The following is a 902574-nucleotide window of genomic DNA, read 5'->3' as shown; positions in this document are numbered from 1 at the left end:
ACGACCTCGTCGACGATGTCGTGCACGGCGTCGAGGTCGTCCTCCTCGGCCGGTTCCAAATGGCCGTCGCCGGCCCGCACGGTGATGCGGTAGTTCTCCTCGACGACGAGCCGACGGATCCGCCCGTCCTGGGCCTCCTGCCACACCTCATCGACGCCGGCCGCGTACTTGTTCTCGCCGCGCGCCTGCTCCAGCTGGTCGAGGGCCTCGGCCACGGCCAGCCGCGCCGCCTCCTCGCGGGCCGGGGCGACCGCCTGCGCGACCTCGTCCGGGGTCGCCTGCGCGAGGCCGCCGACCGGCACCTCGACCGCGTTGTTCGCGACCGTGCCGACGTCCGCCAGGAGCGCCAGCGCGGCCGACTCCCCGGTGACGTACAGGCGCCGGGGCTCGTCGCCGAGCAGCCGGCTCAGTGTGCTGTCCGCGTCGCGGAAGAACTGGCGGGTCTGCTCGTCGCGGAAGGTGCTGGGCAGGTCGCCGACGCGTTCCTTGCGCTCGGCGTCGGAGTCCTCGAGGCTGCGGGTCAGCGGGAAGCCGTGCGCCGTGTCCTCGGTGACGCGTTCGCCCCGGCCGTCCCACAGCGCGACCCGGTCGGCGGCCAGGGTCAGCACCCAGTAGGGGCGGCGGGCCGCGTCGGCGGCGACGAGGTTGCGGGTGAGGAAGGTGTCGGCCAGCACGACCCGCTCGGGGACGGCGCGGTCGACGACCCATGTCTGGTGCTCCCCGGGCGCCGCGAAGACGACGAGGCCGTCGCGCACCTGGGCGGGGTCGATCTCCTGGACCGCTGCGCGCAACTGCTCGACGACGTCCTCCTGCACCTCCTTCGTCACGCCCGGATCAGCGGCGAGCTGGCGCTCCGCTTCGCTGACCAGGTTGCCGAGCCGCACCGGATCCTGACTGTTCTCCGGTGGGCGCCGGTGGGTGGGCATCGCGAGGGAGACGGCCGGATAGGCGCGCGGCTCGCGCAACTCGCGAAGGATCTCCGGACTGAGTGACGCATGCATGGCTGCTTGTCCTTCTTCAGAGACGGCTCGCACCATGCTGCCCATAACTCGCAACATCGGCCATTCGGAAATCAGGCCATGGACCACTCGTACATCTGCAAAAGATGCGTTACCCAACATCTCGGTAGAAAACTGTTGCCCCAGCAGTCCGGTTCCACCGCACCACGACCGAAGGGGTCGAGATGGAGCAGCAGGCCTCTTCGGAGTCCGCGTCCTCCGCACCGCCCGTCAAACTGGCCCTGTTCACGCTCACCACGATGGTCATCGGCTCCATGGTCGGGGCCGGGGTGTTCTCCCTGCCCGCACGGTTCGCCGAGCAGACCGGGGTGGCGGGGGCGCTCATTTCTTGGGCGATCGCCGGTACGGGCATGCTGATGCTGGCCTTCGTCTTCCAGTCGCTCGCCGTCCGCAGGCCCGATCTGGACGCGGGCGTCTACGCGTACGCCAAGGCGGGCTTCGGCGAGTACATCGGCTTCTTCTCCGCCTTCGGCTACTGGGCCAGTTCGTGCGTGGGCAACGTGACGTACTGGGTGCTGATCATGTCGACGATCGGCACGATCTGGTCGGGGCTCGGCGAGGGGGACACGGCGCTCGCCGTGATCCTGTCCTCCGTCGGCCTCTGGGCCTTCTTCCTGATGATCCGGCGGGGCGTGAAGGAGGCCGCGGCGATCAACAGGATCGTCACCGTGGCGAAGGTCGTACCGATCGTGATCTTCGTGATCCTGGCGCTGGTCTTCTTCGACCCGGGCGTGTTCGCCGACAACTGGGGCGGCGCCGACTACGCGGGCTCCCTGTTCAGCCAGGTCAGGGGCACGATGCTCGCCACCGTCTTCGTCTTCCTCGGTGTGGAGGGCGCGAGCGTCTACTCGCGGCACGCCAAGCGCCGCGAGGACGTCGGCAGGGCGACGATCCTCGGCTTCCTCAGCGTCTTCGCCATCTTCGCCTCCGTGGTCATCGTGTCGTACGGGATCATGCCGATGAGCGAGATCGCGGAGCTGCGGCAGCCGTCGATGGCCGGGGTCCTGGAGGAGGCGGTCGGCACCTGGGGCAAGGTCTTCATCAGCGTCGGCCTGATCGTGTCCGTGCTCGGCGCCTATCTGGCCTGGACGCTGATGGCCGCCGAGGTGCTGTTCGTCGCCGCGAAGGACGACGACATGCCGCGCTTCCTCGGCCGCGCCAACCGGGCGGACGTGCCGATGCCCGCGCTGCTGATGACGACGCTGCTCACCCAGGTGGTGCTCGTCGTCACCGCGTTCTCCGACGACGCGTTCAACTTCGCGCTCGACCTGACCAGCGCGCTCTCCCTCATCCCGTATCTGCTCGCGGCCGCGTTCGCCGCGAAGATCGGCATGCGGCCCGATCCGCTCACCACGGGCGGGCGCACCTCGGGACGTGAACTGACGATCGCGTGGGTCGCCGTGCTGTACACGGCGTTCCTGCTGTACGCGGCGGGGCTGAAGTTCGTCCTCGTCTCGCTGATCTTCTACGCCCCGGCCACCGTCCTGTTCGTCATGGCCCGCCGCGAGCAGGGCCGGCGGATCTTCTCGCCCCGTGAACTCGTGATCCTGGCCGTCTCCGTGATCGGCGCCGTGCTGGGCATCGTCGCGCTGGCCGCCGGCTGGATCAGCCTCTGACCGCACCTCATCCGTCCCGTCCGTCCCACCGCCTCCGGGAGGCACCCCGTGACCGAGCCCGACAGCACCGCCCCCGCCCCGTACGGCGTCCACTCCGAGGTGGGCCGGCTGCGCAAGGTCCTGGTGTGCGCGCCGGGGCTCGCGCACCGCAGGCTCACGCCGACCAACGCGGACGACCTGCTCTTCGACGACGTGATGTGGGTGGAGAACGCCCAGCGCGACCACGCCGACTTCGTCAACAAGCTGCGCGGGCGGGGCGTCGAGGTCGTCGAGCTGCACGAGCTGCTGGCGCAGACGATGGCGATCCCCGAGGCCAGGTCGTGGCTCCTGGACCGGAAGATCGTGGCGAACCAGGTGGGGCTCGGCCTCATCGACGACACCCGCGCGTTCCTGGAGGGGCAGGACCACCGGCAGCTCGCCGAGTACCTCATCGGCGGGCTCGCCACCACGGACCTGCCCGACGACTACCGCTCCCCGTACGTGTCGCTCGCCCGTGAGTCCACCGGGGTGCGCGAGTACCTGATGCCGCCGCTGCCCAACACCCTCTACACGCGCGACACCACGTGCTGGCTGTACGGCGGGCTCACCCTCAACCCGCTGTACTGGCCCGCCCGGCACGACGAGACGCTGCTGATGAAGGCGATCTACCAGTTCCACCCGGACTTCGTGGGCTCGACGGTGTGGTGGGGCGATCCCGAACGGGACTGGGGGCAGGCGAGCTTCGAGGGCGGCGACATCATGCCGGTCGGCAAGGGCGTCGTCCTGATGGGCATGAGCGAGCGCACGTCGCGGCAGGCCATCACGCAGGTCGCGGCGTCCCTGTTCGAGCGCGGCGCCGCCGAGCGGGTCATCGTCGCCGGGATGCCGAAGCTGCGCTCCGCGATGCACCTGGACACGGTCTTCACGTTCGCCGACCGCGACATCGTGACGCTCTACCCGAAGATCATGGACGCGGTGCACACGTTCTCGCTGCGGCCCAGCGACAAGGCCCCGGGCCTGGAGATCACCGACGAGGGCTCGGCGGCGTTCACCGACGTCGTCGCGAAGGCGCTCGGCATCGGCGATCTCCAGGTCATCGAGACGGGCGGCGACGTGTACGCCTCCGAGCGCCAGCAGTGGGACAGCGGCAACAACGCGGTCGCCCTGGAGCCCGGCGTCGTCTTCACCTACGACCGCAACACGCAGACGAACACACTGCTGCGCAAGGCGGGCGTCGAGGTCATCACCATCGTCGGCGCCGAACTCGGCCGGGGCCGCGGCGGCGGTCACTGCATGACCTGCCCCATCAGCCGGGACCCGGCCGACTACTGACGCGGCCCCGGCACCGGTACCGTCAAGGGCATGGAGAAGGTCGCGCTCCATCCGCTGCTCCGCGTGGTGGCCCTCGTCGTGGCCGCCGTCTCCACGCTGACCGTGTGCGTCACCGCCACCGTCCGCGGCACGCTCCTCGAACCCGGCTTCCACGCGGCGGTCCTCGACGAGCAGCACGCCTACGACCGGCTCTACAACGAGGTCCTGGTGGATCCGGAGGCGGCCCCCGTCACCCGTGACCTGCTCGCCGGGCTCGCCGTGCCGGAGGCCCAGATCACCTCCAACGTCAAGCTGGTCCTGCCGCCGGACACGCTGCGGGACCTGACGCGGCAGCAGATCGACGCGGCGGTCGGCTATCTGAACGGCGACCGTGACGAGCTGCGCCTCGTCGTCGATGTGCGTCCGGTCCTGGCGGGCCTCGGGGACCTGGGCCACACCTACTTCGGCGACCTCGTCGCGGGCGTCCAGAACCGCTCCGAGCCCGACTTCGACCGGTTCCGTCGGACGCTCGCCGACGACGTGCGCGAACTCGCCGCCGGGCGGGCGCCCGAGAGCCTGCCGAACCTGCCGCTGACGCCCGACCAGGCGGACCGGGCCGCCGACGCGCTGCTCGCCCTCGTACCGAAGGGGCAGCGCGCGCAGCTGCGCCCGGAGGTCGGGACGGCGCTCGCGGACGGGGACGTCGGCACCGCGCTCGCCGCCGTCGCCCCGGCCCTCGTCACCGAGCGCACCCAGGACGCGGCGGCCCAGCTGCGGTCGCTCGTCGACGGCGGCCGCTGGGACCTGACCGACACCCTGGAGGCGTCCGGGAACGACCTGACGGGGCTGCGCGAGGTGCGCCCGTACACGGCGGTCGGCCTCGGGGTGCTCGAAGTCGTCGCGGCGGTGCTGCTGTTGCTGTCGCTCGTGGCGCTGTGGCTGCTCGGTCCGCCGCAGACCGGGCGCCGACTGGTCCTCCTCGGGATCCCGCTCGCGGCGGGCGGGGCGCTCACCGCGCTGGCCGCGTGGGTGACGCGTCTGATCACCGACGGGCGGCTCGTCGCGCCGCCGGACTCGTGGCCGCCGAGCCTGGCCCGCCTCGTCGACGACGTGCAGCGCGCCGCCGTCGGGCACGTCACCGCGACCGCGCTGTGGGCCGCCCTCGTCCCCGTGCTCGCCGGGGCCCTGCTCGCCGGGGTCGGCCTGCTCCTGCGCCGGGAGCCGACGGGCCGGGTCCCGCGGGTGGCGCGGGAGCGGCTGGGGTCGCCGCGGCGGGCGGTGGGCCTGGGGTTCGGGGCGGCGTGCCTGGCGGTCGCGGGGATGGTGCTGATGCCGCTGGCGTCCGCCCCGGCTGCCGCCCGTGTGTGCGGGGGCAGCGCCGAGCTGTGCGACCGCCCCTACGACGAGGTCGCGTTCCTGACCACGCACAACGCGATGTCGACGACCGCGGACCACTTCATCGGGCCGCTCCAGGACCCGGGCATCGGCACGCAGTTGGACCAGGGGGCGCGTGGGCTGCAACTGGACACCTACCGCTGGGAGACGCCCGAGCAGATCACCGAGCGGCTGAACGCATCCGACTTCACGGCGGAGCAGCGGGCGCTGGTGCGCTCCGCGGTCAACACGGTCAATCCGCCGCGCGAGGGCATGTGGCTGTGCCACTCGGTGTGCCGGGCGGGGGCGATCGGCCTGGTGCCGACGCTGCGTGAGCTGGGCGACTGGCTGAAGGCCCACCCCGACGACGTGGTCACGCTGATCATCCAGGACGCGATCCCGGCCGAGGACACCCGCGCGGCCTTCCGGCAGGCCGGGCTCGACGGACTGGTCCGCCGCCCGGACCCCGACCCGGCGAAGCCGTGGCCGACGCTCGGCGAGATGATCGACAGCGGCCGCCGTCTCGTGGTGTTCGCGGAGCAGGCGGACGGCCCGGCGCCCTGGTACCGCAACTTCTACCGGTACGGGATGGAGACCCCGTTCGCCTTCCGCAGCCCGGACGAGATGAGCTGCGTCCCGCACCGCGGCGGCGACGACAAACGCCTCTTCCTCCTCAACCACTTCATCACCAACAACGGCGGCAGCCGTATCGACGCGGGCGAGGTCAACGCGCGCCGCTACGTACTCGACCGGGCGCACCGCTGCGAACGCGCGCGCGGCAGGCCGGTCAACTTCGTCGCCGTCGACTACGCCACGATCGGCGACGCCCAGGGCGCGGTGGACGCGCTCAACGCCGAACGGTGACACGGCGGGTGGGCAGCGGGGCGTACCGCCGTGTTACCCGCGGCGAACACGCCGGACCGACGGCCGTAACAACGGGTCGGTAGGTGTCGGCCGAGACCGTACGCACCCACCACAGGAGTCGCCGTGATCGACCGCGCCGAAGCAACCCGTCGTGTCCTGGCCGCCAAGGAGAGCGCCGGGCTGTCGTTCGAGAAGATCGCCGAGACCGTCGGCGCGCACGAGGTGTGGACGGCGTCCGCGCTGCTGGGCCAGAACACGATGAGCCGGGACCAGGCGGCCCGCGCCGGGGCGCTGCTCTCGCTGGACGACGAGACGGTCGCCGCGCTGTGCCGCGACGCCTCGCGCGGCTCGCTGGACACCCCTGTCCCCACCGACCCGCTGGTCTACCGCTTCTACGAGATCGTGCAGGTCTACGGCACCACGCTGAAGGCGGTCATCGAGGAGAAGTTCGGCTCCGGGATCATGTCGGCGATCGACTTCTCGATGGACGTCGCGCGCAGGGAGGACCCGAAGGGCGACCGCGTGGTGGTCACCCTGGACGGCAAGTTCCTGCCGTACCGGACGTGGTGAGCGACCGGCGGGGGGCTTGGTGACGGTGTGATAGTTTCGCCGAGCCAGTCGTACCTTTGTGCGTTTTTGCATGCACACGGGTCAGGGAATCCGGTGGGAATCCGGAGCTGACGCGCAGCGGTGAGGGTGACGGGCGGAGCCACTGCCACTGGGCCGTATGAACCGGCCTGGGAAGGCGCTTCGCTCGGACGACCCCGAGTCCGAAGACCTGCTGGCGGCCTCCGGCGCCGCGTGGCGCGGGGGGTGTCCGTCCGTCGGCTCCGCGTTCGAGCCCTGTACTGAAGGAATCCCTGTGCCCTTCGCACGCCGTGTCCGCCTGCTGGTGCCCCTGATGGCCGGCGCCCTGCTCCTGACCGCCTGCGGCGGCGACGCCGACACCTCGGCCGGATCCAAGAACGCCGGGTCCGCCGTCACCCTCGACAACTGCGGGACCCGGGTCGAGGTGGCGCACACGCCGAAGCGCGCCGTCTCGCTCGACCAGGGCTCCACGGAGATCATGCTGTCGCTGGGGCTCGCCGACCGCATGGTGGGCACCGCCACCTGGACCGACCCCGTTCTCAAGGGACTTGAGAAGCAGAACGCCGAGGTGCCGCGGCTGGCCGACCAGTACCCGTCGTTCGAGAAGGTGCTGGACAAGGAGCCGGACTTCGTCACCGCCTCCTTCCTGGCGACCGTCAGCAAGGGCGGCGTGGCCGACCGCGCACAGTTCGAGAAGCTCGGCGTGCCCACGTACCTCTCCCCCGCCGACTGCGTCGGCAAGGACAACAGCGGTGACGGCGACGGCCGGCGCACGAAGGCGCTCGACCTGAACACCGTGTTCGACGAGATCCGCGATCTGTCGCGCGTCTTCGACGTCGAGGACCGCGGGGACGCGCTGATCGAGCGGCTGAAGTCCCGCGTCGCCAAGGCCACCCGGTCCGTCGACGCCGGCGATGTCAGCCTGCTCTACTGGTTCGCCAACTCCGAGTCCCCCTACATGGCGGGCTGCTGCGGCGCCCCCGGCATCATCACGGGCGAGCTGGGCGCGAAGAACGTCTTCGACGACACGCACGACGAATGGCCGCAGATCAACTGGGAGACGGTCGCCGACCGCGACCCCGACCTGCTCGTCATCGGCGACCTGACCCGCCGCTCGCAGACCGCCGAGTCCGGCGCCGCGAAGATCGAGTTCCTGGAGAGCAACCCCGTCACGAAGAACATGACCGCCGTGAAGGAGAAGCGGTACGTGTTCCTCAGCGGTCAGGCGATGAACCCGACGATCCGTACGATCGACGGGATCGAGGAGGTCGCCGCGGCGATCAAGAAGTTCGGCCCGGCCGAGCGCGACAAGTGAGGGCGCTGAGGCCCACCGCGCTGTGGTCGGCGGGTGTGCTGCTGCTGTGCGTGTCGCTCGCCGTGGCGATCACCATCGGTCCCGCCCACATCCAGGTCGCGGACGTGTGGTCGGCGGTGGCGGCGCGCCTCGGCTGGGGCTCCTCGGACCTCAGCCCGATCCGGGACGGCATCGTGTGGAACCTGCGGCTGCCGCGCACCCTGCTCGCCGCGGTGTGCGGGGCCGGGCTCGCGGTCTGCGGCACCGTGCTCCAGTCGCTGCTGCGCAACCCGTTGGCCGACCCGTTCGTCCTCGGGGTCTCCTCGGGGGCGTCGACCGGCGCGGTCCTCGTGGTGGTGCTCTCCCTCGGCGGGGGTGTGCTGTCGCTGTCCGGGGGCGCGTTCCTCGGCGCGGTGGTCTCCTTCGCCCTGGTGCTGCTGCTCAGTCATCGCCTCGGCGGAACGGTGGACCGCGTGGTGCTCTGCGGTGTCGCCGCGATGCAGCTGTTCTCGGCGCTGACCTCGTTCATCGTGCTGACGTCCGCCGACGCGGAGACCACACGCAGCGTCCTGTTCTGGCTGCTCGGCTCGCTGAGCGGCGCGGACTGGACCGATGTGTGGCTGTGCCTCTCGGTCCTCGTGGTGTGTCTCGCGGTGTGCCTGGGGCACGCCCGTACCCTCGACGCCTTCGCGTTCGGGCCGGAGGCGGCGGCCGCGCTCGGCGTCCATGTGGCGCGGACCCGGATCGTGCTGCTGTGCGTCACGGCGCTGCTCACCGCGGCGCTGGTCAGCACCGCGGGCGCGATCGGTTTCGTCGGGCTGGTGCTGCCGCACGCGGCACGCGCCCTGGTGGGGCCGGGGCACGCCCGGCTGCTGCCGGTCACCGCGCTCACCGGCGCGCTGTTCCTGGTGTGGGTGGACACCGTGGCCCGTACCGTTCTCGATCCGCAGGAGGTTCCCGTGGGGGTGGTGACGTCGCTGATCGGCGTCCCGGCGTTCGTGTTCGTGCTGTACCGGCGGAAGGCGGCACGATGAGCGCCGGTCTGCGCGCGCAGCGCGTGTCCCGGTCGGCCGGCGGCGCGCTCATCCTCGACGGAGTGAGCCTGACTCCGCATCCCGGGGGCATCACCGGTCTGCTCGGCCCCAACGGTTCGGGCAAGTCGACCCTGCTGCGGCTGCTCTCCGGCGTGCTCGCCGCGGACAGTGGCACGGTCATGCTGGACGACGAGCCGCTGGCCTCGGTGGGACGCCGCGACGCCGCGCGCCGCATCGCCGTGGTGGAGCAACAGTCGGACACCCAGGTCGACTTGACCGTCGGCGACGTCGTCCGCCTGGGCCGCATCCCGCACCGGCGGGCCTTCTCGTCGCCGTCGGCCGCGGACGAGGCGGCGGTGCGCTCGGCCCTGGAACGCACCGGGCTCACCGACCGCGTCGACCGCACCTGGCACACGTTGTCGGGCGGCGAACGCCAGCGCGTGCAGATCGCGCGGGCCCTGGCGCAGGAGCCGCGCGAGCTGCTGCTGGACGAGCCGACGAACCACCTGGACATTCAGCACCAGATCGAACTCCTCGACCTGATCGGCACCTTGGACGTCACGAGCGTCGTCGCCCTGCACGATCTGAACCTGGCCGCCACCTACTGCGCGCAAGTCGTCGTGCTGCGCGAGGGCCGGGTGGTGGCGGCGGGCGAGCCGGGCGACGTGCTCACCGAGGAGCTGATCGCCGACGTGTACGGGGTGCGCGCCGAGGTCACCCGCCCCGGCGCCCGCCCGCACATCCGCTATCTGGGCACGACGGCGTCGGCCTGAGTCACTCGAAGCGCTCGGTGTCCCCCGCGCCGCGCCGAACGATCTCGGCCTCGCCGCCGGAGAAGTCGATCACCGTCGTGGGCACGGTGCCGCAGTCGCCGGAGTCCACGACGGCGTCCACCTGGTGGTCGAGCCGTTCCTTGATCTCCCAGCCCTGCGTCAGCGGCTCCTCCTCGCCGGGCAGCAGCAGGGTGCTGGACAGCAGCGGCTCGCCGAGCTCGGCGAGCAGCGCCTGCGTCACCACGTGGTCGGGGATGCGCACGCCCACGGTCTTCTTCTTGGGGTGCTGGAGCTGGCGCGGCACCTCGCGGGTCGCGGGCAGGATGAAGGTGTAACTGCCGGGCGTGGCCGCCTTGATGGCGCGGAACACGTCGTTGTCGATCTGGACGAACCTGCCGAGCTGGGCGAAGTCCTGGCACACCAGGGTGAAGTGGTGCCGGTCGTCGAGCTGCCTGATCTGCCGGATCCGGTCGACGCCCGACCGGTTGCCGAGCCGGCAGCCGAGCGCGTAGCAGGAGTCGGTGGGGTAGGCGACGAGCGCGCTGTCGCGGATGCCGTCGGCGATCGCGGAGACGAGGCGCGCTTGCGGGTTTGCTGGGTGCACGTCGAAGTACCTGGCCATTCGGCGAGCGTACGGGATGGATCGCGCCACGCCGGGGTACACGGAGGGCGAATCGGGCACACACGCGCGACAATCCCGACACCGGCCCACCCTGCTCTGGCCCCGGCGCGCCCACGGACCCATACTGGTCGCGCCCCGATCACTCACAGAACGACTCCATGGCGAAGAAGAACTCAACTCCGACACCCGTCCCCGACACCGTGTGGCTCGGCCGCGGACGCCATCTCGGGTCCGAACCCGAGCGGGACGTCCGGCGCAACCTGATCGCCCTCAAGGCGGCGGGTGTGCTCGACGACTTCCTCGACCTCGATCCCGAGGACGCCGCGCGCTCCACGGTCCTGCACCCGCGCGACGAGGACTCCGTGCCCGGCCCCGGCGCCCGCCGGGTGTTCGAGGCGCGCTGGCGCGTCGCCGAGAACGTGACGGTGCGCGGCCAGCTCACGCTGTACGAGCCCGACACCCGTGCGAAGGGCCCGCAGGGCATCTCCTGGATCCTGGCCGCCGAGGCGGAGCGCGCCTGGGAGCTGACCTGGCCGTCTCCGGCGTCGATGTTCTGGCCGGACACCGACCGGGTGCCGTGGGACCACGACACGGTCGCAGGCCTGCGCCTGCGGGCGCCGAACCATCTACCCAAGGACGACGACGAGCTGCGCCGCCTGCTGAAGGACTGCTCGCGCGACAGCTGGTACGTGCAGGTCGTCATCCACGAGGCGATGACGCCGGACGCGCGCGGCCAGCGCTCGATCACCGAGTACCTGCCGCCGAGTCTGCGGCACCGTGTGGTCGAGCACCGGGCGACGCCGGAGCAGGCGCAGATCGTGGACTTCGGCCTGCGCAAGGACTTCAAGGCCGGCATGCCGCGCGGCGGCGGCGTCGTGCTGCCGACCACACCGCCGCACCCGGACTACACCGCGGACCGTTTCACCGTGCGCAGCGTGTTCCTCGACGGCAGCGAGCCGACCGAACTCCTCGACCGGATCCGGGAGTTCATGGCGTTCCCGCGCCCGCTGACCGGGGAGGCGGAGCAGGCCCTGACGCGGCTGCGCAAGGGCTGGCACCTGCTGACGCCGGACGAGGAGCTGGTGCACGCGCAGGACATGGTGACGCGGTACGCCGAGGCGCTCGACGCCATGACGAAGTCCCGGGACAGCTACCGGGAGGCGGCGGAAGCGGCGCGGGCGGCGCTCGCCGAGACGTCGGGCGGCGACGGTCTGCCGCGCACGGCGTCGGAGGCGGCCGAACACAAGGAGGTCTCGCCGTTCGGCACGCTCGGCAAGGCGTTCGGACGGTTCCGGGGGCCGACCAAGTAGCGCGGGGCCCGGCGCCGAGGGTGGTCGGTGGTGTCGGGGAGACTCGGGGCATGTCGAACACAGCTGACCGCGTGCAGGCCGCCTGGACGCGCATCGAGGACTGGCTGCGCGTCCACGCCCCGGTGTCCTACGAGGGCCTCGCCCCGCCCGCCGACCCCACCGAGGTCGAGCGGGCGCAGACGGAGCTGGGGCTGCGCTTCCCGGATTCGCTGCTGCGGTCGCTGGCCCGCCACGACGGCCTGCGGCACTGGGGCCTCACGTTCCCCGTGGCGTCGCCCTGCTCGGTCGCCGGGATCGTCGACTTCTGGCGGATGCGCATGGACATCCTGCGCTACGAGGTGTGGCCCGACCAGGAGGAGGCGGGGCTCGGCGACGACGACCTGGGCACCTACTGGGACCCGCGGTGGATACCGTGGGCGCACGACAACGCCGACGCGCAGATCATCGACCTGAGCGAGGGCCCGGAGCGGGGACGGCTCGGCATGAGCCGGCACGACGGCTCCGGCGACTTCACGGAGGGCTGGCCCTCACTGGCCGACTACCTCGAAGCCGTGGCGGACGTCCTGGAACGCGGCGGGACGGTGGCCACGCTGGCGCCGCTGCTCCGCGAGGGCTACGCGGACGGGCGGCCCGAACTGTGCTGGGACGTGCTGGACGCGTCGGGGAAGCCGCGCAACTTTACGACGGCCACCGCGGCGCCGACGCCGCGCTCGGGCGGCTGAGAAAGCCGGGACGCGACGCGGGGAGAGCCGGGACGCCCCGCCCGGCTCTCCCCGCGACAGGCGGGCCCTACGGCCCCTCGTCGGCCTCCGCCTCCGTGTCGCCCGGATCGGACATCCGCAGGGCGATCTCCTGAAGCAGTTCGCTGGAGCTGACGTCGCCGCGGCCCTCGTCGTGGATCTTCGCGAGCTGCGTGAAGAGAAACGCGAACGCCTCGACGAGCGACACGCTCGCCGGCATGAGCGCCGCGATGGTGAGTTCGGCCGCCTCCTCCGGCGTGGCCCCGGACGGAATCTCGATGGTCGGGAACACCTCCGACACGAGTCTTCCCAGTTGGGTCAGGTCGGTGTCGAGCTGCTCGCCGTCGCTGAGCCTGCGCACCATCTCGTGCGTCTCGGTGAGCACGCCGATCGCCCGCAGGATGATCTCCCTCTGTTCCATGTGCGGAGCTTATGCGGAGCGTCGTCGCGCGCGTGCAACGTGGTCGCAACGTCCTGCCGCTTTGACTGGCGTGTCATGACCGACGTACCCCGCGTGGAGCTGACGACCGAGGCCGCCGAACTGGTGCGGCGGCTGCGCGCGTCCCACGGCCCCTTGATGTTCCACCAGTCCGGCGGCTGCTGCGACGGCAGCGCGCCGATGTGCTACCCGGCGGGCGAGTTCCGCACGGGCGGCTCCGACGTGCTGCTCGCCGAGCTCTCGGTGGCGGGGGTGGCGGAACCGGTGTCGTTCTGGATGTCGAAGAGCCAGTACGAGGTGTGGAGTCACACCCGGCTGATCGTGGACGTCGTCGAGGGCCGCGGCAGCGGGTTCTCGCTGGAGGCACCCGAGGGCGTACGTTTCCTGATCCGTTCCCGGCTGGTCGGCGCCTAGCCATCGACGCACGCCTCCAGGTCTGCTGAACTCCCCAGATGCAGACCAGAGTTGGCAAGAGAGGCAGACGATTCCTCGCGGCCCTCGGGGTCGCCTCGATGCTGGCCGGTGCCGCCCTCACGGGTGCGTCACCGGCCGGCGCCGCTTCCGGCGAGCGGATCGCTCCGGGCGTCACGTACACGGAGTTCGACGTCCCCGCCGCCAAGGGCACCGCGCACGCGCATGTCCTCACCGTCGATCTGACCGACCCGCGCGTGCGGGTGGACCTGCTGCATCCGGGCGTGGTCGGGGCGCGCGCCACCGTGTCCTCGATGGCCGACACGGGCGGCGCCGTCGGCGGGGTCAACGGGGACTTCTTCAACATTACGGAGAGCCAGCACCCGGGCGTCGAGGTGACGGGCGCCGCGGTCGGACCGGCGATCGCGTCCGGGCAGGCGCTGAAGGCGGCCGTGCCCAACGGGCAGCGTTTCGGTCCCGCGCTGCCGCCCGGCACGTCCACGCAGGACGTCCTCGGCGTCGGTGTCGACCGCCGCGCGCGGCTCGACAGTCTGGCGCTCGACGGGTCGGTCCGTACGCGGGACGACCGGTTGCCGCTGGGCGGGCTCAACCAGTACGCGCTGCCGGTGGGTTCGGTGGGGGCGTTCACGTCCGACTGGGGCAGCGTGTCGCGGGTGCGGGCGACCTGCGGCACGGACACCCAGCGGGCCGCGCCGTGCAGCACGGACACGTACGAGGTGACGGTGCGGCGCGGGCGGGTGGTGGCGTCGGCCGAGACGCCGGGCAGCGGGACGATAGCGGGCGGCACCACGGTGCTGGTCGGCCGGGAGGCGGGGGCGCAGTGGCTGCACAAGCTGTCGGCGGGTGACCCGGTCGCGGTCCGCCACCGGCTCGTCGCCGCCCGGTCGCACGTCCCGTACCGCTTCGCGGTGGGCGGCTACCCGGTGCTGCGCGACGGGGCGCCGCTGCCCGGTCTGGACGCGGCCACGTCGGCGGTGCGCACGGCGGCCGGTGTCGGGGACCACGGCCGCACCCTGTTCCTGCTGGCCCTCGACGGGGCGCCCGCCTACCGCACCGGCATGTCGATCGCCGAAGTGGCGTCCGCCATGCGGTCGTTGGGCTCGGACGACGCCTTCAGCCTGGACGGCGGCGGTTCGTCGACGCTGGTGGCGCGCCCGCCGGGGGCGGCGACGGTGACGGTCCGCAATCATCCGAGCGATCCGCCGGAGCGTGCGGTCGCGAACGGCATAGGGGTCTTCTCGGCCGCCGGGTAGCGCTCCCCCACGGGCTCACGGGTCGAGGCTGCTGACCAGCCCGGCGGTGGAGTTGATGCCGTCGTGGATGGTCGGCGCCGCGTCCGTGCCCGCGAGCAGGAAGCCCAGGAGGACGCACACGACGGCGTGCGACAGCTTCATGGCCCCGTTGCGCAGGAACAGCACCGCGACGACCAGGAGCAGCAGCACGACGGAAATGGACAGGGACATCGCCGGACCTCCTCCGCCACGTCAACACCGTGGCTGTCGGCCGCAAGTGTGACGCAGCGAAGGACGCCGACCGGGGCACGACCTGTCCCCCGAACGGGTGTTAACGGGGGGTCACCGGTCGTACGTTTCCAGGAACGCGCGCAGCCCGGCGAGGTCGTCGGTGTTCAGGTGGTCGACATCGGCTGCCACCAATTCGCGCCATACGGCGTCCCGTTCGGGGCCCGCGACGTCCGGTGTCGCCCAGAAGCGGACGCGCTGTCCGCGCGCGTGCGCGGCGCCGACGATGCCGCGCAGTTTGTCGCGCTCCGCGTCCGGCATCGGCCCACTGCCCAGCCAGGTGAAGTTGTTGGCCCAGTTGTCGCTGATGAGCGGGATGAACGAGGCGGGCGCCGCGCTGCCGAGGTCGGTGAGGCGCCCGTCGTAGAAGGCGCTGCGCACACGCTGCGCCTCCATGGGCGCGCGGGCGGCCCGGTCACCGGACACGACGGCCGTCACCGCCCCCTTGCGCACCCGCCCATGGGCGTACGTGGTGAACAGGCGGCCGTAGCCGCGCAGTTGGCGGTTGAGTTCCTTGTACGTGGCCGCGCCGTCGGTCTTGATGTCGACGAGCAGTTGGAGCGGGGTACGCCAGCCCCGGCACACCGAGCCGTGGTTGGCCCTCACGCGGGCGGCGAGCGGGGCGAGGTAGAGGGCGTCCAGGGTGCGGGCGGGGTCGAGGTCGACGGGGTCGTGGGCGACGAGGAGGTCGCCGTTCACGAGGTAGATGTCGGCCTCGACGCTGTTGAACCGCTGGTCGAGCGCGTCGAACAGGGGCCGCTGGTGTTCGTAGTCGTTGTGGGCGTGGGCGCGGCGCAGCGGTCCGGGGCCGCGCTTGCCGCCGGTGGCCTGCGCGACGCCGGTTCCGGCGACGGATCCGGCGGCGAGCGCGCCGGCGAGGGTGCCGAGGGCTCTGCGACGAGTGGTCGGGGCCATGCGTGCCTCCCGTGGTGGGCCGGTGGGACACGGTGAGTATGCGCGGCCGTGTCGCCGAACCGGCAGAGGTGGGACGGGAGTTGGCCGGACGGACTCCCCCGGTTCACCGGGGCGCCCCGCAACGCGCCGGTCACGGGCGTGCGCGGCGGTCGCGTGTGGCCGGATCGGTCACCGGCTCACGGTCGTCGCCCGTTCCACCCGTGACAGCTTCTCGGGGTTGCGCACGTGGTAAGCGCCGGTGACGAGGCCGTTCTCGACGCGGACCGCCACCACACCGTCGACCTCCCCGGCGACGCGGACGACGAGGCCGGGGCCGCCGTTGATCGGGACGATCTCGACGGACCTGTGGGCATCGCGCCGCCACCAGCCCGTGGCCAGCAGGCGCGCCACCTTGTCGGCGCCCAGCACCGGCCGCAGCAGGGCGTGCTTGATGCCGCCGCCGTCGCTGAGGGCGACGACGTCCGGGGCCAGGATGTCGAGCAGGCGTCGCAGATCGCCGGTCTCGACCGCGCGTTGGAACGCTTCGAGCGCGGCTCGGGTCTGGGCCGGGGAGGCGATGCCGCGGGGCCGGCGCGCGGCGACGTGGGAGCGCGCCCGGTAGGCGATCTGCCGTACGGCGCCCGGGGTCCTGTCGACGGCGGCGGCGATGTCCTCGTACTCCAGGGCGAACACCTCGCGCAGCACGAACACCGCCCGTTCGACCGGCGCAAGCGTCTCCAGGACGAGCAGCATCGCCATGGAGACGCTCTCGGCGAGTTCGACGTCCTCCGCCACGTCCGGGGTGGTCAGCAGCGGTTCGGGCAGCCAGGGCCCGACGTAGGACTCCTTGCGGCGCCCGAGCGCGCGCAGCCGGTCCAGCGTCTGCCGGGTGACGATGCGCACGAGGTAGGCGCGCGGCTCCCGGACGGCGGCCAGGTCGACGCGCACCCACCGCAGCCAGGTCTCCTGGAGGACGTCCTCGGCGTCCGCGGCCGAGCCGAGCATCTCGTAGGCCACGGTGAACAGCAGATTGCGGTGGGCGACGAACACGGCCGTCGCCGCGTCCACCGCCCCTGCATTCTTCGGTTCGTCGCGTCCGCTCATCCCCGGCTCCCGTCTCGTCGGCCTCGCTCCTGCGTCGGGCATCAGACGACGCCCGGCGCCACTCTGTGACATCCGGGCCGAGTGGCGCAGGTCACAAGAGCGGAGTGTCACGCGGTGCGGGGCGCGGACGTCCTGTGTGCGTCCGGTCGCCGTGGCCACGCCCGCCGCGGCGCGCAGCACCTGAAGTGGGGAAGAAGTCATGCCACTGACGAAAGCGGCGAACGCGCAGGCCCGGTCGGCCGATGCGCGCCGCTGGTCCGCGCTGCTGTTCATCGCGCTGGCCCAGCTCATGATCGTTCTGGACGGCACGGTCGTGAACATCGCGCTGCCGTCGCTCCAGCGGGATCTCGGCATCTCCGACGGCGACCGGCAGTGGATCATCACCGCGTACACGCTGGCGTTCGGCAGCCTGCTGCTGCTCGGCGGTCGGATCGCCGACTGCACCGGCCGCAAACGGGCCTTTCTCATCGGGTTGCTGGGTTTCGCCGGTGCGTCGGCGCTCGGTGGCGCCGCGGACGGTTTCGGAGTCCTGCTGAGCGCCCGCGCCTTGCAGGGGGCGTTCGCCGCGCTGCTCGGCCCGTCCGCGCTCTCCCTGCTCACGGTGACGTTCACGCAGCCCAAGGAGCGCGCCAGGGCGTTCGGGATCTGGGGCGCCGTGACGGCCGTGGGCGGCGCGATCGGACTGCTCGCCGGTGGCGCGCTCACCGAGTACCTGGACTGGCGCTGGTGCCTGTACGTCAGCGTGCCCATCGCCCTGGTCGCGGCGGTCGGCGGCCACGCGCTGATCTCCGAGTCGCGGACCGCGGGACGCGCCCGGTTCGACCTTCCCGGCGTCCTTCTGGTGACCGGCGGGCTCGTCGCCCTCGTGTACGGCACGAGCCGCGCGGAGTCCGACGGCTGGGCCTCGGCGAACGTCCTCGGGCTGCTGGCCGCGGGCGCCGTGCTGCTCGCCGCGTTCGCTCTCGTCGAGAGCCGGGTCGCGCAGCCGATGCTGCCGCCGCGGCTGGTCGCCGACCGGACCCGCGGGGGCGCGTATCTCAGCGTGGGCCTCGCGATGGTCGGCATGTTCGGCGCGTTCCTCTTCCTGACGTACTACTTGCAGGCCGTGAAGGGGTACTCGCCGGTCCGTACCGGGGTGGCGTTCCTGCCGATGACCCTGGCGGTGCTGCTGTCCGCCGGTGGGCTCGCGGCCCGGCTGCTGCCGAAGGCCGCGCCGCGCGCGCTGATCGTGCCGGGGCTGACGCTCGTGGCCTCCGGGATGCTGTGGCTGCGCACTCTGGAGACCGATTCCGGTTACGTCGAGGGGGTGCTGGTCGCCGGGCTGTTGCTGGGGCTCGGCTCGGGCATGATCATGCCGGTGGCCTTCAACTACGCCACGCACGGCGTCGACCAGCGGGACGCGGGCGTCGCCTCGGCGAGCGTCAACACGGCGCAGCAGGTCAGCAGTTCGCTGGGGACCGCGCTGCTCAACACCATCGCCACCAGCGCGACGGCCACCTACGTGGCCGCGCACGCCGCGCAGGGCAGGAGCCCGGCGTTCGCGAAGGAAGCGATGCTGGAGGGGTTCGTGACGGCGGGCACGTGGGCCGCGGGGATCCTGCTGGCGGGCGCGGTGGTCGTCGCGGTGCTGATGAACACGCCGTGCCCCGCCCGCCCGGCCGGGGCCGACGACGCCGCCCGCGCTCCGGGGGACGCCGCGTCGGTGCTCGCCCGTCCCTGACCGCTGGGGCCTGTCGTTTGGATCAGGCCCTAGGTTCCGACCAGCTCGCCCCACTCCACCGTCCGCTCGCACCACCGCTCCAGGAGCACCCGGTCGTGCCCCACCGCCAGCAGCCCTGCCCCGCTCTCCCGCCGGTAGTCCTCCACCACGCCCACCAGCGCGGCCGTGGTCGACGCGTCGAGCATGGCGGTCATCTCGTCGCAGATCAGCCAGCGGGGGCGCAGGGTGAGGGCGCGGGCCAGGCAGGCGCGCTGGAGTTGGCCGTCGCTGACCTCGTGGGGGCGGCGGGGCAGGAGGTCGGGGCCCAGGCCCACCGTGTCGGCGAGTTCGCGCACCCGTGCGGTGCGGGCGGCGCCGTTCGCCCGCAGGGGTTCCGCGATCAGGTCGGCGAGGCGCAGCCGGGGGTCGGCGGAGAGGCGGGGCTGCTGGAAGACGACGCCGAACGCGGTGCGCTGGGCGCGCGGGGCGCGGTGCCGCCAGCCCCGGGCCGGTGCGCCGTCGACGACGACGCGGCCCGCGTCGGGGGCGTGCAGCAGCGCCGCGACGCGCGCCAGCGTCGACTTGCCGCAGCCGCTCGGGCCGAGGAGTCCGACGCTCTCGCCGGGGCGCAGGGTGAGCGACACGTCGCGCAGGACCGGGGCCCGACGGTCGTAACCGGCGGTGACGGAGTGCAGTTCAAGCACGGGTGGCCTCCTGGTGGGCCGGTACGGGGTGGTGGCAGGCCACGCCGTGCGTGAGGCGGGGCGGTTCGGCGCACCGCTCGTCGGCGGACCCGCAGCGCTGCGCGAACGCGCAGCCCCGTGGCAGCGCGCCGAGTTCCGGGGGCATGCCGGGGATCGGGGTGAACGCGCGGTCGGGCAGCGCGTCGAGGAGGCCCCGGGCGTAGGGGTGGCGGGGGCCCGGAGCGCCGAAGAAGGCGTCGGCCCCGGTCAGTTCGACGATGCGGCTCGCGTACATCACCGCCACCCGGTCGGCGATCCGCCGCGCCGCCGCGAGGTCGTGCGTGATGAGCAGGAGCGCGCGGTCGGTGCCGATGTGGCGGCGCAGTTCGTCGACGGTCCGCTCGACGAGGTCGCGGTCGAGGCCCGTGGTCGGCTCGTCCGCCAGGAGCAGGGGCGCGTCGCCGACGAGGGCGAGGGCGGTCGCGGCCCGCTGGGCGAGGCCGCCGGAGAGTTCGTGGGGGTACCGGTCGAGGTGGTCGGGCGGGAAGGCGGCCCGCTCGGCGGCGGCCCGCACCGCCGCCTGGAGCCGGGGGCCGCGGCGCGGCGCTCCCGTCAACTGCCGCAGCGTCTCGGCCAGTTGTGAGCGCACCGTACGGACCGGCGTGAGGTGCGCGGCGGGGCTCTGCGGCACGAGGCCGACCCGGCGGCCGCGGACGGTGCGCGCGAGCGTGGCCTCGTCCGCCGTCATGAGGTCCAGGTCACCGGCGCGCGCCGCGCCGGCCGTCTCCGCGTTCCCGGGCAGCAGGCCGAGCAGCGCCGACGCGAGCACGGACTTGCCGCAGCCGCTCTCCCCCACGAGGGCGAGGCACTCCCCCGCCCGCAGCTCGAAGGAGACGTCGGTGACGGCCCGGACGTACGCGCCGTCGCGCATCCGGAACCGTACGGACAGGCCGTCCACCGAAAGTACCGTGGTCACAGGGTCAGCTCCGATCGGCGGCGGGGGTTCAGGCGTTCGCGCCAGGCGCCCGCGAGGCCCGCGATCGCCAGGGTCGGCACGATGATGAACAGGCCGGGGAAGAGGGTCGGCCACCAGTCGCCCGCGAGGAGCGAACCGCGGGCCGTCTGCACGAGCGTGCCGAGGCTGGCCTGGTGGGTGGGCAGGCCCAACCCGAGGAAGGACAGGGCCGATTCGTGCCAGATGGCGTGCGGCACCATGAGGACGGCGGCGAGCGCGGCCTGTGGCAGGACGCCGGGCAGCAGGTGGCGCGCGGTCACCCGCCACCGCGAGGCCCCGCCGGAGATCGCCGCGTCGACGTAGGGCCGCGAGCGCAGCGACAGCACCTCCGCGCGCACGATGCGGGCGGTCGACAGCCAGTGCGTCAGGCCGACGGACACGACGACCGGCCACACGCCGGGCCGGAACATCGCGACGATGAAGATGCCGAGCAGCAGGTGCGGCACCGACGAGAACGTGTCCACGACGCGCATCACGCCCCGGTCCACCCACCCGCCGAGCGCGCCCGCGAGCGCCCCGACGGCGGTGCCGATGACGGTCGCGACGACCGCGGCCACCACACCGACGAGCAGCGAGACCCGCAGCCCGTACACGCAGCGCAGCAGCAGGTCGCGGCCGACGTCGTCGGTGCCGAACGGGTGCGCCCACGACGGCGGCCGGAGCTTCGCCGCGAGGTCGACGGCCTGCTGGTCGAGGTGGACGAGCGGCGGCACGAGGAGGACGGCGAGGACGACGAGTGTCACGATCACCGCGGACGTACGGATCCGCCACGCGCGCGTGGAGCGGCGCCGCACCCCGTGCGTGCGCCAGTGCAGGGCTTGTTCAGCCATCGAAGCCCACTCTCGGGTCGGCGATGCCGTACAGGAGGTCGGCGGCCCAGTTCCCGGCGAGGACGGCGAGCGTCGCGAGGACGGTGACGGCGGCGAGCAGCGGGAAGTCCACGGAGGTCGCCGCCTGCACGGTGGCGGCCGCGATGCCGGGCCAGCTGAACACGGTCTCCACGAGCAGCGCCCCGGTGATGAGTTCGGGTACGCGCGAGCCGATGAGCGTGAGCACGGGCAGGGTGCCGGAGCGCAGCGCGTGCCCGAACAGGACGGTGCGCGGTGCGAGGCCGCGCGCCCTGGCCCCGCGCACGGGGTCCTCGTCGAGCGCGTCGCCGACGCCCTGGCGTACGTACAGGACGAACCAGGGCAGCTGCGAGACGGCCAGCACGCCCGCGGGCAGCGCGAGATGGGACAGTACCTGTCCCGCGGTGACGGTCGACGAGCCGGTGTCGGTCAGTCCACCGGCCGGGAGCACACCCAGCTTCAGGGCGAACAGCCACACGGCGAGCAGGCCGAGCCAGAACGGCGGCGCGGCCTCCAGGGTGTACGCGAGCGAGGTGATCGCCCGGTCGAACCAGCCGCCCTGCCGGCGCGCGGCGAGGACCCCGAGGAGGGTGCCGAGGACGACGGCGACGAGGAACGCGGTGGCGGCCAGGAGCACGGACCAGCCGAGGCGCTCGCCGATGACCTGCGCGACCGGCTGCCGCATGACGGCCGAGTCGCCGAGGTCGCCGGTGAGCGCCGCCGTCAGCCACTGCCACCAGCGCGTGAACAGGGGCTGGTCCACGCCGAGGTTGGCGCGCAGCTGGTCGAGGTTCTCCTGCGAGGCGGTGAGGCCCGCCGTGCCCGCGTACGCCTTGACGGGGTCGAAGGGGGACGCCGCGGCGATCGCGAAGACGCCGAAGGTGACGGCGGCGAGGACGGGCACGGCGAACGCGATCCGCCGGCCCGTCAGACGCGCCATCGGCCCCCAGGGGAGCCGCTTGCTCATGCGCGCCAGTCCTCGACGTTCCACCAGGGCCCGGAGGCGAGCCCGTGGTCGTGCGGTTCGGTCTGCGTGGTGAGGTCGCCGAACTTCTTGTCGACGACGTACAGGTGGTCGATGTGGGTGAGGAAGGTGTAGCCGGGGTTCTTCACGAGTTCGCGCTGCACGGTGTCGTACGCGGCCTGCCGCTTCGCCTGGTCGTCGGTGCGGCGACCCTCCTCCAGGGCGGCGTCGACCTTCTCGTTGTCGTAGTGCGCCATGTTGTTGAAGCCGTCGCCCGCGAGGGAGGACTTGAGGAGCGTGTACTGGTCGAAGTCGGGGTCGGCGGGGGCGCCGCCGCCCGCGAGGACCGCGTCCTTCGGCATGCGCGGCTGGATGACCTCCCAGGTGCCGCTCTCGACCTTGACGTCGATGCCGAGCTTCTTGGCGTCGGAGGCGTAGGCGAGGGCGTGGTCCTGGCGGAGCTTGTCGCCGGTGAGGTACCAGAGCGGGAACGCCGCGCGCACGCCGTCCTTCTCGCGGATGCCGTCCTTGCCCGGCTTCCAACCCGCCTTGTCCAGCTGCTTCTTGGCCTTCGCCACGTCGTGGGCGCGCTCCGTGCCCCGGGTGAACCAGGGGCTGTCGGTGGGCACCGGGCCGTACGCCTCCTTGCCCGCGCCCTCCAGGATCTGGTCGACCATGGTCCCCCGGTCCACGCCGATGTCGAGGGCGCGCCGGATGTCGGTGTCGCCTGCCACCTCGTTGCCGGTCGGCAGGGTGACGACGCGGTAGTCGAAGGAGTTCGCCGCGTACGTCTTCTTGGCGGTGTCGGCCTGATACGTCTTGGCGAGGTTCGGCGGCAGGATGGCGCCGTCGAGGTCGCCGGAGCGCAGCCGGGTGGCGCGCACGTCGTCGTCCTTGATGATCGCCATGGTGAAGTTCTTGACCTTGGGCGCGCCGCCCCAGTAGCCGGGGTTGGCCTTGAAGACGAGCTTCTCGCCCTTGGACCACTTGACCAGCGTGTACGGTCCGGTGCCGATCGGCTTGGTGGTGAACTTCCCGTTGTTCACGTCCTGGCGGCCCGCGACGTGCTCGGGCGCGATGGGCAGGACGGTGCGCTCGGCGAACGGCGCGTAGGGGTACTTGAGGTGGAAGACGACGGTGTCGTCGCCCTTGGCCTCGACGCTCTCGACGGCGTCGAGTTCGGTCCTGGACGCGTTGTTGGTCTTCTTGTCGAGGATGGTCTCGTACGTGAAGACGACGTCCTTCGACGTGAACGGCTCGCCGTCGCTGAACTTCACGCCGTCGCGCAGCTCGTACGTGTAGGTGCGGCCGTCGTCGCTCACCTTCGGCAGCTCGGCGGCGAGCGCCGGCTTGAGCTTCATGTCGGCGTCGTGCGTGAGCAGTCCGTCGAAGATCTTCGAGTTCCCGTCCTTGCCGTAGCCGAGGAGCGGGCTGAGGCTGTCGGGCTCGTAGGCGATGCCGACCACGGCGCTGTCGCTGCCGCCGCCCTTGGCGTCGTCGTTCGGCGCCGCGCAGGCCGCAGCGGTCACCGCCAGTGCGGTGACCGCTGCTCCCGCTATCGCGCTCCGTGCCGGCCTGGCCACGTCACCCACCCCTATTCAAGATCAGTCGTTATTGCGAACGAGTCGCAATAATGGCATCCCGTCAAGGAGAGGTAAAACCCGGCTGTGAAGTTGTGCGCGCGGCTGCCGCCGTCAGGGGGCCCGCAGGTCGACCAGTTCGGCCAGCTCCTCCCGGTGCCGTCCCGCCGTACCGAGCGCGATCGAGTCCGCCTTGGCGCGCTTGAGGTACAGATGGATCGGGTGCTCCCACGTCATCCCGATGCCACCGTGCAACTGGAGCGCCTCCTCGGCGGCGTGCACCGCGACGGGCGCCGCGTAGGCCTGCGCGACGGCGACCGCGATGTCCGCGTCCTCGCTGCCGGTGGCCAGCGCGTCGGCCGCGTTGCGGGCGGCGGCGCGGGTGTTGACCGTCTCCAGCCACAGCTGGGCGAGGCGGTGCTTGAGCGACTGGAAGGAGCCGACGGGACGGTTGAACTGGTGGCGCTCCTTCGTGTAGCGCACGGTCTCCGTCAACAGCCATTCGGCGAGGCCCAGTTGCTCGGACACGAGCAGCCCGGCACCGGCCCGCAGCGCCCGCCGCACGGCCGTCGCCGCGCTGTCGGTCAGCCTGCGCCCGGCGGCACCCGCGAAGGACACGACCGCCAGCGGGCGCGTACGGTCCAGCGAGACCTGCGGCTCGACCGTGACGCCCTCGGCGCCCGCGTCGACCGCGAACAGGCCGCTCGCGGTCGGCACCAGGAACACGTCGGCGGCGGCCGCGTCCGCGACGCCGGTGACGCGGCCGGTGAGGGTCCCGCCCTCGTCGCGCACGTCCCGGAAGTCCTGGCCCGCCGTCGCCGCCAGCGGCACCGTGAGCGCGCCGATCGTGCGGCCGGAGGCGAGGGAGGCGAGCAGGCTCGACGCCTCGTCGCCCTCGCAGGCGAGCAGCGCCTCCGTGGCGATGACCGCGCTCGTCAGGTACGGGACCGGGGCGACGGCGCGCCCCAACTCCTCCAGGACGACGGCCGCTTCGCGGTGCGAGGCGCCCTGGCCGCCCTTGTCCTCCGGAACGAGGAGACCGGCGAGGCCCATCGTCTCGGCGAGGTTCTTCCACAGCTCACGGTCGTGCGGGGTGTCCGTCTCGACGCGGGCCAGGACCTCGGTGGCGTCGCAGTGGTCGGTGAGCAGGTCGCGGACCGCCGAGCGGAGCGCTTCCTCCTCCTCGGAGTAGAGGAGGTCGGGCTCGGTGTTCACGGAAGCGGTCATCGGGCGAGGTCCTTCCAGGCGACGTCCTTGTCGGTGCGCGGCTCGGACGGCAGGCCCAGGACGCGCTCGGCGACGATGTTCAGCAGGATCTCGCTCGTCCCGCCCTCGATACTGTTGCCCTTGGCGCGCAGGTACCGGTAACCGGCCTCGCGGCCCGCGAAGTCGACGATCTCCGGCCGCCGCAGCGTCCAGTCGTCGTACAACAGCCCTTCCTCGCCGAGGAGTTCGACCTCCAGGCCGCTGATCTCCTGGTTGAGGCGGGCGAAGCCGAGCTTCATGCCGGCGCCCTCGGGGCCGGGGTGTCCGGCGACGAGCTGCTGGCGCAGACGCTCGGAGGTGAGGCGGGCGACCTCGGCCTCGACCCACAGCTTCACGAGGCGCTGGTGCAGGTCGTGGGTGCGCAGTTCGGGGCGCTCGCGCCAGGTCCCCGCGACGAGGCCGACGAGTCCGCCCTCGCGGGGCACACGCATGCCGCCGATGGAGACCCGCTCGTTGTTGAGGGTGGTCTGGGCGACCCGCCAGCCGTCGCCGACCTCGCCGAGCCGGTGGGCGTCGGGGATCCGTACGTCGGAGAGGAACACCTCGTTGAACTCGGCCTCGCCGGTGATCTGGCGCAGCGGCCGGACCTCGACGCCGGGGTCGGTCATGTCGCACACGAAGTACGTCATGCCCTTGTGCTTGGGCACGTCCGGGTCGGTGCGGGTGACGAGGATCGCGAACCGGGCGTTGTGCGCGTTGGAGGTCCACACCTTCTGGCCGTTGACGACCCAGGTGTCGCCGTCCCGGACGGCGCGGGTGCCGAGCGCGGCGAGGTCGGAGCCGGCACCGGGCTCGCTGAACAGCTGGCACCAGATCTCGTCGCCGACCCACAGCGGCTTGAGGAAGCGCCGCTTCTGCTCCTCGGTGCCGTAGCGCAGGATGGTGGGGGCGGCCATGCCGAGGCCGATGCCGTTGCGCCGCGGGTGGTTGTCCGGAGCGCCCGCCGCCGTCATCTCGGCCTCGACGACGGCCTGGAGGGCGCGCGGCGCGTCGAGCCCGCCGAGGCCCTCCGGGTAGTGCACCCAGGCGAGTCCGGCGTCGAAGCGGGCGCTGAGGAAGTCCTCGCGGCTCGTGGTGGCGGGCGGGTGCGCGGCGAGGAATTCCTGTGCGCGGGTGCGCAGTTGGCTTGCGTCGACGGTCATGCGCGGGCTCCTTCCTGCGTGCGGGCGCCGAGGCCCGGCACCACGACGACGCGGCCCGTCGTGACGCCGTCGGCGACGCGCTGCACGGCGGACGCGGCGTCCGCCAGGTCGACGCGCTCGCTGACGAGGGGCTTGATGGCACCGCTCGCGGCCAGCTCGGTGAGCTTCTGGTGGCAGTGCGGGATGAGCTTTGGGTTCTTGGTGGCGTACAGGCCCCAGTGCAGCCCGAGGATCGAGTAGTTCTTGACGAGGGCGTGGTTGAGCGCCGCGGTCGGGATGGCGCCGGAGGCGAAGCCGACGATGACGATGCGGCCCTCGAAGGCGACGACCTTCGTGGACTGCCGGTACGCGTCGCCGCCCACCGGGTCGTAGATCACGTCGGCGCCGTGCCCGCCGGTGGCCTCCTTCACGGCGGCGATGACGTCCTCGGAGCGGCGGTCGACGACGACGTCGCAGCCGAGCTCGGCCGCGACCTTCGCCTTCTCGGGGCCGCCGACGACGCCGATGACACGGGCGCCCGCGGCCTTGCCGAGCTGTACGGCGGCGCTGCCGACCCCGCCCGCGGCGGCGTGCACGAGCAGCGTCTCGCCGGACTGGAGGCGGGCGCGCTGGTGCAGGCCGAACCAGCCGGTCTGGTAGCCGATGTGCAGGGCCGCGACCTCGGCGTCGTCGAGGGACTCCGGGGCGGGCAGCAGCGTCCGCTCGTCGGCGACCGTGTACTCGGCGAAGCCGCCCAGCGGCAGGGCGGGGGTCGCGATGACACGGCGGCCGTCCTCGGTCTCGCCGCAGATCTCCACGCCCGGCGTGAACGGCAGTGGGGGCGTGACCTGGTACTGCCCCTTGCAGAGCAGCGCGTCCGGGAAGTTGATGTTGGCGGCGCGCACCTTGAGCAGAACCTGCCCCTCGCCGGGCACGGGGCGCTCGACCTCGTCGAGGCGCATCACCTCGCTCGGCTCGCCGTTCTCGTGCACTTGCCATGCCTGCATGCGAAAGCCTCCACGGGACTGCTGCGTCAAACCGGGTTCGGCCGCATACTAAGCGGTCGCTTGCCGATCTGTGAATGCCCCGGAGCGGCTCGGCTCACTGGTCCTTCCTGCGCGCGGGCCGCGCCCGCACGTGCATGCGCTCGCCCTGCGGGCCGAACAGCACCAGGAACTCCGCGGGCCCCTCCCCCGTGGACCCGAACCAGTGCGGCACCCGCGTGTCGAATTCGACGACCTCCCCGGGCTCCAGGATCACGTCGTGCTCACCGAGGACGAGCCGCAGCCTCCCGGAGAGCATGTACATCCACTCGTAGCCCTCGTGCGTCTGCTGGTCCGGCTCGATCCGGCGCTGCGGCTCGATCACCTTGTACGCCTGGAGGCCGCCCGGCTTCCGGGTCAGCGGGATCATGGTCCGGCCGCCGCGCACGATCGGCTTCGCCTGCACGCGCGGGTCGTCCACGGGCGGGGCGCCGACCAGCTCGTCGAGCGGGACCTTGTGGGCGCGGGCGATGGGCAGCAACAGCTCCAGGCTGGGCTTGCGCAGGCCGGACTCCAGGCGGGAGAGCGTGCTCACGGAGATCCCGGTGGTCTCGGAGAGCCCGGAGAGAGTGGCGCCGCGCTCCTTGCGCAGCGCCCGCAGCCGGGGCCCCACCCCGGACAGGACGGCGTCCGTGCTCGCCTCGGGCTGCTCTTCGTCGTGGTGCGGATGACCTTGCCGATTCATGAATCCATTGCAGTTTCAGCAAGCTTGTTTGTCAATCCGGCAGCGTCGGGTGCACCTTCGGGAGCACAGTGGTTTTCGAGTGCGAGGTGGTCGCCATGGAGCAGAACATGTACGACGTCGTGATCGTCGGCGGCGGAACGGCGGGCCTGTCGGCCGCGCTGATCCTGGGCCGCTCGCGCCGCTCGGTCCTCGTGGTCGACGCGGGCGAGCCGCGCAACGCGCCGGCCGCCCACATGCACGGTTTCCCGTCGCGGGACGGCATGCCGCCCGCGGAGTTCCTGGCCGAGGTGCGGCGCGAGGTCACCGGGTACGGCGTCGAGCTGGTGCGCGGCCGGGTGGCCGGGGCCGAGGCGGACGGCGGCGGCGAGTTCGACGTGACGCTGGCGGACGGCGGCCGGGTGCACGCCCGGCGCTTGGTCGTCGCGACCGGTCTGGTCGACGAGCTGCCCGACATCCCCGGCCTCGCCGAGCGGTGGGGCAACGACGTGATCCACTGCCCGTTCTGCCACGGCTACGAGGTACGGGACCAGCCGATCGGCGTGCTCTACCGCAAGGCGGCCGGCATCCACCAGGCGCTGCTGTTCAGCGGCCTGTCGTCCGACGTGACCCTGTTCCTGAACGGCGCGGACGAGGACGACCTGCCCGACGAGCACTGGCAGCTGCTGGCCGCGGCCGGAGTGGGCGTGGTGAGCGGCAAGGTCGACGGCGTCGAGGTGACGGACGACCGGCTGACCGGGGTGCGCGTCGAGGGCGGACGGGTGTTCTCCCGGTCGGTCCTCGTCGTGCCGACGGTCATGGTGCCGCGCGACGCGCTGCTGAGCGCGCTCGGGGCCCGGACGAAGGAGACTCCGGCGGGGCCGTTCGTCGAGGTCGACCCGACCGGGCTCACCAGTGTGCCGGGGGTGTGGGCGGTGGGGAACGCGGCCGGGCCCGCGGAGCAGGTGGTCAACGCGGCGAGCGCGGGCTACCGGGCGGGGGTCACGATCCACGCGCAGCTGCTCCACGCCGACCTGGAGCGGGAGGCCGAGCGGCGCCGGTCCGGGGCGTTCTCCCCGGAGGGCGAGCGGGCGGTGGCGGCGGCGCGCGGGCGGCAGCGGGCCGCGGGCGTGTGAGGGGCGCGGGGCGGCCGCGCGGTGGGCGGACCGGGCGTCCACCGCGACCTCGCGGCTGTTCGGCCATGGCAGGTTGCGCGTTCAGGAGGTATCCATGTGCGCCATGACGTCCTCCTCGCCCGCCCCGCGCGGCCTCCCCGCCCCTCCTCCGCTCGGCGCCTCGGCGCTGCCTCCGGACACGTACGACGGCCGGCTGGTGCTGGTCACCGGGGGCGGGACGGGGCTCGGCAGGGCGGTGGCCGCGGAGTTCGCGCGGCTCGGGGCGGACGTGATGATCGTGAGCCGGAAGCCGGAGCATCTGGCGCCCACGCGCGAGGAGTTGGGGGCCGTCGAGGGCGCGGGCCTGATCACGGCGGCGACCTGCGACATCCGGGACCCGGACCGGATCACGGAGGTTTTCGACGCGGCGTTCGCGGCGCACGGACGGACACCGGACGTCCTCGTCAACAACGCGGCCGCCAACTTCCCCGTCCCAGCAGAGGAGTTGTCGCCGAACGGGTGGCGCGCGGTCGTCGACATCACGCTGAACGGCACGTACTTCATGACCCGCGAGTTCGGCCGACGCCATCTGGCGGCGGGCACGCCGGGTTCGGTGATCGCCGTCGGGGCGTCGTACGCGTGGACCGGCGGCCCGGGGTACGCGCACAGTGCGGCGGCGAAGGCGGGCGTGAAGAACCTGGTGGAGACACTGGCCGTGGAGTGGGGTCCGTACGGGATCCAGGTCAACGGGCTGGTACCGGGCCTCATGCCGCACGAGGACATGACGTCCGACATCCGCGACCACCTCGACCGCGCCGACGCCCCGGCCGCCCGCCAGCCCGCGCTACGGGTGGGCGCGCCACGGGAGTTGGGGTGGGCGGCGACGTTCCTCGCCTCTCCCTACGCCCGCTTCGTCAGCGGTCACACGCTGGTGGTGGACGGGGCGAACTGGCAGCGGCGGGAACTGGTCAACGCGCCGGTGACACCGGTGCGGGAGCAGCTGGGGCGGGGGCCGTTCGCTCCGTAGCCGACATGCCACCGACGGCGACCGGCTCACCTGTCCGTGACCGCCGCGCGTCGCTACCATACGTACGGGTCGCACAGCCCCCGACGGGCCGCGCGCCACGTGGGCGACGGGGGTGCCGATGACGTCTTCGACCAAGCCCTGGGGGGCACTGACCGGCCTCGACGAGCACAGCGTCGGGCGGCAGTTCCAGCAGCCCGGCCTCGCCTCGCGGACCCTCCCTTTCGCGCTGGTCACCGTCGTGGCCACGGTCGGCGTCGTGGTGCCGCACAGCGACGTGCAGTCCTGGCCGCCGTACATCGTCAGCCTCGCCCTGATGCTGGTGGTCGCCGCGGCCTTCCGACTGCCCTGGCACCGGATGCCGGCGTGGTCCCCGGTGCTGGTGCCGCTGGTGTACACCGGTTCCGTCCTCGCGCTGGTCCTGGCGTCCGGGCCGACGGCGGGTGTGGGCCTTCTGCTGCTGGTTCCGCTGATCTGGACGGTGCTGTTCCACCACCGGTGGGAGTCCGCGTGGGTGGTCGCGGCCATCGTGACCGCCCAGACGCTGTCGTCCTTCGCGCAGGCGGCGCCCGGGGTCGTGATCGCGCGGCGCATCGTGCTCTGGAGCGCGCTCGGCGCGCTGATCGCGATCGCCACGCACGATCTGCGGGACCGGATCCAGGGCTCGCTGGCCGCCAACCTGGCGTTGCAGGCGGAGGTCCGCGAGCTGTCCCTGGCACGGGAGCGGGAACGCATCGCCACCGATCTCCGCGGCGCCGTGGTGCGCCGGATCTTCGACGTCGGTCTCGATCTGCACGGCACGGCCGCGATCCTCGGCGAGGGGCCCGCGCGCACGCGGCTGCTGCACTGCGTGACCGAACTCGACGCCGTGATCCAGGGGTTGCGGGAGAGCGTGTTCGACGTCGACGTCGGGGCCGGTTCGGCCCGCGACACGGCTGCGGACACGAACGGCGACGCCGACGAACGGGCCTCGCCCGAGGAGCGCTGAGGGGGGCCTCACGCTCCCCGGAACTCCGGGGGCCGCCGTCGCGCCTTGGCCGTGAAGCCCTCGGTGGCGTCGTCGGAGGTGAGGGTGAGCGCGGCGTTCATCGCCACCCGGTCCAGGGCCGCGTCCAGTCCGGCGTCGGCGTACGCGTCGATGTCACGCTTGACGGCCTGCACGGCGAGCGGCGCGTTGGCGGCGATCTCGGCGGCGACGCCCCCGGCGACGCGCTCCAACTCCTGGACGGACACCACCTGTTGGACCAGATGGAGCCGCCGCGCGGTCTCCGCGTCGATCCGCCTGCCGGTGAGCGCGAGGAACTTGGCCCACCCGGCCCCGGCCTCGCGCGCGATCCGCAGGTCACCTCCGGCGTCGACGGCGACCCCCAATTGCGCCTCGGGCAGCGCGAACACGGCGTCGTCGGCGGCGATCCGAACATCCGCCATGAGCGCCAGCTCGAACCCGAACCCGAGGCAGTAACCCCGCACGGCGGCGACCACGGGCTGCGGCAACCGCGCGAACGCGGCGAACCGCTCGTGTGCCCACCGGATGCCTTCCCGATAGGCGTGCTGACGCGCGACCCCGCCCTCCCCCGTGATGCCACTGCCGGGCGCGCCGACATCGATCCCCGCACAGAAGGCCCGCCCCTCGGCCCGCAGCAACACCACCCGTATCCGCTCGTCGAACCGGATCCGGTCGGCCATCACGCCGAGCTGCCGCGTGGACTCCCAACTCCAGGCGTTGAGCTTGCCGGGCCGGCAGAGCGTGAGCACCCCGACCCCGCCGTCCTCCACATCGAGCCGCAGTCGCCGCGCGTCGCCCTCGGGGATGCGGGTGTCGGTCGTGTCGATCATCCGCGCAGGGTAGCGGCGGGGGCGCGTGATCTGAAGACGCGCGAGGGGCTCACCGCCGGCCGCGCGGTACCGGTCCCCGGGTCAGTGCGGAATCCCGTCGATGAGCTCCCGCGCTCCCTGCCGCAGCAGCGCCACCGCCACCGACATGCCCAGCGTCGCCGGGTCCAACGGGCCCGCCCATTCCTGGGCGTTGAGGATGCGCTTGCCGTCAGGGGTGAAGACGCAGGCGCGCAGGGAGAGGTCGCCGGTGCGTTCCGCGCGGGCGTAGCCGGCGATCGGGGAGTTGCAGTGCCCCTGGAGGACGTGGAGGAACATGCGTTCCGCCGTGGCTTCGCGCCAGGTGTCGTGGTGGCCGAGGCCGGTCACCGCTTCCAGCGTCGACCGGTCGTCCTCGCGGCACTGGAGCGCGAGGACGCCGGCGCCGATCGGCGGGCACATCGTCTCCGGGGAGAGGACCTCGGTGATGACGTCGGTGCGGTCGATGCGTTCGAGGCCGGAGAGGGCGAGGAGGAGCACGTCCGCGTCGCCCGCGGCCAGCTTCTCCATGCGGCGGTTGGCGTTGCCGCGCATCGGGACGCACTCCAAGTGCGGGTGCGAGGCCGCCAGTTGGGCCACGCGACGCACCGATGAGGTGCCGACGCGCGTCCCCTCGGGGAGTTCGTCCAGGGTGCGGCCCGCCGGGTCGATCAGGGCGTCGCGGACGTCGTCGCGCTTCAAGTACGCCCCGAACGTGCACCCTTCGGGCAGCGGCCGGTCCGCAGGGATGTCCTTGAGGCAGTGCACGGCGAGGTCCGCCTCACCGTCGAGCAGCGCCCGGTCGACCTCCTTGGTGAACGCGCCCTTGCCACCGAGCTTCGACAGGTCGCCCATCCACTTGTCGCCGCTGGTCGTGACGGGCACGACCTCCGTGCGGATGCCGGGGTGCAGCGCGGCGAGTTCGGCGCGGACCCGCTCCACCTGAGCCAGAGCCATCGGCGACGAGCGGGAGACGATACGGATCAACTCGGCTGACATGCCGACACGATAGCCCCTTTGCCGCCCAGGGGAATCGCGGCCCCGCCCGGAACCGGCCGCACCGCGGCGCCCCGTGCCCGCCTACCGTGCGAACACCTCGAACGGCACCGCCGGCTTCCCGCCGAACCGCTCCGCCGCCGCCTGCGCGTTCCCCGTGAGGAAGGTGCGGCAGTACTCCTCCGGGTCCTCGTTCGTCAGCACCTCGATGTACGTACGGTGTTCGAGGAGCGAGCGGATGGAGCGCTCGAGACCGGCCGTCGCGTCGACGGCGTGCGTGGGCCGCGCGGAGCCGGCGACGGCCACCCAGCGCACGCCGTCCCACGGCTCCAGGCCCTGTTCGGTCAGCTCGGGGAAGATCCACCGGTTGCCCGCGTCACCCGCCGCGTCGAGCGTGGCGCGGCCGACGGCGACGTGGTCGGGCGTGTTCCAGGCGACGCCGCCCCACGTGTCGCGGTGGTTGAGGGTGATGAGGAGTTCCGGCCGGTGGCGGCGGATCGCGGCGGCGATGTCGCGGCGCAGCGCCGTGCCGTACTCGATGACGCCGTCGCGATGGTCGAGGAACTCGACGCTCTCCACGCCGACCACGGCGGCACTGGCCCGCTGCTCCTGCTCGCGCAGCGGGCCGCACTTGGCGGGTTCCACGGTGTCGATGCCGGCCTCGCCGCGGGTGGCCAGCAGATAGCCGACCTCGCGGCCCGCGTCGGTCCAGGCCGCGACGGCGGCGGAACAGCCGTACTCCAGGTCGTCCGGGTGCGCGACCACGGCGAGGGCGCGCTGCCAGTCCTCGGGCATGGGCTGGAGCGGGGCTCGGGTGTTCGGTTCGGGCAGGGTCATACGGGCAGCCTAGGTCCCTGCCCGACGGGTCACACCTCTTCGCGCGCCATCGCCAGCAGCCGGTCCAGCACGTGCGGGGCGCCCGCGCGCAGGCCGTCGTGCTCGTACTCGTTCGTCACCCAAGGCCGCAGGCCGCGGATGGCGCGGGCGGTGCGCAGCGCGTGGTCCGTGTCCACGTACATGTCGTCGTGGTAGACGGCGGCGACCGTCGGGACCTCGTTCGCGGCGAGGCGGGTCGGGTCGTACAGCGGGGCCCAGTCGGTGCGGGCCGCGAACCGTTCGGCGACCTCGCGCAGCGGGCGCAGGGCCGGGTCGCAGTCGAACTGCCAGGGGTGGATGGTCTCGCCGGTGAAGAGCAGCGGGCCGCCTGTGGCGAGCGCCTTCGCGCCGTCGAACTGCGGGAACTCGCCGCGTACGCGCTCCGCGGACCAGTCGGTGGCCCGGCCGCCCTGCGCGTAGATCGCCTCGTGCAGGACGGCGTACAGGGGGTTGGAGCGGTACGAGAGGGCGGCCGCGACCTGCTCCTGGAACGCGTCGGACAGCTCGCGCCCGCCGGGGGTGCGGACGAAGGCGTCCTCCAGCAGGTAGTGGAGCCGGTCGCTGCCGTCGCTCGCGCCGAGCCAGATGCCGAGGGACTGGAAGGCGGGGAGGGTGAGCCGGTAGCCGTTCGGGAGGACGGGCTCGTGCTCGTGGACGTACGAGGCGATGTCGCGCGCCCGCTCGACGTCCATCGGGTAACGGGCGTAGTGCGCCCGGACCTTGCGCTCGACGCGCGGGTAGGCGGCCCGGTACACGTCGTCGGCGTGGCCGTCGAGGGTGGGCAGGCCGCCCGTGATGATCGCGGTCTCCAGGCCGTGCGGCGCCGACGACAGGTAGCGGACGGCGCAGAAGCCGCCGAAGCTCTGGCCGAGGATCGTCCAGGGCGCGCCGCCAGTGACCTCCCGGCGGATGTACTCGCAGTCGCGCACGATCGCGTCGGCCCGGAAGTGCCCCACGTACGCGGCCTGTTGGGCGGCGTCGCCGCGCAACGGGAGCGTCTGGCGGTTGATCGTGGCGGAGGCGCCGGTGCCGCGCTGGTCGAGGAGGAGGACGCGGTAGTCCTGGAGGGCGCGGCCGAGCCAGGCCTGGGTGCCGGAGAAGCGGTTGGCGCCGAAGCCGGGGCCGCCCTGGAGGTAGAGCAGCCAGGGCAGGTCCTCGTGAGCCCGCCCCGGCGCGACCGCCTCGCGCGCGAAGAGCTCGATGCGCTCCCCGTCGGGGACGTCGTGGTCCAGGGGGACGGAGAACCGTCGGTCGGTGAGGACGACTCCGGCCTGACGGTAGCTGGCGGCGCTCAATGCGGCTCCTGTGCGGCGGTACGAAGGGTGCTTCCGCCCAGTTCAGCACATGGTGGTGTCGGGGACGGGGGCGGCCCCGGGACAGGCCCTAGCGGCGCACCGGGTAGCGCAGGTGCAGGGCGCGGTGGCCCTGGACGACGACCGGGTCCTCCAGGAGCTGGTGTCCTCCGGTCAGCTTCCCGAAGTACGGGATGCCCTCGCCGAACAGCACGGGGACGAGGCTGACGCACACCTCGTCCACCAGACCGAGGTCGAGGGCCTGCTGGATGACCGAGGCGCTGGCGATGGTGACGTCGCGGTCGCCCGCGATCTCCTTGGCCCGGCCGATCGCGGCCTCGACGCCGTCGACGAACGTCGTGGTCGGCCACTTCTCGGCGGCGTTCCCGGGCGGGCGGTGCGTGACCACGACGACGGGCGCGCCCGCCGGGTGCTTGTCGCCCCAGCCGTCGGCGATGTCGAACAGGCGCCGCCCGGCGACGATCGCGCCGCAGCCCGCGGTCAGCTGCCGCAGCACCCGCTCGCCGGCCTCGTCGACCTGGAAGGAAACGGTCTCGTTCGGGTTCGGTACGGTCACCTCCCCCGCCTCGTACCACTCGAAGAGTTCGCCGATGCCGTCGTTCGGGTCCGCGACGAATCCGTCGAGCGACATCGTCACGTGGCTCAGTACCTTGCCCACGGCGGGCCTCCGTCCCTCGGTGCGGGTCTCACCGGGGTCGACTCCGCACGGGCCCGGAACTCATCGGTCGGGCGGGGGCCCGTGCCTCAGGTGAGCGGTTCCAGGACCACCACGGCCGTCTCGGTCGGCCGCCGCGCGGCGTGGGCGTCGAGGTGCGTCTCGATCTCACGCCAGCGGTCCCACAGCCGCGCCCGTTCGTCGCCCGTGGCGGCCCGCCCGCGTACGGTCCGCCGCCCGTCGACCATGTCGACGGTCGCCTCGGGGTGGGCGCGCAGATTGAGCCACCAGGCGGGCTCGGCCTCGCCCCAGCCGTTCATCGCCAGCGAGACCAGGTTCGGGCCGTCCTCGACGTACGCGATGATGACGCCGCGCCGACGGCCGGTGCGGCGGCCGGTGGTGGTCAGCCGCAGGGTGCCCCACTTCTTGGCGCGCGGCTTCCACAGGCCGACCCGGCCGCCGGAGGTCCGGTACGCGCCCCGGTGCAGCGACCAGATCACGCGGATGATGCGGCGCGGCGGGAGCCACGGCGCCTTCCTGCGGTCCTCGGCCGGCATGTCGCCCTCCCCACGCTGTGGTTTCGGAGCACGGTAGCCGCGGCCCGCGACGCCGGACAGGGCCGTGCGGGCCCGAAAACCGGGGGTACGCGGCTCAGCGCGCCCCGAGACTCGACCCGCGCACCACCAGCTCCGGCTGGAGCACGACCCGCCGGTGCTCGTGCGGGCGCCCCGGCTCGTCCGCCGCCTCGATCTCCTCCAGGAGGAGGTCCGCGGCGAGGGCGCCCATGTGGACCGCGGGCTGGCGCACCGACGTGAGCGGCACGGCGGCGGCCGCCGCGAACTCGATGTCGTCGTAGCCGACGATCGCCATGTCGTCCGGCACCCGCACCCCGGCCGCGTACAGGGACTGCAATACACCGAGGGCGAGGAGGTCGTTGGCGCAGAAGACGGCCGTGGGGCGCTCGGTGAGGCCCAGGAGCCGGGCACCCGCGTCCCGGCCCGCCGCCACGTCGAGGCGCTCGGTGGGCAGTTCGCGCAGGGCGGTCTGCGGCAGTCCGGCCTCCCCCAGCGCGCGCAGGGCGCCCTCGCGGCGGTCCGCCACCTGGTTGAGGGTGGGCGGGCCGCTGACGTAGGCGAGGGAGCGGTGGCCCGCGTCGACGAGGTGGCGCACGGCGAGCGCGCCGCCGTTGACGTCGTCGACGGAGACCGAGCATTCGGTGGCGCCCTCGGCGACCCGGTCGACCAGGACGAAGGGGATGTCGTGGCGGCGGAACGCCTCCACGGTCGGCCCGGTCGCCTCGGCGGGCGTCAGGAGCACGCCGCGCACCCGCTGCTCGGCGAAGAGCGACAGGTACTCGGCCTCTTCCGCCGTGCTCTGCGCGCTGTTGCACACCATGACACCGAGCCCGGCGTCCCGGGCCGCGCGCTCGGCGCCGCGCGCGACGTCCACGAAGAACGGGTTGCCCATGTCGAGGACCAGCAGGCCGATGATGCGGCTGCGTCCGGCGCGCAGTTGGCGCGCCGACTCGCTGCGGACGTAGCCGAGACGCTCGATGGCGGCGAGCACGCGCGCCCGCGTCGCGTCGGCCACGGCCTCGGGCCGGTTGATGACGTTCGAGACCGTGCCCACGGACACCCCCGCGACACGGGCGACGTCCTTGATCCCCACGGTCTGTCCCATCGGGTGCGGTCCTCCTGGTGAGCTGGTGCGGCAGAGGGAGTGTACGTGGCGGACCCCGGCCGGTGTTCGACAAGCCGGACAGAGGAGTGAATCGTTTTCGCCGTGCTTTGTTCATGTACACATCAGGCGCGGCTCGTGCGGATCCGACCAGCGTATTGAATCGTTCGAGCCGGTCTGCCTCTACGGTGCGGGAGCCGCGCGTTCCGCCTGGAGCAGACGCTGCTCCTCGTCGTCCGCCGCAGTGGCCGTGCGGTACGCGGCAGCGAAGCCGCTGACCATGTCGAGCAGTTCGTCCCGCGCCGCCAGACCCTCCGCACCGGGGCGGGCCAGCGCCCTGCTCAACGCCTCGTGCAACAGCGCGCGGACCTGCGGCGCGGGACCGCTGACGGGGCGTGCCCGGTCGATGTGGCCGCACAGGGCGTCCAGGGCGCGGACGGATGCGGCGCTCAGATTCCTTCGGTACACGGGCGAGCTCAACACCCAACGCAGGGAGCGCAGTTCGTCGACGGGGACGGGGACCGTCACCTCCCCGGCCCCGTCCACGCGCGCCGCCAACGACGCGAGGGCCTGGAGACTCGGGTGTCCCTCCTCGGCCGCGGCGAGATCCGCCAGAGCCCGTCGCAGGTCGGCCACCTCCGCCGCGGGCACCGAGAGCGCGACGGTGCCCTGGCGCTCCCCGGGCCGCGTGTCGCGCCCGCGCAACGGGCTCTCGAAGCAGAGCACGTCGAACTCCGCGCCGTCCTCGGGGCTCCCGGTGACAGCGGGACCCTTGCGCACGCACGCGTCCTCCGCGAGCGAGCGGTCGATGTCGTCCCACGTCGGTGAGGCGCCGCTCCCGTCCAGGAAGTACGAGCCGTCGTCGCGCCGGACGACGACGCTCGTCCACATCGAGGAACCATCCTTCGCCAGGGTGATCTCGACGGTGCACCGCCTGCCGAGCCGCAGCCGGGCCCGGCCCGGGTACCTTCCGGCCAGCATCGGATCACCCTCTCCCGTTCCGTCGCGACAGTTCACTCTCGACCCGGTGCAGATAACTGAAGTCGTGTCCGTCGCGGACCTGGTCGAGCGGGCGGATCTCCCGCGTGGCCACGTTCAGGGCGTAACCGCCGACGGTACCGAGCAACCACCCGATGTCCGGCAACAGCAGCGCGCCACCCGCGGCGGCAGCCACGGCGACCGACACGGTGACCGAGCGGTGCACCCACGCCATGCGGCTGCTGCGGCGTGCGCGGCGGTAGTCCTCCACCGCCTCGGACAGCTCCGCCCGAAGCTGGGCGAACACATCCGCAGGGTGTGCGTAGTCGCGGCGCAGGTCACCGAGCATGCGGTGCACGGCGCGCATCAGGCGGACGCGTTCGTCGGCGAACCTGTCGCGGAACGCGAGAACGGCGTCGGTCGGCGTTCCGGGCGCCGGCGCGGGCAGCAGCCGGCCCAGTTCCATCTCCCAGGCCAGGGAGCCGGCCGAGGACGCGGTGCGCAGACCGTGGCGGTAGGCGTCCGCGCTGTCCGTGTAGGGGAACAGCGCCATGTCGGGGCGCACGGCGAGCTCCCGGGCCAGCACTCCGATGATCAGCGTCTGCACCTCCTTCGGCACCGCGAGGTGCGCCATGAAGGATGAGCGTCCGTAATGCCTGGCGAGCCGGAGCTCCAGGAGCAGGTCCTGGAGCCAATGGCTGATCTTCGAGGTGTAGACGACGGCTTCGGGCCGGGAGCCCGGCCGGGGAGGGGCCGGCCGGGCGGCGATCCTTCTCAACTCCGCGGCCAGGAGGGACGAACTCCGTCCCCCGAGCCAGGACGCTCCGGCATCGACGGGGCCCCGCAGGACGTCGAGGGAGTGCTGGGTGAAGGCGAGCGGCCGGTACAGGTCCCGCTCCTCCAGCTGCCGCAGCTCCCGGCTCACCACGGCTTCGTAGACCCGCGGGTCGCGCGGCACGATCGAGGCCACACCGTCCCAGTACAGCAGGGCCTGATGAACGATCTCCGTGGGCGGGTTCACGGTCGGGTAGTACAGCAGCACACCCATCGGGCCCCCGCAACGCCGGTTTCCTCGTCGGTCGGGAAGCAACGATAGACGACACGCGACCCGCCTCACACGCCGGACCGACGCGACCCACCGCTCGATGAGCGCACCACCAACTCCGGCCGCAGCACGATGTGTTCGTGGCTGTGGTCGGAGGCGTGGTCGCCGGTCTCCGCCAGGAGGAGGTGGGCGGCGATGGTGCCGAGGGTCGTCGCCGGCTGGCGGACCGAGGTGAGGGGGACGGTGGCGGCCGAGGCGAACTCGATGTCGTCGTAGCCGACGATCGCCATGTCGTCCGGCACCCGCACCCCGGCGGCGTACAGGGACTGCAATACACCGAGGGCGAGGAGGTCGTTGGCGCAGAAGACGGCCGTGGGGCGCTCGGTGAGGCCGAGGAGGCGAGCGCCCGCGTCCCGGCCGGCGGCCACGTCGAGGCGCTCGGTGGGCAGTTCGCGCAGGGCCGCGGAGGGCAGGCCCGCTTCGGCGAGCGCCTTGTGGGCGCCCTCGCGGCGGTCCTGCACCTGCTTGAGCTGGGGCGGGCCGCTGACGTAGGCGAGCGCGCGGTGGCCCGCGTCGACGAGGTGGCGCACGGCGAGCGTCCCGCCCGCCACGTCGTCGACCGCCACCGAGCAGCCCGGTTCGTCGCCGGCGACGCGGTCCACGACGACGTAGGGGATGCCGTGGCGGCGGAAGGCGCGCAGGGTGGCGCCGCTGGGGTCGGCGGGGGTGATGAGGGCGCCGCGCACCCGCTGTTCGGCGAACATCGACAGGTACTCGGCCTCGACGGCCGGGCTCTGCGCGCTGTTGCACACCATCACGCCGAGTCCGGCCTCGCGCGCGGCGCGTTCGGCGCCGCGCGCGAGGTCCACGAAGAACGGGTTGCCCATGTCGAGGACGAGCAGCGACACGATCCGGCTGTGTCCGGCCCGCAGTTGGCGGGCGTACTCGCTGCGGACGTAGCCGAGGCGGGCGATGACCTGTTGGACGTGGTGGCGGGTGGGCTCGGAGACCCGGTCGGGCTGGTTGAGGACGTTGGAGACGGTGCCGACCGAGACACCGGCCTCCCGGGCCACGTCCTTGATGCCCACCGCGGAGCGCTCAGGCAAGGTGGAAGACCTCGGTGAGCGGGCGCATCGCGGCGTCGGGCGCCTGCCCGTCGAGCGCTTCGAAGAACTCGCCCATCTCGGCCTGCCAGCGGGCGTTCACGTCGGTGGCGTCCATGGCGGCGCGGGCCTTGTCGAAGTCCTCCGTCTCCAGGTAGCCGACGAGCAGGCCGTCCTCGCGCAGGAAGAGCGAGTAGTTGTGCCAGCCGGTGGCGGACAGGGCCTCGCGCATCTCCAGCCACACGTTCTCGTGGCGGGCCTTGTACTCGTCGATGCGGTCGGCCCTGACCTTCAGCAGGAAGCAGACGCGTTGCATGGTGGTGTCTCCCCTTCGGTGGTGCTTCGCGCCGCTCAGAACTTGTAGTCGTCGATGTTCTTCTTGTCGAAGACGGTGGGCTTGCCGAGGGTGACGACGCCGTCCTTGCCGATGGTGTACTCGCCCATGTCTCCGGCCGTGAACTTCTCGCCCGCCTTGCCGGTGATCTGTCCGGACTCCAGGGCGACGGCGGTGTGCGCGGCGAGCGCGCCGAGCTTCGCCGGGTCCCACAGCTCGAACGCCTCGACGGTGCCGTTCTTGACGTAGGCGCGCATGTCGTTGGGGGTGCCGAGCCCGGTCAGCTTGACCTTGCCCTTGTACTTCGAGCCCGACAGGTACTGGGCGGCGGCCTTGATGCCGACGGTGGTCGGGGAGATGATGCCCTTCAGCTTGGGGTGCTCCTGGAGGAGGCCCTGGGTCTGCTGGAATGACTTCTGGGCGTCGTCGTCACCGTAGGCGGTCGTGACGAGCTTGATGTCCTTGTACTCGGGCTTCTTCAGCTCGTCCTTCATGTACGTGATCCACGTGTTCTGGTTGGTGGCCGTCTGGGCCGCCGACAGAATCGCGATCTCGCCCTTGCCGCCGATCTGCTCGGCGAGCTCCTGCACCTGGGTGCGGCCGAGGTCCTCGGCGGAGGCCTGCGAGACGAACACGTTGCGGCAGTCGGCCTTGGTGTCGGAGTCGTAGGTGACGATGCTGACGCCGTTCTTCATGGCCTGCTTGAGGGCGGTGCACAGGGCGCCCGGGTCCTGTGCGGACACGGCGATGGCGTCGGCCTGCTGCTGGGTGAGGGTGTTGACGTAGGAGACCTGGCCGGAGGTGTCGGTGCCGGAGCTGGTGCCGACCTCCTTGTACGTCGAGCCGAGCTCCTCCAGGGCCTTCTTGCCGCCGGTGTCGGAGGTCGTGAAGTACGGGTTGTTGACCTGCTTGGGCAGGAAGGCGACCGTGAGGCCCTTCTTGGTCTCGGCGTTCGGGTCGGCCTTGCCCGCGGCCGCGGACTTGGCGTCCTCCTTGTTGGAGTCCGACTTGGTGGTGCCGCCGCAGGCGGTGGCGCCGAGGGCGAGGGCGGTGGTGACGGCGAGCGCCGCACCGATCCGGCGGGTCTTGAGGGTCATGGCGGTTCCTTACGGGTCGTGGGCGGGGTGGGGCGGGGGGGCGGGCGCCTAGGTGACCGCGGTGGCCGTCCTTCTGCGGGACCTGGACCGGGCGACTTGGCGGCCGACGCGCGGCGCGAGCACGGAGATCACGAGCAGCACGCCGGTGACGACGATCTGGGACTGCGCGGAGACGTTGAGCAGGCTCATCACGTTCTGGAGCGAACCCAGCAGGAACACACCGGCGATGGCGCCGCCGAGCGTGCCCTTGCCGCCGTCGAAGTCGATGCCGCCGAGCAGGACGGCGGCGATGACGGACAGTTCGAGGCCGGTGGCGTTGTCGTAGCGGGCGCTGGCGTAGTGCAGCGCCCAGAAGACACCGGTGAGCGCGGAGAGCACTCCCGTGGTGACGAACATCGACAGCTTGAGCCGCTTGACGCGCACCCCGGCGAACCGGGCGGCCTCCTCGTTGGCGCCGATCGCGAAGAGGGAGCGGCCGAACCGGGTGGCGTGCAGGACGACGACGGCGATGGCCAGCAGGACGACGAAGGGCAGGGCGGCGTACGGGACGAAGGTGTCGCCGATCCGGTTCGCGCCGAAGTCCAGGTACGCGGCGGGGAAGTCGGTGACCGAGTCGGAGCCGAGGACGATCTGCGCGATGCCGCGGTAGGCGGCCATGGTTCCGATGGTGACGGCGAGGGACGGCAGGCCGAGGCGGGTGACGAGGAGGCCGTTGACGAGTCCGCAGACGACGCCGAGCAGCAGGCAGAGCGGGATGATCGTCTCGATGGCCATGCCGTTGTTCCACAGCGCGCCCATCACGGCGCCGGACAGGCCGACCGTGGAGCCGACCGACAGGTCGACCTCGCCGGAGACGACGAGCATCGTCATCGGCAGCGCGATGATCGCGATCGGCAGGGTGTTGCCGATCAGGAACGACAGGTTCAGCGCGTTGCCGAAGTTGTCGACGAACGCGAACGAGCAGAGCAGCAGCACCACCAGCAGGGCGCCGACGGCGGTGTCCCAGCGGACCGCGCCGGTGAGGGAGTTCTTACGCATGGCGGGCGCTCCTCATCTGTGCGGCCTGCTTGCGCAGCACAGCGGCGACGCGCAGCGCGACGATCCGGTCGACGGCGATGGCGAGCAGCAGCAGGATTCCGTTGATGGCGGTGACCCAGACGGAGCTGACGCCGATGGCGGGCAGCACGCTGTTGATGGAGGTCAGCAGCAGCGCGCCGAGGGCGGCGCCGTAGACGGTGCCGGAGCCGCCGGTGAAGGCGACGCCGCCGACGACGACGGCGCTGACGACGGTGAGTTCGTAGCCGTTGCCGGTGCCGGAGTCGACGTTGCCGAAGCGGGCCAGGTAGAGGGCGCCGGCGAGTCCGGCGAGCGCGCCGCACAGCACGTACGCGGTCATGATCCGCTTGCGGACGGGGATGCCGGCGAGGTTCGCGGCCTCGGGGCTGGAGCCGAGCGCGTACATCTCGCGGCCGCTGCGGTAACTGCGCAGGTAGTAGCCGACGCACAGCAGGACGAGCGCGGCGAGCACGGCCAGCCACGGCACGATCCAGAGGCCGTCGTGCCCGAAGTCGACGAAGGCGTCCGGCAGGTCGGCGGCGACGATCTGCTGCGAGCCGACCCAGATGGAGTCGAGGCCCCGTACCACGTACAGCGTGCCGAGGGTGACGACGAGGGCGGGCACCTTGCCGAGGCTGACGAGCGCGCCGTTGAGGACGCCGAAGGCGGCGCCGAGCGCGACGGCGTACACGACGGCGATCAGTGAATTGCCGCCGCCCTGAAGGTAGTTGCCCGCGGCGAAGGCGGAGATGCCGAGCACGGAGCCGACCGAGAGGTCGACGTTGCGGGTGATGACGACGACGGCCTGACCGGTGGCGACGAGGACGAGGATGGTGGCGTTCAGGAGGAGGTCCTTGACGCCCTGCTGCGACAGGAACTCGCTGTTGGAGACCTGCGTGGCGAGCAGCATCACCACGAGCACGGCGGCGACGGCGAGTTCGCGGGCCTTGAACACCTTGTCGATCAGCCGTCGTCCCGCGGTCGGCGGCGGCGCCGCGTCCTCGCGGACGGGTGGTGCGGTCACGGTCATGCGGCGCTCCTCGCGGTGCGGGCGGTGGCGGGTGTCGCGTGGCCTCGTCGCGGTGCGGCGGGCCGTCGGCTCACGGGGGTCACGCCGCCCTCCCCGTGGCCGCCGCCATCACGGACTCCTCGTTCGCCTCGGCGCGCGACAGCTCCGCACAGAGGCGGCCCTCGTGCATCACGAGCACCCGGTCGGCCATGCCGAGGATCTCCGGCAGGTCGGAGGAGATCATCAGGACCGCGACGCCCTGTGCCGCGAGCGAGGACAGCAGCCGGTGCACCTCGGCCTTGGTGCCGACGTCGATGCCGCGCGTGGGCTCGTCGACGATGAGCACCTGCGGGCCCGTGGCGAGCCATTTGGCGAGGACGACCTTCTGCTGGTTGCCGCCGGAGAGCGTGCCGACGACGTCGGCGAGCCGCGCGTATTTGACCTGCAACTTCACCGACCAGTCCAGGGACCGGCTGCGCTCCGCCTTGCGGTTCATGAGGCCCGCGCGGGAGGTGTCGGCGAAGCCGGTGAGGCCGATGTTGCGCTCGATGGACATGTCCATCACGAGGCCCTGGGCGCGTCGGTCCTCGGGCACGAGGGCGAGGCCCGCGTGCATGGCGAGGCTGGGCGCGCCCGGCTTGAGCTTCTTGCCGAGCACCTCGACGTCGCCGCCGTCGAAGCGGTCGACGCCGAAGACGGCGCGGGCCACCTCGCTGCGGCCGGCGCCGACGAGCCCGGCGAGGCCGACGATCTCGCCGCGCCGCACCTCGAAGGACACGTCGGTGAAGACGCCCTCGCGGGTCAACCGGCTCACCTTCAGGGCCACTTCGCCGAGTTCGGTGTCCTGCTTGGGGTACAGCTCGTCGAGGTCGCGGCCGACCATGCGGCGCACGAGATCGTCCTCGGTGAGCCCGTCGACCGGCTCGCTGGCCACCCACGCGCCGTCGCGGAGTGTCGTGACGCGCTGGCACAGCTCGAAGATCTCCTCCAGGCGGTGCGAGATGAACAGGACGGCGGAGCCCTGCTCGCGCAGCGTCCGTACGACGCCGAACAGGCGCGCCACCTCGCTGCCGGTCAGGGCGGCGGTCGGCTCGTCCATGATGAGCACGCGGGCGTCGAAGGAGAGCGCCTTGGCGATCTCGACGAGTTGCTGGTCGGCGATGGACAGGCCGCGGGCCGGCTGGTCCGGGTCGAGGTCGACGCCGAGCCGCTTGAACAGCGCCGCCGTCGCCTCCTTCACCGAGGCGTGGTCGACACGGCCGAGGGACCGGCGCGGCTGGCGGCCCATGAAGATGTTCTCGGCGATCGACAGGTCGGGGAAGAGCGTCGGCTCCTGGTAGATGACGGCGACACCGGCGTCCCGCGCGTCGGCGGGGCCGTGGAACTCGACCGGGGAGCCGTCCAGCAGGACCGTTCCGGTGTCCGGTCGGTGCACCCCGGCGAGGGTCTTGATGAGCGTCGACTTCCCGGCGCCGTTCTCACCGGCGAGGGCGTGCGCCTCGCCCGCGCGCAGACTCAGGGACACCCCCCGCAGGGCGCGTACGGCGCCGAAGGACTTGCTCACCCCCTCCAGGGCGAGCACCGGAGTGGTATCCGGTTCAGGTTGCGTCATGACTGGTCTCCAGGGGTCGAAGGGCACCCGGCGTGAAATGATTCAGTGAAACGTTCCGGAAGCTAGCCACGCAGCTCGCCGCTGGTCAAGGGGTCGGAACCAGCGGGCTCCGTCGATGCGCAACACGATTCAGTAACGCGCACAACGTGCTGCGCACCCCCTTGACGCCTCCCGTTCACAGGGTTAGCTTCGCCTGCGAAGTGAATCGATTCAGAACAGATTCAGAGCTGATTCAGACCCGCGTACTCAGAGGTGGACATGCCTGACATCGCTGCCGTCAAGGCCGCACTCGCCAACCAGCGGATCGAGACGCCGTCCTGGGGTTACGGCAACTCCGGCACCCGGTTCAAGGTGTTCGCCCAGGCAGGTGTGCCGCGTACGCCTCAGGAGAAGCTGGACGACGCGGCGAAGGTGCACGAGTTCACCGGCATCGCCCCGAAGGTGGCGCTGCACATTCCGTGGGACAGGGTCGAGGACTACGCGGCGCTCGGGGCGTACGCGAAGGAGCGCGGTGTCGAGCTCGGCACCATCAACTCCAACACTTTCCAGGACGACGACTACCGGTTCGGCAGTGTCTGCCACCCGGACCCGAAGGTCCGCCGCAAGGCGCTCGACCACATCCTGGAGTGTGTCGACGTCATGGACGCCACGGGCTCCAAGGACCTGAAGGTCTGGCTCGCCGACGGCACCAACTACCCGGGCCAGGACGACATCGTGGCGCGCCAGGACCGCCTCGCGGAGTCTCTCGCCGCCGTCTACGAGCGGCTCGGCGACGACCAGCGCCTCCTCCTCGAGTACAAGTTCTTCGAGCCGGCCTTCTACACGACGGACGTGCCGGACTGGGGCACCTCCTACGTGCAGTGCATGAAGCTCGGCGACAAGGCGCAGGTCGTGGTCGACACGGGCCACCACGCGCCGGGGACGAACATCGAGTTCATCGTGGCGCTGCTGCTGCGCGAGAAGAAGCTCGGCGGCTTCGACTTCAACTCCCGCTTCTACGCGGACGACGACCTGATGGTGGGCGCCGCCGACCCGTTCCAGCTCTTCCGCATCCTGCACGAGGTCGCGAAGAACGGCGGCTTCGACCCCGAGACCAACGTGGCGTTCATGCTCGACCAGTGCCACAACATCGAGGCGAAGATCCCGGCGGTCATCCGTTCCGTGATGAACGTGCAGGAGGCCACGGCGAAGGCGCTGCTCGTGGACCGTGCGGCGCTGAGCGCCGCGCAGGCCTCGGGTGACGTGCTCGCCGCGAACGCCGCGCTGATGGACGCGTACAACACCGACGTGCGGCCGCTGCTGGCCGAGTGGCGCGAGGAGCGCGGGCTCGCCGCCGACCCGGTCGCCGCGTACGCCGCGTCCGGATGGCAGGAGCGGATCGCGGCCGAGCGGATCGGCGGCGAGCAGGCGGGGTGGGGCGCGTAACCCACCCGCTGTCACCGATCGCACGCACCCCTTCCGGGATTTAGGGAATCAGGAATCTTCATGGCTACGCACCCTCAGGTCGCCGCCCTTCTCGACCGTTCGAACCGGCTCGGCGCCGACCCCCGCAACACCAACTACGCCGGCGGCAACACCTCCGCCAAGGGCACCGAGACCGACCCGGTCACCGGCGGCGACGTCGAGCTGATGTGGGTCAAGGGCTCGGGCGGCGACCTGGGCACACTGACGGAGGCCGGGCTCGCCGCGCTGCGCGTCGACCGGCTCAAGGCGCTCACCGAGGTGTACCCGGGCGTGGAGCGCGAGGACGAGATGGTCGCCGCGTTCGACTACTGCCTGCACGGCAAGGGCGGCGCCGCGCCGTCCATCGACACGGCCATGCACGGCCTGGTGGACGCGGCGCACGTCGACCATCTGCACCCGGACTCCGGCATCGCGCTGGCCTGCGCCGCCGACGGGGAGAAGCTGACCGCCGAGTGCTTCGGCGACAAGGTCGTGTGGGTGCCGTGGCGGCGCCCCGGCTTCCAGCTCGGTCTGGACATCGCCGCGATCAAGGCGGCGAACCCGGAGGCGGTCGGCTGCATCCTGGGCGGCCACGGCATCACCGCCTGGGGCGACACGGCCGAGGAGTGCGAGGCCAACTCGCTGTACATCATCCGCACCGCGGAGACGTTCCTCGCCGAGCGCGGCAAGGCGGAGCCCTTCGGCCCGGTCGTCGAGGGTTACGTGGCGCTCGGTGCGGCCGAGCGCCGGGCGCGGGCCGCCGAACTCGCTCCGCTCATCCGGGGGTTGGCGTCGACGGACCGTCCGCAGGTCGGCCACTTCGACGACTCGGGTACGGTCCTGGACTTCCTGGCCTCCGCCGAGCACCCGCGGCTCGCCGCGCTCGGCACCTCGTGCCCGGACCACTTCCTGCGCACGAAGGTCCGCCCGCTCGTCCTCGACCTGCCGCCGACGGCCGAACTCGACGCGGTCACCGCGCGGTTGAGGGAGCTGCACGCCGATTACCGCGAGGAGTACGCGGCGTACTACGAGCGGCACGCGACGCCGGACTCCCCCGCGATGCGCGGCGCCGACCCGGCGATCGTGCTCGTCCCGGGTGTCGGCATGTTCTCCTTCGGCAAGGACAAGCAGACGGCGCGGGTGGCGGGCGAGTTCTACCTCAACGCCATCAACGTGATGCGCGGCGCGGAGGCCGTCTCCACGTACGCGCCGATCGAGGAGTCGGAGAAGTTCCGCATCGAGTACTGGGCCCTTGAGGAGGCCAAGCTCCAGCGGATGCCGAAGCCGAAGCCGCTCGCCACGCGGGTGGCCCTGGTGACGGGTGCGGGCTCCGGTATCGGCAAGGCGATCGCGCACCGGCTCGTCGCCGAGGGCGCGTGCGTGGTCGTCGCCGACCTGAACGCGGACGGCGCGGCCGCCGTGGCCGAGGAGTTGGGCGGCGCCGACAAGGCGGTGGCGGTCACCGTCGACGTGACGTCGGAGGAGCAGATCGCGGAGGCCCTCAAGGCGGCGGCGCTCGCCTTCGGCGGGGTCGACCTCGTCGTCAACAACGCGGGCATCTCCATCTCCAAGCCGCTCCTGGAGACGACGACGAAGGACTGGGACCTCCAGCACGACATCATGGCGCGCGGCTCGTTCCTCGTCTCGCGCGAGGCGGCGCGGGTGATGCGGACGCAGGGCATGGGCGGTGACATCGTCTACATCGCGTCGAAGAACGCGGTGTTCGCGGGCCCGAACAATGTGGCGTACTCGGCGACGAAGGCGGACCAGGCCCACCAAGTGCGACTGCTGGCAGCCGAGTTGGGCGGCGACGGCATCCGCGTCAACGGGGTCAACCCCGATGGTGTGGTGCGCGGGTCCGGCATCTTCGCGGGCGGCTGGGGTGCGAAGCGCGCCGCGGTGTACGGGGTGGAGGAGGAGAAGCTGGGCGAGTACTACGCGCAGCGGACGCTGCTGAAGCGGGAGGTGCTTCCGGAGCATGTGGCGAACGCGGTCTTCGCGTTGACCGGGGGCGACCTTACGCACACGACGGGGTTGCACGTCCCCGTGGACGCGGGTGTCGCGGCGGCGTTCCTCCGCTAATGCCGGGGCTCCGCCCCGGACCCCGCTGCTCAATCGCCGCAGGGGCTTGATGTTCCCACCCGTCCGCGGGGCCCCTGATGTGCCGACGGAGTCGGCGCTCCAGGGGCGAGAAGGGGAGACGGGGGTGACCCGTCTCCCCCGGCCACCCACCCCACCGCACACTCGCAAAGGCCGACCACATGCCCACCACCCCCTACGCCGCCATAGACCTGGGCGCCTCCAGCGGCCGGGTCATGACGGCCCGGGTCACCCCGGACAGCCTCACCCTGACGGAGTCCCACCGGTTCCCGAACACGCCCGTCCGCACGCCCGACGGCCTCCACTGGGACATCCTCGCCCTGTACAACGGCATCCTGGACGGCCTGCGCGGAACCGGCCCGATCCGCTCCCTCGGCATCGACAGCTGGGCCGTGGACTACGGCCTCCTCGACGCGGACGGCGCCCTTCTCGGCAACCCGTACCACTACCGCGACTCCCGCACGGACGACACCGCCGAGAAGCTCTGGGCGACGATCCCCCCGGCGGAGCTGTACGCGGCGACCGGCCTCCAGTACGTCCCGTTCAACACGATCTACCAGCTCACCGCCGCCCGCGACACCGCCCAACTCGATGCGGCGAAGCGCCTGTTGCTGATCCCGGATCTGCTCTCCTACTGGCTGACGGGGCGCCAGGGCACCGAGCTGACCAACGCCTCCACCACCCAGCTCATCGACCCCCGCACCGGCGACTGGGCGCACGACATCGCCACCCGCGCCGGCATCGACGTGAACCTCTTCGCCCCGGTCCGCCGCCCCGGCGACCCGGCCGGCGAACTCCTCCCGCACGTCCTCGCGGAGACCGGCCTCACCGGCCCGGTCCCGGTGACGACGGTCGCCTCACACGACACGGCGTCCGCCGTGGCCGCGGTCCCGGCGACGGAGGAGAACTTCGCGTACATCTGCACGGGCACCTGGTCCCTCGCCGGCCTCGAACTCGACGCGCCCGTCCTCACCGAGGAGAGCCGCGCCGCGAACTTCACCAACGAGCTCGGCATCGACGGCACGGTCCGCTACCTGCGCAACATCATGGGCCTGTGGCTCCTCCAGGAGTGCCAACGCGCCTGGAACCAGCCGGACGTGACCGAGCTGCTCGACGCCACCGCGAAGGCGGCGCCGCTGCGCTCGGTCGTCGACGCCGGAGACCCCGCCTTCCTGCCGCCCGGCGGCATGCCGGACCGGATCGCCGCCGCCTGCCGCGCCACCGGCCAGCCGGAGCCCCGCACCCGCGCCGAGACCACCCGCTGCATCCTCGACTCGCTGGCCCTCGCCCACCGCCGCGCCGTCGAGGACGCCGCCCGCCTGGCCGACCGCCCGGTCGACGTCGTGCACATCGTCGGCGGCGGCGCCCGCAACGCCCTGCTGTGCCAACTCACCGCGGACGCCTGCGGGTTGCCGGTCGTGGCGGGCCCCGCCGAGGGCGCCGCGCTGGGCAACGTACTCGTCCAGGCGCGGGCCGACGGCGTCCTGGGCGACCGGGCCGCGATGCGCCGCCTCGTCGCCGACACGCAGCCACTCGCACGCTACGAGCCGCGCGGCGACCGTGGCGCCTGGGACGCGGCGGCGGCGCGCGTGCACACCTCGTGACCGGCGCCCGCGCACGCCGTACCCTGCACTCACCTGATGATCGACAACACGAAGGGGCCCCGATGCGTGTCGCACTCTTCCTGACCTGTGTCAACGACACGCTCTACCCGGACACGGGCCGCGCCGTCGTCACGCTCCTGAACCGGCTCGGCGTGGACGTCGACTTCCCCGCCGCGCAGACCTGCTGCGGCCAGCCGCACTACAACACCGGCTACCGCCGCGAGGCCGAGCCGCTGGCCACCCACTACGCCGACACCTTCGGTCCGGGTCTCGCGTCGGGTGATTACGACGCAATCATCACGCCGTCGGGCTCGTGCGCGGCGATGGTGCGCGAGCTGTACCCCCGGATGGGCGAGCGGGCCCGCGCGGAGGGCCGCGGCGGCCGTCTCGCGACGACGCTCGCGCCGGTGGTCCCCAAGACGTACGAACTGACCGAGTTCCTCGTCGACGTACTGAAGGTCACCGATGTCGGCGCGTACTACCCGCACAAGGTGACCTACCACCCCACCTGTCACGGTCTGCGCTCCCTCGGTCTGGGCGACCGCCCCACCCAACTGCTCAGCAAGGTCAAGGGACTTGAGCTGGCCGAGCTGCCGGGCGCGGCCGAGTGCTGCGGATTCGGCGGCACCTTCGCGGTGAAGAACGCCGACGTGTCGGCGGCGATGGGCACGGACAAGGTGCGCAACGCCGAGTCGACCGGCGCGGACGTGCTGTGCGCCGCCGACAACTCCTGCCTGATGCACATCGGCGGCACCATGTCCCGTCTGAAGGTCGGCATGCGCCCCGTCCACATCGCCGAGATCCTGGCCAGCACCGAAGAGGAGCCCCTGGTATGAACGGCACGTACCTCGGCATGCCGGCCTTCCCGAAGGCCGCGCACGACGCCGTACGCGACACCACCCTGCGCGCCAACCTGAAGCACGCCACGCACACCATCCGCGACAAGCGCGCCCGCGCGGTCTCCGAACTCGACGACTGGGCGCGGCTGCGCCAGGCCGGCAAGGAGATCAAGGACCACACGCTGCACCACCTGGAGCACTACCTGGTCCAGCTGGAGGAGTCCGTCACGGCGGCGGGCGGCACCGTGCACTGGGCGCGCGACGCCGACGAGGCCAACCGGATCGTCACCGGCCTCGTCCGGGAGACCGGCGAGTCGGAGGTCGTCAAGGTCAAGTCGATGGCCACGCAGGAGATCGGCCTCAACGAACACCTGGAGGCCGAGGGCATCCACGCCTACGAGACCGACCTCGCCGAGCTGATCGTGCAGCTCGGCCACGACAGGCCCTCGCACATCCTGGTCCCCGCGATCCACCGCAACCGCGGCGAGATCCGCGACATCTTCACCAAGGAGATGGGCAGTTGGGGCCGCCCGGCCCCGGACGGTCTGACCGACACCCCCGCCGAGCTCGCCGAGGCGGCCCGCCTGCACCTGCGGGAGAAGTTCCTGCGCGCCAAGGTCGGCATCTCCGGCGCCAACTTCATGGTCGCCGAGACCGGCACCCTCGTCGTGGTGGAGTCCGAGGGCAACGGCCGCATGTGTCTCACGCTCCCCGAGACGCTGATCTCGGTCGTCGGCATCGAGAAGATCGTGCCGACGTGGCAGGACCTGGAGGTGTTCCTCCAGACGCTGCCGCGCTCCTCGACGGCCGAGCGGATGAACCCGTACACCTCCACCTGGACGGGCACCACCGACTCCGACGGGCCGAAGACCTTCCACCTGGTCCTCATCGACAACGGCCGCACCGACACCCTCGCCGACGAGGTCGGCCGCCAGGCGCTGCGCTGCATCCGCTGCTCCGCCTGCCTGAACGTGTGCCCGGTGTACGAGCGGGCCGGCGGCCACGCCTACGGCTCGGTCTACCCGGGTCCGATCGGCGCGATCCTCAGCCCGCAACTGCGCGGCACGCAGAGCGAGATCGACGCCTCGCTGCCGTATGCCTCCTCGCTGTGCGGCGCCTGCTACGAGGTGTGTCCCGTCGCCATCGACATCCCCGAGGTCCTCGTCCACCTGCGCGAGCGGGTCGTCGCCGGTGGCCCCGCCACTCTGGGCGGCAACAAGGTCGTGCTCCGGCCCGCCAAGGGCCACGCCGCCGAACGCGCCGCGATGCGGGCCGCCACCTGGGCCTTCACCCACCCGGCCGCCCTCGCCACCGGCCAGCGCCTGGCCTCCCGCACCCGCCGCTTCCACCCGCGTACGGTGCCGGGCCCCGGCAGGGCCTGGACGGCGACCCGCGACCTGCCGAAGGTCCCCGCGGAACCGTTCCGCGACTGGTGGAAGCGCACGAACGGCGGCAAGGAGACGAGCAAGTGAGCAGCAGGGACGTGATCCTCGGCCGGGTGCGGCGCGCACTCGGCGGCCCGGTCGGGGCCCCGGAGACGTACGACAAGGACATCGACCGCGGCTATCTGCGCGAGCACGGCAGCCGGACGACCGAGGAGACGGTCGAGCTGCTGGCGGAGAACCTGGCCGACTACCGGGCGATCGTGCACCGCGCCACCAGCGAGGAGCTGCCGGCCACCGTGGCGCGGCTGCTGACCGAGCACGGTTCGCTGACCGTGGCGGTGCCGAAGGAGCTGCCCGAGGCGTGGCTGGCCGAGGCCACGGCGACGCGGGTCCCCGACAGTCCCACGGACAGCCCCGCCGAACTCGACCAGGTCGACAGCGTCGTCACCGCCTGCGCGGTCGCCGTCGCCGAGACCGGCACGATCGTCCTCGACGGCTCCCCCGACCAGGGCCGCCGCCGCATCACGCTCGTGCCCGACCACCACATCTGCGTCGTCCGCGTCCCCGACCAGGTCGTCTCCTCGGTCCCGGGGGCCCTCGAACGGCTGGACCCGACGCGGCCGCTGACCTGGATCTCGGGCCCGTCCGCGACCAGCGACATCGAGCTCGACCGGGTGGAGGGCGTGCACGGGCCGCGCACCCTGGAGGTGATCCTGGTGAGCGCCACGTAGGGCACGCGGTTACGTTGAGGGCATGATCCGGTTCGACCATGTCACCAAGCGGTACGCGGACGGCACGACGGCGGTGGACGACCTCTCGTTCGAGGTGAACGAGGGCGAACTGGTCACGCTCGTCGGTCCGTCCGGCTGCGGCAAGACCACCACGATGATGATGGTGAACCGGCTGATCGAGCCGACGTCGGGTCGCATCCACGTCGAGGGCGAGGACATCTCGGGCGTCGACCCGGTCCGGCTGCGCCGCCGCATCGGCTACGTCATCCAGCAGGTCGGCCTCTTCCCGCACCGCACGATCCTCGACAACACGGCGACCGTGCCCGCGCTCATCGGCTGGAAGAAGGCCAAGGCCAGGGCGCGCGCCGCCGAGCTGCTCGATCTGGTGGGCCTCGACCCGAAGACGTACGGCGGCCGCTACCCGGAGCAGCTCTCCGGCGGCCAGCGCCAGCGGGTCGGGGTGGCCCGCGCGCTCGCCGCCGACCCGCCGGTGCTGCTCATGGACGAGCCGTTCGGCGCGGTCGACCCGGTGGTGCGCGAGCAGTTGCAGGACGAGTTCCTGAAGATGCAGGCCGCCGTCCGCAAAACGGTGCTGCTGGTCACGCACGACATCGAGGAAGCCGTCCGGCTCGGCGACCGCATCGCGGTGTACGGACAGGGCCGCATCGAGCAGTACGACACACCGGGCGCGGTCCTCGGCTCCCCCGCGACGCCGTACGTCGCCGAGTTCGTCGGCGCGGACCGGGGCCTGAAGCGGCTTTCGGTGACCGAGATCGAGCCGGACGACCTGGAGCAGCCGTCGGTCGCCCGCGTCGACGAGTCGCCCGCGCGGGCCGCCGACCGGATGCGTACGGACGGCGCCCGGTGGGCGGTGGTCCTCGACGAGGGCGGTGACCTGCACGGGTGGGTCGGCGTCGACGAGGCGTCGCTCGCCGGGCCGGACGGCCGGGTCGGCGAGCTCGCGCACCGGATGAACGCGTGGGTGCCGGTCGGCGCCCCGCTCAAGCAGGCGTTCGGGGTGATGCTCCAGCACGACGCGGGCTGGGTCGCGGTCCTCGACGGCGCCCGCTTCCTCGGCGTCCTGACCCCGGCCAAGCTGCACGAGGCGCTGCGGCGGTCGGTGGACGCGGACGCGCAGGGCGTGGGGCGGGACGAGGTGGAGTTCGACTCGGTGGCGGACGCGTGACGGGGCGTCGAATCACCGCCGGCCCTACGCGTCAGCCGTAACCCTAAGGTTGAGGTTGAGGGTGTGAGCCCCGGCGGTTCATCGCCCGCAGATTCTCGTCGCGGACGTCGCCGTCGATCGCCCGCCCCGGCCGGTACGCGGCCAGTTCCTCGGCGGGCCGGCCGCCGGTGATCTCCTGCGCGACGAGCCGCCCCAGCACCGGGGTGAGCGTCACCGCGCTGTGCGACACCAGGTGGTACAGGCCCGGCACCGTGTCCACCTCTCCGACCAGCGGCAATCCGTCGTGCGGCACGGGCCGTACGCCGATCCGCGTGTCGGCGATCCGGGCCGCGCCGAGGCCCGGCACGACGGTGCGGCCCCGGCGGTGCAGCTCCTGCGGCAGCCCGTCGACGGACCCGTTCAGCCGCGCGTCGACCTCCCAGGACAGGGCGAGCACACCGCCGTCGGCCGTGGGCCGCAGGTCGATGCCGGGCGCGGAGAGAATCGCGGTCAACGGCTCCCCGGTCAGGGGCGCGCTCTCGGCGAGGAGCCCCGGCACGCGCCGCAGCGGCAGCCGCGCCCCGGCGAGCGCGGCGATCTGGTCGGCGGCGGGTCCGGCACAGTTCACGACGACGTCGGCGCCCCACTTCCGGTCGCCCGCCACGGCGCCGACGACACGGTCGCCTCGGCGCAGCAGGCCCGTGACGCGGGCGCCGTAGTGCGCCTCGGCCCCGTGTCTGCGGGTCGCCGCGTCCAGCAGCGCGTGCACGAGGCGCGGCGCGTCGAACCAGGCGGTGCCGGTGTGCACGACGACCTCGTCGACGGCGCAGGCGGCGGGGGCGACGGCGGGCGCGAGCTCGCGCAGCGCGGAGGCCGGAACGCTGCGGCAGTCGTGGCCCCACTCCCGTACGCGGGAGGCCCGCTCGTGCAGGGCGCGCTGCTCGTCGTCGGTGTCGGCCCACTGCACGAGCGGTACGGGGTGCCGCCAGCCGGGCCCGTCGAGTTCGGCGGCGAGGGCGCGGTGGCCCTCGGAGCCCCGCCGGTTCAGCCGGTAGTAGGCGTGCGGCGTCTTGAGGTGGGTGACGTCGGCGGCGAAGGTGGCGCTGGACGTGCCGGAGGCGGGGCGCGCGCCCTCCTCCAGGACGACGACCTCGACGCCGGTGCGGGCGAGGTGGTAGGCGACGCAGGCGCCGAGGACGCCCGCTCCGACGACGACGGCTCGTTTCATGTGCGTCCCCCCGGTGGTCCCGGTCCGGTCTCGGTCAGTCCCCCGGTTTCCCGCCCGGACGGCGGCACACACCCCTCAACCGCCCTGCCGCAACAGCCCCTTGTCCGTCAGGTAGTCCCGTGCGACGTCCTCGGGCAGCCGCCGCCAGCTGTCCACCTGCTGGTTCAGGGAGGCGAGGTCGTCGGTGGTGAGGACGGAGTTCAGGGCGCCGAGCGCCTTCGCGACCTTGGCGTTGCCGGCGCGGGAGCGGTTGACGACGGGCACGATGTAGTCGGCGTTCTGGAGCTTCTTGTCGTCGTCGAGCAGGACGAGCCCGAAGTCACCGAGGGTGGCGTCGGTGGTCGTGGTGAGGACCATCTGGTCCTGCCCGTTCTTGACGGCGTTCTTCGCCTGCGTGGTGCCGACGCCCTTGGGGTCGATCCCCGTGACGTCGATGCCGTAGACCTTCTCCAGGCCGGGCTGGCAGTAGGGCCGCTGGACGCACTCGTCCCCGGCGGCGACCCGCACCTTCAGGCCGGAGGCGCCGAGGTCGCTGAGCGTGGTGAGCCCGTGCTTCTTCGCGTACGCCTCGGTGACCGCGAACGCGTTCTGGTCGACGGCCTTCCCTGCGTCGAGGACGTCGAGGCCACGCGGCGCGGCGAGGCGGCGCAGGCTCTTCATGGTGGCGTCGAGGTCGGGCGAGCCGACGGGATCGGCGTCGGCGCCGTTGGCCTTGGCGTTGAGCCAGTCGGCGAAGGTGGCGGCGTATTCGGGGACGACGTCGATCTGCCCGGACTCCAGGGCGGGTTCGTACAGTTCGCGGTTGCCCACGGACAGCAGCTCGGTCCCGTACCCGGCCTGCTTCAGCAGCAGGGCGTACATGTGGGCGAGCAGGTCGCTCTCGGTGAATCCGGCGGATCCGATGACGAGGTTCTTGCTGTCCCCCGGCGGCGCGGTCACCTCGCCCCGGTCCTCCAGGGAGGGACCACTGGCACACCCCGCGACCAGCAGCACGAGCCCCCACAGCAGGGCGACGCGGCGCAGGCTCCGACTCATCCTGCCCGCCTCCCCCGGAGCAGTCCGGGCCCGAACCGCTCGACGACTTCGAACAGCCCTTCCACGACGAGCGCGAACCCGGCCACGAGCACGGCGCCCGCCACCACCTGCGGCGTACTGGCGAGGTTGAACCCGGCGGTGATGATCCGCCCGAGTCCGCCGCCGCCGGCGATGGCGGCGATGGTGGCGGTGGCGACCAGTTGCACGGCGGCGATCCGTACGCCGTTGAGGATCATCGGCAGCGCGAGCGGCGCCTCCACCCGCAGCAGCATCTGCCGCCCGGTCATGCCCATCCCCCGCGCGGCCTGCACGACTCCCCGGTCGACGCCGCGCATGCCCACGTACGCGTTGGTGAGCAGCGGCGGCACGGCGAACAGGACGAGGGCGACGACGGTGGGCCCCTCGCTGTACTGCCCGAGCGGTGTGAGCAGCAACAGCACGAGGACGGCGAAGGTGGGCACGGCCCGCCCCACGTTGGCGATGTTGACGGCGAGCGCGCCGCCCTTGCCGAGGTGTCCGAGCACCAGGGCGATCGGGAGCGCGATAAGGCAGCTGATGACGAGGCAGACGACGGTCAGGGTCACGTGCTGGGCGAGTCGGTGCCAGACGCCGTTGTCACCGGCCCAGTGGGCGGAGTCGGCGAGCCAGTTCCAGGAGTCGGAGAGCAGCTTCACGCGCGACTCGCTCTCGTCCAGGGCGTGAGCACCCGCCCGATCCCGAGCAGCAGCACATCGGCGACGAGCGCGATGACCACGCAGAGCACGGAGGCGGTGAGCACCTGGGCCTTGAAGTACGTGTTCATGCCGCTGTAGATCAGATTCCCGAGCCCGCCGTACCCGACGATGGCGCCGACGGTGACGAGCGAGACGGCGGACACGGTGGCGATACGGAGCCCGGCCAGCGCGGCGGGCAGCGCGAGCGGCAGTTCGACGGTCAGCAGCAGCCGGACCGGCCCGTACCCCATGCCGCGCGCGGCCTGCCGGGTCTCCTCGGGCACGGACCGCAGCCCGGCGAGGATGTTCCGGACGAGGAGGGTGAGCGAGTAGAGCACGAGCCCGGCGACGACGAGCGTGGCGGACAGCCCGTAGACGGGCAGCAGCAGCGAGAACATCGCGAGTGACGGGATCGTGTACAGCACGGTCGTCAGGGCGAGGACCGGCCCGGCGGCCCAGCCCCACCGGCGCGCCAGGAGCGCGAGCGGCACGGCGATGACGAGGGCGATGGCGACGGCCACGACGGTGATCTCCAGGTGCTGCACGGTGGCGTCGAGGAGGATGTGGCGACGCGTGCTCAGGTACTCGCCGCAGATCCAGTCGTTGCGGGCGAGGCAGTCGTCGGGAGGTGGGGTGTCGGACCCACCGGTCGCGAGGCGCACCTGACCATTCCAGTGGCTCGGCGGCCGATCAGCGCGCCGGGTGACCCGTACGGGCGGCATCCGTGTGCTTGCTGCGCCGGGCGGGTGGCGGGGCTAGGTTGTCCGCCATGAGCAACCTTGACCGCGAGGCGGTGCCCTCGGTGTGCGGCGGACGCGGCTTCGTCGTGGCGGAACCGGTCCGCGAACTCCTCAGCCCCCGCCACGTGCGGCTCGGCGAGTCGACGGAGGTGCGCCGGCTGCTGCCCAACCTGGGGCGCCGCATGGTCGGGGCCTGGGCCTTCGTCGACCACTACGGGCCGGACGACATCGCGGACGAGCCGGGCATGCAGGTGCCGCCGCATCCGCACATGGGGTTGCAGACGGTGAGCTGGCTGCACGACGGCGAGGTCCTGCACCGCGATTCGACGGGCAGCCTCCAGACCATCCGCCCGCGCGAACTGGGCCTCATGACGTCGGGCTGCGCGATCTCCCACTCCGAGGAGAGCCCCCGCCCGCACGCCCGCTATCTGCACGGCGCCCAGCTCTGGGTCGCGCTCCCGGACGCCCACCGCCACGTGGACCCGCACTTCGAGCACCACGCGACGCTCCCGACGGTGTCGGCCCCCGGCCTGACGGCGACGGTCGTCCTCGGCTCCCTCGACGGCACGACGTCCCCCGGCACGACGTACACCCCCCTCGTGGGCGCGGATCTCGCCCTCACCCGCGACACCGAAACCCGCCTCCCCCTCGACCCGGACTTCGAGTACGCGGTCCTCGCCATGTCCGGCGAGTCCCACGTCGACGACGTCCCCCTCCTCCCCGGCTCCATGCTCTACCTCGGCTGCGGCCGCACGGAACTCCCGGTGCGGGCGGGGTCGGACGCGGGCCTGATGCTCCTCGGCGGCGAGCCGTTCGAGGAGGAGCTGGTGATGTGGTGGAACTTCATCGGCCGCACCCAGGACGAGATCGCGCGGGCGCGGGAGGACTGGATGGGCGGGTCGCGGTTCGGGGAGGTGAAGGGGTACGACGGGGAGCGGTTGGATGCGCCGGAGTTGCCGCCCGTGCCGTTGAAGCCGCGTGGACGCGTGCGCTGAACCGCTGTTCTGCGCGGCTGAGGGGTCCACGGTGGAGCGGGGACAGCCGAGGTTCACCCCCATGCAGCCGCGGGCCGTCGTGCCGTCAGCAAATACGCGGGAGTTGTTCGCCCAGCGGCATGTCCACGATGCGCCGCGATCCGACGAGCGTACGCAACGTCACCATGCCCGGTGCGCCGTGGCCCACCGCGCCGATCCGGGTGGCCTGGTGGCCCTCCGCCAGGTGCCGCAGGGCATCCAGGGCCGCATCGGCGGACTCCGGCGCCACGAACGCCACGAAGCAGCCCTCGTTGGCGACGACCAGCGGGTCCAGGCCCAACAGGTCGCAGGCCGCGGCCACTTGGGACGGCACGGGCAGCGCGCGCTCGTCGATCTCGACGCCGACCCGGGCGTCGCGGGCGATCTCGTTCAGCACCGCGGCGACTCCTCCGCGCGTCGGGTCGCGCAGGACGTGGACGTCGGGGCCGAGGGGTGCCAGCGCGGAGACCAGCCGGTGGAGCGGTCGGGTGTCGGAGGCGAGGGTGGTTTCGAAGCCGAGGCCCTCGCGGGTGGAGAGCACGGCCGTGCCGTGCAGCCCGATGGGGCCCGAGATCAGGACCTGGTCACCCGTCCGGGCGCGGGCGGCGGACGGTTCGAGGCCCGGGATCCTGCGGCCGATTCCGGTGGTGGTGAGGAAGAGACGGTCCGCGGCGCCGCGTCCGACGACCTTGGTGTCACCGGTGATCACCGGGACGTCGGCGTCGCGCGCCGCCTTGCCCGCGGAGTGCAGCACCGCCCGCAGTTCGGCGAGCGGCAGCCCCTCCTCGGCGATGGCCGCGAGGGCGAGGGCGATCGGCAGGGCCCCGCGCATCGCGAGGTCGTTGACCGTGCCGTGGACGGCGAGCGCACCGATGTCACCCCCCGGGAAGACGGGCGGATCGACCACGAACCCGTCGGTGGACAGCACCAGTTGACTGTCTCCGGGCAGCAGTGCCGCGTCCTCCAGGATCCCGTCCGGCGGTGCGCCCAGCGCGGGCAGGACCACCTCGTGGAGGAGTTCGGCGGTCAGCCGTCCGCCCGCGCCGTGGCCGAGCAACAGTGTCGCGTCGTCGTGGTGCGGTGTGGGGCAGCCCAGGGTCATGGTGTGCTCCTCGTGGCGGGCTCGCTCTTCCCGCGGCCGGCGGTGTGGAAGGCCGCGCAGGTGCCTTCCGTGGACACCATCGGGGCGCCCAGCGGGGTGCGGGGCGTGCAGCGGGTGCCGTAGGCGGGGCAGTCGGTGGGCAGGGCGGCGCCGGTCAGGACGGCGCCCGCGATGCAGGCCGGGTCCTCGACGCAGCGCAGGTCCGCGACGTCGAATCGGCGGCTCGCGTCGAACCTCCGGTAGCGCGGGGCGAGTTCGAGCCCGCTGTCCGGCAGGGTGCCGATGCCGCGCCAGGCCCGGTCGGTGACGCGGAAGACCCGCGCGAGCGCCTGCTGGGCCGTGGTGTTTCCGTCGCGGCGGACGGCGCGCGCGTACTGGTTCTCGACGGCGCACCGGCCGTCCTCCAGCTGCCGTACGGCCATCAGGACGCCTTCCAGCAGGTCGAGCGGTTCGAATCCGGTGACCACGACGGGGACCTCGTAGCGGGCGGCGATCGGTTCGTAGGCGCGCCAGCCCATGACCGCGCAGACGTGCCCGGCGGCGAGGAAGGCCTGCACCTCGCAGTCGGGGTCGTCGAGCAGTGCGGTCATGGCGGGCGGTACGAGGACGTGGCTGACCAGGACGGAGAAGTTCGCCAGGGCGAGCCGTTCCGCCTGGAGCACGGCCATGGCGTTGGCGGGTGCGGTGGTCTCGAAGCCGACGGCGAGGAACACCACCTCCCGCTCCGGGTGGCCCGCGGCGAGGCGGACCGCGTCCATGGGGCTGTAGACGACGCGGACGTCCGCGCCCCGGGCCCGCAGCGACAGCAGGTCCGTCGTCGAACCGGGTACGCGCAGCATGTCGCCGAAGCTGGTGAACACGACGCCGGGGCGGGCGGCGATCGCCATGGCCCGGTCCAGGGTCTCCAGCGGGGTGACGCAGACCGGGCAGCCGGGCCCGTGGATCATGCGGATGCCGGCGGGCAGCAGTTCGTCGATGCCCTGGCGGACGAGGGTGTGCGTCTGGCCGCCGCACACCTCCATGATCCGCCAGGGCCGGGTGGCGGTGGCCGTCAGCTGGGCGAGCAGGCGCCGGGCCAGGTCGGGATCGCGGTATTCGTCCAGGTACTTCATCGCTGCTTCGCGGCCGTGTCGGTGAAGTCCATGCGGATGTCCACGACCCCTTCCACGGCGCGGGCGAGCCGGGCGGCGACGGGCACCAGGTTGCGGTTGGCCAGGGTGCCTCCGATGGTGACGACGCCCTCGGTGACCGTGACGGTCACCGGCTGACCGGGAAAGAGGTAGGAGGCGACCGTGCGCCGCACCTCCTCCTCGATGTCCTTGTCGCTGCGCAGGAACACCTTCAGCAGGTCGGAGCGGCTGACGACGCCTTCGAGCATGCCCTCCGCGTTCACCACCGGCAGCCGCTTGCACCTGCGGTGGGCCATGACGCGGGCGGCCTCGGCGAGGGTGGCGGTGGCCTTGACGCAGACGGCGGGGCTGGTCATGAGCTCGCCTGCGCTCACCGCACCCGCCTTGGCCAGGTCGGACAGCCGACGCATCTGCTCGTACCGGTCCGGGGCGGTGTCCCGGAACTCCTCCTTGGGCAGCAGGTCCGCCTCGGAGACGACACCGACGACGCGGCTCTCGCCCTCCAGGACGGGCAGGGCGCTGACCTTCCACTGCCCCATCAGCTCGACGATCTCCTTGAAGGGGGCGTCGCGTCCGACGGCGATCACCGTGTGGGTCATCACGTCACTGACGATGTGCGGACTGTCGTTCACGGGGTCCTCCTACGGGGCGGGCGCGCGGTCGACGGTGAGGTCGAGGAAGTGCGTGGAGCAGGAGATGCACGGGTCGTGGTTGCGGATGGCCCGCTCGCACAGATGCGTCAACTCCGCGTCGCCGCAACGGTTGTGCGCGAGAGCGTGCTGCGCGATGCGGCGCAGGTCCTCCTCGATGGCGCCCTGGTTCTGGGACGTGGGCGGCACCAGGCGGGCGTCGGTGACGGTGCCCTCCGCGTCGAGCACGTAGCGGTGGTAGAGCAGCCCGCGGGGCGCCTCGGTGGCTCCGTGTCCGACGCCCGCGCGCGGCGGCACCGCCACGTGGGGGCGGGCGGGCCGCTCGTAGGTGTCGATGATGCGCAGGGCCTCCTCGACGGCGTACACGACCTCCACCGCCCGTACGAGGATGCTGCGGAACGGGTTGCGGCACACGATGCCGTCGCGCGGGTCCCCGAGTCCGGCCTTCCGGGCCGCTTCCCGCGCGGCGGCCGACAGGAGCCGGCCGTTGATCGCGTAGCGCGCGAGGGAGCCGGTGAGGTGGTGGCGGCCGCGCAGCGTGGCGTGCAGCGCGGTGGAGTGCGGGACCTGTGTCTCGACGACCTCACGGGGGAAGTCCGCCAGGGCGAACTGCCGGGTGGCACGGGCGCCCGGCGCAAGGACCGTGGGCGTGCCGGTGTCGATGGCGTACCGGTCGGGTTCGGACAGGGCCAGGAAGTCGTACGGGCTTGTCGCGTCGGGGAAGTCGAAGCCGGACACCCACCGGGCGGTGGCCCACGCATCGTCGAGGGCACGGCGCAGCCGCTCGGCGAGCGGGCGCAGTTCGGCCTTGGTCGGAGCGCGGTGGAAGCCTCCGAGGCGGACGTTGACGGGGTGGACGGCCCGGCCTCCGAGCAGTTCGAGCAGGGCGTTTCCGGTCTGCTTCAGGCGCAGTCCGCGCTCGACGTCGGCGCGGTGGGTGCGGGCGAGGTCGATGGCGCCGTCGCGGCCCAGGAAGTCGGGGGCGTGCAGGAGGTAGATGTGCAGGGTCTGGCTCTCGATCCACTCGCCGCAGTACAGCAGCCGCCGCAACTGCTGTATCTCGTGCGGCACTTGGATGCCACAGGCGTTCTCGATCGCGGCGCAGGCGCTCATCTGGTAGGCGACGGGGCAGATGCCGCACACGCGGGCGGTGATGTCGGGTGGCTCGGTGTGGGCGCGGCCGCGCAGGAACGCCTCGAAGAAGCGCGGGGGTTCGTAGATCCGCAGCCGGGCGGCGGTGACGGACTCGCCGACCACGGTGAGGCGCAGGGCACCTTCGCCTTCGACTCGGGCGAGGGAGCCGACGTGCAGCACGCGGGTTCCGCGGTGGGTCACGGCCGGGGCTCCTTGTCGTACGGGGCGAATGCGGTGGCGTTGAAGGTGTGCAGCAGCCGTTCGGTGTTCCGGTCGTCGAGTCCGTCGCGGTGCAGTACCGGGATGAGCGCGGGCAGGTTCACCGATCCCGAGGGGCCGAAGCAGCCGTAGCAGCCGCGCCCGTAGGCGGGGCAGATCGCGCCGCAACCGGCGTGGGTGACGGGGCCCAGGCAGGGGGTGCCGTGGGCGACGGTGACGCACACCGTGCCGCGCCGCTTGCACTCGAAGCACACGCTGTGGTCGGGGACGTCGGGTTTTCGACCGGCGAGGAACGCGGTGATGACCTCGACGAGTTGGCGCCGGTCGATGGGACAGCCGCGCAGTTCGAAGTCGACGTCGACGTGGGCGGAGACCGGGGTGGAGGTGGCCAGGGTGTCGATGTAGTCGGGGCGGGCGTAGACGGTCCGCCGGAACTCCTCGACGTCGGCGAAGTTGCGCAGCGCCTGGATGCCGCCCGCCGTCGCGCAGGCCCCGATGGTGACGAGGTGGCGGGAGTCCGCGCGGATGGCCCGGATGCGGGTGGCGTCCGCGGCGGTGGTGACGGAGCCCTCGACGAGCGTGAGGTCGTACGGTCCTTCCAGCACGTCGCTGGACGCCTCCAGGAAGTGGGCGACGCGGACCTTTCCGGCGAGCGCGAGGAGTTCGTCCTCGCAGTCCAGGAGGGTGAGCTGGCAGCCGTCGCAGGAGGCGAGTTTGAACACGGCGAGCGTCGGGGTCCCGGTCATCGTCGTCACAACTCCCTGATGGACATGAGGGCTTGGGCCCGCTCGTAGTCGAGGACGGGGCCGTCGCGGCACAGCAGGACGGGGCCGAGCTGGCAGTGTCCGCAGTGGCCGGTGGCGCAGCGCATGTTGCGTTCCAGGGAGACCCGGATCCGGTCGGGCGCCACGCCCCGGTGGACGAGATCGCGGGCGGTGGCCCTGATCATCGGCTCGGGTCCGCACACGAACGCGGTGGTGTGCGCCGGGTCGAAGCGGGCGCCGTCCAGGAGCCGCGTGACCAGGCCGATCTCGCCGCGCCAGGAGGTGTCGGGGTGGTCGACGGTGACACCGGTGTACGCCGTGGTCCACTTGCCGGTCTCCGCGCGGCAGATGAGGTCGGAGGGGGTGCGGGCGCCGATGAGGACATTGGTCCGGCCGTACGCGCCGGGTTCACGGGTCGCGTGCTGGATCAGCGGCCGCAGGGGCGCGAGTCCGATGCCTCCCGCGACGACCACGAGATCGCGCCCGAGCGCCTTCTCGACCTCCCAGGAGGTGCCGAAGGGGCCGCGCAGTCCGACCACCTCGCCAACCCGTTTGCCGCACAGCCCCGTTGAGACGGCGCCGACCGCGCGGATCGTGTGGGCGAGGCCGTCACCGGCCGTCGCGATCGCGCTGACGGAGACCGGTATCTCCCCCGCCCCGAACGCGTACACCATGGCGAACTGTCCGGGCGCGAAGCGGGCGAGGGGCGCTCCGATCGGGTCGAGGCGCAGTGTGACGGTGTCCGGTGTCTCGTCCCACCGCTCGACCACCTGGTACGGGGCGGGGACGGCGCTCATCGCGGCAGTCCGCTGCCGTGCGGGGCGTACAGGTCGAGGAGACGGATGCGGGCGGCCAGCAGGCGGTGGGCGAGCACCGCTCCCACCCAGTGCTCGACCTCCCGGCCGAAGCCGGCGTCGCTCGCGCAGAGCGCCCGGACCTCGGCGGCGTCGAACTCGTATGCGCGGACCGGACTCATGGTCTCGGCGCCCAGTTGCCAGACGTACGGCTCGAAGAGCCAGGACCAGCCGACGAGTTCGCCGAATCCCAGGGTTTCGATGACCGCCGGTCCCCTTCCGGGAACGTGCAGGTCGAGGGCGACGGTGCCGGTGCGGATGATCCAGAAGTGGCCCGCGTGCGCTCCCTCTTCGAGGATCCGGGCACCCTCGGGGAAGTTGACCAGCCGGGCCATTTCCATGAGGCGGGCCCCATGGGCACGGGAGAGCGCCTGCGTCATCCGGGGAGTCGTTGTCGCGATCATCGTGCGGCCTCCTCTGCCAGCGCCGCGACTTCCTCGGTGATGTCGATGCCGACGGGGCACCAGGTGATGCAGCGTCCGCAGCCGACACAGCCGGTGGAGTCGAACTGGTCGTGCCAGGTGGAGAGTTTGTGGGTGAGCCACTGCCGGTAGCGGCTGCGGGGTGTCGCGCGGACCGGCCCGCCGTGGAGTCGGGTGAAGTCGAGGTCGAAACAGGAGTCCCAGCGCTGCCAGCGCTCGGCGTGGTCGCCCGTGAGGTCGGTGACCTCCTCCGTGGTGGTGCAGAAACAGGTGGGGCAGACCATGGTGCAGTTGCCGCAGGTCAGACAGCGCGCGGCGACGTCGTCCCAGCGGTCGGCGTCCGGGTGCGCGCCGAGCAGGGCGCGCAGGTCGACCGGGGGCATGGCGCGGCCCATCCGGTCCCGGGCGGCGTCGACGGCCGCGCGGGCGGTCCCGGCCGTCTCCGGGTCGCCCGGGGTGTGCGGCACCTCGGCCAGGATCCGGGCGCCGTCCGCGCTGCCGACGCGTACGAGGAAGCGGTGGCCGTCGTCGTCGATCAGTTCCGTCAGGGCGAGGTCGAACCCGGCGTCGGCGCCGGGGCCGCTCCCCATCGACACGCAGAAGCACGTCTCGCCGGGCTCGGTGCAGTCGACGGCCACGAGGAACGCCTTCCCGCGGCGCGCCGCGTAGCCGTCGTCCTTGAAGTGGCCGCCGGCCAGGACCCGGTCCTGGATGGCGATGGCGCGCAGGTCGCAGGGGCGTACGCCGAGGAAGGCGTAGGTGGTCGGCTCCGCCGCGGGCGGTCGCACGGCGATCCGTCCGCTGTCGGGGTCCCGGTCCGCGTCCCACAGCTTCTCCCGCTGCGGGTGGAGGAAGCTCTTCCACGACTGGGGCCCGGAGGTGTGCGCGAAGACCGCGGTGTCCTGACGGCGCACCAACCGGTAGCGCCCGGCGTTCAGTTCGGTCCCCCACCCCCACGGCAGCGCCCCGGCGCCGTCCAGTTCGGCGAGCACCACGGCGCCGTCGCGCACGGTCGGTCCGACGACGGTGCGTCCTTCGGCCGCCAGGGCCGCGATCAGCGCGTCCAGCCCCTGCCGGTCGAGCACTGCCGTGGTTCCGGTGGCGTCCATGTCCGCCTCCTTCGTCGGATGCCCGGGTCCGTCTCCACTCTCGACGTGCGGTGGGTGCGGGGGTATGGGCCGAGCGGCCCTGATGGGGTGGTCGGGTCGGCCCGGCCACGCCTGATGTGCGGTGGCCGCGGCGCCCGGTCTCCGAAGTGCTGCGCGCCCCCCCTGACCACAGAGGCCGAACGTCCTCATCCGTGGCCGGGTCGGCCCTTCTTCCCGCCGCCGCCCCGTGCCACGGTGCACGTGATCCGTCGTCGTGAGGACGCGGCGCGGACCCGGTCGTCGGTGACCTGAGTGAACTGATCCTGGAGGAGGCCGCGCCGTGACCGATGGGACGTGGAGTTACGAAGGCTACGCGGCGGGCGAGGAGCGTCTCCGCGAATCGCTGTGCACGCTGGGCAACGGCTACTTCGCCACCCGGGGCGCTCTTCCCGAGTGCACGGCCGGTGAGATCCACTACCCGGGTACCTACGTCGCGGGCTGCTACGACCGCCTCACCTCCGTGGTCGCGGGTCACCGCGTGGGCAACGAGGACCTCGTCAACGTCCCCAACTGGCTTCCGCTGCGGTTTCGTTGCCGCGACGAGTCCGGCGCCGGGGCATGGCTCCACCCGGACACCTCTCACGTCGTCGAGCACCGCCTGCGCCTTCTCCTCGGCAGCGGTCTGCTGGAACGCCGGACCGTGTACGAGGACGCGGCGGGACGGCGCGTCGGTGTGCGGCAGCTCCGGCTGGTGCACATGGCCGATCCTCATCTCGCGGCGCTGCGCACGGAGTTCCACGCCGAGAACTGGACGGGAGAGCTGGAGGTGGAGTCCGCCCTGGACGGCGCGGTGCGCAACGCGGGCGTACCCCGCTACCGCGACCTCGACGGCCGCCACCTCGTGCACGGTCACAGCGGCACGGTCGACCCCGACCTCGTCTGGCTGCGCTGCCGCACCCGCACCTCCGACGTCCGCATCGCCCTCGCGGCACGCACCACCTGTCCCGAGGTCACGCAGACGTACGGGCACCTCACCGGCGAGCGCGCCGCCCAGCTGCTGTACGTGCCCCTGGAGCCGGGGCACACCGTCACGGTCGACAAGGTCGTCGCCCTGCACACCTCCCGGGACCCCGCCATCGGCGACCCGCTGCAAGCGGCCGTCGACCGGGCTCAGCGGGCCCGGCCCTTCGACGGCCTGCTCGACTCGCACCTCACGGCATGGGACCAGCTCTGGCGGCGCGCCGACCTGGACATGCCCGCCGAAGCGGGCCGCATCCTGCGGCTGCACCTCTTCCACGTGCTCCAGACCCTCTCGCCCCACACCGCCGACCTCGACGTGGGCGTACCGGCGCGCGGGCTGCACGGCGAGGCGTACCGCGGCCACGTCTTCTGGGACGAGCTGTTCGTCCTGCCGTATCTGAACCTGCACTTCCCGGAGGTTTCCCGCGCGCTGCTCACCTACCGGCACCGCCGCCTGGAGCGGGCCTGCCGCGCGGCGGACGACGCCGGCGGCCGGGGCGCCCTGTACCCGTGGCAGAGCAGCGGCGACGGCCGCGAGGAGACCCAGCGACTGCACCTCAACCCGAACTCCGGGCGCTGGCTGCCCGACCACACACATTTGCAGCACCACGTCGGCTCGGCCGTCGCCTACAACGTCTGGCGCTACTGGGAGGCCACCGGCGACGCCGAGTTCCTGCACACCAAGGGCGCCGAGATGCTGCTCCAGATCGCCCGCTTCTGGGCGGACACGGCCACCTACGACGACGCGCTTCGCCGGTATCGGATCCGCGGTGTGGTCGGCCCCGACGAGTACCACGACGCCTACCCGGACTCCGACCGGCCGGGGATCGACGACAACGCGTACACGAACGTGACCGCGGCCTGGGTGCTGACCCGCGCCCTGGAGCTGCTGGACCTGCTGCCCCCGCCGCGACGGCAGGAGCTCGCGGAGCGGATCGGTTTCGACGGCGGCGAGGCGGAGCTGTGGCGGGACGTCTCCCGGTCCCTGCACGTTCCGTTCCACGACGGGGTGATCAGCCAGTTCGCCGGGTACGAGCGACTGGCCGAGCTGGACTGGGAGGCGTACACGAAGAGGTACGAGGACATCCGCCGCCTCGACCGGATCCTGGAGGCCGAGGGCGACCGGGTCAACCGCTACCAGGCGTCCAAGCAGGCGGATGTCCTGATGCTCGGCTACCTGTTCCCACCCGCTGAACTCAGCTCCCTCTTCGCGCAGTTGGGGTACGCACTCGACGACGCCACGTGGCGGCGCACGGTCGATCACTACTTGCGCCGCACCAGCCACGGCTCGACCCTGAGCGGCCTCGTGCACGGCTGGGTGCTCGCTCGGGCCCGCCGCACCGGCGCCTGGCGCTTCGCCCACGAAGCACTGGTCGGGGACATCGCCGACATCCAGGGAGGCACCACCGGCGAGGGCATCCACCTCGGCGCGATGGCCGGCACCGTGGATCTGGTCCAGCGCGGCCTCACCGGCCTCGAAACACGCGACGACGCGCTGTGCCTGGATCCGGCGCCGCTTCGTGAACTGACCGGCTCCTCCTACGGGTTCACCCTCCACTACCGAGGCCACTGGGGCATCCGGCTGCGCATCCTCTCCGACCGCATGCACCTCACCGTGCCGGCCTCGGACCGCTCCCCCATCACGGTGCGCCTGCCGGACCGTGCCGTGCTGGTACAGCCAGGAGAAACGTGCGAACTGCTGCTGCCGGGGTGAGCGCGGGCGCCACCGACAACTTCGCGCGCCTTCGCGACGCAGATGGGCCGCGTCGGCGTCGCAGACCTCCTCATGAAGCTGATCGAGCCGGTTAAGCCTGTTCTGTCCGGTGTTCCAGACGGTAGCTTTGTGAAGAGGTCCCCCCGAGGGAGGCTGATCGCCATGCCATGGTTCATCTGGCTGCTCGCCGCCGTGGGTCTCGGCGCCGCGGAGTTCTTCACCCTGACGCTGGTCTTCGGGCTTCTGGCGGGCGCGGCGCTCGTGACCGCGGTGGTCGCCGGTGTGGGAGTGGGGCTTCTCGGCCAGTTCGTGGCGCTCGGCGTGTCGGCCGCGGCCGGCCTCCTCCTCGTCCGGCCTGTCGCGATGCGGCATCTGGCGCAGTCGCCCCTGACCCGCGAAGGCAGCGACGCACTGGTCGGCAAGCGGGCCGAGGTCATGCAGGAGGTCACGGCGACCCGTGGCCTGATCAAGCTCTCCGGCGAGGAATGGTCCGCTCGCGCCCTGGACGAGACCCAGGTGATCCCCGTGGGGGCGCTGGTCGACGTCATGGAGATCGAAGGGGCGACGGCTGTGGTCTATCCCCGCGAGCTCCTTCCGTAACCGGCCGACCGCTCATCACTGGAGGAAGCGTGGACCCCGTAGTCATCCCGATCCTGTTGGCGGCCCTCGTCGTCGTCTTCCTCGTGGCCGCCTCCGTGCGCATCGTGCCGCAGGCCCGCCGCTACAACATCGAGCGGTTCGGCCGCTACCGCCGCACCCTGCAACCGGGGCTGAACCTCGTCCTGCCCGTGGCCGACCGCGTCAACACCAAACTGGATGTGCGCGAGCAGGTGTACTCGTCCGACCCCAGACCCGTCATCACCGAGGACAACCTCGTGGTGAACATCGACACCGTGCTCTACTACCAGATCACCGACCCGCGGTCGGCGGCCTACGAGGTCGCCGACTACCTCCAGGCGATCGACCAGCTCACGGTGACCACGCTGCGCAACGTCATCGGCAGCATGGACCTGGAGGAGACGCTCACCTCCCGCGAGGAGATCAACACCCGGCTGCGGACCGTCCTCGACGACGCCACCGGCAAGTGGGGCATCCGCGTCAACCGCGTCGAGATCAAGGCCATCGACCCTCCGAACACGATCAAGGAAGCGATGGAGAAGCAGATGCGCGCGGAGCGCGACAAACGCGCCGCCATCCTGCACGCCGAGGGGGAACGCCAGGCGAAGATCCTCACCGCGGAGGGCACGAAGCAGAAGGACATCCTGGAGGCGCAGGGCACGCAACAGGCCATGATCCTGCGGGCGGACGGCGAGGCCAAGGCGGTGGAACGCGTCTTCCAGGCCGTCCACCGCAACAACGCCGATCCGAAGGTGCTGGCCTACAAGTACCTGGAGACGTTGCCGCACCTCGCGCAGAGCGACAACAACACCTTCTGGGTGATCCCGGGAGAGCTCACGGAAGCAGTGCGCACCGTCACCAAGGCCTTCGGGGACGAATCGACGTCGGGACCGCCCCGGAGCGCACAGGCCGACGAACCCCCTGCCGACGCAGCGGAGGAAGTCGGCACGCCGCAGATCGAGGCCGCACCGCCGAACACCGCCGCGGCGGCCGCCGACGAAGTCGCCAAACAGGCCGCCGCCGCGGTGAACGACGCGAAAGCCGAGGCCGAGGCCGCGCAGTCGACCGCCGCGCCGGGTCGGGGGCAGCGTTCCACCGGCTGAGCACCGGACTCCGACACTCCGTCCGAGCGGGACATCCCGGCGGCACGCTCCTTGCCCCGGGCTGCCGCCGCCTACCCCCTCAGCCTGGTGTCGATCCAGGTGGTGGCGTAGTCGATGACGTCCGGGGCATCGAAGAGATGGCTCTCGGCAGCGCCGACCCTGCCCCGTCGGCCGCAACCCGCGGCGAGCATGTCCCGGACGATGGCGTCGAACGGATCCTGTCCCTCGGGGACCACCGCCGAGTAGTCGAAGGCCCCGTTCTCCGAGTCGATGTCGTGGAAGCGGCGCCAGCGCCGGCGGCCCCGCACCACGATCGGCTGCTCGTACTCCACGAACCGCTTGCCGGGTGCGTCGGCGAGCGCTTCGGCGTGGTGCAGCAGCGTCATGGAGTCCAGGGGCGCACCGAGCATCAGGACCCGGCCACGGTGCGCTGTCAGCCGTGCGAGAGGGCTGCCAGGGCCGTGCGGATCGTCCCAGGGGTGGTCGGCCATCAGCTCCTCCGCTGCGGCTCCCAGCGCCGCGAAACTGACATCCGGATGACGGCTGCGCACGGCGCCGGGCCGACGGCGCAGCACCTCCGGGAGGCGTCCGTTGTCGTGATCGGCCTCGCTGAGGACCGGATCGTAGGCCGGATGGTCCGCGCGCACGGCGTCCTGCCAGTCCTGCGGCCAGGAGACGAAGTCGTACGGAGGCGCGTCGTTCCAGCCGCACGTCACCATCAGCGTTCCGCGCGCGCCGACGACGTCCTGGAGCGCGTCGATCACGGTCTGCGCCCCGCCGGCCACGTAGCCGAGGGCGGACATGCGGGTGTGGAACATGACGACGTCGCCCTCCCCGAGTCCGAGCGCGGCCAGGTCACGGCCCATCCGGCTACGGGTCACCGGACCGCCGGAGCGTCTGAGCAGGTCCATTGCGTCCATGCCGAGGAACGTACCCGTGTACGAGGGCCCACCGCCCCGTCCTTCGGCCGACCGGATCAGACGGTTGTGGGTACGCACTCGGCGAGCAGATCGACGACGTCACGCCACGCCCGCTGCGCGTGCCGCGGGTGATGGCCGACACCGGGGCGCACGGGGTGGTCGACCGGTGGGTGGTGGAAGGCGTGCAGGGCGCCGCCGTAGACCGCCAGGCGCCAGTCGACGCCCGCGGCCTGCATCTCGGCGGTGAACGCGTCCCGTTGCGCGGGCGGCATGATCGGGTCCTCCGATCCGACCCCAGCCCACACCGGGCAGCGGATGCGCGCGGCCTCGCCCGGTCGGCCCGTGGTCAGTGCGTTGACGGTCGCGATCGCGCGCAGGTCGACGCCGTCGCGTCCGAGTTCCAGCGCGATCGCGCCACCCGTGCCGTAGCCGACGGCGGCGATCCGGCCGGGGTCGGTCCGCGGTTCGGCGCGGAGCACGTCGAGCGCCGCGTGGCCGATGGCGCGCATCCGGTCGGGGTCCGCGAGCAGCGGCAGGCACCGGGCCAGCATCTCCTCGGGGTCGGTCAGACAGCGCCCGCCGTGGAGGTCGAAGGCCAGCGCCACGTATCCCAACTCGGCGAGCGCGTCGGCCCGGTGGCGTTCGACGTCGCTGAGCCCCACCCCCTCGGGTCCGACGAGTACCGCGGGCCGGCGGCCGGCACCGGCCGGGAGCGCGAGGTGCCCGACCATCGTCAGGCCGTCGGCCGCGTAGGCGATCGTGCGCGTTGTCACCGTCGTCACCGTCGTCATGAGCCCGGACTGTAGTGACCGCGGACTCCGGTCGGGCCGGTCCTCTGCCGTGGGCAGAACGCGACGTGCTCGCGCCGGTGTGCGGTCAGGTCCGGGTACCCAGCGCGTCGGCGCGCCTCCACACTGATGCTTTCCGGGGCCGCGGACAAACTTGCGTCGTACATGGGTACTGGGGTGGCAGCAATGGAGTGTCGATGCGGGGAGCGGTCCCGATGAGTGAGCGGTTGACGGCGGCGCAACAGGTCCTTGCCGCCGCGCGCCGTGCGGAGGTGGGCCGGCAGTTGCCGACGGTGCTGTGCCGGGCCCTGTGCGAGGCGCTGCCCGTCGACGGCGCGGCCCTGTCCTGGCTCACGGATACGCCGTACCGGCAGCTGGTGGGGGTGAGTGACGAGCGTGCCCTGCATGTGGAGGAGGCGGAGTTCCTCGCCGGGGAAGGCCCTTGTGTCTCCGCCGCGGTGACGGACCGCGCGGTCCTGGTCAACGACATGTCGCAGCCTCTCGCGCGGTGGCCGATGTTCCAGGCCTGCCTGTACGAACGGAGCAGATACGGCGCGGTGTACGCCTTCCCGCTCCGTTTCGACTCGAAGGTGTTCGGTACCGCCCTGCTGCTGTGCGAGCGGCCCTGCCTCGTCGTGCCGGAGGCGATGAATCAGGCCTCGCTCGCCGTCGGCGCCACGGCCGAGGCGCTGCTGCCGGACTTCTGGCAGCTGCTCGCGCGGGGCACGCTGCCGGCGTGGGAGCCCGCCGACCTCCTCGAGACCCACTGGGTCACCACGCACGCGGCCTCCGCCCGGCTCGCCGAACGGCTGAGTCTGCCCGTCGAGGAGGCGCTGACCAGGCTGCGCGCCCGCGCCTTCGCCAGCGGGCGCCCGCTGGCGAGCATCGCCGCCGACATCCTCGCCCCGGACTTCTGACCGGACTTCTGACCGGACTTTGAACCGGCACCCCGATTTCCTCAGGGGGCCGGTTCGGTCAGGAGGTCGTCCGCGTCGGTGCTCTCAGGCGGCCTGCGCATGGTCGGCGGAACGGTCGGCGGACCGGTCCGCGGATCCGGTGGCCACCGCGCGCACCCGTGCGCAGCTGCGCGTGATCAGGCGGGAGACATGCATCTGGGACACGCCGATCTTCTCCGCGATGCGGGACTGCGTCATGTCCTCGAAGAACCGCATGTAGAGGATCTCGCGTTCCCGCTCGGGCAGCAGGCGCAGGCCCTCCTTCACGGATTCGCGGTCGGTGATGGTGTCGTAGGCCTTGTCCGTGACCCCGAGGGTGTCGGCGAGGCTGACTCCGTCGCCGGCCGCGCCGAGTTGAGCCTCCAGGGACAGCGTGCTGTGGCTTTCCAGCGCCGCGATGCCCTCGCGGGTCTCCTCCACGCTCAGGCCCGCCCTCGCGGCCATCTCCTCGATGGTGGGTTCCTCCCGCTCACCGGGCTCGGCCTGGAGCTCCCTGCGGGCGCTGCGGACCTTGTTGCGCAGATCCTGCACGCGGCGCGGGACGTGCACGTCCCAGCTGTGGTCACGGAAATGGCGGCGCAGTTCACCGGTGATGGTGGGCACCGCGTAGGACTCGAAGGCGCCGCGCCCCGGCTCGTACCGGCTGATGGCCTTGACCAGGCCGAGCGCGGCGACCTGCCGGAGGTCGTCCAGGCTTTCGCCCTTGTTGCGGTACCGGGCGGCCAGGCGTTCGGCCATCGGCAGCCATGCCTCGACCAGTTCTTCCAGCAGGACGTCGTACTCGGGGCCCTCCGCGGCCTCCGCCAGTCGGTAGAAGGCCTCAACGGTGTCCGGAGCGTCGTCGTGGGAGTGCTGAGTAGGCATAGTCGAAGTGCTCCTTGGATTACTGGACGTCAGAACACCAGCAACGCCCCGGAAGGCCGCTCAGATGGACCTCTCCCGCTGCTGGTTCGCGCCTGTTGTCCCAAGCACTGATGAACCGCCTGCCCCTCGACCCTACGAGCAAACAGCGGCACTCGCCCGTCTTGCACACAGTCGGTCACCACCCGTGCGGGCGGGGCGGAAATACTTCGTTGTCCTGTCCATGCACCCCTGGCAGGATCACTCGCGGTCGGCGCGCCGCGTGCCGGCCGTGCGACCCGGCCGGCCGTTGTCGGCGACCGGCGCACGTGCACGTGAAAGGTGCCTGAATGACATTCCTCAGCGGTACGGCTTCCCGGTTCTCCGCCGTGGCGGGGCCCGGTGCGGAGCTCGACCGGGTGCTGGACCTCGGCTCGCAAGAGCCCGTGTGGCGGCTGTCGGCAGCCGCGTACCGGGCGGAGGCCGCACAGCGGATGTACCGGCCGGAGTGGACCTGGGCCGTCTGGGGGCCGGACGGGCGGGTGCTGGCGCGCGCCCTGTGGTGGGGGCAGAGCGACAGCGCGCACCCCCTCGCGCTCGACTGCCTCGCCGTGGCCGACGAGGTGCCCGCCGCCGAGCGGGCCGTACTGGGCGCCGCTCTCCTCGACGCCGCCCACGCGGCGTTCCGGGCGGCGGGCGCCGAGGCCGCGCCGCTCTACAACCTCATGAAGCTGCCCGGCTCGTGGCGGGAGGACCCCGCGCACGTCGCCGCGGTGGCCTGGCGCCAGGAGGCGGCCCGCCGCGCGGGGCTGACCGTCGAGGTGGAGCGGTTGCAGTTCGAGTGGACGCCCGAGGCCCCGCTGCCCGCCGAGCCCGAGCGGCTGGTGTTGTCGCCGGAGCCGGACGACGAGGTCTTCCTCCGGGCGATGCTGCGGGTTGCCGAGGGCACGCTCGACGCGCACACCGTCGAGAGCGAAGCGGCCGTCGGGCGGGAGGCCGCCGCCCGCGAGAGCCTGGCCTTCTACCTCGACCGCCCCGGCAAGCGGGACTGGTGGCGCCTCGCCCACACCCCCGACGGCGCCCTGGCCGGCCTCGCGATCCCGTCGGCCACGCCCTACAGCCGCAACGTCGGCTACCTCGGCGTCGTCCCCGAGCTGCGCGGCCGGGGTCTCGTGTCGGAGATCCTCGCCGCCCTCACCCGTTTCCAGGCCGCGGACGGCGCGGACCGGATCACCGCCACCACCGACCTCGGCAACCGGCCGATGGCGGATGCCTTCACCCGTGCCGGGTACCGCACGACGGAAGTACGGCTCATCTTCTCCGCGCCCAGGTGAGGTGAAGTCCCGCTGCCGGGGTACAGGGGAGGTCGCGGTGGCTCGAATGGCCAGGTCCGGCGAGAGGCAGCAAGATGGTCTCGTCGTCGGTCTGCCCGGTGTGTCCCTCCGGATGCGTTCCGCTCGAAAAGAGCTTCCGGGGCTCACTCGGCCAGAGCGCCGCGGCGTAGAGCGACCCCCGTCGAGAGGCACGCACAGCTCATGAGCGACCCCACAGCCAAACCCACCACCACGGATGCCGGCATCCCGGTCGAAAGCGATGAGCACTCGCTGACGGTCGGCGCCGGCGGGCCGATCCTCCTCCAGGACTCGTATCTGATCGAGCAGATGGCGCAGTTCAACCGGGAGCGGATTCCGGAGCGGCAGCCGCATGCCAAGGGCAGCGGCGCCTTCGGGCACTTCGAGGTCACCGCGGACGTCAGCGCCTACACCAAGGCCGCGCTGTTCCAGCCCGGTACGCGCACCGAACTCGTGGCCCGCTTCTCCACGGTCGCCGGGGAGCGCGGCAGCCCGGACACCTGGCGCGACCCCCGCGGTTTCGCGGTGAAGTTCTACACCACCGAGGGCAACTACGACATGGTGGGGAACAACACCCCGGTGTTCTTCATCAAGGACCCGATGAAGTTCCAGCACTTCATCCGGTCCCAGAAGCGCCGCGCGGACAACAACCTCCGCGACCACGACATGCAGTGGGACTTCTGGACCCTCTCGCCCGAGTCCGCCCACCAGGTCACCTGGCTGATGGGCGACCGGGGCATCCCCCGCTCCTGGCGCCACATGAACGGCTACACGTCGCACACCTACATGTGGATCAACGCCCAGGGCGAGCGGTTCTGGGTGAAGTACCACTTCAAGACCGACCAGGGCGTCGAGTGCTTCACGCAGCACGAGGCGGACCAGATGGCCGCGGCCGACACGGACTACCACACGCGGGACCTCTTCGAGCACATCCGCGACGGCGAGTACCCGAGCTGGACGCTGCACGTGCAGGTCATGCCGTACGAGGACGCGGCCACGTACCGCTTCAACCCGTTCGACCTGACCAAGGTCTGGCCCCACGCGGACTATCCGCTCATCGAGGTCGGCAAGATGACCCTCGACCGCAATCCCACGGACAACCACGCGGAGATCGAGCAGGCGGCGTTCCAGCCGAACAACCTGGTCCCCGGCATCGGCCCGAGCCCCGACCGGATGCTGCTCGGCCGGCTGTTCTCGTACGCGGACGCGCACCGGCACCGCATCGGCGGCAACTACCAGCAGCTGCCCGTCAACGCGCCGGTCGCGCCCCTGCACACGTACTCCAAGGACGGGGCGATGGCCTTCCGGAAGGCCCAGGACCCGGTCTACGCGCCGAACTCCAAGGGCGGCCCGGCGGCCGACACCGAGCGCTACGGCACGCCGCCGAGCTGGTACGCGGACGGTGACATCACCCGCGCCGCCTACGTCGACCACGCCGAGGACGACGACTGGGGGCAGGCGGGCACCATGGTGCGCGAGGTCTTCGACGACGCCGCGCGCGACCGCTTCGTCGACAACGTCGTCGGTCACCTGCTCAACGGCGTGAGCGAGCCGGTGCTCAAGCGGGCCTTCGAGTACTGGTCCAACGTCGACCGGTCCATCGGTGAGCGCATCGAGCAGGGGGTGCGCGCCAAGGCCGACGAGAAGGACCCGAAGGCGGCGGAGCAGGGCAACCCCGCGCGCAGCAGCATGCAGGACAAGGCCTGAGACCCGAGGTCTGAACCCGCGTCACGTACGGCCGGGCCGTGACGGCCCGGCCGTACGTGTGCCGGTCACGCCGGGCGGATGCCGGGCCACCGGCCGGTGGCCGCCAGTTCCCGGGTGACCTCGACGATGCCGCGACGCACCGCCACGACGGGTTCGCTCGGCTCGTAACGGTCGGTGGCCGTGCGGACGGCGATGTGGCGGCGCAGCGCCGGGTCGACGATGCGGCGCACGCCGAGGCCCGGCTGGGTGCCGTGCACCGCGACCACCGAGCGCGGCAGGATCGTGCAGGCCTCGCCGCTTTCGGCGATGCGGATCAGGGTGCCGAGCGATTCCACGTCGCCCACGTTGTTCTGCGCCAGTCCGCGCGCGGCGAACGCCCGGTCCACCAGGGCCCGCAGGTTGCTGCGCGCCCCCGGCGTCACGAGCGGCACCCCCTCCAGATCGCGCAAGGACACCTCGTCCGGACTGTCCGGGGCCGGGTCCGGATGCCCGATGAGATACAACTCCTCGGAGTAGAGCGGGAGTTCACCCGCGCGCGGCGCGTCGTCCTCACGGTAGACGGCGGCCAGGTCGAGGCGCCCGGCGAGCAGCAGTTCGTGGACGTAGCCGCTCATCGACTCGAAGAGTTGCAGGTGGATGCCGGGGTAATGGGCGCGGACCCAGGAGAACAGGGCGGGTGCGAGCGGCGCGGTCACCGTGGTGGGCAGACCGATGGCGACCGGGCCGTGGACCGGCTGGCGGCCGCCGGTGATGTCCTGTGCGAGCCGGTCGAACTGCCGCACCAGTTGCTGGGCGTCCCGGTAGAGCGTCTGCCCCCGTGGCGTGGGCCGTACGCCGCGCGGCCCGCGGTCGAGCAGCCGCACCCCGAGGTGTGTCTCGAGCTGGGCCATGCGCTGGCTGACGGCGGGCTGCGACACGTGCAGCACACCGGCGGCCCGGGAGAGGCTGCCGGCGTCGACGACGGCGATGAAGTCGCGCAGCTGGGCGATGTCCACGGGGCGTTCGGGGCTGCCTTCCGGCTCAGGAGTACGGGCTCAGGGTCTGCTGGACCGGGCGTCGGAGGCGGCCCGGTGGAGGATCCGCCGGGCCCGTTCGACGACCGGCCGGTCGATCATCTCACCGTCCACCGTCGCCGCCCCTTCGTGGCCCGCGGCGAGCACCCGCCGGGCCCAGCCCACCTCCTCCTCGGTGGGGGCGAAGGCGGCCCGCACGTGCGGGAGTTGGGCCGGGTGGATGCAGAGCTTGCCGCCGAAGCCCCAGGCCCGGCCGCGCGCCGCCGCCCGGGTCACGGCGTCGGGGTCGCGGACGGCCGTGGTGACTCCGTCGACGGGGGCGGGACGTCCGTTCGCCGCGGACCAGCGGACCAGGTCGGCGCGGGCGGAGTCCAGCGCCCGGTCGTCGGACACACCGAGGTCGAGGGCGAGGTCGATGCTGCCGAACAGCAGCCGGACGCCGTCGGGTTCGGCCGTGATGGTGTCGAGGTGGACCAGTCCGCGCGCGGTCTCGATCAGCGGGAGTACGCGGGTGCCGCTCGCCTGCGCCGTGTGCCGCACCTGCGCCGCGGACTCGGTCTTGGGCAGCACGACGGCGGCGGGCGCCAGGGCCCGGCACACGGCGAGGTCGTCCTCGTACTCGGCGGTGCCGGGCCCGTTGATCCGCACGGTCACGGGCACGTCGGCGTCCCGGGGCCAGGCGGCGCGCAGCCGCTCACGGGCGGCCGCCTTGTCGTCCGCGGCCACGGCGTCCTCGAAGTCGACGACGACGGCGTCGGCGCCGCTGGCGGCCGCCTTCGCGAACCGTCCGGGGTGTGTCGCGGGGACGAACAGCCAGGTCACCGCCGTGGCCAGGGGGTTGGTGGGGTGGCTCATGCGGCGCCCCGGGCGGTGAGCGCGTCGATCTCGGCGTCGGCCAGGCCGGCCTCGGCGAGAATGGCCCGGGTGTGCTCGCCGAGGGCGGGCACCGGGTCCATGCGGGGGGTGTCGTCGACCAGTCCCGGCGGGGCCAGCGCGGGGACGGCGCCGGCCGGGGTGCCCACCTCGTGCCAGCGGCCGCGGGCGGTCAGCTGCGGGTGCTCCCACACCTCGGCCAGCGAGTTGACGCGGGCGTGCGCCACCGGGACGGCCGCCAGCAGCTCGACGGCCTCGGCGGCGGTGAGCTCGGCGAACCGCGCCGCGATGATCGCGCCCAGGGCCTCCCGGTGCGCATTGCGGGCGGCGTTGCCCGCGTAGTCCGGGTGCGTCGCCAGCTCCGGGCGCTGGAGGAAGCGTTCGCAGAAGGCCGCCCATTCGCGCTCGTTCTGGATGCACATCATGACGACCTTGTCGTCCCCTGCGGTGAAGGGACCGTACGGGTAGATGGTGGCGTGCGCCGCACCGGCGCGCGGCGGCGGCTCGGCGCCGTCGTACGCGTAGTACAGGGGGAAGCCCAGCCACTCCACCGTGGCCTCCAGCATCGACACGTCGACATGGACGCCCTCGCCGGTGCGTCCGCGTTCGAGCAGAGCGGCGAGGATCGCGCTGTAGGCGTACATGCCGGCGGCGATGTCGGACACGGAGATGCCCACCTTCGCCATCTCCTCCACGCTGCCCGTCACCGAGAGCAGCCCGGACTCGCTCTGCACCATCAGGTCGTACGCCTTCGCGGTGGCGTACGGGCCGGGAGAGCCGTAGCCGGAGATGTCGCAGACGATCAACCGCGGGTGTGCGGCGTGCAGTTCGGCCCAGCCGAGGCCGGCCCGCTCGGCGGCGCCGGGGGCCAGGTTCTGCACGAAGACGTCGGCGTCGGCGAGCAGCCGGCGCAGGACGTCCATGCCCTGCGGGTCCTTGATGTCGAGGGTGAGCGATTCCTTGTTGCGGTTGACCCACACGAAGTGGGAGCTGAGTCCGCGCACGCGGCTGTCGTAGGCGCGGGCGAAGTCTCCGGCGCCCGGCCGCTCCACCTTGATGACGCGGGCGCCGAGGTCCGCGAGCTGCCGGGTGGCGTACGGGGCGGCGATGGCCTGTTCGAGCGAGACGACGGTGAGGTCGCGGAGGGGCTGCATGTGCTTCTTTCTCTCGACGGGGCGGCGCGCGGCTGTCACACCACGAAGCTCACGGCGATGACCAGGACCAGCGAGACGACCGAGGCGAGCGCGGTCACGAAGGTGAGTGCCTTGAGGGCGCCCCGGGTGGTCACGCCGAGGAGCGGCTGGAACATCCAGAAGAAGTTGCTGTTCACCTGGAGGGCGAAGAGCGAACCGGAGCCGATCGCGAGCGCCAGCACGGCGGGTGGCACGGCGAGGTCGCCCATGATCGGGGCGATGATCCCGGCGGCGGCGATGGCGGCGACGCCGATGGAGCCGATGGCCAGGTGGAGTACGGCGGCGACCAGCCACACGAGCAGGATCGTGAGCACCGTGGACATGCCCGCGTCGGCGGAGAAGATCCCGGAGAGCACCTTGTCGAGGCCGGTCTTGCCGATGACGGCGCCGAGCGATCCGCCCACACCGGTGACCAGCAGGATCTGTCCGGTGCTGTGGAAGCCCTCGGTCACCGCCCGGTCCACGCGCTCGGTGGTGAGCACCCGCTTGGCCAGGGCGTACGCACCGACCAGGCCGGCGAACAGCGCGAACGCCGGGTTGCCGAGGAAGGCGAGGAGATCGGACTTTACGCCCGCGGCGTCGGCGACGGCGCCGGTGGCGATGAGCAGCAGCGGAACGACGATCGGCAGCAGCGAGAGGTACAGCGGCGGCTGCGGGCGGACCGCGTCCTGGCCGTGGTCCGAGGCGGCTTCGGCATCGGTCTCGGCGTCGGTGCCGACGGCCGCTTCGTCGGTGGCCGCGTTCCACAGGCCGGCGCGCAGCAGCCGCCCGTAGAGGAACACGGTCAGCAGGGCCGCGAGCGGGCCGAGGACGAAGCCGTACACCAGCATGGTGCTGAGCGGCACGTGCAGCAGTCCGGCGACCGCGAGGGTGCCGAGGCCCGGGACGACGAAGACGTAGCCGACGAGGATGCCGGCGCTGAGCGCGCCGCCCATCATCGGCAGTCCGTGGCGTCCCATGCGGGGCGCGGCCGACTTGGCGAGCGGGGCGGCGAGGACGAGTTGGACGTCCACGTAGATGGAGGGGAAGACGGCGCTGAGGGCGCCGGCGAGGGCGTAGGGGAGCTTTCCGGGGCCGAGGACGCGCATCAGTTTCTCGACCAGTTTCTGCAGGGCTCCCATGGAGTTGAGCAGGGAGCCGAGCAGGACGCCGAAGCCGATCAGCAGGCCGACCTCGGCCATGATCTCGCCGAAGCCGTCGACGATCGTCTCGATGGTGCCCTCGAAGCCGAGGCCGGTGGCGACACCGAGGTAGAGCGAGCCGATGACCAGGGCGATCACCGGTTCCACCTTGGGCACCAGAATGAGCAGGACAACCACGAGGATGGCTATCGCGGTGTGCAGAGCTGTCACGGGGTTCCTCTCACCACGTCGTGAGTTGATGAGAGGGAAACACGGTGATCAGCGGCGCGGAAGGCAGGAATCCGCGATGGGGGTATCAGGCGTCCTTATGGGACCGCGACGGTCGGCCGGCGCTACGGCTGCGGCTGCGCCAGGTGCAGCTCGCAGCCGTTCTCGCGGATGCCGGTGGCCGCGCCCTCGGCCAGGGCGTTGTCGGTGATCACGGTGTCGAACGCCGTGAGCGGAGCCACCCGGTACTTGCCGAACGTGCCGAACTTCGACGAGCCCGCCACCAGGACCGAGGCGGCCGCGGACTCCATGGCCGCCTGCTTGACGTCGACCTTGGGTTCCGAGGGGGTGGTGACCCCGCGCAGCAGGTCCCAGGAGCTGGTGCTGATGAAGGCGAGGTCGAGGGCGAGCTGGCGCAGGGTCGCGGCGCCGAGGCGGCCGACGCTGGACCGGTTCGCCATGTCGATGCGGCCGCCGGTGTGCACGACGTCGAGGTGGGGCGAGGCCATGAGCTGCTCGGCGGTGGCGAAGTCGTTCGTCACCACGGTGAGTTCGCTCAGGCGTGCCAGCTCCGGGACCATGGCGAGCAGGGTGGTGCCCGCGTCGAGGTAGACGGTCATTCCCTCGGTGACCAGGCGGGCGGCCTCGCGCGCCATGGCCCCCTTGGCGGGCTGCTCGACGCGGGTCTTGTCCTGGAAGCTGGGTTCCGTACTGACGTGGCTGGCGATCCTGACGCCGCCGGGCACCGAGAAGACCAGCCCTTGGCGTTCGAGTTCGGCGATGTCCCGCCGCACCGTCATGTGGGAGACCTGGAAGAGCTGCGTGATCTGCTGGACGCTGAGCACGCCCTCCTTGCGCAGATGGCGCAGGAGGTGCTCGCGCCGCTGGTCCGGGATGAGCGGCAGGTGCTGCTGAGCGGTCATCGTCACCCTTCTCCGAAATTCGTACGCGACGTTAGCCGATGATCGACCGCGCTCCGGCGGCGACTCAGCCTCCGACGAACGTGCTGAGCAGCAGGACACCGCCGAGGCTGAGCAGGGACTGGAGCGACAGCATGAGGGTCCAGGTGCGGAACGTCTGGGACACGGACAGCTGGAAGTACTCCTTGAAGAGCCAGAATCCGGAGTCGTTGACGTGGGAGAGCATCACGGCGCCGGAGGCCGTGGCGAGCACCATGAGCTCCGGCGAGGTGCCCGGATACGCGGCGAGCAGCGGTGCGACGATGCCGGTCGCGGCGGCGGTGGCGACGGTGGCCGAGCCGAGGCAGATGCGCAGGAGCGCGGCGACGAGCCAGGCCAGCAGCAGGGGTGGTACGGCCCAGTCGACGGCGTAGTCCGAGATGATCTTGTCGATGCCGGTGGCGGTGAGCATGGCCTTCAGGCCGCCGCCCGCGCCGAGGATGAGGACGATCGCCCCGACGGGGCCGAGTCCCTTGCCGGCCATCTTCTGCAACTGCCCAAGGCCGAACCCGGAGCGCAGGCCCAGCGCGAAGAACGCGAAGACGACGGCGGCGAGCAGCGAGAGGACCGAGGAGTCGCAGGCCTCGAAGAAGGCGTACGGCAGGGTGCCCTCGGTGGTGCGTGCCGTGCCCAGGGTGCCGATCAGCATGAGGCCGGGCGGCAGCAGCACGGTGATGAGGGCCAGGGTGAAGGAGACCGGGCGCCGCCGGCTGTCCGGGGCGGGGTCGGGCTGGGGCACGGGCCCCTTGTCGAGATCGGGGGCGGGCCCGAACCAGCGGGAGGCGAACCGGGTCAGCAGCGGCCCGGTGACGATGGCCAGCGGGATGCCGATCATGAGGCCGTACAGGATGGTGAGCCCGGTGTTCGCGTCGTACGCGGACACCGCCAGGGTCGGCGACGGGTGCGGCGGCAGCAGGCCGTGCGAGACGTAGAGGCCCGCGGCCATGGGCAGACCGACGTACAGCAGGTGGGAGCCGGTGCGCTTGGCGACGGCGTAGACCAGCGGGACGAGCATCACGAAGCTGACGTCGAACAGGTGCGGCATGCCGATGAGCAGGGCCGCCGCGGTGATCGCGGTGGGGATCCACTTCACGGGGCGCGCGCCGATGAAGACGGTGGCGATGCGGTCGGCGCCGCCGGAGCCGAGCAGGATGCCGCCGAGCAGGGTGCCCAGGCCGATGGTGGGGCCGCTGCTGGCGAGGGCGTCGCCGAAACCGTCCTGGAAGTGCTCGACGGTGGTGCCCGGACCGATGCCCGCGGCGAGCCCGAGGCCCAGCGCGGAGAGGGTGAGGGCGAGGAACGGGTGGAGCTTGAACTTGGTGATGAGCACGACGAGCACGACGACGGCCGCGGCGCCGAGCAGCAGGTGCTGGACGTCGGTGCTCAACGCTGCACCGCCGATGCGGTGCGGCGGGCCGCGCGGCCGGCCGTCCAGGCCCGGGTGAGCGCTTCGTCGGCGTCGGCGAGGTCGCCGAGGCGGACGAGTTCCCCCGCGGCGACGGGCCGGGCCAGCGTGGTGTGGGCAGCGAGGTAGAGCGGAGCGATGTCCTCGGGGGTGTCCTCGTCGCGCAGCAGCACGGCCTGGACGCCGGTGACGTCGTGGTGGTGGCCGCCCATGTCGAGGACGGTGCCCGCCGGGAGGTCCTGGCGGGCACGGCCGCCGAGGACGGCGTGGCCGCGCGGGTCGGTGCCGCCGGAGGGGCGCTGGTGCAGGACCGCGGAGAGCAGCGACAGCGGGGTCTCGACGCCCATCAGGTGGTACGGGAGGTAGACGGCGGCGTATCCGCCGTCGCGGCTGACGACGTGTCCCTTGCCGCGCAGTGTCTCCCACGTCTCGGTGTCCCCGGTGCGTACGACGACGAAGACGCCGCCCGCGAAGGACGCCTCTCCGGGCAGGCGCAGGGCGCTGAACACGTCGACGGCGCCGGGCCGGCGCAGGACGCCGCCGTCCTCGCGCAGCCGGTAGATGTCGGCGAGCTCGGCGGTCCGGGCCACGGGGTAATGGAGCAGCTCGGTGTCGGGCTTGAATCCGGTGTTGGTGGCGACGACCGCCATCTCGCAGTAGTCGGCGGTGGCGCCCTGGGGCAGCGCGGCGACGGCGGCGGCTCGGGCTTCGAGCGTCGCCGCGACGTCGTCGCCGAGCGTGAGCAGGCCCGCGAGTTCGGGGGCGGGGACGGTGGTGTCGAGCTGGGTCACCGTGCCGCGCTCGGGGTCGAGGACCAGGTCGTACTCGCTCGACTTGCCGATGGCCACGATGTCGAGGCCCAGGAGCTGCGCCCAGGTGACCAGGCCGATGAGGTTGGCGGGCTGGTCGCCGTCGGCGGTGGTGTAGACGAGGCCTTCCCGGGCGGCGAGCTCGGCGAGGTGCAGTCCGGCGACGGAGTCGACCTCCTTGCTGACCATGGCCACGTGGCGGCCACCGCGCAGGGCTTCCTCGGCCATGGTGTATCCGTGGACGGGGCTGCCGGTCGCCTCCACGAGGATGTCCCAGTCGGCGGCGCCGAGGAGGGACCCGTCGGCGACCAGGGCGATGTGCCCCTCGTCCCGGGCCCGGACGACGGCGGCGGCGTCCGCGCAGTCGGTCAAGCGGTCCGTGTCGTAGCCGAGGTCAACCAGCATGGCGCGCAGGCGCGGCAGGTCGCGGTCGCACAGGACGGCCGGTTCCAGGGCGTCGATCCGGCGGGTCTGGGCGAGGAGGGTGCGGGCGAATCCGCCGCCGGCGCCGGAGAGCGCGTAGCGCACGTTCCGGCCCTTGGTGGCGGCGAACAGGTGGTGCAGATTCATGGCCCTCCTCAGTGAGTGCTCATAGGCAGGGGTGACCCCGGTGCTCCGGCACGTGGGTCGTCCGACGGTGGCGTGAACTGATCCCATCGGTTAACAACATGTATCAGGCATTCTCATGGGAGTAAAGGTTGTTAACATAACTTCACATGCACGGTCGGCAGGTTCACACCTGCCGTCACACCCACCGCACCTTGGAGGTCCGATGCCACTGCTCGGGGCCATCGCCGACGACTTCACCGGCGCCACCGATCTCGCCACCATGCTCGTCGCCCGCGGTTTCCGGACGGTGGTCGCGGTCGGCTCCGCCGGCCTGACCGGCGACGGGCCCGCCGCCGCGGAGGTGCGGCAGGCCGATGCCGTCGTGGTCGCCCTCAAGACACGCACCAACCCGGTCGACGAGGCGGTCCGCGAGTCCACCGAGGCCCTGCGGGCCCTGCGGGACGCGGGCTGCCGGCGGTTCTACTTCAAGTACTGCTCGACGTTCGACTCCACCCCCGAGGGCAACATCGGCCCGGTGAGCGACGCCCTCCTCGACGCCCTGGGAGAGAGCGCGACCGTCGTCGTCCCGGCCTTTCCTGCGACGGGCCGCACCGTCTACAAGTCGCGCCTGTTCGTGGGCGACGAGCTGCTCGACGAGAGCCCGATGCGCGACCATCCGCTCACCCCCATGCGCGACGCGCACGTCGGACGGCTCCTCGCGCCCCAGACCCGGCGCCCCGTGCGGTCCATCGACCTCGACACCGTGCGCTCCGGCCCCCGGGCGCTGCGCGACGCCCTCGCCGACCCGCGGTTCGCCGACGCCCTCACCGTCGTCGACGCCACCCGCGACGACGACCTGCGGACCATCGCCGCGGCGACGAGCGACATGCCCCTGATCACCGGCGCGGCCGGCCTCGCCCTGGGGCTGACGGGCCCGCACGAGGGGACCGCGCGCGCCACCGCCGCCTCCGCTCCCGGCGCCCCGGGGGCCGTTCTCGCCGGCAGCGCGTCCGCCGCCACGCGCGCCCAGGTCGCCGACGCGCAGCAACACCTCCCGCACCGGGGGCTCGACATCGCTGCGCTGCGCTCGGACTTCGCGGGGACGGTGGCCGGGCTCGTCGACTTCGCGCGTGACTGCTGGCGCCGCGACGCCGCCCTGCCCCCACTCATCTACGCGGTCGCCTCCCTCTCGGACCTCGAACACGACACCCCGCCGGGCGCGACCCCCGCCTCCGAACTCGTCGAACGGGCGCTGGCGGAGTGCGCCACGCGTCTCGTCGACGCGGGCGCGAGGCGTCTGCTGGTCGCCGGCGGAGAGACCTCCGGGGCCGTCACCACCGCGCTCGGGTGCCGCACCCTGCGCATCGGTGAGCAGATCGCGCCGGGTGTCGCCTGGGCCCGCACCGAGCCGGGGGCGGGCGGGGCGGCCGACGGCATCGACCTCGCCCTCAAGTCCGGCAACTTCGGCGGCACGGACATCTTCACCACGGCCTGGGGCCACCTCGCATGAGTCTTCGCCACGAACTCGCCGCCGCAGGCGCCCACTTGGCGTCGCTCGGCCTGAGTCCCGGCTCGTCCGGGAACCTCAGCGTCCGTGAGGGCGACCGGGTCCTCATCACACCCACCGGCGCCGACCTCGCCGCGGTCGACCCCGACGGCCTGACCACGCTGGACCTGAACGGCGCGCACCTCGACGGGCCCCGCCCGTCGAAGGAGTTCCCCCTGCACACCGCCTTCTACCGGCGCGACCCCGAGGCCAGGGCCGTCGTCCACCTGCATTCGCGTCAGGCCGCGGCGGCGTCCTGCCTGCCCGCGTGGTCCGCGCGCAGCGCCCTGCCCCCGCTCACCCCCTACTTCGTGATGCGCGTGGGACAGACCCCGCTCCTCCCCTACGCTCCCCCGGGCGACGCCGAACAGGCCGCCGAGCTGGAGCGGTTGCCGTTCCCGTTCCGCGCCGCGCTGCTGCAGAACCACGGTCCGGTGGTGTCCGGGACCACGGTCCGCGCGGCCGTCGACACCGCCGTGGAGCTGGAGGAGACCGCCGCTCTCCTCCTCACCCTGGGCGAACGTCAGGCCCGGCTGCTCACACCACACGAGGCACAGCACCTCGCCGCCGCGTACGGCACCTCGTGGACCGGCTGACCGCTCCCGGTGGAAGGTGTCGCCCTGAACGGCCACGGCCCGGCCGGGAGTTGGTGTGTCCCGGCCGGACCGCGGCCTTGGGTCAGTCGCTCGGTGGTGTCACGACGGGGCCACCGCGCGGCCGGTCTGCGGGGAGATCATGCCCGCGCACAGGCCGCGGGCGGCGAGCCCCTGCGCGATGCGGGGGACGGCGGCGCGGGTGTTGGCGGACCAGTCGTGCAGGAGGATGACCTGGCCGTTGGTGAGCCGTCCCGCGGCCTGCACGATGGCGTCGGTGCTCGCCCCGTTCCAGTCCTGCGAGTCGACGTCCCAGATGACCTGCGTCAGGCCGTACTTCGCGGCGACGGACGCGACCGTCGCGTTGGTCTCGCCGTACGGCGGACGGAACAGCCGGGGCGTGCCGCCTCCTCCGGCGGCGATGGCCTGCTGGGTCCTGGCGATCTCGGAGTCGATCTGCGCCTGCCCGAGCTGCGTCAGGTGAGGGTGGGTGTAGCTGTGGTTGCCGACCCACATCCCGGCCGCGACCTGGGCGCGCACCAGGGACGGGTTGGTGGCGGCGTACTGGCCCTGGTTGAACATGGTGGCGCGCAGACCGCTCTGCCGGAGCGTGTCCAGCAGAGCCGGTGTGGTGGCGGCCGACGGGCCGTCGTCGAAGGTGAGTCCGACGTATCCGGTGCAGGCCGCCGCGGGCTGCGCGGTGGCGGTGGCTCCGACGGTGAGGCTGCTCGCCCCGACCGCGGTGACGACGGCCAGCTTCAGCAACCGGGAGCGTAAGGGTCGCGACGGGAGGTCTGGTCTCGGTTTCATGGGGGGATCCTCCGGTGTGGGGGGAGGGCTCAGCTCACGGTGATCGTGGAGCTGCCGCTGCTCTGGTAGCCCTCGGTCGCCATGATCATGTAGTAGTTGAAGCTGCCGAGGGGCATCCCCGCGCGGCTCCAGGCGTCGAAGTGGTTCCCCGTGGTGATGCTGCCGCCGGTGCGCTTCGACTGCCGGACGCTCCAGTACTGGTTGAAGGTCCTGGTGCCCTCGACGGACGGGGCGTTGTACCGCGTCGTCTGGTAGATGTCGTACGTGCCGCCGTCGCTGGTGACGGTGCCCTTGTAGGTGCCCGTGGGCCGGTAGGTGCCCCAGTTGTCGACGATGTAGTACTCGACGAGCGGGTTCGCGGTCCAGCCGTACAGCGTCAGGTAAGCGTTGCCGGACAGGCTGAAGCTGCCCGAGTAGTTCACGGTCCTGCGGGAGCCGTTGCCCCAGCCCTTGCCGGCCACGAAGTTCCCGGTGTTCCGCCACGACGTGCTGTAGCGGCCGCCGGAGGACAGGGTCATCGAGACCGTGCCGGGCGCGTCGGTCCAGAACGAGTAGTAGTAGCCGTTGTTGGTGCCGGTCTGGTTGGTCGTGATCGTCGTGTCCGCGTGGGCGGTGCCCGGCACGGTCAGCGCCGTGGCGCTCAGGGCCGCGGCTCCGGCGGTGCCGATGAAGGCGCGGCGGCTCAGGGGTGGGACGGGGGCCTTGTTGTTCGAGTTCATGCTTCCTCCTGGTGGGGCCTGCGAGAGGCTGCACAGCCATTGAGGTGCGTGTCGACGCCGATAGGTTGGTCCTGGCCCTGAGGGCTGTCAACTGTTTCGGCAGAGCGGACGAAACTCTTTATTCGCGACCGATCTTTGCGATCGCCCGTCACAGCAGTTCAAGTACACAACGCCGGTCTCCGAGCGGCGGCGGATTCGCGGTGATCGACATCAACGATCGGGCCGCCAGCGAGTCATCGCGGCAAAGGCGTCGAAAGAGTTTCGGGCACTGTGGGTCAGCGGTGGCGCGGCGGCGCCGTGCTCTGGCGGACGACCAGGCTCGTCGCCATTTCGAGCCGGGTCGCCCCGTCCTCCCCCGCGCGCAGCCGGAGCAGCATCTGCGCGGCGCCCTCGGCCATCTGACGCAGCGGCTGGTGCACCGTCGTCAGGGCGGGACTGACCCACTGGGCCAGCGGTACGTCGTCGTAGCCCACCACGGACAGGTCGTCCGGGACGCGCAGGTCGCGCAGCCGGGCCGCGTCCAGGACGCCGAGTGCCTGGAGGTCGCTGCCCGCGAAGACGGCGGTCGGCGGGTCGGCGAGGTCGAGGAGCTCGGCGGCGCGCTCGCGTCCGCCCTCCACGTGGAAGTCCCCGAACCGCACGAGTTCGGGGTCCACCGGCAGTCCGGCCATGCTCAGCGCCGAGCGGTAGCCGTCGAGGCGGGCCAGCGAGCAGAGGATGTCCTCGGGCCCGGTGATGACACCGATGCGCCGGTGCCCGAGCTGGACGAGGTGCCGGGTGGCGGCGAGACCACCGTTCCAGTTCGCCGAGCCGACCGAGGGGACGTCCGGGTCGGGATCGCCCGCAGGGTCGATGACCACGAACGGGATGGAGCGCGACCGCAGTTGCTGCTTGACCTCGGCGGGCAGCGTCGAGAAGACCAGCACCACGCCGAGCGGTCTGCGTTGCAGCACTCCCTCGATCCATTCGGGCCCCGGCGCCTGGCGCGTACCGCTCTCCGTCAGCACCACGCTGGCGCCGGCGGCCTTGGCGACCTTCTCCACTCCGCGGATGAGTTCCAGGGCCCAGACGCTCTCCAACTCGTGGAAGACGAGCTCGATCAGCGGCGCCTCGTGGGCGACCCGGGTGGTGCGGCGGTAGGCGTGCGCGTCCAGGAGGCGCTCCACCTTGTCACGGGTGGGCGCCGCGACGTCCTGCCGCCCGTTGAGCACCTTCGAAACCGTCGAAATGGAGACCCCGGCCTGCTGAGCCACCTGCGCCAGGGTGACCCGGCCGACGTACGCGTCCTCTCGCATGCCCGGGAGCATAGGCGATGCCGAAAGGGTTTCGAAGGGGGCGGCGAAGGCGGGGAGTCGTCAGGTCGCCGAGCCCGGCACCACGGGCGAGTCGGTGCGGTCGCCCACGGATCCGCGCGTCGCGTCCTCGGGCACCGGCCGGTCGTGGCGCAGCGCCTGCCACACGCGGTGGGAGGCCTTGTCGAGGGGCAGGACGCGGCCCGCGTCCCGGGCGTCGTAGGTGACGGGTAGCGTGACCATGGTGGTGCGGTCGGGGCTGATGCCCTTCAACTCCTTTGCGAGGCCGAGGAGTTCGTCGGCGGACGCGAGCTCGGAGTCCGCGCTGATGCTCTTCGTCGCCGTGTCGGCCAGCGCGTAGGACTTGCTCGGGCTGCCGAGCGGGTCGACGGTGTCGGCGCGGTGGATCAGGGCCTTGATGAACGCCTGCTGGAGCTGGATGCGGCCGAGGTCGCTGCCGTCGCCGACGGCGTGCCGGGTGCGGACGAGCGCCAGCGCGTCCTCGCCCTTCAGGCGGTGCTTGCCTGCGTCGAGGGAGAGGCCGCTGCCGCTGTCGTGGATGGCGTCGCGGGTGGTGATGTCCACGCCGCCGAGCTCGTCGATCAGCTTCTGGAAGCCCTTGAAGTCGACTTCGAGGTAGTGGTCCATGCGCACGCCCGACATCTTCTCCACCGTCTTCATGGTGCAGGCCGGGCCGCCCAGCGCGTACGAGGAGTTGAAGACCGCCTTGTGGGCCGCCCGCACGGCGCCGTGCGACGTCTTGCAGGTGGGGCGGTCGACCTCGGTGTCGCGCGGGATGCTGACGACCGAGGCCTTTTTGTGTGTCTTGTCGACGTGCAGGACCATCGCCGTGTCGGCGCGGGCGCCGAGGACGCCGCTGCCGTACTCGCCGTGGGTTCCGGCGCGGGAGTCGGAGCCGAGCAGGAGGATGTTCATCGCGCCGCCGCGCTGTTCGCCGGGCCGGTCGCTGCCGAGGGCCGCGTCGACGTCCGTTCCCTTGATGTTGCCGTTGAGGTGCTGCCAGGCGTAGGCCGCACCGCCGCCGCCGATGAGGGTCAGGCCGAGGGCTCCGCCCGCCATCCAGCGCAGGGCGCGCTTGCGTTTGCGGTGCCGGGAGCGGCGCAGCTTGGCGGGGCCGTAGGCGGGCACCACGGGCGCCGCGGGCTCGTCGGCCGGGCGCGCCGGGTGCGCGTTCCCGCTCTCGTGCGACATGGGGAGGGCTTCCTCACTGCTGGGTGCTGCTGGGTACTGCTGGGTGCTGCGTGTTCGGTGCTCGCCCGCGGGCGGCTCAGTAGGCCGAGTCGACGTTGTCGATGGAGCCGTAGCGGTCGGCCGCGTAGTTCGCGGCGGCGGTGATGTTGGCGACGGGGTCCGTGATGTCGTTCGACGTGCCCGAGACGTGGTACGCGTCGAAGGTCGGCTGGATCACCTGGAGCAGGCCCTTGGACGGGACGCCGTTCTGGGCGTTGACGTCCCAGCCGTTCTCGGCGTTCGGGTTGCCGGAGGACTCGCGCATGATGTTGCGGTGCAGCCCGTCGTAGGAGCCGGGGATGCCCTTCGCCTTCATGATGTCGAGGGACTCGCGGATCCAGCCGTCGAGGTTGTCGGCGTACGTCTTGGCGGGCGCCGCGGTCTTCTCGGCGGGCGCGGCGGCCTTGGCGGGAGCGGTGTGCTCGGCCGCCTGCGCCGGCGAGGAGGGCACCAGGGTGAGGGCCATCGCGGCGGCGCCCGCCGTGGCGATTCCGGCGACGGAGATCCTGCGCATGCGGTCGGTGCGGTTGTCGGCGCGCGTCGGCATCGGGGCAAAGGGCATCAGCATGAGGGGGTGCCTCTCCAACGGGGTGGTGCACGAAGTGCGTCGTGCGGCGCGAGCCGGGGCCGGTGTGTTCCGGCCGCTCCCGGCTGCTCGGGACTCAGTCAGGGTTAGCGGGGCGCCGTGGGTGGACGCAAAGGTGTGACCTACTACCCCGACGCGGAGAACCGGCAGATCGGACAGTTCGGGCGGCCCTCGGACGGCGGCCCGGCACGCCGAGCGCGCTTACTACCGTCCTTAGCATGTGCCGTGGCTCATATGGGTGGGCTCACAGCCGAGGCCCCGGCCGGAGCGCTCGAAGCGGGCGGCACGGGCCGGTCCGGTCGGGCGATGGCCCGCGTTCACATGTCGTCCACCCCGGCGTGGGCAACCCGTCACCCGTCCCAGAGGTCTGCTGTGATGACGCTGCGCCGTGTCCCGCACGGAACACGGCGCGCACGGGCACCACCACGACAGGACCACGGGAGTGTGTGTGAACGGCATGAGACGGCAACGGATGCTCGCGGCGTGCGCGACGGCGCTGACGGTGACGGGAGGGGTGCTGGTGGCGGCGCCCGCGTACGGACAGACCGAGGTCCGGGCCGAGGCCTCCCGGCCGGGCGACTTCGACGGCGACGGCTTCGGGGACCTTGCGGTCGGCGCTCCCGAGGGGACGATCGCCGGGTACGCGAAGGCGGGCTACGTCTCGGTGGCGTACGGCACCGCGCAGGGTGTGCGCACCACCCGCCACAAGGGCATCACCCAGCGCACCGCGGGCATCCCGGGCACCCCGGAGGCGGGTGACCGGTTCGGTTCGGCGACGGCCGTCGGGGACGTGGACGGCGACGGGTACGCGGACCTGGTGATCGGAGCGGGCGGGGAGGCGATCGGCTCGGTGAAGGGGGCCGGTTCGGTCACCGTGGTCTTCGGGGCTCGGGGCGGGCTGAGCGCGGACGCGATCGCCTTCCACGCGCCCACACCGACGGCCCGTCAGGCCTTCGGCGACAAGCTGGCCGTCGGGGACTTCGACCACGACGGCCGCGCCGACATCGCGGTCGCGGCCGGGACGAAGGTGCACGTGGTGAAGGGCGCGGCCAAGCTGCGGGACACCGCGACGCCGGCCGTCAAGTCCCTCACCCCGCCCGGCGGCGGAGCGGGAACGGGGCGGATCGCGGCGGCCGACGTCAACGGCGACGGCTTCAGCGACCTCGCCACCGTCGCCTACGTCGACGACCCGGCGGACGAGGGCACGCTCGGCGTGCTGGCCGGTTCGGCGGGCGGCCTCACGGGCGCGACGCTCGGGAAGACGGGCCTGCCGTTCGCGGGCTACAGCGTCGTCGCCGGTGACGTCACCGGCGACGGCAAGGCCGACATCGTCGTGGACACCACCGCCGAGGACGGTCCGGACGACTTCCTGATGCGCATGTTCCCGGGCACCGCCGCGGGGATGGGCGCGGGTGTCGCGTACGGCGGCCAGGCGCGGCCCGGCCGGGCCGGTGTCCTCGCCGACCTCGACGGCGACGGTCACGCCGACCTCGTGACCGCCGACACCACCGCCACCGACCCGGACGGCTTCAACAACGCGGGTGCGGTGACGGTGGTGCCCGGCGCCGACGCGGGTCTCGACGCGGACGGCGCGCGCACCCTCACCCTGGCCACGCCCGGTGTGACCGGTGCGAGCGAGGGCAACGACCTGTTCGGCTCGGCGGTGGCCGCGGGCGACTACGACGGGGACGGCAGGGCGGATCTCTCGGTGGGCGCGCCCGGCAAGTACCTGGGCACCGGCGCGGTCAGTGTCATCCCCGGCTCGGCGGACGGGCCGACCGGTACGGGTTCGATCCTGTTCAACCCGGAGGACCTGGGCCACCCGGCGGCCAAGGCCCGCTTCGGCTCGGCGCTCGGCGCGACGGACCGGGGCTGAGCGCCGCGGCCACGGTCGCCGCTCACCGCGGTCGGCGAGCGGCGGCCAGCACCGCTGCGAGGCCCTCGCGCAGGTCCTCGACGAAGTAGTCGGGGACCTCCAACGACGGGAAGTGTCCGCCGCGTTCGGGCGTGTTCCAGCGGACGATGCGGCGGTACCGCCGCTGCGCCCAGGGGCGCGGGCACTTCTCGACGTCGCGGGGGTACCCGGTGATCGCCGACGGGACGTCGACCCTGAGGTCGGGGTCGAGCGCGTTGTGGCTCTCGTAGTAGATGCGGGCCGCCGAGGCGCCGGTCCGCGTCAACCAGTACAGGGTGACGTTGTCGAGAACGCGGTCCTTGGACATCGTCTCGAACGGGCTGTCCTCGGTGTCGGACCACTCGGCGAACTTGTCGAGGATCCAGGCGAGCAGGCCGACCGGTGAGTCGACGAGCGCGTAGCCGATGGTCTGCGGTCGGCTCGCCTGCTGCTTCGCGTACGCCGCGCGGCGGCTCCAGAAGTCGCGGGTCTCCTCGGCCCATGCGCGCTCGACGGCCGTCAGCCCGTCCGTCGTCAGTCCGGGCGGGCCCTCCGCGAACGTGGTGTGGATGCCGATGACCTGCTCCGGGAACCGGCCGCCGAGGACCGTCGTGATGTTGCCGCCCCAGTCGCCGCCGTGGGCCACGAACCTCGTGTAGCCGAGGCGGCCCATCAGTTCCACCCAGGCGGCCGCGATCCTCTCGGTGCCCCAGCCGGTGGTGGCAGGGCGGTCGCTGTATCCGAAGCCGGGCAGCGACGGGACCACGACGTGGAACGCCGGGGCGTCCGCGTCCTTCGGCTCGGCCAGTGCGTCCACGACGTCGACGAACCGGGCGACGCTGTCCGGCCAGCCGTGTGTCATGAGCAGCGGCGTGGCGTCCGCACGCGGGGAGCGGCGGTGCAGGAAGTGGATGCCGAGTCCGCCGACGGTCGTGCGGAACTGGCCGATCCGGTGGAGCCGGTCCTCGAACGCCCGCCAGTCGTAGGCGGTGCGCCAGTAGTGCACGAGGTCGACGAGGTCGGCGAGCGGTACGCCCTGTTCCCACCGGCGCGGTCCCGGTGGGACCCCCCTGACCGTCTCGGCCTCCGGCAGGCGCGCCGCGGCCAGGCGCGCGCGCAGTTCGTCGAGGTCGGCGTCGGTCGCGCGGGCTTCGAACGCCCGCACATCACTGGTCGAGGTGGTCATACGGCCTCCTGATCACGGCGGAACCGGCTAAGACGGTTCTAGCAGCCCGGCGAGCCGTGTCGCAACCGGCTAAGGTGGTTCCATGCGTGCTGCCTTCCCTGACTTCCGCCTCGGCAAGGTGCTGGCGACGAGCTTCACGGGGACCCTGTCGGAGCGCCACGGAGAGCCCGTGGAGCGCATTCCGACGCCTCAGCGGCTCCTCGACTGGCTCGCGGTGTACGACCTCGCCGTGGACTCCTGCACCACCGCCCAGCTCGGTCTCGCCCAGGAGCTGCGGGAGGCGATCCACGCCGTCGCGACCGCGGCCGCGCTCCAGGCCCCGCTCCCCGCGCCCGCCGTCCAGGTCATCAATGACCACAGCGCTGAGGGACGGGCCGCGGCAGCGCTGACGCCCGAGGGCACGCGGCGATGGCGGCTCGGCGCGTCCCGTGTGGAGGACGCGCTCAGCGTGATCGCCGCCGACGCGATCGACGTGCTCTCGGGCGAGCGGGACGGAAAGTTGGCCCTGTGCGCGTCGCCGACCTGCCGGGCCGCGTTCTTCGACACCAGCCAGAGCCGCACCCGCAAGTGGTGCGACATGAACACGTGCGGGAACCGCCAGAAGAAGGCGCGCTTCCACGCCGGCCGGCGCGAGCACGCCGATTCGGCCGGGTAACTGGCCGCCCCGGCGCACCGGATCGCCGTCGCCGCGCGATTAACCTCCTCCTGTGCCCGCCTCTCCTCAGCATCGCGTCGCCGTCCTCGTACTGGAGGGCGCGAAGCCGCTCGACGTCGGCATCCCCGCCCAGGTCTTCACGACGCGCGCGAGCATGCCGTACGAGGTGCGGGTGTGCGGAGCGACCTCCGGGCTCGTGACCGGCGGCGACGGTCTCGCGTACCACGTCGAGCACGGGCTGGACGCCCTCGCGTGGGCGGACATCGTGTTCGTGCCGGGCTACCGGTTCCCGGACCGGGAGGACCCGCCCGCGGACGTGATCGACGCGCTGGTCGCCGCCCACGACCGGGGCGCGCGGCTGGCCGCGATCTCGACGGGGGCGTTCGCGCTCGCCGCGACGGGTCTGCTCGACGGCAGGCGGGCCACGACGCACTGGCACTACACGCGGGCGCTCGCGGCGCGGTATCCGGACGTCCGGGTCGACGAGAACGTGCTGTTCGTCGACGAGGGCAGCGTGCTCACCTCGGCGGGCGCCGCGTCCGGCATCGACCTGTGCCTGCACATCCTGCGCGGCGACCTCGGGGTGGCCGCGTCCAATCATGCCGCCCGACGGCTCGTCGCGGCGCCCTACCGCAGCGGCGGCCAGGCCCAGTACGTGCCGCGCAGCGTTCCCGAACCGCTGGGCGAGCGGTTCGCCGCGACGCGCGAGTGGGCGCTGTACCGGCTCGGCGAACCCCTCACCCTCGACATCCTGGCGCGGCAGGCGGGGGTGTCGCCGCGCACGTTCTCCCGGCGCTTCGTCGAGGAGACGGGCTGCACCCCTATGCAGTGGGTGATGCGCGCCCGTATCGACCTGGCCCGTGAACTGCTGGAACGCTCGGAGCGCAGCGTGGAACAGATCGCCGGGGACGTCGGGCTCGGCACGGGGGCGAACCTGCGCCTGCACTTCCAGCGCATCCTCGGCACCACCCCGAGCGAGTACCGCCGCACCTTCACCCGCGGCGAGTGATCCGGCCCTCGACGCGCCTGGCGGGATCCTTTTGAACAGTGGCGATCCCGCCACTGTCAGGAGCGTCGCCGAAGGACGAGCCTGGTGGTGAACGGAAGGGACACCATTCATGACTCGCATCGCCATCAACGGATTCGGCCGCATCGGACGCAACGTGCTGCGCGCGCTGCTGGAGCGCGACAGCGCCCTGGAGGTCGTCGCCGTGAACGACCTGACCGAACCCGCCGCGCTCGCCCGGCTGCTCGCCTTCGACAGCACGGCCGGACGCCTCGGCCGCCCGGTGACCGCCGAAGGGGACACGCTCGTCGTCGACGGCCGGCGGATCAAGGTGCTGGCCGAGCGCGAACCGGAGCGGCTGCCGTGGGCCGAACTCGACGTGGACCTCGTCCTGGAGGCCACCGGCCGCTTCACCTCCGCCAAGGCCGCCCGCGCCCACCTCGACGCGGGCGCCCGCAAGGTCCTCGTCAGCGCCCCCTCGGACGGCGCCGACGTCACCCTCGCGTACGGGGTCAACACCGACGCCTACGACCCGGCCGTGCACACCATCGTCTCGAACGCCTCGTGCACCACGAACGCGCTCGCGCCGCTGGCCTCCGTCCTCGACGAACTCGCCGGTATCGAGCACGGGTTCATGACCACGGTGCACGCCTACACGCAGGAACAGAACCTTCAGGACGGGCCGCACCGCGACGCGCGGCGCGCCCGCGCCGCCGGGGTCAACATCGTGCCGACGACGACCGGCGCCGCCAAGGCGATCGGGCTGGTGCTGCCGAACCTCGACGGCAAGCTGTCCGGCGACTCGATCCGCGTACCCGTGCCGGTCGGTTCGATCGTCGAGCTGAACACGACCGTCGCCCGTGACGTGACGCGCGAGGACGTGCTCGCCGCGTACCGCGCCGCGGCCGAGGGTCCGCTCGCCGGTGTCCTCGAGTACTCCGAGGACCCGCTGGTGTCGTCCGACATCACCGGCAACCCCGCGTCGTCGATCTTCGACTCGGCCCTCACCCGCGTCGACGGCCGGCACATCAAGGTCGTCGCCTGGTACGACAACGAGTGGGGCTTCTCGAACCGGGTCATCGACACGCTCGAACTCCTCGCCGCCGGCTGACCGGCCCGCCTCTCCCCCGGCCCCGGGAGTCCGTCACACGGACTCCCGGGGTTCTCCATGTCCCGCGCGTCTTGCATCGTCCCGGGCCGGGTACCCGGGCGAGGACCCTGCTCTCACGACACATGGACAGGTAGGTGAGACGAGATGAGCGCCACAGAACAACGACAAGCCACAGAACAACATCAACGCGGGGCCGAGGCGTCGATGGGGGAACTGGTTCAGCGGGCTTCGCAGCAGCTGTCCGATCTGGTCCGTGCGGAGATGCAGCTCGCGCAGCGGGAGATGGCGCAGAAGGGCAAGCGTTTCAGCACCGGCGGCGGACTGTTCGGCGGTGCCGGACTGGTCGGGATCCTGGCGTTGCAGGCGCTGGTGGTGACCGCGATCGCCGCGCTGTCGCTCGTCCTTGAGGTGTGGGTGTCCGCGCTGATCGTCACCGGTGTGCTCGCCGTGATCGCCGCCGTGATGGCCGCCCTGGGCAAGAAGCAGTTCGGCAAGGCGTCCCCGCCGATGCCGGAACAGGCGGTGAACAGCGTCAAGACCGACGTGGCCGAGATCAAGGAGAGGGCACACCGATGAGTGAGCAGTCCCCCGACAAGGGGAACGCGGCCGACCCGCAGGACCTGCGCAGGCAGATCGACCACACCCGCGAGGAACTGGGCCGCACCGTCGAGCAGTTGGCCGCCAAGGCGGACGTGAAGGCCAACGCCCAGCGGCGGGCGGCGGAGCTCAAGGAACAGGCCCGCGAGCGGGCCACGCACGTCACGCACCTGGTGAAGGACAAAACTCCCGCACCCGTGCGGGAGAAGGCCGGCCAGGCGGCGGGGGTGAGATGGGACAAGCGCGGTCCGCTGCTCGCCGTGTCGACGACGCTGCTGGTGTTCTGGCTGGTCCAGCGTTTGTGGAGGCGCCGATGAACACCGTGAAGATCGCGTACAAGCCGGTCGGTCTCGCCCTGGGCGCGGTCAGCGGCATGATGGCGGGGATCGCCTTCGACCAGACGTGGAAGCTGCTCGGGCACCAGGACGACGCCCCCGACGCCACCGACGAGCACCGCAGCTGGCAGGAGGTGCTGATCGCCTCGGCCCTGCACGGGGCGATCTTCGCCGTGGTGAAGGCCGCCGTCGACCGTGGGGGCGCGACCGCCACCCGGAGCCTGACCGGCACCTGGCCGGACTGACCGGCGGGCCGCGGCCGTTGCGGTCAGTCCGGGCGCACGCCCGCCGCGTGATCGGGGACGTAGGTCTGCAGATCGCGCGGCGGCCGCCGGTAGCCGGTCGTGGGCGGCCGGGCGGGCAGTTCGACCGCGGGTGGCGGCACATCGTGGTACGGCACCGTGCTCAGCAGGTGCGCGATCATGTTGAGGCGCGCACTGCGCTTGTCGTCGCTCTCCACGAGGTACCAGGGCGACTCCTGTACGTCCGTGTGCACCAGCATCTCGTCCTTGGCCCGCGAGTACGCCTCCCAGCGGGTGATCGACTCGACGTCCAGCGGCGACAACTTCCAGCGCCGCGTGGGGTCTTCGAGGCGGCGCCGGAACCGCCGCTCCTGAACGGCGTCGCTCACCGAGAACCAGTACTTGCGCAGCAGGATGCCGTCCTCCACCAGCAGCCGCTCGAAGATCGGGCACTGGTGCAGGAAGCGCCGGTGCTCGGCCGGGGTGCAGAATCCCATCACGTGCTCGACACCGGCCCGGTTGTACCAGCTGCGGTCGAACAGCACGATCTCACCCGCCGCGGGAAGGTGCTCCACGTACCGCTGGAAGTACCACTGCGTCCGCTCGCGCTCGGTGGGCGCGGGCAGGGCCACGATGCGTGCGACCCGCGGGTTGAGGTGCTCGGCGACCCGCTTGATGGTGCCGCCCTTGCCCGCCGCGTCCCGTCCCTCGAAGACCACGACGAGCCGGGCGCCCTCGGCCCGCACCCACTCCTGGAGTCTCACCAGCTCCGTCTGCAAACGGTACAACTCCCGTTCGTACAAAGCCTTGTTCACCGGCAGCCCCCTCGCCTCGGGCGGACCCGTCCAGGAGCGACCTTACGGAGCGGCTGCCGCGCGGGGTCAACCGTTCCGCACCGGTCGGTGCCGGGAACCCCTGGGAGCGAGGAAGCGGGCGATCTCCGCGGCCACCTCGTCGGGTACGAGCGACGGCGCGAAGTGCATCTGGCCGGGGAACGTCACGCGGGTGACGTCGGGCAGCGCGGCGGCCAGCGCGTCGAGCACGGCCGGCATCGGCTGCCAGGTGTCGGCGCCTCCCATCAGCAGCGTGGGCACGGTGACGGCGGACCAGCGCGCCACGTCCACCGGCTCGGCGATCAGCGATTCGATGTCGCGGCACCAGCCGGGCGCGTCGTCCGGCTCGTCCTCGGCGGGTTCGCCCGCGTCCATGAGGTCGAGGAGCGCGGCCGGGACGCGGGCCACCTTCTCGGCCAGCAGGCGTTCGGCCCGCCGCCGGTCGCCGCGCCCCGAGAGTTCCTCGAACTCGGCTTGTACGGGGACCAGTTCGGCGCCCGCCGCGAACAGCGGCGGCTCCCACAGCACCAGCGAGCGGATCGGCAGCTGTGCGGCGGCGGCGTGCAGGGCCACGGTCGCTCCGTAGGACATGCCGACCAGGTCCACCGGGGCGCCGATCCTTGTGATCAGCGCCCCGAGGTCCGCCACCTCGTCGGCGAAGCGCTTCGGCGAGCGACCCGGCCCGCTCGGGGTGTACCCCCGGCGGGCCGGTGTCCACAACGCGTAGCGGTCGGCGAGGAGTTCGGCCACCGGCTCCCAGGAGTGCAGCCCACCGCCGGAGCCGTGGACCATCACGACCGGCGGCCCGGAGCCGCGCTGTCGGTACGTGAGGAGGGTCCCGTCGGAGGACTCCCACGACTCGAAGGGCCCGTAGGGCTCGGGCGTTTCGCTCTGACTCGGCATGCCCGGACCGTCGCACGGTCCGCGCGGACCGGTCCACCGGTTTTCCGCGCGTCTACCGGTGGGAGAGCGCGGCGGCCTTCGTGCTCGCGAACCAGCGGCCGTCCTCGGCCTGTTCGGCGAGGGCGCCGTCGGCGAGCTTCTTCAGGTGCCGGGCCACCGTGCGCGGCGTCCAGCCGACCTCTTCGCAGAGCTGCTCCAGCGTCAGCCCGTGCGCGGCCCCTGCCAGCCGGTCCAGCGTCAGCCGGGTGTTCTTGGCGAGGTTCGCGACGCCCTGGGCCTGCTCCGGACTCGGCTCAGCCACCGTGTCCTTGGGCGCGGGCGCGGGTGTCGATACGGGTGCCGGCGCCGATGCCGGCGCGGGGGTGGGCGCCGGGAAGCGCAGGCGTCCGTAGCCGAGCCTGTCCAGTACGCGGTCCAGGTCCGGGCCGCTCCCCTGACCGGGCACCACCGCCGCGGCCGTCGGCGTCGCGCCCGGCTCCACGGCCGCTTCGCGCCGCGTCACCGGCCTCGGGGTGCGGTTGACCGTACGGTGCCGACGCCCCTTCTTCTTGGTCCTGTTGGTCCTGCTGCTCATCCGTCGCCTCCTCGAACACGTTGATCATGGTCACGTGTTTCAACGACGGACCGGCCGCAAAGACGCGCAGTTGACGCAATTCACCCATGCAGCGCCCGGTACGCGGCCAGCGCCCCGGGGTGCAGCGCCACCGCACCCGTGCCGATCAGGCTGCGTACGTCGAGGAACTGGGCGCCCACCGCGTTCCCCGGAACGAGGGACGTGGCCCGTCGCACGAGCAGCCGGGTGAGGGCCTCCGCCACGTCGTGCGGCAGGTCGGGGCGGCAGACCAGGAGGTTGGAGACCCCGATGGTGGCGACCCCGCCCGCCGCCCGGTACGCGCCCTGCGGCAGCGACACCTGTTCCAGGCCCGCCGCCGCCCGGCTCTCCCGGTCGCCGAGCCGGGGCAGCAGTTCGGCCAGCGGCAGGAAGCGCAGGCCGGGCCGCTCGTCGAGGTTCGTGAGCGCGGGCAGCGGGACGCCGCCCGCGACGAGCAGCCCGTCGACGGTCCCGGCCGCCATCGCACGCGCCGCGTCGTTCAGCGGCAGATGGCGCACCCGGACGTCCGTGCGCGCGGACAGGCCCGCCGCGCGCAGCAGCCGCTCGCCGAAGACGGCCGCGCCCGAACCGGGCGGCCCCAGCGAGACGACGTGTCCGCGCAGGTCGGCCACGGTGCGTACGCCCGCGTCGGCCCGCACGGCGAACTGGAGGTACGTCTCGTAGACCCGGCCGATGGCCCGCAGCGGCACGGGCCGGGGGAACACGTCGGTGCCCGCGGCGTCCTGTGCGGTGGCGGTGAGGGTGAGCGCGAGGTCCGCGTGGTGGTCGCGCAGCAGCTCGATGTTGTCGACGCTCCCGGCGGTGGTGCGCACCCGGCAGTCCAGGCCGGGGTGGGCGGAGGTGAGTTCCTCGGCGAGGAGACGGCCGAAGGCCTCGTAGAACGCGGTGGGCTCCCCCGTCGCGAGGCGCAGGACGCCGCTGGGGCCCGGGGCCTGCCCGGAGGCGTCGCCCGCCAGCGCTCCTCCGAGGGCGACGGCCGCGGCGGCGCCGAACCCGGTCCGCAGTGCGGTGCGGCGGTTCACCGGGCCACGTCCGGTGTGTCGGCCCGGGGCAGGACGGCCCGTGCGCACAGTCCCCGCGGGCGGGCCGGGCGCAGCTCCAGGCGGCCGCCGCGCCCTGCGAGCAGCTGTTCGGCGATGGCGAGGCCGAGGCCGGTTCCGGTCGTGGCGCCGCTCTGGCGGCCCGCGCGCCAGAACCGCTCGGTGGCGCGGGTGAGTTCCTCGGCGTCCAGGCCGGGCCCGTCGTCGGTGACGGTGAGGACGACGGACGGTCCCTCGACGGCGCAGCGCAGCGTGATCTCGGCTTCGGCGCGGTCGGTCCCGTTGCCGTCCTGGGTCGCGTACTTGATGGCGTTGTCGAGGAGGACGTCGGTGATCTGGGCGAGTTCCGGCTCGGTGCAGGCGGTCATGGCGGGGGTGGCGGCCCGGAGGGTGAGGCGGGCGCCCGCGCGGTGGGCCACGGGTTCCCAGCGCCGGTGCTGGTCGGCCGCGACGGCGGCGGCGTCGCAGGCCGGGCGTTCGCCGCCCGCCATGGTCAGTTCCCCGGCCCGGTGTTCGGCCGTGGCGAGCGCCAGCATGTCGTCGAGGAGGGTTTCCAGGCGGTCGACCTCGGTGGTGACACCCGTGTACGTGCGGTGCGCGGTCGCGGGCAGGTGGGTGTGCAGGGCGTCGACGCGGAGCCTGAGGGCCGCCATGGGGTTGCGCATCTGGTGGGAGGTGTCGGCGACGAGGCGGCGCTGCTGTTCCAGGGCCGTGGTGACGGTGTCGGCCATGCGGTTGAATCCGGTGGCCAGCTGGCGCAGTTCGGGCGGTCCCGAGGCGCGGGTGTGTGCCGGGGGCAGCCCGGCCGCGAGCTGTCCGACGGCGCGGTCGAGGCTGCGCAGCGGCCGGACCACCCAGCGGGTGACCGCGCGCGCGAGCCCCGTGCAGGCGAGGGCGACCAGGGCCGCGGCGGCGAGGACGGCGGCCCAGCGCCACGTGATGTCATCGGCCGCGGTGCGCACGGAGGCGCGCAGGACGACGGCGCCGGACACCCGGGTGCCGGTGCCCGCGGGCTCGGCGAACATGCGCTGTCCGTGCGACCACGGGGTGAGCGAGTCCTTCGGGTGGGCCGTCTGGTTGCGCAGCGCCGCGTCGATGAGGCGGGAGACGGCGGGGTCGGCGGCCCGCATGCCGCCGGTCTCGACGACGGGCCGGTGGGCGGTGTCGGTGACCACGAGCGCCTCTCCGTACAGCTGGGTGTAGCGGCGTGCCTCGGCGACGACCGCGGAGGTGTCACCGGTCGTCGCGGCCTGGTCCATGAGTGAGCCGAAGCGGTCCAGGTCGGAGCTGCGGGCCAGCACCAGCTCCTGCGTACGGTCCGAGGCGGTGACCACGAGCAGCGGCACGGCGAACGCCGCGACGGCGAGCACCACGAACGCGAGGAGCGCGGCCTGGACCCGGTTGAACACGGCGCCGCTCCTCAGTCCGCGGCGTCGCCGAACCGGTAGCCGAAGCCCCGGATCGTCGTGAGCAGGTCGGGGCGGCCGAGCTTGGCGCGCAGCTGGGTGAGGTGGACGTCGAGGGAGCGGGACACCCCGTGGTGGGTGTCTCCCCACACCTCGTCGAGGACCTGCTCGCGGCTGACGGCCGTCCCGGCGCGCGCGGCGAGGACGGCGAGGACGTCGAACTCCTTGGTGGTCAGCTCGGTGTCGGCGCCGCCGATGGTGACACGGCGCACGTCGAGGTCGATCTCGATGTCCCCGACGGCGACCTTGCGTGCCCGAGGTGTGTGCTTCGCCGCGAAGCGGCGGGTGACGGCGTCGATCCGGGCGAGCAGCTCGGCGAGTCGTACCGGTTTGACCAGGTAGTCGTCGGCGCCGAGGCGCAACCCGCGGACCACCGAACGCTCGTCGCCGCGGGCGGTGAGCACCACCACCGACATGTCGCTCACGGCCCGCAGGGACCGCAGTACCTCCAGACCGTCGATGTCGGGCAGCCCGAGGTCGAGCAGCAGCAGGTCGGCGCTGCGGTGGTACGTGAGCACGTCCTTGCCGTGCGTGACGCGCCGGGTGACATGCCCGTGGTCGTAGAGGACCTCCAGGAGCGCGCCGGCCACCCCGTCGTCGTCCTCGGCCAGCAAGATCTGCACGTTTCCCGCCTCCCATCAGCGGTGTCCGCACTGATACCGCCCGCCGACGAATGTAGACCACGTGCCTGTGACGGCCACCCCGGGCGTGTGTCGGGGGCCGCAATGTTAAGGGACGGTTAGTTCGGTGTCCGGAGGGCTCGGCGGGGTGTCCGGGCGGGGTCATGGTGCGGGCGTCGACGACGAGCCGCACCCGAAGGACACCATCATGATCATCGACTGTCACGGTCACTACACGACCGCGCCGCCGGCGCTGGAAACCTGGCGGAAGCGGCAGATCGCCTCGCTCACCGACCCCGCCGCCGCGCCCGCCCGCGCGGACCTGCGGATCAGCGACGACGAGCTGCGCGAGACCATCGAGCCGAATCAGCTGCGGCTGATGGACGAGCGCGGCATCGACCTGACCGTGTTCTCCCCGCGCGCCTCGTTCATGGCACACCACATCGGTGACTTCGCCACGTCGGCGGCGTGGGCCTCGATCTGCAACGACCTGTGTCACCGCGTCGCCCGGCTGTACCCGGAGCGGTTCGCCCCCGCCGCGATGCTCCCGCAGTCCCCCGGCGTCGACCCGGCCACCTGCGTCCCCGAACTGACGCGCTGCATCGAGGAGTTGGGCGCGGTCGCGATCAACCTCAACCCGGACCCGTCGGGCGGCCACTGGACGGCGCCGCCGCTCACCGACCGTTCCTGGTACCCCGTCTACGAGAAAATGGTCGAGTACGACATCCCGGCCATGATCCATGTCAGTACGAGCGTGAACCCGGCCTTCCACACCACCGGCGCGCACTACCTCAACGCCGACACCACGGCGTTCATGCAGCTCGTCCAAGGCGACCTGTTCGCCGACTTCCCGACGCTGCGGCTGGTCATCCCGCACGGCGGCGGCGCCGTCCCGTACCACTGGGGCCGGTTCCGGGGCCTGGCGATGGCGCTCGGCAAGCCGCCGCTGGAGGAGCACGTGCTCGGCAACGTCTACTTCGACACCTGCGTGTACCACCAGCCGGGCTCGGACCTGCTGTACGACGTCGTCCCCACGCGGAACATCCTCTTCGCCTCCGAGATGATCGGCGCCGTCCGGGACATCGACCCCTGCACCGGCCACCACTTCGACGACACCCTCCGTTACGCCGAGGCGGCCCGGCTTCCCGCGGACGACCTGGCGGCGGTCCAGGAGCACAACGCGCGCGCCGTGTACCCGCGCCTGGACGCGCTGCTGAAGAGCCAGGGCCGCTGAGAACCGGCGCCCGGCGGCCGGTGACCCGCACCGCTCACACCACTCCCCCTCCCCTCAACTCCCTTCCGGAGCCGCGAACATGCACACCCTCTCCCCCAAGACACCCGGCTGGCTGGACTGGTACCAGAACCCGTCCACTCCGGCCTTCCGGCTCCCGGCAGGGGCCGTCGACGCGCACTGCCATGTCTTCGGTCCGCAGGCCGCGTTCCCCTTCGCCCCCGAGCGCAAGTACACGCCCTGCGACGGCGGCAAGGACGAACTCTTCGCGCTGCGCGACCGGTTGGGCGTGTCCCGCAACGTGATCGTGCAGGCCACCTGCCACGGCGCGGACAACTCCGCGATGGTCGACGCGGTCCGCGCGGCGGGCGGCCGGGCGCGCGGCATCGCCACCGTACGCCCGGACATCACCGAGGCCGAGCTGCGCGACCTCGACGCCGCCGGCGTACGAGGCGTGCGCTTCAACTTCGTACGGCGGCTGGTGGACACCTCCCCCACGGACGCGCTCATGACGATCGCGCGGAAGATCGCCCCGCTGGGCTGGCACGTCGTCCTGTACTTCGAGAGCGCCGATCTGCCCGAACTGGAGGAGTTCTTCGCCTCGTTGCCCACGCCCCTGGTCATCGACCACATGGGGCGCCCCGATGTCACCAAGCCGGTGGACGGCCCCGAGTTCGGCCGCTTCCTGCGCTTCGTGGAACGCGGTGACGTCTGGGTGAAGGTGACCTGCCCCGAGCGTCTCACCGTCACCGGCCCCGCCGCCCTCGACCGGGAGCGGCACGCCTACACGGACGTGGTGCCCTTCGGCCGCCGCGTGGTCGAGGAGTTCGGCGACCGGGTGCTGTGGGGCACGGACTGGCCGCATCCCAACCTCACCGACCACATGCCCGACGACGGGCTCCTGGTCGACCACGTCCCGCACGTGGCGGTGACCGCGGACGAGCAGCGCAGGCTCCTCGTGGACAACCCGATGCGCCTGTACTGGCCGGACGAATCCGCCTAGCCCCCGCCCTCCCCAATTCCACCCATCTGACGAAGGCGTCACATGTCACCCTCCCACTCCAACGCCCTCAACCGGATCGACAGACTGCCGATCTCCCGGTTCCACAAACTCACGCTGCTCGCCGTGTCGTTCGCCTACTTCTTCGAGTTCGCGGACATCAACAGCTTCGCCACCACCGCCCCGAAACTGATCGACGTCTGGGGCGTGACGGTCAATCAGGTCGCGTACGTCACCTCGCTCTCGTTCGTCGGCATGTTCATCGGCTCGATCGTCGGTGGCACGATCGCGGACCGGTGGGGCCGCAAGCGGGCGCTCGTGCAGACGACGCTGTTCTTCGCGTTCTTCTCGTTCGCCTCGGTGTTCTCCTGGGACCTGGCGTCGCTCGGTGTGTTCCGCGTCCTGACCTCGGCGGGCCTGTCGGCGATGACCGTGGTGGCCGTCGTCTACGTCAACGAGATGTATCCGGCGGCCGTGCGCGGCAAGTACCAGGCGTACGCCATCGTCATCGGCATCTGCGGCACGCCGGTCACCAACCTGATCGCGAGCGCCGTCGTCCCGCTCAGCGACTGGTCGTGGCGTCTGGTCTACCTGTGGGGCTCGCTCGGCATCCTGCTGATCATGTTCACCCGGTACCTCAAGGAGTCGCCGCGCTGGTACGAGAGCCGGGGCGATCACGAGGCCGCCGACAGGGTGCTGCGCGAGATCGAGGAGCAGGTCGCCGCGGAGAAGGGGCCGCTCCCCGAACCGGCGCCGCCGGTCGACGACGTCCCGGCGCAGAAGGCGCCGCTGAAGATCCTGCTCCAGAAGAGGTACCTGTATCCGACGCTGCTCCTGACGGTGCTGTGGGTGACCCAGACCATCGGCTTCTTCGGCTATTCGAGCTGGGCGCCGACGCTGCTCGCCAAGGAGGGCATGAGCGTCGAGAAGTCTGTCTTCTACGTGGCGCTGACCACGGTCGGCGCGCCGCTCGGCTCGTATCTGGCGTCGCTGGTCACGGACCGCTTCGAGCGCAAGTGGTCGCTGGCGGTGTTCGGCACGGTCATCGCGGTGTGCGGTCTGCTGTACGGGCTCACCTTCAGCCCGGTGTTCATCATCGTGTTCGGCTTCCTGGTGAACTTCTTCGAGCGGGGCTACACGGCGCTGGCGTACGCCTACTCCCCCGAGCTCTTCGACACCCGGGGCCGCTCCCTGGGCACGAGCGTGTCCTACGGTCTGGGCCGGCTGTCGAACGCCGCGGGCCCGCTGATCGTGGCGGCGCTCTACAACAGCCACGGCTACCAGAGCGTCTTCTACTTCATCGCCGGTACGTGGATGGTCGGTGCGGTGGCTCTGGCCCTGTTCGGCCCCCGCACCCGCAGGGCCCGGCTGGCGGTGGCCGCGGCGCGCGAGGAGGCCGCGGCGGCACACCGGTGAACCGGCCGCCTCTCGGAGGCCGGTGGCACCGGTCCTACGGCGCCAGGGTGCGCAGCACGCAGAACTCGTTGCCCTCGGGGTCGGCCATGACCACCCAGCTCCGGTCCGGGCCCTGACCCACGTCCGCCCTGGTGGCACCGAGGCCGAGCAGTCGGGTGACCTCGTCCTCGGTACCGCGGTCGATCGGGCTGACGTCGAGGTGCAGCCGGTTCTTCCCGGCCTTGGCCTCGGGGACCCGGAGGAACACCAGCGTGGGCGGCTTCTGTCCGGCCCGGACGTCCTCGACGGTCGGCACCCACGAGCCGATCTCGACCATGTCCGGGCGCCGCTCCAGCACCTTGAAGTCGAGGACCTCGCACCAGAATGCCGCGAGCCGCTCCGGGTCGTGGCAGTCGACGCCCAGCTCGGTGAACCTGCTTGTCATGTGTCTCCCCTCACGGATCAAGCCTGGCAGAACACTAGTTGGCCGGACGCGCGGCGGCAGGCACAGCGCGAAACCGATCCCACCGCCCGTTGCCCCCGGCCACTCCTTGACCACTCATTGACGAATCCCTCTCCCCCGGCAAAGATCGTCAGGCGTCACCCCCGACAACGTTGTCGAACGAGAGGACCCCGATGAGTTCGTCGCCGTCACCGGACTGTCCGAGGCCGCTGAGCCCGCTGAAACCGTCCCGTTCACCGCGACCGATGAGAGCGCTGCGCCGCGGTCTCACCTCCGCTTTCCTCATCACCGCCGTCGCCGCCGCCTCCCTCACGCCCGCCGCCGCGAACACCGCGCACGCGGGTCCGGGCTTCGCGGCCGACCCGACCCGCCTGGTCGACACGTCGATCGGCAACAACGGGGACGGCACCACCTTCCCCGGCGCCACCACCCCCTTCGGCATGGTCCAGCTGAGCCCCGACACGCAGCTGAACAAGTACGCCTCGTACGACTACGCGCAGGACACCATCCTCGGGTTCAGCCACACGCACCTGTCGGGTGTCGGCTGCCAGACGATGGGCAACATCCGGTTCATGCCGACCACCGGCGCCGTGACCTCCTCCGATCCGGCGCAGTACGGCGCGAAGTTCAGCCACGACAACGAGACCCGGTCGCCGGGCTACTACGGCGTGACGTTCGACAACGGCATCGAGGCCGAACTGTCGGCGACCTCGCGGACCGGCCAGCACCGGTACACGTTCCCCAGCGGTTCGGGCGCGGAGAACATCCTCATCGAGGCCGGGGAGAGCAACGGCAGCACCTACGCCGGTGACATCAAGGTCGTCGGCGACAACACCGTCGAGGGCTGGGTTCAGGGCGGCAACTTCTGCGGGGAGACCGGCAAGGAGCGCTACCGGGTCTACTTCAGCGCGAAGTTCGACCGGACGTTCTCGAAGTTCGGCACCTGGAGCGACGGCACCCTCACCCCGGACCGGCGCGAGGCCTCGCGGGGCGACAAGCGCGCCGGAGCCTGGCTGTCGTTCGACCCGGCCAAGGGTGACAAGGTCGGCGCCTCGGTGGGCCTGTCGTACACGTCGGTCGACGGCGCGCGGCTCAACCGCGGTGCCGAGCAGCCGCGTTCGTTCGACCGGGCCCGTACGAGCGCGCACGACGCCTGGAAGAGCGAGCTGAACCGGATGCGCGTCGCCGGTGGCTCGACCGCCGACCAGCGCACGTACTACAGCGCGCTGTACCGCTCGCTGCTGCACCCCTCGATCGGCTCCGACGTCGACAACCGCTACCGCGGCCTCGACGACAAGGTGCACCGCTCGGATTCCACGTACTACCAGATGTTCTCGCTGTGGGACACGTACCGCTCGCAGAACCAACTGGTGGCGCTGCTGCACCCGGACAAGGCCGCCGACATGGCCAAGTCACTGCTGCGGGTCTACAAGGACGCCGGATGGCTGCCGCGCTGGAGCCTCGGCAACAGCGAGACCAACGTGATGAGCGGCGACCCCGTCACCCCGTTCGTCGTCGACCTCTACAACCGAGGTCTCCTCGACGACCGCACGTCGCGGGAACTGTTCGAGGCGCTCTGGAAGAACGTCAACGAGGTCCCCGAGGACCAGTCGGTCTTCCGTGGCCGGGACGGCAACCCGACGTACGTGAAGAACGGCTTCGTCGGCTACCAGAACCTGCCCGGTTACAAGTACGGCGACAGCCGTCAGGCCGGTTCGGCGACGCTGGAGTACGCGCTCGGCGACTGCGCGCTGTCCACGATGGCCGACGGTCTCGGCCACCCCGACAAGGCCGCGACGCTGGCCTCGCGCTGCGACAACTTCGCCAAGCTGTGGGACACCGACGTCACCTCGCAGGGCTTCACGGGCTTCCCCGTGACGCGGAACGCGGACGGCAGCGTCGCCGGTGACAGCGACCCGACCCAGTCCGGCGCCTTCCACGAGGGCACGGCCTGGCAGTACCAGTGGCTCGCGCAGCAGGACCCGGGGACCCTGTACGGCCTGATGGGCGGCAAGAAGGCCGCCGAGCAGCGGCTCGACACGTTCTTCGACATGCCGACCGTGCTCAGCGACCCGGCGAAGGCCGCCAAGGAATCGTGGGTGACGGGCGCGTACGACTACCACAACAACTTCGCGTTCAACCCGAACAACGAGCCCGACTTCCACGCGCCGTGGATGTACGCGTGGACCGACACCCCGTGGAAGACCTCCGCGGTACTGCGGGCCATGCGGACGCTGTTCACCGACGACCCGTACGGCATGCCCGGCAACGACGACCTCGGCGCCACCTCGTCGCTGCTCGTCTTCGCCATGGCCGGCGTCTTCGAGGTCCAGCCCGGCTCGGCGAAGTACGTCCTGTCGGCGCCGATGTTCGACAAGGTCGAGATTCGCCCCGCCCACGGCCGCCGGATCACCGTCTCGGCCCCGGGCGCCGACGCCTCGACGCACCAGTACGTGTCCTCCGTGACCACGGGCAAGGGCCCCCTGCACCGCAGCTGGCTGTCCCACAAGGACCTGCTCGGCGCGGGCACGATCAACGTCAAGCTCTCGCAGAAGCCGACGAGTTGGGGCACGGGCGCGACGGCCGCACCGCCGTCGGTGGCGAAGGACTGACCGTCGGGTGCGGCCCCTCCCCTGCAAGGAGGGGCCGCACCCGTCAGCCTGCCACGGCCTCCACCCGCACCGCCTCCCCGCCCTCCCGCACCACCGCGACGCCCCGCCCCGGCACCACGACCGGCCCCGTCGACAGGGCGGTGTCGCGGGTCAGTTCGTGGTCGCCGCCGGTGACGCGGAGGGAGGCGGTGCCGTGGTTGAGGAGGAAGAGGTAGGTGTGGTGGCGGCCGCGGCGGCGGACGGCTTCCACGCCGGGCGGGAGGCCCGGGACGGTGGGGGTCACGCCGGTCCGGGCGCAGATGTCGTCGAGGAGGTCGCGCAGCGCGTCGTCGGGGAGGCGGGTCGACAGGTAGTAGGCGTGGCCGTCGCCGACCTGGTGGGTGGTGATCGCCGGGTGGCCGTCGAGGGGGCCGCCTTCGTAGCGGGTCAGCGGTTTCGCGCCGTGCAGTGCGATGTGCTCGCTCCAGTGGGTCGCGAGCGTTCCGTCGTCCAGGCGGACGTGTTCGTCCTCGCCGAGCGGGCACAGTTCGGTGGTGCGGATGCCGAGCAGGTCGCGCAGGGCGCCGGGGTAGCCGCCGCGGATCACGTGCAGGTGCTCGTCGGTCGTGCCGGTGAAGTGGCCGACGACGAGGGTGCCGCCCGCTTGCGTGAACTGCCGCCAGCGGTCCGCCAGTTCGGCGGAGACCGGCATCATCGACGGGACGAGGAGGATCCGGTAGCGGGACAGGTCCGCGTCGGCGGGGACGAAGTCCGTGGGGATGCCGGAGCGCCAGAGCGCGGCGTGGGTGCGGCGCACCGCGTCGGGGAAGCTGAGCCGCCGCGACGGCAGGCCGTCGCTCTCCAGGGCCCACCAGCCGTCGGCCTCCCACAGGATCGCGACGTCGGCCTCGACGACGGGGCCCTCGGCGGGCGGCTCGGCGACCTCGGCGAGACGGCGCAGGGTGGCGCCGAGTTCCACGACGGACGCGAAGCGGTCGGTGTCGGGGCCGGTGTGCGGGACCATGCCGCCGTGCCAGGTCTCCGATCCGGCGGTGGAGGCGCGCCACTGGAAGAACAGCGCGCCCTGGGAGCCGCGGGCCAGGTAGGACAGTGTGTTGCGCAGTACGCGGTCGGGCCATTTGGTGGCGTGCCGGTCGCGCAGGGCGATCTGGGTGGTGCCCTGTTCCATGAGCAGCCAGGGTTCCCCGCCGGCCCAGGAGCGGGCGAGGTCGCCCGCGTACGCGGCGTGGGTCTCGCCGGATTCGCCGGTGGTGTCGAGGTAGTGGTCGATGGAGACGGTGTCGAGGTGCGGGCGCCAGGACCAGTGGTCGAGGTGGTTCCAGTCCGGCAGCATGAAGTTGGTGGTGACGGCGGCGGTGGAGCCCGCGGCCCGGACCTCGGCGACCTGCTCCGCGTAGGCGTCACGGAACTCGTCGGCGGTGAACCGGCGGAAGTCGAGCGCGTGGGTCGGGTTGTGCAGGTACTGGGTCTGGCGCGGCGGCAGGACCTCGGCCCAGTCGCCGTAGCGCTGGGACCAGAACGCCGTGCCCCAGGCCCGGTTGAGCGCTTCGAGGGTGCCGTAGCGGCGTCGCAGCCAGGTGCGGAAGGCGGCCGCCGCATGGTCGGAGTGGTCGAGGCTTCCGTACTCGTTGTGGATGTGCCAGCCGCGCAGCGCCGGGTGCGTGCCGTAGCGCTCGGCGAGTTCGCGGGCGATGCGGCGGCAGGCCTTTCGGTAGGCGGGGGCGCTGATGGCGTAGGTGTCGCGGCTGCCGTGGGTGTGCCGGCTGCCGTCGGGCTGCACCGGGAGCGCGTCGGGGTGGCGGAGCGTGAACCACGGCGGCGGGGACGCGGTCGGGGTGGCGAGGACGATGCCGATGCCGGCCGCGTGGAGCCGCGCGAACACGTCGTCCAGCCAGCCGAACTCGTAGTGCCCTTCGGAGGGTTCGAGCCAGGACCAGGAGAACACCCCGACGGTGGCGGTGTCGACGCCGGCCCGGAGCATCAGTTCCACGTCCTCGGCGTGGGTCGCCGCGTCCCACTGCTCGGGGTTGTAGTCGCCGCCGAACAGGAAGTGGTCGCGCGGGGTGAGGCCGCCCGCGGGGTCGTGGGCGGGCCGCGCGGCTGAGGACGGGGTCATACGGGCTTCTCCTCGCGGGGTCGGGGGCGGCCGGCCGCTGCGGGCGGGCGCACGGAGCCGTGCTCGGTGTACGCGGGCGAGAGCAGTTCGAGGTGGGGTTCGACGCCGCCGTCGATCATCTGGAGGACGAGTTCCACCGCGCGGTCGCAGCTGCGTTCGGGGACGAGGGGGATGTTGTCCAGCGGCGGGGTGAACCGGGTGGTGTCGAAGGTCTGTGCCACCGACAGCAGGGACACGTCGTCGGGGGCCGTGAGACCGAGGTCGGCGAGGGCGTCCAGGGTGCCGACGTAGGTCTCCTCGTGGCTGTGCAGGACGAGCGCGGTCGGTCGGTCCTCGCGCGAGAGCAGTTCGGTGACGGTCCGGCGGGCGCTGTGGGCGCGGGACTCCGGGCTGAGGACGTCGACGGTGACACCGAGGCGTTCGGCCTCGCCGAGGACGCCTTCGCGCAGGCGGGGCGGGAAGTTGGAGGCCTCCGGCAGATAGCTGGTGGCGGGATGGCCGACGAATCCGACGTGGCGGTGTCCGGCCTCGGCGAGCCGTCGGACCGCCATCCGGCCGACGGCGACGAAGTCGAGGTCGACGCAGACGAGTCCGGCGGTCTCGGCGGGTACGCCCACCACGACGCAGGGGACGTCCAGGGTCCGTGCGAGATCGACGCGCTCGTCCTGGGTGAGGACGTCGAGGACGATGATGCCGTCGACGGTGCCCTGGGAGGTGACGCGGCGCAGTCCGCCGGCCGCCTCCTCGCGGGTGAGCAGCAGGATGTCGTAGTCGTGGCGGCGGGCTGCCTTCGCCGCCGCGAGGACGAACGCCAGGTGGGCGGAGGTGGAGGTGTCGGCGCGCAGTGGTTCGGTGACGGCGATGATGGAGGTGCGCCGACTGGCGAAGGCGCGGGCCCGTGCGTTGGCCCGGTAGCCGAGTTCCTCGGCGGCCCGTTCGACGCGTCGCCGGGTGGCGGGCGCGACCGGCCGCTTCCCGGTGAGCGCGTAGGAGACGGTACTGATCGACACCCCGGCGGCGCGGGCCACGTCGTGGATGGTGGTCATGGCAGTCAGCTCTCCGTCCTGACCGGGTCGACCGCGTGGCGCGCAGTGGCTGTTCGGGGTGTTCCAGTCGAAGCGTTTCGCAAATAGTAGGAAGCGCTTCCGACTTCGACAAGAGGCATGACAATCCCGTTCACCTGCGTCGCAGCCCAGAAGGTCCTTTTGTGTACGAGGCATTGTCATGAGGCCGGCCCTCATGGTCACCGTCACGGCGCCGTTGGGGTCGAAGCGCTTCGCGAGGGGCGGTGGAGCGCGTGCTCACCTGTGGAACGGAGGCGTGACCGGGTTGCCCGGGAAGCCCGCCTGGGCCCTCTCCTGCTGCCGGGCGCGCCGCGTCATGAGGACACCGGGGATGCCGAGGGCCAGTACGAGCGGGATCGCGGCGGCGATGCCGAACCAGAGGAAGAGGGCGAGGTAGCCGTAGGCGGCGTCGTTCACGTCGGCGTCGGCCTTGGCGAGGAGGACGAAGCTGGCGACGAGCGCGACCAGCACGAGGCTCGCGAGGACGATCGCGAGCCCCAGCAGGATGCGGGCCCACCTGCGATAGGAGGCACCGAACCGTGCGGCCGGGGGCGGGCCGGGCATCGGCGCGGAGTGAGGGGTGGGCCAGTGGTCGGACATGAGGTCCAGTTCTACTGGGCGTGTCCACGGAACACCAGCGGCTCGGGTCACTTCTTGCCGGCGTCCCAGGAGCCCGCGCCGAAGCTGCGCAGCAGGGCGACGAGCGCGGCCGCGAGCCGCCAGTCGACGTCGGGCGCGTGCAGGTGCAGCTTGTTGCCGCCGGAGGTGAACTCCAGCGGGACCTGCCCGCCCGCGCGCCAGCGGATGCGTCGCGGGGCGCGGGCGAATCCGCCCTCGTTGCCCGCGACGCCGTCGAAGACGCTGAACACGAGCAGCATCACCATGAAGGGGAGCAGCAGCCACCACATCCACCACCACACGATCCGGCCCTTGAAGCCCACCGCGTCGGGGTGGCCGGACCGGCTCACGGTCCACCGGGTGCGCAGACGCCAACCGCGCAGGGCCTTCTTCCGCTCCAGCGTCCCGATGAGCTGTCCCCGTGCGTCGAGCACCTGGTACCGCGCGACGCCGCCGCGGGCCGAGAGCGTCGTCACGGTCGCCGCCCGCTCGCGGCGGTACTCGTCCGCCCACAGGGCGAAGGCGCGGGCGCCGCTGCCGCGGGCCGCGCGGTAGGCGGCGATGCCGCCGGGCGGCAGTTCACGTTCCACGTGGACGACCGACGGGGCCCCGTTCGCACCGCTCGAGAAGCTGACCATGTGCGAGACCTTCCCCGGGTCCCGCTCGTCGACCTGTCTTCTGATGTCGTGCAGGGTCGCTGTGCTGCTCATCGGGCGGGCTCCTCCGTGCGGGGCAGGCGGAGGCCAAGTCTCGCCCATGCGGGGGCGGTTCGGACGTTCGGGGTGGGAACTACCGCAGTTCGGCGCTCGTCGCCGACAGCGGCGCCCACGTGTAGCGCACCGGCACCCCGTGGTCGCGCAGCCAGGCCGTCTCCCGGTGGCGGAGTTCGTGGGCGGACTCCGGGGCGATGGCGCTGGGCCAGCGGACGAGGACGGCGGCGACGCTGCCCTTCTGCACCAGCTGCCGCACCCGCCGCCAGCCCAGCCGCCGGGCGGGGTCGGGTTCGCCGTAGGTGTCGGTGACGACCTCGGCGATCGTCAGGCCGCGCTCCTCGGCGAACGCCTTGCCCTCCGCCTGAGCGCAGCGCGTGGCGGAGCCGGGCGCGCCGGGGGCCCGGTCGGCGCAGACGTACAGCACGGCGGGAGCGGCGGTGTCGCCGTGGGGGATCATGAGTGCCTCCTGTGGATGGATCGAGGAGAAAGGGTTCCTCGTCGCGCGAAGGGACGGCGCGGGGCCGACGTCAGGGGCAGGACGCCAACTCCGCCCAGACGACCTTGCCTTCGGAGCGCGTGGAGTGTCCGGAGCCCCAGCGCTCCGCGAGCTGCTCGACGAGGAACAGCCCCCGCCCGTTCTCGTCGCCGGGGCCGGCGGGCGCCGCCGACGCGCGGACGGGATCGCTGCCCCCGTCGTGGAGTTCGATCCGCAGGCACCGCTCGTCGTCGGTGAGGGTGAGGCCGCACAGGAAGTGGTCGCTGTCGGTGTGCAGCACCGCGTTGGTGGTCAGCTCGGAGACCAGGAGCACCGCGTCGCAACAGGTGTCGCCGGGCACCTCCCAGGCACAGAGCCGGTCGCGCACCGTGTCGCGGGCGGATCTCGCGCTGGAGCGCAGGGCCGGCAGCCCGAACCAGTACTCCCGGGCAGCCGCTTTCGTGGCTAAGCCGGGGAGCGTGGCCGGGGCCGATGACGTGGGGAGAGTCACGGATAACGCCTTCCAGTGCCTTCCGCGGAGCGGGCGCGGAGTGGGGGTGCGGGCTGCCACACGAGCGGCGGGAGGCGTCTGCGCGGACAGACGGACTCCGGTGGGGCGCCGACGGCCTCGGCGGCACTCGTCCCCATCGGGCCGGATGCCGCGTCAGAGCTGTGACTCGACCGCTCACAGAGCAACTATGCGCGTGATCGCGTGCCCCCTGCAACCGACTCTCTGATAATTTCACCAAGACAGGTATCAGTCTGGCGTCACCATCAAGTGGCTGCCAGAATGGTCATGTTGATGTCCCCTCAGGAGGTTGGGCGTGAGTGAAGCCCGTGCCGGCGGCAGCGCGCCGACAGTCCTGCGCATGATCCTCGGCCGCCGGCTGCAGGACATGCGACGGGCGGCCGGTGCCTCGCTGGAGGACGCGGCGAAGGCACTGCGCGTCAAGCCCCTGACGATCCGCCGGCTGGAGAAGGCCGAGGTCGCGCTCAAGCCTCTCTACGTGGAGAAGCTGCTGGAGACCTTCGGCGCGGGCCGCCAGGAGATCGACGAGTTCGTCGACCTGGCCGAGCAGGCCAACGAGCCGGGCTGGTGGCACTCCTACCGCGACGCGGTACCCAGCTGGTTCACCGCGTACGTCAGTCTGGAGACCGACGCCAAGACCCTGCGCACCTACGAACCCCAGTACGTCACGGGCCTCCTGCAAACGCCCGGTTACGCGCGCGCGGTGCTCCGCGGCGGCCTGCCGAACGGCAGCGAGGAGGAGCTGGAGCGCCGCGTGGAGCTGCGGCTGCGCCGCCAGAGCCTGCTGGAGCGGGCGGACGCGCCCACGCTGTGGGTGGTCATGGACGAGGCCGTGCTGCACCGCGAGGTGGGCGGCGCCGACGTGATGAGGGAGCAGATCGAGCGGCTCCTGGAAGCGGGCGAGCTGCCGCACGTCAGCCTGGACGTGGTGCCCTTCACCGCGGGTGCGCACGTGGGGGCCTGCGCCCCGTTCACATACTTCCGGTTCGAGGAACCCGAGCTGCCCGACATCGTCTACAGCGAACTCCTGTCGGCGTCCGTCTACTTGGACCAGCGAGCGGATGTCGTCGCCCATCTGGAGGCGCACTCCCGCATGGCGTTGCGGACGTCCTCCGAGGACAGCAGGGCGCTCTTGAACCGTATGCGCAAGGAGTACTCATGACGGTCACCGACGAGGGCGTCTACAACGGGATGCCCGCCCGCAATCTCGGGGAGCACGGCTGGGAGCGCCCCTGGAGCGGGCCGAACGGTGGTCAGTGCGTCGAGACGAAGCTGCTCGCCGACGGCCGCGTGGCCGTACGGCAGTCGACCGACCCGGCAGGGCCGGCGCTGATCTACACGCCGGAGGAGATCGCCGCGTTCGTCCGCGGCGTCAAGGAGGGCCTGGCCGATCATCTGGCCGCCGGCTGATCCGGCGGCGGACACAAGGGACGACGGCACCGGTCGCGTTCCCGGCCCGCGGGCCGACCGACACACGCATGAAGGGGAGCACATGAGCACCAGGCAGGCCGGCCGGGACCTCGACACGAGCCGGGCGCACTCGGCCCGGATGTACGACTACTTCCTCGGCGGCAAGGACCACTTCGAGGTCGACAAGGAGGCGGCCCTGGTCGCGGCCAAGGCCCACCCCGGCCTCCCCGTGACCGCCCGTGAGAACCGGGCGTTCATGCACCGCGCCACGCGCGCCCTCGCGCAGGAGCACGGCATCCGCCAGTGGCTCGACATCGGCACGGGCATCCCCACCGAGCCGAACCTGCACCAGGTCGCCCAGTCGCTCGTCCCCGAGGCCCGCGTCGTGTACGCGGACAACGACCCGCTGGTCCTCAAGTACGCCGAGCGGCTCATGCGCAGCACGGCGCAGGGGCGCACGGCGTACGTCGAGGCCGACGTCACCGACCCGGAGACGCTGCTGGACGCCGTGCAGGACGCCGAGGTCCTGGACTTCTCGCAGCCCATCGCCCTGTCGCTCAACGCGCTGATGCACTTCGTCACGGACCCGCACGACCCGTACGCGATCGTGCGCCGGCTGCTGGAGCCGCTGCCCGCGGGCAGCGCCCTCGCGATGAACCACTGCACGCCCGACTTCGACCCGGTCACGTGGAACAACGTGGCGGAGGCGTACACCAACTCCGGTACGCCGGTGCAGTTCCGTTCGCACAGCGACGTGCGCCGCTTCTTCGACGGCCTGGACCTGATCGACCCCGGTATCATCTGCTGCCACCGCTGGCGCCCCTCCCCGCCCGACGCCGGAGCGGAGATCGCGGACGCCGAGATCAGCCTGCTGGCGGGCGTGGGCATCAAGCGCTGAGCCCCGAGCGTTCCCGCAGCCGTCACCCGGAGGTCCGTATGCGCCGCCTCGCCGTCTTCATCGCGTCCTCCGACGGGCACGCCCCCGCGCACGCCGAGCTGGCCGCCGCCGTCGGCGCGGAGCTGGCCCGGCGTGGCATCGGTCTGGTGTACGGGGGCGGGCGGCGGGGGCTGATGGGGGTGCTGGCGGACGCCGCCCTGGGGGCCGGGGGCGAGGTGGTCGGGGTCATGCCGCGCAGCATGGTCGAGCGGGAGTGGGCCCACGAGGACGTGACGGACCTCGTGGTCTGCGACTCGATGCACGAGCGCAAGGCGCTCATGGCGGACCGCGCGGACGCCTTCGTCGCGCTGCCGGGCGGGCTCGGCACGCTGGAGGAGCTGTTCGAGGTGTGGTCCTGGCGCCAGCTGGGCTTCCACGCCAAGCCCGTGGGCTTCCTCGACTTCCAGGGCTTCTGGACGCCGCTGCTGACCGCGCTGCGCGGCATCGCCGACGCGGGCTTCCTCCCCGCCGCCACCCTGGACGACCTGGCCGTCGCGACGGATCTGCCCGCACTGCTCGACCGCCTGGAGCGGCGGCTGGACTCGGGGCCGAGGCCCGCCCACGGAGAGCTCCACCGCTGAGCGCCCGGAGGAAAACCCTTCGCGCGGGGCGGGCGGACGCTGCTAGCCTGCGGGCGGCCGTGCGAGAGAACCAGGAGGTGGTACCCGTGAACACAGAATCGACATGGGTGCTCTCCTGCGGAGTCACGGTCGGGCGATAGGTCGTCGTCCGGGAGCGCCGTTCCCGTGCTCTCCCGAAAGGCACGACCATGCACTTCACTGCTGAACAGCGTCACGACGACGGCGTCGTCGAGCGCGCCTTCACCCTCGGCGAGATCCCCGGCACCCTGTGGCTGCCCGCGTCCGCCGCCCCGGCCCCGCTGATCCTGATGGCCCACAACAACGGCCTGCCCATGCGCGAGCCCCGGCTCGTGGCCCGCGCCCGGCACACCGCGGCCTGCGGCTACGCGGTGGCCACCATTGACGCCGCGGGCTGCGGCGACCGGCCGCGTTCCGCCGCCGACGAGGAGGCGCGCGCCGAGCTGCGCCGGGCGATGCGGGCGGGTGAGGAGGTCGACGGGATCTTCGAGTCGTTCATCGGCCCGATGGTCGAGAACGCGGTCCCCGACTGGCGCGCCGCTCTCGACGCCCTGCTGGAGCTGCCCGAGATCGGCGGCCCGGTCGGGTACTCGGGGTGGACCGCGCTCGGTGTCCGCCTCGCGGTGCTCGATCCGCGCGTCGAGGCCGCCGGCTTCTTCGCCGGGGGCTATGTGCCGCGCGCCCAGCGTGCGGAGGCCCGGCGGGTCACCGTGCCCCTGCTGCTCCTGCTCCAGTGGGACGACGAGGGCAACCCCCGGCAGCGGGCCCTCGACCTGTTCGACGCCTTCGGCTCGAAGGAGAAGACGCTGCACGCCAATCTCGGCGGGCACACCGGCACTCCGTGGTTCGAGCTGGAGGACGGCTGCCGGTTCTACGACCGGCACCTGAGGTGAGACGCGGCTGCCGGGGCCGTCGTCCGCGACGGCCCCGGGGCCTTCTCACCCCTCCGCTCCCTCGCATGTCCCGGTCACGCGAAGGTCACCTCCGCGCTCGCGTGCCGCGCCTCGCGGTGGGTGGCGAGGGTGAGTCGCGCGCCCTGTCCGTCGTCCGTGGGTGTTCCCGCGGCCAGCAGGTGTTCGCCGACGAAGACGGGGCGGTGCAGCCGGTAGGAGAGCGAAGCCACGCGTCGTGCGGGGGCGTCGCGGCGCACCAGGTCCAGCATCAGCAGCGCGAGGAGCGGTCCGTGGACGACGACGCCGGGGTAGCCCTCGACGTCGCGGCAGTACGGGGCGTCGTAGTGGATGCGGTGGGTGTTGGCGGTCAGCGCGCTGATCCGGAACAGCAGCCGTTCGTCCGGCTGGGCCCGCAGCTGCCAGGGGGCCTCGGCGTGTGGGAGCGCGGTGCTGTCGAGGGTGGTGGGGTGGCCTGCGGCCCTGCTGCGGCCCGAGCGGTAGACGATGTCCTGTTCCTCGACGAGGCAGGTGCGGCCCGCCTGGCGGAACTCGCGGCGTTCGGTGACGAAGAGCAGTTCGCCGCTGCGGCCGGTCTTGGGTGTCACGGAGCCGAGTGTGCACACCCGTTCGGCCGGTTCTCCGAGGCGCAGCGGCTCATCGACGCGTACGCGGCCGCCCGCGAACATGCGCTGCCGGTCGGGGATCGGTGGCAGGAAGAGGGCGTCGCGGAGGTGTCCGTCGGGGCCGAGTTCGTGCTGGGCGGGCCATTCGAGGAAGTACAGCCACTGCCACAGCGGGGGCAGCGGGTCGCCCGCCTTCGCGGCCGGTTCGGGCAGGTCGAGGACGGCCGACAGGGCGGCGGCCGGGGCCGGGTGGAGGGCGTCCTCGTCGGTCGTCGCGGCGGGGGCCCAGGACTCCACGTACGAACTGAGCGGCGGGGTGGGGGCGGCGGATGCCATGGCGGGTGCTTCCCTTTCGTCCGTGGGTGTTACGCGCGGGTCGTGGCCGGGGCCGGGGCGGTCGGGGCCGTCTCCAGCTGCGAGTCGCGGGACGGCTCGCGTACGAGGAGCGTGGCCAGGAGCGTGAGGGCGACGCAGCCGGTCACGTACCAGAAGAACACGGTCTCGTGGCCGTGCTGCTTGAGGGCCAGCGCGATCGGCTCGGTCAGTCCGCCGAAGGTGGCGGTGACGAGGGCGTGCGGGAGGCCGACGCCGAGGGCACGCACCTTCGTGGGGAACATCTCGGCCTTGACGATCGCGGCGAGGGCCGAGTACCCGGTGACGAACGCGAGGGCGAGTGTCATCAGCAGGAACGCCACCCACGGGTTGTCGGTGTGTCCGAGGAACGTCATCACGGGGACGGTGAGCACCATGCAGCCGATGGAGAAGCCGAACATGACGGGGCGGCGGCCCACCCGGTCGGACAGCGCGCCGACGGCCGGTTGCAGCAGCATGTAGACGAACAGCGCCGCGAACCCGATGACGGTCACCGTCGACTTGGGGATACCGGCGGTGTTCACCAGGTACTTCTGCAGGTAGGTGGTGTACGTGTAGAAGGCGACGGTGCCGCCGATGGCGAGGCCGAACACGGCGAGCAGTTGGCGCGGGTACTCGGCGAACAGGGCGATCAGGCCCTTGCGTTCGCCGTCGGTGGCGCGGCCGCGCTCCTTCTGGAAGTGCTCGGACTCCTCCATGGTGCGCCGCAGGTACATCACGGTGAGTCCGGCGACGGCGCCGATGACGAACGGGATGCGCCAGCCCCAGTCGGCCAGTTGCGCGTCGGTGAGCACGTTCTGGAGGACGATCGCCACGAGCAGCGCGCAGAGCTGGCCGAGGACGATGGACACGTACTGGAAGCTGGAGTAGAAGCCGCGCCGTCCCGGTGGCGCCACTTCGGAGAGGTAGGAGGCGCTGGAGCCGAACTCTCCGCCGACGGACAGGCCCTGGGCGAGCCGGGCCACGACGAGCAGGACGGGTGCCCACAGGCCGATGACGTCATGTCCCGGTGACAGGGCGATGACCAGTGAACCGGCGCTCATCAGCAGGACCGACAGGGTCAGCGCCCGGCGCCGCCCGTACCGGTCCGCGTACGCGCCGAGCAGCCATCCGCCGAGCGGGCGCATCAGGAAGCCGACCGCGAACACGACGGCGGTGGAAAGGAGTTGGGCGGTCTGGCTGCCTTCGGGGAAGAACACCGAGGCGAAGTAGACGCTGAAGGTGGCGTAGGCGAACCAGTCGTACCACTCGATGAGGTTGCCGAGGCAGCCGCGCACGACGTTGGCGGTGACGCGGGAGGGTGGGGCGGGGGCCGGTTTCTGACTCATCCGTGGCGTCTCCGTACTCAGTGCTCGACCCGGGAGATCGAGGCAGGTTGGTCGGGCGGCTCAGAACGCCACTCATCATGAGCGCTGATGCGGTATGCGGAACAATAGAAATTCGTGATGCGCCCATGCGCCGGACGCATGGGCCCGCGGGCGTCGCGGCGGCCCCACGGGCGCGTCGGCCGTCAGTGCTCCTTGGCGGCCCCGCCCTCCTTCTCGGGGAGCCGCGCGGAGGGCCATTTACCGTTCCGGACCGCGGAGTTGACCTGCCGCACCAGTTCCTCCGCGACCGCGGTGACGGCGGCCGGGGTGCGGCCGGTGCGGGGCATGCCGAGCACGATGTCGCGCCACGTCGCGGGTGAGCACAGGGGCGCGGCGCTGAGGTTCCCCGCCGCGACGTCCTCGGCGAGGCCCACACCGGGGAGCACGGTCCAGCCGTGTCCGGCGCGGGCGAGCTGCTTCTGCACGGGCATGGAGTTGGTCTGCGCCGCCACCTCGATACGGGCGCCGGCGCGGGCCGCCGCGGACTCGATCAGCGCGCGCAGCGCGTGCCCGGCGGTCGGCATCACCAGGGGGCGGGCCGCGGCCTCGGCGAACGGGACGGGGCGCGCGGCGCGCAGCCCGGCGGACGGCGGGGCCGCCACCCACAGCCGTTCGCGCACCAGGGGCCGCACGTTCAGGGAGGGGGTGCTGCCGAGGTTGTAGAGGAGGGAGAGGTCGAGGTCGCCGTCGTCGAGCCACTGCTGAAGGTGACCCGAGTACGCGGTCATCACCCGCAGTTGCACGCCGGGGTGGGCCTCCCCGACGGCGGTCACCAGGGGCTCCGCGAGCAGTTCGAGCGTGCTCTCCAGCAGGCCCACGGTCACGATGCCGGTCACCTCGCCGGGCGTCGGCCGGACCTCCGCGCGGGCCCGCTCCAGCTCGTGCAGCGCCCGCCTGGCCCGCTCCACGACGACCGCCCCGGCCTCGGTGGGCCGCATGCCCTGCCGCGTGCGCTCGAAGAGCGGGACCCCCAACTCCTCCTCCAGCGTGCGGATCTGGCGGGTGACCGCGGGCTGCACCAGGTGCAGCACCGTCGCGGCCCGCGTCACGCTGCCCACCTCCGCCACCGTCACCAGCGCCTTGAGCTGCTTGATGTCCACCGCACCCGCCCCTCTCCCCTGCCATCCGCGCTCCGCATGACGGCATCACGATTTGCTATTTCCCGAGGACTGCCATGAGCACCCATGATGTCAAGCGTCACGGGGCGGCCCACCGGCCGCCGCCCGTGCGCACCGCACGCGCACCGATCCGCCCCTGGAGGTCACCGCATGACCGGACCGACCGAACGCGTCGCCGGGCCGCCCGAGGCCCCCCTGTCCGGGATCACCGTCGTCAGCCTCGAACAGGCCGTGGCCGCGCCCTACGCCACCCGCCAGCTCGCCGACCTCGGCGCCCGTGTCATCAAGGTGGAGCGGCCCGACGGCGGTGACTTCGCCCGCCGCTACGACACGACCGTGCACGGCGAGTCCAGCTATTTCGTCTGGCTGAACCGGGGCAAGGAGTCCCTGACCCTCGACGTGAAGTCACCGGCCGGGCGCGAGATCCTCGCCGAACTCCTCGCGGACGCCGATGTGTTCGTGCAGAACCTCGGGCCCGGCGCCGCCGCCCGCCTGGGTCTCGACGCGGCCACGCTGACCGAGCGGTACCCACGGCTGATCCCCTGCACCGTCTCCGGCTACGGCACCGACGGCCCCTGGGCGGACCGCAAGGCGTACGACATGCTCGTGCAGTGCCAGACGGGGCTCGTCTCGCTGACCGGCACCCCGCAGGAGACGGCGCGGGTGGGGGTGTCGGTCGCCGACATCGCGGCCGGGATGTACGCCTACACCGGTGTCCTGACCGCGCTGTTCACGCGCGCCACCACCGGCGTCGCCCGCGCCGTGGAGGTCTCGCTCTTCGAGGCGCTCGCCGAGTGGATGGGCCAGCCCGCCCACTACACCCGCTACGGCGGGGCGCAGCCGCCGCGCATCGGCACCCAGCACGCCACCATCTCCCCGTACGGCGCGTACACGGCGCGCGACGGGAAGCAGATCCTGCTCTCCGTGCAGAACGAGCGGGAGTGGCGCTCGCTGTGCGAACGGTTCCTGGAACGGCCCGAGCTGACGGACGATCCGCGGTTCGCCAGCGGCTCCGCGCGCGTCGCCCACCGCGACGAGCTGAACGCCGTCATCGCGGAACGTTTCGCGCGCGGCGACAGCCATGAGCTCGCGAAAGCGCTCGACGCGGCGGGCATCGCCAACGCCGGTGTCAACGACATGGCCGCGTTCCTCGACCACCCGGTGCTGGCGGGGCGCGGCCGCTGGCACGAGGTCGGCACGCCCGGCGGCCCGGTGCGGGCGCTGCGGCCCCCGGTGGACCTGGCCGGCGTCGACGCCCGGATGGGGCCGGTGCCCGCGCTCGGCGAGCACACCGAGCGGCTGCTCGCGGAGCGGGGGCGCGGTGCGGCGGAGATCGCGCACCTGCGCGCCACCGGCGTGATCTGACGGCGCGCCGGACCGGCTCCGGCATGACGGCCACCGACACATCAGTAAGCAGAAACCCAGCAGAGGAGAACGCCCCGTGAGCACCCTGGACGCCCTGGACAGTGACGAGCGGTTCGTCGTCGAGACCGTGCGCGACTTCGTCGACAAGCAGGTACGCCCCGTCGTACAGGAGTTGGAGCACAGCAACACCTACCCCGAAGCCCTCATCGAGCAGATGAAGGAGCTGGGCATCTACGGGCTCGCCGTCCCGGAGGAGTTCGGCGGCACACCCGTGTCCATGCCCGCCTACGTCCTGATCACCGAGGAGCTGGCGCGCGGCTGGATGAGTCTCGCCGGGGCGATGGGCGGCCACACCGTCGTCGCCAAGCTCCTCAGCCTCTTCGGCACCGATGAGCAGAAGGCCGCCTATCTGCCGCGCATGGCGACCGGTGAGCTGCGCGCGACGATGGCGCTCACAGAACCGGGCGGCGGCAGCGACCTCCAGGCGATGCGCACCACGGCCCGCCGCCAGGACGACGGCACGTATCTCGTCAACGGTTCGAAGACGTGGATCACCAACTCCCGCCGCTCCGGCCTGATCGCGCTGCTCTGCAAGACCGACCCGGACGCCACGCCCACGCACCGCGGCATCTCGATCCTCCTGGTCGAGCACGGTCCGGGACTCACCGTCTCCCGTGATCTGCCGAAGCTCGGCTACAAGGGCGTCGAGAGCTGCGAGCTGGCCTTCGACGGACACGTCGCCGGGGCGGACGCGGTGCTCGGCGGGACGGAGGGCAAGGGGTTCGGGCAGATGATGAAGGGCCTGGAGACCGGCCGCCTCCAGGTCGCCTCGCGCGCGCTGGGCGTGGGCCGCGCCGCGCTGGAGGACTCGCTCGCGTACGCGCGGGAACGCGAGTCGTTCGGCAAGCCGATCTGGCAGCACCAGGCGATCGGCCACTACCTCGCCGACATGGCCACCAAGCTCACCGCGGCCCGCCAGCTCACCCTGCACGCGGCCCGTGAGTACGACGCGGGCCGCCGGGTCGACATGGAGGCCGGCATGGCGAAGCTGTACGCCTCCGAGACGGCCATGGAGATCGCCCTCAACGCCGTCCGCATCCACGGCGGTTACGGCTACTCCACCGAGTACGACGTCGAACGCTACTTCCGCGATGCCCCGCTGATGATCGTCGGTGAGGGCACCAACGAGATCCAGCGGAACGTCATCGCAGCGCAGCTGGTCAAGCGGGGCGGCCTCGACGGCTGAGCTTCACCGGGGCCGCTCACGGGCCGCCGGCGGCGCGTCACGACCAGGGCGGCGGCCCCGAGCCCTCCGCCCAGGCGTCGAGGGCCGCGCCGTCCACACAGCGGATGCCGGAGGACTCGGCGTACGCCTCGGCCGGGACCGTGAACGTACTCGTCGTCACGAGGACGGCGAGTTCCGCGCCGTGCACCGACCAGCAGGTGCCGCCGAAACGCTGGAGGTCCTGCGAACCCACCTTGCGGTCCGGCCCGTACCGCTTGCACTGCACGACGAGCCGGCTGCCGTCCGGTGCGACGGCGATCACGTCGGCCCCCAGGTCACCGGCGCCCCCGATGACCTCGACGTCACGGCAGCCGTCGCGCTCGCACAGCGCCGCGACGGCGTCCTCGAAGCCGTCGGGATGCAGGTCCTCGAAGGCGGGGCCACGGTCCGGGAGTTCGACCGTCAGGCCGTCGTGCACCGCCGGAGCGGACGCGGGAACGGGCACGGGCGCGGGCACGGGCGCGGCGACCGGTGCCTCGACTCCCTCACGGTCGGCCTGTGCCATTCCGGCGCGCGCGGCCCGGCGCAGCTCGCGGGTCCGGGGCATCGCGCGCAGCAGGACGTAGAGGACCGGGACGGCGACGAGACCGCAGAGGATCGCGGCGAGCGGGTGCGCCCCGGCCCAGTGGGCGAATCGCACGAAGAGCAGCGTGCCCATGCCGACCGCGGAGGCGATCAGCGCGAAGGCGACCACGAGCCCCGACAGTCGGCTCCCGTCGCCGCGCACCGAAGCCGCGCGCCGGGGCCGGGGTATGCGGGCCGTCCCGCCGTAGTGTCTCCTGGCCACCGAATCTCCCTCGTCCGTCCGGAAACGTCGTGGGAGGACAGGTGCCCCGGGAAACACTTTTCATGATCGACTACTTGCGGTTGCGCCACGCGATCGACGCGTTGAGGGCCGTCGCGAAGCCGCACCACGCCGCGTAGGGCCACAGGGTGCGGGCCGCCGTCCGGTCCGTGGCGGCGACGCGGCGGACGAGGTGGAGGTTGCTCGCGTCCAGGGCGAGGGTGCCCAGCACTCCTGCCGCGGGGTTGCGCAGTCCGAAGAACAGCCAGTTCCACGCCGTGTTGAGGGTGAGGTTGGCGGCGAGGGCGCGGGCGACACGGCGCCGCTCCTCGGCGTCCGCCCTGTTCAGAGCTCGTACGCCCGCCACCGCGACGCTCGCGTACAACGGGGTCCACACCACGGGGAACGCCCAGCCGGGCGGCTGCCAGGACGGCTTGTTCAGCGCCTTGTACCAGTCGCCGTCCGGGGTGACCGCCGCGCTGCCCAGGGCGGCCGACGCGATCACCCCGCCGACGACGGCGGCCTGCGCGGCGTACGGAGCGGACTTCTTGCGGGTACGGCGCACGGAGACTCCCTGCGGTTGGTTCATCATTGCGGCCACACAATCACTTGGGCCGCGCACGGCCCGGCGGATGCGGGGCTTCCGCTCTATGTCACGCGGTGACCGCTGGAGGTGTCGCGCGGTGCCTCCGCCTCGCGCAGCGCGGCGTCCATGGTGCGCAGGCGGCGGTGCTGGAGGCTGCTGACCCAGGTCAGCCAGCCGATGAACACCACGGTCAGGACGGCGAACCCGATCGTCCTGCGGGCGTCCGCGGTGAAGCCGGTGAGCACGGTGATCGACACGAACATGAGCGCGAGGAAGACACAGGCGGCCTTGCGGTGCCGACCGCGGTGCAGGCGCTGGTCCACCAGATTCCGCATCGCCTGCCGCTCCCCCGGTTCGGTGGGCGTCTCGCCGGTGCGCAGGCGCCGCTCCAGCGAGATCAGCCCGTCCGTGCTTCCGGCGGCGCGCTTCTCCTTGCGCCGGACGGCCAGGGCGATGCCCACGGCTCCGGTGCACGTGACCGCGCTGCGCATCAGGACGGCGGCGAACGAGCCCTGCGGGTAGAGCAGCTGGACCAGCAGGGCGCCGCCGAGCACCGCCAGCAGCAGTTGCAGCCACAGATGCTTGGACAGGAAGTCGTTGACACGTTCCACGGACCATCTCCTCCGTCTCCCCGGCCCCGGCCGCACCGTTGGGCGCGGCCTCGGGCCCCCGGAGCGTCCTCGTACCCCCACCCCCAGGGCACACGCGGCCCCGGCGCCGCGGGATACGGAGGCCGGCCGTCCGCCGCCGCGCCCGCGCCGGGCCGGGCCGGCCGAAGGCGACCACTCCGGCCACCGAAGGCGTTCGAACGGCCGATATCCTGGGCCGATGGCTGACAGAACCGGCGGTGAGCCGCAGATCGACGGACGCTCCACCCGCTGGGACCAGCACAAGGCGCAGCGTCAGGTCGAGTTGGTGGACGCGGCGGTGGCGCTCATCGAGGAGGAGGGCGCGACCTTCCGGTTGCAGCGCCTGGCGGAGCGCGTCGGGTTGCCGCGGTCGGTGCTCTACCGGCACTTCAAGGACCGGGCCGGCCTCGACGAGCTGATCCGGCGGCGGGTCGTGCAGTCGTTCATGCGGCGGATGGAGCCGACGCTCAGCTTCGACGGCACGATCGAGGAGTCCGTGCACCGGGTGGTGGGCGCGCACCTGGACTGGGTGGCCGAGCATCCGCGACTGTACGCCTACATGGGTGTCGGGGAGCACGCCATGGGGGACGGCTCGCTGGTGGCCGACACGAAGACGGCCATCGCGCTGATGCTGAGCGAGCGGTTCGGTGACGTGCTGAAGGCGCTGGGGCTGAAGGAGGCCCCTATCCGCTCGGTCGCGGTCGGGATCGTCGGCTTCGTGGACACGGCCGTCAACCAGTGGGTGCGCGACCCCCAGCGCGAGGTCACCGAGGACGAGTTGCGGGCGATGCTGTGCCGCTCGGTCTGGGCGGTGCTGGACGCGACGCTGAAGGATCTGGGGGTCGAGCTGTCGCCGCGGCAGAGGGTCTCGGACCTGGAGGCGGGCTGAGCGGCCCGCCCGCCTCCGAGGGGAGTGTCTAGGACACCGGTGCGGTGGTCCGCGCGGCGTGGCGCAGGGACGCCGTGTCCGTGAGCTTCACGCGGGGGCGGCCCTGGGCCTCGCCGGCCGTCCGTTCCGCGTGGTCGATGGCGCGCCAGGCGTCGAGGCCCAGGGCGTCCGAGTCCACCGCGACGGCCGAGGCCGGCCGGGTCAGACGGTCCGCGGCGAAGTCGTCGAGGAGGGACTCGACGGTCTCGTGGGCGCAGGTCTTGTTGGTCCCGATGAAGCCGTTCGGGCCGCGCTTGATCCAGCCGGTGACGTACACGCCGGGCTCGACCCGGCCGCGCTCGTGCGGGACGGTCGCGGTGGCCTCGTCGAAGGGCAGGCCCGGGACGGGCCGGGCGCGGTAGCCGACGGAGCGCAGGACGAGCCCCGCCTCCAGGCTCTCGGTGGCGCCGGTGGGCACGGCGCGGACCGTGCCGTCGTCGTCCGTGCGCAGCTCGGTGGGGGTGACCTCCAGGGCGCGTACGGTGTCGTCGCCCGTGAGCCGCACCGGGCTGGTCAGGAAGCGCAGCACGATCCGGCGGCGGCCCTCGACGGGGGTGCGGGCGGCCAGTTCGGCCAGCAGCCTGGTCTTCTCCGTGGCGTCGGCGGCGAGCCCCTCGGGCCAGCCCTCGACGGAGACGTCCACGTCCTTGAGGGCGGACAGCGCGAGGAGTTCGGGGACGGTGAAGGCGGCCTGGGCGGGGCCGCGGCGGCCGAGGAGGACGACCTCACGGACCTTGCTGGTGCGCAGCGCGGCGAGCGCCAGGTCGGAGATGTCCGTGCGGGCCAGCGCGTCCGGGTCGGCGGTGAGGATGCGGGCGACGTCGAGGGCCACGTTGCCGTTGCCGACGACGACTGCGCGTTCGGTGTCGAGCGGGTAGGTGTCGGCCGCGTGGTCGGGGTGGCCGTTGTACCAGGCGACGAAGTCGGTCGCGGAGGCGCTGCCGGGCAGGTCCTCGCCCTCGACGCCGAGCCGCTTGTCGGTGGCCGCGCCGACCGCGTAGATCACGGCGTGGTGTGCGCTCAGCAGGTCGGCGTGGGTGAGGTCGGTGCCGACCTCGACGCCGAGGCGGTAGCCGAAGCCGGGCTGCGACTCGATGGCCCGGAACAGCTCGGTGACCTGCTTGGTGTCCTGGTGGTCCGGTGCGACTCCGGCGCGCGCGAGACCGTACGGGGTGGGCAGCCGGTCGAGGACGGTGACGCGGACGCCCGGGTGGCGCAGCAGTTCGTCGGCGGCGAACAGTCCGGCGGGTCCGGCGCCCACCACGGCGACGTTCAACTCCCCTTCGGGAAGCGGGCGTTGCTTGGGCACCACGTACATGGGTGCGCGGTCGTCGTGCGGATTCTCCTTGTAGTAGGACGCGTTCAGCTCCAGGAACGGCAACTCGCCCTCGGTGAGCTTCGTGTGGGGCTTGAGCGCGTCCACCGGACACGCGGTGGTGCAGGCGCCGCAGTCCACGCAGGTGCGCGGATCGACGTACAGCATCTCGGCGGTGCCGAAGCCGGGCTCGCCCGGTGCGGGGTGGATGCAGTTGACCGGGCAGGCCAGCACGCAGGAGGCGTCGGCGCAGCAGGATCGGGTGACGACGTACGGCACGGCGGGCTGGTCTCCGTTCGGGCGTTCAACGAAAAGCGGTGGCTGTGCCACCGGGAGCGGTTGCTGCGGGGTGCTCAGTCGGCGAGCGGAGCGGGCTCGCCGCGGAAGCGCGCGGGGCGGCCGTCGATGCGCAGGGCCCGCCACAGCGGACGGGACGCCTTGTTCATGAGGCCGATGTCCTGCGCCAGCATGCGCACGTCGGAGAAGAGCTCCTGGAGCATCCGCCGGCCGGCCTCGGACTTCCAGAACACGTCCTTGACCACCCACTGGGGGATGCCGACCAGTGCGGCGGACTTCTTGTCGGGGATCATGATGACGTCGCACAGGGTCCGCATGATGAGCGGGAACAGCAGGGACAGGGCGCCACGGCGGGCCTTGCCGTAGCGCGGGACGCGCAGCCGCAGGAACTCGTGGGCGAAGGAGATGTGCCGGGCCTCCTCCGCGATGTGGATCTGCATGATGCGCTGGGGCAGCGGGTGCACCGGTTCGCCGCTGCGCAGGGCGCCCTTCTGGAGGTGGTCGATGGGCTCCTCGCCGGCGAGGATGCCGGTGAAGAACGCCTCGGGGTAGAGGGAGCCCAGCAGCGGCAGGACCCGGCTGAGCTGCCGGAACCAGCGCTTGCCGCCCGCGGTGTCCACGCCGGTGCGGTTGACCAGCTCCTGGAACATCTGGGTGTGGTGGGTCTCTTCGGTGATCTCGTGGGTGAGGTACCTGAACTCCTCGTCCCGGTTGCCCAGTTGGTAGATGTAGTCGAGCGCCCCGCGCATCAGCAGGTTCTCGAACTGCATGCCCACCTTGGCGATCACGGCCCAGCGCCAGATGCCGATCCGGATCTGCGTCTCCAACGGCTGTTCCTGGTACCAGGGATGGGCGCCGAGGGCGTCCGCCGAGGTGAGCACCCAGCGCGGGTCGGTGGTGTCCACGGCGAACTCGGGGTCGTCCCACTTGATGTCGACGAAGGCGTTGAAGTTGACGTTGACGGAGCCTTCGGACAGGGTCCGCAGGCGCTCGTCATAGGCCTTCTTGGACAGGTTCGGGGTCATCTTCGTCCTCGATCCTCGATCGTCGTTGATGCGGGGGCTGGGCGGAACGGTCAGGCGACGCGGGCGGATTCCTGGACGGCGTCCTTGCTGCCGGCCTTCTCGAAGCGCAGGGGGCCGTCGTCGATGGCGGTGTCCTGGAGCATGGCGCGGTCGCGGTAGTAGTTGTTCCACAGCCGCCACGGGTCGCGGGTGCCCTGGCGCGGCATGACCTGGTCGGCGCGCGCGATGTAGCCGGAGGTCAGCGCCTCGCCCATCACGGAGAACTCGGACCGGTCGCCGTCGGCGGCCACCGGCGTCGCGATGTCGTGGCCGTGGCTGCGCATGTGCGCGAGCAGCCGGGCGGTGTAGTCGGCCGCGAGGTCCGCCTTGAGGGTCCAGGACGCGTTGGTGTACCCGATCACGAGGGACATGTTGGGCACGCCCTCCAGCATCACGGCCTTGTACAGCACGCGGTTGGTGACGTCCACCGGCTGTCCGTCGACGGTGAGTTCCATGCCGCCCATGAGGCGGACGCTCAGGCCGGTGGCGGTGACGACGATGTCGGCCTTCAGCTCCTCGCCGGACTTCAGGCGGATGCCGTCGGCGGTGAAGGTGTCGATGTGGTCGGTGGCGACGGCCGCCTTGCCGCTCTTGAGCACCTTGAACAGATCGCCGCCGGGCACGACGCACAGCCGCTGGTCCCAGGGCTTGTAGTGCGGGCTGAAGTGGCGCATGTCGACGCTGCGGCCGACCCTGGCCCGTACGAGCCCGAGCAGCGCCTTGCGGGCGAGCCGGGGGTACTTGCGGCAGAAGGCGTAACTCCCGCGCTGCAGGGCGATGTTGCGGGCGCGGACGACCTTGTACGTGAGCCGGGCGGGGGCGCGCACCTTCTGCAGGACGGCCGTCAGCGGGTCGACCTTCGGCAGGGCGAGGACGTACGTGGGTGAGCGCTGGAGCATCGTGACGCTCGCGGCCTCGTCGGCCATCGCGGGCAGCAGGGTGATGGCGGTGGCGCCGGAGCCGATCACGACCACGCGCTTGCCGGAGTGGTCGAGGTCCTCGGGCCACTGCTGCGGGTGGACGAGGGTGCCCTGGTAGTCGGCCTCGCCGGGGAACTCGGGGCGGTAGGGCCGGTCGTAGTCGTAGTAGCCGGTCGCGCCGACCAGATAGCCCGCGCTGTACGACTCGCGCTCCCCGGTGGCCTCGTCCTCGACCTCGACGCTCCACCGCCCGGTGTCGTGCGAGAAGTCGGCGCTGATCGCGCGCCGCCCGAAGCGGATGCGCTCCAGCACGCCGCGGTCGGCGGCGGCGTCCTCGACGTACTGCCGGATCTGCGCGCCGTCGGCGAGGATGCGGGCGTCGCGCCAGGGGCGGAAACCGAAGCCGAAGGTGGGCATGTCGGAGTCGGAGCGGATGCCCGGGTACCGGAAGAGGTCCCAGGTGCCGCCGACCCGGGCACGGCGCTCGAGCACGACGAGCGAGGTGCCGGGTTGGTCACGCAGGACGTGGGCCGCGGCGCTGATTCCGGATATTCCGGCGCCGATGACCAGGACGTCGACGTGGTGCTGCTCCATTGCGGAGGTCCTAACTCTCGCTCGCGGGCCCCTGGACGAGAAGGAGACGGCGGGCCGCCACTACTGCTGCTCGGGACACTGACGGTGGTTCAGACGCGTGGTTCCACAGATGTGCGTTCCCGCAATTTACCTGCGACATAGTGTTTCAGATACCGCCGGTAACGTGATGTGGGTCACACGCCGTGGTGCGTTTCCCGGCCGGATTCGACGGCCCACCCGTGCTGAACAGCCGTTGTACGGAACACTCTCCGGGATGGACGAGCACGCGAGTGGCGAGGACACCGGGGCCGGGGCGGAGCATCCGCTCCTGGGCCGCCATCGTCGCACCTGTCGCCCGCGACGCCCGAAACCCACCTCGTATCTCCTTCTTCTGCTGAAGCTCCTCCCATTCGCGGCGCTGACCTACCTCGTGGCGATCCTGTTCTGCGCGATCGTCGGCTGGGACACGCCCCGCGTGGCCGAAGTGCTCGCGCTCCTCGCGCTGTTGGGGCCGCTGACCGTGCGAGTGGTGTGGCGGCTGCGGCACACGCGCATCGAGATACGGCTGTACGAGCGCGGTCTCGTGGCCGTCGCGGCGGACGGGACGGAGGCGGTCTTCCCCTGGTCGTCGACGATGCTCTTCACGCACGGCGACGAGCGCTACAAGCTGGCCAACGCCGAGGGCACGGTCGTCACGCTCGGGACGGCGGAACGCGGCCCCCTCCTCAACGCGACGCGCGTCCGGGGCCTGCGCACCCGCACGCTGATCAAGGGCGCGCAGCTCCCAGACGCACGCGAGTGGGGTCCCGCGATCGAGCGCGGCATCCGGGAGGCGGTGCTGGAGCCGACCATGGCGGCGGTCCTCGACGGCGCCGACGTCGCCTTCGGGGACCTCGTGCTGGGGCGGGACGGGCTGACCGTACGGCGCAGGCATGGGCGGGACGACCACACGTCCTGGCAGGACCTCGTCTCGATCGCCTTCACCGACGAGGGCGCCCTGGAGATCTCCTCACGCGGTCACGACTTCCCGAACCACTACGTGAAACCGCGGTACCAGGTCCCGCACGTCGACGTCTTCCTCGACGTGGCCCGCCGACTGCACGCGCAGCGGGTACGGCCCTCCTCCGACCGGCCCGCACCCGAACCGGAACCGGCGACGACCAGCGGGAACGCCGAGCCGAGCGAGGTGTGGGAGACCCTCGGCCTGTACGTCACCCTCGGCGTGGGCGCCTACGCCGCCTGGCGGCTCGGCTCACGGCAGGAATGGGACGGCGCGGGCTCCGTGCTGCGGGGGCTCGGCGCGGTGGCGTTCGGCGGGTTCTTCGGTGCCCTCTTCGGATTGGCGGTCGCCGCGCTCGCGGGGATCCTGCCGCGGACCGTGGGCGAGTTCGTCGTCGAACCGCTGATCCGCTGGATCCGGCACCGCCGCTACGCCGCCGCCCTCGTGCTCGTCCTGGTCACCCTCGTCGTACCGGCCGCCGCGCTCTTCGCCCTCTTCCGGGCCTTCCCCGAGCGCCTGGTGCCGCTGGTCGCGCTCCTCTTCTTCGGCGGCTGGACGCTGCTGCTCGCGGTGCGGCGGTGCGGCCGCTCCGAGCGGTGGTACGTGCGGCACCTCCCCGACGTTCCCGGGGTGGCGCTGGCGTTCCTCGCCGTCCATCAGCTGCTCACCGGCGACATGCTGACCGTGTACCCGGCCGCCGGACTGTTCTTCCCGATCGCCGTCTGGCTCTGCCTGCGCGGTTGGCGCGTGTTGAAGGACTCCGCGCGGCCCACGGTGCGGGCGGCGGCCGACGTGGGTGCTGTCCCTGGAACTCGGCCTGGTCCTGGCCGTGTTCCTGGTGTGGCTGGCCAACGTCCTGTCGTTCACGCCGCGCCAGGTAGCCGCCGTGCGCAAGGCCGTGGAGGCGGTCGAGGAGCTGACCGAGGTGCACTGGCTGTACTGGCTCGGGGCGTACACCCTTTTGGCGTTGGGCAGTTACGCCGTGCTGCGCTGGCCGGAGCGCGTCGCGCGGCTGCGGCAGCGACTGCGCCCGGCCCGCTTCGGCGAGGCCCGGCTGCCGCTGGGCGCCGCCGTCAACTTCGGGCGGCGCGCCCTCAGCGGGATCAGCCTCGGCGTCATGGTCGCGCTGCTGTTCGCCATCGCGCTGGTCCCCGTCTCCGAGGGGGCGTGGCAGCGCCCGGTGGCCGAGAGGTACGCGTTCGAGGCGGAGCGCCGCGAGGACGCCGCGGGTGCGGCGGACGCGTATCGGGAGATCCACCGGCAGGTGACGGCGCATCCGCGCTCCGCCGCCCGGCTGCGCACCGTGGTCCTGGCCGTGAACCGGGCGGCGCCCTCGCGGCCCGGTGAGCCCGTGGACCCGGCGGCGCTGCGGATCGCGCGGCAGGTGGGCCGCTATCAGGCCGCCACCGTCGCACCCGACGACCCCGGGTCGTCGGATACGCCCGGCGCCCCCTCGCCGGGCGGCGAAGGGCTCGACGACGAGCTGGCACAGCTCGACGAGAGCCAGCAGCGCACCGCCGAACGGGAGGAACGCACGGACCGGTTCGCCGAACTGGCGTCCCTGGCGGTCACCCGCACCTTCGACATCCCCGACCTGGGTGAGAACGGCGTCGTGCAGATCCTCAAGGAGTACCTGGGCGGGCTCGTGGAGGACGGCCCCGTCAAGAGGCTCTTCCAGCGGTGGGGCGAGCGGATCGGGCAGCCGCCGCCCGACGGTGAGCGACTCGTCCGCATCGACATCGACCGGCTGACCACGGTGGCCTACGACCGCGCCCGCGCCGCGGTGGACCGGGCGGACGCCGACCTGCTCGCCTTCTACCACCGGTTCGGCATGGCCTTCCCCGTGCGGGAGCCGACGATGACGCGGGTGGTCGACCTGGCGAACCAGCACCGGTACCTGCGGCAGGCCACCGGCTCCTGCTCCGGCTGTGTCCGTCCGGACGGCGACGGGGGCGGCACCGGTGGCAGTGGCGGCGGGGGCGGACGGCGCTGAACCGCGGCCGCCGCTGCCCTCTCGTGGTGTCGGTCCGGTCCGAGCGATGACTTCCGGCGCCCCGGACGGTCCACCCCTGCGGGAAGGCACGACGCCTTGCCCCGCGCGCCGCACGCGCGTCCACCGTCCGGAGGCACCATGTCCAGCACCGGCAACGCCCTGCCGCCCGTCGTCGACCGCGCCACCTGGGAGAAGGAGCTCGCGGCCCTGCGGGTCCGGGAGAAGGCCGCCACACGGGAACTCGACGCCGTCGCGGCGCAGCGGCGCCGACTGCCGATGGTCGAGATGCCCGACTACGTACTGGAGGGAGAGGAAGGGCCGGTGCGGCTCGCGGACGTCTTCGGCGAGCACCCGCAATTGATCGTCTACCACCACATGTGGCACGACGGCGCCGAGTGGCAGTGCGGTGGCTGCACGGGCTTCACGTCGCAGTTCACGCGCCTCGCGGGCCTGGAGAAGTTCGACGCCCGGTTCGTCGTGGTCACCCAGGGCCCGATCGACCAGGCCCTCGCGTACCGGCGCAGGGTCGGCAACACGATGACCTGGTACTCCACCGCGAACAGTTCCTTCGGCGCGGACGTCGGCGCCCCGCCGAACGCCGGGTTCGCGGTCAACGTGTTCCTGCGCGACGGCGACCGGGTGTACCGCACCTGGCACACCGACGGTCGCGGGACCGAGCAACTGAGTTATCTGTTCGGCCTGATCGACGTCCTGCCGTACGGCCGGCAGGAGGAGTGGCAGGACTCCCCCGCGGGCTGGCCGAAGTCACCGACGTACAGCAAGTGGGCGTCGTCGCAGGAGATCGCGGCGGCCTACGGCGCGGACAGCTGAGTCCGGCGGGATCGGGCCGCCCCGGGCAACGCGCCTGCGGGACAAGCGACTTGGTCAGTCGTCCTCGACGCCGAGCACGCGGTGCACGGTCTTCTGGGCTTCGTAGAAGTCGGCGTCGGAGACGTCCGGGTCGTCCTCGGTCCGGTCGAGCCAGTCGGACATCTCCTCGGGCGACAGCAGGTCGAACCCCTTGGGGATGTCCAGCGTCGTGGTGCTCATGCGCAACCGGGCGATGGCCGTCGCTTCCTCGACGCTGATCGTGCTCACTTCGTTCATCGCGCCCTCCCATCGGGACTTCACGGGATCGGACCGGCGACCCTGCCAGACGCGCCCTCGGGGTGTCCAACCGGCGGCCCCGGCCGCCCACGTGACGGGGAACGAGCGGGCCCGGAGCGGAACGGATGTACGAAAGAGCCGCCGGTGCACGGCGCCGCGTTCGAGCATCGCCGGACCATCTGCGGTTTCATGGACAAATGCCTCGTGGAGTGATGAATCGCCGCACTTTCTCCGCCCTGCTGATGGCGTGCGCCGCGGGCGGACTCTCCGGGCCGCTGCTCGGCTGCTCGCGGTCCGACGGGGCCTCGTCGTCCGGCGCGTCGGGGGACGCCGTGCGGCGGGCCTACACGTTCCTCGACCGCCGGGTCGACGAGGCGGGCGGCGATCCGCACGGGCTGCCGCGCAGCTACACGGGCGGCCACATGGCGCGGCACCACTCCACGACGGCCTTCACGTACGACGTCGCGCTCGTCGTCATCGCCTACTGCGCCCGGGGCACGGACGCCGACCTGAAACGGGCGACGGCGCTCGCGCGGACGCTGCTCACGCTCCAGGAGGAGGACGCCGAGGCGGACGGCAGGCTGCGGCAGTCCTACGTGTCGGGGCGCCTGCCCGACGGAAAGAAGGCGCCGGAGGTGGCGGCCGGGGACACCTTCACCGGCACCCTCGCCTGGGCGGGCCTCGCGCTGCTGCACGCGCACCGGGCCACGGGCACCGACGCCTTCCGCTCGGGCGCGGTGGCCGCGGCCGAGTGGATCCAGCGCCACGCGTACGGGGCGAAGGGGGTGCCCGGCTACACCGGCGGCTTCAACTCCGCGGGGGACAAGGTGCGTTGGAAGTCCAGTGAGCACAACGCCGACGTCGTGGGTTTCTTCCGGGCGCTGGACGAGGCGGGCGAGGACGGCTGGTCCGGGCGGGCCGACACCGCCGCGGAGTTCCTGGGCGCCATGTGGGACGGCGACCGGAGCGCCTTCTGGACCGGGACCGGCACCGACGGCCGGACGGTGAACCGCACGCCGGTCCCCGAGGATCCGCAGACCTGGTCCTACCTCGCCACGCGGGACGCGCAGCACGCCGCGTCCGTCGACTGGGCGCGCGAGCACCTGGCGGCGAAGGACGGCGGGTTCGCGGGGGTGTCCGTCAGCGACGCCGACACCTCGAAGGTGTGGTTCGAGGGGACCGCGCACCTGGTGTGCGCGCTGCGGGCCCGCGGCGCGCACGACGACGCCGGGCACGCGGACCGTTTCCTCGACTCCCTGCGCTCCGCCCAGACGGACGCCCCGAACGCCGACGGCCACGGCATCGTCGCGGCCTCGTCCGACGGCCTGGACACCGGAGACGGAGACAAGATCTACGCCAGCCTGCACACCGGCACGACGGCCTGGTTCGCCCTGGCCTCGCAGGAGGCCAACCCCTTCACGGTCGGCTAGGACGAGCCGTTACGGCCCGCGGCGATCAGATCAGCCAGATCCAGCGCACGACCAGGACCCCCGCCACCAGCACCACCGCCAGCAGTTCCAGCCAGAACAGTCGGTGGTCGCTGCGGCGGTCCGCGCGGGTCAGGTCGTGAGCGCGACGCGTGAGGGCTTCGGGGGTGCGGTCGTCGTCCGTCATCGGCCCGCCGCCACCTTTCCGGTCTTCTCGGTCTTGTCCCAGGTCAGCTGCTTGTTGCGGATCTCCTGGAAGAAGGAGGCGACCAGGCAGGCCGCCAGCAGGGAGCCGTAGCCGGCCAGGTGCAGCAGGGGCGGTGCCAGCCACCGCAGCCGGGTGCCGGTGAGGAGTTTGGCGACCCAGGCGATCGGCATGGACAGCCCCAGCCACGCGTACACGGCGATCATGACCGGGTGGTCCGTGCCCGCCGGGCTCACCAGGCCCGCCTGTTCGAGCAGGGGCACGAAGAAGCCGGGTGCCGCGGTGATCACGAGGATGACCGTGGCGATCGCGCCGGGATAGATCAGGGCCTCGAACCAGCAGCGGCGGAAGGTACGGGGGTCGATCACGGCCGACATGAACGTGATGAGCAAGTAGCAGATCAGGTTGATGACCCAGAGCAGGTGGAACAGCGGCCAGGCCCGGTCGGGGTCGGTGAAGTACAGGAAGAGCAGCGAGGCCGAGCACACCACGAGCAGGACCGGGGTCATCAGCAGCGAGAACCAGATCAGGCCGAAGAGGAACGAGCCGAGCCGGTGGTGGTGGCCGGGCGCGGAGCGGCCGCGGAACCAGACCTTCTTGTAGCGGCGGGTGACCTGGAGGTTGCCGCGGGCCCAGCGCAGCCGCTGCTTCCACAGGCCGGACAGCGTCGCGGGTTCTTCTGCGAGGACGGTGGCGAAGCCGTCGAAGACGACGCGGCGGCCCGCGAGCTGGGTCTCGAAGGTGGTGACGGTGTCCTCGGCGAGCGTGGAGGTGTCGACGCGGCCGCCGATGTCCTCCAGGTTGGCCCTGCTGTGCAGCTGGGCGCCGCCGGCGAGACAGGCGACGACGCCCATGACGTTCTGCGCGCGGCGGGCGGCGGCCTGCGCGGTGATGTACTCGTAGGCGATGTAGCGGGTGAGGTAGTTGCCCTGCTTGCCGCTGCCTTCCTTGATGTAGGCGGTGACGGCGCCGACGTCCGGGTTCTCCAGGTGCCGGGTCATCCGCCACAGCGCGTCCTCGTCGAAGACGACGTCGGCGTCCATGATGAGGACCGCCTCGGCCCAGTCGTCGCTCAGCACATGGGCGAGGCCGTGGTTGAGGGTGTGCGCCTTGCCCTGTCCGCCGTTCTCGCGGCGCAGGTGGACCACCCGGCCGGGATGGCGGCCGGCCAGTTCCCGCAGCACTTCGGGGGTCTCGTCGGTGCTGGCGTCGTCGATGACGACGACCCGCAGCCGGTCGGGCGGGTAGCGCATGGCCAGCAGCCCTTCGACCGAGGCCGTCAGGACGGGCGCCTCGTTCCAGGCGGGGATGAGGACGGCGGTGCGCGGCAGGTGCGGTGTGTCCCGGTCCTCGTACAGGTGGCGGAAGCGCTGGAAGCCGATGAGCAGGAACTGGATGACGGCGGCGACCAGCGGCACCGCGCCAAGGAAGACGATCACCTCGGCGATGGTGTGGAGGACCTCCATCACGTCGTGCATCGTGCCTCCGTCTCGGCCAGGGCCTGTGCGACCCAGGGGAAGACGCCGACGGCGTCCGCCCGGTGCGCGTCGCTGCCCGCGGCGAGCCGGACGCCGGCGCGCGCGAGGAGGGCAGCGGTGCGCGGGGCGGGACAGCGCCACTTCTCGTTGAGTTCGACGGCGACGTCGTGGCGGCGGCAGACGCGGGCCAGCGGCGCGAGCAGCGCCGCGTCGAGGGCGCTCTCGTGGAGCCCGGTCTTGGGCAGCACGCTGAACAGGTGCGCCAGGTGCGCGGTGCGGCCGGCCGGTACGCGGGCGACGGCGCGGGCCGTGGCGGTGAGGAGGTGGTCGAGCGCCGCGGCCGGGGTCAGGGTGCCCGCGTCGAGGCGTGCCCGTACGGCGTCGGGGTGCGCGGGGCCGTCCGGGAGCGGGAAGCGGTGGTCCGCGAGGGCGATGTGGTCGATTCCCGTGAGGTCGTCGGGGAGGTCGATCCGGCCCTCCGTGTCCATGATCTTCGCCTCCACCCCGCAGACGAGCCGTACCCGGGTGCGGGCCCGCGCGGCGCTCACCGCGGCGACGTAGCCCGGCAGGTACGTGGTGTCCGCGCGCACGTGGTCGGTGACGACGAGGGTGTGCAGACCGGCCGCTTCGGCGGCGCCGACGACCCGGTCGAGCGGGTCGTGGCCGTCGGAGAAGTCGGTGTGGGTGTGCAGGTCCGAGCCGAGCAGCGGATGCGTCCTGCCGCTCATGCGGCGCCTCCCGCCTCGCTCGCGTCGCCCATGTCGCCGAGCTCGCGGGGGTGCAGGACGACGTCCTGCCAGTGCCGTACGACGGCGGTCTCGCGGTGGTCGAGGCGGTCGGGCAGCGGCGCGCCGAGGAGCCCGGCGACCGCCCAGGCGGGCATGTCGACGCCCGCGGCGACGGTCAGCGAAAGGCCGCCGGGCGGTCGGGGGTTGACCTCCAGGAGCGCGGGTTTGCCGTCGCGGTCCTCGCGCACCTGGACGTTGAGGACGCCGCGCAGGCCGAGGGTGCGCACCGTGTCCTCGGCGAGCGCGGAAAGTTCGGGGGCGTGCAGGACGCGGCCCGCGACGACGATCCCGGAGTCCGTCTTGTCGCGGGCGCGGGGCACGGCGGCGACCACCCGGCCGTCGGCGTCGGTGAGCACGTCCACGGAGTACTCGGTGCCCGGCAGCATTTCCTGGAGGAGGTACGAGCCGTCCCGCGGGAGCCGGGCGAGGTCGGCGGCGCTCTCGACGACGCTCACGCCGCGGGAGCCGGAGCCGGTGCGCGGCTTGGCGATCGCGGGGAAGCCGCCCTCGAAGTCGGCGCCCGGCACGTCGGCGGGCCCGACGAGGCGGGTGACGGGCTGGCGCACGGAGCCCTCGCAGGCCAGTGCGAGCCGCCACTTGTCCAGGCACGTCTCGAGGCCGTCGGCGGGCGGCACCAGCACGCGCACCCCGGCGTCGGCGAAGGACTCGGCGGCGCGGGCGAGCGCCACGAGTTCGGAGTCCACGGTCGGGACGAGGACGTCGACGGCGTAGCGGCGGCACAGGGTCAGCACGGCGTCGGCGAAGCGGGGGTCGTGGCCGGGCGGCAGCAGCAGCCGGTAGGCGCGGGGCACGAGGTACAGGCCCGCGCCGTTGGGGTCGATGTCTGCGGCGTACCGCTCGGCGGATCCTTCGAGGGCCCGCAGGAAGCAGACTCCGGAGGGGCCGCCCGCGCCGGTGACGAGGACGCGGGGCGGCCGGCCGAGGGCCGCGGCGAGGTCGGGGGACGCCGTCGGGCCGGGGGTGGGGCGCGGCCCCGGCTCAGACATGGTCTGCGGGGAAGAAGCCGAGCGGAGTGGCATCGCGGATGACCTCCAGGGGTTCTGCGTACCGGGCCTGCGAGAAGCGGCCCCAGTAGCGGGCGGTGGAGCGCAGCAGGTCCTCTTCGAGGTACCAGCGGCTCGCCGCCTGTGAGTGGTGTGCGTTGATCGCGGCGAGCTTCGCTTCGAGGTCGCGGTCGCGCAGGCCGACGAAGCGGTTGGGCCGGTAGGCGACGGTGGCGGAGGGCGACTGGTAGCAGGCGACGCGCGGCACGCGGCGGCAGGCCACGAGGGTGGCGCGGTGGACGGCCCGGTGGTCCTGGTGGGTGTCGCTGTCGGAGTGCACGAGGACGACGTCGGGGCGGGTCTCGGCGACGGTGCGTTCGATGGTGCGGACGGTGTGGCTGTCGTCGGCGATCGAGCCGTCGGGCAGGTCCTCCATGATCAGGCGGGCGCCCATGGTCCGGGCCGCGCGACGGGCCTCGGAGCGGCGCTCCTCGGGGTCGCCGCCGCCCGCGCCGCGGGACAGCGTGAGGATGGTGACGTCCCAGCCCTCGTCGGCCCGCAGGTGGATGGTGCCGCCGGCACCGATCTCGACGTCGTCGGGGTGGGCGCCGACCACCAGCATGTGCACGCGGCTGCGCGGCTCGCCGACCTCGGCCGGGTCGGGCCGCTCGCGCAGGGCGCGGGCCACGGCCGCCACCAGCACCTCCGGGGCGTGGCGCTCCACCATGTCGGCGGCCCGGCCGCGCAGGGCGGCTCCGGCGCGGCGGGTGCTCGGGGTCTCCTCGGTGACGACGACCGGGACGTGCGGGTGCTGCCGGTGCCACTGGCCGAGGAAGTCGGTGAGCGCGTCGTCGCCGCCGGTGAGCCCGGTGTCCCAGACGGCGACGTCCCAGCCGGACACGGCGGCCGGCGGAGTCCGTCCGGCCTCGACGAACGCTTCCGGCGACCCGACGACGTGGACGTGGGCGGCGCCGTGGGCGCGCAGGACGTCGGCGACGGCCGCGGCGGTCGTCGGGTCGCGGTCGGCCAGCAGGAGGCAGGCGCCGGACAGCGACGGCCGGTCGTCCTCGGCGGGCGGAGCCGAATCGCCGTCTCCACCTTCGGACTTATTGGATATTTCCGACATATGAGCCACCCTAACAGTGACGCTCGGCACATCAGGAGGCTCGGAGATCAGCCTTCTTCGCTGGCCGCACATCGGGAGTTCCGGCCCTCACGTCACGGGACTTTGGTCCTGATTCAGCACCTTTCGCCCCGGGCAGCACGTCCCTTGCGTCCGGCCGCCCCTGCCGCCGGAACCCGAACCGAGCCGTCCCACGGAAGGCACCCGCGCATGCTCGCCAGCACCCCGTCCGACCCGACTCCTCCGGCCCCCGGGTCGAACGAGCCCGCCGACCGGCTGGCGGATCTCGCCGTCGCCGCGTTCACCCGCGAGGTCTTCCTGACGCCGAAGCCGGGGCTGCCGGACTGCCGGACCGCGCACACCCCGGCGAACTCGGTGTTCGCCTCGCTCGTCGACGCCGGTGTCGGCCTGCACGGCTCGTTCCGCGCCGCCGCCGAGGCCGGGGCGGACGTGGACCGGCTCTCCGCCGCCTGCCGGGACGCTCAGACCCAGGTCCCCTACGTCGCCTCCCTCAACGGTCTCGATGTCGCCGCCCGGTCGCTGTGCCTGCTGTCCGCCGCATGGGCCCAAGGCCCGCGGGACGTAGACGACGCCGGCCGGATCGCCCTGGACCTCGACGCCCGGATCGACCCGTCCGGAGACTTCCACGACGCCTACGACGACCTTCCCGCCGAGGACCGGCGCCACCACCTGGCCAGCGCGGTGGCCGCCCTGCCGGAACTGCGCGCGGCGCGGGCCCGGGGCGTCCCCGAGGAGACCGCGCAGCTCGACGCGCTCCTCACCCTCATCGCGTCCGTGGACGACAGGCGGGTCCTGCGGGACAACGGGCCGCTGGGCGCCCGTCTGCTCCGGCGGGGCGCCGCCGCCGTCCTGGAGGCGGGCGGCGCGGGCACCGCCGACGGACGAGGGCTGCTGACGCAGCTCGACGAGGAGGCCCGGCGCTACGGGATCTGCCCGGCGACCAGCGGCGCCCTGCTCACGGTGCTGCTCTTCCTGGACTCCGTCGTCGAACGCCCCTTACCGACCGCGGCCTGACCCCGGCACCGCATGGCGTAGGCAGAGTGGCCCGGTCCGGCCCGTTCACCGAGGCTGAAAGGCACCACCCCGCACTGCCCGAGCCGCGCTCAGGAGGCACCTCCCCCGCATGGACGCCCGCACACCGGTGCCCGACGCCCGCACCCACCTGGCGCTGCGGGCGATCCGGGAGCTCCTGCGGTCCCAGCGGCGGCGGATCAGGCAGTACGCCGATTCGTACCAGGAGGCGGTCGGGCCCACCGGCCGGGCCCCGGCCGCGCCGACGACGGGCGCGCCCTCGGGCTCAGAGGTCCTCGACGCCTTCCCCGTGCCCGCGCTCCTGGTGACACCGGTGCTCGACGACGACGGCCGGATCGAGGACGTGCTCTACGTCGCGCGGAACGTCTCGGCCCGGGAGTACGCCGCCGAGCGGCTGCCGCCCGGCAGCATCCCGCACTGGCCGGCTCCGGGCTCCATGTTCACGCGCTTCCCCTCGCTCGCCGGATCGCCGCTGCCGGACATGCTGGCCAGGGCCCTGCACGAACGCTCACCGCAGGGGCCCACGCTGGTCGAGTGGGTCATGAGCACCTCGTACGGTCCGGTGCGCATCAACGACCAGGTGCGGGTGTCCCCCTGCGGAGAGCACCTGCTCATCACGTGGGAGCACGGCCACCGTCTGCACATGGCCGCCGCCGCCCAGCGTCTCGTGCGCACCTGCTGGGCGGAGTGGAACCTGGGCGACGGCGGGGTCGACCCCTCGCGCGGCTTCCGCCAGGTGCTGGGCCTCGACAACAGCGCGCCCATCCCCTCGCTGTCCGATCTGGCGGCCGCGGTCGCCCCGGAGAGCCTGCCGGAGCTGTACCGGACCCTCTACGACGTCATCCTGCGCAAGCGCACCGGCGTCTGCGAGTTGCGCATGAGCGGAGCCCGGGACCGGACCTTCCGGATGACGGCCGAGCCGGTACGGATCGCTCCCGGCCAACTGGTGTGGGCGTTGCGCGCGGTACTCACCGACATCACCGCCGAGCGCCGCAGACGCGCGACCGCCGAACGCGCCGAGCGCGAGGCACGGCGCCAGCGCGAGCGCGCCGAGGCCGTCGCCGAGGTGGCCGCCACGCTGCGCGAGGCGGTGCTGCCGCACTTCCAGGACGAGCTGGCCGACTACGGCCTGGAGGCCACCGCCGTGTACCGGCCCGACGCGCGCGAGGCGGGTGTCGGCGGCGACTGGTACAAGGCACGAAGGCTGCCCGGCGACCAGCTCCTCGTCGCGCTCGGCGACGCCCGCGGCCACGGCCTCGCCGCGGTCACCCTCATGGCGAAACTCCGCTACGCGCTGGCGGGGCTGGCCTACACCGAGCAGCCGGTCGAGCAACTCACCCAGTGGCTCAACGAGTTGGCGTGCGCCGACGGATTCGAGTCCACGGCGACCGCGATCATCGCCCGGTACCGTCCCGAGGACGCCCGGCTGCGCTGGACCTGCGCGGGCCACCCGCGCCCCGTCCTGCTGCGCGACGGCCGGGCCGTCCAACTCCCCGATCCCGCGGGCGGACCGGACCTTCCCCTGGGTGTCCTGCCGAGGGCCGCGTACTCCGCCGCGAGCACCACGCTGCGCCCCGGCGACATCGTGCTCATGTACTCCGACGGACTGACCGAGCGCCGGGACAGCGACCCCGACCTCGACACCCGGCGTTTCCTCGACGCGACCGAGCAGTGCTTCGGCGCGTCCGCTCCCGGCGCGGGCCACGACGCCCTCCAGGAGTACGCCGAACGGATCGTCGCATGCCTCGACGGCCCGCACCGCTCCGACGACGCGACGCTCCTGGTGCTGCGGCGCACGGCGCCCGACCCCACGGCTTCTTAACGACCGATCAGCATCCTCCTCGGGGCCGAGGAGAAGTCGGACGGAACAACCACGTCTCGCGCCGCGGGGGTTGTGGACGGCCCGCGCCGCTCTTAACGTTCGATCAGTCCTGGATCGGGTCCCCGCACCGGCCGCCGCGGCCAGGGGCGACCCGGCCGTCCGGCAGCCGTCGACGGGAGCCCCGCGTGTCCGAAGCGACCGCCACACCTGACGCAACCGGTCCCACCGCACCTTCGTCCGCCTCGTCCGACGTCGCCCTGCGAGCCGGCCGTCGTCTCGCGCTCGCCCACCAACTCGCGCGCCAGGCACGGCGCACGCCCGACGCCCCGGCGCTGCGCCACGGAGACCGGGAGATCACGTACGCCGCCCTCGACGCGCGGGTGAACCGGCTCGCGCGCGCCTACGTCGAGCGCGGCGTCGGGCCCGGTGACCGGGTCGCCGCGCTGACCACCAACCGGATCGAGACGGTGGAGGCCTGGTTCGCCGCGCTGCGGCTCGGCGCGATCGCCGTGCCGGTCAACTTCCGTCTGGTGCCCGCCGAGGTGGCGCACGTCCTCGGGGACTGCACGCCGTCGGTGTTCGTGGTCGACGAGCTGCTGACGGAGGTGGGTCTGGAGGGGCGGCGCCTCGCCGGTTCCGACTGCCGTGTGCTGCACCTCGGCGAGAGCCCCGCCCCGGACGGCACGGAGAGCTTCACCGCGGTGCGCGACGCGTACGACGCCCGGCCCGTCGAGGTCGACGTCGACGAGAACGCCCCGGCGTTCCTGATGTACACCTCGGGCACCACGGGCCGCTCCAAGGGTGCCGTGCTCAGCCACCTCAACCTGGTCGTGAACACCGCGCACATGGTGGAGGTGCAGGCGCCGAAGCCCACCGACCGCGGGCTGCTCAACATTCCGATGTTCCACATCGCGGGCGTCGACACCCTCGTCGCCGCCGTGCTGTACGGCACCTGCACCGTCATCGGGGCCACGCTCGGCTTCGACGCCGCGGAGACGGTCGATCTGCTGGAGCGGGAGCGGATCACGGGCTGCTTCCTCGTGCCGAGCCAGTGGAGGGCGATCTGCGATGTGCCGGGTATCAAGGACCGGGGGCTCGTCCTGAACAGCCTCAGTTGGGGCGCGTCCGCCGCCCCGCCCTCCGTCCTGGAGGCGATGAACGACACGTTCCCCGGCGTCGTCATCCGCAGCGCCTTCGGGCAGACCGAGATGGCGTCGGTGACCTGCTACCTCGACGGCGAGGACGCGGTGCGCAAGCTCGGCTCCGTCGGCAAGCCGGTGCGTCATGTGGACGCGCGGATCGTCGACGAGGAGATGCGGGACGTGCCGGTGGGCGAGGTCGGCGAGATCGTCTATCGCGGCGCCAACCTCATGCTGGGCTACTGGAACAACCCCGAGGCGACCGCCGAGGCGTTCGCGGGCGGCTGGTTCCACTCGGGGGACCTGTGCCGGATGGACGACGAGGGCTACATCTACGTCGTCGACCGCAAGAAGGACATGATCATCTCGGGCGGCGAGAACATCTACTCCGCCGAGGTCGAGGCCGTCGTCGACAAGCACCCGAAGGTCGCCGAGGTGGCCGTCGTGGGGGTGCCGCACCCCGAGTGGGTGGAGACCCCGCGCGCGTACGTCGTGCCGGTGGATCCGGCGGACCCGCCGACCGAGGACGACATCGCCGACTTCTGCCGCGAGCGGCTCGCCTCGTACAAGAAGCCGACGTCGGTCGTCGTCATCGAGGCGCTCCCCCGCAACGCCGCCGGGAAGGTCCTCAAGGTGCGGCTGCGGGAAGCCGCCCGCGACTGACCCGGATTCCCACCAGCCACCCGGACACTCCCCCGGACGAACGGAGGCCGCATGCCCGACGACACCCCCGATCACGCCCCTCTCACCGAACTGCGCTCCCGCATGGCCGACTTCATCAACGACGAGGTCATCCCGGCCGAGCGGATCCTCGGCGGCCGCACCCCCGAGGCCCGCGCCGCGCTCGCCGCGCTCCAGGAGCGGGCGAAGGAACTGGACCTGTGGATCCTCGGTCACCCGGTGGAACTCGGCGGCAAGGGACTGCCGTTGTACGACTTCGCCCTGCTCAACGAGATCATCGGGCGTTCGGAGTACGGCCAGTTGGCGGTCGGCACGTTCACCATGCAGGACTCGATCATGCTCGACCTGTACGCCTCGCCCGCGCAGCGCGAACGCTGGCTGAAACCGCTGGCCAACGCCGAGATCAGCCCGAGCGTGGGGCTCACCGAGCCGGAGGTCGCCGGTTCCGACCCGACCCGCATCGCGACGACGGCCGTGCTCGACGGCGACGAGTGGGTGATCAACGGCCACAAGTGGTTCACCACCGGCGCCAGCCGCGCCGCCTTCACCACGGTCTTCGCCCGCACCGAGGAGGACGCCGAGAACCCGCACGGCGCCGTCTCCGCGATCATCGTCCCGGCCGGCACACCGGGCCTGGAGATCACCCGCGTGCTGGAGACGATGGGCGACACCGAGGGCGACCACTGCGAACTGCGTCTCACCGACGTACGAGTGCCCGCCGACCATCTCCTCGGCGACCGCGGCAAGGGCTTCACCATCGCGCAGCGCCGCCTCGGGCCGGGCCGCATCTTCCACTGCATGCGCTGGCTCGGACAGGCGCAGCGGGCCTTCGAGTTGATGGTAGAGCGCGCCAACACCCGTTACGCGCACGGTTCGTTGCTGGCCGAGAAGGGCGAGATCCGCCGCTACGTCGCCGAGTCGGCCGCCGAGATCCAGGCGGCCCGCCTGATGACGCTGGACGCGGCGCGCCGCTACGACCAGGACGGGCAGGCCCGGCTGGAGATCAGCATGGTGAAGTTCTGGGGCGCGCAGGTGCTGCACAACGTCGTCGACCGCGCCATCCAGGTGCACGGCGCGCTCGGCGTCACCGCGGACACCCCGCTGGAGGCCATGTACCGGCGCGCCCGCTACGCCCGGATCTACGACGGCCCCGACGAGGTGCACCGCATGGTCGTGGCGCGCAAGCTGCTCGCGGACGTGGACCGGGCGCCGTGGGCGGGGCTGCCAGCGTGAGCGACGCGCTGCGGGAGGAACTGCGGTCCCGGCTCGCCGAGTTGTGGGGCGGGCCGGTGACCGTCGAGGGCTGGCGGCGGCTGTCGGGCGGCGCCAGCCGGGACACGTGGACGCTCGACGCCGCCCCGGCCGACGGCGCCCCGCGCCCGCTCGTGCTGCGCTGCGATCCACCGGTCAGGCCGAGCCCCGAGGTGATGGCGCGGGAGGCCGCGGCGCTGGCCGCCGCGGCCGACGCCGGAGTGCCCGTGCCCCGGCTCGTCGACCACGGCACGGGGCTGGGTCGCGCCTACCTGCTGATGGAGCGCGTCGAGGGCGAGACGATCCCGCGCCGGCTGCTGCGGGACGAGCGGTTCGCGGCCGTGCGGCCGAAGCTGGCGCGGGACCTCGGGCGGATCCTCGCCCGTATCCACACCGTCCCGGCCGCCTCGGTCCCCGACCTGCCCTCGGCCGATCCGCTGAGGCAACTCACCGACCTCTACCGGCAGTTCGACGATCCGCGGCCGGCCGTCGAGCTGGGCCTGCGGTGGCTCGCCGACCACCGGCCGCCGCCCACCCGCACTCCCCGCCTCGTGCACGGCGACTTCCGCAACGGCAACCTCATGGTCGACGAGACCGGCGTCCGCGCCGTCCTCGACTGGGAGCTGACCCACGCGGGCGATCCCGTCGAGGACCTGGGCTGGCTGTGCGTGAAGGCCTGGCGGTTCGGCTCCGCCGAACCGGTCGGCGGCTTCGGCCCCCGCGAGGAACTCCTCGCCGGGTACGCCGAGATCGCGCGCGCCCGCCCCGGCGACGACGAGCTGCACTGGTGGGAGGTGTACGGCACGCTCCGCTGGGCGGTGCTGTGCCGCATGCAGGCCGAGCGCTTCCTGTCCGGCGCCGAACCGTCGGTGGAGTACGCCGTGCTGGGCCGCAAGGTGTGCGAGCAGGAGCACGACGTGCTGCTCGTGCTCGGTGTCACCACCCCGTACACCGTGCCCGACGTGCTCTCCGGCCGCACGGACACGACGGCCACCGCCCCGCACGACCGGCCCGGCGCGGACGCGCTGCTGCGCTCCGTGCAGAGCTTCCTCACCGAGGAGGCGGCGGGCGATCCCCGGCTGCGCTTCCTGTCCAAGGTGGCGGCCAACGCGGTCGCCGTCGCCCGCCGCGAGGCCCTGCTCGGGCCCGCGCACGCCGAGGCGCACGCCCGCCGCCTGGCCGCGCTCGGCCGCACCGACGACCGCGACCTCGCCGAGGCGATCCGGGACGGCGCCGTGGACCCGGCCGACCCGGCGGTCCTCGACGCCGTCCGGGGCGCGGTCGCGGACAAGCTGGCGGTCGCCAATCCGGCGTACGCGGCGCAGGCCGCCGGGTGACCGCCGCCCCGAACCCGTAGGAACGAGAACCGAGGGAGCACACGCATGACCAGCACAGAGGCCGCCCCCGACACGGCCGGGCGGGTGACGGTCGCCGTGCGCGACGGCGTCGCCGACGTACGGCTCGACCGGGCGGACAAGCGCAACGCGCTCGACCCGGCCATGTTCGAGGCGCTGATCGCGACGGGCGAGCGGCTGAAGACGGAGAAGGGCGTCCGGGCCGTGGTGCTGTCCGGGGAGGGGCCCGACTTCTGCGCGGGCCTCGACTTCGCGTCCTTCGAGGCGATGCGCGACGGGCAGCGGCTGTCCGGGCTCGCCGCGCTGCCGCCCTCGGACAGCCCCGCGCGGGCGGCCGGGCAGCGCGCCGCGTACGTGTGGGCGGAGCTGCCGGTGCCGGTGATCGCCGCGCTGCGCGGGAACGCGCTCGGCGGCGGGCTCCAGGTGGCGCTCGGCGCCGACATCCGGATCGTGGCGCCGGACGCCCGGCTCAGCGTGTTCGAGGTGGCGTGGGGGCTCGTCCCCGACATGACGGGCACGCAGCTGCTGCCGGAGCTCGTCGGCCGGGACGTGGCGAAGGAACTCACGTACACGGCGCGGATCGTCGGCGGCGAGGAGGCGGCCCGGATCGGTCTCGCCACGTACACGGCGGACGATCCGCTCGCCGCCGCGCTGGAGACGGCGCGGCGGATCGCCGGGCAGAGCCCGGACGCCGTGCGCGCGGCCAAGCGGCTGCTCGACCTCGCGGGCCGCACCGACCTGGCCACCGGGTTCGCCGAGGAGCAGAAGGAGATCGGCGCGCTCATCGGCAGCCCGAACCAGGTCGAGGCGGTCGCCGCCCGCTTCGGCAAACGCGCGCCCCGCTTCACCGACAGCTGACTCCCCCACCGCACACAGGGATTGAGGACCACCGCATGACAGACGCAACGGCGGCCACGACCGCGGCCGATTTCACGGAGATCCGGTACCGGGTCGCCGACCGCATCGCCACCATCACCCTGCACCGGCCCGAGCGGCTGAACGCCTTCACGCACACCATGGCGGCCGAGCTCATCGCCGCGTTCGACGCGACCGACGCCGACGACGACGTCCGCGCCGTGGTCCTGACCGGCGAGGGCCGCGGTTTCTGTGCGGGCGCGGACCTGGCGGGCGGCGCGGCCACGTTCGACCACGAGGCCGTCGGGCGGGCCGGTGGGCGCACCGACTTCGGCACCATCGACGGGGTGCCGCGCGACGGCGGCGGGTGCGTGGCGCTGCGCATCGCCGCGAGCGTGAAGCCGGTGATCGTGGCGGTCAACGGGCCGGCGGTGGGCGTCGGTTCGACGATGACGCTGCCCGCCGACATCCGGATCGCCGCCGAGTCGGCGCGCTTCGGGTTCGTGTTCTCGCGCCGCGGGCTCGTACCCGAAGCGGCGTCGAGCTGGTTCCTGCCGCGGGTGGTGGGGATCTCGCAGGCCATGGAGTGGGTGGCCACCGGCCGGGTCTTCGACGCCGCGGAGGCCCTCGCGGGGCGCCTGGTCTCACGCGTAGTCCCGGACGCCGAGCTGCTGCCGACGGCGTACGCGCTGGCGGCCGAGATCGCCGGGAACACCTCCGCCGTGTCCGTCGCGCACGCGCGCCGCCTCATGTGGTCGATGCTCGGCGCGTCCTCGCCGTGGGACGCGCACCGTCTCGACTCGGCGGCCATCTTCCGGCTCGGTCAGGGGCCCGACGCCGCCGAGGGCGTGATGTCGTTCCTGGAGAAGCGGCCCGCGAAGTTCCCGGCGACGCTCGCCGACCACGCGGACACCCTGCCGTCGTGGCCCGACGCCCCGGGGGACGTGCGATGAGCGCGGCGGACCTGTTCGACCTGAGCGGCCACGTCGCGCTCGTCACCGGCGGAAACTCCGGCATCGGCCTCGGCATGGCGCGCGGCCTCGCTCAGGCGGGCGCGGACGTCTGTGTGTGGGGCACGAACGCCGAGCGCAACGCGGCGGCGGCCGAGGAACTCGGCAAGCACGGGACACGGGTGGCCGCGATCCGCTGCGACGTGGGCGACGAGGAGGCGGTGACGGCGGGCTTCGCCGAGACGCTGGAGCGGTTCGGCCGGGTCGACTCCTGCTTCGCCAACGCGGGCGTCACCGGCCGCGTCACGCCGTTCACGGAGCTGAGCCTGACCGAGTTCCGCCGGGTGATGCGGGTCAACCTGGAGGGCGCGTTCCTGACGCTGCGCGCCGCCGCCTCGCACATGGTGGAGCGCGGGGGCGGCGGCGTCCTGGTCGGCACGTCGAGCCTGTCGTCGGTGCAGGGCAGCCCGCGCAACGAGGCGTACGCGGCGAGCAAGGCGGCGCTCACCTCGCTCCTTCAGGGCTGCGCCGTGGAGTTCGCGCGTCACGGCATCAACGCCCATTCCCTGCAAGTGGGGTGGGTGGAGACGCCGCTCGCGTCGAGCACGCTGCACCACGAGACGTTCGAGCGCAACGTGATGAAGCGGATGCCGCAGCGCCGCTGGGGCGACCCGTCGGACTTCGCCCGTCTCGCCGTGTATCTGGCGGGCGGGGCGGGCGGCTTCCAGACCGGGGACACGATCGTGATCGACGGCGCGTACTCGATCTTCTAACGCGCGGGCCCCCGGCCGAGGTCGCGTACCGCCTCGTACGCGGCCTCGCTCTGGCGCAGCACCTGCCGCTCCAGTTCCTGCACGGGCAGTTCGTTCTCGCCCATCACCCCGGCCGCGAAGCGGGCCGCGACCCCGGCGCCGATGCACGCGGAGCGCCACCGTGAGAACGCCACGTAGTACGGCAGGTCGGACACGTCGGTGCCGGAGGCCTTCGCGTAGGCGTCGACCAGTTCCGTGCGGTCGGGGAAGCCGGGGGCCGCGCTGGGGCCCGCGGTGGTCGGCGGGACCGTGTCGCCGGGCCGCTCCCAGGTGGAGACGAGCCAGCCGAGGTCGGCCAACGGGTCGCCCAGGGTGGCCAGTTCCCAGTCGAGGACGGCGACCACCGTCCCGTCGGGCGCGAAGGACAGGTTGCCGGGCCGGAAGTCGCCGTGCACGATGCCCGTGGTCTGCGCGGGCACGCGGGCGAGCAGCGCGTCGTGCACGGTGTCGAGGAGCGGCAGGTCGGGGGCGCCGGAGCGGTGCACCTGGCGCTGCCAGCGGTGGAGTTGGCGCTCCACGTAGCCGCGGGGGCGCGCCATGTCTTCGAGGCCGACGTCGCGCGGGTCGATGCGGTGCAGGGCGGCGAGGACCTCCACGAGGCTCGCGCCCGCCCTCTCCCGGGCGGCGTGCGGCCAGTCCCGTACGGCGTCCCGGTCGGCGCCGACGGTGCCGTCGACGAAGTCCATGACGTAGAACTCGGCGCCGGTGACGGAGGGGTCCGCGCAGTACGCGCGCGGCCGCGGGACCGGGACGTCCGTCGGCGCGAGGGCCGTCAGGAAGCGCCACTCGCGGCTCATGTCGTGCGCCGTGCTGAGCACCCCGCCCGTCGGCGGCCTGCGCAGCGCGCGGACCGTCCCGGCGGCGTCGGTGACGCGGTAGGTGAGGTTGGAGCGGCCGCCGGAGACGAGGTCGAAGGCGAGCGGCGGGACGAGGCCGGGCACGTGCGCGGCCAGCCAGTCGCGCGCCGCGGGTGCGATACCGGTCGTCACGCCGGGTCCGGCTGCGCGTACCGCGCCTTGAGTTTGCCCTTGACCAGCTTGCCGGTCGGGGTGCGCGGCAGTTCGTCCACGAAGTCGACGCTGCGCGGCGCCTTGTAGTGCGCGATGCGCTCCCGTACGTAGGTGATCAGGCGCTCCTCCAGCTCCGGCCCCGGGGTCACGCCGGGCGCGGGCTGCGCGACGGCCTTGACCGCCTCGCCCATCTCGGGGTCGGGCACACCGATCACGGCGACGTCGGTGATGTCGGGGTGGAGGGCGAGCACGTTCTCGATCTCCTGCGGGTAGATGTTCACCCCGCCCGAGATGATCATGAAGGTGCGGCGGTCGGTGAGGAACAGGTAGCCGTCCTCGTCGAGGTGGCCGACGTCGCCGAGCGTCACCCAGTCGTCGTGCTCCGGGTGCTGCGCGCCCTTGGTCTTCTCGGGGTCGCCGAGGTACTCGAAGGTGCCGTCGCCCTCCCGTGCGAAGTAGACCGTGCCGGTCTCCCCCGCGGGCAGCACGCGGCCCTCGTCGTCGCAGATCCTGGGGTGGCCGAGGATGGGGCGGCCGACCGAGCCCGGCTTCCTCAGCCATTCCTCGGAGGTGATCAGCGTCATGCCGATGCCCTCGGTCGCGGAGTAGTACTCGTACAGCTTCGGGCCCCACCAGTCGATCATCGCGCGCTTCACGTCGGGCGGGCAGGGCGCGGCGGCGTGCACCGCCATCGTGTGGCTGGAGAGGTCGTAGGCCGTACGGACCTTCTCGGGCAGCCGCAGCAGGCGGATGAAGTGGGTCGGCACCCACTGGCTGTGCGTGATGCCGTACCGCTCGATGGCGCGCAGCGCGTCCTCGGGGTCGAAGCGCTCCATCATGACGACCGTGCCGCCCAGCGCGTGCACGGAGGCGCCGTAGCGCAGCGGCGCCGCGTGGTAGACGGGCGCGGGCGACAGGTACACCGCGTTCTGGTCGAAGCCGTAGAACAGGCGCAGGAGTTCGACGAGCGTGTCGCCCGGATCGCCGACCTGGCGGTCCGGGAGTTCGGGGCGGATGCCCTTGGGGCGGCCCGTGGTTCCGGAGGAGTACAGCAGGTCGGCGCCGCGCGGCTGGTCGGCGGGCGGCTCCGCGGAGGCGCCGGCGAGCGCGGCCGCGTAGTCGCCGTAGCCCTCGACGTCGCCGCCGTAGGCGAGCCGTACCCGCACCGTCTTCGGCAGCCGGTCCGCCACGTCGCGCGCGAGGTCGCCCAGCGCGTGGGAGACGACCAGCGCGGCGGCGCCGGAGTCGTTGACGATATAGGCGATCTCCGGCGCGGACAGGTGGTGGTTGACGAGCGTGATGTAGAGGCCGGAGCGGACCGCCGCCCAGTAGACCTCGTAGGCGTGGATCGAGTTGTCGGTGAGCAGCGCGACGACGTCGCCGCGGCGCAGCCCCGCCTCTCGGAACACGTGGGCGAGCCGAATGGAGCGTTCGTCCAGCTCCCCGTACGTCAGTTGGTCGCCGGTCGACGCCATGACGACGGCGGGCCGCTGCGGATCACTCTGGGCATGAGCACCTGGATACACGGGACGCCTTTCCCGGGGACGTGGACGCCGGTGGCCGTGCACTCTTTCTAAGTCACGCCGCGAGTCGGCAGCAAGACGTACGACGCGATGAATTGATCGTTCGTTCAGGGCGGCTCCGGCCACCCGCGGGCCGTGCGGACTCCGCTCAACTCCCTTGCGGGCGCCCCGCGTCCGCGGCGGTCCAGCGGCGGAAGGCCCGCATGAAGCTGGACGGCTCCGAGTAGCCGAGCCGGTGCGCCAGCTCTGCGGCCGACAGCCGCTCGTCGCGCAGCCCGTCCTGGACGAGCGTGAGCCGTACGTCGTCCAGCAGGCGCCGGTAGGTGGTGCCCTCGGCGGCGAGTTTGCGGCGCAGGGTGCGCGAGGTGATGTTCATGCGGCGGGCGATGTGCTCGATCCCGGGGTCGGGGCCGCCGCCCGCGAGCAGTTGCCTGCGCACCGTGCGGGCCGCGCCGCTGCCGCCCGCGCGCTGCGCCACGAGGCGTTCGCACAGTTCCTGGCAGATCTGCGCGGTGTGCGGGTTGCCGTGCGGCAGCGGGCGGTCGAGGAAGTCGCCGTCGTAGACGAGGGCCGTGGTCCCGGCGCCGTAGCGGACCGGCGCGCCGAGCAGGGCGGCGCCGGGGGCGCCCGGTGTCTGAGGGAAGGCGAGGTCCACGCGGCGCAGCGGCACCGGCGGCCCGCCCGCGAACACCTGGCGGCCGAGCGCGATGTTCGCGGCGCAGTCCCGCTCGACGAGGAAGCGGCGCACGTCGGCGGGGATCCGGCCGCCGTCCATGCGGTGCTCCACCTGGCCCGCCGCGTCCACGACCGCGCTGTGCCGGGCGAAGCCGAAGGTCAGCGCGGAGTAGCGCAGGCCGGAGCGGAACACCTCGCGCATCGTGGGGGCGCTGAGCATCGCGTAGCCGAACAGGCCGAACGTGGTGACGTGGTAGCGGGCGCCGACCTCGATGCCGAGGCCGGGGCGGTCGCCGAGGCCGCGCAGCAGGTTGCGGACGACGGCGATCTCCTGGGACGCCTCGACGAGGTGGTGCGGGTCGCCGAGGGCGGCCGCGTCGACGCCGGAGCCCGCGAGGCAGTCGGCGGCGCTCAGGCCGCGCTCGGCGGCGAAGTCGAGGAGCAGGACGACGCCGGTGGCCGCGCGGGGGAAGTCCCAGTCGGTGAAGCCCTCGGCGATGACCTCCGGCTGCGCGGCAGCCGTGTCCACCGACACGGTCATGACCGGCCCTCCGTTCCCGCCGTTCGCCTGCCAACGTCCGCCCACGTCCGGGGAGTTCATGACAGCACGGCGCTCTCAGCGGCCACAACCCGGCTGCGTGTCCGAATCTGTCCCGGCGTTGTCCGCTTCGGTCATGGAGCCGCCGACGGGCGCCCCATAGCTTGAGGCAGGTGCAGCGGACCGGCGTGCGCGCGGGCGACGTCACCGGGCCCGCTGCCCGCACGCGGTCGAGAGTTCGGGGAAGGGTCACCCCGGCCGACGTCCCCACCACATCTGGGAGGACTCATGCAGACCAAGGGAGCCCTGCTCCGCAAGCCCGGCGACGACTGGACGGTCGAGCCCATCGAGGTCGGCGACCCGGTCGCGGGCGAGGTGCAACTGCGGCTGGCCGCCTCGGGCCTGTGCCACTCCGACGAACACTTCCGGGGCGGCGCCAACCTCGCCGCCTCCTATCCGCTGCTCGGCGGGCACGAGGGCGCGGGTGTCGTGACGAAGGTCGGCCCCGGCGTCAGCGGCGTCGAGGTCGGCGACCACGCCGTGCTCGGCTTCATTCCGGCCTGCGGCGTGTGCCGTCCCTGTTCGCAGGGCTTGCAGAACCTGTGCGACCAGGGCGCCAACCTGCTCACCGGGCAAGCCATCGCCGACAACACCTTCCGCACGCACACCGCGAGCGGCGAGCCGGTGACACCGATGTGTCTGCTCGGCACGTTCGCCCCGTACGTCACGGTCAGCCAGTCCTCCGTCATAAAGATCGAGAAGGATGTGCCGCTGGAGACGGCGGCGCTGCTCGGCTGCGGTGTCTCCACGGGCTGGGGCTCCGCCGTCTCCATCGGCGACACCCGGCCGGGCGACACCGTGGTGGTCGTCGGTGTCGGCGGCGTCGGCATCAACGCCGTGCAGGGTGCGGCGGCGGCCGGGGCGCGGTTCGTGATCGCGGTGGACCCGGTCGAGTTCAAGCGGGACAAGGCCAGGGAGTTCGGCGCCACGCACACCTTCGCCTCCATGGAGGAGGCGGCGGGGCCGGTCGCCGAGCTGACGTGGGGCGCGCAGGCCCACACCGTCATCCTCACCGTCGGTGAACTCCAGGGCGACCAGCTGGCCCCGGCGCTGGCGATGACCGCGAAGGGCGGCCAGGTCGTCGTGACGGCCATCGCCGACATGACGCAGATCGACGCGAAGGTCGCCCTGTTCGACCTGGCGCTGATGCAGAAGCGGATCCAGGGCGCGATCTTCGGCGGCATCAGCCCGCGCACGCAGATCCCGCGCCTGCTGGAGCAGTACCGCACCGGGCAGCTCAAACTGGACGAACTCACCACGCGCACCTACCGCCTGGACGAGATCAACCAGGGCTACCAGGACATGCGGGACGGCAAGAACCTGCGCGGCGTGGTCCGCTACACCGACGCGGACTACTGAGCCGCCACCGGCGCGAGGCGGGCGGGCCGGACGCTCCGGCCCGCCCCCTCGCACCTCCGCGTACCGCACATCACCCTTGAGGGAAGTCGCAGATGCCCGACACCAGCAAGCTCTACATCGGCGGCCGTTGGGTCGCATCGGCCGGCACGGGAACCATCGACGTCGTCGACCCCAGCACCGAACAGGTCGTCGGCGCCGTCCCCGACGGGGTCCCCGCCGACGTCGACCAGGCGGTCGCGGCGGCCCGCGACGCGTTCCCCGGCTGGTGGGACACGCCGGTCGAGCAGCGCGCGAAGTACCTGGAGGAGATCGCGGGCGGCCTGATGGCGCGCGCCGAGGAGCTGGCCGCGCTGATCTCCTCGGAGATGGGCTCCCCGCTGTCCTTCTCCAAGGCGGTCCAGGTGCCGCTGCCGGTCAACAGCTTCGCGCAGGCCGCGACGGTCGCCCGGTCCTTCGCGTTCGAGCGCGAGGACGGCAACACGACGGTCGTGCGCGAGCCCTACGGGGTCGTGGGCGCGATCACGCCGTGGAACTATCCGCTGCACCAGATCGCCGCGAAGGTCGCGTACGCGCTCGCCGCGGGCAACACCGTCGTGGTCAAGCCCAGCGAGGTCGCGCCGCTCAACGCCTGGGTGCTCGCCGAGATCATCGACGGGGCGGGACTGCCGCCGGGCGTCTTCAACCTGGTCAGCGGCGTGGGCCCGGTCGTCGGCGAGGCGATCGCCGCGCACCCGGACGTCGACGTCGTGTCCTTCACCGGGTCGACGCGCGCGGGCAAGCGCGTCGCGCAGCTGGCCGCCGACACGGTGAAGAAGGTGGCCCTGGAACTGGGCGGCAAGAGCCCCAACGTGCTGCTCCCGGACACGGACTTCGCGGCCGCGATCCCGATGGCGGTCCAGGCCGCGATGATCAACTCCGGTCAGACCTGCTCCGCCCTCACCCGCCTCCTCGTCCCGCGCGAACGCCTCGCGGAGGCCGAGGACCTGGCCCGGACGATCGTCGAGTCGATCCCGGTGGGCGCGCCCGACGACGAGGCGACGGTGCTGGGGCCGCTGGTGTCCGCCACGCAGCTGGAGCGGGTGCGCGGCTACATCGACCGGGGCGTGGCCGAGGGCGCCCGCCTGGTGACCGGCGGCAGCGCGCCGGTCCCGGGCCTCGCGGCCGGCTACTACGTCCGCCCGACGGTGTTCTCCGACGTCACCACCGACATGGTGATCCACAAGGAGGAGATCTTCGGCCCGGTGCTGTCCATCGAGCCGTACGAGGACGAGGACGACGCCGCCCGCATCGCCAACGACACGCCCTACGGTCTGGCCGGTGGCGTCTGGTCCGCGGACCCGGCCCGCGCCCGCGCCTTCGCCCGCCGGATCCGCTCGGGGCAGGTGCAGGTCAACGACGGACAGTTCAATCCGAACGCGCCGTTCGGCGGCTACAAGCAGTCCGGCATCGGGCGCGAGTACGGCAGCCACGGCCTGGAGGAGTTCTTGGAGGTCAAGGCGATCCAGCACTGAGGGCCGCCCCTGCGGGCGGGCCGTGGCGGGGCGGACCCTGGTGGCGTCACAGGCCGCCCCGCTCGCTCACCTGGCGTGCCACGTCGCGGAGCTTGACGTTCTTCTCCTGGGAGTAGCGGCGCAGTGTGGCGAACGCCTCCGCCTCGCTCAGGTTGTGGCCGGCCATGAGGATGCCCATGGCCTCGCCGATGACGTGGCGGGTCTCCACCGCGCGCTGGAGGGAGGCGTGCTCGCGGGCGCTGGCGAGGGCGACGGCGGCGTGCGAGGCGAGGAGCCAGCCGGCGGTCTCGCTGTTGTCCGTGAAGACTCCGGGCTTCGTCGAGTAGAGGTTGAGGGCGCCGAGGTCGCCCTCCTCCTCCGTGTAGAGCAGGAAGCCCATCATGCTGCCGACGCCGAGTTCGAGGGCGCGCGGTGCGTACGAGCGCCAGCGCGTGGTCTCGGTCGTGAGGTCCTTGATGCGGAAGACGGGGTGCCCGGTGCGGGCGGCGTCGAAGCACGGTCCCTCGCGGACCTCGCCCTGGATGCGGTCGCTCTCCTCGACGAGCCGGCTCGTGGCGGCCAGTGTCTCGACCTGCCTCTTGCGCAGGACGAGGATGCCGGCCGCCTCGCACCCCTCGACCTGGTCCACGGCCCATGCGGCGATCTTGTCGAGCGTGGCGTCCACGGAGTCCTGTGCCAGCAGCTCGCGCGCCATGGTCGCAAGATTGAGGGCGAACTCACGCCATTCCATTTCGCGCTCCTCGGCTTCTCTCTACGTCCGTTCCCCGCGATGGGAACAGCCTGCCACGTCCGGCCCGTCCGGAACCCGGCGCGGTCGGGGCGGGAACGGCCGTGGAATGCTCGGTGGTCCGACGACCAGGAGGGTAGGACAGCGTGACGGAATCCGCCGCACCGGGGCCCGCGGAGCGCATGTCCGCCGCCGACCTGGCCTCCCGAGCGTCGCTACAGGCCCAGTTCGCTGAGTCCCGGGTGGTCGTCGGGGCGGCGGCCCAGCGGCCAGTGGAACACGCGGTCGGCCTCGGTGATCGGCAGGTCGTTGATGGAGGCGTGGCGCAGCCGCATCAGGCCGTGCTCGTCGAACTCCCAGTTCTCGTTGCCGTACGCGCGTTTCCAGTTGCCCGCGTCGTCGTGGCACTCGTAGGCGAAGCGGACCGCGATGCGGTCGCCGTCGAACGCCCACAGTTCCTTGATCAGCCGGTAGTCGAGCTCCTGGTTCCACTTGCGGGTGAGGAAGGCGACGATGTCGGCGCGCCCGGTGGGGAACTCGGCGCGGTTGCGCCACCGGCTGTCGGGTGTGTAGGCGAGCGAGACGCGCAGCGGGTCACGGGTGTTCCAGGCGTCCTCCGCCATGCGCACCTTCCGTACGGCGGTCTCGCGGGTGAACGGCGGGAGCGGCGGGCGGGCGGCGTCGGCGGCCGGGGCTGTGTGGTCGGTCATGGTGCGCCATCCTCCCCGCCGAACCGCCGCGGCGGTACCCGCCCGTACGCGACGCGGGTGTCCGCGGTCGGCGCGGCGGCGTGTCGGGCACGAGCGGGTACCAAGGGGCTCAGAGCAGTTCGAGCACCGTGGCGTTGGCCATGCCGCCGCCCTCGCACATGGACTGAAGGCCGTAGCGGATGCCGTTGTCCTTCATGTGGTGCACGAGCGTCGTCATCAGGCGGGCGCCGGAGCCGCCGAGGGGGTGGCCGAGGGCCATGGCGCCGCCGTTGGGGTTGAGGCGCGCGTAGTCGGCCCCGGTCTGCCGCTGCCAGCCGAGGGAGACGGAGGCGAACGCCTCGTTGATCTCGTACGTGCCGATATCGTCGAGCGTGAGACCCGCGCGGTCGAGGACCTTGGCGGTGGCGGGGATCGGGCCCTTGAGCATGGTGACCGGGTCGACGCCCGTGACCACGCCCGTGTGGAAGCGGGCCAGCGGCGTCCAGCCGTTGCGCGCGGCCACCTCGGAGGTGGTGATGAGGAGGGCGGCGGCGCCGTCGGAGATCTGGGAGGCGTTGCCCGCCGAGATGACGCCGTCCTCCTTGAACGGTGTCTTGAGGCCCGCGAGCTTCTCCACGGTGGTGCCGCGGCGCACGCCCTCGTCGGTGTCGAAGAGGGTGCCGTCGGCGCGGGTGACCGGGGTGATCTGGTTCTTGAAGCGGCCCTCGTCGATGGCGCGGGCGGCCCTCTCGTGCGAGTCGGCGGCGTGCTGGTCGAGCTCGGCGCGGGTGAGGCCGAACTCCTCGGCGATCATCTCGGCGCCGATGCCCTGGTTGAAGACGACGTGGTCGTAGCGCTCGGCGACGAGCGGGCCGAACGGCTTGCCGACCTGGCCGCCCGCGCGCGTGGAGCCCATCGGGACGCGGGACATGGACTCGACGCCGCCCGCGATGGCGATGTCGTACTGCCCGGCGATGACCCCGGCGGCGGCCTGGTGCACGGACTGCTGCGAGGAACCGCACTGCCGGTCGATGGTGAGTCCCGGCACGGACTCCGGCCAGCCCGCGGCGAGCACCGCGAACCGGCCGACGCCGCCCGCCTGCTCGCCGACCTGGGAGACACAGCCCCAGATGACGTCGTCGACGGTGGCCGGGTCGAGGTGGTTGCGCTCGGCGAGCGCCTTGAGGACGTGGGCGGAGAGGTCGACGGGGTGGATGTCGGACAGCGCGCCGCCCGGTTTGCCCTTGCCGACGGGGGTCCGCAGGGCATCGACGATGACTGCGTCACGCATGCTGAACTCCTAGGTGAGGTACGGGGGTTGGCGTGGCGCGCGGTCTACTTCGGGGCCATGCGGATCGCGCCGTCGAGGCGGATGGTCTCGCCGTTGAGCATCGGGTTGGTGACGATGGAGTCGACCATGTGCGCGTACTCGGCCGGCTGGCCGAGGCGGGCCGGGTGCGGCACCTGCGCGCCGAGGGAGTCCTTGGCCTCCTGCGGCAGGCGGCCGAGCAGCGGGGTCTCGAACAGGCCGGGGGCGATGGTCATCACGCGGATGTTCATCCGGGCGAGGTCGCGGGCGATCGGCAGGGTCATGCCGACGATGCCGCCCTTGGACGCCGAGTAGGAGCACTGGCCGATCTGCCCGTCGAACGCGGCCACGGAGGCGGTGTTGACGATGACGCCGCGCTCGCCGTCGACCGGGTCGTTGCCGGTCATGGCCTGGGCCGCAAGGCGGATGACGTTGAAGGTGCCGATCAGGTTGATCTCGACGACCCTGCGGAAGGTGTCGAGGGCGTAGGGGCCCTCCTTGCCGACGGTGCGGCCGGCGGAGCCGATGCCCGCGCAGTTGACGGTGACGCGCAGCGGGGCGAGCGCGACGGCTGCCTCGACGGCGGCGGTGGCGTCTGCCTCGCTGGTGACGTCACCGGCGACGAAGGTGGCGCCGATCTCCTTGGCGACGTTCTCCCCGTCGGAGGTGGGGAGGTCGAAAATGACGACCTTGGCGCCCGTGGCGGCGAGCCGCTCGGCGGTGGCGCGGCCGAGACCGGAGGCGCCACCGGTGATCAGGACGGAGGACTGGGCGTCGAGCTGCATGGCAGTTCCCTTCTTGGGGCCGGTGCTGGGAGGGGGAGTCGGAGGCTTCAGAGGCCGAGCGACTTGGCGATGATCGTCTTCATCACTTCGTTGGTGCCGCCGTAGATCCGCGAGACGCGGGTGTCGGCGTACAGGCGGGCGATCGGGTACTCGGTGACGTAGCCGTAACCGCCGTGCAGCTGAAGGCACTTGTCGATGACGCGGCCCGCGACCTCCGTGCAGAACAGCTTGGCCTTGGCGGCGTCGGCGACGGACAGCTCGCCCTCGTCGTGCAGTTCGAGCGCCCGGTCGGCCATCAGCTGCGCGGCCTCGACCTCGGTGGCGCACTCGGCGAGCACGAACTTGGTGTTCTGGAAGTGGGCGACGGGCTTGCCGAAGACCGTGCGTTCCCGCACGTAGTCGGTGGCGAAGCGGAGCGCCGCGGCGGCCGTGCCCGAGCCGCCGAGGGCGATCATCAGGCGCTCCTGGGCGAGGTTGTGGGACAGGTACGAGAAGCCCTTGCCCTCCTCCCCCAGCAGGTTCCGGACGGGCACCTTGACGTCCGTGAAGGCGAGTTCGGCGGTGTCGGAGGCCTTGAGCCCGATCTTCTGGAGCTTGCGGCCCACGGAGAAGCCTTCGCTCGCCGACTCCACGACGAGGATGGACAGTCCGCCACGGCGGTCCTCGGGGTCGTAGGGCGCGGTGCGGGCGACGACGAGGACCAGGTCGGCGAGGGCGCCGCCGGTGATGAACGTCTTGGCGCCGTTGAGGACGTAGTGGCTGCCGTCGGCGCAGAGTTCGGCCCGGGTCTGGATGTTGGCGAGGTCGGAGCCGGTGCCGGGCTCGGTCATCGCGATCGCCGTCATGAGGTCGCCGGAGACGAAGCCGGGCAGCCAGCGCTCCTTCTGCTCCTGCGTGGCGTACGCCATCAGGTACGGCAGGATCAGGTTCGAGTGCACCGAGTAGTTGCCGAAGGTGACTCCGGCGCGGGTCGTCTCCTCGACCGCGACCGCCGCGAACTTGAGGCTGGCCTCGCCCGCGCCGCCGAACTCTTCGGGGACCTGGATGCCGAGCACGCCCAGCTCGCCGAGCCTGCGGTAGAAGTCGCGGGGCGGATGCCCCTGCTCCTCCCACTCGTGGTGGACGGGGACGACTTCCTTGTCGATGAAGTCCCTCAGTACCTGGCGGAACGCTTCGTGGTCCTCGTTGAACAGCGTGCGGCGCACGGCTTCCCCTTCCACGCCCTTGTAGAACGATCGTTAAGTTACGTCGGCGCCCCGAGCCCTGACAACCCTTGCGGGGGTCACCGGGGCGCGGACACGTGGAGCAGCGCCTCCTGGGTGACGGACGCGATCAACTCCCCTTCGCCGCTCCAGAATTCGCCGTGCGCCAGGGTCCGGCCGTCGCCCGCCACGACGCTGTGGCACGCGAACAGCAGCCACTGGTCGGCGCGCACCGGCCGGTGGAACCACATGGCGTGGTCGAGGGAGGCGAGCGCGATGCCGCGCGGGCGCGGCTCGCCGTGGGCCACCAGCGCGGTGGGCGCGAGCGGGGCGTCGCAGAGGTAGGCGAGGGCGCAGGCGTGCGCGCCGGGGTCGTCGGGCAGGGCGCCGGTGGTACGCATCCACGCGTAACGGTCGATGCGGCCGGCGTCCGGGTCCCGCTCGACCGGCACCTCGCGGTACTCGACGCAGATGCTCAACGGGTGGTCCTGCGGCCGGTGCGCCCAGCCGTTGCCCAGCCCTTCGGGGCCCGGTACGTCGGGCATGCCGGGCTGGCGCCACCTTCCGCCGGGCTGCGGCCGCTTGAACGAGACGCTCATGGTGAGCGACTCCTTGCCGTCCTGGATCGCGGTCACCTGCCGCATCGAGTAGCTGCGGCCGTCGCGCACGGCCTCGGGCTCGTAGCGCACGGGCCGCTCCGGCGACAGGGCGCGCAGGAAGTAGGCGTGCAGCGAGTGCACGACCCGGTCCCCGTCCACGGTGCGGTGAGCGGCGTCCAGCGCCTGCGCCAGCACGGCGCCGCCGTAACTGCGGGCGGCGGCGCGGCCGGAGTGGCAGTACCCCTGGTACGCGCCGTCCCCGGCGGCCTCGACGCGAATGTGACGCCCCCGGCCCAGCTCACCCAGCGCGCCGGGTTCCCGGAGGGGAACGGGGCGGCGGACGCCATCCGCGCCGCCCGGATCGCCGGCACCGGTCGTGCCGCCCGCGTCGACCGCACCACCCGCGCGGCCCGTGCCGTCCCTCCCGTCCCTGCCGCCCGTACCGTCCCTTCCGTCCGCGCCGTCGACAGCGATCCCGTCGGCCGTTGCCTCGTCCACCACGCCGCCGCTCACGCCCGCGTCCCTCTCGTCGGTCCGTCGCCCGTGACCGCGCCGCCCGCCGCCGCGCCGCCTGCCGCCGCGTACCGCTGCCGCAGCTCCGTCTTGAGGATCTTTCCGGCGGCCGAGACCGGCAGGGACCGCAGGAAGTGGAGTTCTCGGACGCGCTGGTACGGGGCGACGTGTTCAGCCACGAACGCGAGGAGTTTCTCGGCGAGTTCGGGTCCTGCCACCTCCCCGGCGCGCGGCACGACGTACGCGACGGGGATCTCGCCGACCCCGGCCCGTGGCGCGCCGATGACGCTGGCGCCCGCGACGGCGGGGTGGCGGTGCAGCAGGTCCTCAAGGGGGGTCGGATAGACGTTGTACCCCTTGTAGATCAGCATGTCCTTGGCCCGTCCGACCAGGTACAGCCACCCGTCCTCGTCGACGCGCCCGAGGTCGCCGGTGCGCAGCCAGCCGTCGACGAACTGCTCGGCCGTCAGCTCGGGGTGCCCCTGGTAGCCGTCGGTGATCTGCGGTCCGCGCGCCCACACCTCCCCCGTTTCACCCGGCGGCACGGCGGGCCCGCACCCCAGCTCGCGGATCTCGATGTCGGTGTCGAAGACGGGAGCGCCCACGCTGCCCTCCGGCACGGGGTTGTCGCCCACCAGCGGGTGCGCGGCGAGCGCCATGGTGGCCTCGGTCAGCCCGTACCCCTCGACGATCGTGGCGTTCGGGAAGAGCGCGCCGAGGCGGCGCACGGTGTCGGTGTCGACGGGCGCGGCGCCGGAGTTGACGCTGCGTACCGAGGAAAGGTCGAGGTCCTCGACGCCGGGCAGCGCGAGCAGGGCGTGGAAGAGGGCGGGCGAGCCGGGCACGGAGGTGACGCCGTACTCCTGGATGAGCCGTGCGAAGCGGCGGGGCTCGAAGCGGCCCGCCATCACGACCGTGCTCGCCACGGCCGTGCTCACGGACTGGCCGACGAGGCCCATGGCGTGGAAGAGCGGGGCGAGCGCCACGGCGGTGGACGTCCCGACGTCCATGGAGTGCGGGGTGTGCGCCGCGGGCACGGGTTCGAGCGCCACGCGGCCCTCGGCGTCGACGACGGGCACGGCGGCGCCGCGCCAGCAGGCCATTTGGAGGGCGTTGGCGAGAACGTTGCGGTGCAGGACACGGACCGCCTTGGAGCGCCCGGTCGTGCCGCCGGTGAACGCGAGGTGCGCCAGGTCTCCCCCGCGCACGGCAGCCCGCTCGCCCGGCTCGGCCGCGAGCAGTTCCTCCAGCGGCACGGCGCCGGTCGGCGGCGCGTCCTCGGGTGTCGGCGCGGTGGCCGTCGCCGGGACGAGGACGGTCGTGCGGACGCCGGGCGCGGCGGCCTCGGCGAGCGCGGGCGCCGTCGCGGGGTGCGCGAAGGCGGCGACGGCGCCCGCCTCGTCGAGCTGGTCGCGCACCGCCTTGGGCGGCAGGGTGGGGTTGAGGGGGACGACGACGGCCCCGGCCAGCAGGACGGCGTAGTACGTGACGGTGAACCAGGCGGAGTTGGGCTGGTGCAGCGCGACGGCGTCGCCGGTGCGCACGCCGCGTGCGCGCAGCCCCGCGGCGATCCGCAGCGCGGTCTCGTACAACTCCCGGTACGTGAGCGTCAGTTCGCCGTCGCGGACGGCGGCGCGGTCGGGGTGGCGGTGGGCGGTTCCGGCGAGCAGGTCGCCGACGGCCGCGTCGGGGTAGGTGAGGCTCTCGGGCATGCCCGGGGGCACGTAGCGCGTCGTCAACCGACGATTCCCTTCTCGCGGAGTGTGTCGACGTCCTCGGGGTCGAGCCCGGCCAGCGCGGTGAGCACGTCCGTGGTGTGGGCGCCGATGCGCGGCGCGGGCGCGGGCTCTCCCGGCGGGGTGGCGGTGAAGCGTGGCGCGGGCGAGGGTTCGTGGCCGCCGTGGGCGCCGCGCCGGTAGGTGGCGCGGGCGGCGTTGTGGGGGTGCTCGGGCGCCTCCTTCAGCGACAGCACGGGAGACACGCAGGCGCCCTGCCCGTCGAAGAGCCGGGCCCACGCGTCGCGGGGCCGCGTGGCGAAGCGCCGCGTCAACTCGGCTTTCATCGCAGGCCAGTTGGCGCGCTCGTGCTGCCGCGCGAACCGTTCGTCGCCGTCGAGGCCGAGGACCCGCAGCAGCGCCGCGTAGAACTGCGGTTCGATGGCGCCGACGGCGACGTGCCGGTCGTCGGCGCACCGGTACACGGCGTAGAAGGGCGCGCCGCCGTCGAGCAGGTTCGTCCCCGGCCGGTCCTTCCAGACGCCCTGCGCGAGGAAGCCGTACGTCATGGCGAGCAGCAGCGCGGTGCCGTCGGTCATGGCGGCGTCGACGACCTGGCCGGCGCCGGTGGTGCGCGCGTGCAGCACGGCGCTGACGAGGCCGAGGGCGAGGAGCATGCCTCCGCCGCCGAAGTCGCCGATGAGGTTGAGCGGTGGCACGGGGTCGCCTTCGGCGGGCCCGATGGCGCCCAACGCACCCGCTACGGCGATGTAGTTGATGTCGTGCCCGGGTTCCTGGGCGAGCGGCCCGTCCTGTCCCCAGCCGGTCATCCGCCCGTAGACGAGCTTCGGGTTTACGGCGAGGAGGACGTCGGGCCCGAGGCCGAGGCGTTCGGCGACGCCGGGCCGGAACCCTTCGATGACGGCGTCGCAGCGGCCGATCAACTGCCGTGCCGCGGCGGCGCCTTCAGGGCTCTTGAGGTCGACGGCGACGGATCTGCGGCCGCGCTGGAGGACGGGGTGGGGGCTGGGCCTCCCGGCCTCGGCGGGCCGGTCGACGCGGATGACCTCGGCGCCGAGGTCGGCGAGGAGCATGCCGCAGAACGGGGCGGGCCCGATGCCGCCGAGCTCCACCACGCGCACACCGGCGAGCGGTCCGGCGCTCACCGGCCGGTCCAGCGCGGGGCGCGCTTCTCGGCGAACGCGCGGGCGCCTTCCTTGGCGTCGTCGGACTCCATGACGGGCCCGGCGATCTCCCGCATGCGCTCCCACTCCTCGCTCGCGGTCCAGGTCGCCGCGCCCGCGACGATCTCCTTGGTGGCGCGCACCGCGAGGGGGCCGTTGGCGGCGATGGCGCGGCCGAGTGCGAGGGCGCCGTCGAGGGCGGAGCCGGGCTCGGTGAGCCGGTTGACGAGGCCGTAGGCGTGGGCGCGTTCGGCGTCGAGGAAGTCACCGGTGAGGGCGACCTCCAGGGCGACGGCGTACGGGATGCGGCGCGGCAGCCGCAGCAGTCCGCCGGCGGCGGCCACGAGGCCCCGCTTGACCTCCGGGATGCCGAACCTGGCGTCGCGCGCGGCCACGACCATGTCGCAGGCGAGCGCGATCTCGCAGCCGCCCGCGAGCGCGTACCCCTCGACGGCGGCGATGACGGGCTTGCGCGGCGGCGCCTCGGTGATCCCGGCGAGCCCGCGCCCCTCGACGACGGGGCGCTCCCCCGCGAGGAACGCCTTGAGGTCCATCCCGGAGCAGAAGCTGCCGCCCGCGCCGGTGATCACCCCGACCACCTGGTCGTCCCTGCGGTCGAGTTCGTCGAGCGCCGCGGCCACTCCTTCGGCGACCACCCGGTTGACCGCGTTGCGGGCCTCGGGGCGGTTGAGGGTGATGACGGTGATCCCGTCGGCGCGGAATTCGCTGAGCACGGCGTCGGTCATGGCGGGGCTCCCGGAGTGGGTCGCGGACTGCGTACGCTGCGAGCGGAGCGGTCGACGACCGCTCCGCCCGGCACGGCTCGGCCTCACCCACCCCGCGTTGAACATTCGTTAAGTTACGAGGGCGGGTGCGGGCCTGTCCATACCCGTGATCAATTCCGGGAGGCGCCCGGGGAGTTCGCGAACCTCCGCCGGGCGCGGCCTCAGTGCTCGATGTCCCCCGCTCGCGTCGGCACCTCGTCCAGCCTCGCCAGCGTCGCCCCGTCGAGGGCGAGTTCGCCCGCCGCGACGTTCGCCGCGAGGTGGCCGGGGTCGGCGGTGCCGGGGATCAGCAGGACGTTCGGCGCGTGGTGGAGGAGCCAGGCCAGGCCGACCTGGGCCGGGGAGGCGCCCAGCGTCTCGGCGGCCTCGGTGACGGCGGACTCGTCGGTGACCTTGGGCATGCCGGGGAAGGCACTGCCGAGCGGGAAGAAGGGCACCCAGGCGATGTTCTCGGCGACGCAGAGCCGCAGCATCTCCTCGTCGTCGCGGGCCACCAGGCTGTACGCGTTCTGTACGCAGGCGATCCCGGCGGGAAGGCCGCGGCGCAGTTCGTCGAGGCCCACGTTGCTGAGGCCGATGGCGCCGATCTTGCCCTCGTCGCGCAGTGCGGTCATGACGGCGAGCTGATCGTCCATGTCGACGACCTGGTCGCCCTCGGCCCGCAGGCCGGGCCCGGCCTTCTCGGCGCGCCGCAGGTTGACCAGCGCGATCCGGTCGACGCCGAGGCTCTTGAGGTTGTCGTCGACCGCGGCCCGCAGTTCCTCGGGCCGCTGGGCGAGCCGGAGCGGCAGCGGGCCGTCCGTGTCGGGGGTGGCACCGACCTTGCTGGCGACGAGGACGTCGTCCTCGGGGCGCAGTGCCTCGCGGAGGATCTCGTTGGAGAAGCCGTGTCCGTAGAACTCGGCGGTGTCGATGTGGTCGACGCCCAGCTCGACGGCGCGCCGCACCAGCGCCACGGCCGCGGCGCGGTCCGACGCGAGGCGGGGCAGTTGCATCGCGCCGAATCCGACGCGGGAGACGTCCCGGCCGAGCAGCCGTCCGGCGCCGCCGGGGCGCGGGACGCCGGAGGCCGTGACGGCGGAGGACGGGGTGGAAGCAGAAGAGGACGCGGAAGAGGTCATGGGAATCCTGCCTCGTGCGAAGATGAAGGAAACGGAGGAGCCTCCGTTAAACCGACCGTAGCACAACCGGAGGGACCTCCGTTTTGCCTGCGCCCCAGAACAAGCCGGCCCCCGCGTCCACCGGGGGCGACGCCGCACGCCCCGCCCGCGCGGACGCGCGGCGCAATCGTGAGCGTCTCCTCGCCGCCGCCCGCACCGCCTTCACCCGGGACGACACGTCGGTGCCGCTGGAGTCGGTCGCCCGGGAGGCGGGCGTCGGCATCGGCACCCTGTACCGGCACTTCCCGACCCGCGAGGCCCTCGTCGAGGCCGTCTACTCCGCCGAGCTGGACGCCGTCACGGCCGCCGTGCAGCCGCTGCTCGCCGAGCTGGCGCCGAGGGACGCGCTGCGGGCGTGGCTCGACCGGTACGCGGACCTCGTGGCGGCCAAGCGCGCGATGGCGGGCAGCCTCACCCTCGCCCAGGCCTCCGGGCGCGGCGTCACGGCGAACACCCGGGAGCGGCTCACCGAGGCGGTCGCCGCGTTCCTGGACGCCGGGGCGCGGACCGGCACGCTGCGCGGCGACGTACCGGCCGACGACGTGATCACGACGCTGCTCGGCGTCTTCATGTCGACGACGGCGGGCGACCGGACCGAACGCGTCCCGCACCTGCTCGACCTGGTCGTCGACGCTTTGCGCCCGCGCCTATAGCCGCGGTCCGGCGTGGCCGAACCACGGCGCACCGCCGGCCGCCGTACGTTTCGCCGCGCGCGCGTCGGCAATGCGCCCACGGACGTTGATCACGACCAGCGGCCGCGGCACCCGTGCGGCCGCGGACGGGAGGCCAGATGCGGTCGGACGGTCACAGCGAGGGCGACACGGGTCTCGGCGCGGGCGGTGCGCGGCGGCGGGCGCTGCTGACCGCGGGAGCCGCGGGCGCCGCCGGGTTGCTGGCGGGGTGCGGTACGACCGACGCCGACGACAGGCCGTCCGCGGCCGGGCGGGCCGGGCCCGATCCCTCGGGCACCTCCCGGTCCCCCTCGCCGAGCCCCACCCGCCGCCGCCCGGAACTGCCGCGCGGCGGGCGCCGGGTGTTCCCCGGGCACCGGCTCGTCGGCTACTGCGGACTGCCGGGCGCGAGCGCGCTCGGCCGGCTCGGTACGGGGAACCTCGACGACCGGGTCGCGGAGCTGGAACGGCGCGGGCGCGCCTACGCCGACGGCCGTGCCGTCCTGCCCGTCCTGGAGCTGCTGGCCACCGTCGCCAATCCCGGGGCGGGCCCCGACGGCACGTACCGCACGCGCACGCCGGACGCGACGATCCGCACGTTCCACGAGGCCGCGCGCCGCCACAAGGCGCTGCTGCTGCTCAACATCCAGCCGGGCCGCGCGGACGCCCTCGACGAGGTGAAGGCCCTGGACGAGTGGCTCGCCCGGCCGGACGTCGGGATCGCTCTCGACCCCGAGTGGGAGATGGATTCCGGCCAGGTCCCCGGCGACACGTACGGCCACACGACGGGACCCGAACTGAGCCGGATCGCCGAGCATCTCGCCTCGCTCGTGGACCGCCACGACCTGCCGGAGAAGGTGTTCGTCTACCACCAGGTCGCCGAGTCGGTCGTCCAGGACGAGCAGGAGCTCGACATCCCGGACGGCGTCGCCGTGGTCAAGAGCGCCGACGGCATAGGCAGCCCGCAGCTCAAACGGCACACCTGGGAGCGGCTGGTCGACGAGATGCCCGACCGGCTGCGCACCGGCTTCAAGCTGTTCTTCGAGGAGGACACCGAGGGCGGGAGCCGGCTGATGAGCCCGGACCAGGTCCTGGGGCTGCGCCCGCGGCCGTCGTACGTGCTCTACGAGTGAGGCGTCCGCCCGGTTCCGCTGGCGGCGGGGCACATTGGGCCGCGCCGCACCGTGGGCCGAACGTCCCGCGGCATGGCCGAACCGGCCCCTGCGCCCGTGGCACCCGCGCGTGCCACGGTGAGCGTGGACCCGGCAGCGCACGGACGGCCCGGCCGGCGTGGCCGCGCGCGGCACCGGATCCGGACACCTCACGAGGAGGAGCCGTGCGTGATCTGACACCGCCCCTGCGCACCGCCCGAGCCGTCGTCCTCGACACCGACGGCGTGATCACCGACTCCGCCCGGCTGCACGCGGAGGCGTGGAAGACGACCTTCGACACCTATCTGCGCGAACGGCCGCCCCGGCTGTCGAAGGACCGGCGCCCCTTCGACATCGACGTCGACTATCCGCGGTACGTCGACGGCAGGTCGCGCGGCGACGGCGCCGCCGCGTTCCTCGACTCCCGCGGCTGTCCCCCGGATGCGGCGATGGTCGACTCCGTCGCCCGCGACAAGGACCGCCGCTACGTGGAGCGGCTGCGGCACGGCGCGGTCGTGCCCGCCTATCCGGGCACCGTGGCGCTGCTGCGCACGCTGCTCGCCCAGGGAGTGCTGCTGGCCGCCGTGTCCGCGTCGCTGCACGCCCGTGAACTGCTCACCCGCGCCCAGGTGTTGGGGCTCTTCGACGTCGTGGTGGACGGCGTCCTGGCGGCCGAGCTGGGGCTGCGGGGCAAGCCCGCGCCCGATCTGTTCCTGGAGGCCGCCCGCAGGCTGCGGGTCGACCCGGCGGACACGGCCGTCGTCGAGGACGCGCCGGCCGGTGTCGAGGCCGGCGACCGCGGCGGTTTCGGTCTGGTGATCGGGGTCGACCGGACGCCGGGGCGGGCGCGGACCGGCATGCTCCTGCGGCACGGCGCGGACCTCGTCGTCTCCGATCTCGGTGAACTGCTGCGGGAGGTGGCCGCCCCGTGACCCACCGGGCCTGGCGCCGCGAGGGGTGCGCACCCGCCGAGGGCATCCCGCCGGGGTCCTGAGGGCTACCGCGTCAGCTCCGCCGCGATGCCCCGCGCCCACGCCGCGATGCGCTCGAAGTCGCGGAAGTCGCCGCCCTTGCCGTTCTTGACGATGGCTTGGGCCATGCGGCCGCGGGCGTGCTCGTCGAGGTGGCCGCCGAACGTGACGTGGTCGCGGGCCCGCGTGCGCCGCTCGATGCGCCGGACCCCCGGCACGGGCGCGATGTCGCGCTCCGAGGCCGACGGGTCGAGCGGACCGCTGCTGAACAGCCACAGCGGGCGCGCGGCCAGCTCGCGGGCGGCGCGGCGGGCGAGCCGGCGGGCGTCGCGGTGCCAGCGGCCCGCGTAGAGCGCGCCGCCCAGCACCACGGCGTCCTGCTCCCCGACGAGGGGTGCGGCCTCGGCCGCCGGGCGGAGCGTGGTGGCGCAGCCGGCCTTGGTGAGCTCGGCCGCGATGTGTTCGGCGATCTCGGCGGTGGAGCCGTTCTTCGTCCCGTAGGCCACGAGCACCCGTGGCTCCCTGGAATGCGTCGCATCCATCGTTCTCAACCCCCTCGGGACCGGCCGTTCAGTCATGGCCGGTGTTCACTCCTGGTCGATGCTGAGAATGTCGCGCACCGGCCGACGGGGTGTCACTGGGCCCATTGGCCCATGTCCGAGGCGGAGCACCATCTGGACATGGCCGGTGCCGGAGAGCGGGTCGCGGGCGAGGCCGCGCAGATCCGGCCACTCCAGCGCGTGGGAGGTGACCGAGGCGGTGAGGCCGTGCAGGGTGGCGACGAGGAGGACGCGCTCCAGGGCCTGTCCGGCGCGCAGCCAGGCGGTCGGGTCGTCCCGGTCCGTGCCGAGCAGCGCCAGGTGCGGGTCGTCCTCGAAGGGCGCCGAGCCGGCGCCGGGGGCCGGGTGCCTGCCCGCGAAGTCCCGCATGGGCGCGCCGCCGGTGCGCACGCGCGGCCCGAACGCGTAATCGGGCACGCCGTCGACGGCGGCGCTCGCCTCGCCGCCGTGCCGGGTCCAGCGCTCGATGTCCCGGGTGCGTTCGGGGTCGGCGCTGTCGCGGCCCTCGGCGTCCCTGACCAGCTCGCGCAGCATCTCGACGTGCCAGGCGTCGGCGAACCGCAGGCCCGCTCCTTCGCGCTCGGCGGCGTCGACGAGCGCGGCGCGCACCGGCGCGGCGACCTCCTTGTCGGCGAAGGGCCACCGGCTCGTGTGCCGCTGCCGGATCGCCGGGTACAGCCCGGCCAGTTCCTTCAGCCCGTCGTCCGCGGTGCCGTCGGCCCCGGTGAGGTCGACGCGGGCCAGGAGCGTCGGCTCCGCCGGATCGGGTGTCAGGCGCACCCGCGCGGCGAGCCCCGCCTGGGCGGCGGCGACGCGCAGGTTGAACAGCGCGGCGCCGCAGCCCAGGTGGACGGCGCGCAGGTCGGGGTCGGCCGTCGGCATGACGCGGTCCGGATCGACGGTGAGCCGCAGCGTCCCGGTCCCGGTGTCGTAGCTGAACCGCCAGGGCTGCGCGTTGTGCATGGAGGGCGCGGTGGCCGCGTCCTCGACGAGTGCGGTGACCGTGGCGCGATCCGGCGGGAGAGTCGTCATGGCTCCTCCTCGGCGCTCCCCGCCATTGTCCGCCGCGCGGCGCGCCGGACGCCGGGGGCCATTGGCCCCTTCCGGCCGGGCCGAAGGACCCGCGGCTACAGCGGGTGGTCGACGACCTCGGAGAAGCTCATCCGGACGCCACCGGGTGCGACGAAGTTGCCGATGTCCTCCGCGCCGGCCTTCCCGACCGGCGTGCCGAGCGCGGCGAGCGCCTCCTCCTTGGAGTCCCAGTCGAGGGCGGCCACCACGAAGTGCGGCGGCCGCGATCCGTCGGGCATCTCGGAGACGCTCCACTGGAAGGACTTCAGGCCCGGCATCCGCGCCGCCAGCGGGGCGTGCACCTCCCGGTAGTGCGTGAGGAACTTCTCCGGGTCGGCGGGGTGGTCGTAGATGACGGTCATGCGGTACATGCGCGGGCCTCCTCGTGGCACGGTCGGGCTGGCGCCGATCGTCGCACCGGCCACGTGACCACGAAACCCCGCCGACCGCACCACGACACGGCCCCGGTCACTTCACGCGCAGCGTCCCGCGCTCCGCCGCCGCCGAGCTGACGCCCGCGTACACGTCGAAGCGGCCCCGCTCGACGCGGAAGGTGCCCGCCGGATCGTTCGTCCAGAAGCCGAGGTCCTCCTCGCCGAGGGTGAAGGTGACCGTGGTGGTGGCGCCGGGGGCGAGGGTGACGCGCTCGAAGCCGCGGAGCTTGCGGACGGGCTGGGCGATGCTGGCCGTGACGTCGTGGACGTACAGCTGGACGACCTCGTCGCCCTCGCGGTCACCGGTGTTGGCGACCGTCACGGTGACGTCGACGGTGGCGCCCTCGGCGATGTCGGCGCGGGTGAGCGAGTCCCGGCTCAGCGACGGGGCCGACGTGGTGAACGTCGTGTAGCTCAGGCCGTGGCCGAAGGGCAGGCGCGGGCCCTCCTCCAGGTCGAGGTACTTCGATGTGTACTTCTCGTCGGCGTCGTACGGGCGGCCGGTGTTCTCGTGGTTGTAGTAGACGGGGATCTGGCCGACCGCGCGCGGGAACGTGACGGGCAGCTTGCCGCCCGGGTTCACCGCGCCGAACAGGACGTCGGCCACGGCGTGGCCCGCCTCCAGGCCGCCGTGCCAGGCCTCGACGACGGCCGGAGCGGCGTCGTACCAGTCGCCGAGGACCAGCGGCCTGCCGTTGACCAGGACCACCACGTACGGCTTGCCGGTGGCGGCGACCGCGGCGAGCAACTCGTCCTGGCCCGCGGGCAGTCCGAGGTCCGAGCGGGCCGCGGCCTCGCCGCTGAGCAGCGGGTCCTCGCCCACGACGACCACGGTGACGTCCGCGGCGCGCGCGGCCTCCGCCGCCTGCGCCGGGTCGGCGCCCGCGTGGGTGACCATCGCGGCCGGGGCCGCCTCGCGCACCGCGTCCAGAACACTGACCGTCGGGAAGCGGCGGCAGCCGGGGCCCGCCCAGGTGCCGTGCAGATCGGTGCAGTCGGCGAAGGGGCCGACCACCGCGACCGATCCGGTGCCCGGCGTGAGCGGCAGCGCCGACGCCTCGTTCTTGAGGAGGACCGTGCAGCGCGCGGCGGCCTCGCGGGCGGCCGCGCGGGCGGCGGCCGACGGTTCGGTGATCTCCGCCGACTCGTCGCAGTACGGGTGGTCGAACAGGCCGAGCGCGAACTTCAGGGCGAGGATGCGGGAGACGGCGTCGTCCACGCGGTCGAGCGACAGCTCTCCCGACGCGATGAGCCGCTCGCCGTGCTCGGTGATGTTGGTGGAGACCATCTCCATGTCGAGGCCCGCGCCGAACGCCAGGGCGGCGGCGTCCGCGCCGTCCTCGGCGAAACCGTGCGCGATCAGCTCGTGCACGCCGGTGTAGTCGCCGACCACGAACCCGTCGAAGCCCCACTCGTCCTTGAGGATCTGCCGCATCGTGTGCGCGTTGCCGTGCGCGGGGACGCCGCCGACCGTGTTGAACGCGGCCATCACCGTGGCGGCGCCCGCGTCGATCGCGGCCTTGAACGGCGGCAGGTAGTGGTTGCGCAGCCGCTGTTCCGACATGTCGACGGTGTTGTAGTCGCGGCCGCCCTCCGCGCCGCCGTACCCGACGAAGTGCTTGGCGCAGGCGGCGATCCGGTCGTCGTGGGCCAGCTCGGTGCCGTCGGCGGCGCCCTGGTGCGCCCGGATCTTCGCGACGGCGTAGGCGGCGTTGAGGTACGGGTCCTCGCCGGAGCCCTCCGCGATGCGGCCCCAGCGGGGCTCGTGCGTCACGTCCATCATGGGGGCGAACGTCCAGCGCACACCGTTGGTGCGGGTCTCGGCGTTGGCGACCTCGGCGTCGCGCCGGGAGACCTCGGGGTCGAAGGCGGCGGCCTGGGCGAGCGGGATCGGGAACGTGGTCCAGAAGCCGTGGATCACGTCGAGGCCGAACAGCAGCGGGATGCCGAGGCGGGACTCCTCGACGGCGATGCGCTGGAGCGCGTTGGTGTGCGCCGCGCCGAAGATGTTCAGGACCGAGCCGAGCCGGCCGGCCCGCGCGGCCTCCTCCGTCTCGGCGGTCTGGCCACCGCCCGGTCCGGTCTCGCCGGTCCACGTCAGCTGCTGGAGCTGCCCGAGTTTCTCCTGGACCGTCATCCGGTCCAGCAGTTCCTTGACCTGTGGTTCGTACGCTCGCAGCACGTGGTGCCCTCGGACCTTCTCTGTCTGTTGCCGTGTCGCTGTCCGCGAATCTGGGGTTTTCGCGCCCTCTGAATGTAAGCGCATTCATTGCATTCGGACAAGGGGCGACTGGAACGGGGTCGCGCGGGGAAAGCACCTGACCGGGGTCACCGTCGCCGCCGTACTCGCTCAGCCCACGCCCGACTCGCCCAGCCCACAAGGACGTGCACCGTGTCGCACACCGACCGACGCCCCGCCACCGAGTGGCTCGCCGATGCCGTGCTGTACCAGATCTATCCGCAGAGCTTCGCCGACTCCAACGGTGACGGCATCGGCGACTTCGCCGGAATCGAGGCACGCCTGGACCATCTGTCGTGGCTCGGCGTGAACACGGTCTGGCTGAACCCCTGCTTCGCCTCCCCGTTCCGCGACGCCGGTTACGACGTCAGCGACTACCTCACCGTGGCGCCCCGCTACGGCACCGAGGACGACCTGGCCCGTCTCGTCGACGCCGCCCGGCAGCGCGGCATCCGGATGCTGCTCGACCTCGTCGCCGGACACACCTCCGACGCGCACCCGTGGTTCCAGGCCTCCGCGAACGACCCGGCCGACCAGCGCTACATCTGGGCGGACCCCCGGGACCCGGCCGCGCTGCCCGCCGGTTTCGTCGCCTCACCCGGCAGCCGCCCCGGCCACTACCTGCCGAACTTCTTCGCGTCGCAGCCCGCCCTCAACTTCGGCTACGCGCGCCCGAATCCGGCCGAACCGTGGCGGCTCCCGGTCGACGCGGAGGGGCCGCGCGCCAACCGGCGGGCGCTGCGCGACGTGATGGACCACTGGCTGTCGCTCGGCCTGTCGGGTTTCCGGGTCGACATGGCGGCGTCCCTGGTCAAGGACGACCCGGACCAGTCGGCGACCTCGGCCCTGTGGCGGGAGCTGCGCGGCTGGCTGGACACGGCGCACCCGGACGCCGCGCTGCTCTCCGAGTGGGGCGACCCGGCGACGTCGGTCCCGGCCGGGTTCCACGGCGACTTCTTCCTCCAGTTCGGCCCGGTCCGCGACGGCATCGCGCTGCGCTCCCTGTGGAACAACTTCGAGGGCACGGTGAGCGAGCCGTGGGAGCCCCTGGAGCCGTACTTCGGGTCGGCGGCGCTGGGCTCCCCGCGCACCTTCCTCGACATCTGGCGCTCGACCGCCGACGCGATCGACGGCGCCGGGTACGCCTGCCTGCCCACCGCCAACCACGACTTCTCCCGGCTGTGCTGCGGCCCGCGCACCGCCGAGCAGCTGCCCGCCGCGTTCGCCTTCCAGCTGACCTGGCCGACGCTGCCCGCGATCTACTACGGCGACGAGATCGGCATGCGGTACGTCCCCGGTCTGCCCGACCACGAGGGCAGCCGGCTCGGCCCCCGCTACAACCGGGCCGGTTCGCGCACCCCGATGCAGTGGGACGGCACGGAGAACGCGGGCTTCTCCACCGCCCCCGCCGACCAGCTGTACCTCCCGCTCGACCCCGATCCGTCCCGCCCGGACGTCGCCGCGCAACGGGCCGACACCGGCTCGCTGCTCCACCTGGTCCGCGAGCTGATCCAACTGCGCACGTCACGGCCCGAGTTGGGATCGCGCGGGACGACCCGCGTGCTGCACGACGGGTATCCGCTGGTGTACCTGCGCGGCGCCGGGCATCTGGTGGTGGTCAACCCCGGCGCCGCGGCCACCGCGTACGAGCTGCCGCCGGAGTTCACCGGGCGCGCCGTGACGCCGGTGCTGGTGCGGGGCGCCGAGGTGGCCGGGGGCCGGGTCCGGGCGGCGGGGTTCGGCTTCGGCGTGTTCACCTGGTGAGCCTCGCCCCGCGGCAGGACGTCACACGGGCCCACCGTCGGCGGTCACGGGCGGCGGCACCAGCACCAGCTTGCCCAGGTGCTTCTTGGTGAGGAACTCCTCCTGCGCCCGCGCGATGTCCGCCAGCGGGTAGGTGCGCGAGACGACGGGCCGCACCTCGTCGCGCTCGATGTAACCGATGAGGTTCTCGAACACCTCGTCCTCCTGGAACGTGCAGCCGAAGGCCGAGAGGTCCCTGAGGTAGAGGGTGCGCAGGTCGATCTCCGAGCTGGGGCCGCCGATGGCCCCCGCGACGGCGTACCGGCCGCCGCGCCGCAACAGGTCCAGCAGCTGCGGGAATTGGGGCCCGCCGACGAGGTCGAGCACGACGTCGACGGTGCCCCGCCCGAGCTCCGCGACCAGGTCGGCGCCACGGTCCACGACCCGGTCGGCGCCCTGGGCCCGCACCCCGTCGGCCTTCGCGGCGGAGCACACGGCGACGACCGTCGCGCCCCGGCGCTTGGCGAGTTGCACCGCGGCGAGCCCGACCCCGCCCGAGGCCCCGGTCACCAGGACGTTCTCGGCCCCGACGCCCGCGCGGTGCAGCATGTTCTCCGCGGTCGAGTACGCGCACGGCACGGCCGCGAGTTCCGCGTCGCTCCAGTCGCTGCGCACGGCGTGCGTCTCGCGGGCGGGCGCCACGGTGAACTGGGCGAATCCGCCGTCGCACTCACTGCCGAACGTCCAGCACTCGTAGGGCCGGTAGTCGACGGGCGTGCGCAGCATGTTCCGTACGAGGACGCGCTCGCCGATCCGCTCACGGGGCACCCCGTCCCCGACGTCGGCGATGCGGCCGCACACGTCGGCGCCCTGGATCCGGGGGAACTCCAGTGCCTTGCCGGTCCAGGAGGCGTCCACGTCGTCGACGCCGTCGAAGCCCCCGGCGGCGCCCTCGCCGGTCGCCGAGTCGACGGCCTTGGAGTACCAGCCGATGCGGGTGTTGACGTCCGTGTTGTTGATCCCCGCGGCACCGACCTGGATGAGCACCTCACCGGCCCCGGGCCGCGGCACCTTCACATCCGTCCGGTACTCGAGCCGTTCCAGGCCACCGTGTCCGGTGAGCAGGGCCGCGGTCATGGTCGTGGGCAGCACGCCGAATCCCTTCCCTCGCTGCTTCTTTCCGCTTTCGCCGTGCGGCGGGTACCCCGCACGATCAACGACTACCGCCATATCGGCCATAATCGGCTCAACACGAACACCCGCCCCGACCGAGGAGGCCGCCATCACCGTCACAGGACCCGCCCCGGGAACGGCAGTCGACCGCGCCCCCGGGCTGTCCCGTCCGTGGCACGGCGCGCTGGCAGCGATCGTCGCGACGGCGCTCGTCGCGCAGCTCGTGCTCGTGTTCACCGGCGGTGCGGCGGCCGGGGCCGGCGACACCACGGGGGACGAGGCGGACGTGGTGACGCGGCTGGTCCGGATGTTCAGTTACTTCACGATTCAGAGCAACATCCTCGTCCTGGCCTGCGCGGTCTCGCTGATGCTCCACCCCGGCCGGGACGGACGGCTGTGGCGGGTGCTGCGGCTCGACGCGCTGCTGGGGATCACCATCACCGGGCTGGTGTTCGCGATCGTCCTGGCGCCTCAGGTGCACCTCGCGGGGGTCTCGATGTGGATCACCGTGGGGCTGCACTACATCGCGCCGCCGATGACGCTGGTGGGCTGGCTGCTGTTCGGGCCGCGCGGGCGACTCGATGCCGCGACCGTGCGCGGGGCGTTCGTGTGGCCGGCGCTGTGGATCGCGTACACGCTCGTGCACGGCGCGGTCACGGACTGGTACCCGTATCCGTTCCTCGACGTGCACGAGCGCGGCTACGGCGTGGCGTTGCGCAACATCGCCGGGGTGATCGTGATCGCCGCCGCGCTGGCCTGGCTGTTCTCCTGGCTCGACCGCCGCCTCACGCGGCGTCGCTCGCTTCCCGATCCTCTGTGAACCGGGGCCGGATCGGGCCCCCGAGCATCCCCGCTTCTTCGGGGGCGGGTTCGGCGCAGGCGGCGGACGCGGACTGAGCGGAGCCCCGTCGTCAACACGCGGCGCCGGCTTCACCCCGCTCACCCCCTGTCGCCGCAACCCCGTCGCATGAAAGGATTCCTGGGCACAACTCCGACACAGCACGCCCGCAGGAGGCCCGCATGCGGAGGAGGACGGGCGGACTGTTCACCACCGGTGACGGCACGGTGGTGATGCTCGCCGAGCAGCGCCCCGGTGCCGACGGCCAGTGGCGGATCACCGCCCGCACCCAGGCCGGCCGGCAGATCGCCGAGGTCCGTTTCCGGCTGTGCGCGGACTGTGCGGCGGGGCGGATACAGGCGATCTGGGTGGACGAGCCGTGGCGCCGCGAGGGCATAGGCCACGAATTGCTGCGCGGCGCGATCGCCGTCGGTGACGGCTGCCGCTGGACGACCACGCTCCAGTCGTCCATGGGGCGCCGCTTCTTCGTCGCCATGGGCGCCACGGAGGGTGTCGAGCTGACGCACGGCCGGCCGCTGTGCCCGCACATGAGGGGGCGGTGGGGCCGGGCCTGGGCGAGACGGACGGCGGCCTGAGCGGGTCGCCGTCGTCCCCCTGATCCCTCTTGCATGGACCCACACCCCATGGGTACGCGGGGCGCCACTCGTCCGTACACCTGAGGGGATCCAGATCATGACCGAGAACGCCGCCACACCCGAGAGCAACGGCGCCTCCGCCGCCCAGCAGGCACTCAGCGCCCTCACCGTGAACACCGGCGACCAGAGCGCGCTCGACGCGCTCGCCGAGTGCCAGGTCCTCGTGCCGGTGCCCGACGAGGTGGGCGAGGAGCAGGATTCCGCATCGCCCTCGCTGTCCCTGCCGGTCATCGAGCAGCCCGGTGGCGAGCAGCTCGTTCCGCTGTTCACGTCCGAACTGCGGATGTCGGAGCTGCTTCCGTTCATCTCCCGCTGCACACCGGTCCCGCTGGGTGTGCTCGCCGCGCGCTGGCCCACGGAGCTGTCGATGACGATCGACGCGGGCTCCCCGGACGCCCTGACGCTCGACGGTGCGGGCGTACGCGAACTGCTCGGGCACCGCTCCTGACCCCGGCTCCGCCACCCCCACGAAGTGTTGCCGAGGAGGCCCCGTGCCCTTTCGTGACCGTACGCACGCCGGTGAGGAACTCGCGCTGCACGTGCTGGAGTTGACGGGCTCCAGAGCGTTGCCGGACCCGGTCGTACTGGCGCTGCCGCGCGGCGGCGTCCCCGTCGCCGCGCCGATCGCCCACGTGCTGCGCGCGCCGCTCGACGTCCTGGTCGCCCGCAAGATCGGCGTACCGGGCCGTCGCGAGACCGCGATCGGCGCCGTCGTCGACGAGGAGCCCCCGCTGTTCGACCGCGCGGGCTTGGAGCTCCTGGGCCTGAGCGAGGACCGGCTGGGCTCCGAAGTCGCCGAGGCCCGCGACGAACTGCACCGCCGCACGCACCTGTACCGCACCGGCCGCCCGATGCCGCCCCTGTCGGGCCGGACGGTGATCCTGGTCGACGACGGACTCGCCACCGGCCTGACCGCCACCGCGGCCCTGCTCTGGCTGCGCCGCCGCGACCCGGCCCACCTGGTGGTCGCGGCCCCCGTCGGGAGCCCGGACACCGTGGCGGACCTGCGCGCCCACGCGGAGGACGTGATCTGCCTCGACCAGCCGGCCGACTTCCGCGCGGTGAGCGAGGGCTACGCCCGGTTCCCGCAGGTCACCGACTCCGAGGTGACGGACCTGCTGGACTCGTTCCACACCACCGCGCAGGCCCGTGAGAGGGCCCGGGAGCGCAGCGGCCGCCGCGGCTGAACCGCCCTCGAACCGGCGGGGCACCGTCCGCGCCCACCGCCCTCCCAGCGCGGACGGGCCCCGTCACCATCCGGTCAGCAGCAGATGGTTCACCAGCAGCGCGCCCGCCACCTGCGCGGCGAGCCACGGCCGGGGCCGGGGCAGGAAGGCGCAGGCGGGGATCAGCCACATCGCGAAGGGCAGCCAGATGCGCTCGGTCTCCGCCTTGCTCATGCCGGACAGGTCGGCGGCGAGCAGGGCGAGCAGCGCGGCGCCCGCGAGCAGCGCGAGCCGCGCCCGCCCGCTGTCCCGGTCGCCCGGCCGGACGAGCAGCCCGACGGTCCGCCGCAGCCCCGCGACCGTGGCGAGGCCGACGACGAGGACCGTGCACGCGAGATTGGCCCACACCCAGTAGCCGTACGGGCGGATGCCGCCCGCGCCCTGGTAGTAGCGGGTGACCAGCAGGTGGTACGCCTCCCACCAGTCGAACCCGGCGAGCGTGAACGCGAGCGGCACGACCACGAATCCGGCGCAGAACAGTACGGCGAGCGCCACCGGCCGCTCCCGCAGCCGTGCCCGGCCGAGGAACAGCACCGCCAGGCCGATCACCGCGAACAGCGTCAGCCCGTACGAGAGGTAGAGGGCGAGTCCGAACAGCAGCCCGGCGCCCGCCGCCCAGCCGACGGCGCGCCCGCTGACGGCGAGCGCGAGCAGGGCCACCGCCCACGCGGCGACGGCGGCGAAGTAGGCGTCGGCCGAGGCGCCCATCCACACGGCGCCCGGCACGACGACCAGGAACGGGGCGGCGGCGCGCGCCCGTTGCTCCCCCGCGAGGGCCCGGACGGCGACGAGGACGGCGACCGCGGCCGTCGCGCCGACGGTGACGCACCACAGTGCGGCCCATCCGCCGCCGCCGAGGCCGACGCGGTCGAGGAGGACGAAGGTGAGCGGAGCGGCGGGAGGGTGGCCCGCGGTGTGGGCGGGCCAGTGGTCGGGCGAGTCGATGAGGATGTGCCGGGTGTAGGTGCGCAGGGTGGCCGGGATGTCGTGGAAGCGGTCGATGACCTGGAGGTACTCGTACTTGGTGGTGAGCCGGCGCGCGAGGCCGCGGTGCCAGCCGTCGATCAGGGCGAGGGAGAGGATCCAGGCGGTGCCCGTGGCCCAGGCGGTGGCGAGCAGCGCGCCCCACCGGAGCCGGGCCGCGAGGACCGGCCCGTACGCCACGACGGCGGCGGCCACCGCGAGGGCGGCGGGCGTGCCGGGGCCGATGTGCGGGAGCCACTTTCCGTACAGCGGGGGGACGCCGACGTGCAGGGTGCCGTAGGTGTCCTCGATGTGGCGGCCGACGAGGACGGCGGCGAGGACGAGGAGGAGCGCGGCCGCGGCGGCGTACAGGTCGCGTCGGGTGCCGCGGGATTCGGTGCGGGGGGTCACACGGGAACGCTAGGCCGTGAGGTGGCCCGGACTGCGCCGACCGGCCCTGATGTCAGCGTTTCGTCATGAGTCGCACCCCCTGATGCGGCCCGTCGCGGCTCTACCGTCGACCCATGCGTGAGACTCCCGCCTCCCCCTCCTTCTGGCGCAGCCCGCTGCGCGGCCCGTGGTTCACCGCGGTGCTGGGCCTGGTGCTGCTGGTCGGCATCACCGTGCTGTTCGTGACGGGACTCGTCTCGTACGCGGCGTACAACCCGGAGCTGGCCCGGATCAACGACAAGACCCCGGACAAGGGGCTGCTCGGCTTCTATCTGTTCGACTGGCCGACGGATCCGCACTGGCTGTACCGGTTCACGCAGGGCGTCCATGTCACGCTCGGCGTCACGCTGATCCCGGTGCTGCTGGCGAAGTTGTGGTCGGTGGTGCCGAAACTGTTCGCGCTGCCGCCGGCCCGTTCGCTGACCCACGCCCTCGAACGCCTCTCGCTGCTGCTCCTGGTCGGCGGCGGCCTGTTCGAGTTCGTCACGGGCGTGCTGAACGTGCAGCTGGACTACGTCTTCCCCGGCTCGTTCTATCCGCTGCACTTCTACGGGGCGTGGGTGTTCTTCGCCGCGTTCCTGGCGCACGCCGCGCTGAAGGTGCCGACGGCGCTGCGCAACGTGCGCAGGGCGCGGGAGGAGGGCGCGCTGGTGGCGCCGCGGCCCGATCCGCCGACGGTGTCGCGGCGGGGCGCGCTGTGGTTCGTGGGCGGCGGCTCGCTGCTGCTGTTCGGTACGACGGCGGGGCAGAGCTTCGACGGGCCGCTGCGCCGCACCGCGCTGTTCGCCCCGCACGGTGGCGCCGATCCGGCGGCGGGCCCGAACGGGTTCCAGATCAACAAGACGGCGGCGTACGCGGGCATCGACCGGGCGGAGATCTCGGACGAGGCGTGGCGGCTGGTCGTGGTCGGGCCTACGGGCCGCACGGTTCGCCTCGGCCGCGCCGAGCTCGCCGAACTGCCCCTGCACAGTGCGGCGTTGCCCATCGCGTGCGTCGAGGGCTGGTCCACGTCCGACCAGTGGTGGCGGGGTGTGCGGCTGCGCGATCTGGCGGCGCTCGTGGACTCCTCTGCCGAGGGCGCGGATCCGCCGGACGTGCTCGTCGAGTCACTGCAACGGCGCGGCGCCTTCCGGCACGCCGCGCTGCGCGCCAACCAGGTGGCCGATCCCCGCTCGCTGCTCGCCCTGTACGTCAACGGGGAACCGCTCTCGCCCGACCACGGCTACCCGGCGCGGGTGATCGTGCCCGCCGCGCCGGGTGTCCTCAACACCAAGTGGGTGGCCCGGCTCACCTTCGGAAAGGTGTGACCGCCATGACACGTCGCCTCCCCCGGATCCCCCGGCCGCCACGGATCCCTCTCGGCAGTCCGCTCCAACTGCTTTTGCTGCTCTGCTCGTTCGCGCTCGCCGGGTACGCGGGGGTGCGGCTGCTCGCGGACGACTGGTTCGGGGTGGCGCTGTGGCTCGTGGGCGCGGCCCTGGTGCACGACCTCGTGCTGGTGCCGCTGTACGCGGGCGTGGACCGGCTTCTCGTGCGGGGGTTCGCGGCGGCGGGGCGGCGGGACCGGGTGGGGTACGTCCGGGTTCCGGCCGCCCTGTCGGGGCTGCTGCTGCTCGTCTGGTTCCCGCTGATCGGCGGGGTGGTGGACGAGCGCTACCGGTCGGCGACGGGGCGCTCCGCCGAGGTGTACCTGGGCCACTGGCTGCTGGTCACGGCGGCGCTGTTCGCCGGGTCGGCGCTGCTGCTCGCGGTGCGGGTGCGCAGCGCGGCGAAGCAGCGGCCGCCCACGGACCACTGATCGACGGGGCGCAGGCCCGCCCCCGCCGCGTACCGGAGGAGGGCGGGCGCGCCGAGCCGCGCCCAGGGGAAGGGGTGGCCCGCGGCCCAGCCGGGCGTGTCGGTGACCTGCACGCTGGCCCGCTCGTCCACGTCGACGGGCGCGGCCTCGGCGATCAGCAGGCCGCCGGGCACCAGGAGCTGCGCGATGCGGGAGAGCAGCGGGTGCGGCTCTCCGCCGATGCCGATGTTGCCGTCCATGAGCAGCACGGTGTCCCAGCGGCCCTCGCCGGGCAGCGGGTCGAACACCGAGCGGCACAGCGCCTGGCCGCCGAGGTCCCGGCTGTGGGCGACGGCGGCCTCGCTGACGTCGACGCCGAGCGCGGCGCGGCCCCGCGCGGCGAGTTCCGCGACGAGCCGTCCGGGCCCGCAGCCGACGTCGAGCACGGCGCCCTCGCAGCGGTCGAGCACCTGCCGGTCGACGCCGTCGGCCCGCGCGCACCAGCGCTCGACCTCCAGCGGCAGCAGCCAGCCGTCGGAACGGCGCAGGAAGAGCGGGCCGCGGCCGGTGCGCAGGGCGGTGGCGTAGGGGTCGGCGCTCGCCCAGGGGGCGGCGGGCGGGGCGCTCATCGGAGGACCTTCGGTGTACGGGGGCGGGCGGCGGTTCGCGAACGGGACGTCCGGCCGCGCGGCGGCCTGCAGGCGGTCACCGTCCGGCCCCCGCCGTACAGCGCGCCAGGCGCCCGGCGAACCGGCCGTGCGGGGCCTCGGCGGCCACGGCCGCGGCGTCCTCCGCGGTGTCCACGTCGCGCAGCGGCGGCAGGTCGCGGACGCGCAGTCCCGCTGCGACGAGGCGGGCGCGCTGGGCGGCGCCGGTGTGCGCCGTGGACATGGGCACGCCGTGCAGCAGCTGCGGGTCGGGGGCGGCCAGGCCGAGGGCCCAGAAGCCGCCGTCGAGCGCCGGGCCGAACCAGGCGTCGCAGTCGGCGAAGTCCACGGCGAGCAGGTCGGGTCTCACCTGGGGGGTGTCCATGCCGATGAGGAGCGCGGGTCCGGTGCTGGCGGCGAAGGCCGCGGCGAGGCGTGCGTCGAGGCCGCCCGCGCACTGCGGCACGACCTCGAAGCCGGGCGGGAGCCAGGGGCCGGGTTCGCCGTCGAGGACGAGGATGCGGCGGGCCGCCGGGGTCGCGGCGACCGCGTCCAGGGTGTCGGCGAGCGCGGCCTCGGCGAGCCCGGCCGCCTCCTCGGGGGTGAACGGCGGGGTGAGGCGGGTCTTGACGCGGCCGGGGCGCGGCTCCTTGGCGATGACCAGCAGGTCGTGGGGTGTGCTCACCGTGTGCTCCCTTCGCTTGCGGGTGCCTCCGACAGCACCCGGCTCATGTCGCGCACCGCGTGCCAGGTGCCGCGCCAGGTGCCGGTCACCTTGGAGGCGCCGGTGCGCGGCAGGTACGGCACGTCGTGCTCGGCGATCCGCCAGCCCGCGTCGGCGGCGCGCACCACCATCTGGAGCGGGTAGCCGCTGCGCCGGTCGTCGAGGCCGAGCCCGAGCAGTGCCTCGCGGCGGGCGGCGCGCAGCGGCCCCAGGTCGTGCAGCCGCAGTCCGGTCCTGCGGCGCAGCATGCGGGCGAGCGCGAGGTTTCCGGCGCGGGCGTGCGCGGGCCAGGCGCCGCGCGCGGTGGGGCGGCGGCGGCCCAGTACGAGGTCGGCCTCGCCGTCGGTGACCTCGCGGACGAAGGGCGCGAGCCGTCCGGGGTCGAGGGAGGCGTCGCAGTCGCAGAAGCACACGATGTCGGCGTCGGACGCGGTGAGTCCGGCGTGGCAGGCGGCGCCGAATCCGCGCCGCTCCTCGCGCACGACGGTCGCGCCCAGGGAACGGGCGATGCCCGCGGAGCCGTCGGTGGATCCGTTGTCGACGACGAGGGCGCGCCAGTGCGGCGGGATCCGGTCGAGGACCCAGGGCAGCGCCTCGGCCTCGTTCAGACAGGGGAGGACCACGTCGACGGTGGTGGGTGGGCTTGTCACGGCTCTCACCCTACGAGTCCGATTCGGACATATCCGGCGAGAGATCCGTACGAAACGCGGACATCGACCGCCCCGGCACGGCACGGCCGCCCGCGGACGCCGGGCACGGTGCGAGGCTGGGTCCATGCAGCAGTCATACGAGCCCACGACGGCGGCCGGGGACGGCGCCGCGGCCCGCGTCCTGGTCGTCGACGACGATCCGACGGTCGCCGAGGTGGTGGCGGGGTACCTGGACCGCGCGGGATACCGCGTGGACCGCGCCGACGACGGCCCCGCCGCTCTCGCGTGCGCCACCGAGCACCGTCCCGACCTGGTGGTTCTCGATCTGATGCTGCCCGGCATGGATGGTCTGGAGGTGTGCCGCCGAATGCGTGAACGCGGCCCCGTCCCGGTCATCATGCTGACCGCGCGCGGCGACGAGGACGACCGGATCCTCGGCCTGGAGGTCGGCGCGGACGACTACGTGACGAAGCCGTTCAGCCCGCGCGAGCTGGTGCTGCGGGTGGAGTCGGTGCTGCGCCGCGCCCGCCCGGCCACGGCCCGGCAGCTGCCGCTGCACGCGGGCGGGCTCACGGTCGACCCGGCGGCGCGCCGGGCCTCCCGGGACGGCGCCGAGCTCGCTCTCACCCTGCGCGAGTTCGACCTCCTCGCCTTCTTCCTGCGGCATCCCGGGCAGGCGTACACGCGCGAGGACCTGATGCGCGAGGTGTGGGGCTGGGACTTCGGCGACCTGTCGACGGTCACGGTCCACATCCGGCGGCTGCGCGGCAAGGTCGAGGCTGATCCGGCGCGCCCGCGGCTGATCCGGACGGTGTGGGGCGTGGGGTACCGCTTCGAGCCCGACTCCGAGCCCGACGCCCAGGAGGCCTGAGCGTGCACGACATGCTTCTCATCGCCCTGTACGCCTTCGCCGGCGCCGCCGTCACCGGGCTCGCGGGCGCGGCGGCGCTGCGGCTGCTGCGGCGCCGTTCGCTCACCGCCTCCCTCGCCGTGGTGTCGACGGTCGGCGTGGTCGCGATGCTGGCGGGGACGCTCGCCGTGGCGTGGGCGATGTTCCTGTCGCCGCACGACCTGAGCGTGGTGACGACGGTGGTGGCGATGGCGGCGGTCGTCTCGCTCGGTACGGCGCTGGTGCTCGGCCGGTGGGTGGTGGCGCGCAGCCGTGAACTGGCCGTCGCGGCGCGCTCGTTCGGCGACGGCGGCGACTTCGCGGCGCCCGCGGCCCCGGCCACCGCCGAGCTGGAGGAGCTGAGCCGTGAGCTGGCGGCGACCAGCGCGAAGCTCGCCGCCTCCCGGGAGCGCGAGCGCGCCCTGGAGACCTCCCGGCGCGAGCTGGTGGCGTGGATCTCGCACGATCTGCGCACCCCGCTCGCGGGCCTGCGCGCGATGGCGGAGGCGCTGGAGGACGGTGTCGCCGCCGATCCGGACCGCTATCTGCGGCAGATGCGCACGGACGTCGAGCGGCTCAACGGCATGGTGGGCGACCTGTTCGAGCTGTCCCGCATCCACGCGGGCGCGCTGCCCCTGAGTCCGGCGCGGATGTCGCTGTACGACCTGGTCAGCGATGCACTGGCGGGCGCGGACCCGCTGGCCCGCGAGCACGGGGTGCGGCTCGTCGGCGAACGGGTGGAGCCGGTCCCGGTGGAGGTCGACGGCAAGGAGATGAGCCGCGTGCTGGGCAATCTCCTGGTGAACGCGATCCGCCGGACGCCCGCGGACGGCACGGTCGCCGTCGCCGCGCACCGCTCGCCCGAGGGCGTGGTGGTGTCGGTCTCGGACGCCTGCGGCGGTATCCCGGAGGAGGACCTGCCGCGTGTCTTCGACACCGGTTGGCGCGACACGCACGCGCGGACCCCTCCGGCGGGCGCGGGGCTCGGTCTGGCGATCGTGCAGGGCATCGTGGCGGCCCATGCGGGCCGGACGTCGGTGCGCAACATTCCGGGCGGCTGCCGTTTCGAGGTCACGCTGCCGTCCGCCGCGTCCGCCTCCTGACGGCCGGTACCGCGGCGAGCGGCTTCGCCTGGACCCGTCTTTGATTTGGACTGAGTCCAAGTTAGGATCGGGTTCACGATCTGAGCCGCCGCGGATCCCCGCGGTGCGCTCCGGTGTCCCAGCGAAGGAGCCAGCCTTGCCCGAGAACAACCAGAAGCCGCTGACCACGGTTGCCGGTGCGCCGGTTCCCGACAACCAGAACTCCGTGACCGCCGGCCCGCGCGGGCCGATGCTGCTCCAGGACGTGTGGTTCCTGGAGAAGCTCGCGCACTTCGACCGCGAGGTCATCCCGGAGCGCCGTATGCACGCCAAGGGCTCGGGCGCGTTCGGCACCTTCACGGTCACGCACGACATCACGCGGTACACGAACGCGAAGATCTTCTCCGAGATCGGCAAGAAGACCGAGATGTTCGCCCGCTTCTCCACCGTCGCCGGTGAGCGCGGCGCGGCCGACGCCGAGCGCGACATCCGCGGTTTCGCCCTGAAGTTCTACACGGACGAGGGCAACTGGGACCTGGTCGGCAACAACACGCCGGTGTTCTTCTTCCGCGACCCGCTGAAGTTCCCTGACCTCAACCACGCGGTGAAGCGCGACCCGCGCACCAACATGCGCGACCCCGAGAACAACTGGGACTTCTGGACCAACCTCCCCGAGGCCCTGCACCAGGTCACCATCGTCATGTCGGAGCGCGGCATCCCCGCCTCGTACCGGCACATGCACGGCTTCGGCTCGCACACGTACAGCCTGATCAACGCCGAGGGCGAGCGGTTCTGGGTGAAGTTCCACCACCGCACCCAGCAGGGCATCAAGAACCTCACCGACGCCGAGGCCGAGGCCCTGGTCGGCAAGGACCGCGAGTCGCACCAGCGCGATCTGTTCGACTCGATCGAGAACGGCGACTTCCCGAAGTGGAAGCTGTTCATCCAGGTCATGCCGGAGGCCGACGCGAACAGCTACCGCTTCCACCCCTTCGACCTCACCAAGGTCTGGTCGAAGAAGGACTACCCGCTGATCGAGGTCGGCGAGTGGGAGCTGAACCGCAACCCGGACAACTACTTCGCGGACGTCGAGCAGGCCGCCTTCACCCCGGCCAACGTGGTGCCCGGCATCAGCTTCTCGCCCGACCGGATGCTCCAGGGCCGGCTGTTCTCCTACGGTGACGCCCAGCGCTACCGCCTCGGCGTGAACCACCACCAGATCCCGGTCAACGCGCCGAAGAACCCGGTGAACTCCTACCACCGCGACGGCGCCATGCGTGTCGACGGCAACCAGGGGGCCACGCCCGGCATCGAGCCGAACTCGTACGGCCGCTGGCGCGAGCAGCCCGCCTACCGCGACCCGGCCCAGGCCGTGGGCGCCGTCGCCGACCGGTTCGACTTCCGCGAGGACGACGACAACTACTTCGAGCAGCCCCGCAACCTGTTCCGGCTGATGAGCCCGGAGCAGCAGCAGGTCCTGTTCGAGAACACGGCGCGCGCCATCAACGGCGCGTCGCGGGCGACCGTCGAGCGGCACATCGCCAACTGCACGCAGGCCGACCCGGCCTACGGCGAGGGCGTCCGCAAGGCGATCGAGGCCCTGGCGGCCGGAAACCTCTGAGCCGCGCCCGTCCGGCAGCCGCACACACCCCTCAGGAGTGGTACGAGTGAACAGTGGCGCACTGACGCCCGAGCAGACGGAGCGGGTCGTCGCCCTCGCCATGGACCTGGCGCGGGAGGGCAGGACGGCCGAACTCGTGGAGTTCGTCGAGCACGGTCTGCCGGTCGACACGACGGACCCGCAGGCGAACAGCCTGCTGATGCTGGCCGCCTACCACGCGCACGCCGACACGGTCCGCGCGCTGCTCCGCCTCGGCGCCGACCCGGACCTGCGCAACGCCCGCGACCAGTCGCCGGTCGCGGGCGCCCTGTTCAAGGGCGCGGACGACGTGGTGGCGGTGCTCATCGAAGCGGGCGCCGACCTCGACTGCGGCACCCCGTCGGCGCGCGCCGCCGCCGCGATGTTCGGGCGCGAGCACCTACTCGACCGCTGAGCGGCGCTCAGCCGGCCATGGCGGCCCGCGCGAACTCCGTCACGCCGTCCTCGAAGCGCACCTCGGGCTTCCACCCCAGTTCGGCACGGATCCGCGCGGAGTCCGCGGTGATGTGCCGGACGTCGCCGAGCCGGTACTCCCCCGTCACCACGGGTCCGGGCCCGCCGTACGCCGCCGCGAGCGCCGACGCCATCTCGCCGACGGTGTGCGGGGTGCCGCTGCCCGTGTTGAACGCGCGCAGCACGCCGGGCTCGGACCCGGCCTCCAGCGCCACCGCGTTGGCCTCCGCGACGTCCCGTACGTGCACGAAGTCGCGGCGCTGGTGGCCGTCCTCGAAGACGCGGGGTGCCTCGCCGCGGGCGAGCGCCGAGCGGAAGAACGAGGCGACACCGGCGTACGGGGTGTCGCGGGGCATCCGGGGGCCGTACACGTTGTGGTAGCGCAGCGAGACGGCCGTTCCGCTGCTCGCGCGCGCCCACGCGGCGGCCAGGTGTTCCTGCGCGAGCTTGGTCGCGGCGTACACGTTGCGCGGGTCGGCGGGGGCGTCCTCGCCGACGAGCCCCGGCGCCAACGCGGCTCCGCAGTCGGGGCAGGTGGGCTCGAAGCGGCCCGCGTCGAGGTCGGCGGCGGCGCGCGGTCCCGGCCGGACGACGCCGTGCCGGGCGCAGGCGTACCACCCCTCCCCGTACACGACCATCGACCCGGCGAGCACGAGCCTGCGCACCCCGGCCTCGGCCATCGCGGAGAGCAGCACCGCCGTACCGAGGTCGTTGCGGGAGACGTACTCGGCGGCGTCGGCCACCCCGTTGCCGAGCCCGACCATCGCCGCCTGGTGACACACCGCGTCGATTCCGGCCAGCGCCGCGGCGACCGCCTCCGGGTCGCGCACGTCGGCGCCGGGATCGTCCTGGACGTCGAACACCACGGGCTCGTGCCCGCGCGCGGTCAGCGCCTCGACGACATGGGACCCGATGAACCCGGCACCGCCGGTGACCAGTACTCGCATGCCGCCACGCTAGGGCCCCCACCCCCGCCCGCCACGGCACCGGGCCGTCGCGTCATCACTCCGTAAGACCCGGCCCGCCCCCGCGGCCCCCTGCGGCTCGCCCCCTTGACACGTTTTGCATAATGCAAAGGTCCGGGTTTTGCATGGTGCAAAAGTAAGGCGGGTAAAACAGTGAACGGCTCAGGAGACGGCCTGCGGGCGCGACGGCCGATGCTCGACGGCCGGGGGTGGACGATGGGGCTCGCGGTGCTGGTGGGCGCGGGAGCGGGGCTCGGCTCGATCGTCTTCCGCTGGTGCATCCAGACGTTCACGCACCTGTTCTCCGGGCACGCCGACTACGCGTCGGATCCCGGCGGCGCCCACCCGGGCCTGCCGTGGCTCGGCCCCTTCTTCGTGCTCGTCACCCCGGTCGTCGGCGGCCTCCTCTACGGGCCGCTGGTGCACCGCTTCGCCAAGGAGGCGCGCGGGCACGGCGTGCCGGAGGTGATGCTGGCGGTCGCCCAGCGCGGCGGCCGGATCAGCCCGAAGGTCGCCGTGGTGAAGACCCTCGCCTCGGCGCTGACCATCGGTTCGGGCGGCTCGGTGGGGCGCGAGGGCCCGATCGTGCAGATCGGTTCGGCGCTCGGTTCGACGCTGGGCCGGATCACGGGCCTGTCCGAACAGCGGCTGAAGCTGCTCGTGGCGTGCGGCGCGGCGGGCGGCATCGCGGCGACGTTCAACGCGCCGCTGGCCGGTGTCTTCTTCGCGATGGAGCTGATCCTGCGCGCGTTCACCGTCGAGGCGTTCGGCGCCACGGTCCTGGCCAGTGTCACCGCGAGCGTCATCGGGCGGGCCGCGTTCGGCGACGTGGCGTTCCTGAACCTGCCGGACTTCCCCGTCCACCACCTCGGCCAGTACGCCCTGTTCGCCGTCCTCGGCGTCGTCGCGGGTGCGGTCGGCGTCGGCTTCTCGCGGGTGCTGTACGCGATCGAGGACGCCTGCGACTGGCTGTGGCGCGGCCCCGAGTGGCTGCGCCCCGCGGCCGGCGGTCTCGCGCTCGGCCTGGTCCTGCTCGCCCTTCCGCAGATGTACGGGGTCGGCTACCCGGTCCTGGAGCGGGCGACGCAGGGCGGGTACGCCGTCGGGTTCCTGCTGCTCCTGCTCGTCGGCAAGATGGTCGCCACGAGCCTGACCATCGGGATCGGTGGCTCGGGCGGCGTGTTCGCGCCGAGCCTGTTCATCGGGGCGATGCTGGGCGCCGCGTTCGGCGCGGTCGCCCACGCGCTGCTGCCGAGCACGGCCGGGGCCGTGGGCGCGTACGCGCTCGTGGGCATGGGCGCCGTGTTCGCGGGCTCGTCCCGGGCGCCCATCACCGCCGTGGTCATCCTCTTCGAGCTGACCGGCGAGTACTCGATCATCCTGCCGCTGATGCTGGCGATCGTGCTGGCGACCGCGACCAGTCGGCTGCTCGCCCGCGACACGATCTACACGCTGAAGCTGCGCCGTCGCGGCATCGATCTGGACGGTCCCGCGCCGCACGCGCCGCTCGGCGGCCAACCGGTCGGCAGTGTGCTCGAACCGCTGCCCGATGCCCTGCCCGCGTCCCTGCCCCTGGCCGACGCCGCCGAGGCGTTGAGCCGCTCCGGGCACGGCGCCCTGCCGGTGCGCGACGGCTCAGGCGCCCACCTCGGCACCGTGACCGCGCAGGCGGTGGCCGAGGCGCTCGCCGAGCAGCCGGAGGCGGCGCCGGCCACCGTGGGCGAACTCGCCCTGCCCGCGCCGCGTGTCACCACGGACCAGCCACTGGCGACGGCGCTGCACACGCTGCTCGCGGCGCCCGGCACCGGTCTTCCGGTGCTGGCCGCGGAGACGGACGAACCGGTGGGCTGGCTCAGCCACCAGGGCGCACTGCGGGCCCTGCACCACCCGGAACCGGCACCGGAACCGGCGGCGGAACCGTCCGGCCCCGCGCGGACACAGCCCGTCTGAAGCCGCGTCCGACGACCGGGCTCAGGTCCGGTCGGCGACGCCCGTCGGCGGGTCGGCCCAGCCCAGCGGGTACAGCGCCGGGTCGACGCCGCCGGGCGCGGAGGGCTCGCCGCCCGCCTCGTTGAACGCGGCCAGCGCCCCGATCAGCGAGGCCCGCTGTTCCGGGTCGAGGCGCTGCACGATGCCCGCGATGTCCTCGCGGCGCCGCGCCGTCACGTTCTCCACCGTGCGGCGTCCCTCTTCGGTCAGTCGCAGCAGCGTCTCGCGGCGGTTGGCGGGGTTGGCGCTGCGGTCGGCGAGGCCCGCCGCGATCAGCCGGTCCACCATCCGCATCGCCGTCGACGGCGCCACGTGCAACTGGTCGGCGAGCGTGACGAGTTTGGTGGCGCCGCGCGTCGACAGCACCACCAGCATGCGGAACTGCGGCAGCGTCACCCGGTCCTCGACCTCGGCCAGCGACCGGGCCGAGACCGCGACGAGCAGCCTGGAGGCGGTGAGCACGGCGCGGGTCACCTCGTCGACGTCGTCCCGGTCCCCGGCGGGGACTTCGCCCGCACGCTCAGCCATGCGTCCGCCGCTCGCTCCGCAGTGCCCTGGTCGCCATGGCCCACATTCTGACATGGCCGAAACGTTGTTCCCCGCGGGCGCGGAGGCCCCGGTCCGGGTGCCCGGCGCGGTCCCCCGTGCGTACGTGGGCGCGACCCGGGTACCCGGCCGCCCGCACGAAGTCCACCGGAACGACACGACGACACGGAGGACAACCATGGCCCACACCACCGAGACCGGCGACGTCACCGGCACCCAGGACAAGGACTACAACCTCGTCTGGTTCGTCGAGTCGTGCCTCAGCAACGCGCTGCGTCTGGAGACCTACATCCACGACGCGGAGCGCACCAAGGACGACGAGCTCGCCGAGCTCTTCCGCAAGGCGCAGGCCGACAGCCGCAAGGGCGCCGCGCTGGGCAAGGACCTGCTGCGCAAGCGTCTGCACGACTGAACACCCGTCGACCGGGCGTCCGTCGGCGCGGCCCATGGTGCGGCGCCGACCGCGGCGGGACAATGTGCCGGATCTGCCCCTCGCCGGGACGGACCCGGCACATTCGTCGAAGGCGGCGCCCGTGAACGACGACGGCTACTACGACCTCGGTACGTTCCACCGAGAGATCACCACCCGCTCACCCGAGGCCCAACTCTGGTTCGACCGCGGTCTGATGTGGACCTACGCCTTCCACCACGAGGAGGCGGTCGCCTGCTTCGAACGGGCCGCCGAGGCCGATGAGCACTGCGCGATGGCGCACTGGGGCCTCGCCTACGCCCTGGGCCCGAACTACAACAAGCAGTGGGACGCCTTCGACGAGCGGGAGCTGGTGTCGACGGTCGAGCGCACGCACCGGGCGGCGCAGCGGGCGACGCTCGCGGCGGGGCGCGCGACCCCGGCCGAGCAGGCGCTGATCGACGCCCTCAAGTCCCGCTACCCGTCGGCAGGACCGGCCCCCGACCAGTCCGTGTGGAACGAGGAGTACGCGCAGGCGATGGGCAAGGTCTACGCGAACCACCGGGACGACCCCGACGTCGCGACCCTGTACGCCGACGCCCTGATGAACCTGACGCCGTGGATGCTGTGGGACCTGCCCACCGGCCGGCCCGCCGAGGGCGCCCGCACCATCGAGGCGCGGGAGGTCCTGGAGCGCGCGCTGGCCCGCCCGGACGGCCGCGACCACCCCGGTCTGCTGCACCTCTACATCCACCTCATGGAGATGTCCCCGACCCCCGAGCAGGCGCTGCCGGTCGCCGACCGGCTCCGCGGCCTGGTCCCGGACGCGGGCCATCTGCACCACATGCCCTCGCACATCGACGTCCTGTGCGGCGACTACCGGCGCGTCATCGACGCCAACACCCGGGCCATCGAGGCGGACGAGCTGGCGCTGGCCCGCGGCGGCGCGATGAACTTCTACACGCTCTACCGCTGCCACAACTTCCACTTCCGGCTGTACGGCGCCATGTTCGCGGGCCAGGCGGAGGTGGCGTTCGACTCCGTGGACCGTCTGGAGGCCGCGATCCCCGAGGACCTGCTGCGCGTCGGGACGCCGCCGATGGCGGACTGGCTGGAGGGCTTCCTGGGCATGCGGGTGCACGCCCTGGTCCGCTTCGGCCGCTGGCAGGACCTCCTCGACCTGCCGCTGCCCGCCGACCCGGAGCTGTACTGCGCGACGACGGCGATGCTGCACTACGGCAAGGGCGTCGCCCTCGCCGCGACCGGCCACACCCGGGAGGCCGGGGCCGAGCACGCGCGTTTCCATGCGGCCGTCGAGCGGGTGCCGGAGTCCCGCACGCTCTTCAACAACACCTGCCGCGATCTCCTCGCGGTCGCCGCGGCCATGCTCGACGGCGAACTCGCCTACCGCCTGGGCGAGTTCGACCGCGCCTTCGCGGCGCTGCGCCGCGCCATCGACCTCGACGACTCCCTCCCCTACGACGAGCCCTGGGGCTGGATGCAGCCGACCCGGCACGCGTACGGGGCGCTGCTCCTGGAACAGGGCAGGGTCGCCGAGGCCGCCGCCGTGTACGCCGCCGACCTGGGCCTGGACGAGACCCTGCCGCGCCCCTTGCGTCACCCCAACAACGTGTGGGCGCTGCACGGCTACCACGAGTGCCTGCTCCGGCTCGGCCGAGACGCCGAGGCCCGCATCATCGCCCCGCAGCTGCGGACGGCCCTGGCGGTGGCGGACGTCCCGATCCGCGCATCGTGCTTCTGCCGCCTCGACGCTGCGGACGACTGCTGCTCGGGTCAGCCGTGACCCCGCCCCCGCAGATCACTCCTGTTCTTCCAGAAGGCAGAATCCGCCCCCGCCGCACTCACCGCACACCGCCCCCTCACCTCTGCCGTCGCCGTGGCACGCCCGGCACAGCCCGTCGTGCCACGTCGTCCCGTCCAACGCGTGGTGCGGGCCCGGATAGTGCGTGTCGGCCAGCACGCACTCCACCTGTGTGTCCGGATGCCGCCGGACGCACAGGTCCCGTCCGGGCAGTCGACGCCGAGCTTCCTGAGTCATGGCTGCTGCTTCCCCTTTCCGTACGAGTCCAGGTAAGCACCCCCCACTGACAACGCGCCCGGCCCGCGCGAGCCGGTCAGGCGCCGCGGCGTTCCGCGGTGACCACGACGGCGGTGTACGGCAGCGTGAACGCGCCGCCGAGCGCGTCGATCGCGGCCCCCGTGCGCGCGAGAAGGTCGTCCAGTTCCCGCGGCCGGTACGTGCCCGCCTCCCCGCTCGTGCGCATCTGCTCCAGCCACGCGGCCCGCGTGTACGTGGCCTCCCACGCGAAGCGCCACTCCTCGGGTTCACCGAACAGCCCGGTCCCGCGCAGCCCGTCGGCGACCTTCGCGAAGATCGCGTCGTAGGCGTCGCGGGCGGGCGCCGCCCAGGGGTTGCGCGGCGCGTCCGGCAGGGCGTCGCGGTGCGCGGCGGCGAACGCCTCGGCCACCTCGGGGCCCGGCCGGAAGACGTTCCAGAAGAGGGCGAGCCGGCCGCCGGGGCGCAGCACCCCGGCCGCCTTCGTGGCGCCCGCGACGGGGTCGATCCAGTGCCAGGTCTGCCCCGCGACGACCGCGTCGAAGGTGCGGCCCGCGGCGTCCCAGGTCTCGAACCGGCCCACCTCGACGTCGAGTCCGCGCTTTCGCGCGTACGCGGCCATGCGCGCGTCGACGTCCACCCCGAGGACGGTGCAGCCCGCGGCCCGGAACTGGCGGGACGCGATACCGGTGCCGCAGCCGACGTCGAGGACGTCCGGACCCGGGGCCGCGGCGGCGATCCGGGCCACGAGGGCTTCGGGGTAGCGGGGCCGGGTGCGGTCGTAGCGCTCGGGGTCGGCGCCGAAGGACTCCGCCATGGCGCGGGCCTTGTGCGGCTCGTTCGCGGCGGTCGGGGGCTTCCCCCCGTCATGAGTGGGCATGCGCCCACCATAGTGGGCACATGCCCACTCTTCTAGTCTGGCCCGAGCCGAACGAAGGAGAAGCGCAGGTGCCGACCGGTGTGGCCATCCGCGATGTCCGCGAGCAGCTCTTCGACGCGGCCGAGCGCGTCCTCATGCGCGACGGGGCCGCCGCGCTCACCAGCCGGGCGGTCACCACGGAGGCGGGCTGCGCCAAGGGGGTGCTGCACCGGCACTTCGCCGACTTCGACGCGTTCCTGGCCGAGCTCGTCCTCGACCGGGCGGGCCGCATGGAGGAGCGGGCGGCCGCCCTCGTCGCCGCCGCGGGCACCCGCACCGTGGTCGACCTCCTGACCGACGCACTGACGGACCTGTTCACCCCGGTCGTCGTGGCGATGGTCGGCCTGCTGACGTTCCGCGACGGGCTGCGCGCCCGGCTCCGGGCAGCCGGGCGCCCCGGCGTCACGGTCCTGGCGGACGCCACCGCGATGCTCCGCGCGTACCTCGAAGCGGAGCGGCGGGCGGGCCGACTGGCGCCCGACACCGACGTCGACTCCCTCGGTCTCACCCTCATCGGCTCGGGCCATCTGCTGTACGCGGACCGCGGGGCCGGCGCGCCCCGCGAGGCGGACGTGCGCCGCGTCGTCGCCTCCGCCGTCGCGGGGGCGCTTCCTCGCTAGATCCGGCCGACTCCTGAGCAACACCTAAGAATGTCATCCATATTGTTGACACTTACGTTGACGCTTGGTGCGGTGGGGTCGTAGGGCGGGAACCCACCCGCCCCAAGAGCCCCATGGGAGTGCCGAGTTGAAGCACAGGACCATCCATCGCAGAAGCGTCGTGAGGGGCATCGGGGCCACGGCGGGCGTCGCGGCCGCCGGTGGTCTCACCTGGACCGCGCAGGCGTCGACCGACACCACCGCGCAGAAGTCCCCGGAGCCCCTCGTGTTCGACGAGGACGCCTTCACCGAGCTGACCACGACCGTCAGCACCGACGCGGGCGACAAGGAAGTCACGTACCGCTTCTGGAAGGCGATCACGTACGTCGCGAAGCCGGTCGACGAGAAGTACCAGAGTCTGAACGTCAGCGTGCCGGTCGCGATCGACGGGCAGGCGGTCGACGCCTCCGACGCGCCCGTCCTGCTCGCCAACGCCATCGGCGGCTACATGCCGTCGTCCGTGGCCGACGCGGACGGCGTCGGAGGGGGCGGTGGCGGCATGCCCGGCGGCGGCGCGAGCACCCGCGCGTCCAACCAACTGCTCGCCCTGGCCGCCGGATACGTCGTCGTCGAACCGGGCGCCCGCGGCCGCACCCTCAAGAACGACGCCGGCGAGTACTACGGCACCGCGCCCGCCGCCATCGTCGACCTGAAGGCCGCCGTCCGCTACATCCGCGCCAACCAGGGCCGCCTGCCCGGCAACACCCGGCACATCGTGTCCGCGGGCACGAGCGCGGGCGGCGCCCTGTCGTCGTTGCTCGGCGCCTCGGGCGACAGCCCGCTCTACGCCCGTCACCTGGCCGAACTGGGCGCCGCCGACGCCTCCGACGCGATCTTCGCGACCGGCGCCTGGTGCCCGATCACCGACCTGGAGCACGCCGACGGCGCCTACGAGTGGAACTGGGGCACCAACAAGCTGAGCAGCGGCGAGGCGGCCGACCCGACGATCTCGAAGCAGCTGCGCGCCCAGTTCGCCGAGTACCAGGCGTCGTTGCGGCTGCGCAGGCGCGACGGCCACGGGCAGCTCACCGCCCGCAACTACGACGAGTACCTGCTGACGCATTACTTCCAGCCGTCGGCCACGCGCTACCTCAAGGCCCTGTCGGACAGCGACCGCGCCGCGTATCTCGCCGCCCACCCGTTCCTCACGTGGCGGGGCGGACAGGCGACGTTCACGTGGGAGGGCTTCCTCGCGCACGTGGGCGCGCGCAAGAAGGCCGCGCCGTCCTTCGACACGTTCGGCCTGACCGCCCCGGAGAACAACCTGTTCGGCGCGGGCACCACCCAGGCGCGGCACTTCACGGCGTACGGCGCCCGGCACGACACCAGCGGCGTGGGCGGCTCGCGGGTGGCGTCCGACATCCCGGAGAAGCTCGACCTGATGAACCCGATGTACCACCTGGCGCGGGGCAACCCGGGCCGCTCGAAGCACTGGTGGATCCGGCTCGGCACGAAGGACACCGACACCTCGCACACCGTCTCCGCCAACCTCGCGGCGAGCGCCGCGGCCCTCGGTGACGACGTCGACCACCTCTACTACTGGGACGAGGGGCACGGCGCCAACACCGATGCGGCGGACTTCATCGCCTGGATCGCGACCGTGACGGGCCACGGGAAGAAGTAGCGTCGCGAGCGGCTCGTACGACGGTGGCCCGGTCCCTGCCAAGGGACCGGGCCACCGTCGTGCACGAAGGGGGTCAGCCTGCGAGCGCGGGCGAGCCCTCGCGGTTGCCGCTGCCCTTGTCCGCCCGCACCTTGATGGTCAGGGCGGCCAGCGCCATCATCACGGCGCCGAACACGGCGGCCACGGAGAACATCGAGAAGCCCAGGTCCGCGTGGCCCGCCGCGAGCAGCTGGCCGCCCACCCACGGGCCGAAGACGGCGCCGAAGCGGCCCATGCCGGAGACCCAGCTGAGCGCGGTCGGCCGGTCCTCCTCGACGTGGTGGGAGCCCACCGTCGCGTACACCATGGTCTGCCCGCTGAACAGGAGCAGCCCGGCGAGGAAGACCACGCAGTACAGCAGCCCCACCGACATGTGCACGCCCATCAGGTAGACGAAGACCGCGGTCAGCGTGAACCAGATGATGACGATGCGGCGCGGGCCGATCCGGTCGGCGAGGCGGCCCGCGACCAGCATGCCGACGATGCCGCCGACGTTGAGGAACGTCGAGAACAGCAGCGAGTCGCCCGTCTCGTACCCGAGTTCGCCCATGATCTTCGGCAGCCACTGGCCGACCCCGTAGACCAGCAGCAGCCCGGCGAACGACGTCAGCCAGAAGCACAGCGTCGTCAGCCACTGGCGGTCGCGGAAGAGCGCCTTGAGGCTCTCCAGCTTGTCGGTGGCGTGCCCCTTCGGCTCGGGCAGCGCGAGTCCGTACTCGCCGGCCAGGCGCCGCGCGTCCGCGGTGCGGCCGCGGGTGAGCAGGTTGGTCGGCGACTCGGGCAGCATCTTCAGGGCCAGCGGCAGGAAGATCAGCGCGGGTATCGCGCCCACGAGGAACGCCGAGCGCCAGCCGAAGTCGTCGATCAGCCACAGCGCGAGCAGCGGGGCGACGGCGCCACCGGTCTGGTGGGCGGTCATGATGATGCCGGTCGCGAGCGCCTTGCGGGCGCCGGTGGTGAACTCCATGCCGTACGAGATCGCGATCGGCAGCAGCGCGCCGAGACCGAACCCGCACACCAGGCGGAAGAAGCCGAAGACCCCGGCGCTCTGCGCGAGTCCGCAGCCGACGGTGGCGATCGTGAAGACGGCGACCGACGTGAAGATCGTCTTGCGGCGGCCCACCCAGTTGCTGACCGTGCCGGACAGGATCGTGCCGATCAGCATGCCGAAGGTGGTGTAGCTGCCGATGTCACCGGCGGTGGCATCGGTCAGGCCGAGCGCCTTCGAGCCCAGCATGTGCGGCAGCGCGGAGCCGTAGATGAACGTGTCGATGCCGTCGATGAAGACCAGCGCCCAGCACAGGGCGATGACGACGGTGCGGCTTCTGACGGAGGGGGCTGCCGTGTTTTCGGGCAGGAGGGAGCGGTAACGCGAGGACATCTTTGTTCCTCTCGTGCGGGCAGTCCGGACGGGCCGGAGGTGGTGGTGGAACAGCCCCGGGTCAGGGCTGGATCGGCGGGGTGCCGTGGGTGTGGAAGGACTCGATGGTCTTCAGGCCCCAGGCCTGGCCCTTCTTGCGCTCCTCCTCGGTCCAGGTGATCAGTGGCCAGTCGGGCGCGAGGACGAGGCGGGTGAGCGGGTTGCACAGCTCGATGCGGTTGCCGCCGGGTTCGTAGACGTACAGGAAGAACGTCTGCTGGATGGCGTGCTTGTGCGGGCCGGTCTCGATGAAGACGCCGGTGTCGATGGCGAGATCGGCGGCGCGCAGGATGTCCTCGCGGTTGTCGGTCGCGAAGGCGATGTGGTGCAGGCGGCCCTGGCTGCCGGTCCAGTCCTCGGTGTAGACGACGTCGTAGGACTTGTTGGTGTACGTCAGCCACTTGCCGGCGATGCGGCCGGTGTCGAGCCGGATCTGCTCGGTGGGGCGGGCGCCGAGCACGTCCGCGTGGAAGTCGGCGTTGAGCGCGACGTCCGAGGCGAGGAAGTTGACGTGGTCGAGGCGGCGGACGCCGACGCCCCGGTTGGGCTTGGCCTGCGGCTGGTTCTTCAGGGCCGGCTTGAGCCCGTCGGGGGCGACGTAGTGCTCGCTGTCCCAGTAGAGGGCGAGTTCGTGGCCGTCGGGGTCGGTGGTGACGAACAGCTTGCCGATGCCGGGCTCGTCCTCGGTCCAGTGGCCGGTGCCGCCTGACTCCTCGACGGCCTTGACGCGGCGCTGGAGCGCGTCCTCGCTGGAGGTGCGCAGGGCGAGCCGGCCGAGGCCCGGCTGGTCGCGGGCGGTGAGGACGAGGCTGTGGTGCTCGTAGTCGTCGAAGGTGCGCAGGTACACGGTGTCGCCGTCCTGGCCGCAGACGGTCAGGCCCAGGAAGTCCGTGAAGAAGCCGACGCTGGCGTCCAGGTCCGGGGTGAACAGCTGGGCGTGGCCGATGTGGGCGATGTCGCCGAGGGGCGGAGTCATCGGGGACCTCCTGGGGTCGGTGCGGGGTGTGCGGGGAGGGGAGCGGTGTCGGCCGCGCGGGGGAAGACCGTGCCGTCGAAGAGTTTGCGGGCGGTGCGGACGACGGCGGTGCGCCGCGCGACCGGCTGTCCGCCGGGCTCTTCGGCGATGCTGCTCTCGATGTCGGTGAAGCCGGTGGGGTGCTCGATGCGCAAGCGGTCGGTGCCGGTGGCCGGTTCGGCGATGCCGTCCGCGACGCTGCCGTCGAGGCGCAGTCCGGCGGCGACGCTGGCCGCGCCCAGTACGCCGATGGAGGTGTGGCAGCGCACGGGGATGAACGTCCGGGTGGTGACGGCGCCGCCGTGCCGGGGCGCGGCGAGCAGGGTCAGCTTGGGGACGGTGGCGTCGGAGACGTCGCCGAGGCCCATCAGCTCCCCTGCCGCGAGCCGTATCTCGCGCAGGCGCGCGGCGAGTTCGGCGTTCGCCTCCAGCTCCTTCGGGTCCTCGTAGCCGGTGACCTTCAGGGACTCGGCGGCGACGAGCACGGTCGGCATGCCGTTGTCGACGCAGGTCACCTCGGTGCCCGCGACGGTGTCGCGGACGTTCCCGGTGGGCAGCAACGCGCCCTGTCCCGGCGGGAATTCGACGACCACGGCCGCCGCGGTCCCGGGTACTCCGGAGATCTCCGCGTCGCCGGTGTAGTCGACCCGGCCGCCCGGTGTCGGGAACGTGGCCGTGGCCCGGTCGCCGGAGTTGACCATGCGGATACGGACCGAGGTCTCGCCGTCCGCGGCGGGCACCAGTCCGCGTTCGACGGCGAAGGGGCCGACGCCGGCGAGGATGTTGCCGCAGTTCTGCCGGTCCGACACCACCGGTTCGTCGACGTTGACCTGGAGGAACAGGTAGTCGACGTCGGCGTCGGGTGCGGCGGACGGCGACACCACGGCCACCTTGCTGGTGAGGGGGTGGGCGCCGCCGATGCCGTCGATCTGACGGGGGTCGGGGCTGCCCATCACGCGCAGCAGCAGGTCGTCGCGGTCGGCCGGGTCGGCGGGCAGGTCCTCGGCGAGGAAGTAGGCGCCTTTGGAGGTGCCGCCGCGCATCAGCATGCAGCGCGGCTCCTCGGGCGCGGTCACGAGGTGTGCTCCTCGTACGTGCGGTACTCGACGCCGAGCCGCTTGAGGGTGTCCCGCAGCCCGTAGCGGTCCAGGCCGAGCTGGCCCTCCAGGAAGGCGGCGCGGGTGGCGGCCTCCTTCTCCTCGCGGGCCTGGGACTTCTCGGCGGCCTCGGCGGTGCGCTCGCGGGGCACGACCACGACTCCGTCGTCGTCGGCGACGATGACGTCGCCGGGGCGGATCGTCTCGCCGCCGATGACGACCGGCACGTTGACACTGCCGCCGGTCGCCTTGACCGTGCCCTGCGCGGACACGGCGGCGGACCAGGCGTGGAAGCCCATCTCGCGCAATTCGGCGGTGTCCCGGATGCCGGCGCCCGTGACGATGCCGCGCACGCCGCGCTTCTGGAGCGCGGTGGCGAACAGCTCGCCGAACATGCCGTCGGTGGACGGTGAGGTGGTGGTGACGACGAGGATGTCACCCTCGCCGCACTGCTCCACGGCCGCGTGGATCATGAGGTTGTCGCCGGGCCACGAGAGCACCGTCACCGCGGTACCGGCGATGCGGGTGTCCTGCTGGTTGGGGCGCAGGTGGTGGCCGAGGAGGCCGGTGCGGCCCATCGCCTCGTGGATCGTGGCGACGCCGTACCCGGCGAGCGCCTCGACGTCCTTGGCCTCGGCCTTGGGCGGGTTGGTGACGATGACGCCGGGCATCAGGCGAGCTCCTTCGCGATCTGCGGGTACGGGCGCATGTACGCCTCGGCCATGGTCGTGTGGGCGAGCCCCAGGTTGGGGCCGGCGTTGCGCTTGAGCTGCACACCTCGCCGTACGGCGAGGTCGGTGTAGTACTCCCACAGGTGCCGTTGCGCGCCGAGGCACTCCATGGCCTTGCGCTTGGTGTCCCAGACCTCGGTGATGTCGAGGAGCACCTCGGGCTTGAAGCCGCTCATCTCGGGCTGGTGCGGTTCGAAGTAGAAGACGGGCGGGGCGCCGATGATCTCGCCCTCGCCGGGGTAGCCGATGGCCTGCGCGAGGACGCGGGCCTCCAGGGCCATGCGGTTGGCGGCCGGGTGGTCGCCGTTGTACGGGTCCTCGACGGGGTGCGTGAGCACCACGTCGGGCTGGGTCTCCCGGTAGACGGCGACGAGCCGGTCGGTCAGTTCGGCGCTCGCCACCAGCGGGTAGTCACCGGCGTCGAAGAAGCGGACCTCGGCACCGAGCGCGGCGGCGGCCCGCTCGGCCTCGTCGCGGCGCAGCGCCTTGATCTCGTCGAGCTTCTTGCCCTCCCGCCAGGCCTTCGCGGACTCGCCGCGCTCCCCGAACGTCAGGCACGCGATGGTCACGTTCTCGCCGCGGGCGGCGGCGAGCGCGATGGCACCGCCGGCCCGCCACACGAAGTCCCCCGCGTGCGCGGTGACCACCAGGGTCGATCGTGGTGGGGCGGCGGGCAGGTTGCCGTTGCTCATTGTTGCTTCTCCTTGGTGACAGGTGTGCGCCCGCCCCAAGCCGCGTCAATCGGCGCGCAACACGTCGATCACACTGCGGAGGTGGGCGCGGACGGCCGTCTCGGCCGCCTGCGGGTCCCTGGCCCGGATCGTCTCGATCATGGCCAGGTGCTCTCCCAGGGATTGCTGCGAACGCCCCGGCCGCAGCGCCAACTGGAAGCGGTGTCGCACCAGTTGGGCATTGAGCCGTTCCAGGAGCGTCACCGCCGTCCGCTGGCCGGAGATGTCGCGGATCCGGGCGTGCAGCTCGTGGTTGAGGTCGGAGTAGGTGAGCGGGTCGCCTTCCCCGACCGCCTTGGACATCGCGTCACCGAGCTCGGCGAGCTCGTCGAGCTGCGCGTCGGTGGCCTGCTCGGCCGCCTTGGCCGCGCACAGCCCTTCGAGCGCCATTCGGCACTCCGTGATCTCCACTGCCTCCTCGACCGTGACGACCCGCACCCGCGAGCCGCGGTTGCGGATCCGCTCGACCAGACCTTCGGCGGCCAGTTCAAGCAGTGCCGCGCGGATGCTCGCCCGCGTCACGTCGTACTGCTCGGCGAGTTCGTTCTCCACCAGCCGCTGGGCCGGTGACATCTCGCCGCGCAGGATCGCCTTGCGCAGTTGGTCCAGCGCGTACTGCTTGGCCTGCTCTCCGGAGCCTGGACGGGCTTCCTTCGGCATGTGCCCTCCCTGAATGAGTGCGTGTCGACGCTAAATCTAGGCGAACAGAATTGTCAACGATTTTGTTCGCAACCTATTCGTGCGCTGTGCACCGCCGCCGACACCGCGCACGCGCGCAGCACGCCCCAACTCGCCTCGCAGCACCGGGAGTTCACCCCTTGTACGCTCCCGCTTCGGACACCTCCCCCTTGCCCCTCACACCAAGATCACAGAATGCGTCCGCCATGTTCGCGCCATGAAGGAGCTTTCACGTGCCCACTCCACGGATGTCCCTGCTGGCCCTCGCCACCACCGTCGCCGCACTCGCCGTGACCACGACGGGCCCCGCGCAGGCCGCCTCCAGGGCGCTGCCCGCCGTCACGCCGCGCGCCGAGACCGCCGCCCTGCACGACGACGCGGCGGGCGGGGACGCGGACGCCGACGACCCGGCGATCTGGCGCAACCCCGCGGACCCCGGCCGCAGCCTCGTCGTCGCCACCGCCAAACAGGGCGGCCTGCGCGTCTACGACCTCGACGCACGCGAGGTGCAGTCGCTCCCGGCCCCCGCGGGCCCCACCGCCGACGACGCGCCCGGCCGGTTCAACAACGTCGACCTGGTCCGCGGCGCGGGCCTCGGCGACCTGGCGGTGACCTCGGACCGGGGCAACGACCGGCTGCGCCTGTACCGCATCGACCGCGACCGGTCCGGCGGGCCGCTCACCGACGTCACCGACCCGAAGGCGGCCCCGGTCTTCTCCGCCTCCCAGGACGAGATCAACGAGCAGCGCACGGCGTACGGCCTCGCCACCTGGACCGACCGGGCGAGCGGCCGCTCGTACGCCCTGGTCAGCCAACGCGAGCGGACCCGCCTCGCCCTCCTGGAACTCAAGGCGAACGCCGACGGCACGGTCGGCTACACCAAGGTCCGCACCCTCGACCTGCCGTCCGCCTTCCGCCTCCCGAACGGCGCCACCTGGTCGCCGTGCGGCGAGCCCGGCGAGCTGCCGCAGGTCGAGGGCATGGTGGTGGACCCGGCGACCGGCACGCTCTACGCCGGCCAGGAGGACGTCGGCATCTGGCGGCTGCGCGCCGACCTCACCGGCACCCCGAGGCTGATCGACAAGGTGAAGGAGTACGGGGTCCCCGGCACCTACGACGAGGCGAGCGAGGAGTGCGTCGCGGGCGCCGACCCGGGCTTCGGCGGCAAGCGCCTCACCGCGGACGTCGAGGGCCTGACGCTGGTCGAGGAGGAGGACGGCGACGGCCTGCTGCTCGCCTCCAGCCAGGGCGACGACACCTTCGCCGCGTACGACCGCGAGGTGTCCGACGCCAACGCCTACGAGGGCGGCTTCCGCGTCACGCCCGCCTCGGCCGGGCTCGACGGCTCCGAGGAGTGCGACGGCGCCGCCGCCCTGAACGAGCCGCTGGGCCGGCGCTACCCGGACGGCCTCCTGGTCGTGCAGGACGGCCACGACGCGCCGGGCGATCCGGACCGCCCGTCCACCAACTTCAAGTTCGTCGACCTCGGCGCGGTCACGGACGCGGTCGACGACTGACGGCCGCGGCGGGCCGCTCGTCGGACGGCCCGCCCCACGGCGCCTCCAGCGCCGCCCGCAGCGCGCCGAGCGCGTCCTCGCCGATGCGCTCGGCCAGCCGGGCCTCCAGACCGTCCAGGGCGCGGCGCGCCCGGTCGTGCGCGTGGCGCCCCTCGGCGGTGCGGCGCACCAGGCGCTGCCGGGCCGACGCGGGGTCCGGCACCTGCTCCAGGAGGCCGTCGTCGATCAGGGCGCGCACGGCCTGGTGGACGGTCTGCCGGGTGACGCCCATGCGGCGGGCCAGCTCGGAGACGGTGGTGCCGTCCGCGTCGAGCATCGCGAAGAGCTGCACCTGGGTGGGCGTTATCGGCGCCACTCCCTGCGCCTCCAGCTCCGCGAGCAGCCCGTCCTCGAACCAGCGCCGGGCGTCACCGAGGAGCTGCGGCAGATCACGTCGGGGCTCGCTCATCGCTTCTTCGTCCTCCCGGACTCCTCAGCCGCCTCGGCTGCTCCGGCACCGACCGTGCCCTTGCCCGCCGACCGTTTCACGTGTCAGGCTACCTGACACATAACGTCAGGCACCCTGACATGCTCCGGCACAGGCAAGGACGATCCGCATGACCATGGAGTTCGCGAAGCGCTATCGCAGCACTTCCCGCATACCGGCCGACCCGTCGAAGCCGTACGTCATCGAGAAGGGCGAGGGCGACCGGGCGCACCTCTTCGGCGAACTCGTCACCGTCTACGCGGGCGGCGAGCAGACCGACAACACCTTCAACTTCTTCACCGTCGAGGGCCCGAAGGGCGACATCATCCCGGCGCACGTGCACGCGGACACCCACGAGGTGTTCTACGTGACGCAGGGCGCGGTCCGGCTCTTCGCCGAGGATCCCGAGGGCGAGCAGCTGGAGCGGCTGCTCCTGCCGGGCGACTTCGGTTTCGTACCGAAGAACTGCGCGCACGCCTACCGCATGGAGCGCCACCACTCGCAGGTCGTCGGCGTCGCGGCGGGCCCCGGCGGGACGTTCGAGCGGTTCTTCGAGTCCCTGGGCACACCGGCCGAGGAGATGGGCCTGCCCGCCCAGCCGTTCGTCCCGGAGCCGCACAAGTTCGGCACCGTGCCGCACCAGTACGACGTGCGCTTCCTGCCCGACCACCAGTGGCGGACCCCGTGACACCGGGCGAGCTGCGCGCCCTCATCGCCGCCCCGCACCCCGACGCGGCGCCGCTGCCGCCCGCCGCCGAGTGCGCGGGCGGGACCCGGCTGCTGCGCGGTGTCCCGTACGCAAACGTGGAGGGCGCCCGGCCGCTGGAACTCGACCTGTGGCTGCCCGCAGGGGACGCGGCGGCGCCGCTCGTGCTGTTCGTGCACGGCGGGGCGTGGCGGCGGGGGCGCCGCGACGACCTGGGGCTGCGCACCCGGCACTGGAACCCCGGCGCGTTCGAGCAGCTCGCCGGGGCGGGCATCGCGGTGGCCTGCGTGGACTACCGGCTCAGCGGCGAGGCGACGTTCCCGGCGCCGCTGGACGACCTGCGGTCGGCGCTGCGCTGGCTGGGCCTGCGCGCCCACGAGCTGAACGTCGACCCGGCACGCACCGTCGTCTGGGGCGAGTCGGCGGGCGGCCACCTCGCCTCGCTGCTCGCGCTCACGCACGACGAGCCGCGGCTCGCGGGCGCGGTCGTCTGGTACGGCCCGGCGGATCTGACGGCGCCGCGGCCCCCGTTCGACCCGGCGGACCCGGCCACGCCCGAAGCGCTGCTGCTGGGCAGCGCACCGGCGACGGTGCCGGAACTCGCGGACTGCGCGAGCCCGTTGAAGCGGGTGCGCACGGACGCGCCGCCCTTCCTCGTGGTGCACGGCGAGGCCGACTCGATGGTGCCGTGCTCGCACGGGCGGGACCTGGCGGCGGCGCTGCGGTCGGCCCGGGTGCCCGTCGCGCTGCGGACGGTGCCCGGTGCGGACCACGGCTGGCACGGCGTACCCGACGGGGAGGTCCGGGGGATCTTCGCCGCATCCCTGGACTTCGTACGACAGCACACCTGACCACCCCTTTGCTCGACGGCTCCGACCTGGCAGATTGAGGCGCGGACACCGGACCCGAATCCGGCGTCGACTTCGTGATGTGCAGGTTCCGAGGAAGAGGTGCGTGATGAGCCCGCAGTTCGGCGACTACCAATTCGAGATCTACCTCGACGGACTGCGCGGCGTCACCCCCACGCAGCCGATGGACTTCGCCACCCTGGAGGAACGCGCGCGGGCGGCCCTCTCCCCCTCCGTCTGGTCCTACGTCGCCGGGGGCGCGGGCGACGAGTTCACGCAGCGCGCCAATGTGCGGGCGTTCGAGCGGTACGGGCTGGTGCCCCGGATGATGGTGGGTGCCACGCAGCGGGACATGTCGGTGGACCTGTTCGGGATGCGGCTCGCCTCGCCGCTGTTCATGGCGCCGGTCGGGGTGATCGGCCTGTGCGCGCAGGACGGGCACGGCGACCTGGCGACGGCGCGGGCCGCGGCGCGCACCGGGGTGCCGATGGTGGCGTCGACGCTGACGGTCGATCCGCTGGAGGACGTGGCGGCGGAGTTCGGGGAGACGCCGGGCTTCTTCCAGCTCTACACCCCCACCGACCGGGCGCTCGCCGAGAGCCTGGTCAAGCGGGCCGAGGCGGCGGGCTACAAGGGCATCGTGGTCACGCTCGACACCTGGGTCACCGGGTGGCGTCCGCGCGATCTGTCGACCTCCAACTTCCCGCAGTTGCGCGGCCACTGCCTGGCCAACTACACCTCGGACCCGCGCTTCCAGGAGCTCACCGCGGGCAAGGACCCCATGGACATCGTCGGTTCCTGGGTCGGCCTGTTCGGCAACCCGCTCACCTGGGACGACCTGCCGTGGCTGCGGTCCCTCACGGACCTGCCGCTGATCCTCAAGGGCATCTGCCACCCCGAGGACGTGCGGCGCGCCAAGGACGGCGGCGTGGACGGCATCTACTGCTCCAACCACGGCGGCCGCCAGGCCAACGGCGGCCTCCCGGCCCTCGCCGCGCTCCCCGGCGTCGTCGAGGCGGCGGACGGCCTGCCGGTCCTCTTCGACTCCGGAGTCCGCTCGGGCGCGGACGTCATCAAGGCCCTCGCCCTCGGCGCCTCGGCGGTCGGCGTAGGCCGCCCGTACGCGTACGGCCTCGCGGTCGGCGGCGAGGCCGGCCTCGTCCACGTCCTGCGCTCCCTCCTCGCGGAGGCGGACCTGATCATGGCAGTCGACGGCTACCCCTCCCTCCGGGACCTGACCCCGGACGCGTTGACACCCCTGCCGTAAACGCGTCCCACCAAGCTCTACCGGCGGTGCCATCAAGCCCTTCCGGTACTGCTGTCAAGCTTTCCGGCGCTGCTGTCAAGCCCCTCCGGTGGCGCCATCAAGCCCCTCCGGTGGCGCTATCAAGCCCCTCCGGCGATTGAGGAGCGGGGTCCGGGGCGGAGCCCCGTGGCGTGGGAGGGGGGTCAGCGCAACAGAGCTGGCACCGCGTCAACCAGCTCGGCCAACGCCGACACCACGACGTCCAAACCTCCGTGCGGCGCAACCGGCTCCTCCAGATACACATCCCTCCGCACCTCCACCATGAGCGCAAGCACCCGCCCATCACACCCATACCGCTCCAACGGCACATACGCCCCCGCGAACGGCGTATTCACCTCCACCCCACCCACCGGCGCGAACACCTCACGAGCCCGCTCGACCAACGCGCCCGGCGTATGAAACGCGTCGACCCCCAGGCACACCGGCGGCCGCACCCCGCCCCCGTGCAGCTCGTACGGCAACGCCCGGCTCGGATACGAGTGCACATCGATGATCACCGCCCGCCCGACCGCGTCCAGCCGCTCCCCCACGGCACCCGCCACCGCCCGCGCGTACGGCCGGAAGTACGTGTCGAGCAACTCCTCCTCGTCCGCCGCCGGCTCCACCCGCAACGGCTCCCGCCGCGTCGTCCGCGTATAGACCGCCCCCATCCCCACGGCCCGCATCTCCTCCCGCTCGTCGGGAAACCGCTCCGGGTCGACGACCAGCCGCGACCGCCCGTTGACGAACCGCCAGGGCGTCCGGCGCGCGGCACGCGCGGCCCGTTCCGCGACGACGTCGGTGTGCGCGTCCGTGATGAGGTCCAACTCCCCCTCCAACGCCTCCCCGTCCAGCAGCAGCCCTTCCCGCACCCGCCCCGGGATCACGCGGGACGCGTGCGGAACGTGCAGGAGCACCGGGGAGGACGGGTCGCCGGGGTGGAGCCGGAACGGCGGGGTACCGGCGCCGTCCCGCACGGAGGTGTCCGAGGTGTCCGAGGTGACCGCGTTGTCCATGCGCCCACTCTGCCACCCCCGCACGGGTGTGCCGAACCCGCCTAGATCCCCGCGTCGCAGCACCCTTCCCGGCGCATGTGCCGCCCCACCTCCAGCCAGTCGTCACCGGTGGCCTTCAGTGTCGCGGAGGTCACCGGCTCGAACGAGGCGACGAGGTCGGCCTGTTGGAAGGGGACGCCGCCGCGCAGTACCGCCGTCGTGCGGATCAGGTCGTCGAAGTCGGTGAACGGGTCGCCGTCGACGATGGTGAGGTCGGCGAGCTTGCCCTCCTCCAGGGTGCCGAGGTCGGCGTCCGCGCCGAAGACGCGCGCGGGCATGAGGGTCGCCGTGTGCAGGGCCTGCGCAGGGGTGAGTCCGGCGCGGTGCAGGGCGCGCAGCGCGAGGTGGAGGTGGAGGCCGACGGGGACGAGGGGCTGGTCGGTGCCGAGTGCGACGAGGCCGTCGGCGGCGAGGATGCGCCGATAGACGGCGAGTTCGGTGTCCAGGGTGGCGAGTTGGGCGGCCGTGGGCGGGGTTCCGGCCAGCCTCTCCACGGCGGCGGTGTCCCACGGCGGCATCAGCCGCGTGACGCGCGGGTCCTTCGCGAGGGCCGGGTCGGCGCCGATCAGCGGCTGCGCGGTGAACGGCGTCGCGATCAGGTGGAAGTCGCCGGTCCTGGAGTAGATCTCCCGGACGTCCTGCCCGGAGTGGCCCGAGGCGGTGGTCGCGTGCCCGAACTCCAGTCGCTGCGTTGCCTGGAGATGGGTCGTCAGGTCCTGGCCGACCTGGATTCCGGGGGTGCACAGGTGGCTTCCACTGCGTACGCCGAGCCGTTCGTGCGCGAAGGCGGCGGCCTCCTTCATCAGCCAACCCGGCGCCCGCACATAGGTTTTGACGAAGTCCCAGTCCAGGGCGGCGGCCCGGTCGAGGGAGCGGCGCAGACCCGCGCGGGTGCGGTGGGCGCGGCCCATGCTGTAGGCGACGCGCGGGCCGTCGAGGAGTTCCCCGGTGGCGAGGAGCCGCGGCCCGGCGAGCGCCCCCGCGTACACCGCCTCCCGGATCCGGGCCTGCTCGTAGGCGAATCCGCCGAGGGAGACGGCGGTGGTGATGCCGTAGGCGAGCTGGAGCGCGGTCTGGCGTCCGCCGTAGGTCGACTGCCAGGGGTGGGTGTGGGCGTCGAAGAGGCCCGGGATCACGGTCTGGTCGGAGGCGTCGATGTGCGTGGCGCCGCCCTTCCCGCTGCCCGCGCGGTGCGGCGTGACGGCAGTGACGCGGCCGCCCTCCACCGTGATGTCGACGTCGTCGCGGACCTCGGACCCGGCGCCGTCCCAGAAGCGGCCCGCGTGCACGACGGTGTCGGCGGGGCGCGGGCGGCGGTGGTCGAGGGGGATCCTGACCGTACGGGCGGTGCCCTTCGCCACGTCGAGGAGACGGAGCCTGCCCGCGCCGACGTAGAGGATCCGGCGGCCGTCGGCGGACCAGCTCGGGTGGTCCGCGGCCTCGTCGGTGACCTGGCGCGGCTCACCGTCCGGCGTGCCGTCGGGGCGGACGGGCAGCAGCCACAGCGCGGACTCGACGACGACGGCCATGGTGCGCCCGTCGGGCGACCAGACGGGCCCGGAGTCGTAGCGGTCGGCGATCGAGACGTGCGGAGCGACCGCGTGGACGACCGCCTCGCCGGTCTCCGCGTCGATGACGCGGATGAGGTTGTAGCCCTCGCGGAAGCGCTGGTTGAGGCGGCCTCGGTCGCACAGCGCCACGTACCTGCCGTCGGGTGACCAGCAGGGTCTGCCGGGCAGTCCGCCGCTGCCCATCGGCGCGGCGAGGACCCGTTCGGTTCCGGCGGCGAGGTCGCGCAGGACGAGGTTGCCGGACATGTCGACACAGGCGAGCCGGTCCCCGTCGGGCGAGAGCGCCGGGAACACCCGGCCGCCCTCCGCGAGCACCTCTTCCTTGCCGCTCGCCAGGTCGTGGCGGCGCACGGAGAACAGGCCCGCCCGGTCGTCGGCGTAGACGAGCGCCGTGCCGTCGGGAGTCCAGGTCGGGGCGAGGACGTAGCGTGTCGCGGGGACCTGGACGACCTTGCGCGGAGCGCGCCCGCCCGATGTGCCGCCCACCCACAGCGAGTTGAGGGCGGCGAAGGCCACCTGTTCGCCGTCGGGCGAGAGCGCGGGCAGGTGCGGGGAGCGCACCGGCCGGACTCCCCCGGCCCCGAAGTCGTAGCGCTTGACCCGGTAGCGGGGGCGGTCGACGGGCAGCCACGCGGTGAACGCGACCTCTTCGCCCTCGCCCGGCGCGGCGGGCCGCACGAGGCGGAAGCGGCCGTCGACGGTGAGCAGGAGGGTGTCGGGCCCGGTCCAGCGGGGTGGCACGGGGGCGAGGTCGCCGGGGACGTCGACCGGTTTCCCGTCGACGACGAGGGTGCAGCCGGCGGAGGGCGCGGCCGTGGTCCGCAGGTAGGCGAGGGTGCCCCTGGGTTCCGGGGCGACGGCGGGGGTCATGACCTGGGCGCCGGAGTCGTCGGTGTGCTCGACGGTGACCGGTCCTGTGCCGTCGGCGGCGACCGAGGCGACGGTGGCCGCCCGGAGCGTTCCGGCTTCGGTGACCACCGCTCGTACGAACAGCACGCGGGTGCCGTCCGCGGACCACGTCGGGTCGAAGTCCTCCCAGGCGCCGCCCTGCCCCGGCCCGTCCTGGCCGGGCCCGCCCGTGAGGCGGGTGAGGGTGCCGTCGCGGACGTCGACGGTCCAGACGCGGTACGGGGCGGCGGACTCGGGGTCGCCGCCGCGCTCGGAGGCGAAGGCGATGCGGGTGCCGTCCGGCGACCAGGCGGGGCCGCGGTCGTCCCAGGGGCCGTCGGTGAGCTGCTTCGGCGCGCCCTGCCCGTCGGCGTTCAGCAGCCAGAGGTGGAAGCCGCCGCCCTGGTGGGCGCAGACGACGAGCCGCTTGCCGTCGGGGGCGAACTGGGGCCGGGTCGGCTCCAGTTCGGGCGCGGTGAGCGCGGTCGCGGCGCCGCCCTTGCGCGGGATCGACCAGAGGATGTTCTGGATCTCGGCGACGAAGCGGTCACCGGAGGGGGCGAGGGTGGCGGCGCCGTTGGTGGCGGCGGTGAAGGAGAGCGCGGCGGGCACGGCCGCGGCCGCGGGCGCTTCGAGGAGGGCGCCAGCCCCCGCGGCGACGGCTCCGGCCGCGGCGGTGGTGGTCTGGAGGAAGCGGCGCCTGGTGAGGGCGGAACCGGCGCCGGGCGTGGTGACGGGTCTGGTGTCCATGGGGCTCCCAATGCGCGAGGGGTGTCGGAGACGTGACGGTGCGCGAGGCGGAGAGGGGACGCACAGCAACATACGTGGCACACGCAGTGAGTCAACATGGCGCGCGAGGCGTCCACCGCACCCCACCACCGCCCAGCCCTGCCGCGGCGCCCCGGAATACAGCTCCGGCCTCCCCTGTTGAGGCGGGCGAAGGAGGCAGAACAGTGGAGCAGAAGTACTACACGCAGGGGACGGCCTCGGAGCGCTGGGACCGCGCCCAGATGTTCTTCGACGCGAAGGAGTACGCGAACGCCGCCCTGATCCTCGACGGTCTCGTCGAGGAGGTCCCCGAGCAGACCGGCCCCCGTCTTCTCCTCGCCCGCTCGTACTACCACTCGGCGCAACTGCGCCGCGCCGAGACCGAGTTGCGCACCATCGTGGAGCGCGACCCGGTGGAGCACTACGCCCGTCTGATGCTCGGCCGCACGCTGGAGCGGCAGGGCCGCGACGACGAGGCGGCGCCGCACCTGAGGATGGCGGCGGCGCTGGCGGGCGACTTCCCCGAGTAGCCGTTCGTGTGCCACGGGCGTGCGCCCCGGACCCCCGTACGGGGCCGGGCGCACGCCCGTGAGCTGCGCCTCGGCTAGCCTTGCTGAACGATGAACCGCACCGATCAGCCCGCCCCGGCCCCCCGTCTCAGCACCCCCTGGGGAGACATCGACCTCACCCGCTTCCCCGCCGACCCCCGCGACCAGCTGCGCGCGTGGGACGCCGCCGACACCTACCTGCTGCGGCACCTCGCCGAGAGCGGCACGGACCTGACGGGTGCGGTGACGGTGGTGGGCGACCGCTGGGGCGCGCTGGCGACGGCCCTGACCGGGGCGCCCGGCTGCGCGCCCACCCTGATCTCCGACTCGTACCTGGGCCAGCAGGCGACGTACGCGAACCTGACGCGCAACGACCGCCGCTCCCCCGCCCTGCTCACGACGCGGGACACCCCGCCGCCGAGCATCGACGTCCTCGTGGTGCGCGTCCCGAAGAGCCTCGCCCTCCTCGAGGACCAGCTGCACCGTCTGCGCCCCGCCGTGCACGAGCACACGGTGGTGATCGGCACCGGCATGGTGAAGGAGATCCACACCTCGACGCTGAACCTGTTCGAGCGGATCCTCGGCCCGACCCGCACGTCGCTGGCGGAGAAGAAGGCCCGCCTCATCTTCACCGCGCCCGACCCGTCGCTCGCCCCGGGTCCGAACCCGTGGCCGCACAGCTATCAACTCCCGGCCGACATCGGCCCGTTGTCCGGCCGCACCGTCGTCAACCACGCGGGCGTGTTCTGCGCGGAACACCTCGACATCGGCACCCGTTTCCTCCTCCAGCACCTGCCCCGGGAGACGGAGGCGCGCACCATCGTGGACCTGGGCTGCGGCAACGGCGTGGTGGGCACGAGCGCGGCCCTGTCCCACCCGCACGCGGACGTCGTCTTCACCGACGAGTCGCACCAGGCGGTGGCATCGGCCGGGGCCACGTACGCGCTGAACGCCGCCGACCGTCCCGGCAAGGCCGACTTCCGGGTCGCGGACGGCCTCGCCGACACGGCGCCCGCGAGCGTCGACCTGATCCTCAACAACCCCCCGTTCCACAGCCATCAGGCCACCACGGACGCGACGGCGCACCGCATGTTCGCCCAGGCCCGCAAGGCCCTGCGCCCCGGCGGTGAGCTGTGGGTGGTGGGCAACCGCCACCTCGGCTACCACGTGAAGCTGCGGCGCCTGTTCGGCAACAGTCAACTCGTCGCCAGCAACGCGAAGTTCGTGATCCTGAAGGCGTCACGAAGGTGAAAGAAATCGGCTGCGGTCCGGCGCATCCGCTCACGGGGTGAGGCCCGAATACAAGGGAGAGACAGCGGGCACTACCCCGCCCGCTGATCCCCTCCGCCGCTGACGCCGGGCGCCTGCACGCCCCGGCGTCAGCGGCTCTCGCGCGTGTGGGCCCGCCCCACCCTTGTAGGAACCGGTCCCTCCGGGCCACGATGCCCGCATGAAGGGTGATCTTTTCGCGAGTGAGTACATGGTCCAGCCCGCCACCGCACCGGGCATGACCGTGCAGAACGCCAAGTCCATCCGGTATGTGATCGACGGTGAGATGGTGGCTCGGCAGGGGGCGATGGTCGCCTACCGGGGGAATCTGAAGTTCGAGCGCAAGGGGCAGGGCGTCGGCGGCATGCTCAAGCGCGCCGTCACCGGGGAGGGCCTTCCCGTGATGAAGGTGCGCGGGCAGGGCGAGGCCTGGTTCGCGCAGGAGGCGCAGAACGTGTTCGTCGTGGACATCGAGCCCGGCGACACCTTCACCGTCAACGGCCGCAACGTGCTGTGCTTCGACGCCACGCTGTCGTACGACATCAAGACCGTGAAGGGGGCGGGGATCAGCGGGGGCGGGCTGTTCAACAGCGTGTTCACCGGGCACGGCCGGCTCGGGCTGATCTGCGAGGGCAGCCCGCTCGTCCTGCCGGTGTCACCGCAGCAGCCGGTGTACGTGGACACCGACGCCGTCGTCGGATGGACGGCCGAGCTGCGCACCTCGCTGCACCGTTCGCAGTCGCTGGGCTCGATGATCCGCGGCGGGTCCGGCGAGGCGGTCCAACTGATGCTGGAGGGCGAGGGGTTCGTCGTCGTACGCCCCAGCGAGGTGACGGCGCAGAAGCCGCAGCAGCACTGACACCGCGGCGCCGACGCTCAGGGAGCGGCGCGTTCCGCGTCCTGGTGCTCCCGGACCGCGATGCGCGCCAGCTTCGTCAGCATCATTCCGTTGCGGACCGCGACGAGGTAGTCCACCGGGAGCCCGTGCATCCGTGTGCCCGGCCCCCGGAGGGCGTGCCAGTCGAGGACGAAGAGGGTGTGTCCGGCCCACGGGATGAGGTTCATCGCGACGCGGGCCGCTCCGAACGGGTCTGCCTTCGCCTCCAGTTCGAGGCGCTGCTCCGGCTCGCAGATGCGCACCGTACTGGTGTCGTCGAGGGTCAGCGGGCCGACCCCGACCCGCACCTTCAGGGCGGTGCCGACGGCGGGCCAGGCCGGGTCGACGTCGAGGATCCGCTGGGTGCCCGTGACCCATTCTCCGTAACGGTGCCCGTTCGCGAGGAGCGCCCAGACCTCGGAGGGCGAACTCAGGATCAGCCGGCGATTCCTGGCCATGGCGTCGCTCGCACTCCTCTGCGGGTACATTTCCGCCCAAATCTAACAGCGGGATTTCCGCCACGCGCGCCCTGCGGAACGGTGCCGACAGTCGCGCACGCGGGGTGGCTCCGTCAGAATGTCGGCGATGGCAGCGACCGCAGGGCTCCCTCCCGACGACGCCGCCCCCGGCGTCCGGCTCTCCTCGGCGCGCGGGCGGTGGATCCTCGCGTGCGTGGTCCTCGCCTCGGGCATGGCGATGCTCGACGGGACGGTGGTGAACGTCGCGCTCCCCACGATGGGCCGCGACCTGGACGCGTCCCTGTCCGCGCTGCAATGGGTGGTCAACGCCTACATGTTGACGCTGTCCGCGCTGCTGTTGTGGGGCGGCGCCATGGGCGACCGGATCGGGCGGCGGCGGGCACTCGTGCTGGGTGTGGCGTGGTTCGCGGTGGCGTCCGCGGCGTGCGGGCTCGCCCCGGACGAGGGCACGCTGATCGCGGCGCGGGCGTTGCAGGGGGTCGGCGGGGCCCTGCTGACCCCCGGCTCACTGGCGCTGGTCCGCTCGGTGTTCCACCCCGACGACCAGGCCAAAGCGGTGGGCGCGTGGTCGGGGCTGACCGGGGTGGCGGGGGCGCTCGGGCCGTTCCTCGGCGGGTGGCTGATCGACGGGCCGGGCTGGCGGTGGATCTTCCTGATCAACGTGCCGATCGCCGCGATCGTGCTGGTCATCGCCGTACGCCACGTGCCGGAGAGCCGGGACGCCGCGGCCGCGGACGCCCCGTTCGATCAGGCCGGAGCGGCGCTCGCCGCGGTGTGCCTGGCCGGGGTGAGCTACGCGCTCATCGGGTCCTCGGGCGACGCGCCCGCGGCGGCGACCGGCCTCGCCGCGCTCGTGGGTGTGCTCGCGGGCGTCGCCTTCGTGGCCGTGGAGCGGCGCCGGGCGGCGCCGATGCTGCCGCCGTCGCTGTTCCGCTCCCGCCTGTTCAGCGCCGCGAACGGTATGACCCTGTGCCTGTACGCGGCGATCGGCGGCATCCTGTTCATCCTGCCCGTCCAGCTCCAGGTGACCCTGGGCTACGACGCGCTGGAGGCGGGCGTGGCGACCCTGCCGGTGACCGTGCTGATGCTGCTGCTGTCGGCGCGCGCCGGCGACCTGGCGCGCCGGGTGGGTCCGACGCCGCCGCTCGTCGTGGGCCCGGCGGTCGCCGCGACTGGGGTGCTGCTCATGCTGCGGATCGGTCCGGACTCCTCGTACGCGGCCGACGTACTGCCCGCGGTCGCCGTCCTGGGCCTCGGCATGAGCCTGTTCGTGGCGCCGCTGACGACGACGGTCCTGGCGTCGGTGGCTCCGGACCACGCGGGTCTGGCCAGCGGCGTGAACAACACGGCGGCGCGCGTCGCCCAGCTCCTGGTGGTCGCGGCGCTGCCGCTCGCCGTGGGCCTGTCGGGCGACGCCTACACGCGGCCCGCCGCCGTGGACGCGGCGTTCCACCGGGCGGCGGTGGGCAGCGCCCTGCTGTTCGCCCTGGGCGCGGCCACGGCTGCCGTCTTCATCCGCCCGAAGGCCCTGCGCCCGCGCCTGGAGACCGCGCCGCGCCCGCAGTGCCGCTCCCATCTCGGCGTGTGCGCCCCGGCGTTGGAGCCGGGCGAGGAGCGGCACGGGCGGCGTCGCGAGCGGTCCCGCTGAGCGGGCGCGGGCCGGGCGGCATGCCCGGCCCGATCGGCTCGTACGTTCAGGAGCGCTTGGTCCGCAGCAGTTCCGGCAGGCCCTTGCGGGCGGAGCCGAAGCGGGAGCCGGGGCCGGGGGCGGGCTTCTTCCGGGGCGTGGGAGCGGGGGCGGCCTCGTTGTCGCGCGGGTCGTGCTTGCGGCTCGCCCAGCCCTTGTTCCACCAGTGCTCGCGGCGCGGATGCAGCGCCCTGCCGAGCTTGCGACCGAGGAGCAGGTAGCCGACGAAGGCGCCCGAGGCGTTGAGGATCACGTCGTCGATGTCGAAGGCCCGGCCGGTGACCAGCAGACCCTGGGCGACCTCGACGGTCAGCATCACGAACGCCGTCATGAGGACCACCCGGACGAAGCCCCGGGTGCGCGGGAAGAGCACCGGCAGCAGCACACCGAACGGCACACCGAGAACGATGTTCCCGCCGACCTGCTTGATCGTGTCGCGCCAGTCGGGCTGGTCGAAGTAGAGCCGGATCGAGCTGCCGGGTTCCAGGTTGGTGTGGGTCTGCGAGACGGACGCCGGCGAGGGGACGAGGGTGGCCTTCGCGAGCGCCACGGCGAACGCCACCATGCAGACGAAACCAACCACCATCACGAGAGCCCTGATCAGCTGTCGACCCCACGAGGGCCGTCGCGTGCGAGATTCGGTTTCCATGTGGCGCCGCATACCCCGGAGTTGACGCCGGACACGCCGTTCGGCCGGACCGGTTCGCCGCGGGTTCCGGGCGAGGGCCTTGACACGATCACGACCACTTGTATGGTCTAGTCCAAGTAACAGCCTTGCTGCACACGGGAGTTCACCGCGCCTGACGTCGGTCGATCTCCCGCTGCCTCCCTTCGCGCCTCTTGGCCCCACCCTCGAGAGGCCGACCCGGACGTGCGCCCCCACTTCACGCACGCCCCGGGAAGACCTGAAGTGAAGGAGTACGCATGAACGCCCGAAGGAAGACCGCTGCCCTCATCGGCGCGGCCCTCGCCCCCGTCCTCGCCGTCAGCCTTCCCGCCGGTTCGGCGAGCGCCCACGGCTACATCTCCACCCCGCCCAGCCGCCAGGCGCAGTGCGCGGCGGGCACCGTGTCCTGCGGTGACATCACCTACGAGCCGCAGAGCGTCGAGGGCCCCCAGGGGCTCACGAGCTGCAGCGGCGGCAACAGCCGGTTCGCGGAGCTCGACGACGACTCCAAGGGCTGGGTCGCCACTCCGGTCTCCCGCAGCACCACCTTCGAGTGGAAGCTGACGGCCCAGCACGCCACCAGCACCTGGCAGTACTTCGTCGGCGGCCAGGAGATCGCCGAGTTCGACGACAACGGCGCGAAGCCGGGCGCCACGGTCACCCACCAAGTGGACTTCGGTTCTCTGACCGGCCGTCAGAAGGTGCTGGCGGTATGGAACATCGCCGACACCACGAACGCGTTCTACGCCTGCATCGACGTGAACGTCGGCGGCTGAGCGAGCGCCCCGGTACCGCGGCGCGGCGGGTCTTCCCCCCACGACCGGCCACGGCCGGCCACGACCCGCCGCGCCGCACCCACGCGGGCCGCCGCACCGGACAGCGGTGGTCCGGACGTCGTCCTCGAGGTGCGCCGCGTCGCCAATGTGCTCAGACTCGGCCCTGACGACAGGGATGAGGACGACACGAGAGGCGGCACCGGCGCGTGGCCGACACACCTTCCGACGACACGACCAGCCGGGGCCGCAGGCGCATGCCGGAGACGGTCGCGGACATGCCCCGCCATGTGCGCGAGGAGCTGGCGCGCCGGCTGCGGCGCACCAAACGGGCCTACCGCAAGCAGGACGTCCAGGTCGTCGAGAAACCCCTGCTCAAGCGGGCCGTGGGCGCCTCAGCCCTGGGCAACTGCATGGAGTGGTTCGACTTCGGTGTCTACAGCTACCTCGCCGCCACCATCGGCAAGGTGTTCTTCCCGGGCGCGTCCCCGGGCGCCCAGCTGATCTCGTCCTTCGCGACCTTCGCCGCCGCGTTCGTGGTGCGTCCCCTCGGCGGCCTGGTGTTCGGGCCGCTCGGTGACCGGATCGGCCGGCAGAAGGTGCTGGCCACCACCATGATCATGATGGCGGCGGGAACGTTCTCGATCGGCCTCATCCCCAGCTACGAGACGATCGGGATCGCCGCTCCCGTCCTGCTGCTCCTCGCCCGAATGGTGCAGGGCTTCTCGACCGGTGGTGAGTACGGCGGTGCCACCACGTTCGTCGCCGAGTACTCGCCGGACCGCAGACGTGGCTTCCTCTCCAGCTGGCTCGACTTCGGCACCTTCGTCGGCTACGCCCTGGGGTCCGCGCTGGTCACCGTCCTGAACATGGCACTCACGGACGACCAGATGCTGTCCTGGGGCTGGCGCCTGCCGTTCCTGATCGCGGGACCGCTGGGTGTCATCGGCCTGTACATGCGGCTGAAGCTGGAGGAGTCCCCCGCCTTCCAGCAGCAGCTCGACGAGCACGAGAAGAACCTCGCCCAGGACTCGGTCGGCAGCGAGTTCAGAACCATCATCCGCGAGCACTGGCGCCCCCTGCTGGTGTGCGTCGGCCTGGTCCTGCTCTACAACGTCACGAACTACATGGTCACGGGCTATCTGCCGACCTACCAGACGGAGACACTGGACCGCTCCAGCGGCTCGGCGGACGTCCTCGTCCTCATCGGCATGGTGTGGATCGTCCTCCTCATCACCTTCCTCGGACGGCTCAGCGACCACATCGGCAGACGTCCGCTGTACGCGGGCGGGGCCATCGCCATGATCGTCCTGGCGATCCCCGCCTTCCTGCTCATCAAGTCGTCGGGGACCTGGCCGCCCATCTTCGGGGTGCTGCTCCTGTCCACGCTGCTCGCCTGCTTCGCCGCGCCCAGCGCCGCCACGCTGCCCGCGCTGTTCCCGACCGCGGTGCGGTACGCGGCGATGGGCATCGGCTTCAACTTCGCCGTGGCCGCCTTCGGAGGCACCACTCCCCTGGTGACGGAGGCCCTCGTGGACGCCACCGGCAACAAGCTGATCCCCGCCTACTACCTGATGGCGGCGGGGGTCATCGGCCTGGTGACCGTCAAGTTCCTCCCCGAGAGCGCGCAACTGCCCCTCAACGGCTCCCAGCCCATGGTCGGCTCCGCGGAGGAGCAGAAGGAACTCATCGACACGTCGCAGGACCTGTACCGGTACGCGAAGGCGGAGGCCCAGTCGTCGTCGGAGCCCTGAGCCCTGAGCCCTCCGTACGGTGCGCGTCGGCCCCGCGCGGGCGCGGTCAGCAGCCTCCGCAGTTGTAGAACGTCACGTCCCAGTGGTTGCCCTCGTCCGCGTAGACGTTGCCGGACGCGGCCTTGTACTGCGGGGCGCCGTCGCCGCGCAGACCGATGTACGTGAAGTGGTTCTTGACGTAGGCGGTGACGCAGGTGTTCTTGCCGAAGTCGAGCTTGTAGCCGTTCCAGTGCGAGTACGTGCCGCTCGCGTGGCCGGTCTCGGTGCCACCCGTGATGTTCAGCGCGCACCCGCTCGCCGTCTTCAGTGTCTGGGCGCCCTGGGCGGTGGCGAGGTTGAGCTGGTCGAACGACGTGCACGTGGACACGTTGCGGTCGGAGCAGCCGCCGGAGGACGACCAGGTGATGCCGACCGAGCTGAACATCGACGTGGCCGTCGCGTGCGAGATCTTCGTGGCGGCGAACGCGTCGGTGGGGGTCGCCAGCACACCGAAGCCGGGGGCGATGAGCGCGCCCGTGGTGAGGGCGAGCGCGGTGAGTGCGGAGCGAAGACGCATGGGGAGGGCCCTTCCTGCCAGTGCCTGAGTGGGGGTGTGACAGCTGTGACGCAGGTGGATCGGCCCAGATCGTGCCAGGATCTACGCGCGTACGGAAGACCCCGGGGCGGCCGGGGCCGCGGCGGCCGACCGGTGTCGTCGCCCGCCGCGGCCCTCCTGGTGCCTGTCAGGGGTAGGACACCACCGTCGACGGGACGGTGTCGCTGCCCGAGGTGGCGGCGCCGATGTCGTTGATGACGTGCTCGTACTGCCCCTTGCCGCCGAGTGACACCACGAGCAGGTCGTGGAACTTCACGCCCGGTGTGTTCGGGGCGGCGAAGCCGTGGTGCTGCACGATCGTCGGGTCGACGTTGTAGAAGCAGTACGAGCCCATGCCCCAGCCCTCGTGGCTGGTCACGGAGTCGGCGACCTTGTAGGCGGCGAAGCCCTTCAGGTCGCCGTTCTGGATGGCTGCCTGGTTCGGGGCGTCGTAGGCCTTCTCGTTCTGGAAGAAGATGGTGCGGCCGCGCTCGCCGTTCCACTGCACGTCGTACTTGTTGAAGTGCTCGACGAACAGACCGGTCATCAGCACGTCGTCGCCGTTGACGACGACGCCGTAGTCGGCCCGGTTGGTGTCCCAGCCCACGCCTTCGCCGTGGTCGGCGCGCCACACCCAGGTGTGGTCGACGATGGTGTGCCGGGCGTTGACGACCAGGCTGGTGGTGGCCTTGCCGGCGCCGGCGCCACCGATCCGGACGAACACGTCCTGGACGGTGATCGGGTCGGCGGAGTGGTCCGCGGAGGCGCCCTGCGGGCCGATCTCGATCAGGGTGGCGGAGTTGACGGTTCCCGCGTCGACGAGGAACCCGGCGAGCCGCACCCCGTCCACGTCGGCGACCTTCACCGCGGTCGCGCCGCCGTCGGGGACGAGGGTGGCGTAGCCGAGGCCGAGGACGACGGTGCCCGCGCGGTCCACCTGGATGGGGGCGTCCACGTGGTAAACGCCGGGTGTGAGCAGGAGGTTGAGGCCCTGGGCGAGGGCGGCGTTGAGGGTGGCGGCGCTGTCGCCGGGCTTCGCCACGTAGAACTGATCGAGCGGGAGCGAGGTGCCGCGCGGTGTGCCGCTGCCCCAGGTCGTGCCGCGTGCGTTGGTCCGCTTCTCCGGCAGGAACACCTTGTAGTCCTCGCCGTCCAGGTACAGGAACGGCTTCTCGCGGGAGACCGGGGTGGTGTCGAGGGTGGTGTACGGCGGGTTCGGGAATCCCTGCCCGGGTGCGCCCTCGACGCCCGAGAACACCATGTTCCAGACGCCGTTGAGCCATCCGCCCACCGACGAGTCGCGGGTGTACCACTGCTGCTGCGAGTACGGTCCGACGCTGCCGTCGATGCGGCTGTCGGCGATGTAGCCGCCGCTGGCCCAGCCGTAGCCGTCGGGCGAGAGGTTGAGGCCGCCGCGTACGTGCATGCGGCGGAACGGGGCGGCCTGGGCGACCGCCCACCGGTTCGTCCCGTTCACCGGCACCAGCGCGAGGTTCTCGGCCGAACGCCAGAAGTTCTGCGTGGCGTTGCCGTCGAACCAGCCGGCGTCGACGGTCACGTCGCCGTTGATGACGGTGTCGTCGGGGGACAGTCCGAGCCCGGATATCGAGGTGTAGAAACCGAGTTGGGCATTGAGCCCGTTGTAGGTGCCGGGCTTGAACAGCAGTTGGTAGCGGCCGCCACCGAACTGCGCGGACTCCTGCTGCTGGAAGATATCGTCGAGCTTGGCCTGGATGCCGGGCGTGGCCGGGTCGAACACGATCACGTTGGGACCGAGGTCACCACCGGCGGCGAGGGTCTTGCGGCGGGCGGACGCGGCTGCGGGCACGGCCGGGGCGGGCGCCGCCCCGAGGGCGGGGATCGCGGCGCCGACGGCGGCCGCGCCGAGGACTCTGCGGCGCGACAAGGACGGGGACGAAGGCAGGGGGAAGCGAGTCACGGCGGCTCTCCTGGTTCATGAAATGAACGAGTGGGGGTGGTGGGAGCGCTCTCTGACGACGCATGTTTCAGGGTGGTGAACGCTGCGTCAAGGGGTGCCACCGTACTTAGTTCACGAAGTGACGGAAGCCGGGGTGACCGGAAACCGCTCACCGACCGCCCGGAGCTGCGACACGAGCAGCGATCCGTGACGTTCCACGCCTGGTGGGCCGGAGCGGGGCCCTGGATGCTGGAGGCGGAAGCCAGCCCGCGATCCGCAGAGGAGTCGTTCGTGAGGTTCGGATCGGCGAAGCAGCCTGCCGTCGTCGCCGTCATCGGAGTGGGCATCCTGGGAGCCGGCGTGGGCTGGAATCTCTCCCGGCGCGGCTCCAAGGTGGTCCTCATCGACGCGGGTCGGCCGGGCGAGGGCGTCACCAACTGGTCGTTCTCCTGGGCCAACGCCAGCAACAAGACCGCGCGCAAGTCCTACTTCGACCTGAACGTCGCGGGCCTGGCCGCCCACCGGGAGCTGGCCTCGACCATCGGACCGGGCTCGTGGTGGCACCCCACCGGCCACCTGCGCTGGGCGGACGATCCCGCGGCGGAGGCGACGCTCCTGAAGACCGCCGACCTGCTGGCCGACTGGGGCTATCGGACCGAGCTGCGCACGGGGGCCGAGGTGCGCCGCCGCCTCGAACCCGCCCTCGCGGTGCCCGACGAGGCTCCCGTCGTCTTCCACCCCGACGAAGCCTGGGTGCACGGACGTCATCTCGTCGGCCGTCTCGTCAGCGAGGCCGTCGCGTCCGGCGCCGAACTCCGAACCGGCGCGGAGGTCTGCGGCATCGACGCCGATTCCACCGGTGCCCTCCGTGCGGTCACGCTGTCCGACGGAAGCCACCTGGACGTCGACGTCGTCGTGAACGCGGCAGGCCCCCAGGCCTCCCACATCGCCGGGCTCGTCGCACGGCACTTGCCCATGCGCCGCGAACCCGGCGTCGTGACCCGACTCGCCTGCGCTCGGGTCCCGGTCCACCGGGCCATGCACGCGCCACACATCGAGATCCGCCCCGACGGAGACGGTTCAGTGGTGCTCCACAGCCGCGAGATCGACGCGCTCATCGGCACCGGCGAGGATCCGGCGGAACTCGGCCGGCTGCTCCACGAACTCGCACGGGACGCCGTCCCCGCACTCGGCACCTCCCGCGTCACACGGACACGGACGGCCGACCGCCCCATCCCGGCCGACGGATTCCCCTCGGTGGGAGCGGTGCCGTCCGTGCCCGGCTACTACGAGGCCGTTTCCCACAGCGGCATCACCCTCGGCCCGCTCATCGGCCGACTGCTCGCGTCGGAGATCCTCAGCGGCGGGCGGGACGAACTGCTCACGGATTTCCGCCCCGAGCGGTTCCCCGACCGCTGTTGACCTACGATTGCCACCCCGCCTTCGCTGCGGCCCGGCCGATGAGAGCCGTACCGAAGTCCGGATCGGACATCGGATCCGGCTCACCGCTGTCCGTACGGGACGGGCCACGGTGACCAAAGCTGCCTTTAGCGAATTCGCCGCCCAGACTCAGGGTGATGCCGTGCGCGGGGTCTCCACTGTCCGTGACGGTCACTCGGTGGTGCCGCAGACCGACGCTGAACTTCTTCGTCTGCGGGTCGCAGGTGGCTTTCCACAGGTAGACCCTGTCCTGCCCGCCTTCGCCGAGCACCCGCTGCCAGCGCGAATCAGTGAGTTCGGGTACGACGTCCAGGCGTGACTGGCTGACCTCGATGCGGTACGGGGCCCGAGTGGCGGCAAGTTCCGCGCGCGCGTGCCAGATCAGCTCTTCGCCCGCGGAACCGCCTCCTCCGGCCGTCGCGGCACCCCCTCCTGTGGCGAGCGTCGAGGGCTGCGCCGACGGCGCTGCGGCGGGCACGGGAAGACGGTCCGCGATGTCGCACAGGAACTGGATCACGGCCTCAATTTTGTCGGGAGACTGCTCGCCCTTCTCCCATGCCATGACCTCGTTGCCGATGAACCGCAGCCCGAATTCCTTACTGCGCGGGTCGGCCACCAGGAATTCCGCCAGCGCGCCCTGCAGGGCAGCGACAGCGGCACTTGCCTGCAGCCCGCGGACCGTGAACTGCTCGTCGAACTCGGGGTGTCCGATACGCAGATCGTCGGGGCCGCCGAAGGTGCGCGAGACGCGGTTCGTACGGCGCACGGAAAAATCGCCGACCACGTACGGGAGTTGAAGAGCCCACAGAGCGAGCACGATCGACTTGCCAGTGTTGTCGTCGCCGGCACCAGGTGACGACACTCGGGGCACAGTGGCCTCGAAGGAACAGGCGGAACGGCCACGGTAGAGGCCGTGGCAGTAGTCGGAGGCAAGCGATTCCGGAGCCCCGTCGGACGTGAAGGGCTCGTCACGCATCAGTCTGGCGACTTCCCCGTTCCGGGGGCGCTCGATGAGCTGCCAGCCGAGCCGCTTCGTGAACGCGTGGTACTTGCCCAGCTCGCTGCGTCGCTTCCGGCGCCGCCAGAGCGAGGAGACGATGACGAGCAGCACGACGATGGTCGCGGTGACGATGAACTCCTGCACACCTTCGGACATGACGTCAGCCCTCCCCTTGACCGGCGGGGCCGACCGTACGCAGAAAGTCCTGGAAGTCATCCAGTACACCCGGCAGTTGGTCGAAGCGCGCGGTCAGCGCGATCTCGATCTCCGCCAGCCGACGCGGCTGCTTCGGGTCCTCGAGGAGCAGAATCAGCTGGCTCTGGGCGAGCGTCTCCGACCGGCCCTTGACCTGGGCGTCGATCCGGAGGTTCTGCACGACACCCGGTGCCTCGAACAGGCTCGGCTTGAAGTGAGTCCCCACATCGGTGCGCTTGACGAGGGTGACCGGGCCGACCGTCTCCTGGAGTCGCCGCACCGACTCGTCGGCGACGCGGTGCAGACTCGCGCCGTCCTCACGCACCGTGCCGGTCACGGTGATGTTCGGCGTGAATCCCGAACCGTGCGACGCGACGTGCAGGGCCACGAAGGCGGCCTGCGGCGCTCCGACCTCATCGGGCGGCGCCGCCTGCCAGCCCTCGGGAACCTCACAGGTCAGTGGCACCGGAAGCGTTCCGGGCATGATGGATCAACTCCTCTGGACATACTGGTTGGATGGGCCGAGGGCCCCGTCGCGGCGAGTGCCCGGAGCCTCGGTGCGCTAGAACCATGAGTCGACCGTGTCCGTCACGCCCCCACCCCAGTCCTTGACCGCTTGGGCGCCGTCGCCAACGGCATCGACGACCTTGCCCGGGTCGACCTCGACCTGGCCGCCGAGCTTGCCGCCCAAGCCGATCCCGGCACCCACGTCGGCGCCGATCACCAGCTTGCCGTTCTCCATCCCGGCGTCGGCATGTGCCGAGACACCGACGCCGGCCCAGCCCTCAGCCGTGCCGCCGACACCGACACCGGCCACCGAGGCGTGCCCCTCCGCCGTTGCCTTCGCCCCGGCAAAGGCCTCGCCTCCGAGGTGGGCGCCGTCGAGACCGACGCTCGCCTTGGCATTCGCATCGCCACCGACGAACGCCTGGGCCTTGCCTGACGCCTCGAAGACCCCGGCTTCATACTTTCCCTCCGCTGTGGCTTGGGCGAGATATGCCTTCCCGGAAGCCTGCGCCTGGACCCTGCCCTCCTCGATGCCGGCCCCGGCACCGCCCTCCACTCCGAGAGCGGAGAAGCTCGCCCGGCCCGCGACATCACCACCGAGTGCAGCCCCGCTTCCCTCGGCCGCCGCCTCCCATGCCTTGGCATCGCCTGAAACGGACACGCCCTCGACTCGGACACCGCGGTCGCCCTTCTCCCGCCGATCCTCGGTTCTCCTCTCGTCGTCGTTGGCGCCCCAGCCCTTGTACTTCCGGACCTCTTTCTCGCGATCCGGATCCTCGCTGCGGGGGTGCTTCAGGAAATTCTCGTACTCGAGCTTGCGGACCTGCGCGCCCAAGGCCCACGGAGAGGTATCGGCATCCTGCGCCGCCCAGTACAGCCAAGCAGGGGCTCCGGGGTCGGAGCCTCCCTGGGCCTTGAACCGTTTGGCGGCGGTCTTTCCGGCCTCGTCCAGCTGTTCCCGCGCGGATTGCAGGGTGACGACGGCCGCGAGCTGGTTCCCGACCTCGTGCTGAGCGATGGCGTCCTGCGCCTTGCCCTGCGCCCAGACGACGATGTCGGCGTACGAACGCAGTGCCTCCGCCACCACGTTCAAGGAGCCCGCGCCCCGGAACCACTTGCCCGCCTGCGGGGAGAAATCCTCCCAGAAGCCTTCGCTCGCCGAGCCGCTCCAGGCATCGACACGTACTGCCTTCAGATCGTCGCCGATCCCCTCAAGAGTCCTCGACCACGTGGTCAGATGGTCGGCTTGCTCAAGGAGTCCCGGCGCGTCGCCAGGGACGAGTTCCTTGGGGTCCTGGGTCTCCCCCAGTTGCGCTGCCACCGCCGCTGCTTCCCCTCGACTCACTGATCGCCGACGTGTTGCCCAACGAGATCGGCCGTCAGCCCCTCGTTCTTCTCATAACGATCGGCCGAGCTCTTGAGCCCGTCCGCAGAGCCCTCGGCCTCGTCCTTGAGTACCTTCGTGAGGGCCTGGTGCCATGTGGCCAGAAGTTCCTCGTACGCGTCGGAGGCATCGCCGTGACCGAACTCCGGTGTGTCATCGGCGAGTTTGTCCAAGTGCACCTTGTCCACGGCCGCTACGGCATTCGTGATCGACTTCGCTGACGCGCGCAGCGTCTCAGGCTCGACGGAGTAGCCCGTCATAAAAGTCCCCCGACTCTCATTCGTCCCCGGGCGCACGAGCACGCCGGATCCAACGATCAACCGGGCGGGATCATCGCACGCGTTTCGGCCGCCGGCGGCAAGGCCGTAGACGCGAGAAAGTCGACCGGAACGCAGCAACGCTACCGGTCGACTCCCCCGGGCTCCTTGCCGTTCCTCGCTCAGCCCCTCGTGTCGCACGTCTGCGTCCTCCAGCCGTCCACGTACGCGGATTACTCCGAACGAGGCGGCAGGTCAGGCGACTTGACCCCTCTGAGTCCACTTCATGAAGTCGCCGGGATTTTCGTTGGTGCCGCGGCCAGGTTGCCGTGCCGCACGGTTGGCCCACCGCACCTCACAGCCGGTGCACAGCCCACGCCCACGCTGCGCATGACCGGATCAGGAACGCTCTGGCCATGCATGGACACGTAACCCGCACCCCTGAGAACGAGCGCACGCGCCGCTGGTTCATGAACAAGACACTGCTCGCCGGTGGTGTCGCCGCCGTCGCAACGATGACCGGCTGCTCGGCCGGTTCCACCGACGCCGCAAGCGGCTCGTCGTCGTCGGGAAAGCCGTCCGGAATGCCGTCGGGCGGTCCCGGCGGCGGGGCCGGGGGCATGGGTCCCGGAGCGACCGAGGTGAAGTACGACGACTTCAAGGGTGTCACCACCGACGGCAAGGTCATCGACGACCTGCATTCGATCCACTCCACGGGTGTCTCGACGACCGCCGTGGTGCAGGCGGCGCAGGCGTTCCTGGACGGCTTGTCGGCGAAGGAGCGCCGCGCGTGCACGTTCGACGTGGACGACGACGAGTGGCTGGCCTGGAGCAACGTCGACGGCTACGAGCGCGAGGGCGTCCGCATGGGCGACATCACCGCCAAACAGCGGAAGTTGGGCTACGCGCTGCTCGGCAAGGCGTTGTCCGCCGACGGCCTCACGCAGACCCGCAACATCATGAAGCTCAACGCCTTTCTCGGCGACTACAACGGCGGCAACAAGGAGACCCTCACCGAGGGCGCGTACTTCTTCACCTTCATGGGCACCCCCTCGACGAGCAAGCCGTGGGGCTTCCAGTACGAAGGCCACCATGTCGTCGTCAACTACTTCGTCCTCGGTGACCAGGTCGTCATGACGCCGACGTTCATGGGTTCCGAGCCGACGAAGGCCACCTACAAGGGCGAGAAGATCCATCTCTTCAAGCCGGAGACAAAGGCCGGCCTGACGATGATCCGCTCGCTCACCAAGGCGCAGCGCGCCAAGGTCATCGACTCCAAGAAGGAGAAGGGCGGCACGGACATGGTCGCCGGCGCGGGCCAGGACAACCTGAAGCTGGCGTACGCGGGCCTGCCCGGTTCGAAGATGACGACCACCCAGCATCAGAAGCTTCTCGACCTGGTCCGCGTCTACGTCGGCTACATGGACGCAGGGCACGCGGAAGTGAAGATGAAGGAGGTGGAGGAACACATCGACCAGACGTACTTCTACTGGCTCGGCGGTACCAAGGACTCCTCGGCCTTCTACTACCGGGTGCACAGCCCGGTGGTTCTCATCGAGTACGACGCCCAGTCCCCGCTCGCCTACGGAACCAAGTCGGGCGGCGGGAACGCGGGTGGCCCGCCGAGCGGCCAACCCTCCGGCCGGCCCAGCGGCGACGCGTCCGGTGGACCCGGCGGTGGCGGCATGGGTGGCATGGGCGGGACGCCGACGCAGCAGCACATCCACACCATCATCCGCACACCGAACGGCGGCGACTACGGCGTGGACCTGCTCAAGCTCCACCTCGAGACCGATCACTAGAGCGGCGCCGTCGGCCCGCCGACAGGGAGCGAAGGGTGGGTGCGGAGGGTCCCAGGGGCTGCGCACTCCTCCGCCTGGGGCCGGGCTGTGACCTGGGCCCCGCTCCACACCGGCCAGCACCGTTGGGAGGCGGTCGACACCGAGATGGAAGTGATCCGCAGACGCGGATACGTTGATGCGAGCCCTCCACTCGGGCCTCGGGGTTCTGGCCGAGAACGCGTCTAGCAGGGGCTGCTTCAGGTTGTCGGCCCAACGGGCAAGCCCGTCCCGCAGGTTGGAACGGGCTCACTCGTCCCAGCCCACCATGAAACAGGAAACGAAATGATCAAGGTGGAAACGCTGGGGCGGATCGTTTCTGGCGATGAACAGGGACGCTACGTCTACATCAAGGAGCTGCCGGACGACCCGCCGAGCTACTTGGTCCTGACCTCCGACGACCCCGACTTGAAAGTGGCAGGGGGCGACGAATGGGTGGAGGACTTCGCCTCGTTGCAGCAGTTCTTCGACGAGGGCATGTGGGTCGTCGAGTGGAACGTGTGAGGAGGCACGGAGCGCCCCCTTCGAGCGCAGTCGCGGCCCGGACCGCACCTCCGGCCGGGCCGCCTCCGCCGTACGCGCTTAACCCCGATACGTCTCCAGCAACCGCAACCACACCTCACTCACCGTCGGATACGCCGGCACCGCATGCCACAACCGGTCGATGGGGATCTCGCCCGCGATGGCGATCGTGGCGGAGTGGATGAGTTCGCCGACGCCGGGGCCCACGAAGGTGACGCCCAGGAGGATCTCGCGGTCGAGGTCGACCACCATGCGGGCCTGGCCGGTGTAGCCGTCGGCGTAGAGGCCGGAGCCGGCCACGTTGGCCAGGTCGTAGTCGACCGCGCGGACGCGGTGGCCCGCGGCTTCGGCCTCGGCGAGGGTGAGGCCCGCGCTCGCCGCCTCGGGGTCGGTGAAGACCACCTGGGGGACGGCGGACACGTCGGCGGTCGCGGCGTGGGCGCCCCAGCGGTCGGTCTCCAGGAGCGGGACGCCCTGCGCGCGGGCCGTGATCGCGGCGCCGGCGATCCGGGCCTGGTACTTGCCCTGGTGGGTGAGGAGCGCGCGGTGGTTGGCGTCGCCGACCGCGTAGAGCCAGGTGCTGTCCTTGACGCGGAGGCTGTCGTCCACGTCGAGCCAGGACCCTGGTTCCAGACCCACCGTCTCCAGGCCGATGTCGTCCGTGCGGGGCGCGCGGCCCGTCGCGAAGAGGATTTCGTCGGCTTCGAGGGTCGTGCCGTCGTCGAGGGTCGCCGTGACGGTGCCGTCGGCGGACCGGGTCACCTCCTTGGCCGAAACACCCGTGCGCACCTCCGCGCCCGCCTCGCGCAACGCGTCCGCCACCAGCCGGCCCGCGAAGGGTTCCATGCGCTCCAGCAGGCTGTCGCCGCGGACGAGGACCGTGACCTGGGAGCCGAGGGCCTGCCAGGCCGTCGCCATCTCCGTGGCGACCACACCGCCGCCGACCACGATGAGGCGGCCCGGCACCCGGTCCGCGCTCGTGGCCTCCCTGCTGGTCCACGGCTTGACCGCGTCGAGGCCCGGCAGCGGCGGCAGGGCGGCGCGGGTGCCGGTGCAGACGGCGACGGCGTGCCGCGCCGTGAGGGTGGTGACCGTGCCGTCCTCGGCGGTGACCGTGACGCGGCGCGGTCCGTCGAGGCGGCCGTGGCCGCGGTACAGGCCGACGCCGATGGACTCCAGCCAACCCACTTGGCCGTCGTCCTTCCAGTGGGAGGTGAAGTAGTCGCGGTGGGCGAGGACCGCGGGGGCGTCGAGGGGGCCCTGCACCGCCTGGCGCAGGCCGGGAACCCGGCGGGCATCGGCGCGGGCGATCACCGGGCGCAGCAGCGCCTTGCTGGGCATGCAGGCCCAGTACGAGCACTCACCGCCGACCAGCTCGCTCTCCACGACCGCGGCACTGAGACCGCCCGCCCGCGCGCGGTCCGCGACGTTCTCGCCGACCGGCCCCGCTCCCAGGACTACGACATCGTAAGTAATGGCTTCCGTCATACGGCCCAGTGTCTCAGCGTGGTCGGATGTGTGCGTGCCGAGCACATGGGTAAGGGCGCGGAATACGTCCGTCATACGGACCGTTGTGCACAGCGGCTTTGCCCCCGACGGCTTCGCCCCGAACCCCGGAAGCAGGAAGAGGGAAAACACCATGAGCAGCACCACCACGGAGCTGACCAAGGAGAACTTCGATCAGACAGTGACGGAGAACGAGTTCGTACTGATCGACTTCTGGGCTGACTGGTGCGGGCCTTGCAAGCAGTTCGCGCCGGTCTACGAGCAGGCCGCCGAGGCCAACCCGGACCTGGTGTTCGGGAAGGTCGACACGGAGGCCCAGCCCGAGCTGGCCGCCGCTTTCGGGATCCAGTCGATCCCGACGCTGATGATCGTCCGTGACCAGGTCGCCGTGTTCGCGCAGCCGGGCGCGCTGCCCAAGGAGGCGCTCGACGACGTCATCGGGCAGGCCCGCAAGCTGGACATGGACGAGGTCCGCAAGTCGGTCGCCGAGCAGCAGGCCAAGGCCCAGCAGGAGGGTCAGGGCGGTCAGGAGGGCTGACACACCCCTCCACCGGCGTCCCCTGGTGCTCTGTTCGCACCGGTGATGCCGCCGAATCGTTCTCGAGGCGGTCGCCCCTGTGGCGGCCGCCTCTCGGCGTACGGGCAGGGTCCCGTACGCCGAGAAGGCCTCAGGTCGACTCGCGTGCCACCAGCGTCGCCGTGAGCGCCTCGCGCGGCTCCGGGTGCGCGTCGTGGTCCGGGTCCCTGACGAGGCGGTCGACCAGCTCCGCCAGCTCCCGCCCCGAGGGCATGTCGAGCCGCACCGTGCTCAGGCGGGGGCGCAGCAGCCGCCCCAGCATCAGGTCGTCGGCGCCCATCACGGCGACCTCGCCGGGGACGTCGACGCCCGCGTCCTGGAGCGCGCGCATCAGCAGCATGGCGTACTCGTCGTTGTACGCGAACACGGCGCCGAGTCCCGACTCCCTTGTACGGGCGGCGACTTGGTCCGCGTCCTGCTCGTCGTACGCGAGTGGCAGCGGCACCGGTTCGGCGCCCGTGGCGCGCACGCCTTCCATGCGCGGCACCGCGAACGCGTCGAGGCCCGGCTCCTTCGGCATGACCACGCCCACCCGGCGGTGGCCGCGGGCGAGGAGGTGTTCGGCGGCGACGCGGCCGACGTGGCGGTGGTCGGTGAGCAGGGCGTGCGCGCCCTCGACCGGTTCCGCGCCGAGCGTGATGACGGCGCGGGCGCCGGAGCGGCGGAGCACGGCGATGCCGTTGGCGCCGAGTCCGGCCGGAGCGAGGACGGCGACGGGGCGCAGCTCGGCCCAGGCGCGGGCGGCGGCGTCGCCGCCGAGGCCGACGCTGCCGTACTGCACGACCGTGTAGTCGAGGCGGCTCAGTGCCCACTGGAGTTCGTTGAGGAAGGCGCTGTACAGCGGCCCGATCGGGACGTCGGGGGTCGGGACGAGGACGATCCGGGTGTGCCCGGCGCGCAGGCTGCGGGCGGCGGCGTGCGGGACGTAGCCGAGTTCCTTGGCGGCCTCGTGGACCCGCTGCCGGGTCGGCTCGCTGATGCGGACGGCGCTCGCGTTGTTGAGGACATAGCTGACGGTGGCGCGCGAGACGCCGGCGCGGCGGGCGACGTCGGCGCTCGTCGGCAGGGCGCCGGGAGCGGGCTGGGCGTCGGGAGCGGGCCCCGTGCCGGGTGCGGGCTGGGCCGGTACGGGCGGCTCGGGGGACGACTGGGCGGATTGCTGCTTCGGTATCTGCACCATGACGTACGGCATCCTCGCAGACGCCCCCGGGCCCGTGCGCCTACCCCTGGGCCAACGTTTTCCAGAGCTTCGGGTCCTCGAAGTTCAGCGCCCACAGGACCGTGTTCCGCACTCCGTGTTCGCGCAGTACGGGGAGGTGCGCGGCCGTCCCGGCGGCGTCCTGGTACCAGACGGTGCGCCGGACCGCCTTCTTCCCCTTGCCCTCCTTGTACGTGAAGTGAGGGGTGCGGGAGTCCGGGTCGAGGGCGTAGTCGGCGCCGACCTTGCGGCGCAGCGTCTCGGCCGATTTCGACGTGACGTGCCGGGCCCGCTCCTTGCTGCCGACCTTCCAGTCCCAGCCGTACGCGGGCAGGCCCATCTCCAGCTTGTCGAGCGGCACTTGGTCCGTCGCCAGAGTCAGGATCTCGTCGTACCACTGCGGCGAGGAGAGCGGTCCGGGCGTGCCCAGCGCGTTGTGCAGGTTGTACGCCATGATCCGGACGCGGTCGGCGACGGCGCCGAGCTTCTTGTAGTCCCAAATACGTCCGGTGCCACGGGTCTTGGGCGTCACGGTCACGAAGCACTTCTTGTCCGCGGCGTGCAGACGGCCGCAGAGTTCCGTGGCGAAGGCCGTGTAGCCGGTGCGCACCGCCCGGTACGTGTCGTCCGACGCCATGGCGATCGACTCGTAGTCGATGTCGAGCCCGTCGTAGTCGCGGCTGCGGACGACGTCGAGCAGGGCGTCGATGTGGCGGGTGCGGGTCTTGTCGTCGATGAGCACGGAGGCCAGGTCGTCCGTCTTCTGCTGCTCCATGACGGTCGGGACGACCTCGATGCCGCGCTCGTGCAAGCCGTCGACGATGCGGCGTTCGCCCGCGCCGGGGTGTCCCGTGACGCGGGTCGCGGACTTGGCCTCGTACCAGAAGGGGCTGATGGTGCGGATCTGCGCGGCGTGCGCGAGGGCGTTGCGGTAGGCGTTCTCCTGGTCCCAGTACGGGAGCCACGCGGAGACCGTCCGTGGGGGTGCGGGCGCGGCGGCGTGGGTGGCGGGCGTGGCGGCGGTGAGGGTGAGTGCGGCGGCGAGGGCGGCGAGCACTGTTCTGTGACGTCGTGTCATGCCACGAGCCTGCGGTCCATCCGGCGTACCCGCCGCAGGGGTTGGGCCGGTCGGCGTCTAACGTGACCCGCGTGACTGCCAACACTGAAGACCACGCGTACGAACACCCTGGCCGCGGCGGTGCGACCGCCACCGTGGAGGCCGAGCCGACCCGGGTGGGCGCGGTGCGCACCGAGTACGCGCCCGCCCACGACGGCGACCCGGACCCCGGCGAGATCGTGTGGACCTGGGTGCCGTACGAGGAGAACGACGGGCGCGGCAAGGACCGGCCGGTGCTCGTGGTCGCCCGGGAGGCGGCCGGGACGCTGCTGGCGGTGCAGCTCTCCAGCAAGCGGCACGACAACGACCGCGAGTGGGTGGCCCTCGGCTCGGGACCCTGGGACCGGGACGGCCGGGACTCGTGGGTGGACCTGGACCGCGTACTGCGCGTGCACGAACGCGGCATGCGGCGCGAGGCGTGCGCCCTGGACCGCGGCCGCTTCAACCTGGTGGTCCTGCGGCTCCGGGAACGCTACGGCTGGCGCTGACCGCGGCGGCGGGCGGGGCCTGAGCCGCGCACCGGGCGCTGCTGCGGCCGTGCGCCCGCCAAGCCGGTGCCCGGGGCGCGCCTCAGCCCCGCCCGAACACCCGCTCAAACGCAGCCCGCGTCCGCGCCTCCCGTGTGGTGTCGAGGACGGCGAAGACGACCTGGTCGAAGTGGCCCGCGAAGCGCCCGGCGAGGAGCGTGCGGAAGGCCGTCGCCACCTGCGCCGGGTCGTTGCGGAAGACTCCGCAGCCCCAGGCACCGAGGACGAGGCGCCGGTAACCCTGCGCGGCCGCCACCTCCAGGACCCGCTCGGCCCGCGAGGCCAGCACGGACGGTATCTCGTGGACCCGGTCCGGGGTGCGCTGCGCGATGACGCCCGCGTTCGGGGCGGCGGAGGTAAGGAAGCCCACCTCGTACGGCTCGTCGAGCAGTGCGCCCCGGTCGTCGCGGAACACCGGGACGCCCGGCGCGTGGATGACCCGGTCGGTGTAGAAGGCGTCGCGGTGCGCCCGGTGGTGGTCGTAGAACTCGGGCACCTCGATGAGGCACGTGTAGAGCGCGGAGCAGCGGCAGAGGGCCTCTTCCTGGGCCTGCGCGCCGTTCAGATAGCCGCCTCCGGGGTTGCGGGCCGAGGCGAAGTTGAGCACGGCCACCGGCTGCGGCCGCTCCCCCGTCATGCGGCGCGCCGCCTCCAGGCTGCTCTCGCCGGTGACCTCGACGGCGGTCGCCGCCACGGCCGGTACCGGTGGCACGCGCACCGGGTCGGGCCCGAACATCCTGGTGCCCGCCCTGGCCCGCGCCACCGCGGCGCCGATCGTCACCACGCGGCCCCCGTCGTCCGCGTACTCCCCCGCCGCGACGATCTTCTCCGTGCTCCGCGCGATCTCGCGCAGCCGTGCGCTCACTGCACGTCCCCCGTTCTCTCCCCCGTCGTTCCGATGAAGCCATCGTGTACGCACAGTGACGACCCGGGCAACCGATTTTCGCCGCGCGCGGACAGAACCCGGAATCTTCCGGGGAATGGCCGAGGAAGTCCCAGGCGCTCTTGTGCGATCGGTCCGAACCGTCTTGGGTGGGGACCTGCATCGCCCGTAAGGGGCTGTTTGTCGGCCCCGGCCGAATCGACGGCATGGTCCCCACAAGGGATCATGTGAAGCGTGCGAACCAGGAGGAATCCCGGCATGAGCGAGGGAGACTGTACGGCGCTCGGCGAGCTGATCGCCGAGGCCGAGGCGGAGGCCCTGGTACGGGGCATCTGCTTCAAGACCGGCCCACCCCGGAAGGTCGGGGTCGAACTGGAATGGATCGTGCACGAGCCGCGGCCGCCCCTGACGCCGTGGCTCCCGGTAGCACCCGAACGACTCGACGCGGCATACGTCGACCTGCGCGCCCTGCCTCTGCGCTCGGCGATCACCGTGGAACCCGGCGGGCAACTGGAGCTGAGCTCGCTCCCCGCCGACTCCCTCCCCGAATGCGTCTCGGCCATGAGGGCCGATCTGACCGCCGTCCGCGCCGCGCTCCGCGGCCACGGACTCGCCCTGTCCGGACACGGCACCGACCCGTGGCGTCCGCCCCGCCGGGTGCTCCACCAGCGCCGCTACGACGCCCTGGAGGCCTCGCTCGACCGTGCCGGGCCCGCTGGGCGTTCCATGATGTGCTCGTCGGCCTCCGTGCAGGTGTGCCTGGACGCGGGGTACGAGGAACCGGGCCCGCTGGGGCTCGGCCGGCGGTGGCGGCTCGCGCATCTGCTGGGCCCCGTGCTGGTCGCCGCGTTCGCCAACTCGCCGATGCTGTCCGGCCGTCCGACCGGCTGGCGCTCCACCCGGCAGCTGTTGTGGGAGCGGATCGACGTGGGCCGCTCGGGTGGCATGCCCCTCGACATCGAGCCGCGCGAGGCGTGGGCCCGGCATGTGCTGGACGCCCCCGTCATGTGTGTGCGCACCGAGGAGGGGCCGTGGCAGGTGCCGGACGGGCTCACGTTCCGCGCGTGGGCGCGCACGGGTGAGCCGCGCCCGCCGACCCGCTCCGACCTCGACTACCACCTGACGACCCTGTTTCCGCCGGTGCGGCCGCGCGGGCACCTCGAACTGCGCATGATCGACGCCCAGTCGGGCCCTGACGGGTGGCTGGTGCCGCTCGCCGTGACGACCGCGCTGTTCGACGACCCGGAGGCCGCCGAGACCGCGTACCGCGCGGTCAAACCGCTCGCCGAGCGCGCGGGCCCGCTGCCCGCTCCGCACAATCCGCTGTGGCAGGACGCGGCCCGGCTGGCCCTCACCGATCCGGAGCTGCGGGAGGCCGCCACGGCCTGCTTCACGGCGGCCCTGGAGGCGCTGCCACGGCTCGGCGCGGACGCGGGGACGCGGAAGGCGGTCGCGGATTTCACCCACCACTACGTCGTCCGCGGCCGCTGCCCCGCCGACGACGTGCTCGACCTGCTCACGCGACAAGCCGACCGGACTCAGGGGAGGACCGTCACCTCATGACCACGGAGGAGAACGTCACCACGGACCCGGAGGCGCTCCGGCGCCGCGCGGCCGACGCCCTGGAGACCGCGCGGCGCCGCACCACACTGCTGACGAGCGCGGTCGACGAGGCCGAACTCACCGCCCAGCACTCGCCGTTGATGTCGCCGCTCGTGTGGGACCTCGCCCACATCGGGAACCAGGAGGAGCAGTGGCTGCTGCGCGCGGTCGCGGGCCAGGAGGCGTTCCGGCCGGAGATCGACCCGCTGTACGACGCCTTCGAGCATCCGCGCTCGGAGCGCCCCAGCCTTCCGCTGCTCGCTCCTCAGGAGGCGCGGGGCTATGCGGCGGACGTGCGCGGCCGGGCCTTCGACGTGCTGGAGAAGGCGTCGTTCGAGGCGGCGGGCACCGAGCGTCTGACCCGCTCGGGGTTCGCCTTCGGGATGATCGCCCAGCATGAACAGCAGCACGACGAGACGATGCTGATCACTCATCAGCTCAGGAAGGGCGGTGCGGTACTCACCGCCCCCGATCCCGAACCGCTGCCCCGGCCCTTCGACGGCCCCGCCGAAGTCCTCGTCCCCGGCGGCCCGTTCACCATGGGGACGACGGCCGAGCCCTGGGCGCTGGACAACGAAAGGCCCGCGCACACCCGCCTGGTCCCGCCGTTCCACATCGACACGACGCCGGTGACGAACGCCGCGTACCTGGAGTTCGTCGAGGACGGCGGCTACCGTGAGGAACGCTGGTGGGACCCGGCGGGCTGGGCCATGGTGCGCGAGCACGGCCTCGTGGGACCGCTGTTCTGGCGCCGCGAGGCCGGTCAGTGGCTGCGCAGGCGCTTTGGGGTGACCGAGGCGGTGCCGCCGGACGAGCCGGTGCTGCACGTCAGCTGGTACGAGGCCGACGCCTACGCCCGCTGGGCGGGCCGACGCCTGCCGACCGAGGAGGAGTGGGAGAAGGCCGCCCGCCACAATCCGGCCACCGGCCGCTCGATGCGCTACCCCTGGGGCGACGCGGACCCGACGCCGGACCGCGCCAACCTCGGCCAGCGGCACCTGCGCCCCGCCCCCGCCGGAAGCTACGAGCTGGGCGAGTCCCCGCTCGGTGTGCGGCAGTTGATCGGTGACGTGTGGGAGTGGACGTCGAGCGACTTCCTGCCCTATCCGGGGTTCGTGGCGTATCCGTACCGGGAGTACTCGGAGGTGTTCTTCGGGTCCGACCACAAGGTGCTGCGCGGCGGTTCGTTCGCCGTGGACGCGGTGGCCTGCCGGGGCACGTTCCGCAACTGGGACTACCCGATCCGGCGGCAGATATTCTCCGGCTTCCGCACGGCGCGCGACGCCCACCCCGAGGAGCGCGCCTGATGTGCCGTCACCTGGCCTACCTGGGCCCGCCGGTGGCGCTCGGCGAGATCGTCGACCGACCCCCGCACAGTCTGTTCCGGCAGTCGTGGGCCCCGCGCAGGCAGCGGCACGGCACCGTCAACGCCGATGGTTTCGGCGTGGGTTGGTACGCGGACGGGGACCCGGTGCCCGCCCGCTACCGCCGCGCCGGGCCCATCTGGGGCGACGCCGCGTACCAGGACCTGGCCCGCGTGGTCCGTTCCGGCGCACTGCTCGCGGCGGTCCGTGACGCCACGCTCGCCGGGCCGGACGGCGAGGCGGCGGCCGCGCCGTACGCGGCGGAGCGCTGGCTGTTCAGCCACAACGGGGCGGTGCCGGGCTGGCCGCGGTCGCTGACGGCCCTGACGCCTACGCTGCCGCCGGCGGACCTGCTCTCCATGGAGGCCCGCTGCGACGCCGCGTTCCTGTGGGCGCTCGTCCTGCACCGGCTCCGGGCCGGCGACGAGGAGGCGCAGGCCCTCGCCGACACGACGCTGGAGGTCGCCGAGGCCGCCCCCACCGCCCGACTCAACTTCCTGCTCACCAACGGAGACACGATCACCGCCACGGCCTGGGGCGACACCTTGTGGTACCGCACCGAACCGGGCCGCAGCACCGTCGTCGCCTCCGAGCCCTACGACGACGATCCGCACTGGATCGAGGTACCCGACCGCACTCTGCTGGCGGCGAGCCGCACCGACGTCCTGTTGACCCCGCTCAAGGAGCCCACCGCGTGAGCCCGTTCAGCATCACCCGCACGCTGCCCGAGGACGCGACGGACGCCGCGCTGCGGGCCGACGTCCTGCACGGCCTGACCCGCACCCCGAAGACACTGCCGCCCAAGTGGTTCTACGACGCCCGCGGCAGCGAACTCTTCGACGAGATCACCACATTGCCCGAGTACTACCCGACGCGGGCCGAGCGCGAGATCCTCGTCGCGCGCGCCCCGGAGATCGCGGCGGCGACGGGTGCGCGCACCCTCGTCGAGCTGGGCTCCGGCTCGTCCGACAAGACCCGGCACCTGCTCGACGCGCTCGCCGGCCTCACGACGTACGTGCCCGTGGACGTCAGTGAGAGCGCGCTGCGCGGCGCCGCGGAAACACTCCTCGCCGAGCGGCCCGCCCTGGACATCCACGCGCTGGTCGCCGACTTCACGGCCGCGCTCGACCTGCCGGACACGCCGGGGCCACGCCTGGTCGCGTTCCTCGGCGGCACGATCGGCAACCTGCTGCCGGAGGAGCGGGTGGCCTTCCTGACGGCGGTGCGCGGCCTCCTCTCCCCCGGTGACTTCCTCCTGCTCGGCACCGACCTGGTGAAGGACGAGCGGACGCTGGTCGCGGCGTACGACGACGCGGCGGGCGTCACGGCGGCGTTCAACAAGAACGTGCTGGCCGTGATGGACCGTGAACTCGGCGCCGACTTCGATCCGGACGCGTTCGAGCACGTCGCGCTGTGGAACGCCGAGCGGGAGTGGATCGAGATGCGGTTGCGCTCCGCCGCGGATCAGACCGTGAAGCTGCCCGCGCTCGGTCTTGAGGTCGAGTTCGCGGCGGGCGAGGAGGTTCGTACGGAGGTTTCGGCGAAGTTCCGCCAGGAGGGTGTGCGGGGGGAACTCCGTGGGGTGGGCTTGGAGTTGGTGCGGTGGTGGACGGACGAGGGTGGGAGGTTCGCGCTGTCCTTGTCGAGTCCTTGCGACGGGTGAGGCGTCCCCCTGCGGCGGGCGGGCGACGTGGCTGAGGTCGCGGGGCTCTGCCCCGGACCCCGCTGCTCAATCGCCGCAGGGGCTTGATCGGCCAGGCCCCCGTCCGGGCGCTGTCACTCGCCGCGTTCGTCCAGTCTTGTTGTGATCTCTTCGGACGCCCGCTTCGCCTCGGTGGCGGGGGTCCCGCCGGCGAGGACGCGGGACATGTACTCCTTGATGGGGTTCTTTCCGGCCTCCACGTTCGCCCACAGGGGCGATCCCGGTGTCGCCCGGCCGTGGGCGGCGCCGACGGCCATCGCGGCGACGCCGGGTTCGTCGGCGACTTCACCGGCGAGCGTGGTCTTGTTCGGGACGTAGTTCATGGTGCGGGCCAGTTCGGTGTTCCACTTCTTGCCCGCGAGTGCCTTCACCACCTCGACGGCGCCTTCGCGGTCGCCGGTGTTCGCCGGGACGATGAGGTCCGAGCCGCCGGTGAACACCGCTCCGGCCCGGCGGGCCGTCTTGCCGGGGATGGGGAAGTAGCCGAATTTGCCCTTGAGTTCGGGGTTCTTCTGGAGGATGCGCTGGGCGGCGCCCGGCACGGAGATGATCTGGGCGATGTCTCCGCGGGCGAACTCCTCGGCCTGCGGCGGGTGTTCCTCGTCGGCGTTCCTGGGGCCGCCGCCGAGCGCCTGGAGCTGCCGGTAGAAGGCCATGCCGCGCAGCGCGGCCGGCGAGTCGAGGGTGCCCTTCCAGACGCCGGAGGTCTCCTCGGCGAGGTCGCCGCCCTCGTCCCAGATGAACCCGGACAGGGTGTACCAGTCCTGGCCGGCGAGGTAGATGCCCTGCGTGCCGCCGAAGTTCAACTTCCGTGTCGCGTCCAGCCATTGGGCCCGCGTGGTGGGGGGCTTGTCGATGCCCGCCTGCCGGAACAGGTCCTTGTTGTAGATGACGACGCGGTTGGCCGCGTACCAGGGGATGCCGTACTGGCGGGAGGTGTCGACGCCGGGTTCGGCGAGGCCGGGCAGCCAGTCCTGCATGCCGAGGTCGCGGGCGGACTCCAGGGAGAGGTCGAGCAGGCCGCCCCCTTCGACGTACTGCGGGACCTGGGTGTTGCCGACCTCGATGACGTCGGGGGCACCCGACGCCGCGTCGCCCGTCTCGTCGAGCGCCTTGGTGACCTTGGTGCCGATGCCGGTCCAGTCCTGGATGCGGATGTCGAGTGTCATGCCGTCGTGGGTGGCCTCGAAGTCCTCGGTGAAGCGCTCGATGAACTCCTCGGACGCGCTGCCCCGCATCAGCCAGACGGTGACGGCGTCGGCCTCCTCCCCCGTGCCCGGCAGGGCTCCGCACGCGGTGAGCAGGGCGCCGGTGGCGGCGAGGGAGCCGAAGGACAGGACGAGTCGACGGGGGTTCACGTGGGTCACTTTCTGCCTGCGGACAGGGAGGGTCGGCCCGACGTGGGGGAAGAGCGCGTGGCTCGTACGGGTGTCCAGGGATTTTGGTATAGACCAAGGGCGGGGTCAAGAGTCGTGGATGGCGGACCCCGCCACCCTGCGGCACGGTGGAAGCATGTCGAATCACACCTATCGCGTCACCGAGATCGTCGGCACCTCTCCCGCGGGCGTGGACGAGGCGATCCGCAACGGGATCGCGCGTGCCTCACAGACCCTGCGCAACCTCGACTGGTTCGAGGTCACGCAGGTCCGCGGCCAGATCGTCGACGGCGAGGTCGAGCACTACCAGGTGGGCCTGAAGGTGGGTTTCCGCCTGGAGGACGACGGGGCCTGAGCCGGGCCGCCCCCGGTCGCTCACGTACGTCCCTCGCGCTCCTGCGCGTCCTTCAGCGCCGCCGACGTGCTCGCCCAGCGGGCCCGTACGACGGTGAATCCGGCGCGCTCGACCGCGTCGCAGACCAGCTCGTCGTCGTCGACGAACACCCGCACCTCCCGGCCGCGCGCGACACGGCGCAGGATGTCGGGCTTGGCGTACCGGGCCGGCCTGCGGTCGTCGTTGCGGCGCATGTGGACCGGCCCGTCCGGCAGGCCCTGCGCGGCGAGCCAGGCCACGGTGTCGGCGCGGCACCGTTCCGGGCGCCCGGTCAGATAGACGACCTCGCAGTCGGCGGCGTACGCGCGGGCGAGCGCGACGCCCTCGGTGAGCGGCGGGTCGTGCGGCGCGGCGGCGAAGAACGCGTCCCAGTCCCGCGGCGCGCGCTCCAGGAAGCGCTGCCGGTGCGCGGTGTCGGCGAGGGTGCCGTCGAGGTCGAAGACGGCGAGGGGGCGTTCGTCGCGGGCCATGCCGTTCACCTTAAGCGGACGGGCGGTGGGCCCGTGGCGGGAATCCTTGGGGCGTCACGGCGTTGAACACAGTGTGAGCACCGTGATCGAATCGACCCGCTTCTCCGTCCTGGACCGCTCCCGCACCCGCGAGGGCCACCGTGACCAGGACGCGCTGCGCGACACCGTCTCCCTGGCCCAGGACCTGGAGCGGCTCGGCTACGAGCGCCTGTGGGTCTCGGAGCACCACGGTGTGCCGGGCGTCGCCGGGTCCGCGCCGACCGTGCTCGCGGCGGCCGTCGCCGCGGCCACCCGGACGATCCGCGTCGGCACGGGCGGTGTGATGCTGCCGAACCATCAACCGCTGGTCGTGGCCGAGCAGTTCGGGGTGCTGGAGTCGCTCTTTCCCGGCCGGATCGACATGGGCCTCGGCCGGTCGGTCGGCTTCACGGGCGGTGTCCGCAAGGCGCTCGGCCGCGACAAGGACGACGCCGACGACTTCGCGGCGCAGTTGGAGGAGTTGCTGGCGTTCTTCACCGGCACGTCGCCGACGCGCGTCCACGCCCGCCCCTCGGAGGGCTTGGGCGTGCCGCCGTTCGTGCTCGCGATGGGCGAGGGCGCCTCGATCGCCGCCCGCGCCGGGCTGCCGATGGTGATCGGCGACTTCCGCTCCCGCGACAGGATGCTGCGCGGCATCGACCGCTACCGCGCCGAGTTCCGCCCCTCGGCGTGGGCGGCGGAGCCGTACGTGGTGATCTCCGGGACCGTCGCGGTCGCGGGCAGCGAGCCGGAGGCCCGCCGCCTGCTGATCCCCGAGGCCTGGTCGATGGCGCACGCGCGCACGCACGGCACGTTCCCGCCGCTGCCGCCCGCGGAGCGCGTGGCGGCCGCCGGGATGACGCCGAAGGAGCGCGAGTTCTACGAGTCGGGCCTGCGCGGCCACATCGCCGGCACGGAGCAGCAGGTCGCGGCCGAGCTGGAGACCGTGATCAAGGAGAGCGGGGCGCAGGAGGTGCTGGTGACGACCAGCACGTACGACCGCGAGGCCCTGCTGGAGTCCTTCCGCCGCCTGGCCCGGATCGCGCGGCTCACGCCGGGCGGGGGCCCGTCCCGCTGACGCGTCCGGCGGGTTCAGGGCCGCAAGGCCCTCAGCAGCATGGGCAGTGAGGAATGCAGTTCGCGTTCCCAGTAGGGCCAGGTGTGGGTGCCGGGGCCGTAGAAGTGGGTGGTCAGGTGGGTGGCGCCCGCCTTGCGCAACTGGTCGGCCAGTGCGTGGTTCTGGCGGTTGAAGTCGGCCTCCAGGGCGCTGGTGGCGCCCGGCGCGTCGAGAGGGCCCGTGGTGCCGTCACCGCAGGAGAGGTACACGGGCAGCGTCTTGAGGCGCTTCGCCAGGTGGTACGGGTCGTGGGCGGCCCAGATGTCGCGCTGGGCCACGGGGTCGCCCCAGACGCGCAGCGGATCGTTGCCCTGGCCCGCGAAGAAGCCCATGATCCGGTCGGTCGACTCGTCGTTCAGGAGCGGGTGCGCGGACCCGGAGTAGGCGGCGGCCGCCTGGAACATGCCGGGGTGCCGGGCCGCGTAGAGGAGTGCGCCCTGGCCGCCCATGGACAGGCCCGCGACGACGCGGCGGTTCCCCGCGCCCCAGTCGCGTTCCAGGAGGCGGCGCAGGTCGCGGGTGTGGAAGGTGTCCCAGGCCGGGTCGCCGCCCTGCCCGTGGTTCCACCAGTCGCTGTACCAGCCGTTCCAGCCCGCCTCCGGCATGACGACGAGCACGTCGCGCAGGCTCTCGGCGGAGGCGACGTCCGTCATGGTCGTCCACGACGTGTAGTCGCCGCAGCAGCCGTGCAGCAGCCACAGGGTGGGCCAGTGCTGGGTGCGGTCGTCCGGGTCCCAGCCGTCGGGTGTGAGCAGGCGGACGTTCACGGTGCGGCCGCCGAGCGCCGACGCGCGTACGGACAGGTCCACCTGGCGGTCGGCGACCCGGGTGACGTCGACGACCTCGGCGGCGGGGCGCGCCGTGGTGGTGGCCGTGGCCGGTGGGGACGCGCCGAAGCAGAGCAGCAGGGCGGCCAGGACGAGCAGCAGGCGTCCAGCTCTGCGGGGCGGGGCGACGGTCATGGCGGCTCCCTCGTGGTCCCTCGGGGCGGCGGGCGCCCGCGTCAGTCCGTACCGGAATCTGTACCGGATGCACCGGGGAGCACCAACAGGGCGTCCCCGACGGGGCGTTCACCGGCCGCGTCGGACGGGTCGTTGATCACCGCTGCGCCGACGACCATCGTGGTCGAGCCGCCGCCGTCGAGGTTGATCGCGTCGCGCAGCCCGAGGGACCGCGCGACCGCGGCGCTCTCGTTGATGCTCAGGCCCAGCGATGCGGTGCTCCGGCCGTCGGCGGTGATCAGGACGGTGCGTCCGGCGGCGTCCGTACCGGCGAGGGTGCGCGGGTTCCGCTTGTGCACCCAGCCGTAGTAAAAGCTCGGGTTGCCGGGCTGGACCATGCCGTCGGTGGCCGCGGTGACGTGCGGGCGGCCGTCGCGGACGAGTTCGGGGCCGCCGTTGACGACGCTGGTCGTGCGGGACGGGTTCAGGGCGCGCCCCTTGGTGTCCTTCAGCCCGGCGCGGACCGTGAGCGGGCGGCCGACCTTCGCGAGGGCGGTGAGCCGGTCCGCGTACGCGCCGGTGGCCTGGACGCTGCGGCCTCCGGCGGGCAGGGCGCCGCCGCGCGGGGAGCGCACCTCGACGATCCGGCCGGTCCGGTCCAGGACGGCCTCGGCGCCTTCGCCCTTCGGCGTCTCCTTGCCGAACTCCGGGGTGAACGCGACGAGTTCGTCGGGGTCGGTGCAGGTCGTGTCGTGCAGCGGGAGTGCGGTGGGGGTGTCGTCGGCGGTGCCGCCGCAATTGCGGATCAGGCCGGGGACGCGGTCGATGCCGTCCAGTGGCAGGGAGGCGCCGCCGACGGTGACGCGGCCCCGCCATGTGAAGCGTTCCACCGCGGTGCCGCGCGCGGAGTCGTGGACGACGAGCGCGGGCCGGCCGTTCACCGCCTCGCTCAGCACCCGCCCGCCGTAGACGCCGACGCCCGCCGGGTCACCGGGGGCGCCCGCCTTGGGGTCGAGGACGAAGAAACCCGCGTTGATCCCGGCCGTCGCCCCTTCGGCGGCGGCCAGCGCGCTGGTCGTCTCGCGGTTCTCCAGATCGGGGCCGTACGAGGCCCTGAGGTCGCCGCGGAAGGTCTTGGGGTCGACGGTGAGCACGTCGACGCGCCAGGGCCCGCGGTCCCCCGCGTCGCCGTCCCAGCCCGTGTACCAGGCGGACCCCGTGTATCCGGCGGCCCGCAGCCGGGCGCGTTCGGCGGTGGCGGCGGCCTCGGCCGGGAAGGAGCCGACACGGACCCGCCAGCCGAGCGTGCCTCCCGCGTAGTCGGCGGTGGCCGCGGTGGTGACCCGCTCGGAGCGGGCCTCGAAGCCCTTCGCCCGCAGCTCGGAGGCCAGTTCCGCGGCGCTCGCCTCGTCCTTCAGCGCGGTCGGCGGCGCGTCCGGGTCGGGCGATCCGGCACCGCCCGGGATGGACACCTCCACGGTCCACGCCATGGCCGGGGCGTCGGCGCCGCGCACGATCCGGGTGAGGGTCACGCCGGGTTGCAGCGTGCGCGTGGTGCGGGTCTCGGTCAGGTCGGACGCGCCGAGCGGCAGCCCGTGCCGGGGCGCCGACGGGGCCGGTGACGCCGGTGCGGGCGCGGCGCCCACGAGGGCGAGCGCGCACATCGCCGCTCCCGCGCCGAACAGTCTGCCGTTCACGGACCCCCCACTGATCGGACGACGGCCTCCGTAACGGTGCGGGGGCCCGCGACCACCCGTCAAGGCATGTGCGCGTCATTCATCGGGCGTTCTCCGTGGCGCCGCCGCGGCGCCGGGGGTGGATCATGGAGGGCGACGCAGTGAACGCCGTACGACCGGGAGCCCGCCCCATGCACGACCCCACCTCGACCGACCCCCGCCACGCCGGCCTCGTGCGGGTGCGCGACGCCCGCGAGCACAACCTCAAGGGTGTCGACGTGGACATCCCGCGGGACGTCGTCGCGGTCTTCACGGGTGTCTCGGGCTCCGGGAAGTCCTCGCTCGCCTTCGGCACGATCTACGCGGAGGCGCAGCGCCGCTACTTCGAGTCGGTGGCTCCGTACGCGCGCCGGCTCATCCACCAGGTGGGCGCCCCGAAGGTCGGCGAGATCAGCGGTCTGCCGCCCGCGGTGTCGCTCCAGCAGAGCCGCTCCGCGCCGACGTCGCGCTCGTCGGTCGGCACGGTGACGACGCTGTCGAACTCGCTGCGGATGCTGTTCTCGCGGGCCGGTGCGTATCCGGAGGGCGCCGAGCGCCTCGATTCGGACGCGTTCTCGCCGAACACGGCGGCCGGGGCGTGCCCCGAGTGCCACGGGCTCGGCCAAGTACACCGCACCACCGAGGAGTTGCTGGTCCCGGACCCGTCCTTGTCGATCCGCGAGGGCGCCATCGCGGCGTGGCCCGGCGCCTGGCAGGGCAAGAACCTGCGCGACGTCCTCGACGCCCTGGGCTACGACGTGGACCGGCCTTGGCGGGAGCTGGCGCGGGCCGACCGGGACTGGATCCTGTTCACGGACGAGCAGCCCGTGGTGACCGTGCACCCGGTGCGGGACGCGGGGCGCATCCACCGCCCGTACCAGGGCACGTACATGAGCGCGAACCGGTACGTGCTCAAGACGTTCTCCGACTCCAAGAGCCAGTCACTGCGGGCGAAGGCGGAGCGGTTCCTGGAGAGCGCGCCGTGCCCGGTCTGCGGGGGCGCGCGGCTGCGGGCGGAGGCCCTGGCCGTCACGTTCGCGGGCCGTACGATCGCGGACCTCGCCGGGGTGCCGCTCGCGGATCTCGCCGAGCTCCTCGCCACGGCGGGTGACACCTCCGAGACGGCCCGCGTCCTCACCGGCGATCTGCGGTCCCGGATCGCGACGGTCACCGAGCTGGGGCTCGGCTATCTCAGCCTGGACAGGTCCACCCCGACCCTCTCGGCGGGCGAGCTGCAACGGCTGCGGCTGGCCACGCAGTTGAGGTCCGGGCTCTTCGGCGTCGTATACGTGCTGGACGAGCCGTCGGCCGGGCTGCACCCCGCCGACACCGAGTCGCTGCTCACCGTCCTCGACCGGCTCAAGGCCTCGGGCAACTCCGTGTTCGTGGTCGAGCACCACCTGGACGTGATGCGGCACGCCGACTGGCTCGTGGACGTGGGCCCGCTGGCCGGGGAGCACGGTGGCCGGGTGCTGCACAGCGGTCCGGTGGAGGGGCTGCGCGGGGTGGCCCGGTCGGCGACGGCCCGCTTCCTCTTCGACGAGGAACCGGCTCCCGAACGCCACGTGCGCACCCCCACCGGCTGGCTGAAGGTCGGCCCGGTGACCCGGCACAACCTGCGGGACGTCACCGCCGCGTTCCCGCTCGGCGCGCTCACCGCCGTCACGGGCGTCTCCGGCTCCGGGAAGTCGACGCTGATCGGCGAGATCACCGAGGAGCTGGAGGGCGTCGGCCGTCTCGTGGTCGTCGACCAGAAGCCCATCGGACGCACGCCGCGCTCCAACCTGGCCACGTACACGGGCCTGTTCGACGTCGTGCGCAAGCTGTTCGCGGGCACCGACGAGGCGAAGGCGCGGGGCTACGGCGTCGGCCGGTTCTCGTTCAACGTCACCGGCGGGCGCTGCGAGACCTGTCAGGGCGAGGGGTTCGTCAGCGTGGAGCTGCTGTTCCTGCCCAGCACGTACACGCCGTGCCCGGACTGCGGGGGCGCCCGGTACAACCCCGAGACGCTCCATGTGACCTACCACGGGCGGAACATCGCCGAGGCCCTGGATCTGACGGTGGAGTCGGCGGCCGCGTTCTTCGAGGCGACGGGCGACAACGCCGCGCGGCCCGTGCTGCGCAGTCTGCGCACCCTGCTCGACGTGGGTCTCGGCTATCTGCGGCTCGGGCAGCCCGCGACCGAGCTGTCCGGCGGCGAGGCCCAACGCATCAAGCTGGCCAGCGAGTTGCAGCGGGTACGACGCGGACACACCCTCTACCTCCTCGACGAGCCGACGACCGGGCTGCACCCGGCCGACGCGGAGGTGCTGATGCGGCAGCTGAACGGGCTCGTCGACGCCGGGCACTCGGTCGTCGTGGTCGAGCACGACATGGCGGTGGTGGCCGGGGCGGACTGGGTGATCGACATGGGTCCCGGCGGCGGGGCCGCGGGCGGGCGGATCGTCGTGGCGGGGACGCCCGCGACGGTCGCCGCCGACGCGGAGAGCCGGACCGCTCCGTATCTGCGAAGGGTGACGCGAACGCGATGACGGGACCGGAGGTTGAGCACCACACCGGTCCCGCCCACCCCGCGCTCTTCGCGGGACGCCTATCGCCGTGCCGTGGTCAGCGGCTGACCTTCCGGTTCGCGCGCAGCCACTCCTTGTTCATGCTGGTGATGGAGAACAGCGGGATGCCCTTCGGGCAGGCCGTGGCGCACTCACCGGCGAGGGTGCAGCCGCCGAAGCCCTCCTCGTCCATCTGCCCCACCATGTCGAGGACGCGGGTCTCGCGCTCGGGCGCGCCCTGCGGCAGCACGTTCAGGTGGTTGATCTTCGCCGACGTGAACAGCATGGCCGCGCCGTTCGGGCAGGCGGCCACGCAGGCGCCGCAGCCGATGCACTCGGCGTGCTCGAAGGAGAAGTCCGCGTCCGGCTTGGGCACGGGCGTGGAGTGCGCCTCCGGCGCCGCACCCGTCGGGGCCGTGATGTAGCCGCCGGCCTGGATGATCCGGTCGAAGGCCGAGCGGTCCACGACCAGGTCCTTCACGACCGGGAAGGCGGCGGCGCGCCACGGCTCGATGTCGATGGTGTCGCCGTCCCGGAAGGACCGCATGTGCAGCTGGCAGGTGGTGGTGCGCTCCGGGCCGTGCGCGTCGCCGTTGATGACGAGGGAGCAGGCGCCGCAGATGCCCTCGCGGCAGTCGTGGTCGAAGGCGACCGGGTCCTCGCCCTTGAGGATGAGCTCCTCGTTGAGGGTGTCGAGCATCTCCAGGAACGACATGTCCTGGCTGATCCCGTCCACCTCGTACGTGGACATGGCGCCTTCGGCGTCGGCGTTCTTCTGGCGCCAGACGCGCAGGGTGAGCTTCATGCGTAGCTCCGCTGAGTGGGGTGGACGTACTCGAAGACCAGGTCTTCCTTGTGCAGGGTGGGGGCGGCGCCGGTGCCGGTGAACTCCCAGGCGGCTGCGTAGGAGAACTCCTCGTCCTGGCGCGCGGCCTCGCCGTCGGGGGTCTGCGACTCCTCGCGGAAGTGGCCACCGCAGGACTCGGCGCGGTGCAGCGCGTCGAGACACATCAGCTCGGCGAGCTCCAGGTAGTCGACGATGCGGTTCGCCTTCTCCAGGGACTGGTTGAACTCCTCGCCGCTGCCGGGCACCTTGATGCGGCGCCAGAACTCCTCACGGATCTGCGGGATCCGGTCGAGGGCCTTGCGCAGGCCCTCCTCGGTGCGGGCCATGCCGCAGAACTCCCACATGAGTTCGCCGAGTTCGCGGTGGAAGGAGTCCGGGGTGCGGTCCCCGTCGACGGCGAGCAGCCTGGCGAGCCGCTCCTCGGTCTCGCGCACGACCTCGACGGTGGCGGGGTGCGACGCGTCGACCTCGTCCTTGTGCGGGTGCTTGGCGAGGTAGTCGTTGATGGTGGCCGGGAGGACGAAGTAGCCGTCCGCGAGGCCCTGCATCAGCGCCGAGGCACCGAGCCGGTTCGCGCCGTGGTCGGAGAAGTTGGCCTCGCCGATGGCGAAGAGGCCGGGGATGGTGGTGGACAGGTCGTAGTCGACCCAGAGTCCGCCCATCGTGTAGTGCACGGCCGGGTAGATCCGCATGGGTGTCCTGTACGGGTCCTCGTCGGTGATCCGCGCGTACATGTCGAAGAGGTTGCCGTACTTGGCCTCGACGGCCTTGCGGCCCATACGCTCGATGGCGTCGGCGAAGTCGAGGTACACACCCTGGCCGCCGGGGCCCACTCCCCTGCCCTCGTCGCACACGTTCTTCGCGGCGCGGGAGGCGATGTCACGGGGCACGAGGTTGCCGAACGCCGGGTAGATGCGCTCCAGGTAGTAGTCGCGCTCGTCCTCGGGGATCTCGTTCGCGGGCCTGGTGTCACCCTTCGCCTTCGGCACCCAGATGCGTCCGTCGTTGCGCAGCGACTCACTCATCAGCGTCAGCTTCGACTGGTGGTCGCCGGTGCGCGGGATGCAGGTGGGGTGGATCTGCGTGAAGCACGGGTTGGCGAAGTAGGCGCCGCGCCGGTGGGCCCGCCAGATGGCGGTGGCATTGCTGTTCATGGCGTTCGTCGACAGGTAGAAGACGTTGCCGTAGCCGCCGGAGGCGAGGACGACGGCGTCCGCGAAGTACGTGTCGATCCTGCCGGTGACGAGGTCGCGGGCGACGATGCCGCGGGCCTTGCCGTCGACGATGATCAGGTCGAGCATCTCGGTGCGCGGGTGCAGCTCGATGTTGCCCGCGGCGACCTGGCGGCTGAGCGCCTGGTACGCGCCGAGGAGGAGCTGCTGGCCCGTCTGGCCGCGGGCGTAGAACGTACGGGACACCTGGACGCCGCCGAAGGAGCGGTTGTCGAGGAGGCCGCCGTACTCGCGGGCGAACGGCACACCCTGCGCGACGCACTGGTCGATGATCTCGACGGAGATCTGCGCGAGGCGGTGCACGTTGGACTCGCGGGCGCGGAAGTCGCCGCCCTTCACGGTGTCGTAGAACAGCCGGTGCACGGAGTCGCCGTCGTTGCGGTAGTTCTTCGCGGCGTTGATGCCGCCCTGCGCGGCGACCGAGTGGGCGCGGCGCGGGGAGTCCTGGAAGCAGAACTGGACGACGTGGTAGCCCTGTTCGGCGAGGGTGGCACCCGCGGAGCCGCCGGCGAGTCCGGTGCCGACGACGATCACCTTGTGCTTGCGGCGGTTGGCCGGGTTGACCAGCTTGGCCTCGAACCGGCGGGTGTCCCAGCGCTCGTTGACGGGCCCCTGGGGGGCCTTGGTGTCGACGACCGGCTCACCGGTGGTGTATTCGGCGTACGCAGTCATGTCTCTCAGCTCACCAATCCGGTCATGACACCCACGGGCACGGCGATGAAGCCGAGCGTGAGCACCACGGCGAGTACGTTGCCTACGGTCTTCAGGACGCGGTCGCGGGTGCGGCTGCCGACCCCGAGGGTCTGCGCGGCGCTCCAGAACCCGTGCTGGATGTGGAAGCCGAGGGCGAGCATCGCGACGAGGTAGATGACGTTGCCGTACCAGGTCGAGAACGTGTCGATGATGTTCTGGTACGGGTGCAGGTGCTCGTAGCCGCCCGGGTGCACCGTGCCGGTCGTCAGGTCGAGGATGTGCCAGACGATGAACAGGCCGAGGATGATGCCGCCCCAGCGCATGGTGCGCGTGGCGTAGCTGGCCCGCGGCTTCTTGTGCACGTACTTGCTGGGGCGTGCCTTGATGTCCCGGCGGCTCAGCTGGTACGCGGAGGTGGCGTGCGCGACGACCGCGACGACCAGGACCACGCGTGCGATCCACAGGCCCCACTCGTAGTGCAGCACCGGGGAGCCCATGGTGCGCAGCCAGTGGGCGTAGTGGTTGATCTCGTCGGGGCCGAAGAAGATCTTGAGGTTGCCGATCATGTGGGCGACCAGGTAGAGCAGCATGACGAGGCCGCTCACCGCCATCACGGTCTTCTTGCCGACGGAGCTGTCCCAGATCGTGCGCGTCATGGACGGCCGTCGGTCCGTCCGCGTTGCCAGAGCCATGGGTCAAGACGCTAGGGCCCGAGGACCCGATCGGTCCAAGACATGGTCCACCTCATTTCCATAGGCTTTCTCTATCGAGGGAACTAGGATGGGGTTCATGCAGTTCCAGCAGCTCCAGTACTTCGTCGCGGTCGCGGAGACCCGGCACTTCACGCGCGCCGCCGAATTGGTGCATGTCGCGCAGCCCTCGCTGTCCCAGCAGATCCGGGCCCTGGAGCGCGAGCTGGGCGTCGATCTCTTCCTGCGGGCGCGGGGCAACATCTCGCTGACCGACGCCGGGGAGGCTCTGCTGCCGCTCGCCCGCCGGATCCTCGCCGACGCGGACACGGCGCGGCACGAGGTGCAGGAGCTGGCGCAGCTCAAGCGGGGCCGGGTGCGGCTCGGCGCGACGCCGTCGCTGTGCACGGGGCTGCTGCCGGACGTGCTGCGCGCCTTCCACGACCGCTACCCCGGCATCCAGCTGCTGATCGAGGAGGGCGGCTCCCACGACCTCGTGCGGGGACTCGCGCGCGGCGCCCTCGACCTCGCGCTCGTCGTGCTGCCGCTGCCGGCGCCCGCGCCCGCCCTGACGACGGTGGAGCTGCTGCGCGAGGAGCTGGTGGTGGTGTCGTCCCAGGACGCGGCGGCGCCGGGGCGGGGGCGGAAGTCCGTACGGATCTCCGACCTGGAGGGCGAGCGGCTCGTGATGTTCCGGCACGGGTACGACCTGCGGGAGCTGACGGTCGCGGCGTGCCGGGGCGAAGGGTTCGAGCCGGACTTCGCGGTGGAGGGCGGCGAGATGGACGCGGTGCTGGGGTTCGTGCGGGCGGGGCTCGGGGTGGCGGTGGTGCCGTGGATGGTGGCGCACCGGGCGGGGGCGGACCTGCGGGTGACACCGCTGGCGCGGCCGGGGCTCAGTCGCACGATCGCACTCGCGCACCGGTCGGACGTGGCGCCGCCACGCGCTGCGCGCGAGCTTCAGCGGATGCTTTTCGAGGGGCAGCCCAGCCCCTCCGGCGATTGAGGAGCGAGGTGCGGGGCAGCGCCACGGGGCTCCGCCCCGGGCCCCGATCCTCAATCGCCGGAGGGCTTTGAAGCCACCCGGACCACCCCGGTGATCGTGCCCTGGAGGTACGTGCCGTTCGGAGCGATCGTGCCCGCCATCTGGAGGCTGTCGTAGAGGGAGCCGATGCCGATCCGCTTGCTGCGGGTGACCTGGCCGGTCGCGGGGTCGATCTCGGCGTAGCGGTAGGGGTCGAGGAGGCCGGTGGAGTCGGTGCCGGGGAGCACCGGGTCGCGCAGCACCGTCCGCAGCAGGCCGTCGGCGGTGGACAGGCGGGGCACGGCGGCGGACCGCAGGGTGTTGTCCCAGACGAGGTCGCAGCCGGAGCCGTCGGCGCGTACGTCGACGCGGCTGAGCCCGCCCTTGAACGCGGCCGAGGACGGCACCGAGTCACCGGCGTCGGCGGGCACGGCCGGGTACGGGTAGCCGTACGTACTGGCCACGAAGACGCTGCGGCCCGCGCCGACCGGGGAGTTCTCGCTGCCGGAGCCGCCGGAGCGCAGGACCGGCACGGAGCACACGGAGGCGCCGGTGGCGGTGGCGTACACCTGGAGGGAAACGGTGGTGTCGGCGTTGTCGACGACGGTCACGTACTCGGTGCCGGTCCTCGGGCCGAAGAACGTCGGGGTGGAGCCGCTGCCCCAGCTCAGCTGGCCCGGCTTGCGGGCTTGGCCTCGGTCGTAGGCGCGGCGCCAGGTGATGTGCGGGGTGCCGTCACCGTCGGCGGTGAGCAGGTACGTGGCGTGGGTCGAGGTGACGGCGGTGCCCTGCGGCGCGGTGGAGATGCTGTTGGAGACACGCTCGCCGTCGGGCAGCGCGAGGGTCCGGACCGTACCGGTGCGGTCGTCCGCGGTGCCGACGAGGCCGCCGCCGGTGGCGAACCAGACACGGCCCGACCAGTCCGGGGACAGGCCGGTCACGGCGTCGTCCTCGGGGATCACGGAGGCCAGCGACAGGCTCTGGTCGACGGACAGGCGCCACTCCCCCGCGGCGTCGCGGTGGTGCCCGACGCGTAGCAGCGAACGGCTGCCGTCGACGACGGTGAGCCGGTCCCGGTCGTCGAGATACGCGTACACCCCGCCGAGCAACGAGCCCTTGGTGAGCGGGAGTTCGGCCAGCGAGGCACCGGTGTCGGGATCGAGCAGATGCACCGTGGGGACCTGCCCGAAGATCGGGGTGCACAGGGCCACCGGGTAGCCGTCGGAGCCGACGAGCACGGTCGGGCAGGCCGAGGCCAGCGCGGTGCGCTTCGCGCTGAGACTGCCCGCGCCGGGCCCGGCCAGCGGCGTCAGGTCGGAGGAACCGGTGTCGCCGTGCATGGTGGCGGTGCCGTCGGGACCGGCGTACGGATTGTGCGGCGGGGCCGGCAGGTACGAGGAGGCGGCCGCGGCGGACGGCACGCCGAGGGCGGAGGCGGCGAGCAGGGCGGCGGCGAGCAGCGCGGAAGCGCCCGCGGTTCTGCGGGAAGGCATGAGGTCTCCAGGGCGGGGAGCCGGAGTGGGACATCAGGGCGGGAGGAAGGAGCGCGACAAGGAGGTGCGGCGGTGCGGCGCGCGGGAATCAGCGCCGGGCGCCGAATGTCAGCTCGGGCGACAACAGGCACCGGCGACGCGCACGAGATCGACGTGCAGGCGTCGGGTGAGAGCGGGTCGCGGGTTCACGAGGGTGATCGAACCAGTCCGCTGAACCATCGTCAAGAGCCGATCCACGAGGCGGACTTGAGGTCTCCCGCACGGTCCGGTCTCCGGCGGCTACGGGTCGCGCCGCGTCAGGCAGTAGACGCCGCCCGCCGGGTCCCGCATGACGATCCAGGCCCTGCCCTCGCGGACGCGCCGCGCCCCCAGCCGCTCGTGCCGGACACGTACCGCGTCGGCGTCCGCGCAGGCCAGGTCGACGTGTGCCGACGGCGGGTCGGCCGTGTCGAGGCGCTGCAGCAGGAGCTGGACCGGGGCGGCCTTGAGGAGGCGGAACTCCGGGCTGCGGCAGGGGACTTCGGGCCAGCCGGTGAGCGCCGCCCAGAAGGCCACCTCCGCGTCGTACGCGGCCGGGGCCGTGTCGAGGCACAGCTGGTCCAGCCGGTTGGCCGGCTCGGTGGGTGTCGGGACCGTCCGCTCGCCCCGCCAGGTGTCCACGCAGAACCGGTGTCCGGCCGGTGAGCGCAGCACCTCCAGGCCCGGCTCCGCGTGCAGCGGGCTCGCGCCGAGCCGCCGGGCCCGCTCGCTCGTGGCCACCACGTCGTCCACCAGCAGGTCGAGGTGTGCGCCGCCGGGCCCGTCCGCGACACCCTGCACCTTCACGCAGGCGTCGCCCGTGTCCGGCAGCAGCGTGGCGAACTCGCCGCCCTCACCCCGGAGTTCGGAGACCCGCGTCCCTGTCGCACCCGCCCAGAAGGCGCACGCCGCGTCCAGGGCGGCGCGGGGCCGGTCGAGGAAGGCGTACGCCCAGCGGATCACCGGGTGCTCACCCCGTCGCGTCGGCGAGCGCCAGCTCGTGGAGGCGGTCCGGCGGGCCGGGGCGGGCGTAGTACCAGCCCTGGGCGGTGTCGCAGCCCAGGTGGCGGAGCTGCTCGGCCTGGGCGCCGGTCTCGACGCCCTCGACGGTGACGGAGAGGTCGAGGCTGTGGGCGAGGGAGACGATGCCCTCGACGATCTTCAGGTCGACGGGGTCGGCGGGGAACTGCTGCATGCCCTGCGTGAAGGACCGGTCCAGCTTGAGGACGTTCACCGGCAGACGGCGCAGGTTCGCGAGGTTCGAGTAACCGGTGCCGAAGTCGTCGAGGGCGATGTCGACGCCCATCTCGGAGAGGTTGCGCAGCGGCTTCAGAAGGTCGTCGTCCGCGCCGATCAGGGCCGACTCCGTCACCTCCAGGCACAGCGCGTCCGGTTCGAGGCCGAAGCGCTCCAGGATGTCGACGGTGTCCGCGACCAGGCCCGGGTGGGTCAGCTGCATCGGGGACAGGTTGACGTTGATGCGGAACGGGCCCGCTTCCTCGTACCGGTCCTGCCAGACCCGCGCCTGGCGGACCGATTCCTCGAGGACCCAGCGGCCGAGCGGCACGATCAGGCCGGTGTGTTCGGCGAGCGGGATGAACCGGTCGGGGCCGAGGACACCGTGCTGCGGGTGCAGCCAGCGGACCAGGGCCTCGGCGCCGCGCACGCTGCCGTCACCGAGGTGGACCAGCGGCTGGTACTCGATGAAGAACTCGCCGCGGTCGAGGGCCGCGGGCAGCGCCGTCGTCAGACCGTGCCGGGTGATGGCCCGCGCGTCGGCCTCGGGGTCGGCCACCTCGTAGCGGTTGCCGCCCGCCGACTTGGCCCGGTACATCGTGATGTCGGCGCTGCGCAGCACCTCGGCGGGGCTGCGCTCGGCGGCCGGGCCCTCGACGATGCCGACCGAGCCGCGCACGGTGAGTTCGCGGCCGTCGATGCGGATGGGGGTGGCCAGGGCGTGCATGATGCGCCCGGCCAGCTCGTCGACCTCGGCCTCGGTGTCGCGGCCGGTGGTCAGGGCCACGAACTCGTCGCCACCGAGCCGTGCCACCATCTCGCCGGGCGCGGTGGCGCAGGCCTGGAGGCGGTCGGCGACCTCGACGAGGAGCCGGTCACCGGCCGCGTGGCCGAGACTGTCGTTGATGGTCTTGAAGCCGTCGAGGTCGAGGTAGCACAGGCCGAAGCGCATCCCGTTGCCCGCGCTGAGCACCTTCTCCAGGCGCTCGAAGAACAGGGTGCGGTTGGGGAGTCCGGTGAGCGCGTCGTGCGTGGCCTCGTAGCGCAGCCGCAGGTTCAGCAGCCGGCGCTCGGTCACGTCCTCCATCAGCGCCAGCTGGTACTGCGGGGCACCGTCGGCGTCCCGCAGCAGTGACACCGTCAGGTTCGTCCACAGGGCGGTGCCGTCCGGGCGCGAGTACGCCTTCTCGACGCGGTAGTGCTCCCGCTGTCCCTGCACCAGCTCGCCGTACATGCGCCAGATGTTCGGGTCGTCGTCGGGGTGGGTCAGCTCGTGGGCCTTGCGGCTCAGCAGCTGCTGCCGGCTGCCGCCGAACATCCGCACCATCGTGTCGTTGACCTCGAGGATGGTGCCGTCGAGGTCCGCGATGCCGATGCCGATCGCGGCGCCGTGGAACACCGCGCGGAACTTGGCCTCGCTGGCGTGCAGCGCCTCGGCGACGGCGCTGCGGGCGTTGAGCGCGGCCCGCGATATGGCCTCCTGCTCGGTGCGGGTGCGCTCCCGCAGCGCGGCCGCGAAGCCGGCGGCCAGCGCGTGCTGGAGGCGGATGCAGCGGGACCGCAGCTCCGCCTGCCGCTCCGCGCCGCGCTCCGTCCCACCGCAGTGCGCGACGAGGTGTTCCTCCACCACGCCGAGGGTGTGGGTGAGCGCCTCGGGGTCGGTGCAGTGCGCCTCGACGAGGGCCGCTCCGACGGCCCGTACCGCGGCGCCGTCCAGGCTCGGCGCGGTGAGCGCGGCACGCAGCCCGCGGACGAGCGGCACGAGTTCGTCCTCGAACTCGTGCCGGGTCAGGGAGGTCGCCGTGACCGGGAAGATGGCCCGGCTCCAGAGCACGGCGAACCCGCGCACTCTGTCTGATGCAGCAGTCACGCCTTGCGCCCCACTCCCACATAGCCCGCGAAGGTGTACGGGTCCGCGTCCTGGATGTCCTGCGGTGCGTTGTCAGGCCGCCACACCGGCATCGCCACAATGCCCGGTTCGACCACGTCGTACCCCTTGAAGAACCGTTTGATCTCGTCCTTGTTCCGCATAATCAGCGGATTGCGGACGTCGTTGCGATAGACGTCGGCCATGCCGTCCGCCCGTTCCGTCGCTATGGGCATGCCCTCATTGGTGGCATGTGTCACGACCAGCAGGCTTCCGGGGGCCAGCGCCCTACTGAGTTCGGCCACGGCCCCGTACGGGTCGTCGGCCTCCTCGACGAAGTGCAGGACGGCGACGAGGAGGAGGGCCACCGGCCGCTCCAGGTCGAGCAGTTCACCGACTTCGGGGCTCTGAAGGATCTCCCGCGGCCTGCGCAGATCCGCCGCCACCACACCGGCTCCCGGCACGCCCTCCAGGACCGCCCTGCTGTGCGCGACGGCCACCGGGTCGTGGTCGACGTAGACCACGCGCGCTCCGGGGCTCGCCCGCTGGGCCACCTCGTGGACATTGCCGAACGTCGGTATGCCGGAACCTATGTCGAGGAACTGCGTGATGCCGAGCCCCGCGGCGTACCGCACGGCCCGGCGCATGAACGCCCGGTTCGCCTGCATGATCTTCGGCAGCCCCGGCAGGAACTCCATCGCCTTGCGCGCCGCCTCCCGGTCGACCTCGAAGTTGTGCGAACCGCCCAGGTAGAAGTCGTAAATACGGGACACACTGGGCACCGAGATGTCGATGCCCTGAGGGGCCCAGGCGGGTCGCTGCATCAAGGTCTCCATGGCGTAGGGGAGCCGGTGTTCGAGCAGAGGCTACTGATCCACCGCCAAAGGAGCGAGTCAAAACGGAAATTGACCGTCCGTTCCCGGTCACTGCCTCCGTCACGTGCCAATCGGCAACGATCCGAAACCATCCCGAAACCTTCTCTTTCCACGACGAAAAGAACCGGCCCGCTCCCTTCACACGGCCTGAGCTGGCCATGCGGGGAACGGACCGGCAACGCGCCAATTCCGTTGACGACTCTACTGTGAGGCCCTTGCCGAACGCACTGGACCCCGAACGGTTGTTACTTGGGAGCGCCTACCGGCTTTCCATCCGGAGCCGCCGCGTACCACGTACCGCCGACGCCCTGTCCGTTCGTGTCACCTGGCTCTTTGTCACCGGCGAAGGTGTAGACGGGCCAGCAGTTCAGGGTCTGCTGCTTCGTTCCGTCGGACCTCGTGAAGGTCATGTAGCCCTTCAGTGGAATATTCTGTGTGTCGTTCTTCGCAACCGGAGCGACCGCCGGCCACTTCTCGGCACAGGCACCGACACAGTTCGACTTGATGGGCCACGCCGAGTCCTTGAGGAAGCGGTAGACGGTCATGCCGTTCTTGTCGACGACGATCTCGCCGAGCTTCGGATCCTTGCGCGTGGACAGGCCCTTGAGGTCGGCCGGCTGGGCCCCCGCCTCCTCCTCGGCCTTCTGGTTCGCCTTCTTGCCGTCGGGGGCCGCGGCCCACCACGTGCCGCCCACGCCCTGGCCCTTGGCGTCCCCGGCCTTCTTGTCCTCCGCGTAGTGGTACATGGGCCAGCCGTCGACGGTCAGCTGCTTCGTGCCGTCGGCGGCGGTGACCTCGCCGAGCAGCGAGTCGTCCACGCCCGGCGCGGCCTTGGCGCCGCTCGCCGGCACGGCGGGCCACATCTTCAGGCAGGCCGCGTCGCAGTTCGACTTGGGCGGCTGCGCGGTGTCCTTGTCGAAGCGGTACAGGGTCATGCCGTCGCTGTCGGTCAGCACCTTGCCGAGTTCCGCGCTGTCCCACGAGGCGAGTTGACCCGCGGACTTCGCCTTGGCCGCGCTCTTCTCGGAGCCGTCCGACGAGCCGTAGCCGTCGGAGGACCCGTAACCGCCGTCGGCCGGGGCCGCGTTGCCCACGTTCTGACCGGCCGCGGACTGGTCGCCCTGATCCTGACCGCACGCCGTCGTCAGCGCCAGCAGGGCCGCAGCTGTCGCTACGAGCGAGGCGCTCCGCCAGGAGGTCTTCATCTCAACTCCCGCACAATGCTTGGGTGTTGTGCGGGCCCGAGCGGTCCGCACATGGCCCTAGGTACGGGTGGCGGTGACGCCTGTGTTCAATGCGGGGCAAGATTTCTTCCGCTGAGGCGGGTGGGGCCCGACGGCGGGCCGGGGCGCACGGGGCGCACGCCCGGTGATCACCGGCGCACGGCGGCAAACGCGGATGCTCCCGCACCCCACGTTCGGATCATTCCCTGCCCGACCCGGCGTGCCGGGCCCCGCGGGCGCTCAGGATCTTCGTCGTGCATCGAACCAAGCGCCCGACCTCCGCCCTGGCCACCCGTGTCGTCGCGGTGGTCGCCACGGCCTGGCTGTGCGGCGCCCCGAGCGCGGCCGCCGCCCCGGCGCCGCTCCTCGCCCCGGCCGACAGCTGCGCGTACGCCTCCGTGGACGGCGGCGCGTCGGGCGACGCGGTGGCGGTCGCGGGCAGCGGCGTCACCTGCACCGCGGGCCCCACCACTCCCCCGCCGAAACCGCCGAAGCCCACGCCCAAGCCGCCGCCTCCCAAGCCGGCACCGCCGCCTCCGCCTCCGCCTCCTCCACCGCCCCCACCACCACCGACACCCACGCCCACCCCCACACCGCCGCCTCCACCGCCGCCCGCGCCCGCGCCGCCCCCGAAACCGGAGCCGAAGCCGAAGCCGACACCGACGCGCACCGAGCGCCCGTCCCCCACCCCGAAGGCCGTGCACTACCCGGCCTACCGCCCCACCGCGCACCGCGCCCCGCCGCGCGGCGGCCCGTCCCTGGTCACGCTCACCCTGCTCATCACCGCGCCCGCGGTGCTCGCGGTCGCCGCGCTGCGTCCCCGCTGAGGCCGTTGTGGCCGCCGAGTCCGCTGAACCTGCTGAATTTGTTGAATCCTTGTGGAGCTGTCGATGTCGGAATGGCTTGTTCTCGCCCTCGCGATGCTCGCGGTATGCGGTGTCGTCCTCGTCGTACAGGTGCTCCAGCAGCGCAGAATCGGCGATGACGACGACCCGTCCGAGACCCCGGACGTCATCGAGTACATGACGATGATGATCGGCGTGGTCTACGCGATCGTCCTCGGTCTCGCCATCGCCGGCGTCTGGGAGGCGCGCAACGCGGCCGAGGACCACGTCCGCAACGAGGCGCAGGCGCTGCACGAGGTCCACGAACGCGTCCGCGTCTACCCGGCCGACGTCCGCGACGGGATTCGCGCGGATGTCGACAGGTATGTCAGCCATGTCGTGACGACCGAGTGGGAGTCGATGCGCACGCACAGCGAACTGACACCCAAGGGCGACGCGCTGCTGGCGAAGGTGCGCGAGGACGTCACCGACTTCGAACCGAAGAACGACTTCCAGGCGCAGGCCTACCAACCGCTCCTCGACCACGTGACGGCCGCCGACGAGGCGCGGGGCGCGCGGGCGGACTCGGCGGGGGCCACGATGCCGGGCGTCGTCTGGTTCGGCCTGATCATCGGCGCGCTGGTGACCATCGGCATGATCTTCGCGCTCCAGATCCGGCGCACCCCCCGCGAACTGCTCCTCGCCGGGCTCTTCTCGTCCCTGATCGCGTTCCTGCTCTTCCTCATCTGGGACTTCGACGCGCCCTACAGCCGCGGTGTCGCGGCCACGGCGGAACCGTTCCTGGCGCTGTTCCCCGGAGCCCAGTGACCGCGCGGGGCTGCGCTCCGCCCCGGCGCGCAGCACTCTGTGACACATGACCCGATGGCACGCCCCGATCGTCGTCCACCCGCCCGCCCCGGCGGGTGGCCGGCATGTCTCCGTACGCGGCCAGGCGCTCGGCCTGGCCCACAGCGACGCGGATCTCACCGCGCTGCTGCGTCGCGCCGGGTTCGGCGAGGCCGACCTGACGCTCGACGACCCGCACCTCGTGGAGTGGCGCGGCGCGGGCCCGCACGTATGGCACGGCACGGGGCCGGGAGGGCGCAGCCACGGCCCGGGGGTCGCCTGACCGGCCCACATGTGTGCCCCGTTCGCACGACAGGGATCGCGGCCGTCCGGGGCCGTCCTTAGCGTTTCGGGCATCGAGGTGCCTGTCCCCAACGCGCGGAACCGGTCCGCTGCTGCTCCTCGTGGACCCCGGAGGAACCCCTATGCACGCGATACGTGCCGCATCCGCCGCCGCGCTCTCGCTCACCGCCCTGACGCTCACCGCGCCCTCGGCGCACGCCGACGACTCCTTCCGGCCGAGCATCTCCCCCACCACGATCGCCGCGGGCGGCGAGGTGACGCTGTCGGCCTCGGGCTGTTCCGGGGACACGAGAGTGTCGGCCGGGATCTTCGACTCCGTCACGATGCACAAGGGCGACGGCCCACGCAGCGTCCCGGTCGACTGGGACGCGAAACAGGGCGCCGCCTACACGGTGACGTTCACCTGTGACGGCGGCCAGCCCCGCAGGGTCGATCTCACCATCGCCACCGGCCGCCCCGACTCCCCCTCGCCCAGCCCCGTCCCCCAGGGCGTGAAGGCGGGCATCGGCGGCAGCGCCGGCGGGCTGGACGTGCGGGAGGTCGCCCTCGGCGGCGCGCTCATCGCGGGCGCGCTCGGCACCGCGTACGTCGTGGCCCGCCGCCGTACGGCGAGCCGCGGGGCCTGAACCGCCGCCCGCACACCTGCCGGTGCCCCGTGGACCACGTGGTCCACGGGGCACCGGCGGGTACGGCCACGGCTCGTACGGCTACGGCTGGGCCGTGCGGCCGCCGGACCGGCCGCGGAACCAGAGTACGGCGCCGCCCACCAGCGCCGTGGTGATCAGCACCGAGCCGACCACCATGTCGGTGGGGCTCGCGCCGGGCGCGGCCGCTCCGCCGACGCCGCCGCGCACTCCGCCGTGGACGACGGTGAAGGCGGCGGGTCTGGTGAGGCTCGCCCCCTGGCAGTGGACGGTGACGTCGTGCGCGCCCGGTCCTGCGTCGTCGCGCACGGTGGTGGTCGCTCCGGCCCGCTCGCCGCCCGCGTTCAGCAGGCGCACGGTGCCGAAGGCGTCGGACGTGGCGGTGGAGCCCGACTGGCACTTGGTGCCGTCCACGGTGACGGTGACCCGGCCGCCGCGCGGCACGAGCTTCTGGGCGGCCTTCAGGTGCGCCGGGTCGGTCCAGGCGGTCGCCGCGGGGGCGGCGAGCGCGAGGGCCGAGGCGGCGAGGGCGGACACGGCGAGAGCACGGATCGTGCGGCGCATGGAATTCCTCCGTGAAAGACGGTCCCCGCTATTCGGTTGCGGGGAATTTCGGTGGGCGCGTCCTGCGGACACGCCCTCGGCTGCCTTGTTCGGGAACGCATTTCGGTAATGCGCCGACCGGTGTGCGCAGAGGGCGGCCATTTCGCGCGGAAGCCACCCGTTCGCGCTCGTCCCGTCGCCCGGCGTTCGGGCCCGACTTAGCGTTCCCCCATGTCCAACCGGCCTTTCGGGGATGAGGAACAGCCGAGAAAGCGTGCCCCTTGGGGGGTGCTCGCGCTGGTCCTGCTCACCGGTCTCGCACTCGTCCGCAACGGGTCGGGCGCACTCGACGAGGGTCCGCCGCAGCCCGCGTCGGCCGCAGCCGCCGACCGCCGCGAACCGGCGCCGGCGCGGGACGCGGGCCCCCGACCGTTGCCGTTCTCGCCGGTCGAGCGGGTGCGGATCCCGGCGATCCGGGTCGACGCCCCGGCCACCGAGGTCGGCCTGGATGCCGACGGCTGGGTGGACGCGCCGCCGCCGAAGGAGCCGAACCTGGCGGGCTGGTTCACGGGCGCGGCCTCGCCCGGCGAACGCGGCACCGCGGTCGTCGTCGGCCACGTCGACAACGCGCGCGGCCCCGCCGTCTTCTACGGTCTGGGTTCGCTGCGCAGGGGCCACCACGTGGAGATCCGCCGCGCGGACGGCCGGACGGCCGTCTTCCGGGTCTACGGAGTGGAGGTCTACCCGAAGTCGGGTTTTCCCGGCCGGAAGGTCTACCGCTCGGGCGCGACGCCGGAGTTGCGGCTCATCACCTGCGGCGGCCGCTTTTCGCGGCGGGACGGGTACGAGGCGAATGTCGTGGCGTTCGCCCGGCTGGTGTCGACGCGCTGAGGTCATGTCAGACGCCGGTGGGGCGCGGAACCGTCAGGCGGTATCCGGCGTCGATGAGGCGCGGCAGGTAGTCGCGCACCGCGGTGAGGGTCTGTGAGCGGTCGCCGCCCGCGTCGTGGTTGAGCACGATGACACCGGGTGCCGCTCCCTCGACCACGCGGGAGATCACCGTCGGGGCGCCGGGGTTGTCCCAGTCGAGCGAGTCCACGGTCCAGGCGAGGGGCTCCATGCCGAGTTCGGTGCCCACCTCGAAGACGTTCCGGTTCCACGCTCCGTAGGGCGCCCGGAACCAGCGGGGCGGTTCGCCGACGGTGCGCTCGACGAGGTCACTGGTGCGTTCGATCTCGGCGCGGATCCGCGCCCGGTCCAGCTTGAGCAGCAGCGGGTGCGTCCAGGTGTGGTTGCCGATGACGTGTCCGGCGTCGGCCATCCTGCGCAGCAGGTCGGGGCTCTGCCGCGCCCTGCCGCCGCACACGAGGAACGTCGCGCGCACGTCGTGCGCGCGCAGGATCCGCAGGATCTCGGGCGTGTACGCGGGGTCGGGTCCGTCGTCGAAGGTGAGCGCCATGGCGCGGTCGCCGGGCGCGGTGTCCAGGCGCAGGACAGGTGCCTCGCGGACCGTCAGTCCGGTCGGCCGCGGGCCGTGGCCGGTCAGCGGGCGCAGCCGGTACGCGGACGGTTCGCGTACGGGACGGGCGGCCCCGCCCGCCGGCGGCGCGGTGGCGGTCGGCTCCGCGCCGGCGCAGCCGGTGAGCGCGGCCAGGGCGACGGCGGTGGCGCCGCGCAGCATCGCGCGCCGCCCCGGGGGCTCCTGATGGTTTGTCATGTTAGATGCGTGACACGGCGCGCGGGCGTCGCACCCGGAACCACCGGATGGGACGCGGGAAAGCACCTGATCGGCGGCTTCTCGGTTAACCTCTGCCGCGTGACCGAAGAGCAGCCCCATCAGTTCGAACGTGGCACCGACGGACCGAAAGTGATCGTCGTGGGTGTCGACGGCTCCGATTCCTCGTTCCGCGCGGCGGCCTACGCCGGGGGCCTCGCCCGTCGGCAGCGCGCCCTGCTGGCCGTCGTCTACGTGCAGCCCGTGATGACGGGCGGCGCCGCGCTGGGGGTGCCCGTCGCCGAGACGACCGACGAGATCGCGGAGGGCCTCATCCAGGAGATCCGGGCGTCGGCCGCGCGCGTGAAGGACATATACGACGTGCGCTGGGAGTTCCACACCTTCCGCGGCGACCCGTTCAACGGCCTGGTCACGGCCGCCGACGAGTTGAAGGCGGACGCGGTCGTGGTCGGCGCCTCCGAGCAGGCCGGTCACCGCATCGTCGGCTCGGTCGCGGTGCGTCTGGTGAAGGCGGGGCGCTGGCCGGTCACGGTCGTCCCGTAGGGCTCAGTGGGTGGCTCACCGGCGCTGCTGTCTTCCTTCGCCGTCGCCCCGGGGGCATCATGATCGGCCGTCAGCCGTCGTCGCAGCAGCGAAGAGGTGAGGTCCCCCATGACCGTCCCCCCGAAGATCTCAAGAGGGCAGGGCGTGCTGCGCCGCAAGCCCATCGAGCAGATCGACGACACGGAGTCCGGCGGTAAGCTCACCCGCTCGCTCGGCCTGTGGCAGCTCACCGCGATCGGTGTCGGCGGCATCATCGGCGCGGGCATCTTCACCCTCGCCGGCACCGTCGCCAACGGCACGGCGGGTCCGGCGGTCCTCGTCTCGTTCCTCATCGCGGGCGTCGCGAGCGCCGCGGCCGCCCTGTCGTACGCGGAGTTCGCCGGGCTCATCCCGAAGGCCGGGTCCGCCTACACGTACGGCTACGCGGTGCTCGGGGAGCTGGCCGGCTGGTTCATCGGCTGGGACCTGCTCCTGGAGTACACGGCGATCGTCGCGGTCGTCGCGATCGGCATCTCCGGCTACTTCAGTTTCCTGCTCGGCGAGATGGGTCTCGACCTGCCGAGTTGGATGCTGGGCGCGCCGGGCACGGGCGGCGGCCACAAGGTCGACCTGTTCGCCGCCGTGCTCTGTCTGCTCATCGCGTGGCTGCTCAACATGGGCATGAAGAACGCGGCCCGCTTCGAGACCTTCGTGGTCGTCCTCAAGGTCCTCGTCGTGCTGCTCGTCATCGGCGTCGGCGTCTTCCACATCAACTCGGACAACTACACGCCGTTCTTCCCGTTCGGCGTCGGCGGCGCGTTCACGGGCGCGGCCACCGTCTTCTTCGCGGTCTTCGGCTACGACGCGATGTCGACGGCGGCCGAGGAGTCGAAGGACGCGCAGCGGCACATGCCGAAGGCGATCATCTACTCCCTGGCGATCTCGATGGTCCTGTACGTGCTCGCCTGCCTGGTCCTGACCGGGATGCAGAACTACAAGGACATCGACCCGGAGAGCGGCTTCTCGACGGCGTTCAAGTCGGTGGGGCTGAGCGGGCTCGCGGACGTGATCGCGGTGGGCGCGATCATCGGCATCCTCACCGTGATGTTCACGTTCATGCTGGGTGTCACGCGCGTGTGGTTCTCGATGTCGCGCGACGGGCTGCTGCCCAAGTGGTTCGCGAAGACCCACCCGACGCGGCACGTGCCGACGCGTGTGACGTGGATCGTCGGTGTCTGCTCCGCCGCCATCGCGGGGTTCCTGCCGATCGGCGAGGCGGCCGAACTCACCAACATCGGCATCCTGCTGGCGTTCGTGGTGGTGTGCGTCGCGGTCATCGTGCTCCGCTACCGGCAGCCGGAGCTGCCGCGCACGTTCCGCACGCCCGCCATGCCGTTCGTGCCCGCCCTCGGCATCGTCTTCTCGATCTGGCTGATCACGTTCCTCCAGTGGCAGACGTGGGTGCGGTTCGCCGTGTGGTTCCTGATCGGTCTGGTCATCTACTTCGGCTACTCGTACCGCAAGTCCGAACTGGCCCGTACCTCCGACTGATCCGGCCGCTGCCGCCGCCCGTCCCGCTCACCGCACCGCTCGTCGACGGCTTGGACCCGCCCGCCGCAGATCCCCGCGCGGCCCCTGGGCGGGCCGGGCGGGCTGGGTTGCCATACGGCCATGACGACGGCGCTCAGGACACGCACGACGACGGAGGAGCACCTCGCCCAGGTCCAGCGGGAGCACGGCGGGCCGCTGTTCTCGTTCCTGCTGCGCCTGTGCGACGGTGACGCGGGGCGCGCGGAGGACCTCGTCCAGGAGACGTACGTACGCGCCTGGCAGCATCCGGAGGCCCTCGACTCGGAGTACGAGTCGGTGCGGCCCTGGCTGTTCACGGTCGGGCGGCGGCTCGCCATCGACGCCCGCAGGGCGCGCCTCGCGCGGCCCCCGGAGGTGGGCGGCACGGTCCTGGAGAACGCCCGGGTGTGCGCGGACCACGCGGAGCGCTCTGCGGCCGCGCTCGACGTGCGGGAGGCCGTGGCGACACTCAGCCCCGACCACCGGGCCGTGCTCCTGGAGGTCTACTTCAAGGGCGCGAGTGTGGCGGAGGCCGCACGCGCGCTCGGCATTCCCCCGGGTACCGTGAAGTCCCGTGCGTACTACGCGTTGCGGGCGTTGCGGCGGGTCCTTCCGGGGTACGCGCCCGACCTGCGGTGAAACCGGGGGCCGGGTCAAGCATTGGCAAAGCGCCTTGCTCCGCACCCCCAATCCTCGGTTGAGTAATCCGCTGTCCTCCCCGGTGAGTCGAGACGGGTGGGTCCGGGGGCCGGCGAAGCGCACGGACCGGAGGAAGGCGGGAAGCGATGCGGTACGGGAGCGATGAGGGCACGGACGGCGTGCCCGGACCCGAGGGCGGACCGGGCGGCGGCCTCGTCGTCCCCATGGCGTGGTTGTACGCGGAGTACATCGCGGACGAGCTGTTGCGGACGGGCGACCTGATGCCGCCGACGTCCTTCGAGTTCAAGGCGGGGCGCGACGCGCTCGCCCTGACGATCTATCTGTCCGACGCGGGCGACGAGCTGTCCGGGATCCGCGTCGTGTCGCAGCTGGAGACCTGGCTGTCGCTCACGGCGTACGACCAGCCGTGGCAGTCGTGGGTGCGCGACCGGTTCGCGGAGCGCCTCGACCTGGACGCGGGCGCGCGGCGGCCCTCCCCGGACCTGCTGCTCGCGGAGGCCGCGTGGAGATGGCTGGAGGAGACCGAGCTGCTCGCCCCCGACCTCGACGCGGTGCCCGTGCCGGACGAGGAGGACGGGCCCCAGGTGTGGACGCCCGCGTGGCAACTGGGCTTACCGCTGGGCCACTTGGCGATCTCCCTGTTCTAGAAGCTCCCTGTTCCAGAAGCTCTCTGTTCCGGAAGCTCCCTGTTCCGGAAGCTCCCTGTTCCGGAAGCGCGGACCGCTACGGCGCGTACACGCCCGCCCGGTACTTCGGGATCCGGATCGTGATCTTCATGCCCGCACCCTCCGCGGTCTCGATCACCAGGCCGTACGCGTCGCCGAAGACCTGGCGGAGCCGTTCGTCGACGTTCGACAGGCCGATGCCGCGGCCCTGGCCGCCCTCGCCGCGCAGGATCGCACGGAGCTCGGCGGGGTTCATGCCGACGCCGTCGTCCTCGATGACGACCTCGGCCTCGGCGCCCGCGTCGGTGGCGCCGATGGAGATGCGGCTGCGGGTGACGGCGCCCTCCAGGCCGTGCTTGACCGCGTTCTCGACGAGCGGTTGCAGGCACAGGAACGGCAGGGTGACCGGGAGGACCTCCGGGGCGATCTGGAGCGTCACGGAGAGCCGGTCACCGAAGCGGGCGCGCACCAGCGCCAAGTACTGGTCGATGGAGTGGAGTTCGTCGGCGAGCGTGGTGAAGTCGCCGTGGCGGCGGAACGAGTAGCGGGTGAAGTCGGCGAATTCCAGCAGGAGTTCACGGGCCCGCTCGGGGTCGGTGCGGACGAACGAGGCGATCGCCGCCAGCGAGTTGAAGATGAAGTGCGGCGATATCTGCGCGCGCAGCGCCTTGATCTCCGCCTCGATCAGGCGGGTGCGGGAGCGGTCCAGTTCGGCGAGTTCGAGCTGGACGGAGACCCAGCGGGCGACCTCGTCGGTGGCGCGGGCCAGCACCGCGGACTCGCGGGCGGCGTAGGCGACGACGGCGCCGAGCACCCGGCCGTCCGCGACCACCGGCGCGGCCACGGCCCACCGCTGCGCACAGTCGTCGTCCGGGCACCCGCAGCCGAACGCGGCGCTGCGGCCGCCCGCGAGGACCGGGGCGACCTGCTCCATCACCTGGCCGGTGTGGGCGTGTTCGGCCGCGCCGTCCCAGGCGAGGACCGTGGAGCGGTTGGTGACGGCGAGGGCGTCGGTGCCGAGGAGCGTGCGCAGGCGGCGCGCGGACTTGCGGGCGGTGTCCTCGGTGAGGCCCGCGCGCAGGGCCGGGGCGGCGAGGGAGGCGGTGTGGAGGGTCTCGAAGGTGGCGCGCTCGACGGGCGTCCCGACGTCGCTGCGTCCCTCGGGGTGGGCGCTGCGCCGCCCCAGCAGGTACCCGGCGCCGAGCAGGAGGGGGCACAGGGCGATGAGGACGGCGGTGACCGTGCCGCTCACGGGGCGCCTCCGGCCGTCGGGGGCCGGTGCCGGGCGGCGGCGGAGGGCGGCCCGTCGGACTGCTGCGGCCCGCGGTCGCGCAGCGCCCCCGACCACAGCGCCTCCGGGAGGTGCAGCCGCGTCATCGTCGCCGTCGTGTGCGGCGGGATCGCGTCCCGTGTCGCCAGCGAGACCAGGATCATCGCCAGGAAACCGACCGGCACCGACCAGACGGCCGGCCAGGCGAGCAGGGTGTGCAGCCAGCCGGAGGTGACCGTCCCGGCCACGGTCAGCGCCACCGCGACCAGGGCCGAGCCGCCGCCGAGGAAGAGGCCCGCGAGGGCGCCCGGCGGGGTGAGGCCGCGCCACCAGATGCCGAGGATCAGCAGCGGGCAGAACGAGGACGCCGACACCGCGAACGCCATGCCCACCGCGTCCGCGACCGGCACCCCGTCCACCAGGAGCGCCCCGCCGAGCGGAACGGCGATGGCGAGGAGCACGGCGAGCCTGAAGTGCCGTACGCCGCGCGCCTGGAGGACGTCCTGGCTGACGACTCCGGCCACCGCCATCGTCAGCCCCGACGCGGTGGACAGGAACGCCGCGAACGCGCCGCCCGCGACCAGCGCCCCGAGCAGGTCGCCCGCCACCCCGTCGAAGACCCTGCCCGGCAGCAGCAGGACGGTGGCGTCGGCGTCCTGGGTGGCGATGAGTTCGGGCGCGTAGAGGCGGCCGAGCCAGCCGTACACGGGCGGCAGCAGGTAGAAGAGGCCGATCAGGGCGAGGACGACGACCGTGGTGCGGCGGGCGGCGCGGCCGTTGGGGCTGGTGTAGAAGCGGACGACGACGTGCGGCAGGCCCATCGTGCCGAGGAACGTGGCCATGATCAGGCCGTACGTGGCGTAGAGCGGGTGGTCGGCGCGGCTGGTGGCGAGCGGCTGGCCCGCGCCGACCCCGGCGGACGGCGGGTCGAAGGACGTGGCCTCGGGCGGCGGGGCGCCCGTGCCGTGCCAGGTCAGAAGGAGGAAGAACGCCGGGACCAGGAGGGCCGTCAGCTTGAGCCAGTACTGGAAGGCCTGCACGAACGTGATCGAGCGCATGCCGCCCGCCGCCACCGCGAGCACGACGACCGCGGCGACGAGCGTCCCGCCGAACCAGCGGGGCGCGCCGGTGAGGATCTGCAACGTCAGCCCCGCGCCCTGGAGTTGGGGCAGCAGGTACAGCCAGCCCGCACCGACCACGAACAGGCTGACCACGCGCCGCACCTGGCGGGACTCCAGGCGCCCCTCGGCGAAGTCGGGCAGCGTGTACGCGCCGGAGCGGCGCAGCGGGGCGGCGACGAAGACCAGGAGGACCAGGTAGCCCGCCGTGTAGCCGACGGGGTACCAGAGCATGTCCGGGCCGTGGATGAGGAGCAGTCCCGCGATGCCGAGGAAGGAGGCCGCCGACAGGTACTCGCCGCTGATCGCCGCCGCGTTGAGGCGCGGGCCGACCGTGCGCGACGCCACGTAGAAGTCGGACGTCGTGCGGGAGACGCGCAGGCCGAAGCCGCCGATGAGGACGGTGGCGAGGACGACGGCGGCCACCGCGGGGATCGCGTACGCCTCGTTCACGGTGTGCCGTGGTCGAAGGGGCGGCCGCGGACCAGGTCGGCGAAGTCGCGTTCGTTGCGCTCGGCGCGGCGCACGTACCACCAGGCGATCAGGACGAGGAAGGGGTAGCAGCCGAAGCCGAGGACGAGCCACTGCACGGGGGCGGCGCGCAGGGCGCCGAAGAACAGGGGCAGGGCGGTGACGGGGACGGCGAGGAGCATGAACGCGGTGATGCCGGCGCGGAGTTGGCTGCGCATGAGGGAGCGGACGTAGGCGGCGCCGAGGGTGGTCTGTTCGTCGATCTCCCACTGGGTGCGCAGGCCTGCCGGGCCGGGGTGGCGGCGGGGTTCGCCGGTCACGGTCTCGCGTTGCGGGTGATCGGGCACGGGCGGAGTTTAGGCAGGTGGGGGTGGTTCGGGGAAGGGGTGGTTCGGGGCGGGAGGTGGGTTGCGGTTCCACGGGGGTGCGGTTGCGGGGCTCCGCCCCGGGCCCCGCTGCTCAATCGCCGCAGGGGCTTGAAATGCGCTGCCGCCGACAGGCACGGGACGCAAGGGCTTGAAATGCGCTGGCGCCGACAGGCACGGGCCGCAGGGGCTTGATGTGCGGCACCGCCCGCAGGGAAGCGCACGGTTACGGTCTGCGCATCAGGAGTTCGCGGACGCGGCTGGCGTGGCGGCGGCTGACGGCTATTTCGGAGTCGCCGACCCGGACGGTCATTCCGGCGCCGTCGAGGCGGAGTTCGTCGATGCGGTGCAGGGCGACCAGGTGGCTGCGGTGGACGCGGACGAAGCCGAGTTCCTGCCAGCGCTCCTCCAGGGTGGTCAGCGGTATGCGCACCAGGTGGCTGGCGCCGTCCTCGGTGTGCAGGCGCGCGTAGTCGCCCTGCGCCTCGGCGTAGGTGATGTCGGAGACGGCGACGAGCCGGGTGACGCCGCCGAGTTCGACGGGGATGCGGTCGGCGACGGTGGCGGGCGGCGCGGCGGAGGCGGCGCGTTCGGCGACCCGGCGCACGGCCTCGGAGAGGCGTTCGCGGCGCACCGGCTTGAGCACGTAGTCGACGGCCTTCAGGTCGAAGGCCTTGACCGCGAAGTCCTCGTGGGCGGTGACGAAGACGACGAGCGGGGGCCGGGCGAAGCCGGCCAGGAGGCGGGCGACGTCGAGGCCGGAGAGGCCCGCCATCTGGATGTCGAGGAACAGGACGTCGATCGCGCCGTCCCCGCCGTCGAGGGCGCGGCCGATGCGGCGCAGCGCCTCGTTGGCGTCGGTGGCGCCCTCGGCGCTGCGGACGCGCGGGTCGGCCCGCAGGAGGTACAGGAGTTCGGCGAGGGCGGGTTCCTCGTCGTCGACGGCCAGTACGCGCAGCATGCGGCGGAGTGTAATCGCGCGGTCGCTTGAATGAATCAGCCGCCTCCTGCGTACCGGTGGGCGACAGACGGAGGAAGGCATGTGGTCCGTGGAACGGCATCGCGACGTAGGCGCCTACGCGCTGGGGGTTCTCGACCCCGCGGAACGCTTCCGCTTCGAGGATCATCTGCCCGAGTGCGCCGCGTGCTCGGCGCTGGTCGGTGAACTGGCGGCCACGACCGGCGCGTTGGCCCTCTACGCGCGGGCGACACCGCCGTGCGTGGAGGCGTGCGCGCGTCCGGCGCCCTCGCTACTGGACCGTGCCGTGGACCGGCTGGGCGCGGTGCACCGCCGGATGCGGCGCCGACGGTGGGGTGCGGCCGTCGCGGCGGTGCTGGTGCTCGCGGCGGCGGGGCAGGGGTTCGCGCTGCTCACCGGGGGCGGCGCCGGTGCCGGGCACACCGCGACCCTGCGGGGGCACGACGCCGGGACGGGGGTGGCGGCGACCGTGACGGCGGACGACCGGGACTGGGGCACGCAGGTCGGCCTCGACATCCGTGACTCGGGCGGCCCCCGGGTGTGCGAGCTGGTCGCGGTCGGCCGGGACGGTTCGGAGCAGACGGTGGCGACGTGGGCGGTGCGCGGGGACGAGGTGGCGCTGGACGGCGGCGTCGCGGAGCGGCCCGCGGACCTCGCGCGGTTCGAGGTGCGGGCGGAGGGCGGGGAGCCGCTGCTGACGCTTCCCCTGCGGTGACCCGCTGCGCTACTTGAGCAGTCGGGACATCCGCCGGTCGGCGAGCGGCTTCCCGCCCGTCTGGCACGTCGGGCAGTACTGCAACGCACTGTCGCTGAAGGAGACCTCGCGGATCGTGTCGCCGCACACGGGGCACGCCTCACCGGCCCGCCCGTGCACCCGCAGCCCGCTCTTCTTCTCCGCCTTGAGCCGCCCGGCGGCGACGCCCCGGGAGCGCTCCACGGCTCCGGTGAGCGTCGTCCGCATCGCCTCGTACAGCGTGTGCACGTCGTCGGCGCTCAGCCGGGACGTCGGTTTGAACGGAGACATGCGGGCCACGTGCAGGATCTCGTCGCTGTAGGCGTTGCCGATCCCGGCGATGAGCGACTGGTCGCGCAGGGCGCCCTTGATCTGCCGCCGCTCCCCCTCCAGGAGGCGCGCGAGGGCGGCCTCGTCGAAGTCCTCGGCGAGCGGGTCCGGGCCGAGGCGGGCGACGCCGGGTACGTCGCCGGGGTCGCGGACCACGTAGACGGCGAGCTTCTTCGTCGTGCCGGCCTCGGTGAGGTCGAAGCCCGCGCCGGTCTCCAGCGCGACCCGCAGGGCGAGCGGTCCCTTGCCGGGCTTGGGCGGGCCGTCGGGGAGGCGGTCCTTCCACTGGAGCCAGCCCGCGCGCGCCAGATGGGTGACGAGGTGGGGGCCGTCCTGGGTCGCCACGTCGAGGAACTTGCCGTGCCGCGCCACGCCCGTGACGGTCCGGCCCTCCAGGGCGGTGAGCGGGGGGTCGTACGTCTTGAGGACGCTCACGGCGACCGGCAGGACACGCACGACGTCGTGTCCCACCAGGTGCTCGGTGAGGAAGTCCTTGAGCGCTTCGACCTCGGGGAGCTCCGGCATGCCGTCCAGCCTCTCACTCGCGCGCGGGCACCACGAATTCACACCACACGCACTTGCCGACGCCGCGCGCCTCCACGCCCCACAGGTCGGCGAGCCGGTCGACGAGGAGCAGGCCGCGCCCGGAGACGCCCTCCTCGCCGGCCTCCCGGCGGCGCGGCAGGGCGCTGGAGGTGTCCTCCACGTCGACCCTGAGTCTTCGGTCGGCGCCGGTGAGGACGCGCAGGGTCACGATGGCGGGGCCTTCGGTGTGCATCAGCGCGTTGGTGATCATCTCGTCGGCGACGAGTTCGACCTCGTCGGCGCACTCGGTCGCGCCCCAGGCGCGGACGGCGTGCCGGATCATGTGCCGGGCGGCGCGCAGCGCCTCGGGGTCGCCGGGTGGTACGTGCTCGGTGAGCCGGCCGCCGCTGTGCACGGCGCCCGCGGCGCGGCGGCGCAGGAGCAGCAGCGCCACGTCGTCCTCGGCGTCGCGTTCCTCGACGGAGGCGACGAGCCGGTCCGCGAGCAGGTCGAGGTCGTCGGGGCCGGTGCCGATGAGCGCGGTGAGGGCCTGGAGGCCGTCGTCGAGGTCGGTGCCGGGCTGCTCGACGAGGCCGTCGGTGCACAGCAGCAGCGTCTGTCCGGGGTCGAGTTCCGCGGTGGTGACCGGGTAGTCGAGGCGGCCGAACTCGGCGGACAGGCCGAGCGGGAGGCCGCCCTCGACCGGGAGCCTGCGGCAGGTCCCGTCGGGCAGGCGCAGCAGCGGGTCGAGGTGCCCGGCCCGGACGAGCTGGACGACGCCGGTCGTCAGGTCGGCCTCCGCGTACAGGCAGGTCGCGAAGCGGTCGGTGTCGAGTTCGTGCAGGAAGGAGGAGGCGCGGGCCATGACGGTGGCGGGGGTGTGGCCCTCGGCGGCGTAGGCGCACACCACGATGCGCAGCTGGCCCATGACGGCGGCGGCGTGCGTGTCGTGGCCCTGGACGTCGCCGATGACCGCGCCGACCCGGCCGCCGGGCAGCCGGATCACGTCGTACCAGTCGCCGCCGATGTCCCGGCCGACGGACGCCGAGCTGTAGCGGACGGCGATGTCGGCGCCGTACACGTCGGGGATGGTGCGCGGCAGCATGGCCTGCTGGAGGCCCTGCGCGAGGTCCTTCTCCTGCTCGTAGAACATGGCGCGCTGGAGGCTCTGGGCGATGCCGCTGCCGAGGGCGACGAGGACGTTGCGCTCGGACTCGGTGAAGCCCTGGCGGTCGTGGAAGAGCAGGCCGACCACGCCGATGGGCTTGGCCTGCGCGATGAGCGGCAGGTAGGCGGCCGAGGTGATCTTCATGTGGGCGATCCGCGGCCACAGCTCGGGGTAGTGCGTGGCGAACTCCTGCGGCGACTCGATGAAGCGGGGCTGGAGGGTGCGCACGGCCTCGCTCATCGGGTACGGGTCGTCGACGCGGGTGGCGTGGATGCCCGGCACGAAGGCACCTTGAGGTCCTTCGGCGACGAGGTGGATGCGCCCGGCCCGCACGAGGCCCATGACGAAGCTGGTGGCGCCGCGGTGGTCGACGCCGTGGGTGTCGCGCAGCACGTCGATGACGTCCTGGACGGTGCGGGCGTGCGCGAGCGCGGCCGTGGTGTGCTGCACGACGCTGGTGTCGCCGCGCCGCAGGGCCCGGCGGGCCTCGCGTTCGGCGTGCACGGTGGCGTCGTTCAGCTCGTCGGTGGCGTCGCGGACGATGCCCACGATGCGGCGCGGCCGGCCGTGCTCGTCGCGGCGGATGTAGCCGCGCGTGTGGGTCCAGCGCATGTCGCCCGTGCGGGTGCGGATGCGGAAGTACGTGCCGTAGGTCTCCTCGCCGCACTTCAGGGCCCGGGTCACGATGCTGTCGAGCCGCCCGCCCTCGCTGACCGGGACGCGCCGGGCGAGGGTCTCCGGGCGGTCGTCGTACTCCTCGGGGAGCAGGTCGAAGACCTCGTGGGCCTGGGCGTCCATCGCCATCAGACCGGTGTCGAGGTCCCAGTCGAAGCTGCCCATGCGCAGGCCCCGCCCGTACGCCTCCAGAAATCCGCGTGAGGAGTCCTCCGGGCTCTCCCCGCCTGGGGCGAACCCGGACTCCTCGCCACCCCCGTTGCCCGCGCCCATGGGGCCCACGCTAGGCCGAGCCCCCGGCGCCCGCACGTCGTGACCTCGGCGGAGCGCCGGGCACACACTGGGGGCATGGACTGGTTCGGAGCGTCCGACGCATGGCTCGCCCGCCTGGTGTTCCAGCGCGGCCTCGCGGCGCTGTACCTCGTGGCGTTCGTGGCGGCGGCGCTTCAGTTCCGGGCGCTGATCGGGGAGCGCGGGATGACACCGGTCCCCCGGTTCCTGGCGCGGGTGCCGTGGAAGGCGGCGCCCTCGCTGTTCCGGCTGCACTACTCGGACCGGTTCTTCGCGGGGTGCGCGTGGGGCGGCGCCGTGGTGGCGGGCGGGCTGGTCGCCGGGGTGGACGGGCTGCTGCCGCTGTGGGCGGCGATGCTGCTGTGGCTGGTGCCGTGGGCGCTGTATCTGTCGATCGTGAACGTCGGGCAGACCTGGTACGGCTTCGGCTGGGAGTCGCTGCTGCTCGAGGTCGGCTTCCTGGCGGTGTTCCTCGGCAACGACGAGGTGGCGCCGCCGGTCCTGGTGCTGTTCCTGCTGCGCTGGGTGCTGTTCCGGCTGGAGTTCGGGGCCGGGCTGATCAAGATGCGGGGCGACGCCTGCTGGCGGCGGCTGACGTGTCTGGACTTCCACCACGAGACACAGCCGATGCCGAACCCGCTGAGCTGGTTCTTCCACCGTCTGCCGCGCCCGCTGCACCGCGTCGAGGTGGCGGCGAACCACGTCACCCAGTTGGTGGTGCCGTTCCTGCTCTTCACGCCGCAGCCGGTCGCGACGTGGGCGGCGGCCCTGATGATCGTCACGCAGCTGTGGCTGGTCGCCTCCGGGAACTTCGCGTGGCTGAACTGGCTGACGATCGTCGTCGCCGCCTCCGCCCTCGACCTGTCGTCGGCGCACCCGCCACCGGCGCTCCCCGGGGCACCGCTCTGGTACGCGGTGGTGGTGCTGGCCCTGACGGCGGCGGTGGCGGCGCTCAGCGTCCGGCCGGTGCGCAATCTGCTCTCCCGCCGCCAGGCGATGAACCGCTCGTACGACTCCCTGCACCTGGTCAACACGTACGGGGCGTTCGGCACGGTGGGGCGGGTCCGGCAGGAGATCGTCATCGAGGGCACGGCCGAGGAGAGGCCGCAACCGGATTCGGGGTGGCTGGCCTACGAGTTCAAGGGCAAGCCCGGCGATCCGCGCCGCCTCCCGCGCCAGTTCGCGCCGTACCATCTGCGGCTCGACTGGATGATGTGGTTCGCCGCCCTCTCCCCCGCGTACGCCCGGTCCTGGTTCCAGGGGCTGGTCGAGCGGCTGCTGGAGGGCGACCGGGACACGCTGCGGCTGCTGCGCCACTGCCCGTTCCCGCCCGATGCCCCGCCGGTGCACATCCGGGCGCGGGTGTACCGCTACCGGTTCACGTCGTGGCGGGAGCTGCGGGAGACGGGGGCGTGGTGGGAGCGGACCTACGTACGGGAGTTCCTGCCGCCGACGCGGCTGAGGTAGACGCGGCGGGCGGTGCCGCCGAAGACGTCGGGGTCGTCGCCGCCCACCAACTGCCGCGCCGTGTCCAGGACTTGTCGGTAGGTGGCAGCGAGGGTGCAGACGGGCCAGTCGGAGCCGAACATGACGCGCTCGGCCCCGAAGGCGTCGAGGACCGTGTCCGCGTACGGCCGCAGGTCGTCGACGCTCCAGTGCGCCCGGTCGGCCTCGGTCACCATGCCGGAGAGCTTGCAGACGGTGTTCGGTAGGGCGGCGAGAGCCCGGACGTCGCCGCGCCAGGGCTCCCGCTCCCCCGCCGCGATGGGCGGCTTGCCCAGGTGGTCGAGGACGAAGGTGAGTTCCGGGTGTGCGGCGGCGGCCTTGACGCAGGCGGGCAGCTGGTGCGGCAGGACGACGAGGTCGTAGACCAGCCCCGCCTCCGCGACGGCGGCGAGGCCGCGGCCCACGTCGGGCCGGAGCAGCCACCCGGGGTCGGGCTCGCCCTGCACCTGGTGCCGGATGCCCACCAGGTGGCGTCCGCCGGGCAGTTCGCGCAGGGCGTGGAGGGTGTCACGGACGTCGGGGCGGGTGAGGTCGGTCCAGCCGACGACTCCCGCGACGTGTGCGTCGCGCTCGGCGAGTGCCAGGAACTCGGGCGTCTCCTGCGCGACCGTCACGGTCTGCACGAGGACGGTGGCGTCCACACCGTGCGCCCGCAGCTCGGGCGCCAGGTCGTCGAGCGTGAAGTCCCGGCGCAGTGGCGCGAGTTCGGGTCCGGTGATCCAGTCCTGGTCGCGTACGGAGAGGTCCCAGACGTGGTGGTGCGCGTCGACGACGCCCGCGACGGTCATGACAGCTCCCACACGACGGGCAGACCGGCGTCGGCGCCTTCGGCGGAGTAGTCGTGGACGACGTCGAGGAGTTCGCCCATGCGGGCCTGCCAGGCGATGTTGACGGGCAGCTCGGCGAGTTCGGCGAGCATCCGGGCGTAGTCCTCGCACTCGATGACGTGGAACAGGTCGGTGCCGCTGCGCCAGATCGTCCACTGCCGCGCGCCCGCCGCACGGATCGCGGCGACCAGCTCCCGCGGCACTTCCTGGTGTGCGGCGTCGTACGCGTGGACGCGGTCGGCGCGGACCTTGGTGTGCAGGGCGACTCTCACGGGTTCGGCTCCTGTTCTGGGGGCGACGGTACGGGCGCGTCGGCGGGGAGGAGGTGCTGGGCGCGGGCCTCCCGCCAGAAGGCGTCGGGCACTCGCGTCTCGAACTGCGCCACCGTGTCGACGACTTCGGCGGCCGAGCGCATGCCGACGAGGACGCCGGTGACGCCCGGGTGGCCGAACGGGAAGGCGAGCGCGGCGGCGCGCAGGGTGGTGCCGTGCCGTTCGGCGAGCTCCTTCAACCGCCGTGCTCGGGACAGGACTTCGGGTGAGGCGAGGGTGTAGTCGTAGGTGCCGCCCTGCCGGGGGTCGGCGAGGAGGCCGGAGTTGAAGACGCCGCCGAGGACGACGGAGACGCCGCGCTCGACGGCGGCGGGCAGCAGTGTCTTCAGGGCACGCTGGTCGAGGAGGGTGTAACGGCCCGCGCACAGCACCACGTCGACGTCGGTGTCGCGGACGAAGCGGGTGAGCATCGCGGACTGGTTCATGCCCGCGCCGATGGCCCCCACGAGCCCTTCGCCGCGCAGCCGCTCCAGCTCGGGGTACGCCTCACCGAACGCCTCCTTCGCGTGGTCGTCGGGGTCGTGCAGATAGACGACGTCGATGCGGTCGACGCCGAGGCGGCCGAGGCTCTCCTCGATGGAGCGGCGTACCCCGGCCGCGCTGAAGTCCCACACGCGGCGCGCGGTGGCGGGCACGGCGAACCCGTGGGCGCTGTCGTCGCCCCCACCGTCGTACGACTCCAGGAGACGGCCGACCTTCGTGGACAGGGTGTACGAGCCCGTGGGCCGGGTGGCGAGGAACGCGCCGACCCGGCGTTCGGACAGACCGAGGCCGTAGTGCGGCGCGGTGTCGAAGGAGCGCAGGCCCGCGTCCCAGGCGGCGTCCAGGGCGGCGTGGGCCTCGTCGTCGCGGACGGGTGTGTAGAGGTTGCCGATGCCCGCGGCGCCGAAGCCGAGGGCGGTGACGGGGACGCCGCTGCGGCCGAGCGTGGCGGTGCGCATGCGGGTCACTGGCCCGCGGGGCGCAGCCGCAGCCCCTGCATGCCGCCGTCGACGGCGAGGGAGGTGCCGGTGGTGGCGCCGGAGAGCGGGCTCGCCAAGTGGGCGATGGCGCCCGCGACTTCCTCCGCGGAGACGAGGCGCCCGGTGGGCTGGCGGGCTTCGAGGGCGGCGCGTTCGGCGGCCGGGTCGGCCGCCTTGTCGAGGAGCCGGCCGACCCAGGGGGTGTCGGCGGTGCCGGGGTTGACGCAGTTGACGCGGATGCCTTCGCGTAGGTGGTCGGCGGCCATGGCGAGGGTGAGGGAGTGCACGGCGCCCTTGGACGCGGAGTAGAGGGCGCGTTGCGGCAGGCCCGCCGTGGCGGCGATGGAGCAGGTGTTGACGATGGCCGCGTTGTCGGAGTTCCGCAGTGCGGGGAGGGCGGCGCGCGCGACGCGGACCATTCCGATGACGTTGACGTCGAGCACGCGGTGCCATTCGGCGTCGTCGTTGTCGGCGACGGTGCCCTGAGCGCCGATGCCCGCGTTGTTGACGAGGATGTCCAGGCCGCCGAGGTCGGCTGTGGCCGTGGCCACGGCGGCCCGGACGGTGGTGTCGTCGGTGACGTCGGCGGCGTAGCCGCGCAGCGGTTTCTCGACGTCGGTGATGTCGCGGTCGAGGACGGCGACGTCGGCGCCGCGCGCCACGAACAGCAGCGCGGCGGCGAGGCCGATACCGGAGGCGCCGCCGGTGACGAGGACCTTCAGGCCCGCGAAGTCCTGCACCATCCGCTCGCTGGTGTCGCTCATGCTCGGGCTCCGTTCGTGGGGTCGGCGGCGTGCTGCGCGGCGAGGTCCTTGAGCCAGAACTCCCCGCCCGGATAGCTGAATTCGGCGATGGACGCGGCCCGCATGGTGGCGGAGAAGCCGGGGGCCGCGGGTGCGGTGTAGTGGCCCTGCCGTACGACGACCGGGTCGACGAAGTGCTCGTGCAGATGGTCGACGTACTCGATGACCCGGTCCTCGGTCGTCCCGGACAGGGCGACGTAGTCGAACATGGACAGGTGCTGGACGAGTTCGCACAGTCCGACGCCGCCCGCGTGCGGGCAGACGGGGACGCCGAACTTGGCGGCGAGCAGCAGGATCGCCAGGTTCTCGTTGACGCCGCCGACGCGGGCGGCGTCGATCTGGAGGACGTCGATGGCGCCCGCCTGGAGGAGCTGTTTGAACACGACGCGGTTCTGGACGTGTTCGCCGGTGGCGACCTTCACCGGGGCGACGCCCCGCCGGACGGCGGCGTGGCCGAGGATGTCGTCGGGGCTGGTCGGCTCCTCCACCCAGTAGGGGTCGAACTCGGCGAGGGCGTTGGTCCATTGGACGGCGTCGTCGACGTTCCAGCGCTGGTTGGCGTCGATCGCCATGCGGATGCCGGGGCCGAGGGCCCGGCGGGCGGTGCGGCAGCGGCGGATGTCGTCGTCGAGGTCGGCGCCGACCTTCAGTTTGATCTGGGTGAAGCCGTCGGCGACGGCCTGCCGGGCGAGGCGGGTGAGCTTCTCGTCGCTGTAGCCGAGCCAGCCGGGGGACGTGGTGTAGGCGGGGTAGCCGCGTTCGACGAGCCGCGCGGTGCGGTCGGCGGCGCCGCGCCGGCCCGCGCGGAGGAGGTCGAGGGCCTCGTCGGGGCTGAGGGCGTCGGCGATGTACCGGAAGTCGATCTGCTGGACCAGCCAGGCGGGCTCGGCCTCGGCGAGCAGCCGCCACAGGGGTTTCGCGGCGCGCTTGGCGGCGAGGTCCCAGGCGGCGTTGACGACCGCGCCGATCGCCATGTGCATCACGCCCTTCTCCGGCCCCAGCCACCGGAGTTGACTGTCGCCGACGAGGTCGCGGCTGAGGCTGCCGGGGTCGGCGCACAGGGCATCGAGGGAGCGGCCGACGACGTGGTGGCGCAGCGCGTCGATGGCGGCGACCTGCACGTCGTTGCCGCGGCCGATGGTGAACGTGAAGCCGTGCCCCTCGTGGCCCTCGGGGTCGTCGGTGCGCAGGACGACGTAGGCGGCGGAGTAGTCGGGGTCGGGGTTCATGGCGTCGGACCCGTCGAGCTCCCGGGAGGTCGGGAACCGGATGTCGTAGGTGTCGACGGCGGTGACGCGGGGCGGGGCCGGAGGGGGCGCCGGGCGCGGTGACGGGGGCGGTGTCGGAGGCGGTGTCGCGGGCAACAGGGAGCCTTTCGCGCGGGGTTGGCGGGTCGGTCCTGAGCACGGCCGGTCCCTTCCGTGCGATACCGGCCGCGCCGAGATATTTATCAGACCACTTGGACGCGCCAACACCCGTCGTGCCCAACTTTCCTCGCTATTTGCGCTTCGCATGGGCTTCAGCGGGGCGCGTATTCCCCTAGTGGTCGGACCACTTGGCTGGCTACACTGCGCCGCATGCAGCAGACCGACCCGCGGAAGGGCACCGTCACCCAGCGGGCCATCGAACAGATCAAGGCGATGATCGGCGACGGCGAGCTCCAGCCGGGTGGGCGGCTGCCCACCGAGCGGGAACTGGCGGCGCAGCTCGGGATCTCACGCAGCTCCATGCGGGAGGCGATCCGGGCGCTCACCGTGCTCGGTGTACTGGAGGCGCGGCACGGATCCGGCATCTACGTCACGCAGTTGGAGGCGGGTGACCTCCTGGAGACGTTCGGTGTGGTCGCCGATCTGTCGCGCGGGGAGCGGATGGTGGAACTGCTGGAGGTGCGGCGCATCCTGGAGTCCCACGCGACGGCGCTGGCCGCGGCGCGGATCACGGACGCGCAACTCGCCGATCTGGCACGGAACTTGGCGGCGATGGAGGCGACGGACGACCCCGACGAGATCCTCGCGCACGATCTGGCGTTCCACCGGACGATCGCGGCGGCGGCCGGGAACGAGACGATGGCGGCGATCCTGGAGGGACTGTCGTCACGGACGTTCCGGGCGCGGGTGTGGCGCGGGTACGAGCAGGAGGGGGCGTTCGAGCGGACGCGGCGGGAGCACGGGCGGATTCTGCGGGCGTTGGAGGCGAGGGATCCGGAGGTGGCGCGGGGGGCTGCCGCGGGGCACGTGGGTGAGGTGGAGGGGTGGTTGCGGGGGCAGTTGGCGTGAGCGTTCCCGTCGAGGTCGGCCGGGGTTGACGTCGCGGGGCTCCGCCCCGGGCCCCGCTCCTCAATCGCCGGAGGGGCTTATGTGGCAGCAGCCGTCGCCTCAAGTGCCGTCAGCAGCAGGTCCAGGGCCAGGTCGAAGGAGCTGCCGGTCATCAGGGGCAGGTGGGGACGGACGCCCCCGAGGTGGGGGTGGGTGTCCGGGGGGAGGTGGGCGTACTCGTCCGTCCACGCGCGGTCGTCCGCCTCCCTGCGCTCCGCCGGCAGCGCCACGTACGCCGCGTCGAGGGCCGCGTGGCCGAGGACGGTGTCGACGAAGGCGGAGTAGTGGCGCACCGCGGCCTCGTCGTCGAAACCGGCGCGCCGGAGCAGGCCGATGCCCGCATCCACGGCACGGAACTCGTGCGCGCGCCGCGTCACCCGGTACGCCGCGAGCGCCGCGACCCGCGGGTGCGCCCGGTAGCCGCGGTGGATGCGCAGGCCGAACTCGCGCAGGCCGTCGCGCCACGTCATGCGCTCGGGGTGGAAGCCCGCCATGGCCTCGCCGATGATCCGGTCGGAGACGGCGAGCAGCAGGTCGTCCGTGCTGTGGAAGTAGCGGTACAGCGCACTCGGATCGCAGCCGAGGGCCGCGCCCAGGCGGCGCACGCTCAGCGCGTCCGGGCCGTGCTGCCCGACCAGGCGCAGCGCGCAGTCGACGATCACGTCCTCGGACAGCAGGACCCCCGATCTGGTCGGCCTGCGGCGCCGCCGTTCCGCGGGTATCCGCCCCTCGGTCATCGCGTTCTCCCCTCGCTCGGCCGCCCGTGCGCGCTTATGACAACACCATTGACGCAACGCTGACAAGACCGCTTTGATCTCGGTCGCCGCCCCCACCGGCTGTTCCCTCCTTCGTTCCTGCCTCCGTCCCGCCTCCGTCCTGCCTCCGGGAGACCGATCATGAGAAGCGAACCACCGGGCCTGCGCCGCTCCCTCGGCGTCGTCGACGGCATCGCCATCGCCGCGTCCAGCACCGCCGCGACCACGAGCATCGGCATCGGGATGGGTTCCCTCGCCGCGACGGTCGGGCTGCACGCGCCGGCGGTCCTGCTCGTGGCGTTCGTGCCGATCCTGGGCATCGCGACGGCCTACGCCCGGCTGAACCGGCAGGAACCCAACATGGGCAACGGCTATGTGTGGGTGGGGCGTTCGCTCGGCCCGTGGCCCGGTTTCCTCACGGGCTGGGTGACGCTCGTCGGCACGCTGGTGTTCATGGCGTACACGAGCGCGGTGACGGGCTCGGTCTTTCTCCAGTTCGCCAACAAGGCGGGTCTGCACGCCGTGTGGGGGTTCCGCCTCGATCCGAACTCGACGGCGCTGTCGACCGTCGTCGGCCTGGTCGTGCTCTCCGCCGTGACCGTCACCGCGGTCACCGGCGTCCGCAAGGCGACCCGGCTCCAGGCGTGGCTGCTGGTCTTCGAGTACGCGGTGCTGCTCGGGTTCTGCGGCTGGTCCCTGGTCACGGGGTCGCACGCCTTCCAGTGGTCGTGGTTCAACCCGTTCGCCGTTCACGACGGGACCGCCTTCGCGCAGGGCCTGGTGCTCGCCGTGTTCTTCTTCTGGGGCTGGGACGCCGCGTTCACCGTCACGGAGGAGACGAAGGACGTGCGGGACGCGGGGCGCGGCGGGTTCATCGCCCTGTTCGCGATGCTCGGCCTCTTCCTCTACGGGTCCGTGGCCTTCCAGCGCGAGATGTCGCTGCCGGAGCTGGTCGCGCAGGGACCGCAGGCCCTCACGTACCTCGGCGCGAGGCTCGCGGAGGAGCCGGTGGCCAGCCTGCCGCTGCTCGCGCTGCTGTTCTCGGCGGTGGCGTCCCTCCAGGCCAGTGTGATCCCGACGGCGCGGGGCCTGCTCGCGATGGGCCGGGACCGGACGATGGGCCGGCTCTGGACGCGGGTCAGCCCTCGGTACGGTTCTCCGGCGGCGGGCACCGTGGTCGTCATGTCGATCGCGGCGGTGGTGGCGCTGCTGGCCCTGGCGATACCGAAGTTGAACGACATGATCCTCGCAGCCGTGAACTCCATCGGGCTCACCGTCGCCCTCTACTACGGTCTCACCGCCCTCGCCTGCGCGGTCCGCTTCCGCTCGCTGCTGCGAACGGCGCCGCGCGAGGCGGTGCGCGCGGTCCTCGTGCCGGGGCTCAGCGCACTCGCGCTGCTCGGCATCGGGGCGTATCTGGCGTACTCGTACGCGACGATGAGCGATCACTTCGAACTGAGCCCGGACAACGGCTGGTTCATGCTGGCGGTCCCCGCGGCGATCATCGTCTCCGGTCTGGTGATGGCCGGGGTCGCGAAGTACGGCCGCCACTCCCCCTACTTCACCACCGGGCGCGGCACGGACGCCGACGCCGTCGAACCGGCCGGACCCCGGGCCACCACCTGAACCGGCACGCCCGCTGAACAGCCATACATGCACAAGGAGTTGACACCATGACCGCACCCGCCGATCTCGTCTTCACCGGCGGCCCCGTCCACACCGGTTCCCCCGCGCGCACCCGCGCCACGACGGTCGCGGTCCGCGGCGAGCGGATCGTCGCCGTGGGCCACGACGAGGTGCGCGAGCTGATCGGCCCGCGCACGGAGGTGGTCGACCTGGCGGGGAAGCTGCTGGTCCCCGGCTTCCAGGACGCCCATGTACACCCGGTCGGCGCGGGCCTGGAGATGGGGCAGTGCGACCTGAGCGGCGGGACCACGCTCGCCGAGTACCGGGAGGTGATCGCCGCGTACGCCGCCGCGCACCCGGAGGCCGAATGGATCACCGGGGGCGGCTGGGCGATGGAGGCGTTCCCCGGCGGGGTGCCGTCGGCGGCCGAGCTGGACGCGCTGGTGCCGGACCGGCCGGTGTACCTGGTCAACCGTGACCACCACGGCGCCTGGGTCAACTCCCGGGCGCTGCGGGCCGCCGGGATCGACGCCCGCACCCCGGACCCGGCCGACGGCCGGATCGAGCGCGCCGCGGACGGCTCGCCGACCGGCACGCTCCAGGAGGGGGCCGCGAACCTCGTCGGGCGGCTGCTTCCCCCGGTCACCCGAGAGGAGAAGATCACCGGGCTGCTCCGCGCGCAGGCCCACCTCCACTCCCTCGGCATCACGGCCTGGCAGGACGCCCTCCTCGGCGAGCACGCCAACCTCTCCGATCCGACGGAGGCGTATCTGGCCTGCGCCGACGACGGCAGCCTGACCGCGCGGGTCGTGGGCGCGCTGTGGTGGGACCGGGCACGCGGCACCGAGCAGATCGAGGAGCTGCTGGCCCGGCGCGCGGCCGACGCCCGGGGCCGGCTGCGCGCGACGACCGTGAAGATCATGCAGGACGGGGTGGCGGAGAACGGGACGGCGGCGCTGCTCGGCCCGTATCTCGACGGCTGCGGCTGCCGCTCGGACAACAGCGGGATCAGCTTCGTACCGCCGGAGGCGCTGAAGACGTACGTGACCGAGCTCGATGCCCACGGGTTCCAGGTGCACTTCCACGCACTCGGCGACCGGGCCGTCCGCGAGGCACTCGATGCCGTGGAAGCGGCACGCCGGGCCAATGGCTGGACGGACACGCGTCCGCATTTGGCGCATCTTCAGGTGGTGCACCCCGATGACATCGGCCGGTTCCGGGAGCTGGGGGCGACGGCGAACATGCAGCCGCTGTGGGCCGCGCACGAGCCGCAGATGGACGAGCTGACCATCCCGTTCCTGGGTGCGGAACGGGCGTCCTGGCAGTACCCGTTCGGCGCGCTGCTGCGGGCCGGGGCGACCCTCGCGGCGGGCAGCGACTGGCCGGTGAGCAGCGCCGATCCGTTGCAGGGCATCCATGTCGCGGTGAACCGGGTGCTGGCGGACGCGCCCGCGGGGACCCCGGAGTTCCTGCCCCAGCAGCGCATCGGGCTCCACGACGCGCTCACGGCGTACACCTCCGGCAGCGCGTACGTGAACCGTCTGGACGGCGAGACCGGGGTCGTCGCCGTGGGGCACCTGGCGGATCTCGCAATCCTGGACCGCGACCCGTTCGCCGGCCCCACGACGGAGATCGCCGCGACCCGCGTCACACAGACCTTCGTCGGCGGAACACGGGTCCACTCAAGCCCCTCCGGCGCTTGAGGAGCGGGGTCCGGGGCAGCGCCCCGGGACCGCACCCCCGTTACGGCGCCACGAGCAGAGCGCCTAGTCCACGCTGGGCAGGATGTGCGGCTCCGCCAGATCGTCCTCGTACCCCGCGAGGCGGATCGGCGCGGACCGCGCCCAGACGTCGAGGCTGCCGAGCTTCTCCGTCCTGAGGCGGCCGCCCCGCTCGGCCCGGTCCTTCGGGCGCTGTTCGCGATTCGTCTTCTCTGGTGTCACCGCGCACTCCTTGTGTGTCGGGTAACCCGCTCGGCTGTCCGGCCCGGCGTCGCGCGGGGTCCGGCGCCCGATCGGGCAGGTACAAAGGGCCAGTTCGAGCGCGGTGGCGCCGGTATGTCGCTGGTGGGACCGGCCGTGGTTCCGGCCTCTCCCGGGACGGCCACCATGGGTCGAGGTGTCGGACCCACTTGCGGTAACCGTCCGGCTACAGCCTAACCAAATGAGCGGGGGCCCGCTCGATGGGGCTGAAATCCGTGCGTCTTTCGAGGGTTGCCTCGCGTTCATTCAGCCACGGACGGCGCGGCCCGCGCGACGGGTTTTCGCTCGTGCGGGGGTACTTCAGGACTTCACGGCGTGTCCTGTCGCGATGCGAGGGTGCCCCGCCACGCCTCCCGGGGCCACCGGGAGGCGTGGGACGGACCGCCGGACGCGGAACATTGGCGACAACTCGCCCCTGCGGAGGGCTACTTGCCGTCGACCGCCGCGTTCCCCGGCCGCCCGCGCAGGGCCCGGACGAGAAAGAAGCCGCCCACGAGCGCCACCGCGACGACGAGCACGGCCACGTCCGGGATCCGGTCGCCGAGGCCCCGCGCCCACTGCTCGGCGGCGAAGGAGTCGTCGACGTCGAGGAGGCCGGGCAGCGCCGTCGTGCCGTCGAAGACGAGGAACAGCGTCCCGAGCGCGAGGAAGAACAGGCCGGAGGCCAGCGACTTCGAGTGCGTCTCGAAGCGGCCGACGCGCACCGGACGCCCGCGCAGCCACCGCTTGCCGCCCAGGTCGAACCGTTCCCACAACAGCGCCAGCAGGAACAGCGGTACGGCCATGCCCAGCGCGTACACCGCGAGCAGCGCCCCGCCGTACACCGGGTGCCCGCCGAGCGCCGCGACCGTGAGGACGCTGCCGAGGATCGGCCCCGCGCAGAAACCGGCGAGGCCGTACACGGCGCCGAGCGCGTACACGGAGACGGCGTTGGTGGGCCGGATGCGGCCGGAGAGCTGCGACATGCGGCGCGAGGCGAAGCCGCGGCCCGCGATCTGGAGCACCCCGAGCGCGATGATCAGCCAGCCGCCGACGGCGACGAGCAGGTCGCGGTTGCCGTAGAAGAAGCGTCCCGCGTACGAGCCCGCGGCGCCGAGCGGGACCAGGGTGGTGGCGAGGCCGAGGTAGAAGACGCCGGTGCGGGCGACGAGCCGTGTGGGGCTGTCGATGGAGTACGCGAAGAACGCGGGGAGCAGCAGCGCGCTGCACGGGCTGAGCAGGGCGAGCAGGCCGCCGAGGAACGCCGCGAAGTAGCCGATGTCGCTCACTTGTCGCCGCCGGACCGCGTGGCCTGCTGCTTCGCCGCCTCGATGACCTGCTCGAACGCGGCCTCGGGCTGCGCGCCGGCGAGCGGCTGGCCGTTGATGAGGAAGGAGGGCGTGGAGGTGGCGCCGAGGGCGTAGGCCTCGTCGGTGTCCCTCTTCACGGCGGCGCGCGCCGCCTTGCCGTCACGGTCGTCGCGGAACCGTTCGAGGTCCTCGACCCCGGCCTCGCGGGCGAGCGCGTCGAGGCGGTCCGCGCCGAAGCCCTTCTCCTTGGCGCCTTCGGCGTACGCCGCCTTGTGGAACTGCCAGAAGCGGCCCTGCTGCCCGGCGGCCCAGGCGGCGCGCGCGGCGGCCCCCGAATCGGCGCCGAAGATCGGGAAGTTGCGCCACTCGATGCGCAGCGTGCCGTCGTCGACGTACTTCTTCACCAGGTCGGGCTCGGTGTCGCGGGCGAACTTTCCGCAGTAGCCGCACTTGAAGTCGGCGTACTCGATGAGCACGACGGGCGCGTCGGCGCGGCCCTGCGCGAGCCGGTCCTCGTCGTCGCGGCGGGCGAGCTTCACGAGCTGCTCGGTGAGCGCGTCCTTGGCCTCGCTCGTGTCCGCCTGCTGCTGGTCGGTGACGTCGGCGCGGGGCTCGGGCCTGGTCGCCGTGTACGAGACGGTGCCGAGGAGGACGGCGGCCACGGCGACGACGCCGACGATCGCGGCGGAGCGGCGCTGCGCGGCACGGGTGGTGGTGTTCTTGGGCATGACGAAGTGGTCCTTGCGTGTTCAGGTGACGGTGCTGGGCGATGACGCGTGGTGCGGGAGCGTCATCTACACGCGCAGGATCGACAGTTCGAGCGGGGAGGGCGGGACGCCCGGCGGCGGGCCACGGCCCGCGGGGGTCGGCGGGACGATGCCGGTGAGCGGCACCGTGGCGCCGTGCGCGTGCTCGTGGGCGAGCGGGGCGAGGAGTTCGTGGGCGGTGGTGCCGCGTGCGGGCACGCCCTGCCGGCTGTCGGGGGCGTGCGGGCTCTCCGGGGCGCAGCCCGGCGTGCCGGGCGACGACAGCTGCGCGGAGGCGAGGGTCGGGGCGGGTGCGACGGGCGCGCGCCCGAAGTCGACGCCCCACGCCGCGCCCAGCACGGTGACCAGCAGGGTCACCAGGAGTGCGGGAACGGTCAGGCGGCGCATGCGGGCAATTCTGCACCATCGGCGTGGAGGGACAGCGTTCACGTCCTGTTGACCGGTGGGTCGGTTCGCCCTCAGCTCGTCATGGTCTGCTTCCGGACAGGCTGCGGAAGATCTTCGGGAGGAGTCGTCCATGGAACGCGTCGAACTGCGCACCGTCGAGGAGTTGATGGCCGCGCTGTACGCCTGCCGGGGCGCGTGGGACACCCCGGACCGCAGCGGCGACCCGGTCGATCTGCACGACCACGCGCTCCAGACGGCGGCGCTGCTGCGCCGTTCCCGGCCCAGCGACAAGGAGTTGCAGGTGGCGGGGCTGGTGCACGACCTCGGGCATCTGCTGTGTCCGGGCGACGACGCGGGGCACGCGGACCGGGCGGCGGACGCGGTGCGCGGGCTGCTCGGTGCGCGGGTGGCCGGGCTCGTCCGGCTGCATGTTGCGGCGAAGCGGTACCTGGCGGCGGTCGAGCCGGGACGCGGTCTGTCCGTGCAGAGTGCGCTGACGCTGGAGGCGCAGGGCGGGCCGATGACGCCTGGGGAGGTCGCGGCGTTCGAGGCGGACCCGCTGGCCGAGGACGCGGTGGCCGTACGGCAGGCGGACGACGCGGGGAAGGTCGTCGGCCTCGACGCGGGAGTGCTGGAGGACTGGCGGCCGGTGCTGGAACGGGTGGCGGCCGACCGGGTCTCGTACGCACGCTGAGCGCACCTCCACAAACGGCCCACGAACCGTGCACGTCTGACGCATCGTCATCCCCGGCTCGCCCGTGAGACCGTACGCGCATGACCTCGCGCCCCACGGACCACCCGCGTGCGCTCGACGGCAGGGCGGCCGTCGTGACCGGTGCCTCGCGCGGCATCGGCCGCGCCGTCGCGGTGGAACTGGCCGACTGCGGAGCCCGGTTGTGCGTGACGGCCCGGGACCCGGCCGGGGTGCGCGAGACGGTCGCGGCGCTGCGGGCGCGAGGCGCCGACGCCGTGGGCGTGCCCGGCGACGTGGCCGATCCGGCGCACCTGTGGGAGGTGACGGAGCGGACGATGGCCGCGTTCGGCCGGGTCGACGTCGTCGTCAACAACGCCGCGACGAACCAGCCGTACGGCCCGCTCATGGACGCCGACCCGGACGCCTGGAGGTCCGCCTTCACCGTCAACGTGGAGGCGCCGCTGCGGCTGACCCAGTGCGCGTGGCGGGCGTGGATGAGCGAGCACGGCGGCGCCGTCGTCAACGTGTGCACGGAGGGCGCCGGGCATGTCGGCCCGAACGTCGGCGCGTACGGTACGAGCAAGGCGGCGCTGCTGCACCTGACGGCTCAACTGGCGGGCGAGATGGGACCGTTGGTGCGGGTCAACGCCGTCTCCCCCGGTCTGGTGCGCACCGAGATGGCCCGCTTCGTGTGGGAGCGGGCCGAGGAGTCGGTGGCGGCGGGCCTGCCCGCCGGGCGGATCGGGGAGCCGGAGGACGTGGCGCGGGCGGTGCGCTGGCTGGTGTCGGACGAGGCGTCCTGGATCACCGGCGCCGACCTGCTCGTGGACGGCGGTACGCGGGTGCGTGCCGCCTCACCGGGCGGCGCGGCGAACCCCGTCCACGAGCGGTTGCGTCACCACTTGCCGGGTTCGTAGTCCTTCAGGAAGACGCCGTACACGTCGTCGCCGGCCTCGCCGCGCACGACGGGGTCGTAGACGCGGGCGGCGCCGTCGATCAGGTCGAGCGGGGCGTGGAAGCCCTCCTCGGCGAGGCGCAGCTTGTCGTAGTGCGGGCGCTCGTCGGTGATCCAGCCGGTGTCGACGGAGGTCATGAGGATGCCGTCGGCCTGGAACATCTCCTGCGCGCTGGTCCGCGTCACCATGTTCATCGCGGCCTTGGCGGCGTTGGTGTTCGGGTGTCCGGCGCCCTTGTAGCCGCGGCCGAAGACGCCCTCCATCGCCGAGACGTTCACGACGTACGCGCGACCGCTCCCGGCCTTCTTCGCGGCGTCGGCCATCGCCGGGCGCAGCGCGCTGATGAGGATGAACGGCGACGTGTAGTTGCAGAGCTGGGTCTCCAGGAGCTCGACCGGGGAGATCTGGTCGATGGTCTGCACCCACGTGTTGGACTCGACGACGTCGGGGACGAGGCCGCCCGCGTCGATGGCGGTCCCGGCCAGGTGCCGCTCGACGCTCGCGTTGCCTGCGACGAGCGCGAGGTCGGCGACCTTCTGGGCGTCGAGGCCGCTGGTGCCCAGCGGCAGCGCCTGGATGCCGTCGACGGAGCCCGAGTTGAAGGCGCCGATGACGGTGTGCGGCGGCAGCTCGCCCGCGGGCAGCGGCGCGCTCTCGCCGTCGACGAGGGCGGCGTAGGCGGACGGCAGGCGGCGGACGGTCTGCGTCGCGTTGTTGATGAGGATGTCGAGCGGTCCCGCGGCGGCGACCTGCTCGGCGAGGGCGACGGCCTGGCCCGGGTCGCGCAGGTCGATGCCGACGACCTCCAGGCGGTGGATCCACTCCGCCGAGTCCTCCATCGCCTTGAAGCGGCGGATGGCGTCCTTCGGGAAGCGGGTGGTGATCGTGGTGTGCGCGCCGTCGCGCAGCAGGCGCAGCGCGATGTACATGCCGATCTTGGCGCGGCCGCCGGTGAGCAGGGCGCGCTTGCCGGAGAGGTCGGCGCGGGCGTCGCGCTTGTTCCGGTTCAGTCGGGCGCAGGCCGGACAGAGCTGGTGGTAGAAGTAGTCGACTTCCACGTACCGGGTCTTGCAGGTGTAGCAGGAGCGCGGGCGCTGGAGTATCCCCGCGATCCGGCCCTCCTCGGTCTGCGACGAGGGCAGCAGACCCTCGGTCTCGTCGTCGATGCGCTGCGCGGACCCGGTGGCCGTCGCCTCGGTGACCGCCTTGTCGTGAGCGGTCTTGGCGGCGCGGCGCTCTTGGCGGCGGCGCTGCTTCACGGTCCGGTAGATGCCGGCGGTGGCGCGGCGGACGGTGATCGCGTCGGGGTGGTCGACGTCGATCTGGTCGAGTTCCGCCAGGACGCCGAGACAGACGGCGAGCCGCTCGGGGTCGATGCCGGGGCCGTACGCGACGTCGCCGCTGTCGGCGGTGGTCGGCGTGGCCTCGGCGGCGTCGGCGCCCTGGTTGTCCTCTGTCACGGTCATCGCCGCTGCTGTTCCTCGTGTCGCTCGTGCCGCGGCGGATCCGGGTGTGCCGCGCGGCTGCCAAAAGGCGGCACCTTACAGGTCAATCGGTTGATCCCGCCAGCTCCGGAGGATACTGGCGGGACTGGGGTCGGCCAAATGACGGGCGTCACGCGGGCCGCTTCGGTCAGGCATTCGCCCGCTCGCAGGCGGTCGTGAGTTCCGCCACCTCCTCCCGTACGGCGGTGGCGAGGACGTCGAGGTCGGGGACGGCGTCCGCGTCGGCGACGAGCCCGTAGTGGACCTGCCCGCGGTACGTGGAGACGGCCACGGCGAGCGACTGCCCCTGGGCCAGCGGGGCCAGGGGGAAGACCTCGGCGAGCGGGCAGCCGCCGAGTTTCAGTCCGAGGCTGGGCAGCGGGACGCTGGTGACCAGCAGGTCGAACAGGAGCCGGGCGTTCTGCCCGACGAGGCCGCCGGCGAGTTTGAGGCCGAGCGGTGGCACGTGGTCGGCGAGGAGGGCGACGGCGCCCGCCCCGCGCGAGGGCCCGGCGTCCTTGCGGCGGTCCATGGAGGCGCGCACCGACCGCAGCCGCTCCACGGGGTCGCGCTCGGCGACGGGGAGGCGGACCAGGTAGCCGGAGAGCCGGTTGCCCTGGGGGTGCGCGGTGCGGGGGCGGCGCCGGGAGACCGGGACGAGGGCGCGGGGCTCGACGCCGTCGCTGCCGTCGCCGCGCTCGTCGAGCCAGCGCCGCACGGCGCCCGCGACGACGGCGATCAGCACGTCGTTGACCGTGCCTCCGGCCCGTTTGCGGATGCGGTGCACGTCGTCGAGGTCGAGGACGACGCCCGCGGTGCGGCGGGTGCCGCTGGGCTTCGAGGTGAGGACGGGCGAGGTGCGCACGCCCCAGGTGGCGCGGGCGACGGACGCGCCGATGGACGCGGCCTGCGTGGCGCTGCCGGTGAGCGCGCGGACGTGCTCGGGGTAGCGGCGCGGGTCGAGGTCGCCGATCGTGATGTCGCGCAGGCCGGGGAACGGCAGGCGCAGGCCGCGGCGCGGGGCGGGTCCGGGCTTCGGGGCGCGGGCGGCGGGCAGGTCCATGGGGTCCATGACGGCGGCGGCGAGGGTCAGGGCGCGCAGTCCGTCGGCGAGGGCGTGGTGGAACTTGAACAGGACCGCGAAGGACGCGCCGTCGGCGGCGGGCAGGACGTGCGCCTCCCACGGGGGCCGGGCCCGGTCGAGGGGCCGTTCCATGAGCGCGCCGGCGGCGGCGTGGAAGTCGGTCACGGGGTCCGTGAGCCGCACATGGTCGAGCGGGTCGAAGTCGGTGGCGGGCACGCGGGCCGCGCCGCCGACCGGGACCAGGACCCCGGCGATCCGCATGCGCAGTCCGGGCACGCCCGCGGCGCGGGCGGCGAGCAGCTCGTACGCGTGCCCGGCGGCGCCCGGGGCGTCCGCCTCGAAGACCCCCAGCGCCCCCAGGTGCATGGGGTGCTCGGCGGTCTCGATGTTCCAGAAGGCAAGGTCGAGTGGAGCGAGCAGATCCGAACTCAAGGAGGTCATGGAAGGCTCTCGCGTCGACAATGGGAGAGGCCAGTCAACCCCCAGCGGTCGATTACGTTCAAGTACGATCTAGCCACTCTGCGTTAACAACTGATGAAGACCCGCCTCCTTGTGAGAGGCGGGTCCCCTGTGACTCAGGAGGTACCCCAAGTGGCGTGTCGTTTACGTCACTTGAGGGCGGGCGGCGCCGCGTCGGCACCGGTCCCCCACGCCGACGGCTCGGCGCCGACGGTGAAGGACAGGTTCCGCAGGCCCCGCAGGTCCCCGGTCGTCAGATACGTCTTGCCGTACGCGGCCCCGTCGACCCGCGCCGACTGGATGTACCGGTCGGTGTCCGAGGTGCCGGGCGCCCTGACGGTCAGCGCGCCCTTCGGGTAGTAGCGCCGGTCCAGCCGGATGTCGACGCGCTCGAAGACGGGCGTGGACAGGCTCCACGTGTCCGTCCCCGGCTGCACCGGGAAGATCCCGATGGACGACAGGACGTTCCAGGCGGACATCGTGCCCAGGTCGTCGTTGCCGGTCATGCCGGTCGGGGTGTCGGTGAACAGGGTCAGCGCGGCGTGCACCACATCGGTGGTCTTCCACGGCTGGCCGGTGGAGAGGTAGGTGTACGGCGCGATCAGGTCGGGCTCGTTCTGCGGGTTGTACTTGTCGGCGTTGTAGTAGTCGTACGGGCCGTTGACCCACACCTCGCGGGCGGTTTTCGCGGGGTCCTTCAGCAGCTCGTCGTAGGCGAAGAACGAGTCGAGCCGCTTGTTCGCCGCGTCCTTTCCGCCGATCAGGCCGACCATGCCGGGCAGGTCCTGCGGCACGAGCCACTGGTACTGCCAGGACGTGCCCTCATGGAAGCCCTCGCTCTGCGCCGGGTCGGCGGGGCCGGTGAAGGCGCCCGAGGCGTCCCGCGCGCGGAAGAACCCGGTCGAGTCGTCGAAGATCTTCCGGTAGTTCTGCGCGCGCTCGGCGTACCGCTTCGCGTCGTCCTCGTGCCCCAGCTCCTTCGCCATCTGCCCGAGCATGGCGTCGGACAGCGCGTACTCCAGGGTGGCCGAGGCGCCGTGGTCGTAGTCGGAGTCGCCGGGCTTCACGTGTGCGCGGCCCTTGATGTACGGCGCGAACCCGTCGGCCAGGTACTCCTTGTTGGCCTCGCGGCCCACGGGCGCGGAGTCGGCCGGCGGCACGCCGTCGGCGTTCTTCTTCAGGGCCCGGTACGCCTCCTCCTCGTGCCCCTTGAGCAGGCCCTGCTGGTAGGCGTTGGTGAGGAACGGGGTGACCGGGTCGCCGGTCATGATGTTCGTCTCGACGGTGCCGTAGCCCCACTTCGGCAGCCAGCCGCTGTCCTTGTCGATCCGGAGGACCGACAGGGCCATGTCCCGCGACTCGCGCGGGGCGAGCAGCGAGAGCAGCTGCGCCTGGGTGCGGTAGGTGTCCCACAGCGACCAGTTCTGGTAGTACGTGAAGCCCTTGGCGCGGTGGATCTGCTGGTCCCAGCCGGTGTAGCGGCCGTCGACGTCGCTGCCGATGTTCGGCGCGAGGAACGAGCGGTACAGCGAGGAGTAGAAGGTCCGGCGCAGGGTCTCACTGCCGCCCTGTGCCTTCACGTCGTCGAGCCGGTCCTCCCACGCCGCCTGCGCGGCGCCGCGCACGGAGTCGAAGGAACGCCCGCCCTCCTTGGCGAGGTTGAGCGCGGCGCCGTGCGCGTCGACGTAGGAGATCGCGGTGGTCGCCTCGACGGTGCGGTCCTTGGTGGTGTCGAAGCGGAGGTACGCGCCGTTGCGCTCGGCGTCGGCGGACGAGGCCCTGGAGCCCTCGGTGACGGTGTCGCCCTTCCAGGTGCCCGAGGTGGCGAAGGGCCGGTCGAACCTGGTGATCGTGTAGAGCGTGTACTGCTTGGTGTCCTGGCAGAAGCCGCTGCCGGTGATGGCGGTGCGCACGGTCCGGCTGTCGAGGATCTCGACCTCGGTGTGCACGGTCTTGTGCAGCGACTGACCGGCGTTGATCAGCACGTTGGCCTTGTCGGTGGCCGGGAACGTGTACTTCTGCACGCCGGTCCGCTTCGTGGCGCTCAGCTCCGCGTCGACACCCGACTTCAGGCCCACCTGGTAGTAGCCGGGCGACGCCTTCTCGTCGTCGTGGCTGAACTCGGCCGCGTACGTCGCGTAGTCCGTGCTCCCGATGTCGCCGACGGTCGGCAGCACCGGCAGGTCGCCGCCGAGGCCGCAGCCCACGCCGGACAGGTGGACGGTGGAGAAGCCACGGATGCGGTTGTCCGAGTGGTCGTAGCCGGTGTTGTGCCCGGTGTCGGGCGAGAACTGGACCATGCCGAAGGGGACGGCGGCGCCCGGGTAGGTGTTGCCCTCGTTCTCGGTGCCGATGAACGGGTTGACGAGGTCGGTGAGCCGGCCGGTGTCCGCGGCGGCCGAGGCCGTCGCGGGCACCGCGAGCCCCGCGCCGAGCAGCCCCGCGCCGAGCAGCGCCGCGGCGGCCGCGAGGGCCCCCAACGCACGGGATCTGAACCGATGGTGACGGGTATTCATGTTGCACCTTTCCTGGTCAGGAGCAGTTCGCCACGGTGTCCTGCGAGGCGTCGCGGATCAGCGCCCGCTGGGCGTCGCGCACCCGCTCGACATCCGGCTTGACGACCCTGCGGTCGTAGGTGAGCAGGCCGTTCAGCTCGCCCTCCACGTCGGAGATCTGCGTGTAGACCGCGCCGTTGCCGCCCTTGCAGGCCAGCGCGTGCACCTCGTCGAGCTTCTTGAGGTAGTCGTCCGTGTACGTCGCCGGGTCCACGTCGACGTAGGACTGCTGGACCGACCAGGCGTGGCCCGGCACCGCGAGGCCGAGGCCGCCGTACTCGCCCGCGACCAGGGCGCGTTCGCCGTCCGGCTGCGGTGGCAGGGCGGGGCTCGGGTAGCCGTGCTCGTCCATGATGTCGCCGGTGCCGCCGTCGCGGCCGAGGTTGAGCCCGGACTGGCCGTTGATCAGCCGGGTCGGGTCCCAGGACTTCGCCTGGTCGGCGATGCGGGCCTCGTCGTACTGGCCCCAGCCCTCGTTGAAGGTGACCCACATGATGACCGACGGGTGGTTGACGTGCTGGTCGATCATCGTCTTCATCTCGCGCTCGTACTCGGCGCGCGCCGCGGCGGACGGATTGCGCCCGGCCTCCATCGCCGGCATGTCCTGCCACACGAGCAGGCCCAGCTTGTCGGCCCAGTAGAACCAGCGGTCGGGTTCGACCTTGATGTGCTTGCGGACCGAGTTGAAGCCCATCTTCTTGTGCATCTTCAGGTCGTACGCGAGGGCCTCGTCGCTGGGCGCGGTGTGCAGCCCGTCGGGCCAGAAGCCCTGGTCGAGGGTGGCCATCATGAAGACGGGTTCGCCGTTGAGGATCGTGCGCGGAGTGCCGTTCACCTTCTCGACGGAGATCGAGCGCATCCCGAAGTAGCTGCCGATCCGGTCGCCGCCGACGCTCACCTTGAGGTCGTACAGGAACGGGTCGTCGGGCGACCACAGACGCGGCTTCGCGATCTTCAGGGTGAGCGGGCCGCCGGAGGTTCCGGTGGCGGTGGCGACCTTCTTGCCGTCCGCGTACGCCGTCGCCGTGACGGGCAGGCCGTCGCGGACTCCGGTGGTGGCCACGGCCACGTCGCCGGTCTTCGCGTCCGGCGTCACCTTCAGGTCGGAGACGTGGTCGGCGGCGACGGGCTCCATCCACACGGTCTGCCAGATGCCGGAGGACGGGGTGTACCAGATGCCGCTCGGGTCGAGGCGCTGCTTGCCCACGGGCGGGTTCTCGGCGTCGTCCGCGTCGGTCGGGTCGTACACGCCGACGATGAGTTCCTGGGTGCGGCCGGGCTTGAGGGCGTCGGTGACGTCGGCGCTGAACTTGTCGTAGCCGCCCTTGTGATCGGCGACCTTCGTGCCGTTGACGTAGACCTCGGACTTCCAGTCCACGGCGCCGAAGTTCAGCTTCAGACGCTGCTTGTCACCGACCTTCCAGTCGGCGGGCACGGTGAAGGTGCGGCGGTACCACATGCGGTCCTCGTGGCGCTGGACGCCCGAGAGCTGGGACTCGACCGGGTAGGGCACGAGGATCTTCTCGGCGAGGTTCTTGCCGACGGGCGGCTGCTCGCCCTCCTCGGCTCCGGCGAACTGCCAACTGCCGTTGAGGTTGCGCCACTTGTCGCGGGTGAGCTGAGGCCGCGGATACTCGCGGTGGGCGTTGGCCGGGGTGACGTCGTCACCCCATTTCGTGGTCAGCTCGTACGTCGAGTGGTTGGGTCCGCTCGACCAGAAGGCGCCGACCGCGGCGCCGTCCGCACCGGCCAGCCCGCCCTTGCCGTCGTACGTCACGTCGGCGAGGCCGGAGGCGTCGCCCTCCTTGTTGCCGACGACCGGCTCGTCGAGGGCCACGAGGAGCGCGCGGGGGTCGTCGGGGTCGGCCTTCGCCGCGCCGAGCGGCCACGTGGCGCCGCCGATGACGGCGCCCAGGTGGTCCTCGACTCCGGCGGGCACGGAGCCGAGTTTCTGCGCGAAGTCGAGCTTCAGGGTGCGGCCGTCGCCGAGCACGGTGGTGCCGATGGCGCCGTCGTACGTCCAGTCGTCGGGCAGCCGGAACGCGGAGGACGGGACGGCCTCCTTCTGCTCGCCGGGCTCGGTCCAGCGCAGATGGAGGTTGGAGCCGCCGTAGTGCTCAAAGTACTCGACCTTGATGTCGACGGCCTCGCCCGCGGTCAGGTCGACGGGCTGGGAGGTCTGTTCCTTGTCCCAGTCGTCGACCCAGTGGTCGATGACGAGCTTGTGGTCGACCCAGAGCCGGAATCCGTTGTCACCGATCATTGACAACGTTGTCGGACCGGTTTTCTCCGGCACGAGTTTTCCGGTCCAGCGCACGCTCGCGTCGTCCGCCTGTCCGGTGGCGGAGGAGAGGCGGGACTCAAGGCTGTCGAAGTCGATCCGCGGGTCGAAACCGGTGGCCTTCAGCTCGTCGAAGTCGAAGGCGCCCGCCGCGGACTGTGTGTAGTACTCGCCCTTGAGCCCGTGGGGCACGACCACGTCGTCCTCGGCCGCGGCGGTGGCGGACGGGGCGAGGGTGAGGGCGCCGAGGCCCAGGGCCGCGGTGAGGAGCAGGGACAGGTGCTGTGCGTTGCGTCTGAGGTGTCTGGTGCGCACGGATCCTCCTGGCCGGGACTGCGTCGAGGAAGAGTGGCGGCTCGCCGCTCAGGTTTGTGCAACTGCGTTGGAGTTCGTCGGACTTCGTTGAACATTGTTGCTGGAGTGGGCCGTTGGCATCACAGCACGCGGGGACGGCGCGGGCAAGACCGCGCGAGGCACAAAATCCGCCGCCCCTCCTCCGATCGTCGGGGCTGCCGTCCGGCCTGAAACCGCGCTGAAGCCGGGCTGAAGGCGCCCTGCCGCACGCTCTGCGGCATGACCACTCCCTTCATGACACCGACGACCGGTTCCGCGCCGCCGCCCGCCGTCGTGGCGCGCGGGCTGCGCAAGGCCTACGGAAAGAAGACCGTGCTGGACGGCATCGATCTGGTGGTGCCGGCCGGGACGGTGTTCTCGCTGCTCGGGCCGAACGGCGCGGGCAAGACGACCGCCGTCAAGATTCTTTCCACGCTCGTCCGCGCCGACGCCGGTGAGCTGTCCGTCGGCGGGCACGATCCGGCCGTCGACCCGCAGGCCGTGCGCCGGGCGATCGGGGTGACCGGGCAGTTCTCCGCCGTCGACGGGTTGATCACCGGCGAGGAGAACATGCTGCTGATGGCCGATCTGCACCATCTGCCCCGCCGCGAGGGGCGCCGCGTGGTCGCCGAGTTCCTCGAACGGTTCGACCTCACCGACGCCGCGCGGAAGCCCGCCGCCACCTACTCCGGCGGCATGGCGCGCCGCCTCGACCTCGCCATGACACTGGTCGGCGGGCCGCGCGTCCTCTTCCTCGACGAGCCGACGACCGGCCTCGATCCGCGCAGCCGGCACACCATGTGGGGCATCGTCCGCGAGCTGGTCGCCGAGGGTGTCACCGTCTTCCTGACCACGCAGTACCTCGACGAGGCCGATGAACTGGCCGACAGGATCGCCGTGTTGAACGAGGGCCGGATCGCCGCGGCGGGCAGCGCCGAGGAGTTGAAGCGGCTCGTGCCGGGCGGCCACGTCCGCCTGCGGTTCACCGACCCGGCCGCCTACCGCGCCGCCACCGCCGTACTGCGCGAGGTCACCACGGACGACGAGGCGCTCACCGTGCGGATCCCCAGCGACGGCACCCAGCGCGAGCTGCGCTCCGTCCTCGACTGGCTGGACTCGGCCGGTGTCGAGGCCGACGAACTGTCCGTGCACACCCCCGACCTCGACGACGTGTTCTTCGCCCTGACCGATGGTGCTGCGGGGCCCCACCCCACCAAGGAGGCCGTGCGATGAGCGGTTCCCTGTCCCTCGCCGTACGCGATTCGGCCACGATGCTGCGCCGCAATCTGCTGCACGCCCGCCGCTACCCCTCGCTGACTTTGAACATCCTGCTGACGCCGATCGTGCTGCTCCTGCTGTTCGTGTACGTGCTCGGTGACGTGATGAGCGCGGGCATCGCCGGCGGGCCCGCCGACCGCGCCGCGTACCTCGGCTATCTCGTGCCGGGCATCCTGCTGATGACGATCGGCGCCACCCCGGCCGGGACCGCGATCTCCGTCTCGATGGACATGGCGGCGGGCATCATGGCCCGTTTCCGTACGATGGCCATCCATCGGGGGTCCGTGCTGATCGGCCATGTCCTCGGCAGCGTGTTGCAGGCGGTCGCCGCCGTGCTCGTCGTCGGCGTCGTCGCGGTGGCCGTCGGTTTCCGGTCCACGGACGCGACGGCGGTCGAGTGGCTGGCGGCGTTCGGCCTGACGGTGCTGGTCGCCACGGCGCTGAGCTGGATGGCCGTCGGCCTCGGCCTGGCCAGTCCGAACGCGGAGGCGGCAAGCAACAACGCGTTGCCGCTGCTCCTCCTGCCGCTGATCTCCAGCGCCTTCGTGCCGATCGACACGATGCCCGGCTGGTTCCAGCCGATCGCCGAGTACCAGCCGTTCACGCCGCTCATCGAGACGCTGCGCGGCCTGCTGCTCGGCACGGAGATCGGTGGCAGTGGGTGGCTCGCCGTGGGCTGGTGCGTGGCCCTGACCGTGCTCGGGTTCTGCTGGTCGAGGGCGTTGTTCAGCCGCGATCCGAAGTAGTCGGGGCGAGGGCCGCCTCGCGCAGTCCGTCCCGCCCGAGGGCGGCGTACTCGGCGACCGCGTCGGCGTACGCCGCCCCGTCCACCCGCTCGGCCGCCCGCCGGGCGCGCCCCGCCGCCATCGTGGGCTGGAAGTCCCGCAGCGCCCACAGCCGTTCGGCCAGGGCCAGTGTCCGTACGGCGCCGGGGGCGCGGTCCGCGAGAGCGGCCACGGCGAGCGCGTGCAGCAGGGTGCCGAGCACGGGCAGGCCCAGGGTCCGGGCGTCCGGCCCGGCGAGCACCGCCCGCAGCCGGTCGACGGTGGCGGCGACCGGCGCCGTGTCCCCCGCGTACGCGTGCGCGGTGACGGCGGTGGCCTGGATCTGCAACGCCCACGGGTCCCGCCACAGTTCGCCGCCGCGCCGCGTCCCCGCGCCGGACAGCCGGGCCACGGCGCGGCGCCACAGGGCGAGCCCGGTCTCCGTGTGCCCGCGGGCGAGCGCGATCTCGGCGCGTACGCCCAGGTCGGGGCTGTAGAAGGGGTCCTTCTGGGCGGTGCCTTCGGCCTCCGCCCGGTGCTGCCAGGACTCGGCCTCGTCCGGTTCCCCGCGTTGCAGGCAGGCGAGGGCGTACCCCCAGCGGATGCCCACGTAGTCGTTCTCGTCGCCGAACCGGGGCAGTGCCTCGCGGGCCGCGCCGAGGTACCGGTACGCGGCGTCGCCGTCGCCCGTCGTCAGGCACAGCTGGCTGAGCCGCGAGTAGCCCAGGACCTCCAGGGGCGGGCTGTCGACGGAGCCGAGGACGTCGACGGCCCGCCGCGCCGAGGCGAGCGCGCGGTCGATGTCATGCTCGTACTCCCACACGTACGCGGCGACGGTCTCCGCGACGGACACCACCAACGGGTGCGGGTCGGCGCAGAGTCGGCGCAGCACGTCGTACTCGGGAGGCCGCATCTCGGGCACCGCGTTCAGGACGACGGCGATCGCGCGCAGCAGTGTGTCCGGCGGGGCCGCGGGCAGGCGGCGCAGGGTGACGAGGTGGCGTACGACGTGGGGCGCGTGGTCGGCGACGAGGCCGGCGGCGCACAACACGGCGGCGGCGCGGGTGACTTCGACGTACTCGGGTTCGGGGTGGTAGTGCGACAGTGGGGCGCCGGTGTCACCGGCGAGCGCGGTGAGGCGGGCGAAGTGGGAGTCGGTGGACCACAGTGCGGCGAGCACGGCGGTGACGGCGGCGGTGGTGGGGCCGTCCTCGCGGGCGAGGGCGTGCCGCAGGGCCGCGACGAGGTTGTCCTGCTCGGCCTTGATCCGCTCCCCGGCCTCCGGCGGCCTCGGGCCGAGCAGTGTCTCGTAGTGGGTGACGCCGAAGTCCCGTGCCCAGTCGCGGAGTCGACGGGACACCCGCTCCTCGTCGCCGGTGTCCGCGCGGCGGGCGGCGCTGAACTCGCGCACGGTCTCCAGCATCCCGAAGCGTACGCCGGACGGGGTGTCGGTGACGATGAGCAGCGACTGCTCGACCAGTTGCTCCAGCAGTTCGGGGGCGGCCGCGCCGAGCACCCGCTCCGCCGTGTCGCCGAGGAAGCCGCCGGGGAAGACGGACAGGGTGCGCAGAGCGGCGCGGGCCTCGTCGGTCAGCAGGTTCCAGCTCCAGTCGACGACGGCGTGCAGGGTGCGGTGGCGTTCGGGCACGTCGCGTACGCCACCGCGCAAGAGGGCGAACCGGTCGTCGAGGCGGTGGGCGATCTCCGGTACGGACAGGGTGCGTACGCGCGCCGCGGCGAGTTCGACGGCGAGCGGCAGTCCGTCGAGGTGGCGGCAGAGTTCGGCGACCGCGTCCGGTGGCAGTTCGACGCCGGGCCGGGCGGCCCTGGCCCGCTGGGTGAACAGTTCGGCGGAGGTGTCGGGGCCCAGTTCCGGGAGCGCGTGGACGGCCTCGGACGTGAGGCCGAGCGGGGCGCGGCCGGTGGCGAGGACGCGCAGTTCGCGGGCGCGCGACAGCAGGGTCCGCACGAGGTCGGCGGCGCCCTCGACGACGTGCTCGCAGTTGTCGAGGACGAGCAGCGCGGGCCCCGCGCCGAGCGTGCCGACGATGCGTGCCACCGGGTCGGCGGGCGCGTGTGCGCCGATGGCGCCGTGCCGCCCCTCCCCCGCGCCGAGCGCCGACGCCACCTCGGCGGCGACGTCCGCGTCCGCGGGGATTCCGGCCAACGGCACGGCGTGCACGACGCGTTGCTCGGCGGAGCGGGCGACGGCGTACGCGAGCCGTGTCTTGCCGAGGCCGCCGGGGCCGACGACGGTGACGGCGCGGGAGGCGCGCAGCAGGCGCCGCACGGCGGCGAGGTCGTCGGCGCGGCCCAGGAGCGGGTTCGGTTCGTGCGGCACGCCGTGCCGGACGACGGGCGGTTCGTCGCGCAGCAGTTCCTGGTGCACGTCCTTGAGGGCGGGCCCCGGATCGGTGCCCAGTTCCTCGCGCAGGTCGCGGCGGTGGGCCTCGAAGCGGGCGAGCGCGGCGGACGGGCCCGCGGTGGCCGCTTCCGCGCGCAGCAGTTCGGCGAGGACCTCCTCGTCGCGGGGCTGGCGCGCGGCGGTCTCGGTCAGGGGGCCGCACGCTTCGGCGTACCGGCCGAGCCGGGCGAGCGCGAGGGCGCGCGTGCGGTCGAGGGCGGCGCGGACGGGGAGGCGTTCGGCGCGGAGCGCGGCCACGGGGTCGTGCGGGGCGTCGCTGTCCGCCGTGCCGCCCTCCCACAGGGCGAGTCCGGCTTCGGCGGCGCCCAGGGCGCCGGCGTGGTCGCCGGTCCTGGACCGGTGGGCGCACTCCGCGGCGCGGAGCAGCAGTGCGGAGGCGTCGACCTGTTCCTCGTCGAGGGCGAGCCGGTAGCCGGTCGGGGTGCTGGCGACGATGTCGGCGCCGAGCTGGGCGCGGGTGCGGGCGACGAGGACGTGCAGCGCCTTGTCGGGGTGTTGCGGCTGTTCGTCGGGCCACAGGCCCGCCACGAGCCGGTCCGCGCCGCAGCCGGTGCGCGGCCCGCTCGCGAGGAGGGCGAGCAGGCCGCGCAGGCGGGGGGCGGTGATCTCCTGGCCGCGGTGGGCGACGCGGGTCAGGAGGGTGAGGTCGGGGCTCATCCGTGCAGATTAGCCAAGGGGGTTGGTGGCGTTGGTGGTTGAGGGCGCGGGGCGCTGCCCAGCGCCCCGCTTCTCATTCGCCGGAGGGGCTGGAGAGGTGGTTCGGTCGGAGCGTGCGGGTGGTGAGTTGGGCGGCCAGCGCCAGCAGGCAGAGGGCGCCGGCGATCGACCAGATCGTCACGTACGCGGAGAGGGTGGGGGTGTCGGTGTGGGCGAGGACCAGGGATCCGAGGACGACGCTGAAGGCGGCGCCGCCCGCGCTGCCGCCGAGTGTCTTGAAGTTGTTGTAGACGGCGGTGGCGCTGGCCGTGCGGTCCGCGGCGCTGCTCTCGACGATGACGGTGGGCAGGCCGCCGAGCGCGAGGCCGACTCCGAAGCCCACGAGCGCGTTGGCGACGGTGAACGGGACGAGACCGGAGTGCAGCGCGATCAGCCCGCCGTATCCGCAGGCCAGCAGCGTGAACGCGAGCAGGAGGAGGCGGCGGTAGCCGATCCGGGTGGCGAGGTTCGCGCACAGGGACGAGCCGAGGAACGCCATGACGTGCGGGATCGTTCCGCACAGGCTGATCTGCCAGGCGGCGAGGTCGAAGCCGTACCCCGCCCGGTCGGGCGACGTGGCCATGAAGCTGACCGCGACGGTCTGGCCGCCGAGGAGGACGGCGCCGAGCACGAACCCGGAGCCGTAGTAGGGGGCGCTCTGCCTGCGGCCGAGGGCCCGTACGTCCACCAGGGCCTCGGGGTTGCGCAGTTGGAGGCGGGCCCAGACGTACAGGAGCGCCACCGACAGGGCGAGGCCGCCGAGCGTGGGCGCCGACAGCCAGCCCCAGGAGGAGCCGCGGGAGACCGTGCCGAGCAGGAGGACCAGGGCGACGGCGAGGAGCGCGGCGCCCGACCAGTCCATCCGGCCGCTCGCCCGGGTGGTGGACTCGGGGATCGCGAGGAACGACAGCACGACGCAGGCGACGGCGAGCGCGGCGAGGGTGAACAGGGTGGCGCGCAGATCGCCGAGGAGCGCGAGCAGCGGGCCGACGAGGGCGTGGCCGAGGACCGAGCCGAGGGTGAGCGAGCCGACGAGGAGGCCGACGGCCCGGCGTCCGCCGTCGACGCTGAGCCGGTCGCGGACCAGGCCGATCTCCAGCGGCAGGAGCGCGGCGAGGGGGCCCAGCAGGGCGCGGCCGAGGAGCAGCACGCCGAGGTTGGGGGCGCAGGCCACGAGGACGGCGCCGACCGCGATGGTGCCGAGCGCGACGCGGATCATGCGCCGGTGTCCGTAGAGGTCGCCGAGGCGGCCGAAGGCGGGGACGCTGACGGCGGCGGCCAGGTACTGCACGGTGGTGATCCACTGGGCCTGGCCGGTGCCGATGCCCTGCCACTCCTGGATCTCGGGGACCAGGGGCACGGCGGCGCCCTGGAGGAAGCCGCTGATCAGCTCGAAGGCGACGAGCAGGCCGACGACGGCGCGTACGCTGCCGCCGGTCGTCGGGGTCCCGGTGGTCGCGGTGGTCGCGCTCATGCGGCGTCCCCCTGCTGGAGGTCTCGCGCGGCGTCGCGGCCCTCGGCCGGGGCGCTCCGGGAGAGGCGCCCCTCGGCGAGCGCGGCGAGCAGGGCCGCCTGCCGGTACAGGACCCGGTCGTCGAAGACCGCGCGCGGCGAGTGGTTCACGGCCGTGTGCGCGGGGTCGGCGCCCTCGGGTGCGGCGCCGACGAGCAGCATCGCGCCGGGGGTCCGCTGGAGTACGAAGGCGAAGTCCTCGGAGCCGTTGGCGGGCTTGGGCGCCTCCCACACCTGGCCGTCGCCGAACAGATCGCGGGCGGTGTCGAGCGCGAAGGCCGTCTCGTCGGGGGTGTTGACGGTGACCGGGTACCGCACGTCGTACGTGACCTCGGCCTCGATGCCGTGGGCCTCGGCGATGTGGTGGACCAGGCGGGGCAGTCCCTCGATGAGGCGCTCGTGGACGGCCTCGGAGTAGCTGCGCACGGTGGCCTCGAACGTGGCGGTGTCGGGGATGACGTTCTGCTGGGTGCCCGCGTGGAAGGTGCCGACGGTGACGACGGCCGGGTCGAAGATGTCGAAGCGGCGGGTCACCCAGGTCTGGATCGCGGTGACCATCTCGCAGGCCACCGGGATGGGGTCCTTGGCGCCGTGCGGGGTCGAGCCGTGGCCGCCCTGGCCGCGTACGGTCACGGTGAGCACGTCGGAGGCGGAGGTGACGGTGCCGGCGCGACTGGCGATCATGCCGCCGGGCAGCCGGTCGGCGGCGACGTGCAGGGCGAACGCGGCGTCGAGCGGCTTGCCCGCGGCGTCGAGCACGCCCTCCTCGATCATCGCGCTCGCGCCGTTGAACCCCTCCTCGCCGGGCTGGAACATGAACACGACGTCGCCGTCGAGGTGTGCGCGGCGTTCGGCGAGCAGCCGGGCGGCGCCGACGAGTCCGGCGGAGTGCAGGTCGTGGCCGCAGGCGTGCATCGCGCCGGGGGTCTCGGACGCGTACGGGACGCCGCTGCGCTCGGTGATGGGCAGGGCGTCCATGTCGGCGCGCAGCAGGACGGCGCCGCCGGGCCTGCCGCCGCGCAGCACCGCGGTCACGGAGCTGAGGTTCTTTCCGGTGGTGATCTCCAGGGGCAGTCCTTCGAGGGCGGTGAGGATCTTCTCCTGGGTGCGGGGCAGGTGCAGGCCGAGTTCGGGCTCGCGGTGCAGGGCGCGGCGGAGCCCGACGAGGTCGGGCTGGAGTTCCTGGGCGCGTTCGGTCGACGACACGAGGGGTGAACCTCCGGATGAGCCGGTGGAGTTGAGCGGGAAGGAACGGGCGGAAGCGGGGCGTGCGCGGGGTCAGGCGGGCAGCAGCAGCTGCCGGGCGATCCCGTTCTTCTGGATCTCGGAGGAGCCGGTGAGCACGCGGAACATGCGCAGCTTGCGGAAGAGGGACTCGACTTCGGCGCCGCGCACGAGGCCCGCCTTGCCGTGGATCTGTACGGCCTCGTCGGCGATGCGGAAGGCGCTCTCGGCGACGAACAGCTTGCACATGAAGGCTTCGGTGCGCGGTTCCCGCCCGGCGTCGAGGTCGGCGAGCGCGTCGTACGTCATGCTGCGGGCCGCGTAGTAGGAGGTGGCCATGTCGGCGAGCTTGTGCTGGATGGACTGGAGCGCGCCGAGGGGTGCGCCGAAGACCTGCCGGGTGCGGGCGAAGTCCACGGTGAGGGCGAGGGCGCGGCGGGCCGAGCCGAGGGCGGTGGGGCAGTGCAGGAGCCGGTTGGTGGTGACGCGGCCGAGTCCGATGCGCAGCCCGTCGCCGACGTTGCCGAGCAACTGCCCCGCCTCCACACGGCAGTTGTCGAGGACGATGTCGCTCTCGATGTGCTCGCCGGACATGGGCGTCTCGCCGGGCAGCACCGTGCAGCCGGGCGCATCGAGGTCGACGAGGAACGCGGAGAACACCGGCTTGGCGTCCTCGGGCGCGCCCGGCTCCGGGGCCATCCGCGCGATGAGGACGGAGAAGTCGGCGAACGGTCCGGCCGAGGAGAACACCTTGTGCCCGGTGATCCGCCAGCCGTCGCCGTCGGGGGTGGCGACGGTCCTCATGGCACGGACGTCGGATCCGGCGTCGGTCTCGGTGAGGGAGAAGCAGCAGGCCCGCTCGCCGCGGATGACCGGCTCCAGGTATGTCCTGGCCTGGTACTCGGTGGCGTACTGGAGGATGGATCCGGCGCGCAGGGGGCCGCCCATGTCGCCGAGGACGCTGTGCTGGAGGATGCGCCCGGAGGCGCCCACCTCCTCCTTGAGCGCGGCGAGTTCGGTGTGGGTGAGGTCCTGGCCGCCGTGCTCCTTCGGCAGGTGGATGCCGTAGAAGCCGAGTTCGCGGCTGCGCCGCCAGACGGGTTCGAGCTGGGCGCGGGTGTAGCCGCCCTCGGCCGTGAGCCCCAACTCCTGCTCGTAGTCCGCGAGTTCGCCTTCGAGGTAGTCGCGCAGGCGGCCGACCAAGTCCTGGAGCCGGGGGTTGTCGTCGTACGTGGGGGTGAGGGTGAAGGTCATGGCGGTCTCCTGTCAGTGGACGCGGCGCTCGGCGCCGGCCCAGTGGCGCGCGCGGACGGCGCGGCGGTCGATCTTCCCGTTGCGGTTCACGGGCAGGGCGTCCACGAACTCCACGGACCGCGGCTTCTTCACGCGGGCGAGGCGCTCGGCGCAGAAGTCGACGATCTCGGCCTCGCCGACCTCGGCGCCGGGCCTGCGCACGACGACCGCCTTGACGGCCTCGCCCCAGGTGTCGTCGGGGACACCGACGACACATGCCTCCGCGAGCGCGGGGTGGGCGTACAGGACGGCCTCGACCTCGCTGCAGTAGACGTTGTAGCCACCGGAGATGATCATGTCTTTCTTGCGGTCGACGATGAACAGGTAGCCGTCCTCGCGCAGATAGCCCAGGTCCCCGGTGTGCACCCAGCCGTTCCTGAACGTCTCGGCGGACAGTTCCGGCTCGTGCCAGTATTCGCTGACGCAGTCGGGGCCGCGGGCGACGACCTCGCCGATCTCCCCGGCGGGCAGTGCGGCGCCCGCCTCGTCCACGACACGTATCTCGGTGTCGAACACCGGTCGGCCGCAGGAGAGCAGCAGGTCGGGGTCGGTGGTGGTGCCCGCGAGGACGTCCTCGCGGGTGAGGACGGTGATGCCGCTGGTCGTCTCCACCTGCCCATAGCCCTGCATGACGATCGGCCCGAACGCCTCGACGGCGTCCCGCAGCCGCTGCGGGGAGACCGGCGCGCCGCCCACGTGCAGGGACCGCAGGCTCGTCAGGTCGGCCGAGGGGGTCTTCGGGTGGGCGAGCAGCATGCCGAGCATGGTCGGCACGAGGAACGTCGCGGTGACGCGTTCGGTCTCGACCGTCCGCAGGAACAACTCGGCTTCCCAGGTGGGCAGTACGACGACGGTGGCGCCGGAGGCCAGCAGGGCGAGCAGCGGCATGCCGGGGGCGTGGGTGATGGGTCCGGCGGCGAGGTAGCACTCGGGGTGCGCGGGGTCGCCGTCCGAACTCATCATCCGCTTGCGCATGTTGGCGAGCCGGTTGCCGTGCGTCTGGACGGCGGCCTTCAGTTTGCCGGTGGATCCGGAGGTGAAGTTGAGGACGGCGGCGTCGTGCTGGTCGACCTCGACGGCGACGGTGTTCTCGCTCCCCTCGGCGAGCAACGCGGCGTAAGTGAGGGCTTCTTGGTCGCCGTAGTCGACGAGCAGGCAGTCCACGGAGGCCTGCTCCAGGGCGGCGCGGGCGGCCTCCAGGCGCTCGCCGTCGACGAACAGGACGCGGACGTCGGCGTCGTCGAGGATGTGCGCGACCTCGTCGACGGAGAGCCGGGGGCTGATGGGGACGCGTACGAGACCGCTCTTGGACAGCGCCATCTCGGTCTCGACGGCCTGCGCGCAGTTGCCCGCGTACGTCGCCACGGCCTGGCCGGGCACGAGCCCGCGGCCGATGAGCGCGGAGGCGAGGCGGTTCGTGCCGCGCTCCAGCTCCCCGTACGTCAGCCGGCGCTCACCGCAGATCAAGGCTTCGCGGTCGGGCCAGAAGGTGCTGCTGCGAGTGATGTACGTGCCCAGGTTCACGGATTGCTCCCACGCTCGACGGCTCAAATCATCATGGCGGCCATTAGTGGACAGCGTGTCTATAAACCTTCGGGGTGTCAATGATCAGGTGTACGCTTCCGACATCAATGGGGGACGCGAGAGGAGCCGGAACCATGCCGCCGGAAGCGGGCGATCGCCGAGTACGCCGCACCCGACGCCTGTTGCGCGACGCCCTGGTGGCGCTGTCCCTGGAGCGGGGCTACGCGACCGTGACCGTGGAGGACATCACGGAGCGGGCCGACCTGGGCCGGGCCACGTTCTACAAGCACTACACGGACAAGGACGACCTGCTCGACCGCGTGGTCACCGACCTGCTCGACGAGTTGCAGGACCGGTTGAGCCCGCTCGTCCAGGCCTCCGAGGTGGGCTTCACCGGCAAACCGGCGCTGGAGATCTTCCGGCACGCCGACGAGGAGCGGGACGCCTACCGGATGATCCTGCGCGGCGAGGGCGACGGCCGGGCGCTGCGGCAGTTCACGCAGGCGCAGGCGGCGGCGACCGCCGAGGTCTTCCGGGCCCGCGCCGCGCACGAAGGGGTCACCCCCCGGATCAGCGTCGACGTCCTGGCACACGCCTGGGTAGGCGAGCAACTCGCCGTACTGGGCTGGTGGTTGGAGCAGGACCCCCGCCCGATGCCTCCGGAGGAGGCCACCCGCATGCTCCTCGACCTGTCCCTGCGGGGCCGCTACTGGGCCAACGGCTTCACGGGCGAACCGCCGGTCCCCGACCCCGCGTAGCGGTGTGGGGCGGGGCTCAGTGCACCGCCTGCCCCTTGCCGAGGGCGATCACGCCCGCCTTCGACACGGTGTAGAGCTCCGCGTCGCGTTCCGGGTTGACGCCGATGGTGGCGCCGACCGGGACGTCGACGTTCTTGTCGAGGACGGCGCCGCGGACGACCGCTCCCCTGCCTACCCGCACGTTGTCGTGGAGCACCGAGTTCTGCACGACGGCGCCGTCCTCGACGACGACGCCCGGCGAGAGCACGGAGCGGGTGACCTGGCCGCGGATGACGCAGCCGGGGCTGACGATGGACTCGGACGCGATGCCGCCCGCGCAGAACTTGGCGGGCGGCAGCTGGCCCGGGTGCGTGTAGATCGGCCAGCGGCGGTTGTCGAGGTTGAAGACCGGGGCGTCCGAGATGAGGTCCATGTGGGCCTCGTAGTACGTGTCGAGGGTGCCGACGTCGCGCCAGTAGCCGTGGTCGCGCTCGGTCTCGCCCGGCACGTGGTTGCCGTCGAAGTCGTAGAGCTGGGCGACGCCGCGCTCGGTGAGCATCGGCACGATCGAACCGCCCATGTCGTGCGCCGAGTCCTCGTCCTCGGCGTCCGTCTGGAGCGCGTCGACCAGGACCTTGGTGGTGAACAGGTAGTTGCCCATCGAGGCGAACACCTGGTTCGGGTTGCCCGGCAGCGGCGGCGGATCGGTCGGCTTCTCCAGGAAGGCCTCGATGCGCGTGCCGTCCCGGGCCGGGGTGATGATCCCGAACGCGGACGCCTCCGCGCGCGGCACCCTGATGCCGGCGACCGTGACGCCCGCGCCCGACTCGATGTGCTGGCTGAGCATCTGCCGCGGGTCCATCCGGTACACGTGGTCGGCGCCGAACACCGCGATGTAGTCGGGCTGTTCGTCGTGGACCAGGTTCAGGGACTGGAGAATCGCGTCGGCGCTGCCCGAGTACCAGCGCGGTCCGAGCCGCTGCTGCGCCGGGACCGGCGTGACGTAGTTGCCGAGCAGGCTCGACATCCGCCATGTCGTCGTGACGTGCCGGTCCAGCGAGTGCGACTTGTACTGCGTCAGCACGCAGATCCGCAGGATGTCGCCGTTGACCAGGTTGGACAGGGCGAAGTCCACCAGGCGGTAGGTCCCGCCGAAGGTCACCGCGGGTTTCGCCCGGTCCGCGGTGAGCGGCATCAGCCGCTTGCCCTCCCCGCCCGCCAGTACGATCCCCAGCACCGAAGGTCCGCCGCGCATACCAACCCCCCTGCGTTGTAAAGGTGTTCAGGCGCCGCCGAGGATCTCCTCGTACACGTCGACCGTGCGCCGCGCCACCGTGTCCCAGCCGAACTCCGCCGCGGCCCGCTCCCGCCCCGCCTCCCCCATGGCGCGCGCCGCGCCGGGATCGGCCACCACCCGGTTCAGGGCGTCCGCGAGGCCCGCCTCGAACGCGCCCGGGTCCGCTTCCGCGTACGGCACGAGGAGCCCGGTCTCGCCGTCCGCCACCACCTCGGGGATGCCGCCGACCCGGGAGGCGACCACCGCCGTGCCGCAGGCCATCGCCTCCAGGTTCACGATGCCGAGCGGCTCGTACACGGAGGGGCAGACGAACGCCGAGGCGTGCGTGAGGAATTGGATGACCTCACTGCGCGGCAGCATCGACGGGATCCACCGCACGCCGTCGCGCGTGGCCTTCAACTCGTCGACCAGTTCACGGAACTCGCGGCCGATCTCCGGGGTGTCGGGCGCGCCCGCGCACAGCACCAGCTGGACGTCCTTCGCCAACTCCTTTGCCGCGCGCAGCAGATGAGGCACGCCCTTCTGGCGCGTGATGCGGCCGACGAACAGGACGTAGGGGCGCCCCGGGTCGATGTCGTAGCGGCGCAGCACGTCCGTGCCGGCGTCGGCGTGGTAGAGGGAGACGTCGATGCCGTTGTGCACGACGCGGACCTTCTTCGGCTCCAGGGCCGGATAGCAGCCCAGGATGTCCTTGCGCATCGCGTGCGACACGGCGATCACGCCGTCCGCGGCCTCGATCGCGGTCCGCTCGGCCCACGCCGACAGCGCGTAACCGCCCCCGAGCTGCTCGGCCTTCCACGGACGCAGCGGCTCCAGGGAGTGCGCGGTCATCACGTGCGGAATCCCGAGGTGCAGCGCCGCGAGGTGCCCGGCCAGGTTGGTGTACCAGGTGTGGGAGTGGACGACGTCGCGGCCCTGGAGCGCGGCGGCCATGGCCAGGTCCACGGAGAGCGTGCGCAGCGCGTCGTTCGCCCCGTCGAGCGCGGGCCAGGCGCGGTGCCGGCGCACGCCCTCGGACGTGCCCTCACCCCACGTGTGCACCTCGAGATCGACCAGCGGGCGCAGCTCGCGCGCCAGGAACTCCACGTGCACGCCCGCGCCGCCGTAGACATCCGGCGGGTACTCCCTGGTCAGCAGTCCCACACGCACGCGTGGCCCCCGTCGTTCCCTCGGCAGAACTCGGCTCGGATCACTGTTCGGATTGCTGTGCGGATCGCTGTTCGGATGCGCACCCTCATGGTCACCCATGGAGGGCGCCGCGCGAAAGAGCGCGGACGACCCGGAGTCCCCGCGGGTCACCGGGGCACCCGTCCTGGGGATGACACACGACGCGACCTACTCCAACGGCAGTAGGACTCAATGAGTGCTCAGGTCGGACGACACGGAAGGCGGAAAAGGGCGATCGTAGGGAGTATGAGAAGCGACCGTTCGCCACGCCGCACCCCAGGGGGCGCCATATGAGCGACCTGGTGCTTTCCGTGCTGCTCTCGCTCGTCTCCGCCGTCGCGTACGCGGGCGGGGCGATCGTGCAGGAGCGCGTGGCGGCGACGAGTCCCGCGGCGGCGTACGCGCCGCTGCGCAGGCCCGCGTGGTGGGGGGCGGGCTGCCTGAACGGGCTGGGCGCGCTGCTGCACGTGGCGGCGCTGGCCTACGGGCCGCTGAGCGTCGTCCAGCCGCTGGGCGCGCTCACGATCGTGCTCGCGCTGCCGATGTCGGCGCTGCTCGTGGGCCGCAGGGCGGGCACGACGGCCTGGCGCGGGGCGATCATGGCGACGGTCGGGCTCGGCGGCATGCTGGCGCTGACCGGCGCCACCACCGAGCAGACGCTGGGCGGCTCGCAGCGGCTGCTCGTCGGCCTGGTCACGGCGGGCGGCGTGCTGGTTTTGATGTCGTCGGCCCGCGCGGCGCACCGGCATCCGGTGGTGCGCGCGGTGCTGCTCGCGATCGCGGCGGGCGGCTCGTTCGGCATGGCGTCGGTGTTCACGAAGTCCGTGACCGAGGACTGGACGGGGCAGCCGCTGGAGCAGCTCGCCACGCTCCTGGCGATCGTGGGCCTGGCCGCGGCCGGAATGCTGCTGTCACAGGCCTCCTACCGGGGCGCGGGGCTCGCGGCGCCGCTGGCGACCGCGACGGTCGTGAACCCGGTGGTGGCGGCCACGGTGGGCATCACGATGTTCGGCGAATCGTTCCGTTACGGAACGATCGGCACGGTGCTGGCGCTGGGCTGCGGTGTCGTGGCGGCGGGCGGCCTGATCCTGCTGACCACGGAGCGCATGGGCCGCGGCCGCCGGGCGGGCGCCTCGGTCGTCTCGCAGGGCGTGACCCCGGCGATCCCGCCCGTGGTGCCGGACAGCCCCGCCGGGCTCGACTGCGTGCCGCTGCCGCCGCGCGCCCCCGATTCCCGGCACCGGTCGCCGGGTGGCTGCTCGCCCTCGGAGGACATCAGATCCTGACGCCGTGGGCCCGCAGGTACGCCAGCGGGTCCACGTCACTGCCGAAGCCGGGCCCGGTCCGCACCTCGAAGTGCAGATGCGGGCCCGTGCTGTTGCCCGTGGAACCGGAGCGGGCGATGCGCTGGCCCGCCACCACGTGCTGGCCGCTCTTCACGGAGAGCGCCGACAGATGCCCGTACTGGCTGTACCGGCCGTCGGAGTGCCTGACGACGACCTCGTAGCCGTACGAGCCGCCCCACCCGGCCGACACGACCCGACCCGCGGCGACGGCCTTCACGGAGGTTCCGGTGGGCACCGCGAAGTCGACGCCCGTGTGGTACCCCTTCGACCAGGAGGAACCGGCGGCGCGGTACGGGGTGCCGACGGAGGCGGAGACGGGGGCGACGACGCTGTGCTCGGTCGCCTTGGTGGTGCTCGCCTTCTTGGGCTCGGCTTTCGGGGCGGCCTTCTTCGGCTCGGCCTTCCTGGGCTCCGTTTTCTTGGGTTCCGCCGTGCGCGGGGCGGCCTGCTTCCCGGCCTTCGTCCCCGACACGGACAGGCGCTGCCCCGGAACGATCAGGTCGGGGTCGGCGCCGATGGTCGCCCGGTTCGAGGCGTAGAGCGCCCGCCAGCCGCCGGAGACGGACCGCTTGTCCGCGATGCCGGAGAGCGTGTCCCCGCTGATCACCGTGTACATCCGGGCGTGGCCCGCCCGGGACTGCGGCGTCGTCTCCGGCTTCACGTCCTGGACGGTGCGGGCCGGGGTGCGCTCCGCGGCGGTGCGGGTCAGGCCCGCGCGCTGCGAGCACACCGGCCAGGCACCCGGCCCCTGCCCCTTGAGCACCTTCTCGGCGACGGCGATCTGCTGGTCCCTGGTGGCCAGGTCGGCGCGCGCGGCGTAGGCGGTGCCGCCGTACGCGGCCCAGGTGGAGCGGGTGAACTGGAGGCCGCCGTAGTACCCGTTGCCGGTGTTGATGCTCCAGTTGCCGGAGGACTCGCAGGCGGCGACCTTGTTCCACGTCTGCGCGTCCGCGGCCTGCGCCGTGCCGGCGCCGATGACGGGGATCGCCATGCCGACACCGCCCACGGTCACGGTGAGCGACGCCCGGTTGACCCGGCTCGGCCTGTACCGGCGGTGCCGGCCCCGTATCGCCATGAACGCCTCCTCAGCCACACGTAGGAGCGGCAAATTAGCCGCTCCTACGGAGGTGGACAAGAGAGGCTTTGGCCACCTTGGCGTGATTCAGCCCCTCAAGTGCCCCGGCAGCCACCGGAGTTGGGCGGCCTGCTGGAAGGGTCCGCCGCCCTCGTGGTCGTTGAAGGCGTACACCTCGATGGACTTGTCCGTGCCCGCCCAGTGGTTGTACGCAGCGAAGACGGTGGACGGCGGGCAGGTGAGGTCCTCCAGGGCGGCGGAGAACAGGGTCGGCGCCGTGGCGCGCGCCGCGAAGTTCATGCCGTCGAAGTACGAGAGCGTCCGGAAAGCGCGCTCGTCCTCGCCGATGTGGGCCTTGAGGTAGAGGGCGATCTCGCGGTACGGGTGACGCTCGGTGAGCGTGGCGGCGCGCCGGAAGTCGCACAGGAACGGCACGTCGGGGGCGGCGGCCTTGAGGTCGGGCACGAGGCCGGCCACGGCGATGGTGATGCCGCCGCCCTGGCTGCCGCCGGTGACGGCGACGCGGGAGGCGTCCACGAGCGGGTGCGCGCGGGCGGCGTCGACGGCGCGCACGGCGTCCGTGTAGACGCGCCGGTAGAAGTACTCGTGGGGGTCCTGGATGCCGCGGGTCATGAAGCCCGGCTGGGACGGCGTGGAGCCCACCGGGTCGGCGGTGTCGCCGACGCTGCCGCCGCTGCCCTGCCCGCGGGTGTCCATCACGAAGTGCGCGAACCCGGCGGCCGCCCACTGAAGGTGCTGGTGCGGCAGGCCGCGGCCGCCCCCGTAGCCGATGTACTGGACGACGGCCGGAAGCGGCTCGTCCGTGCCCTTCGGCAGCACCAGCCACCCCTTCACGGGATGCCCGCCGAAGCCCGCGTACGTAACGTCGAATACGTCCACCGCGGTGTACGGGACGTCGACGGGCTCGAAGCGCGCGTCGAGGTCGTGTTCCCGGGCCTCGGCGAGGGTCTTCTCCCAGAAGGAGTCGAAGTCGTCGGGGGCCGTCAACTCCGGCTGATAGGTACGCAACGCATCGAGCGACAGGTCGAAATGAGGCACGCACGGCTCCAAATTCGTAGAGAGTCCACGGTGGGGGACGGACGCCAACCTAACCCGTCCGCCCACCAAGAATGAACAAAATCCTTCATTTTCCATAGGCAGCAGCGACAGGAGCGACAGGCATGAGCACTACAGCCCAGATCGGTGTCACGGGACTCGCGGTGATGGGGCGCAATCTCGCCCGCAACTTCGCCCGCAACGGCTACACCGTCGCCCTCCACAACCGCACGGCGTCGCGCACGCACGCGCTGGTCGAGGAGTTCGGCGAGGAGGGCATCTTCGTCCCGACCGAGACGGCCGAGGAGTTCGTCGCGGCCCTGGAGCGGCCGCGACGGCTCGTGATCATGGTGAAGGCCGGCGACCCGACGGACGCGGTGATCAAGGAGTTCGCGCCGCTCCTGGAGCCCGGCGACATGATCGTCGACGGTGGCAACGCGCACTTCGCGGACACCCGCCGCCGCGAGAAGGAGCTGCGCGAGCAGGGCATCCACTTCGTCGGCACCGGCGTCTCCGGCGGCGAGGAGGGCGCGCTGCACGGGCCGAGCATCATGCCCGGCGGCAGCGTCGAGTCCTACGACTCGCTCGGCCCGATGCTGGAGAAGATCTCCGCGAAGGCGAAGGACGGCGCGCCCTGTGTGACGCACGTCGGCCCCGACGGGGCGGGCCACTTCGTGAAGATGGTGCACAACGGCATCGAGTACGCCGACATGCAACTCATCGGCGAGGCCTACCAGTTGCTGCGCGACGTGGCGGGCTACTCCCCCGCCGAGATCGCCGACATCTTCCGCACGTGGAACACCGGCCGTCTCGACTCGTACCTGATCGAGATCACGGCCGAGGTCCTCAAGCACGTGGACGCCGCGACCGGCAAGCCCTTCGTGGACGTCGTCCAGGACCAGGCCGAGCAGAAGGGCACCGGCCGCTGGACGGTGCAGATCGCGCTCGACCTGGGCGTGCCGGTGTCCGGCATCGCGGAGGCGGTGTTCGCGCGCTCGCTGTCGGGGCACGCCGAACTGCGGGACGCCTCACAGGGGTTGGCGGGCCCGACGGCGAAGAAGCTGGGCGAGTCGGAGGCCGCGGCCTTCGCCGACCGGGTCGAACAGGCCCTGTACGCCTCGAAGATCGTGTCCTACACGCAGGGCTTCCACGAGATCGCCGCGGGCAGCGAGACGTACGAGTGGAACATCGACTCCGGCGCCGTGGCGCGGATCTGGCGCGGCGGCTGCATCATCCGCGCGGCGTTCCTCGACCGGATCACGGCGGCGTACGAGGCCGAGCCGAACCTGGTGTCGCTGCTCCAGGACAAGGGCTTCGCCGACGAGATCGCCGCGGCGCAGGACGACTGGCGCGCCGTCCTGGTCGCGGCGACCACCCAGGGTGTGCCGACGCCGGGCTTCGCCGCCGCGCTCGCCTACTACGACGCGCTGCGCGCCGAGCGCCTGCCGGCCGCGCTCACGCAGGGCCAGCGGGACTACTTCGGCGCGCACACGTACCGGCGGGTCGACCGGGACGGCTCGTTCCACACGCTGTGGGGCGGGGACCGCTCCGAGGTCGACGCGTAGCGCCGGTTTGCCGCTACACGGGTGACGGCTCGGGCTCCGGCGGATGCGGGTCGGGGTCCGGGTTCGGCCGCGGCGGCACCGGGTCCGGCGGCGAGGGCTGGGGCCCCGGCGTGGGCACCGGCGACGGATACGGGTCCGGGAGCGGGCCCGGATCCGGCCGGTCGGGTCCGGGGCCGGGCCCCGGGGTGGGGGTCGGCGGGACGGGATCGGGGAACGGCTGAGTCATCGTTGGTTCCTCCAACGGTTCGGAGGGGACCTCTCCACTGTCTCCCGCCTCGCGTTCCCACGCCCGCCGAGTCCACGCGTGCGGCGGCCTGTCAGCCGTCCGTGCGACGCAGTCGTACGACTGGAATGTCCCGGCTTGTCTTCTTCTGGTAGTCGGCGTACTGGGGGAACAGCTCGACCAGCGAGTCCCAGACCCGCGCCTTGTCCCGCGCCGACAGGGTCTCGGCGCGCGCCGTGAACCGCTCCGTCTCCACGCGCAGCCGCACCTCCGGGTTGGCCTGGAGGTTGAGGTACCACTGCGGGTGCTTCTCCGACCCGCCGTACGACGCCACGATCAGGTAGTCCTCGCCGTCCCTGCCGTAGATCAGTACGGTGCGGCGCCACTGCCCGCTCTTGCGGCCCTGGTAGTCGAGCAGCAGGCACGGCACGCCTTGGATGGTGGTGCCCTTGGTGCCGCCCGACTCCTCGTACGTACGGGCCTGCTCGGCAACCCAGCCGGTGGGGCTGATGACGATGTCGGCGTCGCTGTGAGTCATGCGCACTGCCTCCTGAAGGTCGTGGCGTCAACGTCCCTTCAACCTAAGCCCTGTTGGCGCCCGCGCATTCCGAGGCGGCGGCGTCGAGGCCCGGCCGCGGGCTGGAGAGCACGGGCAGCGCGGTGCGGGTCAGGCCGGCGGCGTCGGCGAGGGAGGCCTGGGCGAGGACGATCACGTCGGCGTCCGCGATGCCGTCGACGGCGGTGGCGACCAGCGCCAGATACCCGTCCCGGTCCCCCGCGAGGAACAACTCCCAGGCCCCGTCGACGAACACGGTCCGCGCCCGCACCGCGCGCCCGGCCCGCCGCGCCTCCTCCTCGACCAGATCGAGGGTCGGCCCGAGGGTGCTGCGCACGGTGGCGACGACGGCGATCCGCTCCCCCGCGGCGACGGCCCGCGCCGCCATCGGCCGGTCGACGCGCAGCACCGGCACCCCGGCCGCGACGCTCAGCCCCTCCGCGACGGCGCCGAGCGTGGAACACGTGCACAGCACGGCGTCCGCCCCGTCGGCAACGGCCGCCGCCAGGACCGCGCGCACGTCGTCGGCGACGGCCTCGGGCCCCTCGGCGCCCGCCCGTACGAGCAGTTCCTCACGCACCACGTGCCGCAGCCGGAGACCCGGGTGATCGGTGTCGCGCAGGGCGTCGAAGACGGGCACGTGGACGGGCGAGGTGTGCACGAGCGTCAGGTTCATGACCGGAACCCTATGCGCGGCCCGCGGTGGTTCAGCCGACGGGTACCACGTGCGGGCCGCGCCGCTCCTCACCACCGGGTACCGGCTCGGAGGGGTCGGCGCCGAGCGCCACGATCCGGTTGTCCCGGTCGACGTGCACGACGCTCGGCCGCAGGGCGCGCGCTTCGGCGTCCTCGACCTGGCAGTAACTGATGATGATCACGAGGTCGCCCGGGTGCACGAGGTGGGCGGCCGCCCCGTTGATCCCGATGACCCCGGACCCGCGCTCCCCCTCGATGACGTACGTCTCCAGACGGGCACCGTTGTCGATGTCGACGATGTGCACGAGCTCGCCGGGCAGCAGATCGGCGGCGTCGAGCAGGTCGGCGTCGATGGTCACGGAGCCGACGTAGTGCAGGTCGGCCTGGGTGACGGTGGCGCGGTGGATCTTGGACTTGAACATGGTGCGCAGCATTGGGGCACTCCCAGCGGTAGGCTCCCTGCCTGCGTATGTGCAGGTCAAGGGCTGTTCGCGCAGCCTACAGCGAGTCGTGCGCGACCGGCGGGTCCCTTCGGGTTTTTCTGGACTGACGCCGACCGGTCACGGCCGCACCGGGGCGGGAGGGTCAGCGCACGTCCACGCAGTCACCGGTGGCGGTGACCGGCGGCGTGGTGGTGGTGCCCTCGAACTTGTAGCGGTAGCAGCGGTCGGTGGTGGCGGTGCGGGTCTGCTTCTCGACGCCCGCCAGGCTGCCGGTGCCGGTGCTGTGGCTGCTGGTGGTGGCGTACGAGCCGGTCAGCGAACGCTCCTGGAGGCGGACGGTCTGCTGGGTGTAGCCCGCGTACTTGTGGGTGTCCCAGTTGGCGCGCTCCAGCTTGCCGGTGATCGTGATGGTCTTGCCCTTGGCGACGGGCTCGGGAGCCGCGTTGTTGCTCAGCCGGGACCAGCGCTTGAGGTACCAGGTCTTGGCGTTGTCGGTGCGCACGTCGGTGGTGGCCTCGGTGATCGCGTAGAGGGAGATCTTCCAGGCTCCGGCGTCCGCGTTCTCCAGGTCGCTCTGGGGGTCGATGTCGAAGGTGGCCGTGCACTTGAAGGTGGCGTCACCGGACGAAACGCAGGGGTCGGTACCCGCGTCGAACTCCTCGGAGTTGATGAACCGCTCCAGTCCGCTGTCGCGGTCGGTGCCGCGCCAGATCGACGCGTGGCTGCCGTAGAGCGTCGACCCGCCCGTGACCGTCCACTTCACGGTGATCGTCTGCGTGTTCGTCGTCCCGACGCGGGCGGTGTTGCCGCCGTCGACGGTGACGCCGGAGACGACGGTGGCGTCGGCGGTCGCGGCCAGGGTTCTCGCCTTGGGCGCGGCGTCCTTGGCCTCCAACGCGTCGGTGGCCGCGGCGTTGCTCTGCTCCAGCGCCTCGGCCGCGTCGGTCCCGCCCGCCGTCGCGGACGGTGTGACGAGCAGGCCGACGGCGAGCCCGGAGGCGGCCAGCGCGCTGACGCCCAGGGTCACCTTCTTGCCGGACGTCAACTTCTTGCGGGAGTGCTGGGACATGGGGAGGCTCCGTTATCGACGATCGACTACCGACGGGTGGACGCGGGTCGCGGACGGGCGGACCCACAGCACCTGCGGCCACAGCGGCCGCACAGTCTTGATCGGCGATGGAGCCAAAGGGTTGTACGCGCGGGGCAGTTGGGGCCTGTGAGGTGGGTCACCCCGCGGCCCGGCCGTGTCGCGTCGTGTCGCGTCGTGTCGTCGGCTGGTACTCAGTGCGGCTCTCGCGCGTTCACCACGAACCGTGCTCCGGCCGGGTCGGCCAGGACCGCCTCCGGGGAGTCCGGTCCGCCGTGCAGGACCTGGCCGCCGTGCTCGCGTGTCGCCCGTACGCAGGCCGCGACGCTCTCGACGGAGAAGTGCACCTGCCACCGGGGGCGGACGGCGGGGTCGGGGGCCGAGTCGACCGCGCCCGAGTGGATGCGTGCCACGACGTCGCCGTGGCTGCGCAGGACGACCTCCTCGTCCTCGTAGCAGGCCTCGCAGCACCCGGTCCCGGACGACCAGCCCAGCACCTCGTCGTAGAAGATCGTCGCGGCGAAGGCGTCCCGGGTGTGCAGTTCCACGAACGTCGGTGCCGCGCGGCGCCACCGTTCCCAGTCACTGACGAGTTCGCCCTCCCACACACCGAACACGGCTCCGTCCCGGTCGGCGAGCACGGCGGCCCGGCCCGGCGGGAAGGACAGCGGCCCCACCGCCGTCGTTCCGCCGCGTTCATGGTTGCGGCCCACGCACTCGTCGGCTCCGGCCACGGCGAAGAAGGGGGTCCACACACCGGGTGTCGGGCCCATCCCGGTCGACGACACACCTGCCACCGGCACACCGCGCACGCTCGCGAAGCGGTACTGCTCACCCAGCCTGCCCGCGCGCCAGTCCCAGCCCAGGACCGCGTGGTAGAACGCTTCCGCTTCGCCCATGTCGTGGGTGGCCAGGCTCACCCAGCAGGGCGCTCCCAGCACCGAGTCGCTGTTCAGGTCCGTGTGCGGGGATGAGGTGAAGGTGTTCATTCTCGTACCGATCTGCGAGCGGGAACGAAGAGGGGTCCGGCAGAGGCGACCGTCGCGCCGGGGCGGCGTGCGGGCCGTTTCGCCGCCCGGGTTCCCCCATCCCGATGTCTCAGTCTTCGGGGCGCTCCCGGGGTGACAGCCACAGCGTGGCGAGCGGCGGAAGACGCAGGATCAGGGAAACGGGCAGGTCATGGCAGCCGGAGGGCTGCTGGACGAGTGGCCCCGGGTTTCCCACCCCGCTGCCTCCGTACCGCCCCGCGTCGGTGTTGACGGCCTCCCACCAGACACCCGTGGCCGTCCTCGGGACACCGAACCGGACGTCCTCGCGCACCACGGGGGAGAAGTTGCAGACGGCGAGGAGCGGGTCACCCTCGGCCGGGTAGCGGAGGAAGGCCAGCACGTTGTCGTCCGCCGCATCGGCAGTCACCCACTGGAAGCCGGCCGGGTCGCTGTCCCTCTCCCAGAGGGCGGCGTCGGCCGTGTAGTGACCGTTCAGGTCCCGGACCAGGCGCCGCACACCGAGGTGGTCCTCGCTCCCGGGCGCGCCCTCCTCGACGAGGTTCCACTGAAGACCGTGGGCTTCGGACCATTCGGCGCCCTGGGCGAACTCCTGGCCCATGAAGAGGAGTTGTTTGCCGGGGTGGGCCCACATGAAGGCGAGGTAGGCGCGGAGGGTGGCGCGTTGTTGCCACCAGTCGCCGGGCATCTTGGAGACCAGGGAGCGTTTGCCGTGCACGACTTCGTCGTGGGAGATCGGCAGGACGTAGTTCTCGCTGTAGGCGTAGACCATGGAGAACGTCATCTCGTGGTGGTGGTGCTTGCGGTGCACGGGTTCGTGGGCGAGGTAGTCCAGGGAGTCGTGCATCCAGCCCATGTTCCATTTCAGGCCGAAGCCGAGGCCGCCGAAGCCGGTCGGGCCGGTGTGGTGGGTGGCGCGGGTGACGCCGTCCCAGGCGGTGGACTCCTCGGCGATGGTGACGATGCCGGGCACCCACCGGTAGAGGGTGGCGTTCATCTCCTGGAGGAAGGCGACGGCGTCGAGGTTCTCGCGGCCGCCGAACTGGTTGGGCGTCCACTGCCCGGCCTGGCGGGAGTAGTCGAGGTAGAGCATGGAGGCGACGGCGTCCACGCGCAGGCCGTCGATGTGGAACTCCTGGCACCAGTACAGGGCGTTGGCGACGAGGAAGTTGCGGACCTCCTTGCGGCCGTAGTCGAATTCGAGGGTGCCCCAGTCGGGGTGGGCGGCGCGCAGCGGGTCCTCGTGCTCGTACAGGGGGCGGCCGTCGAACTCGGCCAGCGCCCAGGCATCGCGCGGGAAGTGGGCGGGCACCCAGTCCATCAGGACGCCGATGCCGGCCCGGTGCAGGGCGTCGACGAGGTGTTTGAAGTCGTCGGGGGTGCCCAGGCGGGCGGTGGGGGCGTAGAAGCCGGTGACCTGGTAGCCCCACGAGCCGCCGAAGGGGTGCTCGGCCACCGGCAGCAGCTCCACGTGGGTGAAGCCCAGGTCGGCGACGTAGGCGGGCAGTTGCTCGGCGAGCTGGCGGTAGGTCAGGCCGGGGCGCCAGGACGGCAGGTGCACCTCGTACACCGAGAACGGCGCCTCGTGCACCGGACGCGCGCCCCGCTGCTCCAGCCACGCCTCGTCACCCCATGTGTAGTGCGAGGCGTGGACGACGGACGCCGTGGCCGGGGGCCGCTCGGTGCGCCGCGCCATGGGGTCCGCGTGCTCGCGCCGGGCCCCGTCGGGGCCGGTGATCTCGTACTTGTACAGCTCGCCCTCGCCGAGGTCGGGCACGAACAGTTCCCAGACACCGGAGTGTCCGAGGGACCGCATGGGGGCCGTGGTGCCGTCCCAGTGGTTGAAGTCGCCGATGACACGGACACCGCGGGCGCGAGGGGCCCACACCGTGAAGCGGGTGCCATGCACGCCCTGGTGCTCCATGGGGTGGGCGCCGAGCGCCGTCCACAGGTCCTCGTGGCGGCCCTCGTTGATCAGATGCAGGTCCAACTCCCCGAGGGCGGGCAGGAATCGGTACGGGTCGTCCGTCTCGACGACGCCTTCGGCAGTGGTCACGCGCAGCCGGTACTCAGGGGCAGCCGCGACGGCGGTGGCGGGCAGCGTGCCCTCGAACACGCCGTCGCCCACGCTGTCCGCCAAGCGCCACGCCGTGCCACCGCACACCACGGCCGCCTCGGCCGCGCCCGGACGCAGGCAGCGCACCACGACACCTCCCGGGACCGGGTGCGCCCCGAGCACCGCGTGAGGGTCGTGGTGGGTGCCGTCGAGGAGCGCCGCGCGCGTGCCGGCGTCGACGTCCGGCGCGGTGTCGGCCGGTCGGCGCCGGGGCGGGTCGGCGGTCACGTTGGCAGTCATGGTCGTCCCCTTCGGAGGGCTTGCGGAAGGCGGTCGCTCGGCGCGGTCAGGAGGCAGTTCGCGGTTCAGCGCGTGCGGCGGCGAGCCGGGCCACCGCCCTCAGGGGGACGTCGGTCCAGTCGGGCCGGTGTGTCGCCTCGTACAGCACCTCGTAGACGGCGCGGTCGGCCTCGTAGGCGCGCATGAGTTCGGGGGCGCGCGCCGGTTCGAAGCCGCCGGAGCCGCTGTAGCCGGAGCAGAAGGCGGCGCGGCAGTGTTCGGCCCACCGGGGGTGCGGGGTGGGGCTCATGTGTGCCGCGTAGTCGAAGGACCTGAGCATGCCGACCACGTCCCGGATCGGTGAGCGGTCCGCGCGGCGCTCGGCCAGCGGCCGTGCGGGCTCTCCTTCGAAGTCCACGACGTGCCATTCCCCGTCCGCCCACAGCACTTGGCCGAGGTGGAGGTCGCCGTGGATGCGCTGCGGGGCCGGTTCGCCGCGGGCAGTCAGGGCGGCGGCGAAGACCTGGTGGAGTCCGGGTACGTGAGGGCGCAGCGCCGGTACGGCGTCCGCCGCGTGCTTCAGGCGTGCCACCATTTCCTCGGCGAGACACGGCAGTTGGTGGCTCGCCGTCGCCCCGACCGGAAAGACCTGTGCGAGCGCCGCGTGCAGTTCGCCCGTCGTGCGGCCGAGGCCCCAGGCCTGTTTGACGAAGTCCTCCTGCGCGGCGGCCGCACGCAGGGCCAGTTCCCAGCCGTCCGTGGCTCCGGCCAGGAAGGGCTGGAGCATGCCGAGGGTGCCCAGGAACGGGGCGGTCGTGAAGAACCACGCCGCGGGGGCCGGGACGGCCGGGTGTCCCCACCTCCCCAGCCGGGACGTCACCTCCAGATCCGGGTTGACACCCTGCTGGATGCGGCGGAACAGCTTGAGCACGAGCCGGTCGCCGTACACGATCGAGGTGTTGGACTGCTCCACGTCCATGACACGCGGCGCGAGCCCCGCCGGGACGAGTGTGCTGGAGGGTTTCTCGAAGCGGAGTGCGCCCGCGGGGCCGCCCTGGCGGAGCCGGTCGAGCAGCACGACCGCGACCCGGTGGTCGTGCACGGCGTCGTAGACCACCAGCGCCCCGCCGCCAGGCCCGTCCACCTGTCCGAGGGCGTGTCTCCACAGCCGAGGCGGCGGGGCGACGGCGGCGCCCAGGATCAACTGGTAGTAGGTGTCGTCCTGTTCACCGGCCTCCCGCACGCGCACCAGCAGGTGGAAGCACTCCGGTGTCAGCGCGGTCGCGTTCGCTATCGAGATGTCGCTGATCCGACGACCGCTGTCGGCGTACCAGCGCTGTCGCGGCAGCCAGCGTCCGAGCAGATCGTTGAGGGACGTGCCGAAGAACGCGGGGCGCGCGTCCGCGAGTTCGGCCAGGGGGCGGGTCATGAGATCCGGTCCAATCCAGAGGGAACCCCCGAGGTGCCGGCCGGGGCCGAGTCGTCGCTCAGCCTGAACCAGTAGAAGCCGTGTCCGCCGAGGGTGAGCAGGTAGGGGAGTTCGCCGATGGCGGGGAAGCGGACGCCGCCGATGAGTTCGACGGGGTGGCGGCCGTTGAAGGCCTGCAGGTCGAGTTCGGTGGGCTGGGCGAAGCGGGAGAAGTTGTGCACGCACAGCACCAGGTCGTCGCCGTACTCGCGCAGGAACGCGATCACGGCCGGGTTGGAGGAGGGCAGTTCGGTGTACGAGCCCAGGCCGAACGCCGGGTTCTGCTTGCGGATCTCGATCATGCGCCGGGTCCAGTGCAGCAGCGACGACGGCGACGACATCGACGCCTCGACATTGGTGACCTGGTACCCGTAGACCGGGTCCATGATCGTGGGCAGGAAGAGGCGTCCCGGGTCGCAGGAGGAGAAGCCGGCGTTGCGGTCCGGGGTCCACTGCATCGGGGTGCGCACCGCGTCGCGGTCGCCGAGCCAGATGTTGTCGCCCATGCCGATCTCGTCGCCGTAGTACAGGATCGGCGTGCCGGGCAGGGACAGCAGCAGCGCGGTGAACAGCTCGATCTGGTTGCGGTCGTTGTCGAGGAGCGGGGCCAGGCGGCGGCGGATGCCGATGTTGGCGCGCATCCGCGGGTCCTTGGCGTACTCCGCGTACATGTAGTCGCGCTCTTCGTCGGTGACCATCTCCAGGGTCAGCTCGTCGTGGTTGCGCAGGAAGATGCCCCACTGGCAGCCCGACGGGATCGGCGGGGTCTTGGCGAGGATCTCCGAGACCGGGTAGCGCGACTCGCGGCGCACCGCCATGAAGATCCGCGGCATGACGGGGAAGTGGAAGGCCATGTGGCACTCGTCGCCGCCGGAGGCGGCGTCGCCGAAGTAGTCCACGACGTCCTCGGGCCACTGGTTGGCCTCCGCCAGCAGCACCACGTCCGGGTACTGGGCGTCGATCTCCTTGCGGACCCGTTTGAGCATCTCGTGGGTGGCGGGCAGGTTCTCGCAGTTGGTGCCCTCCTCGGCGTAGAGGTAGGGGACCGCGTCCAGGCGGAAGCCGTCGATGCCCAGGTCCAGCCAGAAGCGCAGGGCGGCGAGGATCTCCTCCTGCACGGCCGGGTTCTCGTAGTTCAGATCCGGCTGGTGGGAGAAGAAGCGGTGCCAGTAGTACTGTTTGCGCACCGGGTCGAAGGTCCAGTTCGAGGCCTCGGTGTCGACGAAGATGATCCGCGCGTCCTCGTACTGCTTGTCGTCGTCGGCCCACACGTAGTAGTCCCCGTAGGGGCCGTCGGGATCCGAGCGCGACTGCTGGAACCACTCGTGCTGATCACTGGTGTGGTTCATGACGAAGTCGATGATCACGCGCATCCCGCGCTGGTGCGCGGCGTCCACGAACTCCACGAAATCGGCCAGATCACCGGCGTCCGGCAGGGCCGCGATGTAGTCGGCGACGTCATAACCGTTGTCCAGCAGAGGGGACTTGAAGAAGGGCGGCAGCCAGAGGCAGTCCACGCCGAGCCACTGGAGGTAGTCCAGCTTCGCGGTGATGCCCTTCAGGTCGCCGACGCCGTCGCCGTTGCTGTCGTGGAACGAGCGGACCAGCACCTCATAGAAGACGGCGCGCTTGAACCAGTCCGGGTCCCGAGGCAGACGGTTCGGGCGCGCGGGCACGCTGAGTTCATTCGTCGTCATGAGGGTTCACTCCCTCGTTTGTTCATGCGGGGCGGGGAAGAGCCGGCTTCCTGACTCAACCGATGGTGAAGATGTGCGCGGGCGTCACACCCGGCGTCAGACACACATAGTTGGTGTCACCCCAGGTGTACGTCCGGCCGGTCAGCTCGTCGTGCACCCGGAACGTGTCGTCCGGTGACACCTTCAGGGCCTCGCGGTCGACGCGGACCGTGGCTTCCTGGGTGTGGTGCGGGTCGAGGTTCACGACCACCAGCACCGTGTTCGAGCCCTGTGCGGATGCGGTGGTCTTGGAGTACACGAGGACCGCGTCCTTGTCGGCCTCGTGGAAGTGCACGTCGCGCAGCGTGCGCAGCGCCGGGTTGCGGCGGCGGATCGCGTTGAGCGCGGTGATCAGCGGGGCGATGGTGCGCCCCTCCCGCTCGGCCGACTCCCAGTCCCGGGGCCGCAGTTGGTACTTCTCCGAGTTCAGGTACTCCTCGCTGCCGGGCCGCAGCGGGGTGTTCTCGCACAGCTCGTAGCCGCTGTAGACGCCCCACGTCGGCGACAGCGTCGCCGCCAGCACCGCCCGCAGCTCGAACGCCGGACGGCCGCCGTCCTGGAGGAAGGCGTGCAGGATGTCGGGGGTGTTGACGAAGAAGTTCGGCCGCATGTACGCCGCCGTCTCGCCCGCCAACTCCTGTACATAGTCGGTGAGTTCGCCCTTGGTGTTGCGCCAGGTGAAGTAGGTGTAGGACTGCTGGAAGCCGACCGCGGCCAGCGTGCGCATCATCGCCGGCCGCGTGAACGCCTCCGCCAGGAAGATCACGTCCGGGTCGGTGCCGTTGATCTGGGCGATCACCTTCTCCCAGAACACCACCGGCTTGGTGTGCGGATTGTCGACCCGGAAGATCCGCACCCCGTGGTCCATCCACAGCCGCAGGATCCGCACCGTCTCCGCCACCAGACCGGGCAGATCCCTGTCGAAGGCGATCGGGTAGATGTCCTGGTACTTCTTCGGCGGGTTCTCCGCATACGCGATCGTGCCGTCCGGACGGTGGTGGAACCAGTCCGGATGCTTGTCCACCCACGGATGATCCGGCGAGCACTGCAACGCGAAGTCGAGGGCCACCTCCATCCCCAACTCCCGCGCCCGGCCCACGAACGCGTCGAAGTCCTCGAACGTGCCCAGGTCCGGATGGATCGCGTCGTGCCCGCCCTCCGGCGAACCGATCGCCCACGGCACCCCCACGTCATCAGGGCCCGGCGACAGCGAGTTGTTGGGCCCCTTGCGAAACGTCGTCCCGATCGGATGCACCGGCGGCAGGTACACCACGTCGAAACCCATCGCCGCGATCGCCGGCAACCGCCGCGCCGCCGTCCGGAACGTGCCACTGACCGGCGGCTCCCCCGCCCGGACCACCGCCCCCTCCGAACGCGGGAAGAACTCGTACCAGGACCCGAACAGGGCCCGCTCCCGCTCGACGAGCAGCGGCAGTCGGCGGCTCTCGGTCAGACGCTCGCGCAGCGGAGCGGCGGCCAACGCGGCACACACCGCCGGGTCCTCGGCCGCGGCGAGACGCCCCAGCGGGGTCCGGTCCGCCGCGCACAGCAGCTCGGCCGCGGCCCGGAGGGTGTCACGCGCCTCGTCCGTCGACGCCCGGACCCGCGCCCTGTCCAGGAGGACCGCGCCCTCCTCCAGCGTGCTCTCGCAGTCCACGCCCGCGCCGACCTTGATCCTGGCGTCCCGCAGCCACGTGGCCACGGGGTCGCGCCACGCGCGCACGCAGTAGCTCAGGCGGCCGGGGCGGTCCGCGCGCACCTCGGCGCACCAGCGGTCGGTCCCGGGGGCCTGCGATGTCATCGGCCACCGGCCCGTCTCTTCGCCGTCGGGCGCGCGCAGCACCACTTCGGCGCGCAGGACGCCGTCGCCCTCCACGAAGACCAGGGCCGTGACCGTGAAGGTCTCCCCCACGACCGACTTCACCGGACGTCGGCCTCCGTCCACGGCCGGTCGCACGTCCTCGATCGGGACAGGGACGGCGGTGTGCGACAGCGGGGTCATGCGGGGTCACCTTCCCGGTCGGACGCGCGGGGCCGCGAGCGCTGCGCCGCTTCGGCGGCCTCCCGGCCGCACCGCTCGCCCGTCGCCCTGCACAGGGCGGCGACAGCGCGCTCGAAGCGTTCGCGGGTCGCGGGGTCGGCCGGAGAGGCCAGGAACCGCCGCTCCCAGTAGCGGTAGCTCACCAGGCACGGGCCCACTTGTGCGGTGACGCGTGACGCGCACATGGGGGTACCTCCGGGGCTCCGTACCGCCGAACCCGGTGGGCTCGTGAGCCGGTCACGGACGGGGAGCGGCTCGTTACCGTCGGCTGCTCCCCCACCCATGGTGTGCGCTCTTCGGCGATCCGTCCTGTTGAACCGATCGTGGCTGGTCAGACACGCTGCGGTTGCACGAATGGAGTACCGGGCACAGGCTGATCGGTGACTCTCAAGCAACCCGTGCTCACGGTCCGTGCGCCCGGTTCCGCCGCGTCGGCGGGCCGCGAGCCACGCGGTGAGGAGCAGGAACCATGCACCAGGCAAAGCCCAGCTACTACCACATCGCCGTGGAGCCGGCCCCCGAGCGTGTCGGTCAGATCCAGCGGATCATGGCGGCGCACACCCGTTACTGGGGGCTCGAGCGGCTGACGCCCTCGGCGACCCACGGCCTCGGTCTGCTGCTCGAACTGGCCGTCCAGGGGCGGCCGGACGGCCGCGTCGAGGCGGAGGCGTGGTGGACGGGGCAGCACTTGATCAACGCCGTGTCCTACGAGGACCCGGCCACCGGCGCCTCGCACGCGCTGTCCCGCTGCTCGGCGCAGATCGCGGCCCTGAGCGACGGATGGGGCAACTGCACCCGGGACGCCCGCCGCATCATGTGGTTCTCGTTGCGCAGCAGGACCGGGGTACGCGAGGTCCGCACGCCCACCGCTCCGGTACCGGACGCGAGCGAGGCGCTCCAACTGCCGGGCGCGGCGCTCCCGTTCGCGGGACCGGAGAGCGTGCCGGTCGGCACGAGCACGCCTTCGTGACCGCACGACCGGCGGGTCCGGGCCGCGCGACGGCTGATCAGGACCACGCACCGGAGGGCCCGGCCCCCGTCCGCGGCGGGCGCCCGTACCCGCTCGGAGCGACCTACGACGGCCACGGCACGAACTTCGCGTTGTTCAGTGCCGTGGCCGACCGCGTCGACCTCGTGCTGCTCGACCCCGACGGCACCGAACGCACGATTCCCCTGCCGGAGGTGTACGGCTCGGTGTGGCACGGATACGTGCCGGGCGTCGGGCCGCCGCAGCAGTACGGCTACCGGATCCACGGCCCGTGGGAACCGGCCTCGGGGCACCGGTGCGATCCCGAGGCGTTCCTCCTCGACCCGTACGCCAAGGCCGTCCACGAGCGCGCCGACTCGGTGGGGGCGGGCGGTCAGGGACTGTGCGGCGTGGTCGTCGACCCGGCCTTCGACTGGTCCGGCGACACACCACCGGACCACGCCTACGCCGACTCCGTCATCTACGAGACACATGTGCGGGGGCTGACGGCGACCCACCCCGGGGTGCCGGAACACCTGCGAGGCACCTACGCGGGGCTCGCCACGCCCGCGGTCCTCGACCACCTCACCGCGCTTCACGTGACCGCGGTCGAGCTGCTCCCGGTGCACCAGTTCGTGCAGGACGGCTTCCTGCGGGAGCGCGGGCTGACCAACTACTGGGGCTACAACACCATCGGCTTCTTCGCGCCCCATCACGCCTACGCCGCGCACGGCACGCTCGGCGAACAGGTCACGGAGTTCCGGGACATGGTCAAGTCGCTCCACGCGGCGGGCCTCGAAGTCATCCTCGACGTGGTCTACAACCACACGGCGGAGGGGAACGAGAACGGGCCCACGCTGTCCTTCCGCGGTATCGACAACGCGTCGTACTACCGGCTCGCCGACCACGACTTCAGCCGCTACTACGACACCACGGGCACCGGCAACAGCCTGCTCATGCGCCACCCCCACGTCCTTCAGCTGCTGATGGACTCCCTGCGGTACTGGGTGACCGAGTGCCATGTGGACGGCTTCCGCTTCGACCTGGCGGCCACCCTGGCACGCCAGTTCCACGAGGTGGACCGGTTGTCCGCGTTCTTCGACCTCATCCAGCAGGACCCCGTCATCAGCCGCGTCAAGCTGATCGCCGAGCCGTGGGACCTCGGCGAGGGCGGCTACCAGGTGGGGAACTTCCCGCCGCTGTGGTCCGAGTGGAACGGCAAGTACCGCGACTGCGTCCGGGACGTGTGGCGGGCGCAGGAGGGTGTCCTGGCGGAGTTCGGCACCCGGCTGACCGGGTCGGCGGACCTCTACGAGCGCGACCGGCGGCGCCCGCGTGCCAGCGTCAACTTCGTCACCGCGCACGACGGCTTCACCCTGCGCGACCTCGTGTCGTACAACGCCAAGCACAACGAGGCCAACCAGGAGCACAACCATGACGGCGCGGACGACAACCGGTCCTGGAACTGCGGCGCGGAGGGCCCGACCGACGATCCGGGGGTGCGTGCCCTGCGGGCCAGGCAGCAGCGCAATCTCCTGGCCACCCTGATGCTGTCCCAGGGCATCCCCATGCTCAGCCACGGGGACGAGCTGGGCCGCACCCAGCGGGGCAACAACAACGCCTACTGCCAGGACAACGAACTGGCCTGGGTCGACTGGGACCTCGACGAGGAACGCACCGCCCTGCTGTCCTTCACCCGCGATCTCGTCGCCCTGCGGGCCGCGCACCCGGTGCTGCGCCGGCGCCGCTTCTTCAGCGGTCAGGCCCCCACCGGCCACCACCACGACCTGCCGGACCTGGTGTGGCTGCGGCCCGACGCGACGGAGATGACGGACGAGGACTGGCACCGCCCCGACGCGCACACGCTGGTCGCCTTCCTCAACGGCGCGGCCGTCACCGCGCGCGACAGCCGCGGCGAACGCGTGGTCGACGACTCGTTCCTGTTTCTCTTCAATTTCTTCTGGTACCCGACGGACTTCCAGCTGCCCGACGCGTCGTACGGCGTCTCCTGGACGACCCGGATCGACACGGCGGAGCCGGACGGCGCCTCGGACGAGACCGAGCACAAGGCCGAGGCGACGGTCCGGCTGGAGGCGCACTCCTTGCTGGTCCTCTCGCACCGTCCGCCCCACCGGGAGCCTTCATGAGCGACAAGAACACGACACCGCCCGAGGATCCGACGACCGCGTACCCGCGGCCCGAGTTCCCCCAGCAGGACCAGGAGCCCCCCGGCTGGACCGGCGAAATGGACCCCCGCCCCGATCACGGCGAGGACACCTACGAGGGCTCCGGCCTGCTGCGGGACCGCAAGGCGGTGCTGACGGGCGGCGACTCCGGGATCGGCAGGGCCGTGGCCGTCGCCTACGCGCGCGAGGGCGCGGACGTCCTGTTCACCCACCTTCCGGAGGAGGAGGGCGAGGCGCGCGAGACCGTCCGCCTCGTCGAGGAGGCGGGCCGCAAGGCCGTGGCCGTCTCCTGCGACCTGCGGTACGAGGACGAGTGCCGCATGGTGGTCGACCGGGCCGTGCGGGAGTTCGAGCGCATCGACGTCCTCGTCAACAACGCCGCGTTCCAGATGTCCCAGCCGGACGGCATCGGGTCGATCACGACGGAGCAGTTCGACCGGGTCGTGCACACCAACCTGTACGCCATGTTCTGGCTGTGCAGGATGGCCGTCCCGCACATTCCGCGCGGTGGGTCGATCATCAACACCACGTCGGTGCAGGCCTACAAGCCGAGCCCGCACCTTCTCGACTACGCGATGACCAAGGGCGCCATCGTGACGTTCACGCAGGGCCTCGCCCAGATGCTCGTCGAGGACGGGATCCGGGTGAACGCGGTGGCTCCCGGGCCGGTGTGGACGCCGCTGATCCCGGCGACGCTGCCGGACACCGCCGCGTTCGGAGAGCAGGCCCCCCTCGGCCGTCCCGCCCAGCCCGCGGAGATGGCCCCGGCGTACGTCTTCCTCGCCTCGCGGCACGCGAGCTTCATCACCGCCGAGATCATGAACGCCACCGGCGGTACGCCTCTCCCCTGACCCGGTCACCGGACTCCATGCCTCTCGGCCGCTGACCGGCGCCGCTAGTTCGGCGGGTAGGGAGAGTCGCGCAGCAGGTGGGCGAGGTGGGCCGCGTTGGCCGCGAGGGCGCGGTTGTTCGACGCGACGCTCTCCGGCGTCTCCTTGAGGTCCTGGTAGTCCGTGCCGTGCTGGGCCTCCCCCACCCAGTACGTGACCGCGCCGGGTGCCAGCGAGAAGCCCAGGTCGTTGAGGCCCTGGAAGACGTCGGCGCTCACCTTGTGCGCCCCGTCCTCGTTGCCGACCACGGCGAGCGCGGCGACCTTCCCGGACGGCAGTTGCCGGCCTTGTTCGTCGGTCTCGGAGATGTCGGCGTTCAGCCGTTCCAGGACCCGTTGGCAGAGGCTGGAGGGGTGGCCGAGCCAGATGGGGGTGGCGAGCAGCAGGATGTCCGCCGCGTACACCTTCTCGCGCAGGCCCGGCCAGTCGTCCCCGAGATCGACGGCGACGCCGGGCCGTACGTCGAAGTCGGCGATCCGCAGGGTTTCCCCTTCGACGCCGAGTTTCCCCAGCTCGGTCATGACCTGGTCGGCGAGCAGGTGGCTGCTCGACGGGTCCGGCGACGGGGTGAGCGTGCAGACGAGGGCGAGCGCGCGGGTCATGGGCGATCTCCTGACGGTGTGGGGTGGCCCCCGCCCCGGACGGGGCGGGTCCGGTACGGGGTACCCCCACCCCATCCGTCAATTCCGTCTCCCGCCACCCGGCTGCTCAGCCGGGACCAGGTTCGACGCCGAGGTCTTGATCAGGTCGAGGGCCTGTGCCACCACCGGGTGGCGGGCGCCGCCCTTGCGGGTGGCGGCGAGGATGCGGCGGGCGGGGGCCGGTTCTCCGGAGAGGTGGATGCGGGCCACCGGCCACTCGGTGTTGATGCGGGCGAGGCGCGGGACCAGGATCACGCCGAGGCCGTGCGCCACCATCGCCGTACCGGTGTCCCACTCGTCGGACTGGTGGCGCACGTCGGGGGTGAACCCGGCGGCCATGCACGCGGTGAGCACCAGGTGGTGGTACGTGGTGCCGGGCGTGCCCACGATCCACGGCTCGCGGGCGGCGTCGGCGAGCACCACCCGGTCCCGGGCGGCCAGCGGATGGTCGGCGGGGACCACCAGGTCGAGCGGGTCGTCGAGGAGCGGCTGCTGTTCGAAGCGCTCGTCGCTCAGCGGCGGTGAGTCCGCCGTCACCACGACCAGGCCGAGGTCGGCCTCCCCCGTCAGCAGCAGCTCGAAGCAGCGCGCGGGCTCCGCCTCCACGAGCCGGACCCGCAGCCCCGGGTGCCGGTCGCGCAGCGTCGCGGCGGTCGACGGCAGCAGGTGTGTCGCGGCCGTCGAGAACCCGCAGAGCGTGAACGACCCCGTCTGCGCGTCGGCCATCGCGGCGATCTCGCTGCGCGCCCGCTCCCACTGCGCCTCCAGGACGGCGCCGTGCCGCAGCAGTGTCCGGGCGGCGGCCGTCAGCTTGATGCCACGACCCACGGGCTCCAGGAGCGGGACGCCGACCTGCTCGGCCAGCTGCCGCATCTGGTACGAGACCGTGGACGGCTTGAGCCCCATGGCCTCGGCGGCCGCGGTCACGCCACCGTGCGCCTCGACCATCTGGAGGACCCTGAGCTTGGCATCGATCATTCGACCATTCTGCACGGTCACATACAAGATCGTGTAATTGTGTCGATGAGTCAGGGGTGGCACCCTTCCCGGGTGCTGTTCAAGAGTCCTTTCCCGCCCCGTGGTCCGAAGATCCCGTCGGGAACGCGCGCCTTGTTCGCCACGGTCTCGGCCGTCCGTTTTCTCGCCCGTGCCGCGGCGGGCCTGTTCGTCGCCCTCGTTCCCGCGGTCCTGATCACCTCCGGGCACGGCGGCCTCGCGGTCGTCTGCTGCGTTCCGCTGTCCTTTCTCGTGTGCTCGGCGCTCGCGCGTCCGCTCGCCGCGGAACGCTGCGGCCGCGGCGCGCAATGCGCCGGTCTCACCGCCCTGTTGGCGAGCCTCTCCGTGCCGGCGCTGACCGGCGGGACGGCGGCGTGGCCGGACCTGGCCGCCGCCGTCCTCGCCGGTTCCGGCCACGGCCTCGCGCTCGCCGGGGCGGACGCCGCCCTCCGCGCGCCCACGCCCCTCGCCTCCCACCTGGGCTTCGTCCTGCCGATCGGCGCCACCGCGCTGCTCACCGCCGCGTGCTCCGCGGCGACCGCGACGACCCTCGTGGCCTCGGCACTGGCGCTGCTCGTCTTCCCGGCGACCGGCGCCGCCCTGGAGACCGGCCGGAACGTCCGGCGACCGGTCCCGCCCCTTCACTGGATCGACCCGCATCGCCTCTACGGGAATCCCACCCGCAGTAGCGCGCAATTCTGAGGAGTAGTACGTGCCAGCCGCGCACAGCGTTTCCGAGCTTCCCGATACGACGTCGGGCTCGGCCGACACCCCCTTGGTCACCGACCCCAAGGTGACCAGAAGGGCCGTGGGCGCCGCGGCCATCGGAAACGTCACCGAGTGGTTCGACTTCGGTGTCTTCGCCAATCTGACCCCGGTCCTCACCGCGGTGTTCTTCACCGGCGCGAGCCCGGCCGTCGGCACGATCGGAACCCTCGGCCTGTTCGCGGTCGCCTTCCTCGTGCGCACGCTCGGCGGCATGTTCTTCGGCCCGCTCGGCGACCGCATCGGCCGCACCAAGGTGCTGTCGATCACGGTCATCATGATGGCGATCGGCACGTTCGTCATCGCGTTCATCCCCGGCTACGAGACATGGGGCCCGGCCGCTCCGCTGCTGATGCTGCTGGCCCGCCTGGTGCAGGGATTCTCGACGGGCGGCGAGTACGGCGGCGCGATGACGTTCATCGCCGAGTACGCGCCCGACAAGAAGCGCGGATTCCTCGGCAGCTGGCTGGAGTTCGGCACGCTGACCGGCTACCTCCTCGGCGGCGTCGCGGGGCTCGTCATCCAGCTGCCGGGTGTCATGTCGCACGAGGACCTGCTGTCCTGGGGCTGGCGCATCCCGTTCCTGATCTCCGGGCCGATCGGCATCATCGGGCTCTATCTGCGCCTCAAGCTGGAGGACACCCCCGCGTTCAGGGCCGCCGTGGCCGAGCAGCAGGGCCGCGAGGGCAACCAGACGCTCAAGGAGATCCGCCGGGTCTTCACCGACCACTGGCGGCCCATGCTGATCTGCATGGGTCTGGTGCTCGTCTTCAACGTCACCAACTACATGCTCACGACCTACATGCTGGAGTACATCGACACGTTCGCCCCCTCGGTGAGCACGACGTGGGCGCAGCTCCTGGAGATCTCGGTCCTCGCGGTCGGCATGCTGCTCATCACCTTCGTCGGCCGCCTCTCCGACCGCGTCGGGCGCAAGCCGGTGCTGTACGTCGGCTGCGGCATGCTGATCGTGCTGGGCGTGCCCTCCGTGCTCCTCATCCAGCAGGACACGCTGCTGTCGGTCTTCGCCGGTCTGGTGCTGATGTCGCTGATGCTGCTCTGCTTCAACAGCACGATCCCGTCGACGCTTCCGGCGCTGTTCCCGACGGCGATCCGGTACGGCGGCCTGTCGATCGCGTTCAACCTCTCCGTCTCGCTGTTCGGCGGCACGACCGCGGTCGTGAACGCGCTCCTGGTCGAGGCCACCGGAGACATCAACGTGCCGGGCTACTACCTGATGGCGGCGGGCGCGATCGGCGCCGTGGCCGCGTACTTCGCGGCGGAGTCCGCGGGGCGTCCCCTGCCGGGCTCGCCGCCGGCGGTCGAGGCGCGACCGGCGAAGGCGCGGGCCTGACGGCCCGAAGCCGTGCGGGTACTGGGGGCGTACGGATCATGTCGCGGGGCCGTCACAGCGGGACGGTTCCGCGCTCCGGCGTGCCTACGGTGTCGGCGCAGTGGACAGCGATCCCCCCACGGATTGGACAGCAGTGACTCGCCACACCACCACCCGCCGCCGCCTGTTGGGCGCCTCCGGCGCCGCCCTCCTCACCGCGGCGTGCTCGCCGTCGGCCGACACCGCGTCCACCGGCGCGAAGGGTTCCGCGTCGCCGTCGGAGCCGGTCGAGGGCAGGGCCGCCGCCGGGGGCGAGGCGTCCGGCAGTGCGCCCGACGGCGCGCTCGGCGTGAACTTCAACGAGGACCCCTCCGAGCTGACCTCGTCGCAGCTGACCGCGCTCACGGCCACCTGGGTGCGTGGCTTCGTCCCCGTGACACCCGCCGAGGTGGGCTCGGGGGACGTGACACGGCAGCGCGCGATCGCCGCCCTGCTGGACGCGGGCGAGCAGGGGCGCAGCACGATCCTTTCGCTGAAGTTCCCCGAGCCGGGCACCGACGCCATGAAGCGTCAACTGACTCGCGTGGAAAGGGTGTTGGACGCCGTTCTCGGCAAGGTGGACATCCTCACGATCGGCAACGAGCCCTTCCTGGAGACCCGGGAGAAGGCGAAGCTGAACGTCTTCTACGAGGCCCTGGCCCGGCACGTCGTCGAGTACCGCGCGGCGCGCGGCGGGGCCGGTGCGAAGACCCGCCTCTACATGGGGGCCCTCAACAACCTCGACTCCCAGGAGGGGCGCACGCCCGCGACCGAGCGGTGGCTGCGTTTCGTCCACCGGACACCCGAGATCGACGGCGTCGACATCCATCCGCACGTGCCGTCCCTCAAGGCGGCCGACCGGTTCGTCGACTACGTGCTGCCGCACCTGCGGGCGGACCAGAAGTTCCTCGTCACCGAGTTCTCGCTCGTGCAGCTCTGGAAGCAGCACATGGGCGACAAGGTGGCCGCCGCGTTCGCCGGCCGTTACGACGACGTCGATCCGGCCTGGCAGGTGTGGCAGGTCGTCCAGGACGCGATCCGGCACCCCTTCCCCCAGGAGAAGTGGGACGCGTTCGTCGCCGCCGCACCGTGGCTCCACGACAACCGGACGTATCTGACCGATCAGGTGGCCAGGTTCCGGGAGACGGGCAGACTGGCGGTGGCGACGTACGCGGGCGTGCAGATCGAGTCGATGGCCACGGACTGGGGGCCCACCAAGGTGCCGTGGATCCTCAACCCGGTGTACGCGAACCGGACCGTCGCGCGGCACGCCGACGGCACGACCGGGCGCAACGTCTGGTTCGAGCAGTTCAAGGCGTTGCAGAAGACGGCCTGACGCGGACGGGCCGCGGCAGCGGGCGCGCACGGATCCGTCGACTACAGCAATCGTCGTACGGCCCCGGCCCCCGATCCCAGGGTTTTCCCCGTGGCCCAGGGGCCCGTCCGGGTCCATCGTGGAGACACGAAAGCACACGGGGGCTTTCGACACGGGGGAACCGACGGGGGACAGCGGGGAACCCACGGGGGATACGGGGGACGGGGGTGCCCGAAGCGGGCACCCCCGCTGTACGCGCGGCTCAGGGGTGGGCCGAGGCGCTGAGCAGGCGCACCAGTTGGGCGCGCCGGTGGACCCCTTCGAGTTTCCGGTAGATGTTGCCGAGGTGGAACTCGACCGTCTTGACACTGAGGAAGAGCTCTTCCGCCACTTCGTGGTTGGTGACACCGCGGCCCACCGCGAGGGCGACGCGCAGCTCCTGCGGGGTCAGCCCGTCGAGCGGCGTCGGCCCGGCGTCCACCCTGTCCCCGCCGGCCGCGTGGAGTTCGGCGGCGGCGCGGGCCGACCAGAGACTCGCGCCGAGGCGTTCGAAGGTGATCTGGGCGCGTTGCAGGCGGCGCCGGGCCTCGCTGCGGCGGCCGAGGCGGCGCAGCAGCTCCCCGCAGGCGAAGTCGGTGCGGGCACGCTCGAACGGGGCCTGGACGTCGCCCAGTTCGGACAGCGCTCGGTCCATATGGCGTTCGACGTAGGCGGGTTCGAGCATGCCGCGGCAGCGGGCGGCCGCGGCCGCCGTGATGGGGCGCCTGCCGCGGCGCGCCTCGTGCTCCAGGATCCGCAGCACCTCGTACGCCTCGTCGGTGCGGTGCAGGTGGACGTAGGCCTCGGCGAGGTCGGCGGCCCAGGAGAGGTAGAGGCCCTCGCCGCGGCCGTTGGCGAGGGAGAAGGCGCGCACCTCCTCCAGGTGGGCCGCCGCTTCCTCGTAGTGGCCGAGGCCGAGTTCGAGGAGGCCGAGGGCGCCGCGCGCGCGGGCCGCGTCCATGGGGAGTTCGGCGGCGGCCGCGAGGGAGCGGCACTGCGCCTCGTGGCCGCGGCAGTCCGCCTCCCTGCCCAGGACCGCCTCGGTGCGGGCCTGCGCCGCCAGCGCCCGGCACACCTCGATGACGCGGCCGGTGTCCTCGCCGAGGCGGACGGATTCGTCGGCGTGCGCGAGCGAGGCCGTCCACTCGCCGCGCCAGAACTCGACGACGGAGAGCGTGCCGAGGAGGTGGGCGAGGAGGCCGACCGTGCTGGAGGAGCGGGCGGCGTGCACGGCGCGGTCGAGCAGGGCGTGCCCCTCGTCGAGTTCCTCGGTCGCGAGGTAGCACAGGCCGCCGACGCCGGAGACCGGGTACGGGAACGACAAGTCCGGTACGGACAAGGGCTTTTCGAGCTCGTGGAGCAGGGCGCGGCCGTCCTCCGCGTCGCCGCCCAGCAGCTCGACGAGGGCGTGCAGGAGGCGTACGGGGAACGCCGCCGACCCGTCGCCGAAGGCGTCGGCGATCTGCATCGACTCGGCGGAGGTGGCACGCGCCGCCGTCAGGTCGCCGATGGCGAGTTCGGTGAGGGTGATGCCGCCGAGCATGACGGCGGCGAGGCCGGGGTCGACGCGGCGGGCCTCGTCCACGGCGGAGCGCAGCTGTTCGCGGGCGCGGGCCGGGCGGCCCCGCTGGATGTCCACGTAGCAGCGCATTTGGCGCAGGTCCAGGCGGGTGCGGGCGTGCGCGGCGTGACCGAGGGCGCGGTCGAGGAGGTCGGCGGCCTCGTCGAGGGAGCCGGCGGCCTGGGCGGCGCGGGCCGCGGCGAGGAGGCGGCGGGCCTTGCCCTCGTCGTCGGGGGTGAAGCGGGCGGCGTGGGCGTACAGGCGGGCGGCGAGCGGGAAGGTGAGGCTGGCGGGGCCGCCGGACGCCGCCTTCTCCAGGGAGGCCGCGACCTGTTCGTCGGGGTCGGCGCCCGATTCGGAGAGGTGCCAGGCGTAGCGCTCCAGCGCGGTGGGGGCCTGCGCGCCCCGCAGTGCCTGGGCGACGGTGCGGTGGGCGCGCCAGCGGCGGACGGCCGTCGCGCCGTGGTAGACGCCGGAGCGGACCAGCGGGTGGCGGAAGACGTATGCGCCTTCCTCGACGGCCATCAGGCCCGTGCGCTCGGCCGGTTCGAGGTCGGCGTACGTCAACCCGTGGGCGCGCAGCACGCGTTCGGTGCCGGCGAGGGGGCGGGGGCCGAGGACCGCGAGGAGCAGCATGGCGTCGCGGGTCCGGTCCGGGAGGCGGGTGATGGCGCTGTGGAAGGTGCGGGCGAGGATGTCGCCGATGGGCAGCGGGGCGCCGCTGTCGGGGCGGTGGCCGCCGTGGGCGAGCAGGGCGGGGAGTTCGACGAGGGCGAGGGGGTTGCCGCGGGCCTCGGCGAGGAGCCATTGCACGTCGTGCGGGGAGAGGGGTTCGTCGGCGACGAGTTCGCGGGCCGCCCCGGCGTCGAGGCCGCGCAGGGTGAGGGATTCCACCGGGGCGAGGCGGGAGGCGGCCTCGTCGGTGTCGCGGGTAGCGAAGAGGGCGACGACGCCCTCGCGGCCGAGGCGGCGGGTCGCGAAGGCGAGGGCGTCGAGGGAGTACGGGTCCAGCCACTGCGCGTCGTCGACGACGACCAGGACCGGGCCGTTCTCGCTGATCGCGCCCAGCAGGCTGAGCGTGCCCGCCGCCACCGCGAAACGGTCCTGGGCGACGGCGGGGCCGAGGGCGAGGGCGCCGGTGAGGGCGGCGGCCTGGCGTTCGGGGATGCGGGGCAGGTGGTCGGTGACCGGGCGGAAGAGGTCGGCGAGTCCCACGTACGGGAGTTGGGACTCGGACTCGATGCCCTGGGTGCGCAGGCGGGTGAGGTCGCGGGCGACGGATTCGGCGTAGGCGAGCAGGCTGGTCTTGCCCATGCCTGCTTCGCCGCGCACGACGAGCGCGGCGCTGTGTCCGGTGCGTGCGGCGTCCATCAGGTCCGCCAGGCGCGTGCATTCCGCGGTACGGCCCACCAGCATGCGGGTAGGGTAACTCGCGGTCACGGTGTGGCGGGAGCCGTCAACTGGCCGTTGATGAACGTGAGTTGGATGGTGCGCCGGGCCGCCTCCTGCGCCGCGGGGCTCCGCCCCGGACCCCGCTCCTCAAACGCCGGAGGGGCTGAAAATGCCTCAGGCGCCGGTGAGGCTCGAAAGGGCGCGATCGCCGGAGGGTTAAAGGGTCGCCTCCGTGAGTGGGGCGCCTGTGCGGAACTGGGTGCGGTAGAGCTCGGCGTAGCGGCCGTCTTGGGCGAGGAGTTCGTCGTGGGTGCCGCGTTCCGCCACGCGGCCGTCCTCCACCACCAGGATCTGGTCGGCGGACCGTACGGTCGACAGGCGGTGGGCGATGACGACGGCGGTGCGGCCCTCCAGCGCCTCGGCGAGCGCCTCCTGCACGGCCGCCTCCGAGGTGTTGTCGAGGTGGGCGGTGGCCTCGTCGAGGATGACCACGCGCTGGCGGGCCAGGAGCAGCCGGGCGATGGTCATCCGCTGCCGCTCCCCGCCGGACAGGCGGTAGCCGCGCTCGCCGACGACCGTGTCGAGACCGTCGGGCAGGTCGCGGACCAGCGCGTCGAGCCGGGCCCGGCGCAGTACGTCCCACAACTCGTCCTCGTCCGCCTCGGGCCGGGCCAGGAGCAGGTTCGCGCGGACCGTGTCGTGGAAGAGGTGCCCGTCCTGCGTCACCATGCCGAGCGTGGCCCGCAGCGACTCCGCGCTGGCGTCGCGCACGTCGAGGCCCCCGATGCGTACGGCCCCGCCGTCGGTGTCGTAGAGCCGCGGCAGCAGCCCGGCGATCGTGGACTTGCCCGCGCCCGACGAGCCCACCAGCGCCACCGTCTGCCCGGGTTCCGCGCGGAAGGAGATGCCGTGCAGGACCTCCGCGCCGCCCCGTGTGTCGAGCGACGCGACCTCCTCCAGGGAGGCCAGCGACACCTTGTCCGCGGCCGGGTAGCCGAACCGGACGTCGTCGAACTCGACGGCCACCGGGCCCTCGGGGACGGCGCGCGCGTCGGGCTTCTCGTCGATGAGCGGTTTCAGGTCGAGCACCTCGAAGACCCGCTCGAAGCTGACGAGCGCGCTCATGACCTCGACGCGGGCACCGGCGAGCGAGGTGAGCGGCGCGTACAGGCGGGTGAGGAGGAGGGCCAGGGAGACCACCTCGCCCGCCTCCAGGGTGCCGGTCAGCGCGAAGTAGCCGCCCAGGCCGTAGACGAGCGCGAGCGCCAGGGCCGAGACCAGGGTGAGCGCGGTGATGAACGCCGACTGGGCCATGGCGGTGCGGACGCCGATGTCGCGCACGCGGCGGGCGCGCTCCGCGAACTGGGCCGACTCCTCGCCGGGCCGGCCGAACAGCTTGATGAGCGTGGCGCCGGGCGCGGAGAACCGCTCGGTCATCCGCGTGCCCATCGCGGCGTTGTGCGCGGCGGCCTCCCGCTGGAGGCGGGCCATGCGGGAGCCCATGCGGCGGGCGGGGAGCACGAAGACCGGCAGGAGCACCAGCGCCAGCAGGGTGATCTGCCAGGACAGCGTGAGCATCACGGCGAGCGTCAGGATCAGCGTCACCACGTTCCCGACGACGCCCGACAGCGTGTTGCTGAAGGCGCGCTGCGCGCCGATGACGTCATTGTTGAGGCGGCTGACCAGCGCCCCCGTCCGCGTCCTGGTGAAGAACGCGACGGGCATGCGCTGGACGTGGTCGAAGACGGCCGTGCGCAGGTCGAGGATGAGGCTCTCGCCGAGGTTCGCGGAGAGCCAGCGGGCCAGCAGCCCGAGCCCCGCCTCCGCGAGGGCGATGGCGGCGATGAGCAGGGCGAGGCGGACGACGTGGCTCTCCTCGTCGCCGCCCACGATGGCGTCGACGACGTCGCCCGCGAGCATCGGCGTCGCGACGGCGAGCAGCGCGGTCAGGATGCTGAGGAACACGAACTGGGCGATGCGGCGGCGGTGCGGACGGGCGAATTCGGCGATCCTCCGAAGGGTCTCGCGGGCGAAGGGGCGGCCCTTCGGGCCACCGTTCTGGGCGTTCATGACGCTGTGCAGCTGCGTCCAGGCTGTGGTCTCCATGCTCATGCCGCCGACAGTAGGACCTCAACCAATCTTGAGGTCAAGAGTCGGCACCACGGAGGGAATCGGACGTGCTCCGACACCCCGGTCGCACCTCTTGACCCTCGCGTAACCGGAACGTAACTTCGCTTCAATTGTTGCGCCCACCACACAAGTTGTGGGCCCCGTACGATCGGGAAGCGAAGGCATGCCGGAGCTGCGCAGACGAACCCTGCTGTCCGCCATCGGTGTCACCGCGGCCGCGAGCGCGGCCACCACCAGCCACACCGCCACCGCACACGCCACGACGACGGCCCCGCACAAGGGCGACGAGGCGAAGGTCCAGCGCCTCCTCGCGCGTATGACTCTCGAAGAGAAGCTGGGCCAGCTCCAGCAGCTCCCCTGGTCCTACGACCTCAATCCCGGCTCGGGCACGACGAAGGCCGTCGAGGACGCGGCGCGCGCCGGACGGGTCGGTTCCGTCTTCAGCATCTTCGGCGCGAAGACCACCAACGCGCTGCAACGCCTCGCCGTCGAGGAGTCCCGGCTCGGCATCCCGCTGCTGCTGGGCCTCGACGTCATCCACGGCTTCTGGACCAACTTCCCGATCCCGCTCGCCCAGGCCGCCAGCTTCGACCCGGACGTGGCCCGCTCGGACGCCGAGGTCTCCGCGAAGGAGGCCCGCTCCAACGGCGTGCACTGGACGTTCGCGCCGATGATGGACGTCACGCACGAACCGCGCTGGGGTCGCATCGCCGAGGGCAACGGCGAAGACCCGTACCTGACGGCGCAGTTGGCGGCGGCCAAGGTGAGGGGCTACCAGGGTTCCGGCTACGGCACCAAGGACACCCTCGCGGCGTGCGCGAAGCACTTCGTGGCGTACGGCGGGGCGGAGGGCGGCCGCGACTACAACACGGTCGACGTGTCCGAGTCGCGCCTGCGCAATCTCTATCTCCCGCCGTTCAAGGCGGCGTTGGACGCGGGCGTCGCCACCGTGATGGCCTCCTTCAACACCATCAGCGGCGTCCCGGCGCACGGCAATCCGCACACCCTCACCGACATCCTGAAGAAGGAGTGGGGCTTCGAGGGCCTGGTCGTCAGCGACTACACGGGCGTGCAGGAGCTGATCGCGCACGGGTTCGCCGAGGACGGCGCGGACGCGGCCCGGCTCGCGCTCAACGCGGGCGTCGACATGGAGATGACCAGCACCAACCTCCTCACCAACGGCAAGAAACTGGTGCGCGCCAAAAAGATCGAGGAGCGGCGGATCGACGACGCGGTGGCACGCGTGCTCCGCCTCAAGTACGCACTCGGCCTCTTCGACGACCCGTACGTCGACGAGTCCCGGGCCATCGACGCGCCCACGGCCGAGGCCCGCGAGGCGGCGCGGGCGGCGGCGGCCCGCTCGATGGTGCTGCTGAAGAACGAACGGGACACGCTCCCCCTGAAGAAGTCCGTCGCGTCCGTCGCCGTCGTCGGTCCGTTCGGCGATTCGTCGGACCTGCTCGGTACCTGGGTGGTGCCCGCGTCGGCCGAGAAGTTCCCCGCGGTGAAGGTGCTCGACGCCGTGCGGAAGGCGGCGCCCGGCGCCGAGGTCGCCTACGCGCGCGGCGTCGACCCGGAGGGCGAGGACACCGGCGGCATCGCGGACGCGGTGGCCGCCGCGCAGGCCGCCGACGTCACCGTCGTGGTCGTCGGCGAACCGCCCTCGATGAGCGGGGAGGCCGCGGCCCGCAGCGACATCTCGCTCCCGGGCGCGCAGGAGAAGCTGATCGCGGCCGTCGCGGAGACCGGAAAGCCGTTCGTGGTGGTCCTGGTGGGCGGCCGGCCGTTCACCGTCGGGGACTGGCTGGACAGCGCGCCGGCCGTCCTGGAGGCCTGGCACCCGGGCATCGAGGCGGGCCACGCGATCGCGGACGTCCTGTTCGGGACCGTGAACCCGGGCGGCAAGCTGCCGGTGTCGTTCCCGCGGACGACCGGCCAGATCCCGATCCACTACAACCACGAGTCGACGGGCCGCCCGTACGACAAGGACAACAAGTACACGTCGAAGTACCTCGACCTGCCGCCGACCCCGCAGTTCCCGTTCGGCTTCGGGCTGAGCTACACGACGTTCGCGTTCTCCGCACCGAAGCTGAGCCGTTCGTCGGTCACGGCGGCCGCCCTGCGCAAGGGCGACACCCTGGAGGTCTCGGTCGAGGTCCGCAACACCGGCTCCCGCCGCGGTGACGAGGTCGCGCAGCTGTACGTGCGCGATGTGGCGGCCTCCCTCACCCAACCGGTGCGCAGACTGCGGGGGTTCAAGCGGGTCACGCTCGACGCGGGGGCCTCGACGACCGTCCGGTTCCGGCTCGGCGCGGAGGACCTCGGCTTCTGGACGAACGACCCCAAGGGCGAATTCCGGCTGGAGGAAGGCACGTTCGAGCTGTACGTGGGCGACAGCTCGACGGCGGATGCCAAGCTGAAGCTGACTGTCGGTTAGCCGAGAGGAGCCGCTGATGCCGTCCCCCGTCCGCGTGGAACGCGAAGGTCCGGTCACCACGGTCGTCCTCGACCGCCCCGAGGCCCGCAACGCGGTGGACGGCCCGACGGCCGCGCGACTGGCCGACGCCTTCCGGGCGTTCGAGGCGGACGACGCGGCGCGGGTCGCGGTGCTGTGGGGCGAGGGCGGCACGTTCTGCGCGGGCGCCGACCTCAAGGCGATCGGCACGGAGCGCGGGAACCGGGTGGCGCATGACGGGGACGGGCCGATGGGCCCGACCCGGCTGCGCCTGACGAAACCCGTGATCGCGGCGGTCTCCGGGCACGCCGTGGCGGGCGGTCTCGAAATCGCCCTCTGGTGCGATCTGCGGGTCGTGGAGGAGGACGCGGTGTTCGGTGTCTTCTGCCGCCGCTGGGGCGTGCCGCTCATCGACGGCGGCACTGTCCGCCTCCCCCGCCTCATCGGCGAGAGCCGGGCCGCGGACCTGATCCTGACCGGCCGCCCGGTGCCCGCGCGGGAGGCCTACGACATCGGCCTCGCCAACCGCCTCGTCCCGCCCGGTCGCGCCCGCGCGGAGGCGGAGGCGCTGGCCGCCGGGATCGCCGGGTTCCCGCAGGACTGCCTGCGCAGCGACCGCGCGTCCCTGCGCCGGCAGCACGGCGCCGACGAGGAGACGGCGATGCGCGCCGAACTCCGCCACGGAATGGGCGTGTTGGGCGGAGCGGTCGAGGGCGCGGGACGGTTCGCGGCGGGGGCCGGGCGGCACGGGGCGTTCGGGGAATCGGGCGGCGCGGACGCCTGAGTTGGGGCAGGATGCTCGGACGTACGCACGATCACGGCAGTCCGTACCGGCGAACCATCGACACCGTCAGGGGAGTTGCAGCACCTATGCCGTCCACGCCCGAGAGTTCCCCCACCCCGGCCTCCGCCCCGCCCTCGCCCCGCATCGACACCAGCAGGCCGCACCCGGCGCGGGTCTACGACTGGTACCTCGGCGGCAAGGACAACTACCCGGTGGACGAGGAGCTCGGCCGGCAGATCACCACGCTGGAGCCGACGGCCAAGTACGCGGCGCGGCACAACCGTTGGTTCATGCACCGCGCGACACGCATGCTCGCGGCGCGCGGCGGCGTGACCCAGTTCCTCGACGTCGGCACCGGCATTCCGACCGAGCCGAACCTGCACCGGATCGCGCAGCTCGCGGTGCCCGAGGCGAAGGTCGTGTACGTCGACAACGACCCCATCGTGCTCCGGCACGCGGAGGCGCTGCTGCGCGGCACCCCGGAAGGCGTCACGCGATACGTCCAGGCCGACGCCCGGGAACCGGCGAGGATCGTCGAACTGGCGCGGGAGATCCTGGACTTCGAGCGCCCGATCGCGGTGTCGCTGATCGCGCTGCTGCACTTCGTCCCGGACGAGCAGGGCGCGTACGACATCGTGCGCACTTTCGTGGACGCGCTCCCCTCGGGCAGCCATCTGGTGCTGTCGCACGTGGCCTCGGACTACGACCCGTCGCGCACACAGCAGGCGATCGACATGTACGCGGCCGGCGGGGTCACGCTGGCGCCGCGGTCGCGCGAGGAGATGACGAAGTTCTTCACGGGGGCCGGGCTCGAACTCGTGGACCCGGGTGTGGTGTGGCTTCCCGACTGGCACCCGGAGTTGGCGGTCGACGAGGACCGGGACGGTTCGCCGGTGCCGATGTACGGGGCGGTGGGCCGCAAGAACTGAAGGAGCACGGAAGGCCGAAGTGACGCACGGGGCCGGGTCACTTGAGAGGGACAGCAGTCTTCCCACGGATACGCATGACGAAACTCACACATGGCGATGACCACGTGACGGACCGCAGCGAATAGGCGTGCGTATCCCCTACTCTTTTTCACATGTCCGCCATCCCAGCCCCACGCACCGTACGGTCCGCCGATGTGGTCAACGAGCAGATTCGTGACCTGTGGGCACGCACGGGTGGGCATCTGAGCGCCGAGGACCGGGCCGAGTACGAGACCCTGGTCACCGAGTGGGCGTCCGCGATCGGCGGAGGGGTCGCGCAGCGCGCATGACCCCCTCCGCACGGTCACCCCGCGCGGTCAGGACTGCGGACGGGATCCGTGGTTCGCGGCGTGCTTACGGCGCGCCTTCTTCTTGCGACGACGCTTCGAGGACATGACACCTCCCGGGGCGAAACAGCACATTTCACCCACTGACGATTCCACGGGCCGCGCGCACCCGCGAGCCGAGCCGCTCCGGCGATCACTCCGGATGCACGCCGCGCCGAGCCCTCCTAGCGTGGGAGCCGTTCCCCCCGGCTCAACCACGCAAGGAGCAGTGATGGGCGACAGCAGCGCCATGGACAAGGCCAAGGGCAAGGCCAAGGAGATGGTCGGCAAGGTCACCGGCGACGACCGGAAACAGGCCGAGGGCCAGGCCGACCAGGCCCGCGGCAAGGCCAAGGAAGGCGTCGAGCGCGTCCGCGACAAGGCCGAGGGCGTACGGGACTCCCTGCGCGACGACGACGCGTAGCCGGTCCCCCGCCCCCTGCGTGCGCCCTCCCGCTGACCGGCGGGAGGGCGCTCGCGTGCGCTACTCCGGCGGCGTCGGCGTGTCCTCGCTGCGGTACATCGCCTGGACGTCCATCTCCAGCTTGACCGTGGGACCGACGACCGCGATGCCCTTGGCGAGCATGGTCCGCCAGTTCAGCGTGTAGTCCTCGCGGTGCAGCTCCGCCGTGGCGAGGGCCGCGCAGCGCAGTTCCTCGGCGTAGCCGCCGTTGACGACGCCGAGGTAGCCGGTGTCGAGCTCGACGGTGCGGCTCACGCCGTGCATCGTGAGGGCGCCCTGGAGGGTCCACTTCGAGCCACCACGGTAGATGAAGCGGTCGGAGGAGAAGTGGATGTAGGGGTAGCGCTCGACGTCGAGGAAGTCGGCCGACCGCAGGTGGTTGTCGCGGGTGTTGTTGCCCGTGGTGATCGAGGCGGCCTCGATCCGGACCTCCACCCGCGAGTCCGCCATGTCGGGCGCGATCTGGATGCCGCCCTCGAAACGCGTGAAGCGCCCGTGGACGTGGGCCATGCCGACGTGCTTGGCGATGAAGCGGATCGCGGTGTGCGGCGGGTCGAACAGCCAGGTGCCGGGCTGCGGCAGCTCGGGCGAGCGGCCCACGTGCAGCTGGATGCCGGTGAGCGGCAGCGTCTCGCCCGCGACGACGTCCACCGTCTGCTGGAACGGCTGGAGGCCCTCGGCGGCGATCAGCACGCTGTAGCGGCCGGGCTCCAGGGTGACGAAGACCAGGCCGAAGGGGTCGGTCGTCGCCTTCGCGGACACCCGCCCGGTGTCCGAGTGCGTCAGGGTGACCTCGGCGCCCGCCATGGGCTGGCCGAACGGGTCGGTCACCTCACAGTGCACACCGCCCGCACCCTGCGGCATGGAGTGGACGGGCCCGGCTCCCCGCCCAGCGGAACCGGCCCGCTTCCGGCGGAACAATGCGAGGGGCATGATGGGCCTTTCTTGTGCATCCGAACGAGCGTGCACACTTTGCCATGCTCCGTGCCCGCCCAAATGGGGCGGAGGGCCGTATTCCGGCAGGCGTGAACCCGTCATTTCACAGGATCCACACCTACCGGCGTGGTCCGCTTCCTCGACTTCAGCCCTCTCCCCACCTCCCCCCGCATACGTTCACGTGTTCTCCGTAAAGCGTTGACGGCAGCGGAAGCGCTCTGGCAAGGTCACGAACCCGGCGTCACCCCCCTCAGTGGGACCCGAGGAGATCCCCCGCCCGATGAAGTCAAGGCCCTCCCCCGCCCGCAGGACCGCCCCGCGCGGACCCGCCCTGCGACGCTTCGCCGACCTCTACTGGGGCCGGGAACCGGTGGTCGTCAGCGACACACCGGCACTCGGCATCGGGACGGCCGACGCCCACGCGCTCCTCCTCGCCGCCGCCGCGGACCCGGCCCCCGCGCCGCTCCGCCTCGCCACCGCCGACGGTGTGCTGCGCGAGCCGGGGCGACTGCTGCCGGGACCGGCCGACCGGGACCTCGCCGGGTACGTCGGGCGCCTCGCCACCGCGCCGCAACTCGACGGGGACGGCTGGCTGTTGACCGTCGACGAGCCGCTGCGCCGGGACTTCGCGCTGTGGTCCCGCGTACGGGACATGCTGGCCGGGCTGTGGCGCCACGTCGGCTGGCCCGCGGTCCCGGTGTCGGCAGAGCTGGCCGTCGGGGACCGGCACCACGCCCTCGCCGAGTCCGGCGACCCGGACGCCGCGTCCCTCACCTGGGTGCTCGACGGCGAACTGACCGTCCGCGTGCGCCCAGAGCACACCGGCACCGAGTACGAACTCCGGGCCCGCGCGGGCGACCTGGTGCACTGGCCCGCCGGGAGCCGGCACCTCGACCACCGCGCCGGGCCGTGCACGACGCTCCGGCTGAGCGTGCCCGCCCGCGCGGCCACGGCCGTGCCGGTGGTGACGGAGGCCGTGTGCGCGCTCGCGCGCGGACACCGCGCGCCCGGGGAGCTCGCGGCCGCCCTCCCCCACCCGCTGCCCGCGCGGGCCGACGGCCGGGTCACCCTGCCCGAGCGGCTCAAGGACTCCGCCCGCCTGCTGACGGACACGCTCGCGGCACCGGAGGTCGAGCGGGCCCTCGTCGCCCGCTGGGCCGGGTTGCGCTCCGCCGCGGGCCTGAAGCCGGCGCCCGAACCGCGCCCCGCCGTGCCCCTCACCTCGCGGCACCGATTACAACGCGTCGCCGAGATCATCCGCGTCGCCGACGGGCCGGACGACGCGCTGTGGTCGGCCAACGGTCATGTCTGGGTGGCGCCCGGCCGCTCCGCCGACCACGTCCTCGCCCACCTGCGCACGGCGCGCCGCGGCACCACCGTCGCCGATCTGGCCCGCGCGTCCGGGCACTCCGAAGGCTCTCCCCGACTCCAGGCGCTGCTGCGCGAGTTGTGCCGCTCCCGAGCCGTCACCGTCACACCCCCGTCACCGGAGCCGCGTCCGTGACCACCCGCACCGTCACCCCCATCGACATCCTGGGGCCGCTCGACCGGACCGTCGACTGGCGGCGCCTCGCACGCGAGCACTGGGACCGCCGCCCCGTCCTGCTCCGCCCGGCCCGCGGCTCCGGGCCCGGCCGCGCCGCCGCCCCGTTCGACGCCCACGAGGTCTTCGAAGGTGCCGTCGCCGCCGCGCAGCACGGCGCGCCGGGCGCCGGCGAGCGGGTGAGCCTCGCCGTGGGGCCGCGGCGCCTCACGGACCCCGGCGATCTGCTGCCCCGGTCGGAGGACGGCTCGTTCGGAGACTACGACCGCAGGCTGGCGGAGCAGTTGGGCGGCGACTCCCCCTTCGCCCTGGTCGTGCGGGAACTGCACGCGGGGCACCACCCGCTGTGGGCCAGGGAGCGGGCGTTCCTCGCGGGGTTGTGGGACGAGGTGGGGCAGCCCCTGGCGGCTCTCGGCACGACGCTCTGCCACGGCACGGCCGTACCGCCCAGGACGGCGCCGTCCCTGCGGGCAGCAACGTTCCTCTACACGCTGCACGGCCGCCTCCGGATCCACCTCACCGGCCCCGGGAACCGGCACTGGGAGGCCGCCGTCGTCCCCGGCGACCTGCTGTACTGGCCCGCAGGACACCACCACACGGCGCGCCCGCCGGGCCCACCCGGGGCGCCCGCCACGACCGTGCACATCACGGTGCCGCGCGCATCCCCCCACGGCCTCGGCCCGGTGCGTCGCGGCGACGACTGGGGGCCCGCCGACGTCCTCGTTCCGGCCACCGATCCGCCGGACGACCTCCCCGGCACGCTGCCGCCCGTCCTCGCCGCGGCCCTCGACCACCTGCGGCAGGAGGCCCGCCCCACACTGCTGCACCGGCGCCTGACCCGCGAGGTGCTGGAGCACGCCACGGACGGCGGTCTGCGTCCGGTGCCGCCGCCCACGCGCCCCGGCTACTTCACCGACGACGACGCGGTGCGGGCCACCGAGCGGGTGCTGTGGGCGCAGGCCGGCCGACACCTGCTGGTGGCGGCGTGCGGCCATGTCACGCGCACCGATCTGACGGCCCGCGAACTGTCCGTCCTGGTCGGCCGGTTGAACGGCGGCGAACCGCTGCCGGTGGGGGAACTGGCGCCGCCCGCCCGCCGGTTGCTGGCCCGGCTCGCCGGTTTCCGCGCGGTGGAGCGGCTGTGACGGCTGCCGCGCGGCGCCGGAGCACCCGCGTCCGTACGCCCGACCGGCTGTCCGGTTTCTGACGCCGCGTACGTCACAACGCGTCCCCACCCTCTGCACAGTTCGAACACGTACGGCAGGATGGCTCAGTGCGTTCCGACCGGGTTGCCGGTCGGCGCGCCGCTTTCCGGCCCCGAACGAGCAGGTTCCACGTGACGAAACATCACATATCCGCCCCGACAGCACCGTTCAGCTCCCGCGAGGGAGGCGTCCGATGAGCCGCGCCGTCGAGCTGCACGACCTGATCCTCGCCGGTGTCGCCCTCTTCGGCGGGCTGCTGGCCGGGCTGCTGCTGCGCACCCTGCTGCGCTGGCTGGGCGTGCGCGCCGGGCAGACACGGTGGTCCGGGGACGACGTGATCGTCGACGCGCTGCGCACGCTGGTGCCGTGGGCCGCCGTCGCGGCGGGCGCCGCGGTGGCCGCCGAGGTGCTGCCGCTGACCCCGCGCACGGGCCGGAACGTGAACATGGCGCTCACGGCGCTGCTCATCGTCGTCGCGACGACGACCGCGGCGCGGGTCGTCACCGGGCTCGTCCGGACGGTCGCGCAGTCGCGCGCGGCGGTGGCGGGGTCCGCGACCATCTTCGTGAACATCACGCGGGTCGTGGTGCTCGCGATGGGCTTCCTGGTCGTCCTCCAGACCCTCGGCATCTCCATCGCGCCGCTGCTCACCGCGCTGGGCGTCGGTGGTCTCGCCGTCGCGCTCGCCCTCCAGGACACCCTCGCCAACCTCTTCGCGGGCGTGCACATCCTCGCCTCGAAGACGATCCAGCCCGGTGACTACATCCGGCTCAGCAGCGGTGAGGAGGGCTATGTCGTCGACATCAACTGGCGCAACACGGTGGTGCGCTCGCTCTCCAACAACCTCGTCATCATTCCGAACACGCAGCTGTCCGGTACGAACATGACCAACTTCAGCCGCCCGGAACAGGAGATGACGCTGACCGTGCTCGCCGGGGTCGGCTACGACGTCGACCTGGAGGACGTGGAGCGGGTGACGGTCGAGGTCGTCACCGAGGTCATGAAGGACGTCGAGGGCGCGGTCCCCGAGCACGAGCCGCTCGTGCGGTTCCACACCTTCGGCGACTCCCGGATCAGCTTCAACGTGATCCTGGGCGTGGGCGAGTTCAGCGACCAGTACCGGATCAAGCACGAGTTCATCAAGCGGCTGCACGCCCGCTTCCGCACCGAGGGCATCCGGATCCCGTCGCCCGCGCGCACGGTGGCGCTGACGGCGAACAGCACGTCCGTCCTCATCCCGCACCAGCGCGAGGCGGCGCAGGACGTGCACCCGGCACCGGTCACCCCGCCCGTGTGACGTGCGCCCCGGTCAGGCGCGGGCGGCGTCGGTGACGACGTCGCCGATGACACGGGTGGCCGTGCGCGCCATGAACGGGTTCGACTCCCGGTAGTACGCCAGCTCGTGGGCGGCGACGGTCAGGGCCCAGCCACGGCCGCGCGACCACGTGTCGTCGTCGCTGCCCACGGCCTCCCGGAAGACCTGCCGCTCCGGCTCGGCCAGCACGTACCAGGCCACGATGAGGTCGACGGCCGGGTCGCCCGTGCCCAGGCAGCCGAAGTCGATGACCGCGCCGAGCCGTCCGTCGGACAGCAGCAGGTTGCCGGGCTGGAGGTCCCCGTGCAGCCATCCGACGCGGTCCGCGCCGGGGATGTCCACGGCCTCGTCCCACACCGCGAGGGCCGCCGCCGCGTCGACCTCCGCGCACAGCCCCGCGATCACCTCGCGGGTCCCCGCGGCGCGTTCGGCGAGCGGGCGGCCCCGGTACGCCTCCGGGGCGCCGGTGGTGTCGATCGCGCGCATCGCCGTGACGAACGCCGCGAGGTCCCCGGCCAGCTCCGCCGGCCGCTCCAGCCGTCCCACGGCCGGGATCTCCCCGGAAAGCCAGCGGTGCACCGCCCACGGCCAGGGGAACCCGTGCCCCGGCTCCCCCTCGGCGACCGGCTCCGGCACGGGCACCGGCAGCCGGTCCGCGAGATACGGCAGCCACCGGCGGACCCCGGCCAGTTCGGGCACGGCCCCGGCCAGCCGGGGCAGCCGGACCACCCACTCCTCGCCGAGCCGGTACAGGACGTTCTGCGTGCCGTGCGAGTCGACGTACTTCAGGGGCAGTCCCGCCCACTGCGGGAACTGTGCGTCGACCAGCGCGCGGACGAGGCCCTCGTCGATGTCCGGCTCGTCCTGGTGCAGCTTGCGTACGCCCATGGTCACCTTTCGCGAGGCGGTGGAGTGCGGCGCGAGCGTAGCCGTCCGCGGCCGTGCCCCGCGAGGGCATTTCGCACGGGCCGGTCGCGTCACCCGGAGACGGACGGCCGCCCGTTCTCGATGTGGCCCATCAGCCGGCGGGCGAAGTCGGGCTCACCGGCGACGGAGACCGTCACGTCGTACCAGCCGTGGGTCTTCGCGGCGGGGTGCGTGACGGTGGTCCGGTCGCCGGGCGCGACGCGGACCTGCCGGGTCAGCGCCCCGACGTCGGCCTTGCGGACGTACGACGTCGGGCGGACGGTGAACACCTTCGGCTCGGTGCCGTGGTTGGCCAGGGTGAGGCGCAGCTCGCGGGTCCTGCCGCGTACGGCCGACGTGACCTCGGCCGTGTCGTCGGCGAGCCCCGCGAACTCGCGGCGGAAGCCGTTCGGGCCGGTGACGGTGAACCGGTAGTGGTCCTCGGGCGGTGTCACCGTCAGCGCGCGGGTGCCCGCGACGTCGCGGTGCTGCGGCACGTCGAACTCGCCCGCGTAGGGGTAGAGCGCGAAGTGGGCGCTGGACTCACCGGAGTTGGCGAGGGTGACCTCGATGCGGCCCTCGCGGATCCGGGCGTACGCGTCCGGCTGGTACGGCAGCGGGCGCGCGGGGCGGGTGCCGGGTTCCTGGACGGGCATCCGCTGCTCGGCGGGCGGGACCGGCTTCCAGCGGGCGGCGGGCGGCGGCACCGGGCCCGGGGAGTGGACGGCGGGCTGCTTCTCGGCGGTGTCGAAGTCGAAGGCCGAGGTCAGGTCGCCGCACAGACGGCGGCGCCACGGTGTGATGTTGGGGTCCTCGATACCGGTCCACTTCTCCAGGAAGCGGTTGACGGAGGTGTGGTCGAACAGCTCGGAGCACACGTGGCCGCCCACGGACCAGGGCGAGATCACCAGCATCGGCACCCGGATGCCGAGCCCGGTGGGCTGGCCCTGCCACCACTCGTCGGGGTCGCCGGGCTCGGGCACGGGCGGCGGGACGTGGTCGAAGAAGCCGTCGTTCTCGTCGTAGTTGATGAACACGACGGTCCTGCGCCACACGTCGGGGTGCGAGGCCAGCGCGTCGAGCACTTTGTACGGGACGCTGGCGCTCGCGGCGGGGACGGAGACGCTGGGGTGCTCGGAGTCGACGGCGGAGGGCACGAGGTAGGAGACGGCGGGCAGCTGCCCGGCGGCGACGTCGGCGGCGAAGCGCTCGGCGAGCGTGCCCGTGGGCACGCGGCGCAGCCCGCGCTCGAACAGGCTCCGCTCGGCCTTGCTCAGAGCGGCGACGCCCTCGTCGAGGAGGCCGAGCAGCCGCTCCCGCTCGGCGGCGTCCTCGGTGTCCCGGACGACGGCGTAGAACGACTCCATGTACGTGTGCCCGCCGGTCTTCGCCAGCGCCTTGCGGGCGATGGCCTTGAAGGTGGCGTAGAACTCGATCTGGTTGTCGGTGAAGTTCTCCCACTCGGTGTACGTCCGCCAGTCGCGGCCCGCCTTCTCCAGCAGCTCGGCGTACGTGGGCCAGGCGTAGCCCTGGTGGACGCCCTCGTCGTAGGCGCCGTTGCCGACGGCGCGGCCGCCGGTCGGCTCGTCGCCGGAGTTGCCGCTCCACAGATAGTTGCGGTTGGGGCTGGTGGAGCTGTGCATGGAGGAGTGGTAGGCGTCGCAGACGGTGAAGGTGTCGGCGAGTTCGTACTGGAGCGGTATGTCGGAGCGGTCGTAGTACGCCATGGTCGCCGCGGTCTTGGCGGAGACCCACTGGTTCATCCAGCCGTTGTTCCAGGCCTTGTGGCCGCCGTTCCAGTCGTGGTTGAGGGCGTCGATGTACTGGAGATCGTGGTGCTGCGCCTCGGCGGCCGCCCGCACGGGGAACGGCAGGACTCTCTTCGCGCCGTCGGGCTGCTCGAACACCGGCCTGCCGTCCGGGAGTTGGACGGCGTTGCGGTCACCGAAGCCGCGGACGCCGCGCAGGGTCCCGAAGTAGTGGTCGAAGGACCTGTTCTCCTGCATGAGGATCACCACGTGCTCGATGGCGTCGAGCCCGCCGGCCGGCGGTTCGGCGGCCAGCGCCCGCTGGAGCGAGGGCGGCAGCAGCGAGCCGGCCGCGGCGGCGCCGACGGCGCCCGCGCCGAGGGCGAGGGCGCGGCGCCGGGACACGGGCGTGGCGAGGGGATCGGTCATGTCGGCGGCTCCTGGGTTCGGTGGGGGCGGGCGGTACGCAGGGACGCTACGAGTGCAGACGGTACGGACGGTGAGCACCGGATGAACTCATGCCTGCACCACACAATCAAGACCTGGGCACATACGAGCATGGAGTTGCTTGTTTTTGACGAGTAGTGTGCGCCGCATGCTGGCCGAGCGACGACACCACCTGATCCTGCGTGCGCTGCGCTCCGGAGGGCCGGCGTCGGTCGCCGAACTCGCCGAGCAGCTCGCCGTCAGCCCGGCGACCATCCGCCGCGACCTGGTGAAACTGGAGGAGGACCGGCTCCTCACCCGGGTCCACGGCGGCGCGGTCGCGGAGGAGGGCGACCAGCCGTTCGCGGACGTGGCGCAGGTGCGGGTCCCGGAGAAGGACGCCATCGCCGCGCACGCGGCCTCCCTCGTCGCGGACGGCCAGACGGTCCTGCTCGACATAGGCACGACCGCGTACCGCCTCGCCCGACAGCTGCACGGCCGCCGGCTCACCGTCGTCACCAGCAACCTGGTGGTGTACGAGGAGCTGGCCGACGACACCGGCATCGAGCTGGTGCTGCTCGGTGGCATGGTGCGCCGCGAGTACCGCTCGCTGGTCGGTTTCCTCACCGAGGACAACCTGCGCCAGCTCCACGCCGACTGGCTGTTCCTCGGCACCAGCGGTGTCCGCCCCGACGGGCAGGTCATGGACACCACCGTGGTGGAGGTCCCGGTGAAGCGGGCCATGGTCGCGGCGAGCGACCGGACGGTGCTGCTGGCCGACTCCGCCAAGTTCCCCGGCACCGGCATGGCCAAGGTGTGCGGGCCCGACTCCCTCGACACAGTAGTGACCAACTCCTCCGCTCCCGCGGCGACGTGTGCCGTGCTCGCGGAGGCCGGCGTGAAAGTAGTGCGCGTATGAAACTGACCATTCTCGGCGGCGGCGGCTTCCGGGTACCGCTGGTGTACGGGGCCCTGCTCACCGATCACGCGGAGGGCCGCGTCACCGAGGTGGCGCTGTACGACCTCGACGGCGGGCGGCTCGACGCGATCGCGCGGGTGCTCGCCGAGCAGGCCGAAGGGGTGCCGGACGCGCCGACCGTCGCCGTGACCACCGACCTCGACGAGGCGTTGCGCGGCGCGGACTTCGTGTTCTCGGCGATCCGGGTGGGCGGGCTCGAAGGGCGGGCGGCGGACGAGCGGATCGCGCTCGCCGAGGACGTCCTCGGCCAGGAGACGGTCGGCGCGGGCGGGCTCGCGTACGGGCTGCGGACGCTGCCGGTCGTCGAGGAGATCGCGCGGCGGGTCGCCGCGGTGGCCCCGGACGCCTGGTTCATCAACTTCACCAACCCCGCGGGCCTGGTGACGGAGGCGCTGGCGGAGCATCTGGGCGACCGGGTCATCGGCATCTGCGACTCCCCCGTCGGCCTCGGCAAGCGGGTCGCGCGGGCGCTGGGCGCCGACCCGAAGGACGCGTGGGTCGACTACGTCGGCCTCAACCACCTGGGCTGGCTGCGCGGGTTGCGGGTGAACGGCCGCGACGAGCTGCCCCGCCTCCTCGCCGACGACGCGCTGCTCGGCTCGTTCGAGGAGGGCAAGCTCTTCGGCACCGAGTGGCTGCGCTCGCTGGGCGCGATCCCCAACGAGTACCTGCACTACTACTACTTCAACCGGGAGGCCGTCCGCGCGTACCAGGAGGCGGAGGCCACCCGCGGGGCGTTCCTGCACGAGCAGCAGTCCCGGTTCTACGACCGGATGCGCGACCCGGCGGCCCCGCCGCTGAAGACGTGGGACGCCACGCGGGCCGAGCGCGAGGCCACGTACATGGCGGAGAACCGGGAGGCGGCCGGCGCGGGCGAGCGCGACGAGGCGTCGCTGACCGAGTCGGGCGGCTACGAGAAGGTGGCCCTCGACCTGATGCGCGCCATCGCCCGCGACGAGCGCGCCACGCTGATCCTCAACGTCCGCAACCGCACGACTCTTTCGGCTCTCGACGCGGACGCCGTGATCGAGGTCCCCTGCCTGGTCGACGCCAATGGCGCACACCCGGTCGCCGTGGACCCGCTGCCCGCGCACGCGACGGGGCTGGTCACGTCGGTGAAGGCGGTCGAGCGCGAGGTGCTGGCCGCCGCCCGCTCCGGGTCGCGGGCGACGGCGGTGAAGGCGTTCGCACTGCATCCGCTGGTGGACTCGGTGAACGTGGCGCGGCGGCTGGTGGACGCCTACCGGGACGCCCACCCCGGACTCGGCTATCTGCGCTGACGCCGCCGGGTCAGAGCACGAAGCCGTGCGGGAACGGGTCGCGCGGATCGAGGAGGTAGTCGGCCATGCCGGTGATCCAGGCGCGACCGGAGAACTCCGGTACGACGGCGTCGAGTTCACCCACCCGCGCGGTGTCGACGAGGCGGCCGGTGAAGCGTGTCCCGATGAAGGACTCGTTCACGAACTCGGTGTGCAGCGGGAGTTCGCCGCGCGCGTGGAGCTGGGCCATGCGCGCGCAGGTGCCGGTGCCGCACGGCGAGCGGTCGAACCAGCCGGGCTGGATCGCCATCGCGTTGCGGGAGTGCCGGGCGGTGGAGTCGGGCGCGAGGAACTGCACGTGCTTGCAGCCGCCGATGCCGGGATCGAGCGGGTGCCGGGGCGGGTTGTGCTCGTTGATGGCGTCCGAGAGCGCGAGCCCGGCCTTGAGGATGTCGTCCTTGCGGGCCCGGTCGAAGGGCAGCCCGAGCCGGTCGAGTTCGGTGATGGCGTAGAAGTTGCCGCCGTACGCCATGTCGTAGCGGACCTCGCCGTAGCCGGGCACCTTCACGGTGGCGTCCAGTTCCAGCGCGAAGGCGTCGACGTTGCGCAGGGTGACCCGCTCGGCGACACCGTCGCGGACGGCGACCCGCGCCTCGACGAGCCCGGCCGGGGTGTCGAGGCGCACCACCGTCTCGGGTTCGCCGACCGCCACCATCCCGGTCTCGACGAGCACGGTGGCGACGCCGATGGTGCCGTGCCCGCACATCGGCAGGAACCCGCTGACCTCGATGTAGAGGACGCCCCAGTCCGCGTCGGGGCGGGTCGGCGGCTGGAGGACCGCGCCGCTCATCGCGGCGTGTCCGCGCGGTTCGTCGACGAGGAACCTGCGGAGTCCGTCGAGGTGTTCCAGGGCGTGGTTGCGGCGCTCGGCCATGGTGGCACCGGGGATCGGGGCCACGCCGCCGGTGACGACACGTGTGGGCATGCCCTCGGTGTGGGAGTCGACGGCGCTGAGCGTGCGGACCGAGCGCATCACACCTCCCGGCCGTCGAGTGCGGCGACGGCGCGGTCCATGTCGGCCTCGACCCGCGCGCGCACCTCGGGCAGCAGGGCGCCGCGCGGCGGCCTGCACGGTCCGCCGAACCGGCCGACCCGCTCCATGCCCACCTTGATGGCCTGCACGAACTCGGTCCGCGAGTCCCAGCGGAAGGCGGCGACCAGCGGCTCGTACAGCGCCCGCGCCTCCTCCAGCTTGCCCGCGCGCGCCAGGTCGTAGAGCCGTGCGGACTCGGCGGGGAAGACGTTCGGGAACCCGGCGAACCACCCGGTGGCCCCCATCAGCAGACTCTCCAGCACCACATCGTCGGCACCACTGATGATCTCGAGCCCCGGCGCCTTCTCCTTGATCTCCAGCACCCGCCGCACATCGCCGGAGAACTCCTTCACGGCGACGATGTTGTCGATCTGCGCGATCTCGGCGAGCAGTTCGGGCGTCAGGTCGACCTTCGTGTCGAAGGGGTTGTTGTAGACCATCACCGGCAGCCCGACGGAAGCGACTTCGGTGAAATGCTCGATCACATCACGGGAGTTGGCCCGGTACAGGGTGGGCGGCAGGCACAGCACGCAGTCCGCGCCGTCCTCGGCCGCGGCCTCCGCCCAGTGCTTCGCCTGGTGGGACCCGACGCCGTGCACACCGACCACGACGACACCGTCCTCCCCGACCGCGTCGATCGCCGTACGGGCGACCGCGCGGCGCTCCTCGTCCGTGAGCGACGAGTACTCGCCGAGGGAGCCGTTCGGGCCGACGCCGCGGCAGCCGTTGTCGACGAGCCAGCGGCAGTGCTCGGCGTAGCGGTCGTGGTCGACGGCGAGCCCGGCGGGGGCGGAGGCCTTCTCGGCGTAGGGCAGGGCGGTGGCGACGACGACGCCGCCGAGCCCGCGGGAGTCCTTCTTCTGCTGCTCGTTTCCACTCGTCAACTGCTGTCCTCCGTACGGGACGTGGCGGATTCGGTGGGGTGCGCGGAGCCGTCGGCCGCCGGTGCGGCGAGGTCGCCGAGGCGGATCGGGCGGGCGATGGGCCGCCGGTGCTCGCTGGCGGGCGGCAGGCCGGGGACGTCCCGGTCGCCGTCGGGTCCGCGCAGGCGGGCGCCGATCTCGGCGACGGTCGGCCCGCACATCCGGGCCTGGCAGGGGCCGAGCCCGGCCCGGGTGACGAGCTTGGCCGCGCGCGGCGCCGCGGTGGACTCCTCGGTGGCGGCGCGGCACACGGTGGCGTAGTCCGTCTCCTCGCACCGGCACACCACCGTGTCGGGTCGCAGCCAGCCGGTCCAGGCCGCGCCGACGGGGTGTGCGCGGGCCAGCCGTTCGGCGAAGGCGCGGCCCTGGTCGCGGCGGGTCCGCAGGCGGCGCACGGTGGCGGTGTTCCAGTCCCCGGCCGCGGCGAGCCATCCGGCGAGCGCGCCCTCGACCCGGGCGGCGGGCGCACCGGCGATGCCGGTGATCTCCCCGGCGGCGTACACGTGCGGGACGGTGGTGCGCTGGTCGCCGTCGACCCGTACGAACGGCCCCGCGGGCGTGCCGCTCAGGGCGCAACCGGCGGCGAGCGGCAGCTCCAACTGCGGGCTGAACCCGTGCGAGACGCACACGGCGTCCACGGCGACGGTGCGCTCACTTCCCGCCACGACCGACCAGTCGGCACGCAGCCGAGCGGTGACGACCTCTTCCACGCGCGCGTCACCCCGCGCCTCGACGACGGCACGCCCCGTGCGGTACGGAACGCGATGGCGCCCCAACAACGCAAGATACCCACCGAGTTCAACGGCCTTGCCGGTCTGCGCGGCCAGCTCCCAGGGCCGCCGGGCCCAGCCGCGGGCGAGCGTGGCGGGGGTGCCCGCCTCCAGCACCTCGCGCACCGTCGCCCCCGCCTCGACGAGCGAGGCGGCCACCGGGAGCAGGAACGGCCCGGTCCCGGCGACGACGACCTCGTCGCCGACCACCACCCGCTCCCCCTTCGCCAGCGCCTGCGCCGCACCCGCGGTGTACACGCCGGGCAACTCCCAGCCGGGGAACGGCAGTACGCGGTCGTGGGCGCCGACCGCGAGCACCAGCGCGTCCGGGTCGAACGTGTACCGCGAGCCACTGGTGCCGTCGGCCGGGCCCCGCAGCACGTGCACGCGCGGCGGGCCCGGAGCGGCGGGGTCGGGGCGCTCCAGGGCCCACACGGCGGTCTCGGGCCACCAGGCGCAGCGCGGGTGGGCGAGGACCCGGCGGCGCCGCGCGTCGAAGGCACGCCGACCGCTCTGGAGGCGCTCGGGCTCGACGTCGGCGTAGGCCTCGGGCGGCATCCGGTGGTACTGCCCGCCGGGCCTCTCGGCCTCGTCGACGAGGACGACGTCCGCACCCGCGGCGAGCGCGGCATCAGCGGCGGCAAGCCCAGCAGCCCCCGCCCCCACAACGACAACGCGCCGCGCTATCCGCCCTCCGGACGTGCGGGACGCGGGACTGTGACGGCTCACCGCGACACGGCCAGGGTGGGGCGTCACAGTTCCTCCTCGCGTGACTGCGTGCGGACCTCGTCGCCGTCCCGGGCGCGTCTGCGGCAGGAGCGGACGTCGCGGTCGGGGCCCACCGTCACCAGGCAGTCGAAGCAGGCGCCGATGCCGCAGAAGACGCCGCGGGGCGCGCCGGAGCGGGCGTGGCGCCAGGAGCGGCGGCCGGAGCCGAGCAGGACGCCCGCGATGGTCTGGCCCTGGATGCCGGTGACGGGCTCGCCGTCGACGGTGATCGTCAGTGGTGTCTCGCGCCGCCCCGCGGGTACGCGTCGTGGGCTCATGCCGTCCTCCCCTTCTCCGTGGTTCCCAGGACGGCCGGCCGGTCGACCCGGAACGGCGTCGCGTCGATCTCGGTCGGCCGGCCGAGCAGCAGGTCCCGTACGAGGCGTGCGGTGCCGACGGACAGGCCGATGCCCGCGCCTTCGTGGCCGCCCGCGTGCCAGAGCCCCGCGAGGCGCGGGTCGGGGCCGATGACGGGCAGGTGGTCGGGTACGTAGGGCCGGAAGCCGCCGTAGGCGCGCATCACGGGGACGTCGGCGAGGGACGGGAAGAGGCGCAGCGCCTTGGCGGCGATGGCGGAGAGGGCGTCGGGGCGCAGCCGGTCGTCGAAGCCGACGCGGCGGCGGGAGGAGCCGATGAGGACGCTGCCCGCGCGCGTGGACTCGACGACGGCGGAGGTCTGGAGGTCCTCGGCGCTGCTGCCGACGGCGCCCACGTAGTCGGCGTCGTAGACCTTGTGGAAGACGGTGGGTGGGAGGGGTGTGGTGACGAGGACGTCGCCGCGGCGGGGGCGTACGTCGACGGGGGCGCCGAGGCGGGCCGAGAGTTCGCCCGCCCAGGGGCCCGCGGCGTTGACGAACACGTCCGCCTCGATGGGGCCGTCGGTGGTGGTCACGGCGGTGAGGCGGCCGGAGCGGGTGACGGCGCCGTGCACCTCGCAGCCCGTGCGGAGCGCGGCGCCCGCCCGCAGCGCGTCCGCGAGGAGCGCGGCGGCGGCTCCGGCGGGCTGCACCTGCGCGTCGTCGGGGTAGTGGACGGCCGCGGTGTGCGTGCGGGTGAGGTGGGGTTCGGCGGCGGCGAGGGCGGCGGCGTCCAGGGGCTCTGCCCGTACGCCCGCGGCGCGTTGGGCCGCGGCGAACCGGGCGAGTTCGCGGGCGCCGTCCTCGGTCGTGGCGACGACGATGCCGCCCTTGGGGTCCCATTCCGTCAAGTGCCGGGCCCCGTGGGTCCGTTCGGCCATGTCGTCGACGATCTCCGGCCACAGGCGGCGGGAGAGTTGTGCCAATTGCAGTTCGGGGCCGGGGGCTTTGTCGGAGACGAGGATGTTGCCCTCGCCGTGCGCGGTGGTCGCGGCGGCCGGGCGGCCGCGGTCGACGACCGTGGTGGCGCAGCCCGCGCGGGCCAGCTCCCACGCGCAGGCGGCTCCGACGATCCCGGCCCCGAGAATGACCGCGCGCGCTCCGGGCATCGAACCGCCTCCGTTCGTTTCATCGAACGCAACGGAGGCTAGGACGGTCGTTCAGGGGGTGTCAACGGTGCCCGGGTCGGAGGCGGGGTCCGGGTCGGGTGCGGGGTGCGGGATACCCAAGTGGGCGTGTCCGTGCGGCCGGTGCTGGAGGAGCAGCACCGAGTGCACCTCGCCGTCGAGCGCCGTGTAGGTGTGCGGGAGCGCCGCGTCGAACCCCACGTAGTCGCCGGGTCCGAGCTCCACCTCGTCGCCGTCCACGCGCACGTGGAGGCGGCCCGTCTGCACGATGGTGTGCTCGGTGCCGACGTGGCCGAGCGAGTCCTGCCGGCCGTCGGTCCGCACCACCTGGTCGTAGACCTCGAGGACCAGGTCACCGAATTCCATCCGGCGCAGCGGCCGCAGGTCGACGCCCTTGCCGCGGAGCACCTCGACCTCCTTGGCGCGCACGACGGTCAGGCCGCGGGGCGCGCGGGTCTCCAGGAGGTCGGAGACGGGCACCTCCAGGGCGCGCGAGAGGCTGAACACCGTCTCGATGGTGGGGTTTCCGGTGCCGGACTCCAGCTGGGAGAGCGTGGCCTTGCCGATCTTCGAGCGCCGCGACAGCTCCGAGATCGACAGTCCGCGGCGCGTCCTCGCCCGGCGGAGATTGGCCGCCACCATGTCACGGACCGACCCCTGGGGAACGTCCATAGCCTCTCCCTGGCTCCCTTGACAGCGTTCGCTTTACCGAACACTATGCCGCACGGTGTCGCGCGCGCGAGGGTTCCCGAAGCGGCGCCGCGCTGCCGTGCGGAACCCTCACGAAGTGGAGCCCGCATCATGACCGAGACGCCCGTCCCCGCCTCCGTGCCCCGGCCCGGCACCCCGGATCCCCGGATGCCGCGCCTGGCCGAACTGCCGGACTTCACGGCGTACATGGGGCAGGGCTGGGCCGAGGCCGACCGGACGCCGCCGACCGTGCCGGGCGCCGCCGAGGCGGCCGCGGCCCACCGTGCGCGGCTGAGCGCCGCGCTCCCCGGCCGCCCGCTGGTGGTCGCCGCGGGCCGCGCGCCGGTGCGCAGCAACGACACCGCGTACGACTTCCGGCCCGACAGCGACTTCTTCTGGCTGACGGGGTGCGCGGTCGAGGGCGCCGTCCTGGTGCTGCGCCCCGTCCCCGGCGGGCACGACGCGGTGCTGTACCTGCCGCCGCCGGCCCGGCCGGGCGAGACCGCGTTCTTCGCGGACGCGGCCCACGGCGAGCTGTGGGTGGGCCCCGCCCCGGGTCTCGACGACTGGCGGGAGGCGCTGGGCCTGGAGACGGCGCCGCTGGATTCCGTGAACGGGGCGCTGGCCGCGTGCATGGCGCAGGGCCCGCTGCTCACCGGCCCGCTCGACGCGGAGTCGGCCCGCCGCCACGGCCTCGCGGCTTCCGCCGAACTCGCCCGGACGCTCGCCGAGTTGCGCATGATCAAGGACGCGTGGGAGGTCGGGCAGCTCCGGGAGGCGGTGAACCGGACGGTCGAGGGGTTCGCCGCGGTGGTCCGCGAGTTCCCGGCGGCCGTGCGCGGCGGTGGCGAACGCTGGTTGCAGGGCACCTTCGACCGCTACGCCCGCACGTACGGCAACGGTCCCGGCTACGCGACGATCGTGGGCAGCGGCCGCAACGCCGCGACCCTGCACTGGGTGCGCTGCGACGGGCCGGTGGCCGAGGACGCCGCCGTGCTCCTGGACATGGGCGTGGAGACGCGCAGCTACTACACGGCCGACGTCACCCGCACCTTCCCGGCCTCCGGCCGCTTCTCCCCGGCCCAGGCTTCCGTGCACGACCTGGTGGAGCGGGCGCACCGGGCCGGGCTCGACGCGGTGCGGCCCGGCCGGGACTGGGCCGACTTCCACACGGCGGCGATGGAGGTCGTGGCGCGCGGCCTCGACGACTGGGGTCTGCTGCCGGTCTCCGTCGACGAGGCGCTCTCCCCCAAGGGCCAGCACCACCGCCGCTACCTGGTGTGCGGCGTCGGCCACCACCTCGGTCTCGACGTCCACGACTGCGCCCGCGCCGACTACTCCGCGTACCAGGGCGCCCGGATGGCTCCCGGCATGGTCCTCACGGTCGAGCCGGGGCTGTACTTCCACGCCCACGACACGACCGTGCCGCCGGAGCTGCGGGGCATCGGGGCGCGCATCGAGGACGACATCCTCGTGACGGAGAGCGGCTCGGAGGTGCTGTCGGCGGAGCTGCCGCTGGACGCGGCGGGGCTTGAGGCGTGGATGGCGGCGCAGCGGGCGTAGCAGGAACGCGTGTCTCGGATATCGGACAACCTTTACCGGTAAATGAGACGCGTGACAGGGTGGGAAACCTCGTACCGTCCGATCGGTGCGAGGGTCCCCGGCGTCGAGCGCCGGTGGACGCACACCGCAATACCCCTGGGATTGACCCGAAGATGTCCGCTTCTGCCACCGGCCCGGCCCCTGCCACGTCCGCCGCGCCGTCACCCGCCTCCGGCCCGTCACCGGCCGCGCCGGTCAACCCGCGCTCGCGGGTCCTGATCGCCAGCCTCATCGGGACGACGATCGAGTTCTACGACTTCTACGTCTACGCGACGGCCGCCGTACTCGTCTTCCCCGCGCTCTTCTTCCCCAGCAGCGACCCGACCACGGCGCTCCTTTCGTCGTTCGCCGTGTTCGGCGCGGCGATGGTGGCGCGGCCGGTCGGCGCGGCGTTCTTCGGGCACCTCGGTGACCGGCTCGGCCGCAAGAGGACGCTGGTCGTGTCGCTGCTCACGATGGGCATCGCCACCTTCCTGATCGGCGTGCTGCCCACGTACGGGTCGATCGGCTGGATCGCCACCGCGCTCCTCGTCCTGATGCGGCTCGCGCAGGGCTTCGCGCTCGGCGGCGAGTGGAGCGGCGCGGCGCTGGTCGCCACGGAGAACGCGCCGCCCGGCAAGCGTGCGCTGTGGGGGACGTTCCCGCAGCTGGGCGCGCCGCTCGGGTTCATCATCGGCAACGGTCTCTTCCTGGTCATCGCCGCTCTGCTGCCGTCCGCGGCGGGCGCCGACCCCTCGCAGCCCTCCGAGGCGTTCCTGTCGTGGGGCTGGCGGATCCCGTTCCTGTTCTCCGCGGTGATGGTCGCGATCGGCCTGTGGGTGCGGCTGCGCCTCGTCGAGGCGGAGGTCTTCACCAAGACGCAGGAGAAGAAGCAGGTCCGCAAGATGCCGCTGGCGACGGTCTTCCGGCACCACTGGAAGCAGCTGATCCTCGGCACCTTCGCGATGCTCGCGACGTACGTCCTGTTCTACCTGATGACGACGTTCTCCCTGAGCTACGGGCGCACGGCGAAGGACGCCGCGGTGCCGGGGCTCGGTTACAGCTACACCACGTTCGTCCTGATGCTGATCTTCGGCGTGGTCTTCTTCGCCGTGTTCACGCTCGTCTCGGGTCCGCTCGCGGACCGGTACGGGCGGCGCAGGACGCTGGCGTGGATCACGGCGGGCATCTTCGTCTTCGGTCTGGTGTGGGTGCCGCTGATCGGCCTCGGCACGCTGGGCGTCGTCCTGTGGCTGGTCCTCGGCTTCACGCTGATGGGCCTCACCTTCGGCCCGATGGGCGCGCTGCTCCCGGAGATGTTCCCGACGTCCGTGCGCTACACCGGCTCCGGCATCTCGTACAACGTCAGCTCCGTGCTCGGCGCGGCCGTCGCCCCGTTCATCGCGGTGGCGCTGTGGGAGGCGGGCGACGGCTCGCCGTGGCTGGTCGGCGTCTACCTGTCGGCGATGGCCGTCCTCACCTTCGTCGCCGTGCTGTGCGGCAAGGAGACGAAGGACGTGGCACTGGAGTCGGGCGAGAGCCCGGCGTAACCGCGCGCCCGTCCGCACCCGGAAGCCCGGGACGCCCCGCCGAACAGCGGGGCGTCCCGGGCTTCCGGGTCCCTCGGCCTCGTCAACCGCGTCCCAGCAGCTCGGCGTTGAGGATGGTGCCGCCGAGGCTCCAGCCGCCGTCGGCGACCTCTTCGAGGATCACGAGGGTGTTGGCGCGGGCGCGTTCCCCGTAGACGGCGACGAACGCGTCGGTGACGGCGTCCTGCAACTTCTTCCTGGACTCGGCGCTCAGTGTGTCGGCGGGCACCTTGAGGTTGACGTAGGGCATGGGGGCTCCTTTCAGCTGGTGCCACCCTGCGCCGCCCGCCCGCCGTGTGCCAGGGGATGTCATCCCCAGGGTCGGCGCGGCATCCGCGGTGCGCGGTGCCGCAGACTGGGTGGGTGGCTTCCCTCAAGTACGCCGAACTCGGCGCCTTCCTGCGGGCGCGGCGCGACCGCATCCGCCCCGAGGACGTCGGCCTGGTCGTGGGCCCGCGGCGGCGGGTGCCGGGACTGCGCCGCGAGGAGGTGGCGCAGCTCGCGGGCGCGTCGGTCGACTACTACAACGAGCTGGAGCGGGGCGCCGGCTCCCAGCCGTCCGAGCAGATGCTCGCCGCGCTGGCCCGCGCCCTGCGCCTGACGTCGGACGAGCGCGACTACCTGTACCGCCTCGCGGACCGCCCCCTGCCGGTCCACGGCGGGCCCCGCTCGCACGTGCACCCGGGGATGACGGACCTGCTGGCCCGGCTGACGTCGACGCCGGCGCAGGTCATGACCGATCTGCACGTGACGCTGGTCCAGAACCCCCTCGCCGTTGCCCTGCTCGGCGACCACTCGGGGTTCCGCGGCAGCGACGCGAGCTTCCTGCACCGCTGGTTCACCGACCCGGACGCGCGCCTCATCTACCCCGAGGCGGATCACGCCGCGCAGTCCCGGACGTTCGTCGCCGATCTGCGGGCCGCCGCGGCCCGCCGTGACGCGAAGGACCACGAGGCCCGCGCCCTGATCGGCGAACTGACCGCCCGCTCGGCCGAGTTCGCCGCACTGTGGGCCGAGCACGAGGTACGGGTGCGACGCGACGACCGCAAGCGCATCAACCACCCCACGCTCGGCGTGCTGGAGGTCAACTGCCTGCACCTCTTCAGCGAGGACGGCCGCCAGCGGCTGCTGTGGCTCACCCCGGCCCTGGGCACGGACACCGCGGACAAGCTGGATCTGCTGGCGGTCCTGGGAACCCAACTGGCGGATGCGCGGGGCTGAGCGGGCCCGCATGGTAGTTTTCGTATACAAATTGTATGCGAGGCGGTTCCACAGGAGCTTCAGATGACGACGTCCGGCCGGGAGAAGGCGTACGCCTACCTCAAGGGAACGGTGCTCACCGACCCGGCGATGCAGGGTGAGTTCCTCTCCGAGCAGGAGATCGCCGACCGCATCGGAGTCTCCCGTACGCCCATCCGCGAGGCGCTGCTGCTGCTCGCGGCGGAGGACCTCGTCGAGATGGTGCCGCGGCGCGGGGCGCGCGTCGCCCGGCTGACGGGGCGGGAGATCACCGAGCTGATGGAGCTGCGCGGCATCGTCGAGCGGTACGCGGCCGAGCAGGTCATCAAGGCCGACCGGGCGCCCGTCGCGGAGCTCGTCGAACTGCTGGAGCGGCAGCGCGGGTTGAGCGGTCCCGACGACGCCAAGGAGTTCATCGCGATCGACCACCGCTTCCACGCGACGATCGTCTCGGCGGTCGGCAACGGGCTGCTGGACAAGCACTACGACGGGCTGCGCAGCCGCCAGGTGCGCGCGGGCGTGGTCGCGCTCTACAACCAGAGCGGCCGGCAGCGGTCGGTGATCGACGAGCACAGGGCGATCCTCGACGCGCTCACCGCGGGCGACGCCGCCGCGGCGGCCGCGGCCATCGACGGCCACCTGGAGTCGACGCTGCGGGTCCTGCTCGCGGGCTGACGCGCTCCCGCCGACGACCGGGCTGTACCGGTCGCCGGTTCCGTTCGGCGTCAGCCCTGCGGCACGGCTACTTCGGGTACGTGATCGCGGCGTCGTCGAGCCTGCGGTTGGCCAGCACCGAGATCTTCTCGCGCACCCGCTCGACCTCGGCGACGTCCAACTCCGCGACGATCAGGCCCGGTTCGGCGTCGAGCCGCTGCCTGACCGTGCCGTCCGGGCCGACGAGCATGCTGTGGCCGATGCCCGTCGGGGCCGTGCCGGTGGTGACGACGCCGCTCGCCGCGGGGTCGGCCTGGCCCACGGCGGCGAGCCACACCGTGGCGTCCAGGGCGCGGGCCCGTACGAGGAGGTCCCACTGGTCGGTCTTGCCGGGGCCCGCGCCCCAGGACGCGGCGAGCAGGGTGGCGACGGCGCCCGCGTCGGCGTGGGCCCGGAACAGCTCGGGGAAGCGGACGTCGTAGCAGGTGGCGAGGCCGAGGCGGACCCCGTCGACGTCGATGGTGACCACCGTCGAGCCGGGGGCGACGGTGTCGGACTCCGCGAAGCCGAAGGCGTCGTAGAGGTGGATCTTGTCGTAGGCCGCCTCGACGCCCGGCCCGGTCGCGAGCAGCGTGTTCGTGACGCGGCCGTCCCCGGCGGGGGTGAACATCCCGGCGACGACGACGATCCCGGCCGCCTCGGCGATGGCCCGCACCCGGTTCGCCCACGGTCCGTCGAGCGGTTCGGCGAGCGGGCCGAGCGGTGTGCCGAAGCAGGCCATCGTCGCCTCGGGGAGGACGACGACGCGGGCGCCCGCGTCGGCCGCGCGGCGCGCCTGGTCCTCGACGAGGTCGAGGTTCTTGGCCGGGTCGGGTCCGGTGGTGAGCTGGCTCAGGGCGATGCGCATGAGGTGTCCCTTCGGGTCGGGTGACGGGTGCCGGGGATATGGACGGTACGGGTCAGACCGTGGCCTGCGAGACCAGGCGGGCGTCCTCGTCGGTGGCCGCCCCCGGGTCGCGGCCCAGCAGCAGTCCGGTGACGGTCACGGCTGCGGTGACGGCGACGTACACGGCGAGCGGCACCCAGCTGTCGAACGCGCCGAGCAGCGCCGTGAACAGCAGCGGGGCGATGGCGCCGCCGATCAGACCGGCCAGCGTGTACGCGAGGGAGGACCCGGTGGAGCGCAGCCTCGGCGAGAACTGTTCGGCGACGAACGCGGCCTGCGGCCCGTACATCAGGGAGTGCAGGACCAGCGCGACGATCACGCCGAGGACGAGCAGGCCCCAGGAGCCGCCGCCGACCATGCCGAAGAACACGAACGGCCAGATGCCCGCGCCGACCGCCGAACAGCCGTACAGCAGGCGCCGGTTGACCCGGTCGGACAGGGCGCCCGCGAGCGGGATGAGGAAGATCTGGAGCGAGGAGCCGATCAGTACGGCGGTCAGGGCCGAGCCCCGTGACATGTCCAGTTCGTCGGTGGCGTAGGTCAGCACGAAGACGGTGAACAGGGCGTACAGGACGTCCGGGGCGACGCGGGCGAGGATGGCGGCGACCAGGGCGCGGGGCTGGCGGGTGAGCACCTCGCGCACCGGCGCCTCGGGGCGGGACTGCTCTGCCTCCATGGCCTGGAAGACGGGGGTCTCCTCCAGCTTGGCGCGGATCCACAGGCCGAAGCCGACGAGGACGCCGGAGATCAGGAAGGCGACGCGCCATCCCCAGGACAGGAACTGGTCCTCGGTGAGCAGGGCGCCGAGCGCCGCCAGGACGCCGTTGGCGAGGAGGTTGCCCGCGGGTGGTCCGACCTGGGCGGCCGAGGCGAAGAAGCCGCGCTTCTTCGGGTCGCCGAACTCGCTGGAGAGCAGCACGGCGCCGCCCCATTCGCCGCCGACACCGACGCCCTGCGCGAACCGCAGGACGACGAGCGCGATGGGCGCGGCGGCGCCGATGGAGCCGTGGGTGGGCAGCAGACCGATCAGGAAGGTGGCCGCTCCGATCAGCACGAGCGTCGCGATCAGCACCTTCTTCCGGCCGATCACGTCGCCGAGCCGGCCGAAGACGATGCCGCCGAGGGGGCGCGAGACGTAGCCGACGGCGTACGTGGAGAAGGCCAGCAGGGTGCCGGTGAGCGGATCCTCGGAGGGGAAGAAGAGGTCGCCGAAGACCAGCGCCGACGCGGCGGAGTAGACCGCGAAGTCGTACCACTCCAGGGCGGTGCCGGTGAGGCTCGCGAAGAAGGCGCGGACGAGTCCGGAGCGGTTCGGCCTCGCCGCCGGTGGTGCGGCCTGGCCGCGGGGTGTGTCGTGCAGCATTTCGGTCCTCGGATCGGGGGGACGTCAGCGGTTCGGGGAGTCTCGGGGAGATCGACCTTTCGGCATACTTCTTGTATACAGGTCGTATGCGCAAGCCCTGAACGGGAAGTTAACCGCTTCGCAACCCTCCTACCTGCCCACACCTGGAGATGCCATGACCCTGCTCACCTTCGAACTGCCCGACGGCTCCACCCGCGAGGTCGACGTCGTCCAGGTCCTGAACGCCGGATACGCCGGGCGCAGCCAGGACGACGTCGCCGCGCACGTCGCGGAACTCGCCGAGCTGGGGGTGCCCGCGCCGACGACGACGCCCGCGCTCTACCCGATCTCGCCCTACCTCGCGCAGCAGACCGACCGGGTCGCCGTGCAGCACGGGCGCACCTCGGGCGAGGCGGAGTGGGCGCTGGTCGTGGCCGGGGACGGGGAGCTGCTGCTCACAGCGGCCTGCGACCACACCGACCGGGAGCTGGAGGTGCACGGCGTGGCCTGGAGCAAGAACGCGAGCCCCGACGTCCTGGCCCGCCGCGCCTGGCGGCTGGCCGACGTGGAGGGCCGCCTGGACGAGCTGACGCTGCGTGCCTGGGTCACTGTGAAGGGCGAGGAGACCCTGATCCAGGACGGTTCCCTCGCGGAGCTGCTCACGCCCGGCTACTGGGCCGACGTGCTGCGCGAGCGGGGTGAGCTGCTGCCGGGCACGGTGCTGATCTCCGGCACCATCCCGATGGCGGAGGGCGTCGACCAGTTCGGCGAGGCCTGGCGCGTGGAGCTGGCCGACCCCGCGTCCGGCGGCACGATCTCCCTCGCCTACGACGTCACTCCGCTTCCCGAGCCGATCGGCTGACGTCCGCCGCCGCGGCCCGCGGCGGCCACACCCCCGCCACCAGGACCCCCTCCGCGTACGCCCGTGCCACCAGCTCCGTGCGGTTCGACGCGCCCCAGCGGCGGGAGAGCCTGCGCAGGTGGTAGGTGACACCGTCCGTGGTCAGGCCGGTCTCGCGGGCGGCGCGGGCCGTGGTCGCGCCCGCGGCGAGCAGGGCCAGGATCCGGGCCTCCTGCGGGTGCGGGGGTGGAGCGGCGGCGGACGGGGGTCCGGCGGGCGCGGCCGCCACACCGGTGGCCCGGACCGTCACCAGCAGATCCGGAACGCGGTCCGAGGTGTCGCTGACCGTGTCGACGATCAACTCGCCGCGGCGGGACACCCCGTCGCCGCCGCGCCAGGCCACCGCCACGGTGTAGCGGGAGCGGCGGCGCAGCTTCTGCGCCTCGGCGATCCGGTCGACCTGCACGGCGTCGACCGGGACGAACAGGTCGAGGATCGCACGGCCCTTGAGACGGCCCGCAGTGGTGCCCCACTCCAGGGCGAACGCGGCGTTGACCAGCCGTACGGTGCCGTGCGGGTCGCACACCGCGACCGGCAGCGGGATCCGGTCGAACAGCACCATCGCGCGGTTGCGCCACACCACCCCGTCGCCGGTCTCCATCGCCGCCCGCCTCCTGCCGCCCGTACGCGCACGGCCGTCGCGCCCTCTGCCACGGACGGCGCCCGGCGCACAAGTGCGCCACGCCGTCCGCCACTACACAATCATGTAGTGCGCAGGCTCTGACCAGCAGGGGCAGCGGATCAAGCTGGAAGGCGCGGATCCCCCACGTCCGCGACCGCAACTCCCCTTCCGCGAAAGGCAGTGCCCCACCATGCCGGACTCCGCACCCGTCCCCCCGTCCTCGGACGACGCGGCTTACGCCCGCGCGGGCGTGCCCGTCGTCGACATCTCCGACATCGGTCCGGGGCCCGCTCCCCTCCAGCAGGTCATGGGTCTGATGCGGGAGCACGGGCCGATGCTGGTGCGGCGCATCCACGGGCGGGACGCGCTGTTCGTGTCCGAGCTGGACCTCGTCACGGAGCTCGCCGACGAGTCCCGGTTCAGCAAGAACATCGGGCCCGCGCTGCGCAACGTCCGGGAGTTCGCGGCGGACGGCCTGTTCACCGCGTACAACGACGAGCCGAACTGGGCGCGCGCCCACGACATCCTGATGCCGGCGTTCGCGCTCGGCTCGATGCGGACGTACCACCCGGTGATGTACACGGTCGCGCGCCGCCTCGTCGACTCCTGGGACCGGGCGGCGGCCGACGGCAGCCCGGTCGACGTCCCCGGAGACATGACCCGGATGACGCTCGACACCATCGGACTCGCCGGTTTCGGCTACGACTTCGCGTCCTTCGCGAGCAGCGAGCCGCACCCGTTCGTCGAGGCGATGGTGCGGTGCCTGGAGTGGAGCATGAAGCGGCTCGGCCGCGTTCCCGGCGGCGACTACGAGGCCGCGGACACCGCCTTCCGTGCCGACGCGGACTATCTCGCGCAGGTCGTCGACGAGGTGATCAGCGCACGGGTGGAGAGCGGCGAGCGACACACCGACGATCTGCTCGGGCTGATGCTGACGGCCGAACACCCCCGGGACGGCGGCACGTTGGACACCGCCAACATCCGCAACCAGGTCATCACGTTCCTGATCGCCGGGCACGAGACGACGTCCGGGGCGATGTCCTTCGCCCTGTACTACCTCGCCAAGAACCCGGCCGTCCTCGATCTCGTACGCCGTGAGGTGGACGCCCTGTGGGGTGACACCGCCGACCCGGAGCCCGACTTCGACGAGGTCGGGCGGCTCACCTACACGCGGCAGGTCCTCAACGAGGCGCTGCGGCTGTGGCCGACGGCGGCCGCGTTCAGCCGGGAGGCCCGCGAGGACACGCTGCTCGGCGGCCGGGTCCCCGTGAAGGCGGGGCAGGGGGTGACCGTGCTGGCGCCGATGCTGCACCGGGAGCCGGTGTGGGGCGACAACCCGGAGCGGTTCGACCCGAACCGGTTCACGCCGGAGGCCGAGGCGGCGCGTTCGCCGCACGCGTTCAAGCCGTTCGGCACCGGTGAACGGGCCTGCATCGGACGGCAGTTCGCGCTGCACGAGGCGACGATGCTGCTCGCGATGCTCGTGCACCGCTACCGGCTCGTCGACCACGCCGACTACCGGCTCTCCGTCAAGGAGACCCTCACCCTCAAGCCCGACGGCTTCACCCTCACGCTCGCCCCGCGCACGCCCGCCGACCGCCGCCACACCCCGCTGCCGGGCGCCGCCACCACCGGCCCCGCGCAGGAGTCGGCGGCGGACACCTTGCCGGTACGGGTGCGCCCCGGCACCCGCGCCCTGTTCCTGCACGGCAGCAACTACGGCACCTGCGCCGGGCTCGCCGCGCAGCTCGCCGACGAGGCGACGGCACTCGGCTGCGAGACGGAGATCGCACCCCTGAACACTTACGCGTCGGGCCTCCCCACGGACCGCCCCGTGGTGATCGTCGCGGCGTCCTACAACGGTCAACCGACGGACGACGCGGGACGGTTCGTGGCGGCCCTCGACACGGACACCTCGTCCGACGGGGTGCGGTACACCGTGCTCGGCGTCGGCGACCGCAACTGGGCCGCCACGTACCAGCACGTCCCCACCCGCATCGACGAGCGGCTGGCCGCGCGGGGTGCAAAGCGGTTGTGCGAGCGGGCCGCCGCCGACGCCTCCGGGGACCTGGGCGGCACGGTCCGCGCGTTCACCGCCGGCCTGCGCACGGCGCTCCTGGAGCGGTACGGGGACCCGGAGGCGACCGCCGCCGACGCCGCCGCGCCCACCTCTTCGTTCGAGGTCCGGGAGATCGCGGGCGGGCCGCTGGACGCCGCGGCGGCACACCACGGGCTCGTGCCGCTGACCGTCACCGAGACACGTGACCTGACGGCGCCGGATCACCCGCGGGTCAAGCGGTTCGTGCGGCTCGCGCTGCCCGAGGGCGTGCCGTACCGGACCGGCGACCATCTCGCGGTGCTGCCCGCCAACGAGGCCGGGCTCGTCGACCGCGCGGTGAAGGCCCTCGGCCTCGACCCCGACGCGCTGCTCGACATCCGTGACGCCCGCCCGCGGCGTGCCGCGCTGCCGGTGGACCGGCCCGTCACAGCCCGCGAACTCCTCACGCACCACGTGGAGTTGCAGCACCGTCCCGGCCCGGACGAGGTGGCGGTGCTGGCCGCCGCGAACCCCTGCCCGCCGGAGGCCGCCGCGCTGCGGGCGCTGGGCGCGGACGACCCGCGCACGTTCGTGGAGCTGGTCGAAGCCCACCCGGCGCTGCACGGCGCCCTCGACTGGACGCAACTCCTGTCCCTGCTGCCGCCGTTGCGGACGCGCCACTACTCCATCTCGTCGAGCGCGTCCCAACTGCCGGGCCACGTCGACCTGATGGTCTCCGTGCTCGACGCCCCGGCCGCCTCCGGCTCGGGCCGCTACCGGGGTACGGGCTCCCACCACCTGGCGGGCCTCGGCGTCGGTGACACCGTCCTCGGCCGCGTGCAGCCGTGCCGCGACGCCTTCCGCATCGCTCCTGAGACCCCCGGGCCGGTCATCATGATCGCGGCGGGCACGGGCCTCGCCCCGTTCCGCGCGGCCATCGCCGAACGGACGGCCTCGTCCACCGACCTCGCCCCCGCCCTGCTCTACTTCGGCTGCGACCACCCCGACGGCGACTTCCTGCACGCCGACGAACTCCGCGCAGCCGAAGCCTCGGGGGCGCTCTCGCTCCGCCCGGTCTTCAGCGAGGCCCCGGTCGACGGCCACGCCTTCGTCCAGCACCGCATCGCCGCCGAGGCCACCGAACTCGCCCACCTCCTCGACGCGGGCGCCCGCGTCTACGTCTGCGGCGACGGCGCCCGCATGGCCCCCGGCGTCCGCACCGCCTTCCACACCCTGCACCGCACCCACACCCCCGACGCCGACCAACAGTCGGCCGAGCAGTGGCTGAGCGGCCTCATGGCGGAGGGCCGCTACGTGGAGGACGTGTACGGAGGCTGACACCACATCAAGCCTCTCCGGCGATTGAGGAGCCCCGGACGGCCCTCGCCCTCCGGGGAACCCGGCCCACATCAAGCCCCTCCGGCGATTGAGGAGCGGGGTCCGGGGCGGAGCCCCGAGGCGTGGGCCACCGGCACCGACTGCTGACGGTTCAGCGGGCCCCGGCACCCCGGGACCCCGCCCCCTCCGCCCGACGGAACCCCCACCCGTGGTCCACCGGCCCGATCCCCGCCCCCAACGGGAACCCCGCCGCGATCGCCCCGGTCACATACCCCTTCGCCCTCCGCACCGCCTCCGGCACGGACACCCCCCGCGCCAACCCCACCGCAACCGCCGACGCCAGCGTGCAACCCGTCCCGTGCGTATGCGCGTTGGAATGCCGCGGCGCCCGCAACCAGTGCTCGTCCACCCCGTCCGTGAGCAGATCGACCGCCTCCCCGGGCAGATGCCCGCCCTTGACCAGCACCCACCGCGGCCCGTACGCCAGGAGCCGCTCCGCGGCCCGCCGCATGTCACGCTCGGCGCTGTCCGCCCCGACCTCGACCCCGGTGAGCTCCGCGACCTCGTCGAGGTTCGGCGTGACCACCGTCGCCACCGGCAGCAACCGCTCCCGTACGGCATCCACGGCGTCGTCGGCCAGCAGCCGGTCACCGTGCTTCGAGACACTCACCGGATCCACGACGACCGGCGCGGGCGCATCGGCCAGCAGCTCCGCGACCGTCACCACCATGTCCGGATCGGCGAGCATCCCGGTCTTGAGCGCCTGCACACCGATGTCGTCGACGACACTGCGGTACTGCGTGCGCACGGCCTCCAGCGGCAGACTCCACGCACCTTGCACACCAAGGGAGTTCTGCGCGGTCACGGCGGTGAGCACGCTCATGCCGTGCGCGCCGAGAGCCAGCATGGTCTTGAGGTCGGCCTGGATCCCGGCGCCACCGCCGGAGTCGGATCCGGCGATGGTCAGCACGCGGGGCGGTACGACGACGGGCGTCCCGTTCATGCGGAGACATCCTCTCGGGAGTGGGTACGGGGGTGCGCGCCGCGCGCCCAGGCGGCGGCGTAGGTGTGCGCGGCGGCGCGGGGATCGTCGGCGGCGCAGATGCCGGACACGACGGCCGCCCCCGCCGCCCCGGCGGCCCTCAGGTGCGGCAGGTCACCGGGGGTGACACCGCCGATGGCCACGGCGGGCAACGGACTGAGCGGGACCAGCCCCGCGAACCCGTCACGCCCGAGCGGCGCGGGTGCGTCCGCCTTGGTGCGGGTGGCGTGCAGCGCGCCGATGCCGACGTGGTCGACGCGGGCCGGGTCCGCCGCTGCGGCGCGCAACTCCGCGCCGGTGGCGGCGCTCAGCCCCAACACAGCCTCTTCGCCAATGAGTTGACGTACGACGTGAGCAGGAAGATCCGACTGCCCCACGTGCACGCCGGTGACACGGGCGCCGCTGGCCCGCGCCGCGAGGAACACGTCGACGCGGTCGTTGACGATCAGCGCGACGTGGTCGGGCAGCACCTCGGCCACGTCCAGGACCGTCCGCAGGAATTCCCGCCCACCGGCCCGCTTCTCGCGGACCTGCACCGCGGTGACACCCCCGGCGACGGCCCGCTCGACGGTCTCGGCCACGCTCCGGCCGCGGGCCGCGCACTGGTCGGGGTCGGTGACGAGGTACACGGACAGATCGACGTCGTGGCCGGTGCCCGGTCGTCGCCCGTCGCTCGCGCGCGCCGTCATGACACCTCCGCCCGCTCGGCGACCTGTTCCGGTGTGAGGGCAGCGAGCGCGTCGAGGAAGCCGACGGCGAAACTGCCGGGCCCGGCGGCCGTCCGCGCCGCCGACTCGGCGGCGACCGTGTACGCCGTGGCCGCGGCGACCGTCGTCGCGAACCGGTCCTCGGCCACGGAGGCGAACGCGGCCATCACCGCGCCGAGCGCGCACCCGCCGCCGGTGACGCGGGTCAGCAGGGCGTCACCGTTGGCGATCCGGGCACCGCGCGTGCCATCGGTGACGTAGTCCACGGGCCCGGACACGGCGACCACGCTGCCCGCCGCACGCGCCAGTTCCGCGGCGACGGTCTCGGCGTCCTCGACGTCGTGGGACGCGTCCACGCCCCGGCCGCCGTCGCCCGCCCCGGCGAGCGCGATGATCTCGGAGGCGTTGCCCCGGATCACGGTCGGCCGCAGCGCGAGCAGCTCCGCGGCCAGCGCGGTCCGTACGGGCAGCGCGCCGACGGCCACCGGGTCGAGCACCCACGGCGTCCCCGCGTCCGCCGCGCTCCGGGCGGCCTCGACCATGGCGGACCGCTGCTCGGCGCGGGGCGTACCGAGGTTGACCAGCACGCCCGAGGCGACCTGGGCGAAGGCCCCGGCCTCGTCGGGGATGTCGACCATGGCGGGCGCGGCGCCGACGGCCAGCAGGACGTTGGCGGTGAACCCGGTGACCACGGCGTTGGTCAGGCACTGCACGAGCGGCGCGTCGTTCCGCACGCGTCCGAGCGCGTCGGCCGCGAAGCCGGCGAGGCCACGCTCGGAGGGACGGAGGGGCGGAAAGGGCATGAAGGCGCTCCAAGAAGGGGGACGGTTACGAATGCCGAGGCCCGCGCGGTCGAACGCCGCGACGGTCGTCCGGACCCGCGGGACGTCAGCCGCGTCGCCGCAGCCGCACGGGCGCGTACACCGCGCCGGCCACGACGAACGCCACGTAGTACGACAGGTCGGCGCCGTGCAGCGCCTGCGCGACCGGCCCCACGTACAGGCTGGTGTCCATGAAGGGGACGGCCGAGGCGAAGGCCGCGGCGAAGGCGAGCAGCGCCGGCCGGGCGGGCTGCCTGCGGGCCCGCTCGACGGCGAGGTCGAGCGCCTCGCCGGTCCGCGCCCGCGACCGGGCCCGCGCGTACCAGTCGACGAGGACGATCGCCACGAAACCGGGGATCCAGTAGCCGACGAACAGCAGCACGTTCTGGAAGCGGGCGGTGGTGTCGGCGGCGTGCATCCACAGCACGAGCGGGAAGCCGAGCACGGCGGCGAGGGCCGCTGCGGCCGGGCGCGGGATGCGGACGCCGATGGTCTGGAGGGCGAGCGAGCCGCTGTAGTCGTTCATGGCGTTGCTGCACAGCGCGGCGAGCGCCACGGCGAGCAGCCCGAAGCCTCCCACCACACCGCCGCCGAGCAGCCGGTCGACGCCGGCGGCCGTCTGGTCGGTGAGCACGGACGCACCCCACAGCCCGAGCGCCTGCACCGCGACGAACGACACCACCAGGCCGAGCAGGGTGTAGCAGAACATGCGGGTACGGGAGGTGGTGGCGGGCAGATACCGGCTGAAGTCACTGGCGTACGGCGCCCAGGACAGCGCGAGGCTCAGCGCGATGGTGCTGGTCAGCACGAACGCACCGGCGCGGTCGGCCCCGGCCGCCGGGCCGTGGGCGGCGGGGTGGACGCCGTCGAGCAGCCGCCAGGCGATGAGCAGGAACGCGGCGCCGAGCACGAAGGTCATGACGATCTGGAGCCGGTGGATGGCCTCGTACCCGAGCACCCCGAGGAGTCCTTGGGCGAGCAGCATCACCAGCACACCCACCCAGAACGGCCAGCCGAACAGCCGGGCCAGCGCGTCCCCGCCGAACAGCCCGATCAGGGCGTCCCACGCGATGGACGACAGCCACTGCAACACCCCGGGCAGCACGACACCCCGCCCGAACGCGAGCCCGGCGAGCGGCAGTTGCCCGGCCCCGGTCCGGCTCCCCCACGTCCCCAGGTACGCGGTCGGCACGGCCCCGATCAGCGTGCCGACCACGACGGCGGCGAGCGCGGTGGCGAAGTCGAGGCCGAGCGCGATGCCGACGGTCCCGGTGAACACCCCGGTCATCGTCAGGTTCGGCGCGAACCACACGCTGAACAACCGCCCCGGCCCGCCGTACCGGTTCCCCTCGGGAACCGGCTCGATACCGTGCGCCTCCACACTCAGATCACCGGCCGCCGCGGGCATCCGCCCCTCGAAGGCGCCGACACCACGGTCGGCGGGCAGCCCACTGGAAACATGCGCCAAAGGCATGAGACATCCCTCCGCCAGTACGAACTGGTTCAGGTTCGACGGGTGTGTTCTCAGCCCTCTGGTGGGGCACCCCGTGTCCGGTACGCGGCCAGGGTAACGCGGAAGGTGTCGCGGGCAAGCCGCGGGGCTCGGGTGCCCGGGGGAAGCCGGCCCCTTTGGTCAGCTCTGCGGCTCCCACAGCGCGGGGTCGGTCTCACGGGCGACCGCGATGATTTCCTTGATCAGGAGCCGGGTGCTCGCGGACGGCGGCCGGTCGGCGACCGTCGTGACCCCGATCTCGCGCGGCACGACATCGAGAGCCTGGGGCAGCAAGGCGAGCAGCGGGTCCCGCGCGCCGATCAGCATGGGCAGTGGAGCGACGGCGTCGGTTTCCAACAGAACCGTCCTCAGCGTGAGGATCGTCGAGCACTCGATGATGTTCGCGGGGAGAGGCAGGCCCCGGCGGTCGAAGAGCGCGTCGATCTCCTGGCGCAACTGGGTGTTGCGGCCCGGCAGGATCCACGGCAGGTCCATCAGGTCCTCGATCCCGCTGGTGGGTGTCTCGAGGCAGGGGTGCTCGTGCCGGACGACGAGGCGCACCGGCTCGTCGTAGAGCCGCACATGCCTCAACGTGGCGCGCGGGCGGATGGGTTGGAGGCGGCCGACCAACACGTCCACTTCACCTCGGGCGAGTTGCAGGCCGAGTTCCTCCGGCATCGCCTCGACGACGGAGACGGTGAGGTGCGGGTGGGCCTTCTTGAGCCGGATCAGGGTCTGCGGCAGCAGGGAGTACGCGCCGGCGAGAATGGTTCCGACCCGTACCGGCTCCATGCCGAGTCGTTGCAGTTCCTGGATGCGCCCGGCGGCGGCCTGCACATTGCCCACGACCGCGCGGGCATGCTCGATGAGGACGTCACCGTACATGGTCGGGCGGACACCGCGCGGCCCCCTGGCGAAGAGTTCCACGCCGACGATCGTCTCGATCTCCTGAAGACTCCTGGTCACCGCCGGCTGGGTGACATGCATGGCCTTGGCGGCGCCGACCAGGGTGCCCTCATCGGCCACGACGGTCACGAGAACGAGGTGGCGAAGCTTCAGTCGGCCGTCCAGCAAATGATCCACGTTCATCAGGTGACATCTCTCCGTCGCATGGTGTTGGCCCCAGGTATAGCTCTACATGCATAGCGCCGACCGGAGAAGCATTGGTCAGCGCTGAGCCCCTGCCAAATGATGGGGCCATGTCTTCGACACTCTCCGCCAAGAGCGCGCTGGGCGGCCTGATGTCCGCTCTGTCCTCCGGCGCCGTCGAGGTGGTCGATCTGACCGCCCTCCTGTCGCCGTCGACGCCCGTGCTCGACCTCCCGCCCGACATGGCACCGATCCCCCACTTCGAGCTGGAGGAGCTCGCACGCTACGACGAGCGGGGGCACACGTCCTACCAGAACGGCATCCACACCGGTGAGCACGTGGGCACCCACTTCGACGCACCGTGCCACTGGATCACCGGCGCCGACAAAGGGGATGTGTCCCAGGTGCCGGTCCGGCACCTGACGGCTCCCGCTGTCGTGATCGACAAGACCGCCGAGTGCGCGGCCGACCCGGACTTCCTCCTGACACGTGAACATCTGGAGGAGTGGCAGCAGCAGAACGGGCCGCTTCCCGAAGGTGGTTGGCTGCTGTACCGGACCGGCTGGGCCGCGCGCTCGCACGACCAGCACCTGTTCCTCAACGCCGACGACAGCGGGCCGCACACCCCCGGCATCACGGCCGACTGCGCCCGCTGGCTGACCGACGAGTCCCCGATCGCCGGACTCGGCGTGGAGACGGTCGGGACCGACGCCGGACAGGCGTTCACCTTCACCCCGCAATTCCCCGCGCATCACTTCCTGTTGGGCGCGGGGAAGTACGGGATCACCCAGTTGCAGAACCTCGACCGGCTGCCCGACACCGGCGCCGTCCTGATCGTCGCTCCGCTCCGCATCGCCGGTGGGTCCGGCAGTCCGGCGCGGGTGCTCGCTCTCATCGAGGCTCAGAAAGAGAACGGAGAAGGCCAGTGACCGTGCTCGTCCACGAGGCCATCGGCAAGCAGCTCACCGACCTCGGCGTCCGTATGGTCTTCGGTGTCGTCGGCAGTGGCAACTTCCACTTCACCGACGCGATGGTGCGCGGCGGCGCCCGATTCGTCGCCGCACGTCACGAAGGCGGCGCCGCCACCATGGCGGACGCGTACGCCCGGATGTCCGACGAGGTCGCCGTGCTCTCCCTGCACCAGGGCTGCGGCTACACGAATGCCCTCACCGGGATCACCGAGGCCGCGAAGAGCCGGACGCCGCTGCTGGTGCTGACGGCGGAAGCCGCCGACCCGACCTCGAACTTCGCGCTCGACCAGGCGGCCGTCGCGACCGGCATCGGCGCGGTCGCCCTGCGCGTCCGGTCGCCCAGGACCGCCCTCGACGACGTGGCGCGGGCCTTCGCGATCTGCCGCCACCAGCGGCGCACGGTCGTCCTGAACGTTCCGATCGACGTGCAGGACGCGGTTCTCGACGCGGTCGGCCCGGCCCGGGAGTACCGCCCGGTCGCTGAACCGCGTCCCGACGACAGTGAGATCGCCACCTTCGCCGAACTCCTGGAACGCGCCGAGCGGCCGGTCTTCGTCGTCGGACGCGGCGGCCGTTCCCCGGGCTCCAAGGAGGCCGTCCGCGAACTGGCCGCCGAGGCGGGCGCCCTGCTCGCCACCTCCGCCGTCTCCCGCGGCATGTTCAACGACGACGACTGGAACATCGACGTCTCCGGCGGCTTCTCCTCGCCGCTGACCGCCGAACTCGTCGCGGGCGCGGACCTGTTGGTGGGGTTCGGCTGCGCCCTGAACATGTGGACCATGCGGCACGGCCGGCTCATCGCGCCGGACGCGACCGTGGTCCAGGTCGACATCGAACCCGGGGCCATCGGCGTGCACCGTGACGTGGACCTCGGTCTGTGGGGCGGTGTCGCGGGGACGGCCCGCGCCACGGCCGCGCGGCTGCGGGCGAACTCGCCCGGCGGGCGGACGGGTTACCGCACCCCGGACGTGGCCGAGCGGCTCCGGTCCGGCCTGCGCTGGAACCAGGTCGCGTTCGAGGACGCGTCGGCGGACGGGCGGGTCGATCCGCGGAGTCTGACCGTCGCGCTCAACGACATGCTGCCCACCGAGCGGATCGTCTCCGTGGACTCGGGCAACTTCCTCGGCTACCCGAGCATGTACCTCGACGTGCCCGACGAGTACGGGTTCTGCTTCACCCAGGCGTTCCAGTCCGTCGGCCTGGGCCTCGCGAGCGCGATCGGCGCCGCCCTTGCGCAGCCCGACCGGCTGCCCGTGGCCGGCTGCGGCGACGGTGGCTTCCTGATGGGCCTGTCGGAGCTGGAGACCGTCGCACGGCTCGGCCTGCCCATGCTGATCGTCGTCTACAACGACGCCATGTACGGCGCCGAGGTGCACCACTTCGGGTCCGGTACCAGCGGTCTCGACACGGTGACCTTCCCCGACACGGACATCGCGGCGATCGCGCGGGGCCACGGGTGCGAGGCGCTGACCGTCCGACGGCCCGAGGACGCGCACGCCGTGAAGGAGTGGCTGGCGGCCGGGCCCGTCCGCCCCCTGGTGCTGGACGCCAAGATCGCCTCGGACGGGGGTTCCTGGTGGCTTCAGGAAGCCTTCGGGCACTGAGGCGCCCCGGCGTGCATCCCCTCGACCGCCCCACGAAATGGAACGGCACACTTTGATGAGAAGGACGACAAGCGACGTCTGCGTCATAGGCGCGGGTGAGTCCCCCTACACCCGCCATCCGGCGCCCGGCACGACCACGGAACAGGTACTCGCCGACGCCGTGCGCCGCGCACTCGCCGATGCGGGGCTGGGGACCTCCGATGTCGACGGCTTCGGTGTCTCCAGCTTCACCCTCGATCCGGACCACGCCATCGACCTGGCCTGGCGGCTCGGTCTGCGGCTGCGCTGGCTGATGCAGGACACCAACGGCGGGGCGAGCGCGGGCACGATGCTTCAGCACGCCGTGCGGGCCGTGGAGTCCGGCGACGCCTCGGTGGTGGTGCTCGCGGCCGGCGACCTGATGGACCGGGACGTTCACCTGAAGATGGTGGCCGAGTACAACCGCGCCACCGCCGAGCACTTGGTTCCGCTGGACATGCTCGGTCCGAACGCCCTCTTCGCCCTGCTGACCCAGCGTCAGATGGCGGCCGAGGGCCTCACCCGTACCGACTACGGGCGACTCGCGGTGGCGCAGCGCGAGTGGGCGTCCCTCAACCCGGGGGCCGTGTACCGCACGCCGCTGACGCTCGACGAGTACCTGGACGCTCCGATGGTCGCGGAGCCCCTCGGCCGGTACGACTGCGTGCCGCCGGTCACGGGCGCCGACGCCGTCGTGGTCGCGGCGGACGAACGGGCCGCGGGCACCCGGCGGGCCAGGGTGCTCACCGTAACGGCCCGTTACAACAGCGACGACCAGGCGGGCGACGGCCTGTCCACCGGCCTGGCCGACTGCGCGTCCGAGCTGTGGGACACCGCGGGCCGCGGTCCCGCCGACGTCGACGTGGTGAGCGTGTACGACGACTACCCGGCGATGGCGCTCGCCCAGCTCAAGGATCTCGGTCTGGTCGCCGGCGGGGAGATGCCGGCGTTCATCGCCGAGCGCATCGCGACCCGCGAGCTCGCCGTGAACACCTCCGGCGGCCAGCTCTCGGCCGGCCAGCCGGGTTCCGCGGGCGGCATGCACGGACTCGTGGAGACCGTACGGCAGTTGCGCGGCCAGGCCGGGCAGCGGCAGGTCGACAACGCCCGGCTCGGTCTGGTCAGCGGATACGGGATGGTCCTCTACCGCTATGGCGCGTGCGCCAACGCCACCCTCCTGGAGGCCGCCGTATGAGTGTGACCGTGCAGAAATGCCAGGAGTGCGGCGGCCAGTGGTTCCCCGCCCGGTTGATGTGTCCCCGCTGCGGGGGCGCCGACCTGGCACCCGTCAAGGTCGAGCGCGGGGTCGTCGAGCAGCTGACCCATCTCGGGGACGTCGTCGTCGCGTCGGTGGCCTGCGATCCCGAACCGCTGCTCGTGGCCCGGTTGTTCGGCCCGGTCGAGCCCGGTGACGTCGTGGAACTCACCGATCGCCCCGACCCGTCGTCCGACCGCCCCGTCGCCTTCGTACCGTCGGGCGGCCGGCCCGGAAAGGAGCTGTCATGAGCGAGGTCACCGAAGTCACCGGCGTCCCCGACCTCACCCGCGCGAGCGTCCCCGGGCTGCTGCGATGGCGCGCGGAAGCCACCCCGGACAGCGTCCTGCTGCGCTGCGGGGACACGAGGCGGACCGCGGCCCAGATGGTCGAACGGGTCGCCGTCGCGGGCGGCCTGCTGCGCCGGCACGGCGTGGAGCGGGGCGACCGGGTGGCGCTGATGGCGTCCAACCGGGTCGAGTTGCTGGACCTCATCCTGGGCTGCGCGTGGATCGGTGCCGTCGCCGTGCCGATCAACACCGCCGCACGCGGTGAGCAGCTCCATCACATCCTGACCAACTCGCAGGCGGAGCTGTTGGTTCTGGAGCCCTCCTTCCTCGCGCAGGTGGAGGCGCTGCCGAGCACGGCCGCGCTGCGCCAGATCTGGCTGCTCGACGAGCACGAGGCGGCCACGGTGCTGCCGGTCCCCGTCGACCCGCTGCCGGACGACGGCCCGGCCGTGGAGCCCGCGCCGGTCGGCCCCGGCCATCCCGCGGTGATCCTCTACACCTCGGGCACCACCGGGGTCTCCAAGGGAGTCGTCTGCCCGCACGCCCAGTTCTACTGGTGGGGCCGCAACGTCACGGCGCAGCTCGGCATCACCTCGGCGGACGTGCTGCACACCTGTCTGCCGCTGTTCCACACCAACGCGCTCAACGCCTTCAGCCAGGCGCTGGTCAGCGGTGCGCAGTACGTCATCGGTCCGCGCTTCTCCGCCTCCCGCTTCTGGGCGGACGTGACGGCCAGCGGTGCGACGTGCACCTACCTGCTGGGCGCGATGATCAGCATTCTGGCGGGCCGGCCGCCCGGCGAGCACGACCGGGCGCACCGGGTGACCGCGGCCCTGGCACCGGCCACTCCCGCCGGACTGCTGCGGGAGTTCGAGGAGCGGTTCGGCGTCGTCCTCGTCGACGGTTACGGCTCGACCGAGACCAACGCGGTGATCTCCGCGAGCCGGACCGAACAGCGGCCGGGACACATCGGCCGCCTCCAGGAGGGCTTCTCCGCCCGGGTCGTCGACGAGAACGGGTTCGACGTCCCCCCGGGCACCGCGGGCGAACTGCTGCTGCGCAGCGACCAGCCCTACGCCTTCGCCTCCGGCTACTACCAGATGCACGAGGCCACCGTCGCCGCGTGGCAGGACCTGTGGTTCCACACCGGTGACCGGGTGGTGATCGAAGCGGACGGGTGGATCAGGTTCGTCGACCGCATCAAGGACGTGATCCGGCGGCGGGGCGAGAACATCTCCTCCGTCGAGGTCGAGAGCGTTCTCGCGCAGCACCCCGGCGTCCGTGACGTCGCGGTGTACGCGGTGGACTCCGAACTGGGCGAGGACGAGGTGATGGCCGCCGTGGTCCCGGTCGAGGGCCAGGAGATCGACTTCACCGAGCTGGTGTCCTTCTGCGAGCCACGGCTCGCCTACTACGCGATCCCCCGCTTCGTGGCGCTGTGCCCGGAACTGCCGCAGACCGAGAACGGCAAGGTCCGCAAGGCCGTGCTGCGGGAGTGGGGCGCCGCCCGCGCCGACTGGGACCGCGAGGCGGCCGGCGTCGGAGCGCGACAGGGCCGGCAGCCCACCACGGCGCGCTCGTAAGGAACGCGGACAGGGACGGTTCCCCGGCGCCACCCGCCTGCCCGGGGCCGCGGCCGTCGCCGAACCGGGCCCGACCGTCGACGACGGCCACTGAACCATCCCACTCTCGGGCGGACTCCGCCCCGGCACATCCCCCTTCCCCGCCATCGGGACGTCACCACGCTCCCCCGACGTCCCGATGGCCACCGTCCTCATCAAGAGGTGACGAGATGAGCCCCACCACCCCGCACAAACCGGCAGCCGGACCGCAGTCGATCCGCAAGGTCGCGATCGCCAGCCTGACCGGCACCGCACTCGAGTGGTACGACTTCTTCCTCTACGGCACCGCCTCGGCCCTGGTGCTCGGCACCCTCTTCTTCCCCGAGGCCAGCTCCCTCGCCGGCACCCTCGCCTCCTTCGGCACCTTCGCCGTCGGTTTCGCGGCCCGCCCGCTCGGCGGCATCATCTTCGGTCACTTCGGCGACCGGCTGGGCCGCAAGCCGATGCTTGTGATCACCCTGCTGATCATGGGGCTGACCACCTTCCTCATCGGCGCCCTGCCCACCTACGCGCAGATCGGTGTGTGGGCGCCGATCCTGCTCACCCTGCTGCGCGTCCTCCAGGGCATCGCGGTGGGCGGCGAGTGGGGCGGCAGCGTCCTCATGATCACCGAGCACGCCCCCGCGGGGCGACGCGGCTTCTACTCGGCCTGGAGCCAGGTCGGCATCAACCTCGGCTTCGTCACCTCCGCCGGAGTCTTCGCCGCGGTCCAGACCATGTCCGACGAGGCGTTCCTGTCCTGGGGCTGGCGTCTGCCCTTCCTCCTGGGCGCCGTCCCCGCGCTGGCCGGGCTCGTCATCCGGCTGAAGATCGAGGAGACACCGGAGTTCCAGAGCGTCCAGCACGAGGGCGGCAAGCAGCGGCTGCCGATCCTGCACGCGCTGAAGACCCAACCGCGCGCCATCCTGATCACCGCCGGCGCCCGGATGGCGGAGAACGGCGCGTCCTACATCTTCCTGGTCTTCTCCCTCGCCTACGGCAAGCACATAGGGGTCGGCAACGGCCTGCTGCTGACCGGGATCATCGTCGCGAACATCGTGGAGGGCGCCTCGATGGTGGGGTTCGGCGCCCTCTCGGACCGCGTCGGCCGCCGTCCCGTCTACATGGCCGGGGCAGCCACCCTCATCGTCTTCGCGTTCCCCTTCTTCTGGCTCGTGGACACCGGCACCCCCGCGCTCGTCTGGCTCGCCTTCATCATCGCCATCGGCATCGGCCACGGGGCGATGATCGGCACCCAGCCGAGCTTCTTCACCGAGTTGTTCGGCAAGTCCTCGCGCTACAGCGCCATTTCGCTCGGCCACGAGCTCGCCTCGGTGTTCGCGGGCGGCCTCTCGCCGCTCATCGCGACCGCGCTGCTGGCGGCCACCGACTCCTCCTGGCCCGTCTCCGTGTACCTCGTCGTCCTCGGCTGTATCACGCTCGTCTCGGTCTACTTCGCACGCGAGACGGTGCGGCGCGACACGGCGCCCACGTCCGACCAGCGGTTGCAGCCCGCCGGAGCATCCGACTAGGAACCGCGCTCCTCAGGTCACCTGACCGTCGGCCCGCTGGGGCCCGGCGGTCAGGTGGCCTCCGTGGTGTCGCGAGCGGTCCGCGGGTGCATCGAGTGGGCGATGGTGACGAGCGCCTGCGCCATGGCTTCCGAGGCCGGGCTCAGACGGCGTCCGGCCGTGCGGGTGATCCCCACCCGGGCACCGACGAGGTCGAGCGAGATCGGCAGCGCGGTGAGCCGGGGGTCGCTGGCGCCGATGAGTTCCGGCAGCGCGGCCACCATGTCGGTCTCCACGAGGAGTTGGCGGATGGTGAGGAACGCGGTCGCCTCGACGAGGTCGGTGGGCAGGGAGCAGTCGTTGCGGTGGAAGAACTCCTCGAGTTCGGTGCGCAGCGCCGTCTCCGCCCCCGGCAGCACCCACGGGTAGGCGATCAGCTCGTCGAGCGGGATGTGGGCGCGTGCCGCGAGCGGGTGTCCGCTGCGCGCGATCACCCGGATGGTCTCGGCGTGGAGCGTCTGCTGGATGGTCCCCTCCGGGGGAACCGTCGCCAGGCGGCCGATGATGAAGTCGACCTTGCCCCCGGCGAGGTCTTCGAGCAGCGCCTCCGGCGTCGCTTCGCGCACCACGATCCGCAGGGCGGGGCGGTCCCGCTTGAGATGGGCGATGGCCCGCGGCAGCAGGAGGTTGGAGCCCGCGAGATGGGTGCCGATGACCACGTGGCCGCGGGTGGCGTCGGCGATCTCCGCGAGATGCCGGCTCGCCTGGTTCATCTCGGCCAGCGCCGAGCGCGCGTACTGGGTGAAGGCGTCACCGAACTCGGTGGGGTGGATTCCTCGCGGGCCGCGTTCGTAGAGGGTGACACCCAGGATGCGTTCGAGGTCCTGGAGGCTGCGGGTGACCACGGGCTGGGTGACGTGGAGCGCGGCCGCGGCTCCGACCACGCTGCCCTGGGCGGAGAGCGCCTCGACGAGCAGGAGATGACGGAACTTCAGTCGCCCGTCCAGCATCCGCGGTATTTCCATGCCCAGCACGGTAGACCGCCTTTCGCGTAAGGGCACAGCCGAGCGGCTGTGAGCGTCACCATGGGCACACCTGCCGGCCCAGCACGGCCGACGGCCCGGTGACCGCCCCGTTCGGGGGCATGTCACCGGGCCGGTTCGCGGATCAGCGCTCGGCGGGCACGCGCCCAGTCCAGCGCAGCGCGTTGCCGCCGGCGATCGCCTCGCGCTCCGCGTCGCTGAGGAAGTCGGACTTCCGGAGCACCTCGCCGACGGGCCGCTCCCCCAGCGGGTAGGGGTAGTCGCTGCCCAGCATCACGTGGTTCGCGCCGAGGGTGTCGACCAGCGTGCGCAGCGCCGCGGGTTCGAAGACGACGCTGTCCACGCTGAACCGGCCGACGTAGGCCGAGGGCGGCAGCTGCGAGGTGGCGATGAGGTCCGAGCGGCGGTGCCAGGCGTTCTCCAGGCGGCCCAGCCAGAACGCGAACGATCCGCCGCCGTGCGCGAAACAGATCTTCAGCTCGTCCGAGACGCGGTCGAACACGCCGCCGAGGATCATGGCGAGCAGGGAGAGGTGGGTCTCGGCCGGCATCCCGGTAAGCCACTGCGCCATCCAGCGGCCGAGGCGCGGGGAGCTGGGCATGTCCCAGGGGTGCACGAAGACCGGCGCGCCGCGCGAGGCCGCGTGCTGGAGGAAGGTGACGACACCCTCCGCGTCGAGGTCCTGGTCGCCGACGTGGTTGCCGATCTCCACCCCGACATGTCCGGCGTCCAGGCAGCGGTCGAGCTCGCGGCAGGCCGCGTCGGGGTCCTGGAGCGGCACCTGGGCGAACGGGATGAACCGCTCCCTGTCGGGTGCGCAGATCTCCAGGGCGAGATCGTTGAAGATCCGGCAGACCTTGACGGCCTCGGCACCGCTCAGGTCGTAGCCGAAGAACAGCGGGGTGGGAGACACCACCTGGGCGTGCACCCCGTCGGCGGCCATGTCGGTGAGCCGGGCCGACACGTCCCAGCAGGTGGAGTCGATGGGCCGGAACTCGGTCTCCCCCACCATGATCATCGCCTGGCGTTCGGACTCCACCCGCAGCCAGGGCCGCCCGGGTCCGAGGTCCGGCCAGGCGGCGGGCACGTAATGGGTGTGGATGTCGACGACAGCGGACACCGGATCAGCCCTTTCCGGGGTGCAGCGCACCGCAGTTGCCGCACGTGCGCTGCTCGACGGAGGCGTGGAACGCCTCGAAGACCGGCGGCAGGTCGGCGACGATGTCCCGCACCTGCAATTCCACCGCGTGCACCTTCGTGCCGCACTCCAGGCAGAACCAGCCGAACTGCTCCGTCGTCCCCTCGGGGCGGACGCGCTCCACGACGATGCCGATGGAGCCTTCCTCGGGCCGCTGCGGGGAGTGCCAGGTGTTGCCGGGCAGCAGCCACATGTCACCTTCGCGGATGTCCACGCGCCGCGGACCGTCCTCGGTGATCACGTTGACGTGCATGTTGCCCTTGACCTGGTAGAAGTACTCCTCGTACGGGTCGAAGTGGAAGTCGTACCGCTGGTTGGGGCCGCCGACGATCTGGACGATGAAGTCACCGCTGGTGTCCCACATCGCCTTGTTGTTGACCGGCGGCTTCAGCAGGTGCTCGTGCTCGGCGAGCCACTTGGGGAAGTTGAAGACCGGGGGCAGCGACGACGTCATGAGTTCTCCTTGGCGGTTCGGCCGGACCGGCGCACGGCGACGGCCTGGATCTCGATGAGCAGGTGCGGGTGGGGCAGTTGGTGGACCGCGACGGTGGTGCGCGCGGGTCCTGAGGCGTCGAAGTGCTCGGCCCATACGCGGTTGTAGCCGCCGAAGTCGTTCATGTTGACGAGATAGGTGGTGACCTGGGCCAGGTCGTCGAGGGTGCAGTCCACGGCGTCGAGGACGTCGCGGATGTTCTCGATCACGGCCCGGGTCTGTACCTCGATGTCGAGGTCCGTCACCCCCATCCCGTCGGCACTGGCCCCGGCGAAGGTGTTGTCGGGGCGGCGGCTGCTGGTCCCGGAGACGAACACCAGGTCGCCGACGACCTTGACGTGCGGGAACCTGCCGCGCGGGGTGGCCTTCCCTTCGACCACGAGGGACGTGTCGGTCATCGCTGCTCCTCCGTGGCGGCGCCGGTGGTGGTGACGCTGACGGAGCCGAGCCCGGGGACGGTCGCGCTGACCGTGACGCCGCCGGGGAGGGCGACCGCGGCGGTCGCCGCCCCGGCGAGCAGCACGGACCCCGCGGGCAGTACGACTCCCTGGGCCGCGGCCATGCGGGCGATCGCGGGCAGGGCGAGGACCGGGTCGCCGAGGATGTCGCTGGTGCTCCCGGTCGCCGCGGCCGCGCCGTCGATCTCCAGCGTCACCGGCCGATCGTCGAAGCGGACGTCGGCGGCGGTCAGGTCGACCGGCTGCCAGGCCCCGGTCACGAAGGCGGCCGCCGAGGTGTTGTCGGCGACGACATCGGTGAGGGAGAACCTGAAGTTCGCGTAGCGGCTGTCGATGATCTCCAGACCGGGGGCGACCGCGTCGACGGCGGCCCGCAGATCCGCCTCGGGATCGGCCGCGGCACGCGGGTCGAAGTCCGCGCCGAGGCGGAAGGCCACCTCCGGCTCGACGCGCGGGTGGATGAAGTCCTCCATGGCGACGCTGCCACCGTCGGCGTGCTCGCCGGCCGCGTACAGCCGCCCGAAGATGACATCGGAGACACCCATCTGGAGCGCCTTGGCCTTGCTGGTGAACCCCAGCTTCACCCCGACGACACGGTCACCGCGGGCCGCCCGCAACTCGGCGCCGAGCGCCTGCACTTGGTAGGCGTCGTCCAGCGTGAGGGAGGCGGAGTCGCTCAGCTGCGCGATCGCCTGCCGGGAGGTGACGGCCTCGTCGAGGGCCGCGGCGTACTGGGCGAGGGAGGAGGTCGTTTCGGTCACAGTGCCACGCACACATTCGTCGTCTCGGTGTAGAAGTGCAGCGAGTGCTTTCCGCCCTCGCGTCCGATACCGGAGCGGCCCGTCCCGCCGAAGGGGGCGCGCAGGTCGCGCAGGTACCAGGTGTTGACCCAGGAGAGGCCGACGTCCATCGCCTGTGCCACCCGGTGGGCCCGGTTCAGGTCGCTGGTCCACACGGCGGCGGCAAGGCCGTAGTCGGTGTCGTTCGCCAGGCGGATCGCCTCCTCCTCGGTGTCGAAGGGGATCAGCGCGGCGACCGGGCCGAAGACCTCCTCGCGCACGGTGCGGCAGGAGTTGTCCAGGCCGGTCCAGACCGTCGGTTCGATCCAGGCGCCGCCCGCGAGGTCCGCGCCGAGGTCGGGTGTGCCGCCCCCGGCGAGGACCTCCGCCCCTTCCTTCACGGCGAGGTCGAGATACGACTGCACCTTGGCCCGGTGCTTCTGGGAGATCAGCGGTCCTGTCGTCGTACCGGAGTCGTAGGGGCGGCCCAGGCGCAGTCCCTTGGCCCGCTCGGCGATCCCGGCCGCCAACTCGTCGAAGACACCTCGCTGGACGTAGACCCGCTCGGTGCACAGACAGACCTGGCCGGTGTTCAGGAACAGCGAACGGGTCAGTCCGTCGAGGGTCCGCTCCAGCGGGGAGTCGTCGAAGACGACGGCCGCGTTCTTGCCGCCCAGTTCGAAGGAGACGGGCACCACGCGCGGCGCGACCGTCCTCATGATGGTCGCCCCGGTCGAGGACTCCCCGGTGAAGGTGACTCCGTCGATGCCCGGATGCCGGGTGAGGAACTCGCCCGCTGAGTCGGGGCCGAAGCCGTGGACGACGTTGTACACACCGCTCGGCGCGCCCGCCTCGGCGATGACCTCGGCCAGCAGGGTCGCCGTCGACGGGGTCTCCTCGGACGGCTTGACCACCACGGCGTTGCCGCACGCCAGGGCCGGTGCCACCTTCCATGTGAGCAGCAGCAGCGGAAGGTTCCAGGGCACGATGACGGCCACGACACCGAGCGGCTTGCGCACCGCGTAGTTGAGGGCCTGACGGCCGTCGGCCGTGTCGGTCAGGTACGAGTCGAGCCCGGCGGAGGCGATGGTGTCGGCGAAGGACCGGAAGTTCGCCGCCGCGCGAGCCACGTCCAGTTCGCGGGCCTGCGCCACCGGTTTGCCGGTGTCCCGGATCTCGGCGTCCACGAACTCCTCGAAGCGCGCCTCGATCCCGTCGGCGATCCGCCTCATCAAGGCGGCTCTCTGCTGGTCCGTGGAGCGGCCCCAGCGGCCCTCGAACGCCCGGCGCGCGGCACGTACGGCGGCATCCACCGTCTCCTGCCCGGCCTCGTGCACCACGGCGACGCGGGCCCCGTCGACCGGGCTGAATTTGTCGAACGTGTCCGCGCCTTCGACGAAGTTCCCGTCGACGAAGTTGCGGAGCTGAACGATCTCGGTTGGCGAATCGTCGGTCATGAGGGGACCGTACGAGCGCCTTTTCATGCCCGTCCAATGCCGTTTTGGGCCTCCGGTATAGCCGTTCGGACATGGCGGCGCCGGGCGACGAGGTGGGTCGGGCGCGGATGCCGTACCCGGCCGGGCTCGGCGGGGCACGCGCCTTCCGGTATGACCGTTTGGCCATAGGTGCGGACGAACTAGGCATTACCCGAGGTGCCGCGGGCCTGGTGAAGATACGGACCACTGCACATCCGGAGCCTCCAGGCGCCGGCGATGACGAGGAGGCGCAGTGGCCTCGAGCCAAGCAGTCCGCCCGGCGGACACCAGCGAGTTCTTCACCTGTCGGCGACCGGAGGACTACCACCCCGACTGGCCGGGCTTCTACCGGCGAGCCGCACTCCGCCGCCAGGAGCTGCGCTCCCGGGTGCCTCACGAGATCGACCTCAAGTACGGCCCCGACGCACACCAGTTGGTGAACGTCTACCACCCCGGGCCGCCCGCCGACGGCTCCCGGGACCGCCCGGTCGTCGTCTACTTCCACGGCGGTCGCTGGCGCGAGGGCCACCCCGCCCACTACGACCACCTCGCGGGACCCTGGGTGGAGGCCGGCGCCGTCTTCATGTCCTTCGGGTACCGGCTCGAACCGGCCCACACCATCGCCGACGCGGTCGCGGACGCGGCCCTGGCGGTGGAGTGGGCACGCGCGAACGCCGCGCGTTACGGGGGCGACCCGGACCGCATCACCGTGGCCGGGCACTCCGCGGGCGGTCACCTCGCCGCGATGGTCACGCTGACCGACGACTCCCCCGGCCCGGTGGCGGGCACCGTGTGCATGAGTGCGCCCACCGATCTGCGCGACATGGTCGAGGACCCGACGGAGGCCGTACGGCTCAGCCCCGCGCTGCGGGTGAGCCGCGGTCCCGAGCGGGTGGTGGTCTCCTTCGGGGATCCGGAGCCCAACCGGAAGACGGACGACGACCTCTGGCTGACCCGCCAGGGCCGCCTGCTCGTCGATGCCCTGGCCGCCGCGGGCCGGCCCCCGGTGACCGTAGTGCTGAAGGGGACCGATCACATCGGCACCGCCACCGCCTTCAGCGAACCCAAGTCGCAACTCTTCGAGGCCGCGCACCACGTCGTCTTCGGAGGCACGCGATGAGAGAAGGCGAACGTACGGCGACGGCGAGCGGCGGCGTCCTGGCGAGCTTTCGCGGGATGCGCACGGGCGTGGTGGGACTTGCCTTTCTCGCCGTGCTGCTCGACGGCTTCGACTCCGCTTCGCTCTCCTTCGTCCTGCCCTCACTGGCCGAGCAGTGGGGTGTCACCTCGGCCGACTTCACCCCGGCGGTGGTGCTGACCAACATCGGCGTGGTGCTCGGCTACCTGGCTTCGGGCAGGCTCGCGGTGCGGCTCGGCCTGCGGCGGATGCTGATCTCCGGAACCGTGCTGTTCGCCGCGGGCTCGCTGGTCACCGCGCTGGTGCTGCCCGCGCAGTCACTGACCGCGCTGAGCACGGTCAGGCTGGTCACGGGCCTCGGCCTCGGCGTGGTCCTGCCCGGCGCCGTTTCTCTCGCCGCGGCACACCACCCGGACCGGCAGCGGCAGTCGGTCTCGGTCACGGTCACCCTGGGGCTCGCCTTCGGCGGGACGGTCGCCGGTGTCTTCGGCAGCAGCATGCTGGCGTCGGTCGGGACCGCCGGGGTGTTCTGGATCGGCGGGGCGCTTCCGCTGCTGCTGGCGGCGCTGATGATCCGCCGACTCCCTGAAGCACCGCCGCCCGCGGCCACGGGCGGCACGGCGACCGCTCCCGGAGCCGACGACGCGGCGGCCGCCGCACGCGAGGCACGCGTCGGCGCGCTGTTCGCCCCTGGACTGCGCGCCCCCACCGTGCTGCTGTGGACCTTCGCCTTCCTGGTCTTCATCGCCAGCTACACCCTCCAGTCCTGGGTGCCCACCCTGCTGACCGAGTACGGCTTCTCCGCCTCGCGGGCGCCGATCGGACTGGCCTTCCTGAGCTTCGGCGGAGTCGTCGGCGGACTCGTGCTCCTCCTGCTCGCGGCCCGCAAGGGGATCACGTTCGCCCTGATGGTGATGCCGGCGATCGGCGCGGTGTCGATGGTCGCCGCGGCCACCGTGGGGACCGACCACACGGCGCTGCTGCTCACGCTCGCCGGTGCCGGTGCGGGTGTCACGGCCGGCCAGATCGGTCAGCTGACCCTCGCGGTGGCGATGTACCCGCCGGCCACCAGGACCGCCGGAGTGGGCTGGGCCGCGGCCCTGGGACGGGTGGGCTCGATCGTGGGCCCCGCGGCGGCGGGTGCCCTGCTGGCGCTCTCGCTTCCCGGCGACGACATCGTGCTGCTCACCGCGATCCCGGTGGTGGTGGCGGCCGTGAGCGCGGCGGTGCTGTGGCGCCTGCCCGATACGACGGGACGGAGCCGCGGATCCGAGGACGCGGAGCGGACGCGGCGGGAGGTGAGCGCACCATGAGCGGCTGGTTCGATCTCGGTGACGTCGCGGTGGTTCCGATCGTGGAGACACCGCGGCTGCTCATCGACCCGGTGGAGTTCTTCCCCGACCATCCGCTCGGGCCGTCCGGTTGGGCCGCCGAGGGACCCTGGTACGACCCGGGGCGAGGACAGCTGGTCTACACCATGCAGGCCTTCCTCGTCGTCACCCCGCACGAGCGGATCCTGGTCGACGCGTGTGTCGGCGACGGGAAGCAGCGGGGCAGACCGGAGTTCGACCGGCAGGACAGCGGCTGGTGGCAGCGGTTCGCGGAGACCGGCGTTGCCGCCGACGAGGTGTCCGCGGTCGTCCTCAGTCATCTGCACGTGGACCACGTCGGCTGGGCGACGCGGTGGTCCAACGGCCGCTGGCAGCCGGCCTTCCCGAAGGCCCGGCACGTGTTGACCGCCCCGGAGTACGACTACTGGCGGTCGGCGGCGGGGGCCGCGGCCATGACCCGGACCGGCGACTACCTCGCCGACAGCATCGAACCGGTCGCCGAGGCGGGCCTGCTGGACCTGACACCCCCGGACGCCGAACTCGGCCCGCATGTGCGGCTGCACCCGGCGCCCGGTCACACCCCCGGCAACACGGCCGTCCTGGTCACCGGCTCCCGGGCACGGATGCTGCTCACCGGCGACATCCTCCACCACCCGCTCCAGCTGATGGACCCGGACACCAGCACCCGCTACTGCGTCGACCCCGAGCTCTCGGCGCGCACCCGCAGGCGGACGCTGGAGTGGCTGGCCGACACCGGGACCGCGATGCTGCCCGCACACTTCGCCGCCCCGTCGGCCGGTCGCGTGGAGCGCCGCGGCTCCGGGTACACCTTCACACCTGCCGCCGATCTGCGTCGACCGGGCCGGTACGGGGTGGCGGGCGGCGCCGGATAGCGCGGCCGTCCTCGCACTAACGACGCTGAGCGGCCATCCACTGCCAGATGTGCGTTCCGTCGATGCTCGGGTCGTTGCGGGCGACGTAGATCCACGAGAAGTGGCCGAGGAACTGGTAGCCGTTCCAGACGACGTGGTCGTAGAGCGTCATCAGGGAGCCGGGGATCACCTCGTGCGCGTGGACGGTGTTGGCCTGCGGGTCCACGGTGGTGTCGTCGCGGGAGGTGACGAGCCAGCTGGGCGTGGTGATCCGCGCCAGCTCGCTGTCGGGAAGAAGGGGCGCGCCTCCGGGCGGGAACGACGTGACGATGCCGCAGATCGGCACGGAGGCGGCGAACAGGCGGGGGTAGACGGCTGTCATCTTCATGCTCATGTAGCCGCCGTTGCTGCACCCGGCGACGTAGATCCGCTCGCGGTCGATGTCGTTCCTGCGCGTGACGTCGCCGATGATCTCGTGGATGAGCGGGGCGAAGCGGGGGCCGTCCTCCATCCAGTAGGAGGTGCTCTGCGGGGCGACCACATGGGCGCCGCCGAAGATGCACTGCGCCTCGGGGGTGGCGAAGCCCAGTGCGCCGCGGTTGGCCCGCAGCGTGGTCTCGTTGTCGTAGTAGTCGTTGGGCAGTGAGGCGCCTTCGCCCCCGCCGTGCAGCCAGACGATCAGCGGGCGCTTGCGTCGTTTCGAGGAGCGGGACTCGGCGGGTGAGTACAGCCGGTACTTCATCCCCGAGGCGGAGACGTGGGAGGTGAACGCGTCCACCTCGGGGTTCGACAGGCGCCGGTTTTGCACGAAGTTGTCGACGGTGATCGATCGGCCGTTGCGCAGGGCGATGGGGGTGTGCTGCGTGACGGTGTAGGCGAGGTCGAGCATCACGTTGCGGCCCTCGGGCGAGAGGTAGCCGAGCGTGTTCCCACCGGACTGGCCTTCACCGTGGGCCAGTTCGAGCACGATGTCGCCGTGCCGGTCGAGCCGCACGGCGGTCACCGTGCGGTCGAGGTCGTACTCGCCGCTGATGCGCTCGCCGTCCGCGAGGGGGAACGGGCGGGTGGCCTTGGCGTGCACGCCGAAGGTGCCGGTGGTCAGTCCGGCCGGGTCGATCGGGCCGAGCCGGGAGGTCTTCAGGGTGAGCGAGGTGACTTGTTCGCCGCCGTCGAGCACGTGGGCGTTCAGGGTGAATCTCACGCCGTCGGGCGCACGGTCGTCGGCGTGAGCGGCGACGCCGGGCAGGGACAGTGCCCCGGCACCCGCGCCTGCGGCCAGGATGCTGCGACGGCTGATACGTGTTGCCATGCGGACTCCTTGTGGGATGCGGAGACTTCGCTGACGAACTGTGGTGCGTCGAATCTCTTGAGAGACCGTAGCGACGGGGGAGTCATTTTGTAATGCGCGCGCCTGTTGACCACACAACGGTCCAGGGAGCGGAACGAGGACATCGCGCGTCCGCCACGCGAGGCAGAGCATGACCTCCTCCATCGCTCCTACCTCTCAGGAGACTCAGTGAGATCCACTGTCCGACAGGGATTCGCCTGGCTGGCGAGCCTCCTCATCCTCGTGACCCTCATCTCGGCCGTCCCGGCGTCGGCCGCCTCCCGGTCCTTGACGGTCTCCACCGACAAGGGCCTGGTCGCGGGAGCCTCGGCCGACGGCGTCGACCGCTTCTCCGGCATCCCGTACGCGGCTCCGCCCGTCGGCGCCCAACGCTGGCAGCCTCCGGCACCCGCTGCCGCGTGGACGGGCACCCGGTCGGCCGCCTCCCCCGGACCCCGCTGTCTGCAGAACGGGAGCAGCACGAGCCCCGGGACGAGTGAGGACTGTCTGTACCTGAACGTCTACACCCCTGCCAACCGGACCAACCGTCCGCTGCCGGTGATGTTCTGGATCCACGGTGGCGGCTTCTCGACCGGCTCCGGGGACGCGGAGGACGGCTCGCTGATCGCCCGGACCAACAACGTCGTGGTCGTCTCGATCAACTACCGGCTCGGCGTGTTCGGCTTCCTCGACCTGCCGGGGCTGAGCAAGCAGGGCGCGGGCAATTACGGCCTGCTCGACCAGCAGGCGGCGCTGCGTTGGACCCAGCGCAACATCGGTGCGTTCGGCGGTGACGCGAGCCGTGTCACCATCGGTGGGCTGTCGGCCGGCGGCCACTCCGTGTGCGCGCAGTTGGCATCGCCGTCGGCACGTGGTCTCTTCTCCGGCGCGATCATCCAGAGCGGCGGGTGCCCGAGCTATACGGTCAAGCAGGCCGTCGCCCGCGGCGAGAGGTACGCGACGGCCGCCGGCTGCTCCACCGCCTCGGCCGATCTCGCCTGCCTGCGGGCCAAGCCCGCCAGTGAACTGCAGGCTGCGGCGAAGGACTTCATCGGCGGCGTCGTGACCACCCCGCTGCCCACGTCCGGGACGCCCGAACTGCCCGTCGCTCCGCTCGATGCCGTACGCACCGGCCGGACCGCGAACGTCCCCCTCCTCATCGGCCACACACGTGACGAAGTACGGGCGTGGGCACTGCCGTTCGCGAACGCGACGAAGGACCAGTACGAGCGAGCGGTCCGGATCGAGTTCGGGGCCGAGGCCGACGCCGTCCTCGCGCACTATCCGTTCAGCGCCTACGGCGACTCCCACACCGGGGCGTACGCCTTCGGCGCCCTGTGGGGCGACAGCAGCACCTTCTTCGGTCTCGGGGGCTGCCAGTACCAGAACCTCACGGCGCAGTACTCGAAGCGGCAACCGCGTACGTACTCCTACGAGTTCAACGACCCGCACCCGCCCACCGGCCGACCCTCGACCGGCTTCGACGCGGGCGCGTCGCACGGCAGCGAGAAGCCGTACCTGTTGCCCTCCGCGACCTCGGCACTGCTGACTCCCGAGCAGCAGCAGTTGTCCAGTGAGATGGTGCGCTACTGGGGCTCGTTCGTGAAGCACGGGAACCCGGCCTCCGCGGGGCTCGCCGACTGGCCTTCCTACCGGGCGGGGAAGTTCATGTCCCTGCTGCCGGGCGGTGAGAGCCGGGCGCTGAAGAACGAGGAGTACCAGACGCGCCGCCAGTGCGCCTTCTGGAACTCCGTCGACTACGACTGGCTCCCCGTCAACCCGGACCAACTCGCCGCCCAGGCAGGCGTTTCGCAGTCCTGATCCGGCAAGCGTGAAGGGCCCCCTCCGGCGGGAGGGGGCCCTTGTCGGATTCCGTGCGGAGAGAGCCTTGGCTCAGCCGGTGTGCTCCATGTCGAGCACGATCTTGCCCACCGCCTGCCCCGTGCGCAGCCGCTCCACCGCCGTGCCGAGCGCGTCCATCCCGTACCTCTCGTACGGCAGCGACAGCGCGCCCGAAGAAAGGTCCGGGAGCAGGCGCAGGACGTCGGGGGCGACCTCCGGGCTGCGGGAGATCATATTGACGGGCAGGAGGGTGACGTCGGCGAGGAAGAAGTCCGCGAGGTCCAGGGTGAGCTCGCGGCCGGCCGTGTAGCCGAGGAGCGCGGCCCGGCCGCGTGGGCGGACGAGGGTGAGGGCGTCGCGCAGGATCCGGCCGCCGACGGTGTCGATGAGGACGTCGACCTTGCCGCCGATGGTCTCCTCGGAGAGGTCCTTGGCGAGCAGTGCCTTGGCGGCGTCCGGGACGTGCTCCAGCTTCGTGGGGCGGCCGACCGCGCCGATCACCTCGGCGCCCGCGCGGGCCGCCAGCTGTACGGCCATGGCGCCGACAGCGCCGGACGCGCCTGTGACCAGCACCCGCTCCCCCGGCCGCACCTTCGTGATGTCGTGGACGGTGGCCCAGGCGGTGCCGACCGGGGAGAAGTAGATGCAGGCCAGGGCGGGGTCGGTGCCCTCGGGCATGACCTCGGCGGCGGCGTCCGGCACGAGCGCGTGCTCGGCCCAGGCACCGTCGCGGCTGAGGCCGAGGCCCTCGCCGCGCAGCCTCACCAGCGATCCGACGGGGTGGGTGTCGGAGGCGAGGACGTAGCCGCTGCCCTGGGTGCCGGGGACGAACGGCAGCTCGGGCAGGATGCCGAACTGTCCGTCGAGGATGTTGAGGTCCAGGTGGGCGGCGGTGGCCGCGGCCGTCCGTACGAGGGTGTGGCCGGGGCGCGGCTCGGGAACGGGCCGCTCGGTGAGGCGGGGCAGGGTGCCGAACTCCTCCAGGAGCAGGACCTTCGATGTCGTTGCGGAAGTGCTCACGTGCTGTGTTCTCCGTTCTTGTCCCCGTTGGCCGAGCTTGTCCCCACCCTCACACCTTAGCTCCGTACTTGTGCAGTACACGCATCGCGATGAGGCGCAGGATCCGGTCGTAGACGAGGCCCAGGATGCCGAGGGTGATGATGCCGACGAAGACCCAGTCGATGCGGCCGTAGTTGCGGGACGTCCAGATCAGGGAGCCGAGGCCGACCTGGGAGGCGACGATCTCGGCCGAGACGATCGTCAGGAAGCTGTTGCCCATGGCGAGCCGGGAGCCGGTGAGGATGTACGGGACGGTGGACGGCAGCACGATCCGTTGCAGGATCTGGCGGCGGCTCGCGCCGAGGCTGGCCGCGGCCCGCAGTTTGTTCTCGTTGACGGCCATGACACCGGCGCTGGTGTTGAGGGTGACGATGAAGACGGCCGTGTAGAAGATCAGCACCACCTTCGAGGACTCGCCGATGCCCAGCCACACCACCGCCAGCGTCACGAAGGCGACCGGCGGGATGAAGCGGAAGAACTCGATGTAGGGCTCCAGGAGCTGGCGGACGATCCTGATCTGTCCGATCAGCAGGCCGACGGGTGCCCCGACCAGGACGCCGAGGCCCCAGCCGATGAGGATGCGGCGGCTGGAGGCGACCACCGAATTGGTGAGGGTGCCGTCGGCCGCGAGTTCACCGGCGGCGGACAGGGTCTGGCTGGGCGAGGCGACGAGCGAGGGGCCGTACTTCATCGCGACGAGCTGCCAGATCCCCAGGCCGACGAGGACGGCGAGGGCGTACAGGCCGGCCGTGCGCAGCCCCTGTCCCCCGGCCTTGCTGGGGCGGCGGGTGCGGGCGGGGGCCGGGGCCTCGGTGGTGGTGATCGTCATGCGCCTTTCGCCTCTCGGTCGGGCCGGTCGTCGAGTCCTTGGTCGCGCATGGCCTTGCGGACCTCTTCCCCGATGTCCTCGCGCAGCTTGTGGTGAAGGTCTACGGCGGCCGGGTCGGACTCGTCGCGGGGGCGCGGCAGGTCGACCTCGTACAGGGACTTGATGGAGGCCGCGGGGCCGGCCGTCATGACGGCGATGCGGTCGGCCAGCAGGATGGCCTCGTCGATGTCGTGGGTGACGAAGACGACGGTGCAGCCGGAGGCGCGCCAGATGCGGGCCGTCTCCTCCTGGAGCACCTGCCGGGTCTGGGCGTCGAGCGCGCCGAAGGGCTCGTCCATGAGGACGACGTCCGGTTCGTTGGCGAGGACCCGGGCGATCTGGACGCGCTGGCGCATGCCGCCGCTGAGCTGGTTCGGGTAGCGGTCCGCGCAGTGGCGCAGGCCGACCAGGCCGAGGAACTCCTCGGCCGCCCGGTCCTGCTCGGCACGGGAGCGGCCGCGCATCCGGGGACCGAAGGTGACGTTCTGCCGCACGGTCAGCCAGTCGAAGAGGGCCTCGCTGCTCTGGAAGACCATGCCGAGTTCGGGGTCCGGGCCGCTGATGGGTGCGCCGTCGGCGGTGAGCGTTCCCTCGCTGACCTGGATGAAGCCCGCCATGGCCGAGAGGAGGGTGGACTTGCCGCAGCCGCTCGGGCCGAGCAGGCAGAGGAACTCACCGGCCGGGATGTCGAGGTCGATGTCGCGGACGGCCTGGAAGTCTCCGAAGGAGATTCCAGCGCGCTCAGCGCGCAGGGCGGCCCCGCGACCGGCCGGGGCGTCCCTGCGGGGTGTGGCCATGGTGTCCCCCGGTGCCGTCGTCGTGTCCTTCTCGATGCCCTTGGTCAACTCGGTCATCGGGATTCCTTCGTGTTGTCGGAGAGCCAGCCCTTCTGGATGGCGCCGGACAGGTCGGGGCGGGACTTGACCTTGCCGGTGTCGACGTAGAAACCGGCCGTGTCGTCGTAGCCCTTCAGGTCCTTCGCGGTGAAGTCACGGACGCCGAAGTCGATCTCCTTCACCGCCGTCAGGGTCTGCTCCGTGGGGATCTTCGCCGCTTGCATGGTGGCCTTCGCGGCGGCCTCCGGATCCTTCTCGGTCTTCTCGGCCGCCTCCGCGAGCGCCTGGGCCACCTTGGCGGCGACATCCTTGTGGTCCTTGAGCCATGAGGAGGTCGACAGGAGCCAGTGCTGGTAGATGAGCCCGTAGTCGCCCGTGGTCTCCACGATCCGCGAGCCGAGTTCCTTCCCCTTGCTCGGCCACGGCTCCCACAGGGCGTACGCGTCCACATCGCCCTTGTCGGCGAGGGCCGGGATCTCCGCGGGGTCGCTCGTCACGAACTCCACCGACTCGGGGTCGATGTCCTTCGATTCGAGGAACCGAGTGGCGGCCAGTTCGGACAGGCCCGGGACCACGGCCATCTTGCGGATCTTCTCGGGGGACTTCACATCGGAGCGGAGGACGACCTTGAGGTACTGCCCCGAGCTCTCGTACACGGCGAGCGACCTCAGGTTCGGGTGCTGTCCGAGGACCCCGATCGTGGTGGCGTCGGAGTTGCCCGCCATCTGGACCTGCCCGGCGCCCAGGGCGTCGACGCCTTCCCCTCCCTTGGCGAACTGGACGAGGTCGACGTTCACACCGTGCTTGGCCCACAGTCCCTCCTTGTCGGCCACGTAGAAGGGCGCGTACGCCCCGTCGACGCCGACGGCGATCCGCACCTGCGGGCCGCTCGCCTTGCCGCCGGAGCCCGAATCGGCTCCGGCGTCGGTGGTGCCCGCGCCGCATCCGGTCGCGGCGAACAGTGCCGCGGCGAGGAGAGCGGAGCCGGTGATGCGATGGACCGGACGGGACGCTGTGTGCATGGTCACCTCTGAGTTGGACACTTCTCGGCAGGTCATCAGGTGCGGGTCCGTGGGTTGGCGCAAACTACTGCCCTCCTGAGGTCGGAGGCTTGCGTCCCGGTCCGCTCAGCGGAACGGACCGGGAATGGTTCTCGCGAAGGCGAGTCACCCGGCGTGGCGGTCGTACCAGCCGCGCAGCAGCACGGTGTCGTAGTCGGGTGCGCTCTTGATGAGCTTCTGGGCGCGCAGGAAGTCCACGATCCTGCGCGAGGAGGTGACATCGGCCGACGTCAGGGCGCGGGCCCTGAAGGAGATCTCACCGATGGCCTTCTCCGTTGCGGCCACCGGCAGTTGGGCCTGCTCGTGGGAGGCGAGGGCCGCCGCGTGCGGGTCCTTCGTCACCAGCCGGTCGGCCTCGGCGACCACCTTGAACACCTTCCCGGCGGTCTCCTGGTTCCCCTTCAGCCACTTCTGGTCCGCGAGCAGCCACTGCCGGTACGTGACACCGAAGTCGCCGGTCGAGCCGGCGATGTGGCCGCCCGCCTCGACGCCCTTGGTCACCCAGGGGTCGAAGAGGATGTAGCCGTCGATGTCGCCGCGCTGGAGCATGCTGGGGATCTCCTGCGGCGAGCCCTGCTGGATCGTCACCGAGTCCGCGTCGATGTCGTGGTGTCTCAGGTACTCGTGCGTGGCGTACAGGCCGATGCCCTGGATCGAGCCCATCGTTCTGATCTGCCGCGGCGAGTCGATGCCCTTGCGCAGGACGACCTTGAGGAGGCGGCCCGAGGACTGGAAGACGCCCAGGGCCCGCAGCCCCGGGTTGCTCACCATCTGCGGGAGCGCGGTGGAGTCGGCGTTGGCGGACATGTGGGCGGTGCCGGCCGTGACCGCCTGCGCGGCGGCGGGGCCGCCCTCCACCTTGACCAGCTTCACGTCGAGACCGGCCTTCTTGAACATGCCGCGCTCCGCGGCGAGGTACAGCGGTGCGTACGAGGCGTCGACGCCGAGGGCGATCCGTACGGTGGGGCTGCCGCCGCCCGAGGTGTCCGTCGTGTCGGTGGTGCCCGCCCCGCAGGCGGTGGTGAGGAGGAGGGCGAGCAGGCCGAGGAGGACGGCCGCCGTTCGGTGGTGCCGTGTCGTCCGGGTCATCGTGATGGACCTCCGGGTTCGGAGCGCGGTCGGGGTGGCGGAACGCTGGCACCGCGCGGGGACCACGGGAAGCGCGCCGTCCCGTCAGGCGGACCGACCCGATTGAGGCGACTCGGGGGCCGTTCCTACGCTCCAGCGATCTCAAGGTCGAACGGCAAGGAGCACGTATGCCCCGCAAGAACACGACCGAGGGCGCATCCACGACGCGACGCGTTGTCATCGCGTCCGTCGCCGGCAACATGATGGAGTGGTACGACTTCTTCCTCTACACCACGGCCGCCGCGCTCGTCCTCGGCCAGGTCTTCTTCCCCTCCGGCGAGAATCCGCTGCTCGGCACCATCGCCGCGCTGGCCGGTCACGCCGTGGGGTTCGCCGCCCGGCCCATCGGCGGCCTGATCTTCGGGCACATCGGCGACCGGCGGGGCCGCAAGGCCGCCCTCATGGGAACGCTCTCCCTGATGGGCGGCGCCACCTTCTGCATGGGGTTGCTGCCCTCGTACTCCACGGCCGGTCTGCTGTCGCCGCTGCTCCTGGTGCTGCTGCGGGTGCTCCAGGGCGCGGCGGCCGGCGGCGAGTGGGGCGGCGGCGTGCTCATCATCACCGAGAACGTCCCGGCCGAGCGGCGCGGCTTCCTCGCCTCCTTCAGCTCCACCGGCATGGGCCTGGGCTTCGTCCTGTCGTCGCTGGCGCTGTGGCTCGCCCAGCAGGTGTCCGGGGACGGCTTCCTCTCGTGGGGCTGGCGGCTCCCGTTCCTGGCCAGCGCGGTGATCTTCGTGGTGGGCCTCTACATCCGCCGCCACATCGGCGAGACGGACAGTTTCGAGGCCGACTCCGCGAAGGCCGAGGCCCCGGCGCACTCGCCGCTGCGGGAGGTCCTGCGCCGCCATCCGCGTCAGGTGCTGTTCGCGATGGCCCTGCGCTTCGCCGACAGCGGCGCCAGCTACATCTTCATGTCCTTCTCCCTCGTGTACGGGGCGTACGTGGGGATCTCGTCGTCCGTGCTGCTGTGGGCCGGGATCGTCGGCATGCTGACGGACTCGGTGATGATGGTCGTCTTCGGCCGGCTCTCCGACACGGTGGGCAGGCGGCCGGTCTACATCGGCGGGGCGCTCGGCATGCTGCTGTGGGCCGCGCCCTTCTTCCTGCTCATGGACACGGGGTCGACCGCCGCGGTGTGGGTGGCGTTCATCGTCGGGCACATCGCCATCGCCGCGATGATCGGGGTCCAGCCCTCGTACTTCTCCGAGCTGTTCAGCACCAGCACCCGCTACTCCGGGATGGCGCTCGGCCACGAGCTGTCATCGGCGATCGCCGGGGGCCTGTCGCCGGTCGTGGCCGCGGCGCTGCTGGCCGCCACGGGACACTTCCTGCCGGTCGCGCTGCTCACCGTGGGCATGGCCGTCGTCACGCTGGTGGCTCTGGTCTTCTTCGCGCATGTGCCGGACAGCCGGAGCGGGACGCGGCCGGACGCGCCGGACACGGACCCGGCCGAGCAGGGGCACCGCACACCCGTTGCGTGATGTTCACACGTACGACCCCCTAGGCAACATGGCGTTGATGCACTTCAAATGGCTGTGCCGCCACATGGACAAGTGAGGGGACGCTGATGGGGTCGTACGTTGACGAAGAGGTCCTGCTGCCGAATTCCGTGCTGGGGAAGGCTCAGCTGCTGCTCGCCGCGTTCGAGTCCGGTGCGGACCGGCTGCGACTGAGCGAGCTGAGCCGCCGGTCGGGCGTGCCCAAGGCGTCGGCGTACCGGCTCGCGCAGGAACTGGTGCAGTGGGGTCTTCTCGACCGGCGCGAGGAGAGGTACGAGCTGGGGATCCGGCTCTTCCACCTGGGAGAACGGGTGCCGGCGTCGGCGGTGCTGCGCACCGTCGCGCGCCCGCTGATGGCGGACCTGTTCTCCCGGACCCGCGCCGCCGTGCACCTCTCGGTGCTCGACGGCACGCATGTCCTGTTCCTGGAGAAGATCGCGGGTGAGGCCAATGTGCTCACCCACTCCTATGTCGGCGGCCGGCTGCCCGCCTCGTGCACCGCGACGGGGCAGATGCTGCTGGCCCTCGCCCCGGACGGTCCCGAGCGGGTGGCGGCGCTCGTCGGCAGCGGGTTGCCCGCGCTGACCCCGCGCTCCGTCACGGATCCGCAGGCCCTATCCCGGCGGCTGTCCACGGCGGCACGTCAGGGGTACGCGCTGGAGCGCGAGGGGGTCAGGATCGGGGACGCCAGCCTTGCCGTACCGGTGGCTCTGGGCGACTCGGAGTACGCGGCGCTCTCGGTCACCGGCCCCGTGGCGCAGGTGTCGGCGGACCGACACCTCCCGACATTGCGGGCCACGGCGGAGCGGATCGCGCGCGGAGTGGCACGGAAGACCTCGTACGACACCGTTCGCGCGGCGCACGCGCCGAAATCCAAGCCGACCGCGGTGCGCGTCGTCGCGGGCTGAGCACCCGCGGCAGCGGTCCCGGTCCGGCCAGCAGAACACACCGGTGGCCCGTCTCCCCTCCCGCGGTGACCGTGGGGTGCCGCAAAGGCTGCGGACATGTGAGGGGAGGAGCCGTGGTGCGAACAGAACGGGTCACGACGCCGCTGCGCGTGCTCGACCTGACCGATGAACTCGCCTTCCAGGGCGCTCGACTGCTCGTGGGGATCGGCGCCGATGTCGTACGGACCGAGTCGGGTGCAGGGCTCGGTCCGGCGGCCCGCGCGCACTGGCACGCCGGGAAGCGCTGGACCGCGGCGCGCGACGCGGCGGAGCTCGACGCACTGGCGGCGGGCGCCGATGTCGTCCTGGAGAGCGGGCCCGTGGCACGGCTGCGCGGCCTGCGCGAGGACGGATCGTCCCGCTGGCCGCACGCGGTGCACGTGGTGGTGACACCGTTCGGTCTGACCGGGCCGCGCCGCGACTGGGTCGTCGACGATCTGGTCCTGGCGTCGGCGGGCGGCATGACGTGGCTCGGCGGGCGCCCCGACGGGCAGCCCAAGCCGCCGCCGCGCGAGCAGGCGTTGCAGACCGCCGGGGCGCACGCGGCGATCGGGGCGCTGTTCGCCGTCGTGTCGGGGACCCCGCAGCTCGTCGACATCTCCGCGCAGGAGGCCGTCGCCGCCACGCTGGAGACCGCCGCCCTCGCCTGGATCCACGCGGGACGCTTTCCCGTACGCAACGCAGGGGTGTACGAGCACGTCGCGCACCGGATCTTCGAGGCGGCGGACGGGTACGTGGCCGGGGGCTACTCCGGCAGCCCCCGGATGTGGACGGATCTGCTGGCATGGATGGCGGAGCGCGGCGAGGCCGGTGACCTGCTCGACGAGCGCTGGCAGGACGCCGCGTTCCGGTGGGCCGAGCGACCTCATGTCGACGAGCTGGTGCGGCGGTTCGCGAAGGGGCAGCCCGCCGCCGGCATCGCCGCGGAGGCGCGGCGGCGCGCCCTGCCGTGGGCCGAGGTCGTGCCGCCCGAGCGGCTGACCGCCCATCCGCAGTTGCGCGACCGTCAGTCCCTGGTCACGGTCACCGGTGAAGGCCTGCCGGACGGCGGCGTCGAGGACGTCGGCTTTCCGTGGGCGGCGCTCCCCCGGCCGGTCGCCCTGTCCGCGCTCCACGAGGCGGAGGGCGACTCACCGTGGCACCACCCCGCCCCGGTGCGGCGGCAGCAGGAGCGGTCCACGTCCCGGGCCATGGAGGGCGTTCGGGTCCTCGATCTGACCTGGGTGCTCGCCGGCCCGTACGTGACCAAACAGTTCGGGGAGCACGGCGCGGACATCGTCAAGGTCGAGTCCCGGCACCGCAAGGATCCCACGCGCTACGCGCCCTCGATGCATCTGCGGCCGGGCTCCGACCCCGACGACAGCGGCTACTTCCTCAACTTCAACCGCAACAAGCGCAGCGTCGCCCTCAATCTGCGCACCGAGGAGGGACAGCGGCTGCTGCGCGAGCTGGTCCCGCACTGCGACGTCGTCGTGGAGAACTTCAGCCCGGGTGTGCTGGCCAAGTGGGGCATGGACTACGCCTCGCTGCGCGAACTGAACCCCGACGTGATCCTGGTGTCGATGGCGGGGGTGGGGCAGACCGGGCCCTGGCGCAACGCCGTCACGTTCGCCGACACCCTCGCCGCGATGTCCGGCCTGTCCTACGAGACACGTGACCCGGGAGGCCCGCCGCAGGGGCTGACCTTCGGTCTCGGCGACATGATCGCGGCCAACTCCGCGGTGCTCGCCACGCTCGACCTGCTGGCGCGGGGAGGCGGTGGCCACGTGGATCTGTCCCAACTGGAGGCGATGGCCGCGACGATGGGCCCGGCGGCCCTGGAATCCGTCCTGGGCGACGGTGCGCCGGATCCCCGGACCGCCGAGTTCCCGAACCGGTCGCCGCACGCCGTGCCGCACGGTGTGTACCCGGCGGCCGGGGACGACCGGTGGGTCGCCGTGTCGGTGACGGACCGAGCACAGTGGCACGCCCTGACACGCCTCGTCGAACTCCCCTGTGCCGAAGGCGACTTGACTGCACGGCGGGCGCACGAGGACGAGATCGACGCCGCGCTCGCCGCCTGGACGCGCGGGCAGGACGGCCACAAGCTGGCCGAACTGCTCCAGGCCGAGGGCATCGCGGCGGCGGTCGTGGCGACCGGCCAGGACCTGGTCGAGGCCGACGAACAGCTCGCCGCCCGCGGCTTCTACCCCGTACTGGATCACCCCCTGGCCGGGCCGGTCCCGCACGAGGGCATCGTCGCGCGGCTGGCCGCGACACCCGGTGGGCTCGACCGGCCCGCGCCGCTCCTCGGCCAGCACACGGCCGAGGTGCTGCGCGAGCTGCTGGACCTGAACGATGAGCGACTGGCGGCGCTGGCCGCCGAGGGAGTGACGGAATGAGCGAGGCGAAGACGGCGCACGGGCAGGGGTCCGTTCTGCACGTGACGCGCGACGGCGGCGTGGCGACGGTCCGCGTGGACCGGCCCAAGGCGAACGCCGTGAACCCGGCGATGATCGAGGAGTTCCTCTCGGTCCTGCCGCCGCTGGCCGCCGACCCCGAGGTGCGCTGCATCGTCGTCACCGGCACCGGACGGTTCTTCGTCGCCGGCGCCGACATCGCCGTCATGCGGGACCTGTCGGCGGACAACCAGGCGAAGATGCGCCGCTGGATCCACGTACAGCGTCTGATCGAGCAGATCCCCAAGCCGGTCGTCGCGGCGATGAACGGCCACGCGCTGGGCGGCGGAGCCGAGTTGGCGCTGGCCTGCGATCTGCGGATCCTGTCGGCCGATGCCACCTTCGGGTTCCCGGAGATGGGGCTCGGGCTGTTCCCGGGGGCCGGCGGCAGTCAGCGACTCCCCCGGCTCGTCGGCCCGCATCTGGCGAAACGCCTGATGATCGAGGGGGAAAGGCTGATGCCGCGGCGTGCCCTGGAGCTCGGCCTGGTCGATGTCGTGGTGGAGCAGGACGAGTTCGACGCGGTGGTCGCCGAACGGTCCCGGCGCCTGGCCGCGCAGCCGACGGCCGCCATCGGCCTGCTCAAGCGGGTCGTCGACGAGGGGTACGGGCTGCCGGTCGAACAGGCCCTGGAGCGCGAGGAGAAGGGCGTCGCCGACCTGATGGGGACGGCCGACGCGGCGGAGGGGCTTCAGGCGTTCCTCGACAAGCGGGCGCCGGTGTTCACCGGACGGTGATCACATGCCGACGCGGGTGGTCCTGTTCCGGTGACCGGACCGCCCGCGTTGGTGTGTCACCGGACGGTGCGCATCCTCACTGGATGACCTCCACACAGCACAACGGCCCCGTGCTCGTCACCGGTGGCACGAGCGGGATCGGCCTGGCCGTCGCCGAGGCGGTGGCCCGGTCCGGTCGCCCCGTCGTGGTCACCGGGCGTTCCGAGGACCGCTGCCGGGCGGCTGCCGACCGCCTCCAACACATCGCGACAGAGCGCTGCTCGGCCCTGGTCGCCGACACCACCGACGCCGACGCACTGGCCGCGGTCGTGAGCCGGGCCGCCGAACGCTGGGGCCCCGTCACCGGCCTGGTGACGGCCGCCGGGCAGCTGGCCCGCGGCTCGGTGCTCGACCTGACACCGGACGATTTCCGCGCCGCCCTCGAAGCCAACGTCATCGGCACGTGGCTGGCGATGCGCGCCGTCCTGCCCGGCATGCTCGACGCCGGTCACGGCCGCATCGTCACCGTCGGCTCCGTGCTCGGCTCGACGGGCGCCCCCGAACGGGGCGGGTACGCCGCCACCAAGGGCGCGGTCGCCGCGCTCACCAGGTCCGCGGCCCTGGAGGTCGCCGGGACCGGCGTCACCGTGAACTGCGTAGCCCCCGGCCCCGTCCGCACCCCCATGAACGAGAGCGATGCCACCACCGACGCCGCCGCGCAGGCCGCCTTCACGGCAAAGGTGCCGATGGGCCGCTGGGGCACCCCCGAGGACATCGCGCACATCGTGCTCCCGTTGCTCGCCGCCGGCTCGTCCTTCACCACCGGCGCGGTCGTGCACGCCGACGGCGGCTACACCGCGCAGTGAACCACCGAGTGAGAGCGGTTCGCTGAACGGACCGCGACGCTGGGCCCGCGCCCGGCTCGGTGATGGGCTCGACACCGTACCCCCCCTCCCCGCATTCGTACGGAAGACGGAAGGAACCACATGTCACCAGCACCGGAGAGCCACTACGCGGACGGCGCGGGCATCCGCTACCACTACCACGACCTGGGCGCGGGGCCCGACACCGTGTTCCTGCACGGTGGCGGCCCCGGCTGCACCGCGTGGAGCGACTTCGGGCCCGTCGCGCACCTGTTCGCCGCCGACCGGCGCTGTCTGCTCGTCGACATCCAGCAGTACGGCAAGTCGGAGAAGTCCCCCATCAAGGGGCCGATGTGGGACCACCACGCGGCGAAGACCGTCGGCCTCCTTGACACGCTCGGCGTCGACCGCGCCGACTTCGTGTGCAGCTCGTGGGGCGGCACCATCGCCCTCAACCTCGCCGCGAAGTACCCGGACCGCGTCCGGTCCCTCGTCATCACCGGCAGCATGCCCGTCTTCTACGGGCCGCTCGCCCCGCTCCCGGAGAACGGGCACCGCGGCCGCACGGCCCGCGACATCTACTACGGCGGCGAGGGCCCCACCCGCGAGAAGATGCGCGACCTCATCACGAAGCTGGAGTGGTACGACGGCTCCAAGCTCCCCGAGGAGACGCTCACCATGCGCTACGAGCAGAGCCTCGACGAGGAGGAGCGCGCGCTGGCGGCCATGTCCGACTCACCGCGCGGCGACTGGCAGGACCTCACCGAGGAACTGGGGCGGATCCAGGCTCCCACGCTGTTCATGTGGGGCATGCAGGACGCCTTCCTCACCCCCGACTACCCGCTGATGCTGGCCCGCATGGTGCCGAACGGGAACCTCCACGTGATGGACCACACCTCCCACCACCTCGAGGAGGAGCGCCCCGAGGCGTACAACTCGGTGGTCAGCGGCTTCCTCAACTCCTTGAGCTGAAGCCTCACCTCTCCCCAACTGCCTTACGGAGCACAGCCCATGTCGATCTGGACCGAGATCACCCCCACCCCCTTCCGCGTCGAGTACGTCGACGCCGCCGGAGTCCCCACCCGCACCCTGCGCGCCGGCGACCCGAGCGCCCAGGCCGTCGTCTTCCTGCACGGCACCAGCGGCCACCTGGAGGCCTTCGCGCGCAACATCACCGCGCACGCCGCCTACGACCTGCACGCCATCGACATGCTCGGCCACGGCTACACCGGCAAGCCCGACAAGCCGTACGAGATCGCCGACTACGTCACCCACCTGCTCGACTACCTGGACGCCGTCGGTGTGGACAGCGCCCACATCGTCGGCGAGTCCCTCGGCGGCTGGGTCGGCGCCCGCGCCGCCATCGAGCACCCCGAGCGGGTGCGCAGCCTCCAACTCCTGTGCTCCGGCGGCACGGTGGCCAACCCCGAGGTGATGGACCGCATCCGCACCAGCACCAAGAAGGCCGTCGCCTCCGACGACATCGACCTCACGCGCAAGCGGATGCGGCTGCTCATGGCCGACGACGCCTCCGCCACCGAGGAACTGGTCGAGGTCCGGCACGCGATCTACCACACCCCGGAGTTCGTCGCGGGCGTCGACAACCTCCTCTCCCTCCAGGACATGGAGCGCCGCCAGCGCAACCTGCTGCGTCCGGAGCACCTGGCCCGGATCACGCAGCCGACGCTGGTGGTGTGGGGACGTCAGAACCCGTTCGGCGAGACGCCCGAGGCGACGGCGCTGCACGAGGCCGTTCCAGGCTCGCGCCTCGAACTCTTCGAGAACTGCGGGCACTGGCCGCAGCACGAGCAGGCCGAGCGCTTCAACGCGCTCAGCCTGGAGTTCATCGGCAAGGCGGCGAGCTGATGCGGGCCGTCCGGTTCCACGAGTGGGGCGCGGCCCCCGTCCTCGACGAGGTGCCCGAGCCGGTCCGTGCCCCCGGCGAGGTGCTCGTGCGGATCACGGCGGGCGGTGTCTCGCACCTCGACGCCACCGTCGCCTCCGGCGACTTCGACCTCAAGCCCCAACTGCCGTACGTCGGCGGGGTCGAGGGCGCGGGCACGGTCCTGGAGGCCGACGCCGACTCCGGCCTCGCGCCGGGCACACAGGTCGTACTGCGCGGCGGCGGCCTGGGTCTCCTGCGCGACGGCACGTGGGCCGAGCGCGTCAGCGTGAAGCGCAAGGCCGTCACCCCGCTCGCGGCGCCGCTCGCCCCCTCGGTGGCGGCGAGCTTCTTCGTCCCCGCCACGACGGCGTACGTGGCCCTGCACGACGTCGCCCGGATCGGGGCGGACGAGGACGTCGTCGTGGTGGGCGCGGCCGGCGCCGTCGGTGCGATGGTGGCGCAGCAGGCGCTGGCCGCGGGCGCGCGGGTGACCGGGGTGGTCGGCCGGGAGGATCAGCTGGCCGATGTGCCGAAGGGCGTGGAGGCCGTGACCCTGGAGGGCGCGGCGGGCCTCGCCGAGGACCGTTCCGCGTCGCTGCTCGTCGACACGCTCGGCGGGTCCGGTCTGGTCGGCCGTAGCCGGTGGGTGCGGCAGGGCGGGCGCGCGGTCGTCATCGGGTACGTGGCGGGTCCGCGCGTCGAGCTCGACCTGCCGAGCTGGCTGCTCGACGAGGTGGCGCTGCTGCCGGTGAACATGATCCGCCAGGAGCGCCGGGCCCGGGAGGTCTCCGCCGACCTCGTGCGCAGGCTCTCCGAAGGTGAACTGTCGCTGGCCGTCGAGGAGTTCGGCCTGGCGGAGGCCCCGAAGGCACTGGACGCGCTGCGGGCAGGCCGCGTACGGGGCAGGGCGGTCCTGCTGGCCGGCTGAGAGCGCGCCCGCCGCTGCTCATGACCGGACCACTCGTGAGCAGCCTTCCGCGGGCACGTGAGGAGAAGACAAGGAACGCGTTTTCACACCCACTTTTTTGTGGGTACTTGTCGCTGTCGCCACCCCGGGAGAGCCTGGTGGTGGCCGGGAACGACAGCGGGAAGGAGGAGGACGTGGATCAGGACACGGCGCGCTCGGCGGCGATCCGGTCCAGCCGGCGATGGCCCCAGTCGGACACGGGAGCCAGCGCTCGCGAGAGTTCGCGACCGGACTCGGTCAGCGAGTAGACGGTCTTCGGCGGCACCTCGTCGTACACCTCGCGGTGGACGAGTCCGTCCGACTCCATCTCGCGCAGGGCCTGGGTCAGCACCTTCTCGCTGATCCGGGGGACCTTGCGGCGCAGCTCACCAGGCCGGTGCGGGCCGCCTTCGAGCAGCCACAGCAGGAGCGTCTTCCACTTGCCGTCGATGACGGCGACGGCCGCGGCGACGCCGCAGACGTCGGGGTCGTCGACCCGGATGCGTGTCACGACGCCGCTCCCTCCCCTGAATGTCCCGTCCTTGTCTTCTCCACCTTACGCACAAGGGAGTTCCGCCATGTCTTCTTCCATCGACCCCACTGCCGGGCGTTCCGCGGGCGCCGTCACCGTGATCGGGCTCGGCCCGATGGGGCGTGCGCTGGCCGGCGCGTTCGTGGCCGCCGGGGTGCGTACCACCGTGTGGAACCGCACGCCGGGCAGGGACCGCGAACTGATCGAGCGGGGTGCGGTCGGCGCCGCGAGCGCCGCGGAGGCGGTCGCGGCGAGTCCGCTGACCGTGGTGTGCGTGGTGAACTACGACGCCGCGGACGCGGTGCTGCGCCAGGGCGATGTCACGGCCGCGCTCAAGGGACGCACCGTGGTGAACCTGACCGCCGACACCCCGGAACGCGCCAGGAACACCGGGCGCTGGGCCGACGAGCACGGCATCGACTACCTCGAGGGCGCCATCATGACGCCGACGCCGACGATCGGCACGCCCGATGCGGTCCTGCTGTTCAGCGGCCGCGAGGAGCTCCACCGCGAGCACCGGCGGGTGCTGGATGCCCTGGGCGGCTCCCACACCCACCTGGGCGAGGACATCGGCCGCGCCGCCGCGTACGACATCGCGCTGCTGGATGTCTTCTGGACGTCGATGACCGGCTACATGCACGCGCTGGCCCTGGCGGGGGCGGAGGGCATCGCGCCGCGTGAACTGGCCCCCTTCGCCCAGGGGATCGCCGCGATCCTGCCGGCCCTCTTCCAGGAGACGGCCGGCGACATCGAGGACGGGAGCTTCTCGGGCGAGGGCAATCCGCTGACCTCCGCGGTGTCGACGATGGCCCATGTCGTGCACGCCTCCGAGGCCCACGCCATCGACGCGGGCGTGATGCGCGCCGCCGAAGGTCTGGCCCGCCGCACCGTGGCGCTCGGCCACGGCGCGGACGGCTTCTCCCGGATCGCGGAGGTCCTGGCACGGCGCCGGTGACCCGGCCCACCGGCGCCGTGCCCGTGCGCACCGGACGCACCTCTACCCGCACCGGTCCCACGTCGCCCCGCTGACCCCTCGCTGCCGCAGCACGGACTTGCGCACCTTCCCGGTCTCCGTGAGCGGCAGCTCCGCGACCACGTCCACGTACCGCGGCACGGCGAACGCCGGCAGCTCGGCGGCGCAGTGCCGCGTGACCTCCGCCGCGTCGAGCACGCGGCCGGGCCGCGGTACCACCGCCACCATCACCTCGTCCTCGGCGAGGTCGGAGGCGACCGGGAAGGCGGCGGCCTCCGCGATGTCGGGGTGACCGCGCAAGGCCGCCTCGACCTCGTACGAGGAGATGTTCTCGCCGCGGCGCCGGATGCAGTCCTTGACACGGTCGACGAACCGGAACCAGCCGTCGGGCTCGCGCACCACACGGTCGCCGGTGCGGCGCCACGACCCGGGGTCCGGTTCCGGTTCGCCCAGGTAGCCGGTGGCGAAGGCGTGTTCCTGGTCGGTGCGGACCAGGAGTTCGCCGGCGGTCCCGTCCGGCACGTCGGCGAGATCCACGGCCACCACCCGCGCCTCGAAGCCGTCGCGCACCCTGCCCATGCACCCCGGGCGGCAGTCCTCGGGGGTCGCACCGATGACCAGGTTCGTCTCGGTCGAGCCGAACCCGTCGACGAGTGTCACACCGAACCGTTCGCGGAAGGTCTCCCACAGCCCGCCGGGCGTGCCGGGACCGAGCCCGCGCCAGGCACGGTGCGCGCGGTCGCCGGGGCCCGGTGGCTGGGCGAGCAGCATGGGCACCATGGCGCCGAGCACGTACACACACGTGGCTCGCGTCTCGGCGGCCCGTGCCCAGTGCCGCGAGGCGGAGAACCTGCGGTCCACCACGATCGAGGCGCCCACGGTCATGGCCTGCGCGAGCGCGTTGAGGGCGTTGGTGTGGAACAGCGGGAGGCACGTGTAGAGGGTGTCGTCGGCGGTCAGACGCAGTGAGTCGGCCACGTTCCGGCCCCACCAGACGAACTGGGCGTGCGGGCAGCGCACGCCGCGGGAGGGGCCCGTGGTGCCGGAGGTGAACAGGACGGCGGCCGTGTCCTCGGGCCGGGAGGGGTGGGGCGGCAGCGCGTCGGCGTCGCCGGAGGCGGGCGCGCCCGGCGTCCTGGCCACCCATGTCTCGCCCGCGTACCCCACCTGTGCCACTCGCTCGGCCAAGTCCTGGTCCGCGTACAGGAAGCGGGGCTTCGCCTCGTCCAGCGCGTGTCGGAGCAGTCGCCCGTGCAGCGCGGTGTTGAGCGGGACCACCACCGCGCCGAGCCAGGCGCAGCCGAGGACCAGGTCGACCAGTTCGATGCGGTTGGGCAGCAGCGCGGCGACCCGGTCGCCGGGGCGGCAGCCGCGGGCCGCGAGCGCGCCGGCCATGGTGGCGGCGGCGTCGCGGGTCTGCGCGTAGGTGCGCCGGGTCCCGTCGACGGTGAGGAAGGTCCGCTCGCCGTGCGCCGTGGCCGCCGCGTCGACGAGGCCGGGGATCGTCATGCGGTTCATGAACGGATGCTGTCCGTCCGCTCCCGCGCGCTCAAGGCCGATGGTTCGCTGACCGGTCCGTCCCGGGCCGGTCCGTTCACCGGAACAGGTTCATAGGCGGGGGCCGCACCGCGTCGGATGCTCGTGTCGCACACCCACTTGAGCAGGAGGCCACGACGAGATGACGACGAGCGAACGATCCCCCGCCGTGAAGAAGGCCGCCGAGAAGCAGCCCGCGAAGGCGCGCAGCGCGTCCGACGAGAAGATCGGCCGGCAGGACTGGTCGTCCTGGCCCCACTACGACAAGGCGGCGTCCGGCTTCCGCGGCTACTGGTACCCGGTCACCTGGGCGAGCCACATCACCGGTGACCCGAAGCCGTTCACGCTGTGCGGCGAGAAGATCACGCTGATCCGCGACAGCGGCAAGGTGTACGCGCTGCACAATCGCTGCCCGCACCGCGGCGTCCCGCTGTCCGAGGGCAACCAGCAGTTCCCCGGCACCGTCAGCTGCCCGTACCACGGCTGGACCTTCGACCTGCCCACCGGCAAGCTGTCCGCCGTCATCACCGACGGCCCCGGCTGTCGGCTCACGGGCAAGCTCGGTGTGCGCACGTACCCCGTCGAGGAGCGGCTCGGCATGGTCTGGGTGTACGTGCCGGTCGCCGACGAGGAGCCGCACCCGATCGACGAGCAGCTGCCCGAGGAGCTGGTGTCGAACGCCTTCGTGATGGGCGGCCGCTTCGACGAGCGCGGCGGCAACTGGCGCTTCGCCTGCGAGAACGGCTTCGACGAGGGACACGCCAAGTACCTGCACCGCACGGCCCTTTGGCGCCTGTTCAAGCCGATGCCGACGTGGAACATCACCCGGATCGTGCCGGAGGGCCGCTGGATCTACCGCGTCCAGGACGAGGTCTACTGGGAAGCCGACTTCCCGGGCGTGGGCAAATGGACCAACAAGCGGTGGTGGATGAAGCAGCCGCCGGAGGGGACGTTCAACCTCGGCAACACCGGCGCGACCGACAAGGTCGACCCGGTGATCGAGTCCCAGAACTTCCCCGGCTTCGCGTCGCTTTCGATGCCGGGCATGCTGCGGATCGCCTACCCCAACTTCATGCACTACGAGTTCTACGTGCCGATCGACGAAGACCACCACATGTACGTCGGCGTGATGGTCAACTTCAAGCGGGGCTGGGACACCCTCCGCTTCTACGGCAAGTACCTCGGCGCCATCCGCTGGCTGTTCCACGGCCAGTTCTCCGGCCAGGACAAGTGGATGGTCGACGTGACCGACGCTCCGCCGGAGAAGCTCTACCGCCCCGACGTGTCGCTGACCGCCTGGCGCAACCTCAGCGAGGAGGAGTACGCCAAGAAGCTCGCCGCCGTCGGCATCGACCCCGCCGGTGACACCACGGAAAAGGAGGCCTGATCATGGCCCGCACTCTGTCCAGGATTCTGCTCGGCGTCGCCCTCGCGGTGGCACTCCCCCGTGCCAAGCAGCTGTTCGCGGAGAAAACGAAGACCCAGGTCCACCGGGTCAACCAGTGAGCGCGGGCAACGGCCCCGACGGACTCTCCGGCCTCGACGCGCAGCGCCGCGAGTGGGTCTCGGGCGCGTGGCGGCACGTCACCGAGGAACGGCTGCGCGAGCTGATCGTGGGGCTCGTCGGTGTCCCCAGCCCGACCGGTGACGAGCGGCCGCTCGCGCAGCACATCGCGGGGACGCTCGCCTCGGTCGGCCTGCGCGCCACCTGTCAGCCGATCGACGCACGGCAGGCGAACGCGTGGGCCCGCCTCGACGGCGACGGCACAGGGCCCGACCTGATGCTGTACGCGCCCATCGACACCTTCACGGTGGGCGAGGAGAGCGAGGACGTGCCGTGGGCCGGGCCTGCGCTGCGTGAGGACATGCGTCCCGAGGCCATCGTCTACGACGACCTGGTGACCGGCCTCGGCGCCTCCAACCCCAAGGGTCACGCGGCCTGCGTGATGATGGCCGCCGAGGCCATCGCGCTGGCCGGGGTGCCGCTCACCGGGGACCTGGTGGCCGCGTTCGGCGCGGGCGGCATGCCGACCAACGCCCGGCCCGGCAGCGACCGGTTCAACACCGGTCAGGGCGCGGGCTGTTCGTTCCTGCTGGAGCAGGGGGTGTGGACGGACTACGCGGTCATCGCCAAGCCCGGCTGGACCGTGTCGTGGGACGAGGTCGGCCTGGTGTGGTTCGAGGTGACGGTGCACGGCACGCACACCTACGTGGGCTCGCGCCACCGGCTCCCGTACGACAACGCGATCAGCCGCGCCGGCGACGTCGTACGGCACCTGGAGGAGTGGTTCACCGAGTACGCGAAGCGGCACACCGGCGGCACGGTCGCGCCGCAGGGGATCGTGTCGTCGGTGCGCGGCGGCTGGCCCCGGCTCGCCGCCGCCACCCCGGCGGCGTGCACCCTGCGCGTGGACCTGAGGATCGCGCCGGAGACGACGCCGATGCAGGCGAAGCGTGAATTCGTCGCCGCCATCGCGGAGTTGAAGCGCTCCATGCCGGGGCTCGACGCGACCGTGGAGATGATCCTGGCGATTCCCGGCACGTCCACGAGCCGGGAGAGCTGGGTGTTCCGCAGCGCGGTCGCCGGATGGGAGGCCCTTGAGGGGCGCCCGCACGAGGTCGTGACCGGGAACAGCGGCGCCACGGACGCGAACATCCTGCGCGGGCGCGGCATCCCGACGGTCCGTGTCGGCATGCCGAAGGTCACCCGGGCGCCGTTCGACATCGACTTCACCCGCGGCATGAACACCGTCTCCGTACAGCAGATGCAGAAACTGACCCGCCACCTGATCCGAACGGCGGTCGACACCGTCACCCGTTCCCGCGCGGACTGCGATGCCGCCCTGGAGCCGGAAGGAGCAACGGCATGAGCGAGATCGTGCTCGGCGTGGGAGCTTCCCACAGCACGCTGATGAACACGCACTGGGAGGAGACCCTCCACAAGGACCGGGCCGAACGCTTCCGTGACGCGCTCGGCGCGGCCCGCGACGAACTGGCCCGCACCCGCCCCGACACGGTCGTCCTGATCGGCTCGAACCATTTCCGCGGGTTCTGGCTCGACCTGATCCCGCCGTTCACGCTCGGCGTCGGGGAGTGCGTCGCGAGCGGCGAGTCCGGGACCCCGAAGGGCCCGCAGCCGGTGGATGTGCCGCTCGCGCAGCACATCGCCGACTCGCTGGTGGAGAGCGGGCGCTTCGACCCCGCGTTCTCCGCCCGGCTCCAGATCGACCACGGGCAGTCGCACGCCATCCAATACCTGCTCGACGGGCTCGACCTCGAGATCGTGCCCCTGGTGGTGAACGTCTTCGCGCACCCGCTGCCGACCCTGGAGCGATGTCAGGAGCTGGGGTACGCCATCCGCGAGGCCGTACTCGCCTTCCCCGGCGACCGGCGGGTCGCGGTGGTCGGATCGGGCGGGCTCTCGCATCGGCTGCCCTGGCCGGACTGGCGCGAACCGCACGGCGACGACGAGGAGTTCATGGTCGGCGCGTGGCTCAACGGGCGCGACAACTGGCAGGACTACGACGCCCGCCGCCGCGAGATCATCCGGGCCGCCGAGGCCTCCCTCACCCCGGAGTTCGACAACGAGTTCCTGACTCTCCTCGAACGCGGCGAGGCACACCGTCTCACCGCGTACACGACCGAGGAGCTGGAGAAAGCCGCGGGCAACGGCGCGCAGGAGCTGCGTACGTGGCTGCTGATGGCCGCCGCCCTGGACCACGCGCCGGCCCGGCGGCTGGCCTACGAGCCGATGCCCGAGTGGCTCACCGGGATGGGGGTCGCGGTCATCGACCCGGCGGCCGTGGACGCGGGGCAGTCGGCATGAGCGGGGCGGCCGGGGCACCGACGGCCGACCGCCGGCCGGGCGTCACGGCGCCCGCCGGGTTCGTGCTCTCCGCACGGCCGGGCGCACCGGGCCCCCGGGCCGAGGCCGGCAGAGCGCCGGTCGACGGGGGCGACGCGGCCGAAGCGGGCGGGGGCGATTCGATGAACTCCGTTCTCGGGAAGGTCCGTCCGATCCTGGAGGCCTTCACCTCCGACGACGCCTCGCTGTCGCTGGCCGAGCTGGTGCGCCGGTCGGGCGCCGCCAAGGCGACAGTGCACCGGCTGGCCCAAGAGCTGGTCACCTGGGGGCTGTTGGAGCGCGAGGGCTGCGACTACCGGCTCGGGCTCCGGCTGTTCGAGCTGGGGCAGCGGGTGCACCGGCAGCGGATCCTGCGCGAGGCCGTGCAGCCGTACATGGAGGATCTGCTCCTCATCACCCGGGAGACCATCCACTTCGCCATCCACGACAGCCTGGACGTCGTCTACCTCGACAAGATCTTCCCGCACCGCGGGCTGAACGCCGAGTCCCGGGTGGCGGGCCGGCTCCCGTTGTACTGCACGGGCACCGGCAAGGCGATCCTCGCGTACTCGCCGCCGTCGCTCTTCGTCGACGTGGTCCGGGGCGGCCTCAGGCCGATCACCCGGCACACGGTGGTCTCGCCGGGCCGCCTGCGCGCCCAGCTCGACCGGATCCGGGAGGAGGGCATCGTCCTGGAGTCCGAGGAGATCCGGCTCGGATACGCCAGCCTCGCCGTTCCCGTGTTCGCCGGGGGCACCACGCTGGTGGGCGCGTTGTCCATCACGGCACCCACCTACCGCATGGACGCGCCGGGGTACGCGGCGGCGCTGCGGACCGCCGCGCTCGGCATCGGCCGGTCGCTCGCATAACCGCACCACATCTCACGCGTACGAGGGGGCCCGCCGGACGGCGGGCCCCTCGCCGTTCGTCGAGCCCCACGCGCCGGGACCGTCCTGCTCAGCGGAACGACTCCGTAGGGGGAACCGGCCCCGCGTTCCTACGCTCCCCCCATGAGCGAACTCACCGACGACACCGGCGCCCTGACCACGGACGTCCTGATCATCGGCGCCGGTCCCGCGGGCCTGTACGGCGCGTACTACGCCGGGTTCCGCGGCCTGAACGTCACCGTGATGGACGTGCTTCCGCAGCTCGGCGGGCAGATCAGCGCCATGTACCCCGAGAAGCCCATCTTCGACATCGCCGGCTTCCTGTCCGTGCGCGGCCGCGACCTGGTGGACGGTCTCGTCGCGCAGGCCGAGCCGTACTCCCCGCGCTATCTCCTGGGCCACCGGGCCGCCGAGCTGACGCACGACACCGAAGGGCTGCCGGTGGTCCGCAGCGACCAGGGGGTGACGGTGCGCGCCAAGGCGGTCGTCATCACCGGGGGCGTGGGGACGTTCACTCCGCGCCCGCTGCCCGCCGGGGAGGAGTTCCTCGGGCGCGGCCTGGAGTACTTCGTACCGGACCCGTCCGTGCACGCCGACCGGGACGTACTGGTCGTCGGTGGCGGCGACAGCGCCTTCGACTGGGCGGCCCTGCTCGCCCCGATCGCCCGCTCGGTCACCCTCGTGCACCGCACCGCCCGCTTCCGCGCCCACGCGGCGTCCGTCGAGAAGGTACGGAACCTCGGCGTGGAGATCGTCACCGACAGCGAGGTCAGCGGGCTCATCGGCACCGACCGCGTGGAGCAGGCGCAGATCCGGCACCGCGTCACCAAGGAGACCCGCCTCGTCCCGGCCGGAACGGTCGTCGCCGCGCTCGGCTTCCTCGCCGACCTCGGCCCGCTCCAGCACTGGGGCCTGGACCTCAACGCCCGGAAGATCACCGTCGACACCCACATGGCGACCAACCTGCCGCGCGTGTTCGCCGCGGGCGACATCACCGACTACCCCGGCAAGGTCCGCCTCATCTCGGTCGGCTTCGGCGAGGCCGCCACCGCCGTCAACAACGCGGCCACCGTCATCGATCCGGAGGCGGCCCTGTTCCCCGGCCACTCCACCGAGAAGGAGCACTGAACACACCATGGCGTACGTCATCGGCTCGTCCTGCGTCGACATCATGGACCGGTCCTGCATGGAGGAGTGCCCGGTCGACTGCATCTACGAGGGCGAGCGCAAGCTCTACATCAACCCCATGGAGTGCATCGACTGCGGGGCCTGCGAAGTCGCCTGCCCCGAGCAGGCGATCACGGTGGACCGCAAGGCGGACCCCGACTTCCGCGAGGACAACCGGGCGTTCTTCGTGGAGATCCTCCCCGGCCGCGACACCGCGCTCGGCTCCCCCGGCGGGGCGACGCCGCTCGGCCCGGTGGGCGTCGACACACCCATGGTGAGCGCCCGGTGAGCGAACCGGCGGGCAGGGTGGCGGTCGGCGTCCGGGTCCCGCCGTGCGACCGCGCCGACCGGATCACGGCGACGGTGCGCCGCGCGGAGGAGCTCGGCTTCGACGCCGCATGGTTCCCGGACTCGCAGCTGCTGTGGCGCGACGTGTTCACCACCCTCACCGCCGCGGCGCTCGGCACCGAGCGGATCGCCCTGGGCACGGCGGTCACCAATCTGGTGACCCGTCACCCCGCCGTCGTCGCCTCCGCCGCCCGCAGCGTCGCCGAACTGGCCCCCGGCCGCTTCACCCTCGGCCTCGGCGTGGGTGACAGCTCGGTCGGGCCGGTCGGCCTGCGCCGGAGCACGACGGGTGGGATGCGTGCGGGCCTGGCGCTGCTGCGCGCCCTCCTGGGCGGCGCGGAGTACGAGTTCGCGGGCCCCGCCGGGACGGTCCGCTCCCGGCTGCGCGACCCCGGCCCCGACGTACCACTGCACCTGGCGGCGAGCGGCCCGAGGAACCTGCGCCTGGCCGGTGAGGCGGCCGACGGCGCCGTCCTCCTCAGCGGTGTCTCGCCCCGCACGCTGGCAGGCGCCACGGCCCGGGTGCGCGAGGGCGAGCGCGCGGCGGGTCGCGCGGAAGGTTCGGTGCCGCTCACGGTCTCCGCGTACTGCGAGGTCACCGACGACATCGAGGCGGCGGCACGCCGCGTCAAGCCCATCTGTGCCGCGATCGCCCAGAACGGCGGCGCCCCGTTCCTCGCCCTCGCCGGCATCGACGTCGCCGTCCCCGAGGTCGTCGAAGGCGTGTACCCGGATCTGGTGCACGCCGAGGACTGGGAGGCCGCCGTGAAGGTCGCGTCCGCGTGGGTGGACGACGCGGCGGCGCTGCGCTTCGCCGAGGAGTTCTGCCTGTTCGGCACAGCCGACGACATCGCCCGTCGGTTGCGCGCCCTGCACACCGCCGGTGTCCGCGGCGTGTTCCTGCAACACGTCGGCTCCTACGACCCGCCCACCGATCTCATCGAATCCGTCGGCGCCTCGGTGCTGCCGGCCCTGTGACGAAAGCGACGCGCGCATGACGGACACGACCACCACGGACACGCCCACGCTGCGGAAGGGCTATGTACCCAGCCGCTTCGGGCAGTTGCACTACGTCGAGTGCGGCGCGGGCGAGCCCGTACTGCTGCTCCACCAGACGCCCCGCTCCTGGACGGAGTACCTCGACGTGCTCCCCCTGGTCGGGACCCGGTACCGGGCGATCGCCATGGACACCCTGGGCTACGGGGCGTCCGCCAAGCCCGTCGGCCCGCACACCATCGAGCGTTTCGCGGACGGCGTCGGCGACCTGGTCGAGGCGCTCGGCCTGGACCGCTTCCACCTGGTCGGGCACCACACCGGCGGGGTGATCGCCGTCGAGGTGGCGGCCCGCTTCCAGGACCGCGTGGCGAGCCTGCTGCTCTCGGCGACGTCGTTCGTCGACGACGAGAAGCGAAACGGCGCACACGGCAGCGTCGACCTCGTCGACCCGACACCCGACGGCGCGCACCTGCGGCAGCTGTGGGACAACCGGCGCGGCTTCTACCGGCCGGGCGAGGAGGCGGCTCTGGGCCGGTACGTCATCGACGCGCTGACCGTCCTCGACCGCGTCGAGGAGGGCCACGCGGCGGTGCGCGGCTACGCGATGGAACCGCGCCTGCCGAAGATCACCGCCCGTACGCTCGCGGTGTGCGCGCCCGACGACCGGTTCTCCCGGCCGTCGCTGGCGAAGTTCGCGGCGACGCTCGACTGCCCGACCAGGGTCCTGTCGGCCGGCCATGCGGCGGCGCCGGAACAGATCCCGGAGGAGTTCGCCGCCACCGTCGTGGACTGGGCCTCCGGCGGCTGACCCGGTGCGGAGACGGGAGCCGGTGTGGCGTCCGGAACAGCCGCGGCGGGCCCGCACAACCTCGTCGTCGACGTCTGGCTCCGCTCACTGGCCGACGTGCACTCCTTCGAGGCGCACCTGTCGCGCAGGCTGCCGCGTCTGACGATCCACGACCGCTCGGTGGTGCTGCGCACGGTCAAGCACATGGGCCACCTGCTGGACCACGCGGGCCGCGCGACGGGAGTTGTGCCGCTGCGACATCCGGTGCGGGCGCGCTGACACCCGCCCCGGGATGCGTGCCCCGGTGTCACCGGGTGCGGGAGCCGGACAGGGAGCAGTCGTTGAGCAGGGTCGTGGTGTCGGCACCGGCCGGGCGCTCGATGGTGTGTCCGGCCGGGGGCCGTGCCGTGCCGGTGTGCCACTTCTCCATGGCCTCGAACGCGGCGCGATAGCACGGGAGGATCGGGCGGAGCCGGTCGGGGAAGGTGTCGACGAGGGAGTCGACGTGGGTGCCGTCCTCGACGCGGTAGTAGCGCAGCAGCGCGCCGCGGCCGGACGTGCGGACCATGTCCGCGTAGACGTCGGAGTCCTGGGATACGGGCAGCAGTACGTCGAGGGTGCCCTGGAGGGTGATCAGCGGTTTGCCGATGCGTCCCGTCAGCGCGATCCGGTCGACGGCCCGCTGGGCCCCGGACCGGGACGCGTAGTCGTAGTCGGCGTCGCAGGCGTCGGTCCCGGGTGTGCAGTACGGGGTGCCGGCCTCGGTCGCGCCGTCGTAGTCCGGGTCGAGTTCCTCGCGGTAGATGCGCTGGGTCAGGTCCCAGTAGACCTTGTGGTGGTAGGGCCACAGGAACTCCGAGCCGGCCGGGAACCCCGCCCGGTGCAGGGCCCGCCCGGCGGCCTCGGCGTCCTCGCCGCCGGCGGCGTACGCGGGGTAGTGGCGCAGGGCGGATGGCAGGAACGTCAGGAGGTGGGGGCCCTTGGTGCGCCACAGGGTGCCTTCCCAGTCCACTCCCCCGTCGTACATTTCGGGGTGGTTCTCCAGCTGCCAGCGCACCAGGTAGCCGCCGTTGGACATGCCGGTGGCGAGGGTGCGGACGGGTGCGCGGTGGTAGCGCTGGGCGACGACCGCCTTGGCGGCGCGGGTGAGTTGGGTGAGGCGTTCGTTCCACTCGGCGATGGCGTCGCCGGGGCGGTCGCCGTCGCGGTGGAAGCCCAGGCCGGTGTTGCCCTTGTGGGTGGCGGCGTACGCGTAGCCGCGCTTGAGGACCCAGTCGGCGATGGCGCGGTCGTTGGCGTACTGCTCGCGGTTGGCCGGGGTGCCCGCGACGACGAGGCCGCCGTTCCAGTGGTCGGGCAGCCGGATGACGAACTGGGCGTCGTGGTTCCAGCCGTGGTTGGTGTTGGTGGTGGAGCTGTCGGGGAAGTAGCCGTCGATCTGGATGCCGGGGACGCCGAGGGGGGTGGGCAGGTCCTTCGGGGTGAGGCCGGTGTAGTCGGCGGGGTCCGTGTGCTCAGTACGCACCGTGCCCGCGGTCGTCAACTCGTCCAGGCAGTCGGCCCGTTGGTGCTCGGCGCCCGGTACGCGCAGGTGGGCGCGGCCGGCGCAGTGCCGGTCGGAGGGTGCTGCCGCGGGCGCCGTCGCGGTGGCCCCGAGGACCAGGGAGCAGGCTCCGGCGAGCGCGAGGGCCGCGCGGGCCGCGGCCCGTGCCGGGTGTGGGCGGGTGGCGCTGCGGGGCGGGTTCATCGTTCTCCTCGGAGGTCGCGCGGTGGGAATGAGGCGGAGGCTAGGACCTCGGTCACCGGGCGCGACATGTGGCGGCCCGCCATGACGCGGACGCCGACAGGGGCGCCGGACACCATGGCGGGCCGGTTCGTCGAGGGCGCGGACACCACAGACCGGCCCACGGTATGCGGTGACGCGCGGATCGCGCGGACTTCCGGGGTCCGGTGGCCGACTCCTGCCCCAGAATCCCGCTGCTCCAGTAACTTGTCCGTACGACAGCTGCCTTCATGAAGCTTCAAGAACCCGTACCATGCTCGGTAGTTGAGGGACAGAGATCATGAACACACCGCCTTCTCCCGCCCCTTTCACCCTCACCGCGGTCGACGCCGGGGTCTCGGTCCTGCTGCGTGTGAACGGGGAGCTCGACCTCGACACCGCGCCCGCGCTCGACGAGGCGCTGACGTCGTTGCACACGCGGCACTGCGAACTGGACCTGGCCGAGGTGCCGTTCACCGATTCGACCGGCATCAATCTGCTCCTGCGGCACCACCGGGAGGCCGCCGAGGCGGGCGGCAGTCTGCGGGTGGTGTCGGTGACACGGCCGGTGCGGCGGGTGCTGGACATCAGCGGGCTCAGTGCGACGCTGCTCAGCTCGGTGGACCCGTCCTCCCCGCATCCCGACAACGCGCAGGAATGACACCTTCCGACGCGTGCGTCTCACGTCGCCTGCCGGCCGCGGCCCTCGCCGTCCCAGGCCGCCCACTCGCTCTCCCAGCCGGCCAGGCGGCGCCGGTCGAAGGCACGGCGGGCCGCCCAGCCCGCGATGAGGAGCGCGCCGATCGCGGCGCTCCCGGCGGTCGTGCCCGCCACCACTGACCGCCCCAGCGCGTCGGAGGGGTTCAACGGCGCCACGGTCAGGGCGCCTTGGCGGTCGAGCCAGATGCCGATGCGGTCGCCGCGCTTCAGGCCGGAGTCGACGGTCACGACGGCGGTGCGGGTCCCGCCGCCCGGCGTGGTCCAGCGGACGCGCACGGGGACCTTCGGTTCGACCGTGAGCGCGTCCGGACCGGCGCTGGTCACCTTCCACGGCGCGTCGCGGGTGAGTTCGGCGCGGGCGGGATGGCGTTCCGCGCGCTCGGCGCGGGCCTGCGCGCGGACGTCGTCGTACGTCGTGCGCCCCACGGCCGTCCCCGCCGCGGGCGCGGCGACGAGCGCGGCCACCGCGAGCGCGAGCATCAGCCGCCCCTCCAGCACGTCGCTGCGGCGGCGCAGCGGATTGTCGCGCCACAACCGTCCCCGCCGTCGCACACCCCGCATCGCACTCACCCGTCCTCACCCGACCTGGTGTTCCTCCGGTCCTGGCGCTCAGAGCCCCCGCAGCCAGTCCTCCTGGATGCCCCGGAAGGGCGGCTCCTCCGGTCGCAGATGCGCGTCGTCGAGGCGGTACGACAGCCCGTCCACGACGCCGACCACACCGTCGAGGTGTCCGGTCATCCGGGCGGCGATCTCCTTCTCGCTGCGCCGCTCCACCTCGCCGGCCAGCGTGGCCACGCCCTCGCGGACGCTCACGGAGACCCGCTTCGGGTCCAGCCACAGGCTGCGCACGACGACCTCGTCGATCACCTCGCGGCGGATGTCCTCGTCGGGGCGCAGGAACGTGCGGAGCAGGTCGCGGCGGGTGACGATGCCGACGAGGCGGTCCTCGGCGTCGACCACGGGGAGCCGTTCCACCTTGTGGCTCGCCATGGTGCGGGCGGCTTCGGCGATGGTGTCCTCGGCGTGCACGGTCACCGGCGGCGCGGACATCAGCTGACCCGCGGTGCGGGCCGTCGAGCGGCGGCGTTCGGCGCGGTTGCGGCGCTCGGTCCACCGCCGCAGCAGCCGCGGCCCGGACGTGCCGTCCGCGTCGGCGGCGTCGTCGTCCGCGTGGGCCTGCCGGGCCATCAGGTCGGTCTCCGAGATCACTCCGATGACCTTCTGGTCGCTGTTCACGACGGGCAGTCCGCTGATGCGGTGCCGGTTCAGCAGTCGCGCGACCTCCTTGAACGGGGTGGCGTACTCGGCGCGCACGACCTCCGCCACCATGACCGATCCGATCCGGCTGTGCTTCATCCGACTCGACCCCCTTGCCTCCGGCCCGGGTCCGGCGTCTGTTCCGGGCAGCCAGCGTCCAGCGGACGGGGCGGTTCTGGCAGGGGCCGGGCGGCCCGGCGTCCCGGGCCCTTCGGGTCCTACCGGCGCCCGGCGAGGCGCCCGAGGCTGTGACCGACCACCGCATCCGCCGGGGATTCGACCGGGAAACCGGTTCGGGAGGAGCGACCCCACCATGACCCGCTACGTGTACACGTTCACCGAGGGCCGCCGGGACATGGCCGACCTGCTGGGCGGCAAGGGCGCCAACCTCGCCGAGATGACGCGCCTCGGCCTGCCGGTGCCGCTGGGGTTCACCGTGACCACCGAGGCGTGCCGGACCTTTCTGGCGACCGGCGCGGAACCCGACGACCTCGTGGGCCAAATGGCCGACCGCATCGCCGAGTTGGAGGAGGCGGCGGGGCGGCGGCTGGGGCAGCCGGACGATCCGCTGCTGCTGTCCGTGCGCTCCGGGGCGCGCTTCTCCATGCCGGGGATGATGGAGACGGTCCTCGACATCGGCCTGAGCGACGCCTCCGTGCCGGGTCTGGCCAAGGTCTCCGGCGACGAGCGGTTCGCCTGGGACTCGTACCGGCGTCTTGTGCAGATGTTCGGCAGCACCGTGCTGGGCGTCGACGACGCCGTGTTCGCGCAGGCCCTGACGCAGCTCAAGGCGTCCCGCGGCGTCACCGACGACGCGCGTCTGGACGCTACCGATCTCGCCGAACTGGTCGGCTCGTACAAGGAGTTGATCCGAAGGGAGACCGGAGAGGACTTCCCGCAGTCCCCCGCCGAGCAGTTGCACCGGGCCGTCCGCGCCGTCTTCCAGTCCTGGAACGGCGAACGCGCCCGTCTGTACCGGCGCCGCGAGCGCATCCCCGACGACCTGGGCACCGCGGTCACCGTCCAGACCATGGTCTTCGGCAACCTCGGCGCCGGCTCCGGCTCGGGCGTCGCCTTCACCCGCGATCCGGCCACCGGGCGGCCCGGCCTCTACGGCGACTACCTGCCGGGCGCCCAGGGCGAGGACGTCGTCGCCGGGACCCGCAACACCGTGCCGCTGGCCGAGCTGGAGCGCATCGATCCCCGCGCGTTCTCCCAACTGCGCGCCCACATGCGGACGTTGGAGACGCACTACCGCGACCTGTGCGACATCGAGTTCACCATCGAGCGCGGCAGGCTGTGGATGTTGCAGACCCGGGTGGGCAAGCGCACCGCGGAGGCCGCTTTCACCGTCGCGGCGCAGCTCGTGGACGAGCGTCTCATCTCCGCCGACGAGGCGCTGCACCGTACGTCCGGCGACGCCCTCGCGCGTCTGATGTTCCCGCGCTTCGACGTCTCCGGCGCCGGTCCCACCCTCGCGCGCGGCCTGCCCGCCTCACCGGGGGCGGCCGTGGGGGCCGTCGTGTTCGACTCCGCGGAGGCGGTCCGGCGGGCCGCGGCGGGCGAGCGGGTGGTCCTGGTGCGCGCGGAGACCACCCCGGACGACCTGCCCGGCATGGTGGCGGCGCAGGCCGTGCTCACCAGCCGGGGCGGGCGGACGAGCCACGCGGCGGTGGTGGCCCGCGGCATGGGCAAGGTCTGCGTCTGCGGAGCGGAGGAGATCGCCGTGGACCTGCCCGCGCGCCGGTTCACCGTCGGCGCCACCGTCGTCGAGGAGGGCGCGCTCGTCTCGGTGGACGGCTCCGAGGGCACGGTCCGGCTCGGGGCGGTGCCGCTCGTGGACTCGGAGGTGATGCGGTACTTCGAGACGGGCGAGCGCGCCGCGGGCGTGGTCGAGGCCGTGGACCGGGTCATGGCGCGCGCCGACGCCGGGCGCCGTCTCGGTGTGCGGGCGAACGCCGACACTCCGCAGGACGCGGCGCGCGCACGGCGGTTCGGCGCGGAGGGCATCGGCCTGTGCCGCACCGAGCACATGTTCCTCGGGGACCGCCGCCGGCTCGTCGAGGCCATGATCCTGGCCCGCACCGACGCGGACCGCGAGCGCGCCCTGGCGGAGCTGCTGCCACCGCAGCGGCAGGACTTCGTCGACATCCTCGCGGCGATGGACGGGCTCCCCGTCACCATCCGTCTCCTGGACCCGCCGCTGCACGAGTTCCTGCCGGACCGCACCGAACTCGCCGTGCGGGTCGCCGCGGCCGAGGCCCACGGCGAGCGGCCCGACCCGCACGACACGGAGCTGCTCGACGCGGTGAACCGGATGCACGAGGAGAACCCGATGCTCGGCCTGCGCGGCGTCCGGCTCGGGCTGGTGGCGCCTGGGCTGGTGGCCATGCAGGTACGGGCGGTGGCCGAGGCCGTCGTGGCACGCAAGCGGGCCGGGGGCGATCCGCGGGCCGAGATCATGGTGCCCCTGATCGACACCGTGGAGGAACTGCGCCTGGTGCGCGAGGAGGTGGAGCGGGTGCTCGACGGGGTCGCCGCCGCCTCCGGGGTCGAGGTCGGCTGTCCGGTCGGCACGATGATCGAGCTGCCCCGCGCCGCGCTGACCGCGGGCCGGATCGCGGCGGAGGCCGCGTTCTTCTCCTTCGGCACGAACGATCTGACGCAGACCACGTGGGGGTTCTCCCGCGACGACGTGGAGGCCGCGTTCTTCTCCGCGTACCTCGACAAGGGCGTCTTCGCGGTCTCCCCGTTCGAGACGGTCGACCGGGACGGCGTGGGACGGCTGATCCGGATCGCGGTCGAGGAGGGCCGCGCCGCCCACCCCGGTCTCACGATCGGTGTGTGCGGCGAGCACGGCGGCGACCCCGACTCGGTGCACTTCTTCCACAGCGCGGGCCTCGACTACGTCTCCTGCTCACCGTTCCGGGTCCCGGTGGCCCGGCTGGAGGCGGGGCGGGCGGCGCTAGGCTGAGCCGGCCACCGCGGCGGCGGGGACCCGCGCGCCGTCGTGCCGGTCCCCCGGGCGGAAGCTCAGCGTGCGGTCGCAGGTCGCCGCTCCGGCGAGTTCGGCGCAGGCCCGGGAGGCCGCCGTCGCGCGGTGCGGGCAGGCGGGGTCGCGGGCGTCGAGCAGGATGCCCAGCGTGGTGCCGCTGTGTCCGACGACGACACCGAGGCCGCCCACGTCACGGCAGATGTCCCGCATCGGTGCGAGCAGCCGCTTCGGGCTCCTTTGCTGGTTGAGGACCGCGCTGCGGGTCGCGACGGCGCCGACAGCGTCCAGGTCCCCGTCCCGCACGGCCGTGGTGAGCCGGTCCAACAGCCGTGCGTACTCGCGCCGGTCGGCGGCCGTGAACGGTTTCCGGGTGCGGTTGAAGTCGACCGTGTCGACGACGCCGCCCTCGTCGACGCCCACCACGGTCATCCGCGGCAGCGACCCCAGCGTGGCGCGCAGGCGCACCGTCCGGTGGTGGTAGGCGACGACCGCCGGGTAGAGCACGCCGTCGGTGGGTTCGATGCGGGCGAGGTACCGCTCGATCCGGCGGGGTGGCATCGGGATGCCGAGCGCCCGCCCGACGGCCCGCGCGGTGGCGACGAGGTCGGCCGACGAGCTGGCCAGCCCCTTGCCCTCGGGGATGGCGCTGCGGACGGTGAGCTGCCCGCCCGCGCGGCGCCCGGCGTCCGCGCAGATCATCCGCACCAGGCGCAGCGCCTTCGTCTTGTGCGGCGGCCAGACGTGGGGTTCGGTGTGCCGCGGGTCCGGGCGGAAGACGACGCGGGTCCAGCGGGCGACCGGCAGGGTGACGAGGAAGTCGCCGTCCTCCTCGGGCAGTTGGCCCTGGAGGAGTTCGCCGAAGGTTCCGAAGGCGGTGCCCGCGCCGACCGGGCCCGGCAGTACCGGGAGCGGCGACGGCTCCACGGATTCATCGATCGACTTCACACAGGTCCTCTCGCGCGGCATCACGATCAGGTTTAACACGATCTCCGCCATCACCGTATCGCAATTGACAATCGTTTTCGTTTAATGCTTCTCTCTCCCCTGTCAGAGCTGAGCCAGGGGAAGGGTTCGATGTGGACGAGCACATAGCCGAAGCGGTCAAGGAGCCCCATCTCATAGGCATCGAGGGGGACTTGACCTGTCTGCGCTTCGAGACGATGAAGATCTACTCGGCGCTCGGCGCGGTGCGTCACCTCCTGGAGCAGGGGACGATCAGGCCCGGTGACACCCTCATCGACAGCTCCAGCGGCATCTACGCCCACGCGCTGGCCCTCGCGTGTCACCGCTACGGGCTGAGGTGTCACATCGTCGGCTCCACGACCGTCGACCGCACGCTGCGCGTCCAGTTGGAGATCCTGGGCGCGACCCTCGAACAGGTACAGCCCTCGAAGAACCTCCGCCTCGACCAGGAACTGCGCGTACGGCGCATCGCGGAGATCCTCGACGCCAACCCCTCGTACCACTGGATGCGTCAGTACCACGACGAGATCCACTACTACGGCTACCGCGAGGTGGCCGCCCGGCTCGACAAGGAACTCCCGGGCGGGGCCATCACGTTGAGCGGCGGGGTCGGGTCGGGGGCGTCCACGGGCGCGCTCGCCACCTACCTCCGCGAGGCCGGGCGGGAGGTGCGGCTGGTCGGCGTGCAGCCCTTCGGCAGTGTCACCTTCGGCTCGGAACACGTCTCGGACCCGGACATGATCATCGCCGGGATCGGCAGCGCCATAGAGTTCGGCAACGTCCGGCACGCGCTCTACGACCGCATCCACTGGATCGACTTCGACTCCGCCCTGTCCGGCGCGGTCGATCTGCTGCGCACCAGCGGGATCTTCGCCGGACTCTCCGCGGGCGCCGCGTACTTGGCCGCCCGCTGGGAGCGCGACCGGCCCGGCCGGGGCCCGGTCGGGAGCCATGTGTTCATCGCCGCCGACACCGGCCACCGCTACGTCGAGAGCGCCTACGCCCAGCACCACCGGGCCCGCCCCGTCGGCGAACTCGCGCCGCGCGAGATCGGCTCGCTCGACGAGCTGAGCCTGCCGTGGTCGGCGATGTCCTGGCCGAGGATCCCGGCGCCCGCCGATCCCGCGGCCCTGCCCGGTGCGCGCTCCGCGGCCGCCTGACGCCGCCTTCCGCCGCTCACCAACCCGTCCCCCTGAACACCCACGAGAGAGAACCCTCATGTCTCACCAGGCGCCGCACACGGTGGCCGAACTCACCGACGCCGTACTGGCCGGGGCCCTCGGTCCCGACCCCCGCGGCACGACCGTCACCAGCGCCTTCTGGCTCTACCACACGACCCGTCTCGCCGGCGGGCCCGTGACGTACCACAACCACTATCTGCTGCTGCGGGCCGGCGCCTCCTTCGGCGCGTGCTCCTTCGAGGCGGGCGAACTCACCCCGGACTTCTGCGAGAACGCCTCCGGTCACTCCCTCGACACCCTGCTCCGCAGCGACTCCACGCCCGTGCGCATCGCCGCGCTCGACGCCTACTTGGCGCTGACCGCGCCGCACCGCGAGGCCGACGCCGAGGCCGTCACCCTGCCGACCGGCACACCCGAGGTCCGGGCGCGGGCCCGCGACGCGGCCATCGCCGGGCTCCTCGACATCGCACCCGGCGCGAAGGTGGCGCTCATCGGTGTCGTCAACCCGCTGGTGGAGGCGATCCGCGAGCGCGGCGGCGAGTGCCTGCCCTGCGACCTCAACCTTCAGACGACCCAGTGGGGCGACCACGTCACCGACGACATGACCGAGGTGCTTGAGAAGGCCGACGCGGTCGTCGCCACCGGCATGACGCTCAGCAACGGCAGCTTCGACCTCATCCTCGGCCACTGCCGCGACCAGGGCATCCCGCTCGTGGTGTACGCGCAGAGCGGCAGCGCCGTGGCCCGCGCGTTCCTCGGCTCAGGGGTCACCGCGCTGAACGCCGAACCGTTCACGTTCTCGCAGTTCAGCGCCGACGAGACCCGCATGTACCGGTACCGCGCCGGGGCCGCCACGTGAGCGCCTCCACCTCCCACTCGGTTGCCGGTACGGCGGATGCGCGGGCGCCGATCCCCGGCGACCTCGCCATGACGCGCGCCCTGTGGCCGCTGCTGCTGGCGTCCGCCGTCGGCCTGCTGCCCTTCACCGTCTTCAGTACGTACCTGGTTCCCATCGCCGAGGAGACCGGCCGGGACGTGGCCACCGTGGGCGGGCTGCGCGGGCTCGGCGGGATCGCCGCGCTCGCCGTCGGCATGGCGCTGGCGCCGTTGCTCGACCGGGTGCCGAGGGCCTGGGCCGCGGCCGCCGGTCTCGGTGTCCTCGGCGTCGCCGCGGCGCTCGGTGCGGGCGGCAGCTTCCTGCTGCTGGCCGCCTTCTGTCTGCTGACCGGCGCCGCCACCGCCGTCCTCAATCCGGCGCTCTCCGCCGCGGCCGCCGACCGGTTCGGCGACGGCCGGGCGGCGGGCCGGGCCGCGACGCTCGTGTCCGCCACCACCTCGATGACGGCGATGCTCGCCGCACCGCTCATCGCGCTGCCCGCGATGCTGTGGGGCTGGCAGGGCGACCTGATCGCCGTCGCGGTCCTCTCCCTGCTGCTGGCCGCCGCCCTGCTGCTGCGTGGCCGCGCCGACTCCGGCTCGACGCCTGCCAAGAAGGCGGAGACGGCCCGACTGCCGGGCTATTTCGCCTCGTTCAAGGTGCTGGCCGCCGTCCCCGGCGCCGTGCCGCTGCTGGCGATCTCGGTGCTGCGCACCTCGGTCTTCATGGGGTACCTCGCCTACTTGGCGGCGTACTACGACGACCGGTTCGATCTGCACCCGGAGGTCTTCTCCCTGGTGTGGACGCTGAGCGGTGCCTCGTTCTTCGTCAGCAACCTGCTGACCGGGCGGGTCACCAACGCCGAGAACTCCCGCACCGGCACCGAGCGGCTCCTCGTCGTCGGGGTGGTCGCGGCGCTGGTCAGCGCCGTCGGCTTCTGGTTCACGCACTGGCTGCCGCTGGCGCTCGCGCTGACCTCGCTGCACGCCGCCGCCCACGCGGTGGTCGCGGCCTGCGCCGTCAGCCTGCTCGTACGGCGCTGCGGTGCGCTGCGCGGCACGGCGCTCAGCCTCAACTCGGCGGGGCAGAGCCTCGGTGTGTTCGCCGGTGCCGCCCTGGGCGGGGCCGGGCTGGCGGTGGCCGGGTACCCGGGGATCGCCGCCGCGTTCGGCGCGCTGCTCCTGGTCGCGGTGGCGGCGGCGTGGCTCATGCTGCGGCGCGGGCCCGTCGAGGACGAGGCGTGATGCGACGGCTCGGCCGGCTCGACTCCCGTACGGGCCTGTTCCTCACCTGCGCGATCCTGTTCGCCGCGCTCGTCGTGTCCGTCGTCGTCGCGATCGGGCTGGGTCCCGCCACGGTGACACCGGGCGAGACGGCCCGCTATCTGTGGGCGGCGCTGAGCGGCGGGCGGATCGGGGCGGCGGAGGAGAGCACGTACCAGATCATCTGGCAGATCCGGACGCCGCGCGTGCTGCTCGCCGCGCTCGTCGGGGCCGGGCTCAGCGCCGTCGGCGTGGCGATCCAGGCGCTGGTGCGCAACGCGCTCGCCGACCCGTTCGTCCTCGGGGTCTCCTCGGGTGCGTCGGTGGGCGCGGTCGCGGTGAAGGTGACCGGGGCGCTCGCCGCGCTCGGCATCTACGCGATGTCGGCCGGCGCCTTCCTCGGCGCGGTCGCCGCGTCCGTCCTGGTGTACGCCGCGGCGTCCCGGCGCGGCGCGCTGTCACCGCTGCGGCTGGTGCTGACGGGGGTCGCGCTGGCGCTCGGCTTCCAGGCGGTGATGAGCGTCATCGTGTATCTGGCGCCGGACAGCGAGGCCACGTCGACGGTCCTGTACTGGACGATGGGCAGCTTCGGTGCCGCGACGTGGGGTGTGCTGCCCGTGGTGGTGGCGGCCGTCCTGCTCGGTGTCCTCGTCCTGCACCGCGGCAGCCGCACCCTCGACGTGCTGGCGCTCGGCGACGAGACCGCGGGGAGTCTGGGCATCAGCCCGGACCGGCACCGCAAGGCGCTGCTGCTGCTCGTCTCCCTGGTGACGGGGGTGCTGGTCGCCGTCAGTGGTGCCATCAGCTTCGTCGGCCTGGTCATGCCGCACCTCGTGCGCATGGCGGTGGGCGCCTCCCACCGGCTGGTGCTCGCCGTCGCGCCGCTCGCGGGCGCGGTCTTCATGGTCTGGGTCGACCTGGCCTCGCGGACGCTCGTCGCGCCGCGCGAGCTGCCGCTGGGTGTCATCACCGCGCTGATCGGGGTGCCCGTCTTCATCACGCTGATGCGCCGCAAGTCCTACATGTTCGGAGGACGTTGAGATGGATCTGGAGCTCGACGGGCTGACCGTCGTCACCGACGGCGCGACGCTCGTGCGCGACCTGTCCCTGCACGTCCCGGACGGCCGGATCGTGGGTCTCGTCGGACCGAACGGCAGCGGCAAGTCCACCGCCCTGCGCTGCGTGTACCGCGCGCTGCGGCCCACGACGGGCGTGGTCCGGGTCGGCGGCGACGACCTGAACCGGCTGAGCATGCGCGACGGTGCCCGCGCCGTCGCCGCGCTCACCCAGGACGGCACCGTGGAGCTGGACTTCACGGTGTCGGAGGTCGTCGCCCTCGGCCGGACCCCGCACCTCAAGGGCAATCAGCACCTCGGCGCGCACGAACGCGCCCTGTGCGCACGCACCATGGAACGTCTCGGCATCGGCCACCTCGCCGACCGCGGCGTCCTCACGCTCTCCGGTGGGGAGCGCCAGCGGGTCCTCGTGGCCCGCGCCCTCGTCCAGGAGCCGCGCGTCCTCGTCCTCGACGAGCCGACGAACCACCTGGACATCCGCCACCAGGTCGAACTGCTCTCCCTGTTGCGCGGCGCGGGCCTGACCGTCCTCGTCGTCCTGCACGACCTCAACCTCGCCGCCGCGGCCTGCGACCGGCTCGGCGTGCTGCGCCGGGGCCGTCTCGTCACCGCCGGGACACCCAAGGACGTCCTCACCCCGGAACTCGTCGAGGACGTCTTCGGTGTCGGCGCCAGCGTCGTCCCCCACCCGCTCACCGGCGACCCGCAGCTGCTCTACACCCTCGCTCCCGCGCCGACTCCGGCCCCAGAAGGAAGACCTCAGCCATGCCCGTGAACCGACACCCCGTCCTCGGCTGCGTCCTCGCCGCCACCGCGCTCGTCACCACGGCGTGCGGCGCCGACATCGCCTCCGACGACCCGAAGGCCGCGGCGCGGAAGACCACCGTCGAACGCTGCGGGGAGAAGGTCGAGTACACCGTTCCGCGGCGCGCCGTCGCCTACGAGGCGGGCAGCGCGGACAAGCTCTTCGCGCTCGGCCTGACCGATCACGTCCACGGGTACGTGATGCCGCCGGCCAACCCGCCGGTCAGCGAGTCACCGTGGGCCTCGGAGTACAAGAAGGTCGAGATGCTCAGCGACGACCTCCTCAACAAGGAGGTGGTCGTGGACGCCAAGTCGGACTTCGTCGTCGCCGGCTGGGGCTCGGGCTTCGCGGACGACCGGGGCATCACCCCCGAGATCCTCGACCAGCTCGGCATCCAGAGCTTCATGCACACCGAGAGCTGCTTCAACTACCCCAAGTACCCGCAGAAAGCGGCCCCGTTCGAGGCGCTCCACACCGACCTGGAACGGCTCGGGAAGATCTTCGGCGTTGAGGAGCGGGCGAAGAAGGTCGTCGCGGACCTCAAGAAGCGCGAGGCGGCGGTCGCCGCGCAGGCGCCCAGCGGCAGGAAGACCCCGGTCTTCCTCTACGACTCCGGCACCGACAAGCCGTTCACGGCCGGCAACCAGGTTCCGCCGGACGAGATCATCTCCAAGGCGGGCGGGAAGAACATCTTCGCGGACCTCGACCAGCGCTGGACCGAGGTGAACTGGGAGTCCGTCGCCGAGGCGCGCCCCGAGGTCGTGATGATCCTGGACTACGGCGACAAGCCCGCGAAGGAGAAGATCGACTTCCTGAAGCGCTCCCCGCACACCCGCGACCTGCCCGCGGTCAAGAACGACCGCTTCTTCGTCCTCGACTACAACGAGGGCATCTCCGGCCCGCGCAACGTCGACGGACTGGAGAAGTTCGGCAAGTACCTCCGCGAGCTGTAACCGCCTGGGACCGGCACTAGCTCTTCCGCCCGACCCCGCCGAACATCGCGACCTCCGCGATGTCCGCGGGGTCGCCCGTCTCCGGACGCCAGCGGGAGCAGGAGACGACGCCCGGCTCCAGCAGGTCGAGACCGTCGAAGAAGCGGGTGATCTGCTGCGGGGTGCGCTGGTTCAGCCGGGGCGTGCCGTTCTCGTTCCAGAAGGCCACCGCCTCGTCGACGTCGGGCATGGCCGGGCTGGTGATGGTGTGCGAGAGCACGAGGTGACTGCCCGACGGCAGCGCGTCGAGGAGGCGCCGCACATAGGCGCCCGGGTCCTCCTCGTCGGCCACGAAGATGATGACGCCCAGCAGCATCAGGGCCACCGGGCGGCTCAGGTCGAGGGTGCGGGAGGCCTGTTCGAGGATGCGGTCGATGTCGCGCAGGTCGGCGTCGAGGTAGTCCGTGCTGCCCTCCGGCGTGCTGGTCAGCAGCGCCTGGGCGTGCCGCAGGACGACGGGGTCGTTGTCGACGTAGACGACCCGGGCGTCCGGGGCGATGCGCTGGGCGACCTCGTGGGTGTTGTCGACCGTGGGCAGCCCCGTGCCGATGTCGAGGAACTGCCGTATCCCCACGTCCTGCGTCAGGTACCGGACGGCTCGGCCCAGGAAGGCGCGGTCCGCGAGCGCGTAGTCGGCGATGCCGGGGTGCAGCGTGCGGATCTGTTCGCCCGCGGCCTCGTCGACGGGGTAGAAGTCCTTGCCGCCCAGCCAGTAGTTCCAGATCCGGGCCGTGTGGGGCCTGCTGGTGTCGATACGGGAACGCGGGTTGTCGGGCTGCGCGTTGTCGGTCACGGGGCGTCTCTCCCAGCATCGTTGATCATGCACTGGGCCCTCACCCTAACCGGTCGGCCGCGGGGCCGACCGGTCAGGCGTGCGGCAACTTCCCGACAGCGTGCGCTAGTTGGCCGCGTCGACGCGGAGCAGCCCCCGCTGGTACGCCTTCACCAGGTGCTGCGGCACGAGGTGCCGCTCGCCGTCGACGGTGACGGGCACCAGCTGAGCTGTGGTCGCCTTCCACTGGGAGCGGCGGTGTCGGGTGTTGGAGCGGGACATCTTCCGCTTCGGGACAGCCATGGTTCTTCTCCTTGCTGGGTGACACCGCAGACCCTACATGAAAATGACTTCCATTAACGATTTTGCGGCGGAGGATTATATTCCGCTTATCCGGCCGGGTTCGGGGTCGGCAAGGGCCTCCCGAGCGCCGCGTGGCCGACTCCTGTCGCCCCTCCGGCGCCTTGGCACGTGACCGAGGGGCCCGCACGGCGGCGACCAGAACGCGCGGCAGGAATCGGCCGCACACCGAGAGCACCACCTTGACCTGGGCATACGCCACCCGAGAAGCGCGGTGGCACATCCATCGCGCGTCGCGTGCACCCGGTCCGGCGGCGCCGCGGAGGCTTCACGCAAATGCGGCCGAGTTCCATCGGTGCCCGTCCAAACCCCCCGCGGGCTTGATCAACGTATCGGGTTAATGTCCCCAACTTCCCTTGGTGCGGCGGGCGATACGCCCCATACGGTGCTTCCGGATCCGGACGGAGAACCCGTCCTGTACTCGCCTTTTCCCTGTCCACCCGTCCTCCTGCCGCCCGGTCGCCGCCGGGCACACGTGTGCCAACGCTCGACCAAGGAGAGCTCATTCGATGACAGTCGACTCGACCCCCGAAGTCCGCCAGGAGCAGCCCCGGCAGACCAGCCTGGGCACCGCCGCCGCCCGCAATCTCGCGACCACCACCAAATCCGCCCCGCAGATGCAGGAGATCACCTCGCGGTGGCTGCTGAAGATGCTGCCGTGGGTCGAGACCAAGGGCGGCGTCTACCGGGTGAACCGGCGCCTGACCTACACCGTCGGCGACGGCAGCGTGGAGTTCATCCAGGACGGCGGTGACGTCCGGGTGATCCCCCGCGAACTCGGGGAACTGGCGCCGCTGCGCGGCTTCGACGACGTCGAGGTGCTCACCGCCCTCGCCGACCGGTGCGTCCAGCGCGACTTCCGGGCCGGCGAGACCCTGGTGGAGCGCGGGGCGCCGGCGGACCGGCTGCACCTGATCGCCCACGGCAGGATCAGCCAGCTCTCCGAGGGCGAGTACGGCGACGAGGTCGCGCTCGACGTGCTCGCCGACGGCGACCGGTTCGGCGACCACGCCCTGCTGGACGACGAGGCCCGCTGGGAGCAGACCGCGGTCGCCGAGACCTCGGGCACGCTGCTCACCCTGTCGCGCGCCGACTTCGCCTCGGTACGGGACTCGGCGCCGAATCTGCGCCGGCACATCGAGGAGTTCAAGGAGCGCGCGGGGCGGCGCCAGAACCACCGCGGCGAGGCGGAGATCCCGATGTCGGCGGGGCACGTCGGCGAGCACGAACTGCCCGGCGCCTTCGTCGACTACGAGGCCAACCCGCGCGAGTACGAGCTGTCGGCCGCCCAGACGATCCTGCGGGTCCACACCAGGGTCGCCGACCTCTACAACGAGCCGATGAACCAGACGAAGGAGCAACTCCGGCTCACCATCGAGGCGTTGCGCGAACGCCAGGAGCACGAGCTGGTCAACAACCGGGAGTTCGGCCTGCTCCACAACGCCGACTTCAAGCAGCGGCTGCAACCGCACGCGGGAGCGCCCACCCCGGACGACCTCGACGAGCTGCTCTGCCGTCGGCGCGGCTCGAAGTTCTTCCTGGCGCACCCCCGCACGATCGCCGCGATGGGGCGCGAGTTCAACGCGCGCGGCCTCTACCCCGACCACGTCGACCTCGGCGGCCAGCAGGTACCGGCCTGGCGCGGGGTGCCGATCCTGCCCTGCAACAAGATTCCCGTCACCAAGGAGCGGACCAGCTCCATCCTCTGCATGCGTACCGGCGAGGACAACCAGGGTGTCATCGGCCTGCACCAGACCGGTCTGCCGGACGAGTACGAGCCGGGGCTCTCGGTGCGGTTCATGGGGGTCAGCGAGGCGGCCATCACCTCGTACCTCGTCAGCACCTACTACTCCGCCGCGATCCTCGTGCCGGACGCGGTCGGTGTGCTGGAGAACGTGCAGATCGGCCGCTGGCCCGGCCGGTAGCGGCCGCCGCCCCGCGCCATCGGCGCCGGCCAGGTGCCGACCGCGCCCCACCCAGGAGCCCTCAAGGAGTCATGGATGCCCCCGCCCGAGCCGACACCTCCACCGTCGGACCCGCCGGAAGCGGTCTCCCGCTTCGGGACGCGGGTCCTGGCCGACGCCGCGGCCCGCGCCCGTGACATCGGCGTCGCCACGGGCCGTCCGCCCGCCGTGCCCGCGCAGCCGCCCGCGCCGGCGGCCGACGCGGTTCCGCCGCGGGCCGAGGCCCCGGTGATCGACGTGGTGACCGCTCACGTGGCGCCAGAAGCCGACGTGGAGCGTCTGCTGCGCGGCCCCAACGGCCTCGGCACGGCGGGCCTGCGCCTCGTCCCGCACCCGGAGCCGTCGGCGACCGACGCCCCGGTGTCCACGGCGGGCCGGCCGATCCCCGGCCTGTACTTCCACCCGGTGCCCGACCCCGATCCGGTACGGGTCGCCGAGGTGAGCCGTCGGATCAAGGCGTGGGCGCTGGACGAGGTGGACCTGTACCCCGACGACTGGGAGGAGGAGTTCGACGGCTTCTCGGTGGGCAGTTACATGGTCGGCTGCCACCCGGACGCCCCCACCGTCGACCACCTGATGATCGCGACCCGGCTGATGGTGGCCGAGAACGCGGTGGACGACTGCTACTGCGAGGACCACGGCGGCTCGCCCGTCGGCCTCGGCTCCCGGCTGCTGCTCGCGCACACCACCCTCGATCCGCTGTACACCACGCCCGAGTACCAGCCGCAGTGGGCGAGTTCGCTCCACTCGGACGCGCCCCGGCGCGCGTACCGCTCGGCCATGGAGTACTTCAACGAGGCGGCCAGTGCCTCGCAGACCGACCGGTACCGGCACGACATGGCCCGGCTGCACATGGGCTACCTCGCCGAGGCCGCCTGGGCCGAGCAGGACCACGTACCGGAGGTGTGGGAGTACCTGGCGATGCGCCAGTTCAACAACTTCCGCCCCTGTCCCACCATCACCGACACCGTCGGCGGCTACGAACTGCCGGCGGACCTGCACGCCCGACCGGCCATGCAGAAGGTCATCGCGCTCGCGGGCAACGCGACGACCATCGTGAACGACCTGTACTCGTACATGAAGGAACTCGACGCTCCCGGACGGCACTTGAACCTGCCGGTCGTGATCGCCGAACGAGAGGACCTCTCCAACCGGGAGGCCTATCTGAAGTCGGTCGAGGTCCACAACGACCTCATGCGCGCCTTCGAGAAAGAAGCCGCGGCCCTGGCCGCCGCCTGCCCGCTGCCGAGCGTCCAGCGCTTCCTGCGGGGCGTGGCCGCCTGGGTCGACGGCAACCACCACTGGCACCGCACCAACACCTATCGCTACAGCCTGCCCGACTTCTGGTAAGAGATTGGATTCATTCGTGACCAGCACCGAACTCACCGCCCCCGCGGGCGGCACCGCCCTGTACATCCCCGAACCGGCCACCCCCTACCAGGGCGACATCGCGCGCTACTGGGACGGCGAGGCCCGGCCGGTGAACCTGCGGCTCGGCGATGTCGACGGTCTGTACCACCACCACTACGGCATCGGCGCGGTCGACCACAGCGCGCTCGGCGACGCCGCGGACCCCGCGAGCGAGCAGAAGCTGATCGCCGAACTGCACCGGCTGGAGTCGGCGCAGGCCTCCTACCTGCTGGGCAATCTCGGTGACATCGGCCGCGGGGACACCCTGATGGACGCGGGCTGCGGGCGCGGCGGCTCGATGGTGATGGCCCACCAGCGCTTCGGGTGCACGGTCGAGGGGGTCACGCTCTCGGCCAAGCAGGCCGACTTCGCCAACGGACGGGCCGAGGAACTCGGCATCCAGGACCACGTCCGCGCCCGGGTCTGCAACATGCTGTCCACCCCCTTCGACACCGGCTCGGTCAAGGCGTCGTGGAACAACGAGTCGTCCATGTACGTCGACCTGCACGACCTGTTCGCGGAGCACTCCCGCGTCCTGGAGGTCGGCGGCCGCTACGTGACCATCACCGGCTGCTGGAACCCGCGCTACGGCCAGCCGTCGAAGTGGGTGTCCCAGATCAACGCGCACTTCGAGTGCAACATCCACTCGCGCCGCGAGTACCTGCGCGCCATGGCCGACAACCGGCTCGTGCCGCAGACCGTCATCGACCTGACGCCGGACACCCTCCCGTACTGGGAGCTGCGGGCCACGTCGTCGCTGGTGACGGGGATCGAGGACGCGTTCATCAACTCGTACCGGGACGGCTCCTTCCAGTACGTGCTGATCGCGGCCGACCGCGTGTGACCGGTGCGGTGAGCAGCGGCTGAGCGCCGCCCGCCGGGGAGGGCCCGCATCCGTGGGTCCTCCCCTCGCGTGTGTGCGCGGACCTGGTGGTTCGTGATCGGCTTCCCTTGCCCCGGCGCCGTCGCCCGCCTAAGGTGAATGCGCTTTCATAGGCTTAGGCCCCCTGCCGGGCCGCAACGGACTCGGGGGATTCCACCCAGTGAGCACAGCTCCCACGGTGTACGACGTCGCCGAACGCTCCGGCGTGTCCATCGCCACCGTGTCCCGCGTGTACCGCACCCCCGACACGGTCCGCGCCCAGACCCGCGAGAAGGTCCTCGCCGCCGCCCGCGAGCTCGGCTACGTGCCGAGCGGCAACGCCCGCGGCCTCGCCAGCCGCTCCACCGGCGTGCTCGGCCTGTGCCTGCCCGACTACTCCGACCCGGACGTCGAGTCGGAGGCGGAGCACGCCGCGGGTGACGAGGCGGAGGACGACGCCGCGGTGCTCTACGCCGACCAGATCATCCGCGGCATGGAGCGCGCCGCGCGCCGCCACGGGTACGCGCTGCTGATCGCGGCCTCGCCCAAGGGCGGGCCGGAGAGCCAGGTGGCGAAGGTGGCGGGCCGCTCCGACGGGTTCGCGGTGATGGCCCGCACCGTGCCGACGGAGGACCTGGAGGTCATCGCGCAGCGCCAGCCGGTGGTCATGCTGGCCGGGCCGCGCGAGTCGGACGCGCTCGACCACCTCGACCACGTCGAGGTCGCCAACGCCGACGGCCAGCGCGAGCTGACCCGGCACCTCATCGAGGACCACGGGCTGCGTCGGCTCACGTACGTCGGCGCGGCCGAGGACTCGCCGGACGTACGGGCCCGTTTCCGCGGATACGTGGAGGCCTGCCGCGCCGCCGGGATCCCCGCGCCCGAGGCACCCGATGTCAGCGTCGGCATGATGACGCAGGCCGAGGGCGCCCGCGCCGCCGACGCGCTGCTCGACCGGCCCGGTGAGCGGCCGCAGGCCGTGCTGTTCGCCAACGACCAGCTGGCCGTGGGCGCCCTGCACACCTTCGAACGCCGGGGGGTGCGGGTGCCACAGGACATCGCGGTCACCGGCTTCGACGGCATCGCGCTGGGCCGCCTGGTGCGGCCGGCGCTGACCACGGTGCGCCAGCCGATGCGGCAGCTGGGCGAGGAGGCGGTGGAGCTGCTCGTGCGCCGGCTGACCGGCCGCCAGGACAGCAGGCCGGTCTCGAAGGTCCTGCCGGTGTCCGTCGCGCGCCGGGCCAGCTGCGGGTGCCCGGGGCACGCCAGGTAGGGCCCCTCCCCCGGGCGTGGGGCGCCGACGACGCCCCACGCCCCGGTGTCACCTCACGGCGACCCACGTCACCTCACGTCAGCACGCGGGCGAAGAAGTCCGCGGTGGCGGCGTCCAGTCCCGCCTGCTCCGTCTGCGTGCCCTCGTACTCGAAGTGCCCGGCCTCCAGCACCCGCAGCTCCCGCTCCCCGGCCAGCGCGTTGTACACGGCGAACTGGCCGGGCGGCGGCACCGACGGGTCGAAGAGCGCCGCCGCCACCAGCACCGGCTTGCGCAGCCGGCCCGCCGCCGTCGCCGCGTCGAAGTAGCCCAGCACGTCGACGACCTCGGGGTGGTCCGCGTGGTACCGGCGCACGGCGGCGCCGCTGCCGATGCAGTCCAGGGTCAGCCGCAGCGGGTGGTTGCCGAACGTCGGCACGGTCAGCTGTCCCGCGGCGAACCGCTCGTCCCACGGCAGCGCCAGGGCGCCGAGCCCGCCGCCGAAGCTCACGCCGAGGTAGCCCAGGCGCGGGTCCGGGCCGTTCAGCTCCGGCACCAGTTCCAGGAGCGCCGACGCGGCACACCACAGGTCGGCGACGCACTCGCCGATGACGTAGGTGTCTCGCGAGGCGATGCCGTGCAGGACGTGTTCCGCGGAGACGGACGGGACGCCGGGCAGCAGGCCGCGGTCCGCCATGCCGCGCACGCAGGGCAGGATCGCCGCGGACCGGGGCAGCGGCAGCGGCACCTCGGGGCCGACCTGGTCACGGCCGCCGTAGCCGTGTCCGATGACGAAGCCGTGCTCCGCCTCCCCCTCGGCGGGCAGCACGAGCCAGCCGCCGAGCCGGACACCGCCCACGGAGGTGTACGACACCTCATGGATGCGGACACCGTCCCGCTCCTCGACGAGCGGTCCGAGCTCGGGCTTCGGGTCCACCGCGCGGGCCGCCTCGTGGCGCGAGCGCCAGAACGCGTCGAAGTCGGCGGGGGCCTCGGGCGCGGGGATGCGCAGCAGCTCGTTCAGCCCCCGGCCGTAGGCGGGGTCGAAGGGGAAGTCGTGCGCGAAGTCGCGGGCCGAGCGATCTCCGTCGGCGACTGTGCTGTGAGTCATGGCCGAGACCTTAGATCAGGAGGTATGACCTTCTGGGGGCGGCCCTGCTTGTCCCCCGATGTCACCTGATGTCTCCCTCGCGATGTCACGTGACGTCGTTCCAGCTGATGACGCTCCCGTGATGTCACTGCCGTTACGAGAGTGTGACCAAGCCCCTATTGCCACATCAGCCGGGTTCTTACAGAGTGATGTATGCGCTTACAAACAGCGCTTACATTCCACGGTCCGCTCAAGGAGGAGCCGTCCATGAACCGCCGAGCCACCACCGCCGCGATCGGCGTCACTCTGGCGTCCGCACTCACCCTGACCGCTTGCGGCGGCTCCGGCGGCGACCAGGTCAAGGCCGACGCGAAGCAGACGCTCACGGTGTGGGCCATGGGCACCGAGGGCGAGAAGCTCGCCGACGTCGCCAAGGTCTACGAGAAGGCGAACCCGAACATCACGGTGAAGGTGACCCCGATCGGCTGGGACGTCGCCCACCAGAAGCTGGTCTCCGCGGCCGCCGCGAACAAGCTGCCCGACGTGATGCAGATGGGCGGCAGCTACATCACCGAGTTCGCGGACATGGGCGCCCTGGAGAAGGTCGACACCAAGACCTTCAAGGAGAAGGACTACTTCCCGGCCGGCTGGAAGCAGGGCCAGTACGACGGTGACACCTACGGTGTGCCGTGGTACGTCGACACCCGCGCGCTCTACTACCGCACGGACCTGGCGAAGAAGGCCGGCATCGACAAGGCGCCGACCACCATGGCCGAGCTCCAGGAGGCCGCCGAGAAGTTCCAGGACAAGGCCGGCAGCAAGTGGGGCCTGTCCATCCAGCCCGGCGGCCTCGACACGGTGCAGAGCTTCTACCAGTTCCTGTACTCGGCGGGCGGCGAGATCGTCACCCAGGACGGCAAGACCGTCGTCAACAGCCCGGAGGCCGTCAAGGCCCTGGAGAACTACACCAGTTACTTCAAGAAGGGGCTCGCCGCGAAGTCGGTGCGTCCCGGCTACGACCCGACCAAGGACTTCAACACCGGCGCCGTGCCGATGTTCTTCAGCGGTCCCTGGATCATGGGCCTGCTCGACGAGAACTACCCGGACCTCAAGGGCAAGTGGGCCGTCGCCAACGTGCCCGCCGACGAGACCTCCGCCTCCATGGCGGGCGGCTCGGCGCTGACGATCTCCGCGGACAGCGAGCACAAGGCCGCCGCCAAGGAGCTGGTGAAGTACCTCACGGACACCAAGGGCCAGGCCGACTGGTACGAGCGCACCAAGGACCTCCCGGCCAACGTGAACGCCTGGAAGACCGGCGAGCTCGCCACCAACCCGGACATGAAGGTCTGGAAGACCCAGATGGAGTCGGCGAAGGTCTCCCCGGCCCAGCCGAAGTGGACCGAGATCACCTCGAAGGTCGACACCGCGATCGAGAAGGTCGCCCAGGGCAAGGCCTCCGCGAAGGAAGCGCTCGACACGGCCAAGACGGAGATCGAGGGCCTCGTCCAGAAGTAGCCGTCACCGGGGCGGCCGCGCCACCAGCGGCCGCCCCGCGCAGCGGCCCCCGCAGAACCGGAAGTCCACAAGGACGTGCCGGAGGAAGTCCGAAGGACGGACCATGTCCACCACGACACCCACCCCCGCGCCGTCCGGAGCCGTCAAGGCCCCGGTCGGTGAGCCCGAGGACGGCGACGGCAAGAGGCGGCGCAAGAAGCGCTCGATGGGGAAGCAGAACCTGGCCGGCTGGCTGTTCTCCACCCCGTTCCTGGCGCTGTTCGCGGTCTTCATGCTCTTCCCGATCATCGCGACGTTCGTGATGAGTTTCACCGACTTCGCGCAGCGCAACGTCAGACAGCCGCTGGACGCGAACTTCGTCGGCTTCGACAACTACGTGAAGCTGTTCGGCGACGACCAGTTCCTGCGGGCGCTGTTCAACACCGCGTACTTCGTGGTCGTCGGGGTGCCGCTGACCATCGGTCTCGGTCTGCTCGTCGCGGTGCTCCTCAACAACGGGATCGACCGGGCCCGCACGTTCTTCCGCGTCGGCTTCTACGCCCCCGTGGTCACCACCATCGTCGCCGTGGCGATCGTGTGGCGGTTCGTGCTCGACCCCTCGGACGGGCTGATCGCCGGTCTCGGTGACCAGTTCGGCTTCACCGCACCGGACTTCCTCGGCTCCGAGACCTGGGCCATGCCGTCGCTGATCCTGATGGCGGTGTGGCGCAACCTCGGCACCGTCATGGTCCTGCTGATCGCCGGTCTCCAGGCCATCCCGACGGAGGTCCGCGAGGCCGCCCGGCTCGACGGGGCGAGCGCCTGGCAGGAGCTGCGCCGCATCACGGTGCCGCTGCTGCGCCCGACGCTGCTGTACGCCACGGTCATCACCACGATCGGCTACCTCAACGTCTTCGAGGAGCCGTTCGTGATGACCCAGGGCGGCCCCTCCGACGCCACGCTGACCGTGTCGCTCGACATGTACAAGCAGGGCTTCAGCTTCTTCAACATGGGCTACGCGAGCGCGATGGCGTACGTCCTCTTCGTGGTGATCATGGGCATCACGGTGCTGCAGCTGCGACTGATGAAGGACAACACGAAATGAGCGCCGTCACCCCCGCCGGCCACCGCCCCGCCGGGCGGTCCCGCAAGCCCCTGCTCTACGTCGTCGCCTCGCTCGGCCTGCTGATCATGGCCACGCCGTTCCTCTGGATGGCGCTCAGCGCCTTCAAGACGAAGAAGGACCTCACCGCCAGCCCTCCGGTGTGGATCCCGAGCGAGTGGACGCTGCAGAACTTCAGCGACCTGCTCGACCAGCTCGACATGCCGCGGTACTTCCTGAACTCGGTGATCGTCGCGGTCCTCGTGACCGTGTGCAATCTGCTGTTCTGCTCGATGCTCGGCTACGCGCTGGCCAAGCTGAACTTCAGCGGCCGCTCGAAGGTCTTCGGCGTCGTGCTCGCCGCCCTGATGGTCCCGGCGAACCTGATGGTCCTTCCGCTGTTCGTCCTGATCAACCAGCTGAACCTGCTGGACACCTACGCGGGTCTGGTGCTGCCCTTCGCAGCCGGAGCCTTCGGTGTCTTCCTGATGCGGCAGTTCATGCAGTCCATCCCGGACGAGCTGCTCGAAGCGGCCCGGATGGACGGCGCGGGCGAGTGGTACATCTTCTGGCGCATCGTGCTTCCGCTGGTCAAGCCGGCCCTCGCGACGCTGACGATCTTCACGTTCCTCGGGTCCTGGAACAACTTCATCTGGCCGCTCATCGCGACCAACGACCCGGACAAGTACACCCTTCCGGTGGCCCTCGCGACGTTCGCCAACGACCCCAACCGCACGGTCGGCGGCGGCAACGGAATGCTCATGGCGGGCTCGCTGCTCGTCGTCCTGCCCGTGCTCCTCGTCTTCGCCGTCCTCCAGCGGCACTTCACCCAGGGCATCGCCACCGCGGGCATGAAGTGACCGGCGGGACGTGACCGGCCGCTCCCCCACGCGCGCGGAAAGACCCGCACGCAGAAAGACAGGCACCACCATGACGCCCACCCCTGCCCGCACGCCCTTCCCCGACGGCTTCCTGTGGGGCGCCTCCACCGCCGCCCACCAGATCGAGGGCAACAACGTCAACAGCGACTGGTGGCGCAAGGAGCACGACCCGGCGGCCGGGATCCAGGAGCCGAGCCTGGACGCCTGCGACAGCTACCACCGCTGGGACCAGGACATGGACGTGCTGGCCGGACTCGGCTTCACCGACTACCGGTTCAGCGTCGAGTGGGCCCGCATCGAGCCGGCCCGCGGCCGCTTCTCGCGCGCCGAGATCGCCCACTACCGCCGCATGGTCGAGGGCGCCCTGGCCCGGGGCCTGCGCCCGGTCGTGACCCTGCACCACTTCACGGTGCCGCAGTGGTTCGAGGACCTGGGCGGCTTCACCGCCGAGGGCGCCGTCGAGCTGTTCGCCCGGTACGTGGAGGAGTGCGCGCCGATCATCGCGGACGGCGTGAGCCACGTGTGCACCATCAACGAGCCGAACATGATCGCCGTGATGGCCGGGCTCGCCAAGCGCGGCGACCAGGGCTTCCCGCCCGCCGGGCTGCCCTTCCCCGACGAGGAGACCACGCACGCGGTCATCGCGGCGCACCACGCGGCCGTGAAGGCGGTGCGCTCGATCAACCCGGAGATCCGGGTGGGCTGGACCATCGCCAACCAGGTGTACCAGGCACTGCCCGGCGCCGAGGAGGTCACGGCCGCGTACCGGCACCCCCGCGAGGACGTCTTCATCGAGGCGGCGCGCGGCGACGACTGGATCGGCGTGCAGTCCTACACCCGTACGAAGATCGGTACCGAGGGTCCCGTCCCGGCTCCGGCGGACGCCGAGCGCACGCTCACGACGTGGGAGTACTACCCCGAGGCCGTCGGTCACGCGCTGCGGCACACCGCCGAGGTCATCGGCCCGGACACGCCGCTGATCGTCACCGAGAACGGCATCGCCACGGACGACGAGCAGCGCCGCATCGACTACTACGCGGGTGCCCTCGACGCCGTCGCGGCCTGCCTCGACGACGGGCTCGACGTCCGCGGGTACCTCGCCTGGAGCGCCCTCGACAACTACGAGTGGGGCACCTACAAGGCGACGTTCGGCCTCATCGGCTGGGACCGCGAGACGTTCGCGCGCACGCCCAAGCCCGCCGCCCACTGGCTGGGCGGCCTCGGCCGGGAGCGGGCCCTGCCGCGCCTGTGACGGTGAGCACGACCACCGACCCGGGGCCGGGACCAAAGCCCCCGTTGTCCCGCCCCTGAGGCCCGCGATCCTGACCTCGCGGGCCGCCGGGCGGGGCCGGCGCACCCCTGAAGTGCGCCGGCCCCGCCCATCCCCGACCCCCGCACGAGCACCACGAACCTCCCTTCCACGTCCGCCCTTTCGGAAGAAGGACCTTCATGGACCGCCGTACGTTCCTGACCGCGGCGAGCGCCGGTGGCGCCGCCCTGACACTGGGCGCCGCGCCGTTCGCCTCGGCCGCCCCCGCCCCGTCGCTGCTGCGCACCTGGTTCCGTTCGACGTACCGCTCGATCGAGGCGATGACCACCGACTTCGGCCTCGTCACGGACAAGGCCGACGTGAGCGGGTCCGGCGCCCCGGTGCCGTCCGTGCAGACCTCGCCGACCAACATCGGCTGCGGGCTGTGGTCGACGGCCGCCGCCGGCGGGCTCGGTGTGATCGGCCGGGACACCATGGAACGGCGGCTCGCGAGGACCGTCGCGGCGGTGGAGCAGCTGGAGCGCGCCCACGGCTTCTGGTTCAACTGGTACGACGCCCACGACGGTTCGCTCCTGACGTCCTGGCCGGAGACGGGCGACACCGTCCGCCCGTTCCTGTCGTCCGTGGACAACGCCTGGCTCGTCACGGGCCTGCGGATCGCCGCCCACGCCTCCCCGGCGCTGCGCCCGCGCGTCGCGAAGCTGCTGGCCGACGCGGACTGGTCGTACTACTACACGCCCTACGACGCGGCCGACCCGGTCGCGGGCCCCGGCCAGCTCCGCGGGGGCTTCTGGCCCGACAGGCCCGGCAAGGGCGAGCCGACGGGGCACCACTACGGCGCCCTCAACACCGAGCCCCGGATGGCGAGTTACCTCGGTATCGCCGACGGCAGCCTGCCGCCCGAGCACTACTGGCACCTGTCGCGCACCCTGCTGCCGGGCGCGGGCCAGGAGCAGGAGCCCGAGGGCTCGTACGTCACGATCGACGGCGTCCGGGTGTGGCAGGGCCACTACACCTACCGGGGCCGCAAGGTGGTGCCCACCTGGGGCGGTTCGATGTTCGAGGCGCTGATGGTGCCGCTGTTCGTGCCGGAGGCGCAGTGGTCCCCGCGCTCGTGGGGCACCACGCACACCCGCTACGTGCGCGGTCAGATCGAGCACGGCCTGGCGGAGGCGGCGTACGGCTACTGGGGCTTCTCCCCCGCCAACATCCCCGAGGGCGGCTACCGCGAGTACGGTGTCGACGCCCTCGGCATGCAGGAGGACGGCTACCACTCCCTCGGCGTCGTCACCCCGCACGCCTCCTTCCTCGCCCTGCCGTACGCACGCGCCGAGGCCGTCGCGAACCTCAGGGCGCTGGCCGCCGACTTCGGCGCGTACGACCCGGAGTACGGCTTCCGGGACTCCGTGGACGTGACGACGGGCCGGGTCAGCGACTTCGTGCTGGCCCTGGACCAGGGCATGGTCGCGGCCGCTCTGGCGCAGGAGTTGAGCCCCGGCCTGCTCCAGCGGCCCTTCCGCACGGGCGGCTTCGCCTCGCGGGTGCGCCCGCTCCTCGCGAAGGAGCGCTTCTCCGTCTGAGCCGACCGGCTCGGACACCGTGGACCGGTGCCGCGACCGTGGCCGCTGTGGGGGCGGCCCGGTCGCGGCGCCTCATTCGTCGCGCACCCGTTCGTAAGCTGGCCGCATGATCACAGGTTCCCCGCCGCAGGACGTCACCCTGCGGCAACTGCTCGCCTATGACGAGGACGGCCTGCTGCGCCTGGTCCTCGCGCCCGCCGGTGAGGACGTCGTCGTACGCGGTGTGGTCATCGGTGACGAGAGCGCCGACCGGCCGCACGAGGGCCGGGTCGTCCTGGTGGCGGGGCCGGGCGCCGAGCCCGGGGCGTGGGCGGCCGCCGTGCGGCGGGCGGCCGGGCGGGGCGCCACCGCCGTGGTCGCCCGGCGCCCCGACGAGGAGCCGGCGTGGGACGAGGTCGTCGCGGCGGCCCGCGCGACGGGCGTCGCCCTGCTGGAGCGCGCCGCGTGGGCCGACTGGGCCGACACCGTCGAACTCCTGCGCTCGGCCCTCGCGTACGCGGCGGTGGGCAGCGGGGACCGGCTCGCCGGAGACATCGCGGGCGGCGGTCTGGCCGTGCTGGCGCAGGAGGTCGCCCGCTACTGCCGGGCCTCCATCACCGTCGAGGACACCCGGTTCCGCCTCCTCGCGCACTCCGCGACCAGCTCCGCCGCCGACCCCGAGCGGATGTCGACGATCCTCGGCGGGAAGGTGCCGGACCGGCGCGTCGAACAACTGCGGCGCAGCGGCCTGTTGCGTGCCCTGTGGACCTCCCGCGACGTCATCCACCGGGCCGCCGACGGCACCGACCCCGAGCGTCTCGTCGTCGCCATCCGCAGCGGCGGCGAGATGCTCGGGTCCATCTGGGCGGCGGCCGACGGCAGCAGCTTCTCCCCCGACGCCGAGGAGGCGCTGCGCCGCGCCGCCGAGGTCGCCGTCCCGCACCTGTTGCAGCACCGGCTGCGCACGGCCGTGAACCGGCGCCGGGAGGAGCACGCGCTGCGCGGCCTGCTGTGCGGCGAGGGCGACGCGGGCTCGCACCTGTGGTCGCTGGGGCTCGCGCCCGAGACCCCCTGCGCCGTGGTGGTCGCGGAGCGGGACCGCCCGACCGGTGACATCACCGAACGCAGCCTCCAGGCCCTGTGGTTGCAGGCGACCGCGCACCGGCTCGACGTGCGGGTGCTGCGGGAGAGCGACCGGATCACCGTGTTGCTGCCGCTGCCGGACGGGGACGAGCGCGCGGCGTCGGCGCTCGCCGGCGAACTCGACTCCCTGGCCACGGCGCTGCCCGACGCGCCCGTCGTCTGGATCGGCGCGGGTCCCGTGGTGCCGACGCCCCTGGACGCCGCGGACTCCTGCGCGCAGGCCCGGCTGGTCGTCCGCGCCGTGCGCGAACGCGCGGCCCGGACGCCCGGGTCGGCCGCCCCGCCCGCCCGCTTCGCGGGCCACGCCGACGTGGCGGACACCATGACGGTGCTGCGCGTCCTCGACTCCGTGCGGCCCTGGTGGCAGCGGCACGGCGGCCCCGTGCACGAGCTGCTGCGGACCGACCTCGCCGCCGGGGGTGAACTGGTCCGCTCGCTCGCCGCGTACCTCGACGCGGGCGGTGACGTCCCCCGCGCCGCGCAGCGCCTCGTGCTGCACCCCAACACCTTGCGCTACCGGCTGCGCAGGGCCCGCGAGCGGTTCGGGATCGACCTGGACGATCCCGACACCCGGCTCGTCGTCACGCTGGCGGTCCGGCTGGCCGACGCCGGTCAGGACGGCCGCGCGGAGTCCCGCTGACTACCGGATCGCGCGCGGGTTGACCGGTTTTGGGCCGGTGTTCTTCCGCCGCGCCAAGGAAGCGCGGTGGTTTTGTCGTGCCCGACGAAGACGCGGCGCCCTGTGACGTCGGAGGCTCGTGCCACCTCCCGGACAGCACGTCACCTCTCCCGTACTCGCGTCACGAGGACCGCCCATGCCCGTGTCCGCCGCCAACGGCACTCCCACCGACGCCCCGGCGCGTCCCGCCGCGCACCGTCGCCCCGTCACCCTGGTCGCGGCCGGCGTCGCGCTCGCGGGCAGTCTCGTCGCCGGTCTGCTCACCGAAGGGCCCACCGCGTGGGGCCTGTTGCCGATCGCGCTGTACGCCGTGCTCGCGCTGACCGGCACGAACCTCGTCGTCGTGACCGCTCTCGCGCTGGCCGGCTCGGTCCTCGTCGCGCTGCCACCGCCCGGCGAGGCGGGGCAGGTGCTGGCCGCTTCGGTCACCGACCCGGTCACCGTCATCGGCGTGATCATCGTGTTCGGGGCCGCGACCGGGGAGGTGCTGCGCGTCACCGGCGTCGCCGACGCCCTCGTGCGCGGCATCATGCGGCTGACCGAGGGCCACGGCACCACCGTCGTCATGTACGGCATGATGCTCGCCTGCCTGGTGCTGGTCGCCGCGCTCGGCACGCTGGCGGGCGCTCTCGCGATCGCCGCGCCGCTGCTCGTACCGATCGCCGCGAGCGCCGGGTTCACGCGCTCGGCCACGGCCGCGACCATGTTCCTCGGCGGCTGCGCGGGCCTCGCCCTGGCGCCGTTCGCCGGGTCGAACATCGCCATCATGGACACCGCGGACGCCGGTTACCTCACGTACCTCGGCGTCGGCGCGGGGCCGCTGGCCCTGCTGTCCCTGGCGCTCGCGGCGGTCGTCGTGCCGTGGGTGCAGCGCAGCAGCGCGGCCCGCGGGGACTTCTACCGCGCCGACGAGATCACCGATACGGGCGCCGGCGCCGCCACCCCCCGTACCCGCCGTGCGACGTGGGCGTTCACGGTGACGCTCGTCGTCACGGTCGGCTACGCCACCGCGACCCGGGCCGGAACCACCTTCCCTCTCCTGGCGCTGCCGCTCATGGCGCTGGTGACGGTGGTGGCGGCAGGGCTGTCGCCGCGGCGCGCGGGCCGTGCCCTGCTCGTGGGGGCGCGCCGGATGCTGCCGATGCTGGCGCTGTTCTGGATGCTGGCCGCCCTGTTCGGCTTCATCGACCTGCTGAAGCCGTACGACGTCGTCCTCGACACGTTCGGGCCCGAGCTGCGGCACATGTCGGCGCTGCCGTTCGCGCTCGCCGTCGCGGCCCTCGGCTGGGTCGGGGTGCCCGGCGCCACCGCGGCCCAGGTCATCCTGATCGGCGAGGTGTTCGGGCCGCTCGGCGCCGAACTGGGCATCGGCCCCGCCGCCTGGGTGATCGTCCTGCTGTGGGCGTCGAAGGCGGACACGTACGGGCCGCTGCCCAACGCCAACATGGTCGGCGCGATGGGCCTGGCCCGCGCCGACCGGCTGCCCTACCTGCTCGGCACGGGCTGGGCCCTGCTCGTCCCGGCGTGTGCGCTGTACGCGGTGCTGCTGACCTTCATCCTGTGAGTCACGCCCCCGGCGCCCCGAGCCACCGTCCGTACCCCCGTCTCCCGCACCACCTGGAAGTGAGCCGCACATGTCCGCACAGCCCACCTCGTACGATGTCCTGATCACGGGCGGCACGGTGCTCGACGGGACGGGCGCGGCCCCGGTCCGCGCCGATGTCGCCGTGCGCGGCGGGCGGATCGTCCGGGTCGGGGAGCGCGAACCGGACGCGTCCGCCGCGACGGTCCTCGACGCGACCGGACTGACCGTCACGCCGGGCTTCATCGACCTGCACTCGCACGCCGACTTCTCCGTGCGGGCGCAGCCGGACGCCGAGGCGTGTCTGCGGCAGGGTGTGACGACCCTCGTCACCGGCAACTGCGGCCTCTCGCCGTTCCCGCAGGCGGCGGGCGAGGAGGGCGGCGCGGCGGGTCCCGGCACGCTCGCCGGGGCCCAGTGGCGCGATCTCGACGCCTTCGCGGCGGCGGTGGACGCCGCCCGACCCGCGCTCAACGTCGCGCCGCTCGTCGGCCACGGCGCCCTGCGCACCGCCGTCATGGGCGAGGACCGCGCACCGGCGGGACCGGCCGAACTGGACGCCATGCGCGCCCTCTTGGCGACGGCGGCCGAACAGGGTGTGTTCGGCATGTCCACCGGACTGATCTACGCGCCCGGTTCCTTCGCGGACACGGACGAGATCGTGGCGCTCGCCCGCGAGGCCCGCTCGCACGGCCTGCTGTACGCCACGCACATGCGCGACGAGGGCGACCATCTGATCGAGGCCGTGCAGGAGGCGCTCGACGTGGCGACGGCGTCCCGCGTGCGGTTGCAGGTCTCGCACCTGAAGGCGATGGGCCCGGCGAACCACGGCAAGGTGGACACGGCCCTCGCGATGATCGACGCCGCGGCGCGCGACGGCCTGGACGTGGCCTGCGACGTGTACCCGTACACCGCGTCGTCGACCCGTCTGACCTCCCGGCTGCCGGACTGGGCCATGGACGGCGGTCCCGCGGGGCTCCTGGAACGCCTGGCGGACCCCGGCACCCGCGAGCGGATCCTCGCCGACCTCCGCCCGGCCGTGGGCCGCACGTTCCTGCCCGAGGGCGTGGTCCTCGCCATGATGGGTCCGGGCCACTACAGCGACCGGATCGGCGACAGCATCGCCGACATCGCCCGCGACGAGGACGTCGAACCGGCCGCCGCCGTCCTGAACGTGCTCGCCGCCCACCAGGGCGAGGTGATGATCGTCAACCACGCCATGGCGGAGGCCGACGTCGACACGGTGCTGCGGCACCCCGCGAGCGCGGTCGCCAGCGACGGCTGGGTCCTGCACGCCCCGGGCGACGGCCACCCGCACCCCCGCAACTTCGGCACCTTCGCCCGCGTCGTCGGCCGCTACGTCCGCGAGCACCACGTCCTCGAACTCGCCGACGCCGTACGGAAGATGACGTCCCTGCCCGCGTCCCGGCTCCCCCTGCCCGACCGCGGCACCCTGGCCCCCGGGCAGGTCGCGGACCTCGTCGTCCTCGACCCGGCCACCGTCAGCGACCGCGCCACCTTCGCGGACCCGTGGCAGTACGCGACCGGTGTGCGCGATGTGCTGGTGGCGGGCGAGTGCGTGCTGCGCGACGGCGAGGTCACGGGGGCGCGGCCGGGCCGGACGCTGCGCAGGGCGACGGGCGGCTGAAGTCCGGGCCCCATGGCACGCGCCGCCCCGGTCAGGCCGCCGCCGTGCCCGTCCCGGCCGCCTCCGGGAGGCCGGGCGTGCGCAGCACCCGCTCCCTGGCGTCGACCGCGAACACCTCGCAGCCCGGCAGGGACGCGGCCCAACCGATGCCTTCGGCTCCCATGGAGAAGGCGGCGGTGGCGACGGCGTCGGCCTCGGTCAGGGTCGCGGCGACGACCGTCATGCTGAGCAGGGCCGTCGCCGGGCGGCCGGTGCGGCCGTCGACGATGTGGTCGCCGCGCTCGTAGCGGGCGGAGGTGGCGACCGCGGCGTCGGTCAACTCCAGTACGGCGCACAGCTGGTCGGCGTGGACCGGGTGCCGCACCCCGGCCCGCCAGGGCCCGCCGGAAGCGACCACGTCACCGCCTGCGTTGAGGCAGAAGCGCCGCACCCCGGCCGCGCGCAGCAGTTCCGCGGCCCGCTGCACCGACCAGCCCTTGACCACAGCGCAGGGGTCGAGGCCGCGCCCCGGCAGCCGGGCGTCGAACGCACCGCCCGTCGCGCGGCGGTAGTGCTCGCACAGGTCGAGCACCTCGACGAGGTCGGCGCTGAGCGCGTGCCGCGCGAGGTCGCCGCGGCCGTACCGGGAGACCTCGCTGCCCGCCTTGAAGGGGCTGAACCGCGCGTCGACCTCGCGCAGCCACGCGTACACCGCGTCCGCCGCCCCTTCGGGGACGCGCGCGTCGTCGATGCGCAGGGAGACGGGGAAGCCCATCACATGCTCAACCCGCCGCACCTCAAGCCCCCTTGGCGTCGATGGCCGCTTGCAGGGATTCCTTGTAGGCATCGCTGGTGATCGTGGCGCCGGTCACCGTGTCGACCTCCGCGCTCTGCGCCTTCAGCGTCGCCGCGACCAGCTTCGGCACGGCCGCCTTCGTCTGCGGGTGGTTCGGCTGCCGCAACAGCTTGACCGCGGTGATCTCGCTTCCCTTGAAGGTGACCTGGACCTGGACGGGGCCCTTCTCCGTGGTGACCGTCGTGCCCTTGACGACCGTGCCGGAGGAGGCCCCCGAGGAGTCCGCGGACGCGGAGGGCGTCGTGGCCGGTTCGGCGGCGGACGCGGTGTCGTCGACGGCGCCGAGGGTCGGCTCGTAGCGCCAGACGGAGATCAGGCCGACGGCGCTGAGGAGAACGGCGGGGATGGCTCGCTTCACGTGGTCTTCCTCGTGTCTGTCTCGGGTCCGGCTCAGCCGGCCAGGCTGAAGCGCTCGAAGTGGATCTGCCGCTTGGGGACGCCGAGTTCGTCGAGTGTGCCGAGCACCGCCTTCATCATCGGCGGTGGACCGCACAGGAACACGTCCCGGTCCGCGACGTCCGGCACCAGCTCCTTCAGCCTGCGCGGCGCCAGCTTGTCGGGGGTGGGGCCGCCGGTCACCAGGTGCAGGGCGGCGCCCTTGGCGCGGGCGAGGTCGGTCAACTCGTCGTGGAGGACCGCGTCGCGCTCGGAAGCCACCCGGTAGACGACGACCGTGTGCCCCTCAATGTCCTCCAGGAGCGCGCGGATCGGGGTGACGCCGACGCCGCCCGCGATCAGCAGGGAGTCGGTGCGCGTGCGGCGCAGCGCCGTGAAGGCGCCGTACGGGCCCTCGGCGAACACCCGGGTACCGACGGCAAGTTGGCGCAGGGAGGCGCTACCCTCGCCGACCGCCTTCGCGGTCAGGCGCAGGCTCCGCCCGTCGGGGGCGGCGGACAGGGAGAACGGGTTGGCCTGCCACCAGCGGTCCTTGGTGAGGAACCGCCACAGGAAGAACTGACCGGCCCGCGCGGGCAGTTGGTCGAGGTCGCGGCCGGTGATGTGGATCGAGACGACGTCGTCGGACTCGTGGACGACGGCCGAGACCCGGAACCGGTGGCGCGCGTTGCGCCACAGCGGCAGCGCGACCCGTCCGACCGCGACGGCGCCGAGGGCCACGCCCCACACCCCGTACCAGTACGCCGTCGCGAGGGCCGAGGACGTGAAGGTCGTGCCGACCGCGATCTGGTGCGTGAACGCGAGGACCACGGCCACGTACGCGTAGAGGTGGATGAAGTGCCAGGTCTCGTAGGCGAGTCGGCGGCGTGCCCAGCGGGCGGAGACCGCGCCGATCACGAGGACGAGGCCGAGGGCGACGACGGCGCGGAGCACTCCCTCGGTCGTCCCGGCCAGGTCCACGATCTCGGTGACCGGGCCGACGCCCGCGCCGTCCGCGTAGCCGAAGGCGATGAAGACGACGTGCGCGAGCAGCGTCCACAGCAGGGCGAATCCGGTCCAGCGGTGCCAGGCGGTCAGCCGGTCCATGCCGATCCGGCGGTCGAGCCAGGGCAGCCGGGCCACCAGGACCAGCTGGAACGCCATGATCAGCGCGCCGTACAGGCCGGTGAGACGGCCGATGACGATCAGCGCGTTGGAGGCGAAGCCCGCTGCGGCGAAGAAGCAGGCGACCACGGCGGCGTTGACCGCGAGCACCGCGTACAGGCCCGTGCGGGCCACCGCCCCGGGGCGTGTCGCCTGGGGCGGCGCAGGGGGTGATTGGACGGTCGTCACGGGACGGCAGCTCCTCGGTCGGGGCGTGGGACACCGAGCGGACCGGAGCGGGAACTTCCCGGTCGTCGGGTCGTACGCCTACGAGCTTCGCTGGCGGGAGCTGTCGAGAACCTGTCGAACCCCTTACAGGTCCTTATCAATGAGCCCGCTGTGAGAGGGGAGGGGCGGGGCCCGCCCGCCGCGTCGGGCACGATGAACGCGTGGAAAAAGTTCGCCTCCTGGTCGTCGACGACGACCCGCCGATCGCCGATCTCGTCGCGACCGTCGCCCGTTACGAGGGCTGGGACGCCGTCACCGCGCACCGCGGCGAGGAGGCGCTGCGCCTGGCCGAGGAGTTCCGGCCGGACATCGTGGTGCTCGACCTGATGCTGCCGGACCTGGACGGCTTCGGTGTCCTGGACCGGCTGCGGAGCTCGGGCACGATGGTGCCGGTCGTCTTCCTCACCGCGCGGGACGGCGTCGCCGACCGGGTGGCGGGGCTGACCCGGGGCGGCGACGACTACCTGGTCAAGCCGTTCGCCGTGGAGGAGCTGATGGCGCGGCTGCGCACGGTGCTGCGGCGCAGCACGGGGCCGGACTTCCAGCGGTCCGTGCTGCGGGTGGCCGGTCTGTCGATGGACGAGGACACCCGCGAGGTCCGGCACGGCGACCGGCTGCTGACCCTCACACCCACCGAGTACGAGGTGCTGCGCTTCTTGATGCGCAGGTCGCCGACCGTGATGACGAAGGCGCAGATCCTCAACCATGTGTGGGAGTACGGCTTCGGGGGCCGCTCGAACGTCGTGGAGCTGGTCATCAGCCGGCTGCGCCGCAAGCTCGACGCGCCGGACGGCACCGGCGCGCCGCTGATCCAGACGGTGCGCGGCTTCGGCTACGTCATACGGCAGGCGGCCGCCGAGTGAGTGGCGCCCCGCGGGCCACGTGTCCACCGCTTCTGACGCGCAGGCTGCGTCAGGGGTACGGGCGGATGCGGCTCGGCACCCGGCTCGCGCTCGGTCTCGGGGCGCTGTCGCTGGTGGTGTTCGCCGTCGTCGGCACGGCGCTGACCGCGTTCATGCGGGACTATCTGACGGGCCAGCTCGACGAGCAGCTGGGCAGCGTGCAGGTCGCCCAGTCCAAGAGCATCGAGCAGAGCGGTTCCCTCCAGGGCAAGAAGTACTACCGCTGGTACTACGCCGTGTACGACGTGTCGGGCGGCTCCCCCGCACTGCGCGCGCCCGAGGAGAACAGTGATCTGCCGCGGGGCTACGGGGCCTTCACCGAGCTGGCCGGGCGGCAGGTCGCCGCGGACACCGAAGTGCTGCGCACCGTCGGGCTGCCGGACCGCGGCGAGTACCGGTTGCGGGCCTGCGAGGTGGAGCCGGGCGTGGTCCTGGTCAGCGCGGCGCCGATGGACGGCATCGACGACACGATGCAGCGGCTGATCGGCGTGCAGGTCGTCGTGTTCGCGCTGGCGCTCGCGGCCCTCGTGGTGTTCGGGCGGCGCATGCTGCGCCGAGGCCTGGACCCGCTCGGCGCTCTGTCCCACACGGCGCACGGCATCGCCTCGCACGATCTGACGGAGTCGGCGGCCCGGCTGTCGATCCGCGCCGACGAGCGGGGCGGCGGGCCGGAGGTCGAGGAGCTGCGCACGGCCTTCAACACGATGCTGGAGCACATCGACGAGTCGCTCGCGGTCCGCGCGGAGGCGGAGCGGCGCCTGCGCCGCTTCGTCGCCGACGCCTCGCACGAACTGCGCACCCCCCTGATGTCCGTGCGCGGCTACGCGGACCTCTTCCAGTACGCCGCCGCCAACGCCCCCGAGGAGCGGGCGAAACACCTCGCGCGGCTGCGCTCCGAGGCCGCCCGCATGGGCGTGCTCCTCGACGACCTGCTGCTGCTCGCCCGTCTCGACGCGGCCGAGGTGGACGCGCCGCTGCGGCTGCGGGAGGCGGATCTCGTGCCGCTCGTCGAGGACGCGGCGGCCGCCTTCCGTGCCGGTCACCCGGACCACCCGCTCACCCTCGCGTCGCCCTCGGCCGCGCTCGGCCTGCGCATGGACCCGGACCGCGTCCGCCAGGTCGTGGACAACCTGCTCACGAACGCGGCCGTGCACACACCGGCCGGCACACCGGTGTCGGTGGAGGTCGTGCGGGAGCGGGACACGGCCGTGGTGCGGATCGAGGACGCCGGTCCCGGTATCCCGTCCGCGGACCGCGAGAAGGTCTTCGACCGCTTCTACCGCGTCGACAAGGCCCGCACCCGCGACCGCGGCGGCAGTGGCCTGGGCCTGTCGGTCGCCCGCTCCCTGGTCACCGCCCACGGCGGCACGATCACCCTCGACGACGCGCCGGGCGCGACGGTGTTCACGGTGCGGCTGCCGCTGCGCGGTGTCCCGTCGGGACCGGCCGTCCCCCACCGGGTCACGCGTCCGGCGCCAGCCGGGCCGTCGTGAGGTCCGCGAGGCGCTGCGCCGTGTCGAGGTGGAGGGTGAGGCGGTTCTTCGTCATCGCGAAGGAGAGGCCGGCGGCCGGGTCCGCGTACACGTAGCTGCCGCCTCCGCCGACCCAGCCGAACGTGGTGCTCGCCTCGTCCCGCGGTGCGCCGACGCGCCCGAGGGGGTAGCCCAGGGAGAGCCGGACGTGGTGGCCGAAGACCTGATCGGTGCCCGTGAAGGCGACCGTCGTCAGCCGCTCCAGGCGTGCCGGGTCGAGGAGCCGCCCGTCGAGCACCGCCGCGTGCATCGTGGCGACGGCCCGCGCGGTGAAGGTGGCGACCGACGGGATGTCGGCGCGCAGGATCCCGGGGCTGTTCCCCAGGGTGGCGCTCGGTCGCATCTCCCAGGGTGCGAGCACCGCGTCGTCGTCGGGCTCGGTGTCCGGCGGACGGGTGGCGTCCTCCAGCCGTGCCAGGCGCGGCAGTTGGGCGCGGGGCACGCCGAAGTACAGCTCGTCCTCGACGCCCAGCGGGGCGGTGACCCACTCGCGCAGCAGCTGCCGCATCGGTTTGCCGGTGGCCCGGCGGGCGATCTCGCCGACCAGGAAGCCGAAGGTGAACGGGTGGTACCCGGTCGCGGTCCCGGGCGGCCACAGCGGTGCGGCGTCGGCGAGGGCGGCGCAGACGCGCGGCCCGTCGGGGAGATCGCCGGGGCCGATGTTCCGCGGCATCGCCGGCAGGCCGACCGAGTGCGTCAGCACGTGCCGCAGCGTCGCGGTCTCCTTGCCGTGGGCGCCGAACTCCGGCCACAGCTCGACCACCGGCGTGTCGTATCCGACCGCCCCGGTCGCGACGAGCTGGTGCGCGATCAGCGCGGTCACGGCCTTGCCCGCGGAGAAGCTGAAGAACGGTGTCCCGGCGGTCACTTGACGCCCGGTGCCGCTGTCGGCCGCACCGGCGACTGCGTCGACGACCACGGCGCCCTCGTGGTGAACGGCGACCTGCACACCGGTTTCGGCGCCCGTGTCGACCAGTTCGTCGAGGATGCCCTGGACCTCCCGCTGCAACGAGGACACGGCCGCCGTCACCGCCACCGGCCCGGCCACGTGGCCTCAGGTTCACGCTTCACCATGTCGCGCCCCCTCAGGAACATGCGGTCAGGACCATTCGGCCGCGGGCGCCGCCGGGCCCGGAGCGGCGTCCCTCGGTGAGCGGCGCGCGTCCGCCGAGAATCTCATCGGCCGACGCACGCCGGGAAGCCCACGGAAAGCCGAACTCCGGTCGGATGCGCGGTAGTTCAGTCCTGGTCGACTTGCTCGTCCAGGACCTTGCCGTTGGCGGCGTCGATGTCGAACGACGTCTTGTCCCACGTGGCGCGCGTGACCACGTCGACCGACCAGACCGTGGTCCCGCTGTCGGAGTCGTCGAGGCCGACGGAGGTGACGGTGCCCTTCTTGCGGTCGGTGGCGGTCCCGGCCGCCTTCGCCGCCGAGATCTTGGCCGCGTCGAGCTTGGCGGTGTTCTCCTTCTTGTCGTCCGCGTCCTGGTCGTTGTCCTCGGTGGACCCGGTGACCTTGCCGGTGGCGGCGTCGATCCGGACGTCGGTGCTCGTGCCGTCGGACGCGACGATCTCGGCGTCCCACTCCGGGGCGCCCTGGTCGTCGTCGCTCAGCTCGATCTCCAGGAGCTTGCCGCCGGAGACCTCCTTCTGTGCGGTACGGGCCGCCTCGTCCCAGTCGACCTTCGTCGCGGACAGCAGCTTCTTGCGCTCGGTCTGGTCCTCGTTCAGCCGTCCGCTCGGGCTGGCCTCGGCGGACTGGTCCTGCGGGGAGGCGCTTTCGCTCTCCGAGGTGCCCGAGGAGGTGTCGTCGTCGGACGAGCAGGCGCTCAGCAGGGAGAGCGAGGCGGCGACGGCGCACACGACGCCGACGGCACGCCGTCGCGCGCCTCGACTGCTCCGCTTCACGGGTCCAGAGTGCATGGCAGGCCTTTCGTGCCGTGGGGCGTGGGGGAATCCGGAGCGCTCCCGCGCCAGGGGCCCCGGGCGCCCGCGGCCCGCGCCGCGACTTCCGCGAACACGCACAATACGGACGCCCGCCGATCGTCCCAGCCGTACCGGGCACCGGCATCCCGAACACGCCCCGGGTCGGCCGGTCGGGGGCCGCGCTCCCCCGGAAGGCGCCGCACAACAGAAAAAGGGCCGTTCGAAAACGGCCCTTCACCTGCGACGTTCGATCATTCGAACTTGTCGGGACGACAGGATTTGAACCTGCGACCCCTTGACCCCCAGTCAAGTGCGCTACCAAGCTGCGCCACGTCCCGGTGTCCACTGCCCTCCGGCCCGGTGTTCCCGGCCCTTTTGGCGGCGACAAGAAGAACAATACCCCAAGCTCAGGGCTGGTTTGAAACCGGATCAGCGGGGTCCGTCACGGGTGGGTGAGAATCGGGGAATGAGCACTTCTCGCACGGGTGACCGGGATCGCGACGAGGAGGGGCGGGCGCGCAACGCCCGCCCCCGGGACGGGCTCGGACGGCCGCTCCCCTACGGCACGGACGGTGTGGACCGGCAGCCGGAGGGCGTCGTCCGGACCGCGGCGCAGAGCGTGGCCGAGGCGCAGGCGCTGCTCGACGCGGGGCGCCCCTTCCACGCGCACGAGGTGTTCGAGGACGCCTGGAAGTCCGGGCCGGAGAGCGAGCGGGGGTTGTGGCGGGCGCTCGCGCAGACCGCGGTGGGGCTGACGCACGCGGCGCGGGGCAACGCGACCGGTGGCGCCCGGCTGCTGCGGCGGGGCGCCGAGGGCGTCGCCGAGTGGCGGGGTGTCGCACCGGCGGGGCTCGACGCGGCGGGCGTGGTGCGCTGGGCCCGGGAGCTGGCGGACGAGGTGGAGCGGGGCGGGTCCCCCGTGGACGCCGCGGCCCGTGCGCCGCGCCTGACCTGACGCCAAAAGCGCACGTCACCGGTCCGGCCCTCACCCGCATGCGGCGGCCTGGGGCCGGTGTGACGCTGCGAGGGTGACGACCACCGAAGAAGCCGCCCCGCCTCCGGCCGCCGAGACGACACCTCCGGTTCTCGACCGACGCCGCCGCAATGTCGTCTTCGGGACGATCATGCTCGGCATGCTGCTGGCCGCCCTGGACCAGACGATCGTCGGCACGGCCCTGCCGACGATCGTCTCGGACCTGGGCGGAGCGGCGCACATGTCGTGGGTCGTGACGGCGTATCTGCTCGCGGAGACCGTGGCCACGGTCCTCGTCGGCAAGTTCGGCGACATGTTCGGCCGGAAGATCGTCTTCCAGGTCTCGGCGATCGTCTTCATCACGGGGTCGTTCCTGTGCGGGCTCTCGACGAACATGTCGCTGCTCATCGCCTGGCGGGCGCTCCAGGGCATCGGCGCCGGCGGCCTGATGGTGACGTCGATGGCGCTCATCGCGGATGTCATCCCGCTGCGTGAGCGCGGCAAGTACCAGGGCGCGATCGGGGCCGTGTTCGGTGTCTCGACGGTCATCGGGCCGCTGCTCGGCGGGCTGTTCACGGACCACCTGACGTGGCGGTGGGCGTTCTACGTGAACGTGCCGATCGCGATCGTCGTGGTGATCGCCGCGGCGCGGACCATCCCGGTGGTGAGGTCGGCGGCGAAGCCGATCATCGACTATCTCGGCATCGCGCTGGTCGCGGTCGGCGCGAGCGCCCTGATCCTGGCGACCAGTTGGGGCGGCAACGAGTACGCGTGGGGCTCCGGCGTCATCATCGGCCTGTTCGCCGGCGGTGTCGTCGCGCTCGGGCTGTTCTGCTGGGCGGAGCTGCGGGCGAAGGAACCGATGCTGCCGATGCATCTGTTCAAGAACCCGGTGTTCACGGTCTGCTCGATCCTCAGCTTCATCGTGGGCTTCGCCATGCTCGGCGCGATGACGTTCCTGCCGACGTACCTCCAGTACGTGGACGGGGACTCGGCCACGATCTCGGGCGTGCGGACGCTGCCCATGGTGATCGGTCTGCTGATCGCGTCGATCTTCTCCGGCAACGTCGTCAGCAAGACCGGGAAGTACCGGATCTTCCCGATCGTGGGCGCCCTGGTGATGGCGCTCGGGCTGTATCTGCTGTCCCTGATGGACAGTTCGACGAGCACCTGGCTCGAGTCGGTCTACATGTTCGTGCTCGGTCTCGGCATCGGTCTGTGCATGCAGGTGCTGACCATCGCCGTGCAGAACACCGTCGAGTACGCCGAGTTGGGCACGGCCACCTCCGGTGTCACGTTCTTCCGTACGCTGGGCAGCTCGTTCGGGACCGCCGTGTTCGGCACGATCTACGCCAACAGCCTGGAGCCGAACCTGAAGCAGGGCGTGGCGGAGGCGGCGCGGGCGGGGACGGGGCTCACCCCGGAGGCGCTCATCAAGGCCGCGCAGAGCCCGCAGGGCGTGCACGGACTGCCCCAGGCGGCGCGCGAGCCCATCGTCAACGGATACGCGGACTCGCTGCACACGGTGTTCCTGTGCACGGTGCCGGTGGCGCTCATCGGGTTCCTGGTGGCGCTGTTCCTCAAGCAGGTGCAGTTGCGCGACACCGCGCGCGCGGGCTCCGCGGACATGGGTGAGGGCTTCGCGCAGCCGTCGACGGGCGATCCCGCGCACGTGCTGGAGCGGGCGGTGGCGAACCTGGTGAAGGAGACCGACCTCAACACCGCGCGGCGGATCCTGGAGAAGTCCGAGACGCGGCTCGATGTCGCGGGCGCCTGGGCCGTGATGCAGGTGGACTTCTTCACGCGCATGGTCGGGCACGCGAGCCTCGGCATGATCGCCGCGCGCCGCAGGGTGCCGCCGGAGGTGCTGGTGCCGGTGTTCCAGCGGATGGTCGACGAGGGCTATCTGACGCGTACGGGCTCGTACTTCTCGCACACGGCCGCGGGCAGCCGGGAGTCCGAGGTCATCAACCGTGCCTGGGGCGACTGGCTCGGCGCGAAGGTCGAGGCGGACGTGGGCCGGCCCGCGGACGCCGAGCTGCGGGCGGCCGTCGACTCGATCGCGAAGCGGCTGCTCGCCGAGGACATGGCGCAGGGGCACGTGAGCCAGGCGGGTTCGGAGCGGACGCTCGTCCCGATGTAGGCGCCGTGCCGGGCGTCAGCGCAGCAGCAGTTGCAGGGCGCCCAGCACGGTCGCCGCGATGACCAGTTGCTCGAAGAGGCGCTGGTTGATCCGGTTCACGCATGCTCTGCCGATGAGCGCTCCCGGGACGACGAACGCGCAGAGGGCGGCGTCGAGGAGCAGCGAGCGGGCGTCGATGAGGCCGAGGCCGACACTGAACGGCACCTTCGCGGTGTTCACGATGAGGAAGAACCACGCGGAGGTGCCCAGGAAGCCGAGCTTCTTGAAGCCGGCCGACAGCAGGTACATGGACATCACCGGGCCGCCCGCGTTGGCGACCATGGTCGTGAAGCCGCCGAGCACCCCGTACGAGCCCGCCTTGACGCGCGCGGCGCGGGTCGGCGTCGTCCCGGTTTCGGGCGCCGCGGTCTGCCTGCGGCGCCATACGGTGACCCCCGCCATGACGAGCAGGATCACGCCGATGGAGATGCGTACGGCGCCGTCCCCCGCGAAGCCGAGGAAGACCGTGCCGAGGACCACGCCCGCGGCGACGGCCGGGAACAGCCGCCACAGGGTGGGCCAGTGGGCGTGCCGCCGGTAGGTGAGCACGGCGAGGATGTCGCCGCAGATGAGGATGGGGAGCAGCACTCCCGTGGACTCGCGCGCGGGCAGGACCGCGGCGAACACCGCGAGGCTGACCGTGTTGGCGCCGCTGACGGCCGTCTTGGAGAAACCCACCACCATGGCCGCGGCGGCCAGGGCGGTGAACCCCCACGGGGTGACCCCGAGTATCTCGTGCATGGCGGGGACAGATGCTAGACCCAACTATCTGTCCCGCGTCAGGGGCGCCACATGGTGATACGCGTCGCACCGCCCCGCCGACGTCAGCCCGCGTAGGTGTCGCGCAGTTCGCGCTTGAGGACCTTCATGCTCGGGCCGAGCGGCAGCCGGTCGGTGAACTCCACGCGGCGCGGGTACTTGTGCTTGCCGAGGTGGTCCTTGGACCAGGCGGTGAGTTCGGCGGCGTCGAGGGCGCTGTCCGGCTTGGGCACGACGACCGCGCAGACCTCCTCGCCGTGCACGTCGTCGGGCAGTCCGATGACGGCGACGTGGTCGATGCCGGGGTGGCGCATCAGCGCCTCCTCGACCTCGCGCGGGTAGACGTTGTAGCCGCCGCGGATGATGACGTCCTTCTTGCGGTCGACGATGCGGAGGTAGCCGTCCTCGTCCTTGGTGCCGAGGTCGCCGGTGCGGAACCAGCCGTCGACGAGGGCCTGCGCGGTCTGTTCGGGGCGGCCGAGGTAGCCGGAGAAGACACAGTGGCCGCGGACGACGATCTCGCCGAGTTCGCCGGTGGGCAGCAGCTCGATGCGGTCGTCGAGCTCGGCGCGGGCGACCTCGACGTCGACGCCCCAGATGGAGTGGCCGATGGTGCCCGCCTTCGCCCCGTACCAGGGCTGGTTGACGGCGGCGACGGGGGACGTCTCGCTCAGTCCGTAGCCCTCGTGCACGGGCGCGCCGAAGAGCTGCTCGAAGCGCTCCAGGACGGCGACGGGCAGGGAGGCACCGCCGGAGACCGCGACGCGCAGCGCCGGCAGGGCGGCGGCCTGTTCGGCTGCCGCGAGCAGGTGGACGTACATGGTGGGCACGCCCTGGAAGACGGTGACGCCCTCGCGGACCATCAGGTCGACGGCCTTGGCGGCGTCGAAGCGCGGCATGAGGACGAGCGTCTTGCCGGCGCGCCAGACGGCGTTCATGGAGGCGGTCTGCCCGAAGGCGTGGAAGAGCGGCAGGGCGCCGAGGACGATGTCGCCGGGGCTGTACTCGTTGCAGTCGAAGGCGTCGACGGTCGCGTTCATCACGAGGTTGAGGTGGCTGAGCACGGCGCCCTTGGGAACGCCCGTGGTGCCGCTCGTGTAGAAGACGACGGCCGCGTCGTCCGCGTCGCGGGTGGCGTACGTGGCGACCGGCTCGGCGTCGGCGGTCAGCTTCTCCAGTTCGCCGTCGGGGCCGAGGGCGACGGTGCGGATGCCGACGGCCTCGGCGGCCGCCTCGCCGGTCGCGGCCTGCGCGGGGTGGCACAGCAGGAGCGTCGCGCCGCTGTCCTTGAGGACGTGCTCGACCTCGTGCGCCGACAGGAGCAGATGGACGGGGACGATGGTGGCGCCCGCGGCCATGGCCGCGTAGTAGGCGCGCGGGAACTCGACGGTGTTGGGCGCCATGAGCGCCACCTTGTCGCCGGGACGGACGCCGAGTTCGGCGAGGGCGGCGGCCTGCTTGCGTACCTGGAGCCACAACTGGGCGAAGGTGAGGCGCTGTTCGCCCGCGACGAGGGCCGTCTTGTCGGGGTGCCGGCGGGCGTTGTCGGCGAGGATCGCGGCGAGCGAGAGGGTGGCCATCGGGTAGCGCTCCGTTCCGTGCTGACTGCTGGTGCGGCAGTGGACCAGGTCGGGACGGCTCCACAGCGGTAAATTAGCAACGCTAGTTTTGTCGTCCTGGTGGGACTCTACGCCCGCATCCCCGCCCGGGGGAATGTGCCCTGGGTCACTTCCGGATCTCAGGGCTGGCCCTGATGTCCTGGCCGGTCGGCCCGCCTATCGTTGAAGTCCGGCACCGCTCCGCGGACGACGCACGGGGGAGCACGGGGGCAACGGGGGAAGCGCGTCGTCCGCCGGAGCGGGTAGCCGGAACCCGATCGGCGGCTCGGGGAAGCCGTGGCCCGAGGGGGGGGCAGGCGTTGAGGCCGGAGTCAGCCGCGAAGGAAGCGCAGCACCGCCATCACCCGGCGGTGCTCCGCCGGATCCGACTCCAGGCTCAGCTTCACGAAGATGTTCCGGACATGCGTCTCGACCGTCTTGCCGCCGATGACGAGCTTCTGCGCGATGGCGTCGTTCGAGCGGCCCTCGGCCATCAGCGCCAGCACGTCGCGCTCGCGGCCGGTCAGGTCGTCCAGCGGGCCCGGCGGGCGCGGCGCGTCCAGCAGCCGGGCCACGACCAGCGGATCGACCACGGTCTCCCCCGCCGCCACCCGCTTCAGCGCGCTGCCCAGCTCCTCGGCGTCCGCGACGCGCTCCTTCAGGAGATAGCCGAAGCCCTCGGGACGCTCGGCCAGGGACCGCACGCTCGCGGTCGTCTCCACGTACTGGGACAGCAGCAGCACGCCGATGCCGGGATGCCGCGCGCGCAGGGCGGCCGCCGCGAGCAGCCCCTCGTCGGTGTGGGTGGGCGGCATCCGGATGTCGAGCAGCACCGCGTCCGGGAGGTGCTCGGCGACCAGCGCGAGCAGCGGTGCGGTGTCGCCGCACTCGGCGACGACCTCGATGCCCTCGTCGGTGAGCAGCCGTACGATCCCCTGCCGAAGGAGTGCCGAGTCCTCGGCGACGATCACCCGCACGGAAGCTCCGCTCTGATTCTGGTTCCGCCCCCGGCGGGGCTGTGGATGTGCAGGACGCCGTCGACCGCCGCGAGCCGGTCGGCGAGGCCGCGCAGGCCGGTGCCGCGCGCGAGGTCGACGCCGCCGACGCCGTCGTCCACCGTCTCCACCACGAGGCGCCCCTCCTGGTGCCGGGCGGAGACGCTGACGGCGCGCGCCCCGGCGTGCTTGGCCGCGTTCGTGAGGGCTTCGCACACCGTGAAGTAGGCGGTGGACTCGACGAGTGGGTCGTAGCGGCGGGGTTCGGCCGCCACGACGACCGGGACCGTCGCCTCCTCGGCCAGCGCGCTCAGCGCGGCGGCGAGGCCCTCGCGGGTGAGGACGGCGGGGTGGATGCCCTGGGCGATGCCGCGCAGTTCCTCGATGGCGAGGCGGAGGCTGGACTCGGCCTCGTCGGCGGCCTCGCGCAGCGCCGGGTCCGGGTGGTCGGCGAGGCCCTTGCGCACGCGGCGCACGGACATCAGGGCGAACACGAGGCGGGTCTGCGCGCCGTCGTGCAGATCCCGCTCCAGCCGGCCGCGCTCGGCGTCGGCGGCCTGCACGATGCGGGTGGCGACGTCCTTCGCGCGCGTGCGCAGCCATACGTTCTCCAGGGCCAGGCGCAGGGCGGCCGCCACGGAGTGCAGGAGTTCGGGGTCCTCGTCGAGCGCCGGGTCGTGGTGGAGGAGGGCGAGCGGGCGGCCGTCGGCGGCGGCGACGGCCGTGCGCCCCGGCCGGTCGTCGGCGGTGATCTCGCGCCCGGCCCCGTCGACGTATCCCCCGCGCGCCTCCTCCCACAGGCCGAGCCGCAGCGTGGGGTCGCCGAGGACGCGCACGAGCGCCTCGCGCAGCCGTACGGGGTCGGAGTCGGTGCCGATGTCGATGACGAGCCCGCTGACCTCGGCGCGCTGGAGGCGCATGCGCAGCAGACCGGCGAGGAAGGCGAAGGGGACGGCGACCTGGGCGAGGTCGGACAGCAGGTAGACGGCCTGCTCGGGCAGCGAGCCGACGCCGCCGAGCCACGGCACGACGTAGAACAGCATGTCCCACATGAGGAACACGGTCGCGACGCCGATGCCGATCCACGCGGGCAGCAGCGCCCGCCTGCGCGCGGCGGACGCGCCCCGCCAGCGCAGCACGATCGCGACGGCGGCGACGACCGAGAGCACCCAGCCCGCCGCGTGGTACACCGCGTCGAACGGCCCGAAGACGTCGTCCCAAGCGGCCACGTGCAGCAGGTTCGGCCCGCAGTCGCGGCAGTCCAGGTACGTCGCCCCGGTCTGCTTCGCCGGGTCGAACAGGAGCGTGCGCACGAGTCCGCCGACGGCGACGAGTCCGTACGCGGCCTGCACGAGGCGGCGCGTGAGGACCGTGGTCAGGCGGCCCTCCGGGAACGACAGGATCAGGTGCAGGAGGACCGCCATGTTCAGCGCCTCCCACCACGCGCCGAAGGCGAAGAGCGCGGGGACGGCGGTGCCCTGGAGGTTGCCGAAAAACCACGTGATGCCCTCGGCCACCATGAGGCGCCCGGTGTGGTTGGCGGGCCTGCGCCGCCAGGCCACGAGCCCGGCGATCGCGAACGCCCAGCCCACCGCGAGGTCCCGCACGAGATCCGCCGCGGACGCGCCGCTGCGCGCGTACGCCCACGCGCCGACCCCACCCGATACTGCGGCGAGGACCGCGGCCCCGGTCAGGCGCAGCCGAACCGCCCGCTCACCCTGACTGTCCACGGCCACACGTTAAGGCATTCGGGTGCACGGTGTGCAACGCGCTCCTACGGTAGGTGATCCACATGCGGGCCGGATTCCGGGGAGTCGGTGGCGCGGCGCGGGACGTCGCTCCTGCCCGGCTGGTCCTCCCGGCCGCGGATCCGTTCCAGGACGCGGCTTCTGAGGGCCGTGAAGCGTTCGTCCGCGCGGGTGGTCAACTGGTCGCGGTGCAGCGGGAGTTCGATGGGGACGTCTTCGAGGACGACGGTGGGTGAGCGGCTCAGGACGAGGACGCGTTCTCCCAGGTAGACGGCTTCGTCGATGTCGTGGGTGACGAAGAGGACCGTCATCGCGCGTTCGCGCCACAGGCCGCGGACGAGGTCTTCGAGGTCCGCGCGGGTCTGGGCGTCGACCGCGGCGAAGGGTTCGTCCATGAGGAGGACGTCCGGTTCGCAGGCGAGGGCGCGGGCGATGGCGACGCGTTGCTGCATGCCGCCGGAGAGTTCCCAGGGGTAGGCGCGGTGGACGCCCGCGAGGCCGACCGCTTCGAGGGCGTCGGCCACGCGGGCGCGGCGGTCCGGTTTCGGGATGGACTTGCGTTGGCGCAGGGGGAGTTCGACGTTCTCGGCGACGCGCATCCAGGGGAAGAGGCTGCGACCGTACTCCTGGAAGACGACGGCGAGGCCGGGGCGGGGGCCGGCGACCGGGGCGCCGTCCAGGGCGACCGTGCCGTCAGTGGGGTTCAGCAGTCCCGCCACGCATTTGAGGAGGGTGGTCTTGCCGCACCCAGAGGGGCCGACGACGCACACCAGCTCGCCCGCGTCGAGGCGGAACGTCAAATCGCGCAGCGCCTCCACCTGCCGCCCCGAGCCCTCGTAGAGCTTACGCAGCCCTTTGACCTCAAGCACCGCCGTCTCCCGCCTTCCGCCGCGCTCCGCGCGATCCGTGGTACCAGCCGAGTGCCCGCCGTTCGACGAGCCGGAACAGCAGCGCGAGGACGACGCCGAGCAGGCCGAGGACGAGGATGCCGGTCCACATCTCCGGTACGGCGAAGGAGCGTTGGAACTCCACGACGGCGAAGCCGAGGCCGCTGCTGGAGGCGTACATCTCGCTGATGACCATGAGGATGACGCCGATGGACAGGGCCTGGCGCAGGCCCGCGAAGATCTGCGGGCTCGCGGCGGGCAGCACCAGGTGGCGCAGTCGGGCCGCTCCCCCGATGCCGTACGCGCGGGCCGTCTCGGCCGCGACCTGGTCCACGGCGCGGACGCCCGTGGCCGTGTTCAGCAGCACCGGCCAGACGCAGCCGGAGGCGATCACGGCGATCTTCATCGTGTCGCCGATGCCCGCGAACAGCATGATCACGGGGACGAGGACGGGCGGCGGCACCGCGCGGAGGAACTCCAGGGCGGGTTCACAGAACGTCCGGGCGCGGCGCGAGGAGCCGATCAGCACGCCGAGCCCGATGCCGGCCACGGCCGCGGCCGCGTATCCGGCGAGCAGGCGCAGGACGCTGGGCAGTACGTCGTCCCGGAGCCGGGCGGGCGTCCAGGTGTCGTCGAAGCGGCCGAGGATCGTGCGCAGCGGCGGGGCGTAGAAGCTGGTGCTGGCGTCGGAGGCGAACCACCAGACGGCGACCAGGACGCAGGGCAGCGCCAGCGCCAGCGCGGCGGCCCGCAGGGCGCGGGTCACGTCGGCGCCTGCGTTCGGACGGACTGGTGCCAGGACAGGGCGCGGCGTTCCACGAAGCGCGCCCCCGTGTTGATCAGTACGCCGAGGCAGCCGGCCACCAGGATCAACGCGTACATGTCGGGGACGGCCTGGGAACTCTGCGCGACGTTGATCCGGTGACCCAACCCCGGTGCCCCGATGACGAGTTCGACGGTGATGGCGAGGATCAGCGCGACCGCGGCGGCCAGCCGTACGCCCGTCATCACGTACGGGAGGGCCGTCGGCCACACCACGTGCCGGACGCGCGCCCAGGGGCCGAGGCCGAAGGCGCGCGCCGTGTCGTCCGCCACCGGGTCCACGTCCCGCACCCCGTACAGGACCTGCACGAGGACCTGCCAGAACGCGGCGTAGACGACGAGCAGCAGGACCGAGCGCAGTTCGGTGCCGTACAGGAGGATCGCGAGCGGGATCAGCGCCACGGACGGGATGGGGCGCAGGAACTCGATGGTGGACGCGGTGAGTTCACGCAGGTACGGGACCGTGGCGATGACCAGGCCCGCCAGCACGCCGCCCGCGGTGGCGAGGGCGAGGCCGAGCGCCCAGCCGGTGAGGGTGTCGCCGAGCGCCGACCAGAAGGCGGCGTCGCCGAGTTCGCCGCGCAGGGCGTTCAGTGTCGTGGTGAAGGGCGGCAGGAAGTCGGGGTTCACCAGGCCGAGGCGCGGCACCGCCTCCCACAGCGCCGCGCACACGAGCAGCCCCAGCAGGCCGGGGATCATGGCAGCAGCGCGTCCAGGTCGGGGGTCTTCTCGAACAGTCCGTCCTGCTCGCCGAGCTTGGCGAGGGTTTCGAGCGAGGGCCTGTTCCACTGGGCGGGCCAGGACGGCAGCGTCACCTTGTCGAGGGTCTCCGGCGGAATCTTCGTGTACGTGCGGATGATGTCGCGGACCTCGTCGGGGTGGCCGTTCGCGTAGGTCAGGGACTGTTGAGTGGCTTCGTTGAACTTCTTGACGATGTCGGGGTGTCGCTCCACGTACTGACTCGACGAGAAGTACATGGCGACGGTCAGCTTGCGCGCCGTGTCCACGAAGTTGGAGGCGATCTCGCGGCCGCCCTGCGCCTTGACGGTCGCGGCGGCCGGCTCCACGACCTGAGCGGCGTCGATCTGTCCCTTGTCGAGCGCGGCGGGCATCTGGTCGAAGGCGAGCTCGACGAACTTCACCTTGGAGGGGTCACCGCCGTCCTTGCGGACGGATTCCCGGACGGTGGTGTCGTTGATGTTCTTGAGCGTGTTGACGGCGACCTTCTTGCCTTCGAGGTCCTTGGCCGACTTGATCGTGCTGTCCTTGCCGACGACGACGGCGCCGAAGTCCGCGCCCCGCTTGCCCGTCGAGGCGACGCCGTTGACGACGACCTTGACGGGTACGCCCTTGGACTGGGCGACCATCAGCGAGGTGGAGTTCGAGAAGCCGAACTGGAACTGGCCGCTGACGACGCCCGGCACGATCGCCGCGCCGCCCTGCGCCATCGTCATGGACAGGCTCAGGCCCTGCTTCTCGTAGAAGCCCTTCTTCTGGCCGAGGTAGAGCGGCGCGACGTCGACGATCGGGATGACACCGATCTTGAGTTTCGTGGTGCCGCCCCCGCCGCCGCCCTCGGAGGAGGCGGAGTCGGACGGCGGGTCGTCGGAGCCGCAGGCCGCGGTCGCGGCGAGCAGCGCCATAGCGGCGAGGACGGTGAGAGCGCGGCGCGTGCGACGCATGGAGATCCCCCTGGGGCCATGGTGCTCAGCGGCAACGTGGAGCCCGCACCATAAGGGGTCAACGCCCGCTGCGGGCAAGGGTGTTGGCACGATTCACAGCGCACTCTTTGTGTGCACGGTGCGGGGTGCGCGGGGTGCGGTGCGCGGAGTCGGCGGGAGCTGGGCCGGTGTTGCGATGGTGACTGATGAGCAAGTCAGTACCTCAATGGACAGTTTCTACTGGGTTTTGCGGGTCCCTGTGTTGAGTTCTTCTCAACACGTGGTTAGGGTCGTGCCCCGTGGAATCCAGCAACGAGGTGCCCCCCGTCGACACCGCCGCCCGCGTCCGTGAGGTGATCACGGCGGCCGGTGTCAGCCAGCGCGAGTTCGCGCGCCGCATCGTCATGGATCCGTCGAAGCTCTCCCGCTCCCTGAGCGGGACCCGCCGGTTCACGGCGGCGGAGCTGGCGCGGATCGCCGACGAGGGGCGTGTCGACGCGGGCTGGCTGCTCGGCGCGCGGCCGCGCGAGGACGAGGCCGAGGCTCCGGTGCCCGCCGCCGTGGCGGGCGGGCGGCCGTTGCAGATCGTCCGTGAGACGGTGCGGCTGATCGCCGAGCACGGCTTCCACGCGGTGCGGGTCTCCGACATCGCCCGCGCCTGCGCCACCAGTACCGCGGCGATCCACTACCACTTCCCCGGTCGCGCGGAGCTGCTGGAGGCCGCGGTGCGGTGGTGCATGGACGAGGACACCGCGCGCCGCGCCGCGCACCTCGCCGAGGCGGACGACGCGGCGGCGGAGCTCCGGCAGCTGATCGAGTTGCAGACGCCGCGGACCGCGCAGCAGCGGCGGCAGTGGAAGGTGTGGCTCGACCTGTGGGCCGAGGCGGCGCGGTCCACTGCCGTGGGGCGGTTGCACGCGGAGTACTACCGGCAGTGGCGGTCGACCGTGGCGGATGTCCTCCGTCGTGGGGTGGACCAGGGCGTGTTCCGGTCGACCGTCGATCCGGACGCGGCGGCGTTCGCGCTGACCGCGCTGATCGACGGGCTCGCCACGCAGGTGTTGGCGTCCGGGCCCGGGGACGGTGGGGCGGACGCGATGCACGCGGCCCTGCTGACCTACGTCGACCGCACCGTTCTGGCCCCCTGATCCCACGCCTCGGGGCTCCGCCCCGGACCCCGCTGCTCAATCGCCGCAGGGGCTCCCCTGACCGAACCCCGCTGCCCAGTTGCCGCAGGGGCTCCCCTGACCGAACCCATCCTGGAGGTACGCCCATGCCCACCGAGAACGTCATCATCACCGCCGCCCTCACCGGTGCCGGTGACACCGTGCGCAAGAGTCCGCATGTGCCCGTCACCCCGGAGCAGATCGCCAAGAACGCCGTCGAGGCGGCCGACGCGGGTGCCGCCGTCGTGCACATTCACGTACGGGACCCCGAGACCGGTGCCCCCTCGCGCGACACGAAGCTGTACCGGGAGGTCGTCGAGCGGATCAAGGAGACCGGGACCGACGTCGTCATCAACCTGACCGCCGGGATGGGCGGCGACCTGGTGATCGACCCGGACGACCCGACGACCCACCTGCCCGGCACCGACCTCGTCAGCGGGCTCGACCGGCTGCCGCACGTCGAGGACCTGCTGCCCGACATCTGCACGCTGGACTGCGGTTCGCTCAACTTCGGCGACGGTTCAAACCTGTACGTGTCGACGCCCGACATGCTGCGCCAGGGCGCCAAGCGCATCCAGGAGCTGGGTGTGCGGCCGGAGTTGGAGATCTTCGACACCGGTCAGCTGTGGTTCGCCAAGCAGCTCCTCGCCGAGGGGCTGCTCGACGACCCGACCGTGTTCCAGCTGTGCATGGGCATCCCGTGGGGCGCCCCGGCCGACCCGGGGGTGCTCCAGTCGATGGTCAACATGCTGCCGGAGGGCGCCCGGTTCGCGAGCTTCGCGCTCGGCCGCATGCAGATGCCGTGGGTGGCGCAGTCGATCCTCCTCGGCGGCCACGCCCGCGTCGGCCTGGAGGACAACCTGTACCTCGGCAAGGGCAACAAGGCGACGAACGCGCAGCTCGTCGAGCGCGCGGTGACCATCACCGAGTCGATCGGTTCGCGCGTCGCGACCCCCGACGAGGCCCGCGAGATCCTCGGCCTCAAGCCGCGCGCCTGACCCCGTCCCGGCACCAACCCCCACCGGAAGGCAACACCACCCTCATGACCTCCCCCTTCACCGCTCCCGAGGACGTCCGCCGGGTCGCCTGCGTCGGAGCCGGCGTCATCGGCGGCGGCTGGGTCGCCCACTTCCTGGCGCGCGGCTACGACGTCACGGCCTGGGACCCGGCGCCCGACGCCGAGCAGAAGCTGCGCCGCCTCGTCGACGCCGCCTGGCCCGCGCTCACCGGAATGGGCCTCGCCGACGACGCCTCGCGCGACCGCCTCACCGTGGCCCCCACCCTCGAAGAGGCCGTCGCCGACGCCGAGTTCGTGCAGGAGAGCGCGCCCGAGGACCTCGACCTCAAGCGCGATCTGCTGGCGCGGCTCGACGCTGCCGCCCCCGCCGGTGTCGTCATCGCCTCGTCGACCTCCGGCTACCCGATGACCGACATGCAGACCACCGCCGCGAACCCGACGCGCCTGGTCGTCGGGCACCCGTTCAACCCGCCGTACCTGATCCCGCTCGTCGAGGTCGTCGGCGGCGAGCGGACCGACGCGGACGCCACCGCCTGGGCCTCCCGTTTCTACGAGGTGGCCGGCAAGTCCGTCATCACCATGAACCGCGAGGTGCCGGGCTTCATCGCCAACCGTCTCCAGGAGGCCCTGTGGCGCGAGGCGCTGCACATGGTCGCCAACGGCGAGGCCACGGTGAAGGAGATCGACGACTCGATCACCGAGGGTCCCGGTCTGCGCTGGGCCTTCATGGGCCCGATGCTGACGTTCGCGCTCGCGGGCGGCGAGGGCGGCATGGCGCACATGCTCGACCACTTCGGCCCGTCCCTGAAGTCGCCGTGGACGCGGCTCGAAGCCCCGGAGCTGGACAAGCAGTTGTACGACTCCGTGGTCGCGGGCTGCGACGTCGCCGCAGACGGCCGTACGATCGCCGACCTCGTCGCCGAGCGCGACCAGGGTGTCATCGATGTGCTGCGTGCCACAGGCCGGTTGAACGGGAACGGCAGTGGGAAGGCGGACCCGCGATGAGTACCGCAATCACCGCACTGCCCCTGCTGCACCGCACGGTGCGCCCCGAGTGGATCGACTACAACGGCCACATGAGCGAGGCGTTCTACGTCCTCGCCTTCGGGCACGCCACCGACGCCATGATGATCGAGACGGGCCTGGACTCGACGTACCGGGACACCACCCACTGCTCGCTCTACACGGTCGAGTCCCACATACGTTATCTGCGTGACGTGCCCGAGGGCGCCCATCTCGCCATCCGTACGCGGGTGTTGGGCGTGGCGTCGAAGAAGGCGCGCTTCACGCACGAGATGTTCGTGGTCGACGACGAGGAGGGCGAGCCGGCGCCGGACGACGCCCCGGTGGCGACCACCGAGCTGCTGGCGATCCACGTCGACCAGGAGGCGGGGAAGGCCGCCGAGTTCCCGACCGCCGTCCGTGACCGCTTCTCCGAGCTGACGGAACCCGCGCCCGACTGGGCGGGCCGGTCGATCGCCACGGTGTGACGACACCCCTGTGACACCCGAAGGGGCCCCGGGCATCGCGCCCGGGGCCCCTTCTCGACTTTCCCTACGGCACGGGGCCCCTTCTCCGCCTTCCCTACGGCACGGGGACCCGCTCTTCCTCCTCCTGCACGCCGAATCGCGCGTGCACCCGCCGCAGCGCGCGCGGCGCCCACCACGCGCGCGTACCCAGGAGGGCCATCGTCGCCGGTACGAGCAGCATCCGTACGAGCGTCGCGTCGATCACGACCGCCAGGGTGAGGCCCAGGCCGATCTGGAGGATGGGCGCGAAGCCGCCCGTCATGAAGGCGCCGAAGACGACGGCGAGGAGCAGCGCCGCGCAGCTCACGACGCGGCCGGAGCGGCGCAGCCCGGTGACCACCGCCTCCTGCGCGTCCCCCGTGGCCAGCCACGCCTCGCGCATCCGGGCCAGGATGAACAGCTCGTAGTCCATGGCGAGGCCGAAGGCGATCGCGACGATCAGGGGCGGCGCGGTCAGGCTCAGCGCCCCGAGCCCCTCTCCCCCGAGCCAGGACGCGGCGTGCCCGTCCTGGAAGACGAGGACCACCACGCCGAGCGCGGCGCCCAGGCTGAGCAGGGTGGTGAGGACCGTGCGCAGCGGGATGAGCAGCGATCCGGTGAACGCGAAGAGCAGGGCGACGATGCCCGCGAGGACGGTGAGCGCCGCCCAGGGCGCGCGGTCGGCGAGCATCTGCCGGAAGTCGACGAGCCGCGCGGCGACACCGGTCACGGCCACCGGGTCGGCGCCGCGCAACTCCCGTACCTCGCGCACCAGTTGCGTGGCGGTCGCGCCGTCGACCGATCCGGCCGGGGTGACGCGCAGGACGCGTGTGCCGTCGTCGAAGGTCCGCGTCTCGGAGGCGGCCATCCCGTCGAGGCGCTCGACGCGGGACGCGAACGCCGGGTCCGTGCCGGGGCGTGCCACGACGACGACGGGGTCGACGCCGACGCCCGCCGGGTAGTGCGCGCTCACGGCGTCGTACAGCTGTCGGGCCTCGGTGGAGGCCGGGAGTTGGCGGGCGTCGCCGATGTTGACGCGCAGGTTGGTGACCGGCAGCGCGAGCGCGAGGAGGACGAGGACGCTCACCGCCGTCACGGCGACGGGGCGGCGCGCCGAGAAGCGGGCGAGGCGGGCGAAGACGCGGCCCTCCGCACCGGGCGGCAGCGTCTTCGCCGGGGCGATGCGCGCGCCGAACCGGGCGAGCAGCGCGGGCAGCAGGGTCAGCGCGGCGAGCATGTCGACGACCACGACGGCGGCGACAGCAAGGCCCATGCTGCGCAGGAACGGGCTGGGGAAGACGAGCAGTCCGCTGAGTGCGACGGCGACGGTGAGGCCGGAGAAGAGGATGGTGCGGCCCGCGCGTTCGACGGTGCGGCGCACGGCCTCGGTGACGTCGCCGCCGGCCCGCCGCTCCTCCCGGAACCGCATCACCATCAGCAGCGCGTAGTCCACGGCGAGGCCGAGTCCGAGCATGGTCGTCACCTGGATCACGTACACGGAGATCTCGGTGACCTGGCTGAAGGCGAACAGGGCGAGGAACGCGCCCGCCACGCCGCTCACCGCCACGAGCAGCGGCAGGCCCGCGGCGCGCAGCCCGCCGAAGATCAGCAGGAGCAGTCCGAGGACGATCGGCAGGGAGATGAGTTCGGCGCGCTGGACGTCCTCCTGGGCCCGTTCACCGAGCTGCTTCCCGAGCAGGGGGCCGCCGCTGACGTGCACGTCGGCGCCGTCGATCGCCTCGACCCGGTCGGCGACCGTGTCGACGGCCGCGTCCTCCGCGTCGTCGTCGAGGCCGCCCTTCAGGGTGATCGGCACGATGAGCGCCCGGCCGTCGCGGGAGACGAGGCGGTCGCTGGCGTACGGGTCGGGGACGGCGGCGACCCCGGGGACGCGGCGCAGTTCGGCGACGGCCCGCTCGACGGCGCCGCGCGGTCCGGGGTCGGTGACGCGCGGCGCCTCGACGACGGCGGTGAGGGACTCGCCGCGCGGGTCGATGTCCTCCAGGAGTTCGGCGGTCCGGTCGGACTCGGTGCCCGGCACGTCCGGCACGGAGTCGGAGAGCTTGCCGAAGACACCGGTGCCGAGCCCGAAACCGAGCACGATCAGGGCGAGCCAGGTCAGGATCACGGTACGGGGACGGCGGGTCGCCGCCCGAGCGAGTGTGCTGAGCACGGCGCCTCCTCAGCGGGTTCCGATGGGTCCCCGCCAGCGTGACGGCGCACCGGACGTCGGCGGATCGCCGGGACGGGCGGTTCACGGCTCGCGCGTGGGAGGGAGGCGGGGTGGCGGGGATGGGTCGCGCGGGTGAGGGACGCGCGGTTCACCGGCGCAGCGCGACGCACCGCGGGCGAGGGCAGGTGTGGGGCCAGGAGCAGCCACTCGCGGTCGTCGGGGCGTCCGTCGGAGGCCCTTCGCCGACAGACTCGTCAGGCGGGGCAGATCGTGTCCGGCAGGGGGCCCGACAGGGCGCTGCGTTCGTCACCGGTCAGGGTGCGGCCGAGGACTTCGCAGAGGTGCCGCTTCCAGAGGTCGGGGTCGAGGCGGGTGAGTTTCAGGGGGCCTGTGTCGAACCCGCCCGACGGGCGCTCCGGGTCTTCCGACGAAGGGCTGCCCAGGAGGGCCTTTCCGTCGGTGGTGTTGGTGGCTGCGAAATGCTGGTCCGCACCGAACTTGTACGTGTCCCTGTCCGCGGGGGCGTCCGCCTTGAGGAAGACGACGGTACTGCCGTAGGCCACGAAGAAGTCGGCGCCGGACGGGTTCCCGACCGCGAACTCGCCGGGCTCCAGCGGTCCGAACGGTCCCACCACTCTTCGTGGCGATTGCCCCGGCTCGGCGGACCACAGTTCCACGATGCGGCCCGTGGTGAGTACGGCCAGGTACCGGCGGTCCCGAAGGAACGAGGCCGTCAGGAGGTCCTCGTCGAACGTGACGCGGAGGTTCTTCCGTTCCCTGCCTGTTCGCAGGTCGATGGCGTACAGGTTGGGCGTCCCCGGTACCAGGACCCCGATCACTCCTGAGGCGCGGTGCCCCGCCATGAGGTATTCCGGCTTGTCCCCGGAGGTCAGTCCGAGGTCCTTCACGTCGATCGGCGAGCGCAGGCGCCGCCCGTCACCGGTGTCCCAGTACTCGATCCGTGCGCCGGAGAGCGTCACGAGCCGGTCGTCGGGCTGGAAGTCGAGAGCGACGGGGTCCCGCTCGTCGCTGCCCTCCTTCAGCGGTGGGCGGGCCACGGTGAACGCGGAGACCTTCTTCAGCGACGGCAGTCGGCGAACGATCACGCGACTCTCGCCGGTCACGTATGCCATGAGCGTCTGCGAGCGGTTGACGGCGATGAGCTGTTCATCGGCGGGTGGAGTCTTCCCCTTGCTGGACACCTCGGACAGGACTCGCTGGTTGCCTTCGGTCTCCACCACCATCAGTTTGTCGCCGTCCGACCCGGTACGGACGAGCATGGAGCTCCCGTCCCCCAGCAGGGTGGGCGTGCCGAACGCGGTTTCACCCTCGGCGTCGGTCAGCCGGTGACCGGTGATCTTGGTGTCTCCCCGGACGGGCACCGACGGGCTGTGAGCCGTGCCGAGCAGAGGGAACGGCACGCGTTTGCTCGATCCGATACTGGGACCGGTGAACTTCCGGGGGCGGGCGTCTCCACCGGTTTCCGCCACCTCCCAGTCGTCGAGCCCGGTGTTCAGGGCGAACCGCTTCCCCGACGGATCGAGGAGCGCGGGCCCGCACGATGAGCCGCGATCCCATCGGCGGTCGCTCAGAACCCGACCGTCCGCAACCCGTATCGCCTTGTACCGCGCGCTGGACGAATCGGAGTCGCCACGGCACGAGAGCACCACGGTTCCGTCGGCCGACACCCAGCTGCCACCCTGCTCCCCCTGGGGCACGCTCTTGAACGATGCGGTCAGCCGGCGCATCTTTCCGGTCCGGACGTCGACTGCGATCAGGGAGCCACTCGCCGAGGCGAGGACCACCGTGCGGTTGTCGGGACCGAACCACGCCGCCGTCGCGATGGAGTACTTCTTCGGCAGCACCCGCGGGCGCCCGGTCTCCAGATCCCACACCCGTACGGGTCGGTTCGACTGATCGACCACGCCGGCCGTCCAGGCGTCGTCGCCCGATTCGACCAGGAAGCGGCCGTCACGGGAGAAGGCCGTTTCCTTGAAGTGGGCGGCAGCGCCCGGGGCGGCCTCATCGGGCATGTCCAGCGGGTGTGCGCTCCCCACCATCTTCCGCGCGGTGAAGGTGACCTCGTGCCAGACGACCGCTCCGTCCTCCCGGCGTACGTAGGAGATCCGCCGTCCATCGAAACTCACCCGGGGCGTATCGACGATGGGGCCCAAGCGAAGGCTCTCCTGTCGTACCTTGCCTCGCGCCGTCCGCACGAACAGCAGGGCACGCCCTCCGTCGGTCGTCACCAGCGTGACCCTGCCGTCCGCGCTCATCGCGGCGTTCTGGAACTTGCCTTCGGCCCCCGACAGCAGCCATTCGGTGCTCCGGGCCTCGGAGTACCTCCGCAGCAGCGAGTTGCGAGCCTCCTGCGTCGGCGCGGTCTCGTAGGCGGCGACGGCGGCCAGGGCGGCATGGCCGGGGTTGGTGGCGACCAGGTCGTCCGACTGCACCGCGAGTGCCCGGGAGCGCGCCTCACCGGCCTGCCGGGCTCTGTCCCGGGACTCCAGGACATTGAACGTGATGAGCGTGGCGATGAACACGCATGCGAGAGTGGCTGCCGCCCAGGCGTACCAGGCCCGCCGGCGGTCCCTCCGGCGTTTACGGCGCGCGACTGCCAGGAAATCTCGCTGGTCCTGATCCAGTTCGTTCTCACGGCCCCCCAGTCTCTTCGTGAGGGACTCGAGCTGGAAACCGCCCGGCAGCAGGTCTGCGGGGCACTCTGCCTGCACCCATCGCTTCTGGTCGTGCCGGACCTCGGCGCGCGCGTTCAGGAAGTCGGCGTCGACGCGGACCGCTTCGGCCAGCTCGGGCCACTGCGTGATCAGGGCCTCGTGCACCAGCTCCGCGCTCTCTGGCCTGCCGTCCCCGCCGTGAAGGACGAGCAGGCGCTTGTCCTCAGTGGACATGGCTCGGGCCAGACGCCAGCGTTCCTCTCCGGCCTCCTCCCGCGTCAGCGGGCGCCGCAGGGTCGCTTCCCCACCAGGGACCACCCGCACCAGTCCCGCCAGCAGACGCCGTGCCTCCTCTTCCGACCCCGGGGGCACACAGCTGTCCCACACCTGTCGGGCGTGGCGGACCAGCGCGCCCTTGACCCCGCCGATCTCCTGGTACGTCGCGGCGCTCAGGCGCGGGCCGCGCTCCTCGTTCCACAGCTGTTCCAGGAGGAAGCCCAGGAGCGGCAGAACGCCCGGGTCGGTGCCGGCGTCGTCCAGGATCCGCAGGTCCAGTCCCGGTTCGTAGGTCACCCCGGGCGTTCTTTCGAGCGGCCGTGTGATGACGGTGTGCAGCTGGTCCCGGTCCATCGGCGTCAGGGGCACGGTCAGGCCTGCCGTCAGCACGGACCCCAGACGGGGATGCTTCAGCGCCGTGTTCATGACGTCTGCGCGCAAGGTGGCCAGGACGCGCAGATTGGTGGGGCGGGGCGGGAACAACAGGTCCAGCGCCTCGGTGAGGTGCGGCTCGTCGAGGTTGAGAAGGGCCTCCGCCTGATCGAGGACGACGAGCAGCCGCCCGGTGGTCCGGCCGGTGGCCCGGTGGGCGGCGTCGACGACGCCCAACTCCCTCAGCCATCCGTCCACTTGGTCCGCGTGTGCCGCCCGCGCACCGGCCGCCGCGCGCTCGAACAGTTCCGTGGCCAGGGCGGCCCGGGGCACCTTCACGCGGCTGCAGTCGAGGACCAGGATCTCCCATCCTGCTCCGCGCAGCAGGGGCACCACCCCGGCCAGTACGAGGGAGGACTTGCCGCTGCCCGACGGGCCGCACACCGTGACCGACGGGTGGTCGCCCTCCAGGGCGGTGACCACTCGGGCGATGTCGTCGTCCCGGCCGAAGAACAGGTGCCGGTCGTCCTCCTCGAACGGCTTCAGACCGAGGAACGGCTTGGTGGGCAGCAGCAGCTCCCTGAGGGCGGGCACCGCCTCGGCCACCGCTTCCGTGCGCATCACGAACGCCTGTTGGGTCTCCCGTGCCGGCTCCGAGGCGACGACCATGCCCACGGCCACGCCCAGATCGTCGTCCCAGACCGGGCTCCCGCTGAAACCCGGCCGCACGTGGACGGCTTGGCCGTCCGCGCGCGACAGCTGCACCAGGGAGGTACCGACGGGGCCTCGGAAGCGCCCCTGCTGCCAGTTCCCGTCCGGAGCGTCGGCGGTGAAACCGACGGCCCTGGTCTCGTGGTCCCAGACGTCCCCGGCGTCGGCCATCGCCAAGGGGCGTACCCCGGGCAGCGCGCCGTCCAGACGGAGCACGGCCACGTCCCCGCCCTGGTCCTCCCGGACCGGCACCCAGTGCAGGACCTTCGCCGACCCTTCGGGGCGGTCTACGGCGAACGGCACGTCGAGCATGACCTCGGTCCCCACCGCGACGGCGAGGTCACGAGGCTGGTCCAGGGCGTCGGACACGACGTGGGCGCAGGTCACCACCGTGTCGTCGGCGATGAGGAATCCCGCGCCGACCGCCGCGCCGTCACCGCCCTTGACCCGTACGACCGACGACACCATGGCCGCTTCGTGTGCGGCTCCCCCGCTGCTGGCCACGCCGGTCTCAGTTCGTCGAAGTCTGCGTGTCGGTGCCGGTGTTGTTCCAGGTGAGGCTCACCGAGAAGTTCGCGGCAGCCGACGATCCGGCGATGAGGACCTTCGCGTCGGCGGACAGCGACATACCGAACTCCAGTGTGGCCTCGTCCGGTGGTCGCACCATGTCCCGGCAGCGCCCGACGAACGCGTTCGCCACCGGCCGGACCGCATCCAGCATCTGGTCGAGGGAATCCTCGGCACGGGCCATGGCCCGGCTTCCCCGCCCCACCCGCACCACGGAATCGTCCACCACGTCGACCTGCACCCGCACCACGTCTTCCCCTTCTCCCAGGGGCACTTCGACGACTTGCAAAGGACGACGCTCGTTCAAGGCCATGGGCTCCTCGCCTCGGATCCGGCACACAAGATGTGCTCAGCGAGCGTATTCACTGCCTTCTCCGGCGTACGCCGTGATCACCTTTCGTGGCAGAAAAGTTACCGCCGGGATTGCGGGGACGGCAGACGAGAATGTCGGAACACTCGAGCCTCCGCCGCGAAAGGCTCGGCGGCCGGATAGAGGACCCGGCTCCCTAGCGGACCCCGCGCCCCGAACGCGCCCTGTCGCGAGCCCTGTTGCCCTCCCTGCGGTCCTGCAGGCCCACGACGACGGTGAGCGTCGCCCCGCCCAGGATCGGCGCGAGCAGCCCGACGAAGAACCACCACGGGACCTCGGACGTGCCGCTCGTGCGCCAGAGGACGAGGTTGCCGACGATGAAGGACAGGCCCATCCCGATGTTGGTGACGAGCAGCGCCACGGCCATCCGGCGGGCTCCGGTGCGCGTCGCGGGGCGTTGGCTGCCGGTGATCGCGAAACGGGGTGCGCCGTCGGGCAGTTCACTGGTGGGCGTGGTCCGCAGCAGCAGCACGGCGGTGGCGGACAGCAGCGCGGTCACACCCGCGTAGACGAAGACGAGGACGAACGCGGCGCCCACGGACTTGTCCGTCCAGGCATCGACTCCGCTGCCACCGATGTGCTGCGGGATACGGTCGGGCAGACGCGGATACACAGCGATGCCCCAGGCCACCATCCCGGCCAGCAGCACCACGCTGGGCGCGAGCCAGGCCCAGGGGACGCGGGGCGGGGTGTACGAGGCTTCGGGCATGGTCCCATTGTGCGGGATCACGCGTCGTAGGGGGTTTCCCTCTCGTGCTGGTGGGACGCTTCGGTGCCGAGCGGGTCGCTCCCTCGTTCTCCGTCCCGCACGAAGCGCAGGTACCGGTCGGCGGAACGCCGCACCGCGGCAGCTCCGTCGGCTTCGACCACGCGTCCCCAGAACGCCCCGTAGACGCGCTCGAAGGCGAAGGGCTCGACCAGCGCGAGCGCGCGGCGGATGGTGCTGGGCCGTTCCGGAATGAAGTTGGGGATGCTGTACATGAAGCTGACCCAGCGCCGGTCCATCACCACCATGAAGATGTCGCCGCTGAACAGCGCGCCGCGCCCTTCCGGATCGTCGGCCCAGTGCAGCACCGTGCCGCCCGCGAAGTGCGTGCCCGCGTTGATCAGCGTCATGCCGGGCGCGATCCGGTGGGTGTCACCGGACCAGTAGTGGATGAGCGGGTCGGGCCGTCCCACCCACTCGCGGTCCGCGGCATGGACGTACACCGGAGCGTCGAAGGCCCGGCCCCAGTCGGTCATCACGCCGTAGAAGTGGGGATGGCTGACGGCGATCGCGCTGATGCCACCGAGCTCCTCGATCCGGGCGGCCAGTTCGTCGTCGAGATAGCCCACGCAGTCCCACAGCACGTTGCCGGACGGTGAGCGGATCAGCAGCGCACGCTGGCCGACGGCGACCGAGGGCTCCGCGCCCACTCCGACCACACCGGGCCCCTCCGCTTCGAGCCGGCCGCGATGGCCCTCCGCCTTCAACTCCGGGAGTGAGGTCCACCGTTGGCCTTACCAGCCGACGTACTGGCGCTCGTCCAGGCAGATCGGACAGTCGGGGCGCGGCGCCGCGTACTGCACGCCGCAGGTGCGGCAGATCGGACGACGCGGACCTGCGGCCGACACGGACCGCTGGGATGAGGACACCGGGATCCACCTCTCACTGAGCTCGCTGACGACGACAGGGACATCAACAGCCGCTCCGGCCCGGCTTCTTCCCGACGGCCTCTAGCCCGGCGTCACCAGTCCCGACTCGTACGCGCAGATGACCGCCTGGACGCGGTCGCGCAGGCCGAGTTTGCTGAGGACGTTGCTGACGTGGGTCTTCACCGTGTGTTCGCTGACGTGCAGGGTCGCGGCGATCTCGGCGTTCGTGAGGCCGCGGGCGAGGTGGCGCAGGGTTTCCGTTTCGCGGGCGGTCAGGGCCGAAAGGGTGGGCGGTTCGGGGGACTTGGGCCTGCGGCGGGTGATGTCGGCGACGAGGCGGCGGGTCACGGACGGGGCGAGGAGGGAGTCGCCGGCCGCCACGACGCGGACGGCGTGGACGAGGTCGTCGCGGCGCACGTCCTTGAGCAGGAAGCCGGAGGCGCCCGCGTACAGCGCCTCGTAGACGTACTCGTCGAGGTCGAACGTCGTCAGCATGACGACGCGGCAACCGGACTGCTCGCACACGTGGCGGGCCGCCTCGATGCCGTCCATGTGCGGCATGCGGATGTCGAGGAGGAGGACGTCCGGGGCGTGCCGGCGCACCGCGGTGACCGCCTCGTTGCCGTCGGCGGCCTCGGCGACCACCTCGATGTCGGGCTGCGCGTCGAGGATCATGGTGAAGCCGCTGCGCACCAGTTCCTGGTCGTCGGCGACGACCACGCGGATGCTCACGGCGCCTGTTCGGCGGCCGGGCGCGGGGCCGTGGGCAGCCGGGCCGTCACCCGGAAGCCGCCGCCGGGAGCGGGGCCGCTGCGGGCGCTGCCGCCGCACGCCGCGGCGCGTTCCTCGATGCCGACCAGCCCGCGCCCGGCACCGGCGCCCGGCGGGCCGCCGGTTCCGTCGTCCGTCACGGCGATCGTCAACTCCGCTTCCCCCCAGTCGAGTTGTACGTCCGCTCGGGCAGCGTACGCGTGCTTGACGGTATTGGTCAGGGCTTCCTGGACGATGCGGTGGACGGCGGTGCCGGTTTCGGTGCCGAGGGGGCGTGGGTGGCCCGTCGTGCGCAGGGTGACGGTCACCTCGGTGGTGGCGGACACCTGCCGGACCAGGTCCGGGAGGCGGGCGAGGCCGGGGACGGGGGCCTCGGGGGCGCCGCCGTTGCCGGTGTCGGTCAAGACGCCGAGGATCAGGCGCAGTTGCTGCATGGCCTCGCGTCCCGCGCCCGCTATCGCGTCGAACGCCGCCTCGGCGCGCGCGGGATCGCTGCGCACCACGACCGGGCCCGCCTCGGCCTGTACGACCATCAGGCTGACGGCGTGGCCGACCACGTCGTGCATGTCCCGGGCGATCCGGGCGCGCTCACCGGCCACCACCCTGGCCCGGTCGACCTCGCGCTCCCGTTCCAGGGCGCGGGCGCGCTCCTCCAGGGCGGCCGTGTACGCGCGCTGGGTGCGGGCGAGCAGGCCGAACCCGAAGGCGCTGAGGAGGCTGAGGAGGTGGAAGGCGTACTCGAAGGGTGCGGCGTGCTCCTTCCCCGCCATCGTCACCGTCGCGCCGACCAGCCAGCCGGCCAGCATGAAGCGGCGCCGCACCGGGTCCGTGTACGCGGCGACCGTGTAGAGCACGACGAACCCGCCGTACAGGACGTCCGGCGGCGGCGCGTGGTACAGCGCCATCGCCGGGGTGGCGACGGAGACGACGGACGCGCAGACCATGGGCGCGCGCCGCCGCCAGACGAGCGGCACCGCCGTGCCCGCGCCCAGCAGGAAGCCCTGCCAGGACAGCGGGTCGCCGCCCTCGTCGGGGAACAGGAACTGGAGCGACACGGCGAACAGGACGAGGGCGGCGAGCGCCCCGTCCACGAGGTAGGGGCTGGTGCGGCGCGGCAGACGCATGGTGCGGCTCCTCGTGACCCGGCCCGCCGCAGGGACGTCCGGCGGGCCTGTGGGAGCCAGTATCGAGGCGCGGCCCGCCCGACTCCTCACCGGCGAGAGGGATTTCGGCGCGGCCCTCCCGCCCGGCGGACGCCGCCCGAGGGAGCCGCGCCCTAGAAGGGCCGGTCCCCCGCGATGGCGACGCGCTCCGCGACGCGGCGGGCGTCGCCGTAGTCGGCCACCGCGTAGTGCTGGGTGGCGCGGTTGTCCCAGAACGCGATGTCGCCGGCCTGCCAGCGGAACCGCACCTGGAACTCCGGGACGTGGGCCTGTTGGTAGAGCAGGCGGAGCAGCCGGTCGCTCTCGGCGCGTTCCAGGCCGAGGATGCGGGTGGTGAAGGAGGTGTTCACGAAGAGCATGCGCCGCCCGGTCTCGGGGTGGCGGCGCACGACCGGGTGGGTGACCGGCGGGAACAACTCCTGCCACTGGGCGAGCCGTTCGGGACCGTAGAAGCGGCGGAAGCCGGGCAGGAAGTCGTGCTCGGCCTCCGCGCCCTCGATGCGCGCCTTCACCTCGTCCGAGAGGTTGTCGTACGCGGCGGCCATGTCGGCCCACATGGTGTCGCCGCCGAACGGCGGGACCTCGCGCAGCTGCAACACGGCGCCGAGGGCGGGGCGTTCACGGAAGGTGACGTCGGTGTGCCAGACGTTCTCGTAGCTGGGCACGCCGCCCGCGCCCTTGTCGAAGCGGACGACGTCGTCGCTGTCGCCGCGCTCCAGGAGCGGGTTGGTCTCCAACTCGCCCCAGTTGCGGGCGAATGCGCGCTGCCGCTCGCTGGTGAGGTGCTGGCCGCGGAAGAAGAGGACCTTCCATTCGAGCAGCGCCCGGTTCAGCTCCTCGCGCAGCGGCGGGGAGAGGGGCTCGCTCAGGTCGAGGCCGCGGATCTCGGCGCCGATGGTGGCGCCCTGCGGCACGAGCTCGAACAGCTCGTAGGGGCGGTCCTGCCAGCCCTCGGGGGTGCGGCGCAGGACGCGGCGCCCCTCGTAGAGGCCGTCGGCGGGGATGTGGGCGGGGCGCAGCGAGTAGGAAGGGGGCATTTCGGTCACGGACAAGGGGAGCCTCCACAGGCACGCAGTGACGAGGGAACGCGCTGAACGCGAGGGGATCCGTACGTGCGCGGCCAACGCCCTACAGGGCGCAGGCTTCTACAGGAGCACGTACGACAAGGAACGGCGAGGGGTCTGGAGGCCCACTACAAGCCGCTGCGCGCGCAACCACATCGATCCGGAACGGGGGCCGTTCCGGACGCGTGGGCACGATGAGTGAACATGCCCCTCATCCTGCGCCCCGGTTGATCAACTCGTCAAGTGCCGCGAGGCCGGCCCCGCGTGCGGCGGGACCGGCCTCGGCAGGAGTCGGTGACGTCAGGCGGTGGGCGCCGGGAACGTCGGGTACTCGACGCCGGAGACGTGCTGGACGACCCGGATGACCTGGCACGAGTAGCCGAACTCGTTGTCGTACCAGAGGTAGAGGATCGCGTTGTCGCCGTCGACCTTGGTCGCGCCCGCGTCGACGATCGAGGCGTGGCGGGAGCCGAGGAAGTCGCTGGAGACCGCGTCGGGCGAGTCCGTGAAGTCGATCTGGCGGCGCAGCGGCGAGTTCAGCGAGACGTCGCGGAGGTGGTCGAGGACCTCCTCGCGGGTGGTCTCGCGGCCGAGCCGCAGGCTGAGGATCGCGATGGAGACGTCCGGGACGGGGACGCGGATCGAGGAGCCGGTGATGGGCGCCTTGAGGTCCGGCAGGGCCTTCGCGACGGCGGAGGCGGCGCCGGTCTCGGTGATGACCATGTTGAGCGGCGCGGAGCGGCCCCGGCGGTCGGCCTTGTGGTAGTTGTCCAGCAGGTTCTGGTCGTTGGTGAACGAGTGGACGGTCTCCACGTGCCCGCGCACCACGCCGTACTCCTCGGCCATCGCCTTGAGCGGCGGCACGATCGCGTTGGTGGTGCAGGAGGCGCAGGACAGGATCTGCTCGTCCGGCTTGATCGTGTCGTGGTTGACGCCGTGCACGATGTTCGGCACGTCGCCCTTGCCGGGCGCGGTGAGGACGACCTTGTCGATGCCCGGACGCAGGTGCTCGGACAGGCCCGCGCGGTCGCGCCACTTGCCGGTGTTGTCGATCAGGATGGCGTCCTTGATGCCGTACGCCGTGTAGTCGATCTCCGACGGGTCGTTCGCGTAGATCACCTTGATCGCGTTGCCGTTGGCGTTGATCGTGCTGTTCGCCTCGTCCACGGTGATCGTGCCCTGGAACTGGCCGTGGATGGAGTCACGGCGCAGCAGCGAGGCGCGCTTCACGAGGTCCTGCTCGCCGCCGCCGCGGACGACGATGGCGCGCAGCCGCAGTCCGTTGCCGGAGCCGGCCTTCTCGATGAGCAGGCGGGCGACGAGGCGGCCGATGCGGCCGAAGCCGTAGAGGACGACGTCGCGGCCCGCGCCGCGCTCCAGCTTCAGCGCGCCGGTGGCCCCGGCGACGGCCTCGGCGGTGAACTCCTCGACGCTCAGGCCCCGGTCGTCGGCCTTGTACGTCATGGCGAGGATGCCGAGGTCGATCTGGGAGGGCCCGAGGTCGAGACCGGCGAGCGCCTTCAGGAAGGGCATCGTCTCGGTGACCGAGAGCTCCTCGCCGGCGATCTGGCGGGCGAATCGGTGGGCCTTCAGCAGGCTGACCACCGACTTGTTCACCAAGGAGCGGCTGTGCAGCAGGACGTTCACGTCCCGCTCGCGGTGCAGCTTCCCGATGATCGGGATCATTGCCTCCGCGGTTTCCTCGCGGTGCTTCCAGTTGGTGAACGAGTCGTCGTTGACAGTCACGTGCGTCTCTTTCGAGCTAGGCGGCGCTCATATGCTAACCCGCCCTTACGAGTGATCGATCAGGGGGCCGACACCCAGCTCCGCGAAGCGCTCTCCGATGCGTCGGTGGGCGGCCGCGTCGGGGTGCAGGGCGTCCGACAGCGGCAGTTCCTCGTGGTCCGTCTCGCCGTACAGCTCACGGCCGTCGAGGTAGTGCAGGTGCGGGTCGTCGGCGGCGCGTTCGGCGACGATGCGGGCGAGTTCGGCCCGGATGGTCTCCAGGGTGAGCTTGCCCTGCGCCACCTCCGCGGGGTCGCCGGTGGCCATGAATTTCAGCTGTCCACTGGCGAGGGTGCTGAAGTCGGGGGCGCCGGGTCCGGGCGTGCGCTCGTGGATCGGGCAGTGGATCGGCGAGACGACGAGGAGCGGGGTGTCCGGGTGGCCCTCGCGGACGGTGTCGAGGAAGCCGTGGACGGCGGGCGTGAAGGCCCGCATCCGCATCAGGTCGGCGTTGACGAGGTTGATGCCCATCTTGACGCTGATCAGGTCGGCCGGGGTGTCCCGCAGGGTGCGCGCGGTGAACGGGTCGAGCAGCGCACCGCCACCGAAGCCCAGGTTGACGAGTTCGACGCCGCCGAGGGACGCGGCGAGCGCGGGCCAGGTGGTCGTCGGGCTCGCGGCGTCGGAGCCGTGACTGATGGAGCTGCCGTGGTGCAGCCACACCGGGCGGCCGGACGCGCCCAGGGGTGCGAGCGGGTCCACGGGGGCGTCCGTGCGCAGGGCGACGAGTTCGGTGGTCTCGTTGTGCGGGAGCCAGATCTCGACCGTCTTGAGCTCGTCCGGCAGGCCGTCGAAGCGGAGCGTGCCCGGCTCGCCGGGCGTGTGCTCGAAGGTGCCCTTCGCCATGTCGATGGTGAGGATGTCGCCGCCCGTCACGCTGCCCTGCCCGGCGAGCCGGCCGTCCACGAGCAGGTCGTAGAGGCCGTCGGGGCGCGGGGGCACACCGACGTAGGAGCGCTTGGTCGGCACCGTGTCGAGTTCGAGGGCGGTGGCGCGGGTGCGGAACGCGAGGCGGACGCCGGAGGGCTGCGACTCGGCCATCGTCAGCTGGCCGTCCGTGTTCTGGGCGCGGGCCCAGGCGGGGAGGCGGTGCGGGAGGAGGCCGCGCGCGGTGCGCTCCAGGTCGATCGCGCCGCGGACGAGGTCGTCCGTGAGGGGGGTGGCCGTCAGGTCGTGGACGGAGTGGTGCTGCGTGTTCATGGGGGTGTCCATCTGTTGATCAAGGGTGTCGAGCACAGGGAGTCGCCGGTCGGCGGCGGCCGCCCGGGGTGTGAACCGGCTGGGGCTAGGCAGATGCGGGCCAGTTCCGCAGCAGGGCGTCGAGGGCGTCGAGGGAGCGCGCCCAGCTCTCGTCCGAGCCGGGGGCGCTGTGGCTGAAACCGCCGGCCAGTTCGAGACTCACGTAGCCGTGGAAGACGCTGCCGAGCAGCCGGACGGCGTGGGTCTGGTCGGGCTCGCCGAGGTCGTAGCCGCGCAGGACGGCCCGCGTCATCTGCGCGTGCCGGACGCCCGCGCTCGCCGCCGCCGTCTCCGGGTCGAGCCGGTACTGGGCGGCGGCGTAGCGGCCCGGATGCTCACGGGCGTAGTCGCGGTAGACGTTGGCGAGGGCGGTGAGCGCGTCCTTGCCGGACCGTCCGGCGAGGGCGTCGGCGGCCCGGTCGGCGAGTTCCTGGAGGGCGATCAGGGCGATCCGCGTCTTCAGGTCGTGCGAGTTCTTGACGTGCGAGTACAGGCTCGCGACCTTGACGTCGAAGCGCCGGGCGACGGCGGAGACGGTCGCCTGCTCGAAGCCCACCTCGTCGGCGAGCTCGGCCCCGGCGCGGGCCAGCCGCTCGGCCGTGAGTCCGGCGCGTGCCATCACCGTGCGTTCCTTCCCTAAGCCTCATGGATTACTACCGAAACCAATTTAGCACTTGCCTAATAGCATTAGGCAAGTGCGGTTGCGGCAGTGCGGTCGCCGGTGCGGTGCGCCGAACGCGCGGACGAACGCGGAAGGGGCCCGTCCCGGGCCCCTTCCCTGTCGTCCGTCAGCCGCCGACGAGCGCTCTCAGCGACACGTAGAAGACCGAGGGGCCGAGCAGGCAGCCGACCCCCGTGTAGAAGGTGGCCGTCATCGCCCCGTACGGGACGAGCCGCTTGTCGGTGGCGGCGAGGCCGCCGGCGACTCCGGACGTCGTGCCGAGCAGGCCGCCGAAGGCCATCGCCGACTTGGCGCTGTTCAGCCCGATCAGGCGCGCCACCAGCGGCGTACCCACCATCACCACCACGGACTTGACGAGGCCCGCGGCGACCGACAGCGCGATCACGTCCGAACTGGCGCCCACCGCCGTGCCCGTGACGGGGCCGACGATGTACGTGGCCGCGCCCGCGCCGATCGTCGCGAGGGAGGCCGCGTCGCGGTACCCGAACAGCGCGGCGACGAGCGCGCCCGCGACGAAGGAGACGGCGACACCCAGCAGGATCGACAGCGCGCCGGACGGGCCGGCCCGCTTGATCTCCTTGAGGTCGACCCCGTACGCGGTGGCGACGATCGCGAAGTCGCGCAGCATCGCGCCGCCCATGAGGCTCATCCCGGACAGCGCGGTGATGTCGGCGAGGCCCGCCTCTCCCCCGGTCGCCGCGCCGCCCCAGTAGGCGAGCGCGAGGCCGAGCACGATGGCGATGGCGGAGCCCTGCAAGCGGCCACGGGTGAGCTTCTTCGACAGCCACGCGGAGACCAGCATCAGCGTGCCGACCAGGGCGAAGGCGACGATGAGGCCGTTGTCCTCGCAGACGGAGACGAAGGTGTCCACGTCAGACCCCCTGCTTCTCGGTGGCGGTCTCCGCGTCGGCCGCCGTCTCCGCCCCGGTCAGCGGTGGGAGCGGTTCTCCCTTACCGCCGATCCGCGCGACCGCCGGCACGAGGGCGAAGCCCGCGCCGAGCGCGAGCAGTCCCGCCAGGAGGGCCATGGGGCCGCCGGTGACGGCCTTGTACACGTTCTGCGTCGACGCCATCGCGATGACGATCGGGATGTACATCGCGCTCCAGAAGAGCACGCCCTGCTCGCTGACCTCGGGGAACTTCCCCTTCTGGCGCAGCCAGTGCGTCGCGAACACCAGCAGGATCATGGCGAAGCCGACGCCGCCGACATTGGCGTCGACGCCGAGCGCCGCGCCCAGGTACTCACCGACGAGCGTGCCCGTGAGCATGCATGTCGCCAGCGCTGCCACTCCATAGAGGACCATCGTCTTCTCCACATTGAGAGACCGGAAAAAGAGGGGGTGCGGGGATCAGGACGCCGTGAACAAGTCCCTGTAGGTCTTGCGCAGTTCGGCCTTCTGGACCTTGCCCATGACGTTGCGGGGCAGCGCCTCCACGACGCGTACGGCGCGGGGGTGCTTGAAGCGGGCGAGGTCCGCGCTGATGGCGTCGATGAGCTCACGCTCCTTCGGCTCCTGGCCCGGAGCGGGGACGACCACGGCGACGACCGTCTCGCCGAAGTCGGGGTGCGGGACGCCGATCACGGCGGATTCGAGGACCGTGGGGTGGGAGTCGAGGAGCGTCTCGATCTCCTTGGGGTACACGTTGAAGCCGCCGGAGATGATGAGGTCCTTCTCCCGGCCCGAGATGCAGAGGTAGCCGTCCGCGTCGACGAGTCCGAGGTCGCCGGTGATGAAGAAGCCGTCCTCGCGGAACTCGGAGGCCGTCTTCTCCGGCATCCGCCAGTAGCCCGCGAACACGTTGGGGCCGCGGACCTCGACGCTGCCGACCTCTCCGTCGGGCAGCGGCTTGCCGGTCTCGGCGTCGACGACGCGGATCTCGGTGCCGGGCAGCGCCTTGCCTACGGTGCCGGGCTTGCGGGGCCCGCCCTCGTACGGGTTGGTGGTGTTCATGCCGGTCTCGGTCATGCCGTAGCGCTCCAGGATGGCGTGGCCGGTGCGGGCCTCGAACGCCTCGTGGTCGCTGGCGAGCAGCGGCGCCGAGCCGGAGACGAACAGACGCATGGACGCGCAGGTCTCCGGGGTGACCTTGGCGTGCTTGAGGAGCCGCGTGTAGAAGGTGGGCACGCCCATGAGCACGGTGGCACGCGGCAGCAGCTCCGCGATGGCGTCGGCGTCGAACTTCGGCAGGTAGTACATGGAGGCGCCGGAGGTGAGCACCATGTTGGCGGCGACGAACAGGCCGTGGACGTGGAAGATCGGCAGGGCGTGGATCAGCCGGTCCTCGGACGTGAACCACCAACTGTCCAGCAACGCCGCACAGTTGGAGGCCAGGTTCTCGTGGGTGAGGACGGCACCCTTGGAGCGGCCCGTGGTGCCGGAGGTGTAGAGGATGGCCGCCGGTTCACCCGCCGTGGCCTCGTGGACGTCGTCGTGGTGGGCGTCGCCTTCGAGGAGGCTGCCGTCGCCCGCGGTGCCGAGGGTCTCGACGACGAGGTCGGTGCTCTCACGGTGGGCATGGTCGGCGCGGCGCTCGGGCGGACAGACGAGGACGCGCGGCTCGGCGTCACCGATGAAGTAGTCGATCTCGGCGCCGGTGTAGGCGGTGTTGAGCGGCAGGAAGACCCCGCCGATGCGCAGCGTCGCCAGGTACAGGGCGATGGCCTCCGGTGACTTGCCGACCTGCATGGCGACGCGGTCGCCGGGCCGCACCCCGTCGGCGACGAGGCGCGCGGCGATCCTGCGGACGAGGCCGTCGGTCTCGCGGTAGGTCACGGACCGCCCGTCGGGCAGCTCGAAGAGCGCCTTGTCCGGCCGGAGTTCCGCCTGTTCGACGAAGGACCGGTGAATGGTGCGGAAGGGTGCCGCGGGGGTGCTCGGCTGCGTGCTCATCGGGTGGTTCCTTTCTTCGTTCCCACGGAGGCCGCGGGTCGTGCGACCGCCGGGAAGTCTTCCTTGAGGGGGCCGCCGACGGCGACGGCGCCGCGGCGCACGAAGTCCTCGTGACGGCGCTCCAACTCCTGCGGTTCGTAGCGGTAGTTGATCATCGCGCCGTAGGACTGCCGCCACGCTTCGGGCGAGGTGTTGGCGGGCCAGTCGAGCTGCCAGGCGGCGGCCCCGTTGCCGAGGTGGAAGCGGGCGACCGGGTCCAAGGGGCGGCCGTCGGGGCGGCGTTCGCGGGTGATGTAGCGGGCGATGGCGGGCAGCAGCCGGGGCCGGAGGCGTTCGGCGTCCCGGGTGGCGGCGTCCTGGTCGCTCAACTCCGCTGCAAGGGCGCGCAGTTCGGGGTCGTGCGCGGCCTGTTCCTCCATCCACGCGCAGAATCCGGGGATCGGTGACAGCGTCGCGAACTGCGTCAAGTGCGGCAGCTGCTCGCCCACTTGCTCGATGACCTGCTTGATGAGGAAGCTGCCGAAGGAGACTCCGGCGAGGCCGTCGAGCGCGTTGTTGATGGAGTAGAGCGCCGCCGTGTCCGCGTCCGCGGGTCCGAGTTCGGGGCCCTCGTCGAGCAGCGGGGCGATGCGGTCGGGCAGCCCGCGGACGAGCGCGACCTCCACGAAGATCAGGGGTACGTCGCCGGTGGCGGGGTGGAAGAAGGCGTAGACGCGGCGGTCCTTGGGCTCGATGCGGCGCCGCAGCTGGGCCTCGGAGGTCATCGGGTGCACCTTCTCGCCGCGCAGCAGATGCCGGTGCAGCTCGGGCGGCGAGTCCGGGGTGACCTCCTGCATGCGCAGGAAGCCGCGGTTGAACCAGGACGTCAGCAGGTGGTGGAAGTCGTGGTCCAGTGGCCGCAGTTCGGGGTGGGCGGGCAGCAGGCGGCGCAGGTCGGCGCGCATGTGGACCAGCGCGAGGGTGGCGTCGGGCGCGTGGTTCATGCGGCGCAGGAGCTGCTGGCGGGCCGGTTCGACGACGTCGAAGAGGCGGACGAGCTCCGCCTCTCCCTGGGAGCCGACGGCGCGGGCCTCCTCCCAGCGGAGGTAGGCGGCGCGGACCTGGTCGGCGTCGGCGTCGTACGTCTTGGTGACGTGGGCGAAGAAGGCGAGCCTGCCGTCGGCGTCGAGCGCGTCGTACGCGGTGAGGGCGCGGGCCGCGACCGCGCGCATGGAGGCCTCGCCGACGTCGCTCATCAGGACCTCGCAGGCGACGAGCAGCTGATCGAGCGGCGCGTCGGTCCTCGGGTCGCCGCCGGAGCGCTCCCCGAGAGCCCGGTACAGGTCGGTCAGCAGCCAGCCGTCGTGCCGCTCCATGTCCGCCCCTCTCCACGTGACGGCCCGAGGTGGATATGCATCGTGGGCCGTGTTGTATATAACAAGCGCACCGTAGATCAGGGACAGAAGCGGCGCTACCCCCTGGAGCGGGCGGATAATCTGGGCGTTCGGAGGTGGAGATGGCTCGAGTCCCGGAGGCCAGGCGCGTGCGCGACGCCCTGGAGAACGCGGTCGTCGACGGCCGGTACCGGCCCGGCGAGCGCCTCGACCCGGCACAGTTGGAGCGCGAGTTCGGCTGTTCGCGCACGCCGGTGCGCGAGGCGTTGCAGGCCCTTGAGCGTTCCGGTCTCGTGCAGATCCGCCCGAAGCAGGGCACGTACGTGACCGAGCTGAGCGTCTCCGAGCTGGCCGAGCGCTTCGAGGTGATGGCGGAGCTGGAGGGGATGGCCGCGCGGCTGTCGGCGCGGCGCATCGAGCGCGAGGCGCTCGCGGAGCTGGAGGACGCGCTGCGGGAGTGCGAGGTGCATGCGCACGCGGGGGACGCCGATCGGTACTACTACGCGAACGCGCGCTTTCACGCGGTGGTCTACGACTCGTGCGGCAACGAGTACCTGCGGCAGCAGTCCCATGCGCTGAAGCGGGCGCTCCAGCCGTATCGGCGGTTGCAGTTGCGGGTGCCGGACCGGATGCGGCGGTCGCTCGCGGAGCACCGCGCGATTGCCGACGCGATTGGCGCGGGGGCGGCGGATGTGGCGGAGGAGGCGGCGCGGGAGCATGTGCTGGTGCAGGTGAAGGAGTTCAGCCAGTTGGTGCGGACGTGGCGGAGTGTGACGGAGGCGGCGGCCGGCTGAGTGGTTCCGGGTGCGGTCGTCGTTGCTGACGTCGCGGGTCTCCGCCCCGGAGGCGGGGGTAATGGGTTGGGCTCGCGCCCCTGTCCAGCGCAGGATTGACCTCGTGACGGAGACGACGGACACGGCGGGCATGAAGGCGTTCCACCAAGCGGTCACCGACTGGGCCGCCGGCGGCCCCATGGAACCGGCGCGCGACCTGGCGGAACGCCTGCGCGTACGGGGCGCCCTGCTACTTGAGGGCCGCAGCGACGCCGCCGCGGTCGACGCGCTCGCCGGGCGGCGCGGACGCGACCTCGCGGCCGAGGGCGTCGGCGTCGTGTCCATGGGCGGCGCCATGAATGTCGGGCGGTACGCCCGGCTGCTGGGCCCGGCGGGGCTCGGGCTGCGGCTGACCGGTCTGTGCGACGAGCGTGAACGTCCCTACTACGACCGCGCGTTGGGGCACGACGGGGGTGTCTTCGTCTGCGTCGCCGACCTGGAGCAGGAGTTCATCCGCGCGCTCGGCGTCGTACGCGTCGAGGAGCTGATCCGGGAGGCCGGCGAGTGGCATCCCTGGCAAACCTTCGTGCACCAGCCCGCCCAGCAGGACCGGACCGCACAGCAGCGCCTGTGGCGGTTCCTCGGCACGAAGGCGGGCCGCAAGATCCGCTACGGACGGCTGCTGACGGAGGCGGCGTGCGACGCGCAGTGCGTGCCCGCGCCGCTGGATGATCTCTTCGCGAGTCTTTGAGCGGTCCCGTTGCGGAAGGGCCCTGCCGAGGGGGCCCGCCGAGGGGCCTGCCGGGAGGCGCCGCGAGGGCGCTGCGAGGTCCGTGCGCGGTGCGGCCGCCGTGTGATCGCCGGAAGTTATCTTGACCGCATGCAGTCCTACACAATCGGCCAGGCCGCACGGCTGCTCGGCGTCAGCTCCGACACCGCACGGCGGTGGGCGGACGCCGGGCGGATCGTCACGCATCGCGACGCCAGTGGGCACCGGGTGGTCCGGGGCAAGGATCTCGCCGCGTTCTCCGTGGAGCTGGCGGCGGGCGACGACTCCGACGAACACCCCTCGTACACCTCGGTGCGCAACGCGTTTCCGGGCATCGTGACCGCCGTGAAGCTCGGCGACGTCGCCGCCCAGGTGGAGATCCAGGCCGGTCCGCACCGGCTGGTGTCGCTGCTGACGCGGGAGGCCGTCGAGGAGCTGGGGCTGGAGGTCGGCATGGAGGCCACGGCCCGCGTGAAGTCGACGAATGTCCATGTCGACCGTGCATGAGCCAGTGACGTACGAACGCACATGCGTACCTACACCGTCCATCCACTGGGATCATGCGAACCCACAGGCGACTTACGCCTGGCAGATGCGGCAGTATGGTCGCCGTAGGCGTTCGAGGACACGTATGCAGGACACGCAGGGGAGCTGAACCGTGACAACCCGTTCCGCGCGCAGGACCACCACCCGTCGGATCCTTCAGGCGACCGGCATCGGGGCGGCGGCGGTGCTGACGCTGAGCGCCTGCGGCTCGTCCGACGCGGACTCCTCCGGCGCCTCCTCCGGCGACGAGAAGCTGTCCGGCACGGTGAACGTGTTCGCCGCCGCCTCCCTCAAGGAGAGCTTCACGAAGCTCGGCAAGCAGTTCGAGAAGGAGCACCCCGGCACCGAGGTCACCTTCAACTTCGGCGGCAGCGACAGCCTCGCCGCGGGCATCACCGGCGGCGCCCCCGCCGACGTGTTCGCGGCGGCCAGCCGGAAGACCATGAAGACCGTGACCGACGCCGGGGACGCGGCGGGCGAGCCGAGCACGTTCGTCCGCAACCAGCTGGAGATCGCCACCCTGCCCGGCAACCCGGACAAGGTGTCGTCCCTGAAGGACCTCACGAACGCCGACCTGAAGGTCGTGCTGTGCGCGAAGGAGGTGCCGTGCGGGTCCGCCGCGCAGACGGCGCTGACCGCGAGCAAGCTGAAGCTCACCCCGGTCTCGTACGAGCAGGACGTGAAGAGCGCCCTGACGAAGGTGGAGCTGAAGGAGGCCGACGCGGCGGTCGTGTACAAGACCGATGTGCACGCGGCGGGTGACAAGGTGGAGGGCGTGGAGTTCCCCGAGTCCGCCGACGCCATCAACGACTACCCGATCGCCCGGCTGAAGAAGGCGCCGAACGCCGACGCCGCGAAGGCGTTCATCGAGCTGGTCAAGTCCGCCGACGGCCAGAAGGCGCTGACCGAGGCCGGGTTCCTCAAGCCGTGACCGTGCTCGACGACACCGCCCGGGGCGGGCGCCGCCGCCGTGGCCGTGTTCCGCCGCTGCCGCTGCTGGTGCCCGCGCTCGTCGGCCTGGCGTTCCTGGTGGTGCCGCTGATCGCGCTGCTCGTACGCGCGCCGTGGGCGCAGCTGCCCGAGCAGCTGACCAGTCCCGCGGTGTGGCAGGCGCTCCAACTGTCGCTGGTGTGCGCCACGTTGGCGACGCTGGTGAGCCTGGTGCTCGGGGTGCCGCTGGCGTGGCTGCTGGCGCGCACCGAGTTCCCGGGGCGCGGTCTCGTACGGGCGCTGGTGACGCTGCCGCTGGTGCTGCCGCCCGTGGTGGGCGGTGTCGCGCTGCTCACGGCGCTCGGCAGGAACGGGGTCGTCGGCCAGTACCTCGACTCCTGGTTCGGGATCACGCTGCCGTTCACCACCACCGGCGTGGTGATCGCCGAGGCGTTCGTGGCGATGCCGTTCCTCGTGATCAGCGTCGAGGGGACGCTGCGGGCGGCCGATCCCCGGTACGAGGAGGCCGCGACGACGCTCGGCGCGTCCCGGTTCACCGCGTTCCGGCGGGTGACGCTGCCGCTGATCGCGCCGGGGATCGCGGCCGGGGCGGTACTCGCGTGGGCGCGGGCGCTCGGCGAGTTCGGCGCGACGATCACCTTCGCCGGCAATTTCCCCGGCCGCACCCAGACCATGCCGCTCGCCGTGTACCTCGCCATGCAGAGCGATCCGGCCGCGGCGATCTCCCTCAGCCTGGTGCTGCTGGCCGTGTCGATCACGGTGCTCGCCGGGCTCCGTGACCGCTGGATGACCGCGTCATGACCGACCTCGAGAAGACCGGACCGGAGCTCACCCCTGCGTACGAGGGCGGGGCGGGCGGCGGTCTCGACGCGCGGCTCGTCGTGGACCGGGGCGACTTCCGGCTCGATGTCGCACTGTCCGCCGCGCCCGGTGACGTGGTCGCGCTGCTCGGGCCGAACGGTGCGGGCAAGACGACCGCGCTGCGCGCGCTCGCGGGGCTCACGCCGCTCGACGGCGGGCACCTCACCCTCGACGGCACCGCGCTGGACGGGGCGCCGCCCGAGTCGCGGCCGGTCGGCGTGGTGTTCCAGGACTACCTGCTGTTCCCGCATCTGAGCGCGCTCGACAACGTGGCGTTCGGACCGCGCTGCCAGGGCACGCCCAAGGCCGAGGCGCGGGCGCGGGCGCAGGCGTGGCTCGACCGCATGGGGCTCGCGGCGCACGCGGCGGCCAAGCCGCGGCGGCTGTCCGGGGGCCAGGCGCAGCGGGTCGCGCTCGCGCGGGCGCTGGCCACCCGGCCGCGGCTGCTGCTGCTCGACGAGCCGCTGGCCGCGCTCGACGCCCGCACCCGGCTCGACGTGCGGGCGCAACTGCGGCGGCACCTCGCCGAGTTCGAGGCGGTGGCGGTGCTGGTCACGCACGATCCGCTCGACGCGATGGTGCTGGCCGACCGGCTCGTCGTCGTCGAGCACGGGCACGTCGTCCAGGAGGGCGCTCCGTCGGACGTGGCGCGGCGGCCGCGCACGGACTACATCGCGCAGCTGGTGGGGCTCAACCTGTACCGGGGCGACGCGGATGGACACACCGTCCACATCGCGGACGAGGGGCCCGTGATCACGACGACCGAGGATCTGCGCGGGCCGGTGTTCGTCGCGTTCCCCCCGAGCGCGGTGACGCTGCACCGGGAGCGGCCGAGCGGGTCCAGTGCCCGTAACCTCTGGCGCTGCGAGGTCTCCGGGATGGAGACGCACGGGGACCAGATCCGGGCGGCCCTGTCCGGGGAGCTTGCGCTGGCCGCGGACCTGACGACGGTGGCGGCGGCCGAGCTGGGGCTGCATCCCGGGGCGGAGGTCTGGGCGACGGTGAAGGCGACGCAGACGCACGCGTATCCGGCCTGACACGGTGGCGCTCACGGGGCTCCGCCCCGGACCCCGCTCCTCAATCGCCGGAGAGGCTCCATCTGCTTGAGACAGGTTGACCGCTATGTGAGACGGCGTTCTCCTGTTCGAGGGTGCGGCCTAAGGTGGGGCGCATGTTCGGACCCGCTCGTCTTCTGGCTCTCGCGCTCTTCGCGGCCACGACGTGGAGTGTCGACGACGCGCTCTGTCGTCGCTGACACCTCGCCGCGCCGCGCCCGGCGCGGCCCGCTTCCCTGTTCGAACGCTCCCACTCCACCTGCCGGAGATCCGCCGTGACCACCGCTCCCCCTGCCGGGGCGCCGCCGCGCGCCGCCCTGCTCACCCCGTCCCCCACCTCATCGCCCGCCCCGGTCGCCGAGGCCGCGCCGCCCACCCGGTGGGGTCCGCTCGCCGGCGCCCTGGTCATCGGCGCCGTGCTCGACGCCTACGTGTTCGCGGCGCACGGCGCCAAGCCGGGTGTCCTGCTGCTGCTCGGGCTGGGACTGGGCTTCGCCCTGTTCCACTCGCGGTTCGGGTTCACCAGCGCCTGGCGGCAGCTCGTCGCCGTCGGCAACGGCACCGGGCTGCGGGCGCACACCCTGTTGCTGGGCAGCACCGCGACGCTGTTCGCCCTGATCATCGGCACCGGCACCGGACTGTTCGGCTCGGTGCCCGCGCCCAGTGCGGGGCCGATCGGCATCGGCCTGATCCTCGGGTCGTTCCTCTTCGCCATCGGCATGCAGCTGGGCGGCGCCTGCGCGTCCGGCACGCTGTTCGCCGTCGGCTCGGGCCAGACCTCGATCGTGCTGACCCTCTTCGGCTTCATCGTCGGTTCCACCCTCGCCGCCTGGCAGTTCGGGCTCTGGAGCGATCTGCCGGCGCTCGACCCGTATCTGCTGTCCGACCACGTCGGCTGGTTCGGCTCGTGGGCGATCACCATCGTCGCGCTCGCCGCGATCTGGTTCGTCGCGCGTGCCGTGCAGGCCCGCCGCAATCCGCCGCCGGTCGGTGCGCCGCCGTCGGCGCGGGGCGCGTGGCGACGTGCGGTCCGGGGCTCCTGGCCGCTGGCGGCGGGCGCCCTGGTGCTCGCGGTGCTCGGCGCGGGCGTCCTGCTCGTGTCGGGCGGTGCGTGGGGTGTGACCAGCGCGTTCTCGCTGTGGGGCTCCAAGGTGGTGGGCGCCCTCGGCGGCTCCCCCGAGACCTGGGCGTTCTGGCAGCAGCCGAACAACGCCGCGCAGCTGTCGGGCCCGGTGCTCGCCGACAAGAACAGCCTCACCGACATCGGCATCATGGTCGGCGCGGCCGTGGCCGCCGCGGCGGGCGGCGTGTGGAAGCTGCACCGCGGCATCCCCGCACGCACGGCCGTCGCCGCGGTCGTCGGCGGCATCCTCATGGGGATCGGCGCGCGCCTCGCGGGCGGCTGCAACATCGGCGCGTACCTCGCGGGCATCGTGTCCGGTTCGCTGCACGGCTGGATCTGGGGCGCCGTCGCCATCCTCGGCACGTGGGCGGGGCTGCGGCTGCGCCCGCTGTTCGGGCTCGGCAACCCGAAGCCGACGGACAGCGTCTGCTGAAACGGCAGGTATGCGCCAGCAGGGGGCGGCCCCGCCGGAGATCCGGCGGGGCCGCCCCCTTTCGCCGTGCGTGTCTACGCGGCCGGGCCCTCGCCCAGCAGCCCCTCCAGCGCCACCACCGCGTGCTCCCGGTGCTGGTCGAGGATGCGCACCGCGTCCTCGGTGCGGCCCTCGCGCAGGGCGTCGAGGGTCGCGCGGTGCTCGTCGACGACGTGCGTACGGCTGGTGGAGTCCGCGTAGTAGAGGGAGCGGTAGGCGTCGGTCGCGTCCCAGAGGGTGGCGATGAGGCGGACGAGGCGCCGCATGCCGGACGCCTCGAAGAGGACGAAGTGGAACCGGCGGTTGGCCGCCGCCATCGCCGCGACGTCCCCGGCCTCGGCCTGCGCCTCGACCTCGCGCTGCGCCTCCTCCAGGGCGCCGAGGACGGCGCCGCCCCCCGCGGCCATCGCCTGGCGGACGGCCTCGGCCTCCAGGATCTCCCGGATGCGGTAGACCTCGCGGAGCTCGGCGAGGGAGAGTTCGGCGACGAAGTAGCCGCGGTGCGCGTGGTGGACGACGAGGGACTGGCCCTCCAGGGTCTTCAGCGCCTCCCGCAGCGGGACCCGGCTGACGCCCAGCTGTTCGGCGAGGGCGTCCTGCCGGATCGGCATGCCGGGCCTGATCTCCCCGCTGGTGATGGCCCGGCGCAGCTCTTCGAGGACGAACTGCTGCGCCGTGGGGGGCCGCCGCCTGCTCGCGGGGGTGGTCATGGCGGCTCCTCTTCCTCGCTCCCGGGTGTCGTCGGCAGCTCGTGGTGATGAGCGTCCATCCTACGGAGCCCCACCGACATCGCCCGCCTCACCTGCGGCGGACCCATCCGCGAGGCCCAGCTCGGCGAGGATCTGCTCGGTGTGCTCCCCGAGCCGCGGCGGCGCCGTGACGTACGCGGCGGGGGCGGCGCTCAGCCGGATGGGGTGGGCGACCTGCGCGGCGGGGGTCTCGCGGTTCGGGTCGTCGATGTGGACGCGGGCGTCGAGGCCGATGTGGCGCGCGAACGCGAAGGCCTCGCCGAGATCGTTGATCGGGCCGCAGGGCACGCCGACGGCGGTCAGTGCCTGGAACCACTCGTCGGCGCCGCGCTCGCGCAGCCGCTCGGAGAGTTCGGCGAGGAGTTCCTCGCGGTGGGCGACGCGCGCGGTGTTGTGCGCGAAGCGCGGGTCGGAGGCGAGGCCTGGGACGCCCAACTCCGCGCACAGGGCGCCGAATTGCCGGTCGTTGCCGACGGCGAGCGCCAGCGGCCGGTCCTTGGCGTCCACCACCTCGTACGGGGCGATGCTCGGGTGCTTGTTGCCCATGGCCCGGGGCACCACTCCCCCGGCGACGTACGCCGAGGCCTGGTTGGTGAGCGCGGAGAGCAGTGAGGTGAGCAGGGAGACCTCGACCTTCTGTCCCTCGCCGGTGTGCTCGCGGTGCCGCAGCGCCGCCATGACGCCGAGGCCGGCGTGCAGGCCCGTGATGACGTCGACGAGCGCCACTCCGGCCTTGGTGCCCTGCCCGCCCGGGTCCCCGGTGACGCTCATGAGCCCGCCCATCGCCTGCACCAGCAGGTCGTAGCCGGGCAGCGCGGCGCCCTCGGCCGCGCCGAATCCGGTGACCGAGCAGTACACCAGCCCCGGATTGAGCGCGCTCAGCTCCTCGTAGCCGAGGCCGAGTCGGTCCATGGTGCCGGGCCGGAAGTTCTCGACGAGGATGTCGGCGCGGGCGGCGATGGCGCGGGCGGCCTCGCGGCCGGAGTCCTGGGTGAGGTCGAGGGCGACGGAGCGCTTGTTGCGGTTGACGCCGAGGAAGTAGGTGGCCTCGCCGTCGGCGAACGGCGGGCCCCAGGAGCGAGTCTCGTCGCCGGTGCCGGGGCGCTCGACCTTGATGACCTCCGCGCCGAGGTCGGCGAGGAGCATCGTGAGATAGGGGGCCGCGAGGACCCGGCCGAAGTCGGCGACGACGAGCCCCGCGAGGGCCCCCTGGGCGGCTGGTCCGGCGGCAGGGCTGCTGGCCCGCATACGAGTCTCCTTGGCAAGCGGTGGGCGTACGGCTACGATCCGAGGCGGCAGCCAAGTTGGATCCAAAATCCGATATCCGTCACCCTAGCGCCGACCACGCACCGCAGCCAAGGAGTCCGCGATGTCCTCAGCCCCTCTCCACCCCTTCGAACTCGTCGACATCGACGGCATGTTGAGCGACGAGGAGCGCGCCATCCGCGACACGGTGCGCACCATGGGCGAGCGCGAGCTGCGCCCGAAGATCGCGGAGTGGTTCGAGAACGGCTCCATCCCGGCCCGCGAGCTCGCCCGCGAGCTGGGCGGCCTCGGCGTGCTCGGCATGCACCTGGAGGGCTACGGCTGCGCGGGCACCAGCGCCGTCTCGTACGGCCTGGCGTGCATGGAGCTGGAGGCGGTCGACTCCGGGCTGCGCAGCCTGGTCTCCGTACAGGGTTCACTCGCGATGTACGCGATCTGGAAGTACGGCTCCGAGGAGCAGAAGCAGCAGTGGCTGCCGGGCATGGCGGCGGGCGAGAAGATCGGCTGCTTCGGCCTGACCGAGCCGGACGCGGGCTCCGACCCCGGTTCGATGCGTACGAACGCCAAGCGCGACGGCTCGGACTGGGTCCTCAACGGCACCAAGATGTGGATCACGAACGGTTCGGTGGCGGACGTCGCCGTCGTCTGGGCCCGCACCGAGGAGGGCGTGCGCGGCTTCCTCGTCCCCGCCGGGACGCCCGGTTTCTCGGCGCCGGAGATTAAGCGGAAGCTGTCGCTGCGCGCCAGCGTCACCAGCGAGCTGGTCCTGGAGGACGTCCGCCTGCCCGCCGACGCGATGCTGCCGAACGCGCGCGGCCTCTCCGGCCCGCTCGGCTGCCTCAACGAGGCCCGCTTCGGCATCGTCTTCGGCGCGCTCGGCGCCGCCCGCGACTGCCTGGAGGCGGCGATCTCGTACGCCGGTGACCGTACGGTCTTCGAACGGCCGCTGGCCTCCTACCAGTTGACGCAGGCGAAGCTCGCCGACATGGCCCTGGAGCTCGACAAGGGCATGCTGCTCGCGCTGCGCCTCGGCCGGCTCAAGGACGCGGGGCGCGGCACGCCGGAGCAGATCAGCGTCGGCAAGCTGAACAACGTGCGCGAGGCCATCCGGATCGCCCGCGAGTGCCGCACCATCCTCGGCGCCAACGGCATCACCCTCGAATACCCGGTGCTGCGGCACGCCAACAACCTCGAATCGGTGCTGACGTACGAGGGCACGAGCGAGGTCCACACGCTGGTCATCGGCAAGACGCTGACGGGGCACGCGGCCTTCCGCTGAGCACCGTCATCCGGCGGCGCGCAGCCGCCACACCACTTCGCCGTCGTGCCACGCGCCGGTGGGCGTGAGCCCGCAGGCGGTGGCGACGGCGGCGGAGGCGTGGTGTTCGGGGTGGATGTGGGCGACGACGGTGCGCACGCCCTGCTCGTTCAGCCAGGCCACAAGGGCCCGCGCGGCCTCCGTGGCGAAGCCGCGCCCCTGCCACGCCGTCCCCACGACCCAGGCGATCTCCGCGACGCCGTCGCCGACGGTCGCCTGCACCGTACCCACCAGCCGTCCCGCGTCCCGGAGTTGGACGACCCAGTTGAGCCAGGCGACGGCCGGGTCGGGCGAGCCCGCGATCATGCGCGCGTAGCGCGCCCGCAACTCCTCGGCCGTGTCCGGGGCGCCGCCGATGAAGGTGTGCAGGGCCGGATCGCCGAGCACCTCGGCCATCTCCTCCGCGTGCGCGACGCGCAGCGGCAGCATGTCGAGGCGCTCGCCGGCGAACGGGCCGGGCTGGGCGGGGGCGGTCGATGTCACCCGCGAACGGTAGCCCACGCCCCCAGGGCCTTGTGCACTTTACTGACCGCCGTCATGCGCGCGCATACATTCACGGGCACCCTTCCCCTGCCTCAGGGAGCCCGCGATGCCGCACCCCACCCGGCAACTGCGCCGAGTCGCCCTCTCCGGCCTCCTCGGGACGGCGGTCGAGTTCTACGACTTCCTCGTCTACGGGACCGTCGCCGCCATCGCGTTCGGTGAGCTGTTCTTCCCCGGCGCCGATCCGGCCGTCGGCACCATCGCCGCGTTCGGCACGTTCGCCGCGGGATATGTCGCGCGGCCGCTCGGCGGGATCGTCTTCGGGCACTTCGGGGACCGGCTCGGACGCAAGTCGATGCTGCTGCTCACGATGGGGCTGATGGGCGGCGCCAGCTTCCTCATCGGACTGCTGCCGACCTACGACACCGCGGGTGTCTGGGCGCCGCTGCTGCTGATCGCGCTGCGCGTCGTGCAGGGCCTCGCCATCGGCGGCGAGTGGGGCGGCGCGACGCTGATGGTCGTCGAGCACGCGGGGGCGCGACGGCGTGGACTGTGGTCCAGTTTCACGCAGTTGGGGGCTCCGCTGGGCTCGCTGCTGTCCACCGCCGTGGTCGCCCTCGTCGTGATGCTTCCGAGGGACGCGTTCCTGTCGTGGGGCTGGCGGGTGCCGTTCCTGCTGAGCGTGGTGCTGCTCGGCGTCGGGCTGTTCGTCCGCCTGAAGGTCGTCGAGAGTCCGTTGTTCGCCGAGGTGAAGCAGGAGCGCGGAACGGCGCGGCTGCCGATCCTCGACGTGCTGCGCCGCCCGCGCCCCGTCCTGCTGGCGGCCTGCGTCGGCATCGGCGCCTTCACCGCGCAGTCCCTGCTGACCAGTTACCTCATCTCGTACGCCACGGGCATCGGTTACGCGCGCTCGCAGGCGCTGACCGCGCTGACGGTGTCCTCGTCGGTGGCGCTCGTCGTGCTGCCGTGCGCCTCGGTGCTGTCCGACCGGGTCGGGTGGCGGCCGGTCGTCCTCGCCGGGGCCCTGCTCTCGGCGGCGCTCGCCTTCCCCGTCCTCGCCCTCGTCGACTCCGGCTCCCCCGGTCTGCTGATCCTCGCCGTGGTCCTCGGGCACGGGCTCGCCCAGTCCGTGATGTACGGCCCGCTGGGCGCCCTGTTCAGCGAGATGTTCGGCACGCGCGTGCGCTACACCGGCGCCTCCCTCGGCTACCAGGGCGCCACGCTGGTCGGAGCGGGCTTCTCCCCCATGATCGCGGGAGCGCTGGTGGCGGGCAGCGGCGACAGCACCCCCGTCGCCCTGCTGCTGTGCGGCGGTTCACTCATCACCGCGCTGTCCCTGTGGTTCGTCCGCGAGACCGGCAAGGACACGCTCCCGCACACCAGCGGGCAGCCCGCGCCCCGCACGAAGGAGACCTCCACGTGAGGACACGCCGGCCCCGTCGCCGTCGGACCGGTGACGTCGTCGGCACCGTCCACTACTGGTCGTCGGCGACCACCGGGCGGCCGACCGTACGCTTGCCGACGTGGACGACACCGGCATAGGCATCGGCACCGACCCGACCCGCGACGCGGCGAGCCCTCCGCAGCCGCGCCCGCAGTCGCTGCTGCTCGCCTTCTTCGGCAACCACGTGCTGGAGGCAGGGGATGTGTGCGTGTACTCGGGCAGCATCATCGAGGTGCTCGGCCGGCTCGGGGTCGGCGAGCAGGCCGTGCGGTCGACGCTCACGCGGATGGTCGACCGGGGCCTGCTGCGGCGCCGCCGCGAGGGCCGCCGGATGCACTTCGGGCTGACCGAGCAGGCCACGCGCGTACTGGAGGACGGACGCTCGCGGATCTGGAAGCAGGGCGCGGTCAACGACGAGTGGGACGGCACCTGGACGCTGCTGGCGTTCTCGCTGCCCGACGCCTGGAAGCGGCGGCGCCACGAACTGCGCTCCCGGCTCGCGTGGTCCGGATTCGGGGCGCTCTACAGCGGGTTGTGGATCGCGCCGGGGAACGTCGACGTGTCGGCGGCCGTCGAGGAGCTCGGGCTCGCCGCACATGTGACGACCTTCCACGGGGCGGCGGGTGTGACGACGGACATCGAGCGAATGATCCGCGAGACCTGGGACCTGGAGAGCATCGCGGCCCGCTACCGGGCCTTCGACGCGCGGTGGACCGCCGCGCCGGACGCCCCGGGCGGCCCGTTGCGCGCGGATCCGCTCGGCACCCGCCTGCGCCTGGTCAGCGAGTGGCTCGACACCATCCGCACCGATCCCCGCCTGCCCGCCGGACACCTCCCGGACGACTGGCCGGCCGGGGCCGCCCAGGAGACGTTCCACCGCATCGCCGGACAAACCGAGCTGCCCGCACGGGAAATGGCCCACGAGTTGCTCCGGACGACCACCGCGCGGTGACAGGATCATCTTGAGGAGGTGCCGGTGTCCGGTCTCAGCAGACGGTGGTGCGCGGTGGTCGTGGCCGCAGTGTGCCTGGCACTCGTCGGGCCGAGCGCGCCCACCGGCGCCCACGTCTCCGAGCCGTTGCCGCTGCCCGTCGGCGCCGCCAAGGACATCGTGCCGAACCGGGTGATGACGTGGAACATCTGCAACCCCTGCGGCAGCGCCAAGAACCTCGGCCGGGCCGCCGACATCGCCACGTACGCGCCGCAGGTCGTCGGTCTCCAGGAGGCGTGCGTCCGCGACGTCGAGGAGATCCGCAGCTACCTGCGGACCTTCTACGGCCTCGACTACCACGTCGAGTACGGCTCGGTGCTGCACAACTGGGGCCGCTGCGGCGGACTTCCGTGGCGGGCGGGCGGCTACGGCCAGGCGATCCTCTCGGCGGCCCCGATGAGCGACGCGGTCGTCGACGAGTACCCGGACGGCGGCTCCGAGGACCGCGGCTACATGGCCGTGACGACGACGCTCGGCGGCCGCTCCGTCCGCGTCTTCAACACCCACCTCGCCCAGCGGCAGCAGGAGGAGTTCCGCGCGCGGCAGATCGACGTGTTCGCGAAGGCGGTCGCCCGCCACGAACGCGCCGTCGTCCTGGGCGACTTCAACGCCGTACCGGACGCACCGGAACTCGATCCGATGTGGTCCCTGGCCTCGGACGCCGACCCCACGTGCCACCCCGGGGCCGGGGTGGAATGCGCGACGACCACCGACTGGCAGAGCAAGTTCGACTACATCTTCCTGCGCGCCGTCACCGCCCGCGCCCACGCCGTCCACACCAGCGAGTTCTCGGACCACCACCAGTTCCGGGCGGATCTGGAGCCGCTGCCGTAGAGCGAGGGCGGCGGGGGCGTCAGGCTTTGGGGCGCAGGACCTCGTGGATGCTCTCCTCGCGCCACCTGCGCAGCAGTTCGTGGAAGGCGACCGCGCCGTGCGGGTAGGCGTTGGGGCCGTTGGGGCGGCCCTTGCCCTCGCGGTTGTAGTAGCCGGGGGTGCACTCGGCGTGGAACCACGCGTGGTCGGGGGCGTCCTGGGCGCAGGTCGCGCGCCAGGCGTCGACGGCCTCGGGGGCGGGTTCCAGGAGGGCGCCGGCCTTTTCGGCGGCGGCGACGAGGGCGGCGGCGTGCACGGCCTGTTCGTCGAGGATGTGGCTGAAGTTGACGCTGGAGGCGTTCTGCATCGGCCCCAGCTGGATCAGGTTCGGGAAGCCCGCGCTGGTGAAGCCGTGCAGGGTGCGCGGGCCGAACCGGGCGAGGGAGTCGAGGAGTTGCAGCCCGTCGCGGCCGGTGACCGGCAGTTTGCCGGAGGTGACTCCGGACACGCCGACCGAGAAGCCGGTCGCGAAGATGAGGCAGTCGACCTCGTACTCCACGCCGCCGACGACCACCCCGCGCTCCGTCATCCGCTCGATGCCGTGCGTGTCCGCGGTGTCGACGAGGGTGACGTTGGGCCGGTTGAAGGCGGGCAGGTACAGGTCGGAGAAGGTGGGCCGCTTGCACGCGTAGCGGTACCAGGGCTTGAGGGCCTCGGCGGTGGCGGGGTCGGTGACCTCGGCGGCGACCCGGTCACGGATCCGGTTCATCGTGGCGTGGTCGGCGGCCTCGTAGGCGGCCTCGAAGTCCGGTTCGCCGTCCCGGCGGAAGCTCGGCAGCAGCTTCTCCAGCAGGCCCGCCGACTCGGTCCAGCCGTCGGCGACGAGGTCCCGCTCGGCGTCCTCGCCGGAGACGATGCGCAGGAAGTTCTCCCGGCGTTCGGCCGCCCAGCCGGACCGGTCCGCGCCGACCTCCTCGGGTGTCGTCCGCCGCTGCCCGCGCACGTCCACGGCGGACGGTGTGCGCTGGAAGACGTACAACTGCCGGGCGTCCTCGGCCAGTTTGGGGATCGCCTGCACGCCGGTGGCGCCCGTGCCGACGACACCGACCCGCTTGTCGGCGAGGCCGGTCATGCCGCCGTCGGGGCCGCCTCCGGTGTAGCCGTAGTCCCAGCGCGAGGTGTGGAAGGTGTGGCCCTTGTAGTCCTCGATGCCGGGGATGCCGGGCAGCTTGGGCTCGGAGAGGGTGCCGGTGGCGGTGACGACGTACGTGGCGCGGAACGCGTCGCCGCGGTCGGTCGCGACGATCCACTGGTGGGCCGCGTCGTCCCAGGTGAGGGCGGTGACGGCGGTCGAGAAGAGGGCGTCCTCGTACAGGTCGAAGCGCTCCGCGATGCGCACCGCGTGGCGCCGGATCTCGTCGCCGGGCGCGTACTTCCACTCGGGTACGTAGCCGGTCTCGTCCAGCATCGGCAGGTAGACGTGCGCCTCGATGTCGCAGTGGATGCCGGGGTAGCGGTTCCAGTACCAGGTGCCGCCGAAGTCGCCGCCCTGCTCGACGATCCGCACCTTCGCCACGCCCTTGCCGCGCATCCGCGCGCCCGCCAGGATCCCGCCGAAGCCGCCGCCGACGACGGCGACGTCCACCGTGTCGGTCAGCGGCGCGCGCTCGACGGCCGGGCCCGCGTACGGATCGGCGGCGAAGTAGCCGAACTCGGCGGTGGTGGAACGGTATTGGGCCGTGGCGTCGGGGCGGACACGGCGCTCGCGTTCGGCGCGGTAGCGCTCGCGCAGCTCGGCCGTCTCCTGCGGGGTGGGGGGCGTGTCGCACTGCGGGAGGGTCATCCGGCGGCTTCCTCTCGTGGGGGGGGCATGCGGCGCGAGGGGTGCCCTCGCTGGGACTTCCGCACCGTCACGGGTACCGTAACCCAACAACCGGACAGCACTGTCCGGTAGGGGCCGGTGCGGCCCGATCCCGACGTGAACCGACGCGAAAGGCGCGCGATGTCGAACCTCTCCCCCACCTCCCCGCTGCGCGACTGGCTCGCGAACCCCGCCGCCGGGCAGATCCTGCGCGGCATGCTGGCCTCGCAGGGACAGAGCGAGGAGGCCCTGGCGCCCGCGCTGGGCCTGCCGTTGGAGCAGCTCGTGAAGATGTCCGGCGGGAAGTTCCCGGCGGAGCTGGTGGACGTACTGGTCGGCGCCGCGGAGACCGGCGAGATACCCGAGGGCCTGCCGACCGCCGCCCCGGCCGCGCCCACCGCGGCCGCCCGGCAGCCCGGCGTCGAGATCGGCACGCCCCAGCCGTGGACCGAGAAGATCACCGGCGGCCGTTTCGCCGGGCAGACCGTCGTGGTCACCGGCGCCGCCTCCGGCATCGGCCGCGCGGTGGCCTCGCGGATCGTACGGGAGGGCGGCCGGGTGGTCGGCGTCGACGTGTCGGCCGACAAACTCGCCGACCTGGCCACCGAGTTGGGCGCCGAGCTGGTGCCGGTCACCGTGGACATCACCCGGCCCGAGGCAGCCGACGCGGTGCTCGCGGCGGCCGGCGGCCGGGTGCACGCGCTGGCGAACGTCGCCGGTGTGATGGACAACGACGCCGCCGTGCACGAGGTCGACGACGCGATCTGGGAGCGCGTCATGCGCATCAACGTCGACGGTCCCATGCGGCTGATGCGGGCCGTCGTGCCGGGGATGCTCGCGGCGGGCGGCGGGCGCATCGTGAACATCGTCTCCGAGGCGGCGCTGCGGGGGTCGGCGGCGGGGGCGGCGTACACGACGTCGAAGCACGCGCTCGTGGGACTGACGAAGTCCTCGGCTTACCAGTACGCCGGTACGGGGGTGCAGGTCAACGCGGTGGCGCCGGGGGCGGTGGCGACGGGGATCCAGGTGCCGGAGGGGGCGCCGTACGGGTCGGCGCGCACGGCGCGGATGCGGGTGGCGATTCCGGGGTTGGCGATGGCGGAGGAGTTGGCGGCGTCCGTGACGTTTCTGCTCAGTGAGGATGCGGTGAACCTCAACGGGGTGGTGATGCCGTCGGACGGGGGGTGGTCCGTGGCCTGAGCACGTGAGCCGTGGCCGAGGCCGCGGGGCGCTGCCCCGGACCCCGCTCCTCAATCGCCGGAGGGGCTTTGATTTGCCGGACCCCGCGCCTGGATCGCCGTTCCCCGCTCCTCGATCGCCGCAGGGGCTTGGATCGCCGGACCCCGCTCCTCAATCGCCGGAGGGGCTTCAGACATTCGAACGCAGGAAGGTGTACCCCCACATGCCCAGCAGAGCACACACCCTTGCCGTCCTCGCCGCCCTCGGGCTGGTCTCGTTGACCGCGTGCGGGACGCAGAAGGCCGATGGCGCGGATGCGCGGCCGGCGGCCGTGTCGGGTGAGGGCCGGACGATCCGGGCCACCCAGGTCTCGCACGTGACCGATCCCCACCAGGCCACCGGCATGACGCTTCTGGAGGGGCCGGTCCTCACGGAGAGCGGGGCGTTGTACGTCGTGGACGTCACGGCGCCGCCCGGCGAGCCGAAGCTGATCTCCGTGGACGTGCGCACGGGCAAGCACGAGGGTGTCTACACCGACAAGACCGGCGCGTACACGTCGGCGCAGATCAGCCCGCACGACGGCCGCGTGTATCTGACGGACTACCGGTCGGGCGACGTGCGCAGCACGAAGCAGGACGGTTCGGACGCCCGCACGTTCTTCTCCGGCGACGTCGACGGGTCCCCGATGAACCCCGACGACATCGCCTTCGACGACGACGGCAACCTGTACGTCAGCGATCTGCACGGTATGAAGACGGGCGAGGCCGAGGGCCGCATCGTGCGGATCGACCGCGACGGCGGGAAGGCCACCGTCCTCGCCGACGGACTCGCGCACCCCAACGGCGTGATGTTCGACCCCGAGGAGAAGGGCCTGTGGATCAGCGAGCTGGCCACGGACACCGTCTCGTACCTGCTGCTCGACGCCGAGAAGACCACGGTGACCACCCGGCACGAGGCGATCCACGTCGACGGCGGCGTCGCGCAGACCGACTCCATCGCCGTGGATGCCGAGGGCAACCTGTACCAGGCGCTGCACGGCCGCCCCGCCATGGCGGTCTTCAGCAAGTACGGCGAGCGGCTCGGCACGGTGGAGGTGCCCGCGAAGGAGGCGAAGGGGCTGGAGTCGGCGACCAACGTCGCGATCGCACCGGGCGGCCGGGACGCGTACATGACGGTCAGCGGCCCGAAGGGCGGTTACGTGTACAGGTTCGACGCGCTGGCCAAGGGCATCCGGCTGTCGAACGGCGGCTGACGCCGCCTCAGTCGTCGGCGGTCTCGACGGACCGCAGCGGCCCCACCTCGATGCCGAGCAGCCCCCAGGCGGCGAGCGCCAGGCGCTCGCGCTCGGCGGCGGTGGGGCCCGCGACGGCGCCGGAGACCATCGCGATGGCCAGCATCAGCTCGTCGGCGCCGAGCCCGCGCCCCCGCCCGGCGGGTCCGCACGTGGCGAGCGCCGCGCGCACACGGGCGGACAGCTCCCGGCCCCGGTCGTCGTCGCCGCGCACCCGCAGCAGGTCGACGAAGGCGGTGGACCGGGTGATGTGCCAGGTGACGACGCCGAGCACGGACGTGAGGTCCGCGTCCGGCCCGGCGGCGGCCGTCTCGATCTGCCGGACGTTCTCGTCGAGCACCGCCGAGGCCAGGGCCACCCGGTCGGCGAAGTGCCGGTACAGACTCCCCTGCCCGACCCCGGCCCGGCGGGCGACCGTGGACAGCGGCGCGTTCAGCCCCTGCTCGGCGAAGACCTCGCGGGCGGCGGTGATGAGCGCGGCGCGGTTGCGGGCGGCGACACGGCGGCCCTGGTTGGCCGGTCGGGCCCGGTCGGGTTCGGAGGGGTTCGTCACGTTGGCAGCGTAATGCAGCGCAATGGGGGCCCAGCGCCTTCCTCCTCTCCCCCGCCGCCTCCTCCGTCACCGGCACGGACCTCTTGGGCTTCTCCGGCGCGCCCCACCCGGCGCACCCCTTTTCACCCGATATGTATCGTGTATGACCGCATTGGTCCTCGCACACTTCGTCGTCGCGCTCTGCGCCGCCCCGCTGATCCGCAGGGCCGGGCCGCGCGGGTTCGCGCTGCTCGCGCTGCCGCCCGCCGCCGCGCTCGGCTGGGCGCTGTCCCGCTGGGGCGAGGTGAGCGCGGGCCGGCCGAGTACGGAGTCGTGGTGGTGGATCAGGGACTACGACGTCGAGATCGCGTTCCGGCTCGACCCGCTGTCGCTCGTCATGGTGCTGCTCGCCGCGGGCATCGGCGCGCTCGTGCTGCTGTACTGCGTGCGCTACTTCGACGGCGGGGCGCGGCAGTTGGGGGCGTTCGGCGGCAATCTGCTGGCGTTCGCGGGCGCGATGCTGGGGCTCGTCCTCGCCGACGACCTGATGAGCCTGTACCTGTTCTGGGAGCTCACCACCGTCCTGTCGTTCCTGCTCATCGGCTACGACAGTGAGAAGCGCTCCAGCCGCCGGTGCGCGCTCCAGGCGCTGACGGTGACCTCGGTCGGCGGGCTCGCGATGTTCGTCGGTTTCCTGATGCTGGGTCAGCTGGCGGGTACGTACCGGATCTCGCGCATCCTGGAGTCGCCGCCCGCCGCGAGCGGCACCCTGTCGGCGGCGCTCGTGCTGATCCTGTGCGGGGCGCTCGCCAAGTCCGCGGTGTGGCCGCTGAGCATGTGGCTGCCGAACGCGATGGCGGCGCCCACTCCGGTCAGCGCCTATCTGCACGCCGCGGCGATGGTGAAGGCGGGCGTGTATCTGGTGGCGCGGCTCGCCCCCGCCTTCGCCGAGGTCGCGCCGTGGCGGCCCGTGCTGCTGACGCTGGGCACGGTGACGATGCTGCTCGGTGGCTGGCGGGCCCTGCGGCTCAACGACCTGAAGCTGGTGCTCGCCTACGGAACCGTCAGCCAGTTGGGCTTCCTGGTGGTGCTTGCGGGCGCGGGCACGTACGACGCCGCGCTGGCCGCCCTCGCGATGATCCTCGGGCACGCGCTGTTCAAGGCGCCGCTGTTCCTCGTCACCGGGATCGTCGACCACGCGTCCGGCACCCGCGATCTGCGGCGCCTGTCGGGGCTGGGACGAAGACTTCCGTGGGTGTGCGCGGTCGCCGTCGTGGCGGGCGCGTCGATGGCCGCGCTGCCGCCGCTGCTCGGGTTCGCTGCGAAGGAGGCCGCGTTCGACGCGCTGCTGCACGGGAGCGTGGCCGAGCGGTGGGTGCTGGCCTGCGTCGTCGTCGGCTCCGCGCTGACCACGGCGTACACCCTGCGTTTCCTGTGGGGCGCGTTCGCCCGCAAGCCGGGGGTGCCGGAGACCGACGCGCACCGGGTCCGTGCCACCTTCCTCGCGCCGCCCGCGCTGCTCGCGGCCGGGTGTCTCGTCCTCGGCCCCGGCATCGGCTGGCTGTCCACGCTCTTCGAGCGGTACGCGGCCCAGTACCCGCTGCCCGAGCACCCCTATCACCTGGCGCTGTGGCACGGGTTCGGGACGGCGTTCTGGCTGTCGGTGCTCGCGTGGGCGGCCGGCGCGGCGCTGTTCCTGGCGCGGGAGCCGGTGGTGCGGCTCGGCCGGAGCTTCGCCTGGCCGAAGGCGGACGAGGTGTTCGGGCGGTCCGTGCTCGGCCTGGAACGCACGGCGCTCCAGATCACGGGCACGGTGCAGAAGGGTTCGCTGCCGTCGTACGTGGCGACGGTGCTGGGCGTCATGTTCACCGGCCTCGTCGCGGTCCTCGCCACCGACCGGCCCTGGCACGGCACGCCCACGCCCCGCGCCTGGGACCACCCGGCGCAGGCCGCCGTCGGCGCCCTGACGTGTGCCTGCGCCCTGATGTGTCTGGTGGTGCAGCGGCGCATGAAGGCGGCGGTACTCGCGGGGCTCACCGGGTACGGCACGGCGCTGCTGTACGTCGTGCAGGGCGCGCCGGACCTGGCGCTCACGCAGTTCGGCGTGGAGACCGTGTCGACCGTGGTGCTCGTCCTCGTCCTGCGGCGCCTGCCGGTGTTCTTCGGTGACACCCAGCGCACCTGGCGGTGGGGCGTGAGCATGCTGCTCGCGCTCGGCAGCGCCGTGGCGGTGGCGTGCGCGGTCTGGCTGGCGACGGGCGCGCGCACGGCGGAACCGGCGGGTGCCGCGCACATCGAGGAGACCGCGCACCACGGCCTCAAGGACGTCGTCGCCACGATCCTCGTGGACTTCCGGGCCTGGGACACCATGGGCGAGTCGGCCGTTCTCGCGGTCGCCGTCCTGGGCGTGACGAGCCTGCTGTACGTGCACCGGCGTCAGGGCCGGGCCGTCGCGCCGCCGGCCCGGCTGCCGGGCGGGGTGACGGCCTGGTCGCTCGCCACGTCACGGCTCAAGGTGCCCGAGAAGTACCGGCAGGGGGCGCCCGAGCGCAGCTGGCTGGTGGCCGGGGACACGCTCGCCCCGGAGCACCGCTCGGTCGTCTTCGAGGTGGTGGCACGGCTCGTGTTCCATCCGATCCTGATGCTGTCGATGTATCTGCTGCTGTGCGCGGAGAACCTGCCGGGCGGCGGTTTCGTCGGCGGTCTCGTCGCCGGTATCGCCCTGACGATCCGTTATCTGGCGGGCGGACGGCACGAGTTGACGGCGGCGGCGCCGGTCCATCCGGGTTTCTTCACCGGGCTCGGGCTCACCCTGTCGACGTCCGTGGCGCTCATCGGCCTCGCCGACGGCACGGTGCTGCACGGCTGGACCTGGCACGGTCATCTGCCGCTGATCGGCGAGTGGCACGCCAGCACCGCCGTCGTCTTCGACCTCGGGGTGTACCTGCTGGTCCTCGGCGTGGTCCTGGACGTCGTACGGGCGCTCGGCTCGAAGATCGACCAGCAGACCGAGTACAGGGCGGGCCTCGCGCTCGCCGGGGAGGCCAAGAACTCGTGACCGTCAGTCTGACCCTGCTGGTCTGCGCCGTGGTGCTGACCAGTGTGGGCGGGATCCTCCTCCACACCCGCAGCCTCACGCGGGTCCTGGTCGGCATCATCGTGTGCGGCAACGGCGTCAACCTCTTCGTCCTCGCCTCGACGGGCGCGGCCGGGTTCCCGCCGCTGCTGTACCCGGGGGTCGACGCGGCCAAGGTGACGGACCCGCTGCCGCAGGCCATCATCCTGACCGCCGTCGTGATCACCCTCGCCACCACCGCGTTCGTGCTCGCGATGGCGTACCGCAGCAGCCAGTTGACGGGGTCGGACTTCGTGCCGGACGACGTCGCGGACCGGCGGGTGGTGCTGCGCGCGGAGATCTCCGCCGAGCGGGCGGAGCTGCGCGAGATCCATCGCGGCGAGGGCCCGAGCGCCTGGCGCGAGGAGCGCCGCGACCAGCGCCGCAGGCTGCGCGCCGACCGCGCCTACCAGGCCCGCGCCCGGGACGCGGACGGCGATCTGTGGGACGACGTGCTCGGCGCCGACCCGCCCCAGTCGTCCTCCGCCGATCCGGCCGATCCTCCCGAGCCCACCGAGACCCGCACGGAGGAGACCCGGTGAACTCCCTTGTCCCGCTGCCCGTGGTGCTGCCCCTCGTGGTGTGCGGCCTGACCCTGTTCATCGGGCCGCGGCTGCGCTGGCTGCACCGGCTGATCACGGTGGGGGTGCTCGCGGGGGTCGTCGCGGTCGATGTGATCCTGCTGGTGGAGGCCGACCGCACCGGCCCCCTCGTGGTGCACCTGGGCGACTTCGGACCGCCGCTCGGGGTGACGCTGGTCGCCGACCGGCTCGCGGCGCTGATGCTGCTGGTGTCCGGCGCCGTCACGTTCATCGTGCTGATCTACGCGATGAGCCAGGGCATGGCGGACCGCGAGGAGAACGCGCCGATCGCCGTCTTCCACCCGGCGTACCTGGTGCTGGTCGCCGGGGTGTCGCTGACGTTCCTCGCGGGCGACCTGGTCAACCTCTACGTCGGCTTCGAGATCATGCTGATGGCGAGCTTCGTGCTGCTCACGGTGGGCGCCACCGAGCCACGGGTGCGGGCGGGCTCGACGTATGTCGTCGTGTCCCTGGTCTCGTCCCTGGTGTTCCTCGGCGGGATCGCGGTGACGTACGCGGCGGCGGGCACCGTGAACTTCGCGCAGCTGGCCCAGCGGATGCCCGAACTCCCGCTCGGGGTGCGGACCTTGGCGGAGGTGCTGCTGCTCACGGTGTTCGGGGTGAAGGCGGCGGCGTTCCCCGTCGCGGCCTGGCTGCCGGACTCGTACCCGACGGCGCCCGCGCCGGTGACGGCCGTGTTCGCGGGGCTGCTCACCAAGGTCGGCGTGTACTCGATGATCCGCGCGGAGACGCTGTTCTTCCCGGGCAACCGGCTCTCGGCCGTGCTGATGGCCGTGGCGTTCGCCTCGATGATCATCGGCATTCTCGGCGCGGTCGCGCAGACCGACCTGAAACGGCTGCTGTCGTTCACCCTCGTCAGCCACATCGGCTTCATGCTGTACGGGCTCGCGCTCGGCAGCCGGGGCGGCATCGGCGGCGCCATCGTCTACACGGCACACCACATCACCGTGCAGACGACCCTGTTCCTGGCCGCCGGTCTGCTCGAAAAGCGTTACGGGACGACGGAGTTGACGCGGCTCGGCGGGACGATGCGGTCGGCGCCGCTGCTCGCCGCGCTGTGGTTCGTGCCCGCCATGAACCTCGCCGGGATCCCGCCGCTGTCCGGTTTCCTCGGCAAGCTGGGCCTGATGCGGGCGGGCGCCGCGGACGGCGGCGCGTGGTCGTACACGCTGCTCGCCGCGGCCGCCGTGACCAGCCTGCTGACGCTGTACGTGATGGCGAAGGTGTGGAACCTGGTGTTCTGGCGGGCGGCGGCGACGCAGCCCCCGGACGAGGGCGACGTACTGGAGGAGAGCGACGATCCGGACTCGGCGCCCGAGGGGCACGGCGGCTCGACGGTGGCGACCGCCGTGTGCGTCCGCACCACGATGCGGGTCCCCCGTGTGATGACCGCCGCGACGGCGGCCGCGGTCCTCCTCGGCCTGTCGTACACGCTCCTGGCCACCCCGCTGACCGGTCTCGCCGACCGCTCGGCCACCGAACTCCTGACCCGCACGCCCTACGTGGAGGCGGTGCTCGCCCCGTGAACTCCTCTCGTCCCAAGGGCCGTTGGCGGCGGATCGACCTTCCGCTGATCGCCTGGCTGACCGTCATCTGGATGCTGCTGTGGTCGGGCCTCACGTGGGGCAACGCCATCAGCGGCGTCGTCGTCGCGCTCGCGCTGTGCCTGGTGTTCCCGCTGCCCGCCGTCGAACTCGACCTGCGGCTGCGGCCCTTCGGCATCGCCCGGCTCGCCGCGTACCTCCTGTACGACATGACGTCGTCCACGGTCACGGTGACCTGGCAGACACTGCGCGGCAGTCCGGGCCCCGCCGCCGTGATCGCGGTGCCGCTGCGCTGCCGCACCGACCTGATGATCGCGGCGACGGCCGTCGCGGTGTCCTGCGTGCCGGGCGGGGCCCTCGTCGAGGTCAACGGTTCCACCGCCACCCTGTTCCTGCACGTGTCCCACGCCGACGACCCGGACGCGGTGGAGCGGGCGCGCGCCGACGTGCGGCGCCTGGAGGCCCTGGTCGTACGGGCCTTCGGCACGCGCGAGGAGATCGACCGGATCGCCGGGTCGGAGCCGGAGGAACTCCCCGACAGAACGGAGCCCGGCGCGTGAAACTCGCCGACGACATCCTGCTCAACGGCGCGCTGGTGCTGATCGTCCTGGCCGGCGCCCTGCTCCTGGTGCGGATCTGGCTCGGGCCCTCGATGCTGGACCGGGCCGTGTCCGTCGACATCGCGGCGGTGCTCATCATCGCCGGTATCGGGGTCAACGCCGCTATCACCCGCACCAGTTACTACCTCTCGATCATGCTGGTGATCGCCTTCCTCGGTTTCACGAGCTCGGTGGCCATCGCCCGCTTCATCGCGACGCGCGACCGGCCGGGCACCCGGACGCGGCCGCTGGTGAGCCTGAAGAAGAGCGCACGCACGAAGAACGACCAAGGTCTCAGGGAGCGCCCGTGAACTGGCACGCCGTCACCGATCTCGCCGGATCAACGCTGTTGTTCATCGGCGCGGCGGTCTGTCTGACCGGCGTCATCGGCATGCTCCGGCTGCCGGACGTGCTGACGCGCAGCCACGCCGCGACCAATCCGCAGACCCTCGGCATGCTGCTGCTGGTGGCGGGGGTCGCGCTGCGGCTGCGTTCGTGGGTGGACCTGGGCACGCTCGCGCTGGTGGCCTTCTTCCAGCTGCTGACCAGCGCGGTCGCGGCCCACCTGGTGGCACGGGCCGCGTACCGCACGGGCCAGCCCGGCGAGTTCGCGCTGCTGCGGGACGAGTTGGCCTCGGCCCGCAAGCAGTGAGACCGCACACCTCCTAGGAGCCGTCGCCGAGGAGGTGGGGACGGATCAGGGGGCCAGCTCCGCCCCCACCTCCTCGGCGATCTCCCGGAGCCACATGTGCGTCGGGTCGTGGGTGTGCACGGGATGCCACCACAGGGCCTCGCGCAGTGGGACGGACTCGTAGGGCGGCGGCAGGATCCGGACCGGCGCGGCCGAGCGCAGCAGTTCGGCGAGGCGGCGCTGCACGAGCGCGATGCGGTCGGTGCCCGCGACGAGGAACGGCAGCATGGCGAAGTGGTCGACGGACACCTCCACGCGGGGCTCGATGCCGAGCATGCCCAACTGCCGTACGGCCGGGGCGTCGTAGGTCCGCTGGTACGTGACCCAGGGCAGCCGGGACAGGTCGTGCAGGGCGAGCCGCTCGCCGACCTCCTCGTTGCTCTCGGCCACGAGGAACACCCACTCGTCGCGGAACAGGTCGGTCTGGGGCATGTCACTGACGACGCCGTGCGGCATCAGCAGGCCGTCGGTGGTGCTGAGCAGTACGCCCAGGTCCTCGACGACGGTGGGCGGGGTCCGGGTGAAGCGGAGCCGGACGTTGGGCGCGTCGGTGTGGATGCGGCGGGCCAGGGCCGTGCCGAAGACGCCGACGGCGTAGTCGGAGGCCATCAGCGTGAAGGTGCGGGACTCGGTGGCGGGGTCGAAGTCGGCCTGGCTGCTGAAGAGGCGCTCCAGCAGGTCGTAGGCGGTCGAGGTGCGTTCCAGGAGGACCTGGCCGAGCGCGGTGAGTTCGTACTGAGCGCCGTTGCGGGCGAGGAGTTCGTCGCCGAAGTGGCGGCGCAGCCGGGACAGGGCCGCGCTCATGGCCGGCTGGCTGAGCCCGACCCGCCGACCGGCCCGCGTCACGTTGCGCTCCTCCAGGAGGGCGCGCAGGGCGACGACGAGGTTGAGATCGAGTCGGGACAGGTTCACGGGCGTTCCTGGGGGCTGGTCGGCGGTTATTCGTCCGGTGGATGTCTCGCATCCACACAATCTATTTTACTGATCGGTGGTTCAGGGGCCAGATTAGTCACGACGCCATCTGGAGGACACACCCGTGAAATCTGAAGCAGCCGCAGCGGCCTCCCCGCTCTTCGCCGGCCCCTACGCCCTGGGCACCCTGTCCGCCGCCGATCACGCCGCGTTCCCCGCCCTCGTCCGCGCCGACGGCGCCGTCGTCGACCTGCGTGCCGCGCTCGACGACGAACGCCTCACGATGCTCGACGTCCTCGACCGGTGGGCGGAGTGGGAGCCGCGCCTCGCGGGCCTGGCGGAAGCGGCCCCGGCACACGCTCCGACCGTCGACCAGTTCCACGTCCACGCGCCCGTCGCGCCGCGCCAGGTGCTCCAGTCGGGCGCCAACTACCGGCAGCACGTCATCGATCTGCACGTCGCGCACAAGGCTCCGGGCGACGAGCGCCCGGAGGAGGAGCGGCGCGCCGAGGCCGCGGAGATCATGGACCGCCGGGCCGCCGAGGACCTGCCGTACGTGTTCATCGGCCTGCCGAGCGCGATCACCGGCCCGTACGACGACGTGGTGCTGCCCGCCTGGGCCGAGAAGCCGGACTGGGAGCTGGAGTTGGCCGCCGTCATCGGCCGGCCCGCGCACCGGGTGCCGGTGGAGGAGGCCCTGGAGTACGTGGCCGGGTACACGATCGCCAACGATCTCACCGACCGTGCCACGGTCTTCCGCCGGGACATGCCGCAGATCGGCACCGACTGGCTGCGCAGCAAGAACGCGCCGGGGTTCACGCCCCTCGGTCCGTGGATCGTGCCCACCGCGTCGGTCGGCGACACCGGCGACCTTCAGGTCACCCTGAAGCTGAACGGCGAGACCATGCAGGACGAGTCCACCAAGGACATGATCTTCAGCGTGGCGCGCATGGTGTCCTACGCCTCGCAGACCACCCAACTCCTGCCCGGCGACCTGGTGTTGACGGGCTCCCCGGCCGGCAACGGCATGCACTGGGGACGGCTGCTGCGCGACGGCGACGTGATGGAGGGCACCGTCACGGGGCTCGGCGCCCAGCGCACCCGCTGCGTCGCGGAGGTGTCCGAGTGACGCTGGACCGCAGCGATCCCGAGGGCGCGATCGCCGAGGCCGCCAAGGCGTGCTCCAACTGGGGGCGTTGGGGCGCGGACGACGTGCTGGGCACGCTCAACTTCCTCGACGAGGCCAAGCGGCGCGAGGGCGCGGCCCTCGTACGGCGCGGCGCCAGCTTCTCGCTGTCGCAGGCCTTCGACATGGACGGCCCGCAGAAGGGCTGGCGCCGGCGCACCAATCCGGTGCACACCATGCTCGACACCGGCACCGACGCCGCCCTCGACAACCAGGGCTTCCCGCACGGGCTGGGCGGCGCCGACGACGTCATCGCCATGCCGCTCCAGTGCTCGACGCAGTGGGACGGCCTCGGCCACATCTTCGACCACGGCAAGGCGTGGAACGGCCGGGACGCCGCCCGCACCGTCACCTCCGACGGCGACCTGGTGACCGGCATCGAGCACATGGCGCCGCACGTGGCCGGGCGCGGTGTACTGCTCGACGTGGGCCGGGTCGTCGGCGCGGACGGAGAGCTGGCCGACGGCTTCGCCATCACGGAGGAGCACCTGGCCGCGACCGCCGAGGCACACGGTGTGACGGTGGGCCGGGGCGACATCGTCACGGTGCGCACCGGCCGTCTCGCGCGGGCCCGGCGGGAGGGCTGGGGCGAGTACGCGGGCGGCCCGGCTCCCGGTCTGTCGTTCACCACGGCGGGCTGGCTGCACCGCACGGAGATCGCCGCGATCGCCACGGACACCTGGGGCTTCGAGGTGCGGCCCAACGAGTTCGAGCACGCCTTCCAGCCGCTGCACCAGGTCGCGATCCCCAACATGGGCCTGCTGATCGGCGAGATGTGGGATCTGGACGCGCTCGCGGAGGACTGCGCACGCGACGGTGTGTACGAGTTCTGGCTGACCGCCGCTCCCCTGCCGATCACCGGCGCGGTGGGCTCCCCGGTCAACCCCGTCGCCGTCAAGTAGCCCTCAACCCCCTTGAGGAACAGAGGAGTTCCCCTATGAGCACACCCCGTTCCGTCCTCGTCGTCGGTGGCGGCGCGGCCGGCAACGCCGCGACGATCCTGCTGCGCCGCGCCGGGATCGCGGTCGACCTGATCGAGGCGAAGGACGACTGGAACGCCACCGCGGGATCCGGCATCACCCTCCAGGGCAACGCACTGCGGGTGCTGCGCGAGCTGGGCGTGTGGGACCAGGTCGAGAAGTCCGGGTACGGATTCGGGGCGGTCGGCATCACCGCCCCCGACGGCACCGTCCTGCACGTCGCCGAGGACCTGCGCACGGGCGGTGACGACCTGCCCGCCACAGTCGGCATGCAGCGCCCGCGGTTGCAGGGCATCCTCAGCGACGCGGTCCGCGCGAGCGGCGCCACCGTGCGCCTCGGTGTCCGCGCCGACTCCTTCGAGCAGGACGGCGAGGGCGTCACCGTCCGCCTCACCGACGGCACCACGGGCCGCTACGACCTGGTGATCGCCGCCGACGGGCTGGGCTCCACGACCCGCGCCGCCATCGGCATCACGGACAGGCCGGAGCCCACCGGCATGGCGATCTGGCGCGTCGCCACCCCGCGCCCCGCCGCGCTGACCCGCACCGACCTCGCGTACGGCGGCCCCGCCTACATCGCGGGCTACTGCCCGACCAGCGAGTCCACGATCTACGCGTACGTCGTGGAGGCCAAGCGCGACCGCGCGACGATCCCGGCGGACTCCTACGCGGACGAGATGCGCCGTCTGGCGTCGGCCTACGGCGGGCACTGGCCGGAGATCACCTCCCACATCACCGACCCGGCGCAGGTCAACTACACCTGGTTCGACCGGATGCTGGTGGAGGGCTCCTGGCACCGCGGACGCGTGGTCCTGGTCGGCGACGCCGCGCACTGCTGCCCGCCCACCCTGGCCCAGGGGGCGGCCCTGTCCTTGGAGGACGCCTGGGTGCTCACCCGGATGCTCACCGCCTCCGACACCTGGGACGACGCGCTGCTCCAGGCGTACTACGAGCGGCGGATCGCCCGTGTCCGGCCGGTGGTCGAGGCCTCGGTCCAGATCGGCCAGTGGCAGCTCGACGGGGTCCGCGACGCCGACGTGCCGGGCCTGATGGGCCGGACCATGACCATGCTGCGGGAGCTGCCGTGACGACGCCCACCATCGATGTGCACGCCCACGTCCTGCTGCCGGAGGTCGAGCAACTCGTCGCGGGGCTGCCGGGGTTGGACGAGGCGAAGGCCCTGGACGCGCGGCGCAACGGCCCCGACGCGCTCGCCGTCAGCGGCGCCATGATCCGCGAGCGGTTCCCCCGCCTGACGGACGTCACGGCGCGCCTCGCGGCGATGGACGCGCAGGGCGTGGACGTCCAGCTGGTCAGCCCGTCGCCGTCGCACTACCACTACTGGGCCGACGCGGAGACCGCCGAGAAGCTGTACCGGCTGGCCCACGAGTCGGTCGCCGCGCACTGCGCGCATGCCCCAACACGCCTGCGCGGTCTGGGACTTGTTCCGCTCCAGCACCCCGAGCTCGCGGTGGAGGCGCTGCATCACGCCCTGGAGTCGGGGCTGTTGGGCGTCGAGCTGTCGAGCCACGCGCCGGGCCGCGAGCTGTCCGACCCCGCGTACGAACCGCTGTGGGCGCGGGCCGCCGAGACGGGGGCGGTGCTGTTCCTGCACCCGTTCGGCTGCACGCTCGACGAGCGGCTCGACCAGTGGTACCTGTCCAACAGCGTGGGGCAGCCGACCGAGAACGCGGTGGCGCTCTCCCACCTCATCTTCTCCGGCGTCCTCGACCGCCATCCGGGCCTGCGGATCGTCGCGGCGCACGGCGGCGGCTACCTGCCCACGCACATCGGCCGCGCCGACCACGCGTGGGCGGCGCGCACGGACGCCTCGGCGGGCTGCGCCGAGCGCCCCAGCAGCTATCTGCGGCGCCTGTACTTCGACTCGCTGGTCCACGACCCGTACGTGCTGCGGGAGTTGGTGCGCGCGGCGGGCGCCGACCGGGTGCTGCTCGGCTCCGACTTTCCCTTCGACATGGGCAGCGAGGACCCGCTCGGCGCGCTGCGCGCCGCCGAGCTGCCCGCCGCCGACTTCGACGCCGTCCGGGGCGGCAACGCCGCCGCCCTCCTGAGGAAGGACTGACCCATGAGTGGACGCCTGCTCACCCACCTCCGCCACGTCGACCTGGCGGTGCCCGACTACGACAAGCAGCTCGACTTCTACTCCGGTGTCTGGGGTCTGACGAAGACCACCGAGGACTCCGGCCTGTCCTTCCTGGCCGCCGAGGGCTCCCCCGAGAGTTACGTCGTCCGGCTGCGCAAGGCCGAGGAGAAGCGCCTCGACCTCGTCTCGTACGGGGCGGCCAGCGCCGCCGACGTCGACACGCTCGCCGAACAACTCCTGGCAGGCGGGGTGCAGTTGATCTCACAGCCGGGGAAGGTCGACACCCCCGGCGGCGGCTACGGTTTCCGGTTCTTCGACGTCGACGGCCGCACCATCGAGGTCTCCGCCGACGTCGAGGTGCGGCAACACCGCAAGATCGAGGAGAAGGAGGCCATCCCGGTCAAGCTCTCCCACGTCGTCCTCAACTCGCCCGCCCTGAACCGGACGCGCGAGTGGTACGAGCGGCACCTCGGTTTCGCGCTCTCCGACACCCTGTCGTCGCCGCACATGGGCGAGGTCATGCACTTCATGCGGATCTCCAGCCAGCACCACTCGATGGCGATCGCGCAGGGCCCGCACACCGCGCTGCACCACGTGTCGTTCGAGATGCGCGGCATCGACGAGTACATGCGCGGCTCGGGCCGCGTGATGCGCGCCGGGTTCAAGAAGATCTGGGGCCCGGGCCGGCACATGGCGGGTGACAACACGTTCACGTACTTCCTCGACCCGCACGGCAACACCGTCGAGTACACGACGGAGTTGGAGACGCTCGACGAGGACACCTGGCACCCGCACGTCTACGACTTCTCTAAGCCCGAGGTCACCGACCAGTGGGGGACGGCCAACGCGATGAACGAGTTCGTCGCCAAGGAGTCTTTCAACGACCCCGACCGCGGCGTGTTCGTCGCCCCGCCGGTCTGATCCCGCCCCCACCTCCTGGAGCCGCACATGCGCTTCGCCACCTGCACGCACGAACACGAGACACGGGTCGCCGTCGTCGACGCCGACGGCGCCCTGCATCCGCTGCCCGGCACCCGCACCCTCACCGAGGTGATCGCGGCGGGCGCCGGCCTGCCGGACCTGCTGGCCCTCGGCCGCGCGGCCCTCGCCACACCACCGGGCCCGCACGTCTCCGAGGTCCGCCTGCACGCGCCTGTGCAGCCGCCCTCCATCCGGGACTTCGTCACCTTCGAGGAGCACGTCGAGGGTGTGCGCCGCTCCGTGGACGGGGCGGCGGGCGTGCCCGAGCAGTGGTACGCGGCGCCGACGTTCTACTTCGGCAACCCGCACGCCGTGTACGGGTCGGGCGAGCCGATTCCGGTGCCGCCGGGCTCGGCCGTCCTCGACTTCGAACTCGAAGTGGGCGCCGTCATTGGCCGCGAGGGCCGCGACCTCACCCCCGAGCAGGCACGCGACCACATCATCGGTTACACGGTGTTCAACGACTGGTCGGCCCGCGACCTCCAGTCCGCCGAGATGAAGGTCGGCCTCGGCCCCTGCAAGGGCAAGGACACGGCGACCACGCTCGGCCCGTACCTGGTCACCGCCGACGAGCTCGACCCGTACCGCGACGAGGAGGGTCTGCTGCGGCTGGCGCTCACCGCCGAGGTGAACGGCGAGGTCGTCGGCAAGGACCTGCTGTCCAACATGAGCTGGACCTTCGAGGAGATGGTGGCCTACGCCTCGCGCGGTACGCGGGTCGTCCCCGGCGACGTCCTCGGCTCCGGCACCTGCGGCAACGGCGGCTGCCTCGCCGAACTGTGGGGCGTGCGCGGCGAGCGGACACCACCGCCGCTGAAGCCGGGGGACACGGTCTCGCTCACGGTGGAGGGCATCGGCACGGTCACGAACACCGTGGTCGCCGGGGCGGCACCGCTGCCCCTCCCGACCGGGCGGCGCCGTCCGCGGGAGCGGCCGTGAGCGGCGCCGAAGCTCCGTCTCCCCTCGCCGACAAGGTGATCGTGGTGACGGGAGCCGCGCGCGGGCAGGGCGCCGCCGAGGTGGCGGCGCTCCGCTCGGCCGGTGCCCGGGTCGTGGCGACCGACGTGCGGGAGGCGGCGGGCTGCCGTGTCCTGGACGTCACGGACGCGGCGGCCTGGTCGGCGCTCGCGGCCGAACTGGGCGACACACACGGGCGGGTGGACGGCCTCGTCAACAACGCGGGCATCACCTGGCGCGCCCGGCTCGGCGACGTACGGCCCGAGGACTTCGACCGCGTGCACGCCGTCAATGTCACCGGACCGCTCCTCGGCATGCAGCACCTGAGTCCGCTGATGCCGCCGGGGTCGTCGATCGTCAACGTCGGCTCGTCGGCCGCGCTGACGGCGCACTACCCGGTGGCGTACACGGCGAGCAAGTGGGGACTGCGCGGGCTGTCGCGGGCCGCGGCCCTGGAACTCGGCCCGCGCGGCATCCGCGTCAACACCGTCCACCCCGGTTACATCGAGACGGAGATGTCGGCGTCCGCGGCGCCCGCGTTCCGCGAGGCGAACCTCCGCGAGACTCCGCTCGGCCGCACGGGCGGCGTCGACGAGGTCGCCCCGCTCGTGGTGTTCCTGCTGTCGGACGCCGCCTCGTTCATCACGGGCGCGGAGATCCCGGTCGACGGCGGGCTGACGGCCCACGGCGGCGTGAAGTCGATCTCGGACGCGCTGCGGCCCTGACAAGGCCCTAGTGGGACCCCGGCGTGTGCCCGAAGGCGCGCCGGAACACGTCGATGAACGCGCTGGGCGACGACCATCCGCACAGGTTCGCCACGGTCGTCACCGGTGTGTGGTCGGCGAGCAGGATCAGCGCGTGGTGGAGGCGGAGCTGGGTGCGCCACTGCGGGAAGGTCATGCCGAGGTCGCTCCGGAACAGCCGGGACAGGGTGCGGTCGCTCGCGCCGACCTCGCGCCCGAGCTCGGCGAGGGTGCGGCGGTCGGCCGGGTCGGCGCCCAGCAGGTCGCACACGGCGCGCAGCAGGGGCGCGGTGGGCGTCGGCAGGTGCAGCGGCTGCTGCGGCGTGAGCTTCAGCTGGTCGAGCAGCACCGCGCGCAGGCGCGCCCGTTCGGGGCTGCCGACGTCCGTGGTGTCCGGGGAACCGGTGCGCGCGTACTCGATGATCAGCTCGCGCAGCAGCGGGCCGACGGCGAGCACGGCCGGAGCGTCGAGGCCGAGTGGGTTCTCGGTCGCGGGCAGGCCCACGAAGTGCAGTTCGACGTCGCCGTGGGCCTGGTGGGCGTGCACGGTGTCGGCGGGCACCCACAGCGCCCGGGTCCCCGGCGCCACCCAGGACCCGGCGTCGGTGGTGACGGCGACGACGCCCCGGCCGGCGTAGGCGATCTGGTGGTCGTCGTGCCGGTGGGCGTCGATCTCGGCGCCGTGCGTCAGGTACCGGGTGTGCGTGGGGGCCACCGGGGTGTGGCGCACGGCGTCCGGGAGCGCGTCCTCGTCGGCGTGGCGGTTCTTCGACATTGTCTGGCAGGTTATCGGAAGCGGGCCACGGCGTCCGCTGGCGACGATGACCCGGTGGACAAGAACACTTCGATCCCCCTGCTCTCCGTCGGGCACGCCTGCGTGGACGTCTATCAGGGCTCCGTCGCCGCGCTCGTGCCGTACTTCGTCGCCGAACGCGCCTACAGCTACGCCGCCGTGTCGGGCATCGTGCTCGCCGCGTCCCTGCTGTCGTCGGTGGCGCAGCCGGTCTTCGGCCTGCTCACCGACCGCTGGGCGATGCCCTGGCTGCTCCCCGTCAGCACACTCCTCGCGGGCGTGGGCATCGCGCTGAGCGGGGTCAGCGACTCGTACGCGGTGACGCTCGCCGTCGTCGCGGTCTCGGGGATCGGGGTGGCCGCCTACCATCCGGAGTCCGCGCGGGTGGCCCGCCTCGCGAGCCGGGGCAGTCACCGCTCGATGGCGTGGTTCTCGCTCGGCGGCAACATCGGTTTCGCCGTGGCCCCGCTGCTGGTCGCGGCGGTCGTCGCCGCGGGCGGTCTCGGCCTGACGCCGCTGCTGGTGCTGCCCGCCGCGGTCGGCGCGGCGATCTGCCTGCCGGTGCTGCGCGCGCTGGGCCGGCGCGAGAAGGCCTCGGCCGCGAGCGCCGCGGCGCCGGTCAGGGACGACGTCCCGTCCTTCGTCCGGCTGTCCCTCGCGGTGGTGTTCCGCTCCATCGCCTTCACCGGCCTGAGCACCTTCGTGTCCCTGTACGCCACCCAGCGCATGGGCGGCAGCGGGGCGGCGGGCACCGTGGCCCTGTTCGTGCTGTACCTGGGCGGCGCGGTCGGCAGTGTGCTGGGCGGCGCTCTCGCGAGCCGCTGGGACCGGGTCACCGTCTCGCGCTGGTCGTACCTGCTCACGGCGGTGTCGGTGGCGGGTGTGGTGTGGGTGCCGGGGCCGGCGCTCTACGTCTTCCTGGCCCTCACCTCGGCGGGCCTGTACGTGCCGTTCTCGCTCCAAGTGACCCTGGGGCAGGACTACTTGCCTTCGCGCGTGGGCACGGCCAGCGGGATCACGCTCGGCCTGACGGTGAGCATCGGCGGTCTGGCCAGTCCCGTCATCGGCACCCTCGCCGACCACACCTCGCTGCGCACCGCGCTCACCCCGCTCGTCCTCATGCCCGTCCTGAGCCACCTCCTCTACCGGACCCTCCGCGAACCCGGGACCCCTCCGGTGCCGCCCGCTCCCGCCGCCCCCGCGGCGGTCGAACAGCGCGGTTCGGCGCACTCCGGTTGATAGGCAAGCCGGGACTTGCCTATGCTGGCGTCGTGGCCGATGAACTGTTCAAAGCCCTGGCCGACGCCACCCGCCGTACGATCCTCGACGAGCTGACGCTGAAGTCGGGCCAGACCCTGTTCGAGATCTGCTCCCGGCTGACCATGAAGCACCGGCTGAACCTGTCCCGGCAGGCCGTCTCCCAGCACCTCGCCGTACTGGAGGCGGCCGGGCTCGTCGAGACCAGGCGGGAGGGCCGCTACAAGTTCCACGACCTGAACACCGCACCGCTGCGCCTGATATCGGAGCGGTGGCTCACGACGGACCATCCCAGGCCGGACCAGGAAGAGAGCACCCCATGAAGATCCACATGACCAGCGTCTTCGTCGACGACCAGGCCAAGGCCGCGCACTTCTACACCGAGATCCTCGGCTTCCAGAAGAAGCACGACGTGGACCTCGGCGGCGGCGCCCGCTGGCTGACCGTCGTGTCGTCCGAGGAGCCCGACGCCGCCGAGCTGCTCCTGGAGCCCTCGGGCCACCCCGCCGTCAAGCCCTACCGCGACGCGCTGATCGCGGACGGCATCCCGCTCGCCCAGTTCGCCGTCGACGACGTGCAGGCCGAGTACGAGCGGCTGACGGCGCTCGGCGTCCACTTCACCCAGGAGCCGCTGGAGATGGGCCCGGTCACCACCGCCGTGCTCGACGACACGTGCGGCAACCTCATCCAGATCGCGACCGAGCCCCAGTAGTCCGCACCGGACCTAGGGCCTGTCGTTTGGATCAGGCCGGATCAGGGAGCGGGGGCAATGGGGTCTCCCCTGCTCGAGCGGAGCCGAGAGCTTGGGGAAGCGTGCGATCGCAAGGCGGAGGAGGGCGTCGACGCGGAGCGTCGGCAACCGACGACAACGCCGCGAGCGTGCGTGCCAGCCCCCGCGAGCCCGGCCTGATCCAAACGACAGGCCCTAGGCGCGCCGCCGCCCGAAGACCGCGATGCCCGCGCCGACGGCGGCGGCGAGCAGCCCGATGCCGCCGAAGATGATCGGCAGCAGCCACAGCGACAGGAACCCGTCGATCCGCGCGTCCCCGGGCTCGTCGGCCCGGTACAGCACCTCGACGCGCTCCCCCTCCTCGTACGCGGGCGGGTTGGACCCCGTCGAGCCGCGGAAGGTGTGCGGTGCGCCGTCGGCGCCGGTGAACTCGACGACCGGGTACGCCGCGGGCTCGTCCCGCTGCCGGCTCCTGCGGGAGGAGCCGATGTCGTCGTCGCGCCACTCGACGGCGACGACCTTGCCCGACGTGCGCTCCGCGTCCCGCAGCAGTGAGATCGACGACCAGGCCAGGATCAGCCCGACGATCAGGAAGATCCCGCCGAACGCCGTCACCCCCAGCACGACCCATCGACGTACGCCCCACCCACGCGCCTGTGCCTGCACCGTGTGCCTCTCAGTTGTCCGAAGAGGAGGGAGGCTATCGCAGGCCACGGGTCAGTGGTTGCCGGTGAGTTCGCCGCTCAGCCTTCCGTGCAGGGCCGCGCTGTCCGGGTTGAAGCCGACGATCTCGACGCTCTTGCCGCGCTCCGCGTACTTGGTCTCGATCGCGTCGAGCGCGGCCACGGACGAGGCGTCCCAGACGTGGGTGGCGGAGAGGTCCACGACGACCTTGTCGGGGTCGCCCGCGTAGTCGAACTGCGTCACGAGGTCGTTGGAGGACGCGAAGAAGAGTTCACCGGTGACCGAGTAGACGACCTGGCCACCGTCGGGGTCGGTGACCGAGGTGACGTTCGCGACGTGGGCGACGCGGCGGGCGAAGACGACCATCGCGGTGATCGAGCCGACGACGACGCCGATGGCGAGGTTGCTGGTGGCGACCACGACGACCACGGTCAGCACCATGACGACGAGCTCGCCGGCGGGCATCCGCTTCAGCGTCTTCGGAGCGATGGAGTGCCAGTCGAAGGTCGCGAAGCACACCATCACCATCACGGCGACCAGCGCACCCATCGGGATGTCGGAGACGACGGGGCCGAACACCACGCACAGGATCATCAGGAAGACACCCGCCAGGAACGTCGACAGCCGGGTCCTGGCGCCGGACACCTTCACGTTGATCATCGTCTGGCCGATCATGGCGCAGCCGCCCATGCCGCCGAAGAAGCCGGTGACGATGTTGGCGATGCCCTGGCCGATGGACTCGCGGGTCTTGGACGAGCGGGTGTCGGTGATCTCGTCGACGAGCTTGGCCGTCATCAGGGACTCCATGAGTCCCACGAGCGCCATGGCGAGGGCGTACGGGGCGACGATCTTCAGGGTCTCGACGGTGAACGGCACGTCCGGCAGCCCCGGCACGGGCAGCGAGGACGGCAGATCGCCCTTGTCGCCCACGGTCGGCACGGCGATTCCGGCGGCGACGGTGACGACGGTCAGGATCACGATGGAGACCAGCGGAGCGGGCACCGCCTTGGTGACCTTCGGGAAGAACACCATCAGCGCGAGCCCGGCGACGATCAGCGGGTAGACCGCCCACGGCACGTCCGTCATCTCCGGCACCTGCGCCATGAAGATCATGATCGCGAGGGCGTTGACGAAGCCGACCATCACGCTGCGCGGAACGAACCGCATCAGCTTGGCGACACCGAGCGCCCCGAGCGCGATCTGGAAGACACCGGCCAGGATCACGGCGGCGACCAGGTACCCGAAGCCGTGCTCCCGGTTGAGCGGCGCGATCACCAGCGCGACCGCTCCGGTCGCGGCCGAGATCATGGCCCGGCGCCCGCCCACGACGGAGATCGTCACCGCCATGGTGAAGGCGGCGAACAGGCCGATCTGCGGATCGACGCCCGCGATGACCGAGAACGAGATCGCCTCGGGGATCAGCGCGAGCCCCACCACGAGACCGGCCAGGATCTCGGTGCGCCACACCTTCGGGTCGGACCACCAGTCGGGGCGGCGCAGGCCACGCAGCCGGGCGGCCGGGGACAGTGCGGAGGAGGGAGGCAAGAGAACGTAACCTGTCGTGGTCGGGGCACGCCGGCGTCACGCGGCGTGTGCGAACGGGAGAAGGGGCGGCGCGCGGCCGCCCGGACGACCACCAACTCTACCCTGACGTGAGGGTAGAGATCGGCGCCGCCGACCGTGACCCCGGTGACACCACTACGAGGAAGGGCGCCGCGTGAGCAGCGAGCACATGCAGATCGGCGAGGTCGCGAACCGGACCGAGCTGTCGTTGCGCACCATCCGGCACTACGAGGAGACGGGCCTCGTCATTCCCTCCGCCCGCTCGCAGGGCGGCTTCCGGCTCTACACCGAGAACGACGTGGCCCGTCTGATGGTGATCCGCCGCATGAAGCCGCTCGGCTTCACGCTCGACCAGATGCGCGACCTCCTCGACGCCACCGACCGGCTCGACGCGACCCCGCCGCCCGAGGGCGAGGAGCGCGAGCAACTCCTCGACCGGGTGCGCCACTTCGAGCGGGCGGCCGCCGACCGCGTGGCCGATCTGCGCAAGCAGCTGGGCCGCGCGGAGGAGTTCGCGGGGACGCTGCGGGAGCGGCTGGGCGAGGCGGGGGCGTAGCACCCCGGCCCCTACGACCAGGGCAGCACCAGCACACCCCAGGCCACGGCCGGGCCGAGGGCGACGATGCCGCCCGTGTAGCCGATGACCTGGCGGTAGAAGCGGCGGGAGTCGACGCCGCGGGCGTTGGCGAGGACGAGGGCGCCGTTCGTGGAGAACGGTGAGGTGTCCACGATGGTGGTGGACACCGCGAGGGCGGCGATCAGCCCGGCCGCGTTGAGGTGGCTGGAGAGCAGCAGCGGCACGGCGATGGGAATGATGGCCGTGAGGATCGCGGTGGACGAGGCGAAGGCCGAGGTGATGGCCACCGTGAAGCAGAGGAGCAGGGCGACGAGCAGCGGGGCGCCCAGGCCCGCCGCGTGTTCGGAGACGTCCTCGATGACGCCCGCCTTCTCCAGCATGGCGATGTAGGTCATCATGCCCGCGACGAGGAGCAGGGTGGACCAGCTGATGCCGTCGACCGCCTTCTCCTGCCGCTTCATGTCCACCAGCGCGAGGACGGCGCCCGCGACGAGCGCCAGGAACCCGATCTCCAGCCGGAAGCCGAGCGCGCCGACGACGAGCGCGACGAGGAAGGCGAGCGTCAGCCACTGACGCCAGTCGGGGCGCCCGGTGACGGCTTCGTGCGCGTCGTCGGCGGCCGCCTCGGCGCTCGCGCTGAGCGGCACCTCGCGCTTGGCGAGGAACAGGTACGTGAGCAGCGAGAGCACCAGGTTGATCGCGAAGCTGGCCGCGAACAGGGTGACCGGCGAGACGTGCAGATCCGTCTTGCCGACCAGTCCGAGCACGAGCGCGCCCGACACGGCGAGCGGTGAGAACGCGCCCGCGTGACCGCCGCTGATCACCATCATGCCGACCATCAGCGGGTTGAGCCGGTACCGGTGGGCGAAGTTCATGCCGATCGGGACGAGCAGCGCGACGGCGGCCGGGGTGAAGGTGCCGAAGGCGGTGAGCAGCGCGGCGACCAGGAACAGCACCCACGGGATGAGCGCGACCTTGCCGCGCACCAGTCGCACGCCGCCGGTGACGAGCAGGTCGATGGTGCCGTTGCGGCGGGCCACCGAGAACAGGTAGGTGACCCCCACGATCGTCACGAACAGCTCCACCGGGAAGCCCTCGAAGATCTGGTCCTCGGTGAGGCCGAGGGTGGCGCTGCCGACGGCGAACGTCGCGACGAAGGCGAGTATGCCGAGGTTGATCGGCAGCATGGTGCCGACGACGAACATCACCAGCAGGGCGCCTATGGAGATCAGTTCAGGAGACATCATTGTCCTCGTTCCGGATTGGGCGTGTGCTCTCGTGCGCTGTTCAGGAAGCTCTGCGGGCTTCCGGTACGTAGATGCGGGCATCGGCGAGGAGTCGGGCCGCGCGCTGCACGGTGACCCGCCCCGGCGCGCCGTCGCGCACGTCGTCGCAGCGGACCGCCACGACCCCGGCGGGAGTCCCCACCCTCAGCCACGCGCCGCCCGGCCGTCCACCCCTCGCCCGCGCCACCACGGAGCCCTCCAGGAGCCCGGCCGCGGCGACGGCGACGGCGGAGGTGAGGCCGATCGCGGGGTGCGGGGCGTTCATGGAGAGCATGCGCACCGAGACGTCGTAGTCGTCGGCGTCGATCTTCTCCCGGGCCGTGGTGGTGTACGGGACGGCGGGGCCGACGAGGCCCACCTTGGGCACCGCGTCGCCGGGTTCGCCGCCCGGCGGGACGAGGCCCATCAGGGGTGCGGCGGCATGCCGGACGGCGCGCAGCCACGGCACGTCGGCGCTGATGTCACGCAGGTCCTCGGCGCCGGTGCGGCCCGCGTGGAGCGCGTCGACGAGCACCACGGGGGCGCCCGCGTCGACCATGCTGACACGCGCCGACTCGGCTTCACCGAAGGCCAGTTCCTCGACGGTCCGTCCGGTCGGCAGGAGCGCGCCGGTGGTTCCGCCCGCGGGGTCGAGGAACGTGAGGCCGACCGCCACCCCGCCGGCCCGGGTGCCGGGGACCCGCTGCTCGCCGAACTCGTGGACCCGGCCCCCGGTGGTGTCCACCACGCCCTCCAGGACGGCGCCGGTGTTGCTGTTGCGCATCACCACCCGCGTGCGGTCGCCGGTGACGGGCACCAGGCCCTTGGCGACCGCGTACAGGGCGATGCCGGTCGCGCAGTTGCCGCAGTTGCTGGTCCACTCGACGGTTCCGGTGCCGATGCCGACCTGCGCGAAGAGGTAGTCGACGTCGACGCCGGGTGCGCGCGAGACACCGACGACGGCCGCCTTGGAGGTGGTGGGGGTGGCTCCGCCGACGCCGTCGAGCACGACGGGTTCGGTGGATCCGTACGCGGCGACCAGCAACTTCTCCAGTTCGCCGCGGTCGGCTGGGACATGCACCTGGCTGAACAGCCAGCATTTGCTGGTGCCGCCACGTACCAGGGTCGCGGGGGTGTGCACAGCTTCGAGCTCTTTCTGATCGCGCCGAGGGGGCGCCGGTCACGCGGGCCGTGGGGCGTCCCGCCCCACCGGGCCCGGCCGGCGATGGCCACGACCTTCGCAGAGCCATGGGTTGGGCACAATGACGGTTTCCTTCACCAGGCTTTAGCTGGGCTAAAGTCAGGGGCATGCTGAACGTCCGCCGCCTGCTCCTGCTCACCGCCGCCGCGGAGTGCGGTTCGCTGACCGCCGCGGCCACCGAGCTGGGCATGACCACGTCCGCTGCCTCGCAGCAGATGTCCCTGCTGGAGCGGGAGGCGGGACAGCCGTTGATCGAGCGCCTGCCGCGCGGTATCCGCACCACGCCCGCGGGCGCCGCCCTCGCCGAGCGCGGCCGCACCATCCGCCGTGAACTGGGCGCCGCCGAGGCCGACTTGCAGTCGTTCGCCGACCTCGACCAGGGCACGCTCCGGCTCGGCTCCTTCCCCACCGCCAGCGCCTCGCTGCTGCCGCTCGCGCTCACCCGCTTCCGCCGCCGCCACCCCGGGGTACGGACCGTGGTGCGCGCCGGGGTCCTCGACGAACTGCGCGACATGCTGCACACGGGCGAGGTGGAACAGGCGCTGCTGTGGGACTACGAGTGGAACCGGGTCGACGACGACACCCTCACCCTCACCCACCTCCTCGACGACCCGACGGTCCTCGTCGTCCCCGCCGACTCCCCGCTGCGCACCCGGGGTTCGCTGCGGCTCGCGGACCTCGCCGACGAGGAGTGGATCATCCGCGCCGACAACCACCCCGTCGCCGACGTGCTGCGCCGCTCGTGCGGGCGCGCCGGATTCGAGCCGCGCATCGCCTACGCCTCGCACGACTACCAGGAGGCGCAGGCCATGGTCGCCGCCGGTCTCGGTATCGCGCTGGCCCCGCGTCTGGCGCTGACCAGCCGCCGCAGCGACGTCCGGCTGCTGGCCCTCACCTCCGACGCTCCCCCGCCGACCCGCCGCATCCTGCTGGCCCGCGCCACCTCGCGTGCCACGACGCCGCCCGCGGAGGCGATGGCCCGGCTGTTGCGCACGGTGGCGCAGAAGTTCACGGCGGCGGACCTGGACCGCACGCAGCTGGGGGCGGTACGGCGGGCGGGGCACGGCCGGGGGTAGGCGGGGCGCGGCCCGGGGCGGTCGGGGTGGCGGGACGCGACTGCGGGGCCCGGAGCGGTCGGGGTAGCGGGGCGCGAACAAATGCCGCGCCGGGCGGCCCCCGCGCGTGTCAGGATCGCCCCCATGACCCGCACCGACATGCCCTCGTCCTGGGACGAGCGCACCATGCTGACGACCTTCCTCGACTACGCACGCGCCACCGCCGTGACCAAGTGCACGGACCTCGCCCCGGAACACGTCGGCGCCGCGCCGCTCCCCGGCTCACCGCTCATGACACTGGGCGGGCTGATCAACCATCTGCGCTGGGTGGAGTACCACTGGTTCCAGGTGATCTTCCTCGGCGAGGAGGACGCGGGCCCGTGGACCGACGAGGACCCGGACCGCGAGATGCGTCTGGGCGCCGAGACGCCGATGCCTCAGCTGATCGCGGAGTACGAGGAACAGAGCGCCCGCTACCGTCAACTGGTCGCCGAAACCGACCTGTTGGCGACGGCGAAGCGACCCGTCAGGGGCGGCACGCACGTCACCCTCGGCTGGATTCTCATGCACCTGATCGAGGAGACGTCGCGGCACAACGGCCACATCGACATCCTCCGCGAAACGGCCGACGGCTCGACGGGCGACTAGTCACCGTCACACCCGCCGCCGGGCCCCGCCCTCACTTCTTGGAGCGGTCCTCGTCCATGCCCGCCATGAGGGCCTGGTGGCTGCGGCGCACGTGCTCGCGCATGACGCGCTCCGCGCCGTCGCCGTCCTTGGCGAGGATGAGGTCGAGTACGCGGTGGTGCTCGTGGTCGGACTCGCTGAGGCGGCCGGGCTGGGCGAGGGAGGTGCGGACCAGGCGGGCGTAGGCGAGTTGGTTCATCAGGGTCCGGTAGTGGGCCTCCAGCTTGGAGTTGTCGGCCCCGACGATGATCAGCTCGTGGAAGTCGTGCACGAGCTTCTCGTACTTCTCCGAGTCGCCGGCGCGCACCGCCTCGTCGGCCTCGCGCATGGTGGTGGCGAGCCGCTCCACCTCGGGAACGTTGCCGCGGAAGGCGAGGAGGCGGGCCGCAGCACCTTCGAGGAGTTCCTTCATCTGGAACAGCTCGGTGATCTCACGGCGGGAGGGTACGGCGACGAACGTGCCGACCCGCGGGCGCACCTCCACGAGGCCCTCGATCTGGAGCTGCTTGAGCGCCTCGCGGATGGGGGTGCGGCTGACGCCGAAGGTCTGCGACAGCGTCATCTCGGAGAGGCTGGAGCGCGGCGGCAGCTCCCCGCTGATGATCATGCGGCGCAGCTCTTCGGCGACCTTCGCCTGCATGCTGGTCTGCTGCGGCGGCCGACGGGACGGGCGATCGGGCTCTTGCATGGCACGTGAACCTAGTCTTCGGGGACGCACGGCGTCAATCGACAGGGAAACCGGGAATTGCCATGCAAGGTGGCGGGCACCCGTACCGCTGCGGGCGGGACCTACTGGAAGGCCGGGACGACCTCCTTGATGAACAGCTGGAGCGACTCCCGCTTCTGTTCGTGCGAGAGCGTGTTGTCGATCCAGAAGCTGTACTCGTCGATGCCCAGTTCCTCGTAGCCGCGCAGCCGCTCGACGACCTCGGCGGGCGTGCCGATCATCGCCGTCCTGCGCAGCGCCTCGGGGGCGAACTCGGGGCGCTCGGCGAACTTGTCCTCGGGGCTGGGCTCCAGGAAGCCGTTGACGGGGGTCTTCTTGTTGCCGAACCAGGCGTCGAAGGTCCGGTAGAACTTGTTGATGCCCTCGGCCGCGGGTCGCCAGCCCTCCGGGTCCTCCGCCGCGTGCACATGGGTGTGGCGCAGCACCATGATGTCGGGGCGCGCCACCTCCGGATGGGCAGCCACGGCGGTGTCGAACTTGCCCTTGAGCGCGGCCACCTCCTCGTCGCCCTTCATCAGCGGGGTGACCATGACGTTGCAGCCGTTGGCGACGGCGAAGTCGTGCGAGGCGGGATCGCGGGCGGCGACCCACATCGGCGGGGTGGGCTGCTGTACGGGCTTGGGCACGCTGGTCGATGTCGGGAACTGCCAGACCTCGCCGTCGTGGGCGTAGTCGCCCTGCCACAACGCCCGCACGGCGGGCACGAGTTCACGCAGGTGCTTGCCTCCGTCGCTCGCGGCGAGGCCGTCGGCGAGGCGGTCGAACTCGATCTGGTAGGCGCCGCGGGCGATGCCGACCTCTGCCCGGCCGTTGCTGATCACGTCGAGGAGTGCCGTCTCCCCCGCCGCGCGGACCGGATGCCAGAACGGGGCGACGATGGTTCCGGCGCCGAGCCGGATCCGGTCGGTCTTCGCGGCCAGGTGCGCCAGGATCGGCATGGGGCTGGGCGAGATCGTGTACTCCATCGCGTGGTGCTCGCCGACCCATACCGTGCTGAATCCGCCGGCCTCGGCCATCCGCGTCAGCTCGGTGAGGTTCTCGAAGAGCTCGCGGTGGGTGGTGCTCTCGTCCCAGCGCTCCATGTGCACGAACAGCGAAAACCTCATGACAGCTCCTTCTCTGCGATGGGGGTGGTCTCCACGGTGGTGGCTCGCATTTCCGCGAGCGTGGTGTCTCCTGTGGACCAGTGGGTGGCGGGCACCTCGTGGACGACGACCCGGATGTACTCGGGGCGGGTGTCGATCGAGCGCAGCACGGCCTCGTGGACCTCGTGCTGCAGGGTCCTGATCTGCTCGGGGGTACGGCCCTCGGCGAGCGTGACGGTGATCTGGGGCATGGCGGGCGTCAGCTCCGCATCGTGAACGGATCGGCCACGGGCTCCTCGCTCGTGTTGATCCATACGCTCTTGAGGCGGGTGTACTCCTTGATGGTCTCGGTGCCGTGCTCAACGCCGACGCCGCTGGCCTTGAAGCCCTGACGCGGGGACATCGGGGACATGGCCCGGTAGGTGTTGACCCAGACCGTGCCCGCGTCCAGGCGGCCCGCCACCCGGTGCGCGCGGGACAGATTGGTGGTCCAGATCCCGGCCGCCAGGCCGTACTGGGTGTCATTGGCGAGGCCGACGACCTCGTCCTCGGTGTCGAACGGCATGATCGCCACGACCGGGCCGAAGATCTCCTCGCGGACCACGCGCATGCTGTTGTCGACATCGACCAGAACGGTCGGCTCGTAGAAGTACCCGCCCGTGCCGCCGTCGGTGGGCGCGCCGCCGGTCAGCACCCGGGCGCCCTCCTCGCGGCCGAGGTCGACGTAGGCGGCGACCTTGTCGCGCTGCGCCTCGAAGGCGAGCGGGCCGAGTTCGGTGGCCTCGTCGAGGGGGTCGCCGATGCGGATGGACTTGGCGCGCTCGCAGACCCGCTCAAGGAGCTCCTCGTAGACGGAGCGGTGGGCGAAGACGCGGCTGCCGGCGATGCAGGTCTGGCCCGCGGCGGCGAAGACACCGGCAATGACACCCATGGCGGCGTTCGCCACGTCGGCGTCCTCGAAGACGATCTGCGGTGACTTGCCGCCGAGTTCGAGGGTGGAGCCGATGAAGCGGCTCGCGGCCGCCGCCGCGATCCGGGAACCGGTCGCCGTGGACCCGGTGAAGGAGATCTTGGCGAGTCCTTCGTGGTCGACGAGGGCCTGCCCGGCCTCGGCGCCGTACCCCGTGACGACGTTGACGACACCGGGCGGGAACCCGGCCTCCAGGGCGAGTTCGGCGAGGCGCAGCCCGGTCGCCGAGGTGTACTCGGACGGCTTGACGACGACCGTGTTGCCCGCGCACAGGGCGGGGGCGAGCTTGCTGGTGGTCAGGGTCAGCGGCGAGTTCCACGGTGTGATCGCGCCGACGACGCCGAGTGGTTCGCGCGCCGTGTAGTTGAGGACGGCGCGGTCGGAGGTGGGGATGGTCTCGCCGTGGATCTTGTCGGCGAGGCCCGCGTAGTAGTGGAAGTACTCGGGCAGCGTGGCGAGTTGGCCGCGCATCTCGCGCAGCAGCTTGCCGTTGTCCCGGGACTCCATGAGGGCGAGTTCCTCGGCGTTCTCGGCGATCAGCTCGCCGAGACGGCGCAGGAGGTGGCCCCGTCTCGTCTGGCTGAGGTCGCGCCAGGCCGGGCTCTCGAAGGCTTCGCGCGCGGCGGCGACGGCCTTGTGGATGTCGGCGGCGGTGCCGCGCGCGGCGCGGTAGAGGGTGCGGCCCGTGGCCGGGTCGGTGCTGTCGAAGTACGCGCCCGTGGCGGGCTCGACCCACCTGCCGCCGATGAAGTGCTTCCAGGTGGTGAGGTCAGACATGTGCCTTCTCTCCGATGGCTGTGCTCTCTGTGAGAAATCCGGTGAGGGCCTCGGCGAACACCTCCGGGCGCTCGACGGGCAGCATGTGTCGCGCTCCGGGCACGATCACCGCCCGGCAGTCGGGCAGCGCGGCGGCGAGCCGGTGGGTCATCTCCGGCGTGGACCCCGGATCGTTCTCCCCGGTCACCGCCAGGGACGGCACCGTGATGTCACCGAGGCGCGGGCCGAGCTCGGCGTCGGCGTTCGCGAACACCCGGTAGCAGCCGAGGAAGGAGTCGACGTCGTTGGCGCGCAGCGTGGCCCGCGTCCGGTCGATGGTCCCGGTCGGCACGGTGGTGTCCGCGTACCAGCGCTCGATGGAGGCCTCGGTGCTCGCCGCGAAGTCGCTCTCGGCGGCCCGCAGCCGGGCCCGGACGGCCGCCCGCTCGTCGGGGGTGCGGCGGCAGACCGAGCTGACCGAGGTGAGTGTGCGCGTCAACTCCGGTCGGTGCAGGGCGAGGTGCTGGGCGACCAGCGCGCCGAGCGAGAAGCCGACCAGGTGTGCGCCGGCCGGAAGGTGTTCGGCGACCCCGTCGGCGAGTTCCGCGAGGGTCACGTCGCCGCGCACGGGCGGCCGGGCGCCGTGCCCCGGCAGGTCGATCGCGACGACGGCGAAGCGGTCGGTCAGCAGCGCGGTGACCGGCTCCCACATGGTGCGGTCGAGGCCGACGCCGTGCAGGAGTACGAGGGGCGGCTTGTCCATGGCGGGGCCTACTGCTCGGTGGAGAGCGGGGCGAGGCGGGCCTGCGGGCGGCCCTGGGCCGCGGCGGCGAGACCGATGACGATCTCGTCGGCGCGCGGGCCGTCCGGGACCCGTACCTCGATGCTCTGATGGTGGGAGCGGACGGTGGCGTCGGTGATGTGCTTGAGCGGGATGTCGAAGACACCTCCGGCCACGGCCCGCTTCTCCACGGCCGGGAGCAGCGTGGTGGCGTTCGCCGCCTTGCGGAAGTGGTCGCCGAACTTGAGCGTGTGGATCAGGGCACTGCCGTGCTCGACCTCTCCGTCGAGGCCGACGATCGCGGCCTTGCCGTACGCCTCGACGGGCGCGCCGAGCGCCTCGACGACCCGTGGCGCGAGCAACTCACCGAGCTGCGGGGCGACTTCGTCGATGCCGGGCAGCAGGTCGTCGACGAATCCCTGCCCCGCCCACGGGTTCTCGATCACGGCGAGCACCACGGCGGTGCGGGCCACCGAGTCGACCGGGCGGCCGCCCTCGGCGTGGATGTCTTCGACGTACGTCACGATCTTGCGGAGGTTCATCGGGCGGTCTCCAAGTCGGCGAGGCGGACCACGGGGTCCTGGCGGCGGTCTCCGATCCGGGCGTTGGGGCGCGGCCCCGAGGCGGCGGCGGCCACGACGACGATCTCGTCGGGGCGCGGTGCGTCCGGCACCCGGATCTGAACGGTCTGGTAGTGGGAGCGGGTGGCGGCGGCGGTCTTGTGCCACACCGGGACGGTCAGCGGTTCACCGGCCGCGAGCCGGTCGTCGCTGAACACGATGATCGAGGTGCCCTCGGTCAGCTCCCGCAGCACATTGCCGAAGTACGGGGTGTGTATCAAGGCCCCGCCGTGCTCGATCTCCCCGTCGAGCCCGACGACGGCCGCCTTCCCGAACGCCTCGACGTGTTCCACACCACCGAGTGTCTCGATCAGCCGGTCGGTGAGGAGGCGGCCGATGCCGGGCGCGATGTCCTCCACCTCGGGCTGGAGGTCGGCGACGAATCCGCGCCCGGCCCAGGGGTTCTCGATCACGGCGGCCGCGGCGACCCGGCGCCCGGGGGTGGCGACCGGGCGTCCGAGTTCCAGGAGGACCTCGTCCACCACGGTAACGACCTTGCGCAGTCTGCCTCGTGCGGGACGGGCCCACAGCTCTCGGCCTGCTGATGGTTGCTGTGCCATGGCAGTGAGGCTAAGAGCGCTCCGGAAGGCCGTCAAGGGTCGACGACAAATGACCCGCCCTGACCTAGCCGTTTCCGGTAACCCAGCCCAAGAAAAGGCAAATCGCGTCCGACCCATTGACACGACGGACACCGGATTCCTACGGTCCACTGCCATACAACAGATCTGCCATGCAACAGCAGGCCGATCCGATCGATGGAGCCGCCATGTCAGTCACCCTGGAACACGCCACCGACCGCCCCGCCCGCCTCCGCGCCGCCTGGGACGCGGCCTGGAACCGGGGTGAGGTCGACGCCCTGGACGCCGTGTTGAGTCCCGGCTACGTGCGCCGCCGCGGACCGGCCGGCACGTCGCAGGACCGCGCCGGGTTCAAGGAGAGCATCAGCATGGTGCGCGCGGCGTTCCCCGACCTGCGGACCGAGATCGAGGACCTGGTCGTGGACGGGGACCGACTGGCCGTCCGCTGGCGCAGCACGGGCCGGCACACGGACACGTTCCTGGGTGTGCCGGCCACCGGCCGCCCCGTCGAGGTGTCGGGCGCGACGTTCGCCGTCTTCGACGGTGACACCGTCACGGAGGAGTCGGTGACCTTCGACTCCCGGCAGCTCCTGGAGGCCCTCGGCATCATCACGACGGCGCACGAGGCCGCCGTCGACGCCGACCTGGTGAAGGGGGTGCACCGCAAGTTCATCACCGGTGTCACGGTGGTGACCACCGACGACGACGGCACGCCCAGGGGTCTCGCCGTGAACGCCTTCTCCAGCATCTCCCTCGACCCGCCGATGGTCCTGGTGTGTGTCCAGCGCAGTTCCTCGACACACCCCGCACTGCACCGTGCCACCCACCTCGGCATCAACATCCTCGCGGCCGACCAGCTCGACGTGGCGAAGGTGTTCGCGAGCAAGGGCGCCGACAAGTTCGCCGCGCTCGACTGGGCGCCCGGTGAGCACGGGGCCCCACTGCTCGACGGCTCCGCGGCCCAGCTGGAGGTCGAGATCGGCGAGCGGCTGGAGGCCGGGAGTCACACCGTCTTCACCGGACGTGTAGTGTCGGCCGCTCATTCCGAGCGCGCCCCGCTCGTCTACAGCGGTGGTGGCTTCTTCGACATCTCGCAGACGGTGCCCCTTCCGTGGTGACTCGCGTCCGCCCCCGCACCCACGTTCTACGGAGCACCCATGACTCATGACGCACAGGGGCCACCCGTCTACGGCAGCGCCGTCACCAAGGTCGAGCCGTTCGGCGTCGACCACATCCCCGACAGTGAGCGGCACGGAAAACCGAGTTCACAGTTCTTCGTGTGGTTCGCCGCGGGGCTCAACTTCCCCGTCATCCTGCTCGGCTTCAGCGCCGCGTGGTTCGGCCTCAGCTTCGCCACCGCCGTCGGCGCGATCGTCGTCGGCGCCGGTGTCGGCGCCGTCCTGATGGCCGTGATGTCCCGCATGGGCGTCCGTCTGGGTGTGCCGCAGCAGATCCAGGCGAGAGGGCCGCTGGGCTTCTTCGGCAACTTCGTGCCCGTCGCCTACATCAACGTGTTCTCGGGTGTGGGCTGGGCGGCCGTCACGGTCATCCTCGGCGGCAAGGCCTTCGCGGAGCTGAGCCACCTGCCGTACTGGCTGTGCGCCCTCCTGCTCACCGTGGTCGAACTCGTCGTGGCCGTCTTCGGCTACAACATGATCAATTTCCTGCAGCGGGCGCTGACGTACGTCCTCACCCCGCTGTTCGTGCTGATCACGGTCGTGGCGGTGGCCCGCGGCGGCAGCCTCTTCGAGGCCAATCCGCAGGCGGACGGCTATGTCGGCGCGGCCGGCGGCTCCATCACGCTGGGCGGCTGGTTCCTCGCGTTCCTGGTGGCGTGGGCACCCTTCGCCTCCGACTACTCGCGTTATCTGCCCGACACGGCGAAGGTCGTCCGGCAGACCACCTGGTACACCGGCCTCGGCAACTTCCTCACCATCAGCTGGCTCGGCATCCTCGGCGTCGTGGTCGGCGCCTCCGCCTCCAGCACGGACACGATCACCGCGCTGCACCAGCTGATGGGCCCGTTCGCCGTCCCGGCCCTCATCGCCGTGGGCCTGTCCGCCCTGGCGCAGAACTTCCTCAACGTCTACGGCGGCGCGATCTCCGTACAGACCCTCAAGATCCCCGTGACGCGCACCCAGGCGGTCGCCGGGATCTGTGTCCTCGCCTACGGGATCAGCCTGTGGGGCGCCTCCGGCACGGAGGACAAGTTCAAGGTCTTCCTCAATCTGACCGCGTACTTCATCGCGCCGTTCGCGGCCGTGCTGCTGATCGACTTCTACCTGGGCGGGCGCGGCGACCCCCGCAGGATCGCCGAGCTCTACGACCGCTCGCGGGTCGTCGACTGGGGTCTGGTGGCCTGGGCGGCCGGTGTCGCGGCGTCCGTGCCGTTCTGGGTGTCCGACCTCTACACCGGCGCCTTCGCCTCCGCCCACCCTGGAGCCGGTGACCTCAGCATGCTGGTCGCGGCGGCGGTCGCGGTCGTCGTCTACCTGTTCACGTACCGGCTGAAGCCGTTGTGGCGGCGGGCGGGCGGCGAGGACTCCGACGTCGCTGCCACCGACACTCCCGCCGGGCAACTGCCCGAGCCCGCGGCGGACTTGATCGGTCGCGGCTGACCGGGGGCCACCGCGGTGGGTGTGTCCGCCGCGGTGGCGGGTACGACACTTCCCGTGCAGGATGTCGCAGAAGCGACGGTTGAGGGAGGAGTGCCGGAAGTGATTCGAAAACTGCAGGCGGTCGCGCTGGACTGCGCCGACCCCGTACAGCTCGCCGGGTTCTACGCGGAGCTTCTCGGCGGCCGGGCGGAGCCGGACCCCGACGATCCCGACTGGATCGACGTCGTGGGGTTCGAGGGGACGCGCCTGGCCTGCCAGCGGGTGGACGGGTACCGGCCGCCCGAGTGGCCCGGCCAGGACCGGCCGCAGCAGCTCCATCTGGACTTCGACGTGGACGACCTGGAGGCCGAGGAGAAGCGCGCGCTCGCCCTCGGCGCGACGCTCCTGGAGCGCACGGACCAGGTCCGGCCGGGGGCCAACTGGCGGGTCTACGCGGATCCGGCGGGCCACCCGTTCTGCCTCTGCCTGCACTGAGGCGGGGGCCCGCCGGCCGGGGTTCACCCGGTCGGCGCGGCCCGCTCCAGCTCGTCGACGCTGCCCGACATGACCACCTTCAGATGCGCGGTGAGATGCTCCAACGGCCAGTCCCACCACGCGATGTCGAGGAGGCGGGCGATGTCCTCGTCGCTGTAGCGGCGGCGGACGAGGCGGGCCGGGTTGCCGCCCACGATGCCGTAGTCGGGCACGTCGTCGACCACCACGGCGCCCGAGGCGATCACCGCTCCGTGGCCGATGCGGACCCCGGGCATCACGGTCGCCCCGTAGCCGAACCACACATCATGGCCCACCACGGTGTCACCGCGGCCCGGCAGGCCGGTGATGAGGTCGAAGTGCTCGGTCCAGGAGCCACCCATGATCGGGAACGGGAACGTGGAGGGGCCGTCCATGCGGTGGTTGGCCCCGTTCATGATGAACCGCGTGCCCTCCCCCAGCGCGCAGAACTTCCCGATCACCAGCTTCTCCGGCCCGTAGTGGTACAGCACGTTCCGGGTCTCGAAGGCGGTCGGATCGTCCGGGTCGTCGTAGTACGAGAACTCCCCCACCTCGATGAGGGGCGACGTCACGAGCGGCTTGAGCAGCACGACCCGGGGCTGCTCGGGCATCGGATGGAGCACGGTCGGGTCGGCGGGAACGCTCGGTGTCACCGGACGGCCTCTCTCGGACTCGCGTGGCCGGCGCGAGCGGCGGGCCACCCATTGACAGGACATTTGAACAAGGACGATCGTACTCGGACCGGAGCGCGCCAGAACCGCCCAGCGAAGGGACGCCAGCCGAGATGCCGTTCGATGTGTTGACCATGGGCCGTGTCGGGGTGGACGTGTATCCGCTCCAGACGGGCGTGGGGCTCGCGGAGGTCTCGACGTTCGGGAAGTACCTGGGCGGCAGCCCGACGAACGTGGCGGTCGCCGCGGCCCGGTATGGACGGCGCACGGCCGTGATCACGAAGACCGGCGCGGACCCGTTCGGGCAGTTCGTGCGAACGGCCTTGGTGGGCTATGGAGTTGACGCCTCGTTCGTCGGTACGTCGGACATCGCGCCGACGCCGGTGACGTTCTGCGAGATCTTCCCGCCGGACGACTTCCCGCTCTACTTCTACCGGCAGCCGAAGGCCCCGGACCTGGACATCCGCCCCGGCGATCTCGACCTCGACGCGGTCGCGGCGGCCCGGATCTTCTGGGTGACGGGGACCGGGCTGTGCGAGGAGCCCTCGCGTGCGGCGACACTGTCCGCGCTCCGGCACCGGGCGAAGCGCGGGACGACGGTCTTCGACCTGGACTGGCGCCCCATGTTCTGGAACGGCGGCGCCGGGAAGGACACGGCCGGGCACGACGGTGACGAGGCGCGCGCCTACTACCGCGAGGCACTCGCCCACACCACGGTGGCCGTCGGCAACCTGGAGGAGTGCGAGATCGCGACCGGTGAGCGGGAGCCGTACGCGGCGGCAACGGCCCTGCTGGCGGCGGGTGTTGAGCTGGCCGTGGTGAAGCAGGGGCCCAAGGGTGTGCTCGCGATGGACCGCGGCGGCGCGGTCGCCGAGCTGCCACCGGTGCCGGTGGAAGTGGTCAACGGGCTGGGCGCGGGCGACGCGTTCGGCGGAGCGTTGTGTCATGGCCTGCTTTCGGACTGGGACGTGGCGCGGACGGTGGCGTACGCGAACGCGGCGGGGGCGCTCGTGGCGGGCCGCCTCGCCTGCTCGGACGCCATGCCGACCGCGTCCGAGGTCGAGGAGAAGCTGCGCGAGGTGAACGGTGACGTCTGAGGGGAACAGCGTGCGCATAGGTGTCATCGGAGCCGGCTGGATCGGCATGGAGCACATCCGCCGGCTCACCGACGTGGTGTCCGGGGCGCGGGTCACCGCGGTGACCGACATCGACGCGGAGCGCGCCGCCGAGGCGGCCCGGTACCCGGGCGCGCGGGTGTGCGCGGACGGTGCCTCGCTCATCGCCTCGGACGACGTCGACGCGGTGCTCGTCACTTCGTGGGGGCCGACCCACGCCGAGCACGTCCTGAACGCGATCGCCGCGCGCAAGCCGGTGTTCTGCGAGAAGCCGCTGGCCACGACGGCCGAGGACTGCCTGAAGATCGTCGAGGCGGAGCGGGCGCACGGCGCGCGGCTCGTGCAGGTGGGCTTCATGCGCCGCTTCGACCAGGGCTACCGGCAGATGAAGGAGGTCATCGACGCGGGCCGGATCGGCACGCCGCTGATGGTGCACTGCGCGCACCGCAACGCGTCGTCCGTGGCCGCGTACACCTCCGACATGGCCGCCCTGGACACGGCCGTGCACGAGATCGACGTGCTGCGCTGGCTGCTCGCCGACGAGTTCGTCTCGGCACAGGTCATCACGCCGCGCTCGACCACGAAGAAACCCGCCCACCTCACCGACCCCCAGTTCATGCTCTTCGAGACCGCGAAGGGCGTCCGCGTCGACCTCGAGGTCTTCGTCAACTGCCGCTACGGGTACGACATCCAGTGCGAGGCCGTCGGCGAGGACGGACTCGTGCGGCTGCCCGACCCGGCGGCCGTCGGGGTACGCACGGCGGGCGCGCACAGCACGGCGATCCTGCCGGACTGGACGGGCCGCTTCGCCGACGCCTTCGACACCGAGCTGCGCGAGTGGGTCGCGGACCTCGCCGCGGGCCGTGCCCCCACCGGGCCCTCCGCATGGGACGGCTACGCCGCCACGGTCATCACCGCCGCCACCGCCGAGGCCCTCACCTCCGGCCGCGTCGTCCCCACGGACGTACCGAACCGTCCGGCGTTCTACGCAGGGGACGGACGGTAGGCCCGCCGCGTCGCGCTCCTACAGAGCGACGGACAGCGTCGCGACGACCGGCGCGAGATACAGCACCGGGAACGCCACGGTCTTGTAGGAGCGCGCCCGCAGCACGGTGACCACGGCCCCGACGAAGTACAGGATCAGACCGATCGCCGCGGCGACGCCGACGGCCGGCACGGCGAGCCCGGCCAACAGGCCCAGCGCGCCCACGAGTTTGGCGACGGCGAGCCGCGGCCACCAGGGTTCGGGAACCCCGTACGAGACCAGCGGCTCGACGACGAACGGGGCGCGGCGCAGCAGGGAGACGCCGGAGAAGCCGACCCAGAGCGCGGTCAGGACGGTGACGATCACAACGGTCGTGGACATGCGCGTGTCCCCTCGGGGGCAGGAAGCGAATACGAAAGCGGGCGGCCGTCCCGCCCCAAGATTCCGTCCTGCCGTGCCGGACATCAACGGCCGATCTGGTAACGAGCGATAATCCCGGGGTTAACGACGGGGAGGGGCCCAGGGGTGGAGCTGCGGGACATCGAGATCCTCCTGGCACTCGCCGACGAGCTGCACTTCGGCCGGACCGCCGAGCGGCTGCACGTCTCGACGGCGCGGGTGAGCCAGGTGGTCAGGGCGCAGGAGCGCCGCATCGGCGCGCCCCTGTTCGAGCGGACGAGCCGGTCGGTGCGGCTCACGTCGATCGGCCGGCAGCTCACCGAGGGGCTGCGGCGGGGCCAGGAGTCCATCAACGCCGCCGTGGCCGAGGCCGTCGCCGCCGCCCGGGGTGTCTCCGGTGCGCTCGCACTCGGGGTGATGGGCGCGCTCGGGCACGAACTGCGGGGCCACATCGCGCACTTCCGCAAGCTGCACCCCGAGTGCGAGGTGCGGCTCCAGGAGATCCACTTCAGCGATCCGTACGGTCCGCTGCAACGCGGCGAGGTCGACGTCCTGGTGCTCTGGCTGCCCGTCGCCGGACCCGATCTGACTGTGGGGCCCGTGGTGCTGACGGAGGGCCGGGTGCTCGCGGTGTGGGCGGGGCACGAGCTGTCCGACCGCTCCGACGTGTCGATGGAGGACCTCGCGGACCGGACCGTCCTGGGCCTCGGCCCCGGCGTGCCGCAGGACTGGATCGAGTCCATGCTCCCCGCCCGTACGCCCGCCGGGCACCCCGTCCCGCGCGGTCCCGTCGCCCGTACCTTCCACGAGGTGCTGACCCTGGTCGCCGCACGCGCCCTGATCACCCCGCTCAACGCGCATGTCCTGCGCTACTACCGGCACCCCGGGGTGGAGTTCCTGCCGATCCGGGACGCGCCCGAGACGGAGTGGGCGCTGGTGTGGCGCACCACGGCCGAGACCGCGCGGCACCGGACGTTCGCGGAGGCGGCGTCGGCGTACGGGGTGCGCGGCTCGGAGTGACGGCGCCCGGCCCGCGGGGGGCCGGAGCGTTTGCGCCGCATGGGGCGGGGCGGGCGCCCGAGCCGGCGAACAGTGCGTGCCTCCGCGACCTTTCGCAGGCCCGGGAGAACAGGGGTTGATGTGTCCGTCGGGCTTGAGGCAGCGCGGTGAGCCAGGAGCGGTTGCTGGGTGTGCTCGGTGAGCGGGTTGCGCCGTAACGGTGGTGCGGACGCGGGGCGCTGCCCCGGACCCCGCTGCTCAATCGCCGCAGGGGCTCGGTATGGGCCCCGCTGCTCAATCGCCGCAGGGGCTCTCCTAGTCCTTCGTGCGGCCCAGGGACAGTAGCGCCTCACGGTTGGCGGCCAGGAGGTCGAAGCGGTCGAGGTCCGTGGTGTCGATCTCCGCGATGTGCCAGGTCAGGGCCGTGCCACCCGCTTCGATCGCGGCGGGGATGTGCACGTCGCCCGTGCCGATCGGGGTCTGGGGTTCCTCGCGGGTCGCCCTGCCGTCCTTGAGGTGGGCGGCGACCGCGCGGCCGGCGAGGGCGCGCAGGACGGCGGCCGGGTCCTGGCCCGCGACCGTCGCCCAGTAGACGTCGAGTTCGGCGAGGACCCGGGGGCCGGTCAGCTCCCAGAACACGTCGTAGCCGAAGCGGCCGTCGGGGAGGGTCGCCCACTCCAGTTCGTGGTTGTGGTAGCCGAGGCGGATGCCGTGCCCGGCCAGTTCGTCAGCGGCTTCGGTGACGCGGGCGGCGAACCGGGTCAGGGTGTCCAGGTCGCCGAACACCTCGTGGTCGAAGCCCTCCACGAGGCCGGGGATCGGGATGAACACGGTGTCCGTGCCGAGGATGCGGCACTCCTCGGCGAGGGTGGCCAGGCCGTCGGCGCCGATCGCGGCGTGCAGGGAGCAGACGGAGAGGCCGGCCGCGTCGAGGTCGGCGCGGAGCGCGCGGGCGTCGGCCAGGCGCTGCGCGGCGGGGGCGTGCCAGTCGCCGAGGCCGAAGGGCTCCACGTACCGGTAGCCGAGGGCGGCGAGGCGGGCGAGGGTGCCGGGACGGTCCTTCTCCAAGTCCTCGCGCAGGCTGAAGAGTTGGACGGCCAGGGTGCCGGTGGGCTGCGGTGGGGTGGTCATGGCGGGTCGGTCCTCCGGGTCAGTCGACGATCAGCGGGCGCAGGGTGCGGTGGGCGATGTCGAGGCCCTGGACGACCTTCTCCGGGGTGCCGCCCCACACCGGGTCCTCGTGCTCGACGGAGAGGGTGCCGGTGAAGCCGTGCTCGTAGAGGCGGTCGAGGACGGCGCCCCAGTCGACCTGGCCGCGGCCGGGGACGCGGTAGCGCCACCAGCCCATGTCCCAGGCGTTCTTGGAGCGGTCGCGGGCCGGGCCGAAGTGGCCGTAGCGCTGCCGGTCGCGCGGGCGCAGCTCGACGTCCTTGGCCTGGGCGTGCACGATCCGGTCCGCGTACGGCGCGATGGTCTCCACCGGGTCGATGCCGATCCAGGTGAGGTGGGAGGGGTCCCAGTTGAGGTAGAGGCCCAGGTCGAACATCCACTCCCACAGTTCCGGGGAGTAGGCGAGGTTGCCGGGGTAGCCGTCGGGGTGCCAGCCCTCCATCACGCAGTTCTCGATGATGAGCTTGACGCCGCGCTCCCCCGCGTAGTCCACCAGCTCCGGGAAGATCCGCTCGGCCTCGGCGAGGTTCTCGGCGACCGGCTTCGTCCAGTCGCGGCCGATGAACGTGCCGACGTACGGGACACCCAGGCGCTGCGCGGTGTCGACGGCGTGCTTGAGGTGGGTGCGGTGGCGGGCGCGCTGCCCGGGGTCGGGGTGGAGGTGGTTCTCGTAGTAGGCGAGGGCGGAGATCTCCAGGCCGTGGCGGTCGAGGAGGGCCCGGGTACGGTCCTCGTCCTCGGACGTGAAGGTGGCCACGGGGAGGTGGGCGGCCTCGAAGTCGCGGCCTCCGGTGCCGGGCCAGACGGCGACCTCCAGGGCCTGGTAGCCGCGGCCCGCCGCGTAGGCGGCGATCCGGTCGAGGTCCCAGGAGGGCAGGCAGGCGGTGAGCATGCCGAGGGTGATCCGGCTCGTGGTCGGGTTGCTCATGGTCAGTTCACCTTTGTCCAGGCGCCGTTGGCGGATGAGGTCAGGAAGGCGTCGACGAGGCGGGCCGAGCGCAGGCCGTCGGCGAAGAGCGGGAGCCCTTCGGGGGCCGCGCCGGTGGTGACGGCCGTGTACACGTCGGCGACGAACGCGGCGAAGCAGTCGACGTAGCCCTGGGGGTGGCCGGGCGGGACGACGTTGAGGCGCCCCTGCTCGGGGCTGGTGCGGCCCGCGCCGCGGTGCAGGACCGTGGCCGAGTCCGGGCCGCCGAGCCAGAGGGTGTCGGGGTTCTCCTGGTCGAAGACCGCGCTGCCGGCCGAGCCGTCCAACTCGAACCAGAGCCGGTTCTTGCGGCCCGCGGAGACCTGGGACACGACGGTGGAGGCGAGGGCGCCGCCGTCGGTGCGCAGGAGGAGGGCCGCCGCGTCCTCGGTGGTGACGGCGGAGCGCTCCCCCGACCCCGCCGCCTTCGCGAAGGACTTGGTGCCCGCGCCGGGCCGGTCCGGGACCGTGACCGTGCGGTGCGCGGTCAGTTCCGTGAAGCGTTCGCCGGTGACCCACTCGACGAGGTCGCACCAGTGCGAACCGATGTCGGCGAAGGCGCGCGAGTCGCCTCCGGCGGCCGGGTCGACGCGCCAGCCGGAGGCGTCCGGGTCGAGCATCCAGTCCTGGAGGTAACTGCCGTGCAGCAGCTGCCAGTTGCCGAACTCGCCTACGCGTGCCCGGCTGCGCAGTTCGCGGACGAGGGGGTGGTAGCGGTACACGAACGGCACCGCCGCGACGGTGCCCGCCCGCTCCGCGGCCCGCACCAGGCGTTCCGCGTCGGCGACGGTGGTGGCCAGCGGCTTCTCGCACACCACGTGCCTGCCCGCGGCGAGGGCGCGTTCGGCGTACGCGGCGTGGGTGCGGTTGGGGGTGCAGATGTGCACGACGTCGACGTCCGGGTCCGCGAGGAGACCGTCGAGGTCCGCGTACGCGGCGACCGGCTCACCGGGGGCCGACCAGTCGGCGGCGACCCGCGCCGAGCGTTCGGGGGTGGAGGCGAGCACCCCGGCCAGGCGGCCTCCGGCGGTACGGACCGAGCGCCGGTGCACCTCTGCGATCATTCCCGCCCCGACGATCGCGGAGCGGACCGGGCGGGCCCGGGAGTCCGCCCGGTCGGGGCTTGGTGGAGCGGGCGGGGCCATCGCGGCCGCCCTCCTTTCGACGTCGGCACATGACGCCGCGCACATCGTCGGCGGAGGCAACTCGTCCCGCTGACGAACGTAGGACATTCAATTTGGCCCTGACAAGCGAAAGTTACTGCATCTTGAGAGTCATAAATGGGTGGGAGGGCGTACGGTGTGCAGCCATGTCCCCCTCCGCCCTCCCCCGCGCCCGACTGTCCGTCCCCACCCTGCGCTTCCGGGACGGCGGCGGGCTGCTGTACTCCACGCTGGCCCGGCTCATCGCGTCGGGCGCCGCCGTGCACCGCGCCGACCTGGTGGAACAGGCGGGGCTCGCCCGCTCGACCGTGACCCGCCACCTGGACGCGCTGATCGAGGCCGGGGTCGTCGTCGAGGGCGGCGGTGTGCCGCGCGGCGGCCGGGGGCGCCCGGCGCAGCTCCTCGCGCTGAACCCGCGGGCGGGGCTCGTCGCGGCGGCCGACATCGGGGCCCGCGACGCCCGCCTGGCCATCGCCGACCTGTCGCAGAACCCCCTGGCCACCGCCCACATCCCGGTGGATCTGGCGCAGGGCCCCGAGGCGGTGCTCGGCGAAGTGGAGGCGGCGCTGCGCGCGCTGCACGCCTCGACCGGCGACGGCGGGGCCCCGCTGTGCGCGCTGGCGGTCGGGCTGCCGGGGCCCGTGGACCACGCCGCCGGGGCTCCGGTGCGGCCGCCGATCATGCCGGGCTGGGACGGCTATCCGGTGGGGGACGCGCTCGCGGAGCGGTTCGGCTGCGCGGTGCTCGTCGACAACGACGTGAATTTGATGGCGCTGGGCGAGGCGCGCAGCCTGCCCGAGGACCAGCTTCCGCTGCTGTTCGTGAAGGTGTCGACGGGCATCGGCGGCGGCCTGGTCTCCGCGGACGGGGAGCTGCACCGCGGCGCGGACGGCGCGGCGGGCGACATCGGGCATCTGCCGGTCGCCTCCGGGGGCGCGGCGGAGGTGGTGTGCCGGTGCGGGAAGAGCGGCTGTGTGGAGGCGGTGGCGTCGGCGGCGGTGATGATCCGGCGGCTCAACGCTGCCCGGGAGGCGGCGGGTTCGGCGCCCACCCCGACCGGCAAGGGCACCCCGCCGCCCCGCTCCGCCGACGGCCGTCGGCCGCTGCGTACCACCGGCGACCTGGCCCGTCTCCTGGCCCACGGCGACCCCGACGCGCGGCGCGTCGTACGCGCCGCCGCCGAGCGGATCGGTGAGGTGGTGGCGCTGCTGCTGCACGTGTACAACCCGGCCCGCGTCGTCCTCGGCGGGGCCCTGGCGGGGGCGGGCGACGAACTCCTCGCCGGGGTGCGCGCGGTGGTCTACCGGCAGGCCCTTCCCCTGGCCACCCGCCGTCTCGTCCTCGAACCGAGCGTCCTCGACGAGCACGCCGGACGGGTCGGCGGCACGGTCCTCGCGGTGGAGCACGTGCTGTCGCCGGACGGGGTGGTGGACCTGATGGAGCGGCGCCTGGGACGCGCCGCGCTCGACCGCGCCGGGCTCGGCGCCGGACCCGGGCAGTCTTGACATCCCGCGCACCCGGTGTTTGATTGACGCAAGATCGCGCGCTTCCCGGCGGAGGACTCGTCCCCCGAACCCACCCGCCCGAAGGGAAGTCACCCGCTCATGAGCCGCAGCGTCAACGTCGGCATTCTCGGCACCGGTTCGATCTTCCGTGCCTACGCCGCCGGCATCGCCACCCTTCCCGAGCTGACCGTCACCCGTGTCGCCGATGTCGACCTGGACCGGGCCCGCACCGCCGCGGCCGAGTTCGGGATCCCGGCCGCGGGCACCACGGCGGAACTGCTGGCCGACGACGACGTGGAGATCGTCGTCAACATCACCCCGCCCGCCGTCCACGCGCCCCTCAACGAGGCGGCGTTGCGCGCGGGCAAGCACGTCTACACCGAGAAGCCGCTGGCCGCGTCCACCGAGCTGGCGCGGGCCAACCTCACGACGGCGACCGGGACCGGCCGGACGCTGGGCGGGGCGCCCGACACGTTCCTCGGTACGGCGGGGCAGGCGGCCCGCGCGGCCGTCGACGACGGGCTGATCGGGACTCCTTTCGCCGCCACGAGCTTCGTGCGCTCCAGCCGGGTGCAGGCCTGGCACCCCAACCCCGGCTTCTTCTTCCAGGCCGGTGGCGGGCCCGTCCTCGACTGGGGTCCGTACCATGTGGCGGCGCTGGTCAACCTGTTGGGGCCGGTGCGGGACGTGCTGGGCGCGAACACCAGGGCGGAGCGGGAGCTGGCGGTGACGGCTCCCGAGCGCACGGTGGAGTCGGTGCCGGTGGAGGTGGCCACGCACGCCACCTCCGTCCTCCGGTTCGACTCCGGGGTGCTGGCGACGGTCATGTACTCCTTCGACGTGTGGGACACCGAGCTGCCGCACCTGGAGATCTACGGCACCGGGGGCACGCTCTCGCTGCCGGACCCCAACACCTTCGACCGGCCGGTCCGCGTCAAGCGCCGCGGTGACACCGAGTGGAGCGAACTCCCGGCGGTGACCGCGGCGAAGGCCCCCGCCACGGGGCCGTTCCGCGGTCTCGGTGTCCTCGACCTGGCCCGGCACCTCGACGGGGGCCCGCACCGCGCGTCCGGCGAGTTCGCCTTCCACGTGCTGGACGTCCTGGAGCGGATGTCCCTCGCGTCCCCGGAGGCCGGCGCGCTCACGGTGACGTCGTCCGTGAAGCGGCCGGCCGCGCTGGAGCGCCTGTGAGCGGCTGCCGGGCTACGGGTAGAAGTGCGTGAGCGACTCCGCCACGCACGCCGGCTTCTGCGAGCCCTCCAGTTCGAAGGTGAACGCGCGGGTCATCTGGACGCCGCCCCGCGCCACCTCCTTCACCTCCGCCACGGAGGCGTGCAGGCGGACGCGGCTGCCGACCGGCACGGGAGCGGGGTAACGGACGCGGTTGACGCCGTAGTTGAGGGCGCGGCCCACGCCCTCGACGCGGAGCAGTTCGCCGAACATCGGGATGCCCCAGCTGAGGACCATGTAGCCGTGGGCGATGGTGCGGCCGTACGGGCCCGCGGCGGCGCGTTCGACGTCGGTGTGGATCCACTGGTGGTCACCGGACACGTAGGCGTAGGCGTCGATGAGTTCCTGGGTGATCTCCTTCCACTCGGAGTGGCCGAGGTCGCGGCCGGCGAGGGCGAGGATGTCCGGGATGCCGTGCGCGGTCACCGTCATGCTCGGGCTCCGTTCGTGGGTGCGGACGCGGGGCGCTGCCCCGGACCCCGCTGCTCAATCGCCGCAGGGGCTTCCATGGCCAGTTCGTCGTGGTTGGGGCGCTTGAGGAGGAGGAGCATGCAGCCGAGGGTGAGGGCGACCTGGAACATGGCGTAGGCGATCACCGCGGTGATGGAGCCCGTCTTGTTGAGCAGGAACTGGCCGACGATCGGGGTCGTGCCGCCGAGAAGCGTGCCGCACAGCTGGTAGCACAGGGAGATGCCGGTGTAGCGCAGGTGGGCGGGGAAGCGGCTGGCGAGCATGCCGGCGAGGGCCGCGTAGTAGAGGCAGTGCGGGATGGTGGCGACGGCGACACCGACCATCGCGAGCCCGTAGTTGTTCGTACTGATGAGGACGAACATCAGGGGCAGCAGCACCAGTTCGGGCACCAGCATGATGGTGACGGCGCGGGCCCAGCTCTTCATCCTCGTGGCGAGGACGGCGCCGAAGGGCTGGACGAGGACCTGCGTGATGTTGGCGACGAGGATGATCGTCAGGAACGAGCTGCGGTCGAAGTCGAGCGAGCTGGTGGCCCAGGACAGGGCGAACGTCGACTTGAAGTACGTGGCGGACAGGCCGATGGTGCAGGCGCCGATGCCGAGGGCGATCAGGCCGGGGTGGTTGCGCAGCACGTCGGTGAGCGGAAGCTTGACGACTTCCTTCTTCTCGATGAGCTTGGCCATGGCCGGGGACTCGGCGACCTTGAGGCGGACCAGCAGCCCCACGAGGACGAGGACGGCGGAGGCGAGGAACGGCACGCGCCAGCCCCAGGACACGAAGGACTCGTCGGGCAGCTGGCTGATGGCGAGGAAGCTCAGCGTGGCCAGGGTGTTGCCGACGGGCGAGCCCTGCTGGGCGAACGCGCCGTACAGCACGGACTTGCCCTTGGGCGCGCTCTCGGAGGCGATGAGGACGGAGCCGCCCCACTCGCCGCCGAGGCCGATGCCCTGGATCATGCGGATGCACACCAGCAGGATCGGCGCGGCGACGCCGATGGAGGCGTAGCTCGGCAGCAGGCCGATCGCGGTGGTGGAGATGCCCATCATCAGCAGCGTGATGACCAGGGTCTTCTTCCGGCCGAGGCGGTCGCCGAAGTGCCCGAAGACGATGCCGCCGAGGGGGCGGGCGAGGAAGCCGACCCAGAAGGTGGCGAACGCGACCAACGTGCCGACGGCGCCGTCCAGTTCGGGGAAGAACACCTTGTCGAAGGCGAGCGCCGCCGCGGTTCCGTAGATGTAGAAGTCGAACCATTCGATGGTGGAGCCGACGAAGGCACCGAATCCTGCTCTGTTGGCGGCTCTGGTCTCCGCGCGCGAGGTGGCGGTGGACGCACTCATGGGTCGCTCCGTGAACGTCGTTGATCAAGCGGATGGGGACGGGGAACTGCGGGCGAAACGTGGGGAGTTGTTATGCGGGGACGCGCTCGAAGACCGCGGCGAGGCCCTGGCCGCCGCCGATGCACATGGTTTCGAGGGCGTAGCGGGCCTCGCTGCGCCGCATCTCGTGGGCGAGCGTGGCGAGGATGCGGGCACCGGTGGCGCCGACGGGGTGGCCGAGGGAGACACCGGAGCCGTTGATGTTGATGCGCTGCTCGTGGTCCTTCTCGCCGAGCCCCAACTCGCGGGTGCAGGCCAGGACTTGGGCGGCGAAGGCCTCGTTGAGCTCGATCAGGTCGAGGTCGGCGAGGGTGAGTCCGGCGCGCTCCAGGGCGGCGCGGGTGGCCGGGACGGGCCCGATGCCCATCGTCGCGGCGGGGACACCCGCGCGGGCGAAGGAGACGAGGCGGACCAGCGGGGTGAGGCCGAGCCGTTCGGCGGTGGCGGCGCTGGTGACGAGGCAGGCGGCGGCCGCGTCGTTCTGCCCGCTGGCGTTGCCCGCGGTGACGGTGGCGTCCGGGTCGGACTTCGCCATGATGGGCCGCAGCTTCGCGAGTTGCTCGGCGGTGGTGTCCGGGCGCGGGTGCTCGTCGGCGCTCACGACGGTGTCGCCCTTGCGTCCGCGTACGGTGACGGGCACGGTCTCCGCGTCGAAGCGGCCCTCCGCCACGGCGCGGGCGGCACGCTGTTGCGAACGCAGGGCGAGGGCGTCCTGGTCGGCGCGGCTGATGCCGTACGCGCGGCGCAGGTTCTCGGCGGTCTCGATCATGCCGCCGGGTACGGGGTGGTTCACGCCGCCCGCGGTGACCCGGCCGCGCGCCAGGGAGTCGTGGAGCTGGAGGCCGGGGCCCTTGATGCCCCAGCGGCCCTCGTGCGTGTAGTACGGGGCGGCGCTCATCACGTCGACACCACCGGCGATGACGACCTCGCTGAAGCCCGCCCGGATCTGCATGGCGGCGTCGAGGACGGCCTGGAGGCCGGAGCCGCAGCGGCGGTCGATCTGGACGCCGGTGACGGTGTCGGGCAGCCCGGCGTCGAGGGCGGCGACGCGGCCGACGGCCGGGGCGTCGGAGCTGGGGTAGGCCTGCCCGAGGATCACCTCGTCGACGCGGTCCGGGTCGATGCCGGCACGGGCGACGATCTCGGCGACGACCCGCGCGGCGAGCGCGGCCGGCGTCTGCTGGGCGAAGGCCCCGCCGAAGCGTCCGATGGGGGTGCGCAGCGGTTCGCAGATGACGACATCGACCTGTTCGGGCACGGCGGAACACCTTTCGGGCGGCTCAGGGGTGTGCGCCGACCATCGCACCCTTCCGCTGAGTCGGTCCAATACCAAGTTTTCAGCGGATCCAGACGCGAGCGGTCTCAATCACTTCCCTCGGCGCGGCCCGCGCCCTGCGGGGTCGGCAGCGCGTCCTCGCAGACCGCGAGCACCGCGCGGAGCGCCGCGGAGGGGTTGTCGGCGCGCCAGGCGAGGGCCGCCTGACGGCGGATGGGCGGCCCGGCGAGCGGGCGGTAGACGAGGCCGGTCTGCTGGATGTGCCGCACCGAGGACACCGTGAGCGTGACCCCGACACCGGCCGCGACCAGCGCCAGGATCGTGTACGAGTCGGGGGCCTCCTGCACCACGCGCGGGTTGAACCCGGCGGCCTCACAGGTCTCCACCATCGCGTCGCGCACCGTGGACCCGGCGTTCGCGGGGAAGGACACGAAGGGCTCGCCGGCGAGGATCTCGATGGGGATCTCCTCGCGCCCGGCGAGGAGGTGGTCGGAGGGCAGCGCGCACAGCAGCTCCTCCTCGTCGATGACCCGGTGGGCGACGCCCGGCTGCGTCACCGGGAGCCGCACGAAGCCGAGGTCGAGGGTGCCGTCGGCGACCCGGTCGAGGGCGACGTTGGCGTACGTCTGCCCCTTCATGACCAGTTCCAGTGCCGGGTGCGCGGCCCGCACGGCGCGCGTCAGCCGGGGCAGGGTCTCGTGGCTGGAGGCGCCCGCGAAGCCGATGGTGACCCGGCCGAACTCACCGCGCCCGGCGGCCTTCGCGGCGCGCACCGCCGTGTCGAGGTCGTCGAGCACGGTCCGTACGGGCTCCAGGAAGGACTCCCCCGCGCTGGTGAGGCGCACGGAACGGGTGTTGCGCTCGAAGAGCTGGACGCCGAGCTCCTTCTCCAGCTGCCGGATCTGCTGGCTCAGCGGCGGTTGCGCCATCCGCAGCCGCTTGGCGGCCCGGCCGAAGTGGAGCTCCTCGGCGACAGCGGTGAACGCGGTGAGATGACGCAGCTCCATGACGAGCCCCTGTTCCGTACTTACTTATTACTCAGCGGTCTTGATTCGACCTTAATTTGGTATTGGACGGCAATCAATAGGCGCTGACACGGTAGGGCGACCCCTACGCACTCATTGAGGAGCACCGTGTCCCCCAAGGTCATGTCGATGAAGGAGGCCATCGCCACCTTCGTGCACGACGGCGCCACCATCAGCATCGAGGGCTTCACCCACCTCGTCCCCACGGCCGCCGGGCACGAGATCATCCGGCAGGGCCGCAAGGACCTCACGGTGGTACGGATGACGGCGGACATCGTCGTCGACCAGATGATCGCCGGGGGCTGTGTCTCCCGCCTCGTCTCCTCCTTCGTCGGCAACTCCTCCGCGGGCTCGCTCGGTGAGCTGCGCCGCCGCATCGAGAAGGCGGAACCGGCGCCGCTCGCGTTCGAGGAGTACAGCCACTACGGGATGATCTGCCGCTACCTCGCGGGGGCGCAGCGGCTGCCGTTCTACCCGCTGCGCTCCTACGGCGGCAGCGACCTGCCGGGCATCAACGACGCGCTGCGCAAGGTGACCTCGCCCTACCCGGGGCCCGACGGCGAACCCGAGCAGATCTACGTCGTGCCGCCCGTGAACCCGGACGTGACGATCATCCACGCGCAGCGCGCCGACCGCCGCGGCAACACCCAGATCTGGGGCCTGACCGGCATCCAGGCCGAGGCGGTCTACGCCGCCGACAAGGCGATCGTCGTCGTCGAGGAGCTGGTCGAGGACGACGTGGTCCGCTCGGACCCCAACCGCACGCTCGTCCCCGCGCACGCCGTGGACGCCGTCGTGGTGTGTCCGCGCGGCGCCCACCCGTCGTTCGCGCAGGGCTACTACGACCGGGACAACGCCTTCTACCGGGCCTGGTCGGGCATCAGCAAGGACCCGGAGCGGCTGCGGGAGTGGCTGGCGGAGTGGGTGTACGGGACGGCCGACCACGCCGAGTACACCGCCAAGCTGGGCGAGGAGTTCTGGGCGGGTCTCGCGGTCGGCGAGGCGCTCAGCGAACCGGTGAACTACGGACGGCGACTGTGAGCGCGACACACGACAAGGACCTGACCATGACTTCAGCCACCACCACGTCCACCACGCAGGAGACCGGCGCGGTCACCTCCTCGGAGCTGCTCTCCGTCGTCGCCTCCCGCGAACTGGCGGCCCGCCGCACGGTGTTCGCCGGCATCGGACTGCCCACGCTCGCCACGGAGCTGGCACACCTCACCGTCGCCCCGGAGATCGAGGTCGTGTACGAGTCCGGGGTCTGCGGAGCGCACCCCTCGCACCTTCCGGAGACCATCGCGGACGCCGTCCTCATCACCGGCGCCGAGGCGGTGCTGTCGATGCCGACCCTGTTCGGGAGCGTCCTTCAGGGCGGGCACATCGACGTCGGCTTCCTCGGCGCCGCGCAGATCGACCGCTGGGGCAACCTCAACACCTCGGTCATCGGCGACTGGGAGAGCCCGCAGGTCCGGCTGCCCGGTTCCGGGGGCGGCATCGAGGTGATGGCGAACTCCCGTGAGGTCTTCGTCGTGATGCGGCGCCACAACCCGCGCTCCTTCCTCGACACGCTGGACTTCTGCACGACGCCGGGCCCGGACCGCGCGCTCCAGGAAGGCATCCGGCCGCTGGGAGTCGGTGTCACCCGGGTCATCACCGAGCTGGGCATCCTGGCCCGCGAGGGCATCGGCGAGGAGCTGCGGCTCACCGCCGTCCACCCCGGCGTCACGGTCGAGCAGGTCAAGGCAGCGACGGGCTGGGACCTGAAGGTCGACGACCACGTCGGGACGGTCGCCCCGCCGACCGCCGCGGAACTGCGGCTGCTGCGCGAGGACGTGGACCCCGGCCGCGTCTATCTCCGCTGACCCACCCCCTCCCGTACACCCCTACTGCGAAAGGTCCCCCTGTCATGCGAATCAGGATCGTCGGCGCCGGAGCCATGGGCCGCGGCATCGCCCAGTGGGCGGCGAGCGCCGGGCACACCGTCGAGCTGGGCGACGTCCGGGCGGAGGCCGTGCGCGAGGCCGTGGACTTCGTGACGTCGATGCTGGACCGCGCGGTGGCGAAGGGCCGAATGTCCGCCGCCGACGGCGCCGCGGCCGTGGCCCGGCTGACCCCGCTGGCCGACCCCTGGGCGCCGGGTCCCGACGTGCGGCTGGTGATCGAGGCCGTACGGGAGGACCTCGACACCAAGGCGGAGGTGTTCGGACAGCTGGCGGAGGCGCTGCCCGCGTCGACGGTCTTCGCGACCAACACGTCGTCCCTGTCGGTGACCCGGATCGCCGCCACGCTCGACGATCCGTCGCGCCTCGCGGGACTGCACTTCTTCAACCCGGTACCGCTGATGCGGATCGTCGAGGTGGTGCCCGGCGCCGCGACGCGCCCCGACATCCCGGCGTTCCTCACGGAGTTGGTGGAGGGCTGCGGGCATCGCGCCGTCACGGTGTCCGACACCCCGGGCTTCCTGGTCAACCACGCCGGGCGCGGCCTGGTGACGGAGGCGCTCGCGCTCCTGGAGGAGTCGGTGGCGGGCCCGGCGGACCTCGACCGGGTCGCCCGCGACGTCCTGGGCCTGCGGATGGGCCCGTTCGAGCTGATGGACCTCACCGGCCTCGATGTCACCGCCGCGGTCATCGACTCGATCTGGCAGGGCTTCCGCCACGAGCCGCGCCTGCGCCCCTCGTTCCTCACCCCGAACCGTGTGGCGGCGGGCCTGCTCGGCCGCAAGACCGAGCAGGGCTGGTACGGGTACGGTCCCGACGCCGCGGGTCCCGCCGCGGAGTCGGCGGTGACGGGGAACGCGGACCGGCCGGTGTTCGTGGCCGGCTCCCCCGACCTCCGGGAGGCGTTGCGCGCCGCCGGGGCCACCGTCGAGGACGGCGCCCGCCCCTCCGCCGAGGCACTCGTCCTGGTCCCGGTCTGGGGCACCACGGTCGCCGGGGCGGTCGCGGCGGACGACCTCCCGGCCGCCCGCACCTTCGGCGTGGACCCGCTGTCCGTGCCCACGGGCCGCCGTGTCCTGTCGGTGACTCCGGCCGCCGACCCGACGGCCGCCCGCGACGCCCGCGCGGTCCTGGCGCGGTCGGCGCACGGCGAGGAACCGCACGCGGTGACGGTGGTGCGGGACACGGCGGGTTCGGTGGCCCAGCGGCTCCTCGCCTCCGTGGTGTCGGTCGCCACGTCGATCGCCGAACGCTCCCTCGCCGCGCCGGAGGACATCGACGTGGCGGTGACGCTCGGCCTCGGCTACCCCACCGGCCCGCTGGCGTGGGGCGACCGCGTCGGCGCCGCGCGCCTCCTGGACCTCCAGCGCGCGCTGCACACCACCACGGGTGACCCCCGCTACCGCCCGACCCGCTGGCTCACCGAACGCGCGCAACTGGGCCTGCCGCTGACCCACCCGGGTATGTGAAGCCCCTGCGGCGATTGAGCAGCGGGGTCCGGGGCGGAGCCCCGAGGCCTCGGCCACGTCAGCCGCCTGCTCCATCGCCGCAGGGGCTCACAAGGCGCGGAGGCGTCACGCGCTCACACCGCCCGCACCCGCACCAGCAGCAACTGCTCCGGGTACAGGGCCGGCGCCCGCACGCCGACCCGCGCGAGCGCGGCGCCGCTCAGCACGAGCGGCGCGTCCGTCCACGGCGTCCGTTCCGTCTGCCGCAGGCGGGGTGCGTCGCCGGGCGCCTGGACGCTCACCCGGTAGGCGCGGTCCGGGTCGAGGCCGGGCAGGCGGACGGTGCCGGGGACGGAGGTCAGCGGCGCGTCCAGCTGGACCAGGGCGAACAGGGCGTCGCCGCGGTCGGGTGCCACGACGCCGTGGACCGCGAGCGCGGGATCGTAGGAATCGGCCCGTACGGTCGTCCCGCTGTGCAGCAGCGGCCTGATCTCCTTGTAGAGGGCCACCCAGCGGGCCAGTTCGGCGCGTTCGGCCGGTGTGGCCGAGGTGAGGTCCCACTCGATGCCGAACGACGCGAACAGGGCCGTGCCCGCGCGGAACGCGAGGTCGTGGGTGCGCCCCGTGGTGTGCGAGCGGGGCGCGCCGACGTGGGAGCCGACCAGCTCGGGCGGCAGCAGCTGGGCGGTCCAGCGCTGGATCTGCTGGCGCTCCAGCGGATCGATGCAGTCGCTCGCCCAGACACGGTCGGTGCGCTCCAGGATGCCGAGGTCGACACGGAGACCGCCGGAGGAGCACGACTCGATCTCCACCCGTGGATGGCGGGCGCGCAGTTCGTCGAGCAGCCGGTACACGGCACCCGTCTGCGCGTGCACCCCGGGCGTGCCCTGCGGTCCGTGTCCCGCGTCGATCAGGTCCCGGTTGTGGTCCCACTTGAGGTACGCGATGTCGTACTCGGTCAGGAGCGCGTCGAGGCGTTCGAGGATGTACGCGTACGCGCCCGGTTCGGCGAGGTCGAGCACCTGCTGGTGGCGCGAGGTGAGGGGCCGCCGGCCACCGGTGGCGAGCAGCCAGTCGGGGTGGGCGCGGGCCAGGTCGGAGTCCGGGTTCACCATCTCCGGCTCGACCCACAGGCCGAACTCCATGCCCAGGTCCCGCACTCGCTCGATGAGCGGGCCGAGCCCCTTCGGCCAGACGCCTTCGTCGACGTACCAGTCACCGAGGCCCGCCGTGTCGTCGCGACGGTGCCGGAACCAGCCGTCGTCGAGGACGAACCGTTCGGCGCCCGCTTCGGCGCCGAGCCGGGCGAGTTCGGTGAGCCGGTCCAGGTCCTGGTCGAAGTAGACGGCCTCCCAGGTGTTCAGCACGACCGGGCGGGGCCGCAGTTCGGGTTTGCGTGCGCGCAGGTGCGTGTGGAACCGCTCGGCGATCGCGTCGAGACCCCCGTCGCTGTGGGCGGCATACACCCACGGGGTCGTGTACGACTCCCCCGGCGCGAGCCGTACCTCGCCGGGCAGCAGCAGCTCGCCGCCGCCGAGGACCGCGGCGCCGGTGGAGAGCCGTTCGGCGTACGTGTGGTGGTTGCCGCTCCACGCCACGTGCAGCGCCCACACCTCGCCGTGCCGGAAGCCGAATCCGGGGGTGCCGGCGGCGAGGATCAGCGGGGCGTCGGGGCCGGTGCGGCCGCGCCGGTTCTCGCGGGCGTGGACGCCGACGGTGAACGGCAGCCGCTGCGGGGCCCGTTCGCGCCCCCAGCGTCCGGCGAGGTCGAACAACTCGGTGGCGACCGGTGGAACGGGGAGGGTGACGGCGAGCCCGTCGACCACGAACGTGCCTTCCGTGGAGACCACTTCGCCCCGCTGTCGCAGCAACCCCTGTGCTGTCAGCTCCAGTTCGAGCATGAGGGTGAGCCCCGCGACGGCGTCCTCGCCGACGGCCACCACCCGGCCGCCGCTCCGCCCGGCGGCACCCCCGTGGCCGTCCACCACGTCGATCCGCGTGCACCGGAACCACGGCGACCAGGCCGTGCCGTCGTCGCGGTGTCCGGTCAGGCCGGGGCGCCCGCTCCACCCCGAGGCGTGCTCGCGCGCCAGTGACGGGGCGACGGCGCGGTCGGCCTCGTTGGGTACGGGGGACGGGGTGACGGCGCGGCACAGTGCGGCGAGGCCCTCGGCGTCCAGGGCGCCGAGGTCCGCGCCCCAGTGCACGACGGCCGGCAGCCCCTCGTCCGGCGCGGCCAGCACGAGGCTCACCCCGGCGGCCCGCAGATGGACGGGCCCGTTCGCAGGCATGACGGGGTCGATCGACGGCACGGGGGTCTCCAGACGGTCGGGAACGCGCACGCGGGGACACACGCGGGTGACGCCCCTTCGTGCCACCCCGCGAAGAGTTTCACCACGACGCCTTCGGGGCGTCAACACGGTTGCACGGTCCGTGCCCCGGCCGTCGACGCCGCCTCCCGACAGGCGTCACCAGTCGTGCACCGACCCGTCCCGCAACCGCACCTCACCCCGCACGCAATTCACCATGCGCAACAAGGGGTTGACCGGGCTCCGCTTCGCGCTTAAGTTGCTCGCACCCCGAAGGTATATCGATATACCAACGCGACAGGAGGCCTCCCGCCTTGCGCTCCCCTATGAATCGACGCGGCTTCATGGCTCTGGGTGCGGGTCTTGCGGCGGTGCCCGCGCTCAGCGCCTGCGGTACGTTCTCCGCCTACGGCTCGGACCCGGACACACTGGTGATCCACAGCCAGATGGGCGGAAACGCGCCCGGCTCCCCCACGTTCCGCGCGGTGGTGAACCAGTTCCGCGAGGAGAACCCGGACATCACCGTGAAGAACCTGGTCAACGGCGACGACCTGGGGCAGGTCTACGAGACCTCGCGGCTCGCGCGCGCCGAGGCCGATGTCGTGATGGTGAACCTCTACGACAAGACGCTGTCGTGGACCGAGGTCGGCGCCACCGTTCCGGTCGGCGGGTACCTCGACGACTGGGGGCTGCGCGAGCGGGTGATCCCGAAGGCCGTCACCGAGTGGACCGACGAGAAGGGCCGGCTGCGCGCCCTCCCGTACATCGGGACGAACTGGCCGGTGGCCTTCAACCACGCGCTCCTGGAGCGCGCGGGCGTCGACGCCCCGCCGGCCACCTCCGACGAACTCGTGGCCGCCGCCAAGAAGTTGCGCGGCAAGGGCATCACACCGTTCACGGTGGGCGGCAACGACTGGACGGGCCAGAAGCTGCTCGCCCAGATCATCCAGACCTTCCTGACGCCCGCCGAGGCCCGGCACCTGTACCGCGAGGGCGACTTCAGCGGCTCGCGCGGCGCGCAGGAGGGCATCGCGTACTTCGTGGACCTGCGGGACGCCGGGGTCTTCGCCGACAAGGCGCAGGGCCTGATGTCCGACTCGATGACGACGCAGTTCAACACGGGGCACGCGGCCATGGAATCGGCGATGTCGTCCGCTCTCGCCAGCGTTCCCGACAACGTTGTCAAGACCACGTCGGTCGGCGGTTTCCCGCTCCCCGAGGGGGCCGCGCAGAAGAAGCCGACGATCCTGCGCACGTACACCGTCTCCGGCTTCTGGATCAGCCCGAACGGCGAGAAGAAGATCAAGACCGTGGAGCGGTTCATCCGCTTCATGTACCGGCCGGAGGTCGTGGACCGGTTCGTCACCGAGGGCGGCCGTGACATGTCGGTCGTCACCGACGCGCTCAGCACGGACTTCCCGCTGGTGGCGAAGGCGCAGCAACTCGGCGACGACGTCAGCCAGGTGGTCCTGCCCGACCAGTACATCCCGGCCGCCGCGGCGCAGCCGCTGATCCAGGCCACGTCGACCGCCTTCACCCCCGGTACCTCCGCGCGCGCCATCCGGGCGGCGCTCGAGTCCGCGTACCGCTCCGCCTGAGCCCGCCGCACGTCGAGAACGGAAGTCGCCCCCGATGACGATCACAACGCCTCGGCCCGCCGTCGGCGCGGGCCGCGCCCCCTCCCCCGAGGAGACCCGCGCGAGCCGGAAACGCCAGGGCAGCACGATCCTGGCGCTGCCCGCGCTCGTCTGGTACCTGCTGTTCATGGTCGGCCCGATGGTCGCGATCTTCGTGATCGCGGCCCTGCACTGGCCGGGCATGCTCCAGCCGGTGTCCTTCGCGGGCCTCGACAACTTCCGCACCGTGTTCGCCGATCCGACGTTCTGGGACGCGGTGCGCAACACGGCGGTCCAGCTGGCCATCGCGCTGCCGGTGATGATCGTGTGCGCGTACATGATCGGCTACTACGTGGCGCAGCGGCCGCCGGGCCACCGCGTCGTCCGGTACCTGCTGTTCGTGCCGGGCCTGATCTCGACGCCCGCGAAGGCCATGGTCTTCTACGCCGCCCTCTCCCCCGACGGCCTGCTGAACGGCGCCCTGTCGGGGCTCGGCCTGGACTCGCTGACGGACGCCTGGCTGGCGAGCCCGTCGACGGCCCTGTACTGCCTGATCGCCATGGACGTCTGGGCAGGCATCGGCTTCACCGCCGTGCTGTTCGCCGCCCGGCTGTCCAGCGTTCCCGAAGACCTCGGTGAGGCCGCGCAGTTGGACGGGGCGGGGCACTGGCGCACGATGTGGGGCATCCACTTCCCGGTCGTGCGGGACTACGTGGGTGTGGTGACGATGCTTCAGCTGCTGTGGACGCTGTTCGGTTCGGCGCAGTACGTGCTGCTGCTCACCCAGGGCGGCCCCGGCACCTCGTCGACGACGCTGTCCTTCCTCGTCTACCAGAAGGCGTTCATCGAGGCGGACCTCGGATACAGCCAGGCCGTGGGCGTGGTGCTGTTCCTCGGCGGGCTCGTGGGCCTGCTGACCGTCCGCCGCGTCTTCCGCGCCAGCCACTGAGCCCTGAGCCGATCGGAGCTGTTTTCCTTGAGCAAGAGTCATGCGAGGTTCGGGCGGTCGTGGTGGCCCGCGCACATCCTGGTGTGGGGGTACGCGGTACTGCTCGCGGTGCCGCTGTACTACTTCGTCGTCTCCGCCTTCAAGTCCAACGACGCGATCTTCGGCAGTCCGCTGGCGCCGCCGACCTCGTTCGGCTTCGACAACTTCGCGACGGCCTTCCGGACCGCGGGGCTCGGCACGGCGGTGCTCAACTCGGCCCTGGTGACCGTGCTGGCGCTGGTCCTGACGCTGGGGCTCGCCGTCCCGGCGGCGTTCGCGCTCGCCCGGTCCGAGGGGCGGGCCGCGTCGGTCATCGAGAAGGTGTTCTCGCTGGGGTTCCTGATCCCGACGTTCGCCGCCCTGTTCCCCACGTTCCTGCTCGCCGCCGCGGCCGGCCTGTTCCACACCCGTACGTTCATGGTGCTGCTGCTTCCGGCGACGGCGCTGCCGCTGTCCGTGGTGATCCTCGTGCAGTTCATGCGGACCATCCCGAAGGAGATGGAGGAGGCGGCGCGGATGGACGGCGCCTCGACGTTCGCGGTGCTGCGCCACATCTACACGCCGATGTGCCTGCCGGGCATCGCGACGGTGCTTCTCCTGAACTTCCTCAGCTTCTGGAACGAGTACCTGTACTCCCTCGTCCTCATCGGCCCCGACCCGGATCTGCGCACCATCCAAGTCGCCCTGCCCACCCTCAAGTCGGTGACCGGCACCGACTACGGTGTACTGACGGCGGGCACGGTGCTCACCCTGGTGCCGGTGTGGATCGTCTACACCGTGCTCCAGAAGCGCATGCAGACGGCGCTCGTCAGTGGGGCGGTGAAAATGTGAGCGTGCCGAACACGGGCAGGCGTCCCACCATCAAGGACGTGGCGGCCGAGGCGGGTGTCTCGCCGGGCGCGGTGTCGAAGGTGTTCAACGGCACCGGCCGGATCTCCGAGCCGACCCGGCGGCGCGTGCAGGACGCGGCGGCCCGGCTCGGCTGGTCGCCGAACGCGGCGGCGAGCGCCCTGCGCCGCTCCCGCAGCCACACCGTCGCCCTCGTGGTGCGCCGCCCCAGTGATGTCCTCGGCACGGACCCGCACTTCAGCGAGCTGATCAACGGTCTGGAGAGCGAGCTCGCGCCGCGTGGCTACGGTCTGCTGCTGCACCTGGTCGCGGACGTCGACGAGGAGGGCCGGCTGTACGAGCGGCTGGCCGCCGAGGGCCGGGTGGACGGCGCGGTGCTCACCGACAGCCGGACCGACGACCCGCGCCCGGCCCTGCTGCGGCGCCTGGGCTTGCCGTTCGTGCTGCTCGGCGGCCCGGACGGGGTGATGCTCAGTCACCAGGAGACCGGTGTCACGGAGGCCGTGGAGCATCTGCTCGGCCTCGGCCACCGGCGGATCGGCTATGTCTCCGGGCCGCCGGAGCTGGTTCACTCCGGGTTCCGGCAGGGTGTGCTGACGGACGTGCTCGCGCGGTCGGGGCTCGCCCCGGCGGCCGTGGTCCCCACGGACTTCAGCGCACCGGCCGCGATCGCCGCCACGGAGCGGCTGCTCGCCCTGTCCCCCCGGCCCACCGCGATCGTGTACGCCAACGACTCGATGGCGGTGTGCGGCATCGGCGCCGCCCAGCGCGCGGGCCTCTCCGTCCCCGGTGACCTGTCGGTGATCGGCTACGACGACCTGCCGCTGGGCCGGTGGCTGCACCCCCGGCTGACCACCGTCGACCAGCGGGTGACCGTGGTGGGCGCGGCGGCGGCGCGGACACTGCTCGCGGAGGTGGGAGAGGTGGACGTGCCCGCACCCGACCTCGCGGACAGCCCCCGGCTCGTCGTACGCGAGTCGACCGGACCCGCCGCCCCGTAGGTCACGCCGCAGCGACTGGATGTCCGTACCGGCGTAGCGGACTCGGGGCTCTGCCCCGGACCCCGCTGCTCAATGGCCGCAGGGGCTCAATACGTCATTCCCGGCACCACTGTTTGGAGCACCATGCGTCGCCACAGCGCCCAGCTGTCCCACCACCCCGCCGTTCTGCCCTGGCTCGGCGCCAACTACTGGTCCCGTACGGGCGGTCTGCTCATGTGGCGGAACTACGACCCGGCCGTCGTCCGCGAGGAGCTGCGGACGCTGCGGGACCACGGCCTGAACATGACCCGCTCCTTCTTCTACTGGCCCGACTTCCACCCCGAGCCGCACCGGATCGACAACGAACTGTGCGACCGTTTCCGGGACTTCCTCGACGCGCACGAGGAGCTGGGCATGGGGTCCGTGCCGACGTTCATCGTCGGTCACATGTCCGGCGAGAACTGGGACCCGGCCTGGCGCGGCAACCGCGACCTCTACGAGGACGTGTGGATGGTCGGCCGGCAGGCGTGGTTCGCCAGTGAGATGACACGCCGGTTCAAGGACCACCCGGCGGTCACCGGGTGGCTCATCACCAACGAGATGCCGGGGTACGGCCGGATCTACCAGGTCGATCCGCCGTCCTCGGACGTGGTGACGGCCTGGGCGCAGTTCATGTGCCAGGCCGTGGTGGCGGCGGGCGCGACGCAGCCCGTGTCCCTCGGCGACGGCGCGTGGGGCATCGAGGTGACCGGCAAGGACAACGGGTTCTCGCTGCGGGAGACGGCGGAGTACGTGGACTTCGTCGGGCCGCACGTGTACCGCTCGGACACGGACCGGCCGCGCCAGCACTACCGGGCGGCGTTCGAGTGCGAGCTGGCCGCGGTCACCGGGAAGCCGGTGGTCCTGGAGGAGTTCGGCCTGTCCACGGACACCGTGTCGGCGCGCAACGCGGGCGTGTACTACCGGCAGACGCTGCACAACTCGCTGCTCGGCGGCGCCACCGGGTGGATGGCGTGGAACAACACGGACTACGACGACCTGTGGGAGCAGTCTCCGTACGACCACCACCCGTTCGAGATGCACTTCGGCATCACCGACAGCGAGGGACGGCCGAAGGAGCCGCTGCGTGAACTGGCGGCGTTCGCCCAGGTGTTGAAGGACGTCGACTTCCCGCGCTGCCGCAGGGTGGACGCGGGCGCGGCGCTGGTGGTGCCCGCGTTCCTGGAGAAGGGCTACCCGTACAGCCGTCCCGCCGACCGGCCGCTGATCTTCACGTCGCTTCAGCAGGGGTACGTCGCCGCGCGCGGCGCGGACCTTCCGGTGGGCTTCGTGCGCGAGGCCGACGGGCTGCCGGACAGCGGCGACGTGCAGCTGTATCTGCTGCCGTCCACGCGGCAGTTGACGACGCACACGCGGCGCGGGCTCGAACGGCGGGCGCGGGAGGGGGCGACGGTGTACCTGTCGTTCTGCTCGGGCGAGCACCCGGGGACGCGCGGGCCGTGGTTCCACGACCTGGACGGGCTGTTCGGCGTCGAGATGCAGCTGTCGTACGGGGTGGCGGAGCCCATCGAGGACGACGTGCTGGAGATGACGTTCACCGAGGACTTCGGTGGCCTGCGCGCCGGTGAGACGCTGCGCTTCGCCGTCGCGGGCAACGAGGACAGCCGGGCCTGGCTGCCGGTCGTCCCCGACGGCGCGCGGGTCGTGGCGACGGACGCGCACGGCCGGCCGGCGCTGCTCGTCCACGAGATCGGCGCGGGGCGCACGGTCCTCGCCACGTATCCGCTGGAGCACATGGCGGCGCGCACGGCCCGGGTGAACCCGGAGCAGACGCACCGGCTGTACGCGGCGCTCGCCGAGGTGGCGGGGGCGGCCCGCCCGGTGACCGTGGACACGCCGCTGGTCAGCGCGGACGTGCTGGAGCACGAGGACGGGCGGCGGTTCCTGTGGCTGGTCAGCCAGGCCGACGAGGAGCTGACGGTGCGCCCGTGCGACGACCGGGGCACGGCGCTGGACAAGGTGACACTCGACCCGTACGGCGTCCGCGTCGTCCCTCTCGGCAAGGATGCCTGACCCGCCATGGAGCTGTACAAGGACGCCACCGCGCCGGTCGCCGACCGTGTGCGCGACCTGCTCGGCCGGATGACGGTGACGGAGAAGGTCGGCCAGGTCAACCAGCGGATGTACGGCTGGAACGCCTACGAGCGGACGGCCGACGGGCACCGGCTCACCGGCGCCTTCCGTGACGAGGTGGCCCGGTTCGGCGGGATGGGCGCGCTGTACGGCTTGCAGCGCGCCGACCCGTGGTCGGGTGTCACCTTCGCCGACGGGATCACGGCGGCGGACGGGGCGCGGGTCGCGGACGCGGTGCAGCGGCACGTCGTCGAGCACACCCGGCTCGGCATCCCGGTGCTGATGGTGGAGGAGGTGCCGCACGGCCATCAGGCCCTCGACGGCACCGTGCTGCCGGTGAACCTGGCGGTCGGCGCCACGTGGGATCCGGACCTGTACCGGGAGGCGGCGGCCGCCGCGGCGGCCGAACTGCGGGCCCGGGGCGGGCACATCGCGCTGGTGTCGGCGCTCGACCTGGTGCGGGACCCGCGGTGGGGCCGCAGCGAGGAGTGCTTCGGCGAGGATCCGTGGCTGGCGGCCCGGCTCACCGAGGCGCTGGTCGAGGGGATGCAGGGCACGGACGGCGCGTACGGCGCGGACCACGCGGCCGTCGTCCTCAAGCACTTCGCGGGGCAGGGGAGTTCGGTGGGCGGGCGCAACAGTGCCGCCACCGAGATCGGGCTCCGGGAGCTGCACGAGATCCACCTTCCGGCGGCGCTCGCGGGGGTGCGGGCGGGCGCGGCGGGCGTGATGGCCGCGTACAACGAGTTCGACGGGCTGCCGTGTGCGGCCTCGCGGGAGCTGCTGACCGGGCTGCTGCGGGAGCGCTGGGGTTTCGACGGTCTGGTGATGGCCGACGGCTGCGCGCTCGACCGGCTGGTGCGGCTGACCGGCGACCGGCCCTCCGCGGCGGCGCTCGCGCTGTCGGCGGGCACCGACTTGAGCCTGTGGGACGCGGTGTTCCCGGAGCTGGAGACGGCCGTGGAGCGCGGGCTCGTCGCGACCGATGTGCTCGACGCGGCGGTGGGGCGCGTCCTGGCGCTGAAGTTCGGCCTCGGCCTCTTCGAGCGGCCGTACGTCGGCGAGCGGCCGCAACGGGCCGACCGTACACGGGAGTTGAGCCAGCGGATCGCGCGGGCCTCGGTCACGCTGCTGCACAACGACGGGGCGGCGCTGCCCCTCGGGTCCGGCGCGCGGCGCATCGCCGTGCTCGGCCCCAACGCGGACTCGATCCCGCAGCAGATCGGCGACTACACGGCGCCGCAGCGCCCCGGCAGCGGTATCTCGGTGCTCGCCGGGCTGCGGGAGGCCGCGCCGGACGGTACGGACGTGTCGTACGCGCGCGGCTGCGATCTGGTGGGCGACGACCGTTCGGGGATCGCGGAGGCCGTGGAGCTCGCGGCGGCGTCGGACGTGGCGGTGCTGGTGCTCGGCGGTTCCAGCGCGCGGGAGCACGACACGGTCTTCGACGACAACGGCGCCGCGATCGTCGCCACCGGCAATCCCACGGAGATGACCTGCGGCGAGGGCGTCGACCTCGCCGACGTCCGGCTCGGCGCCGGGCAGCGGGCGCTGGTGGCGGCGGTCGCGGCGACCGGCACGCCCGCGGTCGCGGTCCTGGTCCAGGGGCGTCCGCACGCGGTGCCCGAACTCGCCGACGGGGCGGGCGCGTTGGTGAGCGCGTGGTATCCGGGGCCGTGGGGTGGGCGGGCCGTCGCCGACGTACTGTTCGGGGCGTGCGAGCCGAGCGGGCGGCTCCCGGTGTCGGTCCCGCGCTCGTCCGGTCAGCTGCCGGTCTTCTACAACAGCAAGGACCACGGCTACCGCGGTTACGTCGACGAACCCTCGACGCCGCTGTACCCCTTCGGCCACGGACTGGCGTACACCACAACGGAGTTCGGCGCGCCGCGCGTCACCGACGGGGTGTGCGAGGTCGAGGTCACCAACACCGGGCAGCGGCCGGTCCGTGAGGCCGTGCAGCTCTACGTGCGCCGGGTCGGCGGCGGCACGTCCTGGCCGCGCGTGCGCGAACTGCGCGGCTTCCAACGCGTGGAGCTGGCACCCGGCGAGAAGGCGACCGTCGCCTTCCCCCTCGACGACGCGGTCCTCGCGTCGGTGACCCGCTCCCTGGATCTCGCCGTGGAACCGGGCACGTACGAGATCGGTACGGGCCCGTCGTCGCACGCCACCCGGTCCACGACGCTGACCATCTGACGCCCCACCCCACAAGGAGCACTCCGCCATGCGTCGCCACAGCGCCCAGCTGTCCCACCATCCGTCCGTCCTGCCCTGGCTCGGCGCCAACTTCTGGTCGCGCACGGGCGGTCCGCTGATGTGGCGGAACTACGATCCGGCCGTGGTCCGCGAGGAGTTGCGGGTCCTGCACGACCACGGCCTGAACATGACCCGCTCGTTCTTCTACTGGCCCGACTTCCACCCGGAGCCGCACCGGATCGACGACGAACTGTGCGTGAGGTTCGACGACTTCCTGGACGCGCACCGGGAACTGGGCATGGGCACGATCCCGACGTTCATCGTGGGTCACATGTCGGGCGACAACTGGGACCCCGCCTGGCGGGGCGGCCGTGACCTGTACGCGGACGCGTGGATGGTGGGCCGGCAGGCGTGGTTCGCGCACCGCATGGCGGCCCGGTTCAAGGACCACCCCGCCGTCACCGGATGGCTGATCAGCAACGAGATGCCGGGCTACGGGCGCCTGGAGGGCGAGCCGCCCGCGCCGACCGAGCAGGTGACGGCGTGGGCGCAGGCCATGTGCCACGCGGTGCGGGCGGCGGGGGCGACGCAGCCGGTGTCGCTCGGCGACGGCGCGTGGGGCATCGAAGTGCACGGCCGGAACAACGGATTCTCGCTACGGGAGACGGCGGAGTACGTGGACTTCGTCGGGCCGCACGTCTACCGCTCGCAGAACGACCGGGTCCGCCAGCACCACAACGCGGCCTTCGAGTGCGAACTGGCCGCCGTGACCGCGCAGCCGGTGATCCTGGAGGAGTTCGGCCTGTCCTCGGACACGGTGTCGGAGGAGAACGCCGCGGTCTACTACCGCCAGTCCCTGCACAACTCCCTCCTCGGCGGGGCCACGGGCTGGATCGCGTGGAACAACACGGACTACGACACCCTGTGGAACCAGGGCCCGTACGACCACCATCCCTTCGAGATGCACTTCGGCATCACGGACAACGCGGCCCGCCCGAAGCCGCCGCTGCGCGAACTGGCGTCGTTCGCCGCGGTGTTGAAGGCCGTGGACTTCCCGCGCTGTCGCCGCGCGGACGCGGAGACGGCACTGGTCGTGCCCGCTTTCCTGGAGTGGGAGTTCCCGCGCGCGCTGCCCACCGACAAGCCGGTGATCTTCTCCGCGCTGCGCCAGTCGTACATCGCGGCCCGCGAGGCGGACCTGCCGCTCGCCTTCCGCCGCGAACTCGACGGCCTCCCGGAGGACGCCCGCCTGTTCCTCCTGCCCGCCACCCGCCAGATCACCTCCGGCACCCGCATCGAGCTGGAACGCCTCGCCCGCGGGGGCGCCACCGTGTATCTGTCGTACTGCTCCGGCGAGTACGCGGAGACGCGGATGCCGTGGTTCCAGGGCATGGACGCGCTCTTCGGCATCAAGCACCAGCTGTCGTACGGGATGGTGGAACCGATCCGCGACGAGGTGCTGGAGCTGACGTTCACGGTCGACTTCGGTGACATCGAGGCCGGGGACACCCTCGCGTTCCAGGTGAACGGGACCGAGTACTCCCGCTCCTACCTGTCTCTCGTCCCCGACGGCGCCGAGGTCGTGGCCACCGACGCGCACGGCCGTCCGGCGCTGCTGCGGCACGCGGTCGGCGACGGCTGGGCGGTCCTGTGCGCGTACCCGCTGGAACACATGGCGGCCCGCACCCCGGGGGTCAACCCCGAGGAGACGCACCGCCTCTACCGCGCCCTCGCCGCGCACGCGGACGTCACCCGCCCGCTGACCGTGGACTCCCCCTGCGTCGCGGCCGACACGCTCGTCCACGAGGACGGCCGCCGCTTCGGCTGGCTGGTGAGCCAGTCCCCCGAGCCGCTGACCGTGACACCTGCCGTGTCACCTCGCGGGGCCGCCCCGCACGACCTGGCGACCGGGGAGCCGGTCGCCGAGGTCGAGCTGGAGCCGTACGGGGTGCGGGTGGTGGAGCTGCGCTGATCCTGCCGGTTCCGGGTCACAGGCTGCGGGCGGTGATGTCCCCGTGGTCCGTAGTGGCGTGGATCGCGAGGCCGGCCTTGGCGCCTTCCGCGTTCATCAGCGAGTTGTGCACCCGGCCGTAGCCGGTGCCCGCGTCGAGCGTGGCGGAGACACCGGGGGCGGCGTCGACCGTCACGTCACCCATCATGGTGCGCAGCTCCAGCGCGCCCGAGGTGGCCTCGGTGACCCGGATGTCGCCCTTCTGGACCTTGATGTCCGCGGAGCCGGTGAGCCGGCCGACCGTGACATCACCGGCGTAGGCCGACAGGTGCACGCTCGCGGCCTCGTCGATCTTCACGGTGCCGTGCGCGCCCTCGCAGACGAGGTCGCCGAGGCGTCCGACGCCGCGGAACTCGACGGCGGCCGACACGGTGCGGACCGCGGAGCCGGACGGCAGCTGGACCGTGATCTCGACGGCGCCGGACGCGCCGAGGAGCTGGTTCTTCTCGGCCGGGGCGTCGACCCGCAGGACCCCGTCGGCGAACTCGACCGCGGTCTGCTCGGCGGCCTTCACGTCGCGGCCCTTCGAGGAGTCGGCGGGCCGGACGTCGACGGTGGTGTCGGCGCGGTCGGCGGCGATGACCTGGACGCGGCCGGCCGGGAGGTTCAGGACGGCGGAGATCGTGGCGGGGGTGTCGAACTTCTGCATCGTGCACTCCTTGAGTCGTTGCGCTTCGTTCCGCGCTTCGTTTCCGATGAAGGAAAAGCTACGTTGCGTTTCATGATCGCTCAACAGTGTCGTTGCACGCGGAACACATAATGGCAGCTCACGGCGGCAATATCGTTGCAACGAATAAGAATCTAACGCAACGGAAGGCATCCGTCCGTTGCATTGGGGTGAGACTGAACGCTACGCTGACGATGACCGGACGCCACGGATGCCGACGGACGACACGAGACGCGGGAGATCACGATGCCGGGAGGCCGACTCACCCAGCAGGAACGGCAGCAGATCGCGGTCGGGCTCGCCGACGGGCTCGCGTACGCGGAGATCGCCCGCCGGCTGGAGCGCCCCACCTCGACCGTCACGCGCGAGGTGATGCGCAACGGCGGCCCGACCTCCTACCGCGCCGAACTCGCCCACCGCGCCACCGAACGCCGCGCCCACCGGCGCAAGCAGACCCCGCCGCCGGGGAGCGGGGAGCCGGCGCGGGTGGCCGGGCGGCGCAACGAGGAGGCGGTGCGCGAGTACGAGGAGACGTTCACGACGCTGCTCATGCAGCAGGGGCTGCCCAAGATGACCGCGCGCGTACTGACCTGCCTGTTCACCAGCGACGAGGGCGGACTCACCGCGGCCGAGCTGGTGCGGCGCCTGGACGTCAGCCCGGCGTCCGTGTCCAAGTCGGTCTCCTTCCTGGAGGAGCAGGGGCTGCTGCGGCGGCAGCGGGACGCGGGGCGCCGCGAGCGCTACCTCGTCGACGACGACGTCTGGTACCAGTCGACCGTGGCGAGTGCGCGTGGCACCGCGCGGCTCGCCGAGGTCGCGCGGCAGGGTGTGGGGGTTCTTGGCCGGGGCACTCCTGCGGCTGCGCGGCTTCAGAACATCGCGCGCTACAGCGAGTTCATGAGCGAGTCCATCATGCGGGCCGCCGACCAGGTCCGCGACATCCTCCACACGAAACCGCAACCGCCGGCGGCAGCCACCCCCTCCCGGGAAACCTGACCTTCGGCCCCGCCGTCCCCTTCAAGCCCCCTTGCGGTGACTGAGCGCCCCTCAAGCCCCTGCGGCGATTGAGCAGCGGGGTCCGGGGCGGAGCCCCGGGGTGTGCGCCGGGTGGGCGTGGCTGAGCTCGGGGCTCTGCCCCATACCCCGCTCCTCAATCGCCGGAGGGGCTTGAACGGGCCCTCGTCACCGGACGGGCTTGAAGTACTCCGACATGACCTGCCCCACCCACTCCGGCTGCCTGACGGCCCGCGGCCGGAACTCCTCCATCACCGGCTTGAGGTCGATCACCGGTGTGCCCGACACCGCGTCGAGGCCGACCACCGTCAGCTCGCGGCCGTGCACCGACTCGATCGCGCAGGCGGTCACGCCGATGCGGTTGGGGCGGCGGGGGCCGCGGCCGGCGAAGATTCCGACGGGCGGGAGGTCGGCGCGGCCACGGTAGGGGCGCGGCTCGCGGTGGTCCTCGGACTCGGCGAACCGGTCGAAGAGGAAGAGGACTTCGACGTGGGAGAAGCCTTCGAGGCCCTGGAGGCAGGCCTCGCCGAAACGCTCGTCGACGGTGATCGTGCTGCGCACCGCACCCCACTGGTCGGTGTGCTGGACGTCGGTCCGGTCGTTGCGGACCGTGCCTATCGGTGTGATCTCGAAGCTCGGCATGGGGCGAGCCTAACGCCGCGGAGCCTGTCAACTCGGCGGCGTGTACCGGCCGTCGACGGCCGTCCAGCCCCCGTCCACGAACAGTTGACTGCCCGTCACGAACGACGACGCGTCCGAGGCCAGGTAGACGACCGCGCCCGCCAGTTCGTCGGGGCGCGACCAGCGGCCCAGCGCGCTCTTGCTCGCGTACGCGTCGGACCACTCCGGCACCGCCCGGATCTGCTCGGTGAGCGGCGTCGCCACGACTCCCGGCGCGATCGTGTTCACGCGTACGCCCGCCGGGCCGAGTTCGGCCGCCGCCGTCCGCGTGAGCTGCACGAGGCCCGCCTTGGTGGCCGCGTACACGCCCTGGCCCGGCTCCACGGTCACGGACCGGATGGAGCTGAAGCCGATGATGCTGCCCCGGCCGCGCTCCGCCATGCCCCGGCCGAACGCCCGCACCAGGTCGAAGGAGGCCCGCAGGTTGAGGGAGACGACCCGGTCGAACTCCTCCGACGTGTAGTCGAGGAGGCGCTTGCGGACGTTCGTCGCGGCGGTGAAGACGAGGACGTCGACCGCGCCGAGGTCCTCGGCGGCGCGGTTCACGGTCTCGGTGTCGAGCACGTCGAGGGCGTACGCGGACATGCCGGGGGCCAGCGACGCCGTCTCCTCGGCGGCCTCCGGGTCGCGGTCCGCGCACACCACGTGCGCGCCGTGCGCGGCGAGGGCGAGGGCGCTCTCGCGGCCGATGCCGCCGCCCCCGCCCACCACGACCGCCGTGCGGCCGTCGAGTCGGAACAGGCCTGTGTAGTCGGGGCGTTGAGGTTGTTCGGGGCGCTTCCGGGTCACCGTGTCACCGGTCCTTCTTCGTCGTGCTCGGACGGATCACTGGTCCTTCTGCTTCGTGCTCGGGCGGATCACCGCCATGCGGGTCACCGTCAGTTCGTCGAGGGCGAACCGGGGCCCCTCCCGGCCGGTCCCGGAGTCCTTCACGCCGCCGTACGGCATGGTGTCGGAGCGGAATCCGGGAACCTCGTTGACGACGACACCACCCGCCTCCAGGCGTTCCACCGCGGCGAACGCGGTGTCCAGGGACGCGGTGTACACACTGGCGTGAAGCCCGTAGCGCGCGTCGTTGACCAGGGCGAACGCCGTGTCGATGTCGGGGACGGAGCGCAGGCACACCACCGGGCCGAAGATCTCCTCGGACCAGACGGGGAGAGCGGGGTCCGGGTCGAGCAGGAGCGTGGGTTCCAGCACGCCGTCGGTGATCCCGCCCCCGGCCGCGAGCGTCGCGCCCGCCTTGACGGCTTCCTCGACCCAGGTACGTACGCGGTCGGTCGACGCCTCGTCGATGAGCGCGGAGACACGTGTGCCGGGGTCCCTCGGGTCACCCGTGGCGATCCGCGGGATGCGTGTCTTCAGGCGGGTCACGAAGGTGTCGCGCACCGCTTCCTCCACCACGACCCGCTGCACGCTGATGCAGGCCTGACCGGACGCGTAGTAGCCACCGCGCACGACCGCGTCGACGGCGGCGTCGAGATCGGCGTCCGCGGCCACCACCAGGGCGGCGTTGGAGCCGAGTTCGAGGAGGACCTTGGTGGGCGCCGCGTCCTTGGCGATGCGGTGGCCGACGGCGGCGGAGCCGGTGAAGGAGACCGCGCCGATCCGGCGGTCGGTGGTGAGCGCCCGCCCCACCTCCGGTCCCCCGGTGACCAGCTGCACGGCGGCGCGCGGGGCCCCGGCCGCGGCCAGTGCCTCGCGCAGCAGATGGACGAACCACAGCGTGGCCAGCGGGGTCTGCGGGGCGGGCTTGGCGACGACCGGGCAGGCCGCCGCGACCGACGGGGCGACCTTGTGGGCGGCGAGCAGCAACGGGTAGTTGAAGCCGGCGATGCCGATCACGACGCCGATGGGCTTGCGCGTCCAGAAGCCGAGCAGCCCCTCGCCCGAGGGCAGCAGATCGAGCGGCACCGTCTCGCCGTGCAGCCGCGCCACCTCCTCGGCGGACGTACGCAGCGTCAGCAGGGTGCGGTCGACCTCGACACGGCAGTCGACGAGCGGTTTCCCGGTCTCCAGGACGAGGAGCCGCTCGAAGTCCGCGCGCCGGGCGGCGAGGGCGTCGTGGGTCGCGTGGAGGGCGGCGGCCCGGGTGTGCGAGGGCAGCCGGCCGACGGTGTCGCGGACCGCGAGCGCCTCCTCCAGCGCCCGGAGCGCGAGCGCGGTGTCACCGACGGGTGCGCGGCCGACCACCGACCCGTCGTAGGGGAAGCGCACCTCCTCGGTGGCGGGTGCCGGCAGCCATGTGTCGCCGACGGGCAGTCCTTCGGGGAACTCCCTCGCCCACTGTGTGCTCATGCGTGCCCCTCCTGGTGCTCCTGGACGAGGTCGGCCGCCGTCACTCCGGCGAGCGCCTTCTCCAGCGTCGGCACGGCGGCGATCAGCCGTTGGGTGTACGGGTGTCGGGGGTGGTCGTAGAGCCGCGCGGTCGGGCCGCTCTCGACGATCTCGCCGGACCGCATGACGGCGACGTGGTCGCACACGTGCCGGACGACGGACAGGTCGTGGGAGACGAAGACGAGCGTCAGGTTCAGCTCGTCGACGAGGTCGGCGATCAGATTGAGGACCTGGGCGCGCACGGACACGTCGAGGGCGCTGACCGGTTCGTCGGCCACGAGGATGCCCGGCCGGGGCGCGAGGGCGCGGGCTATGGAGATGCGCTGGCGCTGGCCGCCGGAGAACTGGTGCGGGTAGCGGCGCGCCGCGTCGGCGTCGAGGCCGACCGAGTCGAGGAGTTCGGCGACCCGCTGCTTACGGTCGCCGATGCCCTGTGCGACGAGTGGTTCGGCGACGATGTCGCCCACCCGCATCCGCGGGTCGAGGGAGCTCATCGGGTCCTGGAAGACGAGCTGGAGGCGTTCGCGGACGAACCGCAGCCGCCGCTCCGGCAGCCGGGTGATGTCCCGGCCCTCGATCTCGACGGTGCCGCTCGTGGGCCTGTCGAGCCCGGCGAGGATCCGCAGCAGGGTCGACTTCCCGCACCCCGACTCCCCCACGATGCCGAAGCGTTGGCCCTTCGGTACGGAGAAGGTGACGCCGCGCAGCGCGTGCACGGGCGGTGCGGGGGTGCGCAGCGAGGTGCGCGGCCGGTGGTAGTCGCGGGTGACGTCGGTGACGCGGAGGGCGTCGGTGCGGGTGTTCCGGTCAGCCACGGCCTGCCTCCTGGTGGTCGGGGGTGTCCGCGTCCCGGGCGTCGGCGGGGTCGGCCGGGACCGGGTGGAAGCAGGCGTAGCCGGAGTCCGGGCCGGTCGGGGTCCACGCGGGGCGGGTGGCGCAGCGGTCGGTGGCGGCGGTGCAGCGATTGCGGAAGACGCAGCCTTCGGGGAAGGCGCCGGCGGGTGGCACCGAGCCGGCGATGGTGGCGAGGCGGCCGCGCTCGTCGACGACCGTCAGGTCGGACGCGCCGAGCAGGCCCCGCGTGTAGCGGTGCCGGGGGCGGGTGAACACCTCCCGTACGGGGCCGGATTCGACGATCCGGCCGCCGTACATCACCAGGACGCGTTCGCAGGCGGTCGCCACCACGGCCAGATCGTGGGTGATGAAGAGGAGGGCCGAGCCCCGGTCCCGTACCCCGCTGACGACGAGGTCGAGGACGCGGGCCTGCACGGTGACGTCGAGCGCGGTGGTGGGTTCGTCGCAGACGAGGAGGGCGGGGTCGTTGGCGAGGGCGATGGCGAGGACGATCCGCTGGCGCTGGCCGCCGGAGAACTGGTGCGGGTAGGCGCGCGCGGCGGCCGCAGGATCGGGCAGGCCGACCTGGTCGAGGAGTTCCACGGCGGCGGCGTGCGCGGCGGCGCGGTCCGGCCGGGTGCGGTGGACGAGGAGTACCTCGGCGATCTGGCGGCCGACACGCATCGTGGGGTTGAGGGCGGTCATGGGTTCCTGGAACACCATGGCCAGGTCCTTGCCGCGTACGCGCGACATCCGTCGCTCGTCGGCGCCGATGAGGTCGTGGTCGACACCGGCGAGGCGTACCGAGCCGGTGGCGCGCAGCCCTTCGGGGAGCAGGCCCATGAGGCTCAGCGAGGTGAGGGACTTGCCGGAGCCGGATTCGCCGATGAGGCCGACCCGTTCACCGGAGCGGATGGTGAACTCGACGTCCTGGACGAGCGGTTGGGCGTCACCCGCGTGCACGTCGAGGCCGCGGACGGTCAGCACGTCGTCCGGTGGGGACACCACGGGGTCGGTCATCGGCGGTTCTCCACCTTGGGGTCGAAGCGGTCGCGGAGCCCGTCGCCGAGCAGGTTGAAGCCGAGGACGGCGACGGCGATGGCGAGGCCGGGGAAGACGGCGAGGCGGGGCGCGGTGCCGAGCAGTTCCTGGCTCTCCTGGAGCATCCGGCCCCAGGACGGGGTGGGCGGCGGGGTGCCGAAGCCGAGGAAGGACAGCGCGGCCTCGGCGAGCACGGCGAGGGCGAAGCCGACGGAGGCCTGCACGATGACGAGTCCTGCGACGTTCGGCAGGACGTGCCGCAGCGCGATGGCGAACGGTCCGCGTCCGGCGGCCCGCGCGGCCATCACGTACTCCGTGCCCATCACCTGGAGGGTGCCGCCGCGGATGAGCCGGGCGAAGCCGGGGACGGCGGCGATGCCGATGGCGAGCATGGCGACGCCGGTGCCCGCGCCGTAGACGGCGGCGAACATGATGGCGAGCAGCAGGGCGGGGAAGGCGAGGATCAAGTCGTTTCCGCGCATGAGGAGTTCACCGGACCAGCGGGGGCCCATCGCGGCGAGGATGCCGAGCGGCACGCCGACGACGGCGGCGACGCCGACGGCGACAAGGCCGACGTAGAGCGTCGTGCGCGAGCCGATGAGGATCTGGCTGAAGACGTCGCGGCCGAACTTGTCAGTGCCGAACCAGTGGGCGGTGGACGGGTCCTGGAGTCGCACGGCGGGGTCCACGAGCGTCGGATCGTACGGGGTCCAGACGAAGGACAGCAGCGCCGCGCCGACCACGAGCGCGACGACGGTCCCGCCGACGAGGAGGGAGCCGGGCAGCGGCCTCCGGCGGCGGCGTGCGGTCACGGCCAGGTCCACGGCGTTCGGAGCAGCCATCAGCCACGCACCCTGAGTCGAGGATCGATCACCAGATAGGCCAGGTCCACCAGGAAGTTCACGAGCAGTACCGCCGCGGCGACGATCATGACGACGTCCTGCACGACGATGAGGTCCCGGCCGGCGACGCTGTCGAGCAGCAGGCTGCCGAGGCCGGGGATGACGAAGACGCGCTCGATGACGACGGCGCCCACGAGAAGGGTCGCCAGTTGCAGGGCGAGGACGGTGACGACGGGTACGGACGCGTTGCGCAGCCCGTGCCGGACGAGCGCCCGCGTCGGCCGCAGCCCCTTGGCGCGCGCCGTGCGCAGGTAGTCCTCGCGCAGGACGTCGAGCACGGCGCTGCGGACGTAGCGGGTGAGGACGGCGGCCTGGACGAGTCCGAGGGAGAGCGCGGGCATCAGCAGCTGTTTGAGGAAGAGCACGGGATCGTCGACGGGTGGGGTCCAGCCGTTCGCGGGCAGCCAGCCGAGGCCCACCGCGAACACCGTGATCATCAGGATGCCCGCGAGGAACGCCGGTACGGCGACGCCGAGTTGGGAGAGCGCCGACAGCACGAGCCCCGACGGCCTGCGGTGCCGCACCGCCATCAGGGTGCCGAGCGGCACGGCGACGAGGCAGGCGATCACCATGCCGGCGCCGACCAGCCAGAGGGTGACGAGGAGCCGGTCGGCGAGCTGTGGGCCGATGGGGGTGCCCGAGATGTAGGAGTCGCCGAGGTCGAAGGTGACCAGGTCGTGCAGCCAGCCGAGGTACTGGTCGAGGAGGGAGCGGTCGAGGCCGAACTGTTCGCGGAGCCGGGCCACCGCGGAGTCGGACGCGCCGGTGCCGAGGGCGACGCGCGCGGGGTCGCCGGGCAGCACGGCCATGAACGCGAACACCACGACGGAGCTCACGAACAGGCTCGCCGCCAGGATCGCGATGCGCTGCGCGAGACGGACGATCATCGGTTCACCTCCGCCGCTCGCCGGCTCAGGCCGGTGAGGTCCAGGGACTCGGTGACGCTGTTCACCGGGAGGCCGGTGATGTCGGCGTCCGCCACCATCAGGTTCGGCAGCAGGAACAGCCAGTCGGCGGCGGCGTCCTCGGAAAGCGTCCGGGCGGCGGCGCGCATGGCGGCGCTCTGCTCCGCGCGGCTGCCGGTGTCCGCCTTCGCCAACTGCGCGCGGAACGTGGGGTTGTCGTAGCGCGTGTAGTAGTTCTTGTCGCCGAACACGGCCGCCATGTCGCGGGGTTCGACGTGGGACATGATCGTCATGTCGTAGTCGGCGTTCTTGAACACCGTCGTCAGCCATGCCGCGGGGAACTCCAGCTGGCTCAACTCGACGGTGAAACCGGCCTGTTCGAGCTGGCTCTTGACGACGGTGCCGCAGGCGGCGGCGTAGGGCAGCGTCGGAATCCGCAGCCGCAGGGTGCGCCCGGCCTGGCCGGACTCGGCGAGGAGGCGGCGCGCCTTGTCCCGGTCGTACGGATACAGGTCGGTGAGGTCCTGGTACCAGGGGTCGGTCGGCGGCACCATGCTGCCGATGAGCTTGCCGCGCCCGCCCCAGCAGGTGTCGACGAGGGCCCGGTGGTCGATAGCGTACCGGACGGCCTGCCGTGCCTTCCTGCTCTTCATGGGCCCTGAACCGTTGTTCAGCGACAGCATCACCTCACCGTTGGTCGAGCCCTCGATGACGCGGTACGCGGGGTTGTTCTCGAACCGGTAGAGGGAGTCCGGCGACTGCATCGCCGCGATGACGTCGATGGTGCCCGTCAGCAGCGCGTTGTTCATCGCCGTCGGGTCCTTGAAGTACTTGAGCGTGACCGTGTCGAAGTGCGGGGCGCGCCCCCAGTAGCCGGGGCGGCGGGCGAGGGTGAGGGAGTCGCCGCGGTTCCACTTCCTCAGTTCGTACGGGCCGGTGCCGACGGGGTTCGTGGCCAGCTCGTCGACGCCGGTGCGGCTGAACATGGCGCCGGTGCGGGTCGTCATCCGGTACAGCCAGTCGTTGCTCGGCTTCTTCAGCGTCACCCTCAACTCGTCGCGGGAGACGGCCCGTACGTCGTCGACGACGCTCATCTGGGCCTTGAGGGCCACCGTCCACTCGGGGACGACGCGCTCGATGGAGAACTTGGCGTCCTCGGCGGTGAACGGTGCGCCGTTGCTGAACTTCGCGTCGTCGGTGAGGTGGAAGGTGTAGGTGCGGCGGTCCTTCGACAGCTCCCAGGAGCGGGCGAGCGCGGGGCGGATCCTCCCGTGCTGGTCGAGCTTCACCAGGTTCTCGTACACGTTGTAGAGCAGCGCCTGCGGGATGGCGGCGCCGTCGGTCCTGGTGAAGTCGAGGTTGGCGGGTTCGGCGGTGACGCCGATGACCAGGGAGTCACCGGGGCCCTGCGGGCGGGAGCCGGAGGCGGTGGAGCCCGCGGAGCAGGCCGTCGTCAGGAGCAGGAGACAGGCGACCGCCAGGGCGGCGGCCGTCCGGGCGCGCCGCCCGCGTCGTCGGTCCTCGCTCATGCACGACACCTTCCGCCACAACTGGCCTGACCAGTAAGCTCACTTGACAGGTACCGTGACGACTGGGGCGGTACCTGTCAAGAGGGAGGGTGCGGATGCTCACCGATCAGAACCTGGCCACCATGTCCGCCGTCGAGATGACCGCCCGCTTCGCCGACCGTTCGGTGTCGCCCGTCGAGGTCCACGACGCCGTCCAGTCGGTGATCGAGGCCCGCGAGGACGTGCTCAACGCGTTCTGGGTGCGTGACCCGGAGGAGTCCCGCAAGGCCGCCGAGGCGAGCGAGGCCCGCTGGGCGGCTGGCGCGCCGCTCGGTCCGATCGACGGGGTGCCGGTCACCCTCAAGGAGAACATCGCCCGCAGGGGCGTACCCATGCCGTCGGGCAACGCCGGGGTGGAGCCGGTGGTCCCCGAGCGGGACGCGCCGATCACCGAACGGGTCCTGGAATCGGGCGCGTCGGTGCTCGGTTCGACGGTCATGCCGGACTGGGGCATGCTCTCCTCCGGCGTCTCCAGCCGTCACGGCATCACGCGCAGCCCGTGGAACCCGGCCTGGACGACGGGCGGTTCGAGTTCCGGCGCGGGCGCGGCGGCCGCGGGCGGGTACGGGCCGCTGCACGTCGGCTCGGACATCGGCGGCTCGATCCGGCTTCCCGGTACGTGGCTGGGGCTCGCCACGCTGAAGCCGAGCGACGGCCGAGTCCCCCTGGACACCCCGTACTTGGGGCGGGCGGCGGGGCCGATGGCGCGGACGGTGGCGGACCTGGCGCTGTTCATGCGCGTCCTGAGCGGGCCCCACCCGCGGGACTGGACGAGCCTGCCGCCGCAGGACGTCGACTGGTCGCTGCCCCCGGGCGAGGTGCGCGGGCTGCGGGTGGGCCTGCATCTGGACGCGGGGTGCGGCGGGCCGCTCGACGCGGAGGTGGTGGCGGCGGTGCGCGCGGCGGCCGAGGTGTTCGCCGCGGCGGGCGCCACGGTCGAGCCCCTCGACCCCTTCATGACGCAGGAACTCCTGGACGACCTGGACCTGTTCTGGCGGGTGCGCTCCTGGAACGACCTGCGCAAGCTGTCCCCCGAGGCCGCGCTGCGGGTCCACCCGTACGTCATGGGCTGGTGCCGGGAGGGCGCGGACGTGTCCGGGACCCGGGTCCTGCACTGCTACCAGCAGATCATGCGGATCCAGTCCGTGACGGTGGCGGCGACGCTCCCCCACGACATCGTGCTGTCGCCGGTGGCCCCGGTCGCGGCGTTCGCGGCGGAGCGGCCGATGCCGTTCATGGAGCCGGGGAGGACCATGTCCCACATCGGTTTCACGGCGCCGTACAACATGTCGGGCCAGCCCGCCGCGACGGTCAACTGCGGCTTCACGGCGGACGGCCGGCCCATCGGCGTCCAGCTCTCGGGGCGCCGCTTCGACGACGCCGGGGTGCTGCGGGCGGCGGCCTGGTACGAGCGGGTCCGTCCGGCCGGGGCGGTTCCCCGCTGGCCGGACGCGAGTCCCGGGGGCGCGGCGGGGGTGGCGTCGTGACGTCGGAGGGGGCGCGGTTCCAGCAGGTCGCGCCGGTGCGGCTGTACCAGCGCATCGTCGAGCAGATCGAGCAGGCGATCGCCTCCGGCGCCCTCAAGCCCGGTCAGCGTCTGCCGAGCGAGCGGGAGTTGGTGACGCAGTTCGGCGCGAGCCGGCCCACCGTGCGGGAGGCGCTGCGGGTCCTGGAGAGCAACGGCCTGGTCCGGTCCCGTCCCGGCGATCCGCGGGGCCCGGAGATCCTGCCGTTCACCACGGCGGGCCTGGCGAAGGAGATGACACGCCTCGCCCGCTTCGACACCGTCTCGATCGCCGAGCTGATCTCGTTCCGCATGATCCTCGACGGCTCGGCGAGCCAACTGGCGGCGCACCTGCGCACGGACGACGAACTGGCCGAGATGGAGCGCACGGTGACGGCGATGGCCGCGGCGATCGACGCGGGCTACGAGGAGTTCAGCGCGGCGGACGTGGCGTTCCACGAGGTCGTCGCGCGCGCCAGCCGCAACGCGCTGATCGAGGTCTCCAACCAGGTGGTCCGCGGCGCGGTCCTCACCCTGATCGCCGACAAGGTCGCCCACGCCACCCACCGCGAGTCCCTGATGCGCACCTCGCTCCGCCACCACCAGGAGGTCCTGACCGCCATCCGCGCCCGCGACGGCCTCGCGGCGTCCCGCATCTCACGACGGACGCTGTACGACTACTACGCGGGGTACGTGGCGCAGGAGGAGCGCGGGGCCCTGTGGGCCTTGGTGGAGGGAGAGGCGGAGTGAGAGGCGGAGTGAGGCGCGCCGCCGGGCCCGCCGGCCGCGTCGCTCGCGGGGGCCGGCCCGGCGCATCACCATGGGTGGCGATTCAGTCGGCGAGCGCGCCCATCGGGTCCCAGGCGGGCAGCACGATCGGCGGCTCGTCGAGAGCCGCGGACAGCTCCGGCGGGAGGGCGTCGCGGCGGACCGCGACCTCGAAGACGTGCTCGCCGAACCACGAGTCGTTCATCGTCCAGAAGCCCTTGTCGGCCTTGTCGTCGCCCCAGCTGTTCTCGACCCGCCAGCGGCGCGGCGCGCCGTCGACGACGTCGACGCCGGTGAAGAGCATGGCGTGGGTCATCTGGGTCTCGTGGTGGAGGAGCCGGTCCGCCTTGCCGAGCTGGAACCGGGCGTCGTAGACGGACGCGTAGTCGAAGAGTTCGGCGTCCCAGATGCCGAGGTCGGGGCGCATCATCTGGGCGACGTCGCAGCCGAACCAGACGGGTTCGCCGCCGACGAGGGCCTCCATGCTGAGGCGCTTGATCAGCTCCATCTCCACGTTGAGGTAGACGACGGGCGGGGCCTCGACGATGTTGCCCAGGTGCTCGACGGTGAAGGTGCGGCCGACGGGGCTGGACTCGCGCGGGTCGTGGACGAGGCACACGTACTGGTCGAGGGGTATCCGCACGTACGCCTCGGCGAACTCGACGGGGGTCGTCCAGCCGTCGCGGTGGAACTCCTGGTCCTTGTCGCGCCACTGCCACAGGAACCTCCGCGGCGGCGTGCCGAGGTGGATGCTGAGCACGCGGTGCACGGCGCCGAGCACCTCCGCCTTGCGGGCGCGCTGCGCCTCGACCCCTTCGGCCGCCGCCCGGCGCAGATCGCGGGCGCCCTGCCGGAGCAGGCTCATGAGGGCCCGGTTCATGGGTCCGGTCGCGGAGGAGCTCTCGGTCTCGGGCATCGCCGACTTGGGGACCAGTCCGTGCTTGGCGACGAGCGCCACGAACATGTTCCACTGCCCGCCGTCGCTGATCGGGTCGTCGAGCAGGTGCGCCACCGTGCGGTCGTCGACATCGCGGTCGGAGGTGGCGATGACGCTTTCGAGGAAGTGGTTCGCCCGCTCGAACTTGTCCCACCACAGCACGTAGTTCTGGGAGAACTCGAAGTCCTTCACCCCGAGCTTCTCGGCGGCTCCGACACGCAGCAGGTTGAGCCCGGCGAACATCCAACAGCGGCCGCTGCGCTTCTGGTTGGTGACCTTCCAGTCGTCCAGGTGGTGCGAGACGGAGTGGTCGATGGAGGTGACGATCCGCCGGTCGAGCGCGATGTCGTCGACCGGCGTCTGCGTCACCGCGTTCTGCATCAGCCGGTTGGCGGGCCGGGCGGCGAACTCCTTCTCGTAGACGTCGAGTTGCGCCGCCCCGAGGCTGCGGTCCCCGTCGGCCGGTGCGTCGGTGGGCTGATCGGCATGAACGTGTCCGAGCGTCACAGTATCCGCTTCCCGTTCTCGAATCGGCCCGCCGTCGGTGGGGCCTGGGCAAGGAGGAGAGGCACCTCGGACTCACCGTCGCACGGCCGTTCCAAGCCAGTCAACGGAGCAGTGTTCAATGTTCAGTTAAGTGTCGGCCGGAAGAAGCGGGGCTGGTCAGGCACCCTCGGCGCCCTGCGGGTACCAGCGCAGTTCGACGGTGTTGCCGTCCGGGTCCTTGATGTACACGGACTGCGCCTGCCCCCGGGCGCCCCAGCGCGGCACCGGCCCCTCCAGGACGTCGAAGGCACCGGAGTCGATGACCTCCTGCCAGTCCAGCGGGTCGACGACGAGACAGAAGTGGTCGACGTTGGACTCGATGCGGGGAGCGGCGAACAGGTCGATGACGGTGCTGTCGTCGATCCGCAGGGACGGGAACGGCACCTTTCCGGCCCGCCACTCCTCCACCCGCTCGGGCGCGAGGCCCAGGCGCCCGGTGTAGAACTCCAGCGACTTGTCGACATCGGTCACGTTGAGGACCAGGTGATCGAGGGCTTTGACGCGCATGGGTTCGTTCCCCGTCTCTGTCGGTGGCCGCGCGCCCGGTCGGGCGCCGGCTCATGGCCTGCTTAGTCGAGCGGGGGTACGACGGCAAGCCCTCGCTCCCGGTCGCAAATGTACGTACAGGTCCAGCCAGAATCCCCGAACCCGCTTGTCCGTGCGTCGAAAGAGGCCCTAGCGTAGATGTACGTACATTGCGGCGAGGGACGGGGAGGTTTTCCCTTGGTGACCAGGCAGCACCACCGGACGGTGATCGTCGGAGGCGGCTCGGCGGGCATCTCGGTCGCGGCGCGGCTCCGGCGCGCCGGAGAGCGGGACGTCGCCGTGCTCGAACCGAGCGACCGGCACTACTACCAGCCCCTGTGGACACTGGTGGGCGGCGGCCGGGCGCCGCTGCGGGAGAGCGTCCGCCCGCAGCGGTCCACGCTGCCGAAGGGCGTCCGGTGGATCCGGCGCGCCGCGGTCGCCGTCGATCCGCAGGCGCAGGAGGTGACCCTGGACGACGAGAGTGTCGTGCACTACGACCACCTCGTGGTCTGCGCCGGTATCCAGCTGGACTGGGACGGGGTGCCCGGCCTCGAAGCCGGGCTCGGCCAGAACGGTCTTTCCAGCAACTATCTGCCCCACACCGCGCCTCTGACCTGGCGCTTCATCCGTGACACCCGTTCGGGCAGCGCGGTGTTCAGCATGCCGTCGGGCGCGATCAAGTGCGGCGGCGCCCCGCAGAAGATCGCCTACCTCGCCGCCGACCACTGGCGCGGGCAGGGCGTCCTCGGCCGCATCGACGTGCACCTCGTCATCCCCGCGGACACCCTCTTCGGCGTCCCGGAGTTCGCCCGGGTCCTGGAGGGCGTCGCCCGCAGGTACGGCATCCACGTCCACTACGGCAGCGAGGTCACCGAAGTGCGCCCGGAGGCCCGGGAGGTCGTCGTCACCGAGATCGGCTCGGGCCGCGCGCAGACCCTGCCGTACGACATGGCCCATCTGGTGCCGCCGCAGAGCGCCCCGAACTGGATCAAGCGCGGGCCGCTCGCGGACCCGGCGAGCCCGGCCGGATACGTCGAGATCGACCCGCACACGATGCGGCACGTCCGGTACCCCAACATCTGGGCGCTCGGTGACGCGGGCTCCTCGCCGAACTCCAAGACCGGCGCGGCCGTGCGCAAGCAGGCACCGGTGGTCGTCGAGAACCTGCTCGCGTCGATGCACGGCCGGCCGCCCACGGCCACGTACGACGGGTACTCCTCGTGCCCGCTGACGACCGCCCGCGACAAGATGCTGCTCGCCGAGTTCGACTACAGCGGGCGGCCCGCGCCGTCGATCCCGCTGATCGACACCGTCCGCGAGCGCACCGACATGTGGTACCTCAAGCGGCACGGACTGCCGTTCCTGTACTGGAACCTCATGCTGCGCGGACTCGCGTAACCCCCTCCCTCTCCCCCGCAAAACCCCTCCCTGTCACAGGAGTTCGTCATGCCCAAGGAGCCCGTCGCCGACGACGGCACCGCACCCGCGACCGACCTCGGCACCGGCCCGCTGATCTGCGTACGGTTCTACGTCGACTGCCTCTCGCACGCCTCGTACCTCGTCGGCGACCGCACCACGGGCCGCGCGCTCGTGGTCGACCCGCGGCGTGATGTCAACGACTACCTCGCCACCGCCGCACACCACGGCCTCACCATCGAGCGCGTCGTCGAGACCCATGTGCACGCCGACTTCCTCTCCGGCCACCTGGAACTCGCCGCGCGCACCGGCGCCCGGATCTCCTACGGCGCCGCCGCCGACGTCGACTTCGACACCGACCCGCTGAACGACGGCGACCACCTGAGTCTCGGCTCGGTCGACCTGGAGGTGCTGCACACACCGGGACACACCATGGAGTCGATCTGCCTGCTCGTCCGCGCGCACGCCGACGACCCCGTGCCCTACGCCGTCCTCACCGGTGACACCCTCTTCATCGGCGACGTGGGACGTCCCGATCTGCTGAGCGCGCGCGGCCGGTCCGCCGAGGAGATGGCCCGCGCCCTCTACCGCTCCACCCGCGAGCGCCTGCTCACCCTCCCCGACGAGACCCGCGTCCTCCCGGCCCACGGGGCGGGCTCGGCCTGCGGCAAGAACCTGTCCAGCGAGGCCAGTTCGACCATCGGCGTCCAGCGCCGGACCAACGCCGCGCTCGCCGACATGACGGAGGACGCCTTCGTCGGGACGGTCACCTCCGGCCAGCCCACCGCGCCCGCCTACTTCCCGTTCACGTCCGCGCGCAACCGCCAGGCCCGTCCGGTGCTCGACGAGGACGCGCCCGTCCCCGACCTCACCCCGGACGCCGTACGGCGGGTCCGCGCGGGCGGCGCGCTCGTCCTCGACACCCGCGCCCCCGACGCCTTCGCCGCGGCCCATCTGCCCGGATCGGTCAACGTCCCGCTCGGCGGCCGCTTCGCCGAACTCTGCGGAGAGGTGCTGCCGGCCGGGGCCGACCTCGTCCTGTGCGGCGAGCCCGACCGCGCGCGCGAGGCCCGCAACCGGCTCGGCCGCATCGGCTTCGACCGGGTGCTCGGCGCCCTGCCCGGCCCCGGCGCCCGCGGGGCCGGGGAGCCGGTGTCGGTGCCACGGGTGGAGCCGGAGGCCCTCGCCGAGCGCCTGGCGGCCGGGAGCGCGGACCCCGTGACCGTGCTGGACGTCCGCGGCCCCGGCGAGATCGACGACACCGGCACCGTGCCGGGCGCCCACAGGATCCCGCTGCCCGAACTGGTAAAGCGGCTGGGTGAGTTGACGTCGCAGCAGGACATCGTCGTGGTCTGCGCCAGCGGCAACCGGTCGTCCGTGGCCGCCTCCGTGCTGCGGGCCCGCGGCTTCCGCGCCGACGACCTGCGCGGTGGGTTCGCCGCGTGGCGCGGTCCCGTCGCGCACCCGTCCCGCGGGGGCGGCGGCCGCGCGTGAACGTCCTGATTCTCGCCGTGGTGTGCGGCGCCGTCGTCGGCCTCGCCCTCGGCGGGCTCGGCGGCGGCGGGGGCGTGCTCGCGGTACCGGCCCTGGTGTATCTGCTGGGTGTCTCCCCCGCCGACGCGGGCACCACCAGCCTGGCCGTCGTCACGGTGACCTCGGCGACCGCCCTCGCCCGGCACGCGGGCACCGGCACCGTCCGCTGGCGCACCGGCGTCCTGTTCGCGGCGGTCGGCGTGGCGCCGACCGTGGCGGCGTCCGTGCTCGCGCACCGCGTGCCGCAGGCCGTACTGACCGCGGCGTTCGCCGTGCTGGCGGCGGTGGCGGCCGTGGTGATGCTGCGCGGCACGCGGGTGCGCGAGGGTGTGACGCGGGTGGTGGCGGCGACCGTCCCGGCGGGCCCAACCGCTCCCGTCGACGCACCGACGCGCGGGCCCGGACCGGCGCGGACGGCGGGCGCGGGGGCGGGGCTCGGAGCCGTGACCGGTCTGCTGGGGGTCGGCGGCGGCTTCCTCGCCGTGCCGACCCTGGTGTCGGTCCTGCGGCTGCCGATGCGGGCGGCCGTCGGTACCAGCCTCGTCGTCACCCTCCTCAACTCGCTCGTGTCCCTCACGACGCGCCTGACGACACACGGGCTCTCCGTGAACCCCGCGGTGCTCGGCCCGTTCATCGGAGCGGCGGTGCTCGGCGCGTGGGACGGCAAGCGGCTGACGGCAGGACTGTCGAGTCGGACCCTGCGGCGGGCGTTCGCGGCGCTGCTGCTCGGGACGGCCGCGTTCATGCTGATCGACGCCGTCGTGTGAGGTGGCACGGGGTTTGCGCCGCCTCCGCAAATGAACGAGCATGCATCCCGTGCCCACCAGCAGCTCCCAGTCCGGCCCCCGCCCGCTCACCCGCACCAAGGGCAGGCCACTGTGGTCCCAGCTCCGCGCCGACCTGCTGCGGCGCCTGGAGGACGGCGAGTTCCGCGACGTCTTCCCCGGTGAGCACGATCTCGTCGCCGAGTACCGGGTGAGCCGGCACACGGTCCGCGAGGCGCTGCGCACGCTGCGCGCCGAGGGTCTGGTGACGGCGCAGCGGGGGCGCGTCTCACGGTTCGCGGCGAGCCGGCCGCTGGAGCAGAAGGTCGGCGAGGCGTACAGCCTCTTCCGCTCCGTCGAGGAGGTCGGGGCCGTTCAGCGCAGTGTCGTGCGCCGCCTGGACGAGCGCGCCGACGGTGTCATCGCCGCCCGTCTGGGCCTTGAGGAGTCCACGCCGCTCGTCCACCTGGAACGGCTGCGCCTCGCCGACGGGGAGCCGCTCGCGGTCGACCGCGTCTGGCTCCCGGCGGACCTCGCCCGGCCGCTGCTGTCGGTCGACTTCACGCACACCGCGCTCTACGACGAGCTGGAGCGGCACTGCCGTACCCGCATCAGTGGCGGCTGGGAGCGGATCCGGGCGGTCGTGCCCACGCGCGCGGAGCGCGAGCTGCTGGACTGCCGTGAGTCCACCGCCCTGTTCGCCATCGACCGCCTGGGCCACGACGCCGCGCGCCGTCAGGTCGAGTGGCGCCAGACCCTGGTCCGCGCGGACCGCTTCGCGGTGTCGGCGGCGTTCTCCACCGACGGCTACCGGCTGGGCGCCCCGGTCCCCACGCCCTGAGCGGTGCGGGCCCGAGGGCTACTTCCGCGCCGGGCGCCGTACCGACCTGGGCCGGTACTCCACCACCGTGAGGGCCAGGGACACGTACCGTTCGACGAGTTCGTCGGGGGTGACCTCGCCGTCGGGGCGGTACCACTGGGCGATGGCGTTGCACATGGCGATGACGGCGCGGCGCGCGTCGTCCGGGTACGGGGTGAGGAACACGCCGTCGGCGACGCCGCGTTCGATGACCTCGCGGAACTGCTGGGTGCCGCGCTCCTCGTTCTTGCGGTAGCGGGCGAGGTGTTCGGGCTCCAGGCTGCGCCCCTCGGTGAGCACGATGCTGCTCTTGACCGGGTGCTCGATACGGAACTGGACCGTGGCCGTGACGAGCGCCTCCAGCTGCTCCGCCGGGTCGTCGCCCGCCTGTTCGAGGGCGGTGCCGCAGGCGCCGAAGTAGGCGTCGAGGCCCTCGTCGAGGATGGCGACGAGCAGTTCCTGCTTGCCCTTGTAGTAGTAGTACAGCGCGGACAGGCTGACTCCGGCGCGCCCCGCGATGTCGCGGATGGAGGTGGCCCCGTAACCCTGTTCGGAGAACTCTTCGCGGGCGGCCTCGATGATGGCCTTGTGACCTGCGGGTCGAGTGGACACGATGCTCCGATCTGCTGGGCCGCCCAGTCCGCCTCGCAACTGGGCACGCGTACCACGGGCGTGGACGCCGTCGTTTAACGAGCGTTCAAACCGCAGGTGGCCCCGTACCCAACCATGGGCCCACCGCACTGTCAACCGGCCGTCGGCCGGATTCGTCCCGGCCGCGAGGGGCGTCGCGTGTTTCGTCCCGCAGAAGCGGGAATGCGAACGGAACACTCAACGAGAGCCACGAACCGCACGACGAAGGAAGGCTTTCCCATGAGCGCTCCAACCCCCCAGGCGGAGCGCGTGACCTGCCCCGAAGCCCGCAGCCGGGTCAGGTCGGTGCTCCAGCCCCTGTGCGACAGCCTGCCCGCCTGTACGGCGGAGCGACTGTGTCAGGACGCCTGCCTGGTGACCAGCGAACTGATCACCAATGCGATGCTGCACGCCGGAGGCGTCAGCGACTTCGACGCCCAGCTCGACGGCCAGGTCCTGACGGTGCGCGTCAGCGACCACAGCCCCGCCCCGCCGGCCCCGCTGCCCCGCGCGCCCGAGCGGTCCGGCGGCTTCGGCTGGACCATCGTCAGCCGCCTCAGTACTCACGTGGACATCGTGCTGGACGACGCCGGAAAGACCGTCACGGTGACGATCGACGCCGCCCGGCTGGCCGCCTGAGGCACGGTCAGTGGGGCGGCCGGGGCCCTTGTGACCACCTCGTGAACGAACTCGCCGGAGAATATGGAGGATCACCAGGATTGCCCGGCGTAAAGGCGGGCACACGCAGGTCAGCGAAGCACCCATCCGAACCAGCGAGGGGGACACCCGCAATGACCACCGTGACGGCGTCCGCACACACCCGGCACTCGGCCTCACGGACTGAGCAGAACCTGATCGAGCGTGCCTATGCCGACCCGGCTTCGATAGCACCGCGGGACGCCCGCGAGGTGGGCAGGCACTTCTTCGATCGTCTCACCCGGCTCGAGGAGGGGACTCACGAGTTCCAGTACGTGCGCAACGTACTGATCGAGATGAACCTCTCCCTGGTGCAGTACGCCGCGTCGCGGTTCAAGCACCGTGGGCACGAGGAGATGGAGGACATCATCCAGGTCGGCACGATCGGCCTGATCAAGGCGATCGACCGGTTCGAGCTGACCCGCGGGGTCGAGTTCACCTCCTTCGCCGTGCCCTACATCACGGGTGAGATCAAGCGGTTCTTCCGCGACACCAGTTGGGCCGTGCACGTGCCCCGGCGCCTCCAGGAGGCTCGTGTCGAGCTCTCCCGGGCCACCGAGGAGCTGAGCACCCGGCTGGGGCGGTCGCCGTCCACGCAGGAGCTCGCCGAGCTGATGCAGCTGGAGCCCGCCGAGGTCGCCGAGGCCCAGAAGGCGGTGAACGGGTACAACGCGATGTCCCTGGACGCCGCCGCGATGGGCAAGGACGACGAGAACGAGAGCGTCCTGGCCGACTACATCGGCGTCGACGAGGAGCGCTTCGAGCTCGTCGAGGACTTCCACGCGCTGGCCCCGCTCATCGCCGAACTCGACGAACGCGACCGCACCATCGTGCATCTGCGCTTCGTCGAGGAGCGCACCCAGCAGGAGATCGCCGACGAGCTCGGCTGCTCGCAGATGCACGTCTCCCGTCTCATCTCGCGCATCCTGAACAAGCTTCGCGACGGCCTGCTCGCCACCGAGTGACACCGTCTCCCCCTGGGGCGAGAGTTCCGGCACGAAGGCGGGGCCGCACCGTTTCGCACGGTGCGGCCCCGCCTTCGTGTGCGGACGGCGTCCCGGACGCCCGATCCGAACGGCAGGCCCTACGCGTCCGCCGTGGCCTTGAGGACGTCGCAGGTGTGCTGGAACTCCTCCATCAGACGGGTCGCCTCGACCACGAGGACGCCGTACGGGCGGGTGGAGTCGGCCAGCGGCAGCTCGTGCTCGCGCGCCGACTCGACGATCCGCTCCCGCGCCTCCTGGGCCGTGTTCGCCAGCCGGCACATCTCGTCGGCCTGCTCGTCGAGGGTGTCGCTGTCGATCTCGGCGACGACATGGGCGATGTCGCGCAGCCGGCGCGTGAAGTCCGCGTACTTCTCGAGCACCGGCGCGTAGGTGTACGTGTCGTCCGTCTCGCGCCACCGGCCGAGGCTGCGGGTGAGCGAGGCGAGCTGGTAGACCGCCCGCTCCAGCGCGTCGAGCGTGTCCCGGTAGCGGCCGAACCCGAGGTAGCCGCGGTGCGCGGGCAGCAGGCGGCGCGGGTTGAGGGGCACGCTGTTCTCGGCCATGTCGAGCCCGCTGCGGGCCTGTTCGACCGCGTTCTGGAGCCGGCCGCCCGCGGTGCGCCACTCCTCGGCGCGGTCCTCGTCGACGCCGCCGGTGCACAGCCCCTCCGCCATGTCGTCGAGGAGCGTCTCGATCTCGGCGGCGAGGATACGCAGACCGTGTTCGGCGCTGCGGTAGCGGAGCGGGGGCGCGATGCACAGATTCACGACCAGGCCGATGCCGCAGCCGATGACGACGAGCAGGATGATCTGCCCGAGCTGGCTCGCGCTCTGCCCCGTCGAGGTGGCCGAGGCGTAGGTCGAGAACGCGAAGAAGGCCGCCGTCGGGACCTGGGAGCGCTGCTCCCCCAGCGCCGGCCACTGCGCGACGCACAGCGCGACCAGCGCGACCACGACGAAGGCGAACAGGTCGGGTCCCGCGGTGAAGCCGATCGCGGCCTGCACCGCCACGCCGACCGTGACGGCACCGGTGTAGCGCAGCGACTGCCAGACCGACGTGTAGATCGTCGCGTTCATGGTGAGCACCGCGGAGAACGGCGCGAACGCGGGCGACGTCGCGTTCATGAGGTCGTGCGAGACCCACCACGCCAAGGTCGCGGCCAGCGCGCACTTGACGACGAACAGCACGGTGGCACGTTCGTGCCCGGACGAGCGCCACGCCCGCTTCCACCACTGACCAAAATTTCGGATCCGGTCCAGCACGTGCTCTGTGTTTCCTTTCCTTGTGCCACTTCGCGTACATCACAACAGAAAAGGTGGGCCCGGCCGTTGAAGGCCGGGCCCACCCTGTGAGGACGGCGTGCCCCTCAGGCACGCCTCACCGCCACCTGCCACGGGACGGACCACGAAGCTCCTGCCGACCGTGTGCTCCCGCCCGCCTTCCGCAAACCACGTTCCTCCGCGTCATTCGGCGGCCCGGAGAATTACGGCAGGTCGACCTGGCGTGCCGCGTCGACGAGCCGGCGCAGCTCGTCCTCGGTCCAGCCGGTGAGCCGTGACACGTGCGACCAGTCCTCGGCCGTGGCGTCCTCGGACCGCAGGACGGCGGCCGCCTCGGCCTCCAGGTCCGTGCGGGCCGCGTCCAGTCCGGAGACGGCGTCCTGATACCTCTGCAGTGCGAGTTCCAACTTGGGTGCGTCCATCGCCGCATTGTGCCGCACACGAACGGCGGCGCGGGGACGGCCGCTTCGGGCCGTCCCCGCGCCGGGATTCGTCATGGGGTGGGCGGCGGCTCAGTGCCGGCCGACGTCCTTCGCGGACTCCTTGCCCTGACGGGCCGCCCCCAGGGACTTGGCCGCGCGGCCCTTGGCCTTGAGGCGTTCGTTGCCGACGGCGCGTCCCGTGGCCTCCATGACGGCGCCCGCGGCCTGCTCCGCCTGGGCCTTGGCCTTCTCACTCGCGGTCATGCCGTTCACCATCCGTTCAGTGGACTTCAGTGCTGACCTTCGCGTGGCCGCTGCGCGCGGGACTAAACGTGTCGCACGGCATCGCGTGAAGACGGCGTGACGGGGCAGTGGATGTCTTGCCCCTGCCCCCGAATCCATGGAGCACCCGTGACCACCAGCATCCCTGCCCCCACCAGTACCGTCGCGGACGCCGCCGCCGGCACGGAGGCGTCGAGTCTGCGGCTGCGGCGGCGCCTGGAACGGCTGATAGGCATCGCCGCCACGGAGGGCAACGCGCTCACGCCGCTGCGCAACGGGAAGGAGATCTTCCCCGCGATGCTGGACGCCATCAAGGGCGCCCAGCACACGATCGACATGATGACCTTCGTGTACTGGCGGGGCGAGATCGCCCGTGACTTCGCGCACGCGCTCGCCGCGCGCGCCCGCGCGGGTGTCCGCGTGCGGCTGCTCCTGGACGGCTTCGGCAGCCGCACCATCGAGGGAGAACTCCTCGCGCTGATGGACGAGGCCGGGGTGCAGGTCGCCTGGTTCCGCAAGCCGTTGCTGCTGTCGCCGTTCAAGCAGAACCACCGGTGCCACCGCAAGGTCCTGGTCGTCGACGAGCGGACGGCGTTCACCGGCGGCGTGGGCATCGCCGAGGAGTGGTGCGGCGACGCCCGCAACCCGAACGAGTGGCGCGACACCCACGTACGGGTCACCGGGCCGGCCGTCGACGGCGTCTGCGCGGCCTTCGCCCAGAACTGGGCCGAGTGCCACGACGAACTCTTCGACGAGCAGGACCGGTTCATCGAGCACGAGCCGAGCGGGAACGCCGTCGTGCAGGTGGTGCGCGGCTCCGCCAGCATCGGCTGGCAGGACATGCAGACGCTGCTGCGCGTGGTGATCGAGTCCGCGCAGACCCGGCTGCGCCTGGCGACCGCGTACTTCTCCCCCGACGCCTATTTCGTCGGGCTGCTCTGCGAGGCTGCCGCGCGGGGCGTGGAGGTCGAACTGCTCGTGCCGGGTCCGCACACCGACAAGGAGGTCAGCCGGATCGCCGGGCGCCACTACTACGCGCGGCTCCTGGAGTGCGGCGTCGTCGTGCGCGAGTACCAGCGCACCATGCTGCACTGCAAGGTCGTCACGGTCGACGGGATCGCGGCGCTGGTCGGCTCCACGAACCTCAACCGGCGGTCCATGAACCACGACGAGGAGGTCATGCTCGCCGTGCTCGACGAGGAGTTCACCGCCACGCTGGACGCCGACTACGAACGCGACGTCTCCCACAGCATGCGCGTGCGGCCCGACCGGTGGAACCGGCGGCCGGTCGCCTTCCGCGCCGCGGAGAAGGCGACCCGCGCCATCCAGCACTTCCTGTGATCGGCGGGAGCGGGGGCCCGGCGGTCGGCCGGGCCCCCGAACACGGCGGGACGGCGCGTCAGACCTTGCGCCAGCGGGCGTTGGCCCACGAGAAGAACCCGAAGGCGACGAGCCCCACGGCGATCAGGGCGAGCAGCCACGGCCCGGCCGGTGTGTCGGTGAAGGAGCGCAGCGTGTCGTCGATGCCCTTGGCCCGGCCCGGCTCGTGCCGCACCGCGGCGGTGACGGCGAAGGCGCCCGCGGCGGCGAAGACGATGCCGCGTGAGGTACCGCCGAACACGCCGAGGAAGTCGACGCCCTTGCGCGTGCGGCCGGTGAGCTCGGACATCTTCAGGTGCTTGTGGAACTTGCGCATCAGGGCCCGGCCTCCGATCCAGACACCGGCCCCGGCGACGGCGAGTCCCGCGGCGGCGACGATCCACTGTCCGCCCGGCCATTCCAGTGCCTTCGCGGTGACGTCCTTGGAGCTCTTGTCGGAGCTGTTGCCGCCGCTCGACTTCTCTCCGGCGGCGAAGGACAGCACGGAGTAGGAGACGAAGGCGTAGAAGACGAAGCGGCCCGCGGCCATCGCCCGCTTGCTCGGCTTCCTGCCGTCAGGACCGGCCTGTCCGAAGGCCGCTTCCGAAAGGCGCCACACGGCCATGCCGACCAGGGCGATGCCGAGCAGCCACAGCAGGGCCATGCCGAAGGGCTTCTCCGCGATCTCCGCCACGGCACCGCTGCGGTCCGCCTGCTTGCCGCTGCCACCGTCGGAGAAGGCGATGCGCAGGGCGAGGAAACCGATCAGAAGGTAGATGACGCCCCGGCCGATGAAGCCGGCGCGCGCCGCCATCGCGACCGCGGGGCTTTTCGCCGCACTGCGAGCCCGTCCGAGACCTGGTGTCGCCGATCCAGTAACCATGTCAGCCGAATGCCCCCGCTTCGGCTCCCAACTCCTGCGAAACGGCGGCAGTACGGCGTGCGTTCAGGCCTCGCGCGGGGAGCCGGGCCGGCGGGCCGACGCCCCGAAGACCTCGTCGAGCCCCATGACGCGCAGCAGCCTCAGGGTCTTCTCGGGTACGGCGTCCAGACCGACGTCCGCGCCGGCCGCCTGGGCGTGGTTGCGGGCCGCGAGGAAGGCGGCGATGCCGCTGGAGTCGCAGAACTCCAGCGCGGTGAGGTCCAGCACGAGCCGGTCCCCGGAGCGCAGGACGAGAGCGCTCAGCCGCGAGCGCAGTTCGGGAGCGGTGTCGTAGTCGAGCACCCCGCCGATCCGGATCACGGGTCCGGCCGGGGTGTCGTGCGTGGTGGTGTGCAGCGGCTTCATGACGTGGTCTTCGGGTCGGGGTCGTACGGGGTGGTGGCGGGCACGCCGAGGGCGAGCAGGGCGGTGTCGTCGTCGAGGCCGTCGCCGAAGCCGGCGAGCAGCCCGGTGAGCGCTTCGACGACGTCGCGCGGGGAGCGGCCCGCGTGCGCGGTGACGAAGGCCCGCATGGCGTCCTCGCCGTAGAGGCTGGTGCGGTCGGCGCCGGTGCGGGCCTCGATGAGGCCGTCGGTGTAGAGCAGCAGGGTGTCGCCCGGCGCGAGGGTCGTCGTGGTGGCCGCGAAGTGCGGTTCGGGCAGCGCGCCGACCAGCAGGCCGCCGGGGGTGGGCAGGAAGTCGGCGGTACCGTCGCCGCGCAGCACCAGGGCGGGCGGGTGGCCGCCGGAGGCGAGGCGCACGGTGACGTGGCCGGAGTCGGTGGCGGGTTCGAGCATGCCGAAGATCGCGGTGCAGAAGCGGGGGTCGTCGCCGGTGTAGCGCTCGCCGAGTACCTGGTTGAGGGTGTTCAGCGCGGCGACGGGGTCCGGGTCGTGCAGCGCCGCCGCCCGCAGCGTGTAGCGGGTGAGCGAGGTGACGGCCGCCGCTTCGGGGCCCTTGCCGCAGACGTCGCCGAGGAAGAATCCGTGGCGCTTGCCGTCGACGGGGAAGACGTCGTAGAAGTCGCCGCCGAGCCGGTCGGGCGAGGCGGTGTGGTAGTACGCGGCCGCCTCCATGCCCGGCAGCGCGGGCAGCGTGGAGGGCAGCAGCGAGCGTTGGAGCGCGGCGAGGGCCTCCTGCAGGCGGGCGCGGTCGGCCTCGGCGCGGCGGGCGGCCTCCTCGGCGGCCCGGCGGGCGCGCAGGAGTTCGCTCTCGTAGGAGCGGCGGTCGGTGGCGTCGAAGAGGGTGGTGCGGATCAGCAGGGGTTCGCCGGTGGTGCCGTACTTGACCGTGGCGGAGACGAGGACGGGGCGGCGGCTGCCGTCGGTGTGCCTGATGTCGAGCGCGATGCTGTTGACCTCGCCCTGGAGGCGCAGGAGCGGCGCGAAGTGCGTCTCGTGGTACATCCGGCCGCCGGCGGTCAGCAGGTCGGTGAAGCGCATCCGGCCCAGCACCGCGTCGCGTTCCAGACCGAGCCAGCCCAGCAGGGTGGTGTTGATCTTGGCTATGGTGCCGTCCATCAGGGTGGACAGATAGCCGCAGGGCGCGTGCTCGTAGAGTTCCTGCGCGCTGTCCTCGAGGAGCGCGGTGAACGCCGCGTCCGGGTTCGGCCCGGCTGCGGCGTGCCCGGTGTCGCGGGGCTCGGAGTCCCGGTCGGCGCGGCACATCATCGGAGGTCCGCCAGGAAGCCGCGGATCGCCTCGTTGGTGGCCTCGGCCGCCGACAGGTGCGGGCAGTGGCCGACGGCGTCGAGCGTGATCCGCGAGGAGCCGGGGATCGCGGCGTGGACGTGGGCGCCGACCTCGCGGGGCGCGATGGCGTCCTGGAGGCAGTCGAGCACCAGCGTGGGCACGCTGACGCCCTTCAGCTCCTCGCGCGAGTCGGACAGGAACGTGGTCCGTGCGAACACGCGCGCCATGTCGGGGTCGGTGGCGCAGAAGCTGTTGGTGAGTTCCTCGCCCAGCTCGGGCCTGTCGGGGTTGCCCATGATGACGGGTGCCATCGCCGCGGACCAGCCGAGGTAGTTGGACTCCAGCGAGTCCAGCAGCTCGTCGATGTCCTGCTCGGTGAAGCCGCCGCGGTAGCCCTCGTCGTCGATGTAGCGCGGCGACGGCGTGATCATGACCAGGGAGGTGATCCGCTCGGGCGCGAGGCGGGCCGCCGTCACGCCGATCATGGCGCTGACCGAGTGCCCCACGAACGTCACGTCGCGCAGGTCGAGCGCCTCGCACACCTCCACGACGTCCTGGGCGTAGCCCGCCAGCGAGCTGTAGCGGTGCTCGGAGAACGCCGAGAGGTCGGAGCGTCCGCAGCCGACGTAGTCGAAGAGCACGACCCGGTGGTCCTCGGCCAGGGCGGGCACGGTCAGCCGCCACATGTTCTGGTCGCAGCCGAAGCCGTGGGCCAGCACCACCACCGGGCCGTTCGGATCGCCCGTGACGGTGACGTTGTTCCTGCGCTCGACATCCATGCCCGCCATCCTCCCAGCTCCCGCGATCTTCCCGTGCCGGGAGGCGTGCCTTTTCGGCCGTCAGGCCGGGGGATGCTGGCCGGGTCCGTCCTCGTGACCGGCGATCCGGCTGGGCGAGAGGTCCGTGGAGTCCTCCCCCGGTTCGAGGAGCGTGTTCGCGGGGCCGATCACCAGGGGGTCGGCGGCGCCCACGGCGTCCTCGTCCCGGGACTCGTAGTCGACGCGCAGCAGCAGGTGGCGCATCGCTTCGAGGCGGCCGCGGCGCTTGTCGTTGGTCTTGACCACGGTCCACGGGGCGTGCTCGGTGTCGGTGGCGCGGAACATCTCGACCTTGGCGCGGGTGTAGGCGTCCCACAGGTCGAGGGAGGCGAGGTCGGTGGGCGACAGCTTCCACTGCCGTACGGGGTCGACCTGGCGGATGGCGAACCGGGTGCGCTGTTCGGCGCGGGAGACGGAGAACCAGAACTTGACCAGCACGATGCCGTCGTCGGTGAGCATCTTCTCGAACTGGGGTGCCTGGTTCAGGAAGTGACGGTGCTGTTCGGGGGTGCAGAACCCCATGACGGGTTCGACCCCGGCGCGGTTGTACCAGGACCGGTCGAAGAAGACGATCTCACCGGCGCTCGGGAGCTGAGTGACGTAGCGCTGGAAGTACCACTGCCCGGCCTCCCGCCCGGTCGGCTTGTCGAGGGCGACGACGCGGGCGCCGCGCGGGTTGAGCCGCTCGGTGAACCGCTTGATGGTGCCGCCCTTGCCCGCGGCGTCCCGGCCCTCGCACAGCACGACGACGCGCAGCCCCTGCTCGCGCACCGTCTTCTGGAGTTTCAGCAGCTCGATCTGGAGGATCCGCTTGCGCCGCTCGTACTCCTTGCGGGGCAGTTTGGTGCTGTACGGGTAGTTCTCCCGCCAGGTCCGCAGCGGCTTCCCCTGTCCGTCGACCAGGACGGGCCGCTCCGGCCGGGAGGTGTCCACCCGCAGCCCTTCGAGCAGTTCGCCGTTGTCGCCGCCGTCGCCGTACTCGGGCACCCAGGTCTCCTCCGCCGAGCCGTCATGGATCTTGAGTCAAACACAGCTCGCGGCCGTGCGGACGGTCGGGCCGCAACGGGTGCCCAACGCGGCCGCTGCGTCGATACTGGCGAGGGAGCAGCAGACGTCACTCGGAGGTACCAGTGAAAATGTTGATCAACGTCCCCGAAACCGTTGTCGCCGACGCCCTGCGCGGGATGGCCGCCGCCCACCCCGAGCTGACCGTGGACGTCGAGAACCGGGTGGTCGTGCGGCGGGACGCGCCGGTGGCCGGGAAGGTGGCGTTGGTCTCGGGGGGCGGTGCGGGGCACGAGCCGCTGCACGGGGGGTTCGTGGGGCCGGGGATGCTGGCCGCCGCGTGTCCCGGTGAGGTGTTCACGTCGCCGGTGCCCGATCAGATGGTGCGGGCCGCCGCCGCGGTGGACAGTGGCGCGGGTGTGCTGTTCGTCGTGAAGAACTACACCGGTGACGTGCTCAACTTCGACATGGCCGCCGAGTTGGCCGAGGACGAGGGCATTCAGATCGCCAAGGTGCTCGTCAACGACGATGTCGCCGTGACGGATTCGCTGTACACCGCCGGGCGGCGCGGCACCGGGGCGACCCTGTTCGTCGAGAAGATCGCCGGGGCGGCCGCCGAGGAGGGGCAGCCGCTGGAGCGCGTCGAGGCGATCGCCCGGCAGGTTAATGACAGCGCGCGGAGCTTCGGTGTGGCGCTGAGCGCGTGCAGTACGCCCGCCAAGGGCACACCGACCTTCGATCTGCCCTCCGGTGAGCTGGAGTTGGGCATCGGGATCCACGGCGAGCCGGGGCGGGAGCGGCGCCCCATGATGACGTCCGGGGAGATCGCCGACTTCGCCGTGAACGCCGTGCTGGAGGACCTGAACCCCAGCAGTCCCGTGCTCGTCCTCGTCAATGGCATGGGTGCCACTCCGCTCCTGGAGCTGTACGGGTTCAACGCCGAGGTGCAGCGCGTGCTCGGCGAGCGCGGTGTGGCCGTGGCCCGCACGCTCGTCGGGAACTACGTGACCTCGCTCGACATGGCGGGGGCCTCCGTCACGCTCTGCCAGGCCGACGAGGAGCTGCTGCGGCTGTGGGACGCGCCGGTCAGCACGGCCGGGCTGCGCTGGGGCATGTGAGACCGGGCCCCACCGGGTACGGGGCCACGTCAGGACACCTACCAAGCAAGGAGATCACGTGCTCGACGCCGACTTCTTCCGGCGCTGGCTGACGACGGCCGCCGCGGCCGTGGACCGTGAGGCCGACCGGCTCACCGAACTCGACTCGCCGATCGGCGACGCGGACCACGGCAGCAATCTGCGACGCGGGTTCAACGCCGTGCGCGACGCCCTCGACAAGGACGCGCCGGACACGCCGGGGGCCGTCCTCGTCCTCGCCGGGAAGCAGTTGATCTCGACGGTGGGCGGCGCGTCCGGCCCGCTGTACGGGACGCTGCTGCGCCGTACCGGAAAGACGCTGGGCGACGCGGCCGAGGTCGGCGAGGCGGACTTCGCCGCGGCGCTGAAGGCGGGCGTCGACGCGGTCGCCGCGCTCGGCGGGGCGGCGCCCGGCGACAAGACCATGCTGGACGCGCTCGTCCCGGCCGTGGAGGCGCTGGGTGACGGCGACGTCCTCGCGGCGCGGGCGGCGGCCGAGCACGGGGCGGAGGCCACCACCCCGTTGCAGGCCCGCAAGGGGCGGGCGAGCTATCTGGGTGAGCGCAGCATCGGGCATCAGGACCCGGGGGCGACGTCCTCGGCGCTGCTGATCGCGGCGCTCGCCGAGACGGCGGTCGACCAGGCGGGGGCGGGGGCATGAGCGCGCCCGACAAGACCGTCGGCATCGTGCTGGTCTCGCACAGCAGGGAGGTCGCCGAGTCCGTGGCCCGGCTCGCGGCCGGGCTGGCCGGGGGCGGCGCGACCGCGCCCGTCGCGGCGGCGGGCGGCACCGCCGACGGCGGCCTCGGCACCAGCTCCGAGCTGATCTCGGCGGCGGCCGCGGAGGTCGACCGGGGCGCGGGCGTCGCGGTCCTCGTCGACCTCGGCAGCGCGGTGCTGACGGTGAAGGCGCTGCTGGCCGAGGGCGACGAACTCCCGGACGCCACACGGCTGGTGGACGCCCCCTTCGTGGAGGGCGCGATCGCGGCCGTCGTCACCGCGTCGACCGGGGCGGACCTCGACGCGGTCGCCGCGGCGGCGTCGGAGGCGTACACGTACCGGAAGGAATAGGAAAAGCGGCGGGAACCAGGAGCAATGGGGGGCGCCGCGCGGGGCTATTGGTCCGGACCTCTTGAGGAATGACTTCCTCTCGTGCCATACAGGTCTGTACCAATCCGTTCGAACGGAAGGCTCTCCGTGCGACGCCTCCCCCCACCCGGACTTCTCGCCCGAGCCGTCGGCGTCACCGCCCTCGCGGCGGCGCTCACCTCCTGCGGTCTGGTCTCCGACAGCGCGAACGCCGAGGGGCCCGCCCTGTCCCCGCCGCTCGGGATCACCGCACAGGCCGGCAGCGCCACCTCCGTGCACGTCATGTGGAACCGGCCCAGCAGCTCGGCGAGGATCACGGGCTACGAGGTGTACCGCGGCGGCAAGTTGGTGCGGAAGCTGCCCGTCGAGCGGCACATGGTGGACGTCACCGGGCTCGCCCCCGAGTCCCGCTACACGTTCACGGTGCGCGCCCGCGGCGAGGACGGCTCGCTGGGACCCGCGGGCACCCGGGTCTCCGTGACCACCCCGGCCGCCGTGCGGGCGGACCGCGCCGCGCCGAGCCGGCCGACCGGGCTACGCGGGGAGGCGGACGGCGCGCGGGGCGCCTCGCTGGCGTGGCGGAAGGCGACCGACGACCGGGGCATCGTCTCGTACGACATCTATCAGGGCGCCACGAAGATCCACAGTGTGAGCGGGAAGGAGACGCGGGCGCTGCTGACCGGGCTGCGGCCGGGCACCGCGTACGCGTTCAGCGTGCGGGCGCGGGACGCCGCCGACAACACCTCGGCCGCGAGCGGGACCGTGCGTCTGACGACCGCCGAGGGCAGGGCCGAGGGGCCGGGGACCGCTCCGTCGGACTTCGAGGCGTCGACGCGGCTCAAGAGCGGCGCGTACTACGTCGACCTGGCGTGGACGCCGCCGCGGACGGGCGGCGAGGCACCCGCGTACCAGGTGTTCCTGGACGGCCGTGAGGCGACGACGGTGATGTGGGGCGACAGCGCGCCGGCCGGCCCGGCGACGTACAGCTTCTACATCGGGAAGAAGGCGCGCGTGGAGCACCGCGTGAAGATCCGCGCGCAGTTGCCGGACGGGACCTGGGGCGCGTTCTCGGCGGAGCGGACGGTGGTCACGGGGAAGCGGGGCTGACGCTTCTCAGCCCAGCTCGGCGATGGTGCGCTCCAGCCAGTCCACCCAGAACCGCTCCAGGTCGATGCCGGCGCGCAGCACCGCGTGCTGGAGGCGGTCGGCCTCGCTGTTCTTCTCCGGCGGGAAGTCCCGCTTCTCGATGTCCTGGTAGGTCGCCAACTGTTCGCGGTGCAGGGCGAGATGGCGGGTCAGGTCCTCGGTGATGCCCGCCGTTCCGACCACCGCTGCCGCGCGCAGGCGCAGCGGCAGCGGGTCGCGCATCGGCTTGGGGTCGTGCGGGGCGGCGGTCCAGCGGGCGAGTTCGGCGCGGCCCTCGGGCAGCACCTCGTACTCCTTCTTCTGGCCGCGTGCGGGGGTCTCGGTGGGCAGCGCGCGGATGAGGCCCTCGCGTTCGAGCTTGCCGAGCTCCCGGTAGATCTGCTGGTGCGTGGCCGACCAGAAGTAGCCGATGGACTTGTCGAACCTGCGGGTCAGTTCGAGGCCCGACGACGGCTTCTCCAGGAGCGCCGTGAGGATCGCGTGCGGGAGTGACATGGTGCCCAGCGTACGAGTCGGTGGAGGGTGGCCACGCGTCCGGCGGGCCCGGACACGTGACCACCCGGTCTCTACAGGGCCGCCGCGACCTCGGTGCCCTGCTTGATGGCTCGCTTGGCGTCCAGCTCGGCCGCGACGTCGGCGCCGCCGATCAGGTGCGGGGTCCGTCCGGCGGCCACCAGGTCGTCGTACAGCGAGCGGTGCGGTTCCTGGCCCGCGCACAGCACGACGGTGTCGACGGGGAGGAGCGTCCGCTCGCCCTCGACGGTGATGTGCAGGCCCGCGTCGTCGATCAGGTCGTAGGTGGCGCCCGCGACCATGGTGACGCCGCGGTGGCGCAGTTCGGTGCGGTGGATCCATCCGGTCGTCTTGCCGAGGCCGGCGCCCACCTTGGTGGTCTTGCGCTGGACGAGGTGCACCTGGCGGGGCGGGGTGGGCCGCTCGGGCCGGGCGAGACCGCCGCGGTCGGTGTAGTCCATGTCGACGCCCCACTGCCGGAAGTAGGTGGCCGCGTCCAGGCTCGCCTTCTCGCCGCCGTCGGTGAGGTACTCGGCGACGTCGAAGCCGATGCCGCCGGCGCCGATGACGGCGACGCGCTCGCCCACGGGCGCCTTGTCGCGCAGGACGTCGAGGTAGCTGACGACGCTGGGGTGGTCGACTCCGTCGATGGCGGGGGTGCGCGGGCTGACACCGGTGGCGACGACGACCTCGTCGTAGGGGGCGAGGTCGTCGGCCTCGACGCGGGTATCCAACTTCACGTTCACGCCGTGCAGTTCGAGCTGGGCGCGGAAGTAGCGCAGTGTCTCGTCGAACTCCTCCTTGCCCGGGACCTGGCGGGCGACGTTGAGCTGTCCGCCGATCTCGGCGGCGGCGTCGAAGAGGGTCACCTCGTGGCCGCGCTCGGCGGCGCTGACGGCGCAGGCGAGTCCGGCGGGGCCCGCGCCGACGACGGCGACGCGCTTCTTCAACCGGGTGGGGGCCAGGACCAGTTCGGTCTCGTGGCAGGCGCGCGGGTTCACCAGGCAGGAGGTGATCTGGAGGCTGAAGATGTGGTCGAGGCAGGCCTGGTTGCAGCCGATGCACGTGTTGATGGTGTCGGAACGGTCGGCGGCGGCCTTGTTCACGAACTCCGGGTCGGCGAGCATCGGGCGCGCCATGGAGACCATGTCGGCGGCGCCGTCGGCGAGCAACTCCTCGGCGAGTTCCGGGGTGTTGATGCGGTTGGTGGTGACGAGGGGGACGGACACCTCGCCCATGAGCTTCTTCGTGACGAAGGAGTACGCGCCGCGCGGCACGGATGTCGCGATGGTGGGGATGCGCGCCTCGTGCCAGCCGATACCGGTGTTGATGATGGTGGCTCCGGCCGCCTCGATCTCCTTGGCGAGGTGCACGACCTCGTCGAGGGTCGAGCCGCCGGGGACCAGGTCCAGCATGGACAGGCGGTAGATGAGGATGAAGTCGGGGCCGACCCGCTCGCGCACGCGCCGCACGATCTCGACGGCGAACCGGATCCGGTTCTCGTAGGAGCCGCCCCAGCGGTCCTCGCGGTGGTTGGTGGCGGAGACGATGAACTCGTTGATGAGGTAGCCCTCGGAGCCCATCACCTCGACGCCGTCGTACCCGGCGGACTTGGCGAGCTCGGCGGCGCGCGCGTAGTCCTCGATGGTCCGCTCGACCTCGTCGTCGGTGAGGGCGCGCGGGACGTGGGCGCTGATCGGCGCCTGCACGGCGCTCGGCGCGACGAGGCCCGCGTGGTGCGCGTACCGGCCGAAGTGCAGGATCTGCATGGCGATCTTCCCGCCCGCCGCGTGCACGGCGTCGGTGACCTCGCGGTGCTGGGCGGCCTCCGCCTCGTCCGTCATCTTGGCGCCGCCCTCGAAGGAGCAGCCCTCGGCGTTGGGCGCGATGCCGCCGGTGACCATGAGGCCCACGCCGCCGCGGGCGCGGGTGGCGTAGAACTCGGCCATGCGTGCGAACCCGTTCGGCGCCTCCTCCAGGCCCACGTGCATCGAGCCCATCAGAACGCGGTTCGGGAGCGTCGTGAAGCCGAGGTCGAGCGGGGCGAGCAGGTGCGGATAGCGGCTCATGGGGCCCTCCGTGAGCGGTGAACGGTCACGTCAGTTGTAGAGGACACCACTCTGGTTTTGCAACAAGTTGCATAAGAGATGCGCGCCACGTGCCAGGCCCTCTTGACCTGGGGGTTGTAGAGTGCAACGAGCACCCCGAAAGGAATCGCCGTGGCCCACTCAGATCGTGCGACCGACCGCGAGGCCGCCGTGGAGACGATTCAGCGCGAGCTGACCTCGTTCGCCCGGCGCGCGCGGGCCACCGCCGCGCGGATGCACCCGGAGCTGTCGCTCGTCTCGTACTCGCTGCTGGCCCACCTCGACGAGCGGGGCGGCTGCCGGGCCACGGACCTGGCCGCGCACTACGCCCTCGACAAGTCGACGGTCAGCCGCCAGGTGGCCGCGCTCCAGCGCGCGGGGCTCGTGATCCGCCGCGTCGACCCCGACGACCACCGGGTGCAGGTCCTGCAACCGACGGAGGCCGGGGCCGAGCTGCTGCGCCAGGTGACGGTCAACCGCCGCCAGATCTTCGGCGACCGCCTCGCGGACTGGCCGGAGGAGGACCTGGAGCGGTTCGCGGACTATCTGGTGCGGTACAACCACGCGGCCCAGGAGGACCCGGGCGCGTAACCCACGGATTCCCTACCGCGGCGCGCGCACCGTCCGGAAGCGGGTCGTGGCGCGCAGGTGGAAGCCGAGGGACTCGTAGAGCCGGATCGCGCTCGCGTTGGCCGCGCCGGTGTGCAGGAACGGGGTCTCGCCGCGCTCCAGGATCACCGCCGAGACGGCCCTGACGAGCCGCCCCGCGAGGCCCTGCCCGCGCTGCGCCGGATCGGTGCACACGGCGCTGACCTCGGTGTACCCGGGCAGGTGCAGGCGCTCCCCCGCCATCGCGACGAGGGCGCCGCCGCGCCGGATGCCGAGGTACGTGCCGAGCTCGATGGTGCGCGGGGTGAACGGGCCGGGCCGCGTGCGGGACACCAGGTCGAGCATCTCGGGCACGTCGGCGACGGTGAGCGGAACGGCCTCGGGGTCCGGCGCCGCGTCCACGGCGTCGCCGACCATGCGCACGCCCGCGTGGTCCACCGTCGTCTCCCAGCCGTCCGGGACCTCGACGTCGGTGCCGAGCAGCGGCAGCGTTCCGTCGGGCTCGGCGAAGGCGGCGAGGTCCGCCCAGTCCGCGGGCCCGGCGTCCGGGGGCAGCGCGGTCCACGGGGTGACGGCGGCCGGATAGCGCAGGGCGCGGCCGCTGCGCTCGGCGAAGTGCGCGTGCGGGCCGGTGAGCGCGGCGTACGCGGGGTGGTCGAGGGGATCGAACCCCGGGATGCGGCCCGTGACGGCCTCGTGCTCTTCGTACGTCTGCGACTGCGTCTGGGTCATTCCCGCGGAACCTTCGAACCTTCTCCTGTGTCACGGCCGCACCGTGCGTTCGGGCGGCCACATGATCACAACCGCTGGGGCGCGCCGTCCATTCCCGCACCCCGGACAGCCGCCGCGGCGGGACGCTTGGCATCCTGGGCCGATGCCGTACATGTCACTGACCGATCACGTCGAGTCGCTGCTGGCCGGGGCCGGGGACGAGCCGCTGCCGATCGTCGCGGCGGGCGATCCGGTGCTGCGCCGCCCCGCCGAGCCCGTCGACGGACAGCTCTCCGACGAGCTGCTCGCACGGCTGATCGCGGCGATGCGGGTCGCCATGCACGCCGCGCCCGGCGTGGGCCTCGCCGCGCCGCAGATCGGGGTGCCGCTGCGGCTCGCCGTCATCGAGGACGCGGCGACCGTGAGCGAGGAGGTGCGCAGCGCGCGCGGTCGGGTGCCGCAGCCGTTCCGGGTGCTGGTCAACCCTTCGTACGACGGGGTGGGCGCGCGTCACGTGGCCTTCTACGAGGGGTGCTTGAGCGTGCCGGGGTACCAGGCCGTCGTCGCCCGGCACGAGCGGGTGCGGCTGCGTGCGCTCGACGGGCAGGGGCGCGCGGTGGACGAGGAGTTCACGGGCTGGCCCGCGCGGATCGTGCAGCACGAGACGGACCACCTGAACGGCACGCTCTATCTGGACCGGGCCGAGCTGCGGTCGCTGGCGTCCACGGGGACGGCGGCGGTCGGGCGGTGGGCCGAGCCCACGCCGCGACGCGCCGCCGAGGAGCTGGGGTTCACGCTGCCGGGCCGGGCCGACTGAGAGCCCGTGAACAGCGTCAGGACAGCTCTGGCATCTCGCCCTTCGCGGCCGTCACGTCGATGACGGAGAACGCGGCGCCCTGCGGGTCAGTGACCGCGGCGAACCGGCCGAAGGGGCTGTCGGTCGGGCCGAAGTGCAGCTTGCCGCCCAGGCGTTGGACGGTGGCGACGGCCGCGTCGCAGTCCTCGACGGTGAAGTACACGTTGACGTACGACGGGACGTGCGGCGGGAAGTCGTCCGTCATCCGCATGCGGCCCATGGTGGGTTCGCCGTTCAGCTCCCACACGTTGAAGTCGACGTGCTCGTCGGCCATCTTCTTCACGCCGTAGCCGAAGACGGTCGGGAAGAAGGAGTCGGTCCGCTCGGCGTTGCGGGTGTTGACCTCGGCCCAGCAGTACGCGCCGGGCTCGTTGACCTTCTCGAAGCCCTCGTGGGTGTCGGGCTGCCAGACGCTGAAGACGACGCCGGCGGGGTCCTGCGCGGTGACCATCGTGCCGAACGACGCGACCCGCATCGGGTCCATCATGAGGCTGCCGCCCGCGTCCTTGATCCGCTCGGCGACGGCGTCGATGTCGGAGGTGCCGAGGTACAGGTTCCAGGCCGGGTGCACGCCCTCCGCGCCGGGCATCTGCGGGACGAGCGCCGCGACGTGCTTGCCGTCGGGGGTCCTGGCCTGCGTGTAGTTGCCGTACTCGGGGCTGCCCTCGTCGTAGGTCCAGCCGAACAGCTCCGCGTAGAAGGCCTTCGCGGCCTCGAGGTCCGGGAACATGGCGTCGGCCCAGACGGGCGCGCCTTCTGGTCGAGCGGACATGGGGCGACACCCTTCCCTCGGTCGCCGGGCACGCCGCGGCCCGGCAGGTATGGGTACACGCTAGGCGCGGCGGGCGCCGCACGCGATCCGGCGGACCGCAATCGGGAGACGTCAGTCCGCGCCCTGGCGGCGCAGGTGCATCGCCCGTAACGCCAGTTGCATCTCGAACTGGGCGGCCGGGTCGCGCAGCCGGTCGCCGAAGACCTCCTCCAGCTGGCGCAGGCGGTAGCGCACGGTCTGCGGGTGCACGGCGAGCCGCTGGGCGACCTCGCTGGCGTTGCGGGCGCAGCTCAGCCAGCACAGCAGGGTCTCGGCGAGGCGTTCGCGGTGCGGCGGGCGGATGGTGTCGAGGGGGCCGAGGTGGCGGCGGGCCAGCTCCGCGACCAGGGCCTCGTCGCGGAAGAGCAGCAGCGTCGAGAGGTGGTCGGTGCAGCGGACGAGCCCGACGCGCGGCAGGGTGCCGCGGCGCGCCAGGTCGAGGGCGTCGCGGGCCCAGCGCAGCGAGCGGGCGCCCGCGTCGAGGGTGACGGTGGGGCCGAGGGCGGCGCGCAGTCCGCGCAGCGCGCCCGCGATGGCGCGCTCCCGGCCGGGGCCCTCGGGGTCGGGGACGACGATGACGCCGGGCTGCCCGTCGAACCGGGCGAGGAACTCGGGCGGCACGATGGGCCGGCTCCCCTCGCCCGATCCGTGGTCGTCGCTGACGACGACGGCGATCTCGCGGGGCACCGGCCACTGCGCGGTGTGCGCGAGGTCGGCGATGGCCTCCGGGGAGACCGGCGGGTCGGCGGTGAGCAGGTCGATGAGGCGGCTGCGGCGCTGCTGGAGCTCGCCGGCCGTGTGCAGCCTGGCCTCGGTGTATCCGGCGGTGGTGGCGGCGGCCATCTCGTCGAGGTGCAGGAACATCGCCTCACCGAACGCGACGAGGACGTTCGGCGGCAGCCGCTCGGCCTGGACGAGTTCGGTGACGCGCCGCCAGGTGACGCGGGCGCCGAGCCGCAGCGCCGCCTGGAACGAGTCGAGGCTGCGCCCCTCGTCGGCCTCGCCCCTGCCGATCCGCTGGTAGGTCGCCTTGACGTCCTCCCAGTCGGAGTCGGAGTCGGCGACGCGGGCGAGGAAGCCCTCAAGCGCCTGCTCGACTCCGCGGTGCACGACGTGCATGTACGTGTCGTCCATGGGCCGCGCGTACTCGGCGATCTCGGTCCTGATGGCGCGGACCACCTCTTCGGTGAGGTCACCGAGGAACGGCCGCAACTGGTCGTTGAGTTCGGCGGGGAAGTTCCTGAACGGAGCGCCGTTCACGGGCCGTTCGCGCGTGCCGTGGGCTGCTTCGAGCATTGGCTGCTCCCTTCCGTGTGCGGGTCCGTCAGGGTGCGGTGACGATACTGCCGGGTTCTTGTGGCGACCCGTAGAAGGCGTACAGAAACCGGCGTGACCCTTGTCACCGGAGTGACAAGGCGGGGCCCGGTCCTGCGCGAAGGGGCACAAGTGGCGGGGGTGTGCGGTGCGCCACGATCCAGGCATGACGGAGCTGTTCACGGGTGCCCCCGCGGCGCCGCCGCGCGCGCTGCCCGACCTCCTCGACGAGGCGGCCCGCCGCCACGGACCGCGCACGGCGCTGATCGGCCCCGGCGCGCGCCGCACCGGCTTCGGCGGACTGCGCCGCTCGGCCCTGCGGGTCGCAACGGGCCTGGCCGGGCTCGGCGTGCGCCGCGGCGACCGGGTGGCCCTGCTGCTCCCCGACTGCCGGGAACTGGTGGTGCTGTGCCACGCGGTGTGGCGGCTCGGGGCGGTGGCGGTGCCGCTGGACCCGGCCGGGTGGGGGCAGGCCGACGCGTCGGCCGTGGTCGCCGTGGCACCGGAGCGGACCGCGTCGGAGGTCGCGGGGGCGTGGGGGTGGTCGGCGCTGCGGACGGTGGTGGCCGTGGACGTGGGCGGGGAGACCCGGTACGCGGGCGGGGGCGCCGGTGGCGGGCCCACGCCCGTGGGGGTCGTCGCCTACCGGAGTCTGGACGCGCGGCGCCTCCCGGATGCGCTGCCCGCGGCGCCCTCCGCCGACGATCCCGCGGTCGTGCTGCGCGGGCCGGACGGGGCGGAGGTCGGGCTGCGGCATCGGCACCTGGTGGCAGCGGTGCGGCAACTCGCCCACTGGCACGGGCAGTCGCGGCAGCGAGTCATGTCGTTGGCGCCGGTGCGGCAGGCGCAGGGGCTCGCGCTGACCGTCGTGGCGCCGCTGCTCACCGGTGCCCGCACGGTGCTCGCGCCACCGGCCACCGACCCCCTCGCGGTGCTGCGGACCGCGCGCCGCCGCGCGCCCACCCTGCTCGCGGCGCCGCCGGACGCCCTGCGCGGCCTGCTCGCCCGGCCGGTGCACGAGCGGGAGGCCCTGGCGACCGTCCGGGCGGTCGTGACGGCGCCGTTGGACGCCGCCACGGGTGAGCGGGCGCGCGCGGCGCTGGACGCGCGGATCTTCGAGGCGTACGGGCCGCCCGCCGCGGCGGGCGTCGCGCTCGCCAACCCGCTGTCGGCGGACGCCCGTCCCGGCACGGCGGGGCGGGCGCTGCCGGGGACGCAGGTGCGGATCGCGGTGGAGGGGGTGCCGGAGGTGGACGCGCTGCCGGGGCACGCGGGCGAGCTGCTGCTGCGCGGGCCTCAGGTCGGCGACGTGCACGGTCTGTTGCCGGGCGGGTGGCTGCGTACGGGGCTGCTCGCGGTGCGCGGCCCCGACGGTTTCGTCACGCTGCTCGCGGACGGTGGCGCCCGGGGCGGCGACGTACGGTCGGCGTGAGCCGGTCACCGGGCGCGTTCGGCGGTCGCGTCTCCCGGTCTGCGTCGCCGCGCGTACGTGCGGTCCCCCGCCGTCGCGCTCCCCTCGCTCCGGTGCCGGCCCGGCCTGCGCAGCGCCACCAGTGTGACGAAAGCCCCCAACAGCACGCACCCGGCGGCGAGTTGCAGCCCGGTGTCGTAGCCGTCGAGGAAGGCCGTGCGCGGGTCGATGCCGTCGCGGAGCGCGGAGCGTTCCGTGCGGGTGAGGACGACCCCGATCAGGACGACCCCGAACACCCCGCTGATCTCGCGCGCCGCGCTGACCAGCCCGGACGCCATCCCGGTGCGCGTCGCCCGGACACCCGCCACCGACCGCACGGTCAGCGGCGTGGTGAGGGAGGAGCCGACACCGATGAGCACGAGCCCCGGCTGGAGATCGGCGTACGTGGCGTGCAGCCCGGTCCCCGACACCCACAGCAGGCCGACCGCGACCAGCGCGAGCCCCGCCGCGATGGAGCGGTGCGCGCCGCCCATGAGCCGGGCCGCGCGCTCGGCCAGCGGCGTGCACAGCAGCAGCGCCCCCGCCAGCGGCAGGAACGCGAGTCCGGCCTTCACCGGCGAGAAGCCGAGCACGTGCTGGAGGTAGAGCGCGGTGAAGAAGAACACGCCGTTGACGCCGATGCCCCACAGGACCTGCGCGACGACCCCGCCGACGAGGAACCGGTCGCGCAGCATCCGCAGGTCCACCAGCGGCAGGAACGTGCGCGCCTCGACGACGAGGAAGGCGGTCCCGGCGGCGGCCGACAGCCACAGGAAAAGCGGCACGGGCGGGGTACTGAAGGTGTGTTCCCCGCCTTTCACGAGGGCGTACGTGAGGAGGAACAGGGTCAGCGCGGACAGCGCGACGCCCGGCAGGTCGAGCAGCCCCGCGAGCCCGCCCGACCGCTCCCGCCGCGCGCCCGGCACCGCGGGGACGAGGAGCAGGGCGAGCGTCCCGAACGGCACGTTGAGCAGGAACACCCAGCTCCAGCCCCAGTGTTCAGTGACGAAGCCGCCGATGACCGGCCCGAGCGCGAGCGCCACGGCCAGCGACGCCGTCCACAGCCCGACGGCGGTCGCGCGGCGCCGGGCCGGCAGGTCGGCCGCGACGACGGCGAGCGAGGCGGGGATGACGAGCGCGGCCCCGACGCCCTGCACGGCGCGCGCCACGACGAGCGACGTCCCGCTGTCGGCGAGGGCGGCGGCGCCGGAGGAGACCGTGAACACGACGAGCCCGACGGCGAGCACGGGCCTGCGTCCCACCAGGTCGGTGAGGCGGCCGCCCGCGAGGAGCAGCGCCCCGAAGGACAGGACGTAGCTGGTGGCCACCCACTCCAGGTCGGCGACGCTGAGGCCGAGTTCGTCCTGCACCGTCGGCAGGGCCACATTGATGACGGTGTTGTCGAGCGTGGTCAGGAACCCCGCCAGGGACAGCAGCACCAGCAGGGCCGACAGCCTTCCCCGACGCATCCCGTACCTCCCGTCCCCGGAAACCGTGCCTCTCCCTGGGAATTCTCGGCACGCGCACGGTGCGTGCACTGCTCTGCGGAACGCCGATTCCGGCGCCCGGTGTTGTCACCTCTTTGACAGTTGCGAGTTGACAAACTGTCAGCAAGTCGTCTTTCTCCGCTGTCGCACCCCGGCGGAACCTGGGGCCTCCGTCACCCCATGGAGCCGTCATGACGCACGAGATGCCTCACGAGACCACGCCCCCCGAGCCCATGCCCCTCCTGACCGACCGCCTCAGCCACTGGGCGACCCGGCACGCGCACCAACGGGCCTTCACCCAGGTCGATTTCCCCGATCCGTACTCCCCCGGGCTGCACCGCACCCTGGGCTGGCGGGCGCTGGACGCGCGGGCCCGCGCCGTCGCGGAGCGGCTGACGCACACGACGGCGCCCGGCGACCGGGCCGCGCTCCTGCTGCCGCAGGGCCTGGACTACGCGGCCGCCTTCCTCGGCTGCCTGTACGCGGGGGTGATCGCGGTACCGCTGTTCTGGCCCGAACTGCCGGGCCATGCGGGCCGGTTGTCGGCCGTGCTCGACGACTGCGAACCGGCGTGCGTGCTCACGGACGCGGAGTCGCGCCAGGACGTCGAGGACTTCACCCACGGGCGCGGCGAGCGGCTCCCGGTCCTCGCCGTCGACGGCCTGCGGCCCCCGCCCAAGGACCAGCGGTTACCGCGGCCCGCTCCGGACGACGTGGCCTACCTCCAGTACACGTCGGGCTCGACCCGCACCCCGGCCGGGGTGATGGTGACGCACGCGAACGTCGTCACCAACGCCCGGCAGGCCGTCGCCGCGGTCGGTGCCGCGCCCGGTCTGAGCACGGCGGTCGGCTGGCTGCCGCTCTTCCACGACATGGGCCTCGTCCTGAGCGTGGCGGCACCGGTCTTCGCCGGGTACCCGTCGGTGCTGCTCACCCCGCAGGCCTTCCTGGAGCGCCCCGAGCGCTGGCTGCGACTCCTCGGCGGGTACCCGGGCACGATCAGCGCCGCGCCCAACTTCGCGTACGACTACTGCGTGGCGCGCGTCGACGACGTCACCGACCTGCGGCTCGACCGGGTGGCGACGCTGCTCAACGGCAGCGAACCGGTGCGGCCCGCCACGCTGGAGCGGTTCGCCGGGGCGTTCGCGGGTGCCGGTCTCGCCCCCGAAGCACTGTGCCCGGCGTACGGGCTCGCGGAGGCGACGGTGTTCGTCACCACGGACCGGGGCGACGCGCCGCCCCGCACGGTGGAGTGCGACGCGGCGGAGCTGGCGCGCGGTGTCGTGGCGCCTCGGGACGGCGGGGACGCGCGGCTCGTCGACTGCGGGTGGCCGGTCGGCCAGGACGTACGGATCGCGGACCCCGACACGGGGGCCGTGCTCGACGCGGGGCGGGTCGGCGAGATCCAGGTGCGGGGGCCGAACGTCGGCGCGGGCTACTGGAAGCAGCCGGAGCGGACGGCGGAGACCTTCCACGACGGGTGGCTGCGGACCGGCGACCTCGGGGCGCTGCACGACGGCGGACTGCTGGTGACCGGCCGGCTCAAGGACCTCATCGTGGTCGACGGCCGCAACCACTATCCGCAGGACGTCGAGGAGACGGTCCAGTCCGCGCCCGCCCTCACGGCGCTGCTGCGCAGGGACCGGCTCGCCGCGTTCCAGGTCCCGGACGGCGATCTCGTCGTGGTCGCCGAGGTCCGCCGCGGCACCGACCCCGACACCGCCATGACCCGCGCCGCCCACCTGGCCGCCCGCCGGGCGGTCACCGCCCGCCACGGCCTGCGCCTGGCCGATCTCGTCCTGGTCCCGGCGGGCACGGTGCCGCGCACGTCGAGCGGAAAGGTGGCGCGGGCGGCCTGCCGGGAGGGGTATCTGGCCGAGTCGGCGCGGCGGGCGTCCGTTGCGGAGGCCGGGCGGTGAGCGCCGGGCAGCGCCTGCGTGAGGTGATCGTCGAGAGGCTCGGCGCCTGGTACGGGGTGGCGGCCGACGAGGTGGACGACGACCGGCCGCTCGCCGAGCTGGGGCTCACCTCGCGGGACGCGGTCGCGCTGACCGGGCTGCTGGGCGACGTGGTGGGGCGGCGGCTGCCGGCCACGCAGCTGTGGGACACGCCGACGCCGGGGCAGCTGGTGGCGGCGCTGACCGGCGCGGAGGCAAGGGACGAGGCGCGGGTGGCCGTCGCCGAGCCGGCCGGTGGGCCCGTCGCCGTCGTCGGAATCGGCTGCCGGTTCCCCGGCGGGGCCGACTCCCCGGCCGCTTACTGGAGGCTGCTCACGCAGGGGCGGGACGCCGTCGGGACGGTGCCGGAGGGCCGCTGGGAGCCGTTCGTGCCGCCCGGCGGGCGGCTGCCCGAGGACCTGTCGCGGCACGGCGCGTTCCTGGACGGGCTCGCCGGTTTCGACGCGGAGTTCTTCGGCATCGCGGAGGACGAGGCCGTCGCGCTCGACCCGCAGCAGCGGCTGCTGCTGGAGGTGGCCCGGGAGGCCCTCGACCACGCCGCGCTGCCCGCGCCGTCGCTCGCCGGGAGCCGCACCGGGGTCTTCGTCGGGATCAGCGGCACCGAGTACGCCCATCTCACGGCGCGGGACCCGGAATCGGTGACGCCGTGGACCGCACCGGGCGGCGCGCTGAGCGTCGCCGCGGGCCGTCTGTCGTACGCGCTCGACCTGCGCGGGCCGAGCCTCGCGGTCGACACGGCGTGCTCGTCGTCGCTGGTGGCGGTCGACCACGCGGTGCGCGCGCTGCGCGACGGCTCGTGCGACACGGCGCTGGCGGCGGGCGTGAACGTGCTGCTGTCCCCCGCGGTGACCCTGGGGTTCCAGCGGGCGGGAGCGCTGGCGGGCGACGGCCGCTGCAAGGCGTTCGACGCGGCGGCGGACGGCATGGTGCGCGGCGAGGGCTGCGGGGTCGTCGTCCTCAAGCGCCTCGCGGACGCCGAACGCGCGGGCGACCGGATCCTGGCGCTGCTCACGGCCTCGGCGGTGAACTCCGACGGCCGCTCCAACGGACTGATCGCACCGAACGCGTCGGCGCAGCGCGCACTGCTGCGGCACGTCCACGGCGGTGCGGGCCGGTTCGTGGACTACGTGGAGGCGCACGGCACCGGCACGCCGCTCGGTGATCCGATCGAGGCGGGCGCGCTCGGCGCGGTGCTCGGCCGGGGCCGCTCCCCCGAACAGCCGCTCCTGCTCGGCTCGGTGAAGACGAACCTCGGTCACCTGGAGGCGGCCGCCGGTATCGCCGGGCTCATCAAGACGGTGCTGGCGCTGCACCACGACGAGCTGCCGCCCCAGCTGCACTTCACGGGCCCGCCCGACCACCTCGACCTCGAAGGACTCGGCCTGCGGGTCGTCGACGCGCCGCAGCCGTGGCCGCGCTACTCCGGCGGCGCGACGGCGGGCGTCTCGGCGTTCGGGTTCGGCGGCACCAACGCGCACGTCGCGCTCGCCCAGTACCCGCGCCAGGCCCCCGACACGCAACGACCGCCGGGCCAACCGGCGATCACCCTCCTCGACGCGCCCACGCCCTCCCGACTCCGCGCGCAGGCGGGCGAGTTGGCCGACTGGCTCGACTCCCCCGCCCTCCCCGGTGTTCCGCTGTCGGACGTGGCGCGCACCCTCGCGGGCCGTACGGGACGCGGCCGGGCCCGCGCCGCCGTCGTCGCCCGCGACCTGCCGGCCACGGCGACCGCCCTGCGCCGCCTCGCCTCGGGCGCCCCGGACACCCACCTCGTCACGGCGGACCGCCCCCGCCCGGCCACGGGACCCGTCTGGGTCTTCTCCGGGTACGGATCGCAGTGGCCCGGCATGGCGCGCGAACTCCTCGCCACGGAGCCGGTGTTCGCCGCCAGCGTCGACCGCATCGCCCCGGCCCTGCGCGAGCACGCCGGCATCGACCTGCGCGCCGCGACCGCACCCGACGCGGACCTGTCGTCCCCGGCCGTCGTGATGCCCGTCCTGTACGGGCTCCAGGTCGCGTTCGCCGAACTGTGGCGTTCCTACGGGGTGGAGCCCGCGGCCGTCGTCGGGCACTCGCTGGGCGAGATCGCGGCGGCCGTCGCGGCGGGGGCGCTGGATCCGGCGACCGGGGCCCGGATCGTCGCCGTGCGCTCCCGTCTGCTCGCGACGCTGCGGGGCGGGGCGATGGCGGTCGCCGACGTCCCGGCCGCCGAACTCGCCTCCTTCTCCGCGGACTTGCGGACGCTGAACGTCGCCGTGCACGCCTCCCCCGCGCAGTGCGTGGTCACCGGGTCGGCGTCCGACGTCGCGGCGCTCGTCGACCGGATCACCGCCGACGGCGGCTTCGCGCGGGCGCTGCCGGTGACCGGGGCCGGGCACTCCCCCGACGTCGACCCGCTGCTCGACGAGTTCGCCTGGGAGCTGGGCGCGGTGCCGCACGGGACGCCCGTGTGCCCGCGCTACTCCTCGGTCCTGGACGATCCGCGCGCCGACGACCCGTACGACACCGCGTACTGGATCGCGAACCTGCGCCGCCCCGTGCGGTTCGCGCAGGCGGTGCGCGCGGCGGCCGAGGACGGGCACCGCGTGTTCGTCGAAGTCGCCCCGCATCCCACGCAGTTGCATCCGCTGACCCGCACCCTGGAGGCCGTCGGCGGCGCCGCCCCGCTGATCCTGCCCACGCTGCGCCGGGGCACCGACGACGCGCTCACCTTCCGCTCCTCGCTCGCCTCGCTCCTGGTGAACGGGGTGGCCGTGCCGTCCGCACGGGAGACCCTCAACCCGGGCGGGCGGATCGCGGACGTGCCCACGCCGCGCTGGCGGCACCGCCGGTTCTGGGCCGGCGAGAGGCCGCAAGCCCTGGCGCCCGCCGAGGACGACGCGGCCGACGCGGCGCCGGTCACCCCGCTGGACCGGCTGCGGGCCCTCGTCGCGGGGGTGATGGGGTTCGGCGCGGACCGGCTCGACCCCGACGTCCCGCTCACGGAGCTCGGCCTCGACTCTCTCACGGCGGTGCGGATCCGGGCCGCGGTGGAGCGGGAGTTCGGGGCGGCGCCGGAGCCGGGCGCGCTGTTGCGGCAGGGGACGTTGCGGGGTGTGGCGGCACTGTTGGACGCCGCGCCGACCGCCGCCGCGCTCCCCGATCCCGCCGAGCGCCCCTCGTTCGGCACCCCCGGCCTCCTGCGCGCCTTCCCCGGCACCGGGCCGGGCGCCCCGCTGTTCCTCGCGCACGCGGCGGGCGGCTCGTCCGACGTGTATGGGCGGCTCGCGGCGCGCCTCGACGGGCGGTGCCCGGTGTTCGGCTTCGACCGCGTCGAGGCGCCGGACGACGTGCCGGGGCGCGCCGCCGAGTTCGCCCGTCGCGTCCGCGCGGTACGGCCCGCGGGGCCGTGGGCGCTGGGCGGCTGGTCGTACGGCGGGGTCGTCGCGCAGGAGGCGGCCCGGCTCCTGTCACGGCACGGCGAGGTGTCCGCCCTGATCCTCGTAGACTCGGTCCTCCCGCTCCCGGCGCCGCCCGCGCGCACCCCGGCCGCCGAGGCCCGGCGCCGCTTCGAGGACTTCGCGACGTACATCGGCACCACGTACGGCGCCGAACTCAAGCTTCCGTACGAGGAGTTGGGCGGTCTGGAGGACGGCGCGCAGATCGAGCTCGTCCTCAAGCTCCTGGAGCAGGCCGTCGACCTGCCCGCGTCCGTGCTCGCGCACCAGCGCACCTCGTACCTGGACCTGCGCAGCGGCGAACGCCACGCGCCGGGGCCGTACGCGGGCCGGACCCTGCTGTTCCGGGCGACGCGGCCCGCGCCGCACACGGTCCGCGACGCCCGCTACGAGCGCACGGACGACGCGCTCGGCTGGGACGCGCACCTCACCGACCTGACGGTCGTCCCGCTGCCCGGCCACCACCTGGAACTGCTCGACCCGCCCGTGGTGGACGCGCTGGCCGCGGGCATCGCGCGGGCCCTCACCTGACGTGCACCACCGGCCCCTTGGAGCTGCCATGCCCACCCGCCGCACCTCTCGCCGCCGCAGACGGTCGCGCACCCGCCTGACCGCGCTCGCCGCCACCGTCGCCCTCCTGGCCACGGGTGGCGCGCTCGGCGCGGCCACCGCGCACGGCGAACCCGTCGTGGCCACGTCCGTCGCGCAGGACGGCGCGCGGATCGTCGGCCAGAAGTGGCTGGACGAGCGGACCGTCGACCTGACGGTCCGCTCCCCCGCCGTCGGCGCCGACGTGCCCGTACGGGTCCTGCTCCCGGCCTCGTACGCCGCGGCGCCCGAGCGGGAACGCCCGGTGCTCTATCTGCTCCAGGGCGCGCACGACGACTACACGTCGTGGACGCGGGAGACCAATGTCGAGGAGTTCCTGGCCGGTCAGGACGTCATCACGGTCATGCCGTCGTCGGGCCCCACCGGCATCCCCACCACGTGGTGGAACCTCGGCCGCAACTCCCCCGACTACGAGACGTTCCAGGTGGACGAGGTGATGCGGCTGCTGCGCGGCACGTTCCACGCGGGGCCGCGGCGGGCCGTCGCCGGGGTGTCGACCGGTGGGTACGGGGCGCTGGCGTTCGCGGCGCGGCGGCCCGGCGCGTTCGCGGCGGCGGCCTCGTACAGCGGGGTCCTCGACACCACGGCGCTCGGCATGGTCACCGTCGTGAACGCGATCGTGGCCCGCGAGAGCAAGCTGCCGAGCACCCTGTGGGGCAGCCCGCTGCTGCACCGGGCGAACTGGAACGCGCACAACCCCTACGCCCTCGCCGAGCGGCTGAAGGGCACGCGCCTGTACGTCGCGCAGGGCAGCGGCGTCCCCAGCGACGACTTCGGGAACCTCACGGGGACGGTCCTCGAAGGCACGTTGTGGGGGCAGGCCAAGAAGTTCACCGGGCGCCTCGACGCGCTCGGTGTGCCCGCGCGGACGCATCTCTACAAGGGCGGCTCGCACGCCTGGCCCTCCTGGCAGCGCGAGTTCAAGGAGTCGTGGCCCGTGCTCGCCGCCGGCCTCGGCCTGCCGCAGAACTGACCCGTACCACCGACAACCTGGAAGGGCACGCCATGGAACACGATCCGCTCGCGGCCGCCGTGGTGGCCGGAGCCACCCCCGCCGAACTGTCCGCGCTGCCCGTGCCGGCCGACTACCCGGCGGCACATCTGCGGGCCGAGGACGTCGACACGTTCTCCGGCGTCGACGACAAGGACGTCCGCAAGTCGATCCACGTCGGCCGGGTGCCGATGCCCGAACTCGCCCCCGACGAGGTGCTCGTGGCGGTGCTCGCGAGCGGCATCAACTACAACACCGTGTGGTCGGCGATGTTCGAGCCGGTGCCCACGTTCGCGTTCCTGCGCCGGTTCGGGCGCGAGAACGCCTGGGCGGCACGCCACGACACACCTCAGCACGTCATCGGCTCGGACGCGGCCGGTGTGGTGGTGCGCGCGGGCGCCGGGGTGCGGCGCTGGCGGGTCGGCGACCGGGTGGTGGTCTCGCCCGCGTACGTCGACGACGAGGAACCGGCGACGCACGCCGACGGCATGCTGGGCGCGGGGCAGCTCGCGTGGGGCTTCGAGACGAACTTCGGCGGCCTCGCCCACTACTGCGTGGCCCGCGCCAGCCAACTCCTGCCCAAACCGGCCCACTTGACGTGGGAGGAGGCCGCGAGCAACCCGCTGTGCGCGGGCACGGCCTACCGGATGCTGGTCAGCGACCGGGGCGCCCGGATGAAGCAGGGCGACGTGGTGCTGATCTGGGGCGCGGCGGGCGGCCTCGGCGCGTACGCGGCGCAGTTGGTGCGCGGCGGGGGCGGGATCGCCGTCGGCGTCGTCAGCAGCGAGGAGAAGGCCGCACGGGCACGGGAGTTCGGCTGCCATGTCGTGGTGAACCGGCACGAGCTGGGCCTGGACGGCACGGTGCCCGCCGACCCGTCCGTGCCCGGCCGCCGCCTGGGCAAGCTGATCCGGGCGGCCGTCGGCGAGGACCCGCACATCGTGTTCGAGCACGTGGGCCGGGCCACGTTCGGCGTGTCGGTGTACGTGGTGCGGCGCGGCGGCACCGTGGTGACCTGCGGGTCGACCAGCGGCTACCAGCACGAGTTCGACAACCGCTACCTGTGGATGCGGCTCAAGCGCGTCATCGGCAGCCACGGCGCCAACCTGGAGGAGCAGGCGGCCACCCACCGCCTCCTGGACCGCGGCCTGCTGCGGCCCGCCCTCACGGCGACGTATCCGCTGGAGGAGACCGGGGAGGCGGCGCGCCTGGTGCAGCTGGGTCAACACGCGGGGAAGGTCGGCGTGTTGAGCCTGGCGCCGCGCACCGGTCTCGGCGTGTCCGACGAGGAGGCGCGGCGCACCGTCATGGCGTGAGGCGCCACCGCACCGGTCATCGGCGCGTGGCCACGACCAGCCTGCACCGCGGGCTGCCGTCGGGCCGCTCGCCGAGCTCGGGCAGCGCGTGGAGCGCGACGCCGAAGTCCGCGCGGTCCAATTCCCGCTGCACGGCGCCGAGTTGGAACGGCCGGTAGTACATGACGAACGGGGGCCGCCACACCGCGTTGCGCACGCGCATCGCCGCGTCGAAGCCGAGCATCGACCAGTACCCCGGCGAGCCGGGCCGGGCGGGAGCGGGCAGCGCGAACGCGAACTTCCCGCCGGGGCGCAGCACATGGCACACCTCGGCGAACAGGCGCGGCCACTCGCGCGGCAGGAAGTGCCCGAACGCCCCGAAGCTGACCACGAGGTCGAAGACCTCGTCGAAGGGGAGCGCGAGCGCGTCCCCGCGGACGTATCCGGCCGTCGGCTCGCCGGCCCGCGCGACCTCCAGCATCCCGCCGCTGAAGTCGACGCCCACCGGCCGCCCGACCCCCGCCTCGCGCAGCACCCGCAGCCCCGCCCCGGTCCCGCAGCACAGGTCGAGCCCCCGGTCGTACGGGCCGAGACCGGCGAGGACCCGGCCCGCCGCGTCGAGCACCCGGTCCGGGGTGCGGAACGGCGTGTGGTCGAATTTCGGCGCCAGCAGGTCGTAGCCGCGCTCGACGGACGACAGCGCCTGAACGGCCAGCTCGCGGAGGGTCGGCCCCTGATCGGTGAACATGGCCGACCAGCATAGGGCGGCCCGGCGCCGAAATCGGGGCTTGCCGCGCGACGGGGGTCGGGTGGTACGGTCTTCGTGGTACATGTGCTCGCCCGCATCGGGGCGCCGGTACCGGATCCACTCTCTCAGCGCTCCACCGTCGACGGTTCCACGTCGCCACACAGCGCGCACCAACCCTGGTCAGCGGCTTCTGGCGGGCTCTTCACCCGCTGCCGCGACACCGGGTTCTCCCCGGCCGCGGGGCGTGTCCTCACGCGGACTCCAGCGCCCCTGCCTCTCGCCGGATCCCTTCCCCTTCCCGCTCTCGCACGCCTCTCGTTCCCGCGGCACCGTCCGCGAAAGGACCCCGTGATCACCATGACCACCACGACCATCAGCCAGACCACCCCACCTGAAGAACAGACACCCGTCCGCGCCGCCGGCGTCCTCGACATCGGCGGGAACGGGCACGGTTTCCTGCGGGCCGCCGACCTGGAGCCCACGCCCCACGACGTGCAGGTCCCCGCGCGTCTGATCCGCCGGCTCGGCCTGCGCAAGGGCGACCTGATCGAGGGCGCCTGCGCGAAGCCGGGCACCCTCGCGGCCGTCGAGACCGTCGGCGGCGCCCCCGCGGAAGCGGCGGCCCGCCGCCCGCGCTTCGCCGACCTGACCCCGCTCCACCCCAGCGAGCGCTTGCGCCTGGAGCACCCGGCCGCCGGGCTCGCCGGACGCGTCGTCGACCTGTTCACCCCCGTCGGCAAGGGGCAGCGCGGCCTGATCGTCGCTCCGCCCAGGACCGGCAAGACGGTGCTGCTCCAGCAGCTCGCCGCCGCGATCGCCGCGAACCACCCCGAGGTGCACCTCATGGTGCTGCTCGTCGACGAGCGCCCCGAGGAGGTCACCGACATGCGCCGTTCCGTGCGCGGCGAGGTGTACGCCTCGACGTTCGACCGCCCGGCGAAGGCGCACATCGCACTCGCCGAGCTGGCGGTCGAGCGCGCCAAGCGCCTCACCGAGCAGGGCCGCGACGTGGTGATCCTCCTCGACTCCCTGACCCGGCTGTGCCGGGCGCACAACAACGCCGCGTCGTCGGGCGGGCGCACCCTGTCGGGCGGCGTGGACGCGGCCGCGCTGCTCGGCCCGAAGCGCCTGTTCGGCGCGGCCCGCGACGCCGAGGAGGCCGGATCGCTCACGATCCTCGCCACGGCCCTCGTCGACACCGGCTCGCGCGCCGACGACTACTTCTTCGAGGAGCTCAAGAGCACCGGCAACATGGAGCTGCGCCTCGACCGCACGCTCGCCCAGCATCGCGTGCACCCGGCCGTCGACCTCCCCCCGTCCGGCACCCGCCGCGAGGAACTCCTGCTGCCCGCCTCCGAGTTGGCGGCCACCCGGGGCCTGCGCCGCGCCCTCCAGGGCCGGGACGGCACCGCGTCGTACGAGGCGCTGCTGGAAAAGCTGCGCCGGACGCCGGACAACGCGGCGTTCCTGCGCCAGGCCCACGCCACGGTGCCCACGGCGTAGCCCCGGGTCCGGATACGTAATACTCGACGTATGAACGCGAGCACGACGCGGCGTGGCGGGGCGCCCGGCGTCACCGTCCGGCGGGCCACCGCACGGGACGCCAAGCGCCTCACCCGCCTCGTCCGCGGCTCCCGTGCCTACGAGGGCCAGTACGCCGCCATGGTCGCCGGGTACCGCGTGGGTCCGGACTACATCGAGACGCACGACGTGCACGTGGCGGTGGACCAGGACGAGGGCGTCGTGCTCGGTTTCTACGCGCTGCTCACCGCGCCGCCCGAGCTGGACCTCATGTTCGTCGCGGACCGGGCGCAGGGCCGCGGCATCGGCCGGCTGCTCGTCGCGCACATGCGGGAGCGGGCGCGGGCCGCCGGCCTCGACCACGTCCGCGTCGTCGCGCACCCGCCCGCCGAGGGCTTCTACACCGGCGTGGGCGCGCGCCGCACCGGCACCGTGCTCGCCCGTCCACCGGCCGTCGCCTGGGACCGGCCCGAACTCGAATTCACCATTCCCCCGGCCGCCTGAGGGGTTCCGCCTCCGCCGCGCACGGCGCACACTCGTGGCGTCGGAATGCGGCAAGGAGGCCACATTGGGCAGCAGTCAGGCAGGCGCCGAGGCGTTCGACGTGATCGTGGAGATCCCGCAGGGATCCCGCAACAAATACGAGATGGACCACGATCTCGGCCGGATCCGGCTGGACCGGATGCTGTTCACGTCGACGCAGTACCCCGCCGACTACGGTTACGTCGAGGGCACGCTCGGCGGCGACGGCGACCCGCTCGACGCCCTCGTGCTCACCGGCGACGCGACGTTCCCGGGCTGCGCCATCGAGTGCCGGGCGATCGGCATGTTCGTGATGAGCGACGAGAAGGGCCCGGACGAGAAGGTGCTGTGCGTCCCGGCACACGATCCGCGGCACGAGGCGACCCGGGACATCGAGGACATCCCCGAGTTCGACCGCCTGGAGATCACCCACTTCTTCGAGGTCTACAAGGACCTCGAACCGGGCAAATCCGTCGACGGCTCCCACTGGGAGGGCCGGGACAAGGCCTACGAGGAGATCAGGCGGGCCCGAAAGCGCGCCCAACGGTAGGTAGTAGGGTGGTCGGGCCGTGGTGCTCGGGAAGACCGGTGACGTCCCCTCAAGGGACCATTCCGGAGCGGCCCTCGCCACTGTGATCGGGTTCCGACCGCGCGTCCTTCACGTCTCGCGGCCGGGGCGCGCCGTTCCATCCTGTACGCCACTGGCGGCACACCAGCCGCTGGGAAGGCCGGAGCGGCGGGCACGCCCGTAAGCCAGGAGACCGGCCACGGCATCTCACGAAGTGATCCACGAGGTGCTGGAGCGTGATCGACGCATGACCCTGCCCGGGAACTCCCCGACCCCTGCCCCGAACTCCCCACCCCCCGCCTTCCGTTGGCGCCGCGAGGACACGCTGCGCACGGCCGGACTGATCGCGGTGATCGCCGCGCTGCACGTCGTCGCGTTCGGCGTGCTCTTCCTGCTCGTCGTCCCCGGACACTACGAAGTGGACAACAAGGCCTTCGGCATCGGCCTCGGCATCACCGCGTACACGCTCGGCATGCGGCACGCCTTCGACGCCGACCACATCGCGGCCATCGACAACACCACCCGCAAGCTGATGGCCGACGGCAAGCGGCCCGTTTCGGTCGGCTTCTGGTTCGCGCTCGGCCACTCCAGCGTGGTCGTCGCCATGGCGGCCCTGGTCGCGGGCGGCGCGGCGCTCGCCGGGACCCTGATGAACGACGGCTCGACCACCCACCAGGTGCTCGGGGTCGTCGGCACGACCGTGTCGGGTACGTTCCTGTACCTCATCGCGGCGCTCAACCTCGTTGCCCTGATGGGCATCCTGAAGGTCTTCAAGGCGATGCGCGCGGGCTCCTACGACGAGCGCGAGCTCGAAGAGCACCTGGATTCCCGCGGGTTCATGAACCGGATCCTCGGCCGCTTCACCAGGTCCATCACCCGGCCCGGCCAGATGTTCCCGCTGGGCTTCCTCTTCGGTCTCGGCTTCGACACCGCGACCGAGGTGACGCTGATGGTGATGGCGGGCAGCGGCGCGGCGGCGGGCCTTCCGTGGTACGCGATCCTGTGCCTGCCGCTGCTGTTCGCCGCGGGCATGAGCCTGTTCGACACGCTCGACGGCACGTTCATGAACTTCGCCTACCAGTGGGCGTTCTCCAACCCGGTGCGCAAGGTGTTCTACAACCTCACCATCACCGGCCTGTCGATCGCGGTCGCGTTCTTCATCGGCACGATCGAACTCGTCGGCGTCCTCCACGACAAGCTCGACCTCACCGACGCGGTCACCGGCTGGATCGCCGGGCTGGACCTCGACAACGTCGGGTACGTGATCGTGGGCCTGTTCGTGGTCGTGTGGGCGGCGGCGATCGCCTACTGGCGGCTCGCGCGGGTCGAGCAACGGTGGTCGGCGCGAGTGGCCGACGGCGCGTAAATCGGTTGCCGGGGCGCGCGGCCGGCTGCTGCACTGAGCTCCACGCGGCAGCCGGCCGCGCACACCCCCGAGCGTGAGGACCGATCCATGCGCACTGCAGTGCAGTTCCTTCCGAGGGCCACCGCGGATTCCGCCGCCGTGGCATCCCCTTCCCTCAAGGAAACGACTGCTTGTGGCATCGCTGAACCTTGGAATCCTCGCGCACGTCGACGCCGGTAAGACCAGCCTCACCGAGCGCCTCCTGCATGCGGCCGGGGTGACCGACGAACTCGGCCGCGTCGACGACGGGAGCACCCGCACCGACTCCCTCGACCTGGAGCGGCGGCGCGGCATCACCATCAAGTCGGCCGTGGTGTCGTTCCCGGTCGGCGACACGACCGTCAACCTCGTGGACACACCGGGCCACCCGGACTTCATCGCCGAGGTCGAGCGCGTCCTCGGGGTGCTCGACGGGGCGGTGCTCGTCGTCTCCGCCGTGGAGGGCGTGCAGGCACAGACCCGCGTCCTGATGCGGACGCAGCGCCGCCTGCGCATCCCCACGCTGGTGTTCGTCAACAAGGTCGACCGCGGCGGCGCCCGCGAGGCCCCGCTCCTCGCCGACCTGCGCGCCAAGCTCACGCCCGCCGTGGTGCCGATGAACACGGTGGCGCGCGGCCTCGGCGGCCGGACCGCGCACTGCGTGGCGTACGGCGCCGGGGACGCGGCCCACCGCGCCGACCTGGTCGACGTGCTGTCGGCCGGTGACGACGCGCTCCTGGAGGCGTACGTCAAGGACGAGGAGTCGGTGACGTACGGGCGGCTGCGCGACGCGCTCGCCGAGCGGACGGGACGGGCCGAGGCGCATCCGGTCTACTTCGGCTCGGCGATGACGGGCGCGGGCGTCGACGCCCTCGTGGACGGCATCACGGGCCTGCTGCCACCGGCCGAGGAACGGCCCCGACTCCCGCTGTCCGCGCGCGTGTTCAAGGTCGAGCGCGGGCCCGCCGGGGAGAAGATCGCCTACGCCCGTGTGTTCACCGGGACGCTGCGGGTGCGTGAGCGGCTCGCACTGCCCGGCGGCGGGGAGGACCGCGTGACGGGGGTGAGGGTCTTCGCGGACGGGGCCGACGCGCCGGTCGCGGAGGCGGGCCCCGGACAGGTGGCTCGGCTGTGGGGGCTCGGCGGCGTACGCGTCGGCGACGACCTCGGCGCACCTCATGTCCCGGTGAAGGAGCACCACTTCGCGCCTCCGACGCTGGAGACGGTGATCGACCCCGGGCGGCCGGAGCAGCGGGGCGCGCTGCTCGCCGCGCTCACCCTGCTCGCCGAGCAGGACCCGCTGATCGGTCTGCGCCAGGACGACGTCCGCCAGGAGGTCTTCCTGTCGCTCTACGGCGAGGTGCAGAAGGAGGTCGTGCAGGCCACGCTCGCCGATAAGTTCGGCCTCGACGCGACGTTCCGGGAGTCGACGCCGCTGTGCGTCGAGCGGCCGACCGGCTCCGGCTCGGCGGCCGAGGCCATGAAGGACGACGGCAACCCGTTCCTCGCGACCGTCGGCCTGCGGATCGATCCGGCGCCGGTCGGCGCGGGCGTCGCGTTCCGCCTCGGCATCGAACTCGGCTCGCTCCCGACGGCGTTCATCAAGGCCGTCGAGGAGACCGTGCACCGGACGCTGGGCCAGGGACTGCACGGCTGGCAGGTCACCGACTGCACGGTGACCCTGTTCCGCTCCGGGTACGCGCCGCGGCAGAGTCACGCGCACGCCGTCTTCGACAAGTCGATGTCGAGCACGGCGGGCGACTTCCGGGGGCTGACGCCCCTGGTCCTGATGAGCGCGCTCGCGCGCGCGGGCACCGCGGTCTGCGAGCCGATGCACCGCTTCCGCCTCGACATCCCGGCCGACCTGTACGGGGCGGTGCTGCCCGCGCTGACCCGGCTGCGGGCCGTGCCGACGGGACAACGCACCGACGGCGGGGCGTGGACCGCGGTCGACGGGGTGATCCCCGCGGCACGGGTGCGCGCCCTGGAGCGGCAGCTGCCCGCGCTCACCCGCGGCGAAGGCGTCCTGGAGGCCGCCTTCGACCACTACGCCCCGGTCCGCGAGGACGCGCCGCGCCGCGCCCGCACGGACCACGACCCGCTGCACCGCAAGGAGTACCTGCTGCGGGTGGTGCGCGGGGCGGGGGTCCGGCAGGTGTGAGGCCGGTCACCCCGGGGCCGGGGCGGGGGTCGGGTCGGTCCGGGGCATCCGGGCCGTTCGGCCCCGCGTGAGGGCCCGTTGGCCCCCGTACACGGCGGGGCTCCCCTGAGATGCTTCTGTCACGAGCCTCCCGTGTCCTCGCCCTCCCGCCGCGGAACACGGTCGAGGCCGAGGGCCGGGCCCGCTGTTCGCAGAAGGGGGAGCCGCGAATGGCGGGCCCGTCCATGTCACCCTCCCTGTCACCGCCCGCGGCCGGGCCCGTTCCGGCGTCCGCGCGAGTGCGCCGCGCCGTCAGGGCAACTCGCGCGCAAAACGCCCCAATCGGAGCGATAAAGTGGCTCGTCAACCCGCACGCGCCCGATCACTCAGGAGTGCCTACGTGTCCGTAGCCATCGCCTCGTCCGACGCAGCCGTCCCCTCCGGCGACGCCGCACCCGCGGAGACCGTGCCCGCGCCGTCCGTCGAAGCGGACGGCGCCGCCGCGACGCCCGCGCACGAGGAGACGGCCCAGCCCGAGGGTGAGTCCGGCCACTTCTGGACGCCGCCCACGGAGAACGTCGCCGCCGACGGGCCCACGGGCGAGGCCGCCGCCGCGGACGTGGCGGAGGTCGACGACGCGGCCGGCGCCGAGGACGACCCGGCCCCCGGCGACGTACCGGAGTCCATCACCCTCGACGCCCACGAGTTCGGCGTCTACGCCCGCACCGGCGGCTGGGCCTTCGCCCTGAAGGTGGCCCGCAGCGTCCGGCCCGGCGGGCAGCCCGCCGGGGAGTCGGCCAAGGTGTCGGCGCGCCGGTTCGCCCAGCTCGCGGGCTGCTCCCCCGACCGCGTCATGCGCTTCTACAAGGCGTGGGACCGGGCGGCGGACGACGGTCTGGTTCCCCAGTTCGAGGCCCTCGCGCCCGGCGCCGACGTCGAACTGCCGGACGCCGACGTCTGGTTGTCGTACTACGTCTCCCGCAACAGCGCGACCTCGGTGCGCGGCCAGGCGATCACCGAGGCCGCCGAGGCCGAGGGCATCCGCCCGACGAAGGCCCTGGAGGTCGCGGAGAACCCGACGGCGCTGCGGGCCGCGATCCTCGCCGACCCGGGCACCGCGGAGGCCGCCCGCAAGGCGCTGATGGACCGCCTCGACGAGGACCCGGTGCTGCGCACCGGCCTGGCGCGGGACATCGTGCGCGTGGACGACCTGAAGAAGGCCGTCGCCGAGGAGACCAAGACCGGCGGCCAGCTCGAGTACGTGCGCAGGATCGCGGAGGAGGGCCAGGTCAAGACCCCCGCGGGCCAGAAGATCGAGGCCTCGCCCGAGCTGCGCGAGGAGGCCGAGCGGCACCTGTCCCTCATCGACGAGCTGGATGAGGACGAGGAGGCGGGCGAGTGGGCCCGCGAGGCGTACGACACCGTGCGCACGCTTGTCGCCGAGACCGTCGACAAGGACCCCGAGCTGCGGGTCCAGGAGCGGCGCGCGAAGTTCTACAGCAGCCTTCAGAAGGCGACGAAGGCCTTCGAGGAGCTGACGTTCGACGACGTCGCCGCCGAGGAGATCGACGACATCGTCGAGGACGACATGCTCCAGCGACTGGAGGAGTTGCAGGCGGCGATCGCGACCTGCATCACGGCGCTCCAGTCGGCGCAGAAGAAGGCCTGACCCCGACGGGGCCCCACGACGCGACCGCGCCCGCGGCCGGTGGCATCGTGGGGCCATGTCACACACACCCCGGACCCCTCACACGCCCCGGTCCACGGGCCGCCCCGCGCACCAGAACGTGACGTTCGACAGCAACGGCACCCCGGCCCACGGCTACCTTGCCCTCCCGCCCTCCGGCCGCGGCCCCGGCGTCGTCGTCATCCAGGAGTGGTGGGGGCTGACCGACCACATCGCCGACGTGGCCGACCGCCTCGCGGCGGAGGGCTTCGTCGCGCTCGCGCCGGACCTGTACGGCGGCAACGTGGCGCACGACTCCGAGGAGGCGTTCCGCATGATGCGGGACCTCCCGGTGGAGCGCGGCGTACGGCTGCTGTCCGGCGCGGTCGACCACCTGCTGGCCCTGCCCGAGGTCACCTCTGAGACCGTCGGCGCGGTCGGCTTCTGCATGGGCGGCGGCTTCGTCCTGTACCTGGCCGCGCAGGACCGGCGGGTCGGCGCGGCGGTCCCGTTCTACGGCGTCATCCAGGGCGAGGTCCCGGACTTCTCCCGCCTGAACGCCCGGATCCTCGGCCATTTCGGCGACCGCGACGAGACGATCCCCCTGCCGACCCTCGACGGCCTGCGGGGGGCGATCGAGTCCCGCTCCGGCATCACCCCGGACTTCCGCCTCTACCCGGCCGACCACGCGTTCTTCAACGACGGACGGCCGGAGGTGTACGACGCGCGGTCCGCCGCGCAGGCGTGGTCCGCCACCGTCGAGTTCCTGCACGACACCTTGGGCGCCTAGGGCTCGGCTGGGGCCGGACGGTCGCGTCCGTCCGGCCCCACGCGTCGCTCACGTCACCAGATACGGACGCGCTCCGCCGGGTCGAGCCACAGACCGTCGCCGGCGGCGGTCGAGAACGCCTCGTGGAACTCGTCCAGGTTCCGCACGATGTTCGCGCGGAACTCCGGCGGCGAGTGCGGGTCGATGGTCAGGTACTGCTGCTCCTGCTCCTTGCGCCGCTTGGTGCGCCAGCAGTACGCCCAGTTCATGAACAGCCGCTGGGTGCCCGTGAGTTCGCCCTCGACCGGCACGGGCGCGTCACCGAGCGCGATCCGGTACGCGGTGTGGCCGATGGTGAGGCCGCCGAGGTCGCCGATGTTCTCGCCGACGGTCAGCGATCCGTTGACGAACTCCCCCGGGAGGTTCCGCGGCGAGAACCCGTCGTACTGCTTCACGAGCGCCTTGGACTTGGCCTCGAAGGCGGCCTTGTCGTCGGCGGTCCACCAGTCGTTCAGGTTGCCCTGGCCGTCGTACTGGGCGCCCTGGTCGTCGAAGCCGTGGCCGATCTCGTGGCCGATGACGGCGCCGATGCCGCCGTAGTTCTCGGCGGGGTCGGCGTCCGGCGAGAAGAACGGCTTCTGGAGGATGCCGGCCGGGAAGCAGATCTCGTTGGTGCCCGGGTTGTAGTACGCGTTCACGGTCTGCGGCAGCATGAACCACTCGTCGCGGTCGACCGGCGCGCCGATCTTCGCCATCTGCCGGTCGTGCTCGAAGGCGTCGGCCGCGTACGCGTTGGCGAGCAGGTCGTCGGGGACGACGGTCAGGCCGGAGTAGTCGCGGAACCGGTCCGGGTAGGCGATCTTCGGCCGGAACGTGGCGAGCTTCTCGTACGCCCGCTCCTTCGTCTCGTCCGTCATCCAGTCGAGACGGGAGATGGACTGCCGGTAGGCCTCCAGGAGGTTGGCGACGAGGTCGTCCATGAGTGCCTTGGAGCGCGGCGGGAAGTACCGGGCCACGTACTCCTTGCCGACGGCCTCGCCGATGGCGCCCTCGACGAAGGCGACACCGCGCTTCCAGCGGGCGCGCAGCTCCGGCGTGCCGTTGAGGGTGCGCCCGTAGAACTCGAAGTTGACGCGCACGAACGGCGAGGAGAGGTACGCGGCGGCGGAGCGCAGCACGCGCGCGAGCAGCCAGTCGCGCCACTGCTCGATGGGCACCTCGGTGAGGACCGTGGACAGGTGCGTCAGGTACGAGGGCTGGCGCACGCACGACTCGGCGAGCGTCTCGTCCTTGCCGCCGAGCCCGGTGACATAGCCCCGCCAGTCGAACGCCGGGGCGAGCGCGGTGAGTTCGTCGAGGGTGGTGAGGTTGTACGTCTTCTGCACGTCGCGCGTCTCGGCGCGCTCCCAGTGGCCCTCGGCGAGCCGGGTCTCCACGGCGAGGACGGTGCGCGCGGCGCCGGCCGGGTCGGTGTGCTCGCCGAGCGTGAACAGCTCGGTGAGGTACGCCTCGTACTTCTCGCGGATCTCGGCGAACTTCTCTTCGCGGTAGTACGACTCGTCGGGCAGCCCGAGGCCGCCCTGGACGAGGTTGAAGAGGTAGCGGTCGGAGTTCTTGTCGTCGGTGTCGATGTAGGCACCGAAGAGGCCGGAGCCGCCCTTGCGCTCGAAGCGGCCGAGGAAGCCGGCGAGCTGCGCCACGTCGCCGAGCGCGGCCACCTCCGCGATCAGCGGGCGGACCGGGTCGAGCCCGCGGGCCTCGACGGCCTCCTCGTCCATGAACGACGCGTACAGGTCGGCGATCTTGCGCGCCTCGTCCGCGTCCAGGCTCGTGGGCCCGCCGGCGGCGATCTCCTGAATGATGTCCTTGACCCGCTGCTCGGCCACGTCCACGAGCTCCACGAAGGGGCCCCAGCTGGAGCGGTCGTCGGGGATGGGCTCGGTCGCCAGCCACTGGCCGTTGACATGCCCGAAGAGGTCGTCCTGCGGTCGGATCGCCGGGTCCATGCCCTGCGTTGCGTCATCCAGAGTGCTCATCGCAGCACCCTACCCAGGTCAGGGCGTAGGAAGAGCGTCAAATACGGCGCCTTCAGCGCTGCGTGAACAGCGGTGCCCCGGTCGGCGCGGCGGCCGGCCGGGGCACTGCGGTCGTTGCGGGGATCAGGCGAGCGAGGCCAGCGCCTCGTTCAGGGTCTGCGACGGGCGCATGACCTTGTCGGCCTTGGCCGGGTCGGGCTGGTAGTAGCCGCCGATGTCGGCCGGGGAGCCCTGGACGGCGATCAGCTCGTCGACGATCTTCTGCTCGTTGGTGGCGAGCTTCTCGGCGAGCGGAGCGAAGGCCTTGGCCAGCTCGGCGTCCTCGGTCTGCTTGGCCAGCTCCTGGGCCCAGTACAGGGCGACGTAGAAGTGGCTGCCGCGGTTGTCGATGCCGCCGAGGCGGCGGGTCGGCGACTTGTCCTCGTTGAGGAAGGTGCCGGTGGCGCGGTCCAGGGTCTCGCCGAGGACCTTCGCGCGGGCGTTGTCCGTGGAGGTGGCGAGGTGCTCGAAGGAGACGGCCAGGGCCAGGAACTCACCGAGGGAGTCCCAGCGCAGGTAGTTCTCCTTGACGAGCTGCTGGACGTGCTTCGGGGCGGAGCCGCCGGCGCCCGTCTCGAAGAGGCCGCCGCCGTTCATCAGCGGGACGACCGACAGCATCTTGGCGCTGGTGCCCAGCTCCAGGATCGGGAAGAGGTCGGTCAGGTAGTCGCGCAGCACGTTGCCGGTGACCGAGATGGTGTTGAGGCCCTGGCGGATGCGCTCGACGGAGAGCTTCGTGGCGTCGACCGGGTTGAGGATCCGGATGTCGAGGCCCTCGGTGTCGAACTCCGGCAGGTACGCCTCGACCTTCTTGATCAGCTGGGCGTCGTGGGCACGGCCCTCGTCCAGCCAGAACACGGCCGGGTCGCCGGTGGCGCGGGCGCGCGTCACGGCGAGCTTGACCCAGTCCTTGATCGGGGCGTCCTTGGTCTGGCAGGCGCGGAAGATGTCGCCCTCGGAGACCTGCTGCTCCAGGACGACGTCGCCGGCCTGGTTGACCACGCGGACGGTGCCGGAGTTCTTGATCTCGAAGGTCTTGTCGTGGGAGCCGTACTCCTCGGCCTTCTGCGCCATGAGGCCGACGTTCGGGACGGTGCCCATGGTCGACGGGTCGAAGGCGCCGTTGGCGCGGCAGTCGTCGATGACGGCCTGGTAGACACCGGCGTACGAGGAGTCCGGGATCACCGCGAGGGTGTCCTGCTCCTGGTCGTCCTTGTTCCACATGTGGCCGGACGTGCGGATCATCGCCGGCATGGAGGCGTCGATGATGACGTCGGACGGCACGTGCAGGTTGGTGATGCCGCGGTGCGAGTCGACCATGGCGAGGTCCGGGCCGGAGGCCAGCTCGGCGTCGAAGGAGGCCTTGATCTCGGCGCCGTTGGACAGCGACTCCAGGCCCTTGTAGATGCCGCCCAGGCCGTCGTTCGGGGTGAGGCCCGCGGCGGCCAGGTCGGCGCCGAAGCGGGCGAAGGTCTCCGGGAAGAAGGCGCGCACGACGTGGCCGAAGATGATCGGGTCGGAGACCTTCATCATGGTGGCCTTCAGGTGCGCGGAGAACAGCACACCCTCTTCCTTGGCGCGGGCGATCTGCGCGGTGAGGAACTCGCGCAGCGGCGCGACGTGCAGCACGGAGGCGTCGACGACCTCGCCGGCGAGGACCGGTACGGACTCGCGCAGCACGGTGGTGGTGCCGTTGTCGGCAACGAGCTCGATCTTGAGCTTGTCGTCGGCCGGGAGGACGGTGGACTTCTCGGTCGAGCGGAAGTCGTTCTCGCCCATGGTCGCGACGTTCGTCTTGGACTCGGCGGTCCAGGCGCCCATGCGGTGCGGGTGGGCCTTGGCGTAGTTCTTCACCGAGGCGGGGGCGCGGCGGTCCGAGTTGCCCTCGCGCAGGACCGGGTTCACGGCGGAACCCTTGACCTTGTCGTAGCGGGCGCCGACCTCGCGCTCCTCGTCGGTCTTCGGCTCGTCCGGGTAGTCCGGCAGCGCGTATCCGTGCTCGCGCAGCTCTTCGATGGCGGCCTTGAGCTGCGAGACCGAGGCCGAGATGTTCGGCAGCTTGATGATGTTGGCCTGGGGCGTCTTGGCCAGCTCGCCGAGCTCGGCGAGGGCGTCCGGGACGCGCTGCTCCTCGGTCAGGTACTCCGGGAACTGGGCGAGGATGCGCCCGGCCAGGGAGATGTCACGGGTCTCGACGCCGACGCCGGCGGTGGACGCGTAAGCCTCGATGACCGGCAGGAAGGAATACGTCGCGAGGGCCGGGGCCTCGTCAGTGTGGGTGTAAATAATGGTCGAGTCAGTCACCGGGTGCTCCGCTTCCACGTCTTCCACGTCGTCTGCAGTCTTGTATCGGATTGCTCGACATCAAGATATCTCCTACCCGGCCCGGATTCGAAAGGGGTCCGCTCGCCAAGATCGCGACGGCGGATCAGCGCGGGACGCAGACCGTGAGCCACTCCGCCTCGCGGGGCCGGTATCCGTGGCGTGCGCGGCGTGGATCGCGTCGAGCGCGTCGAGCAGCCGCCGGTCGCGGCGGTCGGTCATGGCGTGCCCCACGGGGTTGTCGGCCTGTTCCTCCGCGCGCGCCGTCGTCGGCAGGTCGTCGAGTGCCAGGTCCTCGTCGAGGAAGGCGCGCGGCCCGCGCAGCGCGAGGACGAGGCCCATGACGGGGGCCGCCGCCAGGAGCAGCAGGTACGTCGGCCGGGGCAGCGTCTTCAGGTCCGCGATCGCCTCCGCGGCGGTCACGTCGGGGCGGACGACCGGCACGGAGGCGGGGAGCAGGGTGTCGTCGTTCTGTTCCTGGAGGCCGCCCCGGCCCACGCGCGGGGCGAAGCGGTAGGCGAGCGTGAGGGTGCTGACCACGCGTGACTTTCCGCGGATGCCTTCCGCGACGATGAGGTCGCAGTCCTGGAGGCGGCGTGTGACCTGGGCGTACAAGGTGGGTGCGGCGACGTGCAGCATCGGGAAGAGTACGAACTCCAGGGGGCTGCCTGTGCGGCGCAGCGTGATCACTGCGGACCGGGCCGCGAGCCCTGTCACCTCGATGATCTGCATGGTGTCCCCCGCTGCGTACACGAGGGCGACTGGCCGCTTGGTTCCACCGATCGAGCCCCTGCGGCGATTGAGCAGCGGGGTGCGGGGCGGAGCCCCGATCTTTTGGCCGCCGGGTGTTGCGCTCCCGGGGCGCTGCCCCGGACCCCGCTCCTCAATCGCCGGAGGGGCTTGATGGGCCGGAGCCGCTGGAGGGGCTTGAGGGGCCGGTGGGGCTTGAGGAGGCATCGGTCCACGCGAGCAGACGCTCCACCGGCCACGTGTTCACCACCCGCTCCGCAGGAACCCCGCACTGCTCCGCCCGCGCACACCCGAACACCTGCCAGTCCAGCTGCCCCGGCGCATGCGCGTCCGTGTCCACCGCGAACAGCGTCCCCGCCTCCACCGCCGTGCGCAGCAGACGCCGGGGCGGGTCGAGGCGTTCGGGGCGGCTGTTGATCTCGACTGCCGTGCCCGCTTCGGCGCACGCCGCGAACACCTCGTCGGCGTCGAACCGCGACTCGGGGCGGCCCTTGCCGGTGACGAGGCGGCCGGTGCAGTGGCCGAGGATGTCGGCGTGCGGGTTGCGGACGGCGGCGACCATGCGGCGGGTCATCGCGGCGGCGTCCATCCGCAGCTTGGAGTGGACGGAGACCACGACCACGTCGAGGCGGTCGAGCAGCTCGGGTTCCTGGTCGAGGGAGCCGTCGTCGAGGATGTCGCACTCGATCCCGGTCAGCAGCCGGAACGGCGCCCACGTCTCGTTGAGTTCCGCCACCACGTCCAACTGTTCCCGCAGCCGCTCCGGGGACAGGCCGCGTGCCACGGTCAGGCGCGGCGAGTGGTCGGTGAGCACCGCCCACGCGTGGCCGAGGTCGCGGGCGGCGCGGCCCATCTCCTCGATGGGGCTGCCGCCGTCGGACCAGTCGGAGTGCAGATGGCAGTCGCCGCGCAGCAGGGACCGCAGCGCGACGCCCGCGTCGCCCTCGACCGGCACGGTGCGGGCGAGCTCGTCCTCCAGGTGCGTGAGGTAGTCCGGGACCTGCCCGGCGGCCGCCTCCCGGACCACGGCGGCGGTCTTGGGGCCGATGCCCTTGAGCGACTCCAGGGAGCCGGCGTCGAGGCGCCGCGCCACCTCGGCGTCGCCCAGGTCGGCGATCACCTTCGCGGCGGTGCGGAACGCGCGCACCCGGTACGTGGGCGCGCCGTCCCGCTCCAGCAGGAACGCGATCCGCTCCAGCGCCCGTACGGGCTCCATCGCCACCTCCGGCCGGTCGCTCGCACCGTCGTTCCCAGCCTGCCGTACGCCGCCGGGAGCGGCACCCTCAGCCGGCTCCGCTCAGGTGGCGGGGCGGCTCGCGAGGTACTCGGCCAGGCCGTCCTCCGTGAGCGGGTAGTAGTCGGAGAGCCGGCCGCCCTCGTCGAGGCGGCGGCGCGCGAAGGCCTCCCGGTCCTGGTGCAGCAGCGAGTCCTCGGACAGCGGCACCGCGCTGTGCTGCGGGACGACGACGGGCCCGTCCTCATCGGCCACGATCAGGTCGCCGGGGGTGACCAGGGTGCCGCCCACGGCCACCGGCACGTTGAACGCGGCGGGGAACAGCTCCGTCTGCGAGGCGTAGTGCGGGGTGACACCGGTGCACCAGATGGGGACGCCGAGCGCCCGCACCCGCGCCGCGTCGCGGACCCGGCCGTCCACCACGATCCCGGCCCCGCCGCGCAGCTTGAAGTAGCGCACCAGCATGTCGCCGAGGCAGCCGGTGAAGTGGCTGCCGTGGGCGGAGATCACCAGGACGTCGCCGGGCTCGATGGATTCGAGGACGCCCCACAGCGCGGTCTTGCGCTCGATGTCCTCCTGCTCGGCGCCGTTGAAGACGTCCTCGCGCTGCGGCAGGAACTGAAGGGTGACGGCGCCGCCGGTGACCTTCACCTCCGGTTCGCGGTGCAGGGGCACCGGGCCGTCGATGAAGGTGCGGGTGATCCCCATCTGATGCAGCTTCGCGCAGGCCGTCGCCGCGCTCACGTCCTTGAGGGCGTCCACCATCCGCGCGGTCGGCCGGACGTAGCTCGCGGTGTGGACCGGCGCCCGCATCGACTCGTACGGACGGGCCTCCCCCGTCGTCGGCGTCCTCTGATTTCCAGTCGGGTGCATGCACTTGCCTCTCCGCGCGCTCGCCGCACGCAACGCCAGTGACATCATCGCCTATCGATGGTAGATAACAGCCGATCGATCAGTGCTGTCAATGCGTCAGGAGCCCCCGTGGCCTTTGATCCTCTCCCGTCCCCCAACTCCCCTGCCGACGCCGGATGGTTCGAGGCGGCGCGCTTCGGCCTCTTCGTGCACTTCGGCCTGTACAGCCTGGCCGCGCGGCACGAGTGGGTGCGCAGCCGGGAGGCCATGTCGCAGGCGGAGTACGACCGTTACCTCGACCGCTTCGACCCCGATCTGTTCGACGCCCGCGAACTGGCGCGCACCGCACGGGAGTCGGGCATGCGGTACGCCGTGCTGACCACCAAGCACCACGACGGTTTCTGCCTGTTCGACTCGGCACACACCGACTACACGTCGGTGACCGCCACCGGCCGTGACCTGGTCCGGGAGTTCGTCGACGCGATGCGGGCCGAGGGGCTGCGGGTCGGTCTGTACTACTCGCTGCTCGACTGGCACCACCCCGGCTTCCCGGTCGACGAGCACCATCCGCTGCGCGGCACGGACGCCGAGCGGGAGCGGCGCGACATGGCGGACTACCGCGCGTACATGGAGGGCCAACTGCGTGAACTCCTCACCGCATACGGGCAGATCGACCTGCTGTTCTTCGACTTCAGCTATCCGGCCAAGGGGCCGAAGGAGTGGGGCTCGGAGCAACTGATGGCGCTGGTACGGGAATTGCAGCCGGGCATCCTCGTCAACGACCGGCTCGGCATCCCGGGCGACTACGTGACCCCCGAGCAGTACCAGCCCGACCGCCCGCTGGAGCGCGACGGCGAGCGCGTGCGGTGGGAGGCCTGCCACACCCTCAACGGTTCGTGGGGCTACGACCGCGACAACCACGACTACAAGGACCCGGCGATGCTGGTGCGGATGCTGGTGCAGTCCGTGGCCTGCGGCGGAAACCTGCTGCTCAACGTGGGTCCGACCGGACGCGGCGCGCTGGATCCGCGGGCCCGCGCGACGCTGGCGGCGATCGCCGGGTGGACGGCGCCGCACTCCCGGGCGGTGCACGGCGCGGGGCCGAGCCCGTTCGAGCCGCCGCCGGGCGGTCTGTACACGCAGCGCGGGCGGCGGCTGTATCTGCACCTGCCGACGTGGCCGCTCAAGCACGTGGACCTGCCGGGCCTCGCCGGGCGGGTGCGCTACGCCCAACTCCTGCACGACGGTTCGGAGATCCGCTTCCAGGAGGTCGACGGCGCCCGGCACGAGCACAACAACCTCGCCCCGCCCGGCCGCCCCGCCGGCACGCTCACCCTCACGCTGCCGATCGCCCGGCCCGACGTGCTGCTGCCGGTGATCGAGCTGGAACTCGACGACGACGCCGCGACCGTGGCCGGGGAGTGAGACGTGGCCGGGCCGTCGAGCGGTCGGCCGCGGGTTGCGACGGCACCCTTGAACATGCGGGGTGGCCGCCATAGCATCAGCAATCGATAGACGATAGCAACGGCGTTGCGGGGTACGGCCCTTGAACGACACCGGCCCCGCTCACCGCCGACGCGCACCACCCGCACGTCGGGCCGCCCCCACGGCGCCGCCGCGCGGCCCACCCCCCTCCCCTGCCCCACCGGGAAACCCCATGGCTGGACACCAGCTATCGATTATTCACGACTACGCAACGGAGCGTGTCCCGATGAGAACACTGTGGCGCCGGACCTGCGCGCTCGCCGCGGCTCCCCTCGTGATGGCCTCGGCCGTCGCCTGCGGCGGCGGGTCCGACCAGGCCGCGGAGGGCACGACCCTCCGGGTCATCGTGAACATCACGCCGAACCTGACGGAGAAGTACTGGAACGACCTGTTCGCCACGTACGAGAAGGCGCACCCCGGCGTGACGGTCAAGCTGGAGCTGACCGGCACGGTCTCGGCGGACGCCAAGCTGAAGCAGGACCTGGCCGCCGGCGACCCGCCGGACGTCGCCCAGCAGATATCTCTCACCGCGGATTCGGCGAAGCTCTTCGCCGACCTGACGGACCAGGCGTGGACGAAGAAGACACCGCTGGCCGACCAGTACGCGATCGGCGGCAAGCGGTATCTCGTCGGCGTCGGCGAGCAGATCCAGTCGCTCGTCTTCTACAACAAGGCCGCCTTCACCAAGGCGGGCGTCGATGCCTCGAAGATCCGGACGCTGGATCAGTTCGGCTCCGCCATGGGCAAGTTGAAGGGCGCGGGCTACAAGCCCTTGCAGACGGCCGGGCAGTGGGTGACGGGCGCGCAGTTCTCGATGATGGCCGACGCGGGCGTCCTCACCGCCGACCCGCAGTGGACGGCCAAGCGCAACAAGGGCAAGGGCTCCTTCGCGGACAGCGGGTACGTCGACTATCTCAAGCGGTACAAGGAGTGGATCGGCAAGGGCTACCTGGACAAGAGCGCGATCGGCCTGACGTACGCGGACGGCCAGACGGCGTTCCTGAACGGCAAGTCGGCGATGTACATCATGGGTTCGTACTTCGTGCCCGCCGCGGACGCCGCCAAGAAGAGCGACGACATAGGTGTCTTCGCCATGCCGACCGACGGGGCGTACCCCCCGGGCCAGTTCGGCAACGTCTCCAACCCGTACGTCGTCGTCAACCAGTCGCGGCACAAGGCCGAGGCGATCGAGTTCGTGAAGTGGGCGACCACCGACCCGAAGGCGGTCAAGAGCCAGCTGGCCTCCGACGGAAATCTGCGCTCGGGCTTCAGCTACCCCAAGTCCAGCCTCGGCACGTCCGTGCAGAAGATCCTGGACGAGGCGCCGTCGGTGTTCGTGAAGTCCGGCGCCGACCAGCCGGTCGCCGGCTTCAGCGACGAGCTCAACAAGCAGGTCCAGTCGCTGTACACGGGCGCCTCGCCGGAGAAGGTCGCGGGCGGATTGGACACGTGGTGGAACTCGCAGCGCTGACCACGCGGGCGCGGCGCCGGGCCCGGCTGCGGGCGGGCGCGGTCACCTTCGGGATGCTGGGCCCGGCCGTCCTGCTGTACACGGTGATGACGGTCGTGCCGGTGGGGGTGGCGGTCTACCTCAGCCTCACGGACTGGGACGGCTTCTCCCCCGCCACGTTCATCGGGCTCGACAACTACACGCACCTGTTCGACGATCCGAGCTCGACCGACGCCTGGTACGTGACCGCGCTGATCGCGGTCGCCGGGACCGTGCTCATGGTCGGCCTCGGCCTGGTCTACGCGCTGCTGCTCAAGGGCCGCTCGCGCGGCAACTCCTTCTTCCGGGCCGTGGCCTACTTCCCGCACGTCATCAGCGCGCTGATCCTCGGCTATCTGTGGGCGGCGATCCTCGGCACCAACGGCGCGATCAACAACACGCTCGCGAAGTTCGGCATCGAGCCGGTCGGCTTCCTCTTCGAGGAGAACTTCGCGCTGATCTCGCTGATCTTCGTCATCGTGTGGGCCGGGTTCGGCTTCAACGTGGTGCTGTTCGTGGCCGCGCTCCAGACCGTCCCCGCCGAGCTGCTGGAAGCGGCGGCGATCGACGGCGCGAGCAGGCGCCAGACCCACCTCCGCGTCGTGATCCCGATGATCGCGCCGGTGGTGACCGTGGCCACGGTGCTCAACCTGGTGGGGCTCATCCGCGCGTACGACATCGTGGTGAGCCTCACCGGCGGCGGCCCGGCCGGGTCCACGCAGACCTTCACGTATCTCATTCTCGTCCGGTCCTTCCAGGGCACCGAGGTCGGTTACGCGACCGCTCAGGCCGTCTTCCTGATGGTGGTGTCCGCGGCGCTCGCCCTCCTCGTGACGGCGCTGCGCAACCGGCAGGACCGGGCGGCGACAGGTTAGGAGCCGGTGGTGGCAGTTCTGGAGGCACCCGAGGCGGAGTCCCGCCACAGACGGCGGATCCGGCGCCCGCGCCCCGCGGTCCCCGACGACGAGGCGAAGGACCTGACGGGCGGTTCGACCCGCTCGCCGCTGCGCTGGGCGCTGCTCGGCGTGCTGTTCGTCGCGATGGTCGTGCCGGTCTATCTGCTCGTGGTCAACGCGTTCAAGTCGCAGCAGGACATCCTCGACAACCCGTTCTCGCTGCCGCTGGACGGCCTGACGTTCGCGCATCTGTCGGCGGCGATCAGCAGTCCGCAGTACAACGTGATCGGCGGATACGGTTTCACGCTGTTCCTCGTCGTGACCGTCGACGTGCTGTGCATCGCGCTGGCCGGGCCGGCCGCGTACGCCATCGCGCGCAGTCTCAAGCGCCGCACGCAGCTCGTCCTGCTGTACTTCCTGGCCGGCACGTTCATCCCCGGCGCCGCGGTGATCATCCCGGTGATCTACGTGCTGCGGGAGATCGGCCTGGCCAACACGGTGACGGGTCTGGTCGCCCACGACGTGGCGTCGACGCTGCCGGTGAGCATCTTCCTGTTCGTCGGCTTCATCCGCACCATTCCCGTGGACATCGACCACGCGGCGACGATCGACGGCGCGGGCCGCTACCGCACGTTCTGGACCATCATCTTCCCGCTGATGCGACCCGCGGTCGTCACCGTGCTGATCCTCAACTCGATCGGGATCTGGAACGACTTCGTCAGCCCGCAGATCCTGCTCGGCCCGTCCTCGGGCCACTACACGGTCACGACGGCGATCTACGCCGGCATCAGCCAGTACTCGACGGACCTGACGAAGGTCTTCCCCAACCTGCTGCTCGCGGTGGCGCCCGTCGTCATCTTCTTCATCTACATGCAGCGCCACATCATCAGCGGCCTCACCGTCGGCGCGGTGAAGGGCTGAGCCCCTGTCGGACGAGTCCCCCCACCAGAAAGGATCACGCAGTGTCCAGGAGATGGAGACACCGGTCCGCTGCCGCGCTCTTGGCCTGTCTGGCGGTGGTCGCGGCCGGGCATCCGGCCACCGCCCGCCCGGCCAAGTCCCAAGCGGGAACGGTGTATTACGTCGGCCCGTACGGCGCCGACGGCAACGCGGGCACGAACGCGTCCGCCCCGTTCCGGCACATCCAGAAGTGCGCGGACGTGATGGTGCCGGGCGACACGTGCGAGATCGTGTCCGGCCGCTACGAGGAGACGGTGACGCCCGCCCGCTCCGGCACCGCCGAACTGCCGATCACCTACCGCGCGGCGCCCGGGGCGGACGTGACGGTGAGCGGCACCTCGAAGCTCGGCGGCTTCGCGCCGGTGACCGCCGCCGACGTCACGAAGATCGCCGAGTCGGATCCGTACGCGAAGGACTCGCAGTTCAGCGACGCGGTCGCGGCCGGGCACGTCTACAGCACGGCCGTCGACCTCGGCCCGGACGTGAGCACGGTCCAGGTCTTCACCGACCGGAAGATGGGCGTCGAGGCCCAGTGGCCCTACCCCGGCCTCGACCCGCTCGACCCCTCGCTCCAGTACGCCGGTACGGGCAGCGCCGACGCCACGATCGCCGACGCGGACCTGACCCGCCCGGCGGGGTACTGGGACGGCGCGCGGGCCCTCACCGGCTACTGGTACGTCTCGGCGACGGGCACGGTGAAGAGTTCCGCGGCGGGTTCGGTGACGCTGGACGCGGCGCCGCCGTGCGTGCACAAGGTCGTCTCGGGCGAGACCCGCTACGCCCTGTCGGGGAAGATCGGTGAACTCGCCCACCCCGGCGAGTGGTTCTACGACCCGACGGCCAAGCGGCTGTACGTCTACAGCGAGGACGCCCCGGCCGACCACACGGTGGAGGCCAAGCGGCGCGCCCTGGGCTTCGACCTGACGAACACCAGCCACACCACGGTCAAGGGCCTCGGCCTGTTCGCCACGACGATCAGGACGGGCGACAGCAGCACCGGTGTCACCCTGGACGACCTCACCGGCCGGTACCTGTCGCACTACACCGACATCACGCAGGGCGCGACGGACTGCGGCAGCACGGTGACACGCGGCGTCGCCGACACCGGGATCGTCCTCAACGGCACCCACAACAAGATCGTGAACAGCGATCTGGCACTCAGCGCGGGGAACGGCATCGCGCTGCGCGGCCAGAACAACACCGCCACCGACAACGTGATCCACGACGTCGACTACCTGGGCACGTACGCGGCCGGGATCGCCGTGCAGGGCAACAGCCAGACGGTCACCCACAACACGATCTCGCGGGTCGGCCGCAGCGGCATCAACCTGCAGTGGAACACCGTCGATGGCCTCTCTCCCGGCAAGGACACCATCGCGTACAACGACATCTCGGGGTACGCGCGCCTCAGCCTGGACGTCGCCGCGATCTACACCTGTTGCAGCGTGTACATGATGGGCTCCTCCATCGACCACAACGTGCTGCACGACCCGGCGCCGACCACGACCTCGTCGACGTTCGGTATCTCGGGCGTCTACGCGGACAACGGGCAGAGCGATCTGCGGATCCACAACAACGTGGGCTGGGGCAACCGCGAGGGCACGGTCATGCTGAACGGGCTGGGCACCGGCTCGCACGACAATCTGGTGGCCAACAACACCGGTGGCATGACGCTGTTCTACGTGAAGGAGGCGGGTCAGTCCACGGGGACGAGGATCCACAACAACATCGGCACGATCCGGGGGCTGGACGGCGCGACGGACGGCGGGCTCGTGCTGTCGAACAACCTGCCCGCGGAGACCGATCCGCTGTTCGTGGACGCGGCCGGCCACGACTTCCGGCTGACGGCGGACTCCCCGGCCCGCAACGCGGCGGTCCCGCTCGCGGGGATCACCGAGGGCTCCACGGACGCGACACCGAGCCTGGGCGCGTACCAGTACGGGGCGCCGAAGTGGGTTGCAGGAGCACGTGGTTGACGTCCGCGTGAGGTGCGCGTGACCTACGGGCGTCGTGAACGCGAGGAGGGGGTCGAGCCGGGTTTCCGGCTCGACCCCCTCCTCGCTTCCCGTCACGCGCGAGGGCGCGTGCCGACGCGCGGGTCAGGTCCGCTGCGTCGGGGGCTTCTTCGCGGCGGTCCTCTTCGTGACCGTCTTCTTCGCGGCGGTCTTCTTCGCGGCCGTCGTCTTCGCGGCCGTCGTCTTCGCGGTGGACGGCTTGGTCGCGGTCTTCTTGGCGGTGGTCTTCGCCGCGGTCGTCTTCTTGCGGGCGGGCGCCTTCCTGGTGCCTCGGGCGTCCGGTACGGGGCCGCGGCCGGCGGCGTGGTCGGCGAACGCCGCGGCCGCCTTGTCGGCCTCACGGGAGCGCAACAGGCCCACCAGGCGCCCGTGTTCGTCGGCCATCGCGCACCAGTCACCGGCGAAGAGGGGGTCGGAGATCGCCCGCAGCGTGCGCAGGCTCGGCTCGATGACCTCCCACATCCGGGCCAGGAACGGATTGCCCGCGTACTGGCTGACCAGGGTGTGGAACTCGATGTCGGCGTCGCGGAAGCGGCTGACGTCGTTCGCGGCGACCGCCTCGCGCATCCGCTCCACCAGCGCTTCCAGCTCACCGAGCTGCTCGTCGGTGATCCGCTCGGCGGCGAGCTCCGCCGCGAGCCGCTCCAGCGGCTCACGCACCTGCCGGGCGTACTCGGCGTCCTCCGTGGAGATCTCGACGACGAAGTGCCCCCGGCGCGGCACGTGCGTGAACAGGCCTTCGCGGGCCAGCCGCTTCACGGCCTCCCGCACCGGCGCCTGGCTCACTCCGAGCCGCCGCGCGATCTCCGACTCCACGACTCTGTCGCCCGGCGCGAGGTCGCCTTCGACGACGGCCTGCCGCAGCAGCTCGTAGACCTGGTCGGAGATCAGCGTCTTGCGGAACCGGTCCTTGTTCGTGGCCAGCGTGGAGACGAACCCAGCCGACGCGTTCGATGCCATGAAATCCCAATCCGGCGCGGGGGCAAGCGAGTTGTCCCATGATACGCACTCATCGTCTATCGATGGAATCAGAGAGCGGTTGCCAGCCGCTTGGCCAGCCAGTCCAGTTTCACGACCTCGTGGGCGGGGCCGCCGCCCTCGTGATCGTTGAACGGGTACGCCCGGATCTCCTTGGCCGCCTGATCCATCCCGGTCCCGGCACCGTAGTGGTTGAACGCCGCGTACACCGTGGAGGGCGGGCAGATGTGGTCCATCAGCCCGGCGGAGAACAGCGTGGGCGCGTTCGCGCGGCGGGCCAGGACGGCCGCGTCGAAGTACGACAGGGTACGGCCGACCGTGGCCGCGTGCTCGCGGTGCAGCTTCACGAACCTGGCGACCTCGACGTACGGCGGCATGTCGGTGAGCGTGGTGGCGCGCGGGAAGTGGCACAGGAACGGCACGTCCGGCATGCAGGCCGTGAGGTCGGGCACGAGTCCGGCGGCGGCCAGCGCGATGCCGCCGCCCTGGCTGGTGCCGGTGACGACGACGCGGCGGGCGTCGACCGCGGGGTGGGCCCGGACGGCGGCGACGGCGCGCACGGCGTCGGTGTACAGGCGCCGGTAGTAGTAGCGCTCCGGGTCGAGGACGCCGCGGGTGAGGAAGCCGGGGGCGGCGATGTCCCCGGTGGCCGGGTCGGGGTCGGGGGTTTCGGCGCCCTGGCCGCGGGTGTCCATCACGAGGTGGGCGCAGCCCGCGTCGGCCCACAGCCGCTTCTCGTGCGGGGCGCCGCGGCCGCTGCCGTAGCCGAGGTACTCGACGACGGCGGGCAGCGGTCCCTCGCGGTGCACGGGCAGGTGGAGCCAGCCGCGCACACGATGGCCTCCGTAGCCCGCGAACGTCACGTCGTACGTGTCGATGGTGGCGAGGCCGTTGTGCACCGGCACGAAGCGTGCGTCGAGCGCGAACTCCTCCTGCGCCGCGAGCGTTTCGCGCCAGAACGCGTCGAGGTCGGGCGGTTCGGGGAGGGTGGGCCGGTAGCGCTCCAGCTCGTCCAGGGGCAGGTCGAAAAAGGCCATGGCGCGTCTCCGGGGGAGGTCGGGGCCGACTCCGGGCGCCGGGCCGGCCGCTTTCTATCGCCTATCGATCATCGTAGGAATCGAATCAGGGCCGGTTGAGCACTGTCAACCACGCAGCCCGTACACCTCGACGGGTGTGGTGTGCAGGACCTGTTCCCGCTGAGCGGGTGTCAGATGGCCGAGCCCGGAACGCGCCAGGGCCAGCGCGTCGCCCCGCGAGCCGCGGGGCAGGCAGATCGGCCAGTCCGAGCCGACGAGGCAGCGTCCGGCCCCGAAGGCGTCCACGGCGTGCCGCACCATGTGCGCGACCCGCTCGGCCGGCGCCCCGTGCTGCTGGGTGAGCAGGCCCGAGACCTTGACGACGACGCCGGGCACCGCCGCGGCCCGCTCGACGTCCCGGTACCACTCCCCCGCCTCGGGGGCGGTCGCGTGGGGTGCGTTGCCGAGGTGGTCGACGACCACGGTCAGGCCGGGGTGCCGGGCGGCGACCTGCGCGGCCGTGGTCAACGCGGCGTGGTGCAGGTTCAGTTCGAGCACCACGCCCTCGTCGGCGAGCAGCGGGATCAGCGCGCGGGCGTCGTCCGGGGTGCGCTCCCAGTCGGCGCCGCCGAGCCGCATGCCGTTGGGGCGGGACGGGCCCCAGGCGTGCAGCAGGTCGCGCAGCCGCTCGGGGCCCGCCGGGCCGTGGACGTGCAGGTTGGCGACGTATCCGGCGACCAGGTCCGGGTGGCGCAGCCGTAGCTCGCGCAGTGCGCGGGTCTCCGCGGCGTCGCCGCGCGAGGCCTCGACCAACACCGTTCTGAGCACGTCGAGTTGGGAGCCGGAGTCGGCGAGATCGGCGACGCGGAAGGGCCGGTGGTGCGGGCTGTCGGGGCGTATCCAGCCGAAGCCCTCGGCGGGGTCCCACAGATGGGCGTGACAGTCGATCACGGGGCGCTCGGCCTCCTTCTCGGGGCTGTTCCGGAGTATTGACACGCCGGTGTCCGGGCGGTGAGTCTAAGCGACATGAACAATCGCCCATCGATAGCCGATGGTTGGGGTTCCCCGCAGACGTCCTCCGCAGCCGCTCCCCTCCTCACCGCGACGCGGCGCACCACCCGAGTCCCGCAATGGGCCGTGCTGGAGCGCGAGTTGTTCGCGGCCCAGGACAAGGCGTGGCGGCTGTTCGCCGACCGGTACACCGAGGCCGACGGCCGCCTCGTCTTCCGGGACACGCTCGGCGAGGGCCTCGACGGCCGGGACGGCGTGGACGACTTCTACGAGCCGTTCTTCAACTGGCCGACCCTGTATCTGCTCGGCGGCAGCGCGGATCTGCTGCCCGCCGCGCGCAAGCACTGGAGCGGTGTGACCGCGCAGCTCACCGAGATGGGCATGCTGGCCGACGGCCTGGAGCGCGGCTACGACTGGTTCCACCAGGGCGAGGGCCTGCTGCTGTTCTACGGCCTGTGCCTGGCCGACCCCACCGACCCGCACCTGCGCGAACTCAGCCGCCGCTTCGCCGACTTCTACCTCCCCGGCGGCCCCAACTACGACGCGGAGCACCGCATTCTGCGCGCCCCGCACAACGGCTCCGGCGGCCCCCGCTTCGGGTTCAGCGACGAGGAGCCGTACTTCCCGTGGAGCCTGGCGCTGCGCCCGTACGGGCTGCCGCTGGACGGCATGGACGACGTGGCGTCCTTCGACGACCTGGCGGACTCCCCCGAGCGAGCCCGCGCGTACGGGCGCGCCATGTGGGACCGGATGGGCCGAGGCGACGCACTGGTGAACCTCGCCGCGACCGGCCTCGCCACCAACGCCCATCTGCTCACCGGCGAGCGGCGCTACGCAGACTGGGTCGCCGAGTACGTGAGCGCCTGGCAGGAGCGGCTCGCGGGCCGCGACGTGGTGCCGGACAACGTGGGGCTCGGCGGGGTGGTCGGCGAGTACCTGGAGGGCCGCTGGTACGGCGGCCACTACGGCTGGTCGTGGCCGCACGGGCTGTCCCCGGTCTCCAGCGCCACCCTCGTCGGCGCCTCCAACGCCACCCTGCTGACCGGCGACCGCTCGTATCTCGACCTGGCGCGCAACCCGCTCGACACGGTGCTCCGGCACGCCGAGGACCGCCGCCCCGACGAGCGGGGCACCCTCGGCGAGCGGTGGGATCCGCACCTGGCGTCGATGTCCGCCGAGCGCACCCTGATGGTGCCGCAGCGGCACAACGACTCCGGCTGGTTCGACTACACCGTCATGCCGGGCCAACTCCCGCTCAATCTGTGGCACTTCAGCCGCGACGAGGCCGACCGGGAACGCATCGAGCTGCTGCGCTCCGGTTCCCGCTGGGACTGGGCGGAGGTCCACACCCAGCGCATCAAGGACGAGGCGGGCCACGAGGAACCCTGGTTCGAGTATCTGCACGGCCGCAACCCCGGCTTCCCGGAGCGGATGCTGCGCAGCGCCCTCGACAGCTGCGCCGAGCGCGTCGAGGCGATCGAGAACGACACCGTGGACCCGGCCGTCGGCCCCGACGCCCTGGACATCCACCACTGGCAGCACCTCAACCCCGTGGTCACCGAGGCCCTGCTGCAACTGACGTGCGGGGCGCCGCAGGTCCTGTACAACGGCGGCCTGGCCCAGCTCCAGGTGCGCTGGTTCGACGAGGACGCGCGCCGTCCCGGCCTGCCGCCGGACGTCGCGGCCCTGGTGTCCGACATCGACCCGGACCACACGGTGGTGGAGCTGGTCAACCTGGGCGTCACCGCGCGCCGGCTGCTGCTCCGGACGGGCTCGTTCGCCGAACACCGCATCACGACGGTGCGCGTGGACGACGACGGCCCGGTCCAGCCGGTCGACGGCCCGCACTGCCGCGTCGACCTGCCCGGTGGAACGCGGATCCGCCTGACCCTGACGCTGGCCCTCCACGCGGCCCGCCCCGCCTGCGCCTCACCGTGGGAGGCAACGCCCTGGGAGACCACACCGTGGCAGAGGACGCCGTGAGCGACGACACCGTGGGAGAGGACCGTATGAGCGAGACGTCGGCGGCGGCGCGGCTGCCCTTCGCGCTGCCCCGGATCGGCCTGGGCACCGCGCCCCTGGGCGGCCTGTTCGAGGAGGTCACCGAGGAGGACGCGGCGGCCACCCTGCGGGCCGCCGCGCAGGCCGGGATCACGTACTTCGACACCGCGCCCCGCTACGGCCACGGCCAGGCGGAGGCGCGTCTGGGCCGGTTGCTCGGCCCGGCCGGTGTCACCGAACCCGTGATCTCCACCAAGACGGGCTGGCTGCTGCGGCCGAAGCCGGACGGCTCCCCCGGCGAGGTGGTCACCGACTGGACCGAGCGCGGCATCCGCGCGTCCCTGGAGTCGAGCCTGACCCGCCTCGGCCGTTCCAGCGTCGACATCCTGTACCTGCACGACCCCGACCACTACCCGGACGACGTCCGCCGCACGGCCTACCCCGCGGTGCGACGGCTGCGCGAGGAGGGTCTGGTCCGCGCGATCGGCTTCGGCATGAACCACAGCGGCCCGCTCGCCTCGTACGTCACCGAGTTCGACGTCGACGTGGTGCTCATCGCGGGCCGCCTCACGCTCCTGGACCACGAGGCGCTCGACACGCTGCTCCCGGTGTGCGAGAAGACCGGTACGGCGGTGGTGGTGGGCGGTGTGTTCAACACCGGACTGCTCGCCGATCCCACGCCCGACGCGATGTTCCACTACCGCCCGGTGCCCGCGGGGACGCTGGAGCGCGCCCGCCGGTGCCGGGACCTGTGCGCCGCGTACGACGTGCCGCTCACCGCGGCCGCCGTGCAGTTCCCGCTGCTGCACCCGGGTGTCGCCTCCGTGGTGCTCGGCTGCCGCTCGGCCGCCGAGGTGCGGGCCAACGCGCACGCGGCCCGCTTCCCCGTCCCGGCCGAGCTGTGGCGGGACCTGGCGGAAGCGGGCTTCGTGCCGCGGGAGTTGCTGGCGGGCGTCTGACCCGCCATGCGGGTGGGGATGCGCACGGGCCCCGGGCGCGGTCCCGGGGCCCGTGCGCTCAGAGGTGCTTGCTGACGGCGTGCTGGGCCTGCGCGGGCAGGGCGCGCACGCTGTCGGCGGCGCCGCGCAGCGTGCCCGTGGCGTCGTGCAGGGTGCCGGTCGCCTTGCCGCTCACCTGGCGCAGGGTGCCGCTCGCGTTGCGGCGCGCCCGGCGGGCCGAGCCGCGTCCGCTCGCGGCGGCGCCGCGGGCCCGGTAGGCGACGGACGGCTTGCCATGGGTGTCGGCCGCCGCGATCAGCAGGCCTCCCATCAGGGACACGTTCTTCAGGAAGTGGTTGCGCTGCTCGGCGCGTCGCTCGGGATCCTTCTCCTTCCACCAGGCGTGTCCGGCCAGGGTCGTCGGCACGAGCGTCCCGGCGAGGGCGAGAGCGGCCAGCCGCGGGGCGATCCCGGTGGCGAGCAGCAGACCGGCCCCCACGTGGACGGCGCCGTTGATCCGGACCAGTTGTTCGGGCTCCTCCGGCAGTTGCGGCACCCGGTTGGCCACGGGAACGGCCACCGGCTCCGCCGCCGGCGCCACCCGCTCGGGCGCTCGGAGCGTGGACAGCCCGCCCGCGACGAAGACGGAGGCGAGCATCGGACGTGCGCTTTTCCTCAGTACGGCCATGTGCACCGCGTTCCCCGACTGCGCGCGCTCACTCCGGCTTCCGCGGCCCGGGTGTCTGGCCGCGGCCCGACGGGGCAACCGGCACTCATGGACACAGCGATACGAACACGAGTGCGGAGCCGGACGCTGGCGCTCACTCTCGCGGTGGGGCTGCTGCCCCTGGCCACGGCGTGTGGAGGCGGAGGCGACGACGGGACCGCGGGCGGCGCGAACACGGCCGCCGGCGCCTCGTTGGCGAGTGAGCGGGGCGCCCGCCTGGTGATCACCACCGACAACGGGCTGCGGCTGCGCCCCACCGACGGCGACCGGGTCACCGTCGACGACCGGGTCGAGCACCACTGGTCGCAACGGGACCGCACCCACGTCCTCGACCTGTCCTGTGCGGGGCAGTGCCCCCGGATGCCCGAGGTCGCCGTCCCTTCCGGCACCGCCGTCACGGTCGTCGCCCGCAACGCCGGCATCGACGCCGCCGGGGTGTCCGGCGCCCTGCGGCTGTCCACGGTCAACGGCGATGTCACGGTGGCCGATTCGGGGAACGCCGACGCGAAGCTGCGCCTCGCCACCCGCAACGGCTCGGTGCGCGCCACCGGCCTGCGCTCGGCCGCCCTGGACGCCACGACCGTAAACGGCGACGTCACCCTCGACTGCGCCACCGCGCCCCGCCGGACCACCGCGACGACCACCAACGGCTCGGTGGACACCGTCCTGCCGTCCGACGCCCCGGCCTACCGCACCACCGCCACCACGGACAACGGGCGCTCCACGGTGGCCGTGGCCACCCGTGGAGCGCCCGAGGACCGGACACTGCGTCTGACATCCGTCAACGGCGACGTGCGTGTGCGCAAGGGGTGAAAGGCCCTAGGGACGCCGCCCCGCACGGCGTCCCGCCGCGTACGACGCGGCGCCGACGGCGGTGACCCCGGCCCCGACGCCCATGGCCAGCATCTTCCGGTGCGCCAGGGCGGTCCAGGCCGTCCGGGCGACCGTGGTGACCTGCCCGGTCGCCGCGACCGCGGCCTGCCGGCCGGCCTCGACGCCGCGCGCCGCACTGCCCACGGCTCCGGCCGCGCCCTCGGTGACCCGCTCGGCCCCCTGCTGCACGGTCTCGGCCGCCTCACCGGCCTTGGCCTCGGTCTTCTTGGCGGCGTCGCTCACGGGAGCGGTCGCCTTGTCGGCGCTCTCACGCGCCCGGGAAGCGGCCTTCCGCTTCGTCGTCTCGTTCTGCTGATCCGTTCCCTTGTTCGGTTCACTCATGGAGTCCCGGTTAGCCGTTGCCGGTCGTCACAAACCCGATCCGCTCCCTCAACTCGTCCTCGCCGACCCGGGTTTCAGTGCCCAGCGGCCACACTCGGCCCCAAAAGTATGGTGTCCCACCACATGTGCCGCTGACCTGCGTCTTCCTACCTTGTGCCAGCACGTACACGTCCCCACCAACGCCTGGAAGTGGTGCACATGGCCTCCGCAGCAACCGCTCCGCCAACGCCCGGAAACCTCAAGCGCATTGTCGCGGCGAGCCTCATCGGCACCACGATCGAGTGGTACGACTTCTTCCTGTACGGCTCCGCCGCCGCACTCGTGTTCAACAAGTTGTTCTTCCCCGACTCCGACCCCCTGGTCGGCACCCTCCTCTCCTTCCTGACGTATGCCGTCGGCTTCGCGGCCCGCCCGCTGGGCGCGCTCGTCTTCGGGCACTACGGCGACCGGCTCGGCCGCAAGAAGCTCCTGGTGGTGAGCCTGCTGATGATGGGCGGCGCCACCTTCGCCATCGGTCTGCTGCCGACCCACGCGACGATCGGCACGGCCGCGCCCGTACTGCTCACCGTGCTCCGCCTCGTCCAGGGCTTCGCCCTCGGCGGCGAGTGGGGCGGTGCCGTCCTCCTCGTGTCCGAGCACGGTGACGCCCGGCGCCGCGGCTTCTGGGCCTCCTGGCCGCAGACGGGCGCGCCCGCGGGCCAGCTCCTCGCGACCGGTGTGCTCTCGGCGCTGACCGCGCTGCTCTCGGACGCGGCGTTCACCGACTGGGGCTGGCGCATCCCGTTCCTCCTCTCCGGCGTGCTCGTCCTGGTCGGTCTGTGGATACGTCTGTCTGTCGATGAATCCCCTGTCTTCAAGGAGGCGTTGGCCCGCGCCGAGGCCCGCAAGGCGGAGTCCGACGTCGTGGAGAAGCTGCCCCTGATCGCGGTGCTGCGCCACCACTGGCGCGACGTCCTGGTCGCCATCGGAGCGCGCATGGCCGAGAACATCAGCTACTACGTGATCACCGCCTTCATCCTCGTGTACGCCACCACCTCGGCCGGCGTCTCGAAGCAGACCGCGCTGAACGCCGTGCTCATCGCGTCCGCCGTGCACTTCGCCGTGATCCCCCTCTGGGGCGCCCTGTCCGACCGCGTCGGACGCCGTCCCGTGTATCTCCTCGGCGCGGCCGGGGTCGGCCTGTGGATGTTCCCGTTCTTCTCCCTCATCGACTCCGCGGACTTCGGTGGACTGCTCCTCGCCGTGACCGTCGGCCTGGTGCTGCACGGCGCCATGTACGCCCCGCAGGCCGCGTTCTTCTCCGAGATGTTCGCGACGCGGATGCGGTACTCCGGGGCGTCGATCGGCGCCCAGTTCGCCTCGGTGGCGGCGGGCGCGCCCGCACCGCTCATCGCGACGGCGCTGCTGGCCGAGTACGACTCCTCGACGCCGATCTCCCTGTACGTCATCGCGGCCGCCCTCCTCACCCTGATCGCCGTCGGCGTGGCCAAGGAGACCCGGCACCGGGACCTGGCCGATGTCGACGCCGAGCGCCCGGACGCGGTGGCGGACCGCGAGCGCACGCTCAGGACGCACGGCACCTGACGGGTGCGGCCCTCGCCCCCGCCGTCGAGCCGTGGTTGCGGTCGCGGGGCCCTGCCCCGGGTCCCGCGCCTCAATCGGCGGCGGGGCTCGATCGGTCCGCCAATCGGTGCAGTCGCAGGGCGAGTTGGATCTCCAGGGCCCGTTCCGGCGACTGCCAGTCCTCGCCGAGGAGCCGACCGATCCGCTCCAGGCGCTGCGCGACCGTGTTCACGTGCACGTGCAGCGCGTCCTTCGTGCGGGCCGGGCTCATCCCGGACGCGAAGTAGGCGTCGAGGGTGCGCAGCAGGTCGGTGCCCCTTCGCTCGTCGTAGCCGACGACCTCACCGATCGTGCGGCCGACGAACCCCGCGACGTCCCGGTTGTCGGCCAGCAGCAGGCCTAGGAAGCCGAAGTCCTCGGCCGCCGCGCCCTGCCCCGCCCGCCCGAGGAGCCGCAACGAGTCGAGGCAGCGCTGCGCCTCGGCGTAGGCGGCGGCCGCCCGCTCGGTCCGCTCCGCCAGATCCGCGACGGGCGCCGAGGCTCCCACGGTGACGCTCTCGTGGATCGCCTCGGAGAGCCGGTTCGCGACCTGGGACGCCAGCGCCGACGCGTCGGTGGCGCCCACCGGCAGCAGCAGGACCGTGCCACCGTCCCGCGCGGCGGCGAGACCGTGCCGGGTCGCCGCGAGGTGGCCCGCGGCGGACCACAGGCGACGACGCGCGGCCGCCTCCTGCTCGGCGTCACCGGTGCTCTCCAGCCGGGCGGCGAGCACCACATGGCTCGCGTCGAGGTCCGCGCGCAGCCGCGCCGCTCTCTCGCGCAACAGCCGCGGGTCGCGGTCGCGCCCGTCCAGGAGGTCGTCCAGCAGCTCCCCGCGCACCCGCTGCTCGGCCTCCGCGGCGGAGCGCCGGGCGAGCAGCAGCAGCGAGGTGACCATGGCGGCGCGCTCCAGTGTGCGCTGGTCGACCGGGTCGAGGCCGGGGTGGCCGCGCAGTACGAGGGCGCCGAGCAGTTCGCCGCCGGCGGCGACGGCCGCGACCCAGTCGTCCCGGTGGCGCACCGCGTGTCCGTCGGCGCGGGACGCTTCGAGAGCGCGGCCGGGCGCCGCCTCGGCGTCGGTGAACTCCACGGTTCCGTCGAGGACTTGGGAGACGGCCGCGGCCACGTCGTGCACCCCGCCGCCGCGCAGCACCAGCTCGGCGAGCCGGTCGTGCACGTCGGAGGCGCGCTCGATGACACCGCTGCGGTCCCGGATGATCTCGTTGGCCCGCTCCAGTTCACCGAGCGCCTGCCGGGTCTCGGTGAGCAGGTTCGCGGTGTCGATGGCCGCGGCGGCGAGCGCCGCGAACGAGCCGAGCAGCGCGATCTCCTCGCGCTCGAAGACCCGGGCCCGCCGGTCGGAGGCGAACAGCACGCCGATCACCTGCGCGCCCAGCATCAGCGGGACGCCGAGGATGGCGACGAGCCCCTCGTCCCGTACGCCCGCGTCGATGGTGCGGGTGTGCTGGAAGCGCACGTCCTGCCCGTAGTTGTCGGTGACGTACGGCCGCGCGGTCTGTGCGACGAGGCCGCCGAGCCCCTCCCCCATGCCGAGGCGCAGCTGCTGGAAACGGGCCGCGACCGAGCCCTCGGTGACCCGCATGCTGGTGTCGCCCCTGACCGGGTCGTTCAGCGTCAGGTACGCGACGTCGGTGCCGAGCAGGGAGCGGGCCCGCTGGACGATCGCTTGCAGCACCGCGTCCAGATCGCGCAGGCCCGCGAGGTCGTGGGCCGTCTCGAACAGCGCGGACAGTTCGGCCTCGCGGCGCCGCCTGCCCTCCATCTCCGCCCGTACGCGCAGCGCGAGTGCCTTGGCCGCCTCGAGTGCCGCTATCCGCTCGGGCTCCGCCCCTTCGGCCCGCGCGAGCAGCACGGGCTGTTCGTAGGCATCGGCGGAGGCGCCCCTGGCGAGCAGCTCCAGGAACGGGGCCTGCGGATCCTCGGTGGTCACCGGGCCGGAGGCGGTGTCGGGTGACAGCGGTTGGTGCGACATGCAGAACAGGATTACCCGTCGGGCGGTCGGGCCTGCCAGCCCTGTGGACAACTCCGTTCGTCACGGATCCGCGGTCACCCTGCCGAGCGACCGCACCCCCGTACGAAACGCCTCGAACTCGTAGAATTCGGGCTTCAGTGGGCGGACCAGCCGCCGTCGAGGACGAGGGACGTGCCGGTCATGAACGAGGCCTGCGGCGTGCACAGGTAAGCCACGGCCTCGGCGACCTCGGCGGGTTCGATGAGCCGCTTGATCGCGCTGTCCTGGAGCAGCACCTCGCCGAGGACCCGCTCCTCGGGGATGCCGTGCGCGGCAGCCTGGTCGGCGACCTGCCGCTCGACGAGCGGGGTCCGCACGTAGCCGGGGTTCACGCAGTTCGACGTGACGCCGTGCGGAGCGCCTTCCAGCGCGGCGGTCTTCGACAGCCCTTCGAGACCGTGCTTGGCCGCGACGTAGGCGGACTTGTACGCGGAGGCGCGCAGGCCGTGCACCGACGACACGTTCACGACGCGTCCCCATCCCTGCTCGTACATGTGCGGCAGGGCGCCTCGCAGCAGCCGGAAGGGGGCCTCCAGCATCACGGTCAGGACGGTGTGGAAGACGTCGGGCGGGAACTCCTCGATGGGCCGGACCAATTGGATTCCGGCGTTGTTCACGAGGACGTCGGTGCCGGCCGCCGCCGCCTCGGCGGCGTCGAGGTCGGTCAGGTCCAGGACGTACGGCTCGATGCCGTCGCTCCGCGCGGCCAGCGCCTCGACTCCCGCCGCGTCCCGGTCCACCGCTCTCACCTTGGCGCCCGCCGCGGCCAGGCGCAGGGCGCAGGCCCGGCCGATGCCACTGGCGGCGCCGGTGACGAGTGCGGTGCGGCCGCCGAGATCCAGTTCGGGGGCGGCGGGTGCGGTCAGTGGGGTACGCGGCGTCATGACGTGCACCCTAGGCAGCCGATCATCGCCTCCCGATGTGGCCGGCACCCATACTTCAGCGCTCAGTCATGGTCTCGAACCATGTGGGGCCCTCTGCCTGGGCCTGCTTGATCCGGAACAGCGAGAACTCCTCCAGGGGCGGCAGCGCGTCCAGGTCGAACCAGGCGACGTCCAGCGACTCGTCGTCGTTGACGCGCGCCTCGCCGCCGGTGGCCCGGCAGCGGAAGGACGTGTCCATGAACTGGCAGCGGTCTCCGTTGGGGTACGTGATCGGCTCCAGGGCCTGCACCAGTACGACCCGCTCGACGACGCATTCGACGCCGGTCTCCTCGAACACCTCACGCGCGACGACGTCCGCCGGCTGCTCACCCGGCTCGGGGATGCCGCCGATGATCGACCACTTGCCGGTGTCGGCGCGCCGCCCGAGCAGCACCCGGCCCTCGTCGTCGAAGACGACGGCGCTGACGCCCGGCAGAAGCAGCAGCTGATGGCCCGCGGAGGCCCGGATCGTACGGATGAAATCAGGTGTCGCCATGTCGGCGAGCCTACCTGCACGGCCCAACGACCCGGCAGGCCACGACCGCTTCTCAGCCTTCCGCGCGACGCCCCGCGCGGGACCGCACGAACGCCAGCCCGAGGCCACCGGCGCCGATCGCCACGAGCAGCGCCTCGGGCCAGGCGCCCGCGCGCGTGGCGAGCGTCTGGGACGTGCGCTTGGGGACGTCCGCGATGAGCGTGGCCGGTTCGAACATGCCGGTCTGCTGCTCGATGGAGCCGTCTGCCCGGATCACGGCGCTGACCCCGCTGGTGACCGGAACCATCACGGCCCGGCCGTGCTCGACGGCCCGTACCCGGTCCATGGCGAGCTGCTGGTACGTCATCTGGCTGCGCTCGAACGTCGCGTTGTTGCTGGGCACGGAGAGGATCTGCGCGCCCTCGCGGACCTGGTCGCGCACCGTGTCGTCGAACGCGGCCTCGTAGCAGGTGATGTTGCCGACCTTGGTGCCCGCCATGTCGAAGACGACGGGATCCTTGCCGGGCACGAAGCTGCCCGCGCGGTCGACGTCCTTGCTGAAGATCCGGAAGAAGCTGCGGTACGGCATGTACTCGCCGAAGGGCTGCAGGTGGCGCTTGTCGTAGACGGCGCCGGGCCCGGTCCTGGGGTCCCACAGGATGAGCCGGTTGCGGGGCTTGTCGTCCTCCCCTGTCACCACGGCGCCCACGGAGATGGGCACGCCGACGGCCTTCGCGGCCTTGCTGATCTCGTAGAAGGCGTCCGCGTTGGTGTACGGGTCGATGTCGGAGGAGTTCTCCGGCCACAGCACCAGGTCGGGGCGCTTCACCTCACCGGACTTGATCTTCGCGGCGAGCTTCATGGTCTCGCGCACGTGGTAGTCGAGCACGGCGCGGCGCTGGGCGTTGAAGTCGAGGCCCATGCGCGGCACGTTGCCCTGGATGAGCGCCACGCGCGCGGTGCCGGCCTCGGCGGACGTCGCGACGAAGGGCATCGCGGCCGCTCCGGCGACGAGGGGCGCGACGGTGAACGCGGCCGCCGCGGCGATCTTGCGGTCCTTCAGGACCGGTGCGGCGCCCTCGCGTCGGACCTGCCGCAGACGCAGCGCCAGAGCCCCGAGTCCGAAGCCGCACAGGACGACGCCGAAGCCGAGCAGCGGCGTGCCGCCCAGCGAGGCCAGCGGCAGGAACACCCCGCTGGGCTGCCCGAACGCGACCTTCCCCCAGGGGAACCCGCCGAACGGAGCACGCGCGCGAAGCGCCTCGTCCGCGATCCAGACGCCGCTCGCCCACAGGGGCCACAGCGGAAGGCGGGACACGTAGGCGATGCCCAGGCCCGCGAGCGAGACGAGCAGCGCTTCCGCGGCGGCCAGCGCCAGCCACGGCAGCGGCCCCACGTCCACGCCGGTCCAGGACAGCAGCGGCACCAGGTAGGCGAGCCCGAAGGCGAGCCCGAGGCCGAAGCCCGCCCTCAGCCGCCGCCCGTGGACGGCCACGCCGAACAGGGCGAAGGAGATCGGCGCGAGCCACGGAAGCTCGCGCGGCGGGAAGCTCGCGTACAGGAGCAGTCCGGCGATCACCGCCAGCGCGAGGGGGACGAACCGCCGCAGGTGGGAGCGGGTCCCGGGCTGCTCGGCGGGCTCGTCCGACGGGGCTGTCTGAGGTGCGGTGGCGGTCACTCGGGGAGTGTACGGCGCGCCGCTGTCACGCCGACATGCCGGTCGAGGGCGGCCGTGTCAGCACTGAGGAGCATCGTTCCTGCGCAACACCGGCCCGGCGCGGCCCACCAGCCGTTACCGTGAGCCCCAGTCCCCGACGGCCCGGCCGCATCCGGCCGCGCGTGCGGGGCCCGTCTACGTCGGGGGGCGGCGGGTGGGTACGACGGGGTGGTCCGCGGATGCGGAGACGGACGGTGTCCTGCGGCGGCACCGCGGGACGTCCGACGCGGTGGGGGTCGCGGTTCTCGGGTGCTGCGCGGCGTGGTCGCTGATCAGCGCCGCCGCGCGCGCGGGCAGGCCGGAGGGTGTCCTGCTGGCGGTCCTCGCGGTGATCGCGGGGTACGCGTGCGGGCGGATCGGTGGTGCGCTCGTCCCGGTCGCCGCTCCGTGCGCGGTGGGGCTCGGCGGCATGCTGCTCGCGCTCACCACGCCCTACGCGGCGCCCACGCCCGATGTCGTGACACCGATGGGCCGGGTCGGCGCGACCGCGGCGCTGCTCGCCCTGTCGGCGGGGGCGCTGTGCTGCGCGGCCTGGTCCGCTCGGGGTCGGGTGGCGCGCGGGGCGCTGCACGTCCTGGCGGCGGGCAGCGCGGTGGTGGCCGCGGTCGGCGACTCCCCGGCCGGTGTCACGGCCTGCGCGGGCGTCGTCCTGTGCTCGCTCGCGGCGGCCCGGCTGCGGCACCGGGCGATCGGCCTGAGCGGTCTCGGTGTCGCCACCGCGCTGGTGGCCGGGCTCGGGGTGGCGCTCGCCAAGAACGTGCTGCCGCCCGGCCCCACGGCCTCCCTGGAGACGTGGCTGTCGCCGCGCCGCATCCTGCTGTGGCGCGACGCCGTGCATCTCGCCGGGAGCGACCCCGTGCTGGGCGCGGGCCCCGGCCGCTTCGAGGACCTCAGCCCGACGCTCGCGCAGTCCCCGATCTCCGACGGCAAACCGCACTCCGCCGTGCTCCAGATGGCGGCCGAGCAGGGCCTCGTCGGCGTCCTGCTGCTGGCAACGGCGTACTGCTGGCTGCTGTACGTCCTGTGGCGCTCGGCGCGCTCGACGCAGGTGGTGCTCGCGGCGGGCGCGGCGCTGGCGGCGGTGGCCTCGATGGCGACGGTCGGCAACGCGCTGAGCTTCACGACGGTGACGGCGGGCGTGGGGCTGCTCGCCGGGATCGCCACGGCCGAGCCGCTCACGGACGGCCCGCCGGACGACGAAGCGGCCGCCCCGGATCTCCTCCGGGACGGCCGCGACTGAGCTCCGCGGTGCGGCCTTGCCGTCAGACGGCCGGGCCCGCAGGGGTCGGCTTGAGGCGGTCGCGGATGTGCCGCACGGCGCTCTCCGCGTCGTCGACGGTCACGGTGAACCTGCGGCCGTCGCCGAGGTGCAGCACCACGCCCTCGCCGCGCCGCACGACGACAGCTGTGCCGATCCCCGGGCGCCAGCGGTAGCCCCAGCCGCCCCACTGCCGGGGCGTGACGCGGGGCGCGAAGTCCGCCTCGACCACATGGGCGAGCGGGATGCGCCGACGCGGCAGTCCGACGTGGCCGCAGCGCACTTCGAGGTGGTCCTTGTCGACCTTCACGGCGACATGGAGGAAGGCCAGGGTGCCGAACAGGACGAGCAGGCCGACGGCGATCAGGCCGACCACGGACATGGCCAGGGCGAGTATGCCCGTGGCCCACGAGTTGTCCACGGCCAGCTCGATGCCCAGCGCGAGGCAGGCGAGCCCGCCGCAGGCGAGGAGCCACTGCACGCGGTTGTGCGCGCGGCCGGTCCAGACCTCGGTCGCGGCGGCGGAAGATCGCCGCCCTGAGTGCTCGTCGGGGGCGTGTTCCCTCATGCGCACGAGCGTACTCAGGTTCCGCGAGGACGGCACGGCCTTGCGGAGCCCCGGCCGCCGGAAGAGGCCGGTTCTCAGCCCGCGTGGCTGAGTGTCCGCAGCTCCCGGCCCTCCGCGTAGGCGAGGGCCTCGGCGGGGAGCGCTTCCTCCCGGCCGCCCAGGAGGACGGTGAGCCGGCCGCGCGTGCCCGGCGCGGCCTCCGGGGCGGCGCCGATCCGGCGCAGGGCCTGGGCGGCGACGGCGCCGGCGCTGCTGTGCAGGACGAGCGGGTCCGCGTCCGGCTGCTGGACGGCGGCGCGGATGCGCTCCGCGACGAGCTCGTAATGGGTGCAGCCCAGGACGACGGCCCTTACGTCACGGGGAGTGAGGGCGGCCGCGGCCGCGATGGCCCGGTCGATGCCGTCCTCGTCGGCCCACTGCACCGCGTCGGCAAGGCCGGGGCAGGGCACCTCGGTGACCTGCGCGCCGCCGCCGAAGTCGCGGATCAGCGTCTGCTGGTAGGGGCTGCCGGTGGTGGCGGGCGTGGCCCAGATGGCGACCGGTCCGCCGCCCGCGGCGGCGGGCTTGATCGCGGGGACGGTGCCGATGACCGGGATCCCCGGTTCGAGCCGGGCGCGCACGGCGGGCAGCGCGTGCACGGAGGCGGTGTTGCAGGCGATGATCAGCGCGTCCGGGCCCTGTGCCGCGGCGGCCTCGGCGACAGCGAGCGCCCGCTCCGTGACGTCCTCGGGCGTGCGCGGGCCCCACGGCATCGTCTCCGGGGCGGAGGAGAGCACGAGGTCGGCGTCCGGCCGCAGGCGCCGCACCGCGGCGGCGGCGGCGAGCAGTCCGATTCCCGAGTCCATCAGCGCGATCTTCACCCGGAAACCATAGACGATCGGTCCGACAACCCCCGGGCCGGTGGGGCAGACTGCGGCGGATGGACGTCGTTGCGTGGATCACCGCGGCCTCGCTCGCCGCATGGGTGTGGCTGCTGCTGTGCCAGGGCTTCTTCTGGCGTACGGACCTGCGGCTGCCGCCCCGTACGGAACCCGGGAGCTGGCCGGACGTCTGTGTGGTGGTCCCCGCCCGCGACGAGGCGGCCGTGCTGCCCGACAGCCTTCCGTCGCTGCTCGCCCAGGACTATCCGGGGCGGGCGGAGATCTTTTTGGTGGACGACGGCAGTTCCGACGGCACGGGCCAGGTGGCGCGGGCCCTCTCGGAGCGGTTCGGCGGGCTCCCTCTGACGGTCGACTCGCCGGGTGAGCCGCCCCCGGGCTGGACCGGGAAGCTGTGGGCGGTGCGCCACGGCATCGGCCTGGCCCGCGCGCGGGAGCCGGAGTTCCTGCTCCTGACCGACGCCGACATCGCCCATGAGCCGGACAGCCTGCGGGAGTTGGTCGCGGCGGCGCGCACGGGCGGCTTCGACCTGGTCTCGCAGATGGCGCGGCTGCGGGTGGAGAGCGTGTGGGAGCGGCTGGTCGTGCCCGCGTTCGTGTACTTCTTCGCGCAGCTGTACCCGTTCCGCCGGATCGCCGAGGAGGGCTCGCGCACGGCCGCGGCGGCGGGCGGCTGCGTCCTGCTGCGCACCGAGGCGGCCGAGCGGGCGCGGATCCCGGACGCGATCCGGCAGGCGGTCATCGACGACGTGTCGCTCGCGCGGGCCGTGAAGCGCTCGGGCGGGCGCATCTGGCTGGGGCTGGCCGAGCGCGTCGACAGCGTGCGGCCGTACCCGCGGCTCGCGGATCTGTGGCGCATGGTGTCGCGCAGCGCGTACGCGCAGTTGCGGCACAACCCGCTGGTGCTGCTGGCCACCGTCCTCGGGCTCGCCCTGGTCTATCTGGCGCCGCCTGCCGCGCTGGCCGCGGGCCTGGTCACGGACAGCGTCCCGACCGCGGTGCTCGGCGGGCTCGCCTGGGCGGTGATGGCGGGGACGTACCTCCCCATGCTGCGCTACTACCGGCAGACGCTGTGGCTGGCGCCGCTGCTGCCGTTCACCGCGCTGCTGTACCTCCTGATGACCGTGGACTCCGCCGTGCAGCACTACCGGGGGCGCGGCGCGGCCTGGAAGGGCCGTACGTACGCCGCGCCCGACCGGATCTGAACCCCGGGTCCCGGCGGGCTACTTGCGGCCCTGCGTCCAGTTCATGCCCCACCCGTAGGCGCGGTCCACGGTGCGCTGCGGGCTGACGCCGCGGTCGGGAACGAGGTAGCGGGCCTCGCGCTGAACCATGAGGTCGCCGCCGTTGTTGGTCAGCAGCGCGAGCGCGCACACCGGGGAGGGCACCGTGCACGCGTCGAGCGAGAAGTCGATGGGCGCGCCGTGTGCCGGCCGCAGTGTGACCGTCGCGTGCAGGCCCGCGAAGCTGCGCGCGCTCTCGTAGATGGTCACGAAGACGAGGACGCGGCGGAACGCGTCCGTGTGGTCGAGGTTGATCGTCAGGTTCTCGCCGGTCGCGAGGCCGCCGCTGCGGTCGTCCGCGTCGAGCTGGATGTACGGGGGTCGGTGCAGCGCCCCGAAGGCGTTGCCGAGTGCCTGGACAACTCCCTTGGCGCCGTCGGCCAGTTCGTACAGGGCGCACAGGTCGAGGTCAAGGTTCCGGCCGCGTCCGCCGCCGCGGGCTCCGAGCTGATTGCGCACCTGCCAGGTGAGGTTCACCCGCAGCGCGCCGGAGGTGCCGCCCTGCTTCGCCAGGGAGACCGCGGGGGCCGCCTTGGTCAGCGTCACCCTGGTCGGCGGCGTGGCGGGCGCGGGCGTGGCGGCAGGCATCGCGCGCGGCGGTTCGTCCACCGTGATGCCGTAGTCCCCCGCCAGGCGCGCGAGGCCGCTGTCGTAGCCCTGGCCCACCGCGCGGAACTTCCAGGCCCCTTGACGGCGGTACAGTTCACCGAGGACGTAGGCGGTCTCGACGGTCGCGTCCACGCTGTCGTAGCGCGCGAGGTCGACGAAGAGGACGCATCGACGTCGGGCGCGCCGGGAGCTGAACGCCGGCCCAATTCGACGCGTACGGCCGAAGCCCGCACGCCGACATTCGATCCTTTAGGCATTGTCATGTCCGCCCCCAACGCCGGTCGTCGGCTTACCGGCCAAGGTATTCCCCGAGGACTTCCCCCTCCCAGAGCCGCGTTCGGAGATCACTGGCCAACCGCCGGTAACCCCCGGGAGGCTTGGGCTCATACCGGAAAAAGTGCCGGAACGACGACCGTTTTTCCCAAGTTCGCTCGCATTGAGGACGCGCGGTCACACACGACACGCAAAAGAACCCTCTTATCGGGCTACCCCAACGACCACATCGTGGGCTTAACTTATGTGTCATGACCTCCCCCCGCTCCACATATGGCGGCGGTTACTACTCCGCGCCGTCCTTCCCGGACACTCCGATCTATGACTCTCTCGTCGCAGAGCGGGGCACTCCGCAGATCGCCCCGATCCGGGTCCCCTCCGCGTACGAGAGCAGCAGCCACCTCCCGGCGCTCCCGGCCGCGCTGCCCGCCCTGCCGTCGGCGCCCTCCGCGCCCGCGCCGCAGTACGGGTACCCGCACCAGCAGCAGGCCCCGATGCAGGCCGCGCAGACCGCGTACATCCCGCAGCAGGCCGCCGCCCCGCGCGGCTATCCGAGCCCGCAGGCCCAGCAGCCGCAGCGCCCGGCGCCCGGCTCCGCCACCGGCTACGAGGCGATGCGTCCGGCCACGCCGCGGCCCGCCCCCGCGCCGTACGAGGATCCGTACAACCGCCAGCAGTACCGCGGTTACTGACGGGAAGCGGCCGGATCTCCCCGGTCGCCTCCCGCGCCCCTCCCGGCGCCACGGGCGATGTCCGTGGCTGCTGGCAGAATTGCGGGCATGTCGCAGCCTGCACTCAGTTCGATCCATGTCCACCCGCTCAAGGCGGTCCGGGGACACGCTCCGCGCGAGGCCGTCGTGGAGCCCTGGGGCCTGGCCGGGGACCGGCGCTGGGTGCTGGTGGGCACCGACGACAAGATCGTCACCCAACGGCCGCACCCCCGCCTGGCATTGGCCGCCGCCGAGGAACTGCCCGGCGGCGTCCGGCTGACGGCGCCCGGCATGGACCCGCTCACCGTCGAGACCCCGGAGCCCGGGGAGACGACCACGATCGAGATCTGGTCCGACAAGGTCGAGGCGGTTCCCGCCGACAGCGCGGCGCACGCCTGGTGGAGCGCGTACCTCGACACCCCGATACGCATGCTGCATCTCGACGACCCGGCGACCAGACGCCCCATCGACCCGCGGTACGCGCGACCGGGCGAGACGGTGAGTTTCGCCGACGGATACCCGCTGCTCCTGACGACGCTCTCCTCCCTGGACGCCCTCAACTCCTTGATCGCCCAGGGTGACCACGCCGACGAGGGTCCGCTCCCCATGGACCGGTTCCGGCCGAATGTCGTCCTCTCCGGCACGGCCCCGTGGGCGGAGGACGACTGGACGCGCATCGCGATCGGCGAGGTCGCTTTCCGTATCACCAAGAAGTGCGGCCGCTGCGTGGTCACGACGACGAACCAGCAGACCGCGGAGCGTGGCAAGGAGCCCCTGCGCACGCTGGCGCGGCACCGGCGCTTCGACGACCAGCTGTGCTTCGGGACGAACCTGGTGCCGGAGTCGACCGGCACCCTGCGCATCTCGGATCCCTTGACGATCCTCGAATAACCGTTACCCGGTCGGGGAACCCGGCGCCGCGACATGCTCGTTGAGAGACAATGGCAGTGTCGGAAGCGCCGGTGGGCAGGGGCGAGCAAGTCAGGTGACGTCGCTCTCTCTTCTCTCCTCCGGCATGCGGGCGCTGCCGTTCGGGGTTAAGACAGACCCGGAAGGGGGTGCAGACCGTGCGAGCGTTGATCGGGCTCTGGCGCTGGCGCCACAATCCGGTGTGCCGCGGGACCGACCTGGCAGAGGCCTGGGTCGCCCTGGTCGCACTGATCCTCATCGTCGTCGCGGCGCCGGTGTCCGGCATCATCGCGGGGTCCCTGTCGCGTGACGCTCTGTACCGATCGGTGGAGCAGCAGCACAGCGCCCGGCACGAGGTCACGGCGACCGTGGTGGCGAAGGTGGCCCAGCCACCGCTCGATTCCGACCCGGAGACCTCCACGGCGCGGGACGCGCACACGCGCGTGGTGGCGTCCTGGAAGGGGCCGGACGGCTCACCGCACAAGGACCGCGTCGTCGCTCCGCTGACGACGCCGCAGCGCGGCGACAAGTTCCCGGTGTGGACCGACGACCAGGGCCGCGTCGTCGGCCGCCCCCTCGACCGGCCGACGGCCGCCACGCACGCGGCGCTCGCCGGTTTCGGCGCCGCCGTGGCCGTCACCGGCCTGGTGGAGGGCACCCGGCGGCTGGTCCTGTGGCGCATGATGCGCCGCCGGTACGCGCGTTGGGACAGCGCCTGGGACATCGCCGGGCCCGACTGGGGCAGGACCGGCACCGGGAGCTGACGGCGTTCGCGGGCTCACGGCTCTGGTCAACCGCCGTGCTCCGCGCACGCTACGGTGGACCCACCTTTTGGCAGGCAGAGCGCAGGAAGCAGTCGGGAAGGCGCCGCGCAGGGCGCGAACTTCCGGCGCGGAACAAGGTGGGGGCAGATCAGCGCCATGGCACAGGGCTCGGTCCAGGTGACGCACGCCGGCACTTCGCGGTGGCGGCGCCGCACGGGTGAGTACGCCTCGCTGGCCGCCGCCCTGGAGGCCGCCGGCGACGGCGATGTACTGACCGTGGCCCCGGGCACGTACAGAGAGAACCTCGTGGTGCGGCGGGCCGTGACGCTGCGGGGTCCGGAGGGTTCCCCCGGTTCCGTGCGCATCGCGCCGACGGAGGGTGTTCCCGTCACCGTGCGGTCGTCCGCGACGGTGCGTGACCTCCAGGTCGAGGGGCAGGACGCGGCGGCGCCCGCGCTGCTCATCGAGGAGGGCGCCCCGGAGATCGTGGGCGTGCGCGTGGTGACGCGGTCCGCGACCGGTGTGGAGGTGCGCGGCGGCGCGCGCCCCACGGTGCGCCAGTGCACCGTCGACAACCCCGGAGGCATCGGCATCGCCGTGCTCGACGGCGGGGGCGGCGTGTTCGAGGAGTGCGAGGTCGTCGCGGCCGGGCAGGCGGGTGTCGCCGTGCGCGGCGGCGCGCATCCGCGCCTGGAGCGCTGCCGGGTGCACCACACCTCGGGCTCGGGCCTGTCCGCGACCGGGGAGAACTCCGGCCTGGAGGCCGTGGGTTGCGAGGTGTACGAGGTCAAGGGCTCCGGTGTGCAGATCAGCGGGCGGGCCGCGGCGCACCTGACGGACTGCGACGTGCATCGCACGACGGGCGACGGCGTCACGCTCGACACGGACGCGGTGCTCACGCTCGCGGACTGCCGCGTCCACGACGTCCCGGAGAACGCGATCGACCTGCGCTCCCGGTCGGTCCTCACGCTGACGCGTTCCACGGTGCGCCAGTTCGGGCGCAACGGGCTGTCGGTGTGGGACCCCGGCACGCGCGTGGACGCCAACCAGACCGAGATCCACGACAGCACGGGCGACTACCCGGCCGTGTGGGTCAGCGACGGCGCGACCGCCGTGCTCGACTCCTGCCGGGTGCACGACGTGCCGGACGCGCTGTTCGTGCTCGACCGCGGCTCCCGCGTCGACGTCGTCGACAGCGATCTCTCCCAGGTGCGCAACACGGCGGTGTCGGTGAGCGACGGCGCGACCGCGCAGCTCGACGACTGCCGCATCCGCGAGGCCGCGACGGGCGCCTGGTTCCGCGACCACGGCAGCGCGGGCACGCTCGCCAACTGCACGGTGGACGCCACCCAGACCGGCGTGATCGTCACGAAGGGCGCCGATCCGACGATCGAGCGCTGCACGGTCACCTCCCCCGCCGAAGCCGGTTTCTACGTGTCCGCGGGCGGCCGGGGCAGCTTCCACGGCTGCCGGGTCACGGACAGCGGAGGCTTCGGTTTCCACGTCATCGACGGGTGCCGTACGAGCCTCAAGAAGTGCCGTACGGAGCGGTGTTCGCGCGGTGGCTACGAGTTCACGGAGGACGGCCCGCTGATCGAGGACTGCACGAGCGACGAGAGTGGCGGCGTGGGCGGCGGCGGGGCGGCCGCACCGCAGAGCGCCCCGCAGCCCACCGTGCAGACCGCGACGCAGACCGTCGGGCTGCTGAGCGCGGTGCCCGATCAGCGGCCCGTGGCGGCCCCTCAGGAGCCCGCGCGGGAGTCCCGCGCGTCCCAGGACGTCCTGGGCGAACTCGACGCTCTGGTGGGCCTGGAGAGCGTCAAGCGCGAGGTGCGCGCCCTCACCGACATGATCGAGGTGGGCCGCAGGCGCCAGGAGGCCGGCCTCAAGGCGGCCTCCGTGCGGCGGCACCTGGTCTTCACGGGCTCGCCCGGTACCGGCAAGACGACGGTGGCGCGGCTGTACGGCGAGATCCTGGCGTCGCTCGGCGTGCTCGGGCAGGGACACCTCGTGGAGGTGTCCCGCGTGGACCTGGTCGGCGAGCACATCGGCTCCACCGCGATCCGCACCCAGGAGGCCTTCCAACGGGCCCACGGCGGCGTCCTGTTCATCGACGAGGCGTACGCCCTGTCGCCCGAGGACTCCGGGCGCGACTTCGGCCGCGAGGCGATCGACACGCTCGTGAAGCTCATGGAGGACCACCGCGACGACGTCGTCGTGATCGTGGCGGGCTACACGGCGGAGATGGAGCGCTTCCTCGCCACCAACCCCGGTGTGGCCTCCCGCTTCTCACGGACCATCACGTTCTCCGACTACGTCCCGGAGGAACTGCTGCGGATCGTGGAGCAGCAGGCCGAGGAGCACGAGTACCGGCTCGCCGAGGGAACGCCGGAAGCACTGCTCAAGTACTTCACGGCGCTCCCCAAGGGCCCCGCCTTCGGCAACGGCCGCACCGCGCGGCAGACGTTCGAGTCGATGGTGGAGCGGCACGCGGGCCGGGTCGCCCAGCTCGACGCCCTCGACACCGACGCCCTCACGCTGCTCTACGCGGAGGACCTGCCGGAACTGCCCTGAGAGGCCCCTTCGGAGCACCCTGGCCGCGGCTCCTGGTCGCCCTCGGCCCGCTGCTGCGGTACGCCCGGCTTCAGGCGGGCGAGCAGCCGGGCGCGCTCCTCGGCGAAGACCGGGTCGGCCTGGTAATCGCTGTGCCCGAGGATCGGTGCGGGCAGCGGGTGCCGGCCCGTGCGCCCGTAGGCGAGGGGGTCGAGGAGAGCCGCGTGGTCGACCGCCGGGCCGCAGTCGCCGGGCAGGTCGATCGGCCCGCCGATGGGGTCGGTCCTGCGGTGCAGATTGCGCCAGCAGTCGACCTGGCGGTGCAGCGAGGCCAGCGCGGCGGGTCCGAACTGGGACGGGAACCAGCGCCCGTACAGCCGCTCCAGAGGGGATCCGTAGGTGAGCAGTCCGACGCGCTTCCTTACGGACGGGTGCAGTTGCCAGGCCGCGGCCGCCGCGAGGACGCTGCCCTGGGAGTGCCCGGACAGGATGAGCCGGCCCCCGGTGGCCTGCGTCCAGGTGGCCATGCGCCACGTCAGGTCGGGGACGGCGCGCTCGGCGTAACAGGGGGGCGCGAAGGGGTGCGCGGCGCGCGGCCAGAAGGTGCCCACGTCCCACAGGATGCCGATGGTGCGCCGCGCGGACGGGTCCTTGTAGGCGCGGCGTCCCCAGGTGACGAACAGTATGAAGCCGAAGCCGATCAGCCAGGAGCCGAGGGCCTGCGCGACGTCCGCCGCGCCCTGCACGACGGCGTCGGAGCCCTCGGCCGCGCGCCCCGGCACCTTCCCGGTCGTCCAGGCGCCGACGACGGCCAGGGCGCCGAGCAGCAGCGTCACCGAGGAGACGACCCCGATGATCAGCGGGGCCCTGTCGGTGAGGGCGGCACGCGCGCGCGTGCCCGCGATGCGCGCCGTGCGTCCGGCGTCCGGTGGCTCGCTGGTGTCGCCCGGCCTGTCGTCGAGGTGGTAGTCCGCGGCGACCTGGGCCGTCTCGCGCTTCTTGATGCGGGACGTGCGCAGGGCGAGAGCGCCGCACAGGACGGCGACCACGATCAGCAGCGGCGGGATGGCCGAGGCCTGCCAGGTCAGCAGCACGGGCGGGCCCTTGATGAGGCCGCTGGTGCCGTCCAGCCAGTCCGCCACGCGCTGCGCGGTGCCGCCGGTCATCACGCCGCCGAGGGCGCAGGCGAGCATCGCGGTGGCGGGTCCGCCGAGGCCGCGCAGGGCGGTGCGCGGGTCGGGGGCCGTGCGGTAGATGGCGTGCGCGACGAGGGCGAGGGCGAGGATCAGCGCTCCCTGGACGAGGGTGATGCCCCCGAAGGTGGCGTCCCCGGGCAGGCGCCCGGAGGACTGCCATGCGGGGCGGGACCAGGCCGCGTACACCATGCTCGCGGCGAGCAGGGCGAGCGCGCCGTACGGCAGGAAGCGCACCACCGTACGGTCCAGGGTGTCGTCGACCCGGTTCTCGCTGCGGCCGCGGCGGACGACGACGAGGACCACGGCGAGGACGCCGGCGAGCAGCGCGCCGACGACCACCCAGCCCAGTACGTCGAGCAGGGCCGGTCCGCCGGCCGCCCGGTCGTGGCGGGCCGCGGGTGTGCCGACGGCGGCCGCCACGGTGAGCAGCGCTGCCGCCGTGTGCGCGCTGCGCAGGCGGGCGACGAGGCGGCGGCCGTACCAGAAGCCGGGCCTGCCGAGCGCGTTGTCGGCCTCGCCGTTGCTGGGTTCGGGCATGTGCGGCAGCGGGCGCTGGGTCTCGTACGCGCTCCAGGTGCGGTGCGAGAGGTACCAGAGCAGTACCGCAAGCGCGGTCGGGACGAGCGAGGCGAGGGCGAGGCGGCGGCCGGGCTGGCCCCACCAGCCGTCGGCGAGGAACCCCAGCCAGGAGTGCCGCGCGACGCAGCCCGCCGTGCCCGCGCACTGCCAGGCCGTCAGGTCGAGGGCGACCTCGCAGGCGGCGCCGACCAGCAGCACCGTGAGGGTGAGCGAGAGGAGGCGGACGAGCATGCCGTAGAGCCGTACGGTGCGGGATCTGCGCCGGGCGTTGGGCCGCATCCAGTGGGACAGGTTCACCACCATGAAGGGCAGCAGCACCAGCCACAGCGCCCGTGAGCCGTTGCCCGAGGTGAGGTTGCACCACACGTACGCCTCGGGGACGGGCTTGCCCCGGTAGTCGTCGGGGCGGTCCTCCGCGTCGACGTCCTCGCCGCGCCGGAAGACGGCCGCCGTGTCGTCGCCGGACACCCGTACCGTGCGCGGGTCGTCGAGCATCTCTTGCGGGGTGGTGCCGCCGACTCCGTGGACGAGCAGTTCCAGGGCGGTCTCGTCGGCGGCCGCGAAGGCCGGTGCGGGTGGCGCCGTGCGTGATGTGGTCGCCGGGTCCGCCGACGCGGCGTCCCGTTCTTCGTGTTCGTGCGTCGTACTCATGGGTCCCCCGTTCTTGAACACGACAAGGATCTCGGCTCAACACCCCCTCGGGCACCCCTCGTCACGGAATCTCCCCGAGGCGCACTGCCCCATTCACCCCTTGGCGCCCCGTCGCGGCGCAGGTCGGCTGTGCGGGCGGTGGTCCGAGTGTCGGTGGCGCGTGCGAGGATGACGCGAAAGCGCTGGCCGGTACGGCGGTGGTGGCAGTGCGGGACGAGCCGAAGGGATCCGACGGACGTGAGCGAGAACCAGAACCTGCTCGCGGAGCAGCGCCGCGCCCTGATCATCGACGAGGTCCGCCGCCGCGGCGGCGTCCGGGTCAACGAGCTGACCAGGAAGCTCGGCGTCTCCGACATGACGGTCCGGCGGGACCTCGACGCGCTCGCCCGGCAGGGTGTCGTGGAGAAGGTGCACGGCGGCGCGGTCCCGGTCGTCGAGGCGAGCACCCACGAGCCCGGTTTCGAGGCGAAGTCGGGTCTGGAGCTGACCGCCAAGGAGGACATCGCGCGCGCCGCGGCGCCGCTGGCCGCGCCCGGTACGGCGATCGCGCTGTCCGGTGGTACGACGACGTTCGCGCTGGCCCAGCAGCTGCTCGACGTACCGGACCTCACGGTGGTGACGAACTCGGTGCGGGTCGCGGACGTGTTCCACGCCGCGCAGCGCGGTGCGGCGTCCCGGCAGGGCGCGGCGACGGTGGTGCTGACCGGTGGGGTGCGCACGCCGTCGGACTCGCTGGTGGGTCCGGTCGCCGACCAGGCGATCGCGGCGCTCCACTTCGACGTGCTGTTCCTCGGTGTGCACGGCATAAGCCCGGAGGCCGGTCTGTCGACGCCGAACCTGGCGGAGGCGGAGACCAATCGGCGGCTCGTGCAGTCCGCGCGGCGGGTCGTCGTGGTGGCCGACCACACCAAGTGGGGGACGGTGGGGCTGAGTTCGTTCGCGGCGCTCGACCAGGTGGACACGTTGGTGACGGACGGGGGGCTGCCGGTCGAGGCGCGGGCGGAGGTCGCCGAGCACATGCGGCTCGTGGTGGCCGGGGAGCCGGAGGACGGTACAGACATCTGACGGAGTGCCAGTTATGGTGGCGCGGAGCAGTCAGCTGGAGCACGTCGACGTCAATTCGCCTGCGCGCGATGCCCGTTGACTTGACCCGGGCGTCGCGTCCGATTCCACCTTGGGGGCTGAACCTTCATGGCACGCCGTCTTCTCCCCGTCGAGCTCGACTTCGTCGAGAGTGCGCCGCTGCGCCTCGTGTTCGCGCGTGAGGTGTCCGCCTCGCCGGACGCCGTGTACCGGGCGCTCGCGGAGGATGTCGTCGGGTGGCCCACGTGGTTCTCGGCGGTGACGCTGGCGCGGCCGCTGGACGGTGGCGCGCGGCGGGAGGTGCGGCTCAAGGGTGGGACGCGGTTCCTGGAGACGATCGTCGCCGCGGAGCCCGGGGATGTGTACGCGTATCGCGTAGACGAGACGAATGTGCCGGGGATACGGGCGTTGCTGGAGGAGTGGCGGATCGAGGGGGTGCCCGGTGGGGGGTCCCGGGTGCGGTGGACGTTCGCGGTGGATGCGGGGGCGGGGGTGCGGGTCGGGTTGAAGGTGGGGCGGGCCGGGTTGGGGCGGGCGTTTCGGGATGCGGTGCGGGCGCTTGATCGGAGGGTGTCGGCGGCGCCTGCGTGAGGGTGGGTGTTGTTGCGCGGCGCCGTGGTTGCGGTCTCGGGGCTCTGCCCCGGACCCCGCTCCTCAATCGCCGGAGGGGCTCGAATCAGGCCCGCCGGAAGGGCTCGAATCGGGCCCGTCGGAGGGGCTTGAACGCGGCCACTCGCCCGTGTGCAAGAGGTGGGTGATGGCTTCCGCGTAGGGGGCGATGTCGAGGTTCTGGGTGTGGAGCCAGGTGTCGGAGTAGTACTTGTCGAGGTAGCGGTCGCCGGGGTCGCAGAGGAGGGTGACGACGCTGCCAGTGCGGCCCTCCGCGACCATTTCCGCGACGATCTTGAGGGCGCTCCACAGGCCCGTGCCCGTGGAACCGCCCGCCCGGCGGCCGATGGCGGACTCCAGGGCGCGGACGGCCGCGACGCTCGCCGCGTCGGGGACCTTCATCATGCGGTCGATGGCGCCGGGGACGAAGCTGGGTTCCATGCGGGGGCGGCCGATGCCCTCGATGCGGGAGCCGCAGTCGCTCGTCGCGTCGGGGTTGTCGGTCGTCCAGCCCTCGAAGAAGCAGGAGTTCTCGGGGTCCGCGACGCAGATGCGGGTGTCGTGCTGCATGTAGTGGACGTAGCGGGCCAGGGTCGCCGAGGTGCCTCCGGTACCGGCCGTGGCGACGATCCAGGCGGGCTCCGGGTAGCGCTCCAGGGCGAGTTGGCGGTAGATCGACTCGGCGATGTTGTTGTTGCCGCGCCAGTCCGTGGCCCGCTCCGCGTACGTGAACTGGTCCATGTAGTGGCCGCCGGTGCGGGACGCGAGGGCCGCGGACTCCGCGTACATCGTGCGGGAGTCGTCGACGAAGTGGCACCGGCCGCCGTGGAATTCGATCAGTCGGCACTTCTCGGCGCTGGTCGTACGCGGCATCACCGCGATGAAGGGGACGCCGATCAGCTTCGCGAAGTAGGCCTCCGAGACGGCGGTCGAGCCGCTCGACGCCTCGATGACGGGGCGGCCGGGCCGGATCCAGCCATTGCACAGCCCGTACAGGAAGAGGGAGCGGGCCAAGCGGTGCTTGAGGCTGCCCGTGGGGTGCGTCGACTCGTCCTTCAGATAGAGGTCGATGCCCCAGTGCTCGGGGAGCGGGAAGCGCAGCAGATGCGTGTCGGCCGAGCGGTTGTTGTCCGCCTGTACCTTGCGCACCGCTTCTTTGAGCCACGCACGGTAGTCGGGGTCCGTGTGGTCGACGTCCAGCGTCGGCAGGGGGCCGGAGGCCGCGCCCTCGTCCGTGGGTCGGCCCTGTTCCGTGGTGCTCACCGCTTGGCTCCTTCACGTCGTGCCCGGCCCTCGCTCCCGAGCGCCCGTCCGGGGGCGCCGGCGGCGGCCGGACACCACGATCATAAGCACCTTTCGCACGCTTCTCACCTGCATAAACGCATCTTTGGGTGCCTCAAAGGCACGCCTGGGAGGGTGCTGGAACAACCGCCCGACGCGTCGGCGAAACCGGGCAACATACGCTCATGGGGGCGCGCATACAAGTTGCACCCAACGCTTCACAGTCCGTCCACATGCACACTGGTGCTCCAGGCCAGACGCGTGCAGACTGCACCGCACACACGCACTCGAGGGGGGCGAAACGGCATGGCGGAGCCGGAGTTCACGGCGACGGGCGTGCGCATCGGTCGGCGCCTGCGCTCACTGACCCGGGCGGGACAGGTCCGGATCACGGGCGGCAGGCTGGAGTTGCTCACGAGCTACGGGAGCGAGATCGACAGCGCACCCCTGGGTGAAGTCCGCGCGGGTCGGCCCTGGTTCGGCTCCGAGGACCGGGCGACCGCCGAGGTCGACGGCCGGCGCTATCTGCTCCGCCTCGGGGCGACCGGCGCCGAGGCCGGACCGCCCACGGCACGGCGGTTCATCGAAGCCGTGCGCACCGCCGCCTCACGCACCGGATAGCACGCCCCAGCGCAGCGGACCGTCGCCGAAGTTGCACGCCCCAGCCCCCTGAGTCACTCTGGTCACACATCACTACTCAGGGTTTACCGGCGATAACGCTGCGAACCAGCCCGCCGGACACGGAGCGGGCGGTCCTGTGCCAGCGTGGACGCACCGCTCGATCCGTTTTCGTCTTCTTCCGGACTCAATTTCGGGGAGTCGTAGCCGTGATCAGCCAGCCGAACAGGCATTGCACGGTGGAGCTCCAGGCCCTGCCGTCGCGGATCGGTCAGGTCCGCAGAATCGTATCGGCGCAGTTGCGCTACTGGCATCTCGATCCGTTGATCGAGATGGCGGCGCTCGGCGTCACGGAGCTCCTGACCAACGTCCACCGGCACGCGGAGCCGGACAAACTCTGCACCGTCGAGATCGAGCTGCTCGGTGGCACGCTCACCGTCTCGGTGCACGACCACGACCCACGGCTGCCCCAGGTGCGGGACGCCGACCCGCTCGCCACCTGCGGCCGCGGCCTCGCGATGATCGCCGCGGTGAGTCAGAGCTGGGGTGTACGGCCGGACGGCACCGACGGCAAGGTCGTCTGGTTCGCCCTGCCGGCGCCCGCCCCCGCGGTGGCGCTCGGCGCCCACCCGGCGCGCGCGGCGAAGCCCGTGCGCCGCGGCGATCCGCGCGAACGCCGGATGGCCCAGCATGCTCCCGCCCGGTCGGCCGTCGCAGGCTGACCGGGCGGTGATCTCGGAGGATTCGCCGCTCACTCGGTGGCGATCGCCCGCAGCACGTCCAGCCGGGCCGCCCTGCGTGCCGGGCGCAGGCCGGCGAGGACGCCGGCGGCGAGTCCGACCAGGGCCACGATCGCGAGCCGGCCCGGCGGCAGCGCGAACGCGAAGGCGCTGTCGCTCGCCCCGTCGGACGCCTCGACCAGGACCCAGCCGAGGAACCCGCCGAGCACGAGCCCGCCGGCCGTGCCGAACGCGGCGACGAGCACCGACTCCCAGCGGACCATCGCCCGCAGCTGCCCACGGGTCTGCCCGACGGCCCGCAGCAGTCCCAGCTCCCTGGTGCGTTCGTGCACGGCGAGGGTGAGGGTGTTGGCGATGCCGAGCAGGGCGATGACCACGGCGAGGGCGAGCAGCGCGTAGACCAGGGTCAGCATCATGTCGATGCCGCCCGCCGAGGACTCGGCGTACGCGTCGCGCGTCTGCACATCCGGATTCCCGTACGCCGCCGCCACCCGTTCGACCGCCTTCGTGCCGTCGGCCGCGGGGACGCCGTCCTTGAACGTGACGGAGACCAGCGTGTCGGAGTCCTGCGTACGGTGCGGCGCCCACGCCGCCCGCGAGATCACGTAGTCGCCCGCCAGCTCGGACCGGCCGTAGACGGCGCGGACCGTGAAGACTTCCTTCGTGCCGTCGGTGAAGGTGAGCCGTGTCGTGTCGCCGACCGCGAGGCGCTGCTTGTCGGCCTCGGCGCGGGTGATCGCGATGCCGTTCGTCCCGAGGTCGCGCAGCGATCCGTCGACCGTGCCGAGGTCGAAGGCCCTGGCGAGGGCGGCCGGGTCGGTGACGGTGAGGGCGCGCCCCTCGCCGTCGACGTCGGCGACGCCGCGGCCGAGGCCGACGGCCGTGGCCACCTCGGGCCGCTCGGCGATCGCGGGCGCCAGCTTCGGGCTGAGGCCGCTGCCGCCCGCGCCGAACGACGGGGTGGAGACGGCGACGTCGCCCGCGAAGGACCGGTTGACGGTCTGGTCCATGGTGGCCTTCAGCGAGGCCCCGAAGACGGTGAACAGGGAGACCACCGCGACCCCGATCATCAGGGCGCTCGCCGTGGCGGCCGTCCGTTTCGGGCTGCGCAGTGCGTTGCGGCGGGCGAGCCCACCGGTGACGCCGCGCAGCCGGTCGAGGGGTGCGCCCAGGGCGCGTACGGCGGAGGTGGACGCGACGGGGCCGAGCACCACGAACGACGCGAGGATCAGCACGGCGCCGATGCCCGCCAGGGTGATCGACGGGGACGCCAGGACACCGGCGAGGGTCGCCGCGACGGCGGCCACGCCCAGGACGCCGCCGAGGACGGCGCGGCGCCGCGAGGCACCGGAGTCGTCGATCACGCTCTCGCGCAGGGCGGCGAGCGGTGCGGTGCGGCCGGCGCGCAGGGCGGGCAGCAGGGCCGAGCCGACGCACACCACGATGCCGACGGCCAGCGGCAGCAGCATGGACAGCGGGCCGACGACCAAGTCCCCTTCGGGGAAGGGGAATCCGATGGCCGGGAAGAGGGCCTGGAGTCCGGCCGCGATGCCGATGCCGCCCGCGAGTCCGGCGGCCGATGCCACGACGGCGACCACGGTCGCCTCGACGAGGGTCGCCGCCGCGATCTGTCGCCGTGCGGCGCCGAGCGCCCTCAACAGGGCGTTCTCGCGGGCGCGTTGGGCGACGACGATGGCGAAGGTGTTGTGGATGGAGAAGGTCGCGACGAGGAGCGCGACGCCGGAGAAGACCAGCAGGAACGTCGTGAAGAGGGTGAGGAACTGGCCGGAGATCATGTCGGTGTTCTCCTGAGCCGACGCCTCGCCCGTGATGGCCTCAACTCCCCTGGGAAGGTGCGGAGTCAGCGAGTCGACGAGCTCCTGCTGACTGGTCCCCGGCCCCGCCCGTACCTGAATCGTCGCGGCCTCCCCCGGTTTCGGGGTGAGGTACTTCTCGGCGTCGGCGCGTGTCATGCCGGTGAAGGTGGTCTGCGCCATGCCGTCCTCGCCGCCGAAGGTGGCCAGGCCCACGAGGGTGACCTCGACCGGGTCGGGCGTGCGCAGGGTGGTCGTGTCCCCGACCTTCAGGTCGCCCGCCTTCGCGGCGCCCCGGTTGACGACGACCTCGCCGCTCCTGTCCGGGATGCGGCCTTCAGCGAGCCGGTACGGGTTGAGTTCCGGGTCGGCGATCCAGTTGCCCGCGACGGTGGGCGGGCCCTGACCGCCGATGGGTTCGCCGTCCGCGCCCACGAGTTGACCGGCGCCCTGGACGTTCGGCGCGACCGCGGCGACACCCGGCACCTTCGCCAGGTCGTCGGCGAGCGAGGCGTCCACCGGGCTGCGGGTGCCCTGGCGCTCGCCGGGTGTGGTGATGACGTCGGCGGAGCGCACGACGGCGTCGGTGCCGCTGCTGGCGCCCGCGAACATCGAGTCGAAGCTCGCGCGCAGGGTGTCGCCCATGACGAGCGTTCCTGCGAGGAACGCGACGCCGAGGAGGACGGCGGTGAACGTTCCGGCGAAGCGGCGTTTGTGGGCGCGGAGGGAGGTGAGGCTGAGGCGGACGGAGGCGTTCATGAGGGGCCTCCCCGGGAGGTGGTGGGCGGGCCGTCGAGGGCCTTCATGCGGTCGAGGACCGTGTCGGCGGTCGGGTGTTCCATCCGGTCGACGAGGCGGCCGTCCGCGAGGAAGACGACCTCGTCGGCGTGGGCGGCGGCGACCGGGTCGTGGGTGACCATGACGACCGCCCGTGCGGCCTGGCGGGCCGTGTCGCCGAGGAGACGGAGCACCTCGGCGCCGGAGCGGGAGTCGAGGTTGCCGGTGGGTTCGTCGGCGAAGACGACATCGGGCCGGCCCGCGAACGCCCGTGCCACGGCGGCGCGTTGCTGCTGTCCGCCGGAGAGTTCGGCGGGCCGGTGGTGCAGCCGGTCGCGCAGGCCCACGACGTCGACGAGCGCGTCGAGCCACTCGTGGTCGGGGCGGGCGCCCGCCAGGTCGATCGGGAGGGTGATGTTCTCGGCGACGTTCAGCGTCGGTACGAGGTTGAACGCCTGGAACACGAACCCGACGCGGTCGCGCCGCAGCAGGGTCAGCCTGCGGTCGTCGAGGGAGCCGAGCTCGCTGTCACCGATGTACGCGGCCCCTTCGGTGAGGGTGTCGAGACCCGCGGCGCAGTGCATCAGGGTCGACTTCCCGGAGCCGGAAGGTCCCATGATCGCGGTGAACCTTCCGGCGCGGAAGCCGACGCTGACGCCGTCGAGGGCACGGACGGCGGTGTCCCCGGAGCCGTACACCTTGACGGCGTTCTCGACACGCGCCGCGAGTGCGGTGGGCGTGAGCGTCGTGGGGGTGCTCATGACGTGCCGCCCTTGACCTTGCCGTGGTCCTCGGTGTCGTAGTCGGCGTAGCGGCCGTAGCGCCCGAACTCCTCGTTGAGCACGGTCAGTCGGCGCCAGTACTCGTCCTCGTCGATCTCGCCGGAGGCGAAGCGGCGGCCGAGGACGGCGATCGGCGAGTCGGCGTCGATGCCGCGGCCGGGGCCGGGTCCCGGGCGCCACGGTCCGCGGCGGCCGCGCCATACGGTGCGCCGCAGCAGCGTGACGACGCCGACGACGACGGCCGCCCAGATCAGCGGGAAGAGGAGAATCCAGGGGCCTGGGCCGTTGCCGGGGCCGAATTCCGCGAGGGTCTGCATCTGACTCATCTCCTGGTGCGTATCGGGCTGTCGCGACGAGCGGTCGCGACAGCCGGGTGGTTGATGTGAGCTGCTTCGGCGTGAACCGCCTCGATGAGTCGAGCCTCGCTCCGGGAGGGGGCCGGAGTCGTCGTACGGCCAGCGGCAGTCGGCGTACCTCCGTGGGAGTACGTGACGCCGACGAGGCTGCTCCCTCGCGCACGCGCGACCCTGAGGCGGCCTCAGGGTCGGGCGTCGGGGGCGGGTCCGGGGCGGCCCCCATGGTGTGCGGGGCTCACGGACCGCGAGGATCGGTCCGTGACCACTTCACTGCGAGACACCACGTGCGCGCGCCGGGACACTTTCGTGGGCCGCTGGCTGGCGCCCACGGTCTGGTCGGCCGTCCTTCTCTCCGCGGGTTCGGCGCTGCTGGCGCCGCGGGACACCGACCCCGGGCTCAGCCCCCTGTCCCTCACCGTCAGCGACTTCGCGGCGCTGGACCGGGGCGGCCCGATCGAGACCGGGATGGCCTCGCTCGGAGTGGTGTCACTGGTGCTCCTGGCGGTGGCGCGGAAGCGGCTCGCGGCGGTGCGGGGGCTGCCGTCGCTGCTGCTGGCGGTGTGGGGTGCGGGCCTGGTGCTCGCCGCGGTGGTGCCGACGGACCCGCTGACCACGGAGCTGACCGGCTCGGCGTATGTGCACCGCTACGCGTCCGTCGCGGCGTTCGCGGCGCTGCCGGTGGCCGGGCTGCTCCTGGCGAGGCGGCTGCCGCCGTCGGCGGGCCGAACGGCACGGTGGCTGCGCGTGCTGGCGTGGTGCGCGTTGGCCGGGGCCGGGGTGATGGCGTACGCGGCGGGGCCGGGCGGGCGGGAGCTGATCGGGCTGGTGGAGCGGGTGCTGCTCGGGTGCGAGGTGGCGATGGTGGGCCTACTGGGCCGGTACGTGCACGGCCTGCCCGCCCGCGCCGACGACTGCCGACACGGCGACATGTAGCTACTGGTACGTGCGGTGGCCCCCTCGGGGAGCACGGCGTCGTTCGAGACGAGCGCACGAGGCCTGCTGACGCTCCTCTCCCCCGCCCCCGGCCCCCGCTGGGCGGGGCATCACCCCCCGCTGAGCGCCCCCAACGGATCGTCCAGGACCGGTTGCCAGGCCAGCTCCGCGGCGCCCACGAGGCTGTTGTGGTCGAGGGTGGAGGCGAGGATGGGGACGCCGCCGCTGCGGCCCCAGAGGCTGCGGTCGGCGACGACGGCGCGGAGGCGGTCGGGGTCGGCGTCGAGGAGGGTGCGGTGGAGGCCACCGAGGACGATGCGGTCGGGGTTGAGGATGTTGACCAGGCCCGCGAGGCCGAGGCCGAGGCGGTCGATGAGGAGGGCCGTGGCCGCGCGGACCGCGGGGTCGTCCTTCGCCTCGGTCAGCAGGCCGCGGGCCTGTTCCAGGAGGGAGCCGTCGGGGTCGGGGGTGCGGCCCGCCGCCGTGAGGAAGGCGAGGGGGTCGGCCTCGACGTCCAGGCAGCCGCGGCTGCCGCAGTGGCAGGGGCGGCCCTCGGGGTGCACCGTGAGGTGCCCGACCTCCAGCGCCAGGCCCGAACTGCCGGTGTGCAGGTGGCCGTCGAGGACGAGCGCGCCGCCGACTCCGCGGTGGCCGGTGGCCACGAGGAGGAGGTCGCGGGCGCCGCGCCCGGCGCCGTGCCGGTGCTCGGCGAGCGCGCCCAGGTTGACGTCGTTGGCCGCGAACGCCGGGATGTCCAGGCCCGCTTCCCGTACGCAGTCGGTGAAGATCTGCCGCACCGGGGCGCCCACCGGCCAGGCGAGGTGGAGGGGGTTGAGGGCCGTGCCGTCGGGTTCGGCGACCGCGGAGGGGACGGCCAGGCCCGCGCCGACGCAGCGGCGGCCCGTGGACTCCAGCAGCCGCACGCCCGCCTCGACCACGGATCGCAGCACGTCCGCCGGGTCCGGGTCGATGATCTCGCAGCCGGGAGTCGTGGCGACGATGCCGCCGCCGAGGCCGACGAGCGCCGCCCGGTAGCCGTCGGAGTGGACCTGCGCGGCGAGCGCCACCGGTCCGTCGTCGGCGACGGAGAGCCGGTGCGAGGGGCGGCCCTGGGAGCCGGAGGCCGCGCTGGGCTTCGCGTCGATGCGGATGAGGCCGAGCGCCTCCAGCTCGGCGGCGACGGCGCCCGCGGTCGCGCGGGTCACGCCGAGTTCGGCGGTGAGCACGGCGCGGGTCGGGGCGCGCCCGGTGTGGACGAGTTCGAGCGCGGGTCCGAGCGCGCTGCGGCCCCGCTCCAGACGTGGTGGCCGCCCGGCCCCTGCGCCCGCCGTGTGGCCCCCGGTCCCGGAGGCCGCCCTGCCGCCGCCCATCAGCAACTCCTCGCCCTGATCACGCTCAGGAATGGTAGCCGGTCACCGCCCCGCGGCCGATCCGCGGACCGGCGCCGCTACAGGCCGCTGACCCGCAGCGTGATGTTGAGCCGCCCCCGCACCCCGAGCTCCGGCGGCGCCGTCCCCGGCTCGGTCCTCGGTACCCCGTGGTACGCGAACCGTGACTGGCCACCGAACACGAACAGGTCCCCGCTGCGCAGCTCGACGTCCGTGTACGGCTTCGTGCGGGTCTCGGTGTTGCCGAACCGGAAGACGCAGGTGTCACCGAGGCTGAGGGAGACGACGGGTGCGGACGACTTCTCGTCGCGGTCCTTGTGCATGCCCATGTGGGCGTCCGGGCCGTAGTGGTTGATCAGCGCGATGTCGTACGGGTCGCCGCCGGGTTCCTCGTCGTACGCGGCGGCCACCGCGCGCCGGCCGAGTGTCACCAGCTCGTCCGGCATCGGCTTCACCGCCGCCCCGTCGCCGTCGACGGCGGTGCGCGCGTACCCGTACGGGAACCAGTGCCAGCCGAGGCCGAACTGCCGCACGCTCATCCGTCCGCCGCCCGGCAGCCGCACGTCGCGCAGTCCGGCCGGCGGGCGCGCCCAGGTCCGGCACAGCTCGACCAGGTGCCGCTGCTCGCGCGGGTCGAGCCAGTCGGGGACGTGGACGGCGCCGGGGGCGATCTCCGTGCGCTCGCGGCCGAACAGTTCGTTCATGGTTCCAGTGTCTCCGACGGCACCTTCATAAGTCCGTGCGCGCCGGTGTTCACCCTGCTCAGAAGGTGCTCATGGGTGGCTCACGGGGTGCGTTCCGCCACCCAGGCCGCGATCAGGTCGGCGACCTGGACCCGCGCCTCGGGTGGTTCCTGGAAGTAGTGGCCGGACATGATGTGTTCGAGGCGCTTGTCCGAGGCGGCCAGGTGGCCGAAGAGGGCGTTCGCGTCGCTCTCGTAGACGCAGGTGTCGGCCGTGGCGTGGATCACGAGGGACGGGACGGTGATCCGGGCCAGGTGCGGGGCGGCGACGCACTGCGAGGTGCGCAGGCTCCACATCGACAGCCAGGTGCGCAGTGTGGAGAGCGCGCCGATGCCGACCGTGCCGTAGTTGGCGCGGACGGGTTCGCCCAGGTAGCACCGGCCCGCGGGGCGGTCGGACGGTTCGATGGTCGGGTCGATCATCCGCAGGTCGGCCCAGGTGCGGTGGAGCGGGAAGAGCTGGTCGCGGGCGCGGGTGCCGCGCAGCGCGTCGAGGCGTTCGAGCGCCCAGTCGGTGATCCGCTCGTTGCGTGCCCGCTGCGCCGCCCGGTAGCGCGCCTGGAACTCCGCGCTGTACGGGGCGGGGTTGCGCGGGTCGAAGGGGTCGAGGTCAGGGTCGACGGAGAGGGGGTCGGTCTCGTCCGTGACCGACGGGTCCATCCAGTTGGTCAGCACCTCGGGGCGTCCGGAGTGCGCGGCGAGCGCCACGAACAGGTCGCCGGGGTCGAGGTGCTGGATGGCCTCCACGGGGCGGGCGCCCGCCGTGGGCAGAACGTTGGGCTCGACGGCCTGCGACTGGTAGGCCGCCATGAGGGAGCCGCCGCCGGAGTTGCCGAGCAGCACGACGCGTTCGACGCCCGCGTGCTCCTTGAGCCAGCGCACGCCGACGCCGATCTCCGCCAGGGCGTGGTCGAGGAGGAAGTGGGGTTCGGCGCCGCGGAAGCGGGTGTTCCAGCCGAGGAAGCCGTAGCCGCGCTCGGCCAGGTGGGGCGCCAGGTAGTGCTCCGAGAAGTCGACGTTGTAGTGGCTCGCGAGGAACGCCGTGGTCGGCCGGTGGTCCTTGGGGCGGTGGTAGAGGCCCTGGCAGGGGTGTCCGCCGGCGCCCGCGCGATCGACCAGCGGTGACGCCAACCCGACGAATTCCCGGACGACTTCGTGCATGGCGCGACCTCCGCGGACATCAGCGTCTGTGGTGTGCCGGCACGCTAGCGCAGTTCTGAATCCGAGTTTAGATTCATAACGCAAGAGTTTTCCGGGAAGCCCGCATCCCCCGTAACCACCGAAGTCCCCGCGGACGGCTGGAGGCACGACACATGGCATGGCGCAACCCGAAGTTCGAGCTCGGCGGGGTCAACCACCTCGCGCTGGTCTGCGCGGACATGCAGCGCACCGTGGACTTCTACACCGGGGTCCTCGGCATGCGGCTGACCAAGACGATCGAGTTCCCCGGTGGCGCCGGGCAGCACTTCTTCTTCGACATGGGCGGCGGCAACGCGCTGGCGTTCTTCTGGTTCCAGGACGCCCCGGACGCGGTGCCGGGGGTGTCGCGGCCGGTGACCGTGCCGGGCGGCGGCGAGTGGCAGACGGCGGTCGGCACCATGAACCACGTCGCGATCAACGTGCCGGAGGAGCGGTTCCTGAAGTACCACGCCCAGTTGCGGGAGTCCGGGGTGGAGGTGAGTCCGGTCATCGACCACGACGACAGCCCGGAGGGGTACGCGAAGGAGCTGCACGACGGCGTCTTCGTGCGGTCCTTCTACTTCCAGGACCCGGACGGCATCCTGCTCGAATTCGCCTGCTGGCTCCGGGAGATGGGCGCGCCCGGCGACGTCGCCCACACCCCGCGCACCGAGGCCGACCGGATCTCTCCGGCCGTCACCGGCTGAGGCACGGCCCGGGGAGCACCGCTCAGCCTCGCACCACCCCGATGAGTTCGGTCACCGTGCGCGCCATCGCCTCACGCGCCACCTTGAGGTACGTGCGTGTGTCGACGGCCTCCGGGTGGGTCGTGAGGAACTCCCGGACGGCGGAGGTCATGGCGATGTTCAGAGCCGTACCGATGTTGACCTTCGTGATGCCGCCCCGGACCGCCGCGGCCAGCTCCGCGTCGGGGACGCCCGACGAACCGTGCAGCACCAGCGGTACGCCGAGACCGTCGGCGAGCCGCTTCAGCAGGTCGTGGTCGAGGGACGCGGTACGGGTCGTCATGGCGTGCGAGGAGCCGATGGCCACCGCGAGGGCGTCGACGCCGGTGTCGGTCACGAAGGCGCGCGCCTCGCCGGGGTCGGTGCGGGCGCCGGGCGCGTGCGCGTCCAGGGGCGCGGCCCCGTCCTTGCCCCCGACCTGCCCCAACTCGGCCTCCACCCACAGCCCGTGGGCGTGCCCCCAGTCGGCGGCGGCGCGGGTCGCCGCGAGGTTCTCGTCGTGGGGCAGGCGCGCGGCGTCGTACATCACCGAGCCGAACCCGGCGTCGGCGGCCTGCCGCAGCAGCGCGTCGCTCTGTACGTGGTCCAGGTGCAGGCCGACGTCGACGCGCGCGGCCTCGGCCGCGGCGACGGCGGCGCGGGCGAGCGGCTGGAGCCGTCCGTAGCGGTAGCGGACGGCGTTCTCGCTGATCTGGAGGACGACGGGGGCGTCGGCGGCCTCGGCGCCCGCGACGACCGCCTCGATGTGTTCGAGGGTGATGACGTTGAAGGCCGCGACGGCGCCGCGCCGGGCCGCCGCCGCGCCGACGAGGGTCCCTGTTGCTGCGAGGGGCACTGCCCCTCCCTTCTCAAGAGCCGTGGCGAGAGGGTCAGTTGGCGTCGAGGATCACCGAGCGGGTGAGGTGGCGGGGCCGGTCCGGATCGAGTTCCCTGCGCGCCGCGACGGCGACGGCGAGACGCTGGGCCCGGACCAGTTCCGCCAGCGGGTCGAGGCGGCCCTCGATCCAGAGCGCGCCGGTCCCGGCGACCTGTGCGGCGAGGCCCTGCGGCGCTTCGCCGAGCATCCACGTCGCTGTGCCGGAGGTGGTGACGCTGATCGGGCCGTGCCGGTACTCCATCGCCGGGTACGCCTCGGTCCAGGACAGGGAGGCCTCGCGCATCTTCAGCGCCGCCTCGTTCGCGAGGCCGACCGTCCAGCCGCGGCCGAGGAAGGTGAACTGGCCGCATTCCACGAGGCCTTCGGGCAGCGGCTCGGCGAGCGCCGTGCGCGCGTCGGCGACCGCCTGCTCGGGGTGCAGGCCCAGGTGGGCGCGGAGGAGGGTGAGGGCGGTGGTCGCGAACCGGGTCTGGACGACCGACCGTTCGTCGGCGAAGTCGAGGACGACCAGGTCGTCGGCCGCGTCCGCGATCGGGGTGGCCGGGTCGCCGGTGATCGCCGTCGTGCGGGCCCGGCCGCGGTGGGCGGCCAGCAGGTCGAGCACCTCGGTGGTGGTGCCGGAGCGGGTCAGCGCGATGACGTGGTCGTAGGCGCGCCCGCCCGGGAACTCCGAGGCCGCGAACGCGTCGGTCTCGCCGAGGCCCGCCTGCTCGCGCAGCGCCGCCGCGGCCTGCGCCATGAACCACGAGGTGCCGCAGCCGACGATCGCGACCCGCTCCCCCGCGACCGGCAGCGCCGCCTTGTGCCGGGCGGCGAGCCCCGCGGCCCGTGTCCAGCACTCGGGCTGGCTGTTCAGTTCGGTCTCGACGTGGCTTTCCTGCCGGCCCGTCCGGCCCTGGTCACCGCTCATACCGTGCCCCCACTCCGCGTCTGGTCGCACCTCGGGAGGCGCGCGCACTGTTTGCGTATTCCTGCAAGATATAGCGAGCTTTCGCGCAGGATCAAGCATTTGCGTGCAGGCCGGTTAAGGTCGTGCCACCCGCCGGAACGCGCACCGGACCCGCGACAGGACCGGACCAGCACCCGAACCGCACGACGAGTTGGAGCCCGAGATGTCCCGCGACGCCCGCTGGAAGTCCCTCCTGGAGCTGCTCGTCGAGCGCGGGCGTCTCGATGTGGAGGACGCCGCGAGCGAGCTGGGCGTCTCGGCCGCGACCATCCGCCGCGACTTCGACGGACTCGCCGAACAGCAGATGCTGGTGCGCACCCGCGGCGGCGCCGTCGTGCACGGCGTCAGCTACGAACTCCCCCTGCGCTACAAGTCCGCGCTCGGCGCCGCCGAGAAGCAGCGGATCGCCAAGGCCGTCGCCGACCTCGTCACCCCCGGCGAGGCGGTCGGCCTCACCGGCGGCACGACCACCACCGAGGTCGCGCGGGCGCTCGCGATCCGGCCGGACCTCGCCTCCGGCTCGCCCGCCCTGACGATCGTCACGAACGCGTTGAACATCGCGAACGAGCTCGCGGTGCGCCCCCAGTTCAAGATCGTGCTCACGGGTGGGGTCGCGCGCCCGCAGTCGTACGAACTGATCGGACCGCTCGCCGACGGCGTGCTCGGCCAGGTCACCCTCGACACGGCGGTGCTCGGCGTCGTCGGCCTCGACGTCACGCACGGCGCGTCGGCGCACGACGAGGCGGAGGCGGCGATCAACCGGATGCTGTGCGAGCGGGCGGAGCGAGTGGTTGTCGCGGCCGACTCCAGCAAGCTCGGCCATCGGGCGTTCGCGCGGATCTGCGACGTGGCGCGGCTCGACGTGCTCGTCACGGACACGGCGGCGGACGGGGCGACGCTCGGCCGGTTCGAGGAGGCGGGGGTGCGGGTGGTCACCGTGTGACGTGCCGGGAGAGGAGCGGGGTCCGCGCGCGTGACGCGCCGGGAGTGCATCGAGGCCCGTGCGTGTGACGCGTCGTCCCGTCCGGCACCCCCTTGTTCAGCTGCGGAGTCCCGTCCTACTCTGACTTTGTGCCGCTACTGAACAAACTGAGGGCCGTCAGCGCCGACGACCCTCGCGCCTCGTCCCTGGCCCGGCTGCGCCTGGCCCTCACCGCGTTCTTCGCGCTCGACGGCTTCGTCTTCGCCGGCTGGGTGGTCCGCATCCCCGCCGTCAAGGAGCAGACCGGCGCCTCGGCGAGCGCTCTCGGGCTCGCGCTGCTCGGCGTCTCGGCCGGCGCCGTGATCACGATGATGCTGACCGGGCGGCTCTGCCGCCGCTTCGGCGCGCACGCGGTGACCGTCGCCTGCGGTGTGCTGCTCCCGCTCACCGTGATCCTGCCGCCCCTGACGCACTCCCCGGTCGCGCTCGGCCTCGTACTCCTGGCGTTCGGGGCGGCGTACGGCGGTATCAACGTGGCGATGAACAGCGCCGCCGTCGACCTGGTCGGCGCGCTCGGCAGGCCGGTCATGCCCAGCTTCCACGCCGCGTTCAGCCTCGGCGGCATGGTCGGCTCCGGGCTCGGCGGTCTGGTCGCGGCCCACCTGTCGCCCACCCGGCACCTGCTGGCCATCGCCGTGCTCGGCCTCGCCGTCACCGCCTGCGCCGCCCCGACACTGCTGCGCCACCCGGCGCCGCGCCCCGCGACCCCCGCGCCCGAAGCCGCCGAGGCCACCGCCGCCCCCACCCGGGTCGACGGCCGCACCCGCCTGCTCGTCCTCGTCTTCGGCCTCATCGCGCTGTGCACGGCGTACGGCGAGGGGGCCCTGGCCGACTGGAGCGCGCTGCACATGGAGCAGGACCTGGGCGCCCACCCGGGCATCGCGGCCGCCAGCTACGCGTGCTTCGCCTTCGCCATGACCATCGGCCGGCTCACCGGCACGGCGCTGCTCGAACGGCTCGGCAGGACGCGGACCTTGGTGGCGGGCGGACTGACCGGCGCGGCCGGGATGCTGCTCGGCTCGCTGGCGCCCACGGTGTGGCTCGCGCTCATCGGCTTCGCCGTCACGGGGCTCGGCCTCGCGAACCTCTTCCCCGTCGCGATCGAGCGGGCCGGTGCGCTCGCGGGGCCGACGGGGGTCGCCGCCGCGTCCACGCTCGGGTACGGCGGCATGCTGCTCGGACCACCCGCGATCGGCTTCATGGCGGACTGGTTCTCGCTGCCCACGGCCCTCACGAGCGTGGCGCTGCTGGCCGCCGTCGCGGCCACCATCGGCTTCGCGACGCGGCGGGTGGCGACGGCGTAAAAGCGTGGGTCATGTCGATCAATTGGCTTGTCCACGGGCCCACTTCGGACGGCAGACTCTGCACATGCAGATTGCCGAACATATTCGCATCGTGGACGACGAGGGCCGGTCGCTGGCCGCGGCAGCCGAGGAGGCGGGGGTCGACGCCAAGGTGTCGACGTGCCCCGGCTGGCAGGTCCGGGACCTGCTGCGCCACCAGGGCGCGGTGCATCGCTGGGCCAACTCCTATGTAGCGGAGGGCATGAAGAAGCCGCACCGCCTTGAGGACCGCGCCGACCTGGACGGTGACGCCCTGCTCGCCTGGTACCGGGAGGGGCACCGGCAGCTTGTCGACACCCTGACGAACGCACCCCCCGACGTGGACTGTTGGGCCTTCCTCCCCGCTCCTTCCCCGCTGGCTTTCTGGGCGCGGCGCCAGGCGCACGAGACGACCGTGCACCGCGTGGACGCGGAGTCGGCCCTGCCCCGGCACGGCAGCGAGGAACCCACCACGATCACCACGGAGTTCGCCGTCGACGGGATCGACGAACTGCTCACCGGCTTCCACGCCCGCGAGCGCAGCCGGGTGCGCTCGGACGTGCCCCGGACCCTGCGCGTACGGGCCACCGACGCCGGCGCGGACGCCGTGTGGACGGTACGGATCACGCAGGACCCGCCGGCCGCCGAGCGCGGCACGGCGGGCGAGGCGGAGTGCGAACTCGCCGGCCCCGCCGCGCGTTTGTACGTGGCGCTGTGGAACCGGCTGCCGTTCCCCGAGGTGAGCGGGGACCGGGCGCTCGCGGCGCTCTGGCGGGAGCACTCAGGCATCTGACGTCACCGGCCCGGCTGGTGCCCGACCGCCCCGTACCGCCGGAAGCGGTTACGCGCCAGCCGGCCCACGACCACGGCGGCCACGCCGAGCACGAGGGCGATGCCACCGCCGACGACACCGTTTCCGGTGCCGGGGCCGCCGTCGGCGAGCGCGAGGTTCAGCACACCGACGAGCGCGGCGACGAGCCCCGCGCACTGCGCCGCGAGGGCCGCCCGCCGCGACCGGTGGCCGAGCCGCCCCGCCAGGGCGAGGCCGCCGAGGACGACCCCGATCAGCCCGACGCCCACGGCGGACGTGGCCCACACGCGGTCGGCGGTCCAGTAGAGCGAGTCGGCCTCGGCCGCGGGCGCCGAGACGAACGCGGAGCGCATCGCCTGCACGGCCTGGACGGGCTGCACGGACAGCAAGCCTGACATCGGTTTCTCCCTCGTCTGCGAAAGGTGTCCCCCTGGCGCTTCGAGCATGTCGCCGGGGTGGCGGCGCCGTCGTCCGGCAGCCGCGGACTCTTCGCGCTGCGCCCGCCGCCGCAGCCGACTACCGCGGGCGCGGTACTTTTCCGCGCGCTGCGGCGTGCGCGGCAGCGCACTCCTCGTCCGCGCGCAGGGTCCGCGCGAGACTGCCCTGCAGCTAGATTGCGCGCATGGGCACCAACCGGTTCGCCGTGCCGCCGGGCGTCAGGGACGCGGTGATCGCCGTGGGCGTCGCGGCGATGCTGCTCGCCGCCGCGCTCTCCGGCGACCGGGCCGCTACGGGCGTCGAACTCCTCGGCTACGCCCTGCTGTTGACCGGCGGCCTCGCGCTCTTCGCGCGCCGCCGCGCCCCGGTCGCCGTCCTCGCGGTCACCGGCGTCTGCGCGGTCGGCCATCAGGCGACCGGTGTCGACGTACCCGTCGTGGCCTACCTCTTCGCGGTGTACGCCGCCGTGCGCGAGGGGCACCGCCTGGTGACGGCGGTGGCGTCGGTCGCCGTCATGGCGGCCCTCCCCCTCGCGTATCTGGTGTCGCCGCACGGCGGTTCCGTCGGCGAGGCGTTCACGCACTCGCGCGGCGCCCTCGAACTGGGCTGGCTGGTCGCGGCCGCCGCCGCGGGGGAAGCGCTGCGGCAGGCCGAGCGGCGGGCGGACGAGGCGGAGCGGACCCGGGAGGAGACCGCGCTGCGCCGCGCCGACGAGGAACGACTTCGTATCGCACGGGAGTTGCACGATTCACTGACCCACCAGATCTCGATCGTCAAGCTCCAGGCCGAGGTCGCCGTCCACGTCGCGCTCAAGCACGGCGAGCAGCCGCCGGAGGCCCTCCTCGCGATCCAGGAGGCGGGCCGGGAGGCGAGCCGGGAGCTGCGCGCGACGCTGGAGGCGCTGCGGGACGACGACACCCGGCCGCCGCACACCCTGGACGACCTGCCGGAGCTGGTGAAGCGGGCCGGTACCGGGGGCCTGGAGACGCGGCTGACGGTCGAGGGCGGCCCCCGCGAGATTCCGGCGGCCGTGCAGCGCACCGCCTACCGCATCGTCCAGGAGTCGCTGACGAACGTCGCCAGGCACGCCGCCGCCCGCACCGCCGAGGTCGCCGTCGACCACCGCCCGGACTCCCTGGTCCTGCGCGTCGTCGACGACGGCCGGGCGTCGCCGGACGCCGCCCCGCTGCCCGGGATCGGGCTGCTCGGCATGCGGGAGCGGGTCACCGCACTGGGCGGCACGCTGCGGGCCGGGCCCCGCGCCGGGGGCGGGTTCGAGGTCCTGGCCGAACTCCCGGTGGAGCGCACACCGTGACCGAGGAGCCCCACCGTGAGCGAGGAGTCCGTCGTGCGTGAGGAGCCCACCGTCAGCGGTGCGCGAGGGACGGCCGCGCCGTCGCCCCCGATCCGCGTCCTGCTCGTCGACGACCAGCCGCTCATCCGCAGCGGGTTCCGCGCGCTCCTCGACCTGGAGGACGACATCGAGGTGGTGGCCGAGGCCGCCGACGGCGAGGAGGGGGTCGCGCTGGTCCGCGACCTGCTGCCGGACACCGTGCTGATCGACATCCGGATGCCGGTCGTCGACGGCATCGAGGCGACCCGCCGGATCGCCGCGGACCCGGCCCTCGACCGGGTGCACGTCGTCGTCCTGACCAACTACGGCCTGGACGAGTACGTCTACGACGCGCTGCGGGCCGGTGCCGCGGGGTTCCTGGTCAAGGACATCCTGCCGCAGGACCTGCTGCACGCGGTCCGGGTCGCGGCGCGCGGCGACGCGCTGCTCGCGCCGTCCATCACCCGCAAACTGATCGACCGTTACGTGACCCAGCCGCCGCACCCGGGCCTCGCCGCGGCCCTGGAGGAGCTGACGAACCGTGAGCGGGAGGCCGTCGCCCTCGTCGCCCACGGGCTGTCCAACGACGAGGTCGCCGTGCGCATGGTGATCACGCCGCTGACCGCGAAGACGCACATCAACCGGGCCATGTCCAAGCTCCGCGCCCGCGACCGCGCCCATCTGGTGGTGCTGGCCTACGAGTCGGGGCTGGTCGCACCGCGCGGCTCCGCGTGACCGGCGGACGGCGCCCCGACGCGGTGCGCGCTCAGCCCAGCCAGCCGGGCCGTACGAGCCCCGACTCGTAGGCGAGGACGACGAGTTGGGCGCGGTCGCGGGCGCCCAGCTTCACCATCGCGCGGCTCACGTGGGTCTTCGCGGTGAGCGGGCTGACGACCAGGCGGCGGGCGATCTCGTCGTTGGACAGGCCGATCCCGACGAGCGTCATCACCTCCCGTTCCCGCTCGGTCAGTCCGGCGAGCGGGGCGACGGCCGCCGGTTCCTTCGAGCGCGCGGCGAACTCGGCGATGAGGCGGCGGGTGACCCCGGGCGAGAGCAGTGCGTCGCCGTGCACGACGGCCCGTACCGCGCGCAGCAGTTCGTCCGGTTCGGTGTCCTTGACGAGGAAGCCGGAGGCGCCGGAGCGGATGGCCTCGAAGACGTACTCGTCGAGTTCGAAGGTGGTCAGCATGACCACCTTCACGGCTTCCAGTTCGGCGTCCTCGCTGATGCGCCGGGTCGCGGCGAGGCCGTCGAGGAGGGGCATGCGGATGTCCATGAGCACGACGTCGGGGCGCAGTTCGCGCACCATCCGCACCGTCTCCTCGCCGTCGGCGGCCTCGCCCGCGACCGCGATGTCGGCCTGCGCGTCGAGCAGGGCGCGGAATCCGGCGCGGACGAGCGACTGGTCGTCGGCGAGCAGGACGCGGATCACTTCGGGGCCTCCCGGTGCGTGGTGGTGACGGGCAGCCGCGCGACGACCCGGAAGCCTCCGTCGGACCGCGGTCCCGCCTCGATCGTGCCACCGAGGGCGGCGGCACGCTCGCGCATCCCGGCGAGCCCGTTGCCGCTGCCGCCCGCGTCGGCGCGCGTCGCGGGGCCGTCGTCGTCGACGGTGAGCGTCAACTCGCCTGCCGCGTACGCCGTGTGTACGCGCGCGTGGCGCGATCCCGAGTGCCGTACGACGTTGGTGAGCGCCTCCTGCACGATGCGGAACGCGGCGAGGTCGGCGCCCGGTGGCAGCGTGGTCCGGGTCCCCTCGGTCGTGACGTCGACGGTGAGGCCGGCGCCCGCCGCCTGGTCGACGAGTTCCGGGAGCCGGTCGAGTCCGGGCGCCGGGGTGCGCGGCGCGTCGCCGGGTGCGCGCAGGGTGTCGAGGACCTGCCGCACCTCCCCCAGCGCCTCCTTGCTCGCGCTCTTGATCGTGGTGAGCGCGGTGCGCGCCTGCTCCGGGTCGGCGTCGAGCAGGGCCAGGCCGACGCCCGCCTGCACGTTGATCACGGAGAGGGAGTGGGCGAGCACGTCGTGGAGTTCGCGGGCGATGCGCAGGCGTTCCTCGTCGGCCCGCCGCCGCGCCGCCTTTTCGCGCTCCACGCGCGCGTGCTCCCACTGTTCGCGCCGTACCCGCGCCAGTTCGGCGATCGCCAGGACGGCGAGCACCCAGGCCGCGACGATCCCTTCCTGCGCCCACGGGGCGGGCCCGTCGCCGGACGGCGGCAGATACGCGTACAGCCAGTGCCCGATGAGCAGATGCCCCGCCCAGAGCACCCCGGCGGCGGCCCAGGCGGCCCATCTGCGTCCCGCCACGATCGCGGAGAAGCAGGCGAGGGCCACGAGCAGAAACACCGGGCCGTACGGATACCCGGCGCCCAGGTACACGGCCACGCACGCCGTCGTCGCGAACGCGACGGCGACCGGGTACCGGTGCCGCCACAGGAGCAGGACGCCTCCGGCGAGCATCAGCAGCCGCGCGAAGAGGTCCAGGTCGGCGCGCTCCCCGGCCTGGCCGTGCGCGGCGAAGTTCGTCCCCATGAGGACGAAGGCGGTGACGACCAGCGTGGACCGCCACGGCCACCGCCGCTCGTCCTCGGCGGCGGGCCCCCACCGCTCGCGCAGCCACGGGGGCCCGCCCCACGGGCGGGGCCGGCCTCCGTCGCGCGCACGCTGCTCGTCCATGCTGCCACGCTAAGGGCGGGGGGCGGTGTGGGGCGTCCGCCGTGCGAGGTGATCAGGCGTACTTCGCGGGAAGTAGGCGGCTACCGGGTGAGCCCGACGTCCCCGGCGAGCCGCGTCACGGCGTGGGCGAAGAAGGCCGAGCGGTCCTCGACGACCCGGTGGAACTGGCCGAACAGCTCGAAGCCGACGAGCCCGAACAGCTGCGCCCACGCGGCGACCAGCGCGGCCACCACCTCCGGCGGCAGGTCCGGGGCGAGCTCCGCGGCCATCCGCTCGGCCTCGGGCCGCAGCGCGTCGGAGAGCGGGGGCGGTGTCACACCGCCGCCCTCGTGGGCGTCCCGCACGATCCGGATCAGCAGCAGCCCGACGCGCGCGGCCGCCTGGACGGTCGTGTCCGGCGCCGTGTATCCGGGCACGGGCGAGCCGTAGATGAGCGCGTACTCGTGCGGACAGGCCAGGGCCCACTCCCGCACCGCGCCGCACACCGCGCTCCAGCGCTCGGTGGCCGACGACGTCCGCACGAAGCCGGCGTCGGCGTGCTCGGCGGCCTCGCCGAGCGCGTCGTAGGCGTCGATGATGAGCGCGGTCAGCAGGTCGTCGCGGCTCGGGAAGTAGCGGTACAGGGCGGAGGAGACCATGCCGAGTTCCCTGGCCACGGCGCGCAGCGAGAGCTTCGCGGCGCCGTCCTGGGCGAGCTGTCTGCGCGCCTCGTCCTTGATGGCGGCGGTGATCTCCTGCCGGGCGCGGGCGCGGGCCCCTTGCGCGGCACTGGTGCGTGGGGGTGTGCTGCGGCTCGTACTCATGGGGAAAGTGTTCCACGGATGCGGATCGGTGCACACATCGCGGGTCGGTGCTCAAAAAAGAGAGCAATGCTCTTGCCGCGGAACGCAGACTGCGTGCACACTGATCTCAAGCGAGAGCACCGCTCACACTTTCCTGGAGGACCCCATGTCCGCGTCCGCACACGTTCAGAAGCCCGGCTGGTTCACCGTGAACGTCTTGAACCGGACCGTGGCGTGGATGACCCGCCGGGGCCTCAGCGTGTGGGGATCGCGTGTCCTCGCCGTCCGGGGCCGCAAGAGCGGCGAGTGGCGCACCACCCCGGTGAACCTGCTGACCGTGGACGGTCAGCAGTACCTGGTGGCCCCTCGCGGCCACGTCCAGTGGACCCACAACATGCGGGCCGCGGGCGGCGGTGAACTGCGCCTCGGCAAGAAGGCCGACGTCTTCACCGCGGCCGAGGTCGCGGACGACGACAAGCCCGCCCTGCTGCGCGCCTACCTCAAGCGCTGGAAGGCGGAGGTCGGCGTGTTCTTCAACGGGGTGGGGCCCGACTCCTCCGACGCCGAACTGCGCCGGATCGCGCCGGACCACCCCGTCTTCCGCATCACGTTCGAGTGACCGTCAGCGGTCCAGCCGCGCCAGCGCCCGCCCCGCCATCGGATGCGTCCGCACCAGTTCACCGAGGGACGACGAGCCCCGGGTGATCCTCGCGAACGCGTTCCAGGCGGGGCGCAGCGTGGTGAGGGCCGCGTGCAGCAGTCCGGGCTTGCTCTCGAAGACCGCCAACATGCGCTTGCCGACGGCCATTTCGACGCCGAGCCCGGCCTTGACGGCGAACGCGTAGTTCAGCGCCTGCCGCCGCGCGTCCACCGCGTCGTGCGCCTCGGCGACCCGGACCGCCCACTCCCCCGCGAGCCGCCCCGAGCGCAGGGCGAACGAGATGCCCTCGCGGGTCCACGGCTCAAGGAGCCCCGCCGCGTCCCCGCACACCAGGACCCGGCCGCGCGAGAGCGGCGAGTCGTCGGCGCGGCAGCGCGTCAGGTGCCCGGACGAGATCGAGGGCTCGAAGCCGGCGAGGCCGAGCCGGGCGATGAAGTCCTCCAAGTACCGCTTGGTGGCGGCCCCTTCGCCCTTCGCCGAGATGACGCCCACCGTCAGCGTGTCGCCCTTCGGGAACACCCATCCGTAACTGCCGGGGATCGGCCCCCAGTCGATGAGGACCCGCCCGCGCCAGTCCTCGGCGACGGCCTCGGGCACCGGGATCTCCGCCTCCAGGCCGAGGTCGACCTGGTCCATCTCCACGCCGACGTGCGCCCCGATCCGGCTCGCGGAACCGTCGGCGCCGACCACCGCCCGCGCCAGGATCGTCTCGCCGCCCTGGAGTCCGACCGCGACGGTCCGCCGGTCGGGCACGGCGCTGCCGTGCTGCTCGACGCTGGTCACCGTGACACCGGTGCGCAGTTCTGCGCCCGCCTTCTGGGCGTGCTCGACGAGCTGGGCGTCGAATTCGGGCCGGTTGATGAGCCCGAACAGCATCTTCTTGGAGCGCCGGGTGCGCGTGTACTTGCCGTTCACGGAGAACGTCACCGCGTTGACCCGGTCCTTGAACGGCAGCACGAAGCCGGGCGGCAGCGTGTCCCGGGAGGGGCCGATGATGCCGCCGCCGCATGTCTTGTACCGGGGCAGTTCGGCCTTCTCCAGGAGCAGTACCCGGCGGCCCGCGGTCGCGGCCGCGTACGCGGCGGACGCCCCGGCCGGGCCCGCGCCCACGACGACGACGTCCCACACGCTCCCGGAGGCGCCGTCGTCGCCCGTCTCGTTGCCGCCCGTGCCGTTCGTCGCCGGATTCTCGCTGCTCACGATGGTCTGCTGCTCCCGTTTCGGCCATCTTGGAATGCCTGCCGCACCTGTCCCAGGCATCCTACGGCGGGCAGCGCGGCGACCCCCTGTGGGAGGATCTTCCGCACACCCTGCACAACGTCGCACCCACGAGGAGCGTGCCCATGTCGCGGCATCCGATCGCCGAAACCGTCGCCTCGCTCATGCCGAGCGCCAAGGCGGAGCTGACCGAACTGGTCGCGTTCAAGTCGGTGGCGGACTTCGAGCAGTACCCGAGGAGCGAGAGCGAGGGCGCCGCCAACTGGGTCGCCGACGCGCTGCGCGCCGAGGGCTTCCAGGATGTCGCGCTGCTCGACACCCCCGACGGCACGCAGTCGGTGTACGGCTTCCTGCCCGGCCCCGAGGGCGCGCCGACGGTGCTGCTGTACGCGCACTACGACGTGCAGCCGCCGCTGGACGAGGAGGCGTGGGTGACGCCCCCGTTCGAGCTCACCGAGCGGGCGGACGGCCGCTGGTACGGGCGCGGCTCGGCCGACTGCAAGGGCGGCGTGCTGCTGCACCTCCTGGCGATCCGCGCGCTCAAGGCGAACGGCGGGGTGCCGGTCAACGTCAAGGTGATCGCGGAGGGTTCCGAGGAGCAGGGCACGGGCGGCCTGGAGCGCTACGCCGAGCAGCACCCGGACCTCCTCACGGCCGACACGATCGTGATCGGCGACGCGGGCAACTTCCGCGTCGGCCTGCCCACGGCGACCGCGACGCTGCGCGGCATGACCCTGGTCCGCGTCGAGATGGCCACCCTCGAAGGCAACCTGCACTCCGGTCAGTTCGGCGGCGCCGCCCCGGACGCGCTCGGCGCCCTGGTGCGCGTACTGGACTCGCTGCGCGCCGAGGACGGCTCGACGACGGTCGACGGCCTGACCGCGGCCGAGTCCTGGGACGGCCTCCAGTACGACGAGGACGCGTTCCGCAAGGACGCCAAGGTGCTCGACGGTGTGGAGCTGATCGGTTCCGGCACGGTCGCCGACCGCATCTGGGCACGCCCCGCCGTCACCGTGCTCGGCATCGACTGCCCGCCGGTCGTCGGCGCGACGCCGTCCGTGCAGGCGGGCGCCCGCGCGCTGATCAGCCTGCGCGTGCCGCCGGGCACGGACGCCGCGGAGGCCACGAAGCTCCTGATGGCGCACATCGAGTCGCACACCCCGTGGGGCGCCCGGGTGAAGGTCGAGCAGGTCGGCCAGGGCCAGCCGTTCCGCGCGAACACCGAGAGCCCCGCGTACGCGGCGATGGCCGACGCCATGCGGCAGGCGTACGACGGCCAGGAGATGCAGTTCGCCGGCCAGGGCGGCTCGATCCCGTTGTGCAACACGCTCGCCTCGCTCTACCCGGAGGCCGAGATCCTCCTCATCGGCCTGAGCGAGCCGGAGGCGCAGATCCACGCGGTCAACGAGTCCGTCTCCCCCGACGAGCTGGAGCGCCTGTCGGTGGCGGAGGCCCTCTTCCTCCAGAAGTACGCGTCCGCCAACTGACGCGGACCGGGGCCGGTCTGCTCTGGGCAGAGCCGTACGACGCCCTGCCCGCGGCCGCCGTACGGTCGCGGGCATGACCCCTTACGCACCCACCGCCGTCCTCGACCTCACGCCCCGGCTGCGCATGCTGCGCTTCCCCGTGGGCCAGGCCTATCTCTGGCGCGACGGCGACGCCTTGACCCTCGTCGACGCGGGCGCGCCGGGAGCCGGGGCGCCCGTCGCGGACGCCGTACGGGACTGGGGGCACGCGCCCGAGGACGTCCGGCGGATCGTGCTGACGCACTTCCACGAGGATCACGCGGGAGGCGCCGGGGAGTTCGCGCGGCTGAGCGGCGCCGAGGTGTACGCGCACCGGCTGGACGCGCCGTTCGTCCGCGGCGAGCGGCCCGGCCCGGATCCCGTCTTCGAGGAGTGGGAGCGGCCGATCCACGAGCAGGCCCTGGCCCAGCTCCCGCCGCCTCCGGCCGATCCCGTGCTCCCTTACGGAGTAAGGGAGTTGGACGACGGCGACGTGCTCGACTTCGGTGGCGGCGCGCGCGTGGTGGGGGCGCCCGGCCACACGGACGGGTCGATCGGGATCCACCTCCCGGAGCACGGCGTGCTGTTCACCGGCGACGCGATCGCGGTGTCCCCGGTGGACGGGCAGGTCATGCTCGGCGTGTTCAACCTGGACCGGGCGCGGGCGGTCGCCTCGTACCGGCGGCTCGCCGCGCTCGACAGCGAAGTGGCGTGCTTCGGGCACGGCGACCCGGTGACGGGCGGGGCGGCCGGGGCGCTGCGGGCGGCGGCGCCGTGAGCCGCACGCCGCACCGGCCCGGCGCTCAGCCCACCGGAACTCCGGCCTCCAGGTAGTGGGCGGCGCCGCGTTCGCGCGCCCTCAGGGCCCAGCGCAGCCGCTCGAACCGTACGGGCGGCAGCAGATCGGCCGCCTCCTCCTCCGTCACGAAGCGCCATGCGCGCAGCTCGGGGCCCGGCAGCAGGACGTCGCGCGCCCGCGCGCCCGCGAGGCGGCCACCGTCGAAGAGCAGGCGCAGGCCGCCGTAGCCGGGCGGGGCGGGCGACTCCCAGTCGACAACCAACAGGCGCGGCACGTCGTCGAGTTCGATCCCGGTCTCCTCCGCCACCTCGCGCATGCCCGCGCGCGCGGGCGCCTCGCCCGCCTCCACGACCCCACCGGGGAACTCCCAGCCGGGCTTGTACGTGGGGTCGACGAGCAGCACGCGGTCCTCGTCGTCGAAGAGCAATACGCCCGCGGCGACGGTCTCGGCGGTCGGCTCCGGCGTCTGGACGATGTCGCAGGACGCCACGTCCCCGGTGCGCAGGGCGGCGGCGATCCGCAGGGCGGTCTCGTACGGGGACAGTCGGCCGTTGTCCACGGGGTAGGCGTCGGCGGCGAGCCAGCCCGCGAGGGCGGCGCGATAGGGCTCGCTGTCGGCCGGGGTCTCACCGGCGGGGTCCCGTGTGCGCAGGATCGTTTCCCCTGGAGCAAGCAGCACATGGCACACGGGGATCCGCCGCGCCGCCAGTCCCCCGAAGATCTCGTCGCGGTACTCCTGGCGCAGCAGCCCCATCGGGACCACGAGCACGCCGCCCAGCTCGGCGAGGAGCGCGGCCGCCGTGTCGACGACGAGGCGCCGCCAGATCGGCAGATCCTGATGGGTGCTCACTTCGGCGAGCCGTTTCGCGGGCAGCAGCCGCTCCAGCTCGCTCTCGATCACCTCGGGGTCGAAGAGTGTGCAGTCGGGGATCAGGTCGATCAACTCCCGCGCTGCGGTGGTCTTCCCCGCACGGGACGCCCCGTTGATCCAGACGATCACGGCTCCCCCTCCTCCATCGGCCCCCTGTGGCTTGCCCGCAACACCCTGCCACGGAAACCAGACGCTGATGAGGGGGATCGATGCATGGGCCAGCAATCCTGGGCGGCGGCGCCCGGCGCCCGCCCGCCGCCCAGGGAAGTAGCGGCAGGCGGGCCCTCCGTACCAGGCGGTCGCACGCCATGACACCGCCCGGGGCGCCTTCCGGGTATCGGGGGGAGCCCGGAGGCGCGCACGGGAGACCTGGCGGCCGGACGGCACCCACCGCTGCCCGACGGTCGGCGGTCGCGGCCTGTTCTGGGCCTCCCGCTCTTTCTTCGGGCCAGTCAAGCGCGGCCCGACACGGAGCGACACCGTGTGCGCACGCCCGGTGACGGTGCGGAATTCACACGGGGTGTGCGACGAACACCCAGGCCGCAGCTCCAGCGATCCACTGTCAACTGTCAAGCGATTTCTGGGTAATTCACCCAATCCGGTGACGTTGCGCGGTTGGGAATCGTTACGCCGACGCGGCCTGCGCATCGGCCCGCTAGCGTGCTTGACCAGGCGCCCTGGACCCCGGCGGCCTCAGCTCGCCCGACCGGCCCGCCCTGGGAACCGGACGGGCCCGTCACTCGGGGGTCCAGATGCTACGCAGCGGTCACCAGGACTGCGCTCTCGGCGGTTTCGGCGAATCGGCCGCGCTCGGCGACGACATTCCCACGCCTCGGCTGCGCACCGTCGAGGACTGTGTCGTCATTGAACTCTTCGGCGAGGTCGACATCCTGGCCTTCCACCGGCTCGCCCCGATGTTCGACTCCGTGGCCTCGGGGCCGTACCGCGTGGTGGTGGTCGATCTGACGCGCACCACGTTCCTCGACTGCTCCGGGCTCAGACTGCTGGTGCGGGCCACTCACAAGACCCGGCACCGGGACAGCCGCGTGACGGTGGTCTGCCGCCAGCGCCTCACCCTCCGCCTCATCGAGATGGGCGGCCTGACCCGCCTGTTGAATCCGGTGTGGACGGTGGACGAAGCGGTGCGCGGGGACCGCCGGGACGAGGCCGGGTAGCGGGTACGGGCGCACCGGCCGCCCTCACACCGCCTGGCGCCGCACCCCGTTCACGGCCGCACCCGTGCGCAGCGCCGCTGCCGCCGCACCCACGAGCCCGGCGTCCGTGCCCGTGGAGGCCGGGGCCACCGTGAGGTTCTGGACGAACGACAGCGTGGCGTAGTCGCGCAGCGCGCGGCGCAGGGGCGTGAACAGGACGTCGCCGGCCTTGGCCACGCCGCCGCCGACCACCGCGATGTCGATCTCCACCAGCGTCGCCGTCGCCGCGATGCCGGCCGCGAGGGCCTGGGCCGCGCGCTCGAAGGAGGCCGTCGCCACCGGGTCCCCGGCGCGGGCCGCCGCGGCCACCGCCGCGGCCGTCGCGTCACCGTCGGGCCCCGGCCGCCAGCCGCGGTCGAGGGCGCGGCGGGCGATGTTGGGGCCGCTGGCGATGCGCTCCACGCAGCCGCGGGCACCGCAGGGGCAGGGGTCGCCGTCCAGGTCGACGCTGATGTGGCCGATGTGCCCCGCGTTGCCCGTGGGGCCGGGGTGCAGTGCGCCGCCCAGGATCAGGCCGCCGCCGACGCCGGTCGAGACGACCATGCACAGCGCGTTGTCGTGGCCGCGGGCCGCGCCCTGCCAGTGCTCGGCGGCCGTCATCGCCACGCCGTCGCCGATCAGCTCGACCGGCAGTTCACCGGTGACCGCCCGCACCCGCTCGACCAGCGGGAAGCCGCGCCACCCCGGCACGTTGACCGGGCTGACCGTGCCCCGCGAACGGTCCACGGGGCCCGCGCTGCCGATGCCGACGGCCCGCACCCGGGGCCACGCCGCGGCGGCCGTCAGCTCGCCGAGCACCGCCTCCACCGCACCCATCACCGTGTCGCCGTCCTCCTGCGCGGGGGTCGGGCGCTGCGCCCGGACGAGGAGGTGGCCCCGGTCGTCCACAAGGGCACCGGCGATCTTGGTGCCGCCGATGTCGAGCGCGGCGACGAGGTCCATGTGCATCAGTGTCTGATCCCCCGGAAAAGGCAGGTCGAATGGGCGGCCGCGAACAGCGACCGGGCGATGATGGACAGTCTCCCCCGCATCTGACAACGTTGTCCAGGCCCTATGCTCGACGCCACACGCCCAGGCGACAGGACAGGACAGCGCACAGTGGACCGTACCGCCCCCCGCACCGAGAGCCGCTACGGCAACCGCCCGACGATGAAGGACGTCGCCGCGCGCGCCGGGGTCGGCCTGAAGACGGTCTCCCGCGTGGTCAACGCGGAGCCCGGCGTCACCGAGGACACGGAGCGCCGGGTCCAGGAAGCGATCGCCGCGCTCGGTTTCCGGCGCAACGACAGCGCGCGCGTTCTGCGCAAGGGACGTACGGCGAGCATCGGACTCGTCCTGGAGGACCTGGCCGACCCGTTCTACGGTCCGCTCAGCCGCGCCGTCGAGGAGGTCGCGCGGGCGCACGGCGCGCTGCTCATCAACGGGTCCAGTGCCGAGGACGCGGAGCGGGAGCAGGAGTTGGTGCTCGCGCTGTGCGCGCGGCGCGTGGACGGCCTGGTCGTGATTCCGGCCGGCACCGACCACCAGTACCTGAAGCCGGAGATCGCGGCCGGGGTCGCCACCGTGTTCGTGGACCGGCCCGCCGGGCAGATCGACGCGGACGTGGTGCTGTCGGACAACTTCGGCGGCGCGCGGGACGGGGTCGCGCACCTCATCGCCCAGGGGCACCGCCGGATCGGCTTCATCGGTGACCAGCCCCGGATCCACACGGCGGTGGAGCGGCTGCGCGGGTACCGGGCCGCGATGGAGGAGGCCGGGCTCGACACGGCCGAGCGGTGGGTGTCGCTGGGTGTCACCGACCCCGAGCGGGTGCGGCGGGCGGCCGAGGAGATGCTGTCGGGCCCCGACCCGGTCACGGCGATCTTCGCGGGCAACAACCGTGTGACCGTCACGGCGGTCCGCATTCTGAGCGAGCTTGAGCGGCCCGTGGCCCTGGTCGGCTTCGACGACATCGAGCTGGGCGATCTGCTGAAGCCCGGGGTCACGGTGGTGGCGCAGGACGCCGCGCAGCTCGGCCGCACGGCGGCGGACCGTCTCTTCCTCCAGCTCGACGGGGCGTCGCTGCCTCCCGAGCGGATCGAACTGCCGACGCGGCTGATCCAGCGCGGCTCGGGCGAGCTGCCGCCGTCGGAGTGAGCGGGGTACGGGGGCGGGCCGGGCGGCTCAGTGCCGGATCGGGCCGCCCACCGGTACGGGGGTGACGTGGCCGGTCGGTGGGGTGGTGCGGGCCAGGGTGAGGCCGATGTCGACGAGCGAGGAGCGGGTGAGCTCCGCGATGCCGTCGAGCGGTGTCCAGAGGGATTCGGCGGTGTTCCCGTCGGGTTCGGGACGGAGGGCTCCGCCGGTGATCCGGACCGTGTAGTAGATGCCGACGTTGTGCAGCGGGGGTGAGCCCGGGACGCGGCGTTCCGGGGCCGGGACCACGCGGGAGTCCACGCCCAGCAGGCGGTCGACCTCGCCGGTCAGGCCGGTCTCCTCGGCAAGTTCGCGGACGACCGCCTCCACGGGGTCCTCCGCGCCCTCGACCCGGCCGCCGGGGAGGGTCCAGGTGCGGGATCCGTCGGGGGCGACGGCGTGGGCCAGGAGGGCGTGGCCGTCCTCGATGCACACGGCGTACGCCGCCAGTCTCAGATCCACCCCGGGAGGGTATCCCGCCAACTGCCCTGTCCGGGCTGCCCCATTCGGCTTCAGCGGCGCTGGGCGGTTCCATGAGGCGGGGGCTGGTGCGGCGTGGGGCGGTGCCGTCGAGCCCCTTCGGCGAGGCCCGGCGCCAATAGGCCTCGGCGGCGATGGCCGGCCCCAACAAGCCTTTCGAGCCCCCTCGGCACTTTCGCCTTCGAGCCCCCTCCGCGCTTTCACCTTCGAGCTCCCTCGGCACATGAGTCTTCTACGCCCTGCGGCGGCCAAGCCCTTTGAGCCCCTGCGGCGATTGAGCAGCGGGGTATGGGGCAGAGCCCCAATCCTTTGAGCCCCTGCGGCGATTGAGCAGGCGGCTCCGTGGCTGAGGCCGCGGGGCTCCGCCCCGGACCCCGCTGCTCAATCGCCGCAGGGGCTTGAACAGCTCGACCACCGCAAGGGCGTGTAGGGCTCGTCCCGACAGGGGCGTGGATGGCTCGCCCGAACGGGGTGAGGGGCTCGCCCGAACCGGGTGAGGGGCTCGCCCTGGCGGGGCGTGATGGGGGCGCTCCGCCAGGGTGTGGATCGCTCGGCCGGCCAGGGGGGACGCTACTTCGGGGACGTCGTCAGGTCGCCTCGGCGGGGGGACGCGTAGGACTCGAGGTCCGTGCGGGTGAGGCCGGAGAGGCGGGCGACTTCGGCGACGTCGAGGGCGCCGCAGTCGAGACCCCGCAGGAGGTAACCGGCGAGGGCCTTCGCCGTGGCGGGCTCGTCGGCGATGTCGCCCTCGGACTGGTTGGCGTAGGCGGCGAGCCGCGCCGCGGCGGCCTCGAAGCCCTCGCGGTAGAAGGCGAAGACGGCGGCGTAACGCGTCGGGATGTGACCGGGGTGCATGTCCCAGCCCTGGTAGTAGGCGCGGGCCAGCGCACGCCGGGTGAGGCCGAAGTGCAGGCGCCACGCGTTGTGCACCTTCTCCGTGGAGCCGACCGGCAGGACGTTCGTGGAGCCGTCCGAGACCCGCACCCCCGTCCCCGCGGCAGCGACCTGCATGACCGCCTTCGCGTAGTCGGCGGCCGGGTGGTCACTGGCCTGGTACGCGGCGGAGACACCGAGACAGGCGCTGTAGTCGAAGGTGCCGTAGTGCAGACCGGTGGCGCGGCCCTCCGCCGCCTCGATCATGCGGGCGACCGTGGCCGTGCCATCGGCGCCGAGAATGGACTGGCTGGTCTCGATCTGGATCTCGAAGCCGATCCGGCCGGGCTCCAGGCCGTGCTGCTTCTCGAACGCCTCCAGGATCCGCACCATGGCGGTGACCTGCTCCGGGTACGTCACCTTCGGCAGGGTCAGGACGAGGCCGTCCGGGAGGCCGCCGTGCTCCATCAGGCCCGTGAGGAAGATGTCGAGGGTGCGGATGCCGCGGTCGCGGACGGCCTCCTCCATGCACTTCATGCGGATGCCCATGTACGGCGCGGCCGTGCCGTTCGCGTACGCCTCGGCGATGACGCGGGCGGCGCGCGCGGCCGTCTCGTCCTCGTCGGCGTCGGAGGCGGGACGGTAGCCGTCCTCGAAGTCGACGCGCAGGTCTTCCACCGGCTCGCGCTCCAGCTTCGCGCGTACGCGGCTGTAGACCGGCTCGGCGAGGTCGTCGGTCAGCCCGAGGGCGGCGGCGAACGACGCGGCGTCCGGGGCGTGCTCGTCGAGCTGGGCGAGCGCCTTGTCGCCCCAGGTGCGGATGGTGTCGGCGTTGAACGCGTCACCGGGGACGTAGACCGTGTGGACGGGCTGACGGGTGCCGGGGTCTCCCGGGTAGCGGCGGGCGAGCTCCGCGTCGACCGGGGCGAGTGAGGCGCTGATGCTCTCGCTGACCGCGCCCGCGAGGCTCGTCGACACCTTCTCCTGCTGACCCATTCGTGCACTCTCCATATGCTCGATGTTTCCACTTCACGGAATCAACAATCCGTATAGCGAAGTTAACCGTCGGCTTGATCGGCGTCAATGGGTGTTTTTCGAGACTCCCCGCATCGTCCCGGTACGCGGACGGGGCCGCGCGGTGCGAACACCACGCGGCCCCGTCGACGTCGGATCCGTCTCAGCCCTTGCGGGTCTTGACCTCTTCGGTCAGGGCGGGGACGACGTCGAAGAGGTCGCCGACGACGCCGTAGTCGACGAGGTCGAAGATGGGCGCCTCGGCGTCCTTGTTGATCGCGACGATCGTCTTCGAGGTCTGCATGCCCGCCCGGTGCTGGATCGCGCCGGAGATACCGGAGGCGATGTACAGCTGCGGGGAGACGCTCTTGCCGGTCTGGCCGACCTGGTTGGAGTGCGGGTACCAGCCCGCGTCCACCGCGGCACGCGAGGCGCCGACGGCCGCACCCAGGGAGTCGGCGAGCGCCTCGATGACCGAGAAGTTCTCGGCCCCGTTCACGCCACGGCCACCGGAGACCACGATCGCGGCCTCGGTCAGGTCCGGACGGCCCGTCGACTCACGCGGCGTACGCGAGGTCACCTTCGTACCGGTGGCCTGCTCGGAGAAGGACACGGTCAGCGCCTCGACCGTGCCGGCGGCCGGGGCGGCCTCCACGGCGGCGGAGTTCGGCTTGACCGTGATCACCGGCGTGCCGGTGGTGACGGTGGACTTGGTGGTGTAGGACGCGGCGAACACCGACTGGGTGGCCACCGGGGCGCCGTCACCGGCCTCCAGGTCCACGGCGTCGGTGATGATGCCCGACTTGATGCGCAGCGCCAGACGCGCGGCGATCTCCTTGCCCTCGGCGGAGGACGGCACCAGCACCGCGGCCGGAGACACGGCCTCGTAGGCGGCCTGGAGGGCGTCCACCTTCGGCACGACCAGGTAGTCGGCGTACTCGGCGGCCTCGTGGGTGAGCACCTTCACCGCGCCGTGCTCGGCCAGCGCCGCGGCGGTGTCGGCGGCACCGTTGCCCAGCGCGACCGCGACCGGGTCACCGATCCGGCGGGCCAGCGTCAGCAGCTCCAAGGTGGGCTTGCGGACGGCACCGTCCACGTGGTCGACAAAGACCAGAACTTCAGCCATGGGACTTCAATCTCCTGCAATCACAAAGAACTTGGGCGATGGGTGGGTACGGCTGAAGCTCAGATGAACTTCTGGCCCGCGAGGAACTCGGCGAGCTGCTTGCCGCCCTCGCCCTCGTCCTTGACGATCGTGCCCGCGGTGCGCGCCGGACGCTCGTCCGCGGAGGCGACCTTCGTCCAGGCACCCTCCAGACCCACCTGCTCGGCCTCCAGGTCCAGGTCCTCCAGGTCCCACGCCTCGACCGGCTTCTTCTTCGCCGCCATGATCCCCTTGAACGAGGGGTAACGCGCCTCACCGGACTGGTCGGTCACCGACACCACCGCCGGAAGCGCCGCCTCCAGCTGCTCGGAGGCGGTGTCGCCGTCACGACGGCCCGTGACCTTGCCACCGGCGACCGCGACCTCGGACAGCAGCGTCACCTGCGGCACCCCCAGCCGCTCGGCCACCAGCGCCGGCACGATGCCCGCGGTGCCGTCCGTGGACGCCATACCGGAGACGACCAGGTCGTAGCCGGCCTTCTCGATCGCCTTCGCCAGCACCAGCGAGGTACCGATCGCGTCGGTGCCGTGCAGGTCGTCGTCCTCCACGTGGATCGCCTTGTCCGCGCCCATCGACAGCGCCTTGCGCAGCGCGTCCTTGGCGTCCTCCGGGCCCACCGTCAACACGGTGATCTCCACGTCGTCGTCCGAGTTCTCGGAAATCTGGAGCGCCTGCTCCACCGCGTACTCGTCCAGCTCCGACAGCAGACCGTCGACATCGTCACGGTCCACGGTCAGGTCATCGGCGAAACCCCGGTCGCCCGTGGCGTCCGGCACGTACTTCACGGTGACAACGATCCTCAAGCTCACGCCGGCTCTCCTACTGCAATCGTCTTTAACTGGGCGGCTGTCTTGCTACCAGCTGTACTGGCGGTTCGCCTGCTGTTCTGCTGCGGCTGAAAACGCCTTCTCGCAGGCAGCATATGCGCCTTGTGCGGACTCTTCCGGTCGGGGCGGCCCGCGCTCCGACGGAAACGTTACTCGCCAGTACACCCAGCTTATGCCCACTAAGCAAGCGCTTTGAACTGTGACCTTGCCAACGCTCCGTAACCGGTCGGCACAGGAACTTTCAGTCGCGCAGGCCGTTGAAGCGGCCCTGGTGGTAGAGCAGCGGACGACCGGCCCCGGCGGGGTCCCCGCTGACCGCCTCCGCGAGCACGATCTGGTGGTCTCCCGCGGGCACCCGCGCGATCACCTTGCAGACGAGCCAGGCGAGGACGCCGTCGAGGACGGGCACACCCTGCGGCCCCTCGAACCAGCGGGTGGGTGCGCCGAAGCGGTCGGCGCCGCTCTTCGCGAACGTCGCGGCGAGGTCGGCCTGGTGCTCGCCGAGTATGTGCACGCCGACGTGCTCGGCCTCGGCGACGGTGGGCCAGCTCGAGGAGCCGACACCGATACCGAAGGAGATGACCGGGGGCTCGGCGGAGACGGAGGCGAGGGACGTGGCGGTGAAGCCGACGGGGCTCGCGCCGGGCGCCGTGATCACCGCCACTCCGGCGGCGTGCTGCCGGAAGACGGAGCGGAGCAGTTCGGGGGTGGCCGCCTGGGCGGTGCGCAGATCGGGTGTGGCCGTCATGGAGTTGTCCTTCTGGCAGGAGGGTTCGAGCGGAGGGCCGTGGCTGCGTCAGACACGCGGACAGCGGGCGCTCGAACAGCGAGCCAGGTCCACGTGGAACCGCTCGACGAGAAGGAGATCCGAAGGCATAAGGTCACCCTGACGATACGTGGCGCGTGCAGTCAAGTGCGTTCCGTCATCTGGGAGATGCGTCACGCGCCCGCGTCACCGTCCGGTCACACCGCGTCGCCGAGCGCCGCGATGACATCCACCTTGCGCGGCTGGCCGGACGCGCGGCGCACCTCGCGACCGCGGGCGTCGAGGACGAGCACGGTCGGGGTCTTGAGGACACCGACGTCGCGGACGAGATCGAGGCGGTCCTCGGCGTCGATCTCGACATGAGAGACGCCCGGCACCATCGCGGCGACCTCGTCGAGGACGCGGCGGGTGGCCCGGCAGGGGGCGCAGAACGCGCTGGAGAACTGGACGAGCGTCGCCCGCTCCCCCAGCTCCTCGCCCAACTGCTCGGCGCTCCATGTGCGTTCACCCACGGTCACCCTGCTCCTCCTTTGATCCACCGCGTCCGGTGCAGCGTTCGCGGGCCGTTCGCGTATTCCCGGCACGTGACCAGGATCTCGTACAGGCGTGGAACCAGGACTGGTCACCCAGCCGTTGATGGGGCACGATCTGCGCAAGCCGGAAAACCTACGGCCGCGTAACTTACTGAAGGGCCCACCCCCTCCATGGCAGAGCTCGTCTACCGTCCGGTCATTGGCGCCGCACTCACGATGTTCAAGGCGCTCGACCTGAAGATCGACTGCAAGGGCTCGGAGAACATTCCGCGTACCGGCGGAGCAGTCCTGGTCAGCAACCACATCAGCTACCTGGACTTCATCTTCGACGGCCTCGCCGCCCTGCCGCAGAAGCGGCTCGTCCGCTTCATGGCGAAGGAATCGGTTTTCCGGCACAAGATCTCCGGACCGCTGATGCGCGGCATGAAGCACATCCCGGTGGACCGCACCCAGGGCGAGCACGCGTACCAGCACGCGCTGCGGTCGCTGCGCTCGGGCGAGATCGTCGGCGTCTTCCCCGAGGCGACGATCTCGGAGTCCTTCACGCTCAAGAACTTCAAGACCGGTGCCGTGCGCCTCGCGCAGGAGGCCGGGGTGCCGCTGGTGCCGATGGCGCTGTGGGGCACGCAGCGGCTGTGGACCAAGGGCAAGCCGCGCAACTTCAAGCGGCAGCACATCCCGATCACGGTCCGCGTCGGCGAGCCCGTGGAGGCGCCGGGCGACCAGTACGCGGGGGCCATCACGCGCCGCCTGAAGGACCGCGTACAGGAGCTGCTGGAGGCAGCGCAGCGCGCCTACCCGGTACGCCCCAAGGGTCCGGACGACACGTGGTGGATGCCGGCGCACCTGGGCGGCACGGCCCCGACACCGGAGCAGGTCAGGGCCGCGGAAGCGGGCTGACCTCCAGCGGCGCGAGCGTGTCCGGCAGGTTCTCCCACAGGTGGGGGCGGTCGGGTGCGCCGCGCAGCACGTCCAGCACCGCGGGGTGCGGCGCGGCGAACAGCTGCGGATGGTCCACCTCGCCGGCCGCCGGGTCCGGCACCCACGCCAACCGCTCCCCCTCCAGGGAGAATTGAGCGTCGACACCCGGTCCGTTGCCGCGGCAGTCCTGGCGGTGCCAGGCGCCGTGGAACCGTACGGCTGTCAGTGCGTGCAGGCACCAGCCCGTCCCCGCGTCGTGCGTGAGCCGCTGGTAGCACAGGGCCGTCGGGATGTCCTCGGCCCGCAGCAGCGCCGCCAGCGCGTGCGCCTTCGCGTGACAGATCCCCGTGCGCTTCTCCAGCACGTCGGACGCCCGCCACGTCACCCGCATGTCCCCGCTGTCCGCGGAGTGCGGAATCGTGTCCCGGACGAACGCGTAGGCGGCGCGCGCGTATGCATATGAATCGACGGCGTCGCGCGCGAGGCGCGCCGCCGTCTCCCGCACGAGCGGGTGGTGGTGGTCGATGACGTCGTCGGCCGCCAGATATGCGGACAGATCGGGATTCTGCTGGATCAGCTCCATGACACGCGAGCATAGGAACGCGACCGACCGCGCGTCAATGGATTTGCGGTCGGTCGCATACCTATGCGTTCCAGGAGGCTCGTCGGCTAGCGCGCCATCTCTTCCTTGAGTGCCGCGACGAAGGAGTCGACGTCCTCCTCGCTGGTGTCGTACGAGCACATCCAGCGCACGTCGCCGGCCGTCTCGTCCCAGAAGTAGAAGCGGTACTTCTTCATGAGGCGCTCGGACACGTCGTGCGGGAGGCGGGCGAAGACGCCGTTGGCCTGCACCGGGTAGAGGATCTCGACGCCGCCGACGGCGCGGGCGCCCTCGGCGAGGCGCTGGGCCATCTCGTTCGCGTGCCGGGCGTTGCGCAGCCACAGGTCCTTGGCGAACAGCGCCTCCAACTGCACCGACAGGAAGCGCATCTTGGAGTGCAGTTGCATGGACAGCTTGCGCAGGTGCTTCATGTGACGCACCGCGTCCTGGTTGAGGACGACGACGGCCTCGCCGAAGAGCGCACCGTTCTTGGTGCCGCCGAGCGACAGGATGTCGACGCCGACCGCGTTCGTGAACGTCCGCATGGGGACGTCGAGCGACGCGGCCGCGTTGGATATCCGGGAGCCGTCGAGGTGCACGACCATGTCGCGCTCGTGGGCGTGCTCGCAGATCGCGCGGATCTCGTCGGGCGTGTAGAGCGTGCCGAGTTCGGTGGACTGCGTGATCGAGACGACCTGCGGCATCGCCCGGTGCTCGTCGTCCCAGCCGTACGCCTGCCGGTCGATCAGCTCGGGGGTGAGCTTGCCGTCGGGCGTGGGCACGGTGAGCAGCTTCAGGCCGCCCATGCGCTCCGGGGCGCCGCCCTCGTCGACGTGGATGTGGGCGGACTCGGCGCAGATCACCGCGCCCCAGCGGTCGGTGACCGCCTGGAGCGCGACGACGTTGGCGCCCGTGCCGTTGAACACCGGGAACGCCTCGGCGGTGGGGCCGAAGTGGCTGCGGATGATCTGCTGGAGATGGACCGTGTACGCGTCCCCGCCGTACGCGACGTCGTGCCCGCCGTTGGCGAGGGCGAGCGCCGCCATCACCTCGGGGTGGCCCCCGGCGTAGTTGTCGCTGGCGAAACCCCTGGTGGCGGGGTCGTGATGCCGGCGGGCGTCGGTCTTCTGCACGTGGTTGGGCGGATTCACGGCTTCTCGGTCAGCCACAGACGGGTCCCGTTCAGTTCGGCGGCGGGCCGCTCCCAGACGCCGGTGATGGCCTCGGCCAGTTCCGTGACGTCCGTGAAGCCCGCGAACTTCGCGTTGGGGCGTTCGGCGCGCATCGCGTCGTGCACCAGCGCCTTGACCACCAGGATCGCAGCCGCCTGCTTCGGCCCCGTCTCGCCCCCCGCCTTGCGGAAGGAGTCGCCGAGCGCGAGCGTCCACGCCTCGGCGGCGGCCTTGGAGGCGGCGTACGCGGCGTTGCCCGCGGTCGGCTTGGAGGCACCGGCGGCGCTGATCAGCAGGTAGCGGCCGCGGTCGCTGCGGGACAGGCCGTCGTGGAACGCGAGGGAGGTGTGCTGCACCGTGCGGATCAGGAGCTTTTCGAGCAGGTCCCAGTCGGCGAGGTCGGTGTCGGCGAAGGTGGCGCCGCCGCGCCAGCCGCCCACCAGGTGCACGAGGCCGTCGACCCGGCCGAAGTCCTTCTCGACGCGGCCCGCCCAGTCGCGGGTGGCGTGCAGGTCGAGCAGGTCGACGTTGTCGCCGATGACGGTGGCCCCGCCGTGCGCGTAGCGCGCCTCGTCGACGGCCTCCACCAGGCGCTCGGCGTCCGCGTCGGCCCCGATGACGGTGGCGCCCGCCTCCGCGAGCCGCTTGAGGGTGGCCTTGCCGGCCGGTCCGGCCGCTCCGGCGACCGCGATCACCGCACCGTCCAGCGTGTCCCCGGTCCCATTGGTGTCGGTCATGTCGCCCGCCTCCTGCTGCTGTTCGCCGTGGCTCACGCGGCCACCCGCTCGGTGCTCTGCGCCGTGATCCCCTTCGTGGAGGCGATCACGGTCTTCAGCTTCTTCGAAAGCGCCTCATAAAACATGCTGAGCGGAAACTCGTCGGGAAGCACCTCGTCGACGAGTTTGCGCGGCGGCAGCGACGTGTCCAGGGCATCGGGGCCCTTCGCCCAGCGGGAGCCGGGGTGCGGCGCCAGGTACGTGGAGACGAGGTCGTACGCGGCGAACCAGTGCACCAGCTTGGGGCGGTCGATGCCGTCGCGGTACAGCTGCTCGATCTCGCCGCACAGCTGGTTGGTGACCTCGGGGGCGCGCTGCCAGTCGATGTGCAGCTTGTTGTCCGTCCAGCGCACCACGTCGTGCTTGTGCAGGTACGCGAAGAGGAGCTGGCCGCCCAGGCCGTCGTAGTTCTTGACGCGGTCGCCGGTGACCGGGAAGCGGAACATCCGGTCGAAGAGCACGGCGTACTGCACGTCGCGCGCCTGCGGGACCCCGTCGGCCTCCAGCTTCACGGCCTCCTTGAAGGCGGTGAGGTCGCAGCGCAGCTCTTCGAGGCCGTACATCCAGAACGGCTGGCGCTGCTTGATCATGAACGGGTCGAAGGGCAGGTCGCCGTGGCTGTGCGTGCGGTCGTGGACCATGTCCCACAGCACGAACGCCTGCTGGCAGCGGTCCTGGTCGGCGACCATGGCCCGGATGTCCGCGGGCAGTTCGACGCCGAGGATGTCGACGGCGGCCTCGGTGACGCGCCGGAAGCGGGCCGCCTCGCGGTCGCAGAAGATGCCGCCCCAGGAGAAGCGCTCGGGCGCCTCGCGCACGGCGATCGTCTCGGGGAAGAGCACCGCCGAGTTCGTGTCGTACCCGGAGGTGAAGTCCTCGAAGGTGATGCCGCAGAAGAGCGGGTTGTCGTAGCGGGTCGCCTCCAGCTCGGCGAGCCACTCCGGCCAGACCATCTTCAGCACGACGGCTTCCAGGTTCCGGTCCGGGTTGCCGTTCTGCGTGTACATCGGGAAGACCACCAGGTGCTGGAGGCCGTCTTGGCGCTGTGCGGCGGGCTGGAAGGCGAGCAGCGAGTCCAGGAAGTCCGGGACCTGGAAGCCGCCGTCGGACCAGCGGCGCAGGTCGCGCACGAGCGCCTCGTGGTACGCGGCGTCGTGCGGCAGCAGCGGGGCGAGCTCCTCGACCGCGGCGACGACACGGCCGAGTATCCGCTCGGCGTCGGCCTTCGCGGGGGCGCCGTCGGCGTCGAAGTCGATCGACCCGTCCTTGCTCTGCAGCGGCCTGAACTCCTCCACGGCGTCCTTGAGCAAGGGCCAGGCCGGGTGGTCCACCACCCTGGCACCGGGCACCTGGGCCGGAGAAACCTTTCCCTCCGCACCAGCCTGCACAAGAATTTCCGTCATGTCCCAACCTCCACGGGAGAACCTCGCGTAAGGACACCGTATGCGCGCGAGGTTCTCGACCACAAGGGGAGGTGCGGGAAATTATCCTGCCATACCCCCTAGATCACCGCTGTTTTTCCTGTCGCGCACGGTCGATGCGATCACCTCCGCCGCGCCCGCCACGGCCTCGCGGGCGTCCTCCAGGAGTTCCGGGAAGCCGAAGAATCCGTGGAACATCCGCGGGAAGTGGCCCTCCGTGACCGCGACCCCGGCGTCGCGCAGCGCCCTCGCGTACGCCCGCCCCTCGTCGCACAGCGGGTCGCAGCCGGCGGTGACGATGTGCGCGGCGGGCAGCCCGGCGAGGCTGTCCGCGAGGAGCGGCGACACGTGCGGGTGGGCGGGGTCGCCGTCGGCTCCGAGGTACTGCTCACGGAACCAGACGCAGTGGGCGGCGGTGAGGAAGTAGCCCTCGGCGTTGGCGTCGAAGGAGCCGGACTTCTGGCGGGCGTCGGTGGCCGGGTAGACGAGGATCTGCCGCGCGATCTCCGGACCGCCCTCGTCGCGGGCGAGCTGCGCGACCACGGCGGCGAGGTTCCCGCCCGCGCTGTCGCCCGCCACGGTGAGCGCCCCCGGGTCCGCCCCGAGCTCGCGCGCATGGTCGGCGACCCAGCACACGGCGGCGTACGCGTCCTCGACGGCGGCGGGGAACGGGGCCTCGGGCGCCAGCCGGTAGTCGACGGAGACGACGACCGCGCCCGCGTCGCGGCACAGGCGGCGGGCGGTGTGGTCGTGGCTGTCGAGCCCGCAGACGACCCAGCCGCCGCCGTGGAAGAACACCACGACGGGGCAGGGCCCGGACCGCGGCTCCGGCAGGTACACGCGTACGGGGATCGCCGGTGCGCCCGGCGGCCCGGGGATCCGGCGGTCCTCCACGGCGCCGACCACGGGCGCGGGGAACGGTGTCTCGGGGGCGGCGGCGAGGATGCGGCGGGCCTCGGCGGCGTCGGTGACGGTGCCGCCGAGGTCGGGGAACACGGCGGCGATGGCATCGACGAGCGGCCGGGCCTCGGGCGCGAGGCGGTCGACGGGGTCGGGGGACATGGGCGGCTCCTGGGACGGAGGGGGCGGATGCACGGGGCCGGGGGTGCGCCGGTGGTGGGACTCGGGAGCTGGGCAAGGCACGCGAGCGGTCGGTCGCACGGACGCAGGAGTGCGCGGACCGAGCGGTCACGCCGTACGCGCCACGCCCGCCCAACTGTGGCCCTCACTCCCCCACTTGGCCACGGAAGTGCGGGATGACTTTCTCGCCCCACTGCCGCAGCGTCTCCATGCACGCCTCCTGCGGCACGGTGCCCATCTGGATCAGGCACATGATCTCGTCGGCGCCCGCGTCACGAAGACGCTCGACGTAGGCGATGGCGTCGTCGGCGGTGCCGTACGCGTGGTCGGCGTTGAACGTGGCCGTGGCGGTGGGGCGGACGGGGATGCGGTGTTCGTGGAGGCGGGCGACGACCTGTTCGGCGGCGCGGCGCATCTCCGCCGCCTCGTCCGCACCCTCGACGACGGCCTCGTCGGGGATGCCGGCGCCGCCGTACCAGTGCCCGATGGACTGCGCGAAGAAGCGCTGGCCGCGGATGCCGATGCTGCGAGCGGTGTCGCGGTCGTCGAGGACGATCGTCGGGCACAGCACCGAGAAGTGGTCGTTCACGACGGAGGAGACATGGCGCTCGGGGGTGCGGGCCGCGAGCGCCGCGTCGTAGGCGCCGCGCATGTCGGCGATCGCCTCCGGGCCCGCGAATCCCATCACGAGGGCGCCCACGCCGAGTTCGGCGGCCTGGCGCAGCGTCTCCGTGCGGCTGCTTGCGAGGAACAGGGGCGGGTGCGGGGTCTGGACGGGGCGGGGCAGGATCGGGTGCGGGTCGATGTCGAGGAGCGGCCCGTGGTGCTCCAGCTCGTCCTTCTCCCACGCCTTCCCGATGATCCGCAGCGCCTCCTCGACCTCCTGCGCGGTCCGCTCCTTGTCGACCCCGCACAGCGACGTCTCCTGCGTGGTGCCGCCCCGCCCGGCACCGAGATCGAGCCGCCCGCCGGACAACAGGTCGAGCATCGCGGCGCGTTCGGCCACGCGCGCGGGGTGGTTGAAGTTGAACGGCATGCACACCACGCCGTGCCCCACGCGGATGCGGGTGGTGCGGGCCGCGACCCAGGTCAGGAAGATCTCCGGGGCGGACATGTGCGCGTACCACTTGAGGGAGTGGTGCTCGACCGCCCAGATCCGGTCGAATCCCATCTCCTCGGCGAACACGGCCTGTTCGACGCTGTCCCGCAGCAATTGGTGCTCGCGCTCGACGGTCGGGTCGGCGAGCTGGGCCTCGAAGATGACGGAGAACTTCACTGTGCCTCCCGCGGGTTGGGGGTGCCGTATGACTAATAGCTATATGACTGACCGTCAGAGAAGGGAAGAGTCACGACATCGCGTACCGCGGGATGGGAGGCTGAGGCGGTGACAGCCATGGAGCGGGACCCGGCGGTGCGCAGGCCGGTCGACGGGGAGATCCACGTCCACTACGGGCAGGCCTACGTCGAGAGCGACGACGGTCGCATGGCGGGCCCGCACGAGGCCCTCGCCGGTCAGCGGTCCGGGCTGTGCGGCGCCGCGGTGCCCGGTTTCCTGTTCCTCGTCACCGGGCTGCACACGGGCCACGTCGGTTTCAGCGTGGAGGTCCACGCGCGGGAGCCCGCCCTCGCCCCCGGCTGGGAGGACGTCGTCGAGGTGTCGTTCCGGCCGGCGTCGCCGCGCACCTTCCTCACCGAGTGGGGAGGCGAGGACGCGTGGGAGCTCGGGCTCGACGAGGTCGACCATCGCGTGCGGTACTGCGCGTCCGGCATGGACGCGGGCCGCGCGCTGGACACCCGCGGTGACGGTCCCCGGGCCGACCGCTACCTGTTGCAGTTCTGGCCCGCGCCCGCGGAGCCGGACCGCGTCGTGCGGCAGACGTCCGAGATCGCCGCGTACTGGCACGGGGTCGCCCGCGAGGTGCCACCACCGCCGACGGCCGCGGAGCGCGCCGCGCAGGAACGCGCGGCGCGCGCGGCGGAGGAACGCGCCGAGCGCGAGCGGCACGAGGAGCACGAACGGCGCGCGTGGGGCGGGCGGTCGCCCAGTGACAGCCTGCGCGCGGTGGAGGGACAGGCGTGGACCCTGCTCCGCTTCGACGCCGCCCTCGTCCATGAACTGGACGCCGCCGCCCCCGAGGTGCAGCGCGCGGTCGCCGTGCACGCCGCCCGGCGGGCGTGCGCCGTCGCCGGCATCGCCGGACTCTCCTGGGTGGCGCCCGCACTCGTGGCGCTCGACGAAGGGCGGGCGCTGCCGGCGCCGTTCGACGACTGGGACGAGATGTTCCAGGTGCTCTCCTCGGATCCGCGGGTTCCGGACCGGACGGTCCGGCAGGCGGTGCCGCCCACGGAGCCGGCGCCGGTGCACGCCGCCGCGTCCGTGGCCGGTCCCGCGCGCGCGTTCGCGGCGGACACCTCGGGGGCCGCGACCGAGCCGTACCCGGTGTCCCAGCCGCACATGGCGCTTCCCGCGGTCGTCGAGGCCAGTGACGGCCACCCCCTGAAGGCCGCCCTCACGTCCCTCGGGTCGGCGATCGCCGCCTTCGGAGCGGTGCAATGGCCGGTGCTGCTGCGCGAGGTGCGCGCCCTGTGCGCGCAGGCGGGCGGGGATCGCCCGGACGCCGCCACGACGCGGCCCTGAGGCGCTGCGCGGGCGGCACCTGGTCCAAACGGCAGGCCCTAGGCTTCCCGCGTCGACCCGATCACACCAGGAGCCACCCATGTTCGACCCCGCCCCGCCGCCCCCGTACCCGTACGGCGAGACGCCCGAGCCGCATCCGCTGCTCGCGCCCGTGCTCGGCCTCCTCGGCAGCTGGCACGGCCGCGGCAGCGGCGAATACCCCACCCTGGACGGCGACTTCGCGTACGCGCAGGAGGTCACGTTCAGCCACGACGGCAGGCCCTTCCTGCACTACGAGGCACGGGCCTGGCTGATCGACGGGAACGACGCGCCGGTGCGGCCCGCCGCGCGGGAGAGCGGGTGGTGGCGGGTGCAGCCGGAGGGGCGCGTCGAGGCACTGATCACGCAGCCCACCGGGATCGCGGAGGTCATGGTGGGGCAGGTCGCCGCCGGGACCGTCGACCTCGCCACGGACACCGTCGCCGGCACCCCGACCGCCAAGCAGGTCGACGCCACGCGGCGCCGCTACGCCGTCGAGGGCGACGCCCTCACGTTCACGCACGACATGGCGGCCGTCGGCCAGCCGCTCCAGCACCACCTCTCCGCGCGGCTGTGGCGCCGCAAGGACGGGTGACCGCCGGCGGTGGCGGCCGGTTCGGACCTCTTGCGCCCGTGACCTCCGCTCACTTCAATGCGGAGCCATGCCGACCACGCAGCTGCCGCCGACCGCCTGGGCCGTGCTCGGGCTGCTGTCCTTCCCGCCCGGTGAGCGGACCGGGTACGAGCTGAAGAAGTGGGCCGACGCCTCGCTGCGCTTCTTCTACGGCTCCCCCGCGTTCAGCCAGATCTACGCCGAACTGCGCCGCCTGGAGGAGCACGGCTACGCCACGTCGCGGCGCTCGGGCCCGGAGGAGCCGCGGGCCAAGCGCACGTACGCCATCACGCGCGCGGGCCGGGACGCGCTCGCGCAGTGGGCGGCGGGCGGTTCCGACCCGCACGCCGTGTCGCTGCGGCACCCGGTGCTGCTGCGGGTGTGGCTGGGGCATCTCGCGGCGCCGGAGCGGCTGCGCACGCTCGTCGAGGAGCATGTGGCGCGCACCGAGGGCGAGTTGAAGGAGGTGCGGGACGCGGCCGCGCGGGCGGAGGGCGTCGAGGCGTGGGCGCACCCGCAGATCGCGCTGCGCTGGAGCGAGCGGCGTCTGGTGGCCGAAGTCGAGCTCGCACGCGGCATGTTGGCCGATCTCGACGCGCTGCCCGCCGCTCCCGAGGTCAACGCCGACGGGGACGCGCCCACGACCGGGTGAGCGGGTTCGCGCCGGGGGCGGCCCGCCCGGTAGGACGGGCCTGCCCCTCTGCCCGTACCGCCGGAAAGCGCATCCGCCATGAGTACTCGTGCCGTCCTCGTCGCCGCCGTGATCACCGGACTGCTCCTCGGCGTGGTCGGCGCCAGAACCCACGACTCCGGAGCTTCCCGCAGGGGCGGTTCCATCGCGGAGGGGGGCCGTTAGGCTGCGAGTCCTGTCGCGTACGCGTGGCAGCACCGAGCCGCAGTCGACGGAAGCGAGACGACCTTGAACTTCCTCACCATCGGGCATCGCGGAGCCATGGGGATCGAACCCGAGAACACCCTGAGGTCCTTCGTAGCCGCCGAGCGCGGGGGACTCGACGTCATCGAGCTCGACCTGCACCTGAGCAAGGACGGCGCCCTCGTCGTCATGCACGACGCCGACGTCGACCGCACCACCGACGGCCACGGGCCCATCGCCGAGAAGACCCTCGCCGAGATCCGCGCCCTCGACGCCGGGCGCGGCGAGCGGGTGCCCGTCTTCGAGGAGGTGCTGGACGCGGTCGACGCCCCGCTCCAGGCGGAGATCAAGGACACGGCGGCGGCGCGGGCGCTCGCCGAGGTGATGCTGCGCCGCGATCTGGTGCACCGCGTCGAGGTGATCTCCTTCCACGACGAGGCCGTCGCCGAGATCGCCCGGCTGGTGCCCGGCGTCCGCACGGCGCTCGTCGCCAGCCGCTACGGCACCGGCGTCGTGGAGCGGGCGGTCACCGCGGGCGCCACGACGCTCGTGCTGAACATCCGCCGGCTCACCCAGGAGATCGTCGAGCACGCCCGCAAGGCCGACCTGCGGATCATCGGCTGGGTCGTGAACACACAGGACGACCTGCGGCTCGTCCGGGCGCTCGGGCTGGACGGCGCGACCACCGACTACCCGGAGATCAAGCGCACCGGCCGCTTCACGGCCTGAGCGGCGCGGCTACGCGTCGAGCGGCTTGACCAGCAGCTCGAACCGGAGGTCGTCGCGCTGCGGGATGCCGAAACGCTCGTCGCCGTACGGGAAGGGGCTGAACTTTCCCGTACGGCGGTAGCCGCGGCGCTCGTACCAGGCGATGAGTTCCTCGCGGGCGTCGATCACCGTCATGTGCATCTCGGTCACGCCCCACGTCTCGCGCGCCCTGCGCTCGGCCTCCGCGATGATCGTCTTGCCGAGTCCCGCGCCCTGCTGCGACGGGCTCACCGCGAACATGCCGAAGTACGCGTGGTCGCCGCGGTGCTCCAGCTGGCAGCAGGCGACGACCGCGCCGTCCCGCTCCACCGTGAGCAGCCGGCTGTCGGGGGCCTCGATGACGTCGAGCACGCCCTGCGGGTCGGTGCGCTGCCCCTGGAGGATGTCGGCCTCGGTGGTCCAGCCGGCGCGGCTGGAGTCGCCGCGGTAGGCCGACTCGACGAGCGCGACGAGGACGTCGACGTCCTCGGGCGTGGCGTCACGGAAGGCGAGGTCGACGGTGGTCATGGGCGGTTCTCCGGCTTCGTGGTCGACGGGCGTGGGGCGCCGTCGAGGTTAACGCGGGCGCACTACGCTGCGTCGGCATGGTTCACGTACTGAGCAGCAGGGTCCTGATCCGGCCGACCGATCCCGAGCGGTCGCGGACGTTCTACGGGGAGGCGCTCGGCCTCGCGGTGTACCGGGAGTTCGGCACCGGGCCGGAGCGCGGCACCGTGTACTTCCTGGGCGGCGGGTTCCTGGAGGTGGCGGGGCGGTCGGCGGAGGCGCCGGTGCCGAGTCTGAAGGTGTGGATGCAGGTGGCGGATGTGCGGGCGGTGCGTGAGGAGCTGGTGGGGCGGGGGGTTTCGGTGGTGCGGGAGCCCCTGCGGGAGCCGTGGGGGCTGGTGGAGATGTGGGTGGCGGATCCGGATGGGCACGAGATCGTGTTCGTGGAGGTGCCGGAGGATCATCCGATCCGGTACCGGGCGGGGATCTGAGGCGGTGGTCGTCTCGCTCGAACGGCCTAGGCCGGGTTTCGGGCCGCCGTGGTGGACGCCACGGGGCTCCGCCCCGGCCCCCGCTGCTCAATCGCCGCAGGGGCTTGAAGGGGCGCGGCCGGAAAAGTTCGTTGGGAGGTTCCTTCGCGTGCGGGAGGGCGGTGGGGGACGCAGGATGTCGGGTGTCCATGATTCGCTCGCGCCGATCCGGATACGCAAGGACTGACGACGCCTCACCGGTCCCACGCAGCCCGACCCCAGGAGAGATCCGACATGACCGCTCCGCGGAACACCAGCGCTCCCCGTAAGTCGTCCGTCCCCCGGATCCTGATCATCGGCGCGGGATTCGCCGGTATGGAGTGCGCGCACAAGCTGGAGAAGGAGCTCAAGCCGGGAGAGGCGGTGCTGCGGCTCGTCAGCCCCACCGCACACCAGCTGTACCTGCCGCTCCTGCCGCACGTGGCCTCCGGCGTGCTCACCCCGCAGTCCGTGGCGGTGCCGCTGCGCCGGATGCTGCGCCGCACCGCCATCGTGCCGGGCGGCGCCATCGGCATCGACCCGCAGGCCAAGGCCGTCGTCGTACGGAAGATCAACGGCGAGGTCGCCGTCGAGCACTACGACTACCTGGTGCTCACGCCGGGCAGCGTGACCCGGCAGTTCGACATCCCCGGCCTGGACAAGTACGCGGTCGGCGTGAAGACGCTCTCCGAGGCGGCCTGGATCCGCGACCACGTGATCACCCAGCTGGACCTCGCGGCGGCCAGCTCCGACCCTGCCGAGCGCGCGGCGCGCCTTCAGTTCGTGGTGGTCGGCGGCGGCTACGCGGGCACGGAGACCGCCGCGTACTTGCAGCGCCTGACGACCTCCGCGGTCAAGCGCTATCCCGGGCTCGACCCGAAGCTGATCAAGTGGCACCTCGTCGACATCGCGCCCAAGCTCATGCCCGAACTGGGCGACCGGCTCGGCGACAAGGCGATGGACATCCTGGAGCGGCGCGGCCTGCACGTCTCCCTCGGGGTGTCGGTGGCGAGCGTCACCGAGGACACGGTGACGCTGACCGACGGGCGGGAACTGCCCTGCCACACGTTGATCTGGACGGCCGGTGTCGCGCCCAGTCCGCTCGTGGCGACGCTCGGCGCGGAGACCAACCGGGGCCGGCTCGTCGTGACGCCCGAACTGACCGTGCCCCGGCTCGACGGCGTGTTCGCGCTCGGCGACGCGGCCGCCGTCCCGGACGTCGTCAAGGGCGGCGACGCGATGTGCCCGCCGACGGCGCAGCACGCGATGCGCCAGGGCTGGGCCGCGGCCCGCAACGTGCTCGCCTCGCTGCGCGGTCAGCCGCTCACGCCCTACCGGCACAAGGACCTCGGCCTCGTCGTCGACCTCGGCGGCATCCAGGCCGTGTCGAAGCCGCTGGGCATCCAGCTGACCGGCCTGCCCGCCCAGGTCGTGGCGCGCGGCTACCACATCGGGGCGCTGCGCACCCTGACCGCGCGGTTCCGTACGGCGGCCAACTGGACCCTCAACGCGGTCGCGGGCGACGACTTCGTCCGCACCGGATTCCAGCGCCACCGGCCCGCGACCCTCAGGGACTTCGAGATGACGGACGCGTATCTGTCCGCCGAGGAGTTGCGGGAGGTGATCCAGGCGCGGGGCGACGGGCGGTCGATGGCGCCCGAGAAGCCGCACCTGCCGATCACCTGAGACGGACCGGGGCGCCCGAGCCGGCCGGGTTGGCGGCTCGGGTCACCGAGGCTTGCGGGCGCGCGACCGTGCCGCTGAGGTCGCTGAAGTAGTCGGCCCAGCAGAACTCGCCCTTGGTGACGTACGACCGCAGATCCTCGGGGATCGGCACCTCCAGGTGCATCGGTTCCCCGAGGCCAAACACGCCGCCGGGCCGCAGGATCCGGTGGATCTCGCCGAGCGCCGCCTGGTAGCGCTTCCAGCCCTCCATGCTGCGGGCCCTCTCCCTCGCGGCGCAGCCGAGCGCCACCCGACGCTCGGGTGGGGCCCGGCCGGGCTCTCAATCGCCGGAAGCACTCCGACGGTTCGCCGTGCGCAGCTTCTCGTACTCCTCCCGCGACAGCGGCTCCGCGTCCGGGGTGCCGAGGCGGTCCAGGGGGATGCGGAACGTCTCCGGGGACTTCCAGGTGGCGATGGAGGCGATCACGGTGATGACCAGGCAGAGCGTGCCGATGGTGAGCGGCACGTCCGAGGAGCCGGGCGGGGCGACCATCGTGAAGATCGTCGGGAGGAACGCGACGAGCGCCAGGCCGATGTTCTGCGCCAGCGCGAACCCGGTGACGCGGCGGGCCGCCGGGAAGAGTTCCTGGAAGAAGCAGGCGAACGTGGCGTTCCAGGACTGGTAGGCGACACCCCAGGACAGCACGGCGAGCACGAAGGTCAGCGGCACGTTGTTCGAGCCGACCGCCCACAGGTACGGGTAGCAGAGCAGGCCCGCGACCAGCCCTCCGCCGATCATGATGGGGCGGCGGCCGAAGCGGTCGGAGAGGTGGCCGAAGACCGGGACGACGAGCATGCCCGCCACGTTCGCGGCGATCTGGATCCAGAGGTAGACGCTGGTGCTCATGCCGACGCCGTAGCCGGACTGCGTGGCGTAGGCGCCGCCGAACACCGAGACGGTGACACCGATGACGTTGACGAACGTCATGCACACGGCGCGCAGGATCTCCCGCCAGTTCTCCCGGAACGCCTCGACGAACGGCACCTTGTGGGCCTCCGGGTCGTCGGTGTCCTGCTGCTCCTCGAAGGTCCGCGTCTCCTCGACGCGCCGCCGGATCAGGTAGCCGGCGAGCACGACGAACGCGCTGAGCAGGAAGGGGATGCGCCAGCCCCACGTCGTGAACGCCTCGTCGGACAGCAGCATCGACATCGGCAGGAAGATCGCGGCGCCGAGGATCTGCCCCACGACCGTGCCGTGCAGGGCGAAGCTCGCGAGGAAGCCGCGGCGGCCGTCCGGCGCGTGCTCGATGATCATCGCGCTGGCGCCGCTCAACTCGCCCGCCACGGCGAAGCCCTGCACGAGGCGGACGAGGGTCAGCAGGATCGGGGCGAGGATGCCGACCTGCCCGTACGTGGGCAGCAGCGCCACCACGAAGGTGGAGACGCCCATCAGGAACATGGCCAGGACCAGGACGTTCTTGCGGCCCTTCTTGTCTCCCCAGTGACCGAGCACGGCGGCGCCGATGGGGCGCGCGACGTAGCCGACGGCGTAGGTGCCGAGCGACGCGAGCACGGCGATCGTCGCGTTGCCCTCCGGGAAGAAGATCCCGGGGAAGACGAGCGCCGCCGCCTGGGCGTAGATGAACCAGTCGTAGTACTCGAGGGCACTGCCGATCCAGCCGCTCGCCGCGGCCTTCTTCGACATCGCCCGCCCGGTGGCGGGCGCGTCCGCGGTACGCGACTCCTTTGACGCGGTCACGCTCATAGCTCTCCTCGGTGTGGTGCGGCCACCGCTCGCGGCGCAGAAAGCGCTTGCACGGCGCGCGTTCGCAGGCGTCCTTGAAACGGTTTAGGGAAGGCGGCTCGCCTGGGGCGGTGACCCTGCTGGATCCGCGGGTCGCGCGCCGTCACGACATCCGCGTTCGACAGCGGCGAACGGTCGCACCGGACGACCGTGACCCGCAGGCGGGCTCCATACGAACCCGGAGCGCACGCCCGTGTCAATGGATTCCGGGGGTTTTCCGGCGGGCGACCGGGAGTTGACTGAGTCGTTTCAAAACGGCGGAACGACTGACCGGCAGCCGACACCCGAGGACGACCCCCCCCCTGAGCCCCTCCGGCGATTGAGGAGCGGGGCCCGGGGCAGCGCCCCGCGACCGCACCCCCGGGCGACCGGAGCGCGAAACCCGGAGCTGCCCCCCCCCGGGGCGAACGGAGCACGCAACCCGGACGCCGCCACCGGGTGGGCCCACGCGCGCCGGGCCCCGTCGCCCCCTTGTCCGGACCCGCACCCCCCGCTTAGGGTCAACGCAACGGAAAGCGCTTTCCCCTCCGATAGCTCTCCGCGAGGAACCCGCATGCCAAGCACCGCCCGCCAGGGATCCCGTCTGCGTGCCGCCGTCGTCGGCACGGGCGCGATCGTCACCGGTAGCCATCTGCCCGCCCTCACCGCCCTGCACGACCGCGTCGAACTCGTCGCCGCCGTCGATGTGGACCGGGGCCGTCTCGACACGTTCCGCGCCCAGGCCGCCGAGGCCGGGTTCGCGGACGTCTCCGCGCACACCGATCTGACCGCGATGCTCGACGAGGCGCGGCCCGACCTCGTCCTCATCGGCACTCCCCCGGTGTTCCACCGCGAACAGACCGTCGCGGCGCTGAAGTCCGGCGCCTGGGTGCTGTGCGAGAAGCCGCTCACCCTGTCCCTCGCCGAGTACGACGAGATCGCCGCGGCAGAGGAGGCCGGTGGCGCGTACGCGTCGGTCGTCTTCCAGCACCGCTACGGCTCGGGCGCCGTGCACGCCCGCTCGCTGCTCACCGAGGGGACGCTCGGCCGTCCGCTCGTCGCCCACTGCCAGACGACCTGGTACCGCAACGCCGCCTACTACGAGGTGCCCTGGCGCGGCCGGTGGGCCAGCGAGGGCGGCGGGCCCGTGATGGGGCACGGCATCCACCAGTACGACCTGATGCTGCACCTGCTCGGCGAGTGGACCGAGATCCGGGCGATGGCGGCCCGTCTGGTGCACGACACGGAGAGCGAGGACGTGTCGACCGCGCTCGTGCGGTTCGAGAACGGGGCCCTCGGCACCGTCGTCAACTCCGTGCTCTCCCCCGACGAGACGAGCCGCATCCGCATCGACTGCGAGAAGGCCACGGTCGAGCTGACGCACCTGTACGGGCACAGCAACGACAACTGGCGCTACACCCCGGCCCCGGGCGCCGAGCAGCCGCCCGCGCCCACCGCCGACACACCCAGCTCGCACACCGCGCAGCTGACCGCGGTGCTGGACGCGTACGACGCGGGGACCCGCCCGCCGGGCAGCGGCCGAAGCGCCCGCAGCACGCTGGAGTTCGCCGCGGCGCTGTACAAGTCGGCGTTCACCGGCGGCACGGTCACGGCCGGCGAGATCGGCCCCGGCGACCCGTTCTACGCCTCGATGCACGGAGACCACCCGGATTGGAGCCCGAAGAGTTGAGCAGCGCCCCGTCTTCCCTGAAGGTCACGCACACGCACGGCGACCGCGTCGTGGTGCGCGCGACCGCCACAGGCACCGATCTCTTCTCCTACGTCTACAAGCCGGACCCGGAGGCCTTCGAGGCCCGCAAGCCGTACGTGCATCCGCTGCGCACCCTGTCCGGCAACCTGGTGTCGGGGTACCGGCCCAACGACCACCGCTGGCACAAGGGCCTGCAGATGACGGCCAGCCACCTGTCCGGGCAGAACTTCTGGGGCGGCAACTGCTATGTGCACGGCGAGGGTTACCTCCCGCTGCACGACCGCATCGGCTCGATGCGGCACGACGGTTTCGACGCCGTGGAGGCAGGCGACGACGCGGTGGAGTTCACCGAGCGCCTGACCTGGATCGAGAACGGCGGCGCCGAGTGGGCCCGTGAGCGGCGCGGGGTGCGGGTGCACTCCGCGGACCCGGACTCCGGCTCGTACGCCGTCGACTGGTCGATCGAGCTGACGAACACCCGCGCCGACGGCGAGGCCCTGCGCTTCGGCTCGCCGACGACGGCGGGGCGCGAGATGGCCGGTTACACGGGGTTGCAGTGGCGCGGGCCGCGCGACTTCACCGGCGGGAAGGTCTTCGGGCCCCAAGGGGACGCCTCCGACAGCGCGTTGATGGGCACGCAGGGCCCGTGGCTGGCGTTCTCCGGTGAGCACGACGACGTGGACGCCCACTCGACGCTCGTCTTCGAGCACGCGCCGGAGAACGCGGACGCGATCCACGCCTCGCACTGGTTCGTGCGCTCGGAGCCGATTCCGACGGTCGCGTTCTCCTGGGCGTTCTTCGAGGAGTTCGCGCTGCCGGCGGGCGAGACGTTCCGCTACCGGTACCGGATCGTGGTCGCGGACGGCGCCTGGGACACGGAGCGGGTGGCGGCGCGTCTGAAGGCCCTGCCGTGGTGAGCCTGGACCGGCCGCTGCCCGGCGGCATCGGTCTGTCGCACATCTCCGCGTACGACTGGGAGGCGACGGACGGCGTCTGCGGCGGCAGCCCGCATCTGCACCTGGTGTGCACGGAGGCGTACGTGGTGACGTCCGGGCGCGGAGCGGTCCAGACCCTCAGCCCGGACGGCTACCGGGACACGCCTCTGGAGGCGGGCTCGCTGGCGTGGTTCGAGCCGGGCACGGTGCACCGCATGGTGCAGGGCGAGGACCTGCGCGTCACCGTCCTGATGCAGAACAGCGGGCTGCCGGAGGCGGGCGACGCGGTGTTCACGTTCCCGCCGCGCTACCTGACGGACCCGGAGACGTACGCGGCCGCGGCGAGACTGCCGCAGGGCCCCGACGCGGAGGCGGCCGCTCGCCGCCGCCGCGACCTCGCGGTGGAGGGCTACCTGCCGCTGCGCGAGGCGCTGGAGGCGGGCGACCCCGAACCGCTGCGGACGTTCCAGCGGGCGGCCGCCGCCCTGGTCCGCCCGCGCGTCGCCGCGTGGCGCGAACTGTGGCGCACGGGCGCCCTGGCGGCGGCGGAACGCACGGGGGCCCAGCTCGACGCCCTGGAGAAGGGCGACGCCGACGCCTACCTGGCGGCGTCGACCGCGCATGCGGCGGGCCCGACGCGGCACGGCGGGCTCGGGATGTGCGGGCGGCGCGAGGAGTACGGCATCGCGGGCGCGACGCTGCCGCGCTGAGCGAGCGGGGGCAGGCCCTGGAGACCCGGCAGGTCCTCAGGGCCTGGCCCCGCCCAGCCGCCCCTCCAGCTGCAACAGCAATTCGCCCAGCAGTGTGCTGAGTTGTGCGTCCTTGCCGTCACCCAGGCCCGAAAGGACGGCCCCTTCGTACGCGAGTTGACTCGGCAGCACCTCGTCGACGAGGGCCCGGCCCTCGTCCGTGAGGCTCAGGTGGGAGACGCGGCGGTCGCGGGTGTCGCCGCGGCGGGAGATCAGGCCGCGCTCCTGAAGCTGCTTGAGGCGTTTGGTGACCGCGGCGCCGGAGGCGAAGGTCTCGCGGGCGAGGTCGCCGGGGGTGAGTTCGCGGCCGGTGCGGCGCAGGGTGCCGAGCAGGTCGAACTCGGCCCTGGTCAGGCCCGCGTGCCGGAGCGGCGCGTCCTCCGCCTGCTGGAGCAGCGCGGCGCACCGGTTGATGCGGCCGATGATCTCCATGGGCGCGGTGTCGATGTCGGGTCGTACGGCCTGCCACTGCCGTACGACCGACGAGACGATGTCGAGCGGCCCCGTTGCCGCCGCGCCTTGCTGGGTGCTCATGCCTGCCTGCCCCGGACCTTTCTCATCGGCCGAACGTCGTGCGTCCGCCACTATCCGCTACTGCTGGGCGCTCGCACCACTCGGGGCGGCGGCGCCCGCCTCGGCTGCCTGTCGGCGCACCGTGGCGGCGAGCGTACGGTGCCCGGCCTGTTCCGCGGCGAGCACCCGCTCCTCGGGCAGCGCGCGCTGCCACCACTCCCCGGCTGCGGTGTCGGCGGCGGCCCGCAGCTCCACGACGGCCGCCACGAGGCTCCGCCGGGCCGCCTCCAGGGCGGCGTGGCCGGGCGCGGGCAGCGCGAGGGTGCGCTCGGCGCTCTCGCGGGCGGTGTCGCAGGCGGTGAGGGCGCGCTCGATGCCGTCGGTGGCGCGCCGGTTGGTGACGGCGATGGCGGCGACGATGCCGAGCACGGCGCCGACGAGGGTGTCGACGATGCGGTCCCCGATCAACTCCCCGGGCTGCTGGTAGCGGGCGAACTCGGTGACGAGCAGCGCCATCGGCGTCACGCAGAGGCTGCCCAGCCAGTAGTTGCGGGTGATGAGCGCCTCGGCGCCGAAGTTGAAGGCGAGGACACAGAGCACGAGGGCGATCTGGCTCGCGTGGGCGAGCGGCGCGACGGCGGCGAAGACGAGCACCCCGGCGAGGTTGCCGACGACGCGCTGCACGCCGCGGCTCCAGGAGAGCGTGAGGTTGGCCTGGTAGAGGGAGGCGGCCGTGACGAGGGCCCAGTAGGGGCGGCCGACGCCGAGGGCGAGGGAGCCGTATCCGGCGAGGGCGCAGCCGACGAACGTGCGCAGGGCGATGGGCAGCACGGGCGAGCCGGGCCCGATGCGCCGCCACAGCGAGGGCGTGCCGCCCGCGAGCTCGGCCTCGATGCCGAGCATTTCGTCGTCCATCCCGGCGATCCGCTCGGGGCGCGGTACCGCGCCGGTGCCGCGCAGGCCGGCGGCCCAGGCGCGCAGCAGGGCCGCGTCGGTGTCGGCGGGCGCCGCGATGGCGACCTCGGCGCGCAGCACGAGCCGTTCCAGGGCGCGCCGCGCCTCGGTGCGGGCCCCGGTGGCGAGCAGCGACTGCCAGGCGGCGTGCACGGCGCCGGCCGCGGCGCCGCGGCCGGGGGCGTGCTCGGGCCGCTCGACGTACGCGGCGGCGGCGTTCAGGGCGCGGGCGGTGGCCCGGCGCTCCGGCCCGTGGGGGCGTACGAGGGCGGGCGCCATGCCGACGAGCCAGGCGACGGCCGCGGCGGCCAGCATCAGCGCGAGGTGGCCGGGCACCTGCCCGATGGTCTGCGGCGCGAACAGGGTCGCGGAGCTGATGAACGTGAAGATCAGGTGTCCCGGCGGCCCGACGCGGGTGGCGTCGCAGAGCCCCTTCTGCGCGGCGGCGAGCAGCGCGCCGACGGCGACGAGGACGGCCGCGGACGAGGCGAGCGAGGCGGCGACCATGGCGACGGCGACACTGGCGAACATTCCTGCGATCACCCACGCGAGGGCGCGCGCTCGCGCCGCGTACGGGAGGTGGTGTCCGTACAGGGCGCACAGGCTGCCCGCCATCGTGTACATCGCCAGGTCGAGTCGGCCGAGGGCGAGCAGCGTCAGGTTCGGTATCGCGGTGGCGACGACGACGCTGGTCGCGGGCTTGAGCCAGGTGTCGGACGGCTTGTTGAGGCGCAGCACTCCGGCGAGCGGGAGGCGGTGGACGGCAGGGGTTCGAGGGGAGGGTGGTGTGCTGCTCATACATGAAGCTTAACAGATGTTTTACTCGTAAATGATTTAGTGTGCTTCCCTGCGCCGCCATACGCACCCGCACGCCGGGGCATCTCCCGATCGGACGAAGGACGCACGACCGACGACGGGATGGGGAATCCGGTGCACGGACCGCTCTCGGCCGCCTGGCTGCTGGTCGCGCTGTGCGCGGCCACCGGCGCGTACTGCCTGCTGCGCCTGCGCAGCGGCGTCGAGGAGCAGCGCCGCACGGCGGGCGGCGAGGCCCTGATGGGATTCGGGATGGCGCTGATGGCCGTGCCGGCCGCGGTGCTCACGCCCCCGTACTGGGCGTGGCTGCTGTACGCCGCCGTGTTCGGGGCCGCCGCGCTCCGCGCGCTGTGGGCCGCCCGGACCGGGGCCCACCACCTGCACCACCTCGTGGGCACCTTCGCCATGGCGTACATGGCCGTGGCGATGGCCGTACGGCCCGAGGCGCACGCCCACCACGGCGGCGCGGGCAGTCCTGCACTGACGGGCGCGCTCCTGCTCTACTTCGCCGGATACGTGCTGTGGTCGGGCGCGCGTCTCGTGCCGGTCACGGCGGGCGCGGGACCGGCCGTCGCGGGCGGCTGGGGCGACCGCCCGGAGCTGGCGCGGGCGTGCCGGCTGTCGATGGGGATCGGGATGCTGGCCATGCTGCTCACGATGTGAGCGGATCCGCCTCGACGGCGCTCAACGAAACCGTGGCGTGCGTCACTTGCCGCCCCAGGGCATACCCGTGGGTAGCGCCCGCCTCATAGGGTGACGGCCATGACGGTCCCCGTAGCACTGTTGCTGCTCGGCGCGCTCGCCGCCCTGATCGCGCCGCGGCTGCTCGCGCGCGCGGACTGGACGGAGCGGGAGCCGATCGTCGCGCTGTGGGCGTGGCAGTGCGTGGTGGCGGGGGTGCTGCTGTGCTGCGTGCTGTCGATGACGCTGAGCGCGGCGGCGGCCTGGAGCGAGGTCCGCGGCCATGTCTTCGCGGCGGCGCCGCACGGGGTGGTGGACGCGTACGCGCTGCGGGCCGCCGGGCCGTGGGCGGCCACCGTCGCCGTGACGCTCGCCCTGGGCGGGGCGTGGACGGTGGCGATGCTGGTGCGCGAGGTGCGGGCCGCGCGGGCGAGGCGCCGTGCGCGGCGGGCCGAACTGCTGGAGCGGGCTCCGCTGTTGCCCGGTGAGGAGCCGGGCCCCGACCGCCTCGTGATCCTGGAGGGCAAGCGCCCGGACGCCTGGTGGCTGTCGGGCGCGACGCCCCAACTGGTCATCACCACGGCCGCGTTGCAGCGCCTGAAGGGGCGCCAGATCGACGCGGTGCTCGCGCACGAGATGGGTCACGCGCGGTGGCGGCACGACTGGCTGCTGCACTGCTCGGGCGCGCTGGCCTCCGGTTTCCCGCAGGTTCCGGTGTTCGCCTCGTTCCGGGACGAGATGCACCGTCTGGTGGAGCTCGCGGCGGACGACGTCGCCTCCCGCCGCTTCGGCCGCATGAGCATCGCGCTCGCGCTGGTCGAACTCAACGAGGACCGTGGCGTGTTCGGCCCCTGCCCCACGCCGCAGGCGCACGTCCCGCAGCGCGTGCACCGGCTGCTCGCGCCGCAGTCGCGCCTCACCCCCGGCCACCGGCTGCGCCTGACGGCGGCCGCGGCGCTCGTCCCGCTCGTCCCGCTGCTGGTCACCTTCGGGCCGGCGCTGCGGGTGCTCGGGTAGGCCGCGTCCGGGATCACCCGGGGTAAGGAGGCGCGTCCCGGGGCACTCGGTCGGGCACGGGGGCACCACCACACGCCGCGCCGCCATCGGGACGGCGCGCGCGGCGATCGATGAGCGAGGATCTTTCCCATGCACCCGGCACGGCTCGACTCCCCGCCCCGCCGCACCCGCCCCGCGGCTCCCCTCGCGGCACTGAGCACGGCACTGGCCCTGCCCTTCGTGCTCCTGCTCCTCCTGGTCGCGCTCCGGTGGAGCCCGCTGATGGACCTCGACCGCGCGGTCGTCCGCTCCCTGCACGGACCGGCCGTCGACGAACCCGGCATCACGCACGTCAACCGGGTCCTCACGGACTGGGTGTGGGACCCGTGGACCATGCGGGCCCTGATCGCGGTGATCGTGCTGACCCTGCTGTGGCGGCTGCGGGACTGGCTGCTCGCGGGCTGGATCGCGGCCACGTGTCTGGTCGGCACGCTGCTGCAACAGGGCTTCAAGGCGGCCGTCGACCGGCCGCGCCCGGTGTGGCCCGACCCGGTCGACTCCGCGCACTTCGCCGCGTTCCCCTCGGGGCACGCGATGACGGCGACCGTGGTGTGCGGCCTCGTCCTGTGGCTGCTGCGCCGGTACGGGGCCGGTTCCGCGCTGTGGCGCACCGCGCTCGCCCTCGCCGTGGTGTCGGTGCTCGGCGTCGGGCTGACCCGGCTGTGGCTCGGCGTGCACTGGCCCACGGACGTGCTCGGCGGCTGGCTGCTCGGCGCGCTCACGGTGACGCTGTCCGCGGCCGCGTACGGAAAGTGGCTCGCCCCCAACGCCCGTTCTTGACCCACGCGTTCTGCGGCGCGGAGGATCGACCGCATGACGATCAAAGCCGTGCTGTTCGACTTCTCCGGCACCCTCTTCCGCATCGAGTCCACCGACTCCTGGCTGCGCGCCGGGCTCGACGGCGCCGGGCTGACCCTGCCCGCCGAGGAGTTCGACCGCGCGGTGGCCGCCCTGGAGACCGTCGGGGCGCTGCCGGGCGCCTCCACGCATCAGCCCCAGGTGCCCCGGCACCTCGCCGAACTCGTCGCCGTCCGCGATGTCGACGCCACCCGGCACCGCGCCGCGTACACGGGGCTCGCCCGCCAGGTACCGCTGCCCGACGAGCGGCTCTACGACGCTCTCTACGACCGCCACATGACGCCCGCCGCCTGGCAGCCCTACCCGGACACCCGCGAGGTGCTCGCCGGTCTGCGCGAGCTCGGCCTCCCGGTGGCCGTGGTCAGCAACATCGGCTGGGACCCGCGGCCCGTCTTCGCGGCGCACGGCCTGGACGACTGCGTCGACGCGTACGTCCTGTCGTACCGGCACGGCGTGACGAAGCCGGACCCGCGGCTGTTCACGGCGGCCTGCGAGGCGCTGGGCGTGGCGCCCGGTGACGCGCTGATGGTGGGTGACGACCGGCGCGCGGACGGCGGCGCCGCGCGGCTCGGCTGCGCCGTGCACTTCGTGGACCATCTGCCGGTCGGGGCCCGTCCGGACGGGCTGCGTCCGGTGCTCGACCTGGTCCGCGCCTGACGCGGCGACACCCGGCGGACCGGCACGTGCCACCGCGGAAGATGACGCGGCCGTATTCCGACGATCCCCCGCGTCGCCGGAATACGGCCGCCCTCCCGCGCACACCACGCCCCAACAGGCCGGCGGCCAGGAAGCGCTGAGTATAGTTGGCTGCGAGCCAGTCAACGCAGGAGTCAAGGATGTCCCCCCGCAGCGCATCGGTCAATGAGGAGTTGCGCCGACGTTCCCGCGAGCGGCTCCTTCAGGCGACGCTGGAGCTCGTCGGGGAGCGTGGATACGACGCGACGACGCTCGGCGACATCGCGGACCGCGCCCGTTCGGCGCGTGGTCTGGTCTCGTACTACTTCCCGGGCAAACGGCAGTTGTTGCAGTCCGCCGTGCACCGGCTGATGCACCGCACGCTGGAGGAGGCGCTGGAGCGGGAGCCGCGCCCCGGTCTCGACGACGGTGACGAGCGGCTCGCCCGCGCGATCGACGCGATCCTCGGTCTCGCCCGCGACCAGCCCGTGCTCATGCGCACGCACATGGCGGGAATCCTTCAGGCCGAGGGCTTCGTGCAGTGCCCGGAGCAGCAGCGGCTCGCGGCGCTGCTGCGCGACACGGTGGTGCGGCACGGGACGCTCGACGTGGAGCGGGACTATCCGCTGCTGCGCGCCCTGTTGATGGGCTCCGTGTTCTCGATCCTGGTGCCCGGCGCGCCGATGCCGATGGCGACGCTGCGCGGCGAGCTGTTCGGGCGGTACGAACTGGAGTGGCGGCTGGGCTTCCCGCCGGACGACGAGGATGACGCGTCGTCCGACGAGAGCCCCGCTCATGACAGACCGGCCGACTTCTCACGGTACTTCGAACCGCTGGCACCGGCTGTCGACGCCGACCGGTCCGGTCAGTCGAAGTAGTCCGGCTGCGTCTGGACGTTCAGCTCACCGAGCCGGACCTTCTGGGCCGGGTCCGTGCGGCGGTCGCTGACCTTCAGGACGTCGAAGCCCTTCACCATGTCGTTCGAGTAGATGTAGCCGTTGTAGTAGTAGGCCGACCAGGTGCCGCCGCCCACCAGCTGCTCGGTGCTGATCGGGCCGCGCTCGAAGTAGCCGATCTCCTTGGGCTTCGAGGAGTCGGTGAAGTCCCAGATGGAGACGCCGCCCTGGTACCAGGCCTGCACCATGAGGTCCTTGCCCTTGACCGGGATCAGCGAGCCGTTGTGCGCGACGCAGTTCTCGGTGTCGGCCTGGTGGCGCGGGATCTTGTAGTAGCTCTTGAAGACGAGCTTGCGCTTGTCGCCCTTGCCGACGATGTCGTAGATGCCGTCGGCGCCGCGGTTCGGGCCGATCTTCTCGTTGCAGGTCGCGGCGCCGCCGCCGCCCAACTCGTCGGTGAACACGACCTTGTTGGCCTTCTGGTTGAAGGTCGCCGAGTGCCAGAACGCGAAGTTCACGTTGTCCTGGACCTGGTCGATGACCTTCGGGTTCTCCGGGTCCTCGATGTCGAACAGGATGCCGTCGCCCATGCAGGCGCCGGCCGCGAGGTCCTTGGAGGGCAGCACCGTGATGTCGTGGCAGCCGGTGGTCTTCGAGACGCCCGGGTTGGTGGGCGCGCCCGGGTTGCCTCCGCCGTCGGCGCCCTCACCGGGGAAGAGGACGGGGAAGCCCACGACCGCCGCCTTCTCGGGCGCCTTGCGCGGCACCTTGATGACCGAGATGCCGTCGTGCGGCGGCTGGCAGTCCGGGAACGTCGCGCTCGGCGAGTACGAGGAGACGTACACGTAGACGTTCTTCTTCTCCGGAACCAGGGTGTGGGTGTGCGATCCGCACGCGGTCTCCACGGCGGCGACGTACTTCGGGTTCGCCTTGTCGGTGATGTCGAAGACCTTCATGCCCTCCCAGGACGACTTCTCGGTCGCCGGCTGGGTGGTGGAGGCGCAGGAGTCGTCGCTGCGGGAGCTGTCCGTGGACAGGAACAGCAGGTTCCCGGAGACGGAGATGTCGTTCTGGGAGCCGGGACACAGCACCTGCGAGACGGTCTTCGGCGCCTTCGGGTTGCTGATGTCGAAGACACGGAACCCGTCGTAGTTCCCGGCGAAGGCGTACTTGCCCTGGAAGGCCAGGTCGGAGTTGGTGCCGGGCAGCGCGTCCTTCGGGATGTTGGTGACGTGCTGGATGTTGTCCGAGTGGACGATCTCGTCCTGGCCGGGGATGTAGCCGGCGGATATCGCCTTCTCGACCTCGGCCTCGGTGCTCTTCGAGACGCTCTTCGGCGCCGCCGATCGGTCGCCCGGGTCGGGCGTCGCCGCGGCGGGACCCGCGGCGAGCAACGCCGCGAGGAGCCCGGCGGCGGCCGTGGCAACTCCGAGGCGTCTGCGGCGCGTTCGGGTGGAGTACAGGGTCACTGTTGTCTCCTTGGGTGACGGTGACTTCGCTCGTACTTGAACGGTTCACGGATCTCCCCGAGTATCGTCTTCCTCATGCACAGATCAATAGGTGGCAACGCAATCGTCATGAAAGTTGCTGTCGCCGCACTGGCGGCGGTGTCCGCGCTGGGGCTGGTCGGGTGCGACTCGGGGGGCCCGGACGACGACAGGGCCAACTCCCGGGCGTCGGGCGGGCCTTCGGTCATCGCGCCGGGCAAGCCGGGCGACGCGGCCGAGACGCTGTCGGCCAAGGACGCGGCGAAGCGCGGCTCCGACGACAGTCCGAACTCCGCGGACGTCGCCTACGCGCAGATGATGATCCCGCACCACCAGCAGGCGCTGAAGATGACCGAACTCGCCCCGAAGCAGGCCGAGTCGGCGAAGGTGAAGCGGCTGGCGGAGCGGATCTCCGCCGCGCAGGGCCCCGAGATCGAGGCGATGCGCGGCTGGCTCCAGAAGTACGGGCGCGACACCTCCCCGAAGGGCCATCACGCGCACGACACGATGCCGGGCATGGCCACGCAGGCCCAGCTGAAGAAGTTGCGGGCCGCGCGGGGCGAGGCGTTCGACGCGCTGTTCCTGAAGCTGATGATCACGCATCACCAGGGCGCCGTGACGATGGCCACGGACGTCAAGAGCGACGGCAACAACGTGCTGGTGGAGGAGATGGCGGACGACGTGATCGCCCAGCAGACCAGCGAGATCTCGCGGATGCGCGACATGCTCTGACGCCGGGCGCCCGCCCGCGCCGCACCCCCTCCCCCACCGCGCCTCCCGGTGTCATGCTGAGACACATCAGCACCCCGGCGGAGGGAGCCTCCCGTGCCGCACATCGCCGTCGTCGGTTCGGGTCCGAGCGGGGTCTACACCGCGCAGGGGCTCCTGGCCCAGGACCGGGTGCCGGGCGTCCTCGTGGACGTGCTGGACCGGCTCCCGTGCCCGTACGGGCTCGTGCGGTACGGCGTCGCACCGGACCACGAGAAGATCAAGTCGCTCCAGAACAACCTGCGTTCGGTCCTGGAGGACGAGCGGGTGCGCTTCCTCGGCGGCGTCGAGGTCGGCCCCGCACTGCCGCCCGCCAAGCTCCTGGAGCTGTACGACGCGGTCGTGTACTGCGTCGGCGCGGCGGCCGACCGGCGGCTCGGGGTGCCGGGCGAGGACCTGCCGGGCAGCTGGTCGGCGACCGACTTCGTGGCCTGGTACAGCGCCCACCCGGACGCCTTCGACGGCGGCTTCGTACGGGGTGTGCGCACGGCCGTCGCCATCGGCGTCGGCAACGTGGCGGTCGACGTGACACGGATGCTGGCCCGCGGCGCCCCCGAGCTGCTGCCCACCGACATGCCGCACGCCGCGCTCGGCGCGCTCGCGGCGAGCGAGGTGCGCGACGTGCACATGGTGGGTCGCCGCGGCCCCTCGCAGGCCCGCTTCACCACCAAGGAGCTGCGCGAGCTGGGCGACCTCCCGGACACCGACATCGTGCTGCACGAGCGGGAGTTGGCACTCGATCCGGCCTACGCCGACCCCTCCGCCCTGCCCGCCGCCCGGCGGCGCAACGTGGAGGTGCTGCGCACCTGGGCGGCCCGCCCACGCCGCGTCGGCGCGCACCGCCGCATCCATCTGCGCTTCCACCTGCGCCCGGTCGAGGTGCTCGCGGGCCCCGACGGGCGGGTGGCGGGGGTGCGTTTCGAGCGGACGCGGCCCGACGGGCACGGGGGCGTGGTCGGTACGGGGGTGTGCGAGGTGGTCGGGGCGGAGCTGGTGCTGCGGTCGGTGGGGTATCGCGGAGTGCCGTTGGAGGGGTTGCCGTTCGACGAGGGCTCCGGCACCGTGCCGCACACGGCGGGGCGGGTGCTGCGGGAGGGGCGGGTGGCGCCGGGCGAGTACGTCGCGGGGTGGATCAAGCGGGGGCCGACCGGCGTGATCGGCAGCAACCGGCCGTGCGCCAAGGAGACCGTCGCCTCGCTGCTGGACGACGTCACGGGGGACGGCCCCGCGCGGGATCCGCTGGGCGGTCTGCTCGCGGCCGGGGCCCGGCCCGTGCGGTGGGACGGTTGGCGGGCGATCGAGCGGGCCGAGGCGGAGCTCGGGCGGGGGCTCGGGCGCGGGTCGGTGAAGATCCCGGACTGGGAGGGCCTGTTGGGCGTGGCGCGCGGGTCGTAGACAACCCGACGGGGCGCGGGGGCGAGGACACGTACCGGCAACACGGCGGAAATCAACAAACCGTTTAAGGTCATTACGTTCTGCGGCATGACAACGCACCCCGTGGACCAGGTCCCGCCCGTACGCCAGTTGGCGGCGTTCGGGCTGCAACATGTGCTCGCCATGTACGCGGGCGCGGTCGCCGTGCCGCTGATCGTGGGCGGCGCGATGAAGCTGCCGCCCGCCGATCTCGCGTATCTGATCACCGCGGACCTGCTGGTGTGCGGTATCGCCACCCTCATCCAGTGCGTGGGTGTGTGGCGCTTCGGCATTCGGCTGCCGATCGTGCAGGGCTGTACGTTCGCGGCCGTGTCGCCAATGGTGCTGATCGGCACGACGGGCGGCGGACTGCCGGCGATCTACGGGGCGGTGATCGTCGCGGGGCTCGCGATGATGCTGCTCGCGCCGGTCTTCGGGCGGCTGCTGCGCTTCTTCCCGCCCCTGGTCACGGGCACGGTCATCCTCATCATCGGCCTGTCGCTGCTGCCGACGGCGGGCACGTGGGCCGCGGGCGGCGCGGGGGCGGAGGACTTCGGCGACCCGAAGAACCTCGGGCTCGCGGCGCTGGTCCTGGTGCTCGTGCTCGGCGTGCAGCGGTTCGCGCCGCCCGCCCTGAGCCGGGTCGCGGTGCTGGTCGGCATCGTGGTGGGCACGGCGGTGGCGATACCCACCGGCTTCACGGACTTCTCGGCCGTCGGCGACGCGAACTGGGTCGGGATCAGCACGCCCTTCCACTTCGGCGCCCCGGAGTTCCACGCCGCGGCCATCGTGTCGATGCTGATCGTGGCGCTGGTGACGATGACGGAGACGACCGGTGACTTCATCGCGGTCGGCGAGATGACGGACCGGCCGGTGGACCAGCGCGCGCTCGGCGACGGCCTGCGCGCCGACGGCTTCTCGACCGTGCTCGGCGGCGTCTTCAACACCTTCCCGTACACGGCGTTCGCGCAGAACGTCGGTCTGGTCGGCATGACGAAGGTGCGCAGCCGGTGGGTGGTCGCCGTCTCGGGCGGCATCCTGATCCTGCTCGGTCTGCTGCCGAAGCTGGGCGCGGTGGTCGCCGCGATCCCGTCACCGGTGCTCGGCGGCGCGGGCCTGGTGATGTTCGGAACGGTCGCGGCGAGCGGTCTGAAGACCCTGTCCAAGGTGGAGTTCGAGGGCAACAGCAATCTGACCGTCGTGGCGGTCTCGGTGGCCGTCGGCATCCTTCCGGTGGGCGTGCCGACGCTCTACGAGCACTTCCCGAACTGGTTCCAGACGGTGATGGACAGCGGCATCAGCGCGGGCTGTCTGACGGCGATCGCGCTGAACCTGCTCTTCAACCACCTGCCGCAGAAGGCCGGTTCCTCCGCGGCGCCGGAGTCAGCTCCCGCCGAGCCGGTCGTGCTGCCGCGCGGCCGCGTCGAGGATGTGGTCCAGAAGGCCGGGGAAGAGCGCGTCTAGGTCGTCCCTGCGCAGCCCGTTCATCTTGGCGGTCCCCCGGTAGACCTGCTCGATCACCCCGGCCTCGCGCAGCACCCGGAAGTGGTGCGTGGTGGTGGACTTGGTGACGGGCAGGTCGAACGCGGAACAGGACAGTTCGACCTGGTCCGAGGCGGCCATCTCGCGGACGACGGCCATGCGCATCGGGTCGGACAGCGCGTGCAGCACCGTTTCGAGCCGGATCTCCGCGCGGTCGGGGTGCGCGAGCGTACGACCGCCGGTGGCGGCCTCGGTGTGCGGTGCTGCGGCCGTCATGGACGACTCCCCTTCGCGGTGCGGGTGGCTGGATGCCTGCGGTGCGGTGACGCCATTGTACGAGAACCCTCGTAGTTTGACATCCGCCGTACTACGGTGGCTATCGTACTAGCGAAGACCTCGTCGCGATCCGCGAGGCGTTACTGCGATCCGTACGAATGGAGTCCGCCGTGAGCGCACTGTTCGAGCCCTACACCCTGCGGTCCCTGACCATCCCCAACCGCGTGTGGATGCCGCCGATGTGCCAGTACAGCGCGGCTCCGGAGGGCCCGCTGGTCGGTGCGCCGAACGACTGGCACTTCCAGCACTACGCGGCGCGCGCCGTCGGCGGCACCGGCCTGATCATCGTCGAGGCGACGGGGGTCTCCCCCGAGGGCCGCATCTCCCCGCAGGACCTCGGCATCTGGAACGACACGCAGGTCGAGGCGTTCCGCCGGATCACCTCGTTCCTGAAGTCGCAGAACACCGTGCCGGGCATCCAGCTCGGGCACGCCGGCCGCAAGGCCTCCACCGACCGGCCCTGGAAGGGCGGCGCGCCGGTGGGCCCGGACGCGCACGGCTGGCAGGCCGTGGCGCCCAGCGCGGTCGCCTTCGACGAGAAGCACCCGGTTCCGGCCGAGCTGTCGGTCGAGGAGATCAAGGAGATCGTCCAGCAGTTCGTCGCCGCCGCCCGCCGCTCCCTGGAGGCCGGCTTCCAGGTCGTCGAGATCCACGGCGCCCACGGCTACCTGATCGGCGAGTTCCTCTCCCCGCACTCCAACAAGCGCACCGACGCGTACGGCGGCTCCTACGAGAACCGCACCCGGTTCGCCCTGGAGGTCGTGGACGCGGTCCGCGCGGTGTGGCCCGAGGAACTGCCGCTGTTCTTCCGCATCTCCGCCACCGACTGGCTGGACGGCGAGGAGGGCTGGACCGCCGACGACACCGTGCGCTTCGCCGCCGAGCTGAAGGAGCACGGCGTGGACCTGATCGACGTGTCGACGGGCGGCAACGCGGCGGGCGTCCGCATCCCGCTCGGCCCCGGCTACCAGGTGCCCTTCGCGGCGCGCGTGCGCAACGAGGCCGGGATCCCGGCCGCCGCGGTCGGCCTCATCACCGAGCCCGAGCAGGCCGAGAAGATCCTCGCCAACGGGGAGGCGGACGCGATCCTCCTCGGCCGCGAACTGCTGCGCGACCCGTCCTTCGCCCGCCACGCGGCGCGCGAACTGGGCGCGGAGAGCCACGTCCCGGACCAGTACCACCGGTCCGTCTGAGCAAGCAGCCGTACGCCCCCGTGGTCCGACGACCACGGGGGCGTACGCATGTGCCGGTGCGCGGCCGTCAGTGCCCGGCCACCACGCCGGACAGTTCGTTGGTGCTCTCCGGCAGGGTCACGGACGTGATCTTCTTGCCGGTCTCCAGGTCGAAGGCGTGCAGGGCCTTCTTGCCCGGCTCCGAGACGTAGGCCGTGCTGTCGCGGACGAACAGGGTGGGCCGGGGCTGCTGCCAGTCCAGGGGCTCGCGCCACTCGCCGACGGCGTCGATCTTCTTCTCGACCTTGCCGGTGTCCGGGTCGATGACGTGGAGCTTCCCGTTGGTGCCGAGTACCAGCGCCTCACCCTCGGGGCCCCGGGCCAGCGAGCGGAAGGAGTAGCTGGTGTCCAGGTCGACGAGGCGGAGCTTCTTCTTCTCCGTGTCGATGAGGGAGACGCGGGTGGGGCGTTCCAGTTCGGCCTCGGCGTCGGTCTTGTAGTCGCCGAGGAGGACCGGGGAGGCGTCGCTGCCCGCCTGGTTGCCGATCCGGCCGTAGTCGTCGGGGGCGTCGACCTTGGTGAACTCACCGTCCTTGTAGAGGAGGATGCCGTCCTCGCAGCCGACGCCGACGGCCTCGTCCTTGGCCGCGGCCTCGCCGTGCACGCCGGGGCACTTCTCGTTGCGGGCGATCTCCTTGTTGTCCTTGTCGAGGACGAGGACGCCGGTGCGCTTCTCCTTGTTCCCGAGCGTGCTGAGGAGTTCACCGTTCTCCAGCTCGATGGCGACGCCGTGGTGCGCCTCGGCGGAGGTGTAGGTGCGGCCCTCGGGCTTCTTCCCGTCGCTCAGGTCGGCCGGGTCGAAGACGTTGACCTCACCGGTTCCGTCGGTGAACAGCACGGTCTTTCCCGCGTGCCGGACGACGTGGCCGGGCTCCGAGCCCTTGTACTCGATGCCGGTGAAGCGCTGGGCGGCGGCGTCCAGGACGCGGAAGCCGCTGTCGGTGGAGACGACGACGTGGTCCTCGTCCCCGGCCGGGTTGACGCGGTTGAAGCCGGGCAGCTCGATCGTCTTCGCGAGCTTGAGGCTCTTGCCGTCGAGTATGTAGAGGCCGCCGTCGAAGCCCGCGACGAGCGGCTCCTCGACCTTCGCGGCGGGGGTGGTGGCCCCGGCCTTGGCCGAGCTCTTGGTGTCGTCCTCGCTGCCGCAGGCGGTCAGCACCGTGGCGAAGGCCAGGGCGCAGGCCGCTCCCCCGAGGGCTCTCCTGCGGGTGGTGGGGATCGTGTTCACGTGTGTTCCTTCCCTGTTGAACAGAACGTTCGGAGGTCAGCGGGCCGTGAGGCCCTCGGTCATCGCGGTCGTGTTGGCGCGCATCATCCGCAGGTACGTGTCCGCGCCCTCGCCCTTCGCCGTGAGGGACTCGGAGTACAGCTCCACGACCTGCACCCGGCCGCCCATCTCCTTGCGCAGCACCTCGGCGAGGCGCGTGGGCTGCGAGGAGTCGGCGAACACGGCGCGGACACCGGCCTTCTCCATCGCCCGGGTGAGGGACCGCAGGTCGGAGGAGCTGGGTGAGGCGAGGGTGGTGCCGCTGGGGACGACGGCGCCGATGACCCGGAGGCCGAAGCGGTCGGCGAGGTAGCCGAAGACGTGGTGGTTGGTGACGAGGGCGCGCCGGTCCTCGGGGACGCTGTCGAAGGACTCGCGCATCCAGGTGCTGAGCTGCGCCAGCTCCTTGTCGTAGCGGTCCGCCCGGTCGCGCACGGCGCCGGTGTCGACGCCGTCGACGTGCTCGGTGACCTGGTCGGCGATGAGCCCCGCGGCCTTGCGCATCCGGTCCGGGTCGGTCCAGAAGTGCGGGTCCGCCTGGCCGTCCGCCGCGTCGTCGCCCGTGCGGAAGGTGAGCGGGTCGACCGCCTTGCCGACCTCGAAGGTGGCGACGCCGGAGGCGCGGGCGGCGTCCACGTGCCGCAGCACGTTCTCCTCCAGACCGAGGCCGTTGTAGACGACCAGGTCGGCCCGTTCCAGGTCGGCGGCCTGGCGTGCGGAGAGGCCGAAGGAGTGCGGGTCGGCGTTCGGCTTCATGAGGACGGTGACCTCGGCCTGGTCGCCGGCTATCTCGCGGGTGACGTCACCGAGGATGTTCGTGGTGACGACGATCCTCGGCCGGTCGCCGTCGGTGGTGCAGGCGGTGGCGGTGGCGGCGGCCGCCAGGGTCAGCAGTCCGACGAGCAGGCTGCGCAGGCGTGCCGTGCCGACGCGGACGCGCTTCTTCGCCTCGTCCGCGCTCATCGGCCCGTCTCCGCCATGAGGACGGGTTCGACGTCGAGGTCGAAGGAGCGGGCGATGCGCAGGTCGTCGTTGTAGTCGACCTCGAACACGCGCTTTCCTTCGGGGTCGTTGACGTAGGCGCGGCTGCGATCGACCTCCACGACAGGGGCGTGCTCCGCGCTCGCCTTCCCGGTCAGGAGCTTCTTCGTACGGGCGGTCTCCTTGCCCGTGGCGATGTCGTAGCCGTGCAGCCTGCCGTCGTCCTCCAAGACGAGCAACGGCGCGCCCTCGCCCGCGGTGTTGGCGGCGACGACGGTCCCGGTCTCGACCCGCGTCCAGGCGCGCTCACCGACGTCGAGCACCCATACGGCGTCGTCACCGGCCGCGGCGGTCAGGGTGTCGCTGCCGGGGCGCTGCCGGAACTCGGCGGCGCGTTCGGACGCCGACACGTCCTGGTCGTAGGGGATGGTCTCGGTGGTGAACTTCCCGTTCTCCTCACGTACGAGGAGTGCTCCGTCGGCGCAGCCGAACACGACGCCGCGGCGGGTGACGGCGTCGCCCTTCGGGTTCTCGCACTCGGCGTCCGGCGTGGTGACGCGCTTTCCCTTGCGGTCGAAGACGGTGAGCTGCGCGGTGGCGCCCTTGCCGGTGAGGGCCAACAGGTGCTCCTCGTACGGGACGACGGGGGCGGAGGCCGTGCCGGGCAGCGTCCCGGTGCGTGCGATGTCCCCCTCGTCCAGCGTGCCGCGGTCGTACAGGACGGTCCGCCCGTCCTTGTCGGTCACCGCGGTGACGGCCATGTCGCTGCGCACCGACGCGCCCTTTCCGACGGGGAGCCGGCCCACGTCGCGGATCGCGGCGCGGTAGTAGTGGACGTGGTCGCCGTGGTCCACGGTCCAGGAGCCGCCGTCGAGGACGTGGGTGGCTCCGGAGGCGTGGAAGTAGCCGAAGCGGCCGTCGGTGGCGAGGCGGCCTGCGCCCGTGACCTCGTCCGTCTTCGTCACCTTGCCGGTGATGAGGTCGAGGACGCGAGTGCTTCCGGTGCCGGGGTCGTTGAGGAGCAGCCGGGACTGCTGCTCTGCGCCCTCCTTCGCGCCCGCGACGTAGCCGTGCGGGGTGGCGGAGGGTGAACTCCCGGCGGATTTCCGGTCGTTGGTCTCCTGCGTCGCGCAGCCCGCGGCGAGCAGGGCGGTGAGCGCCAGCGGGATCGGGGCCCACTTGGCGGCGTTGCTTCTGGGGGTCAAGACATTGCCTCCGACGTGCTTCGGTCGACTTCGAGTACGGGAGCGGGCGCGGCGCTGTCGGTGGCACGGCTCGTACGGCGGTGGCGGACGCCGGAGGCGAGGTGCGAGAGGAAGAAGAGACTCACCGCGAGCGCCGAGACGGTGGCTCCGGCGGCGGTGCCGAGGTGCCACGACAGGAGCAGCCCGCCGAAGGTGGCGGCGGCGCCGAGGAGGGCGGCGCCCACCATCACGCCCAGCACACTGCGCGCCCAGGGCAGGGCGGCCGCGGGCGGCGCGATGAGCAGGCCGAGGACGAGCAGCGTGCCCACGATGTGGAACGACGCGACGATCGCGAGCCCCAGCAGGCCGAGCAGGACGGCGTGCGCGAGCCGCGGGCGCAGACCCAGCGTCTGGGCCTTGCGGGCGTCGAAGGTGAGGGCGAGGAAGGCCCGATGGCCGAGGACCGAGACGACGAGCGCCAGAAACAGGGCCACCCCCAGCACGGCGAGGTCCTGTCCGCGCACGGCGAGCACATCGCCGAAGAGGAATCCGGTCAGATCCACCGCGAAGGACTGCGAGCGCGACACGATGATCACGCCGAGCGACAGCATGCCGACGAACAGCAGCCCGATCCCGGTGTCCCCGGACAGCCGCCGGGCCCTGCCGAGGGCGGTCACCCCCGCCGTCATCACCGCGGCGCTCGCGACGGCGCCCACCATCAGGTTGCCGCCGAGCAGCGCGGCCAACGCGACACCGGGCAGCAGGCCGTGGGACATCGCGTCCCCGAGAAAGGCCATCCCCCTGAGCACGACCCAGGTCCCGGCCAGCGCGCAGATCGCCGACACCAGGATTCCGCCCCACAGGGCGCGCTGCACAAAGGCCACCTCGAACGGGGCCGTCAACCACTCCATGCGAGGACAGTACAATGAAAACCATGTTCAAAAAACCGACCATCGTTCCGGCCCCACGGCACAACCGGACCGCCCGCGTCCACCTCGACGGGCTGTGCGCGGGCTACCCCGGCCGCCCGGTCCTCCACCAAGTGACGTGCGAAATACCGCAGTTGGCGACGGTCGCCCTCGTCGGGCCGAACGGCAGCGGAAAGTCCACGCTGCTGGGTGCGCTGGCCGGTGTGATCCGTCCTACATCGGGAGAGGTACGGCACCACCGGGACGCGCGACCCGCGTTCGTCCCGCAGCGCGGCGCCGTCGGGGACACGCTTCCCCTGACCGTGCGTCAGACGGTGGAGATGGGGCGCTGGGGCGGGCTCGGGGTGTGGCGCCGGCCCTCGCGGCGGGACCGGGTGGCGGTCGACGCGGCGCTCGACCGGCTCGGCGTCGGGGATCTCGCCGGGCGGCAGTTGGGCGAGCTGTCGGGTGGGCAGCGGCAGCGCACGCTCATCGCGCAGGGACTGGCCCAGGAGTCCGACCTGCTGCTCCTGGACGAGCCGACCACGGGCCTCGACCCGGAGGCCCGCGAGCGGATCGGGTCGCTGCTGGCGGGCCTCGCGGCCGAGGGGGTGACCGTCGTACAGGCAACCCACGACCTGGAGGCCGCGCGCGCTTCGGACGTGTGCCTGCTGCTGCGCGACGGACACCTGGCCGGCCAGGGCCACCCCGCGGAGGTGCTCACGCAAGCGGCGCTGGCGAGGATCTGGCAGCCGGCCTGAGGCTCACCGCCCTCCGAGGTGTTCCGTCGGACCGCCGAACGGCAGGACCAGCGTCCGCCGGGACATCAGCCAGCACCCGTCGACCTTGCGGAAGGCGTCCTCGCTCATGGCCCAGTCGTACCAGGCGAGTTGGCGGTCCTACGAGTGCTTTTCGAAGTGACGCCGCGTCGAACGGTCCGCCGGGAGGAACGTCTCCAGGTGCAGGCCCTCCAGGGCGGCGTCGGTGGGTGTGGTGAGCTGGGCGGACGTACTGAAGAAGCGCAGCGGCCCGGCGCCGGGTACGGCGAGTTCCAGGGTGAGGACGGGGTTGCCGGTCGGCGGTGTGGCGGGGACCGCGGCGAGGTGCCGCGCGGTCTCCTCGGCGAGGGCGAAGTGCCGCGGGTCGTGGGTGCGTTCGGCGCGGTGGGCCAGCTGGTGGTGCAGGTGGGAGGCCCACTCGGTGAAGTTGCGGATCCGCGGGGCGAGGCCGCGCTCGTGCACGCACAGCCGGATCACGTTGACCGGGGGTTCGAGGAGTTCCGGGGCGCACCCTTCGAGGAGCGCCGCCACGCCCGCGTTGGCGTCCACGACGTCCCAGTAGGTGTCCAACAGCAGCGCGGGGTACGGCATATGGGCGTCCAGCAGGCCGCGCAGCCCTTCCATGACGACCGCGAGTGAGGCGTCCGCCAGGTCGCGGTCGCGGTACTGGGGCGCGTAACCGCCCGCGAGGAGCAGTTGGTTGCGGGCGCGCAGGGGGACGTCGAGGTGGTCGGCCAGGTGCAGGATCATCTCCGGCGTCGGATGGGCCCGGCCGGTCTCCACGCGGCTGAGGTGCCGGGTGGAGACCGCGGAGCGGTTCGACAGCTCCTGCTGGCTGAAGCGACGGCTCATCCGCCAGTCGCGCAGCAGGGGGCCGACGGTGCGGGTGGCGGCGGCGCCGGGGTCCACGAGGGGGCTCATGGGCGGCAGCGTACGGGGGTTCGGCGCGCTCGCCACGGCCTGTCTGGCACCAGCAGGAGGGCGGGGCGTCGCGGTCCGCGGGGAATGGACCCCGCCCGCTAAGTTGCATCCCAGATGCAACATTAATTAGCCTGCCCCCATGCGGCTGACGCGATTCACGGATCTTGCTTTGCGCGTATTGATGCGCCTCGCGGTCGAGGAGGGCGAACTGCCCACCACCCGCGAGGTGGCGGGCGCCATGGAGGTGCCGTACACGCACACCGCGAAGGTCGTCGCCAAGCTCCAGCACATGGGACTCGTCGAGGCCCGCCGGGGCCGGGGCGGTGGGCTCGCGCTCACCGGCGCCGGACGGTCGGCGTCCATCGGCGGACTCGTACGGGAACTCGAGGGCCCGGGGGACGTCGTGGACTGCGAGGGGGCCACGCCGTGCCCGCTCGCCGCGGCCTGCCGCCTGCGGGGAGCACTGCGCCAGGCGCAGGAGGCGTTCTTCGCCTCGCTCGACCCGCTCACCCTGGCCGACCTTGTCAAGGCCCCCACCGGCCCTTTGCTGGTGACCCTTTCACCCTCCCCCGGAGCGGGCTGACCCCGGCACCATGAAGGCCGGGCACGCGCCCGACACCCACCTCTTCACGGAGAACCCTCCAAGCCGGGCGCCCCCGCGCGCCCTTAAATACGCATCTGAGATTCAGATTAAGGAGTCCTGCCGATGCTCACCGACCAGTCGGCCGCCGTCGTCCGCGCCACCCTCCCCGCCGTGGGCGCCGCCATCGAGGACATCACCGGGCTGTTCTACGAGAAGCTGTTCGCCGCCCACCCCGCCCTGCTGCGCGACCTGTTCAACCGCGGCAACCAGGCCGCCGGCACCCAGCGCCAGGCCCTCGCCGGGTCGATCGCCGCGTTCGCCGGGTACCTCGTGAACCACCCGGACGACCGGCCCGACGTCATGCTGAGCCGCATCGCGCACAAACACGCCTCGCTCGGTGTGCGCGCCGACCAGTACCCCGTCGTCCACCAGCACCTCTTCGAGGCCATCGCCGAAGTCCTCGGCGACGCGGTCACCCCGGAGGTCGCGGCGGCCTGGGACGAGGTGTACTGGCTGATGGCGAACGCACTCATCACGCTGGAGAAGCGGCTCTACGCGGAGCAGGGCGCGGTCGACGGCGACGTCTGGCGGGAGTGGGAGGTGGTGTCCCGCGCCGACGAGACCCCCGACGTCGCGTCCTTCCTCCTGCGCCCGGCCGACGGTGCGCCCGCGCCCGCGTTCAAGGCGGGACAGTACGTGTCCGTGCAGGTCGAACTCCCCGACGGGGCGCGGCAGATACGCCAGTACAGCCTCACGGGCGCGCCCGCCGCGAGTACCCGCTCGATCGCCGTGAAGCGGGTCGACGGCGGCGGTGCGGCGCCCGACGGCGAGGTGTCGAACCACCTGCACGCGCGGGTCCGGGAGGGCGACCGGGTGCGGGTCTCCGCGCCGTACGGCGACCTCGTGCTCGACGCCACGGAGGCGCCCCTGCTGCTGGCCTCCGCCGGGATCGGGTGCACGCCGATCCTCGCGATGCTGGAGGACCTGGTGGCGGCGCGGCACGCGGGGTCGGTCACCGTCGTGCACGCCGACCGGACGCCGCAGGCGCACGCGTTGCGCACCGAGCATGCGGCGCTGGCCGCGAAGCTTCCGGGTGGGGTGACACGCTTCTGGTACGAGGAGGGCGCGCCGGCGGGGGGCCTGGTGGGGCGTGCGGACCTCGCGGACGTGGTGGTCGAGCCGGGGACGCGGGCGTACCTGTGCGGGCCGTTGCCGTTCATGCGGGTGATGCGGGAGCAGTTGCTCCGCAAGGGGGTGGGGGCGGCCGACATCCACTATGAGGTGTTCGGGCCGGATCTGTGGTTGGCGGCGGCGTAGGTGCGCTGCTTTCGGGTTGCGGGCCCCGGGGGTACGGCCTCGGGGCTCCGCCCCGGACCCCGCTCCTCAATCGCCGGAGGGGCTCATACGGCCGTGAGCCGACGGCGTGAGGACAGCGAGTACGGGGCGGAGTGGCTGAGTTGAGGCACTCCTAGAGCAGGGTGGGCGTGAGGTCCGGGGCGCTCCCGGTGCCGTACGCGTCCTCGTCGAACGGGTACAGCGGGCGCTCCACCCGGTGGTGTCCCAGGCGCAGCAGATCCTGGTCGACGCCGCCGGGGGTGAGCGCGAGGAGCCAGTCGGCGGCCATGTCGTGGAGCTCCGGCTCCAGGTAGCCGATCTTCACGACGACGAGGTCGTACGTCCGCGGGTCGATGCCGAGGCCGCCGTCGGCCGGACCCATGAAGTCGGCGAGCGTGTGGAACGGCTTGCGGCGCTCGACGAGGACCACGGTGAGGCCGCCGACACGGACGGCCGCCATGTCGACGCCTCGGTCGTACGCCCCGCCCTCGGCGCGGTCCTTCCGGTCGGCGGCGCGCTGCAACGCCTCGACGGTTCCGGTGAGTTCGTACGGTCCGCCGTGGTTCGGGTCGACCTTGCCGCCGACGGAGAGGGTGACCTCGGCGCCGACCCCGGCGTCGAAGCAGGCCGCCACCGCGACCGGGTCCGTGATGCCGGGGTGGACCGCCGTGACCTCCCCCGTCCGGATCGCGTCGTTGGCCAGCAACTCCCCCAGCATGTGGGCGAGATCGCCGGCGCCGCCCGCCGTCGGGTTGTCGCCGGAGTCGCTGATGAGGAACGGGCGCCGGTCGGAGGCGACCGCCTTCTCGATGCACTCCCGCGCGCTGCCGGTCGGGCCGACGAAGCGGAAGCCCTCGAGGGCGTCCCAGTAGAGGCGGGCCAGCGACTCGGCTTCCCGCACGGCGAGTTCGGCGTCCTCGCCGGTGACGACGACGGCCGCCTTGCAGCGCGGCTCGTCGGCCCAGGCGTAGCCGACCCACATGGCTGCGTCGAGGATGCCGTCCTTCCGCTCGATGTCGGCGAGCGAGGCGTAGAGGGACCTGGCGGGCTCCAGACGGGTGCTGGTCTTCTCGCCCGGGAGGAGGACCGGGACCTGGACCCATGCGCGGTGCGGCCGGCTGCCGTCGCGCAGGCAGCGCACGAGGTTACGGGCGGCGCGCTCGCGGGTGTCCCAGGCGTCCTCGTGCGGGGCGAGACGGTGGGCGGTGAGCAGGTCGACGGGTGCGGCGAAGCGGCGGGAGACGTTTCCGTGCAGGTCCATCGCCGCGGAGAGCATCGGGCGGCCCCGCTCCGGATCGTCGGGCGTGCCGTTGTGGTCGAGGGCCGCGCGGACCGCCTCCGTGAGGTCGCCCTCGGCGTCGGTGAGACCGATGACGCTCATCGCTCCGTGGATGTCGTACACGAGTCCGTCGAGCGGGCCGGACTCCCGGACGCGGGTGACGAGTTCGTCCTTGAGGACCAGGTACGACTCGGCCTCCACGGGGCCGCCGGGCAGTGCCGTCGCGTGCAGCAGCGGCACCCACTCGACCAGGGCGGCGAGGTCGGAGTCCGCGCGCGTCCACGTGTAACGGTCGAGGAGTTCCTGGCCGCGGGTCTGCCGGAAGTCGTCGGTGGTGGAGCGGTGGGGGCAGAACGTGGAGGACTCGATGCCGATACCGCCGATGCCGATGCGCAGGCGGCGGCCGGTGACCGGCGGGGTGGTGCTGCTCGTCATGCGTGGGTCTCTCTTCCCTCGGGTTCTTCGACGTTCTTCGGGGTTCTTCGGCGATTCCCGCCGACCGCTCCGACACCGCCCTGAACTGCGGCGATGGCCCATGCGGGGGCCATTGTCAGTGGTGAGGTGCAGACTGACGCATACCTGGGGACAACGACGTTTCGGAGGTATCGGCGTGACTGACGTACTACTGGCAGTAGGCACCCGTAAAGGTCTTTTTCTGGGCCGCAAGCGCGACGGCGGCTCGTTCGCGTTCGACGAGAGTCCGTACTTCAACGCGCAGGCGGTGTACTCGGTCGCCATCGACACCCGCGGGGAGCGACCACGGCTCCTCGCGGGAGGGGACAGCGCGCACTACGGGCCGTCCGTCTTCCACTCGGACGACCTGGGCCGCACATGGACCGAGCCTGCCAAGCCGGCGGTCAAGTTCCCCGAGTTCACCGGCACTTCGCTGGAGCGGGTGTGGCAGTTGCACCCGGCGGCCGCCGAGCCGGACGTGGTGTACGCGGGTACGGAACCGGCGGCGCTGTACCGCTCGGAGGACCGCGGCGAGACGTTCGAGCTGTGCCGCCCGCTGTGGGAGCATCCCACGCGCTCGCAGTGGGTGCCGGGCGGCGGCGGGGAGGGCCTGCACACGATCCTGACGGACGAGCGGGACCCGCGCGCGGTGACGGTCGCGGTGTCGACGGCCGGCGTCTTCCGGACCACGGACGGCGGCGAGAGCTGGGCCCCGGCGAACAACGGCGTGGCGGCCGTGTTCCTGCCGGATCCGAACCCCGAGTTCGGCCAGTGCGTGCACAAGGTGACGCGGGACGCCGTCGACCCGGACCGTCTCTACCTCCAGAACCACTGGGGTGTGTACCGCAGCGACGACGGCGGCGGGAAGTGGCTCAACATCGGCGACGGGCTGCCGTCGACGTTCGGCTTCGCCGCGGCCGCGCATCCGCGCCGGGGTGGCACGGCGTACCTGTTCCCCATCACGGCGGACAGCGACCGTGTGCCCGCCGACCACCGTTGTCGCGTGTACCGCACGCAGGACGCGGGCGAGACGTGGGAGCCGCTGTCGCGTGGGCTGCCGGAGGGCGACCATTACGGCACGGTGCTGCGGGACGCGTTGTGCACGGACGACAACGACCCGGCGGGGGTGTACTTCGGCAACCGCAACGGCGAGGTGTACGGGTCGGCGGACGACGGTGAGACGTGGGAGCGGTTGGCTGCGCATCTGCCGGATGTGTTGTGTGTGAGGGCGGCGGTGGTCGGCTGACGCGGTGTGGCGTCGCGGGGTGGGTGGGCGCGGTCGCGGGGCTCCGCCCCGGACCCCGCTCCTCAATCGCCGGAGGGGCTTGAGTGGCCGGACCGGCTCCTGCGGCGACGCAAGGGCTTGAGTGGCCGGACCCACTCCTCCAGCGCTGCAGGCGCTTGATAGGCCCGGCCCGCTCCTCCGGCGACGCAAGGGCTTGAGTGGACCGACCCGTTACACGCAGTGGCCCGCTGAAGCCTGGTGCAGCAAGCGCTGCAAGTGCAGTCCGCGCCGCGCGTCCAATGCGCTCGATCGCCCCGCCCGCACCGCCTGTGCGAACTCCGCGCGCAGGATGGGCCAGCATTCCTCGTGGTCGATGTCGGCCGTGTCGTAGATGAGCTCCGGGCCGGGGCCGAAGAGTTCGACGCGGGTCAGGGCGCGGTCGCGGTTCACGCGGCCGGACAGGGAGGCCTGGCTCACGGCGCCGTTCTCGTGTTCGCAGGTCAGCTCGATCCAGCGGCGGGAGTCGCCCGTGGCACGGATCGAGGCGATCGGGCCCACCGCCGCGTCGAGGAGGTCGAGGAGGTGGGGGCCCAGGTCGTGGAGGGCGCCGTGTTCGAGGCGCCAGGACGTCGCGAAGTCGCCGCCCAGGAAGGCGCCGTGGAGGTAGCAGGAGCGGGCGCCCGTGACCTCCGCGCGCCGCGCCTGCTCGATGAAGGCACGGGTCGTCGGGTGGTAGCGCTTGGTCAGGACGAGCTGGGAGACCACGCCCGCCTCGTCGATCGCGTCGACCAGGCGTTCCGCCGAGGCGAGGTCCAGCGCCAGGGGCTTCTCCAGGAGGAGCGCCTTGCCTGCCTTCGCGGCGCGCGGCGCCAGCTCCGCCTGCACGGAGGGCGGTACGGCGAAGGCCACCGCCTCGCAGTGGTCGAGGAGTTCGTCGAAGCTGCCCGCCACCGCCGCCCCGTAGGGTTCGGCCGCCTCGCGGGCCGCCTCGGTGCGGCGCGCCCAGACGGCGGTCAGCCGGGTCTCCGGGCCCGCGGCGAGCATCCGGGCGTGCATGGTGCGGGCCCAGGGTCCGGCTCCGACGAGTCCGACGCGGACGGGGTGGTGGGTCACGAGGTGGTTCCTTGGGGTGCTCGTACGTGCTGGGGGTCGGCCTGCGCGCGCAGGCGGGCGTCGGCGCGCTCGGGGGCGTACAGGACGTCCACGACCATCGCCGTGGCGCCGATCAGGCCCGCGTGGTCGCCGAGGCGGGAGGTGACGACGTCGAGGTGGGCGGTGGTGCGGGGCATCGCGCGCTGGTAGAGGAGTTCGCGTACGCCGGTGAGGAAGGGGATGCCGGCCAGGTCTCCGGCGAGCATCAGGACGCCCGGGTTGAGGAGGGTGACGACGGTGACCAGGACCTCGCCCGCGCGCTGTCCCGCTTCGCGGGCGAGGCGCACCGCGTCGGGGTTTCCCTGTTCCAGGAGGGTCTTCACGTCCCTGCCGGAGGCCACTTCCGTGCCCAGGTTGGACAGTTCCTTGGCGAGCGCGCGGCCGCTGGCCACGGCCGCCAGGCAACCGTAGGAGCCGCACATGCACAGGGCGTCGGGCCGGTCGTGCAGGCGGATGTGGCCGATGTCGCCGGCGCCGCCGTCGATGCCCCGGAAGACCTCGTTGTTGACGACGACGCCCGCGCCGATGCCGGTGGAGACCTTGATGAGGACGAAGGCCGAGCAGTCCGGGTGGCCCGTCTGCTGTTCCGCCAGGGCCATCAGGTTGGCGTCGTTGTCGACGAAGACCGGCACGGAGCGGCCGCTCCGCGAGTCCTCCATCGAGGCGCCGACGTGCTCCGCGTACGCCTCCTGCATCCGTTCCCTGACCGGGAAGCGGTCCCAGCCCGGCATGATCGGCGGCTGCACGATCCGGCCCGTCTCCCAGTCCACCGGGCCGGGGACCGACAGGCCGATGCCGCAGACCCGCTCCGCCGGGGTGCCGGACGTGGCGAGGAGGTCCGGGAAGCAGCGGGCCAGGCGGTCGAGCACCCGGTCGGGGCCGTCGCCGATGTCCAGGTCGACGGTCTGCTCGGCGAGGACCGTGCCCGCGAGGTCGAGCACGGCCACCCGCGCGTACCGGGTCTCCAGGTCGACCGCGAGGACGGCGGCGTGACCGGGGTCGAAGGCGAGGCGGTGGGAGGGGCGGCCGCCGGTGGAGGTGCCGGTGTCCTGGCGGAGCCAGCCCGCGCGGTCGAGTTCGTCGAGCCGCAGGCCCACCGTGGAGCGCGACAGGCCGGTGGCGCGTTGCAGCTCGGCGCGGGTGGTGGCCTGGCCGGTGCGGATCAACTGCAGCAGCCGGCCCGCGCTCGCCGGGCTTGGCGTACTCATCGTCTTCCCCCTGCTCATCTGGGTGGTCGCTCCCCCGGTCAGCTCTTGTCCGCGCCGGCGGTGAGACCTTCGGTCAGCAGGCGTTCCGCGGCGAAGAACAGAATTACCACGGGGATCGTCAGCACCACGGATCCGGCCATGAGGACCGTCTTCGACACCTCGATGCCGTTGGACAGCTGGGCGAGGCCGAGCGACACCGTCCACTTGTCCGGGTCGGCGGCCAGGAAGAGGAGCGCGAAGAGGAATTCGTTCCACGCGATCATCAGTACGTACAGGCCCGTCGCCATGAGCGACGGCAGGGCCAGCGGGAGGATGACCTTGCGGACCGTCTGGAGTCGGCTGCACCCGTCGAGGGCGGCCGCTTCCTCGATCGAGTACGGGATCGTCACCAGGTAGTTCTTGAGCATGTAGATCGCCACGGGGACCGTCTGGGCCACGTAGACGATCGCCAGTCCGACCAGGCTGGACGACAGGCCGATCTTCGCGAACATCACGAACAGCGGGACCGCGAGCAGCGTCGAGGGGAACATGTAGACCGCGAGGAACAGGGCGCTGACCTGGCGGTTTCCGAAGAACTTGAGGCGGCTGATCGCGTAGGCGCCGGGGACCGCGGCGAGCAGGGTCAGCAGGACCGTGCCGAGGGAGACCAGGGCGGAGTTGCGCAGGAGCTGGAGGAAGCCCTGGCCGCCGTCGTCGGTGGAGCGCAGCACCTCGGTGTACGTGTCGAGGGTGAACTGCTTCGCCGACACCCACAGGGATCCGGGGTCCAGGAGCAGCGCGTCGATCGGCTTCACCGACAGCAGCAGCATGTAGTAGAAGGGCACGATCGTGATCAGCGCGAGGAACGCGATGACCACCCAGCGGGCAACGCCGAAGAACCGCTCCTCGAACTGGGCGCGCGTCATGGCGGTTTTCGTCGTCACGACTCCTCCTGGACCTTGTTGCCGAAGAACTTGAAGTACAGGCCCAGCAGGACCATGAGGGCGACGGCCAGGACGAGGGCCTGGGCGGCCGCCGCGCCGACGTCGTAGCGCGAGGTCAGGAAGTCGTAGACGCGCACGGCGGCGACGTCGGTGCCTGCGCCGCCGCCGGTCAGCAGGTAGACGTCGTCGAACTTGTTGAACGTCATGATGAAGCGCAGCACGCACAGCAGCGCGATCACCGGCATCAGCTGCGGCAGCATGACGTGCCGGAAGCGCTGCGTGGGCGTGGCGCCGTCGACCTTCGCGGCTTCCTCCAGGCCGTCCGGGACCGCCTGGAGGCGGGCGAGGATGAAGAGGAACGCGAACGGGAAGTAGCGCCAGCACTCGAAGGCGATCACCGTGAGCAGCGCGAGGGGGATGTCGAAGTGCAGTCCCAGGACATGCACTTCGTACGCGCGCGTCGACAGGAACGCGATGGGGTCGTCCCAGCCGAACAGCTTCTGGCCCCACTCGTTGACGATGCCGTACTGCGGGCTGAGCGCGACCTCCCACACGAACGCGACGGCGACGACCGGCGCGACGTACGGCAGCAGCATCGCGGCGCGCAGCAGTCCGCGGCCGCGGAACGGCTTGCGCAGGGCGAGCGCGGCGATCAGGCCGAGCGCGACGGAGCCGAAGGTGGCGCCGACGGTGTAGGTGAGGGTGGTGCCGAGGCTGGACCAGAAGCCGGCGGAGTCGAAGACCTGCGAGAAGTTGCGCAGGCTCCAGTTGCCGAACAGGCCCATGCCCTGGATGTCGACGAGCTTGGCGCGCTGGAAGGCGAGCAGCACGGTCCACAGGATCGGCAGCACCACGACGACGAGGACGACGAGGAAGGTGGGGCTGACGAAGGCGAGGCCCGCGCGGTTGGTGCGGCGGCTCGCGGTCATGGGCTTGCGGGGGCGGCGGCCGCCGGGCGGGGTCCGCGGGCCGTCCGGCGGGCCGGGGCGCTGGGTCGCGCTGGGGGTGGCAGTAGTCATGACAAGGCTTTCGACGCTTCCGACGGGGAGTTCACGAGGCGGGCGGGGCTGTCATTGCAGCGATTTCTTGAGGGCCGCGACCTCTTCCTCGGCCTCGCGCGAAGCCTCTCGGGGTGAGGTCTGTCCCGCGGTCATGGCGCCGATGGCCTTCGGTACGGGCAGTTCGCCGTTGGTGGCGCCGACGAGTGCGCCCTCGCCCTGTTCGATGCCCCAGCGGCGCAGGTCGCCGATGCCGTCGGCGAGTTGGTCGAGGACCTGCGGCGAGAACACCTCGTCGAGCGGCTTCCGCTCGCCGACGCCGATCTCGCTGTGCCGCCAGGCGGTGAGGTACTTCTCCGGCTCGGTGGCGGTGCCGCGGCGGACCGGGATCTTGCCTTCGGGGGCCTGGCCGAACCAGTCCTCGTAGCCGCTGTTCATCATGTACTCGATGAACTCGCGGGAGGCGTCCGTCTCGGCGGTCTTGGTGGTCACCCAGGAGGTGATCTCGCCGAACTGGGCGGCCCGGTCGGTGTCCGTGCCCTTGAGGGCGGTGACGATGCCGGTGTTGTCGGCGAGGAACCGCTGGTCCTTGCCGCACTGCGGGCAGCTGGGCAGCGCGTCCTTGCGCAGACCCGCGAGTTCGTCGAGGAGGAACGAGGACCAGATCATCATCGAGGAGCGGCCGGCGAAGTAGGTGGCGCGCGTCGAGTCGACGGTCTGGGTGCCGGGCGCCCCGTACTCGCGCGCCAGCTGGTCGTAGGTGTGGAACGCCTGGACGCACTGCGGGGAGTCGAGGGCGACCTTGCCGCGGCCGTCGACGAGCTGGCAGTCGTTGGCGAGGGCGAGGCTCTCGAAGCTCTGCGAGGTGAAGACGTCCGAGGGGTCGGTGGCGGCGGAGACGCCGTCGTGCCCCTTGGTGGTGAGCTTCTTCGCGGCCTCGACCAGCTTGTCGTACGTGTCCGGCTCGGCCAGGCCCGCCTTCGCGAAGTCGTCCTTGCGGTAGACGAGGAGCTGGAGCCAGGCGTCGGAGGGGACGCCGAGGTTGACCGTGCCGTCGCTGGTGAGCTTCAGGGCGTTCTTGTCGAACGTGCCGCGCCCCAGCTTCCGCACGATCTGCCGGGGTATGTCCGTGTTCAGCAGGCCGTTGCTGTACATCTGCCAGGTCTGCCCCATGGGGGCGGCGCCGATCACGTCGGGCAGTCGGCCCGAGGCCGCCGCGGACATGATGAGCTGGGGCATCTGCCCCTCGTCGACGCCGACGAGATGCACCTTGACGCCGGTCTTCTTCTCGAAGCCGTCGATGATCCTCTGCGTCGCCGCGACGCGGTCCGGAAGGTTCTCCTGGGACCACACGGTGATCTCGCGGTCCGGTTTCCCCGGGCCCGTGCTGCTGGAGCAGCCGCTGAGCAGTCCGATGCCCAGCGCCGCCGTGGCGCCGACCGCGGTCATCCTCGACCGCCGCGTCCTGGTGCGCATTGCCTGTCCTCATCGCCGACTTACGTCTATCAAGCACGCATCTCAGCACTACTTTTGCCTGTTGACAAGACATAAGTGCGGGATATTGTCGACTCAACCAACACCCGCACCGCCCTAGTTCGGAGTCGTCCGTGGAACGCGTCGTTCAATTCACAGGTCCCCGCCAGGTGGAGGTGGCCGAGCACCAGAGCCTGGATCTGCCGCCGGGCCACCTTCGCGTCCACACCCGCTACTCGGGCATATCGGCCGGTACGGAACTGACCGCCTACCGCGGTACGAACCCCTACCTGACCCGCACCTGGGACGCCGAGGCCCGGCTGTTCCGCGACGACGAGGCCGGCATCAGCTACCCGGTCGTCGGCTGGGGCTACTCCGAGGTCGGCGAAGTCGCTGAGATCTCCCCCGAGTTGGCCGGCACGCCCGGCATGCCCGAGGTCGGCGACCTCGTGTGGGGCATCTGGGGCCACCGCAGCGAGGGCATCGTCCCGGCCGAGCGCATGATCGGGCACACCCTCCCGGCGGGCCTCGAACCGCTCGCCGGCGCGTTCGCCCGGGTCGGCGCCATCGCGTACAACGCGGTCCTGGCCGGCGGTATCAATCTCGGCGAGGACGTCGCCGTGTTCGGCCAGGGCGTCATCGGCCTGATCGCCACCCGGCTCGCCCAGCTCAGCGGCGCCCGCGTCACCGCGGTCGACGCGCTGGACGTACGGCTGGAGTCGGCGAAGAAGCACGGCGCCCACACCACCCTCAACGCCCGCACCGACGCCGTCGCCGAGCGCGTCCGCGAGGCCACCGGGGGCCGCGGCGCCGACCTCGCCATCGAGATCAGCGGCGCCTACCCGGCGCTGCACACGGCCGTCCGCTCGGTGACCGTCGGCGGCCGTGTCGTCGCCTCCGGCTTCTACCAGGGCGACGGCATGGGCCTGCGGCTCGGCGACGAGTTCCACCACAACCGGGTGGAGATCGTCTGCTCGCAGATCGGCGGCGTGCCCGCCCAGCTGTCCGGCCGCTGGACGGTGGAGCGCCTCCAGCAGACCTTCCTGCGGCTCGTCGCCGAGGGCCAGGTGGACGTGGAGTCCCTCGTCAGCCACGTCGTCCCGGTCTCGGACGCCGCCGACGCCTACGTGCTGCTCGACGAGCGCCCCGCCGACGCCCTCCAGGTCGTCCTGGAATTCTGAGAGGTACCGAAAGACATGCTGAAGTTCGCTGCCCAGGAACAACTGCTGCCCGGCGAGAGCCTCCAGCGCAAGTGGGAGTTCGCGCAGGGCGCCGGGTACGACGCCATCGAGCTGCGCGCCAAGGGCGACCTGCACTTCGCCTCCCGGCTGCCGGAGTTGAAGCAGGCGCTGGGGGACGGCGTGGTCATGCCGACCGTGTGCGTCGAGATGCTGCACTTCTTCGGTGCCTTCGACGACGACCTGCGCCGTGACGCCATCGTCCAGATGAAGTCGCAGCTCTCCGTCATCGCCGAGATCGGCGGCCTCGGCGCCCAGACCCCCGCCTCGTACGGGATGTTCTCGCGCCGGCTGCCGCCGTTCGAGCCGCCGCGGTCGGAGGCCGAGGACCGCGAGATCCTGCTCGAAGGCCTCACCGAGCTGGGTGAGCACGCCTCCGCCGAGGGGGTCACGCTCTACCTCGAACCGCTGAACCGGTACGAGGACCACATGGTCAACCGCCTTGAACAGGCCGCCGAGTTGATCCGCGAGGTCGGCCTGGACTCGGTCCGCATCGGCATCGACAGCTACCACATGAACATCGAGGAGTCCGACCCCGCGCGGGCGATCCTCGCGCACGCCCCGTACATCGGGCACGCCCAGGTCTCGGACTCGAACCGCTTCCAGCCGGGCGCCGGACACCTCGACTGGCCGGCCTGGCTGGGCGCCCTGCACACCGCCGGGTACGAGGGGTATCTCGCGGCCGAGTGCCGGCTCACGGGTGACCCGGTGGAGGCGGTCCGCTCGGTGCCCGCGTTCCTCAAGGGGTCCGGCGCGTGACCGCTCTCCTCGACGGACCCGCCCGCACCGCCACCGCGGACCTGACCCTGCGGCGCGGTGCGGGCCGGGTGCTCCTCGACAACTGGGTGGGGTCGAGCACGGTCCCGTCCCGAACCCTGTATCCGCACCAGTGGAGTTGGGACTCCGCGTTCATCGCGATCGGCCTGCGGCACCTGTCCGCGCGGCGGGCGCAGCGCGAGCTGGAGTCGCTGCTCGCCGCGCAGTGGGGCGACGGCCGGATCCCGCACATCGTCTTCAACTCCGCGGTGCCGAACGGGGCGTACTTCCCGAGCCCCGACTTCTGGCGCTCCTCCACGGCGGGCGCCACGGTCGGCGCCCCGGCCACGCTGGAGACGTCGGGCATCGTGCAGCCGCCCGTGCACGCGCTGGCCGCGTGGCTGGTGCACCGGGCGGACCCGGCGGAGTCGCGGCGGCGCGGGTTCCTGGGCCGGGTGTATCCGCGGCTCGCGGCCTGGCACCGCTATCTGCTGGACCGGCGCGACCTGGGCGGCGGCGGCCTCGCGGCGATCGTGCACCCGTGGGAGCCCGGCATGGACAACAGCCCGTGCTGGGACGGCCCGTTGGCCCGTGTCATCCCCGTCGACCCCGGCAGCTACCGGCGGGCCGACCTCGACCACGGCCACCCGGCGGACCGCCCGACCGACCTCGACTACGGCCGCTATGTGCGGCTCGCCGTCGACTACCGGGACGCGGGCTACGACGACCGGGGGGCCGGGCACCCGTTCCGGCTCGAGGACCCGTGCGTGAACGCCCTGCTGATCGCGAGCGAGTCCGCGCTCGCCGAGATCGCGCGGTGCTTGGGGGCGGACCCGGCCCCGCACACGGCGCGGGCGGCGCGGCTCACCGACGCGCTCGTCGCGCGCCTGTGGGACGAGGAGGCGGGTCTGTTCCGGGCCCGCGACCTGGTCGACGACACGTTCGTCGCGGCCCGCAGCGTCTCCGGCCTCGTGCCGCTGCTGGCGCCGGGCCTGCCGGACCACGTCGTGGACCGCCTCGTCGCGACCCTCGACGGCCCGTCCTTCCGCGCCGACGCGACGGACCTGGTGCCGAGTTACGACCTGACCGGGCCCGCCTTCGACCCGACCCGGTACTGGCGCGGGCCCGCCTGGTTCAACACCGCCTGGCTCATCGAGCGCGGCCTGCGCACCCACGGCCGCCACGTCCACGCCGACCGGATCCGCGCCGCCTTCCTCGACACGGCGGGCGCCTCCGGCTTCGCCGAGTACGTCGACCCGATGACGGGCGCCGCCCGGGGCGCGCGCTCGTTCTCGTGGACGGCGGCCCTCGCCCTCGACCTGCTCAGCACCCGGGAGACCGCGCCATGACCCGCGCCCAACTCGTGCGCGACGCCACGTTCGTGCACCTCGACCCCGACGGCGGCATCACCGGGACGCGCGGCGCCGTGCCCGACGGCCTGTTCGTACGGGACGCCCGGCACCTGAGCCGCTGGCAGCTCACCGTCGACGGCAGCGCCCCGGTGGTCCTCTCCCCCGTCGGCGCGACCGGCGAGTGCGTCCTCACCCCCGAGGGCACCCGCGACGCGCCGCCCGCCTACACGGTGTTCCGCCAACAGGCCGTGGCTGCGGGCGAGTTCACGGACACGCTGCGACTGGTCAGCAACAGCCCGGACCCGCTCGTCGCCGAGCTCGTCATCGCCGCCGACGCCGACTTCGCGGACACCTTCGAGCTGCGCGCGGACGAGCGCCGCTACCCGAAGCCCGACACGGAGCGCACCACTCAACGGCACGACAGCGGGGTCGAGTTCGGCTACCGCAGGGCCGACTGGCACGCCCGCACCACGGTGTCGGCGACGCCCGCACCCGACGCCGTGCGCGGCACCGACCTCGTATGGCGGCTGCACCTGGAACCGCACGGGCGGGCCGAGGTACGGCTGCGTGTCACGGCGCATCCGCACGGCGGGCCGCAGCTCGCGGCGGAGCGGGTGCGCGGCGGCGAGGCCGAACACGCGGACGTGACGGACGACTTGGGCCGGGCCTGCGTCCAAGGGCTGGCCGATCTGGACCTGTTGACCATCGCCGTCCCCGGCCTCGACGGCGAGACGGTCGGCGTTCCGGCGGCCGGGGTGCCGTGGTTCCTCACTCTGTTCGGCCGGGACTCGCTGCTCACCTCGTACTTCATGCTCCCCTACCGGCCCGCGCTCGCGGCCGGCACCCTGAGCGCGCTCGCCGCGACCCAGGGTCGGGAGTACGACGCGTTCCGCGGCGAACAGCCCGGCCGCATCGTGCACGAGACGCGGCGCGGCGAACTGGCCCACTTCGGGCAGGTGCCGTACGGGCGCTACTACGGGACGATCGACGCGACGCCGCTGTTCCTCGTGCTGTTGCACGCCCACCGCGAGACGACGCGGGACACGGCCCTCGCCGTCCGCCTGGCGGCGCACGCGCGCGCCGCCGTCGACTGGATGCTCGGCGACGGCGGCCTGCGCGAGCACGGGTACCTCGTCTACGAACCCGATCCGAACGGTCTCGTCAACCAGAACTGGAAGGACTCCGCGGGCGCCGTCTGCTTCAAGGACGGCACCCAGGCCGAAGGGCCGATCGCGGTGTCCGAGGCGCAGGGGTACGCGTACGACGCGTTGCGCCGCACCGCCCGGCTCGCCGAGGAGGTGTGGCGGGACGACGCGTACGCACGGGAGTTGGACCGGCTCGCCGACGGGCTGCGGGAGCGGTTCGCGCGCGACTTCTGGCTCAGCGGCGACGACTTCCCCGCACTCGCCCTCGACGGCTCGGGCCGCCAGGTGGACGCGCTCGCCTCCGACGCCGGGCATCTGCTGTGGTCCGGCATCCTCGACGACGACCGCGCGCGGCGGGTGGGCCGGCGGCTGCTGGAGCCGGACTTCTTCTCCGGGTGGGCGGTCCGGACGCTGGCCTCCGGGCAGCGCCCGTACCATCCGCTGTCGTACCACCGCGGCAGCGCCTGGCCGCACGACAACGCGGTCGTCGCGCTCGGCCTCGCCCGCTACGGACTGGGGCGGGAGCTGCGACGGCTGGCGGCCGGGCTGACCGACGCGGCGGCCCACCACGGGCACCGGCTCCCCGAAGTCCTCGGCGGCTACGCGCGCGACGCCGCCGCGCGCCCCGTGCCGTACCCGCACTCCTGCTCGCCGCAGGCGTGGGCGGCCGCGACGCCGTGGGCACTGCGCACCGCCCTTACCACGTCCGGAGGTTGACGGCGGCCGGTTGAGGCGGGGTGGTGGTGCGGCAGTAGGGTGACGCCCGTGGCACCACGACCTCTGCATGAAATCGTCGAAGCGGGCTGGGCGAAGGCCCTTGAGCCCGTCGCCGGGCAGATCTCCGTGATGGGGGACTTCCTCCGCGCGGAGATCGCCGCCGGGCGCACCTACCTCCCGGCGGGCGCCAACGTACTGCGCGCCTTCCAGCAGCCGTTCGACGAGGTGCGGGTGCTGATCGTCGGACAGGACCCGTACCCCACGCCGGGGCACGCCGTGGGGCTCTCGTTCTCCGTGGCCCCGGACGTGCGGCCGCTGCCGCCGAGCCTCATCAACATCTACCGGGAGCTCGGCAGCGACCTGGGCCTCGCGCAGCCGTCCAACGGTGACCTCACCCCGTGGACGAAGCAGGGCGTGCTGCTCCTCAACAGGTCGCTCACGGTGGCCCCGCGGCGGCCCGCCTCGCACCGCGACAAGGGCTGGGAGCAGGTCACCGAGCAGGCGATCCGGGCGCTCGCCGCGCGCGGCACTCCGCTCGTGTCGATCCTGTGGGGCCGTGACGCGCGCAATCTGCGACCGCTGCTGAGCGACTATCCGGCGGTCGAGTCCCCGCACCCCTCCCCGATGTCGGCGGACCGCGGTTTCTTCGGCTCGCGCCCGTTCAGCCGGGCCAATGACCTGCTCGCGCGCCAAGGGGCGCAGCCCATCGACTGGCAACTGCCGTGACGGTGGCCGGTGCCGAGTGGGTGCTCGGGGTGGACTCGGGCGGCTCGGGACTGCGGGTCGCGCTGGCTCAGGTCGGCGGCCTCGAACGCGCGCTGACGGCGGCGTCCACGATTCCCGTCCGCACGTCGGCCTCCGGCATCGACGCCGCGCACATGATGGAGCAACTGCTGCCCCTGGCGCGTCACTTGCTGGACCAGGCTGGTCAACCGGAGGTGTCCGCGGTCGCGTTGGGGGCGGCCGGGATGGCCACGCTCGGCGACGGTCTGCGGGCCGGGCTGCCGGGGGCGATCGCGCGTGAACTGGGAGTCGAGCGGCTCGCGTTGGCGGCGGACGGTGTCACCGCGTACGCGGGCGCGCTCGGACAGCGGCGCGGTGCGGTGGTCGCCGCGGGCACCGGCATGATCTCCCTCGGCACCGACCTCGCGAGCTGGCGGCGGGCCGACGGGTGGGGGCACCTGCTCGGCGACTGCGGCGGCGGCGCGTGGATCGGGCGGGCGGGTCTCGACGCCGCGATGCGGGCCTTCGACGGGCGGCGCGGCGGCAGCAAGGCGCTGCTCGCGGCCGCCGAGGAACGTTTCGGGCCCGCGATCGAACTGCCGGGCCGCATCTATCCACGCACCGACCGCCCGGCGGCGCTCGCCGCGTTCGCGCCCGACGTGGCGCGCTGCGCCGCCGCCGACGACGCCGTGGCGGCGGACATCCTGCGGGCGGCCGCCGCGCACATCGCGGAGGCCGCGGCGGCGGTCTGCCCGGCCGGAGGCGGGGACGTCGCGCTGACCGGCGGACTGTTCAGGACGGGTGAGCCGCTGCTCGGGCCGCTGCGGGAGGAACTGGCCGAACAGTTGCCCCGCGCCACCGTCGTGAGCGCCACCGGGGACCCGTTGCACGGCTGCCTCGTGATCGCCGCCGCGCTCGCCACGGACGGCCTGCGGCTGCCGCGCGACCGGCGACTGCTCCACGTGCCGTAGTTCACACCGGATCTGAGCCGTGGTTCACGCCGGATTTCCGGCACACCCCTCCGGACCAGGACAGTTGCAGAATTCGTCACTGAAAGGACAATCGCGGACGGATACCGTTCAGCTGCACCCTGACCGAACAACGAAGCCGGTCGAGCCAGTAGCATGCGGCGCCATGAGCACCCCCAATGGGCCCGCATCCGGCCTGCCCGTACGAATGCCGCGACCCCGTCAGCCCGGACGCCACCGTCGTCCGGAACCCGTGGCCGCCCCTGAGGGCGCGCCGTCCCTTGTGCTCGCGGTGCCCGGCACGCCCAGCGCCGCCACGCGCATGCTCGCCGACGAGGTCGTGAGCATCGCCCGCTCCGAGCTGCCCGGTCTGGACGCGCGGGTCGGCTTCGTGGAGGGCGAGCTCACGGACTTCCCGATCTCGGCGGAGTTCCCGTCCCTCGCGTCCGTGCTCGCGCACGCCGCGAAGGAGCGCACCGCCCGTTACGAGCAGGCGCTCGCGGCCGGTGTCGAGGCGCAGGAGCCGACCGGGATCGTCGGCGTCGTGGTGCCGCTGCTCGCCGGCCCGGACGGCTCCCAGCTGCGGCAGATCCGGCAGGCCATGGCCGACAGCCGGGTCGCCGCGGAGCTGACCGATGTGCTCGGCCCGCACCCGCTGCTCGCGGAGGCGCTGCACGTGCGGCTCTCGGAGGCCGGGCTGGCGCGCGCCGACCGGGCCCGCCTGTTCACCGTGGCCACGGCCGCGGACGGGATCATCCTCGCCTCCGTGGGCGGCGAGGAGGCGGTGCAGGCCGCCGGGATCACCGGGATGCTGCTCGCCGCGCGGCTCGCCGTGCCGGTGATGGCCGCGGCGCTCGACCAGGAAGGGGCGGTCGCCGCCACCGCGGAGCAGTTGCGCGGGTCCGGATCGCAGCAGTTGGCGCTGGCGCCGTACCTCGTGGGACCGGAGCTGGATCCGTCCGTGCTGGAGGCTGCCGCCAAGGACGCGGGGTGTGCGGTGGCGGAGCCGTTGGGGGCGTATCCGGCGATGGGGAAGCTGGCGCTGGCCAAGTACACGGCGGCGCTCGGGATCACGCCTCAGCCGGTTGCCTCCGGCGGGTGAGCGGTTGGTGCTTCGGGGCCTGGGGCGTTTGCCCCGGGCCCCGTTTTTTGTGCCCTCGCACGGCTTGCCCTACGGGGGTGTCCTCAAGCGCCGGACGGGCTTGAAAGGCGCCCTCAAACGCCGGGCGGGCTTGAAAGGCGTCCTCAATCGCCGGACGGGCTGTTGTGGGGTGGGTGGGGGCCGTTACGGTCGGTGGATGGATCTTGACGATGGGCTGATGGCGGAGCAGATGGCCTACTACCGGGCGCGGGCGCCCGAGTACGACCGGACCTACGAGGAGCGGGCGGATCTGCGGGAGTTGTTGCGGGTGAGCGAGGGGTGGCCCATCGGCGGGGACGTGCTCGAACTCGCCTGCGGGACGGGGCAGTGGACCGCCCTGCTCGCGCCGCGGGCCACGTCCGTGACCGCCGTGGACGCGTCCGAGGAGGTGCTGGCCATCGCGCGCGAGCGGGCCTCCGCGCCCAACGTGGAGTTCCTGCGCGCCGATCTGTTCGACTGGCGGCCCGAACGGCGCTACGACACCGTCTTCTTCGGTTTCTGGCTGTCGCACGTGCCGCCGGAACGGCTGCCGGGGTTCTGGAACCTCGTCGCCGCCGCGCTCGCCCCGGGCGGCAAGGTGGTATTCGTCGACGACGGGCCGACCGAGGTGGTGAACGAGACGGTCCTGGCGGACGAGTCCGCCCCGGCCGCCCTGCGGGAGCTCCAGGACGGCAGCCGGTACCGCATCGTGAAGGTGTTCCACGAGGCCGCGGGGCTGACGGCGGATCTGGCCGCGCTGGGGTGGGCCGCGGACATCCGGACTGCGGCGGACAGCTTCATCGTCGGGGTGGCGGAGCCGGCGGTCTAGCCGTAGACCACGCAGGACGCCGCCGGGACCGGTACCGAGTCGCCCCGTACGGGCACGCCGGAGTACCGGTCGACGGTGAACCATGTGACGTCGCCGGAGCGCTCGTTGGCGGCGTGGAGGAAGCGGCCGGACGGGTCGAGGGCCAGGTCGCGGGGCCAGTCGCCGCCGCAGGGGACGGTGCCGCGCAGGGTGGGCCGCTCACCCGTCGGGTCGAGGGCGAAGAGGGAGATCTCGTCGGCGCCGCGGGTCGCCGTCCACAGGAACCGGCCGTCGGGGGCGACGACGAGCGCGGAGGGGTACGCGTCGCCGGACGGGGCCTTCGCGAGGACCGGGGTCTCCGTCAGCGGTTTCAGGATGCCGGTCGTCGCGTCCCAGGCGCAGACCGTGAGCGTGGGGGCGAGTTCGTTGAGGACGTACGCGTAGGCCCCCGAGGGGTGGAAGGCCAGGTGGCGGGGGCCGGAGCCGGGCCGCAAGGCCGTTTCGTGGTGCGGGAGGACGCCCGCCCCGTCCGGTGCCTTCGCGTAGGTGTGGACCGAGTCCGTGCCGAGGTCCACGGCCAGGGCCCAGTTCCCGGTCGGGTCCGGCAGGATCTGGTGGGCGTGCGGGAACTGCTGGCGCTGCGGGTGCGGGCCCGAGCCGGTGTGCCGGTGGGCCTCGGTCGCGGTGTCGCCGGGGATGCCGTCGGCGCGCAGCCGGACCGAACTGACGCTGCCGGAGCCGTAGTTGGCGGTCAGGACACGGTCGCCCCACACGGACAGGTGGGTGGGGCTCGCCCCGTGCACGGCGACGGGCGGCGCGGCGAGCGCCAGCGGGACCGTCGGATGCGTACGGAACGCGGCCACGGCCCCCTCCTCCGTCTCGCTCACCGCGTACAGCAGCCCGCCGGAGAGCGTGAGGTACGAGGGGTCGGGCAGTTCGTCCGTGGCGTCGAGGACCGTCAGCGAGCCGTCCGTCGGATCGAGCGCCGCGGTCACGATGCCGCGGCCGCCCGCCGCCGTGAACGAACCGATGTACGCCCGCTGTGCCTGACTCCCGGTCACTGCTACCCCTTTCGGCGTCCGGCCCGGAACCTCGCCGACGGATCCCGGCACCGTGCCGCAGACGGTAGCAGCGGGTCTAGACCAACCCCCTCCGGCACCCTTCCTCCAACCCCAGCCCTTCCGGCGCTTGAGGAACGGGGCCGGGTCGCCCCCCGATCTTTACAGCCCTTCCGGCACCTGCCGAGCGAGCCCCGGAACGGAACCCCGCCCCATCCAGCCCCTCCGGCGTTTGAGGAGCGGGGTCCGGGGCGGAGCCCCGTGGCGTCGGCTACGCCTCCCGTGCCCCGCGCAGCGGAACCGCCAACTGCACGAGCGCCCGCTCAAGCGCATGCAAATGCACCAGCACCGGATGCCCGACGCCGTCCACCGCCTGCGGCACCGCGACCGCCACACGCCCACCCGGCACATCCGCCACGAGCACCTCGACCGCCGCCTCCACCCGCTGACACGCCGCCGCGAGCCGCGCATCGTGCGACGCCTCGGGGTCCGCCGCGACGGACGCCAGCCCCCGTACCTCCCGCGCACACGCGTCGAGCAGCCCCAGCACCTCCCGCGCCCGCCCCTTCCGCGCCTTCAGCGGACTGAGCGGATGCACGAGCGGTGACAGCGAGAGCCGCACGCGCCCCAGGATGTGCTCCAGCTCGGCCACCCGCGGCGCCGGGTCCGCGCCCTCCTCGCCCGCCAGCCGCGCCGCCGCCTCGGCCGTGCAGGCGTGCACGCACCGCAGCGCCCGCTCGACCCACGCCTCGGTCACGGAGTGCGTGGTGACGGGCATCAGTACCAGCACCGCGAGGACCGCGCCGAGCGAGCCCACCGCCGTCTCGGCCACCCGCAGCGCCAGCAGCGCCGGGTCGAGCACGCCCAGCAACCCGTACAGCATGCTCGCCATGACGGTGACCGCGAGCATCATCCAGGTGTACGAGACGTGCGCCGTGTAGAAGATGCCGAAGACGCTGACGGCGACGATCACGGCCGCCGCCACCGCGTGGTCGTGCAGCGGTACGGCCACGAGGAAGCCGAGCACGATGCCGAGGACCGTGCCGAGGAACCGGCGGAAGCCCCGCACCACCGTCTCGCCGCGCGACGTCGTCGCCACGAACACCCACCACGTGGCGCCCACGGCCCAGTACCACCGCTGGTCGGAGAGCAGCTGCCCGACGCCGAGCGCGAACGCCGCCCCCGCGGTCGCCTGCACGGCCTGCCGCGTCGTGATCCGCGCGAGCCCCGTCCCCCCGGTCGGCGCGGGCACGCCGACGGGCGCCGGGAGCCGGCGCTCGTAGCACCACAGCCCGAACCGGACGAGCGCCGCGGCGCCGAGCGACAGGAGCACGGCGACGTACAGCTCGGGGAGCCGGTCCGGCACGACGTGCAGGAACTGGGCGGCGAAGAACGTCATGAACGCGAAGACGCCGAGGGAGTGCCCGCGCGGCCCCCACCGCCGCGCGTACACCCCCGCCCCGACGACGGCGAGGAACGCGAGGTCGCGGGCGACGGGCGCGTCGTGGAGGACGGCGGCGAGCGCGAGCACGGGCAGGCCCACGAGCGGCAGCAGCGCCGTCGTCACCGCCTGCCCGCGCACGGTGGGGTCGGTGACGGTGAACAGGGCGAGCAGCGCGGCGAGCCCGCCCGTGATCGCCCCCGGCAGCGAGTGTCCGACCGCGCCGCACAGCGCGACGGCGAGCCCGATCCCCAGCACGGCCCGCGTCGCGAACCGCAGCCTGATCCGCCCCGGATCCGCCGCCACGAACGCCTTCCTCAGCAAAGCGTCCCGCCCCTTTCCGTACCGTCCTCGTACCCCTGACATGGAAAAGGCGCCGCGGAGACCCTTCCGGGTCCGCAGCGCCATCGACTGGTGATATTGCAGCATCCAGGGGGCCTGTGGTTCAACAGAGCCCGTGAACGGTGGGCCATTGGCACAGTCGCGAGCAGGTGACCGCGCGCCGCACCGGGCCAACTGCCCACCCCGCCCGCACGTCCCGCACCTTGACGCCCACGGGCCGCCGGCGGGACGCTCGGCACACCTGAATCCGACGTCAACTTGGGCGTCGGCCCCGGAATCCGCAGGGAGTGGTGTGCCGATGGCGGAGGTCTGGACGGTCCGCGGACCGATCGACCCCAGTGCGCTCGGGAACGTGCTCGTGCACGAGCACGTGGTGATCGTGGGCGAGGAGTTCCGGCAGAACTACGCCCCGTGGGACGAGGAGGCCGTCGTCGACGACGCGGTGGCCCAGCTCAACGGGCTCAAGGGGCTCGGCATCGACACGATCCTCGATCCGACGGTCCTCGGCCTCGGCCGGTATCTGCCCCGCATCCAGCGGATCGCCGCGCGCACCGAGCTCAACATCGTCGCGGCGACCGGCCTGTACACGTACAACGATGTGCCGTTCCAGTTCCACTACCAGGGTCCCGGCACGCTCTTCGGCGGCCCCGATCCGCTCATCGACCTGTTCGTGAAGGATCTGACCGAGGGCATCGCCGACACCGGCGTACGCGCGGCCTTCCTCAAGTGCGCCATCGAGGAGCAGGGCCTCACGCCCGGGGTGGAGCGGGCCATGCGGGCGGTCGGCCAGGCGTCGGTGCGCACCGGGGCACCGGTCACCGTGCACACCCACCCCGCCTCGGAGTCGGGACTGGTCGCGCAGCGCGTGCTCGCCGAGGAGGGCGTCGATCTGACGCGCGTCGTGATCGGGCACTCCGGGGACACCGACGACGTCGACCATCTGATGCGGCTCGCCGACGCCGGCTCGTACCTGGGCATGGACCGGTTCGGGCTCGACGCGCCGCTGACGACGGAGCAGCGCGTCGACACCGTCGTCGAGCTGGTGCGCCGCGGCTACACGAACCGGATCACGCTCTCGCACGACGCCTCGTGCGTCATCGACTGGTTCGGTGACGTCGACCGCACCGCGGTCGCCCCGAAGTGGAATTACCGGCACATCAGCGAGGACGTGCTGCCCGCCCTCGCCGACAAGGGGGTGTCCAAGGACGACATCGACACGATGCTTCGGGTCAATCCCCGGCGTTACCTGGAGGGCTGACCGCGCCGCCGCCCCGCTCCACGCGGCGCAGCACCTCCGCGTGCAGGGCCTCCAGGCCCTCGGGCGGCAGCGGGGCCGGGCTGCCGGTGAGCGTGTACCACTCGTCGGCGCCGGTGTACTGGACGGCGATGCGGGCCCGGCCGCCGTCCTCGCGGATGGTGGCGACGGTGAGGTCCCCGGTGACGACGCCGACCTCGTCGGTCATGGCGCCGCCGGGGCCCGCCTTCACGTCGCCCTGCATGCGATCGTCGGTCATGCCGAACACGTCCCCAGCATCGTCGCCAGTTCCGCCTTCTCCGCCTCGGTGACGGTCAGCTCGTACGTCGACTTCACCGACACCCAGGCCCTGCCGTACACGCACCAGTACCCCTTGTCCTCGGGCTGCCACTCGTCGGGGCCCTGGTCGCCCTTGGAGCGGTTGGAGTGGGCGGACACCGCGAGGAGCTGGGGGTGCTCCAGGTCGTTGGCGAAGTCCCGGCGCCGGTCCTGGGTCCACTCGTCGGCGCCGGAGCGCCAGGCGTTGGCGAGCGGCACCATGTGGTCGATGTCGAGGTCCTCGGACTCGGTGAACTTCTCTCCGTCGTAGACGCTCACCCAGGACCCGGACACCGCGCGGCACTCGTCGTCGAGGCGGACGCCGTCGCCGTCGCGCTTGAGCACCGCCTCGCGGGTGTTGCAGCTGTCGCCCTGTTCCCGCCAGTGCGGGAACTTGTCGCGGCTGTAGCCCGACATGGACCCGTGCGGCGCCACCTTCAGCCCGGACAGCTCGTCGCGGGCCTGGTCCGCGCCGGGCAGGCCGGGCAGGTCGCCCTCATCCGAAGAAGCGTTTCCGCTCGCGCTCGCCGACGCCGTGGGCCCCGCGGCCCGCGCCGAGTCGTCGGCCGCGTCGCCGCCCATCCCCTGACATCCCGTGAGCAACAGCGCCGCGAGCGCGGCCGGTGCCACCGAACGGCTCAACTGCCCGACCCTCGTACGTCCCTGAAACCGCATGCCCCGCAACTCGCCTTTCGTCGACCGCTTCGAACACTCGCAGCGTACGGCGCGGTCGACGGGGCGTCAGGGACCGGGGCGCGGCTCCGTGCGTCGGAGCGCGCGCACCCCTGGGCTCAGGCCAGCGGCTCCTGAAGTTCGGTCACCCACTCCTCCCTGTTCTCGGGGCATTCCAGGCTGATCTCCTCCGCCGCGCCGCCGTCGCGCGCTACTCGCGCTACTTCAGATAGGGCCCCGCCGCACCCACCTTTCCGGGCGCCGCGTTCTTCCCGCCCAGGTCGAGGACGTACACCCGCAGGTTGCCCTTGCCGGGGGCGGCGACGGTCAGGGTGCCGTCGGTGACGGTCCTGGTGTCACCGGTGACGGCGTCCTTGTAGGTGCCGTTCGGGATGTTTCTGTACGTGGCGCCGTCGGTGACGGCGACGAGGGCGAAGCTGTCGACGCCGGTCGCGGTGTCGGTGTAGCGGCGCTTGTAGGCCATGTTGCCGGAGATGTCGGCCGTGGAGTACTGGCCCATCTGGAGGGCGGGGACCGCGCGGCGGATCTGGTTGAGCCGCTGGACGTGCTTGACCAACGGCTGGGCCAGGGTGGTGGCGACCGCGCCGGTGGCGCTGGAGACCGTGCCGAAGTCGGAGGCGGTGACGCTGCCCTCCAGTTGGTCGCCGTAGTAGGCGCGGCCGGTGGTCGCGAGGGCGCACGTGGTGCCGCAGTCGATCTTCTGGCCCTTCTGGAACTCGGTCTCCGAGCCGTAGTACAGCGTCGGGATGCCGCGGAACGTCCACATCAGGGACATGTTCTCGGCCCACGCGTCGGTGCCGCCCGCGTAGCGTTCGCTGCTCTTGTTGGGGCCGTAGTCGTGGCTGTCGACGTAGACGACGTTGTAGGTGGCGTCGTTGGTCGAGTCGTCGGAGTCCTTGCCGTTGTTGTAGGCGTTGGAGGCGTCGCCGAAGTTCATGTGCATGCGCATGTCGATGATGTTCATGCCGGAGAACCTGCTGTGGTCGGGTGTGTGGTAGCTGTTGCCGTCGAGGAAGGCGTTGGTGGACGTGGGCTGGTTGCCGGTGCCCATGCCGTTCTCGTAGTCGTACTGCTCGATGGCGGCCTTCCCGTCGTCGGCGGAGTACTCCTTGCGCTCCTTCCATGTGTAGAACTGGGCGGAGTGGTTCACCGAGCCCCGGTTCCACTTGTCGTTGACGAAGGCCGCGACCTCGCCGAAGACGAAGAAGTCCTTGGCCTTCGCGGCTCCGAAGCGCTGGGTGACGCGTTCCTCGATCGCGGGCAGGAAGCGTCGGTTCCAGGTGACGCGCGGGATGTGCACGGCGGTGTCGACGCGGAAGCCGTCGACGCCCATGTCGATGTACTTGTTGTAGGCGCCGATCAGATAGTTCTGCACCTGGGTGTTCTCGGTGTTGAAGTCGGCGAGGTCCTCGTGCAGCCAGCATGAGCGGGAGTCCTCGCCCTCCCAGTTCCCGATCCAGCACTGGTGGTAGAGGGACTTGGGGAACATGCCAGACGTGGGGCTCGGCCACTGGCAGTTGTAGATGGTGTAGCCCTCGGGGCTCTTGGCGCCGGTGGGCTTGCCCCAGTTGAGGCAGGTGTTGCCGGTCGGCTCGGCCGTCGACCACATGTCGCCGTTGTAGTACGACTTGCCGGAGACCGGTTCCACGGTCAGGCCGTCGTACTCGAAGCCGTCCTGCTTCTGGTCGTAGTACCAGCTCCACTGGGAGTCGCGGACGCCGTACACGGTGGGTGTGTACAGGCCCTTGGCGCCCCAGCGGGAGGAGTGGTTGTAGACGACGTCCTGGTAGATCTTCATGCCCTTGGCGTGGGCGGCGTCGATGAGGTCCTGGTAGGAGGCGCCGGCGGATTCGAGGCGTGGGTCGACCTTGTAGAAGTCGTAGCCGTGGTACCCGTGGTAGTCGTAGTCGGAGCGGTTGAGGACGACCGGGGTGATCCAGACGGCGGACATGCCGAGGCCCTTGATGTAGTCGAGCTTGTCGACCAGGCCCTTGAAGTCACCCCGGAACATGGGGTCGTTGTGGGCGGCGTTGCTGGTCTTGGTGTGCTGGCTGCCGCCGCGGTTGTTGGAGCTGTCGCCGTCGTGGAAGCGGGCGGTGAGGACGAAGTAGATGGGGTCCTTGCGGGGGTCGCCGCCGAGCGGGGTGCCCGTGGTCTGCGCGGGCTTCGTGCCGGTGGTGGCCTTGGCCTCGGCGCTCGCCGCCGAGACGTTGCCGGCCGCGTCGAGGGCCTTGACCGTGTAGGTGTACGCGGTCTTCTCCTCAAGTCCCGTGTCCGAGTACACCGTTGAGGTGACGGGGACGACGGTGGTGCCCTTGGTGCCGCCGCTGCGGGTGACCTGGTAGCCGGTCACGCCGGTGTCGTCGGTGGCCGCGTCCCACGTGAGGACGACGGCGGTGCCGGTCGCGGCGGCCTTGACGTTGCCCGGCGCGGTGGGCGCCTCGGTGTCGGGTTCGGCCGCCGCGCACGGGTCCTTGGCGCCCTTGGTGGCGGCGCCGCCCTTGACCGTGTTGAGGCCCTGGCCGAGCTGGTAGTTGGCGCCGTTGTTGTTGTCCCAGGTGCCGTTGCCGTTGTTGAAGGTGGCCTGCCAGGTCGTGGCCGTTCCGAGGTCGACGGTCTTCTTGACCCACCCCGTGCACGCCACCTCCATGCCCGTACCGGGCGCGGTGGTCCATGAGCCACCGGTCGGGGCCCAGTGCAGGTTCGTGACGGCCCAGGTGGTGGTCGTGGTGTCGTAGTACACGGTCGCGGAGTTGCCCTCGACGGGTCCGGCGTCGGCACACGGGTCGCTGTGGGCGACGACGCCGTCCTTGACCGTGATCAGGCCGGTGCCCAACTGGTAGTTCTTGCCACCGTTGTTGTCCCAGGTGCCGTTGCCGTTGTTGAAGGTGGCCTGCCAGCTGGTCGCCGTACCGAGGTCGACGGTCTTCTTGACCCACCCCGTGCACGCCGCCTCCATGGCGACGCCGGGCGCGGTGGTCCAGGAGCCACCGGTCGGGGCCCAATGCAGCTTGTAGGCCGACCAGTTGGTACTGGTCGTGGAGTAGTAGACGGTCGCCGTGCCGGTGGCGGCGGCCCGTGCCGTCGTGGCGCCGAACGGGGCGCCGGGCAGGAGGGTCACCACGAGTGCGGCGACGACGGAGAGGACGGTTCCCACCAGACCTCTGCGGGGGACGCGGGCTCTGCGCGGCCCGGGGCGTGTGCGTGGTCGTACGGAGCGGCTCACATGGACTCCTCGGTGAGGGGCCGCGACGGTGCGGCCGTCGGGAGGGGTGGAGCACGTCCGGCCGCCCCCTCGTGCTCCTGACAGGGGACGGCCGGACGGATCGGTGGGGTCAGCGGCTGAAGACCGCGACCGTACGCGCGGGCACCTCGAAGGTGCCGGAACTCTTGCTGTACGAAGCCGACTTCACGGCCTGGTCCGAGCCACCGGCCTGCACGGGATGCAGCCGGTACCCCTCCCCCGCGAGACCGTCGACCGTCTGCTTCTGCCGCTCCGGGGTCGCGTTGAACACGACCACGAGGTCACCGAGGCGCATCGTGATGACACCCGGTGTCTCGTCCTTGCCGGAGAGCGGGAAGGACAGGTCCCGCTGCACCTGGCCGGCCGTCGACAGGTGGAAGGCCGGTTCGGCCGTGCGGATCCTCAGCAGGTCCTGGTAGGCCCGGGACGCGCCCTCGATCTGCGCACAGCCCGGCACCTTCACCGACGCCAACAGGGGCTTCGCATACGGCCACTTGTCCTTGTTGTCGGCGGCCATCGGCAGCCCCCGGCCGAAGCCGTTGCCCGCCCGGCAGTCCCAGTGGATCGCGTTGAACCAGTCACCGCTGTCGTAGGAGTTGCGGTCCAGGGACTTCGAGCGCAGCAGGTCGGTGCCCGCCTGGGAGAGCGCCGGGCCCTGGGAGAGCGCCGCCGTCGCCATCGCGAGGACCTGCATGCGGGAGCGGTCCGCCGTGGACGTCGACGCGGGCAGCTTGTACGTCAGCGTGTCGTACAGCGACTCGTTGTCGTGCGCGTCGGCGTAGGCGAGGGCGTCACCGGGAGCGTCCGCGTACCCGGCGGGCGCGCCATTGTAGTCGACGTCGGAACCCTTCACCTTCGCGCCTGCCGTGTCGGTGAACTCGTACGCCGCGAGGTTCCCCGACAGGCCCACCTTGATGAGGTCCTGGTAGTGCAGCAGGCGGGCCTTCTGCTCGGCCTCCGTGCCGTTCGCCTTGGAGGTGTTGGGGTCGGTGTAGAGGCCGGACGCGAAGCCCTGCACGCCCGGGTCCTCGTCGAACGGCGAGCCGCCGCGCACGGCGTCGCGCGCCCGGTCGGAGAAGGTGGCGATGCCGGTGCCCGCCATGTTCTTCTGCGTGGCCTGCTCGAAGCGGGCGTCGTCGGCGATCTCGCCGAAGTTCCAGCCCTCCCCGTAGAGAATGATCCTCTTGCCGTCGACGCCGTCCTTCTCCATGGTCAGGGCGTCGAGGGCCTTGCGGACCGCGAGGATGTTGGCCTTGGGGTGGTGCCCCATGAGGTCGAAGCGGAAGCCGTCGACCTTGTACGCGCGGGCCCAGGTGACGATCGAGTCGACGACCAGCTTGCCCATCATGGTGTTCTCGGGCGCCGTGTTGGAGCAGCAGGTGGAGTTCGCCACCGAGCCGTCGGCCATGAGCCGCTGGTAGTAGCCGGGCACGACCCGGTCCAGGACGGACGTCCTGTCCTGTCCTGCGGACGCCGTGTGGTTGTAGACGACGTCCATGACGACCCGCAGGCCGTCGTCGTTCAGCGACTTGACCATCTCGCGGAACTCGACGGTGCGCCGCGTCCCGTCCGGGTCGCTCGCGTAGGAGCCCTCGGGAACGGTGTAGTGGTACGGGTCGTAGCCCCAGTTGTAGGCGTCCTTGCCCGCGGTCTTGCCGACGCACTCCTGCTGCTGGTCGCTGTCGGGTGCGGAGGACTTCAGGTCGCAGTCGGGGGTGGCCTGTTCGGACCTCTTCTCCGGGATCGTGGCGATGTCGAAGGCGGGGAGCAGGTGCACGTAGGAGGTGCCGGACTTCGCGAGCTCGCGAAGGTGCTTCGAGCCGTCGCTGTTCTTGTCGGTGAAGGCGCGGTAGGTGCCCCGGTCCTTCGCCGGGGTCGTGGTGTCCTCCACGGAGAAGTCCCGGACGTGGAGTTCCTGGATCTGCGCGTCCTTCATCGGCGTGGCCTCGGGCTTCGTCAGCCCCGCCCAGCCCTTCGGCGCGAGGGACCGGTCGTCGAGGTCGACGACGAGGCTGCGCTCGGAGTTCGCGGTCAGTGCCACGGAGTACGGGTCGGTGACCTTGTTCGTGACGAGCTTCTGGACGCTGGGCGCCCACACCCGCACGGCGTACCGGTACTCCTTGCCGCGCCAGGCGGACGCGCTCCCGGTCACGGACCAGACGCCGCTTTTGCCGTCCCGGCGCATCGCGACGGGCTTCCCGCCGAGTTCGAGGGACACCTCGCGGGCGGTCGGCGCCCACACCGACAGGGTGACCTTGCCGTTCTTGAACACCGGGCCGAGGGCCGCCTTCTTTGCGGCGTCCCCGTAACGGTCGTCGAGCACGCCCGCCGTCTGCACACCGGTCGCGGCGAGCAGCGCCCCGTTCGCCGCGCGCTGCGTGGCGATGAGCTGGCCGCGCAGCGCGTCGCGCACCCGGTCGCGGTCGCGCGCGTCCACGGTGAACGCCGGGTAGTCCTTGAGGTGCGGGTACTTCTCCTTCTGCGCGTCGGTGAGGCCCCCCGGGTTCAGGCGCAGCCACCGGCCCTCGCTGGTCAGGGCGCCGTCCTCGACCCCGATGCCGCCTTCCGGCGCGTACACCAGCTGCTGGCTGGTGGCGGCGGTCTCCTTCACCTTCCAGACGACGGTGTCGGAGTCGATCCACTGCGCCTCGGCCTTCGACAGGTCGAGGTCGGCGCCCGCGTTCACGGACGGGAGGAGGTAGTTGGTGTCTCCGGAGTTGAGCCACACCTCCTTGCCGTAGGTGGCGAGGTCGAGGCTGCGGTCCGTGGGGATGTCCTTCTCGTCGCCCTTGTGGAGGATGTAGCTCAGCGTCGTCGCGCCGTCGGCGAGCGGCACCTCGAAGATCAGGCCGTAGGCGTCCTTGCCGGTGGGCTGGAGCGGCCTCGACCAGTCCGTCGGGGTGGCCGCGCCGGTCCAGGTGTGCAGGCCCCAGCCGTCGTAGTCGCCGTCGGCGCGGTGCACGTGGACGACGGCCTTCTTCGCGTCCTGCGGCGGGTAGGCGCCGTCGGGTCTGGTCGCGGACTGCTCGTCCTTGCCCTGCTCGACCCAGACCTCGCCGGTCCTCCCGAGGTCGACGGTGCGCTGCGGGCCGTCGGCGGTCCCGGACTTCTCGACGGTGTACGTCATCGAGGCCGCGCCGTCGGGCACCTTCACCCAGGCGAAGGCGCCGTACGCGTCCCGGCCGACGAACGCGGCGGACGTGTCACCGGACTTCAGGGTCCAGCCGTCGTAGTCGCCGTCCGCGCGCTTGTAGTGGACGACGGCGTAGTCGCGGTCCACGGCCGTCGGCTTCTCGGGCGCGGGCGCCTTCCCCGCCGTGGTGTCGGCGAGGGCGCTCGCGGTGCGTCCGGCGCGGTCCACCACCACCGCCTTGTACCGCAGGGGCGTTCCGGCCGTCACCGTGTCCGGCACCCGCTGTGTGATGCGGTACGGGGCGTGGTCGACGGAGCCGAGGGTGCGCCACGGGCCGCCCCCGACCTGTGCGGCGAACACGACGCGGGCGGAGGAGGTGTCGCCGGGGTCGGCGGAGAGGGTGACCGTGCCGGTGGCTCCGGCGGCGGGCGCCTTCAGGGACAGCGTGGGCTTCGCGTCGGGCGCGGGGAGCTTCGACTCGGCGCGCAGGACGAGCGAGGACAGCGCGGGCACGGTGACCTTCACGCGCCCGTCGGACGCCTTCTCGACGCCCGTTGCGCCGTACAGGGCGCGGAACGCGGCGGACTCGACGGGCAGCTCGACCGTCTTCGCCTCGCTCGCGTTGTTGACCGCGACGACGTACTCCCGCTGGTCGCCGGTGCGGGAGAACGCGTACACGGAGTCCTTCGCGTACAGCTCCTTCTGCGTCCCGTCGGCGAGCGCCGGATGGTCCTTGCGGAGCTTCGACAACGCGGCGATGGACTCGAACAGCTGGTGCTCGGTGTCGTAGGCGGCGTCGGCATGGGTGCGGTCGGTGCCGAGTTCGTCGTCGTCGAGGTAGTCGGCGACCTTCGAGGCGAACATGGTCTGCCGGGCGTCCTTGTCGCCGCCGGCGCCCGTGAAGCCCTGTTCGTCGCCGTAGTAGACGACCGGGTTGCCGCGGGAGAGGAACATCAGCTCGTTGGCGAGCCGGTCCCGCTTCACCAGTTCCGCGTCCGACGCCTTCGGGTTGTCGGCCTTGAGGAAGGTGCCGATGCGCCCCATGTCGTGGTTGCCGAGGAACGTGACCTGCTCGTACGCGTTCGCCTTGTCGGAGGCGTACTTGTAGTCGTCGGCGAAGACCCTGGCGAGTTTGTCGGCGGAGGCGCCCTGCGAGGCGTAGGCGCGGGCGGCGTCCTGGAACGGGAAGTCGAGCGTCGCGTCGAGGCGGCCCTGGGTGACGTACGGGGCGGTGACGTCGGTGTCGGCGGAGTAGACCTCGCCGAACATGAAGAAGTCCTTGCGGCCGTGCGCGGCGGCGTACTTGTCGAGCGCCGTCGCCCACTGCGTCCAGAAGTCCATGTCCACGTGCTTGGCGGTGTCGATGCGGAAGCCGTCGACGTCGAAGTCCCGCACCCACTTCTCGTAGATCTTCTCCATGCCGGAGACGACCTCGGGGCGTTCGGTCCACAGGTCGTCGAGGCCGGAGAAGTCGCCGTAGGTGGTGGACTCGCCCTCCCAGGTCGAGTCACCCCGGTTGTGGTACATCGTCGGGTCGTTGAGCCACGACGGCACCATCTCGCCGGTGCTCTTCGGCGTGTACGGGAAGGAGTCGGCGTCGACCTTCCTCATCGACGCGGCGTCGTCGAAGGGACGGCCCTCGGTGTCGAGGTACGGGTAGGCGCCCTTGGTGCGGTAGCCGTACTTCTTCTCCGCGTAGTCGACGGTGTCGGCGGTGTGGTTGGTGATGACGTCGAAGAAGACCTTCATGCCCTTGGCGTGCGCCTTGGATATGAGGGTCTTGAGGTCGGCGTTGCTGCCGAAGTGCGGGTCGACCTGGGTGAAGTCGGTGATCCAGTAGCCGTGGTAGCCGGCCGAGGCGTCCTTGCCCTCGCCCTGCACGGGCTTGTTCTTGAAGATCGGCGCCAGCCAGATCGCGGTGGTCCCGAGGTCCTTGATGTAGTCGAGGCGGTTCGTCAGGCCCTTGAGGTCACCGCCCTGGTAGAAGCCCTTGTCCGTCGGGTCGTGGCCGGTCGCGAGGCGGGAGCCGGTGAGGCCGCCCTCGTCGTTGCCGGTGTCGCCGTTGGCGAAGCGGTCCGGGAGCACGAAGTAGTACTGCTCGCGGGTGAGGTCGTGGCGGGCCGGCTCGGTCGCGAGTTTCGCGTCCGAGGGCGGGGCCGGGGGCGCGGCGGCACGGGCCGCCAGGGGCTGGGCAAGCGTCACGAGGAGCGCGGCGGCCGCGGTGTACGCGGCGGTCCGTCTCGGAGTCGTAAGGCGGGATCTGCGGCTCAAGGCGTGAACTCCTCGCGGAATCAGGGCTCTTGGATGCGCACCCCGGGGCCGGGGAGGCGGACCCCGGTGCGCCGCGTGACGGTATCGCTTGCGGCAACTTTGCTGCAAGAGTCGTGAAAGACACGGCAAGAATTTTCAGCACCGGTCTTGACGTGACCTTCTCAACTGACACACGCTCACGACGCGCCATCTGAGACACCGACCGCCCCACAGGGCCGGACACCCCACATTCAGGAGCCGCACATGCCCCCCATGCACCGCACCGCCCTGCCGCTGGCCGTCGCCGCGCTGAGTCTCGGCGGGGTCCTCACCCCGTCCGCCGCGGCCGCCGACACCGGCACCCCCAACGGTGATGTCATCGCCAATCTCTGGCAGTGGAACTGGGCCTCCGTCGGCAAGGAGTGCACCGACACCCTCGACCCGGCGGGCTACGGCGCCGTCCAGGTCGCGCCGCCCCAGGAGTCCCTCAAGCAGGCCGACCGCTTCTGGTGGGACGTCTACCAGCCGTACTCGTACGAGCTCGACAGCCGCTTCGGCAGCGCGAGCGACTTCAAGGCCATGGTCGACACCTGCCACGCCGCGGGCATCGAGGTCTACACGGACGCCGTCATCAACCACACGGCCGCCCAGACCGGCACCGGCTACGCGGGCACCACCGTCTCCAACAAGTACGACACCCCGGACTACGACCCGGCGGACAGCGACGACTGCACCAAGACCATCTCCAACTGGTCGGACCAGTACGAGGTCCAGCACTGCGAGCTGCTCGGCCTGCCCGACCTCGACACCTCCGAGTCGGGGGTCCGCGAGAAGATCGCCGGGTTCCTCAACAAGCAGATCGACCTGGGCGTCGACGGGTTCCGCGTCGACGCCGCCAAGCACATCCCCAAGGAGGACCTGAGCGCCATCGTCGGCGCCCTGCACACCACGACCGCGGGCGACGCCCCGTACATCACGCAGGAGGTGTATCCGGGCACACCGCCCTCGACCGGCGACTACTACGGCAACGGGGACGTCCTCGACTTCACGTACGCGGCCGCCATGAAGTCCCAGTTCGGCGGCGGCGACATCGCCAACCTGGCGTCCTTCGGCTCCAGTTGGGGCCTCGCCGACGAGGCGCACTCCAACAGTTTCGTCACCAACCACGACACCGAGCGCAACGGCTACACGCTCAGCTACAAGGACGGCGCGACCGCCACTCTCGCCAACGTCTTCCAACTGGCGCGCGGCTACGGCCGGCCCACGGTCTACGCGGCGTGGAAGTTCGACCAGAGCGACGAGGCGCCGCCGAACGACGGCAGCGGTGTCGTCACCGCCACCGACTGCGCGGGCGACTGGGCGTGCCTGGACCGGGACGCCGCGATCACCGGGATGGTGGGCTGGCACAACAAGGCGGCCGGTACGTCGGTGACCGACTGGCAGTCCCCCGCTTCCAACGTGATCGGCTTCGGACGCGGCGACGTCGGCTTCGTCGCCCTGAACAACTCGTCGTCCGCCCACACGCACACGTACACGACGAGCGTGCCCGACGGCACGTACGACAACGTGGCCGGCGACGGCTCGGTGACCGTCAGCGGCGGCAGGGCGGAACTCACGGTGCCCGCGAAGGGCGCGGTGGCGTTCCACGTCGCCTGATCGGGTTCAGCGGGGGTCGCGCGAGCGCCGCACCGCCCACGTCACGTAGGCGGTCGCGGCGGCGACGGCGAGCGCGCCGCCGTAGCCGAACACCATCGCGTGCTCGGGCGGCGCCTCGCCGAAGTGGGCCGATCCGGTGGCGGAGACCCAGACACGCACCGGGGAGCGGACGACCTCGTCCTCGACCGGCTCGTCGAAGAACCCCTTCTCCGCGAGGCCGTGCACGACACCGTGCACGGCCTCTTCGCGCGGCGACATCCAGGTGAACGCCTCACTCGTGTTCGGGTCCCCCACTTGGTACGCGGTGGACCAATACCCCCGCACATAGGCGAGGTTGGCCACCAGCGCATGGCGGAGCGGCAGTGCGAAAGCGGTCAGGACGACCACCCACACCACCGCTCGCACCACCCGCCGCACCGTCACGGTCAGGCAGTCTGCCACCACACCGTCGTGTCCGCCGGGAGGGTGACGTGGCCGCCGTCGACGGTCACCGGCGCCGAGGAGAGCAGGACCTCGCCCGGGGCCGGGATGCGGACCGCCGCGCCCGTCGTGTTGACCGTGCAGGCGAAGCCGGGGCGCTCGAAGTGGAGCACGCCCCGCGGCGCGTCCCCGTGCCACTTGACGCTGTCGCCGGCGCCGAGGCCCGGCGTGGTGCGGCGCACGGCGAGCGCCGAGCGGTACATCTCCAGCGTGGAGTCCGGGTCGCCGGTCTGCGCCTCGACGCTCAGCTCGCCCCACGTGTCGGGCTGCGGCAGCCAGCTGCCACCGTCACCGAAGCCGTACGAGGATCCGGTGCGGGTCCACGGGATCGGCACCCGGCAGCCGTCGCGGAAGCCGTCCTGGCCCTCGGCGCGGAAGTACGAGGGGTCCTGGCGCACCTCGTCGGGCAGGTCGGTGACGTCGGGCAGGCCCAGCTCCTCGCCCTGGTAGATGTACGCCGAGCCGGGCAGGGCGAGCATCAGCAGGGTGGCGGCGCGGGCGCGGCGCAGGCCGAGTTCGCGGTCGCCGGGGGTGCGGATCTGCGTGCCGCCGGGCGGGTTGGCGTAGCGGGTGGCGTGCCGGGTGACGTCGTGGTTGGACAGCACCCAGGTGGCGGGGGCGCCGACGGGGCGCATCGCGTCCAGCGAGCTGTCGATGATCTCGCGCAGCCCCTCGGCGTCCCACGGGGCGCCCAGGTACTGGAAGTTGAAGGCCTGGTGCAGCTCGTCGGGGCGGACGTAGTTGGCGGTGCGCTCGACGGTCGGCGTCCACGCCTCGGCGACGAAAATGCGCTCGCCGTCGTATTCGTCGAGGATCGTGCGCCACGAGCGGTAGATCTCGTGGACGCCGTCCTGGTCGAAGAACGGCATGACGTCGTTGCCGAGGAGCTTCAGCTGGTCGTGGCCGCCGATGTCGGGCAGGCCCGCCGCCTTGACGAGGCCGTGGGCGACGTCGATCCGGAAGCCGTCGACGCCCATGTCCAGCCAGAAGCGCAGGATGGAGCGGAACTCGTCGGCGACCGCCGGGTGCTCCCAGTTGAGGTCGGGCTGCTCGGGGGCGAAGAGGTGGAGGTACCACTCGCCGTCGGGGAGCCGGGTCCAGGCGGGGCCGCCGAAGATGGACTCCCAGTCGTTGGGCGGCAGTTCACCGTCCGCGCCCTTGCCGGGGCGGAAGTGGTAGCGGTCGCGCAGCGGCGAGCCGGGGCCGTCGGCGACCGCCCGCTTGAACCACTCGTGCTGGTCGGAGGAGTGGTTGGGGACGAGGTCGACGATGATGCGCAGGTCGAGCGCGTGCGCGTCCCGGATCACCGCGTCGGCGTCGAGCAGGGTGCCGTACATGGGGTCGACGGCCCGGTAGTCGGCGACGTCGTAGCCGCCGTCGGCCTGCGGCGAGGCGTAGAACGGGGACAGCCACACCGCGTCCACGCCCAACTCGCGCAGGTGCGGCAGGCGTCGGCGGATGCCTTCGAGGTCGCCGGTGCCGTCGCCGTCGCTGTCCGCGAAGCTGCGCGGATAGACCTGGTAGATGACCGCGTCCCGCCACCAGTCGGAGGCCTGGCGGGTCGTGGTGGCAGACGTCGTCGTCGCGTCCGTGGGGTGCTGACTCATGGTGTCCTTGCTGCGTGAGGGGCTGGCAACTGGTCGGTTCGGGGCGGCAGTTGGTCGGAAGGTCAGCCCTTGGTACCGCCGGCGGTGAGGCCGGTGACCAGGTGCTTCTGGACAAGGTAGAAGAAAGCGGTCACCGGGATGGCGATCAACACCGCGGTCGCGGCCATCAGGTTCCACTGCGCGTCGTGCTCGCTGACGAAGCTCTGGAGGCCGATCGCGAACGTGTACTTGGTGTCACTGAGCATGAACGTGGAGGCGAAGGCCACCTCGGCGAACGCCGTGATGAAGGCGTAGAACGCGGCGACGGCGATGCCCGGCTTGGCGAGCGGCAGGATGAGCCGCCAGAAGGTGCCGAAGGGGCTGAGCCCGTCGATCCGCCCCGCCTCGTCGATGTCGGCGGGGATCGTGTCGAAGTAGCCCTTCAGCAGCCACGTGCAGTACGGCACGATCGTCGTGCAGTTGACGAGGATCAGGCCCTGGTAGGTGTCGATGAGACCGAGCTCCGAGAAGATCTCGTAGATCGGCACGATCAGGACGGCGATCGGGAACGCCTGCGTGAGCAGCAGCACCCACATCAGCGAGCGGTAGCCGGGGAAGCGCATCCGCGAGACGGCGTAGCCGGTGGTCGCCGCGAACAGCACACCGACGATCGTGGTGCCGAGCGCCACGATCATCGTCGACGCGGTCCAGTTGAAGAAGTTGGTGTGCTGGAGGACGTACGCGTAGTTGTCCAGCGTCGCCTTGCCCGCGATCCCCTCGGGGTGCAGGTAGTCGTCCTTGTCGGGGCCGAGCGACAGATAGACCAGCCACACGACGGGGAACAGCGCGACAAGACTGGCGACGGCGAGGACGCCGTGGCTGAGGGCCTTCGCGAGCGGGCTGCGCTCACCGCGCCGGCGTACGGGGCGGGTGGGGTCCGTGGCTGCTCGCGCCGAGCGCTGCGCGGGCACCTGCGATGCGGAGGGAGTCGTAAGTGTGCTCATGGTGTCGGCTCCTGCGGCGTCAGACGGCGAGCTGCTCATTGCGCTTCAACCAGCGGTAGTAGAAGGACGTGAAGACGGTGAGGATCGACAGCAGCAGTACGCCGTAGGCGGCGGACTGCGCGAAGTCCCGCGGTTGCTGCCCGAAGCCGAGCCGGTAGGCCCAGGTCACGAGGATCTGCGCGTCCGGTGCCGTGTTGCCGAAGAGCAGGAAGATGATCGCGAACTGGTTGAACGTCCAGATGATGCCGAGCAGGACGACGGTCGAGCTGACCGACCGCAGGCCCGGCAGGGTGATGTGCCGGAAGCGCTGCCAGGCGTTCGCGCCGTCCATCTCCGCGGCCTCGTACAGCGCGGAGTCGATGGACTGGAGGCCGCCGAGCAGGGAGATCATCATGAACGGCACACCGCACCACGTGTTGACGAGGATCGCGGCGATGCGCTGGAAGGAGGGGTCCTCCAGCCAGCTCGGCTGGGGCAGATGCAGTGACCCGAGGGCCACGTTGATGATCCCGGAGTCGGCGAGCATGATGCGCCACGCGAAGACGGTGACGAACGTCGGGACCGCCCACGGCAGGATCAGCAGCAGCCGGTAGAAGGTGCGTCCGCGCAGCTTCTCGTTGAGCAGCAGCGCGAGGCCGAGCCCGATGCAGTAGTGCAGGGCGACACAGACCGCGGTCCACACGATGGTCCACACGAAGTGCGACCAGAAGCGGTCGTAGGCGGAGGGGCCCCACAGGATGTCGGCGTAGTTGTCGAGGCCGATGAACTCGTAGGTGGCCTCGATGTGGTTGACGCCGATGGTGCGCGCCGAGTTGAGGCTGTTGGCGTTGGTCAGCGTCAGATAGAAGCCCCGCATCAGGGGGTAGAGGACGAGGACGCCGAGGACGACGACGACCGGGGCGATCATCGCGTACGCGTACCAGTACGTGCGGTACGAGTCCTTCAGGCGCCGGAGCGGTCCCGGGCGCGGCGCGCGGTTCTTGGCGGCCGGTCGGTCGGCGGCGAGGGTCATGCGGGGCACCTTCTGAATTGGGCTGCGGCAGGGCGATGCCGGTTCGCACCTTCCCCCCTGGAGATGCGAACCGGCAGCGGTGTCAGGACACTCGGGTCACTTGGAGAAGCCGGGCAGGAGCTTGGCGAACGAGGTCTCCAGGGTGCTCACGCCCTTGTCCAGGGACTCCTTGCCGGTGGCGATCTTCGGCAGCTCCTGGTCCATCGGCGTCCACAGCGAGCTGTACTCGGGCAGCTCGGGCCGCGGCTGGGCGGCGGTCAGCACCTTCTGGTAGCCGGCGATGCCGGGGTCGGCGGTGACCTTCGCGGTGAACGCGTCCTCGCGGGTGGGCAGCGTCGAGTTCTTCAGGGCGATCTGCTCCTGCGTCTTCGCCGACGTCATCCACTTCACGAACTTCAGCGAGGCCTCCTGGTGGGCCTTGTCCGAACCCGCGTACACGGACAGGTTGTGGCCGCCGGTCGGGGCGCCCGGCTTGCCGGCGGAGCCGGCCGGGACGGTCGCGATGCCGAGGTTCTTCTTGTCCTTGAACGCCGAGCCCTTGTAGAAGTTCGTGATCTCCCACGGGCCCTGGACGATCGAGGCGACCTTGCCGTTCACGAACGCGTCCTGGATGTGCGCGTACGCGTCCGCCGTGGCGTCGGCCTTGTGCAGGCCCTTGCCGTCGAACAGGCCCTGCCACTCGGTGAGGCCCTTCTTGGCCTCGGCGGAGCCGATGGTGATCTTCTTGCCGGCGGCGTCGACGGTGTCGGTGCCCTCGCCGAACAGGAACGGCTGGGCGTAGTAGCCGGCCGTGGAGCCCCAGTAGCCGTCGGCGCCGGTCTTGTCCTTGACCTTCGCCGCGTCCTTCTTCAGCTGCTCCCAGGTGGTGGGCGCCTCGGTGATGCCCGCCTTCTCGAACAGTTCCTTGTTGTAGACGAAGGCGAGGGTGTCGGTGACCAGCGGGACACCGTAGGTCTTGCCGTCGAACTGGGCCTGCTTGATGAGGGACGCCTGGAACTTGTCCTTGTCGGCGAGCGCCTCGGTGCCGTCGAGCGGCAGCAGGTAGCTCTTCTTGGCGAACGCGGGCGTCCAGCCGACCTCGGCGCGCAGCACGTCCGGGGCGCCGCTCGCGGCGGCGGCCGTGTCGAACTTGTTCTGCGCCTGGTCGAAGGGCACGTTGACGTACTTGACCTTGATGTCGGGGTTGGCCTTGGTGAACTGCTTGGCCAGCGCCTTGTACGTGGGTGCCTCGTTGGTCGCGTTCGACGTGTCCCACCACGTGATGGTGACCGGGCCCGACGCCTTGTCGCCGCTGTCGTCACTTCCACCGCAGGCCGTCGCCGCGAGTGCGAGGGACGCCACCACCGCGGTGGCCACTATGCCACGCCGCATGAGAACTCCTAGAGGGTTGGGCCCGACTGAGCGACGTGAACGTAACAGCGCTGCAAGCCCGAGGAAAGACCTTGCTGAAAAAATTTGCAGAGCCGAGCTGCGGTTATGGGTTCGTGACCTCCAAGTACGGGCGACTTGCGGGTACTTCTGCCCGGTTAAGTGGGCTTTTGCGGCGCTGCAAGGACCTGCAAGGTCTTGCCACGAGGCGGTGTCACGGGGATCATCGGGGGTCTTGCCCCCACTTGGCCCGCCCGGCCCCACAAGGAGTGCGATGACCCAGCTGCCCGCCCAGGCCGACCGCAAGACGGCCCCGGCTCCGCCCGCGACCGCTCGGCTCGCCGACATCGCGGCGCAGGCGGGGGTGAGCGAGGCGACGGTGAGCCGGGTCCTCAACAGCAAGCCGGGCGTCGCCGCGTCGACCCGGCAGTCCGTGCTCGCCGCGCTCGACGTGCTCGGCTACGAGCGTCCGGTGCGGCTGCGGCGGCGCAGCGAGGGCCTGGTCGGCCTGATCACTCCGGAGCTGGAGAACCCCATCTTCCCGGCGCTCGCCCAGGTCATCGGCCAGGCCCTGACCCGTCAGGGGTACACACCGGTCCTCGCGACCCAGACACCCGGCGGCTCCACCGAGGACGAGCTGACCGAGATGCTCGTCGACCGGGGTGTCACGGGCATCATCTACGTCTCGGGGCTGCACGCCGACACCACCGCCGACATGCGGCGCTACGAGCAACTGCGCGCGCAGGGCGTGCCGTTCGTGCTCGTGGACGGGTTCTCGCCGCAGGTGCGGGCGCCGTTCATCTCCCCGGACGACCGGGCGGCCATGCAACTGGCGGTCACCCACCTCGGCTCGCTCGGCCATTCCCGGATCGGCCTCGCGCTGGGGCCGAAGCGGTTCGTTCCGGTGCAGCGCAAGCTCGAGGGCTTCGTGCGGGCGATGCGGGAGCGGTTCGACCTGGGCCCGGACGACGTGGAGCGGGAACTCGTCCAGCACTCCCTCTACACCCTGGAGGGCGGGCAGGCCGCGGCGGCCGACCTCATGGACCGCGGGTGCACGGCGATCGTGTGTGCCAGCGACATGATGGCGCTCGGGGCGATCCGCGCGGCGCGGCAGCGGGGCCTGCAGGTGCCGGACGACATCTCCGTGGTGGGGTTCGACGACTCCTCGCTCATCGCGTTCACCGATCCGCCGCTGACGACGGTGCGCAAGCCGGTGCAGGCGATGGGGCAGGCGGCGGTGCGGACGGTGCTGGAGGAGATCGCGGGGACGCCGGCGCCGCACACGGAGTTCGTGTTCATGCCGGAACTCGTCGTGCGGGGGTCGACGGCCTCGGGGCCGGGTGTCGTCGTGCGGCGCTAGCCGCGGGGTGGGGTGAACGCGCCGCCGTGCCGGTGCGTATCCTTCTCTGAGTCCGGTGGCGCACCGGACTGTTACGGGGGCCAGGCCACGGTCGACCGAAGGCGCCGTGGCCGATTCGATCTTTTCTCATTGTTTCGAAAGCTGACTCTGCTTTCTCTTTTTCCCCGTGCCAGGAGCGCGGCTCCCCCCTGCCCGAAAACAGGCCGAAAAGCGAATGAGAAATTTATTTGCGGACGTTTCCGTTCCTCGTTGACATGCCCGAATTCGCGTGACAAAGCTTGCTGCAGCACAGCGATTCCGGAATTCGCGCAACGTCAATGATCCGGAAAGGGGGAACACCATGAAGAAGATTTCTGTGCGCAAGGCAGGGCCCATCCGTCTGACCACGGCCTGCTACTACCTCTGCGGCGACGCCGCGTAACGCGCCTCCTCGACCGGGGCCGGACCGCCTTCGGGGTCCGGCCCCGGTCACCTTCGACCGCCCGTCTCCCACAAGGGGGTGGTGCCGGATGAACGGCACCGTTCGGCTGCACCGGCTCACGATGGTCGCCGACACCGACGGCGTGATGGTCGGCCGGCCCGACACCGGTTCGTACGCGGTGTTCCCCGAGGAGGGGGCACAGGCGCTGCGGATGTTCGACGACGGCCGGTCCGTCACGGAGGTCGCCGACTGGTACGAGCGCACCTGCGGCGACCCGCTCGACATGGACGACTTCCTGGAAACCCTCGCCGAGCTGGGGTTTCTGCACACCGGCGACCCGGTCGCGGAGGAGCGCCGGGTGCGCTGGCAGGGGCTCGGCCGGGCCCTGTTCTCCTGGCCGGCCTGGGCCGCGTACGCCGTGCTGGTGGCGGCCGCGGTGACCGTGATGGTGCGTGATCCGGGGCTTCGCCCCTCGTACCACCAGGTGTTCTTCACGCACTATCTGACGCTCATTCCGCTGACCGTCTTCGCGCTCGCGCTGCCGTGCATCGTCGTGCACGAGGCGTTCCACGCGCTCGCCGGGCGGCGGCTCGGGCTGCCGTCGACGCTCGGGATCGGGCGCCGGCTCTACTACCTGGTCGCCGAGACCCGGCTCGATTCGCTGCTCAGCGTCGAACGCCGCAAGCGCTATCTGCCTTTCTGCGCGGGCATGTTGGCAGATGTCGTTCTACTGTGCGGGTTCACGCTTCTCTCGGTCGCGCTTGACATAAATGCAATTCCGTCCTGGATTCACAAACTCTGTCTTGCTGTCGCCTTCACGTGTGTCCTGCGTCTCATCTGGCAATTCCTCTTCTATTTGGAGACGGATCTCTATTACGTGGTGACGACGGCCACCGGGTGCACGGATCTGCAGAATGCGACGCGGTTCCGGTTGCGCACCGGGATCCGGCGGACGCTGCGGCTCGCGCCGCCGCGTCCGGACACCGAGTGGTCGGCGCGCGACCGGGCCGTGGCCCGCTGGTACGCGCCGCTGCTCGTCGCCGGCTACGGGTTCTCGCTGGCCTCGCTGGCCTGGGCGGGGCTGCCCACCGCCGTGCGCTTCTGGTCGACCGTCGCCGACCGGCTCGGCAGCGCGCACACCCCGTTCTGGGACCTGGTCGACGCGGTCGGCTTCCTGCTGCTGTCCGCGCTGCAGATCGGGCTGCTCGTCCACGTCACCCTGCGGGACCGGCGCGCCCGGACCCGACCCACCTCACCGCAAGGAGCCCTGACATGACCGCACTTCTGTCGACACGCCACTGGTGGTTCGACCCCACCGCGCACACCACCGCCGCGGACTCGCCGCCCGCGCCGTCCCTGGAGGTGCGCTGCCATCGCCGGTTACGCGGCCCGTTCACCGCGGCGCACTTCCTGCTGCACCGGGCGGTTCCGCAACTCGTCGCGCACGACAGTGAGTTGGTGGCCTCCGCTCGCGCCACCGAAGTGGAGTCGATCGCGCCGGAGCTGATGGCGATGGTGCCGACGCCGCCGCAGACCCTCACCAACCTCGCCAGCGCCAAGGAGCGCACCCGCTTCTACCCTGCGCCCCGCGCCCTGCGCCTCGCGCACGGCGTCGCCGAACTCGTCATGGACTGGGCGCGGATCGCCCACCCGCGCGGCCTCACCCTCTCCTTCCGGGGCCTCGACGAGGCCGATCCCACGGACCGGGACCTGGTGGCGGTGCTGCTGCGGCGCTGCGACCCCGCCACCCTGACCGTGGTCGTGGACGGCGCGGGGGCGGCCGACGACCTGCTGGGCAGGGCGCTCGCCGCGCACACCTGCCGGGTGCCCCGACTACCCGTCGCCGACCCGGAGCTGCTGCCCGACACCGACCTCGCGCAGCTCTACGTGGACGCCGACGGCACGAGCGACGACGCGCGTCTGCTGCGCGCATACGCGGCGCTGCCCGCCGCCGAGCGGGCCCGCCGGCACACCGCGCGCGCCGCGCTGCTCGCCGCGCGGGAGGAGCCGACGCTGCGGCTCGGCGCGATCCCGTACCACCTGGAGCACGGCGAGGACCCGCGCGGCGCGGGCGTCGAGGCGATCGTCGAGGCCGTCACCACGTGCTTCAACAAGGGCTTCTACGAGGCCGTCATCGATCTCGCCGAACGGGGCCGCGCGCTGCTGGCCGACACCGAGCCCGACCGTACGTACTGGAACCTGACGCACAAGATCGGCGCCTGCCTGTGCTATCTGGGGCGCGGCGTGGACGCCTTCGCGTACTTCGAACAGATGCGGCGCGGTGCGCTCTCGCCGGACGTGCACATGGGGACCGCGTACCTGTACGCCATGCTCTACACCCGGTTCCTGCCGAAGGACCTGCACGACGAGGATCTGGCGCTGGCCTGGGTGAACACGGCGATCTCGATCGCGGACGTGCACCCGGACCCGCACAAGCGGGTGCTGGTACGGGCGTTCATGCGCAACGCGCGGGCACTGGTCGAGCTGCACCGGGGCAACGCCGACGGCTCGCTCGCGCTGGTCGACGAGGCGATGGCGATCACCGACTCGGACTTCGGCCCGGACGAGCAACTCCTGCACCGCTCCGTGCTGTTGTACAACCGGGCGCAGGTGCGGGGCGCGCGCGGCGACCACACGGCCTCGCTCGCCGACTACGACGAGGTGATCCGCCGGGACCCGGACTACGGGGACTACTACTTCGAGCGGGCCGCCCAGCACCGCGCCCTCGGCCGTCCCCGTGAGGCGCTCGCGGACTACGCGGCGGCGATCCGGCTCACCCCGCCGTTCTACGAGGCGCACTTCAACCGGGCGGATCTGTTGCGGGAGTTGGGGGACGACGCGGGCGCGCTGCGCGATCTGGACTACGCGCTGTCCCTCGACCCGGACCACGTCGACTCGCTGCTGCACCGCGCGGACCTGGCCCTGGAGCGCGGCGACTTCGACCGGGCGCGCGCGGACATCGACCAAGGGCTGACCGTGGCGCCGGACAACGCCCAACTGCTGGCCGCGCGGGGCGCGTTGCACGCGGAGCTGGGCGACGGGCCCAGCGCGTACGAGAGCTACTCGGCGGCCCTGAAGGCGGATCCGCGCTGCCTGGCGGCGTGGGCGAACCGGGCCGTGCTCGCCTTCGACGGGGGCCGCCCCGCCGAGGCCGTCGCCGACCTGGACGCGGCGCTGGAGCTGGCGGACGACGCCGAACTGCGGGCGAACCGGGCCGTGGCGCTCCAGTCCCTGGGCCAGCACGGGCGCGCGACGGCCGACCTCGACCGGGCGCTGGCCGCCGCCGACGGCAGCCCCGACCCGGAGCTGCTGTACCTGCGGGGCGTCAGCCGTTTCGCCCTCGACGACCCGGACGGCGCGCTCACGGACTGGCGCGCGCACCTGGCCGCGTACGACCGCGACGGGGCGTCGCCGCACGCCGAGGAGATCCACGCCCGCGCCGGGGCCGCGCTGCGGGAGGGCGCCGCGTGACCGCGGAGGCCACCCGCCCGGCGCTGCCGCTCTCGGCGCAGCCGCTGTCCGCCGGGGCCGTGCGGGGGGCGGCCCCGGCGGACCCCACGGCTTCAGTGGGCGGTGAGGGGGTGCGTCCGGCGGTCTCCGTGGAGCCCGCGCGGGCCGAGGTCGTGCGGTCGGTGCTGCGGCGGCACGCCAAGGGCGTCGCCGTCGTCACGGTCGGCGGGGAGCCGCCCGCCGGGTTCTGCGTCACGTCGCTCGCCTCGCTCTCCCTCGATCCGCCGCTCCTGTCGTTCACGGTGGGGCTGCGGTCGGGGTCGTGGGCGGCGGTGCGGGACGCGACCTGGGTGATGGTGCAGCTGCTCGCGGCCGGTCAGGAGGAGGTGGCGCGGGTCTTCGCGGGCCCGCGCCACGCCCGCTTCGGGTCGCGCGTCCCCTGGCACCGCGATCCGCTGGGGCTGCCCGTCCTGGACGGGGTGCTGGCCCGCTTCGTGCTCACGCCCGTCGACATCCGGCCGGTGGGCGACCACGCGCTGGTCATCGGGCTTGTGGTGCGGGCCGGGCGGGGCGCGGAGGCGGGTCCCCTGGTGCACCACGAGGGGGCGTTCGTCGACCTCCCGGGGCCGTTGGGCACGACAGGCGCGCGGCACTGAGCCATTGGTACAGTCGGCCACGTTCCGCCGCGCCACCCAAGGAGACGCCCGCACATGGCCGTGGACCAGCTCGACACCCGTATCCTGCGCCTCCTCCTGGAACAGCCCCGGACGAGTGTGCGCGAGTACGCCCGCATCCTCGGCGTCGCCCGCGGCACGCTCCAGGCCCGGCTCGACCGGATGGAGCGGGACGGTGTCATCACGGGCGTCCAGCCGTCCCTCTCCCCCGCCGCACTCGGCCACCCGGTCCTCGCCTTCGTGCACATCGAGGTCACCCAGGGCCACCTGGGCGACGTCGGCGACGAGCTGGCCGGCGTCGCGGAGATCATCGAGGCGTACTCGATCACCGGTGGCGGTGACCTCCTCGCCCGCGTGGCGGCCCGCGACGCGGAGCATCTGGAGGACGTGATCCAGCAGCTCAACCGCCTGCCCGGGGTGGTCCGCACCCGCACCGAGGTGGCGCTGCGCGAGCGGGTCCCGCACCGGATACTGCCGCTGGTCGAGGCGGTCGGCAGGGCGGCGGGCCCGGCGCGCGGATGAGGGGCCGACCCCGGTCCTGCATCCTGGGCCACATGAGCGACGCGAACCACCCCTCGTACCGGTTCGGCGACACCGCGGTCGTCTTCGATCTCGACGGCACCCTCGTCGACAGCGAACCGAACTACTTCAAGGCATCCCTGGGCACCCTCGCCCGGCAGGGTGTCACGGACTTCACGTGGGCCGACCACGAGACGTACGTGGGGATCTCCACGCTGGAGACCATCGGCATCTGGAAGCGGAAGTACGGCATCGAGGCGTCGGACGACGCTCTCCTGGAGGAGATGAACGCCCGCTATCTGGAGCTGGCGCGCGCCGACACGCACGTCTTCCCGCAGATGCGGCTGTTCGTCGAGCATCTGCACGCGGCGGGCGTCCCGATGATCGTCGCGTCGGGTTCCTCGCCTGAGGCCATCGACGCGATCCTGACCGGTACGGGGCTCGGGGCGCAGCTGCCGCTGTACGTGTCGGCGGACGAGGTCGAGCACGGCAAGCCCGCCCCGGACGTGTTCCTGGAGGCGGCGCGCCGGATCGGCGCGCGGACCTCGCACTGCCTGGTCCTGGAGGACGCGGCGCCGGGCGCCGCCGCGGCGCACGCGGCCGGCATGCGCTGCATCGCGCTGCCGTATGTCGCGGCGCAGGCGGACGACCCGGCGTTCACCACGGCGGACCTGCTGTTCAAGGGCGGTCAGGAGGAGTTCACGGCACGGGCCGCGTGCGAGTGGCTCGAACGCTCAGCTCCGTCTTCCTGATCTTCCCGGTGGCGGTGAGCGGCAGTTCGTCGAGGATCTCGACGACGTCCGGGACCTTGTACGTCGCCATGTTCCCCGCCGCCCACTCCTTGAGGCCGGCGCCGGTGAGCGTGGATCCGGGGACGGTGCGGGCGAAGGCGTAGGGGCGCTGGCCGCTGGCCGGGTCGTCGACGGCGACGACCGCGGCGGCCAGCACGTCGGGGTGCTGGGCGAGCAGGGTCTCGACCTCGGTCGGGAAGACGCTCATCCCCTTGACCTTGATCATGTCCTTGTCGCGGCCGAGGTAGTGCAGGCAGCCCTCCTCGTCGAGGGCGCCGATGTCCCCGGTGTGCAGCCAGCCGTCGCGCAGCGCGCTCGCGGTGGCCTCGGGCGCCCGCCAGTACCTCGTGAGCACGGACGGGCCGCGCACCACGATCTCGCCCCGCTCCCCCAGCGGCAGCGGCTCGCCGGTGGTGAAGTCCACGACCATGAAGTCCGTGCCGGGTACCGGCAGCCCGCAGAACACGGGGTCGCATCGCAGGTCGTGGTCACCGCTTTGGAAGCCGAGTGTGTTGGTGTCACTGGTGTGTGTCTCGGTCATGCCGTACGAGGCCTCGCGCAGCACACTGTGCTCGCCGACGGCCGCCTTCCACCGGGCGCGCAGGGCGGGGGTGAGCTTGCGGATGAAGGAGACGGTGAGCGGCGTCGACAGGCTGCTGAGGTCGTGGCGCGCGAAGTCGGGGTGGTCGAGGAGTTCGAGGTAGTTCTCGACGGTGCCGGCCATGGTGGTCGCGCCGTGGGTCTCGATGGCGTCGAGGACCTCGGCGGCGTTCCAGCGGGCGAGCAGGACGCTGGTGCCGCCGGAGACGAGCGGGGCGAGGATGCCGAGGTTCTCGCCCGCTATCCAGAAGACGGGCAGGTAGCAGACGGAGACGATGCCGCGCTCGCGCTCGGCTTCGGTGGGCATCCGTCCGTTGTCGATGGCGGTGGCCGTGTAGACCATGTGCCGCTGGGTGTGCTCGCAGCCCTTGGGCAGTCCGGTGGTGCCCCCGGTGTAGTTGAGGGCGGCGAGCGCGTCGAGGTCGTCGGCGACCGGTTCGTGGCGGGGGTGTGCGAGGGCGTCCGGCCAGTCGGCGTCGGAGAGCACGGTGCGGACGGGGGTGTCGGCGCGGACCTCGTCGACGGCGGGCAGCAGCGCGTCCTGCGTGACGATCAACTCGGGCCCGGCGTCGTTCAGTTCGTGGCGCAGCTCGGCCGCGCGGAACATGGGGTTGACCGGGACGTGCACCGCTCCGATCCGGAGCACGGCGAGCAGGGCGACGACGAAGCGGGCGCCGTTCGGGAGGAAGACCCCGACGCGGTCGCCGGGGCGCACCCCCTGGTCCGTCATCCAGCCCGCCAACCGGGCGCTGTACTCGTCGAGTTGCCGGTAACTGAGAGTCTGGTCGGCGGTGACGAGCGCGGGCCGGTCGGGACGGAGCCCGGCCCACCGGGCCACATGGCCCGGGAGCGTCAGCTCACCCGCCGCGTGGCGGGTCTCGGAGGGCTGGCGGCCCGCCCTGGCCTTGGCCTGGCGGGCGCGCAGATCGTGCAGATACGCCTCGATGGATGTGCCGGTGGACAACGTGCGGCTCCCTACTGCTGCGGTGCTGCTCCGATACCGAGAAGGTGCAGGTACATGGCGGTCGCGTCCTCGACCGCCCGCTCGTACGCGGCCGGGTCCTCGGCCACGAGCCGGGCGAACTCGACGCTCATGCCGCCGACGGCGCGGGACAGCGTGAGCGGGTCGACGACCGGGTGGGCGCGGCCCTCCGCCGCGACCCGGCGCACGTAGCGTCCGGCGCGGCGGATCGGGCGCTCGCGGATCTCCTCCCACAGGGCGCGCACCTCGGAGTCGCCGCGCGCCTGCTGTTCGAGCAGGAGGAGCAGCGGGAGGTGGCGGGCGTAGGCGGCGATGAACGCGGCGGTGGAGGCACGCGCCACCGCCGCCACGTCGTCGGTGTCCACGCCGGGCACGTCCTGGGCGGCGAGGAACGCGTCCCGGACGCGCCCCGCGAGCACCCGGAACACCTCTTCCTTCGACGCGAAGTAGACGTAGAACCCGGCGCGTGACACCTCGGCGCGCGCCGTGATGTCGGCGATGGTCGCGGGCCCGTAGCCGAGCTCGCCGAAGACGTGTTCCGCCGCGTCCAGCAGCCGCCCGCGTGCCGGGGCGTCGGTCCGGTCGCGGGCGGTACGGACGGACCATTCCTGCTGGGTCTGCTGACTGCGTGCCACAGCGCCAGAGTATTGACGTTGACGTCAGTGTCAATGAGCATGACGGAATCCGGTCCTGAAACCGAATTCGACTTTCCGGAGGGGCACATGGGGTCTGCCGCCGTACTCGTCGCGAACCGCGGGGAGATCGCCGTACGGGTGCTGCGCGCCGCCGCCGAGCTGGGTCTGCGGGCCGTGGCCGTCCACGAGCCGGGCGACGAGGCGCACCTGCGGGGCGCCGACGAGGCCGTGCCGCTGGCGGCGGGCGGCTGTCTCGACGCCGAGGCGCTGGTCGCCGCCGCGCGGCGCACGGGATGCACGTATCTGCACCCCGGTTACGGCTTCCTGAGCGAGTCCTCGGCGCTGGCCCGGCGGTGCGAGGAGGCCGGTGTCACGTTCGTGGGCCCGTCCCCGGAGGTGCTCGATCTGTTCGGCGACAAGGCGCGGGCCCGTGCGCTCGCCGTCGAGGCCGGGGTGCCGGTGCTGCCGGGGGCCGAGGGTGACACCGCGCTGGAGGAGGCGCGGGCGTTCCTCGCCGAGGGGCCCGTGATGGTGAAGGCCGTGGGCGGGGGCGGCGGGCGCGGGATGCGGGTGGTCCGGGACGCGGCGGAGCTGGACGCCGCGTGGGAGCGGTGCCGGTCCGAGGCGCAACAGGCCTTCGGACGCGGCGCGTTGTACGTGGAGCGGCTGTGGGAGGGCGCGCGCCACATCGAGGTGCAGATCGTCGGCGACGGCGCCGAGGTGGGCCATCTGTGGGAGCGGGACTGCAGCGCGCAGCGCCGCCACCAGAAGCTCGTGGAGATCGCCCCGGCGCCGGGCCTCGACCCCGCGGTGCGCGACCGGCTCGTCGAGGCGTCCCTGCGCCTGGCGCGCGCCGCCCGCTACGCGGGTGTCGGCACGGTCGAATTCCTGGTGCGGGGCGAGGAGTTCGTGTTCATGGAGGCCAACCCGCGCCTTCAGGTGGAGCACACGGTGACGGAGGAGGTGACCGGCGTCGATCTCGTCGCGGCGCAGCTGCGCATCGCGGCGGGCGAGCGCCTGGCCGATCTGGGGCTCGCGGGAGAGCCGCCGGCGCCTCGCGGGTTCGCCGTGCAGGCGCGGGTGAACGCGGAGGTCACGGCGGCGGACGGCGGGGTGCGGCCGTCGGCGGGGCGGATCGCGCGGCTCGATGTGCCGACCGGCCCGGGGATACGGGTGGACACCGCCGTCCGTACCGGTACGGAGCTGGGCACGCGGTACGACTCGCTGCTGGCCAAGGTCGTCGCGCACGCGCCCGGTGGTGACTTCGCGGCGGCGTGCGCGCGGGCGCGGCGGGCGCTGGACGAGTTCACGGTGGAGGGCCCGGCGACCGGGATCCCCTTGCTGCGCAGGCTGCTCGACCACCCGGGGTTCACGGCGGGCGGCTACGACACCGGGTTCGTGGAGCGGCACCTGGCCGAGCTGGCGCCGCCGTCCGAGGCCCCGGAACGTCCGGCGGAACGGGGCACGGTGGCCGCGCCCATGGCCGGGACGGTCGTGTCCGTGGAGGCCGAGCCGGGCCAGGGCGTCGCGGCCGGGGCCACGTTGCTGGTGCTCGAAGCGATGAAGATGGAGCACGTGGTGCGCGCCGAGGAGGCGGGTGTCGTGCGTGAGGTGCGGGCCAGGGTCGGTGAAACCGTCGCGGAGGGCGCCGAGTTGGTGCTGCTCGACGTGACGGAGGGCGGCGCCGCGCTCGCGGAGGCGGACGTCGCGGTGGACCCCGACGCGATCCGCCCCGACCTCGCCGACTCCCTCGCCCGGCACGCCTTCGGACTCGACGAGAACCGCCCCGAGGCCGTCGCGAAGCGGCACGCCACCGGCCTGCGCACGGCCCGCGAGAACATCGCGGACCTGTGCGACCCGGACTCCTTCGAGGAGTACGGGGCCCTCGCCGTGGCCGCGCAGCGGCAGCGGCGCCCGCTCGACGAGCTGATCCGAGCGACCCCCGCCGACGGCATGGTCACCGGCACCGGCCGGGTCGGCGGGGCGCCCGCCGTCGTCATGTCGTACGACTACACGGTCCTCGCGGGGACGCAGGGGCACAACAACCACCGCAAGACGGACCGGATGCTGCACCTCGCGGAGCGGCGCGGGCTGCCCGTCGTGCTGTTCGCGGAGGGCGGCGGCGGGCGTCCCGGCGACACCGACACGTCGTCGATCGCGGGTCTCGACGTCATGACGTTCCATCAAATGGCGCGGCTGAGCGGCCGGGTGCCGCTCGTCGGGATCGCGTCCGGCCGCTGCTTCGCGGGCAACGCGGCGCTGCTCGGCTGCTGCGACGTGGTGATCGCGACGCCCGGGGCGAACATCGGGATGGGCGGCCCCGCGATGATCGAGGGCGGCGGTCTCGGTGTGTACCGGCCCGAGGACGTCGGCCCGCTGTCGGTACAGGTGCCCAACGGTGTCGTCGATCTGCCCGTCGCGGACGAGGCGGAGGCGGTGCGGGCGGCCCGCGCCTACCTGTCGTACTTCCAGGGGCCTCGGGCGAGTTGGGAGGCGCCGGACCAGCGGCTGCTGCGGCACGCCGTGCCGGAGAACCGGCGCCGCGCCTACGACATCCGGGCCGCGATCGAAGGGCTCGCGGACGTCGGCTCGGTGCTGGAGCTGCGGCGCGGGTTCGGCGTCGGGGTGATCACCGCGCTGGTCCGCATCGAGGGCCGGCCGATGGGGCTCGTCGCCAACGATCCGGGGCATCTCGGCGGCGCCGTCGACCGGGACGCCGCCGACAAGGCCGCGCGGTTCCTGCGCCGGTGCGAGGCGTTCGGGCTACCGGTCGTCTCGCTGTGCGACACCCCCGGGTTCATGGTGGGCCCGGACGCGGAGCGGACCGCGACGGTCAAGCAGTTCGCCGAACTGTTCATCGCGGGAGCCCAGTTGACGGTGCCGCTGGTGTGCGTCGTGCTGCGCAAGGCGTACGGGCTCGGGGCGATGGCCATGATGGGCGGTTCGACGCGGGCACCGCGGGGGACGGCGGCTTGGCCGAGCGGGGAGTTCGGCGGGATGGGGCTTGAGGGCGCGGTGCGGCTCGGCTACCGGCGCGAGCTGGAGGCGATCACGGACCCCGCCGAGCGGGAGCGGGCCTTCGAGGCGCGGGTCGCCGAGCTGTACGAGCACGGGAAGGCGCTCAACGCGGCGGCGGCGCTGGAGATCGACGCGGTCATCGACCCGGCGGACTCGCGGCGCTGGATCCTGTCGGCGCTGGACGCGTCGACAGCTCCCGAGGGCGATCTCAAGCATTGAGACGGGCGCAGAAGGGTACTCAGCCGATCATGCGTATCAGTGTGGTGGATGTCGGTTCGAACACGGTGCGCCTCGCGATCGCGGACGCGCGCGACGGGGCGCCGCTGCCGGTGCACACGTCCAAGCGGCGGCTACGCCTGGCGGAACTGGTCGAGGCCGACCGGAGACTGGGGCCCGCGGCCGTCGAGCGGCTGTCCCACGCGGTGCGGGCGTCGGTCGCCGAGGCCGAACGGTGGGGCAGCGACGAGCCGTTCGCGTTCGCCACGGCCATCGTGCGGGACGCCCCGAACCGGGACGAGGTGCTCGACGCCGTCGAGCAGAGCGCCGGGGTGCGGCTGCGGGTGCTGCCGGGCGAGGTGGAGGCCGAGCTGACGTTCCTCGCGGCGCGGCGCTGGATGGGGTGGCGGGCCGGGCCGCTCGGCGTCCTCGACATCGGCGGCGGGTCCCTCGAAGTCGCCTTCGGACGGGGCCGGTTGCCGGAGTTCGCGATCTCGCTGCCGCTCGGGGCGCAGCGGTTGACGCGGGAGCATCTGCCGGGGGACGGGGTGCCGCCGTCGGAGAAGGAGCTCAGGGCGTTGCGGCGGCATGTGCGGCATCAGTTGCGGGACGTCGCGGCGCGGATCCGGTGGGAGGGCCCGCTGACGGCTGCCGCCACGTCGCGGACGTTCACGCAGTTGGCGCGGTTGTGCGGGGCGGCGCCGGGCCGGTACGGGCCGTTCGTTCCGCGGCAGTTGAGCCGGAGGGCGCTCGGGGCGGCGGTGGAGGAGCTGGCGGTGCTGCCGGCGGAGCGGAGGGCGGAGTTGCCGGGGATCTCGGCGCCGCGGGCGGGGCAGGCGCTTGCGGGGGCGTTGGTGGGGCACACGGCGATGAAGCTCATGGGGATACGGGAGTTGACGGTGTGTCCGTGGGCGATTCGGGAGGGGATCTTGTTGCGGCGGATTGAGGGCGATGCGGGGTGGACTCCGCCGGTTCATCCGTCCACCCCGGCCTCCCTCCACCTGACCGCTCACCCGTAGCCCGCCTCGGGGCTCCGCCCCGGACCCCGCTCCTCAATCGCCGGAGGGGCTTGATGGGGCGCAAGCGCCGGAGGGGTTGAGGGAGGCGGCGGGAGTCAGCCCGTTGCGTGGACGAGTTCGATCGCGCGGCCCAGTGTCGACAGGCGCTCGGGCAGCGTGGCACCCGCCGGGTACAGGCGGACCGTGTCCACGCCGGACGTGTGCCAGACCTTCAGACGGCCCCGCACCATGTCCTCCGTGCCGATCAACGTCGTGGCCAGCACCATCTCGTCGGTGACCAGCGCCGCCGCGCCCTCCCGGTCACCCGCCTGCCAGCGTTCGCGCACCGCCGCGGCGACCTCGGCCCAGCCCTGCCGGCTGTAGGCCTGGTTGTAGAAATTGGTGGTCGCGGAGCCCATTCCGCCGAGGCTGAACGCGAGTTCCTTCTTGCGGCTGCCGACCACGGCGGCCAGCTCGTCCTCGTCCTCGACGAAGTTCACCTCCGCGCCCTGGCAGACGTCGAGGTCGGCCCGCGTCCGGCCGGCCGCCGCCAGCCCCGCGTCGAGGTGGTCGAAGTACGCCTCCTTCGCCCCTTCGGGCACGAAACTCGTGCCGAGCCACCCGTCGGCGATCTCCCCGGTGAGCCGCAGCATCTTCGGCGACAACGTGGCGAGGTAGATGGGGAGTTCGTGCTCCGCCCGCATCGACAGGCGCATGGGCTTCGCGTCGCCGCCGGGCAGGGGCAGGGTGAACTCCCGGCCTTCGTAAGTCAGTTTCTCGCCGGTCGCCGCCATGCGGACGATCTCGACGGTCTCCCGCATCCGGGTCAGCGACCGCGCGAACGGCACCCCGTGCAGCCCCTCGATCACCTGCGGCCCGGAGGGGCCGAGGCCGAGGAGGAAGCGGCCCTCCGAGATGTTCGACAGCGTGATCGCGGCGCGCGCGATGGCGGCGGGCGTGCGGGTGGCGAGCTGGATGATGCCGGAGCCGAGCAGCATGCGTTCCGTGCGCGCCGCCAAGTACCCCAGCGGGGAAGGCGCTTCGGAGCCCCACGCCTCCGCGACCCAGCAGATGTCGAGGCCCAGCTTCTCGGCCTCGGTGACGAAGTCGACGGTCTCCCGCCAGTTCCCGCCGGAGGCCTCGATGGTGGTCGATGCCCGCATCAGGCCGTCGCCCCTTCCGCGAGCGCCTTGAGCGTGTCGAGCGTCGCCGTCATGTTCCGCTCCCACTCCCGCAGCCGTACGTGGACGATCTTCTGCTCCTTCTCCGGCATCCGCTCGATCGCCGGGGTGAGCCCGGAGGGGCCGGGGCCGAGCCGCGCCCACTGCGTCAGCTCCGTACCGCCGCCGGGCCGCTCGTCGAGGATGAACCGCCACAGCGCGCTGGGGTGTTCGGGGTCGTTCACGGCCCAGGCGAACACGCGGGGCGCGGCGCACTCGACGACGTACGAGGTGGTCTCCCACTCGCCGAACGCCTCGTGCCGGCTCCGTCCGCGGAAACTGGCGCCCACCCCACGCCGCTCGTCGAGCCACTCGGCCGCCTGGAGCTCGTCGCTGAGGTCGGGCATCAGGCCGATGTCCGAGACCAGCTCCCACACGCGCCGCGGCGGCGCCTCGATCGTGCGCCGCACCTCGACGGTCGGCTGGTCGGCGTAGCGTGCGCCCGTCCACTCCATCGTGGCCACCTTCTCCGTTGCTCTTCCTGCCGTCGACCAAGATAGTTGCGTAGATGGACTCACCACGTCAAGAGGGTCGCCGCGACCCGGCGGGGCGGGGTCAGCGGGTGAAGCGGGCCGTGAGGTCGGGGCGCCGGGCGAGGCGCTCGGGGTAGCCGGGGCCCATCCGGGCGTGGGTGTCGGCGGCGGTCAGCGGTTCGCCGCAGTGCCCGCAGACGACCGCGGGCTCGCTCTCGTGCCCGCACCGGTCGTGCTCGAAGACGACGGGCGCGCCCTCCTCGCCGGACAGCCAGCGGTTGCCCCAGGCGTTCATGGCGGCGAGGACACCGAAGAAGTCGCGGCCCTTCTCTGTGAGCACGTAGTCGTGCCGCACCGGCGCCGTGTCGTAGGCCCGCTTCTCCATCAGGCCCGCCTCCACCAGCCGCCGCAGCCGCTCGGCGAGGGTGGTGCGGGCGATGCCGAGCTCCTGCTGGAACACGTCGAAGCGGGTGATCCCGTAGAACGCCTCGCGCAGCACGAGCGGCGTCCACCAGTCCCCCAGGAGGTCCATGGTGCGGGCGATGGAGCAGGGCCAGTCGGCAAAGGAAGTGCGCCTCATGACCGAAAGGATACGAAGGCGGCGCACGGAGGGCGCCTGGACGGGAGGAAGGTCCCCGGACGAGACCGAGGAGGCCACAGGGGCCGTCCGCCGGAGTGACGTTCGCCTCGAACGGCGCGCGCCCATTGTGGGCGGCCCATCCGGCTGATCACCTGGAGTTCTACGACGCACCGAGCAGGAGGCCCCGTTGTTCGCTTCCGTGGACGAAGTCACCACGCGCCTGGCCGGGACCGGCTATCTGGCCTCGCCCGCCGTGGCGACCACCGTCTTCCTGGCCGCCCGGCTCGGCAAGCCGCTGCTCGTCGAGGGCCCCGCGGGCGTCGGCAAGACGGAGCTGGCCAAGGCGGTGGCGGCGATCTCGGACGCCCGGCTGATCCGCCTCCAGTGCTACGAGGGCGTCGACGAGAGCCGCGCTCTGTACGAGTGGAACCACGCCAAGCAGCTGCTGCGGATCACGGCGGGCCGCGACGAGACGTGGGACCAGACCCGTACGGACATCTTCAGCGAGGAGTTCCTGCTGTCGCGCCCGCTGCTCTCCGCGATCCGCGGCGACGACGCGAAGGTCCTGCTCATCGACGAGATGGACAAGGCGGACGTGGAGGTGGAGGGGCTGCTCCTCGAAGTGCTCTCCGACTTCCAGGTCACCGTCCCCGAGCTGGGCACGATCGCCGCCACCCGGCGCCCCTTCGTCGTGTTGACCTCCAACGCGAGCCGTGAGCTGTCGGAGGCGCTGCGCCGCCGCTGCCTCTTCCTCCACATCGGTTTCCCCGACGAGGAGCTGGAGCGCCGCATCGTCGCCCTGAAGGTCCCGGAGCTCGACGAGGTGCTCGCCGAGTCCCTGGTGCGGGTCGTGGGCGCGCTGCGCGCGATGGATCTGCGCAAGGTGCCGTCGGTGGCGGAGACGGTGGACTGGGCGCGCACCCTGCTGGCACTCGGCGCGGACCACTTGGACGAGGAGGTCGTACGGGCGTCGCTCGGTGTCGTCCTCAAGCATCAGGAGGACGTGAACACGGCTGCGGCCAAGCTCGACCTGGACGCGGTGTGAGCACGCCCGCCGTCACGGACCGCGTCACGTCGCTGGTGCGGGCGCTGCGCGCGCACGGCGTACGGATCGGCACGGGCGAGAGCGTGGACGCCGCGCGGGCGGTCGCGGCGCTCGGTCTGGACAGCCGGGAGCACCTGCGCGAGGGCCTGGCCTCGGCGCTCCTGCACGACCACGGGCAGCGCGCGGTCTTCGACCCGGTCTTCGACGTGTACTTCCCGAGCGCGGTGGGCGGACCGGGGACGGGCGGCGACTGGGACCGGGACAGCCTGCGTGAACGTCTCACCGAGGCGCTGACCGCCAACGACGGCGCCGCGCTGGCCCGGCTCGCGGCCGAGGCGGTTCAGGCGCTCGGCGGCTACGACACCGATGGGTGGTCGTCGCAACAGACCCTGGACCGGTTGCGCCCGCAGACGCTGCTCGCGCCGGTGATGTCGGCGCTCCGGGCGGGCGGCGGCGGGCAGACCGGCGCGTTCACCGACCGGATCGAGGCGGACGAGATCCGCCGCCGCATCGAGGGCTTCCGGGAGCGGGTGCGCGGCGAGGCGCGGCGCCGGGTGGCGGAGGCCCGCAACCGCGACGAGCTGGCCCGCCGGATGCCGGTCCAGACCCCCGACCGCACGGTGTTCCTCTACGCGGACAAGGCCCAGCTGGCCGAACTGCGGCGCACCGTCCACCCGTTGGCCCGCAAGCTGGCGACACGTCTCGCGGCCCGCAGGCGGCGCGCGGCCCGCGGCCACATCGATCTGCGCCGCACCCTGCGCGGTTCGCTGTCGACGGGCGGGGTGCCGATGCGGCCGGTGCTGCGCAGGCGCCGTCCGGCCCGGCCCGAGCTGGTGCTGCTGTGCGACGTGTCGGGGTCGGTGGCCGGGTTCGCGAGCTTCACGATGCTGCTGGTGCAGGCCCTGCACGACCAGTTCAGCAAGATCCGGGTGTTCGCCTTCGTCAACCGGATCGACGAGGTCACCGACCTGATCGCGCACGGCGCCGCGGACGCGGACGGGCTCGGCGCCCGGATCGCGGCCGAGGCGACGCTGACCGGCTGGCACGGCAGCAGCGACTACGGCACGGCGCTCGGCGAGTTCGTCGAGCGCTACGAGTCCGCGGTCGGCCCCCGCTCCACCGTGTTCGTGCTCGGCGACGCCCGCAACAACCAGCAGAGCCCCAACCTCCCGGCGCTGCGCCGCATCGCCCGCGCCGCCCGCCGCACGTACTGGCTCAACCCCGAGCCGCGCTCCCAGTGGGACACGGGCGACTCGGCGGCCGCCACGTACGGGGACGTCGTCGAGATGTACGAGTGCCGCAACGCCCGGCAGCTGAGCGCCCTGGTGGGGCGGCTGCTGCCGGTGTAGCGGGGCCGTCAGTCCTCGCCGAGGTAGGCCTTGCGGACGCTGTCGTCGGCGAGGAGGTCGCCACCGCTGCCGGAGAGCACGATGCGGCCGGTCTCCATGACGTACGCGCGGTCCGCGAGGGCCAGGGCGGCGCGCGCGTTCTGCTCCACGAGGAGGATGGTGGTGCCGGTGGCCTTCAGTTCGGCGACCGTCGCCATGATCTTCTTCATCATGATCGGGGACAGGCCCATCGACGGCTCGTCGAGCATGAGCAGCTTCGGACGGCACATCAACGCCCGTGCCATGGCGAGCATTTGCTGCTCTCCGCCGGAGAGCGTGCCCGCGGCCTGCGTGCGCCGTTCGCGCAGCCGAGGGAACAGCTCGTAGGAGTGCTCGGTGTCGTCGGCGATGCCGTCGACGTCCTTGCGCAGGAACGCGCCGAGCAGCAGGTTCTCCTCGACGGTGAGGCGGGGGAAGATGTGCCGGCCCTCGGGCGAGTGGGCGAGGCCCAGGGCGACGACCTCGTGGGCGGGGACTCCGGCCAGGTCCCGTCCGGCGAAGCGGACGCTGCCCGACGTGGGCGCGAGCAGGCCGCTGAGGGTGTGCAGGGTGGTGGTCTTGCCCGCGCCGTTGGTGCCGATGAGGGTGACGACCTGCCCCTCGTCGACGGTGAAGGAGACACCCTTGACGGCCTCCACCTTCCCGTAGGCGACGCTCAGCCCGGCCACTTCGAGGAGGCTGCTCATACGGGGGACTCCTCGTCGTCGGGTGCGCCGAGGTACGCCTCGACGACACGTTCGTCGGCCTGTACGGCGCCGGGGGCGCCCTCGACGAGCTTGGTGCCCTGGACGAGGACGGCGACGCGGTCGCAGAGATTCATGATGAAACGCATGTCGTGCTCGATGACGAGGACGGCGACGCCCTGGTCGCGCACCGCCCGCACCAGTTCCTCGGTCTCCCGGGTCTCCTGCGGGTTCATCCCGGCGGTCGGCTCGTCGAGGAGCAGCAGGCGTGGCTCGCTCGCCAGGGCGCGGGCGATCTCCAGGCGGCGCTGGGCTCCGTAGGAGAGGTTGCGGGCGAGGTGGTGTTCGTGCGCGCCGAGGCCGACGAAGTCCAGCAACTCCCGTGCGCGGGAGCGGGATTCGCGTTCCTCGCGGCGGTAGCGCGGGCCGTGGCCGAGCGCCGCGAGCAGGCCCGCGCGGGTGCGGGTGTGGCGGCCCACGATCACGTTCTCCAGGGCCGACATGTTGGCGAAGAGGCGGATGTTCTGGAAGGTGCGTCCGACGCCGGCCCGGGTCACCTTCGCCGGGCGCGGCGGCAGCGGGGTGCCCGCGAACAGGACGGCGCCGTCCGTGGGGAGGTACATGCCGGTGAGGCAGTTGAAGAAGGTCGTCTTGCCGGCGCCGTTGGGCCCGATGAGGCCGACGATCTCGTTCTCGGCGACGGTCAGGTCGACGGCGTCGACGGCGGTGAGTCCGCCGAAGCGCATGGTGACGCCGCGGGCCTCCAGCAGAGGTGCTGCGGTGGGGCTCATACCGGGGCCTTCGCAATCTGGGCGTTCGGATCGTCGTGGAACTCCAGCTGGTGTTTGCGGTCCGGGACGAGCCCCTCCGGCCTGAAACGCATCATGAGGATCAGGGCGAGGCCGAACAGCATCATTTGGTAGCGGCTGAAGAACTCGAACTTGGCGGGGACGAGGTAGAGCAGCGCCGCGCCGACCAGCGGCCCGGCCACGGTGCCCATGCCGCCGAGGACGACGGCGGCGAGCAGGAACGCCGAGTTGGGCGGGGCGGTGTCGGCGAACTTGTAGTTCTCGGGGACGGCGTTGGTCTGGAGGTGGGCCATGACGGTGCCGGCGAGTCCGGCGAGGGAAGCACCGAGGCCGAAGGCGAGCAGCTTGTAGCGGAAGCCCTCGATGCCCATGGCGGTGGCGGCCTTCTCGTCCTCGCGCAGCGCGATCCAGGCGCGCCCGATCCGGGAGTCGCCCACGCGCGCGTAGACGAAGACGATGAGCGCGACGACCGCGAGGAGCAGCAGGTAGTAGTTGGCGAACCGGCCGAAGGGGACACCGAAGACGACGTGCGGCTCACCGAAGTCGAAGCCGAACACCACCAGGTTCGGCACGGAGTTGATGCCGTTCGGGCCGTTGGTGAGGGAGGGGCCGGACTGGCCGTCGAGGTTGTTGACGGTGATCCGGAAGATCTCGCCGAAGCCGAGGGTGACGATGGCGAGGTAGTCGCCGTGCAGCCGCAGCGTCGGCGCGCCGATCACGAGTCCGGCGACGAGGGACACCGCCATGCCGAGCAGGGCGGTCGCCCAGAACGGCCACGGGTCGATGTCCAGGGTGGAGAACGTGGAGCCGGAGACGAGGGCCGCCGTGTAGGCGCCGGTGCCGAGGAACGCCACGTAGCCCAGGTCGAGGAGGCCGACGAGGCCCACGACGATGTTCAGGCCGAGGGCGACCGCCGCGAACACGAGGATGTTGTCGGCGATGGCCGTGTACTGGTCGCCGGTCTGCGTGAACGGGAAGACGAGCGCGGCGGCGAGCGAGGCGACGGCGACCGCGATCCGGTTGCGGGCGTTGATGCGGCTGAGCCGGGCGGCGAGTCCGCTCGCGGCGAGTGCCTTGGCGCCGAACCCGGCGGCGGGCAGGAACGCCAGGAACTCCTCGGCGGACTCGGTGGTGATGCCGTACGCGAGGACGTACATCGCGGCGAGGAACACCACGGTGATGACGGCGACCTCGGCGGCGCGCGGCATGCGGGCCTCGGGCGCCGGGTCGTCGACGGTGTCGTCGGGCAGCGCGTGCGCGCCGACTGCGAGCAGCGCCGTTCCGGCGGCGGCGAGCCAGCCGCCCGGTTCGACGTTGACCGCTCCCCCGAGCGTGAGGGTGATCGCGCCGACGGTGATCCAGGTGGTGGTGAGCGCGGCGAGGGCGGCGGCCCTCAGGGCGCGGACGGCGCCGCGGGGCGCGAGCCTCGGCGCGGCGAGGGCGGCGACCGTGAAGTACGCGGCGAGCAACCCCGTGGCCAGGGTGACGAGTTGGCTGCCGCCGGGGTAGCCGGTGAGCGTCAGGTTGCCGGGGAACCGGGAGGTCCAGGTCCAGGCGAGGAACGGGGCGACGAGGGTGAGCGGCAGCCCGGCGACGACGAGCGGCTTCGCGAGGCGCGGCGGGAGCGCGAGCGGGAGACGTGGCATCGCGATCACGCCCTGTCCGTGGCGAGGCGTTCGCCGAGCAGGCCCTGTGGTCGGACCAGCAGGACGACGATGAGGATCACGAACGCCCACACGTCCTTCCACGCGGACCCGCCGAAGGTGTGCAGGGCGGGCAGGTGCGGCAGCAGCCCCGAGGCGAGCGATTCGGCGACGCCGAGGGTGATCCCGCCGAGCATGGCTCCCTGGATGTGCCCGATGCCGCCGAGCACGGCGGCGGTGAAGCCCTTGAGGCCCGCGATGAACCCCATGTTGTACGAGATGGTGCCGAGCCGGAGCCCTTGGGTGAGGCAGGCGACGGCGGCGAGGACCGCGCCGATCGCGAAGGCGATGACGATGACGCGGTCGGTGTCGATGCCCATGAGCCGGGCCGTCCTCGGGTCCTGCGCGGTGGCCTGCATGGCGCGCCCGGTGCGGGTGCGGCCGACGAACCAGGTGAGGACCGTCATGGCGAGCCCGGCGACGAGGATCGTCAGGACGGAGGCGTACGAGACGGTGACGCCGCCCACGTGCAGGGGCGCGCCCGGGAGTTGGGGGAAGGGGACGGGGGCGGTCACGCCGACGGACTTGCCGGGCAGGGTGAAGAAGTTGAACACGAACTGCTGGAGGAAGAGGGACAGGCCGATCGCGGTGATCAGCGGGGCGAGGCGCGGGGCGCCGCGCAGCGGCCGGTAGGCGAAGCGCTCGGCGGCGACCGCGGCGGCCAGGGAGACGAGGACCGCCGCGAACAGCAGTACGGGGAGCGCGAGCCACAGGTTCACGGCCCGCAGGCCCGGCACCCACGCGTAGACGAAGAGGGCGCCGAAGCCGCCGAGCATGAAGATCTCGCCGTGGGCGAAGTTGATGATCTGGAGGATGCCGTACACCATCGTGTAGCCGACGGCGATGAGCCCGTACATGGAGCCGAGGACGAGTCCGTCGGCGAGGAGCTGGAGGATTTCGCTGGTGCTCACTTGACGGTGACCACCTTGACGCCGTCCTTCCAGGCGCCGCCGCGCACGCAGTTGACGGAGATGACCTGGTTGACGCTGTCGCCGTAGCGGTCGAAGCCGACCGTGCCGGTGGCGCCGTCGAAGGACACCTTCTGCATGGCCTCGACGACCTTGGGCCGCAGCTGCGTGATGTCACCGGTCGTGCCGCCGTTCGCCTCGACGGCGGCGCCGACGGCCTTCATCAGCGCGGTGGTCGCGTCGTAGACGTTGGCGCCGAAGACACCGTACGGCTGCTTGTATCCGGCGGCCTCGTAGTCGTCGACGAAGGACTTCGCGGAGTCGAGGGTGTCGATGGGCGCGCCGTCGGAGTGGGCGCAGGTGCCGTCGGCGGCGGCCTTGCCCGCGATGGCGACGAGCTGGTCGTCCTTGACGGCGTCGCCGCCGCCCATGGGTCCGTCGAAGCCGGCGCCGACGAGCTGCTTCTTCAGCGATCCGGCCTGGGGGTACTCGCCTCCGTAGAACACCCCTTGTGCGGCCGAGGACTTGACGGAGTTCACGACGGCGGCGTAGTCCGACTCGTCGGGGTTCACGGACTGGTGGATGGCGACCTTGCCGCCGAGCTTCTTGTACGCCTCGGTGAAGTTGTCGACGATGCCGGTGCCGTAGGTCTTCTTGTCGTCGACGGTGGCGATCCTCTTGACCTTGAGGTCCTTGTAGAAGTACTCGGCCATGACGGGCGCGGCGACGGCGTCGGTGGAGATGGTGCGGAAGTAGTTGTCGTACTCCCGCTTCGGGTCGTTCTTGTAGTCGGCGCCCCGGGTGAGGGTGGCGGCGGTGTTGGCGCCGGACACCTGCACCATCCGCGCGTCGTGCAGCGTGGACTGCATCGCGGCGGAGACGGAGGAGTTGTAGGCGCCGACGACGCCGACGACGTCCTTGCCGGCGACGAACGCGGCGGCGTTCTGCTGCCCGATGTTCGGGGTGGCCTGGTCGTCCTTGGCCTGGAGCTTGAAGGTGACGCCGGGGACGAGCCTGCTCTTGTTGGCCTGCTTGACGGCGAGTTCGGCGGAGTTGCGCATGCCGAGGCCGACGGCGGCGAGGTCCTTGGAGAGCGGGGCGTCGAAGCCGACGACGACGGTGGTGGTGCCGCTGCCGCCGGATGCCTTGTCGCCGCCGTCGCCCTCGTCGCGGGAACCGCAGGCGGTCAGGACCAGGGAGCCGGCGAGCAGTGGTGCGGCGGCGGTGAGCAGTCGGGTGCGGGCGGTGCTGGACGTGCTGGTACGAAGCATGAGGTCCTCCCCGGTCGCGGTGGGTGAAACCTAGAACGGGGCGTCGCCCAGGCCTCCTGTCCGCCCGGCACATCTCTGGCGCCTCACGTTGTCCGTGCGGACAACTCGCTTAGCACAGCCGTCACATGACGCCTCATCAGTGCGCGGCGGGCCTTTCGGCGGGCACCCCTGCGCCCAGTGCGGCGACACGTCCCAGTTCGCGCGAGCGGGCGGCCGCCCGGTCGAGTGCGGTGCGGACCGTCCCGGCGAGGCCGCCGTCCCGCAGCGCCCGCAGTCCCTGCTCGGTGGTGCCGCCGGGCGTGGCCACGGCGCGCTGCACGTCCTCGGGCGAGCGGTCCGCCTCGGTGAGCAACCGGGCCGTCCCGATGAGGAGTTGGGCAGCCATCACGCGTGCGGTCGCCGCGTCGAACCCGGCCTCGGAGGCGTACGCGACCAGTTCCTGCGCGAAGCACGCCGTGAACGCGGGGCCGCCGCCGCACAGTGCGGTCGCCGCGTCGAGCGCCGCCTCGTCGTGGGTCCCGACGACGGCGCCCACCGTGCCCATGACGCGCCGCGCGGCGGCGGCCCGCGCGTCGGTGACGTCCGCCGCCGGGCACAGGACGGTGAGGCCCGCGCCCACCTCGGCCGCCGCGTTCGGCATCGCGCGCACCACCTGCGTCGTCCCCAGGCGGGCCGTGAGGGTGCCGAGGCCGACGCCCGCCATCACGGACACCACGGTGGCGTCGGCGTACGCGGCCGGGGGCGCGGCCGCGGCGAGCGCCTCGAACGCCTGCGGCGGCACGGCCAGGACGACGAGGTCGCCCGGCTCCCCCGCGTACCGGGGTGTCGCCTCGACACCCCACGCCTCGCGCGCGCGGGCGATGTGGGCGGGTGACACGTCCACGACGGCGAGCCGGGTTCCGGGCAGGCTCCGTCGTACTCCGGCGGCGATGAGCGAGCCCATGTGGCCCGCGCCCATGACGACGACGCGCTGCATGCGGGGTTCCTTTTCGGGTCGGCGGATCGGGGCCCGCGGGGCGCGGCGCCCTGTCCTCCCATTCAGCCAGGCCGCCGGGCGCGGGTTCGCTGGCCGGCCGGACAGTCTCGCCCGGTGTCTGCTGTCCGTACGGACAAAGGCGGGGCGCGGCCCGCGCGCCTAGCGTCGTCGGGCACCCTCCGCCCCTCCCCCTCGGAGGCCCTCGCCCATGTCCAAGGAACGTTCCGCGCCCGAGTCACCGGTGACGCTGCGGCACCTCGTGCCGGCGCTCGCCGGGCCGCTGGTCGAGCTGCTCGCCGCGCCGGGCGGGCTCGACCGGCCGCTGGCCGACGTGGTGATCGCGGAGCCGGACGAGGAGCCGCGCGGCGACCACGAGGGGCGGCTGGTGCTGCTCATCGGGGTGCGCGGCGAGGCGGCGCTGCGGCCGCTGATCGCGGTGTGCCGGGCGGGAGCCACCGCGGTGGCGCTGCGGGTGCCGGCCGACGACGAGACGCTGGAGACGCTGCGGCAGGCGGCCGTCGAGTGCGGCACCGCGCTGCTCGGGGTGCACGACGAGGCGCGCTGGGAGCAGGTCGCGGCGGTGGCGCGGACGGTCGTCGACACGATCCGGCAGGCGCCGGACCTCGCCGACCACCACAGTTACGGCGATCTGTTCTCCCTCGCCCAGACCCTCGCCTCGCTCACCGGCGGCGCGGTCTCGGTGGAGGATCCCGCGAACCGTTCCATCGCCTACTCGCGCTCGGACGCCACGGTCGACGAGGTGCGGCGGCTGTCCGTGCTCGGGCACGCCTGCCCCGAGGAGTACCTGGCGGTGCTGCGGGCGGCCGGGGTGTACGAGCGGCTGCGGTCGGGCGAGGCCGTGGTGGAGGTGGCGGAACGTCCCGACCTGGGGGCCAGGCGCCGGCTCGCGACGGGGATCACGGCCGGTGGGCGGCTGCTCGGCACGATCTGGGTGCAGGAGGGCGACGCGCCGCTGGCCGAGCGGTCCGCGCAGGTGCTGCGGGGCGCGGCCCGGCTCGCGGCGCTGCTGCTCATCCGGCAGCCCGGCGGCCGGGGCCCGGAGACGGGGCTGCGCGAGGAGCTGACGGCGGGGCTGCTCGCGGGGCGGCTGCGCCCGGCCTCGCTCGCCGGGCACCTGGGGATCGCGGTGCGCTCCGGGGCCGTGGTGATCGCCGTGGAGCTGCACGAGGCGGACGCGGACGGCGGACCGCAGCAGGAGCTGCGTCGGGCGCGGGCGGCGGAGATGGTCGCCCTGCACGTCGCCGCGTACCGCCGCACCGCGACGGTGGCGCGCCTGGACGGCCGCCTCTACATCGTGGTGCCGGACGGGTCCGCCGCCCCGGACGGCCCGGACCTCGACCAACTGGCCGCCTGGACGACCGAGTTGGTGACGACGCTCCGCCGCCATCTGCGCTCCCCCGTGCAGGCGGGCCTGGCGAGCCCCGTCGACCGGCTCGCCGACGTGCCGGCCGCCCGCGAGGAGGCCGACCGGGTGCTCGCGGTGCTGTCCGGGGACCCGGAGCGGGTGGTGGCGACGTACCGGGACGCGCGGGCCTCCGTCGTCCTCGGCGAGATCCTCGACGTCCTGCGCGCCCACCCCGGCATCCGGGACCCCGCCCTGCAACCGCTGATCGAGCACGACCGCAGGTACGGCTCGCAGATGTGCGCCTCGCTCCTCGGCTACCTGGACGCGTTCGGCGACGTCCGCACGGTCGCCGAACGCTTCCACATCCACCCCAACACCCTGCGCTACCGTATCCGCCGCGCGGTCGCCCTGACCGGCATCGACCTCGACGACCCGGAGCAGCGCCTCCTGACGATGCTGGAGCTGCGCCGGGCCCGGACCTGACCCCTTCCGTCGCCGTTTCACTTGCGCAATCGTCGAGGTCCGGGAAGCGTGAGCGGGAGGTTTCCGGATCGGGACGGAGTCTGATGAAGACGGACGGTCGTGACGCGTACTTCGACAACGCCAAGTACCTGGCGATCGTCCTCGTCGCGCTCGGCCACGCCTGGGAGCCGCTGCGCGGGGACAGCCGGGCGGCGTCCGCGCTGTACGTGACCGTCTACACGTTCCACATGCCGGCGTTCATCGTGATCTCCGGCTACTTCTCGCGCTCCTGGGACGCCACCCCGCGTCGGCTGAAACGCCTGGTCACGGGCGTGCTGGTGCCGTACGTGATCTTCGAGGTGGCGTACACGTTCTTCAAGCGGACGGTGGGCGACGACCCGGACTACCCGATCACGCTGCTCGACCCCTGGTATCTGACGTGGTTCCTGATCGCGCTGTTCATCTGGCGGATCACCACGCCGCTGTGGAAGATCGTCCGGGCTCCGCTGCCGCTGGCCCTCGCGATCGCCGTGCTCGCCGCGATCTCCCCCGACATCGGCGACGACCTCGATCTCCAGCGGGTCCTCCAGTTCCTGCCGTTCTTCGTACTGGGGCTGTGTCTGCGGCCCGAGCACTTCAGCCTGGTGCGGCGCCGCAGGGCCCGGATCCTCGCGGTGCCGGTGTTCGCGGGCGCGCTGCTCGTCGCGTACTGGGCGGCGCCGCGGATGACCGCCGCCTGGTTCTACCGGCGGGACAGCGCGCAGGAGCTGGGCGCTCCGGGCTGGACGGGCGCGGTGATGACGCTCGCGCTGTTCGCCTGCTCGGTGATCCTCATGGCCTGCTTCTTCGCGTGGGTGCCGAGCCGCCGCCTGTGGTGCACGGCGCTCGGCGCGGGCACCCTGTACGGCTATCTGCTGCACGGCTTCCTGGCGAAGGGCTCGCGTTTCTGGGGCTGGTACGACCACGACTGGATCCACACCCCGCTCGGTGAGATCACGGTGACGGTGGCCGCGGCGGCCGTCATCACCGCTCTGTGCACGCGGCCCGTGCAACGGCTGTTCCACTGGGCGATGGAGCCCGAGATGGCGTGGGCGTTCAAGCGGGAGCAGCCACCGGGTCAGGTGCCGCCGCCCCGCTCATAGGGCACGCCCCGGTTTCCTCGGCGCAACGCCGCCGAAACACCCGCTCCCTACGGTCGCTCCCACACCGGTCATGGCTGCAACGGCCGGTGCGCGTCCGGGCGCCTCGCCCCTTCGGCGCTAACCAGCCGTCTTCTTCCACCGAGTTGTGAGGAGGAACGATGGCTGTCGCCGAGCACGCCGTCGAGCCCGATCGCGTTGGACCCCACCCCGTCGACGTCCGGCCGCCGCTGCGCCGCCTCGTGCCGCTGAGCCTGCAACATCTGCTCGTCGCGTACGCGGGCATGGCCACGATGCCGCTTCTCGTGGGCACGGCGCTGCATCTGCCGGAGGACAGAATCCGGCTGCTGATCAGCGCGAATCTGCTGGTCAGCGGGATCGCGACCGTATTGCAGTCGCTGGGCGTCAAGTGGATCGGGGCGCGGCTGCCGATCGTGATGGGTTCGACGTTCACCGCGATCACCCCCGCCATCCTCATCGGCCAGGAGCACGGGCTCGCCGCCGTGTTCGGGGCCACCGTCGTGTCCGGACTCGTGACGCTGGCCGTCGCGCCGTGGTTCGGGCGCTGTCTGCATCTGTTCCCGCCACTGGTCACCGGGACGGTCATCGCCGTGATCGGGTTCTCGCTGGTGCCGTCGGCGGCGGGGCTGGTCGTCGGCAACGCGGAGGGCGGCAGCGGTGGCCGCGGGCTCGCGCTCGCCGCCGTGACCGTGCTGCTCGTCGTGCTGGTGGAGCGGCTGGCGCCGCCCGCGCTCGGCCGGTTCTCGGTGCTCGTCGCCATGGCGGTGGGGACCGTACTGGCGCTGCCGCTCGGCCTGTTCGACGGTTCGGGGGTCGCGGACGCGCGCGCCGTGACGGTGCCCGATCCGACGGCCTTCGGGGCGCCCACGTTCGTCGTCCCGGCCATCGCGGCGATGCTCGTCGTGCAGTTGGTGAACATGGTCGAGTCCGTGGGTGACACCCTCGCGGTCGGCCAGATCGTCGGCCGCGGCGACGACGCTCCCACCGTCGTACGGGCGCTGCGCGCGGACGGCGCGGCCACCGTCCTGTCGGGGGCGCTCGCCTCCTTCCCCATCGTGACGTTCGGGCAGTCGGTCGGCCTGGTGAGCGTGACGCGGGTGAAGAGCCGTCATGTCGTGGCGCTGTCGGGGGTGTTGATGGTGGTGCTGGCGTTCGTGCCCGTGCTCGGCGCCGCCGTCGCCGCCGTGCCGGGTCCGGTGCTCGGCGGGGTGTCGCTCGTCATGTTCGGGACCGTGGGGGCGGTCGGGCTGCGCATCCTGGCGCGCGCCGATCTGACCGACGCGCGCAATCTGCTGACCGTCGCGCTCGCCTTCGCGCTCGGCATGATCCCGGTCGGCGCCCCGGACTTCTACGCGCCGCTGCCGACCTATCTGCGCACCGTCCTGGACAGCGGCATCGCCGTCACCGGGATCGTGGCGTTCGCCCTCAACCTGCTGTTCCACCACACGGGCGCGGCCCGTGCGCGCAAGGAGTCCGCCCGATGACCCTCGACACGATCACGAACGTCACCGTCTACAGCGGGGGCCGCTGGCTGCCCGGCATGGACGTGCACCTGTCCGGCGGACGGGTCACATCGCTCGTCCCGCACGGCGAACTGCCCCACGGAGCAGCGGTGTTGGACGGCGACGGCGGGCACCTCACCGCCGGGCTCGTCAACACCCACACCCATCTCTTCCAGGCCGGACTGCGCGGCATCGGCGAGGGACTGCCCCTGCTGTCGTGGCTCTCCGCCGTCGGCGAGGAGGCGGCGCTGCTGACCCCCGAGCGGGCCTACGCGACCGCTGCCGCCGCGGCGGCGGAAGCACTGCGCAGCGGTACGACGACACTCGTCGAGCACATGTGGCCGCATCCGTCGCCGGAGGTGCACGAGGCGGTGCTGCGCGCGCTGAAGGACAGCGGTGTGCGGGCCGTGCTGTGCCGGGGCGTCGCCGACCGGGCGGACCTGAGCCGCAAGTGGGGCTTCGACCCGCGGCTCATGCAGCCGCTGAAGGAGGCGCTCGCGCACACCGACGAGCTGATCGCCGCGGCGCGCGGCAGCCGGGTGGACGTCGGCGTCGCCGTGCCCAACCCGCGGTGTCTGACGCCGCAGGGGATGGAAGCCGTGCGCGCGTACGCGGACGAGCGCGGGCTGCCCGTGTCGCTGCACCTGCTGGAGACCACCACCGACGACTCGATGTGCCGTGAGCACGCGGGGGTCGGCGCCGTGGAGTACCTGGAGCGGGCCGGGTTCCTGTGGGAGCGGCTGCTCGCCGTGCACTGCGTGGAGCTGGACGCGGCGGGCCGGGACACCCTCGCGCGGCACGGCGTCGGGGTGTCGTACAACCCGCTCAGCAACATGCGGCTGGGCAGCGGGATCGTCCCGCTGCCGGAGATGCTGGCGGCGGGGCTGAGTGTCGGCCTGGGGGTCGACGGCGCCGCGAGCAACGACACGCAGGACATCCTGGAGGCGCTGCGCATCGGCGCGTACCTCCAGCGGGCGGCGCGCCGCAAGGCCGATCTGTTCGGGTTCCCGGAGATGTTCGCGCTGGCCGCGGGCGGCGCCAACCGGGTCCTCGGGATCGAGGAGAACCCGGACGGCGGGATCCGCGCCGGCATGCCCGCGGACCTCGTCCTGCACCGCTTCGACCGCGACTACGCCTGCCTCCCCGTACGCGATCCGGGGGCGACGCTGCTGACGTGCGCGGGCAGCAGGACCGTGGCGGCCGTCCTGGTGGACGGCGAGGTGCTGGTCCGGGACGGCGAGCATGTCCGGCTGCCGTCGCGGGAGTTGGCCGCCGGGCTGCTCCGCACGGCCACGTGACCCTGCGGGCTTTACGGCGCCGTAACACCCGGATGCCCGGTGGTAACAGACGCCGGGCAGGCTGATCGCATCGCGTGCGGGTCCCGGTCCACCCGGGGCCCGCGCCAGCCCACGGCGCCGGGCCCACCCCAGGGTCCGCAGCGACCGTGCCCGCGGGCCTCTGAGCGCCCGCGGTGGGGAGCGCAGGGGCGGTGACTGCGTCCCGTACGCACTCCGTACACGAGGAGCGACAGCCGCGATGACGCAGGACACCACGTACACGCTCGACGAGTTGGCCAAGGAGACCCGCATGGGCGGGGCCGGGACGGAGACCTCCGCCCGGGAGATCCGCCGGATCGACCTCTCCGACTTCGAGCACCGCAAGGCGGAGATCACCGAGGAGCTGTGGGCCGCCGCCACCGACATCGGATTCTTCCAGCTCGTCAACCACGGCATCGAACAGGACGTCGTGGCCGGGGCGTTCGCCGACGCCGAGCGCTTCTTCGCGCTGCCGGAGGAGACCAAGGCCCGGCACGGTCTGAAGAAGGGGCTCAACTCCGGCTGGGAGTCCATGACGCAGGTGCGGCCCTCGATCGGGACGCCCGACCAGAAGGAGTCGTACCAGCTGACCCGGCCGCACATGGACGGCCTGTGGCCGGACGACGTGCTGCCCGGATTCCGGGAGCGCACGCTGGAGTTCGAGGCCCGCTGCCGTGACCTGGCAATGCGGGTGCTGTCCTGCTTCGCCGACCGGCTGGGCCTGCCCGAGGGCTTCTTCGCGCGGGCCCACGACCCGGCCAGCGCCCAGTACCAGTCGACGCTGCGGATGCTGCACTACTTCGCCGTGCCCGAGGACGCCGAGATCCCGGCGGACGTGTGGCGGGCGGGCGCGCACACCGACTTCGACTGCCTGACGCTGCTGTTCCAGCGGGACGGGCAGGGCGGCCTTCAGGTGTGTCCGGGCAAGGAGGCCGAGGCGCAGGAGTGGACGCCGGTCGAGCCGGCGGACTCCGTCATCACCTGCAACATCGGCGACATGCTGATGCGGTGGAGCGACGACCGGCTCCCGTCGAACTTCCACCGCGTGAAGTCGCCGGGCCCGCACGACGACCGCTCGGCCCGCTACAGCATCGCGTTCTTCGCGCAGGCCGACCGTGACGTGGTGATCGAGGGGCCGGAGGGCCGCTACCCGCCGATCACCGCGGCCGACTACATCCAGCAGCGGATCGCCGCGAACTTCGCGCGCTAGAGGGGTGGTTGACGTGACGACGCTCGCGAAGGCCGGCTTCGGGCGGCTCGCCGTGCTGGGCCTCCAGCACGTGCTCGTGATGTACACGGGGTGTGTGACCGTGCCGCTGGTGTTCGGCGCGGCGGCCGGGCTCGACGCCGCGACGGTCGCCGTACTGATCAACGCCGATCTGCTCGTCGCGGGCGTCGTCACCATGATCCAGGGCGCCGGGGTGGGCCGGATCCTCGGGGTGCGGATGCCGGTGATGGCGGGCGCGGCCTTCACCGCGGTGACGCCGATGATCCTGATCGCCGGGGAGTACGGCATCCAGGCGGTGTACGGGTCGATGCTGGCGGCGGGGGTGTTCGGACTGCTGATCGCCTACCCGTTCGCGAAGGCCGTGCGGTTCTTCCCGCCGCTGGTGAGCGGTGTGGTGATCACGGTGGTGGGGCTCGCCCTCATCGGGGTGGGCGTGAACCTGGTCGCCGGAAGCGACCCGAAGGCGGCGGACCACGCGGCGCCCTCGCGGCTCGCGCTGGCCGCGTTCGTCGTGATCGTGATCCTGCTGGTGGCGCGCTTCGGGCGCGGCTTCCTGGCCCAGACCGGGGTGCTGCTGGGCCTGCTGGCGGGGACGGCGGTCGCCGTACCGTTCGGCCTGGTCGACCTCTCGGCGGCGCGGACGGCGGACTGGGTCGGGGTCAGCGCGCCGTTCCACTTCGGGGCGCCGCAGTTCCCGGCGGTGGCCGTGCTGTCGATGTGCGTGGTCATGCTGGTCCTGTTCGCCGAGTCGACGGCGGACCTCATCGCCGTCGCGGAGCTGACCGGGAAGAAGCTGACGACCGGCGACATGGCGCGCGGGCTCGCGGCGGACGGCCTGTCCGGGGTGCTGGGCGGCGTGATGAACGCCTTCGTGGACACGGTCTTCGCGCAGAACGTGGGCCTCGTGACGATGACGAAGGTGCGCAGCCGGCACGTCGCCACGGTCGCGGGCGGCATGCTCGTCGTCCTCGGCCTCGTCCCCAAGCTGGGCGCGCTGGTGGCCGGGCTGCCGGAGCCGGTGGTCGGCGCGGCGGGCCTGGTGATGTTCGCGACGGTCGCCGCGGTCGGCATCAGCACGCTCCGCAAGGTCGACTTCGACGGCACGCACAACCTGCTGATCGTCGCGGTGTCGATCGGCGTCGGCATGGCCCCGGAGGTGGCGCCCGACCTGTACGCGCGGTTCCCGGAGGGGGTCGGGATCGTGCTGGGGTCGCCGGTGACGAGCGCGACGCTCCTGGCGTTCGGGCTGAACCTGGCGTTCAACGGCACCCGCGCGGCGCGGCCGGAGCGGACCGGGGTCGAGCGCGCCGCCGCGCCGACGCCGCTGCCGACCGCGGGAGGGCGGTAGCCGGTCAGCCGTTCTCCGCGACGACCCGGATCGTCCGCAGCGACGGGTCCGCCGGGTCCGGGACGTTCATGCCCGCCTCGATGCCGGTGCGCAGGTAGCCGATGACCGGGTCGGTGAGGCGCTCGCCCGGGAGGACCGTCGGGATGCCCGGAGGGTACGGGGTGGCCATCTCGGCGGCGATGCGGCCCGCCGCGCGCTCCAGGGGGACGTCCTCGACGGGGCCGAAGAAGGCGTCGCGGGGCAGCAGGGCCTGCTCCAGACGGAGCTCGGACGGCTTGGGCACCGCGACGTGCGGGGCGCCGCTCAGCTCGGCGCGGTGCTCGACGACGTCGCGCAGGCCGTCGAGGAGGGAGGCGACCGTCGCCGGGGAGTCCGCGTGGGTGAGCTGGGCGCCGATCCTGCGGTGGTCGGCGATGTGCACGTCGAGGGCCCGGTGGGCACGCAGCCAGTCGGCGACGCGGTAACCGGTCGTACCGAGGTCCGCCACGTCGACGAGGATCGGCAGCGGGTCGAGGTCGTGGGCGAGGCCCGGACCGGTGAGGTCGTCCGGCCCGTACACGTGGAGGCCGTCGATGGCGTCGATGTCGCGCCGGGCCCGTGCCGCCAGGTCGAGGGCGTCGCCGAGCAGCTCGCGGCCGTGCAGCCGCATCTGGCGGCGCCAGCCGTCGAGACCCGCGTAGATGATCACGGAGGGACTGGTGGTGCCGAGGAGGTCGGCGCGGGACATCAGGGCGGCCGGGTCGATGAGGTCGCCGCGCAAGTGGAACACCGAGCCCTGCTCCAGGCCGCTGCCCATCTTGTGGATGCTGGTCACGCACACGTCGGCGCCCGCGTCCATCGCCCACACGGGCAGGTCGGGGTGGAACGGCAGGTGCGCGCCCCACGCCTCGTCGACGATCAGCGGACGGCCCCGCGCGTGGCAGAGGTCGGCGATGGCCCGCAGGTCGGCGCAGGTGCCGTACGGGGTGGGGCTGGTGACCAGCGCTCCGCGGGCGTCCGGATGGCGCGCGAAGGCCTCCTCGTACGCCTCCGGGGACGGCGGGTGCGCGAGGCCGCGCTCGGCGTCCCACTGCGGTTCGACCCACACGGGGTCGATGCCGCACAGGATCAGCCCGCTGACCACGGACTTGTGGACGTCCCGACCGATGAGCAGCTGTTCGTGGGGCCCGGCGACGCTCAGCATGGCGGCCTTGACGGACAGCGAGCTGCCGCACGTGGTGAAGAAGGTGTGGTCGGCGTGGACCGCGTCGGCCATCAGCTCCTCGGCGCGCCGCAGCACGTTGCCCCGCATGCGACGGTCGTCGAGCCCGCCGTTGGCGAGCACGTCCGAGTGGAACACGGCGTCGCCGAGGACCCTTCTGGCCTGTTCGTCGGCTCCCCGCGCCTGTTTGTGGCCCGGCGGGGTGAAGGCGAGCCGGCCGTGCGCGTGGTAGGAGTCCAGGGCTTCCAGTACGGGGGCGGTGGTGTGATCCATGGGATCCGGGTACCGGGTGCGGGCCGTGTTCATGTCTGCTCCGGCCGGATTGGGACCGCTTGGCGGACCGACGCGGTCTCAGGCGCGGCCCCAGCGGACGCGGGCGCAGCGCAGCAGCTCCTCGCCGTAGGGCAGCGCCACGCCCGCGCCGATCGTGGCGGCGAGCAGCGCCAGATAGCGCTTCGGCAGCGGGGGGCGCTTGGCGCGCAGCCGCCAGTCGTCCTCGCCGGGGCCGCCGCGCAGCGTCGCGCGCACCGCGTCGGGGTGCAGGCAGGCGGCGTAGGACAGGGCGGTCAGTGGCAGCACCTCCAGGAAGCTGTGGATGTGCTGCTCGACGGGGCGACGTCGCGGGCGTCGACGGCCATCCGGACGTCCCAGAGCGCCGTGGCGCCGTGCGCCGCGGCGGCGCCGCCCATGACGGAGAGCACGAGCGGGTTGATCCGGGCGAACAGGCCCAGGGCCACCGGGACCCCGGCCTCCGTCATCATCAGGGCGTGCATCGCGGACTCGCGCAGGCCCGTGGTGTGCTCGATCCGGGTACGCCGGTGCATCCACCAGTCGGCGACGCCGGGGACCACCCACAGGGGCAGCAGCCCGTACAGCAGGAAGCGTCGGCTCGCCCTCTCGATCTCGGCTGCCGACGGTGTGTCGAGGGCCGGTGGGTCGGGCATGGCGGTGGGCATGACCCCCGGGTCACCCGATGCTGCCGTTGTATGCCCGGTGCGCCGCGGGTCCCGTCCCGGCCTGATTCAGGGTCCGTGGCAGGGGTACCCCGCGCCGGTGACCGACGCACTCAGTACGTGAGGAGCTCGCCGTGACCACCGACCGCAAACAGGAGCAGCGCGAGGACGCTCGCGCGGAGGATCCCGCGTCCGGGCCGCTCACCACCGACCAGGGAGTGACGGTCGACCACACGGACGACTCGCTCACCGCCGGTGACCGCGGTCCGACGCTGATGGAGGACTTCCACTTCCGGGAGAAGCTCACCCACTTCGACCACGAGCGGATCCCGGAGCGGGTGGTGCACGCGCGGGGCGCGGGTGCCTACGGGTACTTCGAGCCGTACGAGTACTGCGCCGAGTTCACGCGCGCCGCGTTCCTCCAGGACCCGTCCGTGCGCACCCCCGTCTTCGTACGGTTCTCGACCGTGCAGGGGCCGAAGGGTTCGGCGGACACGGTGCGCGACGTGCGCGGCTTCGCCACCAAGTTCTATACGTCCGAGGGCAATTACGACCTCGTCGGCAACAACTTCCCGGTCTTCTTCATCCAGGACGGCATCAAGTTCCCGGACTTCGTGCACGCGGTGAAGCCGGAGCCGGACACCGACATCCCGACGGGCGCCTCCGCGCACGACACCCTGTGGGACTTCGTGTCGCTGCAACCGGAGACGCTGCACACCATCATGTGGCTGATGTCGGACCGGGCGATCCCGCGCAGCTACCGGATGATGCAGGGCTTCGGCGTGCACACGTTCCGCTTCGTGACCGCCGAGGGGCGCGGCACGTTCGTCAAGTTCCACTGGAAGCCGAAGCTGGGCGTGCACTCGCTGGTGTGGGACGAGGCGCAGGAGTGCCAGGGGCGTGACCCGGACTTCAACCGGCGCGATCTGTGGGACACGATCGCGGCGGGCGAGTACCCGGAGTGGGAGCTGGGGGTCCAACTGGTGCCGGAGGAGGACGAGTTCGCGTTCGACTTCGACCTGCTGGACCCGACGAAGATCATCCCGGAGGAGCAGGTGCCGGTGCGGCCGATCGGCCGGATGGTGCTGAACCGCAATCCGGACAATTTCTTCGCCGAGACCGAGCAGGTCGCCTTCCACACGGCGAACGTCGTGCCCGGCATCGACTTCACGAACGACCCGCTGCTCCAGGCCCGCAACTTCTCGTACCTGGACACGCAGCTGATCCGGCTCGGCGGGCCGAACTTCACGCACCTCCCGGTGAACCGGCCGGTCGCCCCCGTCCGCACCAACCAGCGCGACGGCTACCACCAGTCGCGGATCCACACGGGCACGAACTACACGGACAACTCGCTGGGCGCGGGCTGCCCGGCCGCCGCGGGCATGGACGGCCACGCCTTCACGCACCACACGGAGCGCGTCGACGGCGCGAAGATCCGGCGCCGCAGCCCCAGCTTCCAGGACCACTACAGCCAGGCCGCGCTGTTCTGGCACAGCATGAAGGACTGGGAGAAGCAGCACATCGTCGACGCGTTCCGCTTCGAGCTCGGCAAGGTCAAGGCGCTCGCGGTCCGCGCCCGCACGGTCGACGAACTCACGCACGTGAACACGGAGTTGGCGCGGGAGGTCGCCCGCGGCATCGGTGTCCCGGTGCCCGAGGGCGGCCAGGAGACCGGACCGCCCAAGTCGGCGTCGCCCGCGCTGAGCATCGAGTCGCTGCCCGGCGACGGCTCGATCCGGACACGGCAGATCGCGGTCCTCGTGACGGACGGCGTGGACGCGGCGCAGGTGACCTCGGTGCGCGAGGGCCTCGCCGCCGAGGGCGCGATCGTGGAGGCCATCGCCCCGACCGACGGCACGGTCACCGGCTCGGACGGCGCGGAGTACCACGTCGACCGGGCGCTGCCCACGGTCGCCGCGGTCCTGTACGACGCGGTGCTCGTGCCCGGCGGGCCGGTCGGCACCCCGGAGGTGGTGAAGGACCCCGCCGCCATGCGGTTCGTGCGCGACGCCTACCGGCACGGCAAGCCGGTCGGCGCGCTCGGCTCCGGCGTGGGCGTGCTGTCGCCCGTCGTCCCGGAGTCGGTGCGCGTGTCCACGCAGGGCGGCAGCGTCGTCGCCGACCAGGGTGTCGTGACCGACACGTCGGCGGGGGCGACCGGAGCGGACTTCGTACGCGAGTTCACCCGGGCCGTGGCGGCGCACCGGCACTGGGGCCGCCCGCCGGTACGGACGTGACCGCCATGTCCGCCGAAGCCACGCGCGCCGCGCTGTTCGACGTCGACGGCACCCTCGTCGACACCAACCATCTGCATGTGACGGCCTGGTGGGAGGCGTTCCGGCAGGCCGGTCACCACGTGACGATGCACGACGTGCACCGGTCGGTCGGGCTCGGCGGCGGCGATCTCGTCGAGCGTCTCCTCGGGCCCGACCGGGACCGGGACGCCGACGACGGGATCAGCGCCGCGCACAAGACGCTGTACGCCACGTACTTCGAGCGTCTGCCCGCCTTCGAGGCGGCCGGCGACCTGCTGCGCGCGTTGGCCGGCCGGGGCCGGCGCATCGTGCTCGCCACGTCGGCGGGCGGCGCCGAACTCGCCGCGCTGCGCCGGGCCATCGACGCGGACGAGGTGATCGCGGGGGCCGCGAGCGCGGACGACGTGGCCGAGGGCAAACCCGCCCCCGATCCCGTGCACCGGGCGCTCGACCTCGCCGAGGTGCCGCCCGAGCGCGCGGTGTTCGTCGGCGACACGGTGTGGGACATGAAGGCCGCAGCGCGGGCCGGTGTCACTCCGGTGGGCCTGTTGTGCGGCGGCATCCCGGAGGAGGCGTTGCGGGCGGCCGGGGCGCGGGCGCTGTTCCAGGACCCGGCGGATCTGCTGCGGCATCTGGACGAGAGCCCGCTGGCGGCCGAGGGGTAGGCCCGGCCGCGACGGCGGTCGCGGGGCCGCCGGGGAAGGTGTTCCCCGGCAGCCTCAGTCGTCGTGTTTGGAGGTGCGCCGGTGGCTGGTGTCGCACCACGGGTAGCGGCGGCTGCGGCGGCAGGTGCAGATGGCGACCCGGAACCGGTCGGACGACACCACCGTCCCGTCGTCGAGGGTGATCTCCACGGGGCCCTCGACGAGCAGGGGGCCGGAGCGCTGGGCGGTGATGCGGGTGGGGTCAGTCGATTCGTTCGGCACGGATGACCACCAGTCCTTCCGTCGAGGCGTCGTCGGCGAGCAAGTGGCGCCCGCGCAACCACTGTTGGCGCTCTCGCAGCACCGGGCCGAAGGGGATCCAGCGGAGGCGCACCACCTCGGCCCGCAGGCCGTTCGCGGCGAGGAGGTCCACGGTGCGGTCGGGGTCGCTGAGCGCCGACTGGACGATGAGGAGCGTGCCGCCGGGGCGCAGCAGCGGTGGCGCGGCGCGGCAGATGCGGTCGAGCAGGAGGCGGCCGTCCCGGCCCGCGTCCCAGGCGCGCGCGGCGCCGCCGCGGGGCGCGCGGGCCGAAGGGGAGGGAACGTAGGGCGGGTTGGCGACGATCATGTCGAAGGTGCGGCCCTCGACGGGCGCGAGCAGGTCCCCGCGCAGCACGCGCAGCGGCAGCCGGTTGCGCCAGGCGTTCAGCCGGGCGGTGAGCACGGCGCGCCAGGAGATGTCGACGGCGGTCACGCGGGCGCCGCGGCCGGCGGCGGAGAGGGCGACGGCGCCCGTTCCGGTGCCGACGTCGAGTACTTCGGCGCCGGGCGCCAGCGGCTCGCGCAGCAACGCCTGGGCGAGCATGCGGGTGTCGTCCTGCGGGGCGTAGACACCGGGCAGCGTCAGCAGCGGGCTGGTCATGTCCGACCTCCTGTGTGCACGGCCGTCCCGGTGCGCAGGGACGACTCCCCCGCCTCCCACGCGGCGCGCAGTGCGCGCGCGAAGCGGTCCTCCAGGTGTTCGGTGGCGTCGACACCGAAGGCGATGTCCGCGTCCAGCTCCGGTTCCTGCTCCAGGAGCCCGTCCACGACCTCGTGGCGTACGACCTGTTCGTGCACCGCGTCGGCCTCGACGTGCTCGTCGTAGAAGAACACCGCGCGCTCCCCCGCGCCGACCCGGCGCAGCGCCTGCGCGAGGCGCCGGGAGCCGGGTGACGAGGTGGTCTCGACGGTGGCGAAGTGGCCGACGAGGGCGCCGCGCAGCGAGCGGTGCAGGCCGAACAGGGACATCAGGTTGACGAGCGCGAGCGCCTCGGCGGACGCGGCGTCGAGGTAGTGGCCGTAGTCGGTGCTCAGGCCGAGGTCGGCCATGAGGTCGGCGAAGAGCCGCGCGTGGATGCGGTCGGCTCGGCCGCCGCCGTACTCGTCGAACTCGATCGCGGCCATCCCTGCCTTGGGCCGCCCGTGCAGCCGGGGCAGCACCCAGGCGTGCGGGTCGGCCTCCTTCAGGTGGTAGACCGAGCGGTGGGCGGCGTACTCGCGCAGCATCCACAACTCGCCGCGCTCACTGAGGAAGTGGCTGAGACCGTCGCCGTCGACGGGTTCCACCAGGAGTGCGTCGAGGGCGTCGTGCGCGCGGCCGCCGCGGGTCGCGTCGGCGCGCAGGGCGGCCAGCATGCGCTGTTCCAACACCCCGCGCGCCCGCAGGAGTTCGGGATCCCACTCGTGGGCGTCGGGGACTCCCGCGAAACCGCGGTAGTGGAGTTCGTAGCAGACGTACAGGGCCAGCTGGGCGTCGTCGCCGTAGGGGTCCGCCGCCTCGACCGCGGCCGCCGTGGGCAGCGGGTGGGACGGGTCCCCGAGGTACCCGAGCACGGCGGCCGACACGGGGCCGCGCGGGCGTGGCGGCGCCGGGGCCCGGTGCCGGGCGGGGGCGGGCGCCGTGGCGGTCCCGCTGTCGTAGGTGGTCATGGCCGCCGGGTACCCCTGCCCCCTCACACCACTCCCGGCCTGCGCCGTTTCACCCCACGCCGCGTGGGAACCCGGTTCCGCGCCCGATTCGACCGACCTTGGGGAGGCCGTCTGCGATGCCACGCGGGCCGGTGCGCACGATCGTGGAGGAGGTCAGGGCCGTGGGCCGCTCCACGCGCCGGGCCGTGACCGCGCCGGGGCCCGAGCGGGCCACCGCCGTACAGGCGCTCAAGGCCGCCGCGGCGGCCATCGTGGCGTGGGCGCTGGCCGGGGTGTGGTGGAACGCGCCGATGGCGCTGCTCGCGCCGTGGACCGCGGTGGTCCTGGTGCACAGCACGGTGTACCGCTCGGTACGCTCGGCGGCCCAGCAGTTCCTGGTCGTCGCGAGCGGCACCCTCGTCGCCGCGGGCGCCATGGTGCTCACACGGAACGTGATGGCGGCGATGGCGATCGCACTGCCCGTCACCGTCCTGATCGGCTCGTACGCGCGCTTCGGCGACCAGGGCTGGTACGCCCCGTCGGCCGCCCTCTTCGTGATCACCTACGGCTCGTACGCCCCGGTCGAGATCGGGCACCGCCTGATGGAGACGGTGCTGGGCGCGGTCGTCGGCGTCGTCGTCAACGCGCTGGTGCTGCCGCCCGTGCACACGCACGACGTGCTGCGGCTGCGGGCCCGGGTACCGGCGGACTGCGCCCGGCTGCTGCGGGAGATCGCGGACGGCATCGAGGACGGTTACAGCGCCGCCGACGCCGAGGCGTGGCACGGGCGGGCGTTGCAGCTCGGGGCCACGGTCGCCGAGCTGCGGGCCGCGCGGCACCGTGCCGACGAGAGCCGCCGCCTCAACCCGGCCCGTCGGCTGCGCCGTCTCAAGCCCTCCCCGCCCTCCCGCGACCTGCGCTGGGACCGGGTGGCGGACCAGCTCGCGGTGGCGCTGCGCGCCCTCACGGAGGCCGCGGACGACACCCCGCCGTTCGAGACGCCGCCGCGGCGGGCGCTGCGCGATCTGGCCGCGCTGCTGCGGGCGGCCGGTCAGGCGTGCGCCACGGACGCCGAGCGGGTCGGCAGCCCCGGCGGTGAGCGGGCCCAGGAGGCCCTGGACGAGGCCCGCGCGGCGGCCGGCCGCATCGCCTCGGCCCTGGCGGACCCGGACGGCCGCGGTTACGTCTCCCGCGGCGAGCTGACCACGGCGACGACCCGCCTCCTGGACAACCTGGAGGCCGCCACCGATCAGTCCGCCCAGGACCCCGGCTCCCGCTCCGGCACCTCGAAGTCCGCCAGCACCCCGTAGTGGTCGCTGACCTGCACCCCGTCGACCGGCTCGACGAGGAACCGGTCGCAGGCCGTGACCCGCAGGGTCGGCCCGTGCCGTCCGCAGCGCGCCGGCACGTGGTCGATGCGGCGCCCCGGCTCCAGCGGCATGTCGCCCGCGCGCACCAGCGGATTGCGCCGGGTGAAGGTGTGTCCCGGCGCGTCCCCGTGCCGGGCCTCCCAGGCGTCCTGGTAACAGACGCTCACGCCGCCGAGGGACTGCCGGCCGCGCCAGAAGCGCAGGCTCGCGGCGTCCGGGCCCGCGTCGAAGTCGCCGAGGACGACGGTGTGCCGCAGCCGTCCCGCCCCGGCGGCGAGCATGTCCTCCGCGAGGGTCGCGGCGGCCCGCGCCTGCCGCTCCCGCTCCGCTTCGTAGCCGAACGGCCAGCTGGGCTTGTGGTGGACGACGAGGACACCGCCGAGCGGCGGGTCGTACGCCACTTCGGCGGCGGCCACCCCGCACCACGGCGTATCCGCCGTACGCCCGGTCACCCGCAGCGGATCGGTGCGGACCCGGCCGAGCGGCGCCCGCACGGCGAGCACGGCTCCGACGCCGTCCGGTCCGGCGCGCGGGTGCGGGACGACCCGCCAGCCGTCCGCCGTGAGGTCCCGTACGTCGTCCGCCACCACTTCCTGGAGGGCCAGCACGTCAGGGGCCGCCTCGGCGAGCGCCGCGTGGAGCGCGCGGCGGCGGGCGGGCCCGTCCGCGTACTCGGGGGCGAGAACGTTCATGGTCAGCACCCGCAGGCGCGGTCCGGAGGTCATGCGGCACTCCTTTCAGGGGCATCGCCCGAGTGCCCCGAACACGAGGCTTGATCAGTGATTCCGGGGGGACCCGTAGCGCATGACCGAGAGCGCATCCGTCCAGAGTTCGTACTGGATCGAGTCGGCTCCGGGGCGTCGGTACCCACCCCTGGAGCGGGACGTCAACGTCGATGTCGCGGTGATCGGCGCCGGGATCGCCGGGCTGAGCACCGCGTGGGAGCTGACGCGGGCGGGGCTGAGCGTGGCCGTCCTGGAGGCGGGCCGGATCGCCGAGGGCGTCACCGGGCACACGTCGGCCAAGCTGTCGGCGCTGCACACGCTGGTCTACGACCGGCTGCGGCGCACCCGTGACGCCGAGGCCGCCCGCCAGTACGCGAGGTCCCAGAGCCAGGCCGTGGAGCATGCCGTGGAGGTGTCCGAACTCCTCGGTATCGACTGCGAGTTCGAGCGCCGCGACTCCTACACGTACGCGTCCGACCACCGGTATCTGCCCGCGGTGCGGGCCGAGGCGAGGGCGGCGCGCGCCGCGGGGCTGCCCGCGGAGTTCGTCACGGACACCGGTCTGCCGTTCCCCGTGGCGGGGGCCGTGCGGGTCACCGGGCAGGCCCAGTTCCATCCGCGCAAGTACCTGCTCGGGCTCGCCGAGGATCTGCGGGCCCGGGGTGCGCTGCTGCACGAGCAGACGTCGGTGTTCGGCCTGGAGGAGGACAGCGTCTGCCATGTGACGGCCGAGACGGGGGCCCGGGTGACCGCGCGTGACGTGGTCGTCGCGACGCACTACCCGGTGTTTGACCGGGCTCTGCTGTTCGCGCGGCTCGCGCCGCGCCGCGAGCTGGTGCTGGCCGCGCCCATCGACGAGGAGCGCGATCCGCACGGCATGTACATCACGCCGGAGGACAACACGCGTTCGTTGCGCACCGCGCCGTACAAGGACGGGCAGCGGCTGCTCATCATCACCGGCGAGAAGTTCACCCCCGGCACCGGCGACACACCCGTGCGCTTCGACCGCCTCACCGAGTGGGCCGAGAAGCGCTTCCCCGGCATCGAGCCGGCCTACGGGTGGGCCACGCAGGACAACTTCCCCTGCGACACGACTCCGCTCGTGGGGCTGCTGCACCCCGCCGCCAAGCACACGTACGTCGCCACCGGCTTCAGTGGCTGGGGCCTCAGCGGCGGCATCAGGGCCGGTCAGCTGCTCACCGCGCTCATCACGGGCCGCGAGGAGCCCGACTGGGCGAGCCTCTACGATCCGCGCCGGGTGCGCTCGGTGCTGCGCGAGGCGCCCAACTTCCTCAAGCACAAGGCCGAGGTCGCCTACCACTTCGTCGGCGACCGCGTACGGCCCCCGAGCATCGACTCGGCCGACGACCTGCCCCCGGACTCCGGCGCCGTGCTGCGCACGAAGCGCGGCCGCAGCGCCGTCTACCGCGACCCCGACGGCAAGCTGCACAGCCTGTCGGCGCGCTGCACCCACCTGGGGTGTCTCGTCTCGTTCAACGCGGCGGAACGCGCCTGGGAGTGCCCCTGCCACGGCTCCCGCTTCGACACGGACGGGAAGGTCGTGCAGGGCCCGGCCACCCGCCCTCTCGAACAGCGCGACCTGTGAACCACCCGACCAACAGAGCGAGTTGAGGTAACGGCATGCCGCACGACACGTTCGAGCAGGCGCAGGAGGAGGCACATGGCGACGACAAGTGAACCGGAGCCGGAAGAGGAACCGAAGGACCCCACGGACCTTCCGGCCCACTCCTGGTGGGCCGTGCTGCGCCGCACCGGCAAGGAGTTCCTCGACGACGACCTGCCCGACCGGGCGGCCGCGCTGACGTACTACGGCGTCCTGTCGCTGTTCCCCGCCCTGCTGGTCCTCGTGTCGACGCTCGGCGTGGTCGGCGAGCGGGCCACGCAGGGCGTCCTGGACAACCTGCGCCACCTGACGCCGGGCCCCGTACGCGATCTGCTCAATGACTCCGTCAAGCAGTTGCAGGACACCGGCGGGGTCAGCGGGGTCGTCGCGGCGCTGAGCCTGGTGGCCGCGATCTGGTCGGCCTCGGGGTACGTCGGCGCGTTCATCCGCACCGCGAACGCCGTGTACGACCTGCCGGAGGGCCGCCCGGTGTGGAAGCTGACGCCGCTGCGGGTGGCGCTGACCGTGGCGCTGATGGTGCTGCTCGCGGTCAGCGCGGTGATCGTCGTGTTCACCGGGCCGCTGGCACAGCGTGCCGGGGACGCGCTCGGGGTGGGCGACGCGGCGGTCATGACGTGGAACATCGCGAAGTGGCCGGTGCTGCTCCTGCTGGTCGTCCTGATGGTGGCGCTGCTGTTCTGGCGTGCCCCCAACGTCCGCGGTCCGGGCTTCCGCTGGCTCAGCCCCGGCAGCCTGCTCGCCGTGCTGCTGTGGCTGCTCGCCTCCGGCGGCTTCGCGCTGTACGTGGCCGGGTTCAGCTCGTACAACAAGACGTACGGGACGCTGGCCGGTGCCATCATCTTCCTGGTCTGGCTGTGGCTGTCGAACCTCGCGATCCTGCTGGGCCTGGAGTTCGACGCCGAGCTCGCCCGGCAGCGCGCCATCAGCGGCGGCCACCCCGAGGGCGAGGAGCCCTACGTGGAGCCCCGCGACACCAGGAAGTGGCCCCCGCGGCTGCGCCGCCGCACCGTCGAATGACGGGGCCTTCTGTGCGGCTCCCGTACGGCGCCCCCGACCGGCCGGGCCGGTCGGGGGCGCCGTGCCGTCGCGGGCCGCTCAGGCCCCGACCGCACTGCCCGCCAGCGGCGGCGTGTCCGCTCCGGAGCCCTCGCGCAGTCCGCGCAGCAGTTCCTCGACCGCTTCGACGGAGGTGCGCTCGGGCCGCCAGCCCAGCTCCTTGTGGGCGCGCGTGCAGTCCATCAGCGGCAGCCGCAGCACCGCGTCGAACAGCTGCGGCGACGCGGGCACCAGGTGCAGCCCGTACGCGGCGGCGAGCGCCGAGCGGGCCGCGACGCGGGGCAGCCGCACCGCCCGTGAGTGGAACAGCTCGCCGAGGACCTTGGCGTCCAGCGGCGGCTCGGCCGCGAGGTTGAAGGCGCCGCGCGCGTCACCGAGCGCCGCCGCGCAGAAGGCGTGGGCCGCGTCGTCGGTGTGCAGGGTCTGCACGCGCAGGCCGGGGACGTCCGGGAACAGGGGCAGCAGTTCGGGCCGGGCGAGCTGCCCCGGCGCGAACCGGCCGCCGAACAGCCTCCGCTGCTCGCTCGCGGACTCCTCCTTGAACAGGAACGCGGGCCGCATCCGGGCCACCCGGATGTCCGGGTGCTCCTGCTCGAAGCTGTCCAACGCCCGCTCCAGGTACGCCTTTTCGCGGGTGTAGGCGGCCTCGGGCCAGCCGTGCGTGGGCCAGGACTCGTCGACCGTCCGGTCCTTGGGTCCCGGCGAGTAGGCGCCGACGGACGAGGAGTACACGAGCGCGGGCACCCCGGCTTCGGCGACCGCCTCGAAGACCCTGACGCTGCCGAGGACGTTGGTGCGCCAGGTCAGTGCGGGGTCGCGGGCGGGCTGGAACCGCCAGGCGAGGTGCACGACGGCGTCGGCGCCCCGGAAGTGCTCGACGAGCCCGTCCCCCTCCCCCAGGTCCACGGTCCGCCATTCGGTCTTCGGCGGCGACCACTCGGGTTTCCTGCGTGCGAGGCCGACGACGGAGTCGACCTCCGGGTCCTCGGCGAGCCGGCGCACCACGCTCGTTCCGACGTTCCCCGTGGCTCCCGTGACGACGATTCGCTTGCCTGCCATGACGTCCCACCTCTCCGGCGTGGCGGTCGATTCGTGACGTGCGCGCTGATGAGCGCACCGCCACGTGTGCCCCTCACACGCGTGGGTACACAGAGGGCCCTCTCACCCACCGACTCCTGGAGCCGTCCGTGAGCCACCGCCCGCAGAACGTGTTCGTGCTCGGTCTCGACGAGGCCAACATGACGACACTGCGTGCCGTCCCCGATGCCGACACCCTGAACCTGTATCCGCTGCTGACGTCGACGGAACTGCAGAGCGGGGAGGTGCACGTACCCGATCTGATCGAGCGGGCCCGCGCTGTCCTCGACGCCTTCGACGGGCCGATCGACGCGATCGTCGGCTACTGGGACTTCCCCGCGAGCACGCTCGTGTCCCTGCTGGGCGAGCGCTACGGGACGCGTGCCACCAGCCTCGAATCGGTCGTCAAGTGCGAGCACAAGTACTGGAGCCGCCTGGTGCAGCAGGAGGTGATCAGCGAGCATCCGCGCTTCGGCCGGGTCGACCTGAACGCCGACGACCCCCGGCCGCCGGAGGGCGTCCGGTTCCCGATGTGGCTCAAGCCGGCCCTCGCGTACTCCTCCGAACTCGCCCACGGCGTCGGCGACATGGCGGAGTTCCGGGAGGCCGTGGAGGCCATCAGGAAGGGCATCCACCGGGTCGGCCGCCCCTTCGAGTACATACTCGACCAGCTCGACCTGCCCGAGGAGATGCGCGGCGTCGGCGCGCAGGTGTGCCTCGCGGAGGAGACACTGAACGGGCTCCAGGTCGCGGTCGAGGGCTACGTCCACGACGGTGAGGTCACCGTGTACGGCGTGCTCGACTCGATCAACTACCCCGATTCCACGAGTTTCCTGCGCCACCAGTACCCGTCGGCGCTGCCGGAGCAGGTGCAGCAGCGGCTGCGTACGGTCGCCGAGCGGGTGATGCGGCACATCGGCTGGTCGGAGGCGACGTTCAGCATCGAGTTCTTCCACGACCCGGCCACCGACACCACGGCCGTCCTGGAGATCAATCCGCGGCACTCCCAGTCGCACGCCGAGCTGTTCCACTACGTCGACGGGGTGTCCAACCACCACTGCATGCTGGCCCTCGCGCTCGGCCGCGACCCGGCGCTGCCGTACCGCAAGGGCCCGTACGCGCTGGCCGCCAAGTGGTACTACCGCTGGTTCACGGACGGCGTCGTCCGCGAGACACCCTCGGACGACGACATCGCCCGCATCGAGCGGGAGATCCCCGGCGTCCGCATCGACCTGGTGCCCGACACGCGCCAGCGCCTGTCCGACAGCGGCCAGCAGGACAGTTACAGCTACGAAGTGGCCCACATATTCACCGGCGGGGACAGCGAGCGGGAGCTGCGGGAGAAGTACGACCGCTGCGTCGCCGCGCTCGGCCTCGGCCTCGACACACCGGATGACCGCACGTCCTGAGGATCCCGCTCCATGCGACACATCGATCAGCTCCCCCACCCCACCAAGGAAGAGGACCACGTCACGATCCCCATGGCGGACGGCGTCCGGCTGTCCGCCCGGATCTGGCGCCCGACCTCCTCCGACGGCTCCCCCGTCCCCGCGATCCTGGAGTACATCCCGTACCGGAAAAGGGACTTGAGTTCGGTACGCGACTCGATCCACCACCCGTACATCGCCGGTCACGGCTACGCCTGCGTCCGCGTCGACGTGCGCGGCACCGGTGACTCCGAGGGCGTCCTCACCGACGAGTACCTGGAGCAGGAGCAGGCGGACGCCGAGCAGGTGCTCGCCTGGCTCGCCGACCAGCCCTGGTGCGACGGGTCGACCGGAATGATGGGCATCTCCTGGGGCGCGTTCGCCGCGCTCCAGGTCGCGGCCCGCCGACCGCCGAGCCTGCGCGCGATCGTCATCTCGTCGTTCACCGACGACCGGTACGCCGACGACATGCACTACATGGGCGGCGCGCTGCTCTCCGACAACCTCGCCGAGTCCGGCACCATGTTCGCCTACTCCACGTGCCCGCCCGACCCGGCCGTCGTCGGCGAGCGGTGGCGCGAGATGTGGCACGAGCGGCTCTCCGCCGTCGACCCGTGGGTGCTGAACTGGCTGCGCCACCAGCGCCGCGACACCTACTGGCGGCACGCCTCCGTCTGCGAGGACTACTCGGCCGTACGCTGCCCCGTCCTCGCCTCCAGCGGCTGGGCGGACGGCTACTCGAACGCGGTCACCCGCCTCCTCTCCCACCTCGACGTCCCCCGCAAGGGCCTCGTCGGCCCGTGGTCGCACAAGTACCCGCACCTCGGTGAGCCCGGCCCCGCCATCGGCTACCTCCAGGAGGTGGTCCGCTGGTGGGACCACTGGCTCAAGGGCGTCGACAACGGGGCCATGGACGGGCCCATGCTGCGCGCGTGGATGCAGGAGAGCGTGCCCCCGTCCACGTCCTACGAGGAGCGGCCGGGCCGCTGGGTCGGCGAGCCGACGTGGCCGTCACCGCGGGTGCGCCTCACGCCGTACCGGCTGGGTACGCGGCACCTGACGGGCCCGGAGGAAGCGGCACCGGAATCCCGCGCGGCGACGGTCCAGTCCCCCTTGTCCGTCGGCCAGTTCGCGGGCAAGTGGGCGTCGTACAACGCCCCGCCGGACCTCCCCTACGACCAGCGCGAGGAGGACGGCGGCTCCCTCGTCTACGAGACGCGGCCGCTCACCGAGCGTCTGGAGATCCTCGGCTCGCCGCGCATCGAGCTGGAGGTCAGCGCGGACCGGCCCGTCGCGACGGTCGCCGCGCGCCTTTCCGACGTGGCGCCGGACGGCCGGGCGACGCGTGTCACCTACGGCATCCTGAATCTGACGCGCCGCGACGGCGCCGACGAGCCGGCCCCGCTCGAACCGGGGCAGCGCTACCGCGCGGTCCTCGAACTCAACGGTGTGGCCCAGGTGTTCCCGCCCGGACACCGCGTCCGGCTCTCCCTGTCCACGTCGTACTGGCCGCTGGCCTGGCCCCCGCCGAACCCGACGCTCCTCACCGTGCACGAGGAGGCGTGCCGCCTGTCGCTGCCGGTGCGCCCCGCCTCGGCCCCGGACGACGCGCCCCCCTTCGAGCCGCCCGAGGGTGCGCCTCCGGTGGGTGCGACGCAGGTGACGCCGTCGGAGGAGCGGTGGCAGGTCACCCGTGACCTCATCGACTACGAGGCGGCCCTCGACATCGTGAAGGACCGCGGCCTGATCCGCTACGACGCGGCGGACATCGACGTGGGGTGCCGGGCGCACGAGCGGTACACCTCGACGGCGGACGACTTCGCCTCGGCGGCGGGCGAGTCGACGTGGACGATGCGGTTCCGGCGGGCGGACTGGGATGTGGAGGTGTGCACCAGCACGCGGCTGACCTGCGACGACACCACGTTCTACGTCAACGCGACCCTCGACGCCTACGAGTCCGACCACCGCGTCTTCTCCCGCACCTGGAACGAGGCGGTGCCACGGGACCACCTGTAGGCCTTTTGAGCCTCCGCGGCGATTGAGCGGCGGGGTCCGGGGCGGAGCCCCGAGGCCGCAACCACGTCACCCGCCTCGGGGCTCCGCCCCGGACCCCGCTCCTCAATCGCCGGAGGGGCTCATATGCGCCCACCCGTATGGATCGCCCCTTCCCCCGCCCGGAGAGGGCGCCCCGTGCCACCACGCCGCGCCGAAACGATCTCCGCGCCGATGGAGATCGCCGTCTCCTCCGGGGTGCGCCCACCGATGTCCAGGCCTATCGGAGACCGCAGCCGCTCCAACTCACCCTCCGTCAGGCCGACTTCGCGGAGCCGTTCCATGCGGTCGTCGTGGGTCCGCCGCGAGCCCATCGCACCGACGTACGCGACGGGCAGCCGCAACGCCACTTCGAGCAACGGCACATCGAACTTCGCGTCGTGCGTGAGGACGCACAGGACCGTGCGCTCGTCCGTCGTGGTGGAGCGCAGATAGCGGTCGGGCCACTCGACGACCACCTCGTCCGCCTCCGGGAACCGCGTCCGCGTCGCGAAGACACCCCGCGCGTCGCACAGCGTGACGTGGAAGCCGAGCAGCTTGCCGACCTTGACGAGCGCACCGGCGAAGTCCACCGCTCCGAACACGATCATCCGCGCGGGCGGCACGCTGGACTCGACGAACAGCGTGACGTCCCCCTCGCAGCGCGCCCTGCTCTCCGGCACCTCGCACAGCCCGGTGCGACCGAGGTCGAGGTAGGCGCGGGCCTGCGCCGCGAGGGCCGAGTCGTCACCGGAGGCGAGGCTCCCCGTGTGCGAGCCGTCCGGGCGGATCATCAACAGGCCACCCGTGGCGGCCAGTTCACCCGGTCCGTCCAGGACGCGCGCGAGCGCCACCGCCTCGCCGCGCGCGGCGACCTCCAGCGCGGCCACCACCGTGGCCCGCGACGGCGAGTCGAGGCGGACCGGCTCGACCCGCACCTCGACCTCGCCGCCGCAGGTGAGCCCCACGGCGAACGCGTCGTCGTCGCTGTACCCGAACCGTTCGCGCGCGGGCGCCCCGTCCGCCAGGGCCTGCACGCACAGTTCGTACACCGCGCCCTCGACGCATCCGCCGGACACCGAGCCGATGACCTCGCCCGCGGAGTCGACCGCGAGGGCCGCCCCGGGGGGCCGGGGCGCGCTGCCGCTCACCGAGACGACGGTGGCGACGGCGAACTCCCGGCCCTGGGCGGCCCATTCGCTCAAGTGGGCGGCGAGATCAAGCATGGTCGCGCCGCGCCTCGGCGAGCAGGATCCGGTCCGGACGCAGCGGCAGGTCCCGGTGGCGCACACCGGTCGCGTGCCACACCGCGTTGCCGATCGCGGCGGCCGTGCCCACGATGCCGATCTCGCCGACGCCCTTGATGCCGACGGGGTCGTCCGGGTCGCTGTCGTCGACCCAGTGCGCCTCGACGACGGGCACGTCCGCGTTGGCGGCGACGTGGTAGCCGGCGAAGTCGGCTCCGACGTGCCCGCCGTCCGCCGCGTCGCGCACCGCCTCCTCGTGCAGGGCCATGGAGATGCCCCACGTCATGCCTCCCACCAACTGGCTGCGCGCGGTGAGGGGGTTGATGATGCGGCCGGCCGAGAAGACGCCGAGCAGGCGCCGCACCCGGACCTCGCCCGAGGCGACGTCGACGGCGACCTCGGCGAACTGGGCGCCGTACGAGTAGCGCTCCTTCTGCGCGAGGGCGCCGACCAGTTCGGTGGTGTCGCTGCGGACGGTGAGGCCCTCGGTGGGGATCGCGGCGGTCGGCGACAGCCGGTCGCGCAGTTCCCTGCTGGCAGCCATCACGGCCCAGCCCCACGAGCGCGTGCCCATCGAGCCGCCCGAGACCCACGCCTCGCCGAAGTCGCTGTCGGCGATGCGCACGCGCACCAGGCCCTGTTCGACGCCGAGTTCGTCGGCGGCGATCTGGGTGAGCGCGGTACGGGCGCCGGTACCGACGTCGGCCGCCGTGATCCGGACGGTGAACGTGCCGTCGTGCTCGGCGGTGACGGAGGCCGTGGACGGGGCGACGCCCGACGGGAAGGAGCAGGCCGCCACGCCCGTGCCGAGGAGCCAGCGGCCCTCGCGGCGCACGCGCGGCCGCGGGTCACGGCCCGCCCAGCCGAAGCGGCGCGCGCCTTCCTCGTAGCAGCCCAGCAGGTTGCGGCTGCTGAACGGCAGTCCGGAGACCGGGCCGACCTCGGGCTCGTTGCGCACGCGCAGTTCGACCGGGTCCATGCCGAGCCGCTCGGCGAGTTCGTCGAGCGCCGACTCCACGGCGTACGAGCCGGGGGCCTCGCCGGGCGCCCGGACGAACGTCGGGGTGGGCAGGTCCACGGGCACCACGCGGTTGACGGAGTAGTGCGCGTCGGAGGCGTACATCACCCGCGCGTATCCGGCGCTCGCCTCGACGAACTCGCGGATGTTGGAGGTGAGGGACTGCGCGTCGTGTCCGAGCGCGCGCAGCCGCCCGTCGGTGTCGGCGCCGAGCCGGACCCGCTGGGTGGTGGGGCTGCGGTAGCCGGTGAGCGCAAAGACCTGACGTCGCGTCATGGCGAGCCGGACGGGGCGCTGGAGCTGCGTCGCGGCCATCACGGCGGCGACGTGGTGCGAGCGCACCAGCTTGCCGCCGAAGGCGCCGCCGACGTGCTCGGAGACGACGCGGACGGAGGCCGGGTCGAGCGAGAACAGCTGCGCCAGCTCGTCGGCGACGGCCTTGCTGCCCTGGTTGGCGTCGTACACTTCCAGGCGCCCCTCGTCCCAGCGGACGGTGACCGCGTGCGGCTCCATGGCGCCGTGGTGGGCCTCGGGGGTGGTGTAGCGCTGGTCCACGACCACGGCGGACGCGGCGAGTTCGGCCTCCAGGTCGCCCTTGGCGGCCTCGGAGCCCTCCGGGGCGTAGGTGCCGGGCCGGTCGGCCTCGAAGGCGATGTCGTGCGGCTCGGTGTCGTACTCGACGACGAGCGCCTCGGCCGCCTCGCGGGCCTGCTCGGGTGTCTCGGCGACGATCAGCGCGACGGGCCAGCCGGCGTGCAGCACCTGGTCGTGCTGGAAGACGTGCAGGATGCCGTCGGGCTGGCCGAACATGCCCATGTACTGGGTGTTGATGCGCGGCGCGTTGCCGTGGTGCAGGACCGCGAGCACGCCGGGCATCGCGCGCACGGCCTCCTCGCCGACCGACCGGATCCGGCCGCGCGCCACGGTCGACAGCACGAGCCAGCCGTGCGCGAGGTCGGTGAAGGGGAACTCGCCCGCGTACCGGGCGGCGCCGGTGACCTTGTCGCGGCCCTCGATCCGGCTGCGTCCGACGCCGACGGAGTCCTTCGTGGACGTGCCCGACGGGGTGGACGAGGCGGTGGTGGTCGTCGTCATCGGGTCGCCTCCGAGCTGAGTTCGGTGAGCATCGCCACGATCAGATTGCGCATCAGTGGCACCTTGTACGAGCTGTCGGGCAGCGGCTTCGCCGCCGCGAGCTCCGCGTCGGCGGCGGCCGCGAACGCCGCGCCGTCCGCGGGCCCGCCGAGCAGTGCCGCCTCGGCGGCACGGGCGCGCCACGGCCGTGAGGCGACGGCGCCGAGCGCGATCCGCACGTCCTGTACGACGCCGCCCCGCACGTCGAGCGCGGCGGCCACGGAGCCGATGGCGAAGGCGTACGAGGCGCGCTCGCGGACCTTGCGGTACGTGGAGTGCGCGGCGACCGGCGCGGGCGGCAGCACGACCGCCGTGATGAGGGCGCCGGCCGGCAGCGCGGTCTCCAGGTGCGGTGTGTCCCCCACGGGCCGGTAGAAGTCGGCGAGGGCCAACTCCCCGCTTCCGTCGGCGGTTTCGTACTCGACGACCGCGTCGAAGGCGGCGAGCGCGACGCCCATGTCGGACGGGTGCACGGCCACGCAGTGGTCGCTCGCGCCGAGGATGGCGTGGTTGCGGTGCTCGCCCTCGACGGCCGGGCAACCGCTGCCGGGCTGCCGCTTGTTGCAGGGCTTGCTGACGTCGGTGAAGTAGCCGCAGCGGGTGCGCTGGAGCAGATTCCCGCCGACGGTCGCCATGTTGCGCAGCTGCCCGGAGGCGCCGGCCAGCACGGCCTGCGTCAACGCGGGGTAGCGGCGCCGGACTTCGGGGTGGGCGGCGAGGTCGCTGTTGGTGACGGTGGCACCGATCCGCAGTCCGCCGTCGGCGGTCACCTCGATGTCGCTCAGGGGCAGTTCCCGCACGTCGACGAGGCGCGCGGGCCGTTCCACCCCGCTCTTCATCAGGTCGACGAGGTTGGTGCCGCCGCCGAGGAAACGCGCCTCGGGGTCGGCGCCGAGCACCGCCACGGCACCCGAAACATCGGACGCCCGCTGGTATCCGAACTCCCTCACGCGACCGTCTCCTCAGCGTTGTGTTTCCCGTTCTGCGCGGCCTGCCCGGCCGCCTGGGCGACGGCGCGCACGATGGACACGTACGCGCCGCAGCGGCACAGGTTGCCGCTCATCCGCTCCCTGATCTCCTCCGGGCTCAGCGGCGGCGGTCCCGCCTCCGGCCGTACGTCGCCGGTGGCGGCGGAGGGCCAGCCCGCGGCGTGCTCCTCGATGACGGCGAGGGCCGAACAGATCTGACCGGGCGTGCAGTAGCCGCACTGGTATCCGTCGAGCTCGACGAACGCCTCCTGGACCGGGTGGAGTTCACCGTCCGCGCCCGCGATGCCCTCGATGGTGGTGATCTCGCGGTCCTCGGCGGCGACCGCGAGCTGGAGGCAGGCCACGGTCCTGCGCCCGTCGACGAGCACCGTGCAGGCGCCGCACTGCCCCTGGTCGCAGCCCTTCTTCGTACCGGTCAGGTCGAGCCGCTCGCGCAGGGCGTCGAGCAGCGTGGTGCGGTGGTCGACGGGGAGCGTGTGCTTCTCGCCGTTGATGTTCAAGGTGACGACGCTGGACGTACTGGACGTGGAGGACACGGTCGTGCCGCCGATGTCGGCTGGGGGCATGTGTGCAGCCTTCTTTCGCGTGTCTGGTGCGTGGAGAATCGGCGCTGTACGAAGGACGGGTCGGTGGTTCGCGGACCGGACGCACGTGCGGACCGCGGCCCGCACCCACTAGGGTGTCGACCCGAACCGGACAACTGTCCGCTCAACGGGTCACGAACGTAGTGGACAACTGTCCGCTCAGCAAGGACTATTCCCCGCCACGGAAAAAGCCACGGGAAAGGGAGGTGAGGTCGCGTGGGGCACTCGAAGAAGCCGGCCACGCTCCGCTCGGACGCGCAGCGCAACCGCGACCGCATCCTCGAAGTGGCCCTGGCCGAACTGACCCGCGACGCGGACACGCCGCTCAGTGCGATCGCGAAGAAGGCGGGCGTCGGGCAGGGCACGTTCTACCGCAACTTCCCCAGCCGGGAGGCGCTGGTTCTTGAGGTGTACCGCTACGAGGTGGAGCAAGTCGCCGACGCGGCCTGCGAGTTGCTGTGCTGCCGGCCGCCGGAGCGGGCGCTGCGCGAGTGGATGGACCGGCTCGCCCAGTACGCGATGACCAAGGCGGGCCTCGCGGACGCGCTCCGCGAGGCGACGAGTGCGCGCGGCGCGATGAAGCAGGTGGCGCACGGCCCGCTGACGCAGGCGATCACCAGCCTCCTGGAGGCCAACGAGAAGGCCGGCACCATCCGCCCCGGCGTCACCCCCGACGACTTCATGCTCGCCATCGCCGGCCTCTGGATGCTGGACCCCCACACCCCCTGGCAACCCCGCGCATCCCGCCTCCTGGACCTGGTCATGGCGGGCCTCCAGTCGGGCTCCCCCAACCACTCCCCCGATTGACCAGCGCTTTCAAGCCCCTGGGGCGCGTGAGCGCTTTCTCCCTGTGCGGCGCTTGAACAGCTGCTTTTAGCCCCTGCGGCGATTGAGCAGCGGGGTCCGGGGCGGAGCCCCGTGAGCGGGGGACGGTCGACCGCAGGCGCGACCCGGTGCCTCAGGAACGCTTGCGCGGCTTACCCCGCTTGACCGGCTTACCTCCGGACTTGGCGCGCACCGCACCACCCTTCCGCCCCGCCCCCACCGGCTTCTTCTTGACCCGCTCCGAACGCGCAGGCTCCGCCTGCACCCGCCCCCGCGAACTGTTCACCGTCCGCCCGCGCACGATCCCGATGAAGTCCTCGACCTGATCCGTCGTCCGCTCCTCCGGCCACGCCAACGCCACACCCGACTCCGGCGCATCCGTGACCGTGCGATACGTGAGGTCACGCCGATGGTGCAGCCGCGCCAGCGACATCGGCACGACCAGCACCCCCACCCCCGCCGCGACCAGCTCCACCGCGTCGGCCGTCGTGGCGGACCGCTGATACGCCGGCTGCCCCGGCGGCCGCTCCCAGCCGAGTACGTCGTCCAACGGGTGCTGCACGATCTCGTCGGCGAGATCCGCGAGCGTGATCTCCTCCGCGGCGGTCACGACATGGTCCTTGGGGACCACGACCACGGTCTTCTCCGTGTAGAGCGGGATGGCGCTGAAGTACGTACGGTCCACGGGCAGCCGCACGAGCCCCGCGTCCGCGTCGCCGCGACGCAGCACGGCGTCGGCCTCGTCCGCGGGGACCTGCACCAGGTCGAGCGGCACGTCCGGCAGCCGCTCGCGCCAGATCCGCACCCACTTGGCGGGCGTGGCCCCGGGTACGTAGGCCAGGCGGAAGCCGGGGCCCTGGGCCGGTGCGGGGGTCTGCTGCGTGCCTGTCACGCGGCCAAGGCTACCCGCCGTGGTCGGCGCGGCCCGTCACGCTCGATACCCTTGACCTCATGAGTTCGCACCAGAGCACCCAGACCATGAAGCCCGCGACCGCGGCGAAGAAGCTGGGTGTGTACCTCGAGGCCACGCCCGCCGATTTCCAGGAGGGTGTCGTCTCGCGCGCCGAGCTGACCGCGTTGCAGGCGGAGCCGCCGCAGTGGCTCGTCGACCTGCGGGCCAACGGGCCGCACCCGCGGCCCGTGGTGGCGCAGAAGCTGGGCGTCTCGATCTCGGGTCTCGCGCGTGGGGGTGTCACCGAGGCGCTGACCACGGAGCAGATCGAGGCGATCAAGTCGGAGAACCCGGAGTGGCTCCAGGTGGAGCGGGCGACGCAGGCGGATGTCCGCAAGGAGAATGTGCGGGTGAAGAAGTTGCACGCGGAGCAGGCGGAGAAGCGGGCGCGGCGGGGGGCCGAGTCCGACGGCTCCTGACGCCACCCGTCGGGGTCCGGCCGCCCGCCCCTGCGCCACGGGGCTCCGCCCCGGACCCCGCTGCTCAATCGCCGCAGGGGCTTAAATCGGGGTCACCGGCACCCCCGCAGGGGCTCGAATGACAAGGCCCACCCGGGGCTCGAATGACAAAGCCACCCGGGGCTTGAATGGGTCACCCGTCACGGTCCGCGCACAGCGCCAGCGCCCCCGCCGCCACCAGCGCCCCGCACACCACACCGCTCGCCGCGCCCCACCCGCCGGCCGCCACCAGCGGAGCGGCGAGCGCCGCGCCGAGGGCGCCCGCCAGGAAGTACAGCAGCAGGTAGACGCCGCTGAGGCTGCCGCTGCGGTCCGGGTCGATGGACAGGACGCGGGTCTGGTTCGCGGCCTGGGCCGTGAAGCACCCCGCGTCGACCAGCGCGAGGCCCGCCGCCGTCACCACGGGCCGGTCGAGCCCGGTGCACAGCAGCGCCGCCCCGGCCACCGCCACCCCCATGCTCCCGGCGATCACCGCCCGCGGCGAGTACCGGTCCCCCAGCCTCCCGGCCACCGGAAGCGCCGCGAACCCCAGCGCCCCCGCGAGGCTGTACAGCCCGATGGCCGCGGCGTCGTACCCGTACGGCGGCTGGGCGAGGCGCACCGCGAGCGCGACCCAGACGAGGCTGAAGGCGAGGTACCACAGGCTCCCGTTCAGCACCGCGAACCGCAGCGCCCGGTGCCGCCGCAGCAGTCCGGGCAGCGCGGCGAGCGTGCCCAGGTAGCCGCCGGGGCCGCCCGCGCCACCCGGGGGCCGCTCCCCCGGCAGCCGCCACCACGCCCCCGCCCCGCACACCACCACGAGCCCGGCGAACGCGAGCAGCATGCCGCGCCACCCGAGCGTCTGGGCGAGTGCCCCGCCGACGAGCCGGCTGAGCAGAATCCCGGCCGACATCCCCGCGGCGACCGTTGCCACCGCCGTCCCGCGCCGCTCCCCCGACACCCCGCGCCCCGCGATCGTCGACGCCATCGCGCTCACGCTCGCACCCGCGCCCACCAGCACGTACGCGAGGAGCAGCATCCCGAGTCCGGGCGCCGTCGCCGCGAGCAGCAGGCCGGAGGTCAGGAGGGCGAGCTGGCCCGCCACGAGGCGCCGTGGCGCCGCCCGGTCGGCGAGCGGCAGCAGGAACGCGAATCCGCCGATGCACCCGGCGAGCGCGGCGGTCGTGACGAGGCCGACGGCGGACGCGGACGCCCCCGTGTCCCGGGCGACGTCGGCGAGCGCGGGCTGCACGGCGTAGTTGTTGGCGAGCGCCACCCCGGCCGTCCCGGCCAGCACGGCGACGCCTCCGCGCGGCAACCGCAGCACTCCCCCATCGGTCACGGCCGAGCCATCCCGCCGACCGCCACCGTCCGGCGTCTCCGGTACTCCCGCCGCACTGGTCCCACCGGCCGCGGTTCGTCCGCGCGTCACGGCGCCTCCCCTCGCACCAGCACCACCGCGTAACGGCACTCCCGCTCCGTGGTGTTGGCGAAGACGCAGGCGGTCGGTGGCCCGAGTTCGACCGTGTCGCCCGTGCGCAGTTCGTGGACGGTGTCGCCCTCGTGGAACGTGAGGTGCCCTTCGAGGACCCAGATGATCTGCCGGTGGAACGCGAACGCCGCGGCGGGGTAGGGGACTTCCGCCCCGGCGGGGAGACGGATCTCCGCGACCTCGGCGGGGAAACCGGGGCCCGACACCTGGCGGCGCGCGTACCCGGTCTCCGGGTCCTGCCACCGCGCCGCCGCGTCCGCCCTGCGCACCCGCTGCGCGGTCGAGCCGGGTTCCGGCAGCGGCTCCGGGTCGAGGAGCGTCGCCACGCTCAGCTCGAACGCGGCCGACAGCTTCCCGATGATCACGGCGGTGGGGTTGCTCTCGCCCCGCTCGATCCGGTGGATCATCGCCCGCGACACCCCGGACTCCTCGGCCAGCTCCGCCAGCGTCCAGCGCCGCCGGTCCCGCTCCGCACGGATCCGGGCGCCGATCCGCGCCACCAGAGGGTCTACGATATTGGACATGGATCCACGATACGAGACTCGGGCCCCGGCGGTGAAGGTCCGCCCGGCCCACGCGGACGACCTGGACGCCGTCCTCGCCATCCGCAACCACGCCATCGAGCACGGCACCGCGCTGTGGACCGACACCCCGCAGTCCCGCGAGGAGGGCGCGGCCTGGCTCGGCGCCCACCTGGAGCGCGGCTCGGCGTACGTGGCGGAGCTCGGCGGCGAGGTCGTCGGCTTCGGGGTCTACGGGCCGTGGAAGGCGTACTCCGGCTTCCGGCACACGGTCGAGAACTCGGTGTACGTCACCGAGGGGCACCACGGCGCCGGTATCGGTTCCGCGCTGCTGGCCACCCTCGTCGCCTCCGCCCAGGAGGCGGGGCTGCACGTGATGATCGCCGGGATCGAGGCGGGCAACGCGGCCTCGATCCGGCTCCACGAGCGGCACGGCTTCGAGCACGCAGGAACGGTGCGCGAGGTGGGCACCAAGTTCGGCCGGTGGCTCGATCTGACCCTCATGCGGCGCCCGTTGAGCTGATCCACCGACGGGAAGCGAAAGGATTCGGACAACCCGGCCGGGCGCGCTAGAAGGGGTCCCCGGGTCGTGGCGCGGCATACCCCATGGCCCACCGCAGCTCCCGGCGCTCGGCCTCGGGCAGCTCCGCGTGCCCCTGGGCGAACGCCAGCACGTGCTCGGCCACCAGACGCAGCTTGACGTTGGTGCGCTGCGACACTTCGCGCAGCACCCGCCACGCCTCGTCGGGCGAGACCTCGCCGAGCACGACGACCACGCCGATGGCCTGGTCGATCACGGCGTGCGACGTCAGGGCCTGCTTGAGCTGGGCGACCTCTGTCCGCAGGCGGGCGTTCTCCTCGGCGAGGGCCTCGGTGGGCAGAACGACACCGTTCACCGGTTCGCGAGCGACCAGAACTCCACCTTTCCACGCCTTCGGCCCACACGGCCGGTCCGAACGACCCATGCTCGATCGCGGCGCCCGCCGCCCGCAGCACACGGAACGAAATGTTGGGACCTCCACTGTCCGGCAAACGAAACGCGCCAACCCCACACACCCCACGACAGGTGCTCCGTCGCAGGTCGTAGGCTTACGCCACCGGGCATATTCACTGGGAGCGCGGCGAACATGGACACCCTGCACTTCGACAGCAGCGACATCGAGGTCACCGAGGACTTCCTCAGTCGCAACTACGCGCAGATGCGCATCGGCAACGGCACCCCTGGCAACAGCCGCGCACAGATCCGGCGCGACGCGATGCCGGGAGTCACGGTCGACGAACTCGATCTCGACTTCGACATGCGGTACGCGGTGACGCCGCTTCAGAGGATCTGCCTGTGCATGGTCTATGAGGGGACCATCCAGGACCAGCGATTCGGCGACGTCGAGGACTCCTTCGGTCCGGGCGACATGGTGTCCTTCGCTCCGCCCGAACTGCCCTACGAAGGGCGGATCTGCGCGGCCCGGTACAACATCACGATGCTCGACACGGACCTGCTGACCCAGGTCGCCGCCAACGCCCCGGGCGGAGCGCAGGGCCCGGTCCGGCTGCTCGGGCATCGGCCCGTGTCCGCCGCCGCGGCCCGGCAGCTGAAGCGGGCCATCGTCCACGTGCGCGACGAGGTGCTGGCCGACCCGGAGATCGCCGACCAGCCGCTGATCGCGTCGACCGCGACCCAGTACCTGGCCGCGAGCGTCCTGAACGCCTTCCCGAACACCGCGCTGATCCGGCCCACCGGGACGGATCAGCGCGGTGCCCACTCCGCCACGCTGCGGCGGGCGATCGCGCACATCGAGGCGCACGCGCAGGAGCCGCTGACCGTCGCCGAGATCGCGGCGGCGTCCCATGTGACCGTCCGGGCGTTGCAGTACGCGTTCCGGCGGCACCTGGACACCACGCCGCTGGCGTTCCTGCGCCGGGTGCGGCTGGCGTACGCGCACGACGAGCTGCGGGCGGCCGACCCGGCGACGACGACCGTCACCGCGATCGCCGGGCGCTGGGGCTTCCACCACCCGGGCCGCTTCGCCGCGCTCTACCGGGAGGCGTACGGGCGCAGCCCCCAGCAGGCGCTGGCCGGCGCCTGAGCGGTGCTCCGGACATGTCCGTGAGGGCGCCGTTCGTGCCGCGTGCATTCATGTAGGCGAACAACGATCACATACATAGCCGTTGACGCGGACACGGCGGCCGCTCTAGCGTCACCGACGACCGCTCACAGAAAGGGCTTTCCCCCGCCCTGATTATGGCCCGCACGGGCCGAGTTGTTCACGGATTCGAACCAGCCACGCTCGTTCACGCATCTGGAGACGAACAATGAACGCAAGAGCCGCGAGACCCCTCATCACGCTCGCGTCCGCAGGCCTCCTGGCCGGCTCCCTCGTCGCCCTGTCCGGCACCTCCGCCCAGGCCGCGACCACCCGCTACCAGGCCGAGACCTCCCCGGCCGTCTGCACCGGCGTCGTCGAGACCGAATGGTCCGGCTACACCGGCTCGGGGTACTGCAACGCCACCAACGCGACGGGTGCGTACGCCCAGTTCACCGTGGACTCCCCCGCGGCGGGCACGGCGACGCTCAGCATCCGCTACGCGAACGGCACCACGACCACGCGCGCCACGGACGTCGTGGTCAACGGGTCGACCGCCACGTCCACCTCGTTCGCGGGCACCGGCGCCTGGACCACCTGGGCCACGAAGACCGTCACCGTCCCGGTCACCGCGGGCAGCAACACCATCCGCCTCAACCCGACCGGCTCCGCCGGGCTGCCCAACATCGACTACGTGGACGTCGACGCGCCGACGGGCGGCACCACCACCCCGCCCGCGAGCGGCGCCCTGTACGTGTCGCCGACCGGGACCGACGGGGCGGCCGGCACCGAGTCCGCGCCGACCACGCTGACCTCGGCGATCAGCCGGATCACGGCGGGCGGCACCATCTACCTGCGCGGCGGCACGTACGCGTACTCCTCGACGGTCACCATCCCCGAGGGCAAGAACGGCACGTCGTCCGCGCGCACCACGATCGCCGCCTACCCGGGCGAGAAGCCGGTCCTCAACTTCTCCGCGCAGAGCGAGAGTTCGAGCAACCGCGGGCTCCAGCTGTTCGCCTCGTACTGGCGCCTGAGCGGTCTCGTGGTGGAGCGCGCCGGGGACAACGGCATCTACGTCGGCGGCAGCAACAACGTCATCGAGCGCACGGTGACCCGCTACAACCGTGACACGGGGCTCCAGTTGGGCCGGATCGCGTCCACCACCCCGCAGGCGCAGTGGCCGGCCAACAACCTGGTCGTGAGCGCAGAGTCGCACGACAACGCCGACTCGGACGGCGAGGACGCCGACGGGTTCGCGGCCAAGCTGACCACCGGCAGCGGCAACGTCTTCCGGTACGCCGTCGCGCACAACAACATCGACGACGGCTGGGACCTCTACACCAAGTCCGACACCGGCGCCATCGGCCCGGTGACCATCGAGGACTCCCTGTCGTACACCAACGGCACGCTCAGCGACGGCACGGTGAACGCGAACGGCGACCGCAACGGGTACAAGCTCGGCGGCGAGGACATCGCGGTCAACCACATCGTGAAGCGCAGCATCGCGTACAAGAACGGCAAGCACGGGTTCACGTACAACAGCAACCCGGGCTCGATGGCGGTGTCGAACAATCTGAGCGTCGACAACCCGCAGCGCAACTTCGCCTGGGACGAGGGCAGTTCGGTGTTCCGGAACAACACCTCGTGCCGGTTCACCGTGTCCGGGTCGAACGACAAGACCGTCGGTGACGCGGACTCCACGAACCAGTTCTGGACGGGTACGAACGGCTCCCGCTGCTCCTCCTACAGCGGGGCGCTCGCCTGGTCCTACGCGTCCGACGGCAAGCTCGTCGTGACCATCGGCGGCAAGCAGGTCAGCCTGTAGCGCCGCGCTCCACCCGGCCTCCCGCGGTTCAGCGCGGGAGGCCGCTGCCGTGCGGCGCGTACAGGTCGAGGAGGCGGGTGCGGGCGGCGAGCAGGCGGTGGGCGAGGACCTTGCCCACCCAGAGGGACACCTCCCGGCCGAGCGCGGGGTCGGCGGCGCACAGGTCGTGGACGGCCGCGGCGTCGAACTCGTAGGCGCGCACGGGCGAGACGGCCTCGGCGCCGAGCTGCCACGTGTGCGGCTCGAACAGCCAGGACCAGCCGACGAGTTCACCGAATCCGAGGGTTTCGATGACCGCGGGGCGGCGGCCGGGAACGTGCAGGTCGAGGGCGATCGTGCCGGACCTGACGATCCAGAAGCGGTCGGCGTGCCCGCCCTCCTCGAAGAGCCGGGTGTCCTGCGCGAAATTCACCTTCCTCGCGATCTGCATGAGCCGGACGTAGTGCTCGATGGGCAGGGCGTGCGTCATACGGGGAGTCGTTGTCGCGATCACGGCCGGGCCTCCTTCGTCGTCACCACGAGCCTGCGCCGCGTGCCGCTCCACGTCTTGGGCCGAACGTCCCGGCACGATGGCCGCAAGGACTCTTCGGGTGCGGCCGGGCGGACGGCAGACTGGCCGCGCCGAGACCAACGCTGCCGCTACCGCTGGAGCCGCCCCATGGCGAAGGATCTGTCCAAGCACCAGGCCGCCGCGCTCGACGCGCACTGGCGCGCCGCCAACTATCTGTCGGCGGGCCAGATCTACCTCCTGGACAACCCACTGCTCACCGAGCCACTCGCTCCCGAGCACATCAAACCGCGCCTTCTCGGCCACTGGGGCACCTCACCGGGCCTCAACCTCGTGCACACCCACCTCAACCGGGTCATCAAGGAGCGCGGCATCGACGCGCTGTGCGTCTGGGGGCCGGGGCACGGCGGACCGGCCGTGCTCGCCAACTCGTGGCTGGAAGGGACGTACTCACAGACGTACCCCGACGTCACACGGGACGCCGTCGGGATGGGGCGGCTGTTCAAGCAATTCTCCTTCCCGGGCGGTGTGCCGAGCCATGTCGCGCCCGAGACACCGGGCTCGATCCACGAGGGCGGTGAACTCGGCTACTCCCTCGCGCACGCCTACGGCGCCGCCCTCGACAACCCGGAGCTGCTGGTCGCCTGCGTGATCGGCGACGGCGAGGCGGAGACCGGGCCGCTCGCGACGTCCTGGCACGCGAACAAGTTCCTCGACCCCGTGCACGACGGGGCGGTCCTGCCGATCCTGCACCTCAACGGCTACAAGATCGCCAACCCGACCGTGCTCGCCCGCATCCCCGACGCCGAACTCGACGAGCTGCTGCGCGGGTACGGGCACGAGCCGCTGCACGTCACGGGCGACGACCCGCAGCGCGTCCACCGCGACCTGGCCCGCACCATGGACCAGGCCCTCGACCGCATCGCCCGGATCCAGCGCGAGGCCCGCGCGGGCCGGAGCAAGGACCGCCCGCGCTGGCCGGTGATCGTGCTGCGCACCCCGAAGGGCTGGACGGGCCCGGGGACCGTGGACGGCGAACCGGTGGAGGGCACGTGGCGCTCGCACCAGGTGCCGCTGCCCGGCGTCCGCGAGAACCCGGACCACCTGCGGCAGTTGGAGGCGTGGCTGCGCTCCTACCGCCCCGAGGAACTCTTCGACGCCGAAGGACGGCCGACCGAGCAGGTCCTCAGCTGCGTCCCCGAGGGCACCCGGCGCCTCGGCGGCACCCCGCACGCCAACGGCGGGCTGCTCGCCCGCACGCTGCCGATCGCCCCGCTGGAGCGGTTCGCCGTGCCCGTCGACAAGCCGGGCGCCACGCTGCACGAGCCCACCCGGGTACTCGGCGACCTGCTCAGCCAGATCATGCGGGACACCGCGGACCGCCGCGACTTCCGCATCGTCGGCCCCGACGAGACGGCGTCCAACCGCCTCCAGGCCGTCTTCGACGCCACCGGCAAGGCATGGCAGGCGGGCACCCTCGCCACGGACGAGCACCTGACGCACGACGGCCGGGTCATGGAGGTCCTCTCCGAACACCTCTGCCAGGGCTGGCTGGAGGGCTACAACCTCACCGGCAGGCACGGCCTGTTCTCCTGCTACGAGGCGTTCGTGCACATCGTCGACTCGATGGTGAACCAGCACATCAAGTGGCTGAAGACCTCGCGGGAGCTGTCGTGGCGGGCCCCGCTGCCCTCCCTCAACTACCTGCTGACCTCGCACGTCTGGCGCCAGGACCACAACGGCTTCTCGCACCAGGACCCCGGTTTCGTCGACCACGTCCTCAACAAGTCCCCCGACGTCGTACGGGTCTATCTGCCGCCGGACGCCAACACCCTGCTGTCGGTGGCCGAGCACGTGCTGCACAGCCGCGACTACGTCAACGTCGTGGTGGCCGGGAAGCAGCCGTGCTTCGACTGGCTCTCCCTGGACCAGGCCCGCGCCCACTGCGCGCGCGGCGCCGGGGTGTGGGACTGGGCCGGCACCGAGGACGGCAGCCGCGAACCCGACGTCGTCCTCGCCTGCGCCGGGGACGTGCCGACGCAGGAGACCCTCGCCGCGGCGGGCCTGCTGCGCACGCATCTGCCGGAGCTGGCGGTGCGCGTCGTGAACGTCGTCGACATGACGCGGCTGCTGCCGAAGGAGGAACACCCGCACGGGATGCCGGACTTCGAGTACGACGCGCTGTTCACGGCCGACAAGCCGGTGATCTTCGCGTACCACGGGTATCCCTGGCTGATCCACCGGCTCGCGTACCGGCGCACGGGCCACGAGCACCTGCACGTACGCGGGTACAAGGAGTCGGGCACCACGACCACGCCGTTCGACATGGTGGTCCGCAACGACCTCGACCGGTTCCGGCTCGTGATGGACGTCATCGACCGGGTGCCGGGGCTCGGCGTGCGGGCCGCGGCGGTGCGGCAGACGATGTCCGACGCGCGGACCCGGCATCGGGCGTGGATCCGCGAGCACGGCACGGACCTGCCGGAGATCGCGGGCTGGTCCTGGGCGGGGTGAGGTGCGGGAGGCGGGCGGTCAGCGCTCGTCGCGGGGGCGTTCGCGCGTCTGGGTCGCGATGACGGCGGCCTGGATGCGGCGCTCCACGCCGAGCTTGGCCAGCAGCCGGGAGATGTGGTTCTTCACCGTCTTCTCGGCCAGATAGAGGCGGCGGCCGATCTGCCGGTTGGTGAGGCCCTCACCGATGAGGTCGAGGATCTCCCGCTCCCGCTCGGTGAGTCCTTCGAGCACGTCCGGCTGCGCGTCCTTCGCGGCCTCGCCGCGCAGCCGGGCCATCAGCCGGGTGGTGGCCATCGGGTCGAGGAGCGACTGCCCGGCCGCCACGGTGCGGACCGCGTTGACCAGGTCGCCGCCCTGGATCTGCTTGAGGACGTAGCCGGACGCGCCCGCCATGATGGAGTCGAGCAGCGCCTCCTCGTCGTCGAACGACGTGAGCATGAGGCACGCCAGATCCGGCAGCGCGGAGCGCAGTTCACGGCAGACGGTCACGCCGTCGCCGTCCGGGAGGCGTACGTCGAGGACGGCGACGTCGGGGCGCAGGGCGGGGACGCGGGCGAGGGCCTGCGCGACGTTGGCCGCCTCGCCGACGACGGTGATGTCGTCCTGGTCCTCCAGCAGGTCGTGCACGCCTCTGCGGACCACCTCGTGGTCGTCGAGGAGGAAGACCCTGACCGGTTTCCCGGGGCCTGCCTGCGGGGTGTGCGGTGCGTCCGGCATACCGGCTCCTGTCCTGTCCTGCTGTCGGCCTGTGCCCCTCGATCCTTGGCCATGACGTGACGAAGAAGTAGGGCCGGTCGGTCCATTGACACCGTCCACCCGAACCGTTCCCCGCACCATGTTCCCGGAGTTGGCCGACCTCGTACATATGCTCGACGCACGTACGGCGGGCACGGGTGAAGTCGGGCAGGATGGGCCCCGTCGGGGCGAGCGAGGGGGCACACATGGGGCAGGACAGGGGCGATCCGTACGACGCCGGGAGCGACGCGCCCACGACCCCGCCGCTGCGGCTCGACACGCTCCTCGACGAACTCCAGGAGCAGGTGGCGCGCGTCCGGTCCACCCAGAACCGGGTGCACTCGCTGCTCGACGCGGTGCTCGCCATCGGCAGCGACCTCGACCTGAACGTGGTGCTGCGCCGCATCGTGGCCTCGGCGACACAGGTCGTCGACTGCCGGTACGGGGCGCTCGGTGTGCTCGGCGAGGAGGGCGGCATCGAGCAGTTCATCACCGTCGGTGTGGACGACAGGACCATCGCCCGCATCGGGCACTACCCGCGCGGCGAGGGCATCCTCGGGCTGCTGATCCGCGAGCCGCACTCGCTGCGGCTCGCCGTGCTCAGCGACCATCCGGATTCGGTCGGTTTTCCGTCCGGGCATCCGCCGATGACGACGTTCCTCGGGACGCCGGTCCAGGTCAGGGACCGGGTCTTCGGCAACCTCTATCTGACGGAGAAGAGCGGCGGGCGGCCCTTCGACGCGGAGGACGAGGCGATCCTGCGGACGCTGGGCGCGGCGGCCGGCGTGGCCATCGACAACGCCCGTCTGTACGACGACGCGCGGCGCCGCGAGCGCTGGCTCGCCGCGAGCAGCGAACTCACCCGCACGCTGCTCTCCGGCGCCGACCCGGCGGAGGTGCTGCGGACCTTCACGGCCACCGTACGGGAGTTGGCCGAGGCGGACCTGGTCACGCTGGCGGTGCCGGTGGGCGGGACCGGGGACCTCGTCGTCGAGGCCGCGCACGGCGTGGCGGCGGAGCGGCTGCACGGCCTGATGCTGCCCGCCGGAACCAGTCTCGCCGCGAAGGTCTACAGCTCCGGTGAGACGCTGGTCAGCGCGGCGCTGAGCGAGGACCCGCGGGCGGTCTGGGCCGACGCGGGCGGGCCGCGGCTGGGCCCCGCGTTCCTGCTTCCGCTCGGCGCCCGCGAACGGGTGCGCGGGGTGCTCCAGATCGCCAACCTCCCGGGCCGGCAGCCCTTTCCCGAGGCCGCCATCGGCATGATCTCGGGCTTCGCGGGGCACGCCGCGCTCGCCCTGGAGATCGCCGAACACCGGCGTGAGGCCGAGCAGTTGCTGGTCCTCAACGACCGCGACCGGATCGCCCGCGACCTGCACGACCTGGCGATCCAGCGGCTGTTCGCCAGCGGCATGAGCCTGCAGTCGGTCGTCAACCGGCTCGACGACCGGCCCGAGGTCGCGCAGCGCGTGCGGCGGGTCGTGGAGGACCTCGACGACACGATCAAGGTGGTGCGCTCCACGATCTACGCCCTGCGCGAGTCCGACCCGTCCGAGACGCCGGGGCTGCGGGCCCGGCTGGTCGCCGAAGTGGGGCGGTCGGCCGAGCCGTTGGGGTTCACCCCGGCGCTGCGGATGAGCGGGCTGCTGGACACGGGGGTGCCCGAGGAACACGCCCAGCATCTGCTCGCCGTGCTCCGCGAGGCCCTCGCCAACGTGGCGCGGCACGCGGGGGCCACGGCGGTCGACATCTCCGCCGACGCCACGCGCGACCGGCTCCGCCTCGTCGTCACGGACAACGGCCGGGGCATGTCCCCCACCGCCACCCGCCGCAGCGGCCTCGCCAACATGCGCTCCCGCGCGCAAGGCCTCGGCGGCACCTTCACCCAGACGCCCGGCGACCCGCGGGGCACGGTGGTGGAGTGGTCGGCGCCGCTTTCGGCGGGGGCGGGCGTGGCGGAGTAGGGGCCGCTGTCACCCCTCGAAGACGCCGGTACGGCGGGGCGTGATCGGGCCCGTCGGGCCGTAGCCGAGGCGGATGACCATGTGGACGTGGTCGCGGGTGCCGGAGGCGGGGCTGATCCTGCGGCCCAGGTCGGTCCATTCCAGGGCCTGGTGGAGCAGCGAGGAGCGCAGGCCGTGGGCCGTGGCCACCAGCAGGACGTGTTCCAGGGCCTGGCCCGCCCGGAGCCAGTCGGCGCGGCGGTCGTGCGGGGTGCTCAGTACGGCGATGGCCGGGGCCCGTTCGAAGTTCTGGGCGGGCAGCCGCTCCCGGTGCCGTTCGGCCGTGAAGTCCCGCATCGGCAGCCGTCCCCTCGCGTCCTGCGGGCCGAGCGTCTCCCGCGGCATCCCGAGGTCGTCGGCCGGAGCGCCGCCCCCCGGCCACCGCACCCAGCGCCTGCTCTCCGCGCCGCGTACGGCGTCCGCGCTGTTGCGCCGCTCCCCCTCCGCCGACAGGCGCAGGACGTGGGCCCGTTCGGCGGGGCCGAGGAAGGTCAGCGCGGCGCCGCCGGCGTGGGCGGCCTCGACGAGTTCGGCGCGGACGTCGGCGGGAACCGGGTGTTCGGAGAACGGGAACCGGCTGCTGTGCCGTGACCAGATCACGTCGAACAGGTCGGCGCGGTGCGTCCGTTCGCCCTTTCCGCCGGGAGCCGGGCGGACGCTCGCCAGGAGCGCCGGGTCGGTGGGCCTGGGCAGCAGACGGGTGACCGGCAGCCAGCCGGAGTGGGCCACGGCCACGCGGAGGTTGAAGACGGCGGCGCCGACGGACAGGTGCAGGGCGCGGCCCGCGGGGTCCAGTTCGGGGAGGCCGCGTTCCGGGGCGGCGCGGACTTCCAGGGCGGGGGTGTCCACGTCCAGGCGGAAGCTCCAGGGTTGGGTGTTGTGGACGGACGGTGCGGCGACCGCCGCGGAGAGCCATGTCTCCAGGAGTGAAGCGTTCAGTGTCGCGGTGCTCATGGTCATCCCCACCTTTCCCTCGGTCTCCAGCGTCTGTCGCGTGCCGCCACCCGTTGAGGGGCCATCAGTCCCCCACCCCCTGCCGTCCGGCCCCTGGGGCTCCGCCCCGGACCCCGTCGGGCGCGACGAGGGGGCCGTTGGGCCCGAGGTGCGGAGCGCCCCGCCCGGCTACCCGTTCCGCCCCCATCCCGTGCACCGGCGCACTCGGAGCACCGCGTGGGAGCGGTGAATCAACCAGGGCCGTTCGGCCCTATCGCTGCGGGGTCCGGAGCGGGTCAATTACCCCGCGAACGGCATCATTCGGAACGGCACACACGCTTACGGAAAGCCGCCATGAACCTCGACAACGCCCGGCGATCCGGCCCCGGACCACGGCACAGCGTGGAACTCGACAGGAGCGAGGCACTGGCCCTGCTCGCCAGCGTCTCCCTCGGTCGCGTCGTCTTCACCCAGCACGCTCTCCCGACGATCCGTCCGGTGAATCACGTATTCGACGGCGGAGACATCGTCATCCGCACCCACGAGGGCTCGGCCCTCACCTCCCGCACCCGCATCGGCGGTCTGCAAGGCGTCGTCGTGGCGTACGAGGCCGATGCCATCGACCCGGACACCCACCTCGGATGGAGCGTGGTCGTCACGGGGTACGCCGAACTCGTCGACGATCCCGCGGAGTTGGCGCGGTACCGGGCACTGCTCCGTCCCTGGGCGAACCAGTCCATGGACTACGCCGTGCGCATCCGCCCCGACCTGGTCGCCGGCACCCGCCTGACCGACTCCGGCCCGCCCCCGTGAGGCCGCCTCACCCCTGGCCGCCCACGAACCATGCGGCGAGATCGGGCGCGAGACGGGGCACGGCGACCGGCCGGCCGTCGGCGCGCAGCGACTCGGTGGCCGCGACACCGGCGGCCACCGCCTCGCGGGCGGCGACGGGGCTGGTGTCGGTGGCGCCGCCGTCGCGCACGAAGCGGAGGAACTCGGCGACGAGCAACGGATCGGAGCCACCGTGCCCGCCCTCGCCGGGCGACGGCATGGGGACGACGAGGTCGGCGTCGGCGCGGTAGCCGCTGCGCCGCTTCCAGCCCCGCACCTCGGCGCTCTCCCCGTGGTCGCCGAAGTTCTCCAGGCGGCCCTCGGTACCGATGACGGTGTAGTTGCGCCAGTAGTCGGGGGTGTAGTGGCACTGCTGGTAGCTGGCGTGGATGCCGCCTTCGAGGCGCATCACCATCATCGACAGGTCCTCGACGTCGACGACGGGGTTGAGGCCGGTGAGGGAGAGCGGCGGCCAGTTGTGCTCGGGGTCGTACCAGTCGGGCATGGTGGCGCCCGGTGCCTGCCCCGAGCGGTCGGCGATGTCGCCGTAGACCGTGAGCCCGCCGAGCGCGCTGACCCGCTCGGTGTACGCGCCGGCCAGCCAGTGGATGACGTCGAGGTCGTGGGCACCCTTCTGGAGGAGCAGGCCGGTGGTGTTGCGGCGGTCGGCGTGCCAGTCCTTGAAGTAGAAGTCGCCGCCATGGCCGACGAAGTGCCGGCACCACACGGCCTTGACCTCGCCGATCTCGCCGCGCTCGACGAGGTCGCGCATGACACGGACCACGGGCATGTGCCGCATGTTGTGCCCCACGTACAGCCGGGAACCGGTGGTGCGTGCGGCTTCCAGGACGCGGTCGCAGCCCTCGGTGGTGATGGCGAGCGGCTTCTCGACGAAGACGGCGACCCCGGCTTCGAGGAGGTCGACGGCGAGTTCCTCGTGGGTGTGGTCCGGGGTGATGACGAAGACGGCGTCGAGGTCCTCGGCGGCCAGCATCGCGCGGTGGCCCCCGTAGGTGCGCACGTCGTCGCCGAACCACCCGCGGGCCCGGTCGAACATGCCGGGCGCGGTGTCGGCGACGGCCACCACGGCGGAGCCCTCGCCGGGCCGGTGGGCCTCGCGGGCGACGGTGGCGCGCAGGCCGAGCCCGACGACGCCGAGGCGGAGGTCGCGGGTGGCCGGCTGCCGGTCCGGCGGGGCGAGGGAGGTGTCGGTGGTCATGTCTGGTCAGCCCTTCATGCCGGAGAAGGCGATGCCTTGGATGAACTGGCGCTGCATCGCGACGAACACCACGATCACGGGGAGCGTGGCGAGCAGGGACCCGGCCATCAGCACCGGGTACTCGGTGAGGTGGGCGCCCTGGAGAGAGGCGAGCCCCGCCGACAGCGGCATCTTCGCGGGGTCGGTGTTGACGATGAGCGGCCACATCAGGTCGTTCCAGGACCACAGGAACGTGAGGATGCCGAGCGCGAGCAGCCCGGGGCGGGCCAGCGGCAGCGCGATCCGCCAGAAGACGGTGAACGGGTTGGCGCCGTCGAGCCGGGCGGCCTCCTCGACCTCCTCGGGCAGCCCCATGAAGAACTGGCGCAGCAGGAACGTGCCGAACGCGGAGAACATGCCGGGGACGACGAGCGCCTGCATCGAGTCGAGCCAGCCGAGGCTCTGCATGATCTGGTACTGCGGCAGCAGGAAGAGCTGGCCGGGCACCATCAGGACGGCGAGGAAGGCGAGGAAGAGCGGTCCGCGGCCGGGGAAGCGGATCCGGGCGAAGGCGTACGCGGCCATGGAGCAGAGCAGGAGTTGGGCGGCGGTCCGCAGCAGCGACATGACGACGGTGTTCACGAACTGCTGCCCGAACGGAACACCGTCGAAGACCTTCGCGTAGTTCGAGAAGTCCCAGTGCGCGGGCAGGATCGTCGGCGGCACCCGCACGGACTCGCCGAAGCTCTTGAAGGAGGTCAGCAGCTCCCACAGCAGCGGGAACACGGTGATCACCGCGCCGAGCACGAGCAGGACGTGGGCGGGCCAGATCCGCCCCTGGCACATGTCCGTCTTACGCATAGTGGACCCACTTCTTCTGCAGCCGGAACTGGACGGCGGTCAGCGCCATGATGAGGACGAAGAGCACGCACACGATCGCCGCGCCGTAGCCGCGCTGGTTGTCGAAGAACGCCTTCTGGAAGAAGAGCATGACCACGGTCTGGCCCTCGCCGTAGGCCGGGTTCTGGAGTGCGTTCTGCGTGTTGGCGCCGATGATCAGGTACACGAGGTCGAAGACCTGGAGGGACTGGATCACCGAGAGCACGGTGGTGAAGAACAGCGTGGGGCTGAGCAGCGGCAGGGTGACCGAGAAGAACTGCCGTACGCGGCCCGCCCCGTCGAGGGCGGCGGCCTCGTAGTAGTCGCCGGGGATGGACTGGAGGCCGGCGAGCAGCAGGATCATGTTGTAGCCGACGGTCATCCACACAGCGACGACGGCGACCGCGAAGCGGATGGTGTGGGGGTCGGACACCCAGTGGGTGCCGTCGACACCGACCGTGGACAGCGCGTGGTTCAGGATGCCCGCGTCGCCGTTGTAGAGCCAGCGCCAGACGACGGCGACCGCGGCGGGCATGGTGACGACGGGCAGGAAGTAGAGGGTCCGGTAGACGCCGGTGCCGCGCAGGCCCTTGAGGTTGAGCAGGACGGCGATCGCCATCGACAGCGGGATGCCGAGGAGGACGAGGCCGGTGTAGACGGCGGTGTTGCCGAGGGACTGCCAGAACTCCGGATCGTCCACGAGGGTGCGGTAGTTGGCGGCCCCGATCCAGGTCGTCCCGCCGAACGGTCCCCATTCGGTGAAGCTGTAGTACAGCGTCTGCACGACGGGCCACAGGTAGAAGACGGCGAGGCCGAGCCCGGCCGGGGCGACGAGCGCGTAGCCCCACCATTTGTCGCGGTGTTTGAAGCGCCGCTCACGTCGCTTCAACTGACGCTGGTCCAGCTCCACTTGTCGGCCGCGCTGCGCGGGGATAGCGGTCTTCGTCGTGACGTCGACACTCATCAGGCCCTGCCCTCCCGCTCCTGCGCGAGCAGTTGGTCCATGGCGTGTGCGAGGGCGTCGGTGGCGGAGTCGAGGCTCTCGACGCCGCTCCACGCCTTGGCGAGCCACATCTGTTCCTTGTGCTGCCAGGCCGCGCTGTTGGCGGATCCGGGGAAGGGCACGGCGTCGTCGAGAGCGTCGAGGTGGGCCTTCAGGTGGAAGCGCGGCATGCCCGCGGCCCACGGTTCGGCGGTGCCGTTGCGGGCGGGGATCGCGGTGCCGTACTTGCCCTGGAGGAGGGAGATGCGTTCGGTGCCGAGGAACCGGACGAAGTCGCGGGCGAGTTCGGGGTTCGGCGTGCGGGCGTAGACGACGTTGGCGAGGCCGTGCAGCACGGTGGCGCGGCGGCGCCCCTTGGGCATCGGCGCGACGTCGACCTTGGCCCGCAGCTCGCGGTCGGCGTAGAAGGTGGCGGCGTTGTAGGACGCCTCGTAGGTCATGGCCAGCGTGCCCGACTGGAACATCTGCGTGGGGTCGGTGTCGGCCATCTGCTGGAGGGTGGGCGAGGCCCGGTAGCGGTGGATGAGGTCGATCCACAGGCGCAGCCCCTCGCGGGTCCGCTCGTCGGCGTAACCGGAGGTGCGCTTGTCGGCGGAGATGACGTGTCCGCCGGCCTGGGGCACCGAGTTGTAGTAGTTCTCCTGCGCGCGGACCGGCGCGCCCACGCCGTAGATCCCGCGCCTGCGGTCGGTGAGCCGCTGGGCGTTGCCGATGAGGTCCTGCCAGGTCCAACTCTCCTCCGGGTACGGGACTTTGGCCCGGTCGAAGAGTTCCTTGTTGTACCAGAGGGCGACGGTGTCGAAGTCCTTCGGGGCGCCGTACTGCGTGCCCTTCCAGCGGTACAGGGAGACGAGGTCGGCCGGGAAGTCGTCGGGCTTCAGCACGGCGTCCGGGCCGTCGGTGTCGAGGGGCAGCAGCTGCCCGGCGTCGGTGTACATGCCGAAGTTGGGGCCGTTCATCCAGAACACGTCGGGCGCGGAGCCGCCGGTGCAGGCGGTGCGCAGCTTGGTCCAGTACGTGCCGTTGGGGGTGAGCTGGACGTCGACGCTCACGCCCGGCCGGGCCCGCTCGAAGGCGCGGGCCGCGCGCCGCATGGCGGGCAGTTGGTAGACGTCCCAGACGCCGTAGGTGAGGCGGCCGCTCCGGGCGGGGTCCGACGTGTTCGACGAGGAGGGGCCACAGCCGGACGCGAGCGGCGCCGCCGCGAGTGTCGTGGCGGCCGCGGCGAGGAGAGAGCGCCTGCGCACAGGGAGCCTTCCTGCTCGAGGGTTCGACCGGAATGCAAGGACGCTATTTGCTCGAAGTTGACGGGTCAAGGCTTGTTTCGATCACCTTTAAGCAAACCGGTGGAGGGGCGCGGAGAATCCGGGCATGCGAAAGCCTTAGAACCGAAGTCGTGGTCCCAAGGGAATGGATCGGGCAAGGTGGTTGTGGTCCGGGGGAACCGGGTGTGGCTGATGACGAAAGTGCCGCACATGGCTCCCGGGGCATGGCCGCCCGGTTCCCTTGGACGCTCTGACTGCTGATTGAGAGTTGCGGCCCATCGCTGACTAAGGCTTCGACAGCGGGGTGTCCCTCGGACCACGGAAGTAGAGGTCCAAGGGGCAGGGGCACAGCGTGAGCACGGAAGCACAACGGATATGGGTCGGCGTCGACGTCGGCAAGGGCCACCACTGGGCCCTCGCCGTGGGCGCCGACGGTGAACGGCTGCTGTCCAGGAAGGTCTTGAACGACGAGGACGACATCCTGACGCTGATCAACGCCGTCTTACCGATGGCGGACGAGGTCCGGTGGGCCGTGGACATCACGAGCCGCCCCGCCGCCCTGCTGCTGGCTCATCTGCTGGCCCAGGAACAGCCGGTGGTCTACATCCCCGGCAAGACGGTCAATCGCATGTCGGGGGCCTACCGAGGCGAGGGCAAGACCGACGCGAAGGACGCCCGGATCATCGCCGATCTCGCGCGGATGCGACGGGACTTCCGGCCCATCGAACCCTCGGTGGAACTGACGAACGGGCTCCAGCTGCTGGTCGGTTATCGCCAGGATCTCATCCACGAGCGAGTGCGATTGATCACTGGCCTGCACGAGGTGCTGGTCGGTATCTCTCCGGCCCTGGAGAACGCCTTCGACTACCGGAAACGGCCGGGGCTGATCCTGATGACGGGCTACCAGACGCCGACCGCCATCCGCCGCATCGGCGTGAAACGCCTGACGGCCTGGCTCGCCCGCCGGTCGGTCCGCGAGGCGGCCAGTTTCGCCGAGCGCGCGGTGGAGGCTGCCGGGGCCCAGCACGCCGTGCTGCCGGGCGAGACGCTAGCGGCCCGTCTGGTCCGGGAGCTGGCGTGCCGCATCCTGGAACTGGACGAGCGGGTCAAGAAGAACGATCGCGAGATCACCGCCCTGTTCCGCACCGATGAACGGGCGGCGATCATCGAGTCGATGCCGGGCATGGGGCCCATCCTCGGTGCCGAACTGCTGGCGATCGTTGGCGACATGTCACTGCACCGGGACGCCGGCCACCTCGCTGCCCATGCCGGGCTCGCGCCGATGCCGCGTGATTCCGGACGTAAGAGCGGCAACCTGCACCGGCCCAAGAACTACAGCCGACGTCTGCGTCGGGTGCTCTACATGTCGGCCCTCACCGCGATGCGCATGCCCGGCCCCTCGCAGGTCTACTACCGCAAGAAGCGTGCCGAGGGCTTGATCCACATCCAGGCCGTCCTGTCCCTGGCCCGGCGCAGGGTCGACGTGTTGTGGGCCATGCTGCGGGACAAACGCCTGTTCACGATCAGCCCACCGGTACGTGCCGCCGCCTGACTCCGGCAGGGACGGGCGGCGGCCGCCGTTCGCAACGGCGGCCGCATGCCCCTTCCGAGTGCTTCTGCCCTCCCCCGAGCAGACCACCGGAGCATTCCCTCCAGGCGGCCGGGGGCGCGGTCCTGCCCGGCCTCGAAGTTGCCCCGAGGGACCGGCCGGACTGTCGGCGACCTTCCGCGGGAGTGGAAGGGCGAGCCCGGCGTCCTTGATGCGCCACAGGCTCGCTCTGCTGCGGGATAGCCCCTCTGCGATACGCCAGGAGGCGCTGAGGGCTGCTGCCCCCAGCCTAAGCCCCGGAGACGGATAGGAACCCCAGCGAACCAGCCCCGATTCAGCTTGACTTCGGACATTGAGATGCCCCGCCCATCCGGACGGGGCTTTCACGCGACGCCGATCACCAGCGCATGCGGACGTCCTCCGCCCAGCCCAGCAGCTCGCGTACGGCGATCTCGGTGCCGTCGTCGGTGCGCACGTGTCCGTCGTAGTACCCGAAGCGCTGGTCGGTGTGGTTGGCGAGGAGGGCGAGGTCCGTGTGGACGGAGCGGGTGTGGAAGGGGGTGAACGTGAGGTTCACCTGGTCGGATTCCGGTGTGCGGATCGTCCACGGGGCCAGGGTGTCGCCGACGGACCAGCGCCAGTCCAGCTCCTCGCCGATCTTGGTGAGCCGGCCGTCCACGCACAGCCCGTTCTCGGTGGAGCCGGTGCCCACGGTCCACCGGCCGCCGAACTGGAGCCCCAGGGTGTGTCCGTCCGAACGCCCGGACGCGGCGCCCCAGTTCCAGGCGATGTCACGCGGCCAGCGCCCGCGTCCGTGGTCGAGCACCGCCCAGCTCGCGCCGACTTCGCACTCCAGCCGTTCGCGGCCGATCCGGACCCGGCCCGCCGCGGGCAGGGCGGTCTGCTTCGAGGTGTACTGGAAGCGCCGCTCGTCCCAGGGCACGACGACGTTGAGCGACTCGTGCCCCTCCGGCCGGCCGACCAACAGATCGACCTCGACGGGCAGCCGGCCCTCGGGGGTGAGGCAGCGCGCCCGCAGCCGGGTGCCGCCCGCCTCGGCGCGGATCTCGACGCGGACCCTGCCCCCGGTCGGCCGCTCGGGGCCGACGACCACGTCCGGCGCGCCCGGCGTCCCGGCGATCCGGTCCGGAAGCCGTACGCCCCGCCCCAGGGGGACGAGGTCGGCGACCTCGAACTCCCGCCCCGACGGGCCGAATTCGAGCAGATAGACCGAGTTGAGCGCCAGGAAGTCGAGATCGCTCACGGTCAGCGCCACGAGATGCGTCGGCGTGGTCACGCACCAGTGCTCCCAGCGCTTGTTGCGCCCCCACCCCCGCAGCCCGGTCCGGTGCACCGGCAGCCGCGACCAGCCGACCGCCGCCGGATCGAGGCGTCCGTCGGCGCCGGTCAGGTCGACCGGATCAACGATTTCCCGTTCGTGCGTCGCCATCCGTGGAGGGTACCTGCGGGTGCCGAGTCACCCGGCGCGGGCGACGCCCGGCCGGACGGACGGCCCGACAGTGCTCGACAGGGGCCGAGAACCCCTCTGCCCCGAGTCCCCCGGCCCCGGGAGGGCGTCGTCATGCCGATCACCGGTGCGGCCCCGCCGCTGGCGGGCCGGATCGTGCAGCAGTTGGTGCACGTGAGCATCCTGGACATGGCGACGCGGCTCGCCGCTCAGGCGTTCCTGGCCGCCCTGCCGATGCTCATCGCCGTCGCCTCGTTCTGTCCGCAGGTCGTACGGCGCGAACTGCTCAGCTCGCTGCGTACGTTGATCGGGACGAGCGGTCCCGTGGTGGCGCAGGCCGAGGAGTTGAGCGGCGGCGGCGATGCCGCGCTGCACAGCTGGGGCGCGGCGGGCGTGCTGGTGGCGCTGCTCTCGGCGACCGCGTTCACCCGGGCGTTGCAGCGGCTGTGCGAGCGGGCCTGGGACCTGCCACGCTCGGCGGTGCGGTTCGTGGCGTGGCGGTGGGCGGTGTGGCTGCTGGTGTGGGTGGCGATGCTGATCGTGCAGGGCGCGCTGCACCGGGCGTTCGGCGCGGGCGCGCTCCTCGGCTACCCCTTGCAGTTCGCGGCGGCCGCCCTGATGTGGTGGTGGACGCAGCATCTGCTGCTCGCCGGGCGGGTGCCGTGGCTGCCGCTGCTGCCGGGGGCGCTGCTGACGGCGGCGGGGGCCGTCACGTTCTGCGGGGTGTCGGGGCTGTGGCTGTCGCGCGCGCTGCGGATGAGCGTGGAGCGCTACGGGGCGCTGGGCTCGGTGTTCACCCTGCTGTCGTGGCTGATCCTGTTCTTCACCACGGTGGTGTTCGGGGTGGCGGTCGGCCGGACGCTCGCGCGCGAGGAGTTCCTGCGGCGCCGGCTCGGCGGCGCCGCGGACCCCGGGCCGCGCTGACGTCTCACGGGGACGCCGCGGTGACCCTGCCGTCACGGACGGCCGCGGCCAGCGCCTCGTAGTCCCGCTCGTTCTGGTCGGCGTAGGCCTCCGCGAAGCGGGCGAGTGCCTGGTCGAAGCGGTCGGAGCGGCCGAGGTAGGCGGCGATGGCGACCCGGTCGCCGGAGCGGGCGTGGGCGCGGGCCAGCGTGGCGCCGCAGGCCCGGCCGAACAGGGCCATGACGCGCGGGGTCATCAGGTCGGCCTGCGGGATCGCCTTCCAGTCCCGCAACTGCCGTATGTAGAAGTCGCGTTGCCGTCCGTCGAGGCCCTCGACCCGCTCCCAGCCGAGGAACATGTCACCGGCCGCCTGCATGAGGCGCTGCCCGGCGACGACGCGTTCGCCCTGGTTGGTGTGGGGGCCGGGGCCCGCGTGGCCCGCGAGCACGGACTCCTGCGCCTCCTTGGCCTGGAGCAGCAGCGGGTCGTGCTCGTCGCGGCCGAGCAGCAGCACGATCCAGCAGCGGGTGCCGACGCTGCCGACGCCGACCACCTTGCGTGCCATGTCGACGACCCGGTACTGGGCGAGCAGGGCCCTGCGTTCGGCGGTCAGCGTCAGCGCGTACCGGTCGATCAGATCCGTCAACTGCGCTTCCAGCTGCTTGCGTTCGACGCCGGGGAGCAGGTCCCCGAGCGGGGTGACCAGGGGCGGGTCGGGCGCGATGCGGGGCTCGCCGTCGACGAGGTGGGCGAGCCTGTCGAGCGCCTGGAGGTGGTCCCGGCCGCGGGCCTTGTCGAGCGCCCGCGCCATGCGCCGCCTGCTGCGGGTGTCGAGCTTCGCGGAGACGGTGGCGTACAGCTCGTCCGCCTCGATCCGCGCGTACCAGACGTCGAGCGTCCGCATCCCGGCGAACCGCTCCATGGACTGCCGGTACGAGGCCGCCGCGGCCCTCACCACACGCGCCCGCCGCGCCCGGTCGAAGCCGTTGCCGCGGCCCGCGATGACGAGGCTGGCGGCGAGGCGCTTGACGTCCCACTCCCAGGGTCCGGGCAGCGTCTCGTCGAAGTCGTTGACGTCGAACATCAGGCGCCGCTCCGGGGAGGCGAGCAGCCGGAAGTTCAACAGGTGCGCGTCGCCGCACAGTTGGGCCCGTACGCCGCTGACCGGGGTGTGCGCGAGGTCGGCCGCCATGATCGCCGCAGCGCCCCGGAAGAACCGGAACGGGGACTCCAGCATGCGCCCGTAGCGGATCGGGACCAGCTCGGCCAGCCGGCTCGACGACTGCTTCTCCAGTACGTCGACGGGGTCGGCGCGGTCGGCCGCGGGCGCGTAGTCGGCGTGCCGCGAGCGGGGCACGCGGGACCTCGCGGACCTGCCCGCGTCGGCCCGCTCGCGCACGGTGCGGTGGCGGCTCGTCGTCTCGGTCATGGCGGGGCTCCCTCCTGGCTGCGCCCACCGTGCGCCGGGCGGCTCGCGGGGACGTCACCCTGACGGTGTGAAGTCGCCTCCCGGGGGTGAGTCACGCGCGGCCCGGCGCGTCGCAGACTGTCGGTCATGGAACCGACGACGCGGGAACGGATGCCGGAGCGGGGCCGGGGGCGGCGGTGGCTGGCGCGTGGTGCGCTGGCCGCCGCCGCGGCGGCCGTGCTGGTCCTGGCCGCCTTCGCGGGGATGAAGACCTTCGCGCTGCTGGGCGTGGGCATCCTGGGGACGGCGGTCGCCGCGGCGGCCGTGTGGTGGGTGCTCAGCAGGCGGGGCCCGGTGCGGTATCTGGCGCTGCTCCTCGCGGTCGCCGCGCCCGTGTGGGTCGTCGTGGCGTACGCCCGCGCGAACCTGGTGTGGGTGGTGCTGGTGTCGGGCGGGCTGTGGCTGCTCGCCGCCGCGGCGGGCCGGGCGGCGCTCGGTTCGCGCGAGGCGTCCGCGCCGATGCCCGAGGCGGCGGCGCCCGCGTTCCGGCGACCAGTGCTGATCATGAATCCGCGCTCGGGCGGCGGCAAGGTCGAGCGCTTCGGGCTGCGGGAGAAGGCGGAGCGGCTCGGCGCCGAGGTCGTCCTGCTGGAGGGGCCCGAGACGATCGACGTGACGGCCCTCGCGCGGGCCCGCGCCGCCGCGGGCGCCGACCTCCTCGGCGTGGCGGGCGGCGACGGGACGCAGGCCCTCGTCGCCGATGTCGCCGCCGAGCACGGGCTGCCGTTCCTCGTGATCCCGGCGGGCACCCGCAACCACTTCGCCCTCGACCTGGGCCTGGACCGCGAGGACCCGGCGCAGGCCCTGGAGGCGCTGCGCGACGGCGTGGAGCTGCGCGTCGACCTCGGCAGGGCGGGCGGCCACCCGTTCGTCAACAACGTGTCGTTCGGGGCGTACGCGGCGGTCGTGCAGAGCCCCGCCTACCGCGACGGCAAGACCCGTACCACCCTCGATCTGCTGCCCGATCTGCTCGCCGGGCACAAGGGCGCGGAGCTGACGGCGCGCGCCGACGGACACGAACTGAGCGATCCGCAGGCGCTGTTGGTGAGCAACAACCCGTACGGCGCCGGTGATGTCGCGGGGCTCGGGCGCCGGACCCGGCTCGACGGCGGGGTCCTCGGCTGCGTCGGCGTGCGCGTCACGAGCGCCGCGCAGGCCGCGGGGCTGCTGCGAGGCCACCGGTCGGCGGGGCTGACGGCGTGGACCGCCGCCTCGGTGGTCGTCGACGCCGACCAGGAGTCGATCCCCGTCGGCCTCGACGGCGAGGCGCTGCGCATGGACGTACCGGTACGTGTCGACGTGCGCCCCGGCGCCCTGCGCGTGGTCGTGCCGAGGCGGCGCCCCGGCACGTACCGGGAACGCCCCGCGCTGGACTGGCGGGGCATCACGGGCCTGGCCCTGACGGTGCGCAGGCCCTGAAGGACCGCCCCTGCCTTCTCGCGGCTAGAGCGGCGCTCCGTAGACCTTGTGCGCCTCCCGGTGGCCGTACATGGCGAGGGACCAAATCACGAGGATGTCGAGGGCGATGAGGATGGCCGACCACACGGGCTGGTACGGCGTGAAGAAGAAGTTCTCGATCGCGCTCGCGCCGGCGATCACCATGACGGTGATCCGCGCCCAGGTGCGGCCGCTGAAGAGGCTGACGGCCGCGGCGAAGACGATGACACCGGTGATCATCTGCACCCAGCCGCGGGCGTTGGTGTCGAAGTCGAACGCGTAGTCGTTCTGCGCTTGGTAGTAGTTGTCGTTGAGGACCGCGGAGAGTCCCGCGATCGCGTGGTAGCCGCCGATGATGCCCATCACGAACGCGGCGAAGACGACGCCGCCGACCGCGACCGGGCGGACCCGGGGCTCCCGTTCGGGCGTTCCGGGCGGGCCGGGGCGCACCGGGCCCGGCGAGTACTGGTCGGTCATGTCGAACCCTCCTCCTCGATGGTCCCGGGCTCGACGCTCCCGGGCTCGATGGCTCCGGAGCATGCCGCCCGCGCCGCCCGGACCGGATCCCCCACAGCGGATGAGCCCCGCCGCCCGCCCGGCTGTCACCCGTGCGAGGTGATGCCACCCGAGGTGCCCTCGCCGTGACAATGGCGTGCGGGGTTGCCCTCGCACAGGAGGTGACGTGATGGGCGGGTCACACACGGGTCCGGGACCCGAGCCGACCGGAATTCCCTCCGGTGGCGGCGACTTCGAGATCCGGGTCAGGGGCCGGATCGGCGACGCGTTCCGGTCCGCGTTCGGGGAGCTGACGGTCGTCCTGCACCCGGCCGAGACGGTGCTCGTCGGCGCCGGCCTCGACCAGGCCGCCCTGTACGGGATCCTGGACCGGATCCAGGGGCTCGGCCTCGAACTGCTGGAGGTCCGCCGGCTCCCGGGGGCGCGGGGCGGATCCTCCTAGGGTCCGTTCGGCCCTGTCTGCCGGGCGAAGCTCCCTGAAAACGGCGCGGAAGACCCCTTACGCGCCGGGAGCGCACACCGCACCTTGGTGAGGTGATGCCCTCCACAAGGGGAGGTGAGGGGCATGATCACACCCCTTTGCCCGCGCGCCGACACCCACCGGGGAAGCCCGGAGCAGGTCGCCGGCCTGCGGCTTCGGCTGGGCGCGCTCGACCAGGAGGACGCGGCGGCCGACGCCGCCCTGACGGCCTGCCTGATGTGGGTGGCCGACGTCCTGATGGACGTCGCGGGGAGCGTGTCGGACCCGCGGGCCGCGGACGCGCTGGTGGGCCGTGCGGCGGCCGCGCTCGCCGCGGTTCCGGTCGCTGTTCCGGTGTCGGCACCGATACCTCGGGACGACGGCTCGCGCCCGTCAGCGCACCGACTGACGGACCGTGAACTCGCCGTACTGCGCTCCCTGCTGCGGCAGGAGGCATCGCTGCGCCAGATCGCCGACGATCTCTACGTCTCGTACAACACGGTGAAGACCCACACGCGCTCCGTGTACCGGAAGCTGGGCGCGCGCTCCCGCGCCGAAGCGCTGCTGCGCGCCGAGGAGTTGGGGCTCATCGGGTGCGTTCCCTTCACAGGATCTGGAGTTCGCGAGCCCGGCGCACCGCGGCGGACCGGCGGGACACGGCCAGCTTGCGATAGACGCTCTTGAGGTGCGTCTTCACGGTGTTCACCGACAGATAGAGCTCGTCGGCGATCTCCTCCGTGGTCATCATCTGCGCGAGCCGGTCCAGCACGTCGCGCTCCCGCGCGCTGAGCCGCTCGGTGGGCACGTCCGGCGGTGCGGCCGGGCCGGGCGGCACCGCGTCGGCACCGCCCGCGTGCGCGGGGCGCAGCAGCCGGGCGCAGGTGGGCGCCACGGTCCGCTGCACGGCCTGGGGCAGCCGGGACACCGCGACCGCCTCCGCGGCGGCCTCGGGGCCCCGGCCGCCGCGTTCCACGTGGCCGGCGACCCGGGCGACGACGCCCCCCACCTCGGCGATGAACGTGTCGCCCGACTTTCCCAACGCCCCGTCGCTGTGCGCCAGTTCGTGCCGGGCACGGCCCGGCTCGCCGCGCGCGAGGGCGCCCCAGGCGCGCACCAGGTGCAGGGTGGCGCGGGCGGTCTCGCCCCCGGTCCAGGGCGGCATCGGCGGCTGGGTGGCCTGCGCGGTGAGTTCGTCGGCCGCCCGGAACCGGCCGCGCAGCGCCTCTAAGAGCGCGAGTTCGACGAGGCAGTCGCGGCGCAGCGGACCGTTGCGCGCGGCGCCCGCCGCCTTCAGCCCTCGGGTGAGGGAGACCTGCGCCGCCTTCAGGCTGCCCGCGCGGAGTTCCCCGCTGCCCCGTACGGCCAGGATCAGCGCGGGGATCTCGGGGCGCTCGGCGAGCAGGGTGCCCGGCACGCGCGGCCCCACCGACTCCGCCTCGGCCGCCGCCGCCCCGGCCCGGCCCGGGTCGTGGCAGCGCAGCCGCTCCATCCGGATGACGGCGTGGGCGAGCCGGCACCGTGCCGCACGGTCGTCCTGGCCCGGCGGCAGCTGGTCGAGGAGTTCGGCGGAGCGTTCCAGGTGCCTGGTGCAGGCCTGGTCGTCGCGGCGGGTCCGCGCGACGGCCGCGGCGAGCAGCACGGACTCCGGTTCGTCCTCGGACAGTTCACCGGCCGGCTGCCGGCCGGCGTCGACGGGCAGCCGGGCCCTGGCCAGGCCCAGCACCTGTCCGATCGCCAGCCGGTGCACGATGAGCCGGGCCGCCTCGTCCCAGTCGCCCGCGGCGAACAGGTGCCGCACGGCGTCGGCGAGCAGGCCGTGCTCGGCGAGCCACGCCGCGGCCGTGCGGTGCAGGGATGCCACCTGCCCCGGCGTCTCGTGCCGCAGACAGGTCCGCAGCACGTCGGCGAACATCTGGTGGCAGCGGTACCAGCCGTGCCCGGTGGGCCGCAGGAAGGAGTTCTCCCGGACGAGGCCCGCGAACAGCGCGCCGTCGGTGTCGCCCGCGAGTGCGACGGCCAGCTCGGCGTTGACCCGGTCCAGGATGCTCGTCGTCAACAGCAGTCTGCGCATGCCGGGCGACTGCTGGTCGAGAACCTCCTCGACCAGATAGCTGGAGATCGCCTCGTCGTCGCCCGCGAGCCGCTCCACGAACCGCTCGGGGTCGTCGCGCCGCTCCATGGACATCGCGGCGAGCCGCAGTCCGGCCGCCCAGCCGTCCGCGCGCCGCCGCAGCGTGCTCACCGTCTGCTTGGCCACGTCGATGCCGTGCTGGGCGAGGAGGGCGGCCGCTTCCCGGTCGTCGAAGGCGAGGTCCGCGGTGCGCACCTCGGTGACCTCGCTGGTGAGCCGCCCGCGGTACAGGTGCAGCGGCGGGTCGCGGCGGGCCAGCACCACGAGGCGCAGCGCGTCGGGGGCGTGCCGCAGCAGCTGGGTGACACCGCGTGCGATCGGCGATTCGAGGGCGGGCTGGAAGTCGTCGAGGACCAGCACCGACAGCTCACCGTGCCGGTTCAGGCAGCCGGCGAGGGTGGCGACGAGCAGCGGCCCGTCCTCGCTCGCGGCGGGTTCCGGCACCGTGACCCCCGCGGCGCGCAGCGCGCCGAAGACCCGCTGCCAGAACACGGAGGGGTGTTCGGCCGGTCCGTCGCAGGCCACCCAGGCGAGCGGCCCCGAAGGGCGCCGGGTGTGCGCCCACTCCAGGGCGAGCGCCGTCTTGCCCGCTCCCACCGGTCCGACGACCACGGTGAGCGGTCCGCGTACGCCCCTGGCCAGTTGACCGGTCAGCCGGGGGCGCGGCACGATCCAGTCGGGCAGCGCCGGCACGGTGCCGGCCTGCCCCGCGACGGGCTCGCCGTCGGGTGTGCGGTGCGACCACTCGGCCATGGTTCCCCTCGCTCTCGCAGCGCCGTGGACCCACCCCCGTAGGGCCCAGTGTGGGCCCTGAAGCGGTGGGCCCGACACCTGCGGCGCGCCATCTCACCCGGGTGAAGTTCCCCGGGTGGGACGGCGCGGCGGTGAGCGGTCGCTGCGGAGCGGCTACACGCCCTGGAGGGCCGCCACCAGGTCCTCCTCGCGGTCCTTGGTCAGCGAGGTGCGGATGACGGTGGGGTTGAAGGGGCGCACGGCGTCCCGCACTCGGTCGGGCGTGGAGCGCCGCACGAGGGCGAAGAGCGCGGCGCGACCGGGTTCGAGGGTGCTCGCGGTCTCCTTGACGAAGGCGTCGTTGATGCCGATGTCGGTGAGCTTGCCCGCGACGGCGCCGGTGGCCGCGCCCACGGCGGCACCGAACACCGGCATCAGGAAGAGCAGCCCGAACAGCGAGCCCCACAGCGCGCCGCCGGCCGCACCGGCGCCGGTGGTGCTGTGCACCTGGTGGACGTGGATCTTGCCGTCCATGGTGCGCCAGGCCACGGCCGCGTCCTCGAGGTCGAGCAGTTCCTGCTTGGACAGGTCACGGGCCAGGCGCAGTACCGCCTCGGCCTTTTCCTTGTCCGAGAATCCGAGTACGACGAGATCTGCCATCAGGTCCTCCTGGGACGGTTGCCGGGTGTGGGGCGGGAAGCGGAGGCGGGCCCGGCCGGTTCGCCCAGGCGCTTGGCGGCGGCGGCGAGTTCGGCCATCACGGGTTCCAGTGCCTCCTCGGTGAGGAAGCCCTCCGCGACGGGCACCCCGCCGGCGTCCCTGACCGCCCTGCGCAGGTACGTCGCCCAGACGTGTTCGAGCAGGACGTACGCCGCCGACGTGCCCGGGTCGAGCGAGTCGGCGGTCTCCCTGATCTCGTCGGTCGTCAGCCCGAACGCGTGGCCGGCGGCCAGGCTCGGATACGCCCCTTGCACCGCCCTCATCCGCTCCCTGGAGATTCCGAGGAGGGCCGCCACGGTCTCCCCCATGCCCTCCTGCTGGAAGTCGAGGGCGAACAGGTCGCCGCCCGGTTCCTTGCCGACGAAGAGCATGTCGAGCACGCGGATCTGGTCGTTGGCCTCGAGAAGCGCCAGTTCCTCGATGATGCGGCCCTCGAACTTGGCGTCGGGCCCGAACCCTATGGTGAGCAGCTGCACCGGTCCGATGTCCGCCATGGCGTCTCCCTTCGGCGTTCCGGTCGGCCGTCCGACGGAATCTCCACCCGCATCACAGCGGAAGGCCCCCGTGCCCCGCGTCACCCGCCGCAGGTGAGCAACGCGCCGCGGGCCGCCGCGACGCTGGCCGTGGGAGGTGCCGTGCCATGAGCGATGATCAGGCGGAACTGGAACGGCTGCGCGCCGAGGTGGAGCTGCTGCGCGACCGCGCCGGCACCGAACGGCGGCGTCACGCGCGGACGTTGGCGCTGCGGCGGCTGATCGCCGCGGTCCTGGTCGCGCTCGTCGCCGTGCTGGCGGTGACCTCGGTCGTGGGGGTGTGGGGTTCGCGGACCACGCTGAACACGGACCGCTGGATCGCCACGGTGGGCCCGTTGCCCGAGGACCCGAAGGTGAACGCGGCGGTCTCCTCGTACCTCGCGGACGAGATCTTCGATCAGCTCGACGTGGAGCAGCGGCTCCAGGAGGCGCTGCCGCCGCGCGCCTCGTTCCTCGCGGGGCCGGTGACGGGGGCGGTGCACGACTTCATGCGGGAGAAGATCTCGCAGCTGATCGCCACGGACCAGTTCCAGGACCTGTGGCGGGCCACGAACCGGTTCGCGCACGAACGCATCGTCGCCCTGCTGGAGAAACGCAACGAGAACGTGCAGGTGCGGGGTGACACGGTCACGCTGAACCTGCTGCCCGTGGTGAACAATCTGCTGGGCGCCCTGGAGGACGAACTGCCGTCCGTCTTCGGCAAGAAGATCGACCTTCCGGCGCTGTCCTCCGGTGAACTGCCGCCCGGTCTGCACGAGCGGATCGAGAACGCGATCGGGCGGGACCTGCCCGAGGACTTCGCGCAGATCCGCCTCTACAACCGGCATGAACTGGGGCAGCTCCAGGACGCGGTGCTGCTGTTCAAGCGGGCCGTCGTGGGCCTGCTGATCGGTGTCCCGGTGCTCCTCGCGCTGTCCCTGTGGGTGTCGCCGAACCGGCGCCGTACTCTCCTCCAGCTCGGCCTGTGGCTGGTGGTGACGGTGACGGTGCTGACAGGCGTGCTGCGGGCCGTGCGCGACCAGTTGCTGGGGCAGGTGCCGGAGGGCGTCTACCGCGACGGGCTGCGCTCGGCGCTGTGGACCGTGTTCGAGACGCTGCGGGAGCGGGGCGATCAGCTCCTGTGGCTCGGTGTCGGCATCGCCGTCCTGTGCTATCTGGTCGGCCCCGGCCGGCTGCCGTCCGCGCTGCGGCGGTGGACGGCCCAGGGTGCCCGCGCCACCGGGCACGCCCTCGCCAGGGCGGGCGAACGCGTGCGCGGGGAGCGGCAGTTGCGGCCGTGGCTGGCCCGGCACGCGGACGTGCTGCGGGTCGGCGGCGCGATCGTCGCGGCCCTGGTGTCGATCCTGCTGTCGTCGTGGACCGGGCTGCTGGTGGTCGCGGTGCTGCTGGCGGCGTACGAGATCGCGGTCACGCTCGTGGCGCGGACGGAGAGCGCTCAGGACGCGGCGGGTCCGGGGACCTCACCCCCGGCAGGTGAGGCGGGCCCCGGGCCGACTGCCAAGACTGGCGCCCCGGGCTGACAGAGGGGCACTGGGAGGGTTCGCATGAAGAAGGACTCGCGCATCGGGCCGACCGGCGACGGAAGCGGACGCTCCCGGTTGTGGGGCCCGTACCTGAGTGAACGGCAATGGGGGACGGTGCGCGAGGACTACAGCCCGGGGGGCGACGCGTGGTCGTACTTCCCGCACGACCACGCGCGTTCGCGCGCCTACCGGTGGGGCGAGGACGGGCTCGGCGGGCTCAGCGACGACAAGCAGCGGCTGTGTCTGGCGCTCGCCCTGTGGAACGGCCGGGACCCGATCCTGAAGGAACGTGCCTTCGGTCTGACCAACGCGGAGGGCAACCACGGCGAGGACGTCAAGGAGTACTACTTCTATCTCGACGCCACACCCAGCCACTCCTACCTGAAGTACCTCTACAAGTATCCGCAGGCCGCGTACCCGTACACCGAACTCGTCTCCGTCAACGGCTCGCGTTCCCGGCAGGAGTTCGAGTACGAGCTGCTGGACACCGGCGTCTTCGCCGAGCACCGGTACTACGACGTGACGGTGGAGTACGCGAAGGCGGACCACGACGACATCCTGATGCGGATCACCGTCGACAACCGGGGCCCCGACGAGGCGACGCTGCACGTGCTGCCGACGCTGTGGTTCCGCAACACCTGGTCGTGGGGCGAGCCCGCGGGCGACGCGGCGCGGCCCCGGCTGCGGGAGGCCTCGGGCCCGCGCTCCACCCGCACGATCCGCGCCGACCATCCGGAGCTCGGCAGCTACGACCTGCGCTGCGCGCACACGGCCGAGCTGCTGTTCACGGAGAACGAGACCAACGCCGAGCGGCTGTTCGGCAGGCCCAACGCCTCCCGGTACGTCAAGGACGGCATCGGCCGGTACGTCGTCGACGGCGACGAGACGGCCGTCGATCCGGCGCACGAGGGCACCAAGGCCGCCGCCCACCACACGCTCACCGTGCCCGCCGGCGGGTCCGAGACGTTGCGGCTGCGTCTCGGTCCCGCCGGTGCCCAGCTCTCCCTGAACCGCGGGTTCGAGTCCGTGTTCCGCGAACGGATCGCCGAAGCGGACGCGTTCTACAAGGAGTTGGCGCCCAAGGGGGTGGGCGAGGACGAGGCGCGGGTGTTCCGGCAGGCGCTCGCCGGGATGCTGTGGTCCAAGCAGTACTACGCGTTCGACCTGGAGACGTGGCTCGCCGAGCACGATCTGACGCCGTGGAGCCTGCCGCGCCCCGGCGTGCGCAACCGCGAGTGGTTCCACATGGTCAGCGACGACATCGTGTCGATGCCGGACAAGTGGGAGTACCCGTGGTTCGCGGCCTGGGACCTCGCCTTCCACTCGGTCGCCCTGGCCGCGGTCGACCTCGACTTCGCGAAGCAGCAGCTCGAACTCCTGCTGAAGGACTCCTACTTGCACCCCAACGGGCAGATCCCCGCCTACGAGTGGAGCTTCGGGGACGTCAACCCGCCGGTGCACGCGTGGGCCGCGTACTTCGTGTACACGGTGGAGAAGGAGACGACGGGCCGTGCCGACCACGCGTTCCTGGAGCGCACCTTCCAGAAGCTGCTGACGAACTTCACGTGGTGGGTCAACCGCAAGGACCCCACCGGCCGCAACGTCTTCCAGGGCGGCTTCCTCGGCCTCGACAACATCGGCGTCTTCGACCGCAGCGCCCCGCTGCCCACCGGTGGCTCACTGGAACAGGCCGACGGCACCGCGTGGATGGCGCTGTACTGCCAGTCGATGCTCCAGATCGCGCTCGAACTCGTCGAGCACAACGAGTCGTACGGGGACCTGGTCCTCAAGTTCGTCGAGCACTACCTGTGGATCTCCGCGTCCATGGACCGCATCGGCGACCTCGGCGACGAACTCTGGGACGAGGAGGACGGGTTCTTCTACGACGTGCTGCGGCTGCCCGACGGGCAGGCGGTGCGGCTGAAGGTCCGCTCGATGGTCGGCCTGCTGCCGCTGTGCGCGTCGACGGTCTTCCAGCCGCAGCAGCTGGAGCGGCTGTCCGGGCTCGGTGAGCGGCTGCGCCGGTTCGCCTCTCGTCACCCGTCGCTGTCGGTGACGCTGTCGCAGGCGCAGGCCGGGACGGCGGGCGGCCCGCGGCTGCTGTCGGTCGTCGACGAGAAGAAGCTGGTGCGCGTGCTGTCCCGGCTCCTGTCGGAGGACGAGTTCCTCAGCCCGTACGGGATCCGGGCGCTGTCCAAGTACCACGAGGAGCACCCGTACTCGTTCTGGGCGGGCGGCCAGGAGTTCACGGTCGGTTATCTGCCCGCCGAGTCCGACACCGGCATGTTCGGCGGCAACTCCAACTGGCGCGGCCCGGTGTGGCTGCCGATGAACGCACTTGTCATCCGCTCCCTGCTGCACCTGTACGGCTTCTACGGCGACGAGCTCACCGTCGAGTGCCCCACGGGATCCGGGGTGCGCAAGAACCTCTTCGAGGTGGCGCAGGAACTCTCGACCCGGCTCACCCGCATCTTCCTGCGCGACGAGAACGGACACCGGCCCGTCTACGGCGGCCAGCCCCTCTTCCGAGACGACCCGCACTGGCGCGACCTCATCTCGTTCTACGAGTACTTCCACGGCGACAACGGTGCCGGCATCGGCGCCTCGCACCAGACCGGATGGACCGGGCTCGTCGCCGCCCTCATGAAGGTCTTCGGCACGCTCGGCCCCGACGCCTTCCGGCCACGGACCACGAGGAGGTAGCAGCGATGGGCGCACCACCGGCACAGCCCGTGATCCACGAGGTCAACACGCGGGTGTGGCTGCGGGAGACGGGCAGGCGGCTCGGCCGCGAGATCTCCCTCGCGGACGTCCCCAAGGACGTCTGGGACGAGATCACCCCGTCCGGGGTCGACATCGTCTGGCTCATGGGCGTGTGGGAACGCAGCCCGCAGGGGCGGTCCATCGCCCTCGACAACCCGTCGCTGCGCGCCGCGTTCGAGCGCGCCGTCCCCGGCATCTCCGAGGACGACATCGCGGGCTCCCCGTACTGCGTCCGCCGCTACGAGGTGGACGGGGCGCTCGGCGGGGCCGTCGGCCTCACCGCGGCGCGCGCCGAACTCGACCGCAGGGGTGTCGGGCTGCTGCTCGACTACGTGCCCAACCACGTCGCCCCCGACAACCCGTGGGTCGGCGAGTACCCGGAGCTGTTCGTCCGGGGCGACGCCGAGGACCTGCGGCGGGCCCCGGACGGGTTCCTCGACACGGGGCGCGCGGTGCTCGCGCGGGGCCGGGACCCGTACTTCCCGCCGTGGCCGGACGTCGTCCAACTCAACGCGTTCGCACCGCAGTTGCGCCGCTCCACCGCGGAGGTCCTCAGCCACATCGGCCGGTTCTGCGACGGGGTGCGCTGCGACATGGCGATGCTGATGGCCAACGACGTCTTCGAGCGCACCTGGGGCGAGCGGGCCGGGAAGCGTCCCGCGGAGGAGTTCTGGGTCGAGGTGATCGACGCGGTGCACGGCGGGCACCCGGACATGCTGTTCGCGGCGGAGGCGTACTGGGACCTCGAACGGGCGCTCCAGCGGCAGGGCTTCGACTTCTGCTACGACAAGCGGCTGTACGACCGGATCCTCGCGCACGACGCGGCGTCGGTCCGTGCGCATCTGCGCGCCGACGAGGCGTACCAGCGGCGGCTCGTGCGCTTCCTGGAGAACCACGACGAGCCGCGGGCCGCGCACACGATGCCTCCGGCGAAGGAGCGGGCGGCAGCCACGCTGATCGCGACGCTGCCGGGGGCGACGCTGTGGCACGAGGGCCAGTTCACGGGGCGGCGGGTCCAGCTGCCGGTCTTCCTCGACCGGCGGCCCGACGAGCCGGTCGACGAGGAGCTGCGTTCGTTCCACGAGCGGCTGCTGGCCGGGGTCCACCACAGCGGGATGCGGACCGGGGCGTGGCGGCTGCTGGACTGCGTGGGCTGGCCGGACAACGCGTCGGCGGAGGCGTTGGTCGCGTCGTGCTGGACGGGGGACGCGGGGCGGTTCGTGACGGTGGTGAATCTGTCGGATCGGGCGGTGCAGGGGCGGGTGCGGTTGCCGTGGCCGGAGCTGGGGCCCGGTGTGTGGCGTCTGACGAGCCTTCTGGGCTCCGACCGGTTCGACCGCTCCGGCGCGGAACTCCTCGACACGGGCCTGTACGTCGACCTCCCGCCGTGGTCCACCCACCTCCTCTCGGCGGAAGCAATGTGAACGCCCCCCGTCGTTACACCCTCGGGGCTCCGCCCCGTACCCCGCTCCTCAATCGCCGGAGGGGCTTGATGGTGCTCAATCGGCGATTGAAGGGCTCGGAGGTGGACGGATTGAGCCCCTGCGGCGATTGAGCAGCGGGGTACGGGGCGGAGCCCCAAGCTTTTGAGCCTCTCCGGCGATTGAGGAGCGGGGTTCGGGGCGGAGCCCAGGGGGGTTAGCGGGGTGTGTGGGTGCGGATGGCGGAGTCGACCGTGGGGTGGAACGCCTCGGGCCCGAACGTACGGGCCAACCCGTAACGTTCGATCTTCCTCCGCACCGGATCCTTCAACTCCGCGAACACCAACTCCACCCCCCTCCCCCGCAACCCCTCATGCAGCTCCTCCAGCACATCCGCCGCCGTCGTGTCCACATCCGTGATCGGCTCCGCCGCGATCACCACACACCGCACCTCCCCCGCCTCCCGCACCGCCCTCCGCACCACGTCCCGGAACGACTTCGCGTTGGCGAAGAACAGCGGCGCGTCGAACCGCAGCAGGACGAGCCCCGGCAGGAACCGCGCACCCGGATGCGACCGCACGTCGTGGTACCCCTCAAGCCCCGCCACCCGCCCCAGCACCGCGCTGTACGGCCACCACGCCCGCCGGAACACGTTGAGGATCGAGAGCCCTACCGCGACGGCGATCCCCGGCAGCACCCCGAGCAGCGCGACGCCGAGGAACGCGGCCATGCACAGCCAGAACTCCGCCTTGCGCTGCCGCCACAGCCGTCCCGTCCCCGCCAGGTCGGCCAGCGACAGCGACGCCGTGACGACGACGGCGGCGAGCGCGGGCTGCGGCAGGTTCCGGAACAGCCCCGGCAGCAGGACGAGCATCAGCACGATGAGCGCCGCACCGACGAGCCCGGTCAACTGCGTCTTGGCGCCCGCCCGTTCGGCCACCGCCGTACGCGATCCGCTCGTGCTCACGGGGAACCCCTGGAACAGGCCGGCCGCCGCGTTCGCCGTGCCGATGGCGATCATCTCGTCGTTGCCGCGCACCTCCTGTCCGCCGCGGGCCGCGAAGGCGGAGGCGTTGGAGATGGTGTCGGCGAGGGACACCAGGGCGATGCCGAGCGCGCCGGCGAACAGCGGCCCGAGGTCGTCCCAGCGGATGTCGGGGACGGTGAACGGCGGCAGCCCCTCGGGGAGCCGGCCGACCAGTTTCACGCCGTGCTCGCCGAGGTCGAACACGACGGTCGCCCCGATGGCGAGCACCACCATCACGAGGACGGCCGGCACCTTCGGCAGCAGTCGCTGCAACAGCAGGATGAGCACGATGCACCCGGTGCCGACCCCCACCGCGGCGGGCACCGCCGCTCCGTCGGCCAGCTTGCGGACGAGCGCGTCGACTTCCTCGACGAGACCGTCCGCGTCCACGGAGAACCCGAACAGCTTCGGCAGCTGACCGACGAGGATGGTCAGGGCGAGGCCGTTCATGTAGCCGATCATCGTGGGCTTGGAGATGAGGTCGGCGATGAAGCCGAGCCGGGCCACGCCCGCGAGGATCGTGATCCCTCCGACCATCAGCGCGAGCACCGAGGCGAGGGCGACCGCGCGTCCGCTGTCGCCGCCGGAGGCGACCAGCGGCAGCACTGTCGCCGCGATCATCGGCCCGAGCGAGGAGTCGGGCCCGAGCACGAGGATGCGGGACGGGCCCGCGACGGCGTACGCGAGCAGGCACAGCACCGACGTGTAGAGCCCGGTGATCGCCGGCAGCCCCGCCAGCTCCGCGTACGCCATGCCCTGCGGGACGAGCAGCGTGGTCAGGACGATGCCCGCGACGAGGTCCTTGGCCAGCCAGGAACGCCGGTAGCCGCGCAGGGTCCGCAGTCCGGGCGGCAGCGGCGGGGCCTTGGGCACCGCCGGTTCACCGCCGCCGGGCGATCAGTTTGCCCAGCTCCCACAGCACGAGGAGCGCGAGCGGGGGCAGCAGTGCCCAGCCGAACTGGCCGATGCTCAAGGGGACGGTGTCGAGCATCCGGTTGAAGGCGTCGGTCTGCGTGACGAGCACGGCGAGCGCGAACTCGGCGAGGATCGTCCAGTTGAGCTGCTTGCTGTCGAAGGTGTCGACGGTGAGCGCGGTCCCGGTCTGGCTGCGGCACTCGACCGCCGCGACGATCAGGCAGAGCGCGAACGCCGCGAACGCGATGGAGTTGCCGGTGCGGGCGCTGTCGTAGCGGGCCTCGCCGAGCTCGATCAGGGCGAGCAGCGCGACGGCGATGGCGGCCCCCGCCAGTCCGACGGTCAGCATCAGCGCGGGGGTCATCACCGGTTCGCCGCGCGGCCTCGGGCGCCGCGTCATGAGGTCGGCGCCGACCCGGTCGAAGCCGAGGGAGAAGCCGAAGGCGGCGTTGACGACGAAGTGGATCCACAGCACCTGCGCGGGGTTGAACGGCTCGGCGTCCGCGATGTCGAAGAGCGAGGCACCGAGGAACGTGAGCACGAACACGACCAGCAGGATCATCACGAAGCGGATGTACTTGGTGAGGTTGTCGTAGATCTTGCGGCCCTGCTCGACCGCGTGAATGATCGTCGCGAAGTTGTCGTCGGACAGGATCATGCGGCCGGCGTTCTTGGCGACCTCCGTGCCGGATCCCATCGCGACGCCGATGTCGGCGGCCTTGATGGCGGGCGCGTCGTTGACGCCGTCGCCGGTCATGGCGACCACGTCGCCGTTCTGCTTCAGCGTCTCGGCGAGCAGCACCTTGTGCTCGGGCGCGACGCGGCCCACGACGCCGATCGCGTCGATGCGGGCGAGCCGCTCGTCCTCGGACAGCGCCGCGAACTCGGCGCCCAGGATGGCCTCTCCGCCGATCCCGACCTGTTCGGCGATGGCGGCGCCGGTGATCACGTCGTCGCCGGTCACCATGCGTACGCGGATGTGGGCGGCCTGCGCGGCGGCGACGGCGGCCTTCGACTCGGGGCGCGGCGGGTCGACCATGCCGACGAGGCTGGTGACCTTCAACTCCCGTACCTGCGCGAGGAGATTGCCGTCGGGGTCGAAGACCTGGGGGTCGAGGTCGCGGGTGGCGGCGGCCATCACCCGGCGGCCCGCGCGTCCCATCCGTTCGACCTCGGCGTCGGCGCGGCCGCTCAGCGCGGCGTCGAAGGGGATGGCCATGCCGTCGGCGAGCGCGGTGCTGGCGCGGGCGAGCACGGCGGGCGCCGCGCCCTTGACGAAGCAGCGCACGACGGGCCGACCCTGCCCGTCGTGCGCCGCGTGGAAGGTGGCCATCAGTTTGTACGCCGGGTCGAACGGCAGGGTGGCGAGGCGGGGCAGCCGCTCCCGGGTGGCGGTGACGTCGAGGCCCGCCTTGTGGCCGAGCACGAGCAGCGCGCCCTCGGTGGGGTCGCCGACGACCTCGCCGTCGACCAGGGCGGCGTCGCTGGCGACGAGGTACGGCAGGATCGCGTCCTCGATGCCGGGCGTGCTGCCCGCGGCGTGGTGGATCCTGCCCTCCAGGGCGTAGCCGGTGCCGGAGACGGTGTACCGGTCGAAGGCGTCGACGACCTCGACGACGGTCATCTGGTTCATCGTCAGGGTGCCGGTCTTGTCGGAGTTCACGGCCGAGGTGAAGCCGAGCGTCTCCACGGACGGCAGGTCCTTGACGATCGCGTTGCGCTTCGCCAGGTCGAGCCCGCCGAGGGAGAGGATGGTCTGCGTCACCGTCGGCAGCGCCTCCGGCACGGCGGCGATGGCCAGCGATACCGCGCTGACGAACAGCGCGTCCCAGGCCTCGTCGCGGCTGCGGCCGAGCGCGAACATCA

815 protein-coding genes, 1 tRNA gene, 2 pseudogenes and 3 riboswitches (2 of these 821 only partly in view) are annotated in these 902574 nt (G+C 72.3%); of the genes and pseudogenes, 385 read left to right on the top strand and 433 right to left on the bottom strand.

Going from position 1 to position 902574, the window contains the following annotated elements:
- A protein-coding gene (locus ACYBSK_RS17285) for a baeRF3 domain-containing protein (protein ID WP_457477995.1) crosses the window boundary here: on the bottom strand, positions 1-1001 show its 5' portion. It extends 94 nt beyond the left edge of the window; the window shows 1001 of its 1095 coding nt (coding positions 1-1001); it begins with the start codon at positions 999-1001; the stop codon falls past the left edge of the window.
- 182 nt (positions 1002-1183) lie between these two features.
- Between ACYBSK_RS17285 and ACYBSK_RS17280 the strand changes: the two genes are divergently transcribed.
- The 7 genes from ACYBSK_RS17280 to ACYBSK_RS17250 all read left to right on the top strand — a co-directional run bounded on the left by ACYBSK_RS17280 (position 1184) and on the right by ACYBSK_RS17250 (position 9852).
- A complete protein-coding gene (locus ACYBSK_RS17280) occupies positions 1184-2635 on the top strand; it encodes a basic amino acid/polyamine antiporter (protein WP_460246733.1) in 1452 nt (483 codons plus the stop codon).
- A gap of 48 nt (positions 2636-2683) precedes the next feature.
- Positions 2684-3946, top strand: a complete 1263-nt coding sequence (locus ACYBSK_RS17275) for an arginine deiminase (protein ID WP_457477993.1) — start codon at positions 2684-2686, stop codon at positions 3944-3946.
- A gap of 30 nt (positions 3947-3976) precedes the next feature.
- Positions 3977-6163: a hypothetical protein gene (locus ACYBSK_RS17270; protein WP_460246732.1), complete on the top strand. Its 2187-nt coding sequence runs from the start codon at positions 3977-3979 to the stop codon at positions 6161-6163.
- A 123-nt stretch (positions 6164-6286) separates the two neighbouring features.
- On the top strand, positions 6287-6733 hold the full coding sequence (gene cynS / locus ACYBSK_RS17265; RefSeq protein ID WP_457477991.1) for a cyanase: 447 nt from the start codon (positions 6287-6289) through the stop codon (positions 6731-6733).
- A 28-nt stretch (positions 6734-6761) separates the two neighbouring features.
- A riboswitch (cobalamin riboswitch) is annotated at positions 6762-6963 on the top strand.
- Between the two features lie 62 nt (positions 6964-7025).
- Positions 7026-8066, top strand: a complete 1041-nt coding sequence (locus ACYBSK_RS17260) for an ABC transporter substrate-binding protein (protein WP_457477990.1) — start codon at positions 7026-7028, stop codon at positions 8064-8066.
- Positions 8063-9079 (top strand): FecCD family ABC transporter permease, encoded by a 1017-nt coding sequence (locus ACYBSK_RS17255; protein WP_457477989.1) that lies wholly within the window; start codon positions 8063-8065, stop codon positions 9077-9079. The genes ACYBSK_RS17260 and ACYBSK_RS17255 overlap by 4 nt, the downstream gene beginning before the upstream one ends.
- A complete protein-coding gene (locus ACYBSK_RS17250; RefSeq protein WP_457477988.1) occupies positions 9076-9852 on the top strand; it encodes an ABC transporter ATP-binding protein in 777 nt (258 codons plus the stop codon). The genes ACYBSK_RS17255 and ACYBSK_RS17250 overlap by 4 nt, the downstream gene beginning before the upstream one ends.
- Before the next feature lies 1 nt (position 9853).
- On the opposite strand, the gene ACYBSK_RS17245 is transcribed toward ACYBSK_RS17250, so the two are convergent.
- Positions 9854-10474, bottom strand: coding sequence for an L-threonylcarbamoyladenylate synthase (locus tag ACYBSK_RS17245; RefSeq protein WP_457477987.1), 621 nt, complete (start codon positions 10472-10474; stop codon positions 9854-9856).
- Between the two features lie 158 nt (positions 10475-10632).
- On the opposite strand from ACYBSK_RS17245, the gene ACYBSK_RS17240 reads away from it, so the two are divergent.
- On the top strand, positions 10633-11784 hold the full coding sequence (locus ACYBSK_RS17240; RefSeq protein WP_457477986.1) for a hypothetical protein: 1152 nt from the start codon (positions 10633-10635) through the stop codon (positions 11782-11784).
- A gap of 50 nt (positions 11785-11834) precedes the next feature.
- Positions 11835-12506 carry an SMI1/KNR4 family protein gene (locus tag ACYBSK_RS17235; RefSeq protein WP_457477985.1) on the top strand — a complete coding sequence of 224 codons (672 nt, stop codon included), beginning with the start codon at positions 11835-11837 and terminating at the stop codon, positions 12504-12506.
- A 67-nt stretch (positions 12507-12573) separates the two neighbouring features.
- Here the strand turns inward: ACYBSK_RS17235 and ACYBSK_RS17230 are convergent, their stop codons facing one another.
- Complete coding sequence (locus ACYBSK_RS17230) at positions 12574-12945, bottom strand: hypothetical protein (RefSeq protein WP_460246731.1); 372 nt, start codon at positions 12943-12945, stop codon at positions 12574-12576.
- A 75-nt stretch (positions 12946-13020) separates the two neighbouring features.
- On the opposite strand from ACYBSK_RS17230, the gene ACYBSK_RS17225 reads away from it, so the two are divergent.
- Both ACYBSK_RS17225 and ACYBSK_RS17220 read left to right on the top strand, forming a co-directional pair.
- Positions 13021-13377, top strand: coding sequence for a DUF779 domain-containing protein (locus ACYBSK_RS17225; RefSeq protein ID WP_457477983.1), 357 nt, complete (start codon positions 13021-13023; stop codon positions 13375-13377).
- Between the two features lie 38 nt (positions 13378-13415).
- Positions 13416-14648: a phosphodiester glycosidase family protein gene (locus ACYBSK_RS17220; RefSeq protein WP_460246730.1), complete on the top strand. Its 1233-nt coding sequence runs from the start codon at positions 13416-13418 to the stop codon at positions 14646-14648.
- 15 nt (positions 14649-14663) lie between these two features.
- On the opposite strand, the gene ACYBSK_RS17215 is transcribed toward ACYBSK_RS17220, so the two are convergent.
- The 3 genes from ACYBSK_RS17215 to ACYBSK_RS17205 form a co-directional block, all read right to left on the bottom strand.
- Positions 14664-14858, bottom strand: a complete 195-nt coding sequence (locus ACYBSK_RS17215; RefSeq protein ID WP_457477981.1) for a hypothetical protein — start codon at positions 14856-14858, stop codon at positions 14664-14666.
- 111 nt (positions 14859-14969) lie between these two features.
- A complete protein-coding gene (locus ACYBSK_RS17210; RefSeq protein WP_460246729.1) occupies positions 14970-15830 on the bottom strand; it encodes a phosphatidylinositol-specific phospholipase C/glycerophosphodiester phosphodiesterase family protein in 861 nt (286 codons plus the stop codon).
- A gap of 168 nt (positions 15831-15998) precedes the next feature.
- A complete protein-coding gene (locus ACYBSK_RS17205) occupies positions 15999-16955 on the bottom strand; it encodes an RNA polymerase sigma-70 factor (RefSeq protein ID WP_460246728.1) in 957 nt (318 codons plus the stop codon).
- Positions 16956-17112: 157 nt separating this feature from the next.
- Between ACYBSK_RS17205 and ACYBSK_RS17200 the strand changes: the two genes are divergently transcribed.
- Positions 17113-18633, top strand: a complete 1521-nt coding sequence (locus ACYBSK_RS17200; RefSeq protein ID WP_460246727.1) for an MFS transporter — start codon at positions 17113-17115, stop codon at positions 18631-18633.
- A 29-nt stretch (positions 18634-18662) separates the two neighbouring features.
- Here ACYBSK_RS17200 and ACYBSK_RS17195 read toward each other — a convergent pair whose 3' ends face one another.
- From ACYBSK_RS17195 to ACYBSK_RS17155, 9 genes are all read right to left on the bottom strand, one after another.
- Positions 18663-19316, bottom strand: a complete 654-nt coding sequence (locus tag ACYBSK_RS17195; RefSeq protein WP_460246726.1) for an ABC transporter ATP-binding protein — start codon at positions 19314-19316, stop codon at positions 18663-18665.
- On the bottom strand, positions 19309-20226 hold the full coding sequence (locus ACYBSK_RS17190; RefSeq protein ID WP_460247047.1) for an ABC transporter ATP-binding protein: 918 nt from the start codon (positions 20224-20226) through the stop codon (positions 19309-19311). The genes ACYBSK_RS17195 and ACYBSK_RS17190 overlap by 8 nt, the downstream gene beginning before the upstream one ends.
- 41 nt (positions 20227-20267) lie before the next feature.
- Complete coding sequence (locus ACYBSK_RS17185) at positions 20268-21140, bottom strand: ABC transporter permease (RefSeq protein WP_457477976.1); 873 nt, start codon at positions 21138-21140, stop codon at positions 20268-20270.
- Positions 21133-22125: an ABC transporter permease gene (locus ACYBSK_RS17180; protein ID WP_460246725.1), complete on the bottom strand. Its 993-nt coding sequence runs from the start codon at positions 22123-22125 to the stop codon at positions 21133-21135. Before ACYBSK_RS17180 ends, ACYBSK_RS17185 begins: the two co-directional genes overlap by 8 nt.
- Positions 22122-23705, bottom strand: coding sequence for an ABC transporter substrate-binding protein (locus ACYBSK_RS17175; RefSeq protein ID WP_460246724.1), 1584 nt, complete (start codon positions 23703-23705; stop codon positions 22122-22124). Before ACYBSK_RS17175 ends, ACYBSK_RS17180 begins: the two co-directional genes overlap by 4 nt.
- A gap of 111 nt (positions 23706-23816) precedes the next feature.
- Complete coding sequence (locus tag ACYBSK_RS17170; RefSeq protein ID WP_460246723.1) at positions 23817-24929, bottom strand: acyl-CoA dehydrogenase family protein; 1113 nt, start codon at positions 24927-24929, stop codon at positions 23817-23819.
- Positions 24926-26110 carry an acyl-CoA dehydrogenase family protein gene (locus ACYBSK_RS17165; protein ID WP_460246722.1) on the bottom strand — a complete coding sequence of 395 codons (1185 nt, stop codon included), beginning with the start codon at positions 26108-26110 and terminating at the stop codon, positions 24926-24928. The genes ACYBSK_RS17170 and ACYBSK_RS17165 overlap by 4 nt, the downstream gene beginning before the upstream one ends.
- On the bottom strand, positions 26107-27096 hold the full coding sequence (locus ACYBSK_RS17160; RefSeq protein WP_460246721.1) for an NADPH:quinone oxidoreductase family protein: 990 nt from the start codon (positions 27094-27096) through the stop codon (positions 26107-26109). Before ACYBSK_RS17160 ends, ACYBSK_RS17165 begins: the two co-directional genes overlap by 4 nt.
- Before the next feature lie 94 nt (positions 27097-27190).
- Positions 27191-27817 (bottom strand): helix-turn-helix domain-containing protein, encoded by a 627-nt coding sequence (locus tag ACYBSK_RS17155; RefSeq protein ID WP_460246720.1) that lies wholly within the window; start codon positions 27815-27817, stop codon positions 27191-27193.
- A 95-nt stretch (positions 27818-27912) separates the two neighbouring features.
- Between ACYBSK_RS17155 and ACYBSK_RS17150 the strand changes: the two genes are divergently transcribed.
- From ACYBSK_RS17150 to ACYBSK_RS17140, 3 genes are all read left to right on the top strand, one after another.
- Positions 27913-28929, top strand: a complete 1017-nt coding sequence (locus ACYBSK_RS17150) for an NAD(P)/FAD-dependent oxidoreductase (protein WP_460246719.1) — start codon at positions 27913-27915, stop codon at positions 28927-28929.
- A 94-nt stretch (positions 28930-29023) separates the two neighbouring features.
- Entirely contained in the window at positions 29024-29935 is a 912-nt protein-coding gene (locus ACYBSK_RS17145) for an SDR family oxidoreductase (RefSeq protein WP_460246718.1), read from the top strand.
- A gap of 118 nt (positions 29936-30053) precedes the next feature.
- A complete protein-coding gene (locus ACYBSK_RS17140) occupies positions 30054-30920 on the top strand; it encodes a sensor histidine kinase (RefSeq protein ID WP_460246717.1) in 867 nt (288 codons plus the stop codon).
- An 8-nt stretch (positions 30921-30928) separates the two neighbouring features.
- On the opposite strand, the gene ACYBSK_RS17135 is transcribed toward ACYBSK_RS17140, so the two are convergent.
- From ACYBSK_RS17135 to ACYBSK_RS17065, 15 genes are all read right to left on the bottom strand, one after another.
- A complete protein-coding gene (locus ACYBSK_RS17135) occupies positions 30929-31768 on the bottom strand; it encodes an enoyl-CoA hydratase/isomerase family protein (RefSeq protein WP_460246716.1) in 840 nt (279 codons plus the stop codon).
- 81 nt (positions 31769-31849) lie between these two features.
- Entirely contained in the window at positions 31850-32782 is a 933-nt protein-coding gene (gene hemC / locus ACYBSK_RS17130; protein ID WP_457477965.1) for a hydroxymethylbilane synthase, read from the bottom strand.
- An 81-nt stretch (positions 32783-32863) separates the two neighbouring features.
- A complete protein-coding gene (locus ACYBSK_RS17125; RefSeq protein WP_460246715.1) occupies positions 32864-33616 on the bottom strand; it encodes a PIG-L deacetylase family protein in 753 nt (250 codons plus the stop codon).
- A 29-nt stretch (positions 33617-33645) separates the two neighbouring features.
- A complete protein-coding gene (locus ACYBSK_RS17120; protein ID WP_460246714.1) occupies positions 33646-34950 on the bottom strand; it encodes an alpha/beta fold hydrolase in 1305 nt (434 codons plus the stop codon).
- Between the two features lie 88 nt (positions 34951-35038).
- Positions 35039-35626, bottom strand: a complete 588-nt coding sequence (locus tag ACYBSK_RS17115; protein WP_457477962.1) for a dihydrofolate reductase family protein — start codon at positions 35624-35626, stop codon at positions 35039-35041.
- 86 nt (positions 35627-35712) lie between these two features.
- Positions 35713-36180: a nitroreductase/quinone reductase family protein gene (locus tag ACYBSK_RS17110; RefSeq protein WP_460246713.1), complete on the bottom strand. Its 468-nt coding sequence runs from the start codon at positions 36178-36180 to the stop codon at positions 35713-35715.
- A 94-nt stretch (positions 36181-36274) separates the two neighbouring features.
- Positions 36275-37303 carry a LacI family DNA-binding transcriptional regulator gene (locus tag ACYBSK_RS17105; RefSeq protein ID WP_457477960.1) on the bottom strand — a complete coding sequence of 343 codons (1029 nt, stop codon included), beginning with the start codon at positions 37301-37303 and terminating at the stop codon, positions 36275-36277.
- 180 nt (positions 37304-37483) lie between these two features.
- On the bottom strand, positions 37484-38281 hold the full coding sequence (locus ACYBSK_RS17100) for a hypothetical protein (protein ID WP_460246712.1): 798 nt from the start codon (positions 38279-38281) through the stop codon (positions 37484-37486).
- A gap of 4 nt (positions 38282-38285) precedes the next feature.
- A complete protein-coding gene (locus ACYBSK_RS17095) occupies positions 38286-39326 on the bottom strand; it encodes a hypothetical protein (RefSeq protein WP_460246711.1) in 1041 nt (346 codons plus the stop codon).
- Between the two features lie 65 nt (positions 39327-39391).
- The gene (locus ACYBSK_RS17090) at positions 39392-40429 is read right to left on the bottom strand and encodes a LacI family DNA-binding transcriptional regulator (protein WP_457477957.1); all 1038 of its coding nucleotides are present in this window, start codon (positions 40427-40429) and stop codon (positions 39392-39394) included.
- Positions 40422-40742, bottom strand: a complete 321-nt coding sequence (locus tag ACYBSK_RS17085; protein WP_457477956.1) for an L-rhamnose mutarotase — start codon at positions 40740-40742, stop codon at positions 40422-40424. The genes ACYBSK_RS17090 and ACYBSK_RS17085 overlap by 8 nt, the downstream gene beginning before the upstream one ends.
- 35 nt (positions 40743-40777) lie before the next feature.
- Positions 40778-41857, bottom strand: coding sequence for a rhamnose ABC transporter substrate-binding protein (gene rhaS, locus ACYBSK_RS17080; RefSeq protein ID WP_457477955.1), 1080 nt, complete (start codon positions 41855-41857; stop codon positions 40778-40780).
- A 48-nt stretch (positions 41858-41905) separates the two neighbouring features.
- The gene (locus ACYBSK_RS17075; RefSeq protein WP_457477954.1) at positions 41906-42895 is read right to left on the bottom strand and encodes an ABC transporter permease; all 990 of its coding nucleotides are present in this window, start codon (positions 42893-42895) and stop codon (positions 41906-41908) included.
- Positions 42888-43943: an ABC transporter permease gene (locus tag ACYBSK_RS17070; protein ID WP_460246710.1), complete on the bottom strand. Its 1056-nt coding sequence runs from the start codon at positions 43941-43943 to the stop codon at positions 42888-42890. Before ACYBSK_RS17070 ends, ACYBSK_RS17075 begins: the two co-directional genes overlap by 8 nt.
- Positions 43944-44022: 79 nt before the next feature.
- Positions 44023-45534 (bottom strand): sugar ABC transporter ATP-binding protein, encoded by a 1512-nt coding sequence (locus tag ACYBSK_RS17065; protein WP_460246709.1) that lies wholly within the window; start codon positions 45532-45534, stop codon positions 44023-44025.
- A gap of 258 nt (positions 45535-45792) precedes the next feature.
- Here ACYBSK_RS17065 and rhaI point away from each other — a divergent pair, with 258 nt between their 5' ends.
- The 7 genes from rhaI to ACYBSK_RS17030 all read left to right on the top strand — a co-directional run bounded on the left by rhaI (position 45793) and on the right by ACYBSK_RS17030 (position 54822).
- Positions 45793-46959 (top strand): L-rhamnose isomerase, encoded by a 1167-nt coding sequence (rhaI, locus tag ACYBSK_RS17060; protein ID WP_460246708.1) that lies wholly within the window; start codon positions 45793-45795, stop codon positions 46957-46959.
- A 60-nt stretch (positions 46960-47019) separates the two neighbouring features.
- On the top strand, positions 47020-49059 hold the full coding sequence (locus tag ACYBSK_RS17055; RefSeq protein WP_460246707.1) for a bifunctional aldolase/short-chain dehydrogenase: 2040 nt from the start codon (positions 47020-47022) through the stop codon (positions 49057-49059).
- Positions 49060-49238: 179 nt separating this feature from the next.
- Positions 49239-50681: a rhamnulokinase gene (locus ACYBSK_RS17050; RefSeq protein ID WP_460246706.1), complete on the top strand. Its 1443-nt coding sequence runs from the start codon at positions 49239-49241 to the stop codon at positions 50679-50681.
- Between the two features lie 62 nt (positions 50682-50743).
- Positions 50744-51517: a (Fe-S)-binding protein gene (locus tag ACYBSK_RS17045; RefSeq protein ID WP_457477948.1), complete on the top strand. Its 774-nt coding sequence runs from the start codon at positions 50744-50746 to the stop codon at positions 51515-51517.
- Positions 51514-52992 (top strand): LutB/LldF family L-lactate oxidation iron-sulfur protein, encoded by a 1479-nt coding sequence (locus ACYBSK_RS17040; protein ID WP_460246705.1) that lies wholly within the window; start codon positions 51514-51516, stop codon positions 52990-52992. The genes ACYBSK_RS17045 and ACYBSK_RS17040 overlap by 4 nt, the downstream gene beginning before the upstream one ends.
- Positions 52989-53636, top strand: a complete 648-nt coding sequence (locus ACYBSK_RS17035; RefSeq protein ID WP_460246704.1) for a LutC/YkgG family protein — start codon at positions 52989-52991, stop codon at positions 53634-53636. The genes ACYBSK_RS17040 and ACYBSK_RS17035 overlap by 4 nt, the downstream gene beginning before the upstream one ends.
- Positions 53637-53658: 22 nt before the next feature.
- Positions 53659-54822, top strand: coding sequence for an ABC transporter ATP-binding protein (locus ACYBSK_RS17030; RefSeq protein ID WP_460246703.1), 1164 nt, complete (start codon positions 53659-53661; stop codon positions 54820-54822).
- A 43-nt stretch (positions 54823-54865) separates the two neighbouring features.
- Here the strand turns inward: ACYBSK_RS17030 and ACYBSK_RS17025 are convergent, their stop codons facing one another.
- The 4 genes from ACYBSK_RS17025 to ACYBSK_RS17010 all read right to left on the bottom strand — a co-directional run bounded on the left by ACYBSK_RS17025 (position 54866) and on the right by ACYBSK_RS17010 (position 58439).
- On the bottom strand, positions 54866-56029 hold the full coding sequence (locus tag ACYBSK_RS17025) for an NAD(P)/FAD-dependent oxidoreductase (RefSeq protein WP_460246702.1): 1164 nt from the start codon (positions 56027-56029) through the stop codon (positions 54866-54868).
- A 75-nt stretch (positions 56030-56104) separates the two neighbouring features.
- On the bottom strand, positions 56105-57064 hold the full coding sequence (locus ACYBSK_RS17020) for an ABC transporter substrate-binding protein (RefSeq protein ID WP_460246701.1): 960 nt from the start codon (positions 57062-57064) through the stop codon (positions 56105-56107).
- The gene (locus ACYBSK_RS17015; protein ID WP_460246700.1) at positions 57061-57738 is read right to left on the bottom strand and encodes an ABC transporter permease; all 678 of its coding nucleotides are present in this window, start codon (positions 57736-57738) and stop codon (positions 57061-57063) included. Before ACYBSK_RS17015 ends, ACYBSK_RS17020 begins: the two co-directional genes overlap by 4 nt.
- Positions 57735-58439, bottom strand: a complete 705-nt coding sequence (locus ACYBSK_RS17010) for an ABC transporter permease (RefSeq protein WP_460246699.1) — start codon at positions 58437-58439, stop codon at positions 57735-57737. Before ACYBSK_RS17010 ends, ACYBSK_RS17015 begins: the two co-directional genes overlap by 4 nt.
- Positions 58440-58546: 107 nt before the next feature.
- On the opposite strand from ACYBSK_RS17010, the gene ACYBSK_RS17005 reads away from it, so the two are divergent.
- On the top strand, positions 58547-59512 hold the full coding sequence (locus ACYBSK_RS17005) for a pirin family protein (RefSeq protein ID WP_460246698.1): 966 nt from the start codon (positions 58547-58549) through the stop codon (positions 59510-59512).
- Between the two features lie 85 nt (positions 59513-59597).
- On the opposite strand, the gene hypE is transcribed toward ACYBSK_RS17005, so the two are convergent.
- Genes hypE through ACYBSK_RS16965 form a run of 8 tightly spaced genes read right to left on the bottom strand, consistent with a single transcriptional unit; the run spans position 59598 to position 66914 of the window.
- Positions 59598-60632, bottom strand: coding sequence for a hydrogenase expression/formation protein HypE (hypE, locus tag ACYBSK_RS17000; protein WP_460246697.1), 1035 nt, complete (start codon positions 60630-60632; stop codon positions 59598-59600).
- Entirely contained in the window at positions 60629-61744 is a 1116-nt protein-coding gene (gene hypD / locus ACYBSK_RS16995; RefSeq protein ID WP_460246696.1) for a hydrogenase formation protein HypD, read from the bottom strand. Before hypD ends, hypE begins: the two co-directional genes overlap by 4 nt.
- Positions 61741-62394, bottom strand: a complete 654-nt coding sequence (locus ACYBSK_RS16990) for a CBS domain-containing protein (RefSeq protein WP_460246695.1) — start codon at positions 62392-62394, stop codon at positions 61741-61743. Before ACYBSK_RS16990 ends, hypD begins: the two co-directional genes overlap by 4 nt.
- Before the next feature lie 9 nt (positions 62395-62403).
- Positions 62404-63747: a Ni/Fe hydrogenase subunit alpha gene (locus ACYBSK_RS16985; protein WP_460246694.1), complete on the bottom strand. Its 1344-nt coding sequence runs from the start codon at positions 63745-63747 to the stop codon at positions 62404-62406.
- The gene (locus ACYBSK_RS16980; protein WP_460246693.1) at positions 63744-64511 is read right to left on the bottom strand and encodes an NADH-quinone oxidoreductase subunit B family protein; all 768 of its coding nucleotides are present in this window, start codon (positions 64509-64511) and stop codon (positions 63744-63746) included. Before ACYBSK_RS16980 ends, ACYBSK_RS16985 begins: the two co-directional genes overlap by 4 nt.
- A 5-nt stretch (positions 64512-64516) precedes the next feature.
- Positions 64517-65326, bottom strand: coding sequence for an FAD/NAD(P)-binding protein (locus tag ACYBSK_RS16975; RefSeq protein ID WP_460246692.1), 810 nt, complete (start codon positions 65324-65326; stop codon positions 64517-64519).
- On the bottom strand, positions 65323-65787 hold the full coding sequence (locus tag ACYBSK_RS16970) for a Crp/Fnr family transcriptional regulator (protein WP_460246691.1): 465 nt from the start codon (positions 65785-65787) through the stop codon (positions 65323-65325). The genes ACYBSK_RS16975 and ACYBSK_RS16970 overlap by 4 nt, the downstream gene beginning before the upstream one ends.
- The gene (locus tag ACYBSK_RS16965; RefSeq protein ID WP_460246690.1) at positions 65784-66914 is read right to left on the bottom strand and encodes a 4Fe-4S dicluster domain-containing protein; all 1131 of its coding nucleotides are present in this window, start codon (positions 66912-66914) and stop codon (positions 65784-65786) included. The genes ACYBSK_RS16970 and ACYBSK_RS16965 overlap by 4 nt, the downstream gene beginning before the upstream one ends.
- A 319-nt stretch (positions 66915-67233) precedes the next feature.
- Between ACYBSK_RS16965 and ACYBSK_RS16960 the strand changes: the two genes are divergently transcribed.
- The 3 genes from ACYBSK_RS16960 (at position 67234) to ACYBSK_RS16950 (ending at position 71348) form a co-directional block, all read left to right on the top strand.
- Positions 67234-69627, top strand: a complete 2394-nt coding sequence (locus tag ACYBSK_RS16960) for a glycoside hydrolase family 65 protein (RefSeq protein ID WP_460246689.1) — start codon at positions 67234-67236, stop codon at positions 69625-69627.
- Positions 69628-69789: 162 nt separating this feature from the next.
- On the top strand, positions 69790-70227 hold the full coding sequence (locus ACYBSK_RS16955; protein ID WP_457477930.1) for an NfeD family protein: 438 nt from the start codon (positions 69790-69792) through the stop codon (positions 70225-70227).
- A 29-nt stretch (positions 70228-70256) separates the two neighbouring features.
- Positions 70257-71348: an SPFH domain-containing protein gene (locus ACYBSK_RS16950; RefSeq protein ID WP_460246688.1), complete on the top strand. Its 1092-nt coding sequence runs from the start codon at positions 70257-70259 to the stop codon at positions 71346-71348.
- Positions 71349-71419: 71 nt separating this feature from the next.
- On the opposite strand, the gene aac(3) is transcribed toward ACYBSK_RS16950, so the two are convergent.
- Together aac(3) and ACYBSK_RS16940 are read right to left on the bottom strand one after the other, a co-directional pair.
- Positions 71420-72268, bottom strand: coding sequence for an aminoglycoside 3-N-acetyltransferase (aac(3), locus tag ACYBSK_RS16945; RefSeq protein WP_460246687.1), 849 nt, complete (start codon positions 72266-72268; stop codon positions 71420-71422).
- 56 nt (positions 72269-72324) lie between these two features.
- Entirely contained in the window at positions 72325-73050 is a 726-nt protein-coding gene (locus tag ACYBSK_RS16940) for a dienelactone hydrolase family protein (RefSeq protein ID WP_460247046.1), read from the bottom strand.
- A gap of 221 nt (positions 73051-73271) precedes the next feature.
- Here ACYBSK_RS16940 and ACYBSK_RS16935 point away from each other — a divergent pair, with 221 nt between their 5' ends.
- Positions 73272-73973, top strand: a complete 702-nt coding sequence (locus ACYBSK_RS16935; protein WP_460246686.1) for a GAF domain-containing protein — start codon at positions 73272-73274, stop codon at positions 73971-73973.
- Positions 73974-74057: 84 nt separating this feature from the next.
- Here ACYBSK_RS16935 and ACYBSK_RS16930 read toward each other — a convergent pair whose 3' ends face one another.
- The gene (locus tag ACYBSK_RS16930) at positions 74058-74876 is read right to left on the bottom strand and encodes a SigB/SigF/SigG family RNA polymerase sigma factor (protein ID WP_460246685.1); all 819 of its coding nucleotides are present in this window, start codon (positions 74874-74876) and stop codon (positions 74058-74060) included.
- A gap of 326 nt (positions 74877-75202) precedes the next feature.
- Between ACYBSK_RS16930 and ACYBSK_RS16925 the strand changes: the two genes are divergently transcribed.
- Both ACYBSK_RS16925 and ACYBSK_RS16920 read left to right on the top strand, forming a co-directional pair.
- The gene (locus ACYBSK_RS16925) at positions 75203-76186 is read left to right on the top strand and encodes a GNAT family N-acetyltransferase (RefSeq protein ID WP_460246684.1); all 984 of its coding nucleotides are present in this window, start codon (positions 75203-75205) and stop codon (positions 76184-76186) included.
- Between the two features lie 201 nt (positions 76187-76387).
- Positions 76388-77911, top strand: a complete 1524-nt coding sequence (locus ACYBSK_RS16920) for a catalase (RefSeq protein ID WP_457477924.1) — start codon at positions 76388-76390, stop codon at positions 77909-77911.
- 65 nt (positions 77912-77976) lie between these two features.
- On the opposite strand, the gene ACYBSK_RS16915 is transcribed toward ACYBSK_RS16920, so the two are convergent.
- The 7 genes from ACYBSK_RS16915 to ACYBSK_RS16885 all read right to left on the bottom strand — a co-directional run bounded on the left by ACYBSK_RS16915 (position 77977) and on the right by ACYBSK_RS16885 (position 86082).
- Positions 77977-78906 carry a LysR substrate-binding domain-containing protein gene (locus tag ACYBSK_RS16915; protein WP_457477923.1) on the bottom strand — a complete coding sequence of 310 codons (930 nt, stop codon included), beginning with the start codon at positions 78904-78906 and terminating at the stop codon, positions 77977-77979.
- A gap of 39 nt (positions 78907-78945) precedes the next feature.
- A complete protein-coding gene (locus tag ACYBSK_RS16910; protein ID WP_460246683.1) occupies positions 78946-79779 on the bottom strand; it encodes an HpcH/HpaI aldolase/citrate lyase family protein in 834 nt (277 codons plus the stop codon).
- Complete coding sequence (locus tag ACYBSK_RS16905) at positions 79776-80951, bottom strand: CaiB/BaiF CoA transferase family protein (protein WP_460246682.1); 1176 nt, start codon at positions 80949-80951, stop codon at positions 79776-79778. Before ACYBSK_RS16905 ends, ACYBSK_RS16910 begins: the two co-directional genes overlap by 4 nt.
- A gap of 35 nt (positions 80952-80986) precedes the next feature.
- A complete protein-coding gene (locus ACYBSK_RS16900; protein WP_460246681.1) occupies positions 80987-82342 on the bottom strand; it encodes a GntP family permease in 1356 nt (451 codons plus the stop codon).
- A 122-nt stretch (positions 82343-82464) separates the two neighbouring features.
- Complete coding sequence (locus ACYBSK_RS16895; protein WP_460246680.1) at positions 82465-83262, bottom strand: DeoR/GlpR family DNA-binding transcription regulator; 798 nt, start codon at positions 83260-83262, stop codon at positions 82465-82467.
- A gap of 64 nt (positions 83263-83326) precedes the next feature.
- Positions 83327-84685, bottom strand: coding sequence for a GntT/GntP/DsdX family permease (locus tag ACYBSK_RS16890; protein WP_460246679.1), 1359 nt, complete (start codon positions 84683-84685; stop codon positions 83327-83329).
- Entirely contained in the window at positions 84682-86082 is a 1401-nt protein-coding gene (locus ACYBSK_RS16885; protein ID WP_460246678.1) for a homoserine dehydrogenase, read from the bottom strand. The genes ACYBSK_RS16890 and ACYBSK_RS16885 overlap by 4 nt, the downstream gene beginning before the upstream one ends.
- 202 nt (positions 86083-86284) lie before the next feature.
- On the opposite strand from ACYBSK_RS16885, the gene otnK reads away from it, so the two are divergent.
- Together otnK and ACYBSK_RS16875 are read left to right on the top strand one after the other, a co-directional pair.
- Complete coding sequence (otnK, locus tag ACYBSK_RS16880) at positions 86285-87571, top strand: 3-oxo-tetronate kinase (protein WP_460246677.1); 1287 nt, start codon at positions 86285-86287, stop codon at positions 87569-87571.
- Positions 87568-88203, top strand: a complete 636-nt coding sequence (locus tag ACYBSK_RS16875; protein WP_457477915.1) for a class II aldolase/adducin family protein — start codon at positions 87568-87570, stop codon at positions 88201-88203. Before otnK ends, ACYBSK_RS16875 begins: the two co-directional genes overlap by 4 nt.
- Positions 88204-88302: 99 nt before the next feature.
- Here the strand turns inward: ACYBSK_RS16875 and ACYBSK_RS16870 are convergent, their stop codons facing one another.
- From ACYBSK_RS16870 to ACYBSK_RS16850, 5 genes are all read right to left on the bottom strand, one after another.
- Entirely contained in the window at positions 88303-89010 is a 708-nt protein-coding gene (locus ACYBSK_RS16870) for a polysaccharide deacetylase family protein (protein ID WP_460246676.1), read from the bottom strand.
- A gap of 29 nt (positions 89011-89039) precedes the next feature.
- Positions 89040-89729, bottom strand: coding sequence for a glycoside hydrolase family 11 protein (locus tag ACYBSK_RS16865; protein ID WP_460246675.1), 690 nt, complete (start codon positions 89727-89729; stop codon positions 89040-89042).
- A gap of 275 nt (positions 89730-90004) precedes the next feature.
- Complete coding sequence (locus ACYBSK_RS16860; protein ID WP_460246674.1) at positions 90005-91036, bottom strand: LacI family DNA-binding transcriptional regulator; 1032 nt, start codon at positions 91034-91036, stop codon at positions 90005-90007.
- 48 nt (positions 91037-91084) lie between these two features.
- Complete coding sequence (locus tag ACYBSK_RS16855; protein WP_460246673.1) at positions 91085-92233, bottom strand: LCP family protein; 1149 nt, start codon at positions 92231-92233, stop codon at positions 91085-91087.
- Positions 92234-92309: 76 nt separating this feature from the next.
- Positions 92310-92834: a transglycosylase SLT domain-containing protein gene (locus ACYBSK_RS16850; protein ID WP_460247045.1), complete on the bottom strand. Its 525-nt coding sequence runs from the start codon at positions 92832-92834 to the stop codon at positions 92310-92312.
- A 481-nt stretch (positions 92835-93315) separates the two neighbouring features.
- Here ACYBSK_RS16850 and ACYBSK_RS16845 point away from each other — a divergent pair, with 481 nt between their 5' ends.
- Entirely contained in the window at positions 93316-94734 is a 1419-nt protein-coding gene (locus tag ACYBSK_RS16845; RefSeq protein ID WP_457481773.1) for an FG-GAP-like repeat-containing protein, read from the top strand.
- Between the two features lie 22 nt (positions 94735-94756).
- Here ACYBSK_RS16845 and ACYBSK_RS16840 read toward each other — a convergent pair whose 3' ends face one another.
- On the bottom strand, positions 94757-95938 hold the full coding sequence (locus ACYBSK_RS16840; RefSeq protein WP_460246672.1) for an epoxide hydrolase family protein: 1182 nt from the start codon (positions 95936-95938) through the stop codon (positions 94757-94759).
- 82 nt (positions 95939-96020) lie between these two features.
- On the opposite strand from ACYBSK_RS16840, the gene ACYBSK_RS16835 reads away from it, so the two are divergent.
- The 6 genes from ACYBSK_RS16835 to ACYBSK_RS16810 all read left to right on the top strand — a co-directional run bounded on the left by ACYBSK_RS16835 (position 96021) and on the right by ACYBSK_RS16810 (position 99887).
- The gene (locus ACYBSK_RS16835; RefSeq protein WP_460246671.1) at positions 96021-96593 is read left to right on the top strand and encodes a CGNR zinc finger domain-containing protein; all 573 of its coding nucleotides are present in this window, start codon (positions 96021-96023) and stop codon (positions 96591-96593) included.
- 52 nt (positions 96594-96645) lie between these two features.
- Entirely contained in the window at positions 96646-97602 is a 957-nt protein-coding gene (locus ACYBSK_RS16830; RefSeq protein ID WP_460246670.1) for a GlxA family transcriptional regulator, read from the top strand.
- A gap of 109 nt (positions 97603-97711) precedes the next feature.
- Positions 97712-98710, top strand: a complete 999-nt coding sequence (gap, locus tag ACYBSK_RS16825; protein WP_460246669.1) for a type I glyceraldehyde-3-phosphate dehydrogenase — start codon at positions 97712-97714, stop codon at positions 98708-98710.
- A gap of 204 nt (positions 98711-98914) precedes the next feature.
- The gene (locus tag ACYBSK_RS16820) at positions 98915-99286 is read left to right on the top strand and encodes a phage holin family protein (protein ID WP_457481772.1); all 372 of its coding nucleotides are present in this window, start codon (positions 98915-98917) and stop codon (positions 99284-99286) included.
- Entirely contained in the window at positions 99283-99624 is a 342-nt protein-coding gene (locus ACYBSK_RS16815; protein WP_460246668.1) for a DUF3618 domain-containing protein, read from the top strand. Before ACYBSK_RS16820 ends, ACYBSK_RS16815 begins: the two co-directional genes overlap by 4 nt.
- Positions 99621-99887: a DUF4235 domain-containing protein gene (locus tag ACYBSK_RS16810; RefSeq protein WP_457477905.1), complete on the top strand. Its 267-nt coding sequence runs from the start codon at positions 99621-99623 to the stop codon at positions 99885-99887. Before ACYBSK_RS16815 ends, ACYBSK_RS16810 begins: the two co-directional genes overlap by 4 nt.
- Positions 99888-99910: 23 nt before the next feature.
- On the opposite strand, the gene ppk2 (ACYBSK_RS16805) is transcribed toward ACYBSK_RS16810, so the two are convergent.
- The 6 genes from ppk2 (ACYBSK_RS16805) to ACYBSK_RS16780 all read right to left on the bottom strand — a co-directional run bounded on the left by ppk2 (ACYBSK_RS16805) (position 99911) and on the right by ACYBSK_RS16780 (position 105362).
- Positions 99911-100705 carry a polyphosphate kinase 2 gene (gene ppk2, locus ACYBSK_RS16805; RefSeq protein WP_460247044.1) on the bottom strand — a complete coding sequence of 265 codons (795 nt, stop codon included), beginning with the start codon at positions 100703-100705 and terminating at the stop codon, positions 99911-99913.
- A 60-nt stretch (positions 100706-100765) separates the two neighbouring features.
- Entirely contained in the window at positions 100766-101620 is an 855-nt protein-coding gene (locus tag ACYBSK_RS16800) for an alpha/beta fold hydrolase (RefSeq protein WP_460246667.1), read from the bottom strand.
- A 52-nt stretch (positions 101621-101672) separates the two neighbouring features.
- Entirely contained in the window at positions 101673-102194 is a 522-nt protein-coding gene (locus ACYBSK_RS16795) for a winged helix-turn-helix domain-containing protein (RefSeq protein WP_460246666.1), read from the bottom strand.
- Between the two features lie 80 nt (positions 102195-102274).
- Positions 102275-103255, bottom strand: coding sequence for a TAXI family TRAP transporter solute-binding subunit (locus tag ACYBSK_RS16790; RefSeq protein ID WP_460246665.1), 981 nt, complete (start codon positions 103253-103255; stop codon positions 102275-102277).
- Positions 103252-104682, bottom strand: coding sequence for a sensor histidine kinase (locus ACYBSK_RS16785; RefSeq protein WP_460246664.1), 1431 nt, complete (start codon positions 104680-104682; stop codon positions 103252-103254). The genes ACYBSK_RS16790 and ACYBSK_RS16785 overlap by 4 nt, the downstream gene beginning before the upstream one ends.
- 11 nt (positions 104683-104693) lie before the next feature.
- The gene (locus ACYBSK_RS16780) at positions 104694-105362 is read right to left on the bottom strand and encodes a response regulator transcription factor (RefSeq protein WP_460246663.1); all 669 of its coding nucleotides are present in this window, start codon (positions 105360-105362) and stop codon (positions 104694-104696) included.
- 205 nt (positions 105363-105567) lie between these two features.
- Here ACYBSK_RS16780 and ACYBSK_RS16775 point away from each other — a divergent pair, with 205 nt between their 5' ends.
- From ACYBSK_RS16775 to ACYBSK_RS16765, 3 genes are all read left to right on the top strand, one after another.
- Positions 105568-106593, top strand: coding sequence for an amidohydrolase family protein (locus tag ACYBSK_RS16775; RefSeq protein ID WP_460247043.1), 1026 nt, complete (start codon positions 105568-105570; stop codon positions 106591-106593).
- A gap of 79 nt (positions 106594-106672) precedes the next feature.
- Positions 106673-107593: an amidohydrolase family protein gene (locus tag ACYBSK_RS16770; RefSeq protein ID WP_460246662.1), complete on the top strand. Its 921-nt coding sequence runs from the start codon at positions 106673-106675 to the stop codon at positions 107591-107593.
- Between the two features lie 42 nt (positions 107594-107635).
- Positions 107636-109006, top strand: coding sequence for an MFS transporter (locus tag ACYBSK_RS16765; protein WP_460246661.1), 1371 nt, complete (start codon positions 107636-107638; stop codon positions 109004-109006).
- Positions 109007-109040: 34 nt separating this feature from the next.
- Here ACYBSK_RS16765 and ACYBSK_RS16760 read toward each other — a convergent pair whose 3' ends face one another.
- Positions 109041-109430 carry a VOC family protein gene (locus ACYBSK_RS16760; protein ID WP_460246660.1) on the bottom strand — a complete coding sequence of 130 codons (390 nt, stop codon included), beginning with the start codon at positions 109428-109430 and terminating at the stop codon, positions 109041-109043.
- 263 nt (positions 109431-109693) lie between these two features.
- On the opposite strand from ACYBSK_RS16760, the gene ACYBSK_RS16755 reads away from it, so the two are divergent.
- Positions 109694-112060: a GH92 family glycosyl hydrolase gene (locus tag ACYBSK_RS16755; RefSeq protein ID WP_460246659.1), complete on the top strand. Its 2367-nt coding sequence runs from the start codon at positions 109694-109696 to the stop codon at positions 112058-112060.
- A 43-nt stretch (positions 112061-112103) separates the two neighbouring features.
- Here the strand turns inward: ACYBSK_RS16755 and ACYBSK_RS16750 are convergent, their stop codons facing one another.
- The 6 genes from ACYBSK_RS16750 to ACYBSK_RS16725 form a co-directional block, all read right to left on the bottom strand.
- Positions 112104-114176 carry a beta-galactosidase gene (locus ACYBSK_RS16750; RefSeq protein WP_460246658.1) on the bottom strand — a complete coding sequence of 691 codons (2073 nt, stop codon included), beginning with the start codon at positions 114174-114176 and terminating at the stop codon, positions 112104-112106.
- Positions 114173-115222: a LacI family DNA-binding transcriptional regulator gene (locus ACYBSK_RS16745; protein WP_457477894.1), complete on the bottom strand. Its 1050-nt coding sequence runs from the start codon at positions 115220-115222 to the stop codon at positions 114173-114175. The genes ACYBSK_RS16750 and ACYBSK_RS16745 overlap by 4 nt, the downstream gene beginning before the upstream one ends.
- A gap of 255 nt (positions 115223-115477) precedes the next feature.
- Complete coding sequence (locus tag ACYBSK_RS16740; RefSeq protein ID WP_460246657.1) at positions 115478-115840, bottom strand: hypothetical protein; 363 nt, start codon at positions 115838-115840, stop codon at positions 115478-115480.
- Positions 115841-115887: 47 nt separating this feature from the next.
- Positions 115888-116568, bottom strand: a complete 681-nt coding sequence (locus tag ACYBSK_RS16735) for a hypothetical protein (RefSeq protein ID WP_460246656.1) — start codon at positions 116566-116568, stop codon at positions 115888-115890.
- A 79-nt stretch (positions 116569-116647) separates the two neighbouring features.
- A complete protein-coding gene (locus ACYBSK_RS16730; RefSeq protein ID WP_457477891.1) occupies positions 116648-117028 on the bottom strand; it encodes a hypothetical protein in 381 nt (126 codons plus the stop codon).
- Between the two features lie 70 nt (positions 117029-117098).
- Positions 117099-117434, bottom strand: a complete 336-nt coding sequence (locus ACYBSK_RS16725) for an ATP-binding protein (protein ID WP_460246655.1) — start codon at positions 117432-117434, stop codon at positions 117099-117101.
- A gap of 436 nt (positions 117435-117870) precedes the next feature.
- Between ACYBSK_RS16725 and ACYBSK_RS16720 the strand changes: the two genes are divergently transcribed.
- From ACYBSK_RS16720 to ACYBSK_RS16700, 5 genes are all read left to right on the top strand, one after another.
- A complete protein-coding gene (locus ACYBSK_RS16720; RefSeq protein ID WP_460246654.1) occupies positions 117871-118737 on the top strand; it encodes a helix-turn-helix domain-containing protein in 867 nt (288 codons plus the stop codon).
- Positions 118734-118985, top strand: a complete 252-nt coding sequence (locus ACYBSK_RS16715) for a DUF397 domain-containing protein (protein ID WP_457477889.1) — start codon at positions 118734-118736, stop codon at positions 118983-118985. Before ACYBSK_RS16720 ends, ACYBSK_RS16715 begins: the two co-directional genes overlap by 4 nt.
- Positions 118986-119067: 82 nt before the next feature.
- Complete coding sequence (locus tag ACYBSK_RS16710; RefSeq protein ID WP_457477888.1) at positions 119068-119883, top strand: SAM-dependent methyltransferase; 816 nt, start codon at positions 119068-119070, stop codon at positions 119881-119883.
- Positions 119884-119921: 38 nt separating this feature from the next.
- Positions 119922-120503, top strand: coding sequence for an LOG family protein (locus ACYBSK_RS16705; RefSeq protein ID WP_460246653.1), 582 nt, complete (start codon positions 119922-119924; stop codon positions 120501-120503).
- A gap of 188 nt (positions 120504-120691) precedes the next feature.
- Positions 120692-121414, top strand: coding sequence for a dienelactone hydrolase family protein (locus ACYBSK_RS16700; protein WP_457477886.1), 723 nt, complete (start codon positions 120692-120694; stop codon positions 121412-121414).
- A 74-nt stretch (positions 121415-121488) separates the two neighbouring features.
- On the opposite strand, the gene ACYBSK_RS16695 is transcribed toward ACYBSK_RS16700, so the two are convergent.
- From ACYBSK_RS16695 to ACYBSK_RS16685, 3 genes are all read right to left on the bottom strand, one after another.
- Entirely contained in the window at positions 121489-122373 is an 885-nt protein-coding gene (locus ACYBSK_RS16695) for an HTD2 family dehydratase (protein ID WP_457477885.1), read from the bottom strand.
- 29 nt (positions 122374-122402) lie between these two features.
- The gene (locus ACYBSK_RS16690) at positions 122403-123737 is read right to left on the bottom strand and encodes an MFS transporter (protein ID WP_460246652.1); all 1335 of its coding nucleotides are present in this window, start codon (positions 123735-123737) and stop codon (positions 122403-122405) included.
- 182 nt (positions 123738-123919) lie between these two features.
- Positions 123920-124876 (bottom strand): LysR family transcriptional regulator, encoded by a 957-nt coding sequence (locus ACYBSK_RS16685; protein ID WP_460246651.1) that lies wholly within the window; start codon positions 124874-124876, stop codon positions 123920-123922.
- Positions 124877-125044: 168 nt separating this feature from the next.
- Here ACYBSK_RS16685 and ACYBSK_RS16680 point away from each other — a divergent pair, with 168 nt between their 5' ends.
- Both ACYBSK_RS16680 and ACYBSK_RS16675 read left to right on the top strand, forming a co-directional pair.
- Entirely contained in the window at positions 125045-126259 is a 1215-nt protein-coding gene (locus ACYBSK_RS16680; protein WP_460246650.1) for a CaiB/BaiF CoA transferase family protein, read from the top strand.
- A gap of 76 nt (positions 126260-126335) precedes the next feature.
- Positions 126336-127505, top strand: coding sequence for an acyl-CoA dehydrogenase family protein (locus ACYBSK_RS16675; RefSeq protein WP_460246649.1), 1170 nt, complete (start codon positions 126336-126338; stop codon positions 127503-127505).
- A 37-nt stretch (positions 127506-127542) separates the two neighbouring features.
- Here the strand turns inward: ACYBSK_RS16675 and ACYBSK_RS16670 are convergent, their stop codons facing one another.
- The 3 genes from ACYBSK_RS16670 to ACYBSK_RS16660 form a co-directional block, all read right to left on the bottom strand.
- Positions 127543-128202 carry a restriction endonuclease gene (locus ACYBSK_RS16670; protein WP_457481768.1) on the bottom strand — a complete coding sequence of 220 codons (660 nt, stop codon included), beginning with the start codon at positions 128200-128202 and terminating at the stop codon, positions 127543-127545.
- 199 nt (positions 128203-128401) lie between these two features.
- Positions 128402-128893: a TspO/MBR family protein gene (locus tag ACYBSK_RS16665; RefSeq protein WP_457477880.1), complete on the bottom strand. Its 492-nt coding sequence runs from the start codon at positions 128891-128893 to the stop codon at positions 128402-128404.
- Positions 128894-128976: 83 nt separating this feature from the next.
- Positions 128977-129525, bottom strand: coding sequence for a hypothetical protein (locus tag ACYBSK_RS16660; RefSeq protein WP_457477879.1), 549 nt, complete (start codon positions 129523-129525; stop codon positions 128977-128979).
- Between the two features lie 217 nt (positions 129526-129742).
- On the opposite strand from ACYBSK_RS16660, the gene ACYBSK_RS16655 reads away from it, so the two are divergent.
- A complete protein-coding gene (locus tag ACYBSK_RS16655; protein WP_457477878.1) occupies positions 129743-130432 on the top strand; it encodes a TetR/AcrR family transcriptional regulator in 690 nt (229 codons plus the stop codon).
- Positions 130433-130460: 28 nt separating this feature from the next.
- On the opposite strand, the gene ACYBSK_RS16650 is transcribed toward ACYBSK_RS16655, so the two are convergent.
- The 4 genes from ACYBSK_RS16650 to ACYBSK_RS16635 form a co-directional block, all read right to left on the bottom strand.
- Positions 130461-132065 carry an FAD-dependent oxidoreductase gene (locus tag ACYBSK_RS16650; protein ID WP_460246648.1) on the bottom strand — a complete coding sequence of 535 codons (1605 nt, stop codon included), beginning with the start codon at positions 132063-132065 and terminating at the stop codon, positions 130461-130463.
- 74 nt (positions 132066-132139) lie between these two features.
- Positions 132140-133108: an AurF N-oxygenase family protein gene (locus ACYBSK_RS16645; RefSeq protein ID WP_460246647.1), complete on the bottom strand. Its 969-nt coding sequence runs from the start codon at positions 133106-133108 to the stop codon at positions 132140-132142.
- 50 nt (positions 133109-133158) lie between these two features.
- A complete protein-coding gene (locus ACYBSK_RS16640) occupies positions 133159-134661 on the bottom strand; it encodes a flavin-containing monooxygenase (RefSeq protein ID WP_460246646.1) in 1503 nt (500 codons plus the stop codon).
- Between the two features lie 1231 nt (positions 134662-135892).
- Positions 135893-136297 (bottom strand): hypothetical protein, encoded by a 405-nt coding sequence (locus tag ACYBSK_RS16635; protein ID WP_460246645.1) that lies wholly within the window; start codon positions 136295-136297, stop codon positions 135893-135895.
- Between the two features lie 139 nt (positions 136298-136436).
- Between ACYBSK_RS16635 and ACYBSK_RS16630 the strand changes: the two genes are divergently transcribed.
- Together ACYBSK_RS16630 and ACYBSK_RS16625 are read left to right on the top strand one after the other, a co-directional pair.
- Positions 136437-137633 (top strand): hypothetical protein, encoded by a 1197-nt coding sequence (locus tag ACYBSK_RS16630; protein WP_460246644.1) that lies wholly within the window; start codon positions 136437-136439, stop codon positions 137631-137633.
- 138 nt (positions 137634-137771) lie between these two features.
- On the top strand, positions 137772-138464 hold the full coding sequence (locus tag ACYBSK_RS16625) for a DUF899 domain-containing protein (protein ID WP_460246643.1): 693 nt from the start codon (positions 137772-137774) through the stop codon (positions 138462-138464).
- A gap of 54 nt (positions 138465-138518) precedes the next feature.
- Here ACYBSK_RS16625 and ACYBSK_RS16620 read toward each other — a convergent pair whose 3' ends face one another.
- On the bottom strand, positions 138519-138740 hold the full coding sequence (locus ACYBSK_RS16620) for a hypothetical protein (RefSeq protein WP_457477872.1): 222 nt from the start codon (positions 138738-138740) through the stop codon (positions 138519-138521).
- A 212-nt stretch (positions 138741-138952) separates the two neighbouring features.
- Here ACYBSK_RS16620 and ACYBSK_RS16615 point away from each other — a divergent pair, with 212 nt between their 5' ends.
- The gene (locus ACYBSK_RS16615; RefSeq protein ID WP_460246642.1) at positions 138953-140170 is read left to right on the top strand and encodes a hypothetical protein; all 1218 of its coding nucleotides are present in this window, start codon (positions 138953-138955) and stop codon (positions 140168-140170) included.
- Positions 140171-140195: 25 nt separating this feature from the next.
- Here ACYBSK_RS16615 and ACYBSK_RS16610 read toward each other — a convergent pair whose 3' ends face one another.
- From ACYBSK_RS16610 to ACYBSK_RS16590, 5 genes are read right to left on the bottom strand one after another with little or no spacing between them, the layout of a single operon-like run.
- A complete protein-coding gene (locus ACYBSK_RS16610) occupies positions 140196-140354 on the bottom strand; it encodes a hypothetical protein (protein ID WP_460246641.1) in 159 nt (52 codons plus the stop codon).
- Entirely contained in the window at positions 140351-141850 is a 1500-nt protein-coding gene (locus tag ACYBSK_RS16605; RefSeq protein ID WP_460246640.1) for a glycosyltransferase family 2 protein, read from the bottom strand. The genes ACYBSK_RS16610 and ACYBSK_RS16605 overlap by 4 nt, the downstream gene beginning before the upstream one ends.
- Positions 141838-142578, bottom strand: coding sequence for a PHP domain-containing protein (locus tag ACYBSK_RS16600; RefSeq protein ID WP_460246639.1), 741 nt, complete (start codon positions 142576-142578; stop codon positions 141838-141840). Before ACYBSK_RS16600 ends, ACYBSK_RS16605 begins: the two co-directional genes overlap by 13 nt.
- The gene (locus tag ACYBSK_RS16595; protein WP_460246638.1) at positions 142575-143645 is read right to left on the bottom strand and encodes an ATP-grasp domain-containing protein; all 1071 of its coding nucleotides are present in this window, start codon (positions 143643-143645) and stop codon (positions 142575-142577) included. The genes ACYBSK_RS16600 and ACYBSK_RS16595 overlap by 4 nt, the downstream gene beginning before the upstream one ends.
- Positions 143638-144768, bottom strand: a complete 1131-nt coding sequence (locus tag ACYBSK_RS16590; protein WP_460246637.1) for a PIG-L deacetylase family protein — start codon at positions 144766-144768, stop codon at positions 143638-143640. The genes ACYBSK_RS16595 and ACYBSK_RS16590 overlap by 8 nt, the downstream gene beginning before the upstream one ends.
- Before the next feature lie 207 nt (positions 144769-144975).
- On the opposite strand from ACYBSK_RS16590, the gene ACYBSK_RS16585 reads away from it, so the two are divergent.
- The 8 genes from ACYBSK_RS16585 (at position 144976) to ACYBSK_RS16550 (ending at position 154644) form a co-directional block, all read left to right on the top strand.
- Positions 144976-145800, top strand: coding sequence for a triphosphoribosyl-dephospho-CoA synthase (locus ACYBSK_RS16585; protein WP_457477865.1), 825 nt, complete (start codon positions 144976-144978; stop codon positions 145798-145800).
- Positions 145801-145909: 109 nt separating this feature from the next.
- The gene (locus tag ACYBSK_RS16580; RefSeq protein ID WP_460246636.1) at positions 145910-147640 is read left to right on the top strand and encodes a PP2C family protein-serine/threonine phosphatase; all 1731 of its coding nucleotides are present in this window, start codon (positions 145910-145912) and stop codon (positions 147638-147640) included.
- 185 nt (positions 147641-147825) lie between these two features.
- Positions 147826-149442, top strand: coding sequence for an AMP-binding protein (locus tag ACYBSK_RS16575; RefSeq protein WP_460246635.1), 1617 nt, complete (start codon positions 147826-147828; stop codon positions 149440-149442).
- 51 nt (positions 149443-149493) lie between these two features.
- The gene (locus ACYBSK_RS16570; RefSeq protein WP_460246634.1) at positions 149494-150693 is read left to right on the top strand and encodes an acyl-CoA dehydrogenase family protein; all 1200 of its coding nucleotides are present in this window, start codon (positions 149494-149496) and stop codon (positions 150691-150693) included.
- Positions 150690-152048: a phosphotransferase family protein gene (locus ACYBSK_RS16565; protein WP_460246633.1), complete on the top strand. Its 1359-nt coding sequence runs from the start codon at positions 150690-150692 to the stop codon at positions 152046-152048. Before ACYBSK_RS16570 ends, ACYBSK_RS16565 begins: the two co-directional genes overlap by 4 nt.
- Positions 152049-152093: 45 nt before the next feature.
- The gene (locus ACYBSK_RS16560; RefSeq protein ID WP_457477860.1) at positions 152094-152924 is read left to right on the top strand and encodes a crotonase/enoyl-CoA hydratase family protein; all 831 of its coding nucleotides are present in this window, start codon (positions 152094-152096) and stop codon (positions 152922-152924) included.
- 35 nt (positions 152925-152959) lie between these two features.
- The gene (locus tag ACYBSK_RS16555) at positions 152960-153874 is read left to right on the top strand and encodes an enoyl-CoA hydratase-related protein (protein WP_460246632.1); all 915 of its coding nucleotides are present in this window, start codon (positions 152960-152962) and stop codon (positions 153872-153874) included.
- A complete protein-coding gene (locus ACYBSK_RS16550) occupies positions 153871-154644 on the top strand; it encodes an SDR family NAD(P)-dependent oxidoreductase (protein WP_457477858.1) in 774 nt (257 codons plus the stop codon). Before ACYBSK_RS16555 ends, ACYBSK_RS16550 begins: the two co-directional genes overlap by 4 nt.
- Here the strand turns inward: ACYBSK_RS16550 and ACYBSK_RS16545 are convergent.
- From ACYBSK_RS16545 to ACYBSK_RS16535, 3 genes are all read right to left on the bottom strand, one after another.
- Positions 154641-155672 carry a phosphotransferase family protein gene (locus ACYBSK_RS16545; RefSeq protein WP_460246631.1) on the bottom strand — a complete coding sequence of 344 codons (1032 nt, stop codon included), beginning with the start codon at positions 155670-155672 and terminating at the stop codon, positions 154641-154643. The genes ACYBSK_RS16550 and ACYBSK_RS16545 overlap by 4 nt on opposite strands.
- Positions 155669-157219 (bottom strand): acyl-CoA synthetase, encoded by a 1551-nt coding sequence (locus tag ACYBSK_RS16540; RefSeq protein ID WP_457477856.1) that lies wholly within the window; start codon positions 157217-157219, stop codon positions 155669-155671. Before ACYBSK_RS16540 ends, ACYBSK_RS16545 begins: the two co-directional genes overlap by 4 nt.
- Before the next feature lie 145 nt (positions 157220-157364).
- On the bottom strand, positions 157365-158432 hold the full coding sequence (locus tag ACYBSK_RS16535; RefSeq protein WP_460246630.1) for an AraC family transcriptional regulator ligand-binding domain-containing protein: 1068 nt from the start codon (positions 158430-158432) through the stop codon (positions 157365-157367).
- A 285-nt stretch (positions 158433-158717) separates the two neighbouring features.
- Here ACYBSK_RS16535 and ACYBSK_RS16530 point away from each other — a divergent pair, with 285 nt between their 5' ends.
- Positions 158718-159848, top strand: a complete 1131-nt coding sequence (locus ACYBSK_RS16530) for an NDMA-dependent alcohol dehydrogenase (RefSeq protein WP_460246629.1) — start codon at positions 158718-158720, stop codon at positions 159846-159848.
- Between the two features lie 92 nt (positions 159849-159940).
- Entirely contained in the window at positions 159941-161359 is a 1419-nt protein-coding gene (locus tag ACYBSK_RS16525; protein WP_460246628.1) for an aldehyde dehydrogenase family protein, read from the top strand.
- A gap of 46 nt (positions 161360-161405) precedes the next feature.
- On the opposite strand, the gene ACYBSK_RS16520 is transcribed toward ACYBSK_RS16525, so the two are convergent.
- From ACYBSK_RS16520 to ACYBSK_RS16475, 10 genes are all read right to left on the bottom strand, one after another.
- A complete protein-coding gene (locus ACYBSK_RS16520) occupies positions 161406-162089 on the bottom strand; it encodes a GAF and ANTAR domain-containing protein (protein ID WP_460246627.1) in 684 nt (227 codons plus the stop codon).
- 212 nt (positions 162090-162301) lie between these two features.
- Positions 162302-162796, bottom strand: a complete 495-nt coding sequence (locus ACYBSK_RS16515) for a nuclear transport factor 2 family protein (RefSeq protein ID WP_460246626.1) — start codon at positions 162794-162796, stop codon at positions 162302-162304.
- Between the two features lie 109 nt (positions 162797-162905).
- On the bottom strand, positions 162906-164066 hold the full coding sequence (locus tag ACYBSK_RS16510; RefSeq protein WP_460246625.1) for a thiolase family protein: 1161 nt from the start codon (positions 164064-164066) through the stop codon (positions 162906-162908).
- A 44-nt stretch (positions 164067-164110) separates the two neighbouring features.
- Complete coding sequence (locus ACYBSK_RS16505) at positions 164111-164869, bottom strand: 3-hydroxyacyl-CoA dehydrogenase (RefSeq protein WP_457477849.1); 759 nt, start codon at positions 164867-164869, stop codon at positions 164111-164113.
- Positions 164870-164916: 47 nt separating this feature from the next.
- Entirely contained in the window at positions 164917-166074 is a 1158-nt protein-coding gene (locus ACYBSK_RS16500; RefSeq protein WP_460246624.1) for an acyl-CoA dehydrogenase family protein, read from the bottom strand.
- A 77-nt stretch (positions 166075-166151) separates the two neighbouring features.
- The gene (locus ACYBSK_RS16495) at positions 166152-167183 is read right to left on the bottom strand and encodes an acyl-CoA thioesterase (RefSeq protein WP_460246623.1); all 1032 of its coding nucleotides are present in this window, start codon (positions 167181-167183) and stop codon (positions 166152-166154) included.
- Entirely contained in the window at positions 167180-168922 is a 1743-nt protein-coding gene (locus ACYBSK_RS16490; protein WP_460246622.1) for a class I adenylate-forming enzyme family protein, read from the bottom strand. The genes ACYBSK_RS16495 and ACYBSK_RS16490 overlap by 4 nt, the downstream gene beginning before the upstream one ends.
- A complete protein-coding gene (locus ACYBSK_RS16485) occupies positions 168919-170064 on the bottom strand; it encodes a CaiB/BaiF CoA transferase family protein (protein ID WP_460246621.1) in 1146 nt (381 codons plus the stop codon). Before ACYBSK_RS16485 ends, ACYBSK_RS16490 begins: the two co-directional genes overlap by 4 nt.
- Complete coding sequence (locus ACYBSK_RS16480) at positions 170061-170828, bottom strand: crotonase/enoyl-CoA hydratase family protein (protein ID WP_457477844.1); 768 nt, start codon at positions 170826-170828, stop codon at positions 170061-170063. Before ACYBSK_RS16480 ends, ACYBSK_RS16485 begins: the two co-directional genes overlap by 4 nt.
- A gap of 200 nt (positions 170829-171028) precedes the next feature.
- Positions 171029-171988, bottom strand: a complete 960-nt coding sequence (locus ACYBSK_RS16475) for an aldo/keto reductase (protein ID WP_460246620.1) — start codon at positions 171986-171988, stop codon at positions 171029-171031.
- Between the two features lie 83 nt (positions 171989-172071).
- Between ACYBSK_RS16475 and ACYBSK_RS16470 the strand changes: the two genes are divergently transcribed.
- The 3 genes from ACYBSK_RS16470 to ACYBSK_RS16460 all read left to right on the top strand — a co-directional run bounded on the left by ACYBSK_RS16470 (position 172072) and on the right by ACYBSK_RS16460 (position 174781).
- Positions 172072-172680 carry a TetR/AcrR family transcriptional regulator gene (locus tag ACYBSK_RS16470; RefSeq protein ID WP_460246619.1) on the top strand — a complete coding sequence of 203 codons (609 nt, stop codon included), beginning with the start codon at positions 172072-172074 and terminating at the stop codon, positions 172678-172680.
- 137 nt (positions 172681-172817) lie between these two features.
- A complete protein-coding gene (locus tag ACYBSK_RS16465) occupies positions 172818-173831 on the top strand; it encodes a hypothetical protein (protein ID WP_460246618.1) in 1014 nt (337 codons plus the stop codon).
- Positions 173832-174034: 203 nt separating this feature from the next.
- Positions 174035-174781, top strand: a complete 747-nt coding sequence (locus ACYBSK_RS16460; protein ID WP_457477840.1) for an HAD family hydrolase — start codon at positions 174035-174037, stop codon at positions 174779-174781.
- A 65-nt stretch (positions 174782-174846) separates the two neighbouring features.
- Here ACYBSK_RS16460 and ACYBSK_RS16455 read toward each other — a convergent pair whose 3' ends face one another.
- The 4 genes from ACYBSK_RS16455 to ACYBSK_RS16440 all read right to left on the bottom strand — a co-directional run bounded on the left by ACYBSK_RS16455 (position 174847) and on the right by ACYBSK_RS16440 (position 179022).
- Entirely contained in the window at positions 174847-175332 is a 486-nt protein-coding gene (locus ACYBSK_RS16455; protein ID WP_460246617.1) for a flavodoxin domain-containing protein, read from the bottom strand.
- A 75-nt stretch (positions 175333-175407) separates the two neighbouring features.
- Positions 175408-176412, bottom strand: a complete 1005-nt coding sequence (locus ACYBSK_RS16450) for an Acg family FMN-binding oxidoreductase (protein WP_460246616.1) — start codon at positions 176410-176412, stop codon at positions 175408-175410.
- Positions 176413-176507: 95 nt separating this feature from the next.
- Entirely contained in the window at positions 176508-176822 is a 315-nt protein-coding gene (locus tag ACYBSK_RS16445; protein WP_460246615.1) for an EthD family reductase, read from the bottom strand.
- A 97-nt stretch (positions 176823-176919) separates the two neighbouring features.
- The gene (locus tag ACYBSK_RS16440) at positions 176920-179022 is read right to left on the bottom strand and encodes a glycoside hydrolase family 3 N-terminal domain-containing protein (RefSeq protein ID WP_460247042.1); all 2103 of its coding nucleotides are present in this window, start codon (positions 179020-179022) and stop codon (positions 176920-176922) included.
- A 255-nt stretch (positions 179023-179277) separates the two neighbouring features.
- Here ACYBSK_RS16440 and ACYBSK_RS16435 point away from each other — a divergent pair, with 255 nt between their 5' ends.
- Entirely contained in the window at positions 179278-180888 is a 1611-nt protein-coding gene (locus ACYBSK_RS16435; protein WP_460246614.1) for an alpha-amylase family glycosyl hydrolase, read from the top strand.
- A gap of 21 nt (positions 180889-180909) precedes the next feature.
- Here the strand turns inward: ACYBSK_RS16435 and ACYBSK_RS16430 are convergent, their stop codons facing one another.
- Positions 180910-182019 (bottom strand): alcohol dehydrogenase family protein, encoded by a 1110-nt coding sequence (locus ACYBSK_RS16430; RefSeq protein WP_460246613.1) that lies wholly within the window; start codon positions 182017-182019, stop codon positions 180910-180912.
- 244 nt (positions 182020-182263) lie between these two features.
- Between ACYBSK_RS16430 and ACYBSK_RS16425 the strand changes: the two genes are divergently transcribed.
- From ACYBSK_RS16425 to ACYBSK_RS16410, 4 genes are all read left to right on the top strand, one after another.
- Positions 182264-182860 carry a Pr6Pr family membrane protein gene (locus tag ACYBSK_RS16425; protein WP_460246612.1) on the top strand — a complete coding sequence of 199 codons (597 nt, stop codon included), beginning with the start codon at positions 182264-182266 and terminating at the stop codon, positions 182858-182860.
- A 200-nt stretch (positions 182861-183060) separates the two neighbouring features.
- Complete coding sequence (locus tag ACYBSK_RS16420) at positions 183061-183474, top strand: hypothetical protein (protein WP_457477833.1); 414 nt, start codon at positions 183061-183063, stop codon at positions 183472-183474.
- Positions 183475-183571: 97 nt separating this feature from the next.
- A complete protein-coding gene (locus tag ACYBSK_RS16415) occupies positions 183572-183982 on the top strand; it encodes an SseB family protein (RefSeq protein ID WP_457477832.1) in 411 nt (136 codons plus the stop codon).
- 43 nt (positions 183983-184025) lie between these two features.
- Positions 184026-184721 (top strand): phosphoribosyltransferase, encoded by a 696-nt coding sequence (locus tag ACYBSK_RS16410; protein ID WP_460246611.1) that lies wholly within the window; start codon positions 184026-184028, stop codon positions 184719-184721.
- Between the two features lie 63 nt (positions 184722-184784).
- Here the strand turns inward: ACYBSK_RS16410 and ACYBSK_RS16405 are convergent, their stop codons facing one another.
- On the bottom strand, positions 184785-186134 hold the full coding sequence (locus tag ACYBSK_RS16405) for a hypothetical protein (RefSeq protein WP_460246610.1): 1350 nt from the start codon (positions 186132-186134) through the stop codon (positions 184785-184787).
- 113 nt (positions 186135-186247) lie between these two features.
- Here ACYBSK_RS16405 and ACYBSK_RS16400 point away from each other — a divergent pair, with 113 nt between their 5' ends.
- Positions 186248-187480: a molybdopterin-dependent oxidoreductase gene (locus tag ACYBSK_RS16400; RefSeq protein WP_460246609.1), complete on the top strand. Its 1233-nt coding sequence runs from the start codon at positions 186248-186250 to the stop codon at positions 187478-187480.
- A 346-nt stretch (positions 187481-187826) separates the two neighbouring features.
- Here the strand turns inward: ACYBSK_RS16400 and ACYBSK_RS16395 are convergent, their stop codons facing one another.
- The 3 genes from ACYBSK_RS16395 to ACYBSK_RS16385 all read right to left on the bottom strand — a co-directional run bounded on the left by ACYBSK_RS16395 (position 187827) and on the right by ACYBSK_RS16385 (position 189980).
- A complete protein-coding gene (locus ACYBSK_RS16395) occupies positions 187827-188579 on the bottom strand; it encodes a class I SAM-dependent methyltransferase (RefSeq protein WP_457477828.1) in 753 nt (250 codons plus the stop codon).
- Positions 188580-188655: 76 nt separating this feature from the next.
- Complete coding sequence (locus ACYBSK_RS16390; protein WP_457477827.1) at positions 188656-189282, bottom strand: TIGR04282 family arsenosugar biosynthesis glycosyltransferase; 627 nt, start codon at positions 189280-189282, stop codon at positions 188656-188658.
- On the bottom strand, positions 189279-189980 hold the full coding sequence (locus tag ACYBSK_RS16385; RefSeq protein WP_460246608.1) for a glycosyltransferase family 2 protein: 702 nt from the start codon (positions 189978-189980) through the stop codon (positions 189279-189281). Before ACYBSK_RS16385 ends, ACYBSK_RS16390 begins: the two co-directional genes overlap by 4 nt.
- A gap of 115 nt (positions 189981-190095) precedes the next feature.
- On the opposite strand from ACYBSK_RS16385, the gene ACYBSK_RS16380 reads away from it, so the two are divergent.
- The 4 genes from ACYBSK_RS16380 (at position 190096) to ACYBSK_RS16365 (ending at position 193996) form a co-directional block, all read left to right on the top strand.
- Positions 190096-190842: a response regulator transcription factor gene (locus tag ACYBSK_RS16380; RefSeq protein ID WP_460246607.1), complete on the top strand. Its 747-nt coding sequence runs from the start codon at positions 190096-190098 to the stop codon at positions 190840-190842.
- A 2-nt stretch (positions 190843-190844) separates the two neighbouring features.
- Positions 190845-191963 (top strand): sensor histidine kinase, encoded by a 1119-nt coding sequence (locus tag ACYBSK_RS16375; RefSeq protein ID WP_457477824.1) that lies wholly within the window; start codon positions 190845-190847, stop codon positions 191961-191963.
- 136 nt (positions 191964-192099) lie between these two features.
- Positions 192100-193563, top strand: a complete 1464-nt coding sequence (locus ACYBSK_RS16370) for a catalase (RefSeq protein ID WP_457477823.1) — start codon at positions 192100-192102, stop codon at positions 193561-193563.
- 100 nt (positions 193564-193663) lie between these two features.
- On the top strand, positions 193664-193996 hold the full coding sequence (locus ACYBSK_RS16365; RefSeq protein WP_457481766.1) for an ankyrin repeat domain-containing protein: 333 nt from the start codon (positions 193664-193666) through the stop codon (positions 193994-193996).
- Between the two features lie 7 nt (positions 193997-194003).
- On the opposite strand, the gene ACYBSK_RS16360 is transcribed toward ACYBSK_RS16365, so the two are convergent.
- Positions 194004-195002, bottom strand: coding sequence for an NAD-dependent epimerase/dehydratase family protein (locus ACYBSK_RS16360; RefSeq protein WP_460246606.1), 999 nt, complete (start codon positions 195000-195002; stop codon positions 194004-194006).
- A 234-nt stretch (positions 195003-195236) separates the two neighbouring features.
- Between ACYBSK_RS16360 and ACYBSK_RS16355 the strand changes: the two genes are divergently transcribed.
- Positions 195237-196970 carry a chloride channel protein gene (locus ACYBSK_RS16355; protein WP_460247041.1) on the top strand — a complete coding sequence of 578 codons (1734 nt, stop codon included), beginning with the start codon at positions 195237-195239 and terminating at the stop codon, positions 196968-196970.
- A gap of 21 nt (positions 196971-196991) precedes the next feature.
- On the opposite strand, the gene ACYBSK_RS16350 is transcribed toward ACYBSK_RS16355, so the two are convergent.
- Positions 196992-197537: a MarR family winged helix-turn-helix transcriptional regulator gene (locus ACYBSK_RS16350; RefSeq protein ID WP_457477821.1), complete on the bottom strand. Its 546-nt coding sequence runs from the start codon at positions 197535-197537 to the stop codon at positions 196992-196994.
- A gap of 196 nt (positions 197538-197733) precedes the next feature.
- Here ACYBSK_RS16350 and ACYBSK_RS16345 point away from each other — a divergent pair, with 196 nt between their 5' ends.
- Positions 197734-197967 carry a hypothetical protein gene (locus ACYBSK_RS16345; protein WP_457477820.1) on the top strand — a complete coding sequence of 78 codons (234 nt, stop codon included), beginning with the start codon at positions 197734-197736 and terminating at the stop codon, positions 197965-197967.
- 34 nt (positions 197968-198001) lie between these two features.
- Positions 198002-199768, top strand: coding sequence for a hypothetical protein (locus ACYBSK_RS16340; RefSeq protein ID WP_460246605.1), 1767 nt, complete (start codon positions 198002-198004; stop codon positions 199766-199768).
- Between the two features lie 15 nt (positions 199769-199783).
- On the opposite strand, the gene ACYBSK_RS16335 is transcribed toward ACYBSK_RS16340, so the two are convergent.
- Together ACYBSK_RS16335 and ACYBSK_RS16330 are read right to left on the bottom strand one after the other, a co-directional pair.
- The gene (locus ACYBSK_RS16335) at positions 199784-200023 is read right to left on the bottom strand and encodes a hypothetical protein (protein ID WP_460246604.1); all 240 of its coding nucleotides are present in this window, start codon (positions 200021-200023) and stop codon (positions 199784-199786) included.
- Positions 200024-200099: 76 nt separating this feature from the next.
- On the bottom strand, positions 200100-200921 hold the full coding sequence (locus ACYBSK_RS16330) for a class I SAM-dependent methyltransferase (RefSeq protein WP_460246603.1): 822 nt from the start codon (positions 200919-200921) through the stop codon (positions 200100-200102).
- Positions 200922-200941: 20 nt separating this feature from the next.
- Here ACYBSK_RS16330 and ACYBSK_RS16325 point away from each other — a divergent pair, with 20 nt between their 5' ends.
- Positions 200942-201580: a TetR family transcriptional regulator gene (locus tag ACYBSK_RS16325; RefSeq protein WP_460246602.1), complete on the top strand. Its 639-nt coding sequence runs from the start codon at positions 200942-200944 to the stop codon at positions 201578-201580.
- A 160-nt stretch (positions 201581-201740) separates the two neighbouring features.
- Positions 201741-203243, top strand: a complete 1503-nt coding sequence (locus ACYBSK_RS16320; RefSeq protein ID WP_460246601.1) for a subtype B tannase — start codon at positions 201741-201743, stop codon at positions 203241-203243.
- Positions 203244-203316: 73 nt separating this feature from the next.
- Here ACYBSK_RS16320 and ACYBSK_RS16315 read toward each other — a convergent pair whose 3' ends face one another.
- From ACYBSK_RS16315 to ACYBSK_RS16290, 6 genes are all read right to left on the bottom strand, one after another.
- Entirely contained in the window at positions 203317-204663 is a 1347-nt protein-coding gene (locus tag ACYBSK_RS16315) for an MFS transporter (protein WP_460246600.1), read from the bottom strand.
- Between the two features lie 61 nt (positions 204664-204724).
- Positions 204725-205678, bottom strand: a complete 954-nt coding sequence (locus ACYBSK_RS16310; protein WP_457477815.1) for a catechol 2,3-dioxygenase — start codon at positions 205676-205678, stop codon at positions 204725-204727.
- Complete coding sequence (locus ACYBSK_RS16305; RefSeq protein WP_460246599.1) at positions 205675-206793, bottom strand: 4-oxalomesaconate tautomerase; 1119 nt, start codon at positions 206791-206793, stop codon at positions 205675-205677. Before ACYBSK_RS16305 ends, ACYBSK_RS16310 begins: the two co-directional genes overlap by 4 nt.
- Complete coding sequence (locus ACYBSK_RS16300) at positions 206790-207485, bottom strand: 4-carboxy-4-hydroxy-2-oxoadipate aldolase/oxaloacetate decarboxylase (RefSeq protein WP_457477813.1); 696 nt, start codon at positions 207483-207485, stop codon at positions 206790-206792. The genes ACYBSK_RS16305 and ACYBSK_RS16300 overlap by 4 nt, the downstream gene beginning before the upstream one ends.
- Complete coding sequence (locus ACYBSK_RS16295; RefSeq protein ID WP_460246598.1) at positions 207485-208237, bottom strand: PIG-L deacetylase family protein; 753 nt, start codon at positions 208235-208237, stop codon at positions 207485-207487. Before ACYBSK_RS16295 ends, ACYBSK_RS16300 begins: the two co-directional genes overlap by 1 nt.
- A 45-nt stretch (positions 208238-208282) precedes the next feature.
- The gene (locus ACYBSK_RS16290) at positions 208283-208936 is read right to left on the bottom strand and encodes a GntR family transcriptional regulator (RefSeq protein ID WP_457477811.1); all 654 of its coding nucleotides are present in this window, start codon (positions 208934-208936) and stop codon (positions 208283-208285) included.
- A 266-nt stretch (positions 208937-209202) separates the two neighbouring features.
- On the opposite strand from ACYBSK_RS16290, the gene ACYBSK_RS16285 reads away from it, so the two are divergent.
- Positions 209203-210471 carry a phytase gene (locus tag ACYBSK_RS16285; protein ID WP_460247040.1) on the top strand — a complete coding sequence of 423 codons (1269 nt, stop codon included), beginning with the start codon at positions 209203-209205 and terminating at the stop codon, positions 210469-210471.
- Here the strand turns inward: ACYBSK_RS16285 and ACYBSK_RS16280 are convergent.
- Entirely contained in the window at positions 210449-210919 is a 471-nt protein-coding gene (locus tag ACYBSK_RS16280) for a MarR family winged helix-turn-helix transcriptional regulator (RefSeq protein WP_460246597.1), read from the bottom strand. The two genes, ACYBSK_RS16285 and ACYBSK_RS16280, sit on opposite strands and share 23 nt — an antisense overlap.
- 148 nt (positions 210920-211067) lie before the next feature.
- On the opposite strand from ACYBSK_RS16280, the gene ACYBSK_RS16275 reads away from it, so the two are divergent.
- From ACYBSK_RS16275 to ACYBSK_RS16265, 3 genes are all read left to right on the top strand, one after another.
- The gene (locus ACYBSK_RS16275; RefSeq protein WP_460246596.1) at positions 211068-211625 is read left to right on the top strand and encodes a quercetin 2,3-dioxygenase; all 558 of its coding nucleotides are present in this window, start codon (positions 211068-211070) and stop codon (positions 211623-211625) included.
- Positions 211622-212494: an alpha/beta hydrolase fold domain-containing protein gene (locus tag ACYBSK_RS16270; protein ID WP_460246595.1), complete on the top strand. Its 873-nt coding sequence runs from the start codon at positions 211622-211624 to the stop codon at positions 212492-212494. Before ACYBSK_RS16275 ends, ACYBSK_RS16270 begins: the two co-directional genes overlap by 4 nt.
- Before the next feature lie 106 nt (positions 212495-212600).
- Complete coding sequence (locus ACYBSK_RS16265) at positions 212601-213758, top strand: alpha-hydroxy-acid oxidizing protein (protein WP_460246594.1); 1158 nt, start codon at positions 212601-212603, stop codon at positions 213756-213758.
- Between the two features lie 182 nt (positions 213759-213940).
- Here ACYBSK_RS16265 and ACYBSK_RS16260 read toward each other — a convergent pair whose 3' ends face one another.
- Complete coding sequence (locus ACYBSK_RS16260) at positions 213941-214792, bottom strand: N-formylglutamate amidohydrolase (RefSeq protein WP_460246593.1); 852 nt, start codon at positions 214790-214792, stop codon at positions 213941-213943.
- Between the two features lie 41 nt (positions 214793-214833).
- Positions 214834-218040: an amidohydrolase family protein gene (locus tag ACYBSK_RS16255; RefSeq protein ID WP_460246592.1), complete on the bottom strand. Its 3207-nt coding sequence runs from the start codon at positions 218038-218040 to the stop codon at positions 214834-214836.
- A 203-nt stretch (positions 218041-218243) separates the two neighbouring features.
- On the opposite strand from ACYBSK_RS16255, the gene ACYBSK_RS16250 reads away from it, so the two are divergent.
- The 3 genes from ACYBSK_RS16250 (at position 218244) to ACYBSK_RS16240 (ending at position 220734) form a co-directional block, all read left to right on the top strand.
- Positions 218244-218588, top strand: coding sequence for a tetratricopeptide repeat protein (locus ACYBSK_RS16250; RefSeq protein WP_460246591.1), 345 nt, complete (start codon positions 218244-218246; stop codon positions 218586-218588).
- 90 nt (positions 218589-218678) lie between these two features.
- On the top strand, positions 218679-219857 hold the full coding sequence (locus tag ACYBSK_RS16245; protein ID WP_460246590.1) for a methyltransferase: 1179 nt from the start codon (positions 218679-218681) through the stop codon (positions 219855-219857).
- Between the two features lie 199 nt (positions 219858-220056).
- Positions 220057-220734, top strand: a complete 678-nt coding sequence (locus ACYBSK_RS16240) for an AIM24 family protein (protein ID WP_460246589.1) — start codon at positions 220057-220059, stop codon at positions 220732-220734.
- 17 nt (positions 220735-220751) lie between these two features.
- Here ACYBSK_RS16240 and ACYBSK_RS16235 read toward each other — a convergent pair whose 3' ends face one another.
- A complete protein-coding gene (locus ACYBSK_RS16235) occupies positions 220752-221210 on the bottom strand; it encodes an SRPBCC family protein (protein WP_457477801.1) in 459 nt (152 codons plus the stop codon).
- A gap of 127 nt (positions 221211-221337) precedes the next feature.
- Here ACYBSK_RS16235 and ACYBSK_RS16230 point away from each other — a divergent pair, with 127 nt between their 5' ends.
- Positions 221338-222879 carry an MFS transporter gene (locus ACYBSK_RS16230; protein ID WP_460246588.1) on the top strand — a complete coding sequence of 514 codons (1542 nt, stop codon included), beginning with the start codon at positions 221338-221340 and terminating at the stop codon, positions 222877-222879.
- Positions 222880-222925: 46 nt separating this feature from the next.
- Here ACYBSK_RS16230 and ACYBSK_RS16225 read toward each other — a convergent pair whose 3' ends face one another.
- A complete protein-coding gene (locus ACYBSK_RS16225; protein WP_460246587.1) occupies positions 222926-223504 on the bottom strand; it encodes a VanZ family protein in 579 nt (192 codons plus the stop codon).
- 338 nt (positions 223505-223842) lie between these two features.
- Here ACYBSK_RS16225 and ACYBSK_RS16220 point away from each other — a divergent pair, with 338 nt between their 5' ends.
- Together ACYBSK_RS16220 and proP are read left to right on the top strand one after the other, a co-directional pair.
- On the top strand, positions 223843-224361 hold the full coding sequence (locus tag ACYBSK_RS16220) for a lytic polysaccharide monooxygenase auxiliary activity family 9 protein (protein WP_457477798.1): 519 nt from the start codon (positions 223843-223845) through the stop codon (positions 224359-224361).
- A gap of 254 nt (positions 224362-224615) precedes the next feature.
- Positions 224616-226112, top strand: coding sequence for a glycine betaine/L-proline transporter ProP (gene proP / locus ACYBSK_RS16215; protein WP_460247039.1), 1497 nt, complete (start codon positions 224616-224618; stop codon positions 226110-226112).
- Between the two features lie 46 nt (positions 226113-226158).
- On the opposite strand, the gene ACYBSK_RS16210 is transcribed toward proP, so the two are convergent.
- On the bottom strand, positions 226159-226668 hold the full coding sequence (locus tag ACYBSK_RS16210) for a hypothetical protein (RefSeq protein ID WP_457477797.1): 510 nt from the start codon (positions 226666-226668) through the stop codon (positions 226159-226161).
- Positions 226669-226834: 166 nt separating this feature from the next.
- A complete protein-coding gene (locus ACYBSK_RS16205; RefSeq protein ID WP_460246586.1) occupies positions 226835-228625 on the bottom strand; it encodes a coagulation factor 5/8 type domain-containing protein in 1791 nt (596 codons plus the stop codon).
- A 270-nt stretch (positions 228626-228895) separates the two neighbouring features.
- Here ACYBSK_RS16205 and ACYBSK_RS16200 point away from each other — a divergent pair, with 270 nt between their 5' ends.
- Positions 228896-230026 carry an NAD(P)/FAD-dependent oxidoreductase gene (locus ACYBSK_RS16200; RefSeq protein ID WP_460246585.1) on the top strand — a complete coding sequence of 377 codons (1131 nt, stop codon included), beginning with the start codon at positions 228896-228898 and terminating at the stop codon, positions 230024-230026.
- A 1-nt stretch (position 230027) separates the two neighbouring features.
- Here the strand turns inward: ACYBSK_RS16200 and ACYBSK_RS16195 are convergent, their stop codons facing one another.
- The 4 genes from ACYBSK_RS16195 to ACYBSK_RS16180 form a co-directional block, all read right to left on the bottom strand.
- A complete protein-coding gene (locus tag ACYBSK_RS16195) occupies positions 230028-231200 on the bottom strand; it encodes a hypothetical protein (RefSeq protein WP_460246584.1) in 1173 nt (390 codons plus the stop codon).
- Between the two features lie 4 nt (positions 231201-231204).
- A complete protein-coding gene (locus tag ACYBSK_RS16190; protein ID WP_460246583.1) occupies positions 231205-231723 on the bottom strand; it encodes a hypothetical protein in 519 nt (172 codons plus the stop codon).
- A 78-nt stretch (positions 231724-231801) separates the two neighbouring features.
- On the bottom strand, positions 231802-233067 hold the full coding sequence (locus ACYBSK_RS16185; RefSeq protein ID WP_460246582.1) for a putative T7SS-secreted protein: 1266 nt from the start codon (positions 233065-233067) through the stop codon (positions 231802-231804).
- A 20-nt stretch (positions 233068-233087) separates the two neighbouring features.
- A complete protein-coding gene (locus ACYBSK_RS16180) occupies positions 233088-233390 on the bottom strand; it encodes a WXG100 family type VII secretion target (RefSeq protein WP_460246581.1) in 303 nt (100 codons plus the stop codon).
- 413 nt (positions 233391-233803) lie between these two features.
- Here ACYBSK_RS16180 and ACYBSK_RS16175 point away from each other — a divergent pair, with 413 nt between their 5' ends.
- Together ACYBSK_RS16175 and ACYBSK_RS16170 are read left to right on the top strand one after the other, a co-directional pair.
- On the top strand, positions 233804-235189 hold the full coding sequence (locus ACYBSK_RS16175; protein ID WP_460246580.1) for a DUF3500 domain-containing protein: 1386 nt from the start codon (positions 233804-233806) through the stop codon (positions 235187-235189).
- Positions 235190-235510: 321 nt separating this feature from the next.
- The gene (locus ACYBSK_RS16170; protein ID WP_457477787.1) at positions 235511-235729 is read left to right on the top strand and encodes a hypothetical protein; all 219 of its coding nucleotides are present in this window, start codon (positions 235511-235513) and stop codon (positions 235727-235729) included.
- Positions 235730-235807: 78 nt separating this feature from the next.
- Here ACYBSK_RS16170 and ACYBSK_RS16165 read toward each other — a convergent pair whose 3' ends face one another.
- Complete coding sequence (locus tag ACYBSK_RS16165) at positions 235808-237235, bottom strand: dihydrolipoyl dehydrogenase family protein (protein WP_460246579.1); 1428 nt, start codon at positions 237233-237235, stop codon at positions 235808-235810.
- Positions 237236-237386: 151 nt separating this feature from the next.
- On the opposite strand from ACYBSK_RS16165, the gene trxA reads away from it, so the two are divergent.
- Complete coding sequence (trxA, locus tag ACYBSK_RS16160; protein ID WP_457477785.1) at positions 237387-237791, top strand: thioredoxin; 405 nt, start codon at positions 237387-237389, stop codon at positions 237789-237791.
- A 130-nt stretch (positions 237792-237921) separates the two neighbouring features.
- Here trxA and ACYBSK_RS16155 read toward each other — a convergent pair whose 3' ends face one another.
- Entirely contained in the window at positions 237922-239022 is a 1101-nt protein-coding gene (locus ACYBSK_RS16155; RefSeq protein WP_460246578.1) for a LacI family DNA-binding transcriptional regulator, read from the bottom strand.
- Positions 239023-239050: 28 nt separating this feature from the next.
- Positions 239051-240106 (bottom strand): glycosyl hydrolase family 18 protein, encoded by a 1056-nt coding sequence (locus tag ACYBSK_RS16150; protein WP_460246577.1) that lies wholly within the window; start codon positions 240104-240106, stop codon positions 239051-239053.
- A gap of 62 nt (positions 240107-240168) precedes the next feature.
- Between ACYBSK_RS16150 and ACYBSK_RS16145 the strand changes: the two genes are divergently transcribed.
- Entirely contained in the window at positions 240169-240633 is a 465-nt protein-coding gene (locus tag ACYBSK_RS16145; protein WP_457477782.1) for a type II toxin-antitoxin system PemK/MazF family toxin, read from the top strand.
- A gap of 82 nt (positions 240634-240715) precedes the next feature.
- Here ACYBSK_RS16145 and ACYBSK_RS16140 read toward each other — a convergent pair whose 3' ends face one another.
- Complete coding sequence (locus ACYBSK_RS16140; RefSeq protein WP_460246576.1) at positions 240716-241537, bottom strand: TIGR02452 family protein; 822 nt, start codon at positions 241535-241537, stop codon at positions 240716-240718.
- Between the two features lie 276 nt (positions 241538-241813).
- Here ACYBSK_RS16140 and egtA point away from each other — a divergent pair, with 276 nt between their 5' ends.
- The 4 genes from egtA to egtD are packed head-to-tail and all read left to right on the top strand — an operon-like array spanning position 241814 to position 246184.
- The gene (egtA, locus tag ACYBSK_RS16135) at positions 241814-243118 is read left to right on the top strand and encodes an ergothioneine biosynthesis glutamate--cysteine ligase EgtA (protein ID WP_460246575.1); all 1305 of its coding nucleotides are present in this window, start codon (positions 241814-241816) and stop codon (positions 243116-243118) included.
- On the top strand, positions 243115-244464 hold the full coding sequence (egtB, locus tag ACYBSK_RS16130; protein ID WP_460246574.1) for an ergothioneine biosynthesis protein EgtB: 1350 nt from the start codon (positions 243115-243117) through the stop codon (positions 244462-244464). Before egtA ends, egtB begins: the two co-directional genes overlap by 4 nt.
- Entirely contained in the window at positions 244464-245219 is a 756-nt protein-coding gene (egtC, locus tag ACYBSK_RS16125) for an ergothioneine biosynthesis protein EgtC (RefSeq protein WP_460246573.1), read from the top strand. Before egtB ends, egtC begins: the two co-directional genes overlap by 1 nt.
- Entirely contained in the window at positions 245216-246184 is a 969-nt protein-coding gene (gene egtD / locus ACYBSK_RS16120; protein ID WP_460246572.1) for an L-histidine N(alpha)-methyltransferase, read from the top strand. The genes egtC and egtD overlap by 4 nt, the downstream gene beginning before the upstream one ends.
- A 113-nt stretch (positions 246185-246297) precedes the next feature.
- On the opposite strand, the gene ACYBSK_RS16115 is transcribed toward egtD, so the two are convergent.
- On the bottom strand, positions 246298-247581 hold the full coding sequence (locus ACYBSK_RS16115; protein WP_460246571.1) for an extracellular solute-binding protein: 1284 nt from the start codon (positions 247579-247581) through the stop codon (positions 246298-246300).
- Positions 247582-247735: 154 nt separating this feature from the next.
- On the opposite strand from ACYBSK_RS16115, the gene ACYBSK_RS16110 reads away from it, so the two are divergent.
- Positions 247736-247954: a dodecin gene (locus tag ACYBSK_RS16110; RefSeq protein ID WP_460246570.1), complete on the top strand. Its 219-nt coding sequence runs from the start codon at positions 247736-247738 to the stop codon at positions 247952-247954.
- Positions 247955-247974: 20 nt separating this feature from the next.
- Here ACYBSK_RS16110 and ACYBSK_RS16105 read toward each other — a convergent pair whose 3' ends face one another.
- Entirely contained in the window at positions 247975-248463 is a 489-nt protein-coding gene (locus ACYBSK_RS16105; RefSeq protein WP_460246569.1) for a phosphatase domain-containing protein, read from the bottom strand.
- A gap of 73 nt (positions 248464-248536) precedes the next feature.
- Here ACYBSK_RS16105 and ACYBSK_RS16100 point away from each other — a divergent pair, with 73 nt between their 5' ends.
- Entirely contained in the window at positions 248537-249559 is a 1023-nt protein-coding gene (locus tag ACYBSK_RS16100; RefSeq protein WP_457477773.1) for an LLM class flavin-dependent oxidoreductase, read from the top strand.
- A gap of 14 nt (positions 249560-249573) precedes the next feature.
- On the opposite strand, the gene ACYBSK_RS16095 is transcribed toward ACYBSK_RS16100, so the two are convergent.
- Together ACYBSK_RS16095 and ACYBSK_RS16090 are read right to left on the bottom strand one after the other, a co-directional pair.
- Positions 249574-250560 carry an alpha/beta hydrolase gene (locus ACYBSK_RS16095; RefSeq protein WP_457477772.1) on the bottom strand — a complete coding sequence of 329 codons (987 nt, stop codon included), beginning with the start codon at positions 250558-250560 and terminating at the stop codon, positions 249574-249576.
- A gap of 41 nt (positions 250561-250601) precedes the next feature.
- Positions 250602-252236: a phosphodiester glycosidase family protein gene (locus ACYBSK_RS16090; RefSeq protein WP_460246568.1), complete on the bottom strand. Its 1635-nt coding sequence runs from the start codon at positions 252234-252236 to the stop codon at positions 250602-250604.
- 170 nt (positions 252237-252406) lie between these two features.
- Between ACYBSK_RS16090 and ACYBSK_RS16085 the strand changes: the two genes are divergently transcribed.
- Complete coding sequence (locus ACYBSK_RS16085) at positions 252407-254785, top strand: ATP-binding cassette domain-containing protein (RefSeq protein ID WP_460246567.1); 2379 nt, start codon at positions 252407-252409, stop codon at positions 254783-254785.
- A gap of 76 nt (positions 254786-254861) precedes the next feature.
- Here the strand turns inward: ACYBSK_RS16085 and ACYBSK_RS16080 are convergent, their stop codons facing one another.
- Genes ACYBSK_RS16080 through ACYBSK_RS16070 form a run of 3 tightly spaced genes read right to left on the bottom strand, consistent with a single transcriptional unit; the run spans position 254862 to position 258267 of the window.
- Complete coding sequence (locus tag ACYBSK_RS16080) at positions 254862-255608, bottom strand: succinate dehydrogenase/fumarate reductase iron-sulfur subunit (protein WP_457477769.1); 747 nt, start codon at positions 255606-255608, stop codon at positions 254862-254864.
- The gene (locus ACYBSK_RS16075) at positions 255605-257554 is read right to left on the bottom strand and encodes a fumarate reductase/succinate dehydrogenase flavoprotein subunit (RefSeq protein ID WP_457477768.1); all 1950 of its coding nucleotides are present in this window, start codon (positions 257552-257554) and stop codon (positions 255605-255607) included. The genes ACYBSK_RS16080 and ACYBSK_RS16075 overlap by 4 nt, the downstream gene beginning before the upstream one ends.
- 5 nt (positions 257555-257559) lie before the next feature.
- Complete coding sequence (locus tag ACYBSK_RS16070; RefSeq protein ID WP_460246566.1) at positions 257560-258267, bottom strand: succinate dehydrogenase; 708 nt, start codon at positions 258265-258267, stop codon at positions 257560-257562.
- A gap of 97 nt (positions 258268-258364) precedes the next feature.
- On the opposite strand from ACYBSK_RS16070, the gene ACYBSK_RS16065 reads away from it, so the two are divergent.
- The gene (locus ACYBSK_RS16065; protein ID WP_457477766.1) at positions 258365-259270 is read left to right on the top strand and encodes a LysR family transcriptional regulator; all 906 of its coding nucleotides are present in this window, start codon (positions 258365-258367) and stop codon (positions 259268-259270) included.
- Between the two features lie 50 nt (positions 259271-259320).
- Here ACYBSK_RS16065 and ACYBSK_RS16060 read toward each other — a convergent pair whose 3' ends face one another.
- From ACYBSK_RS16060 to ACYBSK_RS16035, 6 genes are all read right to left on the bottom strand, one after another.
- Positions 259321-260781, bottom strand: a complete 1461-nt coding sequence (locus tag ACYBSK_RS16060; protein WP_460246565.1) for a hypothetical protein — start codon at positions 260779-260781, stop codon at positions 259321-259323.
- A gap of 108 nt (positions 260782-260889) precedes the next feature.
- A complete protein-coding gene (locus tag ACYBSK_RS16055; RefSeq protein ID WP_457477764.1) occupies positions 260890-261000 on the bottom strand; it encodes a putative leader peptide in 111 nt (36 codons plus the stop codon).
- A 60-nt stretch (positions 261001-261060) separates the two neighbouring features.
- A complete protein-coding gene (locus ACYBSK_RS16050) occupies positions 261061-261762 on the bottom strand; it encodes a VOC family protein (RefSeq protein WP_460246564.1) in 702 nt (233 codons plus the stop codon).
- Positions 261763-261769: 7 nt separating this feature from the next.
- Positions 261770-263905: a putative bifunctional diguanylate cyclase/phosphodiesterase gene (locus tag ACYBSK_RS16045; RefSeq protein WP_460246563.1), complete on the bottom strand. Its 2136-nt coding sequence runs from the start codon at positions 263903-263905 to the stop codon at positions 261770-261772.
- Positions 263902-264726: an SAM-dependent methyltransferase gene (locus ACYBSK_RS16040; protein WP_457477761.1), complete on the bottom strand. Its 825-nt coding sequence runs from the start codon at positions 264724-264726 to the stop codon at positions 263902-263904. Before ACYBSK_RS16040 ends, ACYBSK_RS16045 begins: the two co-directional genes overlap by 4 nt.
- 296 nt (positions 264727-265022) lie before the next feature.
- Positions 265023-265982, bottom strand: a complete 960-nt coding sequence (locus ACYBSK_RS16035; protein ID WP_460246562.1) for an SCO0930 family lipoprotein — start codon at positions 265980-265982, stop codon at positions 265023-265025.
- Between the two features lie 272 nt (positions 265983-266254).
- Here ACYBSK_RS16035 and ACYBSK_RS16030 point away from each other — a divergent pair, with 272 nt between their 5' ends.
- The 4 genes from ACYBSK_RS16030 to ACYBSK_RS16015 all read left to right on the top strand — a co-directional run bounded on the left by ACYBSK_RS16030 (position 266255) and on the right by ACYBSK_RS16015 (position 268599).
- On the top strand, positions 266255-266827 hold the full coding sequence (locus ACYBSK_RS16030) for a hypothetical protein (RefSeq protein WP_457477759.1): 573 nt from the start codon (positions 266255-266257) through the stop codon (positions 266825-266827).
- A gap of 63 nt (positions 266828-266890) precedes the next feature.
- On the top strand, positions 266891-267652 hold the full coding sequence (locus ACYBSK_RS16025; RefSeq protein WP_460246561.1) for a bestrophin-like domain: 762 nt from the start codon (positions 266891-266893) through the stop codon (positions 267650-267652).
- A gap of 46 nt (positions 267653-267698) precedes the next feature.
- Positions 267699-267953 carry a hypothetical protein gene (locus tag ACYBSK_RS16020; protein ID WP_457477757.1) on the top strand — a complete coding sequence of 85 codons (255 nt, stop codon included), beginning with the start codon at positions 267699-267701 and terminating at the stop codon, positions 267951-267953.
- Positions 267954-268095: 142 nt separating this feature from the next.
- Entirely contained in the window at positions 268096-268599 is a 504-nt protein-coding gene (locus ACYBSK_RS16015) for a hypothetical protein (RefSeq protein ID WP_457477756.1), read from the top strand.
- Positions 268600-268680: 81 nt separating this feature from the next.
- On the opposite strand, the gene ACYBSK_RS16010 is transcribed toward ACYBSK_RS16015, so the two are convergent.
- Entirely contained in the window at positions 268681-269181 is a 501-nt protein-coding gene (locus ACYBSK_RS16010; protein WP_460246560.1) for a hypothetical protein, read from the bottom strand.
- A 210-nt stretch (positions 269182-269391) separates the two neighbouring features.
- On the opposite strand from ACYBSK_RS16010, the gene ACYBSK_RS16005 reads away from it, so the two are divergent.
- The gene (locus ACYBSK_RS16005; protein ID WP_457477754.1) at positions 269392-270051 is read left to right on the top strand and encodes a class F sortase; all 660 of its coding nucleotides are present in this window, start codon (positions 269392-269394) and stop codon (positions 270049-270051) included.
- Between the two features lie 7 nt (positions 270052-270058).
- Here ACYBSK_RS16005 and ACYBSK_RS16000 read toward each other — a convergent pair whose 3' ends face one another.
- Positions 270059-270877 (bottom strand): polysaccharide deacetylase family protein, encoded by an 819-nt coding sequence (locus ACYBSK_RS16000; protein WP_457477753.1) that lies wholly within the window; start codon positions 270875-270877, stop codon positions 270059-270061.
- A 99-nt stretch (positions 270878-270976) separates the two neighbouring features.
- On the opposite strand from ACYBSK_RS16000, the gene ACYBSK_RS15995 reads away from it, so the two are divergent.
- From ACYBSK_RS15995 to ACYBSK_RS15980, 4 genes are all read left to right on the top strand, one after another.
- A complete protein-coding gene (locus ACYBSK_RS15995) occupies positions 270977-271438 on the top strand; it encodes a universal stress protein (RefSeq protein WP_356380601.1) in 462 nt (153 codons plus the stop codon).
- 108 nt (positions 271439-271546) lie between these two features.
- Positions 271547-272968 (top strand): amino acid permease, encoded by a 1422-nt coding sequence (locus ACYBSK_RS15990; RefSeq protein ID WP_460246559.1) that lies wholly within the window; start codon positions 271547-271549, stop codon positions 272966-272968.
- Between the two features lie 120 nt (positions 272969-273088).
- Positions 273089-273625: a sigma-70 family RNA polymerase sigma factor gene (locus ACYBSK_RS15985; protein ID WP_457477751.1), complete on the top strand. Its 537-nt coding sequence runs from the start codon at positions 273089-273091 to the stop codon at positions 273623-273625.
- A gap of 146 nt (positions 273626-273771) precedes the next feature.
- Complete coding sequence (locus tag ACYBSK_RS15980) at positions 273772-274293, top strand: hypothetical protein (RefSeq protein WP_457477750.1); 522 nt, start codon at positions 273772-273774, stop codon at positions 274291-274293.
- Between the two features lie 76 nt (positions 274294-274369).
- Here the strand turns inward: ACYBSK_RS15980 and ACYBSK_RS15975 are convergent, their stop codons facing one another.
- The 4 genes from ACYBSK_RS15975 to ACYBSK_RS15960 all read right to left on the bottom strand — a co-directional run bounded on the left by ACYBSK_RS15975 (position 274370) and on the right by ACYBSK_RS15960 (position 278496).
- Positions 274370-275563, bottom strand: coding sequence for a sensor histidine kinase (locus tag ACYBSK_RS15975; RefSeq protein WP_457477749.1), 1194 nt, complete (start codon positions 275561-275563; stop codon positions 274370-274372).
- A complete protein-coding gene (locus ACYBSK_RS15970) occupies positions 275560-277152 on the bottom strand; it encodes a sodium/solute symporter (protein ID WP_460246558.1) in 1593 nt (530 codons plus the stop codon). The genes ACYBSK_RS15975 and ACYBSK_RS15970 overlap by 4 nt, the downstream gene beginning before the upstream one ends.
- Positions 277149-277490, bottom strand: coding sequence for a DUF485 domain-containing protein (locus ACYBSK_RS15965; RefSeq protein WP_457481761.1), 342 nt, complete (start codon positions 277488-277490; stop codon positions 277149-277151). Before ACYBSK_RS15965 ends, ACYBSK_RS15970 begins: the two co-directional genes overlap by 4 nt.
- Positions 277491-277761: 271 nt before the next feature.
- Positions 277762-278496 (bottom strand): LytR/AlgR family response regulator transcription factor, encoded by a 735-nt coding sequence (locus ACYBSK_RS15960; protein ID WP_457477747.1) that lies wholly within the window; start codon positions 278494-278496, stop codon positions 277762-277764.
- A 79-nt stretch (positions 278497-278575) separates the two neighbouring features.
- On the opposite strand from ACYBSK_RS15960, the gene ACYBSK_RS15955 reads away from it, so the two are divergent.
- Positions 278576-279229 (top strand): zf-HC2 domain-containing protein, encoded by a 654-nt coding sequence (locus ACYBSK_RS15955; RefSeq protein WP_460246557.1) that lies wholly within the window; start codon positions 278576-278578, stop codon positions 279227-279229.
- A 9-nt stretch (positions 279230-279238) separates the two neighbouring features.
- On the opposite strand, the gene ACYBSK_RS15950 is transcribed toward ACYBSK_RS15955, so the two are convergent.
- Both ACYBSK_RS15950 and ACYBSK_RS15945 read right to left on the bottom strand, forming a co-directional pair.
- Positions 279239-280102 (bottom strand): Fpg/Nei family DNA glycosylase, encoded by an 864-nt coding sequence (locus ACYBSK_RS15950; RefSeq protein ID WP_460246556.1) that lies wholly within the window; start codon positions 280100-280102, stop codon positions 279239-279241.
- Positions 280103-280115: 13 nt separating this feature from the next.
- A complete protein-coding gene (locus tag ACYBSK_RS15945) occupies positions 280116-282218 on the bottom strand; it encodes a SpoIIE family protein phosphatase (protein ID WP_457477744.1) in 2103 nt (700 codons plus the stop codon).
- Positions 282219-282293: 75 nt separating this feature from the next.
- Between ACYBSK_RS15945 and ACYBSK_RS15940 the strand changes: the two genes are divergently transcribed.
- Positions 282294-283703 carry a lipase maturation factor family protein gene (locus ACYBSK_RS15940; protein ID WP_460246555.1) on the top strand — a complete coding sequence of 470 codons (1410 nt, stop codon included), beginning with the start codon at positions 282294-282296 and terminating at the stop codon, positions 283701-283703.
- On the opposite strand, the gene ACYBSK_RS15935 is transcribed toward ACYBSK_RS15940, so the two are convergent.
- The 5 genes from ACYBSK_RS15935 to ACYBSK_RS15915 are packed head-to-tail and all read right to left on the bottom strand — an operon-like array spanning position 283664 to position 288030.
- Entirely contained in the window at positions 283664-284530 is an 867-nt protein-coding gene (locus ACYBSK_RS15935) for an amidohydrolase family protein (protein ID WP_460246554.1), read from the bottom strand. The two genes, ACYBSK_RS15940 and ACYBSK_RS15935, sit on opposite strands and share 40 nt — an antisense overlap.
- Complete coding sequence (locus tag ACYBSK_RS15930; RefSeq protein ID WP_457477741.1) at positions 284527-284841, bottom strand: L-rhamnose mutarotase; 315 nt, start codon at positions 284839-284841, stop codon at positions 284527-284529. Before ACYBSK_RS15930 ends, ACYBSK_RS15935 begins: the two co-directional genes overlap by 4 nt.
- Positions 284838-285842, bottom strand: a complete 1005-nt coding sequence (locus ACYBSK_RS15925) for an aldo/keto reductase (protein WP_460246553.1) — start codon at positions 285840-285842, stop codon at positions 284838-284840. The genes ACYBSK_RS15930 and ACYBSK_RS15925 overlap by 4 nt, the downstream gene beginning before the upstream one ends.
- Positions 285843-285847: 5 nt before the next feature.
- Positions 285848-286603, bottom strand: coding sequence for an SDR family NAD(P)-dependent oxidoreductase (locus ACYBSK_RS15920; RefSeq protein WP_460247038.1), 756 nt, complete (start codon positions 286601-286603; stop codon positions 285848-285850).
- A 20-nt stretch (positions 286604-286623) separates the two neighbouring features.
- Positions 286624-288030, bottom strand: a complete 1407-nt coding sequence (locus ACYBSK_RS15915) for an L-fuconate dehydratase (RefSeq protein WP_460246552.1) — start codon at positions 288028-288030, stop codon at positions 286624-286626.
- A gap of 213 nt (positions 288031-288243) precedes the next feature.
- On the opposite strand from ACYBSK_RS15915, the gene ACYBSK_RS15910 reads away from it, so the two are divergent.
- Positions 288244-288942, top strand: coding sequence for a FadR/GntR family transcriptional regulator (locus ACYBSK_RS15910; protein ID WP_460246551.1), 699 nt, complete (start codon positions 288244-288246; stop codon positions 288940-288942).
- A 77-nt stretch (positions 288943-289019) separates the two neighbouring features.
- Here the strand turns inward: ACYBSK_RS15910 and ACYBSK_RS15905 are convergent, their stop codons facing one another.
- On the bottom strand, positions 289020-289718 hold the full coding sequence (locus tag ACYBSK_RS15905) for a TetR/AcrR family transcriptional regulator (protein WP_460246550.1): 699 nt from the start codon (positions 289716-289718) through the stop codon (positions 289020-289022).
- 159 nt (positions 289719-289877) lie between these two features.
- On the opposite strand from ACYBSK_RS15905, the gene ACYBSK_RS15900 reads away from it, so the two are divergent.
- Both ACYBSK_RS15900 and ACYBSK_RS15895 read left to right on the top strand, forming a co-directional pair.
- The gene (locus tag ACYBSK_RS15900) at positions 289878-291362 is read left to right on the top strand and encodes an APC family permease (protein WP_460246549.1); all 1485 of its coding nucleotides are present in this window, start codon (positions 289878-289880) and stop codon (positions 291360-291362) included.
- A gap of 47 nt (positions 291363-291409) precedes the next feature.
- Positions 291410-293065, top strand: a complete 1656-nt coding sequence (locus tag ACYBSK_RS15895) for an amidohydrolase (RefSeq protein WP_460246548.1) — start codon at positions 291410-291412, stop codon at positions 293063-293065.
- Positions 293066-293128: 63 nt separating this feature from the next.
- On the opposite strand, the gene ACYBSK_RS15890 is transcribed toward ACYBSK_RS15895, so the two are convergent.
- The 4 genes from ACYBSK_RS15890 to ACYBSK_RS15875 form a co-directional block, all read right to left on the bottom strand.
- The gene (locus ACYBSK_RS15890; protein WP_457477734.1) at positions 293129-293305 is read right to left on the bottom strand and encodes a hypothetical protein; all 177 of its coding nucleotides are present in this window, start codon (positions 293303-293305) and stop codon (positions 293129-293131) included.
- Between the two features lie 464 nt (positions 293306-293769).
- On the bottom strand, positions 293770-294612 hold the full coding sequence (locus ACYBSK_RS15885; RefSeq protein ID WP_460246547.1) for a cytochrome c biogenesis CcdA family protein: 843 nt from the start codon (positions 294610-294612) through the stop codon (positions 293770-293772).
- A complete protein-coding gene (locus tag ACYBSK_RS15880; protein WP_460246546.1) occupies positions 294609-295361 on the bottom strand; it encodes a DsbA family protein in 753 nt (250 codons plus the stop codon). Before ACYBSK_RS15880 ends, ACYBSK_RS15885 begins: the two co-directional genes overlap by 4 nt.
- Before the next feature lie 66 nt (positions 295362-295427).
- Positions 295428-295787, bottom strand: coding sequence for a hypothetical protein (locus tag ACYBSK_RS15875; RefSeq protein ID WP_460246545.1), 360 nt, complete (start codon positions 295785-295787; stop codon positions 295428-295430).
- Between the two features lie 130 nt (positions 295788-295917).
- Between ACYBSK_RS15875 and ACYBSK_RS15870 the strand changes: the two genes are divergently transcribed.
- Together ACYBSK_RS15870 and ACYBSK_RS15865 are read left to right on the top strand one after the other, a co-directional pair.
- Entirely contained in the window at positions 295918-296481 is a 564-nt protein-coding gene (locus ACYBSK_RS15870; protein WP_460246544.1) for an HD domain-containing protein, read from the top strand.
- Positions 296482-296561: 80 nt separating this feature from the next.
- Entirely contained in the window at positions 296562-297398 is an 837-nt protein-coding gene (locus ACYBSK_RS15865; RefSeq protein ID WP_460246543.1) for an SDR family oxidoreductase, read from the top strand.
- On the opposite strand, the gene ACYBSK_RS15860 is transcribed toward ACYBSK_RS15865, so the two are convergent.
- The 4 genes from ACYBSK_RS15860 to ACYBSK_RS15845 all read right to left on the bottom strand — a co-directional run bounded on the left by ACYBSK_RS15860 (position 297377) and on the right by ACYBSK_RS15845 (position 305615).
- Positions 297377-298903, bottom strand: coding sequence for an SDR family NAD(P)-dependent oxidoreductase (locus tag ACYBSK_RS15860; RefSeq protein WP_460246542.1), 1527 nt, complete (start codon positions 298901-298903; stop codon positions 297377-297379). The two genes, ACYBSK_RS15865 and ACYBSK_RS15860, sit on opposite strands and share 22 nt — an antisense overlap.
- Before the next feature lie 166 nt (positions 298904-299069).
- Positions 299070-300437, bottom strand: a complete 1368-nt coding sequence (locus ACYBSK_RS15855) for a wax ester/triacylglycerol synthase family O-acyltransferase (protein WP_460247037.1) — start codon at positions 300435-300437, stop codon at positions 299070-299072.
- A gap of 176 nt (positions 300438-300613) precedes the next feature.
- On the bottom strand, positions 300614-302980 hold the full coding sequence (locus tag ACYBSK_RS15850; RefSeq protein ID WP_460246541.1) for a GH92 family glycosyl hydrolase: 2367 nt from the start codon (positions 302978-302980) through the stop codon (positions 300614-300616).
- Positions 302981-302996: 16 nt separating this feature from the next.
- Positions 302997-305615 carry a PA14 domain-containing protein gene (locus ACYBSK_RS15845; RefSeq protein WP_460246540.1) on the bottom strand — a complete coding sequence of 873 codons (2619 nt, stop codon included), beginning with the start codon at positions 305613-305615 and terminating at the stop codon, positions 302997-302999.
- Between the two features lie 273 nt (positions 305616-305888).
- On the opposite strand from ACYBSK_RS15845, the gene ACYBSK_RS15840 reads away from it, so the two are divergent.
- Positions 305889-306866 carry an ATP-binding cassette domain-containing protein gene (locus tag ACYBSK_RS15840; protein WP_460247036.1) on the top strand — a complete coding sequence of 326 codons (978 nt, stop codon included), beginning with the start codon at positions 305889-305891 and terminating at the stop codon, positions 306864-306866.
- The gene (locus ACYBSK_RS15835) at positions 306863-307657 is read left to right on the top strand and encodes an ABC transporter permease (protein WP_460246539.1); all 795 of its coding nucleotides are present in this window, start codon (positions 306863-306865) and stop codon (positions 307655-307657) included. The genes ACYBSK_RS15840 and ACYBSK_RS15835 overlap by 4 nt, the downstream gene beginning before the upstream one ends.
- On the opposite strand, the gene ACYBSK_RS15830 is transcribed toward ACYBSK_RS15835, so the two are convergent.
- From ACYBSK_RS15830 to ACYBSK_RS15810, 5 genes are all read right to left on the bottom strand, one after another.
- Positions 307638-310757: an ATP-binding protein gene (locus ACYBSK_RS15830; protein WP_460246538.1), complete on the bottom strand. Its 3120-nt coding sequence runs from the start codon at positions 310755-310757 to the stop codon at positions 307638-307640. The genes ACYBSK_RS15835 and ACYBSK_RS15830 overlap by 20 nt on opposite strands.
- Positions 310758-310830: 73 nt before the next feature.
- Positions 310831-312270 carry an MFS transporter gene (locus tag ACYBSK_RS15825; RefSeq protein WP_460246537.1) on the bottom strand — a complete coding sequence of 480 codons (1440 nt, stop codon included), beginning with the start codon at positions 312268-312270 and terminating at the stop codon, positions 310831-310833.
- A complete protein-coding gene (locus tag ACYBSK_RS15820; RefSeq protein WP_460246536.1) occupies positions 312267-313514 on the bottom strand; it encodes a M20 metallopeptidase family protein in 1248 nt (415 codons plus the stop codon). The genes ACYBSK_RS15825 and ACYBSK_RS15820 overlap by 4 nt, the downstream gene beginning before the upstream one ends.
- A 72-nt stretch (positions 313515-313586) precedes the next feature.
- On the bottom strand, positions 313587-314786 hold the full coding sequence (locus tag ACYBSK_RS15815; protein ID WP_460246535.1) for an acyl-CoA dehydrogenase family protein: 1200 nt from the start codon (positions 314784-314786) through the stop codon (positions 313587-313589).
- Positions 314787-314798: 12 nt separating this feature from the next.
- Positions 314799-316349 carry an AMP-binding protein gene (locus ACYBSK_RS15810; protein WP_460246534.1) on the bottom strand — a complete coding sequence of 517 codons (1551 nt, stop codon included), beginning with the start codon at positions 316347-316349 and terminating at the stop codon, positions 314799-314801.
- A 134-nt stretch (positions 316350-316483) separates the two neighbouring features.
- Between ACYBSK_RS15810 and ACYBSK_RS15805 the strand changes: the two genes are divergently transcribed.
- Positions 316484-317107, top strand: coding sequence for a TetR/AcrR family transcriptional regulator (locus ACYBSK_RS15805; RefSeq protein WP_460246533.1), 624 nt, complete (start codon positions 316484-316486; stop codon positions 317105-317107).
- 16 nt (positions 317108-317123) lie between these two features.
- Here ACYBSK_RS15805 and glgC read toward each other — a convergent pair whose 3' ends face one another.
- Together glgC and glgA are read right to left on the bottom strand one after the other, a co-directional pair.
- A complete protein-coding gene (gene glgC, locus ACYBSK_RS15800; protein WP_457477719.1) occupies positions 317124-318341 on the bottom strand; it encodes a glucose-1-phosphate adenylyltransferase in 1218 nt (405 codons plus the stop codon).
- A 27-nt stretch (positions 318342-318368) separates the two neighbouring features.
- Entirely contained in the window at positions 318369-319526 is a 1158-nt protein-coding gene (gene glgA / locus ACYBSK_RS15795) for a glycogen synthase (RefSeq protein ID WP_460247035.1), read from the bottom strand.
- 314 nt (positions 319527-319840) lie between these two features.
- On the opposite strand from glgA, the gene ACYBSK_RS15790 reads away from it, so the two are divergent.
- Complete coding sequence (locus tag ACYBSK_RS15790; RefSeq protein ID WP_460246532.1) at positions 319841-320836, top strand: DMT family transporter; 996 nt, start codon at positions 319841-319843, stop codon at positions 320834-320836.
- Here ACYBSK_RS15790 and ACYBSK_RS15785 read toward each other — a convergent pair.
- Positions 320826-321971, bottom strand: coding sequence for a transglycosylase family protein (locus ACYBSK_RS15785; RefSeq protein ID WP_460246531.1), 1146 nt, complete (start codon positions 321969-321971; stop codon positions 320826-320828). The two genes, ACYBSK_RS15790 and ACYBSK_RS15785, sit on opposite strands and share 11 nt — an antisense overlap.
- An 87-nt stretch (positions 321972-322058) precedes the next feature.
- Positions 322059-323030, bottom strand: a complete 972-nt coding sequence (locus tag ACYBSK_RS15780; RefSeq protein ID WP_457477716.1) for an acetylxylan esterase — start codon at positions 323028-323030, stop codon at positions 322059-322061.
- Between the two features lie 122 nt (positions 323031-323152).
- Between ACYBSK_RS15780 and gndA the strand changes: the two genes are divergently transcribed.
- Positions 323153-324592, top strand: a complete 1440-nt coding sequence (gndA, locus tag ACYBSK_RS15775; RefSeq protein WP_457477715.1) for an NADP-dependent phosphogluconate dehydrogenase — start codon at positions 323153-323155, stop codon at positions 324590-324592.
- Between the two features lie 13 nt (positions 324593-324605).
- Here the strand turns inward: gndA and ACYBSK_RS15770 are convergent, their stop codons facing one another.
- The 11 genes from ACYBSK_RS15770 to ACYBSK_RS15720 form a co-directional block, all read right to left on the bottom strand.
- A complete protein-coding gene (locus ACYBSK_RS15770; protein WP_457477714.1) occupies positions 324606-324818 on the bottom strand; it encodes a hypothetical protein in 213 nt (70 codons plus the stop codon).
- Positions 324819-324909: 91 nt separating this feature from the next.
- Positions 324910-325353, bottom strand: coding sequence for a nitroreductase family deazaflavin-dependent oxidoreductase (locus ACYBSK_RS15765; protein ID WP_460246530.1), 444 nt, complete (start codon positions 325351-325353; stop codon positions 324910-324912).
- 43 nt (positions 325354-325396) lie between these two features.
- Positions 325397-326047, bottom strand: a complete 651-nt coding sequence (locus tag ACYBSK_RS15760) for an aspartate/glutamate racemase family protein (RefSeq protein ID WP_460246529.1) — start codon at positions 326045-326047, stop codon at positions 325397-325399.
- A 31-nt stretch (positions 326048-326078) separates the two neighbouring features.
- Entirely contained in the window at positions 326079-326501 is a 423-nt protein-coding gene (gene panD, locus ACYBSK_RS15755; RefSeq protein WP_460246528.1) for an aspartate 1-decarboxylase, read from the bottom strand.
- Positions 326502-326652: 151 nt separating this feature from the next.
- Positions 326653-327579, bottom strand: a complete 927-nt coding sequence (locus ACYBSK_RS15750) for a calcium-binding protein (RefSeq protein WP_460246527.1) — start codon at positions 327577-327579, stop codon at positions 326653-326655.
- A 212-nt stretch (positions 327580-327791) separates the two neighbouring features.
- Positions 327792-328586: a VOC family protein gene (locus ACYBSK_RS15745; protein WP_460246526.1), complete on the bottom strand. Its 795-nt coding sequence runs from the start codon at positions 328584-328586 to the stop codon at positions 327792-327794.
- 109 nt (positions 328587-328695) lie between these two features.
- Positions 328696-330960, bottom strand: a complete 2265-nt coding sequence (glgB, locus tag ACYBSK_RS15740) for a 1,4-alpha-glucan branching enzyme (protein ID WP_460246525.1) — start codon at positions 330958-330960, stop codon at positions 328696-328698.
- Positions 330961-331006: 46 nt separating this feature from the next.
- Entirely contained in the window at positions 331007-332368 is a 1362-nt protein-coding gene (locus ACYBSK_RS15735; protein WP_460246524.1) for a maltokinase N-terminal cap-like domain-containing protein, read from the bottom strand.
- The gene (gene treS, locus ACYBSK_RS15730; protein WP_460246523.1) at positions 332365-334104 is read right to left on the bottom strand and encodes a maltose alpha-D-glucosyltransferase; all 1740 of its coding nucleotides are present in this window, start codon (positions 334102-334104) and stop codon (positions 332365-332367) included. The genes ACYBSK_RS15735 and treS overlap by 4 nt, the downstream gene beginning before the upstream one ends.
- Before the next feature lie 55 nt (positions 334105-334159).
- Complete coding sequence (locus ACYBSK_RS15725; protein WP_460246522.1) at positions 334160-336145, bottom strand: alpha-1,4-glucan--maltose-1-phosphate maltosyltransferase; 1986 nt, start codon at positions 336143-336145, stop codon at positions 334160-334162.
- Positions 336142-336369: a DUF5133 domain-containing protein gene (locus tag ACYBSK_RS15720; RefSeq protein WP_460246521.1), complete on the bottom strand. Its 228-nt coding sequence runs from the start codon at positions 336367-336369 to the stop codon at positions 336142-336144. Before ACYBSK_RS15720 ends, ACYBSK_RS15725 begins: the two co-directional genes overlap by 4 nt.
- A gap of 284 nt (positions 336370-336653) precedes the next feature.
- Between ACYBSK_RS15720 and ACYBSK_RS15715 the strand changes: the two genes are divergently transcribed.
- Genes ACYBSK_RS15715 through ACYBSK_RS15705 form a run of 3 tightly spaced genes read left to right on the top strand, consistent with a single transcriptional unit; the run spans position 336654 to position 340188 of the window.
- Positions 336654-337154 carry a pep a2 gene (locus ACYBSK_RS15715; RefSeq protein ID WP_460246520.1) on the top strand — a complete coding sequence of 167 codons (501 nt, stop codon included), beginning with the start codon at positions 336654-336656 and terminating at the stop codon, positions 337152-337154.
- Positions 337151-339298 carry a glycogen debranching protein GlgX gene (gene glgX, locus ACYBSK_RS15710; protein ID WP_460246519.1) on the top strand — a complete coding sequence of 716 codons (2148 nt, stop codon included), beginning with the start codon at positions 337151-337153 and terminating at the stop codon, positions 339296-339298. Before ACYBSK_RS15715 ends, glgX begins: the two co-directional genes overlap by 4 nt.
- A complete protein-coding gene (locus ACYBSK_RS15705; RefSeq protein WP_460246518.1) occupies positions 339295-340188 on the top strand; it encodes an SDR family oxidoreductase in 894 nt (297 codons plus the stop codon). Before glgX ends, ACYBSK_RS15705 begins: the two co-directional genes overlap by 4 nt.
- A 44-nt stretch (positions 340189-340232) precedes the next feature.
- Here the strand turns inward: ACYBSK_RS15705 and ACYBSK_RS15700 are convergent, their stop codons facing one another.
- Complete coding sequence (locus tag ACYBSK_RS15700; protein ID WP_460246517.1) at positions 340233-340829, bottom strand: flavodoxin family protein; 597 nt, start codon at positions 340827-340829, stop codon at positions 340233-340235.
- Positions 340830-340907: 78 nt separating this feature from the next.
- Positions 340908-341846 (bottom strand): LysR family transcriptional regulator, encoded by a 939-nt coding sequence (locus ACYBSK_RS15695; protein WP_460246516.1) that lies wholly within the window; start codon positions 341844-341846, stop codon positions 340908-340910.
- A 132-nt stretch (positions 341847-341978) separates the two neighbouring features.
- Here ACYBSK_RS15695 and ACYBSK_RS15690 point away from each other — a divergent pair, with 132 nt between their 5' ends.
- From ACYBSK_RS15690 to ACYBSK_RS15680, 3 genes are all read left to right on the top strand, one after another.
- Positions 341979-342566 (top strand): hypothetical protein, encoded by a 588-nt coding sequence (locus ACYBSK_RS15690; RefSeq protein WP_460246515.1) that lies wholly within the window; start codon positions 341979-341981, stop codon positions 342564-342566.
- Positions 342567-342576: 10 nt separating this feature from the next.
- Positions 342577-343983 carry an MFS transporter gene (locus ACYBSK_RS15685; RefSeq protein WP_460246514.1) on the top strand — a complete coding sequence of 469 codons (1407 nt, stop codon included), beginning with the start codon at positions 342577-342579 and terminating at the stop codon, positions 343981-343983.
- Positions 343984-344116: 133 nt separating this feature from the next.
- Positions 344117-345337 carry a hypothetical protein gene (locus tag ACYBSK_RS15680; RefSeq protein WP_460246513.1) on the top strand — a complete coding sequence of 407 codons (1221 nt, stop codon included), beginning with the start codon at positions 344117-344119 and terminating at the stop codon, positions 345335-345337.
- A gap of 241 nt (positions 345338-345578) precedes the next feature.
- On the opposite strand, the gene ACYBSK_RS15675 is transcribed toward ACYBSK_RS15680, so the two are convergent.
- On the bottom strand, positions 345579-348332 hold the full coding sequence (locus ACYBSK_RS15675) for a helix-turn-helix transcriptional regulator (RefSeq protein WP_460246512.1): 2754 nt from the start codon (positions 348330-348332) through the stop codon (positions 345579-345581).
- Positions 348333-348524: 192 nt separating this feature from the next.
- Positions 348525-350420 carry an ABC transporter ATP-binding protein gene (locus ACYBSK_RS15670; protein ID WP_460246511.1) on the bottom strand — a complete coding sequence of 632 codons (1896 nt, stop codon included), beginning with the start codon at positions 350418-350420 and terminating at the stop codon, positions 348525-348527.
- A gap of 181 nt (positions 350421-350601) precedes the next feature.
- On the opposite strand from ACYBSK_RS15670, the gene ACYBSK_RS15665 reads away from it, so the two are divergent.
- The 5 genes from ACYBSK_RS15665 (at position 350602) to ACYBSK_RS15645 (ending at position 355395) form a co-directional block, all read left to right on the top strand.
- Positions 350602-352875: a glycoside hydrolase family 3 N-terminal domain-containing protein gene (locus ACYBSK_RS15665; protein ID WP_460246510.1), complete on the top strand. Its 2274-nt coding sequence runs from the start codon at positions 350602-350604 to the stop codon at positions 352873-352875.
- Positions 352876-352891: 16 nt separating this feature from the next.
- Positions 352892-353677, top strand: a complete 786-nt coding sequence (locus ACYBSK_RS15660) for a crotonase/enoyl-CoA hydratase family protein (RefSeq protein ID WP_460246509.1) — start codon at positions 352892-352894, stop codon at positions 353675-353677.
- 86 nt (positions 353678-353763) lie between these two features.
- Positions 353764-354606, top strand: a complete 843-nt coding sequence (locus ACYBSK_RS15655) for an SAM-dependent methyltransferase (RefSeq protein WP_457477691.1) — start codon at positions 353764-353766, stop codon at positions 354604-354606.
- A gap of 152 nt (positions 354607-354758) precedes the next feature.
- Positions 354759-354935 (top strand): hypothetical protein, encoded by a 177-nt coding sequence (locus ACYBSK_RS15650; protein WP_457477690.1) that lies wholly within the window; start codon positions 354759-354761, stop codon positions 354933-354935.
- 268 nt (positions 354936-355203) lie between these two features.
- Entirely contained in the window at positions 355204-355395 is a 192-nt protein-coding gene (locus ACYBSK_RS15645; RefSeq protein ID WP_457477689.1) for a CsbD family protein, read from the top strand.
- Between the two features lie 60 nt (positions 355396-355455).
- Here the strand turns inward: ACYBSK_RS15645 and ACYBSK_RS15640 are convergent, their stop codons facing one another.
- Positions 355456-356367 (bottom strand): YceI family protein, encoded by a 912-nt coding sequence (locus ACYBSK_RS15640; protein WP_457477688.1) that lies wholly within the window; start codon positions 356365-356367, stop codon positions 355456-355458.
- 283 nt (positions 356368-356650) lie between these two features.
- On the opposite strand from ACYBSK_RS15640, the gene ACYBSK_RS15635 reads away from it, so the two are divergent.
- From ACYBSK_RS15635 to ACYBSK_RS15625, 3 genes are all read left to right on the top strand, one after another.
- Positions 356651-357874 carry a hypothetical protein gene (locus ACYBSK_RS15635; protein ID WP_460246508.1) on the top strand — a complete coding sequence of 408 codons (1224 nt, stop codon included), beginning with the start codon at positions 356651-356653 and terminating at the stop codon, positions 357872-357874.
- A complete protein-coding gene (locus ACYBSK_RS15630) occupies positions 357871-359058 on the top strand; it encodes a hypothetical protein (RefSeq protein ID WP_460246507.1) in 1188 nt (395 codons plus the stop codon). Before ACYBSK_RS15635 ends, ACYBSK_RS15630 begins: the two co-directional genes overlap by 4 nt.
- A 253-nt stretch (positions 359059-359311) precedes the next feature.
- Positions 359312-360415 carry a mechanosensitive ion channel family protein gene (locus ACYBSK_RS15625; protein ID WP_457477685.1) on the top strand — a complete coding sequence of 368 codons (1104 nt, stop codon included), beginning with the start codon at positions 359312-359314 and terminating at the stop codon, positions 360413-360415.
- Between the two features lie 12 nt (positions 360416-360427).
- On the opposite strand, the gene ACYBSK_RS15620 is transcribed toward ACYBSK_RS15625, so the two are convergent.
- Both ACYBSK_RS15620 and ACYBSK_RS15615 read right to left on the bottom strand, forming a co-directional pair.
- Positions 360428-361321, bottom strand: coding sequence for an aminoglycoside phosphotransferase family protein (locus ACYBSK_RS15620; protein WP_460246506.1), 894 nt, complete (start codon positions 361319-361321; stop codon positions 360428-360430).
- Between the two features lie 89 nt (positions 361322-361410).
- Positions 361411-363516: a phosphocholine-specific phospholipase C gene (locus tag ACYBSK_RS15615; protein ID WP_460246505.1), complete on the bottom strand. Its 2106-nt coding sequence runs from the start codon at positions 363514-363516 to the stop codon at positions 361411-361413.
- Positions 363517-363682: 166 nt separating this feature from the next.
- On the opposite strand from ACYBSK_RS15615, the gene ACYBSK_RS15610 reads away from it, so the two are divergent.
- Together ACYBSK_RS15610 and ACYBSK_RS15605 are read left to right on the top strand one after the other, a co-directional pair.
- A complete protein-coding gene (locus ACYBSK_RS15610) occupies positions 363683-364432 on the top strand; it encodes a DeoR/GlpR family DNA-binding transcription regulator (protein ID WP_457477682.1) in 750 nt (249 codons plus the stop codon).
- Complete coding sequence (locus tag ACYBSK_RS15605) at positions 364429-365772, top strand: 6-phospho-beta-glucosidase (RefSeq protein WP_460246504.1); 1344 nt, start codon at positions 364429-364431, stop codon at positions 365770-365772. The genes ACYBSK_RS15610 and ACYBSK_RS15605 overlap by 4 nt, the downstream gene beginning before the upstream one ends.
- A gap of 10 nt (positions 365773-365782) precedes the next feature.
- Here ACYBSK_RS15605 and ACYBSK_RS15600 read toward each other — a convergent pair whose 3' ends face one another.
- From ACYBSK_RS15600 to ACYBSK_RS15575, 6 genes are read right to left on the bottom strand one after another with little or no spacing between them, the layout of a single operon-like run.
- Positions 365783-366784: a proline racemase family protein gene (locus ACYBSK_RS15600; RefSeq protein ID WP_460246503.1), complete on the bottom strand. Its 1002-nt coding sequence runs from the start codon at positions 366782-366784 to the stop codon at positions 365783-365785.
- Positions 366784-367728 carry a dihydrodipicolinate synthase family protein gene (locus ACYBSK_RS15595; RefSeq protein ID WP_460246502.1) on the bottom strand — a complete coding sequence of 315 codons (945 nt, stop codon included), beginning with the start codon at positions 367726-367728 and terminating at the stop codon, positions 366784-366786. The genes ACYBSK_RS15600 and ACYBSK_RS15595 overlap by 1 nt, the downstream gene beginning before the upstream one ends.
- Entirely contained in the window at positions 367725-369293 is a 1569-nt protein-coding gene (locus ACYBSK_RS15590; protein WP_460246501.1) for an FAD-dependent oxidoreductase, read from the bottom strand. The genes ACYBSK_RS15595 and ACYBSK_RS15590 overlap by 4 nt, the downstream gene beginning before the upstream one ends.
- The gene (locus ACYBSK_RS15585; protein WP_460246500.1) at positions 369290-369583 is read right to left on the bottom strand and encodes a (2Fe-2S)-binding protein; all 294 of its coding nucleotides are present in this window, start codon (positions 369581-369583) and stop codon (positions 369290-369292) included. The genes ACYBSK_RS15590 and ACYBSK_RS15585 overlap by 4 nt, the downstream gene beginning before the upstream one ends.
- A complete protein-coding gene (locus ACYBSK_RS15580) occupies positions 369580-370770 on the bottom strand; it encodes an NAD(P)/FAD-dependent oxidoreductase (protein WP_460246499.1) in 1191 nt (396 codons plus the stop codon). Before ACYBSK_RS15580 ends, ACYBSK_RS15585 begins: the two co-directional genes overlap by 4 nt.
- A gap of 51 nt (positions 370771-370821) precedes the next feature.
- Complete coding sequence (locus ACYBSK_RS15575; RefSeq protein ID WP_460246498.1) at positions 370822-371460, bottom strand: helix-turn-helix domain-containing protein; 639 nt, start codon at positions 371458-371460, stop codon at positions 370822-370824.
- A 129-nt stretch (positions 371461-371589) separates the two neighbouring features.
- On the opposite strand from ACYBSK_RS15575, the gene ACYBSK_RS15570 reads away from it, so the two are divergent.
- Positions 371590-373041, top strand: coding sequence for an aminopeptidase P family protein (locus ACYBSK_RS15570; RefSeq protein ID WP_460246497.1), 1452 nt, complete (start codon positions 371590-371592; stop codon positions 373039-373041).
- 152 nt (positions 373042-373193) lie between these two features.
- Complete coding sequence (locus ACYBSK_RS15565; protein ID WP_460246496.1) at positions 373194-374609, top strand: MFS transporter; 1416 nt, start codon at positions 373194-373196, stop codon at positions 374607-374609.
- 82 nt (positions 374610-374691) lie between these two features.
- Here the strand turns inward: ACYBSK_RS15565 and ACYBSK_RS15560 are convergent, their stop codons facing one another.
- Complete coding sequence (locus ACYBSK_RS15560) at positions 374692-374898, bottom strand: tautomerase family protein (protein WP_460246495.1); 207 nt, start codon at positions 374896-374898, stop codon at positions 374692-374694.
- 113 nt (positions 374899-375011) lie between these two features.
- Here ACYBSK_RS15560 and ACYBSK_RS15555 point away from each other — a divergent pair, with 113 nt between their 5' ends.
- Positions 375012-375869, top strand: coding sequence for a helix-turn-helix transcriptional regulator (locus ACYBSK_RS15555; protein ID WP_460246494.1), 858 nt, complete (start codon positions 375012-375014; stop codon positions 375867-375869).
- A gap of 63 nt (positions 375870-375932) precedes the next feature.
- Positions 375933-376562, top strand: a complete 630-nt coding sequence (locus ACYBSK_RS15550) for a GntR family transcriptional regulator (protein ID WP_457477670.1) — start codon at positions 375933-375935, stop codon at positions 376560-376562.
- Between the two features lie 67 nt (positions 376563-376629).
- Here the strand turns inward: ACYBSK_RS15550 and ACYBSK_RS15545 are convergent, their stop codons facing one another.
- Both ACYBSK_RS15545 and ACYBSK_RS15540 read right to left on the bottom strand, forming a co-directional pair.
- Positions 376630-377448 (bottom strand): carbon-nitrogen hydrolase family protein, encoded by an 819-nt coding sequence (locus ACYBSK_RS15545; protein WP_460246493.1) that lies wholly within the window; start codon positions 377446-377448, stop codon positions 376630-376632.
- 52 nt (positions 377449-377500) lie between these two features.
- Positions 377501-378850, bottom strand: coding sequence for an MFS transporter (locus ACYBSK_RS15540; RefSeq protein WP_460246492.1), 1350 nt, complete (start codon positions 378848-378850; stop codon positions 377501-377503).
- Positions 378851-379004: 154 nt separating this feature from the next.
- Here ACYBSK_RS15540 and ACYBSK_RS15535 point away from each other — a divergent pair, with 154 nt between their 5' ends.
- Entirely contained in the window at positions 379005-379691 is a 687-nt protein-coding gene (locus ACYBSK_RS15535) for a DUF2848 domain-containing protein (RefSeq protein WP_457477667.1), read from the top strand.
- Here the strand turns inward: ACYBSK_RS15535 and ACYBSK_RS15530 are convergent.
- Complete coding sequence (locus ACYBSK_RS15530; RefSeq protein ID WP_460246491.1) at positions 379663-380331, bottom strand: PAS domain-containing protein; 669 nt, start codon at positions 380329-380331, stop codon at positions 379663-379665. The genes ACYBSK_RS15535 and ACYBSK_RS15530 overlap by 29 nt on opposite strands.
- A gap of 211 nt (positions 380332-380542) precedes the next feature.
- On the opposite strand from ACYBSK_RS15530, the gene ACYBSK_RS15525 reads away from it, so the two are divergent.
- Positions 380543-383728 (top strand): cytochrome P450, encoded by a 3186-nt coding sequence (locus tag ACYBSK_RS15525; protein ID WP_460246490.1) that lies wholly within the window; start codon positions 380543-380545, stop codon positions 383726-383728.
- 151 nt (positions 383729-383879) lie between these two features.
- On the opposite strand, the gene thiD is transcribed toward ACYBSK_RS15525, so the two are convergent.
- The 5 genes from thiD to ACYBSK_RS15500 form a co-directional block, all read right to left on the bottom strand.
- Entirely contained in the window at positions 383880-384731 is an 852-nt protein-coding gene (thiD, locus tag ACYBSK_RS15520) for a bifunctional hydroxymethylpyrimidine kinase/phosphomethylpyrimidine kinase (protein ID WP_460246489.1), read from the bottom strand.
- Complete coding sequence (thiE, locus tag ACYBSK_RS15515; RefSeq protein ID WP_457477663.1) at positions 384728-385459, bottom strand: thiamine phosphate synthase; 732 nt, start codon at positions 385457-385459, stop codon at positions 384728-384730. Before thiE ends, thiD begins: the two co-directional genes overlap by 4 nt.
- Positions 385456-386280, bottom strand: a complete 825-nt coding sequence (gene thiM, locus ACYBSK_RS15510) for a hydroxyethylthiazole kinase (RefSeq protein ID WP_460246488.1) — start codon at positions 386278-386280, stop codon at positions 385456-385458. Before thiM ends, thiE begins: the two co-directional genes overlap by 4 nt.
- An 85-nt stretch (positions 386281-386365) precedes the next feature.
- Positions 386366-387772 carry a purine-cytosine permease family protein gene (locus ACYBSK_RS15505; protein WP_460246487.1) on the bottom strand — a complete coding sequence of 469 codons (1407 nt, stop codon included), beginning with the start codon at positions 387770-387772 and terminating at the stop codon, positions 386366-386368.
- A riboswitch (TPP riboswitch) is annotated at positions 387762-387856 on the bottom strand. (Overlaps the previous gene by 11 nt.)
- A gap of 75 nt (positions 387857-387931) precedes the next feature.
- Positions 387932-388879 (bottom strand): LysR substrate-binding domain-containing protein, encoded by a 948-nt coding sequence (locus ACYBSK_RS15500; RefSeq protein WP_460246486.1) that lies wholly within the window; start codon positions 388877-388879, stop codon positions 387932-387934.
- 110 nt (positions 388880-388989) lie between these two features.
- Between ACYBSK_RS15500 and ACYBSK_RS15495 the strand changes: the two genes are divergently transcribed.
- From ACYBSK_RS15495 to ACYBSK_RS15470, 6 genes are all read left to right on the top strand, one after another.
- Positions 388990-389808, top strand: coding sequence for a cyclase family protein (locus ACYBSK_RS15495; protein ID WP_460246485.1), 819 nt, complete (start codon positions 388990-388992; stop codon positions 389806-389808).
- Positions 389805-391454: a thiamine pyrophosphate-binding protein gene (locus tag ACYBSK_RS15490; RefSeq protein ID WP_460246484.1), complete on the top strand. Its 1650-nt coding sequence runs from the start codon at positions 389805-389807 to the stop codon at positions 391452-391454. Before ACYBSK_RS15495 ends, ACYBSK_RS15490 begins: the two co-directional genes overlap by 4 nt.
- A gap of 55 nt (positions 391455-391509) precedes the next feature.
- Entirely contained in the window at positions 391510-392667 is a 1158-nt protein-coding gene (locus ACYBSK_RS15485; protein ID WP_460246482.1) for a thiolase family protein, read from the top strand.
- Positions 392664-392978, top strand: a complete 315-nt coding sequence (locus ACYBSK_RS15480; RefSeq protein WP_457477656.1) for a Zn-ribbon domain-containing OB-fold protein — start codon at positions 392664-392666, stop codon at positions 392976-392978. The genes ACYBSK_RS15485 and ACYBSK_RS15480 overlap by 4 nt, the downstream gene beginning before the upstream one ends.
- Complete coding sequence (locus tag ACYBSK_RS15475) at positions 392975-394600, top strand: ATP-dependent acyl-CoA ligase (RefSeq protein WP_460246481.1); 1626 nt, start codon at positions 392975-392977, stop codon at positions 394598-394600. The genes ACYBSK_RS15480 and ACYBSK_RS15475 overlap by 4 nt, the downstream gene beginning before the upstream one ends.
- 209 nt (positions 394601-394809) lie before the next feature.
- On the top strand, positions 394810-396150 hold the full coding sequence (locus ACYBSK_RS15470) for an MFS transporter (protein ID WP_457477654.1): 1341 nt from the start codon (positions 394810-394812) through the stop codon (positions 396148-396150).
- Between the two features lie 50 nt (positions 396151-396200).
- On the opposite strand, the gene ACYBSK_RS15465 is transcribed toward ACYBSK_RS15470, so the two are convergent.
- From ACYBSK_RS15465 to ACYBSK_RS15440, 6 genes are all read right to left on the bottom strand, one after another.
- The gene (locus tag ACYBSK_RS15465; protein ID WP_460246480.1) at positions 396201-397154 is read right to left on the bottom strand and encodes a LysR substrate-binding domain-containing protein; all 954 of its coding nucleotides are present in this window, start codon (positions 397152-397154) and stop codon (positions 396201-396203) included.
- 142 nt (positions 397155-397296) lie between these two features.
- Positions 397297-398292 carry an amidohydrolase family protein gene (locus tag ACYBSK_RS15460; RefSeq protein ID WP_460246479.1) on the bottom strand — a complete coding sequence of 332 codons (996 nt, stop codon included), beginning with the start codon at positions 398290-398292 and terminating at the stop codon, positions 397297-397299.
- A 4-nt stretch (positions 398293-398296) separates the two neighbouring features.
- Positions 398297-398824, bottom strand: a complete 528-nt coding sequence (locus ACYBSK_RS15455; RefSeq protein ID WP_457477651.1) for a 3-hydroxyanthranilate 3,4-dioxygenase — start codon at positions 398822-398824, stop codon at positions 398297-398299.
- Positions 398821-399261 carry a RidA family protein gene (locus ACYBSK_RS15450; protein ID WP_460246478.1) on the bottom strand — a complete coding sequence of 147 codons (441 nt, stop codon included), beginning with the start codon at positions 399259-399261 and terminating at the stop codon, positions 398821-398823. Before ACYBSK_RS15450 ends, ACYBSK_RS15455 begins: the two co-directional genes overlap by 4 nt.
- A complete protein-coding gene (locus ACYBSK_RS15445) occupies positions 399258-400082 on the bottom strand; it encodes a 2-keto-4-pentenoate hydratase (protein WP_457477649.1) in 825 nt (274 codons plus the stop codon). Before ACYBSK_RS15445 ends, ACYBSK_RS15450 begins: the two co-directional genes overlap by 4 nt.
- Complete coding sequence (locus tag ACYBSK_RS15440) at positions 400079-401557, bottom strand: 2-hydroxymuconic semialdehyde dehydrogenase (RefSeq protein WP_460246477.1); 1479 nt, start codon at positions 401555-401557, stop codon at positions 400079-400081. Before ACYBSK_RS15440 ends, ACYBSK_RS15445 begins: the two co-directional genes overlap by 4 nt.
- A 271-nt stretch (positions 401558-401828) precedes the next feature.
- Here ACYBSK_RS15440 and ACYBSK_RS15435 point away from each other — a divergent pair, with 271 nt between their 5' ends.
- The 3 genes from ACYBSK_RS15435 to ACYBSK_RS15425 are packed head-to-tail and all read left to right on the top strand — an operon-like array spanning position 401829 to position 404937.
- Positions 401829-402695 carry an alpha/beta hydrolase gene (locus ACYBSK_RS15435; RefSeq protein WP_460246476.1) on the top strand — a complete coding sequence of 289 codons (867 nt, stop codon included), beginning with the start codon at positions 401829-401831 and terminating at the stop codon, positions 402693-402695.
- The gene (locus ACYBSK_RS15430) at positions 402692-404026 is read left to right on the top strand and encodes an MFS transporter (protein WP_460246475.1); all 1335 of its coding nucleotides are present in this window, start codon (positions 402692-402694) and stop codon (positions 404024-404026) included. Before ACYBSK_RS15435 ends, ACYBSK_RS15430 begins: the two co-directional genes overlap by 4 nt.
- Positions 404023-404937, top strand: a complete 915-nt coding sequence (locus tag ACYBSK_RS15425) for an MBL fold metallo-hydrolase (protein ID WP_460246474.1) — start codon at positions 404023-404025, stop codon at positions 404935-404937. Before ACYBSK_RS15430 ends, ACYBSK_RS15425 begins: the two co-directional genes overlap by 4 nt.
- A 16-nt stretch (positions 404938-404953) precedes the next feature.
- Here the strand turns inward: ACYBSK_RS15425 and ACYBSK_RS15420 are convergent, their stop codons facing one another.
- Positions 404954-406225 carry a carboxylesterase family protein gene (locus tag ACYBSK_RS15420; protein ID WP_460246473.1) on the bottom strand — a complete coding sequence of 424 codons (1272 nt, stop codon included), beginning with the start codon at positions 406223-406225 and terminating at the stop codon, positions 404954-404956.
- A gap of 207 nt (positions 406226-406432) precedes the next feature.
- Between ACYBSK_RS15420 and ACYBSK_RS15415 the strand changes: the two genes are divergently transcribed.
- Positions 406433-408064 (top strand): carboxylesterase/lipase family protein, encoded by a 1632-nt coding sequence (locus tag ACYBSK_RS15415; RefSeq protein WP_460246472.1) that lies wholly within the window; start codon positions 406433-406435, stop codon positions 408062-408064.
- Between the two features lie 72 nt (positions 408065-408136).
- Here the strand turns inward: ACYBSK_RS15415 and ACYBSK_RS15410 are convergent, their stop codons facing one another.
- From ACYBSK_RS15410 to ACYBSK_RS15390, 5 genes are all read right to left on the bottom strand, one after another.
- Positions 408137-409105, bottom strand: coding sequence for a quinone oxidoreductase family protein (locus ACYBSK_RS15410; RefSeq protein WP_460246471.1), 969 nt, complete (start codon positions 409103-409105; stop codon positions 408137-408139).
- Between the two features lie 49 nt (positions 409106-409154).
- On the bottom strand, positions 409155-409973 hold the full coding sequence (locus ACYBSK_RS15405) for an ABC transporter permease (protein ID WP_460246470.1): 819 nt from the start codon (positions 409971-409973) through the stop codon (positions 409155-409157).
- Positions 409970-410866, bottom strand: coding sequence for an ABC transporter ATP-binding protein (locus ACYBSK_RS15400; RefSeq protein WP_460246469.1), 897 nt, complete (start codon positions 410864-410866; stop codon positions 409970-409972). Before ACYBSK_RS15400 ends, ACYBSK_RS15405 begins: the two co-directional genes overlap by 4 nt.
- Positions 410863-411870: an ABC transporter substrate-binding protein gene (locus tag ACYBSK_RS15395; protein WP_457477639.1), complete on the bottom strand. Its 1008-nt coding sequence runs from the start codon at positions 411868-411870 to the stop codon at positions 410863-410865. Before ACYBSK_RS15395 ends, ACYBSK_RS15400 begins: the two co-directional genes overlap by 4 nt.
- A gap of 144 nt (positions 411871-412014) precedes the next feature.
- Complete coding sequence (locus ACYBSK_RS15390) at positions 412015-412998, bottom strand: ABC transporter substrate-binding protein (RefSeq protein ID WP_460246468.1); 984 nt, start codon at positions 412996-412998, stop codon at positions 412015-412017.
- A 167-nt stretch (positions 412999-413165) separates the two neighbouring features.
- Between ACYBSK_RS15390 and ACYBSK_RS15385 the strand changes: the two genes are divergently transcribed.
- From ACYBSK_RS15385 to ACYBSK_RS15350, 8 genes are all read left to right on the top strand, one after another.
- Positions 413166-414518 carry an MFS transporter gene (locus ACYBSK_RS15385; RefSeq protein WP_460246467.1) on the top strand — a complete coding sequence of 451 codons (1353 nt, stop codon included), beginning with the start codon at positions 413166-413168 and terminating at the stop codon, positions 414516-414518.
- A gap of 86 nt (positions 414519-414604) precedes the next feature.
- Positions 414605-415444: an IclR family transcriptional regulator gene (locus tag ACYBSK_RS15380; RefSeq protein ID WP_460246466.1), complete on the top strand. Its 840-nt coding sequence runs from the start codon at positions 414605-414607 to the stop codon at positions 415442-415444.
- A 116-nt stretch (positions 415445-415560) separates the two neighbouring features.
- On the top strand, positions 415561-417864 hold the full coding sequence (locus ACYBSK_RS15375; protein ID WP_460246465.1) for a CaiB/BaiF CoA-transferase family protein: 2304 nt from the start codon (positions 415561-415563) through the stop codon (positions 417862-417864).
- A complete protein-coding gene (locus ACYBSK_RS15370) occupies positions 417861-418658 on the top strand; it encodes an enoyl-CoA hydratase/isomerase family protein (RefSeq protein WP_460246464.1) in 798 nt (265 codons plus the stop codon). The genes ACYBSK_RS15375 and ACYBSK_RS15370 overlap by 4 nt, the downstream gene beginning before the upstream one ends.
- Positions 418659-418741: 83 nt before the next feature.
- Positions 418742-419503: an SDR family NAD(P)-dependent oxidoreductase gene (locus tag ACYBSK_RS15365; protein WP_460246463.1), complete on the top strand. Its 762-nt coding sequence runs from the start codon at positions 418742-418744 to the stop codon at positions 419501-419503.
- A gap of 120 nt (positions 419504-419623) precedes the next feature.
- Entirely contained in the window at positions 419624-420472 is an 849-nt protein-coding gene (locus tag ACYBSK_RS15360; RefSeq protein WP_460246462.1) for an alpha/beta fold hydrolase, read from the top strand.
- A gap of 39 nt (positions 420473-420511) precedes the next feature.
- Positions 420512-421366, top strand: coding sequence for an alpha/beta fold hydrolase (locus ACYBSK_RS15355; protein WP_460246461.1), 855 nt, complete (start codon positions 420512-420514; stop codon positions 421364-421366).
- Positions 421366-422313, top strand: a complete 948-nt coding sequence (locus ACYBSK_RS15350) for a quinone oxidoreductase family protein (RefSeq protein WP_460246460.1) — start codon at positions 421366-421368, stop codon at positions 422311-422313. The genes ACYBSK_RS15355 and ACYBSK_RS15350 overlap by 1 nt, the downstream gene beginning before the upstream one ends.
- Before the next feature lie 178 nt (positions 422314-422491).
- Here ACYBSK_RS15350 and ACYBSK_RS15345 read toward each other — a convergent pair whose 3' ends face one another.
- Entirely contained in the window at positions 422492-422842 is a 351-nt protein-coding gene (locus tag ACYBSK_RS15345; RefSeq protein ID WP_457477629.1) for a winged helix-turn-helix transcriptional regulator, read from the bottom strand.
- Between the two features lie 67 nt (positions 422843-422909).
- On the opposite strand from ACYBSK_RS15345, the gene ACYBSK_RS15340 reads away from it, so the two are divergent.
- Positions 422910-423818: an NAD(P)-dependent oxidoreductase gene (locus ACYBSK_RS15340; protein WP_457477628.1), complete on the top strand. Its 909-nt coding sequence runs from the start codon at positions 422910-422912 to the stop codon at positions 423816-423818.
- A gap of 42 nt (positions 423819-423860) precedes the next feature.
- Here ACYBSK_RS15340 and ACYBSK_RS15335 read toward each other — a convergent pair whose 3' ends face one another.
- A complete protein-coding gene (locus tag ACYBSK_RS15335) occupies positions 423861-425354 on the bottom strand; it encodes an AMP-binding protein (RefSeq protein WP_460246459.1) in 1494 nt (497 codons plus the stop codon).
- A 160-nt stretch (positions 425355-425514) separates the two neighbouring features.
- Here ACYBSK_RS15335 and ACYBSK_RS15330 point away from each other — a divergent pair, with 160 nt between their 5' ends.
- From ACYBSK_RS15330 to ACYBSK_RS15290, 9 genes are all read left to right on the top strand, one after another.
- Positions 425515-426759, top strand: a complete 1245-nt coding sequence (locus tag ACYBSK_RS15330) for an aromatic ring-hydroxylating oxygenase subunit alpha (protein ID WP_457477626.1) — start codon at positions 425515-425517, stop codon at positions 426757-426759.
- A gap of 115 nt (positions 426760-426874) precedes the next feature.
- Positions 426875-428242: a M20 family metallopeptidase gene (locus ACYBSK_RS15325; RefSeq protein WP_460246458.1), complete on the top strand. Its 1368-nt coding sequence runs from the start codon at positions 426875-426877 to the stop codon at positions 428240-428242.
- Complete coding sequence (locus tag ACYBSK_RS15320) at positions 428239-429198, top strand: DODA-type extradiol aromatic ring-opening family dioxygenase (RefSeq protein ID WP_460246457.1); 960 nt, start codon at positions 428239-428241, stop codon at positions 429196-429198. The genes ACYBSK_RS15325 and ACYBSK_RS15320 overlap by 4 nt, the downstream gene beginning before the upstream one ends.
- 161 nt (positions 429199-429359) lie before the next feature.
- The gene (locus ACYBSK_RS15315; RefSeq protein WP_460246456.1) at positions 429360-430085 is read left to right on the top strand and encodes an IclR family transcriptional regulator; all 726 of its coding nucleotides are present in this window, start codon (positions 429360-429362) and stop codon (positions 430083-430085) included.
- 141 nt (positions 430086-430226) lie between these two features.
- Positions 430227-431231, top strand: a complete 1005-nt coding sequence (locus ACYBSK_RS15310) for an NAD(P)/FAD-dependent oxidoreductase (RefSeq protein WP_460246455.1) — start codon at positions 430227-430229, stop codon at positions 431229-431231.
- A 7-nt stretch (positions 431232-431238) separates the two neighbouring features.
- Positions 431239-431559, top strand: a complete 321-nt coding sequence (gene fdxA / locus ACYBSK_RS15305) for a ferredoxin (RefSeq protein WP_457477621.1) — start codon at positions 431239-431241, stop codon at positions 431557-431559.
- Positions 431556-432596, top strand: coding sequence for an LLM class flavin-dependent oxidoreductase (locus ACYBSK_RS15300; protein WP_460246454.1), 1041 nt, complete (start codon positions 431556-431558; stop codon positions 432594-432596). Before fdxA ends, ACYBSK_RS15300 begins: the two co-directional genes overlap by 4 nt.
- Before the next feature lie 16 nt (positions 432597-432612).
- Positions 432613-433422, top strand: a complete 810-nt coding sequence (locus ACYBSK_RS15295; RefSeq protein WP_457477619.1) for an alpha/beta fold hydrolase — start codon at positions 432613-432615, stop codon at positions 433420-433422.
- A gap of 24 nt (positions 433423-433446) precedes the next feature.
- Positions 433447-433680, top strand: coding sequence for a hypothetical protein (locus tag ACYBSK_RS15290; protein ID WP_457477618.1), 234 nt, complete (start codon positions 433447-433449; stop codon positions 433678-433680).
- A gap of 28 nt (positions 433681-433708) precedes the next feature.
- Here the strand turns inward: ACYBSK_RS15290 and ACYBSK_RS15285 are convergent, their stop codons facing one another.
- Positions 433709-435148 (bottom strand): 3-hydroxybutyrate oligomer hydrolase family protein, encoded by a 1440-nt coding sequence (locus ACYBSK_RS15285; protein ID WP_460246453.1) that lies wholly within the window; start codon positions 435146-435148, stop codon positions 433709-433711.
- Between the two features lie 316 nt (positions 435149-435464).
- On the opposite strand from ACYBSK_RS15285, the gene ACYBSK_RS15280 reads away from it, so the two are divergent.
- Positions 435465-435824 carry an STAS domain-containing protein gene (locus tag ACYBSK_RS15280; protein WP_457477616.1) on the top strand — a complete coding sequence of 120 codons (360 nt, stop codon included), beginning with the start codon at positions 435465-435467 and terminating at the stop codon, positions 435822-435824.
- A 20-nt stretch (positions 435825-435844) separates the two neighbouring features.
- Here ACYBSK_RS15280 and ACYBSK_RS15275 read toward each other — a convergent pair whose 3' ends face one another.
- Together ACYBSK_RS15275 and ACYBSK_RS15270 are read right to left on the bottom strand one after the other, a co-directional pair.
- Entirely contained in the window at positions 435845-436444 is a 600-nt protein-coding gene (locus ACYBSK_RS15275) for an Rv1733c family protein (RefSeq protein ID WP_460246452.1), read from the bottom strand.
- A 48-nt stretch (positions 436445-436492) separates the two neighbouring features.
- Positions 436493-437239 carry a CBS domain-containing protein gene (locus tag ACYBSK_RS15270; RefSeq protein ID WP_460246451.1) on the bottom strand — a complete coding sequence of 249 codons (747 nt, stop codon included), beginning with the start codon at positions 437237-437239 and terminating at the stop codon, positions 436493-436495.
- A gap of 214 nt (positions 437240-437453) precedes the next feature.
- Here ACYBSK_RS15270 and ppdK point away from each other — a divergent pair, with 214 nt between their 5' ends.
- A complete protein-coding gene (gene ppdK / locus ACYBSK_RS15265; RefSeq protein ID WP_460246450.1) occupies positions 437454-440114 on the top strand; it encodes a pyruvate, phosphate dikinase in 2661 nt (886 codons plus the stop codon).
- Here ppdK and ACYBSK_RS15260 read toward each other — a convergent pair.
- Positions 440106-441131, bottom strand: coding sequence for a GHMP family kinase ATP-binding protein (locus ACYBSK_RS15260; protein ID WP_460246449.1), 1026 nt, complete (start codon positions 441129-441131; stop codon positions 440106-440108). The two genes, ppdK and ACYBSK_RS15260, sit on opposite strands and share 9 nt — an antisense overlap.
- A gap of 80 nt (positions 441132-441211) precedes the next feature.
- On the opposite strand from ACYBSK_RS15260, the gene ACYBSK_RS15255 reads away from it, so the two are divergent.
- Genes ACYBSK_RS15255 through ACYBSK_RS15230 form a run of 6 tightly spaced genes read left to right on the top strand, consistent with a single transcriptional unit; the run spans position 441212 to position 447252 of the window.
- Positions 441212-442258 (top strand): pyridoxal-phosphate dependent enzyme, encoded by a 1047-nt coding sequence (locus ACYBSK_RS15255; RefSeq protein ID WP_460246448.1) that lies wholly within the window; start codon positions 441212-441214, stop codon positions 442256-442258.
- Between the two features lie 58 nt (positions 442259-442316).
- On the top strand, positions 442317-443138 hold the full coding sequence (locus tag ACYBSK_RS15250) for a Rossmann-like domain-containing protein (RefSeq protein WP_457477610.1): 822 nt from the start codon (positions 442317-442319) through the stop codon (positions 443136-443138).
- Positions 443135-444400 (top strand): MFS transporter, encoded by a 1266-nt coding sequence (locus ACYBSK_RS15245; RefSeq protein ID WP_460246447.1) that lies wholly within the window; start codon positions 443135-443137, stop codon positions 444398-444400. The genes ACYBSK_RS15250 and ACYBSK_RS15245 overlap by 4 nt, the downstream gene beginning before the upstream one ends.
- Positions 444400-445458, top strand: coding sequence for a FecCD family ABC transporter permease (locus ACYBSK_RS15240; RefSeq protein WP_460246446.1), 1059 nt, complete (start codon positions 444400-444402; stop codon positions 445456-445458). Before ACYBSK_RS15245 ends, ACYBSK_RS15240 begins: the two co-directional genes overlap by 1 nt.
- A 1-nt stretch (position 445459) precedes the next feature.
- Entirely contained in the window at positions 445460-446269 is an 810-nt protein-coding gene (locus ACYBSK_RS15235) for an ABC transporter ATP-binding protein (RefSeq protein WP_457477607.1), read from the top strand.
- On the top strand, positions 446260-447252 hold the full coding sequence (locus ACYBSK_RS15230; protein ID WP_457477606.1) for an ABC transporter substrate-binding protein: 993 nt from the start codon (positions 446260-446262) through the stop codon (positions 447250-447252). The genes ACYBSK_RS15235 and ACYBSK_RS15230 overlap by 10 nt, the downstream gene beginning before the upstream one ends.
- A gap of 16 nt (positions 447253-447268) precedes the next feature.
- On the opposite strand, the gene ACYBSK_RS15225 is transcribed toward ACYBSK_RS15230, so the two are convergent.
- Together ACYBSK_RS15225 and rpmF are read right to left on the bottom strand one after the other, a co-directional pair.
- A complete protein-coding gene (locus ACYBSK_RS15225; RefSeq protein ID WP_457477605.1) occupies positions 447269-448084 on the bottom strand; it encodes an SAM-dependent methyltransferase in 816 nt (271 codons plus the stop codon).
- Between the two features lie 105 nt (positions 448085-448189).
- The gene (rpmF, locus tag ACYBSK_RS15220) at positions 448190-448366 is read right to left on the bottom strand and encodes a 50S ribosomal protein L32 (RefSeq protein WP_460246445.1); all 177 of its coding nucleotides are present in this window, start codon (positions 448364-448366) and stop codon (positions 448190-448192) included.
- A gap of 566 nt (positions 448367-448932) precedes the next feature.
- On the opposite strand from rpmF, the gene ACYBSK_RS15215 reads away from it, so the two are divergent.
- The 4 genes from ACYBSK_RS15215 (at position 448933) to ACYBSK_RS15200 (ending at position 453932) form a co-directional block, all read left to right on the top strand.
- On the top strand, positions 448933-450348 hold the full coding sequence (locus ACYBSK_RS15215) for a family 2B encapsulin nanocompartment shell protein (RefSeq protein ID WP_460246444.1): 1416 nt from the start codon (positions 448933-448935) through the stop codon (positions 450346-450348).
- A gap of 75 nt (positions 450349-450423) precedes the next feature.
- Positions 450424-451737 carry a family 2 encapsulin nanocompartment cargo protein terpene cyclase gene (locus ACYBSK_RS15210; protein WP_460246443.1) on the top strand — a complete coding sequence of 438 codons (1314 nt, stop codon included), beginning with the start codon at positions 450424-450426 and terminating at the stop codon, positions 451735-451737.
- 16 nt (positions 451738-451753) lie between these two features.
- A complete protein-coding gene (locus ACYBSK_RS15205; protein WP_457477601.1) occupies positions 451754-452641 on the top strand; it encodes a geranyl diphosphate 2-C-methyltransferase in 888 nt (295 codons plus the stop codon).
- Positions 452642-452840: 199 nt separating this feature from the next.
- The gene (locus ACYBSK_RS15200) at positions 452841-453932 is read left to right on the top strand and encodes a LacI family DNA-binding transcriptional regulator (RefSeq protein ID WP_460246442.1); all 1092 of its coding nucleotides are present in this window, start codon (positions 452841-452843) and stop codon (positions 453930-453932) included.
- Positions 453933-454005: 73 nt separating this feature from the next.
- Here the strand turns inward: ACYBSK_RS15200 and ACYBSK_RS15195 are convergent, their stop codons facing one another.
- The gene (locus ACYBSK_RS15195; RefSeq protein ID WP_460246441.1) at positions 454006-455022 is read right to left on the bottom strand and encodes an acetylxylan esterase; all 1017 of its coding nucleotides are present in this window, start codon (positions 455020-455022) and stop codon (positions 454006-454008) included.
- A gap of 246 nt (positions 455023-455268) precedes the next feature.
- Between ACYBSK_RS15195 and ACYBSK_RS15190 the strand changes: the two genes are divergently transcribed.
- From ACYBSK_RS15190 to ACYBSK_RS15155, 8 genes are all read left to right on the top strand, one after another.
- Positions 455269-456516: a sugar ABC transporter substrate-binding protein gene (locus ACYBSK_RS15190; protein ID WP_457477598.1), complete on the top strand. Its 1248-nt coding sequence runs from the start codon at positions 455269-455271 to the stop codon at positions 456514-456516.
- A 103-nt stretch (positions 456517-456619) separates the two neighbouring features.
- Positions 456620-457600 carry a carbohydrate ABC transporter permease gene (locus ACYBSK_RS15185; protein ID WP_457477597.1) on the top strand — a complete coding sequence of 327 codons (981 nt, stop codon included), beginning with the start codon at positions 456620-456622 and terminating at the stop codon, positions 457598-457600.
- The gene (locus ACYBSK_RS15180; RefSeq protein ID WP_460246440.1) at positions 457597-458457 is read left to right on the top strand and encodes a carbohydrate ABC transporter permease; all 861 of its coding nucleotides are present in this window, start codon (positions 457597-457599) and stop codon (positions 458455-458457) included. The genes ACYBSK_RS15185 and ACYBSK_RS15180 overlap by 4 nt, the downstream gene beginning before the upstream one ends.
- Positions 458458-458527: 70 nt before the next feature.
- The gene (locus tag ACYBSK_RS15175) at positions 458528-459730 is read left to right on the top strand and encodes a glycoside hydrolase family 1 protein (protein ID WP_460246439.1); all 1203 of its coding nucleotides are present in this window, start codon (positions 458528-458530) and stop codon (positions 459728-459730) included.
- 197 nt (positions 459731-459927) lie between these two features.
- Entirely contained in the window at positions 459928-461328 is a 1401-nt protein-coding gene (locus ACYBSK_RS15170; protein ID WP_460246438.1) for a glucoamylase family protein, read from the top strand.
- 106 nt (positions 461329-461434) lie between these two features.
- Positions 461435-463090, top strand: a complete 1656-nt coding sequence (locus ACYBSK_RS15165) for a PucR family transcriptional regulator (protein WP_460246437.1) — start codon at positions 461435-461437, stop codon at positions 463088-463090.
- 175 nt (positions 463091-463265) lie between these two features.
- Positions 463266-464693, top strand: coding sequence for a Na+/H+ antiporter NhaC family protein (locus ACYBSK_RS15160; protein ID WP_457477592.1), 1428 nt, complete (start codon positions 463266-463268; stop codon positions 464691-464693).
- Between the two features lie 70 nt (positions 464694-464763).
- A complete protein-coding gene (locus ACYBSK_RS15155) occupies positions 464764-466359 on the top strand; it encodes an N-acyl-D-amino-acid deacylase family protein (protein ID WP_460246436.1) in 1596 nt (531 codons plus the stop codon).
- 31 nt (positions 466360-466390) lie between these two features.
- On the opposite strand, the gene ACYBSK_RS15150 is transcribed toward ACYBSK_RS15155, so the two are convergent.
- The 3 genes from ACYBSK_RS15150 to ACYBSK_RS15140 are packed head-to-tail and all read right to left on the bottom strand — an operon-like array spanning position 466391 to position 468922.
- A complete protein-coding gene (locus ACYBSK_RS15150; protein WP_457481756.1) occupies positions 466391-467113 on the bottom strand; it encodes an FAD:protein FMN transferase in 723 nt (240 codons plus the stop codon).
- Between the two features lie 22 nt (positions 467114-467135).
- Positions 467136-467552, bottom strand: coding sequence for an FMN-binding protein (locus ACYBSK_RS15145; RefSeq protein WP_457477590.1), 417 nt, complete (start codon positions 467550-467552; stop codon positions 467136-467138).
- 32 nt (positions 467553-467584) lie between these two features.
- Positions 467585-468922, bottom strand: coding sequence for a ferredoxin reductase family protein (locus ACYBSK_RS15140; RefSeq protein WP_460246435.1), 1338 nt, complete (start codon positions 468920-468922; stop codon positions 467585-467587).
- A 200-nt stretch (positions 468923-469122) separates the two neighbouring features.
- On the opposite strand from ACYBSK_RS15140, the gene ACYBSK_RS15135 reads away from it, so the two are divergent.
- Together ACYBSK_RS15135 and ACYBSK_RS15130 are read left to right on the top strand one after the other, a co-directional pair.
- Complete coding sequence (locus ACYBSK_RS15135; protein WP_460246434.1) at positions 469123-469824, top strand: response regulator transcription factor; 702 nt, start codon at positions 469123-469125, stop codon at positions 469822-469824.
- Between the two features lie 32 nt (positions 469825-469856).
- Positions 469857-471356 carry a sensor histidine kinase gene (locus ACYBSK_RS15130; RefSeq protein ID WP_460247034.1) on the top strand — a complete coding sequence of 500 codons (1500 nt, stop codon included), beginning with the start codon at positions 469857-469859 and terminating at the stop codon, positions 471354-471356.
- On the opposite strand, the gene ACYBSK_RS15125 is transcribed toward ACYBSK_RS15130, so the two are convergent.
- The 3 genes from ACYBSK_RS15125 to ACYBSK_RS15115 all read right to left on the bottom strand — a co-directional run bounded on the left by ACYBSK_RS15125 (position 471325) and on the right by ACYBSK_RS15115 (position 473659).
- Entirely contained in the window at positions 471325-472443 is a 1119-nt protein-coding gene (locus ACYBSK_RS15125; RefSeq protein WP_460246433.1) for a serine hydrolase domain-containing protein, read from the bottom strand. The genes ACYBSK_RS15130 and ACYBSK_RS15125 overlap by 32 nt on opposite strands.
- Before the next feature lie 191 nt (positions 472444-472634).
- The gene (locus ACYBSK_RS15120; protein WP_460246432.1) at positions 472635-473303 is read right to left on the bottom strand and encodes a PepSY domain-containing protein; all 669 of its coding nucleotides are present in this window, start codon (positions 473301-473303) and stop codon (positions 472635-472637) included.
- A gap of 282 nt (positions 473304-473585) precedes the next feature.
- Positions 473586-473659: transfer RNA gene (locus ACYBSK_RS15115), tRNA-Pro, on the bottom strand.
- 128 nt (positions 473660-473787) lie between these two features.
- On the opposite strand from ACYBSK_RS15115, the gene ACYBSK_RS15110 reads away from it, so the two are divergent.
- Together ACYBSK_RS15110 and ACYBSK_RS15105 are read left to right on the top strand one after the other, a co-directional pair.
- Positions 473788-474276, top strand: a complete 489-nt coding sequence (locus ACYBSK_RS15110) for a DUF309 domain-containing protein (RefSeq protein ID WP_460246431.1) — start codon at positions 473788-473790, stop codon at positions 474274-474276.
- A gap of 73 nt (positions 474277-474349) precedes the next feature.
- Positions 474350-476437: an MDR family MFS transporter gene (locus tag ACYBSK_RS15105; protein WP_460246430.1), complete on the top strand. Its 2088-nt coding sequence runs from the start codon at positions 474350-474352 to the stop codon at positions 476435-476437.
- 15 nt (positions 476438-476452) lie between these two features.
- Here ACYBSK_RS15105 and ACYBSK_RS15100 read toward each other — a convergent pair whose 3' ends face one another.
- From ACYBSK_RS15100 to ACYBSK_RS15065, 8 genes are all read right to left on the bottom strand, one after another.
- Positions 476453-477217 (bottom strand): sulfite exporter TauE/SafE family protein, encoded by a 765-nt coding sequence (locus ACYBSK_RS15100; RefSeq protein ID WP_457477582.1) that lies wholly within the window; start codon positions 477215-477217, stop codon positions 476453-476455.
- An 83-nt stretch (positions 477218-477300) separates the two neighbouring features.
- A complete protein-coding gene (locus ACYBSK_RS15095) occupies positions 477301-478815 on the bottom strand; it encodes a long-chain-fatty-acid--CoA ligase (RefSeq protein WP_457477581.1) in 1515 nt (504 codons plus the stop codon).
- Positions 478816-479165: 350 nt separating this feature from the next.
- Positions 479166-479810 (bottom strand): LuxR C-terminal-related transcriptional regulator, encoded by a 645-nt coding sequence (locus ACYBSK_RS15090; protein ID WP_457477580.1) that lies wholly within the window; start codon positions 479808-479810, stop codon positions 479166-479168.
- Complete coding sequence (locus tag ACYBSK_RS15085; RefSeq protein WP_457477579.1) at positions 479801-481558, bottom strand: sensor histidine kinase; 1758 nt, start codon at positions 481556-481558, stop codon at positions 479801-479803. The genes ACYBSK_RS15090 and ACYBSK_RS15085 overlap by 10 nt, the downstream gene beginning before the upstream one ends.
- A 44-nt stretch (positions 481559-481602) precedes the next feature.
- Positions 481603-482445, bottom strand: coding sequence for an ABC transporter ATP-binding protein (locus ACYBSK_RS15080; RefSeq protein ID WP_457477578.1), 843 nt, complete (start codon positions 482443-482445; stop codon positions 481603-481605).
- Positions 482438-483229: an ABC transporter permease gene (locus tag ACYBSK_RS15075; RefSeq protein WP_460246429.1), complete on the bottom strand. Its 792-nt coding sequence runs from the start codon at positions 483227-483229 to the stop codon at positions 482438-482440. The genes ACYBSK_RS15080 and ACYBSK_RS15075 overlap by 8 nt, the downstream gene beginning before the upstream one ends.
- On the bottom strand, positions 483226-483984 hold the full coding sequence (locus ACYBSK_RS15070) for an ABC transporter permease (protein ID WP_460246428.1): 759 nt from the start codon (positions 483982-483984) through the stop codon (positions 483226-483228). The genes ACYBSK_RS15075 and ACYBSK_RS15070 overlap by 4 nt, the downstream gene beginning before the upstream one ends.
- Positions 483981-484967 carry an ABC transporter substrate-binding protein gene (locus ACYBSK_RS15065; protein ID WP_460246427.1) on the bottom strand — a complete coding sequence of 329 codons (987 nt, stop codon included), beginning with the start codon at positions 484965-484967 and terminating at the stop codon, positions 483981-483983. The genes ACYBSK_RS15070 and ACYBSK_RS15065 overlap by 4 nt, the downstream gene beginning before the upstream one ends.
- A 278-nt stretch (positions 484968-485245) precedes the next feature.
- Here ACYBSK_RS15065 and ACYBSK_RS15060 point away from each other — a divergent pair, with 278 nt between their 5' ends.
- The 4 genes from ACYBSK_RS15060 to ACYBSK_RS15045 all read left to right on the top strand — a co-directional run bounded on the left by ACYBSK_RS15060 (position 485246) and on the right by ACYBSK_RS15045 (position 488620).
- Positions 485246-486094, top strand: coding sequence for a TetR family transcriptional regulator C-terminal domain-containing protein (locus tag ACYBSK_RS15060; RefSeq protein WP_460246426.1), 849 nt, complete (start codon positions 485246-485248; stop codon positions 486092-486094).
- Between the two features lie 125 nt (positions 486095-486219).
- A complete protein-coding gene (locus tag ACYBSK_RS15055) occupies positions 486220-487110 on the top strand; it encodes a beta-keto acid cleavage family enzyme (RefSeq protein ID WP_457477573.1) in 891 nt (296 codons plus the stop codon).
- Positions 487111-487154: 44 nt separating this feature from the next.
- Complete coding sequence (locus ACYBSK_RS15050; RefSeq protein WP_460246425.1) at positions 487155-488135, top strand: 3-hydroxyacyl-CoA dehydrogenase NAD-binding domain-containing protein; 981 nt, start codon at positions 487155-487157, stop codon at positions 488133-488135.
- 8 nt (positions 488136-488143) lie between these two features.
- The gene (locus ACYBSK_RS15045) at positions 488144-488620 is read left to right on the top strand and encodes a thioesterase family protein (protein ID WP_460247033.1); all 477 of its coding nucleotides are present in this window, start codon (positions 488144-488146) and stop codon (positions 488618-488620) included.
- A gap of 94 nt (positions 488621-488714) precedes the next feature.
- Here ACYBSK_RS15045 and ACYBSK_RS15040 read toward each other — a convergent pair whose 3' ends face one another.
- The 16 genes from ACYBSK_RS15040 to ACYBSK_RS14965 form a co-directional block, all read right to left on the bottom strand.
- Positions 488715-490811: an MMPL family transporter gene (locus ACYBSK_RS15040; RefSeq protein ID WP_460246424.1), complete on the bottom strand. Its 2097-nt coding sequence runs from the start codon at positions 490809-490811 to the stop codon at positions 488715-488717.
- A gap of 254 nt (positions 490812-491065) precedes the next feature.
- Positions 491066-495349 (bottom strand): nSTAND1 domain-containing NTPase, encoded by a 4284-nt coding sequence (locus tag ACYBSK_RS15035; protein WP_460246423.1) that lies wholly within the window; start codon positions 495347-495349, stop codon positions 491066-491068.
- A gap of 7 nt (positions 495350-495356) precedes the next feature.
- Positions 495357-495725: a CU044_2847 family protein gene (locus ACYBSK_RS15030; protein ID WP_460246422.1), complete on the bottom strand. Its 369-nt coding sequence runs from the start codon at positions 495723-495725 to the stop codon at positions 495357-495359.
- A 193-nt stretch (positions 495726-495918) separates the two neighbouring features.
- Positions 495919-496491: a DUF1648 domain-containing protein gene (locus ACYBSK_RS15025; RefSeq protein WP_460246421.1), complete on the bottom strand. Its 573-nt coding sequence runs from the start codon at positions 496489-496491 to the stop codon at positions 495919-495921.
- A gap of 17 nt (positions 496492-496508) precedes the next feature.
- Positions 496509-497207 (bottom strand): MBL fold metallo-hydrolase, encoded by a 699-nt coding sequence (locus ACYBSK_RS15020; RefSeq protein ID WP_457477569.1) that lies wholly within the window; start codon positions 497205-497207, stop codon positions 496509-496511.
- Positions 497208-497282: 75 nt separating this feature from the next.
- Complete coding sequence (locus ACYBSK_RS15015; RefSeq protein ID WP_457477568.1) at positions 497283-497417, bottom strand: hypothetical protein; 135 nt, start codon at positions 497415-497417, stop codon at positions 497283-497285.
- 81 nt (positions 497418-497498) lie between these two features.
- Positions 497499-498149 (bottom strand): response regulator, encoded by a 651-nt coding sequence (locus ACYBSK_RS15010; RefSeq protein WP_457477567.1) that lies wholly within the window; start codon positions 498147-498149, stop codon positions 497499-497501.
- Complete coding sequence (locus ACYBSK_RS15005; RefSeq protein ID WP_460246420.1) at positions 498146-499312, bottom strand: sensor histidine kinase; 1167 nt, start codon at positions 499310-499312, stop codon at positions 498146-498148. Before ACYBSK_RS15005 ends, ACYBSK_RS15010 begins: the two co-directional genes overlap by 4 nt.
- 152 nt (positions 499313-499464) lie before the next feature.
- Positions 499465-500388 (bottom strand): TauD/TfdA dioxygenase family protein, encoded by a 924-nt coding sequence (locus tag ACYBSK_RS15000; RefSeq protein ID WP_457481754.1) that lies wholly within the window; start codon positions 500386-500388, stop codon positions 499465-499467.
- A gap of 327 nt (positions 500389-500715) precedes the next feature.
- Positions 500716-502161, bottom strand: coding sequence for a glyceraldehyde-3-phosphate dehydrogenase (locus ACYBSK_RS14995; protein WP_457477565.1), 1446 nt, complete (start codon positions 502159-502161; stop codon positions 500716-500718).
- Between the two features lie 45 nt (positions 502162-502206).
- Positions 502207-503400 carry a GDSL-type esterase/lipase family protein gene (locus tag ACYBSK_RS14990; RefSeq protein ID WP_460246419.1) on the bottom strand — a complete coding sequence of 398 codons (1194 nt, stop codon included), beginning with the start codon at positions 503398-503400 and terminating at the stop codon, positions 502207-502209.
- A gap of 85 nt (positions 503401-503485) precedes the next feature.
- The gene (locus ACYBSK_RS14985; protein ID WP_460246418.1) at positions 503486-504058 is read right to left on the bottom strand and encodes a TetR/AcrR family transcriptional regulator; all 573 of its coding nucleotides are present in this window, start codon (positions 504056-504058) and stop codon (positions 503486-503488) included.
- 169 nt (positions 504059-504227) lie between these two features.
- The gene (madM, locus tag ACYBSK_RS14980; protein ID WP_457477562.1) at positions 504228-504992 is read right to left on the bottom strand and encodes a malonate transporter subunit MadM; all 765 of its coding nucleotides are present in this window, start codon (positions 504990-504992) and stop codon (positions 504228-504230) included.
- 1 nt (position 504993) lies between these two features.
- Positions 504994-505425, bottom strand: coding sequence for a malonate transporter subunit MadL (madL, locus tag ACYBSK_RS14975; protein WP_457477561.1), 432 nt, complete (start codon positions 505423-505425; stop codon positions 504994-504996).
- Positions 505426-505470: 45 nt separating this feature from the next.
- A complete protein-coding gene (locus ACYBSK_RS14970) occupies positions 505471-507012 on the bottom strand; it encodes an AMP-binding protein (RefSeq protein ID WP_460246417.1) in 1542 nt (513 codons plus the stop codon).
- Positions 507009-508367 carry a malonyl-CoA decarboxylase domain-containing protein gene (locus tag ACYBSK_RS14965; protein ID WP_460246416.1) on the bottom strand — a complete coding sequence of 453 codons (1359 nt, stop codon included), beginning with the start codon at positions 508365-508367 and terminating at the stop codon, positions 507009-507011. The genes ACYBSK_RS14970 and ACYBSK_RS14965 overlap by 4 nt, the downstream gene beginning before the upstream one ends.
- Positions 508368-508507: 140 nt before the next feature.
- On the opposite strand from ACYBSK_RS14965, the gene ACYBSK_RS14960 reads away from it, so the two are divergent.
- From ACYBSK_RS14960 to ACYBSK_RS14930, 7 genes are all read left to right on the top strand, one after another.
- Positions 508508-509179, top strand: a complete 672-nt coding sequence (locus tag ACYBSK_RS14960; protein ID WP_457477558.1) for a GntR family transcriptional regulator — start codon at positions 508508-508510, stop codon at positions 509177-509179.
- 130 nt (positions 509180-509309) lie between these two features.
- A complete protein-coding gene (locus ACYBSK_RS14955) occupies positions 509310-509909 on the top strand; it encodes a TOPRIM nucleotidyl transferase/hydrolase domain-containing protein (RefSeq protein WP_457481753.1) in 600 nt (199 codons plus the stop codon).
- A gap of 129 nt (positions 509910-510038) precedes the next feature.
- Complete coding sequence (locus ACYBSK_RS14950) at positions 510039-510434, top strand: TOBE domain-containing protein (protein ID WP_460246415.1); 396 nt, start codon at positions 510039-510041, stop codon at positions 510432-510434.
- A 151-nt stretch (positions 510435-510585) separates the two neighbouring features.
- A complete protein-coding gene (gene modA / locus ACYBSK_RS14945) occupies positions 510586-511404 on the top strand; it encodes a molybdate ABC transporter substrate-binding protein (protein ID WP_460246414.1) in 819 nt (272 codons plus the stop codon).
- The gene (gene modB / locus ACYBSK_RS14940; RefSeq protein WP_460246413.1) at positions 511401-512225 is read left to right on the top strand and encodes a molybdate ABC transporter permease subunit; all 825 of its coding nucleotides are present in this window, start codon (positions 511401-511403) and stop codon (positions 512223-512225) included. Before modA ends, modB begins: the two co-directional genes overlap by 4 nt.
- A complete protein-coding gene (locus tag ACYBSK_RS14935; RefSeq protein WP_460246412.1) occupies positions 512222-513322 on the top strand; it encodes an ABC transporter ATP-binding protein in 1101 nt (366 codons plus the stop codon). Before modB ends, ACYBSK_RS14935 begins: the two co-directional genes overlap by 4 nt.
- A gap of 293 nt (positions 513323-513615) precedes the next feature.
- Positions 513616-514896, top strand: coding sequence for a YeeE/YedE family protein (locus ACYBSK_RS14930; protein WP_460246411.1), 1281 nt, complete (start codon positions 513616-513618; stop codon positions 514894-514896).
- Positions 514897-514970: 74 nt separating this feature from the next.
- On the opposite strand, the gene ACYBSK_RS14925 is transcribed toward ACYBSK_RS14930, so the two are convergent.
- Positions 514971-515645 (bottom strand): GntR family transcriptional regulator, encoded by a 675-nt coding sequence (locus ACYBSK_RS14925; RefSeq protein WP_457477552.1) that lies wholly within the window; start codon positions 515643-515645, stop codon positions 514971-514973.
- Positions 515646-515705: 60 nt separating this feature from the next.
- Positions 515706-516932, bottom strand: a complete 1227-nt coding sequence (locus ACYBSK_RS14920) for a CaiB/BaiF CoA transferase family protein (protein ID WP_460246410.1) — start codon at positions 516930-516932, stop codon at positions 515706-515708.
- A 121-nt stretch (positions 516933-517053) separates the two neighbouring features.
- Here ACYBSK_RS14920 and ACYBSK_RS14915 point away from each other — a divergent pair, with 121 nt between their 5' ends.
- Positions 517054-518229 carry an acyl-CoA dehydrogenase family protein gene (locus ACYBSK_RS14915; protein WP_460246409.1) on the top strand — a complete coding sequence of 392 codons (1176 nt, stop codon included), beginning with the start codon at positions 517054-517056 and terminating at the stop codon, positions 518227-518229.
- A 6-nt stretch (positions 518230-518235) separates the two neighbouring features.
- Here the strand turns inward: ACYBSK_RS14915 and ACYBSK_RS14910 are convergent, their stop codons facing one another.
- On the bottom strand, positions 518236-518697 hold the full coding sequence (locus tag ACYBSK_RS14910) for a GNAT family N-acetyltransferase (RefSeq protein ID WP_460247032.1): 462 nt from the start codon (positions 518695-518697) through the stop codon (positions 518236-518238).
- 160 nt (positions 518698-518857) lie between these two features.
- Here ACYBSK_RS14910 and ACYBSK_RS14905 point away from each other — a divergent pair, with 160 nt between their 5' ends.
- The 3 genes from ACYBSK_RS14905 to ACYBSK_RS14895 all read left to right on the top strand — a co-directional run bounded on the left by ACYBSK_RS14905 (position 518858) and on the right by ACYBSK_RS14895 (position 522020).
- A complete protein-coding gene (locus ACYBSK_RS14905; RefSeq protein WP_460246408.1) occupies positions 518858-520174 on the top strand; it encodes an MFS transporter in 1317 nt (438 codons plus the stop codon).
- Between the two features lie 100 nt (positions 520175-520274).
- Positions 520275-521147, top strand: coding sequence for a PaaX family transcriptional regulator (locus tag ACYBSK_RS14900; RefSeq protein WP_460246407.1), 873 nt, complete (start codon positions 520275-520277; stop codon positions 521145-521147).
- Between the two features lie 60 nt (positions 521148-521207).
- Positions 521208-522020, top strand: a complete 813-nt coding sequence (locus tag ACYBSK_RS14895) for an endonuclease/exonuclease/phosphatase family protein (RefSeq protein ID WP_460246406.1) — start codon at positions 521208-521210, stop codon at positions 522018-522020.
- Between the two features lie 19 nt (positions 522021-522039).
- On the opposite strand, the gene ACYBSK_RS14890 is transcribed toward ACYBSK_RS14895, so the two are convergent.
- Complete coding sequence (locus ACYBSK_RS14890) at positions 522040-523842, bottom strand: flavin-containing monooxygenase (RefSeq protein ID WP_460246405.1); 1803 nt, start codon at positions 523840-523842, stop codon at positions 522040-522042.
- Between the two features lie 135 nt (positions 523843-523977).
- Between ACYBSK_RS14890 and ACYBSK_RS14885 the strand changes: the two genes are divergently transcribed.
- Entirely contained in the window at positions 523978-525060 is a 1083-nt protein-coding gene (locus tag ACYBSK_RS14885; protein ID WP_460246404.1) for an SDR family NAD(P)-dependent oxidoreductase, read from the top strand.
- A gap of 202 nt (positions 525061-525262) precedes the next feature.
- The gene (locus ACYBSK_RS14880; protein ID WP_460246403.1) at positions 525263-526291 is read left to right on the top strand and encodes an SMP-30/gluconolactonase/LRE family protein; all 1029 of its coding nucleotides are present in this window, start codon (positions 525263-525265) and stop codon (positions 526289-526291) included.
- Between the two features lie 7 nt (positions 526292-526298).
- On the opposite strand, the gene ACYBSK_RS14875 is transcribed toward ACYBSK_RS14880, so the two are convergent.
- On the bottom strand, positions 526299-526883 hold the full coding sequence (locus ACYBSK_RS14875) for a TetR family transcriptional regulator (RefSeq protein ID WP_460246402.1): 585 nt from the start codon (positions 526881-526883) through the stop codon (positions 526299-526301).
- A 142-nt stretch (positions 526884-527025) separates the two neighbouring features.
- Here ACYBSK_RS14875 and ACYBSK_RS14870 point away from each other — a divergent pair, with 142 nt between their 5' ends.
- From ACYBSK_RS14870 to mnhG, 6 genes are read left to right on the top strand one after another with little or no spacing between them, the layout of a single operon-like run.
- A complete protein-coding gene (locus tag ACYBSK_RS14870; protein WP_460246401.1) occupies positions 527026-529920 on the top strand; it encodes a Na+/H+ antiporter subunit A in 2895 nt (964 codons plus the stop codon).
- Positions 529917-530519, top strand: a complete 603-nt coding sequence (locus tag ACYBSK_RS14865; RefSeq protein WP_457477542.1) for a Na(+)/H(+) antiporter subunit C — start codon at positions 529917-529919, stop codon at positions 530517-530519. The genes ACYBSK_RS14870 and ACYBSK_RS14865 overlap by 4 nt, the downstream gene beginning before the upstream one ends.
- A complete protein-coding gene (locus tag ACYBSK_RS14860; RefSeq protein WP_460246400.1) occupies positions 530516-532105 on the top strand; it encodes a Na+/H+ antiporter subunit D in 1590 nt (529 codons plus the stop codon). Before ACYBSK_RS14865 ends, ACYBSK_RS14860 begins: the two co-directional genes overlap by 4 nt.
- Positions 532102-532683 (top strand): Na+/H+ antiporter subunit E, encoded by a 582-nt coding sequence (locus ACYBSK_RS14855; RefSeq protein ID WP_460246399.1) that lies wholly within the window; start codon positions 532102-532104, stop codon positions 532681-532683. The genes ACYBSK_RS14860 and ACYBSK_RS14855 overlap by 4 nt, the downstream gene beginning before the upstream one ends.
- Complete coding sequence (locus tag ACYBSK_RS14850) at positions 532680-533033, top strand: monovalent cation/H+ antiporter complex subunit F (RefSeq protein WP_457477539.1); 354 nt, start codon at positions 532680-532682, stop codon at positions 533031-533033. Before ACYBSK_RS14855 ends, ACYBSK_RS14850 begins: the two co-directional genes overlap by 4 nt.
- Positions 533030-533374 carry a monovalent cation/H(+) antiporter subunit G gene (gene mnhG, locus ACYBSK_RS14845; RefSeq protein WP_457477538.1) on the top strand — a complete coding sequence of 115 codons (345 nt, stop codon included), beginning with the start codon at positions 533030-533032 and terminating at the stop codon, positions 533372-533374. The genes ACYBSK_RS14850 and mnhG overlap by 4 nt, the downstream gene beginning before the upstream one ends.
- A 45-nt stretch (positions 533375-533419) precedes the next feature.
- On the opposite strand, the gene ACYBSK_RS14840 is transcribed toward mnhG, so the two are convergent.
- Positions 533420-534325 (bottom strand): LysR family transcriptional regulator, encoded by a 906-nt coding sequence (locus tag ACYBSK_RS14840; protein WP_460246398.1) that lies wholly within the window; start codon positions 534323-534325, stop codon positions 533420-533422.
- 124 nt (positions 534326-534449) lie between these two features.
- On the opposite strand from ACYBSK_RS14840, the gene ACYBSK_RS14835 reads away from it, so the two are divergent.
- Genes ACYBSK_RS14835 through ACYBSK_RS14805 form a run of 7 tightly spaced genes read left to right on the top strand, consistent with a single transcriptional unit; the run spans position 534450 to position 541258 of the window.
- On the top strand, positions 534450-535454 hold the full coding sequence (locus tag ACYBSK_RS14835; RefSeq protein WP_460246397.1) for a fumarylacetoacetate hydrolase family protein: 1005 nt from the start codon (positions 534450-534452) through the stop codon (positions 535452-535454).
- Positions 535451-536413, top strand: a complete 963-nt coding sequence (locus ACYBSK_RS14830; RefSeq protein ID WP_457477535.1) for a cyclase family protein — start codon at positions 535451-535453, stop codon at positions 536411-536413. Before ACYBSK_RS14835 ends, ACYBSK_RS14830 begins: the two co-directional genes overlap by 4 nt.
- Before the next feature lie 35 nt (positions 536414-536448).
- Positions 536449-537579 carry an FAD-dependent oxidoreductase gene (locus tag ACYBSK_RS14825; protein WP_460246396.1) on the top strand — a complete coding sequence of 377 codons (1131 nt, stop codon included), beginning with the start codon at positions 536449-536451 and terminating at the stop codon, positions 537577-537579.
- Positions 537576-538574 (top strand): amidohydrolase family protein, encoded by a 999-nt coding sequence (locus ACYBSK_RS14820; RefSeq protein WP_460246395.1) that lies wholly within the window; start codon positions 537576-537578, stop codon positions 538572-538574. Before ACYBSK_RS14825 ends, ACYBSK_RS14820 begins: the two co-directional genes overlap by 4 nt.
- Positions 538575-538577: 3 nt before the next feature.
- Positions 538578-539516, top strand: a complete 939-nt coding sequence (locus ACYBSK_RS14815; RefSeq protein WP_460246394.1) for a VOC family protein — start codon at positions 538578-538580, stop codon at positions 539514-539516.
- 27 nt (positions 539517-539543) lie between these two features.
- Positions 539544-540515, top strand: coding sequence for a fumarylacetoacetate hydrolase family protein (locus ACYBSK_RS14810; RefSeq protein ID WP_460246393.1), 972 nt, complete (start codon positions 539544-539546; stop codon positions 540513-540515).
- On the top strand, positions 540512-541258 hold the full coding sequence (locus ACYBSK_RS14805; RefSeq protein WP_460246392.1) for an SDR family NAD(P)-dependent oxidoreductase: 747 nt from the start codon (positions 540512-540514) through the stop codon (positions 541256-541258). The genes ACYBSK_RS14810 and ACYBSK_RS14805 overlap by 4 nt, the downstream gene beginning before the upstream one ends.
- Positions 541259-541265: 7 nt before the next feature.
- Here the strand turns inward: ACYBSK_RS14805 and ACYBSK_RS14800 are convergent, their stop codons facing one another.
- A complete protein-coding gene (locus tag ACYBSK_RS14800; protein ID WP_460246391.1) occupies positions 541266-542051 on the bottom strand; it encodes an AraC family transcriptional regulator in 786 nt (261 codons plus the stop codon).
- A 54-nt stretch (positions 542052-542105) separates the two neighbouring features.
- On the opposite strand from ACYBSK_RS14800, the gene ACYBSK_RS14795 reads away from it, so the two are divergent.
- From ACYBSK_RS14795 to ACYBSK_RS14785, 3 genes are read left to right on the top strand one after another with little or no spacing between them, the layout of a single operon-like run.
- The gene (locus tag ACYBSK_RS14795; protein ID WP_460246390.1) at positions 542106-543308 is read left to right on the top strand and encodes an MFS transporter; all 1203 of its coding nucleotides are present in this window, start codon (positions 542106-542108) and stop codon (positions 543306-543308) included.
- A 32-nt stretch (positions 543309-543340) separates the two neighbouring features.
- Positions 543341-543649, top strand: coding sequence for an ArsR/SmtB family transcription factor (locus ACYBSK_RS14790; RefSeq protein ID WP_460246389.1), 309 nt, complete (start codon positions 543341-543343; stop codon positions 543647-543649).
- Entirely contained in the window at positions 543646-544038 is a 393-nt protein-coding gene (locus ACYBSK_RS14785) for a VOC family protein (protein WP_460246388.1), read from the top strand. Before ACYBSK_RS14790 ends, ACYBSK_RS14785 begins: the two co-directional genes overlap by 4 nt.
- 213 nt (positions 544039-544251) lie before the next feature.
- Here the strand turns inward: ACYBSK_RS14785 and ACYBSK_RS14780 are convergent, their stop codons facing one another.
- Positions 544252-544680, bottom strand: a complete 429-nt coding sequence (locus tag ACYBSK_RS14780; protein WP_460246387.1) for a DUF3592 domain-containing protein — start codon at positions 544678-544680, stop codon at positions 544252-544254.
- A 93-nt stretch (positions 544681-544773) separates the two neighbouring features.
- Positions 544774-546285, bottom strand: coding sequence for a SulP family inorganic anion transporter (locus ACYBSK_RS14775; RefSeq protein ID WP_460246386.1), 1512 nt, complete (start codon positions 546283-546285; stop codon positions 544774-544776).
- 172 nt (positions 546286-546457) lie between these two features.
- Between ACYBSK_RS14775 and ACYBSK_RS14770 the strand changes: the two genes are divergently transcribed.
- Complete coding sequence (locus ACYBSK_RS14770) at positions 546458-546859, top strand: MerR family transcriptional regulator (protein ID WP_457477523.1); 402 nt, start codon at positions 546458-546460, stop codon at positions 546857-546859.
- A gap of 11 nt (positions 546860-546870) precedes the next feature.
- Here the strand turns inward: ACYBSK_RS14770 and ACYBSK_RS14765 are convergent, their stop codons facing one another.
- Positions 546871-548124 carry an SLC13 family permease gene (locus tag ACYBSK_RS14765; protein ID WP_460246385.1) on the bottom strand — a complete coding sequence of 418 codons (1254 nt, stop codon included), beginning with the start codon at positions 548122-548124 and terminating at the stop codon, positions 546871-546873.
- Between the two features lie 43 nt (positions 548125-548167).
- Positions 548168-549286, bottom strand: coding sequence for a PrpF domain-containing protein (locus ACYBSK_RS14760; RefSeq protein ID WP_460246384.1), 1119 nt, complete (start codon positions 549284-549286; stop codon positions 548168-548170).
- Between the two features lie 167 nt (positions 549287-549453).
- Here ACYBSK_RS14760 and ACYBSK_RS14755 point away from each other — a divergent pair, with 167 nt between their 5' ends.
- Positions 549454-550422, top strand: a complete 969-nt coding sequence (locus ACYBSK_RS14755; RefSeq protein ID WP_457477520.1) for a LysR family transcriptional regulator — start codon at positions 549454-549456, stop codon at positions 550420-550422.
- 123 nt (positions 550423-550545) lie between these two features.
- Positions 550546-551049 (top strand): DinB family protein, encoded by a 504-nt coding sequence (locus ACYBSK_RS14750; protein WP_460246383.1) that lies wholly within the window; start codon positions 550546-550548, stop codon positions 551047-551049.
- Between the two features lie 31 nt (positions 551050-551080).
- On the opposite strand, the gene ACYBSK_RS14745 is transcribed toward ACYBSK_RS14750, so the two are convergent.
- The 7 genes from ACYBSK_RS14745 to ACYBSK_RS14715 all read right to left on the bottom strand — a co-directional run bounded on the left by ACYBSK_RS14745 (position 551081) and on the right by ACYBSK_RS14715 (position 556512).
- A complete protein-coding gene (locus ACYBSK_RS14745; RefSeq protein WP_460246382.1) occupies positions 551081-551776 on the bottom strand; it encodes a GntR family transcriptional regulator in 696 nt (231 codons plus the stop codon).
- A 101-nt stretch (positions 551777-551877) separates the two neighbouring features.
- Positions 551878-552921 (bottom strand): LLM class flavin-dependent oxidoreductase, encoded by a 1044-nt coding sequence (locus ACYBSK_RS14740; RefSeq protein WP_460246381.1) that lies wholly within the window; start codon positions 552919-552921, stop codon positions 551878-551880.
- Positions 552918-553151, bottom strand: a complete 234-nt coding sequence (locus tag ACYBSK_RS14735; protein ID WP_460246380.1) for a tautomerase family protein — start codon at positions 553149-553151, stop codon at positions 552918-552920. Before ACYBSK_RS14735 ends, ACYBSK_RS14740 begins: the two co-directional genes overlap by 4 nt.
- A gap of 8 nt (positions 553152-553159) precedes the next feature.
- The gene (locus tag ACYBSK_RS14730) at positions 553160-554647 is read right to left on the bottom strand and encodes an aldehyde dehydrogenase (RefSeq protein ID WP_460246379.1); all 1488 of its coding nucleotides are present in this window, start codon (positions 554645-554647) and stop codon (positions 553160-553162) included.
- Complete coding sequence (locus ACYBSK_RS14725) at positions 554640-555389, bottom strand: alpha/beta fold hydrolase (protein WP_460246378.1); 750 nt, start codon at positions 555387-555389, stop codon at positions 554640-554642. The genes ACYBSK_RS14730 and ACYBSK_RS14725 overlap by 8 nt, the downstream gene beginning before the upstream one ends.
- An 8-nt stretch (positions 555390-555397) precedes the next feature.
- A complete protein-coding gene (locus tag ACYBSK_RS14720; protein ID WP_422405491.1) occupies positions 555398-555949 on the bottom strand; it encodes an amino acid synthesis family protein in 552 nt (183 codons plus the stop codon).
- Positions 555946-556512 carry an amino acid synthesis family protein gene (locus ACYBSK_RS14715; protein ID WP_460246377.1) on the bottom strand — a complete coding sequence of 189 codons (567 nt, stop codon included), beginning with the start codon at positions 556510-556512 and terminating at the stop codon, positions 555946-555948. The genes ACYBSK_RS14720 and ACYBSK_RS14715 overlap by 4 nt, the downstream gene beginning before the upstream one ends.
- A gap of 281 nt (positions 556513-556793) precedes the next feature.
- Between ACYBSK_RS14715 and ACYBSK_RS14710 the strand changes: the two genes are divergently transcribed.
- The 3 genes from ACYBSK_RS14710 (at position 556794) to ACYBSK_RS14700 (ending at position 559697) form a co-directional block, all read left to right on the top strand.
- A complete protein-coding gene (locus ACYBSK_RS14710; protein WP_460246376.1) occupies positions 556794-557723 on the top strand; it encodes a flavin reductase in 930 nt (309 codons plus the stop codon).
- A gap of 39 nt (positions 557724-557762) precedes the next feature.
- Positions 557763-559223, top strand: a complete 1461-nt coding sequence (locus ACYBSK_RS14705; protein WP_460246375.1) for a purine-cytosine permease family protein — start codon at positions 557763-557765, stop codon at positions 559221-559223.
- Between the two features lie 99 nt (positions 559224-559322).
- On the top strand, positions 559323-559697 hold the full coding sequence (locus ACYBSK_RS14700; protein ID WP_457477518.1) for a VOC family protein: 375 nt from the start codon (positions 559323-559325) through the stop codon (positions 559695-559697).
- Between the two features lie 23 nt (positions 559698-559720).
- Here the strand turns inward: ACYBSK_RS14700 and ACYBSK_RS14695 are convergent, their stop codons facing one another.
- Entirely contained in the window at positions 559721-560326 is a 606-nt protein-coding gene (locus tag ACYBSK_RS14695; RefSeq protein ID WP_460246374.1) for a CatB-related O-acetyltransferase, read from the bottom strand.
- Positions 560327-560499: 173 nt separating this feature from the next.
- On the opposite strand from ACYBSK_RS14695, the gene iolC reads away from it, so the two are divergent.
- Positions 560500-561483 carry a 5-dehydro-2-deoxygluconokinase gene (gene iolC / locus ACYBSK_RS14690; protein ID WP_460246373.1) on the top strand — a complete coding sequence of 328 codons (984 nt, stop codon included), beginning with the start codon at positions 560500-560502 and terminating at the stop codon, positions 561481-561483.
- A gap of 46 nt (positions 561484-561529) precedes the next feature.
- Complete coding sequence (locus tag ACYBSK_RS14685; protein ID WP_460247031.1) at positions 561530-562507, top strand: Gfo/Idh/MocA family protein; 978 nt, start codon at positions 561530-561532, stop codon at positions 562505-562507.
- Positions 562508-562525: 18 nt separating this feature from the next.
- Here ACYBSK_RS14685 and ACYBSK_RS14680 read toward each other — a convergent pair whose 3' ends face one another.
- Positions 562526-562867, bottom strand: coding sequence for a DoxX family protein (locus ACYBSK_RS14680; protein ID WP_460246372.1), 342 nt, complete (start codon positions 562865-562867; stop codon positions 562526-562528).
- Positions 562868-563011: 144 nt separating this feature from the next.
- Between ACYBSK_RS14680 and ACYBSK_RS14675 the strand changes: the two genes are divergently transcribed.
- On the top strand, positions 563012-563905 hold the full coding sequence (locus tag ACYBSK_RS14675; RefSeq protein ID WP_460246371.1) for a LysR family transcriptional regulator: 894 nt from the start codon (positions 563012-563014) through the stop codon (positions 563903-563905).
- Between the two features lie 294 nt (positions 563906-564199).
- Here ACYBSK_RS14675 and ACYBSK_RS14670 read toward each other — a convergent pair whose 3' ends face one another.
- Genes ACYBSK_RS14670 through ACYBSK_RS14660 form a run of 3 tightly spaced genes read right to left on the bottom strand, consistent with a single transcriptional unit; the run spans position 564200 to position 567166 of the window.
- Entirely contained in the window at positions 564200-565015 is an 816-nt protein-coding gene (locus tag ACYBSK_RS14670; RefSeq protein WP_460246370.1) for a sugar phosphate isomerase/epimerase family protein, read from the bottom strand.
- A gap of 19 nt (positions 565016-565034) precedes the next feature.
- The gene (locus tag ACYBSK_RS14665; RefSeq protein WP_460246369.1) at positions 565035-565982 is read right to left on the bottom strand and encodes a sugar phosphate isomerase/epimerase family protein; all 948 of its coding nucleotides are present in this window, start codon (positions 565980-565982) and stop codon (positions 565035-565037) included.
- Between the two features lie 2 nt (positions 565983-565984).
- Entirely contained in the window at positions 565985-567166 is a 1182-nt protein-coding gene (locus tag ACYBSK_RS14660; protein ID WP_460246368.1) for a Gfo/Idh/MocA family protein, read from the bottom strand.
- A 164-nt stretch (positions 567167-567330) separates the two neighbouring features.
- Here ACYBSK_RS14660 and ACYBSK_RS14655 point away from each other — a divergent pair, with 164 nt between their 5' ends.
- A complete protein-coding gene (locus ACYBSK_RS14655) occupies positions 567331-568689 on the top strand; it encodes an ROK family protein (RefSeq protein WP_460246367.1) in 1359 nt (452 codons plus the stop codon).
- Positions 568690-568788: 99 nt separating this feature from the next.
- Positions 568789-569880 carry a Gfo/Idh/MocA family protein gene (locus tag ACYBSK_RS14650; RefSeq protein WP_457477509.1) on the top strand — a complete coding sequence of 364 codons (1092 nt, stop codon included), beginning with the start codon at positions 568789-568791 and terminating at the stop codon, positions 569878-569880.
- Between the two features lie 12 nt (positions 569881-569892).
- On the opposite strand, the gene ACYBSK_RS14645 is transcribed toward ACYBSK_RS14650, so the two are convergent.
- The 4 genes from ACYBSK_RS14645 to ACYBSK_RS14630 form a co-directional block, all read right to left on the bottom strand.
- Positions 569893-570351 carry a MaoC family dehydratase gene (locus tag ACYBSK_RS14645; RefSeq protein ID WP_457477508.1) on the bottom strand — a complete coding sequence of 153 codons (459 nt, stop codon included), beginning with the start codon at positions 570349-570351 and terminating at the stop codon, positions 569893-569895.
- Positions 570348-571727: an MFS transporter gene (locus ACYBSK_RS14640; RefSeq protein ID WP_460246366.1), complete on the bottom strand. Its 1380-nt coding sequence runs from the start codon at positions 571725-571727 to the stop codon at positions 570348-570350. The genes ACYBSK_RS14645 and ACYBSK_RS14640 overlap by 4 nt, the downstream gene beginning before the upstream one ends.
- Positions 571728-571797: 70 nt before the next feature.
- On the bottom strand, positions 571798-573024 hold the full coding sequence (locus tag ACYBSK_RS14635) for an acetyl-CoA C-acetyltransferase (protein ID WP_460246365.1): 1227 nt from the start codon (positions 573022-573024) through the stop codon (positions 571798-571800).
- A gap of 104 nt (positions 573025-573128) precedes the next feature.
- Positions 573129-574049, bottom strand: coding sequence for a LysR family transcriptional regulator (locus ACYBSK_RS14630; RefSeq protein ID WP_457477505.1), 921 nt, complete (start codon positions 574047-574049; stop codon positions 573129-573131).
- A 141-nt stretch (positions 574050-574190) separates the two neighbouring features.
- Between ACYBSK_RS14630 and ACYBSK_RS14625 the strand changes: the two genes are divergently transcribed.
- Genes ACYBSK_RS14625 through ACYBSK_RS14615 form a run of 3 tightly spaced genes read left to right on the top strand, consistent with a single transcriptional unit; the run spans position 574191 to position 577479 of the window.
- A complete protein-coding gene (locus tag ACYBSK_RS14625; RefSeq protein WP_457481749.1) occupies positions 574191-575108 on the top strand; it encodes a CoA transferase subunit A in 918 nt (305 codons plus the stop codon).
- Between the two features lie 26 nt (positions 575109-575134).
- Positions 575135-575932 carry a CoA-transferase subunit beta gene (locus ACYBSK_RS14620; protein WP_460246364.1) on the top strand — a complete coding sequence of 266 codons (798 nt, stop codon included), beginning with the start codon at positions 575135-575137 and terminating at the stop codon, positions 575930-575932.
- Positions 575933-575976: 44 nt separating this feature from the next.
- Positions 575977-577479, top strand: a complete 1503-nt coding sequence (locus ACYBSK_RS14615; protein ID WP_460246363.1) for a 3-hydroxyacyl-CoA dehydrogenase — start codon at positions 575977-575979, stop codon at positions 577477-577479.
- 113 nt (positions 577480-577592) lie between these two features.
- On the opposite strand, the gene ACYBSK_RS14610 is transcribed toward ACYBSK_RS14615, so the two are convergent.
- The gene (locus ACYBSK_RS14610) at positions 577593-579749 is read right to left on the bottom strand and encodes an alpha-galactosidase (protein ID WP_460246362.1); all 2157 of its coding nucleotides are present in this window, start codon (positions 579747-579749) and stop codon (positions 577593-577595) included.
- A 332-nt stretch (positions 579750-580081) separates the two neighbouring features.
- Between ACYBSK_RS14610 and ACYBSK_RS14605 the strand changes: the two genes are divergently transcribed.
- From ACYBSK_RS14605 to ACYBSK_RS14575, 7 genes are all read left to right on the top strand, one after another.
- Positions 580082-581365 (top strand): ABC transporter substrate-binding protein, encoded by a 1284-nt coding sequence (locus tag ACYBSK_RS14605; protein ID WP_460246361.1) that lies wholly within the window; start codon positions 580082-580084, stop codon positions 581363-581365.
- A gap of 34 nt (positions 581366-581399) precedes the next feature.
- Positions 581400-582332: a carbohydrate ABC transporter permease gene (locus tag ACYBSK_RS14600; protein WP_460246360.1), complete on the top strand. Its 933-nt coding sequence runs from the start codon at positions 581400-581402 to the stop codon at positions 582330-582332.
- Positions 582333-582359: 27 nt separating this feature from the next.
- On the top strand, positions 582360-583202 hold the full coding sequence (locus ACYBSK_RS14595; RefSeq protein WP_457477500.1) for a carbohydrate ABC transporter permease: 843 nt from the start codon (positions 582360-582362) through the stop codon (positions 583200-583202).
- A complete protein-coding gene (locus tag ACYBSK_RS14590; RefSeq protein WP_460246359.1) occupies positions 583199-584221 on the top strand; it encodes a LacI family DNA-binding transcriptional regulator in 1023 nt (340 codons plus the stop codon). The genes ACYBSK_RS14595 and ACYBSK_RS14590 overlap by 4 nt, the downstream gene beginning before the upstream one ends.
- Before the next feature lie 123 nt (positions 584222-584344).
- Entirely contained in the window at positions 584345-586273 is a 1929-nt protein-coding gene (locus ACYBSK_RS14585; protein ID WP_460246358.1) for a glycoside hydrolase 5 family protein, read from the top strand.
- A 6-nt stretch (positions 586274-586279) separates the two neighbouring features.
- A complete protein-coding gene (locus ACYBSK_RS14580) occupies positions 586280-588526 on the top strand; it encodes a glycoside hydrolase family 3 N-terminal domain-containing protein (RefSeq protein ID WP_460246357.1) in 2247 nt (748 codons plus the stop codon).
- Between the two features lie 28 nt (positions 588527-588554).
- Positions 588555-590498, top strand: coding sequence for a cellulase family glycosylhydrolase (locus tag ACYBSK_RS14575; RefSeq protein WP_460246356.1), 1944 nt, complete (start codon positions 588555-588557; stop codon positions 590496-590498).
- 16 nt (positions 590499-590514) lie between these two features.
- Here ACYBSK_RS14575 and ACYBSK_RS14570 read toward each other — a convergent pair whose 3' ends face one another.
- A complete protein-coding gene (locus ACYBSK_RS14570; RefSeq protein ID WP_460246355.1) occupies positions 590515-591186 on the bottom strand; it encodes a DUF4097 family beta strand repeat-containing protein in 672 nt (223 codons plus the stop codon).
- Positions 591187-591450: 264 nt separating this feature from the next.
- Here ACYBSK_RS14570 and ACYBSK_RS14565 point away from each other — a divergent pair, with 264 nt between their 5' ends.
- Positions 591451-592200: a GbsR/MarR family transcriptional regulator gene (locus ACYBSK_RS14565; RefSeq protein ID WP_460246354.1), complete on the top strand. Its 750-nt coding sequence runs from the start codon at positions 591451-591453 to the stop codon at positions 592198-592200.
- A 186-nt stretch (positions 592201-592386) separates the two neighbouring features.
- Here the strand turns inward: ACYBSK_RS14565 and ACYBSK_RS14560 are convergent, their stop codons facing one another.
- The 8 genes from ACYBSK_RS14560 to ACYBSK_RS14525 are packed head-to-tail and all read right to left on the bottom strand — an operon-like array spanning position 592387 to position 600447.
- The gene (locus tag ACYBSK_RS14560; protein WP_460246353.1) at positions 592387-592860 is read right to left on the bottom strand and encodes an SAM-dependent methyltransferase; all 474 of its coding nucleotides are present in this window, start codon (positions 592858-592860) and stop codon (positions 592387-592389) included.
- A gap of 27 nt (positions 592861-592887) precedes the next feature.
- Complete coding sequence (locus ACYBSK_RS14555) at positions 592888-593688, bottom strand: SDR family NAD(P)-dependent oxidoreductase (protein WP_460246352.1); 801 nt, start codon at positions 593686-593688, stop codon at positions 592888-592890.
- Between the two features lie 36 nt (positions 593689-593724).
- Positions 593725-595197: an aldehyde dehydrogenase family protein gene (locus tag ACYBSK_RS14550; protein WP_460246351.1), complete on the bottom strand. Its 1473-nt coding sequence runs from the start codon at positions 595195-595197 to the stop codon at positions 593725-593727.
- Positions 595194-596051, bottom strand: coding sequence for an ATP-binding cassette domain-containing protein (locus tag ACYBSK_RS14545; protein WP_460246350.1), 858 nt, complete (start codon positions 596049-596051; stop codon positions 595194-595196). The genes ACYBSK_RS14550 and ACYBSK_RS14545 overlap by 4 nt, the downstream gene beginning before the upstream one ends.
- Positions 596044-597090 (bottom strand): ABC transporter ATP-binding protein, encoded by a 1047-nt coding sequence (locus ACYBSK_RS14540; protein WP_460246349.1) that lies wholly within the window; start codon positions 597088-597090, stop codon positions 596044-596046. The genes ACYBSK_RS14545 and ACYBSK_RS14540 overlap by 8 nt, the downstream gene beginning before the upstream one ends.
- A complete protein-coding gene (locus tag ACYBSK_RS14535) occupies positions 597087-597953 on the bottom strand; it encodes an ABC transporter permease (protein WP_460246348.1) in 867 nt (288 codons plus the stop codon). Before ACYBSK_RS14535 ends, ACYBSK_RS14540 begins: the two co-directional genes overlap by 4 nt.
- The gene (locus tag ACYBSK_RS14530; RefSeq protein WP_460246347.1) at positions 597953-598900 is read right to left on the bottom strand and encodes an ABC transporter permease; all 948 of its coding nucleotides are present in this window, start codon (positions 598898-598900) and stop codon (positions 597953-597955) included. The genes ACYBSK_RS14535 and ACYBSK_RS14530 overlap by 1 nt, the downstream gene beginning before the upstream one ends.
- Complete coding sequence (locus tag ACYBSK_RS14525; protein ID WP_460246346.1) at positions 598897-600447, bottom strand: ABC transporter substrate-binding protein; 1551 nt, start codon at positions 600445-600447, stop codon at positions 598897-598899. The genes ACYBSK_RS14530 and ACYBSK_RS14525 overlap by 4 nt, the downstream gene beginning before the upstream one ends.
- Positions 600448-600542: 95 nt before the next feature.
- Between ACYBSK_RS14525 and ACYBSK_RS14520 the strand changes: the two genes are divergently transcribed.
- Both ACYBSK_RS14520 and ACYBSK_RS14515 read left to right on the top strand, forming a co-directional pair.
- A complete protein-coding gene (locus tag ACYBSK_RS14520) occupies positions 600543-601973 on the top strand; it encodes an amidase (protein ID WP_460246345.1) in 1431 nt (476 codons plus the stop codon).
- Entirely contained in the window at positions 601970-602740 is a 771-nt protein-coding gene (locus ACYBSK_RS14515; RefSeq protein ID WP_460246344.1) for a FadR/GntR family transcriptional regulator, read from the top strand. Before ACYBSK_RS14520 ends, ACYBSK_RS14515 begins: the two co-directional genes overlap by 4 nt.
- A gap of 82 nt (positions 602741-602822) precedes the next feature.
- Here ACYBSK_RS14515 and ACYBSK_RS14510 read toward each other — a convergent pair whose 3' ends face one another.
- Complete coding sequence (locus ACYBSK_RS14510) at positions 602823-604202, bottom strand: C1 family peptidase (protein WP_460246343.1); 1380 nt, start codon at positions 604200-604202, stop codon at positions 602823-602825.
- Positions 604203-604358: 156 nt separating this feature from the next.
- Positions 604359-604748, bottom strand: a complete 390-nt coding sequence (locus tag ACYBSK_RS14505; protein ID WP_460246342.1) for a VOC family protein — start codon at positions 604746-604748, stop codon at positions 604359-604361.
- Between the two features lie 216 nt (positions 604749-604964).
- Here ACYBSK_RS14505 and ACYBSK_RS14500 point away from each other — a divergent pair, with 216 nt between their 5' ends.
- The 4 genes from ACYBSK_RS14500 to ACYBSK_RS14485 are packed head-to-tail and all read left to right on the top strand — an operon-like array spanning position 604965 to position 609323.
- On the top strand, positions 604965-606167 hold the full coding sequence (locus ACYBSK_RS14500) for an NAD(P)/FAD-dependent oxidoreductase (RefSeq protein WP_460246341.1): 1203 nt from the start codon (positions 604965-604967) through the stop codon (positions 606165-606167).
- A gap of 48 nt (positions 606168-606215) precedes the next feature.
- Positions 606216-607679 carry an MBL fold metallo-hydrolase gene (locus tag ACYBSK_RS14495; RefSeq protein ID WP_460246340.1) on the top strand — a complete coding sequence of 488 codons (1464 nt, stop codon included), beginning with the start codon at positions 606216-606218 and terminating at the stop codon, positions 607677-607679.
- Positions 607676-608485, top strand: coding sequence for a sulfite exporter TauE/SafE family protein (locus tag ACYBSK_RS14490; protein ID WP_460246339.1), 810 nt, complete (start codon positions 607676-607678; stop codon positions 608483-608485). Before ACYBSK_RS14495 ends, ACYBSK_RS14490 begins: the two co-directional genes overlap by 4 nt.
- Positions 608486-608525: 40 nt before the next feature.
- On the top strand, positions 608526-609323 hold the full coding sequence (locus ACYBSK_RS14485) for a GntR family transcriptional regulator (RefSeq protein WP_457477477.1): 798 nt from the start codon (positions 608526-608528) through the stop codon (positions 609321-609323).
- Positions 609324-609341: 18 nt separating this feature from the next.
- Here ACYBSK_RS14485 and ACYBSK_RS14480 read toward each other — a convergent pair whose 3' ends face one another.
- A complete protein-coding gene (locus tag ACYBSK_RS14480; RefSeq protein ID WP_457477476.1) occupies positions 609342-609953 on the bottom strand; it encodes a TetR/AcrR family transcriptional regulator in 612 nt (203 codons plus the stop codon).
- 258 nt (positions 609954-610211) lie between these two features.
- On the opposite strand from ACYBSK_RS14480, the gene ACYBSK_RS14475 reads away from it, so the two are divergent.
- A complete protein-coding gene (locus ACYBSK_RS14475) occupies positions 610212-610610 on the top strand; it encodes an ATP-binding protein (protein WP_457477475.1) in 399 nt (132 codons plus the stop codon).
- 152 nt (positions 610611-610762) lie between these two features.
- Positions 610763-611632, top strand: a complete 870-nt coding sequence (locus ACYBSK_RS14470) for a SigB/SigF/SigG family RNA polymerase sigma factor (protein WP_457477474.1) — start codon at positions 610763-610765, stop codon at positions 611630-611632.
- 119 nt (positions 611633-611751) lie between these two features.
- On the opposite strand, the gene ACYBSK_RS14465 is transcribed toward ACYBSK_RS14470, so the two are convergent.
- The 3 genes from ACYBSK_RS14465 to ACYBSK_RS14455 form a co-directional block, all read right to left on the bottom strand.
- On the bottom strand, positions 611752-612915 hold the full coding sequence (locus tag ACYBSK_RS14465) for an FUSC family protein (protein ID WP_457477473.1): 1164 nt from the start codon (positions 612913-612915) through the stop codon (positions 611752-611754).
- A gap of 221 nt (positions 612916-613136) precedes the next feature.
- Positions 613137-613355: a hypothetical protein gene (locus ACYBSK_RS14460; protein WP_457477472.1), complete on the bottom strand. Its 219-nt coding sequence runs from the start codon at positions 613353-613355 to the stop codon at positions 613137-613139.
- Positions 613356-613445: 90 nt separating this feature from the next.
- On the bottom strand, positions 613446-613619 hold the full coding sequence (locus tag ACYBSK_RS14455) for a CsbD family protein (RefSeq protein ID WP_457477471.1): 174 nt from the start codon (positions 613617-613619) through the stop codon (positions 613446-613448).
- Positions 613620-613766: 147 nt separating this feature from the next.
- On the opposite strand from ACYBSK_RS14455, the gene ACYBSK_RS14450 reads away from it, so the two are divergent.
- Positions 613767-614978 (top strand): phospholipase D-like domain-containing protein, encoded by a 1212-nt coding sequence (locus ACYBSK_RS14450; RefSeq protein WP_457477470.1) that lies wholly within the window; start codon positions 613767-613769, stop codon positions 614976-614978.
- Positions 614979-615036: 58 nt separating this feature from the next.
- On the opposite strand, the gene ACYBSK_RS14445 is transcribed toward ACYBSK_RS14450, so the two are convergent.
- The 5 genes from ACYBSK_RS14445 to ppk2 (ACYBSK_RS14425) form a co-directional block, all read right to left on the bottom strand.
- Complete coding sequence (locus ACYBSK_RS14445) at positions 615037-615810, bottom strand: DUF1206 domain-containing protein (RefSeq protein ID WP_460246338.1); 774 nt, start codon at positions 615808-615810, stop codon at positions 615037-615039.
- Between the two features lie 132 nt (positions 615811-615942).
- Complete coding sequence (locus tag ACYBSK_RS14440) at positions 615943-616284, bottom strand: STAS domain-containing protein (RefSeq protein WP_457477468.1); 342 nt, start codon at positions 616282-616284, stop codon at positions 615943-615945.
- A complete protein-coding gene (locus ACYBSK_RS14435) occupies positions 616281-617585 on the bottom strand; it encodes a SpoIIE family protein phosphatase (RefSeq protein WP_460246337.1) in 1305 nt (434 codons plus the stop codon). Before ACYBSK_RS14435 ends, ACYBSK_RS14440 begins: the two co-directional genes overlap by 4 nt.
- Entirely contained in the window at positions 617585-618388 is an 804-nt protein-coding gene (locus ACYBSK_RS14430) for an alpha/beta fold hydrolase (protein ID WP_457481747.1), read from the bottom strand. The genes ACYBSK_RS14435 and ACYBSK_RS14430 overlap by 1 nt, the downstream gene beginning before the upstream one ends.
- 60 nt (positions 618389-618448) lie before the next feature.
- Positions 618449-619414 carry a polyphosphate kinase 2 gene (ppk2, locus tag ACYBSK_RS14425; RefSeq protein WP_460246336.1) on the bottom strand — a complete coding sequence of 322 codons (966 nt, stop codon included), beginning with the start codon at positions 619412-619414 and terminating at the stop codon, positions 618449-618451.
- 143 nt (positions 619415-619557) lie between these two features.
- Between ppk2 (ACYBSK_RS14425) and dhaK the strand changes: the two genes are divergently transcribed.
- The 4 genes from dhaK to ACYBSK_RS14405 all read left to right on the top strand — a co-directional run bounded on the left by dhaK (position 619558) and on the right by ACYBSK_RS14405 (position 622764).
- On the top strand, positions 619558-620550 hold the full coding sequence (gene dhaK, locus ACYBSK_RS14420; RefSeq protein ID WP_460246335.1) for a dihydroxyacetone kinase subunit DhaK: 993 nt from the start codon (positions 619558-619560) through the stop codon (positions 620548-620550).
- A gap of 58 nt (positions 620551-620608) precedes the next feature.
- Positions 620609-621229, top strand: a complete 621-nt coding sequence (gene dhaL, locus ACYBSK_RS14415) for a dihydroxyacetone kinase subunit DhaL (protein WP_460246334.1) — start codon at positions 620609-620611, stop codon at positions 621227-621229.
- Positions 621226-621639, top strand: a complete 414-nt coding sequence (locus ACYBSK_RS14410) for a PTS-dependent dihydroxyacetone kinase phosphotransferase subunit DhaM (RefSeq protein WP_457477463.1) — start codon at positions 621226-621228, stop codon at positions 621637-621639. Before dhaL ends, ACYBSK_RS14410 begins: the two co-directional genes overlap by 4 nt.
- Before the next feature lie 126 nt (positions 621640-621765).
- Positions 621766-622764, top strand: a complete 999-nt coding sequence (locus ACYBSK_RS14405; protein WP_460246333.1) for a fibronectin type III domain-containing protein — start codon at positions 621766-621768, stop codon at positions 622762-622764.
- Between the two features lie 6 nt (positions 622765-622770).
- On the opposite strand, the gene ACYBSK_RS14400 is transcribed toward ACYBSK_RS14405, so the two are convergent.
- Positions 622771-623298 carry a PadR family transcriptional regulator gene (locus ACYBSK_RS14400; protein WP_460246332.1) on the bottom strand — a complete coding sequence of 176 codons (528 nt, stop codon included), beginning with the start codon at positions 623296-623298 and terminating at the stop codon, positions 622771-622773.
- A gap of 71 nt (positions 623299-623369) precedes the next feature.
- Complete coding sequence (locus ACYBSK_RS14395) at positions 623370-625385, bottom strand: NADPH-dependent 2,4-dienoyl-CoA reductase (RefSeq protein WP_457477460.1); 2016 nt, start codon at positions 625383-625385, stop codon at positions 623370-623372.
- A 150-nt stretch (positions 625386-625535) separates the two neighbouring features.
- Here ACYBSK_RS14395 and ACYBSK_RS14390 point away from each other — a divergent pair, with 150 nt between their 5' ends.
- Positions 625536-625994 (top strand): MarR family winged helix-turn-helix transcriptional regulator, encoded by a 459-nt coding sequence (locus ACYBSK_RS14390; protein ID WP_457477459.1) that lies wholly within the window; start codon positions 625536-625538, stop codon positions 625992-625994.
- Positions 625995-626006: 12 nt separating this feature from the next.
- Here ACYBSK_RS14390 and ACYBSK_RS14385 read toward each other — a convergent pair whose 3' ends face one another.
- Complete coding sequence (locus ACYBSK_RS14385) at positions 626007-626744, bottom strand: GNAT family N-acetyltransferase (RefSeq protein WP_460246331.1); 738 nt, start codon at positions 626742-626744, stop codon at positions 626007-626009.
- A 142-nt stretch (positions 626745-626886) separates the two neighbouring features.
- Here ACYBSK_RS14385 and def point away from each other — a divergent pair, with 142 nt between their 5' ends.
- On the top strand, positions 626887-627540 hold the full coding sequence (def, locus tag ACYBSK_RS14380) for a peptide deformylase (RefSeq protein WP_457477457.1): 654 nt from the start codon (positions 626887-626889) through the stop codon (positions 627538-627540).
- A gap of 16 nt (positions 627541-627556) precedes the next feature.
- Here the strand turns inward: def and ACYBSK_RS14375 are convergent, their stop codons facing one another.
- Positions 627557-628351: a VOC family protein gene (locus ACYBSK_RS14375; RefSeq protein ID WP_460246330.1), complete on the bottom strand. Its 795-nt coding sequence runs from the start codon at positions 628349-628351 to the stop codon at positions 627557-627559.
- Positions 628352-628462: 111 nt separating this feature from the next.
- On the bottom strand, positions 628463-629686 hold the full coding sequence (locus ACYBSK_RS14370; protein WP_457477455.1) for a PucR family transcriptional regulator: 1224 nt from the start codon (positions 629684-629686) through the stop codon (positions 628463-628465).
- 184 nt (positions 629687-629870) lie between these two features.
- Between ACYBSK_RS14370 and ACYBSK_RS14365 the strand changes: the two genes are divergently transcribed.
- Complete coding sequence (locus ACYBSK_RS14365) at positions 629871-631136, top strand: class I adenylate-forming enzyme family protein (protein WP_460246329.1); 1266 nt, start codon at positions 629871-629873, stop codon at positions 631134-631136.
- Between the two features lie 5 nt (positions 631137-631141).
- Here ACYBSK_RS14365 and ACYBSK_RS14360 read toward each other — a convergent pair whose 3' ends face one another.
- Positions 631142-632623, bottom strand: a complete 1482-nt coding sequence (locus ACYBSK_RS14360) for an MFS transporter (protein ID WP_460246328.1) — start codon at positions 632621-632623, stop codon at positions 631142-631144.
- Positions 632624-632832: 209 nt separating this feature from the next.
- Between ACYBSK_RS14360 and ACYBSK_RS14355 the strand changes: the two genes are divergently transcribed.
- The 4 genes from ACYBSK_RS14355 to ccrA are packed head-to-tail and all read left to right on the top strand — an operon-like array spanning position 632833 to position 640952.
- Complete coding sequence (locus ACYBSK_RS14355; protein WP_460246327.1) at positions 632833-634560, top strand: fatty acyl-AMP ligase; 1728 nt, start codon at positions 632833-632835, stop codon at positions 634558-634560.
- Positions 634557-638567, top strand: coding sequence for a beta-ketoacyl synthase N-terminal-like domain-containing protein (locus ACYBSK_RS14350; protein ID WP_460246326.1), 4011 nt, complete (start codon positions 634557-634559; stop codon positions 638565-638567). Before ACYBSK_RS14355 ends, ACYBSK_RS14350 begins: the two co-directional genes overlap by 4 nt.
- A gap of 28 nt (positions 638568-638595) precedes the next feature.
- Complete coding sequence (locus ACYBSK_RS14345; protein ID WP_460246325.1) at positions 638596-639618, top strand: alpha/beta hydrolase; 1023 nt, start codon at positions 638596-638598, stop codon at positions 639616-639618.
- 32 nt (positions 639619-639650) lie between these two features.
- Positions 639651-640952 carry a crotonyl-CoA carboxylase/reductase gene (gene ccrA, locus ACYBSK_RS14340; RefSeq protein ID WP_457477449.1) on the top strand — a complete coding sequence of 434 codons (1302 nt, stop codon included), beginning with the start codon at positions 639651-639653 and terminating at the stop codon, positions 640950-640952.
- A 16-nt stretch (positions 640953-640968) separates the two neighbouring features.
- On the opposite strand, the gene ACYBSK_RS14335 is transcribed toward ccrA, so the two are convergent.
- Positions 640969-641679 (bottom strand): class I SAM-dependent methyltransferase, encoded by a 711-nt coding sequence (locus ACYBSK_RS14335; protein WP_460246324.1) that lies wholly within the window; start codon positions 641677-641679, stop codon positions 640969-640971.
- Between the two features lie 357 nt (positions 641680-642036).
- On the opposite strand from ACYBSK_RS14335, the gene rho reads away from it, so the two are divergent.
- The 7 genes from rho to ACYBSK_RS14300 all read left to right on the top strand — a co-directional run bounded on the left by rho (position 642037) and on the right by ACYBSK_RS14300 (position 650270).
- Positions 642037-643182: a transcription termination factor Rho gene (gene rho / locus ACYBSK_RS14330; protein WP_460246323.1), complete on the top strand. Its 1146-nt coding sequence runs from the start codon at positions 642037-642039 to the stop codon at positions 643180-643182.
- Positions 643183-643212: 30 nt separating this feature from the next.
- A complete protein-coding gene (locus ACYBSK_RS14325) occupies positions 643213-643704 on the top strand; it encodes a GNAT family N-acetyltransferase (RefSeq protein ID WP_460246322.1) in 492 nt (163 codons plus the stop codon).
- Between the two features lie 142 nt (positions 643705-643846).
- Positions 643847-644272 (top strand): inorganic diphosphatase, encoded by a 426-nt coding sequence (locus ACYBSK_RS14320; RefSeq protein WP_460247030.1) that lies wholly within the window; start codon positions 643847-643849, stop codon positions 644270-644272.
- 3 nt (positions 644273-644275) lie between these two features.
- Positions 644276-644506: riboswitch (cobalamin riboswitch) on the top strand.
- A gap of 31 nt (positions 644507-644537) precedes the next feature.
- Positions 644538-645656: a Nickel transporter NicT gene (nicT, locus tag ACYBSK_RS14315; protein ID WP_457477444.1), complete on the top strand. Its 1119-nt coding sequence runs from the start codon at positions 644538-644540 to the stop codon at positions 645654-645656.
- Between the two features lie 172 nt (positions 645657-645828).
- On the top strand, positions 645829-647835 hold the full coding sequence (locus ACYBSK_RS14310) for a GTP-binding protein (protein ID WP_460246321.1): 2007 nt from the start codon (positions 645829-645831) through the stop codon (positions 647833-647835).
- A 379-nt stretch (positions 647836-648214) separates the two neighbouring features.
- Entirely contained in the window at positions 648215-649483 is a 1269-nt protein-coding gene (locus ACYBSK_RS14305) for a hypothetical protein (protein WP_460246320.1), read from the top strand.
- Between the two features lie 55 nt (positions 649484-649538).
- Positions 649539-650270 (top strand): dienelactone hydrolase family protein, encoded by a 732-nt coding sequence (locus tag ACYBSK_RS14300; protein WP_460246319.1) that lies wholly within the window; start codon positions 649539-649541, stop codon positions 650268-650270.
- Between the two features lie 53 nt (positions 650271-650323).
- Here the strand turns inward: ACYBSK_RS14300 and ACYBSK_RS14295 are convergent, their stop codons facing one another.
- The 5 genes from ACYBSK_RS14295 to ACYBSK_RS14275 form a co-directional block, all read right to left on the bottom strand.
- Positions 650324-652285, bottom strand: coding sequence for a M13 family metallopeptidase (locus tag ACYBSK_RS14295; RefSeq protein ID WP_460246318.1), 1962 nt, complete (start codon positions 652283-652285; stop codon positions 650324-650326).
- Between the two features lie 123 nt (positions 652286-652408).
- Positions 652409-654628, bottom strand: a complete 2220-nt coding sequence (locus tag ACYBSK_RS14290) for an NADP-dependent isocitrate dehydrogenase (protein ID WP_460246317.1) — start codon at positions 654626-654628, stop codon at positions 652409-652411.
- 72 nt (positions 654629-654700) lie between these two features.
- On the bottom strand, positions 654701-655399 hold the full coding sequence (locus ACYBSK_RS14285; protein ID WP_460246316.1) for a hypothetical protein: 699 nt from the start codon (positions 655397-655399) through the stop codon (positions 654701-654703).
- A gap of 130 nt (positions 655400-655529) precedes the next feature.
- On the bottom strand, positions 655530-656612 hold the full coding sequence (locus ACYBSK_RS14280) for a PHP domain-containing protein (protein WP_460246315.1): 1083 nt from the start codon (positions 656610-656612) through the stop codon (positions 655530-655532).
- Between the two features lie 81 nt (positions 656613-656693).
- Positions 656694-657503, bottom strand: a complete 810-nt coding sequence (locus ACYBSK_RS14275) for an RraA family protein (protein ID WP_460246314.1) — start codon at positions 657501-657503, stop codon at positions 656694-656696.
- Between the two features lie 108 nt (positions 657504-657611).
- Between ACYBSK_RS14275 and ACYBSK_RS14270 the strand changes: the two genes are divergently transcribed.
- The 5 genes from ACYBSK_RS14270 (at position 657612) to ACYBSK_RS14250 (ending at position 664288) form a co-directional block, all read left to right on the top strand.
- Positions 657612-658907 (top strand): alpha-L-fucosidase, encoded by a 1296-nt coding sequence (locus ACYBSK_RS14270; protein ID WP_460246313.1) that lies wholly within the window; start codon positions 657612-657614, stop codon positions 658905-658907.
- 286 nt (positions 658908-659193) lie between these two features.
- Complete coding sequence (locus ACYBSK_RS14265; protein WP_457477434.1) at positions 659194-660438, top strand: ABC transporter substrate-binding protein; 1245 nt, start codon at positions 659194-659196, stop codon at positions 660436-660438.
- Positions 660417-661331, top strand: a complete 915-nt coding sequence (locus ACYBSK_RS14260; RefSeq protein ID WP_457477433.1) for a carbohydrate ABC transporter permease — start codon at positions 660417-660419, stop codon at positions 661329-661331. Before ACYBSK_RS14265 ends, ACYBSK_RS14260 begins: the two co-directional genes overlap by 22 nt.
- Before the next feature lie 9 nt (positions 661332-661340).
- Positions 661341-662273: a carbohydrate ABC transporter permease gene (locus ACYBSK_RS14255; RefSeq protein WP_460246312.1), complete on the top strand. Its 933-nt coding sequence runs from the start codon at positions 661341-661343 to the stop codon at positions 662271-662273.
- A gap of 41 nt (positions 662274-662314) precedes the next feature.
- On the top strand, positions 662315-664288 hold the full coding sequence (locus tag ACYBSK_RS14250) for a right-handed parallel beta-helix repeat-containing protein (protein ID WP_460246311.1): 1974 nt from the start codon (positions 662315-662317) through the stop codon (positions 664286-664288).
- A gap of 123 nt (positions 664289-664411) precedes the next feature.
- Here the strand turns inward: ACYBSK_RS14250 and ACYBSK_RS14245 are convergent, their stop codons facing one another.
- The 3 genes from ACYBSK_RS14245 to ACYBSK_RS14235 form a co-directional block, all read right to left on the bottom strand.
- Positions 664412-665287, bottom strand: coding sequence for a GntR family transcriptional regulator (locus ACYBSK_RS14245; protein ID WP_460246310.1), 876 nt, complete (start codon positions 665285-665287; stop codon positions 664412-664414).
- A gap of 68 nt (positions 665288-665355) precedes the next feature.
- Entirely contained in the window at positions 665356-666342 is a 987-nt protein-coding gene (locus tag ACYBSK_RS14240; protein ID WP_460246309.1) for an acetylxylan esterase, read from the bottom strand.
- Positions 666343-666447: 105 nt separating this feature from the next.
- Positions 666448-667317 (bottom strand): amidohydrolase family protein, encoded by an 870-nt coding sequence (locus tag ACYBSK_RS14235; RefSeq protein WP_460246308.1) that lies wholly within the window; start codon positions 667315-667317, stop codon positions 666448-666450.
- A gap of 30 nt (positions 667318-667347) precedes the next feature.
- Here ACYBSK_RS14235 and ACYBSK_RS14230 point away from each other — a divergent pair, with 30 nt between their 5' ends.
- Positions 667348-669315 carry a hypothetical protein gene (locus ACYBSK_RS14230; RefSeq protein WP_460246307.1) on the top strand — a complete coding sequence of 656 codons (1968 nt, stop codon included), beginning with the start codon at positions 667348-667350 and terminating at the stop codon, positions 669313-669315.
- A complete protein-coding gene (locus tag ACYBSK_RS14225) occupies positions 669297-670292 on the top strand; it encodes an aldo/keto reductase (RefSeq protein WP_460246306.1) in 996 nt (331 codons plus the stop codon). The genes ACYBSK_RS14230 and ACYBSK_RS14225 overlap by 19 nt, the downstream gene beginning before the upstream one ends.
- Positions 670293-670350: 58 nt before the next feature.
- Here the strand turns inward: ACYBSK_RS14225 and ACYBSK_RS14220 are convergent, their stop codons facing one another.
- Positions 670351-670929 (bottom strand): DoxX family protein, encoded by a 579-nt coding sequence (locus tag ACYBSK_RS14220; protein WP_457477425.1) that lies wholly within the window; start codon positions 670927-670929, stop codon positions 670351-670353.
- 174 nt (positions 670930-671103) lie between these two features.
- On the opposite strand from ACYBSK_RS14220, the gene ACYBSK_RS14215 reads away from it, so the two are divergent.
- On the top strand, positions 671104-671811 hold the full coding sequence (locus ACYBSK_RS14215; protein WP_460246305.1) for a DUF4097 family beta strand repeat-containing protein: 708 nt from the start codon (positions 671104-671106) through the stop codon (positions 671809-671811).
- A gap of 6 nt (positions 671812-671817) precedes the next feature.
- Here ACYBSK_RS14215 and ACYBSK_RS14210 read toward each other — a convergent pair whose 3' ends face one another.
- Complete coding sequence (locus ACYBSK_RS14210; protein WP_460246304.1) at positions 671818-672213, bottom strand: hypothetical protein; 396 nt, start codon at positions 672211-672213, stop codon at positions 671818-671820.
- A gap of 198 nt (positions 672214-672411) precedes the next feature.
- Between ACYBSK_RS14210 and ACYBSK_RS14205 the strand changes: the two genes are divergently transcribed.
- Positions 672412-673797, top strand: a complete 1386-nt coding sequence (locus ACYBSK_RS14205; protein ID WP_457477422.1) for an MFS transporter — start codon at positions 672412-672414, stop codon at positions 673795-673797.
- A gap of 70 nt (positions 673798-673867) precedes the next feature.
- Here the strand turns inward: ACYBSK_RS14205 and ACYBSK_RS14200 are convergent, their stop codons facing one another.
- From ACYBSK_RS14200 to lnt, 4 genes are all read right to left on the bottom strand, one after another.
- Positions 673868-675808: a helix-turn-helix domain-containing protein gene (locus ACYBSK_RS14200; protein WP_457477421.1), complete on the bottom strand. Its 1941-nt coding sequence runs from the start codon at positions 675806-675808 to the stop codon at positions 673868-673870.
- Positions 675809-675942: 134 nt separating this feature from the next.
- Positions 675943-676731, bottom strand: coding sequence for a 3-hydroxybutyrate dehydrogenase (locus ACYBSK_RS14195; protein ID WP_457477420.1), 789 nt, complete (start codon positions 676729-676731; stop codon positions 675943-675945).
- 55 nt (positions 676732-676786) lie between these two features.
- Positions 676787-677266, bottom strand: a complete 480-nt coding sequence (locus ACYBSK_RS14190; RefSeq protein ID WP_460246303.1) for an NUDIX hydrolase — start codon at positions 677264-677266, stop codon at positions 676787-676789.
- Positions 677267-677318: 52 nt separating this feature from the next.
- Positions 677319-678923, bottom strand: coding sequence for an apolipoprotein N-acyltransferase (lnt, locus tag ACYBSK_RS14185; protein WP_460246302.1), 1605 nt, complete (start codon positions 678921-678923; stop codon positions 677319-677321).
- A gap of 193 nt (positions 678924-679116) precedes the next feature.
- Between lnt and ACYBSK_RS14180 the strand changes: the two genes are divergently transcribed.
- Positions 679117-680202, top strand: coding sequence for an O-antigen ligase family protein (locus tag ACYBSK_RS14180; RefSeq protein ID WP_460246301.1), 1086 nt, complete (start codon positions 679117-679119; stop codon positions 680200-680202).
- Positions 680203-680224: 22 nt separating this feature from the next.
- Here the strand turns inward: ACYBSK_RS14180 and ACYBSK_RS14175 are convergent, their stop codons facing one another.
- The gene (locus tag ACYBSK_RS14175; protein WP_457477416.1) at positions 680225-680788 is read right to left on the bottom strand and encodes a hypothetical protein; all 564 of its coding nucleotides are present in this window, start codon (positions 680786-680788) and stop codon (positions 680225-680227) included.
- A 74-nt stretch (positions 680789-680862) separates the two neighbouring features.
- Positions 680863-681648, bottom strand: coding sequence for a glutamate racemase (locus ACYBSK_RS14170; protein WP_457477415.1), 786 nt, complete (start codon positions 681646-681648; stop codon positions 680863-680865).
- Positions 681649-681707: 59 nt separating this feature from the next.
- Here ACYBSK_RS14170 and ACYBSK_RS14165 point away from each other — a divergent pair, with 59 nt between their 5' ends.
- Complete coding sequence (locus ACYBSK_RS14165) at positions 681708-682871, top strand: glycosyltransferase (protein ID WP_460246300.1); 1164 nt, start codon at positions 681708-681710, stop codon at positions 682869-682871.
- 18 nt (positions 682872-682889) lie between these two features.
- On the opposite strand, the pseudogene ACYBSK_RS14160 reads toward ACYBSK_RS14165, so the two are convergent.
- Positions 682890-683711 (bottom strand): annotated as a pseudogene (locus tag ACYBSK_RS14160) (TerD family protein); the annotation flags it as partial.
- Between the two features lie 371 nt (positions 683712-684082).
- Here ACYBSK_RS14160 and ACYBSK_RS14155 point away from each other — a divergent pair.
- The 4 genes from ACYBSK_RS14155 to ACYBSK_RS14140 all read left to right on the top strand — a co-directional run bounded on the left by ACYBSK_RS14155 (position 684083) and on the right by ACYBSK_RS14140 (position 688788).
- Positions 684083-684523 (top strand): DUF6643 family protein, encoded by a 441-nt coding sequence (locus ACYBSK_RS14155; protein WP_460246299.1) that lies wholly within the window; start codon positions 684083-684085, stop codon positions 684521-684523.
- 87 nt (positions 684524-684610) lie between these two features.
- Complete coding sequence (locus ACYBSK_RS14150; RefSeq protein WP_460246298.1) at positions 684611-685432, top strand: MOSC domain-containing protein; 822 nt, start codon at positions 684611-684613, stop codon at positions 685430-685432.
- A gap of 176 nt (positions 685433-685608) precedes the next feature.
- The gene (locus ACYBSK_RS14145; protein WP_460246297.1) at positions 685609-686214 is read left to right on the top strand and encodes an Rv1733c family protein; all 606 of its coding nucleotides are present in this window, start codon (positions 685609-685611) and stop codon (positions 686212-686214) included.
- A 156-nt stretch (positions 686215-686370) separates the two neighbouring features.
- Positions 686371-688788, top strand: coding sequence for a right-handed parallel beta-helix repeat-containing protein (locus ACYBSK_RS14140; protein ID WP_460246296.1), 2418 nt, complete (start codon positions 686371-686373; stop codon positions 688786-688788).
- On the opposite strand, the gene ACYBSK_RS14135 is transcribed toward ACYBSK_RS14140, so the two are convergent.
- Positions 688758-691193, bottom strand: a complete 2436-nt coding sequence (locus tag ACYBSK_RS14135) for a hypothetical protein (protein WP_460246295.1) — start codon at positions 691191-691193, stop codon at positions 688758-688760. The genes ACYBSK_RS14140 and ACYBSK_RS14135 overlap by 31 nt on opposite strands.
- Positions 691194-691430: 237 nt before the next feature.
- Here ACYBSK_RS14135 and ACYBSK_RS14130 point away from each other — a divergent pair, with 237 nt between their 5' ends.
- Positions 691431-692258, top strand: a complete 828-nt coding sequence (locus ACYBSK_RS14130; RefSeq protein WP_457477408.1) for a DeoR/GlpR family DNA-binding transcription regulator — start codon at positions 691431-691433, stop codon at positions 692256-692258.
- A gap of 126 nt (positions 692259-692384) precedes the next feature.
- The gene (locus tag ACYBSK_RS14125) at positions 692385-692867 is read left to right on the top strand and encodes an SRPBCC family protein (RefSeq protein ID WP_460246294.1); all 483 of its coding nucleotides are present in this window, start codon (positions 692385-692387) and stop codon (positions 692865-692867) included.
- Between the two features lie 63 nt (positions 692868-692930).
- Here ACYBSK_RS14125 and ACYBSK_RS14120 read toward each other — a convergent pair whose 3' ends face one another.
- The gene (locus ACYBSK_RS14120; protein ID WP_460246293.1) at positions 692931-694148 is read right to left on the bottom strand and encodes a PLP-dependent cysteine synthase family protein; all 1218 of its coding nucleotides are present in this window, start codon (positions 694146-694148) and stop codon (positions 692931-692933) included.
- Between the two features lie 324 nt (positions 694149-694472).
- On the opposite strand from ACYBSK_RS14120, the gene ACYBSK_RS14115 reads away from it, so the two are divergent.
- Together ACYBSK_RS14115 and ACYBSK_RS14110 are read left to right on the top strand one after the other, a co-directional pair.
- Positions 694473-694787 (top strand): hypothetical protein, encoded by a 315-nt coding sequence (locus ACYBSK_RS14115; RefSeq protein WP_457477405.1) that lies wholly within the window; start codon positions 694473-694475, stop codon positions 694785-694787.
- 206 nt (positions 694788-694993) lie between these two features.
- Positions 694994-695506 (top strand): ATP-binding protein, encoded by a 513-nt coding sequence (locus ACYBSK_RS14110; RefSeq protein WP_457477404.1) that lies wholly within the window; start codon positions 694994-694996, stop codon positions 695504-695506.
- Positions 695507-695535: 29 nt separating this feature from the next.
- Here ACYBSK_RS14110 and ACYBSK_RS14105 read toward each other — a convergent pair whose 3' ends face one another.
- From ACYBSK_RS14105 to ACYBSK_RS14095, 3 genes are read right to left on the bottom strand one after another with little or no spacing between them, the layout of a single operon-like run.
- The gene (locus ACYBSK_RS14105; protein WP_460246292.1) at positions 695536-698097 is read right to left on the bottom strand and encodes an ABC transporter permease; all 2562 of its coding nucleotides are present in this window, start codon (positions 698095-698097) and stop codon (positions 695536-695538) included.
- Positions 698094-698876, bottom strand: coding sequence for an ABC transporter ATP-binding protein (locus tag ACYBSK_RS14100; protein WP_460246291.1), 783 nt, complete (start codon positions 698874-698876; stop codon positions 698094-698096). The genes ACYBSK_RS14105 and ACYBSK_RS14100 overlap by 4 nt, the downstream gene beginning before the upstream one ends.
- A complete protein-coding gene (locus tag ACYBSK_RS14095; RefSeq protein WP_460247029.1) occupies positions 698873-699214 on the bottom strand; it encodes an SHOCT domain-containing protein in 342 nt (113 codons plus the stop codon). Before ACYBSK_RS14095 ends, ACYBSK_RS14100 begins: the two co-directional genes overlap by 4 nt.
- 297 nt (positions 699215-699511) lie before the next feature.
- Between ACYBSK_RS14095 and ACYBSK_RS14090 the strand changes: the two genes are divergently transcribed.
- A complete protein-coding gene (locus ACYBSK_RS14090) occupies positions 699512-700186 on the top strand; it encodes a DUF998 domain-containing protein (protein WP_460246290.1) in 675 nt (224 codons plus the stop codon).
- A gap of 110 nt (positions 700187-700296) precedes the next feature.
- On the opposite strand, the gene ACYBSK_RS14085 is transcribed toward ACYBSK_RS14090, so the two are convergent.
- From ACYBSK_RS14085 to ACYBSK_RS14075, 3 genes are all read right to left on the bottom strand, one after another.
- The gene (locus ACYBSK_RS14085) at positions 700297-701556 is read right to left on the bottom strand and encodes an ROK family protein (protein ID WP_460246289.1); all 1260 of its coding nucleotides are present in this window, start codon (positions 701554-701556) and stop codon (positions 700297-700299) included.
- Positions 701557-701633: 77 nt separating this feature from the next.
- Positions 701634-702278 (bottom strand): alpha-ketoglutarate-dependent dioxygenase AlkB family protein, encoded by a 645-nt coding sequence (locus tag ACYBSK_RS14080; protein WP_460246288.1) that lies wholly within the window; start codon positions 702276-702278, stop codon positions 701634-701636.
- 80 nt (positions 702279-702358) lie between these two features.
- Entirely contained in the window at positions 702359-703477 is a 1119-nt protein-coding gene (locus tag ACYBSK_RS14075) for an alpha/beta hydrolase family protein (protein WP_460246287.1), read from the bottom strand.
- A gap of 152 nt (positions 703478-703629) precedes the next feature.
- Between ACYBSK_RS14075 and ACYBSK_RS14070 the strand changes: the two genes are divergently transcribed.
- Positions 703630-704202, top strand: coding sequence for a VOC family protein (locus ACYBSK_RS14070; RefSeq protein WP_460246286.1), 573 nt, complete (start codon positions 703630-703632; stop codon positions 704200-704202).
- A 22-nt stretch (positions 704203-704224) separates the two neighbouring features.
- Here ACYBSK_RS14070 and ACYBSK_RS14065 read toward each other — a convergent pair whose 3' ends face one another.
- Positions 704225-705076, bottom strand: coding sequence for a class II fructose-bisphosphate aldolase (locus ACYBSK_RS14065; RefSeq protein ID WP_460246285.1), 852 nt, complete (start codon positions 705074-705076; stop codon positions 704225-704227).
- A 34-nt stretch (positions 705077-705110) separates the two neighbouring features.
- Positions 705111-706028, bottom strand: coding sequence for an SIS domain-containing protein (locus ACYBSK_RS14060; protein ID WP_460246284.1), 918 nt, complete (start codon positions 706026-706028; stop codon positions 705111-705113).
- Between the two features lie 202 nt (positions 706029-706230).
- On the opposite strand from ACYBSK_RS14060, the gene ACYBSK_RS14055 reads away from it, so the two are divergent.
- From ACYBSK_RS14055 to ACYBSK_RS14045, 3 genes are all read left to right on the top strand, one after another.
- Positions 706231-707010, top strand: coding sequence for a DeoR/GlpR family DNA-binding transcription regulator (locus ACYBSK_RS14055; RefSeq protein WP_460246283.1), 780 nt, complete (start codon positions 706231-706233; stop codon positions 707008-707010).
- A gap of 128 nt (positions 707011-707138) precedes the next feature.
- The gene (locus tag ACYBSK_RS14050; protein ID WP_460246282.1) at positions 707139-708353 is read left to right on the top strand and encodes an MFS transporter; all 1215 of its coding nucleotides are present in this window, start codon (positions 707139-707141) and stop codon (positions 708351-708353) included.
- 64 nt (positions 708354-708417) lie between these two features.
- Positions 708418-709164: a maleylpyruvate isomerase family mycothiol-dependent enzyme gene (locus ACYBSK_RS14045; protein ID WP_460246281.1), complete on the top strand. Its 747-nt coding sequence runs from the start codon at positions 708418-708420 to the stop codon at positions 709162-709164.
- A gap of 2 nt (positions 709165-709166) precedes the next feature.
- Here the strand turns inward: ACYBSK_RS14045 and ACYBSK_RS14040 are convergent, their stop codons facing one another.
- The gene (locus ACYBSK_RS14040; RefSeq protein ID WP_460246280.1) at positions 709167-709580 is read right to left on the bottom strand and encodes a DUF6223 family protein; all 414 of its coding nucleotides are present in this window, start codon (positions 709578-709580) and stop codon (positions 709167-709169) included.
- A gap of 224 nt (positions 709581-709804) precedes the next feature.
- On the opposite strand from ACYBSK_RS14040, the gene ACYBSK_RS14035 reads away from it, so the two are divergent.
- Together ACYBSK_RS14035 and ACYBSK_RS14030 are read left to right on the top strand one after the other, a co-directional pair.
- Positions 709805-710935 carry a sensor histidine kinase gene (locus ACYBSK_RS14035; RefSeq protein WP_460246279.1) on the top strand — a complete coding sequence of 377 codons (1131 nt, stop codon included), beginning with the start codon at positions 709805-709807 and terminating at the stop codon, positions 710933-710935.
- 90 nt (positions 710936-711025) lie between these two features.
- Positions 711026-711688 (top strand): response regulator, encoded by a 663-nt coding sequence (locus tag ACYBSK_RS14030; RefSeq protein ID WP_460247028.1) that lies wholly within the window; start codon positions 711026-711028, stop codon positions 711686-711688.
- Between the two features lie 31 nt (positions 711689-711719).
- Here ACYBSK_RS14030 and ACYBSK_RS14025 read toward each other — a convergent pair whose 3' ends face one another.
- The 3 genes from ACYBSK_RS14025 to ACYBSK_RS14015 all read right to left on the bottom strand — a co-directional run bounded on the left by ACYBSK_RS14025 (position 711720) and on the right by ACYBSK_RS14015 (position 714429).
- Positions 711720-712385: a response regulator gene (locus ACYBSK_RS14025; RefSeq protein WP_457477389.1), complete on the bottom strand. Its 666-nt coding sequence runs from the start codon at positions 712383-712385 to the stop codon at positions 711720-711722.
- Positions 712382-713626 (bottom strand): sensor histidine kinase, encoded by a 1245-nt coding sequence (locus ACYBSK_RS14020; RefSeq protein ID WP_460246278.1) that lies wholly within the window; start codon positions 713624-713626, stop codon positions 712382-712384. The genes ACYBSK_RS14025 and ACYBSK_RS14020 overlap by 4 nt, the downstream gene beginning before the upstream one ends.
- Positions 713627-713706: 80 nt before the next feature.
- Positions 713707-714429: a TetR/AcrR family transcriptional regulator gene (locus ACYBSK_RS14015; protein WP_460246277.1), complete on the bottom strand. Its 723-nt coding sequence runs from the start codon at positions 714427-714429 to the stop codon at positions 713707-713709.
- A gap of 145 nt (positions 714430-714574) precedes the next feature.
- Between ACYBSK_RS14015 and ACYBSK_RS14010 the strand changes: the two genes are divergently transcribed.
- On the top strand, positions 714575-715027 hold the full coding sequence (locus ACYBSK_RS14010) for a nitroreductase family deazaflavin-dependent oxidoreductase (RefSeq protein WP_457477386.1): 453 nt from the start codon (positions 714575-714577) through the stop codon (positions 715025-715027).
- A gap of 3 nt (positions 715028-715030) precedes the next feature.
- On the opposite strand, the gene ACYBSK_RS14005 is transcribed toward ACYBSK_RS14010, so the two are convergent.
- Positions 715031-716329 (bottom strand): geranylgeranyl reductase family protein, encoded by a 1299-nt coding sequence (locus ACYBSK_RS14005; RefSeq protein ID WP_460246276.1) that lies wholly within the window; start codon positions 716327-716329, stop codon positions 715031-715033.
- An 83-nt stretch (positions 716330-716412) separates the two neighbouring features.
- On the opposite strand from ACYBSK_RS14005, the gene ACYBSK_RS14000 reads away from it, so the two are divergent.
- On the top strand, positions 716413-717774 hold the full coding sequence (locus tag ACYBSK_RS14000) for a dipeptidase (protein WP_457477384.1): 1362 nt from the start codon (positions 716413-716415) through the stop codon (positions 717772-717774).
- Between the two features lie 73 nt (positions 717775-717847).
- Positions 717848-718570 (top strand): MBL fold metallo-hydrolase, encoded by a 723-nt coding sequence (locus ACYBSK_RS13995; RefSeq protein ID WP_460246275.1) that lies wholly within the window; start codon positions 717848-717850, stop codon positions 718568-718570.
- Positions 718571-718595: 25 nt separating this feature from the next.
- Here ACYBSK_RS13995 and ACYBSK_RS13990 read toward each other — a convergent pair whose 3' ends face one another.
- Positions 718596-719591, bottom strand: coding sequence for an NUDIX hydrolase (locus ACYBSK_RS13990; protein ID WP_457477382.1), 996 nt, complete (start codon positions 719589-719591; stop codon positions 718596-718598).
- A 623-nt stretch (positions 719592-720214) separates the two neighbouring features.
- On the opposite strand from ACYBSK_RS13990, the gene ACYBSK_RS13985 reads away from it, so the two are divergent.
- Positions 720215-720637, top strand: a complete 423-nt coding sequence (locus tag ACYBSK_RS13985) for an STAS domain-containing protein (RefSeq protein ID WP_457477381.1) — start codon at positions 720215-720217, stop codon at positions 720635-720637.
- A gap of 24 nt (positions 720638-720661) precedes the next feature.
- Here the strand turns inward: ACYBSK_RS13985 and ACYBSK_RS13980 are convergent, their stop codons facing one another.
- Positions 720662-721624, bottom strand: a complete 963-nt coding sequence (locus ACYBSK_RS13980) for an ROK family protein (RefSeq protein WP_457477380.1) — start codon at positions 721622-721624, stop codon at positions 720662-720664.
- 105 nt (positions 721625-721729) lie between these two features.
- Between ACYBSK_RS13980 and ACYBSK_RS13975 the strand changes: the two genes are divergently transcribed.
- Entirely contained in the window at positions 721730-722812 is a 1083-nt protein-coding gene (locus tag ACYBSK_RS13975; RefSeq protein ID WP_460246274.1) for a LacI family DNA-binding transcriptional regulator, read from the top strand.
- A gap of 27 nt (positions 722813-722839) precedes the next feature.
- Here ACYBSK_RS13975 and ACYBSK_RS13970 read toward each other — a convergent pair whose 3' ends face one another.
- From ACYBSK_RS13970 to ACYBSK_RS13945, 6 genes are all read right to left on the bottom strand, one after another.
- Positions 722840-723313: an NUDIX hydrolase gene (locus ACYBSK_RS13970; protein WP_460246273.1), complete on the bottom strand. Its 474-nt coding sequence runs from the start codon at positions 723311-723313 to the stop codon at positions 722840-722842.
- Between the two features lie 588 nt (positions 723314-723901).
- A complete protein-coding gene (locus ACYBSK_RS13965) occupies positions 723902-725200 on the bottom strand; it encodes a DUF6986 family protein (RefSeq protein ID WP_460247027.1) in 1299 nt (432 codons plus the stop codon).
- A gap of 181 nt (positions 725201-725381) precedes the next feature.
- Positions 725382-726344, bottom strand: a complete 963-nt coding sequence (locus ACYBSK_RS13960; RefSeq protein ID WP_460246272.1) for an electron transfer flavoprotein subunit alpha/FixB family protein — start codon at positions 726342-726344, stop codon at positions 725382-725384.
- Positions 726345-726403: 59 nt separating this feature from the next.
- On the bottom strand, positions 726404-727192 hold the full coding sequence (locus ACYBSK_RS13955; RefSeq protein WP_457477376.1) for an electron transfer flavoprotein subunit beta/FixA family protein: 789 nt from the start codon (positions 727190-727192) through the stop codon (positions 726404-726406).
- Between the two features lie 259 nt (positions 727193-727451).
- Positions 727452-727958 (bottom strand): flavin reductase family protein, encoded by a 507-nt coding sequence (locus ACYBSK_RS13950; RefSeq protein WP_460246271.1) that lies wholly within the window; start codon positions 727956-727958, stop codon positions 727452-727454.
- Positions 727959-728173: 215 nt separating this feature from the next.
- Positions 728174-728515, bottom strand: coding sequence for a TlpA family protein disulfide reductase (locus ACYBSK_RS13945; RefSeq protein WP_460247026.1), 342 nt, complete (start codon positions 728513-728515; stop codon positions 728174-728176).
- A gap of 165 nt (positions 728516-728680) precedes the next feature.
- Between ACYBSK_RS13945 and ACYBSK_RS13940 the strand changes: the two genes are divergently transcribed.
- Positions 728681-729409: a lysophospholipid acyltransferase family protein gene (locus tag ACYBSK_RS13940; protein WP_457477374.1), complete on the top strand. Its 729-nt coding sequence runs from the start codon at positions 728681-728683 to the stop codon at positions 729407-729409.
- Here the strand turns inward: ACYBSK_RS13940 and ACYBSK_RS13935 are convergent.
- The 6 genes from ACYBSK_RS13935 to ACYBSK_RS13910 form a co-directional block, all read right to left on the bottom strand.
- The gene (locus tag ACYBSK_RS13935) at positions 729387-730013 is read right to left on the bottom strand and encodes a transglutaminase domain-containing protein (RefSeq protein WP_460246270.1); all 627 of its coding nucleotides are present in this window, start codon (positions 730011-730013) and stop codon (positions 729387-729389) included. The two genes, ACYBSK_RS13940 and ACYBSK_RS13935, sit on opposite strands and share 23 nt — an antisense overlap.
- Before the next feature lie 86 nt (positions 730014-730099).
- Positions 730100-731182, bottom strand: a complete 1083-nt coding sequence (locus ACYBSK_RS13930) for a threonine aldolase family protein (RefSeq protein WP_460247025.1) — start codon at positions 731180-731182, stop codon at positions 730100-730102.
- Entirely contained in the window at positions 731179-731940 is a 762-nt protein-coding gene (locus tag ACYBSK_RS13925; protein WP_460247024.1) for an SDR family NAD(P)-dependent oxidoreductase, read from the bottom strand. The genes ACYBSK_RS13930 and ACYBSK_RS13925 overlap by 4 nt, the downstream gene beginning before the upstream one ends.
- Positions 731941-731972: 32 nt before the next feature.
- Complete coding sequence (locus ACYBSK_RS13920; protein ID WP_460246269.1) at positions 731973-733382, bottom strand: DUF6421 family protein; 1410 nt, start codon at positions 733380-733382, stop codon at positions 731973-731975.
- 81 nt (positions 733383-733463) lie between these two features.
- Positions 733464-734462 carry an alpha/beta hydrolase gene (locus ACYBSK_RS13915; RefSeq protein WP_460246268.1) on the bottom strand — a complete coding sequence of 333 codons (999 nt, stop codon included), beginning with the start codon at positions 734460-734462 and terminating at the stop codon, positions 733464-733466.
- 163 nt (positions 734463-734625) lie between these two features.
- Positions 734626-735756: an LLM class flavin-dependent oxidoreductase gene (locus tag ACYBSK_RS13910; RefSeq protein ID WP_460246267.1), complete on the bottom strand. Its 1131-nt coding sequence runs from the start codon at positions 735754-735756 to the stop codon at positions 734626-734628.
- A gap of 117 nt (positions 735757-735873) precedes the next feature.
- Here ACYBSK_RS13910 and ACYBSK_RS13905 point away from each other — a divergent pair, with 117 nt between their 5' ends.
- From ACYBSK_RS13905 to ACYBSK_RS13885, 5 genes are all read left to right on the top strand, one after another.
- Entirely contained in the window at positions 735874-737118 is a 1245-nt protein-coding gene (locus tag ACYBSK_RS13905) for a hypothetical protein (protein WP_460247023.1), read from the top strand.
- A 79-nt stretch (positions 737119-737197) separates the two neighbouring features.
- Complete coding sequence (locus ACYBSK_RS13900; RefSeq protein ID WP_457477369.1) at positions 737198-737731, top strand: heme-binding beta-barrel domain-containing protein; 534 nt, start codon at positions 737198-737200, stop codon at positions 737729-737731.
- 67 nt (positions 737732-737798) lie between these two features.
- Positions 737799-738401 carry a PadR family transcriptional regulator gene (locus tag ACYBSK_RS13895; protein WP_460246266.1) on the top strand — a complete coding sequence of 201 codons (603 nt, stop codon included), beginning with the start codon at positions 737799-737801 and terminating at the stop codon, positions 738399-738401.
- A 78-nt stretch (positions 738402-738479) separates the two neighbouring features.
- Positions 738480-738605, top strand: coding sequence for a hypothetical protein (locus ACYBSK_RS13890; RefSeq protein WP_457477367.1), 126 nt, complete (start codon positions 738480-738482; stop codon positions 738603-738605).
- Between the two features lie 63 nt (positions 738606-738668).
- On the top strand, positions 738669-739352 hold the full coding sequence (locus tag ACYBSK_RS13885) for a glycerophosphodiester phosphodiesterase (protein ID WP_457477366.1): 684 nt from the start codon (positions 738669-738671) through the stop codon (positions 739350-739352).
- Positions 739353-739361: 9 nt separating this feature from the next.
- On the opposite strand, the gene ACYBSK_RS13880 is transcribed toward ACYBSK_RS13885, so the two are convergent.
- On the bottom strand, positions 739362-739898 hold the full coding sequence (locus ACYBSK_RS13880; RefSeq protein WP_457477365.1) for a GNAT family N-acetyltransferase: 537 nt from the start codon (positions 739896-739898) through the stop codon (positions 739362-739364).
- A gap of 77 nt (positions 739899-739975) precedes the next feature.
- Between ACYBSK_RS13880 and ACYBSK_RS13875 the strand changes: the two genes are divergently transcribed.
- Together ACYBSK_RS13875 and ACYBSK_RS13870 are read left to right on the top strand one after the other, a co-directional pair.
- Positions 739976-740368 carry a VOC family protein gene (locus ACYBSK_RS13875; RefSeq protein WP_460246265.1) on the top strand — a complete coding sequence of 131 codons (393 nt, stop codon included), beginning with the start codon at positions 739976-739978 and terminating at the stop codon, positions 740366-740368.
- Between the two features lie 273 nt (positions 740369-740641).
- Positions 740642-742072: an NAD(P)/FAD-dependent oxidoreductase gene (locus tag ACYBSK_RS13870; RefSeq protein WP_457477363.1), complete on the top strand. Its 1431-nt coding sequence runs from the start codon at positions 740642-740644 to the stop codon at positions 742070-742072.
- Here the strand turns inward: ACYBSK_RS13870 and ACYBSK_RS13865 are convergent.
- Both ACYBSK_RS13865 and ACYBSK_RS13860 read right to left on the bottom strand, forming a co-directional pair.
- Entirely contained in the window at positions 742065-742322 is a 258-nt protein-coding gene (locus ACYBSK_RS13865) for a hypothetical protein (protein WP_460246264.1), read from the bottom strand. The genes ACYBSK_RS13870 and ACYBSK_RS13865 overlap by 8 nt on opposite strands.
- Positions 742323-742391: 69 nt before the next feature.
- A complete protein-coding gene (locus tag ACYBSK_RS13860; protein WP_460246263.1) occupies positions 742392-743810 on the bottom strand; it encodes an MFS transporter in 1419 nt (472 codons plus the stop codon).
- A gap of 598 nt (positions 743811-744408) precedes the next feature.
- Here ACYBSK_RS13860 and ACYBSK_RS13855 point away from each other — a divergent pair.
- Genes ACYBSK_RS13855 through ACYBSK_RS13845 form a run of 3 tightly spaced genes read left to right on the top strand, consistent with a single transcriptional unit; the run spans position 744409 to position 747190 of the window.
- Complete coding sequence (locus ACYBSK_RS13855) at positions 744409-745524, top strand: Gfo/Idh/MocA family protein (protein WP_460246262.1); 1116 nt, start codon at positions 744409-744411, stop codon at positions 745522-745524.
- Complete coding sequence (locus ACYBSK_RS13850) at positions 745521-746462, top strand: DUF6807 domain-containing protein (protein WP_460246261.1); 942 nt, start codon at positions 745521-745523, stop codon at positions 746460-746462. Before ACYBSK_RS13855 ends, ACYBSK_RS13850 begins: the two co-directional genes overlap by 4 nt.
- Entirely contained in the window at positions 746456-747190 is a 735-nt protein-coding gene (locus tag ACYBSK_RS13845) for a cupin domain-containing protein (RefSeq protein ID WP_457477358.1), read from the top strand. The genes ACYBSK_RS13850 and ACYBSK_RS13845 overlap by 7 nt, the downstream gene beginning before the upstream one ends.
- A 36-nt stretch (positions 747191-747226) precedes the next feature.
- On the opposite strand, the gene ACYBSK_RS13840 is transcribed toward ACYBSK_RS13845, so the two are convergent.
- On the bottom strand, positions 747227-747763 hold the full coding sequence (locus tag ACYBSK_RS13840; protein ID WP_457477357.1) for a MarR family winged helix-turn-helix transcriptional regulator: 537 nt from the start codon (positions 747761-747763) through the stop codon (positions 747227-747229).
- A gap of 57 nt (positions 747764-747820) precedes the next feature.
- Positions 747821-749494, bottom strand: coding sequence for an FUSC family protein (locus ACYBSK_RS13835; RefSeq protein WP_460246260.1), 1674 nt, complete (start codon positions 749492-749494; stop codon positions 747821-747823).
- Positions 749495-749626: 132 nt separating this feature from the next.
- Here ACYBSK_RS13835 and ACYBSK_RS13830 point away from each other — a divergent pair, with 132 nt between their 5' ends.
- The 5 genes from ACYBSK_RS13830 to ACYBSK_RS13810 all read left to right on the top strand — a co-directional run bounded on the left by ACYBSK_RS13830 (position 749627) and on the right by ACYBSK_RS13810 (position 753660).
- Positions 749627-750175 carry a DUF5134 domain-containing protein gene (locus ACYBSK_RS13830; RefSeq protein WP_457477355.1) on the top strand — a complete coding sequence of 183 codons (549 nt, stop codon included), beginning with the start codon at positions 749627-749629 and terminating at the stop codon, positions 750173-750175.
- A 99-nt stretch (positions 750176-750274) separates the two neighbouring features.
- Positions 750275-751210: a M56 family metallopeptidase gene (locus tag ACYBSK_RS13825; protein WP_457477354.1), complete on the top strand. Its 936-nt coding sequence runs from the start codon at positions 750275-750277 to the stop codon at positions 751208-751210.
- 129 nt (positions 751211-751339) lie between these two features.
- Positions 751340-752029 (top strand): phosphatase PAP2 family protein, encoded by a 690-nt coding sequence (locus ACYBSK_RS13820; protein ID WP_460246259.1) that lies wholly within the window; start codon positions 751340-751342, stop codon positions 752027-752029.
- A 33-nt stretch (positions 752030-752062) separates the two neighbouring features.
- Positions 752063-752764 carry an HAD family hydrolase gene (locus tag ACYBSK_RS13815; RefSeq protein WP_457477352.1) on the top strand — a complete coding sequence of 234 codons (702 nt, stop codon included), beginning with the start codon at positions 752063-752065 and terminating at the stop codon, positions 752762-752764.
- A 179-nt stretch (positions 752765-752943) separates the two neighbouring features.
- A complete protein-coding gene (locus ACYBSK_RS13810) occupies positions 752944-753660 on the top strand; it encodes a TetR/AcrR family transcriptional regulator (RefSeq protein WP_457477351.1) in 717 nt (238 codons plus the stop codon).
- Here ACYBSK_RS13810 and ACYBSK_RS13805 read toward each other — a convergent pair.
- Positions 753648-755141 (bottom strand): LVIVD repeat-containing protein, encoded by a 1494-nt coding sequence (locus ACYBSK_RS13805; RefSeq protein ID WP_460247022.1) that lies wholly within the window; start codon positions 755139-755141, stop codon positions 753648-753650. The two genes, ACYBSK_RS13810 and ACYBSK_RS13805, sit on opposite strands and share 13 nt — an antisense overlap.
- A gap of 114 nt (positions 755142-755255) precedes the next feature.
- Between ACYBSK_RS13805 and ACYBSK_RS13800 the strand changes: the two genes are divergently transcribed.
- From ACYBSK_RS13800 to ACYBSK_RS13790, 3 genes are all read left to right on the top strand, one after another.
- Positions 755256-755897: a DUF305 domain-containing protein gene (locus ACYBSK_RS13800; RefSeq protein ID WP_460246258.1), complete on the top strand. Its 642-nt coding sequence runs from the start codon at positions 755256-755258 to the stop codon at positions 755895-755897.
- A gap of 93 nt (positions 755898-755990) precedes the next feature.
- Complete coding sequence (locus ACYBSK_RS13795) at positions 755991-757328, top strand: ferredoxin--NADP reductase domain-containing protein (RefSeq protein WP_460246257.1); 1338 nt, start codon at positions 755991-755993, stop codon at positions 757326-757328.
- An 87-nt stretch (positions 757329-757415) separates the two neighbouring features.
- Entirely contained in the window at positions 757416-758810 is a 1395-nt protein-coding gene (locus ACYBSK_RS13790; protein ID WP_460246256.1) for a nucleobase:cation symporter-2 family protein, read from the top strand.
- Here the strand turns inward: ACYBSK_RS13790 and ACYBSK_RS13785 are convergent.
- Positions 758730-759104, bottom strand: coding sequence for an ArsR/SmtB family transcription factor (locus ACYBSK_RS13785; protein WP_457477347.1), 375 nt, complete (start codon positions 759102-759104; stop codon positions 758730-758732). The genes ACYBSK_RS13790 and ACYBSK_RS13785 overlap by 81 nt on opposite strands.
- Positions 759105-759274: 170 nt before the next feature.
- Here ACYBSK_RS13785 and ACYBSK_RS13780 point away from each other — a divergent pair, with 170 nt between their 5' ends.
- A complete protein-coding gene (locus tag ACYBSK_RS13780) occupies positions 759275-760357 on the top strand; it encodes an NADH:flavin oxidoreductase/NADH oxidase (RefSeq protein ID WP_457477346.1) in 1083 nt (360 codons plus the stop codon).
- Between the two features lie 67 nt (positions 760358-760424).
- Here the strand turns inward: ACYBSK_RS13780 and aztD are convergent, their stop codons facing one another.
- From aztD to aztB, 4 genes are read right to left on the bottom strand one after another with little or no spacing between them, the layout of a single operon-like run.
- Positions 760425-761615 carry a zinc metallochaperone AztD gene (gene aztD, locus ACYBSK_RS13775; protein ID WP_460247021.1) on the bottom strand — a complete coding sequence of 397 codons (1191 nt, stop codon included), beginning with the start codon at positions 761613-761615 and terminating at the stop codon, positions 760425-760427.
- 45 nt (positions 761616-761660) lie between these two features.
- A complete protein-coding gene (gene aztC, locus ACYBSK_RS13770) occupies positions 761661-762626 on the bottom strand; it encodes a zinc ABC transporter substrate-binding protein AztC (RefSeq protein WP_460246255.1) in 966 nt (321 codons plus the stop codon).
- Entirely contained in the window at positions 762623-763849 is a 1227-nt protein-coding gene (locus tag ACYBSK_RS13765) for a PQQ-binding-like beta-propeller repeat protein (RefSeq protein WP_460246254.1), read from the bottom strand. The genes aztC and ACYBSK_RS13765 overlap by 4 nt, the downstream gene beginning before the upstream one ends.
- Complete coding sequence (aztB, locus tag ACYBSK_RS13760; RefSeq protein ID WP_457477343.1) at positions 763846-764739, bottom strand: zinc ABC transporter permease AztB; 894 nt, start codon at positions 764737-764739, stop codon at positions 763846-763848. Before aztB ends, ACYBSK_RS13765 begins: the two co-directional genes overlap by 4 nt.
- Positions 764740-764753: 14 nt before the next feature.
- Between aztB and aztA the strand changes: the two genes are divergently transcribed.
- Entirely contained in the window at positions 764754-765497 is a 744-nt protein-coding gene (gene aztA, locus ACYBSK_RS13755) for a zinc ABC transporter ATP-binding protein AztA (protein ID WP_460246253.1), read from the top strand.
- Between the two features lie 138 nt (positions 765498-765635).
- On the opposite strand, the gene ACYBSK_RS13750 is transcribed toward aztA, so the two are convergent.
- Positions 765636-766436: a helix-turn-helix domain-containing protein gene (locus tag ACYBSK_RS13750; RefSeq protein ID WP_460246252.1), complete on the bottom strand. Its 801-nt coding sequence runs from the start codon at positions 766434-766436 to the stop codon at positions 765636-765638.
- A 139-nt stretch (positions 766437-766575) separates the two neighbouring features.
- Between ACYBSK_RS13750 and ACYBSK_RS13745 the strand changes: the two genes are divergently transcribed.
- Both ACYBSK_RS13745 and ACYBSK_RS13740 read left to right on the top strand, forming a co-directional pair.
- Positions 766576-767019 carry an Rrf2 family transcriptional regulator gene (locus ACYBSK_RS13745; RefSeq protein WP_457477340.1) on the top strand — a complete coding sequence of 148 codons (444 nt, stop codon included), beginning with the start codon at positions 766576-766578 and terminating at the stop codon, positions 767017-767019.
- A 123-nt stretch (positions 767020-767142) separates the two neighbouring features.
- Entirely contained in the window at positions 767143-768336 is a 1194-nt protein-coding gene (locus ACYBSK_RS13740; protein WP_460246251.1) for a globin domain-containing protein, read from the top strand.
- Positions 768337-768487: 151 nt separating this feature from the next.
- On the opposite strand, the gene ACYBSK_RS13735 is transcribed toward ACYBSK_RS13740, so the two are convergent.
- Positions 768488-770068, bottom strand: coding sequence for a M81 family metallopeptidase (locus ACYBSK_RS13735; RefSeq protein ID WP_460246250.1), 1581 nt, complete (start codon positions 770066-770068; stop codon positions 768488-768490).
- Between the two features lie 175 nt (positions 770069-770243).
- Between ACYBSK_RS13735 and ACYBSK_RS13730 the strand changes: the two genes are divergently transcribed.
- Positions 770244-771332 carry a WD40/YVTN/BNR-like repeat-containing protein gene (locus ACYBSK_RS13730; protein ID WP_460246249.1) on the top strand — a complete coding sequence of 363 codons (1089 nt, stop codon included), beginning with the start codon at positions 770244-770246 and terminating at the stop codon, positions 771330-771332.
- A 210-nt stretch (positions 771333-771542) separates the two neighbouring features.
- Here ACYBSK_RS13730 and ACYBSK_RS13725 read toward each other — a convergent pair whose 3' ends face one another.
- The 5 genes from ACYBSK_RS13725 to ACYBSK_RS13705 are packed head-to-tail and all read right to left on the bottom strand — an operon-like array spanning position 771543 to position 777068.
- Positions 771543-772367: a Gfo/Idh/MocA family protein gene (locus ACYBSK_RS13725; RefSeq protein ID WP_460247020.1), complete on the bottom strand. Its 825-nt coding sequence runs from the start codon at positions 772365-772367 to the stop codon at positions 771543-771545.
- Between the two features lie 53 nt (positions 772368-772420).
- On the bottom strand, positions 772421-773671 hold the full coding sequence (locus ACYBSK_RS13720) for an ROK family transcriptional regulator (RefSeq protein WP_457477335.1): 1251 nt from the start codon (positions 773669-773671) through the stop codon (positions 772421-772423).
- Between the two features lie 38 nt (positions 773672-773709).
- Positions 773710-774576: a carbohydrate ABC transporter permease gene (locus ACYBSK_RS13715; protein ID WP_457481737.1), complete on the bottom strand. Its 867-nt coding sequence runs from the start codon at positions 774574-774576 to the stop codon at positions 773710-773712.
- A 14-nt stretch (positions 774577-774590) separates the two neighbouring features.
- A complete protein-coding gene (locus tag ACYBSK_RS13710; protein ID WP_460246248.1) occupies positions 774591-775613 on the bottom strand; it encodes a carbohydrate ABC transporter permease in 1023 nt (340 codons plus the stop codon).
- A 51-nt stretch (positions 775614-775664) separates the two neighbouring features.
- Complete coding sequence (locus tag ACYBSK_RS13705) at positions 775665-777068, bottom strand: ABC transporter substrate-binding protein (protein ID WP_457477333.1); 1404 nt, start codon at positions 777066-777068, stop codon at positions 775665-775667.
- 131 nt (positions 777069-777199) lie between these two features.
- On the opposite strand from ACYBSK_RS13705, the gene ACYBSK_RS13700 reads away from it, so the two are divergent.
- The 8 genes from ACYBSK_RS13700 (at position 777200) to ACYBSK_RS13665 (ending at position 785913) form a co-directional block, all read left to right on the top strand.
- A complete protein-coding gene (locus tag ACYBSK_RS13700) occupies positions 777200-778246 on the top strand; it encodes a zinc-dependent alcohol dehydrogenase (RefSeq protein WP_460246247.1) in 1047 nt (348 codons plus the stop codon).
- 15 nt (positions 778247-778261) lie between these two features.
- On the top strand, positions 778262-779062 hold the full coding sequence (locus ACYBSK_RS13695; protein WP_460246246.1) for a TIM barrel protein: 801 nt from the start codon (positions 778262-778264) through the stop codon (positions 779060-779062).
- Positions 779059-780408 carry an MGH1-like glycoside hydrolase domain-containing protein gene (locus ACYBSK_RS13690; RefSeq protein WP_460246245.1) on the top strand — a complete coding sequence of 450 codons (1350 nt, stop codon included), beginning with the start codon at positions 779059-779061 and terminating at the stop codon, positions 780406-780408. Before ACYBSK_RS13695 ends, ACYBSK_RS13690 begins: the two co-directional genes overlap by 4 nt.
- Complete coding sequence (locus ACYBSK_RS13685; RefSeq protein WP_460246244.1) at positions 780405-782273, top strand: amylo-alpha-1,6-glucosidase; 1869 nt, start codon at positions 780405-780407, stop codon at positions 782271-782273. The genes ACYBSK_RS13690 and ACYBSK_RS13685 overlap by 4 nt, the downstream gene beginning before the upstream one ends.
- Positions 782274-782321: 48 nt before the next feature.
- Complete coding sequence (locus tag ACYBSK_RS13680; protein ID WP_457477328.1) at positions 782322-782999, top strand: uracil-DNA glycosylase; 678 nt, start codon at positions 782322-782324, stop codon at positions 782997-782999.
- 2 nt (positions 783000-783001) lie between these two features.
- Entirely contained in the window at positions 783002-783967 is a 966-nt protein-coding gene (locus ACYBSK_RS13675; RefSeq protein ID WP_460247019.1) for an N-acetylglucosamine kinase, read from the top strand.
- A gap of 163 nt (positions 783968-784130) precedes the next feature.
- Positions 784131-785066 (top strand): sirohydrochlorin chelatase, encoded by a 936-nt coding sequence (locus ACYBSK_RS13670; RefSeq protein ID WP_460246243.1) that lies wholly within the window; start codon positions 784131-784133, stop codon positions 785064-785066.
- Positions 785067-785262: 196 nt separating this feature from the next.
- Positions 785263-785913 (top strand): class I SAM-dependent methyltransferase, encoded by a 651-nt coding sequence (locus tag ACYBSK_RS13665; RefSeq protein ID WP_460246242.1) that lies wholly within the window; start codon positions 785263-785265, stop codon positions 785911-785913.
- Here the strand turns inward: ACYBSK_RS13665 and ACYBSK_RS13660 are convergent.
- Both ACYBSK_RS13660 and ACYBSK_RS13655 read right to left on the bottom strand, forming a co-directional pair.
- Complete coding sequence (locus ACYBSK_RS13660; protein WP_460246241.1) at positions 785910-786953, bottom strand: lactonase family protein; 1044 nt, start codon at positions 786951-786953, stop codon at positions 785910-785912. The two genes, ACYBSK_RS13665 and ACYBSK_RS13660, sit on opposite strands and share 4 nt — an antisense overlap.
- A gap of 268 nt (positions 786954-787221) precedes the next feature.
- Entirely contained in the window at positions 787222-788757 is a 1536-nt protein-coding gene (locus ACYBSK_RS13655) for an FUSC family protein (RefSeq protein WP_460246240.1), read from the bottom strand.
- A 274-nt stretch (positions 788758-789031) separates the two neighbouring features.
- Between ACYBSK_RS13655 and ACYBSK_RS13650 the strand changes: the two genes are divergently transcribed.
- The gene (locus ACYBSK_RS13650; protein ID WP_460246239.1) at positions 789032-789991 is read left to right on the top strand and encodes a phosphotriesterase family protein; all 960 of its coding nucleotides are present in this window, start codon (positions 789032-789034) and stop codon (positions 789989-789991) included.
- Here ACYBSK_RS13650 and ACYBSK_RS13645 read toward each other — a convergent pair.
- From ACYBSK_RS13645 to pulA, 4 genes are all read right to left on the bottom strand, one after another.
- Positions 789963-790247, bottom strand: coding sequence for a hypothetical protein (locus ACYBSK_RS13645; protein WP_460246238.1), 285 nt, complete (start codon positions 790245-790247; stop codon positions 789963-789965). The two genes, ACYBSK_RS13650 and ACYBSK_RS13645, sit on opposite strands and share 29 nt — an antisense overlap.
- Positions 790244-790981, bottom strand: coding sequence for an HNH endonuclease family protein (locus ACYBSK_RS13640; protein WP_460246237.1), 738 nt, complete (start codon positions 790979-790981; stop codon positions 790244-790246). The genes ACYBSK_RS13645 and ACYBSK_RS13640 overlap by 4 nt, the downstream gene beginning before the upstream one ends.
- 217 nt (positions 790982-791198) lie before the next feature.
- A complete protein-coding gene (locus tag ACYBSK_RS13635; RefSeq protein WP_460247018.1) occupies positions 791199-794123 on the bottom strand; it encodes a carbohydrate binding domain-containing protein in 2925 nt (974 codons plus the stop codon).
- Between the two features lie 211 nt (positions 794124-794334).
- Positions 794335-799647, bottom strand: a complete 5313-nt coding sequence (gene pulA / locus ACYBSK_RS13630; protein ID WP_460246236.1) for a pullulanase-type alpha-1,6-glucosidase — start codon at positions 799645-799647, stop codon at positions 794335-794337.
- 243 nt (positions 799648-799890) lie between these two features.
- Between pulA and ACYBSK_RS13625 the strand changes: the two genes are divergently transcribed.
- On the top strand, positions 799891-801282 hold the full coding sequence (locus tag ACYBSK_RS13625; protein WP_460246235.1) for an alpha-amylase: 1392 nt from the start codon (positions 799891-799893) through the stop codon (positions 801280-801282).
- Positions 801283-801288: 6 nt separating this feature from the next.
- Here the strand turns inward: ACYBSK_RS13625 and ACYBSK_RS13620 are convergent, their stop codons facing one another.
- From ACYBSK_RS13620 to ACYBSK_RS13600, 5 genes are all read right to left on the bottom strand, one after another.
- On the bottom strand, positions 801289-801723 hold the full coding sequence (locus tag ACYBSK_RS13620) for a hypothetical protein (RefSeq protein WP_460246234.1): 435 nt from the start codon (positions 801721-801723) through the stop codon (positions 801289-801291).
- A complete protein-coding gene (locus ACYBSK_RS13615) occupies positions 801708-803369 on the bottom strand; it encodes a glycoside hydrolase family 13 protein (RefSeq protein ID WP_457477175.1) in 1662 nt (553 codons plus the stop codon). Before ACYBSK_RS13615 ends, ACYBSK_RS13620 begins: the two co-directional genes overlap by 16 nt.
- Positions 803370-803431: 62 nt before the next feature.
- On the bottom strand, positions 803432-804352 hold the full coding sequence (locus ACYBSK_RS13610; RefSeq protein ID WP_460246233.1) for a sugar ABC transporter permease: 921 nt from the start codon (positions 804350-804352) through the stop codon (positions 803432-803434).
- Between the two features lie 19 nt (positions 804353-804371).
- Positions 804372-805364, bottom strand: a complete 993-nt coding sequence (locus ACYBSK_RS13605) for a carbohydrate ABC transporter permease (protein ID WP_457477173.1) — start codon at positions 805362-805364, stop codon at positions 804372-804374.
- 96 nt (positions 805365-805460) lie between these two features.
- Entirely contained in the window at positions 805461-806735 is a 1275-nt protein-coding gene (locus ACYBSK_RS13600) for an extracellular solute-binding protein (RefSeq protein WP_457477172.1), read from the bottom strand.
- A 271-nt stretch (positions 806736-807006) separates the two neighbouring features.
- On the opposite strand from ACYBSK_RS13600, the gene ACYBSK_RS13595 reads away from it, so the two are divergent.
- From ACYBSK_RS13595 to ACYBSK_RS13570, 6 genes are all read left to right on the top strand, one after another.
- A complete protein-coding gene (locus tag ACYBSK_RS13595) occupies positions 807007-808092 on the top strand; it encodes a LacI family DNA-binding transcriptional regulator (RefSeq protein ID WP_460246232.1) in 1086 nt (361 codons plus the stop codon).
- A 509-nt stretch (positions 808093-808601) separates the two neighbouring features.
- Entirely contained in the window at positions 808602-809789 is a 1188-nt protein-coding gene (locus tag ACYBSK_RS13590; protein WP_460246231.1) for a hypothetical protein, read from the top strand.
- Positions 809786-811984, top strand: coding sequence for a tetratricopeptide repeat protein (locus ACYBSK_RS13585; protein ID WP_460246230.1), 2199 nt, complete (start codon positions 809786-809788; stop codon positions 811982-811984). The genes ACYBSK_RS13590 and ACYBSK_RS13585 overlap by 4 nt, the downstream gene beginning before the upstream one ends.
- Positions 811981-812619 (top strand): flavin reductase family protein, encoded by a 639-nt coding sequence (locus ACYBSK_RS13580; protein WP_460246229.1) that lies wholly within the window; start codon positions 811981-811983, stop codon positions 812617-812619. Before ACYBSK_RS13585 ends, ACYBSK_RS13580 begins: the two co-directional genes overlap by 4 nt.
- 54 nt (positions 812620-812673) lie before the next feature.
- Positions 812674-813159, top strand: a complete 486-nt coding sequence (locus ACYBSK_RS13575; RefSeq protein ID WP_457477167.1) for an Lrp/AsnC family transcriptional regulator — start codon at positions 812674-812676, stop codon at positions 813157-813159.
- A gap of 32 nt (positions 813160-813191) precedes the next feature.
- On the top strand, positions 813192-813908 hold the full coding sequence (locus tag ACYBSK_RS13570; protein WP_460246228.1) for an HAD family hydrolase: 717 nt from the start codon (positions 813192-813194) through the stop codon (positions 813906-813908).
- Here ACYBSK_RS13570 and ACYBSK_RS13565 read toward each other — a convergent pair.
- Together ACYBSK_RS13565 and ACYBSK_RS13560 are read right to left on the bottom strand one after the other, a co-directional pair.
- On the bottom strand, positions 813856-815511 hold the full coding sequence (locus ACYBSK_RS13565; protein WP_460246227.1) for an AMP-binding protein: 1656 nt from the start codon (positions 815509-815511) through the stop codon (positions 813856-813858). The two genes, ACYBSK_RS13570 and ACYBSK_RS13565, sit on opposite strands and share 53 nt — an antisense overlap.
- An 11-nt stretch (positions 815512-815522) precedes the next feature.
- Positions 815523-816164 carry a TetR/AcrR family transcriptional regulator gene (locus ACYBSK_RS13560; protein WP_460246226.1) on the bottom strand — a complete coding sequence of 214 codons (642 nt, stop codon included), beginning with the start codon at positions 816162-816164 and terminating at the stop codon, positions 815523-815525.
- 87 nt (positions 816165-816251) lie between these two features.
- On the opposite strand from ACYBSK_RS13560, the gene ACYBSK_RS13555 reads away from it, so the two are divergent.
- Both ACYBSK_RS13555 and ACYBSK_RS13550 read left to right on the top strand, forming a co-directional pair.
- Positions 816252-819401, top strand: coding sequence for a carboxyl transferase domain-containing protein (locus tag ACYBSK_RS13555; RefSeq protein WP_460246225.1), 3150 nt, complete (start codon positions 816252-816254; stop codon positions 819399-819401).
- Positions 819402-819430: 29 nt separating this feature from the next.
- Complete coding sequence (locus ACYBSK_RS13550) at positions 819431-820417, top strand: Ppx/GppA family phosphatase (RefSeq protein ID WP_457477163.1); 987 nt, start codon at positions 819431-819433, stop codon at positions 820415-820417.
- Positions 820418-820512: 95 nt separating this feature from the next.
- On the opposite strand, the gene ACYBSK_RS13545 is transcribed toward ACYBSK_RS13550, so the two are convergent.
- The 3 genes from ACYBSK_RS13545 to ACYBSK_RS13535 all read right to left on the bottom strand — a co-directional run bounded on the left by ACYBSK_RS13545 (position 820513) and on the right by ACYBSK_RS13535 (position 822669).
- Positions 820513-821559, bottom strand: coding sequence for an LLM class flavin-dependent oxidoreductase (locus ACYBSK_RS13545; RefSeq protein WP_460246224.1), 1047 nt, complete (start codon positions 821557-821559; stop codon positions 820513-820515).
- Entirely contained in the window at positions 821559-822071 is a 513-nt protein-coding gene (locus tag ACYBSK_RS13540) for an SRPBCC family protein (RefSeq protein WP_460246223.1), read from the bottom strand. The genes ACYBSK_RS13545 and ACYBSK_RS13540 overlap by 1 nt, the downstream gene beginning before the upstream one ends.
- 100 nt (positions 822072-822171) lie before the next feature.
- Entirely contained in the window at positions 822172-822669 is a 498-nt protein-coding gene (locus ACYBSK_RS13535; RefSeq protein WP_460246222.1) for a winged helix-turn-helix transcriptional regulator, read from the bottom strand.
- Positions 822670-822856: 187 nt separating this feature from the next.
- Between ACYBSK_RS13535 and ACYBSK_RS13530 the strand changes: the two genes are divergently transcribed.
- A complete protein-coding gene (locus tag ACYBSK_RS13530; protein WP_457477160.1) occupies positions 822857-823714 on the top strand; it encodes an AAA family ATPase in 858 nt (285 codons plus the stop codon).
- Complete coding sequence (locus tag ACYBSK_RS13525; RefSeq protein WP_460246221.1) at positions 823711-825063, top strand: vWA domain-containing protein; 1353 nt, start codon at positions 823711-823713, stop codon at positions 825061-825063. Before ACYBSK_RS13530 ends, ACYBSK_RS13525 begins: the two co-directional genes overlap by 4 nt.
- Positions 825064-825071: 8 nt before the next feature.
- Here the strand turns inward: ACYBSK_RS13525 and ACYBSK_RS13520 are convergent, their stop codons facing one another.
- From ACYBSK_RS13520 to ACYBSK_RS13495, 6 genes are all read right to left on the bottom strand, one after another.
- Entirely contained in the window at positions 825072-825788 is a 717-nt protein-coding gene (locus ACYBSK_RS13520) for an ABC transporter ATP-binding protein (protein ID WP_460246220.1), read from the bottom strand.
- Positions 825785-826576 (bottom strand): ABC transporter ATP-binding protein, encoded by a 792-nt coding sequence (locus ACYBSK_RS13515; protein ID WP_460246219.1) that lies wholly within the window; start codon positions 826574-826576, stop codon positions 825785-825787. Before ACYBSK_RS13515 ends, ACYBSK_RS13520 begins: the two co-directional genes overlap by 4 nt.
- The gene (locus ACYBSK_RS13510; protein ID WP_460246218.1) at positions 826573-828240 is read right to left on the bottom strand and encodes a branched-chain amino acid ABC transporter permease; all 1668 of its coding nucleotides are present in this window, start codon (positions 828238-828240) and stop codon (positions 826573-826575) included. Before ACYBSK_RS13510 ends, ACYBSK_RS13515 begins: the two co-directional genes overlap by 4 nt.
- Positions 828241-828245: 5 nt before the next feature.
- Positions 828246-829154, bottom strand: a complete 909-nt coding sequence (locus ACYBSK_RS13505; protein WP_460247017.1) for a branched-chain amino acid ABC transporter permease — start codon at positions 829152-829154, stop codon at positions 828246-828248.
- 50 nt (positions 829155-829204) lie between these two features.
- Complete coding sequence (locus ACYBSK_RS13500) at positions 829205-830476, bottom strand: branched-chain amino acid ABC transporter substrate-binding protein (protein WP_460246217.1); 1272 nt, start codon at positions 830474-830476, stop codon at positions 829205-829207.
- 136 nt (positions 830477-830612) lie between these two features.
- A complete protein-coding gene (locus tag ACYBSK_RS13495) occupies positions 830613-831452 on the bottom strand; it encodes a pyrroline-5-carboxylate reductase family protein (protein WP_460246216.1) in 840 nt (279 codons plus the stop codon).
- A 208-nt stretch (positions 831453-831660) separates the two neighbouring features.
- On the opposite strand from ACYBSK_RS13495, the gene ACYBSK_RS13490 reads away from it, so the two are divergent.
- The 6 genes from ACYBSK_RS13490 to ACYBSK_RS13465 all read left to right on the top strand — a co-directional run bounded on the left by ACYBSK_RS13490 (position 831661) and on the right by ACYBSK_RS13465 (position 839834).
- Positions 831661-833301 carry a helix-turn-helix domain-containing protein gene (locus tag ACYBSK_RS13490; RefSeq protein ID WP_460246215.1) on the top strand — a complete coding sequence of 547 codons (1641 nt, stop codon included), beginning with the start codon at positions 831661-831663 and terminating at the stop codon, positions 833299-833301.
- Positions 833302-833384: 83 nt separating this feature from the next.
- Positions 833385-834422, top strand: a complete 1038-nt coding sequence (locus ACYBSK_RS13485; RefSeq protein ID WP_460246214.1) for an acyltransferase family protein — start codon at positions 833385-833387, stop codon at positions 834420-834422.
- A 158-nt stretch (positions 834423-834580) separates the two neighbouring features.
- Positions 834581-835924 (top strand): uracil-xanthine permease family protein, encoded by a 1344-nt coding sequence (locus ACYBSK_RS13480; protein WP_460246213.1) that lies wholly within the window; start codon positions 834581-834583, stop codon positions 835922-835924.
- Complete coding sequence (locus tag ACYBSK_RS13475; protein ID WP_460246212.1) at positions 835921-837240, top strand: amidohydrolase family protein; 1320 nt, start codon at positions 835921-835923, stop codon at positions 837238-837240. The genes ACYBSK_RS13480 and ACYBSK_RS13475 overlap by 4 nt, the downstream gene beginning before the upstream one ends.
- 238 nt (positions 837241-837478) lie before the next feature.
- Positions 837479-838468 carry an isopenicillin N synthase family dioxygenase gene (locus ACYBSK_RS13470; protein WP_460246211.1) on the top strand — a complete coding sequence of 330 codons (990 nt, stop codon included), beginning with the start codon at positions 837479-837481 and terminating at the stop codon, positions 838466-838468.
- A 4-nt stretch (positions 838469-838472) separates the two neighbouring features.
- Positions 838473-839834: a nucleobase:cation symporter-2 family protein gene (locus ACYBSK_RS13465; RefSeq protein WP_460246209.1), complete on the top strand. Its 1362-nt coding sequence runs from the start codon at positions 838473-838475 to the stop codon at positions 839832-839834.
- A gap of 4 nt (positions 839835-839838) precedes the next feature.
- Here ACYBSK_RS13465 and ACYBSK_RS13460 read toward each other — a convergent pair whose 3' ends face one another.
- The gene (locus tag ACYBSK_RS13460) at positions 839839-841308 is read right to left on the bottom strand and encodes an aminotransferase class I/II-fold pyridoxal phosphate-dependent enzyme (protein WP_460246208.1); all 1470 of its coding nucleotides are present in this window, start codon (positions 841306-841308) and stop codon (positions 839839-839841) included.
- A 78-nt stretch (positions 841309-841386) separates the two neighbouring features.
- Positions 841387-841979: pseudogene (locus tag ACYBSK_RS13455) on the bottom strand (diguanylate cyclase).
- A gap of 143 nt (positions 841980-842122) precedes the next feature.
- On the opposite strand from ACYBSK_RS13455, the gene ACYBSK_RS13450 reads away from it, so the two are divergent.
- A complete protein-coding gene (locus ACYBSK_RS13450; RefSeq protein ID WP_460246207.1) occupies positions 842123-844225 on the top strand; it encodes a catalase in 2103 nt (700 codons plus the stop codon).
- Positions 844226-844230: 5 nt separating this feature from the next.
- Positions 844231-844908, top strand: a complete 678-nt coding sequence (locus tag ACYBSK_RS13445) for an HAD family hydrolase (protein ID WP_457477144.1) — start codon at positions 844231-844233, stop codon at positions 844906-844908.
- Between the two features lie 54 nt (positions 844909-844962).
- On the opposite strand, the gene ACYBSK_RS13440 is transcribed toward ACYBSK_RS13445, so the two are convergent.
- From ACYBSK_RS13440 to ACYBSK_RS13430, 3 genes are read right to left on the bottom strand one after another with little or no spacing between them, the layout of a single operon-like run.
- A complete protein-coding gene (locus tag ACYBSK_RS13440) occupies positions 844963-845169 on the bottom strand; it encodes a CDGSH iron-sulfur domain-containing protein (RefSeq protein ID WP_457477143.1) in 207 nt (68 codons plus the stop codon).
- Positions 845150-845809 (bottom strand): HemK2/MTQ2 family protein methyltransferase, encoded by a 660-nt coding sequence (locus tag ACYBSK_RS13435; RefSeq protein ID WP_457477142.1) that lies wholly within the window; start codon positions 845807-845809, stop codon positions 845150-845152. Before ACYBSK_RS13435 ends, ACYBSK_RS13440 begins: the two co-directional genes overlap by 20 nt.
- On the bottom strand, positions 845806-846858 hold the full coding sequence (locus ACYBSK_RS13430; RefSeq protein ID WP_457477141.1) for an iron-containing redox enzyme family protein: 1053 nt from the start codon (positions 846856-846858) through the stop codon (positions 845806-845808). Before ACYBSK_RS13430 ends, ACYBSK_RS13435 begins: the two co-directional genes overlap by 4 nt.
- A 116-nt stretch (positions 846859-846974) precedes the next feature.
- Between ACYBSK_RS13430 and ACYBSK_RS13425 the strand changes: the two genes are divergently transcribed.
- On the top strand, positions 846975-848147 hold the full coding sequence (locus ACYBSK_RS13425) for an aromatic acid exporter family protein (protein WP_460246206.1): 1173 nt from the start codon (positions 846975-846977) through the stop codon (positions 848145-848147).
- Here ACYBSK_RS13425 and ACYBSK_RS13420 read toward each other — a convergent pair.
- Positions 848087-848932 (bottom strand): endonuclease/exonuclease/phosphatase family protein, encoded by an 846-nt coding sequence (locus ACYBSK_RS13420; RefSeq protein ID WP_457477139.1) that lies wholly within the window; start codon positions 848930-848932, stop codon positions 848087-848089. The genes ACYBSK_RS13425 and ACYBSK_RS13420 overlap by 61 nt on opposite strands.
- A gap of 79 nt (positions 848933-849011) precedes the next feature.
- Between ACYBSK_RS13420 and ACYBSK_RS13415 the strand changes: the two genes are divergently transcribed.
- Positions 849012-850538 (top strand): FAD-dependent oxidoreductase, encoded by a 1527-nt coding sequence (locus tag ACYBSK_RS13415; RefSeq protein ID WP_460246205.1) that lies wholly within the window; start codon positions 849012-849014, stop codon positions 850536-850538.
- Positions 850539-850613: 75 nt separating this feature from the next.
- On the top strand, positions 850614-851594 hold the full coding sequence (locus tag ACYBSK_RS13410) for a YihY/virulence factor BrkB family protein (RefSeq protein WP_457477137.1): 981 nt from the start codon (positions 850614-850616) through the stop codon (positions 851592-851594).
- 78 nt (positions 851595-851672) lie between these two features.
- Here ACYBSK_RS13410 and ACYBSK_RS13405 read toward each other — a convergent pair whose 3' ends face one another.
- Positions 851673-852692, bottom strand: a complete 1020-nt coding sequence (locus ACYBSK_RS13405) for an NAD-dependent epimerase/dehydratase family protein (protein ID WP_460246203.1) — start codon at positions 852690-852692, stop codon at positions 851673-851675.
- Between the two features lie 179 nt (positions 852693-852871).
- Here ACYBSK_RS13405 and ACYBSK_RS13400 point away from each other — a divergent pair, with 179 nt between their 5' ends.
- Positions 852872-854119, top strand: a complete 1248-nt coding sequence (locus tag ACYBSK_RS13400; protein ID WP_460247016.1) for an ATP-grasp domain-containing protein — start codon at positions 852872-852874, stop codon at positions 854117-854119.
- A gap of 12 nt (positions 854120-854131) precedes the next feature.
- On the top strand, positions 854132-856153 hold the full coding sequence (locus tag ACYBSK_RS13395) for a CocE/NonD family hydrolase (protein WP_460246202.1): 2022 nt from the start codon (positions 854132-854134) through the stop codon (positions 856151-856153).
- A gap of 119 nt (positions 856154-856272) precedes the next feature.
- On the opposite strand, the gene ACYBSK_RS13390 is transcribed toward ACYBSK_RS13395, so the two are convergent.
- From ACYBSK_RS13390 to ACYBSK_RS13375, 4 genes are read right to left on the bottom strand one after another with little or no spacing between them, the layout of a single operon-like run.
- A complete protein-coding gene (locus ACYBSK_RS13390) occupies positions 856273-857394 on the bottom strand; it encodes an XdhC family protein (protein WP_460246201.1) in 1122 nt (373 codons plus the stop codon).
- Positions 857387-859528: a xanthine dehydrogenase family protein molybdopterin-binding subunit gene (locus ACYBSK_RS13385; protein WP_460246200.1), complete on the bottom strand. Its 2142-nt coding sequence runs from the start codon at positions 859526-859528 to the stop codon at positions 857387-857389. Before ACYBSK_RS13385 ends, ACYBSK_RS13390 begins: the two co-directional genes overlap by 8 nt.
- Positions 859525-860517 carry an FAD binding domain-containing protein gene (locus ACYBSK_RS13380; RefSeq protein ID WP_460246199.1) on the bottom strand — a complete coding sequence of 331 codons (993 nt, stop codon included), beginning with the start codon at positions 860515-860517 and terminating at the stop codon, positions 859525-859527. Before ACYBSK_RS13380 ends, ACYBSK_RS13385 begins: the two co-directional genes overlap by 4 nt.
- The gene (locus tag ACYBSK_RS13375; protein ID WP_457477131.1) at positions 860514-861122 is read right to left on the bottom strand and encodes a (2Fe-2S)-binding protein; all 609 of its coding nucleotides are present in this window, start codon (positions 861120-861122) and stop codon (positions 860514-860516) included. The genes ACYBSK_RS13380 and ACYBSK_RS13375 overlap by 4 nt, the downstream gene beginning before the upstream one ends.
- Positions 861123-861356: 234 nt before the next feature.
- Here ACYBSK_RS13375 and ACYBSK_RS13370 point away from each other — a divergent pair, with 234 nt between their 5' ends.
- On the top strand, positions 861357-861947 hold the full coding sequence (locus ACYBSK_RS13370) for a TetR/AcrR family transcriptional regulator (RefSeq protein WP_460246198.1): 591 nt from the start codon (positions 861357-861359) through the stop codon (positions 861945-861947).
- Positions 861948-862098: 151 nt separating this feature from the next.
- Here the strand turns inward: ACYBSK_RS13370 and ACYBSK_RS13365 are convergent, their stop codons facing one another.
- Complete coding sequence (locus ACYBSK_RS13365; protein ID WP_460246197.1) at positions 862099-862857, bottom strand: LysR substrate-binding domain-containing protein; 759 nt, start codon at positions 862855-862857, stop codon at positions 862099-862101.
- Between the two features lie 59 nt (positions 862858-862916).
- Here ACYBSK_RS13365 and ACYBSK_RS13360 point away from each other — a divergent pair, with 59 nt between their 5' ends.
- Positions 862917-863336 carry a DUF5997 family protein gene (locus ACYBSK_RS13360; RefSeq protein ID WP_457477128.1) on the top strand — a complete coding sequence of 140 codons (420 nt, stop codon included), beginning with the start codon at positions 862917-862919 and terminating at the stop codon, positions 863334-863336.
- A 172-nt stretch (positions 863337-863508) separates the two neighbouring features.
- On the opposite strand, the gene ACYBSK_RS13355 is transcribed toward ACYBSK_RS13360, so the two are convergent.
- Both ACYBSK_RS13355 and ACYBSK_RS13350 read right to left on the bottom strand, forming a co-directional pair.
- Entirely contained in the window at positions 863509-864696 is a 1188-nt protein-coding gene (locus tag ACYBSK_RS13355; RefSeq protein ID WP_460246196.1) for an MFS transporter, read from the bottom strand.
- An 86-nt stretch (positions 864697-864782) separates the two neighbouring features.
- Entirely contained in the window at positions 864783-865370 is a 588-nt protein-coding gene (locus ACYBSK_RS13350; protein WP_457477126.1) for a helix-turn-helix domain-containing protein, read from the bottom strand.
- On the opposite strand from ACYBSK_RS13350, the gene ACYBSK_RS13345 reads away from it, so the two are divergent.
- Positions 865369-865890 carry a GNAT family N-acetyltransferase gene (locus ACYBSK_RS13345; protein WP_460246195.1) on the top strand — a complete coding sequence of 174 codons (522 nt, stop codon included), beginning with the start codon at positions 865369-865371 and terminating at the stop codon, positions 865888-865890. The genes ACYBSK_RS13350 and ACYBSK_RS13345 overlap by 2 nt on opposite strands.
- A 46-nt stretch (positions 865891-865936) precedes the next feature.
- Here ACYBSK_RS13345 and ACYBSK_RS13340 read toward each other — a convergent pair whose 3' ends face one another.
- A complete protein-coding gene (locus ACYBSK_RS13340; protein ID WP_457477124.1) occupies positions 865937-866263 on the bottom strand; it encodes an ANTAR domain-containing protein in 327 nt (108 codons plus the stop codon).
- A 231-nt stretch (positions 866264-866494) separates the two neighbouring features.
- Here ACYBSK_RS13340 and ACYBSK_RS13335 point away from each other — a divergent pair, with 231 nt between their 5' ends.
- Positions 866495-867451 (top strand): AraC family transcriptional regulator, encoded by a 957-nt coding sequence (locus ACYBSK_RS13335; RefSeq protein ID WP_460246194.1) that lies wholly within the window; start codon positions 866495-866497, stop codon positions 867449-867451.
- A gap of 226 nt (positions 867452-867677) precedes the next feature.
- On the top strand, positions 867678-869276 hold the full coding sequence (locus ACYBSK_RS13330) for a carbohydrate-binding protein (protein ID WP_460246193.1): 1599 nt from the start codon (positions 867678-867680) through the stop codon (positions 869274-869276).
- Positions 869277-869304: 28 nt separating this feature from the next.
- On the opposite strand, the gene ACYBSK_RS13325 is transcribed toward ACYBSK_RS13330, so the two are convergent.
- Positions 869305-869769, bottom strand: coding sequence for a Crp/Fnr family transcriptional regulator (locus tag ACYBSK_RS13325; protein WP_457477121.1), 465 nt, complete (start codon positions 869767-869769; stop codon positions 869305-869307).
- A gap of 165 nt (positions 869770-869934) precedes the next feature.
- Here ACYBSK_RS13325 and ACYBSK_RS13320 point away from each other — a divergent pair, with 165 nt between their 5' ends.
- Complete coding sequence (locus tag ACYBSK_RS13320) at positions 869935-872298, top strand: phosphoketolase family protein (protein ID WP_460246192.1); 2364 nt, start codon at positions 869935-869937, stop codon at positions 872296-872298.
- Positions 872299-872316: 18 nt separating this feature from the next.
- Here ACYBSK_RS13320 and ACYBSK_RS13315 read toward each other — a convergent pair whose 3' ends face one another.
- The gene (locus tag ACYBSK_RS13315; RefSeq protein ID WP_457477119.1) at positions 872317-873015 is read right to left on the bottom strand and encodes a response regulator; all 699 of its coding nucleotides are present in this window, start codon (positions 873013-873015) and stop codon (positions 872317-872319) included.
- Positions 873016-873239: 224 nt separating this feature from the next.
- Here ACYBSK_RS13315 and ACYBSK_RS13310 point away from each other — a divergent pair, with 224 nt between their 5' ends.
- Positions 873240-874994 (top strand): sensor histidine kinase, encoded by a 1755-nt coding sequence (locus ACYBSK_RS13310; protein ID WP_460246191.1) that lies wholly within the window; start codon positions 873240-873242, stop codon positions 874992-874994.
- Between the two features lie 9 nt (positions 874995-875003).
- On the opposite strand, the gene ACYBSK_RS13305 is transcribed toward ACYBSK_RS13310, so the two are convergent.
- Positions 875004-875987 (bottom strand): Acg family FMN-binding oxidoreductase, encoded by a 984-nt coding sequence (locus ACYBSK_RS13305; RefSeq protein WP_460246190.1) that lies wholly within the window; start codon positions 875985-875987, stop codon positions 875004-875006.
- A gap of 333 nt (positions 875988-876320) precedes the next feature.
- On the opposite strand from ACYBSK_RS13305, the gene ACYBSK_RS13300 reads away from it, so the two are divergent.
- Complete coding sequence (locus ACYBSK_RS13300; RefSeq protein ID WP_460246189.1) at positions 876321-876779, top strand: pyridoxamine 5'-phosphate oxidase family protein; 459 nt, start codon at positions 876321-876323, stop codon at positions 876777-876779.
- 7 nt (positions 876780-876786) lie between these two features.
- Here ACYBSK_RS13300 and ACYBSK_RS13295 read toward each other — a convergent pair whose 3' ends face one another.
- Genes ACYBSK_RS13295 through ACYBSK_RS13280 form a run of 4 tightly spaced genes read right to left on the bottom strand, consistent with a single transcriptional unit; the run spans position 876787 to position 881124 of the window.
- Positions 876787-878016: a Gfo/Idh/MocA family protein gene (locus tag ACYBSK_RS13295; RefSeq protein WP_460246188.1), complete on the bottom strand. Its 1230-nt coding sequence runs from the start codon at positions 878014-878016 to the stop codon at positions 876787-876789.
- 6 nt (positions 878017-878022) lie between these two features.
- The gene (locus ACYBSK_RS13290; RefSeq protein WP_460246187.1) at positions 878023-878856 is read right to left on the bottom strand and encodes a carbohydrate ABC transporter permease; all 834 of its coding nucleotides are present in this window, start codon (positions 878854-878856) and stop codon (positions 878023-878025) included.
- Positions 878849-879838: a carbohydrate ABC transporter permease gene (locus ACYBSK_RS13285; RefSeq protein ID WP_460246186.1), complete on the bottom strand. Its 990-nt coding sequence runs from the start codon at positions 879836-879838 to the stop codon at positions 878849-878851. Before ACYBSK_RS13285 ends, ACYBSK_RS13290 begins: the two co-directional genes overlap by 8 nt.
- Entirely contained in the window at positions 879838-881124 is a 1287-nt protein-coding gene (locus ACYBSK_RS13280; RefSeq protein WP_460246185.1) for an ABC transporter substrate-binding protein, read from the bottom strand. The genes ACYBSK_RS13285 and ACYBSK_RS13280 overlap by 1 nt, the downstream gene beginning before the upstream one ends.
- A 370-nt stretch (positions 881125-881494) precedes the next feature.
- Here ACYBSK_RS13280 and ACYBSK_RS13275 point away from each other — a divergent pair, with 370 nt between their 5' ends.
- Positions 881495-882694: an IS110 family RNA-guided transposase gene (locus tag ACYBSK_RS13275; protein WP_460246184.1), complete on the top strand. Its 1200-nt coding sequence runs from the start codon at positions 881495-881497 to the stop codon at positions 882692-882694.
- A 394-nt stretch (positions 882695-883088) separates the two neighbouring features.
- Here ACYBSK_RS13275 and ACYBSK_RS13270 read toward each other — a convergent pair whose 3' ends face one another.
- Positions 883089-884141: a DUF2804 domain-containing protein gene (locus ACYBSK_RS13270; RefSeq protein WP_460246183.1), complete on the bottom strand. Its 1053-nt coding sequence runs from the start codon at positions 884139-884141 to the stop codon at positions 883089-883091.
- A gap of 132 nt (positions 884142-884273) precedes the next feature.
- Here ACYBSK_RS13270 and ACYBSK_RS13265 point away from each other — a divergent pair, with 132 nt between their 5' ends.
- Positions 884274-885083 carry a YhjD/YihY/BrkB family envelope integrity protein gene (locus ACYBSK_RS13265; protein WP_457477109.1) on the top strand — a complete coding sequence of 270 codons (810 nt, stop codon included), beginning with the start codon at positions 884274-884276 and terminating at the stop codon, positions 885081-885083.
- A 4-nt stretch (positions 885084-885087) separates the two neighbouring features.
- Here the strand turns inward: ACYBSK_RS13265 and ACYBSK_RS13260 are convergent, their stop codons facing one another.
- Positions 885088-886491 (bottom strand): DUF2252 domain-containing protein, encoded by a 1404-nt coding sequence (locus ACYBSK_RS13260; protein WP_460246182.1) that lies wholly within the window; start codon positions 886489-886491, stop codon positions 885088-885090.
- Positions 886492-886617: 126 nt separating this feature from the next.
- Here ACYBSK_RS13260 and ACYBSK_RS13255 point away from each other — a divergent pair, with 126 nt between their 5' ends.
- Entirely contained in the window at positions 886618-887949 is a 1332-nt protein-coding gene (locus tag ACYBSK_RS13255) for a diacylglycerol/lipid kinase family protein (protein ID WP_460246181.1), read from the top strand.
- Between the two features lie 24 nt (positions 887950-887973).
- On the opposite strand, the gene ACYBSK_RS13250 is transcribed toward ACYBSK_RS13255, so the two are convergent.
- Positions 887974-888444, bottom strand: a complete 471-nt coding sequence (locus ACYBSK_RS13250; protein ID WP_457477106.1) for a DUF7144 family membrane protein — start codon at positions 888442-888444, stop codon at positions 887974-887976.
- A 208-nt stretch (positions 888445-888652) separates the two neighbouring features.
- Here ACYBSK_RS13250 and ACYBSK_RS13245 point away from each other — a divergent pair, with 208 nt between their 5' ends.
- Positions 888653-888925: a hypothetical protein gene (locus ACYBSK_RS13245; RefSeq protein WP_460246180.1), complete on the top strand. Its 273-nt coding sequence runs from the start codon at positions 888653-888655 to the stop codon at positions 888923-888925.
- A gap of 123 nt (positions 888926-889048) precedes the next feature.
- Positions 889049-889627: a helix-turn-helix transcriptional regulator gene (locus ACYBSK_RS13240; RefSeq protein WP_460246179.1), complete on the top strand. Its 579-nt coding sequence runs from the start codon at positions 889049-889051 to the stop codon at positions 889625-889627.
- Here the strand turns inward: ACYBSK_RS13240 and ACYBSK_RS13235 are convergent.
- The 3 genes from ACYBSK_RS13235 to ACYBSK_RS13225 form a co-directional block, all read right to left on the bottom strand.
- Positions 889548-891827, bottom strand: a complete 2280-nt coding sequence (locus ACYBSK_RS13235) for a LuxR C-terminal-related transcriptional regulator (RefSeq protein WP_460246178.1) — start codon at positions 891825-891827, stop codon at positions 889548-889550. The two genes, ACYBSK_RS13240 and ACYBSK_RS13235, sit on opposite strands and share 80 nt — an antisense overlap.
- Positions 891828-891980: 153 nt before the next feature.
- Positions 891981-892466 (bottom strand): DUF1269 domain-containing protein, encoded by a 486-nt coding sequence (locus ACYBSK_RS13230; RefSeq protein ID WP_457477102.1) that lies wholly within the window; start codon positions 892464-892466, stop codon positions 891981-891983.
- A complete protein-coding gene (locus ACYBSK_RS13225; RefSeq protein ID WP_460246177.1) occupies positions 892466-893020 on the bottom strand; it encodes a DUF1269 domain-containing protein in 555 nt (184 codons plus the stop codon). Before ACYBSK_RS13225 ends, ACYBSK_RS13230 begins: the two co-directional genes overlap by 1 nt.
- A 146-nt stretch (positions 893021-893166) precedes the next feature.
- Here ACYBSK_RS13225 and ACYBSK_RS13220 point away from each other — a divergent pair, with 146 nt between their 5' ends.
- From ACYBSK_RS13220 to ACYBSK_RS13210, 3 genes are read left to right on the top strand one after another with little or no spacing between them, the layout of a single operon-like run.
- Positions 893167-894579, top strand: coding sequence for a hypothetical protein (locus tag ACYBSK_RS13220; RefSeq protein ID WP_460246176.1), 1413 nt, complete (start codon positions 893167-893169; stop codon positions 894577-894579).
- A gap of 24 nt (positions 894580-894603) precedes the next feature.
- A complete protein-coding gene (locus tag ACYBSK_RS13215) occupies positions 894604-897285 on the top strand; it encodes an MGH1-like glycoside hydrolase domain-containing protein (RefSeq protein WP_460246175.1) in 2682 nt (893 codons plus the stop codon).
- Positions 897286-897290: 5 nt separating this feature from the next.
- Positions 897291-898769, top strand: a complete 1479-nt coding sequence (locus ACYBSK_RS13210) for an alpha-amylase (RefSeq protein ID WP_460246174.1) — start codon at positions 897291-897293, stop codon at positions 898767-898769.
- 214 nt (positions 898770-898983) lie between these two features.
- On the opposite strand, the gene ACYBSK_RS13205 is transcribed toward ACYBSK_RS13210, so the two are convergent.
- Both ACYBSK_RS13205 and ACYBSK_RS13200 read right to left on the bottom strand, forming a co-directional pair.
- Positions 898984-900666, bottom strand: coding sequence for a SulP family inorganic anion transporter (locus ACYBSK_RS13205; RefSeq protein WP_460246173.1), 1683 nt, complete (start codon positions 900664-900666; stop codon positions 898984-898986).
- Positions 900667-900673: 7 nt separating this feature from the next.
- On the bottom strand, positions 900674-902574 hold the 3' portion of the coding sequence (locus tag ACYBSK_RS13200; protein WP_460246172.1) for a cation-translocating P-type ATPase. Its footprint extends 802 nt past the window's final position; 1901 of the gene's 2703 nt are visible here — the last part of the coding sequence; its start codon lies off the right edge, out of view — the gene reads right to left on this strand; it ends in the stop codon at positions 900674-900676.

Source organism: Streptomyces sp. BYX5S (genome assembly GCF_054724165.1).
Note: the sequence above shows the minus strand (reverse complement) of the source record. Positions and strands in the feature narration are given on the sequence as shown.

What these genes read in the sequence shown, in the direction of transcription:
- ACYBSK_RS17280 (WP_460246733.1), top strand. Translation starts at nt 1,184, where the DNA reads ATGGAGCAGCAGGCCTCTTCGGAGTCCGCGTCCTCCGCACCGCCCGTC.
- ACYBSK_RS17270 (WP_460246732.1), top strand. Translation starts at nt 3,977, where the DNA reads ATGGAGAAGGTCGCGCTCCATCCGCTGCTCCGCGTGGTGGCCCTCGTC.
- ACYBSK_RS17250 (WP_457477988.1), top strand. Translation starts at nt 9,076, where the DNA reads ATGAGCGCCGGTCTGCGCGCGCAGCGCGTGTCCCGGTCGGCCGGCGGC.
- ACYBSK_RS17245 (WP_457477987.1), bottom strand. Translation starts at nt 10,474, where the DNA reads ATGGCCAGGTACTTCGACGTGCACCCAGCAAACCCGCAAGCGCGCCTC.
- ACYBSK_RS17240 (WP_457477986.1), top strand. Translation starts at nt 10,633, where the DNA reads ATGGCGAAGAAGAACTCAACTCCGACACCCGTCCCCGACACCGTGTGG.
- ACYBSK_RS17235 (WP_457477985.1), top strand. Translation starts at nt 11,835, where the DNA reads ATGTCGAACACAGCTGACCGCGTGCAGGCCGCCTGGACGCGCATCGAG.
- ACYBSK_RS17230 (WP_460246731.1), bottom strand. Translation starts at nt 12,945, where the DNA reads ATGGAACAGAGGGAGATCATCCTGCGGGCGATCGGCGTGCTCACCGAG.
- ACYBSK_RS17225 (WP_457477983.1), top strand. Translation starts at nt 13,021, where the DNA reads ATGACCGACGTACCCCGCGTGGAGCTGACGACCGAGGCCGCCGAACTG.
- ACYBSK_RS17220 (WP_460246730.1), top strand. Translation starts at nt 13,416, where the DNA reads ATGCAGACCAGAGTTGGCAAGAGAGGCAGACGATTCCTCGCGGCCCTC.
- ACYBSK_RS17215 (WP_457477981.1), bottom strand. Translation starts at nt 14,858, where the DNA reads ATGTCCCTGTCCATTTCCGTCGTGCTGCTGCTCCTGGTCGTCGCGGTG.
- ACYBSK_RS17210 (WP_460246729.1), bottom strand. Translation starts at nt 15,830, where the DNA reads ATGGCCCCGACCACTCGTCGCAGAGCCCTCGGCACCCTCGCCGGCGCG.
- ACYBSK_RS17205 (WP_460246728.1), bottom strand. Translation starts at nt 16,955, where the DNA reads ATGCCCGACGCAGGAGCGAGGCCGACGAGACGGGAGCCGGGGATGAGC.
- ACYBSK_RS17200 (WP_460246727.1), top strand. Translation starts at nt 17,113, where the DNA reads ATGCCACTGACGAAAGCGGCGAACGCGCAGGCCCGGTCGGCCGATGCG.
- ACYBSK_RS17190 (WP_460247047.1), bottom strand. Translation starts at nt 20,226, where the DNA reads ATGCGCGACGGCGCGTACGTCCGGGCCGTCACCGACGTCTCCTTCGAG.
- ACYBSK_RS17185 (WP_457477976.1), bottom strand. Translation starts at nt 21,140, where the DNA reads ATGGCTGAACAAGCCCTGCACTGGCGCACGCACGGGGTGCGGCGCCGC.
- ACYBSK_RS17180 (WP_460246725.1), bottom strand. Translation starts at nt 22,125, where the DNA reads ATGAGCAAGCGGCTCCCCTGGGGGCCGATGGCGCGTCTGACGGGCCGG.
- ACYBSK_RS17170 (WP_460246723.1), bottom strand. Translation starts at nt 24,929, where the DNA reads ATGACCGCTTCCGTGAACACCGAGCCCGACCTCCTCTACTCCGAGGAG.
- ACYBSK_RS17165 (WP_460246722.1), bottom strand. Translation starts at nt 26,110, where the DNA reads ATGACCGTCGACGCAAGCCAACTGCGCACCCGCGCACAGGAATTCCTC.
- ACYBSK_RS17160 (WP_460246721.1), bottom strand. Translation starts at nt 27,096, where the DNA reads ATGCAGGCATGGCAAGTGCACGAGAACGGCGAGCCGAGCGAGGTGATG.
- ACYBSK_RS17155 (WP_460246720.1), bottom strand. Translation starts at nt 27,817, where the DNA reads ATGAATCGGCAAGGTCATCCGCACCACGACGAAGAGCAGCCCGAGGCG.
- ACYBSK_RS17150 (WP_460246719.1), top strand. Translation starts at nt 27,913, where the DNA reads ATGGAGCAGAACATGTACGACGTCGTGATCGTCGGCGGCGGAACGGCG.
- ACYBSK_RS17145 (WP_460246718.1), top strand. Translation starts at nt 29,024, where the DNA reads ATGTGCGCCATGACGTCCTCCTCGCCCGCCCCGCGCGGCCTCCCCGCC.
- ACYBSK_RS17140 (WP_460246717.1), top strand. Translation starts at nt 30,054, where the DNA reads ATGACGTCTTCGACCAAGCCCTGGGGGGCACTGACCGGCCTCGACGAG.
- ACYBSK_RS17135 (WP_460246716.1), bottom strand. Translation starts at nt 31,768, where the DNA reads ATGATCGACACGACCGACACCCGCATCCCCGAGGGCGACGCGCGGCGA.
- hemC (WP_457477965.1), bottom strand. Translation starts at nt 32,782, where the DNA reads ATGTCAGCCGAGTTGATCCGTATCGTCTCCCGCTCGTCGCCGATGGCT.
- ACYBSK_RS17125 (WP_460246715.1), bottom strand. Translation starts at nt 33,616, where the DNA reads ATGACCCTGCCCGAACCGAACACCCGAGCCCCGCTCCAGCCCATGCCC.
- ACYBSK_RS17110 (WP_460246713.1), bottom strand. Translation starts at nt 36,180, where the DNA reads ATGCCGGCCGAGGACCGCAGGAAGGCGCCGTGGCTCCCGCCGCGCCGC.
- ACYBSK_RS17105 (WP_457477960.1), bottom strand. Translation starts at nt 37,303, where the DNA reads ATGGGACAGACCGTGGGGATCAAGGACGTCGCCCGTGTCGCGGGGGTG.
- ACYBSK_RS17100 (WP_460246712.1), bottom strand. Translation starts at nt 38,281, where the DNA reads ATGCTGGCCGGAAGGTACCCGGGCCGGGCCCGGCTGCGGCTCGGCAGG.
- ACYBSK_RS17095 (WP_460246711.1), bottom strand. Translation starts at nt 39,326, where the DNA reads ATGGGTGTGCTGCTGTACTACCCGACCGTGAACCCGCCCACGGAGATC.
- ACYBSK_RS17085 (WP_457477956.1), bottom strand. Translation starts at nt 40,742, where the DNA reads ATGCAACGCGTCTGCTTCCTGCTGAAGGTCAGGGCCGACCGCATCGAC.
- rhaS (WP_457477955.1), bottom strand. Translation starts at nt 41,857, where the DNA reads ATGACCCTCAAGACCCGCCGGATCGGTGCGGCGCTCGCCGTCACCACC.
- ACYBSK_RS17075 (WP_457477954.1), bottom strand. Translation starts at nt 42,895, where the DNA reads ATGCGTAAGAACTCCCTCACCGGCGCGGTCCGCTGGGACACCGCCGTC.
- ACYBSK_RS17070 (WP_460246710.1), bottom strand. Translation starts at nt 43,943, where the DNA reads ATGACCGTGACCGCACCACCCGTCCGCGAGGACGCGGCGCCGCCGCCG.
- ACYBSK_RS17065 (WP_460246709.1), bottom strand. Translation starts at nt 45,534, where the DNA reads ATGACGCAACCTGAACCGGATACCACTCCGGTGCTCGCCCTGGAGGGG.
- rhaI (WP_460246708.1), top strand. Translation starts at nt 45,793, where the DNA reads ATGCCTGACATCGCTGCCGTCAAGGCCGCACTCGCCAACCAGCGGATC.
- ACYBSK_RS17055 (WP_460246707.1), top strand. Translation starts at nt 47,020, where the DNA reads ATGGCTACGCACCCTCAGGTCGCCGCCCTTCTCGACCGTTCGAACCGG.
- ACYBSK_RS17050 (WP_460246706.1), top strand. Translation starts at nt 49,239, where the DNA reads ATGCCCACCACCCCCTACGCCGCCATAGACCTGGGCGCCTCCAGCGGC.
- ACYBSK_RS17045 (WP_457477948.1), top strand. Translation starts at nt 50,744, where the DNA reads ATGCGTGTCGCACTCTTCCTGACCTGTGTCAACGACACGCTCTACCCG.
- ACYBSK_RS17040 (WP_460246705.1), top strand. Translation starts at nt 51,514, where the DNA reads ATGAACGGCACGTACCTCGGCATGCCGGCCTTCCCGAAGGCCGCGCAC.
- ACYBSK_RS17030 (WP_460246703.1), top strand. Translation starts at nt 53,659, where the DNA reads ATGATCCGGTTCGACCATGTCACCAAGCGGTACGCGGACGGCACGACG.
- ACYBSK_RS17025 (WP_460246702.1), bottom strand. Translation starts at nt 56,029, where the DNA reads ATGAAACGAGCCGTCGTCGTCGGAGCGGGCGTCCTCGGCGCCTGCGTC.
- ACYBSK_RS17020 (WP_460246701.1), bottom strand. Translation starts at nt 57,064, where the DNA reads ATGAGTCGGAGCCTGCGCCGCGTCGCCCTGCTGTGGGGGCTCGTGCTG.
- ACYBSK_RS17005 (WP_460246698.1), top strand. Translation starts at nt 58,547, where the DNA reads ATGAGCAACCTTGACCGCGAGGCGGTGCCCTCGGTGTGCGGCGGACGC.
- hypE (WP_460246697.1), bottom strand. Translation starts at nt 60,632, where the DNA reads ATGACCCTGGGCTGCCCCACACCGCACCACGACGACGCGACACTGTTG.
- hypD (WP_460246696.1), bottom strand. Translation starts at nt 61,744, where the DNA reads ATGAAGTACCTGGACGAATACCGCGATCCCGACCTGGCCCGGCGCCTG.
- ACYBSK_RS16980 (WP_460246693.1), bottom strand. Translation starts at nt 64,511, where the DNA reads ATGACCGGGACCCCGACGCTCGCCGTGTTCAAACTCGCCTCCTGCGAC.
- ACYBSK_RS16975 (WP_460246692.1), bottom strand. Translation starts at nt 65,326, where the DNA reads ATGAGCGCCGTCCCCGCCCCGTACCAGGTGGTCGAGCGGTGGGACGAG.
- ACYBSK_RS16970 (WP_460246691.1), bottom strand. Translation starts at nt 65,787, where the DNA reads ATGATCGCGACAACGACTCCCCGGATGACGCAGGCGCTCTCCCGTGCC.
- ACYBSK_RS16965 (WP_460246690.1), bottom strand. Translation starts at nt 66,914, where the DNA reads ATGGACGCCACCGGAACCACGGCAGTGCTCGACCGGCAGGGGCTGGAC.
- ACYBSK_RS16955 (WP_457477930.1), top strand. Translation starts at nt 69,790, where the DNA reads ATGCCATGGTTCATCTGGCTGCTCGCCGCCGTGGGTCTCGGCGCCGCG.
- ACYBSK_RS16935 (WP_460246686.1), top strand. Translation starts at nt 73,272, where the DNA reads ATGAGTGAGCGGTTGACGGCGGCGCAACAGGTCCTTGCCGCCGCGCGC.
- ACYBSK_RS16930 (WP_460246685.1), bottom strand. Translation starts at nt 74,876, where the DNA reads ATGCCTACTCAGCACTCCCACGACGACGCTCCGGACACCGTTGAGGCC.
- ACYBSK_RS16925 (WP_460246684.1), top strand. Translation starts at nt 75,203, where the DNA reads ATGACATTCCTCAGCGGTACGGCTTCCCGGTTCTCCGCCGTGGCGGGG.
- ACYBSK_RS16920 (WP_457477924.1), top strand. Translation starts at nt 76,388, where the DNA reads ATGAGCGACCCCACAGCCAAACCCACCACCACGGATGCCGGCATCCCG.
- ACYBSK_RS16910 (WP_460246683.1), bottom strand. Translation starts at nt 79,779, where the DNA reads ATGAGCCACCCCACCAACCCCCTGGCCACGGCGGTGACCTGGCTGTTC.
- ACYBSK_RS16905 (WP_460246682.1), bottom strand. Translation starts at nt 80,951, where the DNA reads ATGCAGCCCCTCCGCGACCTCACCGTCGTCTCGCTCGAACAGGCCATC.
- ACYBSK_RS16895 (WP_460246680.1), bottom strand. Translation starts at nt 83,262, where the DNA reads ATGACCGCTCAGCAGCACCTGCCGCTCATCCCGGACCAGCGGCGCGAG.
- ACYBSK_RS16885 (WP_460246678.1), bottom strand. Translation starts at nt 86,082, where the DNA reads ATGAATCTGCACCACCTGTTCGCCGCCACCAAGGGCCGGAACGTGCGC.
- otnK (WP_460246677.1), top strand. Translation starts at nt 86,285, where the DNA reads ATGCCACTGCTCGGGGCCATCGCCGACGACTTCACCGGCGCCACCGAT.
- ACYBSK_RS16875 (WP_457477915.1), top strand. Translation starts at nt 87,568, where the DNA reads ATGAGTCTTCGCCACGAACTCGCCGCCGCAGGCGCCCACTTGGCGTCG.
- ACYBSK_RS16870 (WP_460246676.1), bottom strand. Translation starts at nt 89,010, where the DNA reads ATGAAACCGAGACCAGACCTCCCGTCGCGACCCTTACGCTCCCGGTTG.
- ACYBSK_RS16865 (WP_460246675.1), bottom strand. Translation starts at nt 89,729, where the DNA reads ATGAACTCGAACAACAAGGCCCCCGTCCCACCCCTGAGCCGCCGCGCC.
- ACYBSK_RS16860 (WP_460246674.1), bottom strand. Translation starts at nt 91,036, where the DNA reads ATGCTCCCGGGCATGCGAGAGGACGCGTACGTCGGCCGGGTCACCCTG.
- ACYBSK_RS16855 (WP_460246673.1), bottom strand. Translation starts at nt 92,233, where the DNA reads ATGTCGCACGAGAGCGGGAACGCGCACCCGGCGCGCCCGGCCGACGAG.
- ACYBSK_RS16850 (WP_460247045.1), bottom strand. Translation starts at nt 92,834, where the DNA reads ATGCCCTTTGCCCCGATGCCGACGCGCGCCGACAACCGCACCGACCGC.
- ACYBSK_RS16845 (WP_457481773.1), top strand. Translation starts at nt 93,316, where the DNA reads ATGAGACGGCAACGGATGCTCGCGGCGTGCGCGACGGCGCTGACGGTG.
- ACYBSK_RS16840 (WP_460246672.1), bottom strand. Translation starts at nt 95,938, where the DNA reads ATGACCACCTCGACCAGTGATGTGCGGGCGTTCGAAGCCCGCGCGACC.
- ACYBSK_RS16835 (WP_460246671.1), top strand. Translation starts at nt 96,021, where the DNA reads ATGCGTGCTGCCTTCCCTGACTTCCGCCTCGGCAAGGTGCTGGCGACG.
- gap (WP_460246669.1), top strand. Translation starts at nt 97,712, where the DNA reads ATGACTCGCATCGCCATCAACGGATTCGGCCGCATCGGACGCAACGTG.
- ACYBSK_RS16820 (WP_457481772.1), top strand. Translation starts at nt 98,915, where the DNA reads ATGGGGGAACTGGTTCAGCGGGCTTCGCAGCAGCTGTCCGATCTGGTC.
- ACYBSK_RS16815 (WP_460246668.1), top strand. Translation starts at nt 99,283, where the DNA reads ATGAGTGAGCAGTCCCCCGACAAGGGGAACGCGGCCGACCCGCAGGAC.
- ACYBSK_RS16810 (WP_457477905.1), top strand. Translation starts at nt 99,621, where the DNA reads ATGAACACCGTGAAGATCGCGTACAAGCCGGTCGGTCTCGCCCTGGGC.
- ACYBSK_RS16800 (WP_460246667.1), bottom strand. Translation starts at nt 101,620, where the DNA reads ATGCCGAGTCAGAGCGAAACGCCCGAGCCCTACGGGCCCTTCGAGTCG.
- ACYBSK_RS16795 (WP_460246666.1), bottom strand. Translation starts at nt 102,194, where the DNA reads ATGAGCAGCAGGACCAACAGGACCAAGAAGAAGGGGCGTCGGCACCGT.
- ACYBSK_RS16775 (WP_460247043.1), top strand. Translation starts at nt 105,568, where the DNA reads ATGATCATCGACTGTCACGGTCACTACACGACCGCGCCGCCGGCGCTG.
- ACYBSK_RS16770 (WP_460246662.1), top strand. Translation starts at nt 106,673, where the DNA reads ATGCACACCCTCTCCCCCAAGACACCCGGCTGGCTGGACTGGTACCAG.
- ACYBSK_RS16765 (WP_460246661.1), top strand. Translation starts at nt 107,636, where the DNA reads ATGTCACCCTCCCACTCCAACGCCCTCAACCGGATCGACAGACTGCCG.
- ACYBSK_RS16760 (WP_460246660.1), bottom strand. Translation starts at nt 109,430, where the DNA reads ATGACAAGCAGGTTCACCGAGCTGGGCGTCGACTGCCACGACCCGGAG.
- ACYBSK_RS16755 (WP_460246659.1), top strand. Translation starts at nt 109,694, where the DNA reads ATGAGAGCGCTGCGCCGCGGTCTCACCTCCGCTTTCCTCATCACCGCC.
- ACYBSK_RS16750 (WP_460246658.1), bottom strand. Translation starts at nt 114,176, where the DNA reads ATGACCCCGTCCTCAGCCGCGCGGCCCGCCCACGACCCCGCGGGCGGC.
- ACYBSK_RS16745 (WP_457477894.1), bottom strand. Translation starts at nt 115,222, where the DNA reads ATGACCACCATCCACGACGTGGCCCGCGCCGCCGGGGTGTCGATCAGT.
- ACYBSK_RS16740 (WP_460246657.1), bottom strand. Translation starts at nt 115,840, where the DNA reads ATGTCCGACCACTGGCCCACCCCTCACTCCGCGCCGATGCCCGGCCCG.
- ACYBSK_RS16735 (WP_460246656.1), bottom strand. Translation starts at nt 116,568, where the DNA reads ATGAGCAGCACAGCGACCCTGCACGACATCAGAAGACAGGTCGACGAG.
- ACYBSK_RS16730 (WP_457477891.1), bottom strand. Translation starts at nt 117,028, where the DNA reads ATGATCCCCCACGGCGACACCGCCGCTCCCGCCGTGCTGTACGTCTGC.
- ACYBSK_RS16715 (WP_457477889.1), top strand. Translation starts at nt 118,734, where the DNA reads ATGACGGTCACCGACGAGGGCGTCTACAACGGGATGCCCGCCCGCAAT.
- ACYBSK_RS16710 (WP_457477888.1), top strand. Translation starts at nt 119,068, where the DNA reads ATGAGCACCAGGCAGGCCGGCCGGGACCTCGACACGAGCCGGGCGCAC.
- ACYBSK_RS16705 (WP_460246653.1), top strand. Translation starts at nt 119,922, where the DNA reads ATGCGCCGCCTCGCCGTCTTCATCGCGTCCTCCGACGGGCACGCCCCC.
- ACYBSK_RS16700 (WP_457477886.1), top strand. Translation starts at nt 120,692, where the DNA reads ATGCACTTCACTGCTGAACAGCGTCACGACGACGGCGTCGTCGAGCGC.
- ACYBSK_RS16695 (WP_457477885.1), bottom strand. Translation starts at nt 122,373, where the DNA reads ATGGCATCCGCCGCCCCCACCCCGCCGCTCAGTTCGTACGTGGAGTCC.
- ACYBSK_RS16690 (WP_460246652.1), bottom strand. Translation starts at nt 123,737, where the DNA reads ATGAGTCAGAAACCGGCCCCCGCCCCACCCTCCCGCGTCACCGCCAAC.
- ACYBSK_RS16680 (WP_460246650.1), top strand. Translation starts at nt 125,045, where the DNA reads ATGACCGGACCGACCGAACGCGTCGCCGGGCCGCCCGAGGCCCCCCTG.
- ACYBSK_RS16670 (WP_457481768.1), bottom strand. Translation starts at nt 128,202, where the DNA reads ATGGGCACGCTGCTCTTCGTGCGATTCGCCCACTGGGCCGGGGCGCAC.
- ACYBSK_RS16655 (WP_457477878.1), top strand. Translation starts at nt 129,743, where the DNA reads ATGGCTGACAGAACCGGCGGTGAGCCGCAGATCGACGGACGCTCCACC.
- ACYBSK_RS16645 (WP_460246647.1), bottom strand. Translation starts at nt 133,108, where the DNA reads ATGACCCCGAACCTGTCCAAGAAGGCCTATGACGAGCGCCTGCGGACC.
- ACYBSK_RS16640 (WP_460246646.1), bottom strand. Translation starts at nt 134,661, where the DNA reads ATGGAGCAGCACCACGTCGACGTCCTGGTCATCGGCGCCGGAATATCC.
- ACYBSK_RS16635 (WP_460246645.1), bottom strand. Translation starts at nt 136,297, where the DNA reads ATGGACGGCGAGGAACGCCAGCGCCACCCCGGGAACGTCGGGGAGGTG.
- ACYBSK_RS16625 (WP_460246643.1), top strand. Translation starts at nt 137,772, where the DNA reads ATGTCCAGCACCGGCAACGCCCTGCCGCCCGTCGTCGACCGCGCCACC.
- ACYBSK_RS16620 (WP_457477872.1), bottom strand. Translation starts at nt 138,740, where the DNA reads ATGAACGAAGTGAGCACGATCAGCGTCGAGGAAGCGACGGCCATCGCC.
- ACYBSK_RS16615 (WP_460246642.1), top strand. Translation starts at nt 138,953, where the DNA reads ATGAATCGCCGCACTTTCTCCGCCCTGCTGATGGCGTGCGCCGCGGGC.
- ACYBSK_RS16610 (WP_460246641.1), bottom strand. Translation starts at nt 140,354, where the DNA reads ATGACGGACGACGACCGCACCCCCGAAGCCCTCACGCGTCGCGCTCAC.
- ACYBSK_RS16605 (WP_460246640.1), bottom strand. Translation starts at nt 141,850, where the DNA reads ATGCACGACGTGATGGAGGTCCTCCACACCATCGCCGAGGTGATCGTC.
- ACYBSK_RS16600 (WP_460246639.1), bottom strand. Translation starts at nt 142,578, where the DNA reads ATGAGCGGCAGGACGCATCCGCTGCTCGGCTCGGACCTGCACACCCAC.
- ACYBSK_RS16595 (WP_460246638.1), bottom strand. Translation starts at nt 143,645, where the DNA reads ATGTCTGAGCCGGGGCCGCGCCCCACCCCCGGCCCGACGGCGTCCCCC.
- ACYBSK_RS16590 (WP_460246637.1), bottom strand. Translation starts at nt 144,768, where the DNA reads ATGTCGGAAATATCCAATAAGTCCGAAGGTGGAGACGGCGATTCGGCT.
- ACYBSK_RS16585 (WP_457477865.1), top strand. Translation starts at nt 144,976, where the DNA reads ATGCTCGCCAGCACCCCGTCCGACCCGACTCCTCCGGCCCCCGGGTCG.
- ACYBSK_RS16580 (WP_460246636.1), top strand. Translation starts at nt 145,910, where the DNA reads ATGGACGCCCGCACACCGGTGCCCGACGCCCGCACCCACCTGGCGCTG.
- ACYBSK_RS16570 (WP_460246634.1), top strand. Translation starts at nt 149,494, where the DNA reads ATGCCCGACGACACCCCCGATCACGCCCCTCTCACCGAACTGCGCTCC.
- ACYBSK_RS16560 (WP_457477860.1), top strand. Translation starts at nt 152,094, where the DNA reads ATGACCAGCACAGAGGCCGCCCCCGACACGGCCGGGCGGGTGACGGTC.
- ACYBSK_RS16555 (WP_460246632.1), top strand. Translation starts at nt 152,960, where the DNA reads ATGACAGACGCAACGGCGGCCACGACCGCGGCCGATTTCACGGAGATC.
- ACYBSK_RS16550 (WP_457477858.1), top strand. Translation starts at nt 153,871, where the DNA reads ATGAGCGCGGCGGACCTGTTCGACCTGAGCGGCCACGTCGCGCTCGTC.
- ACYBSK_RS16535 (WP_460246630.1), bottom strand. Translation starts at nt 158,432, where the DNA reads ATGACCGTGTCGGTGGACACGGCTGCCGCGCAGCCGGAGGTCATCGCC.
- ACYBSK_RS16530 (WP_460246629.1), top strand. Translation starts at nt 158,718, where the DNA reads ATGCAGACCAAGGGAGCCCTGCTCCGCAAGCCCGGCGACGACTGGACG.
- ACYBSK_RS16525 (WP_460246628.1), top strand. Translation starts at nt 159,941, where the DNA reads ATGCCCGACACCAGCAAGCTCTACATCGGCGGCCGTTGGGTCGCATCG.
- ACYBSK_RS16520 (WP_460246627.1), bottom strand. Translation starts at nt 162,089, where the DNA reads ATGGAATGGCGTGAGTTCGCCCTCAATCTTGCGACCATGGCGCGCGAG.
- ACYBSK_RS16515 (WP_460246626.1), bottom strand. Translation starts at nt 162,796, where the DNA reads ATGACCGACCACACAGCCCCGGCCGCCGACGCCGCCCGCCCGCCGCTC.
- ACYBSK_RS16510 (WP_460246625.1), bottom strand. Translation starts at nt 164,066, where the DNA reads ATGCGTGACGCAGTCATCGTCGATGCCCTGCGGACCCCCGTCGGCAAG.
- ACYBSK_RS16505 (WP_457477849.1), bottom strand. Translation starts at nt 164,869, where the DNA reads ATGCAGCTCGACGCCCAGTCCTCCGTCCTGATCACCGGTGGCGCCTCC.
- ACYBSK_RS16480 (WP_457477844.1), bottom strand. Translation starts at nt 170,828, where the DNA reads ATGACCGACGCCGTGCTCAGCGAATTCCGCGCCGACGGGATCACCGTC.
- ACYBSK_RS16475 (WP_460246620.1), bottom strand. Translation starts at nt 171,988, where the DNA reads ATGACCTCTTCCGCGTCCTCTTCTGCTTCCACCCCGTCCTCCGCCGTC.
- ACYBSK_RS16465 (WP_460246618.1), top strand. Translation starts at nt 172,818, where the DNA reads ATGCGGTCGGACGGTCACAGCGAGGGCGACACGGGTCTCGGCGCGGGC.
- ACYBSK_RS16450 (WP_460246616.1), bottom strand. Translation starts at nt 176,412, where the DNA reads ATGACGACTCTCCCGCCGGATCGCGCCACGGTCACCGCACTCGTCGAG.
- ACYBSK_RS16445 (WP_460246615.1), bottom strand. Translation starts at nt 176,822, where the DNA reads ATGTACCGCATGACCGTCATCTACGACCACCCCGCCGACCCGGAGAAG.
- ACYBSK_RS16440 (WP_460247042.1), bottom strand. Translation starts at nt 179,022, where the DNA reads ATGACGGTCCAGGAGAAACTCGGGCAGCTCCAGCAGCTGACGTGGACC.
- ACYBSK_RS16420 (WP_457477833.1), top strand. Translation starts at nt 183,061, where the DNA reads ATGCGGAGGAGGACGGGCGGACTGTTCACCACCGGTGACGGCACGGTG.
- ACYBSK_RS16415 (WP_457477832.1), top strand. Translation starts at nt 183,572, where the DNA reads ATGACCGAGAACGCCGCCACACCCGAGAGCAACGGCGCCTCCGCCGCC.
- ACYBSK_RS16400 (WP_460246609.1), top strand. Translation starts at nt 186,248, where the DNA reads ATGCGTGAGACTCCCGCCTCCCCCTCCTTCTGGCGCAGCCCGCTGCGC.
- ACYBSK_RS16395 (WP_457477828.1), bottom strand. Translation starts at nt 188,579, where the DNA reads ATGAGCGCCCCGCCCGCCGCCCCCTGGGCGAGCGCCGACCCCTACGCC.
- ACYBSK_RS16380 (WP_460246607.1), top strand. Translation starts at nt 190,096, where the DNA reads ATGCAGCAGTCATACGAGCCCACGACGGCGGCCGGGGACGGCGCCGCG.
- ACYBSK_RS16365 (WP_457481766.1), top strand. Translation starts at nt 193,664, where the DNA reads ATGGACCTGGCGCGGGAGGGCAGGACGGCCGAACTCGTGGAGTTCGTC.
- ACYBSK_RS16360 (WP_460246606.1), bottom strand. Translation starts at nt 195,002, where the DNA reads ATGCGAGTACTGGTCACCGGCGGTGCCGGGTTCATCGGGTCCCATGTC.
- ACYBSK_RS16355 (WP_460247041.1), top strand. Translation starts at nt 195,237, where the DNA reads ATGGGGCTCGCGGTGCTGGTGGGCGCGGGAGCGGGGCTCGGCTCGATC.
- ACYBSK_RS16350 (WP_457477821.1), bottom strand. Translation starts at nt 197,537, where the DNA reads ATGGCTGAGCGTGCGGGCGAAGTCCCCGCCGGGGACCGGGACGACGTC.
- ACYBSK_RS16345 (WP_457477820.1), top strand. Translation starts at nt 197,734, where the DNA reads ATGGCCCACACCACCGAGACCGGCGACGTCACCGGCACCCAGGACAAG.
- ACYBSK_RS16340 (WP_460246605.1), top strand. Translation starts at nt 198,002, where the DNA reads ATGGTGCGGCGCCGACCGCGGCGGGACAATGTGCCGGATCTGCCCCTC.
- ACYBSK_RS16335 (WP_460246604.1), bottom strand. Translation starts at nt 200,023, where the DNA reads ATGACTCAGGAAGCTCGGCGTCGACTGCCCGGACGGGACCTGTGCGTC.
- ACYBSK_RS16330 (WP_460246603.1), bottom strand. Translation starts at nt 200,921, where the DNA reads ATGCCCACTCATGACGGGGGGAAGCCCCCGACCGCCGCGAACGAGCCG.
- ACYBSK_RS16325 (WP_460246602.1), top strand. Translation starts at nt 200,942, where the DNA reads ATGCCCACTCTTCTAGTCTGGCCCGAGCCGAACGAAGGAGAAGCGCAG.
- ACYBSK_RS16315 (WP_460246600.1), bottom strand. Translation starts at nt 204,663, where the DNA reads ATGTCCTCGCGTTACCGCTCCCTCCTGCCCGAAAACACGGCAGCCCCC.
- ACYBSK_RS16310 (WP_457477815.1), bottom strand. Translation starts at nt 205,678, where the DNA reads ATGACTCCGCCCCTCGGCGACATCGCCCACATCGGCCACGCCCAGCTG.
- ACYBSK_RS16300 (WP_457477813.1), bottom strand. Translation starts at nt 207,485, where the DNA reads ATGCCCGGCGTCATCGTCACCAACCCGCCCAAGGCCGAGGCCAAGGAC.
- ACYBSK_RS16295 (WP_460246598.1), bottom strand. Translation starts at nt 208,237, where the DNA reads ATGAGCAACGGCAACCTGCCCGCCGCCCCACCACGATCGACCCTGGTG.
- ACYBSK_RS16290 (WP_457477811.1), bottom strand. Translation starts at nt 208,936, where the DNA reads ATGCCGAAGGAAGCCCGTCCAGGCTCCGGAGAGCAGGCCAAGCAGTAC.
- ACYBSK_RS16285 (WP_460247040.1), top strand. Translation starts at nt 209,203, where the DNA reads ATGTCCCTGCTGGCCCTCGCCACCACCGTCGCCGCACTCGCCGTGACC.
- ACYBSK_RS16280 (WP_460246597.1), bottom strand. Translation starts at nt 210,919, where the DNA reads ATGAGCGAGCCCCGACGTGATCTGCCGCAGCTCCTCGGTGACGCCCGG.
- ACYBSK_RS16275 (WP_460246596.1), top strand. Translation starts at nt 211,068, where the DNA reads ATGACCATGGAGTTCGCGAAGCGCTATCGCAGCACTTCCCGCATACCG.
- ACYBSK_RS16265 (WP_460246594.1), top strand. Translation starts at nt 212,601, where the DNA reads ATGAGCCCGCAGTTCGGCGACTACCAATTCGAGATCTACCTCGACGGA.
- ACYBSK_RS16260 (WP_460246593.1), bottom strand. Translation starts at nt 214,792, where the DNA reads ATGGACAACGCGGTCACCTCGGACACCTCGGACACCTCCGTGCGGGAC.
- ACYBSK_RS16255 (WP_460246592.1), bottom strand. Translation starts at nt 218,040, where the DNA reads ATGGACACCAGACCCGTCACCACGCCCGGCGCCGGTTCCGCCCTCACC.
- ACYBSK_RS16245 (WP_460246590.1), top strand. Translation starts at nt 218,679, where the DNA reads ATGAACCGCACCGATCAGCCCGCCCCGGCCCCCCGTCTCAGCACCCCC.
- ACYBSK_RS16240 (WP_460246589.1), top strand. Translation starts at nt 220,057, where the DNA reads ATGAAGGGTGATCTTTTCGCGAGTGAGTACATGGTCCAGCCCGCCACC.
- ACYBSK_RS16235 (WP_457477801.1), bottom strand. Translation starts at nt 221,210, where the DNA reads ATGGCCAGGAATCGCCGGCTGATCCTGAGTTCGCCCTCCGAGGTCTGG.
- ACYBSK_RS16230 (WP_460246588.1), top strand. Translation starts at nt 221,338, where the DNA reads ATGGCAGCGACCGCAGGGCTCCCTCCCGACGACGCCGCCCCCGGCGTC.
- ACYBSK_RS16225 (WP_460246587.1), bottom strand. Translation starts at nt 223,504, where the DNA reads ATGGTGGTTGGTTTCGTCTGCATGGTGGCGTTCGCCGTGGCGCTCGCG.
- ACYBSK_RS16220 (WP_457477798.1), top strand. Translation starts at nt 223,843, where the DNA reads ATGAACGCCCGAAGGAAGACCGCTGCCCTCATCGGCGCGGCCCTCGCC.
- proP (WP_460247039.1), top strand. Translation starts at nt 224,616, where the DNA reads ATGCCGGAGACGGTCGCGGACATGCCCCGCCATGTGCGCGAGGAGCTG.
- ACYBSK_RS16210 (WP_457477797.1), bottom strand. Translation starts at nt 226,668, where the DNA reads ATGCGTCTTCGCTCCGCACTCACCGCGCTCGCCCTCACCACGGGCGCG.
- ACYBSK_RS16195 (WP_460246584.1), bottom strand. Translation starts at nt 231,200, where the DNA reads ATGTCCGAAGGTGTGCAGGAGTTCATCGTCACCGCGACCATCGTCGTG.
- ACYBSK_RS16190 (WP_460246583.1), bottom strand. Translation starts at nt 231,723, where the DNA reads ATGCCCGGAACGCTTCCGGTGCCACTGACCTGTGAGGTTCCCGAGGGC.
- ACYBSK_RS16180 (WP_460246581.1), bottom strand. Translation starts at nt 233,390, where the DNA reads ATGACGGGCTACTCCGTCGAGCCTGAGACGCTGCGCGCGTCAGCGAAG.
- ACYBSK_RS16175 (WP_460246580.1), top strand. Translation starts at nt 233,804, where the DNA reads ATGCATGGACACGTAACCCGCACCCCTGAGAACGAGCGCACGCGCCGC.
- ACYBSK_RS16170 (WP_457477787.1), top strand. Translation starts at nt 235,511, where the DNA reads ATGATCAAGGTGGAAACGCTGGGGCGGATCGTTTCTGGCGATGAACAG.
- ACYBSK_RS16165 (WP_460246579.1), bottom strand. Translation starts at nt 237,235, where the DNA reads ATGACGGAAGCCATTACTTACGATGTCGTAGTCCTGGGAGCGGGGCCG.
- trxA (WP_457477785.1), top strand. Translation starts at nt 237,387, where the DNA reads ATGAGCAGCACCACCACGGAGCTGACCAAGGAGAACTTCGATCAGACA.
- ACYBSK_RS16155 (WP_460246578.1), bottom strand. Translation starts at nt 239,022, where the DNA reads ATGCCGTACGTCATGGTGCAGATACCGAAGCAGCAATCCGCCCAGTCG.
- ACYBSK_RS16150 (WP_460246577.1), bottom strand. Translation starts at nt 240,106, where the DNA reads ATGACACGACGTCACAGAACAGTGCTCGCCGCCCTCGCCGCCGCACTC.
- egtA (WP_460246575.1), top strand. Translation starts at nt 241,814, where the DNA reads ATGAGCGAGGGAGACTGTACGGCGCTCGGCGAGCTGATCGCCGAGGCC.
- egtB (WP_460246574.1), top strand. Translation starts at nt 243,115, where the DNA reads ATGACCACGGAGGAGAACGTCACCACGGACCCGGAGGCGCTCCGGCGC.
- egtC (WP_460246573.1), top strand. Translation starts at nt 244,464, where the DNA reads ATGTGCCGTCACCTGGCCTACCTGGGCCCGCCGGTGGCGCTCGGCGAG.
- ACYBSK_RS16110 (WP_460246570.1), top strand. Translation starts at nt 247,736, where the DNA reads ATGTCGAATCACACCTATCGCGTCACCGAGATCGTCGGCACCTCTCCC.
- ACYBSK_RS16105 (WP_460246569.1), bottom strand. Translation starts at nt 248,463, where the DNA reads ATGGCCCGCGACGAACGCCCCCTCGCCGTCTTCGACCTCGACGGCACC.
- ACYBSK_RS16095 (WP_457477772.1), bottom strand. Translation starts at nt 250,560, where the DNA reads ATGACCGTCGCCCCGCCCCGCAGAGCTGGACGCCTGCTGCTCGTCCTG.
- ACYBSK_RS16085 (WP_460246567.1), top strand. Translation starts at nt 252,407, where the DNA reads ATGCACGACCCCACCTCGACCGACCCCCGCCACGCCGGCCTCGTGCGG.
- ACYBSK_RS16080 (WP_457477769.1), bottom strand. Translation starts at nt 255,608, where the DNA reads ATGAAGCTCACCCTGCGCGTCTGGCGCCAGAAGAACGCCGACGCCGAA.
- ACYBSK_RS16075 (WP_457477768.1), bottom strand. Translation starts at nt 257,554, where the DNA reads ATGACTGCGTACGCCGAATACACCACCGGTGAGCCGGTCGTCGACACC.
- ACYBSK_RS16070 (WP_460246566.1), bottom strand. Translation starts at nt 258,267, where the DNA reads ATGGCTCTGGCAACGCGGACGGACCGACGGCCGTCCATGACGCGCACG.
- ACYBSK_RS16065 (WP_457477766.1), top strand. Translation starts at nt 258,365, where the DNA reads ATGCAGTTCCAGCAGCTCCAGTACTTCGTCGCGGTCGCGGAGACCCGG.
- ACYBSK_RS16060 (WP_460246565.1), bottom strand. Translation starts at nt 260,781, where the DNA reads ATGCCTTCCCGCAGAACCGCGGGCGCTTCCGCGCTGCTCGCCGCCGCC.
- ACYBSK_RS16055 (WP_457477764.1), bottom strand. Translation starts at nt 261,000, where the DNA reads ATGGTTCAGCGGACTGGTTCGATCACCCTCGTGAACCCGCGACCCGCT.
- ACYBSK_RS16040 (WP_457477761.1), bottom strand. Translation starts at nt 264,726, where the DNA reads ATGCAGCGACCCGCCTGGGCCCCTCAGGGCATCGACATCTCGGTGCCC.
- ACYBSK_RS16035 (WP_460246562.1), bottom strand. Translation starts at nt 265,982, where the DNA reads ATGAAGACCTCCTGGCGGAGCGCCTCGCTCGTAGCGACAGCTGCGGCC.
- ACYBSK_RS16025 (WP_460246561.1), top strand. Translation starts at nt 266,891, where the DNA reads ATGTCGGAATGGCTTGTTCTCGCCCTCGCGATGCTCGCGGTATGCGGT.
- ACYBSK_RS16020 (WP_457477757.1), top strand. Translation starts at nt 267,699, where the DNA reads ATGACCCGATGGCACGCCCCGATCGTCGTCCACCCGCCCGCCCCGGCG.
- ACYBSK_RS16015 (WP_457477756.1), top strand. Translation starts at nt 268,096, where the DNA reads ATGCACGCGATACGTGCCGCATCCGCCGCCGCGCTCTCGCTCACCGCC.
- ACYBSK_RS16010 (WP_460246560.1), bottom strand. Translation starts at nt 269,181, where the DNA reads ATGCGCCGCACGATCCGTGCTCTCGCCGTGTCCGCCCTCGCCGCCTCG.
- ACYBSK_RS16005 (WP_457477754.1), top strand. Translation starts at nt 269,392, where the DNA reads ATGTCCAACCGGCCTTTCGGGGATGAGGAACAGCCGAGAAAGCGTGCC.
- ACYBSK_RS16000 (WP_457477753.1), bottom strand. Translation starts at nt 270,877, where the DNA reads ATGACAAACCATCAGGAGCCCCCGGGGCGGCGCGCGATGCTGCGCGGC.
- ACYBSK_RS15990 (WP_460246559.1), top strand. Translation starts at nt 271,547, where the DNA reads ATGACCGTCCCCCCGAAGATCTCAAGAGGGCAGGGCGTGCTGCGCCGC.
- ACYBSK_RS15985 (WP_457477751.1), top strand. Translation starts at nt 273,089, where the DNA reads ATGACGACGGCGCTCAGGACACGCACGACGACGGAGGAGCACCTCGCC.
- ACYBSK_RS15980 (WP_457477750.1), top strand. Translation starts at nt 273,772, where the DNA reads ATGCGGTACGGGAGCGATGAGGGCACGGACGGCGTGCCCGGACCCGAG.
- ACYBSK_RS15960 (WP_457477747.1), bottom strand. Translation starts at nt 278,496, where the DNA reads ATGCTGCGCGTACTGGCCGTCGACGACGAGGAACCCGCCCTCGCCGAA.
- ACYBSK_RS15955 (WP_460246557.1), top strand. Translation starts at nt 278,576, where the DNA reads ATGTGGTCCGTGGAACGGCATCGCGACGTAGGCGCCTACGCGCTGGGG.
- ACYBSK_RS15950 (WP_460246556.1), bottom strand. Translation starts at nt 280,102, where the DNA reads ATGCCGGAGCTCCCCGAGGTCGAAGCGCTCAAGGACTTCCTCACCGAG.
- ACYBSK_RS15945 (WP_457477744.1), bottom strand. Translation starts at nt 282,218, where the DNA reads ATGGGCGCGGGCAACGGGGGTGGCGAGGAGTCCGGGTTCGCCCCAGGC.
- ACYBSK_RS15940 (WP_460246555.1), top strand. Translation starts at nt 282,294, where the DNA reads ATGGACTGGTTCGGAGCGTCCGACGCATGGCTCGCCCGCCTGGTGTTC.
- ACYBSK_RS15935 (WP_460246554.1), bottom strand. Translation starts at nt 284,530, where the DNA reads ATGACCGTCGCGGGCGTCGTCGACGCGCACCACCACGTCTGGGACCTC.
- ACYBSK_RS15925 (WP_460246553.1), bottom strand. Translation starts at nt 285,842, where the DNA reads ATGCGCACCGCCACGCTCGGCCGCAGCGGCGTCCCCGTCACCGCCCTC.
- ACYBSK_RS15910 (WP_460246551.1), top strand. Translation starts at nt 288,244, where the DNA reads ATGCAGCAGACCGACCCGCGGAAGGGCACCGTCACCCAGCGGGCCATC.
- ACYBSK_RS15905 (WP_460246550.1), bottom strand. Translation starts at nt 289,718, where the DNA reads ATGACCGAGGGGCGGATACCCGCGGAACGGCGGCGCCGCAGGCCGACC.
- ACYBSK_RS15900 (WP_460246549.1), top strand. Translation starts at nt 289,878, where the DNA reads ATGAGAAGCGAACCACCGGGCCTGCGCCGCTCCCTCGGCGTCGTCGAC.
- ACYBSK_RS15895 (WP_460246548.1), top strand. Translation starts at nt 291,410, where the DNA reads ATGACCGCACCCGCCGATCTCGTCTTCACCGGCGGCCCCGTCCACACC.
- ACYBSK_RS15880 (WP_460246546.1), bottom strand. Translation starts at nt 295,361, where the DNA reads ATGCCCAAGAACACCACCACCCGTGCCGCGCAGCGCCGCTCCGCCGCG.
- ACYBSK_RS15875 (WP_460246545.1), bottom strand. Translation starts at nt 295,787, where the DNA reads ATGCGCCGCCTGACCGTTCCCGCACTCCTGGTGACCCTGCTGGTCACC.
- ACYBSK_RS15870 (WP_460246544.1), top strand. Translation starts at nt 295,918, where the DNA reads ATGGAACGCGTCGAACTGCGCACCGTCGAGGAGTTGATGGCCGCGCTG.
- ACYBSK_RS15865 (WP_460246543.1), top strand. Translation starts at nt 296,562, where the DNA reads ATGACCTCGCGCCCCACGGACCACCCGCGTGCGCTCGACGGCAGGGCG.
- ACYBSK_RS15860 (WP_460246542.1), bottom strand. Translation starts at nt 298,903, where the DNA reads ATGACCGTGACAGAGGACAACCAGGGCGCCGACGCCGCCGAGGCCACG.
- ACYBSK_RS15850 (WP_460246541.1), bottom strand. Translation starts at nt 302,980, where the DNA reads ATGAATACCCGTCACCATCGGTTCAGATCCCGTGCGTTGGGGGCCCTC.
- ACYBSK_RS15840 (WP_460247036.1), top strand. Translation starts at nt 305,889, where the DNA reads ATGACACCGACGACCGGTTCCGCGCCGCCGCCCGCCGTCGTGGCGCGC.
- ACYBSK_RS15835 (WP_460246539.1), top strand. Translation starts at nt 306,863, where the DNA reads ATGAGCGGTTCCCTGTCCCTCGCCGTACGCGATTCGGCCACGATGCTG.
- ACYBSK_RS15830 (WP_460246538.1), bottom strand. Translation starts at nt 310,757, where the DNA reads ATGAGCCCCGACCTCACCCTCCTGACCCGCGTCGCCCACCGCGGCCAG.
- ACYBSK_RS15825 (WP_460246537.1), bottom strand. Translation starts at nt 312,270, where the DNA reads ATGAGCGCGACCACCGCGACCACCGGGACCCCGACGACCGGCGGCAGC.
- ACYBSK_RS15815 (WP_460246535.1), bottom strand. Translation starts at nt 314,786, where the DNA reads ATGACCTTCACCCTCACCCCCACGTACGACGACAACCCCCGGCTCCAG.
- ACYBSK_RS15805 (WP_460246533.1), top strand. Translation starts at nt 316,484, where the DNA reads ATGCCGCCGGAAGCGGGCGATCGCCGAGTACGCCGCACCCGACGCCTG.
- glgC (WP_457477719.1), bottom strand. Translation starts at nt 318,341, where the DNA reads ATGCGCGGCGGACCTTCGGTGCTGGGGATCGTACTGGCGGGCGGGGAG.
- ACYBSK_RS15790 (WP_460246532.1), top strand. Translation starts at nt 319,841, where the DNA reads ATGAGCGACCTGGTGCTTTCCGTGCTGCTCTCGCTCGTCTCCGCCGTC.
- ACYBSK_RS15785 (WP_460246531.1), bottom strand. Translation starts at nt 321,971, where the DNA reads ATGGCGATACGGGGCCGGCACCGCCGGTACAGGCCGAGCCGGGTCAAC.
- gndA (WP_457477715.1), top strand. Translation starts at nt 323,153, where the DNA reads ATGAGCACTACAGCCCAGATCGGTGTCACGGGACTCGCGGTGATGGGG.
- ACYBSK_RS15770 (WP_457477714.1), bottom strand. Translation starts at nt 324,818, where the DNA reads ATGACTCAGCCGTTCCCCGATCCCGTCCCGCCGACCCCCACCCCGGGG.
- ACYBSK_RS15765 (WP_460246530.1), bottom strand. Translation starts at nt 325,353, where the DNA reads ATGACTCACAGCGACGCCGACATCGTCATCAGCCCCACCGGCTGGGTT.
- ACYBSK_RS15760 (WP_460246529.1), bottom strand. Translation starts at nt 326,047, where the DNA reads ATGAACCTGACGCTCGTGCACACCTCGCCCGTCCACGTGCCCGTCTTC.
- panD (WP_460246528.1), bottom strand. Translation starts at nt 326,501, where the DNA reads ATGCTGCGCACCATGTTCAAGTCCAAGATCCACCGCGCCACCGTCACC.
- ACYBSK_RS15750 (WP_460246527.1), bottom strand. Translation starts at nt 327,579, where the DNA reads ATGTCCCAGCACTCCCGCAAGAAGTTGACGTCCGGCAAGAAGGTGACC.
- ACYBSK_RS15745 (WP_460246526.1), bottom strand. Translation starts at nt 328,586, where the DNA reads ATGAACACCTTCACCTCATCCCCGCACACGGACCTGAACAGCGACTCG.
- glgB (WP_460246525.1), bottom strand. Translation starts at nt 330,960, where the DNA reads ATGACTGCCAACGTGACCGCCGACCCGCCCCGGCGCCGACCGGCCGAC.
- ACYBSK_RS15735 (WP_460246524.1), bottom strand. Translation starts at nt 332,368, where the DNA reads ATGACCCGCCCCCTGGCCGAACTCGCGGACGCGCGCCCCGCGTTCTTC.
- treS (WP_460246523.1), bottom strand. Translation starts at nt 334,104, where the DNA reads ATGACGACGAATGAACTCAGCGTGCCCGCGCGCCCGAACCGTCTGCCT.
- ACYBSK_RS15725 (WP_460246522.1), bottom strand. Translation starts at nt 336,145, where the DNA reads ATGACCCCGCTGTCGCACACCGCCGTCCCTGTCCCGATCGAGGACGTG.
- ACYBSK_RS15720 (WP_460246521.1), bottom strand. Translation starts at nt 336,369, where the DNA reads ATGTGCGCGTCACGCGTCACCGCACAAGTGGGCCCGTGCCTGGTGAGC.
- ACYBSK_RS15715 (WP_460246520.1), top strand. Translation starts at nt 336,654, where the DNA reads ATGCACCAGGCAAAGCCCAGCTACTACCACATCGCCGTGGAGCCGGCC.
- ACYBSK_RS15705 (WP_460246518.1), top strand. Translation starts at nt 339,295, where the DNA reads ATGAGCGACAAGAACACGACACCGCCCGAGGATCCGACGACCGCGTAC.
- ACYBSK_RS15700 (WP_460246517.1), bottom strand. Translation starts at nt 340,829, where the DNA reads ATGACCCGCGCGCTCGCCCTCGTCTGCACGCTCACCCCGTCGCCGGAC.
- ACYBSK_RS15695 (WP_460246516.1), bottom strand. Translation starts at nt 341,846, where the DNA reads ATGATCGATGCCAAGCTCAGGGTCCTCCAGATGGTCGAGGCGCACGGT.
- ACYBSK_RS15675 (WP_460246512.1), bottom strand. Translation starts at nt 348,332, where the DNA reads ATGCTGGTGGGCCGTACCGCGGAATGCACGCGCCTGGCGGACCTGATG.
- ACYBSK_RS15670 (WP_460246511.1), bottom strand. Translation starts at nt 350,420, where the DNA reads ATGAGCATGGAGACCACAGCCTGGACGCAGCTGCACAGCGTCATGAAC.
- ACYBSK_RS15665 (WP_460246510.1), top strand. Translation starts at nt 350,602, where the DNA reads ATGCCGGAGCTGCGCAGACGAACCCTGCTGTCCGCCATCGGTGTCACC.
- ACYBSK_RS15660 (WP_460246509.1), top strand. Translation starts at nt 352,892, where the DNA reads ATGCCGTCCCCCGTCCGCGTGGAACGCGAAGGTCCGGTCACCACGGTC.
- ACYBSK_RS15655 (WP_457477691.1), top strand. Translation starts at nt 353,764, where the DNA reads ATGCCGTCCACGCCCGAGAGTTCCCCCACCCCGGCCTCCGCCCCGCCC.
- ACYBSK_RS15650 (WP_457477690.1), top strand. Translation starts at nt 354,759, where the DNA reads ATGTCCGCCATCCCAGCCCCACGCACCGTACGGTCCGCCGATGTGGTC.
- ACYBSK_RS15645 (WP_457477689.1), top strand. Translation starts at nt 355,204, where the DNA reads ATGGGCGACAGCAGCGCCATGGACAAGGCCAAGGGCAAGGCCAAGGAG.
- ACYBSK_RS15640 (WP_457477688.1), bottom strand. Translation starts at nt 356,367, where the DNA reads ATGCCCCTCGCATTGTTCCGCCGGAAGCGGGCCGGTTCCGCTGGGCGG.
- ACYBSK_RS15635 (WP_460246508.1), top strand. Translation starts at nt 356,651, where the DNA reads ATGAAGTCAAGGCCCTCCCCCGCCCGCAGGACCGCCCCGCGCGGACCC.
- ACYBSK_RS15625 (WP_457477685.1), top strand. Translation starts at nt 359,312, where the DNA reads ATGAGCCGCGCCGTCGAGCTGCACGACCTGATCCTCGCCGGTGTCGCC.
- ACYBSK_RS15620 (WP_460246506.1), bottom strand. Translation starts at nt 361,321, where the DNA reads ATGGGCGTACGCAAGCTGCACCAGGACGAGCCGGACATCGACGAGGGC.
- ACYBSK_RS15615 (WP_460246505.1), bottom strand. Translation starts at nt 363,516, where the DNA reads ATGACCGATCCCCTCGCCACGCCCGTGTCCCGGCGCCGCGCCCTCGCC.
- ACYBSK_RS15610 (WP_457477682.1), top strand. Translation starts at nt 363,683, where the DNA reads ATGCTGGCCGAGCGACGACACCACCTGATCCTGCGTGCGCTGCGCTCC.
- ACYBSK_RS15605 (WP_460246504.1), top strand. Translation starts at nt 364,429, where the DNA reads ATGAAACTGACCATTCTCGGCGGCGGCGGCTTCCGGGTACCGCTGGTG.
- ACYBSK_RS15600 (WP_460246503.1), bottom strand. Translation starts at nt 366,784, where the DNA reads ATGCGCTCGGTCCGCACGCTCAGCGCCGTCGACTCCCACACCGAGGGC.
- ACYBSK_RS15585 (WP_460246500.1), bottom strand. Translation starts at nt 369,583, where the DNA reads ATGAGCCCACGACGCGTACCCGCGGGGCGGCGCGAGACACCACTGACG.
- ACYBSK_RS15580 (WP_460246499.1), bottom strand. Translation starts at nt 370,770, where the DNA reads ATGCCCGGAGCGCGCGCGGTCATTCTCGGGGCCGGGATCGTCGGAGCC.
- ACYBSK_RS15575 (WP_460246498.1), bottom strand. Translation starts at nt 371,460, where the DNA reads ATGGACGTTCCCCAGGGGTCGGTCCGTGACATGGTGGCGGCCAATCTC.
- ACYBSK_RS15570 (WP_460246497.1), top strand. Translation starts at nt 371,590, where the DNA reads ATGACCGAGACGCCCGTCCCCGCCTCCGTGCCCCGGCCCGGCACCCCG.
- ACYBSK_RS15565 (WP_460246496.1), top strand. Translation starts at nt 373,194, where the DNA reads ATGTCCGCTTCTGCCACCGGCCCGGCCCCTGCCACGTCCGCCGCGCCG.
- ACYBSK_RS15560 (WP_460246495.1), bottom strand. Translation starts at nt 374,898, where the DNA reads ATGCCCTACGTCAACCTCAAGGTGCCCGCCGACACACTGAGCGCCGAG.
- ACYBSK_RS15550 (WP_457477670.1), top strand. Translation starts at nt 375,933, where the DNA reads ATGACGACGTCCGGCCGGGAGAAGGCGTACGCCTACCTCAAGGGAACG.
- ACYBSK_RS15545 (WP_460246493.1), bottom strand. Translation starts at nt 377,448, where the DNA reads ATGCGCATCGCCCTGAGCCAGCTCACCACCGGACCCGACCCGGCCAAG.
- ACYBSK_RS15540 (WP_460246492.1), bottom strand. Translation starts at nt 378,850, where the DNA reads ATGCTGCACGACACACCCCGCGGCCAGGCCGCACCACCGGCGGCGAGG.
- ACYBSK_RS15535 (WP_457477667.1), top strand. Translation starts at nt 379,005, where the DNA reads ATGACCCTGCTCACCTTCGAACTGCCCGACGGCTCCACCCGCGAGGTC.
- ACYBSK_RS15530 (WP_460246491.1), bottom strand. Translation starts at nt 380,331, where the DNA reads ATGGAGACCGGCGACGGGGTGGTGTGGCGCAACCGCGCGATGGTGCTG.
- ACYBSK_RS15525 (WP_460246490.1), top strand. Translation starts at nt 380,543, where the DNA reads ATGCCGGACTCCGCACCCGTCCCCCCGTCCTCGGACGACGCGGCTTAC.
- thiD (WP_460246489.1), bottom strand. Translation starts at nt 384,731, where the DNA reads ATGAACGGGACGCCCGTCGTCGTACCGCCCCGCGTGCTGACCATCGCC.
- thiE (WP_457477663.1), bottom strand. Translation starts at nt 385,459, where the DNA reads ATGACGGCGCGCGCGAGCGACGGGCGACGACCGGGCACCGGCCACGAC.
- thiM (WP_460246488.1), bottom strand. Translation starts at nt 386,280, where the DNA reads ATGCCCTTTCCGCCCCTCCGTCCCTCCGAGCGTGGCCTCGCCGGCTTC.
- ACYBSK_RS15505 (WP_460246487.1), bottom strand. Translation starts at nt 387,772, where the DNA reads ATGCCTTTGGCGCATGTTTCCAGTGGGCTGCCCGCCGACCGTGGTGTC.
- ACYBSK_RS15500 (WP_460246486.1), bottom strand. Translation starts at nt 388,879, where the DNA reads ATGAACGTGGATCATTTGCTGGACGGCCGACTGAAGCTTCGCCACCTC.
- ACYBSK_RS15495 (WP_460246485.1), top strand. Translation starts at nt 388,990, where the DNA reads ATGTCTTCGACACTCTCCGCCAAGAGCGCGCTGGGCGGCCTGATGTCC.
- ACYBSK_RS15485 (WP_460246482.1), top strand. Translation starts at nt 391,510, where the DNA reads ATGAGAAGGACGACAAGCGACGTCTGCGTCATAGGCGCGGGTGAGTCC.
- ACYBSK_RS15480 (WP_457477656.1), top strand. Translation starts at nt 392,664, where the DNA reads ATGAGTGTGACCGTGCAGAAATGCCAGGAGTGCGGCGGCCAGTGGTTC.
- ACYBSK_RS15475 (WP_460246481.1), top strand. Translation starts at nt 392,975, where the DNA reads ATGAGCGAGGTCACCGAAGTCACCGGCGTCCCCGACCTCACCCGCGCG.
- ACYBSK_RS15470 (WP_457477654.1), top strand. Translation starts at nt 394,810, where the DNA reads ATGAGCCCCACCACCCCGCACAAACCGGCAGCCGGACCGCAGTCGATC.
- ACYBSK_RS15465 (WP_460246480.1), bottom strand. Translation starts at nt 397,154, where the DNA reads ATGGAAATACCGCGGATGCTGGACGGGCGACTGAAGTTCCGTCATCTC.
- ACYBSK_RS15455 (WP_457477651.1), bottom strand. Translation starts at nt 398,824, where the DNA reads ATGACGTCGTCGCTGCCCCCGGTCTTCAACTTCCCCAAGTGGCTCGCC.
- ACYBSK_RS15450 (WP_460246478.1), bottom strand. Translation starts at nt 399,261, where the DNA reads ATGACCGACACGTCCCTCGTGGTCGAAGGGAAGGCCACCCCGCGCGGC.
- ACYBSK_RS15440 (WP_460246477.1), bottom strand. Translation starts at nt 401,557, where the DNA reads ATGACCGACGATTCGCCAACCGAGATCGTTCAGCTCCGCAACTTCGTC.
- ACYBSK_RS15430 (WP_460246475.1), top strand. Translation starts at nt 402,692, where the DNA reads ATGAGAGAAGGCGAACGTACGGCGACGGCGAGCGGCGGCGTCCTGGCG.
- ACYBSK_RS15425 (WP_460246474.1), top strand. Translation starts at nt 404,023, where the DNA reads ATGAGCGGCTGGTTCGATCTCGGTGACGTCGCGGTGGTTCCGATCGTG.
- ACYBSK_RS15420 (WP_460246473.1), bottom strand. Translation starts at nt 406,225, where the DNA reads ATGGCAACACGTATCAGCCGTCGCAGCATCCTGGCCGCAGGCGCGGGT.
- ACYBSK_RS15405 (WP_460246470.1), bottom strand. Translation starts at nt 409,973, where the DNA reads ATGACGATCACCACCACCGAGGCCCCGGCCCCCGCCCGCACCCGCCGC.
- ACYBSK_RS15400 (WP_460246469.1), bottom strand. Translation starts at nt 410,866, where the DNA reads ATGACCGAGTTGACCAAGGGCATCGAGAAGGACACGACGACGGCACCG.
- ACYBSK_RS15395 (WP_457477639.1), bottom strand. Translation starts at nt 411,870, where the DNA reads ATGCACACAGCGTCCCGTCCGGTCCATCGCATCACCGGCTCCGCTCTC.
- ACYBSK_RS15390 (WP_460246468.1), bottom strand. Translation starts at nt 412,998, where the DNA reads ATGACCCGGACGACACGGCACCACCGAACGGCGGCCGTCCTCCTCGGC.
- ACYBSK_RS15385 (WP_460246467.1), top strand. Translation starts at nt 413,166, where the DNA reads ATGCCCCGCAAGAACACGACCGAGGGCGCATCCACGACGCGACGCGTT.
- ACYBSK_RS15380 (WP_460246466.1), top strand. Translation starts at nt 414,605, where the DNA reads ATGGGGTCGTACGTTGACGAAGAGGTCCTGCTGCCGAATTCCGTGCTG.
- ACYBSK_RS15370 (WP_460246464.1), top strand. Translation starts at nt 417,861, where the DNA reads ATGAGCGAGGCGAAGACGGCGCACGGGCAGGGGTCCGTTCTGCACGTG.
- ACYBSK_RS15365 (WP_460246463.1), top strand. Translation starts at nt 418,742, where the DNA reads ATGACCTCCACACAGCACAACGGCCCCGTGCTCGTCACCGGTGGCACG.
- ACYBSK_RS15360 (WP_460246462.1), top strand. Translation starts at nt 419,624, where the DNA reads ATGTCACCAGCACCGGAGAGCCACTACGCGGACGGCGCGGGCATCCGC.
- ACYBSK_RS15355 (WP_460246461.1), top strand. Translation starts at nt 420,512, where the DNA reads ATGTCGATCTGGACCGAGATCACCCCCACCCCCTTCCGCGTCGAGTAC.
- ACYBSK_RS15350 (WP_460246460.1), top strand. Translation starts at nt 421,366, where the DNA reads ATGCGGGCCGTCCGGTTCCACGAGTGGGGCGCGGCCCCCGTCCTCGAC.
- ACYBSK_RS15340 (WP_457477628.1), top strand. Translation starts at nt 422,910, where the DNA reads ATGTCTTCTTCCATCGACCCCACTGCCGGGCGTTCCGCGGGCGCCGTC.
- ACYBSK_RS15335 (WP_460246459.1), bottom strand. Translation starts at nt 425,354, where the DNA reads ATGAACCGCATGACGATCCCCGGCCTCGTCGACGCGGCGGCCACGGCG.
- ACYBSK_RS15330 (WP_457477626.1), top strand. Translation starts at nt 425,515, where the DNA reads ATGACGACGAGCGAACGATCCCCCGCCGTGAAGAAGGCCGCCGAGAAG.
- ACYBSK_RS15320 (WP_460246457.1), top strand. Translation starts at nt 428,239, where the DNA reads ATGAGCGAGATCGTGCTCGGCGTGGGAGCTTCCCACAGCACGCTGATG.
- ACYBSK_RS15315 (WP_460246456.1), top strand. Translation starts at nt 429,360, where the DNA reads ATGAACTCCGTTCTCGGGAAGGTCCGTCCGATCCTGGAGGCCTTCACC.
- ACYBSK_RS15310 (WP_460246455.1), top strand. Translation starts at nt 430,227, where the DNA reads ATGAGCGAACTCACCGACGACACCGGCGCCCTGACCACGGACGTCCTG.
- fdxA (WP_457477621.1), top strand. Translation starts at nt 431,239, where the DNA reads ATGGCGTACGTCATCGGCTCGTCCTGCGTCGACATCATGGACCGGTCC.
- ACYBSK_RS15295 (WP_457477619.1), top strand. Translation starts at nt 432,613, where the DNA reads ATGACGGACACGACCACCACGGACACGCCCACGCTGCGGAAGGGCTAT.
- ACYBSK_RS15285 (WP_460246453.1), bottom strand. Translation starts at nt 435,148, where the DNA reads ATGAACCCGCCCCGCAGCGCCACCCGCCCACACCCGGCACGGGCCGCG.
- ACYBSK_RS15280 (WP_457477616.1), top strand. Translation starts at nt 435,465, where the DNA reads ATGAACACACCGCCTTCTCCCGCCCCTTTCACCCTCACCGCGGTCGAC.
- ACYBSK_RS15275 (WP_460246452.1), bottom strand. Translation starts at nt 436,444, where the DNA reads ATGCGGGGTGTGCGACGGCGGGGACGGTTGTGGCGCGACAATCCGCTG.
- ACYBSK_RS15270 (WP_460246451.1), bottom strand. Translation starts at nt 437,239, where the DNA reads ATGAAGCACAGCCGGATCGGATCGGTCATGGTGGCGGAGGTCGTGCGC.
- ppdK (WP_460246450.1), top strand. Translation starts at nt 437,454, where the DNA reads ATGACCCGCTACGTGTACACGTTCACCGAGGGCCGCCGGGACATGGCC.
- ACYBSK_RS15260 (WP_460246449.1), bottom strand. Translation starts at nt 441,131, where the DNA reads ATGGCGGAGATCGTGTTAAACCTGATCGTGATGCCGCGCGAGAGGACC.
- ACYBSK_RS15250 (WP_457477610.1), top strand. Translation starts at nt 442,317, where the DNA reads ATGTCTCACCAGGCGCCGCACACGGTGGCCGAACTCACCGACGCCGTA.
- ACYBSK_RS15240 (WP_460246446.1), top strand. Translation starts at nt 444,400, where the DNA reads ATGCGACGGCTCGGCCGGCTCGACTCCCGTACGGGCCTGTTCCTCACC.
- ACYBSK_RS15235 (WP_457477607.1), top strand. Translation starts at nt 445,460, where the DNA reads ATGGATCTGGAGCTCGACGGGCTGACCGTCGTCACCGACGGCGCGACG.
- ACYBSK_RS15230 (WP_457477606.1), top strand. Translation starts at nt 446,260, where the DNA reads ATGCCCGTGAACCGACACCCCGTCCTCGGCTGCGTCCTCGCCGCCACC.
- rpmF (WP_460246445.1), bottom strand. Translation starts at nt 448,366, where the DNA reads ATGGCTGTCCCGAAGCGGAAGATGTCCCGCTCCAACACCCGACACCGC.
- ACYBSK_RS15215 (WP_460246444.1), top strand. Translation starts at nt 448,933, where the DNA reads ATGACAGTCGACTCGACCCCCGAAGTCCGCCAGGAGCAGCCCCGGCAG.
- ACYBSK_RS15210 (WP_460246443.1), top strand. Translation starts at nt 450,424, where the DNA reads ATGCCCCCGCCCGAGCCGACACCTCCACCGTCGGACCCGCCGGAAGCG.
- ACYBSK_RS15195 (WP_460246441.1), bottom strand. Translation starts at nt 455,022, where the DNA reads ATGACTCACAGCACAGTCGCCGACGGAGATCGCTCGGCCCGCGACTTC.
- ACYBSK_RS15190 (WP_457477598.1), top strand. Translation starts at nt 455,269, where the DNA reads ATGAACCGCCGAGCCACCACCGCCGCGATCGGCGTCACTCTGGCGTCC.
- ACYBSK_RS15185 (WP_457477597.1), top strand. Translation starts at nt 456,620, where the DNA reads ATGTCCACCACGACACCCACCCCCGCGCCGTCCGGAGCCGTCAAGGCC.
- ACYBSK_RS15180 (WP_460246440.1), top strand. Translation starts at nt 457,597, where the DNA reads ATGAGCGCCGTCACCCCCGCCGGCCACCGCCCCGCCGGGCGGTCCCGC.
- ACYBSK_RS15175 (WP_460246439.1), top strand. Translation starts at nt 458,528, where the DNA reads ATGACGCCCACCCCTGCCCGCACGCCCTTCCCCGACGGCTTCCTGTGG.
- ACYBSK_RS15170 (WP_460246438.1), top strand. Translation starts at nt 459,928, where the DNA reads ATGGACCGCCGTACGTTCCTGACCGCGGCGAGCGCCGGTGGCGCCGCC.
- ACYBSK_RS15165 (WP_460246437.1), top strand. Translation starts at nt 461,435, where the DNA reads ATGATCACAGGTTCCCCGCCGCAGGACGTCACCCTGCGGCAACTGCTC.
- ACYBSK_RS15160 (WP_457477592.1), top strand. Translation starts at nt 463,266, where the DNA reads ATGCCCGTGTCCGCCGCCAACGGCACTCCCACCGACGCCCCGGCGCGT.
- ACYBSK_RS15155 (WP_460246436.1), top strand. Translation starts at nt 464,764, where the DNA reads ATGTCCGCACAGCCCACCTCGTACGATGTCCTGATCACGGGCGGCACG.
- ACYBSK_RS15150 (WP_457481756.1), bottom strand. Translation starts at nt 467,113, where the DNA reads ATGGGCTTCCCCGTCTCCCTGCGCATCGACGACGCGCGCGTCCCCGAA.
- ACYBSK_RS15110 (WP_460246431.1), top strand. Translation starts at nt 473,788, where the DNA reads ATGAGCACTTCTCGCACGGGTGACCGGGATCGCGACGAGGAGGGGCGG.
- ACYBSK_RS15100 (WP_457477582.1), bottom strand. Translation starts at nt 477,217, where the DNA reads ATGCACGAGATACTCGGGGTCACCCCGTGGGGGTTCACCGCCCTGGCC.
- ACYBSK_RS15095 (WP_457477581.1), bottom strand. Translation starts at nt 478,815, where the DNA reads ATGGCCACCCTCTCGCTCGCCGCGATCCTCGCCGACAACGCCCGCCGG.
- ACYBSK_RS15070 (WP_460246428.1), bottom strand. Translation starts at nt 483,984, where the DNA reads ATGATCCCCGGCCTGCTGGGGCTGCTCGTGTGCGCGGCGCTGTGGGAG.
- ACYBSK_RS15065 (WP_460246427.1), bottom strand. Translation starts at nt 484,967, where the DNA reads ATGCGTCGCACGCGCCGCGCTCTCACCGTCCTCGCCGCTATGGCGCTG.
- ACYBSK_RS15055 (WP_457477573.1), top strand. Translation starts at nt 486,220, where the DNA reads ATGCCCACCGAGAACGTCATCATCACCGCCGCCCTCACCGGTGCCGGT.
- ACYBSK_RS15050 (WP_460246425.1), top strand. Translation starts at nt 487,155, where the DNA reads ATGACCTCCCCCTTCACCGCTCCCGAGGACGTCCGCCGGGTCGCCTGC.
- ACYBSK_RS15030 (WP_460246422.1), bottom strand. Translation starts at nt 495,725, where the DNA reads ATGGCCTTGAACGAGCGTCGTCCTTTGCAAGTCGTCGAAGTGCCCCTG.
- ACYBSK_RS15025 (WP_460246421.1), bottom strand. Translation starts at nt 496,491, where the DNA reads ATGCCCGAAGCCTCGTACACCCCGCCCCGCGTCCCCTGGGCCTGGCTC.
- ACYBSK_RS15005 (WP_460246420.1), bottom strand. Translation starts at nt 499,312, where the DNA reads ATGCGTCTGCCGCGCCGCACCAGCCCCTACCTCGTGGACGGGGCGCTC.
- ACYBSK_RS15000 (WP_457481754.1), bottom strand. Translation starts at nt 500,388, where the DNA reads ATGCCCCCTTCCTACTCGCTGCGCCCCGCCCACATCCCCGCCGACGGC.
- ACYBSK_RS14990 (WP_460246419.1), bottom strand. Translation starts at nt 503,400, where the DNA reads ATGAACACGCAGCACCACTCCGTCCACGACCTGACGGCCACCCCCCTC.
- ACYBSK_RS14985 (WP_460246418.1), bottom strand. Translation starts at nt 504,058, where the DNA reads ATGGCACGCGCCGGACTCACGGCCGAGCGGCTGGCCCGCGCCGGGGCC.
- madL (WP_457477561.1), bottom strand. Translation starts at nt 505,425, where the DNA reads ATGGTCCTCTATGGAGTGGCAGCGCTGGCGACATGCATGCTCACGGGC.
- ACYBSK_RS14970 (WP_460246417.1), bottom strand. Translation starts at nt 507,012, where the DNA reads ATGAGCACGCAGCCGAGCACCCCCGCGGCACCCTTCCGCACCATTCAC.
- ACYBSK_RS14965 (WP_460246416.1), bottom strand. Translation starts at nt 508,367, where the DNA reads ATGGAGCGGCACGACGGCTGGCTGCTGACCGACCTGTACCGGGCTCTC.
- ACYBSK_RS14960 (WP_457477558.1), top strand. Translation starts at nt 508,508, where the DNA reads ATGGCTCGAGTCCCGGAGGCCAGGCGCGTGCGCGACGCCCTGGAGAAC.
- ACYBSK_RS14955 (WP_457481753.1), top strand. Translation starts at nt 509,310, where the DNA reads ATGAAGGCGTTCCACCAAGCGGTCACCGACTGGGCCGCCGGCGGCCCC.
- ACYBSK_RS14950 (WP_460246415.1), top strand. Translation starts at nt 510,039, where the DNA reads ATGCAGTCCTACACAATCGGCCAGGCCGCACGGCTGCTCGGCGTCAGC.
- ACYBSK_RS14935 (WP_460246412.1), top strand. Translation starts at nt 512,222, where the DNA reads ATGACCGACCTCGAGAAGACCGGACCGGAGCTCACCCCTGCGTACGAG.
- ACYBSK_RS14925 (WP_457477552.1), bottom strand. Translation starts at nt 515,645, where the DNA reads ATGACCACCCCCGCGAGCAGGCGGCGGCCCCCCACGGCGCAGCAGTTC.
- ACYBSK_RS14920 (WP_460246410.1), bottom strand. Translation starts at nt 516,932, where the DNA reads ATGCGGGCCAGCAGCCCTGCCGCCGGACCAGCCGCCCAGGGGGCCCTC.
- ACYBSK_RS14915 (WP_460246409.1), top strand. Translation starts at nt 517,054, where the DNA reads ATGTCCTCAGCCCCTCTCCACCCCTTCGAACTCGTCGACATCGACGGC.
- ACYBSK_RS14910 (WP_460247032.1), bottom strand. Translation starts at nt 518,697, where the DNA reads ATGCTGCCGCTGCGCGTCGCGCACGCGGAGGAGATGGCCGAGGTGCTC.
- ACYBSK_RS14905 (WP_460246408.1), top strand. Translation starts at nt 518,858, where the DNA reads ATGCCGCACCCCACCCGGCAACTGCGCCGAGTCGCCCTCTCCGGCCTC.
- ACYBSK_RS14890 (WP_460246405.1), bottom strand. Translation starts at nt 523,842, where the DNA reads ATGACCCTCCCGCAGTGCGACACGCCCCCCACCCCGCAGGAGACGGCC.
- ACYBSK_RS14880 (WP_460246403.1), top strand. Translation starts at nt 525,263, where the DNA reads ATGCCCAGCAGAGCACACACCCTTGCCGTCCTCGCCGCCCTCGGGCTG.
- ACYBSK_RS14870 (WP_460246401.1), top strand. Translation starts at nt 527,026, where the DNA reads ATGACCGCATTGGTCCTCGCACACTTCGTCGTCGCGCTCTGCGCCGCC.
- ACYBSK_RS14825 (WP_460246396.1), top strand. Translation starts at nt 536,449, where the DNA reads ATGAGCACACCCCGTTCCGTCCTCGTCGTCGGTGGCGGCGCGGCCGGC.
- ACYBSK_RS14815 (WP_460246394.1), top strand. Translation starts at nt 538,578, where the DNA reads ATGAGTGGACGCCTGCTCACCCACCTCCGCCACGTCGACCTGGCGGTG.
- ACYBSK_RS14810 (WP_460246393.1), top strand. Translation starts at nt 539,544, where the DNA reads ATGCGCTTCGCCACCTGCACGCACGAACACGAGACACGGGTCGCCGTC.
- ACYBSK_RS14800 (WP_460246391.1), bottom strand. Translation starts at nt 542,051, where the DNA reads ATGTCGAAGAACCGCCACGCCGACGAGGACGCGCTCCCGGACGCCGTG.
- ACYBSK_RS14785 (WP_460246388.1), top strand. Translation starts at nt 543,646, where the DNA reads ATGAAGATCCACATGACCAGCGTCTTCGTCGACGACCAGGCCAAGGCC.
- ACYBSK_RS14765 (WP_460246385.1), bottom strand. Translation starts at nt 548,124, where the DNA reads ATGTCTCCTGAACTGATCTCCATAGGCGCCCTGCTGGTGATGTTCGTC.
- ACYBSK_RS14755 (WP_457477520.1), top strand. Translation starts at nt 549,454, where the DNA reads ATGCTGAACGTCCGCCGCCTGCTCCTGCTCACCGCCGCCGCGGAGTGC.
- ACYBSK_RS14750 (WP_460246383.1), top strand. Translation starts at nt 550,546, where the DNA reads ATGACCCGCACCGACATGCCCTCGTCCTGGGACGAGCGCACCATGCTG.
- ACYBSK_RS14745 (WP_460246382.1), bottom strand. Translation starts at nt 551,776, where the DNA reads ATGCAAGAGCCCGATCGCCCGTCCCGTCGGCCGCCGCAGCAGACCAGC.
- ACYBSK_RS14740 (WP_460246381.1), bottom strand. Translation starts at nt 552,921, where the DNA reads ATGAGGTTTTCGCTGTTCGTGCACATGGAGCGCTGGGACGAGAGCACC.
- ACYBSK_RS14735 (WP_460246380.1), bottom strand. Translation starts at nt 553,151, where the DNA reads ATGCCCCAGATCACCGTCACGCTCGCCGAGGGCCGTACCCCCGAGCAG.
- ACYBSK_RS14730 (WP_460246379.1), bottom strand. Translation starts at nt 554,647, where the DNA reads ATGTCTGACCTCACCACCTGGAAGCACTTCATCGGCGGCAGGTGGGTC.
- ACYBSK_RS14725 (WP_460246378.1), bottom strand. Translation starts at nt 555,389, where the DNA reads ATGGACAAGCCGCCCCTCGTACTCCTGCACGGCGTCGGCCTCGACCGC.
- ACYBSK_RS14720 (WP_422405491.1), bottom strand. Translation starts at nt 555,949, where the DNA reads ATGAACCTCCGCAAGATCGTGACGTACGTCGAAGACATCCACGCCGAG.
- ACYBSK_RS14710 (WP_460246376.1), top strand. Translation starts at nt 556,794, where the DNA reads ATGTCAGTCACCCTGGAACACGCCACCGACCGCCCCGCCCGCCTCCGC.
- ACYBSK_RS14705 (WP_460246375.1), top strand. Translation starts at nt 557,763, where the DNA reads ATGACTCATGACGCACAGGGGCCACCCGTCTACGGCAGCGCCGTCACC.
- ACYBSK_RS14695 (WP_460246374.1), bottom strand. Translation starts at nt 560,326, where the DNA reads ATGCCCGAGCAGCCCCGGGTCGTGCTGCTCAAGCCGCTCGTGACGTCG.
- iolC (WP_460246373.1), top strand. Translation starts at nt 560,500, where the DNA reads ATGCCGTTCGATGTGTTGACCATGGGCCGTGTCGGGGTGGACGTGTAT.
- ACYBSK_RS14685 (WP_460247031.1), top strand. Translation starts at nt 561,530, where the DNA reads ATGGAGCACATCCGCCGGCTCACCGACGTGGTGTCCGGGGCGCGGGTC.
- ACYBSK_RS14680 (WP_460246372.1), bottom strand. Translation starts at nt 562,867, where the DNA reads ATGTCCACGACCGTTGTGATCGTCACCGTCCTGACCGCGCTCTGGGTC.
- ACYBSK_RS14670 (WP_460246370.1), bottom strand. Translation starts at nt 565,015, where the DNA reads ATGACCACCCCACCGCAGCCCACCGGCACCCTGGCCGTCCAACTCTTC.
- ACYBSK_RS14665 (WP_460246369.1), bottom strand. Translation starts at nt 565,982, where the DNA reads ATGAGCAACCCGACCACGAGCCGGATCACCCTCGGCATGCTCACCGCC.
- ACYBSK_RS14660 (WP_460246368.1), bottom strand. Translation starts at nt 567,166, where the DNA reads ATGGCCCCGCCCGCTCCACCAAGCCCCGACCGGGCGGACTCCCGGGCC.
- ACYBSK_RS14655 (WP_460246367.1), top strand. Translation starts at nt 567,331, where the DNA reads ATGTCCCCCTCCGCCCTCCCCCGCGCCCGACTGTCCGTCCCCACCCTG.
- ACYBSK_RS14650 (WP_457477509.1), top strand. Translation starts at nt 568,789, where the DNA reads ATGAGCCGCAGCGTCAACGTCGGCATTCTCGGCACCGGTTCGATCTTC.
- ACYBSK_RS14645 (WP_457477508.1), bottom strand. Translation starts at nt 570,351, where the DNA reads ATGACGGTGACCGCGCACGGCATCCCGGACATCCTCGCCCTCGCCGGC.
- ACYBSK_RS14640 (WP_460246366.1), bottom strand. Translation starts at nt 571,727, where the DNA reads ATGAGTGCGTCCACCGCCACCTCGCGCGCGGAGACCAGAGCCGCCAAC.
- ACYBSK_RS14630 (WP_457477505.1), bottom strand. Translation starts at nt 574,049, where the DNA reads ATGGAGCTGCGTCATCTCACCGCGTTCACCGCTGTCGCCGAGGAGCTC.
- ACYBSK_RS14625 (WP_457481749.1), top strand. Translation starts at nt 574,191, where the DNA reads ATGTCGATGAAGGAGGCCATCGCCACCTTCGTGCACGACGGCGCCACC.
- ACYBSK_RS14620 (WP_460246364.1), top strand. Translation starts at nt 575,135, where the DNA reads ATGACTTCAGCCACCACCACGTCCACCACGCAGGAGACCGGCGCGGTC.
- ACYBSK_RS14615 (WP_460246363.1), top strand. Translation starts at nt 575,977, where the DNA reads ATGCGAATCAGGATCGTCGGCGCCGGAGCCATGGGCCGCGGCATCGCC.
- ACYBSK_RS14610 (WP_460246362.1), bottom strand. Translation starts at nt 579,749, where the DNA reads ATGCCTGCGAACGGGCCCGTCCATCTGCGGGCCGCCGGGGTGAGCCTC.
- ACYBSK_RS14600 (WP_460246360.1), top strand. Translation starts at nt 581,400, where the DNA reads ATGACGATCACAACGCCTCGGCCCGCCGTCGGCGCGGGCCGCGCCCCC.
- ACYBSK_RS14585 (WP_460246358.1), top strand. Translation starts at nt 584,345, where the DNA reads ATGCGTCGCCACAGCGCCCAGCTGTCCCACCACCCCGCCGTTCTGCCC.
- ACYBSK_RS14580 (WP_460246357.1), top strand. Translation starts at nt 586,280, where the DNA reads ATGGAGCTGTACAAGGACGCCACCGCGCCGGTCGCCGACCGTGTGCGC.
- ACYBSK_RS14575 (WP_460246356.1), top strand. Translation starts at nt 588,555, where the DNA reads ATGCGTCGCCACAGCGCCCAGCTGTCCCACCATCCGTCCGTCCTGCCC.
- ACYBSK_RS14570 (WP_460246355.1), bottom strand. Translation starts at nt 591,186, where the DNA reads ATGCAGAAGTTCGACACCCCCGCCACGATCTCCGCCGTCCTGAACCTC.
- ACYBSK_RS14565 (WP_460246354.1), top strand. Translation starts at nt 591,451, where the DNA reads ATGCCGGGAGGCCGACTCACCCAGCAGGAACGGCAGCAGATCGCGGTC.
- ACYBSK_RS14560 (WP_460246353.1), bottom strand. Translation starts at nt 592,860, where the DNA reads ATGCCGAGCTTCGAGATCACACCGATAGGCACGGTCCGCAACGACCGG.
- ACYBSK_RS14550 (WP_460246351.1), bottom strand. Translation starts at nt 595,197, where the DNA reads ATGAGCACACAGTGGGCGAGGGAGTTCCCCGAAGGACTGCCCGTCGGC.
- ACYBSK_RS14540 (WP_460246349.1), bottom strand. Translation starts at nt 597,090, where the DNA reads ATGACCGACCCCGTGGTGTCCCCACCGGACGACGTGCTGACCGTCCGC.
- ACYBSK_RS14535 (WP_460246348.1), bottom strand. Translation starts at nt 597,953, where the DNA reads ATGGCTGCTCCGAACGCCGTGGACCTGGCCGTGACCGCACGCCGCCGC.
- ACYBSK_RS14530 (WP_460246347.1), bottom strand. Translation starts at nt 598,900, where the DNA reads ATGATCGTCCGTCTCGCGCAGCGCATCGCGATCCTGGCGGCGAGCCTG.
- ACYBSK_RS14525 (WP_460246346.1), bottom strand. Translation starts at nt 600,447, where the DNA reads ATGAGCGAGGACCGACGACGCGGGCGGCGCGCCCGGACGGCCGCCGCC.
- ACYBSK_RS14520 (WP_460246345.1), top strand. Translation starts at nt 600,543, where the DNA reads ATGCTCACCGATCAGAACCTGGCCACCATGTCCGCCGTCGAGATGACC.
- ACYBSK_RS14505 (WP_460246342.1), bottom strand. Translation starts at nt 604,748, where the DNA reads ATGCGCGTCAAAGCCCTCGATCACCTGGTCCTCAACGTGACCGATGTC.
- ACYBSK_RS14495 (WP_460246340.1), top strand. Translation starts at nt 606,216, where the DNA reads ATGCCCAAGGAGCCCGTCGCCGACGACGGCACCGCACCCGCGACCGAC.
- ACYBSK_RS14485 (WP_457477477.1), top strand. Translation starts at nt 608,526, where the DNA reads ATGCATCCCGTGCCCACCAGCAGCTCCCAGTCCGGCCCCCGCCCGCTC.
- ACYBSK_RS14475 (WP_457477475.1), top strand. Translation starts at nt 610,212, where the DNA reads ATGAGCGCTCCAACCCCCCAGGCGGAGCGCGTGACCTGCCCCGAAGCC.
- ACYBSK_RS14470 (WP_457477474.1), top strand. Translation starts at nt 610,763, where the DNA reads ATGACCACCGTGACGGCGTCCGCACACACCCGGCACTCGGCCTCACGG.
- ACYBSK_RS14460 (WP_457477472.1), bottom strand. Translation starts at nt 613,355, where the DNA reads ATGGACGCACCCAAGTTGGAACTCGCACTGCAGAGGTATCAGGACGCC.
- ACYBSK_RS14455 (WP_457477471.1), bottom strand. Translation starts at nt 613,619, where the DNA reads ATGACCGCGAGTGAGAAGGCCAAGGCCCAGGCGGAGCAGGCCGCGGGC.
- ACYBSK_RS14445 (WP_460246338.1), bottom strand. Translation starts at nt 615,810, where the DNA reads ATGGCGGCGCGCGCCGGCTTCATCGGCCGGGGCGTCATCTACCTTCTG.
- ACYBSK_RS14440 (WP_457477468.1), bottom strand. Translation starts at nt 616,284, where the DNA reads ATGAAGCCGCTGCACACCACCACGCACGACACCCCGGCCGGACCCGTG.
- ACYBSK_RS14435 (WP_460246337.1), bottom strand. Translation starts at nt 617,585, where the DNA reads ATGTGCCGCGCCGACCGGGACTCCGAGCCCCGCGACACCGGGCACGCC.
- ACYBSK_RS14430 (WP_457481747.1), bottom strand. Translation starts at nt 618,388, where the DNA reads ATGGATGTCGAGCGCAGGAACAACGTCACCGTCACGGGCGATCCGAAC.
- ACYBSK_RS14410 (WP_457477463.1), top strand. Translation starts at nt 621,226, where the DNA reads ATGAGCGCGCCCGACAAGACCGTCGGCATCGTGCTGGTCTCGCACAGC.
- ACYBSK_RS14400 (WP_460246332.1), bottom strand. Translation starts at nt 623,298, where the DNA reads ATGTCACTCCCGCACGCGATCCTCACGGCGCTCCTGGAGAAGCCGTCG.
- ACYBSK_RS14395 (WP_457477460.1), bottom strand. Translation starts at nt 625,385, where the DNA reads ATGAGCCGCTATCCGCACCTGCTCGCCCCGCTCGACCTCGGCTTCACG.
- ACYBSK_RS14385 (WP_460246331.1), bottom strand. Translation starts at nt 626,744, where the DNA reads ATGACCCAGACGCAGTCGCAGACGTACGAAGAGCACGAGGCCGTCACG.
- def (WP_457477457.1), top strand. Translation starts at nt 626,887, where the DNA reads ATGCCGTACATGTCACTGACCGATCACGTCGAGTCGCTGCTGGCCGGG.
- ACYBSK_RS14375 (WP_460246330.1), bottom strand. Translation starts at nt 628,351, where the DNA reads ATGTCCGCTCGACCAGAAGGCGCGCCCGTCTGGGCCGACGCCATGTTC.
- ACYBSK_RS14370 (WP_457477455.1), bottom strand. Translation starts at nt 629,686, where the DNA reads ATGCTCGAAGCAGCCCACGGCACGCGCGAACGGCCCGTGAACGGCGCT.
- ACYBSK_RS14365 (WP_460246329.1), top strand. Translation starts at nt 629,871, where the DNA reads ATGACGGAGCTGTTCACGGGTGCCCCCGCGGCGCCGCCGCGCGCGCTG.
- ACYBSK_RS14360 (WP_460246328.1), bottom strand. Translation starts at nt 632,623, where the DNA reads ATGCGTCGGGGAAGGCTGTCGGCCCTGCTGGTGCTGCTGTCCCTGGCG.
- ACYBSK_RS14355 (WP_460246327.1), top strand. Translation starts at nt 632,833, where the DNA reads ATGACGCACGAGATGCCTCACGAGACCACGCCCCCCGAGCCCATGCCC.
- ACYBSK_RS14345 (WP_460246325.1), top strand. Translation starts at nt 638,596, where the DNA reads ATGCCCACCCGCCGCACCTCTCGCCGCCGCAGACGGTCGCGCACCCGC.
- ccrA (WP_457477449.1), top strand. Translation starts at nt 639,651, where the DNA reads ATGGAACACGATCCGCTCGCGGCCGCCGTGGTGGCCGGAGCCACCCCC.
- ACYBSK_RS14335 (WP_460246324.1), bottom strand. Translation starts at nt 641,679, where the DNA reads ATGTTCACCGATCAGGGGCCGACCCTCCGCGAGCTGGCCGTTCAGGCG.
- rho (WP_460246323.1), top strand. Translation starts at nt 642,037, where the DNA reads ATGACCACCACGACCATCAGCCAGACCACCCCACCTGAAGAACAGACA.
- ACYBSK_RS14325 (WP_460246322.1), top strand. Translation starts at nt 643,213, where the DNA reads ATGAACGCGAGCACGACGCGGCGTGGCGGGGCGCCCGGCGTCACCGTC.
- ACYBSK_RS14320 (WP_460247030.1), top strand. Translation starts at nt 643,847, where the DNA reads ATGGACCACGATCTCGGCCGGATCCGGCTGGACCGGATGCTGTTCACG.
- nicT (WP_457477444.1), top strand. Translation starts at nt 644,538, where the DNA reads ATGACCCTGCCCGGGAACTCCCCGACCCCTGCCCCGAACTCCCCACCC.
- ACYBSK_RS14300 (WP_460246319.1), top strand. Translation starts at nt 649,539, where the DNA reads ATGTCACACACACCCCGGACCCCTCACACGCCCCGGTCCACGGGCCGC.
- ACYBSK_RS14295 (WP_460246318.1), bottom strand. Translation starts at nt 652,285, where the DNA reads ATGAGCACTCTGGATGACGCAACGCAGGGCATGGACCCGGCGATCCGA.
- ACYBSK_RS14280 (WP_460246315.1), bottom strand. Translation starts at nt 656,612, where the DNA reads ATGGAGCCCGTACGGGCGCTGGAGCGGATCGCGTTCCTGCTGGAGCGG.
- ACYBSK_RS14275 (WP_460246314.1), bottom strand. Translation starts at nt 657,503, where the DNA reads ATGCACCCGACTGGAAATCAGAGGACGCCGACGACGGGGGAGGCCCGT.
- ACYBSK_RS14265 (WP_457477434.1), top strand. Translation starts at nt 659,194, where the DNA reads ATGAGAACACTGTGGCGCCGGACCTGCGCGCTCGCCGCGGCTCCCCTC.
- ACYBSK_RS14245 (WP_460246310.1), bottom strand. Translation starts at nt 665,287, where the DNA reads ATGGCATCGAACGCGTCGGCTGGGTTCGTCTCCACGCTGGCCACGAAC.
- ACYBSK_RS14240 (WP_460246309.1), bottom strand. Translation starts at nt 666,342, where the DNA reads ATGGCCTTTTTCGACCTGCCCCTGGACGAGCTGGAGCGCTACCGGCCC.
- ACYBSK_RS14230 (WP_460246307.1), top strand. Translation starts at nt 667,348, where the DNA reads ATGAACAATCGCCCATCGATAGCCGATGGTTGGGGTTCCCCGCAGACG.
- ACYBSK_RS14220 (WP_457477425.1), bottom strand. Translation starts at nt 670,929, where the DNA reads ATGCTCGCCTCCGTCTTCGTCGCGGGCGGGCTGTCCACGCTCCGAGCG.
- ACYBSK_RS14210 (WP_460246304.1), bottom strand. Translation starts at nt 672,213, where the DNA reads ATGAGTGAACCGAACAAGGGAACGGATCAGCAGAACGAGACGACGAAG.
- ACYBSK_RS14205 (WP_457477422.1), top strand. Translation starts at nt 672,412, where the DNA reads ATGGCCTCCGCAGCAACCGCTCCGCCAACGCCCGGAAACCTCAAGCGC.
- ACYBSK_RS14200 (WP_457477421.1), bottom strand. Translation starts at nt 675,808, where the DNA reads ATGTCGCACCAACCGCTGTCACCCGACACCGCCTCCGGCCCGGTGACC.
- ACYBSK_RS14195 (WP_457477420.1), bottom strand. Translation starts at nt 676,731, where the DNA reads ATGACGCCGCGTACCCCACTGACCGCACCCGCCGCCCCCGAACTGGAT.
- ACYBSK_RS14190 (WP_460246303.1), bottom strand. Translation starts at nt 677,266, where the DNA reads ATGGCGACACCTGATTTCATCCGTACGATCCGGGCCTCCGCGGGCCAT.
- ACYBSK_RS14175 (WP_457477416.1), bottom strand. Translation starts at nt 680,788, where the DNA reads ATGAGGGAACACGCCCCCGACGAGCACTCAGGGCGGCGATCTTCCGCC.
- ACYBSK_RS14165 (WP_460246300.1), top strand. Translation starts at nt 681,708, where the DNA reads ATGGACGTCGTTGCGTGGATCACCGCGGCCTCGCTCGCCGCATGGGTG.
- ACYBSK_RS14155 (WP_460246299.1), top strand. Translation starts at nt 684,083, where the DNA reads ATGACCTCCCCCCGCTCCACATATGGCGGCGGTTACTACTCCGCGCCG.
- ACYBSK_RS14150 (WP_460246298.1), top strand. Translation starts at nt 684,611, where the DNA reads ATGTCGCAGCCTGCACTCAGTTCGATCCATGTCCACCCGCTCAAGGCG.
- ACYBSK_RS14140 (WP_460246296.1), top strand. Translation starts at nt 686,371, where the DNA reads ATGGCACAGGGCTCGGTCCAGGTGACGCACGCCGGCACTTCGCGGTGG.
- ACYBSK_RS14135 (WP_460246295.1), bottom strand. Translation starts at nt 691,193, where the DNA reads ATGAGTACGACGCACGAACACGAAGAACGGGACGCCGCGTCGGCGGAC.
- ACYBSK_RS14125 (WP_460246294.1), top strand. Translation starts at nt 692,385, where the DNA reads ATGGCACGCCGTCTTCTCCCCGTCGAGCTCGACTTCGTCGAGAGTGCG.
- ACYBSK_RS14115 (WP_457477405.1), top strand. Translation starts at nt 694,473, where the DNA reads ATGGCGGAGCCGGAGTTCACGGCGACGGGCGTGCGCATCGGTCGGCGC.
- ACYBSK_RS14105 (WP_460246292.1), bottom strand. Translation starts at nt 698,097, where the DNA reads ATGAACGCCTCCGTCCGCCTCAGCCTCACCTCCCTCCGCGCCCACAAA.
- ACYBSK_RS14100 (WP_460246291.1), bottom strand. Translation starts at nt 698,876, where the DNA reads ATGAGCACCCCCACGACGCTCACGCCCACCGCACTCGCGGCGCGTGTC.
- ACYBSK_RS14095 (WP_460247029.1), bottom strand. Translation starts at nt 699,214, where the DNA reads ATGCAGACCCTCGCGGAATTCGGCCCCGGCAACGGCCCAGGCCCCTGG.
- ACYBSK_RS14085 (WP_460246289.1), bottom strand. Translation starts at nt 701,556, where the DNA reads ATGGGCGGCGGCAGGGCGGCCTCCGGGACCGGGGGCCACACGGCGGGC.
- ACYBSK_RS14080 (WP_460246288.1), bottom strand. Translation starts at nt 702,278, where the DNA reads ATGAACGAACTGTTCGGCCGCGAGCGCACGGAGATCGCCCCCGGCGCC.
- ACYBSK_RS14075 (WP_460246287.1), bottom strand. Translation starts at nt 703,477, where the DNA reads ATGCACGAAGTCGTCCGGGAATTCGTCGGGTTGGCGTCACCGCTGGTC.
- ACYBSK_RS14070 (WP_460246286.1), top strand. Translation starts at nt 703,630, where the DNA reads ATGGCATGGCGCAACCCGAAGTTCGAGCTCGGCGGGGTCAACCACCTC.
- ACYBSK_RS14060 (WP_460246284.1), bottom strand. Translation starts at nt 706,028, where the DNA reads ATGAGCGGTGACCAGGGCCGGACGGGCCGGCAGGAAAGCCACGTCGAG.
- ACYBSK_RS14055 (WP_460246283.1), top strand. Translation starts at nt 706,231, where the DNA reads ATGTCCCGCGACGCCCGCTGGAAGTCCCTCCTGGAGCTGCTCGTCGAG.
- ACYBSK_RS14045 (WP_460246281.1), top strand. Translation starts at nt 708,418, where the DNA reads ATGCAGATTGCCGAACATATTCGCATCGTGGACGACGAGGGCCGGTCG.
- ACYBSK_RS14040 (WP_460246280.1), bottom strand. Translation starts at nt 709,580, where the DNA reads ATGTCAGGCTTGCTGTCCGTGCAGCCCGTCCAGGCCGTGCAGGCGATG.
- ACYBSK_RS14035 (WP_460246279.1), top strand. Translation starts at nt 709,805, where the DNA reads ATGGGCACCAACCGGTTCGCCGTGCCGCCGGGCGTCAGGGACGCGGTG.
- ACYBSK_RS14020 (WP_460246278.1), bottom strand. Translation starts at nt 713,626, where the DNA reads ATGGACGAGCAGCGTGCGCGCGACGGAGGCCGGCCCCGCCCGTGGGGC.
- ACYBSK_RS14015 (WP_460246277.1), bottom strand. Translation starts at nt 714,429, where the DNA reads ATGAGTACGAGCCGCAGCACACCCCCACGCACCAGTGCCGCGCAAGGG.
- ACYBSK_RS14010 (WP_457477386.1), top strand. Translation starts at nt 714,575, where the DNA reads ATGTCCGCGTCCGCACACGTTCAGAAGCCCGGCTGGTTCACCGTGAAC.
- ACYBSK_RS14005 (WP_460246276.1), bottom strand. Translation starts at nt 716,329, where the DNA reads ATGCCTGGGACAGGTGCGGCAGGCATTCCAAGATGGCCGAAACGGGAG.
- ACYBSK_RS14000 (WP_457477384.1), top strand. Translation starts at nt 716,413, where the DNA reads ATGTCGCGGCATCCGATCGCCGAAACCGTCGCCTCGCTCATGCCGAGC.
- ACYBSK_RS13995 (WP_460246275.1), top strand. Translation starts at nt 717,848, where the DNA reads ATGACCCCTTACGCACCCACCGCCGTCCTCGACCTCACGCCCCGGCTG.
- ACYBSK_RS13985 (WP_457477381.1), top strand. Translation starts at nt 720,215, where the DNA reads ATGCTACGCAGCGGTCACCAGGACTGCGCTCTCGGCGGTTTCGGCGAA.
- ACYBSK_RS13980 (WP_457477380.1), bottom strand. Translation starts at nt 721,624, where the DNA reads ATGCACATGGACCTCGTCGCCGCGCTCGACATCGGCGGCACCAAGATC.
- ACYBSK_RS13975 (WP_460246274.1), top strand. Translation starts at nt 721,730, where the DNA reads ATGCTCGACGCCACACGCCCAGGCGACAGGACAGGACAGCGCACAGTG.
- ACYBSK_RS13965 (WP_460247027.1), bottom strand. Translation starts at nt 725,200, where the DNA reads ATGGGTCAGCAGGAGAAGGTGTCGACGAGCCTCGCGGGCGCGGTCAGC.
- ACYBSK_RS13960 (WP_460246272.1), bottom strand. Translation starts at nt 726,344, where the DNA reads ATGGCTGAAGTTCTGGTCTTTGTCGACCACGTGGACGGTGCCGTCCGC.
- ACYBSK_RS13950 (WP_460246271.1), bottom strand. Translation starts at nt 727,958, where the DNA reads ATGACGGCCACACCCGATCTGCGCACCGCCCAGGCGGCCACCCCCGAA.
- ACYBSK_RS13940 (WP_457477374.1), top strand. Translation starts at nt 728,681, where the DNA reads ATGGCAGAGCTCGTCTACCGTCCGGTCATTGGCGCCGCACTCACGATG.
- ACYBSK_RS13935 (WP_460246270.1), bottom strand. Translation starts at nt 730,013, where the DNA reads ATGGAGCTGATCCAGCAGAATCCCGATCTGTCCGCATATCTGGCGGCC.
- ACYBSK_RS13925 (WP_460247024.1), bottom strand. Translation starts at nt 731,940, where the DNA reads ATGACCGACACCAATGGGACCGGGGACACGCTGGACGGTGCGGTGATC.
- ACYBSK_RS13920 (WP_460246269.1), bottom strand. Translation starts at nt 733,382, where the DNA reads ATGACGGAAATTCTTGTGCAGGCTGGTGCGGAGGGAAAGGTTTCTCCG.
- ACYBSK_RS13915 (WP_460246268.1), bottom strand. Translation starts at nt 734,462, where the DNA reads ATGTCCCCCGACCCCGTCGACCGCCTCGCGCCCGAGGCCCGGCCGCTC.
- ACYBSK_RS13905 (WP_460247023.1), top strand. Translation starts at nt 735,874, where the DNA reads ATGGAGCGGGACCCGGCGGTGCGCAGGCCGGTCGACGGGGAGATCCAC.
- ACYBSK_RS13900 (WP_457477369.1), top strand. Translation starts at nt 737,198, where the DNA reads ATGTTCGACCCCGCCCCGCCGCCCCCGTACCCGTACGGCGAGACGCCC.
- ACYBSK_RS13895 (WP_460246266.1), top strand. Translation starts at nt 737,799, where the DNA reads ATGCCGACCACGCAGCTGCCGCCGACCGCCTGGGCCGTGCTCGGGCTG.
- ACYBSK_RS13890 (WP_457477367.1), top strand. Translation starts at nt 738,480, where the DNA reads ATGAGTACTCGTGCCGTCCTCGTCGCCGCCGTGATCACCGGACTGCTC.
- ACYBSK_RS13880 (WP_457477365.1), bottom strand. Translation starts at nt 739,898, where the DNA reads ATGACCACCGTCGACCTCGCCTTCCGTGACGCCACGCCCGAGGACGTC.
- ACYBSK_RS13875 (WP_460246265.1), top strand. Translation starts at nt 739,976, where the DNA reads ATGGTTCACGTACTGAGCAGCAGGGTCCTGATCCGGCCGACCGATCCC.
- ACYBSK_RS13870 (WP_457477363.1), top strand. Translation starts at nt 740,642, where the DNA reads ATGACCGCTCCGCGGAACACCAGCGCTCCCCGTAAGTCGTCCGTCCCC.
- ACYBSK_RS13865 (WP_460246264.1), bottom strand. Translation starts at nt 742,322, where the DNA reads ATGGAGGGCTGGAAGCGCTACCAGGCGGCGCTCGGCGAGATCCACCGG.
- ACYBSK_RS13855 (WP_460246262.1), top strand. Translation starts at nt 744,409, where the DNA reads ATGCCAAGCACCGCCCGCCAGGGATCCCGTCTGCGTGCCGCCGTCGTC.
- ACYBSK_RS13840 (WP_457477357.1), bottom strand. Translation starts at nt 747,763, where the DNA reads ATGAGCACCCAGCAAGGCGCGGCGGCAACGGGGCCGCTCGACATCGTC.
- ACYBSK_RS13835 (WP_460246260.1), bottom strand. Translation starts at nt 749,494, where the DNA reads ATGAGCAGCACACCACCCTCCCCTCGAACCCCTGCCGTCCACCGCCTC.
- ACYBSK_RS13825 (WP_457477354.1), top strand. Translation starts at nt 750,275, where the DNA reads ATGACGGTCCCCGTAGCACTGTTGCTGCTCGGCGCGCTCGCCGCCCTG.
- ACYBSK_RS13820 (WP_460246259.1), top strand. Translation starts at nt 751,340, where the DNA reads ATGCACCCGGCACGGCTCGACTCCCCGCCCCGCCGCACCCGCCCCGCG.
- ACYBSK_RS13815 (WP_457477352.1), top strand. Translation starts at nt 752,063, where the DNA reads ATGACGATCAAAGCCGTGCTGTTCGACTTCTCCGGCACCCTCTTCCGC.
- ACYBSK_RS13810 (WP_457477351.1), top strand. Translation starts at nt 752,944, where the DNA reads ATGTCCCCCCGCAGCGCATCGGTCAATGAGGAGTTGCGCCGACGTTCC.
- ACYBSK_RS13800 (WP_460246258.1), top strand. Translation starts at nt 755,256, where the DNA reads ATGAAAGTTGCTGTCGCCGCACTGGCGGCGGTGTCCGCGCTGGGGCTG.
- ACYBSK_RS13790 (WP_460246256.1), top strand. Translation starts at nt 757,416, where the DNA reads ATGACAACGCACCCCGTGGACCAGGTCCCGCCCGTACGCCAGTTGGCG.
- ACYBSK_RS13785 (WP_457477347.1), bottom strand. Translation starts at nt 759,104, where the DNA reads ATGACGGCCGCAGCACCGCACACCGAGGCCGCCACCGGCGGTCGTACG.
- aztC (WP_460246255.1), bottom strand. Translation starts at nt 762,626, where the DNA reads ATGAGCGCGGACGAGGCGAAGAAGCGCGTCCGCGTCGGCACGGCACGC.
- aztB (WP_457477343.1), bottom strand. Translation starts at nt 764,739, where the DNA reads ATGGAGTGGTTGACGGCCCCGTTCGAGGTGGCCTTTGTGCAGCGCGCC.
- aztA (WP_460246253.1), top strand. Translation starts at nt 764,754, where the DNA reads ATGAAAACCATGTTCAAAAAACCGACCATCGTTCCGGCCCCACGGCAC.
- ACYBSK_RS13750 (WP_460246252.1), bottom strand. Translation starts at nt 766,436, where the DNA reads ATGAGCCCCCTCGTGGACCCCGGCGCCGCCGCCACCCGCACCGTCGGC.
- ACYBSK_RS13745 (WP_457477340.1), top strand. Translation starts at nt 766,576, where the DNA reads ATGCGGCTGACGCGATTCACGGATCTTGCTTTGCGCGTATTGATGCGC.
- ACYBSK_RS13740 (WP_460246251.1), top strand. Translation starts at nt 767,143, where the DNA reads ATGCTCACCGACCAGTCGGCCGCCGTCGTCCGCGCCACCCTCCCCGCC.
- ACYBSK_RS13735 (WP_460246250.1), bottom strand. Translation starts at nt 770,068, where the DNA reads ATGACGAGCAGCACCACCCCGCCGGTCACCGGCCGCCGCCTGCGCATC.
- ACYBSK_RS13725 (WP_460247020.1), bottom strand. Translation starts at nt 772,367, where the DNA reads ATGCACGCCCGGATGCTCGCCGCGGGCCCGGAGACCCGGCTGACCGCC.
- ACYBSK_RS13720 (WP_457477335.1), bottom strand. Translation starts at nt 773,671, where the DNA reads ATGAGTACGCCAAGCCCGGCGAGCGCGGGCCGGCTGCTGCAGTTGATC.
- ACYBSK_RS13715 (WP_457481737.1), bottom strand. Translation starts at nt 774,576, where the DNA reads ATGACGCGCGCCCAGTTCGAGGAGCGGTTCTTCGGCGTTGCCCGCTGG.
- ACYBSK_RS13710 (WP_460246248.1), bottom strand. Translation starts at nt 775,613, where the DNA reads ATGACTACTGCCACCCCCAGCGCGACCCAGCGCCCCGGCCCGCCGGAC.
- ACYBSK_RS13705 (WP_457477333.1), bottom strand. Translation starts at nt 777,068, where the DNA reads ATGCGCACCAGGACGCGGCGGTCGAGGATGACCGCGGTCGGCGCCACG.
- ACYBSK_RS13695 (WP_460246246.1), top strand. Translation starts at nt 778,262, where the DNA reads ATGCTGAAGTTCGCTGCCCAGGAACAACTGCTGCCCGGCGAGAGCCTC.
- ACYBSK_RS13685 (WP_460246244.1), top strand. Translation starts at nt 780,405, where the DNA reads ATGACCCGCGCCCAACTCGTGCGCGACGCCACGTTCGTGCACCTCGAC.
- ACYBSK_RS13670 (WP_460246243.1), top strand. Translation starts at nt 784,131, where the DNA reads ATGAGCACCCCCAATGGGCCCGCATCCGGCCTGCCCGTACGAATGCCG.
- ACYBSK_RS13665 (WP_460246242.1), top strand. Translation starts at nt 785,263, where the DNA reads ATGGATCTTGACGATGGGCTGATGGCGGAGCAGATGGCCTACTACCGG.
- ACYBSK_RS13655 (WP_460246240.1), bottom strand. Translation starts at nt 788,757, where the DNA reads ATGTCAGGGGTACGAGGACGGTACGGAAAGGGGCGGGACGCTTTGCTG.
- ACYBSK_RS13650 (WP_460246239.1), top strand. Translation starts at nt 789,032, where the DNA reads ATGGCGGAGGTCTGGACGGTCCGCGGACCGATCGACCCCAGTGCGCTC.
- ACYBSK_RS13645 (WP_460246238.1), bottom strand. Translation starts at nt 790,247, where the DNA reads ATGACCGACGATCGCATGCAGGGCGACGTGAAGGCGGGCCCCGGCGGC.
- ACYBSK_RS13640 (WP_460246237.1), bottom strand. Translation starts at nt 790,981, where the DNA reads ATGCGGTTTCAGGGACGTACGAGGGTCGGGCAGTTGAGCCGTTCGGTG.
- ACYBSK_RS13625 (WP_460246235.1), top strand. Translation starts at nt 799,891, where the DNA reads ATGCCCCCCATGCACCGCACCGCCCTGCCGCTGGCCGTCGCCGCGCTG.
- ACYBSK_RS13615 (WP_457477175.1), bottom strand. Translation starts at nt 803,369, where the DNA reads ATGAGTCAGCACCCCACGGACGCGACGACGACGTCTGCCACCACGACC.
- ACYBSK_RS13610 (WP_460246233.1), bottom strand. Translation starts at nt 804,352, where the DNA reads ATGAGCACACTTACGACTCCCTCCGCATCGCAGGTGCCCGCGCAGCGC.
- ACYBSK_RS13605 (WP_457477173.1), bottom strand. Translation starts at nt 805,364, where the DNA reads ATGACCCTCGCCGCCGACCGACCGGCCGCCAAGAACCGCGCGCCGCGC.
- ACYBSK_RS13600 (WP_457477172.1), bottom strand. Translation starts at nt 806,735, where the DNA reads ATGCGGCGTGGCATAGTGGCCACCGCGGTGGTGGCGTCCCTCGCACTC.
- ACYBSK_RS13595 (WP_460246232.1), top strand. Translation starts at nt 807,007, where the DNA reads ATGACCCAGCTGCCCGCCCAGGCCGACCGCAAGACGGCCCCGGCTCCG.
- ACYBSK_RS13590 (WP_460246231.1), top strand. Translation starts at nt 808,602, where the DNA reads ATGAACGGCACCGTTCGGCTGCACCGGCTCACGATGGTCGCCGACACC.
- ACYBSK_RS13585 (WP_460246230.1), top strand. Translation starts at nt 809,786, where the DNA reads ATGACCGCACTTCTGTCGACACGCCACTGGTGGTTCGACCCCACCGCG.
- ACYBSK_RS13575 (WP_457477167.1), top strand. Translation starts at nt 812,674, where the DNA reads ATGGCCGTGGACCAGCTCGACACCCGTATCCTGCGCCTCCTCCTGGAA.
- ACYBSK_RS13570 (WP_460246228.1), top strand. Translation starts at nt 813,192, where the DNA reads ATGAGCGACGCGAACCACCCCTCGTACCGGTTCGGCGACACCGCGGTC.
- ACYBSK_RS13555 (WP_460246225.1), top strand. Translation starts at nt 816,252, where the DNA reads ATGGGGTCTGCCGCCGTACTCGTCGCGAACCGCGGGGAGATCGCCGTA.
- ACYBSK_RS13550 (WP_457477163.1), top strand. Translation starts at nt 819,431, where the DNA reads ATGCGTATCAGTGTGGTGGATGTCGGTTCGAACACGGTGCGCCTCGCG.
- ACYBSK_RS13545 (WP_460246224.1), bottom strand. Translation starts at nt 821,559, where the DNA reads ATGCGGGCATCGACCACCATCGAGGCCTCCGGCGGGAACTGGCGGGAG.
- ACYBSK_RS13540 (WP_460246223.1), bottom strand. Translation starts at nt 822,071, where the DNA reads ATGGAGTGGACGGGCGCACGCTACGCCGACCAGCCGACCGTCGAGGTG.
- ACYBSK_RS13535 (WP_460246222.1), bottom strand. Translation starts at nt 822,669, where the DNA reads ATGAGGCGCACTTCCTTTGCCGACTGGCCCTGCTCCATCGCCCGCACC.
- ACYBSK_RS13520 (WP_460246220.1), bottom strand. Translation starts at nt 825,788, where the DNA reads ATGAGCAGCCTCCTCGAAGTGGCCGGGCTGAGCGTCGCCTACGGGAAG.
- ACYBSK_RS13515 (WP_460246219.1), bottom strand. Translation starts at nt 826,576, where the DNA reads ATGAGCCCCACCGCAGCACCTCTGCTGGAGGCCCGCGGCGTCACCATG.
- ACYBSK_RS13510 (WP_460246218.1), bottom strand. Translation starts at nt 828,240, where the DNA reads ATGCCACGTCTCCCGCTCGCGCTCCCGCCGCGCCTCGCGAAGCCGCTC.
- ACYBSK_RS13505 (WP_460247017.1), bottom strand. Translation starts at nt 829,154, where the DNA reads ATGTACGGGCTCATCGCCGTCGGCTACACGATGGTGTACGGCATCCTC.
- ACYBSK_RS13500 (WP_460246217.1), bottom strand. Translation starts at nt 830,476, where the DNA reads ATGCTTCGTACCAGCACGTCCAGCACCGCCCGCACCCGACTGCTCACC.
- ACYBSK_RS13495 (WP_460246216.1), bottom strand. Translation starts at nt 831,452, where the DNA reads ATGCAGCGCGTCGTCGTCATGGGCGCGGGCCACATGGGCTCGCTCATC.
- ACYBSK_RS13490 (WP_460246215.1), top strand. Translation starts at nt 831,661, where the DNA reads ATGTCCAAGGAACGTTCCGCGCCCGAGTCACCGGTGACGCTGCGGCAC.
- ACYBSK_RS13485 (WP_460246214.1), top strand. Translation starts at nt 833,385, where the DNA reads ATGAAGACGGACGGTCGTGACGCGTACTTCGACAACGCCAAGTACCTG.
- ACYBSK_RS13480 (WP_460246213.1), top strand. Translation starts at nt 834,581, where the DNA reads ATGGCTGTCGCCGAGCACGCCGTCGAGCCCGATCGCGTTGGACCCCAC.
- ACYBSK_RS13475 (WP_460246212.1), top strand. Translation starts at nt 835,921, where the DNA reads ATGACCCTCGACACGATCACGAACGTCACCGTCTACAGCGGGGGCCGC.
- ACYBSK_RS13470 (WP_460246211.1), top strand. Translation starts at nt 837,479, where the DNA reads ATGACGCAGGACACCACGTACACGCTCGACGAGTTGGCCAAGGAGACC.
- ACYBSK_RS13460 (WP_460246208.1), bottom strand. Translation starts at nt 841,308, where the DNA reads ATGGATCACACCACCGCCCCCGTACTGGAAGCCCTGGACTCCTACCAC.
- ACYBSK_RS13445 (WP_457477144.1), top strand. Translation starts at nt 844,231, where the DNA reads ATGTCCGCCGAAGCCACGCGCGCCGCGCTGTTCGACGTCGACGGCACC.
- ACYBSK_RS13435 (WP_457477142.1), bottom strand. Translation starts at nt 845,809, where the DNA reads ATGACCAGCCCGCTGCTGACGCTGCCCGGTGTCTACGCCCCGCAGGAC.
- ACYBSK_RS13430 (WP_457477141.1), bottom strand. Translation starts at nt 846,858, where the DNA reads ATGACCACCTACGACAGCGGGACCGCCACGGCGCCCGCCCCCGCCCGG.
- ACYBSK_RS13425 (WP_460246206.1), top strand. Translation starts at nt 846,975, where the DNA reads ATGCCACGCGGGCCGGTGCGCACGATCGTGGAGGAGGTCAGGGCCGTG.
- ACYBSK_RS13420 (WP_457477139.1), bottom strand. Translation starts at nt 848,932, where the DNA reads ATGACCTCCGGACCGCGCCTGCGGGTGCTGACCATGAACGTTCTCGCC.
- ACYBSK_RS13415 (WP_460246205.1), top strand. Translation starts at nt 849,012, where the DNA reads ATGACCGAGAGCGCATCCGTCCAGAGTTCGTACTGGATCGAGTCGGCT.
- ACYBSK_RS13410 (WP_457477137.1), top strand. Translation starts at nt 850,614, where the DNA reads ATGGCGACGACAAGTGAACCGGAGCCGGAAGAGGAACCGAAGGACCCC.
- ACYBSK_RS13405 (WP_460246203.1), bottom strand. Translation starts at nt 852,692, where the DNA reads ATGGCAGGCAAGCGAATCGTCGTCACGGGAGCCACGGGGAACGTCGGA.
- ACYBSK_RS13400 (WP_460247016.1), top strand. Translation starts at nt 852,872, where the DNA reads ATGACGACACTGCGTGCCGTCCCCGATGCCGACACCCTGAACCTGTAT.
- ACYBSK_RS13395 (WP_460246202.1), top strand. Translation starts at nt 854,132, where the DNA reads ATGCGACACATCGATCAGCTCCCCCACCCCACCAAGGAAGAGGACCAC.
- ACYBSK_RS13390 (WP_460246201.1), bottom strand. Translation starts at nt 857,394, where the DNA reads ATGCTTGATCTCGCCGCCCACTTGAGCGAATGGGCCGCCCAGGGCCGG.
- ACYBSK_RS13385 (WP_460246200.1), bottom strand. Translation starts at nt 859,528, where the DNA reads ATGACGACGACCACCACCGCCTCGTCCACCCCGTCGGGCACGTCCACG.
- ACYBSK_RS13375 (WP_457477131.1), bottom strand. Translation starts at nt 861,122, where the DNA reads ATGCCCCCAGCCGACATCGGCGGCACGACCGTGTCCTCCACGTCCAGT.
- ACYBSK_RS13360 (WP_457477128.1), top strand. Translation starts at nt 862,917, where the DNA reads ATGAGTTCGCACCAGAGCACCCAGACCATGAAGCCCGCGACCGCGGCG.
- ACYBSK_RS13345 (WP_460246195.1), top strand. Translation starts at nt 865,369, where the DNA reads ATGGATCCACGATACGAGACTCGGGCCCCGGCGGTGAAGGTCCGCCCG.
- ACYBSK_RS13350 (WP_457477126.1), bottom strand. Translation starts at nt 865,370, where the DNA reads ATGTCCAATATCGTAGACCCTCTGGTGGCGCGGATCGGCGCCCGGATC.
- ACYBSK_RS13335 (WP_460246194.1), top strand. Translation starts at nt 866,495, where the DNA reads ATGGACACCCTGCACTTCGACAGCAGCGACATCGAGGTCACCGAGGAC.
- ACYBSK_RS13330 (WP_460246193.1), top strand. Translation starts at nt 867,678, where the DNA reads ATGAACGCAAGAGCCGCGAGACCCCTCATCACGCTCGCGTCCGCAGGC.
- ACYBSK_RS13320 (WP_460246192.1), top strand. Translation starts at nt 869,935, where the DNA reads ATGGCGAAGGATCTGTCCAAGCACCAGGCCGCCGCGCTCGACGCGCAC.
- ACYBSK_RS13315 (WP_457477119.1), bottom strand. Translation starts at nt 873,015, where the DNA reads ATGCCGGACGCACCGCACACCCCGCAGGCAGGCCCCGGGAAACCGGTC.
- ACYBSK_RS13310 (WP_460246191.1), top strand. Translation starts at nt 873,240, where the DNA reads ATGGGGCAGGACAGGGGCGATCCGTACGACGCCGGGAGCGACGCGCCC.
- ACYBSK_RS13305 (WP_460246190.1), bottom strand. Translation starts at nt 875,987, where the DNA reads ATGAGCACCGCGACACTGAACGCTTCACTCCTGGAGACATGGCTCTCC.
- ACYBSK_RS13300 (WP_460246189.1), top strand. Translation starts at nt 876,321, where the DNA reads ATGAACCTCGACAACGCCCGGCGATCCGGCCCCGGACCACGGCACAGC.
- ACYBSK_RS13295 (WP_460246188.1), bottom strand. Translation starts at nt 878,016, where the DNA reads ATGACCACCGACACCTCCCTCGCCCCGCCGGACCGGCAGCCGGCCACC.
- ACYBSK_RS13290 (WP_460246187.1), bottom strand. Translation starts at nt 878,856, where the DNA reads ATGCGTAAGACGGACATGTGCCAGGGGCGGATCTGGCCCGCCCACGTC.
- ACYBSK_RS13285 (WP_460246186.1), bottom strand. Translation starts at nt 879,838, where the DNA reads ATGAGTGTCGACGTCACGACGAAGACCGCTATCCCCGCGCAGCGCGGC.
- ACYBSK_RS13270 (WP_460246183.1), bottom strand. Translation starts at nt 884,141, where the DNA reads ATGGCGACGCACGAACGGGAAATCGTTGATCCGGTCGACCTGACCGGC.
- ACYBSK_RS13265 (WP_457477109.1), top strand. Translation starts at nt 884,274, where the DNA reads ATGCCGATCACCGGTGCGGCCCCGCCGCTGGCGGGCCGGATCGTGCAG.
- ACYBSK_RS13260 (WP_460246182.1), bottom strand. Translation starts at nt 886,491, where the DNA reads ATGACCGAGACGACGAGCCGCCACCGCACCGTGCGCGAGCGGGCCGAC.
- ACYBSK_RS13255 (WP_460246181.1), top strand. Translation starts at nt 886,618, where the DNA reads ATGGAACCGACGACGCGGGAACGGATGCCGGAGCGGGGCCGGGGGCGG.
- ACYBSK_RS13250 (WP_457477106.1), bottom strand. Translation starts at nt 888,444, where the DNA reads ATGACCGACCAGTACTCGCCGGGCCCGGTGCGCCCCGGCCCGCCCGGA.
- ACYBSK_RS13245 (WP_460246180.1), top strand. Translation starts at nt 888,653, where the DNA reads ATGGGCGGGTCACACACGGGTCCGGGACCCGAGCCGACCGGAATTCCC.
- ACYBSK_RS13240 (WP_460246179.1), top strand. Translation starts at nt 889,049, where the DNA reads ATGATCACACCCCTTTGCCCGCGCGCCGACACCCACCGGGGAAGCCCG.
- ACYBSK_RS13235 (WP_460246178.1), bottom strand. Translation starts at nt 891,827, where the DNA reads ATGGCCGAGTGGTCGCACCGCACACCCGACGGCGAGCCCGTCGCGGGG.
- ACYBSK_RS13230 (WP_457477102.1), bottom strand. Translation starts at nt 892,466, where the DNA reads ATGGCAGATCTCGTCGTACTCGGATTCTCGGACAAGGAAAAGGCCGAG.
- ACYBSK_RS13225 (WP_460246177.1), bottom strand. Translation starts at nt 893,020, where the DNA reads ATGGCGGACATCGGACCGGTGCAGCTGCTCACCATAGGGTTCGGGCCC.
- ACYBSK_RS13220 (WP_460246176.1), top strand. Translation starts at nt 893,167, where the DNA reads ATGAGCGATGATCAGGCGGAACTGGAACGGCTGCGCGCCGAGGTGGAG.
- ACYBSK_RS13215 (WP_460246175.1), top strand. Translation starts at nt 894,604, where the DNA reads ATGAAGAAGGACTCGCGCATCGGGCCGACCGGCGACGGAAGCGGACGC.
- ACYBSK_RS13210 (WP_460246174.1), top strand. Translation starts at nt 897,291, where the DNA reads ATGGGCGCACCACCGGCACAGCCCGTGATCCACGAGGTCAACACGCGG.